The 899,622-nt window shown below is 65.8% G+C and carries 800 protein-coding genes, 2 tRNA genes, 26 pseudogenes and 2 riboswitches (1 of these 830 only partly in view); of the genes and pseudogenes, 417 read left to right on the top strand and 411 right to left on the bottom strand.

The genetic code is table 11. The features are described from left to right. A protein-coding gene (locus CupriaWKF_RS24330) for a lyase (protein WP_276103191.1) crosses the window boundary here: on the top strand, positions 1 to 190 show its final stretch. 764 nt of this gene lie to the left of the window's left edge; only the last 190 of its 954 coding nucleotides appear in the window; its start codon lies off the left edge, out of view; it ends in the stop codon at positions 188 to 190. 34 nt (positions 191 to 224) lie between these two features. Here the strand turns inward: CupriaWKF_RS24330 and CupriaWKF_RS24335 are convergent, their stop codons facing one another. From CupriaWKF_RS24335 to CupriaWKF_RS24360, 6 genes are read right to left on the bottom strand one after another with little or no spacing between them, the layout of a single operon-like run. After that, positions 225 to 1,475: an MFS transporter gene (locus CupriaWKF_RS24335; RefSeq protein ID WP_276101013.1), complete on the bottom strand. Its 1,251-nt coding sequence runs from the start codon at positions 1,473 to 1,475 to the stop codon at positions 225 to 227. Further along, on the bottom strand, positions 1,475 to 3,379 hold the full coding sequence (locus tag CupriaWKF_RS24340) for an IucA/IucC family protein (protein WP_276101014.1): 1,905 nt from the start codon (positions 3,377 to 3,379) through the stop codon (positions 1,475 to 1,477). The genes CupriaWKF_RS24335 and CupriaWKF_RS24340 overlap by 1 nt, the downstream gene beginning before the upstream one ends. 6 nt (positions 3,380 to 3,385) lie before the next feature. Next, positions 3,386 to 4,531: an NAD/NADP-dependent octopine/nopaline dehydrogenase family protein gene (locus CupriaWKF_RS24345; RefSeq protein ID WP_276101015.1), complete on the bottom strand. Its 1,146-nt coding sequence runs from the start codon at positions 4,529 to 4,531 to the stop codon at positions 3,386 to 3,388. Further along, positions 4,528 to 5,568, bottom strand: a complete 1,041-nt coding sequence (locus tag CupriaWKF_RS24350) for a cysteine synthase family protein (RefSeq protein ID WP_276101016.1) — start codon at positions 5,566 to 5,568, stop codon at positions 4,528 to 4,530. The genes CupriaWKF_RS24345 and CupriaWKF_RS24350 overlap by 4 nt, the downstream gene beginning before the upstream one ends. A gap of 14 nt (positions 5,569 to 5,582) precedes the next feature. Beyond that, entirely contained in the window at positions 5,583 to 6,989 is a 1,407-nt protein-coding gene (locus CupriaWKF_RS24355; RefSeq protein WP_276101017.1) for a Y4yA family PLP-dependent enzyme, read from the bottom strand. Positions 6,990 to 7,040: 51 nt separating this feature from the next. Further along, positions 7,041 to 9,284 carry a TonB-dependent siderophore receptor gene (locus CupriaWKF_RS24360; RefSeq protein WP_276101018.1) on the bottom strand — a complete coding sequence of 748 codons (2,244 nt, stop codon included), beginning with the start codon at positions 9,282 to 9,284 and terminating at the stop codon, positions 7,041 to 7,043. Positions 9,285 to 9,496: 212 nt separating this feature from the next. Between CupriaWKF_RS24360 and CupriaWKF_RS24365 the strand changes: the two genes are divergently transcribed. Then, complete coding sequence (locus tag CupriaWKF_RS24365) at positions 9,497 to 9,934, top strand: transcriptional regulator (RefSeq protein ID WP_276101019.1); 438 nt, start codon at positions 9,497 to 9,499, stop codon at positions 9,932 to 9,934. Between the two features lie 127 nt (positions 9,935 to 10,061). On the opposite strand, the gene CupriaWKF_RS24370 is transcribed toward CupriaWKF_RS24365, so the two are convergent. Continuing rightward, positions 10,062 to 10,571 (bottom strand): hypothetical protein, encoded by a 510-nt coding sequence (locus CupriaWKF_RS24370; protein WP_276101020.1) that lies wholly within the window; start codon positions 10,569 to 10,571, stop codon positions 10,062 to 10,064. Positions 10,572 to 11,098: 527 nt separating this feature from the next. Further along, a complete protein-coding gene (gene kdgD, locus CupriaWKF_RS24375) occupies positions 11,099 to 12,013 on the bottom strand; it encodes a 5-dehydro-4-deoxyglucarate dehydratase (protein WP_276101021.1) in 915 nt (304 codons plus the stop codon). Between the two features lie 442 nt (positions 12,014 to 12,455). On the opposite strand from kdgD, the gene garD reads away from it, so the two are divergent. Together garD and CupriaWKF_RS24385 are read left to right on the top strand one after the other, a co-directional pair. Continuing rightward, a complete protein-coding gene (garD, locus tag CupriaWKF_RS24380) occupies positions 12,456 to 14,045 on the top strand; it encodes a galactarate dehydratase (protein ID WP_276101022.1) in 1,590 nt (529 codons plus the stop codon). A 167-nt stretch (positions 14,046 to 14,212) separates the two neighbouring features. Continuing rightward, positions 14,213 to 14,935: pseudogene (locus tag CupriaWKF_RS24385) on the top strand (PAS domain S-box protein); the annotation flags it as partial. A 179-nt stretch (positions 14,936 to 15,114) separates the two neighbouring features. On the opposite strand, the gene CupriaWKF_RS24390 reads toward CupriaWKF_RS24385, so the two are convergent. From CupriaWKF_RS24390 to CupriaWKF_RS24400, 3 genes and pseudogenes are all read right to left on the bottom strand, one after another. After that, complete coding sequence (locus CupriaWKF_RS24390) at positions 15,115 to 15,471, bottom strand: STAS/SEC14 domain-containing protein (protein ID WP_276101023.1); 357 nt, start codon at positions 15,469 to 15,471, stop codon at positions 15,115 to 15,117. 139 nt (positions 15,472 to 15,610) lie between these two features. Next, positions 15,611 to 15,870: pseudogene (locus CupriaWKF_RS24395) on the bottom strand (transcriptional regulator). Positions 15,871 to 15,991: 121 nt separating this feature from the next. Then, positions 15,992 to 16,302, bottom strand: a pseudogene (locus CupriaWKF_RS24400) (Hsp20/alpha crystallin family protein). Positions 16,303 to 16,498: 196 nt separating this feature from the next. On the opposite strand from CupriaWKF_RS24400, the gene CupriaWKF_RS24405 reads away from it, so the two are divergent. Both CupriaWKF_RS24405 and CupriaWKF_RS24410 read left to right on the top strand, forming a co-directional pair. Continuing rightward, positions 16,499 to 17,452: a DnaJ C-terminal domain-containing protein gene (locus tag CupriaWKF_RS24405; RefSeq protein ID WP_276101024.1), complete on the top strand. Its 954-nt coding sequence runs from the start codon at positions 16,499 to 16,501 to the stop codon at positions 17,450 to 17,452. A gap of 3 nt (positions 17,453 to 17,455) precedes the next feature. Further along, complete coding sequence (locus CupriaWKF_RS24410; RefSeq protein WP_276101025.1) at positions 17,456 to 17,749, top strand: chaperone modulator CbpM; 294 nt, start codon at positions 17,456 to 17,458, stop codon at positions 17,747 to 17,749. Between the two features lie 637 nt (positions 17,750 to 18,386). Here the strand turns inward: CupriaWKF_RS24410 and CupriaWKF_RS24415 are convergent. After that, a pseudogene (locus CupriaWKF_RS24415) lies at positions 18,387 to 18,760 on the bottom strand (molybdopterin cofactor-binding domain-containing protein); the annotation flags it as partial. A gap of 295 nt (positions 18,761 to 19,055) precedes the next feature. Here CupriaWKF_RS24415 and CupriaWKF_RS24420 point away from each other — a divergent pair. The 3 genes from CupriaWKF_RS24420 to CupriaWKF_RS24430 are packed head-to-tail and all read left to right on the top strand — an operon-like array spanning position 19,056 to position 22,038. Beyond that, positions 19,056 to 20,195 carry a porin gene (locus CupriaWKF_RS24420; protein ID WP_276101026.1) on the top strand — a complete coding sequence of 380 codons (1,140 nt, stop codon included), beginning with the start codon at positions 19,056 to 19,058 and terminating at the stop codon, positions 20,193 to 20,195. A gap of 42 nt (positions 20,196 to 20,237) precedes the next feature. Then, a complete protein-coding gene (locus tag CupriaWKF_RS24425; RefSeq protein ID WP_276101027.1) occupies positions 20,238 to 21,017 on the top strand; it encodes a cupin domain-containing protein in 780 nt (259 codons plus the stop codon). Positions 21,018 to 21,051: 34 nt separating this feature from the next. After that, entirely contained in the window at positions 21,052 to 22,038 is a 987-nt protein-coding gene (locus CupriaWKF_RS24430; protein ID WP_276101028.1) for a tripartite tricarboxylate transporter substrate binding protein, read from the top strand. Positions 22,039 to 22,057: 19 nt separating this feature from the next. Here CupriaWKF_RS24430 and CupriaWKF_RS24435 read toward each other — a convergent pair whose 3' ends face one another. After that, positions 22,058 to 22,978 (bottom strand): LysR family transcriptional regulator, encoded by a 921-nt coding sequence (locus CupriaWKF_RS24435; RefSeq protein ID WP_276101029.1) that lies wholly within the window; start codon positions 22,976 to 22,978, stop codon positions 22,058 to 22,060. 240 nt (positions 22,979 to 23,218) lie between these two features. Between CupriaWKF_RS24435 and CupriaWKF_RS24440 the strand changes: the two genes are divergently transcribed. Then, entirely contained in the window at positions 23,219 to 23,749 is a 531-nt protein-coding gene (locus tag CupriaWKF_RS24440; protein ID WP_276101030.1) for a flavin reductase family protein, read from the top strand. Positions 23,750 to 24,024: 275 nt separating this feature from the next. Beyond that, entirely contained in the window at positions 24,025 to 24,249 is a 225-nt protein-coding gene (locus CupriaWKF_RS24445) for a CDGSH iron-sulfur domain-containing protein (protein ID WP_276101031.1), read from the top strand. A 225-nt stretch (positions 24,250 to 24,474) separates the two neighbouring features. On the opposite strand, the gene CupriaWKF_RS24450 is transcribed toward CupriaWKF_RS24445, so the two are convergent. The 4 genes from CupriaWKF_RS24450 to CupriaWKF_RS24465 all read right to left on the bottom strand — a co-directional run bounded on the left by CupriaWKF_RS24450 (position 24,475) and on the right by CupriaWKF_RS24465 (position 28,045). Next, complete coding sequence (locus CupriaWKF_RS24450) at positions 24,475 to 24,873, bottom strand: cupin domain-containing protein (protein ID WP_276101032.1); 399 nt, start codon at positions 24,871 to 24,873, stop codon at positions 24,475 to 24,477. Positions 24,874 to 24,914: 41 nt separating this feature from the next. Further along, positions 24,915 to 26,171, bottom strand: a complete 1,257-nt coding sequence (locus tag CupriaWKF_RS24455) for an MFS transporter (RefSeq protein ID WP_276101033.1) — start codon at positions 26,169 to 26,171, stop codon at positions 24,915 to 24,917. A gap of 185 nt (positions 26,172 to 26,356) precedes the next feature. Beyond that, positions 26,357 to 26,653, bottom strand: a complete 297-nt coding sequence (locus tag CupriaWKF_RS24460) for a helix-turn-helix domain-containing protein (protein ID WP_276101034.1) — start codon at positions 26,651 to 26,653, stop codon at positions 26,357 to 26,359. Positions 26,654 to 27,832: 1,179 nt separating this feature from the next. Further along, a complete protein-coding gene (locus CupriaWKF_RS24465; protein WP_276101035.1) occupies positions 27,833 to 28,045 on the bottom strand; it encodes a hypothetical protein in 213 nt (70 codons plus the stop codon). 540 nt (positions 28,046 to 28,585) lie between these two features. On the opposite strand from CupriaWKF_RS24465, the gene CupriaWKF_RS24470 reads away from it, so the two are divergent. From CupriaWKF_RS24470 to phbB (CupriaWKF_RS24540), 14 genes and pseudogenes are all read left to right on the top strand, one after another. Then, a complete protein-coding gene (locus CupriaWKF_RS24470) occupies positions 28,586 to 28,747 on the top strand; it encodes a hypothetical protein (RefSeq protein ID WP_276101036.1) in 162 nt (53 codons plus the stop codon). A gap of 242 nt (positions 28,748 to 28,989) precedes the next feature. Then, positions 28,990 to 30,228, top strand: coding sequence for a UDP-N-acetylglucosamine 2-epimerase (non-hydrolyzing) (gene wecB, locus CupriaWKF_RS24475; protein ID WP_276101037.1), 1,239 nt, complete (start codon positions 28,990 to 28,992; stop codon positions 30,226 to 30,228). After that, positions 30,225 to 30,554, top strand: coding sequence for a hypothetical protein (locus tag CupriaWKF_RS24480; RefSeq protein WP_276101038.1), 330 nt, complete (start codon positions 30,225 to 30,227; stop codon positions 30,552 to 30,554). The genes wecB (CupriaWKF_RS24475) and CupriaWKF_RS24480 overlap by 4 nt, the downstream gene beginning before the upstream one ends. 165 nt (positions 30,555 to 30,719) lie before the next feature. Beyond that, positions 30,720 to 32,489: a hypothetical protein gene (locus CupriaWKF_RS24485; protein ID WP_276103192.1), complete on the top strand. Its 1,770-nt coding sequence runs from the start codon at positions 30,720 to 30,722 to the stop codon at positions 32,487 to 32,489. A gap of 82 nt (positions 32,490 to 32,571) precedes the next feature. Further along, positions 32,572 to 34,113: a glycosyltransferase family 2 protein gene (locus CupriaWKF_RS24490; RefSeq protein ID WP_276101039.1), complete on the top strand. Its 1,542-nt coding sequence runs from the start codon at positions 32,572 to 32,574 to the stop codon at positions 34,111 to 34,113. 1 nt (position 34,114) lies between these two features. Then, positions 34,115 to 35,200 (top strand): polymer-forming cytoskeletal protein, encoded by a 1,086-nt coding sequence (locus CupriaWKF_RS24495; RefSeq protein WP_276101040.1) that lies wholly within the window; start codon positions 34,115 to 34,117, stop codon positions 35,198 to 35,200. 19 nt (positions 35,201 to 35,219) lie between these two features. Then, positions 35,220 to 36,197 (top strand): hypothetical protein, encoded by a 978-nt coding sequence (locus CupriaWKF_RS24500; protein WP_276101041.1) that lies wholly within the window; start codon positions 35,220 to 35,222, stop codon positions 36,195 to 36,197. A 171-nt stretch (positions 36,198 to 36,368) separates the two neighbouring features. Then, a pseudogene (locus tag CupriaWKF_RS24505) lies at positions 36,369 to 37,036 on the top strand (YaiO family outer membrane beta-barrel protein). Then, on the top strand, positions 36,963 to 37,145 hold the full coding sequence (locus CupriaWKF_RS24510) for a YaiO family outer membrane beta-barrel protein (protein ID WP_276101042.1): 183 nt from the start codon (positions 36,963 to 36,965) through the stop codon (positions 37,143 to 37,145). The pseudogene CupriaWKF_RS24505 and the gene CupriaWKF_RS24510 overlap by 74 nt, the downstream one beginning before the upstream one ends. Continuing rightward, positions 37,142 to 37,948 carry a hypothetical protein gene (locus CupriaWKF_RS24515; RefSeq protein WP_276101043.1) on the top strand — a complete coding sequence of 269 codons (807 nt, stop codon included), beginning with the start codon at positions 37,142 to 37,144 and terminating at the stop codon, positions 37,946 to 37,948. The genes CupriaWKF_RS24510 and CupriaWKF_RS24515 overlap by 4 nt, the downstream gene beginning before the upstream one ends. A 186-nt stretch (positions 37,949 to 38,134) precedes the next feature. Continuing rightward, on the top strand, positions 38,135 to 39,175 hold the full coding sequence (locus CupriaWKF_RS24520; protein WP_276101044.1) for a hypothetical protein: 1,041 nt from the start codon (positions 38,135 to 38,137) through the stop codon (positions 39,173 to 39,175). After that, positions 39,151 to 39,618, top strand: a complete 468-nt coding sequence (locus CupriaWKF_RS24525) for an SIS domain-containing protein (RefSeq protein WP_276101045.1) — start codon at positions 39,151 to 39,153, stop codon at positions 39,616 to 39,618. Before CupriaWKF_RS24520 ends, CupriaWKF_RS24525 begins: the two co-directional genes overlap by 25 nt. 879 nt (positions 39,619 to 40,497) lie before the next feature. Continuing rightward, entirely contained in the window at positions 40,498 to 41,067 is a 570-nt protein-coding gene (locus tag CupriaWKF_RS24535; protein ID WP_276101046.1) for a phasin family protein, read from the top strand. Positions 41,068 to 41,197: 130 nt separating this feature from the next. Continuing rightward, on the top strand, positions 41,198 to 41,941 hold the full coding sequence (phbB, locus tag CupriaWKF_RS24540) for an acetoacetyl-CoA reductase (protein WP_276101047.1): 744 nt from the start codon (positions 41,198 to 41,200) through the stop codon (positions 41,939 to 41,941). A 703-nt stretch (positions 41,942 to 42,644) separates the two neighbouring features. Here the strand turns inward: phbB (CupriaWKF_RS24540) and CupriaWKF_RS24545 are convergent. Then, positions 42,645 to 43,838: a diguanylate cyclase gene (locus tag CupriaWKF_RS24545; protein WP_276101048.1), complete on the bottom strand. Its 1,194-nt coding sequence runs from the start codon at positions 43,836 to 43,838 to the stop codon at positions 42,645 to 42,647. A 257-nt stretch (positions 43,839 to 44,095) separates the two neighbouring features. Here CupriaWKF_RS24545 and CupriaWKF_RS24550 point away from each other — a divergent pair. Continuing rightward, a pseudogene (locus CupriaWKF_RS24550) lies at positions 44,096 to 44,266 on the top strand (chemotaxis protein); the annotation flags it as partial. Positions 44,267 to 44,338: 72 nt separating this feature from the next. Here CupriaWKF_RS24550 and phaP (CupriaWKF_RS24555) read toward each other — a convergent pair. Next, entirely contained in the window at positions 44,339 to 44,842 is a 504-nt protein-coding gene (phaP, locus tag CupriaWKF_RS24555; RefSeq protein ID WP_276101049.1) for a TIGR01841 family phasin, read from the bottom strand. Positions 44,843 to 45,069: 227 nt separating this feature from the next. Between phaP (CupriaWKF_RS24555) and CupriaWKF_RS24560 the strand changes: the two are divergent. Continuing rightward, positions 45,070 to 45,382, top strand: a pseudogene (locus CupriaWKF_RS24560) (H-NS histone family protein). A gap of 31 nt (positions 45,383 to 45,413) precedes the next feature. Here CupriaWKF_RS24560 and CupriaWKF_RS24565 read toward each other — a convergent pair. Then, positions 45,414 to 45,833 (bottom strand): GNAT family N-acetyltransferase, encoded by a 420-nt coding sequence (locus CupriaWKF_RS24565; protein ID WP_276101050.1) that lies wholly within the window; start codon positions 45,831 to 45,833, stop codon positions 45,414 to 45,416. A gap of 450 nt (positions 45,834 to 46,283) precedes the next feature. Here CupriaWKF_RS24565 and hfq point away from each other — a divergent pair. Beyond that, a pseudogene (hfq, locus tag CupriaWKF_RS24570) lies at positions 46,284 to 46,481 on the top strand (RNA chaperone Hfq); the annotation flags it as partial. Positions 46,482 to 46,861: 380 nt separating this feature from the next. Here the strand turns inward: hfq and CupriaWKF_RS24575 are convergent. The 4 genes and pseudogenes from CupriaWKF_RS24575 to CupriaWKF_RS24585 all read right to left on the bottom strand — a co-directional run. Further along, positions 46,862 to 48,000, bottom strand: a pseudogene (locus CupriaWKF_RS24575) (IS3 family transposase); the annotation flags it as partial. Between the two features lie 217 nt (positions 48,001 to 48,217). Beyond that, positions 48,218 to 48,505, bottom strand: a complete 288-nt coding sequence (locus CupriaWKF_RS24580) for a hypothetical protein (protein WP_276101051.1) — start codon at positions 48,503 to 48,505, stop codon at positions 48,218 to 48,220. Between the two features lie 82 nt (positions 48,506 to 48,587). After that, positions 48,588 to 48,758: pseudogene (locus tag CupriaWKF_RS34390) on the bottom strand (carboxymuconolactone decarboxylase family protein); the annotation flags it as partial. Between the two features lie 153 nt (positions 48,759 to 48,911). Then, positions 48,912 to 49,115, bottom strand: a complete 204-nt coding sequence (locus tag CupriaWKF_RS24585) for a hypothetical protein (protein ID WP_276103194.1) — start codon at positions 49,113 to 49,115, stop codon at positions 48,912 to 48,914. Between the two features lie 84 nt (positions 49,116 to 49,199). Here CupriaWKF_RS24585 and CupriaWKF_RS24590 point away from each other — a divergent pair, with 84 nt between their 5' ends. Both CupriaWKF_RS24590 and CupriaWKF_RS24595 read left to right on the top strand, forming a co-directional pair. After that, the gene (locus CupriaWKF_RS24590) at positions 49,200 to 49,874 is read left to right on the top strand and encodes an SOS response-associated peptidase family protein (RefSeq protein ID WP_276101052.1); all 675 of its coding nucleotides are present in this window, start codon (positions 49,200 to 49,202) and stop codon (positions 49,872 to 49,874) included. 595 nt (positions 49,875 to 50,469) lie between these two features. After that, positions 50,470 to 50,985 (top strand): hypothetical protein, encoded by a 516-nt coding sequence (locus CupriaWKF_RS24595; RefSeq protein WP_276101053.1) that lies wholly within the window; start codon positions 50,470 to 50,472, stop codon positions 50,983 to 50,985. Positions 50,986 to 52,124: 1,139 nt separating this feature from the next. On the opposite strand, the gene CupriaWKF_RS24600 is transcribed toward CupriaWKF_RS24595, so the two are convergent. The 5 genes from CupriaWKF_RS24600 to CupriaWKF_RS24620 form a co-directional block, all read right to left on the bottom strand. Then, positions 52,125 to 52,403 carry a hypothetical protein gene (locus CupriaWKF_RS24600; protein WP_276101054.1) on the bottom strand — a complete coding sequence of 93 codons (279 nt, stop codon included), beginning with the start codon at positions 52,401 to 52,403 and terminating at the stop codon, positions 52,125 to 52,127. 24 nt (positions 52,404 to 52,427) lie between these two features. After that, positions 52,428 to 52,997, bottom strand: coding sequence for a hypothetical protein (locus CupriaWKF_RS24605; RefSeq protein WP_276101055.1), 570 nt, complete (start codon positions 52,995 to 52,997; stop codon positions 52,428 to 52,430). Between the two features lie 64 nt (positions 52,998 to 53,061). Beyond that, positions 53,062 to 53,307 carry a hypothetical protein gene (locus CupriaWKF_RS24610; protein ID WP_276101056.1) on the bottom strand — a complete coding sequence of 82 codons (246 nt, stop codon included), beginning with the start codon at positions 53,305 to 53,307 and terminating at the stop codon, positions 53,062 to 53,064. Positions 53,308 to 53,736: 429 nt separating this feature from the next. Then, positions 53,737 to 54,381: a pyridoxamine 5'-phosphate oxidase family protein gene (locus CupriaWKF_RS24615; RefSeq protein ID WP_276101057.1), complete on the bottom strand. Its 645-nt coding sequence runs from the start codon at positions 54,379 to 54,381 to the stop codon at positions 53,737 to 53,739. 60 nt (positions 54,382 to 54,441) lie between these two features. Continuing rightward, positions 54,442 to 54,885 carry a GNAT family N-acetyltransferase gene (locus tag CupriaWKF_RS24620; RefSeq protein ID WP_276101058.1) on the bottom strand — a complete coding sequence of 148 codons (444 nt, stop codon included), beginning with the start codon at positions 54,883 to 54,885 and terminating at the stop codon, positions 54,442 to 54,444. A 254-nt stretch (positions 54,886 to 55,139) separates the two neighbouring features. On the opposite strand from CupriaWKF_RS24620, the gene CupriaWKF_RS24625 reads away from it, so the two are divergent. Both CupriaWKF_RS24625 and CupriaWKF_RS24630 read left to right on the top strand, forming a co-directional pair. Further along, positions 55,140 to 55,541 carry a GNAT family N-acetyltransferase gene (locus tag CupriaWKF_RS24625; protein ID WP_276101059.1) on the top strand — a complete coding sequence of 134 codons (402 nt, stop codon included), beginning with the start codon at positions 55,140 to 55,142 and terminating at the stop codon, positions 55,539 to 55,541. Between the two features lie 2,493 nt (positions 55,542 to 58,034). Continuing rightward, entirely contained in the window at positions 58,035 to 59,303 is a 1,269-nt protein-coding gene (locus tag CupriaWKF_RS24630) for an IS256 family transposase (protein WP_276098122.1), read from the top strand. 467 nt (positions 59,304 to 59,770) lie between these two features. Here the strand turns inward: CupriaWKF_RS24630 and CupriaWKF_RS24635 are convergent, their stop codons facing one another. Together CupriaWKF_RS24635 and CupriaWKF_RS24640 are read right to left on the bottom strand one after the other, a co-directional pair. Further along, a complete protein-coding gene (locus tag CupriaWKF_RS24635) occupies positions 59,771 to 61,348 on the bottom strand; it encodes an aldehyde dehydrogenase (NADP(+)) (RefSeq protein WP_276101060.1) in 1,578 nt (525 codons plus the stop codon). A gap of 145 nt (positions 61,349 to 61,493) precedes the next feature. Then, positions 61,494 to 62,231, bottom strand: coding sequence for a FadR/GntR family transcriptional regulator (locus CupriaWKF_RS24640; RefSeq protein WP_276101061.1), 738 nt, complete (start codon positions 62,229 to 62,231; stop codon positions 61,494 to 61,496). A 187-nt stretch (positions 62,232 to 62,418) separates the two neighbouring features. Between CupriaWKF_RS24640 and gudD the strand changes: the two genes are divergently transcribed. From gudD to CupriaWKF_RS24655, 3 genes are all read left to right on the top strand, one after another. Continuing rightward, the gene (gudD, locus tag CupriaWKF_RS24645; protein WP_276101062.1) at positions 62,419 to 63,780 is read left to right on the top strand and encodes a glucarate dehydratase; all 1,362 of its coding nucleotides are present in this window, start codon (positions 62,419 to 62,421) and stop codon (positions 63,778 to 63,780) included. A gap of 58 nt (positions 63,781 to 63,838) precedes the next feature. Then, positions 63,839 to 64,846 (top strand): tripartite tricarboxylate transporter substrate binding protein, encoded by a 1,008-nt coding sequence (locus CupriaWKF_RS24650; protein ID WP_276101063.1) that lies wholly within the window; start codon positions 63,839 to 63,841, stop codon positions 64,844 to 64,846. Positions 64,847 to 65,158: 312 nt separating this feature from the next. After that, a riboswitch (glycine riboswitch) is annotated at positions 65,159 to 65,258 on the top strand. 142 nt (positions 65,259 to 65,400) lie between these two features. Next, complete coding sequence (locus CupriaWKF_RS24655; protein WP_276101064.1) at positions 65,401 to 66,651, top strand: D-amino acid dehydrogenase; 1,251 nt, start codon at positions 65,401 to 65,403, stop codon at positions 66,649 to 66,651. A gap of 3 nt (positions 66,652 to 66,654) precedes the next feature. Here CupriaWKF_RS24655 and CupriaWKF_RS24660 read toward each other — a convergent pair whose 3' ends face one another. Continuing rightward, positions 66,655 to 68,142: a sigma 54-interacting transcriptional regulator gene (locus tag CupriaWKF_RS24660; RefSeq protein ID WP_276101065.1), complete on the bottom strand. Its 1,488-nt coding sequence runs from the start codon at positions 68,140 to 68,142 to the stop codon at positions 66,655 to 66,657. A gap of 288 nt (positions 68,143 to 68,430) precedes the next feature. Here CupriaWKF_RS24660 and CupriaWKF_RS24665 point away from each other — a divergent pair, with 288 nt between their 5' ends. Next, positions 68,431 to 69,822: a GntP family permease gene (locus CupriaWKF_RS24665; protein ID WP_276101066.1), complete on the top strand. Its 1,392-nt coding sequence runs from the start codon at positions 68,431 to 68,433 to the stop codon at positions 69,820 to 69,822. A 114-nt stretch (positions 69,823 to 69,936) separates the two neighbouring features. On the opposite strand, the gene CupriaWKF_RS24670 is transcribed toward CupriaWKF_RS24665, so the two are convergent. From CupriaWKF_RS24670 to CupriaWKF_RS24730, 13 genes are all read right to left on the bottom strand, one after another. Next, positions 69,937 to 71,061, bottom strand: a complete 1,125-nt coding sequence (locus tag CupriaWKF_RS24670; RefSeq protein ID WP_276101067.1) for an ABC transporter permease — start codon at positions 71,059 to 71,061, stop codon at positions 69,937 to 69,939. Between the two features lie 2 nt (positions 71,062 to 71,063). Next, positions 71,064 to 73,811 carry a ribosome-associated ATPase/putative transporter RbbA gene (gene rbbA, locus CupriaWKF_RS24675; protein ID WP_276101068.1) on the bottom strand — a complete coding sequence of 916 codons (2,748 nt, stop codon included), beginning with the start codon at positions 73,809 to 73,811 and terminating at the stop codon, positions 71,064 to 71,066. Between the two features lie 2 nt (positions 73,812 to 73,813). Beyond that, a complete protein-coding gene (locus CupriaWKF_RS24680) occupies positions 73,814 to 74,884 on the bottom strand; it encodes an HlyD family efflux transporter periplasmic adaptor subunit (RefSeq protein ID WP_276101069.1) in 1,071 nt (356 codons plus the stop codon). Further along, positions 74,881 to 76,329 (bottom strand): efflux transporter outer membrane subunit, encoded by a 1,449-nt coding sequence (locus CupriaWKF_RS24685; RefSeq protein WP_276101070.1) that lies wholly within the window; start codon positions 76,327 to 76,329, stop codon positions 74,881 to 74,883. The genes CupriaWKF_RS24680 and CupriaWKF_RS24685 overlap by 4 nt, the downstream gene beginning before the upstream one ends. A gap of 108 nt (positions 76,330 to 76,437) precedes the next feature. Next, complete coding sequence (locus CupriaWKF_RS24690) at positions 76,438 to 76,602, bottom strand: hypothetical protein (protein ID WP_276101071.1); 165 nt, start codon at positions 76,600 to 76,602, stop codon at positions 76,438 to 76,440. 384 nt (positions 76,603 to 76,986) lie between these two features. Then, complete coding sequence (locus CupriaWKF_RS24695; RefSeq protein ID WP_276101072.1) at positions 76,987 to 77,412, bottom strand: phasin family protein; 426 nt, start codon at positions 77,410 to 77,412, stop codon at positions 76,987 to 76,989. 224 nt (positions 77,413 to 77,636) lie between these two features. Then, positions 77,637 to 78,590 (bottom strand): PDR/VanB family oxidoreductase, encoded by a 954-nt coding sequence (locus tag CupriaWKF_RS24700; protein ID WP_276101073.1) that lies wholly within the window; start codon positions 78,588 to 78,590, stop codon positions 77,637 to 77,639. A gap of 80 nt (positions 78,591 to 78,670) precedes the next feature. Further along, positions 78,671 to 80,308, bottom strand: a complete 1,638-nt coding sequence (locus CupriaWKF_RS24705) for an APC family permease (protein ID WP_276101074.1) — start codon at positions 80,306 to 80,308, stop codon at positions 78,671 to 78,673. A 256-nt stretch (positions 80,309 to 80,564) separates the two neighbouring features. Then, on the bottom strand, positions 80,565 to 80,885 hold the full coding sequence (locus tag CupriaWKF_RS24710) for a hypothetical protein (RefSeq protein WP_276101075.1): 321 nt from the start codon (positions 80,883 to 80,885) through the stop codon (positions 80,565 to 80,567). Between the two features lie 41 nt (positions 80,886 to 80,926). Then, positions 80,927 to 81,823, bottom strand: coding sequence for a TorF family putative porin (locus tag CupriaWKF_RS24715; protein WP_276101076.1), 897 nt, complete (start codon positions 81,821 to 81,823; stop codon positions 80,927 to 80,929). A gap of 202 nt (positions 81,824 to 82,025) precedes the next feature. Next, entirely contained in the window at positions 82,026 to 83,759 is a 1,734-nt protein-coding gene (gene betA / locus CupriaWKF_RS24720; protein ID WP_276101077.1) for a choline dehydrogenase, read from the bottom strand. 43 nt (positions 83,760 to 83,802) lie between these two features. Beyond that, positions 83,803 to 85,269: an aldehyde dehydrogenase family protein gene (locus CupriaWKF_RS24725; protein ID WP_276101078.1), complete on the bottom strand. Its 1,467-nt coding sequence runs from the start codon at positions 85,267 to 85,269 to the stop codon at positions 83,803 to 83,805. Positions 85,270 to 85,302: 33 nt separating this feature from the next. Beyond that, a complete protein-coding gene (locus CupriaWKF_RS24730; protein WP_276101079.1) occupies positions 85,303 to 86,424 on the bottom strand; it encodes a ring-hydroxylating oxygenase subunit alpha in 1,122 nt (373 codons plus the stop codon). Positions 86,425 to 86,662: 238 nt separating this feature from the next. Here CupriaWKF_RS24730 and CupriaWKF_RS24735 point away from each other — a divergent pair, with 238 nt between their 5' ends. Both CupriaWKF_RS24735 and CupriaWKF_RS24740 read left to right on the top strand, forming a co-directional pair. Further along, a complete protein-coding gene (locus CupriaWKF_RS24735; protein WP_276101080.1) occupies positions 86,663 to 87,688 on the top strand; it encodes a PAS domain-containing protein in 1,026 nt (341 codons plus the stop codon). Between the two features lie 101 nt (positions 87,689 to 87,789). Continuing rightward, entirely contained in the window at positions 87,790 to 87,990 is a 201-nt protein-coding gene (locus tag CupriaWKF_RS24740; RefSeq protein WP_276101081.1) for a hypothetical protein, read from the top strand. 60 nt (positions 87,991 to 88,050) lie between these two features. Here the strand turns inward: CupriaWKF_RS24740 and CupriaWKF_RS24745 are convergent, their stop codons facing one another. Together CupriaWKF_RS24745 and CupriaWKF_RS24750 are read right to left on the bottom strand one after the other, a co-directional pair. Next, a complete protein-coding gene (locus CupriaWKF_RS24745; RefSeq protein WP_276101082.1) occupies positions 88,051 to 88,845 on the bottom strand; it encodes a type IV pili methyl-accepting chemotaxis transducer N-terminal domain-containing protein in 795 nt (264 codons plus the stop codon). A gap of 14 nt (positions 88,846 to 88,859) precedes the next feature. After that, positions 88,860 to 89,540 carry a type IV pili methyl-accepting chemotaxis transducer N-terminal domain-containing protein gene (locus tag CupriaWKF_RS24750; protein ID WP_276101083.1) on the bottom strand — a complete coding sequence of 227 codons (681 nt, stop codon included), beginning with the start codon at positions 89,538 to 89,540 and terminating at the stop codon, positions 88,860 to 88,862. A gap of 633 nt (positions 89,541 to 90,173) precedes the next feature. Between CupriaWKF_RS24750 and CupriaWKF_RS24755 the strand changes: the two genes are divergently transcribed. After that, positions 90,174 to 91,715 (top strand): methyl-accepting chemotaxis protein, encoded by a 1,542-nt coding sequence (locus CupriaWKF_RS24755; protein ID WP_276101084.1) that lies wholly within the window; start codon positions 90,174 to 90,176, stop codon positions 91,713 to 91,715. 122 nt (positions 91,716 to 91,837) lie between these two features. On the opposite strand, the gene CupriaWKF_RS24760 is transcribed toward CupriaWKF_RS24755, so the two are convergent. Further along, positions 91,838 to 93,193 carry an esterase-like activity of phytase family protein gene (locus CupriaWKF_RS24760; protein WP_276101085.1) on the bottom strand — a complete coding sequence of 452 codons (1,356 nt, stop codon included), beginning with the start codon at positions 93,191 to 93,193 and terminating at the stop codon, positions 91,838 to 91,840. A gap of 157 nt (positions 93,194 to 93,350) precedes the next feature. Next, positions 93,351 to 93,905 (bottom strand): YbhB/YbcL family Raf kinase inhibitor-like protein, encoded by a 555-nt coding sequence (locus CupriaWKF_RS24765; RefSeq protein WP_276101086.1) that lies wholly within the window; start codon positions 93,903 to 93,905, stop codon positions 93,351 to 93,353. 280 nt (positions 93,906 to 94,185) lie between these two features. On the opposite strand from CupriaWKF_RS24765, the gene ycaC reads away from it, so the two are divergent. Then, complete coding sequence (ycaC, locus tag CupriaWKF_RS24770; RefSeq protein ID WP_276101087.1) at positions 94,186 to 94,812, top strand: isochorismate family cysteine hydrolase YcaC; 627 nt, start codon at positions 94,186 to 94,188, stop codon at positions 94,810 to 94,812. A gap of 23 nt (positions 94,813 to 94,835) precedes the next feature. Here ycaC and paaX read toward each other — a convergent pair whose 3' ends face one another. Further along, positions 94,836 to 95,780: a phenylacetic acid degradation operon negative regulatory protein PaaX gene (gene paaX, locus CupriaWKF_RS24775; RefSeq protein ID WP_276101088.1), complete on the bottom strand. Its 945-nt coding sequence runs from the start codon at positions 95,778 to 95,780 to the stop codon at positions 94,836 to 94,838. Between the two features lie 116 nt (positions 95,781 to 95,896). Between paaX and paaA the strand changes: the two genes are divergently transcribed. The 9 genes from paaA to CupriaWKF_RS24820 all read left to right on the top strand — a co-directional run bounded on the left by paaA (position 95,897) and on the right by CupriaWKF_RS24820 (position 104,861). Further along, on the top strand, positions 95,897 to 96,880 hold the full coding sequence (gene paaA, locus CupriaWKF_RS24780) for a 1,2-phenylacetyl-CoA epoxidase subunit PaaA (protein WP_276101089.1): 984 nt from the start codon (positions 95,897 to 95,899) through the stop codon (positions 96,878 to 96,880). A gap of 52 nt (positions 96,881 to 96,932) precedes the next feature. Then, positions 96,933 to 97,214 (top strand): 1,2-phenylacetyl-CoA epoxidase subunit PaaB, encoded by a 282-nt coding sequence (gene paaB, locus CupriaWKF_RS24785; RefSeq protein ID WP_011299861.1) that lies wholly within the window; start codon positions 96,933 to 96,935, stop codon positions 97,212 to 97,214. 26 nt (positions 97,215 to 97,240) lie between these two features. Beyond that, positions 97,241 to 97,993 (top strand): 1,2-phenylacetyl-CoA epoxidase subunit PaaC, encoded by a 753-nt coding sequence (gene paaC, locus CupriaWKF_RS24790; RefSeq protein WP_276101090.1) that lies wholly within the window; start codon positions 97,241 to 97,243, stop codon positions 97,991 to 97,993. 5 nt (positions 97,994 to 97,998) lie between these two features. Then, complete coding sequence (paaD, locus tag CupriaWKF_RS24795; RefSeq protein WP_276101091.1) at positions 97,999 to 98,514, top strand: 1,2-phenylacetyl-CoA epoxidase subunit PaaD; 516 nt, start codon at positions 97,999 to 98,001, stop codon at positions 98,512 to 98,514. An 18-nt stretch (positions 98,515 to 98,532) separates the two neighbouring features. Then, a complete protein-coding gene (gene paaE, locus CupriaWKF_RS24800) occupies positions 98,533 to 99,609 on the top strand; it encodes a 1,2-phenylacetyl-CoA epoxidase subunit PaaE (protein WP_276101092.1) in 1,077 nt (358 codons plus the stop codon). 56 nt (positions 99,610 to 99,665) lie between these two features. Further along, positions 99,666 to 101,330, top strand: coding sequence for a phenylacetic acid degradation protein PaaN (gene paaN / locus CupriaWKF_RS24805; RefSeq protein ID WP_276101093.1), 1,665 nt, complete (start codon positions 99,666 to 99,668; stop codon positions 101,328 to 101,330). Between the two features lie 83 nt (positions 101,331 to 101,413). Beyond that, positions 101,414 to 102,760, top strand: coding sequence for a phenylacetate--CoA ligase PaaK (paaK, locus tag CupriaWKF_RS24810; protein WP_276101094.1), 1,347 nt, complete (start codon positions 101,414 to 101,416; stop codon positions 102,758 to 102,760). A gap of 122 nt (positions 102,761 to 102,882) precedes the next feature. Continuing rightward, positions 102,883 to 103,191 carry a DUF485 domain-containing protein gene (locus CupriaWKF_RS24815; protein ID WP_276101095.1) on the top strand — a complete coding sequence of 103 codons (309 nt, stop codon included), beginning with the start codon at positions 102,883 to 102,885 and terminating at the stop codon, positions 103,189 to 103,191. Continuing rightward, entirely contained in the window at positions 103,188 to 104,861 is a 1,674-nt protein-coding gene (locus CupriaWKF_RS24820; RefSeq protein ID WP_276101096.1) for a cation acetate symporter, read from the top strand. The genes CupriaWKF_RS24815 and CupriaWKF_RS24820 overlap by 4 nt, the downstream gene beginning before the upstream one ends. Positions 104,862 to 104,900: 39 nt before the next feature. On the opposite strand, the gene CupriaWKF_RS24825 is transcribed toward CupriaWKF_RS24820, so the two are convergent. Beyond that, positions 104,901 to 105,776 carry an oxidoreductase gene (locus CupriaWKF_RS24825; protein WP_276101097.1) on the bottom strand — a complete coding sequence of 292 codons (876 nt, stop codon included), beginning with the start codon at positions 105,774 to 105,776 and terminating at the stop codon, positions 104,901 to 104,903. Positions 105,777 to 105,981: 205 nt separating this feature from the next. On the opposite strand from CupriaWKF_RS24825, the gene gcvA reads away from it, so the two are divergent. Beyond that, complete coding sequence (gene gcvA, locus CupriaWKF_RS24830; protein ID WP_276101098.1) at positions 105,982 to 106,878, top strand: transcriptional regulator GcvA; 897 nt, start codon at positions 105,982 to 105,984, stop codon at positions 106,876 to 106,878. On the opposite strand, the gene CupriaWKF_RS24835 is transcribed toward gcvA, so the two are convergent. The 6 genes from CupriaWKF_RS24835 to CupriaWKF_RS24860 form a co-directional block, all read right to left on the bottom strand. After that, positions 106,788 to 108,116 carry a CoA transferase gene (locus CupriaWKF_RS24835; protein ID WP_276101099.1) on the bottom strand — a complete coding sequence of 443 codons (1,329 nt, stop codon included), beginning with the start codon at positions 108,114 to 108,116 and terminating at the stop codon, positions 106,788 to 106,790. The two genes, gcvA and CupriaWKF_RS24835, sit on opposite strands and share 91 nt — an antisense overlap. Positions 108,117 to 108,180: 64 nt before the next feature. After that, positions 108,181 to 109,176, bottom strand: coding sequence for a tripartite tricarboxylate transporter substrate binding protein (locus CupriaWKF_RS24840; RefSeq protein ID WP_276101100.1), 996 nt, complete (start codon positions 109,174 to 109,176; stop codon positions 108,181 to 108,183). Positions 109,177 to 109,215: 39 nt separating this feature from the next. Further along, entirely contained in the window at positions 109,216 to 110,019 is an 804-nt protein-coding gene (locus tag CupriaWKF_RS24845) for an enoyl-CoA hydratase-related protein (RefSeq protein WP_276101101.1), read from the bottom strand. Between the two features lie 10 nt (positions 110,020 to 110,029). After that, positions 110,030 to 110,794 carry an SDR family NAD(P)-dependent oxidoreductase gene (locus tag CupriaWKF_RS24850; protein ID WP_276101102.1) on the bottom strand — a complete coding sequence of 255 codons (765 nt, stop codon included), beginning with the start codon at positions 110,792 to 110,794 and terminating at the stop codon, positions 110,030 to 110,032. 1 nt (position 110,795) lies between these two features. Beyond that, a complete protein-coding gene (locus CupriaWKF_RS24855) occupies positions 110,796 to 111,941 on the bottom strand; it encodes a thiolase family protein (protein WP_276101103.1) in 1,146 nt (381 codons plus the stop codon). Between the two features lie 19 nt (positions 111,942 to 111,960). Next, positions 111,961 to 112,314 carry an OB-fold domain-containing protein gene (locus tag CupriaWKF_RS24860; RefSeq protein ID WP_276101104.1) on the bottom strand — a complete coding sequence of 118 codons (354 nt, stop codon included), beginning with the start codon at positions 112,312 to 112,314 and terminating at the stop codon, positions 111,961 to 111,963. 365 nt (positions 112,315 to 112,679) lie between these two features. Here CupriaWKF_RS24860 and CupriaWKF_RS24865 point away from each other — a divergent pair, with 365 nt between their 5' ends. Beyond that, on the top strand, positions 112,680 to 113,012 hold the full coding sequence (locus CupriaWKF_RS24865) for a hypothetical protein (RefSeq protein ID WP_276101105.1): 333 nt from the start codon (positions 112,680 to 112,682) through the stop codon (positions 113,010 to 113,012). Positions 113,013 to 113,198: 186 nt separating this feature from the next. On the opposite strand, the gene CupriaWKF_RS24870 is transcribed toward CupriaWKF_RS24865, so the two are convergent. Together CupriaWKF_RS24870 and phnN (CupriaWKF_RS24875) are read right to left on the bottom strand one after the other, a co-directional pair. After that, positions 113,199 to 114,191: a tripartite tricarboxylate transporter substrate binding protein gene (locus tag CupriaWKF_RS24870; RefSeq protein WP_276101106.1), complete on the bottom strand. Its 993-nt coding sequence runs from the start codon at positions 114,189 to 114,191 to the stop codon at positions 113,199 to 113,201. A gap of 43 nt (positions 114,192 to 114,234) precedes the next feature. Beyond that, positions 114,235 to 116,043, bottom strand: coding sequence for a phosphonate metabolism protein/1,5-bisphosphokinase (PRPP-forming) PhnN (gene phnN / locus CupriaWKF_RS24875; RefSeq protein WP_276101107.1), 1,809 nt, complete (start codon positions 116,041 to 116,043; stop codon positions 114,235 to 114,237). A 352-nt stretch (positions 116,044 to 116,395) separates the two neighbouring features. Here phnN (CupriaWKF_RS24875) and CupriaWKF_RS24880 point away from each other — a divergent pair, with 352 nt between their 5' ends. Continuing rightward, entirely contained in the window at positions 116,396 to 116,941 is a 546-nt protein-coding gene (locus tag CupriaWKF_RS24880) for a MarR family transcriptional regulator (protein WP_276101108.1), read from the top strand. 90 nt (positions 116,942 to 117,031) lie between these two features. Here the strand turns inward: CupriaWKF_RS24880 and nadC are convergent, their stop codons facing one another. Next, positions 117,032 to 117,865 (bottom strand): carboxylating nicotinate-nucleotide diphosphorylase, encoded by an 834-nt coding sequence (nadC, locus tag CupriaWKF_RS24885; RefSeq protein ID WP_276101109.1) that lies wholly within the window; start codon positions 117,863 to 117,865, stop codon positions 117,032 to 117,034. Between the two features lie 123 nt (positions 117,866 to 117,988). After that, positions 117,989 to 118,927 carry a LysR family transcriptional regulator gene (locus tag CupriaWKF_RS24890; protein WP_276101110.1) on the bottom strand — a complete coding sequence of 313 codons (939 nt, stop codon included), beginning with the start codon at positions 118,925 to 118,927 and terminating at the stop codon, positions 117,989 to 117,991. A gap of 159 nt (positions 118,928 to 119,086) precedes the next feature. On the opposite strand from CupriaWKF_RS24890, the gene CupriaWKF_RS24895 reads away from it, so the two are divergent. Next, entirely contained in the window at positions 119,087 to 120,007 is a 921-nt protein-coding gene (locus tag CupriaWKF_RS24895; RefSeq protein WP_276101111.1) for a DUF4922 domain-containing protein, read from the top strand. 12 nt (positions 120,008 to 120,019) lie between these two features. On the opposite strand, the gene fusA is transcribed toward CupriaWKF_RS24895, so the two are convergent. The 5 genes from fusA to CupriaWKF_RS24920 all read right to left on the bottom strand — a co-directional run bounded on the left by fusA (position 120,020) and on the right by CupriaWKF_RS24920 (position 127,460). After that, on the bottom strand, positions 120,020 to 122,086 hold the full coding sequence (gene fusA / locus CupriaWKF_RS24900; protein ID WP_276101112.1) for an elongation factor G: 2,067 nt from the start codon (positions 122,084 to 122,086) through the stop codon (positions 120,020 to 120,022). A gap of 174 nt (positions 122,087 to 122,260) precedes the next feature. After that, positions 122,261 to 123,703 (bottom strand): FAD-binding oxidoreductase, encoded by a 1,443-nt coding sequence (locus CupriaWKF_RS24905; RefSeq protein WP_276101113.1) that lies wholly within the window; start codon positions 123,701 to 123,703, stop codon positions 122,261 to 122,263. A gap of 16 nt (positions 123,704 to 123,719) precedes the next feature. Continuing rightward, positions 123,720 to 124,124, bottom strand: coding sequence for a nuclear transport factor 2 family protein (locus tag CupriaWKF_RS24910; protein ID WP_276101114.1), 405 nt, complete (start codon positions 124,122 to 124,124; stop codon positions 123,720 to 123,722). A gap of 235 nt (positions 124,125 to 124,359) precedes the next feature. Further along, the gene (locus CupriaWKF_RS24915; RefSeq protein ID WP_276101115.1) at positions 124,360 to 125,901 is read right to left on the bottom strand and encodes a PLP-dependent aminotransferase family protein; all 1,542 of its coding nucleotides are present in this window, start codon (positions 125,899 to 125,901) and stop codon (positions 124,360 to 124,362) included. A 122-nt stretch (positions 125,902 to 126,023) separates the two neighbouring features. Next, the gene (locus CupriaWKF_RS24920) at positions 126,024 to 127,460 is read right to left on the bottom strand and encodes an amino acid permease (protein ID WP_276101116.1); all 1,437 of its coding nucleotides are present in this window, start codon (positions 127,458 to 127,460) and stop codon (positions 126,024 to 126,026) included. 313 nt (positions 127,461 to 127,773) lie between these two features. Between CupriaWKF_RS24920 and CupriaWKF_RS24925 the strand changes: the two genes are divergently transcribed. The 3 genes from CupriaWKF_RS24925 (at position 127,774) to CupriaWKF_RS24935 (ending at position 131,401) form a co-directional block, all read left to right on the top strand. Further along, on the top strand, positions 127,774 to 128,601 hold the full coding sequence (locus CupriaWKF_RS24925) for an IclR family transcriptional regulator (RefSeq protein ID WP_276101117.1): 828 nt from the start codon (positions 127,774 to 127,776) through the stop codon (positions 128,599 to 128,601). A gap of 125 nt (positions 128,602 to 128,726) precedes the next feature. Continuing rightward, positions 128,727 to 129,683 (top strand): AAA family ATPase, encoded by a 957-nt coding sequence (locus CupriaWKF_RS24930; protein WP_276103196.1) that lies wholly within the window; start codon positions 128,727 to 128,729, stop codon positions 129,681 to 129,683. Next, positions 129,680 to 131,401 (top strand): cobalt chelatase, encoded by a 1,722-nt coding sequence (locus CupriaWKF_RS24935; RefSeq protein ID WP_276101118.1) that lies wholly within the window; start codon positions 129,680 to 129,682, stop codon positions 131,399 to 131,401. Before CupriaWKF_RS24930 ends, CupriaWKF_RS24935 begins: the two co-directional genes overlap by 4 nt. A 33-nt stretch (positions 131,402 to 131,434) precedes the next feature. Here the strand turns inward: CupriaWKF_RS24935 and CupriaWKF_RS24940 are convergent, their stop codons facing one another. From CupriaWKF_RS24940 to CupriaWKF_RS24955, 4 genes are all read right to left on the bottom strand, one after another. After that, complete coding sequence (locus tag CupriaWKF_RS24940) at positions 131,435 to 131,782, bottom strand: 2Fe-2S iron-sulfur cluster binding domain-containing protein (RefSeq protein WP_276103198.1); 348 nt, start codon at positions 131,780 to 131,782, stop codon at positions 131,435 to 131,437. A gap of 47 nt (positions 131,783 to 131,829) precedes the next feature. Next, the gene (locus tag CupriaWKF_RS24945) at positions 131,830 to 132,147 is read right to left on the bottom strand and encodes a ferredoxin (protein WP_276101119.1); all 318 of its coding nucleotides are present in this window, start codon (positions 132,145 to 132,147) and stop codon (positions 131,830 to 131,832) included. Between the two features lies 1 nt (position 132,148). Next, positions 132,149 to 132,523 carry a 2Fe-2S iron-sulfur cluster-binding protein gene (locus tag CupriaWKF_RS24950; RefSeq protein WP_276101120.1) on the bottom strand — a complete coding sequence of 125 codons (375 nt, stop codon included), beginning with the start codon at positions 132,521 to 132,523 and terminating at the stop codon, positions 132,149 to 132,151. Positions 132,524 to 132,620: 97 nt separating this feature from the next. Continuing rightward, positions 132,621 to 134,159 (bottom strand): hypothetical protein, encoded by a 1,539-nt coding sequence (locus CupriaWKF_RS24955; protein ID WP_276101121.1) that lies wholly within the window; start codon positions 134,157 to 134,159, stop codon positions 132,621 to 132,623. Between the two features lie 357 nt (positions 134,160 to 134,516). Here CupriaWKF_RS24955 and CupriaWKF_RS24960 point away from each other — a divergent pair, with 357 nt between their 5' ends. The 9 genes from CupriaWKF_RS24960 to CupriaWKF_RS25000 all read left to right on the top strand — a co-directional run bounded on the left by CupriaWKF_RS24960 (position 134,517) and on the right by CupriaWKF_RS25000 (position 143,746). Then, positions 134,517 to 135,449: an ornithine cyclodeaminase family protein gene (locus tag CupriaWKF_RS24960; RefSeq protein WP_276101122.1), complete on the top strand. Its 933-nt coding sequence runs from the start codon at positions 134,517 to 134,519 to the stop codon at positions 135,447 to 135,449. Between the two features lie 176 nt (positions 135,450 to 135,625). Next, positions 135,626 to 136,357, top strand: coding sequence for an iron-containing redox enzyme family protein (locus tag CupriaWKF_RS24965; protein ID WP_276101123.1), 732 nt, complete (start codon positions 135,626 to 135,628; stop codon positions 136,355 to 136,357). A gap of 26 nt (positions 136,358 to 136,383) precedes the next feature. After that, positions 136,384 to 137,829 (top strand): aldehyde dehydrogenase family protein, encoded by a 1,446-nt coding sequence (locus CupriaWKF_RS24970; RefSeq protein ID WP_276101124.1) that lies wholly within the window; start codon positions 136,384 to 136,386, stop codon positions 137,827 to 137,829. 27 nt (positions 137,830 to 137,856) lie between these two features. Next, entirely contained in the window at positions 137,857 to 138,336 is a 480-nt protein-coding gene (locus tag CupriaWKF_RS24975; RefSeq protein ID WP_013953475.1) for a heme-binding protein, read from the top strand. 31 nt (positions 138,337 to 138,367) lie between these two features. Then, on the top strand, positions 138,368 to 139,366 hold the full coding sequence (locus CupriaWKF_RS24980; protein WP_276101125.1) for a 2Fe-2S iron-sulfur cluster-binding protein: 999 nt from the start codon (positions 138,368 to 138,370) through the stop codon (positions 139,364 to 139,366). Positions 139,367 to 139,442: 76 nt separating this feature from the next. Continuing rightward, on the top strand, positions 139,443 to 140,165 hold the full coding sequence (locus CupriaWKF_RS24985) for a GntR family transcriptional regulator (protein ID WP_276101126.1): 723 nt from the start codon (positions 139,443 to 139,445) through the stop codon (positions 140,163 to 140,165). A 308-nt stretch (positions 140,166 to 140,473) separates the two neighbouring features. Further along, positions 140,474 to 140,650 carry a hypothetical protein gene (locus CupriaWKF_RS24990; RefSeq protein WP_276101127.1) on the top strand — a complete coding sequence of 59 codons (177 nt, stop codon included), beginning with the start codon at positions 140,474 to 140,476 and terminating at the stop codon, positions 140,648 to 140,650. 267 nt (positions 140,651 to 140,917) lie between these two features. Beyond that, positions 140,918 to 142,414 (top strand): amidase, encoded by a 1,497-nt coding sequence (locus CupriaWKF_RS24995; RefSeq protein ID WP_276101128.1) that lies wholly within the window; start codon positions 140,918 to 140,920, stop codon positions 142,412 to 142,414. 30 nt (positions 142,415 to 142,444) lie between these two features. Further along, positions 142,445 to 143,746 (top strand): MFS transporter, encoded by a 1,302-nt coding sequence (locus CupriaWKF_RS25000; protein WP_276101129.1) that lies wholly within the window; start codon positions 142,445 to 142,447, stop codon positions 143,744 to 143,746. Between the two features lie 222 nt (positions 143,747 to 143,968). Here the strand turns inward: CupriaWKF_RS25000 and phnE (CupriaWKF_RS25005) are convergent, their stop codons facing one another. From phnE (CupriaWKF_RS25005) to senB, 6 genes are read right to left on the bottom strand one after another with little or no spacing between them, the layout of a single operon-like run. Continuing rightward, complete coding sequence (phnE, locus tag CupriaWKF_RS25005; RefSeq protein WP_276101130.1) at positions 143,969 to 144,757, bottom strand: phosphonate ABC transporter, permease protein PhnE; 789 nt, start codon at positions 144,755 to 144,757, stop codon at positions 143,969 to 143,971. Between the two features lie 3 nt (positions 144,758 to 144,760). Further along, on the bottom strand, positions 144,761 to 145,582 hold the full coding sequence (locus CupriaWKF_RS25010; protein WP_276101131.1) for an ABC transporter permease subunit: 822 nt from the start codon (positions 145,580 to 145,582) through the stop codon (positions 144,761 to 144,763). Continuing rightward, positions 145,579 to 146,421 carry an ATP-binding cassette domain-containing protein gene (locus CupriaWKF_RS25015; RefSeq protein WP_276101132.1) on the bottom strand — a complete coding sequence of 281 codons (843 nt, stop codon included), beginning with the start codon at positions 146,419 to 146,421 and terminating at the stop codon, positions 145,579 to 145,581. The genes CupriaWKF_RS25010 and CupriaWKF_RS25015 overlap by 4 nt, the downstream gene beginning before the upstream one ends. Positions 146,422 to 146,431: 10 nt before the next feature. Continuing rightward, positions 146,432 to 147,274: a putative selenate ABC transporter substrate-binding protein gene (locus tag CupriaWKF_RS25020; RefSeq protein WP_276103199.1), complete on the bottom strand. Its 843-nt coding sequence runs from the start codon at positions 147,272 to 147,274 to the stop codon at positions 146,432 to 146,434. After that, the gene (gene selD, locus CupriaWKF_RS25025; protein WP_276101133.1) at positions 147,267 to 148,322 is read right to left on the bottom strand and encodes a selenide, water dikinase SelD; all 1,056 of its coding nucleotides are present in this window, start codon (positions 148,320 to 148,322) and stop codon (positions 147,267 to 147,269) included. The genes CupriaWKF_RS25020 and selD overlap by 8 nt, the downstream gene beginning before the upstream one ends. A gap of 13 nt (positions 148,323 to 148,335) precedes the next feature. Next, positions 148,336 to 149,331 carry a selenoneine biosynthesis selenosugar synthase SenB gene (gene senB, locus CupriaWKF_RS25030; RefSeq protein WP_276101134.1) on the bottom strand — a complete coding sequence of 332 codons (996 nt, stop codon included), beginning with the start codon at positions 149,329 to 149,331 and terminating at the stop codon, positions 148,336 to 148,338. Between senB and senA the strand changes: the two genes are divergently transcribed. Then, positions 149,276 to 150,532 carry a selenoneine synthase SenA gene (gene senA / locus CupriaWKF_RS25035; RefSeq protein WP_276101135.1) on the top strand — a complete coding sequence of 419 codons (1,257 nt, stop codon included), beginning with the start codon at positions 149,276 to 149,278 and terminating at the stop codon, positions 150,530 to 150,532. The two genes, senB and senA, sit on opposite strands and share 56 nt — an antisense overlap. A 45-nt stretch (positions 150,533 to 150,577) precedes the next feature. On the opposite strand, the gene CupriaWKF_RS25040 is transcribed toward senA, so the two are convergent. The 10 genes from CupriaWKF_RS25040 to CupriaWKF_RS25085 all read right to left on the bottom strand — a co-directional run bounded on the left by CupriaWKF_RS25040 (position 150,578) and on the right by CupriaWKF_RS25085 (position 161,986). Next, a complete protein-coding gene (locus CupriaWKF_RS25040) occupies positions 150,578 to 151,348 on the bottom strand; it encodes a sulfite exporter TauE/SafE family protein (protein WP_276101136.1) in 771 nt (256 codons plus the stop codon). Next, positions 151,345 to 152,382 carry a phosphate acetyltransferase gene (pta, locus tag CupriaWKF_RS25045; RefSeq protein WP_276101137.1) on the bottom strand — a complete coding sequence of 346 codons (1,038 nt, stop codon included), beginning with the start codon at positions 152,380 to 152,382 and terminating at the stop codon, positions 151,345 to 151,347. Before pta ends, CupriaWKF_RS25040 begins: the two co-directional genes overlap by 4 nt. A gap of 128 nt (positions 152,383 to 152,510) precedes the next feature. After that, complete coding sequence (gene xsc, locus CupriaWKF_RS25050) at positions 152,511 to 154,361, bottom strand: sulfoacetaldehyde acetyltransferase (RefSeq protein ID WP_276101138.1); 1,851 nt, start codon at positions 154,359 to 154,361, stop codon at positions 152,511 to 152,513. A gap of 545 nt (positions 154,362 to 154,906) precedes the next feature. Continuing rightward, positions 154,907 to 155,704 (bottom strand): anti-sigma factor, encoded by a 798-nt coding sequence (locus CupriaWKF_RS25055; RefSeq protein WP_276101139.1) that lies wholly within the window; start codon positions 155,702 to 155,704, stop codon positions 154,907 to 154,909. Further along, complete coding sequence (locus CupriaWKF_RS25060) at positions 155,701 to 156,237, bottom strand: sigma-70 family RNA polymerase sigma factor (RefSeq protein WP_276103200.1); 537 nt, start codon at positions 156,235 to 156,237, stop codon at positions 155,701 to 155,703. Before CupriaWKF_RS25060 ends, CupriaWKF_RS25055 begins: the two co-directional genes overlap by 4 nt. A gap of 71 nt (positions 156,238 to 156,308) precedes the next feature. Further along, complete coding sequence (locus CupriaWKF_RS25065) at positions 156,309 to 157,790, bottom strand: YncE family protein (RefSeq protein WP_276101140.1); 1,482 nt, start codon at positions 157,788 to 157,790, stop codon at positions 156,309 to 156,311. A gap of 15 nt (positions 157,791 to 157,805) precedes the next feature. After that, on the bottom strand, positions 157,806 to 158,261 hold the full coding sequence (locus CupriaWKF_RS25070; RefSeq protein WP_276101141.1) for a DUF305 domain-containing protein: 456 nt from the start codon (positions 158,259 to 158,261) through the stop codon (positions 157,806 to 157,808). A gap of 862 nt (positions 158,262 to 159,123) precedes the next feature. After that, positions 159,124 to 160,113 (bottom strand): tripartite tricarboxylate transporter substrate binding protein, encoded by a 990-nt coding sequence (locus CupriaWKF_RS25075; protein WP_276101142.1) that lies wholly within the window; start codon positions 160,111 to 160,113, stop codon positions 159,124 to 159,126. Positions 160,114 to 160,181: 68 nt separating this feature from the next. Beyond that, on the bottom strand, positions 160,182 to 161,168 hold the full coding sequence (locus tag CupriaWKF_RS25080) for a tripartite tricarboxylate transporter substrate binding protein (RefSeq protein ID WP_276101143.1): 987 nt from the start codon (positions 161,166 to 161,168) through the stop codon (positions 160,182 to 160,184). Positions 161,169 to 161,203: 35 nt separating this feature from the next. Next, on the bottom strand, positions 161,204 to 161,986 hold the full coding sequence (locus CupriaWKF_RS25085) for a GntR family transcriptional regulator (protein ID WP_276101144.1): 783 nt from the start codon (positions 161,984 to 161,986) through the stop codon (positions 161,204 to 161,206). A 100-nt stretch (positions 161,987 to 162,086) separates the two neighbouring features. Here CupriaWKF_RS25085 and CupriaWKF_RS25090 point away from each other — a divergent pair, with 100 nt between their 5' ends. The 5 genes from CupriaWKF_RS25090 to CupriaWKF_RS25110 all read left to right on the top strand — a co-directional run bounded on the left by CupriaWKF_RS25090 (position 162,087) and on the right by CupriaWKF_RS25110 (position 169,342). Beyond that, complete coding sequence (locus CupriaWKF_RS25090; RefSeq protein WP_276101145.1) at positions 162,087 to 162,935, top strand: amidohydrolase family protein; 849 nt, start codon at positions 162,087 to 162,089, stop codon at positions 162,933 to 162,935. Positions 162,936 to 163,078: 143 nt separating this feature from the next. After that, positions 163,079 to 163,513, top strand: coding sequence for a cobalt-zinc-cadmium resistance protein (locus tag CupriaWKF_RS25095; RefSeq protein WP_276101146.1), 435 nt, complete (start codon positions 163,079 to 163,081; stop codon positions 163,511 to 163,513). A gap of 185 nt (positions 163,514 to 163,698) precedes the next feature. Next, the gene (locus CupriaWKF_RS25100; RefSeq protein WP_276101147.1) at positions 163,699 to 165,057 is read left to right on the top strand and encodes a TolC family protein; all 1,359 of its coding nucleotides are present in this window, start codon (positions 163,699 to 163,701) and stop codon (positions 165,055 to 165,057) included. A 2-nt stretch (positions 165,058 to 165,059) separates the two neighbouring features. Next, entirely contained in the window at positions 165,060 to 166,220 is a 1,161-nt protein-coding gene (locus CupriaWKF_RS25105) for an efflux RND transporter periplasmic adaptor subunit (RefSeq protein WP_276101148.1), read from the top strand. 5 nt (positions 166,221 to 166,225) lie between these two features. After that, positions 166,226 to 169,342: a CusA/CzcA family heavy metal efflux RND transporter gene (locus CupriaWKF_RS25110; RefSeq protein WP_276101149.1), complete on the top strand. Its 3,117-nt coding sequence runs from the start codon at positions 166,226 to 166,228 to the stop codon at positions 169,340 to 169,342. 85 nt (positions 169,343 to 169,427) lie between these two features. Here the strand turns inward: CupriaWKF_RS25110 and CupriaWKF_RS25115 are convergent, their stop codons facing one another. From CupriaWKF_RS25115 to CupriaWKF_RS25125, 3 genes are all read right to left on the bottom strand, one after another. Beyond that, entirely contained in the window at positions 169,428 to 169,610 is a 183-nt protein-coding gene (locus CupriaWKF_RS25115; protein ID WP_276101150.1) for a hypothetical protein, read from the bottom strand. A 135-nt stretch (positions 169,611 to 169,745) separates the two neighbouring features. Continuing rightward, positions 169,746 to 170,972, bottom strand: coding sequence for an MFS transporter (locus tag CupriaWKF_RS25120; protein ID WP_276101151.1), 1,227 nt, complete (start codon positions 170,970 to 170,972; stop codon positions 169,746 to 169,748). Between the two features lie 283 nt (positions 170,973 to 171,255). Next, positions 171,256 to 171,609 (bottom strand): hypothetical protein, encoded by a 354-nt coding sequence (locus CupriaWKF_RS25125; protein ID WP_276101152.1) that lies wholly within the window; start codon positions 171,607 to 171,609, stop codon positions 171,256 to 171,258. A 303-nt stretch (positions 171,610 to 171,912) separates the two neighbouring features. Between CupriaWKF_RS25125 and CupriaWKF_RS25130 the strand changes: the two genes are divergently transcribed. The 5 genes from CupriaWKF_RS25130 (at position 171,913) to CupriaWKF_RS25150 (ending at position 178,794) form a co-directional block, all read left to right on the top strand. Beyond that, positions 171,913 to 173,631, top strand: coding sequence for a methyl-accepting chemotaxis protein (locus tag CupriaWKF_RS25130; RefSeq protein WP_276101153.1), 1,719 nt, complete (start codon positions 171,913 to 171,915; stop codon positions 173,629 to 173,631). 361 nt (positions 173,632 to 173,992) lie between these two features. Continuing rightward, positions 173,993 to 174,586 (top strand): acyloxyacyl hydrolase, encoded by a 594-nt coding sequence (locus CupriaWKF_RS25135; protein ID WP_276101154.1) that lies wholly within the window; start codon positions 173,993 to 173,995, stop codon positions 174,584 to 174,586. A gap of 102 nt (positions 174,587 to 174,688) precedes the next feature. Then, a complete protein-coding gene (locus CupriaWKF_RS25140; protein WP_276101155.1) occupies positions 174,689 to 175,903 on the top strand; it encodes an MFS transporter in 1,215 nt (404 codons plus the stop codon). Between the two features lie 63 nt (positions 175,904 to 175,966). Beyond that, positions 175,967 to 176,323: a DUF2880 domain-containing protein gene (locus CupriaWKF_RS25145; RefSeq protein WP_276101156.1), complete on the top strand. Its 357-nt coding sequence runs from the start codon at positions 175,967 to 175,969 to the stop codon at positions 176,321 to 176,323. A gap of 161 nt (positions 176,324 to 176,484) precedes the next feature. Continuing rightward, a complete protein-coding gene (locus CupriaWKF_RS25150; protein WP_276101157.1) occupies positions 176,485 to 178,794 on the top strand; it encodes a patatin-like phospholipase family protein in 2,310 nt (769 codons plus the stop codon). Between the two features lie 6 nt (positions 178,795 to 178,800). Here the strand turns inward: CupriaWKF_RS25150 and CupriaWKF_RS25155 are convergent, their stop codons facing one another. Beyond that, positions 178,801 to 180,039 carry an alpha/beta fold hydrolase gene (locus CupriaWKF_RS25155; protein ID WP_276101158.1) on the bottom strand — a complete coding sequence of 413 codons (1,239 nt, stop codon included), beginning with the start codon at positions 180,037 to 180,039 and terminating at the stop codon, positions 178,801 to 178,803. Continuing rightward, positions 180,036 to 181,334, bottom strand: coding sequence for an MASE1 domain-containing protein (locus CupriaWKF_RS25160; RefSeq protein ID WP_276103201.1), 1,299 nt, complete (start codon positions 181,332 to 181,334; stop codon positions 180,036 to 180,038). The genes CupriaWKF_RS25155 and CupriaWKF_RS25160 overlap by 4 nt, the downstream gene beginning before the upstream one ends. 385 nt (positions 181,335 to 181,719) lie before the next feature. On the opposite strand from CupriaWKF_RS25160, the gene CupriaWKF_RS25165 reads away from it, so the two are divergent. After that, positions 181,720 to 182,205, top strand: coding sequence for a DUF3761 domain-containing protein (locus tag CupriaWKF_RS25165; protein ID WP_276101159.1), 486 nt, complete (start codon positions 181,720 to 181,722; stop codon positions 182,203 to 182,205). Positions 182,206 to 182,437: 232 nt separating this feature from the next. Beyond that, the gene (locus CupriaWKF_RS25170) at positions 182,438 to 182,827 is read left to right on the top strand and encodes a hypothetical protein (protein ID WP_276101160.1); all 390 of its coding nucleotides are present in this window, start codon (positions 182,438 to 182,440) and stop codon (positions 182,825 to 182,827) included. Positions 182,828 to 183,004: 177 nt separating this feature from the next. Here the strand turns inward: CupriaWKF_RS25170 and CupriaWKF_RS25175 are convergent, their stop codons facing one another. Continuing rightward, positions 183,005 to 184,315: a cytochrome c peroxidase gene (locus tag CupriaWKF_RS25175; protein ID WP_276101161.1), complete on the bottom strand. Its 1,311-nt coding sequence runs from the start codon at positions 184,313 to 184,315 to the stop codon at positions 183,005 to 183,007. Between the two features lie 221 nt (positions 184,316 to 184,536). On the opposite strand from CupriaWKF_RS25175, the gene acpA reads away from it, so the two are divergent. Beyond that, entirely contained in the window at positions 184,537 to 186,642 is a 2,106-nt protein-coding gene (acpA, locus tag CupriaWKF_RS25180; protein ID WP_276101162.1) for an acid phosphatase, read from the top strand. Positions 186,643 to 186,841: 199 nt separating this feature from the next. Here the strand turns inward: acpA and CupriaWKF_RS25185 are convergent, their stop codons facing one another. Together CupriaWKF_RS25185 and CupriaWKF_RS25190 are read right to left on the bottom strand one after the other, a co-directional pair. Further along, on the bottom strand, positions 186,842 to 187,180 hold the full coding sequence (locus tag CupriaWKF_RS25185) for a hypothetical protein (RefSeq protein WP_276101163.1): 339 nt from the start codon (positions 187,178 to 187,180) through the stop codon (positions 186,842 to 186,844). A gap of 160 nt (positions 187,181 to 187,340) precedes the next feature. After that, positions 187,341 to 188,315, bottom strand: a complete 975-nt coding sequence (locus CupriaWKF_RS25190; protein WP_276101164.1) for a DJ-1/PfpI family protein — start codon at positions 188,313 to 188,315, stop codon at positions 187,341 to 187,343. 172 nt (positions 188,316 to 188,487) lie between these two features. Here CupriaWKF_RS25190 and CupriaWKF_RS25195 point away from each other — a divergent pair, with 172 nt between their 5' ends. Further along, entirely contained in the window at positions 188,488 to 189,291 is an 804-nt protein-coding gene (locus tag CupriaWKF_RS25195; protein ID WP_276101165.1) for an SDR family oxidoreductase, read from the top strand. An 8-nt stretch (positions 189,292 to 189,299) separates the two neighbouring features. On the opposite strand, the gene CupriaWKF_RS25200 is transcribed toward CupriaWKF_RS25195, so the two are convergent. Next, the gene (locus CupriaWKF_RS25200) at positions 189,300 to 189,482 is read right to left on the bottom strand and encodes a hypothetical protein (protein ID WP_276101166.1); all 183 of its coding nucleotides are present in this window, start codon (positions 189,480 to 189,482) and stop codon (positions 189,300 to 189,302) included. A gap of 357 nt (positions 189,483 to 189,839) precedes the next feature. Here CupriaWKF_RS25200 and CupriaWKF_RS25205 point away from each other — a divergent pair, with 357 nt between their 5' ends. After that, positions 189,840 to 189,983, top strand: a complete 144-nt coding sequence (locus CupriaWKF_RS25205) for an entericidin A/B family lipoprotein (RefSeq protein ID WP_276101167.1) — start codon at positions 189,840 to 189,842, stop codon at positions 189,981 to 189,983. Positions 189,984 to 190,069: 86 nt separating this feature from the next. Here CupriaWKF_RS25205 and CupriaWKF_RS25210 read toward each other — a convergent pair whose 3' ends face one another. Then, a complete protein-coding gene (locus CupriaWKF_RS25210; protein WP_276101168.1) occupies positions 190,070 to 191,080 on the bottom strand; it encodes an AraC family transcriptional regulator in 1,011 nt (336 codons plus the stop codon). A gap of 146 nt (positions 191,081 to 191,226) precedes the next feature. On the opposite strand from CupriaWKF_RS25210, the gene CupriaWKF_RS25215 reads away from it, so the two are divergent. Both CupriaWKF_RS25215 and CupriaWKF_RS25220 read left to right on the top strand, forming a co-directional pair. Then, a complete protein-coding gene (locus tag CupriaWKF_RS25215) occupies positions 191,227 to 192,405 on the top strand; it encodes an acyl-CoA dehydrogenase family protein (protein WP_276101169.1) in 1,179 nt (392 codons plus the stop codon). After that, positions 192,402 to 192,986: a flavin reductase family protein gene (locus tag CupriaWKF_RS25220; RefSeq protein ID WP_276101170.1), complete on the top strand. Its 585-nt coding sequence runs from the start codon at positions 192,402 to 192,404 to the stop codon at positions 192,984 to 192,986. Before CupriaWKF_RS25215 ends, CupriaWKF_RS25220 begins: the two co-directional genes overlap by 4 nt. On the opposite strand, the gene CupriaWKF_RS25225 is transcribed toward CupriaWKF_RS25220, so the two are convergent. The 3 genes from CupriaWKF_RS25225 to CupriaWKF_RS25235 all read right to left on the bottom strand — a co-directional run bounded on the left by CupriaWKF_RS25225 (position 192,964) and on the right by CupriaWKF_RS25235 (position 195,338). Further along, on the bottom strand, positions 192,964 to 193,809 hold the full coding sequence (locus CupriaWKF_RS25225; protein WP_276101171.1) for a DMT family transporter: 846 nt from the start codon (positions 193,807 to 193,809) through the stop codon (positions 192,964 to 192,966). The genes CupriaWKF_RS25220 and CupriaWKF_RS25225 overlap by 23 nt on opposite strands. Before the next feature lie 240 nt (positions 193,810 to 194,049). After that, entirely contained in the window at positions 194,050 to 194,325 is a 276-nt protein-coding gene (locus tag CupriaWKF_RS25230; RefSeq protein WP_276101173.1) for a hypothetical protein, read from the bottom strand. A 179-nt stretch (positions 194,326 to 194,504) separates the two neighbouring features. Further along, the gene (locus CupriaWKF_RS25235) at positions 194,505 to 195,338 is read right to left on the bottom strand and encodes an FCD domain-containing protein (RefSeq protein WP_276101174.1); all 834 of its coding nucleotides are present in this window, start codon (positions 195,336 to 195,338) and stop codon (positions 194,505 to 194,507) included. Positions 195,339 to 195,812: 474 nt separating this feature from the next. Between CupriaWKF_RS25235 and CupriaWKF_RS25240 the strand changes: the two genes are divergently transcribed. From CupriaWKF_RS25240 to CupriaWKF_RS25270, 7 genes are all read left to right on the top strand, one after another. After that, on the top strand, positions 195,813 to 197,015 hold the full coding sequence (locus CupriaWKF_RS25240) for an ABC transporter substrate-binding protein (protein WP_276101175.1): 1,203 nt from the start codon (positions 195,813 to 195,815) through the stop codon (positions 197,013 to 197,015). A 113-nt stretch (positions 197,016 to 197,128) separates the two neighbouring features. Next, positions 197,129 to 197,986 carry a branched-chain amino acid ABC transporter permease gene (locus CupriaWKF_RS25245; protein WP_276101176.1) on the top strand — a complete coding sequence of 286 codons (858 nt, stop codon included), beginning with the start codon at positions 197,129 to 197,131 and terminating at the stop codon, positions 197,984 to 197,986. Further along, complete coding sequence (locus CupriaWKF_RS25250) at positions 197,986 to 198,981, top strand: branched-chain amino acid ABC transporter permease (RefSeq protein WP_276103202.1); 996 nt, start codon at positions 197,986 to 197,988, stop codon at positions 198,979 to 198,981. Before CupriaWKF_RS25245 ends, CupriaWKF_RS25250 begins: the two co-directional genes overlap by 1 nt. Next, positions 198,978 to 199,757, top strand: a complete 780-nt coding sequence (locus tag CupriaWKF_RS25255; RefSeq protein WP_276101177.1) for an ABC transporter ATP-binding protein — start codon at positions 198,978 to 198,980, stop codon at positions 199,755 to 199,757. The genes CupriaWKF_RS25250 and CupriaWKF_RS25255 overlap by 4 nt, the downstream gene beginning before the upstream one ends. Next, a complete protein-coding gene (locus CupriaWKF_RS25260; protein ID WP_276101178.1) occupies positions 199,754 to 200,458 on the top strand; it encodes an ABC transporter ATP-binding protein in 705 nt (234 codons plus the stop codon). The genes CupriaWKF_RS25255 and CupriaWKF_RS25260 overlap by 4 nt, the downstream gene beginning before the upstream one ends. A 58-nt stretch (positions 200,459 to 200,516) precedes the next feature. Continuing rightward, a complete protein-coding gene (locus tag CupriaWKF_RS25265; protein ID WP_346348627.1) occupies positions 200,517 to 201,791 on the top strand; it encodes a Zn-dependent hydrolase in 1,275 nt (424 codons plus the stop codon). A 19-nt stretch (positions 201,792 to 201,810) separates the two neighbouring features. Then, entirely contained in the window at positions 201,811 to 203,292 is a 1,482-nt protein-coding gene (locus tag CupriaWKF_RS25270) for a M81 family metallopeptidase (RefSeq protein WP_276101180.1), read from the top strand. A gap of 60 nt (positions 203,293 to 203,352) precedes the next feature. On the opposite strand, the gene CupriaWKF_RS25275 is transcribed toward CupriaWKF_RS25270, so the two are convergent. Continuing rightward, positions 203,353 to 204,306 (bottom strand): LysR family transcriptional regulator, encoded by a 954-nt coding sequence (locus tag CupriaWKF_RS25275; RefSeq protein ID WP_276101181.1) that lies wholly within the window; start codon positions 204,304 to 204,306, stop codon positions 203,353 to 203,355. A gap of 127 nt (positions 204,307 to 204,433) precedes the next feature. On the opposite strand from CupriaWKF_RS25275, the gene CupriaWKF_RS25280 reads away from it, so the two are divergent. Continuing rightward, on the top strand, positions 204,434 to 205,789 hold the full coding sequence (locus tag CupriaWKF_RS25280; protein ID WP_276101182.1) for an aspartate aminotransferase family protein: 1,356 nt from the start codon (positions 204,434 to 204,436) through the stop codon (positions 205,787 to 205,789). 24 nt (positions 205,790 to 205,813) lie between these two features. Here CupriaWKF_RS25280 and CupriaWKF_RS25285 read toward each other — a convergent pair whose 3' ends face one another. The 7 genes from CupriaWKF_RS25285 to CupriaWKF_RS25315 form a co-directional block, all read right to left on the bottom strand. Then, positions 205,814 to 207,919 carry an acetate--CoA ligase family protein gene (locus tag CupriaWKF_RS25285; protein ID WP_276101183.1) on the bottom strand — a complete coding sequence of 702 codons (2,106 nt, stop codon included), beginning with the start codon at positions 207,917 to 207,919 and terminating at the stop codon, positions 205,814 to 205,816. A gap of 26 nt (positions 207,920 to 207,945) precedes the next feature. Next, entirely contained in the window at positions 207,946 to 208,932 is a 987-nt protein-coding gene (locus tag CupriaWKF_RS25290; RefSeq protein ID WP_276101184.1) for a tripartite tricarboxylate transporter substrate binding protein, read from the bottom strand. A 69-nt stretch (positions 208,933 to 209,001) separates the two neighbouring features. Next, the gene (locus tag CupriaWKF_RS25295) at positions 209,002 to 209,355 is read right to left on the bottom strand and encodes an OB-fold domain-containing protein (protein WP_276101185.1); all 354 of its coding nucleotides are present in this window, start codon (positions 209,353 to 209,355) and stop codon (positions 209,002 to 209,004) included. Continuing rightward, positions 209,352 to 210,497, bottom strand: a complete 1,146-nt coding sequence (locus CupriaWKF_RS25300) for a thiolase family protein (RefSeq protein WP_276101186.1) — start codon at positions 210,495 to 210,497, stop codon at positions 209,352 to 209,354. Before CupriaWKF_RS25300 ends, CupriaWKF_RS25295 begins: the two co-directional genes overlap by 4 nt. Position 210,498: 1 nt before the next feature. After that, positions 210,499 to 211,740: an ABC transporter substrate-binding protein gene (locus CupriaWKF_RS25305; RefSeq protein ID WP_276101187.1), complete on the bottom strand. Its 1,242-nt coding sequence runs from the start codon at positions 211,738 to 211,740 to the stop codon at positions 210,499 to 210,501. Between the two features lie 40 nt (positions 211,741 to 211,780). Next, positions 211,781 to 212,836, bottom strand: a complete 1,056-nt coding sequence (locus CupriaWKF_RS25310) for a cyclase family protein (RefSeq protein ID WP_276101188.1) — start codon at positions 212,834 to 212,836, stop codon at positions 211,781 to 211,783. A 1-nt stretch (position 212,837) separates the two neighbouring features. Next, positions 212,838 to 213,656, bottom strand: a complete 819-nt coding sequence (locus CupriaWKF_RS25315; RefSeq protein WP_276101189.1) for a helix-turn-helix domain-containing protein — start codon at positions 213,654 to 213,656, stop codon at positions 212,838 to 212,840. A gap of 442 nt (positions 213,657 to 214,098) precedes the next feature. Here CupriaWKF_RS25315 and CupriaWKF_RS25320 point away from each other — a divergent pair, with 442 nt between their 5' ends. The 3 genes from CupriaWKF_RS25320 (at position 214,099) to CupriaWKF_RS25330 (ending at position 218,647) form a co-directional block, all read left to right on the top strand. Further along, on the top strand, positions 214,099 to 216,210 hold the full coding sequence (locus tag CupriaWKF_RS25320; protein WP_276101190.1) for a 3-hydroxyacyl-CoA dehydrogenase NAD-binding domain-containing protein: 2,112 nt from the start codon (positions 214,099 to 214,101) through the stop codon (positions 216,208 to 216,210). A gap of 87 nt (positions 216,211 to 216,297) precedes the next feature. Next, complete coding sequence (locus CupriaWKF_RS25325) at positions 216,298 to 217,548, top strand: CoA transferase (RefSeq protein WP_276101191.1); 1,251 nt, start codon at positions 216,298 to 216,300, stop codon at positions 217,546 to 217,548. Between the two features lie 121 nt (positions 217,549 to 217,669). Continuing rightward, a complete protein-coding gene (locus tag CupriaWKF_RS25330; protein ID WP_276101192.1) occupies positions 217,670 to 218,647 on the top strand; it encodes a tripartite tricarboxylate transporter substrate binding protein in 978 nt (325 codons plus the stop codon). Positions 218,648 to 218,746: 99 nt separating this feature from the next. On the opposite strand, the gene tssE is transcribed toward CupriaWKF_RS25330, so the two are convergent. The 8 genes and pseudogenes from tssE to tssB form a co-directional block, all read right to left on the bottom strand. Next, the gene (gene tssE, locus CupriaWKF_RS25335) at positions 218,747 to 219,181 is read right to left on the bottom strand and encodes a type VI secretion system baseplate subunit TssE (RefSeq protein WP_276101193.1); all 435 of its coding nucleotides are present in this window, start codon (positions 219,179 to 219,181) and stop codon (positions 218,747 to 218,749) included. Next, positions 219,178 to 221,883: a type VI secretion system ATPase TssH gene (gene tssH / locus CupriaWKF_RS25340; RefSeq protein WP_276101195.1), complete on the bottom strand. Its 2,706-nt coding sequence runs from the start codon at positions 221,881 to 221,883 to the stop codon at positions 219,178 to 219,180. The genes tssE and tssH overlap by 4 nt, the downstream gene beginning before the upstream one ends. A 101-nt stretch (positions 221,884 to 221,984) precedes the next feature. Then, on the bottom strand, positions 221,985 to 222,470 hold the full coding sequence (locus tag CupriaWKF_RS25345; protein WP_276101196.1) for an Hcp family type VI secretion system effector: 486 nt from the start codon (positions 222,468 to 222,470) through the stop codon (positions 221,985 to 221,987). Positions 222,471 to 222,476: 6 nt separating this feature from the next. Then, positions 222,477 to 224,217 (bottom strand): annotated as a pseudogene (locus CupriaWKF_RS25350) (OmpA family protein). Between the two features lie 10 nt (positions 224,218 to 224,227). Next, positions 224,228 to 224,878: a DotU/TssL family secretion system protein gene (locus CupriaWKF_RS25355; RefSeq protein ID WP_276101197.1), complete on the bottom strand. Its 651-nt coding sequence runs from the start codon at positions 224,876 to 224,878 to the stop codon at positions 224,228 to 224,230. Beyond that, entirely contained in the window at positions 224,875 to 226,221 is a 1,347-nt protein-coding gene (tssK, locus tag CupriaWKF_RS25360; protein WP_276101198.1) for a type VI secretion system baseplate subunit TssK, read from the bottom strand. Before tssK ends, CupriaWKF_RS25355 begins: the two co-directional genes overlap by 4 nt. Before the next feature lie 120 nt (positions 226,222 to 226,341). After that, positions 226,342 to 227,889, bottom strand: coding sequence for a type VI secretion system contractile sheath large subunit (tssC, locus tag CupriaWKF_RS25365; RefSeq protein WP_276101199.1), 1,548 nt, complete (start codon positions 227,887 to 227,889; stop codon positions 226,342 to 226,344). 31 nt (positions 227,890 to 227,920) lie between these two features. Beyond that, positions 227,921 to 228,436, bottom strand: coding sequence for a type VI secretion system contractile sheath small subunit (tssB, locus tag CupriaWKF_RS25370; RefSeq protein WP_276101200.1), 516 nt, complete (start codon positions 228,434 to 228,436; stop codon positions 227,921 to 227,923). A 283-nt stretch (positions 228,437 to 228,719) separates the two neighbouring features. Here tssB and vgrG (CupriaWKF_RS25375) point away from each other — a divergent pair, with 283 nt between their 5' ends. From vgrG (CupriaWKF_RS25375) to tssJ, 9 genes are all read left to right on the top strand, one after another. Continuing rightward, positions 228,720 to 231,188 (top strand): type VI secretion system Vgr family protein, encoded by a 2,469-nt coding sequence (gene vgrG, locus CupriaWKF_RS25375; RefSeq protein ID WP_276101201.1) that lies wholly within the window; start codon positions 228,720 to 228,722, stop codon positions 231,186 to 231,188. 29 nt (positions 231,189 to 231,217) lie between these two features. Further along, positions 231,218 to 233,011, top strand: a complete 1,794-nt coding sequence (locus CupriaWKF_RS25380; RefSeq protein ID WP_276101202.1) for a hypothetical protein — start codon at positions 231,218 to 231,220, stop codon at positions 233,009 to 233,011. Continuing rightward, positions 233,008 to 233,904 carry a T6SS immunity protein Tli4 family protein gene (locus tag CupriaWKF_RS25385; protein ID WP_276101203.1) on the top strand — a complete coding sequence of 299 codons (897 nt, stop codon included), beginning with the start codon at positions 233,008 to 233,010 and terminating at the stop codon, positions 233,902 to 233,904. Before CupriaWKF_RS25380 ends, CupriaWKF_RS25385 begins: the two co-directional genes overlap by 4 nt. A 257-nt stretch (positions 233,905 to 234,161) precedes the next feature. After that, entirely contained in the window at positions 234,162 to 235,427 is a 1,266-nt protein-coding gene (locus CupriaWKF_RS25390) for a hypothetical protein (protein ID WP_276101204.1), read from the top strand. Between the two features lie 742 nt (positions 235,428 to 236,169). Then, positions 236,170 to 239,124: an ImcF-related family protein gene (locus tag CupriaWKF_RS25395; protein ID WP_276101205.1), complete on the top strand. Its 2,955-nt coding sequence runs from the start codon at positions 236,170 to 236,172 to the stop codon at positions 239,122 to 239,124. A gap of 26 nt (positions 239,125 to 239,150) precedes the next feature. Further along, positions 239,151 to 240,740 carry a type VI secretion system protein TssA gene (gene tssA, locus CupriaWKF_RS25400; protein WP_276101206.1) on the top strand — a complete coding sequence of 530 codons (1,590 nt, stop codon included), beginning with the start codon at positions 239,151 to 239,153 and terminating at the stop codon, positions 240,738 to 240,740. A 50-nt stretch (positions 240,741 to 240,790) separates the two neighbouring features. Beyond that, complete coding sequence (gene tssF / locus CupriaWKF_RS25405; RefSeq protein ID WP_276101207.1) at positions 240,791 to 242,614, top strand: type VI secretion system baseplate subunit TssF; 1,824 nt, start codon at positions 240,791 to 240,793, stop codon at positions 242,612 to 242,614. 74 nt (positions 242,615 to 242,688) lie between these two features. After that, positions 242,689 to 243,672, top strand: coding sequence for a type VI secretion system baseplate subunit TssG (tssG, locus tag CupriaWKF_RS25410; RefSeq protein WP_276103203.1), 984 nt, complete (start codon positions 242,689 to 242,691; stop codon positions 243,670 to 243,672). Positions 243,673 to 243,747: 75 nt separating this feature from the next. Next, complete coding sequence (tssJ, locus tag CupriaWKF_RS25415) at positions 243,748 to 244,281, top strand: type VI secretion system lipoprotein TssJ (RefSeq protein ID WP_276103204.1); 534 nt, start codon at positions 243,748 to 243,750, stop codon at positions 244,279 to 244,281. Positions 244,282 to 244,297: 16 nt separating this feature from the next. Here the strand turns inward: tssJ and CupriaWKF_RS25420 are convergent, their stop codons facing one another. Continuing rightward, complete coding sequence (locus tag CupriaWKF_RS25420) at positions 244,298 to 246,064, bottom strand: sigma 54-interacting transcriptional regulator (protein ID WP_276101208.1); 1,767 nt, start codon at positions 246,062 to 246,064, stop codon at positions 244,298 to 244,300. 138 nt (positions 246,065 to 246,202) lie between these two features. Between CupriaWKF_RS25420 and CupriaWKF_RS25425 the strand changes: the two genes are divergently transcribed. The 4 genes from CupriaWKF_RS25425 (at position 246,203) to CupriaWKF_RS25440 (ending at position 254,748) form a co-directional block, all read left to right on the top strand. Continuing rightward, complete coding sequence (locus CupriaWKF_RS25425; protein WP_276101209.1) at positions 246,203 to 247,750, top strand: carboxyl transferase domain-containing protein; 1,548 nt, start codon at positions 246,203 to 246,205, stop codon at positions 247,748 to 247,750. 108 nt (positions 247,751 to 247,858) lie between these two features. Further along, on the top strand, positions 247,859 to 251,176 hold the full coding sequence (locus CupriaWKF_RS25430; protein ID WP_276101210.1) for a carboxyl transferase domain-containing protein: 3,318 nt from the start codon (positions 247,859 to 247,861) through the stop codon (positions 251,174 to 251,176). A 41-nt stretch (positions 251,177 to 251,217) separates the two neighbouring features. Further along, positions 251,218 to 253,680, top strand: coding sequence for a CoA transferase (locus CupriaWKF_RS25435; protein ID WP_276101211.1), 2,463 nt, complete (start codon positions 251,218 to 251,220; stop codon positions 253,678 to 253,680). Between the two features lie 45 nt (positions 253,681 to 253,725). Then, positions 253,726 to 254,748 carry a tripartite tricarboxylate transporter substrate binding protein gene (locus tag CupriaWKF_RS25440; RefSeq protein WP_276101212.1) on the top strand — a complete coding sequence of 341 codons (1,023 nt, stop codon included), beginning with the start codon at positions 253,726 to 253,728 and terminating at the stop codon, positions 254,746 to 254,748. A 47-nt stretch (positions 254,749 to 254,795) separates the two neighbouring features. Here CupriaWKF_RS25440 and CupriaWKF_RS25445 read toward each other — a convergent pair whose 3' ends face one another. The 5 genes from CupriaWKF_RS25445 to CupriaWKF_RS25465 form a co-directional block, all read right to left on the bottom strand. Beyond that, the gene (locus tag CupriaWKF_RS25445) at positions 254,796 to 255,458 is read right to left on the bottom strand and encodes a DUF2894 domain-containing protein (RefSeq protein ID WP_276101213.1); all 663 of its coding nucleotides are present in this window, start codon (positions 255,456 to 255,458) and stop codon (positions 254,796 to 254,798) included. Then, positions 255,451 to 256,101, bottom strand: a complete 651-nt coding sequence (locus CupriaWKF_RS25450) for an OmpA family protein (RefSeq protein ID WP_276101214.1) — start codon at positions 256,099 to 256,101, stop codon at positions 255,451 to 255,453. Before CupriaWKF_RS25450 ends, CupriaWKF_RS25445 begins: the two co-directional genes overlap by 8 nt. After that, positions 256,098 to 259,235, bottom strand: coding sequence for a DUF802 domain-containing protein (locus tag CupriaWKF_RS25455; protein WP_276101215.1), 3,138 nt, complete (start codon positions 259,233 to 259,235; stop codon positions 256,098 to 256,100). Before CupriaWKF_RS25455 ends, CupriaWKF_RS25450 begins: the two co-directional genes overlap by 4 nt. 10 nt (positions 259,236 to 259,245) lie before the next feature. Then, positions 259,246 to 259,962: a DUF3348 domain-containing protein gene (locus CupriaWKF_RS25460; RefSeq protein WP_276101216.1), complete on the bottom strand. Its 717-nt coding sequence runs from the start codon at positions 259,960 to 259,962 to the stop codon at positions 259,246 to 259,248. Positions 259,963 to 260,141: 179 nt separating this feature from the next. Next, positions 260,142 to 261,932 carry a cytochrome c biogenesis protein DipZ gene (locus CupriaWKF_RS25465; RefSeq protein ID WP_276101217.1) on the bottom strand — a complete coding sequence of 597 codons (1,791 nt, stop codon included), beginning with the start codon at positions 261,930 to 261,932 and terminating at the stop codon, positions 260,142 to 260,144. A 206-nt stretch (positions 261,933 to 262,138) separates the two neighbouring features. On the opposite strand from CupriaWKF_RS25465, the gene CupriaWKF_RS25470 reads away from it, so the two are divergent. From CupriaWKF_RS25470 to CupriaWKF_RS25490, 5 genes are all read left to right on the top strand, one after another. Further along, positions 262,139 to 262,882, top strand: a complete 744-nt coding sequence (locus CupriaWKF_RS25470; protein WP_276101218.1) for a response regulator — start codon at positions 262,139 to 262,141, stop codon at positions 262,880 to 262,882. 35 nt (positions 262,883 to 262,917) lie between these two features. Further along, positions 262,918 to 264,186, top strand: coding sequence for a HAMP domain-containing sensor histidine kinase (locus CupriaWKF_RS25475; protein WP_276103205.1), 1,269 nt, complete (start codon positions 262,918 to 262,920; stop codon positions 264,184 to 264,186). Positions 264,187 to 264,893: 707 nt separating this feature from the next. Beyond that, positions 264,894 to 265,490 carry a thioredoxin family protein gene (locus CupriaWKF_RS25480; RefSeq protein WP_276101219.1) on the top strand — a complete coding sequence of 199 codons (597 nt, stop codon included), beginning with the start codon at positions 264,894 to 264,896 and terminating at the stop codon, positions 265,488 to 265,490. Between the two features lie 51 nt (positions 265,491 to 265,541). Then, a complete protein-coding gene (locus CupriaWKF_RS25485) occupies positions 265,542 to 265,676 on the top strand; it encodes a hypothetical protein (protein WP_276101220.1) in 135 nt (44 codons plus the stop codon). Positions 265,677 to 265,796: 120 nt separating this feature from the next. Next, positions 265,797 to 266,813 carry a zinc-binding alcohol dehydrogenase family protein gene (locus tag CupriaWKF_RS25490; RefSeq protein WP_276101221.1) on the top strand — a complete coding sequence of 339 codons (1,017 nt, stop codon included), beginning with the start codon at positions 265,797 to 265,799 and terminating at the stop codon, positions 266,811 to 266,813. A 92-nt stretch (positions 266,814 to 266,905) separates the two neighbouring features. On the opposite strand, the gene CupriaWKF_RS25495 is transcribed toward CupriaWKF_RS25490, so the two are convergent. The 5 genes from CupriaWKF_RS25495 to CupriaWKF_RS25515 all read right to left on the bottom strand — a co-directional run bounded on the left by CupriaWKF_RS25495 (position 266,906) and on the right by CupriaWKF_RS25515 (position 270,347). Next, a complete protein-coding gene (locus CupriaWKF_RS25495) occupies positions 266,906 to 267,199 on the bottom strand; it encodes a GYD domain-containing protein (protein ID WP_276101222.1) in 294 nt (97 codons plus the stop codon). A 289-nt stretch (positions 267,200 to 267,488) separates the two neighbouring features. Further along, the gene (locus tag CupriaWKF_RS25500) at positions 267,489 to 268,001 is read right to left on the bottom strand and encodes a MarR family transcriptional regulator (RefSeq protein WP_276101223.1); all 513 of its coding nucleotides are present in this window, start codon (positions 267,999 to 268,001) and stop codon (positions 267,489 to 267,491) included. A 291-nt stretch (positions 268,002 to 268,292) separates the two neighbouring features. Next, the gene (locus tag CupriaWKF_RS25505) at positions 268,293 to 268,616 is read right to left on the bottom strand and encodes a DUF2917 domain-containing protein (protein WP_276101224.1); all 324 of its coding nucleotides are present in this window, start codon (positions 268,614 to 268,616) and stop codon (positions 268,293 to 268,295) included. A gap of 16 nt (positions 268,617 to 268,632) precedes the next feature. Further along, complete coding sequence (locus CupriaWKF_RS25510) at positions 268,633 to 269,601, bottom strand: alpha/beta fold hydrolase (protein ID WP_276101225.1); 969 nt, start codon at positions 269,599 to 269,601, stop codon at positions 268,633 to 268,635. A gap of 137 nt (positions 269,602 to 269,738) precedes the next feature. Continuing rightward, entirely contained in the window at positions 269,739 to 270,347 is a 609-nt protein-coding gene (locus CupriaWKF_RS25515) for a TetR/AcrR family transcriptional regulator (RefSeq protein WP_276101226.1), read from the bottom strand. 297 nt (positions 270,348 to 270,644) lie between these two features. Here CupriaWKF_RS25515 and CupriaWKF_RS25520 point away from each other — a divergent pair, with 297 nt between their 5' ends. The 4 genes from CupriaWKF_RS25520 to fahA all read left to right on the top strand — a co-directional run bounded on the left by CupriaWKF_RS25520 (position 270,645) and on the right by fahA (position 274,401). Beyond that, a complete protein-coding gene (locus CupriaWKF_RS25520) occupies positions 270,645 to 271,022 on the top strand; it encodes a helix-turn-helix transcriptional regulator (RefSeq protein ID WP_276101227.1) in 378 nt (125 codons plus the stop codon). A 448-nt stretch (positions 271,023 to 271,470) separates the two neighbouring features. Further along, positions 271,471 to 271,734, top strand: a complete 264-nt coding sequence (locus CupriaWKF_RS25525) for a hypothetical protein (protein ID WP_276101228.1) — start codon at positions 271,471 to 271,473, stop codon at positions 271,732 to 271,734. Continuing rightward, positions 271,731 to 273,050 carry a homogentisate 1,2-dioxygenase gene (gene hmgA / locus CupriaWKF_RS25530; protein ID WP_276101229.1) on the top strand — a complete coding sequence of 440 codons (1,320 nt, stop codon included), beginning with the start codon at positions 271,731 to 271,733 and terminating at the stop codon, positions 273,048 to 273,050. Before CupriaWKF_RS25525 ends, hmgA begins: the two co-directional genes overlap by 4 nt. An 82-nt stretch (positions 273,051 to 273,132) precedes the next feature. Continuing rightward, positions 273,133 to 274,401, top strand: coding sequence for a fumarylacetoacetase (gene fahA, locus CupriaWKF_RS25535; RefSeq protein WP_276101230.1), 1,269 nt, complete (start codon positions 273,133 to 273,135; stop codon positions 274,399 to 274,401). 6 nt (positions 274,402 to 274,407) lie between these two features. On the opposite strand, the gene CupriaWKF_RS25540 is transcribed toward fahA, so the two are convergent. The 9 genes from CupriaWKF_RS25540 to CupriaWKF_RS25580 all read right to left on the bottom strand — a co-directional run bounded on the left by CupriaWKF_RS25540 (position 274,408) and on the right by CupriaWKF_RS25580 (position 284,249). After that, positions 274,408 to 274,803 carry a 3-hydroxylacyl-ACP dehydratase gene (locus CupriaWKF_RS25540; RefSeq protein WP_276103206.1) on the bottom strand — a complete coding sequence of 132 codons (396 nt, stop codon included), beginning with the start codon at positions 274,801 to 274,803 and terminating at the stop codon, positions 274,408 to 274,410. Between the two features lie 67 nt (positions 274,804 to 274,870). Next, positions 274,871 to 275,698: a beta-ketoacyl synthase chain length factor gene (locus CupriaWKF_RS25545; protein ID WP_276101231.1), complete on the bottom strand. Its 828-nt coding sequence runs from the start codon at positions 275,696 to 275,698 to the stop codon at positions 274,871 to 274,873. Then, positions 275,695 to 276,894, bottom strand: a complete 1,200-nt coding sequence (locus tag CupriaWKF_RS25550) for a beta-ketoacyl-[acyl-carrier-protein] synthase family protein (RefSeq protein WP_276103207.1) — start codon at positions 276,892 to 276,894, stop codon at positions 275,695 to 275,697. The genes CupriaWKF_RS25545 and CupriaWKF_RS25550 overlap by 4 nt, the downstream gene beginning before the upstream one ends. A 40-nt stretch (positions 276,895 to 276,934) precedes the next feature. Further along, entirely contained in the window at positions 276,935 to 277,804 is an 870-nt protein-coding gene (locus tag CupriaWKF_RS25555) for a polysaccharide deacetylase family protein (RefSeq protein ID WP_276101232.1), read from the bottom strand. Next, the gene (locus CupriaWKF_RS25560; protein ID WP_276101233.1) at positions 277,804 to 280,233 is read right to left on the bottom strand and encodes an MMPL family transporter; all 2,430 of its coding nucleotides are present in this window, start codon (positions 280,231 to 280,233) and stop codon (positions 277,804 to 277,806) included. Before CupriaWKF_RS25560 ends, CupriaWKF_RS25555 begins: the two co-directional genes overlap by 1 nt. Continuing rightward, entirely contained in the window at positions 280,230 to 280,778 is a 549-nt protein-coding gene (locus CupriaWKF_RS25565) for a LolA-related protein (protein ID WP_276103208.1), read from the bottom strand. Before CupriaWKF_RS25565 ends, CupriaWKF_RS25560 begins: the two co-directional genes overlap by 4 nt. A 63-nt stretch (positions 280,779 to 280,841) precedes the next feature. Next, the gene (locus CupriaWKF_RS25570) at positions 280,842 to 281,813 is read right to left on the bottom strand and encodes an acyl-CoA synthetase (protein WP_276101234.1); all 972 of its coding nucleotides are present in this window, start codon (positions 281,811 to 281,813) and stop codon (positions 280,842 to 280,844) included. Next, entirely contained in the window at positions 281,807 to 283,528 is a 1,722-nt protein-coding gene (locus CupriaWKF_RS25575; protein ID WP_276101235.1) for an AMP-binding protein, read from the bottom strand. The genes CupriaWKF_RS25570 and CupriaWKF_RS25575 overlap by 7 nt, the downstream gene beginning before the upstream one ends. A gap of 13 nt (positions 283,529 to 283,541) precedes the next feature. Beyond that, a complete protein-coding gene (locus CupriaWKF_RS25580) occupies positions 283,542 to 284,249 on the bottom strand; it encodes an acyl carrier protein (RefSeq protein ID WP_276101236.1) in 708 nt (235 codons plus the stop codon). Between the two features lie 254 nt (positions 284,250 to 284,503). Here CupriaWKF_RS25580 and CupriaWKF_RS25585 point away from each other — a divergent pair, with 254 nt between their 5' ends. The 5 genes from CupriaWKF_RS25585 to CupriaWKF_RS25605 all read left to right on the top strand — a co-directional run bounded on the left by CupriaWKF_RS25585 (position 284,504) and on the right by CupriaWKF_RS25605 (position 288,667). Next, positions 284,504 to 284,764 (top strand): phosphopantetheine-binding protein, encoded by a 261-nt coding sequence (locus tag CupriaWKF_RS25585; RefSeq protein ID WP_276101237.1) that lies wholly within the window; start codon positions 284,504 to 284,506, stop codon positions 284,762 to 284,764. Between the two features lie 51 nt (positions 284,765 to 284,815). Beyond that, positions 284,816 to 285,565 carry a 3-oxoacyl-ACP reductase FabG gene (gene fabG / locus CupriaWKF_RS25590; RefSeq protein ID WP_276101238.1) on the top strand — a complete coding sequence of 250 codons (750 nt, stop codon included), beginning with the start codon at positions 284,816 to 284,818 and terminating at the stop codon, positions 285,563 to 285,565. A 15-nt stretch (positions 285,566 to 285,580) separates the two neighbouring features. After that, a complete protein-coding gene (locus tag CupriaWKF_RS25595; protein ID WP_276101239.1) occupies positions 285,581 to 286,381 on the top strand; it encodes a glycosyltransferase family 2 protein in 801 nt (266 codons plus the stop codon). Positions 286,382 to 286,518: 137 nt separating this feature from the next. Beyond that, positions 286,519 to 287,022, top strand: coding sequence for a cupin domain-containing protein (locus CupriaWKF_RS25600; protein WP_276101240.1), 504 nt, complete (start codon positions 286,519 to 286,521; stop codon positions 287,020 to 287,022). A 268-nt stretch (positions 287,023 to 287,290) separates the two neighbouring features. Then, entirely contained in the window at positions 287,291 to 288,667 is a 1,377-nt protein-coding gene (locus CupriaWKF_RS25605; RefSeq protein ID WP_276101241.1) for an MFS transporter, read from the top strand. A 9-nt stretch (positions 288,668 to 288,676) separates the two neighbouring features. Here the strand turns inward: CupriaWKF_RS25605 and CupriaWKF_RS25610 are convergent, their stop codons facing one another. Beyond that, the gene (locus CupriaWKF_RS25610) at positions 288,677 to 290,104 is read right to left on the bottom strand and encodes a PLP-dependent aminotransferase family protein (RefSeq protein WP_276101242.1); all 1,428 of its coding nucleotides are present in this window, start codon (positions 290,102 to 290,104) and stop codon (positions 288,677 to 288,679) included. Positions 290,105 to 290,378: 274 nt separating this feature from the next. Between CupriaWKF_RS25610 and CupriaWKF_RS25615 the strand changes: the two genes are divergently transcribed. Genes CupriaWKF_RS25615 through CupriaWKF_RS25635 form a run of 5 tightly spaced genes read left to right on the top strand, consistent with a single transcriptional unit; the run spans position 290,379 to position 294,415 of the window. Beyond that, entirely contained in the window at positions 290,379 to 291,971 is a 1,593-nt protein-coding gene (locus tag CupriaWKF_RS25615; RefSeq protein WP_276101243.1) for a cbb3-type cytochrome c oxidase subunit I, read from the top strand. Positions 291,972 to 291,984: 13 nt separating this feature from the next. Then, positions 291,985 to 292,662, top strand: coding sequence for a cbb3-type cytochrome c oxidase subunit II (locus tag CupriaWKF_RS25620; RefSeq protein ID WP_276101244.1), 678 nt, complete (start codon positions 291,985 to 291,987; stop codon positions 292,660 to 292,662). Further along, positions 292,634 to 293,224, top strand: a complete 591-nt coding sequence (locus tag CupriaWKF_RS25625) for a cytochrome c (RefSeq protein ID WP_276101245.1) — start codon at positions 292,634 to 292,636, stop codon at positions 293,222 to 293,224. Before CupriaWKF_RS25620 ends, CupriaWKF_RS25625 begins: the two co-directional genes overlap by 29 nt. Then, positions 293,224 to 293,850, top strand: a complete 627-nt coding sequence (locus CupriaWKF_RS25630) for an SCO family protein (RefSeq protein WP_276101246.1) — start codon at positions 293,224 to 293,226, stop codon at positions 293,848 to 293,850. The genes CupriaWKF_RS25625 and CupriaWKF_RS25630 overlap by 1 nt, the downstream gene beginning before the upstream one ends. Then, on the top strand, positions 293,837 to 294,415 hold the full coding sequence (locus CupriaWKF_RS25635) for a DUF1404 family protein (RefSeq protein ID WP_276101247.1): 579 nt from the start codon (positions 293,837 to 293,839) through the stop codon (positions 294,413 to 294,415). The genes CupriaWKF_RS25630 and CupriaWKF_RS25635 overlap by 14 nt, the downstream gene beginning before the upstream one ends. 27 nt (positions 294,416 to 294,442) lie before the next feature. On the opposite strand, the gene CupriaWKF_RS25640 is transcribed toward CupriaWKF_RS25635, so the two are convergent. From CupriaWKF_RS25640 to CupriaWKF_RS25665, 6 genes are all read right to left on the bottom strand, one after another. Next, positions 294,443 to 296,149, bottom strand: coding sequence for a nitrite/sulfite reductase (locus tag CupriaWKF_RS25640; RefSeq protein ID WP_276101248.1), 1,707 nt, complete (start codon positions 296,147 to 296,149; stop codon positions 294,443 to 294,445). A 130-nt stretch (positions 296,150 to 296,279) separates the two neighbouring features. Continuing rightward, positions 296,280 to 296,843: a DUF882 domain-containing protein gene (locus tag CupriaWKF_RS25645; protein WP_276101249.1), complete on the bottom strand. Its 564-nt coding sequence runs from the start codon at positions 296,841 to 296,843 to the stop codon at positions 296,280 to 296,282. Beyond that, complete coding sequence (locus CupriaWKF_RS25650; protein ID WP_276101250.1) at positions 296,840 to 298,492, bottom strand: L,D-transpeptidase family protein; 1,653 nt, start codon at positions 298,490 to 298,492, stop codon at positions 296,840 to 296,842. Before CupriaWKF_RS25650 ends, CupriaWKF_RS25645 begins: the two co-directional genes overlap by 4 nt. A gap of 203 nt (positions 298,493 to 298,695) precedes the next feature. Next, entirely contained in the window at positions 298,696 to 298,872 is a 177-nt protein-coding gene (locus CupriaWKF_RS25655; RefSeq protein WP_276101251.1) for a glycine zipper 2TM domain-containing protein, read from the bottom strand. A 145-nt stretch (positions 298,873 to 299,017) separates the two neighbouring features. Continuing rightward, positions 299,018 to 299,893 (bottom strand): NAD(P)-dependent oxidoreductase, encoded by an 876-nt coding sequence (locus CupriaWKF_RS25660; RefSeq protein ID WP_276101252.1) that lies wholly within the window; start codon positions 299,891 to 299,893, stop codon positions 299,018 to 299,020. An 875-nt stretch (positions 299,894 to 300,768) separates the two neighbouring features. Next, positions 300,769 to 301,731, bottom strand: a complete 963-nt coding sequence (locus CupriaWKF_RS25665) for a helix-turn-helix domain-containing protein (RefSeq protein ID WP_276101253.1) — start codon at positions 301,729 to 301,731, stop codon at positions 300,769 to 300,771. A 286-nt stretch (positions 301,732 to 302,017) separates the two neighbouring features. Between CupriaWKF_RS25665 and CupriaWKF_RS25670 the strand changes: the two genes are divergently transcribed. Continuing rightward, the gene (locus CupriaWKF_RS25670; RefSeq protein WP_276101254.1) at positions 302,018 to 303,250 is read left to right on the top strand and encodes an MFS transporter; all 1,233 of its coding nucleotides are present in this window, start codon (positions 302,018 to 302,020) and stop codon (positions 303,248 to 303,250) included. A gap of 25 nt (positions 303,251 to 303,275) precedes the next feature. Next, complete coding sequence (locus CupriaWKF_RS25675; RefSeq protein ID WP_276101255.1) at positions 303,276 to 303,479, top strand: hypothetical protein; 204 nt, start codon at positions 303,276 to 303,278, stop codon at positions 303,477 to 303,479. Positions 303,480 to 303,500: 21 nt separating this feature from the next. Here CupriaWKF_RS25675 and CupriaWKF_RS25680 read toward each other — a convergent pair whose 3' ends face one another. The 5 genes from CupriaWKF_RS25680 to CupriaWKF_RS25700 all read right to left on the bottom strand — a co-directional run bounded on the left by CupriaWKF_RS25680 (position 303,501) and on the right by CupriaWKF_RS25700 (position 309,116). Continuing rightward, positions 303,501 to 304,676 (bottom strand): L-rhamnonate dehydratase, encoded by a 1,176-nt coding sequence (locus CupriaWKF_RS25680; RefSeq protein WP_276101256.1) that lies wholly within the window; start codon positions 304,674 to 304,676, stop codon positions 303,501 to 303,503. Between the two features lie 195 nt (positions 304,677 to 304,871). Next, the gene (locus CupriaWKF_RS25685; RefSeq protein WP_276101257.1) at positions 304,872 to 305,894 is read right to left on the bottom strand and encodes a 4-hydroxythreonine-4-phosphate dehydrogenase PdxA; all 1,023 of its coding nucleotides are present in this window, start codon (positions 305,892 to 305,894) and stop codon (positions 304,872 to 304,874) included. A 21-nt stretch (positions 305,895 to 305,915) separates the two neighbouring features. Further along, positions 305,916 to 306,881, bottom strand: a complete 966-nt coding sequence (locus CupriaWKF_RS25690; protein WP_276101258.1) for a tripartite tricarboxylate transporter substrate binding protein — start codon at positions 306,879 to 306,881, stop codon at positions 305,916 to 305,918. 201 nt (positions 306,882 to 307,082) lie between these two features. Beyond that, positions 307,083 to 308,012 (bottom strand): LysR family transcriptional regulator, encoded by a 930-nt coding sequence (locus CupriaWKF_RS25695; protein WP_276101259.1) that lies wholly within the window; start codon positions 308,010 to 308,012, stop codon positions 307,083 to 307,085. 165 nt (positions 308,013 to 308,177) lie between these two features. Continuing rightward, positions 308,178 to 309,116, bottom strand: coding sequence for a LysR family transcriptional regulator (locus CupriaWKF_RS25700; protein WP_276101260.1), 939 nt, complete (start codon positions 309,114 to 309,116; stop codon positions 308,178 to 308,180). A 165-nt stretch (positions 309,117 to 309,281) separates the two neighbouring features. On the opposite strand from CupriaWKF_RS25700, the gene CupriaWKF_RS25705 reads away from it, so the two are divergent. Further along, positions 309,282 to 310,250, top strand: a complete 969-nt coding sequence (locus CupriaWKF_RS25705; RefSeq protein ID WP_276101261.1) for a 3-hydroxyacyl-CoA dehydrogenase NAD-binding domain-containing protein — start codon at positions 309,282 to 309,284, stop codon at positions 310,248 to 310,250. After that, the gene (locus tag CupriaWKF_RS25710) at positions 310,247 to 311,107 is read left to right on the top strand and encodes a 3-keto-5-aminohexanoate cleavage protein (protein WP_276101262.1); all 861 of its coding nucleotides are present in this window, start codon (positions 310,247 to 310,249) and stop codon (positions 311,105 to 311,107) included. The genes CupriaWKF_RS25705 and CupriaWKF_RS25710 overlap by 4 nt, the downstream gene beginning before the upstream one ends. 11 nt (positions 311,108 to 311,118) lie before the next feature. On the opposite strand, the gene CupriaWKF_RS25715 is transcribed toward CupriaWKF_RS25710, so the two are convergent. Continuing rightward, the gene (locus tag CupriaWKF_RS25715; RefSeq protein ID WP_276101263.1) at positions 311,119 to 311,370 is read right to left on the bottom strand and encodes a hydroxyquinol 1,2-dioxygenase; all 252 of its coding nucleotides are present in this window, start codon (positions 311,368 to 311,370) and stop codon (positions 311,119 to 311,121) included. 257 nt (positions 311,371 to 311,627) lie between these two features. Between CupriaWKF_RS25715 and CupriaWKF_RS25720 the strand changes: the two genes are divergently transcribed. Then, entirely contained in the window at positions 311,628 to 311,957 is a 330-nt protein-coding gene (locus CupriaWKF_RS25720) for an H-NS family nucleoid-associated regulatory protein (RefSeq protein ID WP_276101264.1), read from the top strand. A gap of 36 nt (positions 311,958 to 311,993) precedes the next feature. Here CupriaWKF_RS25720 and CupriaWKF_RS25725 read toward each other — a convergent pair whose 3' ends face one another. Next, entirely contained in the window at positions 311,994 to 312,428 is a 435-nt protein-coding gene (locus CupriaWKF_RS25725) for a hypothetical protein (protein ID WP_276101265.1), read from the bottom strand. A gap of 173 nt (positions 312,429 to 312,601) precedes the next feature. Between CupriaWKF_RS25725 and CupriaWKF_RS25730 the strand changes: the two are divergent. Together CupriaWKF_RS25730 and CupriaWKF_RS25735 are read left to right on the top strand one after the other, a co-directional pair. Then, positions 312,602 to 313,072, top strand: a pseudogene (locus CupriaWKF_RS25730) (response regulator); the annotation flags it as partial. A 50-nt stretch (positions 313,073 to 313,122) separates the two neighbouring features. Then, positions 313,123 to 314,211, top strand: coding sequence for a helix-turn-helix transcriptional regulator (locus tag CupriaWKF_RS25735; protein WP_276101266.1), 1,089 nt, complete (start codon positions 313,123 to 313,125; stop codon positions 314,209 to 314,211). Between the two features lie 100 nt (positions 314,212 to 314,311). Here CupriaWKF_RS25735 and CupriaWKF_RS25740 read toward each other — a convergent pair whose 3' ends face one another. Then, a complete protein-coding gene (locus CupriaWKF_RS25740) occupies positions 314,312 to 315,265 on the bottom strand; it encodes a LysR substrate-binding domain-containing protein (RefSeq protein ID WP_276101267.1) in 954 nt (317 codons plus the stop codon). Positions 315,266 to 315,383: 118 nt separating this feature from the next. On the opposite strand from CupriaWKF_RS25740, the gene CupriaWKF_RS25745 reads away from it, so the two are divergent. The 3 genes from CupriaWKF_RS25745 (at position 315,384) to CupriaWKF_RS25755 (ending at position 318,765) form a co-directional block, all read left to right on the top strand. Next, positions 315,384 to 317,213: a gamma-glutamyltransferase family protein gene (locus CupriaWKF_RS25745; protein WP_276101268.1), complete on the top strand. Its 1,830-nt coding sequence runs from the start codon at positions 315,384 to 315,386 to the stop codon at positions 317,211 to 317,213. A 72-nt stretch (positions 317,214 to 317,285) separates the two neighbouring features. After that, the gene (locus CupriaWKF_RS25750; RefSeq protein WP_276101269.1) at positions 317,286 to 318,257 is read left to right on the top strand and encodes a tripartite tricarboxylate transporter substrate binding protein; all 972 of its coding nucleotides are present in this window, start codon (positions 317,286 to 317,288) and stop codon (positions 318,255 to 318,257) included. Position 318,258: 1 nt separating this feature from the next. Beyond that, positions 318,259 to 318,765 (top strand): GAF domain-containing protein, encoded by a 507-nt coding sequence (locus CupriaWKF_RS25755; RefSeq protein ID WP_276101270.1) that lies wholly within the window; start codon positions 318,259 to 318,261, stop codon positions 318,763 to 318,765. Between the two features lie 47 nt (positions 318,766 to 318,812). Here the strand turns inward: CupriaWKF_RS25755 and CupriaWKF_RS25760 are convergent, their stop codons facing one another. From CupriaWKF_RS25760 to CupriaWKF_RS25780, 5 genes are all read right to left on the bottom strand, one after another. Continuing rightward, the gene (locus CupriaWKF_RS25760; RefSeq protein WP_276101271.1) at positions 318,813 to 322,037 is read right to left on the bottom strand and encodes a CusA/CzcA family heavy metal efflux RND transporter; all 3,225 of its coding nucleotides are present in this window, start codon (positions 322,035 to 322,037) and stop codon (positions 318,813 to 318,815) included. Between the two features lie 16 nt (positions 322,038 to 322,053). Continuing rightward, a complete protein-coding gene (locus CupriaWKF_RS25765; protein WP_276101272.1) occupies positions 322,054 to 323,301 on the bottom strand; it encodes an efflux RND transporter periplasmic adaptor subunit in 1,248 nt (415 codons plus the stop codon). 20 nt (positions 323,302 to 323,321) lie between these two features. Then, the gene (locus CupriaWKF_RS25770) at positions 323,322 to 324,629 is read right to left on the bottom strand and encodes a TolC family protein (protein ID WP_276101273.1); all 1,308 of its coding nucleotides are present in this window, start codon (positions 324,627 to 324,629) and stop codon (positions 323,322 to 323,324) included. A gap of 171 nt (positions 324,630 to 324,800) precedes the next feature. Beyond that, on the bottom strand, positions 324,801 to 325,169 hold the full coding sequence (czcI, locus tag CupriaWKF_RS25775; protein WP_276101274.1) for a cation efflux protein, CzcI family: 369 nt from the start codon (positions 325,167 to 325,169) through the stop codon (positions 324,801 to 324,803). A gap of 122 nt (positions 325,170 to 325,291) precedes the next feature. Further along, complete coding sequence (locus CupriaWKF_RS25780; RefSeq protein ID WP_276101275.1) at positions 325,292 to 325,471, bottom strand: hypothetical protein; 180 nt, start codon at positions 325,469 to 325,471, stop codon at positions 325,292 to 325,294. A gap of 69 nt (positions 325,472 to 325,540) precedes the next feature. Here CupriaWKF_RS25780 and CupriaWKF_RS25785 point away from each other — a divergent pair, with 69 nt between their 5' ends. After that, a complete protein-coding gene (locus CupriaWKF_RS25785; protein ID WP_276103209.1) occupies positions 325,541 to 327,685 on the top strand; it encodes a heavy metal translocating P-type ATPase in 2,145 nt (714 codons plus the stop codon). A 149-nt stretch (positions 327,686 to 327,834) separates the two neighbouring features. Here CupriaWKF_RS25785 and CupriaWKF_RS25790 read toward each other — a convergent pair whose 3' ends face one another. From CupriaWKF_RS25790 to CupriaWKF_RS25855, 14 genes are all read right to left on the bottom strand, one after another. Beyond that, positions 327,835 to 331,251, bottom strand: a complete 3,417-nt coding sequence (locus CupriaWKF_RS25790) for an ImcF-related family protein (protein ID WP_276101276.1) — start codon at positions 331,249 to 331,251, stop codon at positions 327,835 to 327,837. Continuing rightward, the gene (locus CupriaWKF_RS25795) at positions 331,248 to 332,489 is read right to left on the bottom strand and encodes a hypothetical protein (RefSeq protein ID WP_276101277.1); all 1,242 of its coding nucleotides are present in this window, start codon (positions 332,487 to 332,489) and stop codon (positions 331,248 to 331,250) included. Before CupriaWKF_RS25795 ends, CupriaWKF_RS25790 begins: the two co-directional genes overlap by 4 nt. A gap of 92 nt (positions 332,490 to 332,581) precedes the next feature. Further along, the gene (locus tag CupriaWKF_RS25800; RefSeq protein WP_276101278.1) at positions 332,582 to 332,746 is read right to left on the bottom strand and encodes a PAAR domain-containing protein; all 165 of its coding nucleotides are present in this window, start codon (positions 332,744 to 332,746) and stop codon (positions 332,582 to 332,584) included. Further along, positions 332,746 to 333,225 carry a hypothetical protein gene (locus CupriaWKF_RS25805; RefSeq protein WP_276101279.1) on the bottom strand — a complete coding sequence of 160 codons (480 nt, stop codon included), beginning with the start codon at positions 333,223 to 333,225 and terminating at the stop codon, positions 332,746 to 332,748. Before CupriaWKF_RS25805 ends, CupriaWKF_RS25800 begins: the two co-directional genes overlap by 1 nt. Beyond that, positions 333,226 to 335,730 (bottom strand): hypothetical protein, encoded by a 2,505-nt coding sequence (locus CupriaWKF_RS25810; RefSeq protein ID WP_276101280.1) that lies wholly within the window; start codon positions 335,728 to 335,730, stop codon positions 333,226 to 333,228. Between the two features lie 9 nt (positions 335,731 to 335,739). Next, on the bottom strand, positions 335,740 to 338,061 hold the full coding sequence (vgrG, locus tag CupriaWKF_RS25815; RefSeq protein WP_276103210.1) for a type VI secretion system Vgr family protein: 2,322 nt from the start codon (positions 338,059 to 338,061) through the stop codon (positions 335,740 to 335,742). Between the two features lie 598 nt (positions 338,062 to 338,659). Continuing rightward, positions 338,660 to 339,559, bottom strand: coding sequence for a polysaccharide deacetylase family protein (locus CupriaWKF_RS25820; protein ID WP_276101281.1), 900 nt, complete (start codon positions 339,557 to 339,559; stop codon positions 338,660 to 338,662). A gap of 10 nt (positions 339,560 to 339,569) precedes the next feature. Continuing rightward, positions 339,570 to 340,622, bottom strand: coding sequence for a bifunctional UDP-4-keto-pentose/UDP-xylose synthase (locus CupriaWKF_RS25825; protein ID WP_276101282.1), 1,053 nt, complete (start codon positions 340,620 to 340,622; stop codon positions 339,570 to 339,572). After that, positions 340,619 to 341,563, bottom strand: coding sequence for a formyltransferase (locus CupriaWKF_RS25830; protein WP_276103211.1), 945 nt, complete (start codon positions 341,561 to 341,563; stop codon positions 340,619 to 340,621). The genes CupriaWKF_RS25825 and CupriaWKF_RS25830 overlap by 4 nt, the downstream gene beginning before the upstream one ends. Further along, the gene (locus CupriaWKF_RS25835) at positions 341,563 to 342,540 is read right to left on the bottom strand and encodes a glycosyltransferase (protein ID WP_276101283.1); all 978 of its coding nucleotides are present in this window, start codon (positions 342,538 to 342,540) and stop codon (positions 341,563 to 341,565) included. Before CupriaWKF_RS25835 ends, CupriaWKF_RS25830 begins: the two co-directional genes overlap by 1 nt. Beyond that, positions 342,519 to 343,694, bottom strand: a complete 1,176-nt coding sequence (locus tag CupriaWKF_RS25840; protein ID WP_276101284.1) for a DegT/DnrJ/EryC1/StrS aminotransferase family protein — start codon at positions 343,692 to 343,694, stop codon at positions 342,519 to 342,521. The genes CupriaWKF_RS25835 and CupriaWKF_RS25840 overlap by 22 nt, the downstream gene beginning before the upstream one ends. A gap of 43 nt (positions 343,695 to 343,737) precedes the next feature. Continuing rightward, positions 343,738 to 344,109, bottom strand: a complete 372-nt coding sequence (locus CupriaWKF_RS25845; RefSeq protein ID WP_276101285.1) for an EamA family transporter — start codon at positions 344,107 to 344,109, stop codon at positions 343,738 to 343,740. A 10-nt stretch (positions 344,110 to 344,119) separates the two neighbouring features. After that, complete coding sequence (locus tag CupriaWKF_RS25850) at positions 344,120 to 345,841, bottom strand: glycosyltransferase family 39 protein (protein WP_276101286.1); 1,722 nt, start codon at positions 345,839 to 345,841, stop codon at positions 344,120 to 344,122. Positions 345,842 to 346,136: 295 nt separating this feature from the next. After that, positions 346,137 to 346,697 (bottom strand): HdeD family acid-resistance protein, encoded by a 561-nt coding sequence (locus tag CupriaWKF_RS25855; protein WP_276101287.1) that lies wholly within the window; start codon positions 346,695 to 346,697, stop codon positions 346,137 to 346,139. 160 nt (positions 346,698 to 346,857) lie between these two features. Between CupriaWKF_RS25855 and CupriaWKF_RS25860 the strand changes: the two genes are divergently transcribed. Then, positions 346,858 to 347,739 (top strand): hypothetical protein, encoded by an 882-nt coding sequence (locus CupriaWKF_RS25860; RefSeq protein ID WP_276101288.1) that lies wholly within the window; start codon positions 346,858 to 346,860, stop codon positions 347,737 to 347,739. Positions 347,740 to 347,827: 88 nt separating this feature from the next. Here the strand turns inward: CupriaWKF_RS25860 and CupriaWKF_RS25865 are convergent, their stop codons facing one another. Next, entirely contained in the window at positions 347,828 to 348,130 is a 303-nt protein-coding gene (locus CupriaWKF_RS25865; protein ID WP_276101289.1) for an amino acid ABC transporter permease, read from the bottom strand. A gap of 191 nt (positions 348,131 to 348,321) precedes the next feature. Then, complete coding sequence (locus CupriaWKF_RS25870) at positions 348,322 to 349,242, bottom strand: amino acid ABC transporter substrate-binding protein (RefSeq protein WP_276101290.1); 921 nt, start codon at positions 349,240 to 349,242, stop codon at positions 348,322 to 348,324. 251 nt (positions 349,243 to 349,493) lie between these two features. Here CupriaWKF_RS25870 and CupriaWKF_RS25875 point away from each other — a divergent pair, with 251 nt between their 5' ends. The 11 genes from CupriaWKF_RS25875 (at position 349,494) to CupriaWKF_RS25925 (ending at position 361,158) form a co-directional block, all read left to right on the top strand. Beyond that, a complete protein-coding gene (locus CupriaWKF_RS25875) occupies positions 349,494 to 350,582 on the top strand; it encodes an acyltransferase (protein WP_276101291.1) in 1,089 nt (362 codons plus the stop codon). A 276-nt stretch (positions 350,583 to 350,858) separates the two neighbouring features. Beyond that, a complete protein-coding gene (locus CupriaWKF_RS25880) occupies positions 350,859 to 352,097 on the top strand; it encodes a GTP cyclohydrolase II (protein ID WP_276101292.1) in 1,239 nt (412 codons plus the stop codon). Continuing rightward, on the top strand, positions 352,094 to 353,398 hold the full coding sequence (locus CupriaWKF_RS25885; protein ID WP_276101293.1) for a URC4/urg3 family protein: 1,305 nt from the start codon (positions 352,094 to 352,096) through the stop codon (positions 353,396 to 353,398). Before CupriaWKF_RS25880 ends, CupriaWKF_RS25885 begins: the two co-directional genes overlap by 4 nt. Positions 353,399 to 353,517: 119 nt before the next feature. Next, positions 353,518 to 354,198: a uracil phosphoribosyltransferase gene (gene upp, locus CupriaWKF_RS25890; RefSeq protein WP_276103212.1), complete on the top strand. Its 681-nt coding sequence runs from the start codon at positions 353,518 to 353,520 to the stop codon at positions 354,196 to 354,198. Then, positions 354,198 to 354,899, top strand: coding sequence for a TetR/AcrR family transcriptional regulator (locus CupriaWKF_RS25895; RefSeq protein WP_276101294.1), 702 nt, complete (start codon positions 354,198 to 354,200; stop codon positions 354,897 to 354,899). The genes upp and CupriaWKF_RS25895 overlap by 1 nt, the downstream gene beginning before the upstream one ends. A gap of 24 nt (positions 354,900 to 354,923) precedes the next feature. Beyond that, positions 354,924 to 355,931 (top strand): BMP family protein, encoded by a 1,008-nt coding sequence (locus CupriaWKF_RS25900; protein ID WP_276101295.1) that lies wholly within the window; start codon positions 354,924 to 354,926, stop codon positions 355,929 to 355,931. 83 nt (positions 355,932 to 356,014) lie between these two features. Continuing rightward, on the top strand, positions 356,015 to 357,607 hold the full coding sequence (locus CupriaWKF_RS25905) for an ABC transporter ATP-binding protein (protein ID WP_276101296.1): 1,593 nt from the start codon (positions 356,015 to 356,017) through the stop codon (positions 357,605 to 357,607). Next, on the top strand, positions 357,597 to 358,688 hold the full coding sequence (locus CupriaWKF_RS25910) for an ABC transporter permease (protein ID WP_276101297.1): 1,092 nt from the start codon (positions 357,597 to 357,599) through the stop codon (positions 358,686 to 358,688). The genes CupriaWKF_RS25905 and CupriaWKF_RS25910 overlap by 11 nt, the downstream gene beginning before the upstream one ends. Then, a complete protein-coding gene (locus tag CupriaWKF_RS25915; protein WP_276101298.1) occupies positions 358,688 to 359,650 on the top strand; it encodes an ABC transporter permease in 963 nt (320 codons plus the stop codon). Before CupriaWKF_RS25910 ends, CupriaWKF_RS25915 begins: the two co-directional genes overlap by 1 nt. A 27-nt stretch (positions 359,651 to 359,677) precedes the next feature. Continuing rightward, positions 359,678 to 360,976 carry an amidohydrolase family protein gene (locus tag CupriaWKF_RS25920; protein ID WP_276101299.1) on the top strand — a complete coding sequence of 433 codons (1,299 nt, stop codon included), beginning with the start codon at positions 359,678 to 359,680 and terminating at the stop codon, positions 360,974 to 360,976. 95 nt (positions 360,977 to 361,071) lie between these two features. Continuing rightward, positions 361,072 to 361,158: transfer RNA gene (locus CupriaWKF_RS25925), tRNA-Leu, on the top strand. A gap of 125 nt (positions 361,159 to 361,283) precedes the next feature. On the opposite strand, the gene CupriaWKF_RS25930 is transcribed toward CupriaWKF_RS25925, so the two are convergent. Beyond that, complete coding sequence (locus CupriaWKF_RS25930; RefSeq protein ID WP_276101300.1) at positions 361,284 to 363,083, bottom strand: GGDEF domain-containing protein; 1,800 nt, start codon at positions 363,081 to 363,083, stop codon at positions 361,284 to 361,286. Between the two features lie 382 nt (positions 363,084 to 363,465). Between CupriaWKF_RS25930 and CupriaWKF_RS25935 the strand changes: the two genes are divergently transcribed. The 4 genes from CupriaWKF_RS25935 to CupriaWKF_RS25950 all read left to right on the top strand — a co-directional run bounded on the left by CupriaWKF_RS25935 (position 363,466) and on the right by CupriaWKF_RS25950 (position 365,440). Then, positions 363,466 to 364,203: a hydrolase gene (locus CupriaWKF_RS25935; protein WP_346348608.1), complete on the top strand. Its 738-nt coding sequence runs from the start codon at positions 363,466 to 363,468 to the stop codon at positions 364,201 to 364,203. 75 nt (positions 364,204 to 364,278) lie between these two features. After that, positions 364,279 to 364,355: transfer RNA gene (locus tag CupriaWKF_RS25940), tRNA-Arg, on the top strand. A 213-nt stretch (positions 364,356 to 364,568) separates the two neighbouring features. Further along, complete coding sequence (locus CupriaWKF_RS25945; RefSeq protein ID WP_276101302.1) at positions 364,569 to 365,141, top strand: GNAT family protein; 573 nt, start codon at positions 364,569 to 364,571, stop codon at positions 365,139 to 365,141. A gap of 44 nt (positions 365,142 to 365,185) precedes the next feature. Next, positions 365,186 to 365,440 carry an RNA-binding protein gene (locus CupriaWKF_RS25950; protein WP_276101303.1) on the top strand — a complete coding sequence of 85 codons (255 nt, stop codon included), beginning with the start codon at positions 365,186 to 365,188 and terminating at the stop codon, positions 365,438 to 365,440. Between the two features lie 41 nt (positions 365,441 to 365,481). Here the strand turns inward: CupriaWKF_RS25950 and fghA are convergent, their stop codons facing one another. Continuing rightward, positions 365,482 to 366,324: an S-formylglutathione hydrolase gene (fghA, locus tag CupriaWKF_RS25955; protein ID WP_276103213.1), complete on the bottom strand. Its 843-nt coding sequence runs from the start codon at positions 366,322 to 366,324 to the stop codon at positions 365,482 to 365,484. A 16-nt stretch (positions 366,325 to 366,340) separates the two neighbouring features. After that, positions 366,341 to 367,447, bottom strand: a complete 1,107-nt coding sequence (locus tag CupriaWKF_RS25960) for an S-(hydroxymethyl)glutathione dehydrogenase/class III alcohol dehydrogenase (RefSeq protein ID WP_276101304.1) — start codon at positions 367,445 to 367,447, stop codon at positions 366,341 to 366,343. 252 nt (positions 367,448 to 367,699) lie between these two features. Here CupriaWKF_RS25960 and CupriaWKF_RS25965 point away from each other — a divergent pair, with 252 nt between their 5' ends. Further along, the gene (locus tag CupriaWKF_RS25965; protein ID WP_276101305.1) at positions 367,700 to 369,256 is read left to right on the top strand and encodes a methyl-accepting chemotaxis protein; all 1,557 of its coding nucleotides are present in this window, start codon (positions 367,700 to 367,702) and stop codon (positions 369,254 to 369,256) included. Here the strand turns inward: CupriaWKF_RS25965 and CupriaWKF_RS25970 are convergent. Both CupriaWKF_RS25970 and CupriaWKF_RS25975 read right to left on the bottom strand, forming a co-directional pair. Further along, entirely contained in the window at positions 369,253 to 370,620 is a 1,368-nt protein-coding gene (locus CupriaWKF_RS25970) for an MFS transporter (RefSeq protein WP_276101306.1), read from the bottom strand. The genes CupriaWKF_RS25965 and CupriaWKF_RS25970 overlap by 4 nt on opposite strands. 3 nt (positions 370,621 to 370,623) lie before the next feature. Then, positions 370,624 to 371,547, bottom strand: coding sequence for an aldo/keto reductase (locus CupriaWKF_RS25975; RefSeq protein ID WP_276101307.1), 924 nt, complete (start codon positions 371,545 to 371,547; stop codon positions 370,624 to 370,626). Between the two features lie 312 nt (positions 371,548 to 371,859). Here CupriaWKF_RS25975 and CupriaWKF_RS25980 point away from each other — a divergent pair, with 312 nt between their 5' ends. The 10 genes from CupriaWKF_RS25980 to CupriaWKF_RS26025 all read left to right on the top strand — a co-directional run bounded on the left by CupriaWKF_RS25980 (position 371,860) and on the right by CupriaWKF_RS26025 (position 381,269). Beyond that, positions 371,860 to 372,723, top strand: a complete 864-nt coding sequence (locus CupriaWKF_RS25980; RefSeq protein WP_276101308.1) for a branched-chain amino acid ABC transporter permease — start codon at positions 371,860 to 371,862, stop codon at positions 372,721 to 372,723. Beyond that, positions 372,720 to 373,787 (top strand): branched-chain amino acid ABC transporter permease, encoded by a 1,068-nt coding sequence (locus CupriaWKF_RS25985; RefSeq protein ID WP_276101309.1) that lies wholly within the window; start codon positions 372,720 to 372,722, stop codon positions 373,785 to 373,787. The genes CupriaWKF_RS25980 and CupriaWKF_RS25985 overlap by 4 nt, the downstream gene beginning before the upstream one ends. Next, positions 373,784 to 374,536 carry an ABC transporter ATP-binding protein gene (locus CupriaWKF_RS25990; protein ID WP_276101310.1) on the top strand — a complete coding sequence of 251 codons (753 nt, stop codon included), beginning with the start codon at positions 373,784 to 373,786 and terminating at the stop codon, positions 374,534 to 374,536. The genes CupriaWKF_RS25985 and CupriaWKF_RS25990 overlap by 4 nt, the downstream gene beginning before the upstream one ends. Next, positions 374,529 to 375,230 (top strand): ABC transporter ATP-binding protein, encoded by a 702-nt coding sequence (locus tag CupriaWKF_RS25995; protein WP_276101311.1) that lies wholly within the window; start codon positions 374,529 to 374,531, stop codon positions 375,228 to 375,230. Before CupriaWKF_RS25990 ends, CupriaWKF_RS25995 begins: the two co-directional genes overlap by 8 nt. Before the next feature lie 169 nt (positions 375,231 to 375,399). Next, on the top strand, positions 375,400 to 376,029 hold the full coding sequence (locus CupriaWKF_RS26000; RefSeq protein WP_276101312.1) for a CDP-alcohol phosphatidyltransferase family protein: 630 nt from the start codon (positions 375,400 to 375,402) through the stop codon (positions 376,027 to 376,029). Between the two features lie 18 nt (positions 376,030 to 376,047). After that, positions 376,048 to 377,823, top strand: coding sequence for a bifunctional alpha/beta hydrolase/class I SAM-dependent methyltransferase (locus CupriaWKF_RS26005; protein ID WP_276101313.1), 1,776 nt, complete (start codon positions 376,048 to 376,050; stop codon positions 377,821 to 377,823). Next, the gene (locus tag CupriaWKF_RS26010; RefSeq protein WP_276101314.1) at positions 377,823 to 379,223 is read left to right on the top strand and encodes a phosphatase PAP2/dual specificity phosphatase family protein; all 1,401 of its coding nucleotides are present in this window, start codon (positions 377,823 to 377,825) and stop codon (positions 379,221 to 379,223) included. The genes CupriaWKF_RS26005 and CupriaWKF_RS26010 overlap by 1 nt, the downstream gene beginning before the upstream one ends. After that, complete coding sequence (locus CupriaWKF_RS26015; RefSeq protein WP_276101315.1) at positions 379,213 to 379,665, top strand: hypothetical protein; 453 nt, start codon at positions 379,213 to 379,215, stop codon at positions 379,663 to 379,665. The genes CupriaWKF_RS26010 and CupriaWKF_RS26015 overlap by 11 nt, the downstream gene beginning before the upstream one ends. 7 nt (positions 379,666 to 379,672) lie before the next feature. Continuing rightward, on the top strand, positions 379,673 to 380,308 hold the full coding sequence (locus tag CupriaWKF_RS26020) for a lysophospholipid acyltransferase family protein (protein WP_276101316.1): 636 nt from the start codon (positions 379,673 to 379,675) through the stop codon (positions 380,306 to 380,308). Positions 380,309 to 380,312: 4 nt separating this feature from the next. Further along, the gene (locus CupriaWKF_RS26025) at positions 380,313 to 381,269 is read left to right on the top strand and encodes a phosphatidate cytidylyltransferase (protein ID WP_276101317.1); all 957 of its coding nucleotides are present in this window, start codon (positions 380,313 to 380,315) and stop codon (positions 381,267 to 381,269) included. 34 nt (positions 381,270 to 381,303) lie between these two features. On the opposite strand, the gene CupriaWKF_RS26030 is transcribed toward CupriaWKF_RS26025, so the two are convergent. The 5 genes from CupriaWKF_RS26030 to CupriaWKF_RS26050 all read right to left on the bottom strand — a co-directional run bounded on the left by CupriaWKF_RS26030 (position 381,304) and on the right by CupriaWKF_RS26050 (position 386,919). Then, positions 381,304 to 382,479: an ABC transporter substrate-binding protein gene (locus CupriaWKF_RS26030; RefSeq protein ID WP_276101318.1), complete on the bottom strand. Its 1,176-nt coding sequence runs from the start codon at positions 382,477 to 382,479 to the stop codon at positions 381,304 to 381,306. A gap of 120 nt (positions 382,480 to 382,599) precedes the next feature. Next, positions 382,600 to 383,961, bottom strand: coding sequence for a GntP family permease (locus tag CupriaWKF_RS26035; protein ID WP_276101319.1), 1,362 nt, complete (start codon positions 383,959 to 383,961; stop codon positions 382,600 to 382,602). 140 nt (positions 383,962 to 384,101) lie between these two features. Then, positions 384,102 to 384,494, bottom strand: a complete 393-nt coding sequence (locus CupriaWKF_RS26040) for a RidA family protein (RefSeq protein WP_276101320.1) — start codon at positions 384,492 to 384,494, stop codon at positions 384,102 to 384,104. Positions 384,495 to 384,530: 36 nt separating this feature from the next. Continuing rightward, a complete protein-coding gene (locus CupriaWKF_RS26045; protein WP_276101321.1) occupies positions 384,531 to 385,994 on the bottom strand; it encodes a D-aminoacylase in 1,464 nt (487 codons plus the stop codon). 4 nt (positions 385,995 to 385,998) lie between these two features. After that, entirely contained in the window at positions 385,999 to 386,919 is a 921-nt protein-coding gene (locus CupriaWKF_RS26050; RefSeq protein WP_276101322.1) for a MurR/RpiR family transcriptional regulator, read from the bottom strand. Between the two features lie 187 nt (positions 386,920 to 387,106). Between CupriaWKF_RS26050 and CupriaWKF_RS26055 the strand changes: the two genes are divergently transcribed. From CupriaWKF_RS26055 to CupriaWKF_RS26065, 3 genes are read left to right on the top strand one after another with little or no spacing between them, the layout of a single operon-like run. Continuing rightward, positions 387,107 to 388,375 (top strand): amino acid deaminase, encoded by a 1,269-nt coding sequence (locus tag CupriaWKF_RS26055; protein ID WP_276101323.1) that lies wholly within the window; start codon positions 387,107 to 387,109, stop codon positions 388,373 to 388,375. A 12-nt stretch (positions 388,376 to 388,387) separates the two neighbouring features. Continuing rightward, positions 388,388 to 389,323 (top strand): sugar kinase, encoded by a 936-nt coding sequence (locus CupriaWKF_RS26060; protein WP_276101324.1) that lies wholly within the window; start codon positions 388,388 to 388,390, stop codon positions 389,321 to 389,323. A gap of 49 nt (positions 389,324 to 389,372) precedes the next feature. Beyond that, complete coding sequence (locus CupriaWKF_RS26065) at positions 389,373 to 390,014, top strand: bifunctional 4-hydroxy-2-oxoglutarate aldolase/2-dehydro-3-deoxy-phosphogluconate aldolase (protein ID WP_276101325.1); 642 nt, start codon at positions 389,373 to 389,375, stop codon at positions 390,012 to 390,014. A gap of 106 nt (positions 390,015 to 390,120) precedes the next feature. Here the strand turns inward: CupriaWKF_RS26065 and CupriaWKF_RS26070 are convergent, their stop codons facing one another. The 3 genes from CupriaWKF_RS26070 to CupriaWKF_RS26080 all read right to left on the bottom strand — a co-directional run bounded on the left by CupriaWKF_RS26070 (position 390,121) and on the right by CupriaWKF_RS26080 (position 393,317). Further along, positions 390,121 to 390,237 (bottom strand): entericidin A/B family lipoprotein, encoded by a 117-nt coding sequence (locus CupriaWKF_RS26070; RefSeq protein WP_224003445.1) that lies wholly within the window; start codon positions 390,235 to 390,237, stop codon positions 390,121 to 390,123. Positions 390,238 to 390,396: 159 nt separating this feature from the next. Next, a complete protein-coding gene (locus CupriaWKF_RS26075) occupies positions 390,397 to 391,719 on the bottom strand; it encodes a GGDEF domain-containing protein (RefSeq protein WP_276101326.1) in 1,323 nt (440 codons plus the stop codon). A 284-nt stretch (positions 391,720 to 392,003) separates the two neighbouring features. Then, complete coding sequence (locus tag CupriaWKF_RS26080) at positions 392,004 to 393,317, bottom strand: hemolysin family protein (RefSeq protein ID WP_276101327.1); 1,314 nt, start codon at positions 393,315 to 393,317, stop codon at positions 392,004 to 392,006. Positions 393,318 to 393,957: 640 nt separating this feature from the next. Between CupriaWKF_RS26080 and CupriaWKF_RS26085 the strand changes: the two genes are divergently transcribed. Continuing rightward, the gene (locus CupriaWKF_RS26085) at positions 393,958 to 394,839 is read left to right on the top strand and encodes a helix-turn-helix transcriptional regulator (RefSeq protein WP_276101328.1); all 882 of its coding nucleotides are present in this window, start codon (positions 393,958 to 393,960) and stop codon (positions 394,837 to 394,839) included. Here CupriaWKF_RS26085 and CupriaWKF_RS26090 read toward each other — a convergent pair. Further along, positions 394,827 to 395,318 (bottom strand): acyloxyacyl hydrolase, encoded by a 492-nt coding sequence (locus tag CupriaWKF_RS26090; protein WP_276101329.1) that lies wholly within the window; start codon positions 395,316 to 395,318, stop codon positions 394,827 to 394,829. The genes CupriaWKF_RS26085 and CupriaWKF_RS26090 overlap by 13 nt on opposite strands. A gap of 349 nt (positions 395,319 to 395,667) precedes the next feature. Continuing rightward, positions 395,668 to 395,830, top strand: a riboswitch (FMN riboswitch). 176 nt (positions 395,831 to 396,006) lie between these two features. On the opposite strand from CupriaWKF_RS26090, the gene ribB reads away from it, so the two are divergent. Both ribB and CupriaWKF_RS26100 read left to right on the top strand, forming a co-directional pair. Continuing rightward, positions 396,007 to 396,678 (top strand): 3,4-dihydroxy-2-butanone-4-phosphate synthase, encoded by a 672-nt coding sequence (gene ribB / locus CupriaWKF_RS26095; RefSeq protein WP_276101330.1) that lies wholly within the window; start codon positions 396,007 to 396,009, stop codon positions 396,676 to 396,678. Between the two features lie 93 nt (positions 396,679 to 396,771). Then, positions 396,772 to 397,326, top strand: coding sequence for a surface-adhesin E family protein (locus CupriaWKF_RS26100; RefSeq protein WP_276101331.1), 555 nt, complete (start codon positions 396,772 to 396,774; stop codon positions 397,324 to 397,326). A gap of 9 nt (positions 397,327 to 397,335) precedes the next feature. On the opposite strand, the gene CupriaWKF_RS26105 is transcribed toward CupriaWKF_RS26100, so the two are convergent. After that, entirely contained in the window at positions 397,336 to 397,746 is a 411-nt protein-coding gene (locus CupriaWKF_RS26105) for an RT0821/Lpp0805 family surface protein (protein ID WP_276101332.1), read from the bottom strand. A 238-nt stretch (positions 397,747 to 397,984) separates the two neighbouring features. Here CupriaWKF_RS26105 and CupriaWKF_RS26110 point away from each other — a divergent pair, with 238 nt between their 5' ends. The 3 genes from CupriaWKF_RS26110 (at position 397,985) to mdoH (ending at position 402,881) form a co-directional block, all read left to right on the top strand. Then, positions 397,985 to 398,359: a hypothetical protein gene (locus CupriaWKF_RS26110; protein WP_276101333.1), complete on the top strand. Its 375-nt coding sequence runs from the start codon at positions 397,985 to 397,987 to the stop codon at positions 398,357 to 398,359. Between the two features lie 362 nt (positions 398,360 to 398,721). Beyond that, entirely contained in the window at positions 398,722 to 400,323 is a 1,602-nt protein-coding gene (locus CupriaWKF_RS26115) for a glucan biosynthesis protein G (protein ID WP_276101334.1), read from the top strand. Then, positions 400,296 to 402,881, top strand: coding sequence for a glucans biosynthesis glucosyltransferase MdoH (gene mdoH, locus CupriaWKF_RS26120; RefSeq protein WP_276101335.1), 2,586 nt, complete (start codon positions 400,296 to 400,298; stop codon positions 402,879 to 402,881). The genes CupriaWKF_RS26115 and mdoH overlap by 28 nt, the downstream gene beginning before the upstream one ends. Positions 402,882 to 402,931: 50 nt before the next feature. Here mdoH and CupriaWKF_RS26125 read toward each other — a convergent pair whose 3' ends face one another. Continuing rightward, positions 402,932 to 403,519 (bottom strand): hypothetical protein, encoded by a 588-nt coding sequence (locus tag CupriaWKF_RS26125; RefSeq protein WP_276101336.1) that lies wholly within the window; start codon positions 403,517 to 403,519, stop codon positions 402,932 to 402,934. 391 nt (positions 403,520 to 403,910) lie between these two features. Here CupriaWKF_RS26125 and CupriaWKF_RS26130 point away from each other — a divergent pair, with 391 nt between their 5' ends. After that, complete coding sequence (locus tag CupriaWKF_RS26130; RefSeq protein WP_276101337.1) at positions 403,911 to 405,119, top strand: Bcr/CflA family multidrug efflux MFS transporter; 1,209 nt, start codon at positions 403,911 to 403,913, stop codon at positions 405,117 to 405,119. 3 nt (positions 405,120 to 405,122) lie between these two features. On the opposite strand, the gene CupriaWKF_RS26135 is transcribed toward CupriaWKF_RS26130, so the two are convergent. After that, entirely contained in the window at positions 405,123 to 405,950 is an 828-nt protein-coding gene (locus tag CupriaWKF_RS26135; RefSeq protein ID WP_276101338.1) for a mechanosensitive ion channel family protein, read from the bottom strand. A 221-nt stretch (positions 405,951 to 406,171) separates the two neighbouring features. Further along, complete coding sequence (locus CupriaWKF_RS26140) at positions 406,172 to 407,374, bottom strand: ammonium transporter (RefSeq protein ID WP_276101339.1); 1,203 nt, start codon at positions 407,372 to 407,374, stop codon at positions 406,172 to 406,174. A gap of 519 nt (positions 407,375 to 407,893) precedes the next feature. Between CupriaWKF_RS26140 and CupriaWKF_RS26145 the strand changes: the two genes are divergently transcribed. The 3 genes from CupriaWKF_RS26145 to CupriaWKF_RS26155 all read left to right on the top strand — a co-directional run bounded on the left by CupriaWKF_RS26145 (position 407,894) and on the right by CupriaWKF_RS26155 (position 409,340). Continuing rightward, positions 407,894 to 408,175, top strand: coding sequence for an HU family DNA-binding protein (locus tag CupriaWKF_RS26145; RefSeq protein ID WP_008651272.1), 282 nt, complete (start codon positions 407,894 to 407,896; stop codon positions 408,173 to 408,175). A 199-nt stretch (positions 408,176 to 408,374) separates the two neighbouring features. Continuing rightward, the gene (locus CupriaWKF_RS26150) at positions 408,375 to 408,860 is read left to right on the top strand and encodes an acyl-CoA thioesterase (protein WP_276101340.1); all 486 of its coding nucleotides are present in this window, start codon (positions 408,375 to 408,377) and stop codon (positions 408,858 to 408,860) included. Positions 408,861 to 408,866: 6 nt separating this feature from the next. Beyond that, positions 408,867 to 409,340: a CreA family protein gene (locus tag CupriaWKF_RS26155; RefSeq protein WP_276101341.1), complete on the top strand. Its 474-nt coding sequence runs from the start codon at positions 408,867 to 408,869 to the stop codon at positions 409,338 to 409,340. 22 nt (positions 409,341 to 409,362) lie between these two features. Here CupriaWKF_RS26155 and CupriaWKF_RS26160 read toward each other — a convergent pair whose 3' ends face one another. From CupriaWKF_RS26160 to CupriaWKF_RS26175, 4 genes are all read right to left on the bottom strand, one after another. Beyond that, entirely contained in the window at positions 409,363 to 411,111 is a 1,749-nt protein-coding gene (locus CupriaWKF_RS26160) for a class I adenylate-forming enzyme family protein (RefSeq protein WP_276101342.1), read from the bottom strand. Positions 411,112 to 411,244: 133 nt separating this feature from the next. Next, positions 411,245 to 412,009 (bottom strand): SDR family oxidoreductase, encoded by a 765-nt coding sequence (locus tag CupriaWKF_RS26165; RefSeq protein WP_276101343.1) that lies wholly within the window; start codon positions 412,007 to 412,009, stop codon positions 411,245 to 411,247. Between the two features lie 201 nt (positions 412,010 to 412,210). Continuing rightward, entirely contained in the window at positions 412,211 to 413,056 is an 846-nt protein-coding gene (locus CupriaWKF_RS26170) for an arylamine N-acetyltransferase (protein ID WP_276101344.1), read from the bottom strand. A gap of 14 nt (positions 413,057 to 413,070) precedes the next feature. Further along, the gene (locus CupriaWKF_RS26175; RefSeq protein ID WP_276101345.1) at positions 413,071 to 413,862 is read right to left on the bottom strand and encodes a Crp/Fnr family transcriptional regulator; all 792 of its coding nucleotides are present in this window, start codon (positions 413,860 to 413,862) and stop codon (positions 413,071 to 413,073) included. Positions 413,863 to 414,025: 163 nt separating this feature from the next. On the opposite strand from CupriaWKF_RS26175, the gene CupriaWKF_RS26180 reads away from it, so the two are divergent. Both CupriaWKF_RS26180 and CupriaWKF_RS26185 read left to right on the top strand, forming a co-directional pair. After that, positions 414,026 to 414,523, top strand: a complete 498-nt coding sequence (locus tag CupriaWKF_RS26180) for an Mpo1-like protein (RefSeq protein ID WP_276101346.1) — start codon at positions 414,026 to 414,028, stop codon at positions 414,521 to 414,523. A 435-nt stretch (positions 414,524 to 414,958) separates the two neighbouring features. Then, entirely contained in the window at positions 414,959 to 415,420 is a 462-nt protein-coding gene (locus tag CupriaWKF_RS26185; protein WP_224079482.1) for an HU family DNA-binding protein, read from the top strand. A gap of 300 nt (positions 415,421 to 415,720) precedes the next feature. Here the strand turns inward: CupriaWKF_RS26185 and CupriaWKF_RS26190 are convergent, their stop codons facing one another. Continuing rightward, the gene (locus CupriaWKF_RS26190; RefSeq protein ID WP_276101347.1) at positions 415,721 to 416,092 is read right to left on the bottom strand and encodes a 5-carboxymethyl-2-hydroxymuconate Delta-isomerase; all 372 of its coding nucleotides are present in this window, start codon (positions 416,090 to 416,092) and stop codon (positions 415,721 to 415,723) included. A 145-nt stretch (positions 416,093 to 416,237) separates the two neighbouring features. Here CupriaWKF_RS26190 and CupriaWKF_RS26195 point away from each other — a divergent pair, with 145 nt between their 5' ends. After that, a complete protein-coding gene (locus CupriaWKF_RS26195) occupies positions 416,238 to 416,774 on the top strand; it encodes an MgtC/SapB family protein (protein WP_276101348.1) in 537 nt (178 codons plus the stop codon). Positions 416,775 to 416,809: 35 nt separating this feature from the next. After that, positions 416,810 to 417,724 carry an arginase gene (gene rocF, locus CupriaWKF_RS26200; protein WP_276101349.1) on the top strand — a complete coding sequence of 305 codons (915 nt, stop codon included), beginning with the start codon at positions 416,810 to 416,812 and terminating at the stop codon, positions 417,722 to 417,724. Between the two features lie 72 nt (positions 417,725 to 417,796). Here rocF and CupriaWKF_RS26205 read toward each other — a convergent pair whose 3' ends face one another. Next, positions 417,797 to 418,390, bottom strand: coding sequence for an HAD domain-containing protein (locus CupriaWKF_RS26205; protein WP_276101350.1), 594 nt, complete (start codon positions 418,388 to 418,390; stop codon positions 417,797 to 417,799). 190 nt (positions 418,391 to 418,580) lie between these two features. Next, positions 418,581 to 420,182, bottom strand: a complete 1,602-nt coding sequence (locus CupriaWKF_RS26210; RefSeq protein ID WP_276101351.1) for a methyl-accepting chemotaxis protein — start codon at positions 420,180 to 420,182, stop codon at positions 418,581 to 418,583. 301 nt (positions 420,183 to 420,483) lie between these two features. On the opposite strand from CupriaWKF_RS26210, the gene CupriaWKF_RS26215 reads away from it, so the two are divergent. Beyond that, positions 420,484 to 422,286 (top strand): phosphodiesterase, encoded by a 1,803-nt coding sequence (locus CupriaWKF_RS26215; protein ID WP_276101352.1) that lies wholly within the window; start codon positions 420,484 to 420,486, stop codon positions 422,284 to 422,286. 6 nt (positions 422,287 to 422,292) lie between these two features. Here CupriaWKF_RS26215 and CupriaWKF_RS26220 read toward each other — a convergent pair whose 3' ends face one another. Then, a complete protein-coding gene (locus CupriaWKF_RS26220; protein ID WP_276101353.1) occupies positions 422,293 to 423,054 on the bottom strand; it encodes a response regulator transcription factor in 762 nt (253 codons plus the stop codon). A 268-nt stretch (positions 423,055 to 423,322) separates the two neighbouring features. Here CupriaWKF_RS26220 and cls point away from each other — a divergent pair, with 268 nt between their 5' ends. The 4 genes from cls (at position 423,323) to CupriaWKF_RS26240 (ending at position 426,500) form a co-directional block, all read left to right on the top strand. Further along, complete coding sequence (gene cls, locus CupriaWKF_RS26225; protein ID WP_276101354.1) at positions 423,323 to 424,756, top strand: cardiolipin synthase; 1,434 nt, start codon at positions 423,323 to 423,325, stop codon at positions 424,754 to 424,756. Between the two features lie 93 nt (positions 424,757 to 424,849). Beyond that, positions 424,850 to 425,509, top strand: coding sequence for a TetR/AcrR family transcriptional regulator (locus CupriaWKF_RS26230; protein ID WP_276101355.1), 660 nt, complete (start codon positions 424,850 to 424,852; stop codon positions 425,507 to 425,509). A gap of 384 nt (positions 425,510 to 425,893) precedes the next feature. Beyond that, positions 425,894 to 426,229, top strand: a complete 336-nt coding sequence (locus tag CupriaWKF_RS26235; protein ID WP_276101356.1) for a hypothetical protein — start codon at positions 425,894 to 425,896, stop codon at positions 426,227 to 426,229. Positions 426,230 to 426,305: 76 nt separating this feature from the next. Further along, on the top strand, positions 426,306 to 426,500 hold the full coding sequence (locus CupriaWKF_RS26240; protein WP_276101357.1) for a hypothetical protein: 195 nt from the start codon (positions 426,306 to 426,308) through the stop codon (positions 426,498 to 426,500). Here the strand turns inward: CupriaWKF_RS26240 and CupriaWKF_RS26245 are convergent. Further along, positions 426,497 to 426,916 carry a hypothetical protein gene (locus CupriaWKF_RS26245; protein WP_276101358.1) on the bottom strand — a complete coding sequence of 140 codons (420 nt, stop codon included), beginning with the start codon at positions 426,914 to 426,916 and terminating at the stop codon, positions 426,497 to 426,499. The two genes, CupriaWKF_RS26240 and CupriaWKF_RS26245, sit on opposite strands and share 4 nt — an antisense overlap. Positions 426,917 to 427,935: 1,019 nt before the next feature. Between CupriaWKF_RS26245 and CupriaWKF_RS26250 the strand changes: the two genes are divergently transcribed. The 7 genes from CupriaWKF_RS26250 to CupriaWKF_RS26280 all read left to right on the top strand — a co-directional run bounded on the left by CupriaWKF_RS26250 (position 427,936) and on the right by CupriaWKF_RS26280 (position 438,432). After that, on the top strand, positions 427,936 to 431,445 hold the full coding sequence (locus tag CupriaWKF_RS26250) for a pyruvate carboxylase (protein WP_276101359.1): 3,510 nt from the start codon (positions 427,936 to 427,938) through the stop codon (positions 431,443 to 431,445). Between the two features lie 471 nt (positions 431,446 to 431,916). Continuing rightward, the gene (locus CupriaWKF_RS26255; protein WP_276101360.1) at positions 431,917 to 433,074 is read left to right on the top strand and encodes a porin; all 1,158 of its coding nucleotides are present in this window, start codon (positions 431,917 to 431,919) and stop codon (positions 433,072 to 433,074) included. A gap of 311 nt (positions 433,075 to 433,385) precedes the next feature. After that, positions 433,386 to 434,366 (top strand): quinone oxidoreductase, encoded by a 981-nt coding sequence (locus CupriaWKF_RS26260; protein ID WP_276101361.1) that lies wholly within the window; start codon positions 433,386 to 433,388, stop codon positions 434,364 to 434,366. Between the two features lie 59 nt (positions 434,367 to 434,425). Next, the gene (locus CupriaWKF_RS26265) at positions 434,426 to 435,487 is read left to right on the top strand and encodes a 3-keto-5-aminohexanoate cleavage protein (protein WP_276101362.1); all 1,062 of its coding nucleotides are present in this window, start codon (positions 434,426 to 434,428) and stop codon (positions 435,485 to 435,487) included. 44 nt (positions 435,488 to 435,531) lie between these two features. Beyond that, positions 435,532 to 436,527, top strand: coding sequence for a tripartite tricarboxylate transporter substrate binding protein (locus CupriaWKF_RS26270; protein ID WP_276101363.1), 996 nt, complete (start codon positions 435,532 to 435,534; stop codon positions 436,525 to 436,527). 204 nt (positions 436,528 to 436,731) lie between these two features. Next, entirely contained in the window at positions 436,732 to 437,691 is a 960-nt protein-coding gene (locus tag CupriaWKF_RS26275) for a tripartite tricarboxylate transporter substrate binding protein (RefSeq protein ID WP_276103214.1), read from the top strand. A gap of 93 nt (positions 437,692 to 437,784) precedes the next feature. Beyond that, complete coding sequence (locus tag CupriaWKF_RS26280; protein ID WP_276101364.1) at positions 437,785 to 438,432, top strand: DsbA family oxidoreductase; 648 nt, start codon at positions 437,785 to 437,787, stop codon at positions 438,430 to 438,432. Positions 438,433 to 438,537: 105 nt separating this feature from the next. Here CupriaWKF_RS26280 and CupriaWKF_RS26285 read toward each other — a convergent pair whose 3' ends face one another. Both CupriaWKF_RS26285 and CupriaWKF_RS26290 read right to left on the bottom strand, forming a co-directional pair. Next, complete coding sequence (locus CupriaWKF_RS26285) at positions 438,538 to 439,530, bottom strand: NADPH:quinone reductase (protein ID WP_276101365.1); 993 nt, start codon at positions 439,528 to 439,530, stop codon at positions 438,538 to 438,540. Between the two features lie 34 nt (positions 439,531 to 439,564). Next, positions 439,565 to 440,410: a TauD/TfdA family dioxygenase gene (locus CupriaWKF_RS26290; protein WP_276101366.1), complete on the bottom strand. Its 846-nt coding sequence runs from the start codon at positions 440,408 to 440,410 to the stop codon at positions 439,565 to 439,567. Positions 440,411 to 440,665: 255 nt separating this feature from the next. Here CupriaWKF_RS26290 and CupriaWKF_RS26295 point away from each other — a divergent pair, with 255 nt between their 5' ends. Continuing rightward, positions 440,666 to 441,715, top strand: coding sequence for an AraC family transcriptional regulator (locus CupriaWKF_RS26295; RefSeq protein WP_276103215.1), 1,050 nt, complete (start codon positions 440,666 to 440,668; stop codon positions 441,713 to 441,715). Between the two features lie 243 nt (positions 441,716 to 441,958). Here CupriaWKF_RS26295 and CupriaWKF_RS26300 read toward each other — a convergent pair whose 3' ends face one another. Further along, a complete protein-coding gene (locus CupriaWKF_RS26300) occupies positions 441,959 to 442,894 on the bottom strand; it encodes a LysR family transcriptional regulator (RefSeq protein ID WP_276101367.1) in 936 nt (311 codons plus the stop codon). A 249-nt stretch (positions 442,895 to 443,143) separates the two neighbouring features. Here CupriaWKF_RS26300 and CupriaWKF_RS26305 point away from each other — a divergent pair, with 249 nt between their 5' ends. Further along, positions 443,144 to 444,430 (top strand): MFS transporter, encoded by a 1,287-nt coding sequence (locus CupriaWKF_RS26305; RefSeq protein WP_276101368.1) that lies wholly within the window; start codon positions 443,144 to 443,146, stop codon positions 444,428 to 444,430. Between the two features lie 64 nt (positions 444,431 to 444,494). Beyond that, positions 444,495 to 445,244: a creatininase family protein gene (locus CupriaWKF_RS26310; protein WP_276101369.1), complete on the top strand. Its 750-nt coding sequence runs from the start codon at positions 444,495 to 444,497 to the stop codon at positions 445,242 to 445,244. Positions 445,245 to 445,370: 126 nt separating this feature from the next. On the opposite strand, the gene CupriaWKF_RS26315 is transcribed toward CupriaWKF_RS26310, so the two are convergent. The 4 genes and pseudogenes from CupriaWKF_RS26315 to CupriaWKF_RS26330 form a co-directional block, all read right to left on the bottom strand. Further along, entirely contained in the window at positions 445,371 to 446,090 is a 720-nt protein-coding gene (locus CupriaWKF_RS26315; RefSeq protein WP_276101370.1) for an IS630 family transposase, read from the bottom strand. Next, a pseudogene (locus tag CupriaWKF_RS26320) lies at positions 445,982 to 446,359 on the bottom strand (helix-turn-helix domain-containing protein); the annotation flags it as partial. The gene CupriaWKF_RS26315 and the pseudogene CupriaWKF_RS26320, both read right to left, overlap by 109 nt. Before the next feature lie 128 nt (positions 446,360 to 446,487). Beyond that, positions 446,488 to 448,062 (bottom strand): aldehyde dehydrogenase (NADP(+)), encoded by a 1,575-nt coding sequence (locus tag CupriaWKF_RS26325; RefSeq protein WP_276101371.1) that lies wholly within the window; start codon positions 448,060 to 448,062, stop codon positions 446,488 to 446,490. A gap of 20 nt (positions 448,063 to 448,082) precedes the next feature. Continuing rightward, positions 448,083 to 449,012, bottom strand: coding sequence for a dihydrodipicolinate synthase family protein (locus tag CupriaWKF_RS26330; protein WP_276101372.1), 930 nt, complete (start codon positions 449,010 to 449,012; stop codon positions 448,083 to 448,085). Between the two features lie 141 nt (positions 449,013 to 449,153). Between CupriaWKF_RS26330 and CupriaWKF_RS26335 the strand changes: the two genes are divergently transcribed. After that, on the top strand, positions 449,154 to 450,113 hold the full coding sequence (locus tag CupriaWKF_RS26335; RefSeq protein WP_276101373.1) for a LysR substrate-binding domain-containing protein: 960 nt from the start codon (positions 449,154 to 449,156) through the stop codon (positions 450,111 to 450,113). Between the two features lie 29 nt (positions 450,114 to 450,142). Here the strand turns inward: CupriaWKF_RS26335 and CupriaWKF_RS26340 are convergent, their stop codons facing one another. Continuing rightward, on the bottom strand, positions 450,143 to 451,123 hold the full coding sequence (locus tag CupriaWKF_RS26340; protein WP_276101374.1) for a LysR substrate-binding domain-containing protein: 981 nt from the start codon (positions 451,121 to 451,123) through the stop codon (positions 450,143 to 450,145). Positions 451,124 to 451,317: 194 nt separating this feature from the next. Between CupriaWKF_RS26340 and CupriaWKF_RS26345 the strand changes: the two genes are divergently transcribed. Both CupriaWKF_RS26345 and CupriaWKF_RS26350 read left to right on the top strand, forming a co-directional pair. Further along, the gene (locus tag CupriaWKF_RS26345; RefSeq protein WP_276101375.1) at positions 451,318 to 453,063 is read left to right on the top strand and encodes an IlvD/Edd family dehydratase; all 1,746 of its coding nucleotides are present in this window, start codon (positions 451,318 to 451,320) and stop codon (positions 453,061 to 453,063) included. An 88-nt stretch (positions 453,064 to 453,151) separates the two neighbouring features. Next, a complete protein-coding gene (locus CupriaWKF_RS26350) occupies positions 453,152 to 454,492 on the top strand; it encodes an MFS transporter (RefSeq protein WP_276103216.1) in 1,341 nt (446 codons plus the stop codon). A 111-nt stretch (positions 454,493 to 454,603) separates the two neighbouring features. Here CupriaWKF_RS26350 and CupriaWKF_RS26355 read toward each other — a convergent pair whose 3' ends face one another. Next, a complete protein-coding gene (locus CupriaWKF_RS26355) occupies positions 454,604 to 455,509 on the bottom strand; it encodes a LysR family transcriptional regulator (protein ID WP_276101376.1) in 906 nt (301 codons plus the stop codon). A gap of 95 nt (positions 455,510 to 455,604) precedes the next feature. Between CupriaWKF_RS26355 and CupriaWKF_RS26360 the strand changes: the two genes are divergently transcribed. From CupriaWKF_RS26360 to aroQ, 7 genes are all read left to right on the top strand, one after another. Next, positions 455,605 to 456,558, top strand: a complete 954-nt coding sequence (locus tag CupriaWKF_RS26360) for a 2-dehydropantoate 2-reductase (protein ID WP_276101377.1) — start codon at positions 455,605 to 455,607, stop codon at positions 456,556 to 456,558. After that, positions 456,555 to 456,947: a VOC family protein gene (locus CupriaWKF_RS26365; RefSeq protein WP_276101378.1), complete on the top strand. Its 393-nt coding sequence runs from the start codon at positions 456,555 to 456,557 to the stop codon at positions 456,945 to 456,947. Before CupriaWKF_RS26360 ends, CupriaWKF_RS26365 begins: the two co-directional genes overlap by 4 nt. Positions 456,948 to 456,949: 2 nt before the next feature. Further along, a complete protein-coding gene (locus tag CupriaWKF_RS26370; protein WP_276103217.1) occupies positions 456,950 to 457,408 on the top strand; it encodes a MaoC family dehydratase in 459 nt (152 codons plus the stop codon). Beyond that, the gene (locus tag CupriaWKF_RS26375) at positions 457,408 to 458,652 is read left to right on the top strand and encodes a CoA transferase (protein ID WP_276101379.1); all 1,245 of its coding nucleotides are present in this window, start codon (positions 457,408 to 457,410) and stop codon (positions 458,650 to 458,652) included. The genes CupriaWKF_RS26370 and CupriaWKF_RS26375 overlap by 1 nt, the downstream gene beginning before the upstream one ends. A 103-nt stretch (positions 458,653 to 458,755) precedes the next feature. Beyond that, positions 458,756 to 460,162: an MFS transporter gene (locus CupriaWKF_RS26380; RefSeq protein WP_276101380.1), complete on the top strand. Its 1,407-nt coding sequence runs from the start codon at positions 458,756 to 458,758 to the stop codon at positions 460,160 to 460,162. A gap of 172 nt (positions 460,163 to 460,334) precedes the next feature. Next, on the top strand, positions 460,335 to 461,156 hold the full coding sequence (aroE, locus tag CupriaWKF_RS26385; protein ID WP_276101381.1) for a shikimate dehydrogenase: 822 nt from the start codon (positions 460,335 to 460,337) through the stop codon (positions 461,154 to 461,156). 283 nt (positions 461,157 to 461,439) lie between these two features. Further along, positions 461,440 to 461,880, top strand: a complete 441-nt coding sequence (gene aroQ, locus CupriaWKF_RS26390; RefSeq protein WP_276101382.1) for a type II 3-dehydroquinate dehydratase — start codon at positions 461,440 to 461,442, stop codon at positions 461,878 to 461,880. A 269-nt stretch (positions 461,881 to 462,149) separates the two neighbouring features. On the opposite strand, the gene CupriaWKF_RS26395 is transcribed toward aroQ, so the two are convergent. Next, entirely contained in the window at positions 462,150 to 463,541 is a 1,392-nt protein-coding gene (locus CupriaWKF_RS26395) for a PLP-dependent aminotransferase family protein (RefSeq protein WP_276101383.1), read from the bottom strand. Positions 463,542 to 463,926: 385 nt separating this feature from the next. On the opposite strand from CupriaWKF_RS26395, the gene CupriaWKF_RS26400 reads away from it, so the two are divergent. The 9 genes from CupriaWKF_RS26400 to scpA are packed head-to-tail and all read left to right on the top strand — an operon-like array spanning position 463,927 to position 472,651. Further along, positions 463,927 to 464,409, top strand: coding sequence for an MSMEG_0572/Sll0783 family nitrogen starvation response protein (locus CupriaWKF_RS26400; RefSeq protein ID WP_276101384.1), 483 nt, complete (start codon positions 463,927 to 463,929; stop codon positions 464,407 to 464,409). Between the two features lie 20 nt (positions 464,410 to 464,429). Continuing rightward, a complete protein-coding gene (locus CupriaWKF_RS26405; protein WP_276101385.1) occupies positions 464,430 to 465,446 on the top strand; it encodes a Nit6803 family nitrilase in 1,017 nt (338 codons plus the stop codon). Then, positions 465,397 to 466,518, top strand: coding sequence for an MSMEG_0568 family radical SAM protein (locus CupriaWKF_RS26410; RefSeq protein WP_276101386.1), 1,122 nt, complete (start codon positions 465,397 to 465,399; stop codon positions 466,516 to 466,518). The genes CupriaWKF_RS26405 and CupriaWKF_RS26410 overlap by 50 nt, the downstream gene beginning before the upstream one ends. Next, positions 466,515 to 467,069, top strand: coding sequence for an MSMEG_0567/Sll0786 family nitrogen starvation N-acetyltransferase (locus tag CupriaWKF_RS26415; RefSeq protein ID WP_276101387.1), 555 nt, complete (start codon positions 466,515 to 466,517; stop codon positions 467,067 to 467,069). Before CupriaWKF_RS26410 ends, CupriaWKF_RS26415 begins: the two co-directional genes overlap by 4 nt. Beyond that, entirely contained in the window at positions 467,066 to 468,082 is a 1,017-nt protein-coding gene (locus CupriaWKF_RS26420; RefSeq protein WP_276101388.1) for a sll0787 family AIR synthase-like protein, read from the top strand. Before CupriaWKF_RS26415 ends, CupriaWKF_RS26420 begins: the two co-directional genes overlap by 4 nt. A 3-nt stretch (positions 468,083 to 468,085) precedes the next feature. After that, complete coding sequence (locus tag CupriaWKF_RS26425) at positions 468,086 to 468,373, top strand: MSMEG_0570 family nitrogen starvation response protein (protein WP_276101389.1); 288 nt, start codon at positions 468,086 to 468,088, stop codon at positions 468,371 to 468,373. Positions 468,374 to 468,430: 57 nt separating this feature from the next. Further along, positions 468,431 to 469,714, top strand: a complete 1,284-nt coding sequence (locus CupriaWKF_RS26430) for an MSMEG_0569 family flavin-dependent oxidoreductase (protein WP_276101390.1) — start codon at positions 468,431 to 468,433, stop codon at positions 469,712 to 469,714. A 1-nt stretch (position 469,715) separates the two neighbouring features. Then, positions 469,716 to 470,555 carry a Pnap_2097 family protein gene (locus CupriaWKF_RS26435; RefSeq protein ID WP_276101391.1) on the top strand — a complete coding sequence of 280 codons (840 nt, stop codon included), beginning with the start codon at positions 469,716 to 469,718 and terminating at the stop codon, positions 470,553 to 470,555. After that, positions 470,552 to 472,651 (top strand): methylmalonyl-CoA mutase, encoded by a 2,100-nt coding sequence (gene scpA / locus CupriaWKF_RS26440; protein WP_276101392.1) that lies wholly within the window; start codon positions 470,552 to 470,554, stop codon positions 472,649 to 472,651. Before CupriaWKF_RS26435 ends, scpA begins: the two co-directional genes overlap by 4 nt. A gap of 252 nt (positions 472,652 to 472,903) precedes the next feature. Here the strand turns inward: scpA and CupriaWKF_RS26445 are convergent, their stop codons facing one another. Continuing rightward, a complete protein-coding gene (locus CupriaWKF_RS26445) occupies positions 472,904 to 473,524 on the bottom strand; it encodes a flavodoxin family protein (RefSeq protein ID WP_276101393.1) in 621 nt (206 codons plus the stop codon). Positions 473,525 to 473,852: 328 nt separating this feature from the next. On the opposite strand from CupriaWKF_RS26445, the gene CupriaWKF_RS26450 reads away from it, so the two are divergent. After that, complete coding sequence (locus CupriaWKF_RS26450; protein ID WP_276101394.1) at positions 473,853 to 474,926, top strand: maleylacetate reductase; 1,074 nt, start codon at positions 473,853 to 473,855, stop codon at positions 474,924 to 474,926. 40 nt (positions 474,927 to 474,966) lie between these two features. Beyond that, positions 474,967 to 475,839: an NAD(P)-dependent oxidoreductase gene (locus tag CupriaWKF_RS26455; protein ID WP_276101395.1), complete on the top strand. Its 873-nt coding sequence runs from the start codon at positions 474,967 to 474,969 to the stop codon at positions 475,837 to 475,839. Positions 475,840 to 475,894: 55 nt separating this feature from the next. Here the strand turns inward: CupriaWKF_RS26455 and CupriaWKF_RS26460 are convergent, their stop codons facing one another. Beyond that, the gene (locus tag CupriaWKF_RS26460; RefSeq protein ID WP_276101396.1) at positions 475,895 to 476,809 is read right to left on the bottom strand and encodes a LysR family transcriptional regulator; all 915 of its coding nucleotides are present in this window, start codon (positions 476,807 to 476,809) and stop codon (positions 475,895 to 475,897) included. 224 nt (positions 476,810 to 477,033) lie between these two features. Between CupriaWKF_RS26460 and CupriaWKF_RS26465 the strand changes: the two genes are divergently transcribed. From CupriaWKF_RS26465 to CupriaWKF_RS26515, 11 genes are all read left to right on the top strand, one after another. After that, on the top strand, positions 477,034 to 478,374 hold the full coding sequence (locus CupriaWKF_RS26465) for an amidohydrolase family protein (protein WP_276101397.1): 1,341 nt from the start codon (positions 477,034 to 477,036) through the stop codon (positions 478,372 to 478,374). Between the two features lie 9 nt (positions 478,375 to 478,383). Next, the gene (locus CupriaWKF_RS26470; RefSeq protein WP_276101398.1) at positions 478,384 to 479,892 is read left to right on the top strand and encodes a sugar ABC transporter ATP-binding protein; all 1,509 of its coding nucleotides are present in this window, start codon (positions 478,384 to 478,386) and stop codon (positions 479,890 to 479,892) included. A 1-nt stretch (position 479,893) separates the two neighbouring features. Beyond that, the gene (locus CupriaWKF_RS26475; protein ID WP_276101399.1) at positions 479,894 to 480,871 is read left to right on the top strand and encodes an ABC transporter permease; all 978 of its coding nucleotides are present in this window, start codon (positions 479,894 to 479,896) and stop codon (positions 480,869 to 480,871) included. Beyond that, entirely contained in the window at positions 480,868 to 481,833 is a 966-nt protein-coding gene (locus CupriaWKF_RS26480; protein WP_276101400.1) for an ABC transporter permease, read from the top strand. Before CupriaWKF_RS26475 ends, CupriaWKF_RS26480 begins: the two co-directional genes overlap by 4 nt. A gap of 64 nt (positions 481,834 to 481,897) precedes the next feature. Further along, positions 481,898 to 482,866 carry a sugar ABC transporter substrate-binding protein gene (locus CupriaWKF_RS26485; protein WP_276101401.1) on the top strand — a complete coding sequence of 323 codons (969 nt, stop codon included), beginning with the start codon at positions 481,898 to 481,900 and terminating at the stop codon, positions 482,864 to 482,866. Positions 482,867 to 482,896: 30 nt separating this feature from the next. After that, entirely contained in the window at positions 482,897 to 483,775 is an 879-nt protein-coding gene (locus CupriaWKF_RS26490) for an intradiol ring-cleavage dioxygenase (RefSeq protein ID WP_276101402.1), read from the top strand. A gap of 14 nt (positions 483,776 to 483,789) precedes the next feature. Continuing rightward, positions 483,790 to 484,092, top strand: a complete 303-nt coding sequence (locus CupriaWKF_RS26495) for a YciI family protein (RefSeq protein WP_276101403.1) — start codon at positions 483,790 to 483,792, stop codon at positions 484,090 to 484,092. A gap of 78 nt (positions 484,093 to 484,170) precedes the next feature. After that, the gene (locus CupriaWKF_RS26500) at positions 484,171 to 484,536 is read left to right on the top strand and encodes a Dabb family protein (protein ID WP_276101404.1); all 366 of its coding nucleotides are present in this window, start codon (positions 484,171 to 484,173) and stop codon (positions 484,534 to 484,536) included. Beyond that, complete coding sequence (locus tag CupriaWKF_RS26505; protein WP_276101405.1) at positions 484,533 to 485,534, top strand: Gfo/Idh/MocA family oxidoreductase; 1,002 nt, start codon at positions 484,533 to 484,535, stop codon at positions 485,532 to 485,534. The genes CupriaWKF_RS26500 and CupriaWKF_RS26505 overlap by 4 nt, the downstream gene beginning before the upstream one ends. A gap of 30 nt (positions 485,535 to 485,564) precedes the next feature. Further along, positions 485,565 to 486,089 (top strand): VOC family protein, encoded by a 525-nt coding sequence (locus CupriaWKF_RS26510; RefSeq protein ID WP_276101406.1) that lies wholly within the window; start codon positions 485,565 to 485,567, stop codon positions 486,087 to 486,089. Between the two features lie 64 nt (positions 486,090 to 486,153). Then, on the top strand, positions 486,154 to 486,843 hold the full coding sequence (locus CupriaWKF_RS26515; protein ID WP_276101407.1) for a LysR family transcriptional regulator: 690 nt from the start codon (positions 486,154 to 486,156) through the stop codon (positions 486,841 to 486,843). A gap of 26 nt (positions 486,844 to 486,869) precedes the next feature. Here CupriaWKF_RS26515 and CupriaWKF_RS26520 read toward each other — a convergent pair whose 3' ends face one another. Then, on the bottom strand, positions 486,870 to 487,619 hold the full coding sequence (locus CupriaWKF_RS26520) for an SDR family oxidoreductase (RefSeq protein WP_276101408.1): 750 nt from the start codon (positions 487,617 to 487,619) through the stop codon (positions 486,870 to 486,872). 113 nt (positions 487,620 to 487,732) lie between these two features. Here CupriaWKF_RS26520 and CupriaWKF_RS26525 point away from each other — a divergent pair, with 113 nt between their 5' ends. The 3 genes from CupriaWKF_RS26525 to CupriaWKF_RS26535 all read left to right on the top strand — a co-directional run bounded on the left by CupriaWKF_RS26525 (position 487,733) and on the right by CupriaWKF_RS26535 (position 490,417). Then, complete coding sequence (locus CupriaWKF_RS26525; RefSeq protein ID WP_276101409.1) at positions 487,733 to 488,650, top strand: LysR family transcriptional regulator; 918 nt, start codon at positions 487,733 to 487,735, stop codon at positions 488,648 to 488,650. 266 nt (positions 488,651 to 488,916) lie between these two features. Further along, a complete protein-coding gene (locus tag CupriaWKF_RS26530) occupies positions 488,917 to 489,237 on the top strand; it encodes an antibiotic biosynthesis monooxygenase family protein (protein ID WP_276101410.1) in 321 nt (106 codons plus the stop codon). 157 nt (positions 489,238 to 489,394) lie between these two features. Next, positions 489,395 to 490,417, top strand: coding sequence for an alpha/beta hydrolase (locus CupriaWKF_RS26535; RefSeq protein WP_276101411.1), 1,023 nt, complete (start codon positions 489,395 to 489,397; stop codon positions 490,415 to 490,417). A gap of 105 nt (positions 490,418 to 490,522) precedes the next feature. Here the strand turns inward: CupriaWKF_RS26535 and CupriaWKF_RS26540 are convergent, their stop codons facing one another. Beyond that, complete coding sequence (locus tag CupriaWKF_RS26540) at positions 490,523 to 492,178, bottom strand: rhodanese-like domain-containing protein (protein ID WP_276101412.1); 1,656 nt, start codon at positions 492,176 to 492,178, stop codon at positions 490,523 to 490,525. Positions 492,179 to 492,196: 18 nt separating this feature from the next. Beyond that, positions 492,197 to 493,183: a tripartite tricarboxylate transporter substrate binding protein gene (locus CupriaWKF_RS26545; protein ID WP_276101413.1), complete on the bottom strand. Its 987-nt coding sequence runs from the start codon at positions 493,181 to 493,183 to the stop codon at positions 492,197 to 492,199. 226 nt (positions 493,184 to 493,409) lie between these two features. Here CupriaWKF_RS26545 and CupriaWKF_RS26550 point away from each other — a divergent pair, with 226 nt between their 5' ends. After that, positions 493,410 to 495,680 (top strand): rhodanese-like domain-containing protein, encoded by a 2,271-nt coding sequence (locus CupriaWKF_RS26550; protein WP_276101414.1) that lies wholly within the window; start codon positions 493,410 to 493,412, stop codon positions 495,678 to 495,680. On the opposite strand, the gene metC is transcribed toward CupriaWKF_RS26550, so the two are convergent. From metC to CupriaWKF_RS26590, 8 genes are all read right to left on the bottom strand, one after another. After that, positions 495,662 to 496,843: a cystathionine beta-lyase gene (metC, locus tag CupriaWKF_RS26555; RefSeq protein ID WP_276101415.1), complete on the bottom strand. Its 1,182-nt coding sequence runs from the start codon at positions 496,841 to 496,843 to the stop codon at positions 495,662 to 495,664. The two genes, CupriaWKF_RS26550 and metC, sit on opposite strands and share 19 nt — an antisense overlap. Then, positions 496,840 to 497,463, bottom strand: a complete 624-nt coding sequence (locus CupriaWKF_RS26560; protein WP_276101416.1) for a cysteine dioxygenase family protein — start codon at positions 497,461 to 497,463, stop codon at positions 496,840 to 496,842. Before CupriaWKF_RS26560 ends, metC begins: the two co-directional genes overlap by 4 nt. Next, positions 497,460 to 498,332 carry an amino acid ABC transporter ATP-binding protein gene (locus tag CupriaWKF_RS26565; RefSeq protein ID WP_276101417.1) on the bottom strand — a complete coding sequence of 291 codons (873 nt, stop codon included), beginning with the start codon at positions 498,330 to 498,332 and terminating at the stop codon, positions 497,460 to 497,462. Before CupriaWKF_RS26565 ends, CupriaWKF_RS26560 begins: the two co-directional genes overlap by 4 nt. Next, positions 498,319 to 499,131, bottom strand: coding sequence for an amino acid ABC transporter permease (locus tag CupriaWKF_RS26570; RefSeq protein WP_276101418.1), 813 nt, complete (start codon positions 499,129 to 499,131; stop codon positions 498,319 to 498,321). Before CupriaWKF_RS26570 ends, CupriaWKF_RS26565 begins: the two co-directional genes overlap by 14 nt. Beyond that, positions 499,121 to 499,864: an amino acid ABC transporter permease gene (locus CupriaWKF_RS26575; protein WP_276101419.1), complete on the bottom strand. Its 744-nt coding sequence runs from the start codon at positions 499,862 to 499,864 to the stop codon at positions 499,121 to 499,123. Before CupriaWKF_RS26575 ends, CupriaWKF_RS26570 begins: the two co-directional genes overlap by 11 nt. Continuing rightward, entirely contained in the window at positions 499,861 to 501,090 is a 1,230-nt protein-coding gene (locus CupriaWKF_RS26580; RefSeq protein WP_276101420.1) for an aminotransferase class I/II-fold pyridoxal phosphate-dependent enzyme, read from the bottom strand. The genes CupriaWKF_RS26575 and CupriaWKF_RS26580 overlap by 4 nt, the downstream gene beginning before the upstream one ends. A gap of 205 nt (positions 501,091 to 501,295) precedes the next feature. Next, positions 501,296 to 502,117: a transporter substrate-binding domain-containing protein gene (locus CupriaWKF_RS26585; protein ID WP_276101421.1), complete on the bottom strand. Its 822-nt coding sequence runs from the start codon at positions 502,115 to 502,117 to the stop codon at positions 501,296 to 501,298. Between the two features lie 102 nt (positions 502,118 to 502,219). Next, positions 502,220 to 503,050: a transporter substrate-binding domain-containing protein gene (locus CupriaWKF_RS26590; protein ID WP_276101422.1), complete on the bottom strand. Its 831-nt coding sequence runs from the start codon at positions 503,048 to 503,050 to the stop codon at positions 502,220 to 502,222. 244 nt (positions 503,051 to 503,294) lie between these two features. On the opposite strand from CupriaWKF_RS26590, the gene CupriaWKF_RS26595 reads away from it, so the two are divergent. After that, positions 503,295 to 504,662, top strand: a complete 1,368-nt coding sequence (locus CupriaWKF_RS26595; RefSeq protein ID WP_276101423.1) for an LLM class flavin-dependent oxidoreductase — start codon at positions 503,295 to 503,297, stop codon at positions 504,660 to 504,662. 192 nt (positions 504,663 to 504,854) lie between these two features. On the opposite strand, the gene bluB is transcribed toward CupriaWKF_RS26595, so the two are convergent. From bluB to CupriaWKF_RS26615, 4 genes and pseudogenes are all read right to left on the bottom strand, one after another. Continuing rightward, positions 504,855 to 505,523 (bottom strand): 5,6-dimethylbenzimidazole synthase, encoded by a 669-nt coding sequence (gene bluB, locus CupriaWKF_RS26600; protein ID WP_276101424.1) that lies wholly within the window; start codon positions 505,521 to 505,523, stop codon positions 504,855 to 504,857. Between the two features lie 121 nt (positions 505,524 to 505,644). Beyond that, positions 505,645 to 505,740: pseudogene (locus CupriaWKF_RS26605) on the bottom strand (recombinase XerD); the annotation flags it as partial. Between the two features lie 8 nt (positions 505,741 to 505,748). Continuing rightward, entirely contained in the window at positions 505,749 to 506,126 is a 378-nt protein-coding gene (locus tag CupriaWKF_RS26610; protein WP_276101425.1) for a type II toxin-antitoxin system VapC family toxin, read from the bottom strand. Continuing rightward, the gene (locus CupriaWKF_RS26615) at positions 506,126 to 506,362 is read right to left on the bottom strand and encodes a type II toxin-antitoxin system Phd/YefM family antitoxin (RefSeq protein ID WP_276101426.1); all 237 of its coding nucleotides are present in this window, start codon (positions 506,360 to 506,362) and stop codon (positions 506,126 to 506,128) included. The genes CupriaWKF_RS26610 and CupriaWKF_RS26615 overlap by 1 nt, the downstream gene beginning before the upstream one ends. Positions 506,363 to 506,859: 497 nt before the next feature. Here CupriaWKF_RS26615 and CupriaWKF_RS26620 point away from each other — a divergent pair, with 497 nt between their 5' ends. Continuing rightward, positions 506,860 to 507,564: a dienelactone hydrolase family protein gene (locus CupriaWKF_RS26620; protein WP_276103218.1), complete on the top strand. Its 705-nt coding sequence runs from the start codon at positions 506,860 to 506,862 to the stop codon at positions 507,562 to 507,564. A 230-nt stretch (positions 507,565 to 507,794) separates the two neighbouring features. On the opposite strand, the gene CupriaWKF_RS26625 is transcribed toward CupriaWKF_RS26620, so the two are convergent. After that, complete coding sequence (locus CupriaWKF_RS26625; RefSeq protein WP_276101427.1) at positions 507,795 to 509,042, bottom strand: hypothetical protein; 1,248 nt, start codon at positions 509,040 to 509,042, stop codon at positions 507,795 to 507,797. A 570-nt stretch (positions 509,043 to 509,612) separates the two neighbouring features. On the opposite strand from CupriaWKF_RS26625, the pseudogene CupriaWKF_RS26630 reads away from it, so the two are divergent. The 9 genes and pseudogenes from CupriaWKF_RS26630 to CupriaWKF_RS26670 form a co-directional block, all read left to right on the top strand. Beyond that, positions 509,613 to 509,972, top strand: a pseudogene (locus CupriaWKF_RS26630) (hypothetical protein); the annotation flags it as partial. A gap of 782 nt (positions 509,973 to 510,754) precedes the next feature. Continuing rightward, entirely contained in the window at positions 510,755 to 511,987 is a 1,233-nt protein-coding gene (gene wecB / locus CupriaWKF_RS26635; protein ID WP_276101428.1) for a UDP-N-acetylglucosamine 2-epimerase (non-hydrolyzing), read from the top strand. Beyond that, positions 511,984 to 512,307: a hypothetical protein gene (locus CupriaWKF_RS26640; RefSeq protein WP_276101429.1), complete on the top strand. Its 324-nt coding sequence runs from the start codon at positions 511,984 to 511,986 to the stop codon at positions 512,305 to 512,307. Before wecB (CupriaWKF_RS26635) ends, CupriaWKF_RS26640 begins: the two co-directional genes overlap by 4 nt. Before the next feature lie 135 nt (positions 512,308 to 512,442). Beyond that, positions 512,443 to 514,242, top strand: coding sequence for a polysaccharide deacetylase family protein (locus tag CupriaWKF_RS26645; protein ID WP_276103219.1), 1,800 nt, complete (start codon positions 512,443 to 512,445; stop codon positions 514,240 to 514,242). Between the two features lie 94 nt (positions 514,243 to 514,336). Beyond that, complete coding sequence (locus tag CupriaWKF_RS26650) at positions 514,337 to 515,878, top strand: glycosyltransferase family 2 protein (protein WP_276101430.1); 1,542 nt, start codon at positions 514,337 to 514,339, stop codon at positions 515,876 to 515,878. Positions 515,879 to 515,882: 4 nt separating this feature from the next. After that, on the top strand, positions 515,883 to 516,971 hold the full coding sequence (locus CupriaWKF_RS26655) for a polymer-forming cytoskeletal protein (RefSeq protein WP_276101431.1): 1,089 nt from the start codon (positions 515,883 to 515,885) through the stop codon (positions 516,969 to 516,971). Beyond that, complete coding sequence (locus tag CupriaWKF_RS26660; RefSeq protein WP_276101432.1) at positions 516,964 to 517,968, top strand: hypothetical protein; 1,005 nt, start codon at positions 516,964 to 516,966, stop codon at positions 517,966 to 517,968. Before CupriaWKF_RS26655 ends, CupriaWKF_RS26660 begins: the two co-directional genes overlap by 8 nt. Before the next feature lie 114 nt (positions 517,969 to 518,082). Further along, positions 518,083 to 518,916 carry a YaiO family outer membrane beta-barrel protein gene (locus tag CupriaWKF_RS26665; protein WP_276101433.1) on the top strand — a complete coding sequence of 278 codons (834 nt, stop codon included), beginning with the start codon at positions 518,083 to 518,085 and terminating at the stop codon, positions 518,914 to 518,916. A 2-nt stretch (positions 518,917 to 518,918) separates the two neighbouring features. Next, positions 518,919 to 519,746: a hypothetical protein gene (locus CupriaWKF_RS26670; RefSeq protein WP_276101434.1), complete on the top strand. Its 828-nt coding sequence runs from the start codon at positions 518,919 to 518,921 to the stop codon at positions 519,744 to 519,746. Positions 519,747 to 520,257: 511 nt separating this feature from the next. Here CupriaWKF_RS26670 and CupriaWKF_RS26675 read toward each other — a convergent pair. After that, positions 520,258 to 520,521: pseudogene (locus tag CupriaWKF_RS26675) on the bottom strand (transposase); the annotation flags it as partial. Between the two features lie 475 nt (positions 520,522 to 520,996). On the opposite strand from CupriaWKF_RS26675, the gene CupriaWKF_RS26680 reads away from it, so the two are divergent. The 3 genes from CupriaWKF_RS26680 to bcsZ all read left to right on the top strand — a co-directional run bounded on the left by CupriaWKF_RS26680 (position 520,997) and on the right by bcsZ (position 524,987). After that, a complete protein-coding gene (locus CupriaWKF_RS26680; protein ID WP_276101435.1) occupies positions 520,997 to 523,345 on the top strand; it encodes a glycosyltransferase in 2,349 nt (782 codons plus the stop codon). A gap of 133 nt (positions 523,346 to 523,478) precedes the next feature. Beyond that, complete coding sequence (gene bcsS, locus CupriaWKF_RS26685; protein WP_346348628.1) at positions 523,479 to 523,808, top strand: cellulose biosynthesis protein BcsS; 330 nt, start codon at positions 523,479 to 523,481, stop codon at positions 523,806 to 523,808. Positions 523,809 to 523,892: 84 nt separating this feature from the next. Then, positions 523,893 to 524,987: a cellulose synthase complex periplasmic endoglucanase BcsZ gene (gene bcsZ, locus CupriaWKF_RS26690; protein WP_276101437.1), complete on the top strand. Its 1,095-nt coding sequence runs from the start codon at positions 523,893 to 523,895 to the stop codon at positions 524,985 to 524,987. A gap of 37 nt (positions 524,988 to 525,024) precedes the next feature. Here bcsZ and CupriaWKF_RS26695 read toward each other — a convergent pair whose 3' ends face one another. Both CupriaWKF_RS26695 and CupriaWKF_RS26700 read right to left on the bottom strand, forming a co-directional pair. Continuing rightward, complete coding sequence (locus CupriaWKF_RS26695) at positions 525,025 to 525,666, bottom strand: hypothetical protein (protein ID WP_276101438.1); 642 nt, start codon at positions 525,664 to 525,666, stop codon at positions 525,025 to 525,027. Between the two features lie 2 nt (positions 525,667 to 525,668). After that, complete coding sequence (locus tag CupriaWKF_RS26700; RefSeq protein ID WP_276101439.1) at positions 525,669 to 526,043, bottom strand: hypothetical protein; 375 nt, start codon at positions 526,041 to 526,043, stop codon at positions 525,669 to 525,671. Between the two features lie 253 nt (positions 526,044 to 526,296). Between CupriaWKF_RS26700 and CupriaWKF_RS26705 the strand changes: the two genes are divergently transcribed. The 3 genes from CupriaWKF_RS26705 (at position 526,297) to CupriaWKF_RS26715 (ending at position 527,899) form a co-directional block, all read left to right on the top strand. Further along, positions 526,297 to 526,779, top strand: coding sequence for a fumarate hydratase (locus CupriaWKF_RS26705; RefSeq protein WP_276101440.1), 483 nt, complete (start codon positions 526,297 to 526,299; stop codon positions 526,777 to 526,779). A 217-nt stretch (positions 526,780 to 526,996) separates the two neighbouring features. Then, on the top strand, positions 526,997 to 527,494 hold the full coding sequence (locus CupriaWKF_RS26710; protein ID WP_276101441.1) for a hypothetical protein: 498 nt from the start codon (positions 526,997 to 526,999) through the stop codon (positions 527,492 to 527,494). A 258-nt stretch (positions 527,495 to 527,752) separates the two neighbouring features. Further along, positions 527,753 to 527,899 (top strand): hypothetical protein, encoded by a 147-nt coding sequence (locus CupriaWKF_RS26715; RefSeq protein ID WP_276101442.1) that lies wholly within the window; start codon positions 527,753 to 527,755, stop codon positions 527,897 to 527,899. 108 nt (positions 527,900 to 528,007) lie between these two features. On the opposite strand, the gene CupriaWKF_RS26720 is transcribed toward CupriaWKF_RS26715, so the two are convergent. The 9 genes from CupriaWKF_RS26720 to CupriaWKF_RS26760 all read right to left on the bottom strand — a co-directional run bounded on the left by CupriaWKF_RS26720 (position 528,008) and on the right by CupriaWKF_RS26760 (position 535,752). Next, the gene (locus CupriaWKF_RS26720) at positions 528,008 to 528,928 is read right to left on the bottom strand and encodes a dioxygenase (RefSeq protein ID WP_276101443.1); all 921 of its coding nucleotides are present in this window, start codon (positions 528,926 to 528,928) and stop codon (positions 528,008 to 528,010) included. A gap of 50 nt (positions 528,929 to 528,978) precedes the next feature. Next, a complete protein-coding gene (locus CupriaWKF_RS26725) occupies positions 528,979 to 529,929 on the bottom strand; it encodes a PDR/VanB family oxidoreductase (RefSeq protein ID WP_276103220.1) in 951 nt (316 codons plus the stop codon). A 63-nt stretch (positions 529,930 to 529,992) separates the two neighbouring features. Next, entirely contained in the window at positions 529,993 to 530,733 is a 741-nt protein-coding gene (locus CupriaWKF_RS26730; RefSeq protein ID WP_276101444.1) for an SDR family NAD(P)-dependent oxidoreductase, read from the bottom strand. Between the two features lie 9 nt (positions 530,734 to 530,742). Then, on the bottom strand, positions 530,743 to 531,243 hold the full coding sequence (locus CupriaWKF_RS26735) for an aromatic-ring-hydroxylating dioxygenase subunit beta (RefSeq protein ID WP_276101445.1): 501 nt from the start codon (positions 531,241 to 531,243) through the stop codon (positions 530,743 to 530,745). Then, entirely contained in the window at positions 531,236 to 532,525 is a 1,290-nt protein-coding gene (locus CupriaWKF_RS26740) for an aromatic ring-hydroxylating dioxygenase subunit alpha (protein ID WP_276101446.1), read from the bottom strand. Before CupriaWKF_RS26740 ends, CupriaWKF_RS26735 begins: the two co-directional genes overlap by 8 nt. A gap of 17 nt (positions 532,526 to 532,542) precedes the next feature. Beyond that, entirely contained in the window at positions 532,543 to 533,685 is a 1,143-nt protein-coding gene (locus tag CupriaWKF_RS26745; protein WP_276101447.1) for an amidase, read from the bottom strand. Further along, positions 533,682 to 534,191, bottom strand: a complete 510-nt coding sequence (locus CupriaWKF_RS26750; RefSeq protein ID WP_276101448.1) for a nuclear transport factor 2 family protein — start codon at positions 534,189 to 534,191, stop codon at positions 533,682 to 533,684. The genes CupriaWKF_RS26745 and CupriaWKF_RS26750 overlap by 4 nt, the downstream gene beginning before the upstream one ends. 15 nt (positions 534,192 to 534,206) lie before the next feature. After that, the gene (locus CupriaWKF_RS26755; RefSeq protein ID WP_276101449.1) at positions 534,207 to 534,575 is read right to left on the bottom strand and encodes a hypothetical protein; all 369 of its coding nucleotides are present in this window, start codon (positions 534,573 to 534,575) and stop codon (positions 534,207 to 534,209) included. A gap of 40 nt (positions 534,576 to 534,615) precedes the next feature. After that, positions 534,616 to 535,752 carry an acyl-CoA dehydrogenase family protein gene (locus tag CupriaWKF_RS26760; protein ID WP_276103221.1) on the bottom strand — a complete coding sequence of 379 codons (1,137 nt, stop codon included), beginning with the start codon at positions 535,750 to 535,752 and terminating at the stop codon, positions 534,616 to 534,618. A 290-nt stretch (positions 535,753 to 536,042) separates the two neighbouring features. Here CupriaWKF_RS26760 and CupriaWKF_RS26765 point away from each other — a divergent pair, with 290 nt between their 5' ends. Further along, positions 536,043 to 537,542, top strand: coding sequence for a PAS domain S-box protein (locus CupriaWKF_RS26765; RefSeq protein WP_276101450.1), 1,500 nt, complete (start codon positions 536,043 to 536,045; stop codon positions 537,540 to 537,542). A gap of 17 nt (positions 537,543 to 537,559) precedes the next feature. On the opposite strand, the gene CupriaWKF_RS26770 is transcribed toward CupriaWKF_RS26765, so the two are convergent. Beyond that, complete coding sequence (locus CupriaWKF_RS26770) at positions 537,560 to 538,195, bottom strand: response regulator (RefSeq protein ID WP_276101451.1); 636 nt, start codon at positions 538,193 to 538,195, stop codon at positions 537,560 to 537,562. A 270-nt stretch (positions 538,196 to 538,465) separates the two neighbouring features. Here CupriaWKF_RS26770 and hpaC point away from each other — a divergent pair, with 270 nt between their 5' ends. The 7 genes from hpaC (at position 538,466) to CupriaWKF_RS26805 (ending at position 546,075) form a co-directional block, all read left to right on the top strand. Then, positions 538,466 to 538,963 (top strand): 4-hydroxyphenylacetate 3-monooxygenase, reductase component, encoded by a 498-nt coding sequence (gene hpaC, locus CupriaWKF_RS26775; protein ID WP_276101452.1) that lies wholly within the window; start codon positions 538,466 to 538,468, stop codon positions 538,961 to 538,963. A 271-nt stretch (positions 538,964 to 539,234) separates the two neighbouring features. Continuing rightward, complete coding sequence (locus CupriaWKF_RS26780; RefSeq protein ID WP_346348629.1) at positions 539,235 to 539,417, top strand: tautomerase family protein; 183 nt, start codon at positions 539,235 to 539,237, stop codon at positions 539,415 to 539,417. Between the two features lie 109 nt (positions 539,418 to 539,526). Next, a complete protein-coding gene (locus CupriaWKF_RS26785) occupies positions 539,527 to 540,924 on the top strand; it encodes an MFS transporter (protein ID WP_276101454.1) in 1,398 nt (465 codons plus the stop codon). Between the two features lie 111 nt (positions 540,925 to 541,035). Then, a complete protein-coding gene (gene styD, locus CupriaWKF_RS26790) occupies positions 541,036 to 542,514 on the top strand; it encodes a phenylacetaldehyde dehydrogenase StyD (protein WP_276101455.1) in 1,479 nt (492 codons plus the stop codon). A gap of 21 nt (positions 542,515 to 542,535) precedes the next feature. Continuing rightward, on the top strand, positions 542,536 to 543,732 hold the full coding sequence (locus CupriaWKF_RS26795; protein ID WP_276101456.1) for an MFS transporter: 1,197 nt from the start codon (positions 542,536 to 542,538) through the stop codon (positions 543,730 to 543,732). A 26-nt stretch (positions 543,733 to 543,758) separates the two neighbouring features. Next, positions 543,759 to 545,042 (top strand): aminotransferase class III-fold pyridoxal phosphate-dependent enzyme, encoded by a 1,284-nt coding sequence (locus tag CupriaWKF_RS26800; protein WP_276101457.1) that lies wholly within the window; start codon positions 543,759 to 543,761, stop codon positions 545,040 to 545,042. A 64-nt stretch (positions 545,043 to 545,106) separates the two neighbouring features. After that, positions 545,107 to 546,075, top strand: a complete 969-nt coding sequence (locus CupriaWKF_RS26805) for a phosphotransferase (RefSeq protein ID WP_276101458.1) — start codon at positions 545,107 to 545,109, stop codon at positions 546,073 to 546,075. 48 nt (positions 546,076 to 546,123) lie between these two features. On the opposite strand, the gene CupriaWKF_RS26810 is transcribed toward CupriaWKF_RS26805, so the two are convergent. Continuing rightward, positions 546,124 to 547,137 carry a helix-turn-helix domain-containing protein gene (locus CupriaWKF_RS26810; protein WP_276101459.1) on the bottom strand — a complete coding sequence of 338 codons (1,014 nt, stop codon included), beginning with the start codon at positions 547,135 to 547,137 and terminating at the stop codon, positions 546,124 to 546,126. A 392-nt stretch (positions 547,138 to 547,529) separates the two neighbouring features. Here CupriaWKF_RS26810 and CupriaWKF_RS26815 point away from each other — a divergent pair, with 392 nt between their 5' ends. The 10 genes from CupriaWKF_RS26815 (at position 547,530) to CupriaWKF_RS26860 (ending at position 558,090) form a co-directional block, all read left to right on the top strand. Beyond that, complete coding sequence (locus CupriaWKF_RS26815) at positions 547,530 to 548,621, top strand: amine dehydrogenase large subunit (protein ID WP_276101460.1); 1,092 nt, start codon at positions 547,530 to 547,532, stop codon at positions 548,619 to 548,621. Further along, entirely contained in the window at positions 548,618 to 549,190 is a 573-nt protein-coding gene (locus CupriaWKF_RS26820) for a MauE/DoxX family redox-associated membrane protein (protein WP_276101461.1), read from the top strand. Before CupriaWKF_RS26815 ends, CupriaWKF_RS26820 begins: the two co-directional genes overlap by 4 nt. Further along, the gene (gene mauD / locus CupriaWKF_RS26825; protein WP_276101462.1) at positions 549,187 to 549,825 is read left to right on the top strand and encodes a methylamine dehydrogenase accessory protein MauD; all 639 of its coding nucleotides are present in this window, start codon (positions 549,187 to 549,189) and stop codon (positions 549,823 to 549,825) included. Before CupriaWKF_RS26820 ends, mauD (CupriaWKF_RS26825) begins: the two co-directional genes overlap by 4 nt. Position 549,826: 1 nt before the next feature. Continuing rightward, positions 549,827 to 550,360, top strand: coding sequence for a methylamine dehydrogenase light chain (locus CupriaWKF_RS26830; protein ID WP_276101463.1), 534 nt, complete (start codon positions 549,827 to 549,829; stop codon positions 550,358 to 550,360). 6 nt (positions 550,361 to 550,366) lie between these two features. Further along, a complete protein-coding gene (locus tag CupriaWKF_RS26835) occupies positions 550,367 to 550,822 on the top strand; it encodes a cytochrome c (protein ID WP_276101464.1) in 456 nt (151 codons plus the stop codon). A 2-nt stretch (positions 550,823 to 550,824) separates the two neighbouring features. Continuing rightward, a complete protein-coding gene (locus CupriaWKF_RS26840; protein WP_276101465.1) occupies positions 550,825 to 551,256 on the top strand; it encodes a cytochrome c in 432 nt (143 codons plus the stop codon). Positions 551,257 to 551,322: 66 nt separating this feature from the next. Next, positions 551,323 to 552,699 carry a DUF1329 domain-containing protein gene (locus CupriaWKF_RS26845; protein WP_276101466.1) on the top strand — a complete coding sequence of 459 codons (1,377 nt, stop codon included), beginning with the start codon at positions 551,323 to 551,325 and terminating at the stop codon, positions 552,697 to 552,699. A gap of 159 nt (positions 552,700 to 552,858) precedes the next feature. Beyond that, positions 552,859 to 554,607 (top strand): DUF1302 domain-containing protein, encoded by a 1,749-nt coding sequence (locus tag CupriaWKF_RS26850; RefSeq protein WP_276101467.1) that lies wholly within the window; start codon positions 552,859 to 552,861, stop codon positions 554,605 to 554,607. A gap of 122 nt (positions 554,608 to 554,729) precedes the next feature. Then, positions 554,730 to 557,090 carry an MMPL family transporter gene (locus tag CupriaWKF_RS26855; protein WP_276101468.1) on the top strand — a complete coding sequence of 787 codons (2,361 nt, stop codon included), beginning with the start codon at positions 554,730 to 554,732 and terminating at the stop codon, positions 557,088 to 557,090. A 10-nt stretch (positions 557,091 to 557,100) separates the two neighbouring features. Continuing rightward, positions 557,101 to 558,090, top strand: coding sequence for a YCF48-related protein (locus CupriaWKF_RS26860; RefSeq protein ID WP_276101469.1), 990 nt, complete (start codon positions 557,101 to 557,103; stop codon positions 558,088 to 558,090). Between the two features lie 65 nt (positions 558,091 to 558,155). Here the strand turns inward: CupriaWKF_RS26860 and CupriaWKF_RS26865 are convergent, their stop codons facing one another. The 3 genes from CupriaWKF_RS26865 to phbB (CupriaWKF_RS26875) all read right to left on the bottom strand — a co-directional run bounded on the left by CupriaWKF_RS26865 (position 558,156) and on the right by phbB (CupriaWKF_RS26875) (position 560,747). After that, positions 558,156 to 559,505, bottom strand: a complete 1,350-nt coding sequence (locus CupriaWKF_RS26865) for a type II toxin-antitoxin system HipA family toxin (protein ID WP_276103222.1) — start codon at positions 559,503 to 559,505, stop codon at positions 558,156 to 558,158. 5 nt (positions 559,506 to 559,510) lie between these two features. After that, positions 559,511 to 559,759, bottom strand: coding sequence for a helix-turn-helix transcriptional regulator (locus CupriaWKF_RS26870; RefSeq protein WP_276101470.1), 249 nt, complete (start codon positions 559,757 to 559,759; stop codon positions 559,511 to 559,513). 244 nt (positions 559,760 to 560,003) lie between these two features. Further along, positions 560,004 to 560,747: an acetoacetyl-CoA reductase gene (gene phbB / locus CupriaWKF_RS26875; protein ID WP_276103223.1), complete on the bottom strand. Its 744-nt coding sequence runs from the start codon at positions 560,745 to 560,747 to the stop codon at positions 560,004 to 560,006. A 159-nt stretch (positions 560,748 to 560,906) separates the two neighbouring features. Between phbB (CupriaWKF_RS26875) and CupriaWKF_RS26880 the strand changes: the two genes are divergently transcribed. Continuing rightward, positions 560,907 to 562,049: a DnaJ domain-containing protein gene (locus CupriaWKF_RS26880; protein WP_276101471.1), complete on the top strand. Its 1,143-nt coding sequence runs from the start codon at positions 560,907 to 560,909 to the stop codon at positions 562,047 to 562,049. Positions 562,050 to 562,129: 80 nt separating this feature from the next. Further along, positions 562,130 to 563,278, top strand: coding sequence for a GGDEF domain-containing protein (locus CupriaWKF_RS26885; protein WP_276101472.1), 1,149 nt, complete (start codon positions 562,130 to 562,132; stop codon positions 563,276 to 563,278). Between the two features lie 50 nt (positions 563,279 to 563,328). Here CupriaWKF_RS26885 and CupriaWKF_RS26890 read toward each other — a convergent pair whose 3' ends face one another. The 3 genes from CupriaWKF_RS26890 to CupriaWKF_RS26900 all read right to left on the bottom strand — a co-directional run bounded on the left by CupriaWKF_RS26890 (position 563,329) and on the right by CupriaWKF_RS26900 (position 566,840). Then, complete coding sequence (locus CupriaWKF_RS26890; RefSeq protein WP_276101473.1) at positions 563,329 to 564,384, bottom strand: alkene reductase; 1,056 nt, start codon at positions 564,382 to 564,384, stop codon at positions 563,329 to 563,331. Between the two features lie 92 nt (positions 564,385 to 564,476). Continuing rightward, the gene (locus CupriaWKF_RS26895; protein WP_276101474.1) at positions 564,477 to 564,830 is read right to left on the bottom strand and encodes a metalloregulator ArsR/SmtB family transcription factor; all 354 of its coding nucleotides are present in this window, start codon (positions 564,828 to 564,830) and stop codon (positions 564,477 to 564,479) included. A gap of 441 nt (positions 564,831 to 565,271) precedes the next feature. After that, entirely contained in the window at positions 565,272 to 566,840 is a 1,569-nt protein-coding gene (locus tag CupriaWKF_RS26900) for a fatty acid--CoA ligase (protein WP_276101475.1), read from the bottom strand. Positions 566,841 to 567,156: 316 nt separating this feature from the next. On the opposite strand from CupriaWKF_RS26900, the gene CupriaWKF_RS26905 reads away from it, so the two are divergent. The 3 genes from CupriaWKF_RS26905 (at position 567,157) to CupriaWKF_RS26915 (ending at position 572,688) form a co-directional block, all read left to right on the top strand. Next, a complete protein-coding gene (locus tag CupriaWKF_RS26905) occupies positions 567,157 to 567,480 on the top strand; it encodes a thioredoxin family protein (RefSeq protein ID WP_276101476.1) in 324 nt (107 codons plus the stop codon). 222 nt (positions 567,481 to 567,702) lie between these two features. After that, a complete protein-coding gene (locus CupriaWKF_RS26910) occupies positions 567,703 to 568,836 on the top strand; it encodes a two-component system response regulator (protein WP_276101477.1) in 1,134 nt (377 codons plus the stop codon). A 3-nt stretch (positions 568,837 to 568,839) separates the two neighbouring features. Beyond that, positions 568,840 to 572,688 (top strand): response regulator, encoded by a 3,849-nt coding sequence (locus tag CupriaWKF_RS26915; protein ID WP_276101478.1) that lies wholly within the window; start codon positions 568,840 to 568,842, stop codon positions 572,686 to 572,688. Between the two features lie 41 nt (positions 572,689 to 572,729). On the opposite strand, the gene CupriaWKF_RS26920 is transcribed toward CupriaWKF_RS26915, so the two are convergent. The 3 genes from CupriaWKF_RS26920 to CupriaWKF_RS26930 form a co-directional block, all read right to left on the bottom strand. Beyond that, entirely contained in the window at positions 572,730 to 573,107 is a 378-nt protein-coding gene (locus CupriaWKF_RS26920) for a bleomycin resistance family protein (protein WP_276101479.1), read from the bottom strand. Between the two features lie 92 nt (positions 573,108 to 573,199). Further along, entirely contained in the window at positions 573,200 to 573,394 is a 195-nt protein-coding gene (locus CupriaWKF_RS26925) for a hypothetical protein (RefSeq protein WP_276101480.1), read from the bottom strand. A gap of 81 nt (positions 573,395 to 573,475) precedes the next feature. After that, a complete protein-coding gene (locus CupriaWKF_RS26930) occupies positions 573,476 to 573,820 on the bottom strand; it encodes a hypothetical protein (protein WP_276101481.1) in 345 nt (114 codons plus the stop codon). A 348-nt stretch (positions 573,821 to 574,168) separates the two neighbouring features. Here CupriaWKF_RS26930 and CupriaWKF_RS26935 point away from each other — a divergent pair, with 348 nt between their 5' ends. Beyond that, positions 574,169 to 575,152 (top strand): helix-turn-helix domain-containing protein, encoded by a 984-nt coding sequence (locus tag CupriaWKF_RS26935; RefSeq protein WP_276101482.1) that lies wholly within the window; start codon positions 574,169 to 574,171, stop codon positions 575,150 to 575,152. A gap of 15 nt (positions 575,153 to 575,167) precedes the next feature. Here CupriaWKF_RS26935 and CupriaWKF_RS26940 read toward each other — a convergent pair whose 3' ends face one another. From CupriaWKF_RS26940 to CupriaWKF_RS26995, 12 genes are all read right to left on the bottom strand, one after another. After that, positions 575,168 to 576,610 carry an amidase gene (locus CupriaWKF_RS26940; protein ID WP_276103224.1) on the bottom strand — a complete coding sequence of 481 codons (1,443 nt, stop codon included), beginning with the start codon at positions 576,608 to 576,610 and terminating at the stop codon, positions 575,168 to 575,170. A 247-nt stretch (positions 576,611 to 576,857) separates the two neighbouring features. Beyond that, positions 576,858 to 578,357 carry an aldehyde dehydrogenase family protein gene (locus tag CupriaWKF_RS26945; RefSeq protein ID WP_276101483.1) on the bottom strand — a complete coding sequence of 500 codons (1,500 nt, stop codon included), beginning with the start codon at positions 578,355 to 578,357 and terminating at the stop codon, positions 576,858 to 576,860. Between the two features lie 52 nt (positions 578,358 to 578,409). After that, positions 578,410 to 578,829, bottom strand: coding sequence for a cytochrome C (locus CupriaWKF_RS26950; protein ID WP_276101484.1), 420 nt, complete (start codon positions 578,827 to 578,829; stop codon positions 578,410 to 578,412). Position 578,830: 1 nt separating this feature from the next. Next, entirely contained in the window at positions 578,831 to 579,286 is a 456-nt protein-coding gene (locus CupriaWKF_RS26955; RefSeq protein ID WP_276101485.1) for a cytochrome c, read from the bottom strand. After that, positions 579,283 to 579,798: a methylamine dehydrogenase light chain gene (locus tag CupriaWKF_RS26960; protein ID WP_276101486.1), complete on the bottom strand. Its 516-nt coding sequence runs from the start codon at positions 579,796 to 579,798 to the stop codon at positions 579,283 to 579,285. Before CupriaWKF_RS26960 ends, CupriaWKF_RS26955 begins: the two co-directional genes overlap by 4 nt. Before the next feature lie 19 nt (positions 579,799 to 579,817). After that, on the bottom strand, positions 579,818 to 580,405 hold the full coding sequence (gene mauD / locus CupriaWKF_RS26965; protein WP_276101487.1) for a methylamine dehydrogenase accessory protein MauD: 588 nt from the start codon (positions 580,403 to 580,405) through the stop codon (positions 579,818 to 579,820). Between the two features lie 32 nt (positions 580,406 to 580,437). After that, complete coding sequence (locus CupriaWKF_RS26970; RefSeq protein WP_276101488.1) at positions 580,438 to 581,001, bottom strand: MauE/DoxX family redox-associated membrane protein; 564 nt, start codon at positions 580,999 to 581,001, stop codon at positions 580,438 to 580,440. Beyond that, entirely contained in the window at positions 580,998 to 582,197 is a 1,200-nt protein-coding gene (locus tag CupriaWKF_RS26975; protein ID WP_276101489.1) for an amine dehydrogenase large subunit, read from the bottom strand. Before CupriaWKF_RS26975 ends, CupriaWKF_RS26970 begins: the two co-directional genes overlap by 4 nt. A 444-nt stretch (positions 582,198 to 582,641) precedes the next feature. Further along, the gene (locus tag CupriaWKF_RS26980) at positions 582,642 to 584,075 is read right to left on the bottom strand and encodes an efflux transporter outer membrane subunit (RefSeq protein ID WP_276101490.1); all 1,434 of its coding nucleotides are present in this window, start codon (positions 584,073 to 584,075) and stop codon (positions 582,642 to 582,644) included. After that, the gene (locus tag CupriaWKF_RS26985) at positions 584,072 to 584,956 is read right to left on the bottom strand and encodes an HlyD family secretion protein (protein ID WP_276101491.1); all 885 of its coding nucleotides are present in this window, start codon (positions 584,954 to 584,956) and stop codon (positions 584,072 to 584,074) included. The genes CupriaWKF_RS26980 and CupriaWKF_RS26985 overlap by 4 nt, the downstream gene beginning before the upstream one ends. Beyond that, positions 584,953 to 585,162 carry a DUF1656 domain-containing protein gene (locus tag CupriaWKF_RS26990; protein WP_276101492.1) on the bottom strand — a complete coding sequence of 70 codons (210 nt, stop codon included), beginning with the start codon at positions 585,160 to 585,162 and terminating at the stop codon, positions 584,953 to 584,955. Before CupriaWKF_RS26990 ends, CupriaWKF_RS26985 begins: the two co-directional genes overlap by 4 nt. Continuing rightward, the gene (locus CupriaWKF_RS26995; RefSeq protein ID WP_276101493.1) at positions 585,152 to 587,164 is read right to left on the bottom strand and encodes an FUSC family protein; all 2,013 of its coding nucleotides are present in this window, start codon (positions 587,162 to 587,164) and stop codon (positions 585,152 to 585,154) included. Before CupriaWKF_RS26995 ends, CupriaWKF_RS26990 begins: the two co-directional genes overlap by 11 nt. A gap of 180 nt (positions 587,165 to 587,344) precedes the next feature. Between CupriaWKF_RS26995 and CupriaWKF_RS27000 the strand changes: the two genes are divergently transcribed. After that, positions 587,345 to 588,253 (top strand): LysR family transcriptional regulator, encoded by a 909-nt coding sequence (locus CupriaWKF_RS27000; RefSeq protein WP_276101494.1) that lies wholly within the window; start codon positions 587,345 to 587,347, stop codon positions 588,251 to 588,253. 28 nt (positions 588,254 to 588,281) lie between these two features. On the opposite strand, the gene CupriaWKF_RS27005 is transcribed toward CupriaWKF_RS27000, so the two are convergent. The 6 genes from CupriaWKF_RS27005 to CupriaWKF_RS27030 form a co-directional block, all read right to left on the bottom strand. After that, entirely contained in the window at positions 588,282 to 588,803 is a 522-nt protein-coding gene (locus CupriaWKF_RS27005; protein WP_276101495.1) for a hypothetical protein, read from the bottom strand. Between the two features lie 171 nt (positions 588,804 to 588,974). Then, positions 588,975 to 589,670: a 6-phosphogluconolactonase gene (gene pgl, locus CupriaWKF_RS27010; protein WP_276101496.1), complete on the bottom strand. Its 696-nt coding sequence runs from the start codon at positions 589,668 to 589,670 to the stop codon at positions 588,975 to 588,977. A gap of 339 nt (positions 589,671 to 590,009) precedes the next feature. Continuing rightward, positions 590,010 to 590,351, bottom strand: coding sequence for a cupin domain-containing protein (locus CupriaWKF_RS27015; RefSeq protein WP_276101497.1), 342 nt, complete (start codon positions 590,349 to 590,351; stop codon positions 590,010 to 590,012). Between the two features lie 131 nt (positions 590,352 to 590,482). Continuing rightward, positions 590,483 to 591,937 (bottom strand): AdeC/AdeK/OprM family multidrug efflux complex outer membrane factor, encoded by a 1,455-nt coding sequence (adeC, locus tag CupriaWKF_RS27020; protein ID WP_276101498.1) that lies wholly within the window; start codon positions 591,935 to 591,937, stop codon positions 590,483 to 590,485. Then, positions 591,934 to 595,086 (bottom strand): efflux RND transporter permease subunit, encoded by a 3,153-nt coding sequence (locus tag CupriaWKF_RS27025; protein ID WP_276101499.1) that lies wholly within the window; start codon positions 595,084 to 595,086, stop codon positions 591,934 to 591,936. Before CupriaWKF_RS27025 ends, adeC begins: the two co-directional genes overlap by 4 nt. Positions 595,087 to 595,113: 27 nt before the next feature. After that, complete coding sequence (locus tag CupriaWKF_RS27030) at positions 595,114 to 596,268, bottom strand: efflux RND transporter periplasmic adaptor subunit (protein ID WP_276101500.1); 1,155 nt, start codon at positions 596,266 to 596,268, stop codon at positions 595,114 to 595,116. Positions 596,269 to 597,054: 786 nt separating this feature from the next. Between CupriaWKF_RS27030 and CupriaWKF_RS27035 the strand changes: the two genes are divergently transcribed. The 7 genes from CupriaWKF_RS27035 to CupriaWKF_RS27065 all read left to right on the top strand — a co-directional run bounded on the left by CupriaWKF_RS27035 (position 597,055) and on the right by CupriaWKF_RS27065 (position 605,587). Continuing rightward, positions 597,055 to 598,320, top strand: a complete 1,266-nt coding sequence (locus CupriaWKF_RS27035) for an IS256 family transposase (protein WP_276097757.1) — start codon at positions 597,055 to 597,057, stop codon at positions 598,318 to 598,320. Positions 598,321 to 598,746: 426 nt separating this feature from the next. Next, a complete protein-coding gene (locus CupriaWKF_RS27040; protein WP_276101501.1) occupies positions 598,747 to 601,074 on the top strand; it encodes an FdhF/YdeP family oxidoreductase in 2,328 nt (775 codons plus the stop codon). A 13-nt stretch (positions 601,075 to 601,087) separates the two neighbouring features. After that, the gene (locus tag CupriaWKF_RS27045) at positions 601,088 to 601,534 is read left to right on the top strand and encodes a phosphate-starvation-inducible PsiE family protein (RefSeq protein ID WP_276101502.1); all 447 of its coding nucleotides are present in this window, start codon (positions 601,088 to 601,090) and stop codon (positions 601,532 to 601,534) included. Between the two features lie 157 nt (positions 601,535 to 601,691). Further along, positions 601,692 to 602,552 carry a formate dehydrogenase accessory sulfurtransferase FdhD gene (fdhD, locus tag CupriaWKF_RS27050; protein ID WP_276101503.1) on the top strand — a complete coding sequence of 287 codons (861 nt, stop codon included), beginning with the start codon at positions 601,692 to 601,694 and terminating at the stop codon, positions 602,550 to 602,552. Next, positions 602,546 to 603,775, top strand: coding sequence for a molybdopterin molybdotransferase MoeA (locus CupriaWKF_RS27055; RefSeq protein WP_276101504.1), 1,230 nt, complete (start codon positions 602,546 to 602,548; stop codon positions 603,773 to 603,775). Before fdhD ends, CupriaWKF_RS27055 begins: the two co-directional genes overlap by 7 nt. Positions 603,776 to 603,851: 76 nt before the next feature. Next, positions 603,852 to 605,291: a PLP-dependent aminotransferase family protein gene (locus CupriaWKF_RS27060; protein WP_276101505.1), complete on the top strand. Its 1,440-nt coding sequence runs from the start codon at positions 603,852 to 603,854 to the stop codon at positions 605,289 to 605,291. A gap of 5 nt (positions 605,292 to 605,296) precedes the next feature. Further along, a complete protein-coding gene (locus tag CupriaWKF_RS27065) occupies positions 605,297 to 605,587 on the top strand; it encodes a helix-turn-helix domain-containing protein (protein WP_276101506.1) in 291 nt (96 codons plus the stop codon). 12 nt (positions 605,588 to 605,599) lie between these two features. On the opposite strand, the gene moaA is transcribed toward CupriaWKF_RS27065, so the two are convergent. The 10 genes from moaA to CupriaWKF_RS27115 form a co-directional block, all read right to left on the bottom strand. Then, positions 605,600 to 606,688: a GTP 3',8-cyclase MoaA gene (gene moaA / locus CupriaWKF_RS27070; RefSeq protein ID WP_276101507.1), complete on the bottom strand. Its 1,089-nt coding sequence runs from the start codon at positions 606,686 to 606,688 to the stop codon at positions 605,600 to 605,602. Between the two features lie 118 nt (positions 606,689 to 606,806). After that, the gene (locus CupriaWKF_RS27075; RefSeq protein ID WP_276101508.1) at positions 606,807 to 607,616 is read right to left on the bottom strand and encodes an HlyD family secretion protein; all 810 of its coding nucleotides are present in this window, start codon (positions 607,614 to 607,616) and stop codon (positions 606,807 to 606,809) included. Beyond that, the gene (locus CupriaWKF_RS27080) at positions 607,595 to 607,825 is read right to left on the bottom strand and encodes a DUF1656 domain-containing protein (protein WP_276101509.1); all 231 of its coding nucleotides are present in this window, start codon (positions 607,823 to 607,825) and stop codon (positions 607,595 to 607,597) included. Before CupriaWKF_RS27080 ends, CupriaWKF_RS27075 begins: the two co-directional genes overlap by 22 nt. Next, complete coding sequence (locus tag CupriaWKF_RS27085; protein ID WP_276101510.1) at positions 607,812 to 609,902, bottom strand: FUSC family protein; 2,091 nt, start codon at positions 609,900 to 609,902, stop codon at positions 607,812 to 607,814. The genes CupriaWKF_RS27080 and CupriaWKF_RS27085 overlap by 14 nt, the downstream gene beginning before the upstream one ends. 9 nt (positions 609,903 to 609,911) lie before the next feature. After that, on the bottom strand, positions 609,912 to 610,049 hold the full coding sequence (locus CupriaWKF_RS27090; RefSeq protein ID WP_276101511.1) for a DUF2474 domain-containing protein: 138 nt from the start codon (positions 610,047 to 610,049) through the stop codon (positions 609,912 to 609,914). Then, positions 610,049 to 611,056, bottom strand: a complete 1,008-nt coding sequence (gene cydB / locus CupriaWKF_RS27095) for a cytochrome d ubiquinol oxidase subunit II (RefSeq protein WP_276101512.1) — start codon at positions 611,054 to 611,056, stop codon at positions 610,049 to 610,051. Before cydB (CupriaWKF_RS27095) ends, CupriaWKF_RS27090 begins: the two co-directional genes overlap by 1 nt. A 13-nt stretch (positions 611,057 to 611,069) precedes the next feature. Further along, entirely contained in the window at positions 611,070 to 612,518 is a 1,449-nt protein-coding gene (locus CupriaWKF_RS27100; protein WP_276101513.1) for a cytochrome ubiquinol oxidase subunit I, read from the bottom strand. 354 nt (positions 612,519 to 612,872) lie between these two features. Then, positions 612,873 to 613,133 (bottom strand): hypothetical protein, encoded by a 261-nt coding sequence (locus CupriaWKF_RS27105; protein WP_276101514.1) that lies wholly within the window; start codon positions 613,131 to 613,133, stop codon positions 612,873 to 612,875. A 44-nt stretch (positions 613,134 to 613,177) separates the two neighbouring features. Beyond that, entirely contained in the window at positions 613,178 to 613,438 is a 261-nt protein-coding gene (locus CupriaWKF_RS27110) for a hypothetical protein (RefSeq protein ID WP_276101515.1), read from the bottom strand. A gap of 56 nt (positions 613,439 to 613,494) precedes the next feature. After that, the gene (locus CupriaWKF_RS27115) at positions 613,495 to 613,755 is read right to left on the bottom strand and encodes a hypothetical protein (protein ID WP_276101516.1); all 261 of its coding nucleotides are present in this window, start codon (positions 613,753 to 613,755) and stop codon (positions 613,495 to 613,497) included. Positions 613,756 to 614,065: 310 nt separating this feature from the next. Between CupriaWKF_RS27115 and CupriaWKF_RS27120 the strand changes: the two genes are divergently transcribed. Further along, positions 614,066 to 614,464: a DUF1801 domain-containing protein gene (locus CupriaWKF_RS27120; protein ID WP_276101517.1), complete on the top strand. Its 399-nt coding sequence runs from the start codon at positions 614,066 to 614,068 to the stop codon at positions 614,462 to 614,464. Between the two features lie 42 nt (positions 614,465 to 614,506). Here the strand turns inward: CupriaWKF_RS27120 and CupriaWKF_RS27125 are convergent, their stop codons facing one another. The 3 genes from CupriaWKF_RS27125 to CupriaWKF_RS27135 all read right to left on the bottom strand — a co-directional run bounded on the left by CupriaWKF_RS27125 (position 614,507) and on the right by CupriaWKF_RS27135 (position 618,648). Further along, on the bottom strand, positions 614,507 to 616,444 hold the full coding sequence (locus CupriaWKF_RS27125) for a PAS domain S-box protein (protein ID WP_276101518.1): 1,938 nt from the start codon (positions 616,442 to 616,444) through the stop codon (positions 614,507 to 614,509). A 168-nt stretch (positions 616,445 to 616,612) separates the two neighbouring features. Next, positions 616,613 to 617,656 (bottom strand): DUF3300 domain-containing protein, encoded by a 1,044-nt coding sequence (locus CupriaWKF_RS27130; RefSeq protein WP_276103226.1) that lies wholly within the window; start codon positions 617,654 to 617,656, stop codon positions 616,613 to 616,615. Positions 617,657 to 617,748: 92 nt separating this feature from the next. Then, positions 617,749 to 618,648 (bottom strand): DUF2950 domain-containing protein, encoded by a 900-nt coding sequence (locus CupriaWKF_RS27135; RefSeq protein WP_276101519.1) that lies wholly within the window; start codon positions 618,646 to 618,648, stop codon positions 617,749 to 617,751. 279 nt (positions 618,649 to 618,927) lie between these two features. Here CupriaWKF_RS27135 and CupriaWKF_RS27140 point away from each other — a divergent pair, with 279 nt between their 5' ends. The 4 genes from CupriaWKF_RS27140 to CupriaWKF_RS27155 all read left to right on the top strand — a co-directional run bounded on the left by CupriaWKF_RS27140 (position 618,928) and on the right by CupriaWKF_RS27155 (position 623,804). Next, positions 618,928 to 619,566: a 2Fe-2S iron-sulfur cluster-binding protein gene (locus CupriaWKF_RS27140; protein ID WP_276103228.1), complete on the top strand. Its 639-nt coding sequence runs from the start codon at positions 618,928 to 618,930 to the stop codon at positions 619,564 to 619,566. A 12-nt stretch (positions 619,567 to 619,578) separates the two neighbouring features. Beyond that, entirely contained in the window at positions 619,579 to 621,228 is a 1,650-nt protein-coding gene (locus CupriaWKF_RS27145; protein WP_276101520.1) for an FAD-binding protein, read from the top strand. Positions 621,229 to 621,247: 19 nt separating this feature from the next. Then, complete coding sequence (locus CupriaWKF_RS27150; protein ID WP_276101521.1) at positions 621,248 to 622,492, top strand: NADH-ubiquinone oxidoreductase-F iron-sulfur binding region domain-containing protein; 1,245 nt, start codon at positions 621,248 to 621,250, stop codon at positions 622,490 to 622,492. A gap of 127 nt (positions 622,493 to 622,619) precedes the next feature. Beyond that, positions 622,620 to 623,804 (top strand): monovalent cation:proton antiporter-2 (CPA2) family protein, encoded by a 1,185-nt coding sequence (locus CupriaWKF_RS27155; protein WP_276101522.1) that lies wholly within the window; start codon positions 622,620 to 622,622, stop codon positions 623,802 to 623,804. A 222-nt stretch (positions 623,805 to 624,026) separates the two neighbouring features. Here CupriaWKF_RS27155 and CupriaWKF_RS27160 read toward each other — a convergent pair whose 3' ends face one another. The 3 genes from CupriaWKF_RS27160 to CupriaWKF_RS27170 all read right to left on the bottom strand — a co-directional run bounded on the left by CupriaWKF_RS27160 (position 624,027) and on the right by CupriaWKF_RS27170 (position 628,251). Beyond that, entirely contained in the window at positions 624,027 to 625,427 is a 1,401-nt protein-coding gene (locus tag CupriaWKF_RS27160; RefSeq protein ID WP_276101523.1) for an ISNCY family transposase, read from the bottom strand. Positions 625,428 to 625,683: 256 nt separating this feature from the next. Next, positions 625,684 to 626,670, bottom strand: coding sequence for a tripartite tricarboxylate transporter substrate binding protein (locus CupriaWKF_RS27165; protein ID WP_276101524.1), 987 nt, complete (start codon positions 626,668 to 626,670; stop codon positions 625,684 to 625,686). A 99-nt stretch (positions 626,671 to 626,769) separates the two neighbouring features. After that, the gene (locus tag CupriaWKF_RS27170; RefSeq protein ID WP_276101525.1) at positions 626,770 to 628,251 is read right to left on the bottom strand and encodes an amidase; all 1,482 of its coding nucleotides are present in this window, start codon (positions 628,249 to 628,251) and stop codon (positions 626,770 to 626,772) included. 138 nt (positions 628,252 to 628,389) lie between these two features. Here CupriaWKF_RS27170 and CupriaWKF_RS27175 point away from each other — a divergent pair, with 138 nt between their 5' ends. Further along, positions 628,390 to 629,313 carry a LysR substrate-binding domain-containing protein gene (locus tag CupriaWKF_RS27175; RefSeq protein WP_276101526.1) on the top strand — a complete coding sequence of 308 codons (924 nt, stop codon included), beginning with the start codon at positions 628,390 to 628,392 and terminating at the stop codon, positions 629,311 to 629,313. A gap of 19 nt (positions 629,314 to 629,332) precedes the next feature. Here the strand turns inward: CupriaWKF_RS27175 and CupriaWKF_RS27180 are convergent, their stop codons facing one another. Beyond that, positions 629,333 to 629,767, bottom strand: coding sequence for a VOC family protein (locus CupriaWKF_RS27180; RefSeq protein ID WP_276101527.1), 435 nt, complete (start codon positions 629,765 to 629,767; stop codon positions 629,333 to 629,335). Between the two features lie 149 nt (positions 629,768 to 629,916). On the opposite strand from CupriaWKF_RS27180, the gene CupriaWKF_RS27185 reads away from it, so the two are divergent. Then, the gene (locus CupriaWKF_RS27185) at positions 629,917 to 630,801 is read left to right on the top strand and encodes a LysR family transcriptional regulator (RefSeq protein ID WP_276101528.1); all 885 of its coding nucleotides are present in this window, start codon (positions 629,917 to 629,919) and stop codon (positions 630,799 to 630,801) included. A gap of 199 nt (positions 630,802 to 631,000) precedes the next feature. Continuing rightward, a complete protein-coding gene (msrA, locus tag CupriaWKF_RS27190) occupies positions 631,001 to 631,507 on the top strand; it encodes a peptide-methionine (S)-S-oxide reductase MsrA (protein WP_276101529.1) in 507 nt (168 codons plus the stop codon). 186 nt (positions 631,508 to 631,693) lie between these two features. On the opposite strand, the gene CupriaWKF_RS27195 is transcribed toward msrA, so the two are convergent. The 5 genes from CupriaWKF_RS27195 to CupriaWKF_RS27215 form a co-directional block, all read right to left on the bottom strand. Further along, positions 631,694 to 632,011 (bottom strand): hypothetical protein, encoded by a 318-nt coding sequence (locus CupriaWKF_RS27195; protein WP_276101530.1) that lies wholly within the window; start codon positions 632,009 to 632,011, stop codon positions 631,694 to 631,696. 121 nt (positions 632,012 to 632,132) lie between these two features. Continuing rightward, a complete protein-coding gene (locus CupriaWKF_RS27200) occupies positions 632,133 to 632,258 on the bottom strand; it encodes a hypothetical protein (protein WP_276101531.1) in 126 nt (41 codons plus the stop codon). 329 nt (positions 632,259 to 632,587) lie between these two features. Continuing rightward, the gene (locus CupriaWKF_RS27205) at positions 632,588 to 633,406 is read right to left on the bottom strand and encodes a CDP-diacylglycerol diphosphatase (protein WP_276101532.1); all 819 of its coding nucleotides are present in this window, start codon (positions 633,404 to 633,406) and stop codon (positions 632,588 to 632,590) included. Between the two features lie 99 nt (positions 633,407 to 633,505). Next, positions 633,506 to 633,907: a substrate-binding domain-containing protein gene (locus tag CupriaWKF_RS27210; protein ID WP_276101533.1), complete on the bottom strand. Its 402-nt coding sequence runs from the start codon at positions 633,905 to 633,907 to the stop codon at positions 633,506 to 633,508. A gap of 316 nt (positions 633,908 to 634,223) precedes the next feature. Continuing rightward, a complete protein-coding gene (locus CupriaWKF_RS27215; protein WP_276101534.1) occupies positions 634,224 to 634,472 on the bottom strand; it encodes a CDP-diacylglycerol pyrophosphatase in 249 nt (82 codons plus the stop codon). Positions 634,473 to 634,637: 165 nt separating this feature from the next. Between CupriaWKF_RS27215 and phnC the strand changes: the two genes are divergently transcribed. The 5 genes from phnC (at position 634,638) to CupriaWKF_RS27240 (ending at position 638,478) form a co-directional block, all read left to right on the top strand. Beyond that, entirely contained in the window at positions 634,638 to 635,489 is an 852-nt protein-coding gene (phnC, locus tag CupriaWKF_RS27220) for a phosphonate ABC transporter ATP-binding protein (RefSeq protein ID WP_276101535.1), read from the top strand. Positions 635,490 to 635,554: 65 nt separating this feature from the next. Then, on the top strand, positions 635,555 to 636,535 hold the full coding sequence (phnD, locus tag CupriaWKF_RS27225) for a phosphonate ABC transporter substrate-binding protein (RefSeq protein WP_276101536.1): 981 nt from the start codon (positions 635,555 to 635,557) through the stop codon (positions 636,533 to 636,535). Positions 636,536 to 636,639: 104 nt separating this feature from the next. Continuing rightward, positions 636,640 to 637,452, top strand: coding sequence for a phosphonate ABC transporter, permease protein PhnE (phnE, locus tag CupriaWKF_RS27230; RefSeq protein WP_276101537.1), 813 nt, complete (start codon positions 636,640 to 636,642; stop codon positions 637,450 to 637,452). Between the two features lie 37 nt (positions 637,453 to 637,489). Further along, positions 637,490 to 638,026 carry a phosphonate degradation HD-domain oxygenase gene (locus CupriaWKF_RS27235; protein WP_276101538.1) on the top strand — a complete coding sequence of 179 codons (537 nt, stop codon included), beginning with the start codon at positions 637,490 to 637,492 and terminating at the stop codon, positions 638,024 to 638,026. Further along, positions 638,023 to 638,478, top strand: a complete 456-nt coding sequence (locus CupriaWKF_RS27240; protein WP_276101539.1) for a GNAT family N-acetyltransferase — start codon at positions 638,023 to 638,025, stop codon at positions 638,476 to 638,478. The genes CupriaWKF_RS27235 and CupriaWKF_RS27240 overlap by 4 nt, the downstream gene beginning before the upstream one ends. Before the next feature lie 70 nt (positions 638,479 to 638,548). Here CupriaWKF_RS27240 and CupriaWKF_RS27245 read toward each other — a convergent pair whose 3' ends face one another. The 6 genes from CupriaWKF_RS27245 to CupriaWKF_RS27270 form a co-directional block, all read right to left on the bottom strand. Further along, positions 638,549 to 639,496 carry a tripartite tricarboxylate transporter substrate binding protein gene (locus CupriaWKF_RS27245; protein ID WP_276103230.1) on the bottom strand — a complete coding sequence of 316 codons (948 nt, stop codon included), beginning with the start codon at positions 639,494 to 639,496 and terminating at the stop codon, positions 638,549 to 638,551. Positions 639,497 to 639,552: 56 nt separating this feature from the next. Then, on the bottom strand, positions 639,553 to 640,884 hold the full coding sequence (locus CupriaWKF_RS27250; protein ID WP_276103232.1) for a DUF1254 domain-containing protein: 1,332 nt from the start codon (positions 640,882 to 640,884) through the stop codon (positions 639,553 to 639,555). Positions 640,885 to 640,900: 16 nt separating this feature from the next. Beyond that, on the bottom strand, positions 640,901 to 642,229 hold the full coding sequence (locus CupriaWKF_RS27255; RefSeq protein ID WP_276101540.1) for a DUF1254 domain-containing protein: 1,329 nt from the start codon (positions 642,227 to 642,229) through the stop codon (positions 640,901 to 640,903). Between the two features lie 43 nt (positions 642,230 to 642,272). Continuing rightward, positions 642,273 to 643,271 (bottom strand): tripartite tricarboxylate transporter substrate binding protein, encoded by a 999-nt coding sequence (locus CupriaWKF_RS27260; protein ID WP_276101541.1) that lies wholly within the window; start codon positions 643,269 to 643,271, stop codon positions 642,273 to 642,275. Positions 643,272 to 643,364: 93 nt separating this feature from the next. Then, complete coding sequence (locus CupriaWKF_RS27265; RefSeq protein ID WP_276101542.1) at positions 643,365 to 645,530, bottom strand: acetate--CoA ligase family protein; 2,166 nt, start codon at positions 645,528 to 645,530, stop codon at positions 643,365 to 643,367. A gap of 52 nt (positions 645,531 to 645,582) precedes the next feature. Further along, positions 645,583 to 646,389, bottom strand: coding sequence for a helix-turn-helix domain-containing protein (locus tag CupriaWKF_RS27270; protein WP_276101543.1), 807 nt, complete (start codon positions 646,387 to 646,389; stop codon positions 645,583 to 645,585). A gap of 162 nt (positions 646,390 to 646,551) precedes the next feature. On the opposite strand from CupriaWKF_RS27270, the gene CupriaWKF_RS27275 reads away from it, so the two are divergent. Next, on the top strand, positions 646,552 to 647,550 hold the full coding sequence (locus CupriaWKF_RS27275; protein WP_276101544.1) for a tripartite tricarboxylate transporter substrate binding protein: 999 nt from the start codon (positions 646,552 to 646,554) through the stop codon (positions 647,548 to 647,550). Positions 647,551 to 647,595: 45 nt separating this feature from the next. On the opposite strand, the gene phnN (CupriaWKF_RS27280) is transcribed toward CupriaWKF_RS27275, so the two are convergent. From phnN (CupriaWKF_RS27280) to phnF, 4 genes are all read right to left on the bottom strand, one after another. Beyond that, positions 647,596 to 648,162 (bottom strand): phosphonate metabolism protein/1,5-bisphosphokinase (PRPP-forming) PhnN, encoded by a 567-nt coding sequence (gene phnN, locus CupriaWKF_RS27280; RefSeq protein WP_276101545.1) that lies wholly within the window; start codon positions 648,160 to 648,162, stop codon positions 647,596 to 647,598. After that, a complete protein-coding gene (locus tag CupriaWKF_RS27285; protein WP_276101546.1) occupies positions 648,159 to 648,878 on the bottom strand; it encodes a DUF1045 domain-containing protein in 720 nt (239 codons plus the stop codon). Before CupriaWKF_RS27285 ends, phnN (CupriaWKF_RS27280) begins: the two co-directional genes overlap by 4 nt. Next, positions 648,875 to 650,092, bottom strand: a complete 1,218-nt coding sequence (locus CupriaWKF_RS27290) for an alpha-D-ribose 1-methylphosphonate 5-triphosphate diphosphatase (protein ID WP_276101547.1) — start codon at positions 650,090 to 650,092, stop codon at positions 648,875 to 648,877. Before CupriaWKF_RS27290 ends, CupriaWKF_RS27285 begins: the two co-directional genes overlap by 4 nt. 104 nt (positions 650,093 to 650,196) lie before the next feature. Next, positions 650,197 to 650,931 carry a phosphonate metabolism transcriptional regulator PhnF gene (phnF, locus tag CupriaWKF_RS27295; protein ID WP_276101548.1) on the bottom strand — a complete coding sequence of 245 codons (735 nt, stop codon included), beginning with the start codon at positions 650,929 to 650,931 and terminating at the stop codon, positions 650,197 to 650,199. Positions 650,932 to 651,142: 211 nt separating this feature from the next. On the opposite strand from phnF, the gene phnG reads away from it, so the two are divergent. The 7 genes from phnG to CupriaWKF_RS27330 are packed head-to-tail and all read left to right on the top strand — an operon-like array spanning position 651,143 to position 657,045. After that, entirely contained in the window at positions 651,143 to 651,628 is a 486-nt protein-coding gene (gene phnG, locus CupriaWKF_RS27300; RefSeq protein WP_276101549.1) for a phosphonate C-P lyase system protein PhnG, read from the top strand. 1 nt (position 651,629) lies between these two features. After that, positions 651,630 to 652,247: a phosphonate C-P lyase system protein PhnH gene (gene phnH / locus CupriaWKF_RS27305; protein ID WP_276101550.1), complete on the top strand. Its 618-nt coding sequence runs from the start codon at positions 651,630 to 651,632 to the stop codon at positions 652,245 to 652,247. Position 652,248: 1 nt separating this feature from the next. Next, a complete protein-coding gene (locus tag CupriaWKF_RS27310) occupies positions 652,249 to 653,385 on the top strand; it encodes a carbon-phosphorus lyase complex subunit PhnI (RefSeq protein ID WP_276101551.1) in 1,137 nt (378 codons plus the stop codon). Continuing rightward, positions 653,382 to 654,287 (top strand): alpha-D-ribose 1-methylphosphonate 5-phosphate C-P-lyase PhnJ, encoded by a 906-nt coding sequence (locus CupriaWKF_RS27315; RefSeq protein ID WP_276101552.1) that lies wholly within the window; start codon positions 653,382 to 653,384, stop codon positions 654,285 to 654,287. Before CupriaWKF_RS27310 ends, CupriaWKF_RS27315 begins: the two co-directional genes overlap by 4 nt. Beyond that, entirely contained in the window at positions 654,284 to 655,060 is a 777-nt protein-coding gene (gene phnK, locus CupriaWKF_RS27320; RefSeq protein WP_276101553.1) for a phosphonate C-P lyase system protein PhnK, read from the top strand. The genes CupriaWKF_RS27315 and phnK overlap by 4 nt, the downstream gene beginning before the upstream one ends. A 2-nt stretch (positions 655,061 to 655,062) precedes the next feature. Continuing rightward, a complete protein-coding gene (gene phnL / locus CupriaWKF_RS27325; protein WP_276101554.1) occupies positions 655,063 to 655,791 on the top strand; it encodes a phosphonate C-P lyase system protein PhnL in 729 nt (242 codons plus the stop codon). A 30-nt stretch (positions 655,792 to 655,821) separates the two neighbouring features. After that, positions 655,822 to 657,045, top strand: a complete 1,224-nt coding sequence (locus CupriaWKF_RS27330; RefSeq protein WP_276101555.1) for an alpha-D-ribose 1-methylphosphonate 5-triphosphate diphosphatase — start codon at positions 655,822 to 655,824, stop codon at positions 657,043 to 657,045. A gap of 134 nt (positions 657,046 to 657,179) precedes the next feature. On the opposite strand, the gene ppk2 is transcribed toward CupriaWKF_RS27330, so the two are convergent. The 3 genes from ppk2 to CupriaWKF_RS27345 form a co-directional block, all read right to left on the bottom strand. Continuing rightward, positions 657,180 to 658,007, bottom strand: a complete 828-nt coding sequence (gene ppk2 / locus CupriaWKF_RS27335; protein WP_276101556.1) for a polyphosphate kinase 2 — start codon at positions 658,005 to 658,007, stop codon at positions 657,180 to 657,182. Between the two features lie 199 nt (positions 658,008 to 658,206). Continuing rightward, on the bottom strand, positions 658,207 to 658,941 hold the full coding sequence (locus tag CupriaWKF_RS27340; RefSeq protein WP_276101557.1) for an ATP-binding cassette domain-containing protein: 735 nt from the start codon (positions 658,939 to 658,941) through the stop codon (positions 658,207 to 658,209). A gap of 410 nt (positions 658,942 to 659,351) precedes the next feature. Then, complete coding sequence (locus CupriaWKF_RS27345; RefSeq protein ID WP_276101558.1) at positions 659,352 to 660,146, bottom strand: GntR family transcriptional regulator; 795 nt, start codon at positions 660,144 to 660,146, stop codon at positions 659,352 to 659,354. Between the two features lie 624 nt (positions 660,147 to 660,770). Between CupriaWKF_RS27345 and CupriaWKF_RS27350 the strand changes: the two genes are divergently transcribed. After that, entirely contained in the window at positions 660,771 to 660,989 is a 219-nt protein-coding gene (locus tag CupriaWKF_RS27350; protein WP_276101559.1) for a hypothetical protein, read from the top strand. A 15-nt stretch (positions 660,990 to 661,004) separates the two neighbouring features. Here the strand turns inward: CupriaWKF_RS27350 and CupriaWKF_RS27355 are convergent, their stop codons facing one another. Continuing rightward, positions 661,005 to 661,520, bottom strand: coding sequence for a hypothetical protein (locus tag CupriaWKF_RS27355; protein ID WP_276101560.1), 516 nt, complete (start codon positions 661,518 to 661,520; stop codon positions 661,005 to 661,007). A gap of 355 nt (positions 661,521 to 661,875) precedes the next feature. On the opposite strand from CupriaWKF_RS27355, the gene CupriaWKF_RS27360 reads away from it, so the two are divergent. The 4 genes from CupriaWKF_RS27360 (at position 661,876) to gabD (CupriaWKF_RS27375) (ending at position 666,926) form a co-directional block, all read left to right on the top strand. Next, positions 661,876 to 664,119: an NADP-dependent isocitrate dehydrogenase gene (locus CupriaWKF_RS27360; protein WP_276101561.1), complete on the top strand. Its 2,244-nt coding sequence runs from the start codon at positions 661,876 to 661,878 to the stop codon at positions 664,117 to 664,119. A 251-nt stretch (positions 664,120 to 664,370) separates the two neighbouring features. Beyond that, entirely contained in the window at positions 664,371 to 664,700 is a 330-nt protein-coding gene (locus tag CupriaWKF_RS27365) for a hypothetical protein (protein WP_276101562.1), read from the top strand. 297 nt (positions 664,701 to 664,997) lie between these two features. Continuing rightward, entirely contained in the window at positions 664,998 to 665,192 is a 195-nt protein-coding gene (locus tag CupriaWKF_RS27370; RefSeq protein ID WP_276101563.1) for a DUF3079 domain-containing protein, read from the top strand. Positions 665,193 to 665,477: 285 nt separating this feature from the next. After that, complete coding sequence (gene gabD, locus CupriaWKF_RS27375) at positions 665,478 to 666,926, top strand: NADP-dependent succinate-semialdehyde dehydrogenase (RefSeq protein ID WP_276101564.1); 1,449 nt, start codon at positions 665,478 to 665,480, stop codon at positions 666,924 to 666,926. Positions 666,927 to 666,947: 21 nt separating this feature from the next. On the opposite strand, the gene CupriaWKF_RS27380 is transcribed toward gabD (CupriaWKF_RS27375), so the two are convergent. The 4 genes from CupriaWKF_RS27380 to CupriaWKF_RS27395 form a co-directional block, all read right to left on the bottom strand. Beyond that, entirely contained in the window at positions 666,948 to 667,805 is an 858-nt protein-coding gene (locus CupriaWKF_RS27380) for a hypothetical protein (RefSeq protein WP_276101565.1), read from the bottom strand. Positions 667,806 to 667,881: 76 nt separating this feature from the next. Then, positions 667,882 to 668,529, bottom strand: coding sequence for a flagellar transcriptional regulator FlhC (flhC, locus tag CupriaWKF_RS27385; protein WP_276101566.1), 648 nt, complete (start codon positions 668,527 to 668,529; stop codon positions 667,882 to 667,884). Next, positions 668,526 to 668,843, bottom strand: coding sequence for a flagellar transcriptional regulator FlhD (gene flhD / locus CupriaWKF_RS27390; protein WP_276101567.1), 318 nt, complete (start codon positions 668,841 to 668,843; stop codon positions 668,526 to 668,528). The genes flhC and flhD overlap by 4 nt, the downstream gene beginning before the upstream one ends. Beyond that, positions 668,830 to 669,654 (bottom strand): cyclic nucleotide-binding domain-containing protein, encoded by an 825-nt coding sequence (locus CupriaWKF_RS27395; protein WP_346348609.1) that lies wholly within the window; start codon positions 669,652 to 669,654, stop codon positions 668,830 to 668,832. Before CupriaWKF_RS27395 ends, flhD begins: the two co-directional genes overlap by 14 nt. 519 nt (positions 669,655 to 670,173) lie before the next feature. Here CupriaWKF_RS27395 and CupriaWKF_RS27400 point away from each other — a divergent pair. Further along, positions 670,174 to 671,391 (top strand): EAL domain-containing protein, encoded by a 1,218-nt coding sequence (locus CupriaWKF_RS27400; protein ID WP_276101568.1) that lies wholly within the window; start codon positions 670,174 to 670,176, stop codon positions 671,389 to 671,391. A gap of 140 nt (positions 671,392 to 671,531) precedes the next feature. After that, the gene (locus tag CupriaWKF_RS27405) at positions 671,532 to 672,506 is read left to right on the top strand and encodes a tripartite tricarboxylate transporter substrate binding protein (protein WP_276101569.1); all 975 of its coding nucleotides are present in this window, start codon (positions 671,532 to 671,534) and stop codon (positions 672,504 to 672,506) included. Positions 672,507 to 672,511: 5 nt separating this feature from the next. Here the strand turns inward: CupriaWKF_RS27405 and CupriaWKF_RS27410 are convergent, their stop codons facing one another. Both CupriaWKF_RS27410 and CupriaWKF_RS27415 read right to left on the bottom strand, forming a co-directional pair. Beyond that, the gene (locus CupriaWKF_RS27410) at positions 672,512 to 673,348 is read right to left on the bottom strand and encodes an IclR family transcriptional regulator (RefSeq protein ID WP_276101570.1); all 837 of its coding nucleotides are present in this window, start codon (positions 673,346 to 673,348) and stop codon (positions 672,512 to 672,514) included. After that, the gene (locus CupriaWKF_RS27415; protein ID WP_276101571.1) at positions 673,345 to 674,142 is read right to left on the bottom strand and encodes an IclR family transcriptional regulator C-terminal domain-containing protein; all 798 of its coding nucleotides are present in this window, start codon (positions 674,140 to 674,142) and stop codon (positions 673,345 to 673,347) included. The genes CupriaWKF_RS27410 and CupriaWKF_RS27415 overlap by 4 nt, the downstream gene beginning before the upstream one ends. 288 nt (positions 674,143 to 674,430) lie before the next feature. Here CupriaWKF_RS27415 and CupriaWKF_RS27420 point away from each other — a divergent pair, with 288 nt between their 5' ends. The 4 genes from CupriaWKF_RS27420 to CupriaWKF_RS27435 all read left to right on the top strand — a co-directional run bounded on the left by CupriaWKF_RS27420 (position 674,431) and on the right by CupriaWKF_RS27435 (position 678,883). Then, on the top strand, positions 674,431 to 675,390 hold the full coding sequence (locus CupriaWKF_RS27420; protein WP_276101572.1) for an MBL fold metallo-hydrolase: 960 nt from the start codon (positions 674,431 to 674,433) through the stop codon (positions 675,388 to 675,390). A gap of 55 nt (positions 675,391 to 675,445) precedes the next feature. Next, positions 675,446 to 677,173 carry an FAD-dependent oxidoreductase gene (locus CupriaWKF_RS27425; RefSeq protein ID WP_276101573.1) on the top strand — a complete coding sequence of 576 codons (1,728 nt, stop codon included), beginning with the start codon at positions 675,446 to 675,448 and terminating at the stop codon, positions 677,171 to 677,173. A 48-nt stretch (positions 677,174 to 677,221) separates the two neighbouring features. After that, positions 677,222 to 677,458 carry a DUF2783 domain-containing protein gene (locus tag CupriaWKF_RS27430; protein WP_276101574.1) on the top strand — a complete coding sequence of 79 codons (237 nt, stop codon included), beginning with the start codon at positions 677,222 to 677,224 and terminating at the stop codon, positions 677,456 to 677,458. 102 nt (positions 677,459 to 677,560) lie between these two features. Then, positions 677,561 to 678,883 (top strand): MFS transporter, encoded by a 1,323-nt coding sequence (locus tag CupriaWKF_RS27435; RefSeq protein WP_276101575.1) that lies wholly within the window; start codon positions 677,561 to 677,563, stop codon positions 678,881 to 678,883. Positions 678,884 to 678,944: 61 nt separating this feature from the next. Here CupriaWKF_RS27435 and CupriaWKF_RS27440 read toward each other — a convergent pair whose 3' ends face one another. Continuing rightward, the gene (locus tag CupriaWKF_RS27440; RefSeq protein WP_276101576.1) at positions 678,945 to 679,253 is read right to left on the bottom strand and encodes a hypothetical protein; all 309 of its coding nucleotides are present in this window, start codon (positions 679,251 to 679,253) and stop codon (positions 678,945 to 678,947) included. 182 nt (positions 679,254 to 679,435) lie between these two features. Here CupriaWKF_RS27440 and CupriaWKF_RS27445 point away from each other — a divergent pair, with 182 nt between their 5' ends. Further along, positions 679,436 to 679,660: a DUF2188 domain-containing protein gene (locus tag CupriaWKF_RS27445; RefSeq protein WP_276101577.1), complete on the top strand. Its 225-nt coding sequence runs from the start codon at positions 679,436 to 679,438 to the stop codon at positions 679,658 to 679,660. 77 nt (positions 679,661 to 679,737) lie between these two features. Here CupriaWKF_RS27445 and CupriaWKF_RS27450 read toward each other — a convergent pair whose 3' ends face one another. After that, a complete protein-coding gene (locus CupriaWKF_RS27450; RefSeq protein ID WP_276101578.1) occupies positions 679,738 to 680,289 on the bottom strand; it encodes a BON domain-containing protein in 552 nt (183 codons plus the stop codon). 275 nt (positions 680,290 to 680,564) lie between these two features. Between CupriaWKF_RS27450 and CupriaWKF_RS27455 the strand changes: the two genes are divergently transcribed. The 10 genes from CupriaWKF_RS27455 to treY all read left to right on the top strand — a co-directional run bounded on the left by CupriaWKF_RS27455 (position 680,565) and on the right by treY (position 702,901). Further along, positions 680,565 to 681,188: a YetF domain-containing protein gene (locus CupriaWKF_RS27455; protein ID WP_276101579.1), complete on the top strand. Its 624-nt coding sequence runs from the start codon at positions 680,565 to 680,567 to the stop codon at positions 681,186 to 681,188. A 245-nt stretch (positions 681,189 to 681,433) separates the two neighbouring features. Further along, on the top strand, positions 681,434 to 681,790 hold the full coding sequence (locus CupriaWKF_RS27460) for a hypothetical protein (protein ID WP_276101580.1): 357 nt from the start codon (positions 681,434 to 681,436) through the stop codon (positions 681,788 to 681,790). A 291-nt stretch (positions 681,791 to 682,081) separates the two neighbouring features. Beyond that, a complete protein-coding gene (locus CupriaWKF_RS27465; RefSeq protein WP_276101581.1) occupies positions 682,082 to 685,543 on the top strand; it encodes an alpha-1,4-glucan--maltose-1-phosphate maltosyltransferase in 3,462 nt (1,153 codons plus the stop codon). A gap of 42 nt (positions 685,544 to 685,585) precedes the next feature. Next, positions 685,586 to 688,951 carry a maltose alpha-D-glucosyltransferase gene (gene treS, locus CupriaWKF_RS27470; protein ID WP_276101582.1) on the top strand — a complete coding sequence of 1,122 codons (3,366 nt, stop codon included), beginning with the start codon at positions 685,586 to 685,588 and terminating at the stop codon, positions 688,949 to 688,951. Continuing rightward, entirely contained in the window at positions 688,948 to 691,200 is a 2,253-nt protein-coding gene (glgB, locus tag CupriaWKF_RS27475; RefSeq protein ID WP_276101583.1) for a 1,4-alpha-glucan branching protein GlgB, read from the top strand. The genes treS and glgB overlap by 4 nt, the downstream gene beginning before the upstream one ends. 2 nt (positions 691,201 to 691,202) lie before the next feature. Then, positions 691,203 to 693,413 carry a glycogen debranching protein GlgX gene (gene glgX / locus CupriaWKF_RS27480; RefSeq protein ID WP_276101584.1) on the top strand — a complete coding sequence of 737 codons (2,211 nt, stop codon included), beginning with the start codon at positions 691,203 to 691,205 and terminating at the stop codon, positions 693,411 to 693,413. Next, positions 693,410 to 695,638 (top strand): 4-alpha-glucanotransferase, encoded by a 2,229-nt coding sequence (gene malQ, locus CupriaWKF_RS27485; RefSeq protein ID WP_276101585.1) that lies wholly within the window; start codon positions 693,410 to 693,412, stop codon positions 695,636 to 695,638. Before glgX ends, malQ begins: the two co-directional genes overlap by 4 nt. Beyond that, a complete protein-coding gene (locus CupriaWKF_RS27490; protein ID WP_276101586.1) occupies positions 695,635 to 698,181 on the top strand; it encodes a glycogen/starch/alpha-glucan phosphorylase in 2,547 nt (848 codons plus the stop codon). The genes malQ and CupriaWKF_RS27490 overlap by 4 nt, the downstream gene beginning before the upstream one ends. 108 nt (positions 698,182 to 698,289) lie before the next feature. After that, positions 698,290 to 700,242, top strand: a complete 1,953-nt coding sequence (treZ, locus tag CupriaWKF_RS27495) for a malto-oligosyltrehalose trehalohydrolase (protein ID WP_276101587.1) — start codon at positions 698,290 to 698,292, stop codon at positions 700,240 to 700,242. Then, a complete protein-coding gene (gene treY / locus CupriaWKF_RS27500; protein WP_276101588.1) occupies positions 700,223 to 702,901 on the top strand; it encodes a malto-oligosyltrehalose synthase in 2,679 nt (892 codons plus the stop codon). Before treZ ends, treY begins: the two co-directional genes overlap by 20 nt. Before the next feature lie 13 nt (positions 702,902 to 702,914). Here treY and CupriaWKF_RS27505 read toward each other — a convergent pair whose 3' ends face one another. Beyond that, positions 702,915 to 703,490: a malto-oligosyltrehalose synthase gene (locus tag CupriaWKF_RS27505; protein WP_276101589.1), complete on the bottom strand. Its 576-nt coding sequence runs from the start codon at positions 703,488 to 703,490 to the stop codon at positions 702,915 to 702,917. 337 nt (positions 703,491 to 703,827) lie between these two features. Between CupriaWKF_RS27505 and CupriaWKF_RS27510 the strand changes: the two genes are divergently transcribed. The 3 genes from CupriaWKF_RS27510 to CupriaWKF_RS27520 are packed head-to-tail and all read left to right on the top strand — an operon-like array spanning position 703,828 to position 704,862. Beyond that, positions 703,828 to 704,208 (top strand): BON domain-containing protein, encoded by a 381-nt coding sequence (locus tag CupriaWKF_RS27510; RefSeq protein ID WP_276101590.1) that lies wholly within the window; start codon positions 703,828 to 703,830, stop codon positions 704,206 to 704,208. Positions 704,209 to 704,232: 24 nt separating this feature from the next. Then, positions 704,233 to 704,451, top strand: coding sequence for a hypothetical protein (locus tag CupriaWKF_RS27515; protein WP_276101591.1), 219 nt, complete (start codon positions 704,233 to 704,235; stop codon positions 704,449 to 704,451). Positions 704,452 to 704,478: 27 nt separating this feature from the next. Continuing rightward, the gene (locus CupriaWKF_RS27520; RefSeq protein ID WP_276101592.1) at positions 704,479 to 704,862 is read left to right on the top strand and encodes a hypothetical protein; all 384 of its coding nucleotides are present in this window, start codon (positions 704,479 to 704,481) and stop codon (positions 704,860 to 704,862) included. A gap of 87 nt (positions 704,863 to 704,949) precedes the next feature. On the opposite strand, the gene CupriaWKF_RS27525 is transcribed toward CupriaWKF_RS27520, so the two are convergent. From CupriaWKF_RS27525 to CupriaWKF_RS27545, 5 genes are all read right to left on the bottom strand, one after another. After that, positions 704,950 to 705,636 carry a BON domain-containing protein gene (locus tag CupriaWKF_RS27525; RefSeq protein ID WP_276101593.1) on the bottom strand — a complete coding sequence of 229 codons (687 nt, stop codon included), beginning with the start codon at positions 705,634 to 705,636 and terminating at the stop codon, positions 704,950 to 704,952. 105 nt (positions 705,637 to 705,741) lie between these two features. Next, positions 705,742 to 706,113: an endonuclease gene (locus tag CupriaWKF_RS27530; RefSeq protein ID WP_276101594.1), complete on the bottom strand. Its 372-nt coding sequence runs from the start codon at positions 706,111 to 706,113 to the stop codon at positions 705,742 to 705,744. Between the two features lie 213 nt (positions 706,114 to 706,326). Further along, positions 706,327 to 712,200: an excinuclease ABC subunit UvrA gene (uvrA, locus tag CupriaWKF_RS27535; RefSeq protein ID WP_276101595.1), complete on the bottom strand. Its 5,874-nt coding sequence runs from the start codon at positions 712,198 to 712,200 to the stop codon at positions 706,327 to 706,329. A 323-nt stretch (positions 712,201 to 712,523) separates the two neighbouring features. After that, positions 712,524 to 713,120, bottom strand: coding sequence for a GTP cyclohydrolase II (ribA, locus tag CupriaWKF_RS27540; protein ID WP_276101596.1), 597 nt, complete (start codon positions 713,118 to 713,120; stop codon positions 712,524 to 712,526). Between the two features lie 158 nt (positions 713,121 to 713,278). Beyond that, positions 713,279 to 713,749: an Lrp/AsnC family transcriptional regulator gene (locus CupriaWKF_RS27545; RefSeq protein ID WP_276101597.1), complete on the bottom strand. Its 471-nt coding sequence runs from the start codon at positions 713,747 to 713,749 to the stop codon at positions 713,279 to 713,281. Between the two features lie 223 nt (positions 713,750 to 713,972). On the opposite strand from CupriaWKF_RS27545, the gene CupriaWKF_RS27550 reads away from it, so the two are divergent. Next, the gene (locus tag CupriaWKF_RS27550; protein WP_346348610.1) at positions 713,973 to 714,233 is read left to right on the top strand and encodes an AsnC family transcriptional regulator; all 261 of its coding nucleotides are present in this window, start codon (positions 713,973 to 713,975) and stop codon (positions 714,231 to 714,233) included. 9 nt (positions 714,234 to 714,242) lie between these two features. Here CupriaWKF_RS27550 and CupriaWKF_RS27555 read toward each other — a convergent pair whose 3' ends face one another. After that, on the bottom strand, positions 714,243 to 715,163 hold the full coding sequence (locus tag CupriaWKF_RS27555) for a LysR family transcriptional regulator (protein ID WP_276101599.1): 921 nt from the start codon (positions 715,161 to 715,163) through the stop codon (positions 714,243 to 714,245). A gap of 135 nt (positions 715,164 to 715,298) precedes the next feature. On the opposite strand from CupriaWKF_RS27555, the gene metE reads away from it, so the two are divergent. Together metE and CupriaWKF_RS27565 are read left to right on the top strand one after the other, a co-directional pair. After that, on the top strand, positions 715,299 to 717,668 hold the full coding sequence (gene metE, locus CupriaWKF_RS27560) for a 5-methyltetrahydropteroyltriglutamate--homocysteine S-methyltransferase (protein ID WP_276101600.1): 2,370 nt from the start codon (positions 715,299 to 715,301) through the stop codon (positions 717,666 to 717,668). Between the two features lie 158 nt (positions 717,669 to 717,826). Next, positions 717,827 to 719,923 (top strand): TonB-dependent receptor, encoded by a 2,097-nt coding sequence (locus CupriaWKF_RS27565; protein ID WP_276101601.1) that lies wholly within the window; start codon positions 717,827 to 717,829, stop codon positions 719,921 to 719,923. An 830-nt stretch (positions 719,924 to 720,753) separates the two neighbouring features. Here the strand turns inward: CupriaWKF_RS27565 and CupriaWKF_RS27570 are convergent. Beyond that, complete coding sequence (locus tag CupriaWKF_RS27570; protein ID WP_276101602.1) at positions 720,754 to 722,172, bottom strand: DUF1254 domain-containing protein; 1,419 nt, start codon at positions 722,170 to 722,172, stop codon at positions 720,754 to 720,756. 262 nt (positions 722,173 to 722,434) lie between these two features. Next, positions 722,435 to 722,686 (bottom strand): hypothetical protein, encoded by a 252-nt coding sequence (locus CupriaWKF_RS27575; RefSeq protein ID WP_276101603.1) that lies wholly within the window; start codon positions 722,684 to 722,686, stop codon positions 722,435 to 722,437. Positions 722,687 to 723,036: 350 nt separating this feature from the next. Here CupriaWKF_RS27575 and CupriaWKF_RS27580 point away from each other — a divergent pair, with 350 nt between their 5' ends. Further along, the gene (locus tag CupriaWKF_RS27580; protein WP_276101604.1) at positions 723,037 to 724,728 is read left to right on the top strand and encodes an MBL fold metallo-hydrolase; all 1,692 of its coding nucleotides are present in this window, start codon (positions 723,037 to 723,039) and stop codon (positions 724,726 to 724,728) included. Positions 724,729 to 724,753: 25 nt separating this feature from the next. On the opposite strand, the gene CupriaWKF_RS27585 is transcribed toward CupriaWKF_RS27580, so the two are convergent. Further along, positions 724,754 to 725,548: an anti-sigma factor gene (locus CupriaWKF_RS27585; RefSeq protein WP_276101605.1), complete on the bottom strand. Its 795-nt coding sequence runs from the start codon at positions 725,546 to 725,548 to the stop codon at positions 724,754 to 724,756. Continuing rightward, positions 725,538 to 726,158: an RNA polymerase sigma factor gene (locus tag CupriaWKF_RS27590; protein ID WP_276101606.1), complete on the bottom strand. Its 621-nt coding sequence runs from the start codon at positions 726,156 to 726,158 to the stop codon at positions 725,538 to 725,540. The genes CupriaWKF_RS27585 and CupriaWKF_RS27590 overlap by 11 nt, the downstream gene beginning before the upstream one ends. 191 nt (positions 726,159 to 726,349) lie before the next feature. Between CupriaWKF_RS27590 and CupriaWKF_RS27595 the strand changes: the two genes are divergently transcribed. The 3 genes from CupriaWKF_RS27595 to CupriaWKF_RS27605 all read left to right on the top strand — a co-directional run bounded on the left by CupriaWKF_RS27595 (position 726,350) and on the right by CupriaWKF_RS27605 (position 728,138). Next, on the top strand, positions 726,350 to 727,237 hold the full coding sequence (locus CupriaWKF_RS27595) for a metallophosphoesterase (protein ID WP_276101607.1): 888 nt from the start codon (positions 726,350 to 726,352) through the stop codon (positions 727,235 to 727,237). A gap of 20 nt (positions 727,238 to 727,257) precedes the next feature. Further along, positions 727,258 to 727,632, top strand: coding sequence for a cupredoxin domain-containing protein (locus tag CupriaWKF_RS27600; RefSeq protein WP_276103234.1), 375 nt, complete (start codon positions 727,258 to 727,260; stop codon positions 727,630 to 727,632). 353 nt (positions 727,633 to 727,985) lie between these two features. Further along, positions 727,986 to 728,138, top strand: a complete 153-nt coding sequence (locus CupriaWKF_RS27605; RefSeq protein WP_276101608.1) for a hypothetical protein — start codon at positions 727,986 to 727,988, stop codon at positions 728,136 to 728,138. Positions 728,139 to 728,219: 81 nt separating this feature from the next. Here CupriaWKF_RS27605 and CupriaWKF_RS27610 read toward each other — a convergent pair whose 3' ends face one another. Continuing rightward, complete coding sequence (locus CupriaWKF_RS27610; RefSeq protein ID WP_276101609.1) at positions 728,220 to 729,236, bottom strand: AraC family transcriptional regulator; 1,017 nt, start codon at positions 729,234 to 729,236, stop codon at positions 728,220 to 728,222. Positions 729,237 to 729,405: 169 nt separating this feature from the next. Between CupriaWKF_RS27610 and CupriaWKF_RS27615 the strand changes: the two genes are divergently transcribed. Genes CupriaWKF_RS27615 through CupriaWKF_RS27640 form a run of 6 tightly spaced genes read left to right on the top strand, consistent with a single transcriptional unit; the run spans position 729,406 to position 735,673 of the window. Continuing rightward, on the top strand, positions 729,406 to 730,539 hold the full coding sequence (locus tag CupriaWKF_RS27615) for an acyl-CoA dehydrogenase family protein (protein WP_276101610.1): 1,134 nt from the start codon (positions 729,406 to 729,408) through the stop codon (positions 730,537 to 730,539). 60 nt (positions 730,540 to 730,599) lie between these two features. Further along, the gene (locus CupriaWKF_RS27620) at positions 730,600 to 732,123 is read left to right on the top strand and encodes a CoA-acylating methylmalonate-semialdehyde dehydrogenase (RefSeq protein WP_276101611.1); all 1,524 of its coding nucleotides are present in this window, start codon (positions 730,600 to 730,602) and stop codon (positions 732,121 to 732,123) included. 52 nt (positions 732,124 to 732,175) lie between these two features. Next, positions 732,176 to 733,069, top strand: a complete 894-nt coding sequence (gene mmsB / locus CupriaWKF_RS27625) for a 3-hydroxyisobutyrate dehydrogenase (protein WP_276101612.1) — start codon at positions 732,176 to 732,178, stop codon at positions 733,067 to 733,069. A gap of 12 nt (positions 733,070 to 733,081) precedes the next feature. Next, a complete protein-coding gene (locus CupriaWKF_RS27630; RefSeq protein WP_276101613.1) occupies positions 733,082 to 733,852 on the top strand; it encodes an enoyl-CoA hydratase in 771 nt (256 codons plus the stop codon). A 9-nt stretch (positions 733,853 to 733,861) separates the two neighbouring features. Next, complete coding sequence (locus tag CupriaWKF_RS27635; protein ID WP_276101614.1) at positions 733,862 to 734,992, top strand: enoyl-CoA hydratase/isomerase family protein; 1,131 nt, start codon at positions 733,862 to 733,864, stop codon at positions 734,990 to 734,992. A gap of 15 nt (positions 734,993 to 735,007) precedes the next feature. Beyond that, positions 735,008 to 735,673 (top strand): Crp/Fnr family transcriptional regulator, encoded by a 666-nt coding sequence (locus CupriaWKF_RS27640; protein ID WP_276101615.1) that lies wholly within the window; start codon positions 735,008 to 735,010, stop codon positions 735,671 to 735,673. 21 nt (positions 735,674 to 735,694) lie between these two features. Here CupriaWKF_RS27640 and alaC read toward each other — a convergent pair whose 3' ends face one another. From alaC to CupriaWKF_RS27690, 10 genes are all read right to left on the bottom strand, one after another. Continuing rightward, on the bottom strand, positions 735,695 to 736,945 hold the full coding sequence (gene alaC / locus CupriaWKF_RS27645) for an alanine transaminase (protein WP_276101616.1): 1,251 nt from the start codon (positions 736,943 to 736,945) through the stop codon (positions 735,695 to 735,697). Positions 736,946 to 737,076: 131 nt separating this feature from the next. After that, positions 737,077 to 737,472, bottom strand: coding sequence for a type II toxin-antitoxin system VapC family toxin (locus CupriaWKF_RS27650; protein WP_276101617.1), 396 nt, complete (start codon positions 737,470 to 737,472; stop codon positions 737,077 to 737,079). Next, positions 737,469 to 737,702, bottom strand: a complete 234-nt coding sequence (locus CupriaWKF_RS27655; protein ID WP_276101618.1) for a type II toxin-antitoxin system Phd/YefM family antitoxin — start codon at positions 737,700 to 737,702, stop codon at positions 737,469 to 737,471. The genes CupriaWKF_RS27650 and CupriaWKF_RS27655 overlap by 4 nt, the downstream gene beginning before the upstream one ends. Positions 737,703 to 737,867: 165 nt before the next feature. Beyond that, complete coding sequence (locus CupriaWKF_RS27660; RefSeq protein WP_276101619.1) at positions 737,868 to 738,212, bottom strand: hypothetical protein; 345 nt, start codon at positions 738,210 to 738,212, stop codon at positions 737,868 to 737,870. A 233-nt stretch (positions 738,213 to 738,445) separates the two neighbouring features. Then, positions 738,446 to 739,519: an MBL fold metallo-hydrolase gene (locus CupriaWKF_RS27665; protein ID WP_276101620.1), complete on the bottom strand. Its 1,074-nt coding sequence runs from the start codon at positions 739,517 to 739,519 to the stop codon at positions 738,446 to 738,448. Between the two features lie 126 nt (positions 739,520 to 739,645). After that, on the bottom strand, positions 739,646 to 741,049 hold the full coding sequence (locus CupriaWKF_RS27670) for an FAD-binding oxidoreductase (protein WP_276103236.1): 1,404 nt from the start codon (positions 741,047 to 741,049) through the stop codon (positions 739,646 to 739,648). A 75-nt stretch (positions 741,050 to 741,124) separates the two neighbouring features. After that, entirely contained in the window at positions 741,125 to 741,931 is an 807-nt protein-coding gene (gene hpaI / locus CupriaWKF_RS27675; protein WP_276101621.1) for a 4-hydroxy-2-oxoheptanedioate aldolase, read from the bottom strand. A gap of 36 nt (positions 741,932 to 741,967) precedes the next feature. Next, complete coding sequence (locus CupriaWKF_RS27680) at positions 741,968 to 743,443, bottom strand: NAD-dependent succinate-semialdehyde dehydrogenase (RefSeq protein ID WP_276101622.1); 1,476 nt, start codon at positions 743,441 to 743,443, stop codon at positions 741,968 to 741,970. Between the two features lie 31 nt (positions 743,444 to 743,474). Beyond that, the gene (locus CupriaWKF_RS27685; protein ID WP_276101623.1) at positions 743,475 to 744,998 is read right to left on the bottom strand and encodes an altronate dehydratase family protein; all 1,524 of its coding nucleotides are present in this window, start codon (positions 744,996 to 744,998) and stop codon (positions 743,475 to 743,477) included. A 7-nt stretch (positions 744,999 to 745,005) separates the two neighbouring features. Continuing rightward, on the bottom strand, positions 745,006 to 746,025 hold the full coding sequence (locus tag CupriaWKF_RS27690) for a tripartite tricarboxylate transporter substrate binding protein (protein ID WP_276101624.1): 1,020 nt from the start codon (positions 746,023 to 746,025) through the stop codon (positions 745,006 to 745,008). A gap of 131 nt (positions 746,026 to 746,156) precedes the next feature. Between CupriaWKF_RS27690 and CupriaWKF_RS27695 the strand changes: the two genes are divergently transcribed. From CupriaWKF_RS27695 to CupriaWKF_RS27745, 11 genes are all read left to right on the top strand, one after another. Next, on the top strand, positions 746,157 to 747,110 hold the full coding sequence (locus CupriaWKF_RS27695; protein ID WP_276101625.1) for a LysR substrate-binding domain-containing protein: 954 nt from the start codon (positions 746,157 to 746,159) through the stop codon (positions 747,108 to 747,110). Positions 747,111 to 747,154: 44 nt separating this feature from the next. Continuing rightward, complete coding sequence (locus tag CupriaWKF_RS27700) at positions 747,155 to 748,267, top strand: 3-deoxy-7-phosphoheptulonate synthase (protein WP_276101626.1); 1,113 nt, start codon at positions 747,155 to 747,157, stop codon at positions 748,265 to 748,267. A 213-nt stretch (positions 748,268 to 748,480) separates the two neighbouring features. Then, positions 748,481 to 749,575 carry a branched-chain amino acid aminotransferase gene (locus CupriaWKF_RS27705; protein ID WP_276101627.1) on the top strand — a complete coding sequence of 365 codons (1,095 nt, stop codon included), beginning with the start codon at positions 748,481 to 748,483 and terminating at the stop codon, positions 749,573 to 749,575. Positions 749,576 to 749,943: 368 nt separating this feature from the next. Continuing rightward, the gene (locus CupriaWKF_RS27710) at positions 749,944 to 751,383 is read left to right on the top strand and encodes a cytochrome ubiquinol oxidase subunit I (RefSeq protein ID WP_276101628.1); all 1,440 of its coding nucleotides are present in this window, start codon (positions 749,944 to 749,946) and stop codon (positions 751,381 to 751,383) included. A 4-nt stretch (positions 751,384 to 751,387) separates the two neighbouring features. Beyond that, complete coding sequence (cydB, locus tag CupriaWKF_RS27715) at positions 751,388 to 752,395, top strand: cytochrome d ubiquinol oxidase subunit II (protein ID WP_276101629.1); 1,008 nt, start codon at positions 751,388 to 751,390, stop codon at positions 752,393 to 752,395. Next, positions 752,395 to 752,538 (top strand): DUF2474 domain-containing protein, encoded by a 144-nt coding sequence (locus CupriaWKF_RS27720; protein ID WP_276101630.1) that lies wholly within the window; start codon positions 752,395 to 752,397, stop codon positions 752,536 to 752,538. The genes cydB (CupriaWKF_RS27715) and CupriaWKF_RS27720 overlap by 1 nt, the downstream gene beginning before the upstream one ends. Positions 752,539 to 752,828: 290 nt before the next feature. Further along, positions 752,829 to 753,041 (top strand): hypothetical protein, encoded by a 213-nt coding sequence (locus CupriaWKF_RS27725; RefSeq protein WP_276101631.1) that lies wholly within the window; start codon positions 752,829 to 752,831, stop codon positions 753,039 to 753,041. A gap of 66 nt (positions 753,042 to 753,107) precedes the next feature. After that, the gene (locus CupriaWKF_RS27730; RefSeq protein WP_276101632.1) at positions 753,108 to 755,252 is read left to right on the top strand and encodes a phospholipase C, phosphocholine-specific; all 2,145 of its coding nucleotides are present in this window, start codon (positions 753,108 to 753,110) and stop codon (positions 755,250 to 755,252) included. 195 nt (positions 755,253 to 755,447) lie between these two features. Next, positions 755,448 to 756,335, top strand: coding sequence for a LysR substrate-binding domain-containing protein (locus CupriaWKF_RS27735; RefSeq protein WP_276101633.1), 888 nt, complete (start codon positions 755,448 to 755,450; stop codon positions 756,333 to 756,335). 68 nt (positions 756,336 to 756,403) lie between these two features. Beyond that, positions 756,404 to 757,426 carry a M14 family zinc carboxypeptidase gene (locus CupriaWKF_RS27740; RefSeq protein ID WP_276103238.1) on the top strand — a complete coding sequence of 341 codons (1,023 nt, stop codon included), beginning with the start codon at positions 756,404 to 756,406 and terminating at the stop codon, positions 757,424 to 757,426. Then, positions 757,423 to 758,175 carry an alpha/beta hydrolase gene (locus CupriaWKF_RS27745; protein WP_276101634.1) on the top strand — a complete coding sequence of 251 codons (753 nt, stop codon included), beginning with the start codon at positions 757,423 to 757,425 and terminating at the stop codon, positions 758,173 to 758,175. The genes CupriaWKF_RS27740 and CupriaWKF_RS27745 overlap by 4 nt, the downstream gene beginning before the upstream one ends. Here the strand turns inward: CupriaWKF_RS27745 and CupriaWKF_RS27750 are convergent. The 4 genes from CupriaWKF_RS27750 to CupriaWKF_RS27765 all read right to left on the bottom strand — a co-directional run bounded on the left by CupriaWKF_RS27750 (position 758,159) and on the right by CupriaWKF_RS27765 (position 761,414). Continuing rightward, entirely contained in the window at positions 758,159 to 758,728 is a 570-nt protein-coding gene (locus CupriaWKF_RS27750; protein WP_276101635.1) for a TetR/AcrR family transcriptional regulator, read from the bottom strand. The genes CupriaWKF_RS27745 and CupriaWKF_RS27750 overlap by 17 nt on opposite strands. A 206-nt stretch (positions 758,729 to 758,934) precedes the next feature. Beyond that, positions 758,935 to 759,522 (bottom strand): copper resistance protein CopQ, encoded by a 588-nt coding sequence (locus CupriaWKF_RS27755; RefSeq protein WP_276101636.1) that lies wholly within the window; start codon positions 759,520 to 759,522, stop codon positions 758,935 to 758,937. A gap of 406 nt (positions 759,523 to 759,928) precedes the next feature. Then, positions 759,929 to 760,495 (bottom strand): TetR/AcrR family transcriptional regulator, encoded by a 567-nt coding sequence (locus CupriaWKF_RS27760; RefSeq protein ID WP_276101637.1) that lies wholly within the window; start codon positions 760,493 to 760,495, stop codon positions 759,929 to 759,931. A 367-nt stretch (positions 760,496 to 760,862) separates the two neighbouring features. Beyond that, the gene (locus CupriaWKF_RS27765) at positions 760,863 to 761,414 is read right to left on the bottom strand and encodes a copper resistance protein CopQ (RefSeq protein WP_276101638.1); all 552 of its coding nucleotides are present in this window, start codon (positions 761,412 to 761,414) and stop codon (positions 760,863 to 760,865) included. A gap of 349 nt (positions 761,415 to 761,763) precedes the next feature. On the opposite strand from CupriaWKF_RS27765, the gene CupriaWKF_RS27770 reads away from it, so the two are divergent. From CupriaWKF_RS27770 to CupriaWKF_RS27785, 4 genes are all read left to right on the top strand, one after another. Continuing rightward, the gene (locus CupriaWKF_RS27770) at positions 761,764 to 762,642 is read left to right on the top strand and encodes an alpha/beta hydrolase (RefSeq protein ID WP_276101639.1); all 879 of its coding nucleotides are present in this window, start codon (positions 761,764 to 761,766) and stop codon (positions 762,640 to 762,642) included. 261 nt (positions 762,643 to 762,903) lie between these two features. Then, positions 762,904 to 763,194, top strand: coding sequence for a hypothetical protein (locus CupriaWKF_RS27775; protein WP_276101640.1), 291 nt, complete (start codon positions 762,904 to 762,906; stop codon positions 763,192 to 763,194). 164 nt (positions 763,195 to 763,358) lie between these two features. After that, positions 763,359 to 764,057: an alpha/beta hydrolase gene (locus CupriaWKF_RS27780; RefSeq protein WP_276101641.1), complete on the top strand. Its 699-nt coding sequence runs from the start codon at positions 763,359 to 763,361 to the stop codon at positions 764,055 to 764,057. Positions 764,058 to 764,083: 26 nt separating this feature from the next. After that, entirely contained in the window at positions 764,084 to 764,452 is a 369-nt protein-coding gene (locus CupriaWKF_RS27785) for a hypothetical protein (protein WP_276101642.1), read from the top strand. Between the two features lie 112 nt (positions 764,453 to 764,564). Here the strand turns inward: CupriaWKF_RS27785 and CupriaWKF_RS27790 are convergent, their stop codons facing one another. Beyond that, positions 764,565 to 765,671: an AGE family epimerase/isomerase gene (locus CupriaWKF_RS27790; RefSeq protein WP_276101643.1), complete on the bottom strand. Its 1,107-nt coding sequence runs from the start codon at positions 765,669 to 765,671 to the stop codon at positions 764,565 to 764,567. A gap of 172 nt (positions 765,672 to 765,843) precedes the next feature. On the opposite strand from CupriaWKF_RS27790, the gene CupriaWKF_RS27795 reads away from it, so the two are divergent. The 3 genes from CupriaWKF_RS27795 to CupriaWKF_RS27805 all read left to right on the top strand — a co-directional run bounded on the left by CupriaWKF_RS27795 (position 765,844) and on the right by CupriaWKF_RS27805 (position 766,882). Beyond that, entirely contained in the window at positions 765,844 to 766,092 is a 249-nt protein-coding gene (locus tag CupriaWKF_RS27795) for a hypothetical protein (protein WP_276101644.1), read from the top strand. 218 nt (positions 766,093 to 766,310) lie between these two features. Continuing rightward, positions 766,311 to 766,583 (top strand): hypothetical protein, encoded by a 273-nt coding sequence (locus CupriaWKF_RS27800; RefSeq protein ID WP_276101645.1) that lies wholly within the window; start codon positions 766,311 to 766,313, stop codon positions 766,581 to 766,583. A gap of 26 nt (positions 766,584 to 766,609) precedes the next feature. Next, entirely contained in the window at positions 766,610 to 766,882 is a 273-nt protein-coding gene (locus CupriaWKF_RS27805; RefSeq protein WP_276101646.1) for a hypothetical protein, read from the top strand. 8 nt (positions 766,883 to 766,890) lie between these two features. On the opposite strand, the gene CupriaWKF_RS27810 is transcribed toward CupriaWKF_RS27805, so the two are convergent. Further along, a complete protein-coding gene (locus CupriaWKF_RS27810; protein ID WP_276101647.1) occupies positions 766,891 to 768,525 on the bottom strand; it encodes an acyl-CoA synthetase in 1,635 nt (544 codons plus the stop codon). A gap of 226 nt (positions 768,526 to 768,751) precedes the next feature. Here CupriaWKF_RS27810 and CupriaWKF_RS27815 point away from each other — a divergent pair, with 226 nt between their 5' ends. Continuing rightward, entirely contained in the window at positions 768,752 to 769,450 is a 699-nt protein-coding gene (locus tag CupriaWKF_RS27815; RefSeq protein ID WP_276101648.1) for a Crp/Fnr family transcriptional regulator, read from the top strand. A gap of 96 nt (positions 769,451 to 769,546) precedes the next feature. Beyond that, entirely contained in the window at positions 769,547 to 770,200 is a 654-nt protein-coding gene (locus CupriaWKF_RS27820; RefSeq protein ID WP_276101649.1) for an AraC family transcriptional regulator, read from the top strand. 10 nt (positions 770,201 to 770,210) lie between these two features. On the opposite strand, the gene CupriaWKF_RS27825 is transcribed toward CupriaWKF_RS27820, so the two are convergent. From CupriaWKF_RS27825 to CupriaWKF_RS27860, 8 genes are all read right to left on the bottom strand, one after another. Further along, entirely contained in the window at positions 770,211 to 770,645 is a 435-nt protein-coding gene (locus CupriaWKF_RS27825) for an EamA family transporter (protein WP_276103240.1), read from the bottom strand. Between the two features lie 158 nt (positions 770,646 to 770,803). Continuing rightward, complete coding sequence (locus CupriaWKF_RS27830) at positions 770,804 to 771,151, bottom strand: MFS transporter (RefSeq protein WP_276101650.1); 348 nt, start codon at positions 771,149 to 771,151, stop codon at positions 770,804 to 770,806. A gap of 513 nt (positions 771,152 to 771,664) precedes the next feature. Next, a complete protein-coding gene (locus tag CupriaWKF_RS27835; RefSeq protein WP_276101651.1) occupies positions 771,665 to 771,832 on the bottom strand; it encodes a hypothetical protein in 168 nt (55 codons plus the stop codon). Positions 771,833 to 772,029: 197 nt separating this feature from the next. After that, positions 772,030 to 772,437 carry a DUF2501 domain-containing protein gene (locus CupriaWKF_RS27840; RefSeq protein WP_276103242.1) on the bottom strand — a complete coding sequence of 136 codons (408 nt, stop codon included), beginning with the start codon at positions 772,435 to 772,437 and terminating at the stop codon, positions 772,030 to 772,032. Positions 772,438 to 772,600: 163 nt separating this feature from the next. Beyond that, entirely contained in the window at positions 772,601 to 773,023 is a 423-nt protein-coding gene (locus CupriaWKF_RS27845; RefSeq protein ID WP_276101652.1) for a VOC family protein, read from the bottom strand. Positions 773,024 to 773,057: 34 nt separating this feature from the next. Continuing rightward, entirely contained in the window at positions 773,058 to 774,173 is a 1,116-nt protein-coding gene (locus CupriaWKF_RS27850; RefSeq protein WP_276101653.1) for an NADH:flavin oxidoreductase/NADH oxidase, read from the bottom strand. Between the two features lie 175 nt (positions 774,174 to 774,348). Then, positions 774,349 to 775,689 (bottom strand): MFS transporter, encoded by a 1,341-nt coding sequence (locus tag CupriaWKF_RS27855; RefSeq protein WP_276101654.1) that lies wholly within the window; start codon positions 775,687 to 775,689, stop codon positions 774,349 to 774,351. Positions 775,690 to 775,881: 192 nt separating this feature from the next. Continuing rightward, positions 775,882 to 776,649 carry an SDR family oxidoreductase gene (locus CupriaWKF_RS27860; RefSeq protein WP_276101655.1) on the bottom strand — a complete coding sequence of 256 codons (768 nt, stop codon included), beginning with the start codon at positions 776,647 to 776,649 and terminating at the stop codon, positions 775,882 to 775,884. A gap of 141 nt (positions 776,650 to 776,790) precedes the next feature. Here CupriaWKF_RS27860 and CupriaWKF_RS27865 point away from each other — a divergent pair, with 141 nt between their 5' ends. Together CupriaWKF_RS27865 and CupriaWKF_RS27870 are read left to right on the top strand one after the other, a co-directional pair. Next, entirely contained in the window at positions 776,791 to 777,387 is a 597-nt protein-coding gene (locus CupriaWKF_RS27865; protein WP_276101656.1) for a TetR/AcrR family transcriptional regulator, read from the top strand. A 106-nt stretch (positions 777,388 to 777,493) separates the two neighbouring features. After that, complete coding sequence (locus CupriaWKF_RS27870) at positions 777,494 to 778,804, top strand: MFS transporter (RefSeq protein ID WP_276101657.1); 1,311 nt, start codon at positions 777,494 to 777,496, stop codon at positions 778,802 to 778,804. A gap of 15 nt (positions 778,805 to 778,819) precedes the next feature. Here CupriaWKF_RS27870 and pssA read toward each other — a convergent pair whose 3' ends face one another. Together pssA and CupriaWKF_RS27880 are read right to left on the bottom strand one after the other, a co-directional pair. Further along, the gene (pssA, locus tag CupriaWKF_RS27875; protein WP_276101658.1) at positions 778,820 to 779,452 is read right to left on the bottom strand and encodes a CDP-diacylglycerol--serine O-phosphatidyltransferase; all 633 of its coding nucleotides are present in this window, start codon (positions 779,450 to 779,452) and stop codon (positions 778,820 to 778,822) included. Positions 779,453 to 779,462: 10 nt separating this feature from the next. Next, positions 779,463 to 779,753, bottom strand: a complete 291-nt coding sequence (locus tag CupriaWKF_RS27880; protein ID WP_276101659.1) for an antibiotic biosynthesis monooxygenase family protein — start codon at positions 779,751 to 779,753, stop codon at positions 779,463 to 779,465. 158 nt (positions 779,754 to 779,911) lie between these two features. On the opposite strand from CupriaWKF_RS27880, the pseudogene CupriaWKF_RS27885 reads away from it, so the two are divergent. The 3 genes and pseudogenes from CupriaWKF_RS27885 to CupriaWKF_RS27895 all read left to right on the top strand — a co-directional run. Continuing rightward, a pseudogene (locus CupriaWKF_RS27885) lies at positions 779,912 to 780,748 on the top strand (endonuclease); the annotation flags it as partial. Positions 780,749 to 781,219: 471 nt separating this feature from the next. Continuing rightward, positions 781,220 to 781,900: an AIPR family protein gene (locus tag CupriaWKF_RS27890; RefSeq protein WP_276101660.1), complete on the top strand. Its 681-nt coding sequence runs from the start codon at positions 781,220 to 781,222 to the stop codon at positions 781,898 to 781,900. A 59-nt stretch (positions 781,901 to 781,959) separates the two neighbouring features. Further along, positions 781,960 to 782,466, top strand: a pseudogene (locus tag CupriaWKF_RS27895) (tyrosine-type recombinase/integrase); the annotation flags it as partial. A gap of 129 nt (positions 782,467 to 782,595) precedes the next feature. Here the strand turns inward: CupriaWKF_RS27895 and CupriaWKF_RS27900 are convergent. The 4 genes and pseudogenes from CupriaWKF_RS27900 to CupriaWKF_RS27915 form a co-directional block, all read right to left on the bottom strand. Continuing rightward, positions 782,596 to 782,805 (bottom strand): annotated as a pseudogene (locus CupriaWKF_RS27900) (Tn3 family transposase); the annotation flags it as partial. A 25-nt stretch (positions 782,806 to 782,830) separates the two neighbouring features. Beyond that, a complete protein-coding gene (locus CupriaWKF_RS27905) occupies positions 782,831 to 783,550 on the bottom strand; it encodes an IS630 family transposase (RefSeq protein WP_276101370.1) in 720 nt (239 codons plus the stop codon). After that, positions 783,442 to 783,819, bottom strand: a pseudogene (locus tag CupriaWKF_RS27910) (helix-turn-helix domain-containing protein); the annotation flags it as partial. The gene CupriaWKF_RS27905 and the pseudogene CupriaWKF_RS27910, both read right to left, overlap by 109 nt. Positions 783,820 to 783,902: 83 nt before the next feature. Further along, positions 783,903 to 784,091 (bottom strand): annotated as a pseudogene (locus CupriaWKF_RS27915) (Tn3 family transposase); the annotation flags it as partial. A 90-nt stretch (positions 784,092 to 784,181) separates the two neighbouring features. Here CupriaWKF_RS27915 and CupriaWKF_RS27920 point away from each other — a divergent pair. Continuing rightward, positions 784,182 to 784,387 (top strand): annotated as a pseudogene (locus CupriaWKF_RS27920) (transposase); the annotation flags it as partial. 45 nt (positions 784,388 to 784,432) lie between these two features. On the opposite strand, the gene CupriaWKF_RS27925 reads toward CupriaWKF_RS27920, so the two are convergent. The 8 genes from CupriaWKF_RS27925 to CupriaWKF_RS27960 all read right to left on the bottom strand — a co-directional run bounded on the left by CupriaWKF_RS27925 (position 784,433) and on the right by CupriaWKF_RS27960 (position 795,791). Continuing rightward, positions 784,433 to 784,852, bottom strand: a complete 420-nt coding sequence (locus tag CupriaWKF_RS27925; RefSeq protein ID WP_276101661.1) for an Imm50 family immunity protein — start codon at positions 784,850 to 784,852, stop codon at positions 784,433 to 784,435. 234 nt (positions 784,853 to 785,086) lie between these two features. Continuing rightward, on the bottom strand, positions 785,087 to 785,440 hold the full coding sequence (locus CupriaWKF_RS27930; protein WP_276101662.1) for a hypothetical protein: 354 nt from the start codon (positions 785,438 to 785,440) through the stop codon (positions 785,087 to 785,089). After that, positions 785,440 to 786,219, bottom strand: a complete 780-nt coding sequence (locus CupriaWKF_RS27935) for an RHS repeat-associated core domain-containing protein (protein WP_276101663.1) — start codon at positions 786,217 to 786,219, stop codon at positions 785,440 to 785,442. Before CupriaWKF_RS27935 ends, CupriaWKF_RS27930 begins: the two co-directional genes overlap by 1 nt. Positions 786,220 to 786,504: 285 nt before the next feature. Further along, positions 786,505 to 789,051 carry a lysyl oxidase family protein gene (locus tag CupriaWKF_RS27940; protein ID WP_276101664.1) on the bottom strand — a complete coding sequence of 849 codons (2,547 nt, stop codon included), beginning with the start codon at positions 789,049 to 789,051 and terminating at the stop codon, positions 786,505 to 786,507. A gap of 429 nt (positions 789,052 to 789,480) precedes the next feature. Beyond that, the gene (locus CupriaWKF_RS27945) at positions 789,481 to 792,411 is read right to left on the bottom strand and encodes a tyrosinase family protein (protein ID WP_276101665.1); all 2,931 of its coding nucleotides are present in this window, start codon (positions 792,409 to 792,411) and stop codon (positions 789,481 to 789,483) included. 1,835 nt (positions 792,412 to 794,246) lie between these two features. Continuing rightward, positions 794,247 to 794,450, bottom strand: coding sequence for a hypothetical protein (locus tag CupriaWKF_RS27950; RefSeq protein WP_276101666.1), 204 nt, complete (start codon positions 794,448 to 794,450; stop codon positions 794,247 to 794,249). A 72-nt stretch (positions 794,451 to 794,522) separates the two neighbouring features. Beyond that, entirely contained in the window at positions 794,523 to 795,209 is a 687-nt protein-coding gene (locus CupriaWKF_RS27955) for an ankyrin repeat domain-containing protein (RefSeq protein ID WP_276101667.1), read from the bottom strand. 264 nt (positions 795,210 to 795,473) lie between these two features. Next, on the bottom strand, positions 795,474 to 795,791 hold the full coding sequence (locus CupriaWKF_RS27960) for a hypothetical protein (RefSeq protein WP_276101668.1): 318 nt from the start codon (positions 795,789 to 795,791) through the stop codon (positions 795,474 to 795,476). 495 nt (positions 795,792 to 796,286) lie between these two features. Here CupriaWKF_RS27960 and CupriaWKF_RS27965 point away from each other — a divergent pair, with 495 nt between their 5' ends. Continuing rightward, the gene (locus tag CupriaWKF_RS27965) at positions 796,287 to 797,429 is read left to right on the top strand and encodes an alpha/beta fold hydrolase (RefSeq protein WP_276101669.1); all 1,143 of its coding nucleotides are present in this window, start codon (positions 796,287 to 796,289) and stop codon (positions 797,427 to 797,429) included. A 231-nt stretch (positions 797,430 to 797,660) separates the two neighbouring features. On the opposite strand, the gene CupriaWKF_RS27970 is transcribed toward CupriaWKF_RS27965, so the two are convergent. Together CupriaWKF_RS27970 and CupriaWKF_RS27975 are read right to left on the bottom strand one after the other, a co-directional pair. Continuing rightward, complete coding sequence (locus CupriaWKF_RS27970; RefSeq protein ID WP_276101670.1) at positions 797,661 to 797,924, bottom strand: hypothetical protein; 264 nt, start codon at positions 797,922 to 797,924, stop codon at positions 797,661 to 797,663. A 409-nt stretch (positions 797,925 to 798,333) separates the two neighbouring features. Beyond that, the gene (locus tag CupriaWKF_RS27975) at positions 798,334 to 798,483 is read right to left on the bottom strand and encodes a hypothetical protein (RefSeq protein ID WP_276101671.1); all 150 of its coding nucleotides are present in this window, start codon (positions 798,481 to 798,483) and stop codon (positions 798,334 to 798,336) included. A 682-nt stretch (positions 798,484 to 799,165) separates the two neighbouring features. Here CupriaWKF_RS27975 and CupriaWKF_RS27980 point away from each other — a divergent pair. From CupriaWKF_RS27980 to CupriaWKF_RS27995, 4 genes are all read left to right on the top strand, one after another. Beyond that, positions 799,166 to 799,639 carry a hypothetical protein gene (locus CupriaWKF_RS27980; RefSeq protein ID WP_276101672.1) on the top strand — a complete coding sequence of 158 codons (474 nt, stop codon included), beginning with the start codon at positions 799,166 to 799,168 and terminating at the stop codon, positions 799,637 to 799,639. Positions 799,640 to 800,210: 571 nt separating this feature from the next. Further along, positions 800,211 to 800,450, top strand: coding sequence for a hypothetical protein (locus tag CupriaWKF_RS27985; RefSeq protein ID WP_276101673.1), 240 nt, complete (start codon positions 800,211 to 800,213; stop codon positions 800,448 to 800,450). Between the two features lie 56 nt (positions 800,451 to 800,506). Beyond that, the gene (locus CupriaWKF_RS27990; protein WP_276101674.1) at positions 800,507 to 801,391 is read left to right on the top strand and encodes a DUF692 family multinuclear iron-containing protein; all 885 of its coding nucleotides are present in this window, start codon (positions 800,507 to 800,509) and stop codon (positions 801,389 to 801,391) included. Then, on the top strand, positions 801,378 to 801,911 hold the full coding sequence (locus CupriaWKF_RS27995; RefSeq protein WP_276101675.1) for a hypothetical protein: 534 nt from the start codon (positions 801,378 to 801,380) through the stop codon (positions 801,909 to 801,911). Before CupriaWKF_RS27990 ends, CupriaWKF_RS27995 begins: the two co-directional genes overlap by 14 nt. A gap of 1,903 nt (positions 801,912 to 803,814) precedes the next feature. Here the strand turns inward: CupriaWKF_RS27995 and CupriaWKF_RS28000 are convergent. Then, positions 803,815 to 804,207 (bottom strand): hypothetical protein, encoded by a 393-nt coding sequence (locus CupriaWKF_RS28000; RefSeq protein WP_276101676.1) that lies wholly within the window; start codon positions 804,205 to 804,207, stop codon positions 803,815 to 803,817. A 692-nt stretch (positions 804,208 to 804,899) separates the two neighbouring features. Here CupriaWKF_RS28000 and CupriaWKF_RS28005 point away from each other — a divergent pair. Next, on the top strand, positions 804,900 to 805,982 hold the full coding sequence (locus CupriaWKF_RS28005; RefSeq protein ID WP_346348611.1) for an ExeM/NucH family extracellular endonuclease: 1,083 nt from the start codon (positions 804,900 to 804,902) through the stop codon (positions 805,980 to 805,982). Between the two features lie 126 nt (positions 805,983 to 806,108). Here CupriaWKF_RS28005 and CupriaWKF_RS28010 read toward each other — a convergent pair whose 3' ends face one another. From CupriaWKF_RS28010 to CupriaWKF_RS28045, 8 genes are all read right to left on the bottom strand, one after another. Further along, positions 806,109 to 806,570, bottom strand: coding sequence for a DUF2127 domain-containing protein (locus CupriaWKF_RS28010; RefSeq protein ID WP_276101677.1), 462 nt, complete (start codon positions 806,568 to 806,570; stop codon positions 806,109 to 806,111). Between the two features lie 89 nt (positions 806,571 to 806,659). Then, positions 806,660 to 807,094 (bottom strand): hypothetical protein, encoded by a 435-nt coding sequence (locus CupriaWKF_RS28015; RefSeq protein WP_276101678.1) that lies wholly within the window; start codon positions 807,092 to 807,094, stop codon positions 806,660 to 806,662. 21 nt (positions 807,095 to 807,115) lie between these two features. Continuing rightward, positions 807,116 to 807,595 carry a YbhB/YbcL family Raf kinase inhibitor-like protein gene (locus tag CupriaWKF_RS28020; RefSeq protein ID WP_276103244.1) on the bottom strand — a complete coding sequence of 160 codons (480 nt, stop codon included), beginning with the start codon at positions 807,593 to 807,595 and terminating at the stop codon, positions 807,116 to 807,118. A 197-nt stretch (positions 807,596 to 807,792) separates the two neighbouring features. Then, entirely contained in the window at positions 807,793 to 808,350 is a 558-nt protein-coding gene (locus CupriaWKF_RS28025) for an SRPBCC family protein (protein WP_276101679.1), read from the bottom strand. Positions 808,351 to 808,455: 105 nt separating this feature from the next. Then, a complete protein-coding gene (locus CupriaWKF_RS28030) occupies positions 808,456 to 809,964 on the bottom strand; it encodes an efflux transporter outer membrane subunit (RefSeq protein ID WP_276103247.1) in 1,509 nt (502 codons plus the stop codon). Positions 809,965 to 809,975: 11 nt separating this feature from the next. Further along, the gene (locus CupriaWKF_RS28035; protein ID WP_276101680.1) at positions 809,976 to 813,167 is read right to left on the bottom strand and encodes an efflux RND transporter permease subunit; all 3,192 of its coding nucleotides are present in this window, start codon (positions 813,165 to 813,167) and stop codon (positions 809,976 to 809,978) included. 118 nt (positions 813,168 to 813,285) lie between these two features. After that, positions 813,286 to 814,518 carry an efflux RND transporter periplasmic adaptor subunit gene (locus tag CupriaWKF_RS28040; RefSeq protein WP_276101681.1) on the bottom strand — a complete coding sequence of 411 codons (1,233 nt, stop codon included), beginning with the start codon at positions 814,516 to 814,518 and terminating at the stop codon, positions 813,286 to 813,288. Positions 814,519 to 814,726: 208 nt separating this feature from the next. After that, the gene (locus CupriaWKF_RS28045) at positions 814,727 to 815,638 is read right to left on the bottom strand and encodes an alpha/beta hydrolase (protein ID WP_276101682.1); all 912 of its coding nucleotides are present in this window, start codon (positions 815,636 to 815,638) and stop codon (positions 814,727 to 814,729) included. Positions 815,639 to 815,994: 356 nt separating this feature from the next. On the opposite strand from CupriaWKF_RS28045, the gene CupriaWKF_RS28050 reads away from it, so the two are divergent. The 3 genes from CupriaWKF_RS28050 to CupriaWKF_RS28060 all read left to right on the top strand — a co-directional run bounded on the left by CupriaWKF_RS28050 (position 815,995) and on the right by CupriaWKF_RS28060 (position 818,009). Next, positions 815,995 to 816,936: a LysR family transcriptional regulator gene (locus CupriaWKF_RS28050; RefSeq protein ID WP_276101683.1), complete on the top strand. Its 942-nt coding sequence runs from the start codon at positions 815,995 to 815,997 to the stop codon at positions 816,934 to 816,936. Between the two features lie 94 nt (positions 816,937 to 817,030). Next, positions 817,031 to 817,567, top strand: coding sequence for a superoxide dismutase family protein (locus CupriaWKF_RS28055; RefSeq protein WP_276101684.1), 537 nt, complete (start codon positions 817,031 to 817,033; stop codon positions 817,565 to 817,567). A gap of 106 nt (positions 817,568 to 817,673) precedes the next feature. After that, positions 817,674 to 818,009 (top strand): hypothetical protein, encoded by a 336-nt coding sequence (locus tag CupriaWKF_RS28060; protein ID WP_276101685.1) that lies wholly within the window; start codon positions 817,674 to 817,676, stop codon positions 818,007 to 818,009. Between the two features lie 18 nt (positions 818,010 to 818,027). Here CupriaWKF_RS28060 and CupriaWKF_RS28065 read toward each other — a convergent pair whose 3' ends face one another. Both CupriaWKF_RS28065 and CupriaWKF_RS28070 read right to left on the bottom strand, forming a co-directional pair. Beyond that, a complete protein-coding gene (locus CupriaWKF_RS28065; protein ID WP_276101686.1) occupies positions 818,028 to 819,119 on the bottom strand; it encodes a mechanosensitive ion channel family protein in 1,092 nt (363 codons plus the stop codon). 77 nt (positions 819,120 to 819,196) lie between these two features. Further along, entirely contained in the window at positions 819,197 to 819,793 is a 597-nt protein-coding gene (locus CupriaWKF_RS28070; protein ID WP_276103249.1) for a J domain-containing protein, read from the bottom strand. Between the two features lie 259 nt (positions 819,794 to 820,052). Here CupriaWKF_RS28070 and CupriaWKF_RS28075 point away from each other — a divergent pair, with 259 nt between their 5' ends. After that, on the top strand, positions 820,053 to 821,021 hold the full coding sequence (locus CupriaWKF_RS28075; RefSeq protein WP_276101687.1) for a threo-3-hydroxy-L-aspartate ammonia-lyase: 969 nt from the start codon (positions 820,053 to 820,055) through the stop codon (positions 821,019 to 821,021). A gap of 41 nt (positions 821,022 to 821,062) precedes the next feature. On the opposite strand, the gene CupriaWKF_RS28080 is transcribed toward CupriaWKF_RS28075, so the two are convergent. From CupriaWKF_RS28080 to CupriaWKF_RS28095, 4 genes are all read right to left on the bottom strand, one after another. Beyond that, complete coding sequence (locus tag CupriaWKF_RS28080) at positions 821,063 to 821,581, bottom strand: hypothetical protein (RefSeq protein ID WP_276101688.1); 519 nt, start codon at positions 821,579 to 821,581, stop codon at positions 821,063 to 821,065. Between the two features lie 12 nt (positions 821,582 to 821,593). Further along, positions 821,594 to 822,421, bottom strand: a complete 828-nt coding sequence (locus tag CupriaWKF_RS28085) for a DUF2092 domain-containing protein (protein ID WP_276101689.1) — start codon at positions 822,419 to 822,421, stop codon at positions 821,594 to 821,596. Positions 822,422 to 822,791: 370 nt separating this feature from the next. Next, positions 822,792 to 823,331, bottom strand: a complete 540-nt coding sequence (gene phaP, locus CupriaWKF_RS28090; protein ID WP_276101690.1) for a TIGR01841 family phasin — start codon at positions 823,329 to 823,331, stop codon at positions 822,792 to 822,794. 376 nt (positions 823,332 to 823,707) lie between these two features. Beyond that, complete coding sequence (locus CupriaWKF_RS28095) at positions 823,708 to 823,971, bottom strand: hypothetical protein (RefSeq protein ID WP_346348630.1); 264 nt, start codon at positions 823,969 to 823,971, stop codon at positions 823,708 to 823,710. A 213-nt stretch (positions 823,972 to 824,184) separates the two neighbouring features. On the opposite strand from CupriaWKF_RS28095, the gene CupriaWKF_RS28100 reads away from it, so the two are divergent. From CupriaWKF_RS28100 to CupriaWKF_RS28115, 4 genes are read left to right on the top strand one after another with little or no spacing between them, the layout of a single operon-like run. Then, the gene (locus tag CupriaWKF_RS28100; protein WP_276103252.1) at positions 824,185 to 824,448 is read left to right on the top strand and encodes a YtcA family lipoprotein; all 264 of its coding nucleotides are present in this window, start codon (positions 824,185 to 824,187) and stop codon (positions 824,446 to 824,448) included. Next, positions 824,445 to 825,494: a multidrug transporter subunit MdtN gene (gene mdtN, locus CupriaWKF_RS28105; protein WP_276101692.1), complete on the top strand. Its 1,050-nt coding sequence runs from the start codon at positions 824,445 to 824,447 to the stop codon at positions 825,492 to 825,494. The genes CupriaWKF_RS28100 and mdtN overlap by 4 nt, the downstream gene beginning before the upstream one ends. Continuing rightward, a complete protein-coding gene (locus CupriaWKF_RS28110) occupies positions 825,475 to 827,490 on the top strand; it encodes an FUSC family protein (protein ID WP_276101693.1) in 2,016 nt (671 codons plus the stop codon). Before mdtN ends, CupriaWKF_RS28110 begins: the two co-directional genes overlap by 20 nt. Beyond that, positions 827,477 to 829,033 carry a TolC family protein gene (locus CupriaWKF_RS28115; RefSeq protein ID WP_276101694.1) on the top strand — a complete coding sequence of 519 codons (1,557 nt, stop codon included), beginning with the start codon at positions 827,477 to 827,479 and terminating at the stop codon, positions 829,031 to 829,033. The genes CupriaWKF_RS28110 and CupriaWKF_RS28115 overlap by 14 nt, the downstream gene beginning before the upstream one ends. 56 nt (positions 829,034 to 829,089) lie before the next feature. On the opposite strand, the gene CupriaWKF_RS28120 is transcribed toward CupriaWKF_RS28115, so the two are convergent. The 3 genes from CupriaWKF_RS28120 to CupriaWKF_RS28130 form a co-directional block, all read right to left on the bottom strand. After that, positions 829,090 to 830,595 (bottom strand): DASS family sodium-coupled anion symporter, encoded by a 1,506-nt coding sequence (locus CupriaWKF_RS28120; protein WP_276101695.1) that lies wholly within the window; start codon positions 830,593 to 830,595, stop codon positions 829,090 to 829,092. A gap of 226 nt (positions 830,596 to 830,821) precedes the next feature. Then, entirely contained in the window at positions 830,822 to 831,787 is a 966-nt protein-coding gene (locus tag CupriaWKF_RS28125) for a GntR family transcriptional regulator (RefSeq protein ID WP_276101696.1), read from the bottom strand. Between the two features lie 188 nt (positions 831,788 to 831,975). Next, positions 831,976 to 832,947 carry a tripartite tricarboxylate transporter substrate binding protein gene (locus CupriaWKF_RS28130; protein ID WP_276101697.1) on the bottom strand — a complete coding sequence of 324 codons (972 nt, stop codon included), beginning with the start codon at positions 832,945 to 832,947 and terminating at the stop codon, positions 831,976 to 831,978. A 375-nt stretch (positions 832,948 to 833,322) separates the two neighbouring features. Between CupriaWKF_RS28130 and CupriaWKF_RS28135 the strand changes: the two genes are divergently transcribed. Together CupriaWKF_RS28135 and CupriaWKF_RS28140 are read left to right on the top strand one after the other, a co-directional pair. Beyond that, positions 833,323 to 833,583, top strand: coding sequence for a hypothetical protein (locus tag CupriaWKF_RS28135; protein WP_276101516.1), 261 nt, complete (start codon positions 833,323 to 833,325; stop codon positions 833,581 to 833,583). A gap of 56 nt (positions 833,584 to 833,639) precedes the next feature. Next, positions 833,640 to 833,900 carry a hypothetical protein gene (locus CupriaWKF_RS28140; RefSeq protein WP_276101698.1) on the top strand — a complete coding sequence of 87 codons (261 nt, stop codon included), beginning with the start codon at positions 833,640 to 833,642 and terminating at the stop codon, positions 833,898 to 833,900. Between the two features lie 148 nt (positions 833,901 to 834,048). Here CupriaWKF_RS28140 and CupriaWKF_RS28145 read toward each other — a convergent pair whose 3' ends face one another. Beyond that, positions 834,049 to 834,747, bottom strand: coding sequence for a DUF899 family protein (locus CupriaWKF_RS28145; RefSeq protein ID WP_276101699.1), 699 nt, complete (start codon positions 834,745 to 834,747; stop codon positions 834,049 to 834,051). A 388-nt stretch (positions 834,748 to 835,135) separates the two neighbouring features. Between CupriaWKF_RS28145 and CupriaWKF_RS28150 the strand changes: the two genes are divergently transcribed. The 6 genes from CupriaWKF_RS28150 to CupriaWKF_RS28175 all read left to right on the top strand — a co-directional run bounded on the left by CupriaWKF_RS28150 (position 835,136) and on the right by CupriaWKF_RS28175 (position 838,257). Next, positions 835,136 to 835,396 carry a hypothetical protein gene (locus tag CupriaWKF_RS28150; protein ID WP_276101700.1) on the top strand — a complete coding sequence of 87 codons (261 nt, stop codon included), beginning with the start codon at positions 835,136 to 835,138 and terminating at the stop codon, positions 835,394 to 835,396. Positions 835,397 to 835,445: 49 nt separating this feature from the next. Next, positions 835,446 to 835,706: a hypothetical protein gene (locus CupriaWKF_RS28155; protein WP_276101701.1), complete on the top strand. Its 261-nt coding sequence runs from the start codon at positions 835,446 to 835,448 to the stop codon at positions 835,704 to 835,706. A 41-nt stretch (positions 835,707 to 835,747) separates the two neighbouring features. After that, the gene (locus CupriaWKF_RS28160) at positions 835,748 to 836,008 is read left to right on the top strand and encodes a hypothetical protein (RefSeq protein ID WP_276101703.1); all 261 of its coding nucleotides are present in this window, start codon (positions 835,748 to 835,750) and stop codon (positions 836,006 to 836,008) included. Between the two features lie 301 nt (positions 836,009 to 836,309). Continuing rightward, entirely contained in the window at positions 836,310 to 837,197 is an 888-nt protein-coding gene (locus CupriaWKF_RS28165) for a cytochrome c (RefSeq protein ID WP_276101704.1), read from the top strand. A gap of 101 nt (positions 837,198 to 837,298) precedes the next feature. Next, positions 837,299 to 837,631 (top strand): DUF2322 family protein, encoded by a 333-nt coding sequence (locus CupriaWKF_RS28170; protein WP_276101705.1) that lies wholly within the window; start codon positions 837,299 to 837,301, stop codon positions 837,629 to 837,631. A 74-nt stretch (positions 837,632 to 837,705) separates the two neighbouring features. Next, on the top strand, positions 837,706 to 838,257 hold the full coding sequence (locus CupriaWKF_RS28175) for a hypothetical protein (protein ID WP_276101706.1): 552 nt from the start codon (positions 837,706 to 837,708) through the stop codon (positions 838,255 to 838,257). Between the two features lie 72 nt (positions 838,258 to 838,329). On the opposite strand, the gene CupriaWKF_RS28180 is transcribed toward CupriaWKF_RS28175, so the two are convergent. Then, positions 838,330 to 839,061, bottom strand: coding sequence for a BON domain-containing protein (locus CupriaWKF_RS28180; RefSeq protein WP_276101707.1), 732 nt, complete (start codon positions 839,059 to 839,061; stop codon positions 838,330 to 838,332). 162 nt (positions 839,062 to 839,223) lie between these two features. Continuing rightward, the gene (locus CupriaWKF_RS28185) at positions 839,224 to 840,888 is read right to left on the bottom strand and encodes an AMP-binding protein (protein ID WP_276101708.1); all 1,665 of its coding nucleotides are present in this window, start codon (positions 840,886 to 840,888) and stop codon (positions 839,224 to 839,226) included. A gap of 719 nt (positions 840,889 to 841,607) precedes the next feature. On the opposite strand from CupriaWKF_RS28185, the gene CupriaWKF_RS28190 reads away from it, so the two are divergent. From CupriaWKF_RS28190 to CupriaWKF_RS28200, 3 genes and pseudogenes are all read left to right on the top strand, one after another. Beyond that, positions 841,608 to 841,772 (top strand): hypothetical protein, encoded by a 165-nt coding sequence (locus CupriaWKF_RS28190; protein WP_276101709.1) that lies wholly within the window; start codon positions 841,608 to 841,610, stop codon positions 841,770 to 841,772. A gap of 139 nt (positions 841,773 to 841,911) precedes the next feature. After that, positions 841,912 to 842,490, top strand: a pseudogene (locus CupriaWKF_RS28195) (isochorismatase family protein); the annotation flags it as partial. Positions 842,491 to 842,734: 244 nt separating this feature from the next. After that, positions 842,735 to 843,793: a DNA topoisomerase IB gene (locus tag CupriaWKF_RS28200; RefSeq protein WP_276103254.1), complete on the top strand. Its 1,059-nt coding sequence runs from the start codon at positions 842,735 to 842,737 to the stop codon at positions 843,791 to 843,793. 10 nt (positions 843,794 to 843,803) lie between these two features. Here CupriaWKF_RS28200 and CupriaWKF_RS28205 read toward each other — a convergent pair whose 3' ends face one another. After that, positions 843,804 to 844,436, bottom strand: a complete 633-nt coding sequence (locus CupriaWKF_RS28205; protein WP_276101710.1) for a ParB-like protein — start codon at positions 844,434 to 844,436, stop codon at positions 843,804 to 843,806. A gap of 38 nt (positions 844,437 to 844,474) precedes the next feature. Then, positions 844,475 to 845,386, bottom strand: coding sequence for a BON domain-containing protein (locus tag CupriaWKF_RS28210; RefSeq protein ID WP_276101711.1), 912 nt, complete (start codon positions 845,384 to 845,386; stop codon positions 844,475 to 844,477). A gap of 283 nt (positions 845,387 to 845,669) precedes the next feature. On the opposite strand from CupriaWKF_RS28210, the gene CupriaWKF_RS28215 reads away from it, so the two are divergent. From CupriaWKF_RS28215 to CupriaWKF_RS28230, 4 genes are all read left to right on the top strand, one after another. After that, on the top strand, positions 845,670 to 846,527 hold the full coding sequence (locus tag CupriaWKF_RS28215) for an SDR family oxidoreductase (RefSeq protein WP_276101712.1): 858 nt from the start codon (positions 845,670 to 845,672) through the stop codon (positions 846,525 to 846,527). A gap of 74 nt (positions 846,528 to 846,601) precedes the next feature. Then, positions 846,602 to 847,009, top strand: a complete 408-nt coding sequence (locus tag CupriaWKF_RS28220) for a hypothetical protein (protein ID WP_276101713.1) — start codon at positions 846,602 to 846,604, stop codon at positions 847,007 to 847,009. Beyond that, positions 847,002 to 847,625: a ParB/Srx family N-terminal domain-containing protein gene (locus CupriaWKF_RS28225; protein ID WP_276101714.1), complete on the top strand. Its 624-nt coding sequence runs from the start codon at positions 847,002 to 847,004 to the stop codon at positions 847,623 to 847,625. The genes CupriaWKF_RS28220 and CupriaWKF_RS28225 overlap by 8 nt, the downstream gene beginning before the upstream one ends. A gap of 201 nt (positions 847,626 to 847,826) precedes the next feature. Continuing rightward, complete coding sequence (locus tag CupriaWKF_RS28230) at positions 847,827 to 848,072, top strand: DUF2188 domain-containing protein (protein WP_276101715.1); 246 nt, start codon at positions 847,827 to 847,829, stop codon at positions 848,070 to 848,072. A gap of 23 nt (positions 848,073 to 848,095) precedes the next feature. Here the strand turns inward: CupriaWKF_RS28230 and CupriaWKF_RS28235 are convergent, their stop codons facing one another. From CupriaWKF_RS28235 to CupriaWKF_RS28245, 3 genes are all read right to left on the bottom strand, one after another. After that, the gene (locus CupriaWKF_RS28235; RefSeq protein ID WP_276101716.1) at positions 848,096 to 849,199 is read right to left on the bottom strand and encodes a flavodoxin family protein; all 1,104 of its coding nucleotides are present in this window, start codon (positions 849,197 to 849,199) and stop codon (positions 848,096 to 848,098) included. 191 nt (positions 849,200 to 849,390) lie between these two features. Continuing rightward, positions 849,391 to 850,392: a glycosyltransferase family 9 protein gene (locus tag CupriaWKF_RS28240; protein WP_276103256.1), complete on the bottom strand. Its 1,002-nt coding sequence runs from the start codon at positions 850,390 to 850,392 to the stop codon at positions 849,391 to 849,393. Between the two features lie 373 nt (positions 850,393 to 850,765). Next, entirely contained in the window at positions 850,766 to 851,344 is a 579-nt protein-coding gene (locus tag CupriaWKF_RS28245) for a UdgX family uracil-DNA binding protein (protein ID WP_346348612.1), read from the bottom strand. Positions 851,345 to 851,655: 311 nt separating this feature from the next. On the opposite strand from CupriaWKF_RS28245, the gene CupriaWKF_RS28250 reads away from it, so the two are divergent. From CupriaWKF_RS28250 to CupriaWKF_RS28260, 3 genes are all read left to right on the top strand, one after another. Then, positions 851,656 to 852,045: an NUDIX hydrolase gene (locus CupriaWKF_RS28250; protein WP_276101719.1), complete on the top strand. Its 390-nt coding sequence runs from the start codon at positions 851,656 to 851,658 to the stop codon at positions 852,043 to 852,045. A 448-nt stretch (positions 852,046 to 852,493) separates the two neighbouring features. Next, positions 852,494 to 852,652 carry a hypothetical protein gene (locus CupriaWKF_RS28255; protein WP_276101720.1) on the top strand — a complete coding sequence of 53 codons (159 nt, stop codon included), beginning with the start codon at positions 852,494 to 852,496 and terminating at the stop codon, positions 852,650 to 852,652. 204 nt (positions 852,653 to 852,856) lie between these two features. Next, the gene (locus CupriaWKF_RS28260) at positions 852,857 to 853,942 is read left to right on the top strand and encodes an ionic transporter y4hA (RefSeq protein ID WP_276101721.1); all 1,086 of its coding nucleotides are present in this window, start codon (positions 852,857 to 852,859) and stop codon (positions 853,940 to 853,942) included. A 97-nt stretch (positions 853,943 to 854,039) separates the two neighbouring features. Here CupriaWKF_RS28260 and CupriaWKF_RS28265 read toward each other — a convergent pair whose 3' ends face one another. Then, positions 854,040 to 855,164, bottom strand: a complete 1,125-nt coding sequence (locus tag CupriaWKF_RS28265) for a muconate/chloromuconate family cycloisomerase (RefSeq protein ID WP_276101723.1) — start codon at positions 855,162 to 855,164, stop codon at positions 854,040 to 854,042. A gap of 136 nt (positions 855,165 to 855,300) precedes the next feature. Then, the gene (locus tag CupriaWKF_RS28270; protein WP_276103258.1) at positions 855,301 to 856,218 is read right to left on the bottom strand and encodes a LysR family transcriptional regulator; all 918 of its coding nucleotides are present in this window, start codon (positions 856,216 to 856,218) and stop codon (positions 855,301 to 855,303) included. 169 nt (positions 856,219 to 856,387) lie between these two features. On the opposite strand from CupriaWKF_RS28270, the gene catA reads away from it, so the two are divergent. The 8 genes from catA to CupriaWKF_RS28310 all read left to right on the top strand — a co-directional run bounded on the left by catA (position 856,388) and on the right by CupriaWKF_RS28310 (position 864,755). Next, positions 856,388 to 857,311, top strand: coding sequence for a catechol 1,2-dioxygenase (gene catA / locus CupriaWKF_RS28275; protein ID WP_276101724.1), 924 nt, complete (start codon positions 856,388 to 856,390; stop codon positions 857,309 to 857,311). Between the two features lie 85 nt (positions 857,312 to 857,396). After that, positions 857,397 to 858,794, top strand: coding sequence for a benzoate 1,2-dioxygenase large subunit (benA, locus tag CupriaWKF_RS28280; RefSeq protein WP_276101725.1), 1,398 nt, complete (start codon positions 857,397 to 857,399; stop codon positions 858,792 to 858,794). Beyond that, complete coding sequence (gene benB, locus CupriaWKF_RS28285; protein WP_276101726.1) at positions 858,791 to 859,282, top strand: benzoate 1,2-dioxygenase small subunit; 492 nt, start codon at positions 858,791 to 858,793, stop codon at positions 859,280 to 859,282. Before benA ends, benB begins: the two co-directional genes overlap by 4 nt. A gap of 24 nt (positions 859,283 to 859,306) precedes the next feature. Further along, complete coding sequence (gene benC / locus CupriaWKF_RS28290) at positions 859,307 to 860,326, top strand: benzoate 1,2-dioxygenase electron transfer component BenC (RefSeq protein WP_276101727.1); 1,020 nt, start codon at positions 859,307 to 859,309, stop codon at positions 860,324 to 860,326. 5 nt (positions 860,327 to 860,331) lie between these two features. Beyond that, positions 860,332 to 861,117: a 1,6-dihydroxycyclohexa-2,4-diene-1-carboxylate dehydrogenase gene (locus tag CupriaWKF_RS28295; RefSeq protein ID WP_276101728.1), complete on the top strand. Its 786-nt coding sequence runs from the start codon at positions 860,332 to 860,334 to the stop codon at positions 861,115 to 861,117. Positions 861,118 to 861,359: 242 nt separating this feature from the next. Further along, on the top strand, positions 861,360 to 862,625 hold the full coding sequence (locus tag CupriaWKF_RS28300) for an IS256 family transposase (protein WP_276097757.1): 1,266 nt from the start codon (positions 861,360 to 861,362) through the stop codon (positions 862,623 to 862,625). A 452-nt stretch (positions 862,626 to 863,077) separates the two neighbouring features. Then, the gene (locus tag CupriaWKF_RS28305; RefSeq protein ID WP_276101729.1) at positions 863,078 to 864,049 is read left to right on the top strand and encodes a serine protease; all 972 of its coding nucleotides are present in this window, start codon (positions 863,078 to 863,080) and stop codon (positions 864,047 to 864,049) included. Positions 864,050 to 864,086: 37 nt separating this feature from the next. After that, entirely contained in the window at positions 864,087 to 864,755 is a 669-nt protein-coding gene (locus CupriaWKF_RS28310) for a hypothetical protein (RefSeq protein WP_276101730.1), read from the top strand. Between the two features lie 189 nt (positions 864,756 to 864,944). Here CupriaWKF_RS28310 and CupriaWKF_RS28315 read toward each other — a convergent pair whose 3' ends face one another. Further along, positions 864,945 to 865,463, bottom strand: a complete 519-nt coding sequence (locus CupriaWKF_RS28315; RefSeq protein ID WP_276101731.1) for a hypothetical protein — start codon at positions 865,461 to 865,463, stop codon at positions 864,945 to 864,947. Between the two features lie 560 nt (positions 865,464 to 866,023). Beyond that, positions 866,024 to 866,581, bottom strand: coding sequence for a MarR family winged helix-turn-helix transcriptional regulator (locus tag CupriaWKF_RS28320; protein WP_276101732.1), 558 nt, complete (start codon positions 866,579 to 866,581; stop codon positions 866,024 to 866,026). Here CupriaWKF_RS28320 and CupriaWKF_RS28325 point away from each other — a divergent pair. Then, positions 866,547 to 866,840 carry a DUF1330 domain-containing protein gene (locus CupriaWKF_RS28325; protein WP_276101733.1) on the top strand — a complete coding sequence of 98 codons (294 nt, stop codon included), beginning with the start codon at positions 866,547 to 866,549 and terminating at the stop codon, positions 866,838 to 866,840. The genes CupriaWKF_RS28320 and CupriaWKF_RS28325 overlap by 35 nt on opposite strands. A 119-nt stretch (positions 866,841 to 866,959) precedes the next feature. On the opposite strand, the gene CupriaWKF_RS28330 is transcribed toward CupriaWKF_RS28325, so the two are convergent. After that, a complete protein-coding gene (locus tag CupriaWKF_RS28330) occupies positions 866,960 to 867,982 on the bottom strand; it encodes a DJ-1/PfpI family protein (RefSeq protein ID WP_276101734.1) in 1,023 nt (340 codons plus the stop codon). 49 nt (positions 867,983 to 868,031) lie between these two features. On the opposite strand from CupriaWKF_RS28330, the gene CupriaWKF_RS28335 reads away from it, so the two are divergent. The 3 genes from CupriaWKF_RS28335 to CupriaWKF_RS28345 all read left to right on the top strand — a co-directional run bounded on the left by CupriaWKF_RS28335 (position 868,032) and on the right by CupriaWKF_RS28345 (position 870,403). Next, the gene (locus CupriaWKF_RS28335) at positions 868,032 to 869,123 is read left to right on the top strand and encodes a DJ-1/PfpI family protein (protein ID WP_276101735.1); all 1,092 of its coding nucleotides are present in this window, start codon (positions 868,032 to 868,034) and stop codon (positions 869,121 to 869,123) included. A gap of 40 nt (positions 869,124 to 869,163) precedes the next feature. Then, positions 869,164 to 869,742 (top strand): hypothetical protein, encoded by a 579-nt coding sequence (locus tag CupriaWKF_RS28340; RefSeq protein WP_276101736.1) that lies wholly within the window; start codon positions 869,164 to 869,166, stop codon positions 869,740 to 869,742. Between the two features lie 139 nt (positions 869,743 to 869,881). After that, positions 869,882 to 870,403, top strand: a complete 522-nt coding sequence (locus CupriaWKF_RS28345) for a thioredoxin domain-containing protein (protein WP_276101737.1) — start codon at positions 869,882 to 869,884, stop codon at positions 870,401 to 870,403. A gap of 15 nt (positions 870,404 to 870,418) precedes the next feature. Here CupriaWKF_RS28345 and CupriaWKF_RS28350 read toward each other — a convergent pair. The 13 genes and pseudogenes from CupriaWKF_RS28350 to CupriaWKF_RS28410 all read right to left on the bottom strand — a co-directional run bounded on the left by CupriaWKF_RS28350 (position 870,419) and on the right by CupriaWKF_RS28410 (position 886,706). Then, positions 870,419 to 871,917, bottom strand: a pseudogene (locus tag CupriaWKF_RS28350) (aldehyde dehydrogenase). After that, complete coding sequence (locus tag CupriaWKF_RS28355) at positions 871,914 to 872,828, bottom strand: DMT family transporter (protein ID WP_276101738.1); 915 nt, start codon at positions 872,826 to 872,828, stop codon at positions 871,914 to 871,916. Before CupriaWKF_RS28355 ends, CupriaWKF_RS28350 begins: the two are co-directional and overlap by 4 nt. Then, positions 872,825 to 874,072, bottom strand: coding sequence for a Zn-dependent hydrolase (locus tag CupriaWKF_RS28360; RefSeq protein WP_276101739.1), 1,248 nt, complete (start codon positions 874,070 to 874,072; stop codon positions 872,825 to 872,827). Before CupriaWKF_RS28360 ends, CupriaWKF_RS28355 begins: the two co-directional genes overlap by 4 nt. A gap of 37 nt (positions 874,073 to 874,109) precedes the next feature. Further along, the gene (locus CupriaWKF_RS28365; RefSeq protein WP_276101740.1) at positions 874,110 to 875,183 is read right to left on the bottom strand and encodes a histone deacetylase family protein; all 1,074 of its coding nucleotides are present in this window, start codon (positions 875,181 to 875,183) and stop codon (positions 874,110 to 874,112) included. Positions 875,184 to 875,244: 61 nt separating this feature from the next. Further along, the gene (locus CupriaWKF_RS28370; protein ID WP_276101741.1) at positions 875,245 to 876,966 is read right to left on the bottom strand and encodes a thiamine pyrophosphate-binding protein; all 1,722 of its coding nucleotides are present in this window, start codon (positions 876,964 to 876,966) and stop codon (positions 875,245 to 875,247) included. Then, on the bottom strand, positions 876,963 to 877,295 hold the full coding sequence (locus tag CupriaWKF_RS28375; protein ID WP_276101742.1) for a cupin domain-containing protein: 333 nt from the start codon (positions 877,293 to 877,295) through the stop codon (positions 876,963 to 876,965). Before CupriaWKF_RS28375 ends, CupriaWKF_RS28370 begins: the two co-directional genes overlap by 4 nt. Then, positions 877,292 to 878,749 (bottom strand): NADP-dependent succinate-semialdehyde dehydrogenase, encoded by a 1,458-nt coding sequence (gene gabD / locus CupriaWKF_RS28380; RefSeq protein WP_276101743.1) that lies wholly within the window; start codon positions 878,747 to 878,749, stop codon positions 877,292 to 877,294. Before gabD (CupriaWKF_RS28380) ends, CupriaWKF_RS28375 begins: the two co-directional genes overlap by 4 nt. 57 nt (positions 878,750 to 878,806) lie before the next feature. Next, positions 878,807 to 880,069, bottom strand: coding sequence for a 4-aminobutyrate--2-oxoglutarate transaminase (gabT, locus tag CupriaWKF_RS28385; RefSeq protein ID WP_346348613.1), 1,263 nt, complete (start codon positions 880,067 to 880,069; stop codon positions 878,807 to 878,809). A gap of 146 nt (positions 880,070 to 880,215) precedes the next feature. Continuing rightward, positions 880,216 to 881,757 (bottom strand): annotated as a pseudogene (locus tag CupriaWKF_RS28390) (ABC transporter ATP-binding protein); the annotation flags it as partial. 32 nt (positions 881,758 to 881,789) lie between these two features. Beyond that, positions 881,790 to 882,629, bottom strand: coding sequence for an ABC transporter permease (locus CupriaWKF_RS28395; protein ID WP_276101746.1), 840 nt, complete (start codon positions 882,627 to 882,629; stop codon positions 881,790 to 881,792). Further along, on the bottom strand, positions 882,626 to 883,630 hold the full coding sequence (locus tag CupriaWKF_RS28400) for an ABC transporter permease (RefSeq protein ID WP_276101747.1): 1,005 nt from the start codon (positions 883,628 to 883,630) through the stop codon (positions 882,626 to 882,628). The genes CupriaWKF_RS28395 and CupriaWKF_RS28400 overlap by 4 nt, the downstream gene beginning before the upstream one ends. Positions 883,631 to 883,780: 150 nt before the next feature. Next, positions 883,781 to 885,385 (bottom strand): ABC transporter substrate-binding protein, encoded by a 1,605-nt coding sequence (locus tag CupriaWKF_RS28405; RefSeq protein WP_276101748.1) that lies wholly within the window; start codon positions 885,383 to 885,385, stop codon positions 883,781 to 883,783. Positions 885,386 to 885,452: 67 nt separating this feature from the next. Further along, positions 885,453 to 886,706: an ArgE/DapE family deacylase gene (locus CupriaWKF_RS28410; protein WP_276103260.1), complete on the bottom strand. Its 1,254-nt coding sequence runs from the start codon at positions 886,704 to 886,706 to the stop codon at positions 885,453 to 885,455. Between the two features lie 227 nt (positions 886,707 to 886,933). Between CupriaWKF_RS28410 and CupriaWKF_RS28415 the strand changes: the two genes are divergently transcribed. Next, a complete protein-coding gene (locus CupriaWKF_RS28415) occupies positions 886,934 to 888,529 on the top strand; it encodes a PLP-dependent aminotransferase family protein (protein WP_276101749.1) in 1,596 nt (531 codons plus the stop codon). A 158-nt stretch (positions 888,530 to 888,687) separates the two neighbouring features. Beyond that, positions 888,688 to 890,106: an FAD-binding oxidoreductase gene (locus CupriaWKF_RS28420; RefSeq protein ID WP_276101750.1), complete on the top strand. Its 1,419-nt coding sequence runs from the start codon at positions 888,688 to 888,690 to the stop codon at positions 890,104 to 890,106. 12 nt (positions 890,107 to 890,118) lie between these two features. Here CupriaWKF_RS28420 and CupriaWKF_RS28425 read toward each other — a convergent pair whose 3' ends face one another. Then, entirely contained in the window at positions 890,119 to 891,036 is a 918-nt protein-coding gene (locus CupriaWKF_RS28425) for a LysR substrate-binding domain-containing protein (RefSeq protein ID WP_276101751.1), read from the bottom strand. Between the two features lie 116 nt (positions 891,037 to 891,152). On the opposite strand from CupriaWKF_RS28425, the gene CupriaWKF_RS28430 reads away from it, so the two are divergent. Both CupriaWKF_RS28430 and CupriaWKF_RS28435 read left to right on the top strand, forming a co-directional pair. Further along, positions 891,153 to 891,449, top strand: a complete 297-nt coding sequence (locus tag CupriaWKF_RS28430) for a DUF2917 domain-containing protein (protein ID WP_276103262.1) — start codon at positions 891,153 to 891,155, stop codon at positions 891,447 to 891,449. Then, positions 891,446 to 892,237 (top strand): crotonase/enoyl-CoA hydratase family protein, encoded by a 792-nt coding sequence (locus CupriaWKF_RS28435; RefSeq protein WP_276101752.1) that lies wholly within the window; start codon positions 891,446 to 891,448, stop codon positions 892,235 to 892,237. The genes CupriaWKF_RS28430 and CupriaWKF_RS28435 overlap by 4 nt, the downstream gene beginning before the upstream one ends. Before the next feature lie 12 nt (positions 892,238 to 892,249). On the opposite strand, the gene CupriaWKF_RS28440 is transcribed toward CupriaWKF_RS28435, so the two are convergent. Both CupriaWKF_RS28440 and CupriaWKF_RS28445 read right to left on the bottom strand, forming a co-directional pair. Continuing rightward, positions 892,250 to 893,650: a dihydrolipoyl dehydrogenase gene (locus tag CupriaWKF_RS28440; RefSeq protein ID WP_276101753.1), complete on the bottom strand. Its 1,401-nt coding sequence runs from the start codon at positions 893,648 to 893,650 to the stop codon at positions 892,250 to 892,252. A 143-nt stretch (positions 893,651 to 893,793) separates the two neighbouring features. Continuing rightward, positions 893,794 to 894,525 (bottom strand): glutathione peroxidase, encoded by a 732-nt coding sequence (locus CupriaWKF_RS28445; RefSeq protein WP_276101754.1) that lies wholly within the window; start codon positions 894,523 to 894,525, stop codon positions 893,794 to 893,796. 252 nt (positions 894,526 to 894,777) lie between these two features. Between CupriaWKF_RS28445 and CupriaWKF_RS28450 the strand changes: the two genes are divergently transcribed. Then, positions 894,778 to 896,526, top strand: a complete 1,749-nt coding sequence (locus tag CupriaWKF_RS28450; RefSeq protein ID WP_276101755.1) for a dipeptidase — start codon at positions 894,778 to 894,780, stop codon at positions 896,524 to 896,526. An 80-nt stretch (positions 896,527 to 896,606) separates the two neighbouring features. Beyond that, positions 896,607 to 896,756: pseudogene (locus CupriaWKF_RS28455) on the top strand (LysR family transcriptional regulator); the annotation flags it as partial. 97 nt (positions 896,757 to 896,853) lie between these two features. On the opposite strand, the gene CupriaWKF_RS28460 reads toward CupriaWKF_RS28455, so the two are convergent. Beyond that, positions 896,854 to 898,584, bottom strand: a complete 1,731-nt coding sequence (locus CupriaWKF_RS28460) for an FAD-dependent oxidoreductase (protein ID WP_276101756.1) — start codon at positions 898,582 to 898,584, stop codon at positions 896,854 to 896,856. A gap of 212 nt (positions 898,585 to 898,796) precedes the next feature. Here CupriaWKF_RS28460 and CupriaWKF_RS28465 point away from each other — a divergent pair, with 212 nt between their 5' ends. Next, positions 898,797 to 899,501 carry a YceH family protein gene (locus CupriaWKF_RS28465; protein WP_276101757.1) on the top strand — a complete coding sequence of 235 codons (705 nt, stop codon included), beginning with the start codon at positions 898,797 to 898,799 and terminating at the stop codon, positions 899,499 to 899,501. The last annotated feature ends 121 nt before the right edge of the window (positions 899,502 to 899,622 follow it).

The following is an 899,622-nucleotide window of genomic DNA, read 5'->3' on the forward strand; positions in this document are numbered from 1 at the left end:
GCTGAGCGACTGGGGCAAGAACGCCGTCCTGCGCTTCGACCCGCAGACCGGCAGGTTCGAGACCTTCGCCAGTCCGCGACCGGACGCCAATGTGCGTCAGATGCTCGGTCGTCTGGGCGAGGCCTGGGCGGCGGAATCCGGCACGGATCATCTGGTTGTGTATCGTTTCGGCGCGGGTGGGCCAAAATGAGCGAGTCCGTCAGCGAAATAACCGCGCATCACGCCTATGCCGGGTCGACCGGCCGGCCGGCAAGGAGCGGACCGCACCTGCGCTGCAGCACCAGCATCGGCAGGAGCGCCATCAGATAGGCGGCAGCGACCAGGACATAGGTGTACTGCAGTCCCGCCGCCTGGCTCAGCCAGCCCCCAAGCGAGATGCCGGCAATCGACGATATCTGCGACACGCTCTGGGTCATGCCCAGCAGATGGCCCTGTCGCGCATTGCCTGCCGTGCGGGAAATCAGGGCGGTCAGTACCGGCGTGGTGGCGCCCAGCAGCAGGCCCCACAGGAAATACACCGCGACAAATACCGCGATGCTGCGCGTGCACGCGGCCAACGTCATCAGGGCGGCGCACGCCGCCACCACGACTCCCATGCGGCGCAGCGTGTCGTCTGGCTGCCGTCTTTCGAAGTAGCGCGCCCACGGCGCGGCCGACACGATGAAGCCCAGCGCCAGCGAACCGTAGCATAGCCCCACCACCCAATTGCGAACGTCGAATACCGAGCTGACATATAGCGAGAAGGGCGTCTGCGGGATCATCCGGCTCATCTGCAGCAGGCCGATGGTACCGAGCAGCATCAGTACCTGCGGCGTGCACCAGTCCTTGCCACGCGCCGCGCGGGTAGCCTTCGCGTCGCTGGCGGGCGCCGCTGCCGGCGGCACGGCCGGCAGGCACAGGGCGACGGCCGCCGCGCAGGACGCGCAAAGCGCCGCGGCGACGATATTGATCCAGAAGAAGGTGGCGAGGTCCAGGATCAGCCCGCCCACCACCGCACCCATCAGCGAGCCGACGTTGGTGGAGACCTGCAGGAAGGCGAACAGCCGCCCGCGCCGCAGCGGGTTCTCGATACTGACGCCGTAGGCCTGTGCCGGCGCGATGTAGCCGGCGCAGGCGCCTTGCAGGAAGCGCAGCACGAGTACGGTCCATACATCCTGTGCCCAGGCCAGCGCCAGCTGCGTCAGGCACAGCCCGGCCAGCGCGCGCAGCATCATCGGCTTGTGGCCGTAGCGGTCGCCAATGCGGCCCCAGAAGGCACTGGTGAGGACGATGCCGAGCATCGGGCCGACATAGACGGCGATGCCGGCGAAGCCGAACACAGCGTCGGAGCTGCTCATCGCGCGCAGGTGGATGGGCCAGAACGGGCCGCTCATCTCCATCGCGCCCATGGAGATGCATTGCAGCACGAACAGCAGCCGCACCAGCCGCGCAGTCTGCCGTGCATCGCCCGGATTCGCCTGGCCGGGGCCGCGCATCAGGCCGCGCCCGCTTGCCGCAACGGGTTGGCCAGCCCGTGCTGCAACCGGTAGTTGCTGTACTTCAGCATATGCATGCGCAGCAGAGAGCGGGTCGGCCACGGGTCTTCAAGGAAGATGCGGCGCTCATCGGCCCAGAATGCCGGCTCGATACGCGCCCGCACGGCATCGAACGCAGCGATGGTCTCCTCGCGCAGGATCTCCCAAAGCCGCGGTGTGGTGAAGCCATAGCGGTGAGTCAGCCCCAGCGCGAGCTCGTGCAGGTGGCTGACGAAGCAGGCATCGATCACGAACGTGCGCACCGGCTCGATCTCGCCTTCGAACACCGTGGGCAGGATGCCCGGCCACGTATAGGGCTGCAGCGTCAGGCCGCGTGCTGCCAGCAGCGGCGCGTAGGTGCGACCATCGCCGAAGTCGCGCACCAGCAGGCGCTGTGCCATGCCGTCGGCGCCAAACAGGACTTGCGTGTTCTGCTGGTGCGCTTCCAGCGCAATGCCGTAGAGCAGGTAGATGGCAATGACCGGCCGCGTCACGGTGCGTGCGTACTGGCGGAACCAGCGTTGCGCCGTGTCCTGTGGCGTTGCATCGCCGGTACGGGCCTCCACCAGTTCGGTGAACAATGGCCCGCGCCCGTCCGGGCGTTGCGCGAACAGTGCCGCCACCGTGACGGGCAGGCAGTCGTCATCGCGGGCAAAGGCCGGCACGCTGGCGCGGAATACCACGGACAGGTGCTTGCCCGGCGCGTCGTCCTGTGTGACGGCGTGCCGATAGTGCCAGGCCACCTCCTCGGGAAAAATCTCCAGCATTCGGCCAAAGCCGCCTTCCGTCTCAAGGATGCGCTGGATCAGCGTGCTGATGCGCGGCCCCATGTGGATCGACTTCGCCTGCAGGCTGCGCTGTTCGCTGGTCATCCACAGCGCCACGGGCAGCTTGATGAAGGGGGCGGCATCCGGCGTGGCCGGCAGCACGGTGCGGAAGGACATGGTCGGCAGCGTCGGCAGGTCTGGCCCGTCCACGATCAGGATGCCATCGGCAATTTCCTTCGCGTAGGCAGATGTCACATGGGCTTCCAGGTGCCAGCCGTGAATCGGCATGGGCAGCCAGTCCGACTCCCGCAGGCCGCGTGCATTCAGCCTTGCCTTCCAGTCCCGCCACAACGAAGGGAACTGCCTCGCAAACCATGTCTGGCTGTCCTCGACGTGGGGCATGCGCTCCACATAGGCCATGTCGGCGCGCAGCGCGGCAATGCGAACCGGAACCCGGGCCTGGCACTCCGGCGAGAGCGCCAGCACTTCGTCGTCGCCGAGCCCGGGCTTGGCCTTCCAGGTCGGATAGTAGGGGTGGCCTTCCAGCGCGCCCCACTGGTCCAGCAGCATGGCGGCATCACGCGTGCTGAACTGCTGGCGCAAGTAGTCGGTCAGCCGCGCTGCATCCGCCGCGGCCATGTCGCGCCGCAGCGCCTCGGCCCAGCCTTGCCGGTGCGCGCGGACATTGGCGTCGTTGCGCAGGCTGTTGAGCATGTCAGCCTTCAGGCCATCGATACCGTCATCGCCAGGCTCGACATCAAAGCTTTCGCGCAGCACGTCGATCAGCGCCTCGTGTGTATCCAGTGGCGCACGCGTGCCGTCGGCGCGCAGCAGCGTGATATTGCCGCGGTTGATGAAGGTATCGGCGGGCGCTGCCTCGAGGTCATCGAAGAATACGATGGCCTGCTGCTTCCACAATGGGAACCATGCATGGCGTCCATGTGGGGCCAGCACTAGCCGGGTCTTGTCGAGGATGCCCTCGGCAAACAGGCAGCGGACCAGGCGGCGCAACGCATTGCGCCGCGAAAAGCCCAGGTCGGGCATGCCTGCCGGCGTGGAATCGTTCGGGAGAGGGCTTGCGGATTGTTGATTCAGCATGGTGGTTTACCGTGGCCAGTGTTCGGGAAAGTAGTCGAGCGCGGAGGCGCGCAGGCTCTCCATGTAGGTGACGTTCCAGTCGAAGATCTCGCGCAGGTGGGGGGTGTCAACGCCCAGCCGCCTGCCCATTTCCACCAGTGTCGCCAGTCCGTAGGCCACATCCTCCTGGAAGGCGCGGCAGGACTTGTCCATCAGGTACCCGCCACCGTCGGCCGGCACCAGCGGGGCTTCGATATCCGCGTAGGCCTGGTTGGTGCGCAGCACCGACAGCATGGTCGACGGGTCACGGATCTGCTCGCCGTAGGCTTCGACGATTTCCTGCCTGAGCGGCTTGACCGAAGACAGGTCGACGCCGAGCTGGCGCGTGACCGCATGGCATAGCCGCTGGCTTTCCTCGTCGGCGCGGGCCAGGAAGTACGCACCCAGTTCGGGGCAGTCGGTCCACCAGCAGAGAGGCGCGGGCAGGGGCCTGTCATGCCACTGTCCGTAAGGGCCGATCAGTCCGTAGATCACGGCGCTGTGCATGATCGGATTGCCGGGGGTCAGGGTGATCTCCAGGTAGCTGTCGAGCAGGCCCACGGGTGCTTCATAGAGCCGGCTCAGGTGGGCCAGCAGGGCTTGCCGTGCCGACTGCCGCTCGCGCGCATGGCAGCCGGCATAGAGCTGTTGCTTGGCGCCACCCATGCGCACGCTGACCCCGGGGTCCAGTGCGAATGCAGTATGTGGCACGTCCTTCATGCCCCAGATCACCGCGTTCGGCCGTTGCGCGAGTTCCATCTCGGCCAGCCAGTCGAATCCGCAGAAGCCCGGGATGGCACCCACGTAGACGGGCTTTTCCATTGGCAGGTGTGGTGCGATCTGTCGCAACAGCGCATGACGGACGTGGGCGGGCACGGTGATGACGACCACATCGGCATCATGCAAGGCGAGGACGGCATCGTCAGTCACCATGTCGGCACGGGCGCCGAGCGTCCCGCCGTCCGGCAGGAAGGCGGTCAGCACTGCGTCTTCCTGCCCGTGGCGCGCGGCGACGCGACGATTGCCCGTCAGGAGCTTCACGCGCACGCCCGGCAGTTGCGCGAACAGGATCGCATTCAGGTGTCCGGTGCGGCCGCCGCCGCAGACCGTCACGTTCAGCGGTGGCGCGCTCATGCGGCGTTCAGGCGCAGGACGTTCGGGGCTGCCTCGTGGTTGCAGGCCTTGCCGAGCCAGGCGTCAAGGCGCCGCCAGACTTGCGCGTCGAGCAGGTTGCGCGCGCGCAGCCAGTCTTCATCGAAGACCGTGTGCAAGTACTTTTCGCCGCCGTCGGCGACGGGCACCACCACGTTGCCGCGGACCTGGTCGTCATGAATGGCTTCCAGTGCCTTGTAGATGGCACCGCCGGTAGAGCCGCCCACCAGCAGGCCGGTCTGGCGAGCCAGGTAGCGCGCGGTCTCGAAGGCCTGCGAGTCGGTTACCTGCACGCCCATGTCGATGCAGCTGTAGTCGAGCACCAGGCCAACCGTGTCGCCCTGCGGCGTGCCCGTGCCGGACTGGTAGTAGGGGTGGCCCGGCATGCCGAACACGATGGAGCCGGACGGCTCGACAGCAATGGTTACCGCCGCGGGGTTGAACTGCTTCACGCCGCGCGCGATGCCGGTCATCGAGCCCCCGGTGCCGACGCAGCCGACAAAGGCATTGACAACCCCGGCCTGGGCGAAGGTTTCGCGAACGAACTCCAGGTAGCCGCCCGCATTGGCTGCATTGTCCGACTGGTTCATGAACACTGCGCCCGGGACCTGCGCGGCGATCTCCGCAGCCAGGCGCTGACGTTCCACCACAGCCACCTCGTTCTCTTCGAAATCGCCCCGCACGTAGCGGATCTCCGCGCCCAGCGCACGCATTACCGCGATCTTGTCCTGGGCGGCATGGTGATCCACCACGGCAATGAAGCGCAGGCCGAACTCGATGGCGGCCAGCGCCAGGCCGATGCCCGTGTTGCCGGACGAAGACTCGACGATCACGCCGTTCGGCCGGAGCCGGCCGGACTTCAGCGCCGCCAGCACCATGTTGCGGGCCATGCGGTCCTTCATGCTGCCGCCGGGATTGTTTTTTTCCACCTTCAGCAACAGCACCGAATCTTTTTCAGGGACGGGGATGCCCAGCATGGGCGTGTTGCCGATCAGGTCAGACACTTTCCTCAGGATCATCGAGACACTCCGGTTCATTGGTCGAGGGAGAAGCACACGTGGCCCGCTTCATTGCACTGCGCAACCACGCGCCGTGGCATGGGATGGCGGTGGAACTCGTTTTCCAGCAGATCCATCTGGTAGCCGGCGGTGTTGGCGTACACCAGCAGGTCGCCGGGGCGGGGCAAGGCGGCGAAAGTCAGCAGGCGGTTGGTCAGCACGTCTTCGTCCAGGCAGCTGTGGCCGGCGATATAGGCCTGCGTGGGCGGGGTGCCTTGCGCCGGCAGCGCGCCGGCGCTGACTACGGCAGGATCGGACAGGAACTCGGAGGCAAACCAGGTCTCGCAGGCACTGAAGCTGCTGCCTTCCACGAACACGACATGATGGCCATTGCCGAGTGCCTTGCTGCGCGTGACGCGGAATACGGTGATGCCTGCCTGGTCCGCAAGGCTGCGGCCGGGCTCGAGCGCCAGCGTGATGGCGCGCTTGCGCAGCCACGCCGCAATCGTCTGGTCTGCCACGCACGGTGCGTTGAGAAAAAGATCCAGCCAGGTGGCGGCATCGAGATCCCCGCCATACGGATAGAACGAAGGCGGCACGGTGCCATTGCGGTAGTGTTCCGGCCGCTGCGACCGCAGGAATTCGGCGCAGACCTCGGGATCCACATAGCGCACCGGCAGGCCGCCACCGATGTCGATCATCTTGAGGGGCAACCCCATGGAGGCTGCGGCATCCACGAAGGGGAGCAATTCGCGGAACGCCTGCGCCCTGGCTTCCCAGGCGTAGCCGCCCAGATGGAAGTGAAAGCCTTCGATAGCCAGCCGGTCGGTCGCAGCGGCAACGCTGCGCAGGCACTGTGCCACGGTATCCGCATCCATGCCAAAGCGGCTGGCGCGGGCCGAGGACGGACGGTAGCGCAGCAGCACGCGCGCGCGCCGGCCAGGCGGCTGCTGCCGCAGACAGGCCTGCAGGTCATCCAGCTCCTCGATGGAGTCCACCGAGACCAGCGCGCCGCGCGCAAGCAACTGGTCGTGGAATGCCGCCGTCTTTGCGGGTCCGGTGGCACACAGGCGCAGCGGGTCTGCGCTGGCGCGAAGGGCATCGCGCAGTTCATAGTGGCTGGACACATCGATGCCCGCGCCTGCCATCACCGCTGCCTTTACCAGTGCCTGCGACTTGTTGACCTTGGCGCCGTAGAAGATATCGCTTCGCACGCCATGCGCCGCCAGCACGGCACGCAGCGCCCCGACGTTGTTGTGCAGAGCGTGTGGCCAGATCACGTTCAGCGGAGAACCATATCGCTCCACGGCCGCCACCAGCGACTGCGGCGAGGTGCGGAGCATCCGCGCGATCACCGGGTCCCAGAATGGCGGCAATTGCGTGGGCGGGTGGGTCCGGTATGTTTCCGGCACGGTGGGTACGGATTCATGGTCGATCCACATGGTCTGGTTCCGGCGGGGGCGTTGGTGATCAGCGATTCAGTGGGGGCCGTCTCAGAACTCGACCGTGGCGGACAGCAGCACCGTGCGCGGGGCGGCCTGCGAGAAGCCGCCCCAGGAGGTGACGCCCGACCAGTAGTCCCGGTCGAACACATTGAGGATGTTGGCGCGCAAGGTGGTGGCCTTGCCGGCGATGCGCGTGCGGTAGCGGGCCCCCACGTCGAACTTGGTCCACGACGGCAGGCTGGCCGTGTTGAGCTGGTTCACGTATTGCCGGTCCGTGTAGATCATGGCGCCGGTCACGGTCAGGCCCGCCACCCACGGCAGGTCCCATTCCGCGCCCAGGTTGGCCTGCACCCTTGGCACGCCGATGGCGGTCTTGCCAACCGCCGCCGGCGTGCCGGACTCGGTAATCTCGCCGTCGATCAGCGCCACGCCGCCAAGCAGCCGCACGCCGGGCGCGGCCTCGCCAAAGAGGTTCAGCTCCAGGCCGCGATTGCGTTGTTCGCCGTTGATCGAGAACACGTTGCCGGTCAGCTGGCCGCTCGGCTTGGTGATCTGGAACGCGGCGAGCGTGGCGGTAAAGCGCCCGAGATCCACCTTGGTGCCGACCTCATACTGCCGGGTCTTGTACGGCGCGAACACCTGGCCCGAATTGCTGGCGGTTGGCGGCGCCACATCGCCCTTGCTCAGGCCCTGGATGTAGTTGGCGTAGAAGGACACTCGCTTCCACGGCTGCACCACCAGGCCAGCCATCGGCGTGGTGGCGCTTTCGTCGTAGGACGAGGTCACCGCGCCTGCCGGACTGAAGTTGCGCGAGCGGATGCGTTGCTGGCGCACGCCCAGCGTCAGCAGCACGCGGTCGTCCAGGGCGGATAGGGTGTCGGCCAGCGAGAAGCCGGTCTGGTCGTTGTCAGAGACCCTGGGCACGCTGGCCGGCGCGGGCAGGTCCTGGGCCGGCCGCCCCACCGGGTTGTAGAGGTTCGATGCCACTGGCGTGCCGGTGGTGTTGGCGCGGTCCAGGCTGTCGGCGTAGGCGCTAGCCTGGAAAGTCACGGCATGGCGCACGGGGCCGGTGTGGAAGCGGCCGCGCAGGCCGGCATCGTACGTGGCGCGATCGACCTTGAACTTGTAGTAGGTGGGCGTGCTCAGCGTATCGCCCTGCGCGTTGAGGATCTGCGGCGTGGTGCCGAACAGCCGCGAAAGCTGCGTCCAGCCGCCGCCGGCATCGGCGAAGACGGTGAGCTGGTCGGTGATGTCGTATTCCGTGCGGAACAGCAGCGATTCGTCGGTGCCGCGCGTCCACTCCCACGGCTGCGTGACATTGCGCCTGCCGTCCGGTGCCCCGGGGATGGACTGCAGCCCGGGCCCCATGATGAAGGCGCGGCCCGGCGCATCGAGCTTTTCCTGCTGGCCGATCACGTCCAGCGAAGCGCGCAGCCGCTTGCCCTGATAGTCCAGGGACAATGCGCCGATGGCGGCCTGGCGAGACTGGTTGTCCATGGGCGTGTCGCCCTGGTAGTAGCTGCCGTTGAAGCGCACGCCCCATTCGCGCGACTCGCCGAAGCGGCGGCTCACGTCTACGTGTCCACCCAACTGCGTGTCCGATGCGTAGCTGGCCGTCACGGAAGCCAGGTCCTCGTGCGCGCGCTTGGGCACGATGTTGATCACGCCGCCGACGCCGCTGTTGGGGGACATGCCATACAGCATGGCGGCCGGACCCTTGATGACTTCCACGCGTTCCACATAGTCGGTGAAGACGCGGTAGTTCGGCGCCACGCCGTACAGGCCGTCGAAGGCGATTTCGCCGGTGTTGCCTTCGCCGACAGGGAAGCCGCGGATGTAGAAGTTGTCGATATTGCCGCCGGGCAAGCCGGTGAAACGCACCGATGGGTCCTTGTTGACCGCGTCGGCCACGGTCGGCGACTGCTGGTCCTGGATCATCTGCGCGGTGTAGCTGCTGACGTTGAATGGCGCCTTCATGATGCTGGTGTTGCCTAGCACGCCGAGGCGCGCACCACGCGCGACCTGGCCGCCCGCATACGGCGCCGGCAGGTCTTCCGGCGAAGCGTCGGCCGTTACCCGGACCTCCGGCAGCGTCTGCGCAGGAGCGTTGCCGGCATCCTGAGCCAGCACGGGATCGATGTTGGCCAACGCCAGCAGGCCGGCTACCGCCAGCGATGGTGCCAGCGCACGTGCCGACGGCAGAGCCGGACAGGGGGTGGCTGGCGACGGCAGGCGTGGTCTTCTGATGATGTTGCTGCGGATTGCTGCGGCAGTCTGACCGGAGACCGGCATGGTTCAAGCTTCCTCAGGTGTCCCTGCCGCGCGATCTGCAAGGATCGGTTCGCATGGGACGGGTTGGTCGGCAGAGCCGAAGTGGAGTAAAGAGACTATTGCAAATGAGAAGCGTTATCAAGTAGATTGTGAGGACATTTTGATCTGCTTGAAACTTGCTGGCGACTGGAGATGCCGCTGGCATGGCCAGATACCAACCATTCGCAGACACCATGAACGAGATCTCGCAGATGCCCGTGTCGATGCCGGAAGCCGGCAGCTATGTCGTCACCCTGCAGCCGGTATCCTTTTTCCGGCAGTCAGAGCAGGTCGACCTGGAGGGGGTATGGATGCTCACCGAGCTGATCGCCAGCGACGGTTGCTGGCTGGCGCCCATCCCGGTGGAGGCATCGCACGGCATCGTGATGGACGGAAATCACCGCTTGCGTGCCGCCATGCGCCTTGGGCTCAAGCGCTTGCCATGCATCCAGCTGTGCTATGGCGATCCGCGCGTTTGCGTGCGCGACTGGAACTCGGGGAAGCCATTCGATGCCGGTTGCATCCTGCGAACCGTGGCTTGCGGCGGGCTTCTTCCGCACAAGAGCACGCGGCATTTCTTCGAGCCATCGCTGCCGGGAACGTCGATTCCCTTGGGACGACTGAGGGATTAGGAGGACAGGGTGGGTGCCAGCCCGTGGCGGCTTTGCCTGGCGGGGCTGGCATGGGTGTGGCACGGCACCAGGCGTTCCAGGCGCCCGGTAGGCTCAGGCAACCGCCAGGTGACGAGCTTGCGCAAGCTCACCGGCGCCGCCGGTCGCCGCCATACGAGTCCACAATGATCATCGTGCGATCCAGCACGCCCTGGTCGTCGAAGTAGACGCTGAAGTGGGCCGGCTGGTAGCCGCTTGCGTAGAGCCGGTACGACCATGCCTCGCGCTTCATTAGCGGGTAGTACTGGACGGGCTCGCGCGGCAGGCCGAAGCGCTCGGCCACGTCGCGCTTGGTCCATACCCCTGGCCTGGCCTCGTAGATCGTTTGCTCGGTCAACATCTGGCGGAAGTTCACGAGTTTTCCGTTGACATCGAAATCGGCGGCGTAGACCTCGTATCCCAGGGGCTGATGCGAATAGATCCAGCGCGTGGTGCCATCGGCGAGCTTGTAGACCTCGGTGGGCTCGCCGAAGGTCGCACGCACGGAGCTTTCGGGGCTACCTGCCATTTTCTGCGCGGTCTGGACCGGTTGCAGCGTCGCACATGCGCCCAGCGCCACTGCGGCGCCTGCTGCCCAACTGGCTAAGCGATATGACATGGCTGTTCTCCACTGCTGAAATGCGCCGGTTCATTCGGCCGGTATTCAATCGAGGCATCGTCCGCCTACTACATTCCGGACCCGGCCCCTGCTCCGCCAGTCCCGCCCGCGCCACCGCCGGTCCCGCCCGTGCCGGGCGTCGGCTGGAATCCGGGAGCGCTTGCGCCGCCCGCCATGCCGGATCCGGACGCGGTGCCGGAGTCTTCCCCGTCTCCGCCGCAAGCGGCGAGCATGAATGCGGCAAGCAGCGCCGCAAGAATTCGACTCGACATGATGTTCTCCCGGCGTCGCATCGATGAAATGGTTCTGGCATTTCCAGGGCGTTACGGCGAATTCTGGTACGTCTGACTAAACGCCTGGCGGCCAGCATTTATTCCGTTCGGGGCTGCCGCAAATGACGAAAGGCCATGCCTGTGCGCATGGCCGCGGGTGTCACTGCCGACAAGGGTTCGATGATGCCCGTCTCAAAAGGAAAAACCCCGCACAAGGCGGGGTATCCGGTTCGTGTCCCGTGCTCCGGGGCGACGTTACTGCGGGCCGAGCTTGCGGATCAGCGCGTCGAGCTGCTCCATCTCATCCCGGGTCAGGTCCGTCAGCGGCGCACGCACCGGGCCCGCGTCATGGCCGACCAGGCGGGCGCCAGCCTTGACGATGCTCACGGCATAGCCCTGGCGGCGGTTGCGGATATCCAGGTAGGGCAGGAAGAACTCGTCGAGCAGGCGGTCGATGGTGGCGTGGTCATCGGCGGCAACGGCGCGGTAGAACTCCATCGCGGTGCGCGGGATGAAGTTGAACACGGCGGACGAGTACACGGGCACGCCCAGCGCCTTGTAGGCCGCGGCATAGACTTCTGCGGTCGGCAGGCCGCCCAGGTAGGCCAGGCGGTCGCCCAGCTTGCGGCGCACGCGCACCATCGCTTCGATCTCGCCAACGCCGTCCTTGAAGCCGATCAGGTTGGGGCAGCGGTCCACCACGCGTTCCAGCAGGTTGGCGCCGATGCGCGAATTGGCGCGGTTGTAGACGATCACGCCGATATTGACGGCCTTGCAGACCTCTTCGATGTGGTTGGCAATGCCTTCCTCGCAGGCCTCAGTCAGGTAGTGCGGCATCAGCAGCACGCCCTTGGCGCCCAGGCGCTGGGCTTCCTGCGCATACGCGATGGCCACGCGGGTCGGGCCGCCGGCACCCGCCAGGATGGGCACCTTGCCTGCGCAGGTTTCGACCGCGGTGCGGATCACGTTGGAGTAGTCGTCCGGCGTCAGCGAGAAGAACTCGCCCGTGCCGCCGGCGGCGAACAGTGCCGATGCGCCATAGGGCGCCAGCCATTCCAGGCGCTTGACGTAGGTCTCAGGGCGGAAGTTGCCCTGCTGGTCGAAGTCGGTGATGGGGAAGGACAGCAGGCCTTCCGAAATGATCTGCTTCAGTTCTTGCGGTGTCGTCATGTCTCTCATCCTGGCGCCGGGACCGGCAATGGGTGATGGATCGGGCAGGGCGGCTTCCGCGTTCCTGCTAGGCGTTATCAATGTACGTCATCGTACAACTAGGCGCAAGTAGACAAGTGGCAATGAAGCGAATTCCGGGAAAACCACGGGATCTTCCTCGGGAAGGAGACGGCATGAAAGTAAGGCCTGTAAGGAAAGAGAAGGGCTGCTGCGCATCAGCCGGAGGATTTAGGGTAAACGCGCACTACGGCATGCCAGTCGTATCCTTATAATCTAAGTCATACGACGACATATGTCAGTCGGCAGAATTGCGGATCCTTCAACGGCGCCCTGGTGTTCGTCGGGGTCCACGCGCTGGTCACGGTGCTGAGCTACCTGGTGATCGTCAAGGACATCCGCCGCGTGGAACTCAGGCACCCGCAATAACCGCAGGAAGCACAGCATGTCAGAACACGATTCGCGCGCCCCGGCCGCCCAGCCAGTCCAGGCTCCGCTCTATATCCGCATCCATCCGGAAGACAACGTGGCCATCGTCGCCAACGATGGCGGCCTGCCGGCCGGCACGGCGTTCCCGTGCGGGCTGGTCCTGCGCGAAGCCGTGCCCCAGGGGCACAAGGTCGCGCTGTCGGACCTGAAGCAGGGCGATGCGGTGGTGCGCTACAACGTGGTGATCGGCTATGCGCTGAAAGACCTGCCGCGTGGCAGCTGGGTCAACGAGCGGGTGATCGAGATGCCCGTGGCGCCGGGCCTGACCGACCTGCCGGTCGGCACGCGCGTGCCGGCGCCGCTGCCGCCGCTCGAAGGCTATACCTTCGAGGGCTTCCGCAATCCGGATGGTTCGGTCGGCACGCGCAATATCCTGGCCATCACCACCACCGTGCAGTGCGTGTCGGGCGTGGTCGAGCATGCCGTGCGGCGCATCCGCGAAGAACTGCTGCCGTGCTATCCCAATGTCGACGACGTGGTCGGGCTGGAGCACACCTACGGCTGCGGCGTGGCCATCGACGCGCCCGATGCCGTCATCCCGATACGCACGCTGCGCAATATCGCGCTCAATCCCAATTTCGGCGGCACCGCGATGATGGTCAGCCTGGGCTGCGAGAAGCTGCAGCCGGACCGCCTGATGCCGGCGGGCACCATCCCGATCCAGACCGGCGCGGGCGAGGTGCAGGTCGGCGTGGTCTGCCTGCAGGATGAGCAGCACGTGGGTTTCGCGTCGATGATCGCGTCGATCATGACGATGGCCGAGACTCACCTGGAGCGCCTGAACGCACGCCGGCGCGAAACCTGCCCGGTGTCGGACCTCGTGGTCGGCGTGCAGTGCGGCGGCAGCGACGCGTTCTCCGGCGTAACGGCCAATCCGGCCGTGGGATTTGCCACCGACCTGCTGGTGCGTGCCGGCGCCAGCGTGATGTTCTCCGAAGTGACCGAAGTGCGTGACGGCATCGACCAGCTCACCGCGCGTGCCGCCACGCCCGAAGTGGCCGAGGCGATGATCCGCGAGATGGCCTGGTACGACCGCTACCTCGAACGCGGCCGCGTGGACCGCAGCGCCAACACGACCCCCGGCAACAAGAAGGGCGGTTTGTCGAACATCGTGGAAAAGGCGATGGGCTCGATCATCAAGTCGGGCAGCGCGCCGATCACTGGTGTGCTGTCGCCAGGCGAGAAACTCAGGCAGAAGGGGCTGATCTATGCGGCCACGCCGGCGAGCGACTTCATCTGCGGCACGCTGCAGCTGGCCGCCGGCATGAACCTGCACGTGTTCACGACCGGACGCGGCACGCCCTACGGCCTGGCCGAAGTGCCCGTGATCAAGGTCGCGACGCGCAGTGACCTGGCGCGCCGCTGGCATGACCTGATGGACGTGAATGCGGGCCGCATTGCCACGGGCGAAGCCACGATCGAGGACGTGGCCTGGGAGTTGTTCCACCTGATGATCGATGTGGCCAGTGGCCGCAGGAAGACCTGGGCGGAGCACCACAAGCTGCACAACGCGCTGGCGTTGTTCAATCCGGCGCCGGTGACCTGAGGCGGGGGCTTCTCACGTCTTTCACGATTGTCAGCCCAAGTAATTCGCTGGACAATTCGGCCGTTTCTCTTGATTGAGCCGAATCCAGCGAATCACTTTATTTTGTGTGGCATCGCTAACTTCTCGCGGAAACGAGCTTGCTTTAGCTGTGAGCGTGCTGGCGGCGTATTCTTAGGAACACTTGTGCGCACCGGCTGAGGCTGCTGCTAATCGATGCGGTCCAGGATTATGCGATTTTCATGCTCGACACGTCGGGAAACGTGACGAGTTGGAATCCCGGTGCGCAGCGCGCAAAGGGCTACTCCCCGGAGGAAATCGTCGGCCGGCATTTTTACGTCTTCTATACCGGCGAGGATCTCGCCGCAGGCAAGCCGGAGCAATTGCTGGCCGTTGCTGCGCTGCAGGGTCGCGTGGAGGACGAAGGCTGGCGTGTGCGCAAGGACAAGAGCCGGTTCTGGGCAAACGTTGTTATCACCGCGGTCCACGACGACGAGGGGGCCTTGCTCGGATTCGCGAAGATTACACGTGACCTCACCCAGCGGCATCGGCTGGAGGAACTCGAGCGCGCGGCGGCAGCGTCGGCGCTGGTACAGCAAGCGCGGGAGAATGAGCAGAAGCGCGTTGCGCGCGAACTCCACGGCGATCTGGGCCAGCAGATTGTGGCGCTGAAAATGTCGCTCGCGCTTCACGAAATGGAACTGATTCAGTATGTTCCGGAGTCCATTCGAGGACGCCTGGGGTCCATTGGCGACCTAACCGGGCAAATCGACGCAATGGCCACATCGGTTCGACGCATTGCAGCCGATCTTCGCCCCCCGATGCTGGATGACCTGGGACTGGCCGACGCATTCCAATGGATGACAGATGGCTTTGAGCAACGTTACGGTGTACCCGTCCGATGCGACGACATGACCGCACCGGGCTCGGGAAGCGGGGCGGGCCCGCCAAGGTGGCTCAAGGTTAGAAGGTCTTGGAAAGGGACGCCGTGTTGTTGCCGACGTTGTGGTTGTAGCTGTTCGTGTAGAACGAGTCCTAGCGTCTTGCGCGGACGCTCGTTAAGCCGCCTCGCTCAGGCGTTGATCCAGGCGCGCGCCTGCTCCAACTCGTTGACGTGGAATGCCTTGACTTCGGCCTTCGTAAAGAACCGCGCCAGATGCATCGAAGCGCGGATCCAGCCCGCGTCGGCCACGACGGCGGCGCGCGTGATCCTCCGGGCCACGGAAACGCCGAGCGTCATGTCGGTCCATAGCGCCTTTGGCTCAATGCCGGTGAAATGCTCGATGCGTTCGAGCACGCGGGTTTTGCCGTTCAGTTCGAGATCACCACGCATGCGCTCGATGGCCTCGCGCAGATCGTGGTCGGTGATTTTGCCTTCGACGGAAATTTCGATGACCGGGGAATCAGGGGCAGTGTGATACAAAATCATGGTAGGACCTCTTGGCTAGGGGCTGGAGAATCTGTTCCTCCAGCTACACGCGCGTCGTCTGGATATGCCTGCTTCCAGGTGAGTAATCAATTGGGCAGGCAGTCCTATTCCACCTGCCGCCCCAAGAGCATTCAGGATCTCATTCGGATTTATCGAAGATGCCGGCTTCGAGATCTTCCCTGAAATGCTGAAGCCAATCGGTTTGATAGCCGATGGGTATTCCCTTGTGACTCGTGTCGTTCGTCTGGTTACCGTGACGTAGCCCTGTAAGCCGAAGTTCTCGTCGCCCTTTGGGTCAGTTGTATCCGTTTCCAGGAGCTCAAAATCACCTGCTGCCAGACCATTACGCTGCAATACCGCAAGAAAGTTCTGTTGTTCATCCGGTTCGATCAGTCGCATCCTCGGCCCCTCCCTGTTCAACGGGGCGAAAACTGGAACTCTTTTCAATGATTCCATCTTCATGTCAGCCCTCCTACGTGTGTGCAGCCATGGGTGATGCCCACCGCCCGCTCGGCTTACATCACGTCACCTTGACCTCAATGCGGCTCGGTTGCGCGGAATCGGCTTTCGGGATGCGCAGTTTGAGCACGCCGTGGTTGAACTCGGCGACGACATTTTCGGGATCTAGTTCCTTGGATAGTGTGAACACGCCGCCGGTAACGGGGCAGGGAGACCTCCGCGTAACTGGCTCCCATGCCTTCCGGCAGATCCAGAGCGACTTCGCCCTTGATGGTCAGGATATCGCCTTGCACCTGCACGACCAGCTTGTCCTTGGGCACACCACAGGGTGATGCCTGCGGCGTCCTCGTACACATTCACTGGCGGCGTCAGTGCCGCTTCAGTGTTGCCAGTGTCGGCTTGCTTGGTGACAGCAGCATTTGTTTTCGTGCGGGCGCCATATTCTGACGTCTCCGGTTGCAATGGTAAGGCTTCGCTTGGGGATTTCAAGTTCTTGATTTGACTGATATTCGCCATCATTCTTCCGGGGGAGAAGGGCAGCCCTCGAGACCGGAAAAGGGGAGCACGCATGGAGTTCCACGACTACTATAAGACGCTGGGGGTGACACGCGATGCCACGGCGGAGGACATCAAGAAGGCGTTCCGCAAGCTCGCGCGCAAGTTCCATCCGGACGTTTCCAAGGAGTCGGATGCCGAGCTGCGCATGAGGGAGCTCAACGAGGCCTACTCTGTGCTCTCCGACCCGGAAAAGCGCGCTGCGTACGATCAGTTGGGTCGCGGCTATCAGCCCGGCCAGGAGTTCCGTCCGCCGCCGGACTGGGACACCGGTTTCGAGTTCTCCAGTCGGGGCTTCTCGCCCCAGGAAGAGGCCGATTTCAGCGACTTCTTCGCCGAGCTGTTTGGCCATGTGGGGGACAGACACCGCGGCTTCCATACACACGGTGGCAGCATCCAGTCACGCGGTGTGGATCACCATGCGAAGGTGCGGCTGGACCTGGAGGACGCCTTTACCGGCGCCACCCGTCAACTTTCGCTGCGGGTGCCAAGCATGGACGCGCAGGGCAGGGTGCAGTTGAGGAGCCGGACCCTCAGCGTGAAGATTCCCAAAGGCGTGAGCGAGGGGCAGCTCATCCGTCTGGTCGGGCAGGGGGCGCCGGGGATCGGCGGAGCACCGGCGGGGGATCTTTTTCTCGAGGTGCATTTCAATCCGCACGATCAACTGAAGGTGAAGGGGCGCAATCTACACCTCACCCTGCCGGTGGCGCCATGGGAGGCGGCGCTGGGGGCGGTGGTGCCCATCGATTTACCTGGTGGCGAACTGAAGGTGCGCATTCCCCCTGGCGCCCAGAGCGGCAGCGAGCTACGCGTGCGCGGCAAGGGCATTCCCGCCAACCCACCTGGCGATCTGCTGCTGGACATCCAGGTGGTGTTGCCGCCGGCGAACACCCCCAAATCGCGGGAGCTTTATGAAACCATGGCGCGGGAATTGCCCTTTGATCCGCGCCCGGACAGGAGAGCCTGACCCATGTCTGATAATGACGTTCTCATCGCCTACCGGATGGACGATGCTTGGCTAACTCTGGAGCAGGTGGCGGCAGCCTGCATGGTAGAACCAGAGTGGCTCAAGCGGCATGTAGATGAGGGCTTGTTCCCCCATGCCGTAAGTGTCGCTGGCGTCTGGCGGTTTTCCAGCGCCAGCCTGCTACGGGCGAGGCGCATGCGTCAGTTGGAGCGTGACTTTGAAGCCGTCCCGGAACTTGCCGCTTTGGTGGCCGACCTGCTGGAAGAAATGGATGATCTGCAAGCGCGGATGCGTTGATGATGCTCGGGTCAACAGCAAAGCCCTCGCCTTGAAAGATGCAGGATCGCTTCGACTTCGGCTCGCCACACCTAGTAGCCTGAGGCGTTGATCATGCGCTTAACAGGTGCTGAAGTACCCTTCGCACAAACGGCACACTTTCCGTCTCTGCGGGTGAAGTGCTGTTTGATTTCACAATCCAGAAGCCGCGTGCCATTTCATTAGTTTTTCGGGCGTTGGGCGCCCGCTTCCAGCCCTTTTTCCCATTACTGCAACTGCGGACGGATTTGTCCCAGCCAACGAATGAGTACGAGCTTGTAGGGGAGGACGGGCCGGCAACGGCGCGTCCTTACCCGACTCAGTTGGCGCTCGGACCGGACCTGCAGCAACATGGCCTGCGGCCAAGACCGACCTGACGCAATTGCGTGCCTTTGCCGATGCCCACGTTCGCTGATGATGTGCCGTAGCGATCCGTCGGACCTGCGGGCGCTGTTGTACAGGTGACGTGGCGCCTTGTCGACCCAAGCCAGATGGCTCAGAACGGACCCGTTGCGGTCGTACGACCGTGTGTGACCACAGCGACAGCTTCCAGGTGATAACGGCCATTTGGCAGGCCCTAGTTGGAGGTCCCTCGTCATCCGTTTTTGCCGTTGTCGATGCCAACCTTGAGAGTGATGGCGCCATGCATCGCTGCACTCAGGTCAAAGCCGATGCCACCTTCCATTTACGCGACGATCACGTCTGGATTGATGACAAGACCGCAGTCAACGGCGCAAACCACACGGTCGACCTTATAGCTGCCGTCCGGCTTGACTGTCACCTCGGCCACCTGCGCGATGTAAGTGTTGAACGACTCATGCACGGCAATGCCACGGCCGCGCCGTTCCCCCGCGGCTCTGCGCCTGAGCGGTTCGCCCAGCCGGCCTTGTCGCAGCCAACTCCATAACCCGCTCGCAGACGCGGTGCCTTCGACAAGAGGTCACGGCGGTAGTGGTCGGGATCCTTGCCGGCAACGATCGCGGCCTCGTCGATTAGTCCTCCTGACACGAAAGCATTGGAAGAGTGGCCTACCGAGCGCCACTAACCACTGCTCCAGGCTGTCGCACTGAAAAGCGTCGGCTGACTCATCAGCCGTGATTGTCCGAGACCAGATGTACAGAATTCCGTTCCGTGGCTGGAACATGATGGACCATGGCGCGGTCTTTCTCGCGGATTCGTCGGCAATTAGACTTGGATCGTTCGATAGCAAGACCAAAGCGCGGCGCATGGTCCGAAGCGCCTCACAAATCGAGACACCACAAGAACTAGATGCACGGAGGAGCCAATTTTGGAAGACTTCAGAGCAAAGGCGATTGCTTGGAATTTCATTCTTTTGTCCGCGCTTTGCTTCGGCAAGGTATATGCGGAGTCAGGTGTGCGGGTGTTCGGCATTGTCGATGCAGGCGTCGAAGTGAGCAGCGCAGGCAAGGGTACGCAGACGCGCGTGGTCTCCGGTGGAGATGCGGGTAGTCGTTGGGGTATCGATGGGACCGAGGACCTCGGTCAGGGCCTCAGCGCCACGTTCCGTCTGGTGGGTGGCTTCAGTGCGGACGATGGGCAGATGGGCCAGGGCGGCCGCCTGTTCGGCCGCGAGGCGGCGGTGGGTCTCATCAAGCGGGACGCCGGCAGCTTGCTGCTGGGGCGTCAGCCAACGCCCGTTTCGCTGACCAACTCCTTTGTCGATGCCTTCTATTGGATGGGCAGCGGTGGTCTCATTTCGCTGACCCGCAGCGGCGCGACGGCGGCCCAGCAAGTGATTCCGCAGGTCGTCTCCGCGCGTGCCGACAATGCCATCAAGTACTACTCGCCCGAAGAGTGGAAATCGGTGTCGTTCTCGGTGCTGGTGGCACCAGGGGAGAAGTCTCCGCAACTGGGCAGCACCTACGGTGCATCGGCACGCTTTCTCCAGGGACCGTGGGACTTGAATGCTGCCTGGGGTCGGCAGGAGGCCGGCACCGGTGCCACGGGCCAGATCACTTCCTATTCGCTGGGTGGCAGCTACGATTTTCATCTGGTGAAGCTCTATCTGGGCTACACCGACGAAAAGAACTCCTGCTCGACCTGTACCGGAGCGTTGACCCGTGCCACGGACAGCTTCAAGGCGACGCGGAGCGAGTTCAGTCTGGCTAACGTGGGTGTCCGTGTTCCCATCGGCCGCTTCACCGCCATTGCCCAGGCGGCCTACGTGAACGACCGCTCCGCATATCAGGTGGATCCCGGCAACAGGAACGCGTGGTGGTTCGCCGTGGGCGGCGAGTATGCGCTGTCGCGTCGCACGACGTTGTATGGCTCTGTCGGCACGATCGAGAACCGCAACGGGTCGATGTATGCGCTGGGCAGCGGCGGCGTGCAACAGCCCGCCAATTCCGTCGGTGCCGGAAATCCAAGGTCGACGGCCGGCAATATCGGCATCAAACATCTGTTCTGAAACCGGGGCATACGCCCAGCATTCTTGCGAGAGTCCAATCCAATGAATGTCGTCACCACAACATCTTGCACACGTTGGTCGCCCATGAGCGCGGCGCCGGAAGGCGACGCATTTCATGCCGGGCTGATCGGCAAGGAGTACACCGATGCGTATACGCTCGGACTAGCCCGGCTACAGGCCCATGGGCAGATCGGATCGCGCATCAGTTCGCATAACCAGGCGTTCTTTGTGATGGAGGGCAAGGGCGTCGCTTCGCTCGCCGGCGCGCAGAGCGCGTTTTGCCAGGGCGCGGTCATCAAGATCCCCCGAGGTGTTCGCCATGCAATTCGCAACGCGGAGGCCACGCCCATGTGGCTTCTCGCCATCCATGACACGCCCATGGCACTGGAGGCTGACGCCTCCGGGCCCGATCAAGCACCGGACCTGGCATGTCGCCGCGAAGCAGAGCCGATGGCGAAGCACGCCCCCGAAGTCATGAATGCCGACGCGATGGCCTGGAGAGCCTTCGAGGCGCCAGGTGTCCAGGGCTATGAACTGAAGCCCATGCTTGTCGGCGAGGAACATTCCGATGCCTATAGCGTTGACCTGATGCGCGTCGCGGCCGGAGGCTTTTCCGCGGCGCATACGGATCTGGGCCGGCATGCCTTTGTCATTCTCGCGGGACAGGGGCGCCTCACGGTCGATGGCGAACCCATCGACTTTCGGCAGGGCGACATCGTGAAGGTGCCGACAGGGTCTTTGCATGCGGTGCATAACGTGGGCGGCGACCCGTTGGAGTTTCTCGCGATCTACGATCCGCCGCGTCGCCGCAAGGCTGGCTGAGTCGGCCATGACAACCCTCTGACCTTGAGTGAACATGAGCAAGCACGCAAGCCGGCCGCTGGCCTGGAAGGTTACCGGCGCGATCCTGGCGCTTTGCGCTTGCCTGACGGCGCACGCCGAAGACTGGCCGGCCCGGCCGATAAAGCTGGTGGTGCCGTCCACGCCCGGCTCGACCCCGGACGTCCTCGCACGTATCGTGGCCGATGCATTGCACACCAGGCTCGGCGCGACCCTGGTGGTGGAAAACAAGCCGGGTGCGGGCGGTGCGATCGCCGTGAATGTTATCGCGAAGGCGCCTCCCGACGGCTATACGATCGGCATCACACCTCCCGGGCCGATTGGCGCTGACACCATACTGCAAAAGCGTCTGCCCTACCAACCCGGCAGGGACCTGGCGCTGGTGTCGCTCGCCGTCACCCAGGCCAATGTCCTGGTCGTACGCAGTACGCTCGAAGTGAAGGACCTGGGGCAATTGATGGGGCGGCTCGCTAAGGAGCCAGGGAAATACACCTATGCCGCGATCGGCGCGGGCTCCGTCAACCGCCTCTGCATGGAGCTGGTTGCGCAGCGAAGCGGTGCGCGCATGACGCGGGTTGCCTATTCCGGCACGCCCCAGGCCATGCTCGCGGTAATCAGTGGCGAAGTCGACATGGCGTGCCTGCCGGAGCAGGCAGTCTCCGCGCAGGTGCAGGCGGGAAAGCTCCATGCTCTCGCGGTGGCGTCGGCAAAGCGATCATCCGTGATGGCCAATGTGCCGACGCTCGACGAGCTTGGCATGCCCGGCGTCGAGGCAAACGCCTGGATGGGGATCATCGCGCCGGCCGGCACGCCGGTCCAGATCATCAGGCGCCTGCAAGGCGAGATCGCACGGGCGTTGTCCCAGCCGGACGTTCGCGCAACGCTGCATACCCAGTTCATGGAGGCGGTCGGCTCCACGCCGGAGGTATTTGCCCGGACCGTCCAGGGCGATGTCGAGCGCTGGAAGCGCCTGGTCCGCACGGGAAAGGTCGCCGTGGACTGATCGCGACCCCCGCACGTCGCTATCGTGCCGCCGACGTGCCCGACCGCGGACCGCCGGCCTTGCCCAGATCCCCGAATCGCTCGCAGAGAAAATCCACGAAGGAACGGACCTTCGGAGATACCGTTCGATGCTGTGGGAACACGGCATGGATATCGCGTTTGCCGCGTCCCCACCCAGGCAACACGTGAATCAGCGTGCCGGCCGCGAGATCTTCCTGGCAGAGATAGTCGGGCAGCCAGCCGATGCCGGTGCCATTCAGCAGCACAGTGCGGATGGTGCTGGTGTCATTGGCCGAAAAGCGCGTATGGACCCGCACGGATTCGGTCTCGGCATCCTTGTCCATGCGCCATTCAACGTTGCCGGCAAAAATATCCAGGAGGGCGTGTCCGACAAGGTCCGCCGGAACCTCTGGTGTTCCATGTGCCTTGAGGTAGGCCGGCGTGGCCACCAGCTTCAGTGCCACGGTGCCCAGCCGTCGCGCGGCCAGACGGCTGTCTTCAAGTTCCCCCGTCCGGATGACCACGTCGATCTCCTCGGCCATCGGCTCGACCTTGTGGCTCGTGAGCGTCAGAGCAACGTTCATCTCCGGATAGCGCGTCAGATACTCAGCGATGAGCGGCGCGAGCATCCACTGCCCCGGCGTGACGGGCGCGCTGACGCGCAACAGTCCCCGTGGTGTGAGCCTGACCTGCCCGACCTTCTGTTCCGCTTCCTCGATGCTGGAAAGGATGCGGTGTGCGTCCTCAGCGAACAGCAGGCCGGTTTCGGTCAGGGCCAGTTTCCGGTTGGTTCGATAGAGCAACGCGACGCCCAGGTGCTTCTCCAGTCGGGTCAGGCTTCGGCTGACCGACGACTTCGGCATGCCCAGCACATTGGCCGCAGCGCTGAGACTCATCAGTTCGCTGATTTTTGCGAATACTCGGATGTCGACCAATTCCATCGTCAATAGGGGCGCAAGCCGGAAGTCGTTGCAGTGTCGTGACAGAAGCTGTTCTGTCTATAGCGGCGGCCCGGGGCTGGCGTCAACCGGTGTTTGCCATGACGGCGGCCTGCGATCTGGAGGGCTGCAGGCTGTTCCCCTGGCGGAACGTCGCTTTCCACCGTTCTGTCTTGTCCGTGGAGTTGCCGCTTGCGACGATAGGCATATGTACCCGATTTCGAGGAGAACCCAGGAGACGATATGACTCAATCCCAACACATTGATCCGGAAGAGTTCCGCAAGGGCCTGCGTGCCTTCACGACGGGTGTGACCGTCGTGTCGATGGACGACGGCCTGGGCGGTATGCACGCCATGACGGCAAGTTCCTTTGCCGCGGTATCCATCGAGCCGCAACTGGTCGCCGTGAGCATCGCCAAGACAGCCAAGTCGCACGCGCTTCTGGGAGCCGACCGGCCTTACGCCATCAACATCCTCGGCGAGCGTCAGGCATTCCTTGGTCACTATTTCGCCAATCGCATGCCAGAACCCTGGAACCCGGCCTACGAATGGCACGAAGGCGCGCCCGTTCTGACAGGCACGATGGGCTGGTTTGTCTGCCGGCGCTGGGCTGCCTACGACGGCGGCGACCACACCATCCTGGTGGGTGAAACCCTGAAGATCCAGCGCACTGACGAGCGGCCTCTGGTTTGCTGCCGGGGCGACTTTCACGCTTTGGGTGAAAAGGTGGACGTCGTCCACCCCGGGGCTCAGGGCGCGAGGAGCACTGCGTGAGGTCTGGCTTCCCAGCGTAATGAGGACTGAATCATGACTACCACGATTACCCTGGGCGACGACGGCCCATTGCAGGTCGCCGGTGACTTTGAGCTGGTCGACGAGGCCGGCGTACCGTTTCGTCGACGCAAGTCATGCTTGCTTTGTCGCTGCGGCCACACCAGGCGCCCGCCATTCTGCGATGCCTCGCATCACGAGGCCGGCTTCAGCAGTTGTCCGCGTGCGCCACTGCGGGCGCCAACCCGTTAAGGACGACTCGAGCGTCCGGAGTTTCCATGTCTACTACCAACATCCGCGTCCTGAACTCAGGGCCTCTCCATGTGACCGGCGAGTTCGAATTGGTCGATGCCGATGGCAACCGCTACCCCCACAAGGGCATCTTTTCGCTTTGTCGTTGCGGGTTGTCCGCCAGCAAGCCCTATTGCGATGGTTCCCATCGCGCCGAGCGCTGGGAGAGTATCGTGCAGTCGGACAAGCCTGTCGCATCGACCGTGCCCTGACAGCATGCGCCCGCGGGGCGCTGATGAGGGTGATCTGGGGACGTAGCGACGTCGCCAGACAAACACAACGGCGCCCCTCGGATAACCGGGAGGGCGCCGCTCTTGTTAGCGTATCGGAATCTGCGGACTGCCGGACGGTCAGTCAGGAACTGCTTGCGGAAGAAGGTCGTGCACTGATCGACTCCCCTCGCTCTTGCGCGAGGGGGGCATGCCTGACCATGCGGATCAGTTTGCCCCCACATGGTCCGTGGGTGGCACGGCCCCATCCTGGGATTTGCGTACGCGGGGCGGATCGTAGATGGTCAATAACACCAGATCTCGCTGTCCGGCATTGCGAACGGCATGGACGACGCCGCGCGGGATGCGGACGACCGCACCGGCCGTGGCACGATGGCAGACATCGGCGATGTCGATCTCGGCTTCGCCACCGAGGATGTAGAACGCGTGATTGTCAGGGTCGATGTGCGGTGGTGAGTAGCCGCCTTCTGCAACGCGAACGATATCGACAGAGTATGCGTCCGTGTATTCCCCGGCCAGGATGTCGAAGATGAATTCAAACCCTTCCGACCCTTCGATCTTGTGCGGAATCCACAGTTTTTCGGTGATATGGGTAATGTGTTTCATGGCTGCTTATACCTCGGTGGTTGTCAGAAGCTGCGCGCCATTCACTGGCGTTGGCCTTCCTTGATAAATGCCAGGCAGAGGGCCCCGAAGAGCGGCCCGGCGGCAAGCACCGCGAACGCCAACGGGAAGGAATGCTGTGCCTGGAATACCAGGCCGACGAGTGCCGGGGACAGCGCGGAACCTAACTGCCACGCGGCGTTGGCGACGCCTGCCCCCGAGCCGGCCCTCGACGGACCCGTCTGCTCGGCGACCATCGTGACCAGCAGCGGGCTGTAAACGAAGGCCCCGACACCAATAAAAGGGGCGGCCAGGCGGAACGTGGCCAGATCATCGCCCTGGCCGAAGGCGAGCAGCGCCGCGCAAAAGAAGATCAGTGACAGAATGGCCAGCAGCTTCCGGCGTGCACCGAAGGAATCGGAAATCCAGCCGATGGTGGGCTTCGCGAACAGGCCCGCAATCCCGGCCACTGCCAGGACATAGCCGGCCTGAACCGGCGAAACATGATGCGCCTTCACCATTAGAGGGATTGCCCATGCGGTGAAGCCAAGCGTCCCCCAGAACGCACCACATCCAGCCAGTGCCAGCAGGACGAAATTTCTTGTCATCAATGCGCGCGCGTCCGCGAGGATCTGGCCATGCGCGCGAGCACGGTGGGTGTGGCGTTCTCCCGGTTGCGTTGCACCGCCAGTCGGGACCCGGTCGCGAAGGACCGCGACACAGACCACGGCCAGGAACACAGAGAGAACGCCGAGCAGGCGATAGCTCACGCGCCAGCTATAGGCCTCTACTAGTGTCGGCAGGATGGCGTTCGTCGCGATGACTGCGACCGACGACGCGCTCATGAGAAGCCCCACGGCCCGGCCGCGTTCACGCTTCTCAAACCATGTCGTCACCAGCTTCACCCCTGCCGCGTAGTCAGCGCCGGCGGTCAGCCCCATGAGTGCCTGCAAGACCAGGCCAACCGTGAGCGTTGGTGTGTAGGAAAAGGCGTAAGTAGCGATGGCAAGGCTGACAAGCGAAGCGGAAAGCGCCACGCGGCCGCCAACGCGATCGATTGCAAACCCGCACACGAAGTTGGACAGCACATAGCCGACATAGAATGCCGTCACGAACATGCCGAGTGCGGCGAGCGGCAGCGTCAGCGACTGTCCCAACGGAATGGCCAGCGTTCCCCACGCCAGTCTGCAGACGGTCGAGAGGACGAGCGCCGCCCACGCCACCGTCAACACAAGCCATCTGGTGCGTGAGTCTGTTCCATGCATGGGCACGGACAACCGGGTGGTGGTTTCACCGTTCATCGGGTCTCCTGGCGGTCACTATTGTTATGGCGGGCAGCGCATACAATCCTGCCCCGCTTCCATCATGATGCAACGATCTTGGGCCGGGAAACGCAAGTGGAATCGAACACCGTGTTGCGGCACTGGAACGCCGTGGATTGTTGCGTGTGCCTTCAGGTCGTCGGGCACGCGTTGCCCTTGAGCCGCTACGCGTGCCGCTTCTGAGTTTTGCGCGGCTGCTTATCGAAGCGCGCCGCGGAGTAGCCGGCAAATCGGCCCAGGTGCCCGAGACCGACCTCAAGTGCGGTTCCAGTGACGCCGGCAGCGGGATCGAGCAGCATCCGGGGCGCACCGCAACGAGGCGTGCGTTGCGCAGCAATTCCATCGGCGATGCCGAAATGGCGATGGCACGGTGCGTTGAGCGTCCGACCGCTAATGCCGGCGGCGCGGGCTGGGTCCTCGAACGAGACCGGTGCGCTCAGGTGGGAGTCGATATAAGCCACCACCACGTCAATCTGGCGCGTGCCCCGGGTGGCGGGTTCGGGGGCTCTCGCCTGTAGCGGCAATGGAAGTGGCGAGGTATCCAGAGGTTGGTGCAGGAGCTGGAAGAGGGTGAGGCTCCAGATGTCCCACCCAGTTGGCTTGGATGGCGGAACGGTCCGCGCAGGAAATCAGGTTCCGCAGCGAATGCGCGATTAGTTCCCATTGCGCTTCCAGCGCGCGCGGCAGCAGAAGGTCGGAGGCGAGCAGGGCCGATGAATCAGCGTCGAGGCCACCGGCCTAAAGGAGCAGGCTGTTGGGGATGCGCCGCTAGGCCCGCTTTTTGGTGTGGATCCGCCGTTCGAATGTCTGCCTGAAACCCTGGGCGAGCGTCCGCAGGTGGCCGACTACGGCCCGACGCTGAACACAACCCGAGGTCTCCTACAAGGAGGAAAGGCCTGCTCTTATACAAGCCCTTTAGGGGGGCAACTATCCCGCCTCCACCATCCGGAACTGTTGGACTGTTCCGCCAAAAAGAGTTCAGGGGCGGTTCCCGCAGCCAGAGGGTCTGGGCCGCCGCTGTAAGGCCGCGTCGTTGTGAGGTTTTTAACCGCTATCGGGTCGACGGTTCGCGGCCGATTTGTGTGCGAACAGGATGTTGGAAAGTGGAGCGCATGAAATCCAAGGAAAGGATTTATTTTTTCCTGAAATCCAGCGAATGCTTTACGCATGTGACGAGTTTAGCACCCGGACCTAAGAAAACATCTGGCGAAATCGTTTATTTTTGGTCGGGGAAATCGTTTAGCTGACAACGATGTCAGCTTGAGAACTCATTTCACGAAGAGAAGGTATTCGCTTTATTTTTTATGAAACGGGTTCAAAGTGATTCTCCGGGCAATCCGGGGGATCGTGACGCCGGCGCGATCATCCGCGCTGTCGGCTCATCAATGAGAGGGCGAACTTGAACAGGTACGCGAAAGCTCCGGTAATTCTTACATCGAATTGAAGCTAATCGGCTTGTAAGATTCACCCGCTATTGAACCCAGTGCTTGCCAATAGGCGCAAGGAATTGAAGAAAGGCAGAAGAAAGGCCAGCATTTCGGACGCTTGCGCGACCGCAAAGTCTTTCTTCGGTTGCATCCAACTCATTGGAAAGAGGCTGATGTGGGGGATAGGGCGCGGCCATTGCGCGCCCCTGACGGTCAACTGTTTCTGACGAGGTACATGGCCGCAGTTGGAACGTGAACCTCGGCCAGCGTGGTTCGCGTTGGCGTAACGAGGGAGGCATCGTTCTCCCCGCCGCCACAGCCAGCGAGCAGTAGCGCACCGATGGACATCGCGCATGACAGGCCGATCTTTACCGCATGGCGCTTGCGCTTGAGCCTGGTGATATCAATGATTGAGTGAATACGCATACCGGCATTCTCCTTTCGTCAGAGGACCTGTACGCGTCGAACGGAGATCGTCTTCGTAGCAGGTCGCTCACTGGCGTTCAGCATCCCCACTCCGTTCCTGGGGGAACTACCGTCCGGTCGCCGTGGTAAGCCATTGAGGCATGAGTGGCGGGGTACCGGCGACTGATGGATCAAGCTCTTCAACAGTAGTTGAGTCGAAAGCAAATCCATAGTGTTTCGCAACTGACCGCGCGGCGAAGGTACGCGACCGCGCCGTTCTTCACTACGTTGATAGTCGATAGTTGCGCGTTTTCTCACACTTGATACAGATGTGCGATATCGAGAAACGCTCGTGAGAGCGTTCTTGCATTCATGCGTCGTGAAGACACGAATACAGGGAAACAAGCTTGGTGCCTCTCCACAGTACGTTGCTGTGGCCAGATGTCATCCCGTTTGCGTCAATCCTCCATCGCCGTGGTCTATGGGCGCATGCCCTGACTGGATTTTCATCGTACCTATTGCCGCCTCATGGAATTTACAGTTCGCAGCTCCAATTAATTCGTGACTGGTGGCGAACAAAAATCGAGAATTTTTTTAGATCGCAAAAAAAGCAAGAAGAGTTCTTCTTATTCTCTTGTCAGTGGTGGAACGCCTTATCGCTTCCTGCCGCCGGAAATTCCAGACGGCCAGCGTGGGGCGCAGATTGAGCGGTTGCAACCGTGATACGGAATCAACCGGAATCCAAGCGCTATCCAGACGGGGGCGCGCCGGAATGGCTGAGACGCCACCGACCTTGCGCAGATGGCACAGACGTTGCGGCGTGCCCGACGTGCTGGCCTCCGGCTTTGATATCCCAGGGTGTGGAGGCGTCGCGTGTGCGGAGCGTGGAAGGCGATCGATCATCCCTTGCTCTCGAACTGGCGATCAGCATATCCCGGCGTGATTGCAGGACGAGGAGTCTCGACATGCAGAAGGTTCTCGCTGTGTTTGGGACGCGTCCCGAAGCGATCAAGATGGCACCGCTGATGCGGCGGCTGCGAAGTTCACCGGCATTCGATCTGCGGGTATGCGTGACGGGCCAGCACCGGCAGCTCCTCGACCCGGTGCTGCGCCTGTTCAGGATTGTCCCGGATTTTGACCTCAACGTGATCTGTAAAGGCCAGAGCCTTTCCGACATCACAACCAGGGTGCTGGTCGGCGTACAAACGGTCATTGACGAGTTTATGCCCGACACCATGCTCGTTCACGGCGATACCACCACGACACTGGCCGCCACGCTGGCGGCCTTCTATCGGAGCATCCCCGTCGGCCATGTCGAGGCGGGCTTGCGAACTGGCGACATGAGCGCGCCCTGGCCCGAGGAGATGAACCGGCGCGTAACCGACATCATGGCCACGTGGCATTTCGCTCCGACGCAGCAGGCGCACGACACGCTGCTGCGCGAAGGTGCCAACCCGATCCGCGTCAGGATGACCGGCAATACAGGCATTGACGCCCTGCTCGAAGTCAAGCAACAGATCGACGCCGATGCCCAAGTGCGCACGCGCCTGGCAAACGGCTTTCCGTTCCTTGATGCATCCCGGCGACTGGTGCTGGTGACCGGGCATCGACGCGAGAACTTTGGTGCACCATTCGAGCGATTCTGTGCGGCGCTGCGCATGCTTGCCGATCGGAACAAGGACATCCAGATCGTCTACCCGGTCCACCTGAATCCCAGGGTGCGCGAGCCGGTCAATGCCATCTTGAGCAAGCATCCCCGGATCCACCTGATCGAGCCGCAGGACTATCAGCCGTTCGTCTTCCTGATGTCGCTCGCCTATCTGATCGTGACGGACTCCGGCGGGATCCAGGAGGAAGCACCGGCTCTCGGCAAGCCGGTCGTGGTGACGCGCGAGACTACGGAGCGCCCTGAAGCGGTGGCTGCCGGTACGGCGCGGCTGGTTGGGACCGATACGGAACGAATTGTCATTGCTGTCGAGCTGCTGCTGCGCGATCGCGAGGTGTATTCCTGCATGTCGCGTGCCCACAATCCGTTTGGAGACGGGCGAGCGAGCGAGCGCATTGTCAGTGCCCTGCAGCTACCTGTCAAAACGATGTGTACCGCCGCTTTCGCTCGCGCGATGCACGCGGAACCGGATACGGATATGGATCCGCGCGCCATTCAGCTACCCGGCCACACCGCAATCTGGAGGAAGCAATCATGAAATCTGCAACAACCCTGGCGGCGGCCACCCTATTGCTTGCCGGCGTGTGGACCGCGGGGCCGGCACGCGCTCAGTTGTCGGCGGAGGCGGCAGCGGTAATGTCCGGGCCGATTCTCTATCTCCCCGCGAGTCCGTCCGATCCCGGAGGCCTCAACGGCTACGACCACAACCGGCAGTTCGACTTCGCTATCGAAGCAGACAAGCCCGGCAAGAACAAGGCAGAGCGGGACAAGGTGTTGAAGAAGCCCAAGAAGGCTGTGGCTGGCCCCAAGGTCAAAGCGGGGACCTACACGCTGGGGGCGGCGCCAGGCCAGACCAAGAAATGATCAGCCTGAGCCGCCCGGCGTCGAGCGGATGTTCGACGATGTCCTGCACCTCTGACAGATGGGTGTCGACCCTATCGGGCCTCAGTTTTCCCCCTTCGCGTTCTGGAGATGATCGTGTTCCATAAACTCCGTTTCATGCTGCAGCGACTCAGTGCCCTGGTATTGATGGTCCTGTCTCTGGTCGCGGCTGGCTCCGTCCTGGCCGCCACCAACCAGATTGCGCTGGTGGTACCCGACAACTACACGCCGTCCGATCCGCGCATTACCGCGTGGCTCGACGCCGCACGCGAGGAGGGTCTTCAGATCACGTTGGTCACCGACTCGCAAGTGCTTCAGGGCGTCACCCCTGCGCAGTACCCGGGCATGATCCTGCCCGATACGGTACACCCCAATGCCAGCGACGGCATGGTGACCGCGATTGAGACCTATGCCAATCAAGGCGGCCATGTGATGCTCGTCTACGACTTCGGCGCGTTGACGACAACCGGCTTCTACGCGTCGCAGCAGAGTCGGTTCAGCAATCTGGCCGGCGTCAGCTACGTTCTCTACGACCAGTTGGGCGGCAACATGATCGGCCTCGGTCCGATCACCGGCCTGAGCAGCACGCTGCGCGCCGTCCAGGTCCCTCCCGGCAAGTCCATGGCATGGACGACCACATCGTCAAGCGACCCCGTGGAGGGAGTCTCCGGCTACGTATATGGCTTCCTGACCTACCCTAGCTTCGTCACGCAGGGGGCCTACTCGGGCACCGCCTTCCTGACTGCCCCCAATTTCGGACTGGTTGCCGGTCTGCGTACTTTCGGTTCGGGTCAGGTGCTCTTCGTCAATCTTCCGCTGACCTACCTGAAAGGGCAGACCGACGGCATGCCGATGCACGGATTCGTGCGCTACTTCGGCGAAACGATGATGAACATGCCACGGCTATCGGCACAGCCCAAGGGCATCGGCGGCCTGGTGCTCAACATGCACTTCTGCGCCCGGGACCAGATCTGGCCGGCGTACAAGCTCAAGAGCTGGGGCATCTTCAACAATGGTCCGTTCTCCATCGTGATAACCGCGGGGCCGGACCAGGTCAACTTCGGCGATGGCCTGGGCATCAACCTTTCCCAGAACACCGGTGCCAGGCAGCTGGTCAGCTATCTGCTGAGCAAGGGACACCATGTCGGCGACCATGGCGGCTGGATACACGACTACTGGGGAGCAAATGCCAGCGAGACGAACCAGTCGACCTTCCAGCAGTACCTGGTGCTCAACAAGCAGAGCGTTCAGGGGGTGACCGGCGTACCGACAACCGAGTACGCAGCGCCAGAGGGAAATACGCCGCAATGGTCGATCGACTGGATGGAAGCCAACGGTGACACGGGATACTACTTCGTCGGCCATACCGGCATGCCGCCCACGCGCAGCTACCGCAACGGTGCCTTGCTCAATCAGACCATTCGCGCGTTCCCGGTCATGCCATTCGGCGCGAACGCGACGTTCGAGGAGTTTGAGGAGGCCAGCATACCAACGAGCAGCATCAGCGCCTGGTACAGCCAGCTGACGGACTTCGTGGTGAAGAACCGAACCAGTCGACTGATCTACATGCATCCACTCGGCGCCATTGACTACCAGGGCGTGCTCAATGGCATCTTTTCCTATGCCGGCTCGCTCAAGTCGCAAGGGCTGTTCAACTGGTACACCATGAACGACCTGGCCGTATTTGCCCAGCGGCGCCAGCAAACCACCTGGCAGGCCAACGATATCGGCAATGCCTGGAGCTTCCAGGCCAGCAACCCCGCGGGCCTGACCGACCAGACCTGGGTGCTGCCCAAGATTGCCTACACGCAGCCGGTAGTGACACAAGGCGCTGCAAGCGTGACGTGGGACTCGACCAACTGGCTGGTCACGGCAGGTGCGGGCAACTCGCTGGCTTTTACAAGCGGCAAGCAATGACGCCTGGCAACGTATCCGCGTTCATCCACCGGACGGCTGTGCCACGCCGTCCGGGCGTTTCGCAGCACTCATTGGATCATTCATGTCTCGATCGCTTCGCACCATTCTTTTGCTCGGCGCGCTGTTTTCAGGGATAGGCTTTGCTCTGCCGAGCGCCGCGGAGAAGCTCATCGTGCACACTGTCATAGTGAGAAGGGCACCGCACGAGATCGCGCGCAACCATAGGGCTCCGGAGCGATCGATGCAGGAGGCTGCGGAGGTGGCGGCCGTGCGACTGCCACCAGGCAGTTACAAGGACGAAGAGGAGCTCGACGAGCCCCCACCCGTTGTCTTCGACAAGGCGGAGACCGGCGCGAGCGCGGGTCAGGTCATTGTCTCCACGCTGACTGGGTTGCTGGCCATCATCATGTCGCTCATTGTGCTCTACGCAGTCCGGCACTATGTCTTTACGCTGAACCGGTTGTTTGGCAGGCAGAGGCATCCCTATCTCGATATCGATGTCGCGGAATGGCCATCGCTGACGGTCCTGGTCGCTGCGCACAACGAGGAAGTGGTGATCGCCGGCTCTCTGCAATGCCTGCTGCGGGTGGACTACCCGGCGGACCGGCTGACCATCATGCCCGTGAATGACCGCTCTAGTGACCGGACTCGCGAGATCATCGACGAGATTGCCGCGCGGCATCCCGGCCGGATCGTTCCGTTCCACCGGGTCAGCGGCAAGCCGGGCAAGGCGGCCGCGCTCAAGGATGCCAGCGAGACCGTGAGCACGGAAATCATTGTTGTCTTCGATGCCGATTACCTGCCCCCGTTCGGCTTGCTCAAGCAGCTGGTGGCGCCGTTCTTCGATCCTGAAGTCGGTGCCACGATGGGTCGGGTAGTGCCACTGAATCTTGGCAGCAACCTGCTTACCAGACTGCTCGATATGGAGCGTTCCGGTGGTTACCAGGTGGACCAGCAGGCGCGCATGAACCTCTGGCTCGTGCCTCAGTACGGCGGCACGGTGGGCGGGGTCCGGCTGCGGGCACTGCGCAGTGTGGGGGGCTGGCACGATGACGTGCTTGCCGAGGATACCGATCTTACGTACCGGCTCATGCTGGGAAATTGGAAGACGGTCTATCAGAACTGGGCCGAATGCTACGAAGAGGTACCCGAAGCATGGCCAGTGCGGATCCGGCAGATCATGCGCTGGACCAAGGGCCACAACCAGTCGTTCTACCGTCACGCTCGTGGCGTGGTGACATGCCAGGGGCACGGACTGTTTGAAAGACTGGACGGCGTGGCGCTGCTCGCCATCTACACGATGGCACCGGTCATGCTGTTGGGCTGGGCGCTGACAATTTTCCTGTTCTATACGAGCGGCTTCCCGCTTCATAGCACGCTCATCCTGCTCGCACTGATGTCCTATGGCACCCTGGGCAACTTCGCCGCATTCTTCGAAATTGCAGCGGCGGTTCACCTCGACGGTGGCTGTGAAAGAGTCCGGCTGCTGCCGCTGAACTATTTCGGCTTCCTTGTCAGTGCCTTCACGATCGCAAGAGCCACGTCCGATCAGGTGATCGGGGGTGTCCTGCTTCAACGCGAGCTGCATTGGGACAAGACGAAACGCTACCGACAAGGGAGCTGAAATGTGGCTGATCCTTCTGACTGTATTGACCCTGCTGGCCTTCAGTCTGCCCCTGGTGCCGGCATTCGCGGAATGGCGGCGGCCGCGTGACATTTTGCCGCTCGCGATCGATGGCGAGCATACCCTGGATGTCTGTGCCGTGGCAGCGGAGTTCCGGGCAATGCTGGACACGAAGGCAGGCGCCGCGGCCAGGGCAGGGGCGTTTCGGGATCAGGTGCTGAAAGTCGGCAGTGCCTGGACACCGACATCCGCGGAGCATGCGCTGCGGCGCTGCGATCGCGTCGTGATTGCCCAGGGAGATCTGGAGTTGCCGGATCACTTCACCTTCAGGCGTGAGTTGTACGCGAAGCGCAATCTCAGCAGCGGGGTATCGAACTGCCTGCTGGCTGTCCTGGCCGAAGGCGGCCTGCTCCTGCGCCAGGGTAGCGTGCTGCAGCATTGGGCGCACGCGCGCCATGCGCGTGTCGAACCGCACTGCAGCCTTGAAGGGCCCTTGTCCGCCTGGCAGGAGATCCTCATTGAAGATGGCTGCGAGTTCACCGCGTTGACGGCAAGCGCGATCCGCTTTGGCAATCCGGACAATCGGGATGGCGGCAAGAGTGCGGTTGCCGGTGGCGCGCGCCCACCCCCGCTGGAGCAGACAGAGCGAGCAGGCGCGACGTCATCCGATGAAGGCAGCCACCGGATTATCGAGCATGATTACTTGCTGGCGCCTGGCATCCGCCACGACGGAGACCTGATTGTCCACGGCGACCTGAGGATCGGAACCGCCGCGCGGATTACGGGGAGCGTCAAGGCAACCGGCTCGATCCGGCTGGAGGACCATGTCCGGATCGATGGCGCGCTCGTGTGCGGTAGCGCGCTTTTCGTCGCACCCTGCTGCGCCATCATGGGCCCCGTTATCGCGGAAGAATCGGTCAGCATTGCGGAAAACTGCCTGATAGGCCTCTTGTCGAGGCCAACCTCGTTAGCCGCTCCGGAAGTGTGTGTGTGGCGTGGCACGACGGTGCATGGCGCGGTGAGCGCAATTGTCGGAGGGAGGGCAATGCCGGCCGCCATGGCTGCGCCTTGCGACGAACATGACTAGAATCCGCGGCCTTCTTCTGATGTGTGCGCTCCTTCTATGCGTGAACGGCCACGCTTCGGAACTGCGTCTCACCGGCTACCAGCGGTCCGACGGTGCGATCACGACCTACTATGGCGGGGACACGATCGATCCCTACTTTGCCTCGAAAGCGTTGCTGTCCGCGTCGGACATCGGCCTGGACGCACGCGCCGCCGCACGCCGGTGGATCCGCTGGTTGTTGCCAAGACAGCTCAAGAGCGGGCAGTTCGAGCGCTATTGCCTGGTCCGCGGCCGCTTCGTGGGGTGTCGTCAGGCGGACGCGGACGATGCCCTGCTTGCCACCTGGATGGAGTTGCTGGTGCGGTTTTCACCGCCAGAGGGCATGCCCCCCGCGTGGAAGCGAAGCTTCGATATGTCAAGCCGCTATCTCGACGGTCTGCGCGACAAACGGCTCGGTGTCTTCAATGTCGCCTCCGACCTGCCGGTTGCACTGATGATGGACAACGCGGAGATCTCCAGCGCCTTCAAGGCCGTAGCCAGATACGCGCAGGCCACCCATGACAAGGAAGCCGCCGAGCAGTGGACTCTCAAGGCGCAGCAGCTCGACCGCGACATCCTGCAAGTGTTCTGGCAGCCGGGCCGCGGCTTCGCCGTCAGCACCCAGGCGCGCGACAAGACCGAGTTCTATCCGGACACGGTGGCGCAGATATTTCCTATCCTGTCTGGAATCGTTCCCGACAACGAGCGGGCTTCCGCGCGTTACCACGCCTGGATGAAGCAACACCGCTTTGTCTGGCTGCAGATGCCCGAGACGGATTATCCGTGGGGCCTGGTGGCTCTGGTGGCTGACAAGATGGGTGACGCGGACGCGATCACCTGCTGGCGCGTGCGCGCGACCCAGTTCAGGCACGGGACGCACTGGAACGTCCTGGAGGAGGCCTTGTATCAAGCGTTTGAATCCAGACTTACCCCGGAGCAGGCCGTGGCGCCCGTGCCGGGGGGCTTGCGATGTCGATAGCCACTTCTTGCCGGTAATCCACAACAATCAAGCAGGGCTCCCAATGCGTCGAGCCGAAGGCATTGGGGTCATGACCACCGAAGAGTGATGACCATATGCGCCACAGAAACCGATTGGGAAAACCCGCCCACCGCAGCATTGCAAGCTGGCTTCCGCATGCTCGGCATGCTGATGGCGGTGGCGTCATCGGATGCCCTCGCCCAGGCGGAAGCCACGGCGCCGCGCGTCTTTGCACCGCTGCTGACGGGCTTCATCGAGGGCGGCCTCGGTCACGCCAACCTGACCGGCGACAACGCGAACTGGAACGACCAGTACGTCCGTGTCGGCGCACATCTGACGCCCAACGACTACGTGACCGGCGAGGTCAGCCATCAGAGTCACTTCGGCGACCAGGTACCTTCTTTGGCCTGGGCTACACGCGGACTTTCAACGAGGACTGGTACGCATTCCTCAGTGGAGGCGCAGGCGCGGGCGGTTTTTTTTTGCCGCAATACCGGATTGACGGGATGATCTTTCGCAAGCTGCTGCCCAAGCGGAACCTGGTGGCGAGCCTGGGCTTCACCTACTACCGCGCCAAGGAAGTCTATGACGACAAGACGCTGCTGGTGGGCCTGATCTACTACTTCGACCAGCCCTTCATCGTCCACGTTCTCGGACGATTCAACCGCAGCGACCCGGGCAATGTCCGATCCAACCGTGGCGTGATTGCGTTGACATATGGCCGGGACAAGGACCAATACATCACGTGGAAGTACGACGGGGGAGATGAATCAGCTGACTGGCGAACAGACCTTGCTGCGCGATTTCACAAGCCACGACGTCTCGTTGACCTGGCGTAAATGGATCACTAAGACGTGGGGGTTCAATTTGCGCGCGACCTACTATGAAAACCCGTCCTACAAGCGAAAGCAAGCGGAGGCCGGTATCTTCGTTGAGTTCCGATCATGACGCATCCATCCAGCCAGGCATCGGCTGCACCCGACAAAGGCGAGTCTCTGGGCCGTACAGTGATCAGTGTGGCGCGGCACCGCTCACTGGATCGCCTCAATCTATCGGCACCGACCCTCGCCGGTATCGTGCTGGTGCCATTGCTGTTCAACGCGGTCGAATGGTTGCTGCATAACTATCTCAGTGCCGGCTGGACAGGCGTCTTCGCTTTTTGGCTCGGGAAACTCGAGATCCAGGGCGTGGTGGCCGAACGCCTGACGAGCGTGGCCGGATTCGATCTGCCGTTGCCGCACCTTGACGCGATGGCGGCGCTGCCCGATCTGGAGACATGGTGCATGACCGCGGCGCTGACGATTGCCGCTGGCCTGCTCACGCTGCGCCTGCCTGCCAGGATGCTGCCGCTGCGCTACTTCCTCCTGTTTGCCCTCTTTATCCAGTTAACGGCGCTCGCCTTCTTTGCCGTGGTACCCGAGCAGTTCCCTTACACCGTGAGCAGCTATATCGACAACGGCATGAAGACTGCTGTCGGCTTCCTCGTGGTCCTGCCGTGGGCGCATGCGCTGGTCTACTATGTCTTCGACTTCTCATGGTCACGGAAGATAGCGCTGACAGCGATGACGCTGGCCTTTATTGTCGTGGCCGTCCCGTTGCAGCTATTGCTCCATGTCTACGTCGTGCAGAAATTTTCGTTGTTGTGGCTTCCTGTGCTGTCGTTTGTGTTTGGTCCTACGCTGATTGTTTTCGGCTGTATCGCACTGTATGGATGGGGGATGAGCTGGAAGCGATTGAGAGGACGAAAGTGATTGCGGAACAGATGACTTTGCTTTCCGTTCAGTGCAGAGATCGGTTGCCGGCTTGAGTGAGGTAGTCGTGGGAATCCGCACCGGATCCCCGGGGCGTGCAGGCGCTGATCGCGGCGCCGTTGATGGTGCTTGGCGGCGGGCACCCGACGGCATCGAACCCAGCGTGTCGCGCCGCGGGAGTCAATCATGTGTGGCATCGTGGGCGCGATCTCGTCGCGCAATATCGTCCCGGTTTTGGTAGAGGGTCTGCGCCGGCTGGAATACCGCGGCTACGATTCCTGCGGTCTGGCCGTGGTGCTCAAAGGCGCGCTCGAGCGAGCCCGTACCGTCTCGCGCGTGGCCGTGCTCGACGCGCAGAGCCAGGCGTGCGGCCTGGCCGGACAGGTCGGCGTGGCGCACACGCGCTGGGCCACCCACGGCAAGCCCGACACCGTCAACGCCCACCCGCACATCTCGGGCAAGACCATCGCACTGGTGCACAACGGCATCATCGAAAACTACGAGTCCTTGCGCGAGGAGCTGCGCGCGCGCTTGGTTACATCTTCGAGTCGCAGACCGACACCGAAGTGGTGGCCCACCTGGTCCACCAGGGCCTACACTTGGCCGGACAGCGCCACGCGCGGCGACCCGTTCGCCTCGGTGCGCGCGATCACCAAGCGCCTGCACGGCGCCTACGCCATCGCGGTGGTCTCGAAAGACCAGCCCGATCGCCTGGTCGGCGCGCGCTCGGGCTCGCCGCTGGTGGTGGCGCTCGGCGAGAACGAATCCTTCCTGGCCTCCGATGCCCTGGCCGTGGCCGGTACCGCCAATCGCGTGATCTACCTCGAAGAGGGGGACGTGATGGAACTCACGCTCGACAGCGTGACGATCCGTGACGCCTGCGACCACGCCGTCGAGCGCGAGGTGCGCGAGGTGAAAGCGTACGCCGCCGCGGTGGAACTGGGGTCATACCGCCACTTCATGCAGAAGGAGATCTTCGAGCAGCCACGCGCGTTGAGCGATACGATCAATGGCATAGACGTCATCAGCCCGGACATGTTTGGCGAATGCACGGCGCAGACCTTCGCGCGGGTCGACAGCGTGCTTGTCCTGGCCTGCGGCACCAGCTACTACTCGGGCTGCACCGCCAAGTACTGGCTCGAATCGATCGCCAGGTCCCGACCCAGGTGGAGGTGGCCAGCGAGTATCGCTATCGCGAGACCGTGCCCAATCCGAACGCGCTGGTGATCGTGATCTCCCAGTCCGGCGAGACCGCGGACACACTGGCCGCGCTGCGCCACGCCAGGGAACTGGGCCACGCGCACACGCTGGCTATCTGCAATGTCGCGACAAGCGCCATGGTGCGCGAAGTCGGAATGTGCTTCCTGACGCGGGCCGGCATCGAGATAGGCGTAGCCTCGACCAAGGCCTTCACGACGCAGCTTGCCGCGCTGTATATGCTGACGCTGGCGCTCGCCAAGGTGCGGGGGCTGCTCCCTGAGCCGGCCGAGGCCACGGCCCTGGCCAACCTGCGACGCCTTCCGGATGCGCTGGGGGGCGTGCTGGCCCTGGAGCCGCAGATCATTGCCTGGGCCGAGGACTTTGCAAAACGGATAGAAAGCCATCGGCAAAAGGGTGGCGGGGCTGGGTCGCTGGTCCACCCGAGCATAGGCATTTCGCGGCGTGGTTGACGCGCTATCCCCAATGCGTGGGGTGTGGCATTTGAGACAAGTTTCACGCTCGAGTTGAATCTTCAAACACGGAGTTGCGACTCTTTCCTCTGCAAAGAGTAAGAAGAGCATAGCGCTGTCCCTGTACGGGAAAACGGAGGTGTGCAGAACGTCACGTGAGAGCGCGACTAGCGCTAGCCACGATTAGTCGCCAAATAAAATCCCGACCGGTCGGTCTTGATTTTATTTGCGTAACATTTGAGATACATCAAATTGTGATATTGCGCGCCATCATGCTGTGGATTAAGAGCGGGCCCATGCGTGGGTTTACCATGCCTTCCGGTTGTATTGAACATTATGTTTCGGGCAGCTAAGATGTTTTTCCGAGCGCCGAGACAGGCGCTCACCAGCCAGACCTTCCGTGTAGTCGCCTAGCCGCATATCACGGACGGTAGTGATGTCCCGTAGCACTATTAAACCAATAGCTTGGGAGGCTGCTGTGCTGAGTCATCATGAGTTCGCCACTCTCGTACTGGTAAACGACAGCTCTGACCCTGCTGAGTTGGACAGGGCGGATGTGGAGGCATTGCTCGCGCGTGAGTTCGTCACGCTCGAGTCGGTAGGGCAAAAATGTAGCCGACCTCGGGTCACATACCGAGGCTCCGCTTATCTCAAAGCGATGGGCCGGGTTCGAGCATAGGAATTCCGGCGCGCGCGGTCTGTCGATGAGCGACGCGCTCTGCCCCATAGAGACTCGCTGGCATCGATGCCTCCTTGGGCCTTCACACCGAAGTCCGCTGCCAGGGAGCAGCGCTGACGCTGCAATTGTCATTCACCCGATTCCCACCAAGGCCTTGCCAACGAATAGCTCAAGGGCGGGTCTCACTCAGGAGATGCAAGATGGCTCAGTGGACAGCAGAACAATGCACGAAAGCGCAGTTGGCGGGCCTTGAAGTCCTCGTCGGACTCACCAACAAGGCCCTTGAGGGCTTTGAAAAGGTGATGGAGTTGAACCTGCAAACAATGAAGACGAGCCTGGCGCAGACCCGGGAGGGCGTCATGAAAGCCCTCTCAGTCCAGAATCCGCAAGAACTCGTCGAATTGCAAATCGAATTATTTCAGCCAGCAACCGACAAGGCATTGGCGTATCGCCGTCAGCTGTTTGACATTCTGGCCGCCACACGGGCTGACTTCGACAAGGTGGTCGAAGTTCAATACACGGCAGGCAAGCAGGGGCTGCAGGACTTCCTCGAAAAGGTGGAGAACAGCGCCCCATCAGGGTCAACGGCTCCGCTGGCCGCTTGGCAGGAGGCCCTAAAGGCGACCACTATGTTCTATGAGTCGGTACAGTCGACCGCAAGGCAGACCGTGGAGGTAGCCGAGAACAGTCTCAACACGGCTGCGGCGGCAGCCTCAAAAGGCGCGCGACATCGCGTAGCGCAGGCGTCTGCGTCAGCTGCGGCGAAGTAGTTCCGCTTTGGCCCCCAGTTGGCACATTCACGGCTGGGGGGCGCCAAATTCTCGGAGATGCTGGGTCTCAGTGAGCAGCGCTAGCCGTGGCTCATCCGTGCGGTTATACCAAACACAGAGGATTGGACACATGACGAAGAAGCTTGCCGTAGTCACAGGCGGGATGGGCGGTATCGGTGAGGCTATCAGCGTCCGGCTGCATCACGCAGGTTATACGGTGGCTGTCACGCATTCCCCGGCTAATAGCGGCGTCGCGAGCTGGCTGGGAAAGATGGAGGAAAGCGGGCGTAGGTTCCACGCCTATCCTGTCGACGTCGCTGACTATGACTCGTGCCAAGAATGCATTGCCAAGGTTCGGGCGGAGCTGGGCGCTGTCGACATTCTGGTGAACAATGCTGGCATCACGCGGGATGCCAGCTTCAAGAAGCTGGACAAAATCAACTGGGATGCGGTCATGCGCACCAACCTCGACTCGGTGTTTAACATGACCAAGCCTGTGTGCGACGAGATGGTGAAGCGCGGCTGGGGACGAATCATCAACGTGTCGTCCATCATTGGTTCCAAGGGCGGCTTTGGCCAATCCAACTACGCGGCAGCCAAAGCGGGCATGCACGGCTTCACGAAGTCGCTGGCGCTCGAGGTGGCCAAGAGCGGCGTGACGGTCAATACGGTATCGCCTGGCTTTATTGCCACCAAAATGGTGACCGCTGTGCCACAAGAAATACTCGATACAAAAGTCATCCCTCAAATCCCAGTAGGTCGCCTGGGGAGGCCTGAGGAGGTTGCTGCGTTGATTGCGTATTTGTGCTCGGAGGAGGCCGCCTTCGTGACCGGGGCGAACATTGCCATCAACGGTGGGCAGCACATGCAGTGAGGTCTGATGTGCCGTCCAGCGCCCCACACAGGGCCGGAGCGCTGGATATATAGTCTGCATTGACCGGAAGGAAGCGGTGCAGCCTTCCTGCGGGCAGCTAGGCGTGGTGGGTATCTCTGTCCTATGTCAACCCAATGACGGAGGCGCCAAAGCAACACAATAGTTAACTCTGATATTAGAGTTATCTAATTCGCCTTTAAATTGAGCGCTGTAGGACCCACTACCACCAGCGTTACCACCCTCGGCAACGCGGGTTCTTTTTTGTAGGCGGCCGGTCAGCGACCCCGCACAAAATGCATCAGAGCGGATTCTCGACGCTCACCGGCTCCGCGCGGTACACCGACCAGAAATAGTGCGAATTTCTATGGTGCCGGGCTCGCATCCGCTTTGCGAAGAAACGCACCCGTCCTGCATCTCCAGCGTCTATTTCGACCTCTTGATGAAGCTCCTGCGTTGATGCCGCAGGTGGCAGCAGATTCACGACGGCCGAAACATACTGCCCAGTTGCCGCGCGATCTCCGTTTTGGACAGGCCTTGCTCCAGATAGTGACGTAGTAGCACGCGTTGTTCCCTCCCGTACATAGGCGGCTCCAAGGGCTCTTTCGGAGCTGCCACCTTGCCCGAGTGTGCAAATTTCGTCCGCCAGTACTGTGCAATTTACGTCCGCCACCCACAACCGGTGAGGCGAAGTCTTCAGGGCGTTCTACCGTTCTACCCGCGCGCCATCCTGCGGCGTGTTGGCGGCGCCTGCCTCGGTCGTGTCGTACACGATGAACTGGTTCTTGCCCGCACGCTTGGCCATGTAGAGCGCCGCATCCGCCTGGCGGAAGAGTTCGTGCTGAGTAGTGCAATGGCGGGTGGTGTTCAGGGCAATGCCTACTGACGCGCTGCACGCGACCCGCTGGCCGTCCATAAGGTACGGTTCGGACATGGCCGAGACTATTGTTTGAGCGATACGCTCCGCCGTCTGTATCGAGGAGATGCCCTGGGCAATCACGGCAAATTCATCGCCACCAAATCGGGCCACAGCGTCAGTGGCACGGACCGCTGATTGGATGCGTACGGCACACATTTTGAGCAGGGCGTCGCCAGCGGCATGCCCATGGCTGTCATTCACGGCCTTGAAGCCGTCGAGGTCGATAAGGAATAGCGCCAACTCACGTTCGGCAGCACGGGAGTTTGTCAGTGCGGATGCCATGCGGCGGTCAAATCCCTTGCGATTCAGTAGCCGAGTCAAATGGTCGTGACCCACATGCCGCTGGACGCCGCCGATGATGAGTACCATCAAGAAGGTCGAGAAAAGGCCGACGCTCAAGGTCCATGCCAGGCGCGCTATGATTAGCTTGCGGCGCGTGGTGTTGACGTCCTCGACATAGAGTTTTGCGGCTACCACCCAGTCCCAGCCAGGCAATGGACGCGCGGCGGAAATTTTTTCGGCCAGCGTGCGGTCCACCAGCCTGTCAAACGCGGCGACATGGCCCGTGTCATTGGTCCGTGCCAACGCTGCCAGTTCCACATAAGGGCGACGCCCCACGGCATCGGTGAGGTTCTCGACCGATTTGCCTACCAGCCTGGGCTTGCCAGGATTCAGCAACAGAACGTAGTCCCTAGTGAATGCATACACATAGCCGCTGCCGTGAAATCGCATCAGTTCCCATTGTGTGAGCACTGCCTTTTTGGCGTCGTCCTCAGTCAGTTCGCCTCTCGCGACGCGCTCCTGGTACGACTCCGCGATACGTATGGCGACGTCCAGTATATTGTGCAGACCTTGTCGGCGTTCGGTAAGTACTCGCTGGTGGGCATCAATGGCGCTTTCAACGCTTACGGCGAGTAAGCCGGTCCACATGAGCGCGAGTGCTAGCCACAGCTTTGTACCGAACGATATTCTTTGATGCATGTCACGCGTTGGCCTGAGCCGACCTTGCGCGGCGGCGCGCACGTGTTGGCTACAGGCATCTCCTCTTGTGCCAACGCAGCCTGTGCAACAGTATGTTGGCTTTCTATTTTTTGGGCGCCAGCCGATAGGCCATGTATGCCGGGCGTTCGAAAAGAGCGCTGTCATTTAGTCATGCTTGCAGTCAAATATAAACCCCACCAGTGTGGGGCGATGCCGCTGATGACCTGTTGCCTTGGGCAACCTGGGACTCGACCACTGCAAGCGCGCTTGAGGAGAACGCAGCGAGCATGGAGGAACTGACGGTCACGGTGAAGCAGAACGCTGATAATGCAGGACCGGCAAATCAGCTGGCCTCTGGCATCGCCGAGCGCGGCGGACCCGTAGTCGGTCAGGTAGTGACCACGATGCATGACATCGCTGCCAATTCCACCAATCGGCGAAAAAAAGCGAACCGAAGTTCGCACAAGAAGATTCCGACAGCGCGTGCGCGCAAGGAAATACTATAGGGCAGGGCCAACACCTTTGTCGTGGGCCAAATGCTTTGTGGTGTTCTTGGCCATTTCGTCGGACGCGCCGGCGGGCGTCGAAAAGGCCGATTGCCATGCTGCTAGGATAGATTCGCTTCCTATGGGCGCGTTCTTCGCGAGGTTTTCGAATAACTCCTGTGTATCGCGTTGACATTGCTGGAGGTGCGCTTGGGCGGCCGTCGAGAATTCGCCTTGAATGCTCGACAGGATTTCGGAGACCTGCCGGCTGTACAACGCCGCCTTTTCGGCTATGGGCTGCGTCAGGTGCACAGGCAGGGCAACCCACTCTTGCTGGTCGTTGGCCGAAAGCATCTTGCCCAGGATTTCGCGATTTTCGGCGAAGGTTGATTTGACTGTTTGCAGATTTAGCTCAGTCAGCTTTTCGATGCCTTCGAAGGCTATGGTCGCCAGACCAAGGAGCCTTTCCACGCCCGCTTTCTGCGCGGAGATGGATTGTTCGGGGATAGGAGTGCTCATCACTGTTCCATAGGGTGAGGCTGCGAGTGTTCGAGAGGACCTCTGAATCAGGGCACGAATAGTGCGCCGCCAGGATGAAAGTTTTTGCTGCGTTGCGGCAAAATCATTCTAGGGGCGATTGCTCGGAAGTCAACTGTTTCTCGCGTGGCACGCTTGCGCGCACGAATCCGTTCACTCTCAGAAGAGTGCTGTACGATGTGAATACACCTACAACGAGGGAAATTTAAATGGCGACTTACAAGCAGCTCATGGCAGAAAAGGAAGCGCTCGAGGCCCAACTCGCTGAAGTTCGCGCGAGCGAAATCGCTGGCGTCATCGAGAAAATCCAAGGGCTGATGGCAGAGTATGAGCTGACTGTTGACGAAGCGTCGCCGTGGGCGACCCGCTGGCGATGTCAAGGCCAAGACTGCGGCGAAGGCTAAGTCGGAACTGCCGGCAAAATACATGGACCCGAAGACTGGGGCGACTTGGTCCGGCCGTGGACGAGCACCCGCTTGGCTTGGCAAAAACCGCACGAAATTTCAGATTGCAGAGGCCTGACGGGGGCTGCGTGCGGAGGGGGACTTGGGGGCTAGTCGGCGGGATGCTTTGACCTTCGTCTAATACCAAGCCTCCGCACGAATTTTTGTGACAGATTTATTTCTTCTGGCGAGTCCAGTTCAGGGGCTGAAAAGTCTTCGTCGCCGGCAGCAATAAGTACAGCTTTAGTACAGCCCTCTGCATGGGCGCCGGTTAGGACGGCGCCAACAAGGTCAGTGGTGATATGGCGGCCGTAATGCTCATGAGCGACGGCCACAGAACGCACAACCACTGTTTCGTCGTATTGCTCTGTACAAGCACAGCCCACCACTTGCTCGCCCAACACCGCGACCTGAAAGACGTGCGACGAATCTCCGACAACATCAGTTGGCAAGCCGCAGCTTTCTAAAATATCAACGATTGAAGGCCAATCGGTCGCCTTTGCTGCCCGAACCTGCACGCTCTTTACCATTGCGGTAACTCCCCGTGTTTCTTCGAGCTGAAGACGGAAATGCAGCAGGCACCTGCTATGTCGCGAGTCCGTTGAGCTCAGCCCCAATGGGACGCCACGCAGCCGGCGCCGTTCGTCCCCCCCTCTGATTGCCGCTTCTTGTTCCCATCTCGACAGCTTGAGGTTGCGGCTATGAGCGAGTGAGGCTATCACCGAACATCACTGCATTTTGTAAGCGATTGTAAGGCCACGAGTTGCGAGTACTCGGAACAAGAAAGTCCTTTGCAATGTGGGCCTGCTTCTATATTTTTACAGCTTGGGAATTTCCCCTTTCGTGGTGGTCGACGCTCCGGCAGTGTGGGCAGCGTGGCCAAGGCGAAGTTTTGTCCTGCGTCCACTGGCTTTGCACGTCGTCCTGAAATCCAGTAGTGAAAGCCCGAGGGGCGAACGTATGCGTCTGACGAGAGATTAATGCAGCCTGAGCAATCCTCTCTACAAAACGACTTTTTGAACAGAGCGCGCAAGGAGCGACGGCCTGTCGAGGTGTACCTGGTCAACGGCGTGCGACTCAGCGGCTCAATCGTGTCGTTTGACCGATTCGTGGTGGTACTAAGCGCGCCCAGCGGTAGCACGCAGGCCATTTACAAGAGCGCGATATCCACGATTCAGCCACAAGGGCGGGGGCGCGAGCCGGGCTCAAGAGGTCATGCCGCCCAAGACAGTACTCCTGACAAAGAGCGTGCGACGCCTTACGTGGTCACCCGAAAGCGTCGGCCTCCAAAGTCTGGTGGGGAAGAGAGGTAGGGTTCTGCAGACGCCCCACGAGCACGTCAGCGTTCCGACGGTACCCGCAAGACTAGCGCCCGCGCATGCTAGGGTGCCGTCGGGGTCTGGACGACGGCCGACAGCGTGACAGCGTTCGATGACTTTTGGGGTTGCCCCGTTTCATCGGACAGATTCGCATTGGAATTTTATGTCGATGGGTTTTCTCCTTGTGATGGGGCAGTGTATGCCCGGTGTAGCGCCGGATTCATGCCATTGACGGGAAGCTTTTCAAACTCCTGCGGAGACCGATATCCCAGTGCGCTGTGCAGGCGATGCGAGTTGTACCAACCCTCGATCCAGGTGAACAATGCCTGACGGGCGTCGTCGTGCGTGGCGAAGCGCGAACGCATCAGCAGCTCGCATTCGAGCGTTGCGAAGAAGGACTCGCACATGGCGTTGTCGTAGGCATCGCCCACCGAGCCCATCGAAGGCTGAACGCCGGCCTCGCGGCAACGTCGCCCGAAGGCAACAGACGTGTATTGGCAGCCCTGGTCCGAATGGTGAATCACTGCGCTGGGATGTCGCTGCGCCAGCGCCATGTCCAGCGCTTGCAGCATCAGTGCGGTGCGCAGATGACTACCCATGGCCCAACCTACGATGCGCCGGCTGTACACGTCCAACACGACAGCCAGATAGTAAAAGCCGGCAACGGTCGGAATGTATGTCGCATCGGCGACCCACAGCTGATTTGGCGCATCGGCAGAGAAGTGTCGCTGCACCAGATCGGGCGCGGGTCTGCCCGCTGGCGCACGGTGGGTGGTGCAAATGAAGCGCGGCCGGCAAGCCCCGCGCAGGCCGGCCTCACGCATCAGACGCGCCACGCGCTTGCGCCCGACGTGGATACCTTGGCGCAGCAGCATGGCATGCACACGTGGCATCCCATAGGTACCGCGCGAGCGGGCGTGAATCTCACGGATTTGCGCGAGCAACAGCTTGTCACTCACGGCATGAGCGCTCGGACGTCGTTCCATCCATGCATGGAAGCCGCTGCGCGAGACCTTAAGCAGCCGCGCCATGGTGGACAGCGGAAAGCGGTCCTGATTTGCCTTCATGAACTCGAACCCTTGTCGGGCAGCGTGTCGGTCTCCCGGGCAAACCAGGCCGCGGCTTTTGCAAGTATCTCCCTCTCCATTTTGAGTTGCCGGTTCTCACGGCGCAGCCGCGTGAGTTCCTGGCGCTCCGCCGTGGTCAGGCCGTCCTGACGAACGCCGGCATCGCGATCCGCTTGGGCAACCCAGTTGTAGATCGTCTGGGCCGTGGGTTCGAACTCCTTGGCCAGATCCTCCGGACGGCGACCTGCATGGACCAAGTCAACCATTTGCTGACGGAAGACCGCACTGTACGGTGGGCGCGTTTTCGGCATGGTGCACCTCCTGCTTACTCAAGATAGGCACTGTCCGAAAAAGCGGGTCACCTCCATTTAGTTTTGAGAGAACGCACTGAGCAACACGACACTTTTAGTGCCTGAATCCGTGGTGCAGGCTGTGAATTCCAGACTTGCTCCGACGCATGCGCGACTCATAACGCCCAATCGGGCAGAGGAGCCCGCGTAAGCTAGCCGGGCTTGGTTAACTCCAAAATCAGTGCTTCTGCGCGTGTTTGGTGTTGCGGTGCATGCGATTTTCTTGGGCCTTTTCGTGACTCGAACCTTCCAGACTTCTCCGGTCCTCAGCGCGCTGTTGGCCTTTGTCGCGGTCGCTGGCAAATGAGCCATTGGAATTTGTCATGGCCTGATTGCTTGCGTGGCCTGGAGCCGCGCTTCCGAAGTTGCCACCACCGCCTCCACCACCACCGCCACGCGCAGAAGCGGCAAAGCTCAAGCCAAGCAGCAGACTTCCGACTGCAACTACCAGTGTCCTTTTGAACATCACGTCCCCTTAGTAATATCGAGAGCTCACTCGCCCCAAATATAGCCTGAGATGGATTGGTGACGCGTAACAAACAGTAAGGCTAAGGACGCTTGTGCAACGAAGCAACAAATCGGTAATGAATGGAATGCTCGGGCCAAACTGCTTGTAGTGCGCCCCACCGGACCTTGCCGGCGTGCGTCGCGTACATCCCCGGTGGCCCGCCTCCCATATACACGGCAGTTCCCAGCACTTCCTCAAATTCGGGCCGCGACGCTCAGAAGCATTGAGTCAGAATGCTGGGTTGGTCCTAAAAAAGACAAAGCCCCCCGCAGGGGGCTTGGGGAGGTGGAAGCTTGTTGCCGTTGATTCGTTCTAGGCCAGTTGGCACCGCGCCTCATTATCGGTAGCGCTCGTGGTTGGCGATTTACGAACCATCCGTGAACATATCCCGCTTGTCCGTGACTCTGGCGCCGTCGGTTAACACATCCCTCCTGTCGGTGATTGCTCTACCTCCATCCGTGAACGGGTCCCGTGGGCCCATCGCGCTTGAGCCATCCGTGTAAACGTCCCGAGTCCCGGTGCCAGCATACGCCGCACCAGCCTCCTTGTCGGCGGTTAAACGGGGCAATTTCTGTGTCTGCTGGCTCACATAAGTCAGTACCATGAGATGTGTTTATGGAGATACTCTGGTCGTAAATAAGACGAGAGAATCATGTGTGGACGCATCGCGCAATTTAGCCCATTTGAAGTATGGGAAGCCGAACTGGGTGTGCAATGCGTCCACTCGGGAACTAGGCAGAGTTATAACATCGCCCCCGACGACAGCCCTGTTGTGCTGCACAGACTACGTGATGAAGACGTTACAAGCGCCGAGTGTGTGCATTGGGGTTGTAAGCCATGTCGGCCCTATCCTACGCATTTCGTTGTCAACGCACGGGTCGACCGAGTAGCCACAAGTGACTATTTCAAGCCGTTGTGGCGCAGGCGGCGGCGGGTAATTGTCCCCGTGGACGGCTGGTACGAATGGCCAACGATACAAGGCATCAAGCGGCCACAATATATAAGTCGCAAAGATGGACCATGTTTTCTCGCGGCCTTGGCATATTGGGAGCCCGGCGCAACGCTTCAACCTGATGGTGCGGGCTTTGTCATCATTACCGATGATGCCAAAGGAGGTCTCACCGACGGCCATGACAGCCGTCCAGTCGTATTACCGGCCGTCGATGCCTTAGCATGGATGGACCCCGAGCTAACCCCCCGGGGAGCGTCAGTATTGATGCACCACTACCTTCCCATCGAAGCCTTCCAGTGGTGGGAGGTGAGCTTGGCAGTCGGGAACACGCAGAATGATGGCAAGTGTCTGATACAGAAAGTTGTCAGCGCGTGAGGGCCTCTGCTGAACTCTTCAGGCGACAGAAGAATGAAGCATCAACGACGCAGTGCGGCTTGCCATGCGCCTTTCAAGGCCGGTCGGCTGCACAGGTGACCTGGCTAAATAATCCATTACCGAAGAGCGGCGCCGAGCAGTACGAACTGCCCGACCTAAGGGGGATGTGCCGTTGCTACTCCCATGTTTCGAGGATGAAACACCCATCAGGTCCCGATTCGATAGCCCGTTTCATGAGGAAGCCTTAATCTTCGTGAAATCAAGTAGTTACTGCGATTGGCATTGTTTTCGCTTGGCAATCCACTTGCTACGGCTGGCACACTTTTCCTTTCAACTACTTGTGGCAGGTGTTCTCCACGGCAGTGAGCGGTGAGCAGGCGAAGCTGGGCCTGGGCCGCATGCCAGGAAAACCTCTCCTGAGGAAGAGCGACGTACAAGGCCATCGAACTCACAGCACATTCCCCACATCCCCCGCATCTGTGATTGTCGCTAGGGCGGCAGTATTAATCAGCGCCTCCATTCTCTTAGGCACGAAGCTTCGGCTGGCTGGAGGCAAGGGGACTTACGGTCTCCGCCTTGCAGTTAGGAGGAAAACATGCGGAAAGCATCCACCACTCACATAAGGTTCGCGCTAGCCTTTGCGATGCTGACGGCGCTTGCGCTACCAGCTTGGGCCCAAAGCCCCCACTTCGTCGGGAAGGTCTCAGCGACGCTGCAGGAGGATGGCGACTTGCAAGTATGTTTTAAGGAGGCTGGTCTTGGGAACAATCTGAACATTAACTACGAGGCTACTGCCGACGGCACAGCGACCTACGTTTGTACGAACAATGGAGGGCAATGCCCCGATGCCTCCAATAAGATTACGACGAACGGCCCGGTGAGCAAGACTGGAACGTTCAATTCCGGGCAGAATGGCTCCATCAGCCAATGCTTGGTGGTTTCGCCGCCGAGTGCTGGCAGCTTCACCTGCCCGGGCGGCCAGACGCTGACTTTGTCGCAAGTCAGCTATTCGGACATCGTGATTACGGACACGTCAAATGGCGTCTCCAAGGACGCTACACCCTCTACGATTTCCGCTACGGTGTTTAGGTGCCCAGGACCAAAGCACTAGAGTTCTCTCTTGAAGCGCATTACGGCGGCTGGATGATGGGGCCAGCCGCCTCAACCTTGACTATTGGGAAACGTTACAAAACTGAAACGAATCCATCTCGGAATCTACGGGAGCTCTCTTCAGGTGGATACCGCGTTGTCCGCCGCCGCTCCGCTACTAGAAGCGCCTGCGCAAAAAGCCACCTCCCGCTAAAGCGTTTTCCAGGAAGTTATTTTGAGAATGGATTGCACCCTAAGCAACCCCTCTCAGCGGGATGAACATGGACTTGTACGGTTGAGGGAAGACTGCTACTGATACCGTCCCGGACAACCAAAGAAAACACATACACCCCGGACACAGAGAAGCAACTAGTCCTTACCCGCACGGATACGAACAGCACTCGAAAATAGCAAACTGCTGCATAACGCTCCCGAGCGGATACGAAGAAACTGTCGCGGTGGAAAACAAGGTGCGCATTGCAGATGCAGATGCCCCGTTACCATCATGCCCATGCAGAGCTCGTCATGCAAGGCATGATGGACTAGACGATGTAGCGACTGAGGGCACCGCGCGCGAGGGCGGCAGCTGCAGCGATGCACGTGGTTTTTGGAGCAACAGCGCCCACTTGTGTTGAGTTTTTGGACAAGCGCACTGCCATGCGCGGCGCGTATGCATGAGAATGCGACGCGGTCGCTGATAGCAAGCTGCAGGAGCGGCTATTGGGTTGGCATCCTTAGCCCACTCCTATTCAAGTGGTGTGCTACGCGGGACATTGAATGCAGCGATTCGGGGGGCGGCTTACGACCTCGCAGGTCGTTGAATTGCCTTGCAGGCCTAGTTGGGGGGAATCATTGCACGCGAAAGTCTATGCATAGCAGGTGAAACAGCATGCGCCGCCCCGAGTAGGGGTTCCATCTGGATTGGATGTTCTGCGGCGGCAGATAGAGAACCCCTTGGACTTGACCCTCTTGCGAGGCGCTGGAAATTGGTGGGCTCGAGCCAGACCGGCCCGAATCAACTTCCGTTGCATCTATATTCCAGTGTCCACGCGGGTGGTCCTCGATGAGTGTAGGCTCTCACGAGCTCTTTTTCTCACTTTCATCGCCACTTATTGAAATGGACATATGGCAGGCATGTGTCTCGTGTCAAAACGGCCCTGCCTATTTTTGTTCTGGCGACAGATACCGCTTGCCGCCTTCAATTTGGGGAGCGGTAGTCCCCCCGCCCGTTGTGCTGGAAGCACTGTTCTCGCCAGGTTGAGCCGCCGCCGCCTTGTCCTTTCTTTTACCAAAGTCGTCGGTCGGTGCTGAGGCTTGGGTGGCGCGTTGCTGCTCGCTTAATGGAGGTTGGGGCTTGGTCTTGACAGGTTGCGCTAGGCAAGTGTGGTACTGCACGGTCATCAATGCGAGAAGCGCAACATTCCGGATCGCTCTTTTCATAACAGTCGCCATTGCTGAAAATTGCTAGCCGACCAACAACGTGGACCCACTTGCCTTCGCATTGAATACGTGGCACGTATAACTGTCCAGCGTATTTGCCGCGATTGCCAGAATGATGTCCAGGATGTTTTCTTCACGATAGCCAGCATGCAAGAAGGTCTTGACCTCATTCTCGCTGGGGCGACCGCGATGTATGAACATGGCACGTGTGAAACTGACTAGAGCCCGAAGCCGGGCATCAGCGAGAGGCTTTCCGTGACGGATTGCTGCCACAATTTTTCTGAATGTCTCATTGGGGGTGCTGGCGCCCTCGGCAGAAGTCAGCTCGTCGTAGTTGCAGCCACTGGCAACCGCAAGTACAAGAAAGACCACTCGTTGTTCGAGCTGCGTGAGTGTTAAATCCTGACTCATAGCGCGGCAGCAATTTTGGTACGTGGCAAATAGTGAGGGCGCAACGGCCATGGCGGCATTCATGGTCGGGACGGTTTCCGTCTTATCGATTGCCTCGCAATGCGTGTCACTGTCATTGGCGGGCACGGCTTCCCGGCCGGCATCGCAGAGCGAAATGCCGGCACCAGCGAGCATGTTCTTCATAGCGCAAGTCCTGGTTGGGTGGTTGCTGCCTGGTCTCTGCTTGTGTCAATCGGTAATGAGCCGCTCACAAGGCAAGACAGCCGGCAATCATCCTCGGGACTGGAGGCGGAAACACGCGCCAGCATCCGTCATCGTGCCGAAAGAAGAACAACGCGCGCAACCCGGCCGGTTGCGCGCTCTCGACGCATACGTAGCGTCGTCGACCTGAGATGGTGCGACTGAATTCAACTACGCGGACCGATGCCGTGGAACCAGGCGCGAGCCATTTCTCGACCTGGAAACGCAGCGACTGCTCGTTCGTGCCCTTCATGACCCCTCCAACATCCCAATGCTTTCTCTTTGCCGCGCTTATTGGGTCAACAACCGTCTTGGCCCTGGGGCGAAGGTGCCCGTGCGAGCCGATGCACGGCAATGCACTTCATGACACCTACGCTTCGCGGTCGAATCTTGAGGGACAACTCTATGCCATAAACTGCCGCCGTGCGTAATTTTTTTTGGGGGAGTGAAATAGCAACAGCCGAAGGGCAGGAGGCTGCTCGCGCTTCTCTGGGATTGGGCAGAAGCCGAGCTCGTGGCCTGGGCTCAGAGCTCGGCAAGCGTCCAGCGAAGGAATTAAAAATCGTTTATGTCAGGACTAAGGCGCTCAGCCTTGTCGCTACCGTAGGCGGCGGCCACGGCCTCAAGCGGCGAAGCGGAGGCAACTCATCAGCATGGCTCCGAATGAGCCGGTACGAGCGCCTCAGCTAAGGCCCGTTACCGCGTTCAATGCTGCGTCGAGGATTGTTTCGGGTGGCAACGGCTGATTCGGGAATCGGAATCTCTTTCGAAGCGCGCCTGCTGCGTAGTCGACACCATAGCAATCGATGCCGAGTACGCGCACACCAGCTGGCACAATGCGTGAGACTTCCCGCACAAGATTGGCCTCAGTCTCTCCGGACAATTGGTCAACAAGGCACAGGTCAGCTTTATCCAGCCATCCCATCCGTCCGAGGCCCTCAATGAATCGGACTTTACTTGTGCTCAATCGGAAGAACATGAAGTCCAGCGCCAACAGTTGCTCCGTCCCTGGCTCATAGCGCAGGTAACGAGCAAGAAACGCAGAACTTGGTTCGAACCGCTCAGCATCGCCGACAACCGTCAGCCGGCGTGCAGTCTGAACGTCGGTGGCATCAGGTTGCAGCACTGACAAGCTCACCCTCGAATCCGTGAGCAAATTCTTAGTGTGCTCTGCCAAGGCGCTGATACAGACTACCGGACAATGGGCTTCGTCTGGAACATATTGCACCACAGTTGCATAGGGGTAACCAGGCAGGGTCACTGAGTGGGTGGCCAGCGTGCCAAAAGCGGCTTCGTGTAGGAGATGGATGACGTGTCCAACAGACATTCTTCACACCGTTCTCTGGTCAACCGCATCTCGACGATGTCTGGTGCGACGCGGCACTTTCTATCCTAGCTCACATCTCATGCAAAGCGCTGATGTTCGAGCTGCACGCTGGACAGCTGGCAATAACTTGACTTCCTGTGGCACTTCTTCAGTCGCGACGAGCGAGAATCCCCAGCGAGCGAAGTACGCAGGAGCCACCGTAGAGAAAATATAGGCATCATGAGCTTCTGTGCCGCGAGCCCGCATCAATAGTATTTCAACCAGGCGCGTTGCGATGCCGTTGTCTCGGTATGCTGGCTCAACTGCGACTGAGCGGATGAGCACATGCGAGCCGTGATATTCCGCTGCCGCACATCCAACAATGCCGTCTTCATATATCGCAACTTGGAAGTCTTCAATTAACTCATAGGTATCGGAGGTGGGGAGGCTGCATTGCTCAAGCAATGCAGCAATGTGATGCCAATCTGAACGAAGGGCCGAGCGCAAAACAATGTCGGTCAGCATGATGATGTGTCTCCTGCGTGCGTCCTCTTCTGCCGAGAAGTCTGCGTCGCACATCTAATAATACTGAAGGCAATTATGTTGCCCTCGTTGTATGACAGTCCGGTGGTTATGCAACCTCAGATAGACCGTTCAGTAAGACTATCATCGAACAAGGGGAGCTCGTCTGCAAGTGATTGTGATTGAGCTTCCCTGCACCGTGTCTACCGTGCGCAGCCGGATGGTGCCTGAGGATTCGCGCTGCCGGGTCGGCAGACGTGGAAGCAATCTCGCAGGTGCTCCATTCCTGCGGTTTGCAGGGCAGCGACATTGACCCCTCGGCGGGCCTCTGCAGCCTGGCTGTCCTAGGTGAAAAGGTAATTGGCTGCGCCTGTGGCGAAATGTGTGGAGAGACGGTCATCATTCAAGCCGCTGCGGTTCTAGGTGAGTACAGGGGGCATCAGGTTGCTACGCATCTTGTTAGGGCCATCTTGATGCGTGCCCGCGCAACCGGCTGCACGAGGGCTGCGGTGCTCACGTCAGAGCATCCCGCGTTCTTTGCTCGCTTTGGTTTCACGCTCACCGCGTTGGACGGCATGCCACAGAGGATGAAGCTGTCCAAGGAATTCCTTCGGCGCTTTGGCGCAAGGACGCACTACATGTGCCGTCATCTCGACTGATTTCCATAGCGACTAACGAGTACCTTGGTGCTGATAACAGCGGCGCTGGCTACTCTCGGCGACGTGAGGAAATCTCAGCGCCAGAATTTGGCGGTAGCCTTCCCCTCTGCTTGCAGCTGAGTCCATGTCAAGGCCGGTAGCTGAACATGACCTTCCAGCACTTGGCCGATGTGCTCGCACGACCAAGGAGGCCGCAGGCCGCATGTAGTTGGTCTGTTTACCGAGGGGGAAATAGGATGTCGCTATAGGTTCTGAGAGACGAGCCTGTCGGCGTCCGCCATCAATCGTCGACCCTGTTCCCTGATTCGCTGGTGAGTGAGCGGCGAAACCTCGAAGACCCCGCAAGATAAGCGTAGCCTTCTCAAACCTCGTGAAGTGCGCTGAAATATGAAATCAATCTCGCTCTCGGGAAAGTCGCCAAGGTTGTGGTATGCCATTCGCATTCTCTCCTGGTAGGCTTTCCGCTCGACCTCGGTCAGAGCGACCACACTAGCCAGCAGGGACCGCGAATGCCATTGTAGCCAGCGCCGTCTCCACGGCCCATAGTTCTCATCCATCATCGACCCCTGCTTTGAAATCGCTCGTCTACACGCTGAAGCATTCAAAGGCCTCGATACGTGTGTGGCATATTCTGTAAAAACATCATAGTGTGAGATGAACTGTCTCACAACGGAGTGTGGAACACAGCGCCTCCTACCAAAAAGGGGGTAGGCTGTGCCCGTACGTCGAACTTTCGAACTCAAGAGTCCAACGCGCGCAGCCGATAGAGAAGAATTTGCAGGGGATTGGTATGAGGGCGGAGGAGGTACTTTTTTGAAGGAGATGCCACGAAGCGTCTGGAGTCGGACGTTCTCGAAGCGGTCGTCACTGCGATGCGGTATAACAAAAAAATGGTGACGCTAGTTCGCCAATGATGAACCCCGGGGGTAGGTGCTATGACTTCATTTCGAGAACGGATTGCACCCCAGGCAACCACCATCCGCAGGCAGGACATTGACTTCTACCGTGGGGGGAGGCTGCTGACGTTCATGTCCCTGACCACAAGGGAAAACACGTAAAGTCCTGGCGCAGACGGTGTGAAGCTTGGGCTGACTGTCATCACACCCGTCAGTGTCACGGTGGCTGGGCCAGAGAGTTGTGACCACGCGTACGTCAACGGTTTCTGAGGGGAGGCCGGGGCATAGCTCCTTCGGCCATCGAGTACGATGCGGTCACCGACTTCGCCTTCCCGGTTGGAACCTGCATTCGCTATTGGCACGGAGATGCCCTCCAGTAAGATAGTGCCGGCGAGGGTTGTTGCACTCGTCAGCGCACCTATCACGAGAGCCAGCGCGCCAAGCCATGAAGGTTGAAGTCGATGCAAAGTTATTCTTCCTCTCGGAAGGCGGGTAAAGGTTCACCGGCCCTGCCGTCAAGGTTGCCTTCAAGCGGGCGCGGCCAGGAGCCAGGCCCAAGTCCGTTCTACCTCTTGCTGCTCTCAGTCCCTGTGTCTGTAGTTGAGCGTTGCCGGGGCGCTCTTTTCTAAAGATTAAGTACCACGGATTCAGGAGGGCGCCACCAGCGGTGTTGGCCGGCACGATGACATCGCAAGCCTTTGTCTTGATGTTGCAACGCCGCAGCTGTCCTGCCGTCAAAGGGTTCTGGCCATTACTTGAGATGGGAATGAACAGGTTGCCTCCGGGCCCAAAAAGGATTGCATCCGCGAAGGCTCTAGGTTGGGGTGGTGTCCACAACTCGAGCTTGTCACGCTGGGCGCCAGTCTTGCCATCAAGTTGGAGGATTTTATCGGTGTCGCTCGCATCCGCTCGTAAGCTGGTGACCCACAGATTGCCTGAGCTATCAAAGACTAACCCGTTAGGTCGATGTAGGTTCGGAACAGTTGCAGTGGATGCGAATACATCGACAAGAGTCTTCGTGCTGGCATTGAAACGCAAGATGTAGCCGACCACGGGGTCAAAGTGTGGGTCTGATGGGTCGAGGCAACGTTCGGAGGGACATTTCGACTGAGGGAAAAGACGGCTAACGCTCTAGGGGTCGGGGTTGCTCGTTGGACCGATGTTGTACCGGCAGCCCCAGACTATCTTTAGTGGAGACGCATCAACGTCATGTTTTGCCTCCGGCACCACTGCCAACGGGATTCGAGTCGTTGCGCTAGCAGGCGGAGGCGTGTGACAGCAGGCGGCTGCAAGAGTGGCTTTGGGGGTGGTACTCTTCGCTCACCCCGATACAACGGGTTGCATTGGGGGCACTTTGAACGCAGCTGCACGCAGAACTCCACTGCCGGCCTCCAAAGTTGTCAGTTGGTCACGGGTGGAGTGAAGAAAGGTAGGCGTTAGCGAAGGCGAGGTATTTTCTGCGCCCGCTCTGCGCAGACCTCGTCCATTTCCTTGGAAGAGCGCGGAGAGAACATGGTCTCCTAGCGCTAGGCCCCGGATGCAGAGCCTGTCAGATTTTTAGTGTGCCGAGGTCATGAGACGATTACGGAAACGTCCAATGACCGACACGACAGTGAACAAGAAGAGCAAGAACCCGAAGGCACCGAAGCTGTTTCCCGATGAGCTGATCGATCAACTGCTGGCCCAGGTGCAGAGCAAGGATGCCGAGTCGATCCTGGGCGAATCGGGCTTGGCCGGCCAGCTCAAGAAGCAGTTGGCCGAGCGTATGCTCGCCGCCGAGTTGAGTCACCATCTGGATAACGAGGCCGAGCAAGGCAAGACCGGCAACCACCGCAACGGCACCAGCCCCAAGACGGTCCTGACGCCCAACGGTGAGCTGAATCTGGATATTCCGCGCGATCGGCAGGCGACGTTCGAGCCCCAATTGGTCGGCAAGTATCAACGCCGGCTGCCTGGCTTCGACGACCACGTCATCAGCATGTATGCGCGCGGCATGAGCGTGCGCGAGATTCAGGGCCATCTGCTGGAGCTGTACGGGCTGCAGGTATCGCCCGATCTGATTTCCACGGTCACCGACGAGGTGCTGGCTGACGTCGAGCAATGGCAGCAACGCCCGCTCGAGGCCATGTATCCGATCGTGTACTTTGACGCGCTACGACTGAAGATTCGCGACGAAGGCACGGTCAAGAACAAGGCGGTCTATCTGGCGCTGGGCATCCGCGCCGACGGCCGCAAGGAAGTGCTAGGTCTGTGGATCGAGCAAACCGAAGGCGCCAAGTTCTGGCTGAAGGTCTTCAACGAACTGAAGAACCGCGGCTTGCACGACGTCCTGATCGCGGTGGTCGACGGCTTGCGCGGCTTCCCCGAGGCGATCGAGGCGGTCTATCCGGCCGCGCAAATCCAGACCTGCATCGTGCATCTGATCCGCAATTCGCTGAATCTGGCGAGCTGGAAGGACCGTAAGCCGTTGGCTGCCGCGCTCAAGCCGATCTATCAGGCCGCCACGGCCGAGGCGGCGGCCGCAGCGCTCGACACCTTTGCGGGAAGTGAGTGGGGACGCAAATTCCCTACCGTCGCGGCCATGTGGCAGCGCCAATGGGAACAGGTGATTCCCTTCTTCGTCTATCCGCCTGAGGTGCGTCGAATCATCTATACGACAAACGCCATCGAGAGCATGCACATGCAGTTGCGCAAGATCGTCAAGAATCGCGGCCACTTCCCCAGCGACGAGGCCGCCAGCAAACTGCTGTATCTGGCCTTGCGCAACATCGAAAAGGATTGGAAGATGCCACCTATCACCTGGCGGCAAGCAGTCAATCAGTTCGCCATTCTGTTTGGCGAGCGATTCACCTCCGCCATGAGCTGAGATTTTTTAACCGACCTCAGCACACAAAATTCCTGACACCTCCCGGATGCACGCTGTTAGATTTACTGACTACCTACGTCCAGGCGGTGCTACAGGTTAGCTCGCCCCTTGGATGGCAAATGTGTAACAACAACTTGCCTTTGCCGACCCTCAACCTACAGATGCAAGGTATATCTTATGAAAAGTTTATTCGGTGCCTTATCACTGAAGTGAGAGACTGGAATACAACTACGAATGTTTTCGACCTCCTTCCAAACGGATTCATAAAGAAAGGCGTGCCCCCCACACCCCAAGCCTTGTTCGAAGAGTATCGCAAGCCTCGAATCATTGAGGCTTCTAGAGAGTGGTCACGCCAAGAGATATTCAGAAGGTTGCTCGAGGTGCGCCGGCGCTCGCGCTCGGCGGCCAGGGCGGACGCCGAGTTGTTCGCGCTGCTCGATATGCTGTTCTGACCGTGCGCGGCAAGCTCAGGCGCGTGCCGGCTCGCCGTCCTTCAGCCGCCACAGCGCCAGCGGATTGCCGTCCTGCAGCGCGGCCGGCAGCAGTTCGGCAGGCACGTTCTGGTAGCACACCGGACGCACGAAGCGGTCGATCGCGGTGGTGCCGACCGAGGTCGTGCGCGTGTCGGACGTGGCCGGGAAAGGCCCGCCGTGGACCATGGCATATGACACTTCCACGCCGGTCGGATAGCCGTTGAACAGCACGCGTCCGACCTTGCGCTCCAGCAGCGGCAGCAGTTGCGCGGCCACGGCGTAATCGCCGCGGTCAGCCTGGACGGTGGCGGTCAGCTGGCCCTCCAGTTCGCGCGTGACGGCGAGCATGTCCTCGACATCGCGGCAGGCCACCAGCACGGTGGACGGGCCGAACACTTCGGCATGCATGCGCGGGTCGGCGATGAAGTGCTGCGCCGTGGTCTCGAAGACCGCCGCGCGGGCCTGGTTCGGGCCCGTGCTGGCCTGGCCGCTCACGATACGCGCGAGGCCGTCGATGTCCGACAGCTTGCTGATGCCGTGTTCGAATGCGTGCTGGATGCCCGGCGTCAGCATGGTGCCGGCCGGCTTTGCCGTCACGGCAGCGCCGGCTGCCGCGCGGAACCTGTCGAGTGCCGGGCCTTCAAGGGCGAGTAGCAGGCCGGGGTTGGTGCAGAACTGGCCCACGCCGAGCACCAGCGAATCGGCCAGGTCGCGCGCGATGGCTTCGCCGCGTGCCGCCAGCGCTTCGGGCAGCAGGAAGACCGGGTTGATGCTGCTCATTTCCGCGTAGACCGGGATCGGCTGGCCGCGGTTGCTGGCGACCTGCATCAGTGCCAGGCCGCCGGCGCGCGAGCCGGTAAAGCCCACAGCCTGGATGGCCGGATGGGCCACCAGTTCCGTGCCGACGGTGTGGCCTGCGCCGGTCAGCAGCGAGAACACGCCTTCGGGCAGGCCGGCATCGGCCACGGCCTGGCGGATCGCGCGGCCGACCAGTTCGGACGTGCCAGGGTGCGCGGGATGGGCCTTGGCCACCACCGGGCAGCCGGCTGCCAGGGCCGAGGCGGTGTCGCCGCCGGCCACGGAGAAAGCGAGCGGGAAGTTGCTGGCGCCGAACACGGCCACCGGACCGATCGCGATCTTCTGCATGCGCAGGTCGGGGCGCGGCGGCGAGCGCTCGGGCAGGGCGCTGTCAAGCGTGGCAGCCTGCCAGCGGCCGGCACGCAGCACGGTGGCGAACAGGCGCAACTGGCCGGTGGTACGGCCGCGCTCGCCTTGCAGGCGGGCGAGCGGCAGCGCGCTTTCGGCGTGGGCGCGTTCGATCAGAACGTCGCCGAGCGCCTCGATCTGGTTGGCAATCGCTTCGAGGAAGCTCGCGCGTTGCTCGGGCGAGGTCGCGCGGAAGGTATCGAATGCCGCTTCGGCCAGGTCGCAGGCACGCGCCACGTCAGCGCTGCTGGAACCGTGGAAGACCGGTTCCAGGGTCTCGCCGGTGGCCGGGTTGATGGCGTAGAAGGGTTCGTCGATGCCGTACACGGCGCTCGCGCCGATCAGCATTTCGCCGGTAATCGTCATGTCTGGGTTTCCTGCAAAGGGAAAAGAGGAGCGGAGGCCGCCGTCGAACGGAGCGGTCCGTTCAGGCGTGCCGCGGCGGAGGTTTCATCTCGTAGGACATCATATGACATGAGGCGGTTGACCGCAACCGCCCGGCTGCGGCCGCTCAGGCGGCGGCCGACGCCTTGCGCAGGCGCTCGCGGCTATTGGTCAGGTGCATGCGCATGGCGGCCTTGGCGGCTTCGGGATCGTGGCGCTCGATCGCGTCATAGATATTCTCGTGCTCGAAATGCACGCGTTCAAGGTACTGGGCGCGTTCCTGCGCATTGACCTGCAGGCGGCTGCGCGGGATCAGCATGGTCCCCAGGTGGCCCATGATGTCGGTGAAATAGCGGTTGCCGGTGGCGCGGGCGATGGACAGGTGGAACTCGAAATCCGCGCCGACGGCGTCGCTGCCTTCCGTGGCGCTGCGCTCCATGGAGTCGAGCGCGCGACGCATGGCGGCAAGCTGCTCGTCGCTGCGGCGCGTCGCGGCCAGTCCGGCTGCCTCGGCCTCCAGGCTGACGCGGAACTCCAGCATGGCCAGTACGTCCATGGCAGTGCCCATGGTAGCGGGGTCGATGCGGAACGGCGACGACGTTTCCGCCGGGCGCGCCAGCACGAACGTGCCAATGCCGTGGCGGGTTTCCACCAGCCCGCTGGCCTGCAGGCGCGACAGCGCTTCGCGTACCACGGTTCGGCTTACGCCGAAGCTGGCCATGACCTCCGACTCGGTGGGCAGCTTGTCGCCCGGCTTGAGCTGGCCCTGGCGGATGCTTTCGGTGAGGCCGCTCACGACTTCCTCGGCCAGCGTGCGGCCGCGGCGGCGCAGGGGTGCGGGAGGAGTCATCTGGGCGTCGGACATGGGCGTGCGAAGGGCGTAGGGAAATTGCGGCCTTGACCTGGCCGGAATGTGGTCATTATACTCGGTTGTAAGTCATACGACGACTGATAACGTATGCTGTGAGATCGATGATGCGCAGCCAGCGATATATGCCGCGGCCCACGCCGCCGCGCCAACGAACGCCAATCAGATTCTGGAGACAGCCCGCATGAACGCTTCACAAGCCGCCAGCCAAGGTGACCATCCCGCCACGCCCGTCGTGACCGAACTCACCGTGGTGCCGGTCGCCGGCCACGACAGCATGCTGATGAACCTGTCCGGCGCGCATGGCCCGTACTTCACCCGCAATATCGTCATACTGCGCGACAGTGCGGGCAACACTGGCGTGGGCGAGGTGCCGGGCGGGGAGGGCATCCGCCAGACGCTGGAAGATGCCCGGCAACTGGTGGTGGGGCAGCCCATCGGCCAGTACCAGGCCATGCTCAACCGTGCGCGCGCCGCCTTTGCCAGCCGCGATGCCGGCGGCCGTGGCCTGCAGACCTTCGACCTGCGCATTGCCATCCATGCCGTGACGGCGCTGGAAGCCGCGCTGCTGGACCTGCTCGGCAAGCACCTGCAGGTGCCCGTGGCGGCGCTGCTCGGCGAAGGCCAGCAGCGCGACGCGGTGGAAATGCTCGGCTACCTGTTCTATATCGGCGACCGCCGCCGCACCACGCTCGACTACCGCACGGAGCCGGAGGCCGGCAACGCGTGGTTCCGCCTGCGCAATGAAGAGGCCATGACGCCCGAGGCCATCGTGCGCCTGGCGGAAGCCGCCTACGAGCGCTATGGCTTCAACGACTTCAAGCTCAAGGGCGGCGTGCTGCGCGGCGACGAGGAGATGGAGGCGATCCTCGCGCTGCACGAACGGTTCCCGAAGGCGCGTGTCACGCTCGACCCGAACGGCGGCTGGCTGCTCAAGGACGCCATCCGCCTGTGCCGCGACAAGCATGGCGTGCTGGCCTATGCGGAAGATCCGTGCGGCGCCGAAGACGGCTACTCGGGGCGCGAAATCATGGCCGAGTTCCGCGCGGCGACCGGACTGCCCACGGCGACCAATATGATCGCCACCGACTGGCGCCAGATGGGCCACGCGGTGCGGCTGCAGTCGGTCGACATCCCGCTGGCCGACCCGCACTTCTGGACCATGCAGGGCTCGGTACGGGTCGCGCAGATGTGTGCCGAATGGGGCCTGACCTGGGGATCGCATTCCAACAATCACTTCGATATCTCGCTGGCAATGTTCACCCACGTGGCCGCCGCCGCGCCGGGACGTATCACTGCCATCGACACGCACTGGATCTGGCAGGACGGCGAGCACCTGACGCGCGACCCGCTGAAGATCGAAGGCGGCATGGTGCAGGTCCCGAAAACGCCGGGCCTCGGCGTGGAGCTCGACATGGAGGCGCTGGCACGCGCTCATGCGCTTTACCAGGAAAAGGGCCTGGGCGCGCGCGACGACGCGATCGCCATGCAGTTCCTGATCCCGGGCTGGAAGTTCGACAACAAGGCGCCCTGCATGGTCCGCTAAGGGACGCGTCGGCTGGCCCGGCAGGCAGCGACCAATCAAACCTCAACAGGAGACAACAATGATCGATCTTTCCACGCTGCTGCGCCGCTGTGCCGGCGCGGGCATGGTCCTGGCAGCGGTAGCGGCCGTGACCGTCGCGAGCGGCGCGGCCACGGCGGCCAGCCCGGCCTGGCCGCAAAAACCGGTTTCGGTGGTGGTGCCGTTCCCCGCGGGCGGCTCGACCGATACCATCGCACGCATGCTGGCCGTGCCGCTCAACGAGAAGCTGGGCCAGCCCTTTGTCGTGGATAACCGGCCCGGCGCGACGGGCGCGATCGGCGCGACCTTCGTCAAGCGCGCGCCGGCGGACGGCTACACCATGATGGTGGCGTCGATCGGCGTCTATGCGGTGAATCCGTTCCTGCAGAAGAACCTGTCCTATGATCCGGCCAGGGACTTCGACCTGCTCACCGTGGCAGTACGCGCGCCCAATGTGCTGGTGGCCAACCCGAACTTCCCGGCCAAGACCATGCAGGAACTGGTCGGCTACATGAAGAAGAACCCGGGCAAGGTCGCCTTCGCGACCTCGGGCGCCGGTTCGTCGGACCACCTGACTGCGGCCCTGTTCTGGCAGAAGAGCGGCACCGAGGGTTTGCACGTACCGTACAAGGGCGGTGCGCCGGCCATCTCCGACCTGCTCGCCGGACAAGTCGATGTGTCGTTCCAGAACATCAACGCGGTGATCCAGCATATCCGCAGCGGCAAGCTGCGCGCGCTGGCGGTGACGTCCGACAAGCGCGCGGCGGTGCTGCCGAACGTGCCGACCATGGCAGAAGGCGGCGTGAAGGACGTGGAAGTCTATTCGTGGCAAGGTGTCGCTGCGCCGCGCGGCCTGCCGCCCGACGTGAAGAGCCGCCTGCACGGCGCGCTGGTCGGCGCGCTCAACGAGCCGAAGATGCGCGACAAGCTGGCTGAAAGCGGCTTCGAAGTGGTGGCCAATACGCCCGAGCAGTTCGTGCAATTCGAGAACCAGGAGCTCAAGCGCTGGAAGTCGGTGATCGAGCAGGGCAAGATCACGATCGAGTAGTAGGCAGGCGAGTCATCTTGCCGGTCCCGCTGCCGCAAGGGAGCGGGGTGCCTCGACAAGGGCGGCCATGAGGCCGCCCTTGTCATTTCCGCCGGCCGCGAGCGATGCCGCGCATTTGTTTGCAGCAGTTTTGACTGTCGGGGAACTTCGGTCGCGGATGCGATGCTGGCGCAGGGCGTGATCTGAGGGCCTTGGCCTGGGCGTTGCTAGGGATAACCCGATTCCCCGCGCCCGGGCACTTCCAGATATCATCGCCATGCGGCCAGGTTCAAAGCCTGCCGCAAAGCGGCGCCGGACCAACCCCCGGCGCCGTGCGACCTCGCAGGAGAGACCGGAACGCCGCCAGGCAGGTCCGGCGCCGACGGAGCAACCGCCCCGGAAACTCTCAGGCACCAAGGACTGTGGCGTCGCAAGTACAGATCTGGAGAGAGGCGCTTCGCGCCCACCGAAGGGGACGGCATGGCCTGGCCATGTCCAAGCTCTCAGGTACCGCGGACAGATGGGGCAGGGGACCGGCAACGGTCAAATTCATCCTTGCTTCAGGACAATCTGTCATGTCTCACATGCTCGTCATCGGCGCCGGCATTACCGGCGTCACGACCGCCTATACCCTCGCGAAACAGGGCTATCGCGTTACCGTGCTGGACCGTCACCACTATCCGGCGATGGAAACCTCGTTCGCCAACGGCGGCCAGCTTTCCGCATGCAACGCCGAGGTCTGGAACAATGCCGGCACGCTGCTCAAGGGCCTCAAATGGATGATGAGGCGCGACGCGCCGCTGCTGCTCAACCCGCGCCCGTCGTGGCACAAGTATTCGTGGCTCGGTGAATTCGTCGGCAACCTGCGCAACTACCGCGCCAACACCATCGAGACCACGCGCCTGGCCATTGCCGCGCGCCAGCACCTGTTCGAGATGGCCGAGCGCGAGCAGATCGATTTCAATCTGGAGCGCCGCGGCATCCTGCACTTCTATCACGACCGTCCCAGCTTCGAGGCCGCGGGCCGCACCAACCAGATGCTGGTGGAAGGCGGCCTGGAACGCTATGCCGTCACGCCGGAAGAGATCCGTTCGATCGAGCCGACGCTGCAGGGCAACTACTACGGCGGGTACTACACGCCGTCCGATTCCACCGGCGACATTCACAAGTTCACGCGCGGCCTCGCACGCGCGTGCGAGCGGCTCGGCGTGACGTTCGTGCATGGCGTGAACGTGAAGTCGGTGGACCTGCGCAAGGATGGCGTCACGATGCGCGTGGCCGCGTCGGAAGCCGCCGTGGCTTCGGGGCAGGCTGGCGGTGAACGCGAGTTCGCGGGGACGGCGGTGGTGGTGTGCGCCGGCGTGGGCAGCCGTCACATTGCGGCCATGCTTGGCGACCGGCTCAATGTCTATCCGGTCAAGGGCTACTCGATCACGGTGCACCTCGATGACGAGCGCAGCGTGAAGAACGCGCCGTATGTGAGCCTGCTCGACGAGAGCGCCAAGATCGTGACCAGCCGGCTTGGGGCCGACCGTTTCCGCGTGGCCGGCACCGCGGAATTCAACGGCGACAATCGCGATATCCGTGCGGACCGCATAGCGCCGCTGGTGTCATGGGTACGGCGCAACTTCGATATCGAGACCTCGCGGTCGGTGCCGTGGGCCGGCCTGCGGCCGATGATGCCCGACATGATGCCGCGGGTCTCGCGTGGCCGCGCCACGCGCGTGTTCTACAACACGGGACACGGGCACCTGGGCTGGACGCTGTCGGCCGCCACGGCAGCGATGATCGCCCAGACCATCGCCGCGAGCCATCCGCTTCACTGACCCTCAGTCCTCTGTCACCCCGGCCGGCGCCATGCGCCCGGCCGCGCGGTGCGCCACCAGCTTCTTGTAGAACGCCGCGCGGCTGATGCCGATGGCCGCGGCAGCGCGCGGTACGTTGCCACGGCTAGCGGCCAGTGCCTGCGACAGGTAGGCAGCCTCGTACTGCGCCATGGCGTCGGCGTAGCCCGGTGGCGCCGGCGTATCGCTCGCCGCGGGCACCGGGGCGGACGCAGGGGCCGGCGCCGTGACCGCGCGCCGGCCCAGCAGTGGGGCCAGCATCGACGCATCGACTTCGCCGCCGTCGTGCATCATCACCAGGCGCTCCAGCGTGTTGCGCAGTTCGCGGACATTGCCTGGCCAGTCGTGTTCGCCCATCAGGGCGAGCGCACAGTCGGACAGCACCGGCGCGTCGCGTTCGGTGCGCCTGCAGATTTCTTCGAGGATCGCGTAGGCAAGCGGCAGCAAGTCCGCTTGGCGCAGCCGCAGCGGCGGCACGCAGATCGGCACGACATTGAGCCGGTAGTAGAGATCCGCACGGAACTTGCCCGCTTCGACCAGCGCGGGCAGGTCAGCCGAGGTTGCGGCAATGATGCGCACATCGGAACGGATGATGCGGTTCGAGCCGATCGGCTCGATTTCCTTGTCCTGCAGCGCGCGCAGCAGCTTGCTCTGCAGCGAGAGCGGCATGTCGCCGATCTCGTCGAGGAACAGCGTGCCGCCATCGGCCAGTTCGAACTTGCCGACGCGTCCCTTGCGCTCCGCGCCGGTGTAGGCGCCGGGAGCGGCGCCAAAGAACTCCACCTCTAGCAGCGCTTCCGGAATCGCCGCGACGTTGACGGTGACCAATGGCCGGTCGGCGCGCAACGATCCCGCATGGATGGCATGAGCCAGCAGTTCCTTGCCCGTGCCGGTCTCGCCAAGCAGCAGCACGGGCGCATCGACCTGCGCCGCACGGCGCGCTAGGCGCTTGACCTCCAGCGTGGCCGGCGAATTGCCGACGAAGCTCGCAAACGTGTACTTGGCGCGGCGCGCCTGCTCCAGCGTGCGGCGCGTCGCGGCCAGCTCGTCGCGGGCGCGCGTGTAGTGGGACAGCAGCGGCGTCAGGGCCTTGAGTTCGTCGAACAGCGCGAAGCCCACCGCGCCCACGGTGTTGCCGTCATCGTCCTTGATCGGCAGGCGCATCACGATCATCGGCTCGCGCGCGGCTTCCATGATGTCGAGCAGGATCGGCTTGCCAGTTGCCACCACCTCGCGCAGCAGGCTGTTGGGAATGACCCGCTCGCAGTCGAGCCCGATCGCATCCCGCGGGTCGGCAAAGCCGAAGCGCGCCGCATAGCGCTTGTTGATCCACACCACGCGGCCGTTCACATCGACCACGATGGTGCCTTCGCTGAAATTCTCGAACGTGCGGAACAGCGACTCCATCGCGCGGCGCGCCACGGAATCGTAGTTGCCCAGTACGTTGTCCCCGGCTTCGCTCAGTGTTTCCATGTTCTTATTCTCGAATTGGAGACGAATAGTCTCACAAGCGAGCGCGATCTTATGGGCGGGATGTCCCGCACTGTCTCGAAATCAAGACGCGACAGGGTCGAAGCGGCAGGGAAACTGGCTGTAAGAGGCATATTCGTCACGTTTAATGCTGGCATGCTCCGTGCGAAGTCACCCGGTCCCCGGACGCGCGGCCTGGCCGCGCTGCCTGTCATGAATGAAATTGGCAGGGCACTTTCGGGCGCCGGGGCCTATATTTCCCAGACCAAGAACAATCCTCGCGGAGACTTCATGTCCTTTGTGATCGTCGTTGCTGCCCTTGCATTCCTGATGCTTGCCGCCTATCGCGGCTACAGCGTCATCCTGTTCGCCCCGCTGGCCGCGCTCGGCGCCGTGCTGCTGACCGAGCCGTCGGCCGTGGCGCCAGCCTTTACCGGCATCTTCATGGAGAAGATGGTCGGTTTCGTGAAACTCTATTTCCCGGTGTTCCTGCTTGGCGCCGTGTTCGGCAAGGTGATCGAGCTGTCCGGCTACTCGCGCTCGATCGTCGCGGCCGCCATCCGCTATATTGGCAGCTCGCGCGCGAACGCGGTGATCGTTGCCGTGTGCGCGCTGCTGACCTATGGCGGCGTGTCGCTGTTCGTGGTCGTGTTCGCGGTCTATCCGTTCGCGGCCGAGCTGTACCGGCAGAGCAATATCCCGAAGCGGCTGATGCCGGGTGCGATCGCGCTGGGCGCGTTCTCGTTCACGATGGATTCGCTGCCCGGTACGCCGCAGATCCAGAACATCATCCCGACCACCTTCTTCAAGACCACCGCATGGGCGGCCCCCGTCCTTGGCGTGGCCGGTGCGCTGTTCATCATCGTGGTCGGCCTGGGCTACCTGGAATGGCGCCGCCGCGCCGCGATGGCGAAGGGCGAGGGCTATGGCACGTCGCTGCTGAATGAGCCGGAACCGGTGGAGACGGCCCAGTTGCCCAACCCGCTGCTGGCCCTTGCGCCGTTGGTGCTGGTGGGTGTTGCCAACTTTGTGCTGACGCGCAAGATCCCGCAGTGGTACGGCGCCACCAGCGCGCTGGAACTGCCGGGGCTGGCCAAGCCGGTGACCATCCCGACCGCCTCCGTGGTTGCGATCTGGGCGGTGGAGGGCGCGCTGCTGCTGGGCATCCTGCTGGTGGTGGTGACCGCGTTCGGCACCGTGCGCCAGCGCTTTGCCGAAGGCAGCAAGACCGCCGTGGGCGGCGCGCTGCTGGCAGCCATGAACACCGCATCGGAATACGGCTTCGGTGGCGTCATCGCCGCGCTGCCGGGCTTCCTGGTGGTGGGCGACGCGCTGCGTGCCATTCCCAATCCGCTGGTCAACGCGGCGGTCTCGGTGAGCGCGCTGGCCGGCATCACCGGTTCGGCGTCGGGCGGCATGAGCATTGCGCTGGCAGCCATGGGCGACACCTTCATCCAGGGCGCACAGGCGGCCGGCATCCCGCTGGAGGTGCTGCACCGCGTGGTGTCGATGGCCAGCGGCGGCATGGACACGCTGCCGCACAACGGTGCGGTGATTACGCTGCTGGCCGTGACCGGCCTTACGCACCGCGAGTCCTATCGCGACATCTTCGCCGTCACCATGATCAAGACGATGGCGGTGTTCTTCGTCATCCTGGTCTACTACATGACCGGCCTGGTCTGACCATTTGCCGCATCAAAGCCCCTGGCGGTTCGCTGGCCTCTTGCGCTGACAAGGGGGAGCGGACCCACGCGATTCACCATACGTCCGCCGCGTGAGCCTGCCTTCTCCAGCGCCTCACGCCATCTGGCTGATCGTCTTCCGGAACCGGTTCAACGACAGCGCAAACAATACCGTCCCGATCCCCAGCAGCGCCAGGAACGGCTTCCAGACCACATCCAGCCCCGCGCCGCGAAACAGGATGGCTTGCCCGAGCGAGACGAAATGCGTGGTGGGCGCCGCCAGCATGATGTCCTGCACGATCTGCGGCATGCTTTCGCGCGGCGTGTTGCCGCCCGAGAGCATCTGCAGCGGCAGCAGGACCAGCACCATCAGCATGCCGAATTGCGGCATATTGCGTGCCACGGTCGCCAGGAAGATGCCCATTGCCGTCGTGGCGAACAGGTGCAGCGCCACCCCCGCCATAAATAGCAGCAGCGAGCCCTCGATCGGCACGTGCAGCGCGCCGCGCACCACCACCACCAGCGACAGCATGGCGGCCATCATCACCACCAGCCCCATCGACCACACCTTGGCCAGCATGATCTCGGTCGGCGTGACCGGCATTACCAGCAAATGCTCGATGGTGCCGTGCTCGCGTTCGCGGATCAGCGCGGCGCCGGTCAGGATGATCGACAGCATCGTGACGTTGTTGATGATCTGCGTGAGCCCGCCGAACCATGACTGCGTCAGGTTCGGGTTGAAGCGCGCGCGCAGCGCAAGGTCCACCGGCGGGGTGGCGACGCCCCGGTATCGCTGCACGAACTCGTTCACTTCGTCGGTGAAGATGCGCTGGATATAGCCGCTGCCGCTGAACGCCTGGGTCATGCGCGTGGCATCCACGTTGAGCTGCACGGCGGGCGCGCGGCCGGCCAGCACGTCGCGCTGGAAGTTGGGTGGGATGTCCAGCGTGAAGGTATAGTCGCCCGCGTCCATGCCCTTGTCCATCTGCGCGGGCGAGATCGGCCGCGGCGGCGCGAACTGGGGCGGATAGAACGCGGAGACGATGCGCTCGGCCAGCGGCGACGCATCTTCGTTGACCACCGCGATGGGCGCCATGTGCAGCGTTTCCGGCACGGCCGTGGCGCCGCTGTAGACCGACACGCTGAAGACGTAGAAGATCAGCACCAGCATGGTCGGGTCGCGCACCAGGCTCCAGAGTTCCTTGATGCCGAGGCGGTAGATAGTGGCCAGGTGCCGCATGGTCAGCGCTCCTGCTTTTTCAGCAGCGCCGCGGTGGCGGCGAAGATCACCGGCACGGCGACGAGCATTGGCCAGAACGATGCGCCCAGGTCATGCAGCCCCAGTGCCTTGTTGAATACGCCACGGCTGATGGTAAGCATGTGCGTGGCCGGGTAGGCCAGGCCGGCCAGCCGCGCGGATCCTTCCAGCGACGACACGGGCACCAGCATGCCGCAGAACTGCACGGCCGGGATCATGGTGCCGATGATCGCGAAGAACATCGCGGCGATCTGGCTGCGCGTGAACGTGGAGGCCAGCATGCCGATGCCGGTGGCGCAGAACGCATAGATCAGCGCGGCGAGCGTCAGCGTCGGGAAACTGCCCTTGACCGGCACGCCGAACACGGTGACCGCCAGCAAGGCCATCAGCAGGAAGTTGAACATGGCCAGTGCCACGTAGGGCAATTGCTTGCCCAGCAGGAATTCCGTGCGCGTGACCGGCGTCACGTACAGGTTGGTGATGGAGCCGAGCTCCTTTTCCCGCACCACGGCAAGCGCGGTCAGCATGGCCGGCAGCATCAGCAGCAGCAGCGGGATCACCGCCGGCACCATCGCGGGCAGGCTCTTCACGTCAGGGTTGTAGCGAAAGCGCGTTTCCAGCGTGGCGGCGCTCACGGCGTCCTGCCCGTAGCGGTGGCGCATCTGGTCGAGCAGCCAGCCCTGGTGCATGCCCTGCGCATAGCCCTGCACGGTCTCCGCGCGCGACGGCATGGAGCCGTCGATCCACACGCCGACCTGCGCCCGCGCGCCGCGCTGCACGTCGCGCGCGAAGCCGGGCGGAATCTCGATGGCCAGCGCCAGTTCGCCGCTGCGCAGGCGCCGGTCCAGGTCGGTGTAGTCCGTGACCGGCGGGCGCTCGATGAAATAGCGTGACCCCGACAGGTTCAGCGCATAGTCCTGGCTCAGCACGGTCTGGTCGTGGTCGAGCACGGCAAAGCGCAGGTCTTCCACGTCCATGCCGATGCCGTACCCCATCGCGAACAGCAGCACCAGCGAGCCGACCAGCGCGAGCGTGGCGCGCACCGGGTCGCGGCGCAGTTCGAGCGCTTCGCGCCACATATAGGTGAACGCGCGCTGCAGGCTGAAGCGCCGGCGCTGCGCGGCGGGCGCGGCGCTGATCGCGGGCGGCGCGGCCCTGGCGGGGGCTTCGGCCGGTACTTCGGCCGGCGCCGGCGCGCTCGCATCGGTCAGGTAGGCGATGAATGCCTCTTCCAGCGTCGCGGCGCTGCGCCGGCGCACGAGGTCTGCCGGCGTGTCGCTGACCAGCACGCGGCCGGCGTGCATCAGCGAGATGCGGTCGCAGCGCTCGGCCTCGTTCATGAAGTGCGTGGAGATGAAGATGGTCACGCGCTCGTTGCGCGACAGGCCGATCAGCAGCCGCCAGAAGCTGTCGCGGGCGACCGGGTCCACGCCGGAAGTCGGTTCGTCCAGGATCAGGAGTTCCGGCCTGTGCACCATCGCCACGGCCAGCGACAGTCGCTGGCGGATGCCCAGCGGCAGGTTGGCCGGGAGCGTGTCGAGCACGTCGGACAGCGCAAAGCGCTCCACCATGTCGGCGACGCGCGCGGGGATTTCCGCGGCCGGCACCGCGAACAGCCGTGCATGCAGTTCCAGGTTCTGCCGCACAGTCAGTTCGCCATACAGCGAGAACGCCTGCGACATATAGCCCACGCGCTTGCGGGTATCGATATCCTTCGGATCGATCTCATGGCCGAACAGCCAGGCCTGGCCTTCGCTGGCCGGCAAGAGGCCGGTCAGCATCTTCATCGTGGTGGACTTGCCGCAGCCGTTGGAGCCCAGGAAGCCGAAGATCTCGCCTCGGCGGATGCGGAAGCTGACCTTGTCCACGGCGACGAAATCGCCGAAGCGCATGGTGAGGTCCCTGGCCTCGATGGCGATGTCCGCTTCGTCGCCAGCTTCCAGCGGCGTGATGGTGACTTCGGTGTGCCCGCGCCGTCGCGATTCCGGCAGCAGAGCGATGAACGCAGCTTCGAGCGATGTGGTGCCGGTACGCGCGAGCAGTTCGGCGGGGGGGCCGGTATCGAGCACCCGGCCGGCATCCATGGCCACCAGCCAGTCGAAGCGCTGTGCCTCGTCCATATAGGCCGTGGCGACGATCACGCTCATGGCGGGGCGCGTGGTGCGGATGCGGGCGATCAGCTCCCAGAACTGCGCGCGTGCGAGCGGATCCACGCCGGTGGTCGGCTCGTCCAGGATCAGCAGGTCGGGGTCGTGGATCAGTGCGCAGCACAGCCCGAGCTTCTGCTTCATGCCGCCGGACAGCTTGCCGGCCGGGCGGGCCAGGAACGGGTGCAGGCCCGTGCTGCGCGTCAGGTCGTCGATGCGCCGGCGGCGCTCGGCGTCGTCATGCCCGAACAGGCGCCCGAAGAAGTGCAGGTTTTCTTCCACCGACAGCGTCGGATAAAGGTTCTTGCCGAGGCCCTGCGGCATGTAGGCGATGCGCGGGCAGACGGCGTCGCGGTGCTTGCGGCTGCGCATGTCGCCGCCGAAGGTTTCCACCACGCCTTCCTGTACCGCGCGCGCGCCGGACAGCAGCGACAGCAGGCTCGACTTGCCCACGCCGTCGGGGCCGATCAGCCCGATCATGCGGCCCGCCGGCAGGTCGAGGCCGATGCCGTCCAGCGCCACCGTCTTGCCGTACTTCAGGCTGACGCCGGCGAGCCGGGCGACCGGGGGCAGGGCGGCATCCATGGCTACTGCGGCACCTTCACCGCCAGGTTGGCCGGCCATTCCGCCTTCGGGTCGAGCTTGACCCACGCCACGCCGGGCACGCCGGTCTTGACCTGCTTGAGGTGCTTCCTGAGCAGTTCACGGTCGATCTGGGCCTTGACGCGGAACATCAGCTTCTCGCGCTCGCTGGCCGTCTCGACGGTCTTGGGCGTGAACTGCGCGGTGCTGGCCACGAACGAGACCGTGGCGGGGATCACGTAGCCGGGCGCGGCATCGAGCAGGATGCGCGCCTCGGCCCCCAGTGGCACGCGGCCGGCCACGGTCGCGGGCAGGAAGAGGGTCATGTACACATCCGACAGGTCGACCAGGTTCAGCACCTTGCCGCCAGCGCCGAGCACTTCGCCGGGCTGGGCGATGCGGTACTGCACGCGCGCGTCGCGCGGCGAGGTGAGCTGGCTGTCGGCGATGTCCGCCTCGATGCGCGCCACGGTGGCCTTGGCCGCGATGATGGCCGAGCGTGTGCCGACGAGCTGCGCGCGCGCCGCCTCGATGGCGGCCTGCGCGGCGGCCACCTGCGCCTTCGACGCCGCCACGGCCGCCTGGGCGCTGCGCACGCGCGCGCGGTCATCGTCGAGTTCCTGGATCGACGAGGCGCCTTCGCGCGACAGCGTGCTCGAACGCGACAGGCGGCGCTGGGCCGCGTCCAGTTCGCTCTCGCGCTGCGCCACGACCGCCTGGGCCGCGGCCTTGTCGCTTTCGCGCACGGCAACCTGCGCTTGCGCGCTGGCGGCGGTATTGACCGCCTGTTGTTCCTGCGCGCGCGCCTCGTCGCGCTGCGCTTCGAGCACCTGGACCTGCATGCGCGCGAGCGGCGCGCCGGCGGCAACGAAATCGCCTTCATTGACGAGGATGGTGTCGATGCGTCCGGCGAGCTTGGTCGCCACGTCGATCTGGGTGGCCTCGATGCGGCCGTTGCCGCTGGCGAAGCCCGGGCCGGGACCGGTTTCGCGCATGGCATTCCAGCCATACACGCCTGCCGCGACGGCCAGCGCCACGGCGGCGAAGGGAATCAGCTTGCTGGCAGGGAATCTCATGATGGCTTGTCTGGGAATGGGAGCGGCGCGGGCATGCCGGCAGTCTCGTCAGTTTCGTCAGTCTCGTTAGCGTAGACGCGCGTGCCGCCGCCCAGCGCGGTGTAAAGGGCGACGCGGCTCGACAGCAGTGCGCGGCGGGTCTGCACCAGCAGCTGCTGCGCGCCCAGCAGGTCGCGCTGGGCATCCAGCACTTCCAGGTAGGGCGTGGCGCCGTTGTCGTAGCGCAGCCTCGCCAGCCGCTCGCGTTCGGCCTGAAGCTCCAGCGTGGCCTGCAGGTCGGTGACCTGTTCGGCCAGGCGCTCGCGCGCGGAAAGCGCGTCCGAGACATCGCGGAAGGCGGCCTGGATGGTCTTCTCGTACTGGACGATGGCCTGGTCGCGCCGCACCTCGGCCAGCTTCAGGTTGTTGCGGTTGCGCCCGGCATCGAAGATCGGCACGGACAGCGACGGGCCGAAGCTCCAGGCGCGGCTGGGGCCGGTGAACAGATTGTCCAGTTCCACACTGGCCGTACCGAAGGTGCCGGTCAGCGTGATGCGCGGGAAAAACGCGGCGCGCGCGGCGCCGATATTCGCGTTGGCGGCGGCAAGCTGGTGTTCCGCGGCGACGATGTCGGGGCGGTTGGTCAGCAGTTCGGAAGGCAGCCCGGGCGCCATGTCGCGCAGCACGATACTGTCGTCGAAGCGGCCGCTCTGCGGGGACAGCGGGGGCAGGGCCACCGGCGCGCCGACCAGCAGCGCCAGCGCATTGGCCTGCGCCGCGCGTTCCTGCCGCAGTTGCGAACCAAGCGTGCTCGCCTGGCGCCACAGGGCTTCTACCTGCGTCAGGTCGAACTTGGAGGTCGAGCCCATTTCGTAGCGCCGCCGGAAGATGCGCAGCGACTCCGCGCGCGAGGCAATGGTCTGGTCCGTGAGTTCGATGCGCTCGTCCAGCTCGCGCAGCACCAGGTAGCCGTTGGCGACCTGGCCGATCAGGCTGACGGTGGCCGCTTCGCGCGCGGCATCGGTGGCCAGGTAGTTCTCGAGCGCGGCGTCCTTCAGGCTGCGCACGCGGCCCCAGAAGTCGAGCTCCCACGCATTCATGCCGACACCGGCCTCGAAATCGTTCAGGGTCAGCGGGCGCCCGGTGGGGCTGAAGTCACCCGGCGTGCGCGAGCGCGTGGCGCTGGCGCTCACGCCGATGGTCGGAAACTGTTCCGAGCGCTGGATGCCGTACAGTGCTTGCGCCTCTTCGACGCGCAGCATCGCCGCACGCAGGTCGCGGCTATTGGCCAGGGCCTGGTCGATCAGCGCCCGCAGCGCCGGGTCGGCGAAGAAATCGCCCCAGGCGGTCGCGGCGGCGGGCGAGGGCAGCGTGGCGCCGGCTTCCGCGCCGGCATAGGTGGCGGGGACTGGCGCGGCGGGCCGTTCCAGCGGCGGCGCCATCGACACGCAGGCGGACAATGCCATGGCCAAGGCGGCTACCGTGGCGGCAGCCGGCCGTGGCGGGGAGTTTCGGGGTGGCAGTGGCTGCCGGAGTGTGCGGGCGGATCGTCTGGGAAGCACTGCACCCATCGCTCAGCCTCGGAGCGACGGGTCCTGTGGCCTGCGGCGGGTCTGGATCGGGACGCGCCGCGGCGCGCGCTTGGGCAGACGCCGCAGTGCGGCGCGGGTCAGGACAACGGAGACGATGGCCGGGATGGCAAGGAAGGCGACGGCGTATACAAGGACTGGGGCGCTCATTTGCGTTTTCCGGTAATTAACTACAACATTACTGTAATGATCTTGCGGCCCCTGCTTCTTGATAAAAATCAAGGCGTTCCGGACCGGCCGCGCTGCTGCGGGACGCAGGGCCCCCGCCAGGATCGAACGCAGCGGGTGCGCAAGGGCGGCAGGACAGCCGGGTCGACAAAACCGGCGCGCCGCCACCATGGCGTGGAGCAGGACTACAGGACTGTGGGGAAGTCGTCGCCAGACATCGGGCTTCGCACGCTGCGCGGCGGCGTGGGCAGCGAGGCGATCACGCGTCATTCAGCACGGCGGCCAATGCCTGGCGCGCCGCGCTCATGCCGGATGCGGTGCGGGACCCTGGCGAGCCTGTCGCTCGCGGGTCCCGCCAAGCTCGGCTCAGCTTGACTTCGGCTTGAGCAGGCTGCCCGCCTCCTGCAGGTTCTGCTGGGCACGGTTGCCGATCACGGCCATGGCGTCGGCTTGCGACTTGCGGGCCATCTCTGCCAGTTCGCGCATGTTCTCCAGGGCCTGGTGCAGCGCCTTCTGCACGAACTCGTTCTGCCTGGTCATGGCCTCCGCCGGGTTGCCGCCGGCTGTCATCTGCTGCGCCGCGGACTGGATCTGCTGCATGGCCTGGCTGAAGATCTCGGCCTGCTTCTGCATCAGGGCCTGCATGCCCTCATAGGCGAGCTTGTTCGCTTCGCCAAGCGCCTCGATGTCCTTGCGCCGTGCTTCCATCACGGCGCCCATGTCCATGCCGGGAAGCTGGAATTGCTCGAGCATCTTGGTGAAGTCCGTGAATGGGTTGGGAGGGGTAGTCATGCGGTTACTCCTTGTCATCGGGGGAAATCGGAGGGGCGGTTCGTACTGCATGTCTACGAATACTCTAGGTGGTGTAGGGGGCGGCCGGCAAGGAGAGGGAGGGGGGAGCAGCATCTGGAAGGACGGCAAAACAGGCAAGCATCGCTGGTTGCGCGGCGCACGCTTGCCCTGGTTTGCCGCCTTCGGCAGATCGTGCCCGAAGGCGAGCGACGGCCGGACGAGGCTCAGAGATCCAGGACCAGCCGCTGCGCCTTGCTGCGCGACACGCATAGCATGATCGTCTTCTGCGCAGCCTTTTCCTCGTCGCAGAGGTAGTTGTCGCGGTGGTCCGCTTCGCCTTCGATAATGGCCGTCTCGCAGGTCCCGCAGATTCCTTCACGGCACATGCATTCCACCTTGACGCCGGCCTTCTCGATCACGCGCAGGAGCGTGTCGTCGGGGCCGACCTGCAGGGTCAGTCCGCTCTTGCGCAGCGTCACCTCGAAGGCTCCGCCAGTCGCATCGACCTCGTTGCGGAACTGCTCGAAGTGAATGCGCGAAGCGTCCCAGCCGGCGGCCCGGGCAGCATTGATGACGGCGTCGTTGAGCGCGGACGGGCCACAGACGTAGACGTGGGCGTCCGCCGGCTGGTTGGCAATCAGAACGGCGATGTCGAGCTGGACGCCGGTGTCGCTCTCGTATTGATGCCATTGGCCCGGGCTCAGCATGGCTGGCAGCGTGTCGAGAAACGCGGCGCTGGCGCGGTTGCGGAAGCAGTAGTGCAGCTCGAAAGCGGCGCCCTGGCGCTTGAGCGTCTGGATATGCGTCATGAACGGCGTGATACCGATGCCGCCGGCGATCAGCAGGTGCTTGCCGGCGCCCTGGTGCAGGGCAAACAGGTTGCCTGGGCGACCGATCTCCAGCTCGTCGTGCTCGCGCACGGACTCGTGCAGAAAGCGGGAGCCGCCGCGCGAGGCTTCCTCGAGCCGGACGCTGATCTGGTAGCGGCTGTCGTCGTTGAGAGCGCTGGTCAGGGAATAGGCGTTGCGGTAGCGGCCGTTGTCCATGTGGACGACGATGTGGCTGCCGCTCTCGAAGGCGGGCAGCGCGTCGCCGTCGCATGGCTGCAAGGTGAAACGCTTGATGCCGGCGGCAAGTTGCTCGATGCGGCCGACGCGCACGCGGAGGGTGTCGTTCATTGCGGAACCTCGGGAATGCAAGTAGGGAGGGAGGACCGGCGGGGTGCCGGTCCTCGTGGGCGGAGGGCGTCGGGCCGGGATCAGCTAATGACCGTCAGCTTGGCAGCCAGCCAGACCACCAGCGCGCCGGCGACCAGGGCGGCGTAGGGCAGCCACGCGGCGCGGGCATGGGGAAGTTCCATGTCCCGGCGCATCGACTCGGGAAAGCGGCCCTTGTCCTGCACGTAATGGCGGTACACGAACACCGGCACGATCAGGAACGTGGCGATCAGGCCATTGCGCAGCGTGTTCTCGCCCTGGAAGTTGGCGCCGGCGCCGACGAAGGCCAGGTCGAAGAAGCCGCAGATCGCGCCGAGCGCCAGCAGCCAGTTCTTGCATTTGTATGGGCGCGGCCATTCGGCGCGGTCCAGGCGGTGAATCCATCCCGACTGCAGGTTCAGGAACACGAAGATCATGTAGCAGACGTTCGAGATGGACAGCACCGCCATGTAGTTCGACATGAGCAGCAGGAACAGGTTGAACACCAGGTCCGTCCACATGGCGCGGGTCGGGGAGCCGTGCTCGTTGACGTGCGAAAGGTAGCGCGGCAGCCAGCCGTCGACCGAGGCCTGGTACAGCGTGCGCGACGAGCCCATCATGGAGGTCATCACGATCAGCAGGATCGCGAGCACCAGCATCACCACGATCACGTTGAACACCACCGCGCCACCGCCCACGAATTTCGCCATGGCCGCGCCCACGCCGGTGCCGTCGACGATGGACGGCTCCAGCATGCCATGCAGGCCCAGCGAACCCTGGAACGCAATCGGTACCGCGATGAACATGAACAGGCACAGCACGCCGGACCAGAAGATCGCACGGAAGGTGTCCTTCTGCGGATCCTTGAACTCGCGGGTGTAGCAGACCGCGGTCTCGAAGCCGAAAGTCGACCAGCAGGCGAGGAACATCGCGCCCATCGCGGTGCTGATGCCGGCCGCATTCCAGCTGCCGAGCACGGCGGCACCGGAAGTGTCGTGGGTCAGCGGCAGCAGGGGCATGAAGCTCGTCGATGGCATGTCGCCCGTGAACATCGGCACCAGCGCGATGACCACCAGCGGCGTCAGCGACGCAATGCCCAGGATGCGCTGCGTGGTCGCCGCAGCCGAGGCGCCGCTGTGCTGAAGCTTGAAGGTAACGAGCAGGAATGCGGTGGCGAGCACGAAGGTCGAGTTCACCCGCAGCGTCAGGCCCTTGCTGATGAAGTCCAGGTCGACCAGCGTGAGCTGCCACGTGTTGATCACCGAGTCGGGCGGGAACAGGCAACTGAGCATGTAGCCGGCCGCGAGACTGGTGCCGAGCGCCAGCATTGGCGACCACGCGATCCAGTTGCACCACACCGACACCGGTGCAACGAACTTGCTGTATCGCACCCAGCCGAGCGCGCCGTAGACCGACGCGCCGCCCGACTTGTGCGGATACAGGCCGGAGATCTCCGCGTAGACGAAGCTCTGCGCGAAGCCGACCAGGATCGCGAGGATCCAGATGACCCACGCCGGGTTGCCGATCGTGGCCGATACGCCGCCGATGGTGAAGAGCACGCCCGCGGGCACGCCGCTGGTGACCCAGAAGGCATCCTTCCAGGTCAGCGTGCGCTGAAGTTCATGATGTTGATGCGAAGGGGCGGATGAAGCGGCCGGCGCGTCCGCGCCGATCGAAAGTACATCTTTCTGTGAAAACACGTTGTCTCCTTGTTTCCAGGTTGCCGTTTGTGCGGAGCTGGCTCCGTCACGGTCTGCCGTCTGGGCTGTGGGTGCCTTTTGTGGGACGCCGGAGGCGTAGGAGGCACTTCTTTAAGGGGAGCCGATATTGGGGACGGCCTGGAAACGTATGAGGGGGATTGTGGGGGCAGTTCTCATCGTTGTCTCCTGTTGTCATTCCGGGGTTGCCATGTCGTGAAACATCGTTTCCCCCATGGCGTGGGGGTGATGAAGTGCTCTAGACGCTGTGATGCGAGGCTGCCCTGCGGGATGCCTCGCGTACCGGCTTCCCCGCAGGCGTAGCCGCCCGGCGGCTTTTGCGGCGGTTGCGCCACCAGCCGAGCAGCGTCAGGCCGAGCCAGAAGCACTGCGTCAGGAAGGAAGCGAGGTTGAAGGCATCCGTGAGCGAGACCAGGATGCAGACCGGCCCGATGACATTGAGGGCGACGGCCAGCCTGCCGGTTGGCGATTTGTGCAGGACCTGCACGGCGAAGTGCGCGGCAACGTAGGCGGCGACGCCGACAAGACCGGTTGCATCGGTAAGACCCAGGGAAGCCATGGTGTTGAGTTGGTTGAGGCGGTGAAATCAGCGGGGGCGCGTCAGAACGTCTTGGTCAGCGAGACCAGGAAGGTGTTTGCCAGTGGATTCGAGACAGACGGGTTGCCCGCCGAATCCAGTGCGCCGGTGGTGTAGTGGTCGTAGACGTCGGAGCGCCCCCAGCCGCGCGTATAGGCGCCGGTGAGAGTCCAGCCGCCGTCGAAGGCCTTGGAGAGCGCTACGCGCACGTCGCGGAAGCCGTAGGCGGCGAAGTTGCGCACGCGCTCCTGTCCGTAGTGCAGCAGCAGCGAGACGCCGTAGCCGAGCTCGAAGGTGCCATTGATGTCGAGGTAGCCCGAGCCGCGGCTGTGCAGGTCGTTGCCGGTGCCAATGGAGGCGCTGTTGTAGCCGAAGTAGTCGGGCGTATAGGTCAGCCAGTACTTGATGTTGAGCCACTTGTACGTCAGCGAGGCCACGGCTTCCCCGTAGTTGTACTTGGTCTGCGCGGACTGCAGCTTCGCACCCGGGTAGAGGTAGTAGTAGATCTGGCCCGCATAGACGAAGTCGCCGATGGTGCCGGTGTAGCCGCCGTAGAGGTCCCACTCGACGGTGCCGCCTTCGATGAACTTGTCGCTGACCGTCGACATCCACGTGCCGGCGGACCAGCCACTCGGGTGGGCGTAGTCGACGCCGCCCTGCACCGCGGGCTTGCCCCAGGTCTGGCGGAAGCCGCGCGAGACGTACTGCGAGGTCAGCGTCATGTTGGCGCTGAGCGGTGAGGGCGAGGCCGCCTGTTCCGGCGGTACGGTGGCCGTGACCTGCGGCACGGGTGCGGCGGCGACCGTCGTCTCCCCGCTGCCGGATTGGGCATGCGCGGCGACGGCCTGGCACAGCAGCAGCGCGCCGGTGGCGGCGGCCAGGCAAGGCTTGTGGCGTACTGCAAAACGCTTGCACAGCATCAATGTCTCCCCTTGGCCGGTCCTTGCTTGTGTCGTAGGGGCTGGCCGGCCTTTGTCATATGGGTGGATGTGGATCGCCAGGGGCGATGCGCAGGGGCGCGACGCTGCCTCCGGGCGTGCGGTGTCCTCCGGGACCGTCGGTCCCGGTGTCATCGTTCGTCAGAGGAGATGCGGGTTGATTCCCGCCGGCGTCGCGCCGTCGTCAGGCTGGCGCGAACATGGGCATCGCCGCCGTCCGCACCTGTGCCCCGGGCGGGTTTGCCGCCTGTCCGCGGATCGGCGTCGCCTTGTAGTAAGGCGCGTTCGAGCGCTGCAACGGTGCCCGTCCACGAATCACGTCGGCCAGCTTCTCGGCCATCATGATCGTCGGCGCGTTGAGGTTGCCGGTGACGATCTTCGGCATGATCGACGCATCGACCACGCGCAGGCCGGACAGCCCATGCACGCGGCCCTGGTTGTCGACCACCGCCATCGGGTCCGACGCGTCGCCCATCTTGCAGGTGCAGGACGGATGCAGTGCGGTCTCGGCGTGTTCGCGCACGAAGGCATCGATCTCGGCGTCGGACTGGATCATCATGCCGGGCTTGATCTCGCGGCCGCGGAACTGGTCCATGGCTTGCTGGGCGATGATCTCGCGCGTCAGGCGCACGCCGGCGCGGAACTCGCGCCAGTCCACGTCGTGCGCCATGTAGTTGAACAGCAGCCGCGGTTTCACGCGCGGGTCGCGGCTGGCCAGCTTGACGAAGCCGGTGCTCGGCGAACGCATCGAGCCCACGTGGCACTGGAAACCGTGCGACTGGACCGGGTTGCTGCCGTCATAGTTCATCGCCAACGGGATGAAGTGGTACTGCAGGTTCGGGAAGTCGAACTCGTCGCTGCTGCGGATGAAGCCGCCCGCCTCGAAGTGGTTCGACGCCGCGACGCCGGTGCCGCGCAGGTACCACTCGATGCCGATGCCCGGCTTGTTCCACCACTTCAGCGAGGGGTACAGCGATACAGGCTTGGTGCATTCGTACTGGAGGTACATCTCCAGGTGGTCCTGCAGGTTCTCGCCCACGCCCTTCAGGTCGATGACCGGGTCGACGCCGAGCACGCGCAGTTCGTCCGCATTGCCCACGCCGGAGCGCAGCAGCAGTTGCGGCGAGGCGATGGCACCGTTGCTGACGATGACTTCGCGGCGCGCGCGCGCTTCGCGCACGTAATCACCCTGTATGTAGGAGACGGCGGTGGCGCGGGTGCCGTCGAACAGTACGCGGTCGGCCAGCGCGCGGGTGTGAACCGTGAGGTTCGGACGGTCCTTCGCCTGGTCGAGATAGGCGAGCGACGTGCTGCAGCGGCGGCCCTTCGCGGTGGTTGTGCGATCCATCGGGCCGAAGCCTTCCTGGCGGTAGCCGTTCAGGTCGTCCGTGCGGGCGTAGCCGGCCTGCTCGCCGGCCGCGATGAAGGCGTCGAACAGCGGGCTGATGCCGGCCTTGGGCGTGGTGACATGCAGCGGGCCGTTGCCGCCGTGGTAGTCGTTGGCGCCCTTGTCGTAGGTTTCCGCCTTGCGGAAGTAGGGCAGGCAGTCGGCGTAGCTCCAGTTCTCCAGCGACTTGTTCGCCGACCAGCCGCCATAGTCCATCGCATTGCCGCGGATATAGACCATGCCGTTGATCAGCGATGAGCCGCCCAGGCCCTTGCCACGGCCCTGCGTCATGCGGCGGCCGTTCATATGCGGCTCCGGCTCGGTGACGTAGGCCCAGTTGTAGGTGGTGCCCTGCAGCGGGTAGGCCAGTGCTGCCGGCATCTGCGTGCGCCAGTCGAGCCGCCAGTCCGGGCCGCCCGCTTCGAGCAGCAGCACCGTCACGTCGGCATCCTCGGTGAGCCGCGTGGCCAGCACGCAGCCCGCCGACCCGGCGCCGACGATGATGTAGTCGTATTCGTGGATTGCGCTCATCGAGCTGTCTCCTCCTGATGAGTGATGTAGGCGATACCGGCGCTCACGCGCCGAACCACCCCATCGCCTTCGGTGCGAGGTTGATATAGCTGTGCTTCAGTTCGGTGTACTCGTCCAGGCCGATGCGCGCCAGCTCGCGGCCGATGCCGCTCGCCTTGTAGCCGCCCCACGGTGCTTCCGGGAAGTACGGATGGTAGTCGTTCACCCAGACCGTGCCGAAGCGCAGCGCGCGCGACATGCGGTTGGCCTTGTCGAGATCGCGCGTCCAGACCGCGGCGGCGAGGCCGTACGGCGTGTCGTTGGCGGCACGCAGCGCTTCGTCCTCGGAGCGGAAGCGTTCCGCGGTAATCACGGGGCCGAAGATCTCTTCCTTCGCGATGTTCATGTCGGCGGTCACGTCGGCGAGCAGGGTCGGCTGCAGCCAGTAGCCCTTCCGGTATACGTCACCTTCGGGCCGCTTGCCGCCGTGGACCAGCCGGGCACCTTCCGCGACGCCTGCCTGCACCATGCGCAGGATCTTCTCGTGCTGCTGGGCCGACTGGACCGGCCCCATCTGCGTCTCGGCGTGGAAGCCATTGCCGATCGCGATGCGTGGCAGGCGCTCGGCCAGCTTTGCCACGAAGGCATCGTAGATGCTGTCTTCGATCATCAGGCGCGAGCCTGCCGAGCAGACCTGGCCCGCATGGAAGAAAGCGGCGTTCAGCGCATAGTCGACGGCCACGTCGAGGTCGGCATCGGCGAAGACGATGTTCGGGTTCTTGCCGCCCAGCTCCAGGCCGATGCGCTTGAAGTTGCCGGTCGCGGCCTTCATGATGCTTTCGCCCGCGAAGGCACCGCCGGTGAACGAGACCAGGTCGGCGTCGCGGCTCTCGGCCAGCTCGGCGCCCACTTCGGCGCCGCCCGTAACGAGGTTGAAGACGCCGGCCGGCAGATCCAGTTCGGCGATCAGCTTCGTGAAATGGTGCGTGGTAAGCGGCGTCAGGTTGCTCGGCTTGATGATGACGGTATTGCCCGCGCCGAGTGCCGGGGCAATCTTCCACGCGGCCTGCAGCAGCGGGTAGTTCCACGGCGTGATCAGGCCGCATACGCCGACCGGCTCGCGCAGCGTGCGGCTGATGACATGGTGCGGCGCCTCGTTCACGGCGCCGGACTCCGAGGCCACCAGTCCCGCAAAGTAGCGGAACGTGGCGGCGATGTCGCCCATATCGGTGCGGCTTTCGGTGAGCGTCTTGCCGGTGTTCAGCGATTCGAGACGGGCGAGTTCCTCCGCGTCGCGATCGATCAGTCCGGCGATGTTGTTCAGCAGTTTGGCGCGGTCGCGGATGCTGGTCTGCCGCCACGGGCCGTCGAAGGCCTGGCGGGCGGCGGCAATGGCCAGCCGGGCATCGGCGCGGGTACCCTCGGCGGCCTGGGCGATCACGGCTTCGTCGGCGGGGTTGAGGATGTCGCGCGTGCCGCCTTCGAGTGGCGACCGCCACTGGCCGTCAATATAGAGCTGGGTCTGGATCATGGTTCTGGATTCCTTCTTCTATGGGGGCGCGTGTCAGGCGGCGAGGGCGTCTAGCACCATTTGCTGGAAGTGCTGCACGCCGTGCTCGCCGATGGCGGACGTACGATCGTCGGTGACCAGCAGCGGGCCTTGTCCGTTGCGATAACCTCGCGACTTCAGGCCGCGCTGCACCGACTCGACGATGCTCAGGTCTTCCGGCTTCAGCACATTCTTGTAGTAGTCGATGAGCTGCTCCTGCTCGGCGGTCGGCGTGGCGTCGCGGAAGTAGAACTCGAAGTGCTGGATGGTGGTGTCGGCGTCGACCGGGAACATGTAGAAGACGCCGTAGTTGCCGTCGCCAGGCAGCACGTTCAGCGTGACGTTAGGCCACAGCCAGTAGGCGGCGAAATCGGTGTTGGGAGCGTCGCTGTCGTAGGTAAATGCGTCGCTGCCCGAGCGGGTCTTGCCGACCTGGCTCGTGTAGATGCCGCGCACCTCGTGCCGGTAGGTCTCCATCTGGATGGACTCGACCAGCGCCGGGTGGGCGGTCTGGCAGTGCAGGCATTCGAGATAGTTGTCGACCACGACCTTCCAGTTGGCCTTCATCTCGTAGGTGAGCCTGCGCGCGGGGACGAGCTTGTCCACGTCGGGGCAGCGCGCGCGGATCTCGTCGTTCAGGCCGGGCGCCAGTTCGGCCAGCGGTTTGGCGTTCATATCGAGGTTGACGAAGATCAGGCCGCAGAACTCTTCCACGCGGACCGGGGTCAGGCCCGCGTTGTCCTTGCAGAAGCCCGGCACGTTTTCGGCATTGCGCACGTGGATCAGCTTGCCGTCCAGGCCGAAGGACCAGGCGTGGTAGGGGCACGTGATGACGTTCTTCGCCTTGCCGGCGCCTTCGGGAAACAGTTCATGGGCACGGTGCGGGCACACGTTGTAGAACGCCCGCAGGACGCCATCGCGGCCGCGCACGACGAAGACATTCTCGCCGGCCACATTGACCGTGGCGTACTGGTTCGGCTCGGCCACCTGGCTGCGGTGCATCACGCAGATCCAGTTGCGCGCGAAGATGGTCTTCTTTTCGTGTTCGAAGATGTCCTGCGAGGTGTAGTAGTGCGCCGGCAGGGTGTAGCCCAGTTCGCCGGAAGCGGGGCAGACGGGGGCAGTCGCTTGTTGCATGGCGTGTCTCCTTTGGGGTTCTTTACGTACCAGAGTGATTCACTGATAGTTAATTAAATAACTTGTGGTGATGTGAGACGAAGTCTAGTGACTCAAGCGCCGGCCAATCAATCTCAAAAAATCGATTGATTTTGTGGAATTGATGGCTGATTTCTATCAGGAACGCCAAAAAGCGGCGAATGCTGTATGGTTCTGGTTGTGTAATTCACTGACGGTTAATCGGAGATTAGGGAAAGCGATGACGGAAGACACATTCGCCGCCCGCTTCAAGGGTGTACTGGAGGGCAAGCGCATCATGCTCAAGCAGGTGGCCGAGGCCCTGTCGGTGTCGCCGTCGGCGGTCCACAAATGGACGCGCGGCGGCGAAATCGAGTACGAACGGCTGCTCGCGCTCGCGAAGTTTCTCGGCGTGAACTGGCTGTGGCTGCGTTATGGCGAGCGTGCCATCGCGGATCTGGAGGCCAGCAGCATCACCGACCCGCACATGCGCGGACTGCGCCAGAAGCACCTCACGGAGATCATGGAGAGCGAAGCGCGGATGAAATTCGCGCAGGAGGTCTCGGGCATCGTCACGTGGGAATGGAACGTGCTGACGGACAGCGTGACCTATTCGCCGAACGACATCACCCTGTTCGGCCGCCATATCAGCACCATGGACGACTTCTGGGCCTGCGTGCATCCATCCGATGCGGCGCGGCTGCGCGAGGTGCTGCAGCGCGCGCTGGGAGCGCCGGAAATGCATGAGTGGGAGTTCCGCGTGGTGCACGAGAACGCGACGCGCTGGATCTCGTCCCGCGCAACGCTGGTGCACGACTTCGCACAGCGTCCCGTGAAGATGATCGGCGTGAGCCTCGACATCAGCGAACGCCGCCGCGCCGAGGCGGCCCTGCGGCAGAGCGAGGCGCTGCTGGCCAAGGCCCAGGAAATCGCCCACCTGGGCGGCTGGTACTGGAACATCCAGACCGACGACTGCTCGTGGACGGACGAGGCCTACCGCCTCTTTGGCTGGGCGCCCCAGGCATTCAAGGTGACGATCGAGCGATTCATGGCGTCCATCGTGGAAGAAGACCGCCCGCGCGTGGAGGCAGCAATCCGCGCGGCCATTATCGACGGGCAGCCGTACCGCGTCGAATTCACGATCCTGCTACCGGACGGAAGCCGACGGGAGATTCGCGAGGAGGGCGAGGTGACGCTCGACGAGGATGGGAATGCGCTCACGATGGTGGGAGCGTCGCAGGATGTGACTGGGCAGAAGCGGGGATAGATTTCCATCCTTCGGAACCCGCGCCGCGCCGGCGTCATAGCGGGTAGCCGTCAGCCGGACAGGCCCTCCAGTTCTTGCCGCAAGGGGGCGTATGCACCGGCATGGCTGGCAGCCACTGCCGCGGCGGCAGCGGCATGGCGCGCCTGGGCCGCGAGGTCCGGCCGTGGCTCGGCACAGGCGGCAGCGTGTATGAAATCGTCTTACGCAAGGGCTTGCTGTCCAAAGAGGAACTTGACTGCATCCTGCACCCCGAGACGCTGACCCAGCCGGTGCCACTGGACTTGTACGGGAAGTCGCACTGAGCAAACGGAACCGCCCGACCGCCATGCCAGGGGCCAGCAGCTGCAGGGAACAATGCCATGTTACCTGGCCATTCCCTCGTACATGCCGGTGACGTTATCCATTACTTGAAGAATCCGCTCGCTGGTAGTCGCGATGTTTCTCAATTGTTCCGCACGGCTGACGCCTGTCTGTTTGAGTGCCTCTTCAAAGAAGAGCCACTGAGTGCCGGCAAGCTGCAGTTCGCCGCGGATTGCGGGCGTGTTTTGGGGCGCTGCTGCGAGAAGCTCCTGCGCGGCCGCGAATTCTCTAGAGGCAGTATCCAGTTCCTGCGCAATCTGTGGGGAGTCGATGCCCCAGGCGCGCAACATGCTGATCTTGGCGATTCTCTGCGAAAGCATGCGCTGTCGGCCAGCAACGTTGATCAGCTTTCCCGCTACGGTGCCGGAATGCGTTTCGAGTTGCATGGTTCCTTGCTGCGCGAGCTTGAGCACGTCCTCGCTCGCCATTGCGATTTTCTTTACGTTCTCGGGATTCGGCTCGCTGCCGGTTAGCAATTGCCTGTAGATCGTCCATGCCTGACCGAGTCTGTCGTAGGTCTCCTTGATTTCCGGCGTGGGCGAGAACGTCTTCAGATCGGCGAGCTGCTTGTCGAAGAGGATCATGGATTGCTCCATGATCTTCTTCGAACGTTCGATCTCGACGCCAAGGCCTGCCTGGCAGTATGCCTTGGCCATGCGTTGCGACAACATGCGCTGGCGGCCCGCCTTGTTGATCGCCGAGTTAATGGTGAGCGTTTCCGCAAAGGCGATGCCTGCCGAGGCAAGCCACAGGACACTACAGAGCATCAAGCAGAGGTAACGGCAATGGCGTTTCAAGCTCGTCTCCGTGATCAGTGCCTGGGCGCGCCAGTGGACGCGTTGCCCGGGTTGAGGACGTGGCGCACCAACTGGTCCATCTCCTTGATGATGTCGGCAAGCACCTGTGTGATGACGGAGAACTCCCTGCCGTACTCTCCGGCACGGGCCGCCGAGACGCGCGCGTTCATGGCGACGATGTTCGCCTGCATCGAGATACTGCCGAGGCGTTCGCCAAGGTCGGTCTGACGTTTGCGCACCGCGATCTCGCAATGATGCATTTCCTCCTGATATGCCTGAGTGACGGCCTGCAGCAGTTCAAGTATCGGGGTTGCCTGCGCCACGAGCGCATCAAGCGATGCGGCTCGCCAGGCGGTGTCGGCCGGCGGCGCGTCTATCGCGGCCCTGGCGTGGCTAGTGAATTCACGGATACGTGCATCGGCGCGCGAATGGCCGAAGTACAGCTGCTGCAAGGCCGCGGAGAAGGCGCCCGGCAAGGACTCATTGCCGGTCACGAGATCCGAATGCGCGGACTCGAAGGTCTCCAGGCACTTGCGCGCGATATCGATAGCGCCTGGATCCCCTCGCGAGGCACGCAACATCTGGAGCACGATCCGTTGCGACAACATGCGTTGCCTGCCGGAAAGATTGATCAGCGTGCCGATGGTCTCAGCGGACACTTCGGCCTGGGGGGATCGGGAAGAGGAAATTTTCATGTTCCTTGCCAGAGTGTCGAGGCAGACGCGCGCGCATTGACCGGCAAAAAAAAGGCGCCCCGAAGCGGATGGCTGCGAAACCGTTTCCGGGTTCGATTTCTCCTCCGCTTCGGGGCGCCGTTGCCCCGGCCGCCCCGTTTGGAGCGCGTCATCGCGACTAGCCTATTTGATAAAAGGCCGTCGTTGGCCCCGGGGTCCTCAAACGCAATATGCATGCCATACCCGTCGCGATTCGTTGTTGGCCTTGGAGCTCGCCAATGACAGGGGCCGGAATGAATCGCGGCACAAATTTTGTGCGAAATGCGTCATGGCGATGCGTGCGATAGCGAACCGATCATCAGAGCTGCGCAAAGCGAAGGGCGGGACCAGTCCGGTTTTGGCGGTCGGTCATGGCGCGTCGCAATGCATCGACGTGTCACTGCACCGATTCGCCTCGGGGCGGCAGCACTACCCACACCCCTCCGTCGCCGGGTATTCGCAGAAACCCTAAAGTTTCGGCTCCCACTGCCGTTCCCATCCATAGCCCGCCACTGGACCCGGTCCGGGTCGGCGGCGCACGAGAGCGAAAGGCGGCGGCGTTCCCGCGCGCCAGCACTTCGCCGTATCGAAGTCCAGATCAGGTAGAAGAAAACAATGAAGAACTTTGGAATCGGGGTACGCCTCGGCATAGGCTTTGGCGTAGTGCTGGTGCTGTGCGCGTTGATGTCCGCGTTTGGCATCCTGCGCCTGCAGCAGGTGGCGGAGCGCACGCATGACATGATGCAGCAGCCGCTGACCAAGGAGCGCCTCGTCAGCGACTGGTACCGACTGATGCATACCAGCGTGCGCCGGACCATGGCGGTGGCCAAGAGCGCCGATCCGTCGCTCGGCGCCTTCTTCGCCAAGGAAACGAAGGCGTCGCTCGAAGGCATCGCGGCGCTGCGCGAAAAGATGCAGCCGATGCTGACTTCGGAGGCCGAGAAGGCCGCGTTCCAGAAGATCCTGCAGGTGCGTGAACCGTATAACGCCGCGCGCGACAAGATCACCAAACTCAAGCAGGAAGGCGAGACCGAGCAAGCCAACGAAGTGCTGGAGAAAGAGTTCGTGCCCGCCGGCGATGCCTACCTGGCGGAGATCCAGAAACTGCTCGACATCCAGCGCACCAGCATTGACACGACGGCTGCCGAGATCAACACCATCTACACCAATGCCCGCAACAGCCTGATGGTGCTGGCGGTGCTGGCGCTGGCGATCGGCGTTGCCTTTGCGGTGTGGCTGACGCGCGGCATCACCCGGCCGCTGGGCCATGCGGTGGAGATCGCCCGCACGGTGGCGTCCGGCGACCTGACCAGCCGCATCCGCGTGGACAGCCGGGACGAGACGGGCCAGCTGCTCAACGCGTTGGGCGAGATGAACGCCAATATCCTGCGCATCGTGCGCGATGTGCGCACCGGCACCGAGGCCATTGCCTCGGGCACCAGCCAGATCGCCGTGGGCAACACCGACCTGTCGCAGCGCACCGAGGAGCAGGCGTCTTCGCTGCAGCAGACCGCTGCCAGCATGGAAGAGCTGACCAGCATCGTGCGCCAGAACGCGGACAACGCCAGGCAGGCCAGTTCGCTCGCGGTGAACGCGTCGGAGATCGCGGCCAAGGGCGGCGATGTGGCCGACAAGGTGGCCGTGACCATGGAAGAGATCAACGGCGCGTCGAAGAAGGTGGTCGACATCATCGCGGTGATCGAAGGCATCGCGTTCCAGACCAATATCCTGGCGCTGAACGCCGCGGTGGAAGCCGCGCGCGCGGGCGAGCAGGGCCGCGGCTTTGCCGTGGTGGCGGGCGAGGTGCGCAGCCTGGCCCAGCGCAGCGCCACCGCCGCCAAGGAGATCAAGGCACTGATCGGCGATTCGGTCGACCGCGTCGAAAAGGGCTCGGCCCTGGTCGCGCAGTCGGGCCAGACCATGCTGGAGATCGTGGAAGCGGTCAAGCGCGTGACCGACATCATGGGTGAGATCAGCGCGGCGTCGGCCGAGCAGAGCGCCGGCATCGAGCAGGTCAACCAGGCCGTGACGCAGATGGACTCGGTCACGCAGCAGAACGCCGCGCTGGTCGAAGAGGCTGCTGCGGCGGCCGGCTCGCTGGAAGAACAGGCCCAGCGGCTCAAGCAGGCGGTGGCGATCTTCCGCGTCGCTGCCTGATTCTCGGCCTGAGGCAGGCTCCGGTCGGAGTCGGCCCGGGATTGTCGGGAACGCATCAATCGGGCCCGGCTTTCTCCCCTCTCCCGCACGCGGGAGAGGGGAGCAAACAGCCACTACAACGTTCAGCGCGCCTTCAGGAACTCGCCCACTTCCAGCAACACCAGCTCGTTATCATCCGCGCGATTGGGTTCGCGGCTGCTGGAGAAAGGCAGGTTGTTGTCATTGCCCACGACGATGTGGCTGGCATCCACCACGTCCACGTTCTCGATCGTAAAGAACGGGAAGGCCAGCGCGCCATCGGTCAGCGGCTTGCGCGCCAGGTGGTTCGGGTCGGCCATGCGCAGCAGGTCGATATAGCCGATCTTGCGCACCGGGGCGCCGGCGTTGGCGTCGGTCAGCTCGATCTTGTAGATGCGCTTGAACTTCGCCACGTCGTCGAAGCAGTCGGTGCGCTTCTGGCCCGCGGGGCAGGCCTTGTCGGGCGTGCCTTCGCCGTTGTCGCGCTCGATGATGAGGCCGGTGGTGGCATCGATCATATTGAAGTCGCCGATCGCATGGTGGCCGGCTTCGAGCACGTATTTCCAGTGGCGGCCAGTCCAGGCGCGCTGCTTCACGTCGAACTCCAGCACGCGCAGATAGGGTTTGCCGTCTACGGTCTCGTAGCTGCGGCTGGCCTCGTTCCACAGCGCCCCTTCGAGCAGCGCGTACAGCTTGCTGCCGTCCGGCGATGACGCCATGCCCTCGAAGCCCTTCGAGCGGCGTACCTCGAACTTCACCGTGCCATCGGGCGCGCCCGGCGTGGTCATGGCCGGGTGGTCGGGCGAGCGCACGACCTTGCCATCCACCTGCGTCTCGAACACCGCCAGCACCTTGCCGTCCAAATCGGCCTGGATCAGGAAGGGGCCGAACTCGTCGCCGATCCATAGCGAGCCGCCGGCGAACTGGAAGCTCTCGGTGTCGAAATCCGAACCGGTCAGGTAGCGTGCCTTGCTGCCCTCGTGCACGATGCGGAACGGCACCTTCTTGTCGGGGTCATGCAGGAACACGGTCTTCAGGCGCTGGAACTTGCCGCTCGCGAAATCCACTTTGTAGTGGTTCAGGTAGAGCATGAAGTCCGGCGAGTTGGCCTTGGCGCCCGCGCCGTTGTCGGTCAGCACCCAGAAGGTGCCGTCGGCCATGCGCTTGATCCCGGAGTGGCCCTGTGCGGGCTGGCCGCGGAACGGCAGCGACACGCCGGTCGGGCGGCCGTTGGACTTGCCTTCGACCGAGCCCGGCGTATCGGCACGCTGCGCGGTGGTGAACTTGCCGCTGATCTGCAGGTCGGCCGGAGCGTCCTTGGGCACCGGCAGATAAGTTTGGGCCGGCAGCACGGCGTGGCCGGCGAGCGTGGCTGGGTAGGCGGTCTGCGCCTGCAGCGACGGCGACAGGGCAAGGCAGGCCAGCGTGATGGCGCTGGCCAGGACGGTTTGACGGAACATCGGGCGGGCTCCTTTGCCGGGATCGGTGAGCGCGGCACCACGCCGCGCCAGCAAAAGCGCCCCATTCTGGCGGTCGAGTTTGACAAATTTGTGATGCTGCCGCCTCTGCGGCTATCGCCCGTAACCGCGGAGCCGCCGGTTTGCCGCCGCGCAGCCTCTACTTCCGGCCGTAGCGGCCCACGACGCTGGCGCCGCCGCGCGCATGTCCCTTGAGCGCCGCCATCAGTTCATTGCGCGTCAGGCCCGCAGGCAGCGCGCCGGGCTCCAGGTCGGTCGCAACCACCGTCACGATGTAGTGGTGCGGGACATCGCCGGGAGGCGGGCAAGGTCCGCGGTACGCGGCCTCGCCGGTAATGTTCTTGCCGACTGTGATGCCGGGGCCATCCTTCTGCCCCTCGCCCTGCCGCAGGTGGCCGCGATCCGCCGCGATGTTGTAGGCAACCCAGTGCGAGACCCCGAGGCCCATTGCGCCATCGGGATCGAACATGAAGATCGCCACGGAGCGCGTGCCTGCCGGCAGGCCGGACCACGCGACCGGGGGCGATACGCCCTGGCCGCCGCAGTCCGGCTGGCTGCCGCCATGCGCCGCGGGAATGGCGGCGTTTTCGGAGAAGGCGCTGGACGATACGGTCATCGGTGCGGCGTCGGCGATGGAAGCGCACGCCAGGCACAGCGCCGCGGACGCGGAAAGCAGCAATGGTCTTGCTTTCATTGGAGGTTCCTGTTCGAAGTTGACGGATCAAGCCAGAAAGCTCGCCTTGATTCCACGGTAGGACGGATTCCATGGGATGCCTAGCCACCGGCGCCGGGGTGCCTTTTTTGTCCTGTCGCACGCGCGCAGCCCGACCTATGCTTTGGAACGCATGGCCGACAGGCAATGGCGCTGCCGGCAATGCGCGAGGGCAGGTCAGGCCAGCAGCTTCCCTGTGCCGCCCGATGCCTCTTGCATGCGTGCCTGTCCAACGTGTCAGGCCGCCCAACCGGAGCCCAAGATGAGCAAGACCTACAAGCGCCTGGACAAGACCCAGGCGGCGGTGCTGATGGTGGATCACCAGGCCGGTTTGCTGTCGCTGGTGCGTGATATCGAGCCGGACCGTTTCAAGAACAACGTGCTGGCGCTGGCGGATCTCGCCAAGTACTTCAAGTTGCCAACCATCCTGACCACGAGCTTCGAGGATGGTCCCAACGGCCCGCTGGTACCCGAACTCAGGCAGATCTTCCCCGACGCGCCGTTCATCCCGCGACCCGGGCAGATCAATGCCTGGGACAACGAGGATTTCACCAAGGCCGTGAAGGCCACCGGCAAGAAGCAGTTGCTCATTGCCGGCGTGGTGACCGAAGTCTGCGTGGCGTTCCCGGCGCTCTCCGCGATCGAGGAAGGCTTTGACGTCTTTGTCGTCACCGATGCGTCGGGTACGTTCAACGAAGTCACGCGCGATTCGGCGTGGCGGCGCATGAGCGAAGCCGGCGCGCAGCTGATGACGTGGTTCGGCGTGGCTTGCGAGCTGCACCGTGACTGGCGCAACGATATCGAAGGACTCGGGACGCTGTTCTCCAACCACATACCGGACTACCGGAACCTGATCACCGCCTACACGACCGTGAAGGGATCGCGCTAGCGCACCGGCGCGCACTTCCGCGCCTAGCGGGCGGCCTCGGCGTGGCTGCCCGCGCCAAAGCGCCTGCGCAGCGCGCGGTTAGCGTTGATCAGGTGGCCGTCGGACACTTCGACCACTTCGCGCAGGTAGTCTTCGCTGGCGTCGAGCAGGGCCGCGTACATATCCCGGCACAGGTCTCGCGCGGTGCGGCCCGGCCAGTCCGCCGGCAGGAGCTGTTCCGGCAGGTTCGGGTCGCGCAACAGCACGCGGCGGTATTCGTGCAATAGCAGGGTGCGCACGAAAAACGCGTCCGCCGGGACCATGCCGTGTGCGTCGGCCAGTACCGGCGAGAAGCGGCGCAGCAATGCCTGCCAGGCGGACGCCACGTCGCCAAGTTTGAAGGTCTGGTGCATCAGTGTCTGCAGTGGCCGGATTGAGAATGCCTCGATGCTGGTGGCTTGCATCACCGCCACGAACTCCTGCGCCTGCGCGGCACGGATGATTTCGCCCAGCGAGCCGGCATCGGCATTCGGGTGCGCGTACACGCCCGGTGCAATTGCGCCGAAGCCTTCCCACAGCAGTTCGCGCCTGAGCCGCTGGCGGATCGTGGCGCGCGCGTCGCCGCGCACCAGCGCCAGGGTCCAGCGCCCGTCCCAGTCGGGCGCATCGCCGGCATAGATCCGCTTGCCCGCATGGACGCAGCGCTGCAGCCCCGCCTCCGACAAGCCGTAATAGCTGCGCCGCCCGATCCGCGTGGCCTCGAGCCAGTCGTCCGCGGTCAGCCGGAACGTCGCGGTGCGCACCAGCCGGTCATTGATGCCGAACGGCGCGGCCAGGCGGATCAGGCTGCCCAGCCACAGCGCCTGCGGACGTGGCGCCACCACATCGCCGAACAACGTCACCAGCATCGAATTGGCGCCGAGCTTGAGCCCGCGCGCGAGTCGTGCGACCTGCGGGGAAACGGCATCCACGTCTGAACGAGTGGCCATGCATGCACCTTGAAGTGATACACAATCGTCGATTGTTTGAATCAAATTGTATCACTATCATCCACTGCAACCGAATGATTTGACGCAAGTCAAGACCCTACAGATCGGAGTACGGCATGTACGCACAGTTGGTGGATACCGGGGCAACAAGGCTCCGCGCGATGGAAGAGATGGACCCGCAGGAACGCGAGTTCCAGGCGCGCGTGGACGCCGGCATCAAGATCGAAGCCAAGGACTGGATGCCCGAGGCTTACCGCAAGACCCTCATCCGCCAGATCTCCCAGCACGCGCATTCCGAGATCGTCGGGCAGCTGCCGGAAGGCAACTGGGTCACGCGTGCGCCAACGCTCGAACGCAAGGCCGTGCTGCTGGCCAAGATCCAGGACGAAGCGGGCCATGGCCTCTACCTGTACAGCGCGGCGGAAACGCTGGGCGTGTCGCGCGACCAGTTGCTCGGCGACCTGCATTCCGGCAAGGCCAAGTACTCGAGCATCTTCAACTACCCGACGCTGAACTGGGCCGACATCGGCGCCATCGGCTGGCTGGTCGATGGTTCGGCCATCATCAACCAGGTGCCGCTGTGCCGCTGCTCGTTCGGCCCCTATGCCCGCGCCATGGTGCGGGTGTGCAAGGAGGAGTCGTTCCACCAGCGCCAGGGCTACGACATCCTGCTCAAGCTGTGCCAGGGCACCCCCGAGCAGAAGCAGATGGCGCAGGACGCGCTGAACCGCTGGTGGTGGCCGGCGCTGATGATGTTCGGCCCGTCCGACGCGGATTCGCCCAACAGCGCGCAATCGATGCAATGGCGCATCAAGCTGTTCTCCAATGACGAGCTGCGCCAGAAGATGGTGGACCAGACCGTGCCGCAAGCCGAACACCTGGGCCTGACCATTCCCGATCCGGACCTGAAGTGGAACGAGGGGCGCGGCCACTACGACTTCGGTGCCATCGACTGGGACGAGTTCTACAACGTCGTGCGCGGCAACGGCCCGTGCAACCGCGACCGCCTGCGCACCCGCGTCAAGGCCTGGGACGACGGCGCCTGGTTCCGTGAAGCGCTGGTGGCGCATGCCGACAGGCAAGACCGCGCCGCCGCCTGAACCCTCCGGCGCGCCAGCGCCGACAACCCCGCAAACTGACAGGAGAGTTGCCATGAAAGAGTGGCCGCTTTGGGAGATCTTTATCCGCAGCCAGCACGGCCTGGCCCACAAGCACGTGGGCAGCCTGCACGCGCCGGACGGTGAAATGGCGATCAACCATGCGCGTGACGTCTATACGCGCCGCAACGAAGGCGTGAGCGTCTGGGTGGTAAAGGCCGCCGACGTGGTCGCCAGCAGCCCCGGCGACAAGGGCCCGCTGTTCGAGCCCGCCAACAGCAAGGTCTACCGGCACCCCACCTTCTTCCCGATGCCGGAAGAGGTCAAGCACATCTGATTTCCAGGCGCGAGGACGCATCCACCATGGACCAACACAAGTTCGAATACCTGCAGCGCCTGGGCGATACCACGCTGGTGCTCGGCCAGCGCCTGTCGGAATGGTGCGGCCGCGGCCCCGCGCTGGAAGAGGACATCGCGCTCACCAACGTGGCGCTCGACCTGATCGGACAGACCCGCCTGTGGCTTGGCTACGCCGCCGAAGTCGAAGGCGCGGGCCGCAGTGCGGACCAGCTTGCCTACCTGCGCGACGCACACCAGTTTCGCAACCTGCTGCTGGTGGAACAGCCCAATGGCAGCTACGCCGATACGCTGGCACGCCAGTTCCTGTTCGATACCTGGCACTACTTCCTGCTCGAGCGGCTGCAGCATTCGACCGATGCGCGCATTGCCGAGATCGCCGCCAAGTCGCTGAAGGAAGTGACCTATCACGTGCGCCGCAGCGCCGACCTGGTAGTGCGCCTGGGCGACGGCACCGAAGAGAGCCACCGCCGCATGCAGGACGCCTTCGACGACCTGTGGATGTTCACCGGGGAACTGTTCGAGTCCGACGCCGCCGATGCCGCGCTGGTCGCGCAGGGCGTCGCGGTGGACCCGGCCACGCTGGCTGAATCGTGGCAGCGGCATGTGAGCGAAGTGCTGGAAGAAGCGACGCTGCGCGTGCCGGCGGGCGGCTGGTCGCAGACCGGTGGCCGCCAGGGCCGCCATACGGAACACCTTGGCTACCTGCTGGCCGAGATGCAGTTCCTGCAGCGCGCCTATCCGGGCGCCCAGTGGTGAGCGCCATGCCAGCGCAAGTGGCTGAACGGGCAAGCGTCGAACAGGTCCTGGCCTGGCTTGACAAGGTGCCGGACCCCGAGATTCCGGTGATCTCGGTAGTCGACCTCGGCATCGTGCGCGACGTGGCGTGGGTGGATGACACCTGCGTGGTCACCATCACGCCGACGTACTCGGGCTGCCCGGCAATGACGGTGATCCGTGACGACATCGAGCGCGTGCTGGCCGGGCAGGGCATCGACCGCGTGAGCGTGCAAACGCGCCTGGCGCCGGCCTGGACCACCGACTGGATGAGCCCGCGCGGCAAGGCCAGCCTGTCCGGCTACGGCATTGCGCCGCCCGCGCAGCAGGTGATCGACATCAGCGGCATCAGCCGCAAGGCGTCGCCGGCGCTGGTAGTCGCGTGCCCGCATTGCGGCTCGCGTCACACGCGCCTGGTCAGCCAGTTCGGCTCCACGGCATGCAAGGCCCTGTACCGCTGCGGCGACTGCAAGGAGCCGTTCGATTACTTCAAGGCTCACTGAACGAGACAGGTGGGGGAGATGAGCAAATTCCATGAACTGACGGTGGCCTCGGTCACCCGCGAAACGCGCGACGCCGTGGCGATAACGTTTGCCGTGCCGGACGAACTGGCCGATACCTACCGCTATGTGCAGGGCCAGCACCTGACGCTGCGCGCCGGCATCGGCGGCGAAGACGTGCGCCGTTCCTATTCGATCTGCTCGGCCGTGCAGGACCAGCGCCTGCGCGTGGCGATCAAGCGCGTGGACGGCGGCCTGTTTTCCAACTGGGCCAACGACGCGCTGCAACCCGGCATGACGCTCGAAGTCATGCCGCCGTCCGGGCACTTCCACGTGCCGCTGTCGGAAACGCACAGCAGGCACTATGTCGCCTTTGCCGCAGGCAGTGGCATCACGCCGATGCTGTCGATCATCAAGACCACGCTGATGACCGAGCCGGACAGCCGCTTCACGCTGTTCTACGGCAACCGGGCATCGTCCTCGGTACTGTTCAAGGAAGAACTCGAAGACCTGAAGGATACCTACCTGGAACGCTTCAACCTGGTCTTCGTGCTGAGCCGCGAGCAGCTCGATATCGACCTGTTCAACGGCCGCATCGACGGCGACAAGGTGCGCGCGCTGCTGCGCCACTGGGTACGTCCGCAGGATATCGACGTGGCCTTTATCTGCGGCCCGCACTCGATGATGGAAGAGGTCTCGCAGGCGCTGCAGGAGAGCGGCGTGGACAAGGCACGCATCAAGCGCGAATTGTTCGCCACCAGCATTCCCGCGGCGCGTCCGGCGGCCCATGCGCACAAGCAGGTGGGCCAGCAGCAGTGCGAGGTCACCGTGATCCAGGACGGCCGCACGCGCCAGTTCACGCTGGAGAAGAACAAGGAGACCATCCTCGACGCCGCGCTGGCGCAGGGCATCGAGCTGCCTTACTCGTGCAAGGGCGGCGTGTGCTCGACTTGCCGTTGCAAGCGCATCGAGGGTGAGGTGGACATGGATGTCAACTTCGCGCTCGAAGACTACGAAGTCGCGCGCGGCTTCATCCTGAGCTGCCAGAGCTACGCCGTCACCGACAAGCTGGTGATCGATTTCGACCAGGAAACCTGAAGCGTCTCCCGGTACTTACTCACGCCATTCAAGAACCCGTTTCCCCGGAGCAAGCCGTGTCCCATCCGTTTTTCACGCGTCACCAGGCCCTGCTGGACCAGGCCACCCAGGCCATCGCCGAGCGCGGCTACTGGAGCCCGTTCCCCGAATCGCCCAGCCCCAAGGCTTACGGCGAAACCGCCAACGCCGACGGCAAGGCCGCATTCGAGGCGCGGCTGAACAAGCCTTTCGCGCTGTCGCAACCGGGCTCCATCGGGCAGGCCGGCAAGGAAGTCTCGCCATACGGCCTGGAACTCGGCGTTACCTATCCGAAGCCTGACCTCGACCAGCTCTTCGCGGGCGTGGCCAAAGGCATGCCTGCCTGGCGCAAGGCCGGGCCGGAGGCCTGGGTCGGTGTGTCGCTGGAGATCCTGCACCGCCTGAACCGCCGCAGCTTCGAGATCGCCTACGCGGTCATGCACACCACCGGCCAGGCCTTCATGATGGCGTTCCAGGCGGGCGGCCCGCACGCGCAGGACCGCGGCCTGGAAGCCGTGGCCTATGCGTGGGACGAGATGCGCCGCATCCCGAAGCGTGCGGTCTGGGAAAAGCCGCAGGGCAAGAACGAGCCGCTGCGCATGGTGAAGCAATACACCGTGGTGCCGCGCGGGGTGGGCCTGGTGATCGGCTGCTGCACGTTCCCGACCTGGAACGGCTATCCCGGCCTGTTCGCGAGCCTGGCGACCGGCAACGCCGTGGTGGTCAAGCCGCATCCGGGCGCGATCATGCCGCTGGCGATCACCGTGGAGGTGGCGCGTGAAGTGCTGCAGGAAGCGGGTTTCGATCCGAACCTCGTCACGCTGGTGGCCAACGACCCGACCGAGCGCATGGCGTCGACGCTGGCGCTGCGCCCGGAAGTCCGCCTGATCGATTTCACCGGCAGCACCGCCAACGGCGACTGGCTGGAGCGCAATGCGCACCAGGCGCAGGTGTATACCGAGAAAGCCGGCGTGAATCAGATCGTCATCGACTCCACCAGCGACTTCAAGGGCATGGTGCGCAATATCGCGTTCTCGCTGGCACTGTACTCGGGCCAGATGTGCACCGCGCCACAGAACATCTATGTGCCCAAGGATGGCATCGACACGCCGGAAGGGCGCCTGAGCTTCGACCAGGTTGCCAGCGCCATCGGCGAAGCCGTGGGCAAGCTCACGGGCGATGCCAGCAAGGCGGTGGAACTGCTCGGTGCCATCCAGAACGACGGTGTGGTGCAACGCATCGAAGCGTCGCGCGCGCTGGGCGAGATCGTCATCGACAGCCGCGCGCTGCAGCATCCGGAATTCCCGGACGCCCGCATCCATACGCCATTGGTGCTGAAGGTCGACGCGGGTGATGAAGGCAAGATCATGCAGGAGCTGTTCGGGCCGATCTCGTTCGTGGTGGCCACCAATGACACCGCGCACAGCATTGACGTGGCGCACCGCGGCGTGAAAGAGCATGGCGCGCTGACGCTGTCCGCCTACACCACCGACGACGGCGTGGCCGATGCCATCCGCGATGCGGCGGAAGACGCCGGCGTAGCGCTGTCGTTGAACCTGACCGGTGGCGTGTTCGTCAACCAGTCGGCGGCGTTCAGCGACTTCCACGCCACCGGCGCCAATCCCGCGGCCAATGCGTCGCTGTCCGACGCGGCATTTGTTGCCAATCGCTTCCGCGTGGTGCAGAGCCGCTCGCATATCTGAGCCTTGCCCGCAGTATCGTAGTCCCGTAGTCCCCCGCGCCGGCCCCCAACGCATGCGGCGCCATGAAAACGATGGAGTAGACAATGGTTCAACGCACCCCCCACCCCGACGAGCTGGAGCCGATCGAGCGCGCCAGCCGCGATGAACTGCAGGCGCTGCAACTGGAACGGCTCAAATGGAGCGTGCGCCATGCCTATGACAACGTGCCGCACTACCGCAAGTCGTTCGACGCGGCGGGCGTGCACCCGGACGACCTGAAGTCGCTGTCGGACCTGTCGAAGTTCCCGTTCCTGGGCAAGCAGGACCTGCGCGACAACTACCCGTTCGGCATGTTCGCCGTGCCGCGCGAGAAGGTGGCGCGCGTGCATGCGTCCAGCGGCACCACGGGCAAGCCCACCGTGGTGGGCTACACCGCGCGCGACATCGACACCTGGGCCAGTGTGGTGGCGCGTTCCATCCGCGCCGCGGGCGGCCGTGCCGGTGACCTGGTGCACGTGAGCTATGGCTACGGCCTGTTCACGGGCGGCCTGGGCGCGCACTATGGCGCCGAGAAGGCCGGCTGCACGGTGATCCCGATGTCGGGCGGACAGACCGAGAAGCAGGTGCAGCTTATCCGCGAGTTCCAGCCGGACATCATCATGGTGACGCCGTCGTACATGCTGAACCTGATCGAGGAGATGATGCGCCAGGGCATGGACCCGGCGGAAAGCTCGCTGAAGGTCGGCATCTTCGGCGCGGAGCCGTGGACCGACGCCATGCGCGCCGAGATCGAAGCGCGCGCCGGCATCGACGCGGTGGACATCTACGGCCTGTCGGAAGTCATGGGCCCGGGCGTGGCTTGCGAGTGCATCGAAAGCAAGGACGGACCGGTCATCTGGGAAGACCATTTCTACGCGGAGGTCATCGACCCGGTGACCGGCGAAGTGCTGCCCGACGGCGAGGAGGGCGAACTGGTGTTCACCTCGCTGACCAAGGAAGCGCTGCCGGTGATCCGCTACCGCACGCGCGACCTGACGCGCCTGCTGCCGCCGACATCGCGCTCGATGCGCCGCATCGGCAAGATCACCGGCCGTTCGGACGACATGCTGATCATCCGCGGCGTGAACGTGTTCCCGTCGCAGATCGAGGAACTGATCCTCAAGGCGCCCGCCCTGGCGCCGCAGTACCAGCTCGTGGTCACGCGCGACGGCCACCTCGACAAGCTCGAAGTGCGCGTCGAAGCGCGCCCGCAGGCGGGCAGCCTGGGCAGCGACGACCGCGCGGCGCTGGAACGCGACCTCAAGGACCAGATCAAGACCTATGTCGGCGTGACCACGCGCGTGCAGGTGCTGGATGCAGAGGGAATCGAGCGCACCAGCGTCGGCAAGGCGCGCCGCGTGCTCGACATGCGGCCCAAGATCACGCACGAGCAGCCGGTCGGGGCGATCTGACCATCCGGGCCGGCAAGCCTTGCCGGCCCGCATTCGCCGGCCCGCATTCCTTACCTGATCTGACAACGACGATGGCGCCCGCCAAGAGGCGCCACGCCGACACTCGCGCAAAAGGAGACCACATGGACGCGCAACAACTGGAGACCCTCCAGCAGCACCCCGATTTCATCCGGCTGGCCAGCAGGCGGGCACGCCTGGGCTGGTCGCTCACCGTGGTGATGCTGACCATCTATTTCGGCTTCATCCTGCTGCTGGCCTTTGTGCCGGCGACGCTCGGCACGCCGCTCGGCGGAGGAGTGACGACGCTCGGCATCCCGGTCGGCGTAGGCATCATCGTGGCGGCCATCGTGCTGACCGCGGTCTATGTACGCCAGGCCAACACCGAACTCGATCCGATCAACGAGCGCTTGCGCAAGGAGTGCGAAGCATGAAGCCGATCGTCCAAAACTTGCGCCACCTGCCCATGTTGTTCATGGGCCTGGCCAGCAGCGCCGCGCTGGCAGCTCCGGCAATCCAGGGCGAAGCCACGCGCCGGCCGCTGAACTGGAGCGCCATCGTGATGTTCATGCTGTTCGTGCTGTTCACGCTTGGCATCACGCGCTGGGCCGCGCGGCGCACGCGCTCGGCATCGGACTTCTACGCCGCCGGCGGCGGCCTGACCGGCTTCCAGAACGGCCTGGCGATTGCCGGCGATATGGTCTCGGCTGCGTCGTTTCTCGGCATCTCGGCGATGATGTTCGACAAGGGCTATGACGGGTTGATCTACGCGCTTGGCGTGGTGGCTGGCTGGCCGATCATCCTGTTCATCGTCGCGGAGCGGCTGCGCAACCTCGGCCGCTATACGTTTGCCGACGTGGTGTCATACCGCCTGTCGCAGAAGCCCGTGCGCATCACGGCCGCCTTCGGCACGCTGACGGTCGTGATCATGTACCTGGTCGCGCAGATGGTCGGCGCCGGCAAGCTGATCGAACTGTTGTTCGGCACCAGCTATGAATCGGCGGTGGTCATCGTCGGCCTGCTGATGGTGCTGTACGTGCTGTTCGGCGGCATGCTGGCCACGACATGGGTGCAGATCATCAAGGCCGTGCTGCTGCTGGGCGGGGTCACGTTCATGGCGATCATGGTGCTGGCCCATTTCGGCTACAGCCCCGAGGCCATGTTCGCGGGCGCCGCCAGGGTCCATGACAAGGGCCTGGCGATCCTGTCGCCGGGCGGGCTGGTGTCCAATCCGATCGACGCCATTTCGCTCGGCGTTGGCATGATGTTCGGCACGGCAGGCTTGCCGCACATCCTGATGCGCTTCTTCACCGTGGCGGATGCCAGGGAAGCCCGCAAGTCCGTGCTGTATGCCACCGGCTTCATCGGCTATTTCTACGTGCTGATCCTCGTCGTGGGCTTCGGCGCCATCGTCATGGTCGGCGGCGATCCGGCCTATCGCGATGCGGCCGGCAAGCTGGTCGGCGGCAGCAATATGGTGGCGGTGCACCTCGCGCATGCGATCGGCGGGGACCTGTTCCTCGGCTTTATCTCGGCGGTGGCGTTCGCGACCATCCTCGCGGTGGTGGCGGGCCTGGCGCTGTCCGGCGCGTCGGCGGTGTCGCATGATCTGTACGCCAACGTGTTCCGGCAAGGGCGCGCCAACGAGAAGGACGAGATCCGCGTCTCGAAGGCGGCCACCGTGGTGATCGGCCTGCTGGCCATGGTGCTGGGCGTGCTGTTCGAGAAGCAGAACATCGCCTTCCTGTCCGGACTGGTGCTGGCGATTGCCGCATCGGTCAATTTTCCGGTGCTGTTCCTGTCGATGTTCTGGAAGGGGCTGACCACGAAGGGCGCGGTGGCGGGCAGCGTCGCGGGGCTGGCGTCGGCCGTGGCGCTGCTGGTGCTCGGTCCTACGGTGTGGGTGGGGCTGCTGCATCATGACAAGCCCATCTTCCCGTATGCCAACCCGGCGCTGTTCTCGATGACGCTGGCGTTCGTGTGCGCGTGGCTGGTGTCGGTGCTCGACAAGTCGGCGCAGGCCGCGGCGGAACGTCGTCGCTTCGGCGCGCAGTTCGTGCGGTCGATGACGGGGATTGGGGCGGCGGGGGCGTCGCAGCATTGAAGGCGCCGGGCCGATGGAACCGGCCCGGCCTGGTGTCGCTCAGCTCGATGCCGCCACGAGATCGGTGGAAACCGCTACGGCGTGCCAGGCATCCAGTTCGGCCTCCACCTTTCGGTTCTTGGCCGTGATCCGGGCCACGGTATCGGAGCCGAGCGGCAGGCGAACCGGCGGCGTGTCGCTGTCAGCCAGCGTCAGCAACGCCGCTGCCAGCTTGGTCGGATCGCCCGGCTGCTGGTGGTTGGCCGAGTCCATGTGTCCGCGCATCGCGCCCACGGTATCGACGTACTCAGCAATCTCGCTGCCCACACGTACCAGCGAGCTGGCATCGAGGAAGTCCGTGCGGAAGAAGCCCGGTTCGACCACCGTGGCATGGACGCCCAGCGGCGCGAGTTCCGCGGCCAGCGCCTCGGTCAGGCCCTCCACGGCGAACTTGGTGGCGCCGTACACCCCCCAGCCCGGGTAGGCCGCATAGCCGCCGATCGACGAGATATTGATGACGTGGCCGCTGCGCTGGCGGCGCATCTGCGGCAGCACCGCACGCGTCACGCCGAGCAGGCCGAACACATTGGTCGCGAACTGGTTCTGTACCTCCTCGCGCGAGGCCTCCTCTACCGCGCCCAGCAGGCCGTAGCCAGCGTTGTTGACCAGCACGTCGATGCGGCCGAAGCGCGACACGGCGGCCTCGGCTGCGGCAATGGCCTGCTCGTCGCTGTTGACGTCGAGCGCCACGGCCAGCAGATGGTCATGCTCGCCCAGCGCATCGGTGACGGCTTGCGGCCGGCGCGCCGCGGCGACGACGCGGTCGCCGCGGGCCAGTGCGGCACGTGCAATCTCCAGACCGAAGCCGCGCGAGGCGCCGGTGATGAACCAGACCTTGCTGGTGTTGGCGGAAGCGGTGGTGGTGATATTGGACATGGTGAGTCTCCTTGCGGTGGGTTGGGTTCCTGTTGGTGATGGCGTTGGCCACGCAGGAAATGTAGGTCAGTGGAAAAGCTTGCAGTAGATCGACCAATGGCGTTTTACTGGCAACTGATAGTTGCTAATGTGCGCACGTGCGGATGCCGGCAACGACCGTCTGACTCGATTGAGAAAATCTCAACCGTATGGCAGACTCGCCGGCATGGATCGACTTCCTCCCCTCAATGCCCTGCGGGCCTTCGAAGCCGCGGCGCGGCACCTGAGCATCACGGTCGCCGCGCAGGAACTGCACGTCACGCCCGGGGCCGTCAGCCGCCAGATACGCGCGCTGGAGGACGGGCTGGGCGTGCAATTGCTGCACCGCGGTCATCGCCAGATCACGCTGACCCATACCGGCGAGGACTACTACCGGGCCGTGACCCGCGCCATGGACGAACTGCGCGAAGCCACGCGCCGGCTGGGCAAGCGCGCCAGGCGCAAGCAGCTCAAGGTGCGCGCATACACGACCTTTGCGATGCGCTGGCTGATCCCGCGGCTGTCGAGCTTCCACGCGGCCAACCCGGGCATCGAGGTGCTGCTGACCGCCACGCTCGATCCGGTCGATTTCCGCAAGGAGGACATCGACGGGGCCATCCGGCTCGGCGATGGCAAGTGGCCGGGCGTGAATGCCTACCGGCTGGTATCCAACGTGCTGGTGCCGGTGTGCAGCCCCGCGCTGCTGTCGGGCGCTCGCAAGGTCAGGAAGCCGGCTGACCTGCAGCACCATACGCTGCTGCACTCGGTCGCCCGCCCTGATGACTGGGCGCACTGGCTGCGTGCCGCAGGGGCGGACCGCGATGTCGATGTGCGGGGCGGGATGACCTACCAGAGCTCGGCCATGGCCTATGCGGCAGCGATAGAGGGGCTCGGCTTCGCCATCGCGCAGCGCTTCCTGGTGACGGGGGACCTGGCCGCTGGCACGCTGGTGGCACCGTTCCGCCAGGTGGTGGACATGGGCGAATTCACCTACTACCTGCTGACCCCGGCGGACCGCCGCGAAAGTCCCAGCATGGCGACGTTTCGCACGTGGTTGCTGGCGCAGTTCGCGGCACAGGGATGATTGGTGGCTTCCGGCCGTGACGGCGTTGCCATGGCAGGCACATCCGCGCAGTGGATGGCCTGCCGCGCCAGGAGGCTGTCGATCTCCTCGCTGCTGTAGCCGGCCGCGCGCAGCACCGCGCGCGTGTCCTGCCCGCAAACGGGCGCGGGCCGCGCCGGCTGCGCGTTCTCCTGCGCGCTGTTGATCGGAAAGCCGGGCATGCGGATGTCTCCGAGCACAGGATGCGCTACGTGGCGCACCATGCGGTTCGCGGCGACCTGCGGATGCCGCGCGACATCGTCATAAGTCGCCACGCGAGAGCACAGGATGTCGGCGGCCTGCAGTTCCGCCAGCCAGGCATCGGTGCCGCGCGTCACGAAGACGCGGGTCAGTTCCCTCACCATGTCGGCACGGTTGGCCACGCGCAGTGGCGACGTCGCAAAGCGCGGGTCGTCCGCCAGCGCGGGCACGCCGAGCGCTTCGCACAGGCGTTGCCAGCGGACGGGCATGTATGCCGCGACCATGATCCAGCCATCGGCGGTCTCGAACGCCTGGTTCGGCGCGGAGTAGGGCGCGGCGCTGCCTGCGCGTACCGGCAGTTCGCCGTCGGCGAAATAGCTCGTGATCGACGATTGCTGCAGCGCCAGCGCGGCGTTGAGCAGGTTGACGTCGAGGTGTCCCCCTTGCCCGTCGCGGGCGCGCTGCGCGAGCCGTGCCAGCACGCCGACACATGCGACATAGCCGGTCATGACATCGACCACGGGTGCCTGCACCTTGCATGGCTCGCCACCCGGCACGCCGATCAGGCTCATCAGGCCCGAGTCCGCCTGGATGATGCCATCCACGCCGGCATGGCCGGCATACGGCCCTTCCTGCCCGTATGCGGAAATCGAGCAGTAGACCAGCGACGGATGATCGGCCGACAGCTCCGCATAGCCCAACCCCAGCCGCGCCATCACACCCGGCCGCATGCTTTCCACGACGATGTCGGCGCCGGCCACCAGGCGCCTCGCGACCGCCACACCGTCTACGGACTTGAGGTCCAGCGCTACGCCGAGCTTGTTGCGGTTGAAGCCGTGGAACAGGGCGCTGTCGCCGCCGATCCAGCCGGGCCCGAGGCCGCGGCCGAGTTCGCCGGCCGGCGGCTCGACCTTGATGACCTTCGCACCCATGTCCGCCAGCAGCATGGTGCAGGTGGGGCCGGCGCCGATCTGGGTGAAATCGATGACGGTCAGGCCGTCCAGTGCGTTGCTCAGCATGTCTGTGCCTCAGCTAGGAAAGAGGATGGGTGGAAAGTGCCCGAGGCGCTGCCGCCGAAGGCGGTCACAGCGCCACCTTGATGCCATTGCCTTCGATCACGCGCTGCCAGCGTTGCAGCTCCCTGCCGAGGTAGGCCTTGAGTTCGGCCGGCGAGGACGGCTGCGGCTCGAAGCCCTGCTGCGCGAGTTGCGCCGTCACCTCGGGGGACCTGAGCGCGGCCACCAGCGCGACGTTGACCTTGTCGACGACGGTTTTGGGCGTCTGCGCGGGCGCGAGCAGGCTGTACCAGAGTTCGGCGTCATAGCCGGCCAGGCCCGCTTCCGCGAAAGTGGGCAGCTCGGGCATCAGCGCGGTGCGCTTGCTGCCGGCAATGCCCAGGGCACGGAGCTTGCCGGCGCGCACATACTGGATCGCCGAGGCAAAGGTCGCGAAGGAGGCCTGCACCTGCCCGCCCATCAGGTCGGTGATCGAGGGACCCGTGCCCTTGTATGGCACGTGCAGCAGCTCGGTCTTGTTCAGCCGCGCGAAGACCTCGCCGGCGAGATGCTGCGGCGTGCCGTTGCCCGGGCTGCTGTAGCTGATCTTGCCCGGGTTGGCGTGCGTGTAGCCGATGAAGTCCTTGAGCGTGCGGAACGGCTGGTCGCTGTTGACCACCAGCATGATCGGCACCGAGGCGATCCGGCCCACGGGCTCGAAGTCGCGGTCGATCTTGAACGGCACTTTCATGCCGAGGAACGGGTTCATGGTCACCTGGCTCGATGCGATCACGAGCGTGTAGCCGTCGGGCGCCGCGTGCGCGACGTAGTCGGTGCCGAGGTTGCCGCCGGCGCCTGGCTTGTTCTCGATCACGATGGTCTGGCCGAGCAGCTTGCCCATCTTCGGCGCGACCAGCCGCGCGAGGATGTCGTTGCCGCCGCCGGGGGCGAACGGCACTACCAGCGTGATCGGCTTCTGCGCCGGGTAGGGGGCCTGCGCGGCTGCGGGCGCCGGCATGGCGAAACTCGCGGTCGCCAGCAGGCCGGCAAGCGCCGTGCGCGCGGATTGGAAAATGCGTGACATGCTTGTCTCCTGATAATTGTTCGTGCCTGAGTGCCGCGCTCAGCGGCCCATGTAGCGCGGCGGCCGTTTTTCGGCGAAGGCCTGCCGGCCTTCCAGCCGGTCGGCGGTATCGCGCAATACGCCCCAATAGAGCTCGGTGAGCTGCTGCGCGTCGGACTCGCCCAGGTGAGGCGTCTGGCGCGACAGCTTCTTGATGGCCTGCACCGCCAGCGGCGCGTTGCGCGCGACCGTGGCGGTCAGCGTGAAGGCGCGGTCGAGCAGGGCCTGCGGCGCGACCGCTTCGGTGACCAGGCCGATGCGCAGGGCCTGCGCCGCATCGATGCGCTCGCCGGTCAGTGCCATCTGCATGGCGTGCGCCGATGGCACCGCCTTGAGCAGGCGGTGGAGGCCGGAGACGGCCGGAATCGACCCGACGGAGGCTTCCGGCAGGCCGAATGTGGCCGCCTGCGACGCCACGCGAAGATCGCATTGGAGCGCTATCTCCAGACCCGCGCCCAGGCAATGGCCGTTGACTGCCGCGATCAGTGGCTTCCAGAGCCCGAGGTCGGACAGGTCCATCAGCCGGATGTACAGGCCCAGGTCGGCGGCCTGCTCCGGCGCGCGGAACAGGGCCTCCGGGTACGAGGCCACCGACGTGCGCGTGCTGGACAGGTCGGCCCCCGCGCAGAACGCTCGTGTGCCGGCACCGGTCAGCACCGCGGCGCGCAGGTCGTCGCGGTCGCGCACTTCGGCCAGGTGGGCGCGCAGCGCGCGCAGGGCGGACACATCCAGCGCATTGAGCGCCTGCGGCCGGTCGAGGGTAAGGACGGCCACCGCGCCATTGATCTCCATGTGTACGGTCATGGCGGCCTCCTTACACGCTGGGCGACGACAGGCTGCGCCCGCCGCACACATAGAGCGTCTGTCCGGTGACATAGGACGCGCGCGGGTCGAGGAAGAAGCCCACGGCACTGGCGATGTCGTCCGCCGTGCCGATGCGCTGCACCGGCACCGATTTCTGCAGCCGGGCCTGCACCTCGGGCGCTAAGCCGCGGAAGAGCGGCGTATCGACAATGCCCGGCGCCACCGCATTCACGGTGATGCCCTTGGCCGCGAACTCGATCGCGAGCGAGCGCGTCAGGCTGACCACGCCGCCTTTTGCCGCGGAATAGTTGGCCTGGCCGAAGGCGCCCAGCCACGCGCGCGACGAAATGTTCACGACGCGCCCGTAGCCGCGCTCGACCATGCCGGGCAGCGCTGCGCGGCAGCACAGGAACTGCGAGCGAAGGTTGGTATCGATGACGAGGTCCCAGTCTCCATCGCGCATGGACAGGAAGCGCATGTCGCGCACGGCGCCGGCGTTGTTGACCAGGCAGTCGACGCGGCCCGCTTGTGCCTGCACCTGGGCGAAGGCCTCGTTGACGGCGGCGGAGTCGGTCAGGTCGGCCGCGGCGCCGATGACCTTAAGGCCCTCGGCAGCCAGCTTGGACACCGCGTCATCGAGCGTGGCCGCATCGCGGTCCAGCAGCGCGACGGTCAGGCCGCCGCGCGCCAGGTGCGTCGCAATGCCGAGGCCGATGCCGCGCGCCGCGCCGGTGACCACGGCGACGTGGGTGGGGTCAAAGTCTTGCGTGCCCATCTCACACTCCCAGCAGGTGAACCGATGACGCGGCGTGGTCCACGCCCGCAATGCCGCCGCCGGTGCATTGCGTCAGTCCGACGCGGGCGTTGGCAACCTGCCGTGCGCCGGCGCGCTCCTGCAGGTGCCACAGGATTTCCACCATCTGCGCCACGCCGGTGGCGCCGAGCGGATGCCCCTTGGCCAGCAGGCCGCCGCTCGGATTGACCGGCACACGGCCGCCAAGCCGCGTGGCGCCCGACTTCAGCAGGCCTACGGCTTCGCCGTGCGGTGCGAGGCCCAGCGCTTCGTAGTACAGCAGCTCGGCGATGGTGAAGGCGTCGTGCAGTTCCACCACGTCGACGTCTTCCGGGCCGAGCCCGGCCTGTTCATAGGCCTGGCGCGCCGCGCGCGCGGTGATCTCGGCGTCGAGGATGTCGTCGTCCGCCTGTTCGCGCAGGCCGGAGACGACCACCGAGGCCAGCACTTTCACCGGACGGTGGCGGGCCGGGCGCTTGGTGCCGACCACCAGCGCAGCCGCGCCATCGACCTGCGAAGGGCAGCATTGCAGCAGCGTCAGCGGGTCGGCGATCATGCGCGAGGCCAGCACTTCTTCCACCGTGGTTTCGGTGCGCTGCTGTGCGAACGGGTTCAGCGAGCCGTTGTGGCGGTTCTTGACGGCCACCTCGGCCATGTCGGCGCGGCTGGCGTCGCGCTCGTGCAGGAAGCGCGTGCCGCGCATCGCATACACTGCCGGCAGGACCATGCCGGCCTTCGCATAGAGGTCGGTCTTGTGGTCATTGCGCTGCATCGGGATGGTGCCGCCGCCAAGCGCGGTGAGCTGCTCGATGCCGAATACCAGCACCGTGTCGTACTGGCCGGCCAGCAGCGCATGGCGCGCCAGGTGCACGCCGGTGGCGCCGCTCGCGCAAGCGTTCTCGACGTTGTAGACCGGGATGCCGCCAAAGCCCAGGTCGCGCACGATGAGCTGACCGAGGATCATGCCGCCCAGCACATTGGCGCAGTAGACGGCCTGGATGTCGGCCGGCCGCAAGCCGGCGTCGTCCAGCGCCTGGAGGATGGCCTGTTGCGCCAATTCGGGCGCCAGCACGCCACTGTGGCGGCCAAACGGCGTCATGGCGCCGCCGTGGATGTAGATGTCCTGCATCTTGCTTACCTCGTGGGAGTCAGGCCGGCACGGCCAGGAAGACGTAACCGAAGTCGGCATCCGGCTGCGCGGTGTAGCGCTGCCCGATGGCGGGGCGGTCGGTGCCTAGCAGGCGCCCGAAGATGCGCACGGGGCCAGGGAAATCCACATAGCCAAGCGCATAAGGCGCCAATCCGCTCTTCGGGCCCGGATGGATTACGGTAAAGCTGTACACCGATCCCGTGCCGGCCACCGGCGCCACGTCATGGCGCGTGGCGAGCGGCGAGGCATCTGGTACGGCGGGGAATACGTACTCGCCGGTGGCGCGATCGCGCGAGGCGAGCAGTTGCGGCGCAGGGCCGGGGTTCCACAGTGGGTAGGGAAGGTCTGTCACGGCAGTCTCCTGTTATCGGATATCGGCTGGCCGTGCATCGGTGAGCGCGCGGCCTTGTGCGTAATGGTTGTCGCCGGCGCGGTTCCGTACAAACGATATTTCGGGCGCGGACGATTGAGAAAATCTCAAGCGATAGATGTGAAGGCAGGTACCCGTGGCGGTGGATTCGGCACCGGCCGGCTGCGCGTCCCCGGGCACTGGCACGAACTGCAAAGTTGTTGGCGCGAGTTGCATGGCCCGGATTGCTGCAAGCGCTAGCCTTGTCAAAGCGGACGGGGCGGTGCGACAGGGCGCCGCGGCCGGCTCGCGTGCGCCGACGTTGTCGCAATCCGATGTTCCCGAAGATTCAGAAGGACGAAACCCGTATGACCTACTCGATTTCCCGTGCTGACCTGGACTCCATCACCGATGCGGAACTGGCGCGCAGCACCATGAAACTCTTGCCGCAGTGGGCGGATATCCCGGTGGAGTTCCGCGACGGCAACGTCTACACGCGGATGGCGCAAGCGCGGCTGCTCGATTACCCGCTGCCCGACGTTTCCATCTCGTTCCTTCCCGGCTTCGACGACGAGGGGGCCTGCAAGGCCATCGACCGCTGCGTCGTCGCGCACCTGAAAGCCTTTGCGCCGCGGCACGAACACCGGATTGCCGGTGTCGGCTACATGCTGTCGAAGATGTGCAGGATCACGGCTGTCTGATTGCCGGCAGCGGGATCCGCTGCCGGGCAGGCGGCAGGGACGAACGCACTCCCACGAGGGCTGTCGGCGCCCGTGCGGCAACGAGGGTACTCGGAAAGTCGGGGCTGCCTGATGGGCCCGATGGGCCTGATGGGCCTGATGGGCCTGGGGGGGCCTGACGGCGTCAGGTGGATGCCTCAGGCGGTGTCAGTCGAGGTTCAGGTTGATCTTCGACACCAGCTTTTGCCAGCGATCGATGTCGCTGTTCACCAGCTTCTGGAATTCGCCCGGCGTACTGGTCGTGGCGGCGAAGCCGAGCTGCGCCAGCGATGCCTTGATCTCGGGCTTGGCCACGGCCCGGGCGATCTCCGCGTTCAGCTTTTGCACGATTTCGGGCGGCGTATTCGCGGGCGCGAGGATACCGAACCATTGGTCGACGTCATAGCCGGGAACGCCAAGTTCGCTGACCGTGGGCACATCGGGCAGCAGCGGCGAGCGGGCCCTTGAGGTCACGGCGAGCGCGCGCAGCTTGTTGCTCTTGAGATAGGGAACGGTGTTGGGCAGCGTGTTGATGCTGACTTGCGCCTGTCCGCCCAGCACGTCGGCGAGCGCGGGCGCGCAGCCCTTGTAGGGCACGTGCAGCATATCGATCTTCGCCGACATCTTGAGCAGCTCGCCGGCCAGGTGTTGTGGCGTGCCGTTGCCGCACGAAGCATAGCTTGGCGGCGTGGCGCTCTTGCCGGCAGCCAGCAGGTCCCTGAATGTGCGGATGCCGGAACTCTGCGGGACGGCGATGACCGACGGGACCGACGCAAAGGTGATGACCGCGCTGAAGTCGCTCTTAGGGTCGAACTGCAGCTTCTTGAAGACGCCGGGATTGATGGCAAAGCTGCTGTTGACGATCAGCAGTGTGTAGCCATCGGCCGGGCTCTTGGCGACAAACTCCGCGCCGATGTTGCCGCTGGCGCCGGGGCGATTGTCGACCACGACAGGCTGTCCCAGGCTTTTGCTGATGTCGTTGCCGATCAACCGCGCCAGTACATCCGTGCCGCCGCCGGCCGGGAATGTGACGACCATGCGGATCGGTCTTTGCGGAAATGTGCTTGCAATGTTGGCCTCCGCCCGCCCGGGCAGGGTGCCCAGGCTGCCAGCGACAAACAACAGCGATGCCAGACTACGGACGACGGATAGGGGTCTCATTGGTATGCCTCGTCGGCTAGGGTGGGGGAAAGGGAAAGCCAGGTCAATCGGGATCAACGCGCACTGCGCCCGGACATTCACCGGCGGGCCGCGTCATGGCGACCGCCGCAGCGAGGTCTTCGGCGTTCTCGGCATGGATGCGGTACAGCGGCTCGCCCGCCGCGACGGATGCGCCGATCGTGCACAGCAGGTCGATGCCCGCACCGGCGCGACGCGGCGCACCCGCCGCCCGCGCGATGCCGGAGATCTGCCAGCCATTGATGGCGCCGACACGGCCGGAAACGGTCGCCATGGCCACGTGGGTGTGCGAACCCGGCATCACCGGATCGGCGCGGACGCCCTGCGCGGCAACAATCCGCTCGAACGCAGCCCGGGCATTGCCGTCGTCGAGCAGCGCCGTCGCAATACGCATGCCTTGCGCCGGGGACTCCACCCGCGGATCGAAGGCGATGATCTCGCCCGCGAAGCGCAAGGCCTTTTCGCGCAGGTCCGCGGGGGCGTCGGGGTGGTTGTCGAGCACCTGCCGGACATCGCGGACTTCCAGCGCCGGGCCGATACCCCGGCCGATCGGCCGGGTCCCGTCCGTGACGCACGCGCGCACGCGCAGGCCCAGCCCTTTGCCGACTTCCTCGAACAGTGACGCGAGCGCCTCGGCATCGGCGCGCGTGGACAGCTTGGTCTGCGCGCCGTGGGGAAGGTCGACGATGATGTGGGTAGCGCCGGCGGTTGCCTTCTTCGACAGGATGGAGGCCACGGCCCAGCGGCGCGAATCGAGGCCGAGCGGCCGCGTGATGGCGTTCATCACGTCGTCGATGACCGAATGGTTCATGCGCCCGTTCCATGCAATGCACGCGCGGGCCTCGGCCACGCAGCGGCGCACGTCGTCATGGGTCAGGTCCACGCGGGCGATCGTTTCCATGGCGTCGGCCGTGCCGGCGGCCGACGTGATCGCGCGCGATGAGGTCTTGGGCATCGCCAGCCCGTACGCAGCGACGATCGGCACCACGATCAGCGTGATGCGGCTGCCCGGTACGCCGCCCATGGAATGCTTGTCGACGACGATCGGCTCGTCCCATTCGATGCGCGGGGAAAAGCGGGTCCGCGCGCGGGCCAGCGCGGCCACCTCACCATCGTCGAGCGAGCGCGTCGCGGCCGTCAGGAAGGCCGTCAGTTCCTGCTCGGTGTAGCGCCCGGCAATGGCATCGCGCAGGATAGCTTCGTAGGCGTCTTCGTCCAGCGACTGGCCGTCCAGCTTGGCCGCCAGGTGGCGTCGGCTCGCGGGCTGCGCGACGGAACCGGCGTTGATGCCGTGCTTCAAGGCATCGGTGAAGCGCGCCACGCCGAGATCCAGCGTGCTGTCGTTCGATACCGTGACGCACCGGACGCCGTCAGGCATCGGCGGGGCCGGACGCGCCACGCGGCGCAGCACGTCGTCGCCCGATTCGCGCCCGCGCGTGGCGATCCGTTGCGCGAGCACTTCTTGCGGTGCGGTCACGTTTACCACAACGAAGCAGGGCAGTTGCTGCGCCAGCATGGCGATCACGCCGCGCGAGCCATTGGCGACCACGTGTTTCCCGGCTTCCAGCAGTCCGAGCAGCCACTGCGGCAGCCCATAGCGAAGCCCGTGCGCGTTCCACGTCACCAGGAATTCTCCGTTGCGTTCGCGTTCGATGAACTCGGCCTCTGCAACGCCTTCGTGGTCTTCGCCGGGCGATCCGCTCGGGCGCGTGATGACGCGCCGCGCAAAGACGTAATCGCTGCTGTCGAGCGCGGCGCGCGCACCATCAATGAGGGAATCCTTGCCTGCGCCGCTGGGGCCCACCACAAGGAAGAACGTGCCGGTCTCTTTCATGATTACCTTAGACGTCGAAGATGTTTTCGTATGCTAGCACCGGGCCTCATGGTGTCAAGGTAAGTTCGATGTCTAAGTAAATGCAAGCAATGGGCCAGCTCCCGCAAACCGAGCGTGTACGCGGCAATTGCGGCCTTCTAGGGGAAAACACCGGGATGGGGATGCGCGTCGGCGGTGCGGCATGCATCGACGCCGCGCATGCCGCACTGATGTAGTGATTGCTACATAGGAAGCGGCGGGTGAAGCCGCGGGCCAAGCGGGTGGACGATGGCGGGAAGCGCTATCATGTGCACCGTCCCGCTCCTGGCTCTTGCGGCTAGAGCGGCTCGCACAGCTTCCTTATGTCATCACTATGGCCACGAAAAAGCAGGAATCCCCGGTCACGATCACGCCGTCCGATGAAGTTGACGAAGAGCGCCTGGCGCACCTGGTCAAGGACGCTGCGCGCGCCTATATCCGCTCGTTGCAACTACGGCTTGCGCAGCATTCCGTGTCGTACGGACACTGGACGATCCTGCGGATCCTGTGGCGCCATGATGGCCTGTCGCAGCGCGAACTGAGCGAGCGCGCCGGCGTGACCGAGCCCACCACCTTCGCTGCGGTCAAGGCGCTGGAAGCGCTGGGCTATGTGGAGCGGATGCACCTGCCGGGGAACAAGAAGAAGGTGCACGTGTTCCTGAGCAAGGCGGGGCGCGCGCTCAGGCGCAAGCTCGAGCCGCTGGCTGAGGAAGTCAATGCCATCAGCGTGGAGGGCGTGACCGAAGAAGATGTGCTGACCACGCGCCGCGTGCTGATCTCGATTGCCGGGAAGCTGGTGGCCGACGAGGCCGCGCTGGCGGAAAGCGGCCGCAGGATGCCTTCGACGCAGGAAGTCGGGCGCCTGCTGGCGGATCTTTGATACCGCAAGACAAAAAGTCCCTCGCCGGGCCAGGCCGGCGAGGGAGAAGCGCCCTCGGGTAGACGAGGAGCAGATTCGCGTGTGGGCGGATCAGGCTTCGTCCAGCCCGATGTCGACGGCTGGCGCCGATTGCGTGATCTTGCTGGTCGAGATGTAGTCCACGCCGGTTTCCGCCACCGCGCGGATCGTTTCCAGGCGGATGCCGCCCGAAGCCTCGACCCTGGTCCGGCCGTTGACGATCTGGACGGCTTCCTTCATGTCAGGCAGCGACATGTTGTCGAGCATGATCACATCCACGCCGGCATCCAGCGCCTCGCGCACCTGGTCAAGGCGGTCGCACTCGACCTCGAGCTTGGTCAGCACCGGCAACTTTCTGCGCACGCGCGCCACGGCGGCGGCAATGCTGCCGCACACGGCGATATGGTTGTCCTTGACCATCACGCCGTTGTCGAGGCTCAGCCGGTGATTCAGGCCCCCGCCACAGGTAACGGCATGCTTTTCCAGTGCCCGCAGGCCCGGCGTGGTCTTGCGGCTGTCGATCAGGCGCGCCTTGGTGTGCGCGATTTCGTCGACATACCTTGACGTGAGGTTGGCGATGCCGCACAGCCGCTGCATGATATTGAGCGCCGTGCGCTCGGCGGTCAGCACGCTGCGCGCATTGCCGCTGACGTTCAGCAGCACCGCGCCTTTTCCGACCTTGTCCCCGTCCGCCACGCGCACGTCGATCGCAAGGGTGGGGTCGTAGCGCGCGAAGATGCGCGCCGCCACGTCGATGCCCGCGATGATCATCGGCTCGCGCGCGTTCATGCAGAACGTGCCGGTCTCGCCCGGTTCGATCATGGTCTGGACCGTCAGGTCACAGATGCCGATGTCTTCGGTCAGCCAGAGGTCGATCAGCTTGTCGGTGGAGAAAATGTCATACATGTGTCGCTCCTGAGTGGTCGGTTGCCGTACCCGAGATATCTTAGATATCGAAGTACATGGCGCAATCCTAGCACTTGCAGGAGCTGTGTCAATAATTATTCGATGTCTAAGATTGTTGGGGCGTCAGGATGTCGCTGAGGCGGCCCCGGCCAACCGCACCAGCGCATCTTCCGAACCCCGGCTGGCTTCGACCACGAAATCGATGAAGCGCCGCACGCGTGCCGGCATCTGGCTGCGCCGCGGATAGTAGAGGTGCAGGCCCACGCTGCTGGCGCTGAGCCCCGGCAGGATGGCCTTGAGCCGGCCCGCGAGCAGGTCCGCGTGGACCGTGTACGCACCAAGCTGGCCGATGCCGATGCCGGCGCGCACCGCTTCGACTTCGGTCTCGACATCATTGAACGTGGCCACGGCAGGCATCTCCTCGTACACGAGATTGCCTTCCACCTGTAGTTCCCACGGCAGGATGCGGCCGGTTACGGGCCGCCGGAAGCCCGTGCATTGGTGGTGCCGGAGCGCTTCCAGTGTCGTCGGCTCGCCATGCCTGGCCAGGTAGGCGGGCGCTGCGCAGATGACCAGGGGCAGGTCGCACAGGCGCCGCGCTACGAGGTTCTGCGCGGGACTGGTACCCGCACGCAAGCCGATATCGATCTGCGCTTCGACGAGGTCCGTGAACAGGTCGCTCAGCACCACGTCGAACGTGATGCCGGGCCAGTTCTCGCGGAACGCGTGAATCAGCGGAACCAGCACGCGGCTGCCGATCGACGGCGGTGCGGTGACGCGGATCAGGCCATCGTCCTCGCTCCGGCTGCTGCGCACCTGCTCGAGCGCTTCGTCGAGCAGCCGCATGCCAGGCGCAGCCAGTTCGAACAGCCACGCGCCCTCGGTGGTGAGGCTGAGCTTGCGCGTGGTCCGGTGCAGGAGCCTGATGCCGAGTTCCGCTTCCAGGGTGCGCACGGCCTTGCTGACCGCTTGCGGCGTGACGCCGGCCTCGACGGCAGCGCCGCGGAAGCTGCCGGCGCGCACCACGCCAAGGAATAGGGTCAGGACGCGGGCCTTGTCCATGATTGGTAGTCTTCAGTTGCGAACAGGTCGATGATAGGGTGCGCGGCATGGGAATCGCACGCGCGGTTGGACTATAACCAAATCAGGACATCAGGGTCTGTTCGTAAAGACGAAGGCGCCGCGTCCTCCTGACGAATCTGGCACCCGGGATTTTGCAAGATGCCCCATTTCCACCTGCCGCCGGGTACGCTGTGGCCTGCCGTAGTGCGCAAGACCTCGCACGCGCTGGCCTGCGGCGCGCTGCACCCGATCGAGACGACCACATCGTTCATCGAGGACTGTGGGGTGTGCTTCGTTGTGCGTCAGGTGTCCAGCCTCGCGCGAAAGGACAAGGCAAGGCGCCAGGACGAAGCCGGCACGCGCCGTGCACAGGCGGACCCGTTCCAGCCTTGTGATCCCGACCTGCTGGTTGGCGATATTTCGGATAGCCATCTGGCGGTGCTCAACAAGTTCAGCGTCATCGACCACCACCTGCTGATCGTCACGCGTTATTTTGCCCCGCAGGAGGCTCTGCTGAACGTCGCGGATTTCGCGGCGCTGCTGGCGTGCATGGCCGAGTATCCCAGCCTCGGTTTCTACAACGGCGGGCGGATTGCCGGTTCCAGCCAGCCGCACAAGCACCTGCAGACGGTGCCGCTCGCCGGAGCGGGTTCGACGGTGCCCATCGCGCCTTTGCTGGCTTTGGCCACCACGGGGACGGGAGAGCCAGAGCCATGCAGCGTGCCAGGCCTGGGTTTCCCGCACGCGTTCGCGGCGCTCGATCAGACGGGGCCAGTGGACGTGCTGGCGCGCATCGCCTGCGAGCGCTATTACAGGTTGCTGGGTGCGGTCGGGCTGGGCGCGGTGGAGGTCGAAGGGGAGCCGCACCAGTCGGCTCCCTACAACCTGCTCGTCATGCCGGAAGGCATGCTGCTGGTGCCACGGCGTGCGGCGGAAGTGGAAGGTGTTGCGCTGAATGCGCTGGGCTTCGCGGGGACGCTCTTCGTCCGAAACGCCGCGCAGATGCACACCATCAGGCAGCTTGGCCCGATGACCATTCTGCGGCGCGCGGCGGGTGTGGCGCCGCCGGGGCGCGCTTGAGGCTATCTGCCGTCAGCCACCGTTATCCCCTTGCGCCTTGTGCTTTGCCGCCATCTTCTCCTGCTGCCCGGGCGGCACGCCTTCGTAATGGCTGAACTGGATGGTGTAGCTGCCATGGCCACCGGTCAGGCTGTTCAGGCGCGACTGGTAGTCGTTGAGTTCGGACAGCGGCACCTTGCCGGCCACGATCACGGTGTTGGCGGCGCCCGTGCGCGTGCCATGCACCTGGCCACGCTTGGACGAGAGGTCGCCGATCACGTCGCCCATGGAGGTATCCGGCATCATCACCTCGATGTCGACCACCGGTTCCAGCACGCTGGGCCTGGCCTTGAGCACCGCGTCGATAAATGCCTTGCGGCCGGCGGCGGAAAATGCCACTTCCTTGGAATCCACGGGATGGCTCTTGCCGTCCAGCACGGTGACGCGCACGTCCTGCATCGGGAAGCCGGCCAGCGGCCCGCTTTCCAGCGCCTGGCGGATGCCCTTTTCCACGGCTGGAATGAACTGTCCGGGAATGGCGCCGCCCTTGACCGCGTCGATGAACTCGAAGCCTTCGCCGCGTGGCAGCGGCTCGACGCGCAACATCACTTCGCCGAACTGGCCGGCGCCGCCGGTCTGCTTCTTGTGGCGATGATGGCCTTCGGCGGAGCCGCCGATGGTCTCGCGATACGCAATGCGCGGCGGCCGCGTGACGACCTCCAGCTTGTACTGTTCGGTCAGCCGCTCCAGCACGCAGCGCAGGTGGAATTCGCCCAGGCCAAGCAGCACGGTTTCATTGGTGCCGGCCGGGTGTTCGATGCGCAGGCACGGGTCCTCGGCAGCCAGCTTGTGCAGGACTTCGGCCATGCGCTGCTCGTTGCCGCGGCGCGCGGGTTCGATGGCCAGGCCGTAGATCGGCGTCGGGAATTCCAGCGGGATCAGGTGGATATTGCCGTCTTCGGTGGCGTCGTGGAGCACCGCATCGAAGCCGATCTCGTCGATCTTGGCGACGGCGCAGATGTCGCCCGGCCCGGCGCGCGGCACTTCCTCGTGTTCCTTGCCCTGCAGCAGCAACAGGTGCGCCACCTTGAACGGCTGGCGCGCATCGCCGATATAGAGCTGGCTGTCGCGCGTCACCGTGCCCTGGTGGATGCGGAATATGGCCATCTTGCCGACGTAGGGATCCATCACGATCTTGAAGACGTGAGCCAGCACGTGCTTGTCCGGTACCGGCTCGGCACGCACTTCCTTCTTGCGCTCGGCGCCCTCGCTGCCTTCGCCGACGCTGCGGTAGAACATCGGCGGGTTGCCTTCGGTCGGGTTCGGCAGCAGCCGCACGAAGGCGTCCAGCAACTCGCGCACGCCGGCGCCAGTGGCGGCGGAAGTGAAGCAGATCGGCACCAAGTGCCCTTCGCGCAGCGCGCGCTCGAACGGCGCGTGCAACTGCTCGGGCTGGATGGCCTCGCCTTGCTCCAGGTACAGCTCCATCAGCTCGGGATCGATCTCGATCACCTGATCCACCAGCGCATCATGCGCGGCCGGCACGCTCAGGAAGTCCGATTCCCCGGCCGGGTTGAAGAAGCAGTCCACCACCTGGCTGCCGTTCGCGGCCGGCAGGTTGATCGGCAGGCACTCCTTGCCAAAGGCTTCCTGGATATCGGCGAGCAGCGCGGGCAGGTCGACCTTCTCGCCGTCGATGCCGTTGATGATGATCATCCGGCACAGCTTGCGCGCCTGTGCCCACGCCATGGCGCGCCGTGTGGTCATTTCGATGCCGGTCTGGGCATTGATGACGATGGCTGCGGTCTCCACGGCGGGCAGCGCGCTGATGGCCTGGCCGGAGAAATCGGGGTACCCCGGGGTATCGACCAGGTAGATGCGGGTATCGCGGAAATCGACGTGCAGGACTGCTGAGGTGAGGGAGTGGTGGTATTTGCGCTCGAGCGGGTCAAAGTCGCTGACCGTGGAGCCCCGCTCGACGCTGCCCGGGGCATGCAGGGCTCCCCCCCTGTGCAGCAGCGCTTCGGCCAGTGTGGTCTTGCCGCAACCCGCATGGCCGAGCAGGGCAATGGTACGGATTGCGTCGGGACTGTAGTGCATGGCAGCTCTCGTCCGGCAATGGCAGTCAGGCCATTATTGGCGAAAATCGCCGGAAGCACCATATGCGCGCAGGGCGCCAACGGGCGGCAACAGACAAAGGTGTTTCTCGTCCGTCACACCGGTACGTGCCGGCGGGACGCTGCGTTGCAGCATATCCCGCCGCTGAATCATGGCTCAGATGACTTCGTCCTTCAGGTGATACCAGTGGTACAGGAAGCGCTGGCCGAGCCGTCGGAACGGGGCGAACATCTGCGATTCCACCATTTCCCGCACATTCGGGAATGGCAGCGGCGCGCGGAAGATCGGCAGTTGCGGCAGCGATGCTTCCTTGCCCGCGATCAGCGCCGCCAGCCGCCTGCCGGCCTGGGCGGAATACATCACGCCGTTGCCGCCATATCCCATCGCGTAGTAGATCGACTGCGCCGGGTCAGGCTGCGTGATGCGCGGCATCATGTCGTGGCTCACGTCGACCCAGCCCCACCACGAGTAGTCGATCTGGATGCCGCGCAGCGCCGGGAACTTGCGGTACATGTCGTTGACCAGCTTCTGGCGGTACTGGTCCTGGGGCGCATCATTGCCCGTGATCGCGCTGCGGCTGCCGATCTGCAGGCGGCCATCTGGCATCAGGCGGTAGTAGTGGCGCAGGATGCGGGTGTCGGTGATGACCTGGGTCGTGCGGAAGTTGCAAGCCTCGATCTCGGCGGGCGTCAGCACGCGCGTGACGATCGAGTTCGACAGGATTGGGAACAGCCGGTTCTTCAGTTGCGGATGCAGGGACTGCGAGGTATAGCCGCCTGTGGCCACGCCGACCGCGCGGGCGCGCACGATGCCACCGGGCGTGCGCAGGTAGTGCACGCCATTGCGGGTTTCCCAGCCGGTCACGGGGCTGGACGGATGCACCTTGACGCCCAGTTCGCGCGCGCGGCGCAGGTAGCCGAAAGCAAGCTTGCCGGCATGGATGCCGATGCCTTCGGGTTCATGCATGGCGCCCGCGGCTTCCTTGTCGTCGACGTATTCGCGCCGCACGGTGTCGGCGTCGAAGATGCGCGCGTCGTACTTGAAGACCTCGCGCAGGATCTTCGCTTCCTTCTCCAGCGCGGGCATGGCCTTGTCGCGGTGGGCGATATACAGGTGGCCACCGGGCTGCGGATCGCAGTCGATGTCCTTGATCAGGTCCTTGAAGGTCTGCATGCCGGCGCAGACTTCTTCATGCAATTGCAGTGCCGTGTCCAGGCCGTAGCGTTGGATCCACTGCGAGCGCTTGAGGCGGCCTGAAGCGCACTGAGCCTGGCCGCCATTGCGGGTGCTGCAGCCCCAGCTGACGCGGTTGGCCTCGAGCACGGTGGCCTTGATGCCGTGTTCCTGCGCCAGGAAGATGGCGCTGGTCAGCCCGGTGAAGCCCGAGCCGATGATGGCGACGTCCACGTCGATATCGTGCGTGATGGGGCCGTCGTCGGCAGGCGGCTCGCCGGCGGTGCCGATCCAGTAGGTCGGCGCGTATTCGCGGCCCTGACCCGGCGTGGGCGTGCGCAGCGGGTCGTAGGCGGGGTCGTACGGCCGCGACGGCGCGGTGGCATTGCCGCCGTTCAGGATGTTGCGGGTGGCTACAGCTTCCATGGCGCGTCTCCGGTGCTCAGGCGGCGTTGCCGACCGGGGGGCGATCCTTGCGGTAGGCGTTCTTCACCGCGATCTTGCCGTCGCGGAACGTGAATACGTCCACCATGCGTGCTTCGATGCGCGCGCCGTCGGCGCGGGTGCCGCGGAAGGTCGATTCGCTCACGCCGCGGTCGCCGGACACGAAATGCTCGCCCTCGGTCCACGAGGCGTCGGGAAAGGTCTGCCAGGCCAGCACGAAGCCTTCGCGCACGGCGTCGCGGCCGATAAAGCTGCGCCCGAGCAGCTCGCCGCCGGCTACGCCGTGGAAGGCGCAGTCGTCGGCCATGAAGCGCATCAGCGCGTCGATGTCGTGGCGGTTCCAGGCGTCGTTGAAGGCTTGCAGGAGGTCGGTGCCGACCGGGCTGTTGCTGGGCTTGCTCATTTAGGTCTCCTTGGTATCGCGTGACGATGCGGCGGCGGGGGCCGCGCATCGGCCATGACCTGAGGATAGGGAGCGCGCGCGTCGTGTTGTAGGACCAGTTGGCGGGAATCGCTTGGGCCAGCGGTGGAATGGGACTGGAATCTCCTGGCGGCACGCTTGCGGCACGTTCGAACATGCAGAAAGGGCTACTGCGCGGCAGTAGCCCTTGCGTCCGTCGCCAGCTGCAACCGCGCGCTCAGGCGGCCGATGCGCCCTGCGCGGCGATGGTCGCGTGCAGTTCACGTGCCACGCTGGCCAGCACGCGGATGCCGGGTTCGATGCGTTCCGGCGCGATCGACGAATAGCCGAGCCGGAAGCCATTGCGCGGCGCCGGCTCGCTCATGAAGAACACGCTGCCCGGCTCGATCAGCACGCCCTGCAGCTCGGCCAGGCGTGCCAGCGCATCGGCGTCCAGCCATGGCGGGCCTTCGATCCAGCAGGAGGCGCCACCGGCAATTGGCACGGGGCGGAACTCGGGCATGTGGGCGGCCAGCGCCGCCAGCACCGTTTCGGCACGCGCCCGGTGCGCGGCGGACAGCCGGCGCAGGTGCGCATCATAGTGCCCCAGCGACAGGAACAGCGAGAACGCGCGCTGGATGTAGGCGGACGGGTGCCGCAGCATCAGCCGGCGCGCGCCGCGCAGCTCGGCGATCAGCTCGGCGGGGCCGACGATGTAGCCGATGCGCAGCCCCGGCGCCAGGCTCTTCGACAGGCTGCCCACGTAGATCACGCGGTTGTTGCGGTCCAGGCTCTTCAGCGTGGGCGTGGGGTCGCCTTCGAAGCGGCTCTCGCTTTCGTAGTCGTCCTCGATCAGCACGAAGTCCGCTTCTTCCGCCTGCCGCAGCAGGGCCTGGCGGCGCGCCAGCGGCATGGTGACGGTGGTGGGGCACTGGTGGCTGGGGGTGACATAAACGTAGTCGCAGGCGCGCAGCGCATCGGACGGGATCACGCCCTCGGCATCGATGGGCAGCGGGATCAGCTTCGAGGTATGGCGGCCGAAGATATTGCGTGCGTCCGGGTAGCCCGGCTCCTCGATGCCGACAGGCGTGTCGGGGCTGGCGAGCAGGTCGGACAGCAGGTAGAGGGCCTGCTGCGCGCCCACGGTGATCACGATCTCGTCGGCACCGGCCCACACGCCGCGGCGTGGCAGCACGCGCGTGCGGATCTGCTGCACCAGCGACTCGTCGTCGCGCACGATCATGTCCTGCGCCCACTCGTGGATATCGAGCACGCTCAGGGCCTTCAGGCAGCACTCGCGCCAGTCGGCGGTGGGGAACAGCACCGGGTCGTACTGGCCGTAAATGAAGGGGTAGGGGTAGTCGCGCCAGTTGTGGCGCTTGACGATATTGCGCTGGTGGGTGGGGCGAAAGACAAAGCGGCGGTCCCAGTCCGGACGCGCGCCGCCATGGGTGTCAGGGCTCGGCGTGCCGCGCAGCGAGGCCACGCCGCTCACGCGAGCACCAAGGATCTCGGGGTTGACGAAATAGCCGCTGCGCTCGCGCGAGATCAGGTAACCCTCGTCCACGAGCTGCTGGTAGGCCAGCACCACGGTATTGCGCGCCACGCGCAACTGCGCGGACATCTCGCGGCTGCTCGGCAGCGGGATGCCCAGCGGGAGCTGTTCGTCCAGGATCGCGGAGACCAGCATCTGGCGGATCTTGCCTTGCAGGCTCAGGCCGGAGTGGGCGTGTTGCTGGAAGAGCTGGTCCCACATGGGGGGGGTCAGCTTGGTGGTCATGGGATGGGGTGGTTTGTTGATTTGGGGGGTGGTTTGGTTTGTTGTTGGGTCCCAACAACCTACAAAGAGCAAAGGCGCGAGACAGAGTAAGTACCCCATCCCAACGCCCCCACCCATCCCCATCAATACTCATGCAAATCCGGCCGCGGCATCTCCGCTAGCGGCACGACCTGCGCCACGCCTCGTCGAAACAGATGCCGCAAGATATAGGCCGATACCAGCAGCCCAAGGCTGGCGACCCCCAACGCCAGTGGCGTGCGCTGATCGGGAATGAAGGCCATGGCTACCACGATCGCCACCATGCCGAAGATCGCAAACCACGTCAGGTACGGATAGCACCACATCCTCACTTTGAGCAGATGGGGCGCTTCGCGCTCCAGCCGCGCACGCAGCCGCAACTGCGACACCGCGATCAGGATGTAGACAAAGATGGCAACCGTGCCGTACGAATTGACCAGGAAGGCGAAGACCTTGTCCGGCGATACATACGACATCACCACCGCCCCATAACCGAACAGCGTGGCGACCAGGATGGCGCGCGTGGGCACGCCGTTGCGGCTCACGCGGGCGAGCGAGCGCGGTGCATCGCCACGGCGCGTCAGCGCGAACAGCATGCGCGACGACGCGTACAGGCCCGAGTTGAGCGCCGACAGCACGGCGGTCAGCACGATCGCGTTCATGATCTGCGCGGCCGCCGGGATCCCCATGACGTTGAGCGCGCTGACGTACGGCGTGGCGATGCCAGTGGCATTCCACGGCACCAGGCAGACCACCAGCAGCACCGAACCCACATAGAACACGAGCACGCGCGTGATGACCGAGTTGGTGGCGCGCGCTACGGCCTTCTGCGGCTCGGCGGTCTCGGCCGCGGCGATGGTGACGATCTCCGCGCCGAAGTAGAAGCCGGTCGCCGCGACTGCGCCGGTCAGCACCGGCACGATGCCATTCGGCATGAAGCCGCCGTTCGCGGTCAGGTTGGAAACGTTCATGCCGTGGGCGCCGGGCGCCAGGCCCAGCACGTACACGCCTGCTACGAACAGGAACACCATGATGGCGGCGACTTTGATCGACGCGAACCAGAACTCGAACTCGCCGAAGGACTTGACCGAGACGAGGTTGGTTAGTGTGAGCATGACCAGCAATACCAGGCTGATGGTCCAGTTGGGCACGTCGGGCAGCCAGTAGCGCACCAGGTCGGCACCCGCCACGGCTTCGAGCGCCACGACGATGACCCAGAAGTACCAGTACATCCAGCCGGTCAGGAAGCTGGCCAGGTTGCCGACAGCGGGACGGTCGCTCCAGGCCTCGCGGGCGTATTCGTAGAACGAGCCGCCGCCGGGCATGGCGCAGGCAAGCTCGCCGAGCATGCGCATCACCAGCACCACGAGCAGGCCGGTGATCAGGAAGGAAAGAACCGCGGCGGGCCCCGCGGATTTGATGACGACGCCACTGCCAACAAAGAGGCCGGCGCCGATGACGCCGCCCAGGGCGATCATGGTCATGTGCCGCTGCTTGAGGCCGTGCGATAGCCCTGACGAGGGCTGTGGTGTATGGGTCATGTTGTGTCTCCTGTACTGCTGACTGCTGTCTGTCAGCCGCCGCGGCGCCTTTCTGTCTGTAATAGTCGGCGCTGCGCGTAATTGCAGGCCGGTTGCCGTGGTCGGTTCACCCCGTTTGGTGCCAAGGGCGGTGGAAATCATCTATCCATTTGATTTGTGTCTCCGAGTTACCTTGTAAAACGGAACAAATTGTTCCGATAAATATTTATGTACTCGGAATGTAGGTCCTCTACCGCCGAAGGTCAACCGGTAATTTCAATAATTGATATGATTTGTATCTGAAACTGAAACTTGACTATGATGGGAGCCAGGCATGAACGATTCGCGTCCTGCCAAGGGCGATACCAAGCCGGATGGCGATACGCCGGCGCTGCGTCTCTTTGGCCTGCTGGAAGTCATTGCCACCAAGGATCACCCCTTCAACCTGCAGGCGCTGGTGGAGGAAACCGGACTGCCCAAGCCCACGCTGCACCGCATGCTGCAGCAGCTCGAGGCGGCCGGCATGGTCCAGCGCAACGGCGACGGCCGCCACTACGGCACCGGCCTGCGCCTGCGGCGGCTGGCGGAAAACCTGTTGTTGAACAACACCTCGCACGGCGCGCGCCACATGGTGCTGCGCAAGCTGGTGGAAGAGGTGGGCGAAAGCTGCAACCTGACCGCGTTTTCGAGCGGGGAGGTGCTGTACCTGGATCGAGTGGAGACAGCGGCGCCGCTGCGTTTCTACCTGCACCCGGGCTCGCGCGTGCCGGCGCACTGCTCGGCCACGGGCAAGCTGTTCCTGGCGCAACTGACGCCGGCGCAGCGGCAGCGCCTGCTGGCCCACGCGGAGCTGGAACGCTACACGGCCAACACGCTGACCGACCACGCGGAACTGGAAGCGGAGATCGAGCGCGTGAAGCGTGACGGCTACGCGATGGATGACGAGGAGTTCCTGCCCGGCCTGCTGTGCATCGGCGTGCTGGTGCCGGCGGTGGACGGCGGGAAATCCAACCTGGGGCTGGCGCTGCAGGCCCCGGTGATGCGCGTGACGCGCGAGAAGTCATTGCAGATGCTGCCCGCATTGCAGCGGGCGGCCAAAGCGCTGGCGGCCATCGAAGCCGAGAGCGGCACCGCCTGGGGCGGCGCGGACGAGGACGAGTAGGGCAGCGGCTGCGCCGGCTCCCGGCTTGTCCTGCTGTCCGCGCGCAAACAAGGACAAGCAAGGACAAGCAAGGCAAGCAGGAGGAGCACGACGTGACGCAGAAGGAGTTTGGCCGGCCGGACCGCATGGTGCCGGTGCGCAGCCTGTTCGGTATCGATTCCGGCCTGACGGTGCCGGCGTTCAGCGAACGCGATGACCATGTGCCGGAGATCGACCCGGCCTACCGCTTCCAGCCCGAGGTGACGCTGGCGATCCTGTCGGGCTTCATGCGCGACCGGCGAGTGATGGTGCAGGGGCTGCACGGCACCGGCAAATCGACGCATATCGAGCAGGTCGCCGCGCGCCTGAACTGGCCTTGCGTACGCGTGAACCTCGATGGCCACATCAGCCGGCTCGACCTGGTCGGCAAGGACGCCATCGTCATCCGCGACGGCCAGCAGATTACCGAATTCCAGGAAGGCATCGTGCCGTGGGCGCTGCAGCGGCCCGTGGCGCTGATCTTCGACGAATACGACGCGGGCCGGCCCGACGTGATGTTCGTGATCCAGCGCATCCTGGAGCGCGACGGCAAGTTCACGCTGCTGGACCAGAACCGCGTGATCCATCCGCATCCGTCGTTCCGCCTGTTCGCGACCTCGAACACGGTCGGTCTGGGCAACCTCAACGGCCTGTACCACGGCACCCAGCTCCTGAACCATGCACAGATCGACCGCTGGAACGTGGTGGCCACGCTCGACTACCTGCCGCACGCGGAAGAATCGGGCATCGTGCTGGCGCGCGTGCCGGAACTCGACAACGCCGAGGGCCGCGCGCTGGTCGATGCCATGGTGGCGCTGGCGGCGCTCACGCGGCGCGGCTTTGCCGCGGGCGATGTCTCGGCGCTGATGTCGCCGCGCACGGTGATCAGCTGGGCGGAGAATTGCCAGATATTCCGCGATCCGGCACTGGCATTCCGCCTGACCTTCCTGAATAAGTGCGACGAGGCGGAGCGTCCCATAGTCGCGGAGTACTACCAGCGCTGCTTTGGCCACCTGCCCGATGAAGCGGCAGGACACCCGGTCCACTCGGAGCCGGCGCAATGAACGCGGCGGCGGCCGCGCAGCGGCTGCGCCGACGCCAGCGCCAGGATGCGCTGTCCGGCGCCGCTGTGCGTGCGCTCACCGGCGAGCCGGCGCTGCACTTCCGCGACGGCCGGCTCTGGCATGCGATGCGGCCAGTGCCGCAGCATGCGCCGCATCTGCGTACCGATCCGGACTCCGACAGCGCGGCTTGCCTGCGCGGCGCCGCCGATGGCGCCGCGCTACGCCACGCGCATTCCGATCCTGCACTGCACCGCAGCCTCTGCCCGGCCGACCCGGTCGAGCGGCTGCTGTTCGAACTGCTGGAGCAACTGCGCTGCGAAACCCGCGTGCCGCGCGGCATGGCCGGCGTGGCGGCCAATCTGCGCCATCGCTTCCTGGCGTGGTCGCGTGCGTTTCATCGCTCGGGCCTGACCGAGGGCCAGCTGGGGATCCTGCTCTACACCGTCGCCCAGGTGGCGTGGTCGCGCCTGAGCGGCGAGCCGGTGCTAGATGAAACCGAGGACCTGATCGAGGCCACGCGCGCCGCCATCGTGCCCGTGCTGGGCACGTCGCTGGCCGGGTTGCGCTCGCATCGCCATGATCAGGCTGCATTCGCCGGGCACGCGCTGGCACTGGCCCGCGCCGTGGCGCAGATGGTCCGTAGCGAAGCGCCGAATGTGGGCGAGGACGATGACAACGCAGCGTCCGCCGCGCGTGCCGGGTTTGCGCTGTGGCTCGACTTCGAAGAGGAGCGCGCGGAAAATTTCGCCGTCGCCGACAGCGGCCACAGCCGCGTGCTGGCCGAGGCGAAAGACGGCTACCGTGTCTTCACCACGCGCTACGATCGCGAGGTGCGCGCCGCCACGCTGGTGCGGCGTGCCTTGCTCGACGAATACCGCACGCAGCTTGACGCGCGCATTGCGCGTGCCTGCGTCAACGTGGCCCGCCTCGCGCGCCGGCTGCGTGCCGCGCTGGCGCAGCCGCGCGTGGACGGCTGGTCCTTTGGCGAGGAGAGCGGCCGCATCGACGGCCGCCGCCTGGCGCAGCTTGTCAGCTCGCCCGCCGAACGCCGCCTGTTCCGGCTCGAAGCGCACCGGGCCCATGCCGATTGCGTGGTCGGCTTCCTGGTGGATTGCTCCGGATCGATGAAGGCACGGGCCGAACCGCTGACGCTGCTGCTCGACCTGCTGACCCGCGCGCTCGACGAGGCGGGTGTCGCGACCGAGGTGCTCGGCTTCACGACCGGTGCGTGGAACGGCGGGCGCGCCCGCGCGGACTGGCTCGCGCGTGGCCGGCCCGCGCATCCGGGCCGCCTCAATGAAACCTGCCACATGGTGTTCAAGGACGCCACGCGCAGCTGGCGCCGCTCGCGCACCGACCTTACCGCCTTGCTCAAGCCCGACCTGTTCCGCGAAGGCGTCGACGGCGAGGCCGTGGAGTGGGCCTGCGCCCGCCTGCACACGACCGGCAAGGCACGCCGCATCCTGCTGGTGGTGTCGGATGGCAGCCCGATGGATACGGCCACCGGCCAGGCCAACGACGCCTGCTACCTCGACAACCACCTGAAGGCCGTGGTCGCGCGGCACGATACGCTGCGCGACGTCGAGGTGCTGGGGCTTGGCGTCGGGCTGGACCTGAGCCCCTACTACCGGCATGCGCTGGCGCTGGACCTGTCGCAGCCAGTGGATATGGCAATGCTGGATGAGGTAGCGGACCTGCTGGCGGCGCGGCGGCGGTAGGCCGGGCCGCCAGCTTTCGACTCTCGCTTGCGCTCAGAGGCTCGTCGAGCACTCGCTCTGCGGGGTGGCGATGTTCGCCGCGCCGCGCGCGGCTTCGCGCGGCTGCCACGACACGGCGATATCGCCGCGGATAAAGGTCTGGCAGGCCAGCCGGAAGCCACCGGCCAGTTCCTCCTCGGTCAGCAGCTTCTTTTCCTTTGGCTTGACTGTGTCCGTATGCTCGCGGCCCGCTTCGATGCGGCACTTGCAGGTGCCGCAGAGTCCGCCGCCACACTTGAAGGGAATGCCGCCCTGTTCTCGCAGGGACACGCGCAGCAGGTTGCTGTCGGGCGGTGCACTGACCGTCTTGCCCTGGTTGGTGAGGAAGGTGATCTGGATCATGGCGATGAATGGTTGCGCGGCAAATGACGGGGTGATCAGGACAGTCATCAGGACAGTCCGCTCACGGCGACGGGCGTCGGCACCAGCGTGATGTCCATGGTGCCGAAGCGGGCCAGCTCGCGCAGCGCGGCGCGGGCGGCCTCCAGCGTGGCGTATTTGTCGAGGAATTTGGTCGACACCAGGTTGACGATGCCGGGCGGCGTTTCCTCCAGTACGCGCACCTTGGTGTCGGCGGCGAGTTCGGCAATGACGAAGCGCGCCGTGCGCTTGCCGTAGAAGACATAGTCGTACGCCTCCACCGCCGTCATGCCATCGGTGGGCTCGGTGCGAAACTGGCCGGGGCGGCTCGTGAGCAGGACGAACATGTCAGGCGTCCACGCTGTCGGTGGCCAGGGCGGCCACCGTGGTCACAGCCACGGTGCCGGCGGCAACCGGTGCAGGTGCCGGCAGATCGTCCTGGGCCAGCTCGATGTCGTGCTCGATCCAGAGCTGGCAGGCAAGCCGGTAGCCCTGTTCGAGCCGCTCGCCGAGTTGCTTCTTTTCCTTCCAGTTTGGCGGCGGCAGGTGCTCTGCTCCGGCAATCACGCGGCAGGCGCACTTGGAGCACTTGCCCATGCCGCACTCGTAGCGCAGGTTGGGGTAGGGGAACTGGCGGATGCCCGCGCGGACGACCAGGTTGGTCTGCGGCTTGACCTCGTCGGTGAAGGTCTGGCCCTGCTTGTGGAAGGTGACAGTCGGCATAGGTCGGATCGTGCTGGCCGGATGCCGCCGCGAGGGCGGCGTCCGGACGGATTCAGAAACGTTGGGGAGTTTTGCTGGGCGGTGCTGCCTCGGTCCTCTACGACCACAGCAGCATCGCGGCCACCGTCGAGCAGGCCAATCCGATCAGGACCGGCATCAGCAGCGCGCGCACCGCTTCGAGCACCGGCACCCGGGCAAAGCCGGCCACCGCGATCAGCGACGACCAGGCCACCAGCGTGCCGCCGCCGGTCCACACGGCGCCCATCTGGCCGACCGCCGCCAGCGTGGCAGGATCGAAGCCGACCACCGGGCCGAGCGCGCCGGCCAGCGTGCCGGTCAGCGGCAGGCCTGCAAAGCCCGAGCCGTCGATGCCGGTGATCATGCCGACCAGCAGCACGCCGAACGCGACCAGCACGTGGTTGTCGGGGATGGTGTGCTGGTAGGCCTGGATCAGTTCGAACAGCAGGCTCGGCGCCTTGCCCGGCGGCAGGCCGAGGATCTGCGCAGCGGTCTCGCCGGCACCGACGAAGAAGAAGCCCGCGATCGGCAGTACCGAGCCCATTGCCTTGAAGGCGAAGACAAAGCCGTCGGTGATGTGCTCCGGGCAGACGTCGAGCATGCGGCGCGGGCCTTCCGCGGCCAGCGTCGCCAGCATCATCAGCACGGCGGCGACGCCGCCGACCAGCGCGGCCGCGTCGCCGCCCTTGAGGTCCTGCACGCCGGTGCCGAGCTTCGGCATCACCATGATGGCGACCACCGCGAGGAAGGCGATGGGCGTCACGATCGCGAAGCACTTCGACCACTTCACGCGGCGTCGGGCCACCATCGACAGGCTGGCCTCGATGTTGCTGTCGGTGGCCAGCGGCTCGGCATGGGCCGTGCCGCGTGCAATCTCTGCCTTGTCAAAGGTGCCGCCGCCCTCGGCCGCCATCGCGGTACCGCCGGCGCGTGCCTGCCAGCGGTCGAGCAGGGCGCCGCTGGCCGGCACGATGTGCTTGCGCATCGACAGATAGCCCAGGCACAGCGCGATGCAGCCGGTGATGATCGACAGCGCCAGCGCGCGGTCGGCCACCACGGCGGCGCTTACCGCCGCACCGGCGGCCTTGGCGCTGATGCCGGGCGCCACCCCGATCACATAGTCCGACGACAGCGCCATGCCCTGGCCGGCGATGGCGATGGCCATCGCCCCCGCCAGCGGCGGCAGCCCCGCTGCGATGGCCGCGGGCAGCAGGATGGCCGACACCAGCGGCACGGCTGGCGTCGGCCAGAAGAACAGCGAGATGACATAGGTGATGCCCGCCAGGATGAAGAAGGCCGAATGGCCGTTCTTCATCACCATGCGGAAGGGCTCCACCATGCGGATGTCCGAGCGCAGCGTCTTGAGCGCATTCAGCAGCGCCGTCATGAATGCGATCACCAGGAAGATATTGAACAGCTCCCTGGCGGCAACCAGGCTGGCGGAGAACACCCCCGCCAACGCCGAGACCGTGCTACCAGTCAGGGCAAAGACGACGAGGGCGGTGCCCACGATGGATGGCACGACGACATTGGCGCGCAGGATCATCGTCAGCACGATGACCGCGACCCCTGCCAGATAAATCCAGTGCGCTGCACCGATCACGACTTGTTGTGACATGAAAACTCCCTGGGGCGAGGGGTTGTGGGGGCGGTTCCCGTCAGAGCAGGAAGCACGTTGGTATACTATATTCCGAGCAGTCGATGCGCCAAGCAGATTTTCATCAGGATTTACGCGAACTCCGACATAGTGCATGTTGCCTTGGTGCCGCACAGTTGTTGGGATTGTGGCTTTTCAGGCGCTCTCACGATGGTGCATGGATCGTCAGTGTGATTTGCTGCGGTATCGCGGGATATGTAGACTGTATACCGATTATTGGGCGGGGTCTCCCAAGTTTCAGCATGAGACGTGCCTGGAACCGCGAACCGCCCTTCCGCTTCTCTTTGACGACTTCTCCAACCCACCAGCGGAGTTCCCATGCAGCACATCACAGACGCGTTGATCGACGCCCACGTCAGCCCTGAAGACGCCCGGCAAGTCATGGAAGTGGCCTTCGCCAGCTTCGGCCGGGGCGACGCGGCGATGCAGGAGCGTATCCGCACCGAGGCGGGCGGCGTCAAGCTGTCCACGCTGGGCGCGGTGATCCCGCAGCAGGGCGTGGCGGGTGCCAAGGTCTACACGACGATCAACGGCCAGTTCTCGTTTGTCATCCTGATCTTCTCGACGGAGGACGGCAGGCCGCTCGCCTCGTTCGATGCCGGCGCCATCACGCGCCTGCGCACGGCGGCGTGCACCACGCTCGCGGCGCAGCGGCTCGCGCGGCCGGGGGCGCGCACGCTGGCGCTGTTCGGCGCCGGCACGCAGGGGGCGCAGCACGCGCGCCAGCTTAGCGCGACGCTGGGGCTGGAGCGCATCCTGGTGTGGGATCCGTATGCCGACGCCGGCATGCCCGCGCGGCTGTCGGCGCAATGCGGCATCCCGGTCGTGCTGGCCGAGCCGGATGACGCCGTGGCGCAGGCCGACATCGTCGTCACGGCCTCGCGCTCGACCACGCCGCTGTTCGCCGGCGCTTCGCTGCGGCCGGGTGCGTTCGTAGCCGCCATCGGCTCCAGCCTGCCGCATACGCGCGAGCTGGACGACACCGCGCTGCACCGCGCCGCGGCCGTGGTGGTCGAGTGGCGTCCGCAATCGACCCGCGAGGCCGGCGACATCGTGCTGGCCGATCCCCTCGCGCTGCCGGCGGAAAAGATCGTCGAACTGGGCGACGTCGTGCTCGGCAAGGTGTCGCCGCGCAAGCGGGACGACGACATCGTCATCTACAAGTCAGTCGGCGTTGGTCTGGAGGACGTGGCGCTGGCGGGCTTCGCGTGGTCGCGCATTGCCGGCGCGGCCGGGCTTCGCGCCGCCTGAGGCCCTCACCAGGCCTTGCGCCGGGTAAACCCGGGCGTGATGAGTCAACAAAGCGCTTGCCGTCTGCGTCTCTCTGTATATAGTATACAACAATGCAATCGTGATCGATCTACTAGCGATCCAGGCATCCCGACCCACTCCGAATCGCCCCACATCCGCCAACAGGAGCCCCCGTCATGGCCGAACTGATGAACCGCGAAGTATTCCGAGCCGCCCTTGAAGAAGCCATCAAGGGCAAGAGCGCCAACAAGGCGCCGTTCAGCGTGGCCTGGGCCAGCGGCAAGCTGAGCCGCGCCCACCTCGCACGCTGGGCCGAGAACCACTATCACTATGTCGGTCCGTTCGCGGATTACCTCGGCTACATCTATGCACGCACGCCTGACCGGTATACCGAAGCCAAGGACTTCCTGCTCGCCAATATGTACGAGGAGGAAATCGGCGGCGACCGCCACACCGATCTGCTGATCCGCTTCGCCGAAGCCTGCGGCACCACCCGCGAGCGCGTGATCGACCCGGACAATATGTCGCCGACCACGCGCGGCCTGCAGAGCTGGTGCTACGCGGTGGCCATGCGCGAAGACCCGATCGTGGCGGTGGCCGGGCTGGTGGTCGGGCTGGAATCGCAGGTGCCGTCGATCTACCGCAAGCAGACCCCGACGCTGCGCGACAAGTACCAGTTCACCGACGAGGAGGTCGAGTTCTTCGACCTGCATATCGTCTCGGACGAGATCCATGGCGAGCGCGGCTACCAGATCGTGCTCGAGCACGCCAACACGCCCGAGCTGCAGCAGCGCTGCCTGAAGATCTGCGAGATCGGCGCGCAGATGCGGCTGCTGTACACGACCGCGCTCTACCACGACTACGTCGAGAAAGAGCTGCCGCTGCCCGAACTCGAGATGGCCGCCTGAGCCGCGCCGCGCAAACCGGACCGACGATGAACGTATTCCTCAACCATATCGACGGTGAATGGACGGCCTGCCAGTCGGGCCGGACCTTCGACAATGTCAACCCGGCCGACACCGGCGACCTCGTGGGCCGTTTCCAGGCGTCGTCGGCGGTGGATGCGCAGGCGGCCGTCGCAGCGGCGGCGGCCGCGTTCGCCGGCTGGAAGAAGACCCCGGTCGGCAAGCGCGCCGCGGTCCTCAACCGCGCTGCCGACCACCTCGAAGCCAACGCCGACAGCATCGCGGCCGAGCTGACCCGCGAAGAGGGCAAGGCCCTGGCGCTGGCCCGCGACGAAGTCCTGCGCTCGGCCCAGACGCTGCGCTTCTACGCCGTGGAAGGGCAGACCTTTACCGGCGAAGTGTTCCCCAACGACGACCCGGACCAGCTCGTCTACAGCCAGCGCGAGCCGCTGGGCGTGGTGACGGTGATCGCACCGTGGAACTTCCCGGTGTCGATCCCGGCCCGCAAGATTGCCCCGGCGCTGGTGACCGGCAATACGGTGGTGTTCAAGCCATCGTCCGAGGCGCCGCTGTCGGGCTACCGCCTGGCCGAGGCGCTGATCAAGGCGGGGCTGCCCAAGGGCGTGCTGAACTTCATCACGGGCAGCGCGGCCGAGATCGGCGCGGGCATCACCGAGGCGCCGCCCGTGCGGGCGATCTCGTTCACCGGCTCGTCGCGCGCCGGCGAGCAGATTCACCGCGCGGTGCCGATGACCACCCGCACCCAGATGGAACTGGGCGGCAAGAACCCGCTGATCGTGATGGAGGATGCGGACTTCGACCGCGCTGTCGACCTGACCATCAAGGGCGGTTTCTCGCTGTCCGGGCAGGCTTGCACCGGTACCAGCCGCGTGCTGGTGGCGCAGTCCGTCAAGGCCGCATACACCGAGCGGCTGCTGGCGAAGGTGGCCACGCTCAAGGTCGGCAGCGGCATGACGGCCGGGATGGACCTGGGGCCGCTGGCCTCGCAGAAGCAGCTCGAAACCGTGCTGCGCTACATCGAGATCGGCAAGTCCGAGGCAACGTTGCTGTGCGGCGGCGAGCGGCTGACGGGGGGCGACTTCGACAAGGGCTTCTACGTGGCGCCGACCGTGTTCACGGACGTGACGCAGCAGATGCGGATCGCGCGCGAGGAGATCTTCGGGCCGGTGATCGCCATCCTCGGCTTCACGGATTACGCGGATGCGATCGCCATGGCGAACGACACCGAGTATGGCCTGGCGGCGGCGATCGTCACCAGCAACCCGCGCTACATCCACCACTTCGCCACGGACATCGAGGCGGGCACGGTCAAGGTCAACCGCACCACCACCGGGAACCTCGTCAACGCGCCGTTCGGCGGTCTGAAGCGGTCGAGCACGTCGACCTTCCGCGAGTCGGGCCGCACCGGGCTGGAGTTCTATACGCAGATCAAGACGGTCTACCGGGGCGCCTGAGTCCCACCGTCGCAAGGAGTCACGGACATGAAGAAAGCCATCAAGCTGGAACTGCGCGAAGCGCGCCACATGGTCGCCGCGGCCATCCGCCGCTCGGAGGAAATCGGCGTGCTGGAGTCGATCTGCGTGGTCGACGAAGGCGGCTATCCGCTCGCGCTGGAGCGCATGGACGGCGCCCGCATCACCGGGCCGCAGATCGCCTGGAACAAGGCGTTTACGGCCGCCGGTCACAAGCGTTCCACCCACCTGTTCACCACGCCGCCCAACGGGCCGGCGCTGCCGGGCAACGAGGCGTTCGGCATCCAGTGGAGCTTCGAAGGCAAGTTCGCCGCGTTCGTGGGTGGCTTCCCGATCGTGGTCAATGACGAGGTGATCGGCGGCATCGGGCTGTCGGGCGGCAACGGCGAGCAGGACACGCAGGCCGGGCTGGCGGCGCTGCAGGCGCTGGCCGAACTGCTGGCGCCGCAGGACCTGAAGGTGCTGGTGCAGGCCGATATCAAGAAGTAACGGCACAAAGTAAGGGCACAATGGAGGTTCCATGTCGTACCGCATCCAGATCGCCGAGACGCAGCAGGTCTTCTTTGTCGAACGCGGCGAGACGCTGCTGCAGGCCGCGGGGCGCGCGAGCATCGCGCTGCCGCACGACTGCCAGCTCGGCGGCTGCGGTACCTGCCGCATCCGCCTGCTCGACGGGCAGGTGCGGTACGAAGAGGAGCCGTTCGGCCTGGCGCCGGACGAGGCCGCCGCCGGCTACGCGCTGGCTTGCCAGGCACAGCCGCAGGGCGACCTGGTCATCAGCACCGCGCGCGAGGATGAGGCGTGCGCCGAGCCGGCCCGGCACCGCGCGGTGGTGCGGGCCGTGCGGCCCTTGTCGGCGGACGTGCTGCATGTCGAACTGGAGTTGCCGGAGGCTGGCGCGCTCGACTATCGCCCGGGCCAGTACCTGAAGCTGGTGGCCGGCGACGGGCTGGCGCGCAGCTTCTCGATGGCCTCGGTGCCAAGTGCGGGGCGCGTCGATCTGCACGTGCGCCGGATCCCGGGCGGCACCTTCACGGATGGCGTCCTGCCGCGGCTGAAGGCGGGCGACGGCATCGACGTCGAACTGCCGCTCGGCAACTTCTTCTACCGGGCCAAGGACTACCGGCCCTTGCTGATGGTGGCCACGGGCACCGGGCTGGCGCCGATCAAGGCGATCCTCGAATCGCTGATGGACGATCCCGACTGCCCGCCCGTGTCGCTGTACTGGGGCATGCGCCAGCCTGAAGACCTGTACCTGCATGCCGATATCCCGGCGTGGGGAGAGCGGCTATACGATTTCCAGTACGTGCCGGTGCTATCGCGTGCGGGGGATAGCTGGCAGGGGCGGCGCGGCTACGTGCACGACGTGGCGCTGGCCGACCTGGGCGATCTCAGCGAGCATGCCATCTACCTGTGCGGGTCGCCGAACATGATCCGTGACGCCCGCGCCGCATTCATCGCGCACGGGGCCAGTCCGGACCACCTCTACGCGGACAGCTTCACCTTCCAGCACGATTGATAAGACAATCCGGTATACCGCCGGAGGCGTGGTATACAATGGCGGCCAGACCGTCAGCCTTCGCTTCCGCCGACCCATGGCCAATACATTGCCCACTGCCTCGACTGCTCCGACTGCCGAGCCGCTCAGCCTCGGTGCCAGCCATTCGCCGCTGTTCGCCCTTGTCACCGACAAGCTGCGCGAAGGCATCCTGAATGGCCAATACGCGCCGGGCGAGCGGCTGGTGGAAAACAAGCTGTCGGCCGAGCTGGGTGTGTCGCGCATTCCGGTGCGCGAGGCGCTGCGCGCCCTCGCCAGCGAAGGCCTGGTGCTGATCGAGCCGCGCCGCGGCGCGTCGGTGGCCAGCCTGTCACCGGTGATCGCACGCGAGATGGTGGAGGTACGCGCCACGCTGGAGGGCCTTAACGCCAAGCTGGCCGCACAGCGCCGCGACCCGGCGCTGATCGCCGAGCTGGAGGCGGTGTTGCGCCAGGGCATGGACGCTGCCGCGCAGGGGCGTGCGGATGAGTTGCTTGCGCTCAACAGCCGCTTCCATGAGGTGCTTGGCACCATTGCTGCCAATAGCGTCCTGCAGGAAATGATGCGCTCGCTGCGCGAGCGTACCGCAGTGCTGTTCGGACCCGCGAACGTGGTGCGCGCGCGGCAGAACTGGGACGAGCATGCCCAGATTTTGCAGGCGGTGATTGCGGGCGATGCCGATCTTGCCGCCTTGCTGGCGGCGCGGCATGTCTACAGTGCGGCCAAGGCGGCGGAGCTGCCGGTCGACGGGCCGGGGGGCGCGCAGGTTCAGGCGGCCTGAAGGCGGATGACGGCTGGTTGGTCTGCTGTTGCTCCCGCCAAGCACGACAACTCCATCCTCACCCATCCCCCCGCATTCCCAAAAGCTCGGATTGACGGCTCACGTTGAGGCCTTCCGCCGCTTTTCCCAGCCGGTCCAAGTTCAAGCGATCCGATCTATATTGGAATCAGCGTCTGCGTCCCGACAGGGCGCAGCATGCTCCAGTGCAGTCATTGCATGCCCAGCAACAGTGCATTGCGCCCCACTCGATGGCGCACCGCACCAATTCTGTGTATACTGTAGTCAATCTGATTCCATTGGGATTTACCATGAAGTCGCCCGAGCAACGTTATCTCTCGCAACCCGTTGGCCAGCAACTGCTGCGCTATTACGCGGCGCGCGACGCCGTACGGCATGCGACGCCGCTGCTGCCATTGCGCCTGCGCGATATCGGCCGGTTCTTCCGTGCGCTGACTGGCCACACGCCGCGCCGCCATCACTGCTGACCCGGTCGTCCGAGCGGATCGACCAGCTGCCGCGGTCCTGCGGCAAGCTAATGCCTCCCTGGCAGGTGTTCTATCTGCCACCTTCCTCCACCGAAAGCCTCTTCCTTTCCGATGGCACGCCGCGCCAGCATAATGGCTCGTCCAGAATCGTCTTGCCGTTCGCGCAAGACTGAATATAGTATACCGAAGCACATCGCAGTCCTCCCATAAGTCTCTCCCAACGCCCCACCGTGCACTGCCGGCACGGACAATGACAAAGGAGTCGACGTGAACCTGCCCGACCGGAGCACAGCCGGCCTTGCGCCGTTGTGGAAGATGGCGCAATGGCTGGCCGCCGGCGAAATATCGGCGGTGGAACTGGTGGAGGCTTGCGAGGCTGCCCAGCATGCGTGGCATGGCGTGATCAACGCGCTCGTGCTGTCGGACTTCGGGGCCGCCCGTGCCGCCGCGCTGGAAAGCGACAAGCGCCGTCGGGCGGGACAGGCACGCGGGGTCCTGGACGGCGTGCCGTTCTCGATCAAGGAATCGTTCGACGTGGCCGGCTGGCCGACCACCTGCGGCAACCCGGCCCTGCGCGGCCACGTGGCCCCGCGCGATGCCGTGGTGGTGCAGCGTCTGCGCGAGGCTGGCGCCATCCTGCTCGGCAAGACCAACGTACCGCTCGGCCTGCGCGACTGGCAGAGCTACAACGAGATCTATGGCACCACGCACAACCCGCACGACCCGACGCGTACCCCAGGCGGTTCGTCCGGCGGGAGCGCGGCGGCTTTGTGCGCCGGTTTGGCGGCGTTCGACGTGGGTTCGGATATCGGCTCCTCGCTGCGCAACCCGGCCCACTACTGCGGCATCTTTTCGCTCAAGCCGAGTCATGGGCTGGTACCGCTGGCCGGCCACGGCACCGGCCCGGCGCGCTTCGGCGAGCAGGACATCAACGTGGCCGGCCCGATGGCACGCAGCGCGCGCGACCTCGAACCCGTATTGCGCGCCATCGCCGGCCCGCATGGCGACGCTGCGCTGGCCTATCGCCTCGAACTGCCCGCATGCCCACACCGCCGGCTGGCCGATTTTCGCATTGCCGTACTGCCCACCCATCCACAGGCCGAGGCCGATGGCGAGGTCGCCGCGCAGATCGAGCAGCTTGGCCACAGGCTGGCGCGGCAGGGCGCGCGCGTGGGCTGGCACGCCCGGCCGGACTTCGACGCCGCCGAACTGTGGCACGTCTACGTGACGCTGCTGCGCGCGACCACCGCAGTCCACATGGACGACACGGCCTATGCCGAGGCGCTTCGCCGTGCCGCCCATATCTCAGCGGACGATGTTTCCTACGCCGCGCTGCAGTACACCGGCGCGACGCTGAGCCATCGCGACTGGCTGCGCCTGCAGGCTGCGCGCGAACGTTTCGCGGCCGCGTGGCGCAACTTCTTCACCGACCATGACGTGCTGCTGTGCCCGGCCGCGACCACGACCGCGTTCGCGCTGAACGAAGCGGGCGAGCCATGGACGCGTACGCTCACCGTCAACGGCCATGCGCAGCCGATGACCACGCAGCTGTTCTGGGCCGGCCATTCCGGACTGTGCGGGCTGCCTTCCGTGGTGGCCCCGATCGGGCCGGGGCCGGGCGGCTTGCCGGTCGGCGTGCAGATCGTCGCCGGCCGCTACCAGGATCTCACCGCACTGCGTTTCGCCACCCTGCTCGAAGAGGCGGGCTACGCTTTCCGGCCACCGCCGCGGCCGTCCATGCAGCCGGCGGACCCCCACCACTAAGCCAGACACACACCATCACAGGGAGGGAGCATGTTTGACTGGTTCCGCGATTTGTCGCGCATGGAGCGCAAGGGCTTCTATGGCGCGTTCCTCGGGCATGCGGTCGACGTGTTCGACTTCATGATCTATTCCTTTCTCATCTCCACGCTGCTGGGGCAGTGGGGCATGAGCAAGTCGACTGCCGGCGCCATCGTCACGTGGACGCTGGTGTCGTCGCTGGTGGGCGCCATCGGGGCGGGCATCCTGGCCGACCGCTATGGCCGCGTGCGAGTGTTGCGCTGGACCATCATCGTGTTCGCTTTCGCCTGCTTCCTGTGCGGGCTGGCGCAGTCGCCGGAGCAACTGATGGCGTTCCGCATGATCCAGGGCCTGGGCTTCGGCGGCGAATCGTCGCTGTGCATGGTGCTGGTGACGGAGATGATCCGCAATCCGGTGCACCGCGGCAAATACTCGGGCTTCACCGCCAGCAGCTATTCCTTCGGCTGGGGGGCGGCGGCCATCGTCTATGCGCTCGCCTTCAGCGTGCTGCCGGCAGAGACGGCCTGGCGCGTCTGTTTCTTTATCGGCATCCTGCCGGCACTGGTCGTGATCTACCTGCGCCGCAACCTCGAGGAACCGGAGATCTTCCTGAAGAGCCGCGCGGCGGGCCGGCGGGGGACGGCACTGGCTGGGCTGGGGCGGCTGTTCCGCGGCCCGCTGCTGTCCAGGACCCTGCTGTGCAGCCTGCTCTCCGGCGGGATGCTGGGCGCATACTATGCCATTGCCACATGGCTGCCGACGTTCCTCAAGACCGAGCGCGGCTTGTCGGTGTTCGGCACCAGTTCCTACCTGGCGGTGACGATCGTCGGATCACTGATCGGCTATGTGGCGGGCGCCTACGCCACCGACCGCTGGGGCCGCCGCCTGACCTACATCGCGTTCGCGGCGGGGGCCTTCGTGGCCGCGCTGGTCTACATGGTGATCCCGGTGTCGAATACCTCGATGCTGTTCCTCGGATTCCCGCTGGGGATCCTGATGCAGGGCGTGTTCGCGGGCATCGGCGCGACGATCTCGGAGTCGTTTCCCAACGATATCCGCGCGACGGGATACGGGGTGTCCTACAACGCCGGCCGCGTGATCGGCTCGCTGTTCCCGCTATCGGTCGGGTGGCTGAGTTCGGGACGCTCGTCGCTGCCGATCGCGATCGCCATTGTCGCCGGGGTTGGCTACGCGATGGTCGTGATGGCGGCGATGCTGTTGCCCGAGACCACCGGGATGGATCTCGGGCAGGCCGGCGGCGGCGAGGAGCAGGGCGCCGCGCCGCTGGCGCAAACCGCGGGGACGGTGGCCTGAAGCCGTTCGTGCGACGGTCGCGGCGGGCGCGGTGCGGGCGGCCTGCCGCGGTCACTCGGGATTCTTTTTAGGTTCTTCGGTGGATTGCGGGAATGGGAGGGTTGGGGTTGGTTGGGTTATCGTCCTTGGCAGGCGCCGCTGTTTCGCTGGCTAAGCCGGCGAAACAGCGGCGCCTGCTAAGCACGCCAACCCCCAGCAGCCGCAAGCGTTGCCGGTGCCTCGTCACGAATGCCGGTCCGCCCTCAAGATCGCGCTGGCCGTGTCGACCACTGCCGCTAGCGCAAGCATGGCGACAATTACCGTGCACGCCTGGGGCAGATGGAACAGGGAAAGCTCGAAATACAGCATCTGCCCAAGCCCGCCGGCGCCGACAAAGCCAAGTATCGCCGCCGCGCGGATGTTCATTTCCCAGCGGTACAGGATGTAGGCGAGGAACTGGGGCCAGGCGCAGGGCAGCGTCCCATACACAAAGACCAGCGCGGCGGGGGCGCCCTTTTCCGTCAGCGCGCGGGCCGGTGCGCGCGGCGCATTCTCCAGCGCCTCGGCGAACAGGCGGCCGAGCACGCCCGTGGTATGGAGCGCCAGGGCGAGGGTGCCGGCAAATGGACCCAGGCCAACCGCGAGGACGGTCAGGGCAGCCCATACCAGCTCGGGAACCGAGCGCAACAGGTTCAGCAGCAAGCGCGACAACGTCCGCAGGGCATCGCCGTAGAGCCCGCAAGCCGGCAGTGCCACGCCAAAACCCAGCACCGCCGCGCACAACGTACCCACGGCGGAAACCGCGAGCGTTTCGAGCATGCTGCCAGCGGTTCTGGCCAGAAAAGCTGGCGACAGCTCCGGCGGGAAGAACGCCAGCAGGAAGTGCGCCATTCCGCTTGCGGCGTCCGCGGAGAAGAGCTGGCTGAGATCGAGCGAGAGGTACGCGAAGCTGCCCGACACCGCCGCGGCCAGCGCGATCAGGGTGAGCAGGCAGCGCATGCAGAATTGGGCGGCCCTGGTCTTGTGCGCCATGATTCAGTCGATCAGCTTGCGCAGCCGCGCGCTCAGCGCGTCCGCCAGCAGAACCAGCAGCAGGAACACGAGCAGGATGGTCGCGGCCTCGCCACCATTGAGCATTTTCATGGCCTGGTCCATCAACTGCCCAAGCCCGCCGGCGCCAACGAAACCCATGACCACGGAAGCCCGGACGGCACATTCCCAACGGTAGACGGTGTATGAGACCAGCTCCTGCGCGGCATGGGGAATCAGCCCATAGCTCAGTGCCGCCAGGCGCCCGCTTCCGCTGCCGAACAGGGCATCCACGGCGCGCGTGTCGCTCGATTCGAGGATTTCCGCATAGACCTTTGCCAGCATGCCGCCGTAGGTGATGGCCAGCGCGAGCACGCCCGCCGCCGCCCCCAGGCCGAGGGCACGCACGAAGACCAGCGCCCACACCAGCTCCGGCACCCCGCGCAGCAGCAGCACCAGGGCGCGCACGCCGGCGCGCACCGCCATGCGCGGCTTGCGCCCCCGGCCGGGGCCGATGCGCGACACCGACAGGCTGCCCGTCATGGCCACGGCCAGGGGGGCTGCGACCACAAAGGCGAGCGCAATGCCCGCCGTGGCGATCGCCAGCGTTTCCAGCGTGGCCTTGACCACCAGCCCGAGGAATCCGGCCGAGACTTCGGGCGGGAGGAAGTTGCGCACGAAGGCGCCCACCACCTTGAGATTTCCCGTGTCAAACAAGGCGGAAGGGCTGAACCGGGACAGCCGCAGCAATGGCCACAGGAGCAGCAGCGCCAGCACCAGACCGCCTGCGCGCCGCAGCGCCTGGGGGTCGCGCGGGTGGGCGGTCATCGGCACGCTGGCCTGGGTGGGGTACCGCCGCCGGCGGCGGCGCCCGCACCTGCCGCGATGCTCAGCAGGGCCTGGCCGCCTTGCACCGGTGGCGATGTGCTTTCGGATGCGTAGAGCTCGCGCAGCAGCGCGTCGGTCACGCGTTCGGCCGGCAGGTCGAACGCGATCTCGCCCGCCTTCAGGCCGACGATGCGGGGAAACCAGCGCAGCGCCAGATCCACGGCGTGCAGGCTGGCGACCAGGGGCACCGCACGGGTATCCGCTTCCTTGCGCAACTCGCCCAGGGTGAGGTTGGCCAGTACCGGGTCCATCGCCGAGACCGGTTCGTCCGCCAGGATCAGTTCCGGGCGCTGGTAAAGCACGCGGGCGACGCCCACGCGCTGCAACTGGCCGCCCGAGAGTTGGTCGCACCGGTCGAACAGGCGGTCGGCCAGTTCAAGGCGGGCGAGCTGTTCGGCGGCACCATCGATGTCCGCCGGATAGACCAGCGACAGCAAGGATTTCCAGGTGGGCCAGATGCCCAGGCGGCCGGCAAGGATGGCGGTGATCACGCGCTGGCGCGGCGGCATCGGCGGCGCCTGGTGGATCATGCCGATGCGGCAGCGCAACTGCCGCAGGCGTGCGGCGGACAGCGCCCAGGGGCTTTGCTCGAGCACCTCCACACGGCCCTCGGCGGGCCGCAGCGATGTTGCCAGCAAGCGCAGCAAGGAGGTCTTGCCGGCTCCCGACGGACCGATGACGGCGATGGGTTCGCCGCGGCCGGCCGCCAGCGTGATCTGGCTGAGCGCACGCTGTCCGTTAGCGTAAGTAATGCTGGCGGCCTCCAGGCGAAAGCTCATCGGACCTGCATCACTGGATGAGGCCCGCGGCGCGAGCCGCGGCCTCGATGCCGGCGTAGTTTTCCGGGCGGGTGGGAATGTACTTCGTGGTCCGCTGCAAGGCCATGATCTCCCGCTGCTCGGGATTGGCGGGGTCAAGGCGCAGGAACGCTTCGGTCAGCTTCTTGCGCAAGGCCGGATCGAGCCCGCCGCGCACGGTCCAGTTGTAGTCGTAGTAGGGCGGCGTGACCGCAAACACCCTGACCTTGCCGGTGTCCACCTTATGCTGCTCCACCAGCTTGTCCCAGACCGAGGCATTGAGCACGCCGGCGTCGGCCCTGCCGGCCTGCACGAAAGCCACCGTGGCATCGTGGGCGCCCGAATAGGCGACGGTCTTGAAGTCCTTGTCCGGATCGATGCCGGCCTGCAGCAGGAAGTGCCGCGGCATCAGGTGGCCGGAGGTCGAGGACGGCGCGCCGAAGGCGAAGGTGTGGCCCTTGAGGTCGGCCAGCGACTTGATCGCGGGGTTGGCGGTGATGAACTTGCTGGTGAACGCCGCATCTTCCTGGCGCTGGACGATGGGGATGGTGGCTCCCTTCGTGCGGATCTTGCTCTGCACATAGGTAAAGCCGCCCAGCCATGCCATGTCGATCTTGCCGGTGGCCAGCGATTCGACCACCGCGGCGTAGTCCGTGACGGGCACGAACTGCACCTTCATGCCGATTTCCTTCTCCAGGTAACTGCCGAGCGGCGCGAACTTGCGCTGCAGTTCGGTGGGGGCCTCGTCCGGAATGGCCGAGACCTTCAGCACAGCCTGGGCACTGGCGAGTCCGGCAAAGCCCAGCAGGGTCAGCGCGGCAAGGCGCTTAAGCAACGGCAACACGGGCGGCTCCCTTGGTGGTTTCTCCGATCACTGCAGCGTCTGCAAAGCCTTCCCGCCGAAAGATGTCCAGGACCTCGTCCACGGCTTCCGGCGCGCACGACACCAGCAAGCCACCGCTGGTCTGCGGATCGGTCAGCAGCGCCTTCTGGCTTGGCGTGACCGACGCGGACAGGTCCACCTCGCCGCCGTAGCTGGCCCAGTTGCGCCCCGATGCGCCGGTCACCAGCCCTTCGCCGGCCATGCGCTCGACATGCGGCAGCAGCGGAATCCGCCCCATGTCCAGCCGCGCGCCGACACCCGCGCCGCGGCAAAGCTCCAGCAGGTGGCCGAGCAGGCCGAAGCCGGTCACGTCGGTCAGCGCGTGGACACTCGGCACTTCGGCCAGCAGCCGGCCCGGCGTATTGAGCTTGGTGGTGCAGGCAATCAGTTCCTGATAGCCGGCCGCGTCGAGCCTGTCCTTCTTCACCGCGGCGGACAACACGCCAACGCCCAGCGGCTTGCCGAGGATCAGCTTGTCGCCCGCCTGGGCGCCGCTGTTCTTCTTGACCCGGTCCGGATGCACCAGGCCAAGGACCACCAGCCCGTAGATCGGCTCCAGGGAATCGATGGTGTGGCCGCCGGCAACCGGGATGCCCGCCTGGGCGCAGACCGATTCCCCGCCTTCGAGGATCTTGCCGATGACCGCGGGCGGCAGCTTTTCGATCGGCATGCCGACCAGGGCCAGCGCCATGATCGGGGTTCCGCCCATGGCGTAGACGTCGGAGATCGCGTTGGTGGCGGCGATACGCCCGAAATCGTACGGATCGTCCACCACCGGCATGAAGAAGTCCGTGGTGGCGATCAGGGCCTGGCTGTCATTGAGCTTGTAGACCGCCGCGTCGTCGCTGGTTTCCTTGCCGACCAGCAGCGCCGCCGGAGCAGGGAAGCCGGCCGAATTCCTGAGGATTTCGGAAAGCACACCGGGGGCAATCTTGCACCCGCACCCGCCGCCGTGGGAAAAGGCGGTGAGCTTGATCTTTGCGTTGTCTGGCTGGTCCATTGCTGGCTCCGGGTTATTCAGGTTTCAAGGCGTCGGCGACAAGTTTACCTACTTCCGCCCGTTCCCGCGCCGGCGCAAACAGCGGAGCCCGCAGTGCGCATTGCTGCCGCAGGCGGTTCAGGAACCCGGCGTCCCTGCTGGTCCGTTCCAGCAAGAGCGCCAGTTGCGCGGCGTCGCCCAGTGGAAAATAGCCGTCGTAGTCACGGCCCAGCATGCCGACGTTACCCGGGATGCGACTGGCCAGCACCGGCACGCCGCTGGCGACGGCCTCGATGATCACGTTGGCGCCGCCTTCCATAACGCTGGAGATCACCATGGCCTGTGCCTGTCGGATATGCTGCCGGGTTTCATCATGGGGCAGGTTCCTGAGCCAGACATAGCGCCGCACGCCGGGCCAGGCTTGTGCTTCCAGCGCCAGGGCCGCCTGCTGATAGGCGTCATCGAGCGCGCCACCAATGTGAATCAGGCGCACGCGCGAATCCTCGGGAAGCAGCGAGAGGGCGCGCATGGGCGTGAGCGGGTCTTTTTCCGCCCGCATGTGGCCGACCAGCACAACGTCGAAATGATCGTGGCGGGGCGCGGCGGGGGCGCATGCCGGGGCAGACTGGTAGATCACACGGCACTTGGCGCGATGCGCGGCCGCCAGTTCGGCGAGCCCTTCGTCCTGCAGCACAACCAGGTGGGTGGCCAGTTCGAGCGAGCGCCGGGCCGCTGCATCGGTGCGGATGTCGCGGTACAGATCGGTGCCGGTCAGCACCACGATCAGCGGACGATCCGGACAAGCCTCGGCGTACCTGGCGATGGACTCGGCCGAGCGTCGGGCGTGCAGGGCGATCAGGCAGTCGGGCAGGGCGTCGTCCGGGCCGGCCGCCGGCCATTCGGCGGCCAGTGAGACATCGTAGTCCCCCTGCAGGAACCGGGACCAGCGATGGGCGGTTTGCCAGTTGCCATTGTTGGCTTTGCGCAGCGCTGGACTGATAATCGCGACGGTGGCCTTGGGAGGACGCATGACGACAGGTTCCGTGGGGGCAGCAGCAAGAAGGATAGACAAGCTCGGGCTGGATGCGGCGTTTGCCGATGCGCACCGGCGCACCTGGGCCGTGCTTCAGGATCTGTCGCCGTCCCAATGGCAGGTTCCCTATGATGCGGGAATCAATCCGCCCTTGTGGGAGTATGCCCATATCGCGTGGTTTACGGAGCAATGGGTGCTGCGGGAGCCGCGCGCCGGCCAGGATGGCCGCTGGGTGGCCAGCCTCCCGTCCATGCTGCCGGACGCCGACCGGCTGTTCGATTCCATGCGCGTCGCCCACCAGGACCGGTGGCATCTTGCGCTGCCCGGGCTTTCCGAGATCCGCGGCTACGCAGCCGCCGTACTGGGGCGAGTTCGCGCAAGGCTCGCCACATCGGACGATAACGACGCGGCGCTCTATTTTTTCCGGCTCGCCTTATTCCACGAAGACATGCACGCGGAGGCGCTGACCTATATGCGGCAGACACTTGATTATCCGCTGCATGCTCCGCTTGACATGGCTGCCATCGCGCCAGGCGCCGGGTCGGCAGCCGCAGGCGGCGACACGTTCCCGATGGGGTCGCCCGCCAGCGGCGCCGGGTTCGTCTTCGACAACGAGAAGTGGGCCCACCCGGTCCACGTCGCCCCCTTCCACATCGATCGCACTTGCGTCAGCAATGCCGCATTTGCGGAATTCGTGGCGGCGGGCGGCTACCGCGACCATCAGTGGTGGTCCGACGACGGACGCGCATGGCTGCAACGCAGCGGGCTGGCGCATCCCGCGCGCTGGCGCCAGGCAACTGGCGGCATTCCGGGGCAATGGGCATTGCGATGGTTCGGGCAGTGGCTGCCGCTGCCGCCCGATCAGCCGGTGTGCCATGTCAATGCCTATGAGGCGGAAGCCTATTGCCGCTGGGCCGGCAAGCGCTTGCCCGCGGAAGCCGAGTGGGAGTATGCGGCAACGCATGACCTGATCCACTGGGGTGGCGCCGTGTGGGAATGGACGGCTGATCCTTTCGTGCCCTATGCAGGGTTCTCGCCCGACCCCTACCAGGAATATTCCGCCCCCTGGTTTCACACGCATCGCTCGGTTCGCGGCGGATCGTTCGCGACCCATGCCCGCATGCAGCACGCTCGCTACCGGAACTTCTACCTGCCGCACCGCGGGGACGTCTTCGTCGGATTCCGCTGCTGCGGTTGAGGGGCGTTGGCCGGTTTGGGGCCGTCAGCCAGTGCCCGTGCGGTGCTAGCCGATCCGGCTGACGAGCGCCGGCACCATCAGGCTCGCGCCGATACCCATCAGCACGCCGAAGGCGATGCGCCGCGTGGTCGTCGCGGAGAACGGCGGCGGAAAGCGGCGTCCCAGCAGCGTGGCCAGCACTACCACCGGCACGCCGATGGCCGCCTGCAGCCAGATCTGCCCGTCGAGCTGGCCCTGCCAGGCCGAGAACAGGGTGCGCACGCCGGAGGTCACGGTAAAGACCAGGATCAGCGCGCAGCGGATCTCCACCGGCTTCATGGGCTGGCGGTAGAACTGGAAAATCAGCGGCGGGCCGGACACGCCGAACATGCCGCTCAGCAGGCCGCCAAAGATGCCGCTGACGAGAAAGCTGCGGTCGCCCGAGCGCCGTGGCAGCGGCTCGGGCCGCAGCGCCGCGCTCAGGCCGCCATACAGGATCACGGCGCCCAGCAGGATCTGAAGCAGCGTGGCCGCGGTGCTGCTGAGGTAGTCGAGCAGCATCACGCCGGCGACCACCGAGGGAAGAATGCCGATGGCCGCGGCAAGCACCGCGCGCCAGTCGATATGCTGCATCTTGCCGGGCAGGGCGCAGGCGCTGTTGGCGAGCGTCACCAGGCTCACCACGGCCGCGACCGTGGCGACCGGGGCCAGGCCCAGTCCGCTCGTGGCGCCCATCACGATCATGCCCAGGCCAAAACCTGTCACCGTCTGAAAATACGTTCCCGCGCCAAGCAGGGCCTGCAGGCCCAGCACGGGCATCAACAATTCGGGCTTCATGCTACCGCCTGTTCTCCGGTGGGTGCTTGCTGGGCCGAAGCGGCTTGCGCCTGCACCACGGTGACGGCGATGACATGGAACACGTCTTCCTCGCTGCAACCGCGCGACAGGTCGTTGGCGGGCTTCTTGAGCCCTTGCAGCATCGGGCCGATGGCCTTGGCGCCGCCGAGCCGCTCGGCGAGCTTGTAGCCGATGTTGCCGGCTTCCAGGTTGGGGAAGACCAGCACATTGGCGTGGCCGCCCACCCGTGAGTGCGGGATCTTGCGCTCGGCAATTTCCGCGACGATGGCGGCGTCAAGCTGCACGTCGCCGTCGATGGCCAGGCCGGGCCGTTGCGCACGCACGCGCTCCGTGGCCGCGACCACCTTGTCGACCGCCGCGTGTTTCGCGCTGCCGCAGGTCGAGAACGACAGCATGGCCACGCGCGGCTCCTCGTTCAGCAGCGAACGTGCGCTGTCAGCCGCAGCCATGGCGATTTCCGACAGCTCCTCGGCATCGGGATTCACCACCAGCCCGCAGTCGGAGAAGATCAGTCCGCCCTTGAGCGCGTGGAACGGCTCGCACAGCATCATCAGGAAGAAGCTCGACACCAGCCGGAAGCCGGGCGCCAGCCCGATCAGCTGGATGGCCTGGCGTACCACGTCGGCCGTGGTGTGGACCGCGCCGGCCACTGAACCATCCGCATGGCCCTGCCTCACCATCAGGTTGGCAAAGCACAGCGGGTCGAGCACGGCCTGCCGGGCCTGGTCCAGCGTCATGCCCTTCTTCTGGCGCATGGCGTAGAGCGCCTGCGCGAAAGAGGGCGCCAGCGCTGACGTGGCCGGGTCGACGATGCTCATCCCGTCCAGCCCGATTCCCAGCGCGTGCGCCGCGGCGGTGATCCGCTCGGGGTTGCCTACCAGGATCACCTGCGCGATGCTCTCGCGCGTCGCCCGCGCGGCCGCCTGCAGGATGCGCGAGTCTTCTGCCTCGCACAGGACGATGCGACAGGGCGCGGCGCGCGCGCGGTCGATGATGCGGAGGATGGGCTTCATGGCGGGTTTGGCTCGGTAGGACTGAAAAAGGGCCAGCGGCTCGCGCTATGCCCTTGGTGTTCTCCCCTCTCCCGCAAGCGGGAGAGGGAGCACCCCATCGCGAATGAAAGGGTGCGGTGCAGCTTCGATCAGACGTAGTCCTTGTACTTGTCCAGGTAGCGCACCGGCTTTGAGAGCGCGTCGCGGCGGAACGGATCGCCGAGTTCACGCGTGCACAGGACCTCGATGATCGTGGTCTTGCCGTGGTTCATCTGCAGGTCGATGGCGCGCTTGAGTGCGGGGCCAACGTCCTCGAGGCGGTCGACCACGATGCCTTCCGCGCCCATTGCCTTGGCGATCTCGGCGAAGCTCTGGTTGTCGAGTTCGCCCGCGACGAAGCGGCGGTTGTAGAAGTCCACCTGGTTCTTCTTCTCGGCACCCCACTGGCGGTTGTGGAAGACCACGGCCGTCACCGGGATGTTGTGGCGCACGCAGGTCATGGTTTCCATCAGGCTCATGCCCCAGGCGCCGTCACCAGCGTACGAGACGGCCGGGCGGTGCGGTGCTGCCACCTTGGCGCCGATGATGGTCGGGAACGCGTAGCCGCAGTTGCCCCAGCTCATCGCCGCGAAGAAGCTGCGCGGCTTCTCGAAGCGCAGGTAGCTGTTGGCGACCGAGTTGATGTTGCCGATGTCGGTGGAGACCATCACGTCGGCCGGCATGGCCTTCTCCAGCTCGCGAAGGACCTGGCGCGGGTGCAGGTAGGTGCCGCCGTTGAAGGTGCGCTCGTGCTTCTGCTCTTCGATCATGTCCAGGCTGTACGGGTCGCGCTCGTGCGTCCACTCGTCCAGTTCCTTTTCCCATGCGGTCTTCTCGCTGGCGATTTCCGTGGCGCGGGCGTCGCGGCTGCTGTCGCAGGCGAGCGTGCGGCCGGCCAGTCGCTGCGTGAGGGCGATGGCGGCGGCCTTGGCGTCGCCGCAGATGCCCACCGAGATCTTCTTCACCAGGCCCAGCATCTTGTGGTCGGCGTCGATCTGGATGATCTTGGCGTTCTTCGGCCAGTAGTCCATGCCGTGCTGCGGCAGCGTGCCGAACGGCCCCAGGCGCGAGCCCAGCGCGATCACCACGTCGGCGCGCGAGATCAGCTTCATGGCAGCCTTCGAGCCCTGGTAGCCCAGCGGGCCGCACCACAGCGGGTGGCTGGCGGGGAAGGAGTCGTTGTGCAGGTAGCTGTTGACCACCGGTGCGCCCAGGCGCTCGGCCAGTGCCTTGCATTCCTCGATCGCGTCGGCCATCACCACGCCGCCCCCCGAGATGATCACCGGGAACTTGGCCTGGGCCAGCAGTTCGGCGGCTTCGTTCAGGCTTTGCTCGCCGCCGGGGCCGCGGTCCAGGCGCTGCGGCTTCGGAATCTCGGCGGTGATCTTGCCGTAGAAGTAGTCACGCGGGATGTTGAGCTGGGTCGGGCCCATCTCGGCCAGCGCGCGGTCGAAGCAGCGGCCGGTGAATTCGGCCATGCGCTGCGGGTGGGTCACATGGCCCTGGTACTTGGTGAACTCCTGGAACATCGGCAGCTGCTTGGCTTCCTGGAAGCCGCCCAGGCCGATGCCGGTGGTGCCGGCCTCGGGGGTGACGATCACGACCGGGCTGTGGGCCCAGTACGCAGCGGCGATGGAGGTCACGCAGTTCGAGATGCCCGGCCCGTTCTGGCCGATCACCACGCCATGGCGGCCCGACACGCGGGCGTAGCCGTCGGCCATGTGGCCCGCGCCCTGTTCATGCACCACCGGGATCAGGCGGATGCCGGCCGGAGCGAAGATGTCCATGGCATCCATGAAGGCGGAGCCCATGATGCCGAACATGTCGGTGACGCCATTGGCGACCATGGTTTCCACGAACGCTTCGGACGGCGTCATGGTCTGGGGGCCGGCCGGCACCTGGGTCTCGGTAGCCGAGCCACCGGAAACGGCGGGGTGCGAGGTCGTGTCGAGGTCGCGCATGGGTGTCTCCTGTGTGACGTAATAAAGTGGAACGATTCGTTCCGGAAAATTGTTGTTGGGGGAAATGTAGGCGGAAGACGGCGCGTGGTCAATAGAAAGTTTTATTTTGTGGAATGTTTATAGTTAAAAAACGAGACGGCACCAATAAAAAGTGCTTGTTAAGTATCAAGGATGGGGCTTTGGCATGGCGAACGTCAGCCCGGCCGGCTACCGTTGCGTGCGGCTTCCCTCGACGAGCCGACCAGAATCGGAGGATGTCTGGACAACGCCGCCAAGAACAAAGCGCGGTGCAGCCGTCGATCGGCGGTGCCCGCGCTCGGGACGGTGCTTCGCTGGGGCAGGAGGTGGGGGCTGGATCGCACTACCACGGCGGACGTGGTGCGCCGGTTGGCAGTACGCGATCCTGACCCGACGCTGAGCGAGTCGGAGCGCATGAAGACGGTGCAGCTCAACCCGGTGGCGCTGTTCTTCGGCGTGCTCTGGATCGGCTGAAGAGCCTACCGGCAAGGGCGGGCGCTGAGCCCGCCGGGCCGCCGGCCCGCCGACTATGCCGGCGTAGGCTTTCGGGCGCGCTGGTCGATCTGGCGCCGCATCTCGTCAGCAAGCGGATGCAGGCCATCGGTCGAATCGGCGGCGACCAGGCTGTAGCCGAGACCCCGGTCCGCCCACGAATAACCCGCCACGCCGGCCTGGCGATGCGCTTTCATCGGCGTGTCCTGTTCCACTTTCATCGGCCGCACCAGCATGGCCACGCGCGTGCCGTGCCCGTCGTCATACAGGAAGAGGCCGGCGGGGCCGTGCTCGGTCGCCACCAGCCGCCCGCCCATGTAGCGGTAGCCGGAACGGGTAAGGTCCGGCACGGCCACGGGGCGCTGCAGCCGCGCCGATACCCACCTGACGAGGTCGGCGCTGTCGTTCGCGCCGATCTCCACGGGCCGGTTCGGGTCGGATGCAAAGACCTGGTAGCTTGCCGTGGCCTCGCGGGCCAGGGCGGCGATGCCGCCGGTTGCCGGCTCGGTGGCGCCGCGTCCCATCCAGCCCGCCAGGCCACCCACGCACAGCGCGACAAACACTGAAGCGGCAAGTCGCCATGGGGCTGCAGTGCGCGTGCGACGCGCCGCAACCATGTGCCGCAGGTTCAGTTCCGGCGGGATCGGCTCGCTCGCCACCGGGGCGAGGGCATCGCGCAATTGCTGCCGCTGCGCAGCGTAGCCCTCGACGCGGCGCGCGACTTCCGGGTGATCGCTCAGGTAGCCTTCGATCTCGTGCCGGCGCGCCTCGTCCAGCGCGTTATCCACGTAGGCCTGCAGGTCCTCTTCCTGCACGGGCCGGTTTTCGTTCATTTGACCCTCCGCAATGCCGCCTTCTGTGGCGATCCCTGTGCCGATCCCGATCCCGATCCCGATCCCGACGCCGTGGCGGCGGCGCCGCCTTCCATGATCTTCAGCAACCGCTCCCGCGCGCGCGACAGGCGCGACATTACGGTACCGATGGGAATGTCGAGCACGCGGGCGGCGTCCGCGTAGGACATGTCTTCGACCGACACCAGCAGCAGCACGCTGCGCTGCTCCGCCGGCAAGGTATCGAGCGCGCTCATGAGGTCGCGGTAGTGCAGGCCATCTTCCTGCGTGGCGCGCGCGCTCAGCGATTCGGCCACGTCCTCGATGGCGATATGCAGGCTGCGCGAGCCCGCCCGGCGCAGCGCCGTCATGGCCAGGTTATGCAGGATGGCGAACACCCAGCTGCGGGTGTCGCCGTGGCCGCGGCGGCTGTCCCAGTATGTGATGACCTTTTCCAGGCAGTCCTGCACGAGGTCGTCGGCGCTGTCCTGCTCGCGCAGCAGCGCACGCGCGTAGCGCCGCAACGCGGGGATCATCGGCTCGACGTGCAGCAGCAGGTCCTTCACAGCCAGTCCTCTCCGGTACGCATAAAAATCTGTGCGACCGCCTACATGGCCTGTACCTGGACCGGCGTGGCGGGCTTGCCGTCGACGGCTGGCGCGATCACAAGATAGCGCCGCGCTTCGGTCCCGGCAATGCCTTGCACGACTTGCCGGATCGGCCCGATCGCGTTGACGATGGCCGCTCCCGCCGGGTTGGTGTTGAAGTTGGCCAGCGGCTCCAGCGGACCGGTGCCGTCTGGTCGGCTTGCCAGCGCGAGGACGTAAGGCTGCTTGGGCTGCAGCCCGGTGACAGACGCCTGCAGGACCTGCAGCAGCCCCTGGTCGAAGAGCGTCACGCTTGTCGGCGCGGCGCCGCCGCCAGCGGGTTTGCCCCCGGTTACGGGCACCAGCGTCAGTTGCGTGGTTTGCGCGGCGTTGCCGATCGGCTGCAGTCCTTGCGTCCCCGGTCCTTCAGGCACGGCATTCGGTACATAGACGATGGCCTGCGGCGCCTGGCCTACTGGCACATTGGCGACGACCTGGTTGGTGGCGGTGTCGATGGCCGCAAGGCTGTCCGCGTTCTCCAGGCCCACGTAGATGCGGGTACCGTCGCCGGACGGCCAGAGGCCATGCGGCAGGGCGCCCACGGGAATCGTTGCCACCTGGGAGAAGTCGTCCGTGCGGAAGACCTTCACCTGGTTCAGCCCGCCGATGGTCACGTAGGCGAACGTGCCGGCCGCGGTGTGCGCAAAGTTCACGTGGTTGGTGATCGCGCCGGTCTCAAGGGTCTTGAGCAGGCTGAACGGCGGGCGGGCGTCGAACACCTGGGTCTTGCCGATATCCTTGAGCGTGAACCACACCTGCTTGCCGTCTGGCGTGGCGGCAATGTTCGGGCAGAACGGGCTTTCCTGCTTCACGCGCGCGACGACCTTGTGGTCGACTACGGTGACGACCGCGACTTCAGGGTTGAAGGACGAGCAGATGTAGCCGTATTTGCCGTCCGGCGAAAAGATCTGCATGCCCGGGCCGGCGGCGACGGTGATGCGAGTCTTCTCTGTGAACGTCCTGGCGTCGATGACCGAAATGTAGTTCTCGCCGCGCACCGTTACCCAGACTTCCTTGCCGTCAGGCGTGTAGAACGCTTCATGCGGCGAGCGTCCCACGTAAGTCACGTGCTTGACGGCATTGGTCGCCGTGTCGATGAAGGACACCGAGTTGGAGCCGATCGACACCACCGCCAGCGTGCGCCGGTCGGGCGAGAAGCCCAGGCCATGCACGAGCAACTGGCCGCGGTAGAGCGGGCTGAGGTTGCCCGGTGTCGGATCGCCCAGCCGGATCACGCCCAGCAGCTTGTTGTCGGCCGGATCGGTCACCGACACAGTGTTCGAGAACTGCTCGGCCGCGTAGATGCGGTCGCGGTGGCTGACGGGCACGTTGGGTGCGCTCAGTGGGCCGGGCGCTTGGCCGGCCAGTGCGGTGCCGGACAGGCCGAGCAGCAGCGCGAGGGTCAGGGCGGTCTTGGTGGTTTTGGCGGGGGCGCGGTTCATGGCTTGGTCTTGTTGTCAGTGTACGTGTGTGGCATGGCTGTGCCCGGCCGCTTGCGGCGGGGCCTGGTCGCTTCTGGCCGGCTGGGTCGGTGCGGGGGCGGAGGGCGGCAGCGGCTGGCCGAGCGCGAGCCGCATCGCGGCAATCTCCTGCAGCTGTCCGACGATGATTTCCTGCGCAATGCGCCGCAGCTGTTCATTGCGCCCGTAGCGCAACTCGGCCATGGCCATGTCGATGGCGCCCTGGTGATGCGGAATCATCATGGCGGCGAAGTCCTGGTCGATATCGCCGCTGGGCTGTACGGCCATGCCGTCCATCATCCGCGTCATGGCGGCCTCGTTCTCGGACGCGAATTTCTGCTGGTCTGTGGTGCCCTGGGCCTTGGCGGCAGCCGGGAGCAGGAAGGCGGCCGTCAATGCCAGGACAGCCCAGGCAGAGGCGGGGGAGCGCGGTGGGCGGGGCGGGAGTGCCATGGTTCCTCGTCGTTCAGGCGGTCCGGGAGTTGGACCAATGTGTGGTAGACGTGGGAGGGGGTGGGTTTATTCCACTGGGGATTGGGATTTTTGTTTTTTTGAGGTTGTCGTGGTTGGCGGGTGCTGCTGTTTCGCCGGCGTAGCCGGCGAGTCACTTTTTGTCCAGAGCGACAAAAAGTAACCAAAAAGCGCGTTTACTTGCCCTAGCGGGCGAATATTGATCGTAGTGTGCTGAGGGTGTTGTACGGGTATGGGCTTCAGAGTGTGCCCGGCTGCCTGCCGCGTGGTGCGCGTCCGCCGGTAGGCTTTCAAGCAATGATTGAACGAGCCCCGAAACTGTCCGTGGTCCCTGCTGCTACCGACATCGTGTAATCGCCTTCGGCTGCGCTACGCGCAGAGCCCTAGTCTGAGCACCCAGGCCGCAGGCAAACCGCGCCACAGCGAAGCAGAGAAACCGAACCGTTGGCACGGGCGACGATGATGCCCGTCGCAAACCGACTAGGACGCGCGCGCAGCGCAGCCGAAGGCGTCCGACCACTGGCGCTATTGGAACGCTGTACCCGAGCCCTACATGGGGATCGTACACAAGCCGGTTATCGCAGGCACAGGTTCTGAATCACTATGCGTAGCAGGCTCGAACGGGCAACCACGTTTCGCGAGACCAAAGCCGCTTGAACACAAGAAGCGTATCGTTGATGGCCAGCCGCCAGGCGACGCGCTTCTTGCCTACTTCTTGTCGCTTCGGACAAGAAGTAGGTCGCCGGCTACGCCGGCGAAACAGCGGCGCCTGCCAAGGACGATGAGCCAGCTACCACCAAAGCCCACAGTTTAAAGTGGTCCGACACACCCACCCCAACCAAATTCAATCCGGCTTAATCTGCGCCCGCGCAATGATCGGCCTCCACCGCTGCTGTTCCTGCGCAATGAACTGCGCGAACTCCTGCGGCGTGCTGCCCACCACCAGCGCCGCATCGGCGCTCAGCCGCTGTGTCGACGCAGGGCTCTTGACCGCCTTGGCCGCGGCGTCGGCGAGCTTGTCGGTGGCCGGCTGCGACAGGCTTGCCGGGGCCAGCAGGCCGTACCACTGCGTCATCTCGAAGCCCGGATAGCCCTGTTCAGCGACCGTGCCGACCTCAGGCAGCTGCGGGATGCGCTGCGACGTGCCCGTGGCGATGCAGCGCAGCTTGCCCGCCTTGATGAACGGCAGGATGGCCGGCGCGCCGACCGCGGCCGCGTCGAGTCTGCCGGACAGCAGGTCAGTGATCTGCGGGCCGCTGCCGCGGTACGGCACATGGGTGATGAAGGTGCCGGTTGCGGCCTTCAGGTACTCGAAGGCAAGATGCCCCGCGCTGCCATTGCCGGCCGAACCGTAGTTGAGCTTGCCGGGCTTGCTCTTGGCCAGCGCGATGAACTCCTTCAGGTTCTTCGCCGGCACGTCGGGATGGATCACGTACAGGCTCGGCACCTTGGACAGCAGGGAAATCGGGCGGAAGTCCTTGTTCGGGTCGTACGGCAGCCTGGCGAAGATGTAGGGATTCACCGCGAGGGTACCAATATGGCCCAGGATCAACGTGTGCTGGTCATCGGCGCGCGCCACTTCTCCCATGGCGACATTGCCTGCGCCGCCGGGCTTGTTCTCGACGAATACCGATACGCCAAGTAGCCGGGTCAGTTCGGCGGCGGTCGAGCGGGCCACGATCTCTGAACTGCCGCCCGGCGCGAACGGCACCACCAGGCGGATGGGCTTGGCGGGCCACGCCTGCGCCCGCGCGAGCGAAGGCGCGAGGGCGCCGGCGCCTAGCGCGGCGGCGAGCTTCAGGACGTCGCGGCGGACGGGGTCAAACTGGGTCATGCATTTCTCCGGAGAAGCTTGATGATTCTTGTTGGCTGGGCGCTTGCGGCGGGTGACCGGCGGTCACCTCATTCGGGCTTGACGTTGCCATCCTTGATGACCTTCGCCCACAGGCGGGTCTGGTTGTCGATATAGCGGGCGGCCTCGGCGGGCGGCGCGGCCACGACCTCGCCGCCCAGTTCCGCAATGCGCTTGCGCACCTCGGGGCTGTTCATGACCTTCTGCAGCGCCTCGGACAGCTTGGCGGCAATCGGCTGGGGCGTGCCGGCCGGAACGAACGCGGCATTCCATTCATAGACTTCGTAGCCGGCCACGCCGGCTTCTTCCATGGTCGGCACCGACGGCAGCGCTGGCGTGCGCGTATGGCTGGTCACGGCAAGTGGCCTGAGCTTGCCGGCCTTGATGTGCTGCAGGCTCGATGCCACGTTGGCGAAGAACAGCGGCACCTGGCCTGCGATCACGTCCGTCATGGCCGGGCCACCGCCCTTGTAGGGCACGTGCAGCAGGTCCACGCCGGCGCGCTGCTCGAACAGCACGCCGGACAGATGCTGGGCGGAACCGTTGCCCGACGATGCAAAGGCCACCGTGCCCGGCTTCTGCTTCGCCATGGCCAGGACATCCCTGACCGAGTGCGCCGGGAATCCCGGCGTGGCAACCAGTACATTGGGATAGCGGGCCAGCACGCCAATCGCGGTGAAGGCCTTGGCGGGGTCATAGGGCAGGCGCGGATACAGGCTGGGATTCACCGCATAGGAAGAGGCATCGACCATCAGCGTGTAGCCGTCCGGTGCTGCCTTGGCAACGTAGGACGCGCCGATCTGGCCGCCGGCGCCGGGCCGGTTTTCCACGATGACGGACTGGCCGAGTTCGCGCCCGAGGCCGGGCGCGATCAGCCGTGCCATCAGGTCTGCGCCTCCGCCCGGCGGGTAGGTCACGACGATGGTTATGGGCCGGGTCGGCCACTGCGCGGCCGGTTCCGCGGCCTGCACAAGGGCAGGGGCGAGCAGCAGGGTGGTCACCAGGGTCGCGGCGATCCGTGTTGGCGAATGCTTCAAGCTTGTCTCCATATCAATGGGCGTTCTTCGTCTGGTCAGCGGATGTCCGCCTGGTAGCGGAAGGCGTAGGCATCGCCCCTTGTCAGCCGGTATTCCGCGCAGTGGCCCTGCAGGTCATAGGCGCGCCGCGTTACCAGCGCGCAGGGATGGCCGTCAGGCAACTCCAGCAGGCCTGCCTCGGCGGTATCCAGCGTGCGGAAGGTCACCTCGTCCACGGCACGATGGATGGTGATGCCGCATTGCGAGCCCAGCAGCGGATAAAGCAGGTCACCCCATTCGGCTTTTGGCAGGCGCTGCAATGGTTCGCAGCGCGGCAGCGGCAGCCAGATCGATTCGAGCAGGCGCGGCTTGTCGTCGAGCCAGCGCCGCCGCGAGATCGCGAGGCCGCGTGCGCCGGCATCGAGCCCGAACAGCGCAGCCATGCTCTTGTCCAGCCGCGCCGCCCGGCACGACAGGATCTCGGAGCGCGGGATGGCCGGGCGCGGCTCGGTGCCCGTGGTGAAGCTGCCAGGTGCTGCCGCATCGGCGCGGAAGCGGAAGAACCGCATCATGCTTGCGCCGGTGAGTCCGTTGCGCACGAAGGTGCCTTTGCCCTGGACGCGTTCCAGCAGTCCTTCCTGCACCAGCACGGAGATGGCCTGGCGGATGGTGCCCAGCGCAATGCCGAACTCGACGGCAAGCGCGCTTTCCGCCGGAATGGCTGCGCCGGGCGGCCATTCCCCATCGACGATCTTGCGCTGCAGTTGTGCGGCAATCCGGCCATAGCGGCTGACGCCGGGGGCGGTCGCGGCACTGTGCAGCAGGTCGTTGTCTTGCATCTAGCGTCCGTGTTAGATTGATGTCCTCTAGAGGACTAGATTAGCTTCGGGGCGCCTGGCACCATATCAGGGCTTACCCGTAGGCGAGGAATGGCTGACGATGATGCGCAATGAGATGCCGCTGGTGGATTGCCACTTTCACCTGTTCGATGCCGGGGCCGGCACGCCGTCCGCCCGCTATCGGCCCGCGTACGCCGCGCGCATCGAGGATTGGCAAAGGCTGCTGGCGCCGCTGGGCGATCTCTATGGCGTGGTGGTCCAGACCAGTTTCCTTGGCACCGACAATGCGGCGCTGCTCGCGGCGCTTGGCGCCAGTGCCGGCCGGCTGCGTGGCGTGGCGGTGGTCGACCCGTCGGTCACGGACGATGCGCTGGCCGCCATGCACGCGGCCGGCGTGCGCGGCATCCGGCTGAACCTCTTTGGCGACCCGGACTGGCGCCGTATCGGGACGGCACCATGGCGGACGCTGTTCGAGCGGATCGCCGGGCTGGGCTGGCACGTGGAACTGCATACCGAGAACGGGCAGGGCGTCGCGATGCTGGCCGAACTCGACGCGGCGCTTGGCCATTGCGCCGCGCCGGTGGTACTGGACCACTTTTGCCGGCCTGGCGAGCGAGGCTCGCGCGATGCCGTGTTCGAGGCGGTGGCAACGACGCTGCGGCACCGGCAGGTATGGGTGAAGCTCAGCGCCCCGTATCGCCTGCCGACGGGAACGGATTGGCAGTCGCTTGCCGGCACGTGGAGCCAGGTCGTGGGGCCAGACCGTTTGCTGCTGGGCAGTGACTGGCCCTGGACCAATCATGAATCCGCGGCACGTGCCGATGAGTGCGCGGCATTGTTCGGCTGGCCGTGCGAGCCGGGTGCTGGCGGCGAAGTGGCGGGTGCCCGCGGATTTGCCGAGTCGCTGCGCTGGCGAAATGCGGCGGCGCTCTATGGGTTTGACTTGTAGGTCTTCCATGTCCCGCGTGCCAAAGGGAACGATCCTGCCTATTCCCAGTCAATCGTAATCGTTAAGTTACAATGTTGTACTGCAGCACGGCCCGCACTCGTTTGCAGAGTGCGGTATCAAGCCCTGCTGAGCGCCCCCGACCCATGCGATTCCTGTTCCTGCTGATGACTGCCTTGTGCCTGTCGCTGCTCTCCTTTGGAGCGGCCGCGCACGCGCACGCGGGTTTGCAGGGGCAAGTCGCCACGGTTGCCGCCCGGACTGCCGCGGTACAGGACAAAGTCACCGAAGTCGCGGCGCTACCGTCCGTCGACGAGATGGGGCGGGTGATCGCCCCCGGCGATGATGGCCTGCACGACGAAGACGCCATCGACGACCCGCCACCCGGCTACTGCAATATCTGGTCGGCGGACCTGCTCGATCCGCTGGACCTGCTGGACGAGATCGAAGAGTCCAGCGCCTTGTTCGGCCTGCCGACCGTGAAGCTCCTGCTGCGCGCGGAAGATTTCTGGCAGGCACCCGCCGGGCGCACCGAGCCCCCCGCCACGGCTTTCTTCAAGCCGCCGATTTCCCTCGCCTGATCTCCTTCGCGCCCGGCGCGCGGCCTTGCCGCTTCCGGGGAGCGTCCCATTGCCTGCCCAGATCTCCCGGCGCGCCTTCGCGGTAGCCGGCTGAGTCCGTTGCGGTCGTCCGCCTTGTTCGCGTCGCGTGCGAGAGCGGCGTCGCGGCGTGGCGCAGGCAGCCGTATCGCTTGTTTTCCCGACTCATGACAAACACCAAGCTGACCCTGATCGCGTCGCTTTCGCTGGTGGCGTTCGCCGCCGTGCCGGCGCAGGCCAGCGACGACTTGCGCCCGCCGGCCGCCGTCGTTCTCGCTGCCGGCAACACCGCGCCCGCGCCTTCCGCCGCTCCCGCCGGCCCCTCCTACGGCCTGCACGATCTGCTGGGGATGGCGCAGTCCACAAACAAGGGGGTCGAGGCTGCGCAGGCCAACGTCGACGCCGCCAATGCCGCCATCACCAGTGCGCGCGCCTATCCGAACCCGCAGGTCGAAGTCATGTACGGCCGTCTGCAGGGCAAGCAGCCCGGCGTCACCAGCGGCAATGCGCCAACCTACGCCATTACCCAGAAGCTCGACTATCCGCACCAGCGCAGCCTGCGCGAGGACATGGCCACGCGCGGACTGGAAGCGTCGCAGGCCATGCGGCAGGGCTTTCGCGCCGAGCTTGCCGCGCGCGTGAAGACTGCCTACTTCGAGGTGCTGCGCCGCGAGAGCGAACTGCAGGCGGCGTCCGAGGACCTGGCCATGACGCGCCAGATCCATTCCCGCGCGCGCCTGCGCGTGGAGGTGGGCGAGGCTCCACGCTACGAACTGATCAAGGCCGAGACCGAGCTGCTGGCGGCGCAGAAGAGCCAGCAGACTGCCGAATTGCGCGTGAACCAGGCCAAGGCCGCGCTGCGCCAGCAGGTCGGCGGTGCGATGCCGGCTCAATTCGCGCTGGACGGCAGTCTGAGCCACGCGCCGCAGGTGCCGCCGCTGCCGCAACTGCGCAGCACCGTGACCGCGAGCAATGCCGAACTGATCCAGCGCCGCATGGAACTGGAGCGCGCGCGGCTGGGCGTCGATTACCAGCGTTCGCTGCGCTGGCCGGAAGTCGCCATGCGTGCGAGCACGGACCGCCAGCCGGACAACAACGTCTCGCAGATCGGCCTGGTGCTGACCATTCCGCTGTGGGACCGCCGCAGCGGTCCGGTGGGCGAGGCCACGGCCCAGGCCACGCAGGCCCGCAGCGCGCTGGAAGCGCGTGAATTCGAGCTGGCCCAGGAGCTCGAAACCGCCTACCGCCAGTACGAGATCACCCAGTCGCAGGTGGCCGCGCTCGAGTCCGGCATCGTGCGCGAGGCCGAATCCGCACTGAACGTGGCCGAGTCGGGGTACCGCTTCGGCGAGCGCGGCATCCTCGACTACCTGGATGCGCAGCGCGTGCTGCGCGGCGCGCGCAATGAACTGATCGCCGCCCAGTTCGACCTGCAGGTCGCCGCCATCCAGATCGAAAAGCTCATGTCGGCGGCGCCGGGCACCACGCCCGCGGGCCTGCCGTCCTCCACCATCCAGAACCAATGATCATGCGTCCCAATTTCCTGCTTTCGCTGACGGCCGCTGCCGTCATGGTGTTTGCCCTGGCGGGCTGCTCGAAGGAGCCGGTCCAGGCGACCGAAGCGCCCCGCCTGCCGCCCGGCGTGGTCAAGCCCGAAGCCAACCTGATGCAGACGCTGAAGGTGGCGCCGCTGGCCACGTCCCCGTTCAGCGAGATGCTGCGCGTGGCCGGGCGCATCGATTTCGACGAGCAGCGCGTGTCGCGCGTCGGCGCCAGCGTGACCGGGCGCGTGACCGACCTGTACGCGAGCCTGGGCGAGGAGGTCAAGGCCGGCCAAGTGCTGGCCCGCCTGCACAGCACCGAACTGGGCGCGGCGCAGATGGCCTTCCTGAAGAGCGAGGCGCAGCACGAACTGCAGGCCCGTAATGCCGAACGCGCCCAGCAACTGTACGCCGCCGATGTGATCGGCCGCGGCGAACTGCAGCGCCGCCAGAGCGAACTGGCCATTGCCTCGGCCGAGATGCGCGCCTATCGCGACCAGTTGCGCGTGCTGGGCATGTCGCCGGCCGCCATTGCCGATCTGGCCAGGAGCGGCAGCATCAACTCGCACTCGCCGGTGTATTCGAGCCTCAGCGGCACCGTGGTCGAACGCAATGTGGCCCAGGGCCAGGTCGTGCAGCCGGCCGATGCGCTCTACACCGTGGCGGACCTGTCGCGCGTGTGGGTGGTGGCCGAAGTGCCGGAGCAGCAGACCGCGCAGGTGGCCGAAGGGCAGAGCGTGGAGATCGAGGTGCCTTCGCTGGCCAACGGCAAGGGCGCCCAGACCATTACCGGCAAGCTGATCTATGTGGGCCGCACGGTGAATCCGCAGTCGCGCACGGTGCTGGTCCGCACCGAGCTCGACAACCGCGAGGGCCGTCTCAAGCCGGCCATGCTCGCAAGCATGCTGATCGCCAGCAAGCCGGTCGACCAGCTCGTGGTGCCGGCCTCCGCCGTGATGCGCGACGGCAATGATGAGCTGGTCTACGTCGAAATGGCCGATGGCCAGTTCCGCCAGACGCGCGTCAAGCTCGGCGCGGAGAGCGACGGCATGCGCGTGGTGCTCAATGGCGCCAAGGCTGGCGACCGTGTCGTGGTCGATGGCGCGTTCCATCTCGACAACGAGCGCAAGCGTCTCGAACAGGGCTGAGCACCATGATGAAATCCCTGGTTGAAGCCGCCATCAAGCAGCGCCTGGTGGTGTGCGTGCTGGCTGTGGTGCTGCTCTTCTTCGGCCTGCGCGCGGCCACAAAGCTGTCGGTCGATGCATTCCCGGACGTGACCAACGTGCAGGTGCAGATCGCCACCGAGGCCACCGGGCGCTCGCCGGAGGAAGTGGAGCGCTTTGTCACCGTGCCGGTGGAAATGGCCATGACCGGCCTGCCCGGGCTGGAAGAGATGCGTTCGCTGAACAAGGCGGGCCTGTCGCTGATCACGCTCGTGTTCACCGATGCCACGGACGTCTACTTCGCGCGCCAGCTCGTCATGGAGCGCCTGATCGAGGTCTCCGGACGCATGCCCGAAGGCGTGACGCCAGTGCTCGGGCCGGTCTCGACCGGCCTTGGCGAGGTCTACCAGTACACACTGGACCGCCCCGACGACGGCAACCGCGAACTGACGCAAGAGGAACTGGCCGAGCGCCGCATTGCCCAGGACTGGGTGGTGCGCCCGCTGCTGCGCTCGATCCCTGGCGTGGCCGAGATCAACTCGCAGGGCGGCTACGTGCGCCAGTACCAGGCGCTGGTCAATCCGGAGCGCATGCGCCACTACGACGTCTCGATCCAGCAGGTCTACCAGGCGCTCGCGCGCAACAACGCCAACTCCGGCGGCGGCGTGCTGCCGCACTACGCCGAGCAGTACCTGATCCGCGGCGTGGGTTTGGCCAAAGGCGTGGACGACCTGGGCAGCATCGTGCTGAAGGAAGTCGCCGGCACGCCGGTTTACCTGCGCGATGTGGCCACCGTCACCATCGGCCATGAGGTGCGCCAGGGCGCGCTGGTGAAGAACGGCCAGACCGAGGCGGTCGGCGGCATCGTCATGATGATGCGCGGCGGCAATGCCAAGGAGGTCGTGAGCCGCGTCAAGGCGCGCGTGGCCGAGATCAACGCCAAGGGCATGCTGCCCGGCAAGCTGCAGATCGTGCCGTACTACGACCGCAGCGAGCTGGTCGATGCCGCGCTGTGGACGGTGACCAAGGTGCTGCTGGAAGGCGTGGTGCTGGTGGTGATCGTGCTGTTCCTGTTCCTGGGGGACGTGCGTTCGTCGATCATCGTGCTGGCGACGCTGGTGCTGACACCGCTGCTGACCTTCATGGTGATGAACCGGATGGGGCTGTCGGCCAACCTGATGTCGCTGGGCGGGCTGGCGATTGCCATCGGCCTGATGGTGGACGGCTCCGTGGTGGTGGTCGAGAACGCGTTCGAGCGGCTGGGCCACAAGGAGCCGGGGCTGACCAAGACCGAGATCCTGGTGAAGGCCGTGCAGGAAGTGGCCACGCCCGTGGTCGTCGGCGTGGGCATCATCATCCTGGTGTTCCTGCCGCTGATGACGCTGTCCGGCATGGAAGGCAAGATGTTCGCGCCGCTGGCGTTCACGATCTCGATCGCGCTGGCGATCTCGCTGTTCCTTTCGCTGACGCTGTCGCCGGTGCTGAGTTCCTACCTGCTCAAGGGCGGCGCCGAGCATGACACCAGGATCATCGCCTTCATGAAGCGGCATTACCTGCGCCTGCTGCACTGGGCGCTGGGCAACAGCCGCAAGACCGTGATCGGCGCGGTGGGGGCCTTTGTGCTGACGCTGGCCATCGTGCCGCTGCTGGGCACCTCGTTCATCCCGGAGATGAAGGAGGGCTCGATCGTGCCGGCCATTGACCGCGTGCCGAACATTTCGCTGGAAGAGTCGATCAAGCTCGAGAAGGAGGCCAACAAGCTGGTGCTGGGCGTGCCCGGCGTGAAGTCGGTGGTGTCAGGCGTGGGCCGTGGCGAAAGCCCTGCGGACCCGCAGGGCCAGAACGAATCGACGCCGATCGCCAGCCTCAAGGACCGCGACGAATGGCCCGACGGCTGGTCCCAGGATGACATCGCCAACGCCATTCGCGAGAAGCTCAAGGCCATTCCCGGCGTGCAGATCGTGATGGCGCAGCCGATTTCCGACCGCGTCGACGAGATGGTCAGCGGCGTGCGTTCGGACGTGGCGGTGAAGGTGTTCGGCGACGACCTCGACAAGCTGCGCGAACTCGCGGGCGAGATCGCGCGTGTCGCCGGTGGCATCCAGGGCTCGCAGGATATCCGCATCGAACGTGTGTCGGGGCAGCAGTACCTGTCGATCGAGATCGATCGCCAGGCGATTGCGCGCTACGGCCTGAACGTGTCGGACATCCACGACATCATCGAGATCTCGATCGGCGGCAAGCGCGCCACGGACATCTTCGAGGGCGAGCGCCGCTTTGCCGCGGCCGTGCGCCTGCCTGAGGCGTTCCGCGGCAATGTGCAGGCCATCCGCCAGCTGCTGGTGTCGACGCCAAACGGCGTCCAGGTGCCGCTGCAAAGCGTGGCGAAGATCGAGGTCAACGACGGCCCCGCGCAGATCAGCCGCGAAATGGCCAAGCGCCGCGTGGTGGTGATGATCAACGTGAAGGACCGCGACCTCGGCGGCTTCGTTGCCGAGCTGCAGCAGGCCGCGGGCGCCAGGGTCAGGCTGCCGGAAGGCTACTACCTCGAGTGGGGCGGCCAGTTCCAGAACATGGAACGCGCCATGGGCCACCTGAAGATCATCGTGCCGGTGACCATCGCCGCGATCTTCTTCCTGCTGTTCCTGCTGTTCAACTCGCTGCGCTTCGCCACGCTGATCATCACGGTGCTGCCGTTCGCGTCGATCGGCGGCATCATCGGGCTGTTCGTCACCGGCGAATACCTGTCGGTGCCGGCGTCGGTGGGCTTTATCGCGCTGTGGGGCATGGCCGTGCTCAATGGCGTGGTGCTGGTGTCGTACATCCGCACGCTGCGCGATTCGGGGCTTTCATTGCATGAAGCGGTGGTGCAGGGCGCAACGCAGCGCTTCCGGCCGGTGATGATGACGGCGACCATTGCCATGCTCGGCCTGGTGCCGTTCCTGTTCTCGACCGGCCCGGGCTCGGAGGTGCAGCGCCCGCTGGCGGTGGTGGTGATCGGCGGGCTGATCACGTCGACACTGCTGACGCTGGTGATGGTGCCGACGCTGTACCGCTGGTTCGACGACCGCAAGGCGGATCCGACCAGGGATGTGCCGGTCTGATGCGGTGATCCTGTCGCGATGATCAAGAAAGGCGCTTCGCGCGGTACGCGAAGCGCTTTTTTCTTTGACCGCTCGCCAGGGTGTATTACGAGACCGAAATCACCTTGATGTCTTCCCACTGCGGATGCAGCAGCCGCAGCGTGGCCAGGATGGCCTTGGGGTCGTCCGCATGCCGCTCGGACAAAGCGACAGACTCCGTCGTGGTGATGACCGGCTTGCGACCCTTCTGGCGGTACTCGATTTCGACGCTCTTGGTGACAAATGACATGGCTGGCTTTCCCGGAAATTGTTGCCTGGCGCAGGGGATGAAGGTCAGGCAGGAACAATAACGGCAGGCCAGCGCGGGACTTTTGATCCGGGCAAATACGGAGATTGTTTCAGATCATTGCAGCAGGGCGCCGGCTCAGGGCCGTTCCGTGGCGAAGTACAACAACGCCAGGATCGGCAGCGCGAAGCCGATGCCGCCGGCCAGCGGCCAGCCGCCCTGCGCAAAGGCCCAGCCGCCAAGTGCCGAACCCAGCGCTCCACCGACAAAGAACACGGCCATGAACACGCCGTTCAGGCGGCCGCGGTGCTCGGGGCTCAGCGAGAAGATCGCCCGCTGGCTGACCACCAGGCTGGCCGAGACGCCGAAGTCCAGCACGATGGCGGCGACGGTCAGCATGGCCAGTGCCAGCATCGACCCGGGCGTGCCGGCAAGCCCGAGCAGCAGCGATCCCGAGCCCAGCAGCAGCGCAATGGCCGTCATGCGGCGCCCGCGACCGCGGTCGGCCAGCCGCCCGGCAATGGGGGCGGCAATCGCGCCGGCCACGCCGGCCAGCGCGAACAGCGCAATGCCGCGCTGCGACAGCCCGAACGCCGGTCCGGACAGGTAGAGCGGCACCGTGGTCCAGAACAGGCTGAACGCGCCAAACATGCTGGCCTGGTAGGCTGCGCGCCGGCGCAGCACCGGCTGCGTACGCAGCAGACGCCACATGGAGCCGAGCATCTCGGCATAGCGCAGCCCCGGGGCTGGCTTGCGCTGCGGCAGGCGCCGCGCCAGGACGAACGACAGCACGGCCATGACCACGGCCGACAGCGCAAAGATGGCATGCCAGCCCCAGAGGTCGGCCACGATGCTGGCGATCGGCCGGGCCAGCATGATGCCCAGCAGCAGGCCGCTGGTGACATTGCCGACCGCGCGTCCGCGCGCATGGTCGGGCGCCAGGTGGGCGGCAAATGGCACCAGCACCTGCACGGCCACGGAACAAAGCCCGATCAGCCAGGCCGCCAGCAAGAAGGTGACGGCATGCGAAGCAAAGGCGGCAGCGGCCAGCGCCACGGCGTTGCCGGCCAGCAGCCGGCATACCAGGCGGCGGTTTTCTACCAGGTCTGCCAGCGGCACCAGCAATAGCAGCCCCAGGCAGTAGCCGGCCTGGACCAGCGTGACGATCAGTCCGGCTGCGCCCGGTGACAGTTGCAGCGCCGCGGCGATCGGTCCCACCAGCGGCTGGGCGAAGTACAGGTTAGCGACGGTCATGCCGCAGGCGGCGGCAAGCAGCGGTGTGACCCAGGCGGGGACGGACTGCGGCGGCTCGATCGGGTGCGTGCCCGGTGCGGTGGCCCCGCCGGTGGCGGACTGGACGGTCATGGCGATCTTCAACTTGGCGGCAGCGGGTGCCGGTCTTGTTATGCCGGCGCGATTCGAAGTGGCGCCGGCGCAACGCCTGCATCCCGGGTCGGATGCAGGCAGCGCGTAGTGGCCGGCAGGGTAGCACTTGTGCCGCCAGCTTGCAGGCGGCCGATCTCCGGCATACGGGGGAAGGGCAGAGGAGGTGTGAAGCGACCAGGACCAGCGCAATGACAGACCGGTGCTGCCATGCGAGCTGCAATGGTGGCTCCGGCGTAGCCGGCCTGGCCTGCCGGCTTGACCGTCAGCGCCGCTTCAGTTCGCCAAGGTAGTAGTTGATCTCGGCCAGCAGCGTGGTGTGGAAGGTCTCGGGCAACTGCCGGTCGTCGGTCATGCCCAGCAGGTCGTCGACGCGCCTGCGGAAGGCGCTTTCCACGCTGTCGCGGCGTTCCGCCGGCATGCCGGCACACAGTGCGGCCAGGAACTCGCGCAGCACCAGCAGGCGCGCGCCGTACTGCACCATGGCATCGCCCTGGGTCTTGAGGCTGCGCGAAAACTGATCGGGAACGACGTCTGGCGCGGCGGCCTCGTGGATCGGCACCGCGGCGTTGTCCGTGCAAGCTTGCGACTTGCCGGTCAGTATGGATTTCCTGAACATGACGGGCCTCCGTGAGAGCCTCTAGCGCCGGGTGTATGGACCAAGCGGTGGTTGCGTGCATCTTGAAGCCCTCGACAATGCCAGACTGTTCGCTAGCGGACACTCGAATCATGGGGCTCGCAAGACAGTAGTTTGCGGTGCATCAACGAAGGTGGCGCGGGGGCGTTACGTCCGGTGGATCGCTGCCGTTAGGGCCGAAAGACCGCGCTGCGCAAACTCTGCCAAAGCGCGCACCGCGCCCGCACAGGCATGCTGGCCGGGAGCATCGGGGGCTTAACCAAGCCAGCAATTCAAGTTTCCGCCATGAGTCAGTTCATCCATACGATCAAGTTCAGGATTCTCCTGGTGTTCGGCGTCTGTATCGCGCTGATGCTGGGAATCGGGGTGTTCGCGCTGCAGACCATCGCCAGCCTGAACCGGAACATGCACAACGCCTATGAGCAGAATACCGTGGCCATCGGCCAGCTGGCCGAGGTACGCGTGGCGCAGCTTCATATCCGCCGCCTGCTGTGGAAGATCCGCGCGACCTCCGAGGGCGCAACCAGCGAGGACGTCGCACTAGTCCAGGAGCAACGCGCGAAGATGCGCAAGGGCTGGCAGGACTACTATCCCGCCCGGGTAACATCCGCAAACGAGCGAGGCGTGGCCGATACGCTGGACGCAGCGCTTGGCCGTTTCGCTGACCTCGTCGGGCAGGAGGTGCAACTGCTGGAAGCCGGTGACCATGCCGCGGCAGCCCGCCTGCAGGACCACGAGTTCGGCGCGGCCGGCGACAAGGTCGGCGAACTGATCACGCGCGCCGTGGAAGTCAACCTTGCCCAGGGCGCCGACTACAACCGCAGCAGCCTCGCGCAGGCGCGCACCGCGCTCTGGATGACGGCGGCGTTGATCCTGGTCGGCCTGCTGGTATCGCTGGCGGCGTCATACCATCTCCAGCGAACCATCACGCGGCAACTGCGCCGTTCCGTCGAGATTGCCGACGAGATTGCCGCGGGACACCTCGATCAGCCGATCGAGGTCCGCTCGCGCGACGAATTCGGACTGTTGCTGGAAGCCATGGCACGCATGAGCCGCCAGCTTGCGCAAACCGTGCGGGGTATCCAGGTATCGAGCGAGGCCGTGCGCGTGGCCTCGCGCGAGATCGCCAGCGGCAATATGGACCTGTCGGCGCGCACCGAACAGCAGGCAGCTTCGCTGCAGGAAACCGCGGCCAGCATGACGGAGATTTCCCAGACGGTCCGGATGAATGCCGACAATGCGTCGCAGGCCAATGCGCTGGCCGGCAATGCCAGGGACCTGGCGCATGCCGGCAATGCGGCGGTGCAGGCCATGGTGCAGACCATGGCCCGCATCAGCGGCAGTTCGGACCGCATTGCGGACATCACCACGCTGATCGAAGGCATTGCGTTCCAGACCAATATCCTTGCGCTGAATGCGGCGGTCGAAGCCGCGCGAGCGGGCGAGCAGGGGCGCGGCTTCGCCGTGGTGGCGGGCGAGGTGCGCGCGCTGGCGCAGCGTTCGTCGGCTGCGGCCAAGGAGATCAAGGAACTGATCGAATCCTCAGCGGGCATGGTCCAGGATGGGTCGCGGCAGGCCGGGGAAGTCGGCCAGAACATGGCGCAGGTGATCCGCGCCATCCAGCAGGTCTCGGACATCATGGGCGAGATTTCCGTGGCGTCCGGCGAGCAGAGCCAGGGCGTGGAGCAGGTGCACGTGGCCATCAGCCAGATCGACTCGGGCACCCAGCAGAATGCCGCGCTGGTGGAGCAGTCGGCGGCGGCGGCGCAGTCGCTGGAAGAGCAAGCCAATGCCATGGCCGACGCTGTGTCCGTGTTCCGGCTTGCCGGGACAGGCGGGGCCATGGCGAGCCGCGTGCCAAGCATGTCGCTGGCGCCCGCCCGGCGCGGGGCGGACGTGAGCCGGGGCCATGTGCCGGCGGTAGTGCGACAGGCTCCGGCGGCTCCGCGCGCGGCCCGCGCCGAAAGTGCCGGCCCTGAGGGCGAAGACTGGCACACCTTCTGATCCGTCACAAACGCGCGAATACGGCAAGACGGTGACAACTGTTCGAGGCTTTGCGGCAACGGCCAATCCCTAGAATTTCGTACGTGGCATCTTGCTACACCCCCCGACTTCCAGCCCTCCTCCGCGAGGGCTCTTTTTTTCCTCCGCTGAGGCATCGGCAAGACTGCTCGGCACCGCATCGTTCCAGCTACACGTCCCCTTATGGGCAAGATTGTTCCAAAAACGGAACACTCTGTGCAATCCACGTGACTTTTTCGCATGCGGCCAACACTGCATAATGCGGCAGCCTGAGCAGGTGCTGCCGCCTCTCCTCGATGCGCGGTCGCCAGGCCCACTTATGTCTCGCAATCCGCCACTGCCAATGCCCAGCCGTCTTTCCCCGCCATGCCTCCCGCCCCGCCGCGGCGTCCGCCGTTTCGCGCTGGCTGCCATCGCCTTGTCCGCGGCGTTGTCCAGCGGCCTGTCACATGCCGAGTCATGGTTCGAGCCGGTGCGGCTGGGCGCGGCGGCCGGGGCCGGCAACGATGCCTCCATGGCGCGGCTGGAAGGCCGTTGGGACCTGAAGCACGATCTCTGGGCTACGTCGTCGCAATCGCTGCGCCTGCGCCTGGGTGTCGAGGCGTCGGCAGGCATCTGGAATCCGCATGGCAGCGGTGGCAATACGCTGGGCGATCTTGGCCTGACGCCGATACTCCGGCTGCAGGGTGGGGGTTCCAGCGGCGTTTTCGTCGAAGCTGGCGTGGGTGTCCATGTGCTGTCGCGCACGCACATTTCGGACGAGAAGGTCTTTTCCACTGCGTTCCAGTTCGGCGACCGCGTGGCCGTCGGCTATCGTTTTGGCGATGCGCTGGATTCGGAACTTGCGCTGCGTCTGCAGCACTACTCGAACGCGGGCATCAAGGAGCCCAACCCCGGCATCAACTTCTTCCTGCTCCAGTACTCGGCTCGTTTCTGAGGCCGTCAGCAAGTATTGTTCAGGGATGGCGGCAGGCCGCCGCCGCCATGCCGGCTGACCGCGCAGGCATGCGCAGCCGCCTGCGCGCCGCACGGCGCGACCGTGCGGCTGACTGGATACCGGCAGGCAGACATGCAGGCATTGGCGCTGTTTTCCGTGCAGTTCATGCTTGCGGTGACATGGACGCTCTACGTGGCGTTCCTGCCCGCACTGGCTGCGCAGGCAGGCATGCCAGCCGCGAAGGTCGCCTGGGTCCTGCTGATGGACCAGGCCATCTTCGTCCTGATGGATTGCGCGCTCGGCATCGCCGCCGACCGGGTGGCCGATGCCATGCGCCGGCTTGGCGTATGGGTGCTCGCCGCGACCATCGTTTCAGCCGTGGCCTTCGCATTGCTGGCGAAGTCGGCGTCCCCGCCGATGTTGCTCGCGCTCACCGCGTGCTGGGCGGCGACATCCTCGGCGCTGCGGGCCCCGCCCATGGTGATCATCGCGCGCCGGCTGCGAGCTTCGGCGCCCGCCTTCCTGGTCAGCTGCTCGCTGCTTGGCGTGGGGCTGGCGTCCGCGCTGGCGCCCATGCTCACCGTGTGGATGCGCGGGCTTGCTCCGGCGTTGCCGTTTCTTGTGGCCAGCCTTGGGCTGGTAGCCGCCGTGTTCGCATTGCAGTGGGTCGAGCGCCACGCGGGTCCCCGGCCCGTCGCCGCGCCGAACGGGGGGCGCGCCGGCGGAATTGTCATGGTGTGGCTGCTGCTGGCCGCCGTATTCCTGTTGGCGCTCGGATTCCAGGTCCATAGCACGGTGAATACCGCTCCGGCCTACCTGAAGTTCGTGAAGCAGGCCGACCTCGTGCGCGTGATGCCGGCCTTCTGGATTGGCTTTGCGCTCGGCGCGCTGGTGCCCGCGTGGCTGCCGCGCGGACGGTTCCCGCTCCAGTGCGTGCTCGTGGTTGCCTCGGTGCTGGGTAGCCTGGTGCTGGCCGGCATTGCCGTGGCGCCCTCGCTGGGCTGGCTGCTCGCGGCGCAAGGCGTGGCAGGAGGGCTGTGGGGCGTGGTGTTCAGTGCCGCTGCCAGCGCCGCGATCGACGCCGGCCATGTCGGCCGCGAGGGCAAGCTCACCGGACTGGTATTTGCGCTGGCGGCGCTGGCGGCCTCCTTGCGCATTGCCATGGTCGCGTCCGGCACGGCCAGGCTGCCCGCCCTGGCCGCCTTGCTGCCCTGGCTGCCAGCGGTGGCGTGGGGTGTCGCGGCCGTGCTGCTCGGGCTGTTCGTGATCCGCAATATGCCGCTGCTGGCCGTCGGGCCGGCGAGCGGAGATGCCTGACCGGGAGTACTGCGGGGCGCCCCCGCGTAAAATGTGGCGCTCCCACCTGTCCAGGAGATCTCCATGACGCTCGTCTTGTCCCGCCGAACCCGTGCAGCGCTTTCGGCGACCGGCCTGCTGCTGGCTGCCGCTACGGCGCTGGCCGCCGATCTCGAGATGCCCAGGCCGCGCGGCAAGGACGAAGCCCCGGGCGCGCCGGTGGCGTGCAGGAAAGCGGCGCGGGAAAAACTGCCGAATCCCGATCACTTCAAATGGGACGGCAGTACCTATCGCAAGGTCGCCGAAGATGCCTATAGCGTGGTGGCTGATGTCGAGTACGTGGGCGCCGACGGCGCCAAGCGCAAGGCCAAGGTCCAATGCGACGTGATCCGGGCTCCGGGCGACCGGTTCGTCGTGACGAAGGTCCGCCTGCCCGAGTAAGCGTGTGGTGGTCGAACGATAAGCGTCTGATTCTTGCCCGCCCGCTTGTTCGACACGGGCGCTTGTCTTATCTTTGCAACCTTTAGCTCGCGGACGCCGCCGCGGCGGCGCGGGTTGACTTTGCCGCCCTGTGTGGCAACGCCATTGCCCGCTGTCTTGCCATGCACCGTGTTGTCCTGATCCTTGCTCAACGCCAGCGGAGGCTGCTGCGCTGGTGGCTGCTCTGCCTAGGGTTGTCCTGCGCGCTGACGTCCGTGGCTGCGGATCTGGGCAGGGTGACACCGCCGGCGTCGGCAAAGCGGCCGCGTGTCTGCCTGGCGCTTTCAGGCGGAGGGGCACGGGGCTACGCCCATATCGGCGTGCTCAAGGTGCTGGAGCAAATGCGCGTGCCGGTCGACTGCATCGCCGCCACGAGCATGGGCGCGGTAGTTGGCGGGCTCTACGCCAGCGGTTTGTCGGCAAGCGAGCTGGAGGCGCGGCTGTCGCATACCGACCTCAGCGATATTGTCTTCGACCGCAACGAACGGGCTCACCTGCCGCAAACGCTGCGTGAGGACGACATCCGCTATCCGGTTGGGATTTCAGCGGGGTTCGGCAACGGCAAGCTGAAATTGCCAAGCGGGCTGGTGCAGGGTAACCGGCTGCTGGCCTTGCTGCAGAACTGGACTGCACAGCTGCCTGACGACCTGGATTTCGACAGGCTCCCGATTCCGTTCCGGGCGGTGGCCACCGACCTGAGCAACGGCGAGCGCGTAGTGCTCGACCATGGCTCGCTGCCGCTGGCCATTCGCGCGAGCGTGGCGGTCCCTGGCTTGTTCGCGCCGGTGAAGGTGGGCAAGCGGACGCTGGTTGACGGCGGGCTGGTGAGCAATCTGCCCATACAGATGGCGCGCGACATGGGCGCCGACGTCGTCATTGCCGTCAATATCGCGGCGCCGCTGGACGATCCGGCGGCACTGGATTCGCCGGCGGCAGTGACCCAGCAGATGCTCACTATTTTGACGAACCAGAACGTCGCGACAGAGAAGGCCTTGCTGACCGAGCGCGATATCCTGCTGGAACCGCAGTTGGGCACGCTGTCCTTTACTGATTTCTCCCGCGCCGGCGAGGGCGTGCAGGGCGGCGCGGCGGCTGCCCAGGGCGCAGATGCCAGGTTGGCTGCTCTCTCGTTGTCACCGGATGCCTGGCAAACGTACCTGGCCGGCCGCAAGCCCGGACAAAGGCTGGCCGAGCACCTGCGCATCGACGCGATCGAGATCAACAGCCACGGCCGCATCCCTGCGTCTTACGTGCGTGAGTCGCTGGGCGTGCGCGAGGGAGATGCCTACGACGTGGCCGCTCTCAACCGCGACCTCGCGCAGCTTGCCACGACGGGCGATTTCGAGAGCGTGACGCACCAGATGGTCGTTGAAGACGGGCGCAATGTGCTCAAGGTGGATGCACAGGAGAAGTCGTGGGGGCCGCATTTCCTGCTGTTCGGCTTCGGGGTCTCCACGACGTTCAACGGGCAAGGCGGCTTCAGCCTCCAGTTCGGCCACCGTTATCCGTGGATCACGCAAAGCGGTCTGGAGTGGCGTAACGACATCGTGCTCGGCAGCCAGCAGGCCAAGTGGCATACCGAGCTGCGCCAGCCGGTGCTCGGCAGGCAGGGCTTCTACGTCGCGCCCTATGCCGAATATGGCCGCAGGCGGGTCGACCTGTTTGCCGATACCGCCTCCAACGGCAGTACCGTTCCGCTCACGGCGTACAAGGTCGACACGGCCATTGCCGGCGTCGACCTGGGAGTGCCGATCGGCAGGCTGGGGGAGTTCCGCGCGGGCATGAACTACCAGCAGATCCGCTACTCGGCGGCGTACAACATTGTCTCGTCCCGCACACGCCTGTTCCCGACCGGCGAGGTTCGTCAGCCCGTCGTGCGGGCGCAGCTGACGCTCGACCAGCTCGATGACCCCCTGTTTCCACGCAAGGGCTATTACCTGTTCATGGTCAACCAGTTGTCTTTGGGCAGCGCCGACAACCGGTACAACGATGTCAGCGCCAAGGCCCTCTGGGCCGCGAGCGTCGGTCGCCATACCGTGAACCTCGCGGCCGAAGGGGCGGCGACCTATGGCGATCACCGCAGCGACAACAGTTTCAGCGGTGGCCTCGGTTTCACGCTGGGCGGCTTCCAGCACTTGTCGGCCTACGCGCCTGATCAGTTTTCAGGCAACTATCTGCTTTATGGCCGCGTGACCTACCTGAATGACCTGCGCGAGTTCATCCTGCCCGGGCTCCGTACCACCGTGGTGGGCACCAGCCTGGAGGTGGGCGACGTCTGGCTGCGGCGCAGGAATTTTGGCAGTGGCCCCTACAAATCCAGCGCCAGCCTGTTCATTGGCGGCAACAGCGTGATCGGGCCGCTCTATTTCGGTTTCGCCGCCGCGCCGCAAGGCGTGTGGAACCTGTACCTTCAACTCGGCCGCGTGTTCTAGCACGGACTAGTCCCCGCCCGCCGGCGCCTGATCCACGGACACGGCGTCCCTGTCTTCCGTGTCGGGGGCGGGCCGGTACTCGACGGCCAGGATCCTGCCATTGCTGCACTGGATCATTTGCGTACCCTGGCGCTCGACAGCGTGGCCGTCGGCCACATACGAGATCATCAGCGGGATCGCCACGGTCTGGCCTTCGATACGAGGCGGGGCTGGTGCGGCAACACGCAGCGACGGGCCGGCCATTTCTCCCATCCTGGCAAACAGCGCGATCACGGCATCGCGGTCGTCATAGGTGCCGGCCAGCGGATGCGTGCCGAGGTGTCGCCATTGCACGGTTGGCGCGAGCAAGGGGAACAATGCCTCGAAGCGATGCGTGGTCAGGGCCGCCAGATACTCGGCAACCAGGCTGGCCACCGCCTCGTGCGCCATGGGTACGTCGACCTGCTTGCGGGCTTGCCTGCGGGCGCGCGCGGGGTCGAACCCCAGGAATTCCAGCACGCTGCTGACGACCTGTTCGCGATCATTGTCGACACAGATCATGTGGTAGGAATTTTCCAGCACGATCTTGCGCACGTGCGGCACCGTGGCTTCAAGGAAGTCGGCGGAGCGAAGGCTGGTCAGCTCGTCCTCCCGCGCGTGCATGACCAGGGTGGGGCAGGCGATGCGAGAGGCGCCGCGCTGCACCCATCGGCGCAGCCGGTCGACTTGCCGGATGCAAGCCAGTGGCACCCATCGGTAGTGGAAATTGTCGCCGCGCTCGAACTTGGCCTTGACGATGGCCCGCACGAGATCATTCTTGATGCCGTAGGGCTCGTCCTCCTCGACCTTGATCCGCGCAGGCAGGCCTGGAACCCGATAAACCGGATAGCGCAGCAGGCGATACCAGGGTGTCGACCAGCCGTCGATGTACACCGGCGCCGAGAGCGCCACCAACTGGCCCTTGCGGTGCTGGCGGCGTTCGCACAGGGCGAGCGCCAGCAGCGCTCCCATGCACATGCCGATCACGTGGAAGACTTCGTACCGGCCTGCCAGCTCATCGTAGGCATTCGTGACTGCGTCGAGCCAGTCCTCGGCGCGCACTGGAAGCAGTGACTCGGGCTGGCCGCCGTGGCCGGGCAGGGTGATGGCATGAGTCTCGACGTCCACGCGCCGCAAGGCCTTGTGCAGCGGGCCGAGGTCGAACTGGGTGCCACCCAGTCCGTGGATAAGCAAGGCTCCGGTGCCGGTGCCCGTCGACGCTGTCATGCCGCGATCCGACCTTCCGCTGGTACAGGTCTGATCACGCGCCATGCACCGGCGATGACGGCAACCGATTCGTCGCCATCGAGCAGGGGGCCGCTCATATCGACAAGCGTGGTCGTGGTGCCGGCTGGCAATTGCAGGCGGAACCGCAAGTCGCCGCGTGATTCGCCGTCGCTTTCTCGAAGCCAGCGGCGGCGCACCAGCGCACGGTCCTCGGGGTGCACCCGGGCAAGCACCTTGTCGAGATCGGAGAAGTCCGCTTCGGACACGCCCAGGGCGCGCTGAAGGTTGCCGCTCCAGCGGATCGTGCCGTGATGGGGATCCAGGCAATAGATCAACTGGGCGCTGGCGGCAAGCGCCAGTTCCACGTCGTTCTGCCGGGTGGCCGACTGCTCATGGAGCTGTTCGCGGCTTGTCTTGAGTGTGTTGATCAGCAGCGTCAGCAGGGCGGCCACTGCCAGGTAGAGTTGTGCTTCCAGCAGTGACCTGCCGCGATGCATGGCGGCTTCTACGAAGGGCCCATCGCCCTGACTGGTATTGATCAGGACGACGCAAGCGAGCAGGGCAACCAACGCAGATCCGGCGCGCGGGCCCCACAGCAGCGTCACGACCGTGACAAAGAACAGCGGAATATAGGTTAGCGCGAACGAAAGGCCACCTGGCAGAGGCGGCAGGCCGATCCCATCGAAGATGAGCAGCGCAGTGACCAGCAGTGCGCCACATGCGCCCAGGCCGAACAGGAAGTCGCTACGGCTCATGCCGCCGGAGCGTTTGGCCCGGAAGTGCGACCAGCCGGCCAGAACGGGCGTCATGATAAGCACCCCCACCAGGTCGGATGCGGCCCAGACCCGAGCAACCGGCCAGAACGCAGCGCCCGTCACGATCGTGTACCAGCCCGCACCAAAAGCGGCGCTTGCGACGCTGCACACCAGGCCGGCAATCAGCAGCGCGCGTACGAAGGCAAGGCCCTCAAGCGAAAACCGGGTCAGGCGTGTGAGCCGGACCAGCGCGACGGCAACCGCGGCAAAGCCGATTTCGTCGAGGGAGAACAACACCATGCGCCAGGCGTCGCGGCCTTCGACCGCGCCCAGCAGCATCTGTGCCGCGAAGAAGGCCATTCCGAGCGCCAGCCAGCGCCGCGCCGGTGCCAGCATGAAGGCCGCAACAGTCACGCCTGCCGGCAACCAGATATAACCCGTGGTGGCAAACGGGCCGTTGATCTTGTGGGAAACATAGCCGGAGCCAAAGTACAGCGCCGACCACAGGAGCAGGGCAGCGCCGCGCGCGATTGGGTTCACAATTGTGCTCCTTGCTGTGAGAGCGGCTTGCGAGGGGGGCCGGCCATCTGGCGTGAAAATGCCGTACTTTGCCAGATTGTGCGATTGGCGTCGATGCGTCGACCAGGCGGGCAGCCCAACGGACGCGGGGATGCGGAAACGCCTGCAACTGCCGTTTCCACAATTTCGCGACTCGCTGTCAACGGCGCGGACTTCGCAACGGTTAATGGAAACACATGCGGGCAAATGGCACCGCAACACCGTGCCGCACTGCAACGGGTACGGTCGCCCGCTTGCCTGCCTGTGTCGGCAATCCGCCTTGGGCAATGCCTGATTCGCGGCCTGTCGACAGTGCCGCGCAAGCGTATTTTCATCCCGTGGTTTTACCCGGATATGGGAGCAGCCAATGAAGACTCTGCTGTTATCGATGGCCGCAGCGGCCGCGCTGGGCATTTCGCTCGGCGCCCATGCGCAGGCGCCCGCTGGTGCGCCGACCGGTAGCACCGCCCTCTGCAAGGACGGGACCTACTATTCGGGCGCAACAAAGAAAGGGGCTTGCGCCGGACATAAGGGCATCAAGGATTGGTACGGCGCCGAGGTTGCCGCTTCGGCGCCCGCGGCCGCCGGCGCCGCGCCGAAGACTGCAACCTCTTCATCCGCCCCAGCCGCGGCGCCGGCGAAGCCCGCGGCGCCGCTGGCCCCGGCAGGCGAGAAGAAGACCGCCGTGGCGCCGGGCGGTGGGCCGGGCCAAGTGTGGGCAAACGCATCCACAAAGGTCTACCATTGCCCGTCTGACCGCTACTATGGCAAGACCAAGAGCGGCGAATACATGTCGGAGGCGGACGCGAAGGCCAAGGGTTACAAGCCGGATCACGGCAAGGCTTGCTCCTGAAGGCATTCGCTGCATGGGGCCTCCGGCCTCACTTTCGAATGACTCAGGGCAAGCCGACCGGCGCTACTGTCTCTCAATGCACCGCGATGAGAGGTGCGCTCGCGGGCCGGCACGTCTGTCACGGGGGCGGCCAACTTTCATGCAATGACAGCATCGCCCGGCGGCATTCGTCCGCTTGCCGCCATCGTCCCCGTTCGGATCAATCATCCGTGTACCTTCAGGAGGGCATGCCATGGATGTGCAGCAACTCGTCACCGAATTTCTTGCTTCCGAGCACGGAGGACAGGCCGCCCAGGCGTTGGCGGATCAGGGCATCAGTCCCGACGATGCCCGGCAGATGCTGGGCCATGCGGCAGAAGCCGCTCATGCTCACGTGGAAGAACAGAGTGGCGGCCTGTTGGGCGAGCATGCAGGCAAGAGTTTCTTTGCGGCTTTCGCTGCAGGCCTGATTCGTGGGGATGGGTTTTTCCAGTCGCTGAAGGAGGGCGGGGAGGGCATCCTGACCGGCCGGGTGGCGGAGTCACTGGCCGGAAAGATGGGTATTGACCCATCCACCGCATCTACCATGGCCGCCGCCGCGACTCCCTATCTCGTGGCATTTCTGAAAGAAAGGCTTGCCTGATACCGAAATCCGTCGCGGCCCGACAGCCTGATGGTTGAGGGCCGGGTCAGCCTCTCAACCAGGCCCGCGGCCAAGTTGCAGGATCAGCGCGTGCGCGGCTTGCTTGCCGCGGTGGGCCGCGTCAGCCGGTGCCAGTCTCAGCTTCGTTGCCGCTCTTCGTTGCCGATTTACGCCTGCTTATCGGTTTGTGGCGGCAACCGGTGCCCGGTAGCCATCAGTCAGCGTCTTCAGGAACGCGATCACGTCGCGCATCTCGGCCTCGGTCATCGGCGGCTTGTCTCCCGGCTTGCCGCCGAACGGTGCATCGATGTTGACGTTGCCGTGATACTGCGAAGGCAGATCGTCGAACTTCCGTACCTTGCCGTCCTTGTCACGCGAATACCATTTCTCTGGCTTGACGTCGCGTTCCGCGTAGAAGTAGAGCACCTCGTCGAGCGAATGGAAGATGCCGTTGTGGAAGAACGCCTGGCGCAACGCAACGTTGCGCAGTGACGGCGTGCGGAACCGGCCGCAGTAGTCGGCGCGGTCCTTGAGGTCGGTACGGTCGGGGCCGCAAAGACCCATGTCGTAGAACGCCGGATCGGCATTGCCCGCAAGCTTGCGGTTGCGCGGCGCGCCCACCGCAATGAATCCGAAGTCGGAGAACGCGGGGAGTGCGCCTTCGCGAATGTCGGACGGGTGGCACGCGGCGCAATTGCCCTTGTTCGGATCGTTGAACACGCGCAGGCCGCGCAACTCCTGCGCGGTCAAGTGTGCCTGCCCGCGCAGCACCGCATCGTATTTGCTGGTGTAGGGATAGAACTCGGCCGGCGTCTGCTGGAACACCTCGAGCGCCATGAGCACGGCGTTGAACGCCGTTTCCTCGTCGTCGAGCACATCCTTGCCTAGCACCGCGCGGAGCGTTTCGGCGTAAGGCCCGCCGCGGATCTTCTCCACGACAACGCGCGGCTCCGCATTGGCCATTTCATGGGCCGACAACAGCGGAACACGAGCCTGGTCGTGCGCGGAATTGGCACGCCCGTCCCAGTTGTGCCCACCGGTCGGCCCCTGGTCTTCGGCGTCATTGCCGTCGTTCTCGTGATAGTGATCGGTGTAGGCCGGCAGGTTCTGCACATAGCGGATCGACGGGGCCGCGCGCACACCGGTACGGGCCATATCAGCGCCGCCCAGCTGCACCGACAGGTTGTTGGCCGGGCCATACGCGTGCTCCGGGCTGTGGCAGCTCGCGCACGACTGCTTGCCGGAGGCCGACAGTGACGGGTCGGAAAACAGGGCCTTGCCCAGCGCGCTGAGCCTGGCGATATCGGGATGGCGCTCGGCCATCATCGCGTAGAACGGCTTTGGCTTCGCGGTTGCCGGCGCGCTGTCCGGTTTGCCACATCCCGGCATCAGGCTCACGAGCAGCACGATCAGCAGATTGCCGGCAACACGCAACCAGGTGAAGGGCGAGGGGCACGCAGCGTTCCACAATAGCGGTGGCAGGCTCATGACGATGGATGACGACGGGGTGACGACTGGATAGGCGCCAAAGGGTATGCCGCATTGATGACAGCCGCGTGTCGTTTCATCGAACCGACACCTCGGTATGGCGGCATGCAACGACGTGCATCATCAATCTGACATACGTGCGGCTCACACTCGCTCGCACTCGGAAGTGCCCGCGCTTCCTTGCAGCACCGTAGTACTCCCACATAAGAATGAGGAAAGCCATGAGCCGTTATCCCCGTCTGTGGCCGCTGGCCGCATTGGCCGCCGCATGCCTGTCCGCCTGTGGCGGCAACGATTCAACGCCCACCGCCACGACGTCGGGCGTTGTGACGGGCAGCTACTTCGAGCATGCCAAGGTCTGTATCGACACCAACAACAACGCCCAGTGCGACAGCGGCGAACCCTCGACCTTCACCGATGCCAAGGGCGCATTCACGGTGAACGGCCAGGGCTCTGTGGTCGCCGAAATCGATACGGACGCGTTCCGTAACGACGACGCCGGTGGCCACGCCGCCGTGACCCGCAAGCTGGTGTTCCGCGCCCCGGCCGGCTCCAACGCCGTGATCAGCGCCATTTCCACCGAACTGGCCGCGCTGATGGAAAGCAACGGCGGCAACCTGGACGCCGCACGCACCCAGTTGGCCGACCGCCTGGGCGTGGCGGCAGATAAACTGCTGGCAGACCACAACAAGGAAACGGACGCCAGGATCAAGGCCGCGCTGCAAGCTGAAATCGAGCAGGCCATCGACCTGATCGCAGATGCCGTGGCATCGGGCGGCAATATCGGCGCCGCGATCAAGGATGGGGTGATCAGGCGCCTGGCGTTGAACAACATCAAGAACGTGGTGGTGATCTACGCCGAAAACCGCGGCTTCGACAACCTCTACGGCTTGTTCCCGGGCGCCAACGGCATTCCCGGCGTCAACGCGACCGGCGTCGGCACCGCGGAGCCGCAGAAGGACTTCGACGGCTCCACGCTGTCCACGTTGCCGCCGACCTGGGGCGGCCTTACGGCCGCGGGCCAGTCCGTGACCCTCCCTGAAGCGAACACCGTGGGCTGGGCCAACAAGCCGTTCCGCATCGACGATCCGGCTGGCGTAAACGGTTCGGGCGTGGTCGTGGGCCAGAATGTGGTCACGCGCGACCTGGTACACCGCTTCTACAACAACCAGATGCAGATCAACGGCGGCAAGAACGACAAGTTTGCCGCGTTCTCGGACGCCGGCGGCCTGGTGATGGGCTACTACGACGGCAGCAGCATGGCCATGTGGCAGATGGCCAGGGATTATGTGCTGGCCGACAACTTCTTCATGGGCACCTTCGGTGGCTCGTTCCTGAACCACCAGTACCTGGTGTGCGCCTGCGCGCCGACCTACCCGAACGCCGACAAGTCGGTGGCATCGGGCTCGATCGCGGCAGTGAACGCCGACGGCAAGAGCCTGGCGCTGGCAGCGACCAGCCCGGCAAGCATCCTGACCGGCAAGGCGCAGTACGTGAATGACAGCACGCTGACGCCGAAGGACAGCGCCGGCATGTACTATGCCGTGAACACGATGCAGCCTGCGTACCAGCCGAGCGGCAATACGCCGGCCTCCACGGATACGTCCGGCCTGCTGGCGGATCCGGGCAAGGCGAGCACGCTGCCCGCGCAAACGCAGGACACGATCGCCACGCTGCTGGACCAGAAAGGCGTGAGCTGGGCGTGGTATGCCGGCGCGTGGAAAACTGTCACGGTTGACCGTACGAAGATCTACAACAACACCGTGCCCAACTTCCAGGCCCACCACCAGCCGTTCAACTACTATGCGGCATTCAGCCCGGTGGACCATGCCGACTATCGCGCGGCTCACCTGAAGGACTTCGACAGCCAGTTCTTCGCCGATGCAGATGCGGGCAAGCTGCCGGCCGTAGCGTTCTACAAGCCGCAGGGCAACCTGAACCAGCACCCCGGCTACGCCAGCGTGTCCGACGGCGATGCCCACATCGCCGACGTGATCAAGCATCTGCAGGCCAGCCCGCAGTACAAAAACATGCTGATCGTGGTGACATACGACGAGAACGGCGGCTTCTACGACCACGCGCCGGTTCCGGTGGCCGACCGCTGGGGCCCGGGCACGCGTATTCCGGCGATCATCGTCTCGCCGTTCGCCAAGCGGGGCTTCGTCGACCATACGCAGTACGACACCGCCTCGGTCCTGCGCTTCATCACGCACCGTTTCGCCCTGCCGACGCTGCCAGGCCTGAAGCTTCGTGATACGTCGCTGATCGCCAACGGCAAGCCGGTCATGGGCGACCTGACCAATGCGCTGACCTTTCCGGCTCAGTAAGGCACGCCGCCCCGGCGGGGCGGCCGCGCCAAAGCGGGCGTGACTGCTCCGCTTCCCGCCACCCAACGGACGGCCTCGCAAGGGGCCGCCGCTTTTGAGGAGGCGGCACCGCCTCAATGCCTCATTGTGAGACAAAACCCACTTGCTTTGAGACGTGACACCCCTGGCGCCTGCTCCATCCAACACGTTGCGGCAACCGTCAGTGCCGGTGGCTGACCCGGCGTGGCTTTGGCCGGGCAATGCCCCATGCGTCCAGCAAAGGTTGGAAACTGGGGCCGGATTCGCCGTCGCGCGCGGGAACACGGCGCGCAGGAGGCAATGGCCGGCCAGTCAGCGCGAGCAGGCGCTCTGCCTGCGCTATGTTCTCGGTGGCCGGCAGGTGTGCGACCACGCCCATTTGACGGGCAGATTTCAGTGCGCGGGTGAGTTCGGCGGCGGACAGCCTGCACGCGCTGGCGAGATGATCGCGTCGCACGGGGCCAGCATCCCGCAAGCAGGCGATCAGCGCGAGTACACAATCCCGGGTTGGTCGTTTCATGGTGGCTACTTCGGAAGAATTTGCCCCGCGGCCGAATCCTTCTTTGGCCACGCCGCATCGAACTACCCATTCTTCCGTAGCCCCAGCGCCTTGCCAATCGCATATCACAGTTGTTCACAATTGCCAGGGCTGGCGACAGCCATCGCGGCGGCTGGCAGGCTCAGGCCGCGACGGCCAGGGCTGTGAAAGGCTCGCCGCGCCGGCTACGCATCTCGCGCACCAGGGCCTGCGGTGGCTTGCCGAGCGCGCGCAGGAACGCGCGGCGCATGCGTTCCTCGTCGCCAAAGCCGGTCAGTGTGGCCACGCGAGTGATAGACGACTCCCCCTTTTCAATCAGGGCGTGCGCGGCCTCCAGCCGCAGTTTCTCGATTGCCTTGGCCGGCGTCAGGCCCGTCTGCAACTGGAAAGCCCGGCTGAAATGACGCGGACTCCAATGGACATGCTCGGCTAGCTGGATGACCGAAAGCGGCTCGCGCAGGTTCTCGCGTGCAAAGGTGAGCGCTTCTCGAATCCGGTCGGAGCTCGGTTCGAGCTCGGCCAGCGTGGAGAACTGCGACTGGCCGCCGGTACGCCGGTAGTGGATCACCAGCTTGCGCGACACGCTCCTGGCCACCGATGCGCCTTGGTCGGCATCGACCAGCGCGAGCGCTAGGTCGATGCAGGCGGTCATGCCCGCAGACGACCAGACCGGACCATCCTGTACGAAGATCCGGTCTTCATCGACTGTGACCGACGGATGGCGCTTCTGCAGTGCGTGGGCCATGGCCCAGTGCGTGGTGACGCGCCTGCCGTCCAGCAGCCCGGCTTCGGCAAGGATGAACGCGCCGGTGCAGATGCTTGCGATCCGTCTCGCGCGCGGTGCCGCGCGCTGCAGTTGCCGGATCAGTTCGGGGTCCGCCGGCATAACCTCCGTCGCGCCGGCAACCAGCAGCGTGTCATAGCGCCGCCGGCCGATCGGCTGGGTCTCGAACGCGACGCCCGATGAACTCCTGACCATCCCGCCGCCATGAGATACCACCGTCACTTCGTAGGGTGCGGGTTGCCGCCCGTGATTGGCCAGTTCGAAGACGGTCAGCGCCGACAGGTCGAGCAACTGGAAGCCGGGGAATACGACGAGTCCGATGCGTGCGCTCATGGTGTCCGGATCAGAGGGATCATGCTGGGAATGCCATGCATTGTAGGACTTTCGCTGCCGTCCTGCTGGCGCGACGCTTTGTCTCTTTTTGACGGATTTTGGTCATATGAGACATCGCCGCCAGCACCGAAAATCGAAAGCGGTTCCCCTTCAATGCAAACAGGAGTTCAGCATGGACACTACGACACAGGGCAAGGTTCTCATCACCGGCGCGTCTTCGGGCATTGGTGCCATCTATGCCGACCGTCTCGCGCGGCGCGGCCACGACCTGATCCTGGTCGCGCGCAACGAGGAACGGCTGTCAGCCGTAGCGCAGCGCATCCGCGACACGACGGGGCGCGGCGTCAGCATCGTCGCCGCCGATCTTGGCAAGCAGGCCGATCTCGCGCGCGTGGAGGCTATCCTGCGCGCAGACGAGCACATCGACACGCTGGTCAACAATGCCGGGTTTGGGGCCGTTGCGCCGTTGCTGGAGGCCGATGTCGACCGCATGGCGCAGATGATCGACCTCAATGTCACGGCGCTGACGCGCCTGGTCTACGCCGCTGCCCCGGGATTCGTGCGGCGCGGGCGCGGCAGCATCATCAATATCGCGTCGATCGTGGCGATCGGCCCCGAGATCCTCAACGGTGTCTACGGCGCGACCAAGGCCTACGTGCTGGCGCTGACCCAATCACTGCAGCACGAACTGTCCGACCAGGGCGTGCGGGTGCAGGCCGTGCTGCCGGGCGCCACGGCCACGGAGTTCTGGCACGTCGCCGGAACGGGCGGACATGAGAACCTGCCCGCGGAGTGGGTGATGCGTGCCGACGATATGGTCGATGCGGCCCTGGCCGGGTTCGATCAGGGCGAGGTGGTCACTATTCCGCCGCTGCAGGACGGCGCCGAGTGGGCCGCCTACGAGGCAGCACGCCGGGCCATGTCCGGCCACCTGAGCCACGCCACGCCAGCAGCGCGCTATCTGCGGCAGGCCTGAGCGCTGTCTCAGTGAAGTGTGGGCGGGTTGCCCTGCGATGCGGCGCCCTGCGGAAGCAGGGTGTCGTGCTTGCGCCAGCGGCGTTCCTGGGCGCGCTGGACGTCAGCGGCGATCTCGTGCAGTTCGGCCAGACGGGCTTCGAGTGCATCGGGATAGATATCGTGGGGGCTGAATCTGAGGCGGAAAGGCATGGTGATGTCTGTCGTATTGGAAAGATGTATCGGCTGCGGCGCGGACCGGTTCGAGCCTTTGTCCCGTCAGGGGACCGGGGCGCGCACGCCTTGGTGGTTCCAGTATGGACAGCGCAGGAGGCCGCACGCCGGACAATCGTTGGTCCGTTGACCTGGCTCAACGCATTCCGCGCAATGACGTCTTGCGCATGTTCGGGTCCTGGCGGCGGGGCGATTTGCGCAGCCCGCTGACACCGTTGTAGGACGAATGCGGACTGCCCGCACGGTTTGCTGCTTGCTACGCTCAACTTAGCAGCCCAGGACCCTTGGTTCCTGTTGCGCAGCGTGCCCACATCCACATGGAGCAAGGAGATCGTCATGAGAAAGTTGTTCGCACTATTCGCCCTCGCCGGCATGCTGGTGATTACGGGCTGCAACACCATTCACGGCGCCGGCAAGGACATCGAACGCGGTGGCGAGAAGGTGCAGGGAGCCGCGGATAGCACCAAGCAGAAGATGTAGCTGCCAGTCGGCGAGCCATCACCTCAGGGGCCCTTTGCGGGCCCCTGGCCGTTCGTGGCGCGCTGGTCGGGCAAGCGCGCAGCCGTTCACTGTGTGACGGTTGCCTCCGGGGCCTCGGGCGCATGGTCGGTGCGATGGCGCCGCCAGCTTGCCGGCGGCAGGCCGAATTCGCGCTTGAAGGCCCGGCAGAATGCCGCTTCGGAGTCATAGCCGGCGATGCCGGCAACTTCGCCGATGGACTGGCTGCCATTGCGCAAGGCCGTGGCCGCGATGCGCAGGCGCCAGTGCGCCAGGTACTGCATCGGCGGCTGGCCGAGCAGGTCGGTGAAGCGCTGGGCCAGGGCCGAGCGCGACAGGCCCACGTTGCTGGCCAGTTCATCGACGGTCCACGGATAGGCCGGGCGCGCATGCATGCGTGACAGCGCACGGCCGACATAGCGGTCGCGCAGCGCCGCCAGCCAGCCGCGCTCGTTTTCCGGCATGCCGTCGATGCAACGCCGCACGGCCTGCACGAACAGCAGTTCCGACAGCTTGGCCAGGACAGTGGCGCTGCCGGCCTTGGGAACGGCCGCTTCCGAGGTCGCGAAGGCCAGGGCCGGTGCCAGCCACGCGGACTCGACGCCGCCGTCCAACCCCACCTTGAACAGGCGCGGCAGAGACGAGAGCAGGGGGTTGCCGAGCATATCGTCGAAGGCAAGGAAGCCGCACACCATGCGCGTCGGCGTGCCGGTCCCGCCATAGGACAGCCGCATGACCTCGCCCGGATTGCTCTCCATCATCCCCGCGACCAGCGGGCCGGCCGGGATCGGGCACAGGCGAAGATCGCTTCCGAGCACATGGGGTTCGCCTTGCGGCACGACCAGCAGTTCGCCGGCGTCGACGCGCAGTCCCTGCCCGTCGCCGTCGACCAGGCGGGCCCAGCAACTGCCTTCAGTGATGAGGTGGTAGGACACGACCGGGCCGGTGCCAGGCAGGAAGGCGGCACGCAGGCTGCAGTCCGCTTCGGAGATCACGCACCACGGCGCCCTGAAATCGCCGTTGAGAAAGACAGCGCCGCTCAGTTGCACCGCGCGCAGGAGATCGGACAGAGCATCCATGGTCACTTCTCCGCAAACCCGGCGTCTTGCGCAAGAAAGCCGGAGGCCCGGTCAATGAACGGAGCCGGCCGGGCTCCGATACTAGCACCGTGCCTGACGCCAAACAACGGCGCAGGCCGCCGGCAATTCAGCAGGAGACCTATGACATGGAAACGATCACCGCCCCCGATGCCAGCGCTGGTGCGCAGTCTGACTGGCTCGCGCTTGCCGCCTCGCTCGGCCGCACCTTCGACGAACGCGCCCCGGCCATCGATGCCCGCGACGCCTTCGTCAGCGCCAATTACGACGACCTCAGGGCGCAACGATTCCTGGCTGCCGCGGTACCGCACGAATTCGGCGGTGCCGGCCTGTCCCATCAGGAACTGGGCCAGGTCCTGCGCGAACTCGGCAAGTATTGCGGCTCGACCGCGCTGGCGTTCGCGATGCACACGCATCCGGTGGCCACCGCCGCCTGGCGCTGGCGCAACCAGAATGCGCCGGTGGAAGGGCTGCTCAAGCGCGTGGGTGGCGAGCAGATCGTGCTGCTAGGTAGTGGCGGTTCCGACTGGCTGCATGGCAGCGGCACGGCAACGCGCGTGGAAGGCGGCTTTCGCATCGACGCGCACAAGGTGTTCGCCAGCGGTGCGCCGGCGGCAGACCTGTTCATGACCTGCGCGGTCCATGATGATCCGCAGGCTGGCCCCACCGTGCTGCATTTCGCGCTGCCGATGAAGACGCCGGGCGTGCGTATCGTGCCGACCTGGCGCACGATGGGCATGCGCGGCACGGGCTCGCACGACGTGGTGCTCGAGAACGTGCTGGTGCCCGACAGCGCCATTGCCGCGCGGCGCCCGCAGGGCGTGTGGCATCCGATGATGCATACCGTAGCGATGATCGCCTTGCCGCTGATCTATTCGGTCTACGTCGGCATTGCCGAGTCCGCGCGCGATATCGCGCTGCGGATGGCAAAGCAGCGCCGCATCTCGCCGCATGCCGTCGAGCTGGCCGGGCGCATCGGCAACGAATGCGATGCTGCGCGCCTGGCGCTGGACGATATGTTCGCCGCGGCAGCGAGCCAGGCTCCGGGTGCCGTGACCACGAACCGGGTCATGTGCGGACGCGCGCTGGCCGCGCGCGCAGTGCTGGCGACGGCCGACCTGGCCATGGAGCTGGCCGGCGGCGCGGGCTTCTATCGCGACGCCGGGCTGGAACGACGCTTCCGCGATGCGCAGGGCGCGCGTTTCCACCCAATGCAGGCCGGCGCGCAGCACGAGTACGCGGGCCGCATGGCGCTGGGCCTCGACATCGATGCGCCGCCCGCAGACGTGCGGCCGGCCGCGCAATGATGCCCGCGCTCGCGCTGCTGCCGTATGCCACCGAGGCAAGCAACGACAGCGGCCTGGCAGAGGTGGCCGATACCGGCCACGGCGAGGACGCAGGGCACACCATGCGCCGTGCCCTGCGCCGTGCGCTGGGACAGTTCGCCACCGGCGTGGCGGTGGTCACGGCAACCGGGTCCGATGGCAGGCCCGTTGGCGTCACCATCAATTCCCTGGCCTCGGTGTCGCTGTCGCCGCCGTTGCTGCTCTGGAGCCTGGCGCTCGGTTCCGGCAGCCTGGCCGCGTTCCGCGCCGCGCCTTGCCATGCGATCAACGTGCTGGCACACACGCAGCAGGCCTTGTGCGAACGCTTTGCCACCAGCGGCATCGACCGCTTCCAGGGCGTGTCGCTCACGCCCGGACCATGCGGTACGGCACTGATCGACAACGCGCTGGCCTGCTTCGTGTGCCGCCCGCGCAGCGCGCGCAAGGTCGGCGATCACGTCCTGTTCATTGTGGAGATCGTGTCCTACCGCATGAACCGGGGCGAGCCACTGGTGTTCCACGCCGGGGGCTTTGCGGGAATCAGCGCGGCTTGTCCGCAATGACCAGCGCAATGCCGCCGAGCACGGCGGCAGCGCTGACGGCCAGCCGCAAGGTCATGGCTTCGCCGAGCAACGCCAGGCCACCCGCCGCCGCGATCACCGGCACGCTGAGCTGGACGGTCGCGGCGGTGGCGGCACGCAGCTGCGGCACGACCGCATACCAGACCACGTAGCCCAGTCCGGAGGTGAGGGCGCCGGACACCAGCGCACACGCCAGCCCGGCGCCGTCGAGGCGGCGCTGCGCGTGCATCAGCAAGGCCAGCACAAGCGCCGGCGGCATGGCGCGGGCGAAGTTCCCGGTGGTGGCGGCAATGGCATCGGCTGCCCCCCTGCCGCGCAGCGAATAGATGCCCCAGGCGATGCCGGCCACGACCATCAGCAACGATGAGCCCGGCGGCGGCGCCGACAGCCCCGGCAGCACGAGCCACGCCAGTCCGCCGAGCGCCAGCGCGAGCCCCAGCCATTGCCAGGCGCGCAGGCGCTCGCCGGCGTACAGGCCATAGCCGGTCATGGTTGCCTGCACGGCGCCGAACAGCAGCAGCGCGCCTGTCCCGGCGGAAAGGTGGAGGTATGCGTACGAGAACGCTGCCGCATAGGCGAACAGCGCCAGTGCCGACGGCCAGTTGCCGCCAACCGCCACCCGGCGCGGGCCATGGCGGACCAGCAGGATCAGCCACAAGGCCGCCGCCGCGCTGACGACCCGGGCCAGCGTGAAGCTGGCCGCGTCGATCGCCGTGCCCTTGAGCGCGAGCCGGCACAGGATCGAATTGCCGGCAAAGGCCAGCATGGTGACAGCCGTCAGCAGGACGACGCGAGCGTGCGTCATGGCGGCCGGCGCCGCAGTGGCCGGCTCAGCCTGCATAGGCGTCGTCAAGCGAGAACGGGGAGGGGCTTTCGATGGCGCGCATCAGCGCCGCATGGTTCGAGCCAAAGCCCCCCAGGCCGATGCAACCGGTCTTGCTCATGTTCTTGTCCGGTGAGTTGCGGTGTGGGTGCGGCACGGTCCTCGCCGCACACAGCGTCGTGATTGATCATAGTCACTGCGCAGCCACCGCAGGCAGCCGGATCAGCGGGCGGCGCCGGCCGGTGCCGCCAGGATGGCGCGGATGCGCGCCAGGTACTGGTCGCCAACCGCACGGTGCATGCGCGCCATTTCCTGGGCGAAATCCCGGCGCGTGGGCGGGCGGATACCCAGGCTGCGGCAGATGGTGGACAGGTAGGGCTTGCGCGCGCCTGCCAGCCGGCCCGCCGCGGACTGTAGCGCGGCATCGCCGATGCGCGCGCGCAGCCAGGCCAGCACCTGGCGATCATAGTCGTTCTGGACACGGATCAGATGTTCCATGGCATTCCTCGCACTGTTCATCCATACAGTTACTGTAAATATATACAGTATCGGATGACAGGCAAGGAGAATGTGCCGCGCGACACGATTGACCGGTGGCGAGTGTTGCTCCTGTTGCTCCTTTTACGCCCAGGCGCTTCCGAACGCGACGGGTGCCGGCGCTGGCCAGCGCCGCCGGCTCATTCGGTCTCGTCGTCGTCCGCCGGCAGGATGCGGCCGCGCCGCGGCATTTCGGAGTCGAGCACCAGGCGGCCATGCACGCGGCCGTTCATGCGCGTGACGTAGTGCGTGCATTCTTCCATGTGGGCCGACATCAGCGCACGTACCGTCCCGGCGTCGCGCTGGCGCGCTGCCTCGACAATGCGCTTGTGGAAGACGACGTTGGCCGCGCCGAATTTCTCGTGCTCGCAGGCGGGGGTGTCGTTGCCGAACACCACCAGCTGGCGAATCATCTCGTTGATCAGCTCGCAGGAGAACCGCAGCATCGGGTTGGGATTGGCCGCCGCCAGGATGTCGTGGAAGGTCAGGTCTTCCTGGCGCTGGTCGAGCAGCGGCGTCGCGGCCGCGGCGGATGCCGGGTCGCACAGGTCGATGGTGCGTTCCAGCGCCCTGAAGTCGTCCTCGGTCAGGTGCGGCACCGCGCCGGCCGCCAGCTCGGGTTCCAGCAGGCGGCGCACGGTATAGATGTCGGCAATGCCGACGTCCTTGAAGAACAGGTAGTTCTGCATCAGCTGGAAGGTGCGGTCCAGCGGCACTTCGACAATCGTGCCCCCGCCCGACGGCCCGGTGCTGACGCTGATCAGGCCCTGCACCTCCAGCGATTTGAGCGCCTCGCGGATCGTGCTCTTGCTGACCGAGAACATCTGCTGCAGCTTGAGCTCGTGCGGCAGCTTGTCGCCCGGGCGCAGGTTGCGCTGGGTAATCAGCCGCTTGAGTTCTTCCGCCACCAGGTCCGCGCGCTTCTGCTTGCGGATCTCGATGGCGCCGGTCTTGCCCTCCCGAAACGTCGCCATTGCCTCTTTCCTTGTCTTTCGCCACGCAGCCTGCCGGCCCGTGGGCGCCGCCATTCTAACCAGCGCCGTTGATTCCATCCGCATTGTGCGCGCACGCGGTGCCAGCGCGCTTCGCAAGCCGCCACCGGCTTGCCCCGGCTCGGTGCGTGCCGCCCGGCAACAACGCGTGCCTGCACCGTTCCTGTTACGCGTGAGCGCCGGTCCCGTACAGCGAAATACCCCGTCAGGCGCCGGTCCGGAGCGTGCGTAAACCCTGACTTTCCGTTTGTTGACAATGGTTCCGGCCGACTCCTAAGATAATTCTATTCTATTTATCATCATAAATAGAATAAACAGGTTCGATTCTTGCTCGGTCGGTATCGGAGCCGGGCGAAAGTCACCAGCATGTCGGGGAGACGGTGGAGCGCCGATGACATGGCGTTGTCCAGACTTTCGCCCCGTGCAGCCCGATCCCCACATACCGAGGAGTGAGCCTTGAATCGTCGTGACCTGCTGAAACTGGCGGCGCTGTCTGCCGTCCCCACTTCCCTGATCCATGCCCGCAGCGCCTTTGCCGCCGGCGAGGCCCTGGAGTTCGGCTGCCCCGTCCCCATGTCCGGAGCCTTTGCCGCCAACGGGAAATTCGCGGACCTGGGCATGCGTCTGGCCCTGGAGCAGTACGGCCAGGTGCTGGGCCGGCCGCTGAAGTACAGCGTGCTCGATACCGAAGGCAAGCCTGCCACCGCAGTGCGCAAGGTGCAGGAACTGGCCCAGCAGAAGTCCGCGCGCTACTTTGCCGGCGGCATCCTGTCGTCCGAGTCGCTCGCCATGGGCAAGGAGGCCGAGAAGTTCGGCGGCGTGTTCGTGACCACGGCCGGCGCGGACGAGATCACGGGCAAGGACTGCAACCGCGCCACGTTCCGCTGGTCGGTACCGACCTTCGGCGCGATCGAGCGCACCGTGCGGCCGCTGATCGAGTCGATGCCGAAGGCCAAGCGCTGGTACACGATCACGCCGCAATACGTGTTTGGCGAGGGCCTGTTATCGGCGGCGAAGACGATCTTCAAGGAAAAAGGCATCGAGCATGTCGGCAACAGCTACCACGCGCTGACCGAGAAGGAGTTCAGCGGCTATCTCACCAATGCGCTGGCGGCCAAGCCGGACGTCCTGCTGATCCTGAACTTCGGTTCGCAGTCCGCCGACACGCTGCGCCAGGCCGTCAGCTTCGGCATGAAGAAGAACACCACCATCCTGCTGGCGTGGGCGTCGGGCCTGGAGCAGTTTGAGTCGCTCGGCGCCGACCTGTGCGAGGGCGTCTACTTCGGCGCGCAGTACTGGCACGGCGTGGATACCCCGCTGAACCGCGAGCTGGTCAAGCGCAGCCAAGACAAGTTCAAGGCCAATCCCAACTACAGCCTGGCGGGCTCGTACATCTGCACCAAGATCCTGGTGGACGGCATGATCAAGGCCGGCAGCGCCGATCCGAAGGCCGTGGTCGCGGCGCTCGAAGGCATGAAGTACGAGGGCCTGACCGGTCCCGAGGAAATCCGCGCCGCCGACCACCAGGTGCTGAAGAACTACTACCTGCTCAAGGGCAAGGCCAGGTCGCGCATGAAGGACAAGGACGACTACGCCGACGTCGTCAGCGTCGGCAAGGCCTTCCTGCCGGTCGACCAGACCCAGTGCAAGATGGCCTGATGTCCTGAGGCCGTGCGGGGCAGCCGCCCCGGCGGACAGCACACCGAAGCACACAGAAGCACCATGCCGCGCGGCCGCGCGCGGCGTGGCGGCTTCCCACATTCGTACGACTCATGAACGTCTATCTGTTGCAGGTGATCAACGGCGTCGGGATCGGCATGCTCTACTTCCTGCTGGCGGTAGGGCTGTCGATCGTGTTCGGCTTGTTGCGCTTCGTCAATTTCGCCCATGGCGCGTTCTATGCGCTGGGCGCCTATCTCTGTTTCCAGGCGCTGCAGATCGGGCTGAACTTCTGGGTGGCGCTGGTCGTCGCGCCGATCGTGATCGGCGCGCTGGCCTGGCTCACCGAAAAGGTCATGCTGCGCCATGTCTATGCGCAGCCGCACGAGTTCCACATCCTGGTCACGGTCGGCCTGGCGCTGGCCGTGCAGGAACTCATCATCGTCGGCTGGGGTCCGCTCGGCGTCGACGTGCCGCCGCCGGACGCGCTGCAGGGTGTGGTGATGTGGGGCGACTTCATCTATCCCAAGTACCGCCTGTTCGTGATCGGCTTCACCGGGCTGCTGGCCATCGGCCTGTGGTGGCTGCTGGAAGGCACGCGCCTGGGCAGCGCGGTGCGCGCTGGCAGCGAATCCACCGAGATGGTGTCGCTGCTCGGCATCAATGTGTTCCGCCTGTTCAGCCTGATGTTCGCGCTGGGCGCCGCCACCGCGGCGATTGCCGGGGTGCTGGCCGCGCCGATCCGCGGCGCCGAACCCTTCATGGGGGTCGAGGCGCTGGGCGTGGCCTTCATCGTGGTCGTGGTGGGAGGCATGGGCAGCTTTACCGGGGCGCTGGTGGGCGGCCTGCTCGTCGGCGTCGTGCAGAGCCTGATGAGCACGCTGTGGCCGGAAGGCGCGCGGCTGATGATCTACGTCGCCATGGCCGCGGTGCTGCTGCTGCGTCCGCATGGCTTGCTGGGGAGGGGATGATGGCAATGGATAAACAAGGGCTCGTGCGTTACCGCTTCTGGTGGCTGGCACTCGGCGTCACGCTGCTGCTGCCGTTGACGATGCGCTCCGGCACGCTTGCCACCGAAGTGCTGGTCTATGCGATGGCGGCCATGGCGTGCAACCTGCTGCTCGGCTACACCGGCCTGCTGTCGTTCGGCCAGGGCATCTTCTTCGGCCTGGGCAGCTATGCGGTGGGGCTGGCGCTGACGCGCGCCGGACTGCCGATGCCGCTGGCGTTGCTGCTGGCGATCGTGATCGGCGCGGCCGCCGCCGCGCTGGTCGGCTGGTTCGCGATCCGGCAGCGCGGCACGTACTTCGTGATGCTGACGCTGGCGTTCGCGCAGATGTTCTACTTCCTGGCCTACACCGCGCCCGGCATTACCGGCGGCGACAACGGCCTGCTGGATATCCCGCGTCCGCCGCTGTCGGTGGCCGGTCACGACCTGGTCTCGCTGGCCTCGCCGTGGCAGTTCTATGGCTTTGTCGCGGTGGTGTTCCTGGCTGTGTTCTTCCTGGTGCTGCGCGTGACCGAGTCCGTGCTCGGCCGCACGCTGCTGGCGATCCGCGACAACGAGGAGCGCGCGCTCGCGGTCGGCTACAACATCAAGGCGTTCAAGCTGCTGGCCTTCATGGTCTCCGGCGCGGTCACCGGGCTGGCCGGCGCGCTGCACGCCATGCTGACCGGCATCGCGCCGCTGACCAATATCGACTATCACGCCAGCGAGATGATCCTGGTGATGACCGTGATCGGCGGCACCAGCAACATCTTTGCCTCTGTGCTCGGCGCCGCCTTCTATGTGCTGCTGGCGGACTGGCTGTCCACGCTCTGGCCGCGCTGGCTGATGCTGCTCGGCTTCCTGCTGATCGCGGTCAGCCTGTTCATGCAGCGCGGGCTGTGGGGGCTGGGCGCCTCGGTGTGGAATCGTCTGCGCGGCGTGCGCCGCGCTCCCGTCACGCAGGAGGAACGCGCATGAACCCCGGAAATAAAACGCCCATTCTCGAAGCTACCGGCATCGTCAAGCAATATGGCAAGTTCATGGCCCTGGGCGGCGTCGACCTGCGCGTGATGTCCGGCACGATCCATTCGGTCATCGGCCCGAACGGCGCCGGCAAGACCACGCTGTTCCACATGCTGACCGGCACCAAGGCAGTCAGCGCCGGTCGCATCGTGTTCGACGGCAAGGACGTCACCGGCGAAACCGACTACCAGCGGGTCCAGCGCGGCATCGCCCGTTCGTTCCAGGTGACCAGTCTGTTCCCGAACCTGGCCGTGCGCGAGAACCTGCGCCTGGCCGCGCTGGGCACGTCGCCGCGCAAGGCGATGAACGGGTGGCGCCTGCCGGCCGGCGATCTGGCCTGCGCCGACGTCGTCGACCAGGTGCTGGAGCGGCTGGAGTTGAGCCGGGTCGCCGACAACCCAGCGGGCGTGCTTTCGCACGGCCAGCAGCGGCGCCTGGAAGTCGGCATGGCGATTGCGGCGCGGCCGCGCGCGATTTTCCTGGACGAGCCGACTTCGGGCATGGGCGTCGACGACCTCGGCGCGATGAAGCGTTTGATCCGCGGACTCGCGCAGGACCACACCGTGGTCCTGATCGAACACAACATGGACATCGTAATGGACATCTCCGACACCGTCACCGTGATGCAGCAAGGCAAGGTGCTGATGGAAGGCGCGCCCGCGGTCGTGCGCAGCGACCCGCGCGTGCGTGCCGCCTATCTCGGCAACATGATTACCGGAGGCAAGGGATGATGCTCGACGTACAGGACATTCATGGCTATTACGACAAGAGCCATGTGCTGCAAGGCGTTTCGCTGGCGGTTGGCGAAGGCGAAGTGGTGACACTGCTCGGCCGCAACGGCGCCGGCAAGTCGACCACGCTCAAGGCCATCGCCGGCGTGGTCCGGCCCCGGGGCGGCCGCGTCGTCTTCCGCGGCAAGGATGTCGCCGGCATGGCGCCGCACCGGATCGCTGCAGAGGGGCTGTGCCTGGTGCCCGAACACCGCGGCATCTTCAAGCTGCTGACGGTCGAGGAAAACCTCAGGCTGGCCGCGCGCCGGGATTCGCCCTGGCAGTTGCAGGACATCTACCGCATCTTCCCGCGCCTGCGCGAGCGGCGCACCAATGGCGGCGCCCAGCTGTCCGGCGGCGAGCAGCAGATGCTGGCCATCGGCCGCGCCATGATGAACCATCCGCGCCTGCTGATGCTTGACGAGCCGGTCGAAGGCCTGGCGCCGGTGATCGTGGAAGAGATCGTCGCGCAGCTCAAGGTCATCAAGGCGGCCGGCGTGCCGATCCTGCTGGTGGAGCAGAACCTGGAGGTGTGCACGCAGCTGGCCGACCGCCACGTGATCATCGAACAGGGCAGGGTGGTCTACACCGGCAGCAACGACGCGTTCCGCGCCGATGAGGCGGTCAAGGATCGCTATCTCGGCGTCGGCCTTGCGGCCTGAACCCAATCTTGCAGGCCGGCGTGCCGGCCAACCGAATACGAGGGATTTCATGACTACCATGCAAGCCGCCCGCACGGCAGCCGCCACTGCCGGTGCGCGGGCCGACCTGCGCGTCGACGGGGACCGCCTGTGGGACACGCTGATGCGCCTGGCCACCATCGGCGCCACGCCCAAGGGCGGTGTATGCCGCCTGGCGCTGACCGACCTGGACCGGCAGGGGCGCGACTTCTTCGTCGCCGAAGCCAAAGCCGCGGGATGCGCGATCCGGGTCGATGCCATCGGCAATATCTTCGCGCGTCGCGCCGGGCGCGACGACACGCTGCCGCCGGTCATGACCGGCAGCCATATCGACACGCAGCCGACCGGCGGCAAGTTCGACGGCAACTATGGCGTGTTCGCCGGCATCGAGGTGCTGCGCACGCTGGATGACGCCGGCATTGTCACCGATGCGCCGCTCGAGGTCGCGGTGTGGACCAACGAGGAGGGCTCGCGCTTTGTCCCGGTCATGATGGGCTCGGGCGCGTTCATCGGCGAATTCGCGCTGCCCGACGTGCTGCAGCAGCTTGACCGCGACGGTATCTCCGTCGGACAGGCGCTGCAGTCCATCGGCTATGCCGGACCGGAGCCGGTCGGCGCGCGCCCCGTGGGGGCATACTTTGAAGCCCATATCGAGCAGGGCCCGGTGCTGGAAGCGAACGACATCACCATCGGCGTAGTGACCGGTGCCCTCGGCCAGCGCTGGTACGACGTGGTGCTGACCGGCATGGAAGCGCATGCCGGGCCCACGCCGATGCACTTGCGCAAGGACGCGCTGCTGGCCGCATCGGAACTTGTCGGCATGGTCAACCGCATCGCGCTGGACCATCCGCCGCATGGGCGCAGCACCGTGGGCTGTCTGAGCGTGCATCCCGATTCGCGCAACGTGATTCCGGGCCGGGTCACGATGACGGTCGACCTGCGCGCCGCTGACGACACCGTGCTGTCCGCCATGGACACGGCGTTCCGTGCCGCCGCCGCGGCCCTGTCGGCACGCAGCGGTATCGCCATCGATCTGCAGCAGGTAGTGTATTTCCCGCCCCAGCCGTTCGAAGCCCGTCTGGTCGAAGCGGTACGGGACGGCGCACGCCGCCTCGGGCATTCCGCCATGGACGTGATCAGCGGTGCCGGGCACGACGCGGTCTACCTGGCCCGCGTCGCCCCGGCGGCGATGATCTTCGTGCCGTGCAAGGACGGCATCAGCCACAACGAAATCGAAGACGCACGGCCCGAGCACCTCGAAGCCGGCTGCAATGTGCTGCTGCACGCGATGCTCGATGCCGCCACGCTGCCCTGAACCCGAACGGACTGCCCCGATGAAGATCCTGATTGCCCGTCTCAACCACGAGACCAATACCTTTTCGCCGGTGCCGACGCCGCTGGCGTCGTTCGAGCCTAGCTACGGCGAAGCCGCCTATCGCGTCGCCAAAGGCACCCGTACCGCTGCGGCGGCCTTTATCGACCTGGCCGAGGCCGCAGGCGCCGAGATCGTGGTGCCGGTGATTGCCGCGGCCAACCCGAGCGGCCGCGTTGCCGCCGACGCCTACACCCACCTATGCGACACCATCGTCGCGGCCGCAGCCGGCTGTGACGCCGTGATGCTCGACCTGCACGGCGCGATGGTGGCGGAGAACAGCGACGACGGCGAAGGGGACCTGCTGCGCCGCTTGCGCGGCGTGCTGCCGCATGCGCCGGTTGCGGTGGCCCTGGACCTGCACGGGAACATCACACAGGCGCTGATCGACCATGCGGACATCGCGGTCAGCTTCAAGACCTACCCGCACGTCGACATGTACGAAACCGGCGCGCATGCCGGCCGCCTGCTGCTGGAGATGGTCGCCGGGCGCGTGCGGCCGGTGATGGCATGGCGGCGTCCGCCGCTGATCACGCATACCCTGCGCAGCCGCACCGACGAAGGCGCGATGCAGCGCGCCGTCGCGCTGGCGCGCGAGGCGGAGCGGGACGGCATGCTGGCGGTATCCGTGCTGGCCGGCTTTGGCCTGGCCGATATCGCCGCCCCATGCCTGAGCGTGATCGTAGTCGGCGACGGCGACCCGGCAAAGGCCGACGAGATTGCCAGCCGGATCGCGGCGCAGGCGTGGGGCGAGCGCGATGGCTTTTCGTACGACGCGGAGCCGCTGGCCAGTTCCATCGCGCGTGCCGCGCAACTTGCCGAACGCGCTGGCGAAGGGCCGGTGCTGCTGCTCGATCACGGCGACAACTGCATGTCCGGCGGCACCTGCGACAACATGGCGGTGCTGCATGAAGCGCTGGCGCAGGGCCTGACCGGCATTGCGGTCGGGCCGGTCTGCGATCCGGAGGCAGTGGCGGCGCTGCTGGACGCGGGGGTCGGCGCCAGCATCACGCTGCCCGTGGGCGACAAGGTACCGTTGCCGCAGCTGGACGTCTATCCGCGACCGAAGCTGCTGACCGGCAAGGTGGCCGCCGTGAGCGATGGGGAGTACGTCATCAGCGGCCCCACGTACACCGGGCAGCGCATTCGCATGGGACGGACGGTGCTGCTCGATATCGGCGCGGCGCAGGTGATCGTGACCGAGACGCCGCAAGAGCACTGGGACGCGGGGATCTTCACCCACATCGGCATCGATCCGCACCGGGCGAGGTTCCTGCTGCTGAAATCGCGCATGTACTGCCGCCCGGTCTTCGTGCCGATGGCCAGGGCGGTGGTCGAGTGCGATGGGGAGGGCGTCACCAGTTCACGCTATGAGCGCTTCCCGTTCCGTCAGGTCGCGAGGCCGGTGTACCCGCTTGACGACAACACGTCCTGGGCAAGTTGATGTCCTGCGGCCGCGCCTTCGCGGGAAGGCGCGGCCCCGCGCAAACGCCACGCCGCCGGCTCACGCCTTGCCGTGCGCCTCCTGCAGGCATTGCTCGAACAGCAGCGCGACGCGCGACGGCTCCGGCGAGCGGCGCAGCAGGCTCACGAACCGGCACGCATACTGGAAGCGCCCGGGCTCGATGGCCTGCATCAGCTTCTGGCTTTCGAAATACGCCGCGTAGTGATCGGGCAGGAAGCCCAGGAACTGGCCGGACAGGATCAGTGTGGCAATCGACTCCTGGTCGAAGCCGGTCGCCTTGCGCAGCAGCTTGGCCCGATGGCTCAGTTCCATATTGGGCGAGTGATAGCCAAGCCCGGCAAACGGATACGCGCGCAGCTGGGCCCACGACAGCTTGCCGGTTGGCTTGCCGAACAGCGGATGGCGGGCGCCGCAGTAGAGCAGCATGGTCTCGTCGAACAGCTCGGTATAGGCCAGGCTGCGCGAGCTGCGGTGCACGGGGATGATGCCCACATGGAAACGGCCTTCCATGACGCCCCGTTCCACTGCGCCAATGGTTGCCACATGCAGGTTCAGCGAGACGTCCGGCGCGGCTTCGCAGAACCGCGCGATCGCATCGCCCAGCCGCGCTTGCGGGTTGGTGGCGGTCTTGTCGAACACGGCCACGTGCAGTTCGCCGCCCATGCGGCTGTGGATGTCGTCAACGCTGCTGCGGAACGCTTCCACCGAAGCCAGCAGCCGCAACGTTTCCTCGTAGATGCCCTGGCCCTCCGGCGTCAGCGTGAAGCCGGCGCGGCCCCGGCGGCAAAGCGTCAGGCCCAGCCGGGTCTCCAGGTCCTTGACGTGGCGGCTGATCGTCGAGATGCCGATATTCAGTTCCAGTTCCGCCGCGGCCATGCCGCCGCATTCGACCACCGCCTTGAAGACGCGCAGCAGCCGCAGGTCCATGTCGCTCAACTGCCCGAGCAGGGCACGGCTCTTCCGGGAGCGTGGCCCGGATACTTGCGCATTCATACAAGTAAAGATGGATATTTGAATATTCAAAAGACTAACGCCGTTGCCAATAATCGGCAACACACAAAGTTTCCTCCGCGCCCGGCGCAAAACCAGGGCGAAACCAACGCAGATCCACGCGAACACCATGACCACCTCGACGCTCCCATCTTCGCAAGACCCGGACATCCGCACCGATGCCGCCTGGCTCGATGCCCACTGGATGCCGTTCACGGGGAACCGCAAGTTCAAGGCTGACCCGCGCATGATCGTGGCGGCCAGCGGCGCCTATTACACCGATGCCGACGGGCGCAAGGTCTTCGACGGCTTGTCCGGCCTCTGGTGCTCGGGGCTGGGCCATGGGCGTCAGGAGATCACCGAGGCCATCAGCCGCCAGGCGGCGCAGCTCGACTACGCCCCGGCCTTCCAGCACGGGCACCCGCTGTCTTTCACGCTGGCCAACAAGCTGCGCGATATGACGCCGGCCGGGCTCGACTATGTGTTCTTCACCGGCTCAGGCTCCGAGGCGGCCGACACCTCGCTGAAAATGGCCCGCGCCTACTGGCGGGCCAAAGGTCAGGCCGGCAAGACCCGGCTGATCGGCCGCGAGAAGGGCTACCACGGCGTGAACTTCGGCGGCATCTCGGTAGGCGGCATCGCGCCGAACCGGAAGCTGTTCGGCCAGGGGATCGAAGCGGACTTCCTGCCCCATACGCAACTGGCGCAGAACGCGTTCTCGCGCGGCCTGCCGCCGCATGGCGCCGAGCTGGCCGACCGCCTGCTCGACCTGATCGCACTGCATGACGCCTCGACCATTGCCGCAGTGATCGTCGAGCCGTTCTCCGGATCGGCGGGCGTGGTGATCCCGCCGGCCGGCTATCTGGCGCGCCTGCGCGAGATCTGCACGGCCCACAACATCCTGCTGATCTTCGACGAGGTCATCACCGGCTTCGGCCGTGTCGGCGCGACCACCGCGGCGGAAGCGTTCGGCGTGGTGCCGGACATCATGAACGTGGCCAAGCAGGTTACCAACGGCGCGCAGCCGCTTGGCGCGGTGATCGCCAGCAAGGAGATCTACGACACCTTCATGCAGTCGGGCGGCCCCGACTACATGCTGGAGTTCCCGCACGGCTACACCTACTCCGCGCACCCGGTCGCCTGCGCCGCCGGCATCGCCGCGCTGGATGTACTGCAGAAGGAGGACATGGTCGGACGCGTGCGCGCGCTCGCGCCGATGTTCGAGGAAAGCGTGCACAGCCTGAAGGGCAGCAAGCATGTGCTGGACATCCGCAACTACGGCCTGGCCGCTGGCCTGACCATCGCGCACGCGCCCGGCGAACCGGGCCGCCGCCCTTACGAGATTGCCCAGCACTGCTGGAAGAAGGGCTTCTATGTGCGCTACGGCGGCGACACCATCCAGCTCGCGCCGCCGTTCATTGCCGACCCGCGCGAGATCGACGACCTGATTAATGCGCTGGGCGAAGCCCTGAACGCAGTCGACTGAAGCCGCTTCCAGGGCGATCGGTCGTCAACGGCCCTGACGCGGGGCTTCCGCCACCTCGAGCAGCGCATCCAACACCACCACACCGTCGGGGTTCGCCATGACCGGGTTGAGGTCGACGGAGTGAATGGCGCCACCGGCCTCGTGGACCAGTTCGCCCACCTGTACGGCCAGCCGGCACAGGGCTGCAATGTCCACGGCCGGCTCGTTGCGCACGCCCAGCAGCAGCGGGGCGATGCGCAGACCGGCCAGCGCCCGTTCTACGTCCGCCTCGCGGCAGGGGGCGAGCAGCACGGCAGTGTCGCGCAGCACCTCGACATACTTGCCGCCGTCGCCGACCACCAGCACCGCGCCGAACACCGGGTCCCAATGCGCGCCGATCATGCATTCGCGCTGGCCGCGCGCCATGCGCGCGACCACGACGCCTTCACACGTCACGCCCATCGACTGCAGCTTGCGGGTCTGGGCCGTGAAGGCGCCGGCAACCGCTTCCGGATCGTTGCAATGCAGGGCCACCAGCCCGTGCTCGCTCTTGTGCGGCACCTGCGGGGAGCTTGCCTTGACCGCCACGGGCGCGCCGATGCGTTGCCAGGCGGCCACCGCGGCATCGACGTCATGGCAGACGTAGTGCTCGACCACCGGCATGCCGGCCGCCACCAGCCGGGCGAGACTTGCGGCCTCGCTCATCGTCGTGCCTGCAGCAGCGATCGGCTGCGCGTGGCGCGCCGGCACCGGCGGCTCGCCTTCGGCGGCGATCTGCAGCAGGCGTTGCTGGTGCGAGACCAGTTGCGAGAACGCCGACAGCGCTTCGGCGCCGCTGGCGTAGGTCGGTACGCCGGCTTCGCGGAATGCCTCGGCCACCGGCTCCTGCCAGGCCGCGACCGCGATGGGCTTGCCCGCGGTGTCGGCAAACGCCGCGGCGTCGCGCGCGAAGCGCGACACGTCGTAGCCCATGCCGGAGACCGGGATGTCGAGCAGGAAAAGGTCGGCCGAAGGGTCCCGCGCCACTACGGGCAGCACCTCGCCAAACAGTGCGCTGTTGGTGAGCAGCGCCGCGGTGACGTCGACCGGGTTCGTGGTCGTGGCAAAGCCGGGCAGGCGTTCGGCGAGCGCGGCCCGGGTAGTGCCGGACAGCGGCGCCAGCGTCAGTCCGAATGACTGCGCCGCGTCGGCCGCCATGACGCAGCTTGCGCCCGAGTTGCTTATCACCACCAGCCGGCGCCCGCCGGCATCCCAGCCACGCAGGTACATTGGCGCGCAGCGCGCCAGTGCGTGCGCATCGTCCACGCGCCAGATGCCATGGCGGGCAAGGAAGGCATCGACGGCGCGGTCTTCGTTGGCGATCGCGCCGGTATGCGAGGCCGCGGCGCGCTGGCCGTCCTGCGATCGTCCCGCCTTGACCGCCACGACCGGCACGTTGCGGGCCCGCGCCACGCGCGCGGCTTCGGCCAGCATCTCGGGATCGGTCAGGCTCTCCAGGTACAGCAGTACCAGCCGCACGCCGGGATCATGCGCGACGGCCAGCGCCAGTTCGCTGACCGTGACATCGGCCTGGTTGCCGGTGGCGTGCATATGGCGCACGCCGATGCCCTGTCCGCGCAGCAGCCCGTAGACCATGGCCGCCACGCCGCCGCTCTGGCTGACCACGGCCACCGGACCATCCTGCGGCGGCACCTCGATGAACATGGTGGAGAAGCTGGCGATCGCGCCGCTGCCGAAGTTGGCCAGGCCCTGGCTGTTCGGGCCCACCAGCCGCAGGCCGGCAGCGCGCGCGGCGCGCACCATCTCGTCCTGCTGGCGGCGGCCTTCCGGGCCCGCCTCGCCGAAACCGGAGGCGATCACGATGGCCGCCGCCACGCCGAGCCGCGCGCAGTCGTGCACGGCCTGCACCGCGGCCTCGCCGGCCACGATGATGATGGCCAGCTCCGGGACTTCCGGCAGCGCATCCAGCGTGGGGTAGGCGCGCAGGCCCTGGATAGCATCGCGCTGCGGATTGACGGGGTAGAGGGTACCGGCGTAGCCGTGCGTCTTCATGTAGTGGATGGGCCGGCCGCCGATCTTGTGGATATTGTCGGAGGCACCGATCACGGCAATCGAGCGAGGGGAGAGCAGGGGCTGGAGCGGGGCAGTCATGGCCAAGGCGTAAGTGGTGATGAGAGTCAGTCGATGGTGGCGCCCGAGGTCTTCACGACCCTGGCCCACTTGTCGATCTCCTGCCCGATGAAGCGGGCGGTGGCGGGGGGCTCGGTCCATTCGGCGGCGAAGCCCTGCGAGGCAAAGCGCGTGCGTACGTCCGGATCCTGCAGCACGGCCTTGAGTGCGCCGTTGAGCGTGCCGAGGACCGCGGGCGGCGTGCCGGCCGGGGCCAGCAGTGCGTTCCATGCGCTGGCCTCGTAGCCGCGCAGGCCGGCCTGCGCGATAGTCGGCGTGTCAGGCGCGGCCGGCGAGCGCGTGGCGCCCGTGATGGCGAGCGCCTTGAGCTTGCCGTCACGCACGAAGGGCATGGCCGACAGCATGGTGTCGAACATCACCGTGGCCTGGCCGCCCATCACATCGGTCAGCGCGGGCGCGCTGCCCTTGTACGGCACGTGCGTCATATGGATGCCAGCCATGCTGTTGAACAGTTCCGCGGCGAGATGGGTCGATTGGCCGTTGCCGGAGCTGGCAAAGGTGACTTGTCCCGGTTTGGACCTGGCCAGCGCGATCAGCTCGGCCACGTTGCCGGCCGGCGTGGCTGGCGCGGTCACCAGCACCAGCGGGCCGCGCGTGAGCATGCTGACCGGCGCGAAGTCCTTGCGCGTGTCATAGCCGGGCTTGCTGAACAGCGTCATGTTGATGGCGTGCGCGGTGGTGGCGACCAGCAGCGTGTAACCGTCCGGCGCGGCCTTGGCCACGGCTTCGGCGCCGATATTGCCGCCGGCGCCCGGCCGGTTCTCCACCACCAGCGGCTGGCCGAGTTTGTCGGTCAGCTTCTGCCCGACCACGCGGGCGACGATATCGGTGGGACCGCCGGGCGGATAGGGCACCACCAGCCGGATGGGCTTGTTCGGGAACGTTTGTGCGTGCGCCGCCGGCAAGGCCGTAGCGGACAGGGCCAGACAGGAAAGCAAGGCGAGCGCGTGCAGCCGGGATCGTTTCGGTGCCAAGGAGTACTCCGGTTGTGGATGCCGGTTGGGACGGGGCGGGCGCTTGCCGGCAAGGCGCCAAAGGTGGCGCTATTCGCGCCGGAAACGCAGCAGCGTGCCCTCGCCGAAGCGCAGGAACCCCGCCCGCACCCGGTCGCCGATGGCCACGCCGGGCTCGGCATGGCCCATCACGCGCGGGCCTTCGTCGAGCGTGGCCAGCACCAGCGTGTAGGGCGCGAGCGCGCGGAAAGCTTCGTCCGGCGCACGGCTGATCTCGGTCACGGCGTGGACTGTCGCCAGTCCGACGGCATCGCGCCAGCGTAGTTGCACGCCACCGCAGGCGCGGCACGCGTGGCGCTCCAGCGGCTGCCATGCCCCGCAGTCGTCGCAGCACTGGTAGCGCACCACGCCGGCGTCCAGGCCGGCGGTGTAGGGATGGGTCATGGCATGGCCTCCAGCACCAGGCTGACGTGGGACGACAGCACACCGCCATCGGCGTGGAACAGCGCGCGCCGGCGTGTGCCCGCCTGGCGTGCGCCGGCACGGCCCGCGAGCTGGCGCGCGGCTTCGACCAGGTGCATCAGGCCGCCGGCCACGCCCGAGTGCCCGAAGGCCAGCAAGCCGCCATGCGTATTGAGCGCCAGCGCGCCGTCGGAGCCGAAGTCGCCGGCGCGCAGCCGCGCATGCGCCTGCCCGCGTCCCGCCAGCCCGAGTTCTTCCAGCAGCATGACCAGCGTGATGGTGAACGAGTCGTAGATCGCCAGGTAATCGATGCCTTCCACACCGCCGCCCGCCTCGGCAAACGCGCGCCGCGCGGCGTCCGCGGCGCCAGTCTGCATGACGTCGTCGATCGCACTCAGGTGCTGGTGCCGGTGCGCCTGCCCCGCGCCGGCGATGCGCACCGGCGTGCCGGGGCCGGGCTCGGCCGACACGATCACAGCGACCGCGCCATCGGAGATCGGACAGCAATCCGACAGGCGCAGCGGCGTGGCGATGGCACGCGCTGCACGTGCATCGGCCAGCGACAACGGTTCGCGCAGATGCGCATCCGGATGGCTGGCGGCGTGCTCGCGCATCAGCACGGCAAAGTCCGACAGCGCATCGGCATCCACGCCGGCTTCATGCAGGTAGCGTGAGGCCAGCAGCGCGTAGTAGGCCGGCACCGATGCGCCATTGGGCACCTCGGCATGCGGTTCGCCGACCTGCGCCAGCGTCTGGATCGACTGGTCGCGGCTCTGGCCGCTGAGCCGGTTTTCACCGGCCGCCACCAGCACGTGGCGGCAGCGGCCGGCGTGCACCAGCTCGTGCGCGAGCATCGCCATCACGCCGCCGGTGGCGCCGCCCGCAGCCACGCCGTGCGCATAGGCCGGCGTGAGCGAGGCGTACTCGCAGAAGCGGTCGGCCAGCATCAGGTGCGGCAGCGTGGTGGCATAGCCGCACAGCACGCCGTCGATGTCGGCGCGTGCCAGGCCGCTGTCGGCCAGCGCGGCATCGGCGGCCTGCGCCATCAGCGTCAGCGGCGTGCTGCCCTCGATGCGGCCGAAGCGCGTGTTGCCGGTGCCGCGAACGTAGCTTGTCCCGGCCATATCAGCGCTTGAGCAGCGGGCATTGCGACTTCGATACCGGCATGAAGGCCTGGTCGCCCGGCACCGTCGCCAGCACCTTGTAGTAGTCCCACGGATACTTGGACTCCGCCGGGCTCTTCACCTCGAACAGGTACATGTCGTGGATCATGCGGCCGTCTTCGCGGATGCGGCCATTCTTCGCAAAGAAGTCGTTGATCGGCATGGACTTCATCTTCTTCATCACCGCGGCGGTTTCGTCGGTGCCCGCGGCCTGCACGGCTTTCAGGTAGTGCATGACCGATGAATAGGCGCCCGCCTGGCTCATGTTCGGCATCTTCTTCACCTTCTCGAAGTAGCGCCGCGACCAGGCCCGCGTGGCGTCGTTCATGTCCCAGTAGAAGGCCTCGGTCAGCACCAGCCCGGCGGCCGTCTTCAGGCCGATCGCATGGATATCGTTGATGTAGAGCAGCAGGCCGGCCATGCGCTGCGCGCCGTTGCGGGTCAGGCCGAATTCAGATGCAGCCTTGATCGCGTTGACGGTGTCGCCGCCCGCATTGGCCAGGCCTACCACCTGCGCCTTGCTGGCCTGTGCCTGCAGCAGGTAGGACGCGAAGTCGCTCGCGCCGATGGGGTGGCGCGCGGCGCCCAGCACCTTGCCGCCGGCTTCGTTGATCACCGCGGTGGCCGACTCCTGCAGCGTGTGCCCGAAGGCATAGTCGGCGGTCAGGAAGAACCAGGTCTTGCCGCCACGCTGCACCATGGCGCGCGCGGTGGTATTGGCGAGCGCATAGGTGTCGTACGCATAGTGCACCGACACCGGCGTGCACAGGTCGTTGGTGATGCGCTCGCTGCCGGGGCCTGAGAACACCACGATGTGGTTTTTCTGCTTGGCTACGTCGAGCACGGCCAGCGCCGGCGCGGATGCCGCCACGTCGAGGATGGCATCGACATGGCCCGTGTCGAACCATTCGCGCGCCTTGTTGGCGGCGATGTCCGCCTTGTTCTGGTGGTCGACCACCACCAGCTCGATCTTCTTGCCCAGCACCTTGCCGCCGAAGTCGTCGATGGCCATCTGCGCCGCGGTGGCGCTGCCGCGGCCGGTGACGTCGGCGTACAGGCCGCTCATGTCGAGCAGCATGCCGATCTTGACCATGTCGTCGGAGATTGCTGCCGCTGGCTGGGCCTGCGCGGCGCCGCAGGCAAGCGCGGCAGCCATGGCGAGCGTGCCGGCGGCCTTGCGGAACATCGAATGGCGTAGCTTCATGTCGTCTCCCTGGCTCGTTGTGTAGTGTCGTGTGAGGTGGTCAGACCGTGGCGATCGGTGTCACCGGCGAGCCCACCGCCCCCGGCAGGCGCAGCGGCGGCGCGGTGAGCTGGAAGCGGGTGCGGCCATTGGCGCGCAGCCAGTCGGCAAGTTCGCGCAGGTACCACAGCTCGCCCAGCGGCAGGCCCAGCTTGAACAGGCAGTGGTGGTGCAGCGGCAGCAGCGGGTGGTGCTTGTCGCCATCGGGCGCGGGGCGGGCCGGGTAGCGCTCGACCGCGTAGTTGTCGGCAGCCAGCGCGGCAATGCCGGCATCGGTGATCCATTGCAGCAGCTTGTCGTCGCGCCCGTCGAGCGCGCAGCAGCTGTGGTGCAGCACCGCTTCGTCGGGCTCGCGCTGCATCGACAGCACGATCTCGGCAAAGCCGGTGCGCAGCAGCAGCGTGTCGCCGGGCTCGACCTCGGCCTTGGTGGCGTCCATGGCCTGCATCAGGTCGTCATAGCCGACGTTGCGGAAGTCCATGCCAAAGGTGTGGGCCAGGTCCACCAGCACGCCGCGGCCCTGCATGCCACTGACCGCGAAGTTCTCAATGCCCAGCGCCTGTGCAGCGCTGTGATCGTGGCCGCAGGGGTGGGCCGCGAAGTGGTCGTCCTCGGCGTAGTCAACGGGGCCGACGATATGCTCGTTGGCGCGGTAGCCGTTGTAGTAAACGCGCTCGGGCCTGCCGTCGCCGTCGGCATCGAACAGCGCGCCCACGTGCGCCAGCGAATCCCACTGCGTGCTGTACTGCAGGCACATCAGCACCTGGTCGTCGCTGAGGACATCGATGGCGGCCGGATCGATCTTCGCCAGCGGGAAATTCACATACGGGATGTCATCGCGGAAGGTCGGGCGCAGCACCGGCGGGTGGCGACGTGGGTTGAGCTTGTTGCCGCCCGGGTAGTCGAGCGGCAGCGACAGGCAGAAGCTGAGTCCGGCCTGCACCTCGCGCGCGCCTTTCACGACCTGCTCGGGGCCGATCAGGTTGATGCGGCCGAGCTGGTCGTCGGGCCCGAAATCGCCCCAGTTGGAACTTTGCGGACGTTGCTTCCAGCGCATGTCATGCCTCCTCTCGGGCGCGTGGCCGGGCGGCCGGCCGTTCTCGTTGTGTGTCGGGGGGAGCGCCCGTTTGCGGGCGCCAGGTCTGGTTGAAAGCTTCGGCTTCACGCCGCAGCGCGCGCGCCATGGCGGCTTCGCGGTCGGTGATGCGCTCATTGAGCGCGGCGATGCTGATCGCGCCAAGCGGGTAGCCGTCGGGGCCGCGCAGTGCGATGGCGATCCCGCCCATGCGCTCGACCACCACATCCAGCAGCACCGCGTAGCCGCGTTCGCGCGTGGCCTGTATATGGCCGAGCAGCATGGACCGGCTGAAACGCGGATAGCGGCGCATGGCCGGCGCGATGCCGTCGAGCACGGCCTCTACCTCCGCATCGGGCAGGGCGGCCAGCAGCGCCAGGCTGCCCGCGCCGATGCCCAGCGGCCGGCGGCTGCCGATCTCCAGGTAATTGGCGCGGATCGGGAAGTTGCCCAGGCGCAGTTCGATGCAGACCGACTCGCAGCCGCTCGGCACGGACAGGATGGCGCTGTCCTGGAAGGCATTGGCCAGCCGGATCAGCGCGGGCCGGACCAGCGGGCGCAGGTCGGTGCGCTGCACCGTGGTGGCATGCAGCGTCAGCCATTCCGGGCCGGGCATGAACGCCTTGGTGGCCGGGTCGCGTTGCACCATGCCTTCCGCCACCAGCGTTTCCAGCAGGCGCAGCGCCGACGCCTTGTCGACGCCGGCGGCGTTCGCGAGGTCGGTCAGGCGGCTGTTGCGGGCATCGGTCAGCGCGCGCAGCAGGCGGCAGGCCTTCTGCAGCGAGGTGCTGGGAGTGGTCACGCCGGTTGTCTCCTTTGTCAGGCTTTCAACTGGTGAAACCTGTAGGAGCGGTTATAGGCCATGCAGCAAGGCTGGTCATTCTGCGGCGCGGAAAAATTTCGCCGGCTGAAACTGCGGGCCGGGCTGCTTCTGCTGGGAATGCGGGTATGCCGCGGAATCCGCGCGATGCGGCGGCGTGCCGGGGTGCGCGGGAAGAATTTGCTCTTTGGGAAGCGAAGGACTGAGATACCGTTTGGACGCATCGCAGCCTGATATTGCTGTCCAGCGGCACTGATTAGTGCTCATCCACGCACCTGAAGGACAGATATCATGGCGCAAACGCCTCCCTTCGGAAGGATCGAGCCAGCGTCAAATTATATTTGACATTTTGTCAATGGCCTTTGGGATTGTATAGCCAGCTTATCGAGGCAAAATGCCGGGTTGACCTCAATCGGAGACAACCATGACCAACGAAGCTTCCGTCGTTCGCGCTCTTCGCCACGGCGACGTGCAGGTGATCAGCATCTGCAACCCGCCGGTCAATGCGCTGGGCGTGGCGGTGCGCCAGGGCCTGAAGCAGGCGATCGAGCAGGCGCAGGCCGATGCCGGCGTGCGCGCCGTGCTGGTCGTGGGGGAAGGCAAGGCCTTCATCGCCGGCGCCGATATCCGTGAATTCGGCAAGCCGCCGATGCCGCCGTCGCTGCCCGAGGTCTGCAATCAGATCGAAACGAGCGGCAAGCTCATGGTCGCCGCCATCCATGGCCCGGCGCTTGGTGGCGGCCTGGAAGTCGCCATGTCGGCGCACTATCGACTGGCGCTGCCGGCCGCCAAGCTGGGCCTGCCCGAAGTCAACCTGGGCCTGCTGCCCGGTGCCGGCGGCACGCAGCGTGCGCCGCGCCTGATGGGCGCGAAGGCCGCTGCCGAACTGATGCTCAGCGGCAAGCACCTGTCGGCCAAGGCCGCGCAGGCCGCCGGGCTGGTCGATCGCCTGGCTGACGGGGATGATCCCGTGGCAGCCGGCCTGGCCTACGTCAACGAACTGCTCGGCCAAGGCGCGCCGCTGCGCCGCACGCGCGACCTGGCCATTGCCGATAAGGCGGCCGCTCTGGCCGAACTCGATGCGCTGCAAGCCGATACCGCGAAGAAGAGCCGCGGCCTGTTCTCGCCGCTGAAGATCGTCGAGTGCGTGCGCGCGGCCGTGGAACTGCCGTTCGACGAAGGCCTGGCGCGCGAGCGTGCGCTGTTTGTCGAATGCCTGAACAGCCCGCAGCGCGCGGGCCTGGTCCACGCCTTCTTCGCCGAGCGCGAAACCGCCAAGGTGCCCGAGGCGCAAGGCGCCGCGCCGCGCGCGCTCAGCCGCGTCGCCGTGATCGGCGGCGGCACCATGGGCGCGGGCATCACCGTGGCCGCGCTGGACGCGGGCCTGCCGGTGGTGATGATCGAGCGCGACGCCGAGTCGATCGCGCGCGGCCAGGCCAACGTCGAGAAGGTGTACAACGGCCTGATCGCCAAGGGCCGCATGACCGAAGAGGGCAAGGCCGCGATCCTGGCGCGCTACACGCCGAGCACGTCGTACGACGCCATTGCCGACGTGGACCTGGTGATCGAAGCCGTGTTCGAGGACATCGAGGTCAAGAAGGCCGTGTTCCAGCAGCTGGACCGCGTGTGCAAGCCCGGCGCCGTGCTGGCCACCAATACTTCGTATCTCGATATCGACGCGATTGCCGGCAGCATCTCGCGCCCGCAGGACGTGATCGGGCTGCATTTCTTCAGCCCTGCCAACATCATGAAGCTGCTGGAGATCGTCGTGCCGTCCAAGGTCAGCGCCGACGTCGTGGTGACCGCGTTCGAACTGGCCAAGCGCATGAAGAAGATCCCGGTGCGCGCGGGCGTGTGCGACGGCTTCATCGGCAACCGCATCCTGGCCATCTACAAGCAGGCCGCCGACTACATCATGGAAGACGGCGCCAGCCCCTACGAGATCGACGAGGCCGTGCGCGGCTTCGGCTACCCGATGGGCCCGTTCCAGGTGACCGACCTGGCCGGCGGCGACATCGGCTGGGCCACCCGCAAGCGCCGCGCCGCGACGCGCGACCCGAAGGCGCGCTATGTCGAGGTCGCCGACCGCATCTGCGAGCGCGGCTGGTTCGGCCAGAAGACCGGCCGCGGCTTCTACCTCTACCCGCAGGGCGCGCGCGTCGGCCAACCCGACCCGGAAGTGCTCGCCATCGTCGATGCCGAGCGCCAGAAGAAGGGCATCGTGCCGCGCAAGTTCACGGCCGAGGAAATCATGCGCCGCTATATGGCGGCCATGGTCAACGAAGGCGCCAAGGTGGTGGAAGAGGGCATCGCGCTGCGTCCGCTGGATGTCGACGTGACGTTCCTGTCCGGCTATGGCTTTCCGCGCTTCCGCGGCGGCCCGATGAAGTACGCGGACATGGTCGGCCTGCCGAAGATCCTGGAAGATATCCGGACCTTCGCCACGGAAGACCCGCTGTTCTGGAAGCCGGCGCCGCTGCTGGAAAAGCTGGTGGCGGAAGGCAAGGATTTCGCCAGCCTCAACCAGGCACGCTGATATGCGCGGCGCATGACGCCCGCCTGGCCACAGTAGTTCATTGCGACGAGGCCGACCCTGCCTCGTCGCAGCCCATGGAGACGAGCAATGCAAACTACAACGGAACAATCCCAGGGCATCGACTTCCCGCTGGAAGGGGTGCGTGTGCTGGACCTGTCGCGCGTGTTCGCGGGGCCGCTGTGCGGCCAGGTCCTGGCCGACTTCGGTGCCGAAGTAGTCAAGGTCGAACACCCGGGCCGCGGCGACGATACGCGCGACTGGGGCATGCGCATCGGCAAGACCGAGACCACGTACTTCAACAGCATGAACCGCAACAAGCGGTCCATCACGCTGGACCTGCAGAGCAAGGAAGGCGTGCAGATCGTCTATGACCTGCTGCCGCAGTTCGACGTGGTCATCCACAACTTCAAGACCGGCGGCGCCGAGAAGCTGGGCCTGGGCTATGAACAGCTCAAGGCGATCAAGCCCGAGCTGATCTACTGCGCGGTGTCTGGCTACAACACCAGCGGCCCCGAGGCCAAGCGCCCCGGCTACGACCTGGTGATCCAGGGCGAGGCCGGCCTGATGGCGCTCAACGGCGAAGCCGACACGCCGCCGCTGAAGTTCGGCGTGGCCGTGGTGGACCTGATGACCGGCATGTACGCAGCGCAGGCGGTGCTGGCCGCGCTGTTCCGCCGCGAACGCAAGGGCAAGGGCCAGCTGATCGAAATGGCGCTGTACGACTGCGGGCTGATGGTCACGGGCTACTATGGCCTGGACGCCATGCTGCTGGGCCGCGACCCGGCACGCTATGGCAATGCCCATCCGTCGATCGTGCCCTACGGTATGTTCGAGTCCGCCGACGGCCCGCTGATCATCGCGGTGGGCAACAACAGCCAGTTCGACAAGTTCTGCCGCCAGGTCATCGAGCGCCCGGACATCGTCGAGGATCCGCGCTATGCGACCAATGTCGAGCGGGCGAAGAACCGCGAGACGCTGACCCCGCTTATCACCGGCCTGATCCGCAGCTTTAAGCGCGACCTGCTGCTCGAGCGCATGACGGCCTGCGGCATCCCTTGTGGCAAAGTGGCCGGCCTGCACGAGGCGCTGACCAGCGAGCGGACCCGCCAGGGCGGCCTGCTGCGCGAGATGCCGCACCCGGTGGCCGGCAGCACGCATGTGTTCGCGCCGCCGTACCGCCTCGACGGCCAGCGCCTGCCGATCCGCAGCGCGCCGCCCACGCTGGGCGAAGGCACGCGCGCCGTGCTGCAGAACCTGCTTCAGCTGAGCGACGAGCAATTGCAGGACCTGCAGGCGCGTGGCGTGCTGACGCTGCCGGAGACCCCGGGCAACGCCTGAGTATTTGCGCCGCGCGGACGTCATGACCGTTGGCGCGGCCAGGCCCGGCAAGGGGGCCCAATGGAGACCTTGCACTGACTCAAACCGGAACAATAAAGTGCGCATTCGAAATTTCACCCGTATGGTCCACTCCCGCCGCCGCGCCATCCTGGCACTGGCCGCGGCACCGCTGCTGGTCAGCAGCGCGTTCGCGCAGGCGTGGCCGAGCAAGCCGATCAAGCTGGTCGTGCCGTTCCCGCCGGGCGGCCCCACGGACACCGCGTCGCGCATCGTCGGCCTGAAGCTAGGCGAGGCCCTCAAGCAGCCCGTGATCGTGGAGAACCGCGCCGGTGCGTCGGGTTCGATCGCGGCCGCGCAGGTGGCCAAGAGCCCGGCCGACGGCTACACGCTCATGATGCTGGCCACGCCGACGCTGCTGGCCCCGCATCTGTACCGGAAGGCCGGTTACGACACGATCAAGGACTTCACGCCGGTGGCCACGGTCTATGACCTGCCCATCGTGGTCGTGGTGAACCCCACGCTGCTGCCGAACGTGACGGACCTGCCGAAGCTGATCGCGCAGGCCAAGGCCCAGCCCGGCAAGCTCAACTACACCAGCTCGGGAGCCGGCAGCTTCGGCCACCTGAGCATGGAACTGCTCAAGCAGATGGGCGGCTTCGAGATGCAGCACGTGCCGTACAAGGGCGGCGTGCCGGCCATCAGCGACACCATCGGCGGCCAGGTGCCCATCATGTATGCCGACCTCGTCGCCGCGCTGCCGCACATCCAGGCTGGCAAGCTGCGCGCCATCGCGGTCGGTTCGCCGCAGCGCGTGGCCATGCTGCCGGACGTCAAGACCATCGCCGAGCAAGGCTTCAAGGGCTATGACGCGGTGTCGTGGGGCGGCTTGCTGGCGCCGCCGGGAACGCCGAAGGATGTCGTGGATCGCGTCTCGACCGAAGTCGGCAAGATCCTGGCTGACAAGGATGTCCAGGACAAGCTGCTGAAGGCCGGCGCCATCGCCAACTATCAGGCGCCGGCGCAGATGGGCCAGCGTATCCGCCAGGATTACGCCAAGTGGGGCAAGGTGATCCGCGAGAAGGGGATCGCGGTCGAGTAAGCGCGGTTGGGAGCGTTCTCCCACAACGCGACAGAGGTTGCCCGCATGTTTGCGCCCGTCTCCCGCTTGCGGGGGACGGGCGCGCTATCGGTCGTGGAGTCATTCACGATCGCGGTCGGCCTTCAGCAGTTTGAGCCGCGTCTGTCCGTCAGGTGTGAAGTGCGTGCCGAACCGCACCAGCCCGGCCTGGTGCAGGTGGCAGCTCATGGTGAAGCTGAGCAGCATGCCCGGCTCGGTCTCCTCGATCGTGAGGTCGACCGCCTCGAGCCTCGGTTCATAGCGCAGCAGCGTGGTCTCGATTTCGCGCTTGAGCGTGTGCGCCGAGGCCGGCAGGTGCCGGTAGATGCGGGACAGATCGCCGAGGCCATAGTCCGGCAAGTGGGCCAGGCCACCGCGGCGGCTGTTGAGGATGCGCTGGATGTTGTCCTGTATTGACAGGAAGGTCTGCGTGGCGGCGTCGAACTCGTCGATCGCGACCCCGTTCGCAAAGAATCCGGTCACCGCCTCGAAGAGGCCCGGCCCGCCCCTTGTCACGCACTCGCCTCCGTGGTGACGGATGCTTCCTCGAAGATCAAGCCGATGCCGTCTTCCTCGGAGAACGACAGATGGATCGGCGCCGGCGCCTGCCTGTCGGCCATACGCACCAGCAGCTCGCGCGACAGTACCGGCAGGATCTGCTGGTCGAGCAGGCTGTCAATGTTGCGCGCGCCCGAATCGGGCAGCAGACAGGCCCGCACCAGTTCGGCCACCAGGGAATCATCACACCGTAACGGCACGCCATAGCGACGCGCGATCCGGTCGGCCACCTTGCCAAGCTTCATCCGCACGATCGTGGCCATGGCCTCGGCCGACAGCGGACGATACACGACGGTCTGGAAACGCGCGAGCAGCGCCGGCTGGAAGTGGTCGATCAGCAGCGGACGGATCGCTTCCATCAGGGTGCCGGCCGGGAGTTCGGCAGCGGCCTCCGCCGCGGCATCGGTCGCCGCCAGAAGCTGTTCGCTGCCCAGGTTCGAGGTCATCAGGATGACGGTATTGCGGAAGTCGATCACCCGGCCTTCGCCGTCGCGCATGAAGCCGCGGTCGAAGACCTGGTAGAACAGGTTCAGTACTTCGCGGTGGGCCTTCTCGACTTCATCCAGGAGAACGATGCTGTAAGGGCGCTGACGGACCGCCTCGGTCAGCACGCCGCCTTCTCCGTATCCGACGTACCCCGGCGGCGAACCCTTCAACTGCGAGACCGTGTGCGCTTCCTGGTATTCCGACAGGTTGATGGTGATCAGCGAGCGCTCGCCGCCAAACATCAGATCCGCCAGTGCACGGGCTGTTTCCGTCTTGCCGACGCCGGAAGGCCCGACCAGCAGGAACACGCCCAGCGGCGCATCCCCGAATTTGAGTCCCGCCTTGGCCGCCCGCAGGCTCTTGCCAAGCGCGGCCAGCGCCTCGTCCTGGCCGACCACTACCCGGCCCAGACGCGCTTCCAGCTCCAACAGGTTGGCCAGCTCGCTGGACAGCAGACTATCGACCGGTACCCCAGTCCAATCGGCAATCACCTGGGCAATGGCCGTCTCGTCGACCTCCGCGTGCAGCAGCGCGGGGTGGCCCTGCCTGGCTAGCGCCTGGTGCGCGGCCTGGATCGACGGCACCAGATCCCGGCGGACCGACTCATCGGTGGCCGCGTGCCATTGAGCGCGCAATGCGATCAGGTTCCCGGCGGCGCGTTTCTGTTCGGTGAAGGCGTGCGAGAACGCGTTCAACTCGCTGGCCAGCGCGGCCAGCCGGGCATCGATGGCCGCCAGCCTAGCGCCGGCCTCGGCACCGGTGGCGTCGCGGTCCTGCAGCAGGGCAGTGCGCTCGACCTCGAGGGCCGCGCGCTCGGCTTCGCAGGCGGAAATGGCGACCGGTGTGGCCTCCAGGCTCATGCGCACGCGCGCGGCGGCGGTGTCGAGCAGGTCGACGGCCTTGTCCGGCAACTGGCGCCCGGTGAGGTAGCGGTGCGACAGCCGGACGGCTGCGGCGACGGCCGCATCGGTGATGTGTACGCCGTGGTGTCGGGCATACCGCTCCTTCAGGCCGCGCAGCATCAGGCAGGCGTTCTCCTCATCGGGCTCGTCGACCTTGACCATCTGGAAACGACGTTCGAGCGCGGCGTCGCGCTCGAAATACTGCTTGTATTCGGACCAGGTGGTGGCCGCAATGGTGCGCAGTTCACCCCGCGCGAGCGCGGGCTTGAGCAGGTTCGCGGCATCGGCGCCACCGGCGGTATTGCCCGCGCCGATTAGGGTGTGGGCCTCATCGATGAAGAGCAAGGTCGGGGTCGGGGATTGCTGCACGGCCTCGATCACATTCTTGAGGCGCTGCTCGAATTCGCCCTTGACGCCTGCACCGGCCTGCAACAGCCCCAGGTCCAGCGTCAGCACGCTGACGTCCCGGATGACGGCGGGCACATCCCCTTCGGCGATCTTGAGCGCCAGCCCTTCCACGAGCGCGGTCTTGCCCACCCCCGGCTCGCCAACCAGGATCGGGTTGTTCTTGCGCCGCCGTGCCAGGATATCGACCATCTGGCGAATTTCGACATCGCGGCCAAACACAGGGTCGATCTTGCCGTCGCGCGCCTTCTGCGTGATATCGGTGGTGAAGCGGGCCAGCGCGGAGGTGTCGGCCTGACCCGGCATCGGCCTCGGCGGGGCTGGCTCCGGCATTGGCGAATCGGGAGCTTTTCCATCGGCACCATGGGCAACGGGCGTAACCGCCTCGACGGAGATCTTGTTCAGTTCGTGCGTCAGGCGCTCGATCTGCGCGGCCGACACGGACAGGAGCGGCCACGCATCGGGTGCGCGCAGCAAGTACGGCGACTCGGCCAGCGCGGCGAGCAAGTGCGCGGAACGGATGGATTTCGACTCGCCGGGTGCCGTCGCTTCGAGCGATGCGCGCATCCAGGCGATCTCGAGCCACTGGCCGACGCGCTGCGAGAGGCCGGGCTTGCCGCGCAGATCGTGTGGCAGCCGGTCGATGGCGGCCAGCAGCGCGTTCCAGATGCCGTCGACATCCAGTTCATAGCGCCGCAGGATCGCCAGCAGGTCGCCATCGCCCAGCTCCAGCAGCTTGATCAGCCAGTGCTCGACCTCGATATCCCGGTGGGCACGGGCTTCGCAAAGGCTGGCGGCATCGGTGAGGGCGCGGGCGCAGTGGTCATTCAGGCGACGCAGGAACGGGGATAGATCGCGGGCAGTCATGGGCGAAGCGGGGAACGCGGGGAGAGGACTGGGGGCGCGCGGACCACGACATGTCGTCCGCGCGAGATGACCAGCCGGTAGCAGGCACCGGCAGCAGCGTCTTACGAGCGCTCGTTCCAGCTGTCGGCGTGGATGATGTTGCCGTCCTTGTATGACCAGGTGATTTTTTCGTAGCGCAGCTCGATGTCTTCGAGGTGGTTGTGCTTCTCGTAGGCCGGGTTCTTGATGTCCAGCATCTTGGGCGTGACGCCGACCACCTTCACGTTTTCCAGCTTGGTGTTGAAGTACTCCTTTTCCTTGCCCGCATCGTCGATCTTGTACCACTTGATCTCGATCGACTTAAGGGTCTGGCCGCTGGTGACCGCCTTGTACAGGTAGGGGGTCGAGGCGTCGGTTTCCTTGGTGAACACGATCGGCTTGTGTACGCGGGTGCCGGTCAGCTTGCCGGTGTTGGAATCGGTCGGGATGTTGACAGCGTGGTCGAACGCGACCACTTCGACGCTGCCTTCGCGGCCGGACACGGTGACCGAACCCTTGACATCGGCGCCGCCATCGTCCTTGATCCACATGTATGCGGGAATTGCCATTGCTTTCTACTCCTTTTGCTGGAATGAACAGGCCGACTGGCCAGAGGTTGTCCGATTGTCGCGATGACCATCGCGGCAATCGGGGATAAGCGTGATCTCGACCCGGCGGTTCGCAGAGCGCCCCGCTTCGGTGTCGTTGGCGGCCGTGGGACGGGTGTCGCCATAGCCTTGAATTGCAAAGTGGGTGAGCGGCAGGTCGGCTGCATCCGCCAGCCAGTCGCGCACCGAGGCGGCACGTGCCTCGGACAATTTGAGGTTGCTGTGCGGGTTGCCGATGGTGTCAGTGTGTCCGGCCACCAGCACGCGCTTGTCCGGGTGAGCCTTGATCATCTCAAGCGCGCCGATCAGTACCCGGTTCGATCCGGGGTTCAGCACGGCGCTGCCGCTCCTGAAGAGCGACAGGCTGTCGAGCTCGATGGTCGCAGGCGGCGGCGCAGGCGGCTGATATGCGGCGATCAGGGCATTGAGCGGCGACAGCAACGGGGCGCCGCGATAAAAGCCCAGGCCCAGACGCGGTGGTACACCGGCGCGGCCATACTGCTCGAGCTCGTCACGATCGCGCTTGATGGCCTGCAGCGCATCGACACGCGCGGCGTCGTGCTCGACGCCGATCGCGCGATAGCGGGCCATATCGGCCATGACGCGTGCGACCAGTGCCCGGTTCTGCCAGGCCGAGGCCGTGCAGGCGGCGCAGAAGGCCAACGACAGCCAGGCAAAGGCGTGCGCCAGGGCGCGCGGAAATGTCCGCCGCACCGGCTGCAGAGCGATGCCCCGGATCAGGGGCGCTGGCAGCGGGTAAGCGGCACGGCTGCCGTCCCTGGGGAGCCGGCCAAGCGCTGTCGTTTGTTCGCTGAAGCGGGCAAGCAGCGAGTCCGCAGCGGGGACGCCGGCGACGCAGGTCACGCCGAAGGCCGTGACGTGCACCGGGCGCCCGTATCGAATCCCATTGCGGAAGCTATTGCGCTGGCTGTCGACAAGAGCTGGCAGCAGCGCGCCAGCGGCCCATCGTGCCAGGGCATCAAGTCGCGCGGCGCGGTGCATTCGGGCCTCGCGGTCGGCAGGCCCGGCGGCCTGCGCATACAGCAGAGCGTGCGCGGCGACGAAGTCCGGCAGGGCATCCGCCGGCACCGCCTCAGTGCCCGACATTCCGAACCAGGGACAGTCGTCAGGCGTGCAGTTGGCCTCCTCGGCATACACGGCGAGGCAGACCGGCAACGCATAGCCGAGCGCACGGCTGGCCTCGTCGACGGCCGAGCGCCAGCGCCTGATGCCGGCGTTCAGCGCAACCCCCATCGTTCGCCTGGTCGGCGCCAATCAGGCAGGCGACGGCATCCGGGCCCTGCCCCTCGCGCCATCGCTTGAGGGCATCCGCCACGTGTGCCAGCCGGGTCGGGTCGTCAACACGCACCCAGATCGCGGTGTCGGTGATGCGAACCAGAGCCTCGCCGAAGGCCAGCGCCGGGGCGCCGGCCGCAACTCCCACGGCCAAAACCAGTGGCGTATTGCGCCGGGTGTCTCCCGGCAGCGCGTCCAGTGAAGCCCTGACAGAATGCAGGACCGGGTCCGCGGCGCGGCGCCGTGCACGCCGCCGCAGAGTGGCCGCAAGGATCGCCAACAACGCCATGACGATTGTGAAGGCGGCGAGCAGCAGATTCCATTTCGACGCCCACGGCGAACTGAATGCCAGCCAGGCGAGCGCCAGTGCCGCGAGCCAGGCAAACAGCATACGGTAGGGGTAGCCGGTCACGAATGCCCTCTCAGCCTGCAAGGCGGGCGATCGCCGCGGCCAGCCACCGGTCCAGAGCAACATAGACAAGGCCCGAGCCAACGCATGCGATGGCCACCCAGGCAAGCGGCGACAGGTGGCGCCACCGGGACGTCTTGCCGACGGTCACCAGCACCGGGCCGGATGCCTCCTGCACGCCGGCGTAACCAAGGCGCTCATCGATGGCGCGCATGAGCGCGGCGCGGGCACTGGCTCCCTTCAGCGCAAACCGGCCTTGAAAACCCAGCCCGAGGACGGCGTGGAACACGGCGAGCAATGGCAGCACCGGCTGCGGCTCGGCCAGGCGCCGCTCGATGCGGGTGATCAGCGCTTCACCGGCGTCATGGCTCTGGAACTGCGCCACTTGCAGGGGCTCGCGCTCCCAGGCGTCGCGGTCGGTGCCTTGCAGCCAACGCAGCGCGACCTCGTCCAGCAAGGCGCATTGGGCATAGGCGGCATCCTCGACGACATCGGCTGGCTGGCCCTTCGCCGAGAATTCCTCGCGCAGACGGGACACTTGTTCCAGACACCTCGTACGGAACGTCTCGAAGCCAGGTGCTGGCCTGGCAGCGTCGGCGAGCGCCGTCACAGTCAGCGCAGTGTCGCGCAGGGCGCGCGGGAGCATCATGGCGGAAGATCTCATGCCGGCAATACCGCGAAGAGTTCGAGCGACACGTCCGGCAGCGAGGCCGGCACGTAGAACTGGCAGGCCCGCGCGTCCAGCATGCGCTGGAAGGCCGGGTGGGCGCTGTCGAGTGCAAAGTACTGGTTCTCGATGCGCACGGGGATCGCAGCCGGCAGGCGCGACATCGCGCGCAGCGGGATACCCGGCAGGGCGGAGTTGACAATCTGTGCCACCTCGTCCGGCGCCCCAGCCTTGCACAGCCGAGGCAGTTGTTCGAGCAGCGCGTGGGCGGGCAGCCCGGCTTGCACGGACAGGTAGTACTCGGCACCTTCGACCAGGCGCTCGTCAAGGATCTTGCCGACCCAGACCGTGGGCCGGGTGCGCTCCAGAGCCACTGGCACCACGCGTGACGGGATCACCGTGTCAAGCAGCGCGCGGATCAGCGATTCCAGTTCCGAGAAAACCGGCTCGGGGGCGAGGTGATCATAGGCCGGGATGGCCTGCAGCGTCTCGGTGGTGGAGAAGGTCAGCAGCGCCCCGGCCAGGCGCGCCAGGACGCCGTAAAGCCGTTCGGGATGCTGCTGTGGCGCGGTGCACAGGCGCGCCAGCTCCGGCCAGCTGCTGTTCACGCTGTGCAACAGCCAGAAGAGGGCCACATCGGCGACCGCGTAGTCGGCGATCTGGTCGGAGCGCTCGCGCCGGCGCACGGCCAGGCTCGCGCTTTTGGCGATCAGGATTTCTGACAGCCGGCTCATCCGCTCTGTAAGCCGGTCGCTGGCCGACAGGAAGAGGCAGGGCGGTACAAAAGCCGGATCGACTTCGAAGCGCCCCTGCGGGGTGCGCACCAGCCGCGCAATCGGGCAGGTCACATAATCGCCGTGTTCCTCGAAGTCGAAGAGAAGCGCGAGCGCATGCCGCTCGACGCTGATTTCTTCCTTGCCTTCCCCGTGCAAGTCGGCGACTTCCAGGTATTCGCGCACGAAACGCCGCGGCCGGGCGGGCCGTTCCCGCGCCTCCACGCAGTTGCCGCCTTGTGCGTCAACAAGTGCCAGGCCGACCAGCACCACCACGGCGTCGACGGTAGCCGGGACATCTCCCAGGTCGCGCGCCGGGGGCGTCAGGTCGGCAGTTTCCGTATCGATGACGGTGCCGTCCGGCAGCCGCAGGACGAGAGAATTTGCCGACAGCCGATGGATGGGCAAAGCCTCTCGGTCGAACGCGATGCGGACAATGCCCCACGGGTCGGGACTCGCCATGCGTGCGACCTGCTCGTCGGCATACCGGTCCCACAGCGCCTGTTGCTGGAAATGCTGCGGGGTCATGAAAATGCCCTGTGCCCACAGCGGTCTTGTTATCTTCATCGTGCTCGGCTGGTACGCGGAAAGGAACCCTTTCCGCATGGGAGGTGCCGCACGGTGGCTGTAGAGCCAGCGTGCGTCGGAACGTCGTCATATCAGCGTTTCAGGAACGGCCGCGGCCGTTCAGTTCTTCGCCTTGGGCATCTGCGATACGAGCGACAGATTGATGTCCATGCCCTCGATCTGGAAGTGCGGCACGATGAAGAGCTTCACGCGGAAGAAGCCGGGGTTGTCCTCGAGATCCTCGACCAGGACCTTGGCCTCGCGCAGCGGGTGCGAGGCCTGCAGCTCGTCACCCGGATCGGTCATCTCGGTGACGAGCGTCTTGATCCAGGTGTTCAGTTCCAGCTCCAGCAGGCGGCGATCCTTGGTGGTGCCGATGTTCTCGCGCTGAATCAGCTTCAGGTAGTGCGCGATCCGCGACAGCAGGAAGATATATGGCAGGCGCGCATTGACGCGGCTGTTGGCGGTCGCTTCCCTGGTGTCGTAGAGCGCCGGCTTCTGGGCCGAATGGGCGGAGAAGAAGCACGCGAAGTCGTGATTCTTGTAGTACGACAGCGGAATGAAACCCAGATTGGCGAACTCGAACTCGCGCGTTTCCGGGATCAGCACCTCGGTCGGGATCTTGGCCTGGTTGCCGGTACCCAGGTCATAGAGGTGAATCGGCAGGTCCTCGACCAGGCCGCCGGCCTGCGGGCCGCGGATCTGCACGCACCAGCCGTTCTTGATAAAGCTCTGCACCATGTTCGCGGCAAAGGCGAACGAGGCATTGGCCCACAGGTAGCGGTTGTGATCCGGACCCTTGACGGCTTCGGTGTAATTGAAGGCGCGCACCGGCACGGTCTCGGGACCGTAGGGCAGGCGGGCCAGGAAGTTTGGCAGCGTCAGGCCAATATAGCGCGCGTCGTCCGACTCGCGGAAGCTCTTCCACTTCAGGTATTCGGCGCGATCGAAGTAGTTGCCGATGTCGCGGATGCTGGCGACTTCTTCCATCGACTCCTTGCCGAAGAATGCCGGCGAGACCGAGCCGATGAACGGCATGTGGGCTGCGGCCGAGACCTTGGAGAGGTTGCGCAGCAGGGCGATATCCTGGGCGCTGCGGTCGAACGCATAGTTCGAGATGATCGAGCCGATTGGCTCGCCGCCCGGCGTGTCGTATTCCTGGATGTAGGTGTGCAGGTACAGGCCGCTCTGGATGACCTCGGGGGTGTCTTCGAAGTCCTGGCGCAGCGCGTCCTTCGAGACATCCAGCACTTCGATCTTGACGTTCTTGCGGAAGTCGGTCCGATCGACCAGGAACTTGAGACCGCGCCAGGCCGATTCGATCTGCTGGAACGTGTCGTTGTGCATGATCGCGTCCAGCTGGCGGCTGATCTGCTGGTCCAGATGCGCGATATGGAAATCGAGCAGGCTCTTGTCGAGGCGGTCCACCTGCTGCGACGAGTCCTGGATCATCTTCAGGAAGACGTTCATCGCCTGGGCGACGCGTTCATCCAGCGACGATTCGGAGAGCGCATCGGCGCTCTGGAACGACTCCATCGGACGCGTGGTCGTGACCGGCATCAGGTGGATCTTCTCGCACAGGGACTCGTAGACGCTCTTGCCTGGCGCATCCAGGACGACGGTGCCGGTTTCGCCATGGGCGCTCGCGGCGATTTCATGCTTGGTCATGGGGCTGATTCCTCAAGGAAGACGGTGACAGTTACTGGGCGGACGGGGAAGCCGGAGCGGCCTGGCCGATCTTCTGCAGGTCGGCGCGCAGCCGCTCGGACAGGGTCGGGTCCTTGAGGATTTTTTCGAGTTCGCGGCGGAACATTGCGTTGTCGAGCAGGTTCGACTTCAGGTCGCGCAGCAGATTACGTGCGGCCATCAGGGCGCGCAGTTCGGGCACCTTCCCCGCCACCACCTCCGGCCTGAAGTCGTCCATCGACTTGAAGTCGAGATCGACCGGCAGTTCGGTGCCATCGCCAACGAGGGTGTTCTCGACTGCGATCTTCGCCCTGGGGTTGAAGTCGGCGAGGACCGAATTGAAATTGTTCTTGTTGATGGACACCTTCTCGCGCTCCGCGAGCGCCCGCGTGTCCTGACCGTTGCTGTAGTCGCCCATCACCAGCAGCTTGAGCGGCAGTTCGACCTTCTTCTGCGCACCGCCGGTATGCAAGTCCAGCTTGATATTGACTCGTGCCTTGGGCACTTCGTTTTGAAAACTTTCAGCCATTCTTTGGATCCTTTTTAATTCTGTCTCTAACGATTGCTAAGGCTTCAACAACGATCAGTACGGCGAATTTTCTTGATTAGTACCACGCTGTCTGCTGCGGAAATATAGGACTTTTTCAGATCTGCACAGAATGTTGATTCAGATCGACGATTTGTGCGAAGACGACGGAAGAGGGATTACGGCAGCAAGCAAAAGCGTCTACCGTGGGCGGCCAGACGCTGTGTGTCGAGCGATGCATTGCCTGTGCAGAAAGTTCGATCACACTGATAACGGAGCGCAAACCATGGCGGATCTGGGAAAGGAACGGAAGCCTTATGGCGATTCGCTGCCCAGGGGACTGACCGGTCGGCAGGCGTACTTTCTGAAGGTGGCCGGCACGGCAAGCGCGGCGGCGCTGTCGGTGATGTCATTCGAAGCGGTGGAGCGGATGGGCGAGCCCTATACCGTCACTGTTCAACTGACGCACCCGCTGGCGCTTGACCGAGCCGACTATCTGGGCAAGGAAGCGACTTTCCTGATCGATCCCGCCGACGGCAGCGATCCGCGCAGGTTCGCCGGCTGCATCACGCACTTCAGCGAGACCAGGCGGACTCGCGACTTCTGCGGTTACGAGATTGTGGTCGAGCCGCTCATCGCGCGCTTGCGCCTCACCCGGGCTAGCCGCATCTTCCAGCAGCAGACCGCGCCGAAAATCATCGAAGCGATTCTGCGCCGGCATGGTTTGAAAGGCCACCAGTTCGTCTTCAAGCTTCGCCGAACATACCCGCAGCACAAGTTCCGGCTCCAGTATCAGATGACTGATCTGGCATACCTTCGGTTGCTGTGCGAGCAGGAGGGCCTTTACTTTTACTTCGCGCCGGGAAAGTTCGGCGAGACGGTGGTGTTTGGCGACGACATCGACCACTACCTCTACCAGCCGGAACTGCGCGTGCCGTATCGTGAGACGGCGGGACTCGAGTCGGGCCAGGAGACGGTGTTCTCGATCAAGACCCATGCCAGGACGATCCCCGAATCGTTCCGGGTGGCGGACTTCAATCCAGACAAGGCGTGGGAACGCCCCACTGGCGAAGCCAATGTCGCGCGCAAGGAGAAGACGACCTACGGTCAGTCCTATGTGTATGGCACCCACCATCTGGAATTCGACGACGCCAAGTGGGAGGCGCAATTGCGCCATGAGGCAGAGTTTGCCGGCCAACTTGTCTATGCGGGGGAGAGCAATGTCCTCGCACTGTGTCCGGCGCGCATCCTGCGTTTGGACCTGGCGCTGCCCGACGCGCCAAACGGGCAGGTCATCACGCAGGTCATCCATCGCGGCGCGCGCGACGCGGCCTACCGCAACACCTACAAGGCCATTCCTTCGGACCGGCGCTTCCGCCTGCCGCTGGACGAAGACAAGTGGCCGAAGATCCAGGGGACGCTGAGCGCCCGCATTACCTCGCCGGGCCAGTACAAGTATGCCTACCTGACCCAGGACGGCCACTATGTCGTCCGCTTTGATTTTGACTTTGACGCCTGGCCGAACGGCGGCGAGAGCGTTCCACTACGACTGGCCAAGCCGTTTGCCGGGGCGCTGCAGACGGGATTCCACTTCCCGCTGATCGACGGCACCTATGTGGACGTGGCCTTCCGCGACGGCAATCCCAACAAGCCGTACATCGCCAGTGCGCAGCACAACAGCCAGCATGCGGACTTGATCACGAGTCAGGATCGGTGGCTGTCGCGCAACGTGATCCGCACGCAGAGCAACAACAAGCTGCGCATGGAGGACTGGGAAGGGCAGGAGAGTATCAAGCTCTCGACCGAATATGGGGGCAAGACCCAGCTCAACCTGGGCTATCTCGTTGACCATCAGAAGAGGAAGCGCGGCGATGGCTTCGAACTGCGCACCTCAGGCTGGGGAGCGATCCGGGGTGGCAAGGGACTGTTCCTGTCGGCTGATGACCAGCCGAATGCAAGCGGGCAGCAACTTGATATGGACGCCGCACAGGGCTTGCTGCAGCAGGCGCTCCAGCAAAGCGAGGCGCTGGCCTCGGCCGCGAAAGCCGCACAAGCCATCGCAGCCGACTACGGCAGGCAGAAGGTCCTGCTCGACGACACGCTGAAGAAGCTCAAAAAGGCTGGGATTCTTGTCAGTGCACCGGCTGGCATGGCGCTCGCATCGGGCGGCGACCTGCAATTGAGCGCGGCAGAGAACCTGATCGCCACATCTGGTGGCAACACCGATCTCAGCATACTCAAGCGTTTGACGGTTGCGGCAGGAGAGCTGGTATCCATCTTTGCGCAGAAACTAGGCATTAGATTGTTCGCAGCAAGAGGGAAGATTGAGGTCGAGGCACAGAGCGACGAGATGCGGCTGCTTGCAGACAAGAATATGACCATCACCAGTGCAAACGGGCGTGTCGTTATCGAGGCCAAGGAAGAACTGCTGTTCAAGTGTGGCGGCTCTTATCTTCGCATGTCATCGACGGGGATCGAGGATGGCACGCGAGGGGAGCGGACGATCAAATCCGTTGCATTCAGCCGCCAAGGGCCGAGTTCACTGGCCCAGGAAATGAATACGTGGAAGCACGCGAACTTCCATGACAGCTACGTGATTCGCAACCCTTCCACGGGGGAGCCGCTTGCCAATACGCGTGTCGAGATCCTGCGTGGTGACGGCATCAAACTCAAGATGATGACGGACTCGGCTGGGAAAACGCCGCTCCAGAAGAGTTTGTTTGTCGAACCCCTTCGTATCAGACAGATGGACTGATCCGCCTAACCGTACACCCGAACAACACCATGGCCGAAGCGAGTCCCGTTTTTATCCATAGCGTCGTCGACGACAATGGCGACCTGTACAGTTCAGTAACCCTGACGCCGGCAGAGGATCAGCGCGAAAAGATCATTCTTGCCAAGCCTTACGTGATCCCCGTCCTCTTCCTGCCCGGCATCATGGGAACCAATCTCAGAAAGGGGAAAGGGAAGAACATCGCCTGGCGACCACCCAATGCAGACCTGCGGGGAGCGGCCGATCTGATTTGCCAGCTTTTCAGCTATGTATTCAAGAATACGAAGGATCGGGCCAATGATCTGGCCACTGAGACCGTTGAGGTTGACCCCAGTGGTCCAATTGATGCGGGGCAGAGCGGACTACCGAAGAATGTGCTGGTGGCGCGCGGCTGGGGTGCGTTGATGCGTTCGTCCTATCACCCGTTCATGGGGCAACTGCAACACTTCCTGAACTCGCTGGCGGAGTATGACTTCACGCGTTGCCAGGCCGACTTGAAAAACTGGGCAGCGGAGTTTGGGCAGGACCCACCTGGGGACTGGGGCGCGGAGGGTGGCGAGGCGTTGACCCGCGAGGAAATCCTCCATGCCGCCAACTACCAGTTCGACGTGTGGGCCGGTGGCTATAACTGGCTGCAAAGCAACCGCGACTCTGGTGCGGCCATCAAGGATCTGATCGAGAACACGATCCTGCCGTACTACAACGAAGGTAAGACGGTTGTGGTCGAAGACACCCCGGATGGCCAAGGGAACAATCAGTGCAGCATCCGACGCAAGAGGCCAAATCGCGCGATGGCGGAACAGGTCATCGTCGTCACGCATTCGATGGGCGGGCTGGTGAGCCGCTCGCTCACTGAAATCCACCAGTGCGACAAGGTACTCGGTGTTTCGCACGGCGTGCAGCCAGCTACGGGTGCGCCGGCCACGTACAAGCGCATGCGTTCCGGCTTCGAAGGAGCGGAACAGCTCTTTCTCGGCCGGAACGCGGCGGATGTGGTTGCCATCCTTTCGCAAGCACCCGGGGGATTGGAACTGTTGCCCACTGCGGACTACAACGATGGCAAGCCGTGGCTCAGGTTGCGTGACAAGAGGACCGGTGCAGATCTCATGCGGCCGCTGCCGATCAATGGTGATCCCTATAGCGAGATTTATCTCTCGCCGGAATGGTATGGGTTGGTGCCGGAGGGGAATCTCGGACTGATGAATCCAGACGGCAAGAACGCGGAGTTACGGTCGGCGAATGGCATTAAGTCAGAGAGAGAGACGCCCCGCGAGGCCCTGAGTCGGACAATCGTTAAGTTGAGAGAATTTCATGAGTCTATCGATAAACGATACAAGGTACCTACCTATGCTCACTATGGCGTACAAGGTCGGCGCGATGCCGACAGCGACAAGGGCGGCCTGTTCGGGACGGGCGTGATGGCGAGTAAGGATCGGTTCACCTGGGGCGAGGTGGCCTGGGAAGGGGCAGGCATTGGTGCTCTGGAACCGAGCGGAGTCATCATCGCCAGCGACGATGGCAATGGAACATTGAGGACATCAAGCGGGCTTACCCTGACGATTGGCGGGCCCGATTGCCCAGGCGACGGTACCGTGCCGAGGTACTCCGGCGCGGCCCCAGGCAAGGCGGGGATTGCGATGAGTTTTGCACATGGGCAGGGTAGCCCTGGGCTGCACAACTCAGATTTTTGTTATGACCACCAGGGCAGCTACGGAGACAAACATCAGCGTTCGCTTTATGCAACGATGTTTGCCATCGTCAAGATCGCTCAGCAAGCGCAATGGCACAAGAAGGAGTCGGCATGAAAGCGGGATGGAGAACACGGGCGATTGGCCGGCACCTGGTTGACTTGCAGGGCGACGCGCGAACGATTGAAAGCTATAGGTTTAACAAGGTGCCGATTGAACTGCTGCCGGCAATCCGGACAGGTCAACACTTCAATGATTTGGTTGCTCGAAGGGAGCAGGAACTTCGAGCAATGCGAAAGAAATCGGGAGGCAGCCTGTTCATTGAGCGTGTGACCCACGCGAATGGATCGGTGACGCTTGTCTCTTGGCTGGACTTGGGCGTGGAGTACTACCATTTCGATTCCTACATTCGAGCAGGGTCGAGAGCGTTGCAGTACTCGGGAGACGTGTCGCCGAGCCGCAAGATATCTGCATTGTCAGCCTGTGACGAGTTGGCGCGGGAATGGCGAGAAGTCGCGCCCGGAGAGATGCCAACGGGCCTTGGTTACGTGGCGGATGACACGATTCTGATGGACAGGGACATGAACCGGGAAAGCTGGGAGATGGTCATTCAGTTGGCCGGTAAGCCCGATGTGTCATTCAAGATTTCCGCCTACGCGCAGTATCAGGTGGAGCCAGGCCTGCGACAGCGTGCCGGTGGCATCCTGGCCGGATTGCTGGGCGCGGTGGCCGGCGTCTCGCAACTACGAAACCGAGAGCGTCCGGTTGGCCCAATACAAGGCGATGAGATTCTGGTGGCGGGAACGCAGGATGGCAAGCGGACCTATGGGTTCAAATGGGAGGCGCCAGGCAAGGCAAATTCCCTGGCCGAGCCTAATCTGAATGCATCGTTGCAGGTCGGTGAAAGCGCCTACCTTACCAATAAAGAATCGTTTGCCAGTGACGATGAAGCACTGGAATTGTGGGATGCCGTGGTGGGCTCCCTGCGTTTGCGCCCGGGGGCCGTATGAGCAAGTTCTTCTCTCGCCGCCGCATGCTTTTGTCCATGGCAGCCGCGTCGGTTTCGATGGCGGCTTCGGAACTATCGCTTGCGTCGTCTCCTAACCTATCAGTTGGGGAGGCCATGCGCTATTTGTGTGAGGATGTCTTCCCATCGATTCACCAGAAGCGCCACGAATCCAGTGATGGTGCTGCAGGCTGGAGCCACCGCGCTCGTGCCACCACACATCCTCTCGTCTTGTGGAGGACGGAATGATCGGAGCGAGGCATGGCGGTTGATTTCTCGCTTCTGCCGGCAGAAGAGCAGGAGATTGCCGAGCGGCCGTCACGGGTGGCATGGGCGATCGCGTTCCTGGTCATGGTGCTGGGAGGCGTATTGGCGGTCCTCCTGTCATGGCCGAAGCATTTGCCGACCCACACCTGGAAATTCTGGGCAACGTTGATCGTCTTTCCTGTGGGAGTACCGGTCTGGATCGTGCTGCGCAGGTATGGCCATCACGAAGGCCGCAAGCTCGACGTTCTAATGCGCAACGAGGCGATTCGCAAGTACAACGAGCACGTGTTTGCTGTCGCGGCGCGTCCGTTGGCAGTGCTCGGTGTGGCTCATCGGATCTCGTCAGATCGGAATGTGAACGCCCTGGCCAGCATACAGGCTGGTACTGTCAGGATCGGTACTCAGGAGCCTATCGCCAACGAAGGTGATCCAGTGAGGGCCCGCTGGTTGGAAGTGCCTGGCGTAGAGCTTGTGCCCGGTGGAAAAGAGAAGGATGATGATCGTCAGCGCAAGGCGATGCAATGGCTGTATTCAGAGTTGCTTGACGACCTTGCAGAACGAATTCGAGCGTTGCCTTTGCAAACAGGTTTCGGCGTTAGCCTATGGATCTCAGGTGGATTGCATAGGCAGGACCATGCGGCGCTCTGGGAGAAAGCCTGGCAAGAACGTCAGTTCCGAGCCATGGACCTCATTGAGGAGGCTGAGCCAGCCGGTCTTCATGTCGTTGATGGCTGGCTTGACGAGATTGCTGGCCAAGGCAAGCGCGACGCGAGGCTGATCGTGGCCATTCAACTGCATCCGGTGCTGAGCGACACGCCGCCCCCTGATACGGCCGAAGCCGGTGTGGCGGTTCTGCTCATGCCGGATGAAGCGGCAAGCAGGCTGGCCGTGGAGCGTGAGGCCAGCCTCCATCGTCCAGTACGCGGTCCTGTTGACCAGTCGAACGGCGCCCTGTTACATGCCCTCAAGTGGGGCGATACCAAGGCCTCGGACATAACGAAGGGTTGGCAGACCGGCTTTGATGCCGCAATGGCTGGAGTTCTGCACAGGGCAGCTATGCAGATTGGACTCGAAACACAGCCGATAGACCTCGATCAGACTGTCGGGCATGCCGGGGTTGCGGCATCTTGGCTGGCAGTCGCGTGCGCTGCTGGATCGTTGTCCGGCGATGCCCCAAGTCAGATCATTCTTGTCGGCGGGCCGGACGGCGTGGACGCCGCGGTCATTCGGCGGCAATCACATGAGACGCGGCCCGTCTAGGCAGACGGTGTGGGTCTGGATCTACCGCTGCGGGCCAACTCAGTTGGTACAGCCGAGCCCGAGACTGATACCGTCACAGCACTCGTCGTACATGGATGCTTAAGTTCATAAGGACGGTTGACATCCACGTCGGCCACTCCAAATAGGCTCGATTCACGGGCATAAAGGTTTTTCCCGAACAATGAAGAAGCTGAGGATCGACCTGGCCTCAATACTCGTTCTTGCACTAGTGTTTGCCGGTGCCATCGGGTTGTGGGGCGAGACCATCGGTATTAAGACGCCAGAAGCACGAAGCTATTGGTCATCGGCAATAGCTGTTGGCGCGCTTGTGCTAGCCATATTCGCGTCGTTTGATCGCCTGAGCCGCTGGTGGGACGCATTGAATGCGCTGAGGAAGTGGCTGGGATTCCGTACATCAGAGATGGCTGGCACAACGCAAGGCAGCATTGTTGCCGTCGATGCTCGACCGGGTGTGGCATCGGAGCCCCTGGAGCGACTCCGTCAGACAGCAAGGCAGCAAAATGGCTTTCGTTGGCACTACCGCCAACCTTGGCTACTTCTGACCGGCGATGACCATGCCATCGCCAAACTCCTTCCTGGTCTCGCCGAGTCAGGTTGGCTGATCACCCCCGACGTCGTACTCCTGTGGAGCAGGACCGACAAGAGCGGACAGCCGGATGCCACTTGGCTTAGGCAGCTCTACAAACTGCGCTGCCGCCGTCCGGTCGATGCGATAGTTCTCGTGTCTGACGGCGACGCGAAGGTTTCGTCGCAGCGGGGAAGTCATCTGCACGGCCTCCGCCTGGCCCGCATTGCCGAGGTATTGCATTGGTCCGCGCCGGTATATCTGCTGGATGTCGCGCAGACCAATGCAGCCGCCAATGGCCATACGCCGGTGATCGGCTGCGAGCTGCCACGTCCTGCAGATGCCGAAGTCATCGACCATGTCCTGCAAACCTTGCGCGACCAGTTGTCGGATCGCAGCGTCGAGCAGCTGATCCAGAACGGGCGCGATTGCTACATGGGCGAACTCTCGCAGCGGCTCGATACCCGCGGACCGGCGCTGGCTGACTGGATCGCGGGACTGCACGGCACCCAACGCCGGCGTCTTCCGCTGCACGGCATCGTGTTCGCCCCATATCCAACCTCTACTGCCAATGCGAACGCCGAACCCAGCGCCGACCTGCCGCTCTGGCAATACCTTGGCGAGGCCGCGAGGCGTCAGCCGGGTCGGCGCATCGGCTGGCACCCGGTCACCGTGTGCTCCATCCTGGCGCTGACAGCCATTGGCCTATGGAGCGCCGGCATGCTGGTATCGGGGGCGCTGAACGCGGGGGACGTGCATGCCGCCCAGCAGGTCGTGACCGAGATCCAATCGGCCCCCGGTCCCGCCGCCCGCCTGCGCGCGCTGCTGGCCTTGCAGCAGCAGATCGAACGCTACGAGTACCGCACGCAGCATCATGCGCCGCTGCTGACCCGCTTCGGGTTGAACCGCGACTCCGAGGTGCTGGCCGCTCTGTGGCGACCCTACGCACAGGCTAGCCGCCCGCTGCTGACCACGCCCGTACAGCAGGACCTCGAAGCCTCGCTCGTCGATCTCACACAGATGCGCACCGACACGCTGGATAAACAGACCAGCCGCTGGGCGCTGGGCGGTCACCAGGGCCTCAAGACCTACCTGATGCTGGCCCAACCCGAGCGCGCCGAGCCTGGCTTCCTGGCCCAGCAACTGGTGCAGCACTGGTCCACCGACGCCCGGATTACGCCGGGCGAGAAGCAGGACCTGGCCGAACGTCTGCTGAAGTTCTACGCCCAGCACCTCAAGGCCAACCCTGCCTGGCGCATCGAGCCTCGGCCCGAACTGGTGACCGGCGCGCGCCAGACCCTGCTGGCGGTCATAGGCGAGCGCAATGCCGAAGACACGATCTACCAGGGCATCATCAACGCCTTCGGCGACAACGGCGGCAACAAGTACCCGGACGCGACCCTGGTGTCGCTGACAGCCGGCACCGATCCCCGCGGGCTGGTGCGCACTGCGGCGAACGTGCCCGGCGTCTTCACCCGCCAGGCCTACGAAGGGTATATCGCTCCCGCCATCGAGGCCGCCGCCAGGCGCACGGAGATTGCCAGCGACTGGGTGCTGACCGACGGCAAGCCGCAGGGCGCTCAACAGACGACCAGCCGCTCCGCCGAAGCCCTGCAGGCCGCCCTGACCGCGCAGTACTTTGCCGACTATGCGGACCGCTGGCAGGGCTTCATGAACAGCCTGCAATGGGAACCGGCGCCGACGCTGCCGGCCGCCATTGACCAGCTCAAGCTGATGGCCGACGCGCGCCAGTCGCCGGTGATCGCGTTGATGAAATCGCTCGAGTACCAGGGCGGCGCCGGCGCTCGCAAGGACTCCCTGTCCGATACGCTGGTGGCCAAGGCCCAGGATTTGCTGGGCAAGAAGGCGCAGGGGCCGGAGGGCCTCAGGCCGGATGCGGCCGGACCGCTGGGCGCCGCCTTCGGCCCGGTGCTGCGGCTGTTGGCTCAGACCCAGGCAGGGCAGGGCACCAGTGGTGACCTGAGCCTGCAACGCTTCCTCGACCGCGCGACGGCGCTGCGCCTGCGCCTGCAGCAGGTCAGCAACAGCGCCGACGCCGACGCACAGGCCCGCCAGATGGCGCAGGCGCTATTCCAGGGCAAGGGTTCGGAGCTGGCCGATACCCAGGCCTATGCCCAACTGATGTCCGCCAGCCTCGGCAACCAGTGGGCGGGCATGGGCGAGACCTTGTTCGTGCGGCCGATCGCCCAGGCGACACAGACCGTGCTGCAACCCGCGCAGGCGAGCCTGAACGACGCGTGGCGGCAGGGTATTGCGATGGCGTGGGGCAGGTCGTTCGCCGGGCGCTATCCGTTCGCCGACAGCGCCAACGATGCCTCGCTGCCCGAGCTGGCGCGCTTCCTGCGCCCGCAGACCGGACTGATCGGATCGTTCCTTGGCACGCAGCTGGCCGGCGTGCTGGAGCTGCAGGGCGATCGATGGGTGCCGGCGGCCACCGGCGGCCAGGCACTGGCCTTCGACCCGGCCTTCCTCAAGGCGGTCAATGCCCTGCAACGTATCGCCACCCACCTGCTGGCCCAGGGGGAGCCCCAGTACCGCTTCGAGGTCAAGCCGATTCCCACCCCGGGCCTGACTGACACGGTACTGACGCTCGACGGCCAGAAGCTGCACTACTACAACCAGCGCGAGACCTGGCAGGCAATGACCTGGCCGGCCAACAACCTGCAGGACCTGGGCACCCGGCTGCAATGGCAGACCGAGCGCGCGGGTACCAACAAGAGCTATGAGTTCGGCGGCCGTTGGGGACTGGTGCGGATGCTGGAGCGGGCGCACATCGAGCCGCTTGACAGCGCTACCTATCAACTGACGTGGCGAGGCATAGCGGACAGCAAGGGGCCGGAAGGCGTGGCCGAGGCGAACGGTCTGTCCGCCGGCGCGATCGACAGCGATCCCGACAGACTGACGGCCCGCGCCGCGAAGCTCCCGCCACCGCCGGAGGTGACATATCCGCTCAGCTATCAGATGCGCACCGAGGTCGGCCAGGGGCCGCTGGAGATGCTGGCGCTACGGGGCTTCGTGCTGCCGTCACGCATTTTCGTGGGCCGGGAGCGGCAGGCCGTGGCATACACCGCGCCCGGGCCGCACCAATAGCGCCATCGCCAATGGAGAACGAATCCATGTTCAGCAAGCTTCTCAATGCGCTGTTCGGCTCGCGCGCACCCGCGGACCTCGCGCGTTCGACACAGGTCCTCTGGGAGCCGTGGCTGCTGCCGATCCGCCCGGAGGCTCCGGTGGGCGACGATCCCGGCTACCACGACGACTTCCTGGCCATCAAGGAGGAAGTCGCCAGGCTGTCCAACATCAACGATACGCTAATCGTGGAGTCCGCAAGCGAACTGCTCAAGAACGTCGCCAAGGATGTGCGTCTGGCGGTCTACTATGCCTACGGACGTATGCGGCGCGACGGCGCGGAAGGGGTCGCGTGCGGCTTCGAATTGCTGTCGGCGCTCATCGACCGCTTTGGCCCCCAGTTGCTGCCCGCCCGCGCCGAGAGCCGCAAGGCTGCGCTCGAATGGCTGGCTGGCGCCACCTTCACCGACCGGCTCGACCGGGTACCGGACCTGACTGGCGCGCCCCTGGATCGCACGCTGTCCGCGCTCGCCCTGATCCAGGAGCGCACCGGGCAGTGGCCGGAGCCGGCGCGCCCGGCGCTCGACGGACTCTTCCGCCGGTTTGAGGACCGTTTGGAAGGGCGGCTCGCGTCACCATCGGCTGACGAGGGTGCTGGCATCGCCGAACGATCAAGACCGTCCGCCGCCTCGTCGGCGGTCCTGCCGGCCGGCGAGGTGGCCTCTGCGCGCGACCTGCTCGAGCGGGCACGCCAGATGGCGCTCTTCCTGCGCGAGCAACCCCACGGTTATCTCGCCGCCTATCGCCTGATGCGCTGCGTGCGCTGGGATACCCTGACCGACGTGCCGCCGCATGAGGCAAGCGGCAAGACCCGCCTGGTGGCGCCCCGCGCCGAACTGCGCGCCCAGCTCAAGCGCCTGCTGCTGCAAAAGCAGTGGCCGGAATTGCTCGACCGCGTTGAACAGGCCTTCGCCGAAGGGGCAAACCACTTCTGGCTGGACTTGCAGTACTACGCTTTCACCGCCCAGGACCAGGCGGGCGGCGAGTACGCGCGCGTGCGCGACCTGCTGGCGACGGATTGCGCGCTGATGCTGGAGCGCCTGCCCGGCCTCGATCAGCTGGCCTTCACGGACGGCACGCCGTTCGCGGACGACACCACGCTGGCGTGGATCGCCCGACATGCCACCGTGCGAGACGTCGAGCGCGGCGAGGCGGTTGCGCCGGTGTCGGTTGCCTCCGCCAGCACCGACTGGGCGGAGACGGAAGCCCAGGCGGCCGACCTGGCCGCCCAGCAAGGCCTCGATGCCGCCTTCGCCTGGCTGCAGGGACTGCCCCTGCCCGACGGCGAACGCGACCGCTTTGTCCGGCATCTGGTGATGGCGCGCGTCGCGCAAAGCGCTGGCCGGGCCGATACGGCCCTGCACCTGCTGTCCGCCCTCGACCTCTGCGCCCAGCGCTCCCAGCTGGCGACCTGGGAGCCGTCGCTCGCATTCGAAGCCAAGCAGCAACTGCTGCGGCTGCTCAAGGCCCGCCTGGCCCGCAAGGATGTGGACAAGGCCGTACTGACCCAGCGTATTGATGGGCTGGCGGGCGACCTGACCGCCATCGACCCGGCCCGCGCCGTGTCCCTTGCCTGACTGCCCTCGCCTGACTCCCTCGCCAAACTGCCGAGCCAACTGCAACCTTCATGAATCACCCCACCCAAGACAACGATATCCTGCGCTACTACGAGGCGGAAATGCGCTACCTGCGCGAGGCCGGCAAGGAATTCGCCCAGGCCTTCCCGGACCGCGCACGGATGCTCAACATCGACCGCATTGGCGAGCGCGATCCCCACGTCGAACGGTTATTTGAGGGCTTCGCCTTCCTGATGGGGCGGCTGCGCCATAAGCTCGACGACGAATTGCCCGAATTGACCGAAGGGCTGGTCAGCATGCTGTGGCCGCACTACCTGCGCATGATTCCGTCGCTGGCGATCCTAGAACTGACCCCAACCGCCGGCGCGCTGCAATGCCACGAGACGTTGCCGGCCGGACTGGAGGTCACGTCCGACCCGATTGCGCTGGGCATTCAGGCGGCCCATGGAGGCGACAGCGTCGAGTGCATCTACCGGACCACGCAGCCGGTCGATCTGTACCCGCTGCGGCTTACTGAAGCCAATGCCTATGCACGCGAGGATGGCCGCTCGGTGATCCGTCTGCGGCTTGCCCTGCAGATGCAGGGGCGCCGCGAGCGACTGGCGGTGCCGCGCCTGCGCCTCTATCTCCATGCCGACCGGCCATTGGCGCTGGCGCTTTACGCGGCGCTCACCGCCGAGCCTGTGGCCATGCAGGTGCGAGTTCCGGGCTACCCGGCCGACCGTGCTGGTGCACCCCAGCCGATGGCGAGCCTGCGCCTGGAACCAGCCGGATTTGCCGCCGGGGAGCGCCTGTGGCCGAAGCCTGACAATGCCTTTGGTGGCTACCAGTTGCTGCTGGAGTACTTCACCTTTCCCGAGAAGTTCATGTTCGTGGACCTGGTGGGGCTGGACCTGGACGCCATCCCTGAAGGTACCGGGCACTTTGACGTAGAGGTGGTGCTCAAGCAGCCGTTCCCGGAGGACATGCGCTTCTCGGCCGAGAATGTGCGGCTCTTCTGCACCCCGATCATCAACCTGTTTGACCTGGAGGCCGATCCGGTCACGGTCACCCACTTCGAGACCGAGTACCGGGTGCGGGCGATGGAGCAGCACGGGCAGCATGTGGAGGCATACTCGGTCGATACGGTGCGGGGCTTCGAAGCCGGCAGTGGCAAGCGCTTCGAATACGCACCGTTTGCGGCGTTCCGCCACCGGGGCGGCATGTTGCGCCACGAGATGCCGGAGCGCTACTTCCATACCCGCGTGCGTCGCGGCCCCTCGGGCAGGTTCGACACCTGGGTCGTGCTCGGGGGGCATGCCTGGGACCAACAGCAGATCTTGCCCGAGGAAACGCTGTCACTGTCGGTGACCGGCACCAATGGCATGCTGCCGCGCAAGGGCCTGCGCGAGGCGGGCATCACCCGCATGCGCGGCGGCTTCACCAATATCGGTACCGTGCGCAACCTGACAGCGCCGACCTTGCCGGTGTATCCGCCCACCGGCGACCGCTTTCACTGGCGCGTGCTGTCGCACCTGGCGCCCAACTACCTGTCGCTGCTTGACGCCGAGGTCTTGCGCGGCAGCCTGGCGCTGTATGACTGGACAGACGGAGAACTGAACCGCCGGCGCATCGACGCCATCACGGACGTGCGGCACCGGCCGCTCCAGAAGCTCGTCAAGGGTGGCCTGCTGCGTGGCGTGGAGATTACCGTGACACTGGACAGCACGCGCTTTGCCGGGGAGGGCGACGTGGAACTGTTCGGCGAGATGCTCAACCGGTTCCTGTCGCTGTACGCCACCGTGAATCTCTATACGCGGCTGGTGATCGTGTCGCAGCCGACGGGCAAGCGGCTCGCATGGGCCGACAGCAAAGCGGAGGGAACACCGTTTTGAGCATGCCAGACCAGGCTAACAAGTCCTCCCCGGCCGGTGCCTTGCTGCCGGCCCTGCTCGCAAACGCGCCGCGGATGAACGTCTTTCGGCTCTGCGAGCTGATCGAGCTATCCGCGCCGCGGCATCCGCCGCTGGGCACGACCGATTCGCCGGCCAACGAACCGGTGCGTTTCCGCTCGCATGGGCGCTTGGGCTTTCCCGGGCGGGAGATCCAGTCGGTCGAGCACGACAGCGACCGCCCCGATCGGCCGCCCGTGGTGCGCACGACCTTCCTTGGTCTCTATGGTGTCGATGCGCGCATGCCATCTTACTTCGTGGACGAAATCGCGCAGCGCCGAGATGGGGCCGAGCCGCTGGCGGCCTTCCTCGATCTGTTCCACCACAGGATTGTCACTCAGTTCTACCGCGTCGCACGCAAGTATCGCTATCCGGTGGGCTTCCGGGCGGGCGGACAGGACGAGGTGTCGCGTTATCTGCTGAGCCTGCTCGGACTGGGCCTCGGCGAGACGTGCGCCGGAAAGGCCCCGGTGGAAAACACCGTTGGCACGCAAAAGCTCTTGTCGATGCTGGGGCTGGCCAGCCAGCGCACGCGCACCGCCGAAGGCCTGGCCGGCGTGCTGCAGCACGCCGTACCGGACGCGCAGATTGCCGTCGAGGAATTCTTCCCGGTGTGGGTACGCCTCGACACCCCCGAGCCGATGCCGCTCGGGGAAAACTGCGTACTGGGACGCGGCTTCTACGACCGTGCCAACGCTGTGCGCGTTGTGATTACGCCGCAAGCACGCGAATCGGTGCTGGGGCTGATGCCGGGCAGGAACATGCATGGAGAGCTGATGGCGTTACTGCGCTTCTATCTCGGCTACACCGCGCATGCCCGGCTGGAGATGGAGGTACGACCCGAGCTGATGCCGGCCCCGGCCCTGAACTCGGAGCAGGTGAGCCTCGGCTACACCACGCAACTGAAGCCTCCGGCGGCAGGAGCCGACGCCGACGGCAGCGGCATGCCACGCATGACGCGCGTGCAACTTGGAACATGGAACGGAACCGGCGCAGCTTAGCGGCAGCAGGGCTGCGATTTCCAAATGCAAGACGAATGCCACACAGAAACTTGTTATCGCGGGAGGATCAACACCATGAGGCGACAGCTTCAAAACGGAGTCGGACTGCTGGTTGCCACCCTTATCGCCGGCTGCGGCGTTGGGCAGGCGGTAAAGGACAGCACGGTGGAGGCGGCCAAGTGGGCGTTTACGACGCAGGTCAAGACCATGAACCTCGACCTCGTCAGCCGGTCGTCGTTGAATACAAGCGGCGCCGGACAATCGCTGTCGACGGTAGTGAGGGTCTACCAGCTGAAGACGCCGCAGGTCTTCGAGCAACTGAGCTACGTGCAATTGCAGACGAATGATCTGGAGTCGCTCAAGCCGGACCTGCTGGCCACCCGGGATGTCATCCTGCGCCCAGATGCGAGCGTGAGCCTGAGTGAGCCGATGCACGCCGATGCCGAATATGTCGGCGTGGTGGCGCTATTCCGGAATGCCGGCAAGGAGACGGTCTGGAAGCTGGTGGTGCCGAAGAAGCAGTGGAAGAAGACAGATCCGGTGAAGATCGAAGTCCGGGACAGCACGCTGCAGTTGGCGGGCGTTGCCGGTAGCGCGCAAGCACGATGAAGACGGCCATGCCAGATCACCGCCCCGGCCCGCGCTCCAGAATCTTGTACAGATGCGAGCGCGAGATCCGCAGTTGCTCGGCAGCACGCTTCTTGTTGCCGCCATGGCGCGCAATCGCGTCGACCACCGCCGCGTAGGCAAGCTCGCTCATACCCGCAGCCGTTTCGCTAACCGGCAACGCGGCCGCCGAGGCAGGCACGCTGCCCGCGCCAGCCTCTTCATGCGGATAGGCCCGCGCCAGCGGATGCACCGGCGGTTCACTCTCCACCCCCACCAGCCCGCGCGCCGCTTCCCCGCGCGCGAAATCCGCGACGCGCAGCATGCGGCCATCGCAGAACACCAGCGCTTCCTCGATGCGCTGGCGCAACTGCCGCACGTTGCCGGGCCAGGGCTGGCCCGCAAGGTGACGCGCCACATCAAGATCGATCTTCGGCAAAGGCACGCCGTTGCGCGTGCAGAATGCGCTGACGAAGTGCTGCAGCAGCGCGGGAATGTCCTCGCGCCGCTGTCGTAGCGCGGGAATGCGCAGCACCACGCCACTGAGCCGGTAGTAAAGATCGAGCCGGAATCTTCCGGCATCGATCAGCGCCGGAATGTCGCGGTTGGTCGCTGATATCAGCCTGAAGTCCACCCGCTGCGCGCGCCGGCTGCCAAGGCGTTCGACCATGTGGTCTTCCAGCACGCGCAGCAGCTTGACCTGCATCTCCATCGGGATGTCCGCAACCTCGTCGAGGAAGACGGTGCCGCCGGCCGCGAGTTCGAGCTTGCCGGCCTGCCCCTGCCGCTGGCTTCCGGTGAAGGCGCCGGGCGCGTGGCCGAACAGTTCCGACTCGATCAGCGTCGCCGGCAGCGCGGCCAGGTTGAGGCTGACCAGCGGTCGTTCGCTCGCCGGTTCGCGTCCCGCGCCGTGGATCGCGTTGGCCACCAGTTCCTTGCCCGTGCCGCTTTCGCCGAGGATCAGCACCGGTACATCCAGCCGTGCCACGGTCTGGATCTCGCGGCGCAGGCGCTGCATCGGCGCGCTATCGCCAATCAGGCCTGACGCCGGCTGATGCTCGCGCAAGCCGTCCAGCTCGCGCTGATAGCGCGCGACCTGCGAGCGCAGTTCGCTCAGCTCGTCGTGCATGCGGACCATGGCCTCCGGCCCCTTGAACAGGATCTGGCCGATGGCCCCGACCACCTCGCCGTCCTGGCGGATCGGAATGCGGTTGACCACGCGCGTGACGCCGTTCATCTGCTGCAGTCGCCCGATCTCCGCCTTGCCGCTCGCTACGACCTGCGGCAGACGGGAATTCGGAATGACCCTGGCGGCGGGGCGCCCGATGCCTTCACCGGTATCCAGGCCCAGGAACTTCTCGTGCACGGGACTGATGAAGCGGACGCGGCCGTCCCGGTCGGCGACGGTGATGGCCTGGTACGGGTCGGTCAGGAAGTGATCGAGGATCGCGCTGGCGAAAGGGACCGTGCCAAGGAAGTCGAACAGCACCGTGTGCGTGTCCGCACGGTGCAGCAGGATCAGCTGGTTGCCCTCGTCTTCCAGGCAGAGGCCGATGTAGCGGTGCGCACCGGCCTCGACCGGAAACAGCCGGCTGCCATTGGCGCGGTCGATGGCCTGGTCGCAGGCGGCTTCCGCCGCATCGGCCGTGATGGGATCGGTACAGACGCCGACTGTTGCTGCGCGGCTTCCATCGGCTCCGCGCACCACGGCGCCTACGTGGCTTGTTCTTTGTGTTGCTGCTGAGGACACAAGCTGTCTCCATGTGTGTCCTTGTGGCGGACACATCCTGTCTCTATTGCGGACATCATAGAGGCGAAAACAAGAATCCTCAATCAAATCAAGGGGAAGTCAGCTGTCTTCCACATGGCATGGCTTGTGCGGTGATGACCCGACTCATAGCCCGAAGACAGCCGGAGACACGCCATGACCTGGCAACCCGAAATCGATGAACTGGCCTACCGGCGGCGTCTTGCCGAGCGCATGGGCGGCGAAGACAAAGTGGGCCGCCACCGCGAGGCCGGCAAGCTGACGGTGCGCGAGCGCATCGCCGCGATTGCCGACCCGGGATCGTTCCGCGAAGTTGGCGGCCTCAGCGGCAGCGGCCGCTATGACAGCAATGGCCGCCTGATGGACCTGGTGCCGTCGAACCTGGTGATGGGCCGCGCGCAGGTCGGCGGCCGCCCGGTCGTGCTGGTCGGCGACGATTTCACCGTGCGCGGCGGCGCCAATGATGGCGCCGTGGGCGACAAGCTGATCCACGCCGAGAAGATGGCGCACGACCTGCGCCTGCCGATGATCCGCCTGGTGGACGGCACCGGCGGTGGTGGCTCGGTGCGCAATATCGAGATCAAGGGCCACACGCTGATCCCGACCATGAAGGTCTGGCAGCACGTGGTCGAGAACATGTCGGTGGTGCCGGTGGTATCGCTGGCACTCGGATCCGTGGCGGGCATGGGCGCGGCGCGCGTGGCCGCGAGCCACTACTCGGTGATGGTGAAGGAGACCTCGCAGCTCTTCACCGAAGGTCCGCCCGTGGTGGCGCGCATCGGCCAGCAGCTCACCAAGAACGAGCTGGGCGGCAGCCACATCCACACGCGCAACGGCGTGGTGGACGACGAAGTCGCCACCGAGCAGGAGGCCTTCGACCATGCGCGCCGCTTCCTGTCCTACCTGCCCGCTTCGGTCCACGAGCTGCCGCCGCGCAGCGCGCCGGCCGATGATGCCGCGCGCCGCGACGAGTGGCTGCTCGCCGCCATTCCGCGCGACAGCCGGGCGGTCTACAAGATCCGCCCGATCGTGCAGGCGCTGGTGGACGCCGGTTCCTTCTTCGAGACCGGCCGGCAGTGGGGCTGCGCCATCGTCACCGGGCTAGCCCGGCTGGACGGCTGGCCGGTGGCCGTGATCGCGAGCGATCCGTACTTCCATGGCGGCGGCTGGGACAGCGAGAGCGCCGAGAAATTCACGCGCTTCGTCGACCTGGCGCAGGCCTTCCACCTGCCGGTGGTCAACCTCGTCGATACCGCCGGCTTCCAGATCGGCCTGGAGGCCGAGCAGGCGGGAATCATGCGCCATGGCGTGCGCGCGCTGGCCGCGGTGTACCAGGCGACCGTGCCCTGGTGCTCGGTCATCCTGCGCCGGGCGTATGGCATGTCCGCCGCCGCGCACCAGCATATGGGCCGGTTCAATTGCCGCTACGCGTGGCCTTCGGCCAACTGGGGCGCGATGCCGATCGAAGGCGGCCTTGAGGTCGCCTACAAGGCGGAGATCGAAGGTGCCGACGATCCGGTGCAGAGGCGCGCCGAGATCGAACAGCGCGTGCGCAGCCTGACGTCGCCGTTTCGCAGCGCCGAGGCCTTCGCCATCGAGGACATCATCGACCCGCGCGAGACCCGCACGCTGCTGTGCGAGTTCGCCAACCTGGCGGCGCCGCTGCGCGAAGCCGGCATCAGCCGTTTCGGCATCAGGCCCTGAACACGATGCAACGAGCAACGACATGCCGTGGCGACGGCCACGGCATGACCCGAACCTTTGGACTGGCCGCAGAAGCCAGACCACCGCAATCTGAACGAGGAGACTGAATTGAAGAAGCTGCTGATCGCCAACCGGGGAGAGATCGCGCTGCGCGTCCTGCGTGCCGCACGCGACCTGGAGATCGCCACCGTGGCGGTGTATTCGCAGGACGACGCGAGCGCGCGGCACCGCCTGCTGGCCGACGAAGCGATTGCCCTCGACGGTTCCGGGCCGGCCGCGTACATCGATATTGCGGCGATCATCGCCGCGGCGAAGGCCTCCGGTTGCGATGCGATCCACCCGGGCTACGGCTTCCTGAGCGAGCGCGCGGATTTCGCGCACGCATGTCTCGATGCCGGCATCACGTTTGTCGGACCGGCGATCGAGCAGCTTGCCCTGTTCGGCGACAAGGGCAGGGCGCTCGAACTGGCGATGGACAGCGACGTGCCGGTCATGCCGGCAACAGGCGGCGGTGCGTCGCTCGAAGAGATCACTCGCTTCTTCGATGCGCAGGGCGATGCCGGCGTCGTCATCAAGGCCGTCGGCGGTGGCGGTGGCCGCGGCATGCGCGTGGTGCGCCGGCGCGGGGACCTGGCCGAAGCCTATGCGCGCTGCCGGTCCGAAGCGGCGTCCGCGTTCGGTGTCGACGCGCTCTATGCCGAGCGGCTCGTCGGGCGCGCGCGCCATATCGAAGTGCAGATTGCCGGCGACGGTGTCCATGTCATCGCACTTGGCGAGCGTGACTGCACGGTGCAGCGGCGCTTCCAGAAGCTCGTGGAGATCGCGCCAAGCCCGGTGCTGCGGCCGCAGTTGCGCGAGCAGATCATCAAGGCCGCGCTGCGGCTCGCGCGCCGCGTGAACTACCAGAGCCTGGGGACGTTCGAGTTCCTGGTCGAGGAAACGGCATCGGGCGAGCAGAAGGACTTTGTCTTTATCGAGGCCAATCCGCGCCTGCAGGTCGAGCACACCATCACCGAGCAGGTCACCGGCGTGGATCTCGTCGCGCTGCAGATCGGCCTGGCGGCGGGGCGCACGCTCGGCGAGCTTGGCCTTGACGCCGCCGCGCCGCCGCAACCGAAGGGATTCGCGATTCAGGTTCGCGTCAACGCGGAGATCACCGATGCGCAAGGTCTTGCGCGGCCGGCGTATGGCCGCCTGGAGCGCTTCGACCCGCCGTCCGGGCCCGATGTGCGCGTCGACTCGCACGGTTATACCGGCTACGAGCCGTCGCCGAACTTCGACACCCTGCTGGCCAAGCTGATCGTGACCAGCGCCACGCCGAAATTCGACGCCGCCGTGCGGCGCCTGCAACGCAGCCTGGCGGAGTTCCGGATCGTCGGCGTGCCGACCAATATCGATCTGCTACGTGCGCTGGTGCAGCGTGACGATTTCCTCCGGCAGGACGTCCATACGCGGCACTTCGAAGCGATCCTGCCCGAGCTGGCGGCGTCGGCCGGCGCGATTGCGGAAGCCGGCCGAGCGCAGGAGGCGATGCTCGGCGGTGCGGCGCGGCCCTCGGCGGCGCACGCGCCGCGCTCATCCGAGCCCGAGGAGGAGGTGGAAGAAGGACTGGTAGCGATCCGCGCACCTCTGACAGGCCGCGTGGTGGAGATCTCCGTCGGACTCGATGACGTCGTCAGGCCGGGGCAGACGGTAGCGGTACTTGATGCGATGAAGATGGAACACGCGATTTCCGCTGAATGCGGCGGGCGCGTGGTCGACCTGCGGCTGGAGAAGGGCGCGCTGGCGTCCGAAAGCCAGATCCTGATCGTGCTGGAGCAGGCCGAGGCCGATGGCGTATCGGTCGCGGCGGCCCAGAAGGTCGACCCGCACGCCATTCGCGCGGACCTGCAGCGCGTGCTGGACCGGCATGCCATCCTGGAAGACGCCGCACGTCCCGACGCCGTCGCCCGGCGCCGCTCGCGCGGCCAGCGCACGGCGCGCGAGAACGTTGCCGACCTGTGCGATGCCGATACCTTCGTGGAATACGGCGCGCTGGCGCTAGCCGCGCAGTCGACCCGCCGCACGAAAGAAGACCTGATCGCGAATACGCCCGCGGACGGCCTGATCACCGGCATTGGCGACATCAATGGCACCCTGGTCGGCAAGGACCGCGCACGCAGCGCGGTGATGGCCTACGACGCGACGGTGCTAGCGGGTACGCAGGGCAAGCGCAACCATATCAAGACCGACCGCATCGTCGAGGTGGCGCTGCGCGATGAACTGCCGCTGGTGCTGTTTGCCGAAGGCGGCGGCGGCCGGCCCGGCGACGTGGATTTCCCGTCGGTGTCCGGGCTCTACCAGCCATCGTTTGCCGCGTTTGCGGAGCTGAGCGGCGAGGTGCCGGTGGTCGGCATCGTGTCGGGCCGCTGCTTCGCCGGCAATGCGGCGTTCCTGGGCTGCTGCGATGTGATCATTGCCGACAAGTCCGCGAACATCGGCATGGCCGGGCCGGCGATGATCGAAGGCGGCGGTCTCGGTATATTCCGCCCTGAAGAGGTAGGACCCGCGCCCGTGCAATTTGCCAATGGCGTGATCGACGTGCTGGTCGAGAACGAGGCCGAAGCCGTGCAGGTCGCGAAGCACTACCTGTCGATGTTCCAGGGACGCGTCGAGCACTGGAGCGCGCCGGATGCGCTGGCCCTGCGCCATGTCGTGCCAGAGAACCGCCTGCGCGTATACGACACGCGCAAGGCCATCGAGGGCATTGCCGATGCCGGCAGCGTGCTGATGCTGCGCGGCGGCTTCGGCGCCGGCATCCACACGGCGCTGGCGCGCGTGGAAGGCCGGCCCGTGGGCATCATGGCCAACAACCCCTATCACCTCGGTGGCGCCATCGACGCGGATGCCGCGGACAAGGCCTCGCGCTTCATGCAGCTGTGCGACGCGCACGGCCTGCCGATCGTCTCGCTGATCGATACCCCGGGGTTCATGGTCGGGCCCGAGTGCGAAGCGCGCGCGCAGGTGCGCCATGTGTCGCGCATGTTCCTGACCGCGGCCAAGCTGCGCGTGGCGCTGCTGGCGGTGACCTTGCGCAAGGGCTATGGCCTGGGCGCGATGGCCATGGCGGGCGGAGGCTTCCGCTCGGCGAACTTCACCGTATCGTGGCCGACCGGCGAATTCGGGCCGATGGGGCTGGAAGGCGCGGTCCGGCTCGGCTTCAAGAAGGAACTCGAAGCGGTGCCGGACGGCCCCGAACGCAAGGCGCTGTTCGAGCAACTGGTCGCGCAGTCCTATGAGCGCGGCCATGCCATCAACACGGCCGCGGCGGTGGAGATCGATGCCGTGGTCGACCCGGCCCAGACGCGCAAATGGATCGCCCAGGGCATTGCGTCGGCCGGGGTGCGCAGCCGCCGCGAGCGCCGCGCGTTCGTCGATGCGTGGTAAGCGCCCGCGCAGGGAATCCGTCCATCACAGCAGGAGCATCCATGATCACGAAGGATCCTGACCCGGCGCAGCTCGCGCTCGGTGGGCTGCGCGTACTCGAAATCGGCACCGGTCCGGCGCTGGCGTACGCGGGCAAGCTGTTTTCCGACTTCGGCGCTGAAGTCATCAAGGTCGAAGATCCGGCGGGCGATGCATGGCGGCAGATGCCGCCCTTGGTCAGCGCGCCTGGCGCTGCGCAGCCGGAAAGCGCGCTGTTCGCATGGCTGAACACCAACAAGCGCAGCGTCACTGCCGATGCGGAGAATGTCTACGACCGCGCATGGCTCGCACAGCTCGCGCGCACTTGCGACGTAGTACTCGACGCCCGCGCGCTGAACGGGGGGCCGGGCAAGGCCGCCAGGCCGGTCTGGTCCGGCGCGGCCGGCGCGCACGAACCGATCGAGGTGGTGCTGACCTGGTTCGGGGAGAGTGGTCCCTACAGCGAGTATGCCGGCGCGGAAGCGGTGTGCCGGGGGCTTGCGGGCGCGGTTCACGGCAGTGGCCCGGCGGATGGCGCCCCCCATATGCCGCATGACGTGCAGACGGCGATCGTCGTCGGGCTCAGCGCATTCTCGGCCGCGGTCGCGGGCCTGACCGGCAGCCGGCAGGGCAGCCGCCGCTATGTGCTGAGCGAGCACGAGTGCGTCTTCAGCGTGGTCGAGATGGAAGCCGGCATGGTGCCCGACAAGCGCCACCCGCTGCGGCGCCTTGGCGTCAACCGCTTCTGCGGCACGCATCCGGCCGGCATCTTCGAGACCGCGCAGGGCTGGATCGGCATCTTCACGCACACGCTGCCGCAGTGGAAGGCCCTGTGCGACGCGATCGGGCGTCCCGAGCTGGGCAGCGATCCGCGCTTCGCGAACGGGCAGGAACGCATGGCGCGCGCGGACGAGATCGACGCGCTGCTGATCCCCGCATTCCGGACGCGCAAGGCGAAAGAGTGGTTCGAGATACTTGGAGACAAGAAGCATCCGACGGTCATCGTGCCGACCATGGCGGAGCTGCTGCGCCAGGACGTGCATCGCCAGCGCGATGCGTTCGTGCCCGTTGAGGCCGGCGGCGTTGCGTTCGAAGGCCCGGTCGTGCCGCTGCGCCTCGACGCGGCGGGCCCGATGCTCGGTGGTCCGGCGCCGGAGAAGGGCGCCCATGATGCCTTCTATCGGGCCGCCGGGCTCGATCACCAGCCCCACCGGCAACTCGCGAGAACATCGTCCCCGGAGCTTCCGCTGCAGGGCATCCGCGTCGTCGACCTGACGATGGGGTGGGCGGGGCCGCTCGCGTCCCGGACGCTGGCCGATTTTGGCGCGGAAATCATCAAGGTCGAAAGCACCGGCTATCCCGACTGGTGGCGCGGCGCCAACTTCACCGAGGAGTTTTACCGGGATCGGCTGTACGAGAAGAACTCCAACTTCCACCTGATGAACCGCAACAAGTTCGGCATCACGCTGGACCTGACGCGGCCGGAAGGCAAGCAGTTGCTGCTCGATGTGGTGGCACGCGCCGATGCGGTGATCGAGAACTACTCGGCCGAGGTCCTGCCGAAGCTCGGCCTGGACTACGAGGCACTGCGCGCCGTCAACGAGCGCCTGGTCATGGTGTCGATGCCGGCCTTCGGGCTGGGCAACGCGTGGAGCAATACGCGCGCCTATGGCGGCACGCTGGAGCAGGCCAGCGGACTGCCGCTCCATACCGGGCATCCGGACGGGCCGCCGGCCATGACGTCATACGCCTATGGCGATCCGGTCGGCGGACTGAATGCCGGTGCGGCGATGCTGTTGGCCCTGTACGTGCAGCAGGCGACCGGCAAGGGCCGGCATCTCAACCTGTCGCAGGTCGAGGCCATGCTGCCGATGGCCGCGCCGTTCATCATCGAGCAATCGGTTTGCGGCACGGTCGCGCCGCGCCGGGGCAACCGCCATCCCGTGAACGTCCCGCACGGCTGTTTCCGCTGCGCAGGGGACGATGCCTGGATCGTGCTGACCGCCACGGACGCGGAGTGGCGCGGCCTGTGCCGCGCAATCGGCAGGGAAGATCTTGGTGCGGAACCGCAGCTTGCCCACGCTACGGGGCGCCGCGCGCAGCAGGAGAGGATCGAAGCAGCGATCGCGTCGTGGAGCGCCGGCCTCGATGCGGAAGATGCCATGCGCCTGCTGCAGCGGGCCGGAGTTGCCGCCGGCGTGGTGCGTCCGATGTCGCAGGTGCTGCAGGATGCCCACCTGCGCGCACGTGGCTTCTGGCGTGAACTGGACCGTGACCACAGCGGCCCCTACACCGCCAGCACACCGTGGTTCCGCACCAGCCGCGACGCTATGCCGATCCGCAGCGCGTCGCCGACGCTCGGCGAGCACACCGAAGACGTGCTGGCACGCGTGCTCGGACTCAGCGCGGCGCGGATCGCGGAACTCGAACGGATGGGCATCACCGGCAAGACGGCACAGCCCAAGTCCTCGGGCAAGGCCGCATAGGTCTACAAGGCTTTCACGAACTATCAGCAGGAACAGGAGACAAGCATGCAGGAACGCAACATTGCTTCGCGCCGACAACGGACCGCGGGCCGGTTCGGACTCGCCGCCGCCGCGCTGGTCGCGCTGGCTTGCGCCATCTCGGGTCCGGCCGCCGCGCAGAGCGCAAACTGGCCGAACAAGCCGATCCGGATGATCGTGCCGTTCCCGGCGGGGTCGTTCACTGACACGGTGGCACGCGTCTTGTCCGAGCACCTGAGCAAGTCGCTCGGACAGTCCGTGATCGTGGACAACAAGGCCGGTGCGAACGGACTGATCGGCGTGGCCGAGGCCGCCAGGGCGGCGCCGGATGGCTACACGCTGCTGGTCACCAATTCGAGCAGCATCACCATCAACCATCAGGTCTACAAGAAGAGCAATTACAAGCCGAAGGACTTTACGCCGGTCACGCTCGTGCTCGAGGCGCCATTCATACTCGTGACGAACCCGGAGTGGTCGCAGAAAAATGGCGTCGGCACGGTGCCGGACCTCGTGAAGTTCGCGACGCAGAATCCCGGCAAGATCAGCTACGGCTCGGCGGGCCCCGGCAATATCGCGCACCTGAGCTTCGCCATGCTGAACAACCGGACCAGGATCAAGACGACGCATATTCCGTACAAGTCCGCCGCGCAGGCGGAGATGGCCGTGATGAGCGGCGAACTGGAAACCGCCTTCGACACCTGGAGCGCGCTGCCGCAGATCAGGGTCGGCAAGCTCAAGGCGCTCGCCGTCAGCTCGCCGAAGCGCATGGCGCAGTTGCCGGATGTGCCAACGCTCGAGGAACTCGGCATCGCGCCGTTCAACGTGTCGTTCTGGATCGGCATGCTCGCGCCGGCCGGCACGCCGCCACAGATCGTCCAGAAGCTGGATTCGATCACGCGTGGGGTGCTCGATGACAGCAAGGCGAAGGCGGCGCTCGGGCAGCAGGGCGACGTGGTGATGATCGATTCCGCCACGTTCGCGAAGCGCATCGAGAAGGAGGATGCGAGCTGGGGGACGGTGATCCAGCGCGAGGGGATTACGCTGGATTGAGGCGCGCAGTGTTTGGCCCGGCCCGGCACCGGCGACGACCGGTGCCGCTACTTGCGCGTCCTCGTGCGAACGACTTTCTTCACCACGCCGGCGCGCGGCGCTTCCTTGACGGGCGCCGTGCCGCTGCCATTCATCTGTTCCAGCCACGTCAGCGCGTCCACGTAGGACAGGAACTGCTCGAAGTACGCCGGCGACATCTCGCGCATCAGCGTCAGCGAGCGATGCACGAGATGGCTGGAATTGAGCGGCCCCGCATGCTCGGGCACCCGCTCGAGCGACTGCTGCAGCTGCTGGCTGGCGCTGACGCGCGTCCAGGTATCCCGAAAATAGTCGATCAGCTTCGGCTCGACGCATGGCGTGCTGCGCGGCGTGCCGCGTGGCACCGGTGCACCGGGGGCAGGAGCGGCATCAGGCGGCGGCGCCTGCCTCGCGATGTAGTCGACCACCTCGGCCAGTGCGCCGCGCGCGGACTGGCGTGGCCGCGGCGCCGTGCCGGCGGCGTCCTGGGGGGCGGCGGCGCGCGCCACGGCATCGCCGTAGGCGCTGAGCAGCGCCGACAGCCTGTCGTCGAGCAGGCGGCGCGCATCGCCCCCGTGGCCCGCTGCGCGCCGGGCCATCGCTTCGATCAGGCGAAACCGGACCGGGTCGATGCGGTCGGCGCCGCTCTCGCGCCAGGCGGCCAGCGTGTCGTGCACGGCGTCGCTAGCCACGGGGTTTCACCGTCCCCGTGGACACGCGCGGCACCGGGGCGATCTCCACGCGCCGGTTGCGGGCCCGCCCGGCTTCGTCGGTGTTCGATGTGACCGGCTGCTCGGCACCGAACGCGGCCGAGAATACGGACGCGGCCGGGATGCCCGCATCGATCAGTGCACGGGTCACCGTCAGCGCGCGCTGGGCGGATAGTTCCCAGTTGTCGGCGAAGCGGCGGTTGCCTTCGCGCACCTGCTGGTCGTCGGTAAAGCCGCTCACCATGAGGATCTCGTCGCGCGCGCGCAGGTAGGCCGACAGCGGACCGGCCAGGCTTTTCAGCACCTCGCGCCCCTGGGGCTGGAGCTGGTCCGAGTTAAGCGCGAACAGCACGCTGCCATTGATGCCGATGCGGCCGTTCACGAGCGTCACGCGGCCGGCGGCCAGCGGCGCCGCCAGCGCCTTTTCCAGGCTCTCGCGGCGCTGCATTTCCTCCTGGCGCTGCCTGGCTTCCTTCTCCAGCCTGGACGTGAGTTCCATCTGGGCGCCGATGACGCCTAGCAGGATCAGCACGAAAGCCCCCAGCACCACGGACATCAGGTCGCCGAAGACGGCCCAGGCCGGCACCGACGGCTCGACGCCTGCGTCGATGTCGTCGTCTCTCATGCGGCCTCTGAGTTGGATGCCTGCTGTCCGGCAAGCTGCTGCAGGTCGTCGAGCACCTGCTTCTGCGAGCGCATGCTGAGGTCGACGACCTCGCGCGCCTGCGCCACGTAGTAGGCAAGCTGCTCGTCGCTGCGCGTCATCGACTTGTCGAGCGCGGTCTCGATGCGTTCCAGGTGGGCCATGAGCTTGTCGTTGGACTCGCTGAACATCTGCACGGCAACGCCAAGCGCCTCGCCCAGGCTGGCCACTTCGACGGCGCTGCCCGTGACCTGCGCGGCCACGCTCGCTAGCTTGCCGGTCTCGGATTCGACCTGTTCATGGAAGCGCGTGCCGACGCGGTCAAGCAGGTCGGCCGTGGTGGCGACGAGGCTGTCGACGGCCACGCGCTGCTCGGTGGAGGCATGGTTGACCGCATCAAGCAGCGTGCCCAGCGTTTCCAGCAGGCGGCCGCGCTCTTCGAGCATCGCGTTGTCGCGCGCCATGCTGTCGGTGAGCTTCTGGCGCAGTTCGGCGATGACCTCGGCGGCGGCCTTGGGCGCTTCGGTGGTGGCCTGCACCAGGCGGGAGACTTCGGCGATAGTGTGGCTGGCTTGTGCTTGTGTCTGGGCCGAGATGTCGCGCGTGGTCTGGGCCAGCGTGGCGCAGATTTCCTGCTGACGGCTGGTCGTATGCGCGGTGGCCTGCTCCCATTCCTGTCGCAGCGACGCGGCCATGGCGCCGAGCGTCCCGGCCCAGGCCGTCATGCGCTGTTCCTCGCGCGCGGCCATTTCGGCCTGCAGCGCCACGGCGGCCTTGGGCGCCTGTTCGGCCGCCTGTACGAGGCGATCGATTTCCGCGATGGTGGTGCTGGCGTGTGCGCGCGCTTCGGTCGAGATATCGCGTGCGGTCTGCTCCAGTGCGTCGGTGATGGCCTGCTGGCGGCTGGCCGATTGTGCGCTTTCCTGTTCGATTTGCGTGCGCAGCGTCGCGGCCATGCCCGCCAGTGCCTCCGTCCATGCGGCCAGGCGCTGCTGATCGCGGGCGGCCAGTTCTTCCTGCAGCGCGACGGCGGCCTTCGGGGCCAGCTCGGCAGCCTGCACCAGGCGGTCGATTTCCGCGATGGTGCTGCTGGCGTGCGTACGCGCTTCAGCGGACATTTCGCGCGCGGTCTGTGCCAGCGCTTCGGTGATCTGCTGCTGATGGCCGGCGGCGTTGGCGCTGGCCTGTTCCATCTGCGTGCTCAGCGTTGCGGCCATGCCGGCCAGTGCCGCGGTCCAAGCGGCCAGGCGCTGCTGGTCGCGCGCGGCCAGTTCTTCCTGCAGTGCGACGGCAGCCTTTGGAGCCAGTTCGGCGGCCTGCACGAGGCGGTCGATCTCGGCGATGGTACTGGTGGCGTGGGTGCGCGCTTCAGCGGACATCTCGCGCGCGGTCTGTGCCAGCGTTTCAGTGATCTGCTGCTGATGGCCGGCCGCGTTGGCGCTGGCCTGCTCCATCTGCGCGCGCAGCGTCGCGGCCATGCCGGCCAGTGCCTCGGTCCATGCGGCCAGGCGCTGCTGATCGCGCGCGGCCAGTTCTTCCTGCAGCGCGACGGCAGCCTTCGGGGCCTGCTCGGCCGCCTGCACGAGGCGTTCGATCTCGCCGACGGTGCTGCTGGCATGTGCGCGCACTTCGGCCGACATTTCGCACGTGGTCTGCGCCAGGGCTTCGGCGATTTCCTGGTGGCGGTTCGCCGTGTGCGCGCTCGCCTGTTCCAATTCGCTGCGCAGGGTGGTGGTGATGGCGCCGAGCGTTTCCGCCCAGGCCTGCAACCGCTGCGAGTCCTGCGCGGACAGTTCCTGCTTCAGCCCGGCATGCGTGCTGGCCACGGCCTGCACCATCGACGCCGCGTGTTGCTCGAACGCCGCCGCCGCGCTTGCCATGGCCTGCTGGTTGTCGCCGGCCATCTTCTCGCTGATGCGCGCTTGCTGCGCCAGCGCGTCGTTCCAGGTCCCGGCGGCGCTGGCCGTCGTGGCGTCCAGCCGGGCGGCCACGCTTTCCAGCAGGCCGGCCGAGCGTTGATCGAAGGTCCGGGCAAAGCCGTCGAGCGTGGCGCGCAGGTCGCTGGCCTGGGCTTCGCTCGTGCGCTGATGCCCGGCCAGCGCCTGCTGCCACAGGTCCGCGACGGTGGCCGTGGTGCCCTCGAAACGGGCCGACAGGCCGTCGAGCTGCTGCTTCACGGCGTCGGTGACCGTTGTGTGCAGGGCCGCCGTTTCGCGGGCGATGCCTGCCATGGTGAACTCGACGGCCGGCTGGATGGCTGCGCTGGCGGTGCGCGCGCTGTCGGCGATGCTCTGCGTCAGCGACTGCTGCACGGAATCGGCGAGCCGCCCATACGCCGCGTCGGTGCGCTCATGGAACGCCGCCTGGCTGGCGGCCAGCCGGTCCGACATGGCCTGGTGCTGCTGCTCCATGGTGGTCATCATGGCCTGCAGCCGGTCGACCAGCGCGGGCATGACGTCCGCCTGCCGCTGCAGCAGCCGGAACGCCTCTTCGCGCTGGTGCGTGCGCGAGTACGGGCGCAGCGTGGTGGCGATGCGGGCGTCGAGCGCCTGCGCGGCCTCGATGCGCTCGCGCCGGCACAGCGTGGCAAGCAGGCCCAGCATCGCCGAGGTGGCAACGCCGGCGACCGACGTGCCGAACGCGAAGCCCAGGCCCTTGACCGGGGCGGCCAGCGAGGCGCGGATGGCATCGAGGTCCGCCGCGCCTTCCAGCGCGATGCCGGTGCCGCGCAGCGTTGCCACCATGCCCAGGAACGTGCCGAACATGCCCAGCAGGACCAGCAGGCCGACCAGGTATGGCGTCAGGGCCGGACCGGGCAGGGCGGCGCGCTCGCCTTCGATGCGCAGGCGCACGGCATTGCGCAGGCTCGGAGGCAACGGCTCGATCCACGCGCCAAGGCTGGCGGGGGCGCCGGACAGCCCCGCAATGGCCTGCGCCAGCGTGGCCGTGGCCTGGTGGTAGCGCTTGAGCTCGAACGCACCGGCCAGGTAGAAGCCGCCGATCAGCAGCGTGACCGCCAGGGCCAGCGCATTGGTGCCCGCGTAGCCGGCGCCGATCCAGCCCACGACGGCCAGGCCTGCCAGGAAAACGACGATTTGGATGAGGGTTCTGGTCATAGTGGTTGGGTTAGCTGTCACGCAACGCGGCGAGCAGTGCCTCGACGGGCTGGAATCGGATGTCGAGTTCGGCGCGCAGCACGTTCTGCATATCGTTCTGGAATACCGTGAGCCATGCGCCGGACGTCACTTGCGCCGGCACGCCCGCCAGCGCGGCTTCCTCGGCCTGGCGCAGGCGCGTGAAGTGCGCTTCGAGCATCCCCGGGATGGTGGCCAGCAGTGCCTGTTCGCGCGCGACGAGCACGCGTTCCATCACGGCATCCACCATCGCCAGCCGCGCCATGCCGGAGGCCCGCGCCGCGAGCGCCGTCCGCAGGCGGCCGCGCAGGCTGGCGATCTCCGTTTCCATGGTCTGCTGCAAGGTGACGTACCGCTGGCGAAACGCCGCATAGTCCACGACGGCGTCCATGGGATCCGGGACGGATGGACGCGGCCGCCCGCGCTGCCGGCCGCCGGCCGCCTTGTCATCGGCGATGGCCGCCGCCAGTGCGGTCCGCACGCGGGCGCAGTCGGCGTCCTCGGCGCCGGCCGCGCGCGACCCCGCCGAGGCCGGCGGATTGCCGTTCAGCGCCGCGGACAGGGCGATCGCGTCCGTCCAGCCGAGCCATTGGCTGAGCTGGGCCGAGAGCGACTGGCCGGATTCGGGGGCGTCGTTGCCTGTCAGGCGAACCAGCAGGCGGATCAGCGTCGGGCCGCTGAACCCTGCGCGCCGTGGTGCTTGGAGCATATCGCCAGAGCGAAAAATCCAGCAGTTTACACGGACGCGCGGGCGATTTCGCCGCATTTGTGGCCAAACCGGGCAGGCCGGCCTCAAAGCGGCACTTTGCTGGCAAGGATCGGGCAGGCTTTGCCCTCGCGCGGCGCCCGAAATCCGGCGCCGTTCAGCTGGGCGCAGGGGACCGGCGGCTAGCCGAAGGTGAAGGCATAAGCCTGTGCGCCGGGGTCCAGGAAGCGGATCTCGAACGTATGCTCGCCCACCTCGCCGGCCTGCCGCGCCAGCTGGTAGAGCCGCGTTTGCGTGACGGCGCCGTTGCCGCCCGCGTCGGTGTCCGCGCCGTGGCTCGCGCCGGGCGGCTTGCCGTCGATCGTCACGACGAAGCGGACCGCCTGGCCGTTGGCCGCCGGCCCCAGCACCAGGTGCAGGTCGCGCGCGTGGAAGCGGTAGCGGATGGCGCCGCCGGCGCGGTCGAGCGTGGCGTGCTCGGCGCCGATGGTCCATTGGCCGGACAGGCCCCACTCGTTCAGGAGCAGCTTGCCGACGGTGTATTGCCGCGACGCGTCGGGCCGCATATCGCCCGGCGAGGCGAAATTCACCGCCTGGCTGTAGCCGATATAGGTTTCTTCGGAGCGGACATTGCGCAGGTCCGGCGCCGCTTGTGCGCCGCCGGCATCGGGCGCGACGACATCGCCGGCAATGGCGCGGTTGCCGGTCTCCGCCAGCAGGGTCTGGATGACCCGTTCCGAGTACGCGTAGTCGCCCTCGCCGAACTGGTGGTGGCGGATATTGCCGCGTGCATCGACAAAATAGGCGGCCGGCCAGTAGCTGTTATGGAACGCGCGCCAGATCCGGTAGTCGCTGTCCACGGCCACGGGAAAGCCGATGCGGAAATCCGCGACCGCGCGGCGCACGTTGTCCGGCGACTTCTCGAACGCGAATTCGGGCGTGTGCACGCCGACCACCGTCAGGCCCTGGTCCTTGTACTTGTCCGCCCACGCGCGCAGGTAGGGCAGGGTACGGATGCAGTTGATGCAGGAATAGGTCCAGAAGTAGACCAGCGTGACCTTCCCCTGCAAGGATTCGCGCGACAGCGGCGGGGAGTTGATCCACTGGGCGGCGCCGTCCAGTGGCGGCAACTGGCCTTCCACGCGCAGGGAGCCCGGGAAGCCCGCGCGCATGTCATTGGCGGCCAGCAGCAGCCCATTGCCGTGGCTTGCATCGGCGCTTTCATTGGCCGTCTGCGGGGCGGGGCGATCGTTGCGCAGCGCCTCGACCAGCGCCTGCTCAAGCCGCACCGGGCCGCTGGCGGACAGCCGGGCGAGCAGGCCGGTATCGGCGCCGAGCCCGATCGCCAGGACGCCGCCCAGCACGCCCGCACCCAGGCCACGGCGCAGCCACTGGCTCGCGCCCATGGACCGCTTCATGGCCGCGAAGACGCGGCCGCCGAGGCCCAGCGCCGCGGCGAGCGAGGTCGCCGCGCCGGCGGCATAGGCCGCGAGCGACAGCGATGTCGAGACACTGGCGCCGTTCAGCGCGGCGCCGGTCAGGACCAGGCCAAGGATCGGCCCGGCGCAAGGCGCCCACAGCAGGCCGGTGGCGATGCCGAGCAGCAGCGAACCCCACGGTGAACCGGGCGCTCCGCCGGACGCATCTGCGCCCGCCAGCCGGTTGCCCAGCGCCACGGCCGGGCGCGCGAGCGTGTCCGCGACGCGCGGCAGCAGCAGCGACAGCCCGAACACGGCCAGCAGCGCCAGGGCTCCGATCCGGCCATAGGCATTGGCGCGCACGGCCCACGCGCCGCCGGCCGATGCCAGCGTGGCCACCGCGGCGAACGTCAGCGCCATGCCGGCCAGCATCGGCAGCCGGCCGCGCAGGAACGGCTGCCCGGCCCGGCTGAGGACAAAGGGCAGGACCGGCAGGATGCAGGGGCTCAGGATGGTCAGTACTCCGCCCAGGTAGGCAAGGATCAGCAGGGTCATGATCGGTGTCCTTTCGCTCAGGATTGGCTTGCCCCGATCAGACACCGCCGGCATCGCCGCCATGTGTCGCCATCGGCCGGTTTTGTACCGGTTTGTGCGGCTGCGGCCGCCAGATACATGGCGATACACGCGTCGCGGCCGACCCCCATACAATGCTGGCAAAGCAGGCTGCCCGTTCACTTCCACTATTTGCCGAGGCAACAACGATGGACGCACACGTCGACCACATCCTGATCGTCGATGACGACCGTGAGATCCGCGAACTGGTCTCCGCCTATCTCACCAAGAACGGCCTGCGCACGACGGTCGCGCCGGACGGGCGGCATATGCGGGCGTTCCTGGATGCCAATACGGTGGACCTGATCGTGCTGGACGTGATGATGCCCGGCGACGACGGGCTGGTGCTGTGCCGCGAGCTGAGGGCGGGCAAGCACAAGGCTACGCCGATCCTGATGCTGACCGCCCGCGACGACGAGACCGACCGCATCATCGGACTCGAAATGGGCGCCGACGACTACCTGGCCAAGCCGTTCGCGGCGCGCGAGCTGCTTGCGCGCATCAAGGCCGTGCTGCGCCGCACGCGGATGCTGCCGCCCAACCTGCAGATCACCGAGGCCGCGCAGGTGCTCGCGTTCGGCGACTGGCAGCTCGATACCACGGCGCGGCACCTGATCGACCAGGACGGCACCATCGTCGCGCTGAGCGGCGCGGAGTACCGCTTGCTGCGCGTATTCGTGGACCATCCCCAGCGCGTGCTGAACCGCGACCAGCTGCTCAACCTGACGCAGGGCCGCGAGGCCGAGATGTTCGAGCGCTCGATTGACCTGCTGGTCAGCCGCTTGCGCCAGCGCCTCAATGACGATGCGCGAGAACCCAAACACATCAAGACCGTGCGCAACGAGGGCTATGTGTTTTCCATGCCCGTCGAGATCCGGGAGGCACGCCAGTGAACTTGACCGCGCGCCGCTGGACCTGGCCCCGCACGATGGGGGCGCGGCTGTTCCTGATCCTGCTCGCCGGGCTGTTGGTTGCCCACGGCCTGTCGTTCGGCGTGCTGTTCTCGGAGCGCTACATCTCCGCGCGCCAGGTGATGCTGGGCACGCTGGAAACCGACGTTTCCACCTCCATTGCCATCCTGGACCGGCTGCCGGCCGGCGAGCGGCCGCAATGGCTGCCACGCCTGAATCGCGGCAATTATCAATACATCCTGGGGACCGGCCTGCCTGGCGTGCCGGAGATGTCCCAGCGCGGCCAGGACATTGCCGACCGCATCATGGAGGCGAGTGGAGGCCGCTTCGCGGTCCGGGTGGAGTCGATTCCAGGCGACGGCAAGCAATTGCAGGCGCACCTGACGCTCAGCGACGGCAGCCCGCTGACCATCGACGTGCATCCGCGCATGACGCCGATCGCGCAATGGCTGCCTTATGTGCTGCTGATCCAGCTGCTGCTGCTGGTGCTGTGCTGCTGGTATGCGGTGCGGCTGTCGATCCGTCCGCTGGTGCAGCTGGCGGATGCCGCCGATGCGCTCGACCCGAACGCGAAGACGCCGCCACTCGACGAGAATGGCCCCACCGAGCTGGCGCGCGCGGCGCGCGCGTTCAATGCCATGCGCGAGCGCATCGCGAGATTCGTGGAGGAACGCGTGCAGATTCTGGCGGCAATCTCCCACGACCTCCAGACGCCGATCACGCGCATGAAGCTGCGCGCCGAGATGGCCGAGGAATCCGAGGAGAAGCGCAAGATGGTGAGCGACCTGGCGGAGATCGAGACGCTGGTGCGCGAAGGGCTAGCGTATGCGCGTTCGGCTCATGGCGGCGGCGAGAAGGCGTCGCGGATCGATCTCGGGTCATTTGTCGAGAGCCTGGCGTATGACTACCAGGACACCGGCAAGGCGGTCACGGTTCAGCAATGCGTCGGCTGCGCCATTGAAACCCGCCCGCAGGCGCTGCGCCGTATCCTGACCAACCTGATCGATAACGCGATCAAGTTCGGCGGGGCAGCGGAACTGAATGTGCGCCGCGAGCAGGATGCCGTGGTCATTGAAGTGTTGGACCGCGGTGCGGGTATTCCGGAAGACAAGCTGGATGCCGTGCTGCAACCGTTTGTCCGGCTGGAGAATTCACGCAGCCGCGAGACTGGTGGTACGGGGCTGGGCCTGGCCATTGCTCAGCAGCTTGCGGTGGCAATTGGTGGCACGCTGCGGTTGCGTAATCGTGAAGGGGGTGGGTTGGCGGCGGAAGTGAGGTTGGGTTGAATGGGGGCGACGGCATAGCCGGCGGGGGGCTTTGTGGTGGTGACTGGCTCGTTGTGCTTGGCCGGCGTCGCTGTTTCGCCGGCGTAGCCGGCGAGTCACTTTTTGTCCGAGCGACAAAAAGAGCGTCGCCTGGCGGCTGGCCATCAACGATGCGCTCCTTGTTTTCAAGCGGCTTTGGTCTCGCGATGCTTGGTTGCCCGGTCGGCCACCGGCATCAGGTCGCAGGCGCGGTGCTTCTCCCCATCGCCGTTTCAGTTTTCGGTTTTCTCACTGACCCGCGCGCAGCGCAGCCGTAGGCGTCCCACCGGTGGCGCGGTTAGGAGGGGCCACCAAGTAATCCGGGTTCGCTCATCTGACGTCTCTATCCTGATCATCTACGCGGCAGGCAGTCTGGCTATGCCCTGTACCGTCTTCACCACCCGGGGCCGTTCGTCGACCACGAAAACGCGTTTTTGGTTACTTTTGTCGCGAGACAAAAGTGACTCGCCGGCTACGCCGGCGAAACAGCCACGCCTGCCACGAGCCAAAGCCCATTCCCGGCGATGAACCCTTTGTATGTCTCTGTATCACCCCCGCGCGCCGATACGTAAGCACGCGCACCGGGCCCCAATGCAATAAGGCCGCGATACACGAGTCGACTTAAATGCAGCTGTGGCAGCGCGATGGACGCGCCTGCCACATCCATTGCCCAACGACTAGCCCCTATCATGCGCACCTTCATTCGCGCCGCCGTGGCGGCAGCTATCCTTATCGCCATCTATGCCTTCAGCGCCGGGTTCAGTGCCTCTGCCGGCCCGGCAGTCGCCGACCAGGGCAAGGCACCTGAGTTCACCGGCATCGACCACTGGCTCAATTCGCCCCCGCTTTCGATGCGCGAACTGCGCGGCAAGGTCGTGCTGGTCGACTTCTGGACCTACTCGTGCATCAACTGCATCCATACGCTGCCCCACGTGAAGCAGTGGCACGAGAAGTACAAGGACCAGGGACTGGTCGTGGTCGGCGTGCACACGCCGGAGTTCGCGTTCGAGAAATCGACCGCCAATGTGCAGGAGGCCATCAAGCGCTTTGGCATCCGCTATCCGGTCGCGCAGGACAACGCGTATGCCACGTGGTCGGCATTCCACAACCAGTATTGGCCGGCCACCTACCTGATCGATGCGCAAGGCCGCATCGTCTACCACCACTACGGCGAAGGGAACTATGCCGAAACCGAGGCGGCCATCCAGAAGCTGCTGGCGCAGCGCGTGACGCCCGAGGATGCAAAGTCGAAATCGGTCGTTGGGCCGGGCGCCGATCGTTCATAGACTTTAGGCAGGGCCGGCGGATTGGCCGTCCGGCCGTTGCAAGGAGTCTCCATGGCGGATCTGCTCGACTGGATGACCGCGATCGGCGCGGCCGTGGTCGTGTATGCGGCCCTGCGCTATCCGATCTACCCACCTGGCTTCTACGACGACGAGCCTGTCCGGTCGAAGGCGCGGCAATCCCATTAGCGTTTTGCGCGGGATTTTCCTGATATCCGGGAAAGTGATTGCCGGATCATGCTGCTAATCAAGCAGGTCAATGGCGGCTAAGCTACAGTCCATTCTCCCTTCGCTCTCCGGACTGTGACCATGAAAGCCATCGGCCTGACCCGCTACCTGCCCATCTCCGATCCTGCCTCGCTGGTCGACATCGAGATCGAAATCCCCGCCGCGGCGGGCCATGACCTGCTGGTTAAGGTCGAGGCTATTGCCGTCAATCCGGTCGACACCAAGGTGCGCGCGCCCAAGCCGCAGGTGGAAGCGAATCCGCGCGTACTGGGCTGGGACGCGGCCGGGACGGTCGTCGCCGTGGGGCCGGATGTCACATTGTTCAAGGTGGGCGACCCGGTCTACTACGCGGGCAGCATCACGCGCCCCGGCGCCAACGCGGAATTCCATCTCGTGGACGAGCGCATTGCCGGCCACAAGCCGGCTTCGCTGGATTTCGCGCAGGCCGCAGCCTTGCCGCTGACGGCCATCACGGCGTGGGAAGCGCTGTTCGACCGGCTCGGCGTGTCGCCCAAGGGAGATGACGCGGGCAAGTCCGTGCTGATCATCGGCGGCGCGGGTGGCGTGGGCTCCATCGGCATCCAGCTGGCCAAGACACTGGCGGGCCTGACGGTGATCGCCACGGCGGCGCGGCCAGCCTCGCAGGCATGGTGCCGGCGACTGGGCGCCGACCATACCGTGGATCATCGCGGCGACATGGCGGCGCAACTGAAGGCGCTGGGGTTTGCGCAGGTGGACTACATCCTGTGCTTCAACGATACCGACGGCCACTTCCCGGCCATGGCGGACCTGATCGCGCCGCAAGGCAAGATCTGCACGATCGTAGAGAACGCGGCGCCGCTGCCGGTCGAACGGCTCAAGAGCAAGAGCGCGGCGCTGATCTGGGAGTTCATGTTCACGCGCGCCATGTTCGGCACGCCCGACATGATCGCGCAGCACCGGCTGCTCAATGAGGTGGCGCGGCTGGTGGATGCCGGGCGGCTCCAGACCACGGTCGGCGAGAACCTCGGTACGATCAACGCGGCCAACCTGCGCCGCGCCCACGCCATGCTTGAAGGCGGGCAGACCATCGGCAAGCTTGTGCTGGAAGGATTCTGAGTCCGGCCGGCACGCAAGCTTCCGCCAGCAGAAAGCGCCTGCCGCACGCAAGTGCCGGCAGGCGCTTTCCGTTTGATGCCTGCATCCGCGTATCAGCGAACCTTGCCGAGAATGCCCTGCATCTCGTCGGCATTGAATGCGCGCAGCGTTTGCGTGCGCACATTGCCCTGCGCGCCGATCGTCATGCCGAAGGCGGTCATCGCCGCCTCATCCGATGCTTCCGCTACCAGCACTACGTCATAGGCGCCGAGCGTCCAGTAGATGTCCTTCACCTGCACGCCGAACTGCGTTCCCATTTCGCGCACCGCGGCGGCGCGCTTGGTGGTGTCCTTCACGGTACGGATGCCCTGGTCGGTGAAGGTTGCCAGTACGAGATATCGGATCATGTTGATTCTCCGGCAAGATGGATCGGCACTGTCCGCGCGGCTGGCGCGGACGGTGGTTCAGGGCTTCGGGGCATTGCGCGCGCGGCCCGGCTATCGGAGCCGGAACCGTGGTCGCGGGAGGCGGGGTGGCGAAGCACTCGCGCTTCCGGAACAAGGCGCCCTTGCATCTGAGCAAACCTGCGTTCACGCAAGTTGCGCGCCATTCGCCGCGCAAGGCGGCTTTCCGGCATTCCGGAGTGGCGCAGGGCACGGCCGGTGGCTCGCGCCGTTGCAAAGGCGATACGGCGGGTCAGTCGCTTTCAGTATCCGCCGCGCCGGTATCCAGGGCCTGCATATTGTCCAGCAGCTTGAGCAGGTAATGCAGCGTGTGCGTCAGGTCGTTCGTGGAGAAGCCGTCCAGCGCGCGCTCGTAGTAGTCGCGGATCTTCGGCTGAGCCTGGTGCAGCCACACCTGCCGTCCCGTTTCGCTCATCCGCACCAGTCTTGAGCGGCGGTCCCGTCCGTCCGGCGCCAGACTCACGTGGCCATCCCGTTCCATGCGGCTGACCAGTCCCGACAGGTTCTGGCGGCTCACCATCAGGTAGCGCGCCAGGTCTCCCACGCTCATGCCATTGCCGGCCTCCGGCCGCGACAGGGCGCCCAGGACGGCCCATTGCTGGGTGGTCAGCCCTTCGGCTTCCACGGCGCGCGATCCGGTCTTGTGCAACATGTTTGCGCATTGATAGAGGCGAAAGAACAGCCGGTTGGCTAGTTCCATCCGTACGTCTGGGGAGATCTTGTCGCCAAATTCCGGGCTAACCATTTTCCTGATTCGGTAGTGACGCGTGATGCGATGGCGGCACGATAGCACCGGAGACCTCATGGGAGAAGGCTCAGCAAGGACTCAAGGGCGAGATGACCATCGTGACCGGGTGGCGGCGGTATCGGCGGCGCAACGTATTTGCGCTTTGCGCGTGCGGGCGCAACAGTGGTCGTGCTGGATCTCAGAACCTAGGCGGCAGGCGGCTGAAGGTAAATTAAGCAATTAACTGACAGTCGACCCAACCCTCCCAGAGAAGCGGGGCGACGCTTTGCGTCGTCCCGCTACCAGGCGTTAACCGCCAGTCCGCAAAGGATGGGCCAGCCCCAGCAGGCGCCTGAGCCGGCCGGGCCAGCCACTTGCGGCAGAGCCGCCCGAACGGCAGCGTGTCACGCGCAGGGTGGCCGGGGTGACAGCATAGAGTTCCACGCGGCTGGCTTCGGGCAGCGTAAAACTCTCGCTGACGGCCAGCGAGGTGTCTTTCGGATCGCCGTCGCGGATCAGCCAAAGCTCGCCTTCGGTGCAGCGCACCGCGACGCGTTCGCCCGGGTCCGCCACCACGCGCAGCGAGGCGCGAGCGGGCAGGGTGGCTGTCATGTCGTTGCTGACGAGGAACATATCGGTTCTCCCACTTTCACTGCAAAGCCAGGTCCGGCGGCGCCAGTCCCGGCAAAGGCTGTTCGGCCGCCGGCCGGATGAAGCCGGTGATGCGGGCGATGACGCTGGCGTCCTGCAGGATGCGCCGGTGACCCAGGCCTTCGGTCGTTACCAGTTGCGACTGCGGCCATGCGCCGGCGATGGCGGCGCCATCCTCCCAGCGCACCTCGCGGTCGTGCCGGTCATGGACGATCAGGGTTGGAGGTACGGGGCGCGTGCGGCCCACCTCCGGCACGTTGAAGGCGGACCAGGGCATGCCCAGCCATTGCTCGCTGTCGCGCTGCATGCGCGCAAGCACGCGCGGACCGATGCCCAGCTGCCAGGCCATGGTTGCGCAGGCGGCGTGCATGTCGGCCGGCGGGCCCACCATGACGGCAGCGCGCACGGGCAGGCCTTCGCGAATGGCGAGCGCTGCCGCGGCACTGCCCAGCGAGTGCGACACCACGGCGTGCACGGGACCAGCGTGCCAAGCCGCCGCCAGCAGCGAGCGCGACATCTCGAGCACGGAGGTCTGGGCGCTGCCTCGCACTCCGGCATCCGAGGCGCCATGCGACAGCGCATCGAATGCCACCACGCGCATGCCGGCTGCCAGCAGCCCGTCGATCAGCGCATGCCACTGCCCCGCATGACCGCCCCAGCCGTGGGCCAGCAGCACGACAGGGCCCTTGTTGCCCCAGCGGTAGACGCGCACGCGCCGGCTGGGGCCGTGGCCAACAACCAGCGCCCAGTCGGCGCGCGCGCGCTCGATCACGCGCAGCGCGGCGCCGTTCGGAATCGCATGCCGCGGGCCAAACCACAGCCTTTCCAGCGCCCGCGCGGTGCCCGCCGGGTTGAGCAGGCTGCCGACCTGCCAGCGCAGGCGCGTCAGGGCGCCCGTTGTCCCCTGGTCCGGAGCCGCTAGCTTCGCGGCGGGGCCTGGGGCGATGGATGAAAGTCCTTGCCTCACAACAAACACCTCCAACTGATTTGGCGCGCGATCCGTCTGGCTGAGGCAGTCGGGCTGTCTGCGCTTCTATTAGGAACGACCAGTCGTGCTTTTTTTGGTAAAAATCAGGCCGTCATCCTGAATCCCTCGCGGTTGCGTCAGCCTGCCGTGGACGTGCGCTGGCGAGCGCGCTCAAGCAGGCCGGCAAATGCCCGTCGCGCCATCGCTTCGGCGTCGGCGCGGCCGAGCAGCTTGAACGATTGCTGGAAGGACATGCCGATGCCCACCATCTCGAATGCGAACTGGCGCGCATCGACGTCCGCGGCAAACTGGCCTTCCTCGATGCCGTCTGTCACCACACGGGCGATGGTGCTGTGCCAGTCCTTCAGCGACTGCACCACCTGCTCGCGGATCGCGCCGGGTTTGTCGCGGTATTCCTGCCCAAGCGCCATGAAAAGGCAGCGTCCCTGGGTCACGGTACCGCCCAGCCATTCCAGGTAGCCTTCGAACAGCGCCTCCAGCCGTGGCACGCCACGCGGCTGCCGCATGGCGGGACGTGCAACAACCGCGGCGAAGCGTTCCGTGGCCAGTTCCAGCACGGCCTGCTGCAGCGCCTCCTTCGACTTGAAGTGGGCGTACAGCCCGCTCTTGGACATATTCGTGTCCGCCGCCAGGCTCGCCAGCGACAGTTGTTCGAATCCGACCCGGGCGGCTGTGTCGAGCGCCTGCTCGATGATGGCGTTGCGCGTGAGTTGGCCTTTTTGCATGGAATGCAGAATAGCACGACCGGTCGGTTTGTCAAAGAGCGACTCCTGCTGAAGCAGGAGTGAAATCATGCCGTGTGCCTTTCACGTCAACGCAATCGGTACATTGTCGTTAGTGTCAGGGCGGTGCGACGATGCAGTGCAGTATCCGGCCCATAGACAGCCGGCTTTGGTCCCGGAAAATCTCGTTGCAAGAAATCTGCACAAAGTGTTTCGACGGCTACATACGGAATGCTTTGCGTGCTCTATACTCGAATGCACGTCCGCGCACTTTTTTTTCACTGGTGACTGGAGACCGACATGAACAGTACAGCCGTGCCAAGAGGCGCTAGCGAACCGTTCCGGCAACTGCGGGCGTTGCGTCGAGCGCGCAAGCTGAAGCAGGAAGACGTTGCCCGAAAGGCGGGGATTTCGCGAGAAGCCTACCTGCGGGCAGAGTCTGGCCAGGCCGATCCCCGCATGTCGACCTTCCTGGCCGCATGCGAAGCCCTGGGGCTTGAGGTCGTCCTGGCGCCGCAGCATCTCGCTGCCGACGTAAACGCATTCATCGCCAGCCGCAATGGCGGCGTCACGGCAGCCTCGATGGCCGGCCAACCGGCCGCCGCCCCGAGTGCGCCGGCGACAGCGGCCAATCCTGGCACCGGCAGCTTCGGCTCCGGTACAGGCGAAGGCCACTAACCAGCCTCCTCACGATTCTGCCTGGCCGGACACATTCCAGATGTGGCCGGTTCAGGCGGATTAACGGCGGAGAGGGAGGGCAGCAACCGGCACAGTGCAGACGCGCTGTGCCGGTTGCTGGTGTCTGGTGATAGGTCGCCGCACTGGCGCATGCATCCATCACGCCCACTCGCTTTTTGGTCACTTTTGTCACCAGGGCAAAAGCGACCCTCCGGCTGCGCTGGCGAAACAGCCACAGCGCCTGGCGCCCAAGACTTCCCGCCTTCCCCCGTTTCCCGACTAAAACAAATTGAAGCCACGCTCACGGCATCGATTTGACACGTCCGTCCTCAATGATTACGATATAGTAAATGCATTACGCATTCCGTAATTCTTCCTGAGAAGCCGAACAAAACACAAAGCTCCCAGGCCCGCGGCAAGCCGGATACCGGCGTGACATGGAGACACCGTGGACACCAGCGACCAGACCCGTACTGCGTACCAGCCATGCGCCGAGCAGCGCATGCCGCTGCGTCCGTGGGCAGATGGCCTGGGTTGCGGCGAACGCATTGCCGCCAGGGGCTCGAGCTGGATCAGTTTTTCCGCGGATGCCGTGCTCCGCGCCATGCAACAGGCGATCTGTTCGCCGACCGTCCTCCATGCCGCCGCCTGGCACGGCATGCCCGTCCATTCCGCCAAAGAACTCCCGACCCCGACGCTGACCCGATCATGAATCTCACGCACACCCAACTGGCCGAACACGGCTACATGTCCGGCTTTGCCAACGAATTCGCCACGGAAGCGCTGCCCGGCGCATTGCCGGTTGGTCAGAATTCACCCCAGCGCGCGCCGTACGGCCTGTATGCCGAGCAACTGTCCGGCACGGCCTTCACCGCGCCGCGCGCCCATAACCGCCGTTCGTGGCTGTATCGCATCCGCCCGGGCGCGATGCACAAGCCGTTCACGCTGGTGGAGCAGTCGCGCTTCCTGAGCCGCTTTGACGAAATCGCGGCATCGCCGAACCAGATGCGCTGGAGCCCGCCGTCCATGCCGGCCACGCCGACGGATTTCATCGACGGCATCGTCACCATGGCCGGCAACGGCGGCCCGGAGGCCATGACCGGCTGCGGCATCCACCTGTACCTGGCCAACCAGTCGATGCAGGACCGCTTCTTCTACAACGCCGATGGCGAGATGCTGGTCGTGCCGCAGCAGGGCCGCGTGCGCTTCGTGACGGAGATGGGCCGGCTCGATGTGGAGCCGCAGGAGATCGTGGTGATTCCGCGCGGCGTGCGTTTCCGCGTCGAGCTGCCGGATGGCGAGGCGCGCGGCTATATCTGCGAGAACTACGGTGCGCAGTTCAAGCTGCCCGACCTGGGCGTGATCGGCTCCAATGGCCTGGCCAACCCGCGCGACTTCATGACGCCGGTGGCCGCGTACGAGGACCGCGAGGGCGATTTCGAACTGGTGGCGAAGTTCCAGGGCAACCTGTGGCGTGCCGATATCGGCCATTCGCCGCTCGACGTGGTGGCGTGGCACGGCAACTTCGCGCCCTACAAGTACGATCTGCGCCGCTTCAATACCATCGGCTCGATCAGCTTCGATCACCCGGATCCGTCGATCTTCCTGGTGCTGCAGTCGCCGTCGGACACGCCGGGTGTCGACACCATCGATTTCGTTATCTTCGGGCCGCGCTGGCTGGCGATGGAGAACTCGTTCCGCCCGCCCTGGTTCCACCGCAATATCGCCAGCGAATTCATGGGCCTGATCACCGGCGTCTACGACGCCAAGGCAGAGGGCTTCGCACCGGGCGGGGCCAGCCTGCACAACTGCATGAGCGGCCACGGCCCCGATGCTGACACGTTTGCCAAGGCTACCTCGGCCGATACGTCCACCCCGCATCACATCACCGACACCATGGCGTTCATGTTCGAGACCCCGGGCGTGATCCGGCCTACGCCTTACGCGGCCAACTCGGCCTCGCTGCAGCAGGACTACTACACCTGCTGGCAAGGGCTGAAGAAGCATTTCAACCCGAACGAGCGCTGAGCACAGCGGCGCAAAGCCACACAAAACAAGTAGACGGCGCGCGGCACGGTCCGCGTGCCACAGACATTTTTCGGAGTAACTGATGACCGCCCCGACCACCAGCTGGATTGAATCCGCCAACGACGGCAAGACCCATTTCCCCTTGCAGAACCTGCCGTACGGCATCTTTTCCGTAAAGGGCCAGCCCGCGCGCGTTGGCGTGGCGATCGGCAAATTCGTGCTGGACCTCGCCGCGCTCGACGAAGCGGGCCTGCTGCCTGCGGCGGCCAAGGGCAGCTTTGCCGCCGCGAGCCTGAACCGCTTCATCGCGCTGGGCAAGCCGGTGTGGTCGGAAACGCGCCAGCGCCTGACGGCGCTGCTGTCGGGCGCCGACGCCGCATTGCGCGACAACGCCGCGCTGCGCGACCGCGCGCTCGTGCCGTCGGACCAGGTCACGCTGCACCTGCCCGTCGAGATCCCGGGCTACACCGATTTCTATTCGTCGAAAGAGCACGCCACCAATGTCGGCCGCATGTTCCGCGACCCCGAGAATGCGCTGCTGCCGAACTGGCTGGAAATCCCCATCGGCTACAACGGCCGCGCCAGCTCCGTGGTGGTGAGCGGTACCGACCTGCGCCGCCCGAACGGCCAGATCAAGCTGCCGAACGAGGCGCGCCCGGTCTTCGGGCCGTGCCGCAAGCTGGACTTTGAACTCGAGGTCGGCTTTATCGTCGGCAAGGAATCCGCGCTGGGCGAGCCGGTGAGCACTGCCGATGCGCCGGACCATATGTTCGGCATGGTGCTGCTCAATGACTGGAGCGCGCGCGACATCCAGCAATGGGAGTACGTGCCGCTTGGGCCGTTCAACTCCAAGACCTTCGGCACTTCGATTTCACCGTGGGTGGTGACCATGCAAGCGCTGGAGCCGTTCCGCCGCGACAATCCCGCGCAGTCGCCGGAGCCGCTGCCGTACCTGCAGCAGCACGGCAAGAACGCCTATGACATCGCACTCGAAGTGGCGCTGCGCCCGCAGGGTGCCGCTGCGCCGAGCACAATCTGCCGCACCAACTTCAAGGCGATGTACTGGACCATGGCGCAGCAGCTCGCGCACCACACGGTGTCGGGCTGCAACGTGCGCGTGGGCGACCTGATGGGGTCGGGCACGATCAGCGGTACCACGCCGGATTCCTACGGCAGCCTGCTTGAACTGACGCGCAACGGCGCCGAGCCGCTGAAGCTCGCCGACGGCAGCAGCCGCGCGTTCCTCGAGGACGGTGACGAGATCGTCATGACCGGGTTTGCAGCGGGCGACGGCTTTGTCGTGGGTTTTGGCGAGGTATCGGGCAAGATCCTGCCGGCACCGAAGCCTTGAGTTGCGTCAGGCGCCGGGTGGTGGTGCTACGTCGAGAATGACTGCCGCCCGCCCGCAAAGCAGCCGCTTGCCACTACCGCTGACTTCGAACGCATAGAGCACGTTGGCGCCTTCGCCGCTGATGCGATGCGCTTCGATTGTCAGCGATCCGTCGATATCGTCGAGCCGGTCGACGTCAAGCACCAGCTTGCGCACGCTGGCCAGGTAACCCATGCGTGGACGCTGCGTGCCTTGCTGCGAGGCAGCGCCATGCGCGGCCATTGCCTGCGCTGCGTATTCCACGCCGCAGACGGCGGCCAGCCGGCCGTGCGCGCGTAGCGGGTTGTCGGCGCTGTGGTGGCTCGTGGCCACGCAGCGGATGAAATCCGCGTCCCAGTCGATCACGCTGTCGAGCAGGCACATGCTGCCCTGGTGCGGAATCCTGGCGGCGATCCAGGCGTGATCCAGCGGCGTGTGTGGAGCCGGCACGCTATCCGCCATTCCCGGGCCGCGCCTGCGGGTGCACGGCGACCTGCAGCTGCAGGTCTTCCAGATAATCGATCACTACCGAGCTGGCCGATTGCATGGCAACGGCGTGCAGCAACGGCAGTGCGCGCGCGGTCGGTACCGAACGGCGCAGTGTCTCCAGCGCGGCGTCGTCCATCGGCGTCGCCGCTGCGTGTGCCAACGCCACTTCGATCCGTGCCAGCGATCGTTCCGACGCTTCCGGCGACAATAGCAGCGCCACCCCGAACGGGGCGGCAATCGGGCGCAGCGTTCGCAGTGGCTCCGGGTAATCGGAGTCGTAGGCGATCAGCAGGCAGGGCTCGCGGTCCGCCGATACCTGGGCAGCCGCTTCCAGCAGGCCGGCACCGAAGCTCGCATCCAGCGCGCTCAGCACATTGGCCGGGCGCATGGCGCGCGTGGCAATCGACCAATACCCGGCCGCGACGTTGTGCACCGAGTTGTGGAAGCGCGTGGGCGACATCAGCGGATCGGGCTGCGCCAGGGCTTCGCAGATCGCATGGAAGTTGTGCCCGTCCGCGCTCGACGAGGTGAATACCGTTGGCAGGCCGGCGGCCTCCATGCCAGCGGCGGCCACGGCCTGTTGGCCGATGCCCAGCGCCAGCCTGACAGCCGTGCCGCTGCGCCGCCGCTCGGCCGGTGGCAGGATGGCCGGCGGCGCGAGTTCGGTCGGGGCAGGCTGGTAGGGCTGCCGGCCGGCGAGCACGTCGACGGCCTGGGCCCAGTTGCCGAGCCCAGGGCCCAGCACGCCGATGCCATCGATAAAGCAGAGAAGCGGTGCGCCCATGGTCATTGCCCGCCAGTTGCGCGCCCGAGCAGCAGGCTGCAGTTGGAGCCGCCGAATCCGAACGCGTTGCTGAGCACGTGGCGCAGCGGCTGTTCGCGGCTGGCGAGGCGATAGTCGACCGCCAGCGCCGGATCCACCTGCGTAGTGTTGATGCCGCCCGGCAGCAGTCCATGGCGCAGGGCCAGCGCGCAGATCACGGCTTCCAGCGCGCCCGCGGCGCCGAGCGTGTGCCCGGTGGCACCCTTGGTGGAGCTGCAGGGCGTGCCCGGCAACAGCGCGTCCATCGCGCGCGCTTCGGCCGCGTCATTGGCGCGCGTCGCGGTGCCGTGCAGGTTGACATAGTCGACCTGTCCCGGCGCGATGCCGGCGCTGGCCAGCGCCTGCTCCATGGCCATGCGCGCGCCCAGGCCTTCCGGGTGCGGCGAGGACATATGGTGCGCGTCGCTGGATTCGCCGATGCCGAGCAGCAGGATGGCGCCTTCCGGTGCCCGTTGCGGCGCACGTTCCAGCAGCGCGAAGGCAGCGGCTTCGCCGATCGAGATCCCGTTGCGATCGGCGTCGAACGGCCGGCAGGGCTGGTCCGAGAGCAGCTCCAGCGAGCCGAAGCCATACAGTGTCGTGTGGCAGAGCGAATCGACGCCTCCGACCACGGCCGCGTCGATCAGGCCGGCTTCCATCAGCCGGCGCGCCGAGGTGAATACCTTGGCACCCGACGAGCATGCCGACGAGACCGTGCCCGCCGGTCCCCTCAGCCCGAAATAAGCGCGCACGAAGCCCGGCAGCGAGTACGGGCTGTGGGTGCCGGCATAGCTGAATCCCGCCGGCAGCGCACCGGTCTGCGGGTCGCGCTGGCGGTAGGCAAGTTCGGTCTGCAGCACGCCTGCGGTACTGGTGCCGAGAAAGACCCCGATACGATCCGCGCCATAGCGTGCCACCGCCTCCCTGACGCGATCGGCGAATCCGTCCTGTTCGAGCGCTAGCAGCGCGAGGCGATTATTGCGGCAGTTAAAGCCTGCGAGCGCAGCGGGAAGGGCGACGTCATCGACGCCCTTTACCTCGCCGACCCAGGTATCCAGGCGGACGTCGCCGAAACGGCATGGCGCCAGGCCGCCGCGCTGTTCGCGCAGGGCGCTCAGCGTGTCGTCAAGCCCGGTGCCGATACAACTGGTGGCAGTGAAATGCGAGAGATGGAGCGGCGACACTGGGTGCGTGGGTGAGGTGCGCGGGGGTGAAGGCATTGTATCAAGCCGTGCGCCCGGCCTCCGCCGCCATGCCGGCGCGCAGGGTCACGCACTGCAGTCCGGCATCGGCAATGGCCGCGAGCAGTCCGGGCAACACCGCCGTGCAATGCGGCTTGCCGGCGGGGTCGACGCCGCTGTTGCCGTCGTGCAGCAGCAGGATGTCGCCGGCGGCAAGGTTGTGCGTGAGGCGCTGCGCGATGCGAGCCGCGCGGTCGCCGTTGCGCGTGTCGAAGCCGCGCCGCGTCCATGCGGCAAGCTGCAGGCCTTCCGTGCACAGCACCGGTTCGAGGAATGGGTTGCGCAGGCCGGCCGGCGCGCGGAAATAGCGCGGTGGCTGTCCGGTGAGGTCGGCCAGCAGTTGCTGGGCGTCGCGGATCTCCCGCCGCATGCGCCAGGGGCCGAACACCGAGAAATCCAGCCGGTGATGCATGCTGTGGTTTTCCACCGCGTGGCCCCGGCGCGCAATCTCGCGCACCAGGCCGGGGTAGCGCGCCGCGCGCTCGCCAACGCAGAAGAAGGTGGCGCGAGCGCCGTGACGGTCGAGCAGCTCGAGCACGCGCGGCGTGAGTTCCGGATGCGGGCCGTCGTCGAAGGTCAGGGCCACGCTGTTGCCGGCCGCGCGCGGCAGCCGCAGCGCGTTCGGTCCGAGCCAGGTGCTGCGCGGCCAAAGTCCCACCGTCGCCAGGGTCGCATGCGTGGCGCCAACGGCTGCTGCGGCCCATGCCAGGGTCGACGGGTCAGCCAGCACGGCCACGGCGGCACCCGCGTGCACCAGCCCGGCACCATACAGCAGCTTGCCGGGCCGCCAGGTGCGCGAGACGGGCGGCGCCTGGTCCCGCGCCGGGACGGGCAGGGGTGTCGCGGGTTTCATCAGGCGTCTTCCTTTCGCTTGCCATGGCCGCCGCTCGCCGGCGCCAGGATCGCCGAGAACCACAGTGCGAGTACCGCACCTGGCCCCACGGTCAGCCCGAATGCCTTGAGCAGCGGCAGGTCCGACCAGGCCAGGAGACCGAAAGCCGCCACGGTGGTCAGGTTGGCCAGCAGCAGCGATACCAGTGTATGCGCCGAAATGGCTGTCGTCGGGCCCGTACTGCCCGCGCCATTGAAGAACAGCGCGTAGTTCGATCCGACTGCCACCAGCAGCAGCATGCCCACCAGGTGCAGCAGGTTCAGCGGCTGCCCCATGGCGGCCAGGCCGCCCATGACAGCCAGCGCCGCGGCGGCGAGTGGAAGTACGGTCGCCAGCACGCGCCGGGGCGAGCGCAGCGCGACCGACAACAGCACGAGGATGGCGAGCACGCCACCCAGTGACAGGTGCAGCGCCTCGCGCATATAGCCACCGTAAAGCTGGTCCGACTCGCGCTTGAGGTCGACAAAGAGCGCGTGGCTGACACCGGCCCGGTCCAGCGCCGCGCGCACTGGCCGGCTGTCCAGCACGTCCGTAGCCTTGGCCGATGCCGGCGCGCGCAAGGGCAGGGTGGCGTTCCAGTGGTCGCCATGCGGCGTGAGCAGGGCGTCGATGGCCAGCGCCATCGACGTGCCCTTCAGGTCGTTACGCTGCAGCGGGGCGGCGGTACGCGCCTGCCCGGCCTCCGCCAGGAACGGTGCGAACAGTTCCGGGCGCACCGGCTGCTGCGCGACGGCGGCGCGCAGGCGCTGCGCCAGTTCGTCAGGCGGTGGCAGGCTGGCCTGGCGCGCGCGCTGCGTGGCGGCGCTGGGCAGATAGCGCGCCGGGCTTTCGTAGCCGCCGATGAGGCCTGACGCAACCAGCGGGTCGAGTTCCCGCGCCACGCGCTCGGCACCCTGCAGCACGGTTTCCTGGTCTGGGCCGGACAGGACGATCAGGTAGCGCACGTCAGGCGCGCCGAGGTCGGCGCGCAGCGAGGCGTCCAGCGCCTGGTCCGCTGCAGGCACCGGGCTCAGCGCCGACAGCTCGCGTCCCCACAGGGTGTCGTGGCGCGCCCACAGCACGGCACAGGCGGCGAGGGCCACTACCGCGACCACCCAGCGCAGGCGGCCGGCCCTGGCCAGCAGCGCGGCCAGGCGCGTGCCGAGCGGCGTCACATCGCGCAGGTGCAGGTTGGCCGGGACCAGGTGCGGCAGCACGAAGCGCGTGACCAGTGCGGCCGTGGCCAGGCCGGCAATCGAGTACAGGCCGAGCTGCGCCAGCCCCGGGAAGCCTGACAGCAGCAGCGAGGCAAAGCCGCACACCGAGGTCAGCACGCCGAGCCGCACGGTCGGCCAGAAGCCGGCAATCCATGCGCGGTTGTCGCGCTGCCCGCCGCGCGTGTACTGCGCCGACTGGACGAACAGGTAGATCGAGTAGTCCACGGCTTCGCCGATCAGCGTGGTGCCGAAGCCGAGCGTGAGCCCGTGCACCGTGCCGCCAAAGCCAAGGCTGACCGCCGCCACGCCGGCCAGCGCGCCGGATAGCACGGGCACCAGCCCGAGCACCAGCAGCGGCACCGAGCGGTACACCAGCAGCAGCAGCGTGACGATGATGGCGATACCGATGCTCGACAGCCGCTCGACGTCGTGCCGGATCGTGTCGCGCGCCTTGACCGAGAACACGCCGGGGCCGGTCATCACGAGCCGGTATGGACCGGCCTTTGCCGCGCCGGCAAACGCCTCGCGGATGGCGTCGATGGCCCTGGCCTGGCCGTCGGTATCGGAACCGGCGCTGGCCGTCTGCGCCAGCAGCACGGCACGCCGGCCATCGCGCGAGACCCAGGCGCCCGCATGCAGCGGCACGCGCTGCCGGGCATCTAGCTGCGACATGACCGACATCACCTCGCCGGTAGGGTCGCGTGGCAACAGCGACTTGGTGAAGAGCCCGGCGGGGGATGCCAGCAGGTCGAAGGTGTCGGCGACGGCTGCGGCAAGCCCCTGCGGCGAGAAGCGTTCGGGCGTGACGGTCGGACTCAGCAGGTAGCGGTGGTCGTAGAGATAGCGCTGGTCGGCGGCCTGGTTGACCGGTTCGCCGTTGCTGATGGCCGAGAACGCCGCATTCTGGCGCAGGTGCGCGGCCATGGCGCGCGACACCGCCGCGCGCCCGTCTGCGTCGCCGCCTTCCACGCCGACCAGGATCAGGCGCGAGACCAGCCCTTCGCGCAACTGGTCCACCAGCAGCTGCTGTTCGGCGGTGGGCAGTCGCGGCAGGAAGGCCGACAGGTCGGCGGTGAAACTGGTGCGCGTGACGACCGCCGCGCAGGCCAGCAGCCACGCCAGCCAAAGCGCCACGGCCAGGCGCGCTGCCGGCAGGGCGGTTGTACGCGGCCCCCCGCGCGGCGCGAACCTCATGGCCGGGTGGCGGGGCGGATCTTCATGACCGAGCGGTCGCCGTCGGCCTGGCGGATTTCCACGCTGTCGAGCGCATCATTGGCGCCGTCGATGCGCACCTGGCTGACCATGGCGGCCATGCGCGAATCGGCTGGCGTGAGCGTCAGCGTCCAGCGGCTGGCGCGCCCTTCGAGTCCGAGCTTGTAGTAGCGTTCCAGCGCGCTGCGGTTGCCCGCGAGCGTGCCGCGGATGCTCTCGATAAAGGCGGCGATTTCCGGGTAGTTCTGCAGCGGCATGGTGTAGCGCTTGCCGCCACGCTCCACGGTCATCATGTCGCCGTCCAGCACCAGGTTTTCCGGCTTGGGCGTGACGGTGCGCTTTTCCAGATGGTCAGGCGCGACGAAGACAAGTTCGCCGCTCGATTCCACCGGGCGCTCCAGGATGGCCAGGTACTTCGTCTCGGTGAACTGCACGCGCCCTGACTTGCGTTGCGCGAGCGCCGACATGAGCTGGTCGACACCCCATGCAGCCGGGCCGCTGCCGGCGGCCAGCGCCTGGGTGGCCATGCCGGGCAGCAGTGCGGCGCCCAGCAGCAGGGCTGGAAGGGTCAGGCGGATTCGGCGCATGGATCAGGGCTCGTTGCCGGGCGGCGGCTGCTCGGACAGCGGCGGGCCGGCGTGCCAGAAGTCGTAGAAGTTGAACCAGTTGTAGGGGGCGCTGCGGCAGAACTGCTCGAGCAGCGCCACGTAGCGCTGCAGCGCGGCCTGTACCTCGGCCTCGCGGCGCCCGCGCGCCACCTGCGAGAAATCGGCCAGCCGCACGAAGTGCACATCATAGCGGTTGCCGCCGCGATACAGCCCGGTGATGAAGAATACGGGCCGGCGCAGCATGGCCGCCATGCGCAGCGGCCCGGTCGGGAAGCCCGTGGGCGCGCCGAGGAAATCGCACTGCTGGATCGGGTCGGTGGCGCGCTGCGACAGCGTGCGGTCGGCCAGCATGCCGATCATGTAGCCGCGGTCGAGGTAGTCGCGCACCTTGAGCATGGCGTCGACCTTGCCGAGCGTGATCAGGTCGCGCCGCATGGCCGGGTTGATCGACTGCAGCACGTCGTTGAGCTTGTGGGCGTTCTCTTCGTACATGGTGATCGCGACCCGCATGTCGGGACGCTGGCGGCCCATGGCGCGGATCACCTCGAAGCTCCCCAGGTGGGCGCCGAGCAGGAACGCGCCATGTCCTTGCGCGATGGTCTCCTCGAGCTGCTTCGCACCGTGCAGGCGGATATCGAACAGGTCGAAGCGTCCGTTGAGCAGGTAGATGCGGTCATGGATAGTGGACGCGAACGTGAAGACATGGCGGAAGCCATCGAGCCAGCCGGCTTGTCGGCCGAGCGCACGGTCCAGGTACGCGCGCGACGCATGGCGCGCCGTCGGCGAGAACAGCGTGAAGTAGGCGGCGATCAGCCGCAGCACCACGCGTCCGGCGGGACGGCCCAGCTTCAGCGAAATCCCCGTCATGATGCGCAGCAGCGTGACGTTGCTGCGCTCCTGCCGGCTGGACCAGTCCGCGTCCAGCGATTGCGGCTTGCGTAGCCAGGTCAGCATGGCGATGCCTCCTGGCCTGCCCGTGCCGGCCGCGGGCTCAGCGTGCCGCTGGCCACGTCGCGCCCGCCCGCGCTCAGGGTGAAGCGGATGGTCGCCATGTCCGCCCCGGTGCTGCCGCCTTGCCACTGGTGCGCCACCTCGACCCGTTCGCCGGGGCGGACCGGGCTGAGGAACTTGACCGTGCCGACCTGGCTGACCTCAAGCGGATGCCCGAGCGCCGCGCCGATCTGCAGGATCGCGTGGTCCAGCAGCACCACGCCGGGCACCACGGGATTGCCCGGGAAATGGCCCGCCAGTGCCGGGTGCCCGGCGTCGATCACGAAGCCGGGCGCATGACGTTGCGCAAGCTGGGCCGCGACCAGCCGCGCCAGCGGCTCGCGCGGCAGCTTGCCGGCGGCGTTGCGCGGCAGCCGTTCGACCAGGCAAAGCGGGCGGGGCAGGAAAGCGGCATCGATGCGCGCGCGCAGCGCCTGCAGGATCTGCGCCGCCGGCACGCCGGGGGCCACGGCCAGTGCTGCCAGCCGCACCACGCGGCCGGCGGCCTCGTCTTCGTGGACGTCGTCGGGCAGGAAGAAGGTGCCGTCTTCCACGCCGTCGATGTTCGCGAGCTGCTGGTTCAGGTAGGCGAGCGAGGTGCGCTTGCCCGCGATCTTGATCATGTCCGCCTTGCGGCCGTGGAGCAGGAAGCGCGTGGCGTCGATCGGCCCGATGGCGTCGCCGAGCGCGACCGGCTGGTCGAGGTGGCCGCCCGCGGCCCAGGTCATCGTCCCGGTGTCGCCGTCGGCGCAGGGGGCAGGGCGGTGGGCCAGCGTGATGCCGGGCAGCAGCGTCCATGCCTCCGTATCGGCCGTCGCGCGCGTGGCGAGCGCACCGGTCTCGGTGCTGCCATAAATCTCCCGCACGGGTGCTGCCAGGCCAGTCTGCGCCTGTCTTGCCAGGGCACGGCCCAGCGGGGCCGTGGCCGAGAGCACCAGGTCGGCCGGGGGCAGGCTGCCGGCAGCCTGCAACAGCGCGCGCAGGTGCACGGGGGAAGTCACCAGCGCACGTGGCTGCGGGACAGCGTGCAGGGCGGCGCGGATATCGGCCGGATAGAAGGCCGCGGCCGCGGCGAGGGCGGCGCCGCCTTGCAGCACCAGCATGACGGTCGCCTCCAGGCCGAACATATGCTGCGGCGGCAGCGTACCGACCAGGGTCCAGGCACGGCCGTCGAGCAGGCCGAGGCGCTGTGCCGTGGAGCGCGCGCCGCGTACCATCGCGCCCCAGGTCTTGGCGTGGGCGACAGGCTGGCCGGTCGAGCCCGAGGTGAATACATAGGCCATCAGCCGTTCGGCGGGAATCTCGGGCACCGTCAGTGGAGCAGCAGGTATCGCCTGGTCTGCCGGCGCCTCATAGAAGAAACGGGGCAGCGCCACGTCGCAATGCGCATCGTCATGCAGGCAGAAGACGTCCGGCGCAAACGCAGCCAGTTGCTGCACCAGGTCTGGCGTCTGCGACGACGGCAGCAGGCTCACCTTGCCGCGCAGCAGCGCGGCGCACAGCCCGACCGCGAAGCGGTAACGGTCCGTGCAGGCATTGAAGACGTGGTTGCCGGCAGGCAATCGCGCGGCGAGTGCGTCGACGTCGGCCAGGAACCGGCTGGCCGTGATGGCCCGGCCGCCTTGCCAGGCGATGACGCTGTCCGGCCCGGGGTGCGAGAGCAGTGGGAACGTGGTCATGGGCACACCACCTTCAGCGCGTGCCGGCGCGGCTGGCGCGCTCGGTCATCACAGCCCGATAGCCGCGCACGGCATCGAGCACGCCCGTGTGCTGCGCCGCCGGCAGGACGACGCGGCGGCAGGCGGCTTCGGCCACGAACATCAGCGCCACCAGGGCTGGCGTACCGAGGTTGGCGAAGGTCGACCACGCGGGCATCGGCGCAAGCGCGAACAGGACCAGCGACGCCGCCGCCGTGAGCGCGAAGAACAGGGTCCAGGCCTGGGTGACGCGCCGTGTGTAGCGCCGCATGTCCGGCGTCAGCGGCCCATGCACGGCAGCCGCGAATTCGGTGCACAGCGGCATGCCGCCCGGGCGCAGCGTGCGGCCGAACATGGCGGCCAGCGCCGCATTCGCGCCAAAGTGCTGCAGGAAGTAAGTCCAGCCGAAATGTGCGGCCAGCGGCATGCGGCCTACCCACAAGGCAAGGCCGCACGCGGCCAGCAGGAGAAGCCAGGGAAGGCGCGGGGCCGACCGCCACGCGGCGACCAGTGCAATCAGCAAGAACGGCGCGAGGCCTAGCCACAGCGCGCTGACTTCGGCGCCCGGCGTATGCGCCGCGTGATGGAGAGCCGACTCGTAGGCCACGAAACCCACGGGCGCGGCCATCCAGCTGACGCGCTGTAGCAGCGGCGCGGCGCCGGCGGATGTGACAACGGAGTGGGGAGACTGGCTCGAAGGCATGTGGTGGCTATTGTGGTGCAAAATGCTCTTTTCTTGCCACCGAACCGGCACATGGAACATTTCCAGCGTGCCCCGGCGGCAAAGCGAACGTTTTATACCTTAAAAGACCCCGCCGGCGCAGCGATGTTTCAGCAAAGTCGCTCCCAATGTTGTTACTAAACTTCTCGCAGGTAGTGCGATGTGCCGCGCTTTGGTAGCATCGCCCCGCCATCCTCCGGCGCCTCTTTTGGGCGTGGAAGAGGACAATGACGACCATGAACGAACTTCAAACGGAACTCGCCAGCCTGATCCTTGGCGAACTCGACATCGCGGACCTGAAACTGGAGGACGTCAGCGCCGATACGCCGCTCTATGGCGACGGTTTCGGGCTGGATTCCATCGACATCCTCGAAATCGCGCTGCTGGTGTCGCGCAAATACGGGGTCGAACTGCGCTCGGACAACCCCGACAACAAGACGATCTTTGCCTCGCTGGGCAGCCTGGCCGCCTACGTCGCGGCCAACCGGTCGCTCTGAACGCGGCGCTCGGGCCACCGCACGGGGTATCCGGCAGACAGGGAGCAGCATATGGCGCAGCACGGCAGGCCGCAGATCACGCGCAGGGTGGCGCTCGTCACCGGTGCGAGCGGGGCCATCGGCAGTGCCGTCAGCCACGCGCTGGCGGCGGCCGGGCACGAGGTCTGGGTCCATGCCAACCGCAACCTGGCGCAGGCGGAAGCCGTGGCGGCCGCCATCCGCGCCGCGGGCGGCGTTGCCACCGCCATCGCCTTTGACGTGACCGACGCCGACGCCACCGAAGCGGCGCTGCAGGGCATCCTCGCCCGTGGAACAGTCCAGATCCTGGTCAATAACGCCGGCATCCACGACGATGCGCCGTTGCTCGGCATGAGCCGCGATCAATGGCGCCGCGTGATCGATGTCTCGCTGCATGGTTTTTTCCACGTCACCCAGCCCTTGCTGATGCCCATGATGCGTACGCGCTGGGGCCGCATCATCAATATGGCCTCGGTGGCGGGCGTGATGGGCAACCGCGGGCAGGCCAACTACGCCGCGGCCAAGGCGGGCCTGATCGGCGCCACGCGTTCGCTGGCGATCGAGATGGCCTCGCGCGGCGTGACGGTCAATGCCGTGGCGCCGGGCGTGATCGAGTCGCCCATGACCGAACTGGCGTTTCCCGCCGAACGCATCCGCCAGATCATTCCGGCGGGCCGCGCGGGCACGCCCGAGGAGGTGGCGGGCATGGTGGCCTACCTGGCTTCCGACGCAGCAGCCTACGTGACCGGCCAGGTGCTGTCGGTCAATGGCGGCATGGCCTGAACCGAGCGCGCCGCCATGGCCGTGCAGCCATCCCCGACCCATCTGGTCCTGATCCCCAGCTACAACCCCGGCGCCATGCTGCGCGAGACGCTGCGCGCCGCGCGCGAGGCCTGGTGTCCGGTCTGGGTGGTGGTCGATGGCAGCACCGATGACAGCGTGGCGTGGTTGCGGGAGCAGGCCCGGACCGATTCCGGCCTGCGCGTGCTGGTCCTGGCCGAGAACCAGGGCAAGGGCGCCGCGGTGCTGCACGGCATCGAGGCCGCCGCCGCGCAAGGCTTCACGCACGTGCTGGTGATGGACTCCGACGGCCAGCACCCGGCGCACCTGATCGGCCAGTTCATGGCGGCGTCGATGCGCGACCCGGACGCGATGGTGCTCGGGCGGCCGGTGTTCGACGCGAGCGCTCCGCTCGAGCGCGTGTACTGGCGCCGCATGTCCAACCTGTGGACCGATATGGAGACGCTGTGGGCCGGCATCGGCGACTCGCTGTACGGCTTTCGCGTCTACCCGATTGCGCCGCTGCGCGCCGTGATGCGGGAAAGCCGCTGGATGCGCCGCTTCGACTTCGACCCGGAAGTCGCCGTACGCCTGTGCTGGCGCGGCGTGCGGCCGCTCAACCTCGACGCGCCGGTGCGCTACTTCGATCGGCGCGCGGGCGGCGTTTCCCATTTCCGCTACCTGCGCGACAACCTGCTGCTGGCGTGGATGCACCTGCGGCTGACGGCGGGCTGCCTGGTACGCCTGCCGCGGCTGGTCTGGCGACGGCTGCATGCGCCGGCAGGCGGCAACTCGCATCCGCCGAACCGGGCCGCCTGACGGGCGGCGAGCCGGACTATCGCTGGCTCCATCCGCTATCGCGCTTCTGCACTACGATGGTCTGAGGCATCTCTCGCAGGCAACGATGCGGCTGCCATGCCGCGTGCGGGTGGTGCCGATACAAGAAGGGGAAGACCATGGAAACGCATGCTTCAGCGCACCGGGTCCGGCTGGCATGGCTGGCGGCCGCGACGCTCGTGTCATCGCTGGCAGCCGGGCTGGCCAGTGCCCAGGAGCCGGCCGCGGCCGGCATGGAAATGATCAATCCCGCTACGCTGAAATGGGGCGACGCACCGCCCTCGCTGCCCAAGGGGGCCAAACTCGCGGTGCTCTACGGCGACCCGGGCAAGGACGCACCGTTCGTCATCCGGCTCAAGACACCGGCCGGATACAAGATCGCCCCCCACTGGCATACCCAGGCCGAGAACCTGACGGTGATCTCCGGCACGCTCTACCTGGGCGCCGGTGACAAGATGGACATGGGTCATGCCCACGCCCTGAAGACGGGCGGCTTCCACTACCTGCCGGCCAAGGCGCATCACTACGCGTTCAGCAAGACCGAGACGGTCGTGCAGATCCACGGCACCGGCCCGCTGGATATCAACTACCTGGACCCGAAGGACGATCCGTCCGGCAAGTGACACGTGCCAGGCCGGCGGGCCCGACTGCCGGCCTGGGCTGTCTCCATGTATACCCTGAATGACAGGGCTTCGATGCGGCCACCCGTCAGGTCGCGTCAGTCTGCGAGCGCCTTTGCGGCCAATACCTTGCAGGTATTCCGGAAATACCCATTCGGTGTTGGACTGCCGGCTTGCCGCACTCCTATTCTCCACGCCAGAAGACGTGCCGCCGGCAACGTCGCGATCCCGACGCAAGAAGCGGGACCTTTCGACGACAGGAGACAGGGTAGTGAGACAAATCAATGTGTATGCGGTGGCGGACGGCGCCACCTTCAACCGCTTTCATGCCGGCGTGCTGTTCTGGTGCGCCTTGATCATCATCTTCGATGGCTATGACCTGGCGGTCGCCGGCATTGCGCTGCCGGCCATCATGAAGGATATGGGCGTGTCGGCGACGCACGCGGGCTTCATGGTCAGTTCGGCGCTGTTCGGCATGATGTTCGGCGCCATCTTCCTGGGCACGATCGCCGACCGTATCGGCCGGCGCAAGGCCATTGCCATCTGCATCCTGCTGTTCAGCGTGTTCACTGCCGCGGCCGGCCTGACCCATGACCCGATGGTGTTTGCCGCAAGCCGCTTCCTGGCCGGCCTGGGCATCGGCGGCGTCATGCCCAACGTGGTGGCGCAGATGACCGAGTACTCGCCGCGCCGCATCCGCGGCACGCTGGTGACGCTGATGTTCAGCGGTTATTCCGTCGGCGGCATGTTGGCCGCGCTGCTTGGCAAGCAATTGCTGGAGCAGAACGGCTGGCAGTCCGTGTTCCTGGCGGCCGGTGCGCCGGCGCTCCTGGTGCCGCTGATCCTCGCCAAACTGCCCGACTCCATGCCTTTCCTGCTGCGCACCGGGCAGCACGGCGCAGTGCGCAAGATCCTGCGCGCGATCGACCCGGCGCGCCCCTGCCGTGACGACGACCACCTTGTCCTGCCGGGTGCCGGCACAGGCGGCAAGGCCGCCGTGGGCGAGCTGTTCCGGGAAGGACGCGGCTTCAGCACGCTGATGTTCTGGGTGGCCTTCTTCATGTGCCTGTTCATGGTCTACGCGCTCAGCTCGTGGCTGACCAAGCTGATGGCGTCGGCCGGCTACAGCCTGGGCTCGGCGCTGACCTTCGTGCTGGTGCTGAACATCGGCGGCATGCTGGGGGCCATCGGCGGCGGCTGGCTGGCCGACCGCTTCAGCATCAAGTACGTGCTGATGGGCATGTATGCGCTGGCTGCGGTGTCGATCGCGCTGCTCGGCCACAAGGTGCCCACGCCGGTGCTGTTCGTGCTGGTGGGCCTGGCCGGTGCCTCGACCATCGGCACGCAGATCGTCACCTATGCCTATGCGGGGCAGTTCTACCCGGTGGCCGCGCGCTCGACCGGCATCGGCTGGGCCTCGGGCGTGGGGCGGGCCGGCGCAATCCTCGCGCCGATCGTGATCGGCGTGCTGGTTGGCATGGCCCTGCCGCTGGAGCAAAACTTCCTGGCGATCGCGGTACCCGCCGTGGTGGCCGTGCTGGCGGTGGGTGGCATCGATCACCGGCGCGCGGCAACGGCGGGGGCGCCGGCTCAGGAGCAAGCGGAGCTGGCACCGAAGGCCTACGCAACTTCACGCGCCAAGGGTTGATCCCGACCGCTACGGCCGAGCGCCGGCCACAGCGCCGGCCAGCCGGCCCAGCGTGGCCAGCGCGGTCTCGGCGCGCTTGTCCCACTCATGCCCGTAGTTGAGCCGGATGCAATGGCCGAAGCCATGCCGCGCCGAGAAGATCGGCCCCGGCGCAATGCTGATGCCGTGCGACAGCGCAAGCTGGTGCAGTGCCAGCGTGTCGGTGCCTTCGGGCAGTTCGATCCACAGGAAATAGCCGCCCGCGGGGCGCGTGGCGCGCGTGCCGGGCGGAAAGTGGCGTGCCACGGCCTGCGCCACCGCGTCCTGCCGCAGCATGAGCGCGTGCCGCAACTGGCGCAGGTGGCGGTCATAGCCACCTTTCTCGAGGTAGGCGGCAATGGCCGCCTGCGCGGGCGCGGAGCCGGCCAGCGTGGTGGTCAGCTTGAGCCGCGCGACCTCGCGCGCGAAGCGGCCCGGCGCGGCCCAGCCCACGCGGTAGCCCGGTGCCAGGCATTTCGAGAATGACGAGCAGTGCATGACCAGGCCGGTCTTGTCGAACGCCTTGGCCGGTGTGGGGCGGCGCGTGCCGAAGTAGAGCTCGCCATAGACATCGTCTTCGATCAGCGGTACCTCATGGCGCGCGAGCAGTTCCACGAGCGCCTGCTTCTTGGCGTCGGGCATCAGCGAACCGAGCGGATTCTGGAAGTTGGTCATCAGCCAGCATGCCTTGGGGCGGTGCCGCTGCAGGGCCTGCTCCAGTGCGCCGAGCTCGATGCCCTCGCGCGGATGCGTGGGCACCTCGATCGCCGACAGGCCGCAGCGCTCCAGTGCCTGCAGTGCCGCGTAGAACGTGGGGCTTTCGATCACCACCGCATCCCCGGGCCGCGTGACGGCCATCAGGCACAGGTTCAGCGCCTCCAGCGCGCCGTTGGTGACGACGATCTCGTCGGCCTGCACGGTCAGCCCGTCGGCCAGGTAGCGCAGCGCGATCTGGCGGCGCAGGCTCGCGTTGCCCGGCGTCAGGTCGTCCACACTGCTCCACGGGTCGAGCTTCTGCACGGTCGCCGCCATGGTCTTGGCCAGCCGCTGCAGCGGGAAGAGCAGGGGACTCGGGAAGGCCGAGCCGAACGGCACCACGTCGCGCCGCATGGTCGATTCGAGCACCTTGAAGACCAGTTCGCTGACATCGACGGGGCCGGACTCCTCGGCCGGTGCCGACGGCGTCTCCGCTTCCGGCGCAAGCTGGCGCGAGCCCGTGGCGACGTAGTACCCCGAGCGCTCGCGCGCGCGGATCAGGCCGCGCGCCTCAAGCAGGTAATAGGCCTGGAACACGGTCGACTGGCTGACGCCGCGGCCCGCGCTGGCTTGGCGCACCGACGGCAGGCGGTCGCCCAGCCGCAGCACGCCGGCATGGATCGACTGGGCGATGTCCTCGGCCAGTTCTTCATAGCGTGTCATCTGTCGCGTGCCGCCTGTCATCTGATCTTGTCCTTTTTGCGATTTCATCAACTGTAATGGATGAAAGGGGCAAGTACCAGATTGCACTTATCCTTTAACAAGCCATTGGGCTGGAAAGGCGGGACTGCGACAAATGGTCGCGCTCTGGAAGGCACTGCTCTGGTCATTTCCGACTATTTTGCTTCTGTTGCACAGCTAGAGGCGCGTCTAGCATTGGCCGGCCAATTCCCGGAAGCGGGCCGCAACGGACCGCTCCTGTCTCGCCCCCAATGCCATGGATCCCACCAGCCTGCTGCTGCTTACCTTCCTGCTGTCGATTGGCGGCCTGTTCGCCTTTATCTGGTCCCTGAGAAAGGGCCTGTTCGACCTGGAGTCGAGCGGTGCCCGGACCATCTTTGCCAGCGGCGAGGTCGGTCGGCCCGAAGACCCTTCCGGGTCGGCCGACACGGCCGCCCCGGATGCCGACCTCGCCGCGGAACTCGCGGCACGCGCCAGAGCCGACCGCTCCAGCGCCATGCCGGCCCTGATGCTGCTGAGCTGTGCCGTGGTCTGGCTGGTGGTGGCCTCGTTCGCCGGCCTGGTCAGCTCGCTCAAGCTGCATCTGCCCGACTTCCTGACTGCGCAGGCCTGGCAGTCATTCGGCCGCATGCGCGTGCTGCACCTGAATGCGGTGGCCTATGGCTGGGCGCCGATGGGCCTGCTGGGCCTGGCGATCTGGATGATGCCGCGCCTGTTGCGCACGCCGCTGAGCGGCGGCCGTTTCGCGCTGGTCGGCACGCTGATCTGGAACGCGGGGCTCGTGGCGGGCCTGGGCGCGATCGCCAGCGGCATCAATGCCGGCATGGAATGGCTCGAGATCCCCTGGCAGATCGGCCTGCTGTTCGCCGTGGGCGGCATGCTGATCGGCGTGCCGCTCGTGCTGATGCTGCAGCGCCGCCAGGTGCATCACCTCTACGTGTCGGTGTGGTACATGGGCGCGGCGCTGTTCTGGTTCCCGGTGCTCTACATCGTCGCCAAGGTGCCGGGCGTGCATTTCGGCGTGGAGCAGGCCACCATGAACTGGTGGTTCGGCCACAACGTGCTCGGGCTGTTCTACACGCCGCTGTCGATTGCGGCCGTGTACTACTTCCTGCCCAAGGTCATCGGCAAGCCGGTGCAGTCGTACAACCTGTCGCTGCTCGGTTTCTGGACGCTGGCCTTCTTCTACGGGCAGGTCGGCGCGCACCACCTGATCGGCGGACCCATTCCCGGCTGGCTGATCACGCTTTCCATCGTGCAGAGCGTGATGATGATCATCCCCGTGGTGGCGTTCTCGGTGAACCAGCACCTGACGCTCAAGGGGCATTTCGGCGCGCTGAGGCATTCGCCGACGCTGCGCTTCATTGTGCTCGGCGCCATCATGTACACGCTGGCCTCGGTGCAGGGCTCGTTCGAAGCGCTGCGCTCGCTCAACGCCATCACGCACTTCACGCATTTCACCGTGGCGCATGCGCACCTGGGCATGTACGGCTTTGTGTCGATGGTGATCTTCGGCGGCATCTACTTCGCCATGCCGCGCATTGTCGATGCGCCGTGGCCCAGGCCGGCCCTGATCTCCGTGCACTTCTGGCTGGTTGCGGGCGGGTTTGCCATCTACCTCGTGACGCTGACGATCGGCGGCGTGCTGCAAGGCCTGGCGCTGCTGGACCCGGCGCGGCCGTTCATGGAGTCGGTCGCGGTGACCTTGCCCTGGCTGCAAGGGCGCTCGATTGGCGGCGCGCTGATGACACTGGGCCACCTGGTGTTCGCCTGCCACTTCGCGCTGATGGCGTTCCGGCCGGCCACGCTGCGCCAGGGCGATCGCGTGGTTTCGGAATCCCTGGCCTGATTGAGCGACGACGATGGAAAACGAACTGAAGCTCGTAGGCGGCGCCATGGTGACGCTATCGCTGGCGACCTGCGCGATGATCGTGGTGCCCTTCCTGCAACTGAAGGATGTGCCCGCGCCGAAGGAACTCGCGCCCTATACCAGCGCGCAGCTGCGTGGCCGGCAGGTCTACATGGCCAACGGCTGCATTGCCTGCCATACGCAGCAGCCCAGCTCCACGGGCGCCGGCATTGCCGACGCGCAGCGCGGCTGGGGCCGGCCCTCGGTCGCGGCGGACTATCACTATGACGACCCGCCGCTGCTCGGCACCATGCGCACCGGGCCCGACCTGTTCAATATCGGCGTGCGTCAGCCCAGCGCCGACTGGCACCTAGGGCACCTGTACCAGCCGCGCGCGTATGTGCCGGGCAGCATCATGCCCGCCTATCCGTTCCTGTTCGAGGTGAAGGACAGCGACGCCGTCGGCAAGGACGATCGCGTGGTGTCGCTGCCGCCCGGTGCGGCACCGGCCGGCAAGGCCGTGGTCGCCACGCCGCAGGCGCTGGACCTGGTTGCCTACCTGACCGGGCTGCGCCACACCTATCCCGTCCTGACCCCGACCGAGGCGAGCCTGGCCAAGGGCCTCGCGCTCGCCGCCAGCACCACGAAGAGCCATGCCCCAGATGAAGCCTCAAAGCAGCCACAAGACTGAACACGCCGACCCGCACGAGCAGCACAATCCGGTGCCGAAGATCGTGCTGGGCCTGGTCGCCGGACTGGTAGTCTGGGCCGCCAGCTACATCTGGACCGAGCGTGCCGATGGACTTGCGCAGCTTGGCGACCGGCGCGACACGCAGGTGCTGGCCCAGGGCGCTGCCGGTAGTGCGCGCGTGGCCGACGGCAAGCAGCTGTTCGCGGCGAACTGCCAGGCCTGCCACCAGGCCACGGGCCAGGGTCTGCCAGGCGTCTTCCCGCCGCTGGCGGGATCGCCGCTGGTGACGGGCGATCCGGTGGTGCTGTCGCAGATCGTGCTGCACGGGCTGACCGGGCCCATCGAGATCCTCGGCGCGACCTATAACGGCGCGATGCCGGCCTTCGGCGAGCAACTGAGCGACACCGAACTGGCCGCGGTGCTCACGCATATCCGCAGCGCGTGGGGCAACCAGGCGCCCGCCATCGACGCCGTGGCCGTTGCCGCGGCCCGCAAGTGGAGCGCGTCGCGCAAGGACCCGTGGCATAGCGACGAACTGCACAAGCTGGCCGGAGCCCAGTGATGGCGGGCGGCTGGCGGGCCACCCTGGTTGCGACGGCCCTCGTCAGCGCGCTGGCACTCTTTGCCTTCGGCCATGCGACGCGCGGCTTCCGCGTGGTGACGTCGGATGGCACCAGGCAATTTGACCTGGCGCGCGCGCCGCTTGCCCTGCCCGACATGGCACTGGCCGATGCTTCCGGGCGCCGCTTCCCCTTGCGCGAACCCGGCAATGCGCAACGGCAAACGCTGGTCACATTTCTCTACACACACTGCGTCACGGTCTGTCGCAGCAGCGCGTCCGGGCAGGCCTACCTGCAGGCCGAACTTATCGCGCGCGGCCTTACCGGGCACTACCGGTTGCTGGCTATCAGCTTCGATCCGGAACGTGACACCCCCGACGTACTCCGCGCTTATGCCCGCAAGCAAGGTGCCGACCCCGCCGTCTGGCGCATGGCTACGGTGGCGGATGCCGCCGACCTGCCGGCCCTCCTGAAGGCGTTTGGCATCGTCGTGCTGCCGGACGGCCGCGGCGACTACGTCCACAACGCCGCGTATTTCCTCATCGACGGTCAGAGCCGGCTGGCCCGTGCCTACGACATCGACCGGCCGGATGCCGTGCTGGCCGACATCGTCCATGCGCAGCGCTGAGCGGCCCATTCTGGCCTGGCTGCCTGGCGCGGGACTGGCCGTGCTGGCGTTGCTGCGCGGGTGGCTGGAGGCCTCGATGGCCCGGCACATGGCGATCGAACTGCCATTGCTGCTGGGGATCGGCATTGCCGCGGCCACACTCCGAGGCAGGGATACATCGGCCTTCCCCGGCTGGAACCGGCGCGGGCTGCCGGGGCTGGTAGCCGCCATGGCCATCGTCAGCTACTGGATGCTTCCGGTTGCGCTCGACCTGGCGGTGCTCGATGCGCGCTGGTCCGTCGCGAAGGTGACGAGCATGATCGTGGCCGGCGCCGTGCTGGGCGTGTCCTGGCCGCGTGCCGGGGTTGTGTTGCAGGCGTTCTTCGCGATCAACTGGAGCGCGATGACACTGGTGGCGGGCCTGCTCTACCAGGACGCGCCGCAACAGCTTTGCAGCGTGTACCTGGCCGACCAGCAGGGCGCGGCCGGACGCGCGCTGGTGCTCTATGCCGCAGTCGGGCTGGCGCTCTGGATGGTATCAGTGATGCGCAGGCTCGGCCGCGACGAGGCTGGCCTGCGGATCTGAGCGCCGTGCATCGGCCGCAGGCAGGCTTCAGGCGCGCGCGGCCTCCGCTTGCTGACGGCGCCGGGCGATCGTCGGGTTCTGGTAGACCGCGGCCTTGAATGGATCGATGCCAACCCGCTCCACCACGTCGATGAAGCGTTCGGCTTCGCTGTCGCGCATGGCGAGGTAGCTCTTGATCAATTGCTCGATTACCTCCGGAATCTCGTCCTGCGCGAACGACGGCCCGATGATGCGGCCGATCGCGGCCCCGGCCTGTCCGCCCTGGCGTCCGCCGATGGTGACCTGGTACCACGCCTCGCCGGCCTTGTCGACGCCGAGGATGCCGATATGGCCGACGTGGTGGTGCCCGCATGAGTTGATGCAGCCGGAGATGTTCAGGTCCAGCTCGCCGATCTCGTAGAGATAGTCGAGGTCGTCGAAGCGCTGCTGGATCGCCTCGGCCAGCGGAATGGACACGGCATTGGCAAGCGAGCAGAAGTCGCCGCCCGGGCAGGCGATGATGTTGGTCAGCAGTCCGATATTGGGCGTGGCGAGGTTCCACGTCTGCAATTGCTGCCACAGTTCATGCAGGCGCGTACGGCGCACGTCGGCGATGATCAGGTTCTGTTCGTGCGAGACGCGCAGTTCGCCGGAGCCGTAGCGGTCCGCGAGGTCGGCCGCGGCTTCCATCTGGTCGGCGGTGATGTCGCCGGGCGGCGTGCCGGTTGCCTTCAGTGACACCGTGACGGCGGCGTAGCCAGGCACGCGGTGCCCATGCACGTTGCTGCGCAGCCAGCGCGCATAGCGCGGGTTGGCGGCGGCTAGTGCCGGGTTGGGGTCGTCGTCGTGCGCGGCGGAGGAGTCGTAGTCCGGCGTGGTGAAGCGCGTGGCGATGGCGCGCACGAACCCGGCATCGACGGTATCGGGGCCGCCGCGAATGGGCTGCCAGTGTTCGTCGACCTGTTGCGCGAAGACTTCCGGCGTAAGGTCCTTCACCAGGATCTTGATGCGCGCCTTGTACTTGTTGTCGCGCCGGCCGTGCAGGTTATAGACGCGCAGGATGGCCTGCAGGTACGTCAGCAGGTCGGACCAGTGCACGAATTCGCCGATCACCTTGCCGACCATCGGTGTGCGTCCCATGCCGCCGCCCACCCAGACGCGGAAGCCGGTCTCGCCGTCGCGCTCGACGGCCTGCAGGCCGATGTCGTGCACGCCCACCGCGGCGCGGTCCGTACGGGCGCCACTGACTGCGATCTTGAACTTGCGCGGCAGGAAGGCGAATTCCGGATGGAGCATGGACCACTGCCGGATGATCTCGCACCACACCAGCGGGTTCACCACCTCGTCCGGCGCAATGCCGGCGAAGTGATCGGTAGTGGTATTGCGGATGCAGTTGCCGCTGGTCTGGATCGCGTGCATCTGCACCGTGGCCAGCTCGGCCAGGATGGCGGGCGCGTCTTCCAGGCGCGGCCAGTTGAACTGCATGTTCTGGCGCGTGCTGAAGTGGCCATAGCCGCGGTCCCAGCGCCGCGAGATCTCGGCAAGCTTGCGCAACTGCCGCGACACCAGCATGCCGTAAGGGATGGCGACGCGCAGCATCGGCGCATGGCGCTGGATATAGAGCCCGTTCTGCAGGCGCAGCACGCGGAACTCGTCTTCCGGAAGCTGTCCGTTCAGGAAGCGTGCGGTCTGGTCGGTGAACTGCGCAACGCGCTCGTCGACCAGTTGCTGGTCGGTGGAGTCATAGAGGTACATGGGGCTGGTCTCGCATAGCTCTGGGGCCGGCCACGCCTTGCGGGCGTGGTCCAGGCTCAAGGCTAGCGATGGCCGCTTGCCGCGGACAGCAGCAGTCGAGTGCGAATTTTGCCGTAGCAGAGCGCCGGACTCAGCCCCAGTGGCGCACGCGGCCGGTGTCCACGTGGACGAAATCCTCTTGCGCGTAGAAACCAACACCGCCCACACCCAGCGACATCGCGGCATCGCGCAGATCGGCCAGCGCCACGCCTGGCAGGCGGATGTCGATGGCCATGCCGTCCATGTGCAGGCTGTGCCTGGCCACGCCGCCGCCGCCCGTGCGGCGCAGGCGCGCATTGGTTACGGGGCTGCGATATCCCGAGATCACCTGGAACGGCGATTCGCTGCCGAGCGTCTGTCGCAACGCGAACAGCAGGCCGAACAGTTGTGGATCGATCATGCCCACCTGGCCGGAATAATGGTCGCGCAGGAAGCGGTTGAGGGTGGTCTGTGCCTGCGGCAGCACCTGGTCGCCCAGCGCGTACACCAGCGAAAGGTGTTCGCCGGTATGCGTGTGATCGAACGACAGGCTGCGCGCGCCCGGCGCGTTGGCCAGCGCCAGTTGCGGCGAGAGCGCGGCCAGGCCGGCGCCGATGGCGAGTCCGCCGGTGTGTTGCAGGAAGCGGCGGCGTGCGGGATTGCTGGAATGTGTCATGTCGGGTTCTGCGTTGGCGCGGGATGTGCGAGGGCGTCCGGAGTCGACGGTGCCGATGCCGGCACACCTGGGGCCCCGCGCGTGGTGTTCTGCCGCAGCGCCTGGTCGAGCAGCTTGTCCTGGCCGTAAATGTCAGGCAGGAAGTATACCCGGCCATCCGCGCGGGCAATGGCAGTGCCATAGGCCAGCACCACCGGCAGCGGCTGCTGGAGCGCCACGGTGTTGGACTGGCCCTTGGTCATGGCCTGGCGGATGCGTGCCTCGGTCCAGCCCGGCATGTCCTGCAGCACGAACTGCGCGAGCGCCACGGGTTCTTCCACGCGGATGCAGCCATGGCTGAAATCGCGCCGGTCGCGCTTGAACAGCTGCGGCGTGGGCGTGTGGTGCAGGTAGATGTTCTGGTTGTTCGGGAATACGAACTTGATGTCGCCGAGCGCGTTCGTCGGACCCGGGCGCTGGCGGATGCGCATCTGGCCATTCAGCACGGCGTCGAGATTGGCCTCGGTCAGCGTCGTCACGGCCTTGCCGTTGGACACGAACTCGAAGCCCTGGCTCGTGAAGTACCCGGGATCGCGCCGCAGTCGCGGAATGGTCTCCGCGCGCGCGATCGACGGCGGCACATTCCAGTAAGGGCTGAACTCGATGTAGCGCATGTCCTCCTTGAACAGTGGCGTGCGCGTATCCAGCGCCTTGCCGACAATGACCTTCATCTCCAGCTTGATGTCGAGCTTGCCGGCGTTGTACTCATAGGCGCGCAGCATGAACTCGGGGATGTTCACCACGATCACGCGCGGCCCGTCGGCGAGCGGAGTCCAGCGCAGCCGCTCCATGGTCAGCTCGATCTGCCGCACGCGAGCCGCGGGCGGGGTATTGAGCTGGGCCAGGGTGCCGGCGCCGATCACGCCGTCCGCCTCCAGCCCGTGACGGGCCTGGAAAGCCTTGACGCCGTCCACGACGGCGCCGGCATAACGATGCGGCACCGGCGCGCCCGCGGCCATGTCGCCAAGTGCCTGCAGGCGCCTGGCCAGTTCCGCAACGCCGCTGTAGGCCTGCCCGGTGGTCAGCTTGCCGCCCGGCAGCGCGGGCAGCGGACGTTCCCAGCCCGGCTGCGCGGCCAGCGCGCGATAGCGCGCGAGCGCATCGCGCAGTGTGCCGTAGAGGGGAAAGGACGGCGCTGCCTCGCGGATCGCGTCAGGCAGCCGGTGGCTGGCCAGGGCAGTGCGCAGGTAGCTGTCAGGCTCGAACTGCGCCGACGCTGGCGGCGTGAAATTGGCGTGCACCTTGCGCGGATCGACGCGCCCGTTGTGCAGGTCCGACAGGTAGCGCCGCATGGCGTCGCTGAGCGCGGTGTCGAGCTTCTCCACGGCGTCCGGCGCGGCTTGCGGGCCGGCGGCGGCCTGCGCCAGCGCATGCTTCAGGCCCTCGGCATCGTAGTCCTTCGGCGCCAGGCCATCAGCCTCGGCGCCGGCCAGTGCCGTCACAGCCTGCTGAGCCTCGGGCGTCGGGCGCCCGCCGGCGAACCATAGCGGCTGCGCGCCGGCGCTCGCGGCGCAGGCAAGCAGGCAGGCGGCGAGCGTGCCGCCGATCCAGTGGCGGGCATTACGTGCGGGAAAGGAAGGCAGGCGCTTGTCAGGCTTGGCGGGTGTCATGGGGATCGAAATGGTGTGGCTTGCCCGCCTATCGTAGCCGAAGAACGCTGGAATCCGGGCGGCTGAGCCCGTGAAAACAAATATCTTCAGCTAGCCCGCGAAACCATTAAAGCAAGCCTGGTCACGGCGCCCATGGCATGGAAACGCCCGCTGCGCGGGCAGCGGGCGTTGGGAGGAGGACTTGCCTGGTGTCCGGTTCAGGGCTACTTGCCCAGTTCGTGGCCAACCACGCCGCCTACCACGGCACCACCCACGGTGCCGGCAGTGCTGCCGTGCGTGAGTTCGTGCCCCGCTACGCCGCCAGCTACCGCACCCGTCGCGGTACAGCCGGCCAGGCCCATGCCAGCGCTGATCAGCAGCGCGACTGCAAGCTTCCACATGGTCATCTCCTGTACCGTGCAAGGATGACCGCGGCCACCCATGCTCCTGCCTTCAGCTTAGGCAGGCCGCCATGGCGGGCCTTTCGGGCGCTGGCCGATTGCGGTGTAGGAATTATCGGACGGCCGCGGGTGCCGTCCCGATCGCTCACTTCTCCGAAAAGCGGCGCAGGCGCTTGATCAGCGACGAGGTATCCGCGCGGCCGCAGCCCATCTGCTGCAGGTCGGCATAGAACTGGTCGACCGTGGCGGTGACGGGCAGGCTGGCGCCATTGCGGCGTGCCTCGTCGAGGCAGAGTCCCAGGTCCTTGCGCATCCAGTCCACGGCGAAGCCAAAGTCGAACTTGTCCTCGATCATGGTCGGGCCGCGGTTCTCGAGCTGCCAGGATCCGGCCGCGCCCTTGCTGATGACGTCCAGCACCAGCCGCATGTCGAGGCCGGCGCGTTCGCCGAAGGCGATCGCTTCGGACAGGCCCTGGATCAGGCCGGCGATGCTGATCTGGTTGACCATTTTGGCGAGCTGGCCGGCACCGGCTTCGCCGATGCGCGTTACGGCGCGCGCATACGCGCCGATCACGGGCTCGGCGCGCGCATAGGCTTCGGCGTCGCCGCCGCACATGATGGTCAGGATGCCTTTTTCCGCACCGACTTCGCCGCCCGACACGGGTCCGTCGATGAAGTGCAGGCCGCGTTCGCGCGCGGCCGCGTAGAGTTCGCGCGCCACGTTGGCGCTGGCGGTGGTGTGGTCCACGAAGATGCAGCCGGTGGGCGCGGTGAAGAACGCACCGTCCGGACCGATCAGCACCGAGCGCAGGTCGTCGTCGTTGCCGACGCACGAGCACACCACGTCCGCCTGCCTGACTGCCAGGGCGGGTGTGTCCGCCGCTTTGCCGCCAAATTTTGCGACCCAGGCCTGCGCCTTGGCCGCGGTGCGGTTGTAGACCGTGACTTCATGGCCCTTGGCGGCAAGATGGCCCGCCATGTGGAAGCCCATGACGCCAAGCCCGAGGAATGCGACACGCATGCTGCGACTCCGTAACTATTTGGATATTGTTGGATATTCGGTGATGCGCGGCGGCTCCAGTAGTTCCAGTAGCTCCAGTAGGGAGCTTCACATGGAGGCGGAGGCACGCAGCGCGGGGGAGGCATGGCCTCTGGCGCAGAGTATACGGCTGCCGCCGCGATTGTTGCCTGTTGCCCTGCAAAGGCCGTGCGGCGCTACCCCTGACCCAGGATCGCCTTCCGGACCAGCTCCGACTGTCGGTTGCAATGCATTTTCGCCATCAGCATGGCGATCTGCTTGCGCACCGTATTGACCGACAGCCCCATCGACCCCGCCCACGGCCGGAATCGTCATGGCCTGGCGCGTGCCGGTCTGGCTGGCAGTGGCGACGTGCCGCAGCAGCAGCGCCTGCACGCGCAGATCCGCATGCCAGAGCACGCCATGGCGCGGGGCGGACTACCGTACCGCCTGCGCCGACCACGCAGATGGCCTCGTCGAACGAGGAGAAGGCTTCTTCGAGGCTGGCGAGATGGTTGTTCACGGCCTGCTGCCTGCGCGCGATCCCGTCGCGCACTCCAGGTCCCTTGACTGCCCGGGCGCACGTGCCCGGGCCTCTCCTGTCATGGTGGGCGAAATTCGGCCGATGCCAATGCCCCGAACGGGGGATGGCGGGAAGGATGGCAGCGTGAAACCGGTCCGGATGCGATGTAACCTGCATAATTCCGGCGTACCTGTGTGCCGGCGCGATCGTTTCCGCGATTGTCGCGCTGGGCGCACGCTGAACTTCATCTTCAGGTCGGCGCTCGGCCGGTCGATCACGGGCGCGGGCGTGCCGGCCGTCGCGCGATGCCTACCTGGCGGCCGAAAAGGCGCGCGGACTGTAGTCCGGGCAGACGCTAGCCCCGGCGAGCGTGCCGGAACTCCCCGGGTGTCATCGGCTCGGCCTTGTTCCAGCAGGAACGGAATGCCTGCACGCTGGCAAAACCGCATTGCCCGGCGATGTCATCGATCGGCAGCGAAGACGCCTCGAGCAGCCGACGAGCCTTGTCCATGCGCAGCGCCAGCTGGTACTGCTTGGGCGTCAGCCCGGTTTCCCTGGCAAACACGCGCGACAGGTGCCTGACGCTGGTGGCGAAGGTCTGCGCGAACGAGGGATCGGACACGCTCACGGCCAGGTCGGTTGAAATTGCGTCCTGCACCGCGTGGACCAGCGCATTGCCATGCGAGCGCGAGCGGAACTTCGAATCCAGCTCCGGATCGCTGCCGAAGCGCCGGAACGGCACCACGTTCTCGCGCGCCACGCGGATCGCGGCCTCGTCGCCGAAGACATCGGCCACGAGCTGCAGGGCCATGTCGATGCCCGAGGCCACGCCGGCCGAGGTCCAGATATTGCCGTCGCTGACGAAGATGCGGTTGTCGATCACCGAGGCGCGCGGATGCCGCGCGCGCAGCCTGCCGACATGGGCGTAGTGCGTGGTGCAGAGCCGCCCGTCGAGCAGGCCGGCGTCGCCGAGCAGGTAGGCGCCCGTGCAGACGGCGGCCACGATCGGCCTGTCCGGCGCGCATGCCGCTGCGCGCAGCCAGTCCGCCGTATCGCGCCATGCCGGCGAGCGGGTCAGCGTGTCCGTCATCTTGCTGCCGATAGCGAGCACCAGGTCGCCCGGAAGCAGCCGCGCCGGCAATGGCCCGACCCGCCCTAGTTCGACGCCCTGGAACGCCTGCACGCTGGAATGCGGTCCCACGCAGCGCACGGCCAGCTTGCCGAGGCCGAGTTCGGCAACCGTTGCCAGGATCTGCAGCGGTCCGGCCAGGTCCAGCATGTGGATGCCGGGCAGCATGAGGAAATAGGCGGTTCGCATGGCGCGCAACGATCGTGGGGGATTGCGGTTAGCCAAAATATTGCCACAAGCGTAATTTCATGGCTCAAGAGATGCATTGGAATGTGGATCGAAGGATGGCCAGAAATTTGCCATAGCTGGCGGATCTGTTGCTGGCGGCTCGCCGCCGCACCCCATAGCATGGGAATCATCCTTCCATCATTCGCCGCCCGGTGCCAGCCGCGCTGCGCGTTTCCCGGAGACCACACCATGCTGCCTTGCCATGCCTTCGCGCCGGTCCTGCCGGCCGGGATCCGGAGCCGCTGACATGACGACCGTCCGGATTTCCCGCTCCGTCACACTGCTGCTCGTCGCCACCGGCTTTGCGGTGATGTTCGCGTCGACCGCCGTCAAGGGCGTCTACCAGGTCTACTTCGTGCAGCTGGCCACGCACTTCGGCCAGGGGCGCGCGCAGTTCGCGTGGTCTGGCGGGCTGTTCATGCTAGCCACCGGCCTTATGTCGCCCGTGGTGGGCGCGCTGAGCGACCGCGTCGGGCCCTTGCGCACCGCCGCGGTTGGCGCGCTGGCGGCAGGACTGGCCTATGCCAGCGCAGCCTGGTGGCACCAGTCGCTGGTCTGGTTCAGCCTCGCATTCGGCATCGTCGGCGCATTCGGGCTCGCGGCGATGACCTTCGTGCCGATGGGCGTGCTGGTGGACCGTCTGTTCGAGGCGCGCAGGAAAGGACTGGCCTACGCCATCGTCACCAACGGCACGGCGATCGGCTTTATCGTGCTGTCGCCGTTCTGGATCTGGCTGCAGCCGCAGGCGGCGTGGACCACGGTGTTCGGCGCGGTTGGCATGGTCTTCGCGCTGCCGGTGGCCGCCACGCTGTGGCTGCTGTCGCGCTGGGAACCGCCCGCGCCGGCGGCTGCCGTGGCGCAGGCGCAGACCTCGGCATGGGCGATCGTGCGGCGCGATCCTGTGTTCTACGTGCTGGCCGCTGGGTTCTTCGGCTGCGGTGCGACCATGGCCTTCATCGACGTGCACCTGCTCGCGCACTGGCAGGACCGTGGCGTGCCGCGCCTGGAAATGGGCTACGCACTGAGCGCGCTCGGGGTGCTGGAACTGGCCAGCGGCATCGCCTCGGGCGCGCTGGCGCTGCGCTTCGACAAGCACCGGCTGCTGGCCGCGTTCTACGCCATGCGCTGCGCGGCGATGTTGCTGCTGCTCGTGCCGCAGGCAGGCGTGCTGCCGTTTGCGGTGCTGTTCGGCAGCAGCTACCTGGGCACGGTCATCCTGACGTCGATGTTCTGCTTCGAGCGCTATGGCAGCCAGATCAAGGGCCGGGTGTTCGGGCTGCTGTTCCTGGTCCACCAGGTTGGCGCGTTCCTGACCGTGCAGCTGGGGGCGCGTTCGTTCGAATCGACCGGCGCGTATCTGCAGACAATCGCCGCGCTCGGCTTGGTGACCGGCTTTGCCGCCATCTGCTCGTGGCTGGGTTTGCGCCGCGGTGCCGGCGAGCCGCCAGCCCTGCGCGCCGGGGCGGGTGCGCAGGGCTGAGAGCGCGGGGTGGGGGGCAGCGACGATGGCCGCGATCCGGTGCCTGTTCGTTGGCGCCTGCCTGCTTCCACTGATGCTCGCTGCCCTGAAAGCGGACGGCCGCACGGTCAGGGCGGCGGCATGGTCTGGCATTGCCCTGCTGGCCGTGCTGCTCAGCCTCGTGGACCTGTCCGCCTATGTGCAGGCGCGTGTCGACGGCGTGCTGTTCGGGGCAGCCTGCGGCCGCTGAGCCCCGCCCATGGCGCGGCGCTTAGCCGATGATGTCGAACTCGCTGAAATGCTCTTCATTCAGGGTCAGCCCCAGGCCGGGCAGGTTGTCGTCCAGCTGCAGGTAGCCGTTGTCCGGTGCCGGGTCGCCCTTGAAGATGTAGTAGAACAGTTCGTTGCCGACCTCCACGTCATGCACCGGAAAGTACTCCGACATCGGTGAAGCGGTGGACGCCATGGTCAGGTGGTAGTTGTGCATCTGGCCGGCATGCGGGATCACGGGTACCGACCAGGCCTCCGCCATGGCGTTGATCTTCTGTGCCGCGGTGATGCCGCCCACGCGGTTGGTGTCGTACTGGATCACGTCCACCGCGCGGCGCTCGAGCAGGTCCTTGAAGCCGTAGGAGGTGAACTCGTGCTCGCCGCCGGAGATCGGGAAGGGGCTCATCTTCTTCAGCTCGGCGTAGCCCTCGATATCGTCGGCGATGACCGGTTCCTCCAGCCAGCGCGGGTTGAACTCGGCCAGGCGCGGCACCATGCGGCGCGCGTATTCCAGCGTCCAGCCCATGTAGCACTCCAGCATGATGTCGACCCCGTCGCCGACCAGTCCGCGCAGCAGGCGCACTTGCTCCAGGTTCTTCTGCATGCCGGCGGGGCCGTCCTTGGGGCCGTAGCCGAAGCGCATCTTCATGGCGGTGAAGCCCTGGTCCAGGTAGCGCCGGGCTTCGGCCAGGAAGGCGTCGCGGTCGTCGTTGTTGTAGAGCTTGGAGGCATAGCACCAGATCTTCTCCTTGGTGCGTCCGCCCAGCAGCTTGAACACGGGCTTGCCCACGGCCTTGCCCATCAGGTCCCACAGCGCGATGTCCACCGCCGAGATCGCGGCCATGCCGATGCCCTTGCGGCCCCAGGCATGGGTTCGGCGGTACATCTTCTGCCACAGGTATTCATTGTCGAACGGATCCTGCCCGATCACGATCGGCGCCAGGTACTGGTCGATGACCTGCTTGGCCACGCGCGGCGCGAGCGCGCAGTTGCCGATGCCGACCAGCCCGTTGTCGGTCTCGATCTCCACCACCAGCCAGCCGTGGAAGCGGAACGAGCCCATGGCGTCGCCGCGGTCGAACAGGGTGTCGGTGGCATTGGTGCAGAAGTGGGCCTGCGGCGGCACGGTCTTGCCCTTCCATTCGAATACGCGGGCACGGACGTTGGTGATCTTCATCGTGTGGCTCCTTTTACGGCGGAAATGCGGTTGGCGTTCGGTTGGCGGCCCGGCTTTTCGTGATGGCGCGCACGAGCGTGCGCCCGACCGCGGATTGGGCAGTCATGTTCAGGTCTGCGTTGTGGCTGCGGGCCGGCGGGCATGCCGGCGCCACGTTGGCGGGGCCGGTCTATGCCGGCCTGCCAGGATGCATGCTCACCGCTGCGCGGCGGCACGTCGTTGCGCACCCATCTGGCAGGCGAGCTGGAACGCCTGCAGGATGGCGCCGGGATCGGCCCGGCCCTGCTGGGTGATATCGAAGGCGGTGCCATGCGCCGGCGTGGTGATCGGCACCGGCAGGCCGCCCTGCACCGTGACCCCGCGCGAAAAACCCATCAGCTTGATGCCGATCTGGCCCTGGTCGTGGTACATGGTGACAATGGCGTCGAACTGGCGCTGCGCGGGTCCGCCCTGCACCTTGAGGAAGATGGTGTCGGCCGGGAACGGACCCTGCGCCGCCACGCCGCGTGCCTGCGCATCGGCCACGGCGGGGGCGATCACGTCGATCTCCTCGCGGCCAAAGGCGCCGTTGTCCCCATTGTGCGGATTGAGGCCGCATACCGCGATGCGCGGCGCACGCATGCCGGCGTTGCGCAGCGCCTGATCGATCAGGTCGATCGCGGCGCCCACGCTGTCGCGGGTAATCATGGCCGGCACGTCCTTGAGCGCCACGTGCGACGTGACGCGCGAGGTCCACAGCCCGTCCAGCACATTGAACTCGCAGAAGGCGCCGCGGTGGCCGAGCTGTTCGGCAAACCAGTGCAGCTCGTCGTTGTGGCCCATGCCGGCGGCATGCAGCGAGCTCTTGTTGAGCGGGCCGAACAGGATGGCGTCGGCCTTGCCGGACTGGGCCAGTTCCAGCGCCAGCGCGAGCGTGCCGAGGCTGTAGCGGCCGCCTTCGGCGCTGGCGGCGCCGCGCGGATAGGCGGGCTTGCCTTCGAGCGCCCAGTGGTACAGGCGCGGGCCGGCGTCCGTGCCCTCAAAGCCGAGGCGGGCGGTCTCGGGCAGCGCGAGGTCGACGCCGGCCAGCTGCAAGGCGTGGCGCCATTCGTCGCGGTCGGCAATCAGCAGGATCTCGGCGTGCGTGGCGGCGGGATTGGCCAGCAGCCTGGCGACCAGCTCAGGGCCGATGCCGGCGGGATCGCCGAGCACCATGGCGATACGGGGTCGTTGTGTCATGGCGGATGCGGTGAATGCGGTTCAGTCGGGTCTGACGCCGAGTTCGGCGATCAGCTTGCCGTAGCGGGCATATTCGCTGCGCGAGAACGCATCGAACTGGCTGGCATTGAGCGTGCCGGGCATTGCGCCGACGTCATTGAGGCGGCGCACGGTGTCGGGGTCCTTCAGTACGGTGGCGAGCGCGGCGCCGATCTTCTGCAGCGTGGCGGGCGGCGTGCCAGCCGGCGCATAGACGCCGTACCAGGCATTCATCTGAATGCCGGGCACGCCGGCCTCGGCCAGCGTCGGCACGTTTGGCAGCAGGGGTGAGCGCTGGTCGGCGGTGACGGCCAGTGCGCGCAGCTTGCCGGCCTTGATATGGCTGATCACCGAAGGCATGGTCTCGAAGCTCATGTCGACCTGGCCGCCCATCAGGTCAACCAGCGCGCTGCTGCTGCTCTTGTATGGCACATGGAGCAGCTTGCCCTGGATCTGGCGCGCAAAGGCCGCGCCGGCGAGGTGCTGGGTGCTGCCGACGCCGGAGGAGCTGTAGCGGAATTTGTCCGGACTGGCCTGGATCTGGGCCACCAGCGCCTTCACATCGCGCGCCGGTACCTGGTTGTTGACCACCAGCACATTGGGCACGGAAGATACCAGCGCGACCGGTGCCAGGTCCTTGAGAGGATCGAACTGCAGCTTGAGCAGGTGCGGCGCGATCGCCTGCGAGGTGACTACGCCCATCAGCAGCGTGTTGCCATCCGGCGCCGCCTTGGCGGTGATGTCGGCGGCAATGGTGTTGGAAGCGCCGGGCCGGTTGTCGACGACCACCGGCTGCCTGAGGAGGGCGGCCAGCTTATCGGACACGATGCGCGCCATCACGTCGGTGCCGCCGCCCGGTGCCGCGCCCACCATCAAGCGCACGGGTCGGGAATCCTGAGCCTGGGCCGCCGTCGCGGCGACGGCCAGGCCGATCAGTCCGGCGCAGGCGCCGGCGATCCATCGTTTCATGCTGGTCTCCATCCTCATTGTCAGTCTGTGCTGCCTGACCGAACTATACGGACGAGAGTGCTGATCAACTACTGAGCATTTTTGAATGGGTGATCACCTGTGGGAATACCTCGGCGCATTGCCTCCGGACTTGGGGCCGCTGATAGAGGAAGCGGACAAATATCTCGGGGGCGGCCAGCGCGTCCTGCCTGAAGCAGCGGGCTAGAGCGTCGAAGCGGCCCGCAAGGCATCGATCAGCACACTCATCGATGCCGTGACCGGGCGGCCCCGCCGCGTCACGATGCCGTAGGGCCCCAGCTTGCGCGGCAGGGGCAGCGGCAGCACGACAAGCGCCCCGAGGCTCCGGTAGTACGCTGCGACCGAGGCCGGGAGCACTGCGATCAGTTCGCTGTCCGCCAGCAGGGACGTGGTCATCAGCACTGCGGCAGTCTCGATGGTGGTGGGCGGCGGCGCCACGCCGGCATCCTCGAAGGAGCGGTCGATCAGGGCGCGCATGGGGCTGGGGCGCGGTTGCATGACCCATGGGTACCGGGTCAGCTCCGCGAACGAGGGGCGCCGCCGCCGGACCAGCGGATGCTGCGGCCCCACCACGATTGCCAGTCCTTCCTCGCCCAGCTGCTCGAATTCCAGCCCGCTGCTATCCCAGCCTTCCGGTACCCGGCCCAGCACGATGTCGAGCTGGTCGCGTTCCAGCAGCGGCACCAGCAGGTCGCTGGTGTCGACCTGCACCGCCACTTCCAGCCGCGGGTGGTCACGGTTGAGGGTGCGGATCACGCCCGCCAGCAGGCCCGGCGCCGGCGCCATGACCGCCCCCACGCGCACGCGGCCGATCTTGCCGGATTCTAGCGCCACCAGCTCGTCGCGCAGGCCTGCCATGTCGGCGAACACCAGCTTGGCATAGCGCGTCGCGGCACCGCCGAAACGTGTCGGCCGCAGTCCGCGCGCATGGCGCTCGAACAGCGCCACGCCCAGCAGGTCCTCCATGTCCTGCAGCATCTTGCTCACGGCCGGCTGCGTCAGCGTCAATGCGTCGGCGGCCTGGCGCAGCGAGCCGCGTTCCTCGATGGCCAGCAGCAGGCGCAGGTGCTGCATCTTCAGGCGGCCGTGCAGGGTGGTGACGGAGGGGATCATCGGGGCGGAGAACGGGGAACGGAGAAGGCGCAGGGCGAGAACTGCCAGAGTGTGGCCGGCGATCACCGATTCTTATCGCCGGCCCGGACAGCGTCAACTTTTTCTCATACGTCCACGCGTCGCGGCAACAGGACGGAGTATCAGGCGGGCTGCGTCATTGCCGCCTCAACCAACCTCGGCACCGGCGGCTTCGGGCTGGCCGCGGAACTGGGCCAGGTGCGCGCGCACCGCATCGGCCAGCTCCGCCGCCGCGGGCGACATGCTGCGGTTGCGCGGCGTGACCAGCCCGATCGACCGCTCCGTGACCGGCCCGGTCAGCAGGCGCTCGACGATGCCCGGCTGGCGCACGGTGCCCGCGGCGATTTCCGGCAGCGCCGCCACGCCGAAACCGCACTCGACCATGGCGGCAATGGTGGCGAGGTGCTCGGCCTCGAACACCGGCTGGAAGCGGATGCGGTTCTGCAGGAAGGCCCACTCGGCGTACTGGCGCACGCTGCTCGGGTGCGTCATCGACACATGCGGCGCATGTGCGGTGTCGGCCCAGCGCAGCGGCCCCGTGCCGCGCGCCAGCGGGTGCTCGGCCGGGATCAGCAGCACGAAGCGGTCGGACATCAGCGGCTCGTAGTGCAGGTCCGCCTGCTGCGGATCGGCCGCGGTCAGCGCGAAGTCGACATCGCCCGCGCGCACCATGTCGAAGGCGGGCCCGGATAGCGTATCGAACACCTTGAGCGCCACTTCGGGGCGGGCGCGGTGGTAGGCCATCAGCACGCGCGGCAGCATGCGCGCCGCCAGCGACGGCAGTGCCGCCACCGCGACCTGGCCGCGCTCGGCGCTGGCAATGCCCGTGACCGCGTCGATCGCGCCGCGGAAGGCCGCCTGCAGCAGCGCGGCCTGCTGCATAAAGACCGCGCCAGCCGCAGTCAGCCGCACCGTGCGCGTGGTGCGGTCGAACAGGCGCACGCCGAGCGACTCCTCGATGCGCAGGATCTGGGTAGACAGGGCTGACTGCGACAGGTGCAGCTGGCTGGCCGCTTGCCGGAAGTTCAGCGTGCGGCCGAGCACGAGCGTGGTCTCGATGTCACGCATCGACAGGTTGATCTTCATGGGCGATGGCGTCCCGGGCTGGGCAGGCTGATTGATCTCGAATTCAGATCATTTTATCCATAGAATCGACTTCATCAATCAAAGCGGCTTCTCTACACTGCTGCAATTCTCCATTCCGGCGCCGGGCCGACGTGCCTGCCGCCTTCGCCAAAGCCAAGAGACGCTATGCAGAATCCCGCCCCATCCGTCATCCTCGACCGCCCGGGCGTTGCCCATGCGGTCGTGGTCGGCGGCGGCACCATGGGTGCCGATGTCGCCGTGGTCCTGACCCGCGCGCTGTGCCGTACCACGGTGGTCGAGCCCGATGCCGGGCGCGCCGGTGCGCTGCCCGGCCGCGTGGCCGCCAACCTGGAGGTGATCGGCCGGGCCGAAGGCGCCGAACGGCTCGCTGTGGTGCAGGACCTGGACGCCGTGGACTGGCCGTCGGTGGACCTGGTGATCGAGTGCATTCCCGAGCGGCTCGAACTCAAGCAGGCACTGTTCTTGGAGCTGTCCGCACGGGCGCGTCCCGATGCCGTGCTGGCCAGCAACAGTTCGAGTTTCCCGATCAGCGCGATTGGTGATGGTTTGTCCGGGCGCGGTCGCATGCTGGGCCTGCACTTCTTCATGCCGGCGCACCTGGTGCCGCTGGTGGAAGTGGTCATGGGGGCGGGCAGCGATGAAGCCTGTGCCGACGCACTGATCGCGTTCATGCGCCGCTGCGGCATGGTGCCCGTCAAGGTGCGCCGGGACCTGCCGGGCTTCCTGGCCAACCGGCTGCAGCACGCGCTGTCGCGCGAGGCCTTCAGCCTGATCGACCGGGGCATTGCGTCGGCCGAGGACGTGGACGCTGCCGTGCGCTTCGGCTTCGGCTTCCGCTTCCTGGCCGCGGGCCCGGTCCTGCAGCGCGACCATGCCGGGATCGACGTGCATGCCGCCGCCGGCGCTACCATGTACCCGACCTTCTGCAATGACGATCATCCCGCGCGCTGCCTGAGCGAGCGCGCCGCCGACGGCCGCCACGGCATGAAGCGCGGCGAAGGCTTCTACGCGTGGACGCCCGAGACCATTGCCGCCGAACGCGCGCGCTATGACCGGCTGCTGCGCGCCGGCCTTGACCTGATTGCCCCCGAACTGCCCGAGATCCAGCCATGACGCAAGCTATCCAGGCCCCGACCCATCAGCCGCTGGCTGATTCGCCGCTGATCATTACCGTAGCGCCCAACGGCGCGTACAAGCGCGCCAGCGACCACGCCGCGGTACCGCTGACGGCCGCCGCACTGGCGGCCGACGCCAAGGCCTGCCTGGACGCAGGCGCGGCCATGATGCACATGCACGTGCGCGACGCCGAAGGACGCCACTCGCTCGATGCGCAGACCTACCGCGAGGCGCTGGCCACGGTCAGGCAGGCCGTGGGCGATGATTTGCTGGTGCAGGTCACGAGCGAGGCGGCAGGCGTTTACAAGGCCGCGCAGCAGATGGCGATGGTGCGCGAGCTTCGGCCCGAAGCAGTATCGGTGGGCCTGCGCGAGATTGCGGTGCCGGACGTGAGCGAGACCGAGCTGGCGGACTTCCTTGGCTGGCTGGCGCGCGAACGCATCATGACGCAGGTGATCCTGTACGACGCGGCGGATGTGCAGCGCTGGCAGGCCATGCGCGAGCGCGGCATGGTCCCGCCGGGTGCGTGGTCGGTGCTGTACGTGCTGGGGCGCTATTCAGCGGGGCAGGTATCCTCGCCGCGCGATTTGCTGCCCTTCCTGCAGGTGGCCGACGGAACCCTGCCCTGGGCCATCTGCGCGTTCGGGCGCGAGGAAAATGCCTGCGTGACCGCCGCGGCGGCGTTCGGCGGCCACGTCCGCGTGGGCTTCGAGAACAACCTGTATCTGCGCGATGGCAGCCTGGCGCCAGGCAATGCCGCGCTGGTGGCGCAGGCCGCCCAGGGCGGGCTGACGCTAGGTCGTCCGCTAGCCACGGCCGCGGACGCCCGCCGCATCTATGGCGAAGTGCGTTGAGCCATGACGGCTCAGGCGCCGTCGGAGTAGGGATCGGGCGTGCGCGGACCACTGCCACTGCGCGAGCCGTCGGTAAATGGGTCGGGCGTGCGCGGGCCGCTGCGCGCGCCATCGGTAAAGACATCGCGCGGGCCTTGCACGCTGCGCGCGCCGTCGAGGTAAGGGTCGGGCGTGCGCGTGCCGGCCGCGCCTGCGGCGGTAGCCACGCCGGCAAGCGTGGCGGCCATCGCCGTGGCCATCAGGGTATGTCTGAGCAGTCGCATGGTGTATCTCCGGTAGCCGGCCGGTCAGGACTTGACCGACCCTGCGGGCAGTCTAGGCAGGCGTGCCGCACAGCAGCATGACTGCGCCATGACAATGCCGTCATGGACCGGCACCCGCGGGTTGCCAGCTGCGTTTCGCGGGAACGGCCGGCAAACACGGTAAAATCACCGAAATCACACCGGCGCCGCTGTCTGGCGCCGGTCTTCCATTGCACCGCCGGAATCGGAGACATTGCGGCGGGCTTCTCACGATACTCATGTCTGAGTCTGAATCAGCCAAGCTGGCCGCGATCGCCTGGATTCGCGAGCAAATGGACAACTACGCCCTGACGCTTGACGACCTGATGGCCGCGGGATGTTTTGACGGGGAACCGTCCGCTGGAGAAAGCGGGGCCACGGAAACCCCTGGCGCGAGCGAATTACCCGCTCCCCCTGACGCCGCCGTTGTGCAGCAGCCGCCAAAGAAGGCCGCGCCGCTATACCGCAATGCACTGGGACAGAGCTGGGACGGTACCGGGGAGTATCCGGACTGGCTTCAGCGCGCGGTCAACGCGGGCCAGTCGATTGATTTCTATCGCGTCGAGTAAGCCACCTGCAGTTCTGGCAGATCCCGCCAGCGCGCATCAGGGCTGGGCCGGGAAGCCGCTGAAGGGACCGGCAAACGTGGCCGCATGGCCGTAGTGTGCAAGCGCGGCAACGGGGAGTTCCGTCAGCTCGCCCACGGTGCATCCGCCGCGCGTGGCGCAGCGGCTCTCGGCACGGCTGCTGTCGCCCTGGGCGGGTTTGTCATTGGCGTCGCCGTTCCTGTCATGCAGTTGCAAGGGGCTGCCGTCGCTGTCGGGGTCGGCCATGACGCGCACGGCGCCATCGGCGCAATGCGGCGCCGGGTCCAGTGCCGCTTCGGCGCTCGCCTTGGCCGCGACGTGGCGCTCGGCCAGTGACAGGCCCGCAGCCTGCACCATGGCACAGGCCGGAGACCGGGATGCGGCCTGCCCCGCGCCGGACACAGCCAGCAGCGGAAGGCACAGCAGGAAAAAGCGGATAGTCAGGCGTTTCATCGGATGGCGTGGAACCAATAGAGGCGTTCGATGTCCCCCCCATTTTACCGGGCTCGCTGGCGCGGATGCGTCACGTGCAGATGACATTTTTGACATCTTGCGCCACGCGGGCCCAGTCTCCGCTAGCGTTATGCCCTGGCGGAGCACCGGTGCCCGCCCAAAAGGACACCCGCATGCGCATCCTGATTGTCGAAGACGAGCCCAAGGCGGGCGATTACCTGCAAAAAGGGCTGACCGAATCCGGCTTCGTGGTCGACCTTGCGCGGGACGGCATCGACGGCCTGGCCCACGCGCGCGAGCAGCCCTATGACCTGGTCGTGCTCGATGTGATGCTGCCGGGGCTCGATGGCTGGAGCGTGCTGCGCGAGCTGCGCCGCGAACGCGATACGCCGGTGCTGTTCCTGACCGCGCGCGACGAACTGCAGGACCGGCTCAAGGGCCTGGAACTCGGCGCTGACGACTACATGGTCAAGCCGTTTGCGTTTGCCGAGCTGGTCATGCGCATCCGCACCATCCTGCGCCGCGGGCCCTTGCGCGAAAGCGAATTCATCGAACTGGCCGACCTGCAGATCGACGCGATCCGCCGCCGCGTGACGCGCGCGGGGCAGAAGATCGACCTCACGTCGAAGGAGTTCGCGCTGCTTCCCTCACAGATTACATAGAATCCAATTTCTGGTTATCGGAAACAATCAAAATGAAGTCTGATGATCTTCTTGAATTGATCGGGAATTTCTACGACGGGGTGGCAGACGCTGATGGATGGGAAAAGGCGTTGCGCAGACTGGCCATTTTTTCCGATTCCGATGCGGCGTCGATTATGCTCTGGAGCCGTGCCGACAACATGGCTGCTGTTGGCGAGCAGGTTGGCTTGCCACACGAATTGCTGACTGATTACCAGGCGCATTACGACAAGGAAGACCCGGCACGTTTTTTCGGCGACCGTGTTCGGCGTGGCGAGTGGTACTTGGATGAGCGCGAACTGGGCCGCGAATTCATCCGAAAATCGCCCTTTTATCAGGATTTCTTGAAGCGCTATGAACTGGACTCGACCATGGTCACACCCGTGCTGCGAGGTGGACGCTTCGATGGCTTCCTGTCGTTAAGCGCGCGCGCTGGCAAGCGTGACCAGTCTGAGGTAGTGCACCGCCTCGCTCCCTTGCTACCTCACTTGGAACGTGCAAGCAGCCTGCGCGTCCGATTGCTGGGCGTGGCGCAGCAGCAGGAACTGAGCAGCTGGGTTCTGGATCGGATCAATTTCCCGCTTCTGGTCGTGACCTGCGAAAAGAACGTCACCCTGGCTAACGCGCTTGGGCAGCAGTGGCTTTCTTCACCAGGCAATCCACTTGCAGCCTCCTCGCCGCATGCATCGGAATTCGTACATCTTCTAAGGACCGCCACGGGATTCAACGGTCCGCGACGGTCAGCAAGCTTTTCGATGCCCAATGCAAATGGCTCGCCGATGTTTGTCAGCGCAGTTCCATTGCCGCCACCTCGGTCGGCCTGGGGCGAGGCAATGCCGCAGGCCTTGGTGTGGATCAACGATCCTGCCAGCGAAAAGCCACATTCCGACGATATCCTTCGACATCGCTTTGGGCTGTCGCGCGCGGAAATCCGCGTGTTTCATCAGATCATGAAAGGGCTGACAATTAAGGAGGCATGCATTGCCCTGAACATCTCGGAACCCACTGGCCGCTCCCATCTGAAGGCAATATTTGCCAAGACGAATGTGCGGAGGCAATCGGAGCTACAGAGGTTGTTGAGCCGTTTCAACATCGTAAGCTGATTCGTTGGAAAAAGATCGACAACGCGTAGGCTTCGTGCGCAGTTGGGTATCTCCTATTCAAATCAGCGGCTTAGTGGAAATGTGGCGGATTTTTTTGCGTTTACCGGCCAGCCCTCGTCCCCACCGCGGCGACGCTCGTCACCAGTGCCGCGATCTTTTCATCTTCGCCGGATTCCCTGCGCCACATCACGCCCACCGGCGGCAGGTCCCAGCTTAGCGGGTGGGGCAGCATGGTCGCGCCTTCGGCCTCCACCAGCTCGGCGGCAACGCCTCTTGGCACGATGGTGATGCCGCCCAGGTGGCTGCGCAGCACGGTGGCCATCGTCTTGATCGAGTACGTCTCGACGATCGGGGTGGGCTGCGCCACGCCCGCCACCGCGAACATGGTGTTGATGGTGCGCCGGATGGGCGTATTGGGCGGCGGCAGGATCCAGTCCCGTGCAGCCAGCTGGTTCCAGTCCAGCCCGCTGCGCGCCAGGCGCGCCGCTGCCTTGCTTGGCACCACCAGCACCGGTTCTTCGCGGTAGAGCGGCCGCTGCGCGATATCCTCGCCGGGCACATAGAACGTGCGCGCGATCACGCAATCGAGTTCGTGGGCGCGCAGCGCGGCCACCAGTTCATCCGTGGTGCCCTCGCGCACCAGGACCGAGATGCGCGGGGAGCGCGCCAGCCCGAACGTGCAGGCAGCGTCCAGCACCGGCCGCGCGATGTACGGAATCACCCCCAGGCGCAGCCGGCCCGACAAGCCCGCCTCGATCACGGCAAGCTCGCGGCCGAGTGCATCCGCGTCGGCCAGCGCCAGGCGGGCGTGCGCAAGCACGCTCAGGCCGGTCGGCGTCGGCTCCAGCCCCTGACGCGTGCGCGTGAACAGCGGTACCGTGAAGATGTCCTCGATCTCGCGCAGCATCTTGGTGACGGCCGGCTGCGACAGGTTCATCTCGGCGGCGACGCGCGATACCGAGCGCTGCCTTTCCAGCGCCAGCAGCAGCGGCATGTGCCTGAGGCGCAGCCGGGAAATGACGCGATGGACCAGCTGGTCGGAAGCGATGGACATGGCGGTACGAGGGAGGGCAGGGTAGTCGTATAACCAATCAGTCATGCAATGATAACCAAAGACGTCTTTGCGGTTATTTCATAACCCTATACTGGCCTGAATCCCAGGAGCCCTTCCCATGTTCACTACCCGTCCGGAAATCGTCGGCACCTTCGGCGTGGCGGCATCGACCCACTGGCTGGCCACGCAAACCGCCATGGGCGTTCTGGAGCGGGGCGGCAATGCCTTCGACGCCGCTGCTGCTGCCGGCTTCGTGCTGCAAGTGGTGGAGCCGCACCTGAATGGGCCCGGCGGCGAAGTGCCGATCCTGTACTGGAGCGAACGCGAGCGCCGCGTGCGCTCGGTCTGCGGGCAGGGCGCCGCGCCCGCGCTGGCTGACCCCGAAAAACTGCGCGCCATGGGCCTGGAACTGATGCCGGGCATCGGCCTGATGCCGGCCACGGTGCCGGGCGCCTTCGGTGCGTGGCTGACCATGCTGCGCGACCATGGCACGTGGCCGCTCGCCGACGTACTGGCGCCGGCCATCGGCTACGCGCGCGACGGATTCCCGCTGGTGCCGCGCATCTCGCGCGCGATCCTGGCCGTGCAGGCGCTGTTCCGCGACGAGTGGCACAGCTCCGCGCAGACCTGGCTGCCTGGCGGCAAGGTGCCGCGCCCCGGCAGCCTGCACACACTGCCCGCGCTGGCGGCCACCTACACGCGCATCGTCGACGAAGCGCAGCAGCGCAGCCAGACGCGCGAAGGCCAGATCGACGCGGCCATGGACTGCTGGTACCGCGGCTTCGTGGCGCGCGAGATCGACAGTTATTGCCGCAACGCGCACGTGCGCGACACCACCGGCGACAAGCACACGGGGCTGCTTCGATACGAGGATATGGCCGCATGGCAGCCTGACGTGGAAGCGCCTGTTACGCTCGACTTCGGCCGCTATACCGTGGCCAAGTGCGATATCTGGAGCCAGGGCCCGGTGTTCCTGCAGCAGCTTGGCATGCTGCGCGAAGCGCAACTCGAACGGCACGCCCCGGACTCGGCGGAATTCGTGCACCGGATTGCCGAGGCCTGCAAGCTGGCCATGGCCGACCGGCTCGCATGGTTTGGCGATCCTCGCTTCGCGGCCAGCCCGCTTGCCGCGCTGCTGGACGGCGGCTATCTGGCCGATCGGGCGCAGCGCATCGGCACACGCGCGTCACGCTCGATCGATCCCGGCATGCCTGGTGGCGCGACCCCGCGCCTGCCCGACCTGGAAGCCGCGGTGCGCACGCTGCAGCGTGCCGATGTGCGCTTCGGCGTGGGCGAGCCGACCTTTGCCGAACTGCCGCCGGTGTCGGAGTGGGCCGAGCGCGAGCTGTTCGTGGGCGACACCTGCCATGTGGACGTGATCGACCGGCACGGCAATATGGTGGCCGCCACGCCGTCCGGCGGCTGGCTGTCATCGAGCCCGACCATTCCCGCGCTGGGCTTCGCGCTCAATACGCGCCTGCAGATGACCTGGCTCGAACCGGGCCTGCCGAATTCGCTCGCGCCGGGCAAGCGCCCGTGCACGACGCTGTCGCCTTCGCTCGCGCTGCGCGACGGCGAGCCGTACATGGTGTTCGGCACGCCCGGCGGCGACCAGCAGGACCAGTGGTCGCTGGCGTTCTTCCTGCGCCATGCGGTGCACGGCATGAACCTGCAGGAGGCGATCGATGCGCCGGGCTGGCATATCGACCATTTCCCGGGCTCATTCTGGCCGCGCCAGACCGTGATCAACCGGATCACCATGGAGTCTCGCTTCCCCGAAGCCACGCTTGCCGCGCTGCGAGACCGCGGCCACGACGTGCGCGTGGGCGATCCATGGTCCGAAGGGCGCATGTCCGCGTGCACGCGCGAACGCGATGCGCGCGGGCGCCTGGTGCTGCGCGCCGGCGCCAATGCGCGCGGCATGCAGGGCTACGCCGTCGGGCGCTGAATCCGGCCATCCACCAGAAGAGGGCGCGAATGGCAGCACGCCGGTTCGCGCGAGATCGAGGAGAGCAAGACTATGAAATCCATTGTGAAACGATTGCTGGGCGGCGTTGCCGCGCTGTCGCTCTGCGCCGCCGCGCATGCCGCGGATCCCTACCCGCAGAAGCCGATTACGCTGATCGTGCCGTGGGCCGCGGGCGGTTCCACCGACATCCTCGCACGCGTGCTGTCCGAACACCTGACGCGTTCGCTCGGCCAGCCGGTCATCGTCGACAACAAGCCGGGCGCGTCGGGCAATATCGGCTCGGCGATGGTCGCGCGCGCGAAGCCGGATGGCTACACGCTGCTGGTCGGCTCGATGAGCACGCATGCGATGAACCCGGCGCTGATGCCCAACATGCCGTTCCGCGGTGTCGAGGATTTCACGCCGCTGGGGCTGCTTGCCTATGTGACCAACACGATGGTGGTGCATCCGTCGGTGCCCGCGCAGAACCTGAAGGAACTGATTGCCTACGCCAAGGCCAACCCCGGCAAGCTGGCCTATGCCAGTGCGGGCCCGGGTTCCACCAATCACCTGAGCGCTGTGCTGTTCGAGCGCATGGCCGGCGTGCAGATGCTGCACGTGCCCTACAAGGGCGGTGCGCCGGCAGTGGTCGATACGGTCGCCGGCCAGACGCAGGTGCTGTTCTCCGCGGGCACCCAGACGCTGCCGCACGTGAAGGCCGGCAAGCTGCGCCTGCTGGCCGTCACCGAGGCAAAGCGCTCGCCGCTGCTGCCCAATACACCGACCGTCGCGGAGACCGTGCCGGGCTATGAGCTGGCGGTCTGGTACGGCGCGTTCGGTCCGAAGGGCATGCCCACCGACCTGGTGGCGCGCCTGAACCGCGAAATCAACGCGGTGATGTCGCTGCCGGAGGTCAAGAAGCAGATGAACGCGATCGGCGTGGAGACGGCCACGTCCACCCCGCAGCAGTTCGGCACCATCCTGCGCAACGATGCGGACCGCTATGGCAAGCTCATTCGCGAACTTGGCATCCATGGGGAATAACGTGAGTGCTGTCCTGGACCACGCCGCGGAGATACTGGTTTGCGCCAATGGCCTGTGCGATGCGCTGCAGCGCGCGGCCAACCCGAAGGAAACGCTGGATGCCGTAGGCCAGGCGACACTGCGGCTGCTGGGGCCGGGCCTGCTGACCATCAATGCGTGGCATGCGGGTACGGCGGAAATCGAGCGAATCTGGTCGTCGGACCCTGTTGCCTATCCGCCGGGCGGGAAGAAGTCCAAGCCGGACAGCCCCTGGCGGCGGCAATTGCTCGAAGCCGGGGAAGTCTTCGTCGGCGAAGGCGATGCGGCGCTGGCGGCGGTGTTTGACGACGTTGCGCTGATCCGCTCACTGGGATGCAGGGCCGTGGTCAATGTACCGCTGTGCAAGGCCGGGCGGGTATTCGGCACATTCAACTACCTGGCCGGCCGGGCCGCCTGGGAGGCCCGCGAGATCGCCGCGCTGCGGGTGCTCGCGAACCTCGCGGCCCCCGCGGTTCACGCCAGCCTCTGATTGGCTCATCCCGGCGCGGCCAGGCGCCGGGATGAGTGCCGCGTGATCTAGCTGGCCGGATCCCGCACCAGCGCACTGCGCACGCCTTTACCGGCGCCCATCCGCTCATCGCGGCGATGCGCCAGCCGATACAGCACCGGCAACACCAGCAGCGTCAGCACCGTCGACGACACGATGCCGCCGATCACCACCGTGGCGAGCGGGCGTTGCACCTCGGCGCCCGTGCCCGTGGCAAGCGCCATCGGGATGAAGCCGAGCGATGCCACCAGCGCCGTCATCAGCACCGGCCGCAGCCGGCTCAGTGCGCCGCTCTGTACGGCATCATCGAGCGCCAGCCCGTCTTCGCGCAGGCTGCGGATGAACGACAGCATCACCAGCCCATTGAGCACCGCCACGCCTGACAGCGCGATGAAGCCGACCGCCGCGGAGATCGACAGCGGAATGCCGCGCAGCCACAGCGCCAGGATGCCGCCCGTCAGCGCGAACGGAATGCCGGTGAACACGAGCAGGCCGTCCCTGAGGTTGCCGAACATCGCGAACAGCAGCACGAATACCATCAGCAGCGCCATCGGCACGACGATCTGCAGGCGATTTGTGGCCGATTGCAGTTGCTCGAACGTGCCACCCCAGGCGATCCAGTAGCCCGTGGGAATCGTCACACGCTCGGCAATCGCGGCCTGGGCGTCCGGCACGAAGCTGCCGACATCGCGCCCGCGCACGTTGGCACTGATGACGATGCGGCGCTTGCCGTTCTCGCGCGAGACCTGGTTGGGGCCTGGCGCGATGTCGAACGTGGCGATCTCGCCCAGCGGGATATAGCTGGTGCGGGGCGCGGTGTCGGCGGAGGTCATGCGTACGCCGCCGGCAGCCGCGGGCCGCGTATCGGGCGGCAGTGCAATTGGCAGGCGCCGCAGGGCGTCGACATCGGCCCGCGCGTCTTCAGGCAGGCGCACCGCGATGCGGAAGCGCCGGTCGCCTTCGAACAGCGTGCCGGCATCGCGCCCGCCGATGGCAATGGCGACGGTGTCCTGCACATCGGTCATGTTCAACCCGTAGCGCGCCGCGCGGGCGCGGTCGATCGCAACCGTGAGGACCGGCAGGCCGGTGGTCTGCTCGACCTTGACTTCGGCGGCGCCCGGTACCGACTGCAGGGCGGAGGCGATCTTCTGCGCGGTGGCTTCGAGCACCGCGTTGTCGTCGCCGAACAGCTTGACCGCGACATCGCTGCGCACGCCCGAGATCAGCTCGTTGAAGCGCAGCTGGATCGGCTGCGAGAACTCGTAGCGGTTGCCGGGGATGGTCTCGAGTTCCGCCTGCATCTGCGCCAGCAACTGGTCGCGCGTCTTGCGCGGATCGGGCCATTCGCTGCGCGGCCGCAGCATGATGTAGGCGTCCGACGCATTGGGCGGCATCGGGTCGGCGGCGATCTCGGCCGTGCCCGTGCGCGAGAAGACGCGCTCGACCTCGGGGAATTTCTCCTTGAGGCGCGCTTCGATCTGCTGCTGCATGGCCACTGACTGGCTCAGGCTGGTGCCGGGAATGCGCAATGCCTGCACGGCGATGTCGCCTTCGTTCAGGTTCGGGATGAACTCGCTGCCAAGCCGCGTCGCAACCAGCCCGCTCAGCGCCACGGCAACCGCCGCGAAGGTCAGGACCACCGGCGTATTGGCGACGGCGCGGGCCAGTGCGGGCGCATAGAGACTGCGCGCCCACCGCATCACGCGGTTTTCCTTCTCCGCGACGCGCTCGCCGATAAACAGCGCCACGGCCGCGGGCACGAAGGTCACCGACAGCAGCGTGGCACCGGCCAGTGCCAGCACCACTGTGATCGCCATCGGGTGGAACATCTTCCCTTCGACACCGGACAGCGCAAAGATCGGCACGTAGACGATCATGATGATCAGCTGGCCGAACACGAGCGGGCGGCGCGCTTCCCGGGCCGCCGCAAACACCTCGTGCAGGCGTTCGCCGTGCGTGAGCGGGCGGTCGTGGTGCTGCTGCGCGTGGGCCAGGCGTCGGACGCAGTTCTCCACAATGACCACCGCGCCATCGACGATGATGCCGAAGTCCAGCGCGCCCAGGCTCATCAGGTTCGCGCTGATGCGGTAGGTGGCCATGCCGGTGAATGTGAACAGCATCGACAGCGGAATCACCAGCGCGGTAATGACCGCCGCGCGGAGATTGCCGAGGAACAGGAACAGCACCGCCACCACCAGCGCCGCGCCTTCGAGCAGGTTCTTCTTCACGGTGGCAATGGCCTTGTCGACCAGCACGGTGCGGTCGTACGCCGTCACGGCGCGCACGCCCTGGGGCAGCGTGCGATTGATCTCGGCCATGCGCGCATCGACCGCGCGCGAGACCGCGCGGCTGTTCTCGCCGATCAGCATGAAGACGGTGCCCAGCACGACCTCGCGGCCGTTGTCGGTCGCGGCGCCGGTACGCAGTTCGCGTCCCAGGCCGACCTCGGCCAGGTCGCGGATGCGGATCGGCTGGCCCTGTGCGGTGTCGACGATGACGTCGCGGATATCGTCCATCGAGCCGACCTGGCCTGGTGCGCGCACCAGGTACTGCTCGCCGCGCCGTTCGATGTAGCCCGCGCCCACGTTGCTGTTGTTCTTCTCCAGCGCCTGCACCACGTCCTGCAGGCTCAGTCCGTAGGACGCCATGCGCTCCGGGCTCGGCGCCACCAGGTACTCGCGCGCGAAGCCGCCGATGGTGTTGATCTCCGTCACGCCCGCGACGGTGCGCAGCTGCGGCTTGATGATCCAGTCCTGGATCTCGCGCAGGTCGGTCGGCGTATAGCGCGTGCCGTCAGGCTTGCGCGCGTTGTCGTCGGCCTCGACGGTCCACAGGTAGATTTCGCCGAGACCCGTGGAGATCGGCCCCAGCTGCGGCGTGGTGCCGTCCGGGAGCTTCTCGCGCGCTTCCTGCAAGCGCTGGTTGACGAGCTGGCGCGCAAAGTAGAGGTCGATGCCGTCCTTGAAGATGACTGTGACTTGCGACAAGCCATAGCGCGACAGCGAGCGCGTCTGTTCCAGCCCGGGCAGGCCGGCCATGGCGGTTTCGACCGGGTAGGTGACGCGCTGCTCCGTTTCCAGCGGCGAGTAGCCGGGCGCCTCGGTATTGATCTGCACCTGCACATTGGTGATGTCGGGCACGGCGTCGATCGGCAGGCGGCTGTAGCTGTAGAGGCCCAGCAGCGCCATGCCCAGCACGCCCAGCAGGACCAGCCAGCGCTGCTCGATGGCAAAGCGGATGATGCGTTCGAACATGGTCGGCTCCTGCGGGTCAGTGGGCGTGCTCGGCGCCGGCCTTGCCCTGCTCGGCCTTCAGCACGAAGCTGTTGCGCGCGACGTAGCGGGCGCCGGGCTGCAGGCCCTGCACGATCTCGATGCGCTTGCCGTCGCTGCGCCCGGTGGTCACCGGCCTCGCTTCAAAGCCGCCGGGCACCTCGACATAGACCATCGGCTGGCGGCCTTCGGTCTGCACGGCTTCGCTTTCCACGACGACGGGGACTTCCGTTTCCTGTCCGGCCACGCTGACGGTGACGAACAGGCCGGGGCGCCACGCCATGTCGGGGTTCGACAGCGTCACGCGCGCGGTTGCGGTGCGCGTTTGCTGTCCGAGCAGCGAGCCCACATAGGACACGGTGCCCGCGGCGGTCCCGTCAAACGCGGTGGAAGCGATGCTGACCTTTTCGCCGAGCCGTACCTGGCTCAGGTCCTTGGGCGCGATCACGAACTCGGCCCAGACCGTCGCCAGGTCGGAGATCGTGAAGACGGTGGTGTCCGCCGCGACCGCTTCGCCAAGCGCCAGGTGTTTTTCGACGACGATGCCGTCGAACGGCGCGCGCAGCTCGAACTGGTTGAGCCCGGTGGACGCCGGCCGCGCGCCGATGGCGGTGAGCTTCTGCATGGCGTTGCGCACGGCGATTTCCGCTTCCTGCAGAGCGGTACGCGCGGCCAGGAAATCCTGCTCGGCGGAGATCTTGTCTTCCCACAGGCGCTTCTCGCGCGTGTAGGTCGTGCGTGCCAGCTCCAGCCGCCTCTGCGCGGCCAGCAGTTCGCTGCGCTGGTCCGACAGCTGCGTGCTGGCCAGCACGGCCAGCAGGTCGCCCTTCTTCACGCGCTGGCCCAGTACGGCCGACACGGATTCGGCCACGCCCGCCACGCGCGGCACGACGTGGGCGGTGCGGTCTTCGTTGAAGCGGATCTCGCCGGGAAACTGCACCGCAGCCTGTACGCGGCCGGGGCCCGCGGTGCGCAGTTCCAGTGCGCCATTGCGGATCTGCTCGGGCGTCATCGCGATACGGTCGGTGTCGTGCGAGTCCGCGGCAGGTGCGGCCTGCGCGGCGGACGCTGCGTCTTTGCGGGCCTCCTTGCCGGGCGGCTTCGATGCCTGCTCGCCGTGATCGTGGCCGGCCTCGTCGTGGCCGTCGCCGGTTTCACGGCCCGTGAAAAGCAGGGCGGCGCCGGCCAATACGCCGGCACCGACGATCGCGGCGATAGCGTTGCGTTGGATCTTGGTGATTGCCATGGGAATCCTTGTTGGGCGGGTCAGCGGCCGAGCATGCGGTCGATGGCGGTGGCGGCCTGGTAGGTGGCGGCCACGGCGCCGAGATAGCGCACGCGTGCCTGCAGCAGCGTGCGCTGGGCGTCGAGCACTTCGAGATAGGCGAACTTGCCCGCTTCGAATCCTTGCGCTGCCGCCTGGTAGGCGCGCTGCGCGGCCGGCAGCACGGTCTGGCGCAAGGTCAGCGCGCCGTTGCGCGACAGCGCGAGCTGGCCGGAGGCCTGGCGCAGATCGCTGGCCAGCCGCACGCGCGTGGCGCGGTATTCGTCGGCGGCCTTGTCGGCCTGGCGGATCGCGGTGTACAGGTTGCCCTGGTTGCGGTCGAACAGGGGCAACGGCAGCGAAACGCCCAGCACCGGGTAGTAGCCGCGATCCGACGAGTATTCGCGCTTGGCGCCGACGCTCACGGTCACGTCGGGGTATTGGCGGCTGCGTTCGACATTGACGAGCGCCTGGCGCCGCGCCATCTCGCTCTGGCTGGCGCGCATTGCTGGCGCGATGTCGAGCGTATCGTCGAGCGAGCCGGGCAGTGGCCGCGACGGCAGGGCTTCCAGGTCGCCGCTTGCCGAAGCGAATCCGGGCGCCTGGCTGCCCCACTGGGCTGCGAGCTGCTGGCGCGCGCTGTCCAGTGTGGCGCGTGCCTCGGCCAGTTCCAGTTCGGCGTTGGCCTGTTCGACCTCCGCGCGGGTCTGTTCCAGGGGGGAGACCTTGCCGGCCATCACGCGCCGCGCCGCGGCCTGCGTGCCGCGCGTGGCGATGCCGACCGAGCTTTCTGCCAGGCCGACACGCTCCTGTGCCACCAGCACCTGGAAGAAGGCGCCGATCACCGCGGCGCGCAGGTCGGCCTCGGCATTGTTCAGTTGCGCGCTGGCGAGGTCGCGCGCCTTCTGCGCGGCGTCGATGCGGGCCGAGCGCTTGCCGCCGAGTTCGATCGGCAGGCTCATCTGCGCGGTGGTGGTGCGCGACGCGCGCCGCGTGTCTTCCATCTCGAAGCCGATGGCCGGGTTCGGGATCGTCCGCGCCTGCGCGATGCCGCCTTCGGTGGCGTCAAGTTCCTGTCGGACAGCGGAAAGGGTGGGGTTGCGGGCCATGGCCACCGCCAGGGCGGTGTCCAGCGTCAGGATGCCTTGTGGTTCTGCCGGTTCTGCCGGTTCTGCCGGTTCCGCCGCGTCGAGCGGTCCTGCGGAGCGTTGCACCTGAGGCGCGGGCGGCATTGCTGCAGCGGTGGCGGATTGCGCGACGGGGCCGAGCAAGGCGGCAGCCAGCCCCAGTGGTATCACTACGTGTTTCATCGGGTATCACCAGATCGAAGCCAGGGAACACCGGCGTGATGCCATCAGCGGCACGCATGCGCGCTGACGGCGGTCACGCCGCGAGATCCGTCGATCCGGGATGCCTGCCCCTGCGCGGTCAGCGCGGGCGCGGCGAGGGCAGAAGATAGGCCGTGGCCCCGAACCGGCGGATTACGCCAGCCGCGGCCATTGGGGCCGATCCGGTTCGCGCGCCGGCACCGACCCGTAGTTCACGGGCAGCACGCGGTAGCGCACGGTGATGAAATGGTACGACAGAGGCTGTGTCGCGGCCGGCACCATGACGTGCGAGCCGGCGAAATGGCATATCGCGCAATCGGCATCGGGCAGCTTGCTGCCGGTCTTGCCTTGGGCGCCGGCCTCGTGCTCGTGCGTGTGATGGCCGAAGTGCCAGGCTGGCGCGGTGCCGGTTTCCTGCTGGCGCTGCTGCTCGCGCCCGTGCTCGCAGAATGCAGCCGCGCCCGCCCAGGTGAACTGGAGCGGCAGCATGATGGCGAACAGCAGGATCAGCAGGCGGCGCATGGCCGCGATTATAGCGGCGCATTGCGGCCGTCTTGCAAGCGCAGGTCGCGTCACCCTGACGCAGCCCGGGTCTTGTCGACGCCTTGCTTGACTCTGTAGCGGCTACAGGGTCTTCAATGGCATCAGGTCAAACCAGCTGGAAAGAAGAAATGGCTCGCACGACACCTGAAGACGCGCTGCCACACGAACACTTGCGCAGTGAAACAGGCTCCGGGCACCCTCACGGGCATACCCAAGAACATCATGGCCACGATCACGATCACGATCACGATCATGGCCACCAGCACGAGCAGGGTCACCACGACCTTGTGCCGCAACCAGCAGCGTGCTGCGGCGGCGGTTGCGGCGCGACGATCAGCGTCGCGCCCGTGGTGCCGGTCGCCATTCCGTCCGGCGCGCGCTCGGCCAGCTATCGTATCGACGCCATGGACTGTCCGACCGAGGAAACGCTGATCCGCAACAAGCTCGGGGGCATGGACGGCGTGGCGGCGCTCGATTTCAACCTGATGCAGCGCGTGCTGACCGTGCATCACACGCTGGCCTCGGCCGAACCCGTGGTCAAGGCGATTGCCAGCCTCGGCATGAAGGCGGAGCCGCTAGTCCCGGAGCAGGCCGCGCCGCTGCCCGCGGCGGAACACAAGCCGTGGTGGCCGCTGGCGCTGGCTGGAGTGGCCGCCGTCGGGGCTGAAGCCACCGAATGGCTGGGGTTCTGGGACCCGTGGTTGCCGGCGCTGCTGGCGATTGCGGCCGTGGCGTTGGGCGGGCTGACGACCTACCGCAAGGGATGGATCGCGCTGCGCAACGGCAACCTGAACATCAACGCACTGATGAGCATTGCCGTGACGGGCGCGCTGGTCCTGCGCGAATGGCCCGAAGCGGCCATGGTCATGGTGCTGTTCGCGCTGGCCGAACGCATCGAAGCCGCGTCGCTGGACCGTGCGCGCAATGCCATTCGCGGCCTCATGGCCATGGCGCCCGAGCAGGCCACCGTGCGGCAGGCGGATGGCAACTGGGCCGTCGTGCCGGCGGCCAGCGCGGCGGTGGGGGCGCTGGTGCGGCTGCGCCCCGGCGAACGCGTGGCGCTGGATGGGCGCGTGGTGCGCGGCCAGTCCGCGCTGGATCAGGCCCCGATCACCGGCGAGAGCGTGCCGGTCGACAAGGCCGCCGGCGACGCGCTGTTCGCGGGCTCCATCAACCAGTCCGGCGAGATCGAGTACGAAGTCACCGCGCCCGCCAACGATTCCACGCTGGCCCGCATCATTCACGCGGTGGAGGCGGCGCAAGCCAGCCGCGCGCCGACGCAGCGCTTTGTCGACCAGTTCGCTCGTATCTATACACCGACGGTCTTCGCCATCGCGCTAGCCATCGCGGTGCTGCCGCTGCTGGCCATGGGCGCGCCGTGGGTGGAGTGGATCTACAAGGCGCTGGTGCTGCTGGTGATCGCCTGCCCGTGCGCGCTCGTGATCTCTACGCCCGTGACTATCGTCAGCGGCCTGGCCGCCGCGGCGCGGCGCGGCATCCTGATCAAGGGCGGGGTCTACCTGGAGCAGGGCAAGGACCTGTCGTGGGTGGCGCTCGACAAGACTGGCACCATCACGCACGGCAAGCCCGCGCAGACCGACTACGCGATGCTCGTCGACAACGCGCCGCGGGCGCGTGCCATCGCCGCGAGCCTGGCCGCGAGGTCGGACCACCCGGTGTCGAAGGCGGTGGCCGCAGCGGCGCAGGCGGATGGCATCACCTTGCTGGACGTGACGGAATTCGAGGCGCTGGCCGGGCGGGGCACGCAGGGTCGTATCGATGGCGAGGACTACTGCCTCGGCAACCATCGGCTGATCCACGACATGGGTGCATGCTCGCCCGAACTGGAAGACCGCCTCGAGGTGCTGGAGCGCCAGGGCAAGACCGTGGTGCTGCTGGCGCGCGTCGGCAAGGACGGCGCAGCGGTGGCGCAGGCCATGTTCGCGGTGGCCGACACCGTGCGCGACGCCAGCCGCCAGGCCATTGCCGAGCTGCACGCGCTGGGCGTGAAGACCATCATGCTGTCCGGCGACAACCCGCATACCGCGCAGGCCATCGGCGCGCAGGTCGGCATCGACGAGGCGCGCGGCAACCAGTTGCCGCAGGACAAGGCGGATGCTATCGGCGCGCTGGCTATCGACACGCACGTTGCGCGCGGCAAGGTGGGCATGGTGGGCGACGGTATCAACGACGCGCCGGCACTTGCGCGGGCCGATATCGGCTTTGCCATGGGCGCGGCCGGCACCGATACCGCGATCGAAACCGCCGACGTGGCGCTGATGGATGACGACCTGCGCAAGATCCCCGCGTTCGTGCGGCTGTCGCGGCGCGCGTCGCGCATCCTGTGGCAGAACATCACGCTGGCGCTCGGCATCAAGGCGATATTCCTTGCGCTGACCGTGGCGGGGATGGGGACGATGTGGATGGCGGTGTTCGCCGATATGGGGACGAGCCTGCTGGTGGTGTTCAATGGGCTGCGGTTGGCGCGGCGGTGAGGCTTCGGCGTGCGCGGCCCCTTTCCCGTAAGCGGGAGAGGGGAGGGCCATGACCTGATGATTTGCTCCCCTCTCAATTTGTTCCCCTCTCAAACCAAAGTTGCTCCAGCCTTGGCCTTGCCTCTGGCTCACATGAGGCGTTGGCGAATCTACGGCAGCGCCGTCCTGCCCACCAGGAAGATGCGAGGCGGCGGCGTCAGGCCCTGCAGCGCGAGCATGTCCAGCGGACCACCGCCGGCCTCGGCCCGGATCAGGAACCGGATCATGGGAGGCATGCGCGTTGAGGGGGCCGATGGATCGTCCGGCGCGGCACGGGTGTCGGGTGCCGCCGGCCAACTGACCTGATAGGTCGCGCCGTCGATCTGTTCGACGTGGCCGCGCGCGAGCATGCGCAGGAACGCGAAGCGCCCGCCATATTCGTAGTTCTTGTTGGAACCCGCCGTCAGGAACTGCCATTGCAGTATCGTGCGCGGTTCCTGCAGATTGTTCGCGGGCCAGCTGAACCGTTGCCAGGTTTCGCTCTGGTTGTAGTAGCGCAACTGCTGCCCGTCGATATTCAGGACCGTATCGATGAGTTCTGCCGTCGGGATCGCCTTGATTTCGAAGTGATACTGGGGCTCGCCCTGCACCAGCAGGTTGGAAGCGACGCGCTGTAGCGTATTGATGAATTTAATGAACTGCGGGTCGAAGGTCACGCCGTGCGCGCCAGCGGCCGGCACCCACTGATTGCCCTGCAGCTCCAGCACCCCCGCGAGTTGGGTCGCCAGGAAGGTGGGGATGATGCCGCCCTGCGGGCGCATGAACTGTGCGAATTTGGGCAGCGAAGCGTCATTGGCCGTGTTGGCAAATGGATAGCGGCCGGCGAAGGTCTGTTCCCAGTCCATGACCACGAAGCGCTGCCAGGCCTCGTTCAGGCTGGCCTGCGCGGGCAGCACGATGGTCTGGGTGGCCTGCACGATGGGCCGCACGAACAGGGTGTCGCCCATGCCCGCCCATTCAGCCCCGAGGCTCGCCGCGACCAGTTGCGCATAGGCCCGTACATCGGCCAGGTCCGAACTTTTGCCCTGGAATAGCGCTTGCGCCATCTGTCGGGCCTGCTCTTCGGCATCGGCACCCGTATTGACTTGCTGCAGGTGCAGGCGCAAGGCCGTGGTCCGGTCGAGATACCGCTGCAGGTTCAGGTCGCTGCTGCCGCCTTGCCCGGCCCGGCCAGACTGGCCAATCAGGCGCAGCACCGGACCAAACGCGGCATCCAGCGGGCTGGCCGGGGCCGCGTTGGAAGCGTCGGGCGCGTCGTCCTGCTTGCCGAGGACGTCCTTGGCCTTGTTCATCAGCGTATCGGACAACGAGGCCTTCGGCACACCGGCACCGCCCTGGTACGCCAGCGACTTCATCAGCGCGATCACCGGTGACTGGCGCGCATCGGCCAGCAGCTTGAGCTGGTCAATGGCGGCGGGCAAGGTGGGCGCGGATTCCCAATGCAGGCTATTCATGAAGTCCTGCCAGTGCTGCGCGTAATCGGCGAAGTACTGCTCGGTCAGAGCCGCGCGCAGTTCGTCGGCGGAATTCTCGGGGGCAGCGGTCGCCGCCTTGCCACCAGCCAGTACCCAGTCGGTGGACACGTCGCGGCGCTTGGCGGCGGCCTCGATGGCATCCTCGACATAGCCTTCATAGGCCTGGCGCGTGAACACGCCGGGCACGACCGCCGTGGACCGCAGCAGTCCGCGCGCCTCCGTGCCGGCCGTCAGCGCCGGCAGCTTCAGGTCCGGGTACTTGTTGCCGGCACCGTTGAGGATGCCCTGGTACAGCGTGTCCTGGGCATTGCGCTGACCGATGACGGCCAGCAGCGTCTGGCGCGCACCGGCCACCAGTTCGGGGCGGGCTTCGATCTTCCAGTCCGGATGGGCCGGCAGGTGCTGCGCGTAGAACTTGAACAGGCGCTCGGCCAGGTCCTGCTTCTCTCCCGGCGTGATGCGGGCGTCGGTTGGCCAGTCCTGCGCGAGACGCTTCGCCAGGAAGGCGGGATCGGCACGCCCGGGGGTGGCCAGCATCAGGTAGGCCTTGAGGCCATCGTGCCCGGCAAGCGCCCACTGGCTGGTCTTGTCGTCCAGCGTCGTGGTCTGCAACTGGCCAAGGTCCACCAGCGAGGCCTCCAGGTTTTGCTGGACCGGCATAGTCAGTAGCTCGTGGCTCGCCTTCGCGTAGGGCTCCCACAGCGCGGCCAGCACCTCGGCGTCGCGGTTCAGCCCGAAGCGGGTCAGCAGCGGTGCGTGGTGCTGCGTGCGGGTTTCGTAGCGTTCGATTTCCTGCTGCAGGGCGAGCAGTGCGCGCAGGCGCATGGCGGGATTGGTCGCCGTCTGGACCGCTTGAATCGCCTGCCGCGTCTCGCTCAGGTCCTGGTGATTGCGCAGGCCGGACGCGGCCATGCCTGCGGTCCAGAGTCCTATCGATACCAGCGCGACGCCGGCGCACACGCTCATCGGATGCCAGCCGATGCGCTTGCCGGGCCGACGGCGGGCTGCCTCGCCGAAGTACCGCCAGTGCGGCAGGTCAGCGCTGTCTTGCCTCTCCGGCTGACTGCCCGCGCCAGAGGGGTATGGGGCAAAAGCCAGGCCACGGATGGGAATAGCCCAACGATGTCGGGCGCTCAGGCCAGCGGTCCAGTCAACCAGCGCCTGGGCGCGGGCGTCGAGCTGCTGGGAGAGCTTGGCCAGGTAGGTATTGCGATCGCCGTGGGTCAACTGATGCATGCCACGCTGTGCCAACCGATGGCTCAATGACTGCAGTGCGCGCTCGATAGCGGCAGCATCGGCCTGATTTGGCCATTCGCAAGCGATGACCAGCGAGTTGTTGCTGCCTGCAGCGTTTGTTCCGGCCACATCGAGCACGTAGACCGGCGCCGACCACCGCAGTGCCTTGGCGATGCGCGCCAATCCGATGCCGTAGGGATGAGCGCCCCGTTGCTGATTCGGCAAATCGATTTCCCCATCGGTGACGGCAACCACCGCATCGACCGGGCGGCGGCGTCGCAGCTTGTAGAGCCGCTTGAGCCAGTCGGCATCCGGCTGGCCGTTTTGGCCCCCTGACCATAGCAGTAGACCATTGTCGGTCAACAACCATCCGGTGGCCACGAGCCCCGGCAGGAGGCGGGCAATCGCTGTCTCATTGCCCGTGAGCAGCAGCCACGGCTGGCGATAGCGCCAGCGCCAACCCAAATGCGCACGCAGCGTCTCGCGCAAGGATTGGGATTGCGCCTTGACATCCAGACCGGGTTGCCCGGCACTTGCGGCGGCGCCGGCTGCTGGCTTCTGCTGTATGCGGTCGGCCACATATCGGACCGCTTTCATGTTGGCGACCGAGGCGAGCGCGGCCGCCATGAATTTCAGGAATACCAGCCCGACCAGGAAAAATACCAGCAGGCCGAGTTCCGCAATGGCCAACCACTCAGTCGGCCAGTGACGCTGCATGCCGATGACCAGCGCCGTCAGTGCCAGGGCAACGTAGACATGGCCAAGGGCAAGCCCGAGATAGAGCTCTGCGGATGATTTTGTTTTGCTTTCGCTCATACCTGTTTTCTGCACACTAGGGCGACGATGTCGTTACCGTGCTGGGAAAGCACAGCTTGCGGGAAACCAGTGCGGGATGCCTGTTCGATGGCGAGCGCCGTGGCGAGCCAGGCTCCGGCGTCGGCGCAATCTCCCACTACGGTATCGATATCGATCCATTTCGCTTGCGGGCTGACATCCGGTGCGGCCTTGATTTGCCGAGTGGCATCCTCCGTCAGGGCGTAAGCCCAAATTGTCGGCACTGGTGTGTCCGCGATCTGACCCCAGCGAGCCGCCAGAATCATGGCCTGTGACGCATCGTCAAACGAGCCCTTGGCCGGGCGATGAAGATGCAGCGCTGCTCCTGAAGCGGGCATATTTGAGGCCACTCCGGGCCGTGCCACCAGCAGGGCTGTGCCGGCTTCCGCAACACCGTTCGCCAGTAGCTTGCTGATGGCGGGACGGAGCTGGATCGCCACCAGCAGATGCACTTCGTGCGGCGTCATACTGTCGTGCCAGGCATCCACCTCGAACAGCGAGACATCGCTGGCGCTCGCCATCGTCGTAATGCGCAAGGCCGGGGCAATGGCGGCAATCCGCGCTTCCAGGCGACCACGCAGCTCTTCGGGCTTGCGCATCGCCTGCAAGCTCAGATGCACGTGAAGGTCGCAGTCTGCCGGCAACGCCAGCAGGCCGGGTCGAATCCTTTCGATCAGTTGGTCCAGCAGCCAGTCACCGATTACCTGTTGACGAACAACTTCGGCTCGGGCGTTGCCGGGAGGGAATCGCTGGCCGGGTATCTCCAGCCAGCGGGCCTGCACGTCGGTACCGGGCGCTGTGCCACTGGATCTCAAGTCCAACAGTGTCGCGCCGCTGACGATGCCATCGACATCGTTCTCCTTTTCGTCACCAGCAAAACACCAGGCATGTCCAAGCACTGCCAGCGGCACGCCCGCCTCTGCGTGACATCCCGCCTCGATCCTGTCACTAGCGGCATTGTCCGCGATGGTCTGACGGCATTGCAGGTGACCGTGCCCAAGACGCAGAAAGAGCAGACAGCCCCACAGAAGCGGTGCATAGCCGACGCAGCACAGCCAGAAGAGCGCATCAAGCGGCACCCGTGCAGGCCACAGGGTGATGGTGAGGGCAGCGCCGACACCCATGATGACCACGAGCAGCAGCGCCCACACCAGTACGGAGAGCCGGGGCGGCGGTGGCACCGCGACACGCGGCGGAACCCTTCCAAAGTCGACTGGCATCTATCGGACCGCCGCGCCTTGTGATGTGGCAATCAGGACGCTGCCGCATTCGGTTTGGTCCCCATCTCGGGACGGCGGAACGCTCGCGTTCGTCATGTGGGCGCTGCAGTGGTGATCCGGCTGTCGCCGTGGATCGGGCAGGACACGATGTCGCCGACGCGTGCGGTCCGCCGACCCTTTACCTGGATACTGTCGGAGCCGGCTAGCACCTTGCCGCCGTGGCTCGTGGCATCGTCTTCATATGCGAGGTTTTTCATTATTTCGCACCCACATCTCGATACTCCTCCCGAGTCATTCCTTCATATGCCTGTTGCTTAATTGACGCATCATTAAGGCAAATTAAGTTCGCCACTCTTTTGTCACCGAGATAAATAACTATCCCTGCGGAAAGATTATGATCATCATCGATTTTAATGGTTTTATCATAAAGGTAATATTTGTAATCACCATTCAAAAATTTAATGTGTGCCTCCCCTCCGCCTGCGTATGGAGTGTAGCTAAAACGGAACGCATCTATTTTTTTTCTATTTGATATTTCTATATCAATTCTTCCTCGCCTACCACTTCGGTAGACAAGTGCGCCATCGCTTCGTGCCTGGCACAACGAAGATTTCTTTTGGGGGAGCTCGCAATTAAAAACCGCAGCCTCATCGTCTTTGCACAAATTGTCCGCGTACGCATGCAAGCTCCAACCAAAGAGCATCAAAACTAAGATGGGAAAATGCGAGAGCTTCATTTAGGTACTCTGCGGCAGCCCCAAAATGGCGGCAACCTTGTTGTAGCGACGAAGACGGTCGGGATATCCATTTTGCCCGCCATTAACTTTTTGTGTGACGTCCGCGACGCTTCTTGAGTCTGCGGTCGGATTTAGATTGTTCTTAGACCAAAATATAAATGCGGATTCGACGGCGTATTGAGCATTTTCCGAAATAAGCTCAGGATGTGAAATGAAATCTTTAATGTCATAGGGATCGCGTTTATTGTGCTCATCTTGGAATGATTGATATCCCGCCTTGCCTGTAACTTGAAGAATCCCTCTTCCTCGATATTTGAATCCTTCGCCGGTAGACTCCCCTCCGTTGCCCATTCTATCTGCATAAACATACGAACCTAGGTGCTCAGGGTTGTGAGCATAATAGCTCTCTTGGCTCCACAGCTTCTCCCTAAGTCGCCCATGAGTACAATCATCACATGATTCATTGTAATTTTTTTTGCCTCCCTTGCACCCGAAGGTCTTGCGCATGATCTTCGGTCTAAAATCCAAATCCTCACTCCGGACCCGTAGAGCACTTTCATGAGCTACTTGAGATAGAAAATGAGCAATACGTTTGGGGGTGCTTACATCGTAGATTTTTGCGTACATATTTAGATAGGGCAAAATCCCTTCGTAGTGAGCCCGTGAATTTCCTGGCTCCGCCGCAATTAACATTTCCATCGTGATTGGCTGACGCTCGCATGCGAAATTCCCAACCAGCCCAATCGGATGAATATGAAAGACATCCGACCCCGGTAGATTCGGTATCCCGGCCTTGACCTCATCCCACCAGACCAGCTTCTCGATACGCTGCTGCTCGGCCTTGTGCTGGGCCTTCGATTCCGTCTCTGCTTCGATGGCCTGGATAAGCTGAATCCACTTGGCCGGGTTGGCCCACTCACTCTCGTGCTTGATGATCAGGCGTGACATGCGCAGGGCGCGCCACGGGTCGTCGGCGGCATCGCATAGTTCATCCGCCGCGTGGCTGCCGTCCCCGATGGTATAGATGGCCCGATAGACTCTTGCCATTAGGGGACTGAGCTTATCCAGCGCGCCCGGTGAGGGAACATCCTTGCCAAGCGAGTAATCGACATACGCCTTGGCGGTTGCAAACATCGTGTGTGTCGGGTCGTGCGGGTCTTCGAAGGTATCAAAATCAACCCACTCTTGAGGGTATTCAAGGGTCACTCTTCCACCATCAAAACCTTCTTCGCGCACCCAGCCGCTAATGTTCTCGCCGCGCACGTTCGCGCTGTCCACCTTCCACCACGGGCGTTTCTGATGGTCAGCCGCGCCCGGCGTGGTCTCCATGACCTTGTTATTTTGCTGCTTGCCCAATTCCGCCAATGACAGCACCTGGACGACGCCGGTCAGCGGGGCGCCCTGTCCTTCGTTGAGCGCGGCCTTGTACAGCTTGGTCTGCTTAGCAATCCGCAGAATGGTCGGATCACTCGGCAGACCAAACTGTTTCCAACAATCCGGGGCAAGGTGTGCGTTCTGCTCAATCCATGCTCGACTCTTCTCAAGGACGGTTTTGATATCGTCCCCGCAGAAGACCTCAATGTGGACCATCTTGTTCGAGGTCTTCTTATTCAGCGAGTCATAGCGGCCCAGGTAGCCGATAAGGTCGCCTGCTTTGATGGGGATGGGCGTGGTTGGCACGACCACTCGGTCTAGGAGGGAATCCGGCATGACTGCCTCGACCACGCCGCCGCCGTTCTCTTTGCCCAGGAACGCCCAGCCACCTGCCGCAGCAGTTGTGGCCACGAACGCGCCCACCGTCGGCGGATACAGTTGCGTGCCGTGAGTGTCCTTGATCTTGCCCCAATCACCGGCGCGTTCGCTGATGCTGAACTGCGTGCCCTGCGGCAGGATGCAAAAGGGGGTGCCGTGCGGGTGGGTAGCCCGGGCCCTCAAGCCAAGTTGCGTCGGCGCAGTCGTGCCGCTCCGGTTGGGATGGGGCTTGTCCTTGGCAAACCTGGTCACCTTGAATTCGGGGGACCAGTACGCAGGCTTCGGCTGCGCTGGGTCGCTCTCGTACCCGGCGAAGTCCTGCAAATGCATGTACAGGCTGAAGAATGTCAGCTTGGTGCCCCTCGGAAACTCCATCTGGTGGCGCACCAGGGCAAAGCCCGTGCTATAGGCTGCACTGAAGGCGGGCTTGTCGCCTTCTGCCGGTAGCTCGCTGGTTAGGTAAGTGCGATTCAGCCGCCAGGCCACCACCTCGCCGTCCGCGATGCAACGCACACCGCATTTCAGGTCCAGAAGCGAACCCGAGCCGGCTTCCGATACATGGATGCCACCGTGCCACATGCCTTCGCTGCTGACCGAGTACGTACCGGATGGCTCGTTCTTCAGAATCTTGTGAAACTCGTGCTCGTCCGTGATCTCGACGGACGCGTTGCCCTTGCCCTTCTTGCGGAACGGAAAGGTGAAGCGCAACTGCTTCAGCGGCGGCAGCGCCGGAGTTGGTGTCGTATTGGCCATGCCTATGCCTTATTCGGAAAAGCCAAAGTTCATGTCGCCCTTGATGTCTTTCACCGGGGCATTCGTCCAGTTCGGGAGGGTGAAGCTGCCACCTGCGGGCCCCGCCACATTGAGGTTGCCCTTAGCTTCGATCTGGCCGCTCGGGCTTGCCAGCACGATCTTGCCGTTGCTGATCGTGATGTACGCGCCGGAGCCATCGCCCAGCGTGATGCCCTGAGATGCGGTAATCATGACCTTGCCCTCGGATGAATTGACCACCACGTCCTTCAGTGCCATCAGTTCCATTGCATCGCCGTGCGCCTGGATTTGCACTTTGCCCTTGGCCGCAAAGATGCGGATGCCCAGCTTCGCGGCAAACAGCGATATCGCTTCTCCAGCGGCCACGGTTATGCGCTTGATGACGCCAATATCCAGACCACTGCCAGCGGTCATGAACAGCTGCTTACGCGACGCCAGCTGCATGTTCTCCCCACTCGTCACGCCCACGCCGTGCGGGGCCGTAGCAACCAGGACAGGCTTCTGCAGGCTCAGCAGCTTCTGTTCAACCAGCGTACGTTGCTGCTCGATGTCTGCGAGCCACGCCTTGGCGGCGTTGGCTGAGTCATTGAGGGAATTCAGTATTTCGGTGGCCTGTTTGAGGGTGGCTTCGGCATCCTGCATATCCAGTTGCTGGCCATTCGCCCCCGGCTGGTCATCGGCCGACAGGAACAGTCCCTTGCCACCACGCACGGCGCCCCAGCCGGAAGTCCGTAGTTCGAACCCGTCGCCGCGCTGCTTCTTCTTGTAGTCGACGAGATAGCCGAGGTTCAGTTGGGTCTTGCCGCCGTACTCGGTGGACAGCTTGATGCTTTCCTGGCCGTGCCAGTCTTCGAAGCGCAGCTTGTTGTTGCTCTGGGTGCGGATGACATTGCGGGACAGCCACCGATCCTGATTGTGGATGAGATCACTGTGCTGGCTGTGGTGCATCGCGTGCGCGATGTAGGGCTTGTTTGGATTCCCATCCCGGAAGGCAATGGCTACCTCGGTGCCGTCAATCAGCGGGAAGTGGAAGCCCGTCTGCAAGGCCCCGGCGAAGGGCTTGGCGAGGCGCAACGGAACGCTCTCGCCGCCCTTGGGCCACTTGTCGAAGTCCAGGTCGAAACGGACGATGTAGTGGCCGTCCTGCGTCAGATAGGCGTACTTGTACTCGCCCGGCGATGTGATGCGTCCGCTGAGCGTCCCGGCGATGCGCGGCCACCGGGACTCGTCCATCGCCAGGCGGAAGCGCCGGTCGCACGGGATGGCCTGGTAGAAGACGTTGCGGTACGCCTGGTCACGGCCGCCGCTGTGCACGACCCCGGTGACGACCTGGCCGCTGGGTGCATCCGGCAGGGCGGTGTCCATACGCAGAATACGCGCCGGGCGCAGCGCCAGCACATTGCTCTGGCCCGCGTAGACCAGTTGCCCAGCGTACGCCGCCTCGTGCCGCAGCTGCGCCTCCCACTTCGCGCCGGCCTCGTCCAGGTGGTGCGTGCCGTAGACATAGGGCTGCCCATAGGTCGTCCTGTCCTTGTGGGCGATGTTCGCCTCGCCGGCCTTGCGTTCCCATGAGGCATCGGGGTTGTAATCCGCTACCCGGTAGGATTCCGGAACCGTCCTGGTATGCGTCCGGATGTCGTAGACCGCCTCCAGGCCCGATTCCAGCCCCGCCGTCTCCCGGTACGGCACGCGCAACTCGGGCTGGTAGATGTAGTGGTCGATGTCGTCGCCGAACACCACCATCTCACCGAACTTGCCGGGGATGAAATAGCAGTACAGGCCCTCCTGCTCCATCAGCAGCCGGATATAGTCCCAGTCCGACATCTCGTACTGAAGGCGGAACGCGTGCTGTGGGTATTGACGTCGGGTCTTGAAGGCGAATTGGTGTCCCTTCAACTCGTGACCGCGCAGGATGGTCTCGATGATCTGTGGCGCGGTCTTCTGCTGATAGATGCGACTGCGTTTCGTGATGCTAAGGCGCGCGACCTGCGGTACCACCACGATTTCATAGGCACAGAAGTCCCGGGTCTCCCGCGTCTTGGAAAACTCGGAAATCCAGCCGGCAAACTTCCGCGGCTCGCTGTCCTGGCCGCCATCAATGACGAAGGCGGCGTCCCGGCTCAGGTAGTCGGCGCGGTCCAGCTCCAGCGGATGGGTGAGCTGGACCGTGACCCGATAAGGCTCACCCAGTCGCTCGATCGCTTCGAAGGACACCACTGACAGCGCGGCGGCAGTGGCCGACCCAGGCACCTCCAGAAAATAGACTTGTCGTCCCGTCGGCAGCTTGGCTGCGTGATCCCATCTTTCGGCCATGATCGCAATCCTTGTATCGGTTGCGCCGCTGCGCGGCACGCAGCGCGTCAGGTGTACGCTGGGCAATTGGTGCAATACCCGAATTTGGCGATACAGAATGCCAAGATCAAAGCAAGCCAGATATAGGACTAATCCGATTTTTGAGAAAAAAGATTCGTATTTTGAGGTATTTAAATCTAAATCAAATACAGTCGACTTGATGGCCACCGAAGCAACGTTAAACGCCGGAGCAAATTGCCAAAATGGAACCTGGAGGGCGAAGGCTGAAACGCATCGCCACGGCAAAGGCGCAGCAGATCGCGCTGGCAAATGCCGCGCGTCACCGCAAGGGAGCGGGTCGGCGAATGCCGGCCGGTCAGGAAGCCGTCAAAATCGGGCCGCGCCCCATTCTGCGCTGAGCGCATCAAAATCGTGGGCGGGCTTGGGGGAGATGGGCCAGTTGGCGTCGGACAGCGGCGCCCCCGCTGGTTACTGTTCCTTAAGAATCAAAGGTGTACAGTTCAGATTGTTGTAGGCCAAACTGGCGGGTTCTCTTCTCCATGCAATGGAGAGGGCAGGGGGAAGGGCGGGAGCCTCTACGAAGTGGCCCGCCTGCATTTCAAGGCTGAATGATCAGCTCGCCGCTGCGCCCTTCAATCGACCCCCACGTCACCGGCAGCGTCGGCAGGGTGTCGCGGTCGATGTGCCGGTAATACGTGGCCATCGACACCAGCTCATGCCCCTGCGCGCGCCAGCCTTGCAGCAGGCGGCGGAACACGGGCGCGAGCTTGCCGCCTTCCAGTTCCGTGTGCAGCGTGAAGACATGGTCGCGCATGCCGCCCGCGCCTTCCGTCAGGCGCAGCACGGCCTCATGGACGTTGTCCTCGGTGAGGCCGTCCACGCCGATCATTTCGTCGAGCGTGGGCAGCGTGGTTGGAATCTGCACATGGCGGCAGGCCACGCCGCCGACAGTCGGGATGTACGGCGCCGTGCCGCGCCCGTCCGACGCGTAGGCCATGCCCCAGTCGTCGATCTGCCGGAACGCCTCGTCGTTCATCTGCCAGCCGGCCGCGCCATGCGTGGGCGGGGCTTCGCCGAAGATGTCGACATAGCGGTCGAATGCGTTCTGCATCTGGCGGCGCGTCCAGGCGGGATCGCGCTGGCGCACGTTGTCCTGCCAGTAGACATGATCCCAGGTATGGATGCCGCATTCATGGCCGGCCGTGCGCGCCGCGCGCATTTCGGCGGCCGCCTTGCGGCCGATGTCCGGCCCCGGCAGCAGCACGCCGTACATCAGCGTGCGCAGGCCGTAGTTGGACACCACCGAGGTGCGCGACACCTTCTTCAGGAACCCGGGCCGGAATATGCGGCGCAGTGCCCAGCCGGTGTGGTCCGGGCCCAGGCTGTACAGGAAGGTGGCCTGTGCCTGCACGGCATCGAGCATGGACAGCAGCGCCGGCACGCCTTCGCGCGTGCCGCGCAGCGTGTCGACGTCAACCTTGAGGGCGATTCTGGCCATGGCTCCGCGCTCAGTTGGCGCTGTCGACGAGGGTGCGTGCTTCCACGACCTTTTCGCGATAGGCCTCGAAGATCTGGCGCAGCGCCTGCTCCATCGTCACCTCGGGCTTCCAGCCCAGTTCCTGCATGGTGTTGTCGATCTTCGGCACGCGGTGCTGCACGTCCTGGTAGCCCTTGCCGTAGAAGTCGCCCGACGAGGTCTCGACGATCTGCGTCTTGCGCGCCTCTTCGGCGTACTCGGGGTAGTCGGCGGCCATCTTCAGCATCATCTCGGCCAGCTCGCGCACCGAGTGGATGTTGGACGGGTTGCCGATGTTGAAGATCTTGCCGGTGGCCACGCCGTTGGGGTTCTCGATGATGCGCATCAGCGCCGAGATGCCGTCCGAGATATCGGCGAACGCGCGCTTCTGCGCCCCGCCGTCGACCAGCTTGATCGGCTCGCCGCGCACGATATGGCCGAGGAACTGCGTGACCACGCGCGAGGAGCCTTCCTTCGATTCGAAGATCGAGTCCAGCCCGGCGCCGATCCAGTTGAACGGGCGGAACAGCGTGTAGTTCAGGCCCTGTTCCATGCCGTAGGCGTGGATGACGCGGTCCATGAGCTGCTTGGAGCAGGCGTAGATCCAGCGCGGCTTGTTGATCGGGCCGTAGATCAGCGGCGAGGACTCGGGGTCGAACTCGTCGTCGGCGCACATGCCGTAGACCTCGGAGGTCGACGGGAACACCAGGTGCTTGCCGTACTTGACCGCGGCGCGCACGATCGGCAGGTTGGCTTCGAAGTCGAGCTCGAACACGCGCAGCGGCTGGCGCACGTAGGTGGCGGGGGTGGCAATGGCCACCAGCGGCAGGACCACGTCGCATTTGCGGATGTTGTACTCGATCCACTCCTTGTTGATGGTGATGTCACCCTCGAAGAAGTGCATGCGCGGATGGTTGACCAGGTCACCGAGGCGGTCGGACGACATGTCCATGCCGTAGACCTCCCACGGCGTGGTTTCCAGGATGCGGCGCGTCAGGTGGTGGCCGATGAAGCCGTTGACGCCAAGAATCAGGACCTTTTTCATCGGTTTTCCTCGTTGGACTGTTCGGTAAGAATGGGGGCAAGCGACTCCGGGGTGACCGGGGACGACGTCGCGGCGGCAAGCAGGGTGTCAATGCGCACCTGGCCGCCGTCGCCGCACAGGCCGACGATCTGGCCCTGGCTGACATGCAGGCCGGGGCGCCATCCGGTCGGCAGCGTAGCCGGCGTAGAGGCGGACAGCGGGCGGCGCGCCTGCGCAACGATGAAGCGCTGGCCGGCAATATCGGTGAATGCGCCCGGGTAGGGCGGCGCCACCGCGCGGATCAGGTTGTAGACCTCGGCCGCCGGGCGGCTCCAGTCGATGCGGCCGTCCTCGGGGCGGCGGCCCGAGAAGTAGCTGCCCTCGGCCAGCACGTTAGGCAGCTGCGGCGTCTTGCCCGCCATCATGGCCGGCAGCGCGCGCCACAGTGTCTGCTCGGCCGCCACGGTGACTTTCTCGAAGACTTCGCCGGCGGTGTCGTCCGGCAGAATCGGCACGGCCGTCTGGTCGACGATGTAGCCGGCGTCGGGCTTGGCTTCCATCGCGTGCAGCGTGGCGCCGGTCTCGGTCTCGCCGTGCAGCACGGCCCAGTTGACCGGCACGCGGCCGCGGTACTTGGGCAGCAGCGATCCGTGCATGTTGAACGCGCCTTGCGGCGCCAGCGCCAGCACGCTGGCCGGGATCATCGAGCGGTAGTAGAAGGAGAAGATGACGTCGGGCCGGGCGTCGCGCACGGCCTGCGCGATCGCCGGGTCGGTCGGATCCTCGCCGTACACGAATGGGATACCCAGTTCCGTGGCGGTATCCGCCACGCGGCGGAACCAGATGTTCTCGTCGGCACGGTCGCGATGCGTGATGACCAGCGCCACCTCTACGCCGCGCGCATGCAGCACGCGCAGGCAGCGGTCGCCGACGTTGTGGTAGCCAAAGACAACCGCGCGCATCATGCCTCCGTCCGTTGGCGGGCCGGGTCCGCCTCAAGGACGGCCTTGATGCGGTAGCGCGGCCGGTCGCGTACTTCCTGGTAGATGCGGCCCACGTATTCGCCGAGCAGGCCCAGGCCGAACAGCAGGATGCCGATCAGGAAGAAGTTCACGGCGAACAGGGTGAACACACCCTGGACTTCCGAGCCGAACAGGAAGCGGCGCGCCACCAGAACGACGAACAGGACCCCGGACAACAGGGACAGGATCGTCCCCATGGCCGAGAACCATTGCAGCGGCACGATCGAGAAGCCGGTGACCAGGTCGAAATTCAGGCGGATGAGCTGGTACAGCGAGTACTTGGACTCGCCCGCGTGGCGCTGCTCGTGGCCGACCTCGATCTCCACCGGACTCGACGCGAACGTGTAGGCCAGCGCGGGAATGAAGGTGTTGACCTCGCGGCAGGCATTGATGGTGTCCACCACGTTGCGGTCATACGCGCGCAGCATGCAGCCCTGGTCCGTCATGCGGATCCGGGTGATCTTCTCGCGCAGCCCGTTCATGGCCCGCGACGCATAGCGGCGGAAGGCCGTGTCGTTGCGCTGGCGGCGAATGGTGCCGACGTAGTCGTGGCCTTCGCGCATGGTCTGCACCAGGCGCGGGATTTCCTCGGGCGGGTTCTGCAGGTCGGCGTCCAGCGTGATCACGATCTTGCCGCGCGTATGCTCGAAGCCGGCGAGGATGGCCATGTGCTGGCCAAAGTTGCCGTTGAACAGCACCACCCGGGTCACGTCCGGGCGCTTGTGGAACTGCGCCGCGAGCATCGCCGCCGAGCGGTCGACGCTGCCGTCATTGATGAAAATGACCTCGTACGAGTCGCCAAGGTCGTCGAGCACCGGATACAGGCGGTCGAACAGGGCTTGCAGCCCGTCCTCTTCGTTGTAGACCGGGATGACGACCGAAACCTCGACCGGGCTCATTTGGAGAGACGTTTGCATGTTTCGCTGAGAGTTGCGCAGACCCGTTCCACGTCGGTGGCTTGCATGGCAGGGAAGAGCGGCAGCGTGACGATGCCGCGCCCGATGCGCTCGGCGTGCGGCAGCATGCCTTCGCGCCAGCCGAGGGAACGGTAATAGGTGAAAAGGTGAATCGGGGGATAGTGCACGCCGGTGCCGATGCCGCGCTCGCGCATGGCCTGCATGACGTTGTGGCGCGCATGCTGCGGGCCGCCTTCCAGGCGCTCCGTGGGCAGCACGACCTGGAACATGTGCCAGTTGGTGGTGGCCTGATTCGGATCCAGCGGCAGCGGCAGTTCAATGCCCAGCTCGGCCAGTCCTGCGTCGGCGGCGCAACGGAAATAGGTTTCGGCCAGTTCCGCGCGGCGCGCGGTAATACCATCCAGCTTGGCCAGCTGCGCCAGGCCGATCGCGGCATTCACGTCGGTCAGGTTGAACTTGCCCCCGGGCTCTTCCACGTCCATGCCGTCCATGCCGGAGCGGATCACGCCCTGCAGGCGCAGGCGCTCGGCGCGCACGGCTTCCTCGGGCGTATTCATCACCAGGCAGCCGCCTTCGACGCTGGTGATGTTCTTGTTGGCCTGGAAGCTGAAGCTGACCAGGTCGCCAAACGCGCCGATGCGCTTGCCCTGCCAGCGCGAATCGATGGCCTGGGCGGCATCTTCGATCACGCGCAGCCTGTGCTTTGAGGCGATCGCGTAGAGCCGCTCCATGTCGACGGGCAGGCCCGACAGGTACACCGGCATGATCGCGCGCGTGCGCGGCGTGATGGCCGCTTCCACGGCGTCCAGGTCGATGTTGCGGGTGCGCGGGTCGATGTCGACGAACACCGGCTTTGCGCCGACCGCCAGCACCACGTTGGCAGTGGCGACCCACGTGATCGGCGTGGTGATGACTTCATCGCCAGGCCCGATATCCGCGATGCGCAGGGCGATCTCCATCGTCGCCGAGCCATTGGCGAAGGTGCGCACGGGGCGCCCGCCGAAGAGCTGGGACAGCGCGTCCTCGAACGCCTGCATCTTCGGGCCGGAGGTGATCCAGCCGGATGCGAGCACCTTGCCGACTTCGGCAATGGTGTCGGCGTCGATCTCGGGCCGGACGAAGGGAAGGAATTCGGAAGCGGCGGTAGCGGTCATCGGGAAGCTTGCCAGTAGAAGTGCAGCACAGTTGGGCGCCGGTTCACGAGCGCGCGATCAGGAACACGCCGGCCAGGATCAGCAGGATGCCGCACACGCGCAGCGGTCCGATCATCTCGCCGAACAGCCACCATGCGGCCAGCGCATTCACCACATAGCCGAGCGAGAGCATGGGATAGGCGATCGACACGTCCACGCGCGACAGCCCGACGATCCACACGCCTACGCTGACGACATAGAGCGTCAGCCCGGCCAGCACCGGCCACTGCGTCAGCACGCGCAGTGCCGTCACCAGCAGCGTGCTGCGTTCGATGGTGATGGCGCCGACGGCGTTGACGCCGGCCTTGAGCAGCAGTTGCGCGGCGGCGTTGAGCAGTACGCCGGTAAAGATAAAGGCAAAAGTCGATAGCGTCATGGCGCCGGGTTCAGTCCTTGGAAGATTGCGGCCGGGCCTGTGCCGGCAGCGGGAAATTGGCAACGACGATGCGGCGCTTGTCTTCGGCGACCGTGCGCATCGGCACGCCGCGCGCGCTCAGGTCCTGGAACGTGTCGGCCGACATGATGGCGATGGCGTGCGGACCCTGTTTCCAGCGTTCGACAAACGCGTCGACGGTCGGAATCCATTTCTGCGGCTCCTGGCCGACACCGAACTCCAGCTCGTCGGGGTGCTCCACGAGGATGGTAGTCCGGCGCAGGTAGAACGGCAGGGTGTGGTCCAGCAGGCGCACGCTGTAGACCGGCATGTCGGGCGTCAGCACCGCGCTGATCGCGGGCACGAGGTCGGCGCCGGAAGCCGGGCGGCCCATGGCTTCATGCCCGCGCAAGGCCAGTGTCGCGCACAGGAACATGGCCACAGCATAAGCGACGATGCTGGGGAATACGCCACGCGCACGCATCAGGTGACGGGCGAGCAACGCACCGGCGAGCATGCAGGCAAAGGCCAGGCCGATCCACAGCGCGAATTCGCGGTAGACCGCATTGGGCGTGCTGGGCTTGTCGAGCGTTGCCAGGTAAGGGCTGGCCAGCAAGCCGAGAATGGCCAGCACCAGCATGAAGTTCACCTGCCGCCGCCATGAGCGCTCGGTGGTGGTGTCGAGCGCCACGCCAGCCAGGATGCCCAGCGCCGGGAAGATCGGCACGATATAGCCCGGCAGCTTCGAGCCCGACAGGCTGAAGAAGACGAAGATGGCAATGGCCCAGATGGCGGCGAGCAGCGCCGGCTGGAACGGCCGCGGGGCACTGCCGCGTGCCACGCCGGCGCGTTCGCGCACGGCCTGCCACATGCCCGGGAAGGCGCCCAGCCATGGCAGGAAGCCCGCGACCAGCAGCGGCACGAAGTACCACAGCGGGCCCTTGCGCGAATGCACCGTGGAGGTGTAGCGCTGCCAGTGCTCGTGAATGAAGAAGAAGTTCAGGAATTCGGAGTTGCGCTCGGACACCAGCCAGAACCAGGGCACGGTGACCACGAGCATCAGCGCGATGCCGGCCACCAGATGCAGGCGGCCCCACAGGCCGAAGTCGCGCGTGACGAGCGTATAGACCACCAGCACCAGCCCGGGCAGGGCAATGCCAACCAGGCCCTTGGTCAGGATGGCCACGCCCATGGCGACCCAGCACGCCAGCATCCAGTTGCGGCGGGCCGCCGGCGTGGCTTCGGGGTGCTGGGCCAGCAGCATGAAGGCGAGCACGCAGGCCATCGCGCCCGACAGCGTCATGTCCAGCGAATTGAAATGCGCCGCCACGTTCCACATCGGCGCGGCGACCAGCACCAGCCCCGTCAGCAGGGCCGCGCGCGCGCCAAACCAGCGGTGCGCGGCGAGCATCGAAACCAGCAGGCCGATGGCGCCGGACAGCGCCACGCACAACCGCGCCTGCCAGTCCCCAATGCCGAACAGCGTATAGGACAGCGCGGTCACCCAGAGATGGAAGGGCGGTTTTTCGAAGTACTTGAGCGACTGGTAGCGAATCGTCACCCAGTCGCCGCTGACGAACATCTCGCGGGCAATTTCGGCGTAGCGGCCTTCGTCCGAGCGCAGCAAGTGGCGCATCTCGAGCGAGCCGAACCAGACCAGCAGGATGCCGATGCTGATCAGGGCGATCACGCCAACTGACAGACCGGCATAGCGCGAGGTCGATGTACTACGCATAGAACTCCATGGAATTGTCGACGGATGAATGGCTGGCATCGCGTGGCGCGACAGGCAGAACCGACCGCAACTGGGATACCGGGCATGGCGGGAAGCCGTCACAACGCTTGCGGCCGGTCCCCGGTGGACAAGGCAAGCCGTCAGGCCAGTTTTTGACCTGCTTTGTGATTCAAGCGTACCTTTTCCCCGGTGCTCCGAGCGTCCCTCTCGCGGGCGGCAATGGTAGCACGGGTGAGGCACCCGTCCTGATTTCGGGTGGCCGGTGACCGCCCCGTGGGCAACCGTTCTGCCGAAGTCAGGCTGGCTGGGAAATTGCACCCGGCCGCACGCTGCGCAGCCGCAGCGCAACCCCCAGGAGCAGGATGCCGCACACGATGGCCCAGGACCCAATCAGCCAGAGCACGGCGAGCGCACCGGCCAATGGCCGCCACAGCACCATGAAGGCGAAGGCGATGCTGACCAGCCCGGTCAGGATCAGCCACCACTCGTTGGGGATCTCCTTGCGCAGGCGCACGGCTGCGACAATCTGCAGCACGCCCGTGGCCAGCGTCCATGCCGCGATATAGATCAGCAGGGACAACGCCGTGATGGTCGGGCTCAGCCAGGTGAGCGCACCGACGCCCAGGCCCAGCAGGCCCTGCAGCGCCAGGATCCAGCGGTCGCTGCTTTCGCGCTGCTTGCCGGAGATCGCCATCAGCAGGGCCATCAGGCCGTCGGCCGCCGTAAATGCGCCGAAGAGGATGATCAGCGCGGCCAGCGTGGCGATCGGGGCAAAGAACGCGCAAATGCCGAAAACCAGCGCCAGCAGACCGCGCAATGCGATCACCCACCATAATTTCGCGTAGTACTGAAGCATGGGATCTCCTGCGAGGTATCGGGGACGCCAGCCAGGACCGGCCTCCGAAAGCACGGCGAGACAGTGCACGGGAAACGCGCTAACTTTGGAACAGGCCGATTGCAAGCCTGATCCAGTCGCGGCCGGATCGGGCGCAAGATCATTCTAGACAGGGATTCATGTGAAGACAAAGGCGCAGCATTTCCGGCGAAACGGCGCTGCGGGCGTGCTGGCACTACTGCTGGCCAGCGTTGCCTGGGCCCAGCAGCGGTCCGATTCGCATCCGGGCCCCACGGCGCCCGGGGCTTCCGCGCCGCCATCGGCTGGCGCCGTGCTCTGCGACGCGCCCTGGTTCCGCTCGGGTTCGCACGTGCAGATGGAGGGGGACGGTGCGCTGCCGATGTCGATCACCATGACATTGCGCGATGTCGGGCGCAGTGCCCACGGGTGCCGCGCACAACTCGAGGTGAACTCCAAATCGGCCATGTCGGCGCTGATGGGGCCGCCCGTCATCATGGACCAGGTGCACCAGGTCAATATCGACCGGCGCACGCCCGCGGACCAGACCAGCATCGAAAGCCAGCACGCCGTTATCAATGCCCGTGCGCGCTACGCGCGCATGTATGGCGAGGCGGCGTTCAAGGGTAGCGGGGTGTTCAACTATGCCGGCATGAACCTGCGCGAAGGGACCACGCTGGAGGGCGAGACGTTCGAATCGAGCCTGTCGCTGAAGGTCTATCCGCTCGGTTCGGACGAGGTGGTCAGCACCATGCGCGCGCTGCACGCCTCCATCCATATCAGCTCGCGCCAGGTCGGCCGCCGGCAGATGATCGATACCGTCATGGGCCGAAAGGAATGCCTGCCGATTACCTATGACAAGCGCACGTCCCTCGGGCCGCTGCTGGTCGGTGAAGAAGTCGTGCAGGTCGAACCTTCGGTCATGCATATCACCGACTGGTATTGCCCGGCCGAGGCTTTCGTGCTGCGGACGGAGGTCAGGCAGGACGGGAAAGTGCAGCGCATCGACGTGACGGCGCTGGAGCAGGATACGCAAGCGCCGTAGATCCCCATCGGCAGGCTTCCGGCGCTGATCCCCGAAATGCAAAAAGCCCGTGCACACGCACGGGCTTTCTTGCATGGCTGGCCGGGTATCAGCTGGCCGCCGGCGCCGAAGCGGCCTTCTTCTTGCTCTTCTTGGACTTCGACTTGGCCGGTTTCTTGGCTTCCGGGGCCGAGGCGTCGGTCAGGTCGCTGCGGGTGCTCTTGTTGGCGCCCTGGCTGTACGGGTCGAACTTGTCGCCGGTCTTGGCGCCCTCGGTGTACGGGTCGAATTTCTGACCGGACTTGGCGCCCTGCGTATACGGGTCGAACTTCTTGCCGCCGGTTTGCGCGTGGGCGGCCACAGCAGCCGTGCCCAATGCGAGCGCGATCGCGGTCGCAACGAACTTGTTCATGATTTCTCCTGAGTCCTGCCTGGTTATGCCACCCCGTCGGGCGGTTCTTCGCGGTTGCTCCTCTGGCGGGAGCGACCGGTTTCAGTGTCGCCAAGCTCCTGTCGGGCTGTCAACTTGGGGGCTACCCGGCGGTAGGTCTTATGGAAATCATGGATTGCCACATCAGGCGGCCTGAGCCTGATACGTTGACATCACTCCGTCGCCGTGTCGGACGGGTGCTTCCAGGCTTCCCGCACCTGGTTCGACGGGGCCAGGGCGAGGTTGATGCGGCGGCTGCCGATGGGCTGCTGGAACCAGTGCTTCTGCAGCGACGCGATGTCCTGGCCCGCGAAGGTGGTGGCCAGCGTCTGGTCCACGAACTGTTTCCATTCGGGGTCGGCTTTCGACATCATCAGCGCGTTCTGCTCCGTCGAAAGGGCCGGACCGACGATCACATACTGGGACGGGTCCTTGGCGCGCGCGCGCAGGCCCGCCAGCAGGACATCGTCCATCACGAAGGCCTGCGCGCGGCCCGATTCCAGCAGCAGGAACGATTCGCCATGATCCTTGGCGTAGATGTCGCGGTAACCATACTGTTGCTTCAGGCGGCGCACATGGCGGTCGCCGGTGGAACCGGCGCTGGTGACCACGGTCTTGCCGCGCAGGTCCGCGAAGGACTGGATGCCGGAATCCGCGCGCACCAGCATGCGCACGGTCGACACATAGTGCGACACGCTGAAGGCCACCTGCTTCTGACGTTCCAGCGAGTTGGTGTTGGGCGCGCAGTCCAGGTCCACCAGGCCATTGGTCATTGCCGGGAAGCGGTTCTGCGGCGTGAGCGGCATCCAGCGTACCTTGATGTCCTTCAGGCCCAGTTTCTGGCGGGCTGCCTCGGCGACGCGCAGGCACAGGTCGACGGCATAGCCGGCCGGCTGGTCCTTGTCATCGGCAAACGAGAACGGCAGCGCGGATTCGCGATAGCCGAGCACGATGGTGCCGCTGTCGCGGATCTTGTCCAGCACCGGGCTCTGGGCGTGGGCGCCAAGCGGAGACAGCGCGGCCAGGGACAGCATCAGGGCCGCCAGGGAACGGAATAGCTTGCGACGGGAAGCGAACGATTGGATGGACAGCATGTGGAAGGCAGGCGGGGCGCAGTGACGCCAGTTGCAGCAAAGGTGTGAGGGTATACCCGGAACTGGCGCACGAGAAGGACAACTTTGTCATAAGCAAATGCCTTGTCGGCAAGACAAGCGCTCGCCGCCCCGGAAACGGCACATGCTGGTGATTTGTGTAACGATTACGCATTTTGTGACAAATAAGGCGCAAACAGTGCTCGAGATGGGGGTAAAATCGCGCCCATCGCATTTGTAACGTTCTTATAACAATGAGCCCCCGTCCTTCGCGCCTGGCGTGCATAGACGCCCTCAAGGCGGTCAGTTCGCAACTGATCGTGCTCCATCACCTGGCGTTCTACGGCCCCATGTCCGACGCAGCCTATTCGCTGGCGCCGGACGCGCTGGACTGGCTGTCGCAGTACGCCCGCATTGCGGTGCAGGTATTCCTGGTCGTCAGCGGCTTCCTGGCGGCACGCAGCCTTGCGCCCGAGGGACGGCTGACTCTCCGGCAGCATCCGCTGGCAGCGGTCTGGCGCCGCTACCAGAAGCTGGTCACGCCTTATGCCGCGGCGATATTGCTGAGCATCGCGGGCGCGGCCATCGCGCGTACCTGGATGGTCCACGAGTCGATTCCCGCGCCGCCGCACCTGATGCAATTCCTTGCCCATGTGCTGCTGCTGCATAACGTGCTGGATGTCGATGCCTTGTCCGCAGGAGTCTGGTATGTGGCGATCGACCTGCAGTTGTTTGCCCTGCTGGTGACGGCGCTATGGCTGGCGCGCGGGGTTTCGGGCCAGGGTGCGCAAGCGGGCGTCGTGCTGGTGTCGGCGCTGGCGGTGGCATCGCTGTTCTGGTTCAACCGCGATGCCGGATGGGACATCTGGGCGGTGTACTTCTTCGGCGCCTATGGCATGGGCACGCTGGCTTACTGGGCGTCCAACGCCGACCGCTCGGCCATTCCGCTGCTGCTGCTTGGGGCGCTCGGGCTGGCAGCGCTGATCGTCGATTTCCGGCTGCGGATCGCCGTCGCGCTGGCGACGGCCCTGCTGCTGGCGGTGGCCAGGCGCGGGGGCTGGCTCGAAAGCTGGCCGCGCGCGGCGGTGGTGGGCTTCTTCGGCCGCATCTCTTATTCCGTGTTCCTGGTGCATTTCCCGGTCTGCCTCATCGTGAACGCGGTGGTGTCGCACTTCGCGCCGGGCAGCCCGGTGCTCAATGCAATGGGCATGGTGTTCGCCTGGCTGGCGAGCAATGTTGCCGGGACCTTGTTCCACCGCTACGTAGAAAGCACCAACCCGTTCGCCGCGTTGCGAGCACTGCTGGCAGGCGGGCGCCGCAGCGCAGGGGAATCAACGACGTAAGCGAATCCGGGCCGCCCGAGCGTGCAATCCGGCGCAAAGCGGCTGAGGACATGAGCGGCACGTGGCCAACCCGGCCCGTGCCGCTTTTTCGTGGTGCGCATGCACCACGAGCGCCAGAGGCGTGCGACGCCTCAGTGCAAATGGGGCGCCGTTGCCTCCGTGCGACGACCCACATGGCCCGGAAATGGGCATTGGGCGATGGCACAGAGATTGCCTAGTATGGAATCGTAAACCTGACCGTTTGGTCAGGATTCCATCACGGAATCGAGGGCTCTCATGTCCGACCATATCGTCCTGACTTCGCACGCGCGCCGCGACAAACCGGCCGAGCCGATCCACTGGGGGGCGCCCACGGCCGCGGAACGCGGGCCGGTGATCGCCAGCCTGACGGACCCGGAGCGACGCAATGTGATCGGTACGCATTCGGGCGCCTATGCCATCTACCGGGCCCTCGCTGTGGCCTCGGGCCGCTTGCAGCGCGACCATCGTCCGGACCTGACCGATACCGCGCCGGCCGAAGCGATCGGCCCGCATCCGCAGTGGGCGGACCCGGACAAGATTGTCTCGCTCGACCCGTGGGGCCATCTCGTTTCCAGCGCATTTGCCGACCGCATCGCCGCAGGCGTGGACATCCGCCCGACCATTGCCGTGACGCGGGCGCATATCAACATGCCCGAACTGGCCGCCGCGATTGCCGCGGGACGGCTCAGGCCGGACGGCGACATTCTCCATGCCAACGGCGACGTGCGGGTCACCAAGGCCGCGGTGGACCCGGTCTGGTACCTGCCCGGGCTCGCGCGCCGTTTCGAGATCAAGGAAACCGCGCTGCGCCGCAGCCTGTTCGAGCAGACCAGCGGCATGTTCCCGGAGCTGGTGACGCGGCCCGACCTGAAAGTCTTCCTGCCGCCGATCGGCGGCATGACGCTATATTTCTTTGGCGATGTCGCCAAGCTGGGCCAGCCGGACACGCGCGTGGCCTGCCGCGTGCATGACGAGTGCAACGGCTCGGACGTATTCGGCTCCGACATCTGCACCTGCCGGCCCTACCTCGCGCACGGCATCGAAGTCTGCATCGAGATGGCGCAGCAGGGCGGCGTAGGCCTGGTGGTCTATAACCGGAAGGAAGGACGCGCGCTGGGCGAGGTCACCAAGTTCCTGGTCTACAACGCCCGCAAGCGCCAGGTGGGCGGCGACCGCGCCGAGACCTACTTCGCCCGCACGGAATGCGTGGCCGGCGTGCAGGACATGCGCTTCCAGGAACTGATGCCGGATGTCTTCCACTGGCTGGGCATCCGGCGCATCGACCGCTGGGCGTCGATGAGCAATATGAAGCACGGTGCGCTGGTGGCCCAGGGCATCGAGGTGGTCGAGCAGGTGGCCATACCTGAAGAACTGATTCCGGCGGATGCGCGCGTGGAAATCGACGCCAAGGTGGCGGCCGGCTATTTCACGCGCTACACGCCGCCTGACGCCGACGAACTCGCCCTGGCAAAGGGCAGGGGGTTGAACGAATGAGCACGTATCCCGAAGCGGACCGGCCCGGCGGGCCGGACCAAGGCCTCGGCAGCGGTTGGTACAGTCCGGTGCCGGCGGGGCACCCGGCCGCGGCGCTGCTTTGTGCCGAAGCGGTGCGCACGCATTGCGCGGCGATCACGGAACATGTGGCGGCCGGTCAGTCTGAACTGTTCACCTGGCATCCCGATCGCGTGCATGCCATTGCCGACTACGTGGCCAGCACCATCCGCCAGCGCTACCCCGATCTGCGGGTGCCGTACCACAGCCGCTGGCGCCATTTCGAAAGCGGCGGCTCCGGCGAGCGGCTCGACCGCTGGCAGATCCTGTGCGAGCGCGCCGCGCTGAGCGGCCCCGAGCACCGCGAGGACCGCGCACGCATCGGCATCGACCTGGTCATTCCCAGCGTCCTGCTGGATGCCGGAGCCGGGCCCGACTGGCGCTACCGCGATCCGGCCAGCGACCTGATCCTGACCCGCTCCGAAGGGCTCGGCGTGGCCAGCTTCGACCTGTTCGCGCGCGGTGGCTTTTCGGCCGAGCCGGGCAATCCGCTGCGTGCCGATGCCGAACGCCTGTTGCGCATCGATGCGTCCAGCATTGCCACGGCGTTCCAGGTGGCGCAGCACAATCCGCTGGTCGGCCTGGAGGGGCGCGCCGGGCTGCTGCGCCGGCTGGGCGAAGTCATGCAGGCCACGCCGGCCGTGTTCGGCTCGCCGGCGCGGCTCGGCAACCTGTTCGACTACCTGAAGGCCAATGCGGTCGATGACCGCATCGACGCGAGCTTCATCCTGAAGACGCTGCTGGTGGCGCTGGGGCCGGTGTGGCCGGGGCGGGTCGTGCTCGACGGCATCTCGCTCGGCGATACCTGGCGCCACCCGGCGGCTCCCGGCGGGCTGGTGCCGTTCCACAAGCTGACCCAGTGGCTGACGTATTCGCTGCTGGAGCCGCTCGAGGATGCCGGGCTGATCGTTACCGGACTGGATGCGCTGACCGGGCTGCCCGAGTACCGCAACGGCGGCCTGCTGTTCGATTTCGAGCTGATGGTGCCGCGCGACGCGGGGTTTGCACAGGTGGTGCACGAGGTGCACGAGCCCGTCATCGTCGAATGGCGCGCGCTGACGGTGACCGGGCTGGACCTGGTGGCCGACGGCGTGCGCCAGGCGCTCGGATTGAGCGAGACGGCGTTTCCGCTGGCGCGCGTGCTCGAAGGCGGCACCTGGGCCGCGGGGCGGCGGATTGCCGCCAAGCGCAGGGCCGGCGGGCCGCCGCCATTCGCGATCCACAGCGACGGCACGGTGTTCTGAGCGCCGCGAACGCGCAGTCTTACGCTTGCCCGCCGGCCGACGCCGACCGGCGGTGCAATCCCTGATTTCCACGCTAGCCCGATTCAGTCCGATTGCATAGGAGCGTCACCATGAACGACATGTCTGCCGTCCCCGTGGCACCGGCCGCAGCCGCCAATGCCCCGGTTGCCGCCGCCTCCGTGCTGGTGGTGGACCACCCGCTGGTCCAGCACAAGGTCACGCTGGCGCGCAGCGAGGAGACCACCACCGACAACTTCCGCCGGCTCGTGCGCGAGATCAGCCAGCTGCTCACCTACGAAGCCACGCGCGACCTGCCGATGGAGACCATCGCCATCAGGACGCCGATCGCGCCCACGCAGTCGCCGGTACTGGCGGGCAAGAAACTTTGCCTGGTGTCGATCCTGCGGGCCGGCAACGGCTTCCTCGACGGCATGCTGGAGCTGCTGCCGGCCGCGCGCGTAGGCCATATCGGCCTGTACCGCGATCCGGAAACGCTCGAGCCCGTCGAGTACTACTTCAAGATGCCGGAGGACATTCGGGAGCGGTTCGTGATCGTGGTGGACCCGATGCTGGCCACGGGCAATTCGGCCATCGCGGCGCTGAACCGGCTCAAGGAGAGCGGCGTGACCATGCTCAAGTACGTGTGCCTGATCGCGTCGCGCCCGGGGCTGAAGGCGCTGCAGGCCGCGCACCCGGACGTCGCCATCGTGACGGCGGCCATCGACGAGGAGCTGAACGAGCACGGCTACATCGTGCCCGGGCTTGGCGACGCCGGGGACCGCCTCTACGGCACGCGGTGATGGACGGGCCCGCGACCGCCACGGCGCGGCGCCTGCCCCTGGCGCGGGAAGCGTGCGGCGGGCGCATCCGGCAGGAGAACGAAGCCATGATCCTGCGCGCGGCCGAGCACGTGTTCGCGCGCGCCGGCTTCGCGGGGGCCACCATGGCCGAGATTGCCGTGCGTGCCGGCGTGCCCAAGTCCAACCTGCACTACTACTTCCGCACCAAGCAGGCGCTGTACCGCGCGGTGCTGGCGCACACGCTGCAGCTCTGGCTGTCCGAGACCGAGACCATCCGTGCCGAACTGCCGCCACAGGTGGCGCTCGAACAGTACATCCGCGCGAAGATGCGGCTGTCCGCCAGCCATCCCGATGCCTCGCGCGTGTTCGCCAATGAACTGCTGCACGGCGCGCCGGAGATCGGCGAAGTCCTGCGCCATGCGCTGCGCGAGCTGGTGGCGCACAAGGCCGCGGTCATCCGCCAGTGGATCGCCAACGGGCAGATGGCCAGCGTGGATCCGCAGCACCTGTTCTTCACGATCTGGGCCGCCACCCAGACCTATGCCGATTTCGAATCGCAGATTTGCGCCGTGCTCGGTGTGAGCCGACTGGGGCGGCGCGATTTCGAGCTGGCCACCGAGCACCTGGTGGCGCTGCTGCTGCGCGGTTGCGGGCTCCTGCCCATGGCCGCGCCGCTTGCCCGGGATGTGCCGACACCGTAGTACTCAAACAAGGGAGAGAGAACCATGAGGTCTGGACGCAATCGCAGGACCTGGCTGAAGCTGGCCGCCGCAGGCGCAGCCGTGGCCGTCATCGGCACCGTGCCGCTGGCCCACGCGCAGGCGAAGCTGAAGGTGGCAGCGGTCTACACCGTACCGGTGGAGCAGCAGTGGGTGTCGCGCATCCACAAAGCGCTCAATGAAGCCAAGGCCCGCGGCGAGGTGGACTATGTGTTCTCCGAAAGCGTCTCGAACGCCGACTATGAACGCGTGCTGCGCCAGTATGCGGAGCAGGGCGCGGCGCTGATCGTCGGCGAGTCATTCGCGGTGGAATCCGCCGCGCGCAAGGTGGCGAAGGACTACCCGAAGACGGCGTTCCTGATGGGTTCGTCGGGCAAGCCGCAGGCGCCGAATTTCTCCGTGTTCGATAACTACATCCAGGAGCCGTCCTACCTGACCGGCATGATCGCCGGAGGCATGACCAAGACCAACCACATCGGCATGGTGGGCGGTTATGCGATCCCCGAGGTCAACCGACTGATGCACGCATTCATGGATGGCGCGCGCTCGGTCAATCCGAAAGTGAAGTTCACGGTCAGCTTCATCGGCTCCTGGTTCGATCCGCCCAAGGCCAAGGAAGCGGCCTTCGCCATGATCGACAAGGGGGCCGACGTGCTGTACGCGGAACGCTTCGGCGTATCCGATGCCGCCAAGGAGCGCGGCAAGCTCGCCGTCGGCAACGTCATCAACACGCAGCCGCAGTATCCGGCGACCGTGGTGGCGTCGGCACTGTGGAACATGGAACCGACCATCGGCGCGGCGCTGGCCAAGGTCAAGGCGGGGCAGTTCAGGAACGAGGACTACGGTCAGTATTCGCTGATGAAGTACAAGGGGGCCGAACTGGCGCCGCTCGGGACCTTCGAGGGCAAGGTGCCGGCCGAGCTGATGGTCAAGGTGCGCGCCAGGGAAAAGGCCATCCTTGATGGCAAGGAACCCGTGAAGGTGGTCGAAACGGAGCCGAAGTCCACACCGTAGGCGTCCTGCGGCGATGCCAAGCGGATGGCCATGTCTGGCGGGCGGCCGCCAGACAACCCTTTTTTGTTCCCTTCCTGACATCCATGTTCCTGCCTGAATCGCCGCCGGTGCTGCGCATGGCCGGCATCACCAAGCGCTTTGGCGCGCTGCTGGCCAACGACGATATCTCGCTCCACCTGCGGCGTGGCGAGGTGCTCGCGCTGCTCGGCGAAAACGGCGCGGGCAAGAGCACCTTAGTGAATATCCTGTTCGGCCACTACGTGGCCGATGCCGGTAGTGTCGAGATCGACGGCGTGGCGTTGCCGCCCGGCAATCCGCGCGCGGCGCTGGCGGCCGGCATCGGCATGGTGCACCAGCATTTCACGCTGGCCGACAACTTGTCGGTGCTCGACAATATCCTGATAGGCACCGAACCGCTGTGGCAGCTGCAGCAACGCCGGCGCGCCGCGCGAGCGCGCGTGCAGGAGCTGTCGCACCGCTTTGGCCTGGCCGTGCAGCCGCACGCGCGGGTCGGTGCGCTTTCAGTGGGCGAGCGCCAGCGCGTGGAGATCATCAAGGCGCTGTATCGCGGTGCCCGCGTGCTGATCCTTGACGAGCCGACGGCCGTGCTGACGCCGCAGGAGGCCGACAGCCTCTTTGCCACGCTGGCCCAGTTGATTGGCGATGGCATGTCGGTCATCTTCATCAGCCACAAGCTCGACGAAGTGCTGCGCGTCTCGCACCGCGTGGCCGTGCTGCGCGGCGGCCGGCTCGTGGCCACGCGCGACGCCGCGGCCACGTCGCGTCCGGAACTGGCCGAGCTGATGGTCGGGCGTGCCGTGCAGATGCCGGCGCGCACGCGGTCCGCGCTGCGCAATGCGGCGGAGGTCCGCACCGAACTCGCGCGGGTCAGCGTGCCGGCATCGCCGGGGCGCGTCGCGCTGCAAGACGTATCGCTGTCGCTGCGCAGTGGGGAGATCGTCGGCATTGCCGGCGTGGCGGGCAATGGCCAGGTGACGCTGGCGGAGGTCATGAGCGGCATGCTCGCGCCTGAGTCGGGCACCGTGACGGTGGCGGGCCAGGTCATGCCGGCCGAGCCGCAACGCTGGATCGCGGCCGGCGTGGCGCGCGTGCCCGAGGATCGCCACGCGCAGGGGGCGGTCGGAGAACTCGCGGTGTGGGAGAACGCGATCGCGGAGCAGATCGGCCAGCCGGCCTTCACGCGCGCGGGAGTGATCCTGCGCGGCGCCGCCAGGCGCTTCGCGCGGGATCTGGCTGCGCGCTTCGACGTGCGTGGCGGCGGCATCGATGTGCCCACGCGCACGCTGTCCGGCGGCAATATGCAGAAGCTGATCCTCGGGCGGGCGCTCTCGGTGGCCGGCGAGGGCGAGGCGCCGCGCGTGGTGGTGGCGAGCCAGCCGACGTGGGGCCTCGATATCGGCGCCGTGGCCTATGTCCACCGGCAGCTTCTGGACGCCGCCGACGCCGGGGCCGCGGTGCTGCTGATTTCCGAAGATCTGGACGAATTGATGACACTCGCTGACCGGATTGCGGTGATGCATCGCGGACGCCTGACCGAGGCACTCCCGGCGCAGGCCTGGACGTTGGCGACACTGGGCCTGGCCATGGCCGGCGCGGCGGCTGCCCCGGAAGGCGCCGCGGCCGCGGGCGGGACGGAGGTGTGCGATGCGGCTTGAAGCGCGGGCAACGGTGTCGCGCGTGGCACTGGTGGCGGCGCCGGTGGGCGCCGTGGCGGCCACGCTGGCGATCTGCGCGCTGCTGGTCGCCTGGGCGGATGCGCCGGTTGGGCGGGCCTACCTGACGCTGCTCGAAGGCGGCTTCGGTTCGCGCTTTGCCTGGTCGGAGACGCTGACGCGCGCCACGCCGCTGATGCTGACCGGGCTGGCCGTGGCCGTGGCGTTTCGCGCGCGGCTGTTCAATATCGGTGCCGAGGGCCAGCTCTATCTTGGCGCGCTGGCCGCGGTGGCCATTGGCGGGCAGGTGGATGGCGGCCCCGCGCCGTGGGCCGCGCAGCTTCCGGCCGGCGTGCTGTTCGCGCTGATGGTCGCGGCCGGGATGCTGGCCGGGGCGCTGCTGCTGCTCGGCCCCGCATGGCTCAAGCTGCGGCTCGGTGTCGATGAAGTGGTGACCACGCTGCTGCTGAATTTCATCGTGCTGTTGCTGGTCTCGATGATGCTCGACGGCCCTATGAAAGATCCGCTGGCAATGGGGTGGCCGCAGTCCGTAACGCTGCTGCCGGAACTGGAGCTGTCGCGCCTGATGGAACGTTCGCGCGTGCACAGCGGTCTGCTGGCGGCGTGCGCGCTGGCGCTGGCGGTGTGGGCGATGAAGCGCTACACCGTGTTCGGCCTGCAGATGCGGGCGGTGGGTGCCAATGCGCGTGCCGCCGCATTCGCCGGCATGCCGGTGGGCCGTGTGACGCTGTTCGCGGCGTTGTTGTCGGGCGCGCTGGCGGGCCTGGCCGGCGTGGTGGAGGTGGCGGGGCGCACGAGCTATCTCACACTCGACATGTCGCCGGGCTACGGCTACGCGGGCGTGGTCATCGCCATGCTGGCCGGGCTCAACCCGCTCGGCGTGGTGGCAGCTTCGGTGTTCGTGGCCGGAGTCCTGGTCGGGGCCGATGGCATGAGCCGCGCGGTCGGGGTGCCCAACGCCATTGCCGACGTGATCGTGGCGGTGGCGCTGCTGGCCATGCTGGTCGCGACCATGCTGACGCGCTATCGCATCCGCCTGGACCGCGTGCGGGGAGTGGCCTGATGGACCTGCTCGACATCCTTGCCGCCGCGCCGTTCTGGGTCGCCGTCCTGCGCGTGGCCACGCCGCTGGTGTTCGGCACGCTGGGCGTGCTGCTGTGCGAACGGGCCGGTGTGCTGAACCTTGGCATCGAAGGGATCATGGTGGCCGGCGCGTTCTCCGGCTGGCTCGCGGTATACCACGGTGCGCCGCTGTGGGGAGGCGTGGCGGTGGCGGCAGGTGCGGGGCTGGTGTTCGGGCTGCTGCACGGCTGGCTGACCGTGACACTGGCGTTGTCACAGCACGTGGCAGGACTCGGTGTCACCATGCTGGCCACGAGCCTGTCCTATTACGCCTACCGGATCGGCTTTGCCTCGGTATCGTCGCCGCCGACCATCACGCCTTTCGCGCCGATGGGCTGGCTGGCGCAGGTGCCGGTCGCAGGGCCCTGGCTCGGTCCGGTGCTGGGCGCGCAGACAGCGCTGACGCTGCTGGCCTTGCTGCTCGCGCCGGTGATTGCGTGGCTGCTGTACCGCACGCCGCTCGGGCTTGCGGTGCGCATGGTGGGCGAAAACCCTGCGGCGGCCGAAGGGCAGGGCATCCGCGTGGGCGCCGTGCGCATCGGCGCGGTCATGGCAGGATCGGCACTGATGGCGGTGGGCGGCGCGTTCCTGACGCTGTCGGCGTTCAATGCCTTCTTCTTCAACATGATCAACGGGCGCGGCTGGATCTGCGTGGCGCTGGTGGTGTTCGCGTCATGGCGGCCCGGCCGGGCGCTGCTGGGCGCGCTGCTGTTCGCCGCGTTCGATGCGCTGCAGCTGCGCCTGCAGCAGGGCGGCGCCAGCCTGCCGGGGCTGCCGCCGCTGCCCTACCAGCTTTACCTGATGCTGCCCTACGTGCTGTCGATCGTCGCGCTGATCCTGGTGGCTAGACGCGCCACCTATCCGCAGGCGCTGATGAAGCCGTACCGCCGGGGCGAGCGCTGACCTGAACCATCCGATCCTGGAGCCGCCATGCTGGAACTGATCCTGCGCCACTGCACGCTGCCCGACGGGCGCACTGGCATCGATATCGGTATCGACAACGGCCGCATTGTTGCGGTGGAACCCGCGCTCGCCGCGCAGGCGGCCAGCGAGATCGACGCGGCGGGGCAATTGGTGACGCCGCCGTTCGTCGACGCGCATTTCCATATGGATTCCACGCTGTCGTACGGGCTGCCGCGCGTGAACCAGTCCGGCACGCTGCTCGAAGGCATTGCGCTGTGGGGCGAACTGAAGCCGCTGCTGACGCAGGATGCGCTGGTCGAGCGCGCGCTGGCGTACTGCGACTGGGCCGTGGCCAGGGGGCTGCTGGCGATCCGCTCGCACGTGGATGTGTGCGACCCGCGCCTGCTTGCGGTGGAGGCGCTGTTGCACGTGCGCGAGCGCGTGCGTCCCTACCTCGACCTTCAGCTCGTCGCGTTCCCGCAGGACGGCGTGCTGCGCGCGCCGGGCGCGCTCGACAATCTTTGCCGCGCGCTGGATATGGGCGTGGAGGTGGTCGGCGGCATTCCGCATTTCGAGCGCACCATGGCGGACGGCGCGGCGTCTGTGCGCCTGCTGTGCGAACTCGCCGCCGGGCGGGGCCTGCGCGTCGACATGCATTGCGACGAGAGCGACGATCCGATGTCGCGCCATATCGAAACCCTGGCCAGCGAGACCGTGCGGCTGGGCCTGCACGGACGCGTCGCCGGCTCGCATCTCACCTCGATGCATTCGATGGACAACTACTACGTGTCCAAGCTTCTGCCGCTGATGCGCGAGGCCGGCGTGGCCGCAATCGCCAACCCGCTGATCAACATCACCTTGCAGGGCCGCCACGATACCTACCCGAAGCGGCGCGGCATGACGCGTGTGCCCGAATTGCTCGCGGCAGGCGTGCCGGTTGCGTTTGGGCATGACTGCGTGATGGACCCGTGGTACAGCCTGGGCAGCGGCGACATGCTCGAGGTGGCCCACATGGGCCTGCACGTCGGCCAGATGACCGGGCAGGACGCGATGCGCAGCTGCTTTGCGGCCGTGACATCCACGCCCGCGCAGATTCTTGGTCTCGAGGGCTACGGCCTTGCGCCGGGCTGTCGCGCGGACCTGGTACTGCTGCAGGCGCGCGATCCCGTCGAGGCCATCCGCTTGCGCGCCGCGCGCCTGCTGGTATTGCGCGGGGGCAAGACCGTGGCCAGCATGCCGCCGGCCACGGCCGCGCTGCAGCTGCCGGGACGGCCGGCGCAGGTAGATTTCATGGCCAGGCGCGGGGAAGCCGTGCAGGGTCGCTGACGCGCAGAGATTTTTTGCGAAAGAGTGTTGACAAGGTTCATGCTGCCACGCATAATCTTGTTCTTCGCATCGCTGCAGAAATGCAGCGGAACGAAGCCCAGATGGCGGAATTGGTAGACGCACTAGGTTCAGGTCCTAGCGGTGGCAACACTGTGGAGGTTCGAGTCCTCTTCTGGGCACCAAATTCAGAAAAGGCCCGCAGCGATGCGGGCCTTTTTCCGTTTACGGTCACGACAATTACTGTCGCGACCTTGCCCGAGGCAACGGCTTGGGGCGGGCACCGCGCCGAACGGCGCGGCGTGCCGGTTCAATCGTCGACGGTCTCGGCGGGTTGATCGGCGCGCCGCACGCAATTGCGGCCGTCGGTCTTGGCGCGGTACATCGCGGCGTCGGCCTCGGCAAACAAGCGCGGCCAGTGGATCGCGCCGATGCGACCGGTCGCCACGCCAAAACTGGCGGTCACGGGCAGCCGGTTGCCGTCGGCCAGGCGGATGGGCTCGGCGCAGATCGCCGTGCGCAATGCCTGCGCGATGGACGCGGCTTCGTTGGTGCCGGCGCCCGGCACGAGCACCGCGAATTCCTCGCCGCCAAAGCGGGCCAGCGCGTAGCCGGGATTCACCAGGTCGCGCATCAGGTCAGCCACCACGCGCAGCACCTCGTCGCCGGTGGGGTGTCCATGCCGGTCGTTGATCTGCTTGAATCGATCGACGTCCATCAGGATCAGGCTCACGGTCGCGGGTCCGTCCGGATTGGCGGGTTGCACGGCAATATGCTCCAGCGCGCGCCGGTTCAGCAGTCCGGTCAGGCTGTCGGTACGGGCCTGGTGCTCGAGCTGCTCGGTGAGCGTTGCGCGCTCGCGCAGCTTGCGGCGCAGGATATCGAGCGCATCGAACAGGCGCCGCATCTCGCGGCTGGTTGCCGGCATGGCGAAGCCCGGGCGGCTGCGTCCCTCGGCCAGGGCGATGACGGCATCGCGCGCGTGCAGCAAAGGCAGGAATACCGAGCGCTGCGCGAACACCAGCAGGTAGCCGAGCACCAGCAGGATCAGCGCCGTGGCGCCGCCGGCGATTGCGAGCACGTGCAATGCGCGTTTGCGGTCGGCCTCGAAATGCGCGATGACCTCATCGAGGAATGCGCTGCGCAGTCGTTCCAGCGGCTCCAGTGTGGGCACATAGCGGTTGGTGAACTCCGTCGGCGTCATCGAGTAGCGCCCCGACTGGCGGCCTTGCATCACCATGCTGTCGACCATGGCCAACCCGTGGCCAAAGAACTGGTAGCTCGCGTCGGCGTACGCCTGCTGGAGCTGCGGGGTTTCGCCGTACATGTTGTAGGCGGGTCCGGCCAGTTCCCACAGTTCCACCAGGCGACCGCGCGAGCGTGATGTATCGGCAAGGGTGCGGATCGGGATCGGCTGGTGCGCGGCAACCGGCGCCATGATCTGCGAGGCCGCGCGCCCGCCGTACTCGCGCAGGTCGCCGAGCATCTTGCCGGTGAGTGCAGGCGCCGAGAGGCCGGGGTGGCATGCCGACAACTGCCGTACCTGCCAGCCGACCAGCGGCTGCAAGGCATCCACGGCTTCGAACATGGCTTCGATGGCGTGCTGGAGTTCATCCATCTGCCGGTCTTCGCGCTGGCGGCTTGCCAGCGCATCGATGTCCGCGCGCGCCCGGCGCAGCCGCTCGCGCACGCGCTCCACCATCAATGGCGGCATAGAGTGCTGGTGCAGGCCGGCTGGCGCGGGTGGCGGCGCCAGCAGCCGCGAGAGCGCGGCGTCGCTGCGCGCGCGGAATTCGCGCAGCCTCTCCCGCGCTGCGCTTCTTTCGGCCGGCGCCTCTCCCAGCACACTGTTGGCGGGGCCGCGTTCGGCCGACAGCACATTGGCCGCGTCCAGCAGGACACGGTATTCCGAGATGTCATACAGGTTCTGCCGCGCCGCGGCGAAATCGCCATACGCGCGGGCCATCACCAGGGCAGCCAGGCCAACCGTACACAGCGCGGCCACCGCGGTGGCGGCCGACAGCTTGCGCTTCAGGCTCCGGCTTCGGCCTGCTGCCGGATTGCTGGCGTGGGTATTGCCGACCGGGCGAAGTCTTCGCCGAAACGCCATGGTTGTCTCCTCCCGCGCCGCTTCGGCCAGGACAGGCATAGGAAATCGTTGAATTTCGACATTATTGATGAAAAGCACCAGGGCCCCGGGCAAAGCCGACGCCATTGCTCCACTAAACGGGACGTCACCGCGACTGTCCGGAACGCTGGCTCAGCGGCTGCGTGGCAACAGACATTCGCCGCTTACCAGTTGGCGGGCATTTGACCTATGCTCAAACAAATCGGGCAAGCGTTGATAACGTCCGAAGGTGGTTGCCATGACTGTGGTCTTGTCATCATCGAGAGAGAGGGAGGTTGGGGTGTACCCCGTGTGTCACGACGACTGTGCCGCGACACAGCATGGGGCGCGCCACCATCCCCTGCAATGCTGTTGCGTGCTGGCCATGCTGGTGTGTTCCGTGGCCAGGGCGGACGAGGGTGCTCCGGGCACGGATTCCATCCTCGGCTGGCAACATGTGCAGGCGAGCGACCTTGGCGGGATGACTGCCGGTGCGGCCTCCGCTGGCCGAGGTTCTGTCTCCTCCGTCGAACACAATGCGCCGCCACCCGGTTATTCCCCCCGCATCGAGGTATCGACAGGTGCGGGGCCTGATGACGACGCACCTGGCCTCGCGGACATCGATCGCGATACCGAACGCCTGCGCTACGGCCCGAGGCGGATCCTGGTTCATGTCGACGATATCACCACCGCCAGCGGATTCGTGGACAGCCGCGTGCGCACCATGGCGGTGGCACTCGATGCGGTCGTGCCCCATGCCGGCGGCCTCACCATTCAGCCTCGCGTGCAACTTGCCTATCAGCCGGGCAATGCCGCCACGGGGACACAGGCGCCCGACATGCTGGGCGATTCCAGTGCGACGGGTTTCGGCGTGCGCCTGTATGGCGCCCAGCCAACCCGGCTTGCGGGCGTCTACCCGTTTGTCGAAGCCGACTGGTGGCAGGACAGCCGCAAGCAGACCATCAACATCAACGGAACCAAGATCGACACGGACCTGCTGCGCGGACTGTTCTCGTTCAATATCGGCGCACATGGCAATACCGCGTCCGGCGTCAAGTTGTGGTTCAAGGTCAAGGCGGGACACAATGCAGGGGGCACTGTCGGCGCGCGTTATCGCTGGTAGCCGTAATTGATGCAAAGTTTTTTCCGGAAGGGGCTTGCACAAAAGCCAAAGTGCGATACAATCTATGTCTCGCGTGCGGCTGTAGCTCAGTTGGATAGAGTACTTGGCTACGAACCAAGGGGTCGTGGGTTCGAATCCTGCCAGCCGCGCCACCTATGCAGAAAGAAAAGGGCTTCCGGAAACGGAAGCCCTTTTTCATTCCGTCATTCCGTCATTCCGGCGTTGTCATCACGCTCGAATCAATCGCGTTCATACGCGACCGTGGCGTATGCGCCCTGCACGGCGCGTCATTTGGCACTACAGTGAATGAGCTTCGGCGATTCAGCCGGGTTTCCTGTTCATCCCGTGACGCAAACCGTGCTCAGATGCCCGCACCCATACCATTGCCGTTTACGCCAACCCGCCTGACCTTGCGGGATGGCCGCCAGATCCTGCTGCGCGAAATCTGTGAGCAGGACCGCGCCGGATTGCTTGCCGCGTTTGCCCGGTTGTCGGACGACGCCCGCTACACGCGCTTCATGGCCCCCATGCGGGAACTGCCGGAAGCCATGGTGGAACAGGCCACGCACCCGCAACCAGACCATGAATGCGCGCTCGTCGCCATCAGTGAGGCCGAGGGCAAGGACCGCGGCGGCAGGCTGGTGGGCGGCGCGCGGTTCGTGGCGGCGCCTGGCAGCGATGTCTGCGAGTTCGCCATCACGCTCGATGATGACTGGCATGGCGCAGGCCTGGCGCGCATGCTGATGTCGGCGCTGATCGACACGGCGCGTGCGCGGGGCTATGCGCGCATGGAGGGATTCGTGCTGGCCATGAATACTCCCATGCGTCGCCTGGCGCGTCGCCTTGGTTTTTCCGACGTTGCCTGCCCCGACGATGCGACCGTGCGCATCGTCACATTGCCGCTTGGCACACAGGGCGATGTCGACTGCGCCCGATGAAACGCAGGGAATGACGGCGACGTGGCGAACGGAGGGAGGCCACCATGTCTGTACTGCTGCTCGGCAATATCGAGCCCGGCACGACCGATGACGAGATCCGCGAGTTCCTGGTGAAGTACGGCTTGCCGGAATTCGACGCTGCCGAGCATGTGCCCGGCGATGGCAGCAATCCGGCGGTCATGCTGACCTTCAGCGCGCTGGACCCGGCGACGCTGCGCAAGCTGCTCACGCGCATCCACGGCATGTTCTGGAAGCGCCGCCGCCTCAGCGCGCTGGTCATGACCGAACGCTATATCTGAGCGATGCGCGGCGCGAGCCGCCCATCCTCATCGCCGCGTCGTCAGAGTTGTCCGGCGTGGTGCCGGATATGGTCCGCTACGAAGGTGCTGATGAAGTAGTAGCCATGATCGTAGCCGGCATGCCGGCGCAGCGTCAGCGGCTGGCCTGCCGCGACGCAGGCGGCCTCGAACGCTTCGGGATGGAGCTGGTTCGGCAGGAACTGGTCCGCCAGCCCCTGGTCGACGAGGATGCCGGCCGGGAAGGGCGCCGCGGTTTGGGCGGCCATCAGCGCGCTGGCATCATGCCCGGCCCAGCGGCTGCGGTCCGTCCCCAGATAGCCGGTAAAGGCCTTCTCGCCCCACGGACACTGCATCGGCGCGGCGATGGGCGCGAACGCCGACACCGAGCGGAAGCGCTGTGGATGCCGCTGTGCCAGCACCAGCGCGCCGTGTCCGCCCATCGAGTGCCCGAAGATGCCGACCCGGTCCGGGTCGACCGGCAACTCGCGGCTCACCAGGTTGAACAGTTCCTGCGTGACGTAGCTTTCCATGCGCCAGTGCGTGTTCCACGGCGCCTCGGTTGCATCGACATAGAAGCCCGCGCCAACCCCGAAGTCCCATGCATCCGCCTCGCCCGGCACGCCTGCGCCGCGCGGGCTGGTGTCGGGTGCGACCAGCACCAGGCCGTGCTCGGCGGCAAAGCGCTGCGCGCCGGCCTTGATCATGAAGGTTTCCTCGGTGCAGGTCAGCCCGGCCAGGTAGAACAGGGCCGGCAGCTTGCCGCCGGCCCGCGCTTGCGGCGGCAGGTACACCGAGAAACGCATCGGCAGGCCGATGGCGGCTGATGCGTGCCGGTAGAAGCGCTGCACGCCGCCATGGCACCCGTGTTCTGACAGCAGTTCCAGGGTCACGGCGCGCTCCTCAGTACAGCACCACGGAACGGATCGACTCGCCGCGCTTCATCAGGTCGAAGCCTTCATTGATACGCTCCAGCGGCAGCGTGTGCGTGATCAGGTCGTCGATATTGAGCTTGCCGTCCATATACCAGTCAACGATCTTCGGCACGTCGGTGCGGCCGCGCGCGCCGCCGAAGGCCGAGCCCTTCCATTCGCGCCCGGTCACGAGCTGGAACGGGCGCGTGGAGATTTCCGCGCCGGCCTCGGCCACGCCGATGATGATCGACTTGCCCCAGCCCTTGTGGCAGCACTCCAGCGCCTGGCGCATGATCTGCGTGTTGCCGATGCACTCGAACGAGTAGTCCGCGCCGCCGTCGGTGAGCTGGATGATGTGGTCGACGACATTGCCCACGTCCTTGGGGTTGACGAAATCCGTCATGCCGAACTTGCGCGCCATGGCTTCGCGCGCGGGGTTGATGTCCACGCCGATGATCTTGTCCGCGCCCACCATCTTCGCGCCCTGGATCACGTTCAGGCCGATGCCGCCCAGGCCGAACACCACCACGTTGGCACCGGCTTCCACCTTGGCGGTGAAGATGACCGCGCCCACGCCGGTGGTCACGCCGCAGCCGATGTAGCAGACCTTGTCGAACGGCGCGTCGGGACGGATCTTCGCCAGCGCGATCTCCGGCACCACGATGTGGTTGGCGAAGGTCGACGTACCCATGTAGTGGAAGATCGGCTTGCCGTCGATCGAGAAGCGCGAGGTGCCGTCCGGCATCAGGCCCTTGCCTTGCGTTGCGCGGATGGCCTGGCACAGGTTGGTCTTGCGCGACAAGCAGAATTTGCACTGGCGGCATTCCGGCGTGTACAGCGGGATCACGTGGTCGCCGGGCCTGAGCGAGGTCACGCCCGGGCCGACGTCGGTGACGATGCCCGCGCCCTCGTGGCCCAGGATCGCCGGGAAGATGCCTTCCGGATCGGCGCCGGAGAGCGTGTAGTAGTCGGTGTGGCAGATGCCGGTGGCCTTGATTTCCACCAGCACTTCACCGGCGCGCGGGCCTTCCAGGTCCACGTCTTCGATGGTCAGCGGGGCGCCGGCTTTCCAGGCGATGGCGGCTTTGGTCTTCATGGGATCCTCCGGGGGAAAGGGGAACAGACGGCCTGCGTGGGCCAAAGGCATGACTATACGGCCTTGCGGGGAGACACAGGCATCACTTCTTCGACGCGCGTGGCCGCTGATCGGACGCATTGCATCGCGTACCCCTCGAAAGTGGGGTGAGCAATGGTTGGTTTGTTCCGTTGCTTGCAGGCTGGAGCCATTGGCGTTCAGGGTTGCATCCCGTCCCAATGGCTCGTTCGTCGTCCCCACATCGTAAATGGAATGAAGACTCTGACCCTCAACCAACGGCTCTGGATCCCCTTTGGCCTGATCTGGATCGCCATGCTCGGCATCTGCACGTACGAGGCGTTCGTCACGCGCGCGGAGATGTTCGTCGGACGCCAACGCGAGATGCAGAGCGTCGCCGAGGCCTCGGTCAGCCTGATCGCGGCCATCGAGAAAGACGCCGCGAGCCAGGGTATGTCCGTTGAAGAGGCGCAGAAGCTGGCCAAGGATCGCCTGCGCCCGCTGCGCTTCGGCACGGACGGCTACGTCTCGATCACGGATTTCTCGGGCCGCTCGCTGATGCACCCGTTCAAGCCCGAGAACGAGGGCAAGAACCTGACCGCGATGAAGGATCCGAACGGCGTGGCCATCTACGTGGAAATCGCGAAGATCGCGAGCGGCCAGGGTGCGGGCTTTCTGAACTACATGTGGCCGAAGCCGGGCGCGAGCGAGCCGCTGCCCAAGGTCAGTTATATCAAGGCCTTCAAGACGTGGGAGTGGGCTGTCACCACCGGCGCCTACGTCGATGACATCGAGGCTGCATTCCGTCAGGCGCTGATCCACTCCATCCTGATGCTGGTGATCCTGGGCGGCGCAGCGACCCTGCTGGCCGCGTGGCTGCTGCGCGGCGTGCGCCGCGACCTCGGAGGCGAGCCGGCCTATGCCGCGTCGATTGCCAACAGCATCGCGGACGGCGACTTCACGCGCGAGATCGAGCTGCGTCACGGCGACACGGCGAGCCTGCTCTTCGCGATGCAGCGCATGCAGGGCAAGCTGGCCGGCACGGTGAGCGGCATCCGCGCCTCCGTCGAATCGGTGGCCACGGCCACCGCGCAGATTGCCGCGGGCAATTCGGACCTGTCGTCGCGTACCGAGCAGCAGGCGGCCTCGCTGCAAGAGACCGCCGCAAGCATGGAAGAGCTGACGACCACCGTGCAACACAATGCCGACAGCGCGCGCCAGGCGAGCGGACTGGCCGACAATGCGTCGGAGATCGCCAATCGCGGCGGCGAGGTGATGGAGCAGGTCATCACCACCATGACGCAGATTGCGGACAGCTCCGGGCAGATCGCCGACATCATCGGCGTGATCGAGGGCATTGCGTTCCAGACCAATATCCTGGCGCTCAATGCCGCGGTGGAAGCGGCGCGCGCGGGCGAGCAGGGGCGCGGCTTTGCCGTGGTGGCGGGCGAGGTGCGCAGCCTTGCGCAACGCTCGGCCGGGGCCGCCAAGGAAATCCGCACGCTGATCGGCACCTCGGTCGATCGCGTGCGCAGCGGTTCGGACCTGGTCACGCGCGCCGGCGCGACCATGACGGAGATCACGCAATCGATCCGCCGCGTGACGGACATCATGGGCGAGATTGCGGCGGCGTCCGTGGAGCAACGCACGGGCATCGAGCAGGTCAACCAGTCGGTGGCGCAGATGGACCAGGTGACGCAGCAAAATGCCGCGCTGGTCGAGGAAGCCTCCGCGGCGGCCCATTCGCTGGAAGAACAGGCGGCGGCACTGCGGCAGGCCGTCGCTGCGTTCCGGATTGCGCAGGCACACTAACGCGCTTGCGTCGCCGATGACGGCGCGGTGTTACGCGCCGAGGCGGGGGCCGGCTGCGCGAGCTGGTGTTCATGCCGGCGCCCCAGCCACCACCCCAGGAAGGCCCACAGCAGGGCCAGCGCGGCGCCGGTCAGCGCCACGGTGGCGGCATGGCCCGAAATCGCGTCGATAGCCGTCTTGACCCACGCGCTTACCGCGTCGCCGGCGCGGTACACCGCGGTATCGATAACGTTCTTGGCCTTGTACTTGGTTTCGGGGTCGACCACGGTGAACAGCATCTCCCGTCCCGGGCGCAGCAGCGCGTACTCGCCCACGCGGCGCAGGATCATCACGCTCGCGAGCACGCTGAAGGTCGGGAACATCGCCAGCAGCAGGAAGCCGGCGACCACCGCGAGCGGCACCATGGTCAGCAGCGCGGAAACCCCATAGCGGCGCGCCACGCGCCCCGAGAAGAACAACTGGATGATGATCGTCAGCGCCTGCACGGCGGCGTCGAGCGCACTGAATACCTGCGTCTGCCGCGCGCGCTCCGGAAACGCCTCCGCCACCAGGCGGGCCTGCTCGAAATACAGGAAGGTGCTTGCCGTGGCCAGCAGGATGACGAACAGGCTGATGCCCAGCAGGTACCGCGACCGCATCACCAGCGACAGGCCGGCCCACAGTCCGCCGCCGACGGGATGGGCCGGATCTGCGGCCACGGCGTCGCCAGGCTTCACAACGCCGGCGCCGGCGCGGCGGCGCCAGCCGAACAGCCAGCCCACGCCGGGCAGCGTGGCGGCCAGCAGGGCCGCGGACAGCAGCATCAGGCCGGTCAGCCCGATATGCGATACCAGCCAGCCGCCCATCACCGGGCCGGCCAGCCCGCCCGCGCTGGCGCCGGCCGCCAGCATCGCGAACAGCCGCCGGGCCTGCTCGGGGCGGAACACATCGGCCATCAGGCTCCATGCCACGGACACCACGAACAGGTTGAAGACCGAGAGCCAGACATAGAACACGCGTGCCAGCCAGACATTGTCCGGCACCGCATGCGTGGCCAGGGCAAAGCCGACCAGATTGGCGATGAAAAACGCGTAGACCCACGGCACGAAGCGCCGGCGCGGCAAACGCGCGCAGCACGCGCCATAGAGCGGAATCGCGGCCAGCATGACGACGAAGGTGGCCGTGAACAGCCATTGCAGGTTCTTCACGCCGCCGGCAATGCCCATGGTCTCGCGCACCGGGCGCAGCATGAAGTAGCTGGCGAACAGGCAGAAGAAGAACAGGAAGCCCGCGACAACGGCGCGCGTTTCGCCGGGGTGGATGCCCAAGCCATGGCGCAGCCGGGCAAGCGGGCCAGTGCGGGGCTGGGGCGGATGCTTGTCCATCGGCTACGCGAGCAGCGCCGCGATCCGCTCGCGCTGGCCGGCATCCGGCATGCGTCCGAGTCCGGCGCCGAGGTTGTCCGCCATGTTCCTGGGCTTGGACGTGGCGGGAATGGCCGCGGTCACGGCCGGATGGCTGACCACGAACTTCAGGAAGAGCTGGCCCCACGAACTGCAGTCGATCTCCCCCGCCCAGGGAGGCAGTGGCCTGTCCTTGACCGCGCGGAACAGGCGCCCGTCCTGGAACGGCCGGTTGACCAGGACCGCCACGCCGCGCGACTGGCACAGCGGCAGCAGCGTACGCTCGGCGCCGCGCTCCGCAATCGAATAATTGATCTGCACGAAATCGACGCGCTCGCTGCGCACGATCTGCGCGACGGTCTCCTGGGCGTCGTCGCGATAGTGGGTGATGCCGAGGTAGCGGATCTTGCCCTGTTCCCGGAGTCCGCGCATCCAGCGCAGGTTGTCGCGCCAGTCGATGAGGTTGTGGACCTGCAGCAGGTCCACCTTGTCGGTGTGCAGGTCGGCCAGCGAGCGTGCCCACTGCGCCTGGGCCGGTGCGCCGGCGGGGGCGGACACCTTGGTGGCCAGGAAGACCTTGCCGCGCGCGCCGCCGCTGCGCAGCAGGTCGCCGGTCACGGCTTCCGCGCTGCCGTAGCTCGGTGCGGTGTCGATGACCGAGCCCTGGTTCTGCAGCAACAGGCCCATGACCTCGGCCAGTGGCGCGCGTTCATCCGCACCGGTGCCGACGTTGAAGGTGTCGGCCGTGCCCATGCCGATCACGGGCAGGGCCTCGGTGGTGCCAGGGATGGTCCGCCGCATGGGTGCCGCTACCGTGGCTGCCGCGGCGATGCCGGCGGCAGCCACGAAGCGGGGTGCGGCGGCGAGTCCGGCGGCAATCGCAAGAAATGAGCGGCGGTCGATCGACATGGGCGGATTTCCAGGCACGGGTTGACCTTAGTCCCCTGCGATTGCCTTGTAAAGCATTCGGCCGGATTGGCCGGATTCCTGCCCGCACCCCGCCGCGGGTGGGGCCGGATTGCAAAAAGTGCGCACAGCCGCAACAATCCGCCCGATAAAGTGCTGCTGCCGCAACGGCGGCAGCTTGGTTGGGATTGACTCCGTCATCCTCGAAGCTGTACCCAGGCGCATGCCGAAGCGGGCCTCCGTGCCCGGGGTGCCGGAGCCAGGCCAGGGCCTTTCCTTGAATGCAGCGTTCCCGCACCGGGAGTACCGACCACGATGACGCGTCTACTGGGCGTGCTGTTTGACGGCCTGGCCTACGGCAGCCTGCTGTTCCTGATCAGCGTCGGCCTGTCGGTCACCATGGGGCTGATGAACTTCGTCAACCTCGCGCATGGCGCCTTTGCCATGCTGGGGGGGTATGTCGCCGTGGTGCTGATGAGCCGGGCAGGCGTACCCTTTCTGCTGGCGCTGCCGGCGGCATTCGCGGGCGCGGCGGCGGTGGGGTGGGTGCTCGAACGCACGCTGTACCGTCGCCTCTACCAGGCCAGCCACCTGGACCAGGTGCTGTTTTCCATCGGCCTTACCTTCATGGCAATGGCTGGCGCCAACTACCTGTTCGGCCCGGGCCAGCAGCCCGTGGAACTGCCCGGGACGCTGCGCGGCCAGGTGCGCGTGGGCGGACTGGAGCTGGGCGCGTACCGGCTGTTCCTGATCGGCGTGGTGGTGGTCGTGACGGCAGCGCTTGGCTGGCTGGTGGCGCGCACGCGTTTTGGCGCGCAGGTCCGGGCCGCGGTGGACAACCAGCAGGCCGCGCGCGGCCTCGGCATCAACGTAGGGCGCGTGTTCAGTCTGACGTTCGCGCTCGGCTCCGGCCTGGCAGGACTGGGCGGCGGGCTTGGCGTGGATGTCCTGGGACTGGACCCGGCGTTCCCGCTCAAGTACATGGTGTACTTCCTGCTCGTGGTCGCCGTGGGCGGGGCGGGGTCGATCCGGGGCCCGCTGCTCGCGGCGATGGTGCTCGGTGTCGTGGACGTGGCCGGCAAGTACTACGTGCCGGCGGTCGGCGCCTTTGTCATCTACGCGATGATGGTGCTGCTGCTGGTCCTGTTTCCCGCCGGACTGTACGGGAGGCGCGCATGAAGCTGCTGATGCGGCTGATGCGTGCGCTGCGCCCGGCCGCAGCTTCCCGCGAGACCGCTGGCTCCCCGGCGCCTGCGCGGCGAAAGCTGCCAGACGGGCACTGGCACCCGGCCGAGTTCATATTCTGGCTGCTGCCCGTGGTGGCCTTCTTTGCCTTGTCCGACTATCTTATCCTCGGCAGCCAGATCCTGATTACCGGGCTCTTCGCGTTGTCGCTGGACCTGATCCTCGGTTATGCGGGCATCGTCTCGCTGGGCCACGCGGCATTCTTCGGCCTTGGCGCCTATACCGCGGGGCTGCTCGCGGCGCATGGCTGGGGCGAGCCGTTCAGCGGCCTGCTCGCCGCCGCGGCGATTGCGGGCGTGGCTGGCTGGCTCTGCAGTTTCCTGGTGGTGCGCGGCGGTGACCTGACGCGCCTGATGGTGACGCTGGGCATCGGCCTGATGCTGTTCGAGGCGGCCAACAAGGCCGCTTTCGTGACGGGCGGCGTGCACGGCCTGTCCGGCGTGGTCATGGACCGCCTGTTCGGTGTCTTCGAGTTCGACCTGTCCGGCAGGACTGCCTACGTGTACAGCCTGGCGGTGATGTTCGTGCTGTTCCTGCTGCTGCGGCGCCTGACGCAATCGCCCTTTGGCCTGTCGCTGCGCGGCGTGCGCGAAGGCGTGCGGCGCATGCCGGCGCTGGGCGCGGATGTGCCGCGACGGCTACGTACCGTGTTCACGCTGTCGGCGGCGATTGCCGGTGTGGCCGGGGCGCTGCTGACCCAGACCACGCAGTTTGTCGGCATGGATATGCTGGGCTTTCCGCGTTCGGCCGAGTTGCTGGTCATGCTGGTGCTCGGCGGCGCCGGGCGGCTGTATGGCGCGCTGGCTGGCGCGGCGCTGTTCATGATTGCCCAGGATGTGCTCGCCGGCATCAACCCGGTGTACTGGCAGTTCTGGATTGGCCTGATGCTGGTGGTGATGGTGCTGTTCGCGAAAGGAGGCCTCATGGGGGCGGTCGATGCGGCGCGCGCCTGGCTGGCCGCGCGTGCGGGGCGGCAGCCCGAAGGCGGTGCGCCATGACTGGCTTGTTGCGGACCGAAGGCCTGTCGCGCCATTGGGGCGCGTTCGTGGCGAACAGCGAACTCTCGCTCAGCTTCGCGCCCGGCGCCCGCCATGCGCTGATCGGCCCGAACGGCGCGGGCAAGACCACGTTCATCAACCTGCTGACGGGAGCCCTGGCGCCCACCTCGGGGCGTATCTGGCTTGGCGGGCAGGACATCACGCGGCTGCCCCAGCATGCGCGCGTGCACCTTGGCATGACGCGGACATTCCAGATCAATACGCTGTTCCCGGGGCTGACGGTGCTCGAATCGGTAGTGCTGGCCGTGGCCGAGCGCACCGGGGAGGCGCACATGTGGTCGCGTACGGTGGCGTCGCAGCGCGCGCTGGTGGACGAAGCGATGGCGGTGCTGTCCAGCCTGGGGCTGGACGGCGAGGCGGATGTGGAGACGCGCCGGCTGCCGTATGGCAAGCAGCGCCTGCTGGAAATCGCGCTGGCGCTGGCGGCGCGGCCGTCGATCCTGCTGCTGGACGAACCCGCGGCGGGCATTCCGTCGGCGCAAAGCGCCGAGCTCTTTGAAGTCATTGCCGCGTTGCCGCGCGAGATGACGATCGTGTTCATCGAGCATGACATGGACCTGGTGTTCCGCTTTGCCGAACGCATCACGGTGCTGGTCGGCGGCAAGGTGCTCACCGAAGGCACGCCGGCCGAGATCGCCGCCGATCCGCGCGTGCAAGAGGTCTACCTTGGGGAGGCGGCGCATGGCTGAGTTGCTGCGCGTGGAAGCGCTGAGCGCGGGCTATGGCGACGCCGTGGTCATCGACGGCATCGACCTGGCGCTGGAAAGCGGGGACAGCCTGGCGCTGCTGGGCCGCAATGGCGTGGGCAAGACCACGCTGCTCGCCACGCTGATGGGTTTCACGCGCGTGCACCGGGGCACGCTGCGCTGGCAAGGGCGCGACCTGGCGTGCCTCCCGCCTCACCAGCGCGCCCAGGCCGGCATTGGCTGGGTGCCGCAGGAGCGATGGGTGTTTCCGTCGCTGACGGTGGAAGAGAACCTGAGCGCCGTGTCCCGGCCGGGGCACTGGACGCTCGCGCGCGTCTACGCGCTGTTTCCCCGCCTGCAGGAGCGGCGGCGCAACCTCGGCAACCAGCTGTCGGGCGGCGAGCAGCAGATGCTGGCCATTGCGCGCGCGCTGATGCTCAATCCCGCCTTGCTGCTGCTGGATGAACCCATGGAGGGCCTGGCCCCGATCATCGTGCAGGAACTCCAGCGCGTGATCGGCAAGCTGATCGGGCAGGGCGGGATGGCGGTGATCGTGGTCGAGCAGCACGCGCGGCTGGCGCTGGCCATGACACGGCGGGCCATGGTGCTCGACCGGGGCCGGGTGGCCCATGCATCCGACAGCGCGGGCCTGCTGGCGGACAAAGGGTGCCTGGATCGCCTGATGGGCGTAGGGTAGGCACTTCCGGCGGGATGGCCCGGGCCGGCTGCCGGCATAAATGTATCGAGGCAGTCACGATGGTTTGCGGAAACCCGAACTCCCGCTATGCTCCGCAGTCTGTGCCGGCAAGCTCACGTTCAGCGCCCCTGCAAGTCCGTGACGCGCGGCAGATCACCCGAGACCGAACATGACGCTTTACCAGATCAAACCGAAGTTCCAGGCCTTGCTGCGGCCCACCGTGGAGCGGCTTGCGGCGTCGGGCGTGACCGCCAACCAGGTCACCCTGGCGGCGGCGGCCGGTTCGTTCGTCGTCGGCGCGCTGACGGGCGGGCTGGCCTGGCTGCCCGGCGTGTTCCTGCTGATGCCGCTGTGGCTGTTCGCGCGGATGGCGCTGAACGCGATCGACGGCATGCTCGCGCGCGAACACGGGCAGCAAAGCGTGCTGGGCGCGTACCTGAACGAGCTGGGCGACATCGTATCGGACCTGGCGCTGACCATCCCCTTCGCCTGGGCCATGCCGTCGTCGGGCGGCGAGGTCATCCTGTTCGCCATCCTGGCCGTGGTGGCCGAATGCGCCGGGCTGATCGGGCCGCTGGCGGGCGCCAGCCGGCGCTATGACGGCCCGCTCGGCAAGAGCGACCGTGCGCTGGTCCTTGGCGCGCTTGGATTATGGGTGGGCTGCGGCCTGGGCCTCGGTCCCTACGGGCACTGGTTCTGGATCCTGCTGTCGCTGCTGTCCGTGGCGACCATCATCAATCGCGTACGTCACGGCGTGCAGGAGGCTCGCGAGAGCCAGGCCCGCCGCCCGGCGGTCTAACCTGTGGAGACGCACCGCGTGGAACGAACTCCGATCGAATCGCGCTTTGCCACCCATGACGGGCAGGAACTGTTCTACCGGCACTGGCCGGCCGCGAGCGGCGCGCCGCGCGGGGCCGTGCTCCTGTTCCATCGCGGGCACGAGCATTCCGGCCGCGTCGCGCACCTGGTGGATGAACTGAACCTGCCGGACCATGACTTCTTTGCCTGGGACGCGCGTGGCCACGGACGATCGCCGGGCGAGCGCGGCTACAGCCCCGGGCTGGCCTGTTCGGTGCGCGACATCCAGACCTTTGTCGAGCACATCGAGGCCGCGCACGGCATTGGCGTGGAGCACATGGCCGTGGTGGCGCAGAGCGTCGGCGCGGTACTGGTGGCGACCTGGGTGCACGACTACGCGCCACGCATCCGGTGCCTGGTAGCGGCTTCTCCGGCGTTCAAGGTCAAGCTCTATGTGCCGTTCGCGCGGCCGGGCCTGAAGCTGATGCAGCGGCTGCGCGGCAAGTTCTTCGTCAACAGCTACGTCAAGGCGAAGTTCCTCACGCACGATCCGCAGCGCGTGGCCAGCTACGACGCCGATCCGCTGATCACGCGGCCGATCGCCGTCAACATGCTGCTCGACCTCTACGACGCCGGCGAGCGCGTCGTGGCCGATGCCGGCGCCATCACCGTACCCACGCAGCTGCTGATTTCCGGCGCGGACTGGGTCGTGCATCGCGGCCCGCAGGATGCGTTCTTCGACCGCCTGGGCTCGCGCGTGAAGGAGCGCATCGTCCTCGACGGCTTCTACCACGATACGCTCGGCGAGCGTGACCGCGCATCCGCCGTGGCGGCGGCGCGGAACTTCATCGTTCGCGAATTCGACGCACCGTCCGAGCCCGTGTCATGGCTTGAGGCTGACCGCCGCGGGCCCTTCAAGGAAGAGTCCGACCGGCTGGCCGCGCCGCTGGCGGCGGCAAGCCCGGCCGGCATCTACTGGGGGACCGTGCGCGCCGGCTTGCGGTTGGGCGGCATGCTGTCCGAAGGCGTGCGCCTGGGTCACCAGACCGGCTTCGACTCCGGCTCGACGCTGGACTATGTCTATCGCAACCAGGCGACGGGCCGCTTCGGCATTGGCCAGGTTGTGGACCGCAACTACCTGGACGCCATCGGCTGGCGCGGCATCCGGCAGCGCAAGCTGCATGTGGAAGAACTGATTGGCGAGGCGATTCACCGCCTGCAGGCCGCGGGTGCCCCGGTGCACATCGTCGACATCGCCGCCGGCCACGGGCGCTACGTGCTGGAGGCCCTGACTTCGCAGCGCGGCAGCATCGACGGCAACGCCGTGGAGAGCATCCTGCTGCGCGACTACAGCGACATCAATGTCGAGCAGGGACGAAACCTGATCCGCCGCAAGGGGCTCGATCCGATTGCGCGCTTCGAGAAGGGCGATGCGTTCGATGCCGACAGTCTCGCCGCGCTGGACCCGGCGCCAACGCTGGCCATCGTCTCCGGCCTGTACGAGCTGTTCGGCGACAACGAGATGGTCGGCAGGTCGCTGCGCGGGCTGGCGCAGGCCGTGCGGCCGGGCGGTTATCTCGTCTATACGGGGCAGCCGTGGCATCCCCAGCTCGAGTTCATCGCGCGGGCGCTGACCAGCCACCGTGCGGGTTCGGCGTGGGTGATGCGCCGCCGCTCGCAGGCCGAGATGGACGAACTTGTCCGCCATGCCGGCTTTGAAAAGCTCGCCCAGCGCATCGATCCGTGGGGCATCTTCACGGTCAGCCTGGCACGAAGGAAAGGCGAGGGGCGCTGATGCAGCGCGACAGCGCATCGTATGGTCCCGCCGCGCTGGATCGGAACCCGGTGCCGGCGCCGGGCCGGCCGTGGCGCCTGGCAGCGGGTTTGCTCGCCGGCATGGGGGTGCTGTTCTTCTCTAGCTACGGCCTGGCCAACTGGCTGGCCAGCCAGCGCGCCGAGGTACCGTATTTCCACTTCGGCTGGGAGCGCGGGATTCCGTTCGTGCCGTGGACCATCGTGCCGTACTGGTCGATCGACTTGCTCTATGGCATTTCGTTCTTCCTCTGGCCGACGCGCGCCGACCTGCTGAGCCACGCGAAGCGCCTGCTCGCGGCCCAACTCGTCTCGGTGGCATGCTTTGTCGCGTTTCCGCTGCGCTTTGCCTTTGCGCGCCCCGAAGCCGACGGGTTGCCAGGGCAGCTTTTCACGTTGCTCGGCGGCTTTGACAAGCCCTTCAATCAGGCGCCGTCGCTGCATATCAGCCTGCTCGTGATCCTCTGGGTTGCCTATGCCGCGCATCTGCGTGGCGGCTGGCGCTGGCTGCTGCATCTCTGGTTTGCGCTGATCGGCGTGTCGGTCCTGACGACCTACCAGCACCACTTCATCGACATCCCGACCGGTTGGCTGGCCGGGTGGCTATGCGTATTCGCGTTTCCGCGGGAGCCAGCCGCGGCGGCCGGCTCGCCTGACGCCGGGCTTGCGCGCCGCTATGGGCTGGCGGCGGCGCTGCTGGCGCTGGCCTCGGTGGCGGCATTGAGCGTGTCGGTTGTGGCAAGTTTCCTGCTTGTGTGGGCGGCCATCGCGCTGGGCTGCGTGGCCATGATCTACCGTGCCGGCAAGCCGGGGGCATTCCAGAAGCGCGCGGACGGTACCCTCCCCATGTCGGCCTGGTGGGTGCTGTGGCCCTACGTGCTGGGCGCCTTCGCCAACTCGCGCTGGTGGACCCGGCGCCAGCCTGCCGTCAGCCGGCTGGCCGATGGCGTGTGGATCGGCCGTCTGCCTGGCGAAGCGGAGCTGCGCGATTCGGGGGCCGATGCCGTGCTCGACCTGACTGCGGAACTGCCGCGGCTGGTGACGGGCGTCGCTTACCGCTGCGTGCCCGTGCTGGACCTGACCGTGCCATCGCAGGCGCAATTGCAGGCCGGCGTCGAGATCATCGAGCGCTGGCGGCTGCAAGGGTGCACGGTGCTGGTCAGCTGCGCCCTTGGCTACTCGCGCAGTGCGCTGGTCGCGGCGGCCTGGCTGGGCGCGCACGCGCGCCTGCGTGATCCGCAGCAAGTGCTGGCCCGGTTGCGCCAAAGCCGTCCCGCCGTGGTGCTGGGCCCGCAGAGCGTTGCGGCATTGGCGCATTTCCTGCAAACCAACTCAGCCGATCCGCGGGATCCCGATACGCAAGGAGCCGCCCATGGTGACTGAAGCCGATCCCCGTCCCGCGTCCGGCAGCGAGGCCTGGGTGGCGCGTATTACTGCTGCCGCCATGCACGCAGCCTCCCGGCTGAATGGCGCGGGCCTGGTCCTGGCCATGGCCAACCTGCTGCTTGCCGGACTGTTCGCGCCCGCTGCGCTGGTCTACCTGGTTCTCGGGCTGGTGGCGGCCCTCATTGGCGTGGCCCAGCTCTGGCTGCTGGTCCGTATCGAGCTGGACCGTCGCTTGTTCGAGGCGCTTGCGGTCGCGGCGGATGCCGCTGATCTGGACGCACTCGACCAAGGGCTGGCCGCCCTCGGCTGGCAGGCGCCCGGGCGTGCGGGCCGCTCGCTGGCGGAGCGCTCGCGCGCGACGCTGCGCTTCCTGAAATTTGCGGGTGCACTGACAGCGGCGCAGTTGCTGCTCGCGCTTCTTTTGCTGCTACTGAGATGAGTTCGCCATGACCTGGCCTTCACGACTGGCGGCGCGCGCCATCATCCTGTTCGCGCAGGCGCTGACCGGCATGCAGGCGCGCTGGAACGGCTGCCTGCCCGCCGCGGTGCAGCGTGTCTACTTTGCCAACCACAGCAGCCATGGCGACTTCGTGCTGATCTGGGGCTGCCTGCCGCCGGACCTGCGCGCGGCGACGCGGCCCGTGGCCGGCGCGGACTATTGGGAAGCGTCGCCGGTGCGGCGCTTCATCGGGCGCGATGTCTTTCGTGCGCTGCTGATCGACCGCACCGGCGGGCGCGACGGCACCGCCCCTGACCCGGTGGCCCAGATGGAGCAGGCGCTGCGTGCCGGCGCCTCGCTGATCATCTTCCCTGAAGGCACGCGCAATACCACTGACGAGCGGCTGCTGCCGTTCAAGAGCGGCGTGTTCCATCTGGCGCGGGCGTGCCCGGACATCGAGTTCGTGCCGGTGTGGATCGACAATCTCAACCGTGTGATGCCGAAGGGCGAGGTCATCCCCGTGCCGCTGCTGTGCACCGTAACCTTTGGCACGCCGCTGCGGCTGCAGCCCGAAGAAGCGAAAGAATCGTTCTTGTCCCGCTGCCGGCAGCAACTGCTCGCGCTGGCGCCGGCGCTGGAGTAAAGCCATGTCTAGTATCCAGGTTATCCACGAAACCCGCGTGCTGTTTGGCGGCGTGCTGTGCGTGCTGTTGCTGGCCTCGCTCGTGACCGCGCTGCTGCGCCGGCGCGTGGCGGGCGGCGCGCCCCACGCGGTTATCGACAACCTCGCGGCCCGGGTGTCGGCATGGTGGTGGATGGTGGCCATCCTCGGCATTGCCTTCGCCATGGGGCGCACGGCGATCATCGTCCTGTTCTGCCTGCTTTCGTTCTACGCGCTGCGAGAGTTCATTACGATCACCACGACCCGGCGCGGCGACCATCGCGCCATCGTGGCCGCATTCTTCGTCTTCCTGCCGTGCCAGTACCTGCTCGTCTACATCAGCTGGTACGGGCTGTTCTCGATCTTCATCCCGGTCTATGCGTTCCTGATCCTGCCGATCCTCTCGGCGCTGTCTTCGGAAACCACGCGCTTTCTCGAACGCTGCGCGGGCGTGCAGTGGGCGGTGATGATCTGCGTGTTCTGCATCTCGCACGTCCCGGCGCTGCTCACGCTGCCGATTCCGGGCTACGAGGATCGCAACCTGCTGCTGATCGCATTCCTGGTGATCGTCGTGCAGGGCAGCGACGTGCTCCAGTATGTATGGGGCAAGCTGCTCGGCAAGCGCAAGATCGCGCCGTTGCTGTCGCCGTCGAAGACGGTCGAGGGCTTTGTGGGCGGCGTCGCCAGCGCGACGGCGCTGGGGGCATCGCTTTGGTGGATCACGCCTTACGGTTCACCCTGGAAGGCCGGTGCGATCGCGCTGGTCATCGCCCTGATGGGGTTCCTGGGCGGCCTGGTCATGTCGGCGATCAAGCGCGACCGCGGCATCAAGGACTGGGGCCACATGATCGAGGGCCACGGCGGCATGCTGGACCGCCTGGACTCGGTGGTATTCGCCGCCCCGGTTTTCTTTCATCTCACGCGCTACTGGTGGGTGCCCTGAGCGGCGCGAACGCGGAAGCAGGGCGGCGAGGGCCTTACTTGCCTGAGTCCTTCACGTCGGCAAACTTGTCGAACTCGATGTTGTACAGCTCGCTGCCACGCTTCTCCACCTTGCGGATGTAGACGGTCTGGACGACGTCCCGCGTGGCCGGGTCGATCATGATCGGCCCGCGCGGGCTCATGATCTTCATGCCCTTGAGCGCGCCCAGGATCTTGTCGCCATCGGTCGCGCCGTTGGTCTGCTTCAGTGCCTCGTAGATGGCAGCCATGCCGTCATAGGCCGCGACAGCCATGAAGTTCGGGCGGCCCGCGCCGGGATTCGCAGCGGAATAGGCGCTCAGGAAAGCCTTGTTCTCGCGCGAGTCGTGCGCCATCGAATAGTGGAACGAGGTGATCACGCCTAGCGTCGCGTCGCCCATGGCGGGCAGCACGTGGTCATCGGTCAGGTCGCCGGTGGCGATCACGCGGATGCCGGCCTCGGCCAGCCCGCGCTCGCGGAAGCCCTTCATGAAGGCCACGCCCAGTTCGCCGGCGGGCAGGAACAGGAATACCGCCTCAGGCTTCGCGTCCTTGATGCGCTGGATGAACGGTGCGAACTCCGGGTTGCGCAGCGGCACGCGGATGGACTCGATCACCTGTCCGCCGCCACCGATGAAGTTGGTCTTGAACGCGGTCTCCGCATCGATGCCGGGCGCGTAATCGGCGACCAGCGTGACCACCTTGCGCACATTGTTCTTCACGGCCCAGGTGGCCATGGGCGCGGAAATCTGCGGCAGCGTCATCGACACGCGCGCAATATAGTTCGACTTGGTGGTGATGACCGACGAGGCCGCGTTGAAGATCACCATCGGCTTCTTCGCCTGTTCCGCAACCGGCGCGACCGCCAGGGCCTCCGGCGTCAGGCCGAAGCCGGCCAGGATGTCGACCTTGTCGCGTACCACCAGCTCCTGCGCCAGGCGCTTGGCGACGTCGGGCACCGGTCCCGTGGTGTCCTTCATGATGACCTGCACCTTGCGGCCCGCCACGGTATCGCCATGCAGCGACTGGTAGGCCTTCACGCCGGCTTCCATCTGCTTGCCGTAATCGGCGAAGCTGCCGGAAAAGGGCGCGATCAGGCCGATCCTGACGGGGTCGGCGGCCTGCGCCGCGGTCGACAGCAGGGCGAGGGCGCCGCAGGCCAGGATGGCGCGCTGCAACAGCGTGAAGGTCATGGAGGGTCTCCTCGATAGGACGTGTGCGGCACTCGCGGCCGCATCGAGGAGGGAGTGTAGGAGGGCGCCCGGACCAAGGCAATCCCGATTGACACGGGTGCCCTGGCCCGGTTCAGACGGTCAGACGACGGTGGCGAGCGCCAGGGTCAGCAGCAGGGCGACCACCGAGATGAGGGTCTCGCAGACCGACCAGGTCTTGAAGGTCTGGGTCACGGTCATGTTGAAGTACTCCTTGACCAGCCAGAAGCCGCCGTCGTTCACGTGCGACAGGATCAGCGAGCCGGCGCCGGTGGTCAGCACCAGCAGTTCGGGGCGAGTTCCCGGCACGTTGGCGGCGATCGGGGCGACGATGCCGGCGGCGGTGGTCATGGCCACGGTGGCCGAACCGGTGGCGATGCGGATCATCACGGCCACCAGCCAGCCCAGCAGCAGCACCGAAACGTGGGCGTTGGTGGCCACGTCGACGATGGCATTGGACACGCCCGAGTCGCGCAGGATGCGGCCGAAGCCACCACCCGCGCCAACCACCAGCGTGATGATGGCCGTAGGCGCCACGCACTCGTTGGTGAACTTGAGAATCGCCTCGCGGTTGAAGCCGCGTGCCTTGCCGAAGGTGTAGAAGCTCACCAGAGCGGCGATCAACAGCGCTATCACCGAGTTGCCGATCAGCTTGAGGAAATCGTTGGCGAAGGTCTTGGGCGTGGTGAACAGGTCGGCCCAGCTGCCGATCAGCATCAGGATCACGGGCAGCAGGATGGTGAACACCGTAATGCCGAAGCCGGGCAGCTGGTGCGAGGCCTTGACGCCTTCGTCTTCCTCGGTGAACTGCGTGGCCAGCGGGTTGACGTCGGGCAGCTTGACGTAGCGGTCCATCAGCTTGGCGAACAGCGGGCCGGCAATGGCCGCGGTCGGGATGCCCACGATCAGCGCGTACATGATGGTCTTGCCGATATCCGCGCCGTATGCCGTCACGGCCAGGAGAGCGGCCGGGTGCGGCGGGATCAGGCCGTGGACGACCGACAGGCCGGCCACCATCGGGATGCCGACCAGCACCATCGACGTGCCGGTGCGCTTGGCGACGTTGAAGGCAATCGGGATCAGCAGCACGAAGCCGACTTCGAAGAAGACCGGCAGGCCGACGATAAAGGCGATGGTGACCATCGCCCAGTGCACGTTTTTCTCGCCGAAGAAATCGATCAGCGTGGTCGCGATGCGCTCGGCGCCGCCGGACTCGGCCATCATCTTGCCGAGCATGGTGCCGAGGCCGATCACCAGCGCGATATGGCCGAGGGTGCCGCCAACGCCGGCTTCGAACGACTTGATGATGTCGCCCATCGGCATGCCCACGGCAAAGCCGAGCAGGACCGAGACGACTACCAGGGTGATGAAGGGGTTGAGCTTGAAGCGCGCGATCAGCACGACCAGGGCGATCACGGCGATCAGCGCGTACACCAACAGTGTGGTTCCGGTGACGGCACCCATGTTGTCTCCTCTTGTGGAAAAAAAGCCGCTTTTGACGGCAAGGTTTGTAGTTCAGTTCATGTCCCGCCCGGGTCGCGGGCGGGGGATAATACAGTCAGGCAATCCGCTGACAGTCGGCTGACAAGCAGCAGGCGATCGGCTCAGGCCGCCGGCCTCTTGTAGGCAATGCAGTCCACTTCGACCTTGCAGTCCACCACCATGCTGGACTGCACGCAGGCACGGGCGGGCGGGTTGGCGCCGAAGTATTCCTTGAAGATCTTGTTGAACGAGGCGAAGTCGCGCGCATCGTCCAGCCAGACGCCGCAGCGCACCACGTGCTCGGGACCGTAGCCGGCCTCGGCCAGGATGGCCAGCACGTTCTTGATGGCCTGGTGGGTCTGCACGACGATGCCGCCGTCGACCAGTTCGCCGTTGACCATCGGCACCTGGCCGGAAACGTAGAGCCAGCCGTCGGCCGCCACCGCGCGGGCAAACGGCATGTGCTGGCCGCCCTGGCCGGTGCCGCCTTCTACGCCGAATCGCTTGATATCCATGAATACTCCTGAAATCGGGTGAAACAAAGAGGGAAGTCAGGCCGCGGGGCGGGCGCCGCGCGGCAGGAACCGGCCGGCGCGCACGCCGGTGGGCTGGCGCTGCTGCCAGGACAGCTCGCCGTTGACCCAGACCGCGGCAATGCCTTCGGCCGGTTGCATCGGATCGGTAAAGCTGGCCGCGTCACGGATGGTGTTGGCGTCGAACAGCACCAGGTCGGCGCAATAGCCTTCACGCACGAAGCCGCGGCCGGCCAGGCCGAAGCGCTCGGCCGACATGCCGGTCATCTTGTTGACGGCGACGGCGAGCGGGAACAGCTCGCGATCGCGCGCATAGTGGCCGAGCACGCGCGGAAACGCGCCCCACAGGCGCGGATGCGGCAGCGGATCGTTGGGCAGGCCGTCCGAACCCACTACGGTGGCCGGGTGGCTCAGGATGCGGTCGACGTCGGCGTCTTCCATGCAGTGGTAGACGGCCCCGGCCGGCATCAGGCGGCGCGCGGCCTCATGCAGGTCGACCTGCCATTCGGCCGCGATCTCGGCCAGCAGGCGGCCGCCCATCTCGGGCGCGCCTTCGGACCAGGTCACCATGATGTCGAAGTCTCCGGTGACCTGCTTGAGGTCCAGCGTCGACGAACTGGCGGTGTAGGGATAGCAGTCGCAGCCGACGGGCTGCCAGCGCTGCGCGCCATCGAGCGCATCGAGCACTTCGGTGCTGCGGCCCCAGTTGGGCACGCCGGCGCATTTCAGGTGCGAGATCACCACGGGCACGCGCGCGTGGCGGCCAATGCGGAACGCTTCGTCCATCGCGTCGAGGATCTCGGCGAACTCGCTGCGCAGGTGCGTGGCGTAGAGCGCCCCGGCATTGGCGAGCGGCTCGGCCAGGGCCAGTACTTCTTCAGTCGGGGCGCAAAAAGCGTTGGCATAGGCGAGGCCGGTTGAGAGCCCCAGCGCGCCATGCTGCAGCGCCTCTTCGAGTTGCGCGCGCATGGCGGCGATCTCCTCCGGCGTGGCGGCGCGGTCCAGGCGGTCCATCTGGTTGCTGCGCAGCGCGGTATGGCCGACCAGTGCCGCGACGTTGACGGCCGGCTGTGCGGCGTCGACGGCTTCCACATACGAGCGGAAGTCCGGGTAGCGGAAGGCATCCGCATGCCCGAGCAGGTTCATCGGGTCGGGCGGATCGCCCGACAGCGTGACGGGCGCCGCGCTGATGCCGCAGTTGCCGACGATCACGGTAGTGACGCCTTGCGAGAGCTTGGGCGTCATTTCAGGTTGGCGGACCACGTTGGTGTCGTCGTGCGTATGCACGTCGATGAAGCCAGGCGACAACACCAGGCCGTGGCCTTCCACCACGTGGGCGGCGGAGTCGGGATCGATGGCGCCGGCTTCGTCGATGCGCGCAATCAGGCCATCGCGCAGCGCCACGTCGGCCATGCGGGCCGCGGCGCCCGAGCCGTCGAGCAGCGTCACGCAGCGGATCAGGGTATCGAACAGGTGTGGCATAGGTTCAGTCTCCCAGCGGCTGGCGGCCGTCCGGGCCGGCGCCGTCGTCGTGCCCGTTCTCGCCGCCGGGGCCGCGGTGGGCGTCGAGCACGTATTTCAGGCGGCGCAGCCGTTCCTTGCTCTGGTCCTGGCGCAGCAGCGCGCACTGCGTGGCCAGCACGTCCAGCACCAGCAGCATGGCGTAGCGCGAGGCCGACGGCTTGAAGATGAAGTCGGTCTCGAGCGTGCGCACGGGCAGCAGCACGTCGGCGCGCGCGGCCAGCGGCGACCCGAGCGCGGTCACGGCCACGAGCGTGGCGCCGTATTCGCGCGCGATATCGCAGCTCGCCAGCATCTCCGGCACGCTGCCGCTCGCCGAAAACGCGAGCACCACGTCGTCGCGGCTGAGCGTTGCCGCCACCATCTTCTGCAGCAGCGCGTCCTGGTAGCTGGCCACGGGCTGGCCCAGCCGCGCCAGGCGGTGGCGCGCCTCGTCAGCCATGAAGGACGAGCCGCCGCCCATGCCAAAAGCGTAGACCATGCGTGCGCCCAGCAACAGGCGCGCGGCCTGCTCGACACGGTCGGCATCGATCAGCTTGCGGTTGACTTCGAGCGCGGCGAGCACGTCGGCATGGATGCGGTCGGCCAGCGTCGCCGGGGTGTCGGCAGGCGCCGGCATGCCGTCCGGCTGCAGGAAGCGCATGCCCACCGCGGTGGCCTGCGCCAGCCGCAGCTTCAGGTCGCGCACATCGCGGCAGCCGATGGCCTTGGCAAAGCGCGTCACGCTGGCTTCGCTCACGCCGGCCTTGCGCGCCAGTTCGTTGATGCTGGCGGCCGCCGCGCCGGCAAGGTCTTCCAGAACGACTTGCGCCACCTTCTGCTCGGCCAGGCGCAGCGCGGGGCCGCGCTCGGCGATGCGGGTCAGGATATCGAAGGGCGCGGTCATGGCTCGTGAAGGTCCTGGGCTGGCGAAGGGCTATAACTGGTAGTGCCAACCCGGTTGCGAGGCGGCGGCACTGACTCCAGTCAAGCCGCCAGTCCGGGAACGGCGTGTTACTTTATAACAAGGATGAAATATCGTAATTTCGGGGATATCATTACGTCAATCAGATTTTTTCAGGGTGATGACAGGCATGCGTGAAACAAAGTATCAGGCCGGTGTGATCGATCCGCTCAACAAGGCACTGGGCAGGCTGGAAGCCCCGCTTGCCCCCGAAGACGCCGGCCAGACCGGCTGGAGCCTGCTGCAGGAGGAGCTCAGCCTGCCAGCCGCGGTGCTTTACGAGGAGCGCCTGTCTCACAACCTGGAATGGATGCGCCGCTTCATGCGTGAGTACGGCGTGCAGCTTGCGCCGCATGGCAAGACGACCATGGCGCCCAAGCTGTTTGCGCGCCAGCTTGGCGCGGGCGCCTGGGGCATTACGCTGGCGACCGCGCACCAGACTGCCGCGGCCTACGCCCACGGGGTGCGCCGTGTGCTGATGGCCAACCAGCTGGTGGGCCGCCGCAATATGGAAATCATTGCCGACCTGCTGCGCGATCCTGGCTTCGAGTTCTTCTCGCTGGTCGATTCCGCGGACCTGGTGGACCAGCTCGGCGCGTATTTCCGCAAGCGCGGCCAGACGCTGCAGGTGCTGCTGGAGCTGGGTGTGGAGGGCGGACGCACCGGCGTGCGCGACGCCGTGCAGCAGGCAGATGTGCTGGCGGCGCTGGCGCGCTGGCCGGACGCGCTGTCGCTGGCGGGCGTGGAGATCTATGAAGGGGTATTGAAGGAAGAGGCCGATATCCGCCGTTTCCTGCAACGCACCGTGGCGGTCACCCGCGAGATCGCGCAGCAGGGCCGCTTTGGCCGCAGCCCGGTGATCATGTCGGGTGCCGGCTCGGCCTGGTACGACGTAGTGGCGGAAGAATTTGCCCGCACCGATATCGGCATGCCGATCGAGGTGGTGCTGCGCCCCGGCTGCTACCTGACGCATGATGTGGGCATCTACAAGGCCGCGCAGGAGCGCATCCTGGCGAGCAACCCGGTGGCACAGAAGATGCGCGAAGGCTTGCTGCCCGCGCTGCAGCTGTGGGCCTATGTGCAATCCGTGCCCGAGCCTGACCGGGCCATCATCGGCATGGGCAAGCGCGACGCGGCGTTCGACGCCGGCATGCCGATTCCGGCGGTGATCTACCGCCCGGGCAGCGCCGCGCCGGTGGCGGTGCCCGCGCACTGGGAAGTCACGGGCATGATGGACCAGCATGCATACCTGCAGATCCACGCGGGTGACGATATACGGGTCGGCGACATGATCGCCTTCGACATCTCGCACCCGTGCCTGACCTTCGACAAGTGGCGGCATATTCCCGTACTGAACGGCGACATGCGCGTCATCGACATTGTCCAGACTTTCTTCTGAGACGAGCACGCCATGAGCATCGATATCCTGGCCTATGGCGAGCCGCTGGTGGAGTTCAACCAGCAGCCCGACGACCCGAGCCGCTACCTGCAGGGATTTGGCGGCGACACTTCGAACTTCTGCATCGCGGCCGCGCGGCAGGGCGCCACCACGGGCTACATCAGCGCGGTGGGTGCCGACAGCTTCGGCGAACGGCTGATGGCGCTGTGGACGAGCGAGCGCGTGGACACGCGCCACGTCCGCGTCGATCCCTCGGCGCCGACCGGCGTGTACTTCGTTAGCCATGACAACCATGGCCATCGCTTCGACTACCTGCGCGAAGGCTCCGCCGCGGCCCGCTACCATCACGAGCAGCTGCCGCTGGCCGCGATCGCGCAGGCCAGGTTCCTGCACCTGTCGGGCATCAGCCTGGCGATCAGCACAAGCGCCTGCGACGCTGGCCTGGCCGCTATGGAGCATGCGCGCAAGGCCGGCGTGAAGGTGTCGCTCGATACCAATCTGCGGCTGCGCCTGTGGTCGCTGGCGCGGGCGCGCGGCATCATGCGCGAGGCGTTCTCGCTCACGGATGTATGCCTGCCCAGCTGGGATGACATCACCGTGCTGACCGGACTCGATGACCGCGACGCGATCGCCGACTACCTGCTTGGCTGCGGCGTTGGCCTGGTGGCGCTCAAGCTCGGCGAAGAGGGCGCCTACGTGGCCACGGCCGAATCGCGCACGCTGGTGCCGCCGTTTGCCGTCACGCCTGTCGATGCCACGGGTGCTGGCGACTGCTTCGGTGGCAGCTTCGTCGCGCGGCTTGCCGCGGGCGCCGATCCGTTCGAGGCCGCGCGCTATGCGAACGTGGCCGCGGCGCTGTCCACCACGGGATATGGCGCGGTGGCGCCGATTCCTTCCGCGGAGACCGTGCTCGCCAGGCTGGCGCAGTCGGTGTCCGTGATTGCCTGACCGATTGATTTCCCGATCCAACTTCTAGTCCGCAACGATCCAGACTGCCATGCAAGTTCAAACTTCCCCGCTGCTCGCGCGACTGGCCAATGTGCCGGTCATTCCTGTCCTGGAGTTCGGTTCCGTCGACGAGGCCCTGCATGTCAGCGAAGCGCTGGTGGCCGGTGGCCTGCCGCTGCTGGAAATCACGCTGCGCACGCCGGTGGCGATGGACGCGATGCGCGCCGTGGCCGCGAAGGTTCCGGGCGCTTGCGTGGGCGCCGGCACGGTGCTGACCGTGGAGCAGCTCCATGCCGTGCGCGACGCCGGCGCTCAGTTTGCCGTATCGCCGGGGCTGACGCCCGCGCTGGCCGCAGGTGCGCAGGATGCCGGCATCTCGCTGCTGCCGGGCGTGGCGACGGCCAGCGAGGCCATGGCGGCGCTGGAGGCCGGCTTCACTTTCCTGAAGTTCTTCCCGGCGCAGGCCGCGGGGGGCGTGCCGATGCTCAAGTCGCTGTACGGGCCGCTGTCGCAGTTGCGTTTCTGCCCGACCGGCGGGATTGACGCCACGCTGGCGCCGACCTACCTTGCCTTGCCGAACGTGGTGTGCGTAGGCGGTTCCTGGGTCGTGCCCAAGGACGCCGTCGCCGCCGGCGACTGGGGCCGCATCCGCAAGCTGGCCGAAGAGGCTGCGGCACTGCGGCGGGGCTGAGCCGCCGGACGCTGTCGCGCATACGGCATGAACGGAAAAACGGCACGCATTGCGTGCCGTTTTTCCTTGGGGGCGCCGAGCCCCTACAAGAAGAGGGGCTTGCCGCTTACTTGTGGCGGTCTGCCGCGCCTTCCAGTTTCTGGCCGCCGCGCTGGATATCCTGGCCAAGTCCGGCCATGGTATTGCAGCCAGCCAGCAGGGTCGCGAACAGTACGCACCAGATCCAACCTTTCTTCACGCCGGGCTCCTTACAGGTCATGGACATTTTGGGCAGATTTTACCGCCAGTGCCGATTGGCATCACATTTCATGTGTCGCAATTTGTAAATGGCAGGCGCCTGCGCACCCGGGCCGCGTCGCGACGGGCGCACGGCTCAGGCATATCAAGTGGCCGGCCCGAGCAGTTCCCTGGCGCGCTGCTGGATTGCCCAATGAGTCTGCGCAAGCCAGGCTGCCGGAAATGGCTGGGCGAGCAGATAGCCCTGGATGCTGTGGCAGCCCCAGCCGTGCACCTGCTCCAGCTGCTTGCGTGTTTCCACTCCCCTGGCACAGACCACGGCCCCTGCCTTGCGTGCCACCGCGCAGGCCGCTTGCAAGCCGGCAGCCGCATTGGCGGGCTGGTGGGCGTGGCCGAGACTGCGCACGTCCAGCGTGACACGGTCGGGCCGCAGCCAGTCAAATGTCTCCAGGCATTCTGGCCGGCTATCGAAATCGCTGAGCGAAAGCTGGAGGCCGCGCCGGCGCAATGCCTCGAACCTGGCGAGCAGTTCTGCGTCGTCCGGCAGGTTGGTGCAGGGCACCTCGACGCAAAGCCGCTGTGGCGCGATGGCTCCGGCATCGAGGGTACGCGCGAGCGCGTCGATCATATCCAGTTGATGCAGTTGGGCGCTGGATGCCTGCAGGGTGAACTGCAGCGGACCGATATCCGCTGCCGCGCGCGCCAGCGGCGCCAGGCTCCCGAGCAGCCAGTTACCCACCGGTCCCATCAGTCCGAGGTTTTCCAGCGCCGGCAGGAAGTCCTGCGGCGCCACCCTGCCCAGAGCGGGATGGCGCCAGCGCAGCCGCACGGAGTAGCCGCTGATCCGCGCGCCCTCGAAATGAGCCATGGGCTGGAGGTGCAGGCTGAGTTCGCCGCGCTCCAGAGCATGGGGCAAGGCCGCGACCATCTGGTCCGCCGCAGGCGTGCCGGCGCGCATGGCACTGCCCAGCCCGTGGCCCCCCTGGCGGCAGATGCGAAGCATGGCGTCAAACGCCTGCTGCAGAATGCGCTCGGCTGCTATGTCGGGGTGGTCCAGGGCCACACCGATGCTGCAGGACAGGAACAGCTCAAAGCCATCGAGCGAGAAAGGGCGCGCCAGTTCATCGGCCATGCGCTGTCCCAGCCGCGCCGGATCCTGCGTCGCGGCCGACAGTGGGGTGACAACGGCCAGGTCGGCGGGCCCCAGCCAGTACATACGGGCTTCCGGCAGCAGCCAGCGCGCCAGGCGCGCCTGTACGAGCTGGCGCAGGCGCGCCGCCCCTTTGGGTCCCACGGATTCGCAGGCGCTGGCAAAGCGATCCAGTCGAATGACGAGAATGACCAGTTGCGTGCCGCCTGAGGAGGCGCGGCAATTCGCCAGCGCAGCCACGAAGGCGGCGGGCTGGACCATGTCGTACGCATTTCCGGCACTCTGACCAGCGCTGTCGCTGGCGTCGTCTTGGTGCATGCGATCCATTTTGCGGACCAGGCCGGCAAGTCGCCAGCCACTGTCCGCGCTTTCCCGTTCTGCAGTGATTCTCGAATTCTGCCACCGCGATCACACAATTGCCGCGCAGGCATATCGCGATGACTGGTGTGTTGCAGATTCGATCATACGGCAGCGAGGGCGCCAGGAGCGTGCCGCCGGGTCGTCAACGCAGATTTGGCCGGCACTTGCCACGCCGGCCTTGACAGGCCGCCCGGTCTGGTTGTTGGTCAGGAGGCTGCGACGACGGAGGGAGGGCGCAGGCGTCAGCCGGTGGTTTCCTCTTCGGGACCTTCGGACGGCACGACGCGCGAGGCCAGCACCTTGTCGATGCGCTTGCCGTCCATGTCCAGGATCTCGAAGCGCCAGTCTTGCCACTGGACGCTGTCCGCGGTTTGCGGCAGCCGGCCAAGCAGCAGCAGGAGCATCCCGGAGAGCGTGTGGTAGCGCTCTTTTTCTTCCTCGGGCACCTGGCGCAGGCCGATGCGGTCCTTCAACTCGGGTATGGGGATCAGGCCATCGAGCAGCCAGGAGCCGTCTTCACGCTGGATCGCCCATTCCTCGTCCACGCTGTCCGGCTTGAACTCGCCGGTGATGGCTTCGATCAGGTCCTGCAGCGTGACCAGGCCAAGAACCTCCCCGTACTCGTCGATCACGAACGCGATCTGGCCGCCGGAGCCGCGGAAGTTTTCCAGCAGTTCCATGCCCGTGACGCTCTCTGGCACGAATACCGCCGGCTGCACCACGGTCATGAGGTCGGCTTCCTCGCCGCGCAGGCGGCGGGCCAGCAACTGGCGCGCGCTGAGCACGCCGACAATGTCATGCATGCCGCCGCGCACGACCGGAAAGCGGGAGTGGTCCGACTCCTCGATGCGCTTGAGGTTTTCTTCCAGCGGGACTTCGATATCGAGATACACCACGTCGCCGCGCGGCACCATCAGAGAGGCCAGCTGACGGTCATCAAGGCGAAACACGTTGCGCACCATGGTGTGCTCGTGATGCTCGATGACGCCGGCCTCCGAGCCTTCCACCAGCAGTGCGTGGATTTCCTCCTCGGTCACTCCGGGACCGCGGTCGGTCTTGACGCCCAGCACGCGCAGGACCAGGCGCGTCGACCCGGACAGCAGCTTGACGAACGGCGTGCTGGCCACGGCAAGCCAGCCGATCGGGCGGGCCACCTGCCGTGCAATGGCCTCGGGAGCCAGCTGGCCCAGGCGCTTGGGCACCAGTTCGCCCAGCACGATCGAGAAATAGGTCAGGCCAGCCACGACAATGGCCGTAGCCACGTAGCCAGCCGTCGTCGGCGGCAGCCCGAAGCCCTGCAGCCACACGCCAAGCGGCTGTGCCAGCGTGGATTCGCCCACCACGCCGTTGAGCACGCCAATCGACGTAATGCCGATCTGCACGGTCGACAGGAACCGGGTCGGGTCTTCGCCAAGCTTGACAGCCTCGATCGCTCCCCGGTCGCCGTCCTCAATCTGGCGCTGCAGGCGCGCCTTGCGGGCGGTGACCAGCGCAATTTCGGACATGGCGAACAGACCGTTGAGCAGAATCAGCGCCAGCAGTATGGCAATTTCCATCAGGATGCGCGCCCTTTGCGCGCGGGAATCAAAAGATCAAGCATACCATTCGCCTGTTACACCTAGTCACGGTGTGGCGTAGGCCGCGCTTGTTCGATCTACCTCCAGGCGACAGCTGAATGGCAATGTTGCTACTACAAGATACTGGCCAAAGCTGCGTGCAGGTATCGTATAAAAGTGGACAAATTGCGAATAGTTACTGCCGGGCACAAGCCGGTCCGTTATGCTTCGCCTGACAACAATCCCTACGACAGGAAAAACAATGCTCCGAGGATTCGCCCTGCTGATTGCGAGTACGGCCCTGCTGGCCGGCTGCGTAGTGGCTCCATATGACGATGGTTATCGTGCAGAGCAAGGCGGCCCCGGCTGCCCGCCAGGCCAGGCCAAGAAGGGAAACTGCAGGGTGGATCAGTACGGCAACCAGAGCTTCTGCCCTCCAGGCCAAGCCAAGAAAGGCAACTGCTGACGAGTGGTTCTTTTCCCCTCGGCTGAAGGCGTGGCCGAGGGCCGGCGGGTATGCAATACAGATTCGGGGTTCCCGTTCATGAGGTTGCACCACATTGGCATCGGGGTCCATGAATCGTCCTGATTACCTGTAAAGTAATCGCCGGGCGGCATGCCTCATGGTGTAATACGTCACATGGAAACCCTGACACCTGGTTCCGAGACGGCGCTTGAATTTCCCGCCCTGTTGCGATACTGGCGTGGCAGGCGCGGCTACAGCCAGCTGGCGCTGTCGCTTGCGGCCGGAGTATCGCAGCGCCACATCAGCTTTCTCGAGTCCGGCCGTTCCCGGCCCAGCCGCGAGATGGTGCTGGCGCTGGCCGAACGGCTCGGTGTGCCGCTGCGCCAGCGCAACCGCATGTTGCTGGCGGGCGGTTTTGCACCGGGCTATAGCGAGCACACTCTCGTCTCGCCGCCGTTGCAGATGGTCCAGCAGGCCATTTCGCTGATCCTTGCCAAGCAGGAGCCGTTCCCGGCGGTGGTGCTCGACCGCTTCTGGAACCTTGTCGACGCCAATCCCGCTTATCGCCGCATGCTGGATGTGTTGCTGGCCGGCCGCGCGCCCGCAGCGCTGGACGATGGCGGCGGTCGCGTCAACCTGATGCTGACCGTGTTCGATCCGCATGGCTTGTGGCCGGTGATCGAGAACGCCCGGCAGGTCGGCCGCTACCTGCTGCGGCGCGTCTGGCAGGAACTCCAGGTCCAGGCAAACGACCAGGCCGCGCGCGAAATCTTTGCGCGCATCGCGGTCTGGCATCCAGACATGGTGGGGCCGGGCGGCGCGCTGTTGCCTGACGACGAAGCGGCCGATGGTCCGCCGCCGCCGGTGCTGCCGGTGACGCTGCGCGCAGGCGCGTTCCGCGCTTCGCTGTTTTCCACGATCACCACGCTCGGCATTCCGCAGGACGTCACGCTGCAGGAAATGCGCATCGAGTGCTTCTTTCCGGCCGACGAGGCCACGCGCGCGGTGTTCGAGACGCTGGCGCAAGATTTTGCCCCGCAGCCTCAGAAGCGGTAGCGCAGATACACCGTGCTGAAGCCTGTGCCGGGATTGGGCTGCTTGATCCCGGCATTCGAGATGTGCTGGTAGCGGTAGCCGACCGCGAATTGCTGCTCCTTTCCGAACGCCACGCCGACACCCGCGTATTCCGAGAATTGGAAGGCGGTGGAATAGACGTGATCGTCGGAAGTTCGGGTTTCGGTCAAAAGGCGCAGGCCAAGCGACAGTTCCAGGAACGGCACCCAGCTATAGCGCTTCCAGGCCAGCCTGGCCACCGGCGAGAAGCCGAATTCCCAGGGATTGCGGGGATTGTTATCGCTGGTGCTATGCCAGCGCGCAACGTTTACCTCCCAAAGCAGGTCGAGGAGCAGGCCCTGCGGGTTGCCCCAGGCAATGCCGGAGTCCCACAGGAAGGCGGCTTCCACCTTCTGGACGTCGTGGCTGGTGTCGATTCCATAGCCGATCTGGACGGCGGGTACTGGCGGGGCGGCCTGCACCGGGCCACTCCCAAGGGCCGCGCCTGACAGGACCGCGACCAATGCTGCCTGTCGGATACATCGCGTCCGGGATAGCGTTCGGCGCAGGGTGGCAGGAGTGGAACAGCCAGGCCGGGCATCGGGCAGCGGTCGCATAGATAGGCTCGTTGTTGTCGGGAGACCCGGATCCGCGCCGCGCGTCCGGGGTCGGGTGGTGACGCGCATAGTCCCTTTTTCATCACACCTCAGTTAGTTGTAGTACACGGTGGAGCACCTTGCACCCCAAGAAAAACGAACAGTCGTGCTAACATCCGCCGGCCGGCACGTTTCGCGCCTTGCCTCCAAGGTTTGGCGCGGCATGCCGGCACCGTTACGTCTTCAGGGCGGGGTGCAAGTCCCCACCGGCGGTATGGCGCAGCGTACGTCCAGTGCGATGCGGCGAGCCCGCGAGCGCCTGCACATGCCGTGCAGGGTCAGCAGACCTGGTGCGAAGCCAGGGCCGACGGTCATAGTCCGGATGAAAGAAGATGGGCGGGAGCCTGCCTGGCTGCCTCGCGCGCAGGGCATGGATGGTCACGCTTGCCGCGGCAGGACGCATTTGTCCGCGCACGCACGCGTACCGTCATGTCAGGCGCCCGCCGTGCTTGCCTGCGCGCTGCCGTTGATCCTCCCCTGAAACGCCCACTGATCAGCTAGCAAGGAGCGTTTCATGCCAACCTTTTCCAACGAATCCGATTCCATCACGCTCGTAGCCGATGCCGACGAGCGCCCATTGGCCTTGCGCATTGCGCAGGCGCTGGACGCCATGCGCGAAGGGCGCCCCGTTGTGCTGCTCGACGACGACGACCGCGAGAACGAGGCCGATCTCATCCTGGCCGCCGAATGCCTCACGCCGTCGAACATGGCAATGATGATCCGCGAATGCAGCGGCATCGTTTGCCTCTGCCTGACGGCTGCCAAGGTGCGCGAGCTTGGCTTGCGCCCCATGGTGGAGAACAATCGCAGCCAATACGGAACGGCGTTCACCGTATCGATCGAGGCGCGCGAGGGCGTGACCACCGGCGTGAGCGCGGCGGATCGCATCACCACGATTCGCGCGGCGATCGCCAAGGATGCCGGGCTCGATGCCGTGGTCAGCCCGGGCCACGTGTTTCCGCTGGTAGCGGTGGACGGCGGCGTACTGGTGCGTCGCGGACATACCGAAGGCTCCGTCGAACTGGCCCGGATGGCCGGCCTGTCGCCGGCCGCAGTGCTGTGCGAGCTGATGAATCCCGACGGCACGATGGCGCGCCGTCCCGAGGCGCTGGCATTTGCCGAAATGTACCGGCTGCCGGTGCTGACCATTGCCGATCTGGTCGCCTGGCGAGAATTGCACGGCTGACATACGGTGGAGCTTGCGCTGCGCGGGTCGGCAAGCGCGGCGGCATGTGCGACAATGCGGATCGTTTTTTCCCGTCATTTCGAGGGCGATGCAATGTTTTTCCGCAGGTTTCGAAGCGCCGCCGTGCTGTTCGGCTGCGCCGTGAGCGCGGCGGCCTACGCGCAATCCAGCACTGGGTACGATAGCCGCCCAGCCGCTGCCGCAGGTCTGTACCAATGCCAGCAGCCGTCCGGAGGCACTGTTTTCCGGTCTGCGCCGGGACAGGGCTGTGTCGTCGTTGCCGCACCGGAGTCCAGCGCGCCGGACCCGCAGCGCTGGCTTCCGCTGATGGGCGCCAACGGCGTGATCTCGTACTTCGATCAGCTTGCGGTCAAGCGGGCAGGGCCGGAGGTTGGCGTGGTGGTCATGCGCAACGCGCCCGCCGGGGTGATTCGTACAACGAGCGGCGAACCGATCCGGTCATCACTGAAGCGCATGGTGCTCGACTGCGCCTCGTCGATGGTGGCCGTGGTGGAACAGACGCTATACAGCAAACGCTTCGCGCGCGGCGAGGCGCTCTACACGATCCGCTCGCCGCAATCTTCGCGCTTCCAGCCGGCGGCTTCCGGGTCAGTGGCCTCGGAACTGATGCGCCGGCTGTGCCGCTAAGGTCAGCCTCTATTCAGCGACCTGACGTGACTTCCACTGACCGTCCTTCTGCTTGCAGAACCAGCCGCTCCAGTGCTCTTCAGCGGTGCCGCGCTTGAGGTCGGTCTTGAGACGCCGGCACGACTGGCCCCGGTCGGTCTTGCTCGTGACCGGCGTCAGCGTGCCTTCCACGGGCAAACGCTTGCCGGTGGCCGGAAACTGCCACGAAATCGACTGACCGTCCGCAGTGTCGTTCAAGGCCTTGCCGATCGACTTGGAGAGCGACGCCGCCTCATCCTTGCTCAGCTTGCCGATGATGGTGCCGGACAGGTAGTTGTCGAAGTACGCCTGCGCGGGAGCCGCGACGGCGAGCATCAGCGTGGCACCGAGTGCGCTGGCGAGGGCAACGGAGGGGAGGCGTCGGGTTTGCCGAGACAGCATGGTGGTTCCTTTTTTTTGTGCGTTGGCGCGGCTTGCCGTCGCGCGGGCCAGTGCATTGTAAGCCCAATGTTCGTGCAAATGACCCTGGCGGCGCCTCTCGCGCCGCTTGCGCGGTGGCGTGGTTGACAGCCGATTTTCGCTGGCCTAGCGTTGATTGTTGCCACTGATGCTTGCCGCGACGCCATCCGCATCGACAGGCAGCGGGCACAACGCGAAATCACCGCGAGAGGAGTCCCCCATGAAGCTGCGCCACCTCACCCTCGGCCTGGCGCTCGCCGCTGCGTTCGGCGTCGTACATGCCCAGTCCCCGGCCGCCAAGAGCGGAAAGTTCGACCCATACACGGACGGCGCCAAGGCTGGCAAGTATGACCCATACACCGACGGCGCCAAGACCGGAAAATTCGACGTCTATACCGAAGGCGCCAAGTCCGACAATGTGACGTCGCTGGCCCCCGGTGCGCGTACTGACCAACTCGAGCCGGTCCAGGGCGCACAGCGGGTCGGCAAGTCCGACCCGTACACGGACGGTGCGAAGGCCGGCAAGTTCGATACCTATACCGACGGCGCCAAGAGCGGCAAATTCGACACCTACACGGACGGGGCGAAACAGTAGCGTTTTGGTAGCGGGCCGGACCCCGTCGCCGCGCCGCAGCTGGTGGTGCCGGCGCAGTGTGACGCAGAAGTCCGTAGCGCAGGCGCGATGCGCCTTTGCCGCGGCTGGGGTTTCATTTTGTTGCAAACCTTGCGTGATCGAAACGTGACTTCTTCGTCTCGAATTGTTAAGGTTCATTGCATTTCGCACCCAAAGCGAGACCGGGCCGGCTGGCTCGTTTTTTTTCGCGCCCGGGCAGCCTTGACCGTCGTGTCGGGTCTGTCTCTTGCTTGCTTGGTGGGTCATTGAGCCGCCCCCCAGCTCGTCCGCCATTCCGGCCGCAAGAGCCGGTTGCACCGTCCACGCTTCCAATCTGGGCATTCATGTCACCAAACGCCACGCTACGCCTGTCCGAAATCTTGCCTGCACATCCTTCCGATTGCGCCCGCCGCCGCGGGGCATCGGCCAGCATGCGAGTACGGATGGCCCGGTGGCTGGGTGGCAGCGCGCTCGCCATGCTTGCCGCGGCGGCGCATGCCTTCGATTTCGATACGGTCGCGGCGCGGGCGCGCCAGCTGGCCGCCTCGCCCTACAAGGCACCGGCGCAGGACCTGCCGCGTGAACTGCGCGAACTGTCATACGAGCAGTACCGCGAGATCGCGTACAAGCCCGAGCGCTTTGCCTGGCGCAATGCGCGCCTGCCGTTCGAGCTGTCGTTCTTTCATGAGGGCATGGTCTTCGACCAGCCCGTGCGCATCCACGAGGTGGTCAGCGGCAGCGTGCGCGAGTTCCGGTTCGATCCGGCCGCGTTCAACTACGGCCCGCACAAGGTCGATGCGGCGAGCCTCAAGGGCCTGGGCTTCGCCGGGTTCCGCGTGCTGTATCCGCTCAACCAGGGCAAGCGCAAGGATGAGCTGGCTTCGTTCCTCGGCGCGAGTTACTTCCGCGCGCTGGGCAAGGACCAATGGTACGGGCTGTCCGCACGCGGACTGGCCGTGGACACTGGGCTCAATTCGGGCGAGGAGTTCCCCCGTTTCGTCGAATACTGGATCGAGCGGCCCTCGGCATCGGACAAGCAGCTGACGATCTATGCGCTAATGGATTCGCGTCGCGTGAGCGGTGCCTATCGCTTCGTCATCAAGCCCGGCGACGAGACGTCGATGGAGGTCAAGTCCCGCTTGTTCCTGCGCGAGAACGTGACCAAGCTCGGCCTGGCGCCGCTGACCAGCATGTACCTGTTCGGCGAGAACCAGCCTTCGGCGCAGTCCGACTTCCGCCCGGAAGTGCACGATTCCGACGGGCTTTCGATTCACCTCGGTACCGGGGAATGGGTCTGGCGGCCATTGGTCAATCCGAAGCGCCTCCTGGTGACGTCGTTTGCCGCTACCAATCCTCAGGGCTTCGGGCTCATGCAGCGCGACCGCAGCTTCGCCAGCTACCAGGAAATTGGCGCATGGTATGAGCGACGGCCGAGTGGCTGGGTGGAGCCGCGCGGGAACTGGGGCTCGGGCCGGGTGGAACTGGTCCAGATTCCGACGCCCGACGAGACCAACGACAACGTCGTGGCGTACTGGGTGCCCGACAACCCGCCCAAGCCCAGGCAGCCGTTCGACTACGAATACCGCCTGATGTGGCAGAAAGACGGCGAGCAGATGCCGCCGCTGTCGTGGGTCACGCAGACGCGCCTGGGGCAGGGCCTCACGCGCAAGCAGGACGACACCAGCTTTTCGCTGTTGGTGGATTTCGAAGGCCCGGCCTTCCGCAAGCTGCCGGCCGATGTGCGCATCGACCCGGTGGTGTCGGCCGACGCCAATGCCGAACTGATCAAGACGTCAGTGCAGCGCAACGACGCCACTGGCGGCTGGCGCATGACCATGGTGATGCGCCGCAAGGATGTCAACAAGCCGGTTGAGTTGCGCGGCTATCTTCGCAACGGCAATACAACCTTATCCGAGACGTGGAGCTACATCTTACCCCCAGGCTAAAGCAGCGACCGGCCCAGGCGGCGGCATGCGAGCGCTATCTCGACCGCCTGCCCGTATCCCCTGAAATGCGCACGGAACTGCTGGCCGATCCGCCTGCGCCCGGTACTGCCGACATCGCCATCGATCCGCGCGATGCCCAGGCTGCGATCGAACACCTGCAGTCCAGGCTGTCGGCGCGCGAAGCAGCCAAGGGTGAACCTCCTGCGCCAGGCGGACCGACCTACGCCTCGGTCGCGCGGCGTTTCTCGCTGGCCTACGGCAATCCGCAAGCCGCCGGCGAACCCTTGCTCAAGCGCAGGCCCGATGGCACCGTCCACGTGGACACCGGCCCCGAGCCCGAGCGCAGTTCCATGGTGCCGCGCCAGTGGCCACCGCATATCGTCACCGGCTGGCTGCGCAATACGTGGCGCCGCATGCTGGGGCGCCCCCCGGTCCCGGAAACCTGGGACACCTTGCACGATGGTCCCGATGCCGAAGGCAAGTGGCACCCCGCTGGCTCGCACCGGCGCTGGTTCCTGCTGGGGCTGGTGGTCGCGCAGACCGCGCTGGCCACATATTTCATGACCAAGGTGCTGCCATACCATGGCGCCGATCCGCTCGAGATCGCAATCCTGGTCCTGTTCGCGGTGCTGTTTTCGTGGGTATCGGCCGGCTTCTGGACCGCCATGATGGGCTTCCTGGTACTGGCGAAAGGCGGCGACCGGCACCTGATCTCGCGCTCCGCGGCGCCGGATGCGCCGCTGGCGCCCGACGCGCGCACCGCGGTCATCATGCCGATCTGCAATGAGGACGTGACCCGCGTCTTCGCCGGCCTGCGCGCGACCTACGAATCGCTCGCTCGCACGGGCCAACTTGCCAACTTCGATTTCATCGTCCTGTCCGATAGCGGCAACCCGGACTTGCGCACGGCGGAGGTCGATGCATGGATGGAAGTGTGCCGCGCCGTAGGTGGCTTCGGGCGGATCTTCTACCGCTGGCGCCGTCACCGGGTCAAGCGCAAGACCGGCAACGTGGCCGACTTTTGCCGCCGCTGGGGCAGCAAGTACCGCTATATGGTGGTGCTCGATGCGGACAGCGTCATGAGCGGCGATTGCCTTGCCACGCTGGTGCGGCTCATGGAGGCGAATCCGGGGGCGGGCATCATCCAGTCCGCGCCGCTGGCAGTGGGGCGCGAAACCCTCTACGCGCGCGTCCAGCAGTTCTCCACGCGCGTGTATGGCCCGCTGTTCACGGCGGGCCTGCATTACTGGCAACTGGGCGAGTCGCACTACTGGGGCCACAACGCGATCATCCGCGTCAAGCCCTTCATGGAACACTGTGCGCTGGCACCGCTGCCTGGCCGCGGGCCGCTGTCGGGCGAGATCCTGTCGCACGATTTTGTCGAGGCCGCGCTGATGCGCCGCGCAGGCTGGGGCGTGTGGATTGCGTACGACCTGCCGGGCTCGTACGAAGAGCTGCCGCCGAACCTGCTGGACGAGGTCAAGCGCGATCGCCGCTGGTGCCAGGGCAACCTGATGAATTTCCGGCTGTGGCTGAAGCAGGGCTTCCATGTGGTGCACCGCGCCGTGTTCCTGACCGGGATCATGGCCTACCTGTCGGCGCCGCTGTGGTTCCTGTTCCTGCTGTTGTCGACGGCGATGCTGGCCCGCCATGCGCTGGTGCCGCCCGAGTATTTCTCGCAGCCCTACCAGTTGTTCCCGACCTGGCCCGAATGGCATCCGGAAAAGGCCCTCGCGCTGTTCTCGGCCACGGCGACGCTATTGTTCCTGCCCAAGGTGGCCAGTGTGCTGCTGCTGGTGCGGCAGGCGCGCCAGTATGGCGGCTTGCCGCGCCTGGTGCTTAGCATGCTGATCGAGGTCGTGCTGTCCGCCTTGCTGGCGCCGACCCGGATGCTGTTTCACACCAAGTTCGTGGTGGCGGCCTACAGCGGCTGGGGGATTTCCTGGAAATCGCCGCCGCGCGAAGACGCCGAGACAAGCTGGGGCGAGGCGCTGCGCCGGCATGGTTCGCACACGCTGCTGGGGCTCGCCTGGGGTGCGCTGGTGTACTGGCTGAATCCGTCCTTTGTGTTGTGGCTGCTGCCCATCGTGGGTTCGCTGGCATTGTCGATCCCGCTGTCGGTGATGTTGTCGCGGGTCTCGTTCGGCCGCGCATCGCGCGAGGCCGGGCTGTTCATGATTCCCGAGGAAGTCATGCCGCCACGGGAAATCGTCGAAACGCAGCAGCATGTGGAGCAAGCGGCCGAGACGCCGGACTTCGTGGACGCCGTGGTCGATCCGGTGACCAACGCGCTGATGTGCGCAACCGCGTCGGCACGAGTCAACCAGCCGCAATCCGCGAAGGAGCGCCACGCGGCGCTGGTCCAGCACGCGCTGACGGGTGGCCCGCGCGCGCTGACGGCGTCGCAGCGGCATATCCTGCTGGGCGATCCGTTCGCGCTGTCAAGGCTGCATGAACTCGTCTGGGGATCGCCGCTGGCCGATGCGGGATGGAAGGATATCCGCCTGCTGGTCCGGCGCGCGCCGAACGTACTGCCGCTGCGTCCGCGCGTCGCCTGAAACCGGCCAGGGCGCGGTGCCGCCGTACCCTGGCGCGATTGGCCCGCACCTCAGCGCAAGGCCGAGGTGCAGATCGGTGCGTTGATGTAGACGTCGCCGACGCGGCGTTCGCCGCGGTCGTTCCGTGTCATGTAGCGGAACATCATGCTGACGCCCAGCTTGGTCAGGATTTCCACGTCGCGATTGGCGCAGATATTGCGCTGCAGCGGCGCCGCGTAATTGACCTCGAAACTGGCAAGATCGAGCATGGGCCCGCGATAGTTGGTCAGCTCGAGCTGGAACAGCACGTGTTTGCCCGGTGTCGACTGACAGCGCCGCAAGCGGGTTTCCCCATCGATCTCTATCGGCAGTGCATCGTTGAGCTGGCGGCAGGCGCGCGCCAGCACGCCGTCGGGCCGATTGGTGTTGCGCAGCAGTTCGGGCACGCCCGCGGCGCCGGTATTCTGTCCGGTCGCGGCGCCCTTGAGCATGCGGGACAGTGCGTCGGCTTCATCGAGTACGGGTGCGGGCGCGGTTGCCGAGGCGGGTGGCGGGCGTAGCGGTGTCGGAGCGCTTTGCGCCGGCCATGGCCGCAGCAGTGCAGCCGCGAGAGCGGCAGAGCCTAGCGTAGCGGTGAGCGGCGTGTGTCGTATTCTCATGCAGGATAACGTTGCCGGGGCAAACCTGTCGCCCATCTCTGCGCGGCCGCCGGTCAGTCGCGTAGACAGGGCCGACAGGCTCGCATTGTACCCTCCACCCCCATTCGCGTGAAAGCGGCGCCACACGTTAACACGCGCGCAGCGCCACGGCACGATCGCTTGCGCGCCTGCGCCGCGCAAAATTGCCAGTCAAGCCAATACTGCCAAGATTAGGATATTTGTCGAACCCGACGTTGGCGGGGCACGCAACCGTTGCACGCTCGGGAGGCAAAGGTGGCGGGCCTCGACTCTGGATGCCAGCCAGATTTGTCATGCTGTGCAACAATTCGCGGTCTGGCGGCCAGCCGTACCGCGCGCCGCCGCTGGCACGGACTTCCCGGAACTGACACTGATGCCCCAATCCTCCCGCAGCCAGGAGGCTGCCCGCTTTCCCGTCTGGCTGCTGATCTGCGCTTCGCTGACGGCCATTGCGCCGCTGTCGATCGACATGTACCTGCCCAGCTTTCCGGCGCTGTCCGCGGACCTGCATGTGGATATCGGGCAGGTGCAGTTGACGCTGGGCACGTTCCTGGTTGGGCTGGCGCTGGGACAGGCCTTCTACGGACCGATCAGCGACCGCTTCGGGCGCAAGCCGCCGCTGTATGTCGGCCTGGGCCTGTACGCGCTGGCAGCAGCGGGCTGCGCCATGGCGCGCAGCGTCGAGTCGCTGATGCTCTGGCGTTTCCTGCAGGCGCTGGGCGGCTGTGCCGGCATGGTGATGGCCCGTGCGGTGATCCGCGACCGGCTCGAGGCCCACGAATCGGCCCGGGCCTTCTCGTCGATGATGCTGGTGATGGGGCTGGCGCCGATCCTGGCGCCGATCATCGGCGGCGCCATCCTGAGTACCCTGGGCTGGCGTGCCATCTTCTGGTTGCTGACGCTTGCGGGCGTGCTGATCCTCGCGCTGGTGCACTTCCGCATGGAAGAATCGCTGCCGCGTGAACGCGCCGCGCGCCTGCATCCCGGCGCGGTGACGGCAAGCTATACCGAACTGTTGCGTGACCGCGAGTTCCTGGGCTACTCGCTGTCAGCCGGGTTCGGGCAAGCCGGCATGTTCGCCTATATCTCGGGGTCGCCGTTCGTGCTGATCGAACTCCATGGCATCGATCCCTCTCACTATGGCTTCGTGTTCGGTGCCAATGCGCTCGGACTGATCGTCATGTCGCAACTGAATGCACGCCTGGTGCAGGGGCGCACGCTGGACCGTGTGCTCGGGCGCGCGGTGCTTGCGCCATGCGCGGCGGGCCTGGTGCTGGCGGTTGCGGCGCTGGCCGGCGTGCTGGTACTGCCCGTGCTGCTGGCCGGCTTCTTTGTCTTTATCGGTGCACTGGGTTGCATTACGCCCAATGCTTCAGCGTTGGCACTGACGCACCAGGGGCATCGTGCCGGTACGGCCTCGGCGCTGATGGGGACGCTGCAGTTTTCACTGGGCACCGTGGCCGGCGCCGCTGTCAGCCTGTGGCACGATGGCACGGCCCTGCCGCTGGCAGTGGTGATGGCCGTGTGCGGCGTCGGGGCGGTGGCGTTACGCGCCTGGGGTTCGGCGGCTGCGCAGGCTTGAGCGTCAGGCGGCGGCGTTCTTCACGACCACCATATGCGCCGGCATGGGCGCGGCATAGCCCGCCTGGCCAAAGCTCTCGCGGATGATGCGATTGGTGTCGAAATACACCTGCCAGTAGTGATCGTTATGGCAATACGGACGTACCGCCAGGACCGGACCGACCAGCGTGAATTCCAGTATCTCGATGTCGACGGGGGGATCGGCCAGGACATTCGGAATCGCGCCGATACGCTCCTTGAGCAATGCGACCGCGGCGGCTGCGTCGGTGCTGCCCGCAAGCTGGGCCTTCAGTTCGACGCGGCGGAACGGATTGGCGCTGAAATTCTGGATCGTGTCCGAGAAGATCTTGTTATTGCCGATCACCGTCAGGATGTTGTCCGGCGTGTCGAGCGTCGTGGCGAACAGGCCGATCTCGCGCACCGTGCCGCTGACCCCGCCGATGGTCACGAAATCTCCGACCTTGAACGGCCGCAGCACCACCAGGAAGGCGCCGGCCGCGAAGTTGGCCATCAGGCCCGACCAGGCCATGCCGATGGCCACGCCGGCCGCGGCGATCAGGGCCGCGAAGGTCGTGGTCTGGATGCCGAAGTAACCGAGGATGCCGATCACCAGGACTACGTTCAGCGCCACCGTCACGATCGAGCCGACGTAGCGCAGCAGGGTCGGATCCACCTGCTGCTTGCCCAGCGCATTCTGGACCATGCGTACCACCACATGGATCAGCCAGCGGCCGATGATCCAGAAGGCCAGCGCGGCCAGGATCTTGACGCCGAACTCCGTGGCATAGGCCACGACCACGGTCTGGAGCTTCTCCAACGTTGACGCATCCATCGGCATTCCCCTGGTCTGTTGGCCGGCCTGGTCTGTTGCCCGAAAAGGGCCGGCAAAAAAACGAAGAACTGCGAACGAAGAACTGCGAAGACTGTCCGGCAAATCTTGCACGCTGATGCGGCTCGAGAAGGCGGGCACGGCAATTATTGCCATGCCGTTCGGGGAAGTTCAAGAAAAGAATTGTCAGGAACGGCGCGAGCGCGCGCGTTCCTGCGGCGGACTTACCAGTTCGTTTCGCGTTCGGGCGTGGCCGAGATGCGATGCAGGGTCAGGTCGGCGCCGTTGTATTCGGCTTCCGCGTCGAGGCGGATGCCCACCAGCTTCTTGAGCGTGCCATATACGATCGTGCCACCCGTGACGGCGATCACGATGCCGAGCAGGGTCCCGATCAGCTGCGCACCCAGCGATACGCCGCCGATCCCGCCAAGCGCGTGCGAGCCGAAGATGCCGGCCGCAATGCCGCCCCAGGCGCCGCACAGCCCATGCAGCGGCCACACACCGAGTACATCGTCGATGTGCCATTTGTTCTGCGCGAGCGTGAACAGGTGGACGAACAGCACGCCAGCCACGGCGCCGGTGACCAGCGCGCCGAGCGGGTGCATCAGGTCGGACCCGGCGCAGACGGCGACCAGGCCTGCCAGCGGGCCGTTGTAGGCGAAGCCCGGATCGTTACGGCCAGCCCACCAGGCGGCCAGCGTGCCCCCGGCCATGGCCATCAGCGAATTGATGGCGACCAGGCCGCTGATCTTGTCCACGGTCTGGGCGCTCATGACATTGAAGCCGAACCAGCCGACCGCCAGTACCCATGCGCCCAGTGCCAGGAACGGAATGTTCGACGGCGGGTGCGCGCTGATGCGGCCATCCTTCTGGTAGCGGCCGCGGCGGGCGCCGAGCAGCAGCACCGCGGGCAGGGCAATCCAGCCGCCTACCGCGTGGACCACGACCGAACCGGCGAAATCATGGAATGGAGCGCCGGTCAGGCTCGTGATCCAGTCCTGGATGCCAAAGCGTTGATTCCAGGCAATGCCCTCGAAGAACGGGTAGACAAAGCCGACCAGGACGAATGTCGCCAGCAGTTGCGGATTGAAACGCGAACGTTCGGCAATGCCGCCCGAGATGATCGCGGGAATCGCGGCGGCAAATGTCGCCAGGAAAAAGAACTTGACCAGCTCATAACCGCTCTTTTGTGCGAGGGTGTCGGCGCCGGCCATGAATTGCACGCCATAGGCGACCGTATAGCCGATAAAGAAGTACGCGATGGTGGAAACCGCGAAGTCCACCAGAATCTTCACCAGTGCATTGACCTGGTTTTTCTTGCGTACCGTGCCCAGTTCCAGGAAGGCGAAGCCGGCGTGCATGGCCAGCACCATGATTGCGCCAAGCAGGATAAACATGGCGTCGGTGCCAGTCTTCCAATTGTCCATAGGTTCCTCATGCTCAAAATGGGAGCGTGGGTATGCAAAAAGCATTCCAGAATTGGCTGCATGCTGGTGCTAATTGCACCGTCATGGTGGAAATCGCACTGGATTGCCCTCAGGCGGCCCAAAGGTGAGGCGGCGGCTTTGGTGCCGTTGGCGCAAATCGGGGGCATTGGGCCGGTCGGCGCGCGCCATAATGACGCAACATGGCGTGTGGCATGAACCGTGACGGTGCATTGCACCATAGCGGTGAATGGCGGTTGGGGCGCCGCCGGGGTGCCAAATTCATCCGGCGGGCGGGCGCCACCGGCTTACGCGCTATGCAGAAATGTCGCGGGCAAAACGGGCGGAATAGAGGGTGAAATCTCCCGCTAACCGGCCTCAAGCAAGGATTTCCGGGTTTTTTCGTTGCATCGGTGCCACTGGGGATTGCCCAAGGCGCGAAGGGCAGATTAGACTGCGCCGATCGATGCAATGCCTGCTGGCAGATACATCGGTGACGACGACCAACAAGGGAAATCAGCCATGAATAAAGGTGAACTGGTATCGGCCATCGCCGCGGAAGCAGAACTGAGCAACGCCGCAGCCGAGCGTGCGCTCAACGCAGCGCTGGACAGTATCAAGAAGGCAGTGGCCAAGGGTGATTCGGTAACGCTGGTGGGGTTTGGCAGCTTCAGCTCGGGCAAACGCGCCGCGCGCACGGGTCGCAACCCGCGCACGGGCGAAACGATCAAGATTCCGGCCGCGAAGACCGTGAAGTTTTCCGCCGGGCAAGGTTTCAAGGACGCCGTGAACAAGAAGAAGTAAGCTGTCTGCGTCCGGATCAGCGAGAGAGCGGCCTGTCGGGCCGCTTTTTTATTGGTGCGCCGTTTGTCCGGTGCCGCCCGCGTGGCGCTGCGGCCATATCGTGGCGCAGACGGTGCCGCGGCAACGCCGGCGCGCCCCCCGCGCACCGGTTTACGGGTTACACTGCCGCGCCTCGGCCCCCGCAACCTGCATCACCATCATGAACGACCAGTCCCACCAGCTTTCCATGACCGTGCTGATGACGCCGGACATGGCCAACTTCTCCGGCAATGTGCACGGCGGCACCATCCTCAAGTACCTGGATATGGTTGCCTACGCCTGCGCGAGCCGCTATGCCGGCCGCTACGTGGTCACGCTGTCGGTGGACCAGGTGGTGTTCCGCCAGCCGATCCACGTCGGTGAGCTGGTGACCTTCCTGGCCTCGGTGAACTTCACCGGGCGCAGCTCCATGGAAATTGGCATCAAGGTGGTGACCGAGAATATCCGCAGCAAGCTGGTGCGCCACACCAACAGCTGCTATTTCACCATGGTGGCGGTCGACGACAACGGCGCGCCGGCCGAGGTGCCGCCGCTGGAGCCGCGCGACGAAGTCGAGCGCCAGCGCTTTGCCGCGGCCCAGCAGCGCCGCGCACTGCGCCAGGAAATGGAAAAGCGGCACGACGCCATCAAGGTGACGGGGAGCTGACCGGCCATGGCTCGCACGCTTTGCCTGCTTGCCGGCGCCTGCCTGGCGGTGGCCGGCGTCCCGGCGCCGGCCGAGGAAATCGGCAGCGTCAACACCAATTTCCGCATGACCGGCTCGGACAAGGTGGTCATCGAAGCGTATGACGACCCGATGGTGCAGGGCGTGACCTGCTACGTGTCACGCGCCCGTACAGGCGGTATCAAGGGGTCGCTGGGCATGGCGGAAGACCCGCCGGAGGCGTCGATCGCGTGCCGGCAGGTGGGGCCGATCTCGTTCAAGGGGCCCCTGCGGCAACAGGATGACGTGTTCTCGGAACGCATGTCGATCCTGTTCAAGACCTTGCATGTGATCCGCGCCGTCGACCGCAAGCGTAATACGCTGGTCTACCTGACATACTCCGACCGCATTGTCAGCGGCAGTCCGCAGAACAGTGTGACGGCCGTGCCGGTGCCGGGCGGCACCGCCATTCCGGTCAAATAAGCGGTCGGCCGCCCGGCTCGGGTCATGTGCCCGGCCCGAACAGCTTGCGCAGGTTTGACTTCAGGATCTTGCCATTCGCGTTGCGCGGCAGCAGGTCGGGCAGCACGATGATCCGTACCGGCACCTTGAACGCCGCCAGCCGCTGCGCGACAAAACCGCGCAGTTCGTCTTCGGTGGCCTGCATGCCGGGCTTGAGGCTGACCACGGCGCCCGGTTCCTCGCCCAGCACCTTGTGCGGGATGCCGACCAGGGCGGCATCCATCACCGCCGGATGCTCGTAGAGCGTGCTTTCCACCTCGATGCAATAGATATTCTCGCCGCCGCGGATCAGCATGTCCTTCATGCGATCGACGATATAGAGGAAGCCCTCTTCATCGAGCCTCGCGATATCGCCGGTGCGCAGCCAGCCATCGGCAAACGTCTGCGCGGTCGCCTCGGGCTTGTTCCAGTAGCCGCGAACCACATTCGCGCCGCGCACCATCAGCTCGCCGGCTTCGCCGGGCGGCAGCGCCTGGCCGCGGCCATCCACGACCTTCATCTCGCCGATCGGCAGGGCCGGACCGCTGCTGTCCGGCCGCAGCACGTATTCTTCCGCACTGTGGCTCGTGAACGTGGCGGACGTTTCCGTCATGCCCCAGCCTATGCCCGGCGCCGACTGCGGCGTGGTTTCGCCGATGCGGCGCACGAGTTCGGGCGAAGCCGGCGCGCCGCCGTAGCTGATACTCTCCAGCGACGAAAGATCGAAGCGCCCGCGCTCCGGATGCTCCAGCAGCTGCCAGGCGATGGTGGGCACGCCGCCGGCCGTGGTGCAACGCTCACGCTCGATGAGTTCGAGCGCGCGCAAGGCATCCCAGCGGTGCATCAGCACAATCTTGCCGCCCGTTGCCAGTGCGCTGTTCAGCACGGCCATGCAGCCTGTCACGTGGAAGAACGGTACGGACAGCAATGCAGCCTTCTGCGGCGCTGCAGGGTCCGGCGCGGGAATCGGCTCGCCGCGCCGCAGCAGGTTGCGCAGCGGGCTGAACAGGCTGGCCACGGCAACGCTGGTGGCATTGCGGTGCGTGCCCAGCGCCCCCTTGGGTTTGCCGGTGGTGCCGGACGTATAGAAGATCGTCGCGTCATCCTCTGGTGCGATGTCCAAGTCGGGGAGCGGCAGTTCCGGCAGCGTTGCCCATGCCGCGGTGGGGCCGGTCACGCTTTCGAGCGGTACGATCTTCTGGTCGTTGCCGAGTGCGCTTGCCCGCGACACGTAGACGCGTTCCAGCGCGGGGCAGCTGGGCAGATGGCCAGTGAGTCGATCCAGCCGTTCGGCGTCGACAATCGCGACGCGGCTGCCTGAATCGACCAGTCCGTATTCGAGCTCGGCCCCCGTCCACCATGCATTCAGCGGCGTGACGATGGCGCCGGCCAGCAAGGCGCCGTAGAAGGCCACGGGCCACTCGGGCAGGTTGCGCATGGCAATCGCCACGCGGTCACCCTGGCGGACGCCATCGCGCACCAGTGCCTGCGCGACATGCAGTGCCGCCCGGCGGAAGGCCGCATAGCTGACGCGCTCGTCTTCGTAGACCACGAAAGTACGTGCGCCAAAAGCTTGCGTGGCCTGGAACAGGTCGCGCAGCGTCGGCGGCGCGTTCTTCCAGACGGTGGTGGGAATGCTGCGAATGACGCGCGTTTCCGTCTCGAACGGAGCGCTTGGCGCCGTGAGGCGGGCGTGGGCCTCGGCCAATGACATGGCTGGCCAGTTGCCGGCCGGCTCGAACTTGCTCGACATGACTGCCTCCCGGACTGCAATGCAGGTGGGGGATGGCGCACCGCGCCATCCTTGAGGGAAATGCAGGAAACGCAGGAAATGCAGGGAACAGCGCGAACAGTGCGCAAGGCGGCAGCCGCCTTGCGTCAGGGCATCAGATCGTGACGCCGCCGTCGACGACCATGGCCTGGCCCGTCATGAAGGTGCTCGCGGCGGAGGCCAGGAACACGGCCGCGCCCGCGATCTCGACCGGTTCGCCGATGCGGCGCAGCGGCGCGCCCAGGGTGGATTGCTTGTAGCGCTCGGGGTCTTCCCACAGCGCGCGTGCGAAGTCGGTCTTGATCAGTCCGGGCGCGATGCAGTTCACGCGCACATTGTGCGGGCCAAACTCCACAGCGAGATTGCGCGCGAGCTGGAAATCGGCGGCCTTCGAGATGTTGTACACGCCGATGGTCGGCGAGCCGCGCAGGCCACCGATCGACGAGACGATGATGATCGAACCGTCCTTGCGCTCGATCATCTGCGGCGCCACCATCTGGATCAGCCAGTGGTTCGAGATGACGTTGTTGTCGAGCACCTTGCGGAACTGGTCGTCGGACACGCCGCTCATCGGGCCGTAGTACGGGTTCGATGCCGCATTGCAGACGAGGACATCGATCTTGCCGAAGGTGCGGTTGGTTTCATCGACGAGGCGCTGCAGGTCGTCCTTCGAAGAGATATTGGCCGGGACGGCAATCGCGGTGCCGGCGCCGTGGCGCGCGTTGATCGCGTCGACCACCTCCTGGCAGGCTTCGGCCTTGCGCGACGAGATAACCACTTTGGCGCCCTGAACCGCCATCTGCTCCGCAATGGCGCGGCCGATGCCGCGCGATGAGCCCGTCACGATCGCGACCTTGCCCGACAAATCGAACAATGACATGGAGTCTCCTGATATCGGCGCGGCCCTTGCGGGGCCTGCCTGTGTTCTGTTGGACAGCGCCACTTGGGGCCTGCCGGCACATTATGGTTGGGCCCCTTGACCCAGTCCACAGGCAAGCCGCCGCCAGCGGGGCCATATCAGTATTCTTTCTGCGGGCAATGCGCGGCGTGCATGGGCGCACGGCGGGGCAGCCGCCGGGATTCAGGCGTGCAGCAGCGTGGGCAGCACTCGCCCGAGGCCGTCGCGCAGGTCCGCGTCCAGTTCCACCTGGAAGCGGTTGACGACGGCGTCGATGACATCGTCGGCCGAAGTCAGCGTCTGCCGCCGCAAGGTGCCGTCGGCGCGGCGCTCGGCCAGTTCGCCGTTGGCAAGGGTCAGGCGCACGTCGCCGTCGGAACGGGCGAGCATGAGTCGCTGCGTGAAGATGCTGTCCGGATGCGTGCTGATGTACCAGTTGCGGGAGATGAAATCGATCCACGGCTGCGGCGACAGGTCGAAGCGGTAGACCTTGAGCCAGCCCTGTGCGCCACGCACTTCCAGATCCTGGCAATGAAAAGCGCCAGGCATGGCGCTATCCGGCGCCACGGTCAGGCGGTACGGGAACGACGAGGCGGCCGGCGCCGACATTGGCAGCGCCCGGAAAGGCGTGGGGCCGCCAAAGCCCACATCGGCCAGGTAGCTGCGATGTGCAACTTCCACGCGCAGCAGCATGTGCGATGCCGGCGTCTGGACCGAATCGGCCACGCCCCAGCGCACGCGTGCGGCAAGCGGCGTCACCGTGTAGCCCAGTGCCGTCAGCGCGGCGGCCAGCAGCGTGTTGAGCTCGAAGCAATAGCCGCCACGCCGGTGCGTAACGAGCTTGTCGAAGACCGCGTCGACGTCGATCCGTACCGGGCGGCCCAGCAGCGGGTCGATGTTCTCGAACGGGATGCGTGCGAGTTGCGCGGCGATCAGCGCGTCGAGCGCTTCCAGCGTCGGGGAGGGCGGGGCGTCGATGCCCAGGCGTGCCAGGTAGGCATCGAGGCGGGAGGAGTCGAGCGTGATCATGTCGCGTACCGTAATCAGTTGAGCGTTTCGAGCGCGACAAGGTCCAGCAGATCGACGCTGCCGTACCGCAGGCGCAGCAGGCCACGCGATTCAAGCTCGCGCAGTGCCTGGTTGACGGTCTGCCGCGACAGCCCGAGCATCTGCGCAAGCTGTTCCTGCGGAATCCGCACGGTCTGGACCGCGCGCGGGTGGGCGGGTGTCTCGCCCTCCGTGGAAGGCGGGTTGCCATAGCCGCGTGCGATGGCGGCTAGTCGTCTGGCAATGCGCGCGGCCGGCGGCAGCAGCTGCATTTCCTCGACAAAGTCGAAGACCATCCGCGTCTTCGCCGCGAGCAGCAGGCCGAACTCGCGCCACCATGACGGATGCTGCGCGAGCCTGCGTTCCAGGCTCGCGCGCGGGATATGCCACAACAGCGCGGCGTGCACGGCGCGCGCGTCATGGGTGCGCGGCAAGCCGTCGAACAGGCAGATTTCGCCGAACCAGGCGCCGGCTTCCAGCAGGCCGAGCAGAGCCGCCTTGCCGGACTCGCCGGCGGCATCGACCTGCATGGTGCCGCCGGCCACGCAATACAGGCCGTCGAATGCATCGCCGCGGGCAAACAAGGCTTCCCCGGCGGCCAGCTGGCGCCAGGCACCATCTTCGAGAAGCGCCTGTTGCAGCGCCTGCGGCAACTGGCAAAACCAGGCGCTCGCGCGCAGTGCGACCGCAGCGTCCGGGCGCGAAGTTTTCGGTCTGCCGCCGGGTGTGGCGCGAGGGATGCCTGACGGGCCGCGCGTGCCGCCGCTGGGGGGCTGAGCCATGCCCATGTTGTCTCCTGTCTTGTTCTGTCCGGGTTGATACGTACTGCGCGGCCTGCCTGACTGTCGAAAATCAGACAGACGCCAGGAAACCCGCCCACTACTATAAATCCACAAGACAGCGCCAGGCACGTGCCACAACCGCCCGGAGCCGCGCACAAGGAGACGCCCCATGAAAACGCTGGTCGAACATCTGGCCAACTACGCCGCCTATCACCGCGATCCCCGCAACGTCGCTACGCATTTCATCGGTATCCCGATGATCGTGCTCGCCGTCACCACGCTGCTGGGGCGGCCCGCCATACCGCTGGGCGAAGGCGCCGCCCATCTCACGCCCGCGATGGTGGTGTATGCGCTGTCGTGCCTGTTCTACCTGCGCCTGTCAGCGGGCTTCGGGCTGGCGATGGTGATGGTCCTGGCTCTGTTCCTGTATGCGGGCGCGCATCTGGCGGCGCTCCCCACGGGGGCATGGCTTGCCGCCGGTGTCGGCCTGTTTGTTGCCGGCTGGATCATCCAGTTCGTCGGCCATTACTATGAAGGCCGCAAGCCCGCCTTTGTCGACGACCTTGTCGGGCTGCTGGTCGGCCCGCTGTTCCTGGTGGCGGAAACCGCGTTCGCCTGCGGGCTGGCGGCGGATACCCGCGATGCGGTGAACGCACGGGCGTCCTGACACGACCGGCCGCGCGTTCCCGCTACGCCGGCATTGGCACTGCTGCGCGAGTGGTCGAGCGCCGATGCGAGCTTGTCGCTGATTGCGCTCGGCACCATGGCCGCCGGTCCGCCGATCGCGTCCTGGCTCGGCGAATAGTCCCTGAAAACAGGGGTAGTGAGCTTCGCCGGGGGATGCGCACCGCCGCGATTTTCTTCCCGCGGCAGATGCCTGACAACGCGAAAGTGGGGGGACGTAGGGCTCCTGCGCGTTCCTGCTGAGGTAAAGCTGCGACAAAACCCGGGGTTTTCACGGGGTTTTGGCCATTGCACGCATGAAAACCCTTTGACACACGGTTGTTTCCGCTATGATTCAGTGGCGCCGGCATGGGGTATGTGCAACGCGATGCGAAGCCATCGAACGGCCGGCTCTAATCTTCAACTCTCGTATATCGATATGGCGACCAAAGCGAAACCGACCGCGAAGACGACTGCAACCAAGCCCGCCGCCAAGAAGGCTGCGGCAACGAAGGCACCCGTGAAGGCTGCCGCCAAGAAGGCCGCGCCGGCCAAGAAGGCTGCTCCGGCTGCCGCGGTGACCCCGCGTCCGCTGAAGGACACCTTCAACAAGTCGAGCCTGGTCGCTCACCTGGTAGCCCAGACCCAGCTGGAAGCCAAGGCCGTGAAGACGGTGCTGGCCCACCTGGAAAACACCATCGTTGGCGCGCTGAACAAGAAGGGCGCTGGCGAATTCACGCTGCCGGGCCTGCTGAAGGTGACGGCGCAGCAAGTGCCGGCCAAGAAGAAGCGCTTCGGCAAGGATCCGTTCACCGGTGAAGAGCGTTGGTTCCCGGCCAAGCCGGCCAGCGTCAAGGTGAAGGTTCGCCCGCTGAAGAAGCTGAAGGACGCTGCAGCCTGATCGGCCAGTCGATCCGCATGAAGAAGGAGCCGCCAGTCGGCTCCTTTTTTATTGGAGCGGCCGGGCACTGCAGGCCGCGGGACAGGTCCGGGCGATGCTACGGCGTTCCCCCTGACTCGCCTGGACTTAACCAAGGTCAAACGGGAGGCCGGATCGGCCGTCTAGAATCCAAAACGTCATGGGTGCGGGGGCGCTCCCCATGGCAACCGGCTACCGGTGTCTTCCCGGAAGCCCTGCCCGCTGCCAGGGATGGCCGCGGGCTTTCTTTTTTGTGCGCCATGCCCCGGGCACGGTACGGCGTCAGCCGCCGACGATCTGCTTGGCGTAGCTGGCACGCTCCATTTCGCACACTTCGACGCTGATCTGCACGCTCTGTCCTTCGGCGGAGGCAGGGCGAACGGCCTCGGCAATGACATCGCAGATGGCCTGGCCCAGCGCACGCCTGACCGCGAGTTCGCGGCCATCCAGGATGGACAGGCGTGCATGCACGAAGGCGCGCTCGGCGGCCTGCACGCCCTGGCGGAACGTGGACAGGGTGATGCAGCGTGACTTGATATCGGGCTCGCCGAATTCGCCGGACGCCAGCAGCGCGGCGTTGGCCTCGTCGAGCAGTTCTTCGGGCGAACAGTTGAGGCGCGTGTTTTCGGTGATTTCGATGACGAGATGAGGCATGGCAGCGTAGGGTGAGGCGTTACAGGCCGGGCCGCTGAGGGCCGGGGGCGAGCCGCCATGATAAGGGCATTTGGCCACCATGCCCCGTTGGCTGAGGTAAGCTTGCGTCGGATCCTCCGGCGTCGGATTGGCCACAAGAACACATATGGAAACCATCAGCTTCGAAATCTTCCTGCGCCTGTTCTGCGGCTTGCTGGCGGGCGCAGTGATTGGCCTGGACCGCAACCTGCGCGGCAAGGCCGCCGGCATGCGCACACTGGGACTGGTATCTCTGGGGGCGGCAACGGCGGTATGTCTGGTGACGCAGTCCGGACATCCGATGGATGCTGTCTCGCGCGTGCTGCAGGGACTGCTGACGGGCATCGGCTTCCTGGGCGTGGGCGTGATCGCCCGCCATGGCGTGCACCAGCGCCCGCAGGGGCTGACCACGGCGGCGGCAATCTGGCTGGCAGCCATCCTGGGCGCGGCGGCGGGCGCGGGCTACTACGTGGTTGGCGGCCTGGCGCTCGTGCTTGGCATGGCGCTGCTATGGATGGGGGGGCGGCTGGAAACTCGGCTGCACCGCGTGCTGGATCCCATCAACGGTGACAAGCATGACCGTCGCAACAATGGCGACGAGGGAAAGCAGGCGAGAGGCGGCGACCGGGACGACCGCGATCACGACGACGACATTTTTCCGTAAGGCTTGGTCATCAATGCCCGGCACAGGAGGCCCCTATGAAGCCGATTACGCTGTTTGGAGCGCCGACGGATGTCGGGGCAAGCACCAGGGGCTGCACCATGGGGCCGGAGGCGCTGCGCATTGCGGACATTGTTCCGGCTCTCGTCAGGATGCAGTCGGATGTGCGTGATGCCGGAAATATCGCGGGGCCGGTCAATCCGCTGGCGCCGCCCGTGCAGGGCATGCGCCATCTCGACGAGGTGGTGGCATGGAACCGGGCCGTATTCGACACCAGCACGCGCATTCTCGAAGCGGGCAGGATGCCAGTTCTGCTGGGCGGCGACCACTGCCTGGCGGTCGGGTCGGTAAGCGCAGTGGCCCGGCACTGCCGCCTGGCTGGCCGGAAGCTTGTGGTGCTCTGGCTCGATGCGCATGCCGACGCGAATATTGGATCCAGCACGCCGACCGGCAACATGCACGGCATGCCGGTGGCCTGTCTGTGCGGCGACGGTCCCGTGCAGCTGACCATGCTCAGCGGCCAGACTCCGGCAGTGTTGCCGCAGGAAATCCGCCAGGTCGGCATCCGCAGCGTCGATGCGCAGGAGAAGCTGAGACTGCATGCGCTTGGCTTGAAGGTGTTCGATATGCGCTATATCGATGAGTACGGCATGCGCCAGACCATGGAGCAGGCGCTGACCGGCGTGGACGACGACACCCACCTGCATGTGAGCTTCGACGTGGATTTCATTGACTCCGCCATAGCGCCGGGCGTCGGCACGACGGTCCTGGGCGGGCCGACCTATCGCGAGACCCAGCTCTGCATGGAGATGATCGCCGACACGGGCAGGCTGTCGTCGCTGGACGTGATGGAACTCAATCCGGCCTGCGATGTGCGCAATGAAACGGCAAGACTTGTGGTGGACTTCCTGGAAAGCCTGTTCGGCAAGTCCACGCTGCTGCGGGCGCGCTGACGGCGCGCTGTGGGCCAAGACAAAGGAAAGGGGCGCCATGGCGCCCCTGGTACCTGGTGCGGTCGACTCTGCTCAGGCGTGCAGTGCCACGGCGGCGGCCGATTCCGCAGGCGTATCGAAGCGTGCCGGCTCTTCGCGCGCAAGCCGCTGCAGCTGGGCCAGCTTGGCCCGGAGGCCGGCGTCGAGCCGCGGAGGGGGCATCAGCGTGGATGGGCAGGCCACACCAAGAATATCCAGCGCCTGCCGGAAGTTCGCGACGGTGAGACCCTCGGCCGGATCGACGCTGACCAGGTGTTCACGCTGCGCCTCGGTCATCGACGCTGCCGGTGCGCAGGACACGATCACATACGAGGACGGCATGGGCCGGCTGTCAAAGTAAGCGGCAATCTCCGCGCCGTGGCCGCCTGCTACAGGCGGCGTCATGCCTTCCACCTGCAGGTCGAGCTGTTGGAAGATGGCTGCCGGTGTGCCGCGCCGCCAGGCGTCCGACACCACCACGCGTGCCCCGGCCAGGCCGAAGAGCCGGCGGATATAGCCGAGCGCGATGGGGTCGAAGAAGTGGACATCGCGCAAGGTGCCCGAATCGGGAACCCCGCCGAGCCGGGCCTGGGACCGGTCGGAATACAGTACGCCGGGTACGTCCAGCATGATGAGTCGTTCGGACATGATTTCCTTGGGGTTACACATCGGGTTGGTGTGAGCAAAGATTACCCGGCAACCCGGGCGCCGCGCGTAACAGCGCCGCCCGCAAGTGAAACATATCTGTAACTTCCTCGCTGAACTCGTAAATGCCGGTTACCTCTCAATATCAAATGTTTCCGGCTGACACATCTGTACCCTTATCCGCGCCCGCAGGCTAGAAGCGGAAGCGAGCCACATCCTGCTCCAGCCCTGCCGCGAGGCTGTCCAGGCGCTCGGCCTGCGCCGCCACGGTATCCACCAGCTCGGCATTTTGCTGTGCGGTTTGCTCAAGCTGCCCGACAGAATGCCCGACAGCGCGGACGGCTTGAGCCTGTTCATCGGCCAGTCCGCAAAGCTCGCTGGCCAGATCGTGGCTGTGGCCCACGGCGGCGTCGATGCGATCCATGGCGTTGACCACTTCCGTGGTCAGGTGCGCACTGCGCTCGATCTCTCGCGTGGCGTTGCCGACGATGTCGCCGATTTCTCGGGCCGAACTCGCGCTGCGCTGCGCCAATGCGCGGACTTCCTGCGCCACCACGGCGAAGCCGCGCCCGGCCGGGCCGGCGCGTGCGGCTTCGACCGCTGCATTCAGGGCGAGAATATTGGTCTGGAACGCAATGCTCTCGATCAGTGTGACGACCTCGGCGATGTGCCGCGAATGCACGTGTACGGCTTCCATGGCGCCGCTCATCTCGCGCACGACTGCCGAGCCCGAATGCGCGGCTGTGCGCGCCTGCTGTGCGACGCTGCTGGATCCGGTGGCCTGGGTGTGGGACTGTCTGACCAGCTCGGCCAGGCGGCGCACGCTCTCGGCCGCGCCCGCCAGCGCGGCGGCCTGCTGGCTGGTGCGCGCGGCGAGGTCGTGATTGCCCGCGGCGATGCCGGCGCTGGCGGCGGTAATGTCCTGGGCGGAATCGCGGATGCGTGCCAGCACGCCGGCCAACTGGTCGCGCATGCGCGAAAGCAGGCCCAGCACGCTGTGCGTGCCGCCGCTGCGCAGGCGGATCGCGCCCGTGAGGTCGCCAGCCGCAATGCGCGTGGCCGCCCCCGCGGCGTCTGCCGGTTCGCCGCCAAGCTCGGTGGTGAGGCTGCGTGCGGCGAACCATGCCAGTGCGGCTGCGGCGGCCAGGCTGGCCGCCAGCAGGCCGATCATCAGCGCCTGGGCCATGGCCTGGCGCGAACCGACGCTTGCCATGGTGTCGGCGGCCTGACGCTCCTGGCGCGCGCGTGTTGCTTCCATCATGCCGCTCAGTCTCATGAGCTGTTCCGAGACGAAATGGCCGTCCACGGAAACCGCGCTGTCGAACTGCAGCGGGTCCAGCGGTTGCTGGCGTACCAGTGCGACATAGGCTTGCAGCAGCTTGCCGGCCTGGGCGCGCTCGGGTTGGAGGCGCTCGGCCTGGGCTGGCGCAGCGCGCCGGATTCCTTCGAGCGCAGTATCGAGCCGGCCCAGCGCCGCGTCGATGTCGGCGGCAGCTTCATCGCGCTCGCTGCCGCTCGTCGCCATGGTGATGGACAACTGCGCCCGTCCCAGCCGAGCCAGCGCCGATTGCGCCCGTTCGGCGGAAATCGCCCCGTGCATGTCCTGGCGATAGAGTGCGTCGCTGCGCTGGCGCAGGTCAATGAGGTTGACAATGCCTGTCACGCCGACCGCGGCGCCGAACAGGTACACCAGCGCGAACGCGGCGCACAGTCGCGCCAGCAACGGCAGGCGCGCGAGGCGCGAGGTCCAGCGGGCCTGGCCTGGCTGGCCGGATAGCTTGAGTGTCTGCAACACGAATACGACTCCGGCGGACATGGTGCCCGCATGACGTGTCCGTCAGATCGTGCAGGCCGCAATGGGGCGACTGCGCAATCCCGGACGTTCTTGACCCGGCCGGGCGGTCGCGCTGGTTTGATGAATGGGGCGCGTGGGCCACAGCCGGCACGGATACTGGTGCAGAAATGTGACGATAGCGTGACAGGCATCAGGCGTGCTCGGTGTCACATGGGTGTCATATTGTTGTCATGAAATATGCGCCGGGCGCTTGCCCAGCAATTTTCCGGTTTTCCTCTTTATGCCAGGCTTGCCTGCCGCTATGCCTCCAGATGCCCGTCTCGAGGCAGCTATTTCCTTGCCGTCGCTGCCGCCCCTGCATGCCGTGTTCCAGCCCATCGTGCAAGCGGAGTCGGCGGAAATACTTGGCTATGAAGCGCTGATCCGCGGCCCGGCAAACTCGCCGCATGCCAGTCCGGAGGCGTTGTTCAGGCTGGCGCAGGGCTCCACGGGCACCATTGCGCTGGAGATGCATGCCGCGCGCACGGCGCTGGCGGCTTGGGGCGCGCTCGACCTGCCGGGCAAGCTCTTCCTCAATTTCAGCCCGCTTACGCTGCGGCATCTGCTTGCCGGGCGCGGCAGCGGCCTTTCCATGCTGCTTGGAGCCGGCATCGCGCCGGCGCGCCTGGTGATCGAGGTCACGGAGCAGACGCCGATCGGCGATGCGGCGAGCTTCGGTCAGGCCATGGCAGTCCTGCGCGAACTGGGCATGCAATACGCGCTCGATGACTTCGGCACCGGCCATGCGAACCTGGACCTGCTGGCCCACCTGTCGCCGCAGTTCGTGAAGATCGACAAGTCGCTGATCCGCGGCATCGCGTCGTGTTCGCGGCGGCTGGAGATCCTGCGCGGCGTGTTGCGCATGATGGAGGCGTTTGGCGGGCGTGTGATCGCCGAAGGCATTGAAGAGGAAGAAGAACTGGCCGTGATCCGCGACCTCGGCGTGGCCGGGGCGCAAGGCTACTACCTGGGGCGGCCGCAGGCCGAGCCGCCAGCGCAGGCCGGCATGCACGTCAGGCGGGTGCTGACCTCGCGCCAGATCGCGGTGTTTCCCCAGATGGTTCGTTCCGGCTGGTCGGGCATCACGGCCGGGCGGCTGCTGCGCGTGGCGCCGGCTGTCTTGCCGGGTACGGCCAATGATGACGTGCTGCAAGCGTTCCAGTCGCAGCCCGATCTGCAGGCCGTGGCGATCGTCAGCGAAGACCAGAAGCCGCTGGCCATCATCAACCGGCAGAGTTTCATGGACCGCTATGCGGCGCCGTTCCATCGCGAACTGTACGGCAAGAAGGCATGCATTACGCAGGCCAACCGCGAGCCCGCCTGCTTCGACCTGCATGCCGGGCTGGAAGCGATGACGCAGATCCTGGCTGGCGAGAATCCGCGCTCGCTGGCCGAAGGATTTGTCATCACCAGCCATGGACGCTACATGGGCCTGGGCAATGGGGCAGATCTGGTTCGCGCGATCACGGAGGTCCGCATGGAGGCTGCGCGCTATGCCAATCCGCTTACCTTCCTGCCTGGCAATATTCCGCTGAACCAGCATATCGATCGACTCATCGAGGCCGGCAATGCGTTTGTCGCATGCTATGTCGACCTGAACCACTTCAAGCCATACAACGACAAGTACGGCTATTGGGAAGGCGACGAGATGCTCAAGGGGGCCGCAGCCATCCTCACCGAGGCTTGCGACCCGGCACGCGATTTCCTTGGCCACGTCGGTGGTGACGACTTCCTGCTGCTATACCAGAGCGCGGACTGGGCAGCGCGCGTGGGTGAGGCCATTCGCCGCTTCAACGAGGCGGCGCGAGACATGTACACGCCGGCGGACCGCACCGCGGGCGGCATCCATGCCGAGGATCGCAACGGTCAGCCGGCTTTCTTCCCGCCAGTCTCGATGGCGGCAGGCGTGGTGCGAGTGGGGGCGGAGGCGGTGAATGGCATGCAGCGCGTCGGCAGCCAGCAGATCGGTGCCGCGGCCGCCGCCGCAAAGCATGCGGCCAAGCGGGCTGCGAACGGCCTTGCGGTCATCGACTTCAAGACGCTGGCAGACCGGCTGCCCGCCTAGCCAGGGTCATGGGTGAGCCAGTGCGAATGGCTTGCCGGCAAGCGGATTGGGCTGATGCATGGGGTCGTCGTCGTGGATATCCAGGCGATAGCCGTGCGCATAGACTACCGTGATCGAAATGCCGGTCTCCAGGCTGAGCCGCAAGGTCTTGCGCAGGCGCGACATCAGCCCGGCCAGGGCGCGCGACAAGGGTGGCAGTTCATGGTGCCAGATGGCCTGTTCAATGCGGCGGTTGGCCAGCACGCGGCCGGCATTGGAGAACAGCAGCATGGCAAGGTCGAATTCCTTGGGCGTCAGGGTGATGCGTTCGCCGTGCAGCAACGCGAAACGGCCCACGCTGTTGAGCTGGTACGGGCCTGCGCGCACCACCAGCCCCTGCCTCTGGCGGTCGCCCGTGGCGCGCCGGCGCAGGGCCCCGATGCGCGCAATCAGAACGCGCGCGCTGAGCGGACCGCACAGGTAGTCGTCGGCTCCGGCGTCCAGTGCTTCGACCAGTGCCTCCTCGTTGCTGCCGTCGCCAAGCATCATGATGGGCAGATCGCGCGAGCGCGCGCAGCGCACGGTGCGGATGACATCGACGGCGCTAGTGTCCGGCAGTTCGTCGTGGATCAGCAGCATGTCGTACGCAGCCTGGCTGACGCCCTGGATGAGCGCGCGCGGGGAGACAAAGACATTGCAGCGAAAGCCTGAGCGGGCCAGCAGGTCCGGTATGGTTTTGAGGTGTGCTGACTGACCGCTCAGCAGCGCGATGTTCATGGGGTCAGGCATACGATGGTGGCAGGAGTCAGGGAATCGGGTTTGCCGAAGGCATTGATCCGCAAGCGTATAAAGGCAAACGCCGCGTAACAATCGGACAAATCCGATTCCAGCCGGAACTTTGAGGTAGAGCAGAAGCGTGGCGAGATTGCGTTGGGCGGGCGCTTACCGGGTCGTAAGGGGCAATCGAGGTCGCGGAGCCGCGGCCGGCACTTCGCTGTGCCAAAATAGGACCTATCGTGATCCGGTTCCGCATGGCGCGAACCTGGGAAGCCTGCACATGCTGAGCGCGAGCGTTGTCGCGACGACCGTCCTGATCTTCCATATCATCGGCGTACTGGCCGCGTTGCACGCGGTTATGACGGTGCGCACGGCGCCGGGCGCGATCGCCTGGGCAGGATCGCTGGTGATGATGCCGTACATTGCGCTGGTGCCTTACCTGATCTTCGGCAGGAGCCGGTTTGCGGGCTATGTCAACGCGCGCCGGTTCAACGACGACCGGCTGCGGGAGATCCGCCACGGCATGACGCCCGAAGACCGCGAGGCGCGCAGCGCCTGCGTGGTGCACGCGCCGGAGCAGGTCTGCATGCGCGCGCTGCCGCGGCTGACGGGCATGCCTTGCCTGGCCAACAACGATGTGCGCCTGCTGGTCAATGGCACCGCAACTTTCGAGGCCATTTTCGAGGCGGTGGCCGCCGCCACGCGGGTGGTGATCGTCCAGTTCTTCATCGTCCACGACGACGTGCTCGGCCGGCGCCTCCAGTCGCTGTTATGCGAACGTGCACAGGCTGGCGTCAAGGTCTACTTCCTCTATGACAGCATCGGGTGCCACGCCTTGCCGCGCGGCTATGTGAAAACGCTGCTGGCGGCTGGCGTGGAGGCGCGGGCGTTTTCCACCCACCGCGGCTTTGTCAATCGATTCCAGCTCAATTTCCGCAACCATCGCAAGCTCGTCATCGTGGATGGCGCGCAGGCCTTTGTCGGCGGGCACAACGTCGGGGTCGAATATCTTGGCCAGCGGCCCCCGCTGGCGCCGTGGCGCGACACGCATATCAGGGTGCGCGGCAGTGCCGTGCTGGACCTGCAGATGGCGTTTGCCGAAGACTGGTACTGGGCCGCACGCGAAGTGCCTTACCTGTTGATGCCGCCGCCTGACGCGGGCGGCCGCATGACGTGCCAGGTGGTGCCCACCGGCCCGGCCGATGCGCAGGAGACTTGCTCGCTGTTCTTTGTCGAGGCAATCCAGGCGGCCAAGCACAGGGTCTGGATCACGTCGCCTTACTTCGTCCCGGACGAGGCGGTCTTCGCGGTGCTGCGCCTGGCGGTACTGCGCGGGGTGGACGTACGTATCCTGATCCCTGCCAGGCCGGACCATCTGGTGGTGTTTGCCGCGTCCACGCTTTATGCGCATCAGGCGGTAACCGCCGGCATCAAGCTGTACCGCTACCAGCCAGGCTTTCTCCACCAGAAAGTCATCCTGATCGACGACGAGGCGGCGGCAGTCGGTACCGCGAACCTGGACAATCGCTCGTTCCGGCTGAATTTCGAGCTGATGATCATGACGGCCGATCGGGAGTTCGCGGGGCAGGTCGCCGACATGCTGGAAAGCGATTTTGCGCAGGCGCGGCGCATCGGTGTCGAAGAGTTCCTCAGGGCACCGGCGCCGCTGCGCGTCGCCATGCACGTGGCGAAATTGTTCGCGCCGATCCTGTAGCCACAGCACCAGGGCTGCGCCGTCGCTTGCCATTGTGTACACTGTTCACTATTGGCTGTACAAGATAAGAACAGTGTGTGCTGGGGGAAAATCATGAGCCGGATCGCTTCACCTATGCCGGCCCGCGCGACGTATCGTCACGGCGACCTGCGCCGTGCGCTGCTGGAGGCTGGCATCGACCTGGCGCGCGAAGGAGGGCCGGACGCCGTCGTCTTGCGCGAAGCCACGCGCCGGGCTGGCGTGGTACCGAACGCGGCCTATCGGCACTTTTCCAGCCGGCAGGACCTGTTGCAGGCCGTGCGCGCGGCGGCACTGTCCGCGCTGGCGATCGCCATGGAGACCGAACTGGGCGGGATCCGGCCCGGCAGCAGCGCCGCGGCGCTGGCTCGCGCAAACCTGCGCGCCGTCGGCACCGGCTATCTGCGTTTTGCACTTGCCGAGCCGGGGTTGTTTCGTACGGCTTTTTCCGTGCCGGACGAGGTAGAGACCGATGCCGATCCGGCGAAGGCGGGCCATAGCGGGCTGAATCCTTTCCAATTGCTGTCGACGGCACTGGACAGGATGGCCGAGGCCGGAATCCTGCCGGCAGAGCGCCGTCCCGGCGCTGAGTACCTGGCCTGGTCCGCGGTACACGGATTGTCGATGTTGCTGCTCGACGGACCCCTGCGCGGCAGGGAGCCGGCGCAGGCCGAGGTGCTTGGGCAGCGTTTGATCGATATGGTGGAACAAGGACTACAGGCGCCAGGACGATAACCCAATCATTCACTGAAGGGCCCCGCCGGCCATGCCGGCGAAACAGCAGCGCCTGCCAAGCACGAAAAACCAACCCCTTCCAATTCCCACGATCCGGCGAAGCGAAAAAAATGCCACGATAGCGGGGACCATCGTGGCAGTGTAATGAACCAGGAAGGGGGTCCTGGCTCGTCGGGGCACCCGCGGGATGGGTGCACGGGCGAATCTATTCCGTTAGTTCTCATTAGAAAATCGGATAAGTCCTAAATTTGTCCATGAATTGTGTCTTTGGACACTAAGTCTGGCGATCCGGGGGCAGGATGCCCTCGGGATCAGTCCGGGGCACCGCGGGTCTAACGGATATAAGGTGGGCAATCCGGCCCACGCGCAGGCGTTGGATGGATCATGCGATACACGGTCGGTAGCATCTTCACGACGGCAGCGATGGCCACGCTATTGGCAGGTTGCGCGGTGTATCCGGATTATTACGGCGGCGACTATCTTGCCTACCCAGCCTATCCGGCCGGTTCTCCTTACTACAGCGGCTATCCGGTAACGCCTGGCTATCCTTACTACGGTCCGGGCTACGGTAGCTACTATGGCAGCTTTGCCATCTACAGCGGATGCTGCTGGTACGGTGGCCATGGAGGGTGGCATGGCCACGGTGGGGGCTGGCATGGCGGTTGGCGCGGGGGCGGGCGAGGTGGCTGGAGCGGTTCGCACGGCGGCCACGGGCACTAAGGCTGCGCGAGATCAATCCCGGGCGTCCGTCGATCGCTGACAGGCGCGCACAGGCCGCAAGCAGAGGAGTGTTGCCATGAGAAAACCGGTCACAGGGCATGCGCCGAAGCCAGGTCCGGCACAGGACAAGCCTGCGCCGGCAACGCCCGACGAGCAAATCGAGCGCGAGCTGGATGAGGCCCTGGAGGAAACGTTCCCCGCAAGCGATCCGGTTGCCGTCGATACCGAGGTGCTGCACCCGCGGAAACGGAAGGTGCGAAGCAAGGGCTAAGGCAACTGCCGCAATTGTCCGATCACGGACATCAGCCGCCCGTGTGCCACGATGACGCCGGATTCGTCCTGCAGGGCTTCCTGGTAGCGCTTGCGGAACGTGCCGTCTCCCTTGTCGCTGAACAGCCTTTCCGTGGCACGGGCGACGGCGCGGCAGGTTTCATCGTGATGTTCGGCGGACTCCAGTTCCTCGTCGATCTCGATGATGAGGCGCGACAGCGGGTCGAGCCAGCGGAAGAAATTGTCTTCCGTCACCAGTTGCACGAACAAGCCTGCGGGGATGGGACCATTCAGGCGCTCGTACTGCCCGCGGTCATAGCCGATGACTTCCTTGTGGACCTGCAGCAGCGCCGCGCGCAGGGCCTGCAGGCCGGAGCGGCGCGTTTCCTGGGTGGCTAGGAATTGTTCGTTGGGCATGCCCTTCTCCATGTTCATGGCCCGTGGGCAGGCAACCGGGGTCCATCCAGGGAGGGCCGCCGATGCCTGCTGAAGTATCTGGGCGCAAGCGGGCAGTTCCCTGTCGGTGCCCGGCGCCCCGCCAGTATAGGCAGGCCCGCCAGTGAGCCGCGCTAGCGATATACCCGTATTGCCGGTGGCCGGGCGCAGCATGCCGAGGCAGCCATGGATGTCACTGCCAAAGCCTCTTGTCATGACGGCCTTGGTCGCTACGGCGAAGGGTTGGTTGGAGGCGGGCCGGGCATCCTCCGGCGATCTTATGCCAGAGGCGCTGTCTAGCACCCCGCGCGCAGCAACCCGGCCCGCAGGCAGGATAGCGGTCCCTGGGAAGAGGCTTCAATGGCAGTTCGCGCGGGCGCTGCAGAGTACAGTGGGGTGAAAGAGGCAAGGCCCGGCGAGGCGTGCTAGCAGCAAGATCGCCCAGGTCCCGGCAAGGCCCAGCCGCGCGCTCGCGAGGATTGCAGGATTTCAGGGTTGAAAGCATGAATTTCGATGCTGAAAGTCCCGGTTGCCGATCAATGTAGAAATTCGCAATAAAAACAATGAGTTACGCTATTTCTGAGGCGTTGGTGCGCTTCTTGCGATGCCCATGTGCTTATGGGCACGAGGATCGTGTTCCGCATATCTCGTATCGAATGCGCCATAGAGTGGCGTCGAGGGTTATCAGGAGGAGTGCACGGTGACGTATTACGGACAGATCGATGCAGGCGCGAACCGCGAGCCTGCCGGCGAGGGGAGCAAGCTGCATGCTGGCCATGCGTGCAGGGAAAGCGGCAATTGCGCTGAGGCGCCTCCACGGCGTTCGCATTGGGCATGGGCAGTCGCAAAGGGACACCATGATTGGATGGATTCGCACACGCCGTTTGCCTGGCACGAATAGCAGTCTGTTCGCTCTGGCTCGCTAGCGGGGAGAGCTTCGCTATCCGACATCTAACCATGCCGTGCCTTTTGCGTATGGCGGACTCGTTTTCTATTGCCCCATGAACTACACCCCGATCAAGTCTCTGCTGATTGCCAACCGCTCCGAGATCGCGATTCGCGTGATGCGCGCCGCGGCCGAAATGAATATCCGGACGGTGGCGATCTATTCGAAAGAAGACCGCCTCGCGCTGCATCGCTTCAAAGCAGACGAAAGCTACCTGGTTGGCGAGGGCAAGAAGCCGCTGGCGGCCTATCTCGACATCGACGACATCCTGCGCATCGCCCGGAAGGCAAAGGTTGACGCCATCCACCCCGGCTATGGCTTTCTCTCGGAGAATCCCGATTTCGCACAAGCCGTGATCGACGCGGGGATCCGCTGGATCGGCCCGTCGCCAGAGGTCATGCGCAAGCTGGGGAACAAGGTAGCGGCTCGCAATGCGGCGATCGAGGCGGGCGTGCCGGTGATGCCGGCGACCGATCCGTTGCCCCACGACCTGGACGAGTGCAAGCGCCTGGCGGCCGGCATTGGCTATCCGCTGATGCTCAAGGCGAGCTGGGGCGGAGGCGGGCGCGGCATGCGCATGCTGGAGAACGAACAGGACCTGGAGACCGCGCTGCCGGCCGCACGCCGCGAGGCGCTGGCCGCGTTCGGCAACGACGAGGTCTATGTCGAGAAACTGGTGCGCAACGCGCGCCATGTCGAGGTGCAGGCGCTCGGCGATACGCACGGCAACCTGGTACACCTGTACGAGCGTGACTGTACCGTGCAGCGGCGCAACCAGAAGGTGGTGGAGCGCGCGCCGGCGCCTTACCTGGACGATGCCGGCCGGACGGCACTGTGCGATGCTGCCATGCGGCTGATGCGCGCAGTCGGGTACACGCATGCGGGCACGATCGAATTCCTGATGGATGCCGATTCCGGCCAGTTCTATTTCATCGAAGTCAACCCGCGCATCCAGGTCGAGCACACGGTGACCGAAATGGTGACCGGCGTCGATATCGTCAAGGCGCAGATCCGCATTACCGAGGGCGGCCATATCGGCATGACCGAGAACACGCGCGATGCCGACGGCAAGATCGTCGTGCGCGCTGCAGGCGTGCCGGAACAGTCGGGTATTTCGCTGAACGGGCATGCGCTGCAATGCCGGATCACGACCGAGGATCCCGAGAACGGCTTCCTGCCGGACTATGGCCGGCTCTCCGCCTACCGTAGCGCGGCGGGCTTCGGCGTGCGCCTGGATGCCGGTACGGCCTACGGTGGCGCCGTGATCACGCCGTACTATGACTCGCTGCTGGTCAAGGTCACCACGTGGGCACCGACTGCCCCCGAGTCGATCCGGCGCATGGACCGCGCGCTGCGCGAGTTCCGCATCCGCGGCGTCGCGTGCAACCTGCAGTTCCTCGAGAACGTCATCAACCATCCGGCCTTCCGCTCAGGCGACGTCACCACGCGCTTTATCGACAAGACGCCGGAACTGCTGGCCTTCACCAAGCGCCAGGACCGTGCGACCAAGCTGTTGCGCTATCTCGGCGATGTGTGCGTCAACGGGCATCCGGAAATGAGCGGCCGCTCGCTGCCGCCGCTGCCATTGCCGAGCCCGGTGTTGCCTGCGGTGGATACCGCAGGCCCGCTCCCCACTGGCACGCGCGACCTGCTGCGCGAACTCGGTGCGGAGAAGTTCTCGCGCTGGATGCTGGAGCAGAAGCGGGTACTGCTGACCGACACGACCATGCGCGACGCGCACCAGTCGCTGTTCGCCACGCGCATGCGTACCGCGGACATGCTGCCGATCGCGCCATTCTACGCGCGGGAACTGCCGCAGCTGTTCTCGATGGAGTGCTGGGGTGGAGCGACGTTCGACGTGGCGCTGCGCTTCCTCAAGGAAGACCCGTGGCAACGTCTTGAGCAACTGCGCGAGCGGGTGCCGAACATCCTGTTCCAGATGCTGCTGCGCGGCTCGAATGCGGTCGGCTATACGAACTATGCGGACAACGTGGTGAAATTCTTTGTCCGCCAGGCTGCCAGCGCCGGCGTGGACGTGTTCCGTGTCTTCGATTCGTTGAATTGGGTGCGCAATATGCGCGTCGCGATCGATGCCGTGTGCGAAAGCGGCGCGCTGTGCGAAGGCGCGATCTGCTATACCGGTGACATCTTCGACGGCTCCCGCCCGAAGTACGACCTGAAGTACTACGTCGGGATCGCGCGCGAACTGCAGGCTGCCGGCGTGCACGTGCTGGGCATCAAGGACATGGCGGGGATCTGCCGTCCGCAAGCCGCGGCAGCGCTCGTCAAGGCGCTCAAGGACGAGACTGGCCTGCCTGTGCACTTCCACACGCACGACACCAGCGGCATATCGGCCGCTTCCGTCCTGGCTGCCATTGGTGCGGGCTGCGATGCGGTGGATGGCGCGCTGGATGCGATGAGCGGGCTCACTTCGCAACCGAACCTGTCGAGCATCGCGGCGGCACTCGCCGGCGGCGAGCGCGACCCCGGGCTCGAGCTGGAGCGGCTGCACGAGGCGTCGATGTACTGGGAGGGCGTGCGCCGCTACTACGCACCGTTCGAATCGGAGATCCGCGCCGGCACGGCCGATGTCTACCGCCACGAGATGCCCGGCGGCCAGTACACGAACCTGCGCGAGCAGGCGCGCTCGCTCGGCATCGAGCATCGCTGGACCGAGGTGTCGCAGGCGTATGCCGAGGTCAACAAGATGTTCGGCGATATCGTCAAGGTGACGCCGACCTCCAAGGTGGTCGGCGACATGGCACTGATGATGGTGGCCAATGATATGAGTGCCGCCGATGTCTGCGATCCGGCCCGGGAGATCGCGTTTCCCGAGTCGGTGGTTTCCTTGTTCAAGGGCGAACTGGGCTTCCCGCCTGACGGATTCCCCGCGGAACTCTCGCGCAAGGTCCTGCGCGGCGAGCCGCCCGCGCCTTACCGGCCCGGCGACCAGATTCCGGCGGTGGACCTGGAGGCAGCACGCGCCGAAGCTGAAGCGGCGTGCGAACAGTCCCTCGATGACCGGCAGCTGGCGTCTTACCTGATGTACCCCAAGCAGGCGGTCGCGTACCACACGCACGTGCGGACCTACAGCGATACGTCGGTTGTGCCGACGCCGGCCTTCCTCTATGGCCTGCAGCCACAGGAGGAGGTCGCGGTCGACATCGCCCCGGGCAAGACCCTGCTCATCTCCCTGCAGGGCTCTCATCCGGACGCGGAGGAGGGCAACATCAAGGTCCAGTTCGAACTGAACGGGCAATCACGCACGGCGGTGATCGAACAGCGCCATGCCGCGCAAACCGGGCCGGCGCGTCAGGGCCGGACCGTTGCCGACCCTGGCAATCCGCTGCATATTGCCGCGCCGATGCCGGGCTCGATCGTGACCGTGGCAGTCCAGCCGGGCCAGAAGGTCGCGGCCGGCACGACACTCCTTGCGCTCGAGGCGATGAAGATGGAAACCCATATCCCGGCCGAGCGCGACTGCGAAATTGCCGCCGTGTACGTGAAGCAGGGAGACCGCGTGGCGGCGAAGGATCTGCTGATCGAACTGAAGGGAACGGATTGACAGCAGGCACAGCGCTAGCGTCCATGCTGGTCGCCAGCGCTTTGCATTGAGGACCCTGGGGCAATCACGCGATTGCCCCAGGGTTCTTTCGTTTCAGGCGTTGTCAGCGTTGGTGACACGGACGACTCGCTACTCGCTACGTCTCCCAATACCCTCATCCAGTCCTGATCACCAGGCACTTGTCTGCCCGCGCCGTGCGCACTTCTTCCTGGCCTTGAGTCCGAGGCTGCCCGATTCTCAAGCATTGTCTCCTCCGGTCTGCTGACGCTGCGGTGAGTTCAAGACGTGGTTTTTTGCCGACGCGTATCTGGCATTCACGGTTTCCAGGCTTGTCTTGTCTGGACACGGACTTGTCAATTCGTGACTTCCGGGAAGTCGCTGCGTCGCGCGACGGCAATGTTCCTTAGCATTGCCTCGCCATAGCGAGATGGCAGGACGATTCAAACAGAGAAAGGTGGAGGAGAGAACGGAATGAAGAAGACGATGATTGGCCTGGCGGCTGCTTGTGCCTGTGGAGCCGCCCAAGCGCAATCCAGCGTGACGTTGTACGGCGTGGTCGACGTGAACGTCGAATATGTCAATCACGTCGGAGCGGTGCCCTCGGCGAGTAATGGCTTCAACCCGGGCCAGGGCGGCAAGGTCATTCGCGAGGACGCTGGTGGATACTCCGGCTCTCGCTGGGGCCTTCGTGGCACGGAAGACCTGGGGGGAGGGCTGAAGTCGATCTTCGTCCTGGAGAGCGGCTTCAATTCCGATGCCGGCACCTCGCAACAGGGTGGCCGCCTGTTTGGCCGCCAGGCCTTCGTTGGTCTTGCTGCGCCATACGGCCAGCTTACCTTTGGCCGTCAGTACACTTCCATGTTCTCTACGCTGGCCAACTTTGTGCCGGCGCGATACGCCACGCAGTATGAGCCCGTTGGCGTGATCGCCGGCGGCAACTTCCGCGAAGACAACACCGCGAAATATACGGGCACGTTCGGGGGCCTCACCGTCAATGCAAACTGGTCGTTCGGCGTGGGGACGACGCTTCCGCAAGTCACCTCGACCGTGCCGGCTGCGGGCGGAAATGGCGAGGTGCCGGGACAGTTCCGTCGCGACTCCGCCTATGGCGCTGGTGCGAGCTATCTTGCCGGGCCTTTCGGGGTGGGCATCGCGTATGACCAGTGGAATCCGACCATCGGAACCGGCAACGGGGCTTTCAAGAAGGCTGCGGTCATGGCCAGCTTTGCTTTCAATGACACCGCAAGGGTAATGGGCGGCTACCGCTGGGGCCAGAACAAGAGCCAGAACGGTACGCTGATTCTGCGCGACGATTTCTACTGGATCGGCGGTCAATACCGCTTGTCTTCCGCAATCGACTTTACGCTCGAGTACGACTATCAGAATGTAAAAAATCTCGGCGGCAACACTGGCCTGGCCAATCCATGGCAGATCGCCCTGATTGCCGACTATGCGTTCTCGAAGCGTACGGACGTTTATCTGACCACGGCCTATTCCAGGAACGGCGGTCTGGCCATGGAATCGGCCGCGAGCAACTTTGCCACCAGCCTGACGCTGAACAGTTACGCCCTGCCGAATGGCAAGACGTCAATGTTCGGCGCTGCCGTGGGTATCCGTCACATTTTCTGAGCCTGACGGGAGCCGGAAGCAGGGCTCGCCCAGCACATACAAGCGCCAGCGCGCTCTGCCGCAGTCCCGGGCAGAGCGCGCTGGCGCTTGTGCCCGGCCTTTTCGCGCTGAGCGAGGCGTGGCATCGACGCCCGGATTGATGCTGCGGACAAGCCACGACACCGGCGCCGGGGTGTCACAAAAGGAAAAGACCAAGACGTGAACGGCAAAGCGGAAAGTTGCGCCAGGCCAGAAGATTCAGTTGTCCTTTGGCGAGCCCGAGCGGCAAGCCGCAGGTGAACAGTCAACTCTGAAAAAAAACAGGAGACGACATGGCGAAAGTCGTGAAGTTTTACGAGACAGGCGGCCCCGATGTCCTTCGCTTTGAGGACATCAGTGTTGGCGAGCCGGGGCCGGGCGAAGTCCGCCTCCGTCACGCGGCCGTAGGCCTGAATTTCGCCGACACTTACTTCCGCAGCGGTACTTACCAGGTTCCGCTGCCCAGCGGCCTTGGCAACGAAGCCGCCGGCGTTATTGAGGCAGTGGGTGCCGGCGTCAAGCATCTGGCAGTTGGCGATCGCGTGACTTATACGGGCTTTACCAACACGCTCGGCGCCTACAGCACTGAGCGGCTGATCTCTGCCGCACCGCTGATCAAGCTGCCGCAGTCAATCAGTTGCGAGGTCGCCGCGGCCATGACGATGCGGGGCTTGTCAGCGGCCTACCTGATGCGCCGCATCTACCCGTTCAAGTCGGGCGACACCATTCTGCTGCACGCCGCGGCGGGTGGTGCCGGGCTGATCATTTCGCAATGGGCCAAGCTGCTTGGGCTGACCGTGATCGGCACGGTATCCACCGATGCCAAGGCCGAAGTGGCGCGTGCGCATGGCTGCGATCACACGATCAATTACAGCCATGAGGACGTAGCGAAGCGCGTGCGGGAACTGACGGATGGCGTGGGCGTGTCCGTGGTGTTCGACAGCGTGGGCAAGGATACCTTCATGTCCTCGCTGGACTCGCTCAAGCGCCGTGGCCTGCTGGTATGCGTGGGTTTCGCCTCCGGCCCGGTCACGGGGTTCGATCCGGCGATCCTGGCCCGCAAAGGCTCGGCATACCTGACTCGCCCCGGCCTGGCGGACTATATCGCCGATCCTGCCGAAAAGGCGGAACTGGTCGACGAGTTGTTCGGCCACGTGGCGGCAAGCCGCATCCGCATCGAGATCAACCAGCGCTATGCGCTGGAGGACGCCGCGCAGGCACATCGGGATCTCGAATCCCGAAAGACCACCGGCTCATCCATTTTCATGATCTGACAGTTTCCCATCTGGTTCGACATTCTCAAGATTCACATCTCAACTGGAGATCCATCAACATGAACTTCCTCGACGGCCACCTGTATCCCGAGAACCAGCAACCGCTGATCATCACCGCCGCTCCCTACGCGCCGGGCTGGATTCCTTCGGACTTCCCGGAAGACATCCCCGTCACCATGGCGGATCAGATCCAGAAGGCGGTGGATTGCTACGAAGCCGGTGCGCGCGTGCTGCATCTGCACGTGCGCGAAGAAGATGGCAAGGGCAGCAAGCGCCTATCCAAGTTCAACGAACTGATCGCCGGGGTGCGCGCCGCCTGCCCGGAAATGGTCATCCAGGTGGGGGGCTCCATCAGCTTCGCGCCCGAAGAAGGGCAGGCCGCCAAATGGCTCAGCGATGACACGCGCCATATGCTGGCTGAACTCGATCCGAAGCCCGACCAGGTGACGGTGACCGTCAACACGTCGCAGATGAACGTGACGGAACATGCCGGTGTGGATGACTTCAAGGGCGTTTCGCGAGGATTCCCGCACCTCTACGATACCTACAAGGACATGGTCGTGCCCTCGAATCCGAGCTGGTACGAGGAGCACGTTCGACGCCTGACAGCCGCCGGAATTCAAAGCGAGTTCCAGTGCTACAACATCAACAGCTTTGAAACCATCGAGCGGATGATTCGCCGCGGCGTCTACAAGGGCCCGCTGGTGATGAACTGGGTGGCGATCAGCGGCGGCATGGACCAGGCGAACATCTACAACCTGGCAAACATCCTGCGTGCTGTGCCGGACGGCGCCGTGCTAACGGTGGAGAGTTCGGTGCTGAACGTGCTGCCCATCAACATGATCGGCATGGCTCTGGGCCTGCACGTGCGGTGTGGCATCGAGGATGTACTCTGGAACCAGACCCGCACGGGCAAGATGAGCACGGTCGAGCAGATCAAGCAACTGGTGCGTATCGCCGGCGAGTTTGGCCGCCCCATCGCGACAGCGCAGCAGACCCGCGAGATCCTGCAGCTTGGCGTGTTCTACGACACGGTAGAAGAAACGCTTCAGAAGAATGGCTTCGCCCCCAATCGTAACGGCGGCCACCAGGGCTTCCTGCGCAAGTTCGAATGCCAGTAAAGCGGCTTTGAGGGCGCTGACAGAAAATTACATGGAGGTAGACAATGGCATTCCGAATTCAACAGCGGGTTGCGGTCACGCTGGGCACGGGAGCGCTCCTGGCGCTGTGCGCTTCCGGCTGGGTCCAGGCGGAGGAGGCCTGGCCAGCACGCCCGATCCAGATGATCGTTGCGTCGTCGGCGGGATCAGGAACCGATGCCCTGGCACGCGTGATGGCGCAACGCCTGACGGCAGTCTTGAAGCAGCCAGTCGTGATTGAAAACCGGCCAGGCGGCAGTGGAGTCATCGGAACCAACGCTGTGGTCAAGGCGCCGGCCGACGGATACACGATTCTCTACACCACGGCATCGAACCAGGTCGTCGCCCCGGCCGTTCTGAAGACCATCCCATATGATCCGCAGAAGAGCCTTGTCCCGATCGCCGAGACGGCCGAGGGTGGCGTGATGTTGCTGGTGAGCATTGACCTGCCGGTCCACAACCTGCAGGAGCTTATCCAGCTGGTGAAGGCGAATCCGGATAAGTACAGCTACGCGAGCTGGGCCACGGGATCTTCAGGGCAGCTGACCATGGAGTGGCTCAAGAAGCAGACCGGCATGAAGACCGATCACGTCGCCTATCGGACCTCGAACCAGCTGTTGACCGACCTGTCCTCGGGTGTCGTGAAAATCGGTTGGACCGATCCGGCCGCGCCCGTTCCCTTCCTGCGTTCCGGGAAGGTCCGTGCCATTGCCATTACTGGCAATGTGCGCGCGCCGCAGCTTCCTGACGTCAAGACCATGGGTGAACAGGGCTACAAGTTCGATGCGGTGGGCTGGTTCGGCATGTTCGCGCCGGCGGGAACCAACCCGGCGATCGTGAAGAGGCTGGCCGATGAAGCCAACAAGGTCCAGGCGTCCCCCGAGCTGGCGGCCATGATGAAATCGATGAACTTTGGCCCGCCGCCGATGAAGACCTCGGTGCAGTTCGGCGAGACTGTCAGCCGCGATCTGCAAGTCTGGTCGAAGATCGCAACCGACGCAAAGATCCGCCTGGACGAATGAACGGTGCGGCGCACGGGGGCGTCGACAACAGGTCCCACCCGGCCACGCTCAGCGCGCTGTCGTCAATTGTCAAATGCAGGGCGCACAAGGCAAAGCGGGAAGCATCGCCAGGCAGGATGATACGGATCCGCTGCGCTCGCCAGCGGCCGGTCCGACTGAATGGAGACTGCATTGAACTGCTTCACACAGATAGTGCGCCAGGGCATGGCGCTTACGCTTGCCTTTGGCGCACTGATGCCGGCCATGGATGGCGCCCGCGCCGCCGAATGGCCCACCAAACCTGTGCGCATACTGGTAGGCGCGCCTCCGGGCGGTACCGCGGATATGGTGGCGCGCCTGGTTGCCCATGAGCTCGAGGCTCCGCTCGGCCAGGCGGTGATCGTCGATTACAAGCCTGGCGCGGGCGGCACCATCGCCGTTCAGAGCATGCTGTCTTCGCCGCGCGATGGCTACACGTTTCTCCTGATCCAGAAGGGGATCGCCTCGGAAGTCCCGCACGTCATCAAGGCGCCGTACGACCCGTTCAAGGATATTGTCCCGATTGCCCAGCTTGCGCGCTCCAGCCTCATTCTGGTCGGGAATCCCGGCCTGCGCGCGAAGAATCTCGGGGAGCTGGTCACGTACATCAAGGCGAACCCGGGCAAGGTCGACTATGCAAACTTCGGTGTCGGCACGCGTGGCCATACGATGGGCGTGCAATTCAATCGCCTCGCCGGGCTCGATGCGGGCACGGTGAACTACAAGGGTTCGCCGCCCGCTCTGCAGGATGTCATGGGCGGACAAGTACCCCTGATGTTCGACGGCCCGGCGACTTCGTTGCCCTTCATCAAGGCCGGGAAGCTCAGGGCCTATGCCGTGGCTTCGCCCAGGCGCATGGCGGCACTGCCCGGTGTTCCCACCTTTTCCGAGTTGGGATATCCCGACCTCAGCGACGTGAGCTGGATGGGACTCTGGTCGGCGTCTGGCGTACCGCCTGCCGTGATCGCCAGGATGCGCGAGGCTGTGTTCAAGGTAACGCAATCGCCCGCGCTGCGCCCAAGGCTCGAAGCGATGGGCATGGAGCCCGGCTCGCTGGCCACTACTGAAGAGCTCTTGAAGGATATGCGCGAATCCTACGAGCGCCAGGGCAAGCTGTTGCGCTCCATCAACTTCACTCCGGACTGACGGCGGCGGGGTTGTGGAAGTCGCGCTTGCGCGCCTTCGGACAACCCTTGCTCGTCCAATGGCCAGCGCCGTCAACGATCGCACCAGACCTCAATGACTCAAGCACTCACGATCGACTTTGTCTCCGATATCGCCTGCCCGTGGTGTGCCATCGGCTTGTCGTCGCTCAAGCAGGCGCTGGAGCAACTCGGAGACGAAGTGGATGCCGAGATCGTCGTGCATCCGTTCGAGTTGAATCCCGACATGCCGCCGGAAGGGCAGACCCTTCTCGACTACGCCAGCAAGAAAAACGGCAGCACGGCCGCGCAAGTCGCCGAGAGGCAGGCGCTGATCCGCGACCGCGGTGCCAGCGCGGGCTTCACCTTCGCCCCCAGGACGCACGTCTACAACACCTTCGATGGTCATCGGCTGCTGCACTGGGCGGGCGTGCAGGGCAAGAAGCTTGCGCTCAAGGAGGCGCTGCTGAAGGCCTATCACGGCAGCGGCAAGGACCCCAGCAATCACGAGGTGCTGCTGGAAGCGGCCCGATCGGTGGGGCTCGATGCCACGCAAGCGCAACGCGTGCTGGAGAGCGGCGAGTATGCCGACGAGGTGCGCGGCGAGGTGGCGCAATTCCAGTCGATGGGGATCAGCTCCGTTCCGTCGATCATTTTCGACAAGCGCTATCTCGTCTCGGGTGGACAGCCGGCCGAGGCCTTCCTGCGGATCATCCGCGAGGTGCTGGCGAAGCGCGAAGGCTGACGGCGGCGAGGGCGGTCGCCGCTCCGCGCTCCCACTCAGAGTTGCCAGTGCTCCGGCATGTGATCGCGAAAGCCGGGAGCAATCACGACCGTTGGCTGATGTTGGCTAACTTGCCGTATTGCACCGGACCACGACGGTGCCCAGCTTGGTGCCCGCCTCGACAGCCAGGTGAGCCTGCGCGGTGTCTCGCAAGTCGAAGATACTGTCGACAGCATGAATGGCATCGGGGACGTCACTCATCCAGCGCGACAATCCCTGCTGGATGATCCAGCGAATCTCATAGGGCAAAGCGGGCAGGTATAGCCCCTGCAGGCAGAGATTCTTGCGAATCAGAGCGACCAGGGGAAGTGCCTGGTGGGCGCCGCTGGCATACGAGACCCACTGCGCATGATGGGCGGCGACCTGCAGGCAAAGCCCTGCATTGTCGACCGCATTGACGTCGACAATATGATCGACACCATGTCCCTGAGTGGCAACGAGAATCTGCAGCGCGGCATCCGCAGCTGCGTAGTCGATCACGACATCGGCGCCACCGAGTGTGGCGTGGGCCGCCTTGCGCCCCGGGCTGGTGGTGGCCACGACATACGCGCCTCCCCACTTGGCGAGCTGCACCGCGTAGTGCCCGACGGCGCCGGCGCCGCCGGTCACGAGGATCCGCTTTCCCTTGATCGCGCCATGCTGAAACAGGCTCCAGTAGGCGGTCATGGCCGGAATGCCCAGGCATGCGCCCTGCGTGAAGTCCAGGTGCTCCGGCAGTGGCGATGTCAACTCATGTGGGAGGCAGATGTATTCCGCCGCCGTACCGAAAGGGCGCCCGCGCTGTCCGAAATGCAGCCAGACTCGCGACCCGAGCATCCTTGGGTCGACGCCGTCACCAAGCCTGTCGATCACGCCAGCACCGTCGCTATTGGGAATAATGCGCGGGAACTCCATGCCGCCATGCATGCGTCCCGCTCGCCGGTTGGCATCGGCCGGATTCACGCCCGACGCATGGAGCCGCACGCGTACTTCGCCGGGTGCCGGTCGCGGCGTGGGCAGGTCGCCGAATGCCAGTACCTCCTCGGCCTGCCCTTGCTTCTCGTACCAGATCGCTTTCATGATGCCCTGACCCACCTGCTGGCCCGCTTGCGCCTCAGTACGGGATATCGCCCACGATGCCGGCGCGCTCCAGCTTGCGCGGTGCCGGGAAGTAGTCGTTGACGGCGTAGTGCTGCGTGCAGCGGTTGTCCCAGACTGCTACGTCGCCCTCCTGCCAGGCCCATCGCACCTGGTATTCGGGAATGGTGGCGCGGCTGGTCAGGTAGTTGAGCAGCAGGGAGGCGCCTGGCGACTTGTCGATGCCATGGCGCACGTTGGCCGGCGTGCTGTAGTTGGTGAAGTGCGTTGTGAACGAGGCGCCGACGAACAGGATCTTCTCCCCGGTCTCCGGATGGGTCCGCACCACCGGATGCTCGACCGGCGGATGATCCTGCGCGAGCTTGGCGCGGTTTTCCGGCGTCATGACCGCGCCGAAGCTGTGCTCGATACTGGCCCGGGCGCGCAGGCCGTCGATCTTTGCCTTGATCTCCTCCGGCAGCTCCTCATACGCCTTCACCATGTTGACCCAGATGGTGTCGCCGCCGATCTCGGGACATTCGATGCAGCGCAGCACGGCACCCATGGCCGGATTGGGGCGCCAGAGGCCGTCGCAGTGATAGCTGTTCTCGTAGCTGTGCGGGTTGTCGCTCCGGTAGACCTTCACGAGGCCCGGATATTCGGGAACACTGCCGGCGACAGGATGGTCTTCCAGTTCGCCAAAGCAGCGCGCAAAGGCCACGTGATCGGCGCGCGTGATTTCCTGCTTGCGAAAGAAGAGGACCCGGTGCTTGAGCAGTGCCGCCTTGATTTCGGCGAAGAGCGCCGGATCGCGCGCCGCCTCGCCGAGGTTGACGCCAGTAATCTCGGCCCCGATGGCGGGGGTGATTTGCCTGATCTTCATTTCCATGTCTCCTGCAGTGTTGGTGAGTGCAAGGAAGCTTGCATCACGTTCGACCGATTCCCGAATAGCGTGCCCGGATGATCCTGCCTGGGGACATTTCACGCTTTGCCTTGTACGTCTTGCACTTGGCTTTTTGCGACAACTGTTGCTGACATGGGAAGCTCGATTCCTGGAGCGGAGGGCGTCGGGTTATCCTTGCTTGACAACACATGGCAGCTATCTATCATGGGCTGTCAAAGTTCAGTGTCGTCCCTGATGTCGTTACTTGTCCGCGCCGCGGCCCTCACCAACTACAGCGAGGTTGCTCGTGCCGCCGGGCTGAATCCGGTGCGGATGATGTTTGACGCCGGGATCAGTCCGAGCGTCCTTCACGAGCCCGACCTGATGATCCCGGTGGAGCGTTTCGGCCGCCTGCTACAGGCCTCCGCGACCTTGTCGGGCAATGAGAGTTTTGGCTTGTGCATGGCCGAATCCCGCCTGTTGTCCAATCTTGGGGCGGTGGGAATGCTGATCCGGGACCAGGCGACGCTACGCGACTCGCTTGGCATGCTGATCCGCTACCAGCGGATGCTCAATGGTGCTCAATCGCTGGCGGTCGAGGAATGTGGCGATCTGGTCATCATTCGCGAGGCCCTGATCGCGGGCAATGCGCATCAGCCGACTCGCCAACGGGTTGAGCTGGCGCTAGGGGTCATGGTGCGATTGATCCGCCAGCTCCTGAAGCCCGACTGGCAGCCGCAGCGCGTGTGCTTCGAGCACCCGGCGCCGCGCGATCTTAGTACGCATCATCGTTTCTTCGGTCCTTACGTCGAATTCGATTGTGATTTCAACGGCATCATCTGCGCGAAGGCAGATCTCGATGCCCGCAATCCGTGGGCCGATCCGGCCATGGTGCGCTATGCCCAGCGTCTGATAGACGAGTCCGCCATGCCGCAGCAGGCAAGCATGCTTGAGGACGTGCGGCGCACGATCCCGCTGCTGCTGCCCAGCGGGCGCTGCAGCATCGAGCAGGTGGCCGAACACATGGGCGTGGTATGCCGTACGGTGCAGAGACGGCTGGCCGAGCAGGGGCAGAGCTTCTCGTCGATCGTTAACGAAATCCGCACGGAGCTCGCGACGCGCCATGTCATCGAGAGCGATCGTCCGCTGACCGAGGTGGCGACCTTGCTCGGTTTTTCCGCGCCAAGCGGATTCTCGCGCTGGTATCACGCGCAATTCGGCTGCAGTCCCAAGGAAAGCCGTGCGGCGCACGGCGCTGCGCGGCGACAGGCGGCGTCTTCGCCGGCCAGCACGGCATCATCCTGAGCAGCCCATCCATCCCGCCGGGGATCCGCCGGCACCATGCCTTCCTTCAGGCCTTCAGGCCTTCAGGCCTTCAGGCCTTCAGGCCTTCAGGCCTTCAGCCAGCCGCCGCAAACCATCCGGCGCATGGCGCGGGGTGCGGAATTGCAGGCCGCCCAGCTGCCGCAACTGACCGGTGTGCGTGCTATCCCGAAGCATCCCGCATTCCGCTTGCGCTCCCGCCCGCGGGACGGCAGGGCTACTGCACTACTGCCCGTCTCCGTCGGCGCCGTGCCGCGCGAACATCGACATATACCGGGTGATGTGATCCAGCAGTTCGAGCGCTGCCGCCGGTAGCGGCCTGCCGGACTTCACCAGCAGCCGGGCATGTGTGCGCAGGAACAAGGGGTGATCGATCGGCACGACGACGAGCGTTCCCGCCGCGATCTCGCGATATGCAGCGAATTCCCCGATCAACGTCATGTAATGATCGTAGGCAACGAACTGCTTGAGCGCCGTCAGCGAGTTGCTAACCAGCGTCGCGCGGATCGAGATGTTCTCGGCGAACTCGACCATGCTCAGTGCATGCCCGACGCCAAACGACGCAGGCATCATTGCAAGCGGATAGGCCAGCAGGTCCTGGATGCTGGCCGGGCCGCCGCGCTGGGCCAGCGGATGGCCGGGGCGGACCAGCAGGACCACCGGTTGCGGAGCGCTTGCGCGGTACTCGATGCGCGGATGCGGCGGCGGATTGTAGGCCAGGCCGATATGCGCGCGGCTTTCCGCGACTTCCTCCAGCACGCTATCCACCGCCAGGATGTCCATGCGGATATCGAGTCTGGGGTAGCGCGCGCAGAACTGCGCCAGAACTTCGTTGACCAGCAGATCCACATAGCCCTCGCTTAGTACCAGGCGGATCTCGTCCTGCTGCAGTCCCTTGAGCGAGTGCAACTGGTCCTCGAGCTTCTCCTGATGCGAACGATAGCCTCGCCAGAACTCGAGCAGGTGCGTGGCTGCCACGGTCGGCTTGAGGCCCCGTGGTTCGCGCTCGAACAATGTCGCGCCGAGCTCTTCCTCGAGCAGGCGGATCTGCCGGGTGATCACCGATGGCGATGTATTGAGGCCTTCGGCAGCGCCGCGGATGGTCCCTCGCGCCAACACCTCACGGAAATACCGCAACCGCTGCTGATTGATCTCTCGCATGTTGAACCGCCTGCTCAATGTGTAATTGGCCGGGGCAACAACGATACCCGAACCCGGCATCGCTTGCCTGTCATGTGCGGCGCGGGACACGACACGACATCGGGTGCGGCGTTGGCGCCGCCCCCGGGGCTTCTGTTGCCCAAAAGGGAACGGATCGTGGACTTAGTTGCTCTTTACCCACCTCGCCGCCGCTGCCAATATCAACGCCATAAAAGATGCATTGACACACCCCACCCGGAGACAGGCAGCATGCTGGCAATCCCAACCCCGAGCACCGTCGACGACGCCTCAGCCCTCTACAGCAAGATCAACTGGCGCCTGCTGCCATTCCTGCTGATCTGTTATCTGTTTGCCTACTTGGACCGCGTCAACATCGGCTTCGCCAAGCTGCAGATGCAAGGCGACCTGGCGTTCTCGGACGCAGCATATGGCGTCGGAGCCGGCATTTTCTTCCTGGGCTATGTCCTGTTCGAAATCCCGAGCAATCTGCTGTTGCCGCGGGTCGGGGCACGCAAGACGTTCAGCCGCATCCTGGTGCTGTGGGGGATCACGTCCGCCTGCATGCTGTTCGTGCGCAATGTGCCGATGTTCTATGCCATGCGCTTCCTGCTCGGCATCTTCGAGGCCGGCTTCGCACCGGGGATGATCTACTACCTGTCATGCTGGTACGGGCCGCAGCGCATGGCCCGCGCCATTGCCATCGTGTTCCTGGCGGGTCCGATCGGCGGCATTGTCGGTGGCCCGGCCTCGGCATGGCTGATGACTGTGCTTGCCGGCCATGCCGGCCTGGCCGGCTGGCAGTGGATGTTCCTGGTCGAGGGGCTGCCCTGTGTGGCGCTGGGCATCCTCGCGCTGCGGCTGGTGCCGGATCGCCCGGCGCAAGCGGCCTGGCTCAGCGAACAGGAGCGGCGCCTGCTCGAAGCGGAACTCGGCCATGCGGCGGCGCACAAGCATTCGTTCAAGGCGGTCGCAAAGGATGCCAGGGTCTACGTGCTCGCACTGGCCTACTTCTGCATCATCGCCACCATCTACGCCATCAGCTTCTGGCTGCCGACCATCATCAAGGCGCAGGGCGTGGCCGATACGGTGACACTGGGCTGGTATTCCGCCTTGCCTTACGTGGCCGCCGCATTCGGCATGTACTACATGGGCCGCAAGTCCGACCGCTCGGGCGAACGGCGCTACCACAGCGCGCTGCCGGCGCTGGCAGCCGGTGCGCTGCTGGCCGCGTCGATCCTGGCCGATGGCAACCTGGCCGTGTCGCTGGTGCTGCTCACCCTCGCCACCATGGGGCTCTGGATGGCGTACACGGTGTTCTGGGCCATGCCCGCCGAATACATCAAGGGGCCGGCGGCGGCCGGAGGCATTGCGCTGATCAACACCATCGGGCTGTCGGGCGGCTTCTGGGGGCCCGCCATCATCGGCTGGGCCAAGACGGCAACCGGCAACCTCCATCTCGGCGTGCTGCTGATGGCCTGCCTGCCGCTGCTGGCCGCCCTGATCATCCTCGCCAACAAGCTTCCTGCGAAACAGTGATCTCGCGCTGCGGGACACAACGCCATCCATGACGTCCGGCGCACGGACCAAGACAGGAGTACCTATGCGACTGCATCTTTCAACCTGGGCCGAGATCGAGCAATACCTTGCGCGCAGCCGCACCATCGTGGTCCCGATCGGCTCGAACGAGCAGCATGGTCCGACCGGGCTGCTCGGTACCGACTGGCTGTGCCCGGAGATCATTGCGAATGAAGCGGAGAAGAGCGCGGAGATCTTGGTGGCGCCGACGTTCAATATCGGCATGGCCCAGCATCATCTCGCCTTCCCGGGCACCATCTCGCTGCGCCCGTCCACCTTTATCGCCGCGATCGGCGACTGGGTCCGTTCGCTCGCGGGGCACGGGTTCGAGAAGATCCTGTTCCTGAACGGCCACGGCGGCAACGTAGCTTCGATCGATGCCGCGTTCTCCGAGCTCTATGCCGAAGCCAGCTTTGCCAGGCGCCGCGCGGGATTCGCGCTGAAGCTCTGCAACTGGTGGGATCTGGAGGGCGTCGGCGAGCTGGCGCGCGAGCAGTTCCCGCAGGGCCATGGCGCGCATGCCACGCCGTCGGAGATCGCGATCACCCAGTGGGCCTTTCCCGATGCCGCAAAACATGCGGACTATGCGCCGAAGATCGCGCCCTCGGGCCCGATTCGCGAAGCGCTGGACTTCCGCGCGCGCTATCCCGACGGCCGCATTGGTTCCGACCCGGGACTGGCGAATCCGGCGAAGGGCGCTGCGCTGGTCAGGCTGGCGGCGCAGAGCCTCGCCCGCGAGTTGGATGCATTCAGCCGCGAGCCGCTGGCCGAGTGATTGCCGCCTCCCGCACCGGCAGGTCCGGAGCAAGTCGCGGCGTCGAGATGGTCCTGCAGCAGGCGCAGGACTAGCGTATGAGCGCGGCGTTCCGTGCCACTATTGAGACTTGCATAAATGCTGACATCACCACAACTCGGCCTGCTTCCAGCACGCGGCAATGATGTTGGCGCGTTGCTGTGCGCTGCGCAGCCGATTGCGGGCGATCGTTTTGAGTTCGGCGAGCGAGTGTGGGCAGAAGTTGGCCAGGGCATGGCGCTTGAGCCAGGCCCAGAGATACTCCACTGGATTCAGGTCCGGGCTGTAGGGTGGGACAAAGGCCATCTGCACTGCACCACCAGTGCTATCGAGGTAGTCGCGCACGATGCGACTCTTGTGCTGCGCGGCGCCGTCCCAGATGATCATCAGGCGGCGTTTGAGGTGCGCGCGCAGTGCCTTGAGAAACTCCACGATCTGTGCGCTCTTGATCGCGCCGTCGTAAAGGCGGAACAGGCAGTTGTGATAACTCATTCCCGCGATGGCCGAGACATGCTTCCAGTTGAAATGAAACTGGATGACTGGCGTTTGACCTTTCGGAGCCCAGGTGCGCACGCGCGTGGGGCGCTCCGAGAGCCCAGACTCGTCAATGAAGACGATCAGCCGTTGCTCCCGCGTACACTTTTTTTGAGCGCGGGCCAAGTCTTGCGCTTCCACGCCAGAACGGCGTCCTCGTCGCGCTCGATAGCGCGTCGATCTGGGCGTTGGGGCGAGAAGCCGAGCGAATCCAGAATGCGCCAGACATGGGCCTCGTTGTATGACACACCGAAGCGTTGCTCGATGAGTAGACGCACCCGTTTGAGCGTCCACAGTTCGGTGCCAAAGCCATGCTCGGTGGGGCGCTGCAGCAAGGCACGACACAACTGCTCGCGCTGGGCATCGTCGAGCAACGACGGCCGTCCACGGGCCATGGTGCGCAGCGCATCGATGCCGCCTTCGTCCAGGCGCGCCTTCCACGTGTACACCGTCTGCCGTGCCACGCCCACCGCAGCCGCAACCTCCGCGACCGGCTTGTTCGCTAACAGCATCCGTCCAGCGCGAACCCGCTTTCTGGTCGCTTCGTCCATCTTCCCAGCCATGCAATCGACTCCCGATCAACGCCTTGATCAGATAACGCGTCAGACTCGAATCGGTTGTCATGATTTATACAAGTCTCAATAAGCCGAGCAGATCCCGCTGGCGATGCTGCGTCCACATAAGCGATTCCCTAGCGCTGCAGTTTGCCGTCAAGGCGCCAGGCGTGGCGCTGCTCGCAGTCGGGGCGCAGCGAGGCGGGAAGCAGGTCCGCGGGCATGTCCTGATAGCTGACCGGCCGCACAAAGCGCGCGATGGCGAGGCTGCCGACCGAAGTCGAGCGGCCATCCGACGTGGCCGGCCAGGGGCCGCCGTGGACCATGGCGTGCCCGACTTCGACGCCGGTGCCGAAGCCATTGACGAGGATGCGACCAGCCAGGCGCTCCAGTGCGGGCAGCAGCGTGCGCGCGGCATCGTGGTCGGCTGGGTCGATATGCAGAGCCGCAGTAAGCTGGCCCTCCAGCGATTCGACCACGCGTCGCATTTCTGCTGCGTCGCGGCAGCGCACCACCAGCGACGACGCGCCAAAGACTTCGTGGCGCAGCGTCTCGTCACCCAGGAAAGCTTCGGCGCTGGTGCTGAACAGCGCGGCTTGTCCTTGCAGTGCATTGCCTGCCTTGCCGCGCGTCACCAACTGTACCTGCGGATGCTGCGCGAGCGCGCTGACGCCGTTGCAGTAGGCATGCAGGATGCCGGCGGTCAGCATGCTCTGTGCGCCGATTTCCGCCAGGCTTGCGGCCGCCGCATCCAGGAACCGGTCGAGGCCCTCGCTTTCCACCGCCAGCACGAGTCCGGGGTTGGTGCAGAACTGTCCGGCGCCCAGCGTCAGCGAACCGGCAAAGGCCATGCCGATGGCTGGCGCGCGGTTGGCCAGCGCATGCGGGAACAGCAGCACCGGGTTGATACTGCTCATCTCGGCATACACGGGAATCGGTACCGGGCGCGCTGCGGCGATTGCCATCAGTGCCTGTCCGCCTGCACGCGAGCCGGTGAAGCCGACCGCCCTGATGCGCTGGTCCGCCACTAGCCCCTGACTGATTTCCAGCCCCGTATCAAAGAGCAGGGAGAAGGTGCCTTCGGGCAGGTCCAGGTCCGCGACCGCTTTCTGGATGGCGCGGCCGACCAGTTCAGAGGTGCCGGGGTGCGCGGGATGCGCCTTGACGATGACGGGGCAGCCCGCGGCCAGTGCGGACGCGGTATCGCCACCCGCGACCGAGAATGCCAGCGGGAAGTTGCTGGCGCCGAACACCGCGACCGGGCCCAGGGGGATATGGCGCATGCGCAGGTCGGGGCGCGGCAACGGCTGGCGTTCGGGCTGGGCCGGGTCGACGCGCAGCTCCAGGAAATCGCCCTGGCGCAGCATGCCGGCGAACAGCCGCAGCTGGCCCACGGTGCGGCCGCGCTCGCCTTCGATGCGGGCGCGCGGCAGGCCCGATTCGCTGGCGCAGCGCTCGATGAGCGCATCGCCTAGCGCCAGGATGTTGCCGGCGATGGTTTCGAGGAAATCGGCGCGCCGCGCGGGCGCGATCTCGCGGTAGGTGTCGAAGGCCTGCCATGCCAGCGCGCAGGCTTCGTCGAGCTGTGCCGGCGTGGCCCCGCCGAATGCCGGTTCGAGCGTGGCGCCGGTGGCGGCGTCTATGGCGTGCAGCGTGCCGTGGGTGCCGCGAACCGCGCGGTGGCCGATCAGGAGTTCACCAGAGAGCGTCATGTCTTATCCTTCCTTGAGGTTCAACGGGCCCAGCGCAGCACCAGCGGATCCAGCCGCCGCGCAATCCTCAGCAGCCCCTCGCGCGTGGCCGGATGCATCGGTTGCAGCGGATGGCGTACGGCGTCCGAGGCAATCACCCCACCTTCCTTCATCAACGCCTTGCTGGTCGCCAGCCAACCCTGCCGGTTCTCATAGTTGATCAGCGGCAGCCACTGCTGGTAGCGCTGCGCCGCCAGTTCAGCGTCGCCGGACTGCCATGCGTCCAGGATCTGGCGGATGCCGTCCGGAAAGCCCGCCCCGGTCATCGCGCCGGTGGCGCCCGCTTCCAGGTCTGCCATCAGCGTGATGGCTTCCTCGCCGTCCCACGGACCGACAATGGTGTCGCCGCCCAGTTCGATCAGTTCGCGCAGCTTGGCCGCGGCCTGCGGCACTTCGATCTTGAAGTACGAAACATTGGCCAGCTCGCGTGCCATGCGGGCCAGGAAGGGCGCGGACAACGTGGTGCCGCTGACCGGTGCATCCTGGATCATGATGGGGATATCGATAGCATCGGAGACCATGGCGAAGAAGTCATAGATACTGCGCTCGGGCACTCGGATGGTGGCGCCGTGGTAGGGCGGCATCACCATCACCATCGCGGCGCCGGCGTCCTGGGCGGCGCGGCTGCGCTCGGCGCAGATGCGCGAGCTGAAATGGGTGGTGGTGACGATCACCGGCACGCGGCCGTCCACGTGCTCCAGCACGGTCTTCATCAGCACGTTGCGCTCGTCGTCGGTCAGCACGAACTGCTCGGAGAAGTTGGCCAGGATGCAGATGCCGTGCGAGCCTGCATCGATCATGAAGTCGATGCAGCGGCGCTGGCCGTCAAGATCGAGGCGGCCCTGCTCGTCGAAGATGGTCGGCGCGACCGGGAATACGCCGCGGTAGACGGGCGTGTGGGATCGGGGCATGGTCTTCTCCTTGCGGCCGGCACGTGGCCGGCTCGGATAGTAGGCAGTTTGCAGGTCGGGCCAATATACGAGCGGGGAGAGGGCCTGTATATTGAAATCTTTCCATCTTGTGATCGCTTTTACGACTCACTTGGCTACAACATGAAATCCACCCTGGACACCCTCACCGGCCGCCTGCGCATGAAGCAACTGCAGCTGTTGATCGCACTGGACGAGCATCACTCACTGCACCAGGCTGCCGCCGCGATGGCGATGACCCAGTCCGCTGCCAGCAAGTCGTTGCAGGAACTGGAGGGGATGCTGGAAGCGCCACTGTTCGAGCGCAGCAAACGCGGCATGCGCACCAACGCCTTTGGTCATTGCGTGATCCGCCACGCCCGGCAGCTGGTTGCGGACCTGAGCGCGATGTGCGAGGAAGTGGCCGACATCCGCGCCGGCAGCGGCGGGCGCGTTGCCGTCGGCGTGATCATGGGCGCAGTGCCGGATGTACTGGTGCCGGCGCTTGAGCAGTTGCGGCAAGCGCATCCGAACCTGGCGCTCGAAATTGTCGAAGACACCAGCCTGCGCCTGCTCGGGCAGCTCGACGATGGCCACCTCGACCTCGTTCTCGGCCGCTCTCTAGTCAGTGATGAACCCGGCAAATATCACTACCATCCGCTTGGCGATGAGCAGGTGTCCGTGGTGGTCGGTCACGCTCATCCCGCGCCCCGCGTACGCGCCATGGGCTTTGCCGACCTCGCCGGCTATCGCTGGATCACTTACGCTGGACACATGCCGATGCATGCACTGCTTCAGCGCGAGCTGGACCATGCCGGCGTCAGGTTTCCCGCCAATGCGATCTCCACGTCATCGGCGCTGATCACCGTGGCGATGCTGCAGCGCGATCCCGCGCTGGTGTCGCTGCTGCCGGCCAGCGTGGCCGAGTTGTTCGTGCGCCAGAAGATGCTGCGCGTCCTACCCGTGCCGCTGCAATCGCGGCAGGAAACCTTCGGCATCGTTACGCGGCGCGGCGGCGCGTTGTCGGCTTCGGCAAGGCAATTGGTGGCGATCCTGAAAGCCGGGCCGGGAAGCCAGCGGCGGAGGCATGGCCCCGAGGCTTAACCGCGGTATAGATGCAGTTAATGCTGGCACTACTGGTCGTAAATGCGCAGTGCCGTCTCGCGCAGCGCATCCGCGACCAGTAGCGCGCCGGGCGACATCAGCCGGTCGGTCGGCGTGATCAGGCCGAAATCGTCCATACGGCAGGGCATGGCCATCGGCAGCACTTCTACCATGCCGAACGTCACGTAGTACTGCGCCACGTCCGCCGTTAGCACCGCGATCATGTCTGACTGCGTCACCATGCGCGTCAGGAACAGCAGCGCGGCGGTTTCCACTACATTGGTCGGTGGCGCCAGGCTGGCGCGCTGGAACATCAGCTCGAAGCGGTGGCGCAGCACCGTGCCTGCCGGCGGTATCAGCCAGGCGGCGTTCGTGGTGTCCGCCAGCGCCAGGGTGGGCGCCGCCAGCATCGGGTGGCCGGGCCGCACCACGGCGCAGACCGGCTCTTCCGCCATCGGCTCGTAGCGCAATCGACCCTTGTCGTGCTCGGGAAACAGGCGCGCGACCACCATGTCCAGCTTTTCCTGCCCGAGCCGGTCAAGCAGCACGTTACTGCTGTCGATTTCTACGGAAACGCGTAGTCCAGGGTAGCTCGCCTTCACCCGCGCAATCGCCGGTGGCAGCAGCCGCACGCCAGGCGAGGTGATCGCGCCTATCGCCACATGGCCGAGCCGGCCCGCCTTCAGCGCCAGAACTTCTTCGCGCGCCTGGTTCAGGCTGCCGACTACCGCGCGCGCATGCCGGATCATCGCGCGGCCATAGTCCGTCGGCGCCATGCCGCGCGGCAGGCGCTCGAACAGGGGGACCGACAGCACCTCTTCCAGCTCGCGCAACTGTTTGGATGCGGCCGGCTGTGTCATCGCCAGCTGTTCCGCAGCGCGGTGGATGCTGCCCTCGTCGGCGACGGCCAGCAATAGCAGCAACTGTCGTGTCTTGAGGCGGGTGTGGCTGTGCCAGGAGGATGCCGCAGGCGGTGCATCAGCTGCAGCGGAAACGCCGGGGACTTCCATAGGGTAAATACCAATGCCGATATCGATATCAAAAACTCCTAACTCTTCATTAGTAGTATATCGCCAAGCTGCATACACTCCGGCCAACAAAAATGATCGGAGACAGCGTGGCGCTGGCTATATGCGCCAAACCGCTGGATCCGTCGTCCCTGCCATCTCCGCGCCCTTTCCGCGGCCCTCGCATCAGGAACAACATGTCGGATTCCAAGGACAAGCAACGTAAGCCGCTGCGCTCGACGGCGTGGTTCGGCACCGCTGATAAGAACGGCTTCATGTATCGCAGCTGGATGAAGAACCAGGGTATCCCCGAGCACGCGTTCGACGGCCGCCCTGTGATCGGCATCTGCAATACGTGGTCGGAACTCACGCCCTGCAACGCGCATTTCCGCAAGCTGGCCGAGCACGTCAAGCGCGGCGTGTACGAGGCCGGCGGTTTCCCGGTGGAATTCCCAGTGTTCTCCAACGGCGAATCGAACCTGCGCCCGACCGCCATGCTGACCCGCAACCTGGCCGCGATGGACGTGGAAGAAGCGATCCGCGGCAACCCGATCGATGCGGTGGTGCTGCTGACTGGCTGTGACAAGACCACGCCGGCGCTGCTGATGGGCGCGGCCAGTTGCGACGTGCCGGCCATCGTTGTCACTGGCGGGCCCATGCTCAACGGCAAGCTCGACGGCAAGGATATCGGCTCCGGGACGGCGGTGTGGCAGTTGCATGAGTCGCTGAAGGCGGGCGAGATCAACCTGCACCAGTTCCTGTCGGCCGAAGCCGGCATGTCGCGCTCGGCCGGCACCTGCAACACCATGGGCACCGCTTCGACCATGGCCTGCATGGCCGAAGCGCTGGGCACTTCACTGCCGCACAATGCGGCGATCCCGGCGGTCGATTCGCGTCGCTACGTGTTGGCACATATGTCCGGCATCCGCATCGTTGAGATGGCGCGCGAAGACCTGACGCTGTCGAAGATCCTGACGCGCCAGGCGTTCGAGAACGCGATCCGCGTCAATGCGGCGATTGGCGGCTCGACCAACGCCGTGATTCACCTGAAGGCAATCGCTGGCCGCATTGGCGTGCCGCTGGAACTGGAAGACTGGAGCCACGTTGGGCGTGACACACCGACCATCGTCGACCTGATGCCGTCGGGCCGCTTCCTGATGGAAGAGTTCTACTATGCCGGCGGCTTGCCCGCGGTGCTGCGCCGCATGGGCGAGGCCGGACTGTTGCCGCATCCGAACGCGCTGACCGTCAACGGCAAGGCGATCTGGGACAACGTCAGGGATGCACCAATCACCAACGACGAAGTTATCCGCCCGCTCGACAAGCCGCTGATCCGCGACGGCAGCATCCGTATCCTGCGCGGCAACCTGTCGCCGCGCGGCGCAGTGCTCAAGCCGTCGGCGGCAACGCCGAAGCTATTGCGCCATCGCGGCCGTGCGGTAGTGTTCGAGAACCTGGAGCACTACAAGGAGCGCATCGTCGACGAGTCGCTCGATGTCGACGAGAATTCCGTCCTCGTCCTCAAGCGCTGCGGCCCGCGCGGTTATCCAGGCATGGCGGAGGTTGGCAACATGGGCCTGCCGCCCAAGCTGCTGCGCCAGGGCATCAAGGACATGGTGCGTATTTCCGATGCGCGCATGAGCGGCACCGCCTACGGCACCGTGGTGCTGCATGTGGCACCGGAGGCTGCCGCCGGAGGGCCGCTGGCGATCGTGCGCGACGGCGATTGGATCGAACTGGACTGCGAGGCCGGGCGCCTGCATCTGGATATTGATCCCGCCGAGTTCGAGCGCCGCATGGCCGATGTGCAGCCGCTGCAGGCGCCCGCCGATGGCGGCTATCGAAAGCTCTACGTCGACCACGTGCTGCAGGCGGACGAAGGCTGCGACCTCGACTTCCTGGTCGGCTGCCGCGGACGCGAGGTACCGCGCCACTCACACTGACCATCCAACAGATGCACTGAATGCGCGCGGCCTCCGCGGCGCGCGTGACCCCATAAAAGAATAGAGGAGACTAGCCATGCAGCAAGGCATGCAGACCGCGCCGCTGGAGCGCGCCGTACCAGGACAAGAAATCGGCGCACCAGCGCAGGAAGAGACCCGCATCATCGGCATGCTGGTGCGCCGGCTGATCCCGTTTCTGGCGCTGATTTACGTGGTGGCGTATATCGACCGCTCGGTGGTCGGCTTTGCCAAGCTACACATGAACGCGGCGATCGGCCTCAGCGACGCGGCCTATGGCCTCGGCGCGGGTCTGTTCTTCGTCGGCTACTTCCTGTGCGAAGTGCCGAGCAACCTGGCGCTGGAGCGCTTCGGCGCACGCCGCTGGTTCGCGCGCATCCTGCTGACCTGGGGCCTGATCACCATGGCAATGGCGTTCACGCAGGGTGCCCACAGCTTCTATGTACTGCGCTTCCTGCTTGGGGCGGCCGAAGCCGGTCTGTATCCGGGCATCCTGTACTTCCTGACCAAGTGGTTCCCGATGCGCCATCGCGCGCGCATCATCGGCCTGCTGGTGCTGGCCCAGCCGATCGCGCTGATTATCACCGGACCGATTGCCGGCCTCGTGCTGTCGACGCAGGGCGCGTTCGGTATGTCCAACTGGCAGACGCTGTTCGTGCTGAGCGGACTGCCCGCGGTGCTGCTGTGCCTGCCGACGTTGAAGATTCTGCCGGAAGCGCCTGACAGTGCCAAATGGCTGGCACCGGCCGACCGCGCCTGGATCGAGCGCGAACTTGCCGCCGACCAGGCAGCCTATGCACTCAAGCCGCATGGCAACCCGCTGCACGCGCTCAAGGATAAGCGCGTACTGCTGCTGTCGTTGCTGTTCCTGCCGTTCCCGCTGAGCATCTACGGGCTGTCCCTGTGGCTGCCGACCATCATCAAGCAGTTCGGCGTCACTGATGCGATGACAGGCCTGCTGTCGGCGGTGCCCTATCTGTTCGCGGTAGTCGGCCTGTACTTAGTGCCGCGCCACTCGGACCGCAAGGGCGAGCGCTACGGCCATATCGTAGTAGTGTCGGGGATGGCCGCGATCACCATGGCATTGAGTGCCTGGGTGCAGTCGCCGGTGCTGCAGTTCCTGTTTATCTGCCTGACCGCGTTCTCGATCTATTCGATCCAGGCGGTGGTGTGGGCGCTGCCGGGTGAATTCCTGACCGGCGCCAGCGCGGCGGTAGGCATTGCCACCATCAACTCGCTGGCCAACCTCGGCGGCTACTTCGGGCCGTATGGCATTGGCGTGATCAAGGATGCGACCGGCAGCCTGGCGGCCGGTCTTTACTTCCTGGCGGCAATGCTGGTCTTCGCGGTGGTGATGGCGTTCGTGGTGCGGGCCGCGCTGCGGCCGGGGTCAGCGCAATCTGCGGCGTGAGCGGGACGCCAAAAAGACGAGCGAACGCGCCCCCGACTCGCGACAGCCGTGGTCTACCGCGACTCGCGGGGTCAGCGCACGCGGGACTGTTCAGGGGCGGGACTCCACTCCTTAACGTGTGCTTCCAAATAATTGCGTCACCTGACTGCGTAGCCAACGATTGCCCGCCTCATGGTGATACCGCGCATGCCAGTGCTGACGAACTGCAAAGCCATCTACCGCGATCGGGCAGGCATGCACGGCCAAGTCGTTGGCTTGCGCCAGGGTTTCGCCGATATGCCGGGGCAGGGTAGTAATCAAGTCGGTGCTCCTGATGATGGCCCCCAGTCCCAGGAATCCCGGCAACTCCAGTACTACCACCCGCTCGATGCGGTTCCTCACGAGTGCCTGGTCGAGAAGCTGCGCGCCAGTGCCTGACGCGATCGCGACGTGTCCCTCCGCGCAATATTGCTTCAATCCCAGCCGGGCGCGAATTCGCGGGTGTTGGCGGTTGGCCAGGCACACCCAGTCCTGTTCGTACAACTGCTGCTGGTAAATGCCTCCGCTCAGCCAAGGCACATAGCCGATCGCGAGGTCGGCCTCCCCGGATTCCAGAGCCCGCTCCGTGTTGCCGTCGATCCGCGCTGCCTCTAGCTTCACGCCCGGCGCCTGGGCGCGCAGATGCGCCAGCAGGCGAGGTAGCAACGTGATATGGCTGGCGTCCGTCATGCAGATGCGAAACCGGCGCAGTGCGGTGAGCGGGTCGAACGCCACTTCCCAGGCGGCGAAGCGCCTTAGCGATTCAAGGATCTCCCGGCATGGCCCGATGAGTGCGTCCGCCTGTGGCGTCGGTGCCATCCCGCCGGGCGTACGTATGAACAGGGGATCCTGCAAGTGCTTTCTAAGGCGCCCTAGCCAGATGCTGATGGTCGGTTGGCTTTGACCGAGCTGCTCTGCCACACGTGTCACGTTGCGAGTGTCATAGAGCAGGTCGAAGAGCTGGAGCAGCTTCGGGTCCGGAAGGTCCGTCGGTGTCATCGCATTATTGTAATACGCAATGATGCTATGTTACCCATTGCATTGTCACAATAACAGGCTCCTCCTATCGTGTAGGCACATGCCAAGGAGATGCCATGAAGATTGCAATTCTGGGTGCCGGCGCGCTGGGCTGCGCAATTGGTGCCACCCTCACTGAAGGCGGCCACGAGACCTGGCTCCTCGACCGCTTCGAAGCGCACGTCGACGCCATGCGCCGTGACGGCCTGCGGGTCGACGATGCCAGCGGTTCCAGGCGGGTCAAAGTCCGCGCGACAACGCGCGGGGCTGAGGTCGGTGTTGCCGATCTGGTGATCGTCCTGGTCAAGTCCTTCCATACAGACTCCGCCATGCGTGGCGCAATGGAACTGGTCGGACCAGACACGCTCGTGCTGTCGCTGCAGAACGGTCTCGGACATGAAGACATTCTCGCCGACATTGTGGGCCGCGAGCGCGTGTTGGCGGGCAAGACATACGTCGGAGGCGTGTTGCGCGGTCCGGGGCACATCGAATCCGGCGTGATCGGCAAGGCTACCCATATCGGGGAACTCGACGGTCGCCTTACCAGCCGCGTCAATGCGATCGCCGATGCCTTCAACACTGCCGGCCTGACGACCAAAGTCAGCGACAACATCATGGGCACGATGTGGGACAAGCTGCTGGTCAACGTCGCCACGGGCGCGATCACCGGCATCACCGGCCTGACCTACGGGCAGCTCTACGAAGAATCGGTGCTCAAAGCGACCTCGCTGGCAGCAGTGGCCGAGGCGATGGCCGCGGCACAGGCGGCAGGCGTCAGGCTGTCCATGACGGACCCTGAGCAAGCGTGGGTGTTGGCCGCGGAAGGGCTCCCAGCCGCATTCAAGACGTCAATGTTGCAAAGCCTCGAGAAGGGCTCCGTTACCGAAATCGACTTTATTAACGGCTCCGTCGTTCGATGGGGGCAGCGGCATGGTGTGCCCACGCCGGTCAACACAACGCTGGTGGCCTGCATCAAGGGCGTCGAGCGAGCCATGGCCGATCGGCAGCAGCGGCAGGGAGCAGTTTCATGAACGTGCCAAAGGCCTACCTGGAACACGTCGCCATCTGGGTAAAAGATATCCACTGGCACATCCGCTTCTTCGAGGACGTCTTCGGCATGACGATGCGCGAGGTGGATGGAACACCCGACGAGCCGCGGCAGTACTGGACGCTCGGCGGACTGCAGTTCATCCACGCTCCTGCTCACGATGGCCCGGAGGGCCGGCTCGCCCACCTCGGCGTGATGTGCGAGGACCTGGAGGCGGTGCTCGCCGCGGCGCAGCGCTACGACGTGAAAGAAATGACGCAAGGACGCAACTGGCTACGGCTACCCGACGGCCTGGCCGTGGAATGCATTCAGGCCAAGCCCGCCTCGTGCGTCGCGCAAGCCCTGGCCATCAACCCTCGTGCGGAGGCATGAAAGTGACAATCATCGAGAAATACTGGGACGACGCCCGGGAGGGCGACGAGTGCACCAGTCCGACCTACACCGTGACGAAGGCTCGCATCCTGGCCTACGCCGAACTCACCGGCGACCACACGCCGGTACACGTCGACGAGGACTACGCCAATGCCAGCCACTTCGGCTGCATTGTGGCCCACGGCTTGTTCGGCCTGTCCATCGCCGATGGCTTGAAAACGCAAAGCGAATACCGCTTCCTTCCCGGCATGTCCCTCGGCTGGACATGGGACTTTCTGCTGCCCATCAAGGTTAACGACGTGCTGCATGTGAAATTCCGCGTTGGCGTCATGCGGCCGAGCAAGAGCCGCGCCGGCTGGGGCATCGTCACCCTGCCGTCCGAACTGATCAACCAGGACGGGCAGGTGGTGCAACGCGGCGAACATCGCCTGATGGTGCCGCGCCGTCCGGGAGCAGTCTGATGCAAGCTCGTCCACTTGAAGGAATTCGCGTCATCGACTACAGCCACTTCCTGGCCGGTCCGTACGTGGGACGCTGCCTGGCGGCTCTCGGTGCGGAGGTGATCAAGGTCGAGCGCCCTGGCAGCGGTGACGCCGGCCGGCAGCATGCCACCGTCCTCGATGACCAGCAAAGCGGTTACTTTCTCCAGCTCAACATGGGCAAACGCGGCGTGAGCGTCAACATGAAGGATCCGCGCGGCAAGGCCTTCATGCAACGGTTGTGTGATTCGGCCGACGTGTTCGTCGAGAACTACCGCCCGGGCGCGCTGGAAAAGCTGGGACTGGGCTATGCCGACTTGTCGGCGCGCAACCCCGGCCTCATCTATTGCTCAATTTCTGCCTACGGCCACACCGGGCCTGACGCGCATCGGGCCGGCTTCGGACTAATCGCCGAGGCCAAGAGCGGCATCATGCAGATGATTGGCACGCCGGGCGAGGCGCCCCCTTTGCTTCGCATCTCACTGGGCGACATGTACACCGGCATCCACGCCGTCGCCGCCATCAACGCGGCGCTGCTCGGGCGGGTCAAGTCGGGTAAGGGCCAGCATATCGATATGGCGCTATACGACACGCTGGTCTCCATGCACGAGTATGCGGTGCAGTGCTACACGCTCTCGGGCGGCAGGGTCCTGCCCGAGCAGACCGGGCATGACATGCCGACGTCGACGCTGTACGGAGTGTTCACCGCGGCCGACGGATACGTCGTGATTGCCGCGCAGGTCGACGATGCATGGCGGCGTTTCGCAGCCCTCGTCGAATCCCACGGTGGCCCGGAAGGCTTTGGCTCTGACTCCCGCTTCTACAGTCTCAATGGGCGCAACGCCGGACGTGAGGAAATTCTAGCCGTCATCAATCCGTGGGTCGCGGCGCGACGTGTGTCGGAAGTTCTCGCCCTGCTGGACAGCATCGACGTCCCTTGCGCAAAGGTGCAACGCATCGACGAGGTGCTGGCCGATCCGCAGATTCAGGCGCGCGGCATGATCGTGGAACAGGAACATCCGCGCTATGGGGCGTTGAGGTTGCCCAATTTGCCGTTCCGGTTTTCCGACTGCGACACCACTATTTATCAGGTGGCCCCCGACCTGGGCCAGCACAACACTACTGTCGCAGCGAGTCTCGGCTACACAGACCAGGAAATCGCCTCTCTTGAAGAGGATGGTGTCTTCTACAGTGCGCGGGTCGATACGAGCGCCGCGACTGCGTAGTTCGCAATTCTTGAGAATACCCGGCAAGGGAAACAGTACAGAACGCCGGCGGAGGCCACTCCAGAAGGGCAGCGCCGGCTTTGGAACACGTCAGGAGACAAGCATGACAACTGCAACGGCTCACGAGCCCCAAGGCAAACACCAATCAAGGAAAGCCGCTGCCAGCGGCTGGATCGGTTCGGCGCTTGAATACTATGACTTCTTCATTTACGCCACAGCGTCGGCATTGATCTTTCCCCAGATCTTCTTTCCAAAAGGCAATGCGACGACGGCCATCATCGCGTCGCTGGCCACCTACGGCGTTGGCTACGTGGCACGCCCTATCGGCGCCTTTGTGCTTGGCCATCTCGGAGACACGCATGGTCGCAAGAACGTCCTCGTGTGGTGCATGTTCCTGATGGGCTTTTCGACCATCGGCGTGGGACTGCTGCCCACGTACGATCAGGTCGGCCTGCTGGCCCCAGCGCTTCTAGTGATGCTGCGGTTGGCGCAGGGCTTCGCTGTCGCGGGAGAAATCTCCGGCGCGAGTTCCATGATTCTGGAGCATGCCCCGTTCGGACGGCGTGGCTATTTCGCGAGCTTCACGCTACAGGGCGTGCAGGCCGGACAAGTCCTGGCAGCCGCGGTGTTCCTGCCTTTGGCGCACTATATGCCGGCCGATCAGTTCAATAGCTGGGGGTGGCGTATTCCTTTCCTGCTTAGCTTCGTAGTCATCGTTGCTGGCTGGGTCATTCGCCGTGAAGTGAGTGAGACTCCTGCCTTTGCTGAAGAGGGGCGCGAGGGCCGCTCCCGGTCACCCGTCATCGACGCTATCAAGTTCAGTTGGCCGGATATGCTTCGCGTCGTTTGCATGGCCCTGATGAATGTCATCCCGGTGGTCGCCACTATCTTCGGTGCGGCATACGCTGTTCAGCCAGCCTATGGCATTGGGTTGGACAAAGACCTGTATCTCTGGATTCCGGTGGTCGGCAACATTGTGGCCGTGTTGGTCATTCCCTTCGTGGGAAACCTGTCCGACAAGATTGGTCGCAAGCCGCCGCTCATCATCGGAGCGCTGACATCTGGCTTCCTCGCCTTCGTCTATCTCTACGCGATCAGCATCAAGAACGTTCCGCTGGCCTTTGGGATGTCGATACTGATGTGGGGCATTGTCTACCAGGGCTACAACGCCGTATTCCCGAGCTTCTACCCGGAACTGTTCCCGACCCGCACCCGTGTCTCGGCCATGGCGATCTCGCAGAACATCGGCACGGCGGCGACGGCGATGCTGCCGGCGCTCTTTACGGCCGTGGCGCCTCCCGGTTCTGCCAACGTTTGGCTGACCGTTGGCAGCATTGCGTTCGGTATCACCATCATCGCAGCGCTTGCCGCATTCAGCGCACGAGAGACATACCGGGTTCACATGAACAACTTGGGTGAGCCAGGGACAGAGCCTGTCAGCAAAGTGGAGTATGACCGGATGCGCGCACAGTCGCTGACCGCCCCCGGCATGGGCCGCCCGGCAGTTTGAGGCTGTCAGTCTGTTTGACACACGAGGCACCAATCAGGAGGCAGTTGTGAAGACCATCCGCTGCCGTCGGCTTCCAGCTCGCCTGAGCAGGAGGAAGGCGATGCCCCCAACCCCCCCCCACCTCACTCTATCCACGACATCCCACCGGCCGTGACCGGTACATGGAGAAATCATGACTGACCGTTACGCCGTCATCGGCAATCCTATACAACATAGCAAATCGCCCTTGATCCATACCGCGTTTGGGAGCGCAACCGGTCAAGATATCGAGTACGGCAAGATTGAGGGGGCAATCGGTGAGTTCGCCGCCACCGCGGATGCATTTCGTGCAGCCGGGGGGAAGGGAATGAACATCACCGCACCGTTCAAGCTCGATGCATTTGCCTACTCCACCGACCGGTCTCCCGCAGCCGAACTGGCTGGCGCGGCTAATGCCATCAAGTTTGATGGCGATCGGGTCTGCGCCGAGAATTTCGACGGCGTCGGCCTGGTACGGGACGTGGTCCACAATTTGAAACGTCCCCTCCGTGGCAAGCGAATCCTACTTCTTGGTGCCGGCGGAGCAGCACGAGGCGCGCTGCTTCCTTTTTTGGCTGAACGTCCCGCCGAACTTGTGATCGCAAACAGGTCGCTCGACAAAGCGCTGATGCTGGCGAGCATTGGCTCGGAACATGGTGCAGTGACCGGCTGTACCTACCAGGATCTGATCGCGCAGAAGTTTGACATCGTTTTTAATGCTACGTCGGCGAGCCTGCGCGGCGAACTTCCTCCAGTGCACGCGATGGTGTTTCTCCCGGGTGCCCTTGCTTATGAACTGGCCTACGGCAAAGGCCTCACACCTTTCCTTCGGCTGGCGCAAAACGCGGGCGTTGCCCATCTCGCGGATGGCGTTGGCATGCTTGCAGAACAGGCTGCTGAAGCGTTCGCATGGTGGCGAGGCGTGCGGCCTGATACCAGGGAAGTGATCAACCGGCTCACCGTTCCACTGGTTTGACATAGTTGGACGGTTCGCTCGGGTACATACGGGCCGCCACGCGGCCGACTCGGCCGCGTGGGGAACTATGCAAGCCCGCCTGTGGAACGACTCATTTGCGGCGCCCCCCACGTCGTGCCATGAAATGGCGTAGCAGACATCGGCGAGACCGCCTTTATCCGCCTTTTTTATTCACTGTCTGGAACCTGCGCATCACCGAAGCCATCGTCACGGCAGCGCGGTCCGGCTCGGTAGTCGAACTGCCGCGCGATTAACCTTGCATATCCTAATCTAAGGAGTAGTAATGAAAGTTCTTATGCTTCATGGCATCAATCACAACATGTTCGGCAAGCGGGATCCGGTCCAATACGGGACCATCACGTTGAACGAGATTGACGAAAAGCTGCATGCTCTCGGGCGAGAGCTTGGCGCCAAGGTCGACAGCTTTCAAACAAATAGTGAGGGCGAAATGTGTGAGCGTATCCACCAGGCCTTCTTCGATGGTGTAGACGCCGTGCTGATCAATGCTGGCGCTTGGACACACTATAGCTATGGAATCCGCGATGCGTTGGCGATTCTGACCGTACCTGTCATCGAGGTCCACATGTCGAACATCCACGCCCGAGAAGCATTCCGGCACCACTCGGTATTCGCTGAAGTTGTGAATGGACAAATCTCCGGGTTGGGCGTCGACAGCTATTTGCTCGCATTGCGGGGAGCGGTCGCTGCGGCAACGGGGCGTTAAAGCGACCGTTGATCAGCGGTGGAGTTGATGTCGTCGGAGTGGCATGCGTCAGCGGTGCTGGAAGGGCCACCCTGCGCCAGAGAATGCACTGATGTATGACTATTGATTTGATCTGGCTTGCCGGATTGGCGCCCGCCTTCGCTTTCCGCAGGGCAAGGCACCTCTTGTCCTGGTGCCCGTGCGAACGATGCCGATTCCGTCGTCAGACGGCCTGCGGCTTTGCTCGGCGCTGGCAGGATTGCGCGACTATGAGCCAGGCATAGCCTGGACTACAGCATGGCCGAATGCAGATGGTGCGGATCGTCAAGCGTATCCGCGACGATCTGCAGCGACTCCTCGATCTCGTCCCGCTCGCCGGGCCCGCCAAGGCAAAGCCGGATCGCATCGGGCGGGTTGCCATCCGTCGAGAAGGCCGCGCTCGACACGGCGCCGATGCCGCGCGAACGCAGGTGCAAGGCCAGTTCAGACGGGCGCCAGGCATTGCCGGTGCCCAGATGCAGCCAGAGGTGGAAACCCTCCGGATCGGCGGCGTAAGTGCGGCCGGCCAGCACGCGCGTGGCGATGGCCTGGCGTGCGGCATTTTCCTGCCTGACTGCGGCAAGCATCTCATCGGCCGTGCCGTCCTTGATCCAGGCCGTGGCCAGCAAATTGGTGAACGGGCTGGCCATCACGGTGGTGGCGCGCAACGTGCCTGCCAGGCGCTGGCTTTGCCTGGCTGAGGGCGCATGGACGAACGCCGTGCGCAAGCCGGCGCCGAAGCATTTCGACAGGCCGGTCATGTAGTAGGTCAGTTCCGGGGCCAGCGCTGCAAAGGTGTCCGGGGTGCGCCGGGGCAGCATGCCATAGGCATCGTCCTCGATGATCGGCACGTTATAGCGTAGCGCGATATCGGCGAGGATCTCGCGGCGTCCCTGGGACATCGTGCGCGTGCTTGGGTTCTGGATGGTGGGGTTGCAATAAAGCGCTGCGGGCTTGTGCGCCTTGCAGAAGTTCTCGAAGGCGCTGCCGATCATGCCATCCTCGTCGCCTGGCAGTGCCTGCAGCTGGACCCCGAGTTGCGCAGCAATGGCCTTGATCCCGGGATAGGCCAGTGCCTCAACGCATAGCGTCTGTCCGCCGCGCGCCAGTTGCGACAGCAGGGCAACCAGCGCGCTGTGGATGCCCGGGCAGATGAGCAGCGTTTCGCTGGCTGCCGTCGGCACGAGCCGGCGCAGCCAGGCCGTCACGGCCGCACGGTCGGCCGGCGTGCCGCCGAAATCCTGGTAGCGCAGCAGCGTGTACGGATCCGTCCCGGCGAGGAGTGCCGCCGACGATTCACGCAGCCGCGTTGCCAGCGCGGGGGGCTCCGGCGGCATGTTCATCGTCATTTCGGCGCTGGTGCCGGCGCGCAGCGGCAGAGCCGGCGCCCGGCCACGCACATAGGTGCCGCTGCCGGCCTTGGCATCGATCAGCCCGCGCTTGCGCGCCTCGCCGTAGGCGCGCGCGACGGTGGTGTAGTTCAGGTCCAGCGCCTCGGCCAGGTCGCGCAAGCCGGGCAGCCGGTCACGCGCCTGCAGGCGCCCGTCGGCAAGTGCCTCCTCGATCAGGTCGGGAATGGTCAGGTAGGCGGGCTTGGGGCTGTCTGCAATGCGCTTTGCCCAATGACTGGTCAGGCCGGACAAGATTCTCTCCAAACGGGGCTGCGCCGTCGTGGCGCCGCGCAAATGAATGCATGGTGCGTGCCAGTTTGATTGCATCTGAATGGCTGCATGATGGTGCGCAGGCCGTCTGGCCGCACCATCTAAATGCAGTGTGCAGCGGCGCACGACGCGATTCTGGTGCAATCGTCAGGCGCCCTTCGTGTTGCGATTAAGCCATGCGGGCCATGCGATCAATGATGCGATCGATCGCATGGCGACTGCTTGATCGGGCATTGATCGGAGGGGTGAATCCGGTTGATGGCATATCGGTTGCACAAACTGGACCGTCGGCGACAGCGCCGGCCCGGGGTGGCGGATTGCGCCGCACCGGCTTGTCCGAACCGCAACCCACTCACTGGAGTACAGCATGCCCGCAGTCAACAAACCTGCCCATCAGGATGGCGATTTCCTGGTCGATTTCGAAGAGAAGGTGTTCGAGGACGTCAAGGCAGAACCCGGCGAGAAGGCGCTGGTGACCTTTCATACCGTGGCCTTCGAGGGATCGATCGGTTTCGTCAACCTGCTGCAGGCCACGCGGCTGCAGCGCAAGGGCTTTGACACCAGCATCCTGCTGTACGGCCCGGGCGTCACCCTTGGCCTGCAGCGTGGCTTTCCGCGCCTGGGCGATGAAGCCTTTGCCGGCCACCTGAATTTCAACAAGCAACTGCGCAAGTTCATGGACGAGGGCGGCAAGGTCTATGCCTGCCGCTTCGCGCTGCAGGCTCTCTACGGCCATGGCGAAGCATCGCTCATCGAGGGCATTCGCCCGATCAATCCGCTCGACGTGCTGGACCTGAGGCTGATCCACCGCAAGGAGAACGCATTGATCATCGACACCTGGACGGTCTGATCCAGCTCAGGGGTATCGCCATGTCACAGAAACGCATTGTCCGCGCCGCGGCGGTCCAGATCTCGCCGGACCTGGAAAGCGGTGAGGGAACCCTGGCCAAGGTGCTTGAAGCCATCGAGAAGGCCGCGCGCGAGGGGGTGCAGCTGATCGTCTTCCCGGAAACGTTCGTGCCGTACTACCCGTACTTCTCGTTCGTGCGCCCGCCGGTGCAATCCGGAAGCGATCATCTGCGCCTGTACGAGCAGGCCGTGACGATACCCGGCCCCGTGACGCTGGCCGTCGCCGAACAGGCGAGGCAGCATGGCATGGTGGTCGTGCTCGGCGTCAACGAGCGCGACCACGGCAGCCTGTACAACACGCAGCTGATCTTCGACACGGAGGGGCGGCTTGCCGTCAAGCGGCGCAAGCTGACGCCAACCTTCCATGAACGCATGATCTGGGGGCAGGGCGATGCCGCTGGCCTCAAGGTGGTGCAGACCGCCATCGGCCGTGTCGGCGCGCTCGCGTGCTGGGAGCACTACAATCCGCTCGCGCGCTACGCGCTGATGACCCAGCATGAAGAGATCCATTGCAGCCAGTTTCCCGGCTCGCTGGTCGGTCCCATCTTCGCCGACCAGATCGAGGCAACGATTCGCCATCACGCGCTGGAAGCCGGCTGCTTCGTGGTCAATGCGACAGGTTGGCTCACCGATGCGCAGATCGCCTCGGTGACGACCGATCCCGTGCTGCAGAAGGCGCTGCGCGGCGGCTGCAACACAGCGATCGTCTCGCCAGAGGGGCAGCATCTCGCGCCGCCGCTGCGCGAAGGCGAAGGGATGGTGATCGCTGACCTCGACATGGCCCTCATCACCAAGCGCAAGCGCATGATGGACTCGGTGGGCCACTATGCGCGCCCCGAACTGCTCAGCCTCGCCATCAACGACCGGCCGGCGGCCACGGTGTCGGCCATGGGCGAATTTCCTCTTCCCACTTATCGGAGCCCCGATCATGCAAGCCAGCGAGACGATGTCGGCCTCGAGCCGGCAATTGATGACTGAGCTGCAGTCCGTCGGACTGCGGCTGGAAGATCCGCGCGCGGGGGCCCAGAGCCGTCGCGGCGGCGCGGGGCCGTCCGACCACAAGGCGGTGACCATCGATGGCGTGACCATCATGGTGCCCGTGCATACCAGTACCGCGTGGAATTCGCCCTTCGTCGCCTCGGCGCCGGACGGCAGCGGCCGCAGCGCGCTCAAGCGCGGCGCCATTCCGATCGCCGACATCAGCTTCCCGAAAGCGCCGCGCTTCTACGGCCTGCAGACGCTGGACGGCATTCCGTATGCGCAGATCGCGACGCTGCATGGCGCCGATGTGCTGGCGACGACCGTCCTGCAGACCTGCATCCGCTATGAGAGCCGACGCAAGACCTGCAAGTTCTGCGCGATCGGGCAGTCGCTGGCGGCCGGTCGCACCATTGCCAGGAAGACCCCGGAGCAGCTTGCCGAGGTCGCCCGCGCGGCGGTGTTGCTCGATCATGTCAGGCACATGGTGCTCACGACCGGCACGCCGCCGACGCCCGATCGCGGCGCCGGCATCCTCTGCGACAGTGCGTTTGCGATCCGGGCGGCGGTCGACCTGCCGATTCAGGGACAGTGCGAGCCACCGGACGACGACCGCTGGTTTGCGCGCATGCGCGCCGCGGGGATCGACAGTCTCGGCATGCACCTAGAGGCGGTCACGCCTGCCGTGCGCGAACGGATCATGCCCGGCAAGGCATCCGTGCCGCTGTCGCGCTATATGGACGCGTTCGAGGCTGCCGTGGGCGTGTTCGGCCGCGGACAGGTGAGCACCTATATCCTCGCCGGGCTTGGCGACACGGCCGAGTCCATTCTCGCCATCTCGCGCCGGCTGGTGGACATGGGCGTGTACCCCTTCGTGGTGCCGTTCGTGCCGATCTCCGGGACCCCGCTGGAAGACCACCCCGCACCGACGCCGGCGTTCATGCGCGAGATCCTGGCGCCGCTGGGCGCAATGGTCGCGGCGGCCGGGATGCGCTCGGCCGACATCAAGGCTGGCTGCGGCAAGTGCGGGGCGTGTTCGTCGCTGTCCGCATACGAAGGGGTGCCGTCATGAGCCGCGATCTTTGCGTCGAGGTCCCTGCGATCCCGGTGTACCGGATCCGCTGGGCGGATACGCGCCGCGAAAAGGAAGCGGCCTTTGGGCTGCGCCGCGCCGTGTTCTGCGAAGAGCAGCAGCTCTTTGCCGGCGACGACCGTGATGTCATCGATGACGTGGCGCAGTTGCTGGTGGCGCTCAGGGCCGATCCGGACCTGCCGGCTGAGCCAGGCGAGGTTGTCGGCACCGTGCGTATCCACGAGAGCGAGCCCGGTGTCTGGTATGGCTCGCGCCTGGCGGTGGCGGCACCGTACCGCCGGCAGGGGCGCATCGGCGCGACCCTGATCCGCCTGGCCGTGAGCAGCGCCCATGCGCTAGGCTGCCGGCGCTTCCTGGCCCATGTGCAGAGCCAGAACGTGCCGCTGTTCCGCCGGCTGCACTGGACCACGCTGCACGAGGAAGTGCTGTTGGGGCGGTCCCATCACCTGATGGAGGCAGACCTGAATTACTACCCGCCTTGCCACACGCCTTTGTCCGGACTGGTCATCGAGGAAAGGAGGGCACCATGAGCGCTGCGGAACTGGCGAAGGTTTTGCGGGCTGGTCGCGGCTTCGGCCACAAGACCGATATCGCGGGCATGCTGTCGGTGTTCAGGCATGCGCTGCCAGCCGGGCAGGGCGCGGAAGACCGAGGCATCGCACTGGGCGATGACTGTGCCGCGATTCCGGACGGTGACGGACACCTGCTGTTCGCGATCGAAGGCATGGTCGGCGAATTCCTGCGCACCATGCCTTGGTTCGCGGGCTATAGCGCAGTGATGGTGAACGTCAGCGACATCTATGCAATGGGCGGCCGGCCGCTGGCGGTGGTCGATGCGATCTGGAGCGATGGCATCGACGGTGCGGCCGAAGTCATCCGGGGCATGGCTGCCGCATCGGCCGCCTATGGCGTACCAGTCGTCGGCGGGCATAGCAATGCCAGGAGTGATGGCGCGCAACTGGCCGTGGCCATACTGGGCCGGGCGCGCCGGCCGCTGTCGAGCTTCGCGGCGCGTCCCGGCCAGCACCTGCTGATGGCCGTGGATCTGCGGGGTGCCTTTGAGGAACCTTATCCTTACTGGAACGCGTCTACTAGCGCGCCAGCCGAACGGCTGCGCGCCGATCTGGAGATCCTTCCCGCGCTGGCCGAGGCCGGATTGTGCGCTGCCGCCAAGGACATCAGCATGGCGGGCATCGCGGGCACGGCATTGATGTTGATGGAGTGCTCGCGCGTCGGCGGACGGATCGACCTCGACGCCGTGCCAATGCCACCGGATGTGCCGTTGCTCCGTTGGCTGAGCGCTTTCCCAAGCTATGGGTTTCTGCTCGCCGTGGACGAAGGCCATGTTGCGGAGGTCGCGGCGTGCTTCCAGGCGCGCGACATCGCGTGCGCGTCCATCGGCCAATTCGACGACACCACGCGCGTGTCGATCACCCACGGGGGCGAGTCGGCCTTGCTGTGGGACTTTGCCAGGGCCGCCTTCATCCTGCCTGAACAGGCAGCGGGTCTCGAAGAGCCGGAACCCGTCACGCTGGGAGCGTAAGCCATGCCCGTTACCCATTTCCGGATCCGCTGGCCGGATCAGAGCGAAGCGGTTTGCTATTCGCCGTCATCGGTGGTGACGGCGCATCTCGACGCGGGCCGCAATTATCCGCTCGCGGAGTTTGTCAGCCTCACCCGCGCGGCCCTGCTCGAGGCGTCCGAGCGCGTGCGCACGAAATATGGCTACGCGTGCTCGTCCGCCATGGACCAGTTGCAGGCCATCGAAGAGGCCGCCGCAAGATTCCACGACCAGCCGGATGCCACCGTGCAGGTGATCGGCTTCGGTCATTAGCCAGCATTGACGGCTGCCACCGCGGCCGAACCCTAATCGCATCAAGGAAACCACGCCATGACACGCAACACCATCGATACCCCCATTCACGCGGAACCCCGTCATCTTCCGGTGATCGTGGTAGGAGGCGGCCAGGCCGGCCTGTCCGTCAGCTACTACCTGAAGCAGGCCGGGATCGAACACCTGGTGCTGGAAAAGCACACGCTCACCCATACCTGGCGCACCCAGCGCTGGGACGCCTTCTGCCTGGTCACGCCGAACTGGCAATGCGCGCTGCCGGGGCATCCGTACCGCGGGGACGATCCGCACGGCTTCATGAGGAAGGATGAGATCATCGCGTACCTGGACGGGTTCATACAGTCCGTTGCGGCACCGGTGCTCGAACATACCGCGGTGCTGAGCGTCAGGCCGAGGCCGCAGGGCGGGTACTTCGTCACGACTAGCCGGGGCGTCTTCAGCGCCGACCAGGTGGTCGTTGCATCCGGCGGCTACCACACGCCGATCGTTCCCCGCATGGCCGAGCGCCTGCCCGCTTCGATCCGCCAGATCCAGTCGGCCGATTACCGGAACCCGCAAGACCTGCCGGATGGCGCTGTGCTGGTAGTGGGGTCCGGGCAGTCGGGCGCCCAGATTGCCGAAGACCTGCATCTGGCCGGCCGCGAGGTCGTTCTGGCGGTCGGGGAAGCGCCCCGCTGCGCGCGCTTCTATCGCGGCCGCGATGTGGTCGACTGGCTCGCCGACATGAAGTACTACGACCTGCCTGTCACCGAGCATCCGCTGCGCGAGGGCGTGCGCGACAACACCAACCACTATGTGACTGGCCGCGATGGCGGCCGCGATATCGACCTGCGCAAGTTTGCCACCGAGGGCATGCAGTTGTATGGTGTGCTGGAAGACTACCGCGACGGCCAGCTGCATTTTGCCCCGGACCTGCGCCAGAGCCTTGACGATGCCGATGCGACCTACAACCGCATCAACGCAAGCATCGACAAGTTTATTGCCGAGCGCGGCATCGATGCGCCGCCGGCCAGTATCTATGCGCCGGTATGGGCGCCGGAAACGGAGCGAACAACACTCGATCCCCGTGCGGCGGGGATCAGCACCATCATCTGGAGCATCGGGTTCCGGCCCGACTTCAGTTGGCTGGAGGTCCCGGTCTTCAACGGCCGTGGCTATCCGGGCCACGAGCGTGGCGTGACTGCGCATGCCGGCCTGTATTTCCTTGGCCTGCCGTGGTTGCACACTTGGGGGTCGGGGCGCTTCTCGGGTGTCGCGCGCGATGCCGAGTACCTGGCCGGGCTGATCGCCGCATACGGGCCCGACGCCGCACTGGCAGCGTGAAATGGAGGCCGTCCGCTCGCACCATATCGCTGGTATGCCGCAACTGGCGTACACCGGCCTGTCGGAAAACTGGTTGCTGAAGACCTGCGGCGACCTGCACTGGCGCCAGTTGGCTGCGGGCTGCGGCCTGGCAGTGCCGGACTTCCGTGACGGCGAGGGCAATCCTGTCTATGCCGCCTTCACCGCCGTACGCGTACGCGATGCCGTGCTGGAGAGGATCGGCGAGCATGGCACCTTCACGCTGGACTCGGCCGGCTTGCCGGCAGGCGGCGTGAAGCGCCTCAGCCAGCATGCCGTGGCATCGCTGAACGGGACGCGCTGCGCCACTGTCACCATGCTGTCGACCTTTATCCGGCGCACGCGCGAGCGGGACAATCGCTCCGTGGTTCGCGCGATGCCGTCCGTGGCAACTGGCTGGAATAACGCGGCATCCACGACCGAGGCGACGGAGCTGCCGCAGTTGGCACGACGCTTTCGCAGTGGGGATTGGGGTATGCATCTCGGCTTGCGCCAGCAGCAGGATGGCGTCAATCACGTCATCGATTTCCTGCCATGTCCCTACAACGACTTCAACGGCGCCGACCTGATGTATTTCGCCAGCTTCCAGGCGATGGTGGACCGCGCGGAGTGGCAATGGCGCAGCCATGCGGAGCCGCCAACCGTGGCCGCGCGGGACCTGTTCTTCCATGGCAACGTCAATGTCGGCGAGGCACTGGAGCTGACCTTCGCGGCCCTGCGCGAAGACGAGTCGGGACTGGCGCACTGGTGCGAGGTCCGGCGCGCCGCCGATGGCGAGAAGATCGCGGATATCGTGACCCGCAAGCGCTGGAGGCAACGATGAGCCAGGAGTGCAATGAGCCGCGCTTCGGCGTGGACCTGAAACCCGTCTACGGCCAGGAGGACGTTGTCGGTCTGAGCCACCTCGGCGGCATGCCTGGCGAGGCGCCATTCGTGCGCGGGCCTTACCCGACCATGTACCGGCAGCGCCCGTGGACCATCCGGCAGTACGCCGGCTATGGCGACGCCGCGACGTCGAACCTGGCGTATCGCGAGGCCCTGAGGCAAGGGGCACAGGGCCTGTCAGTCGCGTTCGACCTGCCAACCCATCGCGGCTACGATTCGGACGATCCGGAGGTGGCGGCCGACGTCGGCATGGCTGGGGTGGCGATCGACTCGGTCGACGACATGCGGCGCCTGTTTGACGGCATACCGCTGGATCGGGTTTCTGTGTCGATGACCATGAGCGGGGCGGTTCTGCCAATCCTGGCCGCCTTCATGGTCGTGGCTGAGGAAGCCGGCATTCCGTACGCCCGGCTGCGTGGCACCATCCAGAACGACATCCTGAAGGAGTTCATGGTCCGGAACACCTGGATCCATGCTCCGGAGCCGTCGCTACGCATTGCGGCGGATGTGGTCGAATGGCTCGCCAGGCACGCGCCGAAATTCCACGGCATGTCGATTTCCGGCTACCACTTCCAGGAAGCCGGGGCGGATCCGGCGCTGGAACTGGCCCTGACGCTGGCGAACGCGCGGACCTATGTCGATGCGCTGCGTGCTCGAGGTCTCGATGTCGATGCCTTCTGTGGTGGGCTGAGCTTCTTCTTCGGCGTCGGCAAACAGTTCTACAAGGAGATTGCCAAGCTGCGCGCCGCCCGGCTCCTGTGGCACGACATCGTCCGTGCACGAGGCGGCACCACTGCCCAGGCCGCGGCGATGCGCATGCACTGCCAGACATCGGGCTGGACGTTGGCGGCGCAGGCACCGCACAACAATATTGCCCGCACCACGATCGAGGGCATGGCCGCAATCTTTGGCGGCACGCAGTCGCTGCACACAAACGGCTTTGATGAAGCTCTGGCGCTGCCCAGCGTCGAAGCCTCGCGTATCGCGCGTGACACGCAGTTGATCCTGCAGCACGAATTCAGCCTTTGCGACGTGGCGGATCCGTGGGCAGGTTCCTACCTGATCGAGTCATTGACGGGTCGCATGGCCGATACCGTCCGGTCGATCCTCGCAGAGATCGATGCTCATGGGGGCGTGCTCAAGGCGCTGGAATCAGGCTGGGTGCAGCAGCGCATCCACCGCAATGCCCTGCGGACACAGGCGCGGATCGATGCGGGAGAGGAGGTCGTGGTGGGCGTCAATCGCTACCAGGCCGACGAAGAAGCACTGCCAGCGTGCCTGGAAATCGATGGAGGCCGCGTTCGCGCCGAGCAGGCGACTCGACTGGCGGCAATGCGGGCAAGGCGGGACGAGCACACAGTCCAGCAGGCGCTAGGCGCACTGGCAGAAGCTGCACGACGGGGCGGCAGGAACTTGCTGGACTGCGCCATTGACGCCATGCGCTGCCGGGCGACGGTCGGCGAATGCACGCGCGCCTTGCTGGAGGTCTGGCCGCGCTACGCAGTGCAACCGGGCTACGACAAAGCTCACTATGGCGCTACCCGCGCAGGCAGTCCGAACTGGGCGGCGGCTTGCGACCAGGTCAGGCGGCTGAGCGCGACACTTGGACGCGCGCCGCGAATCCTGGTGGCAAAGCTCGGGCAGGATGGGCACGATCGCGGCGCGAAGGCTGTCGCCGCCGCCCTGAGCGATGCCGGGTTCCTGATCCGGCTTACGCCATTGTTCCAGTCGGCCGAGGCCATTGCGGCGCAAGCGTGCGATGGCGACTTCGATGCCATCGGCATCTCGACGCTCGGCGGTGCACATCTTGCCCAGGTTGCCATGTTGTTCAAGGCCCTTCGCCAGCGCGGGGATACTGTGCCGGTATTTGTTGGCGGGATTATTCCGGCGCCGCACAGGCGCACCTTGCAGCTGGCAGGCGTCCGTGGCATCTATGGTCCAGGGACGCCACTGGAGCGAATCGTCTCAGAGATCGTGATGGTGCTGACTGCGCAATACGATAAAAGGCATGTGGTGGCAGCAGGGCACTCGTGACCGCTGCGGCTTACTGGGCAGGCCAGAAGCTCTACTGTCCCGAGCCAGCGTTATGGGCTCACGCGGAACGGATTGCGGCCATGTCCAATCAGTTTCATTACGCAATGCGGTCTCCGCTACGACATTCTGGGCATGGCTCGGATTGTCGCGTCAGCCCTGAAGACGCCTGCATGTAGCGTGTGGCATCCCGCTGGTGGTGCGGGTGCCAATCCATACAGCCGGCTTGCTGTTCGGCGACGCCTGAACGCGGCTTCAGGCGGCTTCTTTCAACTGTGCCAGCGCGCGCCGGCCTGCGACTAGTTGCTGAGCCACCTCTGCCACACGAGCCCCCAGATGTTCGGCGGTGCGCAGGTCGGCTGGCGGCGGTGCCACCTCGGCGCTGACATCGGCGTCGGACTGCGCGGCAGCACCGAGGAAGAAGCCGTGGCGGTTCAGCGAGTCTTCCGTCGACTTGGAGTTGTTGTGGCCGGGGGGCAGGCCCAGGTTGACCCAGTGCATGCCGTGCTGTGCCGCGAAGATGGCGATCTGCTGCAGCGTGGCCAGCTTGTCGCCCGAGCGCGACGCGGCGTTGGTGAAGCCCGCGGCGACCTTGTTGGCCCACTTGCCGCCCTTGGCAAAGACATTGCGTGAGGTGGCGTCCATGAAGCCCTTGAACTGCGCCGAGGCACTGCCCATGTAAGTCGGCGCGCCAAAGATGATGGCGTCCACCTGTTCCAGTGTGTCCCAGTGCTGATCGATGTCTTCCACAGGGATCAGGAGGCTTTCAGTGCCGGTTACGCTGCCGGCGCCGCGGGCGACGGCCTGGGCTTGCCTGGCAGTGTGACCGTAGCCGCTGTGGTAGACGATGGCGACGCGGTTGGAGGACGAAGTCATGATGGATTTCCTTGGTGGCTTGCAAAAAAAATTTGATCGATCTTGGCGTGGTGCGGCACCGATGTGAAGGCAGTCTAGGTGGGTGATGGCCAAGGATTGCGATCAGAATCTCAAGGATAGGTTGAATAATTTTGAATATGCGCTAGGGTTCGCGTCCAATGCGGCCAGTTCGTCTCGGTGTCACAGCTGTTCTTGCCGATGTGTGGTCCCTGAGCCCTGGCATCCGTCATTCTTCCGCGCATGTGAAGAGTGTTTTTCGCATGGACTGTTTCCTTGCAGCGCGCGGAAAGATAACTTCCGTATCGATATCCGCAACAGGAAAGAGATCATGGAAGCGCCGCATTCATTTGTTTATGAGTCACATGCAGCTCGCGTCTTGTTCGGCACTGGCACGTCGGACCAGGTTGCCGAAGAGGTCAAGCGGCTCGGTGGCAGGCGTGTCCTGGTGCTCAGCACGCCCAACCAGGTGGCCGAAGCGCAGCGCATTTCGGATCTGCTGGGCACGCTGTCAGCAGGCATCTTCGCCGGCGCGGTCATGCATGTGCCGATCGAGAGCGCGCGCGAGGCCGTGGCGCAAGCTCGTGCGGCTGGCGCCGACTGCGCAGTGGCCATCGGCGGCGGTTCGACCACCGGCCTGGGCAAAGCCATTGCACTGGAAACCGGCATGCCGGTCCTTGCCATTCCGACCAGCTACGCCGGCTCGGAAATGACGCCGATCTACGGCATCACGGAGGCAGGCCTGAAGAAGACCGGGCGAGACCTGCGCGTGCTGCCGCGCACCGTCATTTACGACCCGGCACTGACAGTCGGACTGCCTCCCGGGCTGACCGTGACCAGCGGCCTGAACGCGATTGCCCATGCAGCCGAAGGCCTCTACGCGCGCGATGCCAACCCGGTGATGTCGCTGATGGCCGAGGAGGGCATCCGGGCACTGGCCAGCGGCATACCTGCTGTCTTCCGCGAGCCGGCCGACCTGGACGCGCGCGCGCAGTGCCTGTACGGCGCATGGCTATGCGGCACGGTACTAGCCAGCGTCGGCATGGCGCTTCATCACAAGCTATGCCACACGCTGGGCGGCAGCTTCAACCTGCCGCATGCCGAGACCCACACCATCGTCTTGCCCCATGCCATGGCGTACAACGCGGCAGCGGCACCGGAAGCCATGGCGCGGATCCAGCGGGCCACCGGCGCCACCGGTGCATCGGCAGCCGCGGCATTGTTTGACCTGGCAGAGCGCCATGGTGCGCCGGTTGCCTTGCGCGATATCGGCATGCGCGAAGAGGACCTCGATCGCGCCGCCGACATCGCGCTGGCCAACCCCTACTGGAATCCCCGCGCGATCGAGCGCGAGGCCATCAGAGCCCTGTTGCAGGCCGCCTACGACGGCGCACGGCCGGCCTGAAGACATGAACGCAATAACAACGTGAGACTGGAGTCAGAGCATGAAGATTGGCTTTATCGGAACCGGCAAGATTGGCTTGCCGATGGCGCGTCATCTGGCCGCGGCGGGAAATGATGTCCTGGTCTATGACGTCGCGCCGGCCCAGGTGGAGGCCGCCAGGCAGGCCGGCCTGGCCGCTGCTGCGTCGTTGGCCGAAGCGGTGGCACAGGCCGAGGTAGTGTTCAGCTCCATGCCCAACGATGCCGCGTTCCTGGCTGTGTCGGGCGAGGTCGCTGCGGCGGCCAGGCATGGCACGATCTACGTCGACACCAGCACGATCTCTCCGGGCTCATCGGCCGCCGCAGCCCCAGCGCTCGCCGAGCGCGATATCGGCTACCTGCGCGTGACCGTATCGGGCAACAGCCATATGGCTGAGGCTGCCAAGCTGACCGCCCTGGCTTCGGGGCCGAGGGCCGCCTACGAACGGATCAAGCCGCTGCTGGCTGCGCTGGGGCCGGCGCAGTTCTACCTTGGCGAGGCGGAAGAGGCGCGCCTGATGAAGCTGGTCGTCAACCTGCTGATCGGCCTGACCAGCGGCATGCTGGCCGAAGCCCTGACGCTGGGGAAGAAGGGCGGCCTCGACTGGGCGGCCATGTGGGAGGTGATTACCGCCAGCGCTGTGGCTTCGCCGATCGTGAAGGCAAAGTCCGCGCAGCTGGCCGTGCACGACTACACGCCGACGTTCACGGTAGAGCAGATGCTAAAGGATGTCGGGCTGATCCTGGACGCAGGTGCGCAACTGCACGTGCCGATGGGCCTGACCGCGTTGCTTGGGCAGATGTTGCAGGGTGCCGCGGCGCAGGGCATGGCCGGCGACGATTATGCGGCGGTGATCAAGTCGGAGGGGCTGGCCGCCGGCATGCATCCGGGCTAGGACGAGCCCGGCATTTTCAGGATGTGCCCGGGCGCACCCGGGCCGCCGCGCCTGCCTACGAGGTCCACTTGCGCTCGTAGTCCATGCGCTGGAAATGGCTGACCAGGAACTCGATGAACAGCCGCACCCGCGCGGGCAGGTGGCGCCTGGTCTGGAAGGCGATGTTGACCGTCAGCCGGGGCAGGTCCCAGTCATCGAGAATCGGGATCAGCCGGCCCGCTACGATGTCGTCGTAGAGGATGTACTTGGGCTGCACCAGGATGCCCATGCCCTCCAGCGCGGCCGCGCGCAGCACCTGGCCGTCGTTCGACTCCATGGTGCTGTGGACTGTCACGACGCGCTTTTCTTCGCCCCGCGTGAACGCCAGTTCGTTGGGCCGGTTGGCGTAGGAGTAAATCATCATCTCGTGATTGACGAGATCTTCCACGCTGCGCGGGGTCCCCCTGCGGTCCAGGTAGCGCGGCGAGGCCGCCAGCACGCGCCGGGTCTCTGCCAGGCGGCGCACGGTCAGGTTGGAGTCGGGCTCGAACTCGCGCGTCCGGATGGCCAGGTCGATGCCGCTGTCCATGATGTCGTAGTAGCGGTTGGCGGCCAGGATATTGATGCTCACCTTCGGGTAGAGCGCGGTGAACTCGGGCATCAGTGGCGCCAGATGCTTCATCGAGAACGAGAGCGAAGCGGTGATGGTCAGCATGCCACTCGGTTCGAGCAAGGTGGCGCTGACGTCCGCCTCAGCTTCCTTCATCTCCGCCAGCACGCCCTTGCAACGCTTGAAGAACTCCTCTCCGACCTGGGTCAGGAAGAGCCGGCGGGTGTTGCGCTCGATCAGCCGGGCTGCCAGCCGCTGCTCGAGCGAACTCAGGTGGCGGCTTGCGGCCGCATTCGAAATATCCAGACTTTCTGCGGCCTTGGTGATGCTGCCGAGTTCGGCTGTCTGTACAAAGAGTTCGATTTCTGTCCAGCGGTCCATGGCTTGTCTCCGGCGCTTTTCCACCCTGACCGGGTTTTCCGCTGAGCGGAAGGAAGATTTTCAAGTACGTCGTTTTTTTGCGCTTCTGGCGAGTATAGACTCATTCCGTGCTGGCTATACAAACGTTTGCAAGAGGCGTTGGCCAGCACAGGGAACGAATACGCTGAAGAAGCGAAGGCGGCGGCTCTGACGGGTCAGCCGCCAGACAAAAGGAGACAATCGGCATGACGCGTACCCTGATTCGCGGGGCGACGCTCGTCACGATGGAACCCGCTTATGGCGAGTTCGTCGGCGACCTGCTGATGGAAGGCGAGCGTATCGCCGCCATCGCGCCGCATATCGAAGCCCCCGATGCCGAGCAGATTGATGCGCGCGGCTTTATCGTGACGCCGGGCTTCATCAACGCCCACATGCACACCTGGCAGACCGCGCTGCGCGGGGTCGCCGCAGGCTGGACGCTGACCGAATACTTCCGGCAGATGCATGCCGGCCTGGCAACGCGCTTCCGACCCGAAGACATCCACATTGCGACCCTGGTCGGCGCATGGAATCAACTTGACTGCGGCACGACCACCCTGGTGGACTGGTGCCACAACAATCCCACCCCGGCCCATAGCGACGCCGCGCTGGACGCGCTGGAGCAAGCCGGCATCCGCGCCGCATTCCTGCACGGCTCGCCCAAGCCGGATCCCCGGCCGGGCATTGCGCCGTTCTGGGAGACTCCGCATCCGCGCGGTGAAGTCGGGCGTCTCGCACGGCGGCTGCAAGGCTCGAGCCTGATCAGCCTGGGCCTGGCCATTCTCGGCCCGCACTATTCGACGATGGAGGTGGCGCTGCACGACTTTGCGCTGGCGCGCGAGTTAGGCCTGCTGGCCAGCATGCACCAGGGCGGCGGCGCTGCGCGCACGCCCGATGGCTGGGACCGGCTCGAAGCCGCAGGCCTGCTCGGGCCGCATATCAACATCGTCCACGGCAACAATCTGAGCGATGCGCAACTGGCGCGCTTTATTGCCGCGGGCATGAGTTTCTCCCTGACGCCGGAGAACGAGCTGACGCAGGGTCATGGCTTTCCCATCACGGGCCGGTTACGCAAACTGGGAGCGACACCGTCCCTGGGTGTCGATCTGGAATCCGGCCTGTCCGGAGAAATGTTCGTGGCCGCGCGCATCGCGCTGGGCGTGCAGCGCGCGCTCGACCATGCTGCCTTCCGCGCGCAGCAAGGCGAGATCGCCATGTCCCATGAAGTGAGCTGCCGCGACGCGCTGGAATGGATCACGATGGCCGGCGCACGGATGCTCGGCATGTCCGGGCGCATCGGTTCCCTCGCTCCGGGCAAGCAGGCCGACCTGGTGCTGATCGATGCGCGCCGGCTGAACATGATGCCGCTGCACGACCCGGTCAGCGCAGTGGTGATGCAGGCAAGCCTGGCCAATATCGACAGCGTATTTGTTGCAGGCGAGGCGCGCAAGCGCCACGGCCGCCTGCTGGTCGACGGGCTTCCTGCCGGGCTCAAAGCGCTGCGCGCTTCCGGCGAGCGCCTGCTCCACAAGCCTGCACACGCCTGAGAGGAGATCATGAACGCGATCACCGAAGTGACGCCGCTGTTCGAGATGCGCGGCATATGCAAGGACTTTCCGGGCGTCAAGGCGCTCGACGATGTGTCATTCGCGATCTATCCCGGGGAGGTGCACATGCTCCTTGGCGAGAACGGCGCGGGCAAGTCATCGCTGATGAAAGTCCTGTGCGGAGTCTATCTGGCCGACGCTGGCGAGTTCTACCATAACGGCCGGCGCGTCAGCGTGACCGGCCCGGCCGATACCATGGGCCTGGGCATCGCCGTCATCTTCCAGGAGTTCTCGCTGGTGCCCTACCTGGACATCGCGCAGAACATCTTCCTTGGGCGCGAGCCGCGGGGCCGCGTGCCGGGCTCGGTCGACCACGCCCGCATGCATGCCGAGGCACGGCGCCTGCTGGATATCCTGGGCATGGACCTGAGCACCCACACGCCCGTGCATCGCCTGGGTGTGGCACAACAGCAGATGGTGGAGATCGCCAAGGCGCTATCGCAGGATGCCCGCATCCTGGTGCTCGACGAGCCGACCGCGGCGCTGTCGGATCGCGAGACCGAGAAGCTGTTCGCAGTGATCGGCAAGCTCAAGGCCGAGGGCGTGTCGATGATCTATATCTCGCACCGCATGGCCGAGGTATTTGCGCTGGGCGACCGCATCACCGTGATGCGTGATGGCCGCAAGGTTGGCAGCTACCTGCCGGGCGAAGCCACACCCGATGAACTGGTGGCCCGCATGGTGGGCCGCAAGGTCGATATGAGCTACAGCCGCGAGCGCGGCAATCCCGCGGGCGAGCTGGCGCTGGAGATGTGCGGTGTTGGCGCTGACAACGGCATCGAGGACATCAGCCTGCAAGTGCGAGCAGGGGAGATCGTAGGCCTGGCGGGGCTGGTGGGGTCGGGCCGCAGCGAAGTGGCCAGGGCTGTATTCGGCGCCGACCCGGTTCGCCAGGGCGAGATCCGCATTTTCGGCAAGCCGATGAAAGGCGGCCCGGACCAGGCGCGCGCGCTTGGCGCGGCGCTGATTCCGGAAAGCCGCAAGACCGAGGGCCTGGCGCTGATCCGCAGCGTGCGCGACAACCTGCTGCTGGCCGGGCTGCGGCGTGCCTTTCCAACGTACTGGTTTCGCGCCGGCAAGGCGGATGCACTGGCTGCGCGCGAGATCGCCCGCCTGCGCATCGCCACGCCCGACGGCGGCCAGCTCGCCCAATTTCTCTCGGGCGGCAACCAGCAGAAGATCGTGATCGGCAAATGGCTGGTTGCGGGTTCCAGGCTGTTCATCTTCGACGAGCCGACCCGCGGCATCGACGTGGGCGCCAAGGCAGAGATCTTTGCGCTGATCGACGGGCTGGTGAAGGAGGGTGCCGCGGTCCTGCTGATCAGTTCCGAGCTTACGGAAATCATCAACGTCTGCGACCGCACCTACGTCATGCGCGAGGGCCGTGTCGCGGGCCACCTGGTGCATACGGAAATGACCGAGGAAAGCATTCTGCAACTGGGGATGAACGATGCCTGACATGACTGAAATGCCTCACACCCAAGCCGTCCCACGCACGGGTGCGCTGCCCTTTGCGCCGGCGCTGGGGAAGCTCCCCGGCTCGGTCTGGGTGCTGCTGTTGCTGACACTGGCATTTGCCGTTGGTGGTGACGGCTTCCTGAGCGTGGCCAACCTGCTCAATGTGGGCACGCAGTCTTCCGTCCTGCTGCTGATCGCCTTGCCGATGACGCTGATCATCATGACAGAGGGGCTGGACCTGTCGATGGGCGCCGTCCTCACGCTGTGCGGCGTGGTGCTGGCCATGGTGATGGTATCCACCGGCTCGCTGCCGCTGGCGTTGGCGGCGGCTCTTGGTGCCGGGCTGCTGTTCGGTGTGCTGAATGGGGTGCTGGTGGCCGCCCTGGGGATTCCGCCCTTCGTCGCTACCCTCGGCACGCTCGGCGTGGCGCAGGGACTGTCACTCGTTCTCACTGATGGGCAGAGCGTGGTGGGCGTCGGAGACACGATACCGCTGCTCTACTCGGGGGAACTGCTCGGCGTCCCGGTGCCGCTCTGGGGTGCCATGGCCTTCTACGGCCTGTTCCACTGGCTGCTCTACCGCACCCGCTTCGGCACCTATGTGTTCGCCCTGGGCGGCAACCGCGAAGCCCTCAAGTTCGCCGGCGTGCGCACCAGTCGCTGGCTGGTTGCCGTGTATGCGCTCGGCGGCGTCATGGCGGGTGTGGCCGCGCTGCTGCTGACGGCGCGCATGAATGCCGGCCATCCCACGGCGGCGCTCGGGCTGGAATTCGACGCCATCGCCGCCGTGGCGGTCGGCGGTACCACGTTCGATCGCGGCAACGGCTGGCTGCCGGGCACGGTGCTGGGCGTGCTGGCGGTCGGCGTGCTGCGCAACGGCCTGAACTTGCTGGGCGTGCAATCGTCGGTCCAGGTAGCGGCCATCGGCCTGCTGGTACTGGTCGTGCTGCTGATCGAATCCATCAAGGGGAAAGCATGAATACCGCCATCTCATGGGCGCCGCTGTCGGCGGACGCGCGTTCCTTTGCTTACCGCCTGTTTGCGCTCGGCTTGCTGTGCGCGGCGCTGGCGGTGGCCTCCGACGCCTTCCTGACACTGGGCAACCTGCTCAATGTGTTGCGCCAGGCCAGCCTGTTGTTCCTGCTGGCCTCCGGACTGACATTAGTGATCCTGACCGGCGGTCTGGACCTGTCGGTCGGGGCCAATGTGGCAATGTCAGCCTGCCTGGCAGCGACCGTGATGAAGGCCACCGGTTCGACGATGCTCGGCGTGGGCGTTGGCCTGGGCAGCGGCGTGCTGATCGGGCTGGGCAATGGCTTGCTGGTAGCCGCGTTGCGCATCCCGCCCTTCATTGCCACCTACGGGATGCTGTGGGTGTTGCACGGGCTGACCTACTGGTTCATGGCCGGCGAGACCATCCACGGCTTCGCCCCGGCGTTCCGCGCGATCGGCAGTGGCTACCTGTGGGGTGTGCCGGTCCCGGTATTCCTGATGCTGGCGTTCCTGGTGGCCGGTACGGCGATCTCGCAAAAGACCATTTACGGCCAGGAGATCTATGCCATTGGCGCCAATCCCGTAGCCGCCAGGCTGTCGGGCGTGCCGGTTACGCGGCGGCTGGTGCTGGTCTACGTGGTGAGCGGCGCCATGGCGGGCCTGGCCAGCCTGGTGTTCCTGGCGCGCCTCAATTCCGCCGAGGGGGATATCGGCGAGACGCTGACGCTGCCGGCCATTGCCGCGGTACTGATCGGCGGCACCTCGCTCTTCGGCGGTGTGGGGCGGGTGTCCGGCACGCTGGTGGGCGCCATCATCCTGACGCTGGTGCTCAACGGCATGAACCTGCTTACCGTCAGCGCCAACTGGCAGCCGCTGGTGACCGGTGTCATCGTGGTACTCGCGGTCTTTCTGGACGCCGTGTCACGGCGCCGCCGCGGCACCCGCTAGGCGAATCGGCATCACAGCCGGCTGACACCCATGCCGGCACTACTTAAAATCAAGGAGACCAGACATGCAAGCGCGTAACCTCAGGCAGTTCGCCGCAATGGTGGCTTTCGGACTGGCGGCCATGCCAGTCGCCCATGCCGATGGCGAACGGATCGCCGTCTTCACCAAGAACCAGACCAACCCGTACTTCCAGGTAGTGCGACAGGGCGCAGATGCGGCGGCAAAGAGCATGAACGCAAAGGTCACGCACTACATCCCCACCAAGCCGGACAGCATTCCGGAGCAGATGAGCCAGATCGAGGATGTCATCGTCAGGAAGCCGGATGCGGTGGTATTCATTCCGGTGGACTACAAGGCCATGGGGCCGGGTGTCAAGAAGCTCAACGCGGCCAATATCCCGGTGGTCAACGTGACCGACCGCAGCGACGTCGGCACGTTCGTGTCCTTCGTCGGTGCCAGCGACTACGAACTCGGCCTGAAGACCGCCACGCATCTGTTCAACGCCATGGGCGGCAAGGGCAATGTGGTGCTGCTGGAGGGCATCAAGGGCTCGCTGACCAATGTCGACCGCGTGCGCGGCGTGAACGACGCGCTCAAGGCATTCCCCAAGGTGAAGCTGCTGGCCGCGCAGCCCGCCAACTACCAGCGCCTGCAGGCCTTGCAGGTGATGGAAAACCTGATGCAGTCCTACCCGCAGATCGATGCCGTATTCGCCGCCAACGACGCCATGGCGATCGGGGCCATCGAAGCCTTGCAGGGGGCCAACCGCAAGGCTCTGGTTTCCGGCATCAACGGCACCAAGGAAGCGATCGACGCGATCAAGGCTGGCACGATGCTCGCCACTGGCGACTACAACGGCTTTGCCCAGGGCTGTCTGGGCGCCATGGCGGCGATCCGCAAGTTGCGCGGGCTGCCGGTGAAGCAGGACATCGTGCTGCCGGCCGTCGTGATCGACAAGACCAATTACCAGCCGCTGGACGTTCCTGTTGAAAAACGCGCCTGCCCGCGCTGGGAAGACGGTGCCAAGGCGTAGTGTCCGGCAAACCATCAAGGAGTGACAAACATGCGCAATCTCGATGAAGAGACCATTACCCAGGCGGTACTGGCACGCAACGTCGACATGAAGGACCGCCGGTTCAAGGAGATCATGACCAGCCTTATCCAGCACCTGCACGCATTTGCCAGGGAAGTGCACCTGACCGAGGAGGAGTGGGCCGCCGGTATCCAGTTCCTGACGGATGTGGGCCAGACCTGTAGTCCGACCCGGCAGGAATTCATCCTGCTGTCCGACACGCTCGGCCTGTCCACGCTAGTGACGGCACAGAACCACCGCAAGCCCCGCGGCTGCACCGAGGCCACGGTGTTCGGGCCGTTCTACGTCGATGACGCGCCCGATTACGAGCTCGGCGCCGACGTGGGCAACGGCATGGCAGGCGAGCCTTGCTATGTCAGGGGCCAGGTCCGGAGCATCACGGGCGAGGCAGTGCCTGGCGCAAGGATGGAAGTCTGGCAGGCCGACGCCGAAGGGTTCTACGACGTGCAGAACCCTGAGCGCACCGAAGCCCAAGGGCGGGGCACGCTGCATGCCGATGCGTCGGGGCATTACCGCTTCAAGACGATCGTGGCCGAGTGTTATCCGATCCCGCACGACGGCCCGGTCGGACGCATGCTCGACGCCATGGGGCGGCATCCCTGGCGTCCGGCGCACCTGCATTTCATGATCTCGGCGCCCGGATACGAGACGCTGGTGACGCATGTATTCCGCGACAGCGACACCTATCTCGATTCCGACACGGTGTTCGGCGTACGTTCGTCGCTGGTGGCGGACTGGATCCGCCATGAGGCCGGCACGACCCCCGACGGCAGCCAGGCCGACAAGCCGTTCTACACGCTCGATTTCGACTTCGTGCTCAACCCCGCCAGCCCGTCCCGGGCCGCCTGAACAGGAAGCAAACCATGCTCTACGTATTCCACATGATCGATAAACCGGGCGTGAGTGCGTTGCGCCTGCGTGTGCGACCGGACCACAAGACCTACCTGCGCGCTGTGGCGGACCAGATAGCGTTCGCCGGACCGTTGTTGGCCGAGGATGGCGAGACGATGGTCGGCAGCCTGTTGGTGATCGACTTCCCCTCCGTCGAAGCGGCGCGCCGCTGGCTGGCCGAAGAGCCGTTTACGGTCGCCGGCGTCTATGCCGCCAGTTCGGTCCACGCCTTCGAGAACATGTGGCCGCAGCGGACCGGGTTCCCGGCGTCCTGAACCCGTTCCAGTCCACTTAGGCAACGAGAAAAGGCATCAGCCAAGGAGGCAATTTTGCCTGTCGTCAAACATATCGTGATGTGGAACCTGCGCGGCGAAAGCGAAGGCGAGAAGCGCGATGCCATCGCACGGCTCAAGGGCGCGTTCGAAGGCCTGCGCGGCAGAATTCCCGGGCTGCGCCATCTGGAGATTGGCGTCGACCAGAGTCGAGTCGACTATGCCTGCGACGTGGTGCTCTATTCCGAATTCGATTCGTACGGCGCGCTGCAGGCCTACGCAAACCACCCGGAGCACCTTCGTGTCAAGTCGGAGCTTGGCGATCTGAGGATTGCCAGGTACCAGGTGGACTACGACGGGGCAGGGCAGCACGCCAGCCACCGCCTCCATTCGCCTGAGCGTGGCATCGATCGACAAACAGAATCATTTGAGGGAGACAGACCTTGAGAGTCGCCGTTGCGGGGTTAGGATGGTGGGGCAAGCAGATCGTCAGCTCCTTGAGCAAAAGCGAAAAATTCAGCGTGGTCGCTGCCGTTGATCCGATGCCAACGGACGAGGCCCGGCAGTTCGCGCAACAGCATGGCATGGAGCTCGCTGTCGACCTGGCGGAGGTGCTTGGGCGAGGCGATATTGAAGGCGTGATCCTGGCAACGCCGCACCGGCTGCATGAACAGCAGGCACTGTCGGCGCTGGAAGCCGGCAAGCATGTCTTTTGCGAGAAGCCGCTGGCCATGACCGCGGCGGGTGCGCAGCGCATCGTCGATGCGAGCGCGCGCCAGGGCAAGGTACTCGGTGTCGGGCACGAGCGGCGCTTCGAGCCCGCCATTGCCGAAGTCATGCGCATGGTGCGCGCCGGCGAGCTGGGCCAGCTGTTGCATATGGAGGCCAACGTCAGCCACGACCTGTTCCGCAAGCTCGACCCCTCCAACTGGCGCCTGGACCGCAAGCACGCGCCGGCAGGCATGATGACCGCGGTAGGGATTCATGTCACCGACATCTTTGTCGCGCTGGCCGGCGCTGCCAGCAGCGTGCGCGCACGCACTGAATCGCTCGTCCTCGCCGAACCCGTGCGTGACTTCACCACCGCCACAATCGCCTTTGACTCCGGTGTCCAGGCCACCATCAGTTTCCTGTCCGTTACCCCTTTCCATGGTCGCATCGCAGTGTTCGGCGACAAGGGCTGGGTTGAAATCGTATCGGAAGGAAATGTCGACCAGGGCCTTCCCACCCACCTGACATATTGCCGGGGTACCGGCGTCCCGCGCACGACACGCACCTTTGACGCCATCGATGCGGTACTGGCGAATTTCGAGACCTGGGCGGATGCCGTGGCGGGACGGGTCAAGTATCCGTTCATCGCAGCGGAGTTGGTGGAGAACATCCGATTGTTCGAGGCCATCGTGCAGTCGAGCGAAAACAGCGGCGAGACTGTGGTCCTCCGCTAGGCACTGCGTCAATACTCTGGAGAACTTCCAATGACCATCCATACGAATGAGGCGCTTGTGCCGCGCGCGTTTAACCATATCGGGCTGACCGTGCCCGATATTGACCGGGCCATCGCCTGGTATGGCGCTGTGTTCGGGTTCCAATTGATCTACCGGCGCACGATTGAACGCAGACCGGAGGTGCCGGAAGTGGGCGAGATCTTCGGGCAGCGATTCGAAAAGGCATACCAGGCCCATCTGGTGACCGCCAACGGCGTGGGGCTGGAACTGTTCCAGTTCATCGTTCCTGCAGTTGAGGCGCGTGACGAGACTTTCACGTACTGGCGACCGGGCGTGTTCCATCTTTGCTTTACCGACCCGGACCTCGAAGGCCTGGCGGGGCGGATCGTTGCCAACGGTGGCAAGCAGCGTACCAAGGTCTGGACCTTCCTGCCGGGACGGCCCTACCAGTTGGTCTACTGTGAAGACTGCTTCGGCAACGTCATCGAGGGTTTTTCGCATTCCTACGCCGAAGTATTTTCCAATATGCCTGGCTGGCACGGCGCGGAGCAATGAAGCGCGGCTCGATTTCGCTCGGCGAGCGAAGTTGATATTTGAAAGATGACGGCGGGGAGTTCGCATGGTGGACTCCCCGCTGCCTGACATTGATGCTTCTGACAAGGCGCGCAAGGAAACTTTCCGCATGGCGCAATTCGATCATTGGCGTACCTTTGTACGCGTGGTGGAGTGCGGCTCCTTTGCCAGGGCCGCGCACCAGTTAGGAATTGCTCGCTCGGCCGTCAGTCGACGCGTGAGCGAGCTTGAAGGCGACCTTGGGGTAACGCTGCTACATCGCAATACGCGCAAAGTAAGCCTGCCCGACGCGGCCACCGGCATCTATGAAAGGGCAGCTCGGCTGCTGTCTGACTTCGAAGAGCTCGAGGTAGACGCGGCGGAAAAGACATGCAATTTCCGTGGGCGGATTCGGCTTGCTGCGCCGCTCAGTTTTACATTGGCGCATGTTCGAACGACTCTGGAGCAGTTTCAACGCAAGCACACGGAAGTGTCGATCGATCTCCATCTTGGGGACCATCGGGTCGACATCGTCGGCGAGGCCTTCGATTTCGCCTTGCGTATCGGCACCGAGATGGACGGCGCGATGGTGGCACGGCGCCTATGTTCTGTCCGGCATATTGTTGCCGCCAGCCCAGAGTACCTCACGCGCCACGGGCCAATCCTCGTGCCAGAGGATCTGAAATCGCACCGGACACTGTGCTATACCAACCGGCGCAGGCCACAACTCTCCAGCCACGGGCCGCATCCGAGTTGAATTGCGGCTCGTGGCAAAGGACTGGCTTACAGCTGGCTCATGCCGCCGTCGGCAATGATTTCCGTGCCGACGATGAAGGCCGACTCCGGCGCCAACAGATGCAGCACCGTCGAGGCAATCTCAGCCGGCTGGCCGAAGCGGCCCAGCGGGATCTGGCTCTGGATCTGCGCGGCCGTAGCCGACAGGGTGTCGGCATCGAGGCCCAGCTTTCCATATAGCGGCGTCGTCACCGGCCCCGGGCTGACCACATTGACGCGGATGCCCGAGCTGATCAATTCACCCGACAGCGTCTTGGCCAGCGAGATCAGCGCTGCCTTGCTGGCGGCGTACACCGAGGACATCGGCATGCCGATGCGCGCGTTGATCGAGCCGTTCAGGACGATCGAAGTGCCCGGGTTCAGCAGCGGCAGCAGCGCCTGGATCTGGAAGTACGCGCCCTTCACGTTGGCGTTGAAGGTGGCGTCCCACAGGGCTTCATCCACATCGGCAACGGCGGCAAATTTGGCAATGCCGGCATTGATGAAGACGGCGTCCAGGCGGATGCCGGCGTCGGTCAGCTGGCGGGCCAGGTCACGCGCGGCCTGCACGGTGCCGGTTTCGTTGCGGATGGCGAGGGCGTCCTTGCCGAGCGTGGCGCGGGCGGTTTCCAGCGCAGCGGCATCACGGCCGGTGATGACCACGCGGCCGCCTTCCTGGGCGAATGCCTGGGCAGCCGCCAGGCCGATGCCGCTATTGCCACCAGTGACCAGAATGGTCTTGCCTTCGAAGCGATTCATGATGTCCTCCAGTTGGAATAGTTGAACTTGAACAATCGCGTAAAGGCAGTATGGACGCTGGCCTCAGCTTTGCCATACGATTGATCCAACGAACATGTTCGAGGGAGTTGTACATGTTGTCCGAAGACGAATTGGCCCTGCTGGAAGCCATCCGGCAAGCGGGCAGCCTGTCGCGCGCGGCGGCCAGGCTGGGCAAGGCACCTTCCACGGTGTCGCACGCCGCGCGGCAATTGGAACAGCGCTTCGACGCGCTCCTGTTCGACCGCCGCCGCTACCGCTTGCAGCTCACGCGAGCTGGCGAGTTGCTCACCGAAGAAGCGGCCAGGCTCGCGCAAGACGTCTTTCGCATCACGCAGCGCGTGCGGCAGGTCGCCAACGGCTGGGAAGACCGGCTGTGGATCGTCTCCGACGAGTTGCTGGAATTCGAAACACTGATGCCCGTCGTGCATGCCTTCGACGCGTTGGACTCGGGTGTCACATTGCGCTTTACGCATGAAGTACTGGCCGGCACCTGGGAGGCGCTGCGGGACGGCCGTGGGGATCTGGTCATCGGCGCCACCAACGAGCCGCCCGTCATTCCCAAGCTGGGGTGGTTCGAACTAGGCGTGATCGAGTGGGTGTTCGCGATCTCCCCTCGGCATCCGCTGGCGGCAGCCCGCGAGCCGCTTACCCGCGAGGACATTGCCCGGCACCGCGCTGTGGTGGTGGCCGATTCGTCGCGCCTCACCGGGGGGCGCGCCTATGGCATGCTTGGCGGGCAACGCTCCCTGGCCGTGCCGAGCATGCGTGCCAAGACTCTTGCCCAGCGTGATGGCCTGGGTGTCGGGTGGCTGCCGCGGCAACGGGTCAACTCGCTGCTGCAGCGCGGCGAACTGGTGGAAAAGCGCACGGCAGACCCGCGCGAGCCCAACGTGTTGTATGTGGGCTGGCGCGGGGATCATGAAGGCCGTGCCCTGCAATGGTGGCTGGAGCAGCTGCGCAAGCCACGCCTGGCCAAGCGTCTGGTGTCCGGTATCGACGCGTACGCGTAGAGGCTGCGCGGCCACGATACGTGCGCATTCGTGCGGGCGTGGGCTGGTGCTCGATGAGGCCCCGCTGCACCCATGGCGAATCTTGTTCGATCTCATCGCACGACTTCATCGATCCAGCCGCATGTACGTCGCGATATCGTGAACTAGATTCTAGGCAGACGTCTCCGGCACTCGTGCGGGATTCCGCCCCGGACGGATTCCCGCGGTGCCCGGCACGCTCCCCTGCTTCTTCCGTCATTTGTGACAGAACCCGGAACTACGCCATCATGACCCAGAACATATCCTTCATTGTCCATCTGCCCGGCAAGCCTGAGTATCGCGACGAACTCGAGGCACGGCTTCTGACTGTGCTCGATGCCATGTCCGAGGAGCCCGATTTCATCAACACGTACTTGCACCGCTCAGCCGAAGACGATGACACCCTGGTGCTGTATGAGACCTGGGCCTGCAGCCGCGAGCATTTCCTGTCGCATCACCTGTCGCGCCCCTATAGGCAGAGCTATGAAGCGCTGCTGCCGCGGCTTCTCAAGGCGCAGCGCACAATTGAATTCCTGACGCCGGTGCGCGAGTATTTGAAGCAGCCTTGAGTTCCGACGGGGCGCCCGGCGCTCCTGCACGGCGGGCGCCGGTGTCCGGGTATGGCATTTTTCACGCAGTTGGACAGGGCCCGGCATACGCGCTCCTGCCAACTGACAATGGATACACAAAATTGCGATGAACCTTACATTCCGCGCAAAGTTTGTCATGCTCGCGTTATTCGCGGCTTTCACCGCCTCGACCGCCATCCCGGCACCCGCGGACACGGCCAACGTCGGCGACAGCAACGGCCCGGTGTATGGTGCGGAGCTCCAGGGCTTCGATTATCCGCATCCCGTCCAGACTTATGCATTCACGTCCCAGGGCGACGCCATGCATATGGCCTACATGGACGTCAGACCGTCGCGGGCCAACGGCAGCACCGTTGTGCTCCTGCACGGCAAGAACTTCTGTGCGGCGACGTGGGATGAAACCATCCGTGTCCTGGCCGAGGCCGGATATCGCGTGATCGCGCCGGACCAGATCGGCTTCTGCAAATCGACCAAGCCGGCACGCTACCAGTACAGCTTCCAGCAACTGGCCAGGAATACGCACGCCTTGCTGGCGTCGTTGGGCATCGAGCGCGCAATTGTCCTCGGTCATTCAACCGGAGGCATGCTTGCCATGCGCTATGCACTGATGTATCCGGACCAGACCCGGCAATTGGTGCTGGTCAATCCGATCGGGCTCGAGGACTGGAAGGCCAAGGGCGTGCCGTCGCTGTCGGTTGACCAGTGGTACGCGCGCGAACTCGCGACCAACGCGGACCGGATCCGCCGCTATGAGCAGGAGACCTATTACGTGGGCCACTGGCGCGCCGAGTACGAACCCTGGGTTCAGATGCTGGCGGGAATGAACCGGGGCCCGGGAAAACAGCAGGTGGCCTGGAATTCGGCGCTGATCTACGACATGATCTTTACCCAACCCGTGGTTTATGAGCTGGGACAGATCAAGGCCCCGACGCTCCTGCTGATTGGCGACAAGGACACGACCGCCATTGCCAAGGATGTGGCCCCGGCCGAGGTCAAGGCCAGGATTGGCAGGTATCCGGAGTTGGCGAAGTTCGCCGCGAAGGCGATTCCGAATGCAACGCTGGTCGAATTTCAGGAACTTGGGCATGCGCCGCAAATGCAAGACCCGGCGGCCTTTCACGAGGCATTGCTGAAAGGACTTGCGGAGGCTTCTCGCTAGCGCCGATCCCTGGTGGACCTGTGGTCCACGGGCGAAAGGCTGGCAAGGACGATCGTGGCCATTGAGCGGTAGGTGCGGACGCAGTCCGCTCCGCCCAGCCAGCTATTAGGCTGCCGGTGCCGGTGCTGTTGGCTGGGCCTCATCGCGCCAGGGCGCGGCAATGCGAAAAACACCAAGCTCATCCGGCGCGCACTGCGCGATCAGCCCGGTCTCCCACGCCAGGTAGGCACGGGCCGCGTCCCGGTTGCCCTCGTGGCGATCGTGCACGAAGAACAGGTAATCGATGCGCGCCTGGGCCGGCAGCGGTTCCGGCGCAATGGCTTCCGGCAGCCCGGCCGATTGCCAGGTGTCGTAGCCGTTGTCAGTGCGGTAAACGTGCCGATAGCCGGCTTCAAGCAGGTCCTTTCCCGCAAGGATTGCTACCTCTGGCTCGTTGGCAATGAGAACCACAGGATCGGCATGCGCCAGGTCAAGCGCCCGAAGTTGTTGAAGTAGCCGCGGCCGGATCGACCAGACGGCGCCAGAGGCATGGCCGCGCTCAAATGCCGGGCTATCGCGCAGGTCGATGACCACCAGCGCCTGCGCCTGGATGTGCAGCGCGCGCAGCAGGTCCACGTCGAGGACGGGCAGCGCGTCGCCGTTCGCTTTCGGCCACGCGCGAACCTGAACCTGCAATGCGGCATCCACGCCATCGGCAAGCACCGCGGTCTCATAGCCCATCTGGTGCAGCCAGGTGGCAACCACGGGCGCGCGTACCCGGTCGTCATCGAACACAATGACGCGGCTGCCACGTACCCCGATATAGCGATCCGTTGCCTGCACCAGCTGTCCGCCGGGCGCATGCACTGCGCCGTGGATAGTGCGCCGGGCAAATTCCGCGGCCGAGCGGATATCGAAGAGGTAAGTGGTGTGCTGCGTATCGTCCAGCCATTGCTGTGCTTGCGCGGTCGACAGCGACGGCAGGCCGAAACGCTGTAGCAGCCTGGCCGAGCGCTCTCGCGCCGCGGCGAGTACCGGTCCGGACGCAATCTCCACGGCGAAATGATCGCTGCCATGTTGGAGAGCATGGCCCGCTAAGTACCAGCCTTGCGTGCCATTTTCCAGCGCAAGTACCGGATTGGGCAGGCCCAGGTTCAGCAGCGTCTGTGCGCCCACGATGCTGCGCGTTCGCCCGGCGCAATGTACCACCACAGGCATGTTGGGATTTCGCAGAAGCGCGGGTAGCCGCAGTGCCAGCTCGCCGTTGGGGCAGCTCACGGCGCCAGGGATGGTCATCTTGCGGTGTTCTTCCTCGGTGCGGCCATCCACCAGCAGGAAGCGCTCTCCTGCAGCGCGGCGCGCCGCGAGGTCGTCGGCGCTCAGTCGCGGCGTGTGCTGAATCTGCTCGACCAGCTCGCCAAACGTCTTGGAGGGTACATTGACGCCCTTGAACAAAGTGTAGCCGGCGGCGGCCCAGGCGGGGGCGCCGCCGTCGAGCACCGTCACGTTCAGGTAGCCAAGGTGGGCAAGTTGCCGTGCCGCGCGTGATGCCACTTCATTTGCCGCATCGCCATCGTCGAACAGTACGATGCGTTCCGCGCGGCGCGGTGCCAGTTGGCCGACCTCCAGCTGAAGGCGGCTATAGGGCAGGGGCACGGCAAAGAAGGGATGGCCTTCGCCGTATTGGCCATGTTCGCGCACGTCGAAAAGGGCCAGCGACTGGCCATCGTTGAGCCATTTGCGTAGCGTGGTGGCGTCGATGGTATGCGTCAGGTCAGTCATGATTGGTTGGGGAAGTTGTCAGCGCAGGGCGATGCCCGACGCGGTGATCACCGAGGCGTACCGGGGCAGGTCGCGCGACAGGCTTGCATCGAGTTCCTGCGCCGATGAGGCGACCACGACATAGCCTGCGTCTTCCAGTTGGCTGCGCGTGGCGGGCACGTGCAGCACTGTCGCCACGTCCCGGCTGATACGGTCGACCACGGCGGTCGGGGTCGCCGCAGGGGCGAGAAGTCCTTGCCAGCTCTCCACGGCAAAGCCCGCGGCGCCGGCTTCGGCCAGCGTGGGTACCTGCGGGAGGGCCTTGGAGCGATAAGGGGTCGTGACCGCGAGCGCTGTAAGCCTGCCTGCCCGCACGTAGTCAGTCACGGCGGCCAGGGTGATGAGTGTGGCGTCAATATGACCGCCGAGCAGGTCCACCGTGGCCGGCGCGCCACCGGCATAGGGAATGTAGTTGACCCTGAAGCCAAGCTGGCGCGACAGCATTTCATGTGCGACATGCGCGATGCCGCCATTGCCGGGCAGCCCGAGTGCCAGTTCTCCCGGCTTGCGGCGTGCCAGGGCCACGTAATCCTGGAAGCTTCGTACCCCCAGGTCCGGCCTGACCACCAGCACCTGCGGGTTCACCACGGCCTTGGTGACGCCGCGGAAGGCATGGCTGGTGTCATACGGCAGGTTCTTGAACAGCGATGCGTTGAGCGTCACGCCTTCGCCGCCAAGCAGCAGCACGTGGCCGTCTGGCCTGGCCCTGGCGACCTGTGCCGCGCCGATGGTGCCGCTGGCGCCGACCACGTTGTCCACCACCACCGGTTGCTGCCACACCTCGCTGAGCCGCGTGGCAAGCGTGCGGGCCAGCTTGTCGGCGCTGCCGCCGGGCGCGACTGGCACCACGATGCGCACAGGGCGCGTGGGAAATGCCGCTTCGGCGGCGCCGGCGGGAAGCGGCGAAGCGGCCAGCATCGCTGGTGAAAGAACGAGGACGGCGCGGAGAAAGTTGCGACGGAACATGGTATCGACCCGGAAGCGAGCTGGCAGGCCGTCGCCGGCACGAAAGTGCGAAGGCCTGATGGGACCGTCAAGCTTACGAAGTCGGCTGGCGCGCACCAACGAATGTTTGAGCCTATCGATATGCGCCTTGCGGCTTGGTCGAGACAAGTCGCGATGGAAGCCGGCGGCATGTTGATACTCGAAAGCCTTCTTTTGCGCAGCTTCGTGTCGGCGTTACAGTCGGCGCATGACCCAACAGAACCTTTCCCCATCAGCGGTGCCGGGCAGCGACGTTGCCAGCCGGCGCCACGCGGCCGTGGCCGCCTTCATCGCCGAGGCAAGACAGTTGCTGGAGCGCACCCCGCATGCCAACCGCAAGACGCTGCATACCGTGGCGCGGGCGCTGGAGTGGCTCGGCGCACAACGCGACCTGTTCCCGTCGGCACACTTTCCTGTTTCGGCTGACAATCCCGCGCAGGTCTATCGCCTGTCCGAAGATCTCGATGGTCGCTACGCGCTCTACGTGTCCGCCGGGCTGCCCGGCAAGGCACAGCCGCCGCACGACCACACCACATGGGCCATCATTGCCGGCATCACCGGCAATGAGCGCAACGTCTTCTATCGCCGCGAAGCCACCGACGACCCGGCACGCGACCGCCTGACCGAGACCGGTCGCAGCGATGTCGTGACCGGCAGCTCCGTCACGCTGTTGCCCGACGACGTCCATACCATCGAGTTGATCGGCAATGAGCCCGGCCTGCACCTGCATTTCTACGGCCTGGCACTGGACCGCCTGAGCGGGCGCGTGGTGTTTGAAAGCGCCGCCGGCGGCAGCTATCGGCATTTTGGGCCACCCAGGCACATCGCCCATGCCGCCATCGACGCGCTCGCGTTGAAAGCTGCGCTGGCGGACGGCGACGAGATCGCGCTGCTGGATGTGCGCGAGACCGGCGTCTTTGTGCGCGGGCATCTGTTGCTTGCGGCCTCCGCCCCGCTGTGGCGGCTGGAGTTGCTGGCCGACAGGCTGGTGCCGCGCCGCGATACGCGCATCGTCCTGACCGATGGTGGTGATGACGGCGATCGCCTGGCGCACCAGGCGGCCGCCAAGCTGCTGCGCCTGGGCTGGCGCAACGTGTCGGTGCTGACCGGCGGCACGCGGGCATGGGCGACGGCGGGGTTCGAGATTTTCAGCGGCAGCAACGTGCCCAGCAAGGCCTTCGGCGAAGTCATCGAGCACCAGAAGCACACGCCATGGATCAGTGCCGGCGAACTGCAGCAGCGTATCGAGCGCGGCGACGACCTCGTGGTGGTCGACAGCCGCACCCCCGAGGAGTTTGCCGACTTCAGCCTGCCGTTCGCGCACAGCCTGCCCGGCGCGGAGCTGGTCTACCGTATCAGCGAGCTGGCGCCGCGGCCGGAGACGCTGGTCGTGGTCAACTGCGCGGGCCGCACCCGCAGCATCGTGGGCGCACAGACGCTGATCGATGCCGGGGTGCCGAATCCCGTGGTCTCGCTCAAGGATGGCACCATGGCCTGGCTGCTGGATGGCCGCACGCTGGCCAACGGGCGCCATACGTCGCTGCCCGAGCCGGCCGGCGCGACACGTGAAGCTGGCCGTGCACGTGCCGAGGCTGTCGCTGCCCGTGCCGGTGTGCGCCGTCTGGACGATGCCGGTCTGGCGCGGCTCGAGCGCGAAGCCGGGCGGCACACCTTGTATCGCTTCGACGTGCGCACGCGCGCCGAATATGAGGCCGGCCACCTGCCGGGCTGGCGCTGGGCGCCGGGCGGGCAACTGGTGCAAGCCACGGACGAATACGCGGCAACGCGCCATGCGCGGATCGTGCTCGCCGACTGGGACGGCGTGCGCGCGCTGACCACCGGCGCGTGGCTGGCGCAACTGGGCGCGCACGAGGTGTTCGTATATGCCCCATCGCCCGACGCCGCGGTCGACACCGGCCCGGAGCCGCTGCGTGTGCTGTCTTCGCGGCCCGCAGCGCAGCCGGTGTCGGCGCAGCAGGCCGATGCGCTGTTGCAGTCCGGGCGAGCACGCGTCTTCGATGTCGAGCGCCGCGCTGCCTATGAAAAGCGCCATGTTGCCGGGGCGCAGTTTGCGGTGCCTGACCGGCTCGAGGCCCTGATTGCAGAAGTGCCCGCCTACGAAACGTTGCTCGTCACGTCATCGGACGGTGTGCTGGCACGCATTGTGGCAGCGGAACTGGCGGCGCGCAGCGGCCGCGACGTGCGCTACCTGGCCGGTGGCACGCAAGCATGGACGGCGGCGGCGCTGCCCACCGGCAGCGGCGAGCAGGGCGTGCTGACCGGCGAGGACGATTACTGGTACAGCCCGTACCACCACGCTGATGTGGCGCGGCGCGATGCAGCATTCCGGGCCTATCTGGACTGGGAGATCGGTCTGGTCGCGCAACTCGAGCGCGAAGGGGACATCGGCATCCGGCTGTTGACGCAACTTCGCGGGCGAGTTGATCCGGATCGCTCATGTCAGGTCAGGGTACGGTGAAAGGCCTGGTCGAGATCGGCCAGCAGGTCTTGTGTGTCTTCCAGTCCGACGTGCAGCCGCACCACCGGTGCATTGCCTTGCCAGACCCGGTGTTCGCGCAGCCGTTCCGGCGGGGCGACCAGCGCGAGGCTTTCATATCCTCCCCAGGAGGCGCCGATCGAGAACCACTTCAGTGCGTCGACGAACGAGCCGGCTGCGCTGGGCCCGGCATCGCGGAATGCAAACGACACCAGGCCGCTGGCACCGCTGAAGTCACGCTGCCACAGCGCGTGGCCAGGGTCGTCCGGCAGCGCCGGGTAGAACACGCGCCCCACCTGCGGATGGCGCTGCAGCCATTGCGCGATTTCGGTGGCATTGCGTTGGTGCTGGGCGAGCCGCAACGGCAGCGTACGCAGGCCGCGCAGCGACAAGTAGGCGTCGTCAGCGCCGATGGCGAGGCCCAGGGCCTCGTGCGTGGCGGCGACGCTTTCGGCCAGCGCCGGGCTATCCACGACGACTGCGCCCTGCATCACGTCGGAATGCCCGGCAATATACTTGGTCGCCGCCTGGATCGAGATATTGGCGCCCAGGCGCAGTGGCTGCAGGAACCACCCGCCGCTCCAGGTATTGTCCACGGCCACCGGCACGCCGCGCTCGCGCGCCACTGCCGCCAGCTTCGGCAGGTCCAGCACCTCGAACAGCAATGAACCTGGCGATTCCAGGTAGACGAGCTTCGTCTCGGGCCGGATCAGCGCGGCAAGGTCGTCATGCGCTGGCGAAAAGTACTCAATGGTGACGCCCAGCCGCTGCAGCAGCGTCTTGTCGACGCGCCGCACGGGCGCGTAGACGCTGTCGGATACCAGCGCATGGTCGCCGGGGCCGAGCAGGGCCAGCAGCACCAGCGTGATCGCCGACAGCCCCGATGGCGCCAGGAATGCGCGATGGCCGCCTTCGAGCGTGCTCAGCGCGTTTTCCAGCGCCTCGTGCGTGTCAAGCCCGTGGCGGCCGTAGGAGACGACGCGCTCGCCGGCGGCGCGGCGGTGCTGGCGCGATTCCAGTGCCTGCTGGCTGGCGAAGCGTACCGTGCTGGTCCGCACCACCGGCACATTGACCGGCCCGGCACCGTCGCGCAGCGTCGGCGCCCCCGCGTGAAGCAATTGGGTATGTCTGCCCGCGGCGCTCATGCCGCCACCTTGCTGGGTTGCATCTGCGTGGCGTTGTAGTTGACGATCTCGCCGGTCTCAGGGCGCACGCCGTAGCGGCCCGTCAGCGTCTCGAGCGGTCGGCCATAGCAGTGGAAATGCAGCGTCGGCGCGTCGCCGATCACGTGGATGCTGTGGATGTCGTCGGGCAGGAAAGCGATTGGGGTGCCTGGCTCGACCGTCAGTTCGCGCTCGATTTCGAGTTGCGCGACTGTCGGATCGCTGCGGTCGTCGGTGCGGCGGTAGACGCGGTTGAACTCGCGGCCTTCCACGGCGACGATCACGGCCCACGTATCGTGGTTGTGCGGGATGGTGGTCTTGCCCGGATTGATCGAGTTCAGGTACAGCGCGGCCGCGTCGTCACCATCATCGGGATTGAGGCGATAGCGCGTCGAGGCGCCGCTGGCGGTATCCACCGGAGGCGGAAAGTCCTCGCGGGTGAAGAGTTCGCGCTGCCCGGCCAGCGCCTGCAGGCGCGCGGCAATGGCATCGAGCGCGGCGCGGTCAGGCTGGCCCGCGGCCAGGCGCCGGATGTCGGTCAGGGCGGCGGCCACTGCCTTGCGGCGGGCCGCCTGGCGGTCGGCGGGAGAAGAATGGCTCATGGTGCGGAGACTCCGTCAGCGGGAAAGAGGGAAGGCGCCGGCGCGAACGCGGCATCGAAATCGGGCGGCAGGCGCGGGATTGCACCGAGCGCGCGGCGCAGGAACGCGCGTGTGCGTTCGTGCCGTGGCTTGCCGAATATCTGCGCCGGCGGGCCGTGTTCGACGATCCGGCCGGCCTCGGTAAAGTAGATCTGGTCGCTGATCTCGGCCGCGAAGCGCATTTCATGTGTCACCAGTACGCAGGTCATGCCGTCCTCGACCAGTTCGCGGATCACGGTCAGTACCTCGCCGACGGTCTCCGGATCGAGCGCGGAGGTCACCTCGTCAAACAGGATCAGCTCGGGCTGCATTGCCAGCGCGCGCGCGATCGCAACGCGCTGTTGCTGGCCGCCGGACAACTCGCCCGGGTAGGCATTGGCTTTTTCCGACAGGCGCACCCTGGCAAGCAGCGCATGGGCCTCGCGCTCCGCCTCGGCGCGCGGGCGCCCCATCACACGGGTCGGTGCGAGCACCAGGTTCTCCAGCACCGTCAGATGCGGGAACAGGTTGTACTGCTGGAACACGAAACCGACGCGCTTGCGCAATGCAATGAGCGCGTCCTCGCCGCGCAATGTCTCGACGGCGGTGTCGCCCACGCGAATCTGCCCGCGTTGTGGTTGCAGCAGCCCGGTGATGCAGCGGAGGATCGTGCTTTTGCCCGAACCGGACGGGCCAATGATGGTGACGGCTTCGCCGCGGCGCACGTCGACGTCGATGCCGTTGAGCACCGTGTTGGCGCCGAAGCTCAGGTGCACGTCGCGCAGTTGCACCAGTGGCGATGTGGAGTGGCTGCCGGTGTCACGGCGCAGAAAGGACTCAGTGGCGTTCATGGCGGCGTTCCAGCGCGCGGGTACCGCGCGCAATCGGGTAGCAATAAGCAAAAAACAGGGCGAGCAACGTGAAGTAGACGAGGATCGTGAAGTCGGTGCGCGCGACCGTGTTGCTGGCAACCTGCGCGGTATCGACCACGTCATGGACGCCGACCAGTGACGCCAGCGACGTGCTCATCGTGATGCCGGCGTACAGGTTCATCCATGGCGGCAGCATGCGCCGCAGGCACTGCGGCAGCACGATCAGGCGGAAGATCTGGCGGCGGCGCAAGGCGAGCGACTGCGCTGCCTCCCACTGCGCGCTCGGAATCGACTGGATCGCGCCGCGAAAGATCTCGGCGACGTTGGCGCTTGCCGGCAGCGCAAGGGCCAGCACGACCTTGACCCAGTCCGGGAACGGAAAGGTCCAGTGGACCAGGTGCAGTTCGAACGGGAACACATAGGTGGTGAAATAGACCAGCACCAGCACCGGCGCGTTGCGGAACGCCTGCACCCAGGCACGTGTAAAGAGGCGAAACGCCGCATGCGATGACAATGACAGCGCCCCGATCACCAGGCCGGCAACGGTGCCGAGCACCATCGCCAGCACGCTGATCTCGATGTTGGCCCATAGCCCGCGCAGCAGCGCAGGGGTCCAGGTCCAGAGGCTGCGCACTGCGGCCGGCGTGCTGCCGGTGAAGCTCCAGAACAGCAGCAGTGCCGTCAGAGCGCCGAGCGTCAGCACCCACGGATCGCGCAGCGCGCGGCCCGGCAAAGGGGGGCGGCCGATGGCGGCCGGGAGAATCGAATCACTGGCCATAGCCGGGCATCCTCAGGTGATTTTCCAACCAGCGACCGGCGCGGCTGACCAGCCAGGTCAGCAGGCCGAACCAGGCCAGAATCAGCAACAGCAGTTCCAGCACGTTGTCGCGCTGCGTCCAGATCATGATGGATTCGTAGGTCACGTCGCCGACCGCGATGGCCGAGGCCACGGCAGTCATCTTGACGAGGTCCACCACGTTGTTGACCAGTGCCGGCAACGCGAAGCGCACCGCGAGCGGCAGTTCAACCTGGAGCAGCAGCTGGCGCCGCGAGAAGGCCAGCGAGCGCGCGGCTTCCAGCGTGATGCGGGCCACCGCCTCGATACCGGCGCGCAGCGCCTCGGCATGGAACACCGCCTTGTGCAGCGAGACCACGATCACGACCCAGACGAAAGGCGTCAGCGGATTGCCGGTGCCGCGGCTGGCGAGCTGCTGGGTGATCAGCATGTTCAGCACCAGGAATGCGCAGTAGAGCTGCACGAGCGTGGGGGTATTGCGCGTGAGCTCGACGAAGGCGCGGGCCGGTGCGGCGAGCGCGCGCCGGCCCGAGGTGAGCATTGCCGCCAGCGCGATACCGGCGGCGAGGCTGCACGGGATGGTCAGCAGGCAAAGCTTCAGCGTCACAACCAGACCACTCAGGAACGCCGCACGTTCGCCGGCGTCAAGTACGAAGGCATAGTTCAGCCCCAGCGGCTTGAGCGCCGCGACAACGGGGGCCAGGAGGTCACTCATGCCACCACCTCCAGCTTTGCCGGTTTCAGCGCGGCAACCGCACGCGCGATGCGTTGCAGCGCGTCCTCCAGCACCGTGTCGGCCACAGCAAAGGAGAGCCTGAAGTAGGGCGACAGGCCATAGGCAGCACCGTCGACGACAGCCACGCCTTCGGCCTCCAGCAGCCAGTCGGCCACGTCGGCGTCGCTTTCAACCGGCCGGCCGTCGGGCCGCAGGCGTCCGATCAGGCCGCCGCAGTTGACGTAGGCGAAGAATGCGCCCTGCGGTGGCAGCAGTTGCAGGCCCGGAATAGACGGGATGGTCCTGGTCACGAGTTCGGCGCGGCGCGCGTAGGCCTCCCGCGCGTTCTGCACGAACGTCTGGTCGGCTGCATCGAGCGCCGCCGCCACGGCGGCCTGGCCGATCGCGCTGGCGCCCGAAGATACCTGCGACTGGATTGCCGTCATTGCCTGCACCAGTTCCACAGGGGCGATGCCCCAGCCGATGCGCCAGCCGGTCATAGCGTAGGTCTTCGATGCGCCATTGACCAGCAGTGTGCGCGCGCGCAGGTCCGGCGCCACGTTCAGCCAGTGCGGTGGTGCAGCGCCAAAGCGGATCCGCTCGTAGATTTCATCGACCAACACGAGCACGTGTGGGTGGCGGCGTAGAACCTCGGCGAGGGCCGCGAGTTCGTCTGCACTGTAGACCGCGCCGGTCGGGTTGGCCGGGGTGTTCAGCACCAGCCAGCGCGAGCGCGGTGTCATTGCGGCTTCCAGCCGGGCGGCGTCAAGCTTGAAGCCGCTGCGCTCATCGCAGGGCAGAACCACCGGGGTGCCGTCATTGACGCGCACGATGTCCGGAAAGGAAGGCCAATATGGCGCCGGCAGCAGGACCTCGTCGCCGCTGTCGAGCGTGGCCGAGAATGCCTCGAAGATGACCTGCTTGCCGCCATTGGCGACAAAGACGTCGGCAGGGGTGACCGGGAACCCGTGGTCGCGTTGGTACCGGGCGGCAATTGCCTGGCGCAGCGCGACCGAGCCCGCGGTGGGCGTGTACTTCGTTTCGCCGCGCGCGAGCGCGGCTATGGCGGCCCGCTTGATGGCCTCGGGGGTATCGAACTCAGGCTCGCCGGCCGTCAGAGCCAGGATGTCGCGCCCCTGGCGGGCCAGCGCGGTGGCGCGCTGGCCGGCAGCGGCGATCGGCGAGAGGCGCACCCGGCGGGCGCGCTGGGACAGGAGAATGCTCATGGAGAAACTTCGATAGTGGTGTCGGGCTGAGCCTTGCCGGGGTTTAGCCGGTGAGCCGATCGAAGACCGGCTTTTTGGCGCCGCGTCAGCGCTGCGCGCTGGGCAGGCAGATGCCGTGCCGTGCGCTGATCGAGCCGCCGTGCGCATGGGGGCTGCCGTGCAACAGTTAATTGATGGCGGCCTCGCTGACGAACAAGGCGCGCGCTCATGGCTTCTTGCTCTCGGCAAAGACGGCGAAGTCGCTCGGCGCGACATCGAACCTGCCCTGCTGCGCGCGCGCATTGGCAGGCTTGATGTAGGCGCCTTCGGGTACGCCATACTTGCGTGCGGTGGCGAGCAGCAGGCCGGAGCGGTGCCAGTCGCGGATTGCCTTGTCCACGAATGCGACCGTATCTTTCTCGCCGCGGCGGGTCCAGACCACGGTAGGCGAGGGAATCAGCTGCGCTTCCGTTGCCAGCGTGAAGTCCTTCCATTCTCCGGCGCTTGGGCCGTTCAGCGTGTGGTAGAGCGCGGGCTGGATATGTACCGATGCCGCGCAGGTGCCGCCCTTGAGCGCCAGCAAAGACTCGGGGATGCCGCGCAGGCCCTTGACGATCGCGCCGTAGTTCTCTGCCAGCGGACGCGCAAAGTTGCTGCCCTGCGAGACGCAGGCCACCTTGCCGCGCAGGTCTTCCCAGCGCTTGATGCCGCTCGCCTTCGACACGACGGCCGCGCCGCCGACAAGGTCATAAGGGGTCGGCGCAAAGCTCAGGATCTCGCTGCGCTCCTGCGTCCACTGGATATTGGCGACCAGCAGGTCGACCTTGCCCGCCTGCAGGAACTGCACGCGGGTGGAAGCAGTGACCGGCACGGTTTCAAGTTCGACGCCAAGGCGCTTCGGCAGGTCGGCCGCAAGTTCGGTCTGGTAGCCACCGGCCTTGCCGGTCGTGGTATCCAGCAAGCCGAACGGCGGGCTCGGGCCGTCGATGCCCGCGGCGAGTTTGCCGCGCTGCTTGATCTTGTCGAACGTGGCGTCGGCGTGGTGCATGGCCGGAAGCAGTCAGCGCGGCGCAGAGAAAAGGGAATAGCAGGAAGACTCTCTTCATATCAGGAGGGCGCCTTGGCGCCGCGCCGGTGCGCAGCGTTCGGCTCAGGACGCGTTCTTGAAGCGTGCTTGCAGTTCGGGCAGCAGTGGCTGCGGCGGCGTGATGCCGAGCCGCTTTTCCGTGGCGATCAGCCAGCCCGAGCGATGCCATTCCTGGACGATCTTGTCCACCGCGGCGATGGTGTCCGTCTCGCCCTTGCGGGTCCAGACCACGGAAGGCGCGGGCAGGATCTCGGTGGGGATTGGCGCGGCGTAGTCGGTCCAGTCGGCGTTGCTGCGAACCAGCGGGTGGATCAGGGTGGCGTCGTGAACCGCGGCGACGCACTGGCCGCCCCGCAATGCCAGCAACGATTCCGCGGAGGTCTTGAAGCCACGCACCTGGGCGCCGTACTGCTCCTGCAAAGGCTTGACGTAGCTGCTGCCCTGCGAAGCGCAGACGGTCTTGCCGCGCAGGTCCTCCCACTTGGCGATGCCGCTGCGCTTCAGCACAGCCGCCGTGCCGCCGACGCGGTAGAACGGGGTTGGCGCATGGCCGAGCAACTCGCCGCGCTCGGGGTTGTATTCCATCGACGCAATCAGCAGGTCAACCTTGCCTTGTTGCAGGAACTGCACGCGATTGGAAGGCTGCACGGGCACCAGTTCGGCGTCCACACCCAGCCGCTTTGCCAGGTCGCGCGCCAGCTCGGGATTCCAGCCAACCGGCTGCTGTGTGACTGGGTCGATCGAGCCGAACAGGCCGCCGCCGACGAGGACGCCGATGGAGACCTTGCCGCGCTGCTTGACGCGGTCCAGCGTGGCATCCGCCCAGGCGGCGTTCAGGGTCAGGCAGGACAGTGCCGCAGCAGCGGCGATGCGAAGGAGCGGGAGCGCGGGCATGTCTGGTCATAAGAACAAAGAGGAGACGATGCTATCGCCCGGCGCCGCAGTGAACAAAGAAGGCTTTCGGATATGGATATGCCGCGAAGTCGTAGGCAAATTTCGCATGTTCCGGCTCGACGGCTTCCATCCATCGATATGCGGGAGGCCTGCCTATGGATAGAAGAACATCGAGCTTCGCAATACCAGTGGTGATCCCTACGATGTCCCCTGCATTGACAGACTGAGGACGGGAGAAACAGACATGGCGAGACGCGAAGGCTTGATGAGCCTCGGTGCATTTCTCTATCCGAGCGGGCACCACATCGCCGCCTGGCGGCATCCCGAAGCCAAGGCCGACGCCGGTATCGACTTTCAGCACTACGTGGCTCTGGCGCAGGCCGCCGAGGCTGCCAAGTTCGACCTGATCTTCCTGGCCGACGGCGTGGGCACGCGCGGCGACAATGTCGAATTCCTCAGCCGTACCGCGCACAGCTACCAGGCTCAGTTCGAGCCGATCACCTTGTTGTCGGCGTTGGCGGCCGTCACCGGGCGGATCGGGCTGGTGGGCACGGCTTCGACCAGTTTCAACGAGCCGTACCACGTGGCGCGCAAGTTCGCGTCGCTCGACCATATCTCGGGTGGCCGTGCCGGCTGGAACCTGGTCACCTCGTCGAACGAGCACGAGGCCCGCAATTTCAACCGGGACGAGCACTTCGCGCACGCCGATCGCTACCGGCGCGCGGAGGAATTCGCCGATGTGGTGACCGGGTTGTGGGACAGCTGGGAGGATGACGCCTTCCTGCGCGACAAGGCGAGCGGGCGCTACTTCGACCCGGCCAAACGCCATGTGCTGCGACACAAGGGCGAGCACTTCTCGGTGCAGGGACCGCTCAACGTCTCGCGCCCGCCCCAGGGACACCCGGTGGTGGTGCAGGCCGGTTCCTCGGAGGCTGGCAAGGAACTGGCGGCACGCAGCGGCGAGGCGGTATTCACGGCCCAGCAGACGCTGGAGGAGGCCGTCGCCTTCTACGCCGACCTGAAGGGCCGCCTGCCGCGCTACGGCCGTTCACCGGATGACCTCAGGATCCTGCCGGGCGTGTTTCCGGTGGTCGGCCATAGCGAGAGCGAGGCGAAGGAGAAGTTCGAACAACTTCAATCGCTGATCGACCCGGTAGTGGGCCTGGCGCTGGTCGCCGGCCTGACGGGCGGCTTCGACCTGTCCGGCTATCCGCCCGACGGCCCGATTCCGGAGCTTGCGCCGACCAATGCCAGCAAGAGCCGCCAGCGCCTGGTGCTGGACCTGGCGCGGCGCGAAAACCTTACCATCCGCCAGCTCTACCAGCGCGTGGCTGGCGCGCGCGGTCACTGGCAACTCGTTGGTACACCGGCACAGATCGTGGATCAGCTCGAAGAACGTTTCCTCAACTACGGCGCCGACGGCTTCAACGTCATGTCGCCGGTACTGCCCGGAGGGCTGACTGATTTCATCGCGCTGGTGTTGCCCGAGTTGCGGCGGCGTGGGCTGTTCCGGACCGAATATGCGGGGGCCACGCTGCGCGAGCATCTCGGCCTCGCGCGCCCTGCGCATCCCGCGGTCAGGCGCAAGCACGCCGAGGTTGCTGCGGCGTGAGCGATATTGCAACCCCTTGATTCATAATGACTTCGGGGGCCAGACCGCCAGACTTCACACGAAAGGTACGATCCCCTTGAAGGGAGCGCGATTTATCGACAAGCACCCACACCTTCGATCGCCAGAGCTACTGAGCATATTGACAGGCGTATCCCACAACTTCGTTCCACTCCCAAATTTCCGGTTCAGTAATCAGCCCGGGGCGATTGGGGGGCTGGGGTTGGTCCAGCCATTCTCGAACACCATCTCGTCCAGGGATTGCCGCCTGGCCCAGTCTTCCTGTTCCAGCATCGGCTTCTCATAGAATGTGTCGACCTGGCCAAGGCACAGCACAGCCACTGGCCGAGCACCGGGCGGCAGCCGCAGCAGCTGGCCAAGCTGTTCAGGCTCAAACAAGGAAACCCAGCCCACGCCGATTCCTTCCGCGCGCGCAGCAAGCCAGAGGTTCTGGATGGCGCAGGCCACCGAAGCGAGATCCATGTCCGGCATGGTGCGCCGGCCGAAGATATGCCGCTCACGTCCATCCATCAGCGCTGCCACCAGTACTTCCGCGCAGCCCAGGATGCCCTCTACCTTGAGTCGCATGAACTCGTCCTGGCGTTCGCCCAGGGCGACCGCGGTGCGCTGGCGTTCGGAATCGACCAGCGCGTGGATCTGCGTTCTCAGGCTCCTGTCAGTGATGCGGATGAAGCGCCAGGGTTGCATGAAGCCGACGCTGGGGGCGAGATGCGCAGCGTGCAACAAGCGTTCCAGCAATGCAGGATCGAGTGGGTCCTTCCGAAAGTGGCGCATGTCGCGACGCTCCCGGATGACGCGATAGACAGCGGCAATTTCACTGTCGCTGTAGCGATATGGGTTCATGGCTTGAATAACGCGGCGGTGGCGCTAGGGCTGGAGGGAAGTGGCAATGCGGGTAGCTTGCCACGATGGTGCCGTGACGATGGCTTCGCGCTGTGCGATTTTGCGATGCCGGCTCATCCTGGGTCCGGCTGGTCCAACTGATGCGGTGCCGCTCTTGGGTGGCCTCATGCCGTGCATCCTCCTCGCTGTGCAAGTAGCCGCTCGTGGTCGCGATCGTATCTGTGGCTAAACCCGAATGACGAGGTCGGAATACTTCCAGACGTGTTCGTCTGCCGATAGCAGTCGCAATGGCTCGATGATCGCCTGGGCGATTAACAGCCGATCAAACGGATCTCGATGGTGGTTTGGCAGATGACGCACTGCGGCTGCATGCGAGTTCGTCACAGGAAGCTCACGAAAGCCTGCGGCGGTGATTTCAGCGATAAGTTCGTCGACATTGACGTCGATCTTTTCGAGGCCTGCCTTGATGGAGATCTCCCAGATGCTGGCCGCACTGATGAAAACCTCCTCGGCATCCAGGATCAGTCGCTCCGCGGCCTGGCTCAGTTTGGGGTCATTCGTGACCGCCCAGAGGAAAACATGGGTATCGAGAAGGATGCGCATTACCTTCCTTCGAATGCTGCGAGCAAGTCGTCAGGGAGCGGGGCATCGAAGTCGTCCGCCATGCGGATCTTCCCCTTCAGCCCGCCGAGGCGCCGCGGGCCCTTTGGCTTGTCGAATGGCACGATCCGGGCCATGGGCTTGCCTGCCTTGGCGATCACCACCTCGTCGCCTGCCGCTACCTCTTCGATGAGCCGTGAAAGATGCGTTTTCGCCTCATGAATGTTCACCGTCTGCATGTTTCTCTCCTGCGGATAGACTTAGTCTAGTTTAGTCAAATCCGTCCGACAAGATCACCCGCGCAACCGGGTTCGATCCGCTGGAATCTATAGACATAAGCGTATTTATGTCTAAATATCGACTGCGGTAGTTAAATATTTAACGTATTACGTTGAAGGTCTTGGATCGCCGGTGTCACCGGTGTACGCCCGCGCTGGGTCCTCGCAGAACAGCTGCAGCAGAGCTATAGCCCGGTGCGCACGCCCGCCCAGGCCATCCGGACCTGCCGCGTTGAAGGAAAAGCAGGCGTGACGCCGTAACGGAAGGGCAGCAGGCCGGAGACCTCGCGGAACAGCGCACGGGTGCCGGGCAGCGCCCGCGCAGTTCGGCCAAATCGGTATGCAGCGCAGCGTCGGTCAGTACCCGATGAGATTCGCCGCCCGCGCATTCCGGAGCACCTCGCTTGCGCTATCATCCGGCCAATCTGGTCCACAGCAAACGACAGGAGCAGCCCATGATGCGACACATCGGTCAGACCGTCTCGTTCACCCGTCCCGACGGCCAGTCGGTCAACGGCTACCTTGCCAGGCCGGATCTCACTGAGGGCGCCCCGGCCATCATCGTTGTCCAGGAGTGGTGGGGGCTGAACAACCAGATTCGCGGCGTGGCCGACCGCCTTGCGCGTGCCGGCTATTACGCGCTGGTGCCTGACCTCTACCGCGGCGCCAGCACAGTCGAGCAGGAAGAGGCCCACCACCTGATGTCCAAGCTGAACTTCGGCGACGCCGTGGCGCAGGACATCCGCGGCGCTGTGCAGTACATCGGCACCCTGAGCAACCGCATCGGTATCACCGGCTTCTGCATGGGTGGCGCGCTGACGCTGCTGTCGCTGAACGCCATCCCCGAGCTGAAGGCAGGTGTGCCGTTCTACGGCATGCCGCCGCTGGAAGCCATCGATCCCGCCAATATCAAGGCGCCGGTGCTCGTCCACTCGGCCACGCAGGACGCGTTCTTTGCGGCCGAGGACTTCGACAAGCTCGAGGAGAAGCTGCGCGCCGGCGGCGTCGACGCGACGTTCCACCGTTACCTCGCGCACCATGCATTTGCCAACGAGGAAGCCATCGGCGACGGCCGCATCGCCGGTACCCAGTACGACGCCGCTTGGGCGCAGGTCGCCTGGGACCGCACGCTGACGTTCTTCGCGCGCCACCTATGGCGCTGATCATCGCCAGCCGGGAAGCATTCCGTCTGCGGCCAGGCCGCCCTGAACCCGGATGACGGCAGCGACGCTAACGATGACAGTCAAAAATGAGCGGGCGGAGGCGATCCGTAACCAATGGGATGGACGCCCCCACCGCCCGCGCCAGTGGTCTGCTACCGCAGCGCGGAAAGGACTGATTGGACGGGCCGGGTTGCAAGGCACGGGCTACCACTCGGAAGAAGCGCCTAAGCTCAGGGGAACGGCTTCATGCCTAGCAGGGCCGCGACCGCAAAGCCCGAAACGTTGGTCTCCTGGTCCGGCGAGCCGGGGAAGTCGTGGATGCCGTACGTCTGCGGATCAAGGACGTTGTTGAGGATCCATGGCAGGGTCGTGCTCGGCGGCTGTATTCCAAGCGCCCCTGCGCCAAGCATCAGAACCACGTTGCTCAGTGCGTAGGCCGGGTCAGTTGCAGGCGCACGGATGCTGCCGTCTGCCTGGGTCTGGTTGATCAGCCACTGGACCGAACCCGTGCTCTGCGCATTCGCACCAAAGACCCAGGGCAGGTAGCCTTGCGGGAAGATGGCATCGATCTCCATATCCGTGTCGAGCGGACTGCCCGGGTCACGGCCAATGGCATACCGTTGCTGGTTGTTCAGGTAGAACTGGGTCGGCACGTTCGCCTTGAGGAAGGCAGCCTTGCTTGCATACTGCTGGTTATCTGGGAATAGCAGCGCCCCGGCGTTCATGCCAAGGTACACGTCGCCCTGGTCGGCGGCGTATTCATACGGCCAGAATTCCCAGGTCGAGCTTCCATCGGGCAATTGCCACGAACTGCCGGAAAAGCCACTGGGGTTGATGTTCTTTGCGAGGATGAAGTCCAGGGCAGCGCGCGCGTTAGCGCTGTACCTGGAAACCAGCGCGCTACTGCCAGTGAGCTGCTGGTGTTGATACAGCAGATATACGAACAGGGCAGAGGTGGCATCCACGCCGCGCACATCGGCGATACCTGCACCCGGCGACGTCGGCACAGGGTTATACGGCGATTTGATCGAGTACACATAGCGCCAGCTTCCCTTCCAGCCCGGGTCCGTCATCTCTTCACGGGCAGCAAGCCAGGCGATGCCTTTCTCCAGGCCCGTCAGGTATTTGGGGTCGCGGGTATTGCCGTAGGCGGCTGCGAGGCCAATCAACGCGTATTCCATGTTGGAGTCGGTGTTGACCGTGTCAGCGCCGGCTTCATCCGGAATCGCACCGTTGACGTCCTGTTGGGCCAGGATGAAGCCAGCAATCTGCAATGCGACCGCCCGCTGCTGTTCCGGTGTGGTCGCTGTGGGGGGAGTGGGCGCCGGCGTCGATGCTCCCTTGCTCGGGCGGGCCTGCGTCTGCAGCATGGTATTTGGGGCAGCATCGTCGCCCGACCCGCCACAACCCGAGGTGATGACGGTGATGCCGGCAAGAAGGGAACAGGCTATAGCTCGATTTCTTCTCAGCAATGACATTGTTGGTAAGTGTTTGGTTGATGACGAAGGGAACGGACGTCCGTGCCGTCGCTCACGTGGCCGCTGCGCCGGTTTCGCACTGGCATGGACGAGCCAAGGCGTTCGTCGCCCGCGCATGGCACGACGAAGAGGAGACGTCACGGAGATCTAGTGGATGCTGGTAACGCGCGCGCGTGTGTAGGCAGGCTGTTTGAACTTATGAGGGCTGTTCAGCCCGTTGGTGGCGTGGTCGCTGCCAGATAAAACCAGGCACCGTCCGGCGACGCAACGAACGGGCCGTGGTAACTCAGGCAAGCGCATACCGCACCTTTCATTCGCGAGGGGCGATGATAGCCGCCGGCGGAGCATGGCTACAGTGCGTACGCATCACTGTGTAAAGGGGTGTAACGCACTGGTATGGGGCGAGTACGCCAGTCCTCCTATGGAAATGGGATCAGGCAGCGATTCGAAAAAAAAAGACCAGGCTGCCTGGAACGGCCGGGAGAACGTCCGTTACAAAATCTGGCAAATTTCACGCAGCGAATGTGCCTGATTCGCTACCCGGGAGGCCGCGCAAAGCGGGGGCTGACGGAAAGCCTGGGCTGGGATCAGGACGCTGAGGCCAGCCCCGAGGAGGCCAAACTCCTTGGCAAGCTCGAGGAGTTCATTGTCTACCTGGACAACAACCGGCACTTCATCGTGAACTACGGTGACCGCTATCGGCATGGCGAGCCCATTGCCTCAGGTTTTGTCGAGTCAGCCGTCAACCAGGTGGTCAGCAAGCGGTTCGTCAAACGGCAGCAGATGGCTTGGCGTCCACGGCACGCGCACAACCTGCTGCAAATCCGGACGGCCGTGCTCAATAACCAGCTCCGGTCTTACGTTGAACGCTGCCCGTATACCGTGAAGCCGCCATCCGGCGCTCTCGCCTCGCCAGTCAGTTTCCGCTGACGGTTAACACCGGGAGATCCTGCGCCAAACTATCTGGCCTGCCCAATACTGTTTAATTTTTCAAATTGATTGCGCGAGGGCGTTGTGATGCATTTAGTACTCAAATTCACCGCAGGTGACCGGTCCGGCCCGATGTCCATATGCGAGTGAATTGAAGATTGTCTACGTGAGAATGTACTGATTTTCATCGTTGTAACAGATCTCAGCTGGTTGGGGAACTTTTCGGGCGGGCGCATGGGGACCCGCCAAACGGTTGACCCTCTCTTCACTTCCACGGTCCTAAGAGGACACCTATCCACTCGGCTTATCTCGAAGGTCCCATTCTTCACCCATTTAGGATCCGCCCAGTTCAGCGCAACTCGGTTAAACGGATGGGTGCGCGCCCTTACCTTGGCTATATCGAACATTTACAGATGGTGACGACGAATCGAGTTGACGTGCTACTCCAAGGGCGGGCGAATATGACCAACGCCCGTCAAATCCCATTACTGGAGTGCAGATTTATCCGCCGCCTCGCCGATTTGGCCTCGGAAAGGATGCGCCGCAGCAATTTAGTCACTTGTAACACCATTGCAACCCATTGGACGGCGAATACACCTGTCGCCCGGCAAAGGCGCCGTGATTCCCTTCGAATCAAGGACTTAGGAACGCGTGGCACAACCGTCGCTATAAGGTAGCTTCCGCCGCCGTTGCGCAGTGAAAGCGGAAAGTTCTTGGCATGCAGGGAAGACCTGTGATCAGCCCACGAGTACGGGCCTACCAACACCAAGAAAGGCGTCAGTATGCAGAAAGTTCTCGCGGTATTCGGGACCCGTCCTGAAGCAATCAAAATGGCGCCGCTGATTCACCGGTTGCGCGGTTCGCCGGCCTTCGATGTGCGGGTGTGTGTTACCGGCCAGCACCGGCAAATGCTGGACCAAGTGCTTCACCTCTTCAAAATCGTCCCGGATTTTGACCTCAACGTTATCAGTAAGGGGCAGAGCCTTTCGGATATCACGACCAGGGTGCTGACCGGCGTGCACGCGGTACTTGACGAGTTCTTGCCCGATACGATGCTCGTTCACGGCGATACTACGACCACATTGGCAGCTACGCTTGCCGCGTTCTACCGGAACGTGGCCGTAGGTCATGTCGAGGCGGGATTGCGTACCGGCGATATGAGCGCACCCTGGCCTGAAGAGATGAATCGGCGCGTGACGGACATCATTGCGTCGTGGCATTTTGCGCCTACGCAGCAGGCGCGGGACTCGTTGCTGCGCGAAGGCGTCAACCCGATTCGGGTCAGGCTGACTGGCAATACGGGCATTGACGCCTTGCTTCAGGTCAAGCAGCGGATCGACGCGGATGCCAAAATGCGCGTTAGGTTGTCAGGCAATTATGCGTTCCTGGACGAGGCTCGACGGATGGTATTGGTGACAGGGCACCGCCGCGAGAACTTGGGTGAGCCATTCGAGCGATTCTGTAAAGCATTGCGCAGGCTTGCCGACCGTAATGAAGACATCCAGATCGTCTACCCGGTCCACCTGAATCCAAGGGTGCGAGAGCCGGTGAACGCCATCTTGAACGATCACCCCAGCATCCACCTAATTGAGCCGCAGGAATACCTGCCGTTCGTGTTTCTGATGTCGGCCGCTTACCTGATCGTCACGGACTCGGGCGGGATTCAGGAAGAGGCACCGGCGCTTGGCAAGCCGGTGCTAGTCACGCGCGAAACGACGGAGCGTCCTGAAGCCGTGGCCGCCGGCACTGCGCGGCTGGTGGGGACTGACATGGACCGGATCGTTGCGGGTGTCGAGCTGTTACTTCGCGATCCCGACGAGTATGCCTGTATGTCGCGTGCCCACAATCCCTTTGGGGATGGGCATGCGAGTGAGCGCATTGTCAACGCCTTGCAGGCACCCGTGACAACGATGTGTACCGCCGCCTTCGCTTGCGCGCCGCAGGCACCAATGCACACTGACGCGCGCGCTATCCACGTACCCAGTAACGCCGGAATCTGGAGGAGTGAATCATGAAGCTTGCAACCTTAGCGGCAGCGATGCTGCTTGCCAGCACATGGGCCGAAGGGCCAGCGTGTGCCGACACGCTGTCGGCAGAAGCGGCAGCGGTAATGTCCGGGCCCATACTCTATCTCCCGGCCAGCCCGTCAAATCCAGGGGGCGTAAATGGCTACGACCATGGCAGGCAGTTCGACGTCGATATCGAGGGCGATCCGCCCGCCAAGTTCCAGGCGCGGAGGGACAAGCTGACGAAGACGATGCCGCAAAAGGCCGTAGTCGGACCCAAGGTCAAATCGGGTTCCTACACGCCCGCGCCTGTCCCTGGTCCAAACTGAGGCTAGCTCCGCCTGCAGTTGAACCAATGGTCGGAGGTGCGCGTGCCCCGTTTGGTGCGCAGGACCTGATCCCCGGCCAGTCCCGATTTATTCCTTCGCGCTTTGGAGGCGATCGTGTTCCAAAAACTCTGTTCCATGCTGCAGCGAATCAGCGTCGTGGCCCTCCTTTCGCTGGTTCTGTCGGCACCGGCACTCACCCGTGCCGCCACCAACCAGATTGCATTGGTGGTGCCTGACAATTTCAACCAGTCCGACCCGCACATTACTGCCTGGCTCGACGCAGCGCTGGAGGAGGGGCTTCAGATTACCTTAGTTACTGACACGCAAGTGATTCAGGGCGTCACCCCCACGCAGTTTCCGGGCATGATCCTGCCGGATCTGTCGCACCCGAATGCCAGCGACGACCTGGTCACGGCGATCCAAAACTACACGAATCAGGGCGGCAACGTCATGCTGGTATATGACTTCGGCGCTTTGACAACCACCGGGTTCTACGCGCCCCAAAAAAGCCGGTTCAGCAATCTGGCTGGGGTTGACTACGTGCTCTATGACCAGTTGCTTGGCAACATGATCGGGCTCGGTCCGGTCACCGGGCTGAGCAGCACTTTGCGCGCCATCCAGGTCCCGCCGGGCAAGTCCATGGCGTGGACGACGACAACGTCGACGAATCCAATCGAAGGCATATCAGGCTATGTATATGGCTTCTTGACTTACCCGAGTTACGTGACGCAAGGCACTTACTCGGGGACCACTATGCTGACTTCGCCCAACTTCGGCCTGGTAGCCGGTCTGCGCCCGTATGGTGCCGGGCAGGTGCTCTTTGTCAACCTCCCGCTTACCTACCTGAAGGGGCAAACGGACGGTATGGCTATGCACGGATTCGTGCGCTATTTCGGCGAAACGATGATGCGCATGCCGCGACTGTCTGCGCAGCCTAAGGCTGTAGGGGGTTTAGTGCTTAACTTCCATTTTTGCGCCGGCGACGAGATCGCCCCGGCGTTGAAACTCCAGAGCTGGGGGATTTTCAATAATGGCCCGTTCTCAGTGGCGATCACTGCCGGACCGGACCAGGCCGCCTTTGGCGATGGCCTCGGGATCGATCTGTCGCGGAACACCACCGCGCAGCAGCTCGTGCAATATCTGCTGGGCAAAGGGCATCACATTGGCAACCATGGCGGCTGGATCCACGACTATTGGGGCGCCAACGCCAGTGAAACCAATGCGTCAAACTTCACGCAATACCTTGTGCTCAATAAACAAAGCGTTGAGGCCGTGACCCAGCAGCCCACTGTCGAGTACGCGGCTCCGGAAGGGAATACACCGCAGTGGTCGATCGACTGGCTGGAAGCCAACGGCAACACCGGATACTACTTCACCGGCCATACTGGTATGGCGCCCACGCGCAGTTACCGCAATGGCGCATTGCTTAATCAGACAATTCGCGCGTTCCCGGTCATGCCATTCGGCCTCTACGCGACCTTCGAGGAGTTTCAGCAATTTAGTGTGCCAACCTCCAGCGTCAGCAATTGGTACAGTCAGTTGACTAACTTCGTGGTGAAGAACCGCACTAGCCGGCTCATCTATATGCATCCACTCGGCGCCTCCGCCTACCACGGAGTTCTCAATTCCATCTTCACCCAGGCCACTACGCTCCACACGGTTGGACAGTTCAACTGGTACACCATGGATGATCTGGCCAAGTTCGGGCAACGCCGCCAGCAGACCGCCTGGCAGGCGACCGACACCGGCAATGCGTGGTCGTTCCAGGCGACCAATGCAGCCGGGCTGACCGACCTGACCTGGGTTCTGCCGAAAGCCGCTTACAACCAGCCGGTCGTGACACAAGGCGTTGCAACGGTGACCTGGGACTTGACGAACTGGCTGATAACAGCGGGTGCCGGCACGTCTCTGGCATTCACCAGCGGCAAGCATTGACGTCTTATAGTGCCGCGGTGCCGCAGCGCGATCCCCCAGGCGTCAATTCCATTCGCCCGGGGGCTCGTGGAACAACCACCTTCAAGCCACGGTCATGCCTCCATCGCTTCGTTCCATTCTGCTGCAGGGAGCGCTACTCGCAGGCGCTGCTCTAGCCTCGCCGGGTGCGGTAGATGCGCGTGCCATCGAGGCCGGCCGAACCTCGCGCGAGGCTGGGCGCAGCGATCCCGTCTCTGCGGAACCAGTGCAGACGGTGGCGCAGATGGGCCCCCGGCGGCTGCAACCAGAAGATCTTGAGGGGGAGAGCGACGGCTCGGTAGCCGCGCCTGCGAGCGATCGCTCCGTTGGCAAGCTGGTGGACGGCGCCAGGATCGGCGACGTGGCTGTCAGCGCGCTGACCGGCCTGTTGTTCCTGATCATTCTCCTCGTCGCGTTCTATGCAGTAAGGCACTATGTCTTCACTCTGAACCGGTTGTTCGGCCGCCAGAGGCACCCTTACCTCGATATCGACGTTGCCGACTGGCCCCCGTTGACGGTGCTGGTGGCAGCTCACAATGAAGAAGCCGTCATCGCCGGATCACTCGAATGCCTGCTGCGGGCGGATTACCCGGCGGACCGCCTCACGATCACGCCCGTGAATGATCGCTCGAGCGACCGGACGCGCGAGATTATTGATGAAGTCGTTGCCAAGCATCCCGGCCGGATCATCCCGTTCCACCGAACGGGGGGAAAGCCCGGAAAAGCTGCCGCGCTCAAGGATGCTTGCGAGACTGTCGGCACGGATATCATTGTTGTCTTCGATGCTGACTACCTACCGCCTGTTGGCCTGCTCAAGCAGCTTGTGGCGCCATTCTTCGACCCCGAAGTTGGGGCAACCATGGGCCGTGTTGTGCCATTGAACCTCGGCAGCAACCTGCTCACCAGACTACTGGATCTGGAACGTTCTGGTGGCTACCAGGTGGACCAGCAAGCTCGCATGAACCTCGGGCTTGTGCCGCAGTACGGCGGCACGGTGGGCGGCATCAGGCTGTCGGCGTTGCGCAGTGTCGGGGGGTGGCACGACGACGTGCTTGCTGAAGACACCGATCTCACTTACCGCCTTCTATTGGGGAATTGGAAGACGATCTATCAGAACTGGTGCGAATGCTATGAGGAGGTGCCCGAAGCATGGTCAGTCCGGAACAGGCAGATCATGCGATGGACGAAAGGGCACAATCAGGCGTTCTATCGCCACGTTCGTCGGATGGCGACCTGTCAGGGCCACGGGCTGGTCGAGAAGCTGGACGGTGTAGCGCTACTGGCCATCTACTCGATGGCTCCTATCTTGCTGATAGGGTGGGTGCTCACGATCCTCTTGTTCTATACGAGCGGCTTCCCAATTCAGGGCACCCTTGTATTGCTAGCTCTGATGTCCTATGGAACTCTCGGCAATTTCGCGGCGTTCTTCGAAATTGCCGCAGCCGTTTACCTTGACGGTGGTCGGGAGCGAATCAGGCTGCTGCCCCTGAACTATTTCGGTTTCCTTGTTAGCGTTTTTTCCATCTCGCGAGCCATATTCGATCAAATGTTCACGGACGTGCTCCTGCGCCGAGAATTCCGCTGGGACAAGACAACGCGATATCGACAAGGAAGTTGAGATCATGTGGCCAATTATGCTGGCTGCCCTCACCACGTTGGTTTTCAGTCTTCCGTTAGTTCCTGCGATCATGGAATGGAAGCGCCGCTTAGATATTGCTCCGCTACCCATCGATGCCGATCACACACTGGATGTGGCCTCGGTAGCTGCCGAGTTCAGAGCGATGCTGGACGCACCGGGGGAGGGCGATGCGGTAAAGACGGACCGCGCCCCTGGTCAGGTGCTACAAGTCATGGAATGCTGGGACCCGGCCCCAGCTGAGATAGGCTTGCGGACGTGCTGGCGCGTGCTTGCCACCAAGGGCAGCCTGATTTTGCCCGATGATTTCACATTCACGCGCGAACTGTACGCGACACACTCACTCAGCAGCGGGCTAGGGAATCGGCTCCTGACGGTGATGACCGAAGGGGACATGCTGTTCCGCCACGGTAGTGTCCTACAACGCTGGGCCTATGCGCGAAGCGCGCATATCCAATCTCGCTGCCGCCTTCTGGGTCCGCTGCTCGCGCAGCAGGCGATCCTCATTGAGAAAGAGTGTGACTTCTCCTCGTTGACAGCCGGATCGATCTACTTTGGCGAAGAGGCTAAACGCGCTGCCAAATATGGCGCCAGCACCAGTGGCGCGCGCGCAACGGGGAAGGACCAGATGGACCGGGCCAATAAGATGCCGTTTCGCGACGATGGACGCTGGATCGTCGAACACGACTATACCTTCCCCTCCAACATCCATTATGAGGGAAACCTGATCGTCCACGGCGATCTTTGGATTGGTACTGGGGCCTGGATAAAGGGCAGCGTTAAGGCTACCGGTTCCATCTCGCTCGGGAGGTATGCCCGGATCGATGGAGCACTGATGTGCGGTGGCGCGCTTTCTATCGCGAGGTCCTGCGCCATCATGGGTCCCGTTACCGCGGAGCAATCGATCAATGTGTCCGAAAATTGCCTGATCGGCCTCCTTTCGAGACCGACGTCGCTGGTGGCACCGGAAGTGTGCATATGTATTGGCACAACTGTGCATGGCACGGTGAGTGCGGATGATCAGGGGAGGGTGGTGTGGGCCAATATGGCATCACATTGCGACGAGCATGAATAGAATCCTTTTTGCCTTTCTGATGGCCATCGCCATACTTTGTCAGTCCAGCCAAGCGGCGGAGCTGCGTCTCACCGGCTACCAGGGATCGGACGGTGCCATTACTACCTACTTCGGCGGAAATTCGATTGACCCATACTTCGCCACGAAGGCGCTGCTGGCCGCAAAGGACGTCGGGCTGGACGCGGATGTGGCTGCGCGCCAATGGATCGATTGGTTGTTGCCACGACAACGCAGCGATGGAAGGTTCGAGCGCTACTGCCTAAAGAGTCAGCGCTTCGTCGCTTGTCGCCGGGCGGATGCAGATGACGCGATGCTCGCAACGTGGATGGAAACCCTAGTTCGGTTCGCACCGCCGGAAGGCATGCCGGCAGAATGGAAAGAGAGTTTCGACAAGGCCAGCCGCCATCTCGACACTTTGCGTGACCGGCAGCGAGGGGTCTATTTCATTGCTGCCGACCTGCCCGTGGCACTCATGATGGATAACGTCGAGATATCCAGTGCCTACAAGGCGGTGAGCAAATACCTGCAGACCAGGCATGACATGGAAGCTGCTGCGTTCTGGATGCGCAAGGCCACGCAACTCGACCGGGCCATCCTGCGGGTGTTCTGGCAGCCGGCACGCGGCTACCTGGTCAGCACCCAGGCGCGTGACAAGATCGAGTTCTATCCGGATACGGTCGCACAGATATTCCCGATTCTGGCGGGGATCCATCCTGAAAGTCAGTCGCCAGACGCCAGTTACCTGGCCTGGATGCAGAAGCACCGGTTTGTCTGGCTGCAGAACACGGAGACGGACTTCCCCTGGGGCCTGGTGGCTCTGGTGGCCGATAAGATGGGAGACCAGGATGCAATAACCTGCTGGCGAGCACGCTCCGTTCAGTTCCGGCATGGGACGCACTGGAACGTTTTGGAAGAGGCGCTCTACCAGTCATTTGAGGCAAGGCTCACCCCCGAACGGGCGCTGGCGCCCGTGCCAGCGGGAGTACGGTGTCGCTAGCCGCTGGGGTGGGTCTCCAAGCAGCAGCGAAGCATGGTCTAGAGTTTGATGGAAGCAATGGGCAAGGCTGCGATGGAGGCCTACCGGTAAGAGCCATATAGCTAAGGAATAAGAATGGGAAAGCACCCCGGTTACCTAAGCGGTTGGGCGCTGACGATGCTCGGCGCGCTGATGTTAGGCGCGGCGACAAATGCCCGAGCCGAGCAGGAAGCCACCGGGCCGCGCGTTTACGTGCCGCTCATGACAGGCTTCATCGAAGGCGGCATCGGGCACGCCAATCTCACGGGAAACAACCCCGACTGGAACGACCAGTTCCTGCGCGGAGGGGTGCATCTGACGCCGAAGGATTACGTGACCGGGGAAATCAGCCATCAGAGCCATTTCGGCGACGATGGCACTTTCTTTGGCTTGGGCTATACGAGAACCTTCAATGACGACTGGTATGCATTCCTGAGTGGAGGTACCAGTTCCGGCGGCTTTTTTCTACCGAAGTACAGGGTCGATGGGATGCTGTTCCGCAAATTTCTAGATAAGCGGAACCTGGTGGCGAGCGTTGGCTTCACTTATTACAAAGCAAAGGAAATCTATAACGACAAGACGCTGCTGTTGGGCGCGACCTATTACTTCGACGGCCCTTGGATTGTCCAGGTTCTCGGGCGATTCAATCGAAGCGACCCCGGGAATGTCCGCTCCAATCGCGGGATGATTGCGGTGACGTATGGCCGTGATAAGGAACAGTACATCACGCTGAAATATGACGGCGGGAATGAAGCATACCAGTTGACCGGTGCGCAGACCGTGCTGAGTGACTTTACCAGTCACGAAGTCAGCTTGAACTGGCGTAGATGGATCACTAAGCGGTGGGGGTTCAATCTGCGCGCAATCTACTATGAAAACCCTTCTTACAACCGCAAGCAAGCCGAGGCGAGTATCTTTGTTGAGTTTTAGCGGTGACGCAACAATCTCACCAATCCCCCGCAGCGCCCGACAAAGGAGAGGCTCTCGGCCGCACCGTGCTCAGCGTTGCGCGCCATCGCTCCCTAGGTCATCTAACGCTTTCATCGACAACGCTCGCTGGTATCGTGCTGCTTCCTGTCTTGTTCAACGTGGTCGAATGGCAACTGCGCATTCCGCTTAGCACCGCGTGGACGGCTATCTTCGGCTTTTGGCTTAAACGCCTTGAAATCGCCGGTGTCGTCTCCGAGCGCCTGACTTCGATGGCATGGTTCGATATGCCTCTGCCCCATGTTGAGGTAGTGGCATCCTTACCGGATGGGGTGACATGGCTCGTTGCGGCCGCACTAACGATTCTAGTGTGTCTCGTAGCCCTGCGCCTGTCCGACAAATACCTGCCGCTGCGCTACCTCCTGCTGTTCGCCGTTTTCATCCAGGTCACGGCGCTGATTTTCTTTGGCGTCGTGCCTGAGCGCTTCCCGTACACCGCAAGCGGCTATGTTGACAATGGATTGAAAACGGCCGTCAGCTTTCTGTTACTGCTGCCATGGGCCCATGCCCTCGTCTACTACATTTTTGACTTTTCCTGGTCGAGGAAAATAGGCCTGACCATGATGACGCTTACCTTCGTTGTTGTCGCGGTGCCATTGCAGCTCATGCTGCATGTTTATGTCATGTGCCGCTGGTCATTGCTATGTCTGCCTCTCCTGTCGTTCCTGCTTGGCCCATCAATGATTTTGTTCGGATGCATAGCGCTATATGGGTGGGCAATGAGTTGGCAAAGCTTAGGCCGTGGTGCACGGGCATGCGAACGTTCCGCTTAGATCATTCATCCCCACGGAGAGATGTGATGCTTGGGCGGCAGAAAAAGATCGGAGGAAAGCTATGAAAAATCATTTCGTTTGGCTCGTTGCGCTACCCCTCTGTCTGAGCGCATGTGGTGGGGGAGGCGACCAAACCGAAACGGCAACGATTGACACGCAGGCGCAAAAAGTGATGCCGCCGTCGGCCTATTCCATGACTATTACCCCGACAAATGCGCGCGTGGCAGTAGGGGAGGAGGCGTCCTTTTCCGCCAAGGTGGTGGATAACCAAGGCTCTCAGGTAGTGGCCATGGTTCAGTGGACGAGCGGCAACACCGCTGTCGCGACGGTACTGCCAAGCTGGAAAGTCCCTAGCTTGGCAAGTGCGCATGGCTTTGCGCCTGGATCCGTGTCGCTGACTGCAACAGCTACGGCGCCAGATGGCAGCACGTTGAGTCAATCCGCGATGCTCACGGTTGTCGCAGCGCCTGCGCCTAAGTTGACGCCGCGCACTAGTATCTCCGCACAGAGGTTATGACGGTTTGCCAGAGGTCAGTTCTGGGTAGGCTTTGGCCAATTTTTCCCGGGCCCTTTCCGTAGAGAACATCCGGTTAATGCGAGTGCTGCTGGCGTTTCGCAGTTGCTCCCAAGCCGCGACCCCGGTGATCAGCCGGTCGCGGCAGTCGATGCGGCGAGCCAGACACTGACTTCGCAGCACGCCGATTTCGATCTCGACCATGTTGAGCCAACTGGCGTGCTTGGGGGTGTGGTGGAATTCGATCCGTTGCAGGATGCGGCGGTTGATTGCGGCGATGTCGCTGTCGGTCAGCGCGAAATAGTATTCGACATCGAATTCCGGCAATCGAGAAGCCAAGCTGTCTTTTCCCACATAGCGAAATCCCAAGCCCGGCATCTTACGCCCCCATCCAGGTGACACGATCCGAAATCGCGGGCGGACACGGTACTCCCGAAGTCACTTGAGGGCAGCAGCCAATTGACTGCTTTGCCCTTAGCGCCTTGTGAAGAAAGGCTTTGCGGGGAAACCGTAAGATTCTGCGCAAAAAGGACGACTACCCCGTTATGCGCGGTTTGCGTGCGGTAGCCAACATTCACCGACGTCCGCGCCTCCCGTCCTTTTCTACTCTCGTTGCTGATGAGTCCGGCCCCTGTCCACGATGAACTTAGCCATGACCTCAGGCTACCGGGCCATGCCATCGGGAAGATGGGCTAATCGTCATATCGCATGTCAATGCCGTTGCTTGTGCAACGGATTGCCAGGCACGTTCGGTCACGCAGACCGGTCCCGTCCACGCCATAAGAAGAAGTCAATCTTGAAACGATCCGCGTCGGCCGCAAGGCTACGGCTTGGCGCCGCGGATGGCTGGAGCGCATACGTGATGGCGGCAGAGGCAGATGACCACGCGTCGGCAAATGTTCCGGGACTCAACGCCCGCTTTGCGCTGGAAAGGCCAACACGGTCTGTCCAAATCCTGGTTGCCGCTTACATCATCAGCGGGGTCGTCTACTTCGTATGGAGAAGCGGCACGTTCAACCCGGAAGCGATGGCACTGTCGGTGGCCTTGTACGCCGCGGAGTTGTTCGGATTCGTGAACGGCCTGTTCTACGTGATGATGACTTTCCGGCTGAGCGTACGCGAGGCGCCTCCGCCGTTGAGCGGTGCCAGCGTCGATGTCTTTGTGCCTACCTATGACGAATCTGTGGAACTCGTGCGCAGGACACTACTGGCCGCCAAAAACATCCAGTATCCCCATGTGACGTGGTTGCTCGATGACGGCAACCGCGACGAAATGCGCAAGCTCGCGGCCGGGCTCGACTGCAAGTATCTCGCGCGTGCCGTGAATGCAAACGGCAAGGCCGGCAACCTCAATCATGCGCTGCTATACAGCCGCGGCGAATTCGTCGCTGTCTTCGATACGGATCACGCGCCCCGCAAGGATTTCCTGTCCAAGACGCTCGGATACTTCACCGATCCCGATGTGGCGTTCGTGCAGACGCCGCAGGATTTTTACAACGTTGATGCGTTTAGCCATCGCGTTGCAGGCGAGGCGGTCTGGAGCGAGCAGTCGGTGTTTTACAAGGTGATCCAGCGCGGCAAGGATATGTGGAACGCCAGCTTCCTCTGTGGCAGCTGCGTGGTGCTGCGCAGGTCCGCCCTCGAAGTCGTCGGCGGCTTTGCGATTGATACCGTGACCGAGGATATCCACACCTCGATCAGGCTCCACAAGAAGGGGTTCCGCTCCGTTTACCATGCGGAGTCGCTCGCGTACGGCCTCGCGCCACACAATATTGATACCTACCTCAGCCAGCGGATACGCTGGGGCACGGGCGCCATGCAGGTGCTGCGGTGCGAAGGCGTTGTCTTCAGCCGCGGCCTGAGCCTTGCGCAGCGGCTGAATTACCTGGCTTCCATGCTGATCTATTTCGAGGGATGGCAGAAGCTCGTCTTTTTCCTGACGCCGCCAGCGGTACTGGGCTTCGGGATGCTGCCAATCATCGGTTCCACGTGGACCTTCTTCGCAATCTTTTCCGTCTACTACCTGGCTTCCCTGCTGGTCTTCCTGGAACTGGGCAGGGGCTATGTCTCCTTTCTCCTCAACGAGCAATACGGCATGGCGCGCTTCTTTGCGTTCATGTTGACCATTACGGGACTGTTCCGCAGGACGGTATCGTTCTCCGTGACCTGCAAGGACATCACCAAACGCGGCAGGACGTGGCTGTGGCTGGCCCCGTCGCTGGGAGTCGGCTTGCTGAATTTCGCCAGCATTCCGGCAGGCATTGCGCGCATGACGCAGGAACAGATTCCACTGGGTGCCGGGATCATCTCGATATTCTGGGCATGCGTGACGGTCTGGACGGCTGTCCTGCTCGCGCGCTTCAGTCTCCGTATCGGCAGGCGGCCCAGCGGGGAATATCGCTTTCCGCTGCGCATTCCGTTGACGCTGACCATGCAGAACCAGTCGTTCTTTGGACTGACCGTAGACCTGTCGGCAAGCAGTGCACTCTACCGTGGCGAAGTTGTGCCGTCGCTGCCGCGCGAGGCCAATATCGATGTGGAAGTGCACCTGCCCAACGCCGCGGTGCGCTGCAACGCGGCCGCCACCTTCACGTCCCGGCGCGATGCTGACGGACAAAACGACTGCCTGATCGAACTGCATCTGCAGTGGGCGTCCCCGGAGGCGCGGCGCACGCTTGACATGTTCCTGTTCGGCAGCAGTCTCCAGTTCGAGATGGGCCGGCTCCGGGAAAGGCAGGACGCGCCATTGGCGCGCCTGGCGAGGGCGCTGCGGCGCGATGCCAGCCTGCCGGCCAGCGACCAGATCTGGGAGCCTGGGCTGGTCTCGCAGCAGGGGAACGGCGCCGCCCTGCCGATTGCCGTCGCCTACGCGAAAGGCCAGAGCGGACAGGCGCTCTCGATGATCGCGAGCGGCGTGGCATTCGACGTGCGCGCGGATACCGTGCTGCGCCAGCGTATCGCGGGGCGGCAATCGGAGCAGCATATCAGCCTGAGCCCGGCGGGAATGCTGGAAACCCCCACCGGGGCGATCCATCTCTACAACGCAGCGCCAGCCGCACCGGCGCTGCAACCGCGGCAGCAATAGGACTAACCCATGCGCAGCGACGAACCTGCTGGTAAGCGGCTGGTCTGGCGGCGGGCCGCCATGATCCTGGTTGTGGCCGGTGCGCAGACGACGGGCGCGGCTCTGGCTGCGGCGGCGCCGCCACTGCTTTTTGGTGGGTGCGTCCTTTGCGGAGCGTGGGGAGCGGTATGAGTACCTCGGGCTTGCCTCTTCCTTTCTCCCGCCCCAATACCTTACACAAAGGCTGATGCTGAGTGACTATCAGTACGGGTATCCGTCCAACGGGACCGATGTGGTGGTCAAGGGGCAGGCGATCGAGGCGGCCCTGGGTATAAAATCGGCATTGGACGCGGGCTGGGTCGAGGCTTCGGCCGGCTTGCGCTATCGTCACAATGACGTCAGCCCGCCGGGGGTCGACGTACGTGCCGAAAGCCATCGGCTGGGGCTGGTACTTGGCGTGCAGGGTGAGTGGCACTGGAGTTGAGCAAGGCGTTCTAGAGCGAGGCGTTTATGGGAGAGGGCGCGCATGAACCGTAGCCGACGCCGCTGGATCGCGGGCACCATGGCCTTGTCCGCAGGCATCGGGTGTCATATGCCGTTCGTCCGCGCGGCCTCTCAGGCATCGTGGGGCCTCTGGGATCGCTATGCAAGTGAAACCATCAGTGCTGACGGGCGGGTCATCGAGCACAGCCGTGAGGCCCGTACGACATCGGAAGGGCAGGCCTATGCGTTGTTCTTCGCGCTGGTCGCCAACGACAGAGTCCGCTTCGACACCATACTGGACTGGACACTGAATCAGCTCTGGACCAACCGCGCGGAGCCGCCCGCATGGCTGTGGGGTCAGCGCAAGGACGGCACCTGGGGCATCATCGACAGCAATTCCGCCAGCGATGCGGAACTCTGGATCGCTTACTCGCTGCTGGAGGCGGCACGATTGTGGGAGCGTCCGGCCTGCCAGCAGCTTGGCACGGAGCTGCTGGCCGCCATCCGGTCCAGCGAGATGGCACGCCTGGCCGACGGGGGCTTCATGCTGATCCCGGGTAAAAGCGGATTCCGTCTTGGCGAGCGGACCTACCTGCTGAACCCGAGCTATGCGCCGGTCCAGGTGCTGCGCCGCCTCGCCAGCCGGCAGCCGGACGGGCCCTGGCAGTCGGTCGCCGCCAACCAGGTAAGCCTGCTAGTCCGCAGTGCGCCCGCCGGCTATGCCCCGGACTGGTACCGCTTCAGGGAAGGCGTGGGCTTTTCCGTTGAACCAGCCAAGGGTCCGACCGGCGGCTATGACGCAATCCGGACCTATCTCTGGGCCGGCATGCTGAATCCCGAGGATCCGTCATTCTCTGAACTGCTCGCCTCGCTCGGCGGCATGGCGAAGGCCTTCGCTGCCAGCGGCAGGGTGCCACATTATGTGAACGTGCAAACGGGGGAAGTGTTTGGGGAGGGGCCGGCCGGGTTCTCTGCGGCCATCTATCCGTTCCTGGTCGCCGCCGGACACGACCGGTTAGCAGTTAGGCTGCGGGCACAGATGGAAAGTGATATTGAGCGCCTGTGGTCGTCGCTTGGCTACTACGATAAGAATCTTCTGCTCTTTTCCTCTGGCTGGGCGCAAGGGCGATACAGATTCGACGTGGGCGGTTTCCTGCAGTTGGGGAATAATTCCCAGTAGAAGCGTATCCGCGTGCTGGAGGCTTCCACAGCACCCGTTACGCTGCGTCCTTCATGCCAGGCAGGCAATCCAGAAAGTCCTGATGGAGCGTGCGGACCCGGGCCATGTTCGCTTGCGCGTCCGTTGAGACCAGTGCCGCCATCTGCGCCGCATAGCAAACCAGGCCGTTTGCGCAACGAACCACGTTGTCGACCAGAGCCACAGGGTATCCGGTACCGGACCTGGCCATGGGATGCATGCCCCCATGCGTGAAGCTGTTCAAGGCGCGCAAGGACTGCGCCCGGTACTCGTCGAGATGCGCTACGATGCCCTTGACGCGTGGATCCTCGAGCTTGAGCAGCTCGTCGAACATGCGCTTCACCCCTGGCGCCTTGTCTGCCGCACGTGCCGACTCCTCCGACAGCGGCTCATGGTACTGCCGTACCCATTTCTCGTCTGCCGCCTCCAGCAGCCAGACGCCGCGAATCAGCGTCTCGAACTGCGGCCGGAACAGGGCCATCGCAGCGTTTGGCATGCCGATGGTAAGCAAGGCAACGGCACCGGCGGCATGCTCGACTGACATCAGGGCGCACTGGTACGCGGAAATCACCCGCGGATGGTCGGTCGGCTCCGACCGGCTCATGCAGGAGACGGCTGCGGCGTGGAGTTCCGCCGAACGCTTGATGATGTCTGCAGGCATCGCTATGCGGTGTGACCAGGTTGTTCGTCGTCCGTGGAGTCCTCGAGCAAGTGCCCGTACGCGTCAATTTCCTTTTGTGTTCGCGCCTGGCTTTCGGCGATTTTCTCAGGCGTAACCTCGCCGTCGACAAACTCGACCGACACCCGATTTACGCGTGGATCCTTATCTACGATCGCCTGCAAGACCTTGTCGAACAGCTTTTCCCCGGCTCGCAGGCCCAGTGGCCGTGGCACCAGCACCTTGACCAGCAGGATTTCGTCCTCGCCGGTCGCTTGCGCCACTTCCGCCAGTGCGGATCTCAGATAGCCCTTGAGTTTCAGGACACTCAGGTCACCGGGAATCCCGACATGCGATACCCGAATCGATTTCTTGGCCATGCCGACTACTTGCGTGTTATCGAAGCATGGAATATACCCCACGGCCGTGAATGCCGATCCTTACTTCAGACGCTTGCTGAAGTTGGCGGGATCTTCGCCGAATTTTCGTGAAAAAGAACTGATCGTCCGATGAGGGACCCCCGGTTTTGCGGAGCGTCCGGGTCATTCGAGAACCAGCCAATGATTAAAGCCGGTACAGGATGGATCGCTGCAGCGGTTATACTCCGCGCTCCACAACTAACGGGTTATTAACATGGTCGTAGCAACCAAAGCCGCCGCTCCGAAGAATGCAGTCGCCAAGGGCAAGCCTGCCGCAAAGAAAGTGGCTGCGCCGAAGCAGAAGGCCAGCGTGCTCGCACGTGAGGCGCAGGCTGCGAAGAAGCGCCTGCTGAAACTGCGTGCGGACACGAAGAAGGCCATCGAAGTGGCAAAGCGTGAAGTCGCGCAAGCTACGGAAGCCGCAAAGTCTGCGCTGCGTTTCGAGAAGCAGGCCGCCAAGGAAAAGCTCGCGGCAAAGAAGGCAAAGGCCGGCAGCGCCGGTAAGGCAACGCGCAAGACCGCCGCCACGAAGGCTGCGCCAAAGAAGGCAGCCCCGAAGAAGGCCGCGCCCGTCAAGGCAGCCGCGAAACCCGCCGCGAAGAAGGCCGCAGCCAAGTCCGCTGCGCCGAAGCGCGCCGCGGTGAAGAAGGCGGCGGCTCCGAAGGCGGTTGCTGCGACGCCGCAAGCTTCGGCCTGATCCTTGCCCCGGCGGGTTGGTATTTCACCAACCCGCCGATTGACGCCAGACGGGCGCATGGTCAGCGCCCAGGTCCCGGTGCCGCGGAACCGTGCATCGGACCCTCGGGTTCAATTCGTTTCATGCCGCATTGACCAACTGCGTGTTCCGGCAATTCCGGCGCGGTTGGAGTCGATGCAAGACATGGAAGTCTTTCGCGGCCAGCGCGACGAAATTAATGCACGATACCGACGACGCTCTTTCGGAGCAGGAATCCTCAGCCATCCACGAGCCTCGACTCTGGCGAGACAAGGGCTGGACGGCCCGGGTGATCAAGAACGAGGATGGCGACGGCTGGGCGGTCGAGATGATCCGCGACGGCAGCGCCGAGCCTGCCCTGGTCGGCCCCTGGACCATGGGACGCAACAAGGTCGATCCGAAGCCGCTAGATGCCACTGCCCACCAGACGCTGGTCAAGACAGCGGCCGAAGTCATCCGTCGGCACGAGCAGCAGCTGCATGCGCAGCTCAACAAGCAGTGCAATATCGAGACCGAATCGGGAGCGCTGACGATCAGGCTTGTTGTCACCCCTGATGAATTCGAGCCTTACGGCACGCTCACGGCCGTGGATTCCTTCGGGGATGTGGTTGCCACCGTCAAGGTGCGGCCTGACTTTCGCCTGACACGCGAGCGCGCCGCCCGCTGGGCAGCGGATGGCTTCGGCAGGGCGGTCTGAAGCCCCTCGCGGTCCACGCGGTCCATGCCGGTGGTTCGCTTCCGGTCCGTTATCCTGAAAATCTCGGGGCGGTCCCGTACATTGCCAACCGCATTGTGTGCGGGATGCCACACACAATGAACCCCTCCTCGCACGTCACGCGGTCTATAAAGAATTAGACGGGTCCAGATAATAAAAAACGCTGCTACTCGCTGCGGCTATGTCGGGGGGATTCTGACCTGATACGGCAATTTGCGAGGGGGCGTTGTGAGCGAAAACGTGAAGACCAGCATGCTGTCCTTTGCCCTGCTGGGGGCGACCTTCTATGGCCTGATAACAGTGTTCGGCTTTGAATCCACGATTTCCGACATGGGAAGCCGCCTCATGCAGGTCGCGACGCAGCTGATGTACCGGCTATTGCTATAAACCGCCGCTGCGCCGGGGGGGCGAAATCCGATCCGGCTCTCTGCACGGCGCCGCAGGGACCGCCACCGCAAGAGGGAGGCGGCCACGCGGCCGTCTCCCCGTGAAGCGTCAGCAGAGCTCGGTTTCGTACCGGCTAGCCGCGATGGTCTCCCGGTCGCTGGCCGCTTCCTGCAGGCGGAAGTCGAACTGGACGCGGGTGAACGGACCCGTCAGGCCCAGAGATTCATAGCCGGCCGGATCCTGTACCTGCTGCAATTCCACCACAAGCCCGTCTCGCGTGGCGAAAGCGAAGTCGTCATCGATGAACGTGTCGCCGGGAATGTTGACTTGCGTGGTCAGCGCGCGCTTGCCTTCGCCCGATACGAGGAAGTGGATGTGCGCCGGACGGTTGCCGTGGCGGCCCAGCAGTGCGAACAGCTCGGACACGGGGCTGGCCGGCGGAATCGCGTAGCCGGGCGGCAGGAAGCTGCGGAAGCGGTAGCGGCCCGCCTCGTCGGCCTGGATGCGGCGGCGCAGGTTGTAGTCTGGCTGCGAGGGGTCGAAGTGCGAGTAGCGGCCGAATTCATTGCAGTGCCAGACGTCGACCAGGGCGTGCGGGACCGGGCGGCCTTCGGTGTCGAGCACCTGGCCTTCCATGACGAACGGGGCACCCTTGTCTTCGTTGCCGGCGTCAAGGCGGACTTCATTCTCCGACAGCGGCGCCCCGGGCACGTAGAGCGGACCTTCGATCGCGCGCGGCGTGCCGGCGATGCGTTCGGCGGCCTGGTCGGCTTCGTCCAGGCGGATGTCGAGCAGGCGGTCAAAGCCGAGGCCGGCGGTGATGAGGCCGACCATGTCGGCCTGGCCCAGGCGGGTCAGCCACTTGACGGCGTTCCAGAACTCGTCCGGCTGGACGTCGAATTCATCGATGGTGCGGAACAGGTCGCCGACGATGCGGGCGGTAATGGCGCGCACGCGCTCGTCGCCCTCATCGCCGAGGCGGCGGCTGTTGACCAGCTCAAGCAACTGGGCGGCATTCATTTCAGCCATGCTTTGTCTCCTTGTTGTGTTGCGCCCGGGAGGGGCAGTGGGGATGGGTACTACAGGTCCAGTACGATCCGTGCCGTGCGAGCACGCGACACGCAGGCACAGATCTGCTTGTTGGAGGCCTTCTCTTTCTTCGATAGGCAGTTGTCGCGGTGATCCGGCTCGCCATCGAGCACGGGCACCACGCACGTGCCGCAGATGCCTTCGCGGCATTCGGTATCGATTTCGCAGCCAGCGGCGATCAGCGCGTCGACCAGCGTAGTGCCGTCCGGGACGACGATGACCTTGCCGCTCTGCGCCAGCTCGGCCTCGAATGCGCCAGCGGGCAGGCCGGCCGCCAACGGGTCGGCCTGGAAGTGCTCCAGGTGGACGTTGTCGGGGCCAAGCACGCGTTCGCCCTCCTCGACCACACGCGCCATGAAGGCGGACGGGCCACAGGTATAGGCCAGCGTGCCCGCGCTGGCTCCCGCCATGCAGTCGGTCAGCACCTGGCCCAGCGTATCGCGGTCCACGCCAATGTGCAGCGTCACCTTGCCGTCGAACGGCGCGGATTCCAGCAGCCGCAGGAAGGCGGCATGCTCGCGCGAGCGGGCGAAGTAGTGCAGGTGATAGGGGCGCCCCCCGCGATTGAGCTGGTAAGCCATGCTCAACAGCGGCGTGATGCCGATACCGGCGGCAAACAGCAGGTACTGGCTCGCTTGCGGTGCCAGGCTGAACAGGTTGCGCGGGGCGCTGATCGCCAGCTCCGCGCCTTCCTGCACCACGTCGTGCAGGGCTGCGGAGCCACCGCGCGACGCGTCTTCCCGCTTCACCGCGATCAGGTAGCCGGACGCATCATCGGGCGGGCTGCATAGCGAATACTGGCGCGTGAAGCCGGTCGGCCCGAGCACATCCACGTGGGCACCTGGCTCGTAAGGGGCGAGCGCTGCGCCATCACAGGGCACGAGACGGAACGAGCGGATGCCGACCGCCTCTTCCACAACCTTTTCGACTCTGACTTTCAACATGACTACCCTTCCAGAACGACTATCTTGATTCAGACTGAGACGCGCGGATGCCTTGGACGCCTAGCGCATCAAGAGGCCGCCGTTCGCATCCCAGTTGGCGCCGGTGACCGCGCCCGCGGAGTCAGCGGCCAGCAGCAGCACCACATCCGCCACATACTCCGGCGACCCCAGCCGCTGGACCGGGATCGTCTTGCAGATCGCCTCCAGGCGTTCACGCTGAACGGTCTCGTGGACGATCGGCAGGTCGAGCGGGCCAGGCGACACGCAGTTCACCGTCACGCCCTGCGGCGCCAGTTCACGCGCGAAGATCTTGGTCAGCACGCCCACGCCGCCCTTGGCCGCCGCGTAGTGCGCGCCAGTCGCCGTGCCGCCGTTCTGGCCGGCCAGCGAGCCGATGTTGACGATGCGGCCGAAGCCCCTCGCCGCGAAGTGCGCGCCGAACACCTGCGAGCCGACAAAGGTGCCGCGCAGGTTGATGGCCACTACCTGGTCGAACTCCTCGGGGCTGATGTCCATCAGCCCCGACACCTGCGACTTTCCAGCGTTGTTGACCAGCACGTCGGTACCGCCCCAGCATTCCTCCAGCGCGGCCTTGGCCGACTCGAAAGCGGCTTTCTCGGTCACGTCGAGGGCGAGCGCCAGGGCGGTCTCGCCCGTGGGATCCAGCGAATGCGCCACCGCTGCGGCGTCTTGCGCATTGAGGTCGCCGATGGCTACATGGTAGCCGGCCGCATGCATGCGGCGGGCGATGACCTCGCCAAGGCCGCGCGCACCGCCGGTGATCAGGGCAACTCGCTTCATCGCGTCTCCTTAAAGCAGGAAGCCGAGAGCGTTGAGGCTGTCGGTCGAGTTGATCAGGCGGACCACCTTCTGTTCGAGGCGGATGCCGTCCTGCGTGAAGCGCAGGCGGTGCGTCAGGTCCGCCGCGAACAGCGTGTGGTGCTCGCGCTTGTAGGCGACCAGGATCTGCGCTGAGCGCACCTCGATGACATCAGCCTCGCTCGACACCTCGGTGAAGCGCGATACGGTACGCACCGTGCGCGCGGCATCCACGGCCGAAACCGAGTGGCCGGACGTCAGGCGCTCGATGCGCATCGAGCGCATGCGTGCGTCGTCATAAGCGTAGTTCAGCGCGGCATCGAAATCGGCGGTCTCCGGATCGATGGGGATGACGTAGTGGCCAGTCTCGCTCCACAGGCCGGCCCATTGCTGATAGTCCTTGCGGTCCAGCAACTCGGCCTCGCGCCAGATGAATTCGGCGGCCAGTTGCAGCGAGGGCGCGACCGGGGTCAGTTCGTTGGCTTTATTCATCGCTCATCATCCTTTTCCACATCCGATAGGCTTCGCGCATGCCGCCTTCGTCGGTGGCGTGCGAGATCTTGTCGCCGTTTTCGGCAACGATTTCGCGGTTCAGGCCGCGGTTGACCAGGATCGGCACGTTCTTGCCGGCGTACGAGCCGCGCTGCACACGCTCCCAGGCTTCGGCGTCGTCCGGGCTGCCGAAGCCGAACGGGCCCTGGAAGTGCTCATGGATGCGCAGGCGCTCGCGGTTGGCGATCTCGGGGCCACCGTCCATGCCCAGCGCAACGTGGCGGATCTCGGTCTCGGTGGCCGACACCGGATGCAGCACGCGGAAGAACGCCATCGACATCGCCACGTTGGGGAACAGGTTCAGGTTGAAACCGGCGCCGTGCAGCGAGCGGACGATGCGGCGGACCTGCTCGGGCGGCATCTCCTTCGACAGCGCCTCGGTGACGTGAGCGAAGCGTTCCTGAAGTTGTTCCGTGCCATCGTCCTGGTCGAGATCCACATGCTCGGGCACCATCACCATCACGCTGTGCCCATTGCCGAGCGCATGGGTGACGGCCTTCTCGTCGGTCATGAACGACAGCATCTCGGAGGTCTCTTCATCGACCGACGACATCCACGACTTGTGCACGATCGGGAAGTGATAGCCGTCGGTGGTGTTCTCGAGCTGGATCTTCCAGTTGCCGCGGAACGTGAACTTGTGCTCGCCCTGGGTCTTGATCGGGTAGCCCGCGCCTTGCTTCATGAACAGGTCGATCCAGTGCCTGGCTTCGCCGAGGTAGTCGCTCAGCGGTTCCACGTCCTGGTTGAAGCTGGCGAACACCATGCCGGCGTAGCTATCCACGCGCAGCGAGCGCAGCGGCAGTTCGGACTTGTCGAGGATGTCCTCGTAGCCATCCGGATAGGGCAAGGCGCGCAGCTTGCCGTCCAGGGCATAGGACCAGCTGTGGTACGGGCAGGTGAAGCCCGTGGCATTGCCTTTGGATTTCTCGCACACTGTGGCGCCGCGATGACGGCAGCGGTTCTCGAGCACGCGGATGGCGCCGGTCTTGTCGCGCACGACAATGACGGGCTGGCGGCCGATCTTCGTGGTGCGGAAGTCGCCGGGGTTGCGGATCTCGCTTTCGTGCGCGACCCAGACCCAGGTCTTGTAGAAGATGCGGTCGAGTTCAGTCTCGAACAGCGCCGGATCGTAGTACATCGAGCCGTCAACGCGGTCGTCCTGCACCAGGCGCTCAGGCTTGACCGTGAACGTCACTGGCTGGTAGTTGTCGTGGGAACACATGCTAGCTCTCCGTGAGGTCATTGGGAGGCGCCATCGGCAGCGATGGCGCGTTCGATCCGGGATGCGATGGCGCACAGTGCTTCGTCCCCGCCCTTGCGGCCCACCAGCTGCAGGCCCGCCCTGATGGCGACGCTGGCGACCGGCACGGGAAGCGTGAACGCGGGATGGCCGCTCAGGTTGAAAGGGCGGACCAGCGACGTCAGGCCGAGGATTGGTGCCCCTGCGCGTACCGCGGCAAGCGTTGGCGGCAGTTCGGGCAGCGTGGGCAGCACGATGGCGTTCACCTTGCCGAGCACGGCGTCGACCTGCGACGTGAAGGCGCGGCGCACCGCTTCCGCCTGCCGGACATCGTCGCGGCTGACGGCACTGGCCGCCAGCAGGCGCTGCTCGACGTCGCGCTGCAGCGCGCCTGTGCCGGTCAGGTGGCCGAAGGCTGCCCAGGTCTCGAAGTTGATGACCCGCATGCCGGCCTGGTAGGCGGCAGCCATGCCGTTGAGGCGTACCGGCAGGGTGTCGAAGCCGGCCTGGCGCAATGCGCTGGCGACGGCTTCGAGGATCGCGGGATCGGCCTGCACGTCGTCCAGCAGGCCGATGCGCCAGGGCTTGCCGCTATCGCGTGCCAGGGCTGAGTCGAAGTCCGGCGCGATCACCGCCATGGCGGCCACGATGCCCTCGACCGAATCCGCGAACGGGCCGACGCAATCGAGCGATGACTCGGACGGATGCGCGCCACGGCGGCTGACGCGGCCGAAGGTCGGCTTCAGTCCGGCCACACCGCAGCACGCTGCAGGCATGCGGATCGAGCCACCGGTATCGGTACCCAGCGCGATGCGGACTTCGCCCGCGGCAACGGCGGCGGCGGAACCGCTGGACGAGCCGCCCGGAATGCGGTCCGGCGCTTGCGCATTGACCGGCGTACCGGCGAAATCGTTGATGCCCGAGATGCCGAACGCCAGTTCGTGCATCGCGGTCTTGCCGACGATCGACCAGCCAGCATCGACGAGCCGCGCGACTACGTCCGCGTGCTCGGTAGCCGGCGCGGTGTCGCTAAGTGCCCTGCTGCCCGCGATGGTCGGGTAGCCGGCAATGTCGATCGAATCCTTGATGGCGATGGCGGGCCCATCGCCACCCAGACGGAAGCGGGAGACGAAGGCGGTCATGGCCGTGTCTCCGCCAGCGTCTGGCATGACAGCCGCTCCGTCTGGAAATGCCGCACGCGTGCGGTGCCGTCGCTGTCGATGTCGAACACGACCGCCAGCCGCGCCGAGATCAGTTCGGTCTTGCCGCCGGCATAGACCGACAGTTGCTGCATGATCCAGTGGCCGCGCACCACATCGCCGTCCGCGACCATCGCCTCGCTGGTCAGGAAATGCACATTGCGCTGGAAATGCGGTACGGGCGGCAGGTACTTGCGCAGGAACCCGTCGATCGCAGCGGGGCCGGCATGGCGGCCGAAGCCGGACGCGTACTCCGCGCCCACGCCTTCCCACACCGCGTCGTCGGTGAACAGCGCCGGCAGTTCGCCATCGCGGGCGTCGGCCGGGGCCGGCACGTCGCACAGCGACATGTAGCGGGACAGCGTGCGGCGTGCCGCGCTTTCGGCCTCAAGGGCCGCGAGGCGCCGGCCGGTGTCCGCGGCGCTTGCGGGGATCTGCGCTTTCGTCATGACGTCAGGCCCGCGTCAGGCGGCTTCGGCCGGAATCTCGAGCGCGCGGCCAACGCGTGCCTCGATCTTGGCGTAGCGCCACAGGCTGTGCTCGCCGACTGGTGTCGTCCGGAACAGGTTGCAGGCCGCGACGACGGTGTCGTAGTCCTTCACGTCGGCCATGATGTACACGGTCCAGGGCGACGTGGTGGACGGGCCGACCATCAGGCGATCGTCGTCGATGGCGCCGAGGATGGAGACGCCAGGCATGGCGCCCATCGACTTCATCATGGCGCTGAATCCCTTCCACACTTCGATGCCATGGCCGGTTGGCAGGTCGAAGAAATTCTGCGTGATGCCGATGCAGAAAAGGACGCGCAGGGGGCTTTGGGCAGGTTGCGGCATGTTGGCTCCGGTCGGTGTCGGTGTGGGTTCGTGCGGCGCTTCAGATGTAGCCGGGCATCGGCGGCACGCCGAGGCTGACCGCGCCGGCGGCGTCATACAGGCCTTCGCCGAGGAAGGCGTGCTGCGTGACGACCATCGCGTCGCGCAAGTAGCGCTGCAGCGGGTGGCCGTCGTAGATCGCGGCGGTGCCGGCGAGCAGGTAGGCCGCCTGCACGGCGCTGGCGCCGGAGCGGGTCGCCTGCACGGCCGACAGGCGCAGCAGGCTGGTCTGTTCGGGGCTGAGGTTGTCGCCCTTGAGGATCGTGTCCCAGGCGGACTCGGTGGCGTCGTAGAAGAAGGCGTGCGCCGAGCGCAGTTCGGCTTCGGCCTTGGCGACCGAAATGCGCAGGTAGGCGCGGTCGGCCATCTTCGGTGCGCCGGTGATCCCGGTGCGGCCGCCGGCCATGCGCGACACTTCATCCAGCGCGGCGCGGGCAAGGCCCAGGTTGACCACCGCCAGTACCTGCGCGGCGTAGGCGATGGACGGATAGCGGTACAGCGGTTCATCGATGGTCGGCGGACCGCCGCGCACGAAGGTCCACTCGTCGGGGACAAAGACGTCGTTGACGCGCAGGTCGTGGCTGCCGGTGCCGCGCAGGCCGATCACTTCCCAGTTCTCGACGATTTCCACGTCCTCGGGCCGCAGCACCGCGGTACGCGGCTTGCCGCCGTCGCCGGCGCCGATGCCGACGCCCAGGATGTCCGCGCCCTTGCAGCCGCTGGCGAACTTCCACAGGCCATTGACGCGGTAGCCGCCGTCCACCTTCCCGGCTGGCTGGATCGGGAACAGGCCGCCGGCAAAGGCGACGTCTGGTCCGTTGGCGTAGAGCTGTGCGAGGGTCTCGCGCGGCAGGGCGGCGAGATAGACCTGTGCCGAGCCGAAGCTGGCCACCCAGCCGGCGGAGCCGTCGGCCTCGGAAATGGTTTCGATCAGCCTGAGGAATTCCGCGGGCGAGCACGCGTCGCCGCCGAAGCAGCGCGGTGCGGCGGCGCGGTAGACGCCCAGTTGCTTCAGCTGGGCTACCATATCCCGCGGCACGTACCGCTTTACATCGAATTCTTCGCGGCGGGCGCGGATTTCGGCCAGCACGCGATCGAGCTCGGCCTGGCGCGGCTCGGTCTGCGCGGCGAATGGCATGGCGACGCCGGGGTGCTGGTTGAGGAGGCTTTCCGACACAGCGGAATGCAGCATGGTTGTCTCCGGTGGATTGCGTGGGCCGGCTAAGGGACCGGCCGGGGGAGCCGGTTCTAACGGCATGGACCGTTGAAAGCAGTCTATCGACGGCCCCCGGGCGGCAACAATTGGAGCGGGGCGTGCATTGCTGCGCAGTTTCCCGGGGATGCGTAAAGGAATTACCTATACGGGTCCGGGCTCTGCCGGCGGTACGCTGCGGGTTGATTCATTCCAGCGGCATGGCTCGAGGCAACATGTATCGATTCGGACAAGACGACTTCTTTCGCATGGTCGAGGCGCTGACGTTGCGCGTGATCCTCCATGACGCCGAAACCAAATCCATCCTGTGGGCGAACCATGCCGCGCGCGAGACGCTGGGTTTCACGCTCGAGGAATTTCCGGCGCTGAAGGCGCCGGACATGACCAGCAGTGCGGAAAAGTACCGGCGCGAGGTCGGGCTCCAGTGGCTCGACGAGGCGGCCCGAACGGGCCAGAGCGTGATCGAGTGGTGCTATCGCGCCAAGAACGGCAACGAGATCCTGTCGGAAGCCATCGCCACGCGCGTGGCGCTGGAGGCGCGCGACGTGCTGATGGTGCAGTTCCGCGATATTTCGGCGGAGGAAGCGCTCAAGCGCGAACTGCGCCGCTCGGAAAGCCGGCTCAGGGCGTTCATGCAGGACCTGGCCGAAGGGGTTCTCGTGGTCGATCGCGGCGGGCACGTGGCATACGTGAGCGAATCGGCGTGCCGGATTCTCGGACGCGTCGAGGGCGACCTGCTCGGAGCGGGGCTCGACAGCCTGTGCGAAACCCCGCTCCTGGAGGTGCTCCGCGACCACGTCGCGCCCGATTCGGCGATGCGCGGCGCATTCTCCACGCGCTTCCAGGTGCGCGCGGCAACGGGCGAGTTGCGCTGGCACCAGGCTGCCACGCGCTACGTGGAAATCGAGGATGACATCAGCGGCTACCTGCTGCTCTTCCGCGACGTGACGGCGCAGGTCGAGGCCGAGGCACTGGAGCGCGAACGCGAGCGCGAGATCGAATACCTCGCGCGCTACAACGCGATGGGAGAAATGGCGATGACCATCGCGCACGAGCTGAGCCAGCCGCTAGCGGCCACGCGCAACTTCATTGAGGGCGTCTCCATGCGGTTGGCGAAGAACCAGGCCGACCCGGACTCGATCCGCTTCGGCCTGGAGGCGGCTGCACGCCAGGTTGAGCACGCGTCGCTGATCATCAAGAGTATCCGCGAGTACGTAGTCAAGCTGGAGCAGGCCGAGGCGCTGGTGGACCTGAACGACATCGTCCATGACAGCGCCTACTTCATCTCGCTGAAGTGCGAGGAGGCGGACGTCAGGCTGGAACTGGCGCTGTCGCCGCAGGCGCTGCCGATCAGCTGCGAGAAGGTGCTGATCGGCCAGGTGATCCTGAATATCGCGTTCAACGCGATCGAGGAAATGGCGGCGCTGCCACCCGACCGGCGCACGCTGCGCATCGAAACCTGCACGACAGGCGACCAGGGTGACAAGGCCATGCTGATCGTGCACGACCTCGGGCGCGGCCTGCCGCAGGCGGCGAGCCAGCGGATCTTCGACGGCTTCTTCTCTGGCAAGCCGGCCGGCAACGGCATCGGGCTGGCGCTCTGCAAGAGCATTGTGTCGCGGCATCGGGGCGACATCTGGGCTGAGAATCGCGCACCGTTCGGCACGTCGTTCGCGTTCTCGGTACCGTTGTGCGCGGAGCAGGCGGCCAGCTAGCCTTGCCGGCTGGCGCGCTAGCCTGGCGCACCGCTCTTCGACGACGGCCAGACCTCCATTACGTCCCGCACCAGCGTGGCCGTGCTCACCACGCCGAGCTTCTCGCGAATCTTGGTACGGTGGACGTCAACGGTCTTCACGCTGATGTGCAGTTCGTCGGCAATGACCTTGCTTGCCTTGCCGTCCAGCACGCGGCACAGGATCTCCTGCTCGCGCGTGGTCAGCTTGTCCAGCTTTGCGCGGATCTTCTGGCGCTGCTCGGCGCTGTCGTGCATCTGCACGGCCTGCTTCAGTGCGGCCTGGATCCTTTCGAGCATCTGCTGCGGGTTGTAGGGCTTCTCGACGAAGTCGATGGCTCCGTTCTGCAGCGCCTTCACCGACATGGGGATGTCGCCGTGCGCCGAGACGAAGATGATCGGCAGCGTAGCGCCTCTGTCGTTAAGGATCTGCTGGAGCTGGAAGCCGCCGGTCTCGGGCATGCGCACGTCGAGTACCAGGCAGGCGGGCCGCTTCGGATCGTAGGCGGCCAGGAATTCCCGCGCGCCGGCAAAGCACTCGGCCTGGACGGACACTGTCTCGAGGAGCCAGGCCAGGGAGGTGCGAAGGTCTTTGTCATCGTCGACGATGTAGACGATAGCCGATGAAGCGGTCATGGCGGAGGCGCTCTTTGTGGCAAATGCTGAATATTTCCGGCCGGTGTGCATCTGTTGTGCGTTCTGCCCGGCGGGTGCTTGTGGTTTGAAGCGTACACCAGGTACTACCGGGTCCACGATAAAGAAAACACGTAGAAGGTGGCGCACAACCCTGTGAATCAGGGTAGATCCTATGAATAGCGGGTGGAGGGGGCATTGCCCTACGCTTTCGTACAAGCCGGCAACGAGGTCGGCAACCAGGCCGACCGCGCCCCCTAGCGAGACCACCCGATGAACGCCGTCAATCAAACCGAATTCCGCCAGGCCATGGCGCACTTGCCCGCAGGGGTCAATATCGTCACCACGCAAGGTGACGCGGGCCGGTGCGGCATCACCGCCAGCGCCGTGTGCTCGGTGACCGACTCGCCGCCGACGATCCTGGTCTGCGTCAACCGCGGCAGTGCGTCGCACGGCATTTTCCAGCGCAATGGCCGCCTCTGCGTCAATGTGTTGAGCAGCGAGCAGGAGGAACTTGCCAGGCACTTTTCCGGCATGACCAAGGTGCCGATGGAGGACCGCTTCGCCTGGGATATCTGGGACCATTGCGATGCCGACCAGCCGGCCCTGCGCGACGCCATCGTCAAGCTGCAAGGCACCATAAGCGACTGCAAGGAGGTGGGATCGCACTCGGTCGTCTTCGTCACGCTCGACCGCATCGCAGTGAACGAGGAGGGGGGCGGTCTGGTGTATTTCAACCGCGACTTCCACCGGGTCCAGCGATCGCGATAGCGTCCGCCGCCCGCGCTTGCGCCGAAATAAGCGCCCAGGCACATGGGCGCATTTCTTTACAGGAGTGCCCCACGCGGGTGGCTCGGTCATGAGCCCTTTCAGGGCGACCTAAAGGAAATACCTACACACCCCCGTCGGAATCCTCAGTCGAGCCCGAACGCGACCCAATATCGCCCGCTCGCGGTACGTCATACCCTGCACTGGGATTCCAACCGTAGACAACGGAAGTCCAGAACCACCGAACCGCAGAAGGAGAGACGCAGTGCCAGTCATGCAGATTTACCTGATCGAGGGCCGTACGCAGCAGCAGAAGGAGGCCTTCATCACCGAGGTTACCGACGCCGCTGTCAATTCGCTGGGCGTGGACCGTTCCTCGGTCCGGGTGATGTTCCTCGACGTGCCCAGGACCGACTACGCCATCGGCGGCCAGACCGCCAAGGCGCTGGGGCGCTAGGCGCCCTGACACAGCGCGACACTGAACCGCACAGCACAGCGGTCTGACAGAGGCATCAGCCCACCGCAGTCGTCGCGCCGGCCATCCACAGAAGAGAAAGGAGACAATCATGAGACCAGATCGCGATCTGATGATCGATGCCATGCCAGCCCCGGCCGTATCGCCGCCCCAGGCGGGCGAGCACTTTGCCGACGTCCATGCCGCGGACGCCGCGGCGGACGAAGCCGTCGTCGGGAAGATCTACCGGCGGCTGATCGGCTTCCTGTTCGTGCTGTTCGTGTTCTCGTTCCTCGACCGCATCAACATCGGGTTCGCGGGACTGACCATGGGGCGCGACCTCGGCCTGTCGGCCACGGCCTTCGGCCTGGCGTCCACCGTGTTCTACGGCGCCTACATCCTGTTCGGGATTCCGAGCAACATCATGCTCGGCAAGCTCGGCGCGCGCCGCTGGATCGCCAGCATCATGGTGGCGTGGGGGCTCGCCTCCACGGCGACGATGTTCGCGTGGGATGCCAACAGCCTCTACGTGCTGCGCGTCCTGGTCGGCATCACCGAGGCAGGCTTCCTGCCCGGCGTGCTGCTGTACATGACGTTCTGGTTCCCCGCGGCGCACCGCGCGCGTGCCAACGCCTTCTTCATGATCGCGATGCCGGTCACGTCGGCAGTCGGCGCCATCGTTTCTGGCTACCTGCTGAAGCTCGACGGCTTGCACGGGCTGCACGGCTGGCAATGGCTGTTCATGCTGGAAGGGCTGCCTTCGGCATTGCTTGGCATCGCGGTCTGGCTATATCTGGATGACACACCCGCAAAGGCGAAGTGGCTGACACCCGCCGAGCGCGCGCGGCTGGCAGCGATGATGGAAAGGGATACCGCCGGCAGCCCGGTCCGGAAGGTGGAGGGGAATGAGGTGTCGTTGGCGCAGGCACTGTTCTCGCTGCCAGTGATGAAACTGGCCGTTGCCTACTTCCTGCTGGTCAACACGCTAGGGATGATCAGCACCTGGGTACCGCAGATCGTCAAGAGCTTTAACCAGGGCAGCAGCGATCTCGCCATCGGCATGCTGACCGCCGTGCCGCACGTTGTCACCATCGCCGCGATGGTCGTGTGGGGCCGCCGTTCCGACAAGCACCAGGAGCGCCGCTGGCACGTTGCGCTGCCGATGCTGTTCGCCGGCGCCGGCTGGGCACTCACATCGTTCGCCGCCGACCCGCTGGTCAAGCTTGCCGGCCTGTGCGCGGCATCGGCCGGTGCGTATGCGTCCATGACGGTTTTCTGGACGCTGCCCGACCTCGTGATGTCTGCGAATCATCGCGCCATCGGCATTGCGTTCATCAACGCCGCCGGCATCGTCGGCGCGGCCCTGAACGCGGTGATCGTCGGATACCTGCGCGATGTCACCAGCAGCTTCACGTCAGGGCTGCTGTACGCGGCAGTGGTACTCGTGCTCGGCGCATTCGTGGTGATCATGTTCGCACACACAGGCTCGGCCGGGAAGCGCGCCGCCTGAACCCGATAGTCCACTTCTATCAGGTGCCAGCCGTGCTACCGCGCGGCTGGCGCTTCACCCCGTCTTGTCTCTCAAGCGCCGGTATGAATACCGGACAGATCAGGAGTTGAAATGCAGATCCGGCAACTGCTTGCAAATATCCATACCCAGATGTTCATCGACGGACAACTGGTCAGCGCGCACAGCGGTAAGACCTTTGCTGTCTACGATCCTTCGTCGGGCGCGGAAATCGCGCAGGTGGCTGATGGAGAAAGCGAGGATGTCGCTGCGGCGGTTGGCGCGGCCAGGCGCGCTTTCGAGTCGGATGCGTGGCGGCGCATGCCCCCGGCCCAGCGCGAGCATCTGCTGCTGAAGCTCGCCGACCTCGTGGAAGCGCACTGCGACGAACTCGCCGCGCTGGAAACCCTGAACCAGGGCAAGCTGTTCGGTTTCTCAAAGATGCTGGAAGTGGGTGGCAGTGCGCAGTGGCTGCGCTATATGGCCGGCTGGGCGACCAAGATCGAGGGCAGCACCATCGACTTGTCGCTGGCATTTCCGCCGGGCGTGCGCTACCAGGCGTCCACGCGCCGCGTGCCGGCTGGCGTCGTCGCCGCGATCGTGCCGTGGAATTTTCCGCTGCTGATGGCGGTGTGGAAGATTGCGCCGGCCCTGGCCTGTGGTTGCACTGTCGTGCTCAAGCCCGCCGAGGAAACGCCGCTGACGGCCATCCGCCTCGCCGAGCTGGCGCACGAAGCCGGCTTCCCGAAAGGCGTGCTGAACGTGGTGACCGGCCGTGGCGAGACCGCCGGCGCGGCGCTGGTGCGCCACCCGGACGTGAGCAAGGTCACCTTCACCGGCTCGACCGAGGTCGGCCGCATCATAGGTGCGCAGTGCGGGCAGGATATCAAGCGCGTATCGCTCGAACTCGGTGGCAAGAGTCCCGTCATCGTGCTCGATGACTGCGATCCGCGCAAGGCGATCGAGGGCGCGGCCAACGCCATCTTCTTCAACCACGGCCAGGTGTGCACCGCCGGCTCGCGCCTGTATGTGCCCCGCGCGAAGTTCAGCGAGATCGTCGGCGGCATCGCGGCGGTGGCTGACAGCCTCGTGCTCGGCTCCGGTTTCGACGAGCGCACGCAGATGGGGCCGCTGGTGTCGGCCCGCCATCGCGACAGGGTCGTTGGCATGATTGCCGAAGGCCGCGCTCAGGGGGGCGAAATCGTCTCGGGCGGCGGCGCCGTGCCGGGCGATGGCTACTTCGTCAAGCCGACGGTGGTGGCGAACGAGCACTGCAAGCCGCTGTCGCTGGTTCGCGACGAGGTCTTCGGTCCGGTGCTGGTGGCCATGCCGTACGACGACCTGGACGAAGTGATCGCGGCCGCCAACTCCAGCGAGTACGGCCTGGGCGCCAGCGTCTGGACGAATCAGCTCGACAGGGCGCTGCAGGTGGTCGACCGTATCGAGGCTGGCACCGTGTGGGTCAACTCGCACAACATGGTCGATCCGGCTATGCCGTTCGGCGGCTTCAAGTCGTCGGGCGTTGGCCGCGAGCACGGCAAGGCGATCATCGACGCCTATACCGAGACGAAGTCAGTCTGCTTCGCGTACTGAGCCAGCGACCGGCAACGCGCCATGACCACCACAGACTTCACCACCGAGGGCAGTGTCCGCGCGTTGCCGGGCAGTGCCGTGACTTCCAGGGCCCGGCTGTGGGCGGCGATCCTCGCTGGCGTCGTCGGTCCGGAAGTGTTCATCGTCCAGCCTGCGGTCGTACAGGGGTTCGTCCGCTATCTCGGCTTCGACGAAGCCAGCGCGGGCTATGCCGCCTCGGTGGAAGTCTGGGGGCTCGCATTCAGTACGATCTGCCTGTCGTTCGTGGCGCATCGGCTGAACTGGCGCGCGGTGATGGTGTGGTCGGTGCTGATGATGGCCGCCGGCAATGCCGGCTCGGCCTTCGTCACTGGTCACAACCTGTTCCTGCTGCTCCGGTTCCTGGTGGGCGTCGGCGCGGGCGGCCTGGTGTCGCTGAGCTTCGCGGCCGTCGGCCTGACCAGCAATCCGGACCGGAACTTCGGCTACCTGATCATGTGGGTCCTGGTATACGGGGCGGCCGGCTTGTGGGCCGTGCCGACGGTGTATGCCGTCGGCGGCCTGAAGCTGCTGCTCTACCTGTTTGCGGTCTTTCCGCTCACCGTCCTGCCATTCGTCCGGCATTTGCCGGAGGGCGGGGAAACCGCGGCAGCCATCGATGCCGATGCAGTGGAGCTGTCCGGGGGGATGAAGCTGCTCGCGTTGATGGCGATGCTGCTCTACTTCTGCGCGCAGGGCGTGGTCTGGGCGTATTTGTTCCTGATGGGCACGGCGGACGGGTTGCCCGAGCAGCAGGTGGCGAACGCCCTGACCGTATCGCAGTTCGCCGGCGTGCTGGGGGCCCTGTTCGCCGGCATGGCAGGCGCGAGGATCGGGCGGCTGAGCGCGCTCACGCTCGGCATGCTCGGTGGTTCGCTGTGCCTGCTCCTGTTGGTCGGCAAGACGTCGTACCCGACGTTTGGCGTGGTGGTCTGCGTCTACAACTTCTTCTGGAACATGACGCACCCGACGCTGCTCTCCGCAATGGCCGGCTTCGACCGGCGCGGCAGGGTAGTGCTCGGGGCCACGGCCATGCAGATGATCGGCCTTGCCATTGGCCCGGCGCTGGCGGCGGCGGTGATTCCCGAGGGCGGATACGCGCACGTGATCTGGGTCGGGGTCGGCCTGTTTGTCCTCAGCTGGATGTCTATCGGCCTGCCGGTGCTGCGGCACGCGGCGCTGCTGCGCAGGCCTAACTGAACTTGCATTGTCGGAGGGAAAAAACGATGGGAAATGAGGCGCTGCTGCAACGCCGGTTTGCCGTGCTGGGCAAGAACTCGCCGCTGTTCTATGACAAGCCGTTGCACCTCGTCCGTGGCGATGGGGTCTGGCTGTTCGACGCGGGCGGCAACCGCTATCTCGACGCCTACAACAACGTGCCGCACGTGGGCCATTGCCACCCGCGCGTGGTGCAGGCGATCACGGAGCAGGCAAGCCAGCTGAACACGAGCACGCGTTATCTGCACGAAAACGTCGTGCGATATGGCGAGCGCCTGCTGGACAAGTTCGATCCGGCGCTGTCGCGGGTGATGTTCTGCTGCACGGGCAGCGAGGCCAATGAACTCGCGCTGCGGATGGCCCGCGAAACCACGGGCAGGATGGGCGTCATCTGCACCGCGCACTCGTATCACGGCAACACCGCAGCGGTCGTGCAGATCAGTTCATTCCTGTCGACGGCCGAACAGCGCGGGCGCTACGTGAAGACCATTCCCGTCATCGACCCGTACCGCGAGCGCGGCGATTCGAGCGAGGAGGATCTCGCGATCGCCTACGCGCGGGAAATCCAGCGAGCGATCGACGAATTCCACGCGGATGACGTCGGCGTGGCCGGTCTGCTGCTGTGCTCGGGGCTGTCGTGCGAAGGCCTGCCGGATATTCCGGCCGGGTACATCGCCCGCGCCGTGGAGAAGGTCCGCCGTGCCGGCGGCGTCTTCATCAGCGACGAAGTGCAGGGCGGGTTCGGCCGCTTCGGAACGCATTTCTGGGGGCATCAGCGATTTGGCGTCGTTCCGGACATCGTGACAATGGGCAAGCCGATGGGCAACGGTCACCCGCTGGCCGCGGTGGTGGCGCGCGAGGCGCTGGTATCGCAGTTCACCGACCGGAACCCGATGTACTTCAACACGTTCGGCGGAAACCCGGTGTCCTGCGCGGCAGGGATGGCGGTACTCGACGTCCTGGAAGAGGAAGGGCTGCAGGAAAATGCCCGCATTGTCGGGAACTACGTGCTCAACGGTCTGCGCAGGCTCCGGGCGAAGCACGAGATCGTGGGCGATGCGCGCGGCAGCGGCCTGTTCTTCGCGCTGGAGTTGGTGCAGGACAAGCAGGGCAAGCAGCCGGCGACGGCGGTGGCGAAACACGTGGTCAGCGAGATGTGCCGCCGGCGCGTGCTGATCAGCCGCATCGGCCTGCACGACAACATCCTGAAGATCCGCCCGCCCATGCCGTTCTCGACCGCGCACGCCGACCAGTTGCTCGACACGCTCGACGCCGTGCTCGGCAGCCTCTGAGGGGATGCCAGTGACCAGTTCGCAGCAAGCGGGTGAAGACCCGCATGTCTTGCAGCGCCTCGCTGTGCAGGCGCTTGGCCGATGGGATCTCGACCATGCCGAGATCGCGCCGATCAAGATCCGGGAGAACGCCGTCTTTCGCGTCGGGCTTCGGGGCGGCGGACGGGTGGTGCTGCGCGTGCATCGCGGCGGCTACCACTCGGACGATGCCCTGCAGTCCGAATTCGACTGGATGCGGGCATTGACGGCATCCGGCATCGAGGTCCCGCGCGTGATCCCATCGCGCGAGGGCAAGCTGTTCGAAAGGATCTGCACGACTGACCTGCCGGAAGGCCGCCAGGTCGATGTGCTGGAGTGGGTCGAAGGGCGGCAGCTTGGAGCGCTCGAATCCGGCCTGCAGGTCGGCGATGACGCCGTGGCGGCCTGCTACTTCATCCTCGGCCAGATTTCGGCGCGGATGCACAACCACAGCAGCGCATGGCGTCCGCCCGCGGGCTTCGTCCGGCATCAATGGTGCGAAGAGGGGCTGGCAGGGCCGGATCCGCTGTGGGGACGCTTCTGGGAGCTGGAGCAGCTAAGCCCGTTGCAGCGAGCACTGCTTGAAACAGCGCAGATCGCGATCAAGAGTGATCTGGTCGCGTACGGCAAGAACAGCGGCAATTTTGGCCTGATCCACGCGGACCTGGTGCCGGAAAACCTGATGGTGGAGGGGGACCGCATCCGCGTGATCGACTTCGACGACGCCGGGTTCGGCTGGCATCTGTTCGACCTGGCGACGTCCCTCTACTTCGTTCGTGACAAGTCTGATTTCAACGTCGCACTCGAAGCTTTCCTGCGCGGCTACCGGACCCACAGGCCGCTGCCCGAGTCCGACCTGACGCGATTGCCGCTGTTCATGGCCGCGCGGGGAACGACCTATCTTGGCTGGGTCCATGAGAAGAAGGAAACGGAGACGGCGAGGAACCTTACGCCGGTGCTGATCGAATACGCGTGCACGGCTGTCGAGGCATATCTGGCGGGAAGGGAACGTTGAAACCGGCCTGAAAGGCAGCCGGAAAGCCGGTGCGCGGTGGCCGCGGACTCACGCGGAGACGCGCACCGTCCTTTTTTCGCGCAGGGTTTCCGAGGGCAGTTCGCCGAACATGGCGTGGTAGGACTGGGCGAAACGGCTCATGTGCCAGAAGCCCCAGCGCGCCGCCACGCTCTGAACATTGCTGGCTTCTTCCTTGCGCAACTCGCGCCGCACGCCGTTCAGGCGCACCGTGCGCAGGTATTGCGCCGGGCTCTGCGCCAGGACCTCGTTGAAGCAGTACTCCAGGTTGCGTCGGCTCACGGCAGCGGCCCGGCACAGATCGGCAATCGTGAGCGACTCGCCGATATTGGCCATGACATAGTTCTTCGTGCGCTCGACGATGGCGCGCCGCGCACTGTACGACGCCGGCACCGGCGGCAGCTCTTCCGATGTGGCGAGCAGCATCGAGACGTTGTCCAGCAGCGAGCTCTGCAGGTTCCGCTGGATCGCCTCGTCTTCCAGCAGCACGGGATCGCCGGCCAGCGTGGCGAGCATGGACACGATCAGCAGACGCATGCGGCCGATGGCGCCGCGCTCGGCCGGCACCATGTGCTTGCCCGTCAGCCGATGCACGACATCGTCGCGCGATGTGCTTTCCAGGTGCTCTGCAAGTACGCCCGTATCAAAGGAGACCCCGGCAAGACGCAGTTCCCGCGGGGTCCGGCAATCGAGGCTGTCGCCGTAAGCGAACATCAGCAGGGAATCGTCGGTGAGCGGGTGCCCGTGAAACGAACCGGAGCCGCTCATGTCGTAGGGAATCGTGAAATTCCGCGTGCCTGGGATGCCATCGCCGGTCATATGGACGGACTGGTTGGAGCGCTCCCCGTAGATCTGCGTATCGAGGAAGCGGATCTCCGTCACGGCGCCGTCGAACCTGCCCGCGCTCAACTGCTCGTAGTGCTGGCCCCACTCCGCAAGGCCTGAGGCCTGCTCATGCACGTCATTGGTGACGACCGAGCGGATGGTCGCATGGGTACTCATGCCGTTGCGCTCAGCGCGTATCTCTTCAAATCGGTGGTTCATGTTTTTCCGCGCATTGGATGCGCTTGCAAACGGCCCATCATGACGACTTTATACGTAGCAAATGCAGTGCCAGCAATCCGGGAAAGACCCATGCAACAGAAATCGAGGCAACGCGTTGCATTTCGCGCCACAGCGCCTGCGAAGCGTGCGGCACGCCTGCGCAGGACGCACGCAAACAGTGCACGCAGAAATGCGGAAAACGGATAACGATGCGATAGCGCCATCCATAGACTTGTGATGACGAAACAGAAGTCGGCATTGCACCTGAATGCATCAGCACAGCACAGCACAGCAGAGCCGATCCGTGGAGCCCCAACTTGAAGACCCGTACTACCAGTCCCATCCGGCGCGTGTGCCAGGCTCTCATGGGGTGTGCGTGCGCAGCCATCGTGATGTCCGCGCACGCTGAGCCCGAGACGCTGACCACAGAGGTCCTTGCGCCCGGCAACCCGTACCGCCTGTATCTGCAGGACGCTGCTTTGTCCCATCTCGCGGATTCGCGCCTCGTTATCGTGGACGGCGACAAGATGCGCGTGCTGAGCGTGTTCGCCACCGGCGGCATGGGGCTGACCACCCTGTCGCCGGATCGCAGCGAGATCTATATCGCCACGCAGTACTACTCGAAGCTCAACCGCGGGGACCGTCTCGACCAGATCGAGGTCCTCGACGCGCTGACCCTGAAGCGCAAGGCCGAGATCCGCATCCCGCCCAAGCATGCGCAGTCGCTGCCATATCGCGACCTGATGCACGCCACTTCGGACGGCCACTTTGTCCTGGTGCAGAACGCGACCCCGGCGACCTCGGTTTCGGTCGTCGACGTGCGCAACCACACCTTCATCGGCGAGGTGCCTACGCCGGGCTGCTGGTCGATCGCGCCGTCGATGAGCGCACCCAACCGCTTCTCGACATTGTGCGGCGACGGCACACTGCTGACCGTCACGCTCGACGCCGAAGGCAAGGCGGTATCGCAGCAGAAAAGCAGGAAGTTCTTCGATCCCGACAAGGATCCGGTCTTCATTTCCAGTGCGAATACCGGCGACCAGTACTACTTCGTCAGCTACCACGGCGTTGTCCACCCGGTAAATCTCGCGGGTGAGGTCGCCACGTTCGGCGAGCCGTGGAATCTCGTGACGAAGCCGGCCGACGTGAAGGGTGGCTGGCGCCCGGGCGGCTACCACCCGATCGCGCTGCACGCAGGATCCGGCCGTCTCTACGTCGCCATGCATCCGAAGGGCGCGAATGGCACGCAGAAGAGTCCGGCGAAGGAGATCTGGGTATACGACTTGTCAGCGCAAAAGCTGGTCAGTCGCCTGCCAGGCAATAACGCGATGGCGCTTGCAGTCAGCCGGGGTGAGCGGCCGAGGCTGTTCGTGCTGGACGGTGCCAGGGCCGGCGTGGTGAGCCTCGATCCGAACGGGCGCGGCAAGCCGCTGGCCCGCATGGACGGGCTGGTCGAAGTTCCGGTGAGCCTGGGGGTCCAATGAGCCTCGACCTGATCTGCGATCCGGTGGCGCACGGCGTGGGACGCACGTTCCTGGCCCTGCTGTTCCTCGTCGGCGCCACGTTGAAGGCGATGGCATTCGAGGAGTTCACCGGCACGATCGCCGCCTATCGCCTGATTCCCGATGCCGCCGTCAAAGCCGCCGCCATGCTGGTGGTTGCCCTCGAAGCGGTCAGCGGCGTGCTCTCGCTGCAACTGCTGTCCGTAAGCGGGGGCGCCTGGGTGCCGGTCGGCTTCCTCGGCATCGTCACGCTGGCGGTCGGCATCAACCTCGCGCGCGGCAATGTCGATATCGACTGCGGCTGCGGCGTGGCGCAGGGGTCTTCGCGCCTGTCCTGGCCGATCCTGGCGCGCAACACAGTGCTGATCCTGGTTGCCGCCGGCCTGACCGCCGTGCCCGCCGGGCGTGCGCTGTCCCTGTTCGACAACCTCTCCATTGCGGGGGGTGCCATGAGCCTTCTGGGCGTCCACGTGGCCTTCACCCAACTCATCGCCAACAGTCCCAACAGTCCCAACAGTCCTGTATCCAACACCGCGAGGCAACACCCATGAGCGATTCACTCCTCATTTCACACGTCTTACTCTGGATCCTGCTCCTGGCAGTGCTGGCCATCTGCGTTGCGCTCACGCGGCAGATCGGCGTGCTCTACGAGCGCGTGGCGCCCATGGGGGCGCTGATGATGGATGACGGTCCCAAGGTCGGCGACCGCGCCCCGGCGAATGTGTACCGCACGCTGGCTGGCGAGGACCTGCAGATCGGCTCGCCGTTCGGGCAGGCCGGAAAATCGGCCACGCTGCTGTTCTTCGTCTCGCCGACCTGTCCGGTCTGCAAGAAGCTGCTGCCCATCGTGAAGCGCATCGCCCAGCGGGAAAGCGGCTGGCTGCGCGTGGTGCTGGCCTCGGACGGCGAGCAGCCGGAACACCTCGAGTTTGTCCGGCGCGCAGGCCTGCAAGCGTTCCCGTATGTACTGTCGCACGAACTGGGCATGACCTGGCGCGTCTCGAAGTTGCCCTACGCCGTGCTGATCGGCGAGGCCGGCACCGTGCAGGCCAAGGGCCTGGTGAACTCGCGGGAACAGTTCGAGAGCCTCTTTACCGCGCGTGAACTTGGCGTGGCATCGGTGCAGGACTTCCTGACGGTCCGGGAACCGGCGCACGAACACGGGCACGCGGTGGGGGCGCACTGACATGAACGTGTTCGACCGGCTCTTCGAAAATCTCTCGCGTGGCGTGGCGCACCGGACTTCCCGGCGTTCCGCCCTCACGAGGCTGGGCAAGCTTGCGCTCGGCTCGGCGATCACGCTGCCCGTCCTGCCCTTTGACCGTACTAACGCCCATGCGGCTGGCCACGGCGGCGGCGCCAAAGGCAGCGTGCAGGACGACACCGCCTGCGAGTACTGGCGCTACTGCGCCATCGACGGCTTTCTCTGCACCTGCTGCGGCGGCACCATCAATTCCTGCCCGCCTGGCACGGAGGCGTCGAAGGTGGCATGGATCGGCACCTGCCACAACCCGAAGGACGGCAAGGACTACCTGATCAGCTACAACGACTGCTGCGGCGGCACGCCCTGCGGCCGTTGCGCGTGCAACAACAACATCGGCGACAAGCCCGGGTACCGCATGGGCGAGCACAACGACGTGAACTGGTGCATGGCGCATACCAACAGCACCTCGTACCACTGCACGGTGGTGGTATCGATGGGCGTGGCGGAGGCGAGGTAAATGTCGATGAAGCCGACTTCTTTGCTGCTCGCGCTGGCCTTCGCGTTGCCCGGCGCGGCTTCCGTCCACGCCGAGAGCGCGGGGGAAACCGTATTCAAGTCCGCCTGCATGGCCTGCCACGGCGAACGTGGCGCGGGCATCCCGGGCCTGGCGCCGCCACTGGCAGGCAGCCTGGACAAGCAGCTTGGCGGGGCGCAGGGCAAGGATTACCTGACGCACCTGCTCCTGTCGGGCATGTCCGGCACGCTGCGCGTGGACGGGCAGGTTTACAACGGCATCATGCCGCCGCAAGGCGCGATGTCGGACGCCGAGCTGGCCGCGGTCATGACCTACCTGTCTGGCGAACTGAACCCGGGCGCGGCGGGATTTGCGGTGGAGGCGGCTGACGTGTCCAAGGCACGCACGAGCCCGATGAAGCCCGCACAGGTCTACGGGCTGCGCAAGACGCTGCTCGGGGAGTAGCGATGCGTTTCCCTTGGCCTCTTCTGCTCGCGGCGACAACGCTTGTCCCGCTTGCCGCCTTTGGCGCCGAGTTCGGCAAGCAGAACTACATGCTGCGCTGCGCCGGTTGCCATCTGACGGACGGCGCGGGCAACGAGGCAAGCGGGATACCGGACCTGCGCGGGTCGATCGGCAAGTTCCTCCATACGCCGCAAGGGCGGGCGTTCCTCGTGCAGGTGCCGGGGACGGCCAACGCGCCGCTCTCGGACCAGGAGGTGACCGAAGTACTGGCGTGGATGCTCGACAACTTCAGCAAGACAGAGATGCCACAGGGCGCGGCGCCATACACGGCAGGCGAAGTCCACCGGCTGCGCGCAGCGGCGCCGGTCGACATCCCGAGGGCACGCGAGCGGGTCATCCAGGGATTGCGGGACGCGGGTCAGGACGTCAGGTGATCGCCATTCGGCAAACGGAGTTCTTTACATCAATCGGCATTAACTAATCAAGGCAGGAGACTTTCGATGAGACAACGCCTTTCGATCGCATTGGCCAGCCTGCTGGCCATCGGCGCCACCACGATTCAATGCGCGTCCGCGCAGGAAGCCGAGCGGCTGGGCAACGACCTGACTTCGCTGGGCGGAGAGAAGGCGGCCAGCAAGGACGGCCTGGTCCCGGCCTGGGCGCCGGGCGACGTCGGCCACGGCTGGAGCTACGGCAAGAAGCGCGCCGACTTCTGGAAGTACAAGGGCGAGAAGCCGCAGGTGTCGATCGACGCCGGCAACGTGGACAAGTTCGCCGACAAGCTGACCCCGGGCCAGGTCGCCTTTATCAAGCAGACCAAGGGATACCGCATGGACGTGTATCCGACGCACCGGAGTTGCAGCGCGCCCGACTTCGTCGTCGAGAACACGAAGAAGAACGTGGGCACCGCCAAGCTCGGTGCGGATGGCTGGAGCCTGGCGCAGGCGACGCTGCCGGGCACGCCGTTCCCGATGCCGAAGAGCGGCGCCGAAGTGATGTGGAACTTCAAGATGCGCTATCGCGGCGTGGGTGTCGAGCTGCCATCGAACACGACCGCGGTGTCGCCGCGCAAGGGCAGCACGGACTGGATCGAGGCCGTCTCGGTGCAGACGCTGTACTTCCCGTGGGGTGCCAAGGGCAGCAAGAACCTGTCCGACCTGCCGCCGGTCGAGTACTTCACGTACTACGCCTACAAGGCGCCGACCGCACTGGCCGGCCAGGGCCTGGTGCAGACGGTCTATACCGACAAGGTCAGCGAAACCTTCTACTACTTCCCGGGCCAGCGCCGCGTGCGCCGCATGCCGTCATATGCCTATGACGCGCCGCAGATTGGCTTCGAGAACCAGTACACGATGGACCAGCCGCTGCTGTTCAACGGCACCATCGAGCGCTTCGACTGGAAGCTGGCCGGAAAAAAGGAGATCTATGTTCCGTACAACAACGTGAACATGTTCGACCCGGCCGCCAAGCTGCACGACGTGCTTGGCGAGAACTTCGTCAGCCCGGACTTCCGCCGCTACGAACTGCATCGCGTGTGGGTCATCGAGGCCACGGTCAAGTCCGGCACCCGCCATATCTCGCCGAAGCGCACGTTCTATGTGGACGAGGATAGCTGGAACATCCTGGTTGCCGAGGACTACGACACGCAGGGCAAGCTGTGGAAGCTGCGCGAAGGCTACGTGACGCCGGTCTTCGAGACCGGCAGCTGCGACGTGCTGCCGTTTGTCCAGTATGACCTGACCGATGGGCGCTATGTGTTCGACCTGCATCCGTTCGGATCGAGCAAGGACATCCGCTGGTTCCCGCAGACCACCGACGTCCGCTTCAAGGACAGCTTCTACACCGGCGAAAACCTGCGCGCCATCAGCGAACGGTAGGGCCTGCCCAGGAGGGCAACTGCAGCAGTCAATGCGGCAGTAACCAGAAAAACAAAGGGCGTGGCGGCGACGATGAATAAAAAACGGGGCGCGCCGCCACGAAACGCCCGGAAACGCGTCCAGCGTTTTCAATCTTGTCCAACTTAGGATGGAGGAATCATGCGAGCCGCCAAAATCAGCGCCATCGCCGCGGCGGTGTGCGCGCTGGCGTCCCAGCCGTCGTTTGCCTTTACGTTCGAAGGCGAATCAATCAGTGGGGCGTTCGATACAACAATCACCGCGGGTCTCGGGATGCGGGCCGGAAGCCAGTCCTGCTCGATGATCGGCGATCCCTCGTACTGCGGGGGCAATGTGAACACGGGGCAGTGGGCGAACGGCGACGACGGCAACCTGAACTACAAGCGCGGCCAGCTGTTTTCCGCGTACCTGAAGGGAACGAGCGAACTGCTGCTGAGCCTGCCCGATCAATACCGCTTCATGGGCCGGGTCAGCTATCTCTATGACTTTGCCGCGGCCAACACCCAGCGCACCGGGCTGTCCAGCGACGCACGCTCCCAGGTCGTGAGCGATCCGCGCCTGCTTGACCTGTGGGTGAGCAAGGAGTTCGAGATCGGCGAGCAGCGCGCCCGCTGGCGCCTGGGCAACCAGGTCATCAACTGGGGTGAAAGCGTGTTCGCCCTGGGCGGCATCAACGCCACTAACGGCTATGACCTGAACCGCCTTTCCATGCCGGGCACGCAACTGAAGGAAGCGGTCCTGCCGGCGCCGATGCTGAGCTTTGCGTCGGGCCTCGGGCACGGCCTGAACATGGAAGCCTACTACCAGTTCGGCTGGAACCAGTACCGCTTCCCGCCGGTCGGCACTTACTTCTCGGTGGCCGACACGTTCGACAAGGGCCGCCAGGCGGTCTACCTCGACCCGAACAACTTCAACGTTGGCGGCCTGGACCCGGCCGCGGCGGCGCGCACGGGACAGCAGCCTGGCTTCGCAGTACCGATCGGTGGCGACGTGAAGGCACGAAGCCAGGGGCAATATGGCATTTCGATGCACTATAAGCCTGCCGGGGTTGAGGCCGATTTCGGCTTCTACATGCTGAACTACCACGACAAGACGCCAGTCCTGCAGTTCACGGACAATGGCTCGGCGGCACGCTGGAAGTACCTGGAAGACCGCAAGCTGTATGGCATCAGCGCCAACATGCCGGTCGGCAACTGGGCCTTCGGTACCGAGCTTTCCTATCGCCCGCATGATGCGGTGTCGTTGTCTGCCTGCTACGGGCAGGGCGGTCCGACCGACGCGAACACGAATGCGTCGCCGGCCTCCACCTGCGACGCCTGGATCGACAAGAAGAAATTCCAGCTTCACCTGACCGGCTTACTAAGCCTGACGCCAAGCGACCACAAGCCGTTCCTGAAGCTGCTAGGTGCCGACACCGCGACCTTCCTCGCCGAAGTGGTGTTCGTGAAGTACCCGGGCATTGGCTCCGGCACGCGCATCAACCGCACCGCTGCGGACGGCACGGCGGTCACGCAGGTGCCGGCCGCCGGCTACTGGACGTGGACCGGCGCGGACGCCAATGGTCAGACCATCGCCGTCGGCCAGGGCACGTCGTTCTCGTGGGGCTACACCGTCGACTTCAACTGGACCTACGACGGTACCTTGCTGCCGGGCTGGCAGGTGACGCCGGGCGCCACCTACTTCCAGGCGGTCAACGGCCGCACGCCGAGCTTCAGCTCGAATTACATGCAGGGCGCCAAGTCGCTGAACCTCTACGTGCAGTTCAACAAGAACCCGGCGTCGTGGCAGGCCGGCATCAACTACGCGATGTTCTTCAAGGGCGCATCGACGTTCGATCAGCCGCTGGCTGACCGGGATTTCTTCGGCGCGTTCATTTCGAGGAACTTCTGAGGAGGATTCGGGCGGCCTGACTGGTTTACCTGAAGGTCGTCCGGGGCATGGCCCGGGGAGGGGAGCGCGCCTCAGCCCGGGAATGGATGCGCGGGATTCTCGCCTTTGCAAAGGGGAAGCAAGTGTTGTCAAGAATGACTGGATGGCTGGAGCGGATCGTCTTCCGCCATAGAAACATCACGCTGGGCGTCATCGGCCTGTTCACACTGGCGATGGCATTCTTTGCGTCGCAGTTGCGCATGGAGGCCGGCTTCGAGAAGCAGATGCCGATCGGCCACGAGTACATCAGGACGTTCCAGCAGTATCGCGACGAACTGCTGGGCGCGAACCGGCTTACCGTCGTCGTCAAGGCGCGCCACGGCACGATCTGGACGAAAGAGGGGCTTGGCCGGCTCTATGAGGTCACACAGGCCGTGCAGAACCTGTCGAACGTGGATCGCCTCGGCGTCCAGTCGGTCTGGACGCCCAACAGCTTCGTCAACGAGATCACGGAAGACGGCTTCCGTGCCGACCCGCTGATCGACGGTACCATCACGCCGGAGAAGCTGACGCCGGACACCATCGCCAGCATCCAGCGCGCCGCGAGCCAGGGCGGCTTCGTCGGCACGCTGGTCTCGCGCGACCAGGCCAGCGGCATGATCACGGCCGAACTGGTGGAGGTGGACCGCGACGGCAAGCAGCTCGACTACATCGCGTACAACCGGCTGCTCGAAAATCAAATCCGCTCGAAGTTCGAGAACAAGGACTTCGAAGTCCAGATCATCGGCTTTGCCAAGCAGATCGGCGACATCGCCGACGGCGCCGAAGGCGTACTGGTCTTCTGCAGCATCGCGCTGGTCCTGACCGCGCTGGCGGTGTACTGGTACTGCCACTCGCTGCGCTTCACCATCCTGCCGATCGTCTGCTCGCTGACGTCGTTGGTGTGGCAGTTCGGCACGCTGCGGCTGCTGGGCTTCGGGCTGGACCCGCTGGGGGTGCTGGTGCCATTCCTGGTCTTCGCGATCGGGGTGTCGCACGGCGTGCAGCAGATCAATTTCATCGTGCGCGAACTATCCCACGGCAGGAGTTCGATGGAGGCCGCCCGCGCGAGCTTCAGCGGGCTGCTGGTGCCGGGCACGCTGGCGCTGGTGACCGCGCTGGTGTCGTTCGTCACGCTGATCCTGATCCCGATCCCGATGGTGCGCGAACTGGCGATCACGGCGTCGATCGGCGTCGGGTACAAGATCATCACCAACCTCGTGATGCTGCCGGTTGCGGCGTCGTACTTCCATTTCGAAAAGGCATACGCGGCCAGGGCGATGGAAAAGCGCGAGCAGCGCGCCGTGTGGTTGCGCTCGCTGGCGCGCGTGGCCGAGCGCCGCAATGCCGTCATTGCGTTGCTTGTGACCGCCGTAGTCTTTGGTGTCGCCGCCTGGGAAAGCCGTGACCGCGTGATTGGCACACTGCAGCCGGGCGCACCGGAACTGCGCGAGGATGCGCGCTTCAACCGAGATGCCGTGGCGATCTCATCGTCCTATGACGTAGGTCTGGACTGGCTGACCGTCGTCTTCGAGGCGCCGGCCGACTCCTGCGGGAACGTCAATGTCGGCATGCTGCAGGACGAGTTCGTGTGGGCGATGGGCAAGGCCGATGGCGTGGCGTCGATTTCGTCCTACTCGACGCAGCTCAAGACCTACAGCGAGGGCTACAACGAGGGCAACCCGAAGATGGCCGTGGTGCCCATCGACGCCGGCAATTACGCCGCGCTGAGCGCCGAGATCGGTCGTGTGCATGGGTACATGAGCAAGGACTGCAGCATGACCGCCGTCCACCTGTTCCTGAAGGACCACAAGGCGACCACCATCGAGGGCGTGCTGCATGCCGCCCGCGAGTTCCGCAAGACCCACGAGACGACCGGCGTGACCGTCCGCTTCGCGGCCGGCAATGCGGGCGTGCTGGCGGCCATCAACGACGAGGTGGAGAAGTCCGAGCTGCCGATGATGCTGTACGTCTACGCGGCGATCCTGATCCTCGTGTTCGTGGCGTACCGCGATTTCCGCGCCATGATTGCCTGTTGCGTGCCGCTGACCGTCGGCACCTTCATCGGATACTGGTTCATGAAGGAACTGCAGATCGGCCTGACCGTGGCGACGCTGCCCGTGATGGTGCTAGCCGTGGGGATCGGCGTGGACTACGCCTTCTATATCTACAACCGCCTGCAACTGCATCTCGCGAACGGCGTGCAGATCACGGCCGCGCTGGAGAAGGCCATCCAGGAAGTTGGCGTGGCCACGATCTTTACCGCCATCACGCTGGCGATCGGGGTGGCGACGTGGTCTTTCTCTGCCCTGAAATTCCAGGCGGACATGGGTAAGCTGCTTGCCTTCATGTTCATCGTCAACCTGGTCATGGCGATGACAGCGCTGCCGGCCCTGGCGGTGGTGCAGGAAATGATCTTCCCGCGCAGGAAACCGGTCCGGGCGCCCGGTGTGCTGAGTCATTGAGGTGCTGCAAATGAACGTCTCGAAACTGCTGACCTGCCCGGTACTGGCGCTTGCCCTGGCCGGTGCGATGGGCGCCCCTGCCGCAAGCGCCGCCGACGCTGCGCAGCCATTCACCCAACCCGCCGAGGCGGCCAGCCACGCGACCAGGGCGTCCGTCCTGGGCGCGGCCAACGCCGGCAGTCGCGTCGTCACGGTGGGGGAGCACGGCATCGTGCTGCTGTCAGACGATGACGGGAAGTCATACCGGCAGGCCGACAAGGTGCCGCTGCGGGCTACGTTGAACGCGGTGCATTTCGCCGATCCGCAGCAGGGCTGGGCCGTCGGCCATTGGGGAGCGATCCTGCACACGGCCGACGGAGGCCGCACGTGGCAGACGCAGCGGCTCGACACTAAGATCGACCAGCCGCTCTTTTCGGTCTACTTCCGGGATACGATGCACGGCGTGGCGGTCGGCCTGTGGTCGCTGATGCTGCGGACCGAGGACGGTGGCAAGACATGGACGCAGGTCGAACTCCCGCATCCGGCCGCACAGAAGGGCGCCGATGCCAATCTCTACGCGGTCTTCGCCGGCGGCCCCGGTGCACTGCTCGTGGCGGCGGAGCGCGGTCGAATCCTGCGCTCCGTTGATGATGGCGCAACGTGGACTTATGTCGAGACCGGGTACCAGGGTTCGTTCTGGGCCGGCACGTACCTGAAGAGCGGCGCTTTGCTGGTTGGGGGACTGAAGGGAACGATCTACCGAAGCGACGATGCCGGCGCCAGCTGGAAGCCGGCGGCCAGTCCCGCCAAGAGCTCCGTGACCGCGTTTCGCGAGCAGGATGGCAAAGTGTTTGCCACGGCGCTGGACGGCGTCCTCCTGACGAGCGCGGATGATGGCAAGTCATTCGTCGCGACGCAGCGGGCGGATCGCCTGCCGCTGACTGCTGCTGCGGTCGCGTCGTCGGGTGTGCTGTTGCAGTACTCGAAGGCGGGAGTGGTGGCCGCGGGATCCAGGCATTGATCGTAGGAAGGTGATGACAATGTCCGGCGTTTCACAGGCATATCTGCCGGAATTGCCGATTGCCGTCACCTCACCACGACAGATTCCATGTCTTCCAGACGCTTCGCCGATGCCTGAAGGCCTTCGAAAATTCGGTCGGAGACCCGAGCCGGGAATCCAGCAGGGAGCTGTCCTGCTACGCTCGAAATAACCGAGGGAACTTGCGCAATTAAATCGCGAAGGATTGGCTCTGCAGTTTCGCCCGCATAACACCTGTGGGCCATGGCGTTGAAATGGCGGCGCCGAATGTCTTTCAGGTGATAGTGGCGGTTCTTGCCATCGACTGCCATGGCAAGCTTGGCTTTATGGTAAGAGATGCAATTGGGCCCATCGCCGATAATGGGCCAGGCAGACAAGATATCGTAGAGTGGCGTCAGGTTGTAGCGCCCCGCCGACAGCATATGGATGCTGAAGTTCTTGGCATGTCCGTCAGTCGCGGCCAGCATCCAGAACAGGATTTGTGCTGCCAGGAAGGTCTCGAGGTCCCGCTCGGGCGTCTGCGATTGCCGGAGAATTCTCGCAATGTCGGCCATCCCCGGGCCGCCTTCTGCTTCGTATTTCAGATGGGGAGGTACGCCGAGGGCCTGGCAGAAGTCCTCCTGCGGCAACCGCATGATCCACTGGCCGCTGCGATGTAGCTGTCGGTCAAACCGCTTGACGACGAACACTTTCTGCTTGCCGAAGGTCAGTATTTCGCAGTCGGGCACCGGGAGTCCGAACGCCTTGACCAGCTGCATGCAAAGCCATTCGTTCTCCACCGAAGTCGTCAAGTCCGCCTTGCGGTTGCCGACCAGGCCGAGCGGCAGCTTCAAGATATGCGTGGTAGGCGTTGCGCCATGCGGCAGCAGCCACCTTCCTTCGTGATAGAGCAGGGCGGTCTTTTCCTGGGCGCCCGCAATGGAGATGCGGAAATCCTCGTCTTCCCTGACCGTTCCAGGCCCCGTTGTAGTAACCGTATTCTCAAGCAGCTTTTCGATGTCGGCATCGGATAGCGGGATGCCTTCAATCCGGTCGACATTCTGAGGAGCCTCATCTTCCCTGAGGAGTTGGACAGCGCCAACGCAATCGCGTCCAATGGCTTCCAGCAGGTCGAAAGCGTCGGTGGAACCGGTCTGAAACCTGGTGGCGAGCCGCCTGCGGATGTTGTCGTTATCTGGCAGGAGGTTGTCAAAGTAGTTTCGGACTCGGGCTCCCTTCAAGGGAGAGTTGTCAACGCCAAACGGTAATGACAGGGACAAGGGACGGCCGGCGGCAGATCGCATCCAGTCTTCGTCGTACTGGAGCTCCATTGGACCGTGTGGCGGGATGCGCCAGGTGCCAACCCGAAGACCATTGGCCCAGAGGGACAGCGCCCGAGTGTGTGACTTTCTTCCCACGGTCGTTACCACTCCGTTTCTTCGGATGTCGGGGCCGGGCCCTTCGACTGGATGAGTAATTCCAGCCCGTAAAGGCTCACCAGAGCCAGCAGTTGTTCCGCGGAGATGGCTTCAGGTTCCAGTTCCAAGGCTGACAGCCGGCTTTGGCTGAGACCCAGTCTGGTGGCGGCCTGGCCTTGCGTGAGCTTCTTCGCCCGGCGTGCCGAACGCAAGACCTGACCTAGCTGAGATGGCGTCGAGAGCACTTGCATCATTTGAAATACCTGAAATTCGGGTAAAACCATTTTAGTTGAATTACAGGTAAATGCAAATTACCTGAGATGCAAATATTTTGATTTTACCTGTATTGCAAGTAAGCGGCTGGCGCCTTCGCACGCCGCATCTGCACGGCGGTCGGACGGCCGCATTCAGCCGGCCAGCCCGGATTTCGGTCGGACGATGCCAGTGCGCAGCGTGCCGGGAGAGGGCAAGCCGCCCCAGGAGGCACCCATGCAGGCTTCAGTCCATATGCTGCCCGCCGTTTATGGCGAGATTTGCCCCCGTCAGGTAGGCCGCATCTTCCGAGCAAAGGAAGGCCACCAGTCCTGCTACCTCTTCGGGCCTGCCGAGACGGCCCATCGGAATCTGGGGCAGGATTTTGCTGTCCATGACGTCTTTCGGCACGGCCATCACCATCTTGGTGGCCAGATAGCCCGGCGACACCGTATTGACTGTCACGCCCTTCCTGGCGACCTCCAGGGCCAGCGCCTTGGTGAATCCATGCATGCCAGCCTTTGCGGCGGAATAGTTGGTCTGGCCAAAGGCGCCTTTGGAGCCGTTGACCGACGAGATGTTGATGATGCGGCCCCAGCCGCGCTCCACCATGCCCTCGCAGAGCGGCTTGGTGACATTGAATACGGAGTCGAGGTCGGTCCTCAGTACCGCATCCCAGTCAGGCTTGCCCATTTTCTTGAAGGCCATGTCACGCGTGATGCCGGCGTTGTTCACCAGGATATCGACGTGGCCCACTTCGCCCAGGATCTTCGCCATGCATGCCTGGCAGCTATCGAAGTCCGCCACATCGACTTCGTATGCATTCATCTCGCGACCGCCCGCTGCCATGGTTGCCAGCCATTCCTGGACTTTGGTGTTGCCCGGCGAATGGGTTACCAGCACCGTATGGCCCGCATCATGCAAGCGGATGGAAATAGCCTCTCCCAGGCCGCCCATGCCACCCGTAACCAGTGCAATCCTCTTGGTCATACTGACTTCCTCCTCTGGAAAGTTAAAGACCCGGACCCGGCTTGCGGGAAGAGCAGGCCGATTTGTTGCCATTTGAATGGTGGTCGACACAATGGTGACACACAAGGAGGTTGACGTTAGCGAGGGTTACGGACACGCGGAGCGTCCGAAAAGCGAGCCTTGTGGCCGCACGACTCCCCGTCCTATGGCATGCCGATTAACTGGCTCATGGCAAATTGCCCTTTCAATGCCGGCAAAGCGAGATTCCCTTGTTACTGCGCGGGCGGTAAAATCGATCCCGACCTTTATGCGCCGGCATCGAGAATGCATACCCATTACGATAATCTGAAGATTTCTCGTGACGCCCCGCCTGAGGTTATTCGGGCGGCATACAAGGCATTAAGTCAAAAGCATCATCCGGACCGGAACCAGGACTCTTCCGAGTCCCACCGGGTCATGACGATTATCAACACGGCTTATGAGGTCCTGATGGACCCGGCAAAGCGCGCCCAGCACGATGCCTGGATCGCGGCGCAGGAAAAGGCAAAGGCGGTGGCGTCCGCCAGTGCCGGGCAGCGGGCCAGGCCGGCTTCGACAGCCTCTGGCGCCTCCACGAGCCCGGCTTCCAGGGCAGGGTCGGCAGCGCGCCAGGCTCGTCCCGGGGCGTCGACAGCATCGCGGGCATCGGCGCCTTCACAGGGGACGGCAAAGCCGGCCGCCAACCACACTGTTTCAAAGACGCTGTTCGTGCTGGTGGTTGCGGGGGCCGCGATTTACCTGATCATTCCGACAGCGCGCATGCCGGCGGAGACTTCCCGTCCGCCTGAGGTCGTGACCGTGCCGGAAACGCCTGGCGAGTCGCGCGCGGCTCCCGCGACGCCATGGAAGCCGACGCAAGCGCAGCCGCGCTATGTGCGCCCGCCCGTTGCGCCGAACGGCCAGTCCTGGCCGGCGTGGTCCAGCTACGTTCCCGGTTATCCCATTCGCAAGACGGGGGGATTGTCGTCACTGACGGTCGACAATTCGCGCAACCCGGCCGACGTCTTCCTGAAAGTGTTCTCGCTGGAGGGCGGCGACCCGGTCCCGGTGCGTTTCGCACTGGTCAAGGCGGGAGCTTCCTTCGAGTTTGCCAATATGGCTTCCGGCAACTTCGATGTTCGCTTCATGGATCTCGATACCGGGGAGATCTCCAGGACGGAGCCATTCGAACTCGAAGAAATTGCCGAAGGCAATGGCACGCGATACAGCCGGATGTCGCTCACCCTCCATGGCGCGCGCAGCGGCCATGCCCGGACCCAGGAAATCGGCGCAAGCGAGTTCTAGGGCAGGACGTCGCGGACTGCGTCCGAAATCCGCCAGGTGTCTTCAACCATCACGCTCAACGCAAGCAGAGGCACAGGTTTATGCCGGATTCGACAGGGGTGTTCACGCTGCCGCGCTGGCAGCCGATGAAGTGGCTCGTGGACCCCGGCAGGCCGGTCTCTCCGGATATCCGGCATGCGCTGGTGGGCAGCCTGTTCGGCACCCTGTCCATTTTCATCGGCGGCGTCATCAATACGCTGCTGGTGGCGGCGCTCATCACCTGGCATCTGCCACGCACGCAATTTTTCTTCTGGCTGGCGCTGGAATGCATGATCTGTGCCGCGCGCATCGGCGTCCTGACTTCCGCCAAGCGAAGGGCGCGGGCCGGGCTGGCCACGCATACTGACCTGCATGTACTGCTGAGCATGGTCTGGGCGTTCAGCGTTGGCCTGGGGACCTACCTGAGCATTACCAGCGGCGACTGGCTCGCGGCCGCGCTGGCGTGCCTGTCGTCGGCCGCCATGATCGGCGGGATCTGCTTCAGGAACTTCGGCGCGCCAAGGATGACCGGCCTGATGATTCTCCTGGCGCTTGGTCCGTGCTGTCTCGGCGCCCTGGTCGCGCGAGAGCCGTTGCTCCTGCTGACCCTGGTCCAGTTGCCCGTCTATGTCGCCAGCATGACCAGCGCCTCGTTTCGCATGAACGCGATGCTGGTGGCGACCATGGAGTCGGAGCAGGAGAGTGCGCATCGTGCGCGGCACGATTCGCTGACGGGGCTGCTCAACCGGGCCAGCATCCTGACGGAGATCCGGCGCACCAACGCGAGCGACGACCTGCCGTCGCAGCGGCTGGCGCTCTTTTACCTGGATCTCGATGGCTTCAAGCAGGTCAACGATATCCATGGCCACGGTGGTGGCGACGAACTGCTCCAGCACGTCGCCGAGCGCATGCGCGCCGGCGTACCCGGCAGCGCGCGCGTGGCACGGATCGGCGGGGATGAGTTCGTGATCGTGCTTGGCGATGACCAGCGCGACAGCGTCCGGTTGCTGGCCGATCGGCTCCTGCGCGATATCAGCGCGCCATACCGGTTGTCGAATGGGGCCGAGGTCCGGGTGGGCGTGAGCGTCGGCATCGCCCATGTCCGGCCGCAAGGACGCACGGCCGATGCCCTGCTGGGCATCGCGGACAGGGCGCTGTACATGGCCAAGGCACGCGGCAAGGGAACCTTTCACTTCGCCGAAGCGAACTAGCGCGGGTTCCCTTGGCCCTGGCAGGCCGGTGCGACCGGCCGTCGGAGCCGTCAGACCAGCGCCGGGTAGTCCGTATAGCCTTCCGCGCCCGGGTGATAGAACGTCTCGGGGCGCGGCGCATTGAGCGATGCGTCGAGCTCGAGGCGGCGCGGCAGGTCCGGGTTGGCGATAAACAGCTGCCCGAACGCGACGGCGTCGGCCTCGCCGGCGGCCAGCACGCGTTCGGCGGTCTGCTTGGTCATCTTCTCGTTGGCGATATAGACGCCGCCGAATGCCGCCTTTAGTGCCGGCCCGAGGCGATTGTCGCCCAGCGCCTCGCGTGCGCAGATGAACGCGATGCCGCGCTTGCCCAGTTCGCGTGCCACATAGCCGAACGTCGCCGCCGGGTCGGAGTCGCCCATCGAATGCGCATCGCCGCGCGGCGAGAGGTGCACGCCGACGCGGTTGGCGCCCCACACATCGATGCAGGCGTCGGTGACTTCCAGCAGCAGCCGCGCGCGGTTCTCGATCGAGCCGCCGTAGGCATCGGTGCGCTTGTTGGTGGAATCCTGCAGGAACTGGTCAAGCAGGTAGCCGTTGGCACCGTGGACTTCGACGCCGTCGAAGCCTGCCTTCTTGGCATTCTCGGCACCGTGGCGGTAGGCCGCGACCACGCCGGCGATTTCCTCGGTTTCCAGGGCGCGCGGGGTCACGAAGGCGCGCTGCGGGCGCACGAGGCTCACATGGCCGCCGGCTGCGATAGCGCTCGGTGCCACCGGCAGTTCGCCGTCCAGGAAGATCGGGTCCGAGATCCGGCCGACATGCCAGAGTTGCAGGAAGATGCGGCCGCCCGCGGCATGGATGGCGTCGGTCACCTGCTTCCAGCCCGCGACCTGCGCGTCGGTCCAGATGCCCGGCGTGTCGGCATAACCCACGCCTTGCGGCGTCACCGCGGTGGCTTCGGAAATGATCAGGCCGGCAGACGCGCGTTGTACGTAATACTCGGTCATCAGTGCGTTCGGCACGCGCTGGCCACCGACTGCGCGCGAACGCGTCAGCGGCGCCATGATGACGCGATTGGGCAGGTCGAGGTCGCCAATGCGGATCGGATCGAAGAGAGTAGGCATGAGGTCTGGCCTTTCGTATGGAAGGGAAGGACGCACGGTCAGTGCGGAGGTCAGGGCAATGGCAAGACGCGGCAGCGCCATGCCGGTACGAATCAGAGGTCTTGGTGGATATGGTCGAGAAACGCCTGGATGGTCTCTTCGTCACGCTTGAAGAAGACCCACTGGCCAACGCGCCGGGCGCGGATCAGCCCCGCACGCTGCAACGTCGCAAGGTGTGCCGACACCGTCGATTGCGACAGTCCGCAATGCGTGTCGATCAGCCCCGCGCACACGCCCATGTCGAGCGGGTGTTCCTGCTCGGCGAAATACGCTTCCGGCGTTCGCAGCCAGGCAAGGATTTTCCGCCGCACGGGATTGGCCAGGGCCTTGTGGATGGCATCCACGTCGATCTCGGGCTTCGCGGGGGTGGTGTCCGGCGCAGGTTGTTTCGGTGATTCACGAACCATATATCGGGAAACATCAAAATGTGTATCGTGACTATACGATATATGCGCGCGCTCTGCATGACCCCATGCCGAGTGCGGGTTTCGTGAGCGAACTCTGGTCTATTCCCTGTTGACGGGGTTTGACGCGTCAGGAAGATGAGACACCTGCGGGACTGCCCGTGTTCAGAAGATGGGTTGGGGTTGTCGTGCTTGGCAGGCGCCGCTGTTTCGCCGACCCGCGCGCAGCGCAGCCGTAGGCGTCCCACCGATGGCGTGGTTAGGAGGGGCCACCACGTAATCCGGGTTCGCTCATCTGACGTCTCTATCCTGATCATCTACGCGGCAGGCAGTCTGGCTATGCCCTGTACCGTCTTCACCACCTCGGGCCGTTCGTCAACCACGAAAACGCCCGCCAAGCACCGACAACCCCCATCATCCCCCGGCCGCAACACCGCGCCGCCGTCAGCCGGCGCGCAGCATGTGCTTCTGGATCTTGCCGCTGGTGGTCTTGGGCAGCGCCTCCAGGAAATGGTAGCGGCGCGGCCGCTTGTAGGCGGCCAGCCGGTCGCCTTGCAGCAGGAAGGCGTCGAGCTGTTCGGCGCTGACCTGCGCTTGCGGACGCGCGACGACATAGGCGCCGACCACCTGGCCCCAGGTCGGATCGGATTCGCCCAGGACCGCAACCTCCAGCACGGCGGGATGCTCGATCAGGGCGTCTTCCACCTCGCGCGGGTAAACATTCTCGGCGCCGGAGTTGATCATGTAGTCGATGCGGTCGCGGATCCAGAGGTAGCCGTCCTGGTCCAGGCTGCCGAGGTCGCCGGTGTGGTACCAGCCATGGGCCAGTGCCCGCGCATTGGCGTCGGGCCGGTTCAGGTAGCCGCGCATCATGCACGGCCCGCGCACCAGCACTTCACCGACCTCGCCGGGTGCGCACGGCTGTGACGGATCGGTCGGCTCGCCGTCGTCGCGCAGCCGCGCCACCACCAGGTCGTGGCCGAGCGACGGCAGGCCGGCCGAGCCCGCGTGGCTCAGTTGCTCGTGCGGGTAGAGCACCGACATGCAGGGGCCCATCTCGGTGGTGCCGTAGACCTGCACCAGGCCAGCGCCGATCTTGCGGTCCCATTCGCGGATCAGGTGCGGAGCCATCGAGGCGCCGCCATATTCCACGAGCCGCAGCGAGGAAAGATCGCGCCGCTGCGCATCGGGATGGTTCAGCAGCATGCCGACCATGGTCGGTGCCGCAAAGAAATGCGTGACGCGCTCGGCCTCGACCAGCTCCCAGGCCTCGCTGGCGTCAAAGCGCCGCTGCAGTACCTGGGTGGCGCCAAGCTGCAGCCGGGGCAGGAAGCTGGTATGCAGCTCGGCGGTATGGTTGAGCGGGGCCACCGACAGGCCTACGTCTTCGCGCGTCAGGCCCATGGCCTGATGCATCATGGCGTTGTGGAACAGCTTGCTGCGGTGGGTGTGCACGACGCCCTTGGGCCGGCCCGTAGTGCCGCTGGTGTACATGAGGATGCAAGGATCGTCCTCATGCACGATGACGTCCGGTGCCGTGGCGGGCTGGCCGGCGGCCAGCGTGGCCAGGTGGTGCGTGGCAAACGACGGCGCGGCGCCGTCCTCGGCATAGATCAGCAGCGGCTTGCCGGTGGCCTGCGCGGCTGCCTTTTCCGCGACCGGGGCCCCTTCCTGCTCGAACACCAGCGCCCGGGCATTGCCGTCGTTCAGGATATAGGCCAGTTCCTGCGCAGCCAGGCGGTAGTTGACCGGGTTGAACACCGTGCCGATGCGGGCGCAGGCCAGCAGCGTGAAAACGAAGGCCGGCGTGTTGTAGAGAAAGGCCGCCACGACGTCGCCCTTGCCGATGCCAACCGAGAGCAGGGCATTGGCGTGGCGGTTGACTTCGACATCCAGGCCGGCATAGGTCCATGCGCGCCGTGCGGCCCCGGTACCGGTGACCAGCGCGGTCTTGCGAGGCAGGTAGCGGGCGGGCCAGGAAAGGGTATCGCCGAGGGTAAGGCCGTCAGTCAACGTTGTGCTCCAAGGGGCCACGGCAGGAGTGCCCGTGCGCCCGTCTTGTTCCAGTGAACTGTGGACTATAAGGCGAGCATTACATGGGAGTGAAATAACGATTTGCTCTTTCCTTATGCCTCACGCGGCACACCAGGGCAGCCATCGTGGAAATGCGCATTGCCTGCGCCATGCTGGCGTTGCGCGGTGCGGAGACACTGTCCTGAAGGCGGGCCGCGTGGCACACTGCGCCGCCGGTACGGTCGTTGCTTCACGGCAGGCAACAGGCCGCAAACACAGAAAGACATAACCCCCACTTCCGGGAGGAGATGCTGCGATGCCCATGACGGATCATTACCTTTCCGACGCGCCCCCGCGAGCGGAAATCGACGCCCTGCAGGGTCCCACGCTGCTCGAGTTCGGCACCGACTGGTGCGGCTGGTGCCAGCGTGCCCAGCCGGCGCTGGCCCAGGCCTTTGCCAGCTATCCGGACCTGCGGCACATCAAGGTGGAAGACGGCAGCGGCCGCCCGCTGGGCCGCTCGTTCAGGGTCAAGCTCTGGCCCACGCTGGTCTTCCTGCGCGACGGCCAGGAGGTGTCGCGCCTGGTCAGGCCGGCCGACGCGGGGCCCATCCTGAAGGCCATGGCGGCGATTGCCTGAGCGCGCCTGGGCTGCCAAACCTGGCAGCCGCGATGCCAGCCGCGATAATAAACGTGCTGGCAATCCCCGCTTCAGGAGGGCACAGGTTTTGCCCCTTCCGGCCGATGCTCCGATTGGCGATACCTGCGGTGTGCAGTACACGCGCGGGCGCCTGGCTCCTGAATCCGGTGCCGGTCTGCTGCGCCACGCAGCGCAGTGCCCGGCCAACCCAACGCACTGAACATGAGCGCCGACAGCCCAGAGCAGCGACCTACCGTCCTCGTCGTCGACGACATTCCGGAAAACATTGCCGCCATGGTGGCAATGCTGCAGGACCCGTACCGCGTGCGCGTGGCCAACCGTGGCGCCAAGGCGCTGCAGCTGGCCGCGTCGTCGGCGCCGGACCTGATCCTGCTGGACGTGTCGATGCCGGAGATGGATGGCTATGAAACCTGCCGCCATCTCAAGGCCAACCCGGCCACCGCGCACATCCCGGTCATCTTCCTGACCGCCCGTACCGACGAACTCGATGAAGCGCGCGGGTTCGAGGTGGGCGCCGTCGACTACATCATGAAGCCGGTCAGCCCGCCCGTGGCCCGCGCCCGCATCGCCAGCCAGCTTACGCTCAAGCAGGCGCACGATTTCCTGCGCGACCGGTCGGCCTACCTGGAGGCCGAGGTCCAGCGGCGCATGCGCGAAATCACGCAGATCGAAGACGCCACCATCATTGCGCTGGCCGCGCTCGCCGAAACCCGCGACAACGAGACCGGCAACCACATCCGCCGCACCCAGCACTACGTGAGGGCGCTGGCGCGCGCGCTGCGGCACGACCCGCGTTTCAGCGCGCAACTGGACGAGCGCACCATCGACCTGCTGTTCAAGTCCGCGCCGTTGCACGATATCGGCAAGGTCGGGATTCCGGACCGCATCCTGCTCAAGCCCGGCAAGCTGACCGCCGAGGAGTTCGAGACGATGAAGTCCCACACCACGCTGGGCCGCGACGCCATTGCCGATGCCGAAGCCCAGTGCGGCACGCGCGATTCCTTCCTGCGCTATGCGCGCGAGATTGCCCAGTACCACCATGAAAAATGGGATGGCTCGGGCTATCCTGAAGGGCTTGCCGGCGACGCCATCCCCGTGTCGGCCCGCCTGATGGCGCTGGCCGATGTCTATGACGCGCTGATATCGCGGCGCGTCTACAAGCCCGCCTTCCCGCACGAAGAGGCCGTGCGCATCATCCTGGAAGGACGTGGCCGGCATTTCGATCCCGGCATGGTCGATGCGTTCCACGGCATTGCAGACGAATTCCTCGCCATTGCGCTGCGCTTTGCTGACCCGGCACACGAGCCGCAGCGCTGTCTGTCGCCCGCAATCTGAGCGATGTCCAGGCCCGATTCACACGCAGGCTTCTGGCTGCGCGGCTCACTGCTGGCCTACGGCGCACTGCTGATCCTGGCGGTCTGGCTGGTGGCGTTCGCCGCGATGTCGACGGTGCGCCAGAACGAGCAGGCGAGCGTCGGCGCGCGCCTGGGCGCGACCGTCAACACCACCGCGCGCCAGCTCGAGACCTGGGCCAGCGAGCAGCGCCGCCGCGCCGTGTCCATGAGCACGCTGGACGACACGATGCGGCTGGCGCGGCCGCTGCTGGGCGACGGCGCCCAGCCCAGTGCCGACCAGCTGCGCGACTTCGCCAGCTGGATCACGCCGCTGTACCGCTCCAACGGCTATATCGGCTACGGGCTGATCTCGATGGACAACCGCATCGTGGTTTCCGACCTGGCCGAGCGCAACGGACAGCTGCTGCAGCCCGAAGCTGCGGCTGCGGCAACGCGCGCGCGAGAGAACGGTGCCGCCTTGTCTGCGCCATACCCGGGACCGCTGCTGGAAGACGGACCGGTCGGGCCGGTGGGCCGCAGCCCGTTCCAGGTCGTGTGTTCGCGCCTGTGGGACCATGACCGCGCCATCGGCGCGCTATGCCTGCGCATCGACCCGTACGCCGTGATGCTGCAGATCCTCAAGGCCGCGCGTTTCGGCAACTCCGGCGAGCTGTATGTGATCGACCGCGACGGCCGGCTCAATTCGCCGAGCCGCTTCGACGAGACGCTGGTCGGGCAGGGGCTGCTCCAGCCGGGCGATGCCTCCATGTTCAACCTGCACGTGCGCGTGCCGCACGACGTTGGCAATGGCCGCTGGCGTGCCGACAACGATGCGCCGCTCACACGCCTGGCGCAGCAGGTACTGCATTCCGAGACCCTGCAAACTGCCTTCGGCTACCAGGACTACCACGGCCAGCGCGCGGCCGGCGCGGGGCTGTGGATACCGGCACTCGGGGCCGGTCTGATCCTGGAGCAGGACATGGAGGAAGCGCTCGGCTCCTACCTGTCCACGCGCGCCGTGGTGGCCAGCATGGCGGGCGCCATCATGCTGCTGATCGCGGTGGCAGCCTGGGCGCTGCGCAAGAGCCAGCACAAGCTGGCGCAGAGCGAGGAGCGACTGCGCGCGCTGCTGGACCACTCGCCGGCCATCATCCACCTGAAGGACCGCAACCACGTCTTCCTGCAGCTCAATCCGGCCCTGGAGACGCTGCTCGGCCTGGAGCGCGAACAGGTGCTGGGCAAGACCGACCGTGAACTCGCGGTCATGCCCGACGGCACCCAGGAGCGCTGGGAAATCGAAGACCGCGTGATGGCCACGGGACAGGCCGAAGAGCACCTCTACGCGATGGCTTCGCCAGAGGGCACGCGCCAGCTGCGAATCATGCGCTTCCCGGTGCAGGACCCGGCCAGCAAGGCCGTGGTGGGCGTGGGGGCGGTCGGTATCGACATTACCGACGAGGAGCGCGCCACGCGCGAACTCAGGGAGATGTCGCAGACGCTGGAGCAGAAGGTGTGGGAACGCACCCGCGAACTGGCCGTGGCCAACGCGGAACTGGCCAAGGCCAAGCACGAGGCCGAGTCGGCTGCCCAGGCCAAGGCCAGTTTCCTGGCCAATATGAGCCATGAGATCCGTACCCCGATGAACGCGGTAATCGGCATGGCGCACCTGGCGCTCAGCACCCGACTCGACCCCCGGCAGCGCGACTACGTCGAGAAGATCCAGCGTTCGGGCCAGCACCTGCTGGGCATCCTGAACGACATCCTGGACCTGTCGAAGATCGAGGCCGGCAAGCTGGAGATCGAGCAGATCGATTTTTCGCTGGAGCGCCTGCTGCGCACGGTGGGAGATCTGGTCAGCGAACGCGCCGCCGCCAAGCAGCTGGAACTGGTGGTCGACGTGCAGCCGGACGTACCGGATTCGCTGCGCGGCGATCCGCTGCGCATCCGCCAGGTGTTGATCAACTTCACCACCAATGCGGTCAAGTTCACCGAGCGCGGCGAGATCGTGGTTCGCGTGGCGCGCTGTGCCGGCGAGGATGCCGAGACGCGGATCCGGCTGCATTTCGAGGTGCGCGACACGGGCGTCGGCATCGATGCCGATACCATCCCGCGGCTGTTTCGCAGCTTCGAGCAGGCCGACAGCTCCACCACGCGGCAATATGGCGGCAGCGGCCTGGGGCTGGCCATCAGCCACCGGCTGGTGACCCTGATGGGCGGTACCATGGGTGTGCAGAGCGAAGTGGGCAAGGGCAGCACGTTCTGGTTCGAGCTGGCGCTGCTGCCGGGTACCAGGCGGGCGCCGGCACTGCTGGTGCGGCCGGAACTCGCGGGGCGCCGTCTGCTGGTGGTCGATGACCATGGCTATGCGCGCCAGGTGATTGTCTCCATGCTGCGCGGCTTTGGCTTTCGCGCGGACGAAGCCGAGTCCGGCGAGAAGGCGCTATCCGCCATCCAGCACGCGGACGCCATGTCCGATCCCTACCATGCCGTCTTCATCGACTGGCGCATGCCCGGGCTGAACGGCATCGAAACCGTGCGCAGGCTGGCGGCAATGTCATTGCAGGGCCAGCGTCCGCGGCCGCTCATGATTACCGCCAACGGGCGCGAAGAAGTCGTGCGCGAAGGCCAGCGCAACGGCTTCGAGACCACGCTGCACAAGCCGGTCAGCCCGTCGGTCCTGTTCGACGCGACCATGCGGGTGCTGGCTTCGGAGCCGGGACGCATGGCGGACCGCGGCGCGCCGGGATCCGAGACGGGGCCCGGCTGGTCGCTGCCGCACGCGCGCGTGCTGCTGGTCGAAGACAACGAGATCAACCGCGAGGTCGCCACGCATCTGCTTCAGCAGGCCGGCATCACGCCCGATACGGCGGAGAATGGCGCGATCGCACTGGAGCTGCTGGCAGGGCAGGACTACGACCTGGTATTGATGGACATGCAGATGCCGGTCATGGACGGGTTCGAAGCCACGCGCCACATCCGCGCCAACCCGCGGCTGGCGTCGCTGCCGGTGGTGGCGATGACGGCCAATGCCTTGCCCGAAGACCGCAACCGCTGCCTGGCAGCGGGCATGGACGACCATATCGCCAAGCCCATCAGTCCGGCCACCTTCTTCACGACCCTGCACCGGTGGCTGACCGGCACGCCGTCAAGGACCGGCGCCGGAGCGCGGGAAGCGGCGGGCTGGCACGACGATGCGCTGGCCGTGCCGAACGCGATGGTCGAGACGGCCGAACCCGAAGCGGCGGACGCTGCGCCGGACTGGATCCGGGCACTTGCAGCCACGGGCCTGCTCGATGTCGACGGCGCGGTCGCCCGTGTCGGCGGGCGCATCGACACCTTTCGCCAGTTGCTGGGCCGCCTGCTCGCAGGCTATGCGAGCACACCGCAGCAGATCGGCGCGCTGCTGCAGGGCGGCGAGCGTGCCGAGGCCGCGCGCCTTGCGCACGCGCTGGCCGGCCTGGCCGGCAATCTTGGCGCCAGGCAGGTGGCCAGCGTCTCGGCGTCGCTGGAGTGCGCGTTGACGGGAAGGGGGGCGCAAGATCCTTGCGCCTTGCTGCAGGCGCTGGAACAGGCGCACGCCAGCCTGTGCGAAGCGCTGACCCGGCACCTGCCAGCGGAAGCGCCGGGACCGGCAGCGCCGCTCGCCAACCAGGCCGCCAGCACGTCGGACTTGCTCGACCTGCTGCGCCGCCAGTTGGCCGACAGTGCCAGCGATGCCAGCCTGACGTTCGCGGCCAACCGCCAGCGGCTGGCGGACGTGCTGGAAGTCGATCGCTTCCGTCGCCTGTGCGAGGCGGTGGAGAACTATGACTTCGAAAGCGCGGTCGAGGTACTGGCAGGCAGCGCGCGCTAGCCGGGCCGCCTGGCGCGGGGCCTGGCCCCGCGCTGGCACGGTCAGCCGAGTACTTGTCCCACCATCATGCGATGGCCATCGGGCGTGGCCAGCGCCATTTCGCGCATGCCCCATGGCTTGTCGGCGGGCGGCTGCAGGATGATGGCGCCGCGCGGCGCCAGCTCGGCATGCAGGGCGTCGATGTCGTCCACGTGGAAGTAGGCGAAATAGCTGTGGTCGCCGGTCTGCGATGGCGGCAGCGCATCCGGGCAATGTCCGAGCATCACGCGCACGCCGCCGCGGCTGAGCGCCCGCCAGTTGTCGCCATCCTGCCAGTCGACGGAAAAGCCCAATACGGATTCGAAATACCCGGCGCTGCGGGGCAGGTCGGGTACCGCCAGAACGTAGGCGTAGGCACGCAGGTCGGGGGCGTTGGTCATGCGGCGATCCTTGTGGGTTGGCTCGGATGAGCCGCACAGGATAGCGCAGTCGGTCAGCGCGGCCGCAATCGCGCGGTGCGGCCGCTGCAGGGTCAGCCGTGGTGGGGAATGCCGGGCGCACTGGCCGGTGCGGCTTCGGCGGAACGCTGGTGGGTGTCGGCGCACGGATGCGCCGCGCGGGCCGCGGCGCGGCCGCGTTCGATGACGGCCCAGTCGGGGCCAGCCATGGCGGGCAATGCCGCCGTGACAGCCGCGGCACCAAGCAGCGCCAGCAGGATGGTCTTCATGTCAATCTCGGGAAAGCGTCGTGTGCGCAGGCGCCGTGACAGACGAGCCTGCGCGGGTCAGGTGTTCGGCTAGCGTTCTGCTTAAGCGTTGGCGTCCGCGCGCGAGGCGCCGTGTGCGGGCGGGGCCGACACGCCGCGGGTGTCCATGCCGGCCAGGTTCAGCTCGGTGGCCGCGCCGTGGCCGCCTTGGGTGAAGGGGTCCCGCTTGTCCGCGACGTGGCCGCCGTCCGTGAACGGGTCGCGCTTGCCGATGGCATTGCCGCCATCCGTGTATGGGTCGGGCTTGCCTTGGCGCATGACGTAGCCGTAGCGGTCGCTGGAGATACCACGGTCCTGCATGCCTTGGGCGGCTGCCTGGCCGGCCATGGCGCTGGCGCTGAGCGTTGCGATGGTAAGGAGGAGGGCTTTGAGGGAGGTGTTGTGCATGGCTGCTTCTTCTAACTGATTTCAGGCGGCATTCCCCGTCGGTTCGGAGGGGGCGCGGGGCGGCGGATCTGCCGCCCTGCATGCCGTCCGGGTCGCCTTGTGAGCGGTGCCGTAGTGTTTGTTTTGCGGCACGGAAGGAAGTGTAGCCACGTCGACGTATTCCGTTGATGATTTAAATGTCGATATTGCAGTCGTTTTTTTCATCATCAGGGGATTCCGGCCCAATCACTCAGGGTTGACCCGCTCCATTGCCGGCTGCGCCATTGGCTAAACTCAACCGTTGCACCTGCGCAGCACAAGCCGGCCCGAGCCGCCGCGCGCGGGTACAGCGCTCCAGCCGTGCCCCCAATGAATCCTGCCCCGACGCCCACGCCCCAGTCCTTGCCGGAAGCCACCGCCGCGCGCACCTTGCGCCACGTCGTGGCGGATGACGCGCACACAGCCGCGGTCGAGCTGGATGGCTGGCAGCAGCGCTACCAGCAACTGACGCCGGGTGCCTTTCGCGCCGAGATGTCCCAGGTAACCTACGGGGACGTTCATGTTTTCCGCGAACAGACTTCGCAGAGCTTGCTGGAAGAAGGGGAAGCCGCACGCGGCTACATTGCGCTGGCCTTGCCCGATGCGCAGTGCCAGGGCGGCTGGTTTTCGGGGTACGCCATGGACGGGCAGACCTTGCTATGCGGCCGGTCGATGGCCATGCGCACACCGCGGGAACTGGACCTGGCCGGCCTGACCGTACCGTTGCCCGCGCTGCAGCGCGCCGTTGCGCTGGCTGGCGGCGAGCCGGCCCGGCTCGAACGCATGCCGCCGGTACGTCCGGTCACGAAAATCGCTGGCCGGGAATTCCGCGCGCTGCTGCTGTCCGTACTGGCCACCGCAGCCATCGATACCGAGGTGTTCAGCAACCGCTTTGTCGAAAGCGCGATGCGCGATGCCCTGCTGCTGGCGGCCGCAACCGCCCTGGTGGGGGAAGGCAATGCCGGCAACGAGCGGCTCCCGACCACGCCGGCACGGCGCCGGCTGGTGGCCGACGCCTACCAGATGATCCGCAGCGCCCCCGATCAGCCGTGGAGCATCCTGTCGCTGTGCGAGCGCCTGGGCGTGTCGCGCCGGACGCTGCAATACAGCTTCAACGAGGTGACCGGCCTGTCGCCGCTCGACTTCGTGCGGGCGGTGCGCATGAACGGTGTGCGCCAGGCGCTTCGCAACGGCGCGGCGGACTCGGTCGGCGCAGCCGCGGCGAACTTCGGCTTCCAGCATCTGCCGCGATTTGCCGCGCAGTACCGCGCCTTCTTCGGCGAACTGCCGTCAGCGACGCTCGCGCGCCGCTGACGCGCTCCGCGCCTTTCAGGTCATCACCGCGCGCGGCAGATGGCGGCCCACCCAGTCACGCTCCTGCTCGTAGGCGCGCGCCAGGCGCAGCACGCTGAGGTCGTCGCGCGGGCGGCCAATGAGTTGCATGCCCATCGGCAGGCCATTCTTGCCGAAGCCGACCGGCACGCTGATGGCCGGGCAGCCTGACAGCGTCCATGGGAACACGACTTCCATCCAGCGGTGGTAGGTGTCCATCCGGCGGCCCGCAATCTCCTTCGGCCACGGTTCGCGCACGTCGAAGGGAAACACCTGCGCGGTCGGCACGGCAATGTAGTCGAAGTTGGCAAAGACGTGCTCGAGCGCCTGGTACCACGCGCTGCGGTCGGCGCTGGCGGCGTAGATGTCCCCGCCGCTGAGTTTCAGCGCGCCTTCGATTTCCCAGATGGCCTCAGGCTTGAGCATGGCGCGCTTCGCCGGGTCCTTGTAGAACGGCAGCATGCCATTGCCGACCAGGAAGTGCCGGTGCACCAGCCAGGTCTTCCACAGGCGCTCCGGCGCGAACGGCGGCTTGATCTTCTCGACGCCCACGCCAAAGGCCGGAAACGCCTGCAGCGCCTGCTCGCACAGCGCCAGGATGCCGTCTTCCATCGGCAGGTAGCCGTCCCAGTCGCCGAGCCACGCCACGCGCTTGCCTTTCAGGTCGGTCGACAGCGCCGCCATGACGTTGTCCGGCGTCAGCGTGGCGAGCACCGGGTCCGCCGCCAGTGCCTGTGGCGTGCGCGGATCGGGGCCGGCCTGCGTGGCCAGCAGCAGCGCCACGTCGGCCACGGTGCGGCCCATCGGTCCTTCATAGCCGAGTTGCTGCAGGAAGACTTCCGGCGTGGGGCCATATGGCACGCGCCCGACCGAGGGCCGGAAGCCGTAGACATTGCAGAACCCGGCCGGGTTGCGCAGCGAGCCGCCGAAGTCGCTGCCATCAGCTACCGGCAAAAGCCGCATGGCCAGTGCCGCCGCGGCGCCGCCGCTGCTGCCGCCAGCCGTGCGCGTGCTGTCGTACGGATTGCGCGTGGCGCCGTAGACCGGGTTGAAGGTCTGCGAGCCGAGGCCGAACTCCGGCGTATTGGTCTTGCCGAGCAGGATGGCACCCGCCTTGCGCGCGCGCTCGACGATGATGGCGTCGGACGCCGGCACGTTGTCCTTGAAGATCGGCGAGCCGAACGTGGTGCGGATGCCGCGCGTGAGGGCCAGGTCCTTGGGTGCCTGCGGCATGCCATGCATCCATCCGGCCACCTTGCCGGCGGCCAGTGCTTCGTCGGCGGCCGCGGCTTCCTGCATCAGCACATCACGCTCGCGCAGTGCCACGATGGCGTTGGTCACCGGGTTGACACGGTCGATATGGGCCAGGTACGCGCTCATGACCTGGCGGCAGGACAGGCGTCCGCCGCGGATCTCGCGCGAAAGCTGCCAGGCCGGCATCAGCACGATGGGGTCGGGCGCGCCGCCGCCGCTGGTGGCCGGGCCGGACGTGGCGCTTGCCGTGCCGGCGGGCGCGGCGCTGGCCGGCCGGCTGGCCATGGCCGAGGCCGCAACCGTCGTCACGGCGGCGCCGGCAAGATGGCCCAGCCACTGGCGCCGGCCGGGCTGCGGGGAGGACGTGGCGGGGGCAGTTTCGTTCATGGTCTGTCCTGTCATGGATAAGTACCGGTCGGCAGCCATAGGGCGCTTACACCGCGATCATGACCGATTTGGTTTCGGTGTAGTGGTCGAACACGGCGCGCCCCATTTCGCGGCCGAGCCCCGATTGCTTGAAGCCGCCGAACGGCATCGCGTTGTCGAGCACGTTGTGGCAATTGACCCAGACCGTGCCGGCCTTGATGCGAGGCACGAGCCTGTGTACGCGCGACAGGTCATTTGACCAGACCGAAGCCGCCAGCCCGAACGGGGTGCCGTTGGCACGGCCCACCACTTCGTCGATGTCATCGTAGGGCAGTGCGACGACCACAGGACCGAAGATCTCCTCCTGCACGACAGACGAGGTCTCCGGTGCTTGCGCCAGCACCGTAGGCCGGAAGAAGTGCCCGCGCGGCAGGTCGGCACCACCGCCGCAGACGAGCTGGGCGCCGGCATCGACGCCGGCCTGCACATAGCCCGCCACGCGCTTGCGCTGCCGGCGCGACACCAGCGGGCCCATGCCGGTGTCCGGCTCCAGGCCCGGGCCCAGGCGCAGGCTGTTGGCGATGTCGGCCAGTGCCTGCACCGTCGCATCGAACCTGGCGCGCGGCAGGTACAGGCGCGAGCCGGCCGTGCACACCTGGCCCTGGTTGAAGAAGATGGCCTGTGCGGCGCCCGCGGCGGCGGCTTCGGGCGAGATGTCGTCGAGCATGATGACCGGTGACTTGCCGCCAAGCTCCAGCGTCACGCGCGCGAGCCGCTCCATGGCCATGCCGCCGACCAGCTTGCCGACCTCGGTCGATCCGGTGAAGGCGATCTTGTCGACATCCGGATGGCCGGCCAGCGCCGCGCCGCAGCGCGCGCCGTCGCCGGTGACGATATTGACCACGCCGGCCGGATAGCCGGCTTCGACGACTAGCTCGCCGAGCCGAAGCGCCGACAGCGGGGTTTCCTCGGCCGGCTTGAGCACCACGGTGCAGCCGCAGGCCAGCGCCGGACCGAGTTTCCACGCGGCCATCAGCAACGGGAAATTCCACGGGATGATGGCGCCGACGACGCCCACGGCTTCCTGCCGCGTGAACGCGACGAACTCGCGCTCGCGTACCAGCGGCACCGACACGTCCAGGTTTTCGCCGTGCAGCTTGGTGGCCCAGCCGGCCATATAGCGCAGGAAGCCGGCGGCGCCGGCCACGTCGATGGCGCGCGCCATGGTCGCGGGCTTGCCGTTGTCCATGGCCTCGATCTGGGCCAGTTCCTCGGCGTTGGCCTCGACCAGGTCGGCCAGGCGCAGCAGCAGGCGTTCGCGGTCCGACGGACGCATGGCGTGCCACGGGCCTTGCTCGAAGGCCTTGCGCGCGGCCTGCACGGCGGCCTCGACATCGGCGGCACCGCCGGCAGGCACCTCAGCCAGCGTGGTCTCGGTGGCCGGGTCCTCTGTCGTGATGACGGCGCCGTCCGCAGCGGCGCACCACTGGCCGTCGATCAGCATGCGCTTCGGGCGTTGCAGGAAGGCGCGCGTGGCGGCGCAAAGCAGGTCGGTGCGTGTGTCCATGGGTCTCCTCTGATGTCCTCTGGTGTCTTGTCAGGTGTCGGGGTAATGGGTGTCAGCGGCTCGTGCCGAGGATGGCGGCGCGGTGCGCGGCCACGTCGTCGAGCCGGTCGTTGCGGTCTCGCGTGACTTCTTCGGTGGTGAATGGCGCAATGTCCTGGCGGCCGGTCAGCGCGGGCAGCATCCAGTTCATCAGTTCGGCGACTTCGGCATCGGTCAGCGACGAGCCGGACGTGCCGGGCACCTGGATCAGGAACGCGCGCCCCGCGGCCGTGGCCAGCAGTTGCGGCACGGTCGCGCGCATGTCCGGAATGCCGGCTGCGGGCTTGCCCGAGCCGTCCGGCAGGTGGCAGCCGGAACAGTGCAGCACGTAATTGGCGTGGCCGCGCTGCAGCTTGCCTTCGGCGTGCGCGGCACCTGCCATCAGTACGGTGGCCAGCGATGCGAGGGCCAGGCGGAGCGCGGTGTGCCGCATATCAGTTCGCCGCGTCGCGCAGCTTGCGCACGGCGCCCGGGGTCTTGCGGGCCGCGCGCGCCTGGGCCAGCGCATCGGTGCCTACGGTGGCCGTGGCGAGGCCATTCTGCGTGCCGAGCCAGGCCAGCACGGCAGCCAGCGATGCATCGGGCAACGTGCCGAAGGCCGGCATCACGCCGTTGAACGGCTGGCCCTGCGATTCGATCGGGCCGGCCATGCCATGCACGAGCACGTTGGCAAGATAGGTCTGACCCGCCGGCGAACCCAGGCGCTCGCGCAGCGCGTTGGCCAGCGGCGGCGCCACGCCGGGAATGCCGCTGGCATCGTTGTTGTGGCACGCGGCGCAGTTGGCGGCAAAGACTTCCTTGCCCTGCGCGGCGAGGTCCGCGGCGCTTGCCGTGGCCGCCGCGCCGGCCAGCAAGAACGCCACGCAAAGTGGGTACAGTCGGGACTTCACTCTTGGACTCCGAGGATGATCGAGGTGGTGCAATGGAACATGGTGCTGGAGTTGCTCATGCACCAGTTGACGTCGTTGTGCACGCCGAGCTTGTAGCCGGGGCGTTCGCGCTCGTTGGTGTTGCACTCGCAGCGCCCGCACGTGGTTTTGCCGCAGCAGTCGTTGTAGCTGACCATGTAGTCCTTGCCGTCGGCCGGGTTGCGGCAGGTGCCGACCCACGACACGCGCGACGGCTCGGTGCCTGGCGGACACGTGGTCGAACTGCCGCCGCAGCACGAGCACAGGAAGCCGTCCACGGCGCAGTACTTCCAGTAGTCGCAAGAGGTCTCGTCCAGTGCCTTGCCGGTTTTCGCGCCATGCGCCGCCGCGGCATGGACGCTGCGGTCGAACGGCAGCACCGGCAGCGCCACCGTGCCCACCATGGCCTTGCCGAGGGTGGCCAGCATGCTGCGGCGCCCGGTGCGCTGCGCGGCCCGGCGGCTCTGGCGTTCGAAAAGCTTGTCGAACCACATCGTCTTGTCTCCTTGCCGCTCAGGCATGCGTTTCCAGGAACTGCTGGACGGACGCCACGTTCAGGTCCATGGCCGTGAACAGGCTTTCGAGCTGCTCGCGGGAATTGACCAGGCCCTTGGCGCGCAGCGTTCCCTGCTGGTCGAGCAGCACCGCGTAGGGCAGCTTGCCGATCTGCAGGTGCATGCCGAGTTCGCGCGACAGCACGTAGTCGAAGTCGCCCAGTCCGGCCTGGCGCAGGAAGGCCAGGTGCTCGGGCTCCTCGCCGTCGGACGCCAGCACCACGCGCAGCCAGCCGCCTTCGCTGGCGCGGATCGACTTCAGCACGGGAATCAGCTTCTTGCAGACGGGGCAGGTCGGCGACAGGAAGAACAGCAAGGTGCTGGCCGGCTGCGGGCCGCCGACGGTGACGGCCGTGCCGCGCACGTCCTGCAGCGCGAACGGCGACAGCGGCTGGCCCACGCGCGGGCCGGCGTCGATCATCAGCGCGCCCATCGGGGCCACGCGTTCATAGAGGATGCCGACCTGGCGCGCGAGCGCGTAGAGGCCGAACAGCAGCGCCAGCACGGCGATCCACAGCACGATATTGGCAATGACAAGTGCAGTCATGACAGTCTCACGAAGATATAAGGGGAAGGAATTCAGGCTCGCACGTGACCACGGGCGCGGCCGGCATTGGCCAGCAGTTGCGTGGCGCCAAGCCACATCAGCAGCAGGGCCAGCGCGATAAAGCCGGCGGCGGCATAGTCGAGCGCCGACATGGGGCGGCCGTTCCCGGCCGCTGCCGATGACGCGGCGACGGCCAGCACCGCCAGCAGCGCGGCGTTGCGCCACAGCAGGCCGCCCGACAGCGGCATGCTGTCGTCCGCGCCGCCGCAACCGCAGCGGATATCGCGCCGGCCGCGCAGCACGTTGATGGCCACGGCGCCGGTCGCCACGCCGGCGGCGACCATCGCCGCCAGTGCCGACGCGGCTTGCAGCGGCATCAGCGCGAGCAGCAGCACGGCAGCGGCTTCGCTGCCGATGAAGGCCAGCGCCACGGCGCGCGACCACGCGGCGGGCACGAGCCGGTAGGCGTCGACGGCGGCATGGAAGCGGTCGGGCTCGCGCAGCTTGGGCGCCACCGAAAGCAGCAGCACGAGGGCAGCCGCCGCGCTGCATGCCGCGCTGACAACCGGGTCGCCGATCAGGTCCTGGGCGGTCATTGGTGCGCCTCCACTTGCACGGCGTTCTCGCTCACGTTGTCCATGCGCGCAACCGGCTTCAGGTTGCGTACGGGATCCAGCGCGATCACGCCGGCCTTGGCGGCATCGAGCGCGTACAGCACCGGCTGGCTGCCCTGCGTGATGGTCATGGCCAGCGCGTTCTGCCCCGGCGCCCGCGCCACGCGCTTGTGTTGCGCAAGGTCGATGGTCCAGATCTCGGCGGCCGGGGTCTTGTGCGAGCCCTCGCGGCTGCGCGGGTGCATGCCGACATAGAGCCGCTGGGTTGGCGCGTGCAGCGTGAAGAGCTGGTAGCCGCCCGGCTTCCAGCCGCCCCTGGCATCGGCGGCGGACACGATCGGCCACGGCTTGCCGAAGGCGGGTGCCTCGCCCGACAGGTCGGCCGTGTAGACATTGCCGTTGAAGGAGACGAAGAACAGCGTGTCGCCGATGCGTTCCGAGTGCAGGAAGACCGGGTCGGTGTCCGGATCGAACATGCGCGCGCTGCGCTTCTGGCCGGTGGGCTGGCCTTGTCCGTCGTGCGAGACGGTCAGCATGCCGCCGTCGCTGCACAGCGTGCGGAAGCGCTGGCTGGACGCGCCCGTGGCGAAGATGCCCCAGCAACCCGGCGTCTGGGTTTCCGCGACGAACTTGCCGGCCTGCAGGTCGACGATGCTGACCGAGGTAGCCGGCGTGGCGTTCTGGACGTACAGGAAGCGGCCATCGGCCGAGACCGCGATGATGCCGCGGTAATTGAGCGACTGCGCGTGGCGGGGCGGGATCACGATCTCGCTGCGGTAGGCGAGCGTGTCGGCGTCGTAGATGCTGACGACATCGCTGCGCTCGCCACGGGTCAGGCGCGGGTAGTACGTGGAGACGACGTAGATCGAACGCTTGTCGGGCGACAGCACCGACTGCCCGCCAAAACCCGTGGGCAGCAGGCCCAGGTACTTCATCTTGCTGCCATCGACCACGTGCAGCCGGCCGTCCACCATGTGGCGGAAGGCCACGTCGGAGATATACAGGCGGTTCTCGTCGGCGGCCGGCAGCGGGGCCACGGTCAGCGTCTCGGGCGGCAGGTCCCCGGCCACCGCCGCGCCGGCGCCGAGCGTGGCGGCAAGCAAGAGTGGTATCAGGCGCCGGGACCTGCGCCCGGCTTCCCGCGGCGCACGCGCTGGCGTGCTGCTGGCGTCATTCACGACTGGCTCCTGTCTGTGCTGGAAATGGAGCCAGTCTAGAAATGGCGGCCGGTCAGGCGTTAGCCGGGATCGGCAATGGGCGTACCGGGGGATTTACTGAGTCGGACCGTGGGTGCGTGCCCGGGCAATCGCTTCCATGCGCCGGACTGGGGCAGGATCCGGGTTCGTGTCGGGACCGGACGGGTGATTTGGCGGTGGCGCTGCACCGTGCGGGAGCGTGGCGGCGTCCTGGGGAATATCCGTTTTTGGCAATCGGTGCTAGTCGCTGCTTAGCATGTAGACACGGCGCTATCTGGCGCTGCGCATGGATAGACACCTTGCCCGCGGTAAAAACCAAGGGAGTTTGTGCAGCAGGCTGCTGCACAAACTCCCTGTCCGGCCACCCCTCGGCTAAGGCGCGCATTTATTGAGAAACTGACGCCGCCGATTGGGTGCTGACGCATGTTAGTTCGCCGCAGCCGCCTGCTGCCATCCCCCGCCCAGCGCCAGGAACAGGTCGATCTGCCGCATGGCCACCTGGCTGTCCGACGCCGCCAGCGCGGCTTCGACATTCGCCAGCGTGCGTTCGGCATCAAGCCGCGCCAAGTACGGCGTGCGGCCTGCCTCATGACGCTGGCGTTCCATCCGGGCGGCTTGCTCGGCCTGCTCGCGCGCAAGGCGTAGCGCCTGCTGGCGTCGCAATTCGCTCGTGTAGGCGCTGAGCGCGGTTTCCGTTTCCTGCAAAGCGCGCAGCACCACGCCGTCAAAGTTCGCCAGCGCCGCGTCCGCGCCGGCTTCCATGCGCGCAATGCGCGGCCGCACGCCATTGGTCGGGAAGTTCCAGCTGAGCATCGGACCGATGCTCCACCGCACCGTGGGCCCGCTGCCGAGATCGCTCAACAGGCCGGTCAGGCCGGCCGAAGCGCCGATCCGGATGCTCGGGTACAGGTCGGCGGTGGCTACGCCGATCTTGGCCGTGGCGGCGGCCAGCTCTCGTTCGGCCTGGCGGATATCGGGACGGCGCTTCAGCAGCGCCGCACCGTCCCCGACTGGCAAGGGCTGGGTCAGTGGTGGTTCCTCATGGCATTCGATCTCCTGCGGCGCCAGGGCCGCGGGCGGCTTGCCTAGCACCAGCGCTAGCCGGAACCGGGCCGCTTCGCGCGCGGCTTCCAGCTGGGGCAGGGCGGCCCGCAAGGTGTCGGCCTGTGCCCGGGCACGCACGGCATCGGTGGGCTCGGCCCGGCCGGCAGCCGCGAGCCTCTGCGCGACGTCAGCCGCACGTGCCTGCAGTGCAATCTGGTGGCGTGCCACTTCCAGTTCGTGGCTGGCTGCGCAGCCCTGCACATAAGCGCGCACGGTCTGGGCCACCACGCCGACACGGGCCAGGTCCAGGGCCGCCTCGCTGGCCTGCACGTTCGCCAGCGCCGCCTCGTCGGCCCGCGCGAGCTTGCCGAAGAAGTCGATCAGGTAGGACACGCCCGGCCCGAAATCGCCCAGGTTGAATACCGGCGGCTTGGTGGTCTGCAGGTAGCTCTCGCCCGACAGCTGGGCGCGCGCGACGCTTGCGCCGATGCCGCCCTGGGGCAGGTTTTCGGCCTCGACTTCATGGAAGGCGGCCGTGGCCCGGCGCAGGTTGGCCGCTGCCACGCGGATGTCGGTATTGGCCGCCAGCGCCTGCTGCACGAGGCGGTCGAGGCGCGGATCGTCATAGAGCCGCCACCAGGCGTCGGGTACCGGACCGAGCGACACGGCAGGACTCGCGCCGCCCAGCAGCGGACCGCTGGCGTCGGGCGCGCGCACTGCCGCGTGTTCGGGAACGTGATAGTCCGGGCCGACCGTGGTGCAGGCGAACAGCAGCGGGACCAGTGGCGCCAGCCATGCGCAATGCCATGTCTTCACGGCCTGCGCTCCATGGACGGCTGCTGCACGGACACCGTGGCCGTCCGTCCCGACACCAGCCGGACATCAGGCGGTACCGTATCCAGCGTGATGCGCACCGGCACGCGCTGCGCCAGCCGTACCCAGTTGAAGGTCGGGTTCACGTTGGGCAGCAGGTTGGACCCGGCGCTGCGGTCGCGGTCCTCGATGCCGGCGGCAATGCTCTGCACATGCCCGCGCAAGTGGCGCGGCTCGCCCATGATGTGCACGTCCACCGGACTGCCGATGCGGATGCGATGCAGCTTGGTTTCCTCGAAATAGCCTTCTACATGGAACGACGCCGCATCGACCATCGACAACACCGGCCGTCCGGTCGAGACATAGTCGCCCAGCCGCGGCAGGCGGTCGTTGAGATAGCCGTCGGCGGGGCTCAGCACGCTGGTGCGCTGCAGGTTCAGCCGCGCGAGGCGCATGGCAGCTTCAGCCTGGGCAAGCGCGGCCTCGGCCTGTTCGACGCGCGCACGGCCCTGTTCGGCCACTTCGCCGGCGACCAGCCCATCCAGCGACCGGTTGCGCGCGGCTTCGCGCCGCGCCTGCGAGAGCGTTGCGCGCAGCGCGGCAGTGTTGGCCGTGGCTTGCTCCAGCGCCAGTGCGTAGCGGTCGCGGTCGATCTCGAACAGCACCTGGCCGCGCCGCACCTGCTGGTTGTCGTGCACCAGCACGCGCGTCACCAGCCCCGACACATCGGGCGCGATCTGGACGATATCGGCGCGCACGTGGCCATCGCGCGTCCAGGGGGCCGCGGTGTAGTAGTCCCACAGGTGCCGCAGTACAAGGACCGCGGCGGCCACGGCCACCAGCGTGGGCAGCAGCTTGAGGAAAGGGCGAATTCTGAGTGTCATGTCGGCAGCCTCGGACCGAGGGCGACCACGCCGCCCAGGACGATCACATAGAGGCAGAGATTGAAGAGGGAGCGATGCCACACATGCCGGTAGAAGCCGGCCCGGGCCAACAGCAGGCGCACGCATGTCGTGAGCGCAAAGGCGGCCAGCATCAGCACCAGCAGGGCCGGCACGAACACGCCGTACAGGTCGATTTCAGTGTTCAACGCGGGCTCCCGAATCGTGTGCGCCGAGGGTGCCCGGCGCGTGCAGCGTGACCCGCAGCACCACCAGCGCGGCAATCGCCTCGTCGCGGTTGCCGGGCAGCGCGCCGACCTGCGCAAGCGCGGCATCGATGCTGCCAGGGAACTCGACGGCGTTCGCCACGGCGTGCCCGCCGCGCAGGCAGGCGCGGTAGTGGCGTGCCACCAGCGCCAGCACCCGCCGGACCGGCCGGCGCGCGGTCGATGGCATCGATGGCAGCGCGCGCCGCAGCGCCAGCGCGCAGAAGCCCACATGCAGTTCGCTGAAGCCATCGGGCCCGGTACGGCTGGCGCCGAGCCGCGGAACGAGCTGGCCCAGGCGGTCCAGCATGCGCGCGCCAAGCTTCGCGTCATGGTCGGCGCCGGGCCAGGCGGCGGCGCCCGCCAGGTCCTGCCAGCTGGCGCGGATCAGCCGGCGCGCGGCCACGCTGGCGCCGAACGGGCGCGTGGCCAGGGCCCACAGCGGCGCGAACAGCATGGCGGCGGCATTGGCCAGGCTGCCGTTGAAGGTGCCAAGGAAATTGGCGTCGTAGACGCTCTGGATATTCGCGAACGATGCCGTGTTCACCGACAGCAGCATGGCGATCAGGTTGAAGCCCGGACGGGTGATCAGCATGCCGATGCCGAGGTAGGGCACGGCCAGCATGCCCGCCAGCGTCTCGAAGCTCTGCGCGAGCGGCACCACCAGGAACAGGTAGAACGAGGCAACCAACAGGCAGACGGCGCTCCAGCGCAGGAAAGAGCGCGCCACCGGGCGCGGTTCGTCGATGTTGGCGAAAAAGCAGCACGCAATCGACGCCACCGCCACCGCGCCGGCGCCGTCCGGCCATCCGGAGAAGATCCAGAGCAGCCCGGCGCAGAACACGGCGAGCCCGCTGGAGACGGCGCCGAACAGCAGCATGCCGTGGTCATGATGGTGGGCGCCTCTTGCCGGCATGGCGTCGGCGGCCGGTGTCGCGCTCAACTTCGGCAACGGCCGGTCGGGGCGGTCGCCGATGCCGTGTTGTAGCGCTGAGCAATCGCTGCATAGCGCGGCCAGTTGGGCGAGCTGGCTGTTTGCCGCCGTCAGCAGCCGCCCATGCCAGGCGTCCGCGGCGGCACCGGCCAGTGCGGTGCGGTCCGGCCGCGGGGCGGGTCCCGCGAGGCCGGTGCGCAGCCAATGCGACAGTTCCGCCAGCGCTTGCGCGAGCGGGGCCGGTACGCCGGCCGGATGCGTCCGCAGCGCCTGCAGCACCGCCGACAACGCCGACAGCAGCGGCATCAGCGCGGTCATGCGGGTCCGCAGGGCGCGTGCGTGGCGCAGGGAGGCGGTACTTTCGGTGTCATAGGAAAGCTGGGCGATCAGCTGGTCCAGCGCCAGGATGTCGGCCGCAAGCCGGTGGCGGCCGGCGTCGGCGCCGGGACTCGCGCAGAGGATGTCGTTGGCCCACGCGGTGGCGTCGGCAAGCCAGCTCGCCGCGCGTGCGCGCAGCGCCGGCGCTACCTTGGCGGGCAGGATGATGGAGCCCACCAGCCCCGCGCAGACAATGCCGATCACGATCTCTTCGATACGCGCCACCGCGACGTCGAAGATCTGCGCGGGCTGGTCCACTGCCGGCAGCGCCACGATCGGCAGCGTATAGGCAGCCAGCAGGAACACATAGGCGCGCGGCGAGCGCTGCAGCGCTGACAGGTAGACCAGCGCGACGATCCATAGCGAGATGGCGGCCATCAGCACGATCGGCATATTGACGAGCATCGGCACGGTGGCGACGGCTGCGGCGGCGCCCAGCACTGTCCCCGCGACGCGGTAGGCAGCCTTGGAGCGGGTCGCGCCGGTCAGCGGGTGCGAGACGAAGTACACCGTCGCCATGGCCCAGTAGGGGCGTGGCAGGCCGAGGGCCAGCGCGATATAGAGCGCGAGCATGGCGGCCACGAATGCCTTCAGCGAGAACAGCCACTGTCGTGCATTCGGCCGGGTAGCCATGGATGAGAATCGTACGGTTTTTGATCGGGGGCGCATCGTGTGCCGCCTGGTGCGGTCTGTCTGCCGGCTGCAGGCGCGAGCGAAGCGTGGAAGCGAAGTGTAGTCAAATGACAGGCATTCCATTCATGATTTAAAATTCGGCTTTCCATTCCATATTTTCATGGAAGTGCCGCATCCGCCATGCCTATCGATATCCGCGCCCTGCGCTACTTTGTTGAAACCGCACGCCTGAAGAGCTTTACGCAGGCGGCCACCTCGCTGTTTGTCACGCAGTCGACCATCAGCAAGATGGTGCGCCAGCTCGAAGACGAAGTCGGCCAGCCCTTGCTGATCCGCGAAGGCAAGACCGTGCGGCTGACCGACGTCGGCCGCGTGGTGTACGAGCGCGGCCAGGAAGCGCTTGGCGTCGTGCACCGGCTGACGCTGGAGGTGGCGGACCTGTCGTCGCTTGGACGCGGTCAGCTGACCGTTGGCATCCCGCCCATGGTCAACCTGTTCTTCTCGCCGGCGGTCAGTGCCTTCCGCAAGCGTTACCCGAACCTGGAACTGCACCTGGCCGAGCATGGCGGCCACCTGGTCGAGCAGATGGTGGCCAGTGGCGAACTGGAGGTAGGGGCCACCGTGCTGCCCGTGGACAGCACCCCGGACCTGGCCACGCAGCCGTTCGCCAAGTATCCGATCTGGGCCGTGGGCCCGCGCAAGGCGGCGTGGGCGCGTGGCAAGACGGTCAGCCTGGCGGCCTTGAGCGAGGAGCCACTGGTGCTGCTCACCGAGGAGTTTTCGCTGACGCACAAGCTGCGGCAGGCTTTCCTGGAGGCACGCATCGAGCCTCGCGTGGTGGCGCAGAGTGGCCACTGGGACTTTCTTGCGTCGATGGCGGCAGCCGGGCTTGGCACGACGTTCCTGCCTGAACCGTTCCTGGCCAGGCTGCAGGACCGCGACAGCCTGGCCGTGGCCCGGCTGACGGAGCCGGCCATGGACTGGGTGCTCGCGCATGCCTGGCTGCCGGGCCGGTACCTGTCGCATGCCGCGCGGGCCTGGCTGGCGGTGTGTGATGAGGTGTTGGGTGGCGAGGTGGTGTCGTCGTGAGCCTGCGGCTCGGGGTCCAAAAGACGATTCAGGCGCCGGCGCCTTCCGTGCACCGGCCAGGCGGGACGTGCAGTATCACCAGCGGCTCCGGGCCGGCCAGGTACCGATAGTCCAGCGTCACGCCGAGTTTGCCGAGCACGGGTACATCGGGGTTCCGGCAAATGCCGCGTTCCAGTATGGGCCTGGCCGAGGCCATGAAGTTCCTGGTGTCCTCGCGCCGCGGGTCCACGCCCGTTACCTGGAGGTGAAATTCGACGACTTTGCCCGGGCGCGCTGCACAGCCGATCAGGCGCGTCGAATCATCGAGCACCACCGGTGCCGCGCGTGCCAGCTCCGCGCAGGCGATGCCAAGTTGCCGCTCGGCATCGCGCGCGGTCAGTCGCGTCACGCCCGACATGCCGCTAGGTTTGCCGCGTACGGTCCCCAGCAGCAGGTTGGCCAGTCCGGAAAGCGGCGGGGCGGCAAAACCGTCAGGGGATGCGACGACGAGAATGAGGAGCAGCAGCCAGGCTGCCCGCCATTTGACGACAAAGAGGCTAGGTAGAGGCATGTGGGGCCACGCACGCAAGAGCATCCCGGGACAGGGCTGACAAACTGTAGCGCGTGGCGCAGCCGCTTGTTGTCCGGCATTGTCCTACGGCGCAACAACCGGGTCCGCCAGTTTGCGTCAGCCCGCGAAGGCGTGCGGCTTCACCAGGAACGGTGCGCAGGCGCCGGCATGCTATTGCGTCCAGTAGACATCCACCGGCGTGCTGTCCTGGTGGAGCAGGTAGCTGACCGGCAGCATGGGCGTGGGCTCCATGGTAGCGGCATCGAAGACCTGCTTCTTCCACGGGCCGCTGAAGCTCAGCAAGACGCGGCGCGCGCCCAGCAATGCGCTCAGGTTGAGGCTGACGCGGCGGTGCGGCGCCGCGCGCGGGTTCAGCGCAAGGTAGCCCGCCGGCTCGGTCAGCGACAGGCCCACCGGCAGCTCCGGGGCATCGGCGAACAGCGACGCGGTATGCCCGTCGTCGCCCATGGCCAGGACGACCACGTCGGGCTGGCGGTAATTGCGGTTCAGCTCGGAGACCACCGCCGAGGGATCGATTTCGTCGATTTGCGTGCAGAACGACGGCACCGGCGGCTGGAATGAGGCGCGCGCCGCGCCTTCTCGCAGCAGTGCGTCACATAGCAGGCGCGCATTGCTGTCGGTATGGCCAAGGGGCACCATGCGCTCGTCGACGAGTATCACGCTGATGCGATCCCATGGCAGGGCCCGTTGTTGCAGCGCCGTGAACAGCGGCAACGGCAGGCGGTCGCCAGCGATTGCCAGGCAAGCGTCTTCCTTGCTGGCCAGCGTGCGCTCCAGCTCGCACGCCACGGCACGCGCCATGGCATCGGCGTGGGCGCCGGCATTGTTCAGTTCGATCTGGCGCATGGCTTCCTCCTTGGGTGGCGAGCATGGCGGGACGCAGGGCCCTGCCACGGCTGGCTCGCGGCTGGGCAGCTCGGTCATGCGGCTGCACCGGCACACAATCGGGTCGCGCCTTGGCCCGGGGATCAGCTTCCCGCGGGCTCAACGCTTGTTGTTGGATTCGATTCTATGTGCCAAACGGTGCGCCGCACAATCAGGCTGGCGCTGATATGGCGAGGAAGGCGCCCGGAGAGGCGCGATCGCACGCTAATACGCCTTTTGCGGCACAAAAATGGCCGCCAGCAGCGCAAGCGGGCCGCTATGGCAGATGGCAGGCGGGGTGCTGCGGCGCGAGAAAGCGGCTCAGGAAGCGCCGCGGTCCACCAGTACCACGGTCACGAGCAAGGACGTATTGGTGATCGCCGTGACATCGTGCACGGCTGCCGCGCCCAGGTAGAGCAGGTCGCCCTGATGCAGCCGGCGCTGGGTGCCGTCGACGCCGATTTCCGCTTCGCCCTCCAGGCACTGGATGGTCGATGGTCCGGCAACCGAATGCGTGGCGACATGCTTGCCCGCCGGCAATACCATGCGCATCACTTCCAGCCGGTGTTCCTTGAACAGTGCGGCGCTTGGCGTCTGCGTGAGCTGCTTGCCCAGGGGCAGCACGCTGGCGACTTCACCGGAAGATAGGTGGGGCAGGGACATGGCGGGCCTCCTCGTTGCGGTGTGGCGTGGCGGTTGCGAAATGCCTGCTGGTCATTGTAGAAGGCCCGGCCGCACCTTCAGACCCGCGTAACGCTGGCCAGCCCACGTTTGCACGGGCCGGCCGGCTGCGTTCAGGACGATGGCCCCGCCGCATCGGTGCCGGTGCCGGTCTGGTCATGCCAGCCGCCGCCCAGGGCCTTGTACAGATTGACCTCGCTGGTCAGTTGTTCCTGGCGTGCGACGATCAGCAGCTGCTGCGCGTTGTAGAGCGAACGCTGCGCATCCAGCACCGCCAGGTAGCTGTCCACGCCGGTGCGGTAGCGGCGGTCGGCAAGGTTGTAGGCATCTTGCGCCGCTTCGACAAAGCGCACCTGGGCCTCGAGCTGGCTCATGTACGTGCCGCGCGCGGCCAGCCCGTCGGCCACCTCGCGGAAGGCCGTCTGCACCGTGCGTTCATACTGCGCGACGTTGATGTCCTTCTGGATGGTGGCGTAATCCAGGCTGGCCCTGAGGCTGCCGGCGGTGAACAGCGGCAGGCTGATCTGCGGCTGGAACAGCCAGGTGCCCGAGCCTCCCGCGAACAACCCAGACAGCTCTTTGCTCGCGGTGCCGGCCGACGCCGTCAGCGCGATGCGCGGGAAGAAGGCAGCGCGCGCCGCGCCGATATTGGCATTAGCCGACTTGAGGCGATGCTCGGCCGCGAGCACGTCAGGCCGGTTCTGGAGCAGGTCGGACGGCAGCCCGGCCGGTACCTCGGCCGTCAGCTTCTCGCGCAGGCCGAGCGGCGGCGGCAGGTCCGCTGGCATGCCGGTGCCCAGCAGCAGTACCAGCGCATTCTCGTCCTGCGCCACCAGCCGGGTGTAGCGCGCCAGGCTGGCGCGCGCGTTTTCCACAGCGGTCTGGGACTGCCGCAGATCCAGGCGCGAGGCAATGCCTTCCTCGTAGCTGCGCCGGGTCAGGCCATAGCTGCGCTCATAGTTGGCCAGCGTGTCGCGCGTGAGCACGAGCTGCGCCTCGTCGGCACGCCATGCCAGGTAGGCATTGGCGACGCTGGCCACCAGCGCGATCTGCGCGCTGCGGCGGGTCTCGTCACTGGCGAAGTACTGTTCGAGCGCGGCTTCGCTGAGGCTGCGGATGCGGCCGAACAGGTCGAGTTCCCAGGCGGTGGTGCCGAGCGATATCCCGTACTGGCTGGTGATCAGGCGCCGGCCGGTGGTGGACAGGTCGGCGGGAATACGCTGGCGCGTTTCCGCCGCGGCCACGCCGATGGCTGGAAAGAGGTCGGCGCGTTCGATCCGGTATTGCGCGCGAAACGCTTCCACGTTCAGCGCGGCGACACGCAGGTCGCGGTTGTTTTCCAGCGCGACCTCGATCAGGCGGCGCAGTCGCGCATCGGTGAAGAAGTCGCGCCAGCCGAGGTCGACGGCACGCACCTGTTGCGCCTGCGCGGCGGCGTCGATGCCGGGATAGGCCGGGCCTTGCGGGTACGCCTGCGCCACTGGCAGGGCCGGCTGTTCATAGGTGGGTATCAGGCTGCAGCCGGCCAGCAGGGCGAGGGCGGCTGCGCAGGTCAGGGTCTTCTTCATTGCAGCGCGCCTTTTTCCGCGGGGGCATCGGGCTGGGTCGGCTTGCGTTTGCGCGCGAACAGCGCATTGACAGCGACAAAGAACAGCGGCACCCAGAAGATCGCAAGCACCGTGGCGGTGATCATGCCGCCGATCACGCCGGTGCCGATGGCGTGCTGGCTGCCCGCGCCGGCGCCGGTCGAGACCGCCAGCGGGAACACGCCAAGCATGAACGCGAGCGAGGTCATCACGATCGGGCGCAAGCGCATGCGGCAGGCTTCGATGGCGGCGTCGACCAGGCTCTTGCCATGCTCGTACTGACTCTTGGCGAATTCCACGATCAGGATGGCGTTCTTGGCCGAAAGGCCGATGGTGGTCAGCAAGCCGACCTGGAAGAACACGTCGTTGGACAGGCCGCGGCTCATGGTGGCGAGCAGGGCGCCGATCACGCCGAGCGGTACCACCAGCATCACCGAGAACGGGATCGTCCAGCTTTCATACAGTGCCGCCAGGCACAGGAACACCACCAGCAGCGACAGCGCATACAGCGCCGGCGCCTGCGAGCCCGACAGCCGTTCTTCATAGGACAGGCCGGTCCACGCGTAGCCCACGCCCGGGGGCATCTGCTTCATGATCTCCTCGATGGCTTTCATGGCCTCGCCCGAACTGCGGCCAGCCGCCGGCTCGCCCAGCACTTCCACCGCCGGCACGCCGTTGTAGCGCTGCAGCTTCGGTGACCCGTAGCCCCACTTGCCCTCGGCAAACGCGGAGAACGGCACCATCTCGCCCTTGTCGTTGCGCACGAACCACTTGTCGACGTCATCGGGATTCATGCGCGAATCCGGACGTCCCTGCACGTAGACGCGCTTGACCCGGCCACGGTCGATGAAGTCGTTCACGTAGCTGGAGCCCCAGGCGATCGTCACCGTGCTGTTGACGTCGGCCAGCGAGACCCCAAGCGCGCGCGCCTTTTCATCGTCGATCACGAGCTGGTACTGCGGCTGGTCGTTCAGGCCGTTGGGACGCACGCGCTGCAGCGTCGGGTTCTTCGACGCCAGACCGAGGAACTTGTCGCGCGCGTTCATCAGGGCCTGGTGGCCAAGGCCGGCCTGGTCCTGCAGGTACAGGTCGAAGCCGGTGGCGTTGCCCAGCTCCTGCACGGCCGGCGGGGCGAAGGCGAACGACATGGAGTCACGGAAACTCGCGAACTTGCGCTGGGCGCGCGACGCCAGGTCGAAGACGCTGGTGTTGTCGCCGCTGCGTTCTTCCCACGGCTTGAGCAGGATGAACGCGAGGCCCGAGTTCTGGCCGCGGCCGGCGAAGTTGAAGCCGTTGACGGTGAACAGCGAATCGACCACGCCGCCTTCGTCCTTCAGCAGGTAGTCGCGCATCTGGTTCAGCACCTTCTGCGTGCGCTCGGCGGTGGCGCCGGCCGGCGTCTGCACCTGCGCGTAGAGCACGCCCTGGTCTTCTTCCGGCAGGAAGGAGGTGGGGATGCGCGTGAACAGGAACCCCATCGCCACGAGGATCGCCACGTAGATCAACACGAACGGCAGGCGGCGCTTGAGGATCGACGCCACGCCGCGCTCATACCCTTGCGTGGTCGCGATGAACGTGCGGTTGAACCAGCCGAAGAAGCCGCCCTTGTTCTCGCCATGGTCGCCCTTTTCGATGGGCAGCAGCATGGTGGCGCACAGCGCCGGCGTCAGGATCAGCGCGACCAGGACCGACAGCACCATGGACGACACGATGGTGATCGAGAACTGCCGGTAGATCACGCCGGTTGAGCCGCCGAAGAACGCCATCGGCAGGAACACCGCCGACAGCACCAGGGCGATGCCGACCAGCGCACCCTGGATCTGGCCCATCGAGCGCCGCGCCGCCTCCCTGGGCGGCAGGCCGTCCTCGGCCATCACGCGTTCGACGTTCTCCACCACCACGATCGCGTCATCGACGAGCAGGCCGATCGCCAGCACCATGCCGAACATGGTCAGCGTGTTGATGGTGTACCCGAACGCGGCCAGCACGCCGAACGTGCCCAGCAGCACCACCGGCACGGCGATGGTCGGGATCAGCGTGGCGCGGACGTTCTGCAGGAACAGGTACATCACCAGGAACACCAGCACGATGGCTTCCATCAGCGTCTTCACCACCTCGTGGATCGACCCCGAGATCACCGGCGAGGTGTCATACGGGTAGACCACCTTCATGCCGGCGGGGAAAAACGGCTCGAGCCCGTCGAGCGTCTTGCGGATCGCGCGCACGGTCTCGAGCGCGTTGGCGCCGGCCGCCAGGCGCACCGCAATACCAGACGCCGGCTGGCCGTTGTATTGCGCGTTGATGTTGTAGTCCTGGCCGCCAAGGCCGACCTCGGCCACGTCCTTCAGGCGTACCTGCGAGCCATCCGCGTTGACCTTGAGCAGGATGTTGCCGAACTGCTCGCTGGTCTGCAGGCGGGTCTTGCCGATCACGCTGGCGTTGAGCTGCTGGCCCTTGACCGCCGGCAACCCGCCCAGCTGGCCGGAGGCGACCTGGACGTTCTGTGCCTTGATCGCGTTGCTCACGTCGAGTGGCGTGAGCTGGTAGCTGTTGAGCCTGGCCGGATCGATCCAGACCCGCATCGCGTACTGCGAGCCGAACACCTGGAAGTCACCGACGCCATAGGTGCGCGACAGCGGGTCCTGGATACTCGAGACGATATAGTTCGAAAGGTCCTCGCGCGTGACCTTGGGATCGGTGGAGATCAGGCCGACGATCAGCAGGAAGTTGCGCACCGACTTCGTCACGCGGATGCCTTGCTGCTGCACTTCCTGCGGCAGCAGCGGCTGCGCGAGCGCCAGCTTGTTCTGCACCTGCACCTGGGCGATATCCGGGTTGGTGCCCTGCTCGAACGTGACGGTGATGGTCATGTTGCCGTCGGCGTTGCTCTCCGACGAGATGTAGCGCAGCCGGTCCAGGCCATTGAGCTGCTGCTCGATCACCTGGACCACGGTGTCCTGCACGGTCTCGGCCGAGGCGCCCGGGTAGTTGACCGAGATGGCGATGGTCGGCGGCGCAATGGCCGGATACTGGCTGATCGGCAGCGAGCGGATCGACAGCACGCCAGCCAGCATGATGACCAGCGCGATCACCCACGCGAAGATGGGACGATCGATAAAGAAATTGGACATGAATACTCCCTCGCCCTGGCGATGCCCTCAGGGCTTGGCCGCGACCGCGGACGATGCGCCCGACGCGGCGGCGGGCGGATTGCCGGCGCCGGCCTGGGCCACGCGGACCTTGGCGCCGGGCTTGACGAACTGCAGGCCCTCGACGATGACGCGGTCGCCGGCCTTGAGGCCGTCCGCCACCAGCCATTGGTCGCCGATCACGCGGTCGGTGCGGATCTGGCGCAGCTCCACCTCATCCTTGGCGTTGACGACCAGTGCCGTGGCCTGGCCCTTCAGGTCGCGCGTAACGCCCTGTTGCGGGACGAGCAGGCCATCCGCCTTCACGCCCTCGCGCAGGCGGGCGTGCACGAACATGCCGGGCAGCAGTTCATGGCGCGGATTGGGGAACACGGCTCGCAAGGTGACCGAGCCGGTGCCCTGGTCGACCGCGACCTCCGAGAACTCCAGCCGGCCGGTTTCCGGGTATCTGGTGCCGTCCTCCAGCACCAGGTTGACCTGGGCGGCGTTGGTGCCGGCGCTCTGCAGCGCGCCGTTGGCCAGCTCGCGGCGCAGGCGCAGCAGGGACGCGGAGGGCTGGGTCACGTCGACGTAGATAGGGTCAATTTGCTGGACCACCGACAGGGCTCCGGCCTGGCCGTTGGTCACCAGCGCGCCTTCGGTCACGCTGGAGCGGCCGATGCGGCCGGAAATCGGCGACAGCACCTTGGTATAGCGCAGGTTGATCTCGGCGCGGTCCACGGCTGCCTGCGCCTGCAGCCAGGCGGCCTTGGCTTCGTCATATTGTTGTTTGCTGACCGCTTCGTCGCCCACCAGGCGGCCGTACCGCTCAGCCAGCAGGCGCGCGGATTCCAGCGTCGCGCGCGCGCTCTTGTAGGTAGCGTCGTAGGTAGCCGGGTCGATCTGGTAGAGCTGCTGGCCTTGCGTCACGTCGCTGCCTTCCTTGAACAGCCGGCGCAGGATGATGCCATCCACCTGTGGGCGGACTTCAGCGATGCGGAAGGCCGAGGTGCGGCCCGGCAGTTCGGTATCCAGGGTGACGGGCGCGGTCTTGAGCGTGACGACGCTGACCTGGGGTGGGGGCGGGGCGGCGGCTTCTTTCTTGCCGCCGCATCCGGCGATCGTTGCGAGGGCGATGGCCAGCGCAACCGGAACCCGGGCGCGGCGGCCGCGTGATCGTTGCATTGCGATTTCCTGCGAAAAAATCATGCGAGTCATGTTGTCGGCGGCCAATTCCGATTGGCCGGTGCCGGTGCCGGTGCCGGAGCGGGGCAGGAGGCAAAGCAAGCGCCATGCCCGGGGCGGCTCCCGCGGTCGGCGCGGCAGGCCCCGCGAAAGCAGCAAGTCCTGCCGTGCCCGGCATAGCCGAGAAGTCTATCCCGACTCGGCAAAACGTTCCGGGCGATTATCGGGTTTCCATATTTCAGAATCTTTCAAGGGGGATTTGGGGGGCGGACTTTGGCGGGTAACCCACGGGTCATCCGTAGACGTCGGATCACCCGTTCGGGAGTGATTCTTCTCGCGAATGGGCGTGGTGATGATTGCGCTGTCGCTCTTGGCAGGCAAGAAGCGCGTCGCCTGGCGGCTGGCCATCGACGATACGCTTCTTGTGTTCAAGCGGCTTTGGTCTCGCGATGCGTGATCGCCGTTCGTACAGCGTTCCAATAGCGTCAGTGGTGGGACGCCTACGGCTGCGCTGCGCGCACGTCCTAGTCGGTGTGCGCGGGGCATCATCGTCGCCAGTGCCGACGGTTCGGTTTCTCTGCTTCGCTGCGGCGCGGTTTGCCTGCGGCCTGGGTGCTCAGACTAGGGCTCTGCGCGTAGCGCAGCCGAAGGCGATTACACGATGTCGGTTGCAGCAGGGACCACGGACAGTTTCGGGGCTCGTTCAATCAGCGCTCTAATCCTGGGACCTATCCGGAAATTTGTGTACGAGGCATATCATGAGAGGTAATGACCATGGATATGCCGATGAAGAAGAAACGTACGGTGGCGTCTCAGGCAGCGGCCCGCGGGCCGCTGCCTGCCTTGCCTGACGGCTTGCTTGATGAGTTGGTTAAAGGGCCGATGACGCCCGGCGAGGTCCAGGATCTGATGCTGGCGTTCAACAAGGCCATCATCGAGCGGGCGATGAGCGCCGAGATGAGCATGCATTTGGGCTACAAGCCAGGCGAGCCCAAGCCGGCCGAGCAGTCCAATGCGCGTAACGGTCTGAGCGGCAAGACCGTGATCACCGACCGCGGCCCGGTGCGGGTCGAACTGCCACGCGACCGCGATGGCAGTTTCGATCCGGTTCTGATCCCGAAGCACGAACGGCGCTTTACCGGCTTCGATGAGCGCATTATCGCCATGTACGCGCGCGGCATGAGCGTGCGCGAGATCCAGGCGTTTCTGGCCGAGAGCTACGGCACCGAAGTCTCCCCGGACTTCATCAGCTCGGTCACCGACGAGGTCATGGCCGAGACCATCGCCTGGCAGAACCGTCCGCTTGAGGCCATGTACCCGGTCGTGTTCTTCGACGCGTTGCGGGTCAAGATCCGCAGTGACGGCATCGTCAGCAATAAGGCCGTGTATCTGGCATTGGGAATCCAGGCAGATGGCCAGCGCGACGTGCTGGGCCTGTGGGTCGAGCAGACCGAAGGCGCCAAGTTCTGGCTCAAGGTCTTCAATGAACTCAAGAACCGAGGCTGCCAGGACATCCTGATCGCAGTGGTCGACGGCCTCAAGGGGTTGACGGAGGCCGTTGCCACGGCCTATCCCCGCACGACGGTGCAGACCTGCATTGTGCATTTGATCCGCAACAGCCTGGAATACGCCAACTATAAGGACCGCAAGGTGCTGGCACAGGCGCTGCGTCCGATCTACAGCGCGGCCAGCGAACAAGAGGCCGGGCAGGCGCTGCAGGACTTCGCCGACGGCCCGTGGGGAGCCAAGTACCCGATGATCGTGCAGTCGTGGCGACGCGCCTGGGAGCACGTCATACCGTTCTTCGTGTTCCCGCCCGACATCCGGCGTGTGATCTACACCACGAATGCCATTGAGAGCTTGAACATGCAGTTGCGCAAGATCATCAAGACCCGGGGCCACTTCCCTTCGGATGAAGCTGCGATCAAGTTGCTGTGGCTGGCGCTGCGCAACGTGCTGACCAAGTCCGTTCGCACGACCTATGACTGGAAGTCCGCCATGAATCAGTTTGCTATTCTGTATGGCGAGCGATTTACTGCCGCTCGAAGCTGACAGAATTCAAAACCGCCTCGCACACAAAAATACGGACAGGCCCTAATCCTGCCCACGGACGTGCACCACGCGGCAGGCAGCCGGGCACACTCTGAAGCCCATACCCGTACAACACCCGCAGCACACTACGATCAATATTCGCCCGCTAGGGCAAGTCAACGCGCTTTTTGGTTACTTTTTGTCGCTCGGACAAAAAGTGACTCGCCGGCTACGCCGGCGAAACAGCGGCGCCCGCCAAGAGCGACACCCCTCTCATCACCCATATCGGGCGACGAATCCCTTAGACCCAAACTGTGCTCCCAGGCTGTACTCCCGTCTGTACGCACCGGCAAAGCCTCCCCAAACCTAATCTGACGTCACAGGAGGGCCAACCCAAATGCCCTGCATTCCGGCCCTCCGCAGCCCCCGCCACAGAGGATGCACCCCATGAGCTCTCCGACGCCCGAGAAGGGCCACATCGCCCCCTACACCCACTCCGCCGCCGGCTGGGGTGCCCTGAAGTACGTTGCCATCAACCTCGTCAAGGAGAAGGTTGCCGGTGGCAAGTACAAGATGCTGTTCAAGCAGAACCAGGCCGATGGCTTCGACTGCCCCGGTTGCGCATGGCCGGACCGCCAGCACGCTTCGACCTTCGAATTCTGCGAGAACGGCGTGAAGGCCGTCGCGGCGGAAGCAACCAGCATGCGCGTGACGCCGGAATTCTTCGCCCAGCATACGGTCACCTCGCTGCTGGAGCAGACGGACTATGAACTGGAACAGCACGGCCGCCTTACGCACCCGATGGTGTACGACGCGCAGACCGACAAGTACCGCGCCATTGCCTGGGATGAAGCGTTTGCCTTGATCGCCCGCCACCTGCGCGCACTGCCGGATCCGAACCAGGCCGCGTTCTATACCTCGGGCCGCGCCAGCAACGAAGCCGCGTTCCTGTACCAGCTGTTCGTGCGCGCCTACGGCACCAACAATTTCCCCGACTGTTCGAACATGTGCCACGAGGCCACCAGCCGCGGCCTGCCCAAGACGATTGGCGTGGGCAAGGCCACGGTGACGCTGGATGACTTCGAACACGCCGACACCATCCTGTCTTTCGGCCACAATGCCGCCACCAACCACCCACGCATGCTCGGCGAGCTGCGCGAGTGCGTGCGGCGCGGCGCCACCATCGTCTCGATCAACCCGCTGCGCGAACGCGGGCTGGAGCGCTTTACCAGCCCGCAGCACCCGGTGGAGATGCTGACCGGTTCCAGCACGAAGATCGCGTCGATGTTCGTCCAGCCGAAGCTTGGCGGGGATTTCGCGCTGATCAAGGGCGTGGCCAAGCGGTTGGTCGAACTGGACGACGAGGCGGTGAAGCACGGCCAGGCGCGCCTGATCGATGTCGATTTCGTGCGCGAGCACACCATCGGCTTCGGCGCGTTTGTCGATGACCTGCGCGCGGAAAGCTGGGCGGACATCGTGGCGGAATCGGGCGTGTCGCTGCCGGACATCGATGCGCTGACGCGCGTCTATGCGCGCGGCCAGCGCGTGATCGCGTGCTGGGGCATGGGCCTCACGCAACACAAGCATTCGGTGCCGACCGTGCAGATCCTGTCGAACCTGATGATGATGCGCGGAAACATCGGACGCCCCGGTGCGGGGCTGCTGCCGGTGCGCGGCCATTCGAACGTGCAGGGCGACCGCACAGTCGGCATCGAGGAGAAGCCGGACGACGCGTTCCTGGACCGCCTCAAGGCCGTCTTCGATTTCGAGCCGCCGCGCAAGCACGGGTACGACGTGGTGGAAACCATCGAGGCGATGCTGGAGGGCAAGGTCAAGGTCTTCATCGGCCTGGGCGGCAATTTCTCCACGGCGACACCGGATACGCCGCGTACGCACGAGGGCCTGCGCCAGTGCGCGCTGACCGTGAACATCGCCACCAAGCTCAACCGCAGCCACCTGGTGCATGGCAAGGAATCGCTGATCCTGCCGACGCTGGGCCGTACCGAGATCGACGAGCAGGACGGCGTGGCCCAGGGCGTGAGCGTCGAGGACTCCGTCTGCATGGTGCATATCTCGTTCGGCATGAACAAGCCGGCCTCCCCGTACCTGCTGTCCGAAACCGCGATCGTCGCGCGCATGGCGGCGGCGACGCTCGGCTCGGAAAAGATCGACTGGCTGTGGTACGCGCAGGACTATGCGCGCATCCGCGACGCGATCGAGCAGGTCATCGACGGCTTCGAGAACTACAACGAGCGCATCGCCGTGCCGGGCGGCTTCCACCTGACGCCCGGCGCATGCAACCGCGTCTGGGAGACCCCGTCCGGCAAGGCGCAGTTCCTGGTCCATGCGATCGACAAGGACACCCCCATCCACCGTGCGCGCGAGCAGTATGGCGACCAGCTGCTGGTGCTGATGACCACACGCTCCCATGACCAGTACAACACCACGATCTACGGTCTGGACGACCGCTATCGCGGCGTGTTCGGCCTGCGCCGGGTGGTCTTCATCAGCGCGGCCGACCTGGCGCGGCTGGGCCTCAAGGCCGGCCAGCGGGTGGATATCACCAGCGTCTGGGGCGACGGCGTGCAACGCCGGGTCGAGGACTTCGAGCTGGTCGAGTACGACATTCCGGAGGGTTGCGTGGGCGCGTACTACCCGGAGACCAATCCGCTGGTGCCGCTCGAAAGCGTCGGCGACGGCTGCGGCACGCCCACGTCCAAGTCGGTGCCCGTGCTGCTGACGCTGTCTGCCCACCAGACGGCGGCAGCTGCCTGACGACGATCCGGCTATGAGTACCAACCGGATCCCGGGCTCGCGCCCCCGGCCAGGCGCTGTGCGCGCGCGCCTCGAATCCTTCCTTGGCGTGGTGGAACTGGCTGGCCTGGTCGTGATCGGCCTGGCCACGACGTTCGCCATGGCCGAGGAGGGCTGGAAGGTCGCCGGCATGGGCAAGGTCTCGCTGACCGACCTGCTGCTGATGTTCCTGTACCTGGAGGTGCTGGCCATGGTCGGGCGCTACCTGAAGCTGGGCCAGCTGCCGGTGCGCTTCCCGCTGTATATCGCCATGGTGTCGCTCGCGCGCGACCTGATCCTGCGCTTCAATGAGTCGACCGAATTCCACATGCTGGCCCTGTGCGGCGGCGTGGTCATGCTGGCCTGCGGCGTGCTGATCCTGCGCTACGGGCAATACCGCTTCCCCAGCAACGACGACGGCGAGAACGGCGCCGGCGAGTGAGCCGCGGCGCCGGCGCGCATCTGTAGATGCCGCGCGGCGGCGCAACTGTATGCCTCGCATGCGGTGGCCGCTGCCTACCATTGCTGCAACCGCTTCCCACAATATTCCCGCGGCGCCGGCCCGGTACCGGCGCGCGATCGATCTTCGCGAGGTCCCCATGGATTGCACCGAACTGGTTGAACACCACGGCTATGCCGCACGCAGCGTCGTGCGGCACAAGGACGGCGCGCCGCAAGCCGCCGTCGACAACGTGGCCGAAGAGCTTCCAGTGGCGCTCGTGTACAACGGCATCTCGCACGCCGTGATGATGGCGACACCGCTTGATCTCGAGGCCTTTGCGGTGGGCTTTTCCCTGACCGAGGGCATCGTCAGCCGCAACGAGCAGATCCACGACCTCGAAGTGCGGGTGCACGCGCATAGCGCCGAAGTCCAGCTCCAGATCGGCGAGCAGGCGTTTGCCGCCATGAAGGCGCGGCGGCGCGCCCTCGCGGGCCGCACGGGCTGCGGCGTCTGCGGCATCGAGAGCCTTGAACTGCTCGACCTGGAGCCCGCGCCCATGCGCGCGCCGGCCAGGCGGCTGCAGCCGACGCGCGAGATGATCGCGCGCGCGGCGGCGGCGCTGCCGTCGCACCAGCGGCTCATGCGCGAGACCGGCGGCGTCCACGCGGCTGCCTGGTGCGATGCGCGCGGCGAGATCCTGCACGTGTTCGAGGATGTCGGCCGGCATAACGGCCTGGACAAGCTGATCGGCCACCTGGCGATGCAGCGCGTGGCGATGGACGACGGCTTCGTCTTCCTGTCGAGCCGCGCCAGCTACGAGCTGGTGCGCAAGGCCGCGCGCATGAATATCCAGATGCTGGCGACGATCTCCGCGCCGACTTCGCTGGCGATCCGCATTGCCGGGCGGGCCGGCCTGCGCCTGCTCAGCTTCTGCCGCAAGGACGGCTACGTCGACTATACGGACGCTGCCTGCGATACCGACGCCGAACGTGCCATGGCGGGAGCCCGGGCATGCTGAGCTTTGACGAGGCACAGCCGATCTTCGCGATGGCGGCGGAGCCGGTCCGCGAGACCGAAACGGTGTGGCTCGGGCTGCTGACCGGCCGCGTGCTCGCCCAGGACCTGGCCGCGGTGACCGATACCCCCGCAGCGGACCGCAGCGCGATGGACGGCTACGCCGTGCGCTGCGAGGACTGCCATGGCGACGCGTGCCTGCCGGTGCAGCAGGTGGTCTATGCCGGCACGCGGCCGCAGGCACTGCGTCCCGGACATGCCATCCGCATCTATACCGGCGGCGTGATCCCCCAGGGGGCCGATGCCGTGGTCGCGCAGGAGGATGCCGTGGAGAGCTATCGCGGCATGACCTGCCACCGCCCGCCCGTCGCGGGCCAGCATATCCGGCGCCAGGGCGAGGATGTCCGTCGCGGCGAGCTGTTGTTGCCCGCCGGCACGCTGATCGAGGCCGGTCATATCGCGGCGCTGGCGTCGCAAGGCCTGGTGCAGGTGCCGGTCTGGCGGCTGGTCGAGGTGGCGATCCTGACGTCGGGCGACGAAGTGGCCGCCCATGACGAGCCGCGCGACGTATACCAGGTGCACGACGTCAACGGCCCGATGCTCGAATCGCTGGTGCAGTCCATGGGCGCCGTGGTCCGCTGCCACCGGCATGTGCGCGACGATGAACGCGCACTGCACCATACGCTGCGCGAGCTGGCCGGCGATGCCGATCTCGTGCTCGTGACCGGCGGGGCCTCGGTCGGCCAGCGCGACCTCGTGGCCGCGGCGCTGGCCTCGGCCGGCGGCGAACTGCTTTGCCGTGGCGTCGACATGCGGCCCGGCAAGCCGGTGACGGTCGGGCGCCTGCGCGGCAAGCCGGTGGTGTGCCTGCCGGGCAATCCCGCCGCGGCCTATACCACCTTTGCGCTGCTGGTGACGCCGCTGCTGCGGCGGCTGCAGGGCCGGAGCCGGCTGTTCCCGCCGGTCAGCCGGGTCCGCGCGGCGCTGTCCGGGGCGCGCGTGCCGCCGTGCGACGCGTTCTGGCGCGTCGGCGAGGGCGGCGAGGGCGGCGAGGGCGGCTTCCCGGGCGGCCAGGAAAGCGTGGTCCGGGTCGCCACGCAGCAGGGCGCCGCCGCCGTGTCCGCGCTCGGTCAGGCCAGCGGTTTTGTGCGGGTCGGGCCGCAGAATACCGGTCCCCTCCACCATGTATCGCTGCCGTACTATGATCTCCATCGCTGGCTCAGTTGATGAGTGTGCGCAGGAGGAGCGGGCGATGGATCGCCCGGGAGCGCGGAACCGGAATCGCCAGCAAGGGGAGCGCGGCGTGAAACTGTATGAAAAACTGGCTGCCGACATCGAAGCGCTGGTGAAGCAGGGCGTGCTGCTGCCCGGCGAGCGGATTCCGTCCGTGCGTCAGGCCAGCCAGCACCATCGCATGAGCATCACCACGGTGATCCGCGCCTATGTGCTGCTGGAAAGCCGCGGTGTCATCGAAAGCCGGCCGCAATCCGGCTACTTCGTGCGCGCGCGGCCGGGCGAGCCGGCGGCCGAGCTGCAGCCGTCGCGGCCGAGCGCCAAGCCGTCCGCGGTGGATGTCAGCGCGCTGGTGCTGTCCACGCTGCGCTCGATCCGCTCGGACGATGCCGTGCCGCTGGGCTCGCCTTACCCCGATGCCTCGCTGTTCCCGTGGCAGCGCATCAACCAGTACGCCAACAATATCGCGCGCCGCTATGCCAAGTGGACCATGCTGGACGACCTGCCGCCCGGCAGTCCGGAGCTGATCCGCCAGATCTCGCGGCGATACCTGGAGAACGGCTACGCGGTCAACCCGAACGAGCTGATCGTCACCATCGGCGCGACCGAGGCGATCAACCTGTGCCTGCAGGCCGTGGCCAGGCCCGGCGACACGATTGCGGTGGAGTCCCCGACCTACTACGCGATGCTCCATGCGATCGAGCGGCTGGGCATGCGCGCGATCGAAGTGGCGACCGACCCGGTCGAAGGCATCGACATCGACGCGCTGGCGCGGCTGATCGACGAGAAGGACGTCGCGGCCTGCATGGTGATGCCCAATTTCCAGAATCCGCTTGGCTTCCAGATGTCGGACGAGAAGAAGCGCACGCTGGTGACAATGCTGACCGCCAATGACATTCCCGTCATCGAGAACGATGTCTATGGCGAGCTTTACTACGGCGAATCGCATCCCAGCTCGCTCAAGGCCTTTGACACGGCCGGCATCGTGCTGCACTGCTCGTCATTTTCCAAGACGCTGACCAATGCCTACCGTATCGGCTGGGCGCTGCCGGGCCGCTATCGCGGCGCGGTCGAGCGCCTCAAGTTCCTGAATACGCTGACGACTCCGGCCATCCCGCAACTGGCGATTGCCGAGTTCCTCAAGAACGACGGCTATGACTTCCACCTGCGGCGCGTGCGCAAGGCCTACGCGCAGCAGGCCAATATCATGGCCGCGGCGGTGCGGCGGTTCTTCCCGGAGGGCACGACCACGTCGCGGCCCGCCGGGGGCTATGTGCTGTGGGTGCAGCTTCCGGACGGCATCGATGCCATGGAGATGTACCACGCGGCGCTGGAGCACCGCATCACGGTCGCGCCGGGGCATATGTTCTCGCCCGCGGCAACGTACCGGAATTGCATTCGCCTCAACTACAGCGCGGAATGGTCGTCCGGCATCGAGACCGCCGTGCAGACCCTCGGGAAGATCGCGCAGCATCTGCTGGCGCAACGGCCGGGGGCATGCGGACCGTGACGAATATGACCGACGAAAGGAAAAGGGCCGGAGACGGCGAGGATATCGATCCGGCCATCGTTGACGTGCTGCTGGTGCTGAGGGAGGCCGCAATCGGCGAAGGCCGCGGCCCCTGGTCGCTCGCCAAGCTTGCCAAGCGCGCGCAGTTGCCGATGAGTGTGCTGCGCCGCGTACTGACGCAGCTTCAGTCGGCGGGGCTGGCCGAGGTCAGCATCGAAGAAGATGGCCGTGGCCATGCCAGCCTGACCCAGGAGGGCACGGACCTGGCCGCGCAGCTGTTTTCCGACCCTGCCTGAGCCGGGCCCGGATCAGCCGCCAACCAGGGACATGCGCACCGTCGGGTAGTGTCGCTTGCCGCTGGCGCGCCGTTCCTCGCGCAGTTCGGAATAGCGATCACCGCGTGCTTGCCATGCCTTGCGGACCGCATCGGCGACGGCTTCGGCCGGACGGCTTGTGGCCAGGTGGGAGCGCAGGTCCACCGATTGCGTGGCAAACAGGCAAAGGAAAAGGCGGCCATCGACCGACACGCGTGCGCGCGTGCAGTCGCCGCAGAACGGGTGCGACACGCTGGAAATGAAGCCGAGCCTAAGGCTGCCGTCGGCGAGCAGGTAGTTGCTCGATGTCTCGCTGGCGCGCCGGACCACAGGAACCAGCGCATGCGCGCGCTCGACCATCGCGCGGAGCTCGTCGGACGGCACCACCCGGGACTGAGACCACGCACTCGGGCCTTCCACATCCATGTATTCGATGAAGCGCAGCGTCACGCCGCTGCCGCGAAAGTATGCAACTAGCGGCAGCACTTGCGCGTCATTGGTGCCGCGCTCCACCACACAGTTGACCTTGACCGGGGCCAGGCCCGCCGCGACCGCGGCTTCGATGCCTTCGAGCACGCGGCCGACCGGGAAATCGACATCGTTCATGGCGCGGAAGGTGCGGTCGTCCAGGCTGTCCAGGCTGACCGTCACGCGGCCCAGGCCCGCGTCGCGCAGCGAGCGCGCCTTGCGCGCCAGCAGGCTGCCGTTGGTGGTCATGGCTACTTCCACCTGCCGGCCTTCGGGCGTGCGCAGAGAGGCAATGCCTTCCACTATTGACTCGATCCCCTTGCGCAGCAGCGGCTCGCCACCCGTCAGGCGCACCTTCTCTACGCCAAGGCTGACGAAGCCGCGAGCGATGTCGAGCAGTTCCTTGTCCGACAGCCGTTGTGCTGGCGTCAGGAACGGGTAGTCGCGCCCGAAGCGCGCCTTGGGCATGCAGTAGGTGCAGCGGAAGTTGCATTGATCGATCACCGACAGGCGCAGATCCTTCAGCGGCCTGCCGAGCTGGTCACGGCAGGCGGCCCGTTCCGGGGCCGGTGGACGGCTGACTGCGGGCAAAGAGTGCATTGGCGCGGCTTGCATGGGGTTCTCCCGAGGGCGGTGGCGATCCATGCAGCCATGGTAGGGACGGAAGGCTGCGGGCAGAGGGCACAAATCGCCAGCGCCGGCAGCAGAACAGTTCGGCCGGGGCGCAGCGGCCTTACTCGCGCGGCGTCCGTATGCGGATCGTGGCGGTCTGGCCAGCGACGAGATGCGTGCCCGGCGGAACCTCGTCCAGCGCAATGCGGACCGGAATGCGTTGCGCAAGGCGCACCCAGTTGAAGGTCGGGTTGACGGTGGGGAGCAGGTTCGGCCCGCTGCCGCGGTCCTGGTCGTCGATGCCCGGCGCGATGCTCAGGACGTGCCCGCGCAATGCCGTGCCCTGGCCCATGATGCGCACGTCGGCCACTGCGCCGACGCGGATCGCCGGCAGCTTGGTTTCCTCGAAATAGCCCTCCACGTACTGCGACCCGCTGGCCACCACCGACAGCGCCGGGCGGCCGCGGTTCACGAAGTCGCCGGCGCGGGGCAGGCGGTCCGCGACGTGACCGTCCACGGGGCTGGCCACGCGGCAGCGGGCCAGGTCGAGGCTGGCTGCCTCGGCCGCAGCGTCGGCCTGGTCGGCGCGCGCCTGCGCGGCGCTCATGTCCGCCTTGCCTGCATGGGCCAAGGCCGCGTGCGCAGCCGCCGCGGCGGCTTGCGCCTGCTTCAGCGCCACGCGGAAGCGCGCCTCGTCGACCACGAACAGTACCTGTCCGCGCTTTACGCGGGCGTTGTCGGTGACGAGCACCTCGGCAACCAGTCCCGAAACGTCGGGCGCAACCTGCACCACGTCGGCACGGACCCGGCCGTCGCGCGTCCACGGCGCGCCGGTGTAGTACTGCCACAGGTGCCATGCCGTCAGCGCAGCCGCCGCCACGAAGATCAGCGTCACGGCGACGGGGATGATCAGCGAAAACTTGCGATGCATGATGGAACCTCCCAGACAAACGCGACCATCGTGCCCAGCACGAGGATGTAGAGCGAGAAATTGAACAGCGACCGGTGCCACACGAAGCGGTAGAGGCCAAGGCGGTCGAGCACCGCGCGCATGCCGGCGGTGACGGCGAATGCGGCCAGCATCCAGACCAGCGTGGCTGGTACGAACACGCCGTACACATTGAATTCAGTGGCGTGCATGGGACTCTCCATCGGTCGGGGCACGGGGCGGATACAGTGCCAGGCGCACGCTGGCGAGTGCTGCCAGCGCGGCGCGCGGGTAGCTGCCCGACGGCTCGGCGAGCGCAGTCCAGGCCGCGTCGAGCCTGGCGGCCAGCGCGGGCGGCGGCGCGACTTCGTGGCCGGCATGCGAGCAGTGGCGGTAGTAGCGGGCAACGCCGGCCAGCGCCCGCTCGACGGCGCGGCGGCGCGCGGCAGGCAGGTCCACGCAGCCGCGCCGCAGGACGAGGGCGGCGGATTCGACCAGGAACGCCGCGACGCTGCCGCCGGTGCGATGCCGCCCGGCCACCGGCGGCCACTGCCGCAACAGGCGGTCGAGCATGCGGCCGCGCAGCCGCGCACTGTTGACCGGCGCGCGCGGGTGGGCCACCAGCGCGATGTCGCGCCAGTTGGCACGGGCCAGCCGGTAAGCCACGAGCTGGCGGCCGAATGGCTGCATCAGCGCGGCCCATAGTGCGGAGAAGCACAGCGCCGCCAGGCTGGCCAGGCTGCTGTTGAAGATGTCGGCAAAGTGCGCGGCACTGAACTGCGGCATGCCGGCGAACGACGCCGACGTGACCGCAAGCAGCACGCCGAACAGCGCGTAGCGCGATTGCGTCGTCAGCGCCCCGATGACGAGGTAGGGCCAGAACAGCAGCAGCGCCAGCGAACTGAAGTCATGGGCCAGCACCAGCACGACGAACTGGTAGTACCAGGCCAGCAGCGCACAGGCCACGCTCCACACCACCACGCGCCTGGCCATCAGCCGCGGCTGGTCGGCGGTGGCGATGAAGCAGCTTGCCAGCGCCGCCAGCCCGACGGGGCCGGCGCCGTCCACCCAGCCCGACGCCATCCACAGCAGGCCGGCGACCAGCGTCGCCGTGCCCGCGGTCATGGCGCGAAACAGGAGCCGCGCGTGGTCGTGGTGCCGGTCCTGTCCCGCGGGCTCGACGCGATAGCGGAGCACGGCGGGCTCGGCGCCGCCCGGTTGCAGGCTGGCCTGCAACAGGCGGCAGTCCTGCCACAGGTCGTCCAGTTCGTCGAGATACTCGCTGGCGGCTGCCACCAGCCGCGCATGCCAGCCCGCCGTGGCGGGCGGCGTCGAACTGGCCGGGCGGCAAACGCTCAGCGGGCGGCTGGCGCCGGGCGCGCCGCCAATCCACGCCACGGTAGCGCCCAGACGCTGTGCTACCGCATCGGGCAGGCCTTCCTGCGACTGACGCAGCGCGGCGACGGCATCGGCCAGCGCCAGCACGCGCGGCAGCAGCGCGGCCATCCGCTGGTGCAGCGCGCGGGCATGCCGCAGCGCTGGTGCGCCATCGGTTTCATAGGCGAGTTGTGCAAGCTGGGTTTCCATCGCGACGATGTCGGCGGCCAGCACGCTGAAGCTGTCATGGCGGCGCGCCGGGCTCACGCCGGCGCCGAGCATGTCCTGGATCCAGCGGGAAGCGTGCGACAGCCACGTGGACGCACGCGCCGCCAGCGCGGGCCGCGTGCGGACGGGAAACACCACGGCGCTGACCACGCTGGCGCAGACAATGCCGATCACGATTTCCTCGATACGGGCCAGCGCGACCGCAAACACAGTCCCGGGCACGGTGACCGTGGGCAGCGCCACGATCGGCAGCGTGTACGCGGCCAGCAGGCAGATGTAGTTGCGCGGTGCCGGCTCCAGCAGGGACAGGTAGAGCAGTGTACCGGTCCAGCAGGCAATGGCCGCCATCAGCAGCACGGGCTCGTCGATCAGCAGCGGCACCAGCGCCACCGCGCACAAGGCGCCGAGCAGCGTGCCGGCCACGCGGTAGGTGCCCTTGGCGTAGGTGGCCCCGGCCAGCGGGCTGGATACCAGGTACACCGTGGCCAGGGCCCAGTACGGCCGCGGCAGCCCAAGCGCCAGGGCCGCGTACAGCGCGAGCATTGCGGCGCCGAACACCTTGAGCGAATGGATCCACGGTGCCAGGTCCGGCCGCGCGGCCCAGGCCGCCGCCAGGGCGCAAGCCGCGCCGCCGGTACGGCTGGCTGGCGGCCTGGCGCGGGTGGAAGTGCCGGATGCTGGCATGCCCCGCGCTCAGCTTGAAAGACCGGCCGCGCGCATCAGCAGCCGCATCAGGCAGGCAAAGACGAAGACCGTGCCGACGCCCGCCGCCCAGAGCGCCAGCAGCCAGCCCAGGCGGCTCGCCAGCGGCGATTTCATGATCCTGGCCATCAGTGGTACCCCTCGCCGCGACGGACCTTGCCGCGGAACACGTAGTAGGACCACGACGTGTACGCCAGGATGATGGGCACGATGAACAGGGTGCCGACCAGCGCGAAGCCCTGGCTCTGCGGCGGCGACGATGCGGCCCAGATCGAGATCGACGGCGGGATGATGTTGGGCCACACGCTGATCGCCAGGCCGGTGTAGCCCATGAAGACCATCAGCAGCGCGTACAGGAACGGGGCGACGTTCGGGCGCCCGTGCAGCGAGCGCTGGATGCCGACGGCCGCGCCCAGTACCAGCAGCGGCACGGGCAGGAAGAAGAACACATTGGGCAGCGCAAACCAGCGCGCGGCGATCCCGGGGTGCGTCAGCGGCGTCCAGATGCTCACCGCGGCGATCATCGCCACCATCACGCCGGTCAGCACGTTGGTCACGCGCAGCATGGTCCATTGCAGCCGGCCCTCCGTCTTCATGATGAGCCAGGTGACACCGAGGAAGGCGTAGGTAATGACGACCCCGACGCCGGTGAAGATCGGGAACGGTGCCAGCCAGTCGAGCGCGCCGCCGGTGTAGGTCGTGCCCTGCATGGCAATGCCATCAATATAGGCGCCAAGCGTCACACCCTGGAAGAACGCCGCGACGACCGAGCCCCACGTGAAGGCGGCGTCCCAGTACGGGCGGCTGCGGTCGCTGGCCTTGAAGCGGAACTCGAACGCCACGCCACGGAAGATCAGGCCCAGCAGCATCAGCATCAGCGGCAGGTAGAACGCGCTGAGGAGCACCGAATAGGCCAGCGGAAAGGCGCCGAGCAGCGCCGCGCCACCAAGCACCAGCCAGGTTTCGTTGCCGTCCCAGACCGGCGCGACGGTGTTCATCATCACGTCGCGGTCATGGCGATCGCCGACGAACGGAAACAGGATGCCGACGCCCAGGTCGAATCCGTCCATGATGACGTACATCATCACGCCGAAGAAGATCAGGCAGGCCCAGATGGCAGGAAGGTTGATACCCATATTGATCACCTGTTCAGGAGTTGCGGTGGCCGTGCGGGGCCATGGCGGTGCGTGCGGAGGCTGCGCTGACGGCGGCCGGAACGGTGCCGACGGTGCCGGGCCCATAGGGATTCGGATGGCCGTGCGCGTGCGTGTCGGCCACGGGGCCGGCGCTCGCCAGCTTGAGCATGTAGCGGATGCCCACGCCGAAGACGACGAAATAGACCACCACGAACAGCGCCAGCGACAGCGCGACCGGGGCGGCCGCGTGCGCCGACACGGCATCCGTCGTGCGCAGCAGGCCGTAGACCACCCACGGCTGGCGGCCGATCTCGGTCGTCATCCAGCCCGCCAGCAGTGCGATCAGGCCGGCCGGCCCCATCAGCACGGCGAAGCGCAGGAAGGCGCGCGACCGGTACACGACGCCGTTGCGGCGCAGCAGCCAGCCGAGCAGGCCGAACAGGATCATCAGCACGCCCAGGCCAACCATGGTGCGGAACGTGAAGAACAGCACCGTGGCGTTAGGCCGGTCGGCCTTGGGGAAGTCCTTCAGGCCGCGGATCTGGCCGTCCAGGGTGTGCGTGAGGATCAGACTGCCCAGGCGCGGGATCTCGATCGCATAGCGCGTCTCCTCGCGCTCCATGTCGGGAATGCCGAAGACGATCAGCGGAAAGCCATTCTTGTCGTCCTTTGCCGCGGTATTCCAGTGGCCCTCCAGCGCCGCGATCTTGGCGGGCTGGTATTCGAGCGTGTTCAGGCCATGGGCGTCGCCGACCACCGCCTGCAGCGGGGCCGAGATCAGGACCATCCACAGCGCCAGCGACAGCATCTTCTTCGCGGCCGGCACGGCGCGGCCATGCAACAGCTGCCAGGCTGACGCCGCGGCGACGAACAGGGCGGTCGACAGCAGCGCGGCAATCACCATATGCGCGAGGCGGTACGGGAACGACGGATTGAAGATCACGGCCAGCCAGTCGGTCGGCACCACCTTGCCGGCGACGATGGCGTAGCCCGCGGGCGTGTGCATCCAGCTGTTGGAGGCCAGGATCCACGTCGACGAGATCATGGTGCCGAGCGCCACCATCACTGTCGAGAAGAAGTGCAGCCCCGGCCCGACGCGGTTCCAGCCGAACAGCATCACGCCGAGGAAGCCCGCCTCCAGGAAGAACGCGGTCAGCACTTCGTAGGTCAGCAGGGGGCCGGTCACGCCGCCCGCGAACTGCGAGAAGAACGACCAGTTGGTGCCGAACTCATAGGCCATGACCAGGCCGGACACGACGCCCATGCCGAAGTTCAGGGCGAAGATCTTGACCCAGAACTGGTAGAGGGTGCGGTAGACCGTGTCCTTCGTGAGCAGCCAGCGCGCTTCCAGGAAACCGAGGAAGCACGCCAGGCCAATGGTGATGGCGGGAAAGAGTATGTGAAAGGAAACCGTGAATCCGAACTGGATTCTGGCGAGTTCCAGAGCTGTAAGTCCATGCATCGATGTGCTCTCCGTGGGGGTTGCCGCCGGCATGCTGGCGGTGCGCGCGACATTACGGAGAAGGGTAGGGAATACAGCCTGTGCGGGAGGGATACAGTTTTCGGGGAAGCGGTGAAGCTCAGTTCGGGCGAGGGTTGTCTTTGCCGGACTGGCAGCAACTTCGGGGCATTCCTCCCGCGCGTGAGCGGGGCTGCGTGCCTGGGGTCACATCGCGGCGCATGCCGGTACAGATGACGCCTGCGCGCAGGATCACAGTCCTGGGCTTGCGCCTCACAAGAACGAAGGACCGCCCAAGGGCGGTCCTTCGCGGGAGGCGGGGCGCCAGTGGGTGCCGGCGTCCGCGTTTCGCGTGGCTCAGTGCTGCAGGGCCTGCACGATGCCACCGATATTGTTGATGGTGTTCGTCATGCTCTTCAGGTCGACATTGGTGCGGGTCGAGGCATCGACCTGCGTGACCGGCGCGACGATGGTGTTCGGGCTGGCGAACGACACGCCCGAGCCGCCGGTGATGGCGTTGATGGCCGAATTCACGAAGACGCTGCCGCCGCGCACGGCGCCCATCTTGGCGTGGTCAAGGTCTTGTTCGAGCGGCAGGTTCTGGATGGTCAAGGACATGATGGTCTCCTGGGTAGGCTGGATTGCGCTGGTTGGGGGGTAAATCAGTGCTGCAGGGCCGCGACCATGCCGCCAACGTTGTTGATCGTGTTCGTCACGCTCTTCATGTCGACGTCGGTGCGGGTCGAGGCATCGACCTGCGTGACCGGAGCATAGATCGTGTTCGGGCTGGCGAACGAAACACCCGCGCCGTTGGCGATGGCGTTGACGCCGGAGTTCACGAAGATGCTGCCGCCGCGCACGGCGCCCATCTTGGCGTGGTCAAGGTCTTGTTCGAGCGGCAGGTTCTGGATGGTCAAGGACATGATGGTCTCCTGGGCAGGCTGGTTGGGCTGGTCGGGCTGAACGGGTTGGATCGGGATCAGTGCTGCACGGCCTGCACGATGCCGCCGACGTTGTTGAGCAGGTTGCTGATGCTCGACAGGTTGACGTTGGTGCGGGTCGAGGCATCGACCTGGGTGACCGGGGCCACGATGATGTTGGGGCTGGCGAAGGAAACGCCGGAGCCGCCCAGGATCGCGTTGATGCCGTTGTTCAGGAACAAGCTGCCGCCACGGACGGCGCTCATGCTGGCGTGGTCGAGGTCTTGTTCGACGGGCAGGTTCTGGATGGTGAGGGACATGATGTAACTCCTTGGGGTGCTGGTCTGGTTTCGCTTAGAGAGCATCGGGTGTTGCGCTCGCAGTCATATACGCATGGGGTGTGCCAGCTCTCGTTCCAGCCCCGCGCCGCCTAATCAAGTCATTGAAATTAAAGGAAAAATCTATACGTACCCTGGCTCTCCCGCGGGCTGTTCCCGCCGTGGCGTGTCTGGCGGCAGCAAACACATGCCGAAGCGCCTGTCTGCAGCGCGCCGACACCCGGTGCCGGATGCAGCCGACCGGTGGCCTGGAGAAAGCTAGAATGTCCGCCTTGGCTTCAGGAGCGCGGGCATGAGGAACACCGAGGTGCAGGACGGCAAGTCTCCTTCCCAGCTGATCGACGAGAGAATCCGCGAGCTTGGTGACTGGCGGGGCGAAATGCTGGGCCGCATCCGCGCGCTGATCCGGGCCGCGGATCCGGACGTGGTGGAAGAGTGGAAGTGGCGGGGGGTTCCGGTGTGGTCGCACGACGGCATACTGTGCACCGGAGAGACATACAAGAACGTCGTGAAGATGACCTTTGCCAAAGGGGCGTCGCTGCCCGACCCTTCGAAAGTCTTCAACTCGAGCCTGGAAGGAAATACCCGGCGCGCGATCGATATCCACGAGGGCGAGGACGTCGACGAGAAGGCGCTGCGGGCGCTGATCCAGGCCGCCGTGGCGCTGAACCGGTCGAAGCCGCGGCGCTGAACCTGGAGCCGCGGCGAACCAGGCAAACGGTTCCCTCCGGCGTCACCTGGCAGGACCGCTGCCGGCGTTCCGCAGAATCTCGGTCAGCGCGTCGATATCGACCGGCTTGACGATATGCCCGTCAAAGCCGGCCCGGGCCGCTTCTTCCCTGATCCCGGGCTCGCCAAAGCCCGTCAGGGCATAGAAGCGGGTGTGGTGCAGGTGGGCATAGTCGCGAAGCTCGCGCACCAGCTCAAAGCCGTCCATGTCGGGCATGGCCAGGTCAATGAGCGCGACATCCGGCGTGAAGTCTTCCACGCTGCGCAGTGCCGTGACGCCATCGTAGGCAACCCTGACAGCGTGGCCAGTCATCTGGAGCAGCAGGCCCATGCTGTCGGCGGCATCGCTGTTGTCGTCGACGATCAGGAGGTTGAGTCCCTCGCGGGAACCGGCCAGCAGGGGCGGCGCCGGGGCGTGCGACTCGGTGACGACCGGCAGCCTGACGCGGAAGGTGCTGCCCAGGCCGATGCCCTGGCTCGACGCTGTGATCGATCCTTCGTGCAGTTCGATGATCGACCGGCAAAGCGACAATCCGATGCCGAGCCCGCCGGTGCTTGTCGTGCCCGGCTGGCTGCCCTGCACGAAAAGGTTGAACACGTCGGACAGGGCTTCCCGAGCAATGCCACAGCCCTGGTCGGCAATGGAAATCTGTCCGATGCGGCCATTGACGCGGCAGCGCAGCGTGATCGTCGTCCCTTCCGGCGAAAACTTGGAAGCGTTGATCAGGAGGTTCTGCAGCACTTGCGCCAGGCGCGTGAGATCGCCGAAGACGTGGAAGTCCGGGTTCCCAGGCTGCATGTCGATGCGCTGCAACCTCGCGTCGAGTTCCGGCATGCTGGCCTCGATGGCGGCCGCGATGACCTCGCGGATGGAGATCACCGACCGGCGCAGGTCCAGCTTTCCGGCTGCGATGCGCCCGACGTCCAGCAGATCGTCCACGAGCCGCGTGAGGTGCCTGAGCTGGCGAGCCACGATACCGAGATTCGCCCTGACCAGCGCCTCGTTGCCGGGCTCCCGCTCCATGATGGAGGTGGCGCTGTACATGGGCGCCAGCGGGTTGCGCAGTTCGTGGGCCAGGGTTGCAAGGAATTCCTTCATGCGCTGCGCGGAAGCTTCGACCTCTTCGAGCTTCTTGCGCTCGCTCATGTCGCGGGTCACCTTGGCGAAGCCGCGCAACTGCCGATGCTCGTCGTGGATTGCCGTGAGCGTGACACTGGCCCAGAACAGGGAGCCGTCCTTGCGGACACGCCATCCTTCGTCCTGCACGCTGCCGTGCTCGCGGGCTATCTGGATCAGCCGTTCCGGCTTGCCGGCCGCGATATCCTCGGGCAGATAGAACGCGGAAAAGTGCCGGCCCACGATTTCGCTGCTCCGGTAGCCCTTTATCTGCGCGGCGCCGGCATTCCAGCTCACGACATGGCCATGCGGATCGAGCATGAAAATCGCGTAGTCCTTGACGTTCAGCACCAGCAAGCGGAACGTCTCGTCGCTTTCCCGCAGTTTTGCCGCGCTTTTCATTTGCTCGGTCATGTCCCGCGTGATCTTGGCAAAGCCGATGACTTCGCCGGCTTCGTTGTGCAAGGCGGTGATCAGGTCGTCGGCCCAGAACCGGGTGCCGTCCTTGCGGACGCGCCAGCCTTCGTCTTCCAGGTGGCCATGCCGCCTGGCCAGCTCCAGTTCCTTGCGCGGCCAGCCGCGGGCGATCGCTTCCTCGGTATAGAAGCGCGAGAAATGCGAGCCAATGATCTCACCCGCCTCATATCCCTCGATGCGCTGCGCACCGCGGTTCCAGCTCATGACCGTGCCGTCCGTATCGAGCAGGAAGATTGCGTAGTCGGAAATCGTATCGACGAGCGTACGGAAGATATCGTGCCGTTCAGGCGCGGGGCTGGGGCTGGGGGTGGGGCCGGGGGTGGGGCTGGCGGGGCCGGATGCCGACATGGCGGGGATGCGGGTGGAACTCTCGCCATAGTGGCCGAAAGCGCGGCGGTCTGCTGTCGGGTGCGATCCTACAATGCGCGTTCCGCGGCGAGGCGGTTCAGGATGCGAGGGGCGGGTGATGCCAAGATCCCTCGCCTGGGAAAGCTCGCTGGCAGGCCCCCGCGCCGGCTACCGCCGCCCGCCGCCACCCCGTCCGCCAAACCCGCCGCCACGCGCGCCGCCACTAAAGCCCCCACCCCGGCCTGAACCCGACCCGAGGCTGGATCGCCCGCGATTGACGTCGCGCTGTACAGCACTGCCGCCACCGCCCACGCCCTGGAAGCCGTTGTCGCGGCCACCGGCTGCGTCGCGCCCGCGAAAGCCGTCGCGGCCCGCGGCGCCGGCGTTGCTGCGGCCAAACTTCTCGCGCGTGGCATTGTCGCGGTAGGCAACCCCCTGACGGTGCCGCGCGTCATGCTGCCAGCGGTCGCCCTGCAATTTGCTGGCGTCGAAGTTGCGGTCGATGTTCCTGGCCTTGTGGTGCTCCACATGGACGCCGCCGTTGTTCCAGTCGCAGTTGCCGAAGATCGCGGCGGCCGCGGCCAGGCCGATGCCAAATGCGATGCCGCTGCCAACCGCGCTTCCGGGGTAATAGGCGCCATAGGGCGGCCAGTAGTAGTATGGGTAGCCCGCATAGCCCCAGCCGCCATAGACGATCGCCGGATCGTACACCGGTACGTAAACCACGTCCGGATTGGCTGGTTCGATGCGCACGATGGTCTGCGGCGCGCCGGCCGCGCCAGCTGGTTCCACGGTCACGGTCTGCTGCGGCCCCGACTCCAGGTGGCCAGCCTGCCGGGCGCGCACGCGCAGGCGCTGTATCGCATCGAATACGTCCTTCTGCTGGGCCAGGAAGGCATCGCCCAGCTTCTGGGTCCAGTCGAGCTTGTCGCCCATGGGCTCCAGGATCTGCGGGAACGCCACCAGCGACTTCACGCTGACATCCCATGATTCGCCCTGTACCGCCTTGATTGCCGCGTCGCCCTTGACGTCCGGGTGCGCCTTGACCCAGCGCGCGGCGAGGGTGACTTCCAGCGGATAGGTCGAAGCCATCAGGACCTGGGAGAGCAGGGGATCGGGGTAGAGCGCGATCGGCGCGACCATGGCCTCGATCTCCTCCGCCTTGTAGGGCGCGGGCTCTCGCTGTGCCTGCGGCGTCGCCGCGCCAGGCATCGCGGGCGCCTGCCCGGCCGCAGGCGGCCCGGCAGTCTGGCATGCCGCCAGCAACAGCACGGCGCAACACGCTGTGGTGAGGACGCGCGGCTTCATGGCGACACCTTTTTCCAGCCGGGCGCCGGGTCGAAGGTCTGCGTGGCAGCGGCCTTGCGGGCGCTGTCGGGCCCAAGGTCGCGCTGGTAGACCTGTCCCTTGTGGTTGACGATGAAACTCATCACGCCGGTGTCGCCGTAGCTCACCGGCCATGCGATGACAGCGAAGCCGCCGAACAGCCTGCCGTCGACCATGTAGTTCAACGCGCCGCCGTCACTGTGCGGCCCTTGCCCGGTCAGCAGTTTGTACTGGTAGCCGTGATAGCCCTCCTTGCTGGCATTGCGCTCGCCGGCGTCGCGGAAGGCGGGGCCAAGCGGGCTAGGCGGCTCCTGCGGGCCGGTCGGCCAATAGAGCCCGTCATGCCTGCCGGGTGAACTCGCGAGCGTGCTGGCATAGACCATCCGCTTCTCGTCATCGTGGGTGGTCTGGGCGTACTCGTCCTGCGCGTCGCAAATGGCCTGCATGGTCTGGATCACGGCGAGTTCGTTCCGGCCGATGCGGCGCACGCGCATTTCGCGGGCGCCGGCCTGTGTATCGAACTGCCATCCCTTGGCGGACCTGACCAGCGGCACGGGCAAGGTCCAGCCATCCTTGCCCACGGCGATGACCGCGCGCTTGCCGGATTGCTGGACGCTGTGCGAGACCGCCCAGGCACTGGCGAAGCGGTCCCGGACACCCGCGCCTACCGGCGGGATGATGTCGCGGTAGTTGGCCCCCAGCATGCTTTTCATCGCGGCTTCGTCATTGTCGCGGACCGCCTGGCCGAAGGCGTTCATGGCGGCGTCGGGCGTGTCGAAGTACTGCGCCGCGACGGCAGTTGTCGCAGTGAGGCCGAGCAGGCAGGCGCAGCCCAGTGCGGCGATGGATTGACTCAGGTTTCCCGCCTGTCTTTTCATGGTTCACCCAATGGTTGCGAATACGGAGCCGGCGGTTGCCGTCTCACAATAGCAGCGGCACGCCAATCAGCTGAACCAGGTGTGCTGGGCAAGACCTTCCGGTGCCGGAATGAGCGCCAGCACGACTGCCGCGAGCACCAGGCAAAAGGCTTCCTTCCAGTCAGCACGCATGCGACGCTCCCTTTGCAAAACCTTCACTGTGCTAAGGTTTATATGACCTTTTCGGCGGAAACGCCAGTATGGCGCCGGCGGCGCCTGCGACCGGGGCAAACAATGGGACTGGTACGCTTGAGCATCGAAGGACGCCCCGTCGAGGCGCCCGCCAATTGCTCCATCCTGCAGGCGTTCGTGCATGCCGGCGAAACGCTGGTGGAAGGCGTCGGCTGCATGGGCCAGGGTGTATGCGGGTCGTGCCGCGTCATGGTGCGCCGCAGCGGCGAGCCGGACGTGAAGACCGCGCTGGCCTGCGAAACGCTGGTCGAGGACGGCATGCAGGTTGCCTTCCTGGATTACTTCACGGAATCGGAACGGCACGTCTACCGCATGGAGGAGACCGGCGACAGCTGGGACGCCCTGCGCACCATCGCCAACGTGTTTCCGGAGGCAGCGCATTGCCGGCACTGCAGCGGCTGCGACCGCGCTTGCCCGAAGGGCCTGGAAGTGCAGGAGGGCGTGCGCAGCGCGGTGGAAGGCAGGCTGACCGCGGCGAGCCACGTCTTCGACGAATGCGTCATGTGCAACCTGTGCACGCTGGCCTGTCCCGAGCATATCCGCCCCAACCATCTCGGCCTGTTCGTGCGGCGCATGATCGCGGCGCAGACGCTGCGCCCGGCCAACCTCATGCTGCGATTGCAGCAGATCGAAAGCGGCGAGATGGCAATCGACTTTGACGCGCCAGGGGCGCGGCCACCGGTCTGAAGGGGCACGATCATGCCAGCCGGCATTCCTTACGAAGACGCGCTCAGGCGTTACCGCCCCGGCATGGCGCCAAAGGTACGCAGCGACGATACCTCCGTTGACGAGTTGCTCAAGGGCTACCACCCCGACCACGGGCCCAATGCGCGCGTGCCGCTGGTGGTCGGCGTCAACCGCGGCGACCCGTGCCAGCCGGATCTCGCGCGCAGCCTGCAGGCCAATGCGCTGATCGACGACGTCGACATGGCCGGCGCGCAGCTGGTCTCTACCGATGTGCTGGTCATTGGCGGCGGCGGTGGCGGGTGCGCGGCCGCGCTCACCGCAGCCGGACAGGGCGCGCAGGTGATCCTTGCCACCAAGCTGCGCCTTGGTGACAGCAATACCGTGATGGCAGAAGGGGGCATCCAGGCGGCCATCGGCGAGGACGACAGTCCGCAGCTGCATTTCGAGGACACCTTGCGCGCCGGGCACTTCCGCGGCGACCCCGAGCTGGTCGCGCAGATGGTGATGGATGGCCCCGACGTGATCCGCTGGCTGATCCGGCTGGGCATGATGTTCGACCAGGAAGAGGACAGGCCTTTCGGCGGCAACCTGATGCGCAAGAAGCCGGGCGGCGCCTCCGCCGCGCGCATCCTTTCGTACCGGGACTACACGGGCCTGGAGATGATGCGCGTACTGCGCGAGGCGGTCGACATGCAGGCTGGCGTGGCGGTGTGGAACCGCTGCCCGGTGGTCGAGCTGCTGTCCGAAGAGCGCGGCCGCTGCGCCGGGGCCGTGATCTACAACCTCGAATGGCGCACATTCGTGCTGGTGCGCGCGCGCGCCGTGATCCTGGCCACGGGCGGGGCAGGGCGGCTGCACCTGAACGCGTTCCCGACCTCGAACCATTACGGCGCCACGGCCGACGGACTGGTGCTCGCCTACCGGCTCGGAGCGCGCCTGCGCGAACTCGATTCGTTCCAGTACCACCCGACCGGCATCGCCTACCCGCCGCATCTTGCCGGCGGCCTGATCTCGGAAGCGGCGCGGTCGGCCGGCGCCAGGCTGCTCAACGGCGAGGGCGAGCGCTTCGTCGACGAACTGAAGCCGCGTGACGTGGTGGCATCGGCCATCCTGCGCGAATGCGCGCAGGGGCGCGGCATTGTCCGCGGCGCACAGGTCGGGGTGTTTCTCGATACCCCGACGCTGGAAATGGAAAACCCCGGCATCCTTGCCAAGCGGCTCGTCACGCTGCGCCATCTCGCCAGCAAATGCGGCCAGGATGCTGCTCAGGAGCCGTTCCTGGTCTACCCGACCTTGCACTACCAGAATGGTGGCGTCGCCATCGACAAGAGTGGCGCGACCAGCGTGCCGGGCCTGTACTGCGTTGGCGAAGTCACGGGCGGCATCCATGGCCGCAACCGGCTGATGGGAAACGCGCTGCTGGACATCCTGAGCATGGGCAGGCGGGCCGGCGCCAGCGCGGCGCAGGAGCGGGGAGGCCTGATGGCTGCGCGTGCAGGCATCGGCCATGTACATGCGTGGCAGCGCGAACTGACGCTGGCCGGGCTGCCGCTGCACGTCAAGGCGCCCCAGCTCTTCCCGGGGTATGCGCATTTCGACTTGCGCGTCGATGCCGGGCTGAACGCTGGCGCCCATGGCCGGGCGGTCGGCGGGATGCGGTGAACGGTCAATGGAGCGCGCGATGGATACCTTGAATCAGGTTCTCCTCAAGCCGGACATCCGGGTCGGCGCCAACCTGGACGCCTGGCTTGCGTGCGGCGGCGGAGAAGGCCTGGCCACGGCGCTGCGCGATCCAGGTGCCATCCTCGCCATCATCGAGCAGGCGGACCTGCGCGGCATGGGCGGCGCGGGCTTCGCCACGCATCGCAAATGGGCACCGGTGGCCGCTGCGGCGGATGCCGACAAATTCATCATCTGCAACGGCAACGAGGACGAGCCGGGCACGTTCAAGGACCGGTTCCTGCTGGAGCACACGCCGCACCAGGTGATCGAGGGCGCGCTGGTCGCCGCGGCCGCGACCGGGGCCAACCATGTGGTGCTGTACATCAATCCGCACCAGCCGCTGTCGCTCGCGATGGCGCGGGAAGCGGTGCAGCAGTGGCAGGCGCATGCACTGTTCGCCGAGCTTGCCCGAGTGGTCGGCAGACCGGTATCGCTCAGCGTGGTGCCGAGTTCGGGCCTGTATATCGGCGGCGAGGAAACCGCGGTGATCGCAAGCGTCGAGGGCGGATTCCCGTTCCCGCGCCGCAAGCCGCCTTTCCCAGCCCAGCACGGCGTGCACGGCGCGCCGACGGTCGTGAACAACACCGAGACGCTGGCCCATGTGCCGGGCATCCTGCGCCACGGGGCGCAGTGGTACCGGGACCTGGGGATCGGCAATGCCGCGGGCACCAAGCTGTACTCGCTCTCGGGCGACGTCCTGCGGCCTGGCTTGTATGAACTGCCGACGGGGACCAGCCTGGAGACACTGGTGTTCCGGCATGGCGGCGGGATGCTCCAGGGCAAGGAGTTCAAGGCGGTGTTCACGGGCGGCCCGTCCAATACCTTGCTGACCAAGCGTGACCTGGACGTGGCGCTGGATTTCGACTCGGTCCGGCAGCGGCACTCGCGCCTGGGGACCGGGGCCATGATCGTCGTCTCGGAAGGCACCAGCATCGTGCGCAAGGTGGCTGAATATGTAGGCTTTTTCGCGCAGGGTTCGTGTGGCCAGTGCCCGCCATGCAAGGGCGGGACCTTCCAGCTGATGCGCGTGCTCAACCGGATCGATACGGGTCGCGGCGTGCGCGCAGACCTGGAAGCGCTGGAGAACCTGTGCCGCATCCTGCCTGGCAGCGGGCGCTGCGGCCTGATCGACGGCGCCGTGACGGTGGTGGACAGCTCGCTCCACCAGTTCCGGGAAGAGTACGAGGCGTTACTGATGGCTTAGCGTGGGAAAGCATCCGATGCGGGAGCAGGGTGGCGAAGCGGCGACATCCCACGGCGGGCGCCCTGTTGCGCCACGGCAATAGCGTCTAGAATTCGCGAATCATCGGACACGAAGCGATGCGCGGATCATGAATCTCCTCGTCGACGCCGTGCTATTCCTTGCAGCCGCCCTCGTCGCCGTGCCGATCTCGGTCAGACTGGGGTTCGGCTCCGTGCTGGGCTATCTGGTAGCCGGCGTGGCGATAGGGCCTTCCGTGCTGGGCCTGGTCGAAGAGGTCGACCCGGTCTTCCATGTCTCCGAACTCGGTATCGTACTGATGATGTTTGTCATCGGTATCGAAATGGATGTTCGCAAGCTATGGAAGATGCGCCAGTCCATTTTCGGCTACGGCGGGATGCAGGTGGCGCTGTGCGCGGCGCTGCTGGCGGCTGCATTCATCGGCTTCGGCGTGAACTGGCGCGTTGGAATTGCCGCCGGATTTGCGCTGTCCCTGTCGTCCACGGCGATGGTCATCGCGATCCTGGAGCAACAGGGCCTGATGCATACGCGCCTTGGCCAGACCAGCTTCGGCATCTTGCTGTTCCAGGACATCGCCGCGATTCCGATGATCGCGCTGTTGCCGCTGCTGTCCCCGATACCGGATGCTCACAGTGCGAACGAGGGCTGGAGCCTTGCCCTGAAGGCATTGGCCATGCTCGCCGCCGTGATCATTGCCGGCAGCTTCGTGTTGCGCTATCTGCTGCCTTTCATCAAAAAGAGCGGCACCCGGGACACGCTGACGGTATTCGCGCTGCTCTGGGTGATTGGCATTGCGCTGCTCATGCACAGCGTGCACCTGTCGATGTCGCTTGGCGCGTTCCTGGCCGGTGTGCTGCTGGCCGGTTCCGATTGTCGCGAGGAAATCGAGGCGGATATCGCGCCATTCAAAGGCGTGCTGCTGGGCTTGTTTTTCATGGCGGTTGGCATGTCCATCGACTTTGGCGTGCTGGCAAGAAATCCGCTGTTGGTCGCGGTGCTGGTCTTCCTGCTCGTGGGTACCAAGCTGGGGGCATTGCTGTACCTGGCAAAGCGGTTCCAGGTGCCGCAGCGGGAACGTTTGTATTTCGCGATCCTGATTTCCCAAGGCGGCGAGTTCGCGTTTGTAGTCATGGCTGCCGCCGAGGAAGCCCGCCTGGTAAATGGAGAGCAAATGTCGATCGTGACCGCTGTGGTCGCGCTGTCCATGGCTGCCACGCCGCTCCTGTTAATGGCCCAGCGTGGCATGGTGCGACGGAAGCTGGGCGAGGAGCACGGGGCGGCGGAGAAGCCCTGAGGTCCGCTACCTCACGCAACAGATTTTTGTCAAAGCTAAGTTGAAATGTCCGGGCGCCAGCAAAGTTGAAATGTCCGGTTGTCCGGCGTCTTTTCAGCTTGTTTGTTCAGTCTTTTGAGGTTCCCGTAGGGCGGTGGTGCTGGCCTGACACGACGGAGTCCAGCTCAGGGTGGGGCTGTCATTCCAGCAGGGCGGATTTGAATTCCCAGGAGTAAGCGGAAATCAGTTCTCAGTTCCGTTAAGCGGCCACGGTTGCTGCTGTAAGCGTTTTAGCGCTTCCAACATGTCGTTCTGATCCAGCGAGCGCTGTGACTTCTTGCCTGGCGGTCGCCCACGCTTGCGGACAACGCCTTCGGTGGCAGGCAAAGAGAGAGATCGCGTGTTGTCGCGTTTCTCCTGAACGTACTGCGCCAGTTGCAATACGTGCCCCAGCCGCTTGTTATCCACGATTGCCCCCTGATCGACTTCCGACAGCTTGTCGTAGATGGTGTAGGGCAGGGCGACGCCATTCGCGCGTGGCTCGATCCTGCCGTCGGGGTAGTGGTAGACGTCGATATAGCGACCGGCGAGCTTGCGGTGCTCGGGTGTATCTGCCAGCAGGTAGAGCATCTTGTCGTACTGGATCGTCAGGCTCTTCGAGACGCAGCGTGGTTCGCGCCAGGCGAAGATCAGATCCAGGTTCTCATCCGGTCGCAGCGGACGATGCGCGTTATGGCTGTTACGCGGGACCTTGGCGAAGCGCGCGTTGTAGTCCGCGATGAATTCGGGCATGAAGGCGTTGGCAGCTTCCATGGTGCTGATATTGCGAAGGCGCAGCTCCTTGACCAAGCGGTCCTGCAACGTCAGGTGGGTCCGTTCGACGCGGCCCTTGGCCTGGCTGCTGTTGGCGCAGATGCCCTCGATGTTCAGCTCGAACAAGGCCCGGGAAAACTGGGTATGGCCATCGCCGCCGGTGGCATTCGGCTTGTTGACCCGGAAGACGCTGGCCTTGTCGCTGTAAAACGCCACCGGCTTGCCATGGCGCTCCAGGTAGGCGCGAGTTGCAGCGAAGTATGTGAACGTGGCCTCGGAATGGGTAAAGCGCAGTTCCATGATCCGGCTGGTGGCGTCGTCGACATAGACCAGCAGCGTGCAGGCCGCAGCGCGCTCCTCAAACCAGCGGTGATCGCAGCCGTCGATCTGAATCAGCTCGCCATAGCAGGCACGGCGGTTGCGCGGCTGGTAGACCTTCGGCGGCCGCTGTTTGCGCGGTATCCAAAGCCCAGATGCCGTCATCAGGCGGCGGATCGTTTCCTTGGACAACGTGAGTCCATGGCGTTCGCGGAGCTTCTCGCAGGCCAGCGTCGGCCCGAAGTCGGCGTAGTGTTCCCGGATCAGGCCCAGCGCCGCGGCTTCGCGGTCGGCCGACAGCCGGTTGTTGCTCGGACGGCCGCGCTTGCGGGTCACGAGTCCCGACGGACCTTCTTGCCGGTAGCGCTCCAGCAACCGCCGCAACTGCCGGTCCGTGATCTCCAATCGTTCTGCGGCCACACCGGGCCGTAACTGACCATCCACAACCGCCTGGACGGTCTTGAGCCTGTCTAACTCATGCATGCTGACTGTAATGACCTCGGATTTAGCCATCCTCTGGCGTCTCCATCGTGTTCAACCGGGGCAGGCTAAATAACACGAATGGACCGCTCAGGCGGACATTTGAACTTTGCCAAAACCGGACATTACAACTTTGCCGCTACATTTTCACACGCATAATCGGTCTTATGTTAAGTAGTTGGCGCGGGGCTTTAACCCCAATGCGGCCAGACGAGCTACCGCACCGGCCGCTCGCTGGCAGTCATCGTGTTCACGGTGTTTGGCACGTTCTTGCCGGCTCCCAGCCTCTCTACTCCGCGTGAATGTCCGCGCGCGCCGCCACCGCCCGCATCTCCGGCAGTTCCTTCTCGACGCGGGCCTTGACCGCCGTGCCATTGCCATAGGCCGGGGTCAAGCCCAGTTCGACCATGCGGGCCTTGGTTGAGGGCGCGTTGGCCACTTCCACCAGCGCTTTCTCCAGCTTCTGCTGTACCGGTGCCGGCAGGCCAGCCGGCGCTATCAACGCAAACCAGGTGCCCATCTGGAAGCCGGGATAACCGCTTTCGGCCACGGTAGGCACCTGCGGCAACGCGGGCAGGCGCTGCGCCGACAGCACTGCCAATGGCTTGATCTTGCCGCCCTTGATCAGCGGCAGGCTGGCAACCACGGTGTCCACCGCGACCTGGACCTGCCCGCCGGCCAGCGCCGTCAGGCTTGGCGCACTGCCGTTGAACGGCACGTGAACCATGCGCGTACCAGTGGCCGCCTTCAGCATCTCGCCACCAAAATGCACGGACGATCCGGCGCCGAACGAGCCATAGGAAAATTTGTCCGGATTTGCCTTTGCCTGTGCCACCAGGTCTTTGAGCGAATTCACCGGGAGATCGGGGTTGGCGACCAGCACCAGGCTCATGTCGGCGACGAGCCCCAGGGGCGTAAAGCTCTTGATCGGGTCGTACGACAGGTTTTGCCGGATGGCCGGATTCAGCGTCAATGTGGTACTGGCGGCAAGAAGCAGCGTATAGCCATCGGGGGCGGCCTTGGCGACCTGCGCGGCGCCGACTACCGTGCTGGCGCCGGGCTTGTTCTCCACCACGACGGGCTGGCCAAGCTTCTCGGTCAGGCCCACCGCCAGCAAGCGGCCCAGCACGTCGGTCGCACCACCGGCGGCGAAGGGCACCACCAGCCGGATTGGCCGGTTGGGATAGGCCGGGCCCTGCGCCGCGGCCGGCGCGGTAGCCAGCACCATCGCCAGGCCGGCGCATGCAAGGAAAGATTTCGTGGGCGTTGCGGTCATCGGTTCAACTCCTGCCTGCGGCTTTTGGGGAAACGAGGGGAAGACGAAGCCATTCGGACGGCGGCTTGCCGCCCGCGGATCAACTCGAAGGTCCGGCGCCTACGCCAGCCAGGGGCTGCGCATGCGCGAGAAGCCACCCGCCTGGTCATAGGCATGGCCGAGCTGCAGCACCGCGGCGTCGGCCTGGGCGGGGCCGATGATCTGGATGCCGGCCGGCAGCCCCTGGCGACCGAAGCCCGCCGGCGCGGCCAGCGCGGGCAGGCCCGACATCGTCGCCGGCACCACGGCCTGCATCCAGCGGTGATACGTGTCCATGTCGCGGCCGTCGATGGCGTGCGGCCAGTCCAGTTCGGCCTGGAACGGGAAGACCTGTGCCGCCGGCATGACCAGGTAGTCGAAGCGCTCGAACAGCGCGCGCAGCGCCTGGTACCACGCACTGCGTACAGTCATGGCTTCATATACGCGCGATCCGGACAGGGCCAGCCCGCGTTCGATTTCCCAGGCGGCTTCCGGCTTGAGCTGTGCGCGCTTGACAGGGTCGCGGTAGAGCGCGCCATTGGCACCCGCGACGGCAAAGCTGCGCAGGTCGATCCATGCCTGCCACAAGCGCTCCAGGTCGAAGTCCGGCAGCGCGGCGTCGATCGTGCAGCCGAGCGTGCGCAGATGACCGAGCGCCATGACGCAGGTATCGAGCAAGCCGGGCTCGGTCGGCAAATGGCCACCGAGGTCGCCGAGCCACCCGATGCGCACGCCGCTCCAGTCGCGCTCGGACGGCAGCGCAAAGCTGCCCGGTGCCTCGGCACGGCGTGTCAGCGGCAGGCGCGGGTCAAACCCGGCCTGTACCGACAACAACAGCGCCAGGTCCGGCACATTGCGCGCCATTGGCCCGGCCACGCTGAACTGCTGGAAGAAGACCTCCTCGGTCGGCCCGTGCGGCACGCAGCCAAACGAGGTGCGCAGGCCATACACATGGTTGAACGCGGCCGGCGTGCGCAGGGATCCCATCATGTCCGAGCCGTCGGCCACCGGCAGCATGCGCAGCGCCACCGCCACGGCCGCCCCGCCGCTGCTGCCGCCGGCCGAGCGTGACGGGTCCCAGGCGTTGCGGGTGGTGCCATAGACCGGGTTGTAGGTGTGCCCGCCCAGGCCGAACTCGGGCGAGTTGGTGCGGCCGACGAACAGTGCGCCGCCGGCGCGCATGCGCTCGAAGATCACGGCATCGGTCTGGCTGACCTGCCCGGCGAAGATCGGCGAGCCCTTGGTGGTCACCATGCCAGCCGCCGGCATGATGTCCTTGGGCGCCTGCGGGAACCCATGCAGCACGCCGCGGCTCGCGCCCCGGGCGAGTTCGCCGTCGAGGCCGGCGGCGTCCCGGCGCAGACGGTCACGGTCCACCGGCGCCACGATGGCATTGACGCGCGGATTGTGGCGGTCGATCTGTGCCAGACAGGCGTCGAGCACCTCCACGCACGACACCTCGCGCGCATGGATGGCCCGTGACAGGGCGACGGCGTCGAGCTCGAGGATGGAATCGGTCGGGTTGGCGGCTGGGGTGGCGGGGTTGCCCGTTGGCGCGTTCATGGAAGCCTGTCTCCTCTGCGTCCTGTCGTTGTCAGGAAAGAGCATAGGGGCGGCGTGGGTTTCCCACAATCGATGATTTTTTCAAATACCCTTTCCTAAAACGCAAACCTAAACCCCAACCACACGGAGCCCGGACCGATGCTGTCGCACCGCCTGCAGGACACCTCGCTGCGCTATTTCCTGGAAGTCGTCCGGACCGGGTCGCTGACCGAGGCGGCGCAGCGGCTCAATGTCACGGTGTCCGCGGTCAGCCGCCAGGTGGCGGCGCTGGAGGCCTTGCTGGGCGTGCCGCTGTTCGACCGCCGGCCGCGCGGCATGGTGGCCAGCGCCGCGGGCGAGCTGCTGGCCGCCTACGCCCTGCGTAATGCGCTGGAGGCGGATCGCGTGGTGACGGAGATCGCCGCGCTGCAGGGGCTGCGGCGCGGGCGCGTGCGGGTGGCCAGTTCGGCCGGTTTTGCCATCGAGTTCCTGCCGCGCGCCATTGCCGAATTCCGCGAACGCTACCCGGGGCTTCACTTCCACTTGCGCGTGGCACCGCCGGCCGAGGTCACGGGCATCGTGCTGCATGGCGACGCCGATATCGGCATTACGTACAGCCGGGCTGCCGAGCAAGGCATTCGCGTCGAACACCGCCAGGCGGCGCCCGTGATCGCCATCATGCGGCCCGATCATCCGCTGGCGCGGTTTCGCAGCATCACGCTGGCCCAGATGCAGCCGTATGCGCTGGCGCTGCCGGAGGGCGACAACACCGTGCGGCAGCTTTTCGACATTGCGTGCGGCGAACGCGGCATCGCGTTCGAGCCGGTGCTGGTCAGCAACCAGTTCGAGACCCTGACCAGCTTCGTGCTGCACGGCGGCGGGCTGTCGATCTCGGGCGCGGTCACGGTCGGCGACCGCCTGCGCCGCGGCGAGCTGCATGCCGCGACGATCCGCGAACGCGGCATGAAAAGCCGCGCCATCGAGCTGCAGACCCTTGCCGGACGTACCCTGCCCGACGGCGTGCGCACCTTCCTGAGCTTCTTGCGCGACCAGTTGGTGGCCGAAGCCGGGGTCGCGTCCTGAGGGCGTCCGCCCCGCTCCCCTACTTCGCGAACAGCGAGGACATGTCGGAAAACGCCTTCAGTTCCAGCGCATTGCCCGACGGGTCCAAAAAGAACATGGTGGCCTGCTCGCCCACCTCGCCCTTGAAGCGGATGTGCGGCTCGATGACGAATTCCACGCCTGCCGCGCGCAACCGGTCGGCCGCGGCTTGCCAGGCCTCCATCGACAGCACCGCGCCGAAGTGGCGCACGGGCACGGCATGGCCGTCAACGGCGCTGGTGCCATGGTGGCCGCACTCATCGGGCGCCAGGTGCGCCACGATCTGGTGGCCGTAGAAGTTGAAGTCGATCCATGCGTCCGAACTGCGGCCTTCAGGGCAGCCAAGGAGCTCGCCATAGAACTCGCGCGCGCTGGCAAGGTTGTGGACGGGGAAGGCCAGGTGGAACGGGGGCAGGACGGCGGCGGGTGCGCTCATGGCTTGGGGCTCTCGAGAATTGGAGGGATGTCGGGCGGCGCAGGCAGTGCCTGGGACCAGCCTTCACACGGGCCAAGTCTATGCATGACGAATCATGATGAAAAGCGATATATTTTCAGGCTGAGCAACATGAAATTCGATAAATCGGCATGCTGCGAGAGCTACGCACCTTTATCGCCGTCGCCCGCCACGGCACTTTTGCAGGGGCTGGCGCGCGGATTGGCCTGACCCAGTCAGCAGTCAGCGCGCAGATCCACCGGCTCGAAGAGGAGCTGGGTTTTCCGCTGTTCGACCGCACCGGGCGCTCGGCCCGGCTCAACGCGGCCGGCCAGGACACGCTGGCGCTGGCCGAGGAGCTGGTCGCGCTGTATGAACGGATCGGCCGCCAGGGTCCCGACGCGCAAGGCGGCATGGTGCGCATTGGCGCCATCGCGTCGGCGCAGGTCACTTTCCTGCCCGATGCCATTGCCCGCTTCCGCGCCGAACTGCCGGGCTGCCGCGTGCGCATGGTGCCGGGCGTATCGCTGAGCCTGCTGGGCCAGGTCGATGCCGGAGACATCGATATCGCGGTGCTGATCCGCCCGCCCTACGCGCTGCCTGCCGAACTGGACTGGCGCCCGCTGCTGCGCGAGCCGTTCGAATTGCTGGTGCCGGCCGCGATGGCAGGCTGCCACTGGCGCGAGGCCATCGAGTCGGCGCCGTTCATCCGCTATGACCGCGGCTCGTTCGGTGGCCGGCTGGTCGACCAGTTCCTGCGCCAGCATCGCGTGGTGGTGCAGGAAGCGATCGAACTCGATGAACTGGAAGGTATCGTGCAGCTCGTGGCGCGCGGGCTGGGTGTCGGGCTGTCCCCGCGCACGTTTGCAGCGGGGAAATGCGGGAAAGGGCCGCCGGGCGTCGTGGCGCTGCCGCTGGGCGCGGACACGTTCTACCGCGAAGTCGGCCTGGTCGAGCGTGCGCCCCACAGCCGCCAGCCCGTTGCCAGCCGGCTGGCGGAGCGCATTGCCGAAGCCGCTACTGCGCTGGCCGGATAGGGCTACGGTGACAGGGCAGCCCGCTGCTGCGCTTGAGCTGGAATGCCACTGACATGAGAGAAATCCCGACCCCAAGCCTGTCCCGTCGGCCAACCTTGCGGAACATCGTTGCCCTCCAATGGAGGACAATGTGCAAACGCCCCGCGAGAGCCTGCTCCGCCGGGGCCAGGCAACGCAACAGAACGAAAAGGACCCAGCCATGACCACCCAATCCGAAATCGCAATCCTGGCCGGCGGCTGCTTCTGGGGCATGCAGGACCTGCTGCGGCGGTATCCGGGCGTGCTGACCACGCGCGTGGGCTACACGGGCGGCGATGTGCCCAACGCCACCTACCGCAACCACGGTACCCATGCGGAAGCGATCGAGATCGTCTTCGACCCACAGCAGATCAGCTATCGCCAGATCCTGGAGTTCTTCTTCCAGATCCACGACCCGACCACAAGAAACCGCCAGGGTAACGACGTCGGCACCAGCTACCGTTCGGCCATTTTCTATCGGGATGATGCCCAGAAGCAGGCAGCGGAAGACACAATTGCCGATGTCGAGCACTCAGGCCTGTGGCCCGGCAAGGTCGTGACGGAGGTCGTACCCGCGGGCCCGTTCTGGGAAGCCGAGCCGGAACACCAGGATTACCTGGAACGCTACCCTAACGGCTACACCTGCCATTTCATCCGGCCGGGCTGGAAACTGCCGAAGCGCGGTTGATGGCGCCACGATCGCGTTCTGCGGATGCGCAGCAGCGGGAACCCATCGGACACGTCGAGCCGCCGGGCCATCTCGCCGCTGGCGGCAATGGCCGTGGATTCGCAAACCAGCTCCAATGGCATGACACATCTCCCGCCACGCGGCGCGAGATGTGCCGTGATCTCGATGGCTCGCGGCGCCAGCCACCTAATCAATCGCACGGAACTGCGCGCATAGCCCGAACACGTCTTCCGACAGCGCAATCTGCTTCGCCTTGGCGTAGCGGGTTGCGAGCTTCATCAGCTCCTTGATGTCGCGCCCGCTCGCCTTCGGGTAGGTAGCGGTCAGCGCATTGACCAACTCCCCGGACAGCGATGTACCGCACTGTTCGGCCTGGAGGCGCCAGAGACGCTCCACGTGGCGAATGCGCAAGACCGGCCACGGCAGCAACACACCATCGCGGCTGCGCTGGTACAGCCAGCCGTCAATGGCATCGCTCGACAGATAGGCGATCAGCCCCGCCACCAGCATCTCGAGGCCGGGGATGGTCCGTGCCTGCGGTGCGAGATAGGGTCATGTGGTGATATGTAATATATCACTATGTTCCGCGCATGGCGATCTCTGGCAGGTCAGGCCGCCGCGAGCCTCAATGCGTGAGGTCCTGCTGGTAGACGACGCGTTGCCCGTCGGCGTTGGCCGCAGCCACGGCCTCGATGGCCGCGCTTTCAGGGAGCGGCCCGGTCAGGCTCAGTTCGATCTGGTCGCCAGACATCGGGCGTGCGATCAGGAGTCGCTTGTCATGTTGGCAGTACAGCGCAAAGCTGATGCCACGCCGAACCGCATGGGTTGCACCCGCGCAAAACCGGCTGATGCAGATCGGGCAATCCCAGTGCCAGGCCTCTGGGGCGGACTCTGGTGCATGGGCGTAGCACTGGATGAATTGTGATGGTGTCGCCATGAATACCCCGCGCTCTCGGGTCGGATCCCCACCAGCGTAGAACATCGGCGCCGGTGGCGTGGCGATTTCTCGGGATCGTTTGACCGGACACCACCCCATGTCCGCCCGGGCGCCACACGGCTGGCGCGGGACCGCCTGCCACGTCACTGCGTTCGGCCAAGCCGGCATGCCCGGTCAAGGAAATCGCTGGCGTGGCCGGTGCTCCCCGACGCGGCATCCACCGGCTGATCCACGACCAGGAATCCGGACCGGCCGTCCTGGCGCGACACGTAGGTGACAAACACACCGCGGTCCGTGACCCGCCCCGTTTGCGGAAGACTTGTCCGGACGGCGTCGAACGCATTGAAGCGCAATGTGTCGTCGGAAGACGGAATCAGCACCGCGCGCACCGGCTTGCCCTGGAAGCGGAACTCGGCCCAGCCCTCGCTTGCCTGGCCGGCGTGATCGGCAATGAACGCGCGCGCGGCCTCGCCGATGCAGTCGAGGTGGATATGAAGCTGGTCCTGGCTGCGCGATGCACGGGAGTTCACCGCCAGGCCGACCAGATTGTCGGGCACGCGCTTGCCGATGGCCTTGCTGACGATGTCGCGCGCCTCCCAGCCGAACGCCCACTGGTTCCCGGTTCCACTTTCCCACAGCGCAGGATCGTCTACGCCGGTCACTTTATGGTCGGGGATCACGAGGTAATGGCTGGGGCCGAGGGCGTCCTTGTACAGCACCAGGCCGCGTTCGCGGTCGACGACCGCACAATCGGCGTGGCGCTCCCGTTCCGGGACCAGGCAGCGCTCCTGCACGTGCTGCCACAGGCTGTCGCGCGTCATGCCCGGCAGCCACAGATCGTCCTGGCGGCATTGCGCGGTCAGCGCCAGCGTCGAAAGCGCAAGCAGTGCAGCCCCCAGCATGCCGCGGCGCAGCCAAGGGCGGCGGGATTCGGTCTTCAGGTCGGGAGGGAAGGCAGGCATGGCGGCGATGATCGCATGGCAACGGCAAGCAACCTGAATAACACCATGCCGTGACGCCGCCATGACTGGCGAAGATGCACCCGCCATGCGAACTCGAAGTCATGGATCGCCGCGTGGCGCGCCAGGGCCGACGCCCGGCTTGAACCATTGTCCCCAGTAGGCTTCGACCTGTTCGACCAGCGCCGGCGGGAGCGCCACGTAGTGTTCGACGGCCGCGTCGGCCTGCCCTTCGCGCAATGCCCAGCGGAAAAACGCGAGCGCATCCCTGGCGACGCCATTCGCGTTGGCACCGCGTGGCATCAGCACGAACACCACGCCGGCGATGCCGGGATTTGCCTGCGCAATGGTAGGGTCATTCCAGTTAACGATCTTGCCCTGGAATATGCCGGCTAGCAGCGCACCGGTCAGGCGCACCTGCCCCGCGCCAACGCCGTCGAGATTGACCACCGGCACCACGCCTCCCACGACCAGCGGGAATTGCGCCAGGCCTGCGGCCTGCAATTAGAACCGCACGATATCGAACACACGGATACGGACCATGGCGGGACCTCCGCTAATTGTTCGTGTTTTCGCGTCCGCGGTCATGCCGCTGCAAAGGACACACCGACCGCACCGTCCCGCCTGCGGCCGGCTGGCAATGTTCCGGCGCAATGGGGGTGGGAATGCATATTTGACTAGAAGATTGTATGCGCTGGATGCGTCGACGGACGTGCAATCCGCACGCGTGGCATGCGAAAGCGCGATGGTCTTGTGGCCATCGTCGTTCCGGATCGGTCTTCTGCGCACTGCAGCGGTGCGCAGCTGGCAATGCAGTGGACTAGTACCGACCGTACCGGCCGCCGTAGAAAGAGCCGCTGCGCGGATTGGAAATGATGAATGCGCGGCTTCGCGCCCAGGTTTGCGCCGCGAGGAAGACTTCGGGCTCGCGCTGGCTCCAGTCGCTCACCATCAGCGGGGCTGCGCCGTCTTCCGACGTTGGGTAAACAGCCGCCCTGTGAAGGGCGGCCCGTCCGGGAGTGCCCGGTACGGTGATCATACGAATCGTCACGCGCATCAGCGATTGCATAGAAGCCGGATTGAGGATGATTCTGGAAAGCGATTATGACGGTTGCGTGACGAAATTCAACTACGCGTTTTCCCCTTCCACGGCTCGCCGCAAGCGCTGCAATCGTCATCGTTCTGTCACGGGTTGCCGCCAGAATGCGTTCGTCATTCAAGCAAGGGAATCGAGATGATGCATGCCATCGAAGTGCGCGGCCTGACCAAGTCGTTCCGCGCAGACCGCAAGGCGCTTGACGATGTCACGCTGCACGTCGCGCCCGGTGAAATGGTTGCCCTGCTGGGCGCCTCGGGCTCCGGCAAGTCAACGCTGCTGCGCCACATTGCCGGCTTCGTTACCGGCGATGCCCACGCCGGCGAAATCCTCGTGAACGGCCGTGCCGTCCAGCGCAACGGACGCCTCGCGGGCGACGTGCGCAGCGTGCGCTCGGAGATCGGCTTCGTGTTCCAGCAGTTCAACCTGGTCGGGCGCTTGCCGGTCATGACCAACGTGCTGGCCGGCATGCTGTCGCGGCTGCCGAAATGGCGCAGCCTGTTGCGCCTGTTCCGGGCCGACGAGATCCAGGCAGGACTCGATGCCCTCGCCCAGGTTGGTATAGACGACTATGCGTTCCAGCGTGCCTCGACGCTGTCGGGCGGCCAGCAGCAGCGCGCCGCCATCGCCCGCACGCTGGTGCAGAACGCGCGCGTGATCCTGGCCGACGAGCCGATTGCCTCGCTGGACCCGGAATCGTCGCGCCGCGTGATGTCCTTGCTGGCGCAGATCAACCGCACGCGCCAGGTCGCCGTGGTGGTGTCGCTGCACCAGGTGGACGTGGCGATGCGTTACTGCCCGCGCGTGGTCGCGCTGCGCCATGGCAAGGTCGTCTACGACGGCCCGTCCGCGGCGCTCACGCCTGACATGCTGCGCGACCTGTATGGCACCGAGGCGGAAGAACTGCTGCACGACTCGCTCGCCACCGGGCCGGGAAGCGTGCCCATGCCCGCTCCCGCCCTCGCAACCATGAAGCTTGCGACGGCCTGAGGGCGGTCGCGCCTCGCGTTCTTTTTCCAGACGTTCCCCAACACGAATTCCAACCGGAGTCATCCATGCTTCGCAGAACTTTTCTCGCCGTGGTTGCATCGGGCATGGTCGCCCTGCCCGCCTTTGCACAGGACGCCAAAACCCTGAACATCGGCTTCATCTCGACGGAATCGTCGTCGAACCTGAAATCGGCCTGGCAGCCGGTGATCGATGACCTCAGCAAAACGCTCGGCGTTACCGTCAAGCCGTTCTTTGCGTCGGACTACGCTGGCATCATCGAAGGCATGCGCTTCAACAAGGTCCAGATCGCCTGGTTCGGCAACAAGTCGGCCATGGAAGCCGTGGACCGCGCCAACGGCGAGGTGTTCGCCTCCGTGATCGACAAGGACGGCAACCCGGGCTACTGGTCGCTGCTGATCGTCAGCAAGGACAGCGACATCAAGAGCGTGGAAGACGTCATCAAGCACGGCAAGGAACTGAGCTATGGTGCCGGCGACCCGAACTCCACCTCCGGCACCGCTGTGCCGGGCTATTACCTGTGGGCCGCCCACAAGGTCGAGCCGAAGACCCTGTTCAAGGCCGTGCGTATCAGCAACCACGAGACCAACCTGCTCTCCGTGCTGAACAAGCAGGTGGACGTGGCCGTGAACAACACCGAGAACTTCGAGCGCTATCGTATCAACACGGGCAAGAACCCGTATGACATGGTCCGCGTGCTGTGGAAGTCCCCGCTGATCCCGGCAGACCCGCTGGTCTACCGCAAGGACCTGCCGGCCGACCTGAAAAAGAAGATCCAGACCTTCTTCGTCAACTACGGCAAGGGCGCCGACGCCGCGCGCGAGAAGCAGGTGCTGGCCACGCTGACCTACCAGGGCTTCCGTCCGTCCACCGACGCGCAGCTCGTCCCGATCCGCCAGATTGAACTGGCCAAGGAAAAGGCGCGCATCGAAACCGATACCACGCTGGCCGCCGCGGACAAGCAGAAGCAGCTTGCCGACGTGTCGCGCCGCCTGGCCGAGCTCGACAAGGCTGTCAGCACCCAGTAACCGCGCTCAACCTCCCGCTTGCGGCTGGCGCACGCCTGTGCTGCCAGCCGCCGCCATGCCTCCCGCCTTTTCTCGCCTTTTCTCGCCACACCGGATTGTCCCCCATGACCGTCACCACCAGGCACGCCCTGCCGCCCTCCCCGAACAGCCAGGCCCGGCCGCCGCGCACTCCGCTTTCCGTGATGCTGGTCTGGGCAATCGTGCTGGCCATGCTTGCCCTGTCGTGGAACGGCGCCGACATGCGCCCGCTGGACCTGCTGCGCGACTCCGGCAACATGGGGCGGTTTGCCGCGGACTTCTTCCCGCCCGATTTCCGCGACTGGCGCCACTATCTCGAAGAAATGGTCGTGACCGTGCAGATCGCGGTATGGGGTACGGCCATGGCCGTCTTCATGGCGGTGCCGCTCGGCCTGCTGTGCTCGGCCAATATCGTGCCGGCGTGGGTCTACCAGCCGGCGCGCCGCGTCATGGATGCATGCCGCGCCATCAACGAGATGGTCTTCGCCATGCTGTTCATCGTGGCGGTCGGGCTGGGTCCCTTTGCCGGCGTGCTGGCCCTTTGGATCCACACCACGGGCGTGCTGGCCAAGCTCTTCGCCGAGGCCGTCGAAGCCATCGACCCGGGTCCCGTCGAAGGCGTGCGCGCCACCGGTGCGGGCCCGCTGGAAGAGATCGTCTACGGCGTCATTCCGCAGGTGCTGCCGCTGTGGCTGTCGTTCGCGCTGTACCGCTTCGAGTCGAATGTGCGCTCGGCTTCGGTGGTGGGGATCGTCGGCGCGGGCGGTATCGGCACCGTGCTGTGGGAGATCATCCGCAGCTTCCAGTACGGCCAGACCTGCGCCGTGATGATCATCATCATCGTGTTTGTGACGGCGATTGACGTCATATCGGCACAGATCCGCAAGGTACTGGTCTGACCGACACTAACCCCAAGCGCACCCATTGCAGAATTCCATGCTGACCCTGCCCCGCATCGAATCCCTGTTCGCCAGCCACGGCACCGCCTACTACGGCGGCGAGGCGATCAGCCAGACCGCGCATGCGCTCCAGTGCGCGCAACTGGCCGAGCAGGCCGGCGAACCCGAGCCGCTGATCATTGCAGCGTTGCTGCATGATGTCGGCCACCTGATGCTGGCCGAAAGCAGCACCACCGACATGCGCCACCAGGAAGCCGCCGCGGATGCACTGGCGGCGCTCTTCGGCCCGGACGTGACTGAGCCCGTCCGCCTGCACGTGGCCGCCAAGCGCTACCTGTGCGCGATGGATGCCGGCTATTTCGGCACGCTGTCCGAGGCCTCGGTCCATAGCCTTGCGCTGCAGGGCGGACCCTACGATGCCTCCCAGGCGAGCGCATTCGCGGCGGCCCCGTACGCCGACGCCGCCGTACGCCTGCGCCGCTACGATGACCTGGCGAAAGTCGTGGATCTGCCCACGCCGCCGCTCGCGCACTACCTGGACATGGCCGCGCGCTGCGCGCGTCCCGCGGCATGAGCGATCCGGTGCCGAGCTTGCGCGAGGTGCAAGGCAGCGACGAGGAGCTTCGGCAGCTCGCCGCCCTGCTCGCGACCATGGACGACGAGCCGGAGCTTGCGCTGGCCACCATGCGCGAACGCTATGCGGCGATGCAGCGCTTCCCGTTCTACCGCTGCTACCTGATGGTCGATGCGGACGATCGCCCGCTTGGCACGTTCAGCCTGCTGCTGTTCCCGACCATGGTCCACGACGGACGCCCGGAAGCGATTGTCGAAGGCGTTGTGGTCGCGCCCGCCGCGCGCGGCACGGGCGTCGGCAAGGCCATGATGCACGAAGCCATGCGGATCGCGCGCGAGGCCGGCGCGTGCAAGCTGGCCCTTTCTTCCAACGCGCGGCGCCTGCGCACGCACGATTTCTATCGGAGCCTGGGGTTCACCGAACACGGCATCAGCTTCAGCACGGCGCTGTAGGCGCCGGGCCGGCTGCTCGTCGCTGCCCTGCCAAGCGCCTGTGTGCGGAGTGCGAGCGCCGTGCGTGCGGCTACTCCAGCACCACGCCGCTGGCCTTGATCACCGTCGCCCACTTGCGCACTTCCGCGTCGATGAAGCCCGCGAAGCCAGCGCTGTCCACCGGCTCGGGCTGCAATCCCAGCGCCGCCAGCTTGTTGCGCAGATCCGCGCCGGACAGCACGGCGGTGGCATCCTGGTTGATCTGTCGCACGATGGCGGCGGGCGTGCCGGCCGGCGCCATCAGGCCGAACCAGCCGTAGCCGATCACGCCGGGATAGCCCTGCTCGACGAAGGTGGGCGCATCGGGATAGACCGGCGTGCGCTGCTCCGAAGCGACCGCCAGCACTCGCAGCTTGCCTGCCTTGATAAATGGCAGCGCCGTCGTGATGGCGGTCAGCGTGGCATCCACGCGGCCGGCCAGCAGTTCGGTGTAGGCGGTGGCATCGCCGCGGTAGTGCACGTTCAGCACCTTGAACCTCGCCTGCGCGCCAAGCAGTTCCGCCGTCAGGTGCGGCCCGGACCCGGCGCCGGGCGACGCAAAGGTGACGCCTTGCGCCCTGGCACGGGCCAGCTTCACGAAATCCGCGACCGAGCGCGCCGGCGAGTCTGCCTTGACGATCAGGAACACCGGGCCGACCACGCGCGGCCCGACCGCGACGAAATCCCTGTGGATGTCGTATTGCTGTGGCAGCCCGGCCGCCGTATTGATGGCAAACGGCGCGGCGGCCCACAGCAGCGTGTAGCCGTCGGGAGTGGCGCGCGCCAGCGTTTCGTTGGCCACCCGGGTGCCGGCGCCGGGCTTGTTCTCGACCACGAACTGCTGCCCGTACTTGCGGCTCAGCGCTTCGGCCAGCAGCCGTGCCGAGGTGTCGTTGGACCCGCCGGGACCATAGGGGGAAATCAGCCGCACCGTGCGCGCCGGATACGCTTGCGCCCGTGCTGCCAGCGGCGCCAGCGCGGGCGCCGCACCCAGCAGCATCAGGCCACGCAGGCGTGCCAGCATGGCCCTGCGCGATATCGTGTCAGCAGTCATCGTCATGCCTCCGTGGCCTGGATGCCCGGATACGGGAAGGTCTTGCCGAGGTGCGCCTCGCCCGGCACGTAGAGCCGCAGGGCCACGTAGAAGTGCCCCGCCGGCGCCGGCAGCCAGTTGCCGTGGCGTGCCGCGTCGCGCGGCGCGGCGGCACCCAGGTGCAGGCGCAGGCTGCCGTCCGGCTCATAGCGCAGGCTGGGCGAGCGGTCGCCCAGTGAATAGCGGCCGATCGGGTTTTCCACCAGCATGCAGTCGCCCTTGTCGTACATGGTCAGCGACCAGAACGCGCCCACCTGCGGCAGCTGGCCAGCGCGAAACACCAGCTCGTGCGCTTCGTTGCCGTCGAGCGGGCGGCCGTGTGCGTCGCAGTCAGCGATGATGTACATGGCCTCGTCCATGCCCAGCGCGCCGATGTAGTTGCGCGCCACCTGGGCGCGCTCGGCATAGCGCGTGCCGAACGACTCGCCGATCTCGACTGGCAGGCTCCAGCCGCCGCCAAGCGCGGATGGTATCGGCCGGGCCAGCTCGTCCAGCACCTGCTCCATGGCAGCGGCCAGCAGCGCCACCTGTTTATCGTCCAGCGGCATGCCCTCGCAGGCGGTACCGAGGCCAACCGCCGCGAAGGATTGCACGGTCGTCGCCTCGTCCGCTGGCGGCGGGTTCTCGCGCAGCGCGCGGTTCACCACTTCGGCATAGCGCCGCACCTGTTGCGCCGACGCGCCGAGGTGTTCGCTGGGCAGCATGCCGACGTCGTACGCGCGCACAGCGTCGCCGCCGTCCGGCAGCGTCATCCGGAAGCGGTCCTGCAGCGCATGCACCGCGGGCAGGTCGTCAGGGCCGTCCACCAGCAGCCTGCCCAGCAGCCACACCGCATCGGTCGGACAGGCGATGGCGGTGGCGCCAGCCGGCGCTTCGCCCTGCCAGCCGGGACCGTGCAGCAGGAAGCGCCCGGGCTGCGTGCCGGTGGTGCGGCTGCCGATGTAGGCAAACGGGTTGGTATAGAAATCGAGCAGCCCGAGCACGTAGTAGCGTCCGGCGCTGTCCGGCACTTCCAGCAGCAGCGCCCCCTGCGACAGGTCGAGCCAGGCGTTGCTGTACAGCGTGTCGTTGTTGGGCGTGACCACCTGCCGGTGCTGCGGGCCCAGCAGCTGGCGCGTGTGGAAGAACTGGTTGACCCAGCGCAGCGTGCCGTCGGGGCGCTCGTCGGCAAAGGCGCCTTCACGGCGGCGGCGCGGGCAGGTGGCGGCGCGCATGCGCGCCATTTCGTAGAGCGGCAGCGTGTACAGCACGGCCTCGCGGGCCAGCGCGGGCGTATGGAAATCGGCGGATGGCATCATGGAATCTCGCTCCTCAGGCAATCCGGCGCACCGGCGGAATGCGGTACTCGCCCGCGATAAAGGCCGGCGCGGGATGGTACAGGCGCAGGATCAGGTAGAACGGGCCCGCGGGAGCGGGCAGCCAGTTGCCGGCCCGTTCGGCCTGTTCGGGGCGCCGGTGCGAGATCGGGATGACCAGGCTGCCGTCTGCCTCCATGCGCAGGCCCGGCGTGCGGTCGCCCACGGCATAGCGGCCGATCTCGTTGGCGCTGAAGAAACGGTCCTCGCCGTATAAGGACACCGACCAGAACGCCTGCGCCGGCGGCAGCATGCCAGGCGGGAAGCGCAGTTCATACGCGTGCGCGCCATGCAGCGGCTCGCTGTCGGCATCGAAATCGGCCATCGCATAGATGGCCTCGTCGGCGCGCAGCGCACCGAGGCCCTTCATCGCGGTGCAGGCGCGCTGCAGCCAGTCATCGCCATAGATGCCCAGCTTCAGGCTGTAGCCCCAGCTCTTGCGGCCCTGGCTGCGCGTATGCGCCTCGATCAGCTGCATGGCCTGGCGATACGCATTCTCCAGGCCGGCGCGGACCTCCGCGCGCAATGCTGTGACGTCGATCTCGCCCTCCAGCTTGAGGCCGGCCTTGCGCAGCAGCGTGAACGCGCCCAGTTCGCGCTCGCTGGGCGGATACTCCCGCAGTGCGTTGAACAGGTTCTGGAAGAAGTCGAGCGCCTCGTTGCCGGTATCGCACCATGCGCGTACGCATTGCGGCATCGTCTTGTCCGGCGCGTCGAGCGCAAAGCCGCTTTCGAACGCATGGGCCGCGGCCAGGTCGGCGCCCTGTACCAGCACGCGCCCCAGCAGCCACACCAGCGAGGTCGGGCAGGCCACGACATGCTCGCCTTCGGCGTGCTGGCCGGGACCGACCAGCGTCACGGTTCCACCTTCGGCCGGCACGTTGCGCGGACCCAGGTTCTCGAAGTTGTTGGTCCAGGCATCCAGCAGCTCCACCACGTAGTACCGGTCGCGCTGTGGGTCACACTGCGGCAGCGGCGGCACGCACAGCGTGACCGGTCCGTCGGCCAGGTTGGCCCAGCCGCAGAAGTACAACAGGTCATTGGCAGGCGTGACGACATCGCGGTCTTCATGCGTCCACTGGCGCTCGCTCGCCGACAGCGTGTTGACCGGGGCGCGGCCATAGGCGGTGGCCTGGCTGACCGCGGTCTGCACCTTGCAAGTACGGATCGTTTCGACCAGCGGATAGCCATAAATCACCAGCGGTATGGCGGCGGCGGCCGCCAGCGCTTCCTGGCTGGAGCTGTAGACGGGTGCGGCGAACAACTGTGGTGCGGGATGGTTCATGAGGGCTCCGAAAATGGGCGGACAAAGTGGGGACCGTGGCAGCTCATTCCTGGGCCGCACCGCTTGACTTGACCAGCGCGGCCCAGGCGGACACATCGCTGCGCATCTGCGCAGCGAAGGCGCTGCGTGGCTGGGGGGCGTAGCGCATGCCGAGCGTGTCGGCCTGCGCTTTGACGGCAGGATCTTGCATGACCGCGACCGTGGCGCGTTCGAGCTTGTCGACGATCTCGACCGGCGTGCGCGCGGGGGCGAACAGCGCGAACCAGCTGTCGACGCCGAACGCCACGCCCGCTTCGGTAAAGGTCGGCACATGGGGCAGCGCGGGCGAGCGCTCGGAGCCAGTGACCGCCAGCGCCCTCACCTTGCCGCTGCGGATCAGCGGCAGCGTGCCAGCGAGGTCCGACATGGCCACGGGCAGCGTGCCGCCCATTACGTCGGTCAGCATCGGGCTCACGCCCTTGTAGGGGATATGGCGCAGGTGGATGCCGCCTAGCACGTTGAGGCTTTCGCCCGCAAGATGGCCGCCGGAGCCGTTGCCCCATGAACCGTAGGCCAGGTCGGCACCGGGGCGCATGGCCGTGGCGATCAGCTCGGGCAGGTCGCGGCCGGTAAAGCCGGGGCCGGCGATCAGCACGTTGCCGCCATAGAAAAGCCGGCTGACGGGCACGAAGTCGCGCAGTGGATCATAGGTCAGCCTGGGGAAGATCGCTGGCGCGATCGCATGCGTGGCGGAGATGCCCAGCACCAGCGTGTAGCCGTCAGGCGCGGCGCGCGCGACCTGGGCCGAGCCAATGGTGCCAGTGGCACCCGCCACGTTCTCCACCACCACGGTCTTGCCGAGTTCCCTGGACAGTCCCGCCGCGAGAAGCCGGCCGACCACGTCGGTGCCGCCGCCCGGCGGGAACGGTACGACCAGCCGGATCGGCTTGTCGGGATACGCGCCGGCGTGCGCAGGGGAAGCTACCCCGCACAGTGCCACGGCGAGCGCGCCCAGTCCGTGCAGCGCCATGCGCCGCGCCGGCAAGTGCGTGTGCATCTGCATGCTTGTCTCCTGTCTTGTTTGAGGTACTGCGTCTTGTCGCGACAGCGGCGCCCGTCTGCGCGGGCATCCTGTCCATCGCGTTGCGCGCCGTCGCTATGAAGCGCTGCGACTGTCCGGGCGAAGCGTGACCACCGCGTCAGCGGCGACCAGCCCCTGCGCGGTAACGATAAAAGGATTGATCTCGAGCGTGTCCAGGCGCTCGCCCAGCTCGGCGGCCAGTTGCGACACCGTGGCCAGCACCTGCGCGGCGGCATCGAGATCCACTGCGGGGTTGCCGCGATGCCCTTCGCACAACGCGGCGGCGCGGCAGTCGCGCAGCATCGCGCGCGCTTGTGCGCGTGACAGCGGCGCCAGCCCGCAGGCAGTCTGGCGGAAGATCTCGACGGCAGTGCCGCCGATGCCCGCCAGCGCCACCAGCCCGAACACCGGGTCGCGCCGCACGCCGACCATCACCTCGCCCCAGCCTCGCACCATGCGCGCTACCAGCACGCCTTCGAATGGCACCGGCGCGCCGCTTTCGGTGCGCGCCAGGGCGACCGCTTGCGCCATGCGGTCGAAGGCATCGCGCACCGCCTGCGCATCGGCGAGGTTGAGTGCCACGCCGCCGACATCGCTCTTGTGCAGGATTTCGCGCGAGCACAGCTTCACCACCACGGGATACCCAAGGCCCTCGGCAATGCGCACCGCCTCGTCCGCATCGTGCGCAAGCCCGTGCGGAGCTACCGGCACGCCGGCGTCGGCGAGCAGGCGCATGGCCTCGTGCTCGGACAGCGCCGTGGCTCCACGCGGCAGCTCGCGCAGTCGCGCATCGGTCCGCGGCCCGGTCTCTGACGACGTACGCCGGGCGGACTCCAGCTCCGCCGCCTGCGCCAGCGTGGCGACGGCTTCCACGGCGTGACCAGGTTCGCGAAACACCAGGCAGCCGCGTGCTTCCAGCCATTCGCGCTTGTCGTCGTCGACGATGCCGGCCAGCAGCAGCGGTGCGGCATCTGCGTCTTCGCTTAACGCACCGATGGTCTGCTGCAGCGCTGGCCACAGCCGCGGCGCACTGGCGCCACCGGCGAGAAAGGCCGCCACGCAGCCGTAGGCGCCGCTGCGCGCCACGCCTGCGATGGCGTCCATGAACACGCGCGGTTGCGCCACCACCTGCCCCGTCACGTCGATCGGATTGGCGGTGCTGGCGAACGGGATCGCGGTGCGCAGCGCCTCGGCCGCGTCGTCCGGCATCGGCGGCAGCGGCAATCCCAGCTGTTCGGCACGATCGGCCATCATGATGCCCACGCCGCCCGACACGGTGACGATCGCCAGCGGCGTGGCGGCGCCGGTGCGCCCCGCTTCCCGGCGCTGCCAGGCCGCCGGCCGCCGGCCGCGGGTCAGCACATAGCCGAGCCGGAAGAACTCTTCGAGCGTATGGGCCCGGTGCACGCCGTAGGCATCGAACACCGCCTGGTACACCGCATCCTCACCAGTCAGGCTGGCCGTGTGCGACTGCGCCGAGCGCGCGCCTGCCGCCGTGGTGCCGACCTTGGTGACCACCACCGGCTTGCCCGCCGCACGCGCCGCGGCCAGCGCCTGGCGCAGGCGCGCGCCGTCGCGGCAGCCTTCAATGTAGGCAAGGATCACGCGGGTGTTCGGGTCGTTGGCCAGCCACGCGATCACGTCGGCAACCTGCAGCCCGGCCTCGTTGCCGGTGGTGACCCAGTGGCTCAGGCCCAGCCCCGCTTCGCGCGCCAGCGCGTACGCATAGGCGCCGAAGGCCCCGCTCTGGCTGACCAGCCCGACTTCACCGACCGGCGGCACGCCGCCAAGCGGGATCGGCGAGAAGGTGGCGAACATGCGCTCGCGCAGGTTCATCGCGCCCAGGCAGTTGGGGCCCAGCAGCGTCACGCCGGCATCGCGTGCGCCGCGCGCCAGCATGTCCTGCATGCGCACGCCGCCCTCCCCGGCTTCCGCGAAGCCTGAGGTGAAGACCACCGCGGCCCGCGTGCCGTTGCCGGCCAGCTGCGCCATCACGTCCTGGCTGGCGCTGGCCGGCACCGCCACGATCGCCAGGTCGACGGGTTCGCCGATCTCCGCCAGCGAGCCATAGGCACGCAGGCCCTGCACCTCGGCAGCGGACGGGTTGACCGGATAGAGGCGCCCCGCATAGCCCAGTTCGCGCAGCAGCCGGATCGGCATGCCCCCCACCTTGTCCGGCTGGGTGGAAGCACCGACCACCGCGATCGAACGCGGGTACAGCAGGGAATTCAGGTCAACCATGTGGCTGTCTCCAGGTCTTGTTTTATGGTTAGTTTCGGCCGGGCCTGGCCGGCTAATAGCGCAGGCCGGTGGCGGCCTCGATGGAGCGCACCATCTCCATCAGCAGCGGCGCCACCTTCTTTTCCATCATCCCGCGCTTCACCTGCGAGCCAGGCACGGCGCAGTTGAACAGCAGCGGGCGGTTCAGGTACTTGATGCGCGAATAAACGCCCACGCCGTACACGCCGACCCCGGCGTCACCCTCGTTGAGCGCGAAGCCGCGCTTGGGGTAGTGCGCGACGTTTTGGCACAGCGTGTCGTAGAACGCGGCGTACTCCTCGGGTCGCTCCTCGCGGGCGGCCACCATCAGGCTTTCGAACTGCGCCTTCGACAAGGTGCACAGGTAGGCCCGGCCCATGGCCGTGCTCAACACCGAGCGCACGGCGCCGGTTCCCGGCCGGGCCGGAGTGCCCTCGTTGTGGGTGCAGGACTGCAAGTAGGTCACGTCGAGCCGGTGCGCCACGCCCATCGACGCGGCACCCTCGATGCGGTCCGCCAGCGCCTGCATCAGTGGCCGGGCCACGTGGCGCACCTGCAGCCCGGCCAGGTACGGGTAGCCCAGCGCCAGCACCTGAGCGCTGACGAAGTACTTGTCGAGCTTGGGATCCCAGTCGAGGTAGCCCAGCTCGAACAGCGTGCGGCAAATGCGCGAGACGGTGGCGCGCGGCAGTTGCAACCGCTGCGACAGCTCGCCGTTGCCGAGCGGGCGCGGCTCGTCGATAAAGCAGCGCAGCAGGGCGAAGCCCTTGGCCAGCAGGCCGCCGAAGGACGGATCGTCGCGGCGGCGTTCGGCAATGAATTGTTCGACTGGCAGGTTCATGGCGTTTTCCTCTTTACCCAGTCTGGACAGCGAGCCATCCAGTGTCAAAAAGCGGAATCAATTTCCAAATATTGGAAATATAGGCTGTCTTATTGACCCATGAGGCGTGCCGCCCATAAGGTTCTCCGGCATCGGGCACAGATTCGAAAAGGAGACAAGAACATGAATAACCGCACCCTGGCACGCCGGCGGCGAGCCTTGCTGATCACAGCCGCGGCCTTGTGCCTGCTGCCGCCTGGCGCAGGCGCCGAGGATGCCTACCCGACCAGGCCGGTGCGGCTGGTGGTGGCGTACCCGGCAGGCGGACTGACCGACACGCTGGCGCGCGCGCTTGCGGATGGCCTCGGCAAGCGGCTTGGCCAGACCATCGTGGTTGAAAACAAGGGCGGTGCGGGCGGCATCATCGGCACAGACCAGGCGGCCAAGGCGGCGCCCGACGGCTACACCCTGCTGCTGACCATCCCTGGCCCGATCACGTCGAACCTGGCGCTATACAAGAAGCTGCCCTACGATCCGCGCACCGACCTGCGCCCGATTTCCGACATCGCCACCGCGCGCACCGTGCTGGCGGTCAATGCCGCCGTGCCGGTCAAGACCGTGGCCGAACTGATCGACTACGCCAAAAAGGAACCGGGCAAGCTGCGCATGGGTTCCTGGGGGCCGGGCACCCAGCCGCATACCATCCAGACCTACATGGCCAGGAAGTACGGCGTCGACATCCTGCACGTGCCCTACCGCGGCGAGGGGCCGATGGTGACCGACCTGCTCGCCGGCCAGGTCAATGTGACCGTCGGCTCGGTCACCGCGTTGCAGCAACACTTCGCCGGCGGCAAGTTGCGGCCGATCGCAGTGACCGGACCGTGGCGCGCCAGGTCTCTGCCCGACGTGCCCACCTTTGCAGAGGCAGGCTTTCCCGACGACGCCTACCGGCTGACCGGCCCGATCACGCTGATGGCCCCGGCCAAAACGCCCCAGCCTGTCGTCGACCGCCTCGGCCGCGAGGTCAGCGCGCTGGTGAAAAGCCCGGCCTTCGCCAAGCGTGTCGAAGACATGGGGGCAGAACCGATCGGCAACACCCCGTCCGAGGCAGCCAGTGCCTACAAGGCTTACCTGCCGGTGGTGCTGAAGCTGACGGCCGACACCGGGGTCACGCTGGACTGACGCCCAGCCGGAGCGCCTGCCGCAACGAGCGCGTCCAGCCGCCGGTCAGAGGCCGACCAGCCGGGCGAATGCCAGGGTCGAATCTTCCAGCGCGCCGCTGTTGTCGATCTCGACCACGCGGCATTGCGCCGGCACGGCAAAGGACTCATCCGCGCGCGCGAGACGCTGCACGATCGCCTCTTCGGACTCACGGCCGCGCTGGCGCAGGCGCGCGCCCAGCACTTCCGGCTTCACGCGGACATGCACGGCGCAAAGCTTCGGGTAGCGTGCCACCGCATGCGGCAGGTGCTCGCGCGAGCCATTGACGATGACCTTCAGGCCGCGCGCCAGCCACGGCTCGATCTCCAGGCCGATGCCATAGTGCAGGCCATGGCTGCGCCAGTGCAAGGCCATGCAGCCAAGCGCGGCGCGGCGCTCGAACTCGCCAGCGGAAAGGGAGACGGAAGCCTCGTTGGCATCCGCGTCCCGCGTGATGTAGCGATGGGCCACAACCACGCGGTCGCGCGGCCCCAGGCGCGAATGCAGCGCGCGCAGCAGCGAGTCCTTGCCGCTGCCCGATGGCCCCATGACATAGAACAGGCCGGTGCCGTCGATATTCATGGGCTGGCTCATGCTTCCAGATAGGCGGTGCCGGCTCCGTCCACCACGCTGCCGTCGAAGCGGTAGTGCCTGCCGACGACGAAATCTTCACCGGCCTCCGGCTGGACGAATACGCTGATGCCGTCCACATGCAGCGGCGTTTGCAGCAGCTCCTGGCAATCGGCGGATAGTCTTGCCAGCGCGGCAACGGCATCCACGGCCGCAAGCATGCCCGTCAGCGTGATATGGAACTTGAAGGTGTCGAAGACATAGGGATAGCCCCAGGCTTCCAGCATCTGACGCTGCGCGGCCGTGAGCTGATGCGGACGGCGGCGGGCGACTTCCTCGGCGGTCGCGGGCGCGCGGAACGGCTCGAATGCCTGCACGCAGGCATCGGCCAGTGCGTGTGTTGCGCGTGCACCGGCCGTGTTCTCGTCCAGGCACCAGGCCACGAAGCCACGCAGCTCACGCAGGACCAGCGGTGCATCGATCGCGTTGTGTTCCCTGGCAAACGACCGGGCAGCCGCGTCGAGCATGGGCGCGCTGGCGCCCGTCGCCAGCCTGAACGGCGGCTTCAGGGTGGCATGCAGGCCATAGTGCGCGGGCGCGTCGATCCATGCCCGCGGCCGGTCCGGATGAGGCAGCGCGGCGCCGGTGTCGGCGTCGCGGCCGAGCCACTGGCTGCCGAACGTACGGAACGGCTCGCCGGGGGCGAGGTAGATGGCGTAGCGATGGGCTTGCATGATCACGCTGCCTTGCTGTCGTTGCCGGCCAGGCCCGCGCCGGAAATATCGGTCATGGGCAGCGGCATGGCGGCATGCTTCAGATGGCCGCCAACGATCGTCGCGACCACGCGCGGCAGGCCGGGCTGGCGGTCATCGACCACGATCGCGTCGGCGCGCAGGCCGGGGACCAGGGTGCCGCGGTCACGCAGGCCCGCGGCGCGCGCCGGATTGCGCGATACCAGCTTCCAGGCTCCGGGAAGGTCCACCACGCCAAGCTGCACCAGCTTGAACGCGGCCTGTAGCGGGGCCGGATAGTAGTAGTCGGACGCCAGCACCGTGCACAGCCCCGCCGATACCATTTCGGTGGCATTGGGCGCACCGGTATGACTGGTGCCGCGTACCACATTGGGCGCGCCGAACACGACGTCATCGCCGAGCTGGCGGGCCAGGCGCGCGGTCTCGACCGACAGCGGAAATTCCGCGATGCGGCAACTCTGCCCGTGGTAGCGCTGCCGCGTGGCAAGGTCCGGGTCGTCGTGCGATGCCACGGGCAGGCCCGCGCCGCACGCCGCGGCAATCAGGCGGGACATGGCGCCCGGTACGTCTTGTTCGTGGCGGCTGGCCGCGCGCAGACGGTTGCGGAAGGTCTCCATGTCGCACTCGGCGCGCTCCGCGTATTGCAGGACCTTGCGGTCGTCGCCGATGCGGCGGACCATGGTCGGCAGGTGGTCGTTGATGGCCAGCAGCCCGACGCGCCCGGCTTCCATCCAGGCAAGTGCCGTCTCCACGCCGTCGAGATGGTAGGCCTCGAAGCGCAGGTGGACCTTGTGCGAGGCGCCGAGCACCGATCCGAGCTGGGCCAGTGCTTCAAACATGCGCAGTGCGTAGGCCTCGCCGCGCAGCCCGCCTTCCCATGACAGCGTCACGCCGTGGAACTCGGTGGTGATGCCATGCGCGAGCAGCTGGCGGTCCACATCGAGCAGCGCGCCCGCGTATGGGAAGCTCACGCCGGGGCGCGGCATCACGGCGCGCTCGAAGGCATCGCCATGGAGATCGACGATGCCCGGCAGCACGAGCAGGTCGCCGGCGTCGAGACACGGCCCCGCCTGCGGCATCTGCTGCGCCACGCAGCCGTCATGGAACCCCAGCGTGGCCGGGACGATGGCGCCCGTACCCAGCACGCGGCGGCCTGTAATCCCCGCGAGCGGGGCCGTGGTAGCTTGGCTAGTGATATGCATAGGCGATACGTTAGTGCCGGTAAATGACAGCCGGATGTCTAGACCAATGCGACACGGCGCCGTCGTTCCCGGCGGTCACGGAATGCTTCAGGATCGCGGGCATGTTACTCACTGTCGGAAACCGTGAGTTGCACCCAGTCTCCGGCAAAGCGGGTCATGCTGTACTGCAGCGGCGCACCGTCGATATCGACGTTCAGCGCCTCCACCTGCAGCACCGGGCGTGTCTTGGGCTGGTTCAGCAGCCGCGCGACCGGCGCGCTCGGCATCGACGCCGTGATGCGCGACCATTTGCGCGTGTAGTCGGCAATGCCAAAGTGTGCGAGCGCGCGCGAAATCGACAGCTTTTCGCGCAACTGCTCGGCCAGGCCGGGAAAGCGCTTGTTGTCGAAATAGTGCTCGGCGACGTCGATGGTGCGGTCTTCGGCCTTGCCGATCATCTGCACGTGCAGGATGTCCGCGGTGCGCGGCAGGCCCAGGTGCCTGGCGATGTCGGGCGCGCGCAATACCCGGCTGTCCAGCATCTCGACATGCCCGCGCATGCCCTGCGCGGCGAGGTTCTGCGAAAAGCGCGTGCGGCGCCCGATCGCATAGTCGATCGCGTGTTCCTGCACGAAGGTGCCACGGCCCTGCTCGATCCGCACGAGGCCGCTCAGTTCCAGCTCGCCCATGGCGCGGCGGATGGTGTGGCGGTTGACGGCGAAGCGGCTGGCCAGCTCCGGTTCCGGCGGCAGTTGTTCACCGGGGCCATAGAGCTTGTTGCGGATGTCCGCTGCCAGCGCCTCGCCAATCTGGCGCCATACCGCGACGCCGGAACCCCGTTCCACTTCTCGATCAGACATTGTCTTGCCTTGCCCTTTGTCATCAAGCATTCATCGGAGCGGATTTCACTACCGGTTCCGGTCCGTACCCGTGATTGTGCCTCAGCCCCGCCTTCGCACGGTCGAGTCCGAGCATCGGCCGGGTCCGTCACGAAAGCTTCATACCAGTATGTTCTAGTGTCGCCGTGCTGATACTGCTAACATCTAAACGTATAGACGTATAGGGGTGACAATGCAAGACGATACCACGGCGGACGCCAACGCAGCCCGTGCTGCGTGGCTGCGCATCCTGGCGCTGGCGCCGCCGGATGCGCTCGATGCGGCCTACGCGCAACTTTCCGGTCCAGGCGGCCTGCCCGCCCACCGCCTGCTGCGCAAGCCGGAAGCCGGCATGGCCATGGTGCGCGGCCGTGCCGGCGGCACTGGCGCCCAGTTCAACCTTGGCGAAGTCACGGTGACGCGCTGCGCCGTCGTGCTCGAAGGCGGAACCGCGGGCGGCACGGCGGGCGTCGCCTACATTCAGGGCCGCGGCACGCGCCACGCCGAGCAGGCGGCCGTGCTGGACGCCCTCCTTCAGCGCGCCGACTGGCACCAGCGCGTGCAGGAAACGGTGCTCGGGCCGCTCGCACGGGCCCAGGCCGAACGGGCCGCAAGCCGCGCGGGCGTTGCCGCACAGACGCGCGTGGAGTTTTTCACCATGGTTCGCGGAGAAGACTGACATGCAACCGCTCCAACCCACCACCGCCGCGGCGAGCGCCTCGCTGTTGCCCGGCTTCGGCAATCCGGTCGAAGATGCCCAGCAGGTGTTTCGCGCCACGCTCGATGCCATGGCCCGGCCCGGCACCGTGCAGCCGCTGCCCGCGACAAGCGGCGTGCCGGAAGGCCTCTCGCCGGCCCAGGCCGCGCTGCTCCTGACGCTGGCCGACGCCGATACCCCGGTCTGGCTGCCGGCAGGCGTGCCCGCTGCGGTGCGGGCCTTCCTGCGCTTTCACTGCGGCTGCCCGCTGGTGGACGACGTCGGCGCGGCCACCTTTGTCTGCGTTCCCGCCGGCCATGCGCAGCCACCCCTGGCCGCTTGTGCGCAGGGCGAGCCAGCCTATCCGGACCGGTCGGCGACGCTCATCGCGGAAGTCGCGTCTCTTGCCGACGGCGAATCGCTGACACTGCGCGGCCCCGGCATCGAGACCACGCAGCGTCTGCATGTCAACGGCCTGCCCGACGGCTTCCGCGCAAGCTGGCGCGCCAACCACGCCGCGTTCCCGCTAGGCGTGGACCTGCTGCTGACCAGCGGCGACCAATTCTGCGCGCTTGCGCGCACCACGCAACTGGAGGACTGACATGTACGTAGCCGTCAAGGGAGGCGAGCGTGCCATCCTCAATTCCTACCAGAGGCTCGATGCCTACCGCCGCGGCGATACCGCGGTGCCCGAGCTGACGCTGGCGCAGATACGCGAACAGATGCCGCTGGCGGTCTCGCGCGTGATGGCCGAGGGCTCGCTGTACGACCCGCACCTGGCGGCGCTGGCGCTCAAGCAGGCCGCGGGTGACCAGATCGAAGCCATCTTCCTGCTGCGCGCCTACCGCACCACGCTGCCGCGCTTTGGCTACACCCAGCCGGTCGACACGGGCAAGATGCGGCTTGAGCGCCGGATCTCGTCGACCTTCAAGGATGTCCCCGGCGGACAGGTGCTCGGCCCGACCTACGACTACACGCAGCGCCTGCTGGACTTCTCGCTCGAAGCCGGGCGCGACCCGGAGCCGCTGGCACCGTCGCCCGAGCCGCTGGCGTCCGACATGCCGCGCGTGACCGCACTGCTGGAGGCCGACGAGCTGGTCGAGGCCGATGCCATCCCTCCGGGCGACCCCGCCCCGCCCGACTTGACCCGCGAACCGCTGACGCTGCCCGCCGGCCGCGCCGCGCGCCTGCAGAACCTGGCGCGCGCGGACGAGGGCTTCCTGCTGTCGATGGGCTACTCGACGCAGCGCGGCTACGGCAACTCGCACCCGTTCGCAGCCGAGATCCGCTACGGCACGGCCGAAGTCGAGCTGTTCGTCGAAGAGCTGGGCTTTGCCGTGACCATCGGCCAGGTCGATCTGACCGAATGCCAGATGGTCAGCCAGTTCACGGGCAACGCCAGCGAGGCGCCGCGCTTCACGCGCGGCTACGGCCTGGTGTTCGGCTACGGCGAACGCAAGGCCATGTCGATGGCGCTGGCCGACCGTGCCATGCGCGCCGCCGAGCTTGGCGAAGCCGCCGATGCGCCGGCCAATGACGTGGAATTCATGCTCTACCACAGCGACAACGTCGAGGCCTCCGGCTTCGTGCAGCACCTGAAGCTGCCCCATTACGTGGACTTCCAGGCCAACCTGGAACTGCTGCGCCGCCTGCGCGCGGAGCAGGAATCGGCGCGGCCCGACGCCGCGCCGTCAGTTGCCGCACCCGCTACCCAGCCCCCGGAGGAGACGCTGGCATGAGTCAGACCCACGCTACCGCCGCGCCGGCCGCCGTGGCCCGCGACGACCACTACAACTTCGGCTACCTCGACGAGTCGACCAAGCGCATGCTGCGCCGCGCGCTGCTCAAGGCCGTGGCGATCCCCGGCTACCAGGTGCCGTTCGGCAGCCGCGAAATGCCGCTGCCCTATGGCTGGGGCACGGGCGGCATCCAGGTCACAGCCGCCATCATCGGCACGCAGGACGTGCTGAAGGTCATCGATCAGGGTTCGGACGACACCACCAACGCCATCAATATCCGCCGCTTCTTCGGCCGCGTGACGGGCGTGAAGACGACCGAACGCACGGCCGAGGCCAGCATCATCCAGACCCGCCACCGCATCCCCGAATCGCCGCTGCGCGCGGGCCAGGTGATGGTGTTCCAGGTGCCGATTCCCGAGCCGCTGCGCTGGCTGGAGCCGAGCGAACGCGAGACCCGCACCATGCATGCGCTCGCCGAGTATGGCTCGATGCACGTCAAGCTCTACGAGGACATCGCCCATCACGGGCATATCGCCACCACCTACGACTATCCCGTGATCGTCAACCAGCGCTACATGATGCGGCCCTCGCCGATCCCGAAGTTCGACAACCCGAAGCTCGACCGCAGCCCCGCGCTGATGCTGTTCGGCGCCGGGCGCGAGAAGCGCGTCTATGCGGTGCCACCGTACACCTCGGTCAAGAGCCTGGATTTCGCCGACCACCCGTTCACCGTCGAGAAATGGAGCCACTGCTGCGCCCAGTGCGGCGCGACCGACAGCTTCCTCGACGAGATCATTACCGACGACGCCGGCACGCGCATGTTCGTGTGCTCGGACACGGAATACTGCAGCGACCGCACCGACCGCACGGCCGCGCAGCAGGCCGAAGGAGCCGCACCATGAGCGCCACCCCGCTGCTTTCCGTCCGCCATCTCACGCGCACCTGGGACGGCGTGCACGGCTGCCATGACGTGAGCTTCGACCTCTACCCCGGCGAAGTGCTGTGCGTGGTGGGCGAATCGGGCTCGGGCAAGAGCACGCTGTTGCAGGCCTTGTCGATGCAGGCACCGCCGCAGCGCGGCAGCGTCAGCTACGACATGCGTGAGAGCGGCCTGACCGACCTGTCCACGCTTTCCAGCGCGCGCATGCGCCTGCTGGCGCGCACCGACTGGGGCTTCGTGCGCCAGCACGCCCGCGACGGCCTGCGCATGCAGGTCAGCGCCGGCGCCAATATCGCCGAACGGCTGATGGCTGTCGGCGAGCGCCACTACGGCGACTTGCGCGAGATCGCGGGCGCCTGGCTCGAAAAGATGGAAATCGACCTGGCGCGCCTTGATGACGTGCCCACCACGTTCTCGGGCGGCATGCAGCAGCGCCTGCAGATCGCGCGCAACCTGGTCACCCACCCGCGCCTGGTCTTCATGGACGAACCGACGGCGTCGCTCGATGTCTCGGTGCAGGCGCGCCTGCTTGACCTGCTGCGCCGCCTGGTGACCGACCTCGACCTGGCCGCCATCCTCGTCACGCACGACCTGGCCGTGGCGCGCCTGCTGGCGCACCGCACGCTGGTCATGCAAGGCGGCCGCGTGGTGGAGCAAGGCCTGACCGACCAGATCCTCGACGACCCGCAGCATCCGTACACGCAGTTGCTGGTTTCGTCCATCCTGCAAGGCTGACCATGACACACGCCGAACCCAAGCAAACCATGATCGAGGTCCGCGGCCTCGGCAAGATGTTCACGCTCCACAACCAGGGCGGCATCCGCCTGCCTGTGCTGCGCGCCATCGATTTCGACGCGGCTGCCGGCGAGTGCCTGGTGCTGTCGGGCCCGTCGGGCACCGGCAAGAGCACGCTGCTGCGCTGCCTGTATGGCAACTACCTGGCCACCGAAGGCACCATCCGCCTGCGCGATGCCGCCGCGCCGGACGCGCCGTGGGTCACGCTCAGCCACGCGCCCGAGCAAGTCATCCTGAGGCTGCGCCGCGACGTGATCGGCTATGTCAGCCAGTTCCTGCGCGCGATCCCGCGCGTGGCCGCGCTCGACGTGGTGGCCGATCCGCTGCAGCAGCGTGGCACCGGCCGCGACGAGGCCCGTGCCCGCGCCGCCGCGCTGCTGGAGCGCCTGAACCTGCCGCGCCGGTTGTGGGACCTGCCGCCGGCCACGTTCTCGGGCGGCGAGCAGCAGCGCGTGAACATTGCGCGCGGGCTGATCGGCGGACACCCGATCCTGCTGCTCGACGAGCCGACTGCCTCGCTGGATGCCGACAATCGCGCCGTGGTGGTGGAGCTGATCCGCGAGGCGCTGGCCGAAGGCCGCTGCCTGATCGGCATCTTCCATGACGACGCCGTGCGCGAAGCCGTCGCCACGCGCCTGCTGCCGCTGCAGCCGGCCGCCGCCATCGCCTGATTACCCTGCCAACCGATACAGGAACCGGACATGTCTTCCACCTACCTGACGCACGCCACCCTGGTACTGCCCGACCGCGTGCTGCCCGACAGCGCCCTGCTGATCGAGCATGGCCGCATTGCCGCGATCGAACCGGCAGCGCATGCCGTGCCGGCCTCCGCACAGGTCTTCGACCTGCGCGGACACACCGTGATGCCCGGCCTGATCGATGTCCATTCCGATGCCATCGAAAAGGAAGCCGAGCCGCGCGCGGGCGTGATGTTCCCGCTCGATTTCGCCGTGGCCCAGGTGGACCGCCGCAACGCCGCCGCCGGCATCACGACGCCGTACCACGCGCTGTCGTTCGCGAGCAACCAGTTCGGCGTGCGCAACAACGACACGGCCTCCACGCTCGTGCGCACCGTGGCCGCTTACCGCAGCCACAGCCTGGTCGACAACCGCATCCATTGCCGCTATGAAGTGACCGACGCCAGCGCCGTGCCGGTGCTCGAAGCACTGATGGCCGAAGGCGTGGTCGACCTGCTCTCGGTCATGGACCATTCGCCCGGGCAAGGCCAGTTCAAGACGCTGGACGCCTACCTGTCGTACATGATGGGCAACCATGGCATGAGCCGCGAGGAAGCCGTCGACGCCGCGCAGAAGAAAACCGCAGAGCTCGAAGGTGCCAACGAGCGCGTGCAGCGCCTGCTGGCGGCGGCGCAGGGCCTGCAGATCCCTACCGCCAGCCACGACGACGATTCTCCGCAGCGCATTGCCGCCATGCATGCGCTCGGCGTGCGCATGAGCGAGTTCCCGATCAATGTCGAAACGGCTCAGGCCGCCGCCGAGCGGGCGTTGCCGACCATCCTAGGGGCGCCCAACGTGCTGCGCGGCAAGAGCCAGAGCGGCTCGATGCGCGCGATCGACGCCATCCATGCGGGCGTCGGCCATATCCTGTGCTCGGACTACCAGCCGTCGACGCTGATCGCCGCCGCCTTCGCCGCCGCGCAACAGGCGGGGCTGCCGCTGAACCAGGCCCTGGCGCTGGTCACGGCCAATCCGGCCGATGCGTGCATGCTGGCCGACCGTGGCCGGCTGGTGCCCGGTGCGCGCGCCGACGTGATTGCGGTGGCGGGCGTAGCGGGCCAGCCGCTGGTGACGCATACCTGGTGCGCGGGCCGGCTGGTGTTCTCGGCCGGCTATCCGGCGGTGCAGCACGCGCGCGTCCACGCGCCGGTGGCGGTGCCGCAGGCGGCAGAGCGCGAGTTAGCCTGACAGGCCGGCGCCCGGCGTCGTTGCCGTCAGCCGCAGCGCCTCGCACGCGTTGTGGGCCACGACGCCATCCGGCTGCTGCCAGGCGAGGATCCGGGCGGCCTTCCGGGCCGTATTGCGGTACCAATACCGCCGGACTAGAAGCGCTCCGGCACGCGCCGGTACGGATAATCCGGCTCTTTGTAGCCTTCCGTTTTCTGCCGGGCCGGCAGTTTCGGCTTTTTACGGGGGACCGCTTCATACGGAATACGGTCCAGCATATGGCTGATGATGTTCAGCCGGGCGCGCCGCTTGTCGTCGGAGCGGGTCACGAACCAGGGCGATTCGTCAGTGTCCGTCGCCGCGAACATGGCATCGCGCGCGCGCGAATAGTCGTACCAGCGCGAGTACGACTTCAGGTCCATGTCGGTCAGCTTCCAGGTCTTGCGCTGGTCGTTAATGCGATCCTGCAGCCTGCGCGTCTGCTCTGCCTCGCTGACTTCCAGCCAGTATTTCAGCAGCACCACGCCCGACTGGATGATGGCCTGCTCGACCAGTGGCACAGCACGCAGGAAGTCGTCCACCTGCTCGTCGCTGCAAAATCCCATGACCCGTTCCACGCCGGCCCGGTTGTACCAGCTGCGGTCGAAGATCACGATTTCTCCGGCGGCGGGCAGGTGGGGGATATAGCGCTGTATATACATCTGACTCTTTTCGCGCTCGGTTGGCGCCGGCAGCGCCACCACGCGGAACACGCGCGGACTCACGCGCTCGGTCATGGCCTTGATCACGCCGCCCTTGCCGGCGCCGTCGCGGCCTTCGAACAGGATGCAGACCTTGGCGCCGGTAGCCTTGACCCAGTCCTGCAGCTTGACCAGCTCGACATGCAGCCGGTACAGCTCCTCGTCGTACTGCTTGCCCGTCATTTTCCCGCCGGCAACGCCGGCATCGTCTGCTTCGCGCTCTCCCTGCTTCTTCTTGCCCATGCGCAGTCTCCGGTGGATGACCGGCCCGATCGGCCTTCTATTACTTTGGTGCGTCGAACGCCATAGGGCAAGTCTTCGTTGCGCGGGCGGGCGTCCAGGGCGGAAATCCCGCCTGCTGGTATAGCGCTACGGCGGTACGTCGCGCAGTCCGGCTTCGCTGACGGCCACGTCGACCGGTGGACGCCTTGGCGTCATGGCGTCATGGCGGCGCCGGCTCCCTGCCGCCCTGCTCCGTGGCGGGCGCCTTGACGCTCTCCCTGGCAGCGGCGCTGCTCGATGCGACCAGCTTGCCGTCTGCCAGCACCAGTACATCGTCCGCCACCATCGCGGCATGGGGCATGGCACGCTCGGCCATCAGCACTGTCGCCGCGTCGGTACGCAGGCCGCGGATCGTGGCTGCCATGCGTGCCGCCTCCGCGGCATTGAGGCCCGCCATGATCTCGTCAAGCAGCAGCAAATGCGCGCGCGCTGCGATGGCGCATGCGAGCGCCAGGCGCTTGCTGAGTGCCGGCCGCAGACTGGCAGCGGCCTTGTCCAACTGGAACTCCAGGCCCAGCCGTCGCGCCACTTCGTCCGCCTGCGCGCGTGCGACATGGTGGCCCCGTACATGCACTTGCGCGCCGAGCGCAATGCAATCGTGCACCGTCCGGGCGCCTGCCACTCGTCCGGGGGGACCGACATAGCGCACCCCCAGCCGGGCCAATGCATGAGGGGACATGCCGGCAATGCTTTGCCCGTCTATCTCCACGGTGCCGCTGTACGGCGACAGCTTGCCCGCCAGGATGCCCAGCAGCGCCGACTTTCCCGCGCCGGCCGGGCCCTCCAGTGCCGTGACGCGTCCGCGGCCGACGGCCAGCCGGACGTTGTCCAGCACGGCACGGCCGTCAAGCCAAAGGCTCAGCGCGTCGGCGGCAATGATGACGTCCCGCTTCATGCGCGAGGCTCCGCGGCCGCGCACGGCATGGGCACCACGCACCGGACGGGCCCGCAAGGACCATGCAGCGCGGGACTCCGCAGGAACTGCGTGTAAAAGACGCCGGCCGCTGCCGCCGAAGCGGCAAGCGCGGCAATGACTGCCAGACGGCCGCGCATCCGCTCGATGCGCGGCGCCCCGGCTCCACCCCGGTTGTCGCGTCCCGCCACCCGGCGGGCCCCGTAGCGCGACAAGTACCGCCGCCACGCGCGGGGCAGTCCCGCGGCAGCAGACACAAGGATGCAGCACTGGCAGCCAGCCTTGCCGGCAAACAGGAATTCGGGAAAGCGGGAAGGCGCACGCGGCGCGTCCCCCGGGCGCCGGGCCGGATCATGAATGTTCATGCCTGCCCCGCTTGCGCCGCCACCGGCTCACCGCACACTGGCCGTGATATCGCCGGCCAGCCAGACCCACGCGGTGGCCTCGCCCACGCGCGTGAGCGCCATGCGGTAGGCATGGCAATGCGGCCGGTACAGGCCCCGAAGCCACTGGACCGGATAACCGTCAATGTCCCGCACGACCCGCACCACGGACAGCAGTGCCGCGCCCACCGGCTCTTCCAGCAGCGGCGCCGAGACCGCGTCTGCCGCGCAACTCGACAACAATTGCTCGGCGTCGCCGATGCGTATGCCGCCTTGCTCAAGCAGCGAGAGCATGGGCTGTTGTTGATCGAGGTCATGCGGCGTCAGCAACGGCGCCATATGGGCAGGCAGGTAGGTTGTGATCAGCGATGCCGGCTTGCCCTGATGGCAGCGCAGCCCCATGACCCGCAGGGCTTTCTGTCCCTCCGCCAGCGACAGCCCGGCGGCGGCATCGGCGGGGCATGGCTCCAGCCCGTACGCCAGCATGCGCACGGTGGTCTGCGCCGCCGAGGCAATCAGGCTATCCAGCGGCCCCTGAATCGACGGCTCCATTTCCGCGCGGCTCGGGTGGTCAAGCTTGACGAAGGTGCCTTGCCCGGGCCGCCGATAGACCATGCCTTCCCTGACCAGCTCAATGATGGCGCGGCGCACCGTCACCCGCGCCACCTGGTATTGCTCCATCAGCCTGAGTTCGGGGGGCAAGCCGCATCTGTCATAGAGTCCGCTCACGATCTGGTGGCGCAGCGCCACGTAGATCTGGTGGTAGCGGGGCATCGGCGAACGGGGTGAGCTGTCCATCATCATTTTTTGGGTTATCCGGGGGCGTTGCTGCGGTCGTTATCTCGCGACGGCAATACCCGGCCACGACAGACCCGGCTTCTGGCTGCCGGTGAATCGTCGGAGTGACGATAAAGGTATATCAGTCGCTATTCCCGTCTCAATAGGACATGAAGTAGGACATCCTAGTCATTTACCCCAATGCACCCAGTTGACTACAAAATTTCGTGATGTCAGTCTTTTCGCCAAGTTATTTCATTTGTCGCTGAATCTACGCAACAAGATGCATGCGTCTCAGGCGCTTTGACCTGGTATCGACAAGGCCTTTTTCAAATGTCGATTTGTGAAGGGTAGATATTGTTTCAGGCCATTTTGACGGGTTTTTGATACCGAACCCTGTCGATAGGCTGTGAGTTTCCGTGCGAATGGCCAGCCACGGCGATCGGATTATCGCGTAGCGATGAAGTCATTTATTTGGGGAGATATGGCCGGGAATACAGTACAGAAATTGCGCACAAATTCTGCTGGGCGTTTTTCAGTCCGCATTTCTCCCTGGGCTTGTCGTCGCGATGGCTGCAGCGACCTCCTATACTGAAAATGCTGCAGTACAGCATTTTCAGTATTCAGGGAACCACCATTTCGGAGTCAGCTATGTCCCTATGCGCGCTCTGCCAGGCGCTGGTCGACCGCCCCGGCCATTTTCCACCCCACCCCCGACTGGTCAAGTGCGGCCAGGTGCGTACGGCCACGGGGCAGAATGCATTCGCGTACCGGTGCGAAGACTGCGGCCAGGCCATTCTGCTCACGGCTGCCCATGAGGACGCGCCCGACCGCTGGGTGCTGGCGGATGACGAATCCGGCAACGCCTGAGCGCTGCCGGTGCCCTTACTTTCCGCTGTCGCGCGCGTCGCCGCCAAGCGGATCCACGATGATCATGGTGCGGTCCAGCACGCCCCGGTCGTCAAAATAGGCGCTGAAGTGAGCCGGCTGGTAGCCGGCGACGTACAGGCGGTACGACCACGCTTCCCGCTTCATCAGCGGGTAATACTGCACCGGTTCACGCGGCATGCCGAAGCGCTCGGCCACATCGCGCTTGGTCCAGACACCGGGGCGCGCGGTGTAGATCTCCGCCTCCGTCAGCATCTGGCGAAAGTTCGTCAGCTTGCCGCCCGCATCGAAATCCGCGGCGTAGACCATGAAGCCCAGCGGCTGCTTTGAGTAGATCCAGCGGCTGGTGCCGTCGCTGAGCGGGTAGGTCTCCGTGGGCTTGCCAAAGGCGCCGCGCACGCTGGCCTCGGAACTGCCGATCATCTTCTGGCCGGTCTCGACCGGCTGCAGCGTTGCGCAGGCGCTCAGCACGAGAGCGGCGGCTGCCAGCCAACTGCCATTTCGGAATTGCATAACCTTTCTCCAGTGCGGGCCCGCGCCGTGGCGCCCGCGGCCCACGAACTCAGCATAGTCGCCCGCCGCACGATCTGCCCGGCGGCTCCAGGGGTAAACGCTTGGCGATGCCAAAATATTTCGGCCGGACGGTGTGACATCGGGAATTTGGCCTCGCCTGCCAAATGTGACCGGTTTGGCACCCGATTTTCGCACCAAATTTGGGCGCGCTGGCAATTTCCGCGCAAGAAATGCGGTGGAAGTCAGCCGCCTGAAAGCAAAGTCAGGCAAAATTCTGTGTTTGCCGGGGGCCGAATGGTCCGGTCCCCGGCGCGTGGTTCTATTCTTTGACATCCCCCCGATCCAGAGGCAAGCAATGAGTACGCAGCAACCCACCATCATCTACACCCTGACTGACGAAGCCCCCCTGCTGGCGACCAGTGCTTTCCTACCCATCATCCGCACGTTCACCAAGCCGGCCGGTGTTGAAGTCGCGACCAGCGACATCTCGGTAGCCGCCCGTATCCTCGGCGAGTTCCCCGAGTTCCTGGCCGAAGAACAGCGCGTTCCGGACAACCTGGCCGAACTGGGCCGCCTGACCCAGCTGGAAGACACCAACATCATCAAGCTGCCGAACATCAGCGCATCGGTGTTCCAGCTGGTCAACGCCATCAAGGAACTGCAGTCCAAGGGCTACAAGGTTCCCGACTACCCCGAGGACCCGAAGACCGAGGAAGAGAAGGCCATCCAGAAGCGCTACTCCAAGTGCCTGGGCAGCGCCGTGAACCCGGTCCTGCGCGAGGGCAACTCCGATCGCCGCGCTCCGGCCGCCGTCAAGAACTACGCGCGCAAGCACCCGCATAGCATGGGCGAGTGGAGCATGGCCTCGCGCACGCACGTGGCCCACATGAAGCACGGCGACTTCTATCACGGCGAGAAGTCGATCACGCTGGACAAGGCGCGCGAAGTCCGCATGGAGCTCCTGACCAAGAGCGGCAAGACCATCGTGCTGAAGCCGAAGGTCGCGCTGCTGGCCGGCGAGGTCATCGACAGCATGTTCATGAGCAAGAAGGCCCTGCTGGCCTTCTACGAAGACCAGATGGAAGACGCGCGCAAGACCGGCGTCATGCTGAGCCTGCACGTCAAGGCCACGATGATGAAGGTGTCGCACCCGATCGTGTTCGGCCACGCGGTCAAGGTCTTCTACAAGGACGCCTTTGCCAAGCACCAGAAGCTGTTCGACGAACTGGGCGTGAACGTCAACAACGGCCTGGTCGACCTGTACACCAAGATCGAGGCGCTGCCGGAATCGAAGCGCGAAGAAGTCATCCGCGACATGCACGCCTGCCATGAGCATCGCCCGGAACTGGCGATGGTGGACTCGGCCAAGGGTATCTCGAACCTGCACGCACCGAACGACGTGATCGTCGACGCCTCGATGCCGGCCATGATCCGTATCGGCGGCAAGATGTGGGGCGCCGATGGCCGCACCAAGGACACCAAGTGCCTGATCCCGGAATCGACCTTCGCCCGTATCTATCAGGAAATCATCAACTTCTGCAAGACCAACGGCGCCTTTGATCCGGTGACGATGGGTACCGTGCCGAACGTGGGCCTGATGGCGCAAAAGGCCGAAGAGTACGGCTCGCACGACAAGACCTTCGAGATCCCCGAAGACGGCGAAGCCCGCATCGTCGACAACGCCACCGGTGAAGTGCTGACGGCCCTGACGCAGAAGGTCGAGACGGGCGACATCTGGCGCATGTGCCAGGTCAAGGACGCGCCGATCCGCGACTGGGTCAAGCTTGCCGTCACGCGCGCGCGCAACTCGGGCATGCCGGCCGTGTTCTGGCTGGACCCGTACCGTCCGCACGAGGCCGAGCTGATCAAGAAGGTGGAAACCTACCTGAAGGATTACGACACCAAGGGCCTCGAGATCCATATCATGTCGCAGGTCCGCGCCATGCGTTACACGCTCGAGCGCGTGATCCGCGGCCTGGACACCATCTCGGTGACCGGCAACATCCTGCGCGACTACCTGACCGACCTGTTCCCGATCATGGAACTGGGCACCAGCGCCAAGATGCTGTCGATCGTCCCGCTGATGGCCGGTGGCGGCATGTACGAAACCGGTGCTGGCGGTTCGGCGCCGAAGCACGTGGCGCAGCTCGTGGAAGAAAACCACCTGCGCTGGGACTCGCTGGGTGAATTCCTGGCGCTGGCCGTGTCGCTGGAAGAGCTTGGCATCAAGTCGGGCAACGACAAGGCGAAGATCCTGGCCAAGACGCTGGACGCCGCCACCGGCAAGCTGCTGGACAACGCCAAGAGCCCGTCGCCCAAGACCGGCCAGCTCGACAACCGCGGCAGCCAGTTCTACCTGGCCATGTACTGGGCCCAGGAACTCGCCGCGCAAACCGAAGACGCCGGCCTGGCAGCGACGTTCGCGCCGCTGGCCAAGCAGCTCACCGACAACGAGAAGACCATTGTCGGCGAACTGTCCGACGTGCAGGGCAAGCCCGTGGACATCGGCGGCTACTACATGCCGGACGCTGAAAAGCTGTCCGCCGTGATGCGCCCGAGCAAGACGCTGAACGCAGCCCTGGCATCGGTCCAGGCCTGATCGGCACATCCGACCCGCGGGCACCGACGGTGCCTGCCAGGAGCCGGAGGTTGGCATTTCCTGATGCCGCCTCCGGCTTTTTTTGTTTCTTTTCACCGCCATGTCGACGTTCGCAGAAATTCAAAATATTTGAATAAGACATCCTGAGCAAACCCCGGAAGCACCGGGATCTCTGGCCTATAGTTGCTTACACGAACGACACACCTGAAACAGGAAGCGTTCTGAAAAATTCAACCAAACCGGAGATCATCATGTCGAGCACTACCGTTGTCCGTACCGTTGCTTCCGCCCTTCTGCTGTCGCTCGCCGCGGCAGTCGGCGTTGCCCATGCCGCCCCGTCGACGAGCACGCACGCCGGGGATCGCTATGGCTACGAGTTCCGCGTGCGCAATGCGGATCCGTATAGCGACGGCGCCCGCTTCGTCGCCGATGCCCATGCCGGCGACCGCTACGGTTACCAGTTCCGGACAGCAGACCCCTACACCGACGGCGCCCGCACGGTAGCCGGCCTGGAGCGCAGCGGCGTTTCGGCCAGCCCGGCGCGCAGCTTTGACCCCTACAGCGACGGCGCGCACGCCTGACGCAGGCGCAATCGCGAAACGAGCGAAACGAGCGAAACGAGACAGGAGATCCCCATGACTGTTCGTGACAACGCACTGATCCTGGCCGGGTGGGTGGTGCTTTGCCTGGGCAGCGGCGTGCTGACGAAGCTGGCGGCCCAGGTGCTCTCCTTCTGAGCCGCTTGCAGCATTCAGGCTGAAGCTTCGTTCGGTGGCGATCCTCGCGACTTGATTTACGGCAAACGAGGCACCGCATCGTCGCGCCATACTGATTGCCACATTCTCGTTACATCGGCACATGGTCGCGTGCCTGTCACCATGGCAAAGAAATTCCCGCTGCATCCGAGCCATCCCGAGCGCATCTGCTGGGGCTGCGACAAGTATTGTCCGGTGGACGCCATGGGCTGCGGCAATGGCTCGAGCCGCACCCAGCATCCTGCGGAGTTGCTCGGCGACGACTGGCTGGAGTTTGGCGACTGGGGCATCGAGCCCGATCGTCCGAAGGCCAATTGATGCGGCCCCTGGCGTGCTGTATCGGCCTTTGAGACCATTGTCGTGCCGCAGAGCCGCCTAGCCTTCCAGGCCCGGTCACAACGCACCCAGCCTGCCGCGTCAGGCTGGCGTGTTCCGTGCTTGAAGCCAGACACCTGACATCTTATCGGCGGGATTCCAGCCGTCGCCGGACAGTGGTGGCCCGCAAACACCACACCGGGCTGACCCGCCAGGCTGCGCGGTGCCGATTACAATGCTTTGATCGCGCCATCCCCTACCGGCAGTCTTTTCAACGGACGAACGATCATGCTGAAGCTCCAAGACCCCACCCTGCTGCGCCAGCAGTGCTATATCGACGGACGCTGGACCGACGGCGAACGCCACATCGACGTTACCAACCCGGCCACGGGCGAGCGCGTGGCGCAAGTGCCGCAGTTCGGCGCCGCGGAGGCCCGCCAGGCGGTCGAGGCCGCCAACCGCGCGCTGCCGGCGTGGCGCGCGCGCCTGGCCAAGGAACGTTCGGCGCTGCTGCGCAAGTGGTTCGAACTGATCCTGGCCAACCAGGATGACCTGGCGCGCATCATGACCGCCGAGCAAGGCAAGCCGTTTGCCGAGGCCAAGGGCGAGATCGCCTACGCGGCGTCGTTCATCGAATGGTTTGCCGAGGAAGGCAAGCGCGTTTACGGCGAAACGATTCCCGCGCCGGTCAGCAACCAGCGCATCGTGGTGACCAAGGAGCCTGTGGGCGTCTGCGCGGCGATTACCCCCTGGAACTTCCCGGCAGCCATGATCACGCGCAAGGCCGGCCCGGCGCTGGCCGCCGGCTGCACCATGGTAGTCAAGCCAGCGTCGCAAACCCCGCTGACGGCGCTGGCACTGGCGGCGCTGGCGGAGCGGGCCGGTATCCCGGCCGGTGTCCTGTCGGTGATCACGGGCTCGGCGGGAGCCATCGGCGGCGAACTGAGCAGCAACCCGCTGGTGCGCAAGCTGACGTTCACGGGTTCCACCGAGGTAGGCCGCGTGCTGATGGCGCAGACCGCATCCACCATCAAGAAAGTGTCGATGGAACTCGGCGGCAATGCGCCCTTTATCGTGTTCGACGATGCCGACCTGGATGCCGCGGTCGAGGGCGCCATCATCTCCAAGTACCGGAACGCCGGCCAGACCTGCGTCTGCGCGAACCGGATCTATGTGCAGGACAAGGTCTACGACGCATTCGCGCAGAAGCTGGTGGCAGCAGTCGCCGCGCTGAAGGTCGGCAATGGCATGGACGAAGGCGTGCGCATCGGCCCGCTGATCGATGAGAAGGCCGTGGCCAAGGTCGAAGAGCATATCGCGGATGCGCTTGGCAAGGGCGCACGCGTGTTGCAGGGCGGTCATCGGCACGGGCTTGGCCATACGTTCTTCGAGCCGACCATCCTGGCCGACGTCGCGCCCGGCATGCTGGTCGCGCGCGAAGAAACCTTTGGTCCGCTGGCGCCGCTGTTCCGCTTCACGACCGAGGACGATGTCGTGGCCATGGCCAATGACACGGAGTTCGGCCTGGCCAGCTACTTCTATGCGCGCGACCTCGGCCGCGTCTGGCGCGTCTCGGAGCGGCTCGAATACGGCATGGTCGGCGTGAACACGGGGCTGATCTCCAACGAGGTCGCGCCGTTTGGCGGCGTGAAGCAGTCCGGTGTCGGCCGAGAGGGCTCGCACTACGGCATCGAGGACTACCTGGTGATCAAGTACACCTGCATGGCCGGCATCTGACCGGCGCCCGCCGCGCGGCGGTTAGCGCTTGCCATTGGCGCGGGCCGGGCGGCGGGCCAGGTTCGGCCACTCGCCGGCATCCGGCCGGCAGGTCTCGCGGAATCGTTCGAGCTGTTCGTGGAAGCGCCGCATCAGCTCGAACTGGTAGGCTGCGTGCTCGAAGCTGAAACGGGTACCGAACTCATAGAGCGCGCTCTCGGCAGCGTGCGAGAGGCGCTCCAGCCGCTGGGCCAGCGCCCGTCCTTCCACGCTGCGGTGCCGCCGCAAGCGCCAGCTCAGGGCCTCCTGGCCATCTTCCAGCAGGCTCTGGTCGAGGTAGCCCAGGCAGCCAGCCGCCGCGCGTGCCTCGTACATGGCGCAAAGGTAGGCACAAAGCACCGACAGGCGCCGGTTCATTTCCCCCCCGCGCAGCAACAGGTCGCGCGCGCCGGCCCGGAAGCGCTCGGCGGTGCCGTGGTCGGTCTCCGCCCCGGCCTGCTGCGCATACTCTGCCAGCGGATGAACGCCCAGCGACAGCCCCGGCGGCAACACGCTGGTGATGCGTTCCGCCAGCCCGGTCTGCAGCGCGCCGTCCAGTTCGCAACAGCTTGCGCAGTCCGCCTCGACATAGAAATCCAGGCTGGCCCGGCGCCCCGGTCCCGTGGTGATCACCGCGTGTGCCGGCCTCTGGCCGGCACTTTCCAGTACCTCCAGGCCAACCCGCACGCATCGCTCACGCTCTTCATCGCCGCCCAGCGCGTTGACGATGTCCCGCAACCTCACGGGCGCGCTGAACTCGGTACGGGCGATCGGCAGCAACGTCGGTCCGAGCCTGTGCAAGGCGCCGGCGTGCGCCGGCGGCAGTAGCGTCTCGGGATAAACAGATCCATTGCCTGTCATGGGGCCTCCGGTGTCAGTGGCGCGGCCCGGGCAGCCGGGCGCGTATCCAGTTGCAACAATGCCCATGGCGACCGCGCTAGTACGGCCGCGCTCGTAGGGCAGGCACCATCCCGAATGCCGGTCCGGCAACGGCCGGCAAGTCCCCCAGGATGGGCGGCGCCTGTTCGGCCACGCCGGCCGCAGGCGTGCGGCGTACGCCGCGGCGCACCCGTGACGGTGGTTCGCACAGGCTGCAGACAAACGAACGCAGCGGCTCGTGGGCATGCGTGACATAGCGGCCGCCGCAGCAATGGCACGTGGACAATTGCAGCAACCCGCCGTCCATGAAGCGCACCAGCGTCCAGAATCGCGTGAAGCTGATCAGGCATGCCTCGTTGCTGGCGCGCATGTGGTCCGCATACACGCGGTAGCTGTTCAGCACGGCGCGTATGCCTCGCAGCCCGGCCCGCTGCTGCATGAACTCATGGACGCTCAGCAGATAGGAAGCATGCGCGTTGGGCCGCCAGGTCACGAACCAGTCCGCGGAGAATGGCAGCATGCCTTTTGGCGGCGATCCCCCGGTCAGCTCGCGATACAAGCGGTACACGCGGCTGCGCGACAGCGCCACTTCGGCCTCCACGACCTGCGGGCGCGCCCCCAGTCCGATCAGCTCGATGGCGAGCTGCGTGTCGCAGGCATCCTGCAAGGCACTGCGGGCCGGGGCAGGTTGCGCGGTGGTCTTCATCTTCCCTCCTCCAGGGCTTGTGCGGCCAGCACGATGGCCGTATGCATATTGCACAGCTCGTGCCGGGGCCTGATGCCCGCCAGCGATTCGAGCAATGCATCGTTATCAAGGCGGAAGCGGCACAGCACCATGCTCGAGCGCGCCAGACCAAGCAGTTGCGCCGGGGTCAACAAAGCCAGCGCCTGCCCGACCTCCTTGCGGATGCCGAGCCTTAACAGGGCCTCTGGCTCGTTCTGGCGCATCAGGCGCTGCACCAGCAGCAGATAGCCCAGGTTGACGTCCTTGATCTCACCTACCAGGTCACTGTTGTCCATTGCCAGCCTCCCAAGCGAACGGATTCATCTTCACTTCTGCATGCCTGGCACCGGCGGCGGACTGCGGCAAGGTCGGGGCCGTCCACGCCTTCGCGGGCACCAATGCTCCTGCTCCCTGTGCCTGCGCGCGCTGCGCTGCGCGCCGGCTGCCTGGCCCAGGGGGTACCGCGGAGATCGCCGGACGGGCAGCGATGGCGCGCAGCCCCGCCTTGTCGACCAGCGCCACGCTGCGGTGCTTGACCCGGATCAGACCGCATTCCGCGAGCCGGGAAAACTGCCGGCTGACGGTTTCCAGCGTCAGGCCGATATAGCTGCCGATCTCCTCGCGGCTCATACGCAGGATGAATTCGCTGGACGAGAAGCCGCGCGCGGACAGTCCTTCGGAAATCCACAGCAGGAACGTGACCAGGCGCTCTTCAGCCGTCATCAGCGCCAGCAGGGTCTGCAACCCCCGCGTGCGCTGGGCCTGGCGGTCCAGCGCAAGGAATACGCGGCTGGCGAGTGCCGGCGTGGACGCGGCCAGTGCGCGCAAGGCATCCATGGGGATCATGCAAACCTTGGTGTCTTCCAGCGCGGTCGCGTACGAGGCGTACCGGCGGCGGCCGATGCTGTCCAGGCCCACCATCTCGCCCGGGAAGTGAAAGCCGACCACCTGCGTGCGGCCATCTTCCGTGGCGACATGCGTCTTGACCGTGCCTACGCGGATCGCGAACAGGGCGGTGACCGGATCACCGAGCAGATAGAGCGGCTCGCCCTTGCGCAGACGGACCACGCGGTGTGCCAGCTCGCCTTGCTTGATGGTGTCGGGCACCCGTTCGCCTAACAGGCAAAAGCGCGCCATGGAGCATCCGGCGCAGCACGGAATCGATTCGAGCGATGGCGGGCAGCTTGTCATGATCATGTGCGCCTCGATAGAAGGGGTCTCGGTTAAAGGTTCCCGTGATTCTTCTGAGGTGATTGCCAGTCAATTGGATTGACTAAAAGAATCAAATCACGAAAACCTTAAATTCGATTCTATTGCCCCGTATCGTTGGAACAATCCGTAGTTTCTGATTATGTGTTGGGAGTTTTCCGACCGTAGTGCGGCGATGTCCTGCGCGACGCTCGGAAAGCGTCCCGGAGCCCCGGCACGCCCGCATTGTTGGCACCGATCAAGGAAGCTGGGGAAATCCCTTCCTATCATCGCGGCGTTTTCTTATTGATTGCTGCTGCGCCAGATGCGATTTTTTATTATTGCGACGTGATCGAAAAGTGCATTGGAATTCTTTCGGCGCATTCGCAGCATTAAATCGGCATCAGGAAATTGCCGGCCCAATCCTGGAATGCTCCCATGCAAGACCCTCTCCCAACCTTGTCCGCCATGCCGAAGCCCGGTCCCCGCGATGCCGAGGTACTGCACATCGGGCGCCAGCCCATCGTGGATGCCGCCGGCAACGCGCAGGCCTATGAACTGCTGTACCGGGAAGGCAGCGGAAACTGGGCGCACGTCCTCGACGACACCGCGGCTACCGCCCACGTCATCGCGCGCACGCTGGGCGGCATTGGGCTGGAGCGGGCCCTGCGCAAGCAGGCCGGCTTCGTCAACCTGGGGCGGCAATTGCTGCTCGACGATCTGCTGTTGCTGGTCCCGCCTGGAGACTTTGTGCTTGAAGTGCTCGAAAGCGTGCCGATGGATACCTCCGTCCTGCACCGCCTGGCGTGGCTGCGGGAGGCCGGCTACCGCATCGCGCTGGACGACGTGGTGGCGCTGACCGCCGATGTCCTCAAGGCGCTGTCCGCGGTCGACTTCGTCAAGGTCGACTTCCGGCTTGCCCACCGCGCGGATCTCCCGCGCGTGGCCGATGCCGTGCTGCGCGCGGACCGCCTTCTGATTGCCGAGAAGATCGAGTCCGCCGACGATCTCGCGCTCGCGCAACGGCTCGGCTGCCACCTGTTCCAGGGCTTCCATTTCGCGCGGCCTGAACCGCTGACGGCGCCGCTGCCGCACCTGGACCGTGGTGCACTGGCGCGGCTGCACGCGCTGCTGACGCACAGCGCGCACGCCGATGCGGTACTCGCCGAACTGCATGCCAACCCGGGCCTGGTGGCCCAGTTGCTGCGGCTCGCCGTGGCAACCGGCGTGCAGCCTGGCGGCGGCTTTGCGAGCGTGCGCGCGCTGCTTGTGGCGCTGGGCGCCGACAGCCTGCTGCGCTGGGTGCGGCTGCTGCAGATGTCCGACGGTTTGCGCCTGCCCGCCGAGCCCAGCCTGCGCAGCCAGGCGGCTTGCCGTCGCGCCGGCTTCATGGAGCAGGCCGCACGCCATGTCCGGCCGCAGGATACCGCCTTCGCCGAAGCGGCTTACCTGACCGGCGTGCTGTCGCTGGCCCCCCTGCCGCCGGACGGCACGCGGCGTGACATCCAGGACTCATTTCCCGTGACCCGGACGATCCGCCACGCGGTCCTCCATGGTCATGGCGAGCTGGGTGCGCTGCTTCATGCGGCCGAGGTTTTCGAGCGCGGCGGCAATTCGCTGGCCATGCTGGCGACGCCGGGCATGCCCGCCGCCTGACAGCCGGGCGCCGCGGCGGCGCTGACGCCACGCCTGCTGGCCCGCCGCAAAGCCGGCCTTTGCCAATTCGAAACCCGCACACCCACGCGCTGCGACACACTGCCGCTTTCCATCGCCAAAACATGACAGGGGAGACCGCGATGAAAGGCTGGTTCAGGCATGCGGCCGCAGGGCTGCTGATTTCGCTGGCGGCAGCCGGCAGCGCGCACGCGGCATATCCGGACAAGCCGGTAAGGCTGGTGGTGCCATTCCCGCCGGGCGGCGCCACTGACCTCCTCGCGCGCGAGGTCGGCAATGCGCTTTCGGTGCGGCTGGGGCAACCGGTCGTGATCGACAACCGCCCGGGCGCAGGCGGCAATATTGCCGCGATTGCCGTGGCGCGCGCTCCCGCCGATGGGTACACGCTGTTGTTTGGCACGTTCGGCTCGCTGGCGGTCAACAAGAGCCTCTACGACAAGCCCGGCTACGATCCGCTCAAGGATTTCGCGCCGGTGGCGTCCGTCGCCTACCTGCCCAATGTACTGGTCGTGCATCCGTCGGTGCCGGCGCGGACCGTGCCGGAATTGCTGGCGCTTGCACGCAAGTCACCCGGCAAGCTGACCTATGGCTCGTTCGGCAATGGCTCGTCTTCGCACCTGGCCGGTGAACTGTTCACGCATATGGCGGGGGTCGACATCACGCATATCCCGTACAAGGGCAGCGCCGCGTCCATGACGGACCTGATCGGCGGGCGCCTGACCATGATGTTCGACAGCGTGTCGACGGCGTTGCCCTACATCCGCGACGGCCGCGTTCGCGCACTGGCGGTCACCACGCAGAAGCCGTCGGAACAGTTGCCTGGCGTGCCGACCCTGGCCACGGCCGGCGTACCGGGCTATGAACTGACTGCCTGGTTCGGTGTCGTGGCTCCGGCCGGCACGCCCAAGGCCGTGGTCGACCGGCTCAACGCCGAGATCGTGGCTTCGCTGAAGCAAGCGGAAATGGCCGGCAAGCTGGCGAGCCAGGGCACGGTGCCGTTCCCGGCAACGCCCGCGCAGTTTGGCAGCTATATCCGCGCGCAGTATGAGAAGTGGGATGCGCTGATCAAGTCAGCCAATATCCGCGTCGAGCAATAAGCCGCTCAAGCGGATGCCTGCATGGCGCCGAAGCGCCACGAAAGCCGGTGCGCCGCCTGGCGCACCAGTTCGGCGGTGGCTCCTTGCGTGCCGCTGTCGAAACTACCGGTCGATCCCATCACCGCCACCACCAGCGCCAGGCTGCCCGTGTGATCGAACACGGGGGCTGCGAGCGTATCGATGCTGGGCACCGGCCGGCTCAGCGCGTTGTCGACCTGCTCGCGGCGCACACGCGCCAGCCGGCTGGCATAGTCCGGCGCAAGCTTCCCGTCGTCGCCGAGCACTTCGGTGCGTGCAGCGCCAGCCATGCGCAAGTCGTCGCGCGCGAGCAGGCCGGCCAGCACGTTTTCCGGCAGGTACGCCGCCATGGTGCGGCCGATCGCGGTATTGACGAGCGAAAGCACCGTGCCGACCCGCAGGCTCACATGCTGCGGGCGCGCCGATTCCTCCAGCCGCACCACGGTCGGCCCCAGCGGCCCGAGCACCGCCATGGCCACGCTCAGGCCCGTAGCGCCCGCGAGCTCGATGATCTCCGGCTCGGCCTCGCGCGTGGGCGACAAACGCTGCAGGGCAATCAGCCCCAGTTCCAGGCTCAGCGGACCGCACAGGAAATTGCCCGCGGCATCGCGCGCGAGCAGGCCGGTCTTCTGCAGGCTCACCAGGTGGGGAAACGCCTTGGCCGGCGCCATGCCGGCCGCCTGCGCCAGGTCGCGCAGCGGCAGCGGCCGGCCTGCCGCTACCAGCGCCCCCAGCAGCTGTCCGGTACTGTCCAGCGACTGGATGCCGCGCTGGGGCTTGCCGCCGTCGGCGCTCCGGTCGTCGTTCGGGGCCGCTTGTGTCATCTTGCCGGTCCAAGGTTCGCGCCGATGGCGCGTGCGGTGGCTTGCAGGGCCAGGGCCACCGGTCCCTGCCAGTCCACGTCGATGGTGCCGGTGGAGCCCACCACGGTCAGCACCAGGCGCAACGCGCCGTCCGCATCGAGCACGGGCACGCTCAGGCTGCTGATGGCCGGGCTCGGCGCGTCGATGCTGCGCTCCATGCCGCGCGCGCGAATGGCTTCGAGCGCGGCGTCGAACGCTGCCCGGTCCGCAGCGCCGGCATGCGGCTGCTGCTGCCGCCAGATCGCTTCCCAGCCGGCGCGCGGCTGGAACGCGCAATAGACGCGCCCCGTTGCCGTCGCCGCCAGCGCCATCACGGTGCCGACGTGCAGGTTCACATGCAGCGGCGCCGCGGCCGGCACATAGCGCACGATGGCCGGCCCCTGCGGGCCGGCAATGCTGATGGCCACGCTGAAGCCCGTGGTCTCGGCAAGTTCGTCGACGCGCGGCACCGCGGCCCGGTAGGCCGGGTCTGAGTCCAGGTGCATCATGCCAAGCTGCAGCGACAGCGGGCCTGGTTCGTAGCGCCCGGACAGGTGGTCGCGCTTGATCAGCCCGAGCCTTGTCAGGCTGACCAGGTAAGCATGGGCCTGCGCGGCTGCCAGTTGTGCCGCGTCCGCCAGTTCGGCCAGCGTCATCGGCGCACGCGCGGCCGCGAGCGCGCCAAGGAAGCGGCCGGCGACTTCCACGCTCTGGATGCCGCGCTGCACCTTCTCTTCGCTCTCCGCCTGCGCCGTCTTGCGCCCCGCTGCCGCCATCGTCCTCTCCGGAAAGCCCAGATATTAATCGAACGTCACCGGGACCCGCCTGGCCGATCGGTGTTTACCCTTGGATTTTTGTCTTCGATCTAAAAATTAACCATAGACTAATGCATTAGCCATTGATTAATTTCCATTGGTTTCCTAAGATGACAGTACCCGTCGCGCAGCGCGCCCTACGTGCTGCGACCAGATCAAATTCAACGAACGGGGCGAGACAGCCGCGCAATGCCGCGCCAGCCATACACGTGCCGCTGTCCCGCCCGCCCCCAAGAAGAGGACAGACACATGAGCAAGGCATTCGCATCCCAGGCCGACCTGGAAGCCAAGCAGATCACCTTCACCCAGTTGTCCGGGAACGCCTATGCCTACACGGCCGAAGGCGACCCCAACTCCGGCGTGATCATTGGCGACGATGGCGTGATGATCATCGACACGACCGCCACGCCGGCCATGGCGCAGGACCTGATCGCCAGGATCCGCTCGATCACCGACAAGCCGATCAAGTACGTGGTGCTGTCGCACTACCACGCGGTGCGCGTGCTGGGCGCTTCGGCGTACTTTGCCGAAGGCGCGCAGCAGATCATCGCCAGCCGCGGCACCTACGAAATGATCGTCGAGCGCGGCGAGGCCGACATGAAGTCGGAAATCGAACGCTTCCCGCGCCTGTTCGCCGGCGTCGAGACCGTGCCGGGCCTGACCTGGCCGACGCTGGTGTTCGAGAAGGAAATCACGCTGTTCCTGGGCAAGCTGGAAGTCCGCATTGCCCACCTGGGTTCGGGCCATACCAAGGGCGACACCGTGGTCTGGCTGCCGTCGCAGAAGGTGCTGTTCTCGGGCGACCTGGTCGAATATGACGCGGCCTGCTACTGCGGCGACGCGCAGCTTGCCGAGTGGCCCGCGACGCTCGATGCGCTGGCCGCGCTGCAGCCCGAAAAGCTCGTTCCCGGCCGCGGTCCGGCGCTGACTACGCCTGAAGAGGTCGGCAAGGGCATCGCCTACACCAAGGATTTCGTCACCACGCTGTTCCAGGCCGGCAAGGAAGCCGTGGCCGACAAGCTCGACCTGAAAGCCGCGATGGCCCACACGCGCCGCGCGATGGACCCCAAATTCGGCCAGGTCTTCATCTACGAACACTGCCTGCCGTTCGATGTCTCGCGCGCCTACGACGAAGCGAGCGGCATCGCCCATCCGCGCATCTGGACTGCCCAGCGCGACAAGGACATGTGGGCCGCGCTGCAGAACTGACGCGCGCACGTAAGACGCAACAAAAGACTGAACGAGAGTGGACGGAGACAAAGGCATGACCATCGATTACCAGCGCCTGTCATTCGAGTACCAGCCCTGCGCGGAACAGCGCGGCGGGCAAGCGGGCGGCACGGTCCATCCCGTTGTCGTGGTGGGTGCCGGGCCGATCGGCCTGGCCACCGCAATCGACCTGGCCCAGCGCGGCGTGCGCGTGGTGCTGGTCGACGACGATTGCACGCTGTCCACAGGATCGCGCGCCATCTGCTTCGCGAAGCGGACACTGGACATCTTTGATCGCCTGGGCTGCGGGCAGCGCATGGTCGATACTGGCGTGAGCTGGAACGTGGGCCGCGTATTCCTGCGCGACCAGCAGGTCTACAGCTTTGACCTGCTGCCCGAGGCCGGCCACCACCGCCCGGCCTTCATCAACCTGCAGCAGTATTACGTGGAAGGCTACCTGCTCGAGCGTGCGCAGGAGTTGCCCAATATCGAGATCCGCTGGCGCAACAAGGTGGTGGGGCTCGAACAGCGCCAGGCCGGCACGGCCGACGAGAACATCGCCCTGACCATCGAGACGCCGGACGGCCATTACACGCTGGCCGCCCGCTACGTGGTGGCGGCCGACGGCTCGCACAGCCCGGCGCGCAAGCTCCTGGGCCTGGACAGCAAGGGCCGGACCTTCAAGGACCGCTTCCTGATCGCCGACGTGAAGATGGAAGCGGCGTTCCCCGCCGAACGCTGGTTCTGGTTCGACCCGCCCTTCCACCCGAACCAGTCGGTACTGCTGCATCGCCAGCCCGACAATGTCTGGCGCATCGATTTCCAGCTCGGCTGGGATGCCGATCCTGTCCTGGAGAAGGCGCCCGAACACGTGATCCCGCGCGTGCAGGCGCTGCTGGGCCCGGATGCGAAGTTCACGCTGGAGTGGGTCAGCGTCTATACCTTCTCGTGCGAACGCATGGACAGTTTCCGGCACGGCAACGTGCTGTTCGCCGGCGACGCCGCGCACCGTGTTTCGCCGTTTGGCGCACGTGGCGCCAACAGTGGCGTGCAGGATGCCGAGAACCTGGCCTGGAAGCTCGCCTACGTGCTGCAGGGCCGCGCGGCCGACAGTCTGCTCGATACCTATGCCAGCGAACGCGAGTACGCCGCAGACGAGAACATCCTTAACTCCACCCGCGCGACTGACTTCATCACGCCCAAGAGCGCGGTCAGCCGCCTGTTCCGCGATGCCGTGCTGAACCTGTCCCGCCGGCACGCCTTTGCGCGGGCCCTGGTCAACAGCGGGCGCCTGTCGGTGCCAGCGGTGCTGCACGGCTCGCCCCTCAATACGCCCGACGCCGACGGCCTCGGTGGCACCATGGTGCCGGGTGCGCCTTGCGTCGACGCCCCGGTCTCGGACGCGCATGGCGCGGGCTGGCTGCTCCAGCATCTCGGCGGCGAATTCACGGGGCTGGTGTTCGGCACGCCCGACAGCCTCGACAGCGAGAGCCAGCTTGCGCTCGCACAACTGCAGCAGGCGCGCCTGCCGATTCGCCTCGTGTTCATCGCCACGCCGGCACAGCCCGCGTCCGGCCCCGCTGTCTTGCGCGACGACCAGGGACTTGCGGCGCAACGCTACAGCGCGGCACCGGGCACCTTCTACCTGATCCGGCCGGACCAGCATGTCTGCGCACGCTGGCGCCGCATCGATGCGCAAGGCATCGGCGCAGCGCTGGCGCGCGCGACCGGCGCGCACCTGCCCGCCGGCAACGCGCGGCACGCGGCCGCCATGGCGGCATAAGGCCTGGCAAACGACAGGCCGCCCCCTACAGAATCCGGAGACAACGCCATGCCCAGCCAAGCCCAGGCTCACACCCTCAATACCCAACCCAACCTGGCCCGCCCTGACGACTTCTACGAAGCGCTGATCGACATGCACCGCGACCTGGACGATGCGCAGAGCCAGGCCGTCAACGCCCGGCTCATCCTGCTGCTCGCCAACCACATCGGCGACCACGAAGTACTGCTCGCCGCCTTGCACGCCGCACGCGAAGGTATCGCTGCCGACACCGCCGCCGCGAACTGACCCTGCGGGCACGCGCACGCGTGCCCCACCCCATCCCGCCCGACCCGTAGCGAAGACCTGTCAAAGGCCGGCGCGGGCGGCGCTCACACCGGAGACAAAGCAATGAGCAATCTGGCCTCAGGGGCGATTGCGGCCCCCGCCTACGCCGCGCACGAAGAAAACGCGCTGTATCGCAAGATCTGGCTGCGCCTGATCCCGTTCCTGTTCGTGTGCTACGTGGTCTCGTTCCTGGACCGCATCAACATCGGTTTCGCGCAGTTGCAGATGAAGCAGGACCTGGGATTCAGCGACGCCATGTACGGACTGGGCGCCGCCGTGTTCTATGTCGGCTACGTGCTGTGCGAGGTGCCCAGCAACATGCTGCTGGCACGCTTCGGCGCGCGCCGCACGTTCACGCGCATCATGCTGCTGTGGGGCGCCGCCTCGGTCGGCATGATGGCGGTGTCGTCGCCGGAGCAGTTCTATATGCTGCGTTTCCTGCTCGGCGTGTTCGAGGCAGGATTCTTTCCCGGCATCGTGCTCTACCTGACCTACTGGTTCCCGGCGAAACGCCGTGCCGCGGTGATGGCCATCTTCTTTGCCGGCGTCGCCGTCGCCGGCGTGCTGGGCGGGCTGGTGTCGGGCTGGATCATGCGCGACATGGCCGGCGTGCTCGGCATGCAGGGCTGGAAATGGATGTTCGCGATCGAAGGGGCGCCGGCCATCTTGCTGGGCGTGATCGCGGCGTTCTTCCTGGTCGATGAACCGCGCCAGGCAAGCTGGCTCACCGACGGCGAGAAGGCCTTCCTCACGCGAGCGCGCATGGAAGAACACGGCGTCAAGCCGCACTCGCTGCAAGCGTTGCTGCAGGTGCTACGCAACCCGCGCGTCTACCTGTTCGCCTTCATCTACTTCTCGCTGACCTGTGGCTCGCTCGCGCTGAGCTTCTGGATGCCGCTGATGATCCGCGACTTCGGCATCACCGATGTCGTCTCGATCAGTCTCTACTCGGTCGTGCCCAATGCGGTCGGCGCAGTCGGCCTGATCCTGATCGCGCGGCATTCCGATCGCAGCGGCGAGCGCCACCGGCATTTCCTGCTGTGCACCGCCGGCGGTGCCCTGGCGCTGGCCGCGCTCACCTTGCACCTGCATAGCCTGGCCGCGATGCTCGCCATCCTGTCCGCCGCCGCGGTCCTGATCTTTGCCGCGCTGCCGGTATTCTGGTCGCTGCCGCCGAGCCATCTGCCCGCCAGCGGCGCAGCCGCCGGCATTGCGTTCATCAGCAGCGTGGGCATCACCAGCGGCATTGTCAGCCCGTGGGTGATCGGGCAGATCAAGGTGCAGACGGGAAGTCTCGACAATGCACTGTACCTGCTGGCCGCCTTGCTGCTGGCCAGCGGCCTGTCGATGTGGCTGGGCGTGCCACGCCAGCCAGATCAGTCCTGACGGCCCTCTCGCGGCGCCAGGGGGCGCGCCCGCCGGGAAGCCGCCGGGCGCGTCTGCAATTTCAGTGGGGGTGACCGCACGGAATCACCGCGGCGATTTCCTCGCGAATGACTTCCACCACATCGTCGATCTCAAGGCCTTCGGCGGTGACCAGTACTTCCTGGCCACGGCTGATGGCATAGACCACGCCGCGCCACCGTCCGGGCGCTACGACTTCACAGAGGCGGACATCGAAAGCGGTGTCCTGGTCCTGACTGTAGACCGTCACCAGGTCCCCGAGCTGGGGCATCCAGTCGACATCGCCATCGAAAGCGCGGGCCTCCACGATCACCGGAGACTGTGTCAGTCCCCGCGCAAACCTTGCACGCATGGCTTCCTCCTTTGCAGGCGATCCTTGTCCAGCTTAGAAGAGCAAGCCTAAATGACCAGAAATTTTCGCCGGAAAGTCGCCTTTGCGGCGCCTGCCGTGTCAGAGGGTGACCGATAGACACCGACGAGAATCGCGCGAAAATGGATTGGCCGAGTCAAGCATCGGCACCTCAGGAGACACAGATGGGCAGTGACCTACACGTCGTACCGTATGACCATGGCTGGGATGTCATTTACGAAGGCGCGCGCTACGCGGAATCCCACCACGCCACGCAGGCTGCGGCGATCCATGCCGCCATTGGCCTGGCACGACGCAAGAAGGTGGAACTGGTGGTCTACGCGCGCGACGGAAGCATCCGCACGCGCAGCAGCTACGCTGGACCGGACCTCAGTGCCATTGCCGGCTAGGCAACGGGCGAATTGAAACGGATGGCGTCTTGCGCCGCGCGCGCAAGGCCGCCGCCGCCCCGCCGGCAAACGTCCGGTCAGCGTGACGAACCTTGTTGTCCTGGCCCGCCACGACTCACGCGCAGCCGGTTCAGCAGGTCGCGCACGCCAAAGACGTCATCGACGATATCCTCCACGCGATATTTCTGCAGCCGGTCCGGCACGCTGCCTTCCAGCGTGACCACACCGCCGTCCACGCTGACCTCCACGTCCCGCACATCGAGCCGGCCGCTGCGGGTGAGGCGGTCGCAGATGTCCTCAAGTATCCGCGCGTCGCTGCGTTGATAGCCGCGCGGCCCCACCGGCCGATACCGCGGCGCAACGCCTTGTCCGCTGCGCGACACGCGCTCGTTGAAGCCCGTGAATTGCTGGTAGGCGTCCGGGACGTCGTAGTCGTGCGGCAATTGTCCAGGTTCGCGCAGCCAGCGTCCGCCTTCGTCGTCCGGGCTTGCTGACTCCTCGGGATCGACAGGCTGGTCGTAATCGAATACGCCATAGGCGCCCACGTAGTGGCTGCGCATGTCGGCATCCGCCAGCGGCGGTTCGCGCCACGGCGCATCCGGTGCTGCAGCTCGGCGGTTTCTGTCCATGTCTGTCTCCGGAGGGCACGACGAGGTCACGGCCCACAACCCCACGCAAGATGAGCGCCACATTGCTTGCTCGGCCACGCCCTGCAGCCTGGGCGCGATGGCCGCAGGACGGCGGCAGGACGATGCCGGCAGGAATTACACGATCCGCCGCGCCCGTGCATGTACATTCTTCTGCCCCCGGGACTTTCGCTGGCTGCGGACAACCCGGCCTGCACCTGCGGGGTTGGCATGAAACCTGCCGCCGTGTCCGGCATCGGCAACATCCGCGATGCGCCATGGACTCACTGAGCGGCTTCCTGCATGACCTGATCGGCGACGGCGACCAGCTGACGTGGTGGCAGGGCGCGATGCGCGCCGCGATCGTGTTCCTGGCGACCTGGCTGCTGCTGCGCGTGGCGGGACGCCGCTCGTTTGCGCAGAAGACCGCGTTCGACCTCTGCGTGGTGCTGCTGCTTGGCGCGGTGCTGTCTCGCGCCATTGTCGGGGCCACGTCCTTCCCGGCGGCCTTGGCGGCAGCCTTCGTACTGGTGCTCATGCACCGCGGCGTTGCCTGGTTGTCGTCCCGCTTTGCGCTGTTCGACCGCTTCACGAGCGGCCGGGCGATCGACCTGCTGAAGGACGGGGGGATCGACGATACGCGCGTCGCCAAAGCCATGCTCAGCCAGGAGGACCTGAAAGCCAGCCTGCGCGCGTCGCTGCAGGCCGAAACGCTCGATGGGATCAGCCGCGTGGTGCTGGAGCGCACGGGCGCGCTGACATTCGTGCGCGCAACGCACCGGCGGCCGCAAGCTACCGGCTCCGCAACCAAAACCAAGCCGAACGACCGGGGCACGTTCGCCGCCGCCGACAGTACCGGCAAGCTCAACGGCACGGCGGTCAGCCGCTTGCCGCGCCGCTGATCATGCCCGGCAACCTACCATCGCCAACCTGCATTCTTGCAGCCCCTCACGCTTGCCAGATTGCCCGGCAGCGAGCACATGCGGCGAGCTACCGCGCGAGGCCGCCGCCGACCCGGCGCTGGGGCGGCTGTGCCACGACCGCAGACTGGCCCGACAGGCATGGCAACACCCGCCGTGGCAGCCGGAACACCAGCGCCGACCAATCGTCCGCGGACGAGATCCTCTGACGACAACCGGAGACCGAGATGAAAAGAACCTTCGCCACCGCCGCGCTGGTGATCGGCACCGCGCTCTGCCTGCCCGCTTTGGGCCAGCAGGCCCCTGCTTCGCCCAATGCGCCGAATCCAAGCGCGTCGCCCGCCCCGGAGGGTGCAGGCACCTCACGCAATGCCCCGGCCGCGGGAGATACATACGGTGGCATGGGCCCCGGCATGGCAACGGACCAGCACATGCAAAAGCCCAAGAAATCCAGCAAACACTCGCAAGAGGGCACGACCGCCCGCTACAAGAAGCCACGTGAACAAGGCGCGCCGCCGGCACCGACCGCCGAAGCGCCAAGCGGACCGAAGGGCGATTCGCCTGATCCGCTGCCGAAGCAGTAATTGCCTGGCGTCGCCTGCGGCAGAGGGCGACGCCCTCCTCATCGACTTCCCGTACTACTCACCGCACTACCTGCCCGTGCGGCGTTATGCCAGGCCTTATCCGCCTTGCGCATGCCGCGCATGTTCATGGCGACCGGTGCCGCGACGCGAACCGGTCAAGTTTTGCAATAGGCATCGGGTGTGCTGCAGTTTTTACACGGGCGGACAGCTGCCGCGGATGGCACAGCACCGACCTCACGCGCCCAATCCGGCGCTTGCGCAAGTGGCCGGCACGCCTGGCACGCGCTTCGCATGACGCTGTTCAATTTCGTCCCGCTGGGGTACGGGGGATGCCGCCCTGTTGCGCAGCCGCAGGCCGGCCTGCCCGCCGGGGTACAACCGGCCAAGGGAACACACTACGTGCGGATCTGCCTACTCAACATTGACCGAACCTCCGATCTGGCCGAGGGACAACACGACACGCTGCGGCGCATTGCCGCGCTCGGCTTCGACCATGTCCTGCTGTCCGGCTGGCCGGTCATCGTACCGGACCGCGGCGACCCGCTATCGTCATTGGCGGCCGTCAGCGCGGACTGCGCGCGGCATGGCCTTGCGCCTCTGCTGGACCTCTCGCTCGATCGCTATCCGGAGAACGGCGCCACCATCGACCCGGCATGGATCGACCACGACGCGACACGCTTTTCGCCACACGATACGGACAACCACCTGCCCGGCCTGCGGCTGCGCTGGCATACACCTGCCGTCGCCGCCGGCCTGGTGGACTGGTGGGCCACGCAGCTGCGCGCGGCGCTGGCCGCCGGCGTGTCCGGCTTCTGCCTGCGGGCGCCGGCACGGGTGCCGGGCCGTCACTGGGCCACGCTGACTGCGACGCTGCGCGCCGATGCTGCCGGCCCGCTGAAGACCCGGCCCCTGTTCCTGGCCTGGACGCCGGGCCTGACGCCGGCCCAGCTTGACGACCTGATCCCCGGGCAATTCGACGGCGCCTTTTGCTCGCTGCCGTGGTGGGACTTCCGCAGCGCATGGCTGACCGAGGAGATCGCACGGCTGCGGCCGTTCGGGCGCGTGCTGGCGGCGCCATCGCAATCGCCCGCAAGCCAGGATGCCTTGTCGGCGCGGCGTGCGCTATGGACGGCCGCCGCAATCGGCGACGGCGTGCTGGTGCCCGCGGGCTTCGAGACCGGTGGCACGCAAGCCCGCGATCCATTGGCCGACGATGGCGGCGCCCGCGACGGCGCGCCATACGACATCACCCATGAAGTACTGCAGGCCAACGCGTGGCTAGCCACGCGCCCGCTCGCGCCAGCGGTATCGGTCAGGCTGCTGAGCGGTCCCGATGCCGCGCTGACCGTGCTGGCCCGCCTGCAGGCGCCCGACGTCGGTGGTGGCGGCAGCGATGCCCCGCCGGAATCCGCGCTGACCATCGTGGTCAATCCGGACACACAGGAGCCTGGCACGCTCGGGCTCGACCGCGTGCTCGCGGCGCTGCCGCGCCCAGCGGCCCGGCTGGAGCTGTCCGATGGCGGCCCGGGGGGCAACCTGGACTTCGGCGCCGCGCTCGATGCGTTGGCCGACATCACGCTGGCGCCGGCCGATATCCGCGTCTATCGCGCCGTCCCGGCGCCCGCCGGCCCTGCCGCGCGCTTGCCGCAGGCCGGCGACGCGGTCAGCGCAAGCGGCCTTGGCAGTGTAGTGGCCGCGCTCGAGGCGCCGCGTATAGCGATCGAAGCGGTCGAGCCCGCCTGCGATGGCGGGCGCTTCCCGGTGCGCCGCGTGGTCGGCGAGCGCGTCGAAGTCAGTGCCGATATCTGGATGGATGGCCACGACAAGCTCGCGGCGGCTGTCCTGTGGCGCGCGCCGGGTCAGGAAACGTGGCAGGAAGCGCCGATGCGCCACCTGGTCAATGACCGCTGGTATGGCAGTTTTCCGCTGGTCGCCCTGGGTCGTCACACGTTCACCGTGGAGGCCTGGCGCGATGCGTTCGCGAGCTGGCTGGACGAGGTCGGCAAGAAGCGCGCGGCAGGCGTCGATATCACGCTGGAGATCGAGGAAGGCGCCCGCCTCGTGGCCGATGCGCTGATGCCCGCGCAAGGCGACGGGCCGCCGCCGGACAGCGAGCTGGCAGCGCTGGTTGACGAACTGACGGCCAGCGCCGGCGATGACGCCGCACGGCTCGAGATCCTGCTGTCACCGCGTACCGCGGCAGGCATGCAGGCGGCCATGCAGACGCCCGCAGGGCGCCCGTTCGCGAGCCGGCATCCGCTGCCGATGCCCGTGGAAGCGGAACGGCTGGCCAGCCGCTTTGCCAGCTGGTACGAAATGTTTCCGCGCTCGGCGAGCGAGGACGAGAACCGCCATGGCACCTTCGATGACGTGATCGCGCGCCTGCCGGCCATTCGCGCCATGGGCTTCGACGTGCTGTACTTCACGCCCATCCACCCGATCGGCAAGACTCACCGCAAGGGCCGCAACAACAGCCTGCGCGCGCAGCCGGACGATCCAGGCAGCCCGTACGCCATCGGTGCCGAGGACGGCGGCCACGACGCCCTGCACGCCCAGCTCGGCACCTTCGAGGACTTCGAGCGGCTACGCGTTGCGGCGGCGGCGGCCGGGCTGGAGCTGGCGCTGGACTTCGCGATCCAGTGTTCGCTGGACCACCCCTGGCTCAGGCAGCACCCGGAATGGTTCGCGCATCGCCCGGACGGCTCGCTGCGCTACGCCGAGAACCCGCCGAAGAAATACGAGGACATCGTCAACGTCGACTTCTATGCGGCCGCGCCGGCTGCCGCGGCCTTGTGGCAGGCGCTGCGCGACGTGGTGATGTTCTGGGTCCAGCGCGGCGTGCGCATCTTCCGCGTGGACAATCCGCACACCAAGCCGCTGCCGTTCTGGGAATGGATGATTGCCGACGTGCGCGCGCGGTACCCTGACACCATCTTCCTGGCCGAAGCGTTCACACGCCCGAAGATGATGGCGCGCCTGGCCAAGCTCGGCTTCAGTCAGTCCTACACCTATTTCACGTGGCGCAACACGCGCGCCGAGCTGGCCGAGTACATGACCGAGCTCACGCAGACCCCGCTGCGCGAATTCTTCCGCCCGCATTTCTTCGTCAATACGCCCGACATCAACCCGTACTTCCTGCATCGCGGCGGGCGCCCGGCCTTCCTGATCCGCGCGGCGCTAGCCACGCTGCTGTCGGGGCTGTGGGGCATGTACAGCGGCTTCGAGCTGTGCGAGTCGGCCCCCCTCGTGCTCGACGGCAAGGTGCGCGAGGAATACCTGGATTCCGAGAAGTACCAGCTTCGTGCGCGCAACCGGCACGCGCCCGGCAATATCGTGGCCGAGATCACGCGGCTGAACCAGATCCGGCTCGGCCATCCGGCGCTGCAGAGCCATCTGGGGCTGCGCATCTACCCCGCCGGCAATGATGCGGTGCTGTACTTCGCGCGCTTCGTGCCCGGCATCGGCTCGACCTTCGGCGACGACGTGCTGCTGGCCGCCATCAGCATGGACCCGTTTGCCGCGCAGGAAGCCAGCGTCGAAATCCCGTTATGGGAATGGGGCCTGGCCGACCACGGCAGCGTGGCGGTGCAGGACCTCATGGACGAGCACCGTTTCGCGTGGCACGGCAAGTGCCAGCGCATCCGGCTCGATCCGGTGCGGCTGCCGTTCGCGCTGTGGCACGTGACACCGATCGGCCGTCCGGCGCGGCGCGAAGCCGTGCCGGCCGTGGCACCGGATCCGCACGGCGCATGAAAGCGCGGCATGGCACCGTCGACACATCGCACGGAGACACGGATGAAACGCCTGACCGAACCCGCCCACGCCCTGCTGCTCAACGCGGATCCGCTCTGGTACAAGGACGCGGTCATCTACCAGCTCCACATCAAGTCCTTCTATGACGCCAACGACGATGGCGTAGGCGACTTCGCCGGCCTGCTGGCCAAGCTGGACTACCTGGCCGACCTTGGCGTCGACACCGTCTGGCTGCTGCCGTTCTACCCGTCTCCGCGCCGCGACGATGGCTACGATATCGCCGACTACCGCAACGTGCACCCCGACTACGGCACCCTGGCCGAAGCCCGCCGCTTCGTGGCGGCCGCGCATGCGCGTGGCATTCGCGTCATCACCGAACTCGTCATCAACCACACCTCGGACCAGCACCCCTGGTTCCAGCGCGCGCGCAATGCCAAGCCAGGCTCCGCGGCGCGCCGCTACTACGTCTGGGCCGACCACGACCAGGGCTACGCCGGCACACGCATCATCTTCTGCGATACCGAGAAGTCCAACTGGAGCTGGGACCCGGTGGCGGGCGCGTATTTCTGGCACCGCTTCTATTCGCACCAGCCGGACCTGAACTTCGACAATCCGCAGGTACTGAACGAGGTCCTGTCGGTCATGCGCTTCTGGCTGGATATCGGCGTGGACGGGCTGCGCCTGGACGCCGTGCCCTACCTGGTGGAACGCGAGGGCACCAGCAACGAGAACCTGCCCGAGACCCACGCCGTCATCCGCCATATCCGCGCCCACCTGGATTCGCGTTACCAGGGGCGCGTGCTGCTGGCCGAGGCCAATATGTGGCCCGAGGACGCGCAGCAATACTTCGGCCGCAGCGCCACGGGCGCCCACGGCGACGAATGCCACATGGCCTTCCACTTCCCGCTGATGCCGCGCATGTACATGGCCATCGCCCGCGAGGACCGCTTCCCGATTACCGACATCATGCGCCAGACGCCGGAGCTGCCCACCGACTGCCAGTGGGCGATCTTCCTGCGCAACCACGACGAACTGACGCTGGAAATGGTGACCAGCAACGAACGCGACTACCTTTGGGAGGTCTACGCCTCCGACCGCCGCGCGCGCATCAACCTTGGCATCCGGCGCAGGCTGGCCCCGCTGATGGAGCGCGACCGGCGCCGCATCGAGCTGATGAACAGCCTGCTGTTTTCCATGCCCGGCACGCCCGTGATGTACTACGGCGACGAGATCGGCATGGGCGACAACATCCACCTGGGCGACCGTGACGGCGTGCGCACGCCCATGCAGTGGTCGCCCGACCGCAACGGCGGCTTCTCGCACGCCGACCCGGAACGGCTGGTGCTGCCGCCGCTGCAAGGCCCGCTGTATGGATACGAGGCGGTCAATGTCGAAGCCCAGGCGCGCGATCCGCATTCGCTGCTCAACTGGATGCGCCGCATGCTTGCGCTGCGGCGCAAGCACCGCGCCTTCGGCCGCGGCACGCAGCGCTTCCTGTTCCCGGGCAACCGCAAGATCCTGGCCTACCTGCGCGAGTATGAAGACGAGCACATCCTGTGCGTGGCCAACCTGTCGCGCGCGCCGCAAGCCGTCGAACTCGACCTGGCCAGTTTCAACGGCCGCGTGCCCGTCGAGATGATGGGAGCCACGCCGTTCCCGGCCATCGGCACCCTCACCTATCTGCTCACGCTGCCGCCCTACGGCTTCTACTGGTTCGTACTCAGCGAAGAAGCGCAGCCGCCCGCGTGGCACGTGACCGCGCCGGAACAAATGCCCGATCAGATCACGCTGGTGCTGCAGAACAAGGGGCGGCTCGAGCTGACCGAGGCGTCGCGGCACATCCTCAATGTGGAGGTGCTGCCGCCCTATATCCGCCGCCGGCGCTGGTTCGGCGCGAAGGACGAAAGCATCCAGCACGCATCGCTGGCGTACCTGGTGCCGTTTGCGCGGGCCCCCACGGGCGAGGAAATCTATCTCGGCGAAGTCGAAGTCCGGCTTTCCGGCGGACGCACCGAGCGCTACCAGTTGCCGATCGGCCTGCTGTGGGACCGCGAGAGCCCCGAGGGCGTGTCACAGCTCGTGCATGGACTGTCGATGGCCCGCGTGCGCCAGGGCAGCCGCATTGGCCTGGCCACCGACGGCTTCGTGCTGGAGCCGTTCGCGCGCGAGGTGATCCGCGCGTTGCGGGCCGGCGCCGAGCTGCAAGGCCCGCAGGAGACGATCCGGTTCCGCGCCGAGCCGGGGCTGGCGGCGCTGCAGCCGGAACAGGAAGAAATCCAGTGGATATCGGCCGAACAGTCCAACAGCTCGCTCGCCTACGACAACACCGCCGTGCTCAAGCTGGTGCGGCGGCTTTCGGGCGGCATGCACCCGGAAGTCGAGATGACGCGCTACCTGACGGCCCAGGGCTACCCGCACTCGCCACCGCTGCTCGGGGAAGTGTCGCGCACCGGCAGCGACGGTATCGCGCACACGCTGATGCTGGTGCAGGGCTATATCCTCAACCAGGGCAACGGCTGGGACTGGACCCTGGATTACCTCGGCCGAGTCATCGACGATGCGCTGCCCGCCAACGAAAGCGAAGACGAGTTCGCCGAAGCCATGAACGGCTACGCTACCATGGCCGGCACGCTCGGGCGCCGGCTGGCCGAACTGCACGCGGTACTGGCACGGCCCGCAGACGACCCCGCGTTCGCGCCGGTCGCGGCCACCGACGTGGAAGCGCAGCTGTGGACGGAGCAGGCCATGGCGGCCCTGACGCGTGCGCTTGGTTTGCTCGAAAAGCAACCGCGCGATGAATCGAAATCGGAGAGCAGGCGTTTCCTGACCGATATCGATACCCTGCTGGAGGCGCGCGAGGCCTTGCCCGGGCTGGTTGCCAGACTTGCCGCGGCTGCGCCCGCAAGCCTGCAGACCCGCATCCATGGCGACTTCCACCTGGGCCAGGTGCTGATCGCCCAGAACGACATCTACCTGGTCGACTTCGAAGGCGAGCCCGGGCTCCCGCTCGACTGGCGCCGGCGCAAGACCTCGCCCCTGCGCGACGTCGCGGGATTGCTGCGCTCGATCGACTACGCCGCGGCGACGGTCGGCACCGACCGCCAGGAGCGCACGCACGCCGAACTGCCGCCCGCGCTGGCCGAGCGGCGCGGCGGCCTGCTGGAACAATTCCGCACCACCGCGAGCGATGCCTTCCTGAGCTGCTACAGCCAGCATATGGAGGCTTCCGGCGCGCCGTGGGTACAGCCAGCGCAGTTGCAGCCGCTGCTTGACCTGTTCCTGTTGGAGCGCGCCGCCTATGAAGTGGAGTATGAAGCCGCCAACCGCGTGGCGTGGATCGATTTGCCTGCCAGCGGACTTGCGCGCATGGTGCGCAAGCTGCAGGCCGGAAACCTGGAGGCGCAATGAGCCGTGTCGACAACCGGCCCGCCGAGCGCCGCACCAGCACGATCTCCGACGGCGAACTCGGCGCGCTGCTCGAAGGCCGCCATCGCGATGCCTTCGCTGTGCTTGGCCCGCATCCGGACGGCGACGCGCTGGTCGTGCGCGCCTGCGTGCCGGGCGCGCAATCCGTGACGCTGACCGATTCACGGGGCACGCCTCTGGCGGAAATGACGTCCTTGCACGATGGCGGCGTGTTCAGCGCACGGCTGCCCGCCGGCACCTCGGGCTACCAGTTGCTGGTGCGCTGGCCCGATGGCAGCGAACAGCTCAGCCACGACCCGTATGCCTTCGGCCTGCTGCTTGGCGACCTCGACCTGCACCTGATCGCCGAAGGGCGCCACCTGGAGCTGGGAACGTGCCTTGGGGCGCAGTGGCGGCGCATCGATGGCGTCGATGGCGTGCGTTTTGCCGTGTGGGCTCCGAATGCGCGCCGCGTATCGGTGATCGGTGACTTCAATGGCTGGCAGCCAGCCCGGCACCCGATGCGGCTGCGCCACCCGAGCGGGATCTGGGAGCTGTTCATCCCCGGCGACATGGGCTCCCGTCCAGGCTCCCGCTACAAGTTCGACCTGCTGGACCCGCACGGCCGGGAACTCCCCGACAAGGCGGACCCGCTCGCGCTGGCCACCGAGCCGCCCCCGGCCACCGCCTCGGTCGTGACCGAGCCGGGAATATCGGCGCCGCCCTTCGCCTGGCAGGACGATGAGTGGATGCGCCTGCGCAATGCCGTCGATCCCTACGCCGCGCCGCTTTCCGTCTATGAGGTCCATGCGGGATCCTGGCTGCGCGCCGCCAACGACCCCGAGCGCGGCTGGGAAACCCTGGCCGAACGGCTCATTCCCTATGTCCGCGAACTCGGCTTCACGCATATCGAACTGCTGCCGGTGACCGAGCACCCGTTCGGCGGATCATGGGGCTACCAGCCGCTGTCGCTCTACGCGCCCACGGCGCGGCTGGGGCCGCCGCAGGCGTTCGCGGCCTTCGTCGACAGCTGCCACCGCGATGGCATCGGCGTGATCCTGGACTGGGTACCCGCGCATTTCCCGACGGATCCGCACGGGCTCGCACAGTTCGATGGCACGGCGCTATACGAACACCAGGATCCGCGTGAAGGCTTCCACCAGGACTGGAACACCCTGATCTACAACCTCGGGCGCAATGAGGTGCGTGGCTTCCTGCTGGCTGGCGCGCTGCACTGGCTCGAGCATTTCCACGTCGATGGGCTACGCGTGGACGCGGTGGCGTCCATGCTCTATCGCGACTACAGCCGTGCAGCCGGCCAGTGGGTCCCCAACCGCTTCGGCGGACGCGAAAACCTGGAAGCCGTCGCCTTCCTGCGCGAACTCAATACGGTCGCGCATGAACGCTGCCCCGGCGCCCTGACCATTGCCGAGGAGTCGACCGCCTGGCCCGGCGTCACGGCCAGCGCCGCCAGCGGCGGGCTGGGCTTCGACTTCAAGTGGAACATGGGCTGGATGCACGACACGCTGCGCTACCTGTCGCTGGATCCGATCCATCGCGCCTGGCACCACCAGGACATGACGTTCGGGACGGTCTATGCCTGGTCGGAGGCATTCGTGCTGCCGCTGTCGCACGACGAGGTTGTGCATGGCAAGGGATCGATGATCGGCAAGTGTCCCGGCGACGACTGGCAGCGCTTTGCCGGCCTGCGTGCCTACTACGGGTTCATGTGGGCACACCCGGGCAAGAAGCTGCTGTTCATGGGCGGCGAGATCGCCCAATGGCAGGAATGGAACCACGACGGCGAGCTCGACTGGGCGCTGCTCGAGCACCCGATGCACCGGGGCGTCCACACGCTGGTGCGCGACCTGAACGCGCTGTACCGGGAACTGCCCGCCCTGCACGAACTTGACCATTCCCCTGCGGGATTCCAGTGGGTGGTCGGCGACGATCACCAGAACAGCGTCTTCGCCTGGCTGCGCCGCCCCGCGCCCGGCAGCGGCGACATGGTGCTGGCTGTCGTCAACATGACCCCGGTGCCGCGGCACGGCTACCGCATCGGCGTCCCCTCCGCCGGCTGCTGGCACGAGCGGCTCAACACCGATGCGGCCTGCTATGGCGGCAGCAACGTCGGCAATCAAGGCGCGCAGGTGGCCGAGCCCGTGCCGGCGCACGGGCAGGACGCTTCCCTGGTCCTCACGCTGCCGCCGCTGGCAACCCTCCTGCTGCAGCACGCCGGGGCCGGGGAGTGATCATGGCGCTCCAGCTCACGGATCGGCTGCTGGCCGGCAAGCCCTACCCGCTCGGCGCCCATTGGGACGGCCTTGGCGTGAATTTCGCCGTGTTCTCGGCCAATGCCGCGCGCATTGACTTGTGCCTGTTCTCGGCCAGCGGCCGCAAGGAACTGTCGCGTATGCCACTGCCCGAATGCACCGACGAGATCTGGCATGGCTACCTGCCCAACGCGGCGCTCGGCACGCTGTACGCGTACCGCGCCTACGGGCCGTACGATCCCGCCCACGGGCACCGTTTCAATCCGCACAAGCTGCTGCTCGATCCGTACGCCCGCCAGCTCAGCGGACCGGTGCGCTGGTCCGACGCGCTGTTCGGCTATCGCCTGCAAAGCGCGCGCGGCGATCTCACGCCCGACCGCCGCGACAGCGCGCCCAATATGCCCAAGGCCATCGTGGTCGACGAAAGCTTCCATTGGGGCGATGACCGGCCGCCTGACGTGCCGTGGCCGGACACGGTCCTCTACGAAACCCACCTGCGAGGGGTGTCGATGCTGCGCGAAGAGGTACTGCCACACCTGCGCGGGACGTTCGCGGCGCTGGCCGACCCGCGCTTCCTGGACCACCTGCTGCGCCTGGGCGTGACCGCCGTGGAGTTGCTGCCGGTGCACGCCATCCTCCAGGACCGCTTCCTGCTGGAGCGCGGCCTGCGCAACTACTGGGGCTACAACACGCTGTCGTACTTCGCGCCGGAGCCATCCTACCTCGCCACCGACCAGCTCCTTGAACTCAAGGTCGCAGTGCGGCGGCTGCACGCGGCCGGCATCGAAGTGATTCTGGACGTGGTCTACAACCATACGTGCGAAGGTAACGAACTCGGGCCGACGGTGTCGTGGCGCGGGCTGGACAACGCCAGTTACTACCACCTCGTGCCCGGCGACGAACGCCACTATGTCAACGACACCGGCTGCGGCAACATGCTCAACCTGTCGCATCCGCGCGTGCTGCAGATGGTGCTTGATTCGCTGCGCTACTGGGTCGAGTGCTACCACGTCGACGGTTTTCGCTTCGACCTGGGCACCACGCTCGGCCGCGAACACAATGGCTTCGATCCGGGCGCCGCTTTTTTCGACGCGGTGCTGCAGGACCCGGTGCTCAGCCGCGTCAAGCTGATCTCCGAACCCTGGGACCTGGGGCCGGGCGGATACCAGCTTGGCAACCAACCGCCGGGCTTTGCCGAGTGGAACGACAAGTTCCGCGACACCGTGCGCCGCTACTGGCGCGGCGACCCCGGCCAGCGGGGCGAGCTGGCGGCGCGGCTGGCCGGCTCGGCCGACCTGTTCGACCGCCGCCACCGGAGGCCGTGGTCGAGCATCAACTTCATCACCTCGCATGATGGCTTCACGCTGGCCGACCTGGTCAGCTACAACACCAAGCACAACGAGGCCAACGGCGAAGACAACCGCGACGGCACGGACCAAAACCACAGCGCCAACTGGAGCCCTGACGGCAGCGTCGAAGGTCCGACGGACGATGCGGCGATCCTGGCGCTGCGCGCGCGCGTGTCCCACGCCATGATGGCCACGCTGTTGCTGGCCCAGGGCACGCCGATGCTGACCGCCGGCGACGAATCGGGCCGCAGCCAGGGGGGCAACAACAATGCGTACTGCCAGGACAATGCGCTGTCCTGGCTGGACTGGAAGCAGGCGCTGACGCCGCAGGGCCAGACGCTGCTGCAGATCGTGCGCCGCCTGCTGGCGCTGCGCCGCCGGCTGTACGCGGCCGACGCCCACCGTTTTGCGCACGGCAACCACGAGCCGTTGCCGGGCATCGGCGATATCGCCTGGTTCGATACGGACGGACAGCCGCCAGGCCCGGAAGCCTGGGCCGACCCCGATGTCCGTACGCTTGCGCTGCGCCGCGCCGAGCGCCTCGAAGCATTCCGGCGCCCCGTGCGCGGCGGCCAGGCCAGCCCGGTGCAGGTGACGCTGATGCTGCTCAATGCCGGAGACAACGACGCGGTGTTCCACCTGCCCGAGCCGGCGCTGGACTGGCAATTGCTTTTCGACAGCAGCCAGCCCGACTTGCCGGAAGCCGGACTACCCGTGGCCGGTGTGGCGGTGCAGGCGGTGCCAGCCCATGCGCTGGTCGTGCTCGCCGCGCAGGCCGAGCCGCCGCCACCCGCGCGCCCGGCGACGCCGCCGCGCGCCCCTTTGCAGGAGCCAGACGCATGACATTGCCACGCACCTCCCCACCGGACCCGCTCCACGCGCTGGCAAGGCGCGCCGGCTTGCAGCCGCATTGGCTGGATGCCTGGGGCCGACCGCAACAGGTCGCGGACGCGGCCCTGCGCCGCCTGCTGCAAGGCCTGGCGCTGGCCTGCGACACGTCTGCACAGTGCCGGGCCTCGTGTGCGCGGCTGGACGCCGAGGATGCCGCCTGCGGCCTGCCCCCACTGCTTACGGCGGACCAAGGGCGGCCCATTGCCGTGCCGTGGCCGGAGATCGCGCAAGCGCGGCCGTACCAGATCGAACTGGAAGATGGCGGGCGTTTCGACGGCACCGCGGAGCCCGCCGGGAACGGGACGCTGCGCCTTGCACCCATCGCCGCATGCGGTTATCACCGACTGCATGTGGCAGACGCGCAGACCGTCCTGGCCGTTGCGCCGCCGCGCTGCTTCGGCGTGGGCGACGCCCTGCGCGCAGCCGGACGCGACGCTGCAGCAGTACGCTCCTGGGGCCTGGCCGTGCAACTCTACGGCCTGCGCCGCGGCGCGCCGACCGGCATCGGCGATCTCACGGCGCTCGCGCAGTGTTGCCATGCGGCCGCCAGCGAACAGGCCGACGCCGTGGCGGTCAATCCGCTCCATGCAGGCTTTGCCGCGATGCCGGAGCGCTACAGCCCCTATTCCCCATCGAGCCGCTTGTTCCGTAACCCGATTTACGCGGACCCCGCCGCGACGTTCGGGCAGGACGCCGTCGACAGCGCCATCGCGGCGCTGAATGCCGGCACGGCATTCGCGCAGCATGAGGCCCGTGCCGGGATCGAATGGGCTGAACTGTCGCGCCTGCGCCTGTCCGTGCTGCGGTGGCTGTGGACGCACCGCGAGCGGCTGCTGGCGCCCGCCGCGCTGGACGCGTGCGCCGCATTCCGCGCACGCGGCGGCACTGCGCTGCATGACCACGCCTGCTATGAAGCGATCCAGGCCAGCCGCCTCGGCGAAGCGGCCAACGGCATGAATGCCAACGGCGCCGCGGACTGGCGCTGCTGGCCGGTGACGCTGCGCTCGCCCGCCGATGCCGCCGTCGCCGCGTTCGCCATGGCGCATCCGCAGGAGATCGACTACCACGTCTTCCTGCAATGGCTCGCAGACGACGGACTCGCGCGTGCCGGGCAGGCCGCGCACGACGCGGGCATGGCGATCGGCGTGATCGGCGACCTGGCGGTCGGCGCGGATCCGGGCGGCAGCCAGGCATGGTCGCGCCAGGCGGACATTCTGGACGGGTTCCATGCCGGCGCGCCGCCCGATGTCTACAACCCGCGCGGACAGGACTGGGGCGTGACGGTGTTTGCGCCACGCAGCCTGCGCCAGCGTGGCTACGGCGCCTTTATCGAGATGCTGCGCGCCAACCTGGCCCATGTCGGCGGCCTGCGTATCGACCACGTGCTCGGCCTGGCGCGCATGTGGCTGGTGCCGGCCGGCGCTTCGGCGCGCGACGGTGCCTACCTCGAATTCCCGCTGCAGGACTTGTTGCGGCTCGTGGCGCTGGAATCGTGGCGGCACCGCGCGATCATCATCGGCGAGAACCTGGGCACGGTACCGGCGCATCTGGACAGCGCGCTGGCCGCGCGCGGCGTACTCGGCATCGACGTGCTGTGGTTCGCGCGTGAAGCACCGGTCGCACAGGCCGATGCCGGCACCGCGCCCGAAGCGTTGGCCGCGCCGCCGTTCCTGCGCGCCGAGGACTGGCCCCGCCACGCTGTGGCCACCACGTCGACGCACGACCTGCCCACCGTCGCGGGCTGGTGGCAGGGACAGGATCTGGCCTGGCGCGAACGGCTGGGACTGCTTGGCCCGGCCGAAACCGCGCAGGATGCGCGCGCCGCGCGTGTGCGCGAGCGCACGGCATTGTGGCAGGCGCTGTGCGATGCTGGCCTTGCCGGCGGCGACATGCCCGGTCCGGCACATCCGCCCCTTGACGCTGTGCTGGCCTGGCTTGGCCGCACCCGCACGCCGCTGCGCCTGGTGCCCATGGAAGACCTGCTCGGCGTGGCCGAACAAGCCAACCTGCCCGGCACCACGACCGGACACCCCAACTGGCAGCGCAGGCTCGATGCGGACGTGCGCCGGCTGTTCGAGTCGCCGGCCTTGCGCGCACGCGCCCAGGCGGTGCGCCAGGGCCGCCTGCCCGGTGCGCGGGCGGGCGCCGAGCCATCCAGATACGGAGGTCCCCCATGACGGAAGCCAACCGGCCCGAGCATGCCGACGATACCCGCACCGCTTTATCGAGTGCCAGCATCCGCCGCGCCTTCCTGGACCATGTGTTCCATACCCAGGGCAAGCCGCCGGAGCATGCCAGCCAGAACGACCTCTACCAGGCGCTTGCGCATACGGTGCGCGACCGGCTGGTGCAGCGCTGGATCAGCACCTCGGAGGCCTATCTTGACCAGCCCTCGCGCACGGTCGCCTACCTGTCCGCCGAGTTCCTGATCGGCCCCCATCTGGGCAATAACCTGATCAACCTGGGCATCTACAGCGAGGTGCAGGCCGCGATGCAGGCGCTCGGGCTGGACCTGGACCAGATCCTCGCGCAGGAGATCGAGCCCGGGCTCGGCAACGGCGGCCTGGGCCGGCTTGCCGCATGCTTCATGGATTCGCTGGCTACGCTGGAGATCCCTGCGCTGGGGTACGGCATCCGCTACGAATACGGCATCTTCCAGCAGGCCATCATCGACGGCCTGCAGGTAGAAAAGACCGATAGCTGGCTGCGCAACGGCAACCCGTGGGAAATCCAGCGTTCGGAGTGGGCGGTGCAGGTGCGCCTGGGCGGCCATACCGAGCACTACACCGATGACCGCGGGCATTACCGCGTGCGCTGGGTACCGGCCAAGACGGTAGTGGGCGTGCCGTTCGATTCGCCGATCCTTGGCTACCGCGTCAATACCGTCAACACGCTGCGCCTGTGGCGCGCCGACGCGACCGAGGCCTTCGACTTCCCTACCTTCAACCGCGGCGACTACCTGGGCGCGGTCAGCAAGAAGATCACCTCCGAGAACCTGACCAAGGTGCTCTATCCGAACGACGAGACCGAACAGGGCAAGGAGCTGCGGCTGGAACAGCAGTACTTCTTCGTCGCCTGCTCGCTGCAGGACATGCTGCGACTGCTGGCGGCCGACGGCATGCCGGTGTCGCGCTTCGATGAGAAGTTCGCGGTGCAGCTCAACGACACGCACCCGGCGGTGGGCATTGCCGAGCTGATGCGGCTGCTCGTGGACGAGCACGACCTGCCGTGGGACGAGGCCTGGGATGTCACGCGACAGGCCTTCGCCTATACCAATCACACGTTGCTGCCCGAAGCACTGGAGCAATGGCCGCTGCCGCTGTTCGGCCGCGTGCTGCCCCGCCATCTCGAGATCATCCTCGAGATCAACCGGCGCTTCCTGGACGCGGTTCGCATCCGCTTCTACGGCGACGATTCGCGCCTGGCGCGCCTGTCGCTGATCAACGAGCATGGCGAGCGCCAGGTGCGCATGGCGCATCTGGCGTGCGTGGGCAGCCATGCCATCAATGGCGTGGCGGAGCTGCATTCCCGGCTGATGCGCGAGGACGTGCTCAGGGACTTCCACGACATGTGGCCCGAGAAGTTCACCAGCATCACCAACGGTGTCACGCCGCGGCGCTGGCTGGCGCTATCGAACCCGCGCCTGTCGCGGCTGGTGACCGATGCCATCGGCGAAGGCTGGGTGACCGACCTGGAGCGCCTGCGGGCACTGGAGCCGTTTGCCGACGATGCCGGCTTCCGCGAGCAATGGCACGCGGTGCGGCGCGAAAACAAGGTGGCGCTCGCGGAACTGGTCCGCGACTGCACCGGGGTGGCCATCGACCCGTCGTCGATGTTCGACGTCATGGTCAAGCGCATCCACGAGTACAAGCGCCAGCACCTGGCGGTGCTGCATATCATCGCGCTCTATCACCGCATCAAGTCCGATCCTGATCTGGATCTCGCGCCGCGCACCTTCCTGTTCGCGGGCAAAGCGGCGCCAGGCTACCAGTACGCCAAGCTGATGATCCGCTTCATCACCAGCGTGGCCGACGTCGTGAACCGCGACCCGCAGGTGCGCGAGCGGCTCAAGGTGGTGTTCCTGCCCAATTTCAATGTCACCTGCGGGCAGCGCATCTACCCGGCGGCAGACCTGTCGGAGCAGATCTCGCTGGCCGGCAAGGAGGCATCGGGCACCGGCAACATGAAGTTCGCCATGAACGGCGCGCTCACGATCGGCACCATGGACGGCGCCAATATCGAGCTGCGCGATGCCATCGGCAGCGACAACTTCTTCGCCTTCGGGCTGACCGCGCCCGAGGTCTACGCGCTGCGCGACAGGGGCTACGACCCGGCCGCCTACTACCACGGCAACGCCGAACTGCGCGCCGTGATCGACCTGGTCCAGCAGGGCTTCTTCTCGCATGGCGATCCGGGTGTGTTCCGCGGCCTGTTCGACGCGCAGCTGCAACATGACCCCTACCTGCTGCTGGCTGATTTCGGCGCCTATCTCGAGTGCCAGCAGCGTGTCTGCGAAACCTACGTGCAGCCACGGCGCTGGCAGCGCATGTCGGTGCTGTCGTGTGCGCGCTCCGGGCATTTTTCATCGGACCGTGCCATCCGCGAGTACTGCGAGCAGATCTGGAAGGTCAGGCCCGTGCCAGTCCACCTGCTGCATCGCGCAAGCGGCACGCCGCGGCATGCGGACAGCCGCATGCGTGCCGTGGGCAAAGGCCACTAGCGCCATGACTGTTCGACAAAGCAGCGCGCAGAGGCGCCACTCCGACCCGGCAACGGCGGGCCCGCAACGGGGCCGCGCCCTGCCGGCTACCATTATCAGGAGCTGATCGTGAACCTGCATTCGTTTTTCCTCGGTACCGGTGCCAGCTCCGCCACGCCCAGGCTGGCGCCGCTGGACAGCTTCTCGGCCGGCGCACCCCAGGCGCCCGCGGCCAACGACGATCCGCACGGCTATGCGTTCGGCCCGGTCTGGCTGCCGGAGGGCCGCATCGGCTTCCGCCTGTGGGCCCCGGACGCCGCGCAGCGCGGCGAGTCGGTGCGGCTGGAGATCGCGGGCATGGGACCCGTGCGCATGACGCCAGGCGACGACGGCTGGTTCAGCGCGGTCGTGCCCTGCGGTGACGGCACGCGCTACTGGTTCCGGCTCGATGACGGCACCGCCTTCCCCGATCCTGCCTCGCGCTGGCAGCCGGGCGACGTGCACGGCCCCAGCGTTGCCTGCCAGCCCAGGGCCGCCACCTATCCGTGGACCTGCCCGGACTGGCGCGGGCGGCCGTGGCACGAGGCCGTCATTTACGAGCTTCACGTTGGCCTGTGCGGTGGCTACGCGGGTGCCATGCAGCAACTGCAGCGGCTTGCCGCGCTGGGGTTCACCGCCGTGGAGCTGATGCCGCTTGCCGAGTTTCCGGGCACGCGCAACTGGGGCTATGACGGCGTGCTGCCGTTTGCGCCCGAATCCGGCTATGGCACCCCGGACCAGCTGCGCGCGCTGGTGGACCACGCGCACGGCCTCGGCATGATGGTGCTGCTTGACGTGGTCTACAACCACTTCGGACCGGAGGGCAACTACCTGCACCACTATGCGAGCGCCTTCTTCCGCCAGGACCGGATGACGCCATGGGGGCCCGCCATCGACTTCCGCCGCCCGGAAGTGCGCCGCTTCTTTACCGAGAACGCACGCTACTGGCTGGAAGAGTTCCGCATCGACGGCCTGCGCCTGGACGCCGTGCATGCCATCGACGACGAAGGCTGGCTGGCGGCGCTGCCGTCCGATCTGCGCGCGTGGCCAGGCATGGAGGGGCGCCATCTCCACCTCGTGCTGGAGAACGACGGCAACGACGCCGCGCGCCTGGCGGCCGGGTACGACGCCCAATGGAACGACGATGCCCATCATGCACTGCATGTCCTGCTGACCGGCGAGCAGGACGGCTACTATCGCGACTACGCGGCCTGCGCCGGCCCGCGTTCGCCGCTGCGCCACCTGGCGCGCGTGCTGGCCGAAGGCTTCGCCTACCAGGGCGAAGTGTCGCCGTTCCGATCGGCCGCCGAAGGTTCGCGCGCCCCGGTCCGGCGCGGACAACCGAGTGGCCACCTGCCGCCCACGGCCTTTGTCGCCTTCCTGCAGAACCACGACCAGACCGGCAATCGCGCCTTCGGTGAACGGCTGGCGACCCTGGCCGATGCCGACGCGCTGCGCGCTGCGGTGGCGCTGCAGCTGTTATGCCCACAGATACCGCTGGTATTCATGGGCGAGGAATGCGGGGCGCAAACGCCGTTCTACTATTTCACGAGCCATCCGCCGGAACTCGCCGAGGCCGTGCGCCAGGGGCGCAGGCAGGAATTCGCCAGCGTGGCAGCCTTCGGCGACGACGCGCGGGCGCGAGAGATTCCCGATCCCAACGACCCGGCGACGTTCGAGGCCTCGCGGCCGCCGCTGGGCGTCGAGAACGACTGGACGCGCTACTACCGGCGACTGCTCGCCATCCGCCAGGAATGGCTGATGCACCGGCTGCCGCGCGCCCGCAGCGCCGGCGTCGACGTGCTGGGGCCGGCCGCGCTGCGCGCACGCTGGCGCCTGGGCGAAGGCGCATGCCTGTCGATCTGGCTGAACCTTGGCCGCGAGGCCGTGAGCTGCCAGCCGCCGGCGCCCGGCTATGCCATGCTTCACGAAACCGCCGGCGGCCACGCCGATGCCCTGGCTGGCGGTTCGCTGCCCGCGCTGAGCTGCATCGCCGTGCTGTCCGGCCAGGGCGAGCCAGGCCATGACGCCGGCACTGGCTGACCCGACGCTTGAGGCCGCCGCACGGCTGCCCCCGCGCGCGACCGCGCGCCTGCAGCTGCAGCCCGGTTTCACGCTCGCGGACGCTGCTGCGATGGTTGCCTACTATGCCGCGCTCGGTGTGAGCCACCTTTATCTTTCCCCGATTTGCGAGGCGCGTCCGGGCTCCACGCACGGCTATGACGTAACCGATTTCACGCGCGTGCGCGACGAGCTTGGCGGCGAGACCGCGCTGCGTGTCCTGGCACAGCGCGCGAGGGACGCCGGTCTGGGGCTGGTCCTGGACATCGTGCCCAACCACATGGCCGCCGACCCCACGCACAACGCGTGGTGGCGGGATGTGCTGGCGCGCGGGCAAGACAGTGCGCATGCCGCAAGTTTCGATATCGACTGGCAGCCCCCCGACCCGAGCCTGCATGGCAAGGTGCTGGAGCCCGTGCTCGGCCACCCGTACTGGGAAACGCTGGCGCGCGGGGAGTTGCGCGTGGTGCCGGACGCCGCTGGTGATGCCGCAACGCTGCGCTACTTCGGGCATGACTTTCCGCTTGCCCCGGACCCCCTGCTACGCCATGCCGCGGACCACCCGGACTGGTTCGATGGCACCCACGACGCCGGCCGCGCGCACCTGCATGCCTTGCTGGAACACCAGCACTATCGCCTGGCCTGGTGGCGCACGGCAGCGACCGCGCTCAACTGGCGACGCTTCTTCGAGATCAGCGACCTGGTCGGCATGCGCCAGGAAGATCCGGCGGTATTTGCCGCCACGCATGCGCTGGTCTTCCGCCTGCTGCGCGAAGGCATCGTCGACGGCGTGCGGGTGGACCACGTCGACGGCCTTGCCGATCCGGCGGCCTACTGCCGGCGACTGCGCGCCTGCCTGGACGAGCATGCGGCCCATCGGCCATCGGCGCCCTTCCGGCCGCGCCCATGGCTGCTGGTAGAGAAGATCCTGGCCCCGGGCGAGGCGCTGCCGGCGGACTGGCGGGTCGACGGCACCACCGGCTATGACTTCATGGACCAGGTCGCAGCCGTGCTGCACAGCGAGGCCGGCGCCAAGCCGCTGGCCGCCCTGTGGCGGCAGGCCGGAGGCCGCCCCGCCAGCTACCAGGCCGCGCTGGCCGAGACGCGCGGCCTGATCCTGCGGCATCACCTCGTCACCGAATTCGAAGGCGCCTGCGCCCGGCTGCACGCTTGCGCCGCTGCCGATCCTGCCACGCGGGACCTGACGCGGCCAGCGTTGCGCCGGGCGTTGGCCGCGTTGCTGGTGGCCGTGCCCGTTTACCGGACCTACCTGGATGGTGCCCCTGCGCGCCGCGACGCGGCCGCCCGCCACGCCGAGCAGGCCATGCTGGATGCCGCGGCCCGCAGCGCCCGCGCCACGCTCGCGCCGGAACAGGCGGCCGCACTCGACTTCATCCAGGCCTGCCTGCACACGCCAGAGGCGGATGCCAGCGCGCCGGCACAGGCCCGGCGCCGCGTGCAGCAACTGATGCCGGCGCTGGCCGCCAAGGCCGGCGAAGACACGGCGTTCTACCGCTACGGAGCGCTGCTGTCGCGCAACGAGGTCGGCAGCCATCCGGCCGTGCTGGCGCTGTCGCCGGCGGGCTTCCATGCCGCCATGGCAACGCGGCACCGGTCTTTTCCCCAGGCGATGCTGGCCACCGCCACCCATGACCACAAGCGCGGCGAGGATGCGCGCATGCGCTTAGCGGTATTGAGCGAGCTGCCGCAGCAATGGGCCGTGGCGGTGCACGCGTGGGAGGTCGACGGCGCGCGCTTGCTGGCTTCGCTGCCCTGCGCCCCTGACGCGGCCGACAGGCTGATGCTGTACCAGACTCTGCTGGGTGCGTGGCCGATGCAGCGCGACGCGCTGGCGCAGGACGAGGCGCTGGCGGCATTCCTGGCGCGCATCGGCCAATGGCAGCGCAAGGCCATTCGCGAAGCCAAGCTGCATGGCAACTGGACCATGCCGGATGCCGCTTACGAAGACGCGTGCGAAACGTTCCTGCGCGGCCTGGCGACGGGCTGGCCACAGGGCGGCCTGCTCGCCCGGATCGGCCAGTTCGTGCAGCGCGTGGCCGCGGCCGGGGCCATGAACAGCCTCGCGCAAGCCATGATCCAGCTAACGGCGCCCGGCGTACCCGACCGGTACCAGGGTTGCGAAGACTGGGACCTGAGCCTGGTCGACCCCGATAACCGCCGCCCGCCCGACTACCAGCGCCTGCAAGCGCAACTGGACTGCCACGCCGGCTGGGCCGAATGGCTGGCATGCTGGCGGGACGGGCGTGTGAAGCAACAGCTCGTGCGGCATGCGCTGGCTGTGCGCCGCGCGCACGAAGCGCTGTTCCGCCAGGGCGACTACCGGCAGCTCGCTGCAGAAGGTCCTCTTGCGGAACATGTACTCGCGTTTGTGCGGACGCTCGGAGCGCAGCAAGCGTTGACGGTGGTCACTCGCCTGGGCGCGGCGCTCGTCGGCCAGGAACTGCCCCGGGTTGTGCCGGCCCGCTGGGGCAACACCGTCATCGACGCCGGCGCGCGCCAGTCAGGCGGCTGGGTAGAGGCGCTGACGGGCCAGACAATCGCCGCAGGACCGGATGGCAAGCTGCCTGTCTGCGAGGTATTGGCCCTGCTGCCCGTCGCACTGCTGCTGCGGCAGGGTTAGCACGACACGCCCGTTACAAGGTCGGCGCTGCGCCCGGAGTCCGACGCCCGGCGATCGGTATCAGCGGCCTGGCGGTATTGGCCTGCGTAGGCGACGCGCCCTGTTCCTGCGGCAGGTAGGGGCGAATCACCAGCGCCACATAGTCGTCTTCCTTCGGCGTCACGACGATGTACGCCAGGCCCGACATGACCAGGCCGACCTCGCCCAGTTCCGTCGATATCCGGGCGACGATAAAGCGTTGCAGCAAACGGGGATCGATCGAATTATCGATGGCCAGCGCAGCCGTACAGATGGTCAGGAAGCAGCGCTCCAGCTCCTGGCAGACCACCACGACTTCGTCCAGCGCGTAGCCGGACTGGCTCGCGCGCACCAGCACCGATACGCCGGTGCTTGGTGCTGCCCGGTGCCAGCCCGACTTGGCCTTGAAGGACGGCAGGGTCAGCCCCGAGCCCGTGTCGTGGGCCACGGTATTGAAGCGCTGTGAAAAGTCCGTCGGCGTCATGGCAAGCAATTGCCGCTCCACGGGTGTCGAAGACACTGCCACGGACGAGGCGAGGACGAGGGAAGACAGGACGGCGGCCAGATTCATAGCTTCCTCCCAATCGGTGAGCCGCTCCCCCCGGCCGGCTGCCAGGACGCCACCCCGCGCGGTCCCAGGCCAGCATCTTTCTTCACTATAGACGTGGCTGAACGCAAGTGCCGCGCCACACAACACGGCGCCGGTGCCCCCGGACCATCGCCCTTGCGCACGCAATCCCCGCTCCAGCGTCGGCCCATGCAGTTTCTTCAGTCGCGGTAAAAAGTACTGCACCGCTGATCCGGTTGCGCCACATGGCCGCACGCGCGACCGTCCAGGCCGCGGGAACGAAGCTTGCGGTGATATCTGCAAGGGCCGGCCCGGCCGGCGCAATCCGGAGGACACCGCCATGAACACTCGCGTGCGCGCCAAGCTTGCATCCACGGCGCCAGCCGTGGCAGCCGCGCTGCTGTTCGCCGGCAGCGCTATCCACCCTATCCATGCCGCTCCCACGGATCCGGTCCCGGCGCCGTCATCGCCAGGCCGCACCGCCGAGCCGCGCGATACCCAGGCCGGCAGCGACCGTGCCATCACGACCGAAGTCCGGGCGCGCCTGGCGTCGAGCCGGGGCCTGGACCCGGCCAGTATCCGGGTCAGCACGACCGACGGCGTGGTACGACTGGAAGGCACTGTGCGCGATGACGCACAACGGGCGCGTGTGATGGACATGGCGCGCAGTGTTCGCGGCGTGACCGCGGTGTCCGACGAACTGAAGGCCCGTACCGACTAGCCAGGATTCAGGAGGCCAAGGCAAATGAGCACGCACCGCCAGCATGAGCATGACAATCAGCGCGACCTGAAGCGGACTTCACACAAGGGACCCGATGTCGACCACGAGCGCGGCAAGCCCGGCCGCGAGCCCCGCCGCGACGTGGAGCGCGAACACGACACTCCCGACGAGAACGGCGAGCCGCCATCGGTACGCCGCGGCGGCGACCCCGAGGCCACTGAGCCGCCGGTCGAGAACACCTGAATGTCTGAATGGCAACAGGAGAGCAGGATGAGCAAGACCGTACGCACCGGGGGACGCGCAGACAGGCGCGCGTCCGCGGCTTCGCGGCCGCAAGCATCGGCCCCGTCAACGCGCAAGCGTAACGGTGAACGCCAGCGCAGCGACGCCCGCAGTGCCGCGCAGGCCACCGGTGGCAACGTGCCCAGCACGCTGGACCCGGACCTGACCGAGCCGGCAAAAGATATCGATGACGAACTGGCGCAGATCGAACGCGAGCGTCACGAGTCGCCTGATGAAGAGCTTCCCGAGGAAGCGATCAACGAAGATATTGAGCGGGCGGCCGAGCGCCTGCCCGCCGACGTGCCGGTCGACAAGGCCGATCGCACCGACGAGCGCGAGGAGCGTCCGCCTCCTCCACCGAAGTTCAGATAGCTCCGCGCGACACATCCGACAAATTCAAACGACACCGCCCCGGCATTGCCGGGGCGGTGCTGTGACACGGGCGGCCTACTCCTCCGTCTACTCCGAGGCCAGCATGCCATAGCGGTGGACGTGGATATGATTGAGCACCTCGCGCACGCCAAACACTGACTCGGCAATGTCCTCGATCTCGTACTTGCTGCGCCGGTCGTTCACCGTGCCTTCCATCGTCACCACGCCGTCGCGCACATGGACCGTCACCTCGCTCACATCGAGCCCATGTTCGTGCGCCAGCCGCGTGCACACATCGTCCTCGATACGGTCGTCCGCGCGGCGATAGTTGCGCGGCCCTTCGCTGCGGCGGTAACCGGCATGGCCGCGGCCATAACCGCGCTCGCGTTCTCGTTGTTCATCCAGGCCATACATGGGATAGCGCCCCGGCTCACGACGCGGATCGGGGCGCCCGTCGCCGGACCGCTCTTGCCGGGAAGACCCGGAGGCGGGCCAACGCCACTCTTCGACATAGAGCCCCATCCATTCCTCGTCGGGCCCCCTGTCCTGCCCGCCCCAGGTGCCGCGCCCGATTTCGCGTGGCAGTCGTTCTTCGGGATTGCCGTGGCGGGCCGAGAGATGGCGCATGCGTTCGGTGCGCTCGTGCGCCGGCAAATCGCTGTAGCCCTGCTCATTGCTGCCGTACTGGCGCTGGGGCGGCCTGCGCAGGTATTCGTCGTCGCCGCGCGGATAGTCGTCATCACGGCGACGATCGGAATAGTCGCTTCGTCTCATGGGGTGATCTCCTTTGCCTCGCCGCGGGCGCAATGGCAATGATTTCAAGCAGCGGTAAGAACGACCGCGTGACGCGGCGACGCGTCAGCGGCTGTCCATGGCTGCTCAGGCCCCGTCCAGGAAATTGCTGGGCCGCCCCATCGGCCGCCCGAGGTTCGGGCTGGCCCACTGCGCGCCACTGGTATAGGGGTCAGGCGTGCGCTGCTGCATGGTGCCAGGCATATTCACGTCCGGTTGCATTGGCGTGGCGCCGGGCTGTGCTGGCATGGTGGAGGGCTGCGATTCGGGGGCAAGGTCCTGGCGCGTGGACGCATTGGCGCCCTGCGAATAAGGATCGAACCTGTCGCCTACGCGTCCGCCCTGCGTATAGGGATCGGCGGGGCCGCGCGGCGCTGCCGGCGTCTGCGCCATGGCGGGCATCGCTGCCGCGGCGAGCACCGCGGCCAACAGCACGCGGCTCGGTCGTAAATGCTTCATGGTTACCTCCGTTCGCGCGCAAAAGTGCACGCCTGTCGCCTCTATCTAGCGAAAGGCATGCCCGACGGAGGGAACATGTGGCGCACGTAGTGCACCCGAGCCGGAAGCAGAAGCCAGGCCCACGACTGTTGCGGGCAGGGCCTGCCGCACGGCCCTGCCGGCCTGTTCGGTTGCCGGCCTGTTCGGTTGCCGGCATTCAGCGGCTGCCGGCATTCAGCCGACGCTGGCGCGTACCGGTTCCTCGGTGCGGCCCAGCACGGGCACCAGCGCCGCGCCGGTGTGGCTGGCGGGCATGCGCGACAGCGATTCCGGATCGGTCGCGCCGACAATGGTGCCGCCACCCGCCCCCCCTTCCGGGCCAAGGTCGATGATCCAGTCGGCCTCGGCAATCACGTCAAGGTCATGCTCGATCACCACCACGCTGTGGCCGCCGTCGGTCAGCCGGTGCAGCACACGGATCAGGCGGGCTACGTCGGCCATGTGCAGCCCAACGGTCGGCTCGTCCAGCACGTACAGCGTGTGCGGCGCCTTCTGCCCGCGCCGCGTGATGTCATCGCGCACCTTGCTCAGCTCCGTGACCAGCTTGATGCGCTGTGCTTCGCCGCCCGACAGCGTGGGCGAGGGCTGGCCGAGCGTCAGGTAGCCCAGGCCCACGTCCTTCATGAGCTGCAGCGGATGGGCAATGTTCGACATCGCGGAGAAGAACTCCACCGCTTCGTCGATCTCCATCGTCAGCACCTCGCCGATGTTCTTGCCGCGCCAGGTCACGGCCAGGGTCTCGGGGTTGAAGCGCTGGCCGTGGCAGACATCGCACGGCACTTTCACGTCCGGCAGGAAGCTCATGCCGATGGTGCGCACGCCCTGCCCCTCGCAGGCCGGGCAGCGGCCGTCGCCGGTATTGAACGAGAAGCGCGATGCGGTGTAGCCGCGCGCACGCGCTTCGAGCGTGTCGGCGAACAGGCGGCGAATGGTGTCCCACACGCCGATATACGTCGCCGGGCACGAGCGCGGTGTCTTGCCGATGGGCGTCTGGTCGACTTCCAGCACGCGATCGATCGATTCCCAACCCGTGATCGATTCGCAGCCGTACCAGTCGTGTTCGACCTTCAGCGTCTTCTTTTCCGCGCGGGCTCCCCTGGCGCTGGCCTCCTGCCGCGCGGCGTTGCGCGCGCGGCGCGTAGCCGGCGACGACAGCACCGAGCGGCCCACCGCATCGAGCAGGTTGGTCATCAGCACATCGCGCGCGAGCGTCGACTTGCCCGAACCGCTGACGCCCGTGATGGCGACCAGGCGCGACAGCGGAATGCGCGCCGTGACATCGCGCAGGTTGTGCAGCGCCGCCCCGTGGACGGTGAGCCATTCGGGCGGATCGGCCGGCTTGCCGGCGGCACCGGGACTGACTGTGCGCCGCGCCTGCAGCGGATGGACGATGGGCCGTGCCAGGAACTGTCCTGTGGTGGAATCCGCCGCGGCGGCGAGGTCCGCTACGCCGCCCTGCGCCACGAGCGTGCCGCCGCGCTTGCCTGCGCCCGGGCCGATATCGATGATGTGGTCGGCGCGGCGAATGGTGTCTTCGTCGTGCTCCACCACCACCAGCGTATTGCCCTTGTCGCCGAGCTTGCGCAACGCATCGAGCAGGATCTGGTTGTCGCGCGGATGCAGGCCGATGGTGGGTTCATCCAGCACATAGCACACGCCCTGCAGGTTGCTGCCCAGCTGCGCGGCCAGGCGGATGCGTTGCGCCTCGCCGCCCGACAGGCTCGGCGCGGCACGGTCCAGGCTCAGGTAGCCGAGGCCGACTTCCTCCAGGAACTGCAGGCGGCTGCCGATCTCGCTGATCACGTCGCGCGCGATGTCGGCGTCGCGGCCCGTGAGGCGCAGGCCGTCGACCCAGCGACGCGTGTCCGAGACCGTCCACTGCGCCACGTCGACAATCGCGTTGTCGTCGAACGTCACGGCGCGCGCGACCGGGTTCAGGCGCGTGCCGTGGCAGTCCGGACACGGGGTATCGCCCACGCCTTCCGGCTCCTGCTCCTCGGACGGCAGGCTCTGTTCGCGGCCGCGGTCGTCGCCGGCCAGCACGGTGTCATCGAACACCGCGCGCTGCTCGCGCGTCAGCGTCAGGCCCGTCCCCACGCAGGTGGAGCACCAGCCATGCTTGCTGTTGTACGAGAACATGCGCGGATCCAGCTCGGGATAGCTGGTGCCGCAGACCGGGCAGGCGCGCCTGGTGGAAAACACCTTGACCTCGCCCACGTGCGCGGTGCCGTCGCCGTTGTGCATGGCGTCGTGCAGGCCGTCGAGCGGCGCCAGCAGGTGCATCACGCCCTTGCCGGCTTCGAGCGCCTGCGCCAGCAGTGCGCGCAGCTGGCCTTCGTTCTCCGGGGAGACCACCAGGTCGCCCACGGGCAGCTCGATGGTGTGCTCGCGGAAGCGGTCAAGCCGCGGCCACGGATCGACCGGCAGGAACTCGCCATCCACGCGCAGGTGCGTGTTGCCGCGCGCCTTGGCCCATTTGGCGAGATCGGTATAGACGCCCTTGCGGTTAACCACCAGCGGCGCGAGCAAGCCGACATGCTCGCCGCGATGGTCGCGCAGGAGTTGCGCGGCAATCGAGTCGGGGCTTTGCGAAGTCACCGGCGCGCCGTCATGCACGCAGTGCTGGATGCCGAGCTTCACATACAGCAGGCGCAGGAAGTGCCAGACTTCCGACGTGGTCGCGACCGTGCTCTTGCGGCCGCCGCGCGACAGGCGCTGCTCGATCGCGACGGTCGGCGGAATGCCGTAGACCGCATCGACTTCCGGCCGGCCCGCGGGCTGCACGATCGAACGCGCATAGGCATTGAGCGACTCCAGGTAGCGGCGCTGCCCCTCGTGGAACAGGATGTCGAACGCGAGCGTCGACTTGCCCGAACCGGATACGCCGGTCACGACGTTGAACTTGCCGTGCGGGATGTCAACGTTGAGCGACTTCAGGTTGTGTTCGTGCGCGTTGACGATGCGCACCACGTCCTCGCCCTCGATCGCGCGGCGCGCGCGCCGGGCCTGAAGTGCGGCCTGCAGCGGCACGCCATCGCTCTCGGCGCGTTCCGCGGCCAGCGTGCCCGCTTCACCGAGCGCGGCGTCATAGTGGATCAGCGCCTGGCCGGTATGCGATTCGGCGCAGCGCTTCACGTCCTCGGGCGTGCCGGTGCAGACCACGCGGCCGCCGGCATCGCCGCCTTCCGGGCCGAGGTCGATCAGCCAGTCGGCGGCACGCACCACGTCCAGGTTGTGCTCGATCACCACCAGCGAATGGCCGCCGTCCAGCAGCTTGCCGAACGCGCGCATGAGCTTGGCGATGTCGTCGAAGTGCAGGCCCGTGGTGGGCTCGTCGAACATGAACAGGCGCTTGGGCGAGGTGTCGGGCCGGATCACCCGGCCCTTGGGCTGCGCCGCCTGCGCGGCTTCGGCCAGGAAGCCCGCCAGCTTGAGGCGCTGCGCCTCGCCGCCGGACAGCGTGGGCACGGGCTGGCCGAGCTTCACGTACTCCAGGCCGACGTCGACGATGGGCTGCAGCACGCGCAGTACGGCGGCATCGCCAGCGAAGTAGGACGCCGCCTCGGACACGGTCAGTTCGAGCACGTCGGCCACGCTCAGCGCGCGCGGCGGCTGTCCGGGCAAGGCGCGCTCGATCTTCACCTCCAGCACTTCGGGACGGTAGCGGCTGCCGTCGCAGTCCGGGCAGCGCAGGTAGACGTCGCTGAGGAACTGCATCTCGACATGCTCGAAGCCCGAGCCGCCGCAGGTGGGGCAGCGCCCGTCGCCGGAGTTGAAACTGAAGGTGCCCGCCGTATAGCTGCGCTGCACGGCCATGGGCGCCTTGGCGAAGATCTTGCGGATCTCGTCGAACGCCCCCACGTAGCTGGCCGGGTTGGAACGCGCGGTCTTGCCGATCGGCGACTGGTCGACGAACACCACGTCATCGACGAGGTCCGCGCCGCGCAGCGCGCGGTGCGTGCCGGGCGCTTCGGTGGCCTTGCCGAAATGGCGTGCCATGGCCGGGTGCAGGACGTCCTGCAGCAGCGTGGACTTGCCAGAGCCGGATACGCCCGTCACGCACACCAGGCGCTGCAGCGGGATTTCCACCGTCACGTCCTGCAGGTTGTGCTCGGTCGCGCCTTCCAGCACGATGCGCGGCACGGTGGCATCGACCGGCCGGCGCTGCCAGTGCGAGGCATCGGCCACGCGCCGGCGGCCGCCCAGGTAGTCGCCGGTCAGCGTGCCTGCGCCGCGGATGTCCTTGGGCGTGCCGTCGAAGATGATGGTACCGCCGCGCTCGCCCGGCCCGGGGCCCATGTCGATCAGGCGGTCGGCGGCCAGCATCACGGACGGATCGTGTTCGACCACCACCAGCGTGTTGCCGGCATCGCGCAGGCGGTGCATGGCCTCGACAATGCGGTTGAGGTCGCGCGGGTGCAGGCCGATGCTCGGCTCGTCGAGCACGAACAGCGTGTTGACCAGCGACGTGCCGAGCGCCGTGGTGAGGTTGATGCGCTGCACCTCGCCGCCCGACAGCGTGCGGCTCTGGCGGTCCAGCGTCAGGTAGCCGAGGCCCACGTCGCACAGGTACCTGAGCCGCGTGCGGACTTCCGCGAGCAGCAGCTTGAGCGCATCGTCGAGCATGCTGCTGGGCAGCGTCAGGTCATCGAAGAAGCGGCGGATGCGTGCGATCGGCATCAGCATCAGGTCATGCACGGTCAGGCCGGGCAAGGCTTCAAGCTGGGTACGGTCCCAGTCCACGCCGCGCGGCAGGAAGCGCTGCTGCGGCGCAAGTACGGCGTTGGCATTGTCCTTCGAACCCAGGCGCCACAACAGCGACTCGGTCTTCAGGCGGGCGCCGCCGCAGGTTTCGCACGGCGTGTAGCTGCGGTACTTGGACAGCAGCACGCGGATATGCATCTTGTACGCCTTGGACTCCAGGTAGCTGAAGAAGCGCATCACGCCGTACCACTGCTTGTTCCACTGCCCGTTCCAGTCGGGCGAGCCGTGCACGACCCAGTGGCGCTGGGCCTCGGTCAGCTCCGACCACGGCGTATCGCGCGGAATGTCGGCCTTGACCGCATAGCGCATCAGGTCGTCCTGGCATTCCTTCCACGCCGGCGTCTGCATTGGCTTGATGGCGCCCTGGCGCAGGGTCTTGCGCACGTCCGGAATGACCAGCCCGAGATCCACGCCGATCACGCGGCCAAACCCGCGGCAGGTCTCGCAGGCGCCATAGGCGGAGTTGAACGAGAAAAGCGCCGGCTGCGGATCGGCATAGCGCAGGTCGCTGTCGGGGCTGTGCAGGCCCGTGGAAAAGCGCCAGACCGGGCCATCGGCTTCATCGGCCAGGACATAGACGTTGACGCGGCCGCCGCCGCGCCGCAATGAGGCTTCGATCGCCTCCACCGCGCGGGCCTTCTCGACCGATCCGATGCGAAAGCGATCCGCTACGACGTCCAGCACCTTGCGCGTCCCGGTCGACGACTCGACCACGCGTTGCGCCTGCACGCGGGTATAGCCGCTGACCGACAGCCATTGCTGGACTTCCTCTTCAGTGGTCGATTCGGGCAGCTCGACCGGGAACGTCACCACCAGCCGCGCATCGTGATGGGGTTGGCCTGCAGCCGTGCGCGCGAGCAATTCCGCGTAAATCGTTTCAGGCGAGTCGTGCCGCACGAGCTGCGCGGTCTGCCGGTCGAACAGTTCCGCCGCGCGCGCATAGAGCAGCTTCAGGTGGTCGTTCAACTCGGTCATGGTGCCGACCGTCGAGCGCGAGCTGCGCACCGGGTTGGTCTGGTCAATCGCAATGGCCGGCGGTACGCCATCCACGCGCTCCACCTGCGGCCGATCCATCCGGTCGAGGAACTGGCGCGCATAGGCGCTGAACGTTTCCACGTAGCGCCGCTGGCCCTCGGCATAGAGCGTGTCGAACACCAGGCTGGACTTGCCCGAACCGGACGGCCCCGTCACCACCGTCATCTCGCCGGGGCGGAGATCGAGGTCGACATCCTTGAGGTTGTGCTGGCGGGCGCCCCGAATACGGATCAGCTGCTTGCTCGACACGTTTTTCTCTTTTGAATCAGAAGGTTATGCCACCCTCTCAGGATCATGGCGGCGCAAGAAAGCACCTTAGCACAGGCGCGATGATCCTTCGTCTGGCCCGGGTTCCCGAGGCCGGGCACCCGGCCGCACGCGGCGGCGAGAACTGTATATCCGTACAGTCTATCAGCCTGGACACAGATTCGTTGAAATGGAAAAACAAAAGTCTGGTGCGGAATGAACCCTGCCGTTCATCTCTGGGCATCGAAAGACAACGCCCCCGGGCGATGCCCAGGGGCGTATCTAATTCAGGGTCACGACGACCAGCATGCGCCGGTCGCTTTGGCCTAATCCAGCAAATGCCCCATCCGCGACCGCTTGGTCGCCAGGTATTTTTCGTTCTCGGCATTGGACGGCACGATATGCCGCAATTGCTCCTTCACGACGATGCCGGCTTTCTCGAGCGCCGCGGCCTTGAGCGGGTTGTTGCTCATCAGGCGCACCGACTTCACCCCCCACTGGTGCAGCAGGTCGGCGGCAAACGCGTAATTGCGCGCGTCGATGGCCTGGCCGAGTGCCAGGTTGGCGTCGACCGTATCAAGGCCGGTGTCCTGCAGCGCGTAGGCGCGGATCTTTTCAGCCAGGCCGATGCCGCGGCCTTCGTGGCCACGCAGGTACAGCAGGATGCCGCGTCCCTCGGCGGCGATCTTCTCCATCGCCAGTTCCAGCTGCGGGCCGCAGTCGCACCGGCAGGAACCGAACACATCACCGGTCAGGCACTCCGAATGCATGCGGATCAGCACATCTTCGCCCGTGATGTCTCCCACGCTGAGGGCCAGGTGCTCGGTGCCCGAATCCACGCCCTTGAAGGCGTGTGCCGTAAATTCGCCGAATCGGGTCGGCAGGCGCGCCGAATCAATCAGCGTAATCTCTGTGTCGTTCATACCGGTATTCAAGGAAATCAGGGGGCCGGCCGGGCCGGCGCCGCTCGACATTATGAGCGGAATTGTATCTTGACGCTTGCCGACGGCGCCGGCAGGCGCTTTGAACGGTTTGTTCAGAAGCGCGCAACAGCCTCGTCCAGGTGCCCTGAAGAGCAGGCCTATGGCGCGACCGAAGGCTCTCTTTTCAAGGTTCGGAGCACGAAGGTCGAACGGCTATGGCGCAGGCCCGGCAGCTTGTACAGCTTGTGCCGCAGGAACTCCTCGTAGCCTTCCGTGCCCGCCACAGCCACCTTGATCAGATAGTCATACTCGCCGGTCAGCAGATGGGCCTCCAGGACTTCGGGCAACTTGGCCAGCGCCTGGCCGAAGCGGTCGAGCATGTCGTCGTCGTGGCGTTCCAGCGTGACCTCGATCAGCACCGTATCCGGCAGCCCCAGCGCCTTCTGGTTCAGCAGCGCGGCATAACCCTCGATCACGCCGCTTTCTTCCAGCGCGCGCACGCGGTTCCAGCAGGGCGTGGCGGACAGGCCCACCTGCTCCGCGAGCCTGGCATTGGACAACCTGCCATCGCGCCGCAGCTCGCGCAGAATGCGGCGATCGACGTCATCGAGCTTGGGAACGATTGCCATGGGATATCTCCGCCTGAAGGAATAGTCTTTTGACAATTCTATTCCATGCAGATGATTCTTCCTCCATCTAATGAATTTGGCAGGTAATTCAGAAGCCAATTTTCCGGGTCTGCTGGTAAATTTACCTGACCGACACACTTGCCTCCCACGCCACATGCCTGCCACCTCCCATCCCACCTTGCGACTTGATTTCCGCCTCGCCGACGACGATCTCCTTGGCGCCATGGAATGGGTGCTGGCCAATGCGCGCCGCACCGGCCTGGCCCTGCAGCAGATGCGCTTTGATGCCTCGGCACGGCATCTGGTGAACGCCACACTGACCGCCGCCGATGCCGATCTGCTGCATCTGTTCGTCCGGCGCCTGAGCAATGGCATGGATGTGGAGATCCTGATGGCCGATTTCCGGGACGACGATCTCGTCGATTCCGGCGATGGCCTCCCTGCCCCGGCTGCCTTCGAAGCGGCCCTGGCGCTTCACGCCTGACCTGCCGGCTCAGTCGGGCGGCAGCAGCTCGATGCCGTCCAGTTGGGCGGCGCAGATATCGCGGACGATCGACACGAAGTCCGCCACATAAGGCCGCTGCGATATGGCCGCCGGGACCGTGGCGTACAACTCGCTCCACAGCCCCTTGGCGCCGATGCGCTTGGCCAGTACGTAGTCGTGATCGACGTAGTTCTTCACACCCCAGTTCGGCAGTGCCGCCACGCCGCGGCGGCTGGCCACCAGTTGCAGTACGGCCACGGTCAGCTCGGCAGTGCGCCGCTGCAGGCGGATTCCCGCAGGTTCCAGCACCTCGCGGATAAGGTCGATGCGCGCCTCGGGCACCGGGTAGGTGATCAGCGTCTCCCCGTCGAGATCCGCGGCTTCGATGCGCCGCTTGTTGCGTAGCCGGTGCTCGTTGGCCAGTACGGCCAGGATCTCGAAGCGGAACAGCGGCGCGACGTCCAGCCCGCGCCGCGTGGCCGGCATCGAGCCGATCACCATGTCGGCCCGGCCTTCGCCAAGCAAGGCGATCGGATCCGCGTGAAAGCCCGCCACCAGGTCGACCTCCACTTCCGGCCAGCGCCGGCGGAACTCGTCCATCACCGGCATCAGCCAGTCAAAGCAGGTGTGGCACTCCAGCACCACGCGCAACTCGCCGCGCGTGTCGCCCTTGAGCCGTTCGATATCGCGGTCGGCCGCGCTCACGGCGGCCAGTACCTCGCGCGCCAGCGCCAGCAGGCGTTCGCCGGCCGGCGTAAAGCGCAGCCCCTGGCGCGTGCGATCGAACAATGGCAGCCCGTAGTGCGCCTCGACCGCCTTGATCTGGTGGGACAGCGCCGACTGGCTCACGTGCACGCGTTCGGCAGCCGTGGCCAGCTTGCCGGACTCGGCGATGGCCACCAACGAGCGGAAATGCCTGACCTCGATCACGCCACGCCCCTCCCGCCGCCCCGTTGCATCCGCTTGATATGAAATTCGTTCATACTTTGTTTAAAACATGTCGCTTGATTCATTTTACGGCGAAACCGACACTGTGCGCCAGACAAGACCTTTGGGAGCATCGTCATGGCACGCACACACATCCTCGGCTTTCCGCGCATCGGCGCGCGCCGTGAACTGAAATTCGCGCAGGAGTCCTTCTGGCGCGACGAAAGCACGGAAGCGGACCTGCGCAGCGTGGCGTCCGCCCTGCGCAGCCGCCACTGGCAACTGCAGGCGGACAGCGGCCTGGACACGGTCGCCACCGGTGATTTCGCGTACTACGACCAGGTGCTGGGTCTCACGACGCTGCTCGGCGCGCTGCCGCGCCGTTTCGGCTTCGACCCGGCCAGCCTGACGCTGGCCCAGCATTTCGAACTGGCGCGCGGCAACCGCGAGCAGCCGGCCATGGAAATGACCAAGTGGTTCGATACGAACTACCACTACCTGGTACCGGAGCTGGACTCGGGCACCCGCTTCGACGGCGGCCCCGACTGGTTCTTCGAGGAGATCGAGGAAGCGCTGGCACTTGGCCTGAAGGCGCGCCCGGTGCTGATCGGACCGGTCACCTACCTGTGGCTGTCCAAGACCCATGAAGCCGGATTCGACAAGCTGTCGCTGTTGCCGCAACTGGTTCAGGCCTACCAGCGCATCCTCGCGCGCCTGCAGGCCCGTGGCATCGAATGGGTGCAGATCGACGAGCCGGCGCTGAGCCTGGACCTCGACGAGGGCTGGCTGAACGCCTACGACCGGGCCTACGCTGCACTGGCAGGATCCGGCGTGAAGCTGCTGCTTGCCACCTATTTCAACAGCGCAGCCGACCATGCCGCCCGTGCCGCCGCGCTGCCGGTGCAGGGCTTCCATATCGACCTGGTGCGTGCGCCCGCCCAGCTCGACGCCTGGCGCCGGGCGCTGCCGGCCGAGGCCGTGCTTTCCCTCGGCATCATCGACGGCCGCAATATCTGGCGTACCGACCTGCGCCGCGTGCTTGACACGCTGCGGCCGCTGCACGCCGAACTGGGCGAGCGTCTGTGGCTGGCGCCCTCGTGCTCGCTGTTGCACGTGCCCGTATCGCTCCAGCACGAGCTGCGCCTGGATGCCGAACTCAAGTCCTGGCTCGCGTTTGCCACGGAAAAGCTGGGCGAGCTGCGCGTGCTGGCCACGGCGCTGAACCAGGGAGAAGACACGGTCGCCACGCAGCTCGCTGCATCGGATGCCGTGCAGGCGTCGCGCCGCCAGTCGCGCCGCGTGGTCAACCCGCGTGTGCAGCAGCGCCTGGCCGCGGTCACGCCTGACATGGCCGAGCGCGCCAGCCCGTTCGACGCGCGCATCGAACGCCAGCGCCAGGCCCTGCAATTGCCGCTGCTGCCCACGACCACCATCGGCTCGTTCCCGCAGACCGCCGCCATCCGCCAGACGCGCGCCGCCTACAAGCGTGGCGACATCGGCGCGCTCGAGTACCTGCAGCGCATCCGCGGCGACATCGAGCTGGCCGTGCGCAAGCAGGAAGCGCTGGGCCTGGACGTGCTGGTCCACGGCGAAGCCGAGCGCAACGATATGGTCGAGTATTTCGGCGAGCAGCTGTGCGGCTACGCCTTCACGGAAAACGGCTGGGTGCAGAGCTACGGCTCGCGTTGCGTCAAGCCGCCCGTGATCTATGGCGACGTGTACCGCCCCGAGCCGATGACCGTGGATACCGCGCGCTATGCCCAGTCGCTGACCGAGCGCCCGATGAAGGGCATGCTGACCGGCCCGGTCACCATGCTGCAATGGTCCTTCGTGCGCGACGACCAGCCGCGCGCCGATACCGCGCGCCAGCTGGCACTGGCCATCCGCGACGAGGTCTGCGACCTGGAGCAGGCCGGCATCCGCGTGATCCAGATCGACGAGCCCGCGCTGCGCGAAGGCCTGCCGCTGCGCCGCGCCGACTGGGACGCCTACCTGGCGTGGGCGGTCACCGCGTTCCGGCTGTCGGCCGCGGGCGTAGCCGACCAGACCCAGATCCACACCCATATGTGCTATGCCGAGTTCAACGACATCCTGCCGTCGATCGCGGCCATGGACGCGGACGTGATCACGATCGAGACCTCGCGCTCGGCCATGGAGCTGCTGGAAGGCTTTGGCGACTTCGACTACCCGAACGAGATCGGACCGGGCGTCTATGACATCCACTCGCCGCGCGTGCCGTCGGTGGACGCCATGGAGAAACTGCTCGACCGCGCCTGCGAGGTGGTGCCGCCGCAGCGCCTGTGGGTCAATCCCGACTGCGGGTTGAAGACCCGCGGCTGGGAGGAGACCGAGGCCGCGCTGGCCAATATGGTGTCGGCGGCACGCAAGCTGCGCGGCCGCCTGGCCGGCCAGGACGTGCGCGCGTGGCAGCGCGTATCGCGCCAGCAAGCCATGCCGGCGGCACACCGTCACGGCGCGGACTGCTTCTGCAACGCGCGCGCTGCCTAAGCCCGCGGCGCCCGCGCCTGTGACCCGGGCGCCGCGTGTGCGGCGCTCTGTCACATTGCCGCAGTGGCCCGCGCTCCGTATCCTTGCCGGCTGTCGAATTAGATCCAGAGCACCGCGCCTGTTTCAGATGGGCGCCGATGTGCCGGCCAAGGGAAATCATGAAACGAGCCACACACTGGCGGCGCGCTGCGGCGCTGCCAGCCGCCGCATTGACCGGCGCTGCCATCGCGCAGACCGTTCCTGCCACGGGCACGGAGCCGGTCACGCTCCCCACGGTGACGGCCACCGCCAAAGCCGAGGGCTCGCTGACCGCGCCTGGCGTGGCAAAGCAGCGCGAATCGCTGTACCAGTCGGCCGGCTCGGTCGGCTTTGTCGATGCCGACACCTACGCCAACACCTACGCCAGCAACCTGCGCGATGTGCTCAAGGACGCGCCCGGCGTCTATGTGCAGGAGCGCTATGGCCAGGAACTGCGGCTGTCGATCCGCGGCTCCGGCATCGCGCGCGGCTTCCACACGCGCGGCCTGGAGATCCTCCAGGACGGCGTGCCGACCAACTTCGCCGACGGCAGCGGCGACTTCTACCAGATCGACCCGATCGGCCTGAACGCGGCCGAGGTCTACAAGGGCGGCAATGGCCTGGCGTACGGAAGCTCCACGCTCGGCGGCGCCATCAACTTCACCACGCCCACGGCCTTCACTGCCGATTCGCCCAACCAGATGCGCGTCGACGGTGGCAGCTTCGGCACCATCCGCGCGGCTGGGCAGGTGTCGCGCCAGATCGGCAATTTCGATTTCCTGGCCAACCTGAGCGTCGATCACTCCGAAGGCTACCGGGACCACGAACGCGGCCAGTATGAGCAGCTCAACGCCAACTTCGGCTACCGCTTCAGCCCGACGGTTGAAACCCGCTTCTATGTGGGCGCCTATGTCGTCGACCAGCTGCTGCCCGGCACCCTGTCGCTGCAAGATGCGCTGAACAACCCGGCCAAGGCCTCGGCCAGCGCGCTGGCCGGTGACCAGGCGCGCAACACGCGCACCGAACGGCTGGCCAACGTCACCACGGTCAAGCTCGACGGCGGCCAGCTGGATTTCTCCACCTGGGTCATCCACAAGAGCCTGTACCACCCGATCTTCCAGGTGATCGACCAGGACTACTGGACCTATGGCTTCGCGCCGCGCTATGCCGGAACGCAGACTGTCGGCGGCATGCGCAACGAGGTCATAGCCGGGGCAAGGTTCTTTGGCGGCAACAATGACGCGCGCCAGTACGTCAACATCTCGGGCAACCGCGGCGCGCAGACCCTCAACGCCAGGCAGGATGCCTACAACTACGAGGCCTACCTGGAAGACCGCCTCTACGTGGTGCCCACCGTCGCGCTGATGGCAGGTGCCAAGGCCTACTATAACGAACGCCGTTACAAGGATTTTGGCGGCCTGCCCGCCAACCCGGTACCCAAGGCCGACGACACCAGCTACAGCGGCGTGAACCCCAAGTTCGGTGTGCTGTGGGAGCCCGTCAAGGACATACAGGCCTTTGCCGACATCACGCGCAGCGCCGATGTGCCTGACTTCAGCGACCTCAACCAGACCATCAGCACAACCACGCAGTTCGTGCCGCTGTCCGCCCAGCATGGCTGGACGCTGGAACTGGGGAGCCGCGGGCGCCGCGAACGGCTGGCGTGGGACTTCACGCTGTACCGCTCGCTGGTGCGCGACCAGCTGCTGCAATACACGACCAACCCGAACGTGCCGGCCGCCACCTTCAACGCCAACCGCACCACGCTGCAGGGCGTGGAGCTGGGGCTGAGCGCCGACCTGCTGCAGAACGTGGCCACCACGGCCGACAAGGTCACACTGTCGCAACTGTGGAATTACAGCGATTTCCGCTTTGACAATGATCCGCAGTATGGCAACAACCGTATTGCCGGTGTGCCCGAGCACGTGCTGCGCACCACGCTGGCCTACAGCCAGGCGTCGGGGCTGCGCATTGCGGGCACCCTCGACTGGGTCCCGACCGGCGCCTTCGTCGACTACGCGAATACCCTGAAGGTGCCTTCCTACGTGCTGTTCGGCGTGCAGGCCAGCTACGACTTCAAGCATGGCCTGACGGTGTTCCTGGATGCGCGCAATCTTGGCAACAAGCGCTATGTGAGTGACTTCAGCACGGTCACTGACGCGCGAACCGCTAATACGGTGGTGTTCTATCCGGGCGCCGGGCGGGCGGTTTATGCGGGGGTGAGATACAAGTTCTGAACGGATTGCGCTGGAGGGGTTTTGTGGTGGGGATTGGGCTGTCGTGCTTGGCAGGCGCCGCTGTTTCGCCGGCGTAGCCGGCGACCTGCTTCTTGTCCGAGCGACAAGAAGCAGGCAGGAAGCGCGTCGCCTGGCGGCTGGCCATCAACGATACGCTTCTTTGTTCAAGCGGCTTTGGTCTCGCGATGCGTGGTTGCCCGTTCGGGCCTGCTACGCATAGTGATTCCGAACCAGTGCCTGCGATAACCGGCTCTTGTACGATCCCCATGTAGGGCTCGGGTACAGCGTTCCAAGAGCGTCAGTGGTGGGACGCCTGCGGCTGCGCTGCGCGCACGTCCTAGTCGGTGTGCGGGGGGCATCATCGTCGCCAGTGCCGACGGTTCGGTTTCTCTGCTTCGTTGTGGCGCCGATTGCCTGCGGCCTGGGTGCTCAGACTAGGGCTCTGCGCGTAGCGCAGCCGAAGGCGATTACACGATGTCGGTAGCAGGAGGGACCACGGACAGTTTCGGGGCTCGTTCAATCATTGCCTGAAGGCCTACCGGCGGACGCGCACCACGCGGCAGGCAGCCAGGCACACTCTGAAGTTCATCCCCGTACAACACCCGCAGCACACTACGATCAATATTCGCCCGCTAGGGCAAGTAAACGCGCTTTTTGGTTACTTTTTGTCGCTCGGACAAAAAGTGACTCGCCGGCTACGCCGGCGAAACAGCGGCGCCCGCCAAGCACGACACGCCAATCCGGACCAGATAACCCCGCCGGCTACGCCGGCGATACAGCGGCGCCTGCCAAGCACAACAACCCCGTTGCAACCGGCGACCCACCTAAACTCAATTCGCCCTCTCAACCGCCGGCGGCATCCACGTGCCATCGAGCAGCGCCTGTTCCGGCCAGTAGGCACGCAATGTCATATTGAGCGCATCGGGCGGCGCCGGCAGCCAGTTAGCCACCTTGGCGCGCTCCGGGCGCTCATGCTGGATATAGATATCGAGCGAACCGTCGCGGTTGTAGCGCAAGCGGTCCCGGCTGCCGATGGCGTAGCGGCCGATCGGATTCTCGACGAAGGCCTGGCGCTGGTTGTACAGCGACAGCGACCAAAATGCCCTGGCGGGTGGGAGCTGGTCCTTGGCAAAGTGCAGCACATAGCTGGAACTGCCTTGCAGCGCCTTGCCCGCGGCATCGGTCCGGGTCGAGGCATAGATCGCGTCTTCCGGCAGGTTGGCGCCAAGCCCGACCATGGCGGTGACCGCGCGGCGCCCGTAGTTGGTGCCGTAGTTGCCCAGATCACGGTGCATGACCCAGCCGTTGCCGGCATCGGCGTTGCCCTTGCGGGACATCTCGGAGATCGCCTGCAGCGCGGCGGTGGCCCCTTCCTGCACGGCGCGCGCGGTGGCGGGTTCGAGCACCGTGGTCTTGAACGGTACGCCCGGCTCCAGTCCCATGCGGCGCATTTTCTCCACCATGGCGGCGTCGGCCGCGGCGGGCGGATTGGCGGGCAACAGGCTGGCGAACCGGCTGAAGAACGCCTGCGCGTCCATGGCCGCGACCTGCTCGACCGGCGGGGTCTGCGTGTCCAGCGTCGGCGAACGCGGCGCCGGCTTTTCCTGCGCCGCGCGCACCCCCATCTGCCAGGCGGACAGCGGCGTCAGCCGGTACTGGTCCTGCAGCCGGTGCACGGCGGGGAAATCCTTCTTGCCGTTGGCCTGCGTGCGCCCGAGCAGCCAGACCATGGCCGTGGGCGACTGGATCTGCTTCATGCCCTTGGGCAACGGCCCTTCCCAGCCCGGGCCGGTGATGACGAAATTGCCACGCTGCGTGCCGGTGGTGCGTTTGCCAGGCGAGGCAAAGACGTTGGTCCACGCGTCCATCATCGGCATCAGGTAGTAGCGGCCGCGGGTATCGGGCACGGACAGCACCACGGGCTCCCTGGACAAGTCCAGCCAGGCCGATGAATACAGCGTGTCGGCATTGGGGGTGACCACTTCAGTGAAGCTGGCATCCGGGAAAGTGCGCTTGTGGCTGAAGGTGTTCGGGGGCGTGCGCACGCTCATCAGCTCGCGTGTCACGTCCATCAGCACCAGCGGGTAGGCGTAGGTGAAGATCTCGGCGGACAGGGCCTTCATGGCCTGGTTCGACGGCGACTGAACGGCGGCAAGCGGCGCCGTGGCCGGTTCATGCGTGCTGGAGCAAGCGCCGAGGAGGACGGCAAGCGCCGCGACGCCCGCCATTTGGCGGATGGAAGGATTCATGACCCCGATTCCCAAATTTGTTCTGGCGACCTTCTTGCGGGGTCGGCAAATGTCATGGTGCCAAGTTACCCCGGAGGCGCATCTATTCCGTCCGAATCATGTGCGTACGTCCCGAACGTGTCAATTCCTCCGACGCAGGGATGCGAGTGGAAGCGAACCAACCGCCGCCCGCAAAGGCGCACTGACTGGTCAACTGTCGGCATGCTGCAACAGATTGCATTGCGCCACGGCCATCTCGCCGGATGGCCCGGCATGCGCCGCCTCAATAGCGCAACTGCACGTCGTCCACGCGGGCCGTGCGCCCGTTGTAGAGGCAGGTGAAGCGGAATCCGATCGAGGCATGGCTGTTGTCAGGCTCGAATGTGCCCTCGCCGGTGACCGCGGCGATGCCGCCGGGACGTGGGCTGACCTGCTCGCGGTCCTCCAGCAGGAAGATGCTGCCCGGCTCGGGGTGTCCCTTCCTGACATTGCTGGTGACGGCCTGCTCGCAGGCTTCGGCTGCCACTTTGGGCACGATCCTGGGCTCCGCCGCCGGGCGCGGCGCGGGGCGGCCTGCCTGCTGCGGCGGCGTCTCGCATGCGGCCACGAGCAATGCGAAGGCCAGGCATAGGGTCGAGGCTCGGAACAAAGCGGGCATCCTTCCTTCTCAATGTGCAGTACAGCAATCAGAGTAGGTCCTCCGGCAGGAAATGCCAAAGGCACACCGAGTGCACGGTGCCACCATGCGGAAATCCCCGGAGCAGAGCGAGCCGTCCAGCGCCGCTACACTACGGCCCTGCATGCGACGAAACCTCGCACGAACGCACCGGCGCGAGACCGGTCCTGCCACATCCTGCCGCGCGGCCCGGCCAGCGCGCCGACACAATGACAACGACAGAGACAAACCCGATCCAAGCCGCCAAACCGTCCACCCTGTTGCGCGCCGCTGCCAGCCTGCTGGTGGTGCGCGATGGCCCGCAGGGCATGGAAGTCCTGCTGGTACGGCGCGTCGAGCGCGCCAACGACCGCAGCAGCGGCGCCTACGTGTTTCCCGGCGGCACGCTGGATCCGCAAGACCAGGCCCTGCATGTCCATGCCGCAGGGCTGGACGACGCCGCGGCCAGCGAGCGCCTGAACCTGCCGGCCAACGGCCTGGACTTCTATCTGGCGGCCGTGCGCGAGTGCTTCGAAGAGGCCGGCTTGCTGCTGGCCTACCATCGCGATGGCGAGATGCTGGCTCCAGGGCACCTGGATGCCGCGAAGCAGGATTTCCTGCGCCAGGCAGTGCAGCGCGGCGGCTCCGGCCTGGCGCATGCGTGCGCCGAACTGGGCCTGCGCCTGGCAGCGGACCGCCTGGCCTACCACAGCTACTGGCTTACGCCCCCGGGCTTGCCCAAGCGCTTCGACACACGCTTTTTCGTCGCGATCGCGCCCGCCGGCCAGGTTGTCGTCCACGATGGCATGGAGATCGTCGAACACCGCTGGATTCGCCCCGGCGAAGCGGCGGACGCGGCCAGCGGCCTGGCGATGATGCATGTCACGCGCCGCACGCTGCAATCCATTGCCCATTTCGAGACCGCGCAGGACTGTTTTGCCAGTACCTCGCAGTTGCGCGACATAGCCTGCATCATGCCGCGGCTGGCCCAGGGCGCGGCGGGCGTACGCCCGGTCATGCCCAACGAGTCCTGCTATGCCGAGATCGGCCGCATCGACCCGGACGGCAGGGCCCACGCGCGCTATGAACTGGCGCCGGGCGAGCCCGTGCAGCTTTCCGGGCGGGTCTGGCGCGTCACCGCCAACAACGGCAGCGTGATGACGGGTCCGGGCACGAATACTTACCTGGTCGGTGGCGGCGCGCTCAACGAGTGGGCCGTGATCGATCCCGGCCCCGACGATGCCGCCCATGTGCAGGCCGTGCTCGCGGCCGCGCCGGGCCCGATCCGCTGGATCGTCGTCACGCACACCCATATGGACCACTCGCCCGCGGCGCCCGCGCTGCAGGCCGCCACGGGCGCGACGGTGCTCGGCCGCGCCGCGCCGGCCACGCAATGGCAGGACACCGCCTTTGCCGCCGCGCGCGAGCTGCAGCATGGCGAACGCATCGCCATTGGCGACGACTGCACGCTGCGCGTCATCCATACGCCGGGCCATGCATCGAACCATCTTTGCTACCTGCTGGAACAAGAGAAGACCCTCTTCACCGGCGACCATGTCATGCAGGGTTCCACGGTCGTCATCGCCCCGCCCGATGGCGATATGCGCGCCTACCTCGATTCGCTGGCCGCGCTGCAGGACGAAGACCTGGAATGGCTGGCGCCGGGCCACGGCTTCCTGATCGCGCGCCCGCAGGAAGCCATCCGCCTGCTCATGCGCCACCGCCTGCACCGCGAGGCCAAGGTGCTCAACGCGCTGCGCGATCTCGGTCCGGCCCCGATCGAGGCGTTGCTGCCGCGCGTCTATGACGATGTGCCGGAGCGCATGTACCCGGTGGCCCAGCGCTCTCTGCTGGCACACCTGCTCAAGCTGGCCGCGGACGGCAAGGCTGTCGAAGCGGATAGCCGCTGGCAGAGCGCCTGACTCGCTCCGCCTGCCCGCCGGGCTGCTATCGCTGCGGCGCGGCAGGCGCGCCTGCCTCCCAGGCCCGGCGCAGCGCATGCAGGTCGTCGGCGGAGGCATCGGTAATGGCCAGGAAGCGCATGCCGTCCGCATCCCAGCTCTCGAGCTGGTAGCCCTGCCGCGAACCCGATACTTTCGGGGGCAGCCCCGCCGCGCCTTCAGGGAAGACGAACACGTCGACCGGATGCCGGTTGCGCCGGTAGACCACCACGGCCACCGGACGGCCATCGACATAATCCAGCCTGCCGCCGGCCAGCACGAAGCCCTGCGCCGCCATGTCGCGCACGACTGGCGCATAGTCCAGCCGCCCGTTGAACCAGGGCTTGACCGTGTGCTGGTCCAGCGACGCCACGTCGAGCGGCCGCCCCGAAAGCAGTGCCCTGACGTGGCTGCCCACGATCTCGCGCGCCACGGCGTCCTCGTCATACCGGACCCTGGCCAGTTGTCCGACCCCGAGCGCGACCGCGACCACCATCGCCAGCGCGAGACCGAGCCCGGCCGGACTGCCCCAGGTGAACCACTTGCCCAGGCCCCGGCTTGGGCGGGCAGCCTGCTGCGGCGGCGCTGGCAGGCTTGCCATCAGCCGGGCACGCAGTTCGCCGTCGGCGCGATGATAGGTGGCGCCTTCGCGCACGGCGTCGCGCAGGGCGCGGATACGGGCAATCTCCGCGGCGCAGGCGGAACAGGACGCCAGGTGCGGCTCCAGCCGCGCCAGGTCGGCCGGGCCCAGCTCCCCGTCCGCGCTGGCATGCAGTAGCCAGCGAGCCTCATTACAGTCCATTGCCCACCTCCCCGGCCGTTCCTGCCAGGCCATCCACCCGGGCCGGATCCGCCGCCGGCACTCCGGGCCGCTCCCCGCGCAGCGCCGCCACCGCGGCGGCCAGCGCATGCCGCGCGCGGGCCAGCCGCGACATGACCGTGCCAAGCGGGATGGCGGCAACCTGCGCAATATCGCGGTAGCACATGTCCTCCAGTTCGCGCAGGACGATCACCTCCCGCAGTGGAGCGGGCAAGCGCGCCAGTGCCTCATGGACCAGGCGCACGTCTTCGGCGCGCAACAGGCAGCACAGCGGCTCGCGCTCGCCGGCATCCTGCCACCCGGGCCAGGCCTGCGCCACATCGGTGCCGTCCTCGTAGAGCGCGGCCTCGCGGGCAGGCCGGTTGCGGCTCCATGCGGAAAACCAGGTATTGCGCACGATGGCCAGCAGCCACGGCCGCGGCCGGTCGCCGTGGTAGCTGCCGAAGTAGGTGTAGGCGCGCAGCAGCGCCTCCTGCACCACGTCCTCCGCCTCGGCAGCACCGCCGCTGAGCCACCGCGCAAGGTTGTAGGCCGCATCCAGGTGCGGCAGGACTACCTCGGCAAACCGGCGGCGTTCGTCAGCGGCGTTCACGGCACTCCTTTGCCCGGACCTTGCGGAGTCCGCGCTTTGGCCTCCGCCCTCGCCGGTGTTTACCGGCGTCGGTACCAGTTTATTCCGTTGCACCGGTTTTCCAGTGCGCCGGCAGCGGCGCGGGAATAGAAACGGTCCGCGCGCGGTATGACAGGCATCGGCCTCGCGCCTCGCTCCCCAAGGAGAACACCATGCCCACGAATTCCGCTCCCAACCGGCGCGATTTCCTGCGCCTTGCCGCCGCTGCAGGCGGCGCCGTGCTGGCGTCCACCCTGCCCGGCTGGGCCGCCACGCCCGGCAAGGATTTCTACTTCGTGCAGCTTTCCGACCTGCACTGGGGCTTCCAGGGCCCGCCCAACCCTGATGCGCGCGGCACGTTGCCCAAGGCCATCGCGGCAGTCAATGCGCTGCCCGCCCCGCCAGATTTCATCGTCTTTACGGGCGACCTGACCCATACGACCGACGATCCGGACGAGCGGCGCCGGCGCATGCGTGAAGTGAAAGCGCAGATCGACACGCTCCAGGTCAAGACCCGCTACCTGATGCCGGGCGAGCACGATGCCAGCCTCGATCGCGGCGAGGCCTTCCAGGAGTTCTTCGGCCGCACGCATTACACCTTTGACCACCAGGGCGTTCACTTCATCGTCCTGGACAATGTGTCCGATCCGGCCGGGCGCGTCGGCACGGCCCAGCTCGAGTGGCTGGCCTCGGACCTGTCGCGCCAGCAGCGCGACGCCCCGATCGTCGTGTTCACGCACCGGCCGCTGTTCGACCTGTATCCGCAATGGGACTGGGCGACGCGCGACGGCGCCGACGTCCTGCAGCGCCTCGATCCGTACCGCAACGTCACGGTCTTCTACGGCCACATCCACCAGGAACACCACCACCAGACCGGCCACATTGCCCACCACGCCGCACGTTCGCTGATGTTCCCGCTGCCGCCGCCGGCCTCGCAGCCGATGCGCCAGCCCGTGCCGTGGGATGCCGAACACCCTTACCGCGGACTTGGGTGGCGCCAGGTCAGGACGCAACAGGCACCGTTGCGCCTGGCGCTGGATGAGCGGCCCGTTACCGGCTGAGGCCCCAAAGGAGAATGACGATGATCGAGCAAACGCCCTTCCAACCCGCGCGCCGCCGCAGCCTTGCCTGGCTGGCGGCACTGGCGGCCACGGTCCCGTTCTGGACCGCGTCGGCCGCTGAGCCGCGCCGCATCGCCGTCACCGCGCGACGCTTTGTGTTCACCCCGGACCGTATTGCGCTGCGCCAGAATGAATCGGTGATTCTCGAACTGACGGCGCTGGACGTCATCATGGGTTTCAGCGTGCCCGACCTTGGCATCCGCGCCGACCTGCCGCCCGGCAAGAAGGTGGAGGTCCCCATCCACGCCACGGCGGCGGGGTCGCACCTGTTCCTCTGCGACATCTTCTGCGGATCGGGGCACGAATCGATGAATGGACAAATCGAGATTCGTTGAATCGCGTGTCGCAGCCTGGCCCATCAGTGCTACCGTCGCTGCCGCCGGCCCCCTGGCACGGACACGGATATCCGGCCCCATCGAGGGCCGGATGCGGGCACACGTGGTAGCAGTCGTCGCCTGAGGGCTCGGCTCGCGCGCCCGGCAACATGCCAGCGTCGACGCGCCACTGGCCGAGGCGAGTAGCGCCATGCATGCCAACAAGCCGCCGTAGCGATCGCCAGTGATCTGATCCACGCCGCTTCCCCCACGCTGGTGGGGCAACCCCCAAACAGGTGATGTAGGGTTAGGCTCCGCTTTTCATAATATCTTCACGACCGGTCCATAGAGCCGGCATCCAGAAGGGGTCAGACATGGAATACATAACGTCGCTGGGCGCCTATATGGTCGCCCTGCTCATGGCGTTGCTATTGGCCGCGCGCTGGTCGCTGAAGCATGACCCGGCCCTGCGCGCCGAGCCGTCCGTCGAACCCGAACGCGAGCCCCCTTTGCGACGCGGCGACTGACAGGGTGAGGCCCCTGAAAGCCGGCCCGATGGCGTCACGACCTTCCACTGGCCTGGACCGCTGCCCCGCGCGCCGCGCGGCTCAGCTTTCGGCTGCCGTGCCGCGGTACGCGCCGGGCCGCGACCCGGTCCAGCGCCGGAAGGCGCGATGAAACGCGCCGGGCTCTGCGAAGCCCAGTTCCGCGGCAATGTCCGCCACGGGCTTGCCGGTACGGCTCAGCGCATCGATCGCCAGGTCGCGCCGAAGCTGGTCCTTGAGCTCCTGGTAGCTTGCGCCTTCGTCCATCAGGCGCCGCCGCAGCGACGACGCCGACAGGTTCAGGCTCAACGCCAGCGCCTCGAACGTCGGCCACTGCTCGGGCCGCTGGTTGCGCAACTGGCGGCGCACGCGCGCCGCCACGCTGCTGCGGTCCGAATACTTCACGACCACGTTGTGCGGTGCATCGCGCAGGAATGACTTCAGGCTGCGCTCGTCCTGCCGCACGGGCTGGTCGAGCAGGCAGGCGTCGAACACAAGCGCCGTGGCCGGCTGCCCGAACGCTGTCTGGCGCGAGTACATGATCCGGTACTCCGCCCCGTATGGCGGCTCGGCATAGGCAAACGACGCCAGCAGGATCGGCACGCGGCGGTGGAGCAGCCAGCTCATCAGGCCCTGCAGCATGATCAGCATGGTTTCCTGGGCGAATATGCCCGGCAGCCGGCCCTGTGCCGCGCACGGCGCGGTCAGCACCAGCGCCGCGCGGTCACCGTGCCGCTCGAGCCGGACACCAATGTCGTCGAGCAGCAAGCCGAAATAGCGCGCGACACGTTCCAGTGCCTGGGCGAAGGTGCGGCTGCCTGCGACCGCGTGGCACAGCATGGCAAAGCTGCCGCACTTCATGCTGCGCGAGTCCTGCCCGAAGAATTCATCGTCGAGCGCGGCGGCCACGGCCATCCACAGGTCGCTGTAGCTGGCCGTGGAGACGCGCGCCTGCGGCACCTCCAGCAGCGCAGACGCAATGCCGGCACGGCGCAGCACCGGCTCGGGATCCAGCCCGCGGGCAGCCAGCCCGGAGATGGCGTGGTGGACAAAGCAAATCGCGACGCTGCCTTTTTCCATGGTGCGGCCATGCTCCAGGCAGCCGCTGGGCGCCGGTCGGATGGCATTCGAGTTCATCAAGAATGGCGGATTTTGGCATAGGAGCGGCGGCAGGCGGTTTCTACACTGCGCCTGTTCCACCTGAAGACCGCCACAGACCCACTCAATCGCGCCAGCCGCGCCCCCTGCCATGCACAGCGACTACACCGAAGAGCAAACCATGATCCGCGACAGCGCGCGCGCCTTCGCCAGCGAGCGCCTTGCCGCGGGCGCCGCCGAATGGGACCGCGCCGGCCGGCTGCCCGAAGACGTGGTCGCCGCCATGGGCGCGCTGGGCCTGCTGGGCATGATCGTGCCGGAGGAATGGGGCGGCACCTATACCGACTACGTGGCCTATGCGCTGGCCATCGAGGAAATCGCCGCCGGCTGCGCCGCATGCGCCACGCTCATGAGCGTGCACAACTCGGTAGGCTGCGGGCCGGTGCTGCACTACGGCACCGACGCCCAGAAGCAGCGCTACCTGCCGCGCCTGGCCAGCGGTGAAGTGATCGGCGCCTTCTGCCTGACCGAGCCGCAGGCGGGCTCCGAAGCCCACAACCTGCGCACGCGCGCCCGGCCCACCGAGCGCGGCTGGGTGCTGAACGGCAGCAAGCAGTTCGTCACCAACGGCCAGCGCGCCGGCGTAGCCGTGGTATTCGCCGCCACCGAGCCGGAACTCGGCAAGAAGGGCATCTCCGCCTTCCTGGTGCCGACGGACACGCCGGGCTTTATCGTTCACGCGCCCGAGAAGAAGCTGGGCATCCGCGCCTCGGACACCTGCGCCATCACGCTCGATGATTGCGAAGTGCCTCATGACGCGCTGCTGGGCGAGCCCGGCGAGGGCCTGCGCATCGCCCTGTCCAACCTGGAAGGCGGGCGCATCGGCATTGCCGCACAGGCCATCGGCATCGCGCGTTCGGCGTTCGAGGCCGCGTGCCGCTATGCGTCCGAGCGCGTGCAGTTCGGCCGGCCGCTGCGCGAGCACCCGCCGATCGCCAACATGCTGGCCGACATGGCCACCGAACTCAATGCCGCGCGGCTGCTCGTGCATCGCGCCGCGCGCATGCGCACGCAAGGGTTGCCATGCCTGTCGGAAGCCTCGCAGGCCAAGCTCTATGCGTCCGAGCTGGCCGAGCGGGTCTGCTCCAAGGCGCTGCAGATCCACGGCGGCTACGGCTACCTGGAGGACTACCCCGTCGAGCGCCACTACCGCGACGCGCGCATCACGCAGATCTATGAAGGCACCAGCGAGATCCAGCGCATGCTGATCGCGCGCAGCCTGTAGCACCAGCTGGCCCCATCGAACCCGCTTCAACCTGCAAATCCAGAACCGACCGGAGACATCATGAGTGCACTGCCCCAGACCGCCAACGCCGTTCCGACCGTCCCGCTGCTGATCAACGGCGAGTGGGTGGAGTCTTCCGCCACGGAATTCCGCCTCGTGGTCAACCCGGCCACGCAGGAAGTCCTGGCGCGCGTACCGCTGGCCACCGCCAGCGAAGTCGCCGCGGCCGTGGATTCGGCACACCGCGCCTTTGCCACCTGGCGCCATACGCCCATCGGCGCTCGCCTGCGCATCATGCTGCGCTACCAGGCACTCATCCGCGAACACAGCAAGCGCATCGCGGCCATCCTCACGGCCGAACAGGGCAAGACGCTGGCCGATGCGGAAGGCGACATCTTCCGCGGCCTGGAGGTGGTCGAGCATGCGTGCTCGATCGGCACGCTGCAGCAAGGCGGCTTTGCCGAGAACGTGGCCGCCACGGTCGATACCTATACGCTGCAGCAGCCGATCGGCGTGTGCGCCGGCATTACGCCGTTCAACTTTCCGGCCATGATCCCGCTGTGGATGTTCCCGATGGCCATCGTCTGCGGCAATACCTTCGTGCTCAAGCCGTCGGAGCAGGATCCGCTGTCGACCATGGAGCTGGTGAAGCTGGCCGTCGAAGCCGGCGTGCCGCCGGGCGTGCTGAACGTGGTGCAAGGTGCCAGGGAGGTGGTGGACGCCCTGTGCACGCACCCTGATATCAAGGCCGTGTCCTTCGTCGGCTCGACCGCGGTCGGCACCCACGTCTACAACCTGGCCAGTGCGCACGGCAAGCGCGCGCAGTCGATGATGGGCGCCAAGAATCACGCCGTGGTGCTGCCCGACGCGCACAAGGAGCAAACCCTGAACGCGCTCGCCGGCGCAGGCTTCGGTGCTGCCGGCCAGCGTTGCATGGCCACCTCGGTCGTGGTGCTGGTCGGTGCCGCGCGCGAATGGGTGCCGGACCTCGTAGCCAAGGCGAAGACGCTCAAGGTCGGCGCCGGCGCGCAAGCCGGTACCGATGTCGGTCCGGTGGTTTCGGTTGCGGCCAAGGAGCGCATCCTCGGCCTGATCGCTTCCGGCGAGAAGGAAGGCGCCACCCTGGCGCTCGATGGCCGCAACGTCGAGGTGCCGGGCTACCCGCAAGGCAATTTCATCGGCCCGACCATCTTCACCGATGTGACGACCGAGATGTCGATCTACACCAACGAGATCTTCGGGCCGGTGCTGGTGGTCATCGGCGTCGATACGCTGGACGAGGCCATCGCGCTGGTCAACCGCAACCCGTTCGGCAACGGCACTGGCGTGTTCACGCAGAGCGGCGCGGCGGCGCGCAAGTTCCAGAGCGAGATCGACGTCGGCCAGGTGGGGATCAACATTCCGATCCCGGTGCCCGTGCCCTACTTCAGCTTCACCGGCTCGCGCGGCTCCAAGCTCGGCGACCTGGGCCCGTACGGCAAGCAGGTGGTGCAGTTCTACACCCAGACCAAGACCGTCACGGCACGCTGGTTCGACGACGCCACCGTGAATGATGGCGTGAACACGACCATCAGCCTGAAGTAAGCGGCACCGCTGCGCCGCCACATTCCGCCAGACCATATCCAGGAGACCCGACATGCATATCGCCTTCATCGGCCTCGGCAACATGGGCGCCCCCATGGCGCGCAACCTGCTCAAGGCCGGCCACACGCTGACCGTGTTCGACCTCAGCGCGGCTGCCGTGGCCTCGCTGTGCGCCGAAGGCGCGGCCTCGGCCGATTCCGCGCGCAAGGCGGTGGCGGAGGCCGACTTCGTCATCACCATGCTGCCCGCGGCCGCGCATGTCCGCGCGGCCTATCTTGGCGAGGACGGCGTGCTGGCGGGTGTGCGCCGCGGCGTGCCGCTGGTCGACTCCAGCACCATCGACCCGGCCACTGTGCGCGAGCTGGCGGCCGCCGCCGCGGCGCATGGCAATGCGCTGGCCGATGCGCCGGTGTCCGGCGGCACCGGCGGCGCACAGGCCGGCACGCTGACCTTCATGGTCGGCGCCACGCCGGCGCTGTTCGAGCAGGTCAGGCCCGTGCTTGCCAATATGGGCCGCAACCTGGTCCATTGCGGTGACACCGGCACCGGCCAGGTTGCCAAGATCTGCAATAACCTGATCCTGGGGATCTCGATGATCGGCGTGTCCGAGGCCATGGCGCTCGGCGTGCGGCTGGGCATCGACGCCAATGTACTGGCGGGCATCGTCAACACCTCGACCGGCCGCTGCTGGTCGTCGGATACCTACAACCCCTACCCTGGCGTGATCGAAACCGCGCCGTCTTCGCGCGGCTACACGGGCGGCTTTGGCGCCGAGCTGATGCTCAAGGACCTGGGGCTGGCGGCCGATGCCGCGCGCAGCGTGAAGCAGCCGCTGTTTCTCGGCGCGCTGGCACAGCAGCTGTATCAGGCCATGAGCCAGGCTGGTGACGGCCAGCTTGATTTCTCCGGGGTGATCCGGCAATACCAGCCCAAGACCGGGGCGTGACGGAAACCAGCCATGATCGAATTCGCCATCGATGGGCACATTGCCCGCCTCACGCTCAGCCGCCCGCCGGCCAATGCCTTCACGGCGGAGGGGCTGCAGCAGCTGCATGATCTTGTCGCCAGCATTGACACGAACCCGGAAGTCCGCGCCGTCGTCATCACCGGCAGCGGAGACCGTTTCTTCAGTGCCGGCGCGGACCTCAACGGCTTCGCCGAAGGCGACCGCGCCCATGCGCGCGTGATGGCGCAGCACTTCGGCGCGGCGTTTGAAGCGCTGCAGAATGCACGGCCGCTCGTGATTGCCGCCATCAATGGCTACGCCATGGGCGGCGGGCTCGAATGCGCGCTCGCCTGCGATGTGCGCGTTGCCGAGGAACAGGCGCAGATGGCGTTGCCCGAGGCCGGCGTCGGCCTGTTGCCATGCGGCTGCGGCACGCAGACCCTGCCGTGGCTGGTCGGCGAAGGCTGGGCCAAGCGCATGATCCTGACCAACGAGCGCGTGGATGCCGCCACGGCACTGCGCATTGGCCTGGTGGAAGAAGTCGTGCCGCGCGGCAAGGCGCTGGACGCCGCGCTGGCCATGGCCGAACGCGCCTGCGCCGTGAGCCCGCGCGCGGCGGCCTACAGCAAGCGGCTAGTGCACCTGGCACGCCAGGGCGTGCCGCGCCAGGCCGCGCTGGCACTGGAGCGCGAGCGCTTTGTCGACCTGTTCGACGGCGAGGACCAGCGCGAAGGCGTCAACGCCTTCCTGCAGAAGCGCGCGCCGCAATGGCGCAATGCCTAGGAACCCATCATGCGACTGACACCGGAAAACGCCCCTGCCAGCCCGCCGGCCGACACCGAACCGGAAGTCCTGTTCCAGGTCATCAACCGCGTCGGCCTGGTGACGCTGAACCGGCCGCGCCAGCTCAATGCGCTGTCCTACCCGATGGTCACGATGCTGTCCGCACAGCTCGATGCGTGGGCCGGACAGGAAGATATCGAAGCCGTGGTGTTGCGCGGCGCCGGGCCCAAGGCGTTCTGCGCGGGCGGCGACATCCGCGCGCTGTACGACAGCCATCGCGACGGCACGCCGCTGCAGCGGCAGTTCTTCATCGACGAATACCAGCTCGATTACCGCTTGCACCGCTATCCCAAGCCGGTCGTGGCGCTGATGGACGGCATCGTCATGGGCGGCGGCATGGGCCTGTCGCAGGCCACTCAGCTGCGCATCGTCACCGAACGTTCGCGCGTGGCCATGCCTGAAACCGGGATTGGCCTCGTGCCCGATGTCGGCGCAAGCCATTTCCTGTCGAAGATGCCGGTCCAGCTGGCGCTCTATCTCGGCCTGACCGGTGTGACCATTGGTGCGGAGGATGCCTTGCTGTGCGGGCTGGCGGATGCCGCGGTCAACAGCGTGACGCTGGCCGGCCTCGAAGATACGCTGGCGGCCGTGTGCTGGAGTGGCCAGCCGCTCGACGACCTGCGCCGCGCGCTGGTGCGCGAGCCGATCTGCAGCGCGGCGGACGCACCGCTGCTTGCCGTGCTGCCGGCGCTGCTGCGGCATTTCCCGGCCGACGCGGCACTCCCGGAGATCATTGCCGGCCTGGCCGGCCAGGACGATCCGCGCTACGCCGAGTGGGCCGCGCGCACGGCGGACACGCTGCGCAAGCGCTCGCCACTGGCCGCGTGTGCCACGCGCGAGCTGTTGCTGCGCGGCCGCCGGCTCGACCTGGCCGACTGCTTCCGCATGGAACTGGCCGTGGTGGTGCAATCGTTCACGCGCGGGGATTTCATCGAGGGCGTGCGCGCGCTGATCGTCGACAAGGACAACGCGCCGCGCTGGCGCGTGGACAGCTACACGGGCGTGGATCGCAGTGCGGTCGAGGCGCTGTTCGCGCGCTGGTGGCAGCCGGGCGACGATCCCTTGCACAGCCTGGATTGACACGCGGCACCTGCGATGAGCCTCGACGCGCTGCTTGCGCGCAGCCCATGGGCGAGCGCGCTGACGCCCGAGCAGTGGCAGCGCATGCGTGCCGACTTGCGCGAGCGCATCGTGCCGCCGGGCGCCTATGTTGCCCGCAAGGGGGCGCCGGCTGACTACTGGCTGGGCGTCGCGCACGGGCTGGTCAAGGTCCATTGCGCCGCGCCCACCGGCAAGCGCGCCACGCTGACTGGCGTGCCGGCCGGCGGCTGGCTTGGCGAAGGATCACTGCTCAAGCAGGAAGCGCGGCGCTATGACGTGGTGGCGTTGCGCGAATCGCGCATTGCCTGCCTGCCCGCCGCCACGTTCCGCTGGCTGCAGGAAACCAGCCTGCCTTTCAACCGCTACCTGATCGGCCAGCTCAACGAGCGGCTGGGCCTGTTCATTGCCACGGTCGAACATGAACGGCTGCACGGCGTGGAAGGCCGAATCGCGCGCTCGCTCGCGGCGCTGTTCAATCCGGTGCTGTGCCCGGGACTTGACCCGGCGCTCGAACTGACGCAGGAGGAAGTCGGCCTGCTGGCGGGTATTTCACGCCAGCGGGCCAATGCCGCGCTCAAGGTGCTGGAACGGGAGGGGCTGGTAAGGATCGACTATGGCACGGTGCACGTGCTCGACCTGGAAGGCCTGCGCGAGTTCTGAACGCAGGCCCGGGCCTGGCCCTCAGGCCTTGCCCTTGCCGTGCCCGTCCGCATGCTCGGCCGCCGGCACCCTGACCAGCCCGTCGGCACGGAACATCGCCTTGATGCCGCGCACCGCCTGCCGGATGCGGGCTTCGTTCTCGATCAGCGCGAAGCGTACGTACTCGTCGCCATAGTCGCCAAAGCCGATGCCCGGCGAGACCGAGACCTTCGCCTTGGCCAGCAGCTGCTTGGAGAACTCCAGCGAGCCCAGCGCGCGATACGGCTCGGGAATCCGCGCCCAGATATACATCGACGCCTTCGGGATATCCACCAGCCAGCCCGATTCGATCAGCCCCTTCGCCAGCACATCGCGGCGCGACTGGTAGTGTGCCGCGATCTCTTTCACGCATGCCTGCTCGCCTTCCAGCGCGGCAATGGCCGCCACCTGGACCGGGGTGAACGTGCCATAGTCGTGATAGCTCTTGATGCGGGTGAGCGCGGCGACGAGGTCCGGGTTGCCGACCATGAAACCAATGCGCCAGCCGGCCATGTTGTAACTCTTGGACAGCGTGAAGAACTCCACCGCGATGTCCTTGGCGCCAGGCACCTGCATGATCGACGGTGCCTTCCAGCCGTCGAAGACGATGTCGGCATAGGCCAGGTCGTGCACCACGAAGATGTCGTGCTTGCGCGCCAGCGCGATCACGCGCTCGAAGAAATCCAGCTCCACGCATTGCGCCGTCGGGTTCGACGGGAAGCCGAGCACGATCATCTTGGGCTTCGGGTAGCTGCCGCGGATGGTGCGCTCCAGTTCCGCGAAGAAATCGACGCCAGGCACCAGCGGCACCGAGCGGATATCGGCCCCGGCAATCACCGCGCCATAGATGTGGATCGGGTAGCTCGGGTCCGGCACCAGCACGGAATCGCCGCGGTCGAGCGTAGCCAGCATCAGGTGCGCCAGCCCTTCCTTCGAGCCGATGGTGACGATGGCTTCCGTATCCGGATCGATCTCGACGTCATAACGCTCGCGGTACCAGTGCGAAATCGCGCGGCGCAGCCGCGGAATGCCCTTCGACGCGGAATAGCCATGCGTATCCGGCCGCTGCGCGGCCTCCACCAGCTTCGCCACGATATGCGGCGGCGTGGCCCCGTCCGGGTTGCCCATGCTCATGTCGATGATGTCCTCGCCACGGCGGCGGGCGGCCATCTTCAACTCGGCGGTGATATTGAAAACGTAGGGGGGAAGGCGATCGATGCGCGCGAAGCGGCGCTTGCCAGAGCTGGCAGTCATGAAGGAGTCCTTTACGTAAGCGCCCGGAACCGTCCGAGCGACGTCGGCAACCGCTGTCTCGGCTGCCGGGGACTCATGTTAGCGGGGATATGGGGATCGCACAACGGGGGACGCCGATCTGCAGCGTGCCGCTACCAGATCGTCTTCACGTGCTTGTAGGCACGGATCTTCTCGTCCCTCGTTACCAGGGGCGCTCCGAGCCTGCGCGCTGTCGCGACGATCATCCGGTCTGCCGGATCCTTGTGAAACTCTCCCGGCAGCTGGACCGATTTGATCGAGATATCGACATCCACCGGAAAGAAGCAGACCGCTTCTATTTCCGACACCGTGTCGAGCCAGCTCTCCACGTCCATGGACAGCGCGAGCTTGTCGCGTTCCACCAGCATCGCGATCTCCCATGCTGAAATCGCGGAAACGATGATCTGCCCTTCCTGACATTCGCGGTCGATCGCCGCCTTGGCTCTGGCACTCAGCTCTGCGCTGGCGCTCGCCCACCAGACCAGGGCATGCGTGTCCAGCACGATCACTGGCCCGCCTCCCAGTCGACGTCAACCGGGTCGGTCGGGTTGTCATAGCGCACGACCGTGCCGGACAGGATTTCGAGCGGCTCCCGGTCAAAGCCGTGGAATGGACGCACTTCCAGCGTAGGCTTGCCGTGGTCCGTCACGATCACGTGCTGGCCGGATTGTTCGACTTGCCGGAAGTACTCCAGCGCCTTCGCCTTGAATTCCGTTTTGGAAACCTGCATGCCCGGCATGGTAAGCCCTCGAATTTTCTTCGAACGCATCATCGCACCTGATATGACCATAGTGAATAGTCATTTTACGACATGAGGTTGAGATTCGTCTGTTAAAGCCAGCAGGACCCATGCAAGACGGTCCGTCGGCGAGGCGGGAGGCGGGAGGAGACTTGCCTGCCCGCGTCACAACAACTTTCCACCGGGCGGACTCGTCGGCCGATCGGCCGGCAAGTGCTGGATGATGCAGTCGAGCGCGCGCGTGTCCGCCTTGCCAGCGCCCAGCGCCGCACCGACCGAGGTCCGGTACTGCGCCGGCGTTATCCGCTTGTAGTAAAGGCGGGAGGTCTGGTCCAGCCAGTAGACGTAATCATCGTCGTCGGTGCTGGCACTGCGGCGCAGCCATTCGCTGATGTTGTTGTTGCCGACGACCATATTGGGACAGGTGGTCTTCAGCGAATCGAGATAGGCATTGAAACCCTTGGCCTCGATGTTGCGGACCGAGTCCGGTGCGCACGCGGCGAGCATCATCGTGACGCCCGCCGCCGCAGCAACCTGCAACCTTCTCCAACCGGAAGTAGGATACGGCACGGCAGCCTCCTTGCGAGTTGCGTTGCCGTCATCTTAAGCTATCCGGATGCTGGTCAGTCTTCGAGCGTTTCATGCACGGCGGCCGCGCCACGCGCGCCTACACGAACTCCGGCACCCAGCCGCCCTGCTCGGGCTCGACCTGCCCCGGCAGCCCCGAGGAACGTGCGCCCCGGCTACTTCATCCGGTACCAGTGGAATCCGTCCGGCCCGGTTTCCCGGACCGCTTCGCCCCGGTGCATCAGGTAATTCAGGTGCGCGATGCTCTCGCCGGTGGCCATGCCGAGCAGGCCCGGGCTGTCGATGGGCCGCGAAAACAGCTGCCCGAACACATCGACCGCGCGCCGCGGCTCGGCCAGTGCCTCACGCAGGCGATCGAGTGCCTGGTGCTGGCTGCGCGCGAGGTAATCGAGCCGGGCGTGCAGCCCACGGAACGGTTCGTTGTGCGCGGGCAGCACCAGCACGTCGTCCGGCACCTCGCGCCGGAGCTTGTCGAGCGAGTCCAGCCAGTCGCCCATGGGATCCGCTTCCGGTTCGGTCGGAAACACCGAGACATTGGACGAAATGCGCGGCAGGACCTGGTCGCCGGAAACCAGCAAGCCGAGCGCCGGGCAGTACAGGCACGCATGCTCGGGCGAATGCCCGTTGCCGACGACCACGCGCCATTCGTGCTCGCCGATGCGCAGCACATCGCCATCCGTCAGGCGCTGGAAGCTCTCGGGCAGCGCGTGCACATACTTGCCGAAGCCGCCGAAGCGGGCCCGGTAGACTTCAATGTCGTCCTCGCTCCAGCCGGCCTGCCGGTAGAAGTCGACGCCCTCCTGCGGCGCGGCGCGGCCGGTATCCGCGGCCAGTACGCGGCACATCAAATATTCCATCGACGTCATCCAGAGCCGGCAGCCGAACTTGCGCGTCAGCCAGCCGGCCATGCCGACGTGGTCCGGATGCATGTGGGTGACGAACAGCCGCGTCAGGCCGCCACCGGCCAGCGCGCCGCCTTCGGCGAACAGCGTGCGCCAGGCCGCCGCGGTTTCCGGCGTCTGCAGGCCGGAGTCCACCGCCGCCCAGCCGGCGCCGTCGCGGATAGCCCAGAGATTGATGTGGTTGAGGCCCAGCGGCATCGGCATGCGCAGCCAGCGCACACCGGGCGCGACCTCATGCGCCTGGCCTGGCGCGGGCGCGTCGCCGCAGGGGTAGTCGAGGGTGGGCTTTTCGAGGGGAGACTGCGTGGTCGGGGCGTGCTGGCTCATGCTCTCTCGGTCTTGTCAGTGTCGGGCTGTCCGCCCGAGTGCCCGCCGTTGCGGCGAGCCCGGGTCTCTTGTCCAGCAGACACCTTAGCCGAGTTGGCCCCTTCGTGTCACGCGCCGTTTCAGGCGCTAGCGCTGCCGTGCCGGCAGCACCTTGCCCGGATTGAGCAGGTTGCGCGGGTCCAGCGCCTGCTTCACCTGCCACATCAGTTCGATCTCCACGGGAGACTTGAACTGCGCGAGGTCATCCCGCTTGACCACGCCGATGCCGTGTTCGGCCGAGATCGAGCCGTTCTCGGCATGCGCCATCGCATCCACCAGTCCGGAAATGCGCGTGTACCACTGCGCCAGGAACTCCTTCGCCGGCTGGTCCTTGGGGCGCAGCGGATTGAAGTGGACGTTGCCGTCGCCCATATGCCCGTAGATCACCATGCGAGCCGCCGGCTCCAGTGCCAGCACCTGTGCGGACGCGTCTTCCACGAAAGCCGCGATGCGCGACAGCGGCACCGAAACGTCGCACTTGATGCTGCCGCCCGTGCGGGTCTGCGCGTCCGAGATCTCTTCGCGGATACGCCAGAAGTTCTGGGCATCGGACAGGCTGGCCGCCACCGCAGCGTCCAGCACCAGCCTTTGCCCGAAGCCGGACTCCAGGATCTCCATCAAGGTCGCATTGAGGCTCTCCGCATCGGTGCCCGACGTGAGTTCGATCAGCACCATCCAGTCGTGCATTTCGGGCAGCGGCGACGGAACATGGCCCAGGTACTCGAGCACCAGTTCCAGCGCCGGCCGCGAGATCAGTTCGAATGCGGTCACGGCTTGCCCCGACAGGCGCTTGGCCTCACCCAGCAGTTGTACCGCCGCTGCCGGGCTCTGCACGGCAACGAACGCCACCGCCGTACTGCGTGGCTGCGGCATCAGCTTGAGCACCGCACCGGTGATGATGCCCAGCGTGCCCTCTGCGCCAATGAACAGGTGCTTCAGGTCATAGCCGGTGTTGTCCTTGCGCAGCCCGCGCAGCTGCGAGTAGATGCGTCCGTCCGGCAGCACGGCCTCGATGCCCAGCACCAGGTCGCGCATATTGCCGTAGCGCAGCACCGCGGTGCCGCCGGCATTGGTGGACAGGTTGCCGCCGATCTGGCATGAGCCTTCCGAGCCGATGCGCAGCGGGAACAGGCGCTGCTCCCCTTCCGCCGCGCTGCGCGCCGCGCTCAGCGTGACGCCCGCCTGCAACGTCATGGTGTCGTTGATGGTGTCGATGGCCAGCACGCGGTTCATGCGTCGCAGGTTGATCACCACCGCGGTCCCCGTGCCGTCGGGCACCGCGCCGCCCATGAGCGAGGTGTTGCCGCCTTGCGGCACCACCGGCACGTGGTTGGCGTAGCACCACTGCATGACCTGGCTGACCTCCTCCGTCGACGCAGGCAGCACCACGACCTGCGCCTTGCCATGGTAGATGCCGCGGTAGTCGGTGATGAAGGGCTGCATGTCGGCGTCGCCGCTCAGGCAGGCGTTCTCGCCGACAATGGCCTGCATCGCGCGCAGGGTGGTTTCCGGATTCGGGGCTTGGGCTTCGGCTTGCATGTTGCGATCGGGCATTCGGGGTCGGGTTCAATAAGCGGCGGACGGTGCGCCGCCAGTGCTGCCGGCCTGCTGCGGCTTGAATTCCGCCGCCAGGCGCCGTGCCGCGCTGGCGTACATCGTCACGTCGACGCCGGTTGCCACGAAGGTACAGCCAAGTTCCAGGTAGCGGCGGGCCAGTGCGGGGTCGGAAGTCAGCGTGCCGGCCGCCTTGCCGCTGGCGATGATGGTCCGCATGGCGCCTTCGATCGCGGCCTGCACGTCCGGATGTCCCGCCTTGCCCCGATAGCCCATCGACGCAGCCAGATCCGCCGGGCCGATGAACACGCCGTCGACGCCGTCCACCGCGCAGATCTCCTCCAGGTTCTTCAGCGCCGTCACGGTTTCCGCCTGCACGAGCAGGCAGACCTCGTCATCGGCTACGTCCAGGTAGTCCGCGCGGCTGCTCCAGCGCGAGGCTCGCCCGACCGCACTGCCCACGCCGCGGATACCCTGCGGCGGGTAGCGCGTGGCGCTGACAATCATGCGCGCCTGCTCGGCCGTGTCGACCATCGGCACCAGCAGGGTCTTTGCCCCGATATCGAGCAGCTGCTTGATCAGGGCGACCTCGCCCGCCACCGCGCGCACCACGGGCTGCGATGCATACGGCGCCACAACCTGCAGCGCCTGCAGGGTCGAGCGCAGGTCGTTCGGCGCGTGCTCGCCGTCGATCAGCAACCAGTCGAAGCCGGCGGTGGCCGATACCTCGGCCAGGTAGGGGGTGGCCATCGACAGCCAGAGGCCGATCTGCGCCTGGCGGGCCGCCAGGGCGGCCTTGAACGGGTTGTGTGCGGGCATGGTGTTCTGTATCCGGGGTACTGGGGGTGTTGCCGCTCAGCCGAGCTGGCCCTGGCAAAGGTACTTGGTATGCAGGTAGTCGTCCAGCCCGTGGCGGGAGCCTTCGCGCCCATAGCCGGATTCCTTGACGCCGCCGAACGGCGCGGCCTCGGCCGCAATGGCGCCTTCATTGATGCCGACCATGCCGGTCTCGAGCGCCTGCGCCACGCGCCAGATGCGGCGCACATCGTTCGAGTAGAAATACGCGGCCAGCCCGAACGGCGTGTCATTGGCGTCGCGGATCACTTCGGCCTCGTCGCGGAAGCGGAAGACCGGCGCCACCGGCCCGAAGGTCTCTTCGCAGGACAGTTCCATCGCCGGCGTGGCATCGACCAGCACCGTCGGTGCGTAGTAGTGCGGACCCTCGGCCGTGCGCAGACGCCGTCCGCCCGTCACCACGCGCGCGCCCTTGGCCACCGCGTCTTCGACATGCCGCGCGATCTTGTCGACGGCACGCGCGTTGATCATCGGCCCGATCTGCGCATGCTCGTCCGTGGCAGGGCCAACGTGCAGCGCGCCAACGCGGCGTGCGAGCCGCTCGACAAAGTCGTCGTGCACGGACTCGTGCACGTAGACCCGGTTCGGGCATACGCAGGTCTGCCCGCCATTGCGGAACTTGGACGCCATCAGGCCATCGACCGCGGCGTCCAGGTCGGCATCCCCGAACACGATGAACGGCGCATTGCCGCCCAGTTCCAGCGACAGCTTCTTGAGCGTGCCGGCCGATTCGCGCGCAAGGTGCTTGCCGACCGGCGTGGAGCCCGTGAACGTGATCTTGCGCACGCGGCTGTCGGCCAGCCAGGCATCGACCACGGCCGGCGTGCTTTCGCGCGACGCCGTGACGATGTTGAGCACGCCCGCCGGCAGCCCGGCCTGCTCCGCCAGCCAGACCAGCGCGAGCGCGGTCAGCGGCGTGTCCTCGGCGGGCTTGGCCACTACCGTACACCCCGCTGCCAGTGCCGGTGCGATCTTGCGGGCGATCATCGCCAGCGGGAAATTCCAAGGCGTGATGGCCGCCACCACGCCTACCGGCTCCTTGAGCACCAGCAGTTTGCGGCCGGGCACGGCCTCCGCGACGATGTCGCCGCAGATGCGCGTGGCCTCTTCCGCAAACCACTCCACGTAAGAGGCGCCATACAGCACCTCGCCCACTGCTTCTTTCAGCGGCTTGCCCTGCTCGGTGGAGATGATGCGCGCCAGGTCATCCTTGTTCTCGAGGATCAGCGCGTGCCAGCGCTTGATCAGTTGCGCGCGCTCGCGCGCCGGGCGGGCGCTCCAGGCTGGGAACGCGTCGGCGGCGGCGTCGGCTGCACGGCCCGCGTCGTCATCGTCGCTGTCGGGCACATGGGCGAACACCTCGCCCGTGGCCGGATTGGTGACGGCAAGGCGGCGGCCCTGCCCGGCATCGCGCCATTGCTGGTTGATGAAGTTCTGCCCGCGCAGCAGCGCGGCATTGGCAAGAGTCAGGGACATGGAAGTTGCGTTAGGAATGCAGATGCAGCGCTCAGCTGACGATGCCCAGGTGCCAGGGCACGAACTCGTTGTCGCCCAGTCCCAGCAGCTCGCTCTTGGTCGGCAGGCCGGACGCGGCCTGCAGGATATGTTCGAAGATGCGCTGCCCCATCTGCTCGATCGTCAGCACACCATCCACCACCAGCCCGCAGTTGATATCCATGTCCTCCTGCAGGCGCGCGTACATGGGCGAATTCGACGCGAGCTTGATCGTCGGCGCCGGCTTGGAGCCGAACATCGAGCCACGGCCCGTCGTGAAGCAGATCAGGTTGGCGCCGCTGGCAATCTGGCCCGTCACCGCCACCGGGTCGTAGCCGGGTGAATCCATGAAGACGAAACCCGCCTGGTCGATCGGCTCGGCGTACTCGTACACCGCCTGCAGCGGCGTGGTGCCGCCCTTCATGGCCGATCCGAGCGACTTCTCGAAAATGTTCGCCAGTCCGCCCTGCTGGTTGCCGTGACCGACCACGCCGTTGAACTGCGCGTTGTGCCCGGCGGTGTAGCGCTCCCACCAGGCCAGGCGATCGAGCAGCTTCTGCCCGACTTCCGGCGTGACCGCGCGGCGCGTCAGCATGTACTCCACGCCGTGGATCTCCGGCGTTTCCGACAGGATCGCGGTACCGCCATGGCGCACCAGGATGTCCATGGCCGCGCCCAGCGCCGGGTTCGCGCTGATGCCGGAGAACCCGTCCGAGCCGCCGCACTCGAGCCCGATCTTCAGATGGCTGGCCGACACGCGCCGGCGGACCGCCAGGTTTGCGGCCGGCAGCATCGATTCCACGGCGCGGATGCCTGCCTGGATGGTCTCGCGCGTGCCGCCGGTGTCCTGCATGACCAGCGTCTGCATGGCCGCGCCCGGTTCCAGCCCTTGCGATTCCACCAGCCCGGCGACCTGGTTGCGCTCGCATCCCAGGCCCACGATCAGCACGCCGGCCAGGTTCGGATGCCGCGCATAGCCGGCCAGGGTACGGCGCAGCACGTCGAAGTGCTCGCTTGGCGACGACATGCCGCAGCCGCTGGTCTGCGCGAAGGCCACCACGCCGTCCACGTTCGGATAGGCGGCCAGCCGTTCCGGCGTGAAATGCGCGGCGATCTGCCGGATCACGGTCGACGAGCAGTTCACCGACGACAGAATGCCGACGAAATTGCGCGTGCCGACGCGGCCATCCGGGCGTACAAAGCCCATGAACGTGGCCCGCTCCGCTTCCGGCACGTAGTCGATCTCGCGCACGTCCTGGCAAAAGCCCGGATCACGGTAGAAGTCCACCAGCCTGAGGTTGTGCGAATGCACGTGCTCGCCGGCCGCGATATCGCGCGCCGCGACGCCGATCACGGTGTCGTATTTGCGCACCGGCGTGCCGCCGGCAATGGCGCAGGCCGCGATCTTGTGGCCGGCCGGAACCTGCGCACGCACGCGCAGCGCGGGATCGGACAACTGCTGCCCCAGCGCCAGTTCACCCCTGGCGATCAATACGTTGTCGTTGGCATGCAGCCGGATGACGGGATTCGTATTCACTTGGCACTCAACCTTGCTGCAGCAGTTCCTTGAGCCTCAGCTCCTGGATCAGCTGGGTTTCCTGGGCGTACACCGTTGCCACGTACTTCTTGTAGTCGGGGCCATCGAGGTACATCACGGGTGCGTCAAGGCGCGCGGCCACATTGTGAAACTCGGTGCTTGCCACCGCAGCACGGAAGGCGTCGCGCAGCTTCTTCTCGATGGCCGCTGGCAGGCCCTTTGGTGCGCCGATACCGTTCGGCGCCTCCACCACCACGTTGAAGCCCAGTTCCTTCAGCGTGGGCGTCTCCTTGAAGCGCGTGGCGCGCTGCTCGCCCCAGGTCGCCAGCAGGCGCAGCTTGCCGGCCTCGACGTGCGGGGCCCACGAGCTGGAGTCGGCCAGCAGATCGACCTGGCCGGCCAGCACATCCTGCAGCGCCGCGGCGCCGCCCTTGTAGGCGATGGCGTTGAACTTCACGCCGGCCGCCAGCGCGAACTGCTCCATGCCGACGTGCGTGGCGCCGCCGATGCCGGCATGCGCGTACGTAATCCGACCGGGACTGGCCTTGGCCGCGGCTACGACATCCTGCAGCGTCTTGAAGCGCGAGTTCGTGGGTACGGCAATGCCGAAGGTCTGGCCCGAGGTGCGCGCCAGGTAGGTCAGCTCGGTGCGCGGGTCCAGCTGCAGCATGCCCAGCTGCGAGAAGCGCGTGACCGAGATCGGGATCTGCCCGATGGTGTAGCCGTCCGGGTTGGCCCGCGCCAGTGCCTTGGTGCCGATCATGCCGGACGCGCCGGCACGGTTCTCGACCACGATCGATTGTTTCAGGATGCCGGAGGCCACCTGGCACAGGGCGCGCATGGACTGGTCCGCGGTGCCGCCCACCGGCCAGGGGCAGATGAACGTGATGGGACGCTCGGGATACTCCGCCGCGGCAGCGTGGCCCACGCCAGGCAGGAGCATGCCGGCCGTACCCGCGGCAGCGGCCGCCGCACCGCCGATGAGCAGCTTGCGACGCTTCGGATTGAAGGGGAGTCCTTGAGTCATGGGGGATGTCTCCGTTGTTATGGGGCGGACAGGCCGCCCGCGCTGTGCCTGCATTGTGTTCGCGCCAAACATAACAATCCAATCAGAAACTGGCATTGCTACATAACATCATCGTTATGTAGACTCGGGCCATGGCCAATATCGATCGCGCACTGCGCTCCAACATCAAGTTACGCCACCTGCAGTTGCTGGTGGCGCTCGATGAATTCCGGCACCTGGGCCGCACGGCCGAATTCCTGTCGGTCAGCCAGCCGGCCGTCTCGCGCGTGCTGACGGAAGTCGAGAAGATGCTCGGCCTGACGCTGTTCACGCGCTCCACGCGCGGCACGGAGCCCACGGCGGCCGGCGAATCGCTGGTGCGTTTCGCACGCTCGGTGCTGGCGCAGTATGAGCAGACGCGCGACGAGATCGCCGCCGTCGAAAGCGGTGCATCGGGGCGTATCCGTATCGGCTCGATGGGTGCGGCGCTGCCGGCACTGCTGGCGCGCGCGGTGGGCATGCTCAAGGAGCGTTCGCCGCGCGCCACCGTGCTGGTCGAGGAAGGCGACCTGACCCACTTGCTGCCCAAGTTGCGCCTGAGCGAGCTGGATCTCATCGTCGGCAGGCTCGAACCCGGCTATGCCGCGCCGGACCTGCTGGCCGAAGCCTTGTATGACGATCCGATGGTCGTGGTAGTCAGGCGCGGGCACCGCCTCACGCGCAAGTCCGGCCCGGGCTGGCGCGACCTGGCGCAGATGCCGTGCGTACTGCCGCCGCCCTGGGCCTCGCTGCGGGTAAAGATCGAGCAGGCCTTCCACCAGCACGGCCTGCACCCGCCGCAGGACGTGATCGAGTCGTCGTCCTACCTGGCCCTGGCCACCTTTGCCGCCGAGCGCGACGCGGCGGGCTTCATGGCCCGTTCCGCCGCGCAGGCCCTGGAGGCCGAGGGCCGCCTGCGGATCCTGGCCATGGACGTGCCGGTAGATCTGCCCCCGGTAGGGGTCATGACGCTGCGCGAGCGCGCGCTGACCAGCAGTGCCGTACAGATGACCGACTACCTTCGGCGCGCCGCCGCCGGGTTGACGGCGCGCGGCCAGGCGGCATAAAAGGGCTACCATACCGCTTTTGCCCAGTTCATCAAGAGCAAGCCATGCACCACGATCCGCAGACCTCCACCTCGGACCGCACCAGCGTATCGGACGACGCCCGTGTCGACGACATCATCCCGTTGCCGCCGCCCGAACACCTGATCCGGTTCTTTCCCATTAGCGGTACGCCGGTCGAATCGCTCGTCACAACGACGCGTCAGCGCATTTCCCGCATCCTGCATGGCCAGGATGACCGCTTGCTCGTCATCATGGGGCCGTGCTCCATCCACGACCCGCATGCTGCGATCGACTACGCGCAGCGGCTCATGGCGCAGCGCGTACGGCATGCCGCGACGCTGGAAATCGTGATGCGCGTGTACTTTGAAAAGCCCCGTACCACCGTGGGCTGGAAAGGCCTGATCAACGACCCGTACCTCGACGAAAGCTACCGCATTGACGAGGGGCTGCGGATGGCACGCCACCTGCTGCTCGAGATCAATCGCCTCGGGCTGCCGGCCGCCGGCGAGTTCCTGGACGTCATCTCGCCCCAATACATCGGTGACCTGATCAGCTGGGGCGCCATCGGCGCGCGCACCACGGAAAGCCAGATCCACCGGGAACTGGCATCGGGCACGTCGGCGCCGATCGGCTTCAAGAATGGCACCGACGGCAATATCAAGATCGCCATCGACGCGATCCAGGCGGGCTCGCGCCCGCACCACTTTCTTGGCGTGCACAAGAACGGGCAGGTCGCGACGGTACACACCCGCGGCAATCCGGACTGCCACGTCATCCTTCGCGGCGGCAAAGCCCCGAACTATGACGCCGATTCCGTGGCCGCCGCCTGCAAGGAGCTGGAAGCGGCCGGGCTGGGCCGGCGCCTCATGGTCGACTGCAGCCACGCCAACAGCAGCAAGCAACACCAGCGCCAGGTCGATGTCGCGCGCGACGTGGCACAACAGGTCAGCGGCGGCAGCCGGTCGATCTTTGGCGTGATGGTCGAGAGCCACCTGATCGCCGGCGCCCAGAAGTTCACGCCGGGCCAGCACAGCCCGGCGGAACTGACCTACGGCCAGAGCATCACCGATGCCTGTATCGGGTGGGAAGACTCGGTCGCGGTGCTCGACATGCTGGCCGACGCGGTCACGGCACGACAGCGCAAGACTGCCGTTTGACCCATCCTGGTGTCCCGCTGCCCGCGTGGACGGAGTGCATCGGCCTAATTGACCGATACTGCACCGCACCGTCGAGTTAAACTTCTTCCTGTTCCCGGACCGGCATCTGAAATGCGGCATTTTCGCCACTTTCACACCTGAACCCGGGACTATCTTGCACGCATTGCATCGGCAATCCGGAATCCCTATCCGAAGACGAAGAGACACAGAAACATGAGCGCTGACAACCAATTGCAGTTCACCGTGGAACGTCACCCCAACCCCACGCCGGCCGACAAGATCGCGGCCGCGCTGGTCGACCCCGCCTTCGGACGTGTCTTCACCGACCACATGGTCACGATCCGCTGGACCGAAGGGCGCGGCTGGCATGACGCCAAGGTGGAAGCGCGCCGCCCGTTCCAGATCGACCCGGCCTGCGCCGTCCTGCACTATGCGCAGGAGATCTTCGAAGGCATGAAGGCCTACCGCGGCGCCGATGGCAAGATCTCGCTGTTCCGCCCGCAGGAAAACGCCAAGCGTTTTCGCGCCTCCGCTGCCCGCATGTCGATGGCCGACTTGCCGGAAGCCGATTTCCTGCGCGCGGTCGAGGCGCTCGTGGACATCGACCGCGACTGGATCCCGGGTGGCGACGGCAGCCTGTACCTGCGCCCGTTCATGTTTGCCACGGAAAACTTCCTCGGCGTGCGCGCCGCGGCCGAGTATGTGTTCTGTGTCATCGCCTGCCCGGTCGGCCCGTACTTCAAGGGCGGCAAGTCGGCGGTCGCGGTGTGGGTGTCGGACCAGTACACGCGCGCGGCGCCGGGCGGCACGGGTGCGGCAAAGTGCGGCGGCAACTATGCGGCCAGCCTGATCGCGCAGACCGAGGCCTCGCAGAAGGGCTGCGACCAGGTGGTCTTCCTTGACGCCGCGGAACACCGCTGGATCGAGGAACTCGGCGGCATGAACGTGTTCTTTGTCATGGACGACGGCTCGCTGCTGACGCCCCCGCTGTCCGGCACGATCCTGCCGGGCATCACGCGCGCATCGATCATCGAACTGGCCCGCCGCGAAGGCCTCAAGGTTTCTGAAACGCCATACGCGTTCGAAGCATGGCAGGCGGACGCCGCGAGCGGCCGCGTCAAGGAAACCTTCGCCTGCGGCACCGCCGCCGTGGTGACCGCGATTGGCACCGTGCGCCATGCCGGCGGCGAATTCACGATCGGCAACGGCGGCGAGGGCGAAGTCACGCGCCGCATTCGCTCGCTGCTGACCGGCATCCAGCGCGGCAAGGAGCCGGACACCTTCGGCTGGGTCCACCACATCGCCTGACGCCCACGCCCTGCCCCGGGGCGGACGGGTGACCGATGACCGGTCTCCGGGTCAGGGCCGGCCCAGCAAGCCTGGGCCAATCTGATACGGTCTTTTTCACGTCCATTGCTTCTGTTCTCCTGCCCGCCGCACGCTTAGCATCGAAACGTGCGGCGAAGGCCCAGAGCTGGCGCCAGCCTGCTGCGACGTTATGTCGCCGCAGCATCTGAGCCCTTGCCGGCACGTGGCGGCGCGTGCGGCGTACACTACGCTTACCGCACGCGCCAACGGCCCGAGCCCCTGGCGCGCCTGCCTGCGAACCCGTCGCGCTTACCAGCGTGGCGAAGCAGCTACGGCGTGCGAAGGGCCAGCGCCACGGAGAACAAGACATGTTTGGCTTCACCGCGCTAGAACTCGCCCGTATCCAGTTCGGCTTTACCGTTTCCTTCCATATCATCTTTCCCGCCATCACCATCGGGCTGGCCGCGTATCTCGCGGTGCTCGAGGGTTGCTGGCTGCGCACGCAGCGGCCGGTCTACCGGGACCTGTACCACTTCTGGTCGAAGATCTTTGCGGTCAATTTCGGCATGGGCGTGGTGTCGGGGCTGGTCATGGCGTACCAGTTCGGCACCAACTGGAGCTTCTTCTCGGAATTCGCGGGCAGCATCACCGGCCCCTTGCTGACCTATGAGGTACTGACGGCCTTCTTTCTCGAGGCAGGCTTTCTCGGTGTGATGCTGTTCGGCTGGAATCGCGTCGGGCCGGGACTGCATTTCTTCGCGACCGTCATGGTGGCGCTCGGCACGCTGATTTCGGCGACCTGGATCCTGGCCTCCAACAGCTGGATGCAGACCCCGCAAGGCTACGAGATCATCAATGGCCGCGTCGTGCCGACCGACTGGTTCCAGGTCATCTTCAACCCGTCGTTCCCCTACCGCCTGGTGCATATGAGCGTGGCGGCCTTCCTGGCCACGGCCTTGTTCGTCGGCGCATCAGCGGCCTGGCACCTGCTGCGCGGCCGCGACAATCCGGCCATCCGCAAGATGCTGTCGATGGCGATGTGGATGCTGCTGATCGTGGCGCCGATCCAGGCCGTGATCGGCGACATGCATGGCCTGAACACACTGGAGCACCAGCCTGCCAAGATCGCCGCGATGGAAGGCCACTGGGAAAACCACGGCGAGCAGGGCTTCCCGCTGCTGCTGTTCGGCTGGCCCGACATGGAACGCGAGGAAACCCGCTTTGCCGTGGGCATTCCGCGCCTGGGCAGCCTGATCCTCACGCACAGCCTCGATGGCCAGATCCGGGGCCTGAAGGAATTCGCGCCGCAGGACCGGCCCAACTCGGCCATCCTGTTCTGGTCATTCCGCGTGATGGTCGGGCTCGGCATGCTGATGATCCTGCTGGGCCTGTGGAGCCTGTGGCTCAGGCGCGGCAAGCGGCTGTTCCAGTCGAGGCCGTTCCTGCGCATGGCGCTGTGGATGGGACCGACAGGACTGGTCGCGCTCCTGGCCGGCTGGTACACCACCGAGATCGGGCGCCAGCCCTGGGTCGTCTACGGGCTGCAGCGCACCGCCGACGCGGTCACGCCGCACCACGTGCCCGAACTCGCACTGACGTTGGGCCTGTTCGTCGTGGCCTACTTCTTCGTGTTCGGCGTGGGCATTGCCTACATGCTGCGGCTGGTGCGCAAGGGCCCGGTGATCGACGAAGGCAAGCATGAGCCCCAGGGCGGCCCCGGCCGCGGACATACTCCCGCACGCCCGCTTTCCGCCATTGAGGATGATGATGTGATGGCGCCCAACCAACCCGCTCGCAGCAGGAGCTGACACCATGGGCATCGACCTTTCCCTCCTCTGGATCCTCATCATTTTCTTCGGCGTGATGATGTACGTCGTCATGGACGGCTTCGACCTGGGCATCGGCATGCTGTTTCCGTTCGTGCCCGACCGCCATGACCGGGACGTGATGATGAACACCGTGGCCCCGGTCTGGGACGGCAACGAGACCTGGCTGGTGCTCGGCGGCGCGGGGCTGCTGGCGGCGTTCCCGCTCGCCTATTCGGTGGTGCTGAGCGCGCTCTACCTGCCGCTCATGCTGATGCTGCTGGGGCTGATCTTCCGCGGCGTGGCCTTCGAGTTCCGCTTCAAGGCCAATGACCGCGAGCGCCCGGTGTGGGATGCCGCCTTCATCGGCGGCTCGCTCACGGCATCGTTCTTCCAGGGCGTGGCGCTGGGCGCGTATATCGACGGCATCCGCATGGAAGGCCACCGTTTTGCCGGCGGGCCGCTGGACTGGCTGGCGCCCTTCCCGCTGTTCTGCGGCGTGGGCGTGGTCGTGGCCTACACGGTGCTCGGCAGCACCTGGCTGATCATGAAGACCGAAGGCGGCCTGCAACAGCGCATGGTGCGGCTGACCGGCACGCTGGGCTGGGTGCTGCTGGCCGTGATCGCGGCCATCAGCGTGTGGACCCCGCTCACGCACCCGGAGATTGCCGAGCGCTGGTTCCGCCTGCCGAACCTGGTGTGGTTCTCGCCGGTGCCGCTGCTGGTGGTGCTGTGCGTGCTCGGGCTGATGCGTTCGCTGCGGCAGTCGCCCAATATGGCTCCGTTCCTGTACGCGCTGGCCCTGGTGTTCCTGGGCTATACGGGGCTGGCCATCAGCGTCTGGCCCAATATCATCCCGCCCGGCATCTCGATCTGGGATGCCGCCGCGCCGCCGCAGAGCCAGGGCTTCGCGCTGGTGGGCGCGCTCTTCATCATCCCGTTCATCCTGATGTACACGGTCTGGGCCTACTACGTGTTCCGCGGCAAGGTCCGCCACGGCGAGGGGTACCACTGATGCGCTCCCAAACAGGCGGCGCTCGCCTGTGGCTCAGGCGCGTTGGCTGGCTCCTGCTGATCTGGGCGGCCAGCGTTGCGCCACTGGGCGTAGCAGCCTGGCTGCTGCGGCTGCTGATGGCTGGCGCCGGCTTCCACCGCTGATCTGCACGGCATGCTCCGGCGCCCGCCGGACCTTGCCACTTCCTTCCCCATACCGATACCGATCCTGACGGCCGCGCGGCACTGCCCGCGCGGCCTTGTCACGCCTGCATTGTCTGCAATGTCCGCAAGATTCCGAATACCGGAATCAGGATTCTTTGCCCCTCTGTCACCCCGGTGACAACCGCCCCTCTTACTCTGCGAGCGCATTGCCGGGTGCCCAGCCCGCCAGGCAATGCCAGGCGCGCAGCCGCGCAGACCGAACACCCCTATTCCCTGAAGAGAGCTCGATCATGACAAACCCACTCAGCATCCTGGCGCGCTCGCGCTGGATAGGCGCCGTCCTGCTGTGCACGGCACTGACCGCCTGCGGCGGCGACGGCGCGGACAACGGTGGACAGGGGACCCTCACCCCCAGCAGTGCGGGGCAAAACGCGAATCAGGGCGGTGGCGACCAGCCCAACCAGCCGCCTGCCGCCAAGCCGGTCATGCGCTGCGCGCCCTGAACGGCGCCGGCCCGGTTCCCAGACACATACGCCGCCCACCACCAACCTATCCGGCTACCGAACCCCATGAACTCCAACAGCAGACGCAATTTCCTCAAGCTCGCCGGCACCGGCGCCGCCGCCACCGCCGCGCTGGCCGCCTTTCCGCCCGCGATCCGGCGAGCGCTCGCCATCCCGGCGAACAATGCCACCCGCTCCATCCGCGACGTGGAGCACGTGGTGATCCTGATGCAGGAAAACCGTTCGTTTGACAACTATTTCGGTACGCTCAGGGGCGTACGCGGATTTGGCGACAGGTTCCCGATCCCGCTCGCGGGCGGGCTCAATGCGTTCCAGCAGACGTATATCAGCAATGGCGCCAGCCGCATGGTGTTGCCCTACCACCTGGACAGCACTGCCGGCAATGCGCAGCGCGTCAGCGGCACGCCGCACAGCTACCCCGACGCCCAGAACGCCTGGGACCTGGGCCGGATGAACAGGTGGCCCACCTACAAGAAGACGCAGTCGATGGGCTACTACACCGAAGCCGAGGCCGATTTCCAGTTCGCGCTGGCCAATGCCTTCACGATCTGCGACGCCTACCACTGCTCCTTCCATGGCGGCACCAATACCAACCGGCTGTTCCACTGGACCGGCACCAACGATCCGACCGGAGCGATGGGCGGCCCCGTCATCGACAATAGCGGCGACTCGCTCGACGCCACCACAGTCAGCTACCGCTGGACCACCTACCCGGAACGCCTGCAAGCCGCCGGCGTGAGCTGGAAGGTCTACCAGAACCTGCCGGACAACTTCACCGACAATCCGCTGGCCGGCTTCAAGCAGTACCGCGACGCCAACGCCGCCCGCGGCAACCAGCCGAACGGCAGCCCGTACCCGCCGTACAGCCCCGCCGACGAGGCCGTCAGCCCGCTGCTCAAGGGCATTGGCAATACCATGCCCGACGGCGGATTCCTGCAGGCGCTGAAGGACGATATTGCGGCGGGCACGCTGCCGCAGGTGTCATGGATCGTGGCCCCCGCGACCTACTCGGAGCACCCCGGGCCGTCCAGCCCGGTGCAGGGTGCCTGGTACACGCAGGAAGTCCTGAACGCGCTGACCGACAATCCGCATGTGTGGAGCAAGACCGTGCTGCTGGTCAATTTCGACGAGAACGACGGCTTCTTCGACCACGTGCCGCCTCCCTGTGCGCCGGCGTACGAGAACGGGGTACTGGCTGGCGCCTCCACCGTGTCGACGGCCGGCGAATATCACACCGACCAGAAGCCGTACGGTCCCGGCCCGCGCGTGCCGATGTATGTGCTCTCGCCGTGGAGCCGCGGTGGCTGGGTCAACTCGCAGGTGTTCGACCATACTTCGGTGCTGCGCTTCCTGGAGGCCCGCTTTGGCGTGCAGGAGCCCAATATCAGCGCCTATCGCCGCGCGGTGGCCGGCGACCTGACCTCCGCCTTCAACTTTCTCAATCCCAACTCCGGCGCGGTACCTTCCCTGCCCAACCGCGACAAGATCAGCGCCGACGCCATCCGTACCGCGCAGGGTGCCCTGCCCCAGGTGCCGTTGCCGTCGGCGGACAGCCAGCAGATGCCGGCCCAGCAGACAGGCGTACGGCCCTCGCGCGCCCTGCCCTACGAGCTGCATGTCAGCGCCCGCGAAGACGCCGCCGCGCGCAAGCTGTGGCTGCTTTTCAGCAATACCGGCACGCAGGCCGCCGTGTTCCATGTTTACGACCGCCTGCACCTGGACCGCGTCCCGCGCCGCTATATGGTGGAGGCAGGCAAGGACCTGAACGGCAGCTGGGACACATTCGCCGCCGACAGCGGCAAGTATGACCTGTGGGTGCTCGGTCCCAACGGATTCCACCGCGCGTTCAGCGGCGACGTCAGTGCCGTGGCGGCCGCCGGTGCCAGCGCGCCGGAGATCCGGGTGTGTTACGACATTGCCAACGCGGCCGTGTACCTGACCATGATCAACACCGGCAGCGCCCCTTGCACCTTTACGGTCCGGCCCAATGCCTATCGTACCGACGGGCCCTGGTCCTACGAGATTCCCGCCGGCAAGCAGTTGGAACAGCACTGGCCGGTGGGCAGGCAGGGCAACTGGTACGACTTCAGCGTGACCACGGCGCAAGGCGGCTTCACGCGCCGCTTCGCCGGGCGGATCGAGACCGGCCAAGACAGTGTGTCGGATCCCGCAATGGGCACGGGAGGCTGACGTCGCCGCGCCCGCGGGCCGGCGTGCCGCCCGATGACTCCCCTCTCCCATGACGGCAGAGGGGCCTGGAAGGGGAATCCGTGTTGGTATCGGGAAATGCCACGGGAAGGCCGTAGCCGTTCTGTCATCTTGGACCGCTAGACTGCGCGGTCGCAGCGCGTCTGCCGCCTTCCAGCCCCGTTTCCCGGAACCACCATGCTCGGCGACCTTCTCACGACCTTCTTCGAAGTGGCTCGCCAGTGCAGCATTACCACGGCCGCCAGGCAGCTCGGCGTCAGCCAGCCCACGGTCACGGCGCGCATCCGCCAGCTGGAGGATGCCTATGGCGTGGAGCTGTTCTATCGCCGCGCGAGCCGGATCGACCTGAGCGACGTCGGCGTCGCGCTGATGCCGGTGGTGGAGCAGTTGATGCAACAGGAAAGCAATGCCGACTATCTGCTGCGCAACGCAGGAAACCTGCGTTTCGGCAACCTGCGCATCGGCGCGACCGGGCCTTACTACATCCTGCGCAGCGTGGCCGCGTTCCGGCAACGCTATCCCGCGGTCGAGGTCAGCATCGAGATCGGCAACTCGCAGCAGATGATCGAAGCGCTGCTGGAGTACCGCATCGACGCCGCGGTCTCCTCGCACGCCGTGGAGGATGCCAGGCTGGCACGTACCCGCCTGGCTTCCGATCCGATGGTGCTTGTCGTTCACGCGGACCACCCCTTCGCACGCCTGCCCCATGTCGATATCGCCCGGCTCGCCGATTGCCACCTGCTCGTGCGCGAACATGGTTCGATGACGCGCCAGGCCACCGAGGCCGCACTGGCCGCCTGCGGCCATGAACTGCCGCGCCACATGGTCATCGGCAGCCGCGAGGCCATCTACGAAGCCATTCGCCAGAACCTTGGCGCCAGCGTCGTGCCCGCCGGCGAAGTGCCGCGCGACCCGGCACTGCGCATGGTGCCGTTCACGCAGCGTCCGCCCATCCTGCACGAGTACCTGTACTGCCTGGAAAGCCGGCGCCATACGCGTCTGGTAGGCGCCTTTCTCGAATGCGTGGAAGCGCAGGCGCCTGATCTGCAGGCACGGGTTGCCTGAACGATGCGAGGTGTGCGCTGCCCTGCCGCCACGTGGCCGCCATGCCGCCCAGCGCCTATATTGGTGCCATGAGCGAGCACGCCGCTTTTGCCGAATACGAACAGTTGCTGGGCCTCCTGGATGCCGGCAGCCGCGTGCTGGACGCGCGCACGGTCTGCGAAACCTCGGTGCGCGGCCATCGTTTCTCGGTCTACGCTGCCACGGTGGGCACCACCGCGCCCAATGCGCCGGCGATCGGCATTTTCGGAGGCATTCACGGCCTGGAGCGCATCGGCACGCAACTCGTGCTGGACTACCTGCGCTCGCTGCTGAGCCGGCTCGAGTGGGACGAGCTGTTGCACGAGGAGCTGCAGTCGGTGCGGCTGGTCTTCATGCCCATCGTCAATCCGGGCGGCATGTGGGCCACCACCCGCGCCAACCCGAATGGCGTGGACCTGATGCGCAACGCGCCGCAGGACGCCGACGCGCACGTGCCGTTCCTGGCGGGCGGCCAGCGTATCGGCGCCTGGCTGCCATGGTTCCGTGGCCGGGCCGGCCGCCCCATGGAGGCAGAAAGCCTGGCCTTGCTGAGTGTGGTCCAGGACGAACTGCTGTCGCGGCCGCTCAGCTTCGCGGTCGACTGCCACTCCGGCTACGGCTGGCGCGACAGCATCTGGTTTCCGTATGCGCGCACGCACAGTCCCATGCCGCACCTGCCCGAAATGTACCTGCTGAAGACCATGTTCGAGCAGGCGCACCCGCACCATGGCTACGCCTTCGAGCCACAGAGCCACCAGTATCTGCTGCACGGCGACCTGTGGGACTACGCGTATGACCTGACACCGCCCCACAACCTGTTCCTGCCGATGACGCTGGAGCTTGGCTCATGGCTGTGGATCAAGAAGAATCCGCGACAGCTGTTCTCGCGCGAGGGCATCTTCAACCCGATCAAGGCGCACCGCACCGCGCGGGTCCTGCGCCGCCATGTGAGCCTGTTCGATTTCCTGGGCCGCATCGCCTTTGCGCCGCAGCGCTGGTTGCCGACGGGCGAGCGCCGCGCACAGTTGCAGGAACAGGCGCTGGCTCACTGGCACCAGCGCCCGGGGCCATGACGGACTGGATCTTCCTGCGCGGCCTCACGCGTGAAAGCCGGCACTGGGGCACGCTGGCCCAGCGCTGGCAGGCGGCCGGCCTGGGCCGGCCGCTGGCCGTGGACCTGCCCGGCAATGGCAGTCTTTGTCATGAGAGATCACCCGCAAGCGTGCAGGGGCTCGTGGGTTCGGTGCGGGACAGTCTGCGACAAGCGGGAGGGCCGCGGCGCAGCCGCGTGCTGGCGATGTCGCTGGGCGCCATGGTGGCGGCGGAATGGGCACGCCAGTATCCCGACGAAGTGGCGGCGCTCGTGCTGGTCAATACCAGCATGCGCCCCTTCAGCACCACGACGCATCGACTGCGTGCCGCCAACTGGCCCGGCCTGCTGCACATGGCCGCCAGCTGGGCAGACCGGGATTATTGCGAGCGCACCATCCACCGGCTGACCTGCGCGCGGACGGATACCAGGGAGGCCGACATCCTGGCGTGGAAGCAGATCGCGGCAACCGCGCCGGTCAGCCGAAGCTCGGCACTGCGGCAATTGCTGGCGGCTGCCCGTTACCGCGCCGGGCGCCGGGCGCCCTGTGCGTCCATGCTGCTGATCGCCTCGGATGCCGACCGCCTGGTCGACCCGGTCTGTTCGGCACAACTCGCGCACAGGTGGAATATGCCGCTGCTGCGCCACCCATGGGCGGGCCACGACCTGCCCCACGATGATCCGGACTGGCTGTGCGAGATGGTCGCGCGCCGGCTCACGGTTGCGGCATGACCCCGGCCAGCACGGCCGCAGCGGCCTCGAGCCGCTCATGCGTGCCGAACAGCCGAGCGGCCATCAGCCCGTTGTGCAGCGCGCCGTAGACGACCTGGGCCAGTTGCGCGGGCGGCACCGGATACGGGGTGTCGCGCAGCGGCTGCGCCCGCTCGAACAGGCCGGCCAGCCATTGCTCGTGCATGCGGACGTACTCGCGCATGGTGGTACGCACCGGCTCGGATAGCGACAGCACATCGGCCGACAGCATTCCCACCAGGCAAGCCTGGTCGGTGCCGAAGCCCGTGCGGATCGGTTCCAGGTATTGCCGTGCCTGTTCCGCCGGGGGCAGGCTGGTATCGATCGCGCGGATGCGTTCGCAGGTGCGGGCGCTGTATTCGCGCACCGCTTCCAGCACCAGATCGTCCTTGGACGGGAAATAGTAGTGAATGCTCGAGGTCTTGACGCCAACCAGCTCGGCCAGGTCGCGATAGCTGAAGCCGTTGAACCCCTTGCGACGGATCAGCACCAGCGTGTGCTCGATCAGTTGTTCGCGTACGGATAGTGATTTCATGGCTTCAGACTCCCTGCAATCTCTGCCGGTCAGGCCGGCAGCGTTTGCGCGACCAGCGTGATGAGCGAACCGCTGAAGAGGCAGAGCCCCACCCATCCGACCAGTATCAGTGCGCTGTCACGCAGATTCATGATGTTCCCCTTGGGACCGGGCGCAGCACGGCCCGCTGTTGATGTCAGCTGGCCGGCCATTGCCGGCCGCTCTGATCAGGCGAGTGCGCCGTCGGTGTACGGGTCAAACTTGCCGACCTTGGCGCCGTCCGTGTACGGATCGACAGTGCGTGCCGGCGATGCCGAAACGCCACCGGTGTTCAGGCCGGCTACCGTGCGGGCGCCGTCGGTGTACGGGTCAAACTTGCCAACCTTGGCGCCGTCCGTGTACGGGTCCACGCTGCGTGCCGGCGATGCCGAAACGCCGCCCGTGTTCAGGCCGGCTACCGTGCGGGCGCCGTCGGTGTACGGGTCAAACTTGCCGACCTTGGCACCGTCCGTGTAGGGGTCGACGGTACGTGCGGGCGATGCCGAAACGCCGCCCGTGTTCAGGCCGGCTATCGTGCGGGCGCCGTCGGTGTACGGATCAGTCTTGCCAACGCGGGCGCCGTCGGTGTACGGGTCGTACTTGCCGATCTTCGCGCCGTCGGTGAACGGATCGGTTTTGCCGACGCGGTAGTTGTAGCCATACGTGTCACCGGCGGAACGGCTGCCCTGCGGCGCGGCGGCCTGGGCGACGCCTGCGGCGAGCGCGGCGGCAAGGGTGACTGCAGTGATGACGGTCTTGGCGAACTTGGCTTGCATGATGGACTCCTTGGCTGGCGCCCCCCACAGGGGCGCCTGGGTTCGGTTCAATTTCAGGTCTTCTTTTGATCCCGCATCTACTAGTAGATAGATAACCGGGTTCAAAAAAAGACCGTCTTCACGGTATTGCGATGGTCCCGTTGCAGAACCGGCTTCTTGTCTTTGCCGGTGGAGCAGCGCGTCCATGGGTCAAATACTATCTACTACTAGGTAGATAGTCAAGCAAAAACATTTCTATCGCCTTGATAGCATTGCCTCACTCCACGGCAATTGCTTGATAAATAAAGAGATTCCCAGGATCACGGAGCGCTGGGCGGAGCCCGGATGCACCGCATGCGACGCAAAAGTAAAAGCCGCCATGCAGCATTCGCCACATGGCGGCTCCGCGCCACCGGGCGGGTTGGCGTCAACCCGCCACGGCAGCCATGAGGGTATCGGCAGCGGCTTCGACCCTGTCCGCCGTGCCAAACAGGCGTGCGGAAATCAGACCGCTCTGCAACGAGCCGAACACCACCTGCGCGAGGCGTGCAGGCGGCACCGGGAACGGTGTGGTGCGGTGGGGCTGGGCGCGTTCCAGCAAGCCGGTCAGCCACTTCTCGTTCATCAGGAAGAAGCTCTGCAGCAGCCCGTGGACCGACTCGGGCAGGCACAAGGTCTCGGCCGACAGCATGCCGCACAGGCAGATCTGGTCAGAACCACAGCTCGCGCGGAACGGCGCCAGGTAGATGGCGGCCTGCTCCGTCACGGGCAGTGTCGTATCGATCGACCGCAGGCGCTCGGACATCGTCGCGCTGTACGTCTTCACGGCCTCCAGGACGAGATCGTCCTTGGTCGGAAAGTAATAATGAATGCTCGACGTCTTGACCCCGACCAGTTCGGCCAGGTCCCGGTAGCTGAAGCCATTGAAGCCTCGCCGCCGAATCAGGACCAGTGTGTGCTCGAGCAGTTGCTCTCGGACGGTTTGCGTTTTCATGAGGCCAGTTTATCTACATGAAGATAGACGCTCAAGCCAGAATATCTGGAGGCGCGGGTAATCCCTTAGGGCCAATGCTCGTCGGAGACGGCGGCCCCAAATCTCTTGTCGGCGCCCCAACGGACGCAGCCCCGCAACAACGGGGCATGCGTGGATGTGGGATTCAGTCGGGCGGTTTAACCAGGCAGGACCTGCGCGGCGAAGGTGATCATCGAGCCACTCGTCACGCAGACCAGCAGCCATCCGCCAAGCAGAAGGATACTGTCACGCAAGTTCATGATGGACTCCATTGCGGTTAGCCAGATCCCGAACGGGCCTGGCTGCCGTGGCGAAAAGGTCGCCGGTCCTGTCGGGGCCGGCAGACGAATCAGGCGAGCGCGCCGTCGGTGTACGGATCGAACTTGCCGGCCTTGGCACCGTCCGTGTACGGGTCGATGCTGCGGGCCGGGGTTGCCGAGACACCACGCGTATCCAGGCCGGCTACCGTGCGGGCACCGTCGGTGTATGGGTCAAACTTGCCGACCTTGGCACCGTCCGTGTACGGGTCGATGCTGCGGGCCGGCGATGCCGAAACGCCACCGGTATTCAGGCCGGCTACCGTGCGGGCGCCGTCCGTGTAGGGGTCGACGGTGCGTGCGGGCGATGCCGAAACGCCGCCCGTGTTCAGGCCGGCTACCGTGCGGGCGCCGTCGGTGTACGGATCCGTCTTGCCAACGCGTGCGCCATCGGTGTACGGGTCGTACTTGCCGATCTTCGCGCCGTCGGTGAACGGATCAACCTTGCTGACCCGGAACGTGTAACCATACTTGTCACCGGCAACGCTGCTGTCACGCGGACCAGCCGCCTGGGCCAGGCCGCTGGCGAGCGCGGCGGCAAGAGTGGCAGCAGTGATCACGGTCTTGGCAAACTTGGCATTCATGATGGGCTCCTTGGCTGGCGACCTCCCGGAGGCGTCGCGATATTCGGTTCATTACGGGGTCTCTCTTTGTTCCCGCATCTACTAGTAGATAGATGGCTGATTTCAAAAAAAGACCGCCTTGCGGTATTGCAATGGCTCCGTTGCAGAACCGGCTTCTTTGTCTTTGCCGGTGGAGCAGCGCTTCCATGGACAGAATACTATCTACTACTAGGTAGATAGTCAAGGATAAAATTTCCTATCGTTCCGATAGTCGAGGCGCGACCGCCCAACTCTGGCTGGCCTCACACTTCTGGCTGGGCCAATTGCACGACAGCTGCTAGCCTTGACGGGCACCCGAGCCTCCAGACCTATGCTGAAAACTCCTGACTTCGCGATTCCGCGCTGGCTGGCCGGCACTGCCGGCCTTGCGCTGGTGGCCGGGCTGGCACGCCACATGCTGTTCCGCGCACTCGAACGCGAGGCTTTTGTCACGCCGTCCAGCATGCCGCCCGCATCCGACCTCCCCGAAGCGGCACTGCATCACAGTACATTCCGCAGCGGCAAGCGGCTGCTCCATGCCGCTCACGCGCCGGCGGCACAAACTACGGCGCCAGCGCTGATGGTGTGCCACGGCGACGACGAATGCCTGGCCGACTGGGCGCCCGTGCAAGCCCTGCTGTCGCAAGCAGGCATCAGTACGTTCGTGTTCGATTACAGCGGCTACGGCGCAAGCAGCGGACACCCGACCGTTCGACACCTGCGCGAAGACGCGCGGGCGGCCTATGCCAGCTTCCTCGCTGCAACGCCGGACGCCACACGGCGCTACGTGCTCGGGCACTCGCTCGGATCGGGTGTGCTGCTGGATGTCGCGCGCCGGCTTGCGCCAGCCCCGGACGGGATGATCATTGCCTCGGGCTTCAGTTCCGCACGCACCGCTGCGGTCCAGACTGGCCGTGTGCCGCCGCGGCTGGCGTGGTTGCTGCCGGATCCCTGGAACAACGCAGCGCGCATGCGCCGGCTGCAACTGCCGCTGATGCTCGTGCACAGCCGCGCCGATGAAGTCCTGCCGCTGGGCCATGTGGAGCGCCTTGCGCAGGCGGCTTCGAATCTTCAGGAACTGATGTTGTTTGACGACATGCCGCATGACGCAGCCATCTTGCCTGACTACATGAGTGCGTTCTGGACGCCCGTGATCGCATTCATGCTGGCTCCACGCGCAACAGCCGCACGGGAACCCGCGATCGCGTGAATCAGGACTTCGTGCCCGACATCGCATGGGTCCAGCCAGGGCCGCAATGCCGCAATACCACCATGCGCAAATGAGATGAAACGCGATGCTGCAACTTGCGACCGGAGAATCTAACCGAGTCTTTGCGGCGCGGCAATCATCCTTGTGGGCTAGGCGCTACGAATGCGCAGGTTGAGATTCTTTTACCGATTTCTTGTCTATATTGGTCCTCATGGCAAAAGCATCGATTCTTCGCTGTTGATCAGCACTGGAGGTAATGCCATGCGTTGGCTCGCAAACTTGTTCAGTCCGCCGACCCCGGAAAAGATTGCCGAAAGGGAACTGCAAGACATGAGGCTGACGTTGTTCCAGGCGGAACGGCGCCTGCTAGAGGCGCAAATGCAGGTCGCCTACTATCGCGACATGGTCGCGTTCCTCGAAGACGTGGCGACCAAGGGCGTCGAGGACGTGGTCGACAAGCGCCGCGCCGCTCCCGCGGCCATCGAAACCTTCTCGGCACCGCGTGTCGCGCCCGGACTGACCACCGTCCCGATCGTGCCCTCGGCCGCCTAGCGCTGCAGTACGCGGTTGCAAATTGACTGACCAGCGGCGGAGTCTCTCGAACTCCGCTGGTCATCTGTAGCGCCGCACGGCACGCGGGAACGTGTGCCGACCTGTGCGATACTCGCGCTGCCCGCCGCGCAAGCTGGCGCGCGGACTGTCACACAGGAGCCCCCATGCACGAACTACTGCCCGCGATCGAAATCGAGACCGCGCCAAATCCCGCTTTCACCGTCATCTGGATGCACGGCCTGGGCGCGGATGGCAATGATTTCGTGCCGGTGGTTCCGGAACTCGGACTGGAAGGCACGCCCGGCGTGCGCTTTATCTTTCCCCATGCGCCCGCCATGCCCGTCACGTGCAACGGCGGCTATGTCATGCCCGCCTGGTATGACATCTACTCGCTGAACGAAGCCGGCCGGCGTGCCGATGAGAATGGCATCCGGGTTTCATGCGAACGCATCCGGGCGCTGATCGCGCGTGAAAACGCGCGCGGCATCGCGACCGGCCACATTGTGCTTGCCGGCTTTTCGCAGGGCGGCGCGATCGCCTACACCACTGCCCTCACCCACCCGGACACGCTGGCGGGCATCATCGCCCTGTCCACCTATATTCCGGCGCCTGACATGCTGACGGCCGAAACCACGCCCGCCAATGCCGCCATCCCCGTCTTCGCTGCGCACGGCACGCTCGATGACATCGTGCCGCCACGCCTCGGCGAGCAGGCCAGGGACTTCCTTCTGGCACGCGGCATTCCCGTCGCGTGGCATACCTATGCCATGCCGCATTCAGTGTGCCTGGAAGAGATCGAGGCAATCGGCTCGTGGCTCAAGGGAACGTTTGCCCGCATCACGCAGCAAGCGGCGCAACGCTGAGCCACGCCACAGTCATCACCACGAATATGAAAGCTGCACCGCTTCTGAAGATCGATTTCAACACCCGCAAGGCGCTCCTGTTCGCGCTGACCGCCGAGCGCCTGTCAGCCTATTACGAGCACGGAAAATGGCTCACCGATGCCCAGGGCGCCACGCTGGCCGGAGAATGGCTGTCGCGCTCCAAGCTGCAACTCGCCCTGTCGGAACGCCGCCTGCTTTCGGAGCTGAGCGACCAGTTCGCGCGCCAGCTCGCGGACACGCTTTCGCGCGAAGCCGGGCTCTATGCCTCGCACGAAATGATGGAGGCGCTCGATCCCAACTACCAGTCAGCGTTCGCGCATGACATGCTCGACGAATGCGAGCGGCTGCTGCGCGAGAACGGCGTCAACGAGTAGCGTTCCACTTCTTCCGTGGCCTCCGCTTTCGGCCGGCTGAGCCAGCGGGCGAGCCGATGCTGCGGCTCCTGCAGAAGAGCGACCCGCGCGCCGCAGGCTGCCGCACCGGCGGCTAACTCCCGGCCAGCTCTTCCAGCGCCGCGTAGGCCGTAGCAAGGTGATATGGCGAGGTGGACGGCATCTCGGCACGCACCACTTCGCCTGATGGCGCCAGGCACTCATGCCAGCCGCCGGCATGCAGGAAACGTCTGCGGTACTGGCCCAGCTGAGCTTCCAGCGTCGCCAGCGATTCCGGTGTCCCGTGCACAGCCAGCGCACGGGCGAATTCCGTCTGCGCCCAGATGCGCTGGGTGCCGTCGAGCACGCTGCCGTCCGCGTCGAGCGCAGCGCTTACGCCCAGCGTACCTGGGACCACGCCGTGCGCCTGCGCAAAGACCAACGCACGCTGCAGCGAAGCGCCGAGCGGCACGCCTTCGAACAGCGCGGGGTTGCCCGCCACCAGCGAGAACCACTCGAACTGATGACCGGGCTCGATCCGATTGCCGGCCGTGCCCTGCGGCAACTCGGCAATGCAACCGCTGGCCGGATCGACGAACCGGTCCTGCACGGCCGCGGCGATCTCGCGCAGACGCCGCGCAAACCAATCGTCGCCGGTAGCGTCGAGCGCCGCGAGGTAAGCCTCGGTGAGGTGCATGATGGGGTTCTGCTGAACACCCGCGCCCTTGTCCTTGAAGAACTCGGAAAGCGCCGCGTGATACAGCCCGGCACCGTCGGCAAAGTGCTGCTCGACCATCTCGCGCGTTTCCTGCAGCACGGCAAGCGCGTCCTCGTTGCCGCCGCAGGCGTAGTAGTGCGCGCAAGCAAAGATCACGAAAGCATGCGTATAGAGGTCGCGCGTCGGGTCCAACGGCATCCCCGCCGGGTCGACGCTGTAGAGCCAGCCGCCTTCGCCGGTGCTGAAGTAGGCCTGCAGCGAACCGAACAGCGTATCGGCGTGGTCAAGCTTGCCCGCCACGGAAAACACGTAGATCTGGCGCGCGCAGGCCATGGCACGGTAGCGCGCGGGCGGCATGGCATTGCCGTTGGCACCATCCAGTGCCTCGTAGGGCAGCAGCAGGTCGGCATTCCAGCCGTTGCCGGTCCAGTGCGGCAGGATGGCGGTGTCATAGTGTGCGCGCAGCGACGCAACCAGTTCGGCAAGTTGAGGCGAGATGGGCATGCGAATCCGGAGGAGCGGGCGCCACCCGGCGCCCCGATGCAGAAGATACTGGAAACCGTGCGGCGGCGGAAGATGCACCGCACTGCGCGGCGCATGCGGCGACCGGAATGCAGGCTGGTATTGGTCCGCGGCAATTGCTAGCATCTAGGGGTCGCCGTCACCGGAGACTGTCATGTCGACCCAGCCCCTGACCCTCGCCGACAGCCACCGCACCCTCGTGCTCCACGTCCTGGAAGATCCGCCGGGCCTTTACACCTGGCGCATCGTGATGGAAGAGCACTGCGGCGCGGCTGATGCCGACTGCACCATCGAAGCCCCTTCCGTCTATCACTCCGAGGCCGAAGCCGAAGCCGCCTGCTGGGCGGCTGGCAATTACATGCTCGAGGGGCCACGCGCCGCCGGAGAAGTGCGGCCTTCGTGACCAGGTCCATCCGGCGGACTTGCTTCGCCGGATGCATCGCCTAACCTGAAATCGTTGGCAGTGGCAACGTGGGCGGCTTTTTTGCCCGCGCTTCCTCCGGCCACCCCGATACAGCGGGGCACATGCCACTCGCCCGAAATATTCCTGGCCTTTACTACCGCGTATGCCGGCCCCGTGCACGCACAACGCGCCCGACGGCAGCGCTGCAGGAGTTCGCTATGGAAAAGCCGGTCGTCAGTCCCCAGCGCTTCGTTGAGTTGATGAACGAGCGCCTGGCAAGGCATCCTCTGTTCCAGGAGGGCATGCACGTGTACGCCATCCCGCAACACACCGACCATCCACGCAGCCTGGTCTGCGTGGGGCCGCGCGGCACTGCGGGCGTCTGCGCCACGATCGAGAATATCGTGCGCGGCGAATGCGAGGTGTTTCCCGAGATCTCGCAGGAGTGGCACAGGTCCGGCCCGCCGCGGCACGGCGCAAGCTTGCGCTGAATGTTCAACACGAATATTCAACAGCCATGCCCAGCGGCTCGCACGAGCACAGCGACAGCTACCGCGGCTACCGCATTCACATCGTAGCCTTGCGCTACGGCGGCCAGCACGATGGGTGGTGGACGCTGCGCGCGGGCGTCTGGCTGCACGGCCACGTCCTGCCCGATCTGTACCCGGACAGTGGCGTGCGCTTCGCTTGCGCCACCGACGCCCGCCGCGCGGGGCTGGCGTGGGGCCGCGAGCTTATCGACAGGCGGCTTGCCAGCCAGCATGCCGCTGAAGAAGCCGCCTTCTCCTGACCGCCGCGTCAGACGTCGATCGCCGAATCCGACTTGACCTTGCGGCGCAGTTCGAACTTCTGGATCTTGCCGGTCGAGGTCTTGGGCAGCGGGCCGAAATACACCGCCTTGGGCACCTTGAAGCCCGCCAGCAGCGTGCGGCAATGCGCCATCAGTTCCTCGGCGGTTGCACTGGCGCCCTCCTTCAGCTCCACGAACGCACAGGGCGTCTCCCCCCACTTCGCATCGGGCTGCGCCACCACGGCCACAGCCAGCACGGCAGGATGGCGATAGAGCGCATCTTCGACCTCTACGCTGGAGATGTTCTCGCCGCCCGAGATGATGATGTCCTTGCTGCGGTCCTTGATCTTGATGTAGCCGTCTGGCATGCATACGCCAAGGTCGCCGGTGTGGAACCAGCCACCGGCGAAGGCGTCGCGCGTGGCCTTTTCGTTCTTCAGGTAGCCCTTCATGCAGATATTGCCGCGGAACATGATCTCGCCAATGGTCTCGCCATCGGCCGGCACGGGCTGCATCGAATCGGGGTCGAGCACTGTCACGCCCGCTTGCAGGTGATAGCGCACGCCCTGCCGCGCCTTCATCACCGCACGGTCTTCCTGGGACAGCTGGCTCCAGTCGTCCTGCTCCGCGCACACGGCCGCCGGGCCATACACTTCGGTCAGGCCATATACATGGGTCAGCTCGAAGCCCATGGCTTCCATCTGTGCGAGCACCGCGGCCGGCGGCGGTGCGCCGGCCACCATGCCGCGCACCGGCCCGCGCAGGCCTTCGCGCCACGACGGCGGCGCGTTGACGAGCGCGGTGTGCACGATGGGGGCCGCGCAATAATGCGTCACGCCCTCATCGCGCATCAGGTCGAACACCAGGCGCGGCTCGAACTTGCGCAGGCACACGTTCACGCCGGCGCGCGCGGCGACGGTCCAGGGGAAGCACCAGCCGTTGCAATGGAACATCGGCAGCGTCCAAAGGTAGACCGGGTGCTTGGGCAGGTCCCACTCGAGGATGTTCGAGATCGCGTTCATCGCCGCGCCACGGTGGTGGTACACCACGCCCTTGGGGTCGCCGGTCGTACCCGACGTGTAGTTCAGCGCAATGGCGTCCCACTCGTCGGCAGGCATCTGCCACGCATAGTCCGGATCGCCCGAGGCCAGGAAGGATTCATAGTCGGTATCGCCGAAGCGCTCGGCCTGCGGCCCCAGCGCGTCTTCCACGGCGATGACCTTCAGGCCGGGGATTTCGAGCGAAACCTGCCGGGCAAGGTCCGCGAATTCCGTATCGGCCAGCAGTACGCGCGCCTCGCCATGGCGCAGCATGAAGACCAGGTTGGCGGCGTCGAGGCGGATATTCAGGGCGTTCAGCACAGCGCCGGCCATCGGCACACCGAAGTGCGCTTCCACCATCGCCGGCGTATTGGGCAGCAGCGCCGCCACGGTATCGCCCTTGCCGACCCCGGCCCGTGCCAGCGCGCTGGCCAGGCGCCGTGCCCGCGCATAGGTGTCGCGCCAGTTCTGGCGCACCGGACCGTGCACGATGGCAAGCCTGTTGCCATACACCTCGGCCGCGCGGACCAGGAAATCAATCGGGGTGATCGGCACGAAATTGGCCGTATTGCGGCCCAGGCCGCTGTCGAAATCTGTGGGCATTGCTTGTGTCTCCGCTGAACTCTTCTGCACCGGGGCGCTGTTACTTTTTCGTACAGAAGGCTATCATCGCACACGCCCGCGCTCTGTCGTCCGGATGACAAACTCCCCGGAAACCCGCGCCAGGCAAGGCTTACAGGTTTCTTACAAGGCCAGCGTGAATGTCTCACAAGGGGTCTCGCAAGGGGCCTCGCAAGGCCGGATTGCCTGATTGCCCAACCCGTCCTCAATGACTGCGCCCGACCTTTCCCCATCCGCCTCGCCGCTGGCAAGCCATGCCTGGTTTCGCGCCCTCTCGCCGGAACACCAGGCGCTGGCCGCGCGCGCCACGATGCTGCAGGAATTCCCCGCCGGGGCCTTCATCGCCCGGCGCGGGGAGCCATCGCGCGACTGGATCGGCGTCGACAGCGGGCTGATCAAGCTGGCCGTCTATACGCCGGACGGCCGTGGCTGCACGTTTTCGGGCGTGCCCGCGGGGGGCTGGTGTGGCGAGGGCAGCGTGATCAAGCGTGAACTACGCCGCTATGACGTGATCGCGATCCGCGATTCGCGCGTGCTGCTGGTGCCGGAGCCCGTATTCAACACCTTGCTCGCGCAGAGCCTGCCCTTTTCCAGTTTCGTGGTGACGCAGCTCAACGAACGCATGGGACAGTTCATCGCCACGGTGCAAAACGACCGCCTGCTCAGCGCCGATGCGCGCGTGGCACAGGCGATCGCTCAGCTATTCCATCCATCGCTGTGTCCGCGCACCAGCCCCGTACTGGAGCTGTCGCAGGAAGAGATCGGCCTGCTGACCGGCCTGTCGCGCCAGCGCGTCAACCAGGCGTTGCGGCGGCTGGCCGACGAGGGCCTGGTCCACCTGGCCTACCAGACCATCCGCGTGACGGACTTGCCGCGGCTGCGTCACTTCGGGCTGTCGGAGCTGTAGGCCGCCGGCGAAATGTCGCCCCGGCGACATCGTCGACGGTTGCGCCGCCCTTAGAATGCTGCGACAGTAACCGGCCGCGCTCCAGCCACTGCCCGCATGCCCCTTGTCAGCCGCAACCCCGTCCGCATAACCCGACTGCGCTTTCCATTCGCCGTGCGCGTGGAAGCATGGCAGGGCGCGGCCCGGCTGCGCGACGCCAATGCGCGCCGCGACGTGCGGCCTGGCGATCCCTTCGTGGTACCGGCATTCGCGCATTTCGACTGCGAGTTGCAGGCCGCGCCATTGCAGCCCTGCACCATCACGCTCGAAGCCGTGCCCGACGCGGTCTGCCCGCGCATGAATGCCATCCAGCATGACAAGCACTGGTCGCGTACGCTCGCGAGGCTGGTCTTTGAACATCCGACCGTCGACTGGAATGCCGCGCGCCTCGGCGAACAGTGGCAGGTCACCCAGCGCCTGGTGCGCGCGCGCCTGTTCGCCGAAGGCGAGGCGCTGCATCCGATCGTGCGGGAACAGCGTGCGGCACGGGCCTTCTACATGCTGGCGCTGCCCGACGCCAGGCCTGGGCTGCCACCCGCGCGGCTGGACCTGCTTGCCACCGAGTCGGGCTTGCGCTCCGCGGCGGCATTTGCCAGCGCGTGCGCCAATCTATTTGGCGTAGAGCCGACGCAACTGCTGCCGGGCCTGCCCGGCACCAGGCGCGCCGGAACGCCGGCCTGGAACGGCTGGCCGCTTCCGGCTACGGCCTGATTTCACAGGGCTATCGCCGCAGGCTCAGCACGATCACGCCCGCGGCAACCAGGCCGATGCCAAGCCATTCGCGCGGGGCCGGCCGCTCGCCGAGGAACAGCACGGCGAACAGCGCCACCAGCACCAGGCTGAACTTGTCGACGGGCGCCACCTTGGAGGCATCACCGATCTTGAGGGCACGAAAGTAGCAGACCCACGAGGCACCGGTGGCCAGGCCGGACAACGTGAGGAAGACCCAGTTCCTGGCCGAAAATGCCGAGGGGTCCATCCACTTGCCGGTGGCCACCACGAACGCGGCCAGCACCACGAAGATGATCACCACGCGAACCAGGGTGGCCATGTCCGAGTCGATGCCGGCCAGGCCAACCTTGGCGAAGATAGCGGTCAGGGCCGCGAACACCGCGGACAACGCGGCCCAGGCAAACCAGCTCGATGTGGCAGGCATCATCTATAAAGCTCCGGCAAAAACCGGGCATCACGGCCCGGCGGAGCCTGAAGTATATCGGCGCCGCGCACACATGGGCCTTGCGCCGATGCGCCAGAGTCCGCGCGGACCGGAAGGCAAAGGGGCCGCGTGCGCGGCCCCGCAGCGCTCATCTGTCGTTACGCGTGCGCAGGACGCGCATTCCGGGCCGCACTCGCCTGCAGCTGCAAGCCGGCCATCCGCTGCCTTGAGCGCTCGGGGTTGGTCATGGCCGCGCCCGCAAGACCACCCACGATCATCAGTGCCCCACAGACCGCGAAGCCGGTCTCATAGCCATGCGCGCCGGTTGCATTCTGTACGAGGTAGCCCGTCACCAGCGGCGCCAGGATGCCGGCGATCGATGAGATCGAGGCGTCGATCGACAGCAGCGCGCCACGCTGCGCGGGCGGGCAGACCTCGGCCAGCATGGCCGGCCCCAGCGAGTAGATCGACGGCGCCAGCGCGCAGCTTGCCGCCGGCAATGCCACGCGCTGCCAGTTGCCACCGATGCGACCGCACGTTTGGCGTGGTCTGCGGCGTGGGTCGTATGGGATTTAAAGCGACGAGCGGAAGGGGACTCTTTTCGAACTGCCAGCGGGTTGGCGATGTCGGGGATGTCGCGCTTGGCAGGCGCTGCTGTTTCGCCGGCGCAGCCGGCGACTTACTCTTTTGTCCGAGCGACAAAAAGAGAAAGCAGAAAAACGCGTCGCCTGGCGGCTGGCCATCAACGATGCGCTCCTTGTTTTCAAGCGGCTTTGGTCTCGCGAGACGTGGTTGCCCGTTCGAGCCTGCTACGCATAGTGAGTCAGAACCCGTGCCTGCGTTAACCGGCTTTTGTTACGATCCCCATGTAGGGCGGTGGCCGCCTGCTAACACCGGTATCGCATCATCGCCTTCGGCTGCTACGCGGCTCACTAGTCGGCATGCACTGGCATCAGCATTGCTGGCGCAGGCGCTTCCCCGCCGGCTAAGCGGCGGAACAGCAGCTACCGCTAACGCCCTTACCCAACCGAATGCAGGGGCGACAACGAATACGCAAAGACCAGCGCAGCCACAATGGCCGGAGACCCCAGCCGAATTGCAGTACTGCGTGTCAGCACGCCTAGATAGACGTACAAGCACACCAGCACCATCGCAGTCAGGTACAAGAGGCCGTCATAGACTTGCATGGATGTCTCCCGCGGGGTCTTGCCCCGGATGTTTTTATTGGTCTACATCGTGCTGCCGCCAGGCCGCTTCTAGTGGGGGGACGCCCTGGCGCAATGCCTTTGCTGTCTGTTGCAAACCATGGTGGCCACTTCGATGCGGTGTGGCAATCATGGAAATCCCTGCGAAAAATGCGAAAACAATGATGCGGTGCGCAAAATCACAGTAGCGATTTACCCTGCGAGAGCACCTTCTCGCATACCTGCTCGGTGGCCCTTGCCTTCAGGCCGCTGCCACTGAGGTCCAGTGTCTTGCCGTGGCTATCCTGCAGGATGCCCCGTGCGCCGCTGGTAAAACCGGTGTCCGTCGAGGCCTGGGACGGCCCGCCGAGTTTGTCCATCAGCTTGTCCTTGACCGACGCCGCCCCGCTCGCACCGAGATAGTTGTTCTTGATGCAGAAGTCCAGCAAGCCAGCGACATTGCCCACGCTGCCCGAGGAAAGCGACTGCAGCGAAAGACCGCCGCCCATTCCGCCAAGCGCTGCCGCGCTCTCCGCGGCGCCGCCGCCTCCCATGGGGTTCTTCAGCACGTCACCCAGCTGTGCCCGCGACACCGGCGCCAGGCCCATGAACACGGTTGCGGCCAGTGCCAGGGTGGCAAAACGGCGCGCCCGCTCAAGCGATGTCTTGCCTGCCTCCATCGTCCCTTCCCTCCGTCGATGGCCACGTAGGTCAGCTACTACTATAGTGCGCGCGGCAGTCTTGTACCCTGCCCGGCACTTACGGCTGCCTTCAATCGGCGGGGAGCATCTGCGGGTTCCAGGCGACCTCCCACAGATGCCCATCCGGATCGGAAAAGTAGCCCGCGTAGCCACCCCAGAAAGTCGGCTGCGCAGGCTTGACGATGGTGGCGCCAGCGGCGGCAGCCTGCTGCATGACCGCGTCAGCCTCGGCCTGGCTGCTGACGTTATGCGCCAGGGAACATCCGGGCGCCGCGCGCACGGAGAGCGGCAGACCACTGTCGTGCGCGAGGCTGGCCCGTGGCCAGATGGCCAGCTTGAGGCCGGGCTGCAAGTCGAAGAAGGCCACCGCGCCATGCTCGAACTGCTCGCCGACGATGCCCTCGGTCGTCAGGCCCAGCCCTTCGCGGTAAAAGCGCAGGGACCGCTGCAGATCGTCAACGCCCAGCGTAATCAGGGTGACACGTGGTTTCATGCAGCATCCTCCTTCGGCTTCGGATGGGAACGGCTCAACGCTGGCCGAAGCTCGCGTCCGAGAACAGGTCCTTCAGTTCGCGCGGCTGCGAACGCCAGTATTGCTTCGGCGCCGCCACGCTTGCCCCCAGCTTCGCCGCGGCATGCCAGGGCCAGCGCGGGTTGTACAGCATGGCGCGCGCCAGCGACACCGCATCGGCCTCGTTGCCGGTGATGATGGCTTCAGCCTGCTCCGGTTCGGTAATCAGGCCTACGGCGATGGTCGGCAGGCCTACTTCGGCCTTGACGCGCTGTGCGTAGGGCACCTGGTAGCCTGGCCCGAGCTTGATCGCCTGCGCCGGCGAGACGCCACCCGTGGTCACATGGATCGCGGCACAGCCCCGCACCTTGAGCGCCTGCGACAACGCCACCGTGCCGTCGATATCCCAGCCGCCCGGCACCCAGTCCGTGGCCGAGATGCGCATCCACACCGGGCAGTCCGCGGGCACGGCTGCACGCACGGCGTCAAAGACCTCGATCGGGAAACGCGTGCGGTTTTCCAGGCTGCCGCCGTATTCGTCATCGCGATGATTCGCCAGCGGCGACAGGAACTGGTGCAGCAGGTAGCCGTGCGCGCCATGGATCTCGATGCCCTGGATGCCGAGCCTTACCGCGCGCACCGCGGCCGCGACGAAATCATCGCGGACCTTATCCATGCCTGCGCGGTCCAGCGCGGTCGGCGGCACTTCGTCGTCAGCGTGCGGCACAGGCGACGGCGCCACGGCCTGCCAGCCGCCAGGCGCGCCGGGACGGACCTGCTTGCCGCCATCCCACGGCGCCTGGCTGGACGCCTTGCGCCCGGCGTGCGCGAGCTGTATGGCCACGGCAATGGGCGAGTGCGCGCGGATGGCACGCAGCACACGGCCCAATGCAGCCTCGTTGCCGTCGTCATAGAGGCCCAGATCTCCCGCGGTGATACGGCCTTCCGGCGAGACCGCGGTGGCTTCGAGGATCAGCATGCCCGCACCGGACAACGCCAGCGAACCGAGGTGGATCATGTGCCAGTCGCCCGCATTGCCGTCCTGCGCCGAATACTGGCACATCGGCGCAATGATGATGCGGTTGGACAGGGTCAGCTTGCCGATATCGAGAGGATCGAACAGATGGCTCATGGGGAAACCCTTGTGTTTCGGATCAGGACGCGCCGCGTAGCCGGATGCTTACGGTGGATTGCGGGATTCTAGGCCGAGGCCCAACTTCCCGCTTGTCGCCGCGCGCGACCGAAATCCGGCACGCGCGCCAGCGCCATCGCCGCCGCGCCACGGCTTGGTCAGCGACATGAGATGTTCAATGCTTGACAGCGGGCATCACCAGGCGCAAGCCGCTGGCCACGGCGGCGACACCGGCAAACCCCGCGCCCAGGGCCAGCGCCAGCCCGGGGCCATGGTTGCCCGCCAGGCCGAAACTGAGCGCCACGAGCGCCGCGCCAGTGGACTGTCCCAGCAGCCGCGCCGTCGCGATCACGCCGCTGGCACCGCCGCTGCGCTCGCGCGGGGCACTGGCCATCAGCGCCTTCAGGTTCGGCGACTGGAAGAAGCCGAAACCGGCGCCACAGATGCACATCCGGATGCCGATCTCCAGCGCGCTGGGGTTGGCCGGCATCAGGGCCAGCGACGCCATGCCTGCGCTCATCACGGCCAGCCCAACGCCGCCGAGCAGGCCCGGCGGATAACGGTCGGACAGGCGTCCGGCAACTGGCCCCATCAGCGCTACCACCACGGACCACGGCGTCAGCAGGAATCCCGTCTCCACCTGGCCTCGGCCGAGCACGTGCTGGAAATAGAACGGCAGCGAGACAAAGGCCAAACCCTGCGCCGCAAACGAGCAGACCGCCGTCAGGGTCGACAGCGCGAACATCGGGCGGCGGAACAGGTCCACCGGCAGCATCGGCGCAGGGTGGCCGCGCTCGCGCCACAGCAGCAGGCCGAACGCCACCACGAAGATGCCCGCCGCGGCCAGCGACTCCGCCAGCGGCGCGCGCTGCGCGCCTTCGCCCAGCGCGAAGATCAGCGCGGCAAACGCCACCACGTTCAGCAGCGCGGCCACGCGGTCGAACGCGTGCTGGCTGCGCGGCGTCTGCGGCAGGGACCCGCGCGCGATACCGAGCGCGAGCAGGCCGATCGGAAGATTGACGGCAAACAGCCATGGCCACGAGCCGAAAGACAGGATTACCGACGCCACGGTCGGCCCCAGTGCGAACGAGACGCCGACCACCAGTGCATTCAGCCCGACACCGCGGCCGAGTCGGTGAATCGGAAAGATCGTACTGATCAGCGCCGTATTGACGCTCATGATGGCGCTGGCCCCGATACCCTGCAGCAGCCGCGCCGCCGCCAGCGACGGCAGCGACCACGCCAGCGCGCACACCACCGAGGCGGCGATGAACACCGTCACGCCACCGATATAGACGCGCCGGTGCCCAAGGATGCCGCCCAGTGCCGCGAACGGCAGCAGCGTGGCCACCATCGCGAGCTGGTAGGCATTGATCACCCAGACCGACGCCGCAGGCGTCGCATGCAGGTCCGCGGCAATCGAAGGCAAGGCGGTGTTGGCGATCGCCGTGTCCAGCGTGGCCAGCGCCACGGCGATCATGATGGCTGCCATGCCGCGGCGCTCGCGCGACGTCATGGTATGCGAGGCAACGGCGGCAGACGCCGGCTGTGAGACGGATTGGATCGGAGCGGGACTGGACACGGGGATCGCGCGGTTGCGGCCGGATCATGGCCCGGCACGGTTCAACCGAGACGATACGGGAAATTCCTTCAACGCGCTGAAGACGGCTTCATATGTATGTACATTTGAAGCCATTCCCTCTGCCGCTCAGGCAACCGACAGACCGCCGTCCACGCTGATGCTCTGCCCGTTGATGAAGCGCCCGGCGGCCGAGGCCAGCAGCAACGCCAGGCCAGCTACGTCGCCCGCTTCGCCGATGCGCCGCATCGGATTGCGCGCGGCCAGTTGCGCCTCGCGGTCCGGGTCGCCCCACAATGCCTCGCGCGAGAACTCCGTCCGTACCGGGCCGGGGTTGATGGCGTTGACGTTCACGCCGCTCGCTCCCAGTTCGAGTGCCAGGCTGCGCACCGCCTGATCCACGGCAGCCTTGGTGATGCTGTACATGCCCAGGTATGCGGAGCCGCGCTTGGCCGCGATGCTCGACATGAAGGTGATCGAGCCATCGCGCCGCGCCACCATTTGCGGCGCCAGCGCGTTGACCAGCAACAGGTTGCCGCGCACATTGCCGGCCATGGCCGCGTCGAACACTTCCGGACCCTGGCTCAGCAACGATCCCACCGCACCGTCCGCCGCCGCATTCAGCACCAGGGCATCTACCCGGCCAAACGCCGCCAGCGCTTGTTCCGCGAATGCGCGCACGCTGGCCAGGTCGGCGATGTCGCAGGCAATGCCCCGGGCGCGTATCCCCTCGCTCTCCAGCTGCGCGGCAACGGTCTGTGCGACATCGCCGTCACGGCCGGAAACCACGACAGCGGCACCGGCATGTCCGAGCGCACGCGCCATTTCAAGGCCCATGCCCTTGGTAGAGCCGGTCACGACGGCCACGCGGCCCGAAAGGTCAAAGAGGTTCTGCATTACAGGGACTCCTGTCGATTGGAGGACACAAGGAAGGCGTGACCGACCGGCACGCCGTTTAAATGACGAACAACATTTATTGAACAAATTATGGCCATCATCTAAAATTCGTCAAGGATCAATTTCCGAAGGAGCCTTCAGATGGCGCGTGCATCACGGGAACAAGCCGACAAGAATCGGGAAGCCATCGAACAGGCGTCGTCGCGCCTGTTCCGCGAACGCGGGCTGAATGGCGTCAGCGTGGCCGAGCTGATGGCTGGCGCCGGGCTGACGCACGGCGGCTTCTATGGGCACTTCGCCTCGAAGGACGCACTCGCGGCGCAGGCCTGCACGCGCGCATTCGACGAGGCGGCGGCACGCTGGGAACGCCGCATCGATCGCGCGGCGGGCGACCCGCAAGCCATGCTGGCCAACCTGGTCGAGCCCTATCTCACGCGGGCGCATTGCGCCAACCCCGGCGACGGCTGCGTGGCGGTGGCACTTGCCAGCGACGTGGCGCGCGAGCCGGCCGACAAGCCGGTACGGCTCGCTTACCTGGAAGGCTTCCGGTCGCTGGTCCGGGATATGGAAACGACCGTGGCCAGTGACAGCGCCGAGACGCGCCACAAGGAAGCCCTGATCCGCATGGCGATGCTAGTAGGCGCAGTTACGCTGGCACGTGCCATCGAAGGCGACACCATGTCCGACGGCATCCTGGACGCCGTGCGCGAACGGCTGCTCGGAACGTCTTCCGGCTAACCCGCCACAATTCCGAAACGCCCTGATTTACCGCTCTGCGTGCCCCACCGGGACACGCATGCCCTGACTCATCCCCGCGCTCGCAAGCGCCCCGACAGAGAGACCCATGTTCGCCCAAGCGATTTCCAGCCGGCTCGACCGGCGCGGCATCCACTATGCGTGGCTCGTCGCTGCCGTCACCTTTCTCGTCATGCTCACCACGTCGGCGGCACTCGGCCTGCCCGGCGCCTTCCTCAAGCCGCTGAGCAGCGAGATGGGATGGAACACTGACCAGATTTCCTCGATCCTGGCCTTCCGTTTCGCGCTGTTCGGATTGATGGCGCCGTTCTCGGCGCTCCTAATGGAGCGCTTCGGCGTGCGCAACGTGGTGTGCGCCGCCCTGGCGCTGATTGCCGGCGGCATGGCGCTGGCCACGGTCGTCACGGAGTTGTGGCAGCTGTTCCTGGCATGGGGCGTGATGCTCGGCATCGGCTCCGGCATGACCGCGCTGGTGCTGGCCGCCGTCGTGGCCAACCGCTGGTTCAGCGCGCGGCGCGGGCTGGTGATCGGGCTGCTCACCGCCAGTTCGGCCACCGGCCAGCTCGCCTTCCTGCCGGCGGCAGCCTGGCTGATCGAACACATGGGCTGGCGCGTGGCCGTGCTGCCGGTGCTGGCTGGCTGCGCGGTACTGGCCGTGCTGGTGTTCGCGCTGATGCGCAACCGCCCCGCCGACGTCGGCCTGGCCGCATTCGGCGAGGTCCCTGCCGCGGTCCCGGTGGCTGCGGCCCCGCCACCCCCTCCCCTGACACTGCGCGGCCCCTTCGTCGTGCTGCGCGACGCCATGCGCAACCAGGCCTTCTGGGTGCTGGCCGGTACCTTTTTCATCTGCGGCCTGTCCACCAACGGTCTGATCCAGACCCACTTCATCGCGCTCTGCGGGGACTTCGGCATGGGCCCTGTGCCGGCCGCCTCGGCGCTGGCCATGATGGGCGCGTTCGACTTCGTCGGCACCATCCTGTCCGGCTGGCTGTCGGACCGCTATGACAGCCGCAAGCTGCTGTTCTGGTACTACGGGCTGCGCGGCCTGTCGCTGTTCTGGCTGCCCCATTCCACCTTCACCCTGTACGGTCTGTCGATCTTCGCGATGTTCTACGGCCTGGACTGGATTGCCACCGTACCGCCCACGGTCAAGCTGGCCGCCACCGCGTTCGGCCGCGACCGCGCGCCGATGGTGTTCGGCTGGATTTTTGCCGCCCACCAGATCGGCGCGGCCACGGCGGCGTTCGGCGCGGGCCTGAGCCGTACGCTGCTGCTGACCTACACGCCCGCCTTGTATGCCGCGGGCGCGGCGTGCTTCGCGGCGGCTCTGCTGGCGCTGTTCGTCAGGCGTGCCGCGACGTCGGGCAACGCCGCCGCGGTGCAACCGGCAAACGGCTGAGAGCTCGCCACGCGCTCAGAACTTCGGAATCCTCAGTGTCTTGCTGACCATCAGCGAGCCGGACAGCGCGAACAGCAGCACTAGCGGATGCAGCTCGGCCGGCCCGATCGTCCATGCGCCGCCGGGCAGCGCCGCGCCGATGCGGTCCTGCGCGGCGCACCAGGCCAGCACGCCTGTCAGCAGCACGCTCGTGGGGATGGGCGTGCCCTCGAAATACTTCACCTTGCCGCTGCCGGCCGACAGCGTCTCCGCGGTGACGTTGAAACGCGCGAGCCGGCTGACGCCGCAGCAGACAAAGACAATCAGCACCGCCAGGTCCCAGCCGCCGCGCATGCCGGCGGCAAACGCCAGCGTGGCCGGGCCGACGCCGAAGGAGATGATGTCGGCCAGCGAATCCAGCTCGCGCCCAAGCGCCGAATGCTGGTGCCGCCAGCGCGCGATGCGCCCGTCGAGCACGTCGAAGATGAATGCCAGCGGGGCCAGCGCGGCCGCCGTGAAGAAATGCGCCGGCGTCGGCGTGGCCACGTAGAACATGGCGAAGAACACCGACGCCATCCCGCAGGCCGCATTGCCCAGCGTGAACACATCCGCAAGCTGCAGCTCGCGCAGCATGGAGAAATGGCGGGGCCGTTCCTGAGGTGCCGACATCTGGTTTGGCTCAGAGTACCTTGGACACGTGGCCGACCTGCGGCGCAGCCGCGAAGCAGTCGCTGACCAGCGCGCGCCACTCCTGGAATTCCGGCGCTTCGCGGAAATGCACCATGTGGTCTTCGACCGTTTCCCACTCGACTACAAGCGTGTATTGCTGCGGCTGCTCGATCGAGCGGAACAGCTGCACGCCGTGACACCCGCGCGAACGCAGGAACAGCGGTTTGGCCTTGGCGACGCCCTGCTCGAACTGGCCTTCGCTGCCAGGCTTGACGGTGATTTGCGCGATTTCCTTGATCATGATGTCCCTGTATCTGGTTGGGTGGCTGCCGGCACGTGCCGGCGGATGACATTACCTTAGCACGATCACGCGGGTGGATCGCGCGGCCGCAATCCTTTCGTGACTCGTGCACCGTAGCATCGCAGCTTCTGTCGAAGCCATCATGAACCGCCATGCTAATGAAGCCGCTGAATGCCCTGACCGCCGGACTGCTGCTCGCCGGCCACACCACCCTCGCCCTTGCGGCCACCGCGGCGTGCGGGTCACCGTCGACGCTGATTGCCGATGTGCAAGGCGCGGCGGCCGTTTCGCCGCTCGTGGGCAAGCCCGTGGAGATCGAGGCCGTGGTCACGGCCGACTACAGCGGCCCCGACGGCTTCATGGGCTTTTTCATCCAGCAGGGCGACGACAAACGGCAGCACCGGCCGGGTGTATCCGAGGGCTTGTTCGTCTACGCGCCGCGCTACGCCGCACGTACCGGCGACCTGCTGCGGCTGGCCGGCACGGTGGAGGAGCGCTACGGCCAGACCCAGCTGGCCTTGTCGGGCATGCCCTCGCTCTGCGCGACGGGGCGCTCCGTCACTGCGGCCAGTCTTGTGCTGCCCTTTCCCAGCGAGATGGCACTGAGGGCACACGAAGGCATGCTCGTCACCCTGCCTCAGACCCTGACGGTCAACGACACGCATGAACTGGGCCGCTACGGCAGCCTGCTGCTCGGGCTCGGCCGGTTGCGCACGCCTACTGCCGTCGCCGCGCCACGCGAAGAGGCTGCACGGGCTGCGGCCGAGAACGCGCTGAACCGGCTGGTACTGGACGATGGTTCAAGCCACCAGAACCCGGCGGTAGTTCCCTACCCCGCTCCCGCCCTGAGCACCGCAAACCCGGTGCGCGCCGGCGACACCGTGACCGGCCTGCGCGGCGTGCTGGAAAAGCGCTATGGCAGCTGGCGCGTGCAGCCCGTGCCCGGCGCCGCACCTCCCCGGTTCACCGCCGCCAATCCTCGCCAGCCTGCCCCCGTACGCGCCTGTTCCAGAGGAATGCCATTTGTCAAATCCATGGGTGGTGCCACGAGCAGCACTGAGAACCCTTCGAATATAGGGATTGTCGACGCCTTGCATGGTCGCGCACGTAGCAAACCTTGCCTGCCGTCAGGTGCGTTTTCATGAAGATGCGAGCAGTATCAGGTGACGGAATGCGATTTGTCAAAAATTGCAAGAACTCAACATCTCCGCGTCGACCAGAACAAGGTCCGCGCCACACTGAGCCAGAGATGCGTGCCGTACCTAAGGCGGGATAACGGGCTATAGCGCACAGAGCTCACCTACTGGTCGATAAGACCCGCGACGTACAGCACAAATATATCTGCGCGGAGCTGGCCGCCGCCTGCATGGGCGTGGTACCCAGAACAGGTTTCTCTGCACCCGGCGCGCCACCGCGGCGTGCCGCTTCCGCGTAAAGTTGCGAAACGACCAGACGCGGCAGTCTGCATGCGTCTTCTCACGCAGATAGGCGGCGAGTGCCAGCTCGGCCGTGGTCAGCACCCCACTCTCGAAGTCCTCCGCCGAACTGTCATGTACGGCATGTACTGCAGGACCGACGACGGTATGTTCCAGCGTTTCAGCCCACGCTCCACCTTGCTGTCGAGGGAGGCCGCCACCCCGCATGCGGCATATTTTGGGATGATTGACGGCCTGCAGTTGAAGAACTGGTGGAAGACGCATGGCAAGGGTCTTGTGGCCTCCAACATCCGACATTCGCTCGGCCCCACCGACGTCAACAATCAGATCCGGTCGACCGCCACGACCACGCCCGAGAATTTCTGGTACTTCAACAACGGGATCACCTTGATCGCCGACGAGGCGGTGAAGGCGCCGGCGGGCGCCTCGTCCAAAGCGGCGGGCAACTTCAGGCTCAAGAACTCCTCGATCGTCAATGGGGCGCAGACCGTTAGTTCGTTAGCCAAGGTCGAGGACGATGCCAAACTGGGCATGGTACGCGTGCCATTCCACGTCATTCTGCTGACCGGCACGCCCTCCGGTTTCGGTCAGGAAGTCGGGGTCATCGTACTTTTGGTGCGGATTCTGGCGCTAGCAAGCCCTGGTGCCGATCGTGGCAAGGCTTTTCAGGTTGCTTCGCCTCGCGTACCTGCCGTTCTTTCAAGTAATTGATTTAATGCGGTTCCCAAGGCTGGACCGCCAGATTTCGCACCAAAAGTACGATGCCCCCGAACCTGAAGCACCAGACCGCGCTCGCGGTCGCCTACGGCGCCGGCTTGCGCGCCAGCGAAGTGGTGGCGTTGAAGGTGACCGATATCGACAGCGAACGCATGAGCCTGCGCATCGAACAGGGCAAGGGTCGCAAGGACCGCTACGCGATGCTCTCGCCCGTGCTGCTCGAACGCCTGCGCGTCTGGTGGCGCGTCGCCCATGCCCAAGGCAAGATGCTCGACGGAGGCTGGCTGTTCCCTGGCCTCAACCCCATCGAGTCGCTCAGCACCCGGCAACTCAATCGCGCCATCCATGCCGCCGCCCAGGGTGCACAGATTGAGAAGCACGTATCCATGCATACGCTGCGACACAGCTTCGCCACCCACCTCGAACAGAAGGTCGATATCCGCGTCATTCAAGTACTGCTTGGGCACAAGAAGCTGGAGACGACAGCGCTCTATGCCCAGGTCGCCACTGATCTGCTGCGCGAGGTCGTCAGCCCGCTCGAGAACCTGCGTTCCAACTAGAGGTCCTGCCGCCGAGCTCACTGTGCTCGAGGTTGCGGACATCTTCCGCCTCCACGGGGCGGCCTGAGGGTCGGCCGGGATTCGTAAAAAATCCGCCACATCTCCGCTAAGCGGCTGATTTGAATAGGAATCGATCGATGGATCGAGCGGTGGCACGCGCCGCTGCAGGTCCAGCAGGTAATCCCCCAGCCGGTTGATATGCTCGCGCCGGTAGGGTGACAGCGCCTTGAGCACCTCGGCATCGATGGGATGCCCCTTCTCCTGCAGATCCTTTAGCCTCCGCGACATCCACTGCACGTTGTAGAGGATGACCATATTGGCCACGAGCTGGTTGTACTTATTGAGACTTGCATAAATGCTGACATCACCACAACTCGGCCTGCTTCCAGCACGCGGCAATGATGTTGGCGCGTTGCTGTGCGCTGCGCAGCCGATTGCGGGCGATCGTTTTGAGTTCGGCGAGCGAGTGTGGGCAGAAGTTGGCCAGGGCATGGCGCTTGAGCCAGGCCCAGAGATACTCCACTGGATTCAGGTCCGGGCTGTAGGGTGGGACAAAGGCCATCTGCACTGCACCACCAGTGCTATCGAGGTAGTCGCGCACGATGCGACTCTTGTGCTGCGCGGCGCCGTCCCAGATGATCATCAGGCGGCGTTTGAGGTGCGCGCGCAGTGCCTTGAGAAACTCCACGATCTGTGCGCTCTTGATCGCGCCGTCGTAAAGGCGGAACAGGCAGTTGTGATAACTCATTCCCGCGATGGCCGAGACATGCTTCCAGTTGAAATGAAACTGGATGACTGGCGTTTGACCTTTCGGAGCCCAGGTGCGCACGCGCGTGGGGCGCTCCGAGAGCCCAGACTCGTCAATGAAGACGATCAGCCGTTGCTCCCGCGTACACTTTTTTTGAGCGCGGGCCAAGTCTTGCGCTTCCACGCCAGAACGGCGTCCTCGTCGCGCTCGATAGCGCGTCGATCTGGGCGTTGGGGCGAGAAGCCGAGCGAATCCAGAATGCGCCAGACATGGGCCTCGTTGTATGACACACCGAAGCGTTGCTCGATGAGTAGACGCACCCGTTTGAGCGTCCACAGTTCGGTGCCAAAGCCATGCTCGGTGGGGCGCTGCAGCAAGGCACGACACAACTGCTCGCGCTGGGCATCGTCGAGCAACGACGGCCGTCCACGGGCCATGGTGCGCAGCGCATCGATGCCGCCTTCGTCCAGGCGCGCCTTCCACGTGTACACCGTCTGCCGTGCCACGCCCACCGCAGCCGCAACCTCCGCGACCGGCTTGTTCGCTAACAGCATCCGTCCAGCGCGAACCCGCTTTCTGGTCGCTTCGTCCATCTTCCCAGCCATGCAATCGACTCCCGATCAACGCCTTGATCAGATAACGCGTCAGACTCGAATCGGTTGTCATGATTTATATAAGTCTCAATAATTACCTTGCGTTGCTCGTGCCGAAGGTTCTCGGCGATGGTGCCGTCGCCGCCGAACATCAGCCACTGTGCGAAGTCGTTGAACTGCTCGCTCTTGTTCGTCGCGGCATGGATTACCCGGCGTAGCTCCGGGTCGTTCAAGTATTTCAGCAGGAACAGGGTGCGGATCACCCGGCCCAGCTCCCGGAAAGCAAAGTAAATGGTGAGCCTCCCCTGAAATTTCGCCTCCCAATAAGTCGTGTGTAGTCTCTACCGAGGCAGGCATACACGGCGGAATTCCAAGTGGCCGCCGTGAGTCAAGGCCGGGCACGGCATAAGCGCCGTGGCCGCGAGTTGGGCGTGTCAGAGCAGACGCTGCGCAACTGGGTGAAGGCCGAACGGGCTGGCAGGTTTATGCTGGCGCAAAAGTGGTCACGCCCGAGCAGATGGAGCTCTCACGGCTCCGCGCCGCGAACAAGCACCTGCAGATGGGGCTCGAAATCTCCAAAATGAGAAAGAACCCCATTCCAGTCGGCGCTTATCCTTGATTACCCTTAATCTGAGGCCCTACGTATCCCGATAACCTCAACGAATTCGCAGGAAAATGCAATGTCAAATCCTGATAGCGGCCTAAAATTCACGTTAATACCACCACCATCATTTTCCTCGAAAGAAATTTCGTCAATCCACCCGACGTCTGGAATACTGTGAATATTAACTCCACCTTGCAGAACATTTTTAAACATAAAATCTATAACGCAATCCTTCTCCGTCCCGTTATAATTCGGATTATCTTGACCCCAATGGTGAATGGATATGAGAATTTCCAGAATCGATTCGCCCCTCACCATAGCCCTCCGGATGCAGATGCTGTTTATTTCTGCGTCATGGAAAGCCGGCCAATATCCAAATACATCCTTAACTAAATAAGCGCCATTTATAAGCGAAATTACGTCGTTACCGTTACCATTCATAGTAAAGTCACTCCCATATTCCTCTTAAATTACCTTTATTTCTTTGGCATCGGACAAATTGGAAGCGCTTTCCCTCTGAGTCATAGTACCGGACATTCCCATTCCACGGATTAATGTAATATCCACCCGGCGGTCCCGTAAGAGGCAGACCGCGCTGTTCGCCAAGGCCGTCCGAGTATGATATTGGGTCACCGTCGACATACGAGTAGCTACGCCATTTAATTTAACTTCACATCAAGAACCAGGAATGAAGTAACTCCAGGTTTCTGGCATAATTTTTATTCGATCTGGCGTGTCTTTGTAAATTTCAATTTCCGTGCAAATTCCCTGCACAACGTGTAGTAGGACGTGAATATCAACCCCATCCATATCCTTCCCATATAATTCAACGGGCACCCGGTAACGCACCGCTGCGAATACCGGACTGGATATTTTAAGACTTAAGCTTCCATCATCATCAATTATACGCACATGGCATGAGGCCAGCTGTTGCCTGATCTCTGCAGATCCCTGGTAATCCGCAGCGGCTAGAAGATCGATTAGCTTTTTTTCAGCTAGCGAGGGGTCTCTATAGTCTTCGGGATCCATTAGTAATAGGTTCCTATGTTTACCTTTCCGCAAGAAAGCGGATAAGCGCGAAACGTCAGATTAACGCCCCCAACGTTCACGGTTCCCCAAAACCCCGCGCCTGGGGAGATATACGGTAATATTGGAATGACGTAAGATGTAATTGCACTTTCGGCCGCGGATTGCGATATCGAACCTGGAAGGTGGCGCGCTCCGTGGCCAAACGTTATCTGAGTGCCATCTGGATCAATATAACCTATCGGATTACCATTCACATATGAGTATATGTTTTGCCCACCCGCGAAGCCGATGGGATCCTCGGCCACGAAGCGTCCGAACCCCGGGTGGTAATAGCGGGCACGGTAGTAGTAGAGCCCGGTGCCATCGTTCTCGCGCCCGGTGTACTGCGCCGCATTGCCGCTGACCTCGCCGCTGGCCGTGACGGCCCCATAGGGCTCGTAGGCGTAGCTGGTCTTGACCACTCCGGCGCCATCGGTCAGCGCCAGGGTGCTGCCCAGCGCGTCGGTGACGAAGCTCCTGGTGCCCTGGGTCATGTCGGTGCGGCTGAAAGTCTCATCCAGCCCCAGGCCGGTGAGCAGGTTGGCGCTGGGCGTGCCGCCGGCGAGCTCCTGCACCGCGTTCAGCCCGTCGTAAGCAAAGCTGGTGCCGGTACCGACCACCGTCTTGCCGCTGCGCCGCCCCATTGCATCATAGGTGAAACTGGCCGTCGCGCCGCCACTGAGCGCACTGAGCCGGTCGCGCGAGTCCCAGCTGTAGGTCAGGTTCCCGTCACCCGTCACGTTGCCATTGGCGTCATAGGTTAGGCTGGCCCCGGCCCAGTTGGTCAGCCGAGGGCATCGCGTGGTTCAACGGCCTGCAGGAATCCGAGCGGGCTCGCTGGCTGGCCGACGCAGAAAGCGCGCGGCCCGTGGACGCATGGGGCGCGTACTTGCGCCAACTGGCCTACCAGGACGCCCTCAGCGAAGCGGAGAACTGGCCGGCCAGCCGCATCGGAAGCGCGATAGATTTGGCACCGCTCGCTTTCAATTCAGGTTCTTTCTTTGGCTGTGACCCGGTGGTCAGGCTCATGATTGGCCGCTGCCTCCAACAAGTTTGCGCAAAGCTTCCGCAAACTCTGGTTGTGACACGAGTTCGCCGAGGCGTCGGAGAATATCCGATGTTTGAAGTCCTTCGGCTCCCTCGATTTTCGCGAGTTCATCCTTGGACGTCGCCGAATTCTTCTCGCAGCACATGCGTGCGCATTGCTGTAGCATTGCCGCGTCAATGTGGTGCTCGGCGAGAAAACGTCCGAGCGCGTCATTTTTCAGCAGGCAATCCAGCAGGCAGCAGAGCAGGTCGCCACGGTGGTCCGTCGGCGTTGCCGGGGACGGTGAATTGCCTCCAATGACAGTTACGCCAGTCAGAAGGTGCTCACGCGTGAATGCTTCTCCGCGGTGTGTCCATCCGCTGGCAACCAGATGGAACTGGTAAACACCGGCCAGGCTCGCGACCATATCCGTTTCGAAAACTCCGGGTCTAACCTCGGTAAGCGAGAGCGTGGTCTGGGTGCCGTCTGGTAGACGCAACTCGGCTTGAACCTGGGCGCTGCGTATTAGCGGGATACCGAACTCGGTCAGCGTTGCGCGCAGGGCCAGGGTCGCTCCTGGTTCAAAGCTGCCCTGCGTCAGGTTGGCCGACAAACGTACGTTAGAGTAGGCATGCACACTCACGTTGTAGCGCGCGGTGTATTTTCCGATGCGGGAGATGGAGGTGCTTCGCTCCCCATCGTCAATGCCAAGAACGGCGTGCCATAAGCCCGCGTGCGCAGGCTTGCCCCCACCAAGCAATGGCAGCCCGAAGCGGTAATACAGCATGTTCGTGCCCGACGCCACCGTCGCGCCTAACGCGAGTGCTTCGGTGGGGCCCACTACGTGGCCAGCGGGGGTCTCAAGCGCGAAATCCACAATGGGCAGGTCAGTCAACAAGATCGCGGTGGCATCTATATCGGACGAGTTGAGCCTGAAGGGTACACGCACCTTTTGCCCTCGGCTGATATAGCCGCTTGGATCCTTCACGACGTTGTTGTTCGTCACGGCGGCCAGGATTTGCAGGAAGTATTTGCTGAGGCGAAAATAATCGTCGATAGCACTTGAGAGAGCGCCGCTGATCAGCAGATAACCGCCCGTCCCCATCGTAAGTGCCGTGAGGGCGGATGTACTTACCTGCTGGGCGGTGCCGAGACCAATCGCAAAGGTGCGATTGGTGATCAGGTCCTTGACGTCCTTGATGAACTTGTAGGTATTCTCAAGTCCATCGGTAAATACGACAATCGCCTTGTTGTCGTATCCCGTAACCGGATCGATCGTAGTGCGCGCCTGCTCTAGACCGTTTCCGATCGATGTAGCCCCGTGCGGCATGGTTGCCTTGATGTCTGCCGTGAGCTTAGGCCGGTTGATATCTATCGAGGGGTCCGTTAGCGGCAGCACCGCGTCGACGAAGTAAGCCTTATCGTCGAAGCGAACGAGGCCGATGCCATTGTTCGCCTGCGCAAGCTCGACGAACCGTGAAGCGGCGTCATGAAGCACGTCTATCCGATTGGCGCCCGTGCCAGCCGGCCAGCCCATGCTGCCAGACTGGTCAAGAGCCAAAACAACGGCCACCGTGGGACGCTTGATCGTGTTCGCAATGATCGGGACAGTCCATTCTTCCCCGGTCTCGTTGCACTTTACCTTGACCTCGCCCGTCCCAACGTCGCCCGCATTTGTGCCTTTGTAGGTTAGCCAGAGAAAAGCGTTCCTCGGCAAAAGAGAGTGTTCCTCCGCCAGCATTGAGCCGGGGGTACTCAACGTTCCGAATGTGGTGCCGGCAGAACCGGTCAGCGTGGTTGGGCCGCTGACGATCGAAAAGCTCACGGCACGGCAAGACCGGACTTCGAACTCTACCGGGCGAACGGCGGTCTCACCTGCTGGCACATCGTTGAAGTTTACCGTTGGGGTTGTGAGAGCATGGTAAATCGGTGGATCGATGATGTTCTGTTCGCCGGTTCCAGCGAGGCGGACGCCAACACAGATGGTATTGTCGTCGTAGGTGTCCTCGGGAACTACGTGACTGGCGTTCGTGGTAGCCACGATTGTGTAGTCGCCGTCCGGTACGCCGTCGATAACGATAAACTGGCAAGCCAGTTCTCGGCTGTACACGTCGGCCCATCCCACCGTGATTCCCTGGTTGCTCACACAGTCGGTGAACTTCTTCTGGCCCGGGTTCGCGAAATCTTGGATGGGCTCGATATCGACCATGCAGAAACCCTGCTTTTTGCCCGGAGCGGCCTCGTCTCCTTGGGCGTTGTAAAGCGCGTAGACGTTATAGTCTTTCAGATGAAAATGACCGTGCGCTTGCGAATATTCGTACCACGAGGGATGGTTTTTAGGGTCGCCGATGACCAAGTCGGTGTCTCCGATGTTTTTGCTCATAAAATCGAATTTCAGAATTCGATGCATGCCTGGCGTCACGCAGCCGTCCAGAATTGAGCCGGCAGTGCCGGACTTCTGATTTGCTGGCACATGCGCTGCATCAGGAAAGTCGAAATCAACGACTGCGAAACGGCGCAGCTCCGGGACCAAATTAACACCCATGACGAACCTCCCTTTTAGCTTCGGGGACCGCAACAGAGCCGAATTTTCCCAGGCAGCAGTCCAGTGCCTGCCGCGTTGCAATCTGAATGCACATGGCTGCTGCTCCAAAATCCCTCTAACGCGCGCTCCGACGGCAACGGCGAGGCAAAGAGACGATACGCCAATTTTTTTTGATATTTGCCAAGAGCGACTCGCATCCTATGGGGTCCGCCCCGATGTTCGAACTCTCCAGATCACGCTGCATTCGCCGAACCGCCTTGAGGAAAGGGTCAATGACCCCGAAAACCTGGGAACGCTGTCGCGCCAGGCGATGATGATGCGATTGCCGCTGCCGCTCCCAAGCGCGCACAGCGACACATGCCTGATTCCATTACCGTCCGCGCTGGCGCGACTGCCCACTATGCTTCCTTCACCAAACTACTGGTGCAGTTACGCTGTGCCTTCACGCTCTGCGAGTTCTTGTGCGGTCGGACCGGCGAGTCTCGCTTTACACCACGTCTCGAAACAGGATGCGACGGCCTTTGGATCGACACCGCGCTCCACGAGGAGATGACCTAGTGACTTTGAACCGAGCAGACACTGGATCAGCCTGCACAGTTCCTCATCCCGTGCTTTCGTGGACGGTCCACTTGTCGGCAGCGGGTTGTCTCCACCTAGAATGGCCGTCGCGGAAAGTAGTTGTTCGCGTGTGAAAGGGACCCCCCGCATAGTGAGGCCGGACGCCACCAGACGGATCCGGTAGACTCCCGCAAGGATCGCAGTCGTGCTGCCGTGGAAGCGGCCCGGATCTGTTTCGGGCAGCACCAGCGTCACCCGGGTATTGTCGGGCAAATCCAGCTCCGCGTACACGTTAGCGCGGTGCTCCACTGGGATACCGTATTCCGTGAGGGTCGCGGAAATAGTGACGCTGGCCCCGGGTTGGAGACTGTTTTGTGTCAGCCGTGCGTCCATCCGAAGGTTCGTGAACGACTGAACGGTGAAGCTGTAACGGATTCCGCCCGAACTCGCACCCGCAGCGTTGGCAGCCGCCCAGCGCGATCCCTTCCGGTCGGCCATCTCGATAATCGCGTACCAGGTCCCAGCCCGGGCCGGTTGCGCTCCAAGCGCGAGCGGAAGCGTGAACCTGTAGTAACTCATGTTGGTGCCTACACCATGCGCCGCCCCTAAGCCTGCGGCCGATGCAGGCGTCATTACGTCCCCCGCAGGCGTTTCGATGTAGAAATTGACTCCCCGATGATCGGTCAAAAGAATCGTGGTTGCGTCGATGTCGGCTTCGTTTAGCTTGAAGGGAATACGTACCTTCATACCGGGAAAGATGGTCCCGTTCGGATCAGTAACGACGCTCGTGTTGGAGACCCCTGCAAGTACTTGCAGGAAATACTTCCGAAGGCGGAACTGATCGTCGATGGAGGGGCTCAGCGGGCCGCTAAGAAGCACGTAGCCGCCGGTGCTTCTCGTTATTGCATTCAGCGCCCCAGCGCTTACTTGCTGCGCGGTACCCAGACCAATGGCAAAGGTCTGCGCGTCTAGGCTTCCCATGACGTCAGCGATGAATTGAGAGGTGTTCTCAAGTCCATCGGTAAACACGATCATGGCCTTCTTGAGATACGCGTTCACAGGGTTGAGCGTGGTCCTGCCAAGGGCGATTCCATTCCCGATCGACGTCGCGCCCTGAGGCTGTAGATTGTCGATGGTCGTAACCATGTTCATGAGGTTCGGATCGTTTGTGGCGCCGGTAAGCGTGGTGACATTAAACCCAGGGTAGGCTGCCTGGTCGAAGCTCACCATACCTACCCCGTTGTTGGCCTGAACGAGTTGACAGAAGTTCGTCGCCGCCTGATGGAGTACGTCGATCCGCTTTGTGGTGGCGTCAACGCCGGCGAGCCAGCCCATACTTCCTGACTGATCCAGAACAAGCATCACGCCGACCGTAGGCCGCATGATGCTGTTGCCGTGAATGGAGAAGACGAAGTCCTGGTTAGTTTCCACGCAGTGGATCGTCACCGATCCAACGGGAGCCGGTCCTGGCGCCCCACCTGTAAATTGGAACCATATCCGGGCTACCTGCAACTGGTGAGGGCCGCTGGGCACAACAACGGTGTCCCCAGGAGGATTCTGTACAGAGTAGGGCGCGCTAGGCCCGAAGCCAGGCTTTACTTGCAGCGTGACAGCGCCGCACGCGAAGATCTCGAAGACGGCGGCGCGGGAAGCGGTCTCGCCCTGCGGCACTTCGTTGAAGTTGATGTCGTTGCCAGGATTCTCGGCCGCTATAACGCGCACTGTGGTCGGCAATGTGTCATAGCACGGTGGCGCGACGACAGAGAGATCGTGGTAGTCGTGCGGAGAGCCTTGGTTCTCATGAGTCGGCTCCCACGGGCGGATGTCATGATATTCGCCGTGACCTGTGCTCCAAGGTTCGACCAGATGCTTAAGGTTCTGATTCGAATGGGCTCCCACCGCGATGACGTCCACGTCCATGTTCGACTCGAGCCCATAGACTTGGTTCGGATCCAGCCGCTCCGGGTGCATCGGATCGCACTGCCACATGGCGTAAACCCGATCGACGTTGGAGTGGAGCAGGAACACAAACGGGTCGCGAAAAGCATCATGCGGGCTGATGTTAGCGAAATAAGGGTGCGCCGAGTTGTGGATCGTTTCCCACGCCGTACGGAAATAGTTCGGCATGACGTTGTTGACGAAGTTCTGGTCGGTTCCATGGTTATTAGGGACTGCAGGGCCGAAGTCCTGAAGGCCCAGGACGTGGTTCTCCTGTGCTGCAGTGATGAGCGGCGCTGGAGCCGGCCCGGGGTAGCGGGACGGTCGCTCGACGTACTGTGGGGGATCGACTGGATTGGTGCTGTTGTCCCGATCCTGTGGGTGACCGGAAGTACCGGCCAGTGGGTCGTAGAATCCCGCGCTGAGCCAAGGATCTCCAATCGCGTCATCACCGGGATTCACGGCTTGACCGTCTGGGAGTCCCGGCGACCCCATGAAATTGACGTCGAATAAGTTGAGCGTTCCAGTGTTCCCGCCTCCGAGGTTTGAATTGGGGAGGGCGCGAGGATCTTCCTTGAAGTCCCAGTAGTGGAGCGACAACTGAGGGTTGATCTCCCGGATCAGTGCCTCGAAGCGGTTGGTGATCTCGCGGTGCCACGGCAAAAACTCGGGGCCACCATGCACGTGTGTCGCTTGATGAATCTCATCCTGTTTGAACCACCAGCTCACGCCGCCCGGTGGCGTATCGCTCCGGCTGCCAGGATAGTATCGGTTGTTCAGTTCCTTGATAGCGTCGCGCAGCATGGCGCGCTCCGCAGGATCGACCGATTTGATATTCCGCCTGATGCCGTCTCCCAGTGCCATGGCTTACTCCCAACCGTATCTCAAACGGAAAGTGTGCTTTAGAACGTCGACTCGCAGATGGAGCATGCGCGCGAACCAGTCAATTCAATGGACTGGCACCACAGACTTAGCCGCCAGGGATCACCGTGATCAATTACTAGACCAGCCGTGAGAACCTCGCTTTCCTCTTGCTTCTTCAAGCCATCCCACGTATCCGCATGTCCAGCGGATCGCCTTGCCTCCAGCGGCACTGGCGCAAACGCTTGCCTCGCGGCCAGCCGTCCCCGCCAGATCAGCCACGTATGGTTTCCACCGTGAAGCTGCGTCTCAGGGGCGCAAAGCATTTGGCCGCAGTGCAAGACCGAATAGTTGATTGCCGGGTTGGGCATTTGGAGCATAGGAGTTGCCAGGGTGGCAATCAAGCGAGTCTGTCAAGCTTATTTTTTTAAATCTGGCGTAAATGCTTTTTAATATCAGATTTGAAACACTTTTACGCCAAATGAGCGACTCTGAGCGCTTTTATTGGATGAGAGCCTCCAACAGACAGAAAGCCTACTGATGCTGCAAGGCGACTGCGGCGATGGACACGCCCGGCTGCATGCAGGCCTGGACACGGGGCAGATGTGGCCGTGCAGGCAATGCGCGAAACGCGAGATCTCATTGATTCCGTCGCATGGATCAAGGAAGAGGGCGACAAGGACAAGCCGCTGGCCGCGCTCGATGCCGTCCTGGCACTCTAGCGTACCGAGACAGCCACGCGGGGTGACGATTTCGATTACGAGTACCCGTTTTCTTTGAACCAGGTGGCATATGCTTCAGAGGAATCTACTTCTGCCAGGATCTCGATCTCCTGATCGGGCGCTGTGGCATGCGAACAATCGAGTAGCCGTCGTCAAGCATGAGTGTTGGTCGCGCGCGCCAACGCTTCTATTCCGCCAGCTTCCTTGCTGCCAGCTGTTTGGCTTCGTCCGGACTTGCAGCAACGCCGTAGTTCGTGGACCTATCCCACGCGCCGCCATCCAGGCAGCGAACTTCAAACTGACCGTCTTCACGCGTCACGGCGTATGGCCGGTCTCACCATTCGTCCAACTCCGCCGCTGAACGGGCTTCGTTGGGCGTCTGGTCGAAGTTCTCTGGCAGAACGGGATCTACTGAAAAGGATTCGGATTGCGCCTTGCGCGCGCACCAGTCCTGGTGGGCCTGTTGAAGATGATGCCAGCGCCGTTCGGGGACGTTTCCTCGCGGCCACAGTAGACGATGGGTTGCCTTATCTTGTTAATCGCATTCATTGAGCGGATAATCTCGACGTCGTGTGCCTAAATAACGTTAGCAGCAGCTTTCATCTTCTATGACAGCCAACGAACTACGTGAGTTTCTTCAGTATGTAGGTGTTTTTGGTATCGGGGGGATCGTTTCGTTGGCAATCGGCTCGGCAGTCTGGCGGAATTAGGGGCAAGGTCGCTGGTGTCGCGCGTCGGTGGACGAGCTGGGCAAGATCAGCCCGCTGTGGGTCACCGTCCGAGCTTATCCTCGAAAGGCGTTGAACCATGACTGCAACTTTTGAACAGCTCGCGCGTGCGGCGCGATACCCTGGCCTAGATGTTCTCCATTTCGCGTACCAAGGCGAAGTGGAGAGCTTGGATTTTGTTGATGAGGACCGAATGTGGGTAAGCCTCATGGTAGATCCTTGCGAGCTTGCCGAGTGGAGGACGCCGCTAGGGCATTGGCAGCGCCTCAAGGAGAGTCCGGGGACTATCTACGCGCTACCTCAAGATGTCCCTTCCTCCACTCGGTGGCGAGGTTCCGGCCAGGCCATAAATATTATTTTGGACAAGAGCTGGATGACTAGCTCTCATTCAGCGGCAGTGTCCCCTGCTGGTGGACAGTATCTGCTTACGACGCAAGACCGTGTCCTGCGCCAGTTGATCCGCGAGATCTACGAGGACAACCAGTACGAGGCGCACGTTGGCCTCGCGCGGATCGCGGGCGCACGGCGCCGCCTCCCGGGCCACGGCGGCACAGCGGGTAAGCAGCGCGGCTTCGACGACGCGGGCGCTCATGGCGGGCGTCTCCCTTGGCAACGGACCAAACGCGAGACCGGCGAGGTGTTCTCACTTGCCGGCTCGGCGGCGTCACGTCGGGTCGGGATCGACTCCCCCATGCTGACGCAGAAAGTCCGCGAGCGCCTGATGCCCAAAGCGGCTCGCGATGGACAACGCCGTGGAATTCCCCTCCGAGCGCACGTTGACGTCGGCCCCGGCGGCGACCAGCGCGTCGGCGATCTCAAGCCGGTTATTTCGCGCGGCGTACATCAGCGCGGTCGCCCCGCGCCCGCTCCGCGCATTGACGTCCACTCCATAGCGCAGCAGGTCATTGACGCGCGTGAGATCGCCATCTGCCGCAGACTGCATCAGCTCGGTCAGGCCGTTCTGCTCGACGAGCTTTGCCTGATGGCGCGCCTCGCGCTGCGCAGGCGTGAGCGTCCAGTGGCGCAACCAGCCATAGGCGAAGTACAGGATCAGCGCCACACTCGCTACGAGCCCGATCCATGTATGCGCGAGCATCTTGGCGAACACCATGGTGACGATGACCAGCAGGAATTGGCCAGCCCCCTTGCCCAGCGACTCGACCCTGCGGGACCTTCCGGACCCATCCAACAGAATCGGCGCTGCCGGTCGCGGCGGCACCGCCTCGCCGCGCTCGGTAAGAATCGCCTCGATGGTCGCATGGGCGTCCTCGGAGAGCTCGTCGCCGAGCGCACGGCGCTGCAACAGATAGGCGGAGTCGTAGCGCTGTAATGTTTCCTTGAAACTCGACATGGTCCCCTTTCTTCGATCCGATTCGCCGCCAATCAACACATCCGTTCCGGTTGCTTAGCCATGGCGCGATTCCGGTGGAAAGCCGCCAGCGTAGTGACAACCTCGGCCCGCTCGTACCCCCGTTTCGTGGGGTCAGTGGCCCGGGCTGCTGGCCACTGTCGCGGCCCGGACGGCCGCCGCAGCGAACGTCGCCTCGTAGGAAGTCAATTTGCTTGTAAGCACTAAATTTTGTGCGCCGGCACCTTGGAACAGCCGTCGTTACCGTTATTTGCCCGGCTGGCCGGGCGGCCCGCTTTGCGGCAGGCAACGGATTCGAGCCGCCGCCTCAAAGCACAGACTCACCCGCCCGGACTCCGTATCGACCACCCAGACGCGATCCTCCTGCGCGAGGATCCGCGCGCCGTCGCGATCTGATAGCGGCCATGTTTCTCGCAGCCGCCCAGCACGATGAGCAGGCAACACGCAATGGCGATTCGCAGGGCCATTTGCGGACGCGTCTTCGACATGGTGCTTCCCCTTGCTCGATTGGTTGAAATCGCCGCCGCCGTTCTGGATGACCTGACTGCTGGTTTCACGTCCCATGGTATCGCAGTGCGACCGCGAGACTCTGCAAATTTGCCGTCGACCGGGATCGCGCGACCATCGCGCAATATCAAAAATGAAACGTTCTGAATGGCATTTAATTCAGCATTAGATCATTTTCATCACGCGATCGGCTACCGCCTCGGGATTAGCGATCGACTATCCTTCGCTCATGAGCTGGAGCGTTGACACAGCGCTCGTGATCGTCCGCGCCGCACTACCAACAAGAGCGGGGGCATGATGCGACACTTCATTTCCTTGTTGGGCAGCGTGCTGCTAGCCGCCCAAGTGGGGTGCACAGCCCCAAGTCCACCCCCAAAGCCCGACAATCAATCGAGCCTGCCGAGCTATCGTCCGCCGGTCTACCAGCAACCGACCTCCCCCATCTCTGAACCGAGCCCGCCGGTCGAGCGGCGCAAGCGGCCGTTCTATCAGCCGAGTTCCCCAGCATATCAACCGCCCGTCGCTCAGCCTAGCTCCCCCACTCCGCCACCGTTGGCGAAGCAGCCGAGCCCTCCTAACGGCGAGCAGCCACATGAAGCGGCGGATATCCGCGAGAAGCGCCACGCTGCGCGCCCTCCTGCTGCTAATCCCGCACCGCCCGTTTACTTACCTTCACCCGCGGTACTTGCCCATCATGGCGAGCCGGCGCCTTACGCCCTCGTCAAGGTGTTCTTTGGGACCGACCGACAGGTCATTGGCAGTACCGCGCCAACCACGGCATTTGGCGCGCAGCGCTCAAGTCTGGTCAGCTATGGCGAGGTCGACGTGAGCATTCCGCGTGACCATAGACAGGGCGCACTGGAGTCGCCTTCACTCTGGCGGATGCGATTTCGAGTGGACCCGAACAAGGACGTGATGGTCCTGCACACGTCAGTCATGACCAAGGAGGCATTCGCTGCTGCATTAAGGACTGAGGTCAAGGCATCTTCGAAACCGAGCCTGCTGATCTTTGTTCACGGCTATAACGTGAGCTTTACAGACGCCGCGCGCCGCACGGCGCAGATTGCCTACGACCTCGCCTTTCCGGGCGTCGCGGTGTTTTTCAGTTGGCCGTCTCAGGATCAATTTGTCGATTACACGGTCGATGAACAGAGTATCGAATGGGCGCAACCCCACTTGGAGCAGTTCTTACATGATCTCCTGAGCCAGTCAGACGCCGACAGGGTCTACCTGATCGCCCACAGCATGGGCAACCGCGCGCTCACTAGGACGCTTGTGTCACTGGCGGCCAAAGATCCGACGATCGTCCGGCGCATTAAGGAGGTCATTTTGGCCGCCCCCGATATTGATGCCGACGTCTTTGTCGAACAGATCGCGCCGGGGCTAGCGCAACTTGGCGCCCCCGTAACGCTTTATGCATCGTCCAACGACCGTGCGCTCATGGCGTCGAAGCAGGTGCATGGCGGAGCCCGAGCGGGCGAAGCGGGCGATCGCCTCGTCGTGTGCCAAGGCATTGAAACGGTCGACGCGTCAAACACGGATACCGGCCTAATCGGGCATTCCTACTTCGGCGACCGGCGTTCGGTGCTGGCCGACATGTTTTACGTCGTCCGGAATGACGTACGGGCGGCGCAACGCTATGGCCTCAGGGCCCTGACTCTGAAAAATCAGACCTATTGGCTGATTGAGAAATAGTCGTCGCGCGGAGTGTTGCGGGCGCCGAGGCCGACGCTCAGCCCCACCACCAGCGCGATCGCAAGGATGAGAAGGGCGAGCCAGATGGCGACGAACGGGGTTGGTAGCCGCGCTCGTGTTCGTTCATGGGGAGGAGTTCCGTTCAGGGTGACTCGGCTTCGGCGGACGGTCGATGCGGTCCGTCGCGGGAGCTCGGCACGGCGGTCGTTTCCGGGGGGCGGCCGTGCCGACTCACTTTGCCGCACGCAACTCCTCCCGGATCATGTCATAGCTCTCCAGTACGTAGAGCTCGCGCTGCGCGCGCACGACCCCGCCGGCGTCGTCCTCCTCATTGACGTAGTCATGGGGCTGCGCCAGCACGAGGTGCACTTGGCTACCCAAGGCATCGCGCCGCGCGGAGACGTCGACAAAGCTGGTGATCTGATCCGCGCGCAGACTCCCCCTGCGCGGCCCCGGTTCCGGGTCGGTGGAATCCCAAACAATGGTGACTTCCAAGAATCGCTCCAACATCATGGCGCTCCGTGATGACCGTGGCAGGCGGCGCCGCAGCGGCGCCAAGGCAGTCTAGCACGCCGCCACCGTCGATCCCGTCGGCGGGCGGGCCCCGCCGCGTCACCTGTTCTCGCCCTGCCATATCCGCGCGGTCGTGCCCCCATCTGGTCGGGGACAGCGCCCCGGTTCGGTTGGCGCATCGGGGTCGAGCACTAGTAGTGATGGACCGCGGCGCGGATCGAGCCTCAACTGAAGGGGTCGCACGCGGTCACGCGCCGGTGTCGGCCTTGCCGAAAGGCGGTTGACGGGTCAGCCTGACGCCTCGGAACAGGCGTGGGTTTCCGGGGGCCTCGCCACATCGGGCCGGCGTGGTCGTCGCCTCCCCACACTGGGCGTGCACGGGCCGGGCGCTTTACGCGCCCACCGTGATCACGACGAAGCGCTTCTCAGCCTCCGAAAGATAGCGGACCGGGCTCTTTTGTTCCCGCTCACGCACCTTGGCAGTCGACGTGATGCCGTGCACGACGACCCCTATCGCGAGCCCGGTGCCCCACGCGAGCACGGGAGTTGCAGGGCAACCTTTTTAGAAGCCGTCCACCCCGCTGTGCCGGGGATCGCAAATTTCTCCACCGCTTTGACGAGGACATCGCCAATCCCTTTGGCGGCTTCGACGCTAAAGATCTGGCGCGCGTATGCGCTCAGATTCGCCGGTTGCCACTAGCAGCATGTGAAAACGTACCGCGGCGGATATACGCAGCCCCCGCGAGGCCGGCTACCGCCCACTAGCGCCCACGTTGCGCCGGTGATATGGGGGCCATTGCCCAACCCGATGTGAAGGACTGCGAACGCTCAAGCATTTTTGCTTGGCAATTTTCGTCACGCCGACGGCATCCATCACCGTCAATCTGTTTCGGGTATGAAACTTAGTAATTTTTCAATCAGTGCAAAATACAATTTAATTGTATTCTACAAAGTCGACTCTAGAGTGAACAGGACTGCCTGAATGGCAGAATCTTATTGCTTACGTGCGTATTTGCTTCAAGGCATTTCGTAATGCCCATGACGCTCAAATGCTACTGGCGGTCCGGATTATGAAGCACGCCATTATGCTGACGATCTCAATCCTTGTTGGATTGTCGTCGTCGGGTTTTTCGCAGTCGCAACTGTAGGGTCGGCCGTTTAATAGTGACTAAACGTGTGTTTAGCAGACAACTCTGATGGCAGTTCACTTACGGAGGTTAGCGATGCATACTCCTCTTCCACCCAATTGGGAGAATCTTTACTGGTGGGCGCTTCATAACCCCTTTGGCGGTGATCCTCGCCATCAAGGGCCCTACACCACCATGCTAGCAAGGGAGGAGCCAGTCCCAGTCCCTTGGCGCGCCACTCAACCCGAACCGAACTCTTGGTCACCTGCGGCTGCGTTTCTCATCTCTGCGATCGGTCTTAACCAAGTCGCGCGACAGATGCCAGAAGGGCCAACCCGTTCGGATCTGACCAAAAGCACCGACCGGGCTATTCGCGAGTTCATTGATGGTTGCGGCACACGAGTGCCGGGCTTTCATTGGCCGTGGCCGGGACCGAACCCGTCTATTCAAGCCTTGGTGTCAGAACTCGGGATCGCCGCGCAAGGTTTTGATGGAACGATGCGGGAGGAAATCCTTCAAGTCGCTGGCCGGATTGTTCAAGAGTCCTTCGGTTCCGAAGCAAACGGCTAACTGCTACTTGGCAGCGCCGCCCTGATGGCGGTTTCTCGGACTTCCGTGCTGTGCAGGCAAGCGGTCGATCACGCACCGGATCCGCAGCCGCGTGAAAACTCGGCTTCGGTGCGCTTTGCGGAAGTCCGCGCCCCTATACGTCGGGCTGCTCCTGCGCGCAGGGCGCACCGGATCGATCCCCAAACCGAGTCGCTCGTCCCGTTGCCAGTGCCGATCCGGCGGCACGGATCGAGCCTGAAATGAAGGGGTCGCACGCGGTCAAGCGCCTGTGTCGGCATCGCCGGAGGGGGCAGCCTGACGCCTCGGAACAGGCGAAATCCCTCCATACATCACCGTTCCAGGACGCTCGAAGCGTTGGCTTGTATAAATCAAGCCTTGACTAGATGCCTGTTGATGCCGAGCAACTTATATGCATCTCGGTTTCATTAACTTTACGTAATCGATACGCGTAACATCAGGTATGAATTACATTTACTTGCACTCTCCTGCGGCAGAAATACGATGTATCGGAGGCATCCGCCTTATTTGGATCCTCCAGGTCATTCGTAGATCGTGGCAAAAGGAGAATATCGTGCAAACTTCGGAAAAATCACGCGTAAGTAATCATGTAAAGATTGTAGTCACAGAAGGCAAAGTTACCTTGGAGGATCTTCACAAAGCACTCGATGAGGCAATTCGGGTCATGGTGCCGAAAGGTGGGTGCAACTGCGGTCTTACCGGATTCGATCTCAGTTTTCTGCGCGGAGATCCTGAACTGACCCAGTTAGCTCAGATCCCGAATGTACAGGGTGGTCTTGTGACGCGCGAGTGAAGGGACAACCACTTCATTGTCTATCAAAAAAAATGGCCCCTCATATGGAAACGTATTTGAATCCCACTGACGCAGAGGGAGGCATCACGGTGGCGCTAGGCGTGACATATGAGGGGCGCGACCCGGATCTTCTTAGCCGCCTTCTCCCCAATGTTGCCTATGTGGAGATAACTCTCGAAACGATAGCTGAAGTTAAGGACGGTAAAATTGTGCTCAGCGACGAGATTATGTCGGAGTTCAAAAATATGGGGAACGCCGCAAAGATCATCGTGCATGGCGTTAGCTTGTCGATCGGCTCACATGATAGTTGGGGCGTAACATATCTTCACCTGCTGGACAAATTTATGGAGCAGGTGGATGTGGCTTGGCACAGCGAACACCTCGGTTATACCAAGGTTGACGGCGAGCATCTTGGTATTATGCTTGCATTGCCAAAGACCGAGCAGGCCCTAGATTTAGTTTGCGAGCGAGTACACCGAATACAGGAGCGCTACAGAATTCCTTTTCTCCTGGAAAACATCGTTCACGTTATTCCTGATTTTGATGGTGACTATGACGACGCCGAATTCCTTAATCAACTATCTCGCAGAACTGGATGTGGCCTAATACTTGATGTCTATAACCTTGAGTGCGATGCACATAATCACGGTTTTGACATCCGCAATTTCTTGGATAGGCTTGATGCGAGAAGCATCAAAGAAGTACACATGGCGCGAGGAGTGGAGCATAACGGGTTCCTCTTGGATGTACATTCTCAATTGCCATCTAATTCGACAATCCACCTTGCTAAGGACGTTGTTTTGTCTGCACAGGACAGTGTCCAGGTTGTGGTGTATGAGTTTATGCCAGAGGCAGTGCCAGGTCTCGGTCATACCGCCATTGCTGAAGAGTTGGCTCGGATGCGCCGATTCTTTTCGGGATTAAGCCATGCATCTCGCTAATCACCAGAGAAAGCTATTGGGATTAATTCGATCCTCATATCAAGTTGGACCTGATGACGAGGCGTACTTTCATGTCGTTGCGCAATCAAGGGATCTGATCGAAGCAAGGACTAATATTGTTTTGTGGCGCGCATATGTGCTGCAGCGTGCCTGCGTATTGACGTACCGCCTTCTTGAGAGACGCGGAATTATTGGCGATGTGTTAGGTAAGTTTTGCATGGAATATAATATTTCGCCATTTCGTGAAACACAAGGGCCAGCATTCCTCGAGATGCTGAGCAATCACGACGATCTTATAGTTGCATCGGTGGCTCGATTTGAGCTCGCATTGTTAAGAGTCAGACAGGGGGATCCCAATATCTATATCATCAAATGGAATATCGACCCACTTGGGATTCTTAATAGCCTTGCCAAGGACGTCCCATATGATGGCGCCCTTGTCGATCAGGGGTGCTATGAAGCTATTGTGTCTAAAACACTTCCAAATTTGTTTAACGTTGCCAAAGTGGAAGAACATTGAATGGACCGCCGTGGGGTGAGGTAGCGCATCGTCTCGATATTTGAGGGTATCTAGCAGTACGCAGAAAAGTTTAGGGATGAACCGTGCTATTACGATAAGAAGGCGGCGCAGCGGGGGGTTTTGGATCGTAATGTGAATGGATGTCGGACCCGTTAGTCTAGCGTCGGAGCCACCTGTCACTGGAACGGCTTAGCTAGCTCCGCATCCGCAGATCGATAGTCTTCAACGAGTATGACCTCATGCGGACCGAATCTCTGAAGTTAGGCCTCTCTCCCCAGCCCATGGCAACTATCTCGGCTATTCGCGATCTTTCTCCTTGCCTGGTACTCGGCATTTGATTCATGTGAGCACAAAATCAGCTTATCGATACGGGGTAGCATTCGTGCCACGCGCAGCGTAGTAGGATTCAATCCCGCTTCGCTCAATATTGCCACGAAGGAGCATCGTCGTGGGGGATTGCTCTCGTATATCCGATCGATAGCCTGTCGAACGCGATCTTCTAATGCCGAGCATTGCCTATTTGTCATCTTTGCTAACCGCGTCTCCGTACTTTCCTCGTTTCTTCTTCCACGGCGTTTTTCGAGACGCTGCTGCCACCATATTTCGTCATTTCTCTCAAGCCAAGCAAACAGGTTAGGGGACTTTCGGCGGAGCGCACTGCGACTCAACAGCGGAAAGATCCGTTCCAGAGCGACCCACCGTTCCCGCGCCTCACGACATCTCAAATTGCTCCGAATGTTGTCATAGAGCGGACGTAGGCCATCTTCCCGCAAATACTCGTCGATTGTCGTAGCCCATCTCACGCCGATAAGATCTCGGATTTCCTCACGCGTACGACCTGCCGCCACCAACGCTGGAAGATCTGGCCTTCCGTATCGCCTACGACGGTCAACAGGAATCCGATACGCCGCTCCGGCGGTTCTTGCCACCCAATCGTACGGCCATGTCCGTAGCGCTTCGGACTTCAACGAATGCGGCACTTTGGCACCGTACTGCCCGTCTTCCATTAGGAATTGTTCGAATAGGATGATGTAGACGGGATGAATGGTACAAGCACGTTCTTCGTTCGCATGCCCTGCATCCCCAATCCACCAAAGCAGGTCATTGATGCGCCAAGGATATTGAGCGAGCCTCAGAAGTTGCTCGTCCGACACGCTGCCTCGACAAAACTTGTGGAAATCTTGGCGCAGCGCCGAAGTTCTAAACGCGCCGTATGGGTGAACATACCCACGATCACGAAGAAGATCGACGAGCTTCCTCTTGAACGGGCCGACCGCGTTGGCCTCGTCTGCGACCCTTTGTGCCGCCCGGGCGAAACGCAGGGCGCCGCGGGGAGCGGCAGTAACGGCCTTCTTCGGCGGTCGTGCCCCCTCAACCCGCTTGGACAGCAGGTTTCCACATGCATAGCAGGCCGTCACGAATGGAATCTGATGAGGGCAAAGGATCGCGCGAACCCCATACCTTCTCCACATAGCCCATTCACACTTCCCGCACGTCCGTACGGGCCGGTTATCGCAATTGACCCAGGGTGGAAAGAAAGGTGGTATGTAGTAGCCACCATTACCCGTCACCACCCGTTGAAGCAGATTCGCACGCCCGGTCGGTGTCATCCCGAGACCCGCTAGCGCGCACAGCGTGTTTTCATTCAGCAGAGTCGGCACCGAATACAGCCCACCGGACACACGCTCTATGACGGACAGGGGTACGGTCACCGTGGCAAATGCTGTCGTCTGCAGATATCTCACTGCCTTTATCCGCGCAGAAGAATAGTCACCAGAACTCCATGAACCCAGTATCATATCGGCAATACTGCTTGCAGTTGCGTACGGAGGCAGTTCCACGATAGGGACGGATAAATGCTTTTCGCTCGGTGCTGTCATCATTTGGCTCCAGAGGGTTAGGCTCACCGCATTGCGCGCTTGCCTGTCATTGCTCTCTTTAGACTGTCCAGCCACGCCGGCAGATCGAACTTTTGACCTGCGATGGCACGCGAAGCCATGGCCGGCAAAGGTGCGGCTCTGCCTGCGCCATGCTCAATGGCCGTCCCGCCATGCCCGGCGGTGCTGCGCGGCAGCGCAACTCCATCATCGGAAGACTCTATGAGGTCCTGAAACGGTTCCCCTTCGTCGACCATGTCGATGTCTACCGCAACGGACTCTTCCCCATCGCCTTCGTCCTTGTCTCGTTCCTTTTTCTGAATCAATAGACATCTGCGCAAGCCCTTGGCAACTTCTTCGCCAACGGCGTCGCCGACATCTCCGGCGTAGGTGTCCAGCGACTTGATAGTGGCGGGCAATTCCAGGAGTTCAAACCTTTCGCTTCCCTGCCCTCCTGGGCTGAGACGCACCCCGGACGGCCATTCGAGATCGACGTGGCGTTCCCTCCCGATCCCTCGCGGCTTGTGGCGATATGGAGGCGAGCAAGGCCTCATACACAATAAACACCTCACAAATATGGATTACGAGAGGCGATAATGTCGCACTCGCGCAGCACTGACTGGCTGCAGGATGGTATAGACGAAAGATGCCTGCATGACGCCGCCAGAAATCTCCTTGCTACAGTGGGAGGTTTCAAGGCGAAGTCGAAAAGTCCCTTATAGGGTAGGCGATCTTTTTCTGGCACATGCGGACACTTTCCGTGCGGTAATCGAGCAGTCTCAGACGACAGCCATGCGAGCGGCCCTGGCGCCCTTGCCGTGGCGACAGGGTCTTCGCGCCAGGGCTCGCATGACCTATACTGGGCTTGGCGGTCGGCCTCTCCAGCGCGATGGCTGTCGAAACCAAAGCGCTCGAACAGAAAGACAGAAGAACCAAAGAATCCTGTACGCCATCGGTTGCCGAGCGCTCCGAGCAACAACTGGAGCGATTTGTCAAAGCTCGGTGCCTCAAGGGTTTCCAGCCAATTCCGCCAGGTTTGACAAACCTCAAGCAGCGAGTTTGACAAACCGTATTATCCCGGGACATACGCGCCACGGGCACCGACATGCGCGTGGCCGCATTCAACGTGCTCAACTACTTCAACGGCAACGGCCAGGGCAGCGGCTTCGACGCCCCCGACAACCGTGGCGCCAAGAGCCCTGCCGAGTTCGCGCGGCAGGAAGCCAAGCTGCTCGCGGCACTGCGCGCGCTTGACGCGGACGTGATCGGCCTGATGGAGGTGGAGAACAACGGCTTTGGTCCGCGCAGTGCCGTGCAGCGCCTGGCGGCCCTGCTCGGACCGGACTGGCGCGCGGTCGAGCCCGGCACGCCAAGGCTTGGCCTGGATGCCATTGCCGTCGCGCTGCTCTACAACCAGCGGATCGTGAGGCCGATTGGCGCGCCCGTGACGACGGTGCTCGAGGCGCGCAGCCGGCAGCCGCTCGCACAGGTGTTCGCGCCTGTCGGCAGTCCCTCGAATGCCTTCACTGTCGTGGTCAACCACCTCAAGTCCAAGAGCTGCACCGATGCCGAAGGGCCCGACCGGGACCAGGGCGACGGCCAGGGTTGCTGGAACGCGACCCGGTTGCAGGCAGCGCGGGCGCTGGCCGAGTGGCTCAAGACCTTGCCGGCCGGCCCCGCGGGCGCAGGCACGCTGGTGATCGGAGACCTCAACAGCTATGCCGGCGAAGACCCGGTCAGCCTGCTGGCACGCGAGGGCTATGCGGACATGATCGCAAGGCTGGCCGGACGCGACGCGTACACCTATGTCTTCGACGGGCAGGCTGGCTACCTTGACTACGCCCTGGCCGATGCCGCTCTCGCCACGCGTGTCCGGGCTGTCAGCATCTGGCATGCCAACGCCGACGAACCTTCAGCCTTTGGCTACGCGCAGGCCTATCGCAGCGCGGCCCAGCAGCAGCGCTACTACGCGCCGGATGCCTGGCGCGCCTCGGACCATGATCCGGTGTTGGTCGACCTGTCCTGGCGCGAGCCCGTGCCGGACGCCGCGCCCGCCCATCCCGGGGGCGGCAATGCGGTGACCGAGCCCGACGGCGGCGGTGGCGTCTTAGGGACCGTCGCACTGCTGGCCATTTTGCTCGCCGCAGGCGCAACGCTTGCCATGCCGACAGCCCGGCGCCGGAAGGCACGGTAATCGCCCAGCCAATGATGCGCCGCCCTCCGCAATCCGCGCGGCACGGGCTTCGGCAAGGAAACACGCGGGCTTCTCCGGCAGCCCGCGTCTTTTATCTGAAAGCCGCCAGGCTCCCCCCTCGCGCGATCAGGCGCGGACCTCGTGGCGTGCCAGCCCTTTGATCAGGTACAGCACCACGAGCACGTTCGCCACGGCGAGGCTTGCATGCATCCAGCTCGGGTGCGCCAGCGCTTCATAGAGTTCCAACGGCAGGTAGATGCCTCCGGAAAACACCCCAAGCCAGTTGCCCCATGCCAGCCGGTGCCACAGTCCCCAGGCTTCGGCAAAGCGCATCAGGGCGTACACCGCGGCGGAACCGCCGATGGCCCACAGGCGCGCGTCGCTCGGGTGTGCCAGCAGGGACAGGAAGATAGTGGGATAGCGGCTGGCCGGGTTGATGTGCAGGCGCATGATGATGGCTTCGGCAAGCGCCTGCGCATCACGATGCAGGAAAGCCACCAGCCCCAGGCCGGCCACGATAACCAGCGCGCCTTTGGCGGCTTCGAACAGCGCAATGGTCCTCAGGCCGAATACGTGCTGCTTCGCCATGAACGGGCTCCGGGGGGTTGTGATCCGAGGCCCATATTGTGCAATATGGGCCGCCCCCGCGCACCACCGTCAATGGCAACGCCACGTCGTCAGCGTGTGTACTCGCGCTCCTGCATCGGGCCGTCGGCCTCAATGCCGCCGCTCGCTTCCAGTGGACCGTCGACGGTAATGGGCCCGTCGGCAGTGAGATCGCCGTTGACCACCATGGTGCCATGCACGGTCAGCGGTCCATTGAAGACCTTGAGGTAGCCAGCTGCATAGGGCACGCCTCGGGCCACGGCGGGTCCGGAGAAGAATGCGGCCGTGAGCGGCCCGCGCGCATGCACGCGCCCGGCGACGATCAACCTGCCGTGCACCACCACCGGCCCGCGCACATGGGCGGAGCCCGCCACAGTGATCGATCCGGTTTCCTGCGGCTGGGCCTGCAACGGACTGGCCGCGCACAAGGCCAGCGCCGCCAGCAGTCCCAGGCTCACTGCCCGCAGCTGACTGGCATGTATCGGAAGAAGTTGGAGGGTTCTCATTCGGGCTTTCCGCGTTCCCGCTCAGTGCGCGTGCTTCCGGTAAGTACCGAGCAGTTCGGCCTGCGCCAGGATATGCCCCTGCATGGCGCGCTCCAGTGCCGCCTTGTCGGGCATGCCCAGCTCCGGCAATGCCACGTCGAGCGCATACAGCTTGAGGAAGTAGCGATGGCGCCCGATCGGGGGGCACGGGCCACCATAGCCGGTCCGGTGCCAGTCATTGAGCCCTTCGCGGGCGCCGGGCGGCAGTTCTTCGCGCCGCACGCCCTGGGCCAGTGCGCTTGCCTGCGGCGGCAGGTTGTACAGGACCCAGTGCACCCAGGTCTGGCGTGGCGCGGCCGGGTCCGGCGCGTCCGGATCGTCGACTATCAGGGCAAGGCTGGCCGTACCGGCCGGCATGCCAGACCATGCCAGCGGCGGCGAAGCATCTGCGCCCTCGCATGTGAAGCGGGCCGGGATTTCATCGCCATGGGCGAATGCGGAGGATGTCAGGGCAAGCGGCATGTGCGGCCTCGTCTGTGACTGTGACGCAATGGCCAGCACCGCTGCGCCGGCCAGCAGCCAGTGCAGCCTGCGGAAAGGACGCCGGGCCATGGGATAGGTCATGTGATCCCAGAAGACTACAGCCGGGCTGGCCGCCGTCGGATGGTAATTCCAACTTAGTGCGGATCATGTCGCCGCGCAAGCGACGCCGCCCCGCCTCAGCGCGGGGCCTCGAGCTTCGCCTTGAGGCGCCTGACGGCTTCCGCCGATTCCGCCTCGATGCGCGGGCGCAGCACCAGGCGGTTCAGCAGGATAAACAGCAAGGTGGGCGACTGGTAGCTGAAAACCCGCTCGAAGCGCGTGCTCTCCTCGCGCGGCGTGAGCGATGGCGTCAGCGCCGGTGTCAGCGTGTAGGTCACGGTACCGGCCTTGCGTCCCTCGATCTCCCCTTCGATCATCCACGTCCGCGGTGGTTCACTCTTCGTCACGGTCCACACCACAACGCCGCTGCGCCCCGCGACCACGAACTTCTCGGTCACGCGCTCGCCGGGTTGCAGCGAGTGATCCGTGGCACCCGCCACGCCCAGCGACGACGGGTGCCAGGCCGGCCAGTTACCGGGTGTGGACACGTAGTCGAACACTGCGGCCGGCGGCCGGGCAATCACCACCTCATTGTCGATGCGCGTGGTGTCGGTCCAGGGCAGCGGCACGAACAAGGCCGCGGCGCCTGTGGCCGCTGCAATCAGAATCCAGAACAGCGTCGTGTGTCGGGGCATGGAGGCGGGGGCCCGCGCAGGTCCGGGTGCGTGGCGCAATGCCTTCAGTGTAGCGAACCGTTTGCATCGCGCCACTCCCGCCAGCCTCCGCCACCTGCCGCAGCCCTAGGGCGCGGAAGCCAGCGAAGCTGCCGGCACGGTCGCCACCGCTTCCGGCGCCGGCCCCCATCCTCCGCCAAGGCTGCGCACCAGCGCCACCGTCGCCGCGGCCCGCAAGCCCGCCACCACGTTGGCATCGCGTTGCGATTGCAGCACCGTGCGGTCCGCGTCGATCACGGTCAGGTAGTCCACTGCTCCCGCGTCATAGCGGCTGCGGGAAGTGCGCTGGGCGCGCTTCGCACCGGCCAGCGCGCTGTCCAGCGCCGTGGCTTGCTGGCTGAGCCAGCGCACGTCGGCCAGGCTGTCCTCGACTTCGCGGAACGCCACCAGCACGGTCTGCCGGTAGCTCGCCACGCTCTCCTCGTGCGCGGCACGGGCGCCTGCCAGGTTCGAGCTGTTGCGCCCGCCGTCGAACACGGTCTGCGCAATCGTCGAACCCACCAGTGGTCCGAGCGCCCACGTGCGCGATGACCACTTGAACAGGTTCGATAGATCCGACGACTCGAAGCCGAACAGCGCCGACAGCGAAATACGCGGGAAGAAGGCCGCCTTCGCGACGCCGATCCGGGCATTGGCCGCCGCCATCTGGCGTTCGGCGGCAGCGATATCGGGACGGCGCTCGAGCAGCTCGGACGGCAAGCCGGCCGGCACAGCCACCGGCGTGGTGCTCAGCGACTTCGCTTCCAGTCCGAACTGCGACGGTGACACACCGGTCAATACGGCAAGCGCGTGCTCCTGGTTGGCGCGACGGCGCTCGGTAGCAGCCAGATCGGCGCGCGCCGTGCCCAGCTCGGCTTCCGCGCGGGCCGGATCGAGATCGGTGGTCTCACCGGCCTCATAACGCTTGCGCAGCAGCGTCAGCGCATCCTCGCGCAGCTTGATCGTCGCCTGAAGCAGCTCGCGGTCGCTATCCAGCGTACGCAGCGCAAAGTACGCTTGCGCGGTGTCGGCCTGCAGCGCCAGTTGCACCGAGCGGTACAGGCCCTCGGCACCCTTCTCTTCGGCGCGCGCGGCGTTCACGCTGTTGGCCACGCGGCCGAACAGGTCGAGCTCGTAGCTGGCAAACGCACGTGCCCTGAGCACGGTCTGCGGCGCCACGCGCGTGCCGTCCGGCAAACCCTGCGACGCGGCCGACGGCTGCGAACGCGTCGGGTCCAGGCCGACGCTCAGTTGCGGATACAGGTCGGCTTCAGTGGCGCCGGTGAGCGCGCGCGCCTGCTTCAGCCGCGCCGCCGCGGCGGCGAGATCCTGGTTATAGGTGTTGGCCGCGTCGATCAGCCGGTCCAGCTCGGCATCGCCGAAGATCTTCCACCAGTCGCCGCGATGCTGGCCTTCGGCCGGCGCGGCGGTCTTCCATTGCGCGCCTTCTGCGGCAGCGGCATCGGCCTCCTTGAAGGTCGCTGCGGTGGGCGTCTCGGGCACCTTGTAGACCGGTGCCAGCGAGCAGCCGGCGAGCACCAGCGCGGCAGCCAGCGTGGCAAGCCTCGGCAGGTATTGCGTCATCACGTTATTCATCTTGGTCACCATCACTCTGCGGACGGCACGGCGCGCGAGGCCGATGCATCGTTTGCCAGGGCCTCGCGGCGCTGCTTGCGCGTGGCCAGCAGGCGCAGCGCCACATAGAACACCGGCGTCAGGAACAGCCCGAAGAAGGTCACGCCGAGCATCCCGGCGAACACGGCCACGCCCATCGCATGGCGCATTTCCGCACCGGCGCCGGTCGACACCACCAGCGGCACCACGCCCATGATGAAAGCGAACGAGGTCATCAGGATCGGGCGCAGGCGCAGGCGGCTGGCTTCGATCGCTGCCTGCACCACCGTGCGGCCGTGGTGTTCCAGCTCGCGGGCGAACTCCACGATCAGGATCGCGTTCTTCGCCGACAAGCCGACCAGCACGATGAAGCCGATCTGCGTGAAGATGTTGTTGTCCCCACGCGTGAGCCACACGCCGGTCATGGCGGCCAGCAGGCTCATCGGCACGATCAGGATCACGGCCAGCGGCAGCGTCAGGCTTTCATACTGCGCGGCCAGCACCAGGAACACGAGCAGCACGCACAGCGGGAAGATCCACACGCCCGCGTTGCCGGCCAGGATGTCCTGGTAGGTCAGCTCGGTCCATTCGAAGCCGATGCCCTTTGGCAGCGTTTCCGCGGCAATCCGCTCGGCGGCGGCCTGGGCCTGGCCCGACGAGAAGCCCGGGGCCGGGCCACCGTTCATGTCGGCAGCAGTGAAACCGTTGTAGCGGCTCACGCTGTCCGGACCGAAGCTCTGCCTGACCTTCACCATCGACGACAACGGCACCATTTCGCCGCTGGCGCTGCGCGCCTTGAGCTGCAGGATGTCCTCGGCATGCTGGCGGAACTGCGCGTCGGCCTGCACCTTGACCTGGTACGTACGGCCGAACTTGTTGAAGTCGTTCACGTAGGACGAGCCAAGATAGGTCTGCAGGGTATCGAACACGTCTGTCACCGGGACGCCGAGCTGCTTGGCCTTGGTGCGGTCGAGCTGCACGTCGAGCTGCGGCACGTTCACCTGGTAGTTGCTGAAGATGCCGGCCAGCTCGGGCGTGGCGCGCGCCTTGGCCATGAAGGCATTGGTGGCGTCGAACAGCGCGTCATAGCCGAGCGCGGCGCGGTCCTCGATCATCATCTTGAAGCCGCCGATCGTTCCCAGGCCCTGTACCGGCGGCGGCGGGAACACCGCGATGAAGGCATCCTGGATCGACCCATACTGCTTGTTCAGGTCCGCGGCGATCGCACCGCCGGACAGCTCCTTGCCCTTGCGCTTCTCGAACGGATCCAGCGTGACGAACACAATGCCGGCACTCGGGCTGTTGGTGAAGCCATTGATCGACAGGCCCGGGAAGGCCACGGCCGATTCCACGCCCGGATGCTTGAGCGCGATCTCCGACATGCGGCGGATCACGTCCTCGGTCCGGTCCAGCGTGGCGCCGTCGGGCAGCTTGGCGAAGCTCACCAGGTACTGCTTGTCCTGCGCCGGCACGAAGCCCTTCGGCACCATCTGGAAGATGCCCCAGGTGGCAAGCAGCATCACCGCGTAGACGCCGAACACCGACCCCTTGCGGCGGATCACACCCTTCACGCCGCGGCCATAGTTGTCGGAGCTGCGGCCGAAGAAGCGGTTGAAGCGCGCGAAGAAGCCGCCGAGCACGCGGTCCATGCCGCGCGTGAGCCAGTCCTTGGGCGCGTCATGCCCGCGCAGCAGCAGCGCGGACAGCGCCGGCGACAGCGTCAGCGAGTTGAAGGCGGAGATGATCGTCGAAATCGAGATGGTCAGCGCGAACTGCTTGTAGAACTGGCCGGTCAGGCCGGTCATGAAGGCGAGCGGCACGAACACGGCGATCAGCGTCAGCGCGATCGCGATGATCGGGCCGCTGACTTCGCGCATGGCCTTGTAGGTGGCCTCCTTCGGCGACAGCCCTTCCTCGATGTTGCGCTCGACGTTCTCCACCACCACGATCGCGTCGTCCACCACGATGCCGATCGCCAGCACCAGCCCGAACAGGCTCAGCGCGTTGATCGAGAAACCGAACGCATGCATCAGCCCGAACGTGCCAACGATCGACACCGGCACCGCCAGCAGCGGGATGATCGATGCGCGCCACGTCTGCAGGAACAGGATCACCACCAGCACCACCAGCGCGATGGCTTCGAACAGCGTATGGACCACGGCCTCGATGCTATGGCGCACGAACTGCGTCGGGTCATAGACGATGCTGTAGTCCACGCCTTCCGGCATGTTCTGCTTGAGCTCGGCCATGGTCTTGCGCACGTCGTTCGAGATCTGGATGGCGTTCGAACCCGGCGACTGGAAGATCGGCAGTGCCACGGCGGACTTGTTGTCCAGCAGCGAACGCAGCGCGTATTCCGACGCGCCGAGTTCGATGCGCGCGATGTCCTTCAGGTACGTGACAACGCCATCGGGCGAAGTCTTGACGATGATGTCGCCAAATTCCTCCACGGTCTGCAGTCGGCCTTGCGCATTCACCGACAGTTGCAGGTCGGTGCCCGGCAGCGACGGCGACTGGCCGATCACACCCGCCGCCACCTGCACGTTCTGCTCGCGGATGGCCTTGACCACGTCCGATGCCGACAAGTTGCGCTCGGCGATCTTGTCCGGATTCAGCCAGACCCGCATCGAGTAGTCGCCCGAGCCGAACATCTGCACCTGGCCCACGCCCTGGATCCGCGCCAGGCGGTCCTTCACGTTGATCAGCGCATAGTTGCGCAGGTACGTCATGTCATAGCGGTCGTTCGGCGAGACCAGGTGGACCACCATGGTCAGGTCGGGCGAACTCTTGACGGTGGTAATGCCCAGGCGGCGCACGTCTTCGGGCAGGCGCGGCTCGGCCTGCGACACGCGGTTCTGCACGAGCTGCTGGGCCTTGTCCGGGTCGGTGCCCAGCTTGAACGTCACCGTCAGCGTGAGCGAGCCGTCGCTGTTGGCCTGCGAGTTCATGTAGAGCATGTCCTCGACCCCGTTGATCTGTTCTTCCAGCGGCGTGGCCACAGTCTCGGCGATCACCTTCGGATTGGCGCCCGGGAACTGCGCGCGCACCACCACCGACGGCGGCACCACTTCCGGGTACTCCGAAATCGGCAGCTTGAACATCGAGATGGCGCCGATCAGGAAGATCAGCACCGACAACACGCCCGCGAAGATGGGACGGTCGATAAAGAATTTCGAGAGATTCATCTTGGTTCTCGGCCTGTTTTCGGCAAGAAGCCCCCCTGGCGGCCCGCCGTGGCGGGCGCCATGCACATCAGGGGAAGCAAATGCGATTGACTGTCTGTGGCGGGGCTTCCGGGCCTGCTTAGCTCACCGGCTTGCCTTGCGCCTCGGCGGACGCCTGCTTGCGGTCAGGCGCGGATGGCCGCGGCTCCAGCTCGCTGCGGAACGCCATCGACACCGGTTTCGGCGCCACCGTGTCGCCGGGGCGCACGCGCTGCAGGCCGTTCACGACGATGCTCTCGCCCGGCTTCAGGCCCTTGCGGATCACGCGCAGCCCTTCATAGGTCGGCCCGAGGTCCACCTCGCGATACGTCAGCTTGTTGGCCTGGTCGACCACCAGCACGAACTTCTTGCCCTGGTCGGTGCCGACGGCGCGGTCGTTGATCAGCACGGCGTCGTGCGGCGCGCCGCCACCGAGTTTGACCTTCGCATACAGGCCCGGCAGCAGGCGCCCGTCCGCGTTGTCGAACACGGCGCGCACGCGGATGGTGCCGCTGCGCGTATCGAGCCGGTTATCGACCGAATGGATCTTGCCCTCATGCGGATTGCCGTCCTCGTTGGCCAGGCCCAGGAATACCGGCAGGCCGTCCTTGCCGCCGCCAGCGCCCGGCGCGGTGTAGCGCAGGTAGCTTTGCTCATCCACTTCGAAGCTGGCGTAGACCGGCGAGACCGACACCACCGTGGTCAGCGGCGGCGACGCCGCGCCGGCGGCCACGAGGTTGCCCACGGTGAGCTCCGCGCGCGACACCTTGCCCGCGACCGGCGCCACGATGCGCGTATAGCTCAGGTTCAGCTTCGCCACCTCCAGTGCCGCCTGCGCCCCGCGCACGTCGGCCGACAGTTCGCTGGCCGCGTTGATGCGCTCGTCGAATTCGCGCTTCGAGATGGCGTTGTCGTCGAGCAGGCGCTGGGCGCGGGCCTTTTCCGTCTGCGCGTGCGAGGCGCGCACCTGCGCCGCGGCCAGCGCGGCTTCGGCGCGGGCTACCTCGGCGGCGTAGGGACGCGGGTCGATCGTAAAGAGCGGATCGCCCTTCTTCACGATCGAGCCTTCGCGGAAATGCACCGTTTCGATCGTGCCGGACACGCGCGGACGGATTTCCACGCGATCCACCGCTTCGATGCGGCCCGAGAACTCGTCCCACTCGGTAATGGTCTTGCCGACCACGCTCGCTACTTCAATGGCCGGGGCCGGCGGCGGCGTATTGGCATGCGCCTCGCCGCCATGCCACGGCCGGAGCATGGAGGTGGCGACGCCGGCGCCCAGGACGATCACGATGGCAATCGCGATCCACGTGCGTCGATTCTGGATACTCATTTTTCTTCACTCCTGTTGCGGGTTTTCTTCAACTGGGAAAGCAAAAGCGCGAACGCCGCCCACCGGGCCGCGAAATGCGGTCCGGACCATGTCGGACAGATCAGCAAGACTGTTTGCCGGATGCCGCGCAGTCCGTCTTGGCGGCATCAGTACCGGCTGGCGGTTTTACCCGGAAGGCCTCAGCCGGCAGGCTCGCTCCGGGTCCTCTTCAGGGCCGGCTTTCGCGCCGGGTCGAGGTGTCGTCGGCCGCGGCCAGACATCGCCGCAGGAACCGCGCACCTTCGTCGACCCACGACTGACAATCCTCGTGGGTCTCTTCCACGCCGTCGCCACAGGCGCCGGGCATGATCATGGCCTCGGCCGGCACCCCGGCCTTGGCAAGGCGCCCCGCGAAGGCTTCGCCTTCCGCGCGCAGCGCATCCACTTCAGCGACCTGCACCAGCGTGGCTGGCAGCCCCGCCAGCCGCGAGGCCAGCGCCGGCGCGGCATACGGATGCACGCTGGCGGCCGGCGTCGGCAGGTATTCGCGATAGTTGCAGGCCAGCCGCTGCAGGGTTTCCAGCGGCACCTGGCCGCCGCCCGCGCCCGTGCATGACGCGTGCTGCAGGCACGGGTCCGTCACCGGGCGGATCAGCCATTGCCCGCGCGGCTGCGCGGCGCAGCGGTCGCGCAGCATCTGCGAGAGGGCGATCGCCAGGTTGCCCCCGGCCTCTTCGCCGACCAGCGCAAAGCGCGTCTTGTCGACTTTCAGCCGGCGCGCGTTGCGCAGAACCCATTCCACGGTGCTGTACGCGTCTTCGGGCGCGGCCGGAAACGGGTGGTCCGGCGCCAGCGAATACGCCGGCGTCACCACCACCGCGGGCACCGATGCCGCCAGCGCCTGCACCAGTTGACGCGTCTTCTCGAGCCCGCCGTCCACGAAGCCGCCCGCGTGCAGGTACACCAGCCAGGGCAGCAGCGCAGCGCCCGCGGCGGCCGGCGCGGGATAGCCGGGCGGATAGCAGACGCACACCGAAATCTCGCGCGCGCCGCTTGCCACCGTGTGTTCCACGACGCGTGCCTGCCCGTTGCCATTGGCCGGCGGGGCGGCGGGAGAGCGTTGGCTGGTCGACTGAGGCATGGGCACCGGTCCGGCGTGCTGAAAATCGCCAGCGCGCCTATGATGTGTTGCGATGGAACGGATTATGGTGATTGACGCCGATGGGATAAAGCGAGAGATAGCCAATGCACTGTTCCGTGTTTGGAATAATCGGCCCGCTGAGACCCCACGCATGACAAGGTCTTGGGAAATGTGATTCACTCCCGCTTTCGCGGCTGCGCACCTCCTGCCAGGGGCAGCCGGCCAGCGCCCAGTCCACGGGTCGGCAAGCCTGCCATGGCGGCCGACCGGCACAACCTCCAGGCCTCAGTCTCTCAACCAGCCAGTCCGGTTGCCCGTTCGGCGCGCAGTCAGGAAACCTTCGTCGGAAGCTCATCATGGATCGTCTCGTCTCAATGCAGGCCTTCACCCGGGTGGTCGACATGGGCAGCTTCGCGCGTGCCGCCGATTCGCTCGACCTGCCCAAGGCCACCCTCACCCGCCTGATCCAGAACCTGGAAACCCATCTTGGCGTCAAGCTGCTGCACCGGACCACGCGGCGCATCAGCGTGACCAGCGACGGCGCGGCCTACTATGAACGGTGCGTGCGCATCCTGGCCGACGTGGAAGAAGCCGAGCAGTCACTGACGCGCCATAACAACTCTCCCAAGGGCACCCTGTCGGTCGACACCACGGCCGCACTGGCACGGCTCGCGCTGATCCCGAACCTGCACGATTTCTTCACGAGCTATCCGGAACTGAAGCTCGACCTCACCATCAACGGCAAGCCGATCGACCTGCTGCAGGAAGGGGTCGACGTGGTGCTGCGCGTTGGCGAGGTGGACGAATCCATGGTGGCGCGGCGCGTCGGCGAGCTCAAGCTGGCGTTTTTCGCGTCGCCGATCTACCTCAACCGCTTCGGCACGCCGCACGAACTGGCCGACCTGGCCCAGCACAAGGCCGTGAACTACCTGTCCAACCGCAACGGACGCGAGTGGCCATGGGACCTCGCGCGGGGCCACGAGCATGCCGAGATCCTGCTGCCCTCCGCCATCTCGACGAACGACGGTGATATCTACGTGGAATGCGCGCTGGGCGGCCACGGACTCGCCTGCCTGTCGCGCGTGATGGCGGAACCCTACGTGGCCAGCGGGCGGCTGGTCGAAGTCATGAGTGACTGGCAGACCAAAGCGCTGCCGATTTCGGCCATGTACCCGCAGAATCGCCACCTGTCGGCCAAGGTCCGGGTCTTCGTCGACTGGGTCGCTGACATTTTCGGACGGCATCCCCATTTCGGCGCCGCGGCGCAGAAAGGCCCGGTCTCGCAGATGGCCGCGTGACCTGTCCAGTCAAGTAGCTCAATCAGCACCCCTGCGTAAGCGTCGCATCCTATACTGTTGTTTCTTCCGCAATAACATCAAAGGGAGGGTTCGGATGAAACGCGTACTTTTCGGCCTGGCGGCCACGGCAGCGGTAGCGATGACCCTGGCGGGCTGCGCCGGCACGGGGACCACCAGCGGCGGCGCCAAGGCCACCGCGACGCTAGAGCCGAAGAGCGGCACGAACACCGGCGGCACTGTCACCTTCACGCAGCAGAGCGGCGGCGTGATGATGGTGGCGTCGGTCACCGGCTTGCCGCCCAACACCACGCATGGCTTCCACGTGCATGAAAAGGGCGATTGCTCGGCACCCGACGCCATGACCGCAGGCGGCCACTTCAACCCGGCCGGCAAGCCGCACGGACAGATGAACATGCCCGACCACCACGCCGGCGACATGAACAACCTGACGGCGGATGCGAACGGCAATGCGCGCGCGAGTTTCCTGCTGCCTGACCTGAGCGTGGGCACCGGCCCGAATGGCGTCATCGGGCGCGCCGTGGTCGTGCACAAGGATCCGGACGACTACAAGACGCAGCCGACGGGCAATTCGGGCGGACGGATTGCCTGCGGCGTGGTGGCGGCGTCCTGAGCCGGACCGCGTGCCCGTGCCGGCGCAACGGTTCAATCCGCCGTCGCGCCGCTCTCACTGCATCCGTCCTGGCTTTACCATGGCGGGCCGCTTCCAAGTCCCTGTCATGCCTCGCCCGCTCCGCCACGCCCTGCCCCTCCTGACTGCCGCCGGTCTCGCGCTATCCGGCCATGCCCGTGCCACGGATATCGACTGCGATCCTGCGGCGGCGCCGGCCAGCCAGATGCCGTCGCACCGCCTGATCTGCGAATCCGCGCTGTTCTCGATGGGCTACCAGCGCATCTTTGCGGAGCAGCAACGCCTGCTCAAGGCCGGGCAACTGACTGAAGCGGAACTCACCGCCTTCCGCGCGAAGCGCGACGGCTGCCAGTCCGCCTCATGCCTGGACACGGTGTTCCGGGAGTGGAAGGCAAAAGCCGCCAACGCCAGCCGCAAACCATGAACCATCGGCGCATGGCGCTCAGGCCTCGCTGAATACCGCGGCCGGCATGCCGGCCTGGGCCTGGGCCTCGGTATCGCGCTCGAAGCGCAGGCGCGGCAGGTGCTGGGGGAACTCCCGCTGCATGAAGTCGATCAGCGCCTCGCGGATCCTGCAGCGCAGGTCCCACGCCAGCCCCGACGAGGCAGCGGTGCACAGCACGCGAAGCTGCATCGTACGCTCGGTGGCATCGGAGACGACGAGGTTGAAAAACCGCCGATCCCACTCCGGCGCGGCGTGCACCACCCGCTCGAGTTCCTTGCGCAGCGGTGCCAGCGGCATGCCATAGTCGACGTGGAAAAAGACCGAGCCCATGATCTGCGCGCTGTTGCGCGTCCAGTTCTGGAACGGCTTCTCGATGAAGTACTGCAACGGGACAATGAGCCGGCGCTCGTCCCACAGCCGCAGCACGACGTAGGTCCCCGTGATTTCCTCCACGCGGCCCCACTCGCCCTCGACGATCAGCACATCATCGAGCCGGATCGGCTGCGTCAACGCGAGCTGCAGCCCCGCGATCATATTGCTGAACACCGGCTTGGCCGCGAAGCCCGCGATCAGCCCGACCACGCCGGCCGAAGCAAGCAGGCTCGCCCCGACCTGCCTCGCTCCGGGAAACGTCATCAGCAGCATGGCCGCGCCCATCACCGTGACCAGCGTCATCGCAATGCGCGAGAGCACGCGTGTCTGCGTATGAATGCGCCGCGCGCCCATGTTGTCGGCCACGTCGACCGGGTGCCGGTCCATCACGCCCTGCGCAAAGCCGGCGATGATCCGGGCCACCAGCCATGTCGTCGCGGCGATTATCAGCAGGCCATTGAGGTGGCGCAGGCTGTCGATCCAGGGCAATGCGTCCGGCGCCGCCTGCCACACGGTCTGCAAGGCGAGCAGCGGCAACACGACGCCCGACGCCACGCGGGCTTTCCTGACGATCGCATGCAGCACGGCCGCGGGCCGGGTCACGCGCAGCAGTACCAGGCCGCCGAGGCGATGCGCGATCAGCGCGACGAACACGGCGGCCACGGCCGCTGCCCATGTACCGAACCAGGGGTGTGCGAGGAGGATTCCAATATCCATCGGTCATCCTTGAACAGGCTGGTGAAATGCGCGGGCAATGTCCGGAACAGCGTTCCGGATCCGGTGGCCGGCCGGTCTCAGGTACGAATGCCGAACAAGCCGTGCCAGAACGACTCGAACGTGCCCGGGTGACGGTTGGCGCGCCTGGTGTCTTCGGCCTGTGGCTCCGCCGGCTCCTCTGGCACGCCATCATCCGACGCCTGCGCTGCCTGCGCGTGTGCCCTGCGCGATACCTGCAAGGCCCATACGCTGTCCGCAATGCGCGCGGCGAGTTCAGCCTCGCACTCCTGGCCCAGCAGCACGCCGAAGAGCACGTCGCGATTGTGGCCGTCGTCGGCAAAGCGCATGGCGATGGCAACCATTTTCTCGTAGTGCTCCTGCGCGGCGCGCTGGGCTTCGCGTTGCGCCGCCTGCTCCTGCGCTTCCTGCTCCGCATGCTCGGCCTGCCAGCGGCGCATTTCCTGCTCGAACACCTCGTCGTACACGCGTCGCTGTTCGTCGTCGGAAAGGATGGCGTAGGCGTCGCGGATGTCCTGGAATGCCGCATGCGCCTCGGCCTCGCGGCCAGGGTTGCGGTCGGGATGCCATTTCATGGCGGCACGGCGGTAGGCGCGCTTGATCTCGTCCAGGGTAGCGTCGGACTCGACGCCGAGGGTCGCGTAAAGGGTGGTCATGGCCGATGGGGCGGCGGCTGCGGAAGGGTTCATCCTAGCATGCGATATCGGCGTCCCCGCTCCCGCATGGCCACATGCAGGCCGATGCGCGGCATAAACCAGCATAAACCGGCGCAAGCGCTACTTGGCGTCGTTGCAGACCTATGTGCACGGCCGGCTTTGCATGCGGCAAGAACAGACATTACAGTGTTCGACTTGACTGGGCCGGCCCTGCAGGACCGAGCCCGGACCTTCATCCACTGGCTGAACGGACCCTCCCATGACCACACTGGATCTCCCCACCTACGCAGACGTCGAGGCCGCCGCCAGGCGGCTCGAAGGCGTCGCCCATCGCACGCCGGTCAATACCTCGCGCACCCTGAACGACATGCTTGGTGCCGAGGTCTTCATCAAGTGCGAGAACTTCCAGCGCATGGGCGCCTTCAAGTTCCGTGGCGCCTACAACGCCTTGTCGAAGTTCAGCGCGGAGCAACGCCGCGCAGGCGTGGTGGCGTTCTCGTCGGGCAACCACGCGCAGGGCATCGCACTGTCGGCCAGGCTGCTGGGCATTCCCGCCACGATCGTGATGCCGCATGACGCGCCCGCGGCAAAGGTGGCGGCCACCAAGGGCTATGGCGCCAACGTCGTGATCTATGACCGCTACACGGAAGACCGCGAGGCGATCGGGCGCCGCCTGGCCGAGCAACATGGATACACGCTGATTCCGCCGTATGACCACCCGGACGTACTGGCCGGACAAGGCACTGCGGCGCGGGAATTGTTCGAGGAAACCGGCGCGCTCGACGCATTGTTCTGCCCGCTCGGCGGCGGCGGCCTGCTGTCGGGCACGGCGCTCGCGACACGCGCGCTGGCACCGCAATGCAAACTCTATGGCGTGGAGCCCGAAGCGGGCAATGACGGCCAGCAATCGTTCCGCAGCGGTTCGATCGTCCACATCGATACCCCGAAGACGATCGCGGATGGTGCGCAGACCCAGCATCTGGGCCAGTACACGTTCGCCATCATCCGGCGCGATGTCGACGACATCCTGACCGCGTCCGATGCCCAGCTCGTCGAGGCGATGAAGTTCTATGCTTCGCGCATGAAGATGGTCGTCGAGCCCACGGGCTGCCTGAGCCTGGCGGCGGCCTTGCAGGACAAGGACGCGCTCCGGGGCAAGCGCGTGGGCATCCTGATCAGCGGCGGCAATATCGACCTGGAGCGCTTTTGCGCGCTGGTCTCGGCATAGGCCATCGACCCGCGCGCCGGCACCTTCGCCCCTGGCCCCTGTCAATACGGGGGATTCACCACCACGTATTGCGATCCCTGCGGCTGGTACCACGTGGTTCCGCACTGCTGGTAGACCATGCCCGCGTAGTTGACCGGCACGCAACCCGGCGGCACCGTGCGCACCATGGAGCCGATCACCGCCGAAGTCACAGCGACTGTGGCGGTAACGGCGGCGGCTGTCGCCACGGGGTGGTAGTCGTTGTCCCAGCCGCAGCAGCCGCCGTGTGACTCGACGTTGACGTTGACGTTGCGGTTTGAATTGACATTGACATTGCGGCTGGCATTGACGTTGTTGACGCTCGTGCTGCGCACGTTGTTGGTCCGTGCGTCGGCGCGCTGGTTGTCCACCTGCCTGGCGCCGCCGCCACCGCCGCCTGCCTGACGAGCACCACCACCGCCGGCTTGGGCAGCTGCCGCGCGTCCGCCGCCGATTGCCTCAGCCGCCGGCGTCCATCCCGCCGTTGCCAGAACCAGCACGGCCGTGCCCGCCGCGAAGCGCTTTCCGAATGCGTGTCTCATGGCGTCGCTCCTTTACCGGGACTTGAGGGGGACGAACTCGGCCTGCTTGGTTCCCGGCGGCGGCTTGAAGGCGAAGGCCGAGCTGCCGGGCCGCGGATTCAGGTTCCACTTGTAGAGCGTGACCGACTGCGGCCGCGCCTCGTCGCCGCGATTGGTAATGACGAGCTTGCGCGGCAGCGGCCGGCCGCCGGCGGCAATCCAGATCTGCCAGTCGATCTCGCCCTGGCGAAACGCGTAGTGGTCGCAGATCTCGCCGCCAATGATGTCCTGACCTGCGTTCATGGCCGACTGCATATTATCGAGCGGGGCGGCATCGGTGCCCCACAGGAACAGGTCGGCGGACGGGATCTCGACACCGAACCGCGCCCGCAGGCGCTCCGCAAGCGCACCGAGGTTCTCCTTGAATGGTGCCTGGGAGTAAGACTTCTGCGCCGGTGTATAGAGCGTCACGGTTGTGCCGTCGTAAATCAGCTCACGCTGGGAACGCGCGCTGCGCATCTGGGCTCGCAGCTTGTTCGGGCGCGCGACATCGAGGTCGGCCGTCGCGGTGTGCTGCAGCTTCTGGCCGTCGGCCAGCACGCGCTCGCCGGACAAGTCGATGACGACCTCGAACGCCTTGAGTGACTGCAGATACTTGCCCATGTTATTCAGCGCCTGGATCGCTGCCGGGTCGACCGCGTTCGCTGCCGGTTGCGCGCTGGCCGCCGGCGCCGGCGCCGGTGCTGGCGCGGGAGTCCCGGCTGACGGGCCCGCGGCCGAACCGGAGGCGGTTGGCGGCGCACTGCTGCAGGCGGCAAGGCCCACGAGCGATGCCTGGACGAAGAGCGTTCTCAGTTTCATCTCTTGTTCTCCTTATCCTTGCTGGGCGAACGGCAGACAGGCCATTGCACACCGCTCATCCGGCGCAATGTCTCCAGTGAATTTATGGCAACCCCTTCCAAAGCCGTAGTGAATGTTCGCGAGGACGATCTGAAATTTTTCGCTCAGCCCGTCGTCAGGAGAACGCCCCCTTCACGCCAGCGTGCGGCGTGGCGGAACTCGATGGGGATGGCGGAAGGATCGCCGACGCAGGCGGCGCGCCACGGTCACCTCGCAGTGCAATCCCGTGGCCAGGGCAACGCGATAGCGTGCCGGGAGGGAGTCATGCCAGGCAGGGCAGGCGCTGCCGGCCTGCCCTGCCCAATGTGGCGCCGGCCATGCCGGCGCCAGGTCAGGCCTTGGCGGAAGCCGCCTTGCCTGCCGCGGCCGCGCTGGCGGCAAGGTTGCCGCGCGCGAACTCGGTCATCTGGTTCGAGACTGCCTGAGCCGAGCGATAGGTGTTGCCGGCCGCGTCAACCGTCGACTGCAGCAGCGCGGAAATCGCTTCCGATCCGGCCGGTGCATTCTTTACGAAGGTGTCGACAAAGGCCTGCAGATTGCGGTGATGCTGTTCGTATTGCTCTTCCACCGCTCGGGCCAGCTCCGCCTGCGCCTGCGTGGCGATTTCGCACACCTGGCGCGCATACGTAATGGCCTTCTCTGCCACGGGCTGGGCCACGCTGCCCTGCACGGCAAGCACGTCCCTCAGGTCCTTGCCCGCCAGCACGGCTTTCAGGCTCTCCTGGCCCTCGGTCAGCGCGGATTTGGCGGTCTGGAGATTCAGCTCGGTTAATTTCTGGAAGCCGTCGATGGTCGACTTGGACATCATGGCCAGATTGGCCAGGTTGGTCTTGTGGAGCGCCGCAAACTGATCAGACGTAAAGGCGGACATGCGTGGGTTCTCCTTGAGAGCGACCGGCCAGAAAGGCGCCATGTGCCGCCATGGCGTTCTGACCGAGGTTGGGTTTCTCGACCACGGCGCGTCGGCCAGAGGCGCACCGCATCGAGCTGCAAAGATTAGAAGAAATGCTCTAAGTCGATCCCTAAGTAATTACCCAAACCTCGTCGTCGTGGCGCAGCAGTTTGTGCATCATGGGTCATGTTTGTAACATTCAGTTACGATTAAATGCTGCGACGCGAGATGCCACCGTCGCTCGCATCAAGCCTCCGAAAAGGATCAGAAATCGTACGACCGTGCTGCGCTGCAACTGCGCAGCGGCGGTCTCGGCCCGTTGAACTGCGAATGGCGTGGTGCCGCGGCTGCAAGCTCAGATCTGGTCGAGCAGGCTGCGCACGACATCGGCCAGCCGGCCAGCGCGCTGGCGCCCGTTGGCGTCCAGATCCACGGCGCAGCCGCCGGCCAGCGCCTTGAGACCGAACAGCGCATCGCCAACATCGCGCCAGCCGGGAAAGTCCGCATGCAAGCGTTCCAGCGCGGCGGCGCCGGACGCCACCCTGGCCGGCGCGGGTTGCCTGCCGGCAGCGAGTTCGTCGAGGGAGTCTGCGGCATCAAGCAAGCCCTTGCGGTTCATCTGTGGTGTCCCCAGGAAATGATCTGTCGTAGCCGCTGCGATGGCGGCTGCCGCGGTCATGGCCGCAGCTGTGACTGTAGCAGGACACACCTTGCCATGAGCACCGGCGCATGCTGCCCGCGCCAGGGGTGGACCGCCGCAGCAGCCCGGCGTGGCTTGGACAACGCGCAAGCGGCGCTGCTATATTACGGCGACCATTTCGACCTTGATTCCATGGCACGCTCGCTTGCGCTTCTCGCGCTGGCCGCTTCGCTTTATGGTTGCGCCGGTGCCCCGTCATTCGGATTGTTCGGCGCGTACTTCCCGCTCTGGCTGCTGAGCGCGTTGGCCGGCATCGCGGGGGCGCTCGTGTCCTATCGGATCTTCGTCGCGACAGGCTGGGCCGAGATCGTGCGCGCCCAGCTTCTGGTCAACACCGCGATCGGCCTCATCCTCGCGGAGCTCGTCTGGTTACTGGGTACGGGACACCTCCTATGAAAATGGCCGGCGAACGTGGCAGCCCCAAGCGCGGCAAACTGATCACGCTGGCCATTGTCCTGGTGGCCGTGCTCCTGTCCGTCTACGCCTACCATCGCACCAGCCGCTATCCGTCGACCGATGACGCATCGCTGGACGCCGACATGGTGCACGTGGCATCGCCGGTCGGGGGCCGCATCGCCAAGATCCACGTCGCAGAGAACCAGCTGGTAGCCAAGGGCGACATACTGTTCGAAATCGATCCCGTCCCTTATCAACTGGCCGTCGCGCAGGCGCGGGCGGATCTTGAGCTGGCCCAGGCCGCGCTCGGTACCCGGCGTCGCACGATCTCCACCGAACGTGCCACGGCGTCGCTTGCGTCGGAGCAGACGCAGCGGGCCGAGCAGAACTACGCGCTGACCGCACGCACTGTCGAACGGCTGCGGCCGCTGGTTGCTGACGGCTACGTGCCCGCGCAGCAGCTCGACCAGGCGCAGGTCGCACAGCGCGATGCCAGCGTGTCGCTGCGGCAGGCCCACACGCAACGCACCGCTGCCGCGCAAGCGGTCGGCAATGAAGACGATGCCACGGCCGCCGTGCACGCGCGCGAGGCGGCGCTGGCGATCGCCCAGCGCGCGCTCGACGACACCACGGTCCGCGCCCCGCATGCCGGACGCGTCAGCGGCCTGACCGTGCTTTCGGGCGAAGTCGTGATCCCCAACCAGTCGCTGTTCCTGCTGGTGCATACCGGCGAATGGTTCGCGATGGCGAATTTCCGGGAGACCGCACTTGCCGGCATCCATGTCGGCGACTGCGCCACGGTCTACTCGATGATCGACCGCGGCCAGGCCCTGCGCGGCAAGGTGGAAGGCATCGGCATCGGCATTACCGACACCGACCGCCTCAACCTGCCACGCTCGCTGCCCTATGTGCAGCCGTCGGTGAACTGGGTGCGCGTGGCCAGGCGCTTCCCGGTGCGGATCCGCCTGGAGGATCCGCCCGAGACGCTGGCCCGCGTGGGCGCGAGCGCAACGGTCGAGATCCGGCATGGCGCAGCCTGCCGCTGACAAGCTGCGCCTGGGGCTGGCCGATATCGGCGCGCTGCTGGCGCCGCTCCCGGGCCGCACCGCTGCCGCGACGCGCATCACGGTGGCCTGCACGCTGACGGTACTGGTCACCAGCATCTATGGCACGCCCGAGGCGGCCATCTCCGCCTACATCATCTTCTTCATCAACCGGGCCGACCGCACCACCAGCATCATCATGAGCGCGGCCGCGCTGGTGCTGATCAGCCTGGTCATTGCGCTGGTGATGTGGCTCGCCGACCTCAGCGTCGACGACCCGATGCTGCGCGTGGCGTGCATGGCGGTGCTGTCCGCAGCCATGCTGTTCCTGACATCGGCCAGCAAGCTGCGACCGATCGGCGCCATCGTCGCCATGATCATCGGCTTCGGGCTCGATGAACTCGGGCTCGTGCCCGGCGGCGAAGCCGCTACGCGCGGGCTGCTCTACGCGTTGCTGATGGTGGCGATCCCGATCGGCGTGAACATCGTCGTCAACCTGCTGATCGGCCCGTCGCCGCGCCGGCTCGCAACGGATCGCCTGGGTCATTGCCTGCGCGTGGCCGCACGCTGCCTGCGCGGTACCGCGGACCACAGCGGCAATGCGCAGGCCCTGCATGCAGCGCTGCACGACGGCGTCCAGCCCGTTGCCGGCTGGCTCAGGCTTGCCAGGGTCGAAGGCACGGTCAACGCGCAGGATCTGCGCGCGCTGCAGCAGGCGATGGCATCGACCATGGCGATCCTGCTGGCCGTCGACGTGGCGCAACGGGCTGGCGCGCCAATGCCGGCGGCAACCGCAGCGCCCATCGCCGATACGCTCGACGAGATGGCCCGCATGCTGGACGCAGGCGGCTATCCCGTCGAAATCGGCCCGCCGGCGTCGCTGGCCGACCACCTTGCGCCGGTGCAGCAGACTGTCGTGCGCGAACTGGTCGCCGCGATCAATGGCTACGCCGATGCCGGCGCGGCAGCCCCACCGGCGCCGGCAGCGGAATCCGGAAAAGGCGCCGAAAACGGCACCGGACACGGCGGCTTCCTCAACGCCGACGCCTTCACGAATCCCGACCATGTCCGCTATGCGCTCAAGACCACCGGCGCGGCAATGTTCTGCTACCTGCTTTACCAGCAACTCAACTGGCCCGGCATCCATACGTGCTTCATCACGTGCTACCTGGTGTCGCTCGGGACCATGGCGGAGACCGTCGAAAAACTCTCGCTGCGGCTGGCCGGCTGCATGATCGGCGCGGCGATCGGCACGGCAGCCATCGTGTACGTCGTTCCCGGCTTGTCATCCGTAGGCGGCCTGATGCTGCTGGTGTTCGCCGGGACATGGGTCTCCGCCTGGGTGGCGCAGGGCTCGCCACGCATCGCCTACGCGGGCTTCCAGATCGCGTTCGCGTTCTACCTGTGCGTGGTGCAGGGCCCGGCGCCCGGCTTCGACCTGACCATCGCGCGCGACCGCGTGATCGGCGTGATGCTCGGCAATCTCGTCGTCTACCTGGTGTTCACGCGGGTCTGGCCGATCAGCATCGCGGGCCGCATCGGGCCGGCACTGGCGGGGCTGGTGGGCCAATGGCAGGCGCTGATCGACACGCCGCAGCCCGCGGCAAGGCGCCAGCACGCCGCGACCGCACTGGCCCTGCATGGCACGATCACACAGGACCTGATCCTGGCCCACTATGAACCGGCAAGCGTCGGGCCGGCGCCGGAATGGGTCGACAGTCATCGCGAACGGCTGGCCAGGCTCGATGCCATCTCAGCGCCCATATTCCTGCTTGCCGAGCGCTTTCCTGGCGACCCGGCACTCGCGCAACGCCTGAACCGGCTCAGGGCCGATGGCCCGCCCCTGCACGCCGCGCCACCCGCCGAAACCATGCCGGCCGATCTGCATGATATCGAGGCACGCCAGGCACTGCTCGCCATCATCGACCACCAACTCGACGCGTCCCATGCCGACGCGCTGGACACGGCTTCCCCGTCCTCCATCCATGCGCAAACCTGATCCCCTGGCCGCGCTGGCACTGTGGGCGCTGGCGCTGGCCGGCTGCGCGACATCGTCGCTCGATCTGGCACCGGAGCAGCCCGACCGGCCCTGGCAGCCGCTCACCACCGCATCCGGCGAAATCGTGCCGGGCGCGGCCGCCGGCCAGCGGGCACCCGCGCCATCCGACTACACGCTGCCGGCAAACCCGGCACTCGCGGCGGTTTCCCCGCCCGCGACACTCGATCCCGCGCATGCCTACACGCTGCCCGAGCTGATCGACCTGGCCGAGTCCACCAACCCGCTGACGCGCATCGCCTGGAACGATGCGCGCAACGCGGCGCTGGCGGCCGGCATCGCCAAGGCCAGCTACCTGCCCTATATCTCGGCCGCCGCCATGGGCGGCTACCAGAACGGGCACAGCGCCACATCGACGGCGCTGGGGCCGCTCGCCGCGAACGCGTCTACGCACGGCGCCATCTCCGTGCTGTCGCTGCAGTGGCTGCTCTTCGATTTCGGCGAGCGCTCCGGCATTGTCGAAGCCACGGAACAGCTTTCGGTGGCGGCGAACATTGCGTTCACCGCCGTGCACCAGAAGATCATCCACGACGTCAGCGTTGCGTTCTACCGCTACCAGGCCGCGCGCACGCGTGCCGGCACGGTGCAGCAGGCCATGGACAACGCCGACGCGGTGCAGGCCGCGGCCAAAGCGCGCTACCAGCGCGGCATCGGCACCGTGGTCGAAGTGGCACAGGCCACGCAGAACCGCGCGCAGACCAACCTGGCGATGGTCCAGGCCAGGGGCGCCGAGACCGACGCCTACCTGGCACTGGTCAACGCCGTAGGGATCTCCCCGCTGTCCCGGCCGCGCATCGCGGAGATGCCGTTGCGCCCGCTCCCGCCGACGCTGCGCAGCTCGGTCGAGCAGATCGTCGACACCGCAATCGCGCGGCGCCCCGATGTGCTGGGCGCCTATGCGGCGCAACGCGCAAGCCAGGCCCGCGTACAGGCGGCCGAGGCCGGCTTCATGCCGAAGGTCTTCCTGTCGGCGTTTACGTCCTATGCCTCGGGCGGCTCGGCCATTACGGCGATACCGCCGATCGGCCAGCAGCCGCCGACGGTCAACCTGAATGGCTACCGCTATGGCGCAAGCGTCTTTCTTGGCGTCACGGTGCCGATCTACGACGGCGGGCTGCGCTCCGCCGTGCTGGCGCAGGCACGCAACGATGCCGACAGCGCGTCGACCAGGCTCACCCGCGCGAAGGACGAATCGGTGCGGCAGGTGGTGGTCAGCCAGAGCGCGCTGGAATCGAGCCTGGCCGCCTATGATGCGGCCCGGGCACTGGCCGATGCGGCCCGGATCACCTATGACGCGGCATTCGCCGCCTATCGAAAAGGCGTGGGTTCGGTGACGGAAGCCAACCTTGCGCAGAACCAGCTGCTGCTGGCGCAGAACGCCTCGGCCGACGCCTACAGCGGCGCGCTGTCGGCCGCGGCGGCGCTGGCGCTGGCTACCGGGTCGATCGGGTCGATTCGGGATGAGGGCGCGTGGCCTGGGCGGTAGGGTTCAGCCGATCTTGGTACCGCGGCAAGCAGGACCGCACACCGCCGGCTCCCGCCTTACCAGAACCCCAGGATCTTCCACCAGACGCCACCCACCACGGTGAAGATGATCAGTTCCAGCACGCACATCACCGCACCGGCCCGCCACCACTGCCCCAGCGTCGCATAGCCGCTGCCGAAGATGATCGGCGATGTGCCGGTGGCGTAGTGGGTCAGCGTCATCATGATCGCGGAGCCGGCCGCCATCATCAGCATGAACGGCGGGACATAGGGTGGCGGGATCAACTGCACGCCCACGGTAAGAAAGGCCAGCATCATCGCGCTGATATGTGCGGTCGTACTCGCGAACAGGTAGTGGGAAAACACGAACGCCAGCACCAGTACGGCGGCTGTCGGGAGCCAGCCCACGCCACTGGCGACGATGGCATCGCGCATATTGGTCGAGAACCAGGCAATCACGCCAAGCTTGTTGAGCTGCTCGGCGAGCATCACCAGGGCGCCGAACCAGATCAGGGTGTCCCAGGCGCTCTTTTCCGATAAGACGTCGTCCCAGTCGAGCGTGCCTGTAATGATCAATGCGAACAGGCCGAGAAAGGCGACCACGGTCGGGTCGAGCGTGTATGCCGGGCCAAGGATCATCGCCGGCACGTTGGCCCACAACACCAGCATCATGGCGAAGACCCCCATCATGACCCGCTCCTGGCCGCTGAGCGGGCCCATGCGGGCCAGTTCGCCTTTGGCATAGTCGACCGCGTTGGGCGTCGCCTTCAACTCCGGCGGGCAAAGCACGTAAATGACAAGTGGCATCACAAACAGGCAGAGCAGGCCGGGCAGGAGCATGCATAGCGCCCAGGTGGTCCAGCTCAGGTGCAGCGACTGCCCGCTGGCCTTGGCCACATAGTCCACGACCAGCGGGTTCGGCGCGGTGGCTGTCACGAACATGGCCGAGGTGATCGGGTTGGCGTGGTAGTTGACCAGTGCCAGGTAGGTGCCGACCTTGCCCTGTGTCCCCTTGGCCGGATCGGAGTCGAAGGCCCCGGCGATCGAGCGCATGATCGGATGCACGATGCCGCCGCCGCGCGCGGTGTTGCTGGGGGTGAATGGTGCCAGCACCAGCTCGCAGATCGCGAGCCCATAACCGATGCCAATCGTGCGCTTGCCCAATAGCTCGATGAACATCAGGCCGATGCGATTGCCCAGCCCGGTCTTCTTCAGCCCGCGCGAGATCAGGATCGCCACAACGATCAGCCAGATCAGCGGATTCGAGAAACTGCTGAGGGCATCGGCAATGGCACCTTTGGACGAGTTCGAGGTCACCTGCGCCAGCGACACGATCACGATCGCCATCATTGCCATGACGCCAATCGGCATCACCTTGAGAATGATGGCGACGATCGTGGTCAGGAAGATTGCCACCAGGTCCCAGGCGTCGGCCTTCAGGCCAGCCGGCGGGGGTATCAGCAGCAGCGTGACCAGCACGACTGTACTGATGATGGCCGGCGTCAGCCGGAACGGCACCACCGACATGAAATAGCGATAGATCGCCACGATCTTTGCGAGCATCTGTGAAGCTCCTCTAAAAGGAGATCGGGGATAAAAGCCAGCCGAAGTCCCGCGCCACTCGAGGCGCACCGAGCGCCCCCCCGCGACGTAGCACTCTTCCAAAGTCAGGGTGACCGATGTGCCTCGCGAGCAGAAGTGAATCTTTTCGAGGGGAATGTGAAAAGATTACGAGGACCCGACTTTTGGCGACGCGTTGTCAGGTCAGGCCATCTGGGCCATGGCACCCCTACCGCAGGCCGAGCGTGAACGGCAGCAACAGTGCGTTCAGGAACAGCAGGCCATACGTAATCATCACGACCGGCGGAATCTGCCGGCGCTGCGCGATCCCGGCCGCCCGGGGCACAGCACGCCTGCGGTTCCATATGTAGCCCGTTCCCACGCCCAGGACGGCAAGCCCCGATACCAGGCTTTCCACGAGCAACAGCGCCGGCCAGGCCTTCACGCGACGCTCGGGCGTGCCACTGAATACAGGCAGCGCGGCGGCGTTTGCGTCAGGCAAGCCTCCCTGCCAGGTCGCGGCGGATACCGCCGGAGCCGCTGGAGCCGCTGGAGCCGCTGGAGCCGCTGGAGCCGCTGGAGCCGCTGGAGCCGCTGGAGCGGCCGTGGCGGCGAATACCACCGGACCAGCGGCTGCCAGCCCCGGCGCGGAGCCGGGCGCATCGCGCAATGCGGTCCTCCCCTGCGACGGCATGGCGCGCGCAGGCGCGGGCGCGGGTGCCCTCGATGCCGCCACATGATTTGCCGCGCCCGGGCTCTCCGTTACGCCCTGTCGGGCCATGGCCGGCCTGGCCGGCGTTTTCGGCATGGCATCGCGCTGTCGCCAGAACTGATGGAAGACCTCGTCCATGCACCGCACGGAATCGCAGGCGTCCCGCCTGGCACGCCATGCCGCGATGTCGGCGGCCTGCATCGCGCCCTGGCGCAGCATTCTCTGCTGTTCGGCATAGATGCGCTCATAGCGCTCCGACAGCATGGTGTACTCGCAGATCAGGTGCTCCTTGCGGGCACCGGCATGCGCATCGGGCCGCCCTTCGCAGCCCACGCCAATGCCGTAGGGCTCATCGCATCGGGTCGACCGACCGCCCACGGGAGCCTTGCAGACAATATCCGACGCGTGCGCGCCCGTCCCGGCCAGCAAGGCCGGCACTGCTGCCACGAGCAGCAGGCCCAAGCGCCCGTTGCGTCTCTTCATCGTCAGCCCTCGAAGCAGCGATGCGGACTTTCAACGTTAGTCGATGGTGTGCCGGGGCCCAAGCTGCCATGGCAACTTGCGTGCGGTAGGCCACGTCGTGCTGCCGCCGGCCGCAGGCGTGCCTTGGCGGTCTCGTCCTGGCGCAGGCCCGCGCCGAATCAGCGCGATCCGGTGCGCGCCCGGCGGTATTACGAGCCCGCCTTGTAGTTCGTCTCCTTCACGATCTTCTTCCACCGCGCAGTGTCGTCGGCAATGGTCCTGGCGAACTGTTCCGGCGTGCTGCCCACGGCGTCGTAGTCGATGGCGGCCAGCTTTTCGCGGATATCGGGCTGCGCCACGATACGGGTCACTTCCTTGTTCAGGCGCGTGATGATTTCCTTCGGCGTTCCCGCCGGGGCAAGCAGGCCTGCCCAGGAACCGAATGCCATGCCGCTATAGCCGGCCTCCTGCATGGTCGGCACATCCGGCAGCGCCGGCGAGCGCTTGTCGGAAAGCACGGCAAGCGGGCGCAGCTTGCCGGCCTTGATCATGGCGATCGAGTTGAACGGGTCGATCGTCATGTCCACCTCGCCCGCCACCACGGCCTGCATCTGCGGGCCGGTGCCACGGTAAGACACGCTCACGATGTCCGGCGTGCCGGCGGTCGCCTTGAAGCTGGCGCCAATCAGCTCGATCATGCTGCTGCCCGCCGACAGGCTCAGCGGCCGGGTCCTGGACTTGGCCAGTGCCACGAATTCCTGCACGGTCCTGGCCGGCACCGACGGGTGCACCACCATCACGAAGCCGATATTGCTGATCAGCGAAATCGGCTCGAAGCTCTTCAGCGGGTCATAGCCGGCCTTGTAGATCAGCGGGCTGAGCGTCTGCGCCCCAGCCGTGTTGAGCAGCAAGGTATAGCCGTCCGGTGCGGCGCGCGCGACGACATCGGTGCCGATGATGCCATTGGCACCGGGCCGGTTCTCCACCACCACCGATTGCTTGAGTGCCTCGCCAAGCTTCTGCGAGATCAGGCGCGCCACCACGTCGGTGGCCCCGCCCGGGGCAAACGGCACCACCATCCGGATCGGTTTGTTCGGATACGTATCGCTCCAGGCCAGTGCGGGCATCGCGCCCAGCACAGTGGCACAGAGCATCAGGCGGCGACGGAAGTTCGGCTTCATCAGATGTCTCCAGTACAGCGTTGACCGTGGCGCGGCCACCTCCGGCCAGTACCACGCGGTATTCATATTTATGAATTTATTTTTACGCACATGAAATTGACCGTCAATGTGGGTATCCACGGACGCGCGGCGTCGCCGGTGTCGTCGCTACGCAAACAGGAGGGCCAGATGTGTTGGGAGCGACCACACAGCGCGCACGGTCTGAAATGGCGGGATGACGTGCCAATTCGCAAGATTTCTTATTTAATTTCAATGACTTGACGACTCGATTCGGGGCTGAGACGAGAGCTGGCACACCCCATGCGTATATGACTGCGAGCGCAACACCCGATGCTCTCTAAGCGAAACCAGACCAGCACCCCAAGGAGTTACATCATGTCCCTCACCATCCAGAACCTGCCCGTCGAACAAGACCTCGACCACGCCAGCATGAGCGCCGTCCGTGGCGGCAGCTTGTTCCTGAACAACGGCATCAACGCGATCCTGGGCGGCTCCGGCGTTTCCTTCGCCAGCCCCAACATCATCGTGGCCCCGGTCACCCAGGTCGATGCCTCGACCCGCACCAACGTCAACCTGTCGAGCATCAGCAACCTGCTCAACAACGTCGGCGGCATCGTGCAGGCCGTGCAGCACTGATCCCGATCCAACCCGTTCAGCCCAACCAGCCCAACCAGCCTGCCCAGGAGACCATCATGTCCTTGACCATCCAGAACCTGCCGCTCGAACAAGACCTTGACCACGCCAAGATGGGCGCCGTGCGCGGCGGCAGCATCTTCGTGAACTCCGGCGTCAACGCCATCGCCAACGGCGCGGGTGTTTCGTTCGCCAGCCCGAACACGATCTATGCTCCGGTCACGCAGGTCGATGCCTCGACCCGCACCGACGTCGATATGAAGAGCGTGACGAATACCATCAACAACGTTGGCGGGATCGTCGCGGCCCTGCAGCATTGAGCCGTACCAGGTTGTATCCGGCGGAGGAGGAGGCGCGCCCGCGTTGCCCCTTGCCTCCGCCACCGCAAGGGCCGCCCTTTGACGGGCGGCCCTTGTTTGCGCTGAGATGGACGCTGAGACTGCGCGCGCGGCAAGCGGCGCGTCCGTGCTAATACTCCAGCTTCGGATACCAGTCTTTGCCCCGCCCTTGCGGCGTGGTGTCCAGCAGGCTCCACAGCGGGTCAAGGTCCGGCGCGCCACGCGGATCCTGTCCGGGGTCGGGCGGGATGCCGAACAACTCGCCACTCCAGAAATGCCGGATCTTCCCGTCCCGGCGCGTGAAGACCGTATAACCCGGCATGTCCGCATCCTCTGGACTGACATAGTCGCGCGTGAAATCCCCGTCGACGTCCGCATAGACCTTCAGTTTGGTCCAGCCGCGCGCCCGCCTGGCGGCCACCAGCCGGTCGATGGGCGAGCGGGCCACCATCGCCAGCGCCACGCGTTGCTCGATATCCGGCACCTTGTGGTCCCACGATGCCATGATCGACGTGCACATCGGACAAGGCTTCTCGCGCTGAGGCCCGAACATGTAGCTGTAGACGACCAGCGTGTCCTTGTCGCCGAACAGATCGGCCAGCGTGACCGGACCGTTTTCACTTTGGAACGTATAGCGCTTCGTCACCTCGCCGCCCGGCGGCAGCCTGCGCCGCTGTTCGGCCACGCGTTCAATGTGCCGGCGCAATTCGATCTCCTCCGCGAGCAGCGCGTTGCGCGCCTGGCGGTATTCCGCGCTTTCATTGGGAAAGCGGATGGGGTTGCGCTGCGCCAGTTCGGTGGCGGGAACCAGTTCTGACTTTGCGTTCATGTCGACCCTCCTTCCAATCGGTCGTGCCGGGAAATGTGAGTCGCCCGCCCCGGGGCGGTGTCGACGCATTCCATGGCCCTGTCCTGATTCGTGTCCGCTGGCGGCGAATCGTTCCTCCTGATGGCCTCGTCGTTCACCGGCTGCCGGGCGGGTGTCGGCGCGTCGCAGACACGTGCTGGAGCAGTGTCGGTCCCGGGCAGACTGCACGCCGGCCAGGCCAGCCCCTCCCATCTTCACCGAATTCATATTTTTCTTTTTGTTTTCAGACGCTTGCCTCCGAATTCCGGTGCCTGGACCGGTGCTGGCACACACCATGCGTATATGCCTGCGAGCGCAACACCCGATGCTCACCACCCTAAGCAAACCCAGTACCCCAAGGAGTTACATCATGTCCCTCACCATCCAGAACCTGCCGCTCGAACAAGACCTTGACCACGCCAAGATGGGCGCCGTGCGCGGCGGCAGCATCTTCGTGAATTCCGGCGTCAACGCCATCACCGGCGGCAGCGGCGTCTCGTTCGCCAGCCCCAACACGATCTTCGCGCCGGTCACGCAGGTCGATGCCTCGACCCGCACCGACGTCGACATGAAGAGCGTGACGAACACCATCAACAACGTGGGCGGCATGGTCGCGGCCCTGCAGCACTGATCCGCCGATCCAACCCGTTCAGCCCAACCAGCCTACCCAGGAGACCATCATGTCCTTGACCATCCAGAACCTGCCGCTCGAACAAGACCTTGACCACGCCAAGATGGGCGCCGTGCGCGGCGGCAGCGTCTTCGTGAACTCCGCCATCAACGCCATCACCGGCGGCTCGGGCGTGTCGTTCGCCAGCCCGAACACCATCGTCGCCCCGGTCACGCAAGTCGATGCCTCGACCCGCACCGATGTCGACATCAAGACCGTCAGCAACATGCTCAACAACGTCGGCGGCATCGTCCAGGCGCTGCAGCACTGATTTCCCTTTCCAGCTCATACCAGCCTGCCCAGGAGACCATCATGTCCTTGACCATCCAGAACCTGCCGCTCGAACAAGACCTTGACCACGCCAAGATGGGCGCCGTGCGCGGCGGCAGCATCTTCGTGAACTCCGGCGTCAACGCCATCGCCAACGGCAGCGGCGTCTCGTTCGCCAGCCCCAACACGATCTTCGCCCCGGTCACGCAGGTCGATGCCTCGACCCGCACCGACGTCGACATGAAGAGCGTGACGAACACCATCAACAATATGGGGGGAGTGGTCGCGGCCCTGCAGCACTGAGCCGCGCAGGAGGAACGGAGCAGCCGGCGCCAGTCCGCGCGCTCCGTTTCACGCGAGCCGCGCCTTGCGCCCGGCTCGCCTTGAAGGACCGTCCCGCCATGGACGGTCTTTGTTTTATCCGGCATCCGGCGCTTGGCAGCTCTGCACGCCGGCGTGTCGCCCGACGCAATTGAGTCTGCGCGCGCGGCGGGTTACAGTCTGACCCGCCGCGGGGTCGTCCGGCCCCGCGCGACTTTGTCCGGGAATCACCGCGCCAGGCCTGTGCGCCGGCCATGCCATCCCCGGCGCAGGAGACCAAGGCATGACCGCATGGCTGGCAAGGAAGATGGGCAAGATTGGTTGCGCCGCTGCCATGGTGCTGGGCATCGCAGCACTGGCCGGGCCGGCGGCCGCGGGTGGCCCCGGTACGCTGACCATAACTTCCGGCATACAACAGCGCAGCTGGACCGTCGAGCAGCTCTTGCGCGACCCGCGCCTCACCGAGATCAGCATCGACGACGAGAACCTGAAGCAGCGCTTCACCCTCAAGGCCATACCGTTCGCCACCCTGCTGGCCGGCTTGCCGGCAACCGCCGACGGCAGCGCCACCACGGCCGCCTCCGACGGCTATGTGTCGCACCTGCCGATGCGCATGCTGATGGCCGAGGGCAAGGCGCAGCCGCGCGCCTGGCTGGCGGTGGAGAATCCCGCCGCGCCGTGGCCAAGGCTCAAGGGCCAGGGCATCGGGCCGTTCCGGCTGGTCTGGACCAGCCCCGCCGGCGGTGCCGGCAAGGTCACCGAGAGCTACTGGACCTACAACATCGAGCGCATCGACATTGCCGCTTCGCCCGCCGAGCGCCATCCGGCGATCCGGCCAGCCGCGGGCCAGCCCGCCGACGGGCCGGTCATGCGCGGCTTTGCCGCGTTCCAGCGGGTCTGCCTGTCCTGCCATTCCCTGAACCGCGAGGGCGACTCCCACCTTGGCCCGGACCTGAACATGCCCTACAGTCCGGTCGAATACCTCGGCGACGACAAGCTGGCGCAGCTGATCCGCAACCCGCAGTCGCTGCGCTGGTGGCCGGAGGCACGCATGCCGTCGATCGACCCGCAGACGCTGCCCGATGCCGAGGTCAAGGACCTGCTCGCGTACTTTCACCACATGGCGGCAACGCGCAAGCCGCAAGCCCCCGCTGCCGGGCATCGGCAGTAGCGCCCCCGTCCCCCGGGGACACGGAGATCCGTCCTGCTTCCGGGCCGCGCCTGCGATCGGATAAGATACGCCCCGTTTTACCCCACCAACGGAGTGCTTCAGTGATCCAGCCCACCCCTGTATTCAAGGACAACCTCGCCCAGATGCCCGCAATCGACGCCGTCGCGCGCATCGACCTGATCGACGGCAACGGCGCGGTCGCGGCGAGCATCGAGAACCTGCCGGGCAAGCAGGGCTCGCTGGCCGTGTATCACTACCTGCAGCAAACCTTCGGCACGCTGGATGCCAGGGCGGCAGAATATGGCCTGGCACTGTTCGCCGAACACACGGCCGATGCCCGCAACCGCCCCGGCGCACACCCGAACGTCGACCGCCTGCTGGCGCTCGCCGCCGGCGCGCCGGCGCTGCGCATCAGCGTGGTCGCCAGGGCCTGAAGCCGGCCAGCTATCAAGTGACCGCACCGATACGCCGTAAGCCTCTCCAGATCCCGCCCGGAGAATTCCCCCAAATGAAGAAGGTTTTCCTGTTCGCCGCCGCGCTGTGCGCGTCCATCGCCCACGCCGAGCCGCCGGGCAACCTGGCGGCGCCGCTCGGGCTGGAACTCGGCAAGACCCGCTGTGCGCGGCTGACGCCGGGCCCGAACCGCTTGACGACCGGCAAGGCGCAATGGGCTGGCGGCGACGCCATCGAGATCCGGAATCTCGAACGCTTCAACCTGCCGGGGCTGAGCCGGGCGATCGTCAACTGCGATGCCCAAGACACCGTGGCGCTGGTCAGCCTGACGTTCGAGCGCACGGCGCTGCAGGACGTCACCAGCAAGCTCGACGCGCGCTACGAGTCCAGGCGCAAGACAGAGGCCAATGCCGAAAACGGCTATGCCGAATGGGCGGCGGCCAACGGCAGCCTTGAATTGCTTTACGCCCGCGACGGCAAGCATTTCACCGTCGCGTACTGGGCCAAGGGGGCCAAGGCGAAGTACTTCGCGTATAGCGGAACGCCCGCCGAGACGAAGCCTGCGACACCAGCCGCACCGGCCCCGAAACAGCCTGCGCCGCTGTAGCCGGCGCGGGCGGCCCTTAACGTTAGGAGCCGCCCGCGCGGACAGCGCTGCAATCAGGCAGGAACCCGTCGCTCAGCTGCGTAGTGCGATGTGGTTGACGACGTTCTCCACGCCGTGCACATACCAGGCATCGCGCTCGATCTGCTTGCGCGCGTAGTCGGTCGCCGCATAGCCTTCGAGCGTCACCACGCGGTTCTCGGTGCGTACGCTGATGCGGCCCGCGTCGACGAACGGATCGGTCTCGAGCACGAGCATCAGTGCCTCGGTGATCTCGTCGTCGCGGTCGGTCTCGGCCGGTGCCACCACCAGTTCATTGACGACGCAGCGGCAACCGCGCGACCACCACGCCAGCACGCCGGCCAGGCGCATGTGCGACAGGCTGATCACCTGGCCACTGAGCGTGACGACGCCATTGCTGGCGGCCACTTCGATCCAGCCGCTGCGTTCGCCCACGGCCTCGCGCATGGACTCGATCTGTCCCTTGACCTTCGCACAGATCTTGAAATTGCGGAAATCGATGGCGTTGAGCAGGCGTTCGCAGACCGCGTCGCGCAGCTCGCCGTCACCCACGTGCATGCCGCCGTCGGCCACGCGCAGGTGGTCGATCACGCTGGTCACGCCATCCACCCGCCGCACCATGGCGGCCGCGCGGGTCTTGTCGACAATGTCCGCCACCTCGCCCTCCAGGATCACCGCGCCGTCGGATAGCCGCAACTGGATCTCGGGATGGAGGTGGTGACCCTGATAAGGCACATGTGCCAATGCTGCGCGCGCCTGCGTCAGCACCGCTTCGCTACTCTGCATGATGTCTGCCTCGCCTGATGGTCTGGAGCTGGGAAGGAGCGTGCCTCTGCCTGCAGGCACGCCTGGCGCGGCGCCTGCCCGCTGCCGATGACCCGAAGCTGGCCGGTTCCGCCTCCCCATTATAGGAAGCGGTATGCCGGCCTTCCTGACGCGTTGGCGGGCTCAGGCCGCCGCGGCGCCGGCCTGGGCCTCGCGCGCCCTGGCCACCTCCTGGTTGCGCAGGATGAAGCGCTGCACCTTGCCGCTCGGGGTCTTGGGCAATTCGGCCACGAACTCGATTTCGCGCGGGTAGGCGTGGGCCGCCAGGCGATTGCGCACATGCAGGCGCAATGCCTCGGCCAGTTCCGGCGAAGGCCGGTATTGCGGATCGAGCACGACAAAGGCCTTGATCAGCTCGGTGCGCTCCGGATCGGGCTTGCCGATCACGGCGGTTTCCACCACGGCCGGGTGCTCGATCAGCGCGCTCTCGACGTCGAACGGCCCGACCCGGTAGCCCGAGGTGGTGATCACGTCGTCGGCGCGGCCGATGAAGCTGATGCTGCCGTCGTCGTTGAGTTCGGCGGAATCGCCGGTCAGGTAGTAGTTGCCGACAAAGGCGCGCGTGGCCGTGCCGTGGTAGCCGGGAAACCAGCACATCGGCGACTGCGTGAGATCCAGCGCCAGCGTGCCCGGCTGGCCGGCGGGCAGCTCGCGGTGCTCGTCGTCGAGCACCACCACGCGATGGCCCGGGCTGGCAAAGCCGGCCGCGCCCATGCGCACCGTATGCGCCAGCGCATGGTGATTGCACAGCACCATGCCGGTCTCGGTCTGCCCATAGTGGTCATGGATGGTCACACCGAGTTCATTGGCGAACCAGCGGATGACTTCGGGGTTGAGCGGCTCGCCCGCGCTGCTGACCGCGCGCAGCCGGCCGCGCAGCGGTTCCGACACCGCCTTGCCGGCCGCGATCAGCAGCCGGTAGGCCGTGGGCGACCCCGCCAGGTTGGTGATGCCGTATTTCCGGATCACACGGCACGTGCTTTCGACGCTGAACGGGCCGTCGTAGAACGTGGTCGGATGGCCCAGCGCGAGCGGCCCGGTCACCGCGTAGTACAGGCCGTAGGCCCAGCCCGGATCGGCCAGGTTCCAGAAGGCGTCGGTCTCGCGCAGGTCGACCGCGTCGCGCATATAGCCCGCGAACGCTACGATGGCCTTCAGCGGCACCTGCAGCGGCTTGGCCGGGCCGGTCGTGCCCGAGGTGAACATCATCAGGAACGGGTCGTCGCCACGCCGCATGACGGGCTCGAATTGCGCCGGCTGGCGCTCCACTTCGGCCCAGAAGCTGAAATCGCCGCGCACGAGGCCGCGGCCCTTCTCTCCCGCCACGGTGACGACCGGCGGGCAGCCGGCGACATCGTCAAGCTTGCCGCGGTTGGCGCCGTCGGTCACCACCAGCTTCGCGCCCGAAGCATTGAGCCGGTGCTCGATCGCCTTGGGCCCGAACGCCGTGAACAACGGCTGGTAGACCGCCCCGGCGCGCCACGTGCCGAGGATGGTGGCCAGCAGCTCGGGCGTGCGCGGCAGCAGGCCGGCCACGCGATCGCCGGGCTGCACCCCCTGCGCCTTCAGGAAGCCTGCCACCCTGGCGGAGAGCGCCTGCATCTGCGCAAACGTCCAGGTCTCCGAATTGCCGTCGCGTCCTTCCCAGAACAAGGCAATGCGGCCCGGCAGCGCATGCCGGTCGCAGCATTCCACACAGGCATTCATGGCATCCAGGTTGCCGTGCAGCTGGCGGCTGACGGTGTCCTGGTAGGAAAATCCGGCAAAGGCTTCGGTGTAGTCGCGCATGGTGTCTCCAACCTTGTCATAGCTGTTCTGCAGCGCGGTGCGGCGAGGCACCCGCCTGGCCGACGAGTGTGTTCGAGCGGTCCGCATGCGGCAATAGCCGATTCCGCCAGCACGGCTGACGCTTTTTGCCATGTGCGCGGCGTACAGCACTTTCAGCGGGGCATGACTGGTTGACGCATCCTGCCCGCAGGGCTAGACTGCGCGCTGTTTATCGCCTTGGGGTTCCAATTGGACTCAGCCAGTTGTCCTGACGGACACAGCAGGTAACCCTCGCCAGACCCGCTTCCCTCCGCGCCGCTGAAGCTTGCGCCAGCAGTGCGTCACAGGGCCACCGTCTGGCAGGTATCGCCTGACGGTGCGCATCGATCGCGGCATTCGCCGCGGCCCGTTTTCCCGCACCACACGAATTTGCATCGCATGCCCCGGTCCGCTCGCGCCGCGAGCTTCCGCGCATGCCCGATTTGCCATAGCGCCGGCACGCGCACGCATGCCGCCCGTGGCCGCAAACGTGCGCCATTGGCGAGCCTTGCCGTCTCGCGCGGCGGCGCACGCCGATCCACCCGAACCGGAGCCTTCCATGCCCGACGACCCTTGCAGTCCCTTACCGAAGCCGGCGCGCAACGGGGCCTGCCCGCGCGCCGTTCCCGCAAGCTCCCGCTACCGGCCGCCACACTGCTGACTCCTGGCGCCGGATCGGGAATCCACCGGAGACCTCTGCCATGAAGTTCTCGATCCTGCTGCCTGACTTCCGCCACCCCGACGTCGCCGCGCACGACGCCGACCGCCTGCGCGCCATGCGCGAGCTGTCCCGCCCGGGACGCCTGCGCCATGCCGTGAAGCGCCTCGGCACCATGCTGCGCACCTGGCGCCTGCAACCACGCTGAAGCCACCCGGGTGCCGGCATCGCCATCACGGATTGCCGCGATGCTTCGGCACCCTGCCCCGGCGTCCTGCTGATAGAACTCTGATAACGGATTCAGGCGTCTACAACTCGATTCGACCCAGTTTTATGCTTTCTCCATTGTGGGCGACATGCCCATGCCGGAGCTGCGCCTGCGTGCCGCTGCGCTGGCCAAGATGGCCACGTTGTCCAGGCTGCCGGTCATCACCACTGCCTCGGTACCGCAAGGCCCGAACGGCCCGATGATTCCGGAGATCCACGAGAACGCGCCGCACGCCAAGTACGTGGCGCGCAAGGGTGAGATCAACGCCTGGGACAACCCCGACTTCGTGGCTGCCGTCGAAGCCACGGGCAAGAAGACCCTGATCATTGCCGGCACCATCACCAGCGTCTGCATGGCCTTCCCGTCCATCAGCGCGGCGGCCGACGGCTACAAGGTCTTTGCCGTGATCGATGCCTCGGGCACTTACTCGAAGATGGCGCAGGAAATCACCCTGGCGCGTGTGGTCCAGGCCGGCGTGGTGCCGATGGACACGGCCGCAGTCGCCTCCGAGCTCCAGCGCATGTGGCATCGCGAAGATGCCATGCAATGGGCCGAGATCTACACCAAGATCTTCCCGGCCTATCAGTTGCTGATCAAGAGCTACATGAAGGCGCAAGACGTGCAGAAGAGCGGCGAGGTCCTGGACTCGGCGCACTGATCCGCGGGCGCGCCGCTGAAATCCGGCGGCGCGCTCAGTTGCCCTGCCGCGCGAAGAAGAACCGCGGCAACGCGGCGTTCTCGCTAAACGCAGATGCCCGCAGGCCGTGTAGGACAGCATCCACTGAACATCGGCGCTCCGCTCCTTAGAATGAAATGGTCCGGCGCACCGCACGGCGCGCCGCCTTGCCTGCACAAGGAGAGGAGCGATGCGAGCAACGGAAGGGAGCTGCGCGCAGGAAGCCATGCCCGGTGGCGTGGACCGTGGCGCAGGCGAGAGCGCGCGCGCCGCCTTGCACGCTGCCGGACTGCATTACGTCGACGACAACGCGCCGGGGATCACGCGGCGCCGCCGAGGCGGCGGCTTCACCTATGCCGACGCACGCGGCAATCCCGTGCAAGACCCTGCCACGCTCGCCCGCATTGCCGCGCTTGCCATTCCGCCCGCCTATGAGGCCGTCTGGATCTGCGCCGACGCTGGTGGACACCTCCAGGCCACGGGCCGCGATGCCCGCGGCCGCAAACAGTACGTCTACCACGCGGACTGGAGCGCGCTGCGCGACATCGACAAGTATGCGCGCCTTCCCGATTTCGGCCGGGCCCTGCCACGCTTGCGCGGGCGCGTCGAGCGCGACCTCGGCCGCAACGGCATGCCGCGCGAGAAGGTCATTGCCGCCGTGGTCCGCCTGCTCGACGCCACGCTGGTGCGCGTCGGCTCGCCGCGTTACGCGCGGCAGAACCGCACCTACGGCCTGACCACGCTGCGCCGGCGTCATGTCACCGTGCGCGGGAGCAAATTGCGGCTGCAGTTCACCGGCAAGAGCGGCATCACTCACGACGTGTCGGTCAATGACCCGCGCGTAGCGCGCGTCGTGCGCACGTGCGCCGAGCTGCCCGGCCAGTGCCTGTTCAAGTACGTCGACAGCGACGGCGAAGTGCGCGAGATCGGCTCCGCCGACGTCAATGCTTACCTGCGCGAAGTCACTGGCGGCGAGTTCACGGCCAAGGATTTCCGCACCTGGGCGGGCAGCGTCCATGCGCTGGCGCTGCTGCGCAAGGCTGCGCGCGAAGCCGACGGGACCGAGGCCCGGCGCCGCAAGGCCGTGGCCGACGCCATCAGGACCGTGGCGCAGCGCCTGCGCAATACCGTCGCGGTCTGCCGCCAGTGCTATATCCACCCCGCCGTCGTCGACGCCTTCCTTGCGGGCGACGCGGATGCCGCCGGCACGGGCCAGGTGCGCACGCACCTGCGCGCCGACGAAGCACGCCTGCTCAGGCTGCTGGAGAAGGCCGGCGCGGGTTGACCGGCGGCCGCTAGCAGGACAACCGCCCGATATAGCCCGGCAAGTTGCGCGCCTTTGCGCCCTGGGCGAGGCGAAACGCGCGCACCAACGCCGCCGCGAATGACTCGGGCGTATCGAGCGGGCCTTCGATATGCCGGCGGAAGAAGTCGGCCCACCTGAAATCGGGATACGCCTGCCGGACCTTCCGGTAGCCGCCCGCCAGCTGGACGAAAGCTTCGAGGCTGCGGTACGGGTCGTCGCGCATGTCGTGGAGCGACGCGGGCAGCTCGTTCAGGGGCCGGCGCCGGCCCTGCTCGTCATAGGGATGGACCATGTGCTGCGCCACCATCCACTTCCAGAACGCGCGCGCGCCAAGGCGGCTCAGGTCGCGCCGGACAAGGGCCGGCACATGCGTCAGGCCCAGCTCGTGCCAGGCTCGGACCCAGTGGTGATGATCGACCACGTAGGGAACCTGCTCCGGCCCGATGACAAGATGCACGCGATGCCGGTCCAGAAATGCCGGCCGCCGCGCCGGCGGTATCCGGCGTGTGACGTGCACCTTCTGGGCAACGTGGTAGGCGCCCACCGTGATCTGCGTCGGATGCAGAGCGTCGAGCGGCATCATCAGCTTGGCGCCGCTGCGCAGGAGCCGGGGTTCGCGCATGGACGGCAGTCGCGGCGGCCAGGCCGCCGCGACTGTGATCAGCTCTTGTTGAGCGTGCGGTCCGGCGACGTGTCCCCTTCTTCCAGGTGACCTGCCACCGGGCCCGCGCGTTCCGTGCCCTCGTTGCGCTGCACGCGCAGGCGGTTCTCGACATCCGTCACGCCGAATACGGCTTCGGCGATCTCCTCGATGACGTATTTCTCGCGCCGCGCCATCACCGTGCCCTCGAGCATGACGACGCCATTGGAGACTTCTACCGAGACATCGGAGACATCGACATACGGGTTCGTTGCCAGCCGTTCGCACACGTCTTCGCGCACCCGTTCGTCGGGACGGCGATAGCCCTTGGGGCCAACCGGACGCCGTACCGCGCCCGACATGCCGCCGCGGCCCGGGCGACTGCCCCGGTCGTCTGGATACAGGCGCTGGCCGCCACTGTACGACTGCCCGCCGCTGCGCGGATCGCCGAAATAGCCGCCGCCATAGGACGGCTGTCCGCCGCGCTGTGCGCGGTCGCGCGCCATGCCTTCGTCCCAGTGCATCGCCCGTCCGCCGTGTCCGGCCTGCATGCGGCCCGCATCGTCGCCCGGATCGAAGCTACCCTCATAGTTGCCCGTGTCGTAGCCCGTCTGGCCCCACCGGCCCCGTTGGGACCGCTGCTCCTGCTCCTGCTCGTGCGCCTGGTAGCCGCTGCCTTGCGCAGACGGCTGGTATCCGCGGTAGGCGCCGCTGTACGGATGTCCCGGACCGCCCATGTCCGCGGCGCCGTAGCCCTGTTCGCCCCGGTCGCCGCGCGACGACGCGCCGCGCCAGTCCTCGCCCCACTCCTGGCCCCAGTCCTCTGAACCGCTGCCCCGGCTTTCATCGTGCGCGGCCCGGCGCGCTTGCTGCTGCCGCGCGTAGTCGCTGACCTCGCTGCCGCTGCCGCGGCCCTTGCGGAAGTTGAACATGTCTGCCTCCTTGCAGTCCTGGCCCGGCGGGCTCCGCCCCGCGCGCGGCCGCACATCGAGTACCAGCAAGGCGCAAGAACCGTGCCCCGGTTGCAAGCGAGTGGACGTGCGAAGCCGCGCACAGGTACATCCTTCACGCCTGGCACGCGCCACGGTAAGGATTTCCAGGCCGATGTAAGGCTTACGGGCGGCGAGTCAAAGCTGCCGCACTGTGATGCAGGCGCGGCCCGAGGCATGAAACTTGCGCCACGCCGAGCGAAGCAACACTGCCAAGGAGCACGCCATGTCCCGGCCCAAAGCGCTTCCCCCGCAACACCAGTCCCGGCAGCCCGGCCTGGAGAGCGCGATGCACCCGCAACCGGACAGCGGCGCCGACGACTATGTGGGCAGCGCCCGCCTGGCCGGCAAGATCGCGCTGGTAACCGGCGGCGACAGCGGCATCGGCCGCGCCGTCGCCGTGGCCTTCGCGCGCGAAGGCGCCGATGTCGCGATCGCTTACCTGAACGAGCATGGCGATGCGCGCGAGACGGTCCGGCTCGTGGAAGATGCGGGCCGCAAGTGCCTGTCGCTCGCGGGCGACCTTGCCGACGCAAGCCATGCCGATGCGGTGGCCACGCGCGTGATCGACACCTATGGCAGGCTCGACGTCCTGGTCAACAACGCGGCCGAGCAGCATCCCCAGCCGTCGCTGGAAGACGTGGACGCCGGGCAGGTGGAAGCCACTTTCCGCACCAACGTCTTCGCCATGTTCCATCTCACACGCGCGCTGTTGCCGCATATGAAGAAGGGAGCGGCGATCCTCAACACCACTTCGGTCACGGCTTACCGCGGCAGCGCGCACCTGCTCGATTACTCGGCCACCAAGGGCGCCATCGTCTCGTTCACCCGTTCGCTGGCGCTGCAGGTCGTCGGGCGCGGCATCCGCGTCAATGGCGTCGCGCCGGGGCCGATCTGGACACCGCTGATCCCGTCCACGTTCAGCGCCGAAGAGGTGGCGGAATTCGGCAAGAAGACGCCCATGGGCCGGCCGGGGCAGCCGTTCGAGGTGGCCGCGGGCTTCGTGTTCCTGGCGTCGGATGCGGCCAGCTATATCACCGGGCAGATCCTGCATATCAACGGCGGCGAAGTGGTGAACGGCTGATGGCCAGCGCCCGCACCAGGATGCATGGCCGCAGTGCGAGGAGCCAGGTTATCGATTTCAGCAGGAGACCATTCATGTCACCGATCGTATTCGGACGGTTCGAGACCGTCTCCGCCGCGGAGGAAGCGGCGCGGGCGCTGTACGCGCGCGGGTTTTCCGTCTGGGATGTCTCGATCATCCCGGCCGCCGGGCCCGAGGCACGCCACGCCGGCGTACGGCCGCGCGTCGTGCTGGCGGCCTGCGTGCGGCGGGCGAACGCCGGGGTTGCCGCCAAGGTCCTGCGCGAAGCCGGCGTCCTGGACCTGGACCGCACGCAAGGCACGTGGGACAGCGGCCGCTGGACCGATTTCGACCCCGCCCTGCACGGGCGCCGCCGTGACGCCCTGGCGGACGAATGCTTGGACTGCGAGAGCACCGGCAACGAAGACCCGGGCAGCGAACTGGAGCAGTTCGTCGACCCGCAGCGGGCCAGCCATGGCTAGGCGCGGCAAGGCAATCGCCGAACTGGCCCGCCTGCGCCCCACCCAGCTCACGCTGGGCTACATCCATATGCGCGACAAGATGGCGGTGACGCGCCGGCAGCAGGACGCCGGCGGCGCCGCGCTGCGCCGCTTCCTGCGCCGCCACCGTATCAAGACAGTCGCGGGACCGGGTGGCACGCTGTTCATCGTCGATCATCACCACTGGGCCCGGGCGTGGTCGGAACTGGGCTATCGCCGCGCGCCGGTACGCATCCTGCACGACCTGGGCGGACTCGGGCCCTCGGCCTTCTGGAAGCGCCTGGATGCGCTCGGCTATGTGCATCCCTACAATGAACTTGGCGATCGGCTCGGCGTCGCGGCGCTTCCCGCCAGCGTGATGGGCATGCGCGACGATCCCTATCGCAGCCTGGCGGCGTTCACGCGCATGGCGGGCGCGTATCGCAAGCCCCCCAATGCGGCGGGCGACTTCCGCTGGGCCGGCTTCCTGAGGGAGCATGTCGAGGAAGACATGGGCACGATCGGCGGCTTTGCGCTGGCCCTGTCCCTGGCCATCCGGCTGGCACGCAGCAGCGCCGCGCGGCGCCTGCCGGGTTACTGCGGCCCCGCCGCGGCGTAGTTGCCCAGCGTCATGCTGTCAGGCCCTGCGGGAAGCCCCGGCAGCACCTGGCCGGCGCCATGTTGTCCATGTTGTGAAACAGACGCCACAAGGCAGGCCACCAGTCCGTTCCGATGACGCAAAAGTAGGACCCCGGCGGACGGCAGCAGGCATCCGGAGCATGTAGAACACATCCATGGGTTCGCATTGGAGGTGTCTTACATGTCCAGCCGAAGTTGTTCCGTTCAGGTCTTCCAGACCGAGGCCGGCCAGTGGTCCGTACAATCGGATGCCCCGGGCGCCGGCCTTGTCGACTACCCGTCGCAGGTTGATGCCATTAGCGCTGGCGTCCGCATGGCGATGGCCGAAGGTGCCCTGCTCACGATCCACGCAGCCAACGAGGCAAAGAGCGAGATCGACTTCGCCGGGTGCAGCGTCCCACAGATCGCCGTCCCACAGATCGCCTGACGGGAACGACTTGCAGCTTGCGCCTACTTCGGTCGCGGCGCGGCCAGGTCACAACCCACCGCCGGCAACTTCCCCTCGCGGCGCAGCATGACTGCCTGCGCCAACGCGGCCGCGGCGTTCCCGGCCTCGCGCTGCACGCCCTGGTCTTCGTCGAGCGCGCGGTGCGAGGTGGCGTAGGGCGAGTAATAACCGATGAAGCGGTCGAGCTGCGCATAGGGCCCGGCATCGATCAGGCCCATCCAGCCAAGCCAGTCGCCCAGCGCGCGGCGCACGCCTTCGACGCCTGCCACGTCCCCGTGCACGATCAATCCATAGACACGTCCCGCCAGGTGCTTGGGATAGTCCCATCCCTTCAGCTCCAGTGCCTTCGCCTGGGCCACGTTCTTGCCGTGCGTGCTGCTCGGGTCGGGATTGCCGCCGTCCGCGCAAACCAGCCGGTCCATCATCAGCTTGAGCGGGCTGGCCGCCTGGTACCAGTAGGTCGGTGTCACGATCAGTACGCCATGGGCCGCCACCCACCGTGGGTAGATCTCGTTCATCCAGTCGTTGACCTGGCCCAGCGCATGGTTGGGATAGCAGCTGCAAGGCCAGTGGCACAGCGGCATGGCGGTCGATACGCAGGCCTTGCACGGGTGAATATGCCGATCGGGATCGGAAGCCAGCAGGCTCAGGTCGAGCGTATCCACCGTGATCCCCGTCGCCTCCATGCGGGCGCGTGCCAGCATCGCGAGCCGCCAGGACTTGGACACTTCGCCCGGACACGTGAAGTCATTGCGCGCGGCGCAGATCACCAGCAGCACGCGCGGCGGCCCGTTGGGATCGTCATGCCGGCGAGCGGCTTCGCGCACGGCATCGCGGGCCTGCAGCCACTCCACGGACAGGTCGTAGTCCGGATCCGCCGCGCCGGCACCCGCCTTTGCGGTGACAGGCGCCTTGCGGCCCTGGCGGTACGCATCCCATGCGATCGCTTCCAGGCGGTCGATTGCCGCATCCTCCTTGCGGAAGGCCGGATCGAAGTATCTGGCATGAAAGCGTGCACGGAATGCCTCGCGGGACATGAACTCGACAACCTGTCCCTTGCGTATGTCGTGCGCCGCGTCGAGATTTGCCTTGTCCTTGTTGGCCATGGTGGTAAGGGCAACGGGCGTTCGAACCCTAGCCTGGTGATGGTCCATTGGAAGCCGTGAGCCCGCCAGCCGCGCCGTACCGATCCATGCATCCCGAGGACGCCGCAAGTTCCGTACCTTCCGTACCCTGTGGCAGGTAGTACAGGCACAGGCAATTGCCGCGCACGTGCCACCTCAGGATGCGCAGTCGCCTAGGCATGGTCATAGCCCCGGCATGCCAGGCCCAGCGCGGCAGCCTCGACCGACTCGACCGTGATCGCCGTCGCGCATTCATGCCGGAACGGGCATTTCTGCCAGCCACACGGGCGGCATGGCGGATGGGAGGCAAGTACATGGTGCAGCGTCGCGTCCAGCGGCGCCCACCGTCCGCTTTCGCCACCGCACGACACGATCACGCTCGGCGTATCCAGCGCGGCCGCAAGGTGCGATGGTCCCGTGTCGTTGCACAGCAGCAGCCGCGCATGCGCAATCAGCGCCGCCAGATCGCCAAGCGACGTTGCGCCGGTGAGGTTGACCACATCGCCACCGATCAGCGAGCACAGCCGGTGGGTCAGAATCATCTCGTCGGGGGCGCCCGTGACCACGACCTTCCAGTGCTTGCGCAGCCGCAGCGCGACGTCGGCAAAGCGCTCGACCGGCCAGCGGCGCGACAGCATGCGCGCGCCGGGATGCACGCAGACGTACTCGCCGCCGACCAGCCCGTGCTGCTCGGCCATCTGTTGCCAGCCGGCATGGTCCTGTGGCCGCAGCGGAAACGCCAGGTGCGGATCGACGTGCGGATAACCCAGTGCGCGCATCAGCGCCAGCAGGCGTTCGATCTCGTTGCCGCCGGGCCACGGAATGAGCCGCTCGGTTTCGCCCGCCATGCCAGCCTGCGCCGCGGTCGGGCAAAATCCGGCGGTGACCCGCGCGCCCAGTTGGCGCACGACGTCATTGCTGAGCGTGCCACTGCCGTGGAGCTGGATGGCCAGATCGAACCGGCGTGCGCGCGCCTCGGTGTGGAAGGCTGCCTGGGCCGCTTCGTCCACGGGCTGTCCGGGAAACCCCGGCGCGCCCGGGAAGACCAGCACATCGTCGATCAGGCTGGCGAAGCGGCTGGCGAAGTCATGCACCCAGGGCAGGCCGATCAGCGTGATATGCGCGCCCGGCTCGCCTTCGCGCAACGCGCACAGGGCCGGCACGGCACACAGCATGTCACCAAGCTGCAGCGCGCGGAACACCGCGATGCGGCGATGCGCGGTCTGGTCCGGCGCCTGAAACGCCACCGGCGAGGGTAGTGCGGCGCCCTCTCCCCCGCCTTCGGCGGTGACCACATTCCTCAACAAGAGCGGCGCATTCATAGGAACCTCGTGTGGAAACCCACCGCACCGCGCAGGCGGCGCCCGCGGAAATGCTTGCTGCGTGGGAGTGGCAATCTGCGTCTCCCTGTGTTCGTTCCATTGCCGTGGCAAATGCCAGGCAGGAGAAGGATCGCAATGACCATGCCCGTGGCAAGCGCAATGCCGGGGCAGCCAGGCTTCGTAAGCGGCAAGCCGCAAGCGGAATTGCGCGCCCTCATGGAAATTTTTACCGCCTGGCAAGGCGGACGGCCTGGCGCAGGCTGGCCACGATGCGCTCGAACACGGCGTCGCGTCCTTCCTCGGTACGCTGGCGCAGGACGAACGACGGGTGATACGTCGCGACCACCATGTGCCCGTCCTGCTCGACCGGCGCGTCCAGCAGTGCCGCCAGTGCCACGCGCTTCCTGCCGAGCACGGCGCCCGCCGCAGTGGCGCCGAGCGCCACGATGACAGCGGGCCCGACCGCGCGGATCTCCTGTTCGAGCCACAAGCCGCACGCTTCGATCTCGAGCTGTCCGGGGGTCTTGTGCAAACGGCGCTTGCCGCGCAACTGGAACTTGAAGTGCTTGACGGCATTGGTCAGGTAAACGTCCTCGCGCTGGAGCCCGGCGCGCGCGAGCGCCTCGCCGAGCAGGTGGCCCGCGGGGCCGACAAAGGGCTCGCCCTGCAGGTCCTCTTCGTTGCCGGGCTGTTCGCCGACGAGCATGAGCTTCGCGCTGAGCGGCCCCGTCCCCGGCACGCCCTGCGTGGCGTCGTGCCACAAAGGACAGCGTCGGCAGGCATTGAGCTGGGGGCGATCCGGCACGGTGTTGGCGGAGGAGGAGGAGGAGGAGGAGCGACGTGGCATCAGGGCACAGGCTGGAAAACGTGTCCCGAACCGATTCAAGATGCATGCCGGCCCCTGCCGCGCGGCCAGCGCGGGGCTGGCATGACCGATGCTCGGTGCCGATTGCCGGTTGACAATTGTCGGCCACACGCGAGTACCATCGTGTGCCCCGCCGCTGTCAGCCATGCCACACGCAGCTGGCGGGGGGATCGCATCAGGGACAGGCCGCACCCAACGGCGCCATACTTCTTGGCCGGCGACATCGCCGCGGATCTTTGCAGGGAGCTGACATGCAACAGCTGAAACCGAAGGTCAGGGCCACTGTCGTCTGCATCCGGGACGATCGCGTGCTGCTTGTATCGAAGGATGGCGTGCGATGGGCACTGCCCGGGGGCCGCCCGGGCAAGCAGGAATCGCCCGAGGAAACGGCGCGGCGCGAACTGCAGCAGGAAACGTCACTGGAGACCAAGGCACTGGTGGGCGTTTTCCAGTTCATCGGCGCAACCACGGTGCACCACGTCTTCACCGCTGCCATCGCCAGCTCCGCGCGGCCCAAAGCTGGTCATGAGATCAAGTCCCTGCAATGGCTCTCGCACCACAAGCTTGGCGACATCGAAACCAGCACAACGACGCGGCAAATCGTGTCGCAGTTTTTCAGCAAGGTACAACGCAGCTCATGACGCGCGTGTATCCGCTCCGGCACCTCGCAGATCGCGCGCACAGCACGTATTCGCCGGGAAAGTGGCGCGCGGACGATACCTGCGTCCATGAGCACCGCCCGCCGTCGCCGCGGCGCGACACTCTGTGGATTCGTCCCTGCCTGGCGGCGGTTCGCGCGTACACTCGATGACGGGGCGGCTAACGGGTACGCCCCAACCACTTAGAGCCCTCGACCACCCCGGCCGAGGGCTTCTTTATATCTGCCAGGTTTCACGGAAATGCCAATTCCGTGGATTTTTTTCGTTCAGAGCGTACCCCCCTGCCACACCTCGCCGCCGGTTCGCGCGACGCGAATTCCCGCTGCCTGCGCCCTCTTTATTCCCTACCTAAAGAGGGTGTCCGGCGTAACGAATGCTCCGCATACTGCCGCCCTTACCGGCCATCAGAGCCGAACCTACAGGGTCAAGAATGCAGAAAGTCGTCGCTTACGGCGTGTATTTTCTCGCCTGCCTGATTGCCTTGCTCGCAGCCGCCCGCTGGATCTCCCGCAACGATCCCGCCTTGCGCGATTTCCGGCTGCCGCCAGATCGCCACGAAAAACAGAAAACCTCCGCACCGGAGGACTGATTCCCCAGAATTCGCGCACAATCGTTATGAAATTCGCCCAATTTCGCGCAATTTTCTGGAACTGATAGTCAATACACTTGCCTTACCACTGCCGCTGCGGCTGGCTGCCCTGAGGGATCGCCCTTCTGCTTCGTGCCGGGCTGATCCCCTGCGCGTCTCCTGCCGCCCGTCCTGCGGCACCAAAACAAGAAAGGAGAAACAGGGATGGCACTGACTTCCAACAAGCTGCCGGCGTGGACCGTGTGGGCCCCGCTTGCCGCGGCGGCGATCCTCGCCGCCGGCCTTGGCCTGCCCGGACAGGGTTGGCTGATCATGCTGATGGCGCCGGCGCTGGCCGGCGCGGTGTTCGCCGCGGTCCACCACGCGGAAGTGGTGGCGCACAGGGTCGGCGAGCCGTTCGGCACGCTCGTGCTGGCCATTGCGGTGACGGTGATCGAAGTGGCGCTGATCGTCTCGGTGATGCTGTCGTCAGGGCCCGAAAAGGCGGGCCTGGCACGCGACACGGTGTTCGCCGCGGTCATGCTGATCTGCAACGGGATTGTCGGACTATGCCTGTTCGTCGGCGGCCTGCACCATCGCGAGCAGGCGTTCCAGGCACCGGGCGCCAATGCCGCCATGGCGGTGCTGGCAGCCCTGCTTGTCCTCACCATGGTGCTGCCCAACTACACCAGCAGTTCGCCGGGCCCGGTGCTGACGCCCGCGCAGCTCGGCTTTGCCGGCGTGATGTCGCTCGTGCTGTATGGTTCTTTCGTGTTCGTGCAGACCGTGCGCCACCGCGACTATTTCCTGGCCGAGGGCAGCTCGGACGAAGATGACCATGCCCCGCCGCCGCCGGTGCGCGTGGCCACCGTCAGCGGGCTGCTGCTGGTGGTCTGCCTGGTGCTGGTGGTCGGCCTGGCCAAGCTGCTGTCGCCTTCCGTAGAGGCTGCCGTGCTGCGCGCGGGCGCGCCGGCGGCAGTGGTCGGCATCATCATCGCCGCCACGGTGCTGTTGCCCGAGGGACTGGCGGCGCTGCGCGCAGCGCGCGCCGACCGCATCCAGACCAGCCTGAACCTTGCTCTCGGCTCGGCGCTGGCCAGCATTGGCCTGACCATTCCGTCGGTCGCCGCGGTCTTTATCTGGATCGACCAGCCGCTGGAATTGGGGCTTGGACCGAAGGAAACGGTGCTGTTGATGCTGACGCTGATTGTGTCGTCGCTCACGCTGGGTCGGGGACGGACAACCATCCTGCAGGGCGTGGTGCACTTGGTGATCCTGGCGGCCTATCTGTTCCTGTCGGTGGTGCCCTGAGGGGAGGCTGGGGTGGTGATTAGGTTGTCGTTCTTGGCGGGCGCCTGCCAAGCACGACGAGCCACTCATCCCCCAATTCCAGCAAAGACCCCCACTCTTACAAGCAATCCCGCCGATAGCACGCGAGCTTGTCTTCATCGAGCGCAAGCCCCAGCCCCGGGCCTTCAGGCAGGTGCAGGCTGAAGTCGCGATAGGTGGGCCGCTCGACCACGATGTCGTCCTTCAGCAGCAGCGGCCCGAACAACTCCGTGCCCCACGCCAGCTGCGGCAACGTGCAGAAGCCATGTGCGGCAGCAATGGTCCCCACGCTGCCCTCCAGCATCGTTCCGCCATACAGCGCAATGCCCGCGGCATCGCCCACGGCGGCCGTGCGCAGCATGCCGAAGATGCCGCCCGACTTGGCAATCTTCAGCGCGAACACGTCGGCACCGCCGATACGCGCCAGTTCCATCGCATCCTCGGGACCGCACACCGCCTCGTCCGCCATGACCGGCACCACGAAGCGTGCTGCCAGCCGCGCCAGCGCCGTGCGCTGCTCGCGCGGCGTGGGCTGCTCGATCAGGTCGATGCCCGCGGCTTCGAGCATGGCGATGCCTCCGGCGGCATCGGCCTCGTTCCAGGCCTGGTTGATGTCCACGGTCACGCGCGCGCGGTCGCCGAGCGCGCGCTTGATCGCCGATACGTGCGCCACGTCGTCGCGCACGCTGCGCCGGCCGATCTTGAGCTTGAACGTGTTGTGGCGGCGCTCGGCCAGCAGGCGCTCGGCTTCGTCGATGTCCTTCGCGGTATCGCCGCTGGCCAGCGTCCACAGCACCGGCAGCGTGGTGCGCACCGCGCCGCCCAGCAGCGTCGCAAGCGGCACGCCCAGCCGCTTGCCCTGCGCGTCGAGCAGCGCGGTCTCCAGCGCGGACTTCGCAAAGCGGTTGCCGCGCGCAACCTTGTTCAGGCGCGCCATCGCGGCATGGACATTGGTAGCGTCTTCACCGGCCAGCGCCGGCGCCAGGTAGGTGTCGATGGTCAGCTTGATGCCTTCCGGGCTCTCGTCGCCATACGACAGGCCGCCGATGGTGGTGGCCTCGCCGATGCCCTCGATGCCGTCGCTGCAGCGCAGCCGCACGATCACCAGCGTCTGCTGCTGCATGGTGGCCATGGCCAGTTGATGGGCCCGGATGGTGGGCAGGTCGACCAGGATGGCTTCGACCGAGGTGATCGTGGTTGTCATACCTTCTCGATACAGTGAATGTCGTATGCGAAAGTATGGGAGCCTGATTTTCTGCTGTCCAAGACCGATGACGTCTCAACGCATACCCTTTAGGTATGGCACGGAGCAAATGACGGATGGGTCCCGCGCAGCCCGCTCACTCATGGCCGGGCGGATTGTAGGGAATGCCCAATTCCTCGTAGAGCCGGTAGATCATGGCCTGCATCTCGCGCAGGTCCTCCGACTCGTCGAGCATGCGCATGCTCATGATGATCGGCGAGACCAGGCTCGGATCATCGAGTTCGACATAGCTGACATCGTCGCGCTTGAGCCCGTACACGCTGCTCGGCACCACGGAGATGCCCTCGCCCATCGCCACGAGCCCTAGCGCAATCTGCAACTCGCGCACCTCATGCAGCCGGCGCGGCTTGAGCGCGCGATCGTGGAATGCCGCCAGCACCTGGTCCGCAAAGCTCGGCCGCGGCGCCTTCGGGAAGATGATCAGAGATTCCTCCACAAGGTCATGCAAGGACAAGGTGGCATGCCCGGTCGCGAGGTGGTGGCCAAGCGGCAGCGCCACGATCATGCGCTCCTCGCGCAGCACCACGCGGCGCACGGCCGGGTCGTCGTGGCGGATGCGGCCGAAGCCCACATCGATCCGCCCGTCCTTGAGCGCCTTGATCTGGTCCATGGTCGACATCTCGTGCAGGCTCATCTCGATGTCGGGGTGTTCGGTGCGAAAGCGCCGGATGATCCGCGGCAGCATGCCGTACAGCGTCGAGCCGACAAAGCCCACCGACATCTTGCGTTCGATCTTGGCCACGCGCCGCGTCATCGCCTCCAGCTCGGAGGTCTGCGCCAGCAGTTGCAGCGCGTGCGTGTAGAAGAAGCGGCCGGTGTCGGTCAGGCGCAGCGGGCGCGTATTGCGCTCGAACAGCTGCACGCCCAGCACCTCCTCGAGCTGCTGGATCTGGCGGCTCAGCGGCGGCTGTGCGATATGCAGGCGCTCCGCCGCCCGGGTGAAGTTGCGCTCCTCCGCGACGGCGACGAAGTAGCGTAAGTGCCTCAATTCTATGGTCATACCCTGGAGGTATAAAAAAGATACTAAATCGGTGTTGGACGCCAAAAATCCCCACAACTATGCTCCGTACCAAGTCGAACGGCAAGTCTTGATACCCCAAACGCATTATCTGACCGACCGTTCGATGCCATTGGATACAACGACAATCCCCCGGAGCAGACACATGACGCACGCTGAAATTGAAGCACTGGTAAAGCAATTCATCGTCGATACCGCCACGCAGGGCATCCCCAACCCGCGCGTCCAGCAAGTGGTGCTGCGCCTGACCACGGACCTGTTCAAGGCGATCGAGGATCTGGACCTGAGCCAGAGCGAAGTGTGGAAGGGCATCGAATACATGGCCGAAGCCGGCGCCAGCCAGGAACTCGGCCTGCTCGCGGCCGGGCTGGGACTGGAACGCTTCCTGGATGTCCGTGCCGACGAGGCCGACGCCAAGGCCGGTATCTCGGGCGGCACCCCGCGCACCATCGAAGGCCCGCTGTACGTGGCCGGCGCGCCGGAAAGCAAGGGCTTCGCCCGCCTGGACGACGGCAGCGAAGACGGCAAGGGGGAAGTGCTGTTCATGCAGGGCACCGTCTATGACGACGCCGGCAAGCCGCTGCCCGGCGCGAAGGTCGAAGTCTGGCATGCCAACCTGCTGGGCAATTACTCGTTCTTCGACAAGACCCAGTCGCACTTCAACCTGCGCCGCACGGTCATCACCGACGACCAGGGCCGCTACCAGTTCCGCAGCAACGTGCCGATGGGCTACGGCTGCCCGCCGCAAGGCACTACGCAGCGCCTGCTGGACCTGCTCGCCCGCCACGGCCGCCGCCCCGCGCACATCCACTTCTTCGTGTCCGCGCCGGGCCACCGCAAGCTGACCACGCAGATCAACATCGACGGCGACGAATACCTGTGGGACGACTTCGCCTTCGCCAGCCGTGAGGGCCTGGTGCCGGCGGTGACGCGTGTGAGCGATGCCGCGGCGCTGGACAAGCATGGCGTGGACAAGCCGTTCGCCTCGATCGACTTCGACTTCCGCCTGAACGCCGAACGCGACAACGCGCCGCCGGCCGAAGTCGAGCGCACCCGCGCCGCCGCATAAGCCAGGCAGCCGCAGGCTGCACCACCGGGGACGGCCGTCCGGTTCCACCAACGGGCCGCAAGACATTGCATCAGGAGACGATTCCATGATCCCCATCCACGTGGACCGGGGCACGGCCCCCGCACGCCCGCGCCTCTCGCTCGACCAGTTCCTCGTCGAGAACCACGAGACCGGCGACCACCGCCTGCACCGTAGCGCGTTCACCGACGAAGCCCTGTTCGAACTCGAGATGCAGCACATCTTCGAGGGCAACTGGATCTACCTGGCGCATGAAAGCCAGATCCCGAACAACAACGACTACTACACCACCCACATGGGCCGCCAGCCCGTGGTGATCGCCCGCAACCGCCAGGGCGAGCTGAATGCCTTCATCAATGCGTGCAGCCACCGCGGCGCCATGCTGTGCCGGCACAAGCGCGGCAACAAGGCCACCTACACCTGCCCGTTCCACGGCTGGACCTTCAACAACAGCGGCAAGCTGCTCAAGGTGAAGGACCCCGAGGAAGCCGGCTACCCCGACTGCTTCAACAAGGAAGGCTCGCACGACCTGAAGAAGGTGGCGCGCTTCGAGAACTACCGCGGCTTCCTGTTTGGCAGCCTGAATGAGAACGTGCTTCCGCTCAAGGAATTCCTGGGCGAGGCCGCACGCATCATCGACATGATCGCCGACCAGTCGCCTGACGGCCTGGAAGTGCTGCGTGGCTCTTCGACCTATACGTTCGAAGGCAACTGGAAGCTGCAGGCCGAGAACGGTGCCGACGGCTACCACGTCTCCGCCGTGCACTGGAACTACGCCGCGACCACCAACCACCGCAAGCAGCAGAACGAGCGCGAGGACAAGATCCGCGCCATGGATGCCGGCAAGTGGGGCAAGCAAGGCGGCGGCTTCTACGCGTTCGAGCACGGCCATATGCTGCTGTGGACGCGCTGGGCCAACCCCGAAGACCGGCCCAACTTCAGCCGCCGCGCCGAATTCGCCGAGCGCTGCGGCGAAGAGACCGCAGACTGGATGATCCAGAACTCGCGCAACCTGTGCCTGTACCCGAACGTGTACCTGATGGACCAGTTCGGCTCGCAGATCCGCCTGCTGCGCCCGCTGTCGGTCGACAAGACCGAAGTCACGATCTACTGCATTGCGCCGAAGGGCGAGCCCGACGACGCGCGCGCGCGCCGCATCCGCCAGTACGAAGACTTCTTCAACGTAAGCGGCATGGCCACGCCGGATGACCTGGAAGAATTCCGTGCCTGCCAGCAAGGCTACAACGGCAGCGCGCTGGCCTGGAACGACATGTGCCGCGGCGCCAAGCACTGGATCGAAGGGGCGGACGAAGCCGCGCAGCGCATCGGCCTGAAGCCGGTCATGAGCGGCCTGCGCACCGAAGATGAAGGACTCTACACCGTGCAGCACCGCTACTGGCTCGACGTCATGAAGAAGGCGATGGCCGCGCAAGACACGCAGGACAGCAACGGGAGCGCCGCATGAGCACCATCGACATCGCCGCCGTCCAGGCGTTCCTGTACCGCGAAGCCCGCCTGCTCGACGACGAGCAGTGGGACGAGTGGCTGACCTGCTACCACCCCGAGGCGCAATTCTGGATGCCGTGCTGGGATGATGACGGCCAGCTCATCACCGACCCGCAGCACGAGATCTCGCTGATCTTCTACCCGAGCCGCCAGGGCCTGGAAGACCGCGTCTTCCGCATCAAGACCGAGCGCTCGAGCGCCACGATCCCCGACACGCGCACGAGCCACAACCTCAGCAACGTCGAGATCATGGAACGCGACGGCGACAAGCTGACCGTACGCTTCAACTGGCACACGCTGGCGCACCGCTACCAGACCAACTACAGCTACTTCGGCATGTCGCGCTATGTGATCGACTTCGCCGGCGGGCAAGCGCAGATCCTGGACAAGTATGTCGTGCTGAAGAACGACTACATCAACCAGGTCATCGACATCTATCACATCTGATTCACCAGGCTGGAGGACAAGGCCATGGAACACACGATCGCACTGCAGTTCGAGGACGGCGTCACCCGCTTCATCACCTGCGGGGAAAACGAAACCCTCTCGGATGCCGCTTATCGCCAGAAGATCAACATCCCGCTGGACTGCCGCGACGGCGCCTGCGGCACCTGCCGCGGCCTGTGCGAATCGGGCAGCTATGACCTGCCGGAATCCAGCTACATCGAAGACGCGCTGACCCCGGAAGAAGCGTCGCAGGGCTATGTGCTGGCCTGCCAGACGCGCCCGCGTTCGGATTGCGTGATCCGCGTGGCGGCCTCGTCGACGGCGTGCAAGACCGGCGTCACCAAGTTCGAAGGCGCCATTGCCAGCGTCGATAAGCTGTCCGACTCCACCATCGGCTTCTCGATCGACCTGGACAATGCCGGCGCGCTGGACTTCCTGCCGGGGCAGTATGTCAACGTGGAGATCCCGGGCAGCGGCCTGACGCGCTCCTACTCGTTCAGCTCCGCACCGGGCGCGGCGCGCACCGGCTTTGTGGTGCGCAACGTGCCGGATGGCCGCATGAGCAGCTACCTGACGAAGGACGCGCAACCCGGCCAGCGTATTGCCTTCTCGGGCCCGTACGGCAGTTTCTACCTGCGCCCGGTGCAGCGCCCCGTGCTGCTGCTGGCCGGCGGCACCGGCATCGCACCGTTCCTGTCGATGCTCGACGTACTGGCCGCCAACGGCAATCCGCACCCGGTGCGCATGGTCTATGGCGTCACCAACGACATCGACCTGGTCGAGCTGCCGCGCATTGACGGCGCGGCACAGAACCTGACGGGCTTCGAATACCGGACCTGCGTCGCCAGTTCCGAGAGCAGCCACGCGCGCAAGGGCTATGTCACGCAGCACGTGGAGACCGAATGGCTCAACGGCGGCGATGTCGACATCTACCTGTGCGGCCCGGTGGCGATGGTGGACGCCGTGCGCAACTGGCTGAAGGACAGCGGTGTAGAGCCGGCTGGCTTCTACTATGAAAAATTCTCGGCCAGCAGCGCGGCCTGACTGTCATGACAACTCGCAAGCGTTTTGAAGGAAAGATCGTCCTCATCACCGGCGCCGCACAGGGTATCGGCCGTGGCGTGGCGCTGCGCGCCGCCGCCGAAGGCGCCACCCTGGTACTGGCGGACCGTTCGGAACTTGTCCACGAGGTGGTCGCGGAAATCGGCGCGCAGTACGGGCGCGCGACGGCCGTGATCGTCGACCTGGAAACCTATGCAGGCGCGAAAGCCATGGTCGACGCCGCGCTGTCGGCCCATGGCCGCGTGGATGTGCTGATCAACAACGTCGGCGGCACGATCTGGGCCAAGCCGTTCCAGCATTACGAGGAAGACCAGATCGAGGCCGAGATTCGCCGCTCGCTGTTCCCGACGCTGTGGAGCTGCCGCGCGGTGCTGCCGGGCATGGTGGAACGGCGCCACGGCGCGATCGTCAATGTGTCGTCGATCGCCACGCGCAGCATCTACCGCGTGCCGTACGCAGCGGCCAAGGGCGGCGTCAACGCGCTGACCGCGAGCCTGGCGTTCGAGCATGCCGGTGAAGGCATCCGGGTCAATGCGGTGGCAACCGGCGGCACGGAAGCTCCGCCGCGCCGGATACCGCGCAATACGGCCGAACAGACGCCGCAGGAGGCAGCGTGGTATCAGGGGATTGTCGACCAGACTATTGCCACGAGCCTGATGCATCGCTATGGCACTATCGACGAACAGGTGGGTGTGATTTTGTTCCTGGCGTCTGAGGAGGCCTCCTATATCACTGGTACTGTGCTGCCTGTGGGTGGGGGAGATTTGGGATAACGGTTTCGGCGTGGCCGGCGGGGGCTTTTTGGTTGGGGTTGGGGCGGTCGTGTTTGGCGGGCGCCGCTGTTTCGCCGGCGTAGCCGGCGACTTACTTATATGAACGCACCCCGGTGCCTGTGCGCGACCAACTGGTCGGTGGGAAGGATCGCGGAGCAGCTTGGCTTTGCCAGCCAGGAAGGACCTATCCGGAAATTTGTGTACGAGGCATATCATGAGAGGTAATGACCATGGATATGCCGATGAAGAAGAAACGTACGGTGGCGTCTCAGGCAGCGGCCCGCGGGCCGCTGCCTGCCTTGCCTGACGGCTTGCTTGATGAGTTGGTTAAAGGGCCGATGACGCCCGGCGAGGTCCAGGATCTGATGCTGGCGTTCAACAAGGCCATCATCGAGCGGGCGATGAGCGCCGAGATGAGCATGCATTTGGGCTACAAGCCAGGCGAGCCCAAGCCGGCCGAGCAGTCCAATGCGCGTAACGGTCTGAGCGGCAAGACCGTGATCACCGACCGCGGCCCGGTGCGGGTCGAACTGCCACGCGACCGCGATGGCAGTTTCGATCCGGTTCTGATCCCGAAGCACGAACGGCGCTTTACCGGCTTCGATGAGCGCATTATCGCCATGTACGCGCGCGGCATGAGCGTGCGCGAGATCCAGGCGTTTCTGGCCGAGAGCTACGGCACCGAAGTCTCCCCGGACTTCATCAGCTCGGTCACCGACGAGGTCATGGCCGAGACCATCGCCTGGCAGAACCGTCCGCTTGAGGCCATGTACCCGGTCGTGTTCTTCGACGCGTTGCGGGTCAAGATCCGCAGTGACGGCATCGTCAGCAATAAGGCCGTGTATCTGGCATTGGGAATCCAGGCAGATGGCCAGCGCGACGTGCTGGGCCTGTGGGTCGAGCAGACCGAAGGCGCCAAGTTCTGGCTCAAGGTCTTCAATGAACTCAAGAACCGAGGCTGCCAGGACATCCTGATCGCAGTGGTCGACGGCCTCAAGGGGTTGACGGAGGCCGTTGCCACGGCCTATCCCCGCACGACGGTGCAGACCTGCATTGTGCATTTGATCCGCAACAGCCTGGAATACGCCAACTATAAGGACCGCAAGGTGCTGGCACAGGCGCTGCGTCCGATCTACAGCGCGGCCAGCGAACAAGAGGCCGGGCAGGCGCTGCAGGACTTCGCCGACGGCCCGTGGGGAGCCAAGTACCCGATGATCGTGCAGTCGTGGCGACGCGCCTGGGAGCACGTCATACCGTTCTTCGTGTTCCCGCCCGACATCCGGCGTGTGATCTACACCACGAATGCCATTGAGAGCTTGAACATGCAGTTGCGCAAGATCATCAAGACCCGGGGCCACTTCCCTTCGGATGAAGCTGCGATCAAGTTGCTGTGGCTGGCGCTGCGCAACGTGCTGACCAAGTCCGTTCGCACGACCTATGACTGGAAGTCCGCCATGAATCAGTTTGCTATTCTGTATGGCGAGCGATTTACTGCCGCTCGAAGCTGACAGAATTCAAAACCGCCTCGCACACAAAAATACGGACAGGCCCGCCAGGAAGCGTTTCGCCGGGCATTTCAGCGCTGGACCGGCCACGCACCAACGCGGTTCCGGCGCGAAAGCAGAGGACGACAGCGTGAGGAGATGGCCGTATGCAAGCTTCCCAAGACAACCTCCCAAGCTTCGCCTGTCTGACATACACATTGCGCCCGCCCTCCTCCCGTGGGGTTCATACAACGCGTTCAATATTTCCGACCGCATTCCGTTAAACTCCGCACGCCGTTCCCCATTACCGTCATTCCCATACCAACAAGACTGCGGGACACGCTTCACGGATGCGCACAGAACATCGGAATAGCCGTGGCACGCCAGCCCGCGGCGGGATCAGGAAGCTGTCGACACTGACGGCCTGCCTACTTGCCGGACTGCTTCCGGCGGCACCAGCCCTGGCGCTGGAGGCAGTGAAGATCTATGAAATGCGCGCGCCCAGCATCTGGGTCGTGCGCGTTTTCGATGCGCAGGACCATCCGACGCGGATGGGCAGCGCGGTCGTCATCGGTCCCGAAACGCTGGTCACCAACTGCCACGTGCTGGTGCGAGGCAAGTCGATTTCCGTCAAGCACGATAACACCGCGCATGGCGCGCGGCTCGAATATGCGGACGTGGATCGCGATCTCTGCATCATCAAGGCCAAGGGGCTGGTTGCACCGGCCGTTCCTGTGGCCCCGCTCTCCACGCTGAAAGTCGGCGAAAAGGTTTACGCACTGGGCGCGCCGCGTGGGCTGGAACTGACGCTTTCCGACGGTCTCCTGGCTGCGCTGCATCGCGACAAGGACAACAACATTGTCCGCATCCAGATGACCGCGCCGATTTCACCGGGGTCCAGCGGCGGTGGTCTGTTCGATGAGGAGGGCCGGCTGATCGGCGTCTCGTACATGACCATTCGCGACGCGCAGAACCTGAACTTTGCGATTCCTGCGACGTGGATCGACCAGGTACCGGCACGCGCCACCGTCGCACTGCAGAAATTCCGCGCCGAGCAGGCCGCCACGACTGCCGGCAATGCCACTACGGCTGCCGTCGCGCCGGCACGCGTTCCGCCGACCGGCCCCGAGCAATCGATATCGGGCGACGAATTGAACCGCCACTTCGCATCGATCGGACGGATCGTTGCCACGGCACCAAGCGGCGCGGCGCTGGAAATGCAATTCAGCCCCGACGGATCGTTCGGCGTGACCAATACCCGCACGCGAGGCTATTCAAGCGGCCAGTTCAACGTGACACCGGGCACGGACGAGGTTTGCTTCACCATGGGCAATCCAAGTTTCAACGTCATGCAGACCTGCTATCGCCTGAGCCACCGGGGCGATACGTACACCATGCGTTCCGTTTCCTCATCGTACTATTTCACGTATGCGTACACTGGTTCCTGACACCGGCGTCGATCATCGGAACGGCCAGAGACGCGGCATGCGACTGGCAGCATTGGCCACGCTCATGCTTGGCCTGGCTGCCTGCGCGCCCCGCACAGCGGTGACGAGCGTCCGCGCGCAGGACTACGCACAACAGCCCAGACGCATCTATGTGATCGCCGCGTCGGGGGTGGGTTGGGGACCTGGCTTCGCGCCGACCTTCCGTGCCAAGTTCCGCGACATCTTGCGCGGTTGCAGTGCCACCGCCGCATTCGAGGATGTCACCGGACTCGAACTCGATCGCGGGCCGGCGATCGCCAGGGCCGCCGCGTTCCAGCCCGATGCGGTGTTGACGATTGTCAGCGGCGGCGGCGTTGTGCAGGTTGGCGGCGACCGGCTGTCCATCGAGTACAACACCACGCTGGCCGACGTGACCCAGAATCGCGCCGTATGGCGCGCGAAGTTCGCGTTCGGCCGAGGCAGCGCGACGATTCCGCTTGCCGAGCGTGGCGCGGTCTTTGCCATCGAACTCACCAACAAACTGAAGGCCGACGGCTTGCTGGCCGGCTGCTCGCCGATTCCGCTGGACCGCAGCGGCAGGCTGGATGCGTCGGCCATTCCCAAGCCGCGTCCCGACGACATCACGCCCGCTCGCGCCGTGACACCCGCGACCATTTCTGGCAAGCCGACGCTGAAAGACCTGCAGGACCTGCTGCCGACGAATTGATGCTGGCGGGATTGGGCCGGCTTGCATCGGCATGGCGGGTGTCGGGGCAATCTGGCGCACGCCATGAAGCGTCATTAGCGACCATTCGGGGTTCGAATGTCGGCTTCCGCCCGCCCATCTGACGTTCGACGGAGCGCAATCGTGCGACCGCAATCCTGAAAGACATACCGGAATTGCGAGGCGCAACAATTACTTGCTTGGATTCGTCTTCATGGAAAAATCCAGAAATTCCTGATCTTTTGCCGTTGGTATTTTGAATTTTATGAATCCGTACCCAAGCGAAGTATGGCAAGCGTTGCAACCGTTGACAGCCTCGGAAAAATGTCGGTTGAATTGGTTGATATCTTGTTTTTCGATCGCCTTGCTCAGCGGCAATAGGTACGTTTGCTCATTGGCCTTTAGCATCGGGGCGCGCTGTGGTCTCGTTACCTCACCAATCTCTTGCGCTTCAAGTAGCTCCCTGAGTTCATATTGTGCAAGTCCCAAGTTTCCGCCATTAGCTGCCCGGTAAATATCGACAAAGCGGCGCCCCATCTCGTGCATGACCGCGCCAAGACCGGGCTGAATGGACGCGATGGCATCCACTCGCTTTTCCACCGGACCTTTTTCGATGCTCTTCTCCGCCTCGCCTATTGTCTGTGCCGATTGCCAAGTTGCGGTGCTCATCGAGACCAGAAGGAGCAGACCGCGTAGCGCAATGGTGTTCATCACAGTAGCTCGTCAGTTCTTCGAACAATGAATGTACCCTCCGCCACAGCGCCAAGCAGCGAGCATCTAGGCAATGGAGTCGCCAGGTACGGCCACAAGAGCGACGCGACCATACCCACTCCATTGAAGAGCAGCGTCAAAGGAATGACAACCTAATTGAACCACCTCATCTTCGTATATCGCCAGAAGCGGAACAAAGCCAGACCCCGACGCATGTGACACCAGGCAGCCAAAGACCGGCGGCCTTTCTACCAGTCGCACCAGTCACAATCTCGCATGCGTCGCCAAAGGCACATCGACTGGGAAGTTCAGGGTCGGCTCGCCAACGGCTATCAGCATCCGGTTTGATGCTTCGGGACACCCCGGGGAACCCAGCGTCAACGGTAGGGCAGAATGAAGCGGATGACCGATTCCCCGTTCACTACCGCCGTTCGACCCGGTCACGCCGAACGGCAAAGAAGGTCGTCCTCTGCCCCACGCGGGCCGGTCCGGGAAGAGCGCTCGGCTGTGTTCAGCGTCCGGCCGCATGCAGCCGGAATCGGTCCCTGGAGTAGAGCGCGTTATGTAGACGAGGGTTCTGCTGCCTTGGCCAACGCCTTCATTGCTTGCCTTGCCGAGCGAAGCCTTTCCGCACCCATGCGATCAGCAAGATCTGCCTTAGCCGAGCTCCACACCGGTAACGCGTCAGCCACGAGTTGGCGCCCGGACGTCGTCAGGGTGAGCCGCTTTCCTGCGCGGCCGCGCCCACCTTCAGTGCGGACCAAATCTCGGCTCTCCAGATGCTGAACATTCCGACTAAGGGTGGTCGGATCGACCCCGGCCCTTTCGGCAAGTTCGACGAGCGTCGCCCCCTCGTCTGCTCCTATCCCAATCAAGAGGCTGAATTGCTCGGCGGTCAGTCCGAGAGGTCTGAAGCAAGCGTTGTAATACCGCGTGAGTGCCCGTGCCGTTGCACGCGCCTGGAAGCCCGGGCACTCAACGGCGATACTCTGCAGAATTTCTGGATCAAACGCGTTCACATCTATCTCCTTGACAACCTCGCTCTTGCTTAATAATGTATATACACTATTAAGCGAGGAACCAATGCCAGCATACGTACACGTCAATCTGCGCGTCATCGACTCTGCCAAGCAAGCAGCGCTTGCCCCACGCTTTCAGGCGGCACTGCAAGAGGCAGGAGGGAGAATTTTACATTTCGGGCCTGTCGCGCAGATTCTTGAGGGGAACGAGGCTCCGCTGCCAATGGCCGGCGTTTTTGAGTTTCCGACTCTTCCGCAAGCGCTAGCTTTCTACAATTCCGAGAAATATGCGCCGATCAAGGCCGAACGCCGGGACGCCCAGGAAGCGAGGATGTTCATCGTCGAAACGCAATCGTGAGTGATCGCTTGCGGGGGCAAAGGTCCGCAGCGGGTCGGTATGGGACGGGCGCACCCTGCAAGTGGGCAGCCGGTCGAGTAAAGCTGGTTGCAGCCAATCAGCATGAAGACCTCATGCAATCAAACCGACTGTCCACCATTCGAGCGGTACATGTTGGGAGTGCAGCCCTTCTCTCGACCAAACGCCCGCTGAAAGGCGTCCACGGACCGAAAGCCACTCTCCGAGGCGATCCTCTCCTGCGGCCAATCCGTTTGCAGGAGTAGCGTCGTGGCCCGTTCCAATCGCGCCCGCGTGACAAAGGCTGCAGGGGTGCTGCCGGTCTCGGCCACAAATGCCCTGGCCAGATTGCGCGGGCTCATGAGGACCCGCTGCGCCATCGCCTCGACCGAAAGATCGCCTGACAGATTGTTCATGATCCAGGTCACCAACCCTCGCACGCGCGGCGTTGCGCCCGCCTGTGCCGCCAACGTGCGACTCTCCTGCGATTCGGTGCTGCCGCGCAGCATGTGGACGGCCAAATTGCGTGCGATCTCTATCGCCACAGGCTGACCCAGGTCGGCCGCAATCATCGCAAGCGTCATGTCGAGTCCCGTGGTAACACCAGCGGAAGTCCAGAGACCATCGTCGCGCACGTAGATGGGGTCGTTCAGTACATGAGCCTTCGGAAACATCGATTGCAGCATCGCGCATGCATTCCTGTGCGTAGTGCATTGCCTGCCGTCGAGGATGCCGGCCGCCGCCAGGGCAAACGCACCTGTACAAACACTGGCCACGCGTCGAACCACGGGGGCCATGCGCGCCACCCATTCGCCAACCCCTTGCTCGACGATGGCAGCACGCAAGGCCGGCTCATCTCCTCCTGCCACGATGAGTGTGTCGATGGGGACCGCCACTGCGCTCAGGCTTTCGGTCGCGGCAATGGCCAGGCCAGCGTTGGTTCTGACATCCCCGCCGCTTGGCGAGGCAATAGTCAGTCGATAGGCGCCTGGAACGTACCCGGCTGCCTTGCTCAGCGCACTAGCCGGTCCGGCGACGTCGATGGCCTCGACCCCGTCGAACGCCACCAGAACGACGTGGCGGGTCGACACCGCGCTTGCGCCGATGCTGGCAGAAAGCGCGGCAACGTTGTCCTTGCTCGCCATCAGCGTGCTCCGTACCCTGCGGGCATGTTCAGGATTTCGAGAAAATAGCGTGGCATTCCCGTTCAGGTTCGTCTCAATCGTTGTGATGGCTAGTCTGCAGATGGCCAGTGGGGCAACCCACGCCCGGAATTCTATCTCCGCCGGCGACATGCCAATCCCTCCGCCTCGCCAGAAACAGCCGGTCATTGCGGTGCTTGCGCTTAACGAAGGTACGGAAACCACCGATTTTCTGGTGCCCTACGCCGTATTGCGCCGGGCAAACGTTGCCACCGTAGAGGCCGTGGCTTCAAAACCGGGACGAGTGAATCTGATGCCCGCACTCGCCATCGACCTGCCGAATGACGTGGCGTCCTTCGACCGCCGATATCCAATGGGCGCGGACTACGTCATCGTGCCAGCGATGCATTCCGACAACGACCCCGTCATCATCGGCTGGATTCACACACAGGCTGCGAAAGGTGCTGTGATCGTAGCGATATGCTCGGGCGCCCTGGTGGCAGGCAACGCCGGACTCCTCGATCATCGTCGGTTCGCCGGGCACTGGTATGACAAGGCCACACTGATTGCCCGACACCCAGGTGCCATCCACGTGCCCAATCGCCGCTACATTGCCGACCACGGCATCGTTTCGACAACGGGCGTTAGCGCATCCGTGCCGATCAGTGTGGCCATTATCGAAGCCATTGCCGGCCGAGCGCGGGCGACATCGGTAGCAGATTCGATTGGCGCGAGCGATTGGGGGACCACCCATGATGCCACCCCCTTCCGAATCGATGCGCGCAACCTTCAGACGCTCGCCATCAATACCCTCACGTTCTGGCGACGCGAAACAATAGCGATTCCCGTGAAGGATGGCATCGATGACATTCAGCTCGCGCTGGCAGCAGACGCCTGGTCGCGGACCTACAGATCAACGGCCGTGGCCGTGGCATCAGGTTCCGTACAGATGCGCAGCGGCTTGACGCTTGAGCCGGCATCGCCCACTACCCATGGCAACGCCTATTGGGTACGCTTGGGACCGGACACATTGCCGGCCAATCAACTGCGCAGCACGTTGATAGACATCGGTCAACGCTATGGTCACGCCACGCGCAAGCTGGTCGAACTCACCATGGAGTACGATGACCGCGGCGGCTTCTGATGCACGTACGGGATCGACTCACTGCTACTTTACCGAATCCATGAAAATCAAGCTCGCCGTATCTGTCCTCATTGGCACCGTTGTCGCAATACCAGCCGCTGCGCTTGCCTTCGTCAAACCACTGCGGGTGGTTGTGCCTGCGATCATGCCGGGTATATCGTGCCCTGATGCCGATGTCTGCATTGATGACATCCGGAAACTGGGGGATGCACGTGCCCTGTATCACGCGGGATTTGAATCGACGACTGAAGCCGTTGGACCGTTCCTTGCCGCACCTCGCGTGGTGTTCTGCACGACCCAGGCGTGCGCCGAGACATTTGGCCTGGGATCGCGCGCTGCCATGGCGGTAGGAAATTCTGGCCTGATCATAGCGCCGCGCGGCTGGGCGCCCTTCTACCTCGCGCATGAGATGATCCATCACCGTCAGGCAGAGTCGCTCGGCAATATTGCATTGCTCACCAAGCCGGGCTGGCTGATCGAAGGTATGGCATATGCGCTGAGCAAAGATCCGCGCGCCACGCTGAGCGAGCCATTTGCCCAATGGCGGGCACAGTTTGATGCATGGTATGCGGATGTCGATCCGCACGATCTATGGAACGCAGCTCGGGCGGTCCCGTAAGGCATGGGCAGATGCAGCCCGATGCCAAGTGAGCAGACACCAGGTAATCGCCCAATTCCCAACCCGCCTCTCCCACTACACCCCGTCTGCGCCTAAACTGAAACTCCCCGGGCCGCCCGCCCACGCACCGGAGCGCCTTATGCCAGACGTCGCCATCACCCCCGCCGATCACGCCATCGGCCCCGACACCGCCAGGGTCACCGTCGTCGAGTACGGCGATTTCGAATGCGAATACTGCCGCATCGCCTACGGCGCCATGAAGATCCTGATGGAGCACTATGGCCCGCAGGTGCGTTTCGTCTACCGCCACTATCCAATGTCGCACTGGCACCCATCGGCCGAAGCCGCCGCCGAATGCGCGGAAGCGGCCGGCGCGCAGCATAAGTTCTGGCAGATGTACCGCCTGCTGCACGAGAAGCCGGACGGCCTCAAGGCTGACGCGTTGCGCCACTACGCCGGCATGCTTGGCATGGACCTGGACCGCTATGACCAGGACATGTCCGCGCATGCGCACCTGCCGCACATCCGCGACGACATGCGCGGCGCCACGCAATGGCAGGTGCGCGGCACGCCGTCGTTCTTCGTCAATGGCGTGGTGCAGGACGTGACCTTCGGCATGGAACGGCTGCAGCGGGCCATTGATACGGCGCTGACCCGCTGAGCGGGCCGGACGTCCTCACGCCAGGCTGATCCAGGTGGTCTTGAGGTCGGTGTACTTGTCCAGCGCGTGCAGCGACTTATCGCGCCCGGACCCCGACTGCTTGACGCCGCCGAACGGCACGGTGACGTCGCCGTCCATATAGCAGTTGACCCACACCAGCCCGGCCCGAAGCCGGCGCGACACCCGGTGGGCCCGCGCCAGGTTCGCGGTCCATAGGCCCGATCCCAGGCCATACGGCGAATCGTTGGCCATGCGCACGACTTCGTCCTCGGTATCGAACACGGTCACGGCCAGCACCGGGCCAAAGATTTCCTCGCGCACGATGGCAAGCGACTGGCTCGGGCATTCGAAGATGGTCGGCTGCAGAAAGAAGCCGCCGGTATCCGTGCGCACGCGCTCGCCGCCCAGACGCAGCCTCGCGCCCTCCCGCTGCCCGCCTTCCACATACGACATCACGCGGTCGAGCTGGCGCGCGTCGACGATGGCACCCATGGCGGAGGCCGGGTCGAGCGGGTCGCCCGGCTGCATGGCCCTGGCGCAAGCCTCCAGCTTCGCCATGAAGCACTCGTACACCGCACGCTGCACGTAAAGCCGCGACCCGGCAATGCAGATCTCGCCCTGGTTGTTGAAGATACCGATGGCGGCCGCCTGCGCGGCGCGGTCGAGGTCCGGGCAGTCGTCGAAGACGATATGCGGCGACTTGCCGCCGCACTCAAGCCAGACGCGCTTGAGATTGGACTGGCCCGAGTACTCCATGAAGCGCTTGCCGGTGGCCGTGGACCCGGTGAACGCAATGCAGTCCACGTCGGGATGCAGGCCGAGTGCCTGTCCGGCTTGCGCGCCCAGTCCGGGACCACGTTGAACACGCCCGCGGGAATGCCCGCTTGCGCGGCCAACTCTGCCAGGCGCAGCGCGGTCAGCGGCGCTTGTTCGGCCGGCTTGAGGATGACGCTGTTGCCTGCGGCCAGCGCCGGAGCAACCTTCCAGCTTGCCATCAGCAGCGGATAGTTCCACGGCACCACCGCGGCCACCACGCCCAGCGGTTCGCGCGTGATGGTGGCCAGCACGCTGCTGCCAGTGGGAGCGATCTCGTCGTAGATCTTGTCGATTGCTTCCGCATACCAGGCGTAGGTACGCGCCGCCTCCGGGATGTCATAGGCCAGCGTGTCACCGATGGGCTTGCCCATGTCCAGCGTTTCGAGCAGCGCGAGTTCCTCCTGGTGCGCCTCGATCAGCGCGGCCAGGCGCAGCAGCACGGCCTTGCGCTCGCGCGGGGCCAGCCCGGCCCAGACCCCCTGCTCGAAGGCGCGGCGCGCCGCCGCCACCGCGCGGCCCACGTCTTCCGGTCCGCACGCGGCCACGCTGGCCAGCACGCGGCCGGTTGCCGGGTTGATGGTATCGAAGGTGGCGCCGTCGGCGGCGTCGGTCCATGCGCCGCCGATATAGGCGCGGCTTTGCGGACGCACCGCTGCCGCGCGGGCTTGCCAGTAAGACAGGTCGCGTATCTCGCTCATCGGATTCCTCGTTTGGTTGACATGGCGGCAGGCGCGGGCAGCGTCTGCGTCAGGCCCGCCACGACGATCAGGGCAATGCCGGCCAGCGCCATTGCGTCGGGCCAGCGGCCAAACCACAGCGCGCTATAGAGCAGCGCCAGCAGCAAGTGGAAGTAATTCAGCGGCGCCAGGCGCGAAGCGGGGGCGCGCTGCAGCGCCAGGATCAGCAATACCTGCGCCGCCGCGCTCATCAACCCCATGGCCAGGATGGCCAGCCAGTCGGCCATGTCGGGCCAGACCGGCGGCGGGAAGAACGGTGCCGGCACGCCGGTGGCCACCATGCAGATCAGTGCGGCGACGCCGTACTGCACGCGCGCGTCCACCTGCCCCGCCATGCGCCGCGTCAGCAGTTGCAGCATGGCGTAGGCCAGCGTGGCGGCCAGCATCAGCACGGTGCCGAGCCATGACACCGCACCGCCGGGCCGCACGATCAGCAGCATGCCGCTGACGCCGGCCGCCACCGCCAGCCACTGGCGTGAGCCGACTTTCTCTCCCAGCATCCATGGCGACAGGCCGACCACCATCAGTGGCGCCATGAAATAGATGGCGGTAGCTTCGGCCAGAGGCATCCACAGCAGCGCGGTCATGAAGCAGGTGCCGACCACAGCCAGCATCAGCCCGCGCACCACCAGCAGGCCCCGGTGCGGGGTGTCCCAGAAGCGCAGCCTGCCCCGCAGTTGGCCGGACATGGCAAGCATGGCGACCGCGACGGCCAGCGTGGCGGCGTAACGCACCGCATTGAGAAACGGCGCCGGATAGCGCCCGACCAGATGCTTGGCGGTGGCGTCCACGGTAGCGAACAGCGTCACCACGCACAGGAACAGCAGGCCGCCGCGGCACCAGCCGGGCGCCCCCCGGGCCGCGGGACTCATGCGCCGGCCTGCGCCACCATCGCGCCCAGCAGCACGTTGGCCCCGGCTTCCAGATGCTCGGGCCGGGCATCCTCCACTTCGTTGTGGCTGATGCCGTCCTTGCATGGGACGAAAATCATGGCGGTCGGTGTCACGCTGGCCATGTAGACGGCGTCGTGACCCGCGCCTGTGACGATGTCCTGGTGGCTGTAACCGCGCGCCACGGCCTCGCGCCGCACATGGTCGACGAGTTCCGGTGCGAACGGCGTCGGCGCAAAGTACTGCACGTCGTCGACCCTCACGTCGAGGCGGGCACCCGTGGTCTTGCCCTGCGCCAGCGCCTGGCAGGCGGCACGGAACCTGGCATCCATCTCGGCAAGCTTGCCGGCGTCCTCGTGGCGCAGGTCGACCGTGAACTTCACCGCGCCCGGAATCACGTTGCGCGAGCCCGGGTGGACATTGACCACGCCCACCGTGCCGCGCCCGTGCGGCGCGAAATCGTTGGCGATGCGCACCACCTCCTGCATCACGTGGGTGGCGCCATACAACGCGTCGCGGCGCATCGGCATGGGCGTCGGGCCGGCGTGGGCTTCCATGCCGGTCACGGTCACGTCATACCAGCGCAGCCCAAGCGAGCCGGTCACCACGCCGATCACGTTGCCGGCGCCTTCCAGCACGGGGCCCTGTTCGATATGCGCTTCGAAATACGCGCCGACCGGGCGCCCGCCTGCTTCCACGCTGCCGGCATAGCCAATGGCCTGCAGCTCGTCCGCCACGCGCTTGCCGTCTGCGTCCGTCGCTGCCAATGCCGTTTCCAGCGGGAAAATGCCGGCGAACACGCCCGAGCCCATCATCACCGGCACAAAGCGCGTGCCTTCCTCATTGGTCCAGATGGCGAGTTCGAGCGGGGCCTCCGTGGTCACGCCGTGGTCATTGAGCGTGCGCATGACTTCGAGCCCCGCCAGCACGCCAAAGCAGCCATCGAACTTGCCGCCGGTTGGCTGGGTATCGATATGGCTGCCGGTCATCACCGGCGGCAACGCAGGGTTGCGCCCGGCGCGGCGGCCGAAGATATTGCCGACGCGGTCCACCGTGACGGTCAGGCCGGCCTCGCGCATCCAGCCGCACACGAGGTCGCGGCCCTGCCCGTCGAGCACGGTCAGCGCCAGCCGCGCATTGCCGCCCTTCGGCGTGGCGCCGATCCGCGCCAGGTCCATCAGCGACTGCCACAGGCGCTTGCCGTCGATAGCGATCTTGCTGGTCATTGCTGTTCTCCAGTATTCCAAAAATGCTGCCGCCGGCTTACGCCGTGGCCGGCGCGAAGCCCGCCAGGAAGGCGTCGAGACCGCGCCCGATCGCCTCGACCTCGTAGCCGCCCTCCTGCACGACGACCGTGGGCAGGCCCAGCGCGTGGATGCGCTCGCCGATGCCGCGGTAACCGTCCATGCTCACCTTCAGCACGCTGATGGGGTCGTTCTCGTAGGTGTCGAAGCCCAGCGCCAGGACCACCGCCTGCGGACGGTAGTCGCGCAGCGCGTCGAGCGCGCCATCCAGCGCCGCCAGGAACGCGTCGTCGCCGCTGCCATGCGGCAACGGGAAATTGAGGTTGTAGCCATACCCCGCGCCATAGCCGCGTTCGGTGGCATAGCCCGTGTAGAACGGGTAATAGCCGGCCGGATCGGCATGCAGCGAGATCGTCATCACGTCGCAGCGGTGATAGAAGATCTGCTGCGTGCCGTCGCCGTGGTGGGCGTCGACGTCCAGCACCGCCACCTTGCCGAAGCGGTTCAGCAGCGTCTGCGCCGCGATGGCCGAGTTGTTGACGTAGCAGAAACCCGCAGCGCGGTCGCTGTGGGCGTGGTGGCCGGACGGACGGCACAGTGCATAGGCCATGCCCGCCCCGTCCTGTCGCTCGCATACATGGCGCGCGGCAGCCACCGCGCTGTGCGCGCCGCGCAGGATCGCGCGCCAGCTGTCCGGCCCGAGCGGACAACTGAGGTCGCCCAGGTAGTAGCCGGCCTGCGCGATGACCGAATCGGTCGGACACACGGGCCTGCGCGGTTCGCCCATCTTGCCGTTGTGGTATGGGGAAAGATTGGGCAGCACCTCGATGCCAGGCTCGAAGCCCGGACGTGCCAGTTCCTGCCAGCGCGCATACGCGCCGGCGAGGAAATCCAGGTAGCCCGGACTATGTACCGCCTCGAGCGGCGCGCGCCCGCAATCGGGCGGCTCGGCCAGCCCGACGCCGCGCGCGGCCAGCGCGTGCTGCAGCGCCGCCGCGCGGGCCGGCACGTCGGTCGGCTTGCACAGTCGGCCCGCGCGCATGAACTGGCGGGGTTCGTGCAGCAACTGTTCATCCGAGAAGAAGGCACGCATGGTCGTGGTATGGTGGTAGAGGGAAGCCCGGCTTATCCGGCTTATCCGGCTCATCCGGCGCTCATCCTGCAGCCTGACGCGCCAGCGCCGCAGCGCGGATGCCCGACAGCGTCATGCCCGGCGCAATGCCGTCCGGGTCGTAGCGCAGTTCGAGCAGCGCCGGCATGCTCTGGGTGGCCGCGAAGTCGAGCGCGCGGTCCAGCGCGGGGCCGAATTCGGCGTCGCTGGCCACCACCTCGCCATAACCGCGGTACGCGCGCGCCAGTTCCGCGAATTCCGGGTTCTCGAAGCCCAGCGCAATGGTGCGGCCCGGGAACTCGCGCTCCTGGTGCGCGCGGATGGTGCCCCAGATGCCGTTGTTGAACACCAGCACCACGATGCCAAGGCGGTATTGCATGGCCACGCCCAGCTCCTGCAGGTTCATCTGGAAGCAACCGTCGCCGGCGTAGCAGACCACGGTGCGTTGCGGATGCTCGAGCTTGGCCGAGATGGCCGCCGGCAGGCCGTAGCCCATCGAGCCCACGGTCGGCGCCAGGCTGGTGCCAAGGCCCTTGTAGCGGTAATAGGTATGCGGGAAGACGGCGTAGTTGCCGGCGCCGACGGTGATGCAGGCATCCTCGGGCAGGCGTTCGCGCACGTGGCAGGCGGCCTGGTTCAGGTTCAGTGGCCCGGGCGCGGCCTGCGCTGCCTGGCTGTCGAGGTAATCGCGGCGCGCGCGTTCCACCAGCGCCGCGCGGTGGTGGGCCCGCGCCGGACGCAGTCCATCCACGGCGGCCGCGAACGAGACCACGTCCGCGACGACCGGCAGCTCCGCGCGGAACACCCGGCCCAGTTCCTCGGGGTCCGGATAGACGTGCACCAGCCGCTGGCGCGGCAGCGGGCTTTCCACCACGGTGTAGCCTTCGGTGGTGGCCTCGCCCATGCGGGTGCCCACGGCAATCAGCAGGTCGGACTCGCGGATGCGCGCGCGCAGCGCCTCGCCCATGCCCCAGCCGACGTGGCCGGCGTAGTTGGGATGGTGGTTGTCGAAGCACTCCAGGCGGCGCCACGCCAGCCCCACCGGCAGGCCGAAACGTTCGGCAAAGCCCTCCACCTGGTGCTGCGCATGCGCAGTCCAGCCGGAGCCGCCGATCATCAGGAACGGGCGCTCGGCCTGTTCCAGCAGGCCCGCCAGCGACGCCAGCGCCTGCGGCGTCGGGGCGGCGTGGCTGCGCACGTAGCGCGGCATGTCGGGCACGGTGGCCTTGCCCCACAGCGTGTCCTCGGGCAACGCCAGCACCACCGGGCCCGGACGGCCGCTGGTGGCGACCGCGAACGCACGTGCGATGAACTCGGGAATGCGGTCGGTACGGTCGATCTGCGCGACCCACTTGGCCATCTGGCCGAACATGCGGCGGTAGTCGATTTCCTGGAACGCCTCGCGTTCGTAGAAATCGTTGCCCACCTGCCCCACGAACAGGATCATCGGCGTCGAGTCCTGGAACGCGGTATGCACGGCGATGCTGGCATTGGTGGCGCCCGGGCCGCGCGTGACGAAGCACACGCCGGGCTCGCCGGTCAGCTTGCCGTGGGCCTCGGCCATGTAGCCGGCACCGCTTTCCTGGCGGCAGACGATCGGCGTGATGGCGTCCTGGTGGTCATACAGCGCGTCGATGCACGGCAAGTAGCTTTCGCCCGGAACCAGGAACACGCGCCGCACGCCCTGGATGCGCAGCTGCTCGACCAGGATCTGCCCGCCATTACGCTCGCGCAGGGCGGGATTGGCTTGACTCGTGGCGCTCATTCGCAACTTCCTCCGCCCGCGGCGCCCGCCGCCGGCTTGATCTCGATCTCCACGAACACGCATTCGCCTTCGTGGGCATTGATGACGTTGTGCTCGACCCCGGCCGGACGGTAGTAGGCCTGCCCGGCAATCAGCTGGCTGACCGCCTCGCCGGCCGGCGTCTGCAGGCGCAGCGCGCCGGTGGTCATCGGCACCACCACGTAGTCGTAGCCGTGGCGATGCTGGCCGGTCTCGGCGCCGGGCGCAAAGCGCCATTCGGTCACGACCACGCGCTCGTTGTCGACCTGCACAGTGCCGACGGCCTTGGGCCGGTCTTGCGGCGCGCTCACCGGTCCACCCCGCCCATGCACAGGTATTTGATCTCCAGGTATTCGTCGAGGCCGTACTTCGAGCCTTCACGGCCCAGGCCCGACTGCTTGACGCCGCCGAACGGCGCCACCTCGTTGGAGATCAGGCCGGTGTTGATGCCGACCATGCCGTATTCGAGCGCCTCGGCCACGCGCCAGACGCGGCCGATGTCGCGGCTGTAGAAGTACGACGCCAGGCCGAACTCGGTATCGTTGGCCATGGCGATCGCTTCTTCGTCGCTGGAAAAGCGGAACAGCGGCGCCAGCGGGCCGAAGGTCTCCTCGCGCGCCACGCGCATCGCGGGCGTGACGTCGGCCAGCACGGTGGGCTCGAAGAAGGTGCCGCCCAGCGCGTGGCGCTTGCCGCCGCTCAGCAGGCGCGCGCCCTTGCCGAGCGCGTCGGCAATATGCGCCTCGACCTTGGCCACCGCCTCCGCGTTGATCAGCGGGCCCTGCAGCACGCCCGGCTCGACGCCATGGCCGACCTTCAGCCTGGCGACCGCTGCCACCAGTTTCGCGGCGAACGCGTCGTAGACCTTGTCGTGGACGTAGAGCCGGTTGGCGCAGACACAGGTCTGGCCGGCATTACGGTACTTGGAGGCAATGGCGCCCTCCACCGCCGCGTCGAGGTCGGCGTCGTCGAACACGATAAAGGGCGCGTTGCCGCCAAGTTCGAGCGACAGTTTCTTGATGGTGTCGGCGGACTGCCGCATCAGGATGCGGCCCACCTCGGTCGAGCCGGTAAAGCTGAGCTTGCGCACCGCCGGGTTCGCGGTCAGCTCGCCTCCGATGGCAACGGCGTTGCCCGTGATCACGCTGAACAGGCCCGCGGGCAGGCCGGCGCGCTCGGCCAGCACCGCCAGCGCCAGCGCCGACAGCGGCGTGTCCTCGGCCGGCTTGAGTACCATGGCGCAACCGGCGGCGAGCGCCGGCCCGGCCTTGCGCGTGATCATGGCGAGCGGGAAATTCCACGGCGTGATCGCCGCGCACACGCCTACCGGCTCCCGCACCACCACGAGCCGCTTGTCGCTGGCCGGCGTGGCCAGCACGTCGCCGCTGACGCGCCTGGCTTCCTCCGCGAACCATTCAAGGAAGGACGCGGCATACACGACCTCGCCTTTGGCCTCGGCCAGCGGCTTGCCTTGCTCGGTGGTCATCAGCAGCGCGAGATCGTCGGCATGCGCGAGCATCAGTTCGTACCACGCACGCAGCACGGTGGCGCGCTCGCGCGCCGTCTTGCGGCGCCAGCCGGCCTGAGCGGCCTGTGCGGCGTCAATCGCGCGCCGGGTCTCGGCCGCGCCCATGTCGGGCACGGTACCGACCAGGGCGCCGCTGGCGGGGTCGGTGACGGCAAAGGCGGCGCCGCTGTCGGCGTCCTGCCAGCTGCCGGCGAGATAGGCCTGCGCGCGCAGCAGGCCGGGATCCTTGAGTTGCATGGGTAGCCTCGTCGATGTCGGTGAAATGGGCTGTCGGTGAAATGGGCACGGGATGGGTCAGCGGGTCAGTGACTCGGCCAGAATTTCCAGGCCCTCGTTCATCACCTCGTCCTGGATCGTCAGCGGGAACAGGAAGCGGATCACGTTGCCATGAACGCCGCACGACAGCAGCAGCAGGCCCTTTTCCAGCGCCCGGTTCTGCACCGTGCGCGTAAAGTCGGCATCGGGGCTGCCATCGGCCTGGCGGAATTCCACCGCGACCATCGCGCCCACGCCGCGCACCTCGGCAATCTGCGGCACGCGCGTGCGCAGGCTTTCCAGGCGCGCCATCAGGCGCTGGCCCAGTTCGGCACCGCGCTCGACCAGCCTCTCGCCTTCCAGCACGTCCAGCACCGCCAGCGCCGAAGCCACCGCCAGCGGGTTGCCGGCGTAAGTGCCGCCGAGCCCGCCGGGCGCGGGGGCGTCCATCACCTCGGCGCGGCCGCACACGGCCGACAGCGGCATGCCGCCGGCCAGGCTCTTGGCCATGGTGGTCAGGTCCGGCGCCACGTCGTAGTGCTCCATCGCGAACAGCTTGCCGGTGCGGCCAAAGCCGGTCTGCACTTCATCGGCGATCAGCAGGATGCCGTGCTCGTCGCACACCGCGCGCAGCGCGCGCACGAATTCGGCCGGCGCCACGTTGAAGCCGCCCTCGCCCTGCACGGGCTCGAAGATGATGGCGGCGACGCGCTTGGGATCGATATCCGCCTTGAACAGGTGCTGCAGCACCTTGAGCGAGTCCTCGGTGCTGATGCCATGCAGCGGGCACGGGAACGGCGCGTGGTAGACCTCGCCCGGGAACGGGCCGAAGCCGATCTTGTACGGCGCGACCTTGCCGGTCAGCGCCATGCCCATCATGGTCCGGCCGTGGAAGCCGCCAGAGAAGGCGATCACGCCGGGACGGCCGGTCGAGGCGCGGGCGATCTTGATCGCGTTCTCTACCGCCTCGGCCCCCGTGGTGAAGAAGGCCGTCTTCTTGGCGGAACGGCCCGGCGCGCGCTGGTTGATCTTCTCGGCCAGCTCGATATAGCTGGCGTAAGGCACGATCTGGTAGGCGGTATGTGTGAAGCGGCCAAGCTGCTTCTCGATGGCCTCGACCAGGCGCGGATGGCGGTGGCCGGTATTGAGCACGGCAATGCCGGCGGCGAAGTCGATATAGCGTTTGCCTTCGACGTCCCAGATCTCCGAGTTCAGCGCACGCTCGACGTAGAAATTGCACATCACGCCCACGCCGCGCGGGGTGGCGGCATCCTTGCGGCGGACCAGTTCGGCGTTCTTCATCACTTCTCTCCAGTTATCTTGGCTTTGGCTACGGTAGAGGCCCGCGCCGCTCAGGCAGCGGCGCGGATCAGCGTCGGGTCCCAATCCTTGCCGGGAATTGCCCCGATCAGGCGCTGGGTGTAGGTGTGCTGCGGGGCGTCGAAGATCTGCCCGGGCGGCCCGGACTCCACCACGCGGCCCTTGTGCATCACGATCACGTGGTGGCAGATCTGTGCTGCCACGCGCAGGTCATGGGTAATGAAGATCAGCCCGATGTTCAGGCGCTTCTGCAGGTCGTCCAGCAGCTCGAGCACCTGCGCCTGCACCGAGACGTCGAGTGCCGAGACTGATTCGTCAGCCACCAGCAGCTTCGGTTCGAGCGCCAGTGCGCGCGCGATGCCGATGCGCTGGCGCTGTCCGCCCGAGAACTGGTTGGGATAGCGGTCGAAAGCCGAAGCCTCCAGCCCCACCAGTTGCAGCAGTTCGCGTGCGCGTGCCTGCGCCGCGGCCAGCGGCACGCCGCTGGCGACGGGGCCGTCGGTGATGATGCGGCCGACGGTATGGCGCGGGTTGAGCGAGGCGAACGGGTCCTGGAAGATCATCTGCACGTCGCGGCGCAGCGGGCGGAACTGCCGCTCGGACAGCTTCGCGATGTCCTGGCCGTCGAACAGCAATTCGCCGCCATCGATGTCGGTCAGGCGCAGCAGGCACTTGCCGATGGTGGACTTGCCAGACCCGGATTCGCCGACGATGCCCAGCGTCTCGCCACGCCGCACGGTGAAGCTCACGCCGTCGACCGCATGCACCACGCGCTTCTTCGTGAACAGGCCGCCGCCGGTGACATAGGTCTTGCGCAGCTCGCGCACCTCCAGCACGGTCTCGGCCCGGTTGCGCGCGCGCTCGCCGGCGCGGCCGTGCGGCACGGCGCCGATCAGGCGGCGGGTATAGGGATGCTGGGGATGGTTCAATACCTGGTCGGCGCTGCCCATTTCGACCAGCACGCCCTTTTCCATCACCGCGATGCGGTCCGCGATCTCGGCCACCACGCCGAAGTCGTGGGTGACGAACATCACCCCCATGCCCTTCGCGGCCTGGATGCGGCGGATCAGTTCCAGGATCTGCGACTGCGTGGTGACATCGAGCGCCGTGGTCGGTTCATCCGCGATCAGCAGCGACGGTTCGAGCGCCAGCGCCATCGCGATCACCACGCGCTGGCGCTGCCCGCCCGACAGGCGGAACGGATAGGCGTGCATCAGCGTGGCCGGATCGGGCAGGCCCACGAACTCCAGCAGCTCCAGCACGCGGCGCGCGCGGGCCTCGCCGGGATAGGCGCGGTGCACGCGCATGACCTCGGCGATCTGGTCGCCCACGGTCATCACCGGGTTGAGCGCGGACAACGGCTCCTGGAACACCATGGCCATGTCCTTGCCGCGCATGCCGAGCAGCGTGGGCTCGTCCTGCACCAGCAGGTCGCGGCCCTTGAACAGGATCTTGCCGGTCTCGGGCTTCAGGTAGGAAGGCAGCAGGCCCATGATGGCGTTCGCGCTCATCGACTTGCCCGAGCCCGATTCGCCGACGATGCAGAGGATCTCGCCGGCATGCAGGTCATAAGAGATATCGCGCACCGCGTAGGGGCGGTCGCCGCCCGCGGGGAGCGCGATCGAGAGCTCGCGGATCGACAGCAGGGGCGCTTGGTCACTGGCTTTCATCACGGTTTTCCTTGGCTAGTCCGGACGGGCGCTCACTCGCCGCGGCGGCGAAGCTGCGGGTTCATGGCGTCGTTCAGGCCCTCGCCGATCAGGTTGATCGACAGCACCGTGAGCAGGATGGCCACGCCTGGCCACACGCTCATCCACCAGGCTTCGCGGATCATGGTGCGCGCCGCGCCGATCATGAAGCCCCAGCTCATCATGTTGCGGTCGCCCAGGCCCAGGAACGACAGCGCGGATTCCGTCAGGATCGCGGTGGCCACCATAAACGAGGCGGACACGATGATCGGCGACATGGCGTTGGGCAGGATCTGCGTGGCGATGATGCGTACCGGCTTCTGCCCGATCACGACCGCGGCCTGCACGAACTCGCGCTGCTTGAGCGACAGGAATTCACCACGCACCAGGCGCGCCACCGGCGGCCACGACACCACCGAAATGGCGGCGACGATGGAGTAGATCGATGGGTTGAAGATCGCCACGATCACCACTGCCATCGCGAGTTGCGGGATGGTCTGGAAGAACTCGGTCACGCGCATCAGCACATCGTCGATGCGGCCGCCGCAATAGCCGGCCACCGCGCCCACGGCGATCCCCACGGCCAGCGCCACCGCGGTGGAGATCACGCCGACCAGCAGCGAGACCCGGGCGCCGTACAGCATGCCGGCAGTGATGTCGCGGCCCAGCATGTCGGTGCCGAAGGGCATGGACGCGTCGGTGAACGGGCGCACCAGCGGCTCGGCCACCATCAGCCACGGCGACTCCTGGTAGAACACGGGCGCCAGCAGCGCCAGTGCCAGCACCGCCAGCAGCACCAGCAGGCCGATCACGGCGCCGTAGTTGCGGCAATAACGTTGCAGGAAGGCTTTCATGCGGCGGCTCCCGTGGCGCCCGCGGCGATGCGCGGGTCGATAAAGCGGTAGATCACGTCGGTCACCAGGTTGAAGAACACCACCAGGGTCGAGGTCACGAAGAAAATCCCGAGCAACAGCTGGTAGTCGCGCTGCAGCAGCGCATCGAACATCAGGCGGCCGATGCCGGGCCACGAGAACACGGTTTCGGTCAGCACGGCGCCACCGGCCATCTGGCCGAGCTGGATGCCGGCGAACGTGATGACCGGCAGCAGCGCGTTGCGCAGCACGTGGACGCGGATCACGCGGCCGGCCGGCACGCCCTTGGCGCGCGCGGTCTTGACGTAGTCCATGCCCATCACCTCCAGCATGGAAGCGCGCGTCAGGCGCACGTACACGGCCATGAAGAAGCAGCCCAGCGACACGGTCGGCAGGACCAGGTGCAGCGCCACGTCCTCGACGCGGTCGAGCCCGGTGTAGCCCGCGCCGATGGTTTCCATGCCGAACGCGGGCAGCCAGCCCAGCACCACCGAGAACAGGATGATGGCCATCAGCGACAACCAGAACAGCGGCGTGGCATACAGCAGCAGCGCGCCCGACATCACCGCGCTGTCGATCCAGCGGCGGCGGTTCTCGTAGCGGGTGCGCGCCGAGATCACGCCGAGCAGCACGCCCAGCACGATCGAAAAGAGAAAGGCACCGCTCATCAGCAGGAAGGTCGCGGGCAGCCGGTCGAGAATCAGGTCCAGTACCGGCAAGTGGTTGCGGTAGGAGTAGCCCAGGTCAAGCTGCGCCACGCCCTTGAGGTAGATGCCGAGCTGGGTCAGCACGGGCTGGTCCAGGCCGAACTGCTCGCGCAGCTGGCTGACGAAGGCGGCGTCGCCGGCACCGGCCTCGCCCGCCATCACGGTGGCCGGGTCGCCCGGGGCCATCCGGATCAGGAAGAAGTTGATGACGACCACGCCGAGGACGACCACCACGGCCTTGCCGAGACGGGCGCCAAGAAAGGATAGAAAGTTCACGGCTTGCTCCACGCTGGCGGCCGGCGCTGGCGACCACGACACTGGGATGCGGCTGCCATCGCCGCCCACCGTGCAGGGGGTGCGGCGATGGCAGCAGTCTGGGGCGGACCGCCCGGCCGGTTCAGGCGCGGGCGGTATCGGTCGTCTCGCTCAGTTCTTCTCGATCGAGACGTTGTCGAAGGACTCGTTCAGGCCAATCGCGGTGGTCACGAGGTTCTTGACGTGCTTGCGATACAGCGTCGGGAACTCGACCTCGAACAGGTTGGCGTTGGCTACGTCGGTCACAAGGATCTTCTGCAGTTCGCTGTACAACTTCTGGCGTTCCGCAGGATCCATGGTCGAACCGGCCTTGGACCATAATTCGTCCGCCTTCGCGTTGCTGTAGCCCTGCACATTGGCAAACGGCGTGCCCTTGACGATATTGCGCGTCACGTACAGCCGCTCCACGCCCAGCGCGGGGTCGCCGTACTGGTAGGTGTAGGTCGATGTCAGGTCGAAGTCCCAGTTGCTGACGCGCGCCGACCAGGTGCCGGCGTCGGCGGATTCGATGCTGATCTTGAAGCCCAGTTGCTCGAGCATCTGCTTGACGTACTCGTCCAGGCGGTCCCAGTTGGCGCCGTAGGAGGTCGACAGGATCTTGACCGGATACTTGCCCACGTCCACGCCCGACTCCTTGATCAGGTCGCGGGCCTTCTTCAGGTTGAAGTCGTAGTCCGGCATGTTCTTGTCGAAGAACAGCGTGGTGGACGAGAACGGGCTGACCGCGGGCTTGCCCATGCCGAAGAAGATGTTGTTGACGATCATCTTGCGGTTGAGCGCATGCATGACCGCCTGGCGCACCTTGACGTTGTCGAACGGCGGCTTGCGCTCGTTGAGCAGCATGCTGGCCATGGGCGAAAACATCTCCCAGCCCTTGGTGGTGTATTCCACGTTGGGGAGCGCGCGCAGGCGCTTGACGTCGACATTGTCGACATCGCCGCCGCGCAGCACCTGCACGTCGCCCTTCTCGAAGGCCACGGCGCGCGAGGCCGAATCCGGGATCACGTAGAACACCAGCTCATCCAGGTAGGGCTTGCCCTTCTTCCAGTAGTTCGGGTTCCTGGCCAGCTTGATGTAGGCGCCCTTCTTCCACTCCTTGAACATGAAAGGCCCCGTGCCGATCGGCTTCTGGTTGGCCGGGTTGTTGCGGTAGTCCGTGCCGTCGTAGATGTGCTTGGGCATCATTGGCATGGTGCCGGTCTCGAACATCGAGATGAACGGCGGGAACGGCTCCTTGAGCTTGATCTCGACCGTGCCGTCGTTGACCGCGCGGATCGAGGCCATGTACTTGTTGAGGACCGCGCGCGTGCGCACGTGCACGTCGCGCAGCATCTTGTCGATCGAGAACACGACGTCCGCCGAGGTGAAGGGCTTGCCGTCGTGCCACTTGACGCCCTTCTGCAGCTCGAAGGTATAGGTCAGGCCGTCCGGCGAGATGGTCCACGATCTGGCCAGTTCCGGCTGCGGCTTCAGGTCCGCCGTGTAAGTCAGCAGGCCCTGGTAGATCTTGCCGGCGATGTACTGGGTCGGCGCCTGCGAGTTCATGGCGCTCACCAGGATCGGCGGCTCGGGCTGGACGATGCCGGACAGCGTACCGCCCCTGGTCTGGGCAATGGCGTTGCCGGCGGGCACGGCCAGGGGCAGCAGCGAAAGGCCGGCGGCGGCCAACGCCATCGAACATGCGCTCCGCGTCAGGCGCATCGTGAATCGGTTCATCGGGCAGTTCCTCAGTTTGGTGTGGACATCGGGATGGCAATGCCGGTTGTGCTTGCGCACGGCTTCTTCAGGCCGCGTCGCCGGCCGGTTCCACGCCGCACCAGTCCACCAGGAACTGGGCCAGCGTCGTGGTCACGCGCACCATGCTCTCCAGCGACACCGATTCGTCGATGCCGTGGATATTGCGGGCCTCGGGGCCGTAGCAGGTCACGGGGGTTTCCAGGCCGATGCGGAAATGCCGGGCATCGGTGGTCGCCGTAGTCGCCGCGCGGCGGATCAGCACGCCGTTGACCTTGCGGTGCGCTTCGCCCAGCGCCTGCATGCTGGGCACGTCGAGATCGAATTCGCAGCCGGGGGCATGAAAGCCCTCATAGCGGATGCGCAGTTCGAGGTTGCTGGCCAGGCGCTCGACGGTGGCGCGAATGCGCGCTTCGACGGTGGCCTTGGCCTCGTTGATGTCCATGTCGGGGAAGAAACCGATGCGCACGCCCAGCGTGCAGGTGCACGGCACCGACGAATTCCACTCGCCGCCCTGGATCTGGCCGAGATTGAAGTTGATCGGGTGCGCATGGTCGCGGTACGCGGCCGGCCGGCGTTCGGGGCGGTTCCATTCGGCTTCGAGCTGGCGCAGGTCTTCCATCACCGCGATGCCGGCTTCGACCGGGTTGACACCGCTGGTCATGTAAGCGGCATGGGCGGGCTTGCCAGTCAGGTCGATGAACATCCAGAACACGCCCACCTGCGCGCTCATCAGGCTCTCGCCCAGCGGCTCGGGGATGATCACGGTGTCAAAGGAAGCCAGCTTGCCGGCGCCCACCGCGCTGCGCAACGCCGCCACCGTGGCCAGCGCGCCGTTGCCGGTGTTCTCCTCTTCCAGCACCGCATTGAAGCCGACCGCGCCAGCCGGCTGCAGGCCCAGGCTGGCCAGCGCCTTGAACGCCGCCAGCGCGCAGACGATGCCGCCCTTCATGTCGCCGGCGCCGCGGCCGTACAGCCATCCGTCGCGCACTACCGGCTCGAACGGCGGCTGGCTCCACATCGACGCCGGCCCGGTCGGCACTACGTCGAGATGACCATTGAACAGCACTGAGCGCCCGCCCTTGCGGCCTGGCCGGTGCGTCGCCAGCAGGTTGTAGCGGCCGCCATCGGGGCAACACGCCGGCGAATACATCGGCAGATGGCGGATGTCCTCGGTCCTCAGCGCGATGCGCTCGGATGGCAGGCCCAGGTCCGCCAGCGCCGCTTCGATGAATTCCGCGGCGGGCTGCTCTTCGCCCGACGGGCTCCTGGCCGCCACGAAGCCTGACAGCGTCTCGACCATATAGGGCACGAGCGCGCGCACGGCGCCGGAGAGTTCGTCGGTGGTCGGCACGGCGACCAGCTTGGCAGACGGGCTGAAGGAATCAAGACCTGACACGGGAGCTCCTGGCGAGGGGGACGCACGAGGCGCCAGGCATTGCTGCCCGCCGGCGCCATCCATGAGTGGAAAATTAAACGATCGTTGGTACCATACATAGGTCCAAGTCCGAGACCATTGCTGGAGCCACTTTGAAGGAAGTCATTCTGTCCGAGCTGTTGCTGCAGCGCCTGGAACGTCCGGCGGGAGCCAAGGCGGATAGCGGCGGCGCGCATATGAATCGCCAGCTCTACGAAATCATCCGCCAGGAAATCCTTGCCGGATCAATGCCAGCAGGCTGCAAGCTGCCGGCGTCGCGCCTGCTCGCCAAGGAACTAGCGGTTTCCCGCAATACCGTTCTTTACGCCTACGAGCAATTGCTGGCGGAGGGCTATGTCACGGCATCCACCGGAAGTGGCACCTTTGTGTCGCAGACTTTTCCCGACCATAGTGCGTTGCACAAGCCCGGGGCCCGAAGTGGCACCATGGCAGTGCCCGCGGTGCAGCAAAGCCTGAACCGCTTTGACCTGTCACGGCGCGGCATGCACCTTGTCGCGAACGCCGGGGCCTCGGACCGGCAATGGGGGGCATTCATGGCAGGCGTGCCCGATGTCTCGCTGTTCCCGCATGCGGTCTGGGCGCGGCTGCTGAACAAGCACTGGCGCAACCCGCGCCCGGAATTGCTGACCTATGCCCACCATGGCGGCTACCTGCCACTGCGGCGCGTGCTGGCCGAGCACCTGCGGCTCGCACGTTCGGTGCGCTGCGAGCCGGAGCAGATCATCCTGACCACCGGGATCCACCAGGCCATCGACCTGATCGCACGCCTGCTGGCCGATCCGGGCGACAAGGCCTGGATGGAAGACCCCGGCTACTGGGGCACGCGCAGCCTGCTGACCAATGCCGGCGTGGACGTAATCCCGGTGCCGGTCGACGACGAAGGCATCGCGCCCGACGCTGCCACGCTGCAGAACCCGCCGCGCTTCATCTTCGCCACGCCATCGCACCAGTACCCGCTGGGCACGGTCATGAGCCTGACGCGCCGGCGCATGCTGCTCGAGTACGCGCGCCAGCGCGGGGCGTGGATCGTCGAGGACGACTACGACAGCGAATTCCGCTTTGAAGGCCGTCCGCTGGCTTCGCTGCAGGGCCTAGACGAGCACGACCGCGTCATCTACATGGGGACCTTTTCCAAGACGCTCTTCCCCGGGCTGCGCATGGGCTTCATGGTGCTGCCAAAGCCGCTGGCACCGCATTTCGCCACCGGCCTGTCCGAGTTGTTCCGCGAAGGCCAGCTCATCCAGCAGGCGGTGCTGGCGGACTTTATCGAGGAAGGCCACTACGCCACGCACCTGCGCCGCATGCGGCTGCGCTATGCGCAGCGCCAGGGCCTGCTGCGCGAAGCCATTGCCGCGCGCTTCGGCCAGGACTGGCCAACCTCCACCCATGAAGCCGGGCTGCACCTGGTGATGCACCTGCCGCCGGGCGCCGATGACCTCGGCATCAGCATGGCCGCGCGCACCCAGGGCCTGTCGGCACGGCCGCTCTCGCGCTACTACGCTGACGAAGTCCGCGCGCGGCAGGGCCTGTTGCTGGGCTATGCCTGCGTACCCGAAGACGATATCAGCCCCGCCTTCCACAAGCTGGCCGAGGTCATCGAACCGGCCATGGAGCACCTGGCCCGCACGCGCCAGCCGCCGCGCGAGTTCCGCGCGCGCATCAACACCGAAGCATGGAGCGGCGCATGAGCCTGGCGTCCGGCGTGGCGCCACCGTGCGGGCGCCGATTGGCCCTTATCATCCGCCGCCGGCTTGCATAGGATTCCTGGCTTGCCTGCCGCGGCCCCACGCGAGGTCCACTCGGCTCCCACGCGGCTCCCTCTTCACGCAAACGGAAAGGTCCCCCAATGGCAACACCGCTAAGTACCCCGCCCCTGCTGGACGAACTGGCAGCCGTCCTGGACGCCGCCGGCCTGCAGACCGGCGACGCCATCGAGACCCGCTTCCGCAAGGACTGGTACGCGCCGCTGGATGCCGAGTCTCCGCTGGCCGTGGCGCGGCCGCGCAGCACGGCCGAGGTATCGGCGGTGCTGGCCATCTGCAATCGCCACCGCCAGCCCGTGGTGCCGCAAGGCGGCCTGACCGGCCTTGCGGGTGCGGCCACGCCCGCCGGCGGCGAGCTGGTCCTGTCGCTCGAACGCATGCGCGGCGTGGAGGAGATCGACCCGCAGGCAGGGACCATGACCGTGCTTGCCGGCACCACGCTGCAAGCCGCGCAGGAAGCGGCGCGCGCCGCCAACTGGCTGTTCCCCGTGGACCTGGGCGCGCGCGGCAGCTGCCAGATCGGCGGCAACATTGCCACCAACGCGGGCGGCAACCGGGTAATCCGCTACGGCATGATGCGCGACCAGGTGCTCGGCCTCGAAGCGGTACTGGCCGAAGGGACCGTGGTCAGTTCGCTCAACAAGATGCAGAAGAACAACGCCGGCTATGACCTGCGCCAGCTCTTCATCGGCAGCGAAGGCACGCTGGGCGTGATCACGCGCGCGGTCCTGCGGCTCGCGCCGCTTCCCGCCGCCACGCAGACCGCGCTATGCGCGCTGGGCAGCTACGACGATGTGGTAGCACTGCTGCGCCATGCGCAACGCCGGTTGTCGGGGCGTGTTTCAGCGTTCGAGGCAATGTGGGCGGACTTTTATGAACTGGTGACGACCCGCGTGGCTGGCGTGCGCGCGCCACTGCCGGCCGGAGCGCCCTTCTATGTACTGATCGACCTGCAAGGCAATGACGCTCGCCAGGATGGCGCAGCCTTCGAGTCGATGCTCGAAAGCGCGATGGAAGCGGGCCTTGTCACAGACGCCGCGGTGGCATCCAGCGAGAAGGAAGCCGAGAGCTTCTGGAAGCTGCGCGACGCCGTCGCCGAGTTCCCGGTAATGTGGGCACCGAATGCCGCCTACGACGTGAGCCTGCCGATCGGCCGGATCGGTCGCTTCGCCGAGAGCCTGCGCAGTGCCGTGCTCGCGCGCTGGCCGCATGCCGAACTCGTCAACTTCGGCCATGTGGGCGACAGCAACCTGCACGTCAGCGTGTATTTTCCTGGCGCGACCGCCGCCGACTTCCCCGAGCACGAGATCAGTGAAGTGCTCTACCCGAAAGTCAGCGAGTTCGAAGGCAGCATTTCCGCCGAGCACGGTATCGGCACGCACAAGAAGCCATTCCTCGGCCACTCCCGCACGCCGGATGCGCTCGCGCTGATGCGCCTGCTCAAGCGCTCGCTCGATCCCAGCAATATCCTGTGCCCGGGGCGCGTGATCGACGTGGATTGACCTGAGACACCGCTAGCCGCCCAGCACCTCCGCCGCCAGTTCGCTCTCCAGCCATTCGCGAAAGCGCCGCACGCCGCTGCGCGCGCCGGGCGACTCCACGATGCGATAGGACATGCCATCGGACACGTGCTGCGGCAGCACCACCTCGAGCCGTCCGCTGCCGAGCAGCGGCAGCACCAGCGGCGTGCGCCCGATGGCCACGCCCGCGCCCTGCGCCGCGGCGTTGAGCACGTGCTCGTATTGCGAAAAATACAGGCACGGCTGCCGCGCCGACTGCGCCAGGCCTAGCCGCCCATACCACTGCGGCCACGACATCCACGGGAAGCGCCCGGCCGGGTCATGGAACACCAGCAGCGGCTGGCGCACGAGGTCCCCCACCTCGCGCACACGGGCCGCCACGGCCGGCGCCGCCACCAGCATCAGGCGTTCGCGCAGCAATGGGGATTCATCCGGAGCGGGCGGCGCCAGGCGGATCGCCAGGTCGAAGCCTTCCCGCTCAAGGTTGGCGTTGGCTTCCGATGCATCCACGCGCACGTCGATCCCTGGCGCCACGGCCTGGAAGCGCGCGAGCTTGGGCACCAGCCACAGCGACGCGAACGACGGCGTGGTGGTCACGGCGATCGACACGCGCTCCGTAGACAGCAGGCGCTCGACCGCGTCGCCAAGCTGCGCGATCGCGGCCCGCGCGGCCTCATAGAGCTGGCGGCCTTCGCCGGTCAGGGCGAGCCCCTTGCCACCCCGCACGAACAGGGCCACCCCGAGCACGTCCTCCAGGCTCTTGACCTGCTTGCTCACGGCCGACTGGGTCAGGCACAGCTCCTGCGCGGCGGCGGTAAAACTCAGATGGCGCGCGCTGCTTTCGAAGCCGCGGATGGCATCGAGCGAGATCGCACGCAAGGCGTTGGCACTGGCCTGGCTCAAAAGGGTCATGACGGGCAGGAATACCTCGGATGAAAACACTTCCGGCCACGCCGGCCGGATCGCGCCAACAATGATGTCACGGACTTGCCTGCTCGTCAGGCTGCAAGGAGATCGCCGTGACCACGATGCAACTGTGGCGCCTGGCCGGCGCCGCGACCTACACGATTACGTTGCGCGAAGGCGACTGCCTGCGTTGCCTGGACGGGCAGGTCTGGATCACGCGCGAATGCGCGAGCCGAGCCGAATCGGCGCGCGACATCGTGCTCGACACCGGCGAGCGCTTGTGCGCCAGGACCACCATCACCTGTTTCGTTTCAGCGTTGCGCCGCCGGCCCGCCTGTATTGCGGTCAACGCCGAAGCACCAGCCGGGCGCTCGCCCGGCGCTGTCATCCACCGCTTCCTGGAGGAAATCTGCACATGACGGACCTGATTGAAGCCGAACGCCATGGCCAGCACACGCTGCTGGTCCTGAACCGGCCCGACAAGCTCAATGCCCTCAGCTATGCGCTGATCGATGCGCTGATGGCGCGGCTCGACGCCGCCGAGGACGACGATACCGTGCGCACCGTGATCCTGACCGGCAAGGGCACGCGCGCGTTCAGCGCGGGCGCCGACATCGCCGGCTTTGCGCCGGACCTGGAGGCCTCGCCGGAGCTAGCGCTGCGCCGCTTCCTGATGCGCGGACAGGCACTGACGCGCCGGATCGAGAACTTCCCCAAGCCGGTGATCGCCGCCATCAATGGACTGGCGTTCGGAGGCGGCTGCGAGGTGATGGAGGCCTGCAGCCTGGCGGTGGCGGCCGAGCACGCGACCTTCGCCAAGCCGGAGATCCGGCTCGGCTTTCCGCCGACGTTCGGCGGCACGCAGCGGCTGCCGCGGCATGTGGGACGCAAGCACGCCAACGAGATGATCCTGACGGGCGACGCCATCGGCGCCGACGAGGCAGCGCGCATCGGGCTGGTCAACCGCGTGGTGCCTGCCGATGCGCTGCTGCAGGCATGCATCGATCTCGCGGAGCGCATCGCCCGGCATTCGCCGATCGCCGTGACCGCCTGCCTGCGGGCGGTCACACGCGGCATCAATGTGCCGGTCGATGAGGGGCTGGCGATCGAAGCCATGCAGTTCCGCGCCGCCGCGGCCAGCGCGGACGCGCGCGAAGGCACGCGCGCGTTCCTGGAGAAACGCGAGCCGGCTTTCGCCGGCCGCTGAATCCCGATCGCTTCAGGCCTCGAGCTTTGCCGCAGCGTCGCGCAAGGCCGTACGCAGCCCCTCTTCCACCACCGGATGGTAGAACGGCATGGTCAGCATCTGCGCAATGGTCAGGCCCTGCTGGTAAGACCACGCCAGCAGGTGCGCGATATTCTCCGCGCGCGGACCGGTCCATTCGGCGCCCAGGAAGCGGCCCGTCGCCTTGTCGGCATACACATGCATCAGGCCGCGGTTCTTCAGCATGACGCGGCTGCGCCCCTGGTCCTCGAAGCTGACCTCGCCGGTGACGAAACTGCCTTCGGCCAGGTCGGCAAAGCGCTGGCCGACCATGGCGATCTGCGGGTCCGAGAACACCACCGCGATGGGCGCGCGGCGCGCGAGCGGCTTCACCTGCGGATACGCGGCAGCGTTCTCGCCGGCCGCCTTGCCTTCATCGGCGGCTTCATGCAAGAGCGGCAGGATGTTGTTGGCATCGCCGGCAATGAACACCGGCGATGCGCCGCACTGCAGCGTGGCCGGGTCGAACACCGGCACGCCGCGCCCATCGAGTTCCAGGCCGGTGTTCTCCAGCCCCAGGCCGCGCACATTGGGCTCGCGGCCGGTCGCGGCCAGCACGTAGTCGAAGGTCTCCGTGACGGACTTTCCGTCGCCGTCGGTGTAGGTGATGCGGGCCAGGTCGCCATCGCGCGCCATGTCCGTGACATTGGCTTCGGTATCGAGGAAGAACTCCTTGCGGAAGGTCTCGTCCGCATAGCTGCGCACGACCGGGTCGGTCAGCGGGCCCAGCGAGCCCCGCACGCCGAATACGCGGACCCGCACGCCAAGGCGCGACAGCGCCTGGCCCAGCTCCAGTCCGATCACGCCGGGGCCGAACACGACCACGCTGCGCGGCAGGTCGTCCCAGGCAAACACGTCGTCGTTGACGATCAGGCGATCGCCGAACACCTTGAACGGTGCCGGCACCACCGGACGCGAACCGGTGGCAATCACCACACGGCTGGCACGCACGGTGACGTCGCCATCGGCGGCAGCCACCTCCAGCGTGGTGTTGTCGATGAAGCGCGCATAGCCTCGGACGCGGTCCGCCTCGGGGATCGTCTCCACGCCGCGTACGACGAAGCCGACAAAGCGGTCGCGTTCGCTGCGCACGCGGGCCATGACCTCGCGGCCGTCGATGCGGATATTTCCATCCACGTGTACGCCGAACGGGGCCGTGTGACGCAGCTCGTGCGCGGCTTCGGCGGCGGCGATCAGCAGCTTGGACGGCATGCAGCCCACGCGGGCGCAGGTGGTGCCATACGGGCCGCCTTCGATGATCACGGCGCGCTTTCCGGCCGCGATGGCGGCGCGGTAGGCAGCGAGGCCGGCGGTGCCTGCTCCGATGACGGCGACGTCGGTCTGGATGATCTTCATGGTGTACGGTTCCTTCCCTTCAGTGATGGTTCGAGATCGATCTGGCATCAATCGGCGGACTGGATGGCGCCACGCGGACAGCGCGGCGCCATCGGGTCCGGCGACTGCCGGACCGCGCAATGGCGGTCTTGAGCTACGCGGAATTACTGGCCCAGGTACTGCTCGAGCGCGGTGGCGCCGCCGACCAGCTTGCCGTTGATGAACACCTGCGGCGCGGTCATTTCACCGGACACGGCGCCCAGCACCCTGCCGCGCACCTTGTTGTCCAGCGGCACTTCGATGTATTCGTAGCCGGCATCCGACAGTTGCTGCTTGGCCTTGGCGCAGAACGAGCAGCCCACCTTCGAGAACACCACCACCTGGTCCGGACGCTTGGCGCCGGGGGCAATGTGGTTCAGCATGGTGTCGGCGTCGGAGACCTTGAACGGGTCGCCCGGCTCTTCCGGCTCGATGAACATCTTCTCGACCACGCCGTCGCGGACCAGCATCGAATAGCGCCAGCTGCGCTTGCCGAAGCCCAGGTCGGCCTTGTCCACCAGCATGCCCATGCCTTCGGTGAACTCGCCGTTGCCGTCGGGGATCATGGTGATGTTCCCGGACTCCTGGTCCTTGGCCCACTCGTTCATCACGAAGGTGTCGTTGACCGACACGCACAGGATCGCGTCCACGCCCTGCTTCGCGAACGCCGGTGCCAGTTCGTTGTAGCGCGGCAGGTGGGTCGACGAACAGGTCGGCGTGAAGGCGCCGGGCAACGAGAACACGACGACGGTCTTGCCGTCGAACAGTTCGCCGGTGGTCACGGTCTTCCACTCGTTGTCCTGGCGGATACGGAAAGCGACATTGGGAACGCGTTGGCCTTCACGGGATTGCAGCATCGGGATCACTCCTTGGTTTCGGTGGTTGCTGCGTGCAGCAGCGATGAACCACATTCTGTCGATCCGGATGTGATTTGTACAATTCATCGTTTAAACCATTCCGATTAGCAATTACTATCGAATGGTGGTCAGGCTCTCCTTCCGGATCGTCATAAAGCGCCTCAAAGATCACTCTTAGTCTACAACGCAAGCCAAAAGTGCCCTATCATGCTGCCATCTCCCGATATCACTCGGAATCACCCATAGGCGCCGATGACCCGCCCTGTCTCTCTTAGCTCCCGCCGCCACGGCCGGCTGGTCTCCCTGCTTGTGTTGTCGCTGGCACTGGCCTGCCCCGCCCCCGCCGAAACGCTGCGCAAGCCCGCCCTCGACACGCTGATCGCCGCCCACAAGTCCGGTGCGTCAGGGAGCCTGGAAACGTTCCTGGCCAACGCGGCCAGGGCCGAGCCCACTGTGGCGCCGGCCGTGGCCGCGTGGCAGGCGGGAACGCCGCTCAGTGGCGACAACCTCGTCAACATGGGCCGCCTGCTTGGCGTCTATAACCGGTTGCACAACGAGGCAGCAGTCATTGACGTCCTTGGCAAGATGGTCGCGCTGCGCACCGTTCGCGATGAAAAGATCCCGCAGCACGAGAACCCCGCCATCATCGAATTCGGCAAGCTCGTCGAAGGCAAGGCGAAGTCCTTCGGGCTGGTCTATCGCAATATCGACAACCGCGTGTTCGAAGTCACGCTGCCGGGCACCGGCCTGGACACCTTCGGCATCCTGACCCATGCGGACGTGGTGCCCGCGGTCGCCGACGAATGGGTGCTGGAGGACGGCACGAAACTCGATCCGTTTGCCGTCACGCGCGTGGGCGGCTACCTGTACGGGCGCGGCACCATCGACGACAAGGGCTCGATTGCGGCGGCGCTCTACGCCATGAAGACCGTCAAGGAAAGCGGCATTGCGCTGGAGCGCAGCCTGCGCCTGATGATCGAGACCACCGAGGAAACCGGTGGCGACGGCATGAAGTACTACCGCGAACACAACGCGCTGCCGGACTACAACATCGTGCTCGACAGCAAGTACCCGGCCGTGGTGGCGGAGAAGGGCGCGGGCGCGCTGCGCGTCAAGTTCCCGGCGCTTGGCACGAACACCAAGCGGCCGGCCATCGTGAGCATGCGCGGCGCGGCGTCGGCCAGTACCGTGCCCGAGACTGCCGTCGCGCGCATCGCCGGCGGCGATCCGGCATCCGTCATGGCGGCGCTCGAAGGCGCCCGCGCGGCCTTCATCCGCAAGTACACGCCGCAGGGCGGGAAATTCGCGATCGACGTCAGGCGTGACGGCAACGACGTCGAGGTCAAGGTAACCGGCGTATCGGCGCACGGATCGCGCCCCGAAGAAGGCGTCAACCCGCTGCCCAGGCTCGCGCTGTTCCTGCAGTCATCCGGCCTCCAGCTCGCCGACAATCAGTACGTGCGCGCCGCGCGCTATATCGGCGACCTGTATGGCGTGGGCTATCTCGGCGAGAAGATGGGGCTGGCCTATCGCGATCCGTTCATGGGCCCGCTGACGATGTCGCCAACCCAGGTCCGCGAGCTGGGCGATTTCGTCGAGGTCACCACCAATGTGCGCATGCCGCGCGGCAGCACGCCGGAGGCGCTCAGCGGCAAGGCCGTGCAGCGCATCTACAAGTGGGCGGCGTCCTCGGGTTCCACGGTCGAGATCAAGTACGACCAGGACAACTGGATGGCGCGCGAGTCCAAGGGTGCCTGGATTTCCACCTTGCTAAACATCTTCGGCGAAACCACCGGTCTGGAGGCCAAGCCCGTGGCCACGGCCGGCAGCACGACTGCCAAGCTGCTGCCCAATGCCATCAACTTCGGGCCGGCGATGCCGGGCAAGAAATACACCGCCCACAACGCGAAGGAGTACAAGGAAATCATCGACCTGGACCTGGATCTGCAGATGTTCACGGAGATGATGGTGCGGATCGGGAATCTCGGAAAGATGCAGTAGGCGCAGGCCGGATGCCGGCAGCAGTGGGATAGCCATTGTCGCCTTTTGCCGCTGTCCCAGGCTGTGCAGCCAGTTCCCGGGTCGGGGAACGCCTTGGCGTGCGCCTGATCCAGCGCTCGACGCGACGCTTCGCCGTCACCGGGATCGGGCGCATCTACTACGAGCACTGCAAGGCCATGCTGGTACAGGCGGAGGCCGCGCAGGAAGCCATCGAGGTCACGCGCGCCGAGCCGGTCAGGATGCTGATCGACCACCTGGCCGACCGCCTTGGACACATGGACGAGGAGTAAGAGTAGCTGCGGCCGTCTGCATGGGCAGGCGAGCCGTTCAGGCCGCCTGCGTTGCCGGCAGCCCGGCCAGGTAGCTGTGGATCTGCGCGACCACGGCTGCGCCCTCGCCTACCGCCGCGGCCACGCGCTTGGTCGAACCCGAACGCACATCGCCAATCGCGAACACGCCCGGCACGCTGGTCTGCAAGGGATATGGCACCGCCGAAGCGCAGCCCAGCGTGCCCCCACCCGTGCGCACGAAGCCTTTGTCGTCGGTCTCCACATGGCAGGTACGCAGCCACGACGCATTCGGGTCGGCGCCGATGAACAGGAACAGGTGGCGCACCGGCAATGAAACCAGCGCGTCGCTCTCCGCGGGCGCGTGATAGCTCACGCCGGAAAGCCAGCCGTCGCCGTGCAGCGCACGGATTTCCGCATGGCTGTGAAGCTGTACGTTGGGCAGCCCTTCGATCCGGTCGATCAGGTAGCGCGACATGGTGGCGGCCAGCCCCGGGCCGCGCACCAGCATATGCACCTGCGCCGCATGCGTCGCCAGGTAGACCGCGGCCTGCCCCGCCGAATTGCCGCCGCCCACGAGCATGACAGGCTCGTTCCGGCACAGCTTGGCTTCCACGGGCGAGGCCCAGTAGTACACCCCGCATCCCTCGAAGCGTTCCAGCGCTGGAATCGCCGGCCGCCGGTATTGGGCCCCAGTGGCGATCACCACGGTGTGCGTGGGGATCATGCGGCCATCGGCCAGTTCCAGGCGGATCGGGTCCGCGCCGCATTGCAGTGCCTTTACTTCGAGCGGAATGGCAATATGGGCGCCGAACTTGAGCGCCTGCACAAACGCTCGCCCGGCCAGCGCCTGGCCCGAAATGCCGGTGGGAAAGCCAAGGTAGTTTTCGATCCGCGCACTGGCACCGGCCTGCCCGCCCGGCGAGCGGCAATCGATCACCGCCACCGACAGGCCTTCCGACGCGGCATAGACGGCCGTGGCCAGGCCGGCGGGACCCGCCCCCACCACGATCACGTCATACACGTGCGCCGGGTCGAATTCGGGCAGCAGCCCGAGGCAGGAGGCAAGCTGTCCCTCGTCGGGCGCGCGCAGCACGCGGCCGTCCGGGCAGATCACGAGCGGGAAATCCGAGGCCGGCGCGTTGGCGAACTCGCTCAGGCAGGAGCAGTCGCGCTCGGTGTCCATGTCGATCACCGTATAAGGGTGACCATTGCGGCGCAGGAAGGCCTGCAGCGCCAGCAGCAGCGGCTCCGTGCCGTGTCCGACCAGCACCGGGCCGCTGCCGGACTCGATCAGCCCGACGCGGCGCAGGATCAGTGCGCGCATGATGCGCTCGCCCAGTTCGGCCTCCGCCACCAGCAGCGCGCGCAGCCGGTCGGGCGGAATGACAAACCCCTCGGAATCCGTCAGCGCGCGGCCGTCCACCAGCGACGGGCGCCCGGTCAGGGTGCCGACTTCGGCCGAGAACATGCCCGGCCCGAGATCGGTGACCAGGTGCTCGCGCCCGAGCCCATCGCGGCGAATGATCCGGATGCAGCCGCTCACCACCACGCACATGCCCCGGCCCACCTGCCCGACCGAAAACAGCTGCTCGCCCGCGCTCCAGCGTTGTGGCTCGCCGAAGCGGCGCATCCGCACTACCTCATCGGCACTCAGCGTCGGGAACATCTGGTGCGCCCGGGTTTCCAGCGTGGAATATGGCGCGTCGAGGCTGGCTGCCGCTTCCGTGCCCTGCCCTTCAACGCCCGCCGTCAGTTCCGCCTGCGCCATTGCTTGCCTCCGGTCATCAAGAAGGGGATGTGTCGGTTGCTTCGCACACCCGTAGCTGCCCGCCATCACACCTCATCGATAGTAGTCTGCGGCGACACGAATGCGAGGGAGAGGCCGCGCGGCGGCCAAAGGCAGTTGCGCATTGGGCCAGCTTGCGCTTGAATGTCCGCCTTGCCGGCTCCGGCCCAATGCAACTCGACACGAACCTCCTGATGAGCTCCACGTCCGAATCCCCTTCGCGCCCGCCAATCCGCACCCTGACGCCGATCGAAGGACGCGTGCTCGGCGTACTGCTGGAAAAGCAGCACACCGTGCCCGACACCTACCCGCTCTCGCTCAACGCGCTGACCGCGGGCTGCAACCAGAAGACGGCCCGTTCGCCGGTCATGAACGTTACGGAAGCGGAAGTGGTGGTGGCCATCGACGGCCTGAAAGGCCTGAGCCTGGTATTTGAAGGCAGCAGCAGCCGCGTGCCGCGCTTTGAACACAATATGGGCCGCGTGCTGGGCGTGCCATCGCAATCCGCGGCGCTGCTCGCCATGCTGCTCCTGCGCGGTCCGCAGACCGCGGCCGAATTGCGCCTGAACACGGTGCGCCTGCATGCCTTCGCGGATGTCTCGTCGGTCGAAGCCTTCCTTGACGAGCTGGCGGAACACGAGCCGCCATATGTCGTGAGGCTGCCCCGCGCTCCGGGCGAGCGCGAGCATCGCTGGATGCACCTGCTTGGCGGTGAAATCAGCGTGGAAAGCCTTGCGGCGAGCGCGCCAGGCGCTAGCGAAGAGTCCGTCTCGCCGTCTGAACTGGAGCGGCTGCGCGCCGAGCAGCGCGAGCTTGCCAACCGGGTCCAAAGGCTGGAGGCGCTGGTCGAGCACATGGCCAGCCAGCTCGGCATCGACCCGGATGCGCTGACCAGCTGACCATGGATAGTCCGGGCCGCGGGGGCCTGGCCCCGGCAATCGCAGGGGCTTAGCCGACGAACTCAGCGGTCCGAACTGCGGGGTCACGTAGCCGCCGTATTCATCCTTTGCCGCGATACGA

It is taken from the genome of Cupriavidus sp. WKF15, from assembly GCF_029278605.1.
Taxonomy (GTDB): Bacteria; Pseudomonadota; Gammaproteobacteria; order Burkholderiales; family Burkholderiaceae; genus Cupriavidus.

Excerpts from the sequence above, each read along its gene's own strand:
- CupriaWKF_RS24335 (WP_276101013.1), bottom strand. The coding sequence starts at position 1,475 with ATGCGCGGCCCCGGCCAGGCGAATCCGGGCGATGCACGGCAGACTGCG.
- CupriaWKF_RS24340 (WP_276101014.1), bottom strand. The coding sequence starts at position 3,379 with ATGCTGAATCAACAATCCGCAAGCCCTCTCCCGAACGATTCCACGCCG.
- CupriaWKF_RS24345 (WP_276101015.1), bottom strand. The coding sequence starts at position 4,531 with ATGAGCGCGCCACCGCTGAACGTGACGGTCTGCGGCGGCGGCCGCACC.
- CupriaWKF_RS24350 (WP_276101016.1), bottom strand. The coding sequence starts at position 5,568 with ATGATCCTGAGGAAAGTGTCTGACCTGATCGGCAACACGCCCATGCTG.
- CupriaWKF_RS24355 (WP_276101017.1), bottom strand. The coding sequence starts at position 6,989 with ATGTGGATCGACCATGAATCCGTACCCACCGTGCCGGAAACATACCGG.
- CupriaWKF_RS24360 (WP_276101018.1), bottom strand. The coding sequence starts at position 9,284 with ATGCCGGTCTCCGGTCAGACTGCCGCAGCAATCCGCAGCAACATCATC.
- CupriaWKF_RS24365 (WP_276101019.1), top strand. The coding sequence starts at position 9,497 with ATGAACGAGATCTCGCAGATGCCCGTGTCGATGCCGGAAGCCGGCAGC.
- CupriaWKF_RS24370 (WP_276101020.1), bottom strand. The coding sequence starts at position 10,571 with ATGTCATATCGCTTAGCCAGTTGGGCAGCAGGCGCCGCAGTGGCGCTG.
- kdgD (WP_276101021.1), bottom strand. The coding sequence starts at position 12,013 with ATGACGACACCGCAAGAACTGAAGCAGATCATTTCGGAAGGCCTGCTG.
- garD (WP_276101022.1), top strand. The coding sequence starts at position 12,456 with ATGTCAGAACACGATTCGCGCGCCCCGGCCGCCCAGCCAGTCCAGGCT.
- CupriaWKF_RS24390 (WP_276101023.1), bottom strand. The coding sequence starts at position 15,471 with ATGATTTTGTATCACACTGCCCCTGATTCCCCGGTCATCGAAATTTCC.
- CupriaWKF_RS24405 (WP_276101024.1), top strand. The coding sequence starts at position 16,499 with ATGGAGTTCCACGACTACTATAAGACGCTGGGGGTGACACGCGATGCC.
- CupriaWKF_RS24410 (WP_276101025.1), top strand. The coding sequence starts at position 17,456 with ATGTCTGATAATGACGTTCTCATCGCCTACCGGATGGACGATGCTTGG.
- CupriaWKF_RS24425 (WP_276101027.1), top strand. The coding sequence starts at position 20,238 with ATGAATGTCGTCACCACAACATCTTGCACACGTTGGTCGCCCATGAGC.
- CupriaWKF_RS24430 (WP_276101028.1), top strand. The coding sequence starts at position 21,052 with ATGAGCAAGCACGCAAGCCGGCCGCTGGCCTGGAAGGTTACCGGCGCG.
- CupriaWKF_RS24435 (WP_276101029.1), bottom strand. The coding sequence starts at position 22,978 with ATGGAATTGGTCGACATCCGAGTATTCGCAAAAATCAGCGAACTGATG.
- CupriaWKF_RS24440 (WP_276101030.1), top strand. The coding sequence starts at position 23,219 with ATGACTCAATCCCAACACATTGATCCGGAAGAGTTCCGCAAGGGCCTG.
- CupriaWKF_RS24445 (WP_276101031.1), top strand. The coding sequence starts at position 24,025 with ATGTCTACTACCAACATCCGCGTCCTGAACTCAGGGCCTCTCCATGTG.
- CupriaWKF_RS24450 (WP_276101032.1), bottom strand. The coding sequence starts at position 24,873 with ATGAAACACATTACCCATATCACCGAAAAACTGTGGATTCCGCACAAG.
- CupriaWKF_RS24455 (WP_276101033.1), bottom strand. The coding sequence starts at position 26,171 with ATGAACGGTGAAACCACCACCCGGTTGTCCGTGCCCATGCATGGAACA.
- CupriaWKF_RS24465 (WP_276101035.1), bottom strand. The coding sequence starts at position 28,045 with ATGCGTATTCACTCAATCATTGATATCACCAGGCTCAAGCGCAAGCGC.
- wecB (WP_276101037.1), top strand. The coding sequence starts at position 28,990 with ATGCAGAAGGTTCTCGCTGTGTTTGGGACGCGTCCCGAAGCGATCAAG.
- CupriaWKF_RS24480 (WP_276101038.1), top strand. The coding sequence starts at position 30,225 with ATGAAATCTGCAACAACCCTGGCGGCGGCCACCCTATTGCTTGCCGGC.
- CupriaWKF_RS24485 (WP_276103192.1), top strand. The coding sequence starts at position 30,720 with ATGGTCCTGTCTCTGGTCGCGGCTGGCTCCGTCCTGGCCGCCACCAAC.
- CupriaWKF_RS24490 (WP_276101039.1), top strand. The coding sequence starts at position 32,572 with ATGTCTCGATCGCTTCGCACCATTCTTTTGCTCGGCGCGCTGTTTTCA.
- CupriaWKF_RS24495 (WP_276101040.1), top strand. The coding sequence starts at position 34,115 with ATGTGGCTGATCCTTCTGACTGTATTGACCCTGCTGGCCTTCAGTCTG.
- CupriaWKF_RS24500 (WP_276101041.1), top strand. The coding sequence starts at position 35,220 with ATGTGTGCGCTCCTTCTATGCGTGAACGGCCACGCTTCGGAACTGCGT.
- CupriaWKF_RS24510 (WP_276101042.1), top strand. The coding sequence starts at position 36,963 with ATGAATCAGCTGACTGGCGAACAGACCTTGCTGCGCGATTTCACAAGC.
- CupriaWKF_RS24515 (WP_276101043.1), top strand. The coding sequence starts at position 37,142 with ATGACGCATCCATCCAGCCAGGCATCGGCTGCACCCGACAAAGGCGAG.
- CupriaWKF_RS24520 (WP_276101044.1), top strand. The coding sequence starts at position 38,135 with ATGTGTGGCATCGTGGGCGCGATCTCGTCGCGCAATATCGTCCCGGTT.
- CupriaWKF_RS24535 (WP_276101046.1), top strand. The coding sequence starts at position 40,498 with ATGGCTCAGTGGACAGCAGAACAATGCACGAAAGCGCAGTTGGCGGGC.
- phbB (WP_276101047.1), top strand. The coding sequence starts at position 41,198 with ATGACGAAGAAGCTTGCCGTAGTCACAGGCGGGATGGGCGGTATCGGT.
- CupriaWKF_RS24545 (WP_276101048.1), bottom strand. The coding sequence starts at position 43,838 with ATGCATCAAAGAATATCGTTCGGTACAAAGCTGTGGCTAGCACTCGCG.
- phaP (WP_276101049.1), bottom strand. The coding sequence starts at position 44,842 with ATGAGCACTCCTATCCCCGAACAATCCATCTCCGCGCAGAAAGCGGGC.
- CupriaWKF_RS24565 (WP_276101050.1), bottom strand. The coding sequence starts at position 45,833 with ATGGTAAAGAGCGTGCAGGTTCGGGCAGCAAAGGCGACCGATTGGCCT.
- CupriaWKF_RS24580 (WP_276101051.1), bottom strand. The coding sequence starts at position 48,505 with ATGTTCAAAAGGACACTGGTAGTTGCAGTCGGAAGTCTGCTGCTTGGC.
- CupriaWKF_RS24590 (WP_276101052.1), top strand. The coding sequence starts at position 49,200 with ATGTGTGGACGCATCGCGCAATTTAGCCCATTTGAAGTATGGGAAGCC.
- CupriaWKF_RS24595 (WP_276101053.1), top strand. The coding sequence starts at position 50,470 with ATGCGGAAAGCATCCACCACTCACATAAGGTTCGCGCTAGCCTTTGCG.
- CupriaWKF_RS24600 (WP_276101054.1), bottom strand. The coding sequence starts at position 52,403 with ATGAAAAGAGCGATCCGGAATGTTGCGCTTCTCGCATTGATGACCGTG.
- CupriaWKF_RS24605 (WP_276101055.1), bottom strand. The coding sequence starts at position 52,997 with ATGAAGAACATGCTCGCTGGTGCCGGCATTTCGCTCTGCGATGCCGGC.
- CupriaWKF_RS24610 (WP_276101056.1), bottom strand. The coding sequence starts at position 53,307 with ATGAAGGGCACGAACGAGCAGTCGCTGCGTTTCCAGGTCGAGAAATGG.
- CupriaWKF_RS24615 (WP_276101057.1), bottom strand. The coding sequence starts at position 54,381 with ATGTCTGTTGGACACGTCATCCATCTCCTACACGAAGCCGCTTTTGGC.
- CupriaWKF_RS24620 (WP_276101058.1), bottom strand. The coding sequence starts at position 54,885 with ATGCTGACCGACATTGTTTTGCGCTCGGCCCTTCGTTCAGATTGGCAT.
- CupriaWKF_RS24630 (WP_276098122.1), top strand. The coding sequence starts at position 58,035 with ATGACCGACACGACAGTGAACAAGAAGAGCAAGAACCCGAAGGCACCG.
- CupriaWKF_RS24635 (WP_276101060.1), bottom strand. The coding sequence starts at position 61,348 with ATGACGATTACCGGCGAAATGCTGATCGGCGCGAGCGCCGTGTACGGC.
- CupriaWKF_RS24640 (WP_276101061.1), bottom strand. The coding sequence starts at position 62,231 with ATGTCCGACGCCCAGATGACTCCTCCCGCACCCCTGCGCCGCCGCGGC.
- gudD (WP_276101062.1), top strand. The coding sequence starts at position 62,419 with ATGAACGCTTCACAAGCCGCCAGCCAAGGTGACCATCCCGCCACGCCC.
- CupriaWKF_RS24650 (WP_276101063.1), top strand. The coding sequence starts at position 63,839 with ATGATCGATCTTTCCACGCTGCTGCGCCGCTGTGCCGGCGCGGGCATG.
- CupriaWKF_RS24655 (WP_276101064.1), top strand. The coding sequence starts at position 65,401 with ATGTCTCACATGCTCGTCATCGGCGCCGGCATTACCGGCGTCACGACC.
- CupriaWKF_RS24660 (WP_276101065.1), bottom strand. The coding sequence starts at position 68,142 with ATGGAAACACTGAGCGAAGCCGGGGACAACGTACTGGGCAACTACGAT.
- CupriaWKF_RS24665 (WP_276101066.1), top strand. The coding sequence starts at position 68,431 with ATGTCCTTTGTGATCGTCGTTGCTGCCCTTGCATTCCTGATGCTTGCC.
- CupriaWKF_RS24670 (WP_276101067.1), bottom strand. The coding sequence starts at position 71,061 with ATGCGGCACCTGGCCACTATCTACCGCCTCGGCATCAAGGAACTCTGG.
- rbbA (WP_276101068.1), bottom strand. The coding sequence starts at position 73,811 with ATGGATGCCGCCCTGCCCCCGGTCGCCCGGCTCGCCGGCGTCAGCCTG.
- CupriaWKF_RS24680 (WP_276101069.1), bottom strand. The coding sequence starts at position 74,884 with ATGAGATTCCCTGCCAGCAAGCTGATTCCCTTCGCCGCCGTGGCGCTG.
- CupriaWKF_RS24685 (WP_276101070.1), bottom strand. The coding sequence starts at position 76,329 with ATGGCATTGTCCGCCTGCGTGTCGATGGCGCCGCCGCTGGAACGGCCC.
- CupriaWKF_RS24690 (WP_276101071.1), bottom strand. The coding sequence starts at position 76,602 with ATGAGCGCCCCAGTCCTTGTATACGCCGTCGCCTTCCTTGCCATCCCG.
- CupriaWKF_RS24695 (WP_276101072.1), bottom strand. The coding sequence starts at position 77,412 with ATGACTACCCCTCCCAACCCATTCACGGACTTCACCAAGATGCTCGAG.
- CupriaWKF_RS24700 (WP_276101073.1), bottom strand. The coding sequence starts at position 78,590 with ATGAACGACACCCTCCGCGTGCGCGTCGGCCGCATCGAGCAACTTGCC.
- CupriaWKF_RS24710 (WP_276101075.1), bottom strand. The coding sequence starts at position 80,885 with ATGGCTTCCCTGGGTCTTACCGATGCAACCGGTCTTGTCGGCGTCGCC.
- CupriaWKF_RS24715 (WP_276101076.1), bottom strand. The coding sequence starts at position 81,823 with ATGCTGTGCAAGCGTTTTGCAGTACGCCACAAGCCTTGCCTGGCCGCC.
- betA (WP_276101077.1), bottom strand. The coding sequence starts at position 83,759 with ATGAGCGCAATCCACGAATACGACTACATCATCGTCGGCGCCGGGTCG.
- CupriaWKF_RS24725 (WP_276101078.1), bottom strand. The coding sequence starts at position 85,269 with ATGATCCAGACCCAGCTCTATATTGACGGCCAGTGGCGGTCGCCACTC.
- CupriaWKF_RS24730 (WP_276101079.1), bottom strand. The coding sequence starts at position 86,424 with ATGCAACAAGCGACTGCCCCCGTCTGCCCCGCTTCCGGCGAACTGGGC.
- CupriaWKF_RS24735 (WP_276101080.1), top strand. The coding sequence starts at position 86,663 with ATGACGGAAGACACATTCGCCGCCCGCTTCAAGGGTGTACTGGAGGGC.
- CupriaWKF_RS24740 (WP_276101081.1), top strand. The coding sequence starts at position 87,790 with ATGGCTGGCAGCCACTGCCGCGGCGGCAGCGGCATGGCGCGCCTGGGC.
- CupriaWKF_RS24750 (WP_276101083.1), bottom strand. The coding sequence starts at position 89,540 with ATGAAAATTTCCTCTTCCCGATCCCCCCAGGCCGAAGTGTCCGCTGAG.
- CupriaWKF_RS24755 (WP_276101084.1), top strand. The coding sequence starts at position 90,174 with ATGAAGAACTTTGGAATCGGGGTACGCCTCGGCATAGGCTTTGGCGTA.
- CupriaWKF_RS24760 (WP_276101085.1), bottom strand. The coding sequence starts at position 93,193 with ATGTTCCGTCAAACCGTCCTGGCCAGCGCCATCACGCTGGCCTGCCTT.
- CupriaWKF_RS24765 (WP_276101086.1), bottom strand. The coding sequence starts at position 93,905 with ATGAAAGCAAGACCATTGCTGCTTTCCGCGTCCGCGGCGCTGTGCCTG.
- ycaC (WP_276101087.1), top strand. The coding sequence starts at position 94,186 with ATGAGCAAGACCTACAAGCGCCTGGACAAGACCCAGGCGGCGGTGCTG.
- paaX (WP_276101088.1), bottom strand. The coding sequence starts at position 95,780 with ATGGCCACTCGTTCAGACGTGGATGCCGTTTCCCCGCAGGTCGCACGA.
- paaA (WP_276101089.1), top strand. The coding sequence starts at position 95,897 with ATGTACGCACAGTTGGTGGATACCGGGGCAACAAGGCTCCGCGCGATG.
- paaB (WP_011299861.1), top strand. The coding sequence starts at position 96,933 with ATGAAAGAGTGGCCGCTTTGGGAGATCTTTATCCGCAGCCAGCACGGC.
- paaC (WP_276101090.1), top strand. The coding sequence starts at position 97,241 with ATGGACCAACACAAGTTCGAATACCTGCAGCGCCTGGGCGATACCACG.
- paaD (WP_276101091.1), top strand. The coding sequence starts at position 97,999 with ATGCCAGCGCAAGTGGCTGAACGGGCAAGCGTCGAACAGGTCCTGGCC.
- paaE (WP_276101092.1), top strand. The coding sequence starts at position 98,533 with ATGAGCAAATTCCATGAACTGACGGTGGCCTCGGTCACCCGCGAAACG.
- paaK (WP_276101094.1), top strand. The coding sequence starts at position 101,414 with ATGGTTCAACGCACCCCCCACCCCGACGAGCTGGAGCCGATCGAGCGC.
- CupriaWKF_RS24815 (WP_276101095.1), top strand. The coding sequence starts at position 102,883 with ATGGACGCGCAACAACTGGAGACCCTCCAGCAGCACCCCGATTTCATC.
- CupriaWKF_RS24820 (WP_276101096.1), top strand. The coding sequence starts at position 103,188 with ATGAAGCCGATCGTCCAAAACTTGCGCCACCTGCCCATGTTGTTCATG.
- CupriaWKF_RS24825 (WP_276101097.1), bottom strand. The coding sequence starts at position 105,776 with ATGTCCAATATCACCACCACCGCTTCCGCCAACACCAGCAAGGTCTGG.
- gcvA (WP_276101098.1), top strand. The coding sequence starts at position 105,982 with ATGGATCGACTTCCTCCCCTCAATGCCCTGCGGGCCTTCGAAGCCGCG.
- CupriaWKF_RS24835 (WP_276101099.1), bottom strand. The coding sequence starts at position 108,116 with ATGCTGAGCAACGCACTGGACGGCCTGACCGTCATCGATTTCACCCAG.
- CupriaWKF_RS24840 (WP_276101100.1), bottom strand. The coding sequence starts at position 109,176 with ATGTCACGCATTTTCCAATCCGCGCGCACGGCGCTTGCCGGCCTGCTG.
- CupriaWKF_RS24845 (WP_276101101.1), bottom strand. The coding sequence starts at position 110,019 with ATGACCGTACACATGGAGATCAATGGCGCGGTGGCCGTCCTTACCCTC.
- CupriaWKF_RS24850 (WP_276101102.1), bottom strand. The coding sequence starts at position 110,794 with ATGGGCACGCAAGACTTTGACCCCACCCACGTCGCCGTGGTCACCGGC.
- CupriaWKF_RS24855 (WP_276101103.1), bottom strand. The coding sequence starts at position 111,941 with ATGCAGGACATCTACATCCACGGCGGCGCCATGACGCCGTTTGGCCGC.
- CupriaWKF_RS24865 (WP_276101105.1), top strand. The coding sequence starts at position 112,680 with ATGACCTACTCGATTTCCCGTGCTGACCTGGACTCCATCACCGATGCG.
- CupriaWKF_RS24870 (WP_276101106.1), bottom strand. The coding sequence starts at position 114,191 with ATGAGACCCCTATCCGTCGTCCGTAGTCTGGCATCGCTGTTGTTTGTC.
- phnN (WP_276101107.1), bottom strand. The coding sequence starts at position 116,043 with ATGAAAGAGACCGGCACGTTCTTCCTTGTGGTGGGCCCCAGCGGCGCA.
- CupriaWKF_RS24880 (WP_276101108.1), top strand. The coding sequence starts at position 116,396 with ATGGCCACGAAAAAGCAGGAATCCCCGGTCACGATCACGCCGTCCGAT.
- nadC (WP_276101109.1), bottom strand. The coding sequence starts at position 117,865 with ATGTATGACATTTTCTCCACCGACAAGCTGATCGACCTCTGGCTGACC.
- CupriaWKF_RS24890 (WP_276101110.1), bottom strand. The coding sequence starts at position 118,927 with ATGGACAAGGCCCGCGTCCTGACCCTATTCCTTGGCGTGGTGCGCGCC.
- CupriaWKF_RS24895 (WP_276101111.1), top strand. The coding sequence starts at position 119,087 with ATGCCCCATTTCCACCTGCCGCCGGGTACGCTGTGGCCTGCCGTAGTG.
- fusA (WP_276101112.1), bottom strand. The coding sequence starts at position 122,086 with ATGCACTACAGTCCCGACGCAATCCGTACCATTGCCCTGCTCGGCCAT.
- CupriaWKF_RS24905 (WP_276101113.1), bottom strand. The coding sequence starts at position 123,703 with ATGGAAGCTGTAGCCACCCGCAACATCCTGAACGGCGGCAATGCCACC.
- CupriaWKF_RS24910 (WP_276101114.1), bottom strand. The coding sequence starts at position 124,124 with ATGAGCAAGCCCAGCAACAGCCCGGTCGGCACCGACCTCCTGCAAGCC.
- CupriaWKF_RS24915 (WP_276101115.1), bottom strand. The coding sequence starts at position 125,901 with ATGACCACCAAGCTGACCCCCCCCATGTGGGACCAGCTCTTCCAGCAA.
- CupriaWKF_RS24920 (WP_276101116.1), bottom strand. The coding sequence starts at position 127,460 with ATGACCCATACACCACAGCCCTCGTCAGGGCTATCGCACGGCCTCAAG.
- CupriaWKF_RS24925 (WP_276101117.1), top strand. The coding sequence starts at position 127,774 with ATGAACGATTCGCGTCCTGCCAAGGGCGATACCAAGCCGGATGGCGAT.
- CupriaWKF_RS24930 (WP_276103196.1), top strand. The coding sequence starts at position 128,727 with ATGGTGCCGGTGCGCAGCCTGTTCGGTATCGATTCCGGCCTGACGGTG.
- CupriaWKF_RS24935 (WP_276101118.1), top strand. The coding sequence starts at position 129,680 with ATGAACGCGGCGGCGGCCGCGCAGCGGCTGCGCCGACGCCAGCGCCAG.
- CupriaWKF_RS24940 (WP_276103198.1), bottom strand. The coding sequence starts at position 131,782 with ATGATCCAGATCACCTTCCTCACCAACCAGGGCAAGACGGTCAGTGCA.
- CupriaWKF_RS24945 (WP_276101119.1), bottom strand. The coding sequence starts at position 132,147 with ATGTTCGTCCTGCTCACGAGCCGCCCCGGCCAGTTTCGCACCGAGCCC.
- CupriaWKF_RS24950 (WP_276101120.1), bottom strand. The coding sequence starts at position 132,523 with ATGCCGACTGTCACCTTCCACAAGCAGGGCCAGACCTTCACCGACGAG.
- CupriaWKF_RS24955 (WP_276101121.1), bottom strand. The coding sequence starts at position 134,159 with ATGTCACAACAAGTCGTGATCGGTGCAGCGCACTGGATTTATCTGGCA.
- CupriaWKF_RS24960 (WP_276101122.1), top strand. The coding sequence starts at position 134,517 with ATGCAGCACATCACAGACGCGTTGATCGACGCCCACGTCAGCCCTGAA.
- CupriaWKF_RS24965 (WP_276101123.1), top strand. The coding sequence starts at position 135,626 with ATGGCCGAACTGATGAACCGCGAAGTATTCCGAGCCGCCCTTGAAGAA.
- CupriaWKF_RS24970 (WP_276101124.1), top strand. The coding sequence starts at position 136,384 with ATGAACGTATTCCTCAACCATATCGACGGTGAATGGACGGCCTGCCAG.
- CupriaWKF_RS24975 (WP_013953475.1), top strand. The coding sequence starts at position 137,857 with ATGAAGAAAGCCATCAAGCTGGAACTGCGCGAAGCGCGCCACATGGTC.
- CupriaWKF_RS24980 (WP_276101125.1), top strand. The coding sequence starts at position 138,368 with ATGTCGTACCGCATCCAGATCGCCGAGACGCAGCAGGTCTTCTTTGTC.
- CupriaWKF_RS24985 (WP_276101126.1), top strand. The coding sequence starts at position 139,443 with ATGGCCAATACATTGCCCACTGCCTCGACTGCTCCGACTGCCGAGCCG.
- CupriaWKF_RS24990 (WP_276101127.1), top strand. The coding sequence starts at position 140,474 with ATGAAGTCGCCCGAGCAACGTTATCTCTCGCAACCCGTTGGCCAGCAA.
- CupriaWKF_RS25000 (WP_276101129.1), top strand. The coding sequence starts at position 142,445 with ATGTTTGACTGGTTCCGCGATTTGTCGCGCATGGAGCGCAAGGGCTTC.
- phnE (WP_276101130.1), bottom strand. The coding sequence starts at position 144,757 with ATGGCGCACAAGACCAGGGCCGCCCAATTCTGCATGCGCTGCCTGCTC.
- CupriaWKF_RS25010 (WP_276101131.1), bottom strand. The coding sequence starts at position 145,582 with ATGACCGCCCACCCGCGCGACCCCCAGGCGCTGCGGCGCGCAGGCGGT.
- CupriaWKF_RS25015 (WP_276101132.1), bottom strand. The coding sequence starts at position 146,421 with ATGAGCTTTCGCCTGGAGGCCGCCAGCATTACTTACGCTAACGGACAG.
- selD (WP_276101133.1), bottom strand. The coding sequence starts at position 148,322 with ATGGACCAGCCAGACAACGCAAAGATCAAGCTCACCGCCTTTTCCCAC.
- senB (WP_276101134.1), bottom strand. The coding sequence starts at position 149,331 with ATGCGTCCTCCCAAGGCCACCGTCGCGATTATCAGTCCAGCGCTGCGC.
- CupriaWKF_RS25040 (WP_276101136.1), bottom strand. The coding sequence starts at position 151,348 with ATGAAGCCCGAATTGTTGATGCCCGTGCTGGGCCTGCAGGCCCTGCTT.
- pta (WP_276101137.1), bottom strand. The coding sequence starts at position 152,382 with ATGAAGCCCATCCTCCGCATCATCGACCGCGCGCGCGCCGCGCCCTGT.
- xsc (WP_276101138.1), bottom strand. The coding sequence starts at position 154,361 with ATGCGCGACCTCGACACGACCTCGCACCCCGCCGTTTCCGGTGGCTCG.
- CupriaWKF_RS25055 (WP_276101139.1), bottom strand. The coding sequence starts at position 155,704 with ATGAACGAAAACCGGCCCGTGCAGGAAGAGGACCTGCAGGCCTACGTG.
- CupriaWKF_RS25060 (WP_276103200.1), bottom strand. The coding sequence starts at position 156,237 with ATGATCCCCGCGTTGCGGCGCTACGCGCGTGCGCTGCTGCGCGAGCAG.
- CupriaWKF_RS25065 (WP_276101140.1), bottom strand. The coding sequence starts at position 157,790 with ATGAACCGCGCCCCCGCCAAAACCACCAAGACCGCCCTGACCCTCGCG.
- CupriaWKF_RS25070 (WP_276101141.1), bottom strand. The coding sequence starts at position 158,261 with ATGGCACTCCCGCCCCGCCCACCGCGCTCCCCCGCCTCTGCCTGGGCT.
- CupriaWKF_RS25075 (WP_276101142.1), bottom strand. The coding sequence starts at position 160,113 with ATGACCCAGTTTGACCCCGTCCGCCGCGACGTCCTGAAGCTCGCCGCC.
- CupriaWKF_RS25085 (WP_276101144.1), bottom strand. The coding sequence starts at position 161,986 with ATGCAAGACAACGACCTGCTGCACAGTGCCGCGACCGCCCCCGGCGTC.
- CupriaWKF_RS25090 (WP_276101145.1), top strand. The coding sequence starts at position 162,087 with ATGATGCGCAATGAGATGCCGCTGGTGGATTGCCACTTTCACCTGTTC.
- CupriaWKF_RS25095 (WP_276101146.1), top strand. The coding sequence starts at position 163,079 with ATGCGATTCCTGTTCCTGCTGATGACTGCCTTGTGCCTGTCGCTGCTC.
- CupriaWKF_RS25100 (WP_276101147.1), top strand. The coding sequence starts at position 163,699 with ATGACAAACACCAAGCTGACCCTGATCGCGTCGCTTTCGCTGGTGGCG.
- CupriaWKF_RS25105 (WP_276101148.1), top strand. The coding sequence starts at position 165,060 with ATGCGTCCCAATTTCCTGCTTTCGCTGACGGCCGCTGCCGTCATGGTG.
- CupriaWKF_RS25110 (WP_276101149.1), top strand. The coding sequence starts at position 166,226 with ATGATGAAATCCCTGGTTGAAGCCGCCATCAAGCAGCGCCTGGTGGTG.
- CupriaWKF_RS25115 (WP_276101150.1), bottom strand. The coding sequence starts at position 169,610 with ATGTCATTTGTCACCAAGAGCGTCGAAATCGAGTACCGCCAGAAGGGT.
- CupriaWKF_RS25120 (WP_276101151.1), bottom strand. The coding sequence starts at position 170,972 with ATGACCGTCCAGTCCGCCACCGGCGGGGCCACCGCACCGGGCACGCAC.
- CupriaWKF_RS25125 (WP_276101152.1), bottom strand. The coding sequence starts at position 171,609 with ATGTTCAGGAAATCCATACTGACCGGCAAGTCGCAAGCTTGCACGGAC.
- CupriaWKF_RS25130 (WP_276101153.1), top strand. The coding sequence starts at position 171,913 with ATGAGTCAGTTCATCCATACGATCAAGTTCAGGATTCTCCTGGTGTTC.
- CupriaWKF_RS25135 (WP_276101154.1), top strand. The coding sequence starts at position 173,993 with ATGCCCAGCCGTCTTTCCCCGCCATGCCTCCCGCCCCGCCGCGGCGTC.
- CupriaWKF_RS25145 (WP_276101156.1), top strand. The coding sequence starts at position 175,967 with ATGACGCTCGTCTTGTCCCGCCGAACCCGTGCAGCGCTTTCGGCGACC.
- CupriaWKF_RS25150 (WP_276101157.1), top strand. The coding sequence starts at position 176,485 with ATGCACCGTGTTGTCCTGATCCTTGCTCAACGCCAGCGGAGGCTGCTG.
- CupriaWKF_RS25155 (WP_276101158.1), bottom strand. The coding sequence starts at position 180,039 with ATGACAGCGTCGACGGGCACCGGCACCGGAGCCTTGCTTATCCACGGA.
- CupriaWKF_RS25165 (WP_276101159.1), top strand. The coding sequence starts at position 181,720 with ATGAAGACTCTGCTGTTATCGATGGCCGCAGCGGCCGCGCTGGGCATT.
- CupriaWKF_RS25170 (WP_276101160.1), top strand. The coding sequence starts at position 182,438 with ATGGATGTGCAGCAACTCGTCACCGAATTTCTTGCTTCCGAGCACGGA.
- CupriaWKF_RS25175 (WP_276101161.1), bottom strand. The coding sequence starts at position 184,315 with ATGAGCCTGCCACCGCTATTGTGGAACGCTGCGTGCCCCTCGCCCTTC.
- acpA (WP_276101162.1), top strand. The coding sequence starts at position 184,537 with ATGAGCCGTTATCCCCGTCTGTGGCCGCTGGCCGCATTGGCCGCCGCA.
- CupriaWKF_RS25185 (WP_276101163.1), bottom strand. The coding sequence starts at position 187,180 with ATGAAACGACCAACCCGGGATTGTGTACTCGCGCTGATCGCCTGCTTG.
- CupriaWKF_RS25190 (WP_276101164.1), bottom strand. The coding sequence starts at position 188,315 with ATGAGCGCACGCATCGGACTCGTCGTATTCCCCGGCTTCCAGTTGCTC.
- CupriaWKF_RS25195 (WP_276101165.1), top strand. The coding sequence starts at position 188,488 with ATGGACACTACGACACAGGGCAAGGTTCTCATCACCGGCGCGTCTTCG.
- CupriaWKF_RS25200 (WP_276101166.1), bottom strand. The coding sequence starts at position 189,482 with ATGCCTTTCCGCCTCAGATTCAGCCCCCACGATATCTATCCCGATGCA.
- CupriaWKF_RS25205 (WP_276101167.1), top strand. The coding sequence starts at position 189,840 with ATGAGAAAGTTGTTCGCACTATTCGCCCTCGCCGGCATGCTGGTGATT.
- CupriaWKF_RS25210 (WP_276101168.1), bottom strand. The coding sequence starts at position 191,080 with ATGGATGCTCTGTCCGATCTCCTGCGCGCGGTGCAACTGAGCGGCGCT.
- CupriaWKF_RS25215 (WP_276101169.1), top strand. The coding sequence starts at position 191,227 with ATGGAAACGATCACCGCCCCCGATGCCAGCGCTGGTGCGCAGTCTGAC.
- CupriaWKF_RS25220 (WP_276101170.1), top strand. The coding sequence starts at position 192,402 with ATGATGCCCGCGCTCGCGCTGCTGCCGTATGCCACCGAGGCAAGCAAC.
- CupriaWKF_RS25225 (WP_276101171.1), bottom strand. The coding sequence starts at position 193,809 with ATGACGCACGCTCGCGTCGTCCTGCTGACGGCTGTCACCATGCTGGCC.
- CupriaWKF_RS25230 (WP_276101173.1), bottom strand. The coding sequence starts at position 194,325 with ATGGAACATCTGATCCGTGTCCAGAACGACTATGATCGCCAGGTGCTG.
- CupriaWKF_RS25235 (WP_276101174.1), bottom strand. The coding sequence starts at position 195,338 with ATGGCGACGTTTCGGGAGGGCAAGACCGGCGCCATCGAGATCCGCAAG.
- CupriaWKF_RS25245 (WP_276101176.1), top strand. The coding sequence starts at position 197,129 with ATGAACGTCTATCTGTTGCAGGTGATCAACGGCGTCGGGATCGGCATG.
- CupriaWKF_RS25250 (WP_276103202.1), top strand. The coding sequence starts at position 197,986 with ATGGCAATGGATAAACAAGGGCTCGTGCGTTACCGCTTCTGGTGGCTG.
- CupriaWKF_RS25255 (WP_276101177.1), top strand. The coding sequence starts at position 198,978 with ATGAACCCCGGAAATAAAACGCCCATTCTCGAAGCTACCGGCATCGTC.
- CupriaWKF_RS25260 (WP_276101178.1), top strand. The coding sequence starts at position 199,754 with ATGATGCTCGACGTACAGGACATTCATGGCTATTACGACAAGAGCCAT.
- CupriaWKF_RS25265 (WP_346348627.1), top strand. The coding sequence starts at position 200,517 with ATGCAAGCCGCCCGCACGGCAGCCGCCACTGCCGGTGCGCGGGCCGAC.
- CupriaWKF_RS25270 (WP_276101180.1), top strand. The coding sequence starts at position 201,811 with ATGAAGATCCTGATTGCCCGTCTCAACCACGAGACCAATACCTTTTCG.
- CupriaWKF_RS25275 (WP_276101181.1), bottom strand. The coding sequence starts at position 204,306 with ATGAATGCGCAAGTATCCGGGCCACGCTCCCGGAAGAGCCGTGCCCTG.
- CupriaWKF_RS25280 (WP_276101182.1), top strand. The coding sequence starts at position 204,434 with ATGACCACCTCGACGCTCCCATCTTCGCAAGACCCGGACATCCGCACC.
- CupriaWKF_RS25285 (WP_276101183.1), bottom strand. The coding sequence starts at position 207,919 with ATGACTGCCCCGCTCCAGCCCCTGCTCTCCCCTCGCTCGATTGCCGTG.
- CupriaWKF_RS25295 (WP_276101185.1), bottom strand. The coding sequence starts at position 209,355 with ATGACCCATCCCTACACCGCCGGCCTGGACGCCGGCGTGGTGCGCTAC.
- CupriaWKF_RS25300 (WP_276101186.1), bottom strand. The coding sequence starts at position 210,497 with ATGGCCGGGACAAGCTACGTTCGCGGCACCGGCAACACGCGCTTCGGC.
- CupriaWKF_RS25305 (WP_276101187.1), bottom strand. The coding sequence starts at position 211,740 with ATGAAGCTACGCCATTCGATGTTCCGCAAGGCCGCCGGCACGCTCGCC.
- CupriaWKF_RS25310 (WP_276101188.1), bottom strand. The coding sequence starts at position 212,836 with ATGCGCTGGAAGCAACGTCCGCAAAGTTCCAACTGGGGCGATTTCGGG.
- CupriaWKF_RS25320 (WP_276101190.1), top strand. The coding sequence starts at position 214,099 with ATGACCAACGAAGCTTCCGTCGTTCGCGCTCTTCGCCACGGCGACGTG.
- CupriaWKF_RS25325 (WP_276101191.1), top strand. The coding sequence starts at position 216,298 with ATGCAAACTACAACGGAACAATCCCAGGGCATCGACTTCCCGCTGGAA.
- CupriaWKF_RS25330 (WP_276101192.1), top strand. The coding sequence starts at position 217,670 with ATGGTCCACTCCCGCCGCCGCGCCATCCTGGCACTGGCCGCGGCACCG.
- tssH (WP_276101195.1), bottom strand. The coding sequence starts at position 221,883 with ATGACTGCCCGCGATCTATCCCCGTTCCTGCGTCGCCTGAATGACCAC.
- CupriaWKF_RS25345 (WP_276101196.1), bottom strand. The coding sequence starts at position 222,470 with ATGGCAATTCCCGCATACATGTGGATCAAGGACGATGGCGGCGCCGAT.
- CupriaWKF_RS25355 (WP_276101197.1), bottom strand. The coding sequence starts at position 224,878 with ATGAGATCTTCCGCCATGATGCTCCCGCGCGCCCTGCGCGACACTGCG.
- tssK (WP_276101198.1), bottom strand. The coding sequence starts at position 226,221 with ATGAAGATAACAAGACCGCTGTGGGCACAGGGCATTTTCATGACCCCG.
- tssC (WP_276101199.1), bottom strand. The coding sequence starts at position 227,889 with ATGACCAAGCATGAAATCGCCGCGAGCGCCCATGGCGAAACCGGCACC.
- tssB (WP_276101200.1), bottom strand. The coding sequence starts at position 228,436 with ATGGCTGAAAGTTTTCAAAACGAAGTGCCCAAGGCACGAGTCAATATC.
- vgrG (WP_276101201.1), top strand. The coding sequence starts at position 228,720 with ATGGCGGATCTGGGAAAGGAACGGAAGCCTTATGGCGATTCGCTGCCC.
- CupriaWKF_RS25380 (WP_276101202.1), top strand. The coding sequence starts at position 231,218 with ATGGCCGAAGCGAGTCCCGTTTTTATCCATAGCGTCGTCGACGACAAT.
- CupriaWKF_RS25385 (WP_276101203.1), top strand. The coding sequence starts at position 233,008 with ATGAAAGCGGGATGGAGAACACGGGCGATTGGCCGGCACCTGGTTGAC.
- CupriaWKF_RS25390 (WP_276101204.1), top strand. The coding sequence starts at position 234,162 with ATGGCGGTTGATTTCTCGCTTCTGCCGGCAGAAGAGCAGGAGATTGCC.
- tssA (WP_276101206.1), top strand. The coding sequence starts at position 239,151 with ATGTTCAGCAAGCTTCTCAATGCGCTGTTCGGCTCGCGCGCACCCGCG.
- tssF (WP_276101207.1), top strand. The coding sequence starts at position 240,791 with ATGAATCACCCCACCCAAGACAACGATATCCTGCGCTACTACGAGGCG.
- tssG (WP_276103203.1), top strand. The coding sequence starts at position 242,689 with ATGAACGTCTTTCGGCTCTGCGAGCTGATCGAGCTATCCGCGCCGCGG.
- tssJ (WP_276103204.1), top strand. The coding sequence starts at position 243,748 with ATGAGGCGACAGCTTCAAAACGGAGTCGGACTGCTGGTTGCCACCCTT.
- CupriaWKF_RS25420 (WP_276101208.1), bottom strand. The coding sequence starts at position 246,064 with ATGTGTCCGCCACAAGGACACACATGGAGACAGCTTGTGTCCTCAGCA.
- CupriaWKF_RS25425 (WP_276101209.1), top strand. The coding sequence starts at position 246,203 with ATGACCTGGCAACCCGAAATCGATGAACTGGCCTACCGGCGGCGTCTT.
- CupriaWKF_RS25435 (WP_276101211.1), top strand. The coding sequence starts at position 251,218 with ATGATCACGAAGGATCCTGACCCGGCGCAGCTCGCGCTCGGTGGGCTG.
- CupriaWKF_RS25440 (WP_276101212.1), top strand. The coding sequence starts at position 253,726 with ATGCAGGAACGCAACATTGCTTCGCGCCGACAACGGACCGCGGGCCGG.
- CupriaWKF_RS25450 (WP_276101214.1), bottom strand. The coding sequence starts at position 256,101 with ATGAGAGACGACGACATCGACGCAGGCGTCGAGCCGTCGGTGCCGGCC.
- CupriaWKF_RS25455 (WP_276101215.1), bottom strand. The coding sequence starts at position 259,235 with ATGACCAGAACCCTCATCCAAATCGTCGTTTTCCTGGCAGGCCTGGCC.
- CupriaWKF_RS25460 (WP_276101216.1), bottom strand. The coding sequence starts at position 259,962 with ATGCTCCAAGCACCACGGCGCGCAGGGTTCAGCGGCCCGACGCTGATC.
- CupriaWKF_RS25465 (WP_276101217.1), bottom strand. The coding sequence starts at position 261,932 with ATGACCCTGCTGATCCTTGCCTACCTGGGCGGAGTACTGACCATCCTG.
- CupriaWKF_RS25470 (WP_276101218.1), top strand. The coding sequence starts at position 262,139 with ATGGACGCACACGTCGACCACATCCTGATCGTCGATGACGACCGTGAG.
- CupriaWKF_RS25475 (WP_276103205.1), top strand. The coding sequence starts at position 262,918 with ATGGGGGCGCGGCTGTTCCTGATCCTGCTCGCCGGGCTGTTGGTTGCC.
- CupriaWKF_RS25480 (WP_276101219.1), top strand. The coding sequence starts at position 264,894 with ATGCGCACCTTCATTCGCGCCGCCGTGGCGGCAGCTATCCTTATCGCC.
- CupriaWKF_RS25485 (WP_276101220.1), top strand. The coding sequence starts at position 265,542 with ATGGCGGATCTGCTCGACTGGATGACCGCGATCGGCGCGGCCGTGGTC.
- CupriaWKF_RS25490 (WP_276101221.1), top strand. The coding sequence starts at position 265,797 with ATGAAAGCCATCGGCCTGACCCGCTACCTGCCCATCTCCGATCCTGCC.
- CupriaWKF_RS25495 (WP_276101222.1), bottom strand. The coding sequence starts at position 267,199 with ATGATCCGATATCTCGTACTGGCAACCTTCACCGACCAGGGCATCCGT.
- CupriaWKF_RS25500 (WP_276101223.1), bottom strand. The coding sequence starts at position 268,001 with ATGGTTAGCCCGGAATTTGGCGACAAGATCTCCCCAGACGTACGGATG.
- CupriaWKF_RS25505 (WP_276101224.1), bottom strand. The coding sequence starts at position 268,616 with ATGTTCCTCGTCAGCAACGACATGACAGCCACCCTGCCCGCTCGCGCC.
- CupriaWKF_RS25515 (WP_276101226.1), bottom strand. The coding sequence starts at position 270,347 with ATGCAAAAAGGCCAACTCACGCGCAACGCCATCATCGAGCAGGCGCTC.
- CupriaWKF_RS25520 (WP_276101227.1), top strand. The coding sequence starts at position 270,645 with ATGAACAGTACAGCCGTGCCAAGAGGCGCTAGCGAACCGTTCCGGCAA.
- hmgA (WP_276101229.1), top strand. The coding sequence starts at position 271,731 with ATGAATCTCACGCACACCCAACTGGCCGAACACGGCTACATGTCCGGC.
- fahA (WP_276101230.1), top strand. The coding sequence starts at position 273,133 with ATGACCGCCCCGACCACCAGCTGGATTGAATCCGCCAACGACGGCAAG.
- CupriaWKF_RS25540 (WP_276103206.1), bottom strand. The coding sequence starts at position 274,803 with ATGTGCCTGCTCGACAGCGTGATCGACTGGGACGCGGATTTCATCCGC.
- CupriaWKF_RS25545 (WP_276101231.1), bottom strand. The coding sequence starts at position 275,698 with ATGACCATGGGCGCACCGCTTCTCTGCTTTATCGATGGCATCGGCGTG.
- CupriaWKF_RS25555 (WP_276101232.1), bottom strand. The coding sequence starts at position 277,804 with ATGAAACCCGCGACACCCCTGCCCGTCCCGGCGCGGGACCAGGCGCCG.
- CupriaWKF_RS25560 (WP_276101233.1), bottom strand. The coding sequence starts at position 280,233 with ATGAGGTTCGCGCCGCGCGGGGGGCCGCGTACAACCGCCCTGCCGGCA.
- CupriaWKF_RS25565 (WP_276103208.1), bottom strand. The coding sequence starts at position 280,778 with ATGGCCACCCAGGCGCTGGCCGCCGGCAGCGGCCCGGCTGCATGGGGT.
- CupriaWKF_RS25570 (WP_276101234.1), bottom strand. The coding sequence starts at position 281,813 with ATGCTGACCTGGCTACGCAAGCCGCAATCGCTGGACGCGGACTGGTCC.
- CupriaWKF_RS25575 (WP_276101235.1), bottom strand. The coding sequence starts at position 283,528 with ATGACCACGTTCCCACTGCTCTCGCACCCCGGGCCGGACAGCGTCATC.
- CupriaWKF_RS25580 (WP_276101236.1), bottom strand. The coding sequence starts at position 284,249 with ATGCCTTCGAGCCAGTCTCCCCACTCCGTTGTCACATCCGCCGGCGCC.
- CupriaWKF_RS25585 (WP_276101237.1), top strand. The coding sequence starts at position 284,504 with ATGAACGAACTTCAAACGGAACTCGCCAGCCTGATCCTTGGCGAACTC.
- fabG (WP_276101238.1), top strand. The coding sequence starts at position 284,816 with ATGGCGCAGCACGGCAGGCCGCAGATCACGCGCAGGGTGGCGCTCGTC.
- CupriaWKF_RS25595 (WP_276101239.1), top strand. The coding sequence starts at position 285,581 with ATGGCCGTGCAGCCATCCCCGACCCATCTGGTCCTGATCCCCAGCTAC.
- CupriaWKF_RS25600 (WP_276101240.1), top strand. The coding sequence starts at position 286,519 with ATGGAAACGCATGCTTCAGCGCACCGGGTCCGGCTGGCATGGCTGGCG.
- CupriaWKF_RS25610 (WP_276101242.1), bottom strand. The coding sequence starts at position 290,104 with ATGACACGCTATGAAGAACTGGCCGAGGACATCGCCCAGTCGATCCAT.
- CupriaWKF_RS25615 (WP_276101243.1), top strand. The coding sequence starts at position 290,379 with ATGGATCCCACCAGCCTGCTGCTGCTTACCTTCCTGCTGTCGATTGGC.
- CupriaWKF_RS25620 (WP_276101244.1), top strand. The coding sequence starts at position 291,985 with ATGGAAAACGAACTGAAGCTCGTAGGCGGCGCCATGGTGACGCTATCG.
- CupriaWKF_RS25625 (WP_276101245.1), top strand. The coding sequence starts at position 292,634 with ATGAAGCCTCAAAGCAGCCACAAGACTGAACACGCCGACCCGCACGAG.
- CupriaWKF_RS25630 (WP_276101246.1), top strand. The coding sequence starts at position 293,224 with ATGGCGGGCGGCTGGCGGGCCACCCTGGTTGCGACGGCCCTCGTCAGC.
- CupriaWKF_RS25635 (WP_276101247.1), top strand. The coding sequence starts at position 293,837 with ATGCGCAGCGCTGAGCGGCCCATTCTGGCCTGGCTGCCTGGCGCGGGA.
- CupriaWKF_RS25640 (WP_276101248.1), bottom strand. The coding sequence starts at position 296,149 with ATGTACCTCTATGACTCCACCGACCAGCAACTGGTCGACGAGCGCGTT.
- CupriaWKF_RS25645 (WP_276101249.1), bottom strand. The coding sequence starts at position 296,843 with ATGACACATTCCAGCAATCCCGCACGCCGCCGCTTCCTGCAACACACC.
- CupriaWKF_RS25650 (WP_276101250.1), bottom strand. The coding sequence starts at position 298,492 with ATGACACCCGCCAAGCCTGACAAGCGCCTGCCTTCCTTTCCCGCACGT.
- CupriaWKF_RS25655 (WP_276101251.1), bottom strand. The coding sequence starts at position 298,872 with ATGTGGAAGCTTGCAGTCGCGCTGCTGATCAGCGCTGGCATGGGCCTG.
- CupriaWKF_RS25660 (WP_276101252.1), bottom strand. The coding sequence starts at position 299,893 with ATGCGTGTCGCATTCCTCGGGCTTGGCGTCATGGGCTTCCACATGGCG.
- CupriaWKF_RS25665 (WP_276101253.1), bottom strand. The coding sequence starts at position 301,731 with ATGCGAACCGCCTATTTCCTCATGCTGCCCGGCATCCACATGCTGGAC.
- CupriaWKF_RS25670 (WP_276101254.1), top strand. The coding sequence starts at position 302,018 with ATGACGACCGTCCGGATTTCCCGCTCCGTCACACTGCTGCTCGTCGCC.
- CupriaWKF_RS25675 (WP_276101255.1), top strand. The coding sequence starts at position 303,276 with ATGGCCGCGATCCGGTGCCTGTTCGTTGGCGCCTGCCTGCTTCCACTG.
- CupriaWKF_RS25680 (WP_276101256.1), bottom strand. The coding sequence starts at position 304,676 with ATGAAGATCACCAACGTCCGTGCCCGCGTATTCGAATGGAAGGGCAAG.
- CupriaWKF_RS25685 (WP_276101257.1), bottom strand. The coding sequence starts at position 305,894 with ATGACACAACGACCCCGTATCGCCATGGTGCTCGGCGATCCCGCCGGC.
- CupriaWKF_RS25690 (WP_276101258.1), bottom strand. The coding sequence starts at position 306,881 with ATGAAACGATGGATCGCCGGCGCCTGCGCCGGACTGATCGGCCTGGCC.
- CupriaWKF_RS25695 (WP_276101259.1), bottom strand. The coding sequence starts at position 308,012 with ATGATCCCCTCCGTCACCACCCTGCACGGCCGCCTGAAGATGCAGCAC.
- CupriaWKF_RS25700 (WP_276101260.1), bottom strand. The coding sequence starts at position 309,116 with ATGAAGATCAACCTGTCGATGCGTGACATCGAGACCACGCTCGTGCTC.
- CupriaWKF_RS25705 (WP_276101261.1), top strand. The coding sequence starts at position 309,282 with ATGCAGAATCCCGCCCCATCCGTCATCCTCGACCGCCCGGGCGTTGCC.
- CupriaWKF_RS25710 (WP_276101262.1), top strand. The coding sequence starts at position 310,247 with ATGACGCAAGCTATCCAGGCCCCGACCCATCAGCCGCTGGCTGATTCG.
- CupriaWKF_RS25715 (WP_276101263.1), bottom strand. The coding sequence starts at position 311,370 with ATGCGACTGCTCAGACATACCCTGATGGCCACGGCGATGGCCGCCACG.
- CupriaWKF_RS25720 (WP_276101264.1), top strand. The coding sequence starts at position 311,628 with ATGTCTGAGTCTGAATCAGCCAAGCTGGCCGCGATCGCCTGGATTCGC.
- CupriaWKF_RS25725 (WP_276101265.1), bottom strand. The coding sequence starts at position 312,428 with ATGAAACGCCTGACTATCCGCTTTTTCCTGCTGTGCCTTCCGCTGCTG.
- CupriaWKF_RS25735 (WP_276101266.1), top strand. The coding sequence starts at position 313,123 with ATGAAGTCTGATGATCTTCTTGAATTGATCGGGAATTTCTACGACGGG.
- CupriaWKF_RS25740 (WP_276101267.1), bottom strand. The coding sequence starts at position 315,265 with ATGTCCATCGCTTCCGACCAGCTGGTCCATCGCGTCATTTCCCGGCTG.
- CupriaWKF_RS25745 (WP_276101268.1), top strand. The coding sequence starts at position 315,384 with ATGTTCACTACCCGTCCGGAAATCGTCGGCACCTTCGGCGTGGCGGCA.
- CupriaWKF_RS25750 (WP_276101269.1), top strand. The coding sequence starts at position 317,286 with ATGAAATCCATTGTGAAACGATTGCTGGGCGGCGTTGCCGCGCTGTCG.
- CupriaWKF_RS25760 (WP_276101271.1), bottom strand. The coding sequence starts at position 322,037 with ATGTTCGAACGCATCATCCGCTTTGCCATCGAGCAGCGCTGGCTGGTC.
- CupriaWKF_RS25765 (WP_276101272.1), bottom strand. The coding sequence starts at position 323,301 with ATGGCAATCACCAAGATCCAACGCAACGCTATCGCCGCGATCGTCGGT.
- CupriaWKF_RS25770 (WP_276101273.1), bottom strand. The coding sequence starts at position 324,629 with ATGAAACACGTAGTGATACCACTGGGGCTGGCTGCCGCCTTGCTCGGC.
- czcI (WP_276101274.1), bottom strand. The coding sequence starts at position 325,169 with ATGCGCCGCCTGCTGATCCTGCTGTTCGCCATCATGCTGCCGCTCCAG.
- CupriaWKF_RS25790 (WP_276101276.1), bottom strand. The coding sequence starts at position 331,251 with ATGAGCGAAAGCAAAACAAAATCATCCGCAGAGCTCTATCTCGGGCTT.
- CupriaWKF_RS25795 (WP_276101277.1), bottom strand. The coding sequence starts at position 332,489 with ATGCCAGTCGACTTTGGAAGGGTTCCGCCGCGTGTCGCGGTGCCACCG.
- CupriaWKF_RS25800 (WP_276101278.1), bottom strand. The coding sequence starts at position 332,746 with ATGAAAAACCTCGCATATGAAGACGATGCCACGAGCCACGGCGGCAAG.
- CupriaWKF_RS25805 (WP_276101279.1), bottom strand. The coding sequence starts at position 333,225 with ATGAAGCTCTCGCATTTTCCCATCTTAGTTTTGATGCTCTTTGGTTGG.
- CupriaWKF_RS25810 (WP_276101280.1), bottom strand. The coding sequence starts at position 335,730 with ATGGCCAATACGACACCAACTCCGGCGCTGCCGCCGCTGAAGCAGTTG.
- vgrG (WP_276103210.1), bottom strand. The coding sequence starts at position 338,061 with ATGGCCGAAAGATGGGATCACGCAGCCAAGCTGCCGACGGGACGACAA.
- CupriaWKF_RS25820 (WP_276101281.1), bottom strand. The coding sequence starts at position 339,559 with ATGGCCAGAATCGCCCTCAAGGTTGACGTCGACACGCTGCGCGGCACG.
- CupriaWKF_RS25825 (WP_276101282.1), bottom strand. The coding sequence starts at position 340,622 with ATGAAAAAGGTCCTGATTCTTGGCGTCAACGGCTTCATCGGCCACCAC.
- CupriaWKF_RS25830 (WP_276103211.1), bottom strand. The coding sequence starts at position 341,563 with ATGCGCGCGGTTGTCTTTGGCTACCACAACGTCGGCGACCGCTGCCTG.
- CupriaWKF_RS25835 (WP_276101283.1), bottom strand. The coding sequence starts at position 342,540 with ATGCAAACGTCTCTCCAAATGAGCCCGGTCGAGGTTTCGGTCGTCATC.
- CupriaWKF_RS25840 (WP_276101284.1), bottom strand. The coding sequence starts at position 343,694 with ATGACCGCTACCGCCGCTTCCGAATTCCTTCCCTTCGTCCGGCCCGAG.
- CupriaWKF_RS25845 (WP_276101285.1), bottom strand. The coding sequence starts at position 344,109 with ATGACGCTATCGACTTTTGCCTTTATCTTTACCGGCGTACTGCTCAAC.
- CupriaWKF_RS25850 (WP_276101286.1), bottom strand. The coding sequence starts at position 345,841 with ATGCGTAGTACATCGACCTCGCGCTATGCCGGTCTGTCAGTTGGCGTG.
- CupriaWKF_RS25855 (WP_276101287.1), bottom strand. The coding sequence starts at position 346,697 with ATGCTTCAGTACTACGCGAAATTATGGTGGGTGATCGCATTGCGCGGT.
- CupriaWKF_RS25865 (WP_276101289.1), bottom strand. The coding sequence starts at position 348,130 with ATGAACAAGTTCGTTGCGACCGCGATCGCGCTCGCATTGGGCACGGCT.
- CupriaWKF_RS25870 (WP_276101290.1), bottom strand. The coding sequence starts at position 349,242 with ATGCTGTCCATCCAATCGTTCGCTTCCCGTCGCAAGCTATTCCGTTCC.
- CupriaWKF_RS25875 (WP_276101291.1), top strand. The coding sequence starts at position 349,494 with ATGAGCCCCCGTCCTTCGCGCCTGGCGTGCATAGACGCCCTCAAGGCG.
- CupriaWKF_RS25880 (WP_276101292.1), top strand. The coding sequence starts at position 350,859 with ATGTCCGACCATATCGTCCTGACTTCGCACGCGCGCCGCGACAAACCG.
- CupriaWKF_RS25885 (WP_276101293.1), top strand. The coding sequence starts at position 352,094 with ATGAGCACGTATCCCGAAGCGGACCGGCCCGGCGGGCCGGACCAAGGC.
- upp (WP_276103212.1), top strand. The coding sequence starts at position 353,518 with ATGTCTGCCGTCCCCGTGGCACCGGCCGCAGCCGCCAATGCCCCGGTT.
- CupriaWKF_RS25895 (WP_276101294.1), top strand. The coding sequence starts at position 354,198 with ATGGACGGGCCCGCGACCGCCACGGCGCGGCGCCTGCCCCTGGCGCGG.
- CupriaWKF_RS25900 (WP_276101295.1), top strand. The coding sequence starts at position 354,924 with ATGAGGTCTGGACGCAATCGCAGGACCTGGCTGAAGCTGGCCGCCGCA.
- CupriaWKF_RS25905 (WP_276101296.1), top strand. The coding sequence starts at position 356,015 with ATGTTCCTGCCTGAATCGCCGCCGGTGCTGCGCATGGCCGGCATCACC.
- CupriaWKF_RS25910 (WP_276101297.1), top strand. The coding sequence starts at position 357,597 with ATGCGGCTTGAAGCGCGGGCAACGGTGTCGCGCGTGGCACTGGTGGCG.
- CupriaWKF_RS25915 (WP_276101298.1), top strand. The coding sequence starts at position 358,688 with ATGGACCTGCTCGACATCCTTGCCGCCGCGCCGTTCTGGGTCGCCGTC.
- CupriaWKF_RS25920 (WP_276101299.1), top strand. The coding sequence starts at position 359,678 with ATGCTGGAACTGATCCTGCGCCACTGCACGCTGCCCGACGGGCGCACT.
- CupriaWKF_RS25930 (WP_276101300.1), bottom strand. The coding sequence starts at position 363,083 with ATGGCGTTTCGGCGAAGACTTCGCCCGGTCGGCAATACCCACGCCAGC.
- CupriaWKF_RS25935 (WP_346348608.1), top strand. The coding sequence starts at position 363,466 with ATGCTGGTGTGTTCCGTGGCCAGGGCGGACGAGGGTGCTCCGGGCACG.
- CupriaWKF_RS25945 (WP_276101302.1), top strand. The coding sequence starts at position 364,569 with ATGCCCGCACCCATACCATTGCCGTTTACGCCAACCCGCCTGACCTTG.
- CupriaWKF_RS25950 (WP_276101303.1), top strand. The coding sequence starts at position 365,186 with ATGTCTGTACTGCTGCTCGGCAATATCGAGCCCGGCACGACCGATGAC.
- CupriaWKF_RS25960 (WP_276101304.1), bottom strand. The coding sequence starts at position 367,447 with ATGAAGACCAAAGCCGCCATCGCCTGGAAAGCCGGCGCCCCGCTGACC.
- CupriaWKF_RS25965 (WP_276101305.1), top strand. The coding sequence starts at position 367,700 with ATGAAGACTCTGACCCTCAACCAACGGCTCTGGATCCCCTTTGGCCTG.
- CupriaWKF_RS25970 (WP_276101306.1), bottom strand. The coding sequence starts at position 370,620 with ATGGACAAGCATCCGCCCCAGCCCCGCACTGGCCCGCTTGCCCGGCTG.
- CupriaWKF_RS25975 (WP_276101307.1), bottom strand. The coding sequence starts at position 371,547 with ATGTCGATCGACCGCCGCTCATTTCTTGCGATTGCCGCCGGACTCGCC.
- CupriaWKF_RS25980 (WP_276101308.1), top strand. The coding sequence starts at position 371,860 with ATGACGCGTCTACTGGGCGTGCTGTTTGACGGCCTGGCCTACGGCAGC.
- CupriaWKF_RS25985 (WP_276101309.1), top strand. The coding sequence starts at position 372,720 with ATGAAGCTGCTGATGCGGCTGATGCGTGCGCTGCGCCCGGCCGCAGCT.
- CupriaWKF_RS25990 (WP_276101310.1), top strand. The coding sequence starts at position 373,784 with ATGACTGGCTTGTTGCGGACCGAAGGCCTGTCGCGCCATTGGGGCGCG.
- CupriaWKF_RS25995 (WP_276101311.1), top strand. The coding sequence starts at position 374,529 with ATGGCTGAGTTGCTGCGCGTGGAAGCGCTGAGCGCGGGCTATGGCGAC.
- CupriaWKF_RS26000 (WP_276101312.1), top strand. The coding sequence starts at position 375,400 with ATGACGCTTTACCAGATCAAACCGAAGTTCCAGGCCTTGCTGCGGCCC.
- CupriaWKF_RS26010 (WP_276101314.1), top strand. The coding sequence starts at position 377,823 with ATGCAGCGCGACAGCGCATCGTATGGTCCCGCCGCGCTGGATCGGAAC.
- CupriaWKF_RS26015 (WP_276101315.1), top strand. The coding sequence starts at position 379,213 with ATGGTGACTGAAGCCGATCCCCGTCCCGCGTCCGGCAGCGAGGCCTGG.
- CupriaWKF_RS26020 (WP_276101316.1), top strand. The coding sequence starts at position 379,673 with ATGACCTGGCCTTCACGACTGGCGGCGCGCGCCATCATCCTGTTCGCG.
- CupriaWKF_RS26025 (WP_276101317.1), top strand. The coding sequence starts at position 380,313 with ATGTCTAGTATCCAGGTTATCCACGAAACCCGCGTGCTGTTTGGCGGC.
- CupriaWKF_RS26030 (WP_276101318.1), bottom strand. The coding sequence starts at position 382,479 with ATGACCTTCACGCTGTTGCAGCGCGCCATCCTGGCCTGCGGCGCCCTC.
- CupriaWKF_RS26035 (WP_276101319.1), bottom strand. The coding sequence starts at position 383,961 with ATGGGTGCCGTCACCGGAACCACACTGTTGGTGTACGCGCTGATCGCC.
- CupriaWKF_RS26040 (WP_276101320.1), bottom strand. The coding sequence starts at position 384,494 with ATGGATATCAAGCGATTCGGCGTAGAAGGCGGCACCGGCCAGGGCGGC.
- CupriaWKF_RS26045 (WP_276101321.1), bottom strand. The coding sequence starts at position 385,994 with ATGCCACACCTGTTCGATACCCTGATCCGCTGCGTGACGCTGCTCGAC.
- CupriaWKF_RS26050 (WP_276101322.1), bottom strand. The coding sequence starts at position 386,919 with ATGACCGCGCCCTTCGATATCCTGACCCGCATCGCCGAGCGCGGCCCC.
- CupriaWKF_RS26055 (WP_276101323.1), top strand. The coding sequence starts at position 387,107 with ATGCGTGAAACAAAGTATCAGGCCGGTGTGATCGATCCGCTCAACAAG.
- CupriaWKF_RS26060 (WP_276101324.1), top strand. The coding sequence starts at position 388,388 with ATGAGCATCGATATCCTGGCCTATGGCGAGCCGCTGGTGGAGTTCAAC.
- CupriaWKF_RS26065 (WP_276101325.1), top strand. The coding sequence starts at position 389,373 with ATGCAAGTTCAAACTTCCCCGCTGCTCGCGCGACTGGCCAATGTGCCG.
- CupriaWKF_RS26075 (WP_276101326.1), bottom strand. The coding sequence starts at position 391,719 with ATGCACCAAGACGACGCCAGCGACAGCGCTGGTCAGAGTGCCGGAAAT.
- CupriaWKF_RS26080 (WP_276101327.1), bottom strand. The coding sequence starts at position 393,317 with ATGGAAATTGCCATACTGCTGGCGCTGATTCTGCTCAACGGTCTGTTC.
- CupriaWKF_RS26085 (WP_276101328.1), top strand. The coding sequence starts at position 393,958 with ATGGAAACCCTGACACCTGGTTCCGAGACGGCGCTTGAATTTCCCGCC.
- ribB (WP_276101330.1), top strand. The coding sequence starts at position 396,007 with ATGCCAACCTTTTCCAACGAATCCGATTCCATCACGCTCGTAGCCGAT.
- CupriaWKF_RS26100 (WP_276101331.1), top strand. The coding sequence starts at position 396,772 with ATGTTTTTCCGCAGGTTTCGAAGCGCCGCCGTGCTGTTCGGCTGCGCC.
- CupriaWKF_RS26105 (WP_276101332.1), bottom strand. The coding sequence starts at position 397,746 with ATGCTGTCTCGGCAAACCCGACGCCTCCCCTCCGTTGCCCTCGCCAGC.
- CupriaWKF_RS26110 (WP_276101333.1), top strand. The coding sequence starts at position 397,985 with ATGAAGCTGCGCCACCTCACCCTCGGCCTGGCGCTCGCCGCTGCGTTC.
- CupriaWKF_RS26115 (WP_276101334.1), top strand. The coding sequence starts at position 398,722 with ATGTCACCAAACGCCACGCTACGCCTGTCCGAAATCTTGCCTGCACAT.
- CupriaWKF_RS26125 (WP_276101336.1), bottom strand. The coding sequence starts at position 403,519 with ATGAGAATACGACACACGCCGCTCACCGCTACGCTAGGCTCTGCCGCT.
- CupriaWKF_RS26130 (WP_276101337.1), top strand. The coding sequence starts at position 403,911 with ATGCCCCAATCCTCCCGCAGCCAGGAGGCTGCCCGCTTTCCCGTCTGG.
- CupriaWKF_RS26135 (WP_276101338.1), bottom strand. The coding sequence starts at position 405,950 with ATGGATGCGTCAACGTTGGAGAAGCTCCAGACCGTGGTCGTGGCCTAT.
- CupriaWKF_RS26140 (WP_276101339.1), bottom strand. The coding sequence starts at position 407,374 with ATGGACAATTGGAAGACTGGCACCGACGCCATGTTTATCCTGCTTGGC.
- CupriaWKF_RS26145 (WP_008651272.1), top strand. The coding sequence starts at position 407,894 with ATGAATAAAGGTGAACTGGTATCGGCCATCGCCGCGGAAGCAGAACTG.
- CupriaWKF_RS26150 (WP_276101340.1), top strand. The coding sequence starts at position 408,375 with ATGAACGACCAGTCCCACCAGCTTTCCATGACCGTGCTGATGACGCCG.
- CupriaWKF_RS26155 (WP_276101341.1), top strand. The coding sequence starts at position 408,867 with ATGGCTCGCACGCTTTGCCTGCTTGCCGGCGCCTGCCTGGCGGTGGCC.
- CupriaWKF_RS26160 (WP_276101342.1), bottom strand. The coding sequence starts at position 411,111 with ATGTCGAGCAAGTTCGAGCCGGCCGGCAACTGGCCAGCCATGTCATTG.
- CupriaWKF_RS26165 (WP_276101343.1), bottom strand. The coding sequence starts at position 412,009 with ATGTCATTGTTCGATTTGTCGGGCAAGGTCGCGATCGTGACGGGCTCA.
- CupriaWKF_RS26170 (WP_276101344.1), bottom strand. The coding sequence starts at position 413,056 with ATGATCACGCTCGACTCCTCCCGCCTCGATGCCTACCTGGCACGCCTG.
- CupriaWKF_RS26175 (WP_276101345.1), bottom strand. The coding sequence starts at position 413,862 with ATGGGCATGGCTCAGCCCCCCAGCGGCGGCACGCGCGGCCCGTCAGGC.
- CupriaWKF_RS26180 (WP_276101346.1), top strand. The coding sequence starts at position 414,026 with ATGAAAACGCTGGTCGAACATCTGGCCAACTACGCCGCCTATCACCGC.
- CupriaWKF_RS26185 (WP_224079482.1), top strand. The coding sequence starts at position 414,959 with ATGGCGACCAAAGCGAAACCGACCGCGAAGACGACTGCAACCAAGCCC.
- CupriaWKF_RS26190 (WP_276101347.1), bottom strand. The coding sequence starts at position 416,092 with ATGCCTCATCTCGTCATCGAAATCACCGAAAACACGCGCCTCAACTGT.
- CupriaWKF_RS26195 (WP_276101348.1), top strand. The coding sequence starts at position 416,238 with ATGGAAACCATCAGCTTCGAAATCTTCCTGCGCCTGTTCTGCGGCTTG.
- rocF (WP_276101349.1), top strand. The coding sequence starts at position 416,810 with ATGAAGCCGATTACGCTGTTTGGAGCGCCGACGGATGTCGGGGCAAGC.
- CupriaWKF_RS26205 (WP_276101350.1), bottom strand. The coding sequence starts at position 418,390 with ATGTCCGAACGACTCATCATGCTGGACGTACCCGGCGTACTGTATTCC.
- CupriaWKF_RS26215 (WP_276101352.1), top strand. The coding sequence starts at position 420,484 with ATGCCTCCAGATGCCCGTCTCGAGGCAGCTATTTCCTTGCCGTCGCTG.
- CupriaWKF_RS26220 (WP_276101353.1), bottom strand. The coding sequence starts at position 423,054 with ATGCCTGACCCCATGAACATCGCGCTGCTGAGCGGTCAGTCAGCACAC.
- cls (WP_276101354.1), top strand. The coding sequence starts at position 423,323 with ATGCTGAGCGCGAGCGTTGTCGCGACGACCGTCCTGATCTTCCATATC.
- CupriaWKF_RS26230 (WP_276101355.1), top strand. The coding sequence starts at position 424,850 with ATGAGCCGGATCGCTTCACCTATGCCGGCCCGCGCGACGTATCGTCAC.
- CupriaWKF_RS26235 (WP_276101356.1), top strand. The coding sequence starts at position 425,894 with ATGCGATACACGGTCGGTAGCATCTTCACGACGGCAGCGATGGCCACG.
- CupriaWKF_RS26240 (WP_276101357.1), top strand. The coding sequence starts at position 426,306 with ATGAGAAAACCGGTCACAGGGCATGCGCCGAAGCCAGGTCCGGCACAG.
- CupriaWKF_RS26245 (WP_276101358.1), bottom strand. The coding sequence starts at position 426,916 with ATGCCCAACGAACAATTCCTAGCCACCCAGGAAACGCGCCGCTCCGGC.
- CupriaWKF_RS26250 (WP_276101359.1), top strand. The coding sequence starts at position 427,936 with ATGAACTACACCCCGATCAAGTCTCTGCTGATTGCCAACCGCTCCGAG.
- CupriaWKF_RS26255 (WP_276101360.1), top strand. The coding sequence starts at position 431,917 with ATGAAGAAGACGATGATTGGCCTGGCGGCTGCTTGTGCCTGTGGAGCC.
- CupriaWKF_RS26260 (WP_276101361.1), top strand. The coding sequence starts at position 433,386 with ATGGCGAAAGTCGTGAAGTTTTACGAGACAGGCGGCCCCGATGTCCTT.
- CupriaWKF_RS26265 (WP_276101362.1), top strand. The coding sequence starts at position 434,426 with ATGAACTTCCTCGACGGCCACCTGTATCCCGAGAACCAGCAACCGCTG.
- CupriaWKF_RS26270 (WP_276101363.1), top strand. The coding sequence starts at position 435,532 with ATGGCATTCCGAATTCAACAGCGGGTTGCGGTCACGCTGGGCACGGGA.
- CupriaWKF_RS26275 (WP_276103214.1), top strand. The coding sequence starts at position 436,732 with ATGGCGCTTACGCTTGCCTTTGGCGCACTGATGCCGGCCATGGATGGC.
- CupriaWKF_RS26280 (WP_276101364.1), top strand. The coding sequence starts at position 437,785 with ATGACTCAAGCACTCACGATCGACTTTGTCTCCGATATCGCCTGCCCG.
- CupriaWKF_RS26285 (WP_276101365.1), bottom strand. The coding sequence starts at position 439,530 with ATGAAAGCGATCTGGTACGAGAAGCAAGGGCAGGCCGAGGAGGTACTG.
- CupriaWKF_RS26290 (WP_276101366.1), bottom strand. The coding sequence starts at position 440,410 with ATGAAGATCAGGCAAATCACCCCCGCCATCGGGGCCGAGATTACTGGC.
- CupriaWKF_RS26295 (WP_276103215.1), top strand. The coding sequence starts at position 440,666 with ATGTCGTTACTTGTCCGCGCCGCGGCCCTCACCAACTACAGCGAGGTT.
- CupriaWKF_RS26300 (WP_276101367.1), bottom strand. The coding sequence starts at position 442,894 with ATGCGAGAGATCAATCAGCAGCGGTTGCGGTATTTCCGTGAGGTGTTG.
- CupriaWKF_RS26305 (WP_276101368.1), top strand. The coding sequence starts at position 443,144 with ATGCTGGCAATCCCAACCCCGAGCACCGTCGACGACGCCTCAGCCCTC.
- CupriaWKF_RS26310 (WP_276101369.1), top strand. The coding sequence starts at position 444,495 with ATGCGACTGCATCTTTCAACCTGGGCCGAGATCGAGCAATACCTTGCG.
- CupriaWKF_RS26325 (WP_276101371.1), bottom strand. The coding sequence starts at position 448,062 with ATGACGCTCTCTGGTGAACTCCTGATCGGCCACCGCGCGGTTCGCGGC.
- CupriaWKF_RS26330 (WP_276101372.1), bottom strand. The coding sequence starts at position 449,012 with ATGCCCCGATCCCACACGCCCGTCTACCGCGGCGTATTCCCGGTCGCG.
- CupriaWKF_RS26335 (WP_276101373.1), top strand. The coding sequence starts at position 449,154 with ATGAAATCCACCCTGGACACCCTCACCGGCCGCCTGCGCATGAAGCAA.
- CupriaWKF_RS26340 (WP_276101374.1), bottom strand. The coding sequence starts at position 451,123 with ATGGAAGTCCCCGGCGTTTCCGCTGCAGCTGATGCACCGCCTGCGGCA.
- CupriaWKF_RS26345 (WP_276101375.1), top strand. The coding sequence starts at position 451,318 with ATGTCGGATTCCAAGGACAAGCAACGTAAGCCGCTGCGCTCGACGGCG.
- CupriaWKF_RS26350 (WP_276103216.1), top strand. The coding sequence starts at position 453,152 with ATGCAGACCGCGCCGCTGGAGCGCGCCGTACCAGGACAAGAAATCGGC.
- CupriaWKF_RS26355 (WP_276101376.1), bottom strand. The coding sequence starts at position 455,509 with ATGACACCGACGGACCTTCCGGACCCGAAGCTGCTCCAGCTCTTCGAC.
- CupriaWKF_RS26360 (WP_276101377.1), top strand. The coding sequence starts at position 455,605 with ATGAAGATTGCAATTCTGGGTGCCGGCGCGCTGGGCTGCGCAATTGGT.
- CupriaWKF_RS26365 (WP_276101378.1), top strand. The coding sequence starts at position 456,555 with ATGAACGTGCCAAAGGCCTACCTGGAACACGTCGCCATCTGGGTAAAA.
- CupriaWKF_RS26375 (WP_276101379.1), top strand. The coding sequence starts at position 457,408 with ATGCAAGCTCGTCCACTTGAAGGAATTCGCGTCATCGACTACAGCCAC.
- CupriaWKF_RS26380 (WP_276101380.1), top strand. The coding sequence starts at position 458,756 with ATGACAACTGCAACGGCTCACGAGCCCCAAGGCAAACACCAATCAAGG.
- aroE (WP_276101381.1), top strand. The coding sequence starts at position 460,335 with ATGACTGACCGTTACGCCGTCATCGGCAATCCTATACAACATAGCAAA.
- aroQ (WP_276101382.1), top strand. The coding sequence starts at position 461,440 with ATGAAAGTTCTTATGCTTCATGGCATCAATCACAACATGTTCGGCAAG.
- CupriaWKF_RS26400 (WP_276101384.1), top strand. The coding sequence starts at position 463,927 with ATGCCCGCAGTCAACAAACCTGCCCATCAGGATGGCGATTTCCTGGTC.
- CupriaWKF_RS26405 (WP_276101385.1), top strand. The coding sequence starts at position 464,430 with ATGTCACAGAAACGCATTGTCCGCGCCGCGGCGGTCCAGATCTCGCCG.
- CupriaWKF_RS26410 (WP_276101386.1), top strand. The coding sequence starts at position 465,397 with ATGCAAGCCAGCGAGACGATGTCGGCCTCGAGCCGGCAATTGATGACT.
- CupriaWKF_RS26415 (WP_276101387.1), top strand. The coding sequence starts at position 466,515 with ATGAGCCGCGATCTTTGCGTCGAGGTCCCTGCGATCCCGGTGTACCGG.
- CupriaWKF_RS26420 (WP_276101388.1), top strand. The coding sequence starts at position 467,066 with ATGAGCGCTGCGGAACTGGCGAAGGTTTTGCGGGCTGGTCGCGGCTTC.
- CupriaWKF_RS26425 (WP_276101389.1), top strand. The coding sequence starts at position 468,086 with ATGCCCGTTACCCATTTCCGGATCCGCTGGCCGGATCAGAGCGAAGCG.
- CupriaWKF_RS26430 (WP_276101390.1), top strand. The coding sequence starts at position 468,431 with ATGACACGCAACACCATCGATACCCCCATTCACGCGGAACCCCGTCAT.
- CupriaWKF_RS26435 (WP_276101391.1), top strand. The coding sequence starts at position 469,716 with ATGGAGGCCGTCCGCTCGCACCATATCGCTGGTATGCCGCAACTGGCG.
- scpA (WP_276101392.1), top strand. The coding sequence starts at position 470,552 with ATGAGCCAGGAGTGCAATGAGCCGCGCTTCGGCGTGGACCTGAAACCC.
- CupriaWKF_RS26445 (WP_276101393.1), bottom strand. The coding sequence starts at position 473,524 with ATGACTTCGTCCTCCAACCGCGTCGCCATCGTCTACCACAGCGGCTAC.
- CupriaWKF_RS26450 (WP_276101394.1), top strand. The coding sequence starts at position 473,853 with ATGGAAGCGCCGCATTCATTTGTTTATGAGTCACATGCAGCTCGCGTC.
- CupriaWKF_RS26455 (WP_276101395.1), top strand. The coding sequence starts at position 474,967 with ATGAAGATTGGCTTTATCGGAACCGGCAAGATTGGCTTGCCGATGGCG.
- CupriaWKF_RS26460 (WP_276101396.1), bottom strand. The coding sequence starts at position 476,809 with ATGGACCGCTGGACAGAAATCGAACTCTTTGTACAGACAGCCGAACTC.
- CupriaWKF_RS26465 (WP_276101397.1), top strand. The coding sequence starts at position 477,034 with ATGACGCGTACCCTGATTCGCGGGGCGACGCTCGTCACGATGGAACCC.
- CupriaWKF_RS26470 (WP_276101398.1), top strand. The coding sequence starts at position 478,384 with ATGAACGCGATCACCGAAGTGACGCCGCTGTTCGAGATGCGCGGCATA.
- CupriaWKF_RS26475 (WP_276101399.1), top strand. The coding sequence starts at position 479,894 with ATGACTGAAATGCCTCACACCCAAGCCGTCCCACGCACGGGTGCGCTG.
- CupriaWKF_RS26480 (WP_276101400.1), top strand. The coding sequence starts at position 480,868 with ATGAATACCGCCATCTCATGGGCGCCGCTGTCGGCGGACGCGCGTTCC.
- CupriaWKF_RS26485 (WP_276101401.1), top strand. The coding sequence starts at position 481,898 with ATGCAAGCGCGTAACCTCAGGCAGTTCGCCGCAATGGTGGCTTTCGGA.
- CupriaWKF_RS26490 (WP_276101402.1), top strand. The coding sequence starts at position 482,897 with ATGCGCAATCTCGATGAAGAGACCATTACCCAGGCGGTACTGGCACGC.
- CupriaWKF_RS26495 (WP_276101403.1), top strand. The coding sequence starts at position 483,790 with ATGCTCTACGTATTCCACATGATCGATAAACCGGGCGTGAGTGCGTTG.
- CupriaWKF_RS26500 (WP_276101404.1), top strand. The coding sequence starts at position 484,171 with ATGTGGAACCTGCGCGGCGAAAGCGAAGGCGAGAAGCGCGATGCCATC.
- CupriaWKF_RS26510 (WP_276101406.1), top strand. The coding sequence starts at position 485,565 with ATGACCATCCATACGAATGAGGCGCTTGTGCCGCGCGCGTTTAACCAT.
- CupriaWKF_RS26515 (WP_276101407.1), top strand. The coding sequence starts at position 486,154 with ATGGTGGACTCCCCGCTGCCTGACATTGATGCTTCTGACAAGGCGCGC.
- CupriaWKF_RS26520 (WP_276101408.1), bottom strand. The coding sequence starts at position 487,619 with ATGAATCGCTTCGAAGGCAAGACCATTCTGGTCACTGGTGGCAATAGC.
- CupriaWKF_RS26525 (WP_276101409.1), top strand. The coding sequence starts at position 487,733 with ATGTTGTCCGAAGACGAATTGGCCCTGCTGGAAGCCATCCGGCAAGCG.
- CupriaWKF_RS26530 (WP_276101410.1), top strand. The coding sequence starts at position 488,917 with ATGACCCAGAACATATCCTTCATTGTCCATCTGCCCGGCAAGCCTGAG.
- CupriaWKF_RS26535 (WP_276101411.1), top strand. The coding sequence starts at position 489,395 with ATGCTCGCGTTATTCGCGGCTTTCACCGCCTCGACCGCCATCCCGGCA.
- CupriaWKF_RS26540 (WP_276101412.1), bottom strand. The coding sequence starts at position 492,178 with ATGACTGACCTGACGCATACCATCGACGCCACCACGCTACGCAAATGG.
- CupriaWKF_RS26545 (WP_276101413.1), bottom strand. The coding sequence starts at position 493,183 with ATGTTCCGTCGCAACTTTCTCCGCGCCGTCCTCGTTCTTTCACCAGCG.
- CupriaWKF_RS26550 (WP_276101414.1), top strand. The coding sequence starts at position 493,410 with ATGACCCAACAGAACCTTTCCCCATCAGCGGTGCCGGGCAGCGACGTT.
- metC (WP_276101415.1), bottom strand. The coding sequence starts at position 496,843 with ATGAGCGCCGCGGGCAGACATACCCAATTGCTTCACGCGGGGGCGCCG.
- CupriaWKF_RS26560 (WP_276101416.1), bottom strand. The coding sequence starts at position 497,463 with ATGAGCCATTCTTCTCCCGCCGACCGCCAGGCGGCCCGCCGCAAGGCA.
- CupriaWKF_RS26565 (WP_276101417.1), bottom strand. The coding sequence starts at position 498,332 with ATGAACGCCACTGAGTCCTTTCTGCGCCGTGACACCGGCAGCCACTCC.
- CupriaWKF_RS26570 (WP_276101418.1), bottom strand. The coding sequence starts at position 499,131 with ATGGCCAGTGATTCGATTCTCCCGGCCGCCATCGGCCGCCCCCCTTTG.
- CupriaWKF_RS26575 (WP_276101419.1), bottom strand. The coding sequence starts at position 499,864 with ATGAGTGACCTCCTGGCCCCCGTTGTCGCGGCGCTCAAGCCGCTGGGG.
- CupriaWKF_RS26580 (WP_276101420.1), bottom strand. The coding sequence starts at position 501,090 with ATGAGCATTCTCCTGTCCCAGCGCGCCCGCCGGGTGCGCCTCTCGCCG.
- CupriaWKF_RS26585 (WP_276101421.1), bottom strand. The coding sequence starts at position 502,117 with ATGCACCACGCCGACGCCACGTTCGACAAGATCAAGCAGCGCGGCAAA.
- CupriaWKF_RS26590 (WP_276101422.1), bottom strand. The coding sequence starts at position 503,050 with ATGCCCGCGCTCCCGCTCCTTCGCATCGCCGCTGCTGCGGCACTGTCC.
- CupriaWKF_RS26595 (WP_276101423.1), top strand. The coding sequence starts at position 503,295 with ATGGCGAGACGCGAAGGCTTGATGAGCCTCGGTGCATTTCTCTATCCG.
- bluB (WP_276101424.1), bottom strand. The coding sequence starts at position 505,523 with ATGAACCCATATCGCTACAGCGACAGTGAAATTGCCGCTGTCTATCGC.
- CupriaWKF_RS26610 (WP_276101425.1), bottom strand. The coding sequence starts at position 506,126 with ATGCGCATCCTTCTCGATACCCATGTTTTCCTCTGGGCGGTCACGAAT.
- CupriaWKF_RS26615 (WP_276101426.1), bottom strand. The coding sequence starts at position 506,362 with ATGCAGACGGTGAACATTCATGAGGCGAAAACGCATCTTTCACGGCTC.
- CupriaWKF_RS26620 (WP_276103218.1), top strand. The coding sequence starts at position 506,860 with ATGCGACACATCGGTCAGACCGTCTCGTTCACCCGTCCCGACGGCCAG.
- CupriaWKF_RS26625 (WP_276101427.1), bottom strand. The coding sequence starts at position 509,042 with ATGTCATTGCTGAGAAGAAATCGAGCTATAGCCTGTTCCCTTCTTGCC.
- wecB (WP_276101428.1), top strand. The coding sequence starts at position 510,755 with ATGCAGAAAGTTCTCGCGGTATTCGGGACCCGTCCTGAAGCAATCAAA.
- CupriaWKF_RS26640 (WP_276101429.1), top strand. The coding sequence starts at position 511,984 with ATGAAGCTTGCAACCTTAGCGGCAGCGATGCTGCTTGCCAGCACATGG.
- CupriaWKF_RS26645 (WP_276103219.1), top strand. The coding sequence starts at position 512,443 with ATGCTGCAGCGAATCAGCGTCGTGGCCCTCCTTTCGCTGGTTCTGTCG.
- CupriaWKF_RS26650 (WP_276101430.1), top strand. The coding sequence starts at position 514,337 with ATGCCTCCATCGCTTCGTTCCATTCTGCTGCAGGGAGCGCTACTCGCA.
- CupriaWKF_RS26655 (WP_276101431.1), top strand. The coding sequence starts at position 515,883 with ATGTGGCCAATTATGCTGGCTGCCCTCACCACGTTGGTTTTCAGTCTT.
- CupriaWKF_RS26660 (WP_276101432.1), top strand. The coding sequence starts at position 516,964 with ATGAATAGAATCCTTTTTGCCTTTCTGATGGCCATCGCCATACTTTGT.
- CupriaWKF_RS26665 (WP_276101433.1), top strand. The coding sequence starts at position 518,083 with ATGGGAAAGCACCCCGGTTACCTAAGCGGTTGGGCGCTGACGATGCTC.
- CupriaWKF_RS26695 (WP_276101438.1), bottom strand. The coding sequence starts at position 525,666 with ATGCCTGCAGACATCATCAAGCGTTCGGCGGAACTCCACGCCGCAGCC.
- CupriaWKF_RS26700 (WP_276101439.1), bottom strand. The coding sequence starts at position 526,043 with ATGGCCAAGAAATCGATTCGGGTATCGCATGTCGGGATTCCCGGTGAC.
- CupriaWKF_RS26705 (WP_276101440.1), top strand. The coding sequence starts at position 526,297 with ATGGTCGTAGCAACCAAAGCCGCCGCTCCGAAGAATGCAGTCGCCAAG.
- CupriaWKF_RS26710 (WP_276101441.1), top strand. The coding sequence starts at position 526,997 with ATGCACGATACCGACGACGCTCTTTCGGAGCAGGAATCCTCAGCCATC.
- CupriaWKF_RS26720 (WP_276101443.1), bottom strand. The coding sequence starts at position 528,928 with ATGGCTGAAATGAATGCCGCCCAGTTGCTTGAGCTGGTCAACAGCCGC.
- CupriaWKF_RS26730 (WP_276101444.1), bottom strand. The coding sequence starts at position 530,733 with ATGAAGCGAGTTGCCCTGATCACCGGCGGTGCGCGCGGCCTTGGCGAG.
- CupriaWKF_RS26735 (WP_276101445.1), bottom strand. The coding sequence starts at position 531,243 with ATGAATAAAGCCAACGAACTGACCCCGGTCGCGCCCTCGCTGCAACTG.
- CupriaWKF_RS26740 (WP_276101446.1), bottom strand. The coding sequence starts at position 532,525 with ATGTGTTCCCACGACAACTACCAGCCAGTGACGTTCACGGTCAAGCCT.
- CupriaWKF_RS26745 (WP_276101447.1), bottom strand. The coding sequence starts at position 533,685 with ATGACCGCCTTCGTCTCCCGCTTCCGTCTGGGTGGCGATGGGCCCGCC.
- CupriaWKF_RS26750 (WP_276101448.1), bottom strand. The coding sequence starts at position 534,191 with ATGACGAAAGCGCAGATCCCCGCAAGCGCCGCGGACACCGGCCGGCGC.
- CupriaWKF_RS26755 (WP_276101449.1), bottom strand. The coding sequence starts at position 534,575 with ATGCCGCAACCTGCCCAAAGCCCCCTGCGCGTCCTTTTCTGCATCGGC.
- CupriaWKF_RS26760 (WP_276103221.1), bottom strand. The coding sequence starts at position 535,752 with ATGCCATTCGCCGCGCAGACCGAGCCGCGCCAGGCCGAGCTCGATCGC.
- CupriaWKF_RS26765 (WP_276101450.1), top strand. The coding sequence starts at position 536,043 with ATGTATCGATTCGGACAAGACGACTTCTTTCGCATGGTCGAGGCGCTG.
- CupriaWKF_RS26770 (WP_276101451.1), bottom strand. The coding sequence starts at position 538,195 with ATGACCGCTTCATCGGCTATCGTCTACATCGTCGACGATGACAAAGAC.
- hpaC (WP_276101452.1), top strand. The coding sequence starts at position 538,466 with ATGAACGCCGTCAATCAAACCGAATTCCGCCAGGCCATGGCGCACTTG.
- CupriaWKF_RS26780 (WP_346348629.1), top strand. The coding sequence starts at position 539,235 with ATGCAGATTTACCTGATCGAGGGCCGTACGCAGCAGCAGAAGGAGGCC.
- CupriaWKF_RS26785 (WP_276101454.1), top strand. The coding sequence starts at position 539,527 with ATGAGACCAGATCGCGATCTGATGATCGATGCCATGCCAGCCCCGGCC.
- styD (WP_276101455.1), top strand. The coding sequence starts at position 541,036 with ATGCAGATCCGGCAACTGCTTGCAAATATCCATACCCAGATGTTCATC.
- CupriaWKF_RS26795 (WP_276101456.1), top strand. The coding sequence starts at position 542,536 with ATGACCACCACAGACTTCACCACCGAGGGCAGTGTCCGCGCGTTGCCG.
- CupriaWKF_RS26800 (WP_276101457.1), top strand. The coding sequence starts at position 543,759 with ATGGGAAATGAGGCGCTGCTGCAACGCCGGTTTGCCGTGCTGGGCAAG.
- CupriaWKF_RS26810 (WP_276101459.1), bottom strand. The coding sequence starts at position 547,137 with ATGAACCACCGATTTGAAGAGATACGCGCTGAGCGCAACGGCATGAGT.
- CupriaWKF_RS26815 (WP_276101460.1), top strand. The coding sequence starts at position 547,530 with ATGTCCGCGCACGCTGAGCCCGAGACGCTGACCACAGAGGTCCTTGCG.
- CupriaWKF_RS26820 (WP_276101461.1), top strand. The coding sequence starts at position 548,618 with ATGAGCCTCGACCTGATCTGCGATCCGGTGGCGCACGGCGTGGGACGC.
- mauD (WP_276101462.1), top strand. The coding sequence starts at position 549,187 with ATGAGCGATTCACTCCTCATTTCACACGTCTTACTCTGGATCCTGCTC.
- CupriaWKF_RS26830 (WP_276101463.1), top strand. The coding sequence starts at position 549,827 with ATGAACGTGTTCGACCGGCTCTTCGAAAATCTCTCGCGTGGCGTGGCG.
- CupriaWKF_RS26835 (WP_276101464.1), top strand. The coding sequence starts at position 550,367 with ATGAAGCCGACTTCTTTGCTGCTCGCGCTGGCCTTCGCGTTGCCCGGC.
- CupriaWKF_RS26840 (WP_276101465.1), top strand. The coding sequence starts at position 550,825 with ATGCGTTTCCCTTGGCCTCTTCTGCTCGCGGCGACAACGCTTGTCCCG.
- CupriaWKF_RS26845 (WP_276101466.1), top strand. The coding sequence starts at position 551,323 with ATGAGACAACGCCTTTCGATCGCATTGGCCAGCCTGCTGGCCATCGGC.
- CupriaWKF_RS26850 (WP_276101467.1), top strand. The coding sequence starts at position 552,859 with ATGCGAGCCGCCAAAATCAGCGCCATCGCCGCGGCGGTGTGCGCGCTG.
- CupriaWKF_RS26860 (WP_276101469.1), top strand. The coding sequence starts at position 557,101 with ATGAACGTCTCGAAACTGCTGACCTGCCCGGTACTGGCGCTTGCCCTG.
- CupriaWKF_RS26870 (WP_276101470.1), bottom strand. The coding sequence starts at position 559,759 with ATGATGCAAGTGCTCTCGACGCCATCTCAGCTAGGTCAGGTCTTGCGT.
- phbB (WP_276103223.1), bottom strand. The coding sequence starts at position 560,747 with ATGACCAAGAGGATTGCACTGGTTACGGGTGGCATGGGCGGCCTGGGA.
- CupriaWKF_RS26885 (WP_276101472.1), top strand. The coding sequence starts at position 562,130 with ATGCCGGATTCGACAGGGGTGTTCACGCTGCCGCGCTGGCAGCCGATG.
- CupriaWKF_RS26890 (WP_276101473.1), bottom strand. The coding sequence starts at position 564,384 with ATGCCTACTCTCTTCGATCCGATCCGCATTGGCGACCTCGACCTGCCC.
- CupriaWKF_RS26895 (WP_276101474.1), bottom strand. The coding sequence starts at position 564,830 with ATGGTTCGTGAATCACCGAAACAACCTGCGCCGGACACCACCCCCGCG.
- CupriaWKF_RS26905 (WP_276101476.1), top strand. The coding sequence starts at position 567,157 with ATGCCCATGACGGATCATTACCTTTCCGACGCGCCCCCGCGAGCGGAA.
- CupriaWKF_RS26910 (WP_276101477.1), top strand. The coding sequence starts at position 567,703 with ATGAGCGCCGACAGCCCAGAGCAGCGACCTACCGTCCTCGTCGTCGAC.
- CupriaWKF_RS26915 (WP_276101478.1), top strand. The coding sequence starts at position 568,840 with ATGTCCAGGCCCGATTCACACGCAGGCTTCTGGCTGCGCGGCTCACTG.
- CupriaWKF_RS26920 (WP_276101479.1), bottom strand. The coding sequence starts at position 573,107 with ATGACCAACGCCCCCGACCTGCGTGCCTACGCCTACGTTCTGGCGGTA.
- CupriaWKF_RS26925 (WP_276101480.1), bottom strand. The coding sequence starts at position 573,394 with ATGAAGACCATCCTGCTGGCGCTGCTTGGTGCCGCGGCTGTCACGGCG.
- CupriaWKF_RS26930 (WP_276101481.1), bottom strand. The coding sequence starts at position 573,820 with ATGCACAACACCTCCCTCAAAGCCCTCCTCCTTACCATCGCAACGCTC.
- CupriaWKF_RS26935 (WP_276101482.1), top strand. The coding sequence starts at position 574,169 with ATGAATCCTGCCCCGACGCCCACGCCCCAGTCCTTGCCGGAAGCCACC.
- CupriaWKF_RS26940 (WP_276103224.1), bottom strand. The coding sequence starts at position 576,610 with ATGCCGGCCTGGCAGCTTTCGCGCGAGATCCGCGGCGGACGCCTGTCC.
- CupriaWKF_RS26945 (WP_276101483.1), bottom strand. The coding sequence starts at position 578,357 with ATGGACACACGCACCGACCTGCTTTGCGCCGCCACGCGCGCCTTCCTG.
- CupriaWKF_RS26950 (WP_276101484.1), bottom strand. The coding sequence starts at position 578,829 with ATGCGGCACACCGCGCTCCGCCTGGCCCTCGCATCGCTGGCCACCGTA.
- CupriaWKF_RS26960 (WP_276101486.1), bottom strand. The coding sequence starts at position 579,798 with ATGTGGTTCGACAAGCTTTTCGAACGCCAGAGCCGCCGGGCCGCGCAG.
- mauD (WP_276101487.1), bottom strand. The coding sequence starts at position 580,405 with ATGACTGCACTTGTCATTGCCAATATCGTGCTGTGGATCGCCGTGCTG.
- CupriaWKF_RS26970 (WP_276101488.1), bottom strand. The coding sequence starts at position 581,001 with ATGACCGCCCAGGACCTGATCGGCGACCCGGTTGTCAGCGCGGCATGC.
- CupriaWKF_RS26985 (WP_276101491.1), bottom strand. The coding sequence starts at position 584,956 with ATGACACTCAGAATTCGCCCTTTCCTCAAGCTGCTGCCCACGCTGGTG.
- CupriaWKF_RS26995 (WP_276101493.1), bottom strand. The coding sequence starts at position 587,164 with ATGGCTACCCGGCCGAATGCACGACAGTGGCTGTTCTCGCTGAAGGCA.
- CupriaWKF_RS27000 (WP_276101494.1), top strand. The coding sequence starts at position 587,345 with ATGCCTATCGATATCCGCGCCCTGCGCTACTTTGTTGAAACCGCACGC.
- CupriaWKF_RS27005 (WP_276101495.1), bottom strand. The coding sequence starts at position 588,803 with ATGCCTCTACCTAGCCTCTTTGTCGTCAAATGGCGGGCAGCCTGGCTG.
- pgl (WP_276101496.1), bottom strand. The coding sequence starts at position 589,670 with ATGCGCCAGATCGAACTGAACAATGCCGGCGCCCACGCCGATGCCATG.
- CupriaWKF_RS27015 (WP_276101497.1), bottom strand. The coding sequence starts at position 590,351 with ATGTCCCTGCCCCACCTATCTTCCGGTGAAGTCGCCAGCGTGCTGCCC.
- adeC (WP_276101498.1), bottom strand. The coding sequence starts at position 591,937 with ATGAAGAAGACCCTGACCTGCGCAGCCGCCCTCGCCCTGCTGGCCGGC.
- CupriaWKF_RS27025 (WP_276101499.1), bottom strand. The coding sequence starts at position 595,086 with ATGTCCAATTTCTTTATCGATCGTCCCATCTTCGCGTGGGTGATCGCG.
- CupriaWKF_RS27030 (WP_276101500.1), bottom strand. The coding sequence starts at position 596,268 with ATGCAACGATCACGCGGCCGCCGCGCCCGGGTTCCGGTTGCGCTGGCC.
- CupriaWKF_RS27035 (WP_276097757.1), top strand. The coding sequence starts at position 597,055 with ATGAAGAAGAAACGTACGGTGGCGTCTCAGGCAGCGGCCCGCGGGCCG.
- CupriaWKF_RS27040 (WP_276101501.1), top strand. The coding sequence starts at position 598,747 with ATGAGCTCTCCGACGCCCGAGAAGGGCCACATCGCCCCCTACACCCAC.
- CupriaWKF_RS27045 (WP_276101502.1), top strand. The coding sequence starts at position 601,088 with ATGAGTACCAACCGGATCCCGGGCTCGCGCCCCCGGCCAGGCGCTGTG.
- fdhD (WP_276101503.1), top strand. The coding sequence starts at position 601,692 with ATGGATTGCACCGAACTGGTTGAACACCACGGCTATGCCGCACGCAGC.
- CupriaWKF_RS27055 (WP_276101504.1), top strand. The coding sequence starts at position 602,546 with ATGCTGAGCTTTGACGAGGCACAGCCGATCTTCGCGATGGCGGCGGAG.
- CupriaWKF_RS27065 (WP_276101506.1), top strand. The coding sequence starts at position 605,297 with ATGACCGACGAAAGGAAAAGGGCCGGAGACGGCGAGGATATCGATCCG.
- moaA (WP_276101507.1), bottom strand. The coding sequence starts at position 606,688 with ATGCAAGCCGCGCCAATGCACTCTTTGCCCGCAGTCAGCCGTCCACCG.
- CupriaWKF_RS27075 (WP_276101508.1), bottom strand. The coding sequence starts at position 607,616 with ATGCATCGCAAGTTTTCGCTGATCATCCCCGTCGCCGTGACGCTGATC.
- CupriaWKF_RS27080 (WP_276101509.1), bottom strand. The coding sequence starts at position 607,825 with ATGCACGCCACTGAATTCAATGTGTACGGCGTGTTCGTACCAGCCACG.
- CupriaWKF_RS27085 (WP_276101510.1), bottom strand. The coding sequence starts at position 609,902 with ATGCCAGCATCCGGCACTTCCACCCGCGCCAGGCCGCCAGCCAGCCGT.
- CupriaWKF_RS27090 (WP_276101511.1), bottom strand. The coding sequence starts at position 610,049 with ATGGCCAGGATCATGAAATCGCCGCTGGCGAGCCGCCTGGGCTGGCTG.
- cydB (WP_276101512.1), bottom strand. The coding sequence starts at position 611,056 with ATGGGTATCAACCTTCCTGCCATCTGGGCCTGCCTGATCTTCTTCGGC.
- CupriaWKF_RS27100 (WP_276101513.1), bottom strand. The coding sequence starts at position 612,518 with ATGCATGGACTTACAGCTCTGGAACTCGCCAGAATCCAGTTCGGATTC.
- CupriaWKF_RS27105 (WP_276101514.1), bottom strand. The coding sequence starts at position 613,133 with ATGTCCTTGACCATCCAGAACCTGCCGCTCGAACAAGACCTTGACCAC.
- CupriaWKF_RS27110 (WP_276101515.1), bottom strand. The coding sequence starts at position 613,438 with ATGTCCTTGACCATCCAGAACCTGCCGCTCGAACAAGACCTTGACCAC.
- CupriaWKF_RS27115 (WP_276101516.1), bottom strand. The coding sequence starts at position 613,755 with ATGTCCCTCACCATCCAGAACCTGCCCGTCGAACAAGACCTCGACCAC.
- CupriaWKF_RS27120 (WP_276101517.1), top strand. The coding sequence starts at position 614,066 with ATGAGGAACACCGAGGTGCAGGACGGCAAGTCTCCTTCCCAGCTGATC.
- CupriaWKF_RS27125 (WP_276101518.1), bottom strand. The coding sequence starts at position 616,444 with ATGTCGGCATCCGGCCCCGCCAGCCCCACCCCCGGCCCCACCCCCAGC.
- CupriaWKF_RS27130 (WP_276103226.1), bottom strand. The coding sequence starts at position 617,656 with ATGCCTGGCGCGGCGACGCCGCAGGCACAGCGAGAGCCCGCGCCCTAC.
- CupriaWKF_RS27135 (WP_276101519.1), bottom strand. The coding sequence starts at position 618,648 with ATGAAAAGACAGGCGGGAAACCTGAGTCAATCCATCGCCGCACTGGGC.
- CupriaWKF_RS27145 (WP_276101520.1), top strand. The coding sequence starts at position 619,579 with ATGCCAGCCGGCATTCCTTACGAAGACGCGCTCAGGCGTTACCGCCCC.
- CupriaWKF_RS27150 (WP_276101521.1), top strand. The coding sequence starts at position 621,248 with ATGGATACCTTGAATCAGGTTCTCCTCAAGCCGGACATCCGGGTCGGC.
- CupriaWKF_RS27155 (WP_276101522.1), top strand. The coding sequence starts at position 622,620 with ATGAATCTCCTCGTCGACGCCGTGCTATTCCTTGCAGCCGCCCTCGTC.
- CupriaWKF_RS27160 (WP_276101523.1), bottom strand. The coding sequence starts at position 625,427 with ATGGCTAAATCCGAGGTCATTACAGTCAGCATGCATGAGTTAGACAGG.
- CupriaWKF_RS27165 (WP_276101524.1), bottom strand. The coding sequence starts at position 626,670 with ATGACCGCAACGCCCACGAAATCTTTCCTTGCATGCGCCGGCCTGGCG.
- CupriaWKF_RS27170 (WP_276101525.1), bottom strand. The coding sequence starts at position 628,251 with ATGAACGCGCCAACGGGCAACCCCGCCACCCCAGCCGCCAACCCGACC.
- CupriaWKF_RS27175 (WP_276101526.1), top strand. The coding sequence starts at position 628,390 with ATGCTGTCGCACCGCCTGCAGGACACCTCGCTGCGCTATTTCCTGGAA.
- CupriaWKF_RS27180 (WP_276101527.1), bottom strand. The coding sequence starts at position 629,767 with ATGAGCGCACCCGCCGCCGTCCTGCCCCCGTTCCACCTGGCCTTCCCC.
- CupriaWKF_RS27185 (WP_276101528.1), top strand. The coding sequence starts at position 629,917 with ATGCTGCGAGAGCTACGCACCTTTATCGCCGTCGCCCGCCACGGCACT.
- msrA (WP_276101529.1), top strand. The coding sequence starts at position 631,001 with ATGACCACCCAATCCGAAATCGCAATCCTGGCCGGCGGCTGCTTCTGG.
- CupriaWKF_RS27200 (WP_276101531.1), bottom strand. The coding sequence starts at position 632,258 with ATGTCTGGCGACCAGATCGAACTGAGCCTGACCGGGCCGCTCCCTGAA.
- CupriaWKF_RS27205 (WP_276101532.1), bottom strand. The coding sequence starts at position 633,406 with ATGCCTGCCTTCCCTCCCGACCTGAAGACCGAATCCCGCCGCCCTTGG.
- CupriaWKF_RS27215 (WP_276101534.1), bottom strand. The coding sequence starts at position 634,472 with ATGCAATCGCTGATGCGCGTGACGATTCGTATGATCACCGTACCGGGC.
- phnC (WP_276101535.1), top strand. The coding sequence starts at position 634,638 with ATGATGCATGCCATCGAAGTGCGCGGCCTGACCAAGTCGTTCCGCGCA.
- phnD (WP_276101536.1), top strand. The coding sequence starts at position 635,555 with ATGCTTCGCAGAACTTTTCTCGCCGTGGTTGCATCGGGCATGGTCGCC.
- phnE (WP_276101537.1), top strand. The coding sequence starts at position 636,640 with ATGACCGTCACCACCAGGCACGCCCTGCCGCCCTCCCCGAACAGCCAG.
- CupriaWKF_RS27235 (WP_276101538.1), top strand. The coding sequence starts at position 637,490 with ATGCTGACCCTGCCCCGCATCGAATCCCTGTTCGCCAGCCACGGCACC.
- CupriaWKF_RS27240 (WP_276101539.1), top strand. The coding sequence starts at position 638,023 with ATGAGCGATCCGGTGCCGAGCTTGCGCGAGGTGCAAGGCAGCGACGAG.
- CupriaWKF_RS27245 (WP_276103230.1), bottom strand. The coding sequence starts at position 639,496 with ATGCTGCTGGGTGCGGCGCCCGCGCTGGCGCCGCTGGCAGCACGGGCG.
- CupriaWKF_RS27250 (WP_276103232.1), bottom strand. The coding sequence starts at position 640,884 with ATGCCATCCGCCGATTTCCATACGCCCGCGCTGGCCCGCGAGGCCGTG.
- CupriaWKF_RS27255 (WP_276101540.1), bottom strand. The coding sequence starts at position 642,229 with ATGAACCATCCCGCACCACAGTTGTTCGCCGCACCCGTCTACAGCTCC.
- CupriaWKF_RS27260 (WP_276101541.1), bottom strand. The coding sequence starts at position 643,271 with ATGCAGATGCACACGCACTTGCCGGCGCGGCGCATGGCGCTGCACGGA.
- CupriaWKF_RS27265 (WP_276101542.1), bottom strand. The coding sequence starts at position 645,530 with ATGGTTGACCTGAATTCCCTGCTGTACCCGCGTTCGATCGCGGTGGTC.
- CupriaWKF_RS27270 (WP_276101543.1), bottom strand. The coding sequence starts at position 646,389 with ATGAACCTGCCAGTCGAACAATTCATTGCCGAACGCCGCCGCGACGAT.
- CupriaWKF_RS27275 (WP_276101544.1), top strand. The coding sequence starts at position 646,552 with ATGAATAACCGCACCCTGGCACGCCGGCGGCGAGCCTTGCTGATCACA.
- phnN (WP_276101545.1), bottom strand. The coding sequence starts at position 648,162 with ATGAGCCAGCCCATGAATATCGACGGCACCGGCCTGTTCTATGTCATG.
- CupriaWKF_RS27290 (WP_276101547.1), bottom strand. The coding sequence starts at position 650,092 with ATGCATATCACTAGCCAAGCTACCACGGCCCCGCTCGCGGGGATTACA.
- phnF (WP_276101548.1), bottom strand. The coding sequence starts at position 650,931 with ATGTCTGATCGAGAAGTGGAACGGGGTTCCGGCGTCGCGGTATGGCGC.
- phnG (WP_276101549.1), top strand. The coding sequence starts at position 651,143 with ATGCAAGACGATACCACGGCGGACGCCAACGCAGCCCGTGCTGCGTGG.
- phnH (WP_276101550.1), top strand. The coding sequence starts at position 651,630 with ATGCAACCGCTCCAACCCACCACCGCCGCGGCGAGCGCCTCGCTGTTG.
- CupriaWKF_RS27310 (WP_276101551.1), top strand. The coding sequence starts at position 652,249 with ATGTACGTAGCCGTCAAGGGAGGCGAGCGTGCCATCCTCAATTCCTAC.
- CupriaWKF_RS27315 (WP_276101552.1), top strand. The coding sequence starts at position 653,382 with ATGAGTCAGACCCACGCTACCGCCGCGCCGGCCGCCGTGGCCCGCGAC.
- phnK (WP_276101553.1), top strand. The coding sequence starts at position 654,284 with ATGAGCGCCACCCCGCTGCTTTCCGTCCGCCATCTCACGCGCACCTGG.
- phnL (WP_276101554.1), top strand. The coding sequence starts at position 655,063 with ATGACACACGCCGAACCCAAGCAAACCATGATCGAGGTCCGCGGCCTC.
- CupriaWKF_RS27330 (WP_276101555.1), top strand. The coding sequence starts at position 655,822 with ATGTCTTCCACCTACCTGACGCACGCCACCCTGGTACTGCCCGACCGC.
- ppk2 (WP_276101556.1), bottom strand. The coding sequence starts at position 658,007 with ATGGGCAAGAAGAAGCAGGGAGAGCGCGAAGCAGACGATGCCGGCGTT.
- CupriaWKF_RS27340 (WP_276101557.1), bottom strand. The coding sequence starts at position 658,941 with ATGAAGCGGGACGTCATCATTGCCGCCGACGCGCTGAGCCTTTGGCTT.
- CupriaWKF_RS27345 (WP_276101558.1), bottom strand. The coding sequence starts at position 660,146 with ATGATGATGGACAGCTCACCCCGTTCGCCGATGCCCCGCTACCACCAG.
- CupriaWKF_RS27350 (WP_276101559.1), top strand. The coding sequence starts at position 660,771 with ATGTCCCTATGCGCGCTCTGCCAGGCGCTGGTCGACCGCCCCGGCCAT.
- CupriaWKF_RS27355 (WP_276101560.1), bottom strand. The coding sequence starts at position 661,520 with ATGCAATTCCGAAATGGCAGTTGGCTGGCAGCCGCCGCTCTCGTGCTG.
- CupriaWKF_RS27360 (WP_276101561.1), top strand. The coding sequence starts at position 661,876 with ATGAGTACGCAGCAACCCACCATCATCTACACCCTGACTGACGAAGCC.
- CupriaWKF_RS27365 (WP_276101562.1), top strand. The coding sequence starts at position 664,371 with ATGTCGAGCACTACCGTTGTCCGTACCGTTGCTTCCGCCCTTCTGCTG.
- CupriaWKF_RS27370 (WP_276101563.1), top strand. The coding sequence starts at position 664,998 with ATGGCAAAGAAATTCCCGCTGCATCCGAGCCATCCCGAGCGCATCTGC.
- gabD (WP_276101564.1), top strand. The coding sequence starts at position 665,478 with ATGCTGAAGCTCCAAGACCCCACCCTGCTGCGCCAGCAGTGCTATATC.
- CupriaWKF_RS27380 (WP_276101565.1), bottom strand. The coding sequence starts at position 667,805 with ATGACAGGCAATGGATCTGTTTATCCCGAGACGCTACTGCCGCCGGCG.
- flhC (WP_276101566.1), bottom strand. The coding sequence starts at position 668,529 with ATGAAGACCACCGCGCAACCTGCCCCGGCCCGCAGTGCCTTGCAGGAT.
- flhD (WP_276101567.1), bottom strand. The coding sequence starts at position 668,843 with ATGGACAACAGTGACCTGGTAGGTGAGATCAAGGACGTCAACCTGGGC.
- CupriaWKF_RS27400 (WP_276101568.1), top strand. The coding sequence starts at position 670,174 with ATGCAAGACCCTCTCCCAACCTTGTCCGCCATGCCGAAGCCCGGTCCC.
- CupriaWKF_RS27405 (WP_276101569.1), top strand. The coding sequence starts at position 671,532 with ATGAAAGGCTGGTTCAGGCATGCGGCCGCAGGGCTGCTGATTTCGCTG.
- CupriaWKF_RS27410 (WP_276101570.1), bottom strand. The coding sequence starts at position 673,348 with ATGACACAAGCGGCCCCGAACGACGACCGGAGCGCCGACGGCGGCAAG.
- CupriaWKF_RS27415 (WP_276101571.1), bottom strand. The coding sequence starts at position 674,142 with ATGGCGGCAGCGGGGCGCAAGACGGCGCAGGCGGAGAGCGAAGAGAAG.
- CupriaWKF_RS27420 (WP_276101572.1), top strand. The coding sequence starts at position 674,431 with ATGAGCAAGGCATTCGCATCCCAGGCCGACCTGGAAGCCAAGCAGATC.
- CupriaWKF_RS27425 (WP_276101573.1), top strand. The coding sequence starts at position 675,446 with ATGACCATCGATTACCAGCGCCTGTCATTCGAGTACCAGCCCTGCGCG.
- CupriaWKF_RS27430 (WP_276101574.1), top strand. The coding sequence starts at position 677,222 with ATGCCCAGCCAAGCCCAGGCTCACACCCTCAATACCCAACCCAACCTG.
- CupriaWKF_RS27435 (WP_276101575.1), top strand. The coding sequence starts at position 677,561 with ATGAGCAATCTGGCCTCAGGGGCGATTGCGGCCCCCGCCTACGCCGCG.
- CupriaWKF_RS27440 (WP_276101576.1), bottom strand. The coding sequence starts at position 679,253 with ATGCGTGCAAGGTTTGCGCGGGGACTGACACAGTCTCCGGTGATCGTG.
- CupriaWKF_RS27445 (WP_276101577.1), top strand. The coding sequence starts at position 679,436 with ATGGGCAGTGACCTACACGTCGTACCGTATGACCATGGCTGGGATGTC.
- CupriaWKF_RS27450 (WP_276101578.1), bottom strand. The coding sequence starts at position 680,289 with ATGGACAGAAACCGCCGAGCTGCAGCACCGGATGCGCCGTGGCGCGAA.
- CupriaWKF_RS27455 (WP_276101579.1), top strand. The coding sequence starts at position 680,565 with ATGGACTCACTGAGCGGCTTCCTGCATGACCTGATCGGCGACGGCGAC.
- CupriaWKF_RS27460 (WP_276101580.1), top strand. The coding sequence starts at position 681,434 with ATGAAAAGAACCTTCGCCACCGCCGCGCTGGTGATCGGCACCGCGCTC.
- CupriaWKF_RS27465 (WP_276101581.1), top strand. The coding sequence starts at position 682,082 with ATGACGCTGTTCAATTTCGTCCCGCTGGGGTACGGGGGATGCCGCCCT.
- treS (WP_276101582.1), top strand. The coding sequence starts at position 685,586 with ATGAAACGCCTGACCGAACCCGCCCACGCCCTGCTGCTCAACGCGGAT.
- glgB (WP_276101583.1), top strand. The coding sequence starts at position 688,948 with ATGAGCCGTGTCGACAACCGGCCCGCCGAGCGCCGCACCAGCACGATC.
- glgX (WP_276101584.1), top strand. The coding sequence starts at position 691,203 with ATGGCGCTCCAGCTCACGGATCGGCTGCTGGCCGGCAAGCCCTACCCG.
- malQ (WP_276101585.1), top strand. The coding sequence starts at position 693,410 with ATGACATTGCCACGCACCTCCCCACCGGACCCGCTCCACGCGCTGGCA.
- CupriaWKF_RS27490 (WP_276101586.1), top strand. The coding sequence starts at position 695,635 with ATGACGGAAGCCAACCGGCCCGAGCATGCCGACGATACCCGCACCGCT.
- treY (WP_276101588.1), top strand. The coding sequence starts at position 700,223 with ATGACGCCGGCACTGGCTGACCCGACGCTTGAGGCCGCCGCACGGCTG.
- CupriaWKF_RS27505 (WP_276101589.1), bottom strand. The coding sequence starts at position 703,490 with ATGAATCTGGCCGCCGTCCTGTCTTCCCTCGTCCTCGCCTCGTCCGTG.
- CupriaWKF_RS27510 (WP_276101590.1), top strand. The coding sequence starts at position 703,828 with ATGAACACTCGCGTGCGCGCCAAGCTTGCATCCACGGCGCCAGCCGTG.
- CupriaWKF_RS27515 (WP_276101591.1), top strand. The coding sequence starts at position 704,233 with ATGAGCACGCACCGCCAGCATGAGCATGACAATCAGCGCGACCTGAAG.
- CupriaWKF_RS27520 (WP_276101592.1), top strand. The coding sequence starts at position 704,479 with ATGAGCAAGACCGTACGCACCGGGGGACGCGCAGACAGGCGCGCGTCC.
- CupriaWKF_RS27525 (WP_276101593.1), bottom strand. The coding sequence starts at position 705,636 with ATGAGACGAAGCGACTATTCCGATCGTCGCCGTGATGACGACTATCCG.
- CupriaWKF_RS27530 (WP_276101594.1), bottom strand. The coding sequence starts at position 706,113 with ATGAAGCATTTACGACCGAGCCGCGTGCTGTTGGCCGCGGTGCTCGCC.
- ribA (WP_276101596.1), bottom strand. The coding sequence starts at position 713,120 with ATGAACGACACAGAGATTACGCTGATTGATTCGGCGCGCCTGCCGACC.
- CupriaWKF_RS27545 (WP_276101597.1), bottom strand. The coding sequence starts at position 713,749 with ATGGCAATCGTTCCCAAGCTCGATGACGTCGATCGCCGCATTCTGCGC.
- CupriaWKF_RS27550 (WP_346348610.1), top strand. The coding sequence starts at position 713,973 with ATGGAATGGGTGCTGGCCAATGCGCGCCGCACCGGCCTGGCCCTGCAG.
- metE (WP_276101600.1), top strand. The coding sequence starts at position 715,299 with ATGGCACGCACACACATCCTCGGCTTTCCGCGCATCGGCGCGCGCCGT.
- CupriaWKF_RS27565 (WP_276101601.1), top strand. The coding sequence starts at position 717,827 with ATGAAACGAGCCACACACTGGCGGCGCGCTGCGGCGCTGCCAGCCGCC.
- CupriaWKF_RS27570 (WP_276101602.1), bottom strand. The coding sequence starts at position 722,172 with ATGAATCCTTCCATCCGCCAAATGGCGGGCGTCGCGGCGCTTGCCGTC.
- CupriaWKF_RS27580 (WP_276101604.1), top strand. The coding sequence starts at position 723,037 with ATGACAACGACAGAGACAAACCCGATCCAAGCCGCCAAACCGTCCACC.
- CupriaWKF_RS27585 (WP_276101605.1), bottom strand. The coding sequence starts at position 725,548 with ATGGACTGTAATGAGGCTCGCTGGCTACTGCATGCCAGCGCGGACGGG.
- CupriaWKF_RS27595 (WP_276101607.1), top strand. The coding sequence starts at position 726,350 with ATGCCCACGAATTCCGCTCCCAACCGGCGCGATTTCCTGCGCCTTGCC.
- CupriaWKF_RS27600 (WP_276103234.1), top strand. The coding sequence starts at position 727,258 with ATGATCGAGCAAACGCCCTTCCAACCCGCGCGCCGCCGCAGCCTTGCC.
- CupriaWKF_RS27605 (WP_276101608.1), top strand. The coding sequence starts at position 727,986 with ATGGAATACATAACGTCGCTGGGCGCCTATATGGTCGCCCTGCTCATG.
- CupriaWKF_RS27610 (WP_276101609.1), bottom strand. The coding sequence starts at position 729,236 with ATGGAAAAAGGCAGCGTCGCGATTTGCTTTGTCCACCACGCCATCTCC.
- CupriaWKF_RS27615 (WP_276101610.1), top strand. The coding sequence starts at position 729,406 with ATGCACAGCGACTACACCGAAGAGCAAACCATGATCCGCGACAGCGCG.
- CupriaWKF_RS27620 (WP_276101611.1), top strand. The coding sequence starts at position 730,600 with ATGAGTGCACTGCCCCAGACCGCCAACGCCGTTCCGACCGTCCCGCTG.
- mmsB (WP_276101612.1), top strand. The coding sequence starts at position 732,176 with ATGCATATCGCCTTCATCGGCCTCGGCAACATGGGCGCCCCCATGGCG.
- CupriaWKF_RS27630 (WP_276101613.1), top strand. The coding sequence starts at position 733,082 with ATGATCGAATTCGCCATCGATGGGCACATTGCCCGCCTCACGCTCAGC.
- CupriaWKF_RS27635 (WP_276101614.1), top strand. The coding sequence starts at position 733,862 with ATGCGACTGACACCGGAAAACGCCCCTGCCAGCCCGCCGGCCGACACC.
- CupriaWKF_RS27640 (WP_276101615.1), top strand. The coding sequence starts at position 735,008 with ATGAGCCTCGACGCGCTGCTTGCGCGCAGCCCATGGGCGAGCGCGCTG.
- alaC (WP_276101616.1), bottom strand. The coding sequence starts at position 736,945 with ATGACTGCCAGCTCTGGCAAGCGCCGCTTCGCGCGCATCGATCGCCTT.
- CupriaWKF_RS27655 (WP_276101618.1), bottom strand. The coding sequence starts at position 737,702 with ATGCCGGGCATGCAGGTTTCCAAAACGGAATTCAAGGCGAAGGCGCTG.
- CupriaWKF_RS27660 (WP_276101619.1), bottom strand. The coding sequence starts at position 738,212 with ATGATGCTCGCCGCGTGCGCACCGGACTCGGTCCGCAACATCGAGGCC.
- CupriaWKF_RS27665 (WP_276101620.1), bottom strand. The coding sequence starts at position 739,519 with ATGAGCCAGCACGCCCCGACCACGCAGTCTCCCCTCGAAAAGCCCACC.
- CupriaWKF_RS27670 (WP_276103236.1), bottom strand. The coding sequence starts at position 741,049 with ATGCAGGCCATTGTCGGCGAGAACGCCTGCCTGAGCGGCGACGCCGAC.
- hpaI (WP_276101621.1), bottom strand. The coding sequence starts at position 741,931 with ATGCCCGCACACAACCCGTTCAAGGCCGCCCTGGCGGCCCGCCAGGCG.
- CupriaWKF_RS27680 (WP_276101622.1), bottom strand. The coding sequence starts at position 743,443 with ATGTCCCTGACTCTTGCCAATGCCGCGCTGCTGCGCGGGCAGAACTTC.
- CupriaWKF_RS27690 (WP_276101624.1), bottom strand. The coding sequence starts at position 746,025 with ATGACTCAAGGACTCCCCTTCAATCCGAAGCGTCGCAAGCTGCTCATC.
- CupriaWKF_RS27695 (WP_276101625.1), top strand. The coding sequence starts at position 746,157 with ATGGCCAATATCGATCGCGCACTGCGCTCCAACATCAAGTTACGCCAC.
- CupriaWKF_RS27700 (WP_276101626.1), top strand. The coding sequence starts at position 747,155 with ATGCACCACGATCCGCAGACCTCCACCTCGGACCGCACCAGCGTATCG.
- CupriaWKF_RS27705 (WP_276101627.1), top strand. The coding sequence starts at position 748,481 with ATGAGCGCTGACAACCAATTGCAGTTCACCGTGGAACGTCACCCCAAC.
- CupriaWKF_RS27710 (WP_276101628.1), top strand. The coding sequence starts at position 749,944 with ATGTTTGGCTTCACCGCGCTAGAACTCGCCCGTATCCAGTTCGGCTTT.
- cydB (WP_276101629.1), top strand. The coding sequence starts at position 751,388 with ATGGGCATCGACCTTTCCCTCCTCTGGATCCTCATCATTTTCTTCGGC.
- CupriaWKF_RS27720 (WP_276101630.1), top strand. The coding sequence starts at position 752,395 with ATGCGCTCCCAAACAGGCGGCGCTCGCCTGTGGCTCAGGCGCGTTGGC.
- CupriaWKF_RS27725 (WP_276101631.1), top strand. The coding sequence starts at position 752,829 with ATGACAAACCCACTCAGCATCCTGGCGCGCTCGCGCTGGATAGGCGCC.
- CupriaWKF_RS27730 (WP_276101632.1), top strand. The coding sequence starts at position 753,108 with ATGAACTCCAACAGCAGACGCAATTTCCTCAAGCTCGCCGGCACCGGC.
- CupriaWKF_RS27735 (WP_276101633.1), top strand. The coding sequence starts at position 755,448 with ATGCTCGGCGACCTTCTCACGACCTTCTTCGAAGTGGCTCGCCAGTGC.
- CupriaWKF_RS27740 (WP_276103238.1), top strand. The coding sequence starts at position 756,404 with ATGAGCGAGCACGCCGCTTTTGCCGAATACGAACAGTTGCTGGGCCTC.
- CupriaWKF_RS27745 (WP_276101634.1), top strand. The coding sequence starts at position 757,423 with ATGACGGACTGGATCTTCCTGCGCGGCCTCACGCGTGAAAGCCGGCAC.
- CupriaWKF_RS27750 (WP_276101635.1), bottom strand. The coding sequence starts at position 758,728 with ATGAAATCACTATCCGTACGCGAACAACTGATCGAGCACACGCTGGTG.
- CupriaWKF_RS27755 (WP_276101636.1), bottom strand. The coding sequence starts at position 759,522 with ATGCAAGCCAAGTTCGCCAAGACCGTCATCACTGCAGTCACCCTTGCC.
- CupriaWKF_RS27760 (WP_276101637.1), bottom strand. The coding sequence starts at position 760,495 with ATGAAAACGCAAACCGTCCGAGAGCAACTGCTCGAGCACACACTGGTC.
- CupriaWKF_RS27765 (WP_276101638.1), bottom strand. The coding sequence starts at position 761,414 with ATGAATGCCAAGTTTGCCAAGACCGTGATCACTGCTGCCACTCTTGCC.
- CupriaWKF_RS27770 (WP_276101639.1), top strand. The coding sequence starts at position 761,764 with ATGCTGAAAACTCCTGACTTCGCGATTCCGCGCTGGCTGGCCGGCACT.
- CupriaWKF_RS27775 (WP_276101640.1), top strand. The coding sequence starts at position 762,904 with ATGCGTTGGCTCGCAAACTTGTTCAGTCCGCCGACCCCGGAAAAGATT.
- CupriaWKF_RS27780 (WP_276101641.1), top strand. The coding sequence starts at position 763,359 with ATGCACGAACTACTGCCCGCGATCGAAATCGAGACCGCGCCAAATCCC.
- CupriaWKF_RS27785 (WP_276101642.1), top strand. The coding sequence starts at position 764,084 with ATGAAAGCTGCACCGCTTCTGAAGATCGATTTCAACACCCGCAAGGCG.
- CupriaWKF_RS27790 (WP_276101643.1), bottom strand. The coding sequence starts at position 765,671 with ATGCCCATCTCGCCTCAACTTGCCGAACTGGTTGCGTCGCTGCGCGCA.
- CupriaWKF_RS27795 (WP_276101644.1), top strand. The coding sequence starts at position 765,844 with ATGTCGACCCAGCCCCTGACCCTCGCCGACAGCCACCGCACCCTCGTG.
- CupriaWKF_RS27800 (WP_276101645.1), top strand. The coding sequence starts at position 766,311 with ATGGAAAAGCCGGTCGTCAGTCCCCAGCGCTTCGTTGAGTTGATGAAC.
- CupriaWKF_RS27805 (WP_276101646.1), top strand. The coding sequence starts at position 766,610 with ATGCCCAGCGGCTCGCACGAGCACAGCGACAGCTACCGCGGCTACCGC.
- CupriaWKF_RS27810 (WP_276101647.1), bottom strand. The coding sequence starts at position 768,525 with ATGCCCACAGATTTCGACAGCGGCCTGGGCCGCAATACGGCCAATTTC.
- CupriaWKF_RS27815 (WP_276101648.1), top strand. The coding sequence starts at position 768,752 with ATGACTGCGCCCGACCTTTCCCCATCCGCCTCGCCGCTGGCAAGCCAT.
- CupriaWKF_RS27820 (WP_276101649.1), top strand. The coding sequence starts at position 769,547 with ATGCCCCTTGTCAGCCGCAACCCCGTCCGCATAACCCGACTGCGCTTT.
- CupriaWKF_RS27825 (WP_276103240.1), bottom strand. The coding sequence starts at position 770,645 with ATGCCTGCCACATCGAGCTGGTTTGCCTGGGCCGCGTTGTCCGCGGTG.
- CupriaWKF_RS27835 (WP_276101651.1), bottom strand. The coding sequence starts at position 771,832 with ATGCAAGTCTATGACGGCCTCTTGTACCTGACTGCGATGGTGCTGGTG.
- CupriaWKF_RS27840 (WP_276103242.1), bottom strand. The coding sequence starts at position 772,437 with ATGGGCCTGGCGCCGGTGTCGCGGGCACAGCTGGGTGACGTGCTGAAG.
- CupriaWKF_RS27845 (WP_276101652.1), bottom strand. The coding sequence starts at position 773,023 with ATGAAACCACGTGTCACCCTGATTACGCTGGGCGTTGACGATCTGCAG.
- CupriaWKF_RS27850 (WP_276101653.1), bottom strand. The coding sequence starts at position 774,173 with ATGAGCCATCTGTTCGATCCTCTCGATATCGGCAAGCTGACCCTGTCC.
- CupriaWKF_RS27855 (WP_276101654.1), bottom strand. The coding sequence starts at position 775,689 with ATGACGTCGCGCGAGCGCCGCGGCATGGCAGCCATCATGATCGCCGTG.
- CupriaWKF_RS27860 (WP_276101655.1), bottom strand. The coding sequence starts at position 776,649 with ATGCAGAACCTCTTTGACCTTTCGGGCCGCGTGGCCGTCGTGACCGGC.
- CupriaWKF_RS27865 (WP_276101656.1), top strand. The coding sequence starts at position 776,791 with ATGGCGCGTGCATCACGGGAACAAGCCGACAAGAATCGGGAAGCCATC.
- CupriaWKF_RS27870 (WP_276101657.1), top strand. The coding sequence starts at position 777,494 with ATGTTCGCCCAAGCGATTTCCAGCCGGCTCGACCGGCGCGGCATCCAC.
- pssA (WP_276101658.1), bottom strand. The coding sequence starts at position 779,452 with ATGTCGGCACCTCAGGAACGGCCCCGCCATTTCTCCATGCTGCGCGAG.
- CupriaWKF_RS27880 (WP_276101659.1), bottom strand. The coding sequence starts at position 779,753 with ATGATCAAGGAAATCGCGCAAATCACCGTCAAGCCTGGCAGCGAAGGC.
- CupriaWKF_RS27890 (WP_276101660.1), top strand. The coding sequence starts at position 781,220 with ATGCGTCTTCTCACGCAGATAGGCGGCGAGTGCCAGCTCGGCCGTGGT.
- CupriaWKF_RS27925 (WP_276101661.1), bottom strand. The coding sequence starts at position 784,852 with ATGAATGGTAACGGTAACGACGTAATTTCGCTTATAAATGGCGCTTAT.
- CupriaWKF_RS27930 (WP_276101662.1), bottom strand. The coding sequence starts at position 785,440 with ATGGATCCCGAAGACTATAGAGACCCCTCGCTAGCTGAAAAAAAGCTA.
- CupriaWKF_RS27940 (WP_276101664.1), bottom strand. The coding sequence starts at position 789,051 with ATGGGTGTTAATTTGGTCCCGGAGCTGCGCCGTTTCGCAGTCGTTGAT.
- CupriaWKF_RS27945 (WP_276101665.1), bottom strand. The coding sequence starts at position 792,411 with ATGGCACTGGGAGACGGCATCAGGCGGAATATCAAATCGGTCGATCCT.
- CupriaWKF_RS27950 (WP_276101666.1), bottom strand. The coding sequence starts at position 794,450 with ATGAGCGCCCGCGTCGTCGAAGCCGCGCTGCTTACCCGCTGTGCCGCC.
- CupriaWKF_RS27955 (WP_276101667.1), bottom strand. The coding sequence starts at position 795,209 with ATGTCGAGTTTCAAGGAAACATTACAGCGCTACGACTCCGCCTATCTG.
- CupriaWKF_RS27960 (WP_276101668.1), bottom strand. The coding sequence starts at position 795,791 with ATGGGACGTGAAACCAGCAGTCAGGTCATCCAGAACGGCGGCGGCGAT.
- CupriaWKF_RS27980 (WP_276101672.1), top strand. The coding sequence starts at position 799,166 with ATGCATACTCCTCTTCCACCCAATTGGGAGAATCTTTACTGGTGGGCG.
- CupriaWKF_RS27995 (WP_276101675.1), top strand. The coding sequence starts at position 801,378 with ATGCATCTCGCTAATCACCAGAGAAAGCTATTGGGATTAATTCGATCC.
- CupriaWKF_RS28010 (WP_276101677.1), bottom strand. The coding sequence starts at position 806,570 with ATGGCGAAGCAGCACGTATTCGGCCTGAGGACCATTGCGCTGTTCGAA.
- CupriaWKF_RS28015 (WP_276101678.1), bottom strand. The coding sequence starts at position 807,094 with ATGAGAACCCTCCAACTTCTTCCGATACATGCCAGTCAGCTGCGGGCA.
- CupriaWKF_RS28020 (WP_276103244.1), bottom strand. The coding sequence starts at position 807,595 with ATGCCGCTTGCCCTGACATCCTCCGCATTCGCCCATGGCGATGAAATC.
- CupriaWKF_RS28025 (WP_276101679.1), bottom strand. The coding sequence starts at position 808,350 with ATGCCCCGACACACGACGCTGTTCTGGATTCTGATTGCAGCGGCCACA.
- CupriaWKF_RS28030 (WP_276103247.1), bottom strand. The coding sequence starts at position 809,964 with ATGAATAACGTGATGACGCAATACCTGCCGAGGCTTGCCACGCTGGCT.
- CupriaWKF_RS28035 (WP_276101680.1), bottom strand. The coding sequence starts at position 813,167 with ATGAATCTCTCGAAATTCTTTATCGACCGTCCCATCTTCGCGGGCGTG.
- CupriaWKF_RS28040 (WP_276101681.1), bottom strand. The coding sequence starts at position 814,518 with ATGAGTATCCAGAATCGACGCACGTGGATCGCGATTGCCATCGTGATC.
- CupriaWKF_RS28045 (WP_276101682.1), bottom strand. The coding sequence starts at position 815,638 with ATGCCTCAGTCGACCAGCCAACGCTCTCCCGCCGCCCCGCCGGCCAAT.
- CupriaWKF_RS28050 (WP_276101683.1), top strand. The coding sequence starts at position 815,995 with ATGGATCGTCTCGTCTCAATGCAGGCCTTCACCCGGGTGGTCGACATG.
- CupriaWKF_RS28055 (WP_276101684.1), top strand. The coding sequence starts at position 817,031 with ATGAAACGCGTACTTTTCGGCCTGGCGGCCACGGCAGCGGTAGCGATG.
- CupriaWKF_RS28060 (WP_276101685.1), top strand. The coding sequence starts at position 817,674 with ATGCCTCGCCCGCTCCGCCACGCCCTGCCCCTCCTGACTGCCGCCGGT.
- CupriaWKF_RS28065 (WP_276101686.1), bottom strand. The coding sequence starts at position 819,119 with ATGGATATTGGAATCCTCCTCGCACACCCCTGGTTCGGTACATGGGCA.
- CupriaWKF_RS28070 (WP_276103249.1), bottom strand. The coding sequence starts at position 819,793 with ATGACCACCCTTTACGCGACCCTCGGCGTCGAGTCCGACGCTACCCTG.
- CupriaWKF_RS28075 (WP_276101687.1), top strand. The coding sequence starts at position 820,053 with ATGACCACACTGGATCTCCCCACCTACGCAGACGTCGAGGCCGCCGCC.
- CupriaWKF_RS28080 (WP_276101688.1), bottom strand. The coding sequence starts at position 821,581 with ATGAGACACGCATTCGGAAAGCGCTTCGCGGCGGGCACGGCCGTGCTG.
- CupriaWKF_RS28085 (WP_276101689.1), bottom strand. The coding sequence starts at position 822,421 with ATGAAACTGAGAACGCTCTTCGTCCAGGCATCGCTCGTGGGCCTTGCC.
- phaP (WP_276101690.1), bottom strand. The coding sequence starts at position 823,331 with ATGTCCGCCTTTACGTCTGATCAGTTTGCGGCGCTCCACAAGACCAAC.
- CupriaWKF_RS28095 (WP_346348630.1), bottom strand. The coding sequence starts at position 823,971 with ATGAACCGCAAGGGCTTGCTTGATGCCGCAGACTCCCTCGACGAACTC.
- CupriaWKF_RS28100 (WP_276103252.1), top strand. The coding sequence starts at position 824,185 with ATGGCACGCTCGCTTGCGCTTCTCGCGCTGGCCGCTTCGCTTTATGGT.
- mdtN (WP_276101692.1), top strand. The coding sequence starts at position 824,445 with ATGAAAATGGCCGGCGAACGTGGCAGCCCCAAGCGCGGCAAACTGATC.
- CupriaWKF_RS28110 (WP_276101693.1), top strand. The coding sequence starts at position 825,475 with ATGGCGCAGCCTGCCGCTGACAAGCTGCGCCTGGGGCTGGCCGATATC.
- CupriaWKF_RS28115 (WP_276101694.1), top strand. The coding sequence starts at position 827,477 with ATGCGCAAACCTGATCCCCTGGCCGCGCTGGCACTGTGGGCGCTGGCG.
- CupriaWKF_RS28120 (WP_276101695.1), bottom strand. The coding sequence starts at position 830,595 with ATGCTCGCAAAGATCGTGGCGATCTATCGCTATTTCATGTCGGTGGTG.
- CupriaWKF_RS28125 (WP_276101696.1), bottom strand. The coding sequence starts at position 831,787 with ATGAAGAGACGCAACGGGCGCTTGGGCCTGCTGCTCGTGGCAGCAGTG.
- CupriaWKF_RS28130 (WP_276101697.1), bottom strand. The coding sequence starts at position 832,947 with ATGAAGCCGAACTTCCGTCGCCGCCTGATGCTCTGTGCCACTGTGCTG.
- CupriaWKF_RS28135 (WP_276101516.1), top strand. The coding sequence starts at position 833,323 with ATGTCCCTCACCATCCAGAACCTGCCCGTCGAACAAGACCTCGACCAC.
- CupriaWKF_RS28140 (WP_276101698.1), top strand. The coding sequence starts at position 833,640 with ATGTCCTTGACCATCCAGAACCTGCCGCTCGAACAAGACCTTGACCAC.
- CupriaWKF_RS28145 (WP_276101699.1), bottom strand. The coding sequence starts at position 834,747 with ATGAACGCAAAGTCAGAACTGGTTCCCGCCACCGAACTGGCGCAGCGC.
- CupriaWKF_RS28150 (WP_276101700.1), top strand. The coding sequence starts at position 835,136 with ATGTCCCTCACCATCCAGAACCTGCCGCTCGAACAAGACCTTGACCAC.
- CupriaWKF_RS28155 (WP_276101701.1), top strand. The coding sequence starts at position 835,446 with ATGTCCTTGACCATCCAGAACCTGCCGCTCGAACAAGACCTTGACCAC.
- CupriaWKF_RS28160 (WP_276101703.1), top strand. The coding sequence starts at position 835,748 with ATGTCCTTGACCATCCAGAACCTGCCGCTCGAACAAGACCTTGACCAC.
- CupriaWKF_RS28165 (WP_276101704.1), top strand. The coding sequence starts at position 836,310 with ATGACCGCATGGCTGGCAAGGAAGATGGGCAAGATTGGTTGCGCCGCT.
- CupriaWKF_RS28175 (WP_276101706.1), top strand. The coding sequence starts at position 837,706 with ATGAAGAAGGTTTTCCTGTTCGCCGCCGCGCTGTGCGCGTCCATCGCC.
- CupriaWKF_RS28180 (WP_276101707.1), bottom strand. The coding sequence starts at position 839,061 with ATGCAGAGTAGCGAAGCGGTGCTGACGCAGGCGCGCGCAGCATTGGCA.
- CupriaWKF_RS28185 (WP_276101708.1), bottom strand. The coding sequence starts at position 840,888 with ATGCGCGACTACACCGAAGCCTTTGCCGGATTTTCCTACCAGGACACC.
- CupriaWKF_RS28190 (WP_276101709.1), top strand. The coding sequence starts at position 841,608 with ATGAAGTTCTCGATCCTGCTGCCTGACTTCCGCCACCCCGACGTCGCC.
- CupriaWKF_RS28200 (WP_276103254.1), top strand. The coding sequence starts at position 842,735 with ATGCCCGGTGGCGTGGACCGTGGCGCAGGCGAGAGCGCGCGCGCCGCC.
- CupriaWKF_RS28205 (WP_276101710.1), bottom strand. The coding sequence starts at position 844,436 with ATGCGCGAACCCCGGCTCCTGCGCAGCGGCGCCAAGCTGATGATGCCG.
- CupriaWKF_RS28210 (WP_276101711.1), bottom strand. The coding sequence starts at position 845,386 with ATGTTCAACTTCCGCAAGGGCCGCGGCAGCGGCAGCGAGGTCAGCGAC.
- CupriaWKF_RS28215 (WP_276101712.1), top strand. The coding sequence starts at position 845,670 with ATGTCCCGGCCCAAAGCGCTTCCCCCGCAACACCAGTCCCGGCAGCCC.
- CupriaWKF_RS28220 (WP_276101713.1), top strand. The coding sequence starts at position 846,602 with ATGTCACCGATCGTATTCGGACGGTTCGAGACCGTCTCCGCCGCGGAG.
- CupriaWKF_RS28225 (WP_276101714.1), top strand. The coding sequence starts at position 847,002 with ATGGCTAGGCGCGGCAAGGCAATCGCCGAACTGGCCCGCCTGCGCCCC.
- CupriaWKF_RS28230 (WP_276101715.1), top strand. The coding sequence starts at position 847,827 with ATGTCCAGCCGAAGTTGTTCCGTTCAGGTCTTCCAGACCGAGGCCGGC.
- CupriaWKF_RS28235 (WP_276101716.1), bottom strand. The coding sequence starts at position 849,199 with ATGGCCAACAAGGACAAGGCAAATCTCGACGCGGCGCACGACATACGC.
- CupriaWKF_RS28240 (WP_276103256.1), bottom strand. The coding sequence starts at position 850,392 with ATGCTGTGTGCCGTGCCGGCCCTGTGCGCGTTGCGCGAAGGCGAGCCG.
- CupriaWKF_RS28250 (WP_276101719.1), top strand. The coding sequence starts at position 851,656 with ATGCAACAGCTGAAACCGAAGGTCAGGGCCACTGTCGTCTGCATCCGG.
- CupriaWKF_RS28255 (WP_276101720.1), top strand. The coding sequence starts at position 852,494 with ATGCAGAAAGTCGTCGCTTACGGCGTGTATTTTCTCGCCTGCCTGATT.
- CupriaWKF_RS28260 (WP_276101721.1), top strand. The coding sequence starts at position 852,857 with ATGGCACTGACTTCCAACAAGCTGCCGGCGTGGACCGTGTGGGCCCCG.
- CupriaWKF_RS28265 (WP_276101723.1), bottom strand. The coding sequence starts at position 855,164 with ATGACAACCACGATCACCTCGGTCGAAGCCATCCTGGTCGACCTGCCC.
- catA (WP_276101724.1), top strand. The coding sequence starts at position 856,388 with ATGACGCACGCTGAAATTGAAGCACTGGTAAAGCAATTCATCGTCGAT.
- benA (WP_276101725.1), top strand. The coding sequence starts at position 857,397 with ATGATCCCCATCCACGTGGACCGGGGCACGGCCCCCGCACGCCCGCGC.
- benB (WP_276101726.1), top strand. The coding sequence starts at position 858,791 with ATGAGCACCATCGACATCGCCGCCGTCCAGGCGTTCCTGTACCGCGAA.
- benC (WP_276101727.1), top strand. The coding sequence starts at position 859,307 with ATGGAACACACGATCGCACTGCAGTTCGAGGACGGCGTCACCCGCTTC.
- CupriaWKF_RS28295 (WP_276101728.1), top strand. The coding sequence starts at position 860,332 with ATGACAACTCGCAAGCGTTTTGAAGGAAAGATCGTCCTCATCACCGGC.
- CupriaWKF_RS28300 (WP_276097757.1), top strand. The coding sequence starts at position 861,360 with ATGAAGAAGAAACGTACGGTGGCGTCTCAGGCAGCGGCCCGCGGGCCG.
- CupriaWKF_RS28310 (WP_276101730.1), top strand. The coding sequence starts at position 864,087 with ATGCGACTGGCAGCATTGGCCACGCTCATGCTTGGCCTGGCTGCCTGC.
- CupriaWKF_RS28315 (WP_276101731.1), bottom strand. The coding sequence starts at position 865,463 with ATGAACACCATTGCGCTACGCGGTCTGCTCCTTCTGGTCTCGATGAGC.
- CupriaWKF_RS28325 (WP_276101733.1), top strand. The coding sequence starts at position 866,547 with ATGCCAGCATACGTACACGTCAATCTGCGCGTCATCGACTCTGCCAAG.
- CupriaWKF_RS28320 (WP_276101732.1), bottom strand. The coding sequence starts at position 866,581 with ATGACGCGCAGATTGACGTGTACGTATGCTGGCATTGGTTCCTCGCTT.
- CupriaWKF_RS28330 (WP_276101734.1), bottom strand. The coding sequence starts at position 867,982 with ATGGCGAGCAAGGACAACGTTGCCGCGCTTTCTGCCAGCATCGGCGCA.
- CupriaWKF_RS28340 (WP_276101736.1), top strand. The coding sequence starts at position 869,164 with ATGAAAATCAAGCTCGCCGTATCTGTCCTCATTGGCACCGTTGTCGCA.
- CupriaWKF_RS28345 (WP_276101737.1), top strand. The coding sequence starts at position 869,882 with ATGCCAGACGTCGCCATCACCCCCGCCGATCACGCCATCGGCCCCGAC.
- CupriaWKF_RS28355 (WP_276101738.1), bottom strand. The coding sequence starts at position 872,828 with ATGAGTCCCGCGGCCCGGGGGGCGCCCGGCTGGTGCCGCGGCGGCCTG.
- CupriaWKF_RS28360 (WP_276101739.1), bottom strand. The coding sequence starts at position 874,072 with ATGACCAGCAAGATCGCTATCGACGGCAAGCGCCTGTGGCAGTCGCTG.
- CupriaWKF_RS28365 (WP_276101740.1), bottom strand. The coding sequence starts at position 875,183 with ATGCGTGCCTTCTTCTCGGATGAACAGTTGCTGCACGAACCCCGCCAG.
- CupriaWKF_RS28370 (WP_276101741.1), bottom strand. The coding sequence starts at position 876,966 with ATGAGCGCCACGAGTCAAGCCAATCCCGCCCTGCGCGAGCGTAATGGC.
- gabD (WP_276101743.1), bottom strand. The coding sequence starts at position 878,749 with ATGCAACTCAAGGATCCCGGCCTGCTGCGCGCGCAGGCCTATCTCGCC.
- gabT (WP_346348613.1), bottom strand. The coding sequence starts at position 880,069 with ATGAAGAACGCCGAACTGGTCCGCCGCAAGGATGCCGCCACCCCGCGC.
- CupriaWKF_RS28395 (WP_276101746.1), bottom strand. The coding sequence starts at position 882,629 with ATGAAAGCCTTCCTGCAACGTTATTGCCGCAACTACGGCGCCGTGATC.
- CupriaWKF_RS28405 (WP_276101748.1), bottom strand. The coding sequence starts at position 885,385 with ATGAACCGATTCACGATGCGCCTGACGCGGAGCGCATGTTCGATGGCG.
- CupriaWKF_RS28410 (WP_276103260.1), bottom strand. The coding sequence starts at position 886,706 with ATGGTCGAGACGCTGTCAGGCTTCGTGGCGGCCAGGAGCCCGTCGGGC.
- CupriaWKF_RS28420 (WP_276101750.1), top strand. The coding sequence starts at position 888,688 with ATGGCAACACCGCTAAGTACCCCGCCCCTGCTGGACGAACTGGCAGCC.
- CupriaWKF_RS28425 (WP_276101751.1), bottom strand. The coding sequence starts at position 891,036 with ATGACCCTTTTGAGCCAGGCCAGTGCCAACGCCTTGCGTGCGATCTCG.
- CupriaWKF_RS28430 (WP_276103262.1), top strand. The coding sequence starts at position 891,153 with ATGCAACTGTGGCGCCTGGCCGGCGCCGCGACCTACACGATTACGTTG.
- CupriaWKF_RS28435 (WP_276101752.1), top strand. The coding sequence starts at position 891,446 with ATGACGGACCTGATTGAAGCCGAACGCCATGGCCAGCACACGCTGCTG.
- CupriaWKF_RS28440 (WP_276101753.1), bottom strand. The coding sequence starts at position 893,650 with ATGAAGATCATCCAGACCGACGTCGCCGTCATCGGAGCAGGCACCGCC.
- CupriaWKF_RS28445 (WP_276101754.1), bottom strand. The coding sequence starts at position 894,525 with ATGCTGCAATCCCGTGAAGGCCAACGCGTTCCCAATGTCGCTTTCCGT.
- CupriaWKF_RS28450 (WP_276101755.1), top strand. The coding sequence starts at position 894,778 with ATGACCCGCCCTGTCTCTCTTAGCTCCCGCCGCCACGGCCGGCTGGTC.
- CupriaWKF_RS28460 (WP_276101756.1), bottom strand. The coding sequence starts at position 898,584 with ATGGCGCAGGCGGAACTGACGGCGGGCGTTGAAGGGCAGGGCACGGAA.
- CupriaWKF_RS28465 (WP_276101757.1), top strand. The coding sequence starts at position 898,797 with ATGAGCTCCACGTCCGAATCCCCTTCGCGCCCGCCAATCCGCACCCTG.